The organism is Pseudomonas sp. C9D1, from assembly GCF_056491235.1.
Genome location: NZ_JBSZIE010000002.1, coordinates 1012478 through 1916791, shown reverse-complemented (window position 1 = coordinate 1916791; position 904314 = coordinate 1012478). Strand labels below are relative to the sequence as shown.

Sequence of the window (904314 nt, the reverse complement as noted above, 5' to 3'; positions counted from 1 at the left end):
CCGGTGCCGCCCGCCTGGCGCGACAGCGAGTTGTCGGCCTGGCTGAAGGCCTGGAACAGCGCGCGCAGGTCTTCGTCGGAGAGGCCGATGCCGGTGTCCTGCACGCTGATGCGCAGCTGCACCAGGTCGGCATCGCTGTCGTCCTCGAGCATGGCGCGCACGGCGATGGTGCCTTCGCGGGTGAATTTGATGGCGTTGCTCACCAGGTTGGTCAGCACCTGTTTGAGGCGCAGCGGGTCGCCCACCAGCTGCAGCGGGGTGTCGCGGTAGACCAGGCTGACCAGCTCCAGGCGCTTCTCGTGGGCGGCGGGGGCGAGGATGGTCAGGGTGTCCTGGATCAGGTCGCGCAGGTTGAAGGGGATGTTCTCCAGCACCAGCTTGCCGGCCTCGATCTTCGAGAAGTCGAGGATCTCGTTGATGATGCCCAGCAGGTTGTCGGCGGATTTCTCGATGGTCGACAGGTAGTCCTGCTGGCGCGGCGACAGCTCGCTCTTCTGCAGCAGGTTGGTGAAGCCGAGGATGCCGTTGAGCGGGGTGCGGATCTCGTGGCTCATGTTGGCGAGGAACTCGGACTTGATCCGGCTCGCCTCCAGGGCCTCCTTGCGCGCCAGGTCCAGCTCGATGTTCTGGATCTCGATGGTTTCCAGGTTCTGGCGGACGTCTTCGGTGGCCTGGTCGATGTTGTGCTGCAGTTCTTCCTGGGCGCTTTGCAGGGCCTCGGCCATGCGATTGATGCCGCCGGCCAGCTCGTCCATCTCGTGGTTGCCCAGTTGCGGCAGACGGGTTTCCAGGCGGCCTTCCTTGAGCAGCGCCACGCCTTGCTTGATGCGCCGCAGCGGTTCGTTGATCTGGTGGCTCATGCGCAGGGCGAGCAGGGCCGTGACGGCGAGGCCGGCGGTGATCAGCAGCAGGCTGGCGAACAGGCTGCGATAGCCCTTGAGCAGGGTGCCGTGGTGGGACATCTCCAGCTCCACCCAGCCCAGCAACTGGTCGTTGCCGAGTTTCGCAGTGTCGCCGGAAAGCACCCGGTGGCGCTCGAACACCGGCTGCATGAAGCGCGTGGCGTCGGTGTTGCTGGTCAGGCTGAGGTGGCTGCCGTCGTTGTCCGGGCTGCTGTTGAGCATGCTCGGGCCAGCGTGGGCGAGGCGCGCGCGCTCGAGGCTGAGGAAGCTCACCGCACGCACATCAGGCTGGTCCAGCGCGTGGTCGGCGATGCGCTCCAGCAGCACCGCATCACCCCGCACCAGGGCGGGGGCGGCCAGCGGTGCGAGCTGCTCGGCGATCATCTGCCCGCGTTGCAGCAGTTGCGCCTGCATGTCGGAAAGCTGCGCCCAGATGAAGTAGCCACCCAGCACCATGGCCAGCAGGCTGGTGGGCAGGAGGGTGAGCAGCAGAACGCGGCCCTTGATGCCTAGATCCTTGTACACGCTCATTCCTTGCGAAGGTGAATGCCGGGAGTGTAGCGACTCGGGCGGTCGGAATCCTCTCGCTTATAGATGGGAATCCCGCTTGCAATTTGCCAAAATGCGATTCTATTAACGAATTATTCGCATTTGCTGGTGGTTCCCATGAACGGCAGTACCCCTCAGAGCGCCCGCATCCTCGCCATCGAGGACGATCCCGTACTGGCTGCTCACCTCTGTGATCATCTGGGCCGTCGCGGCTTCGACGTGACCTTGCGGCAGAACGGCGACGAGGGACTGGGCCTGGCCTGCGCCGAGGATTTCGACCTGATCCTCATGGACATCCTGCTGCCCGGCCGCAGTGGCCTGGAAGTGCTCGCCGAGCTGCGCCGTCGCCGTGGCGTGCCGGTGATCCTGATGTCGGCGCTGGGCGCCGAGCAGGATCGCATCGCCGGTTTCAGCCAGGGCGCCGACGACTACCTGCCCAAGCCCTTCAGCATGGTGGAGATGCAGGTGCGGGTGGATGCGGTGCTGCGTCGCGTGGCCTATGAGCGCCGCGAACCCGAGCAGCCCAGCGAAGAGCTCGAGCTGAAGTTCGACGAAGCGCGCTCGGACGTCGTCTACAAAGGCCAGTGGGCTGATCTGACTCCTACCGAATTCCGCCTGTTGGTGACCTTCTCGCGGCACATGGAAGAGGCGCTGAGCAAGGCCTTCCTCTATCAGCATGTGCTGCATCGCGCCTATTCGCAGCACGACCGCAGCCTGGATATGCACGTCAGCCACATCCGCCGCAAGCTGGCGCGGCTCGACTATGCCGATTGGCGGCTCGAGACCGTCTGGGGCAAGGGCTATGTGCTGACCAACGGGAAAAGCTGATGCCTGGCCGCCATTCGCTGTTCTGGAAGCTGGCGATCATCCTCGTCGGCTTCTGCCTGGTGATGATCGCCCTGACGCTGTCGTTCGGCCAGATGATCGGCCAGCGCACCTCCTTCCTCTCCGATGATGCCCGCCAGGTGCTGCGGGGCTATGCACAGGAGGCCGAGCTGGCCTGGAAGCAGGGCGGTGCCGCGGGTGTCGACGCCTTCCAGGCAAGCCTGGAGCAGCGCGAAGGCAGCTGGGCGTTGCTGCTCGATGCGCACCTGTTCCCTCTTGGCAGCCGCGCCATCACCGATGACCAGCGCCAGCGCCTGAGTTTCATGCGTCGTCTGGAGTGGCCGATGGGGCGCCAGTCGGCTGAGCCGCGCACCCTGAGCATCCCCTTCGACGAGGGGCGTGCGCAGCTGGTGATGCTGCTGCCCGAGCGCTTCAGCCCCTGGGGGCCGCGACCGGTGCTGTTCTTCCTTGCGCAGAAGGTGGTCCCCGGTTTGCTGGCGCTGCTGCTGTGCCTGCTGCTCTACCGCCTGCTGATCTCGCCGTTGCGCCATCTGCGCGAACAGGCCAACGCGCTGCGTGGCGACCAGTTGTCCACCCGTGTGGCGCCCAGCGTCAGCCGCCGTCGCGACGAGCTGGGCGAGCTGGCCCGCGCCTTCGATCACATGGCCGGGCGCCTGGAGAACACCGTGTCCTTCCAGCGCCAGCTGCTGCGCGACCTGTCCCACGAACTGCGCACCCCCCTCAGCCGCCTGCGCGTGGCGGGGGAGAGCGAGCTGGACGTGGAAGGCCTGCGCCAACGCCTGGAGCGCGAGGTGCAGTGCATGCAGCAACTGGTGGACGACACCCTGGAACTGGTCTGGCTGGACACCGAGCGCCCACAGCTGCCCCTGGAGGAGATCGAGGTGCGCTCGCTGTGGGGTGTGATCTGCGAGAACGCCTGCTACGAGAGCGGCTGGCCGGCCCGGCAGCTGGTGTGCGACCTGGGGCCGGAGTGCCGGGTGCTGGGCAATCTCAATGGTTTCGCCCAGGCGTTGGAGAACATCCTGCGCAACGCCATCCGCCATTCACCGCCGAGCGGGGTGATCCGCCTCGGTGGGCAACTGCAGGACGGTTACTGGGAGCTGTGGCTGGAGGACCAGGGCGGCGGCGTCGGCGACGGCCAGCTGGAAACCATCTTCCGCCCCTTCACGCGGCTCTGCGCGGCGCGCCCGGGCGGCGAGGGATTCGGCCTCGGCCTAGCCATCGCGCGGGGCGCCATGCGCTCCCAAGGCGGCGACCTATGGGCGGAGAATACCGGCGAAGGGCTGCGCCTGAACCTGCGGTTGGCAACTGTATAGATTGTAAATGAGCTTTACTCTCAAATAGGAATAAATACCATTTGCGCTGACCCGCGCGGACTGCGGGGCATGCCGAATGGTTCCAGGCTCCATGGCCCACCCGCCACGAGCCGTTCGTCCCGCCTGCTGTCCTGCGCTCGCCCTTGCAACAGGAGTGCTCGACATGCAACCCCGATTCAAGCTCAACCACCTGACCCTGGCCGTGCTGGCCGCTTCGGCCCCGATGCCGGCGCTGGCCGACACCGTCGAACTGGATAGCGATGAGCAGGCTGTGGCGACCAGCGACCAGCCGGTGGAACACGGCCAGGCCCTGGAGCTCGGCGAAACCCACGTGCTGGGTACCGCCGAGGAAGAGCTGAAGCAGGCACCGGGCGTGTCGATCATCACCGCCGAGGACATCAAGAAGCGCCCGCCGGCCAACGACCTGTCCGACATCATCCGCCGCGAGCCGGGGGTCAACCTCACCGGTAACAGCACCAGCGGCAACCGTGGCAACAACCGCCAGATCGACCTGCGCGGCATGGGCCCGGAAAACACCCTGATCCTCATCGATGGCAAGCCTTCGACCTCGCGCAACGCCGTGCGCTACGGCTGGAACGGCGACCGCGACACCCGTGGCGAAACCAACTGGGTGCCGGCCGAAGAGGTGGAACGCATCGAGATCCTCCGGGGCCCGGCGGCGGCTCGCTACGGCTCCGGTGCCATGGGTGGTGTGGTGAACATCATCACCAAGCGCCCGACCGAAGAGCTGCGCGGCTCCATGACCGTCTACACCATCCTCCCCGAGGACGATGCCGAGGGGGCCGGCCGCCGCACCAACTTCAACCTCAGCGGCCCGCTGACCGATTCCCTGGCCTTCCGCCTCTACGGCGGTGCCAGCAAGACCGACGCCGACGACGCCGACATCAACGCCAGCCACCAGAGCGACCCCACCTCCCTGGTGGCCGGCCGCGAAGGCGTGCGCAACAAGGACATCAACGGCCTGCTCAGCTGGCAGTTGAACCCGGAACAGACTCTTGACCTGGAGGCCAGCTACAGCCGCCAGGGCAACATCTTCGCCGGCGACACCATGCTCAACAATGGCGCGGCCTTCGTCAGCAGCCTGGTGGGCTCCGAGACCAACGTGATGCAGCGCAGCGCCTACGCGCTGACCCACCGCGGCGACTTCGAGTGGGGCACCTCCGAGGCCAGCCTGGCCTACGACTACACCCGCAACTGGCGCCTCAACGAAGGCCTGGCCGGCAGCTCCGAAGGTGCCCCTTCCGATGGCGCTGGCGCCTTCACCTCCCGGCTGCGCAACACCCGCGCCAGCGGCGAGGTGAACCTGCCCTTGAGCCTTGGTTTCGAGCAGGTGCTGACCCTGGGCGGCGAGTACCTCTACGAGACCCTCAACGACCCGGGCTCCCTGCGCACCCAGAGCTTCGACCCCGGCAGCTCGGGCCTGCCGGCCCTGGCGGGCTTCGCCCGGGGCAACACCAAGACCGACGCCCGCAGCTTCGCGCTGTTCGCCGAGGACAACATCGAAGTGGGCAGCCGCACCATCGTCACCCCGGGGCTGCGCTACGACGAGCACGAGGAGTTCGGCGGCAACTGGAGCCCCAGCCTCAACGCCTCCCACAAGCTGACCGACGTGCTGACCCTCAAGGGCGGTATCGCACGGGCCTACAAGACGCCCAACCTCTACCAGTCCAACCCCAACTACCTGCTCTACAGCATGGGTAACGGCTGCAACGCCGGCCAGACCAACACCGGTGGCTGCTACCTGGTGGGCAACCCGGACCTGAAGCCGGAAACCAGCATCAACAAGGAAATCGGCCTCGCCCTGGACATGGGCCAGTGGCGCGCCAGCGCGACCTACTTCCGCAACGACTACCAGAACAAGATCATCGGCAGCAACGACTTCCTCTACCGCCTGAGCAACGGCCGCCGGGTGCAGGAGTGGGAGAACGCCGGCAAGGCGGTGGTCGAGGGCATCGAGGGCAACTTCTTCATCGCCCTGACTCCGAGCCTGGACTGGAACACCAACTTCACCTACATGATCGAGTCCGAGGATCGCGACACCGGCGAGCCGCTGAGCATCATCCCCGAGTACACCCTCAACAGCACCCTGGACTGGTACGCCACCGAGCAGCTGTCCCTGCAGCTCAACGGCACCTACTACGGCAAGCAGGAGGCCCCCGCGCTCAACCAGCGCACCAACCAGGCCTATGCCACCGCCGCGCAGAAGGACGTCGACCCCTACGGCCTGATGGGCGTCAGCGCCGGCTACGAGTTCAGCGAGAACTACAGCGTGCGGGTGGGTATCAACAACCTCTTCGACAAGCGCATCTACCGTGAGGGCAACGCCGCTGACGCCGGTGCCAACACCTACAACGAACCAGGCCGCGCCTATTTCGCATCGGTCACCGCCTCGTTCTGAACCGCGCTCCTTGCCCACCCCCGTGGTGGGCGTTCGGCTCTGCCAGGCCTTGCCTGGCAGAGTTTTTTCATCAGGGCTCGAACATGAAGTTATGGAATGACGGCTACCTGGCCGACTTCCCCTACCCGCACCAGGTGCACCCGGAGCTGTCCCCCACCTGGCTGGCGGCAGTGCTCACCGCCCTGGGCCAGCGTGCGCCCGAACCGGGCGCGGGTTTCAGCTACTGCGAGCTGGGTTGCGGCCAGGGCCTGAACAGCCTGCTGCTGGCGGCGGCCAACCCCGCCGGGCGCTTCCTGGCGGTGGATTTCAACGCCCGTCACATCGACCACGGACAACGCCTGGCGCTGGCCGCGGGGCTCGACAACCTGGTCTTCCGCCAGGCTGGCTTCGTCGAGCTGGCGGACGAGGAGGGTGGTGAGGCCTTCGATTTCATCGCCCTGCACGGGGTGTTCTCCTGGGTGTCGCCGGCCAGCCGCGCGGCCATCCTGCGTTTCGTCGAGCGCCGCCTTAAACCGGGTGGCGTGCTCTACCTCGCCTACATGAGCCACCCCGGGCTGTCGGCTTTCGCCAGCGCCCAGCGCTTCATCTGGCAGGCCGCGCAGCGCGCCGAGGGTGACCCGGTACAGCGCCTGCGCATCGCCCTCGACGCCCTGCAACGCTGGCAGGTGGCGGGCGCCGGGTACTTCATCGAGCACCCCGACGTGGCGCGGCGCCTGGCGTCCGGCCGCGGGCAGGACCTGGCCTTCCTCGCCCACGAACTGCTGTGTGAGCACTGGGCGCCCCTGCATTCGGCCGAGGTGATCGAATCCCTCGCTGCCGTTGGCTGCACCTTCGTCGGCAGCGCCACGCCACTGGAAAACATCGACGAACTCGCCGTGCCCGGCCATTGCCTGCCGCTGCTGGCCGAGCTCGACGATGTGGCGCAGCGGGAGTCGGCACGGGACATGGCCTGCAACCAGTCGCTACGCCGCGACCTCTATGTGCGTACCCCGCGCGCACTGAGCGCGGACGAACACCGCCAGGCGCTGCTGGATGGCTGCTGGGCCGGCATGCCCGATGCGCCGGATCAGGGCGCGCTGCGCTTCGATACCCGTATCGGCCCGGTGGAGGGCGAGGCGACGCTGTTCTCGCCGCTGCTCCAGGCCCTAGCCGAAGGGCCGCAGCGCTTCACCGAACTGGCAAGTCGCCCGGCCCTGGCCAGCCAGCTGTCCGGCCTCAACCGTGCCTTGCAGATGCTCGCCTGGGCCGGCCACGCCCACCCCATGTTGACCGGCGCGGTGGCCGCCGAGCGCTGTCAGGGCCTCAACCGTTTGCTGGCCGAGGGTGCACTGCTTGGCGAGGGCTATGGCCACCTGGCGGCGCCCAGCCTGGGTGCCCCCGTAGCGGCCAGCCCCCTGGAAATGGCCTGCGCCCGGGTGCTGCTGGAGCACCCGCAGTTGCGCGGCAACCTGTTGCGGGAAACCGCCCTGGCGCTGTTGCGCCGCCACGGCTGGCAGGTGGAAGACGCCGCCGGGCATTGGCAGCGCTTTGAAGCCCGCGCGCTGCCAGCCTGGCTGCAACTGGGCGTGGTGGCCGGAGATGCCCCCCGCCGGAGAACCAACGATGAGGAACGCACCATGACTCTGCCCACCTGGTTGCCCGTCACCTCCCGCGTGCTGGCCGCGCTGGTGGGGGGCTACGCCTTCACCTACGCGCTGACCGCCGCCCTGGGGCGGCTGCTGCCGCTGCACCCGATGGACGCCATGGTGGTCGCCACCCTGCCGAGCTTCGTCCTGTACACCCTGGCCATTCTCTGGGCCTTCGCCGCCCGTGATGCCTGGTGGGCCTGGGGCGGTGCCGCGCTGGCGCTGCCCCTGGCGGGCATCGGCTTCTGGCCGCAACTGCTGGAGCGCCTGGGATGAAACGCACCCTGACCCACTCCATGTCCTGGCTGCACACCTGGAGCGGCCTGGTCTTCGGTTGGCTGCTGTTCGCCATCTTCCTCACCGGCACCCTGGCCGTGTTCGACAAGGAGATCGATACCTGGCTGCGCCCGGAGATACCGGCGGTCGAGGTGAGCCAGGTGGACGCGGCGCGTGTCGCCCTGGGCTGGTTCGCCTTGCATCACCCGCACGCCGAAGCCTGGAACATCGCCCTGCCCACGGAGCGTTCGCCCGGTCTCGGCGTGTCCGCCGGCGAGCAGCGCCGTGGCGGCGGCCTCCAGCTCGATCCGCGCAGTGGCGAGCGTATCGAGGCCCGGGATACGGCGGGCGGGCTGTTCTTCTTCCGCTTCCACTTCACCCTCGACCTGCCGCGCGACATCGGCATCTGGCTGGTGGGCCTGGCGGCGATGGCGATGCTGGCGCTACTGGTGAGCGGGATCGTCATCCACAAGAAATTCTTCAAGGAGTTCTTCACCTTCCGTCCGGGCAAGGGGCAGCGCTCCTGGCTGGATGCGCACAACGCGGCGGGTGTGCTGGTGCTGCCCTTCCACCTGATGATCACTTACACCGGCCTGGTGATCTTCTACCTGATCTACATGCCTGCCGCGCTGGATGCGCTGTTCGACGGCAACCGCGAGGCGGCCTTCGGGCGCGGGCCACAGGGGGGCGAGCAGCACCAGGGGCGCAGGCCGCAAGGGCAGGGCGACGGGACAGGGCACGAGGTTGTCGCGCGCGCCGAGCTGGCCGACCTCGGCCCATTGCTGGAGGAGGCGACCCGGGTGCTCGGGCCGGTCGCCGGCCTGTCCATCCGCAACCCGGGGCGGGCGGATGCGCGCATCGAGGCGCGACCGGTGCTGGGCAACCGCATCGAGTTGACCAAGGGCCAGAGCATGCTGTTCGACGGGGTGAGCGGCAAGGTGCTGCGCATGCCCAGCGAGAGCCGGCCGGCGCCGCTCACCCAGCGGGTGATGGCAGGGCTGCATTTCGCCCAGTTCGGCGGTTACCCGATGCGCTGGCTGTACTTCGTCTGTGGCCTGGTGAGCAGCGCGATGATCGCCACCGGGCTGGTGCTGTTCACCGTCAAGCGCAGTCGCCGCCCCGATGCCGAGGGCGCGCTGGCGGCTGCGTTCTACCGGGTGGCTGAGCCGGTGAACGTGGCCGTGGTGGCGGGCCTGACCCTGGCCTGCATCGGGCTGTTCTGGGCCAACCGTCTGCTGCCGGTGGAGCTGGCCCAGCGCGGTCACTGGGAAACCCGGGTGTTCTTCGCCATCTGGACCCTGAGCCTGGGGCATGCCTGGCTGCGTCCGAGCCTGGCGGCCTGGCGTGAGCAACTGGGGTTGGCCGCGCTGCTCTGCCTGGGCCTGCCCCTGGCCAGCGCCATGACCCTGGAGACGCCCTGGGGCGAGCAGACTCGGCTGTTGCTGGAACTCACCGCTTGTGGCTGCGGCCTGCTGCTGGCCTGGACCGCGCTGAAGGTGCACAGGAAAGCCGGGCAACCGGTGGCAACGCGGGCGGCACACAAGCTGGCGGAGGTGAACTGAGATGGCGACTGTTCTCTTCGCCGGCCTCTGGCTGGCCTACGGCGGGATGCTGGCGCTGTGCATGGGCATGGAACGGCACTTCAAGCAGGTCTGGCAGCGGTTGCCGGCCCCCCTGCTGCGTCGCGGCCTGCGCGTTGGCGGTTGGCTGGCGCTGGGCTTGAGCTTGGTCGCCAGCGTTGCCGCCTGGGGCTGGGCGATGGGCCCGGTGGGCTGGTTCGGGATGCTGTCCGTGGCAGGGTTCGGACTGGTGCTGCTGCTGCCGTACCGGCCACGCCTGGCGGTCTGGCTGCCCCTGGCCAGCGCTCCTTTGCTGGCGCTGATCGGGTTGCTGACCTGACGTTGCCGGGTCGTAGCCCGGGCTTCAGCCCGGGAGGGGCGCTGCAACGGCCGTGCTCGGTGCCTGGAAATCCCGCAGTGCCTGCCCGTCATGTTCGTCACCCAGCTCCGCCGCGCGCTGGTGATAGGCCAGGGCCAGCTCGCGCAGCTCGGCCTGTCGCGCGTTGGCCAGGCTGGTGCGAGCGACCCGAAGGAAATTGAGGTTGCCGCCGACCAGGGCTTCGCGCAGCCAATGCAGGGCTTCGTTCAGCTCACCGGCTTCGGTCAGTACCGCGGCATGGCTGAACTGACCGCGGAAATCACCCGCCAGCGCCGAGCGGCGGTACCACTCGCGCGCCTGCTGGGCGTCCACCGGCACGCTGATGCCTTCTTCAAAGTAGCGCCCCACCAGGTTCATCGACTTGGCGTGCCCGGCTTCGGCTGCCTGCAGGTAGAGGGCGAAGGCGGCGGCCTGGTCGCGCTCGACGCCACGCCCGGTGGCCAGCAGCCCGGCGTAGTTGTAGGCGGCCCAATCGAGGCCTTGCTGCATCGCCAGGCGGTAGTGATGGGCGGCGCCGGGCAGGTCCTGTTCACCCCCCCAGCCGTGCTCCAGGCAGCGGCCGAGCATGTTGCGCGCCATGGCGTGGCCTTGTTCGGCAGCGATGCCGAACCAGGTGCGCGCCAATGCTGGGTCGCGCTCTATGCCCTGGCCGTCGAGGAGGATCTGCCCCAGCAGCGCCTGGGCTTCCGGCGCCCCCTGGCGGGCGGCGGCGAGCAGGCTGCGGGCGACGTCACGGGGTTCGCCGGCCAGGCGCTCCTGTAGGGCCTGGGCGTCCAGGGTCTCCTGGCGGCGCAGGACGAAGGCCATGCTCAGAGCTCCGCCCAGCGGCGTAGCAGGTTGTGGTAGTTACCGGTCAGCTGCACCAGTGCGGGGTGGTCCGGTACGTCGCGGGTCAGGCTCTGGATGGCCTGGTCCATCTCGTAGAGGAGGGTGCGCTGGCCGTCGTCGCGGACCATGCTCTGGGTCCAGAAGAACGAGGCGATGCGCGCGCCACGGGTCACCGGCTCGACCTTGTGCAGGCTGTGGGACGGGTAGATGACCAGGTCGCCGGCGGCGAACTTCACCCGTTGGGTGCCGTAGGTGTCCTGGATCACCAGTTCGCCGCCGTCGTAGCTGTCCGGCTCGCTGAAGAACAGCGTCGCTGAGACGTCGGTGCGCACCTGCTCCGGGCTGCCCTGGATGCGGCGGATGGCATTGTCGATGTGGTAGTCGAAGGTGCCGCCACCCGAGTAGCGGTTGAACAGCGGCGGGTAGACCTTCAGCGGCAGCACGGCGGAAACGAAGAGGGGGTGGCTCCACAGGCGTTGCAGCATCGCGGCGCTGATTTCCTTGGCCAGGGGGTGGCCTTCCACCAGTTGCTCGTTGTGCTTGGCCCTCGCCGACTGATGCCCGGCGGTGATGCGGCCGTCCATCCAATCAGCCTGTTCCAGCGCCTCGCGGATACGGGCGGCCTCGTCGGGGGTGAATACGCCGGGTATGCGCAGGAGCATGGTCATCGGCCTCCGGATGGGAAAATGGCGCGGATAGTAGTGATTTTCATTTGATACTTACAAGCGGATTCGCGAGGGCTGCCGACGACCCGTCATGACAAGTGTAAATATTGTAAAAAAGACGCAAATGAGAATTCTTGGCAATTGCTACTGTAAATATTTTGAAATAGATTCCGCGACCTCTGAAATCCCTGGGGAGGGAAAACGATGTCGCGTCAGCTGCTCGAGTCCACTGTTTCTGCCCAGCGCCTGCTGGCTTCCGCCATCGGCGTCGCCCTGTCGGCCGCCTCCATGGCGCCGGTCGTCCATGCCGCACAGCCGGAAAAGAAGGACGGCGAGAAGGATGGCGTGATTTCCCTCGATGCCACCTCGGTGGTGGGCGAGCAGATCGAGAGCGAGGACTACCAGGTCCAGCGTTCCGCCTCGCAGAAATACACCGCGCCGCTGGTGGACACCCCGCGCTCGGTCACCGTGATTCCGCAGCAGGTGATCAAGGACACCGGCGCGCTGTCCCTGCAGGATGCCCTGCGCACCGTGCCCGGCATCACCATGGGCGCGGGCGAGGGGGGCAACCCCCAGGGCGACCGCCCCTTCATCCGGGGCTTCGATGCCCAGTCCGATACCTATCTGGACGGCGTGCGTGACACTGGCGCACAGACCCGCGAGATCTTCGCCATCGAGTCAGTGGAAGTGAGCAAGGGCCCGAACTCTTCCTTCGGCGGCCGCGGCTCGGCCGGCGGCAGCCTCAATCTGGTGACCAAGAAGGCGCACCTGGGCGACTCCATCGACGGCGGCTTCACCTGGGGCTCCGACCAGACCCAGCGCTACACCGCCGACATCAATCAGCAGTTCCTCGACACTGCGGCGTTCCGCCTCAACCTGATGAGCCACGAAAGCAACGTCGCCGGCCGTGACAAGGTCAACTACGACCGTTGGGGCGTCGCGCCCTCGCTGGCCTTCGGCCTGGGCACCGACACCCGGCTGAACTTCGATTTCTACCACATGGAAAGCAACGACCTGCCGGACTCGGGCATTCCCTATGGCTACTCGGTGGGTACCACCCACACTGCGGCCAGCCCCGACAAGCCGGTCGACGGCGGCGACAGCAGCAACTTCTATGGCCTGACCAACCGTGACTTCCGCAAGACCCGTGCGGACATCGCCACCATCGCCATCGAGCACGACCTGAACGACTCGCTGACCATCAAGAACACCCTGCGCCATGGCAACAGCATGCAGGACTACATCCTGACCCAGCCGGACGACAGCCAGGGCAACGTGCGCCAGGGCAACGTGTGGCGTCGCGTCAACTCCCGCGTGGGCAACACCGCCACCACCACCAACCAGACCGACCTGTTCGGCGACTTCCAGCTGGCCGGATTCAAGAACAGCTTCTCAACCGGTATCGAGCTTTCCCGAGAGGAGTCGGACCGCAGCAGCTACACCGTGAACACCGACACCACGCCGACCAGCCCCGGCAACAGCAGCACCAACTGCACCACCGGCATGGTCGGCTCCAGCAGTGGCTACAACTGCACCTCGCTGGGCAACCCCAACCCGGACGACCCCTGGGCCGGCAGCGTTGCGCGCAACTATGCGGGTACCCTGACCACCGGCGACACCCGCGCGATCTACGCGTTCGACAGCATCGAGCTGGACCCGCAGTGGATCCTCAACCTGGGCCTGCGCTACGACAGCTTCGAGACCGATGCCAAGACCAAGGCGGCCTCGGGTGCCACTACCTTCAAGGCGTCCGACAAGTCCGAGTTCGTCAACTACCAGGTGGGCCTGGTGTGGAAGCCGGCCAGCAACGGCAGCATCTACGCCTCCTACGCCACCTCCGCGACCCCGCCGGGCGCCATGCTCGGCGAGGGCACCGAGGGCAACGGCCTGCCGACGTCCGTGGGCACTCCGACCAGCATCGTCAGCGACCTGGAGCCGGAAGAGACCGTCAACTACGAGCTGGGCACCAAGTGGGACCTGCTGGATGAGCGCCTGTCGCTGACCGCTGCGATCTTCCGTACGGAGAAAGAGAACACCCGCATCCTGGTGAGCAACTACACCTACGAGAACGCCGGCAAGACCCGTGTCGACGGCTTCGAGCTGAGCGCCAGCGGCAAGCTGACCGACAAGTGGCAGGTGTTCGCCGGCTACAGCTACCTGGACAGCGAACTGGTCGACCCGGGCGCGGTGGGCAACCGTACCGGTGTGGTCACCAGCATCACCAACGCCGCCAAGGGCAACGAGATGCCCAACACGCCGAAGAACAGCTTCAGCCTGTGGACCACTTACCAGGTCCTGCCGCAGCTGACCGTCGGTGGTGGCGCCTTCTACGTGGACGATGTGTTCGGCGACAACAACAACTCTGTTTACGTCCCGTCCTACTGGCGCTACGACGCGATGGTCGCCTACAAGCTGACGAAGAACGTCGACCTGCAGCTGAACGTGCAGAACCTCACCGACGAGACCTACTACGACAAGGCCTACTCCACCCACTTCGCCAACCAGGCGGCGGGTCGCACGGCACTGCTGAGCACCAACTTCCACTTCTGACCGGTGCGGCCCTGGCCGCTCCTTCAGCCAACGAAGCCCCGGCCGCACCCGCTGCCGGGGCTTCGTCGTTCAGCGGCCTCTATATAGAAGAGGGCAAGCGATGCGTCGGCCATAGCCGCTGGTTCCATGCTTATAGCCTCATGGCATAACGCGATACGTTCCTGCGATATGGCCTCCGCCGGTTTGCCGGTATCATGTGCACCCCCTGCGTCTGGATTGCGAACCTCGCCATGACCCTGCAGTACCCAACCATCGCCGACTGCATCGGCAACACTCCGCTGGTGCGCCTGCAGCGCCTGGGCGGAGATACCAGCAATACCCTCCTGGTCAAGCTCGAAGGCAACAACCCCGCGGGTTCCGTGAAGGACCGCCCGGCCCTGTCGATGATCACCCGCGCCGAACTGCGCGGCGCCATCCAGCCCGGCGACACCCTGATCGAGGCGACCTCGGGCAACACCGGCATCGCGCTGGCCATGGCAGCGGCGATCAAGGGCTACAAGATGGTCCTGATCATGCCGGACAACATGAGTGCCGAGCGCAAGGCCGCCATGACCGCCTACGGCGCCGAGCTGATCATCGTCACCAAGGAAGAGGGCATGGAAGGCGCCCGCGACCTGGCCGAGCGCATGCAGGCCGAAGGCCGCGGCAAGGTGCTGGACCAGTTCGCCAACGGCGACAACCCCGAGGCCCATTACGTGGGCACCGGCCCCGAGATCTGGCGCCAGACCCAGGGCAGCATCACCCACTTCATCAGTTCCATGGGCACCACCGGCACCATCATGGGCACCTCGCGCTACCTCAAGGAGCAGAACCCCGAGATCCAGATCGTCGGCCTGCAACCCCAGGAAGGCTCGGCCATTCCCGGCATCCGCCGCTGGCCCGAGGAATACCTGCCGAAGATCTACCAGGCCGATCGCGTCGACCGCGTCGTCGACATGGCCCAGGTCGAAGCGGAGCAGACCATGCGCCGCCTGGCCCGCGAGGAAGGCATCTTCTGCGGCGTCTCCTCCGGCGGTTCGGTGGCGGCCATGCTGCGCCTCTCCCGCGAAGTGGAGAACGCGGTGATGGTGGCGATCATCTGCGATCGCGGCGACCGCTACCTGTCCACCGGCGTGTACGACCCGATCCCGTGAAACTCGTCATTCCCCGTCCCGATGGCTGCGCAGGCCGTTACTCGCTGCGCGCCTATCGCATTCACCTGCACCCCGTGAGCGGCAATGGCCGGGGCATCGCCCTGGGCGCCGCTCCGGCCGTTTCCCGTTATGCGCCGTCGGTTTTGCTGCAGCGCCCCTGGTTCCTGCCCAAGAGTGTGAAAGATGGCCAAGCGTAGTGGTGGCCTGCGGTTCCAGCCCAGTGGCGGCTCGCGCCCGGCGCAGCAGGTGCCCACCGGCAAGAAGCAGCGCCTGGCCATCGAGCGCCTGGCCAACGATGGCCGCGGCATCGCCTTTGTCGACGGACGCACCTGGTTCGTTTCCGGCGCGCTGCCGGGCGAAGAGGTGGAGAGCCGTGTGCTCGGTGCCCGCGCCCAGATAGTCGAAGCCCGTGCGGAGAAGGTGCTGGTCGCCAGCCCGCTGCGCCGCGTCGAGCCTTGTGCCCACGCCGGCCAGTGCGGCGGTTGCACCCTGCAGCACCTGCCCCATGCCGAGCAGCTTGCCCTGAAACAGCGCACGTTGGCCGAACAGCTGGCGCGCTTCGCCGGGCTCGAGCCCGAAGCCTGGGCCGCGCCGCTGGTGGGGCCCGAGTTGGGCTACCGCCGCCGCGCGCGCATTGCTGTGCGCTGGGACGCCAAGGCCGCGCGCCTGGATGTGGGCTTCCGCGCCGCCGCCAGCCAGTCGATCGTCGGCATCGACGATTGCGCCGTGCTGGTACAGCCCTTGCAGTCCATCGTCCGTGCGTTACCGCAACTGCTGCGCAGCCTGGAAAGGCCGCAAGCCCTCGGTCATGTCGAGCTCTTTCACGGCAATGCCTCGTCGCTGCTGCTGCGCCATACCCAGCCCCTGGGTGAGGCGGACCTGCAGCGTCTGCGTCATTTCTGCGCCGAACACCAGGCCCAGCTGTGGCTCCACGGTGCGGGCGAACCGCAGCCGGACGATGCCGCCGCGCGCCTGGGTTACCGTTTGGAACAATGGGGTCTGGAGCTGGAATACCGACCGGGGGATTTCGTCCAGGTCAACGCCGCGGTCAACGAAGCGATGGTCGCCCAGGCGCTAGACTGGTTGGCACCACAGGCTTCCGAGCGGGTGCTGGACCTGTTCTGCGGGCTCGGCAATTTCGCCCTGCCACTGGCGCGCCAGGCGCGCGAAGTGGTGGCGGTGGAAGGTGTGGACGTCATGGTCCAACGCGCCCGCGGCAATGCTGTAACCAATGGTTTGGAGAATGCGCACTTTTTCCAGGCCGACTTGTCGAAGCCGCTGGCCGAGGCCCGTTGGGCTGCCCAGGGCTTCGATGCGGTACTGCTGGACCCGCCGCGCGATGGCGCGTTTGAGATCGCCCGTCACCTTGGCGAGCTCGGCGCGAAACGCGTGGTGTATGTGTCTTGCAACCCGGCGACGCTGGCACGTGACAGTGCCGAGCTGGTCCGACAGGGTTATCGGCTCAGGAGAGCCGGCATCCTCGACATGTTTCCGCAGACGGCCCATGTCGAGGCCATGGCGTTATTCGAGGCGGGCTAGGATGCTCGCGTAATCCGACTGGCCCAGAGAGGCTGGCGAACATTCGGCGTGACGGGCGTACGTCGTAGGGAAGGTAAGGCAAGATGGTACAGGTCAGAGCGCAACAGCCGGTCAATACCGACGGCAGTATCAACCTCGAGGCGTGGCTGGACCATGTCCTCAGTCTCGATCCGGTGCTGGACCGCGAGGTGCTGAAAAAGGCCTGCGAATTCGCCCGGGACTCCGAGCAGCAGGCCAATGCCGCACAGAACCTCTGGGCCGAAGGCACCTCGAGTTTCCAGACCGGCCTGGAGATCGCCGAGATCCTCGCTGATCTCAAGCTGGACCAGGAATCCCTGGTGGCTGCGGTCATCTACCGTGGCGTGCGCGAGGGCAAGATCCCGCTCCCCGAGGTCAACCAGCGCTTCGGCCCGGTGGTGGCCAAGCTGATCGAGGGCGTGCTGCGCATGGCCGCCATCAGCGCCAGCCTCAGCCCGCGCCAGTCCCTGGTGCTGGGCACCCAGGCCCAGGTGGAGAACCTGCGCAAAATGCTGGTGGCCATGGTCGACGACGTGCGCGTCGCCCTGATCAAGCTGGCCGAGCGGACCTGCGCCATCCGCGAGGTGAAGAACGCCGACGACGAGAAGCGCCACCGCGTCGCCCGCGAAGTCTTCGACATCTACGCGCCCCTGGCCCATCGGCTGGGCATCGGCCATATCAAGTGGGAGCTGGAAGACCTGTCCTTCCGCTACCTGGAGCCGGACCAGTACAAGCAGATCGCCAAGCTGCTGCATGAGCGCCGCCTGGATCGCGAGCAGTACATCGCCGACGTGATGAACCAGCTGCGCGAGGAGCTGGCCGCGACCGGCATCCGCTCCGATATCAGCGGGCGTGCCAAGCACATCTATTCCATCTGGCGGAAGATGCAGCGCAAGGGCCTGCAGTTCAGCCAGATCTATGACGTGCGTGCCGTGCGCGTGCTGGTGCCGGAGGTGCGTGATTGCTACACCGCGCTCGGCATCGTGCACACCCTGTGGCGCCACATTCCCAAGGAATTCGACGACTACATCGCCAACCCCAAGGAGAACGGCTACCGCTCCCTGCATACGGCGGTGATCGGCCCGGACGGCAAGGTGCTGGAGGTGCAGATCCGCACCCACGCCATGCACGAGGAAGCCGAGCTCGGGGTCTGCGCCCCTGGCGCTACAAGGGCACCGACGTCAAATCCAGCTCCAACCATTACGAAGAGAAGATTTCCTGGCTGCGCCAGGTGCTGGAATGGCACGAGGAACTGGGCGATATCGGCGGCCTGGCCGAGCAGCTGCGGGTGGACATCGAGCCCGACCGGGTCTACGTCTTCACCCCCGACGGCCACGCCATCGACCTGCCCAAGGGCGCGACGCCGCTGGACTTCGCCTACCGCGTGCACACCGAGATCGGCCACAACTGCCGGGGCGCGAAGATCAACGGCCGCATCGTGCCGCTGAACTACAGCCTGCAGACCGGCGAGCAGGTGGAGATCATCACCGGCAAGCAGGGTTCGCCCAGCCGTGACTGGCTCAACCCCAACCTCGGCTACATCACCACCTCCCGCGCGCGGGCGAAGATCGTCCACTGGTTCAAGCTGCAGGCCCGCGACCAGAACGTCGCCGCCGGCAAGGCCATGCTCGAACGCGAGTTGGCCCGCCTGGCCCTGCCGCCGGTGGACTTCGAGAAGCTCGCCGAGAAGTGCAACCTGCGCACCGCCGAAGACATGCATGCCGCGCTCGGTGCCGGCGACCTGCGCCTGGCCCACGTGGTCAACTGCGCGCAGCAGCTGGTGGAGCCGGAGCGCGGCGCCAGCGAGCAGCTGGAGCTGATTCCCCGCCGCGCGACCGGCCAGTACAAGCCGGGCAAGCGTGGCGACATCCAGATCCAGGGCGTGGGCAACCTGATGACCCAGATGGCGGGCTGCTGCCAGCCGCTTCCGGGCGACCCCATCGTCGGCTACATCACCCTCGGTCGTGGCGTCAGCATCCACCGCCAGGATTGCGCCTCGGCCTTGCAACTGGCCGGCCGCGAGCCGGAGCGGATGATCCAGGTCAGCTGGGGCCCGTGCCGGTGCAGACCTACCCGGTGGACATCGTCATCCGTGCCTATGACCGCTCCGGCCTGTTGCGCGACGTCTCCCAGGTGCTGCTCAACGAGCGCATCAACGTGCTGGCGGTGAACACCCGCTCGAACAAGGAAGACAACACCGCGTCCATGCTGCTGACCATCGAGATTCCCGGGCTGGATGCGCTGGGGCGCTTGCTGGCCAGGATCTCGCAGCTACCCAATATCATCGAAGCCCGCCGCAATCGCGCTGCCTGAACTACTGCGCGATTCGCTCGTGACGTTCAGGTCGTGCCGGGCATAAATCACTGGACCTGCCATGTATCAACTCGACGACCTGCTGCACCTGATGGCCCGGCTGCGTGACCCGCAGTACGGCTGCCCCTGGGACCTGAAGCAGGACTACGCGACCATCGTTCCGCACACCATCGAGGAAGCCTACGAGGTGGCCGATGCCATCGAGCGCAGCGACTTCGAGCAGTTGCCGGGCGAGCTGGGCGACCTGCTGTTCCAGGTCGTCTACTACAGCCAGCTGGCGCGGGAGGAGGGCCGTTTCGAGTTCGCCACCGTGGTCGATGCGATCACCCGCAAGCTGGTGCGCCGCCATCCCCATGTGTTCCCCGATGGCGACCTGTACGGCGCGCCGGACATGGCGCGCCTGGAAGAGGCCGCCATCAAGCAGCGCTGGGAGGAGATCAAGGCCGAGGAGCGCGCCGAGAAGGCCGCCGCGCCGGAGCAACTGTCCCTGCTGGACGATGTGCCCGCCGTGCTGCCGGCCCTGAGCCGCGCGGCCAAGCTGCAGAAGCGTGCGGCCCAGGTCGGCTTCGACTGGCCCGAGGCGCTGCCGGTGGTGGACAAGGTGCGCGAGGAGCTGGACGAGGTGCTGGAGGCGATGGCCGACAACGACCCCGCCGCCATCGCCGATGAGATCGGCGACCTGCTGTTCGTGGTGGTGAACCTGGCGCGCCATCTCAAGGTGGACCCGGAAACCGCCTTGCGTGGAGCCAACGGTAAATTCGAGCGGCGCTTCCGATTCATCGAACAGGCATTGCGTGAAGCGGGTCGTCCCATTGAAGATTGCACCCTGGACGAACTGGATGCCCTGTGGGGCGAAGCCAAGAAACAGGAAAAAGCCGCCCTTGGCTGCTAAGCAGAGAGACTGAATTACCCATGAGCCTTTCCCTCCGTGACCAACTGCTGAAAGCCGGGCTGGTCAATGAAAAGCAGGTCAAGCAGGCCGGCAAGCAACAGCAGAAGCAACAGCGCCTGGAGAAGAAGAACCAGGTCGAGAAGGATGACAGCCAGCGCCAGGCCGCTCTTCAGGCACAGGCCGAGAAGGTCGCCCGTGACCAGGAGCTGAACCGCCAGCAGCAGGAAAAGGCCGAGCAGAAGGCCCGCTCGGCGCAGATCAAGCAGCTTATCGACAGCTCGCGCCTGCCCAAGCTGACCACCGAGGACTACTACAACTTCGTCGACGACAAGAAGGTCAAGCGCATCGCCGTCAACGATATGGTCCGCGACAAGCTGAGCCGTGGTTCCCTGGCCATCGTCCAGCACGGTGGTGGCTACGAGATCATCCCCCGCGATGCTGCGCTGCGTATCCAGGAGCGCGACCCGCGCCGCATCCTGCTGCTCAACACCCCCACCGAAGAAGCCGATGCGGACGATCCCTACGCCGCCTACAAGGTGCCGGACGACCTGATGTGGTGAGTGCGGTGCAGGCATGAAGGGAGCCGGGCGATGCCCGGCTTTTTCATGGGCGTTTGGCGGTGACGGTAGGGCGGGTGAAACCCGCGGAACCCGGTGCCTGCTGCTTGTCGGGTTGCACCCGACCTACAAGGAGTTGGGGCGGTGCAGCCTGTAGCCCGGGCTTCAGCCCAGGGCGTGGAGGAGTCAGCAGATCTGGTTGCCCAGCAGCACCCGGCCGAAGCTGGCGCCTTCGGTCAGCGGGGTGATGGCGGTGATGTGGTCCAGGCGCAGGCGCTCAGGGCCGGCCTCGCCCTGGACGAGGAAGAACTCCTCCTTCGCCGGGGTGGTCTCGGTGTTCACCGCGCGGGCTTCCAGGCTGGCACCGTCGTCCAGTTCGATCAGCAACTGGTAGCGGTGCAGGCAGGCGATCTCGATGAAGTCATAGAGTTCGCAGGACAGGGGCAGGTAGTGGCTCATCTCGGTCTCCTCGGGGCGGGAGTCTCGACTCAGGATGCCGATCATCCTATACCCGTGGAGGCGCGCCGCCAGCCCACCTTTGTAAGGGCATGAAAAAGCCGGGCAATGGCCCGGCTTCCTGGCAACGCTGGCGCCTTACTGGGCGCCTTCGACCTTGCGGCCGTCGACCGTGCCGTCCTTGAGCATGATCTGGTATTCCTTGCCGTCCTTCTCCACTTGATTCAGGCGCACCAGCAGGTAGCCCCAGTCCTTGGCGAACCAGAGGGTGGTCTTGCGGTTGCTCTGGGTGGGGTCGCGCACGCGCTCGACCTTGATGGCATCGACCGTGCCGGCCTTGGTCTCGACCTTCTCCTCGCCGAGGACGCGGAAGTCATAGGTCTCGACTTCGTCGCCGTCGATCACCTGGTAGCTCATGCTCTTCTTGCCGGCGGCGACGTCGTGCTGCAGCACCAACTGGTAGGTGGACTTGTCCACCAGGCCACGGTTCAGGGGCACGCGCACCTGGTCGCCGCGATCGCTGCCGATCACCTGCTTCTGGCTCCAGTCGAAGTCCAGCTCGATCTGCTTGCTCTTGCCCAGGCCGCTGCGGTTGAAGCGGTAGGTCTGGGGCAGGAAGGCGTTGTTTTCCAGGCGGAATACGCTCGTTTCGGTCAGGCTGGCCACCAGCATGGAGGCCTCGAAATCCAGCTGCCAGCGGCCGTCGTCCAGCTTCTTCAGGCTGCGGCCGGCGGTGCCGCTGATGGGCATCGTCTTCCAGTCGGCGGTGTAGCTGGCCTCGAAGGGTTTCAGCTCGGCCGCGGTGACCGGCAGGGTAAACAGGGCGAGGAGCAACAACAGGGCACGACGCATCGGCAAAATCTCCTAGTTACGCAGTTGCTGCCCGCAGGGGGGCAGCGCTTGGCCATCCAGTAGCGCGCCTTGCTCGCCCAGGCTCAGGCGACCTTCGGCGAACCAGCGCATGGCCAGCGGGTAGATACGGTGTTCCTGCACATGCACCCGTCTGGCCAGGCTTTCCGGTGTGTCATCAGACTCTACCGGGATTACCGCCTGTACGACCAGAGGGCCCCCATCGAGTTCCTCGGTAACGAAGTGCACGCTGCAGCCATGCTCGGCATCACCGGCTTCCAGCGCGCGCTGGTGGGTGTGCAGGCCCTTGTGCAGGGGCAGCAGGGACGGGTGGATGTTGAGCAGGCGGCCCTGGTAGTGACGCACGAAACCAGAGGTGAGGATGCGCATGAAGCCGGCCAGCAGCACCAGGCGCGGGGCATGGGCGTCGATGGCTGCAACCAGCGCCGCATCGAAGGCCTCGCGGCCTTCGTACTGCGTGTGGTCGAGCACCTGGGTGGCGATCCCCGCCTGGCGGGCGCGCTCCAGCCCGTAGGCATCGGCGCGGTTGGAAATCACCGCGCGGATGCGTGCCGGGCTGTCGGCTGTGGAGCTGCTGTCGATCAGGGCCTGGAGGTTGCTGCCGGAACCGGAGATCAGCACCACCACATCACAGCGGTCGGACATCAGTGGCTTTTCAGGTTGTTCAGGACGACGCGTTCGCTGCCTTCGACGCCAGCGGCGATCTGGCCGATGACCCAGGGTTGCTCGCCAGCGGCGCGCAGGGTTTCCAGGGCCACGTCGACCTGCTCGGGGGCGATGCAGATGACCATGCCGACGCCGCAGTTGAGTACGCGGTGCATCTCGTGCTCATCGACGTTGCCTTTTTCCTGCAGCCAGTCGAACACGGCCGGACGCTGCCAGCTGGCGACGTCGATCACCGCCTGGGCACCTTCGGGCAGCACGCGCGGGATGTTCTCGGTGAGGCCACCGCCGGTGATGTGGGCCATGGCCTTCACCGCGCCGGTGTCCTTGATCAGCTTGAGCAGCGGCTTGACGTAGATGCGGGTCGGCGCCATCAGCAGGTCGGCCAGGGGCTTGCCATCAAGCTGCACGCTCTCGATGTCGGCGCCGCTGACTTCGATGATCTTGCGGATCAGCGAGTAGCCGTTGGAGTGCGGGCCGGAGGAGGGCAGGGCGATCAGGGTGTCACCGGTGGCAACCTTGGAGCCGTCGATGATTTCGGACTTTTCCACGACGCCGACGCAGAAGCCGGCCAGGTCGTAGTCTTCGCCTTCGTACATGCCGGGCATCTCGGCAGTCTCGCCGCCCACCAGGGAGCAGCCGGCCAGTTCGCAACCGGCACCGATGCCGGTGACCACGGTGGCGGCCACGTCGACATTGAGCTTGCCGGTGGCGTAGTAGTCGAGGAAGAACAGCGGCTCGGCGCCGCAGACCACCAGATCGTTCACGCACATGGCGACCAGGTCCTGGCCGATGCTGTCGTGCTTGTTCAGGTTCAGCGCCAGGCGCAGCTTGGTGCCGACGCCGTCGGTGCCGGAGACCAGCACGGGCTGCTTGTAGCCGGCCGGGATTTCGCAGAGGGCGCCGAAGCCACCCAGGCCGCCCATCACTTCAGGGCGCGCGGTGCGCTTGGCCACGCCTTTGATGCGTTCGACCAGGGCTTCGCCTGCGTCGATGTCCACACCGGCGTCCTTGTAGCTCAGGGAGGGTTGCTTGCTCATAAATCCAGGCCTATAGGGGAAATTCGAGGATCAACCGGCAAGTCTGGCTGCCGGTTTGCGAAGGCGCGCGATTTTATCAGGCTTGGCCCACAGCAGCCATCGGCAGCGGTCGGCGTTGGCGAAAAGCGTTCAAATAAGTGCTCGCCCGGCCCCCGGCCCGTTGCCCGTGAGGTTGGGCCTGTTTAAGGTATAGCCCTTCACTCGCGGCCAGCCGCCGCCCAACAGAATGTCGAGAGTCTTCAATGCGCCTGATCGCCCGCCTGCTCATGGTCTGCCTGCCGTTGTCCAGCCTGCCGGCCCTCGCCGAAACGGTCAGCGGCCTCTACCAGGTGCGCGAGCCCGTGGCTTCGCAGCAGCCGGCGGACCGTGACCAGGCCCTGAACCGCGCGCTGGAGACCCTGGTGATCCGCCTGGCCGGCGATGCCAAGGCCCTGGACAACCCGGCCCTGGCCGAGGTGCGCAAGAATCCGCAGCAACTGATCAGCCAGTTCGGCTACGAAGGCCAGTCCCTGCTGGTGGATTTCGACCCCGTGACCTCCGAGCGCACCCTGCGTCAGGCCGGCGTACCGCTGTGGGGCGCCAACCGCCCAGTGATCCTCGGCTGGTGGCTGAACCAGAGCAGCGAAGGGGCCAGCCTGGTGGGTGATGCCCAGGAAGCCGCCAAGCCGCTGCGTGATGCCGCCCAGCACCGTGGCCTGCCTCTGCGCCTGCCGCTGGCCGACCTCAGCGAGCAGCTGGTGGCCACCCCGGAAGCCCTGGTAGCGACCGACCCCGAGGCGCTGCGCCCGGCCTCCGAACGTTATTCCGCCGATGCCTTGCTCGCCGTGCTGGCCAGCGAAGCCGATGGCAAGTGGAAGGCGCAATGGCACCTGTGGCTGGGTGACAACCGCGACCAGGGCACCCTGGAAGCTGCCGACCAGGCCGCGCTGGCCGATGCCGTGCTGCTCGCCGTAAGCCAGCGCCTGGCGCCGCGTTTCGTGGTGGCGGCGGGTGTCGGCCAGAGCCAGATCCTGGAAGTGAAGGGCGCTGATCTTGCGCGCTACGCCGAACTGTCCCGCGCGCTGGAGCCGTTCGGCGCCCGCCTGGTGCAGGTCGAAGGCGATCTGTTGCGCTACCAGGTCAACGCCAGCAGCGAACAACTGCGTGCCCAGCTGGCACTGAACGGTTTGCAGGAGTCGCCCGCCGAGGCCGCTCCGGTGGATGCCGGTCAGGCTCCGGCCACCCCGGGCGCCGCCCCTGCGCCGCAGGTGCAGCCGCGTGACCCGGTATTGCGATTCCACTGGTGAGGGCCCGGACGGCCACTCCCGCAACTCAAGGCTGAGGATTTCCCATGACCGATTCGCGTCGCTGGCTCTGGCTGGGGGGCGTCCTGCTTCTTGGCTGGCTGCTGTATCAGCTGCACCCCATTCTTTCCCCGTTCCTGGTGGGCATGCTGCTGGCCTACCTGGGCGATCCGCTGGTGGATCGGCTGGAACGCCTGGGCCTGTCGCGCACCTGGGGCGTGGTGGCGGTATTCACCCTGTTCAGCCTGATCCTCCTGGCGTTGCTGCTGGTCCTCGTGCCCATGCTGGGTCGCCAGTTGGTGCGCCTCTATGAACTGGCGCCGCAGATGCTCGACTGGCTGCAGAACAGCGCGCTGCCCTGGGTCCAGGCCAAGCTGGGGCTGCCCCAGGGCTTCTGGCGTTTCGACAAGCTCAAGGAAGTGATCAGCGGCCACCTCGGCCAGACCACCGATGTGGTCGGCGTGCTGCTGGCCAGCGCCACCGCCTCCGGGCTGGCGCTGGTGGGCTGGATCGGCAACCTGCTGCTGATCCCGGTGGTCGGCTTCTACCTGCTGCGTGACTGGGACCTGATGATGGCCAAGCTGCGCGGCCTGTTGCCACGCAACCGCGAGGGGCTGGTGCTGAAACTGACGGGCGAATGCCATGAAGTGCTGGGTGCCTTCATTCGCGGCCAGCTGCTGGTGATGCTGGCGCTGGGCGTCATCTACTCCGTCGGGCTCATGGCCATCGGGCTGGACCTCGGCCTGCTGATCGGCCTGCTCGCCGGGCTGGCCAGCATCGTTCCCTACATGGGCTTCGTGGTCGGTTTCGGCTCTGCCGTGGCGGCGGCGCTGTTCCAGTTCGGCGGCTTCGAGCTGTACCCGCTGATCGGCGTCGCGGTGGTGTTCGGCATCGGCCAACTGCTCGAAGGCATGCTGCTGACGCCCCTGCTGGTGGGCGATCGCATCGGCCTACATCCGGTGGCGGTGATCTTCGCCATACTCGCTGGTGGCCAGTTGTTTGGCTTCACCGGCGTGCTACTGGCGCTGCCTGTCGCAGCGGTGATCATGGTTTTGCTGCGTCATGCTCATGATTTATATAAACTTTCCCAACTTTACGGAGAGACCGGCAGCGGTTCCGACGAACCCAGCGATTCGGCATGAAACCCATTCAGCTTCCCCTCGGCATTCGCCTGCGTGACGACGCGACCTTTGCCAACTACTACCCCGGCGCCAACGCCGCGGCGCTCGGCTATGTCGAGCGCCTCTGCGAGGCCGATGCCGGCTGGACCGAAAGCCTGATCTACCTGTGGGGCGGGGAGGGTGTTGGGCGCAGCCACTTGCAGCAGGCAGCGTGCCTGCGCTTCGAGCAGCGTGGCGAGCAGGCGGTCTATCTGCCCCTGGCGGAGCTGGCGCAATACGGGACGGCGATCCTCGACAACCTGGAGCAGTGCGAGCTGGTCTGCCTCGATGACCTCGACGCGGTCGTCGGTCGCGCGGATTGGGAAGAGGCGCTGTTCCACCTGTTCAACCGCCTGCGCGATTCCGGTCGCAAGCTGCTGCTGGCGGCCAACACCGCGCCGCGCGGGTTGCCGGTGAAGCTGCCGGATTTGAAATCACGCCTGACCCTGGCGCTGATCTTCCAACTGCAGTCGCTGTCCGACGAGGACAAGCTGCGCGCCCTGCAACTGCGCGCCTCGCGCCGTGGCCTGCACCTGACCGACGAGGTTGGGCGTTTCATCCTCACCCGCGGGTCACGCAGCATGAGCGCCCTGTTCGAATTGCTCGAACGTCTCGATCAGGCCTCCCTGCAGGCCCAGCGCAAGCTCACCATTCCTTTCCTCAAGGAAACCCTGGGCTGGTGAGCCCGGCGCGGCCCAAGGCCGCGCCGTTTCGCATCCCCCTTCAGCTTTCCCCGGCCAGCTTGCGGTTGTACTGGAAGCGCCAGCGCGTGTAGAGCAGTGCGGCGCAGAACAGCAGCAGGCTGAGCCCGCCCATCAGCCAGCCGAACAGTGCGCGGTTTGGGTCAGTGGCCGCCAGCACGCCCTGGATGAAGTACAGGTTGATCACGAAGCAGGCCCAGGCATGGGCGCGGGCGTTGCCGAGGACCATGCCCGGCGCCAGCAGCGCCAGCGGCAGCAGCTCGATGCTCAGCACCACCCAGGGGCGGGCGCCGTTGAGCTCGGCGTAGACCAGGGTCCAGACCACCAGCAGCAGGGCCAGGCCGAAGAAGGCGAACAGGCTCAGGGCGCGGCTGATGGCCAGGCGCGGGGCGAGCCAGCTCAGTTCGGGGAGGATCTTGGGTTGCTTAGCCACGGGGTTTCTCCAGGCGGATCGCAGTCGTCGCCAGGCGTTGGCCCAGGGCGCGGCAAAGGGTGGTTTCCTGTTCGTCGAGGGCGCGCTTGCCGTCGGCACCGGCGTAGTGGCTGGGGCCGTAGGGCGTGCCGCCACCGCTGGTGGAGAGGAGGGCCGGCTCACTGTAGGGCAGGCCGGTGACCAGCATGCCGTGGTGCAGCAGCGGCAGCAGCATGGACAGCAGGGTGCTTTCCTGGCCGCCGTGCAGGCTGGCGGTGGAGGTGAAGACGCCGGCCGGCTTGCCCACCAGTTCACCGCTGAGCCAGAGGCTGCTGGTGCCGTCGAGGAAGTATTTGAGCGCGGCGGCCATGTTGCCGAAGCGGGTCGGGCTGCCGAGGGCCAGGCCGGCGCAATTCTTCAGGTCGTCGAGGCTGGCGTAGAGCGGGCCGTCGGCGGGAATGTCGCTGGCGACCGCCTCGCATTCGGTGGAGACGGCGGGCACGGTGCGCAGGCGCGCCTCCATGCCACCCAGTTCCACGCCCCGGGCGATCTGCCGGGCCATCTGCTCGGTGGCGCCATGGCGGCTGTAGTAGAGGACCAGGATGTAGGGCGCGCTCAAGGCAGGATCTCCAGGATCTTCTCCGGCGGGCGGCCGATCACGGCTTTGTCGCCCACCACCAGGATCGGGCGCTCGATCAGCTTGGGGTGAGCGCTCATGGCGGCGACCAGTGCGGCGTCATCGAGGCCGGCGTCGTCCAGGCCGAGGCTCTTGTATTCGTCCTCGCCGGTGCGCAGCAGTTGGCGCGCGCCGATGCCGAGGCGGCTGAGCAGGGTTTCGATTTCGGCGACGCTGGGTGGGGTTTCCAGGTAGCGCACGACATGCGGTACGAGGCCGCGTGCTTCGAGCAGTTCCAGGGCGCCGCGTGATTTCGAGCAGCGGGGATTGTGATACAGCGTCATTTCGGTCATGGCGGGGGTCGCAAGGCCTTGTGGGAGGCGGCTATTCTAACCGCGTCCGGGCGCAGGTCTGAACCTTGCGTGTCGAGTCGGCCAGCGGACAGGGCACCCAGCAACTAAGGAGATGGAATGCGCCAACGCATCAAAGACGTGGAAGAGTTCTGGCGCTTCCTGTTGCATCGCTTTCTCAGTGATCACGGCATGAACAGCGCAGCCGCGCTGACCTACACCAGCCTGTTCGCGGTGGTGCCGATCATGACCGTGACCTTCACCATGCTCTCGGCCATTCCGGCCTTCCAGGGCATGGGCGAGCAGATCCAGCGTTTCATCTTCCATAACTTCGTGCCATCGAGCGGCGAGGCGGTGCAGGAGTACCTGCAAGGCTTCACCCTGCAGGCTCGGCACCTGACCTGGGTGGGCGTGGCGCTGCTGGCGGTGACCGCCTTCACCATGCTGGTGACCATCGAGAAGGCGTTCAACACCATCTGGCGGGTGCGCCAGCCGCGCCGTGGTGTTTCCAGCTTCCTGCTGTACTGGGCGATCCTCAGCCTGGGGCCGCTGCTGCTGGGCACGGGCTTCGCGGTGAGCACCTACATCACCTCGCTGTCTCTGCTTTCCAGCCTCAACGAGATTGCCGGTACCCGCATCCTGTTGGGCTTCACGCCGCTGCTGTTCAACGTGGCGGCCTTCACCTTGCTGTACGCGGCGGTGCCCAATGCCCGGGTGCCGATCCGTCATGCGCTGATCGGTGGCGCCTTCACGGCCCTGCTGTTCGAGTCCGCCAAGGCGCTGTTCGGGCTCTACGTGAGCTTTTTCCCGGGCTACCAACTGATCTACGGCGCCTTCGCCACCGTGCCGTTGTTCCTGCTGTGGGTCTATGTGTCCTGGGTGATCGTGCTCTTCGGTGCGGAACTGGTGTGCAACCTGTCCGGTTCGCGTCACTGGCGGCGCCGGCAGATGCCGCGCCTGCTGTCCCTGATGGGCATCCTGCGGGTTATGCATGACCGCCAGATCCGCGGCCTGCCGGCACGGCACCTGGATGTGCAGCGTGCCGGTTGGCTGCTGCCGGAGGACGAGTGGCTGGAGTTCATGGAACTGCTCGAAGGCCAGCACCTGGCCTGCCGGGTGGGCGGGGGCTCCTGGGTGCTTTCCCGTGACCTGAACAGCTACAGCCTGCATCAGTTGCTCAGCCACTGTCCCTGGCCGCTGCCGCGCCCGGCGCAACTGCCGGAGCACCTCGACGAGGCCTGGTACCCACCGCTGAAGGCTGCCCTGGAGGCCTTGCAGCAGGAACAGCAGGCGCTGTTCGACGGCAGCCTGGCGGGTTGGTTGCGGCCTGCATCGGAGTGACAAAAAATGGCAGTTTGCGGCATATTGCCAGCTGCCATTTCCGTCTCCACCTGGCGCAAGAGCCAGAAAGTGTGGGGAGGTGAAAAATGGCACGTTTCTGGCAAACTCAGGGAGAGTTTGCTGTCACTCTGCCATTAGGCAGGGATAAGCCAAGGAAAGAAGTGTTCTATGAGTAAGGCCAAGGGCAAAGTTGTCCATCTCCATGAGCGTGATCCGCAGGAGGCGCTTGAGCGCCTGAACCGGATCACAGGCCTGCAGTTCTCGCAATGGCCCGAATCCCTGGTTCCCCCCGCGCCCGTACCCGAAGCCCGTCGGGAAGAGGACCAGGAGCCGCCAACCCCCAGCAATGGCGCTGCTCGCGCCTGAGTGAAAATGAAAAACCCCGCGACAGGCGCGGGGTTTTCGTTTTCAGCCCTTGTGGCCGATCAGGCGAGCGCCTGGCGGCTGTCCGCTCCGGCCTGCTCGACGGCCTGGACGAAGAGTTCTTCCACCAGCAGGCCTTGCACGGTGACCGCCGATTTGAGGCGCACCTGCATGTCTTCGATCTTGTGCTTCACGGGCATGCGGGCGATGCCCGAGAGCAGGATCTTGCCGTGGGCGTTGACCTTGCCGTGGTCCACCGCGACTTCGCGACGGATTTCGCCATCGCGGTAGCTGACCAGCAGCGATACCGGCAGGGTGGCTAGGCCAGGCAACTGCAGCCAGGCGGCGATATTGAATTCGGCGACCCGGCCCTCGTAGGGGGTCACGATCGGGCGTGCCGCCTCGACGATGCGGGACGGCACGGGGCCGATCAGCTTGTCTTGATTCTGGGACATTAGGGGGGTTTCCAGGCTGATAGCGGAACGTTCGTACGGTTAGTGCGGGGAATTATAGGGAGGGTGCCCGGATGAAACTGTGCGCTTCGCCGATGAGCGGCGTGACCCGTCTCGCACTTTCGCCGATCAGGCCATTTTCAGCGGATAGCGCGCGACCATGGCGGTGCTGAGGTTGGGCTCGGGCAGCGGCAGGATGGCCTGGTTGTGCACGCTGGCGAGCTGCAGCCATAGGTGTTCGCCCCCCACGAACTGATCCTTGGGCAGCCACAGGCCGTGATGCCAGCCATTGCCGGGGGCCGGGGTGCTTTGCAGCACGCCGGGGTGGGTCTGCGAGTTGGGGGCCCGGCGTAGCCAGACCGGCCGTGGCAGGCCCTTGAGGTAGCGCAGGCCGAGATGCAGGCCTTCCTGGTTGGTGTGCCGCCAGCGCACCAGTGCCAGGGTCGGCGTGCCACTGTTGAGCAGCAGGGTCAGTTGGCCTACCGGCAGTTGCGCGCCCTGGTCGGCGTGGCACAGCAGCCGGGCGCCACCGGCACTGGAGTCGAGCATCTGCGCATCCAGGCTGGCCGGGCGTTGCGCCAGCAACTGGGCGTGGATGGCGGGCAGGCCCACCACCATGCTGCAGGAGCCTTCGTATTCGGTACGCGGATGACGTCGCTGCTGGCGGCCCAGCCAGTTCTGCCGCACACGCTCGAGCAGTTCGTGCTCGGCGCTGCTTTGCAGGGGCGCGGGTTCATGCAGGGCGATCAGCAGGGGGCCCAGTTCCAGGCGACGCAGGTAGGGGCCGGCGATGATGCTGTCGAGGCGGTCCTGGGGCACATAGGGTTGCGCCTCGGTGAGGTCGATCGTCGCACCGTCGCTATCGTCTTCCTGATCCCAGGGCAGCAGGTGCGCCAGGCCGGCCAGGGGCGCAAGGGCGCCGAACAGCAGCGTGCATTCGCCTTCGGTGAGGTGGAAGGGGTTGCTCAGGGCCAGCAGCAGCACCTGCTGGTAGAGGCCGCGCAGGGTGCTGGCGGGCACCGGGCGGAAGGCCGCGGCGACCGGCTCGTCCAGGCACTCCTGGTGCTCGCCGATCCAGTACAGCAGGTGGCTGTCGCGCCACAGCGAGCCGGGCGGCTCCTGGTAGTGCTGGTAGTGGCGCATCAGCGTCTGCGCGATGAAATGCTGGGCCATATACAGGCACCATGCCAGGTGCGGTCGGGAAGGCTGGCGACCCTGGAGTATCTGCAGCAGCAGCCGCTTGAAGCCGGCGGCCAGTTCGCTGCACAGGCGCAGGAACAGCATCGGCGGCAGGGCGCCCTGTTCGTAGGTCGTGGCGTAGTGGCGGTATTCCTCGCTGAAGCTTTGCAGCGCCCGTTGCCTTTCGAGTAAGGTCACCGCACTCCGGTTCAGTCGGAACAATCGCCCGAGCACCTCCTGCAGCGCGCCATCCTGGGGCTGCAGGCGCGCTTCGGCGAGGAACTGGTTCAGGCCCGCCAGGATAGGGGTGTCCTCTTCGAGGATGTCCGGCACTTCCAGGCACAGGGCATCCAGCGTCATATCAACCCTGCGTACACGAGGATCGATTGCATGGGATCACGACTCCAGGCTGTTTTCGGGGCGCTCATTCTCATGGGTGCCGGGCTGTTGCTGGGAGGTTGTTCGGATGACGTCGGCCTCGATCAGCATGGACAGAAGGTAGCGACTGACGGCCTCGAAAACCAGTGGTTGGTGATTAATTACTGGGCGGAGTGGTGCGGGCCCTGTCGTACCGAGATTCCCGAGCTCAACGCCCTGGCCGGGCAGCTCAAGGGCGGCGGCGTGCGCGTGCTGGGCGTCAACTTCGACGGCCTGCAGGGGGCCGAGCTGGAAAAAGCTGCCCAGCAGATGGGCATCGACTTCACCGTGCTCGCCCAGGACCCGGCCGAGCGCTACAAATTGCCACGCAGCGAAGCGCTGCCGGTGACCTATATCATCGACCCCCAGGGCCAGGTGCGTGAGCGCCTGATGGGCGAACAGACCGCTGCCGGGCTTTCCGGGCACCTGACCAGACTGAAGGAAGGAAAGTAAGCATGGCGCGCATCTGCCTGCACGGTTATGTCAGCGGCAAGGTCCAGGGCGTGTGTTTCCGCCAGTCGACCCAGGAGGAGGCGGACCGCCTCGATCTGGACGGTTGGGTGCGTAACCTTGCGGATGGTCGCGTCGAGGTGCTGTTCGAGGGCGAGGAGGGCGCGGTTCGCGAGCTCGCCGCCTGGCTTGAGCAAGGCCCGAGCGGGGCGAAGGTCGATGTGGTGGAACTGACGGAGCAACCCTTGCAGGGTATCGCCGGGTTCATCGTGCGGCGCTAGGTCAGGGGCGCACGTACCAGATGCCCTGCCAGAGCCCGACCACCTTGGCCGGGTACCAGTTCTCGCCGAGGCTGCCGTTGTAGCGGGCCAGGGCCCGGTTGATATCGCCCCGTTCCTTCTTCAGGTAGTAGCTGAGGATGGTGCAGCCGTAGCGCAGGTTGGTGGCGTTGTCGGTGAGGTTGTCCTGGGGGCGGCCCAGCTCGGCTTTCCAGAAGGGCATCCCCTGCGCGCCTACGGATGAGATGGCGAAGCGATCGAAGCGGCTTTCAGCGTGGATCAGCGCCAGCACCAGGTCAGGCCTGAGCCCGGCCTTGCTGGCTTCGTGGTGCACCAGCCTGAGCAGGTCGAGGCGCTGCGCCGGGTCGGGCACATAGCGTTTCAGGCGGGTGGACATGTCGAGCAGCCAGACTTCGGCGTCGAAGCGGTCGCCGAAGCTATCGGCCTCGGCCACCGTGTGCTGCAGCAGTTCCCGCAGCTCGGGTTCCGGCGCCTGGCGCAGATTGCCGGAGGCGGGCAGGGCCAGCGCCAGCAGGCCGCTCAGGAGCAGGGTTCGCCAGGGCGCGGGCACGGGGTGGCTCAGTCGCTTTCGCCAGGATCGGCTGCCAGGCGGCCGGCGTCCTTCATCAGCGCCTTGAGGAATTCCTGCTGCAGCTCGGGATCATTGCGGGTCAGTTCGATCAGGCTTTGTTCGAGCTCGCTGGCTTCCTCTTCCAGGCCCAGCTCGGACAGACGTTTGACCCGGTGCACCCATTGCGGCACCTCGTCGTCTTCCAGGTCTTCGAAGATCAGCGCGTGGGCTTCCTGCAGCTTGCTGCGCAGGCTGCGGCTGACCATCAGCGTGGCTTCGGCGCGAGTGGTGTCCAGCGGGTCTTCGACGCTGAGCAGAAGCTTGCCGATGCGGCTGGTGTCCTGTTCGGCGAAGGGGCCATCGAGCAGGTTCAGGCGCAGTACGCCGTGGCGGTCGGTGAGCAGCTCATTGCTCTGCTTGCCGGCGGTCACCAGTACCGGGCGTTCGGACCAGGGCAGGCTGGAGTATTCGACGCGCTTGTCGCGCTGCTGCTCGTCGAGGCTGGCCAGGTTCTGCTCGGAGCGGCCATTGGACTCGACGTTCATGAAGGGGTTGAGCCCGGCAAAGCCGTAGCTGATCCAGTCCTTGGTAGCGGTATCGGGCAGGCTGCCGAGAAGCACCACGTTGAGTACGTTGGCGCCGACGCCGGCCACTACCGCTACTGCGCCCAGCGGCACTTCATAGAGTTCGCGCCAGGGTTGGTAGGGCGTGTAGCGGTCGTAGCGGCGGGTGACCTCGAACTCGGTCACCTCGAAGGTCTTCTGCTCGTTCACGCGCACGCGGCGCTGTGGCAGTTCCAGCACGCGGGGCTCGCCGACGTCGATCTGCAGCTCATGGTTGAGCAGCTTGCGCTCGACGCGCTCCTCGTGTTCCGCCCGCTGGGGCAGGTGATTGGCGCAGCCGCTGAGGAAGAGGGCGCCGCCAAGGGCGGCGCCGGTGAGGCGGATGGAACTACGCTTGAACATTTCTTCTCGATCAGCGACGTACGCGGGCTGTGATATAGGACAGAACCTCGTCGACGGCGACAGCCTGGCTGTCGGTCTCGCGGCGGTTCTTGTATTCCAGGTTGCCTTCGGCCAGGCCGCGCTCGCTCACCACGATGCGGTGGGGGATGCCGATCAGTTCCATGTCGGCGAACTTCACGCCAGGGCTGGTCTTCTTGTCACGGTCGTCCAGCAGCACTTCGATGCCGGCGGCAGTGAGCTCGGCGTAGAGCTTGTCGGTGGCTTCCTTGACGGCAGGCGTTTCGTACTTGAGCGGTACCAGGGCGACCTGGAAGGGCGCCAGGGCGTCCGGCCAGAGGATGCCGCGCTCGTCGTAGCTCTGTTCGATGGCGGCGGCGACCACGCGGGATACGCCGATGCCGTAGCAGCCCATGATCAGGGTGACGGGTTTGCCGTTCTCGCCCAGTACGCTGAGGTTCATCGCTTCGCTGTACTTGGTGCCGAGCTGGAAGATATGACCCACTTCGATGCCGCGCTTGATCACCAGGGTGCCCTTGCCGTCGGGGCTCGGGTCGCCGGCGACGACGTTGCGCAGGTCGGCGATTTCCGGAACGGCCAGGTCGCGTTCCCAGTTGACGCCGAAGTAGTGCTTGTCATCGATGTTGGCGCCGATGGCGAAGTCGCTCATCAGGGCCACGGAGCGGTCGATGATGCAGGGCATGGGCAGGTTCAGCGGGCCCAAGGAGCCGGCGCCGGCGCCGATGGCGGCACGCAGTTCCTCTTCGTTGGCGAAGACCAGGGGGCTGGCGACCAGGGCCTGGTTGGAGGCCTTGATCTCGTTCAGCTCGTGGTCGCCACGGACGATCAGGGCCACCAGGGTGCCTTCTTCGGCGCCATGCACGACCAGGGTCTTGATGGTCTTCTCGATGGCCAGGCCGAAGTTCTCGACCAAGGCAGCGATGGTCTTGGTGTCGGGGGTGTCCACCAGGCGCAGTTCCTCGGTGGCGGCGCCACGGGAGGTTTCGCGCGGTACGGCTTCGGCCTTCTCGATGTTGGCCGCGTAGTCGGAGCTGTCGCTGAAGACGATGTCGTCCTCGCCCGAGTCGGCGAGCACGTGGAACTCATGGGAACCGCTGCCACCGATGGAGCCGTTGTCGGCCTGCACGGGGCGGAAGTTCAGGCCCAGACGGGTGAACACCTTGCAGTAGGCGCCGTACATGACGTCGTAGGTGTCCTGCAGGGATTCCTGGGAGGCGTGGAAGGAGTAAGCGTCCTTCATGATGAATTCGCGGCCGCGCATCAGGCCGAAGCGCGGACGGATCTCGTCACGGAACTTGGTCTGCACCTGGTACATGTTGATGGGCAGCTGGCGGTAGCTGTTCAGCTCGTTGCGCGCGAGGTCAGTGATGACTTCCTCGTGGGTCGGGCCGACGCAGAACTCGCGACCATGGCGGTCCTTCAGGCGCAGCAGCTCGGGGCCGTACTGTTCCCAGCGGCCGGATTCCTGCCAGAGTTCGGCGGGCTGGATGGCCGGCATCAGCACTTCGAGGGCACCTGCGGCGTTCATCTCCTCGCGCACCACGGCTTCGGCCTTGCGCAGCGCGCGCAGCCCCATCGGCAACCAGGTGTAGAGACCGGAAGCCAGCTTGCGGATCATGCCCGCGCGCAGCAGCAGCTGATGACTGATCACCACCGCGTCGGTGGGGGTTTCCTTCAGGGTGGAGAGCAGGTACTGACTGGTACGCATGTTTGGCCGTTTCGTCGGTTGCGATGGGTTTTATAGGCTCGGCATTGTACGGCGCTCGTTGGGGCGCGTACAGGTTGCGGCCCGGTAATCGGCAAGGGGAGAGGCGATGGGCGGTTTGAGTGCAAAACAGGTGGAGGCGCTGATCCGCCAGGGCGTGCCCATGGCCGAGGACATCGACCTGCGCATCGAGCGCCTCGACGAAGCGGGTGCACTGGCGCGGGTCCCCTTCCAACCCAAATTGGTGCGGCCGGGCGGCACCCTGTCCGGGCCGACCATCATGGCGCTGGCTGATGCGGCAATGTACGCGGTGGTGCTCGGCCGGTTGGGACGAGTGGAGATGGCGGTGACCAGCAACCTCAACATCAACTTCCTGGCGCGGCCGCAGGCTGTGGATCTGCTCGCTGATGCGCGGATACTCAGGTTGAGCAGAAGGCAGGCGGTGTGCGAAGTGTCGTTGTATTCACAAGGCGGGGAAGATGAGCTGGTGGCACATGTAACGGGGACTTATGCATTGCCAATCTGACTGAGGCGACAGCTTTTAGTTGGTAATAACAATCAACTTCGTATGTATAAGCGCGTAGATAAAGAAAGAGCCCGGCATAGGCCGGGCTCTTTTGTATCGAAGTAACAGCTGGGCCTGTGTTACAGGATGTCCAGCGGGTACTCGGTGATGACGCGAACTTCGTCCACAGCGCTGCTGCCGCTAGAGTAGAAGCCGCCCATGTCGTTGTTGGCGCGCCAGGTGGAGTGACGGATGCGGACAGAAAGGTCCTTGGCCGGGCCGTCCTGGACTACGTACTTGGCTTCCAGGTTGCGTTCCCACTCTTTGCCGTCTTCACCGAACGCACCAGCGTAGGCGCCATTCGGATCGGCTTTGGTGCCGTCTGCATCGGAACCGGTGATGTAGCGAGCCATGAAGCTCAGGCCCGGAACGCCAAGGGTGGCCATGTTCAGGTCATAGCGCAGTTGCCAGGACTTCTCGCCCGGGGCGTTGAAGTCGGAGTACTGCACGGAGTTGGCCAGGAAGATGGAGTCGCCAGAGTTGCCGCCATCCATGCCGATGTAATCGAACGGCTCGTCGCCATTAACGCGCTGGTGAGCAAGGGTCAGCTTGTGAGCGCCGATCGAGTAAGAGGCTGCGAGGGAGAATGCAGTGTTCTCGATCTCGCCAGCTTTCGACTGGCCTTCGTCGAGGGTGCGGTAGATGTTGAAGTCGAAGCCCAGAGCCTGGTCATCAGACAGGGGGATGCTGTAGTTGGCGTTGGCGTAGTACTGGCGATAGATATCTTCCAGCTCTGCACCGTAAAGGCTAACGGACAGCTGATCAGAGATTGCGTAAGTGCCACCTACGTAATCCGCGCTCTTAGCGTCGATTGCGCCGCCATAAGCCAGGGTGATGTCGCCGTCTTTGTTGGTAGACAGGCTGCCGTCACGAATCGAGGTGAAGTGGCCGGCGTCGAGGGTCAGGCCTTCGAGCTCGCTGCTGAGGATCTGGAAGCCTTCAGCGGAGCCGGGGAACAGGCGAGCCGTGCCAGTAGCAAAAACTGGAGCAGTCGGAATCAGGTTGCCGTATTTCAGTTCGGTGTTGGATACGCGAACTTTTACAGCACCGCCAGCGTAGGAGTAATCGTCTTGAGCCTTGCCGTCGCTGCCGATCGGCATCAGGCCGGTACCGGAGGTGCCACCACCGCTGTTGAGCTTGATGCCCAGCGCGCCGTGAGCATCGACGCCGAAGCCGACGGTACCTTGGGTATAACCCGACTGGTAGTTGGCGAGGATGCCGTGGGCCCACTCGTTACGGTAGTTCTGATTGCTAGCACTGCCGCCGTTGTTTACGCCATTGTTGCGGAAGTCGCGGTAGAAGGCGTAGTTCTTGTTCAGAACGGACAGCTTGCTGTCTTCAACGAAGCCCTTGGATTCGTCCTGGGCGCTGGCGAATGCCAGTTGGGTGGTACCGGCGGTCACGGCCAGGGCCAGTGCGCTCCACTTCATCACTTGCATTGTGATTGCTCCTTTGGTTTTTGAAGATTCTCGCCGCTTTCTTATATGTTGAAGGCGGTTCTTTCTTTTTGTGTCGGCGCTAACTTATAGCACGACGTCTATGTTGGCGATAGTTCAACTCTATTCCTTACGAATTCTTCACGGCCATGTCGCAAATTCAGTGTGAGCATGTCGCATATTCGTAGTTTTCGCCTTGCAATCCCTTCGTTTCGTATTTTTATGCGGTCTGGGCGGGCACTTAGCACAACTAAGCCTGCACTTCCGTCCTACATTCACTGCACGCTGCTGATGGCTGTTTGACAGCCTGTTGCCGGCACTTCGAAGGCGGGGTACGTGCACTTGCAGGTGCCTGCTACGACCTTGTTCCCTCTAAAGCAACAAGCGTGCTCAAAGTGGGTTCTTTGCCTGGAAATTTTGCCGCAGTGTGGCGGATGGCTCGTTCGGGGCGGGCCGGTGTTGCCCGGCGGCTCTGCCGTGCAGCCTGTCAGCCTGGGGGATGGCGGGTGTTCTCATGCTTTCCGGGGGTTGCGGTGTGGCGTTGGCTTCGCTAGGGCCATGCCCCGTGATGGGGCGAGTGTGGCGTGGGGTAACGGTCTTTGACTCTGTGTGCGATTTTGGTGCGTTGCGGTAACCGCTGCGCACTTTCAGGACGCAGGGCGCCAGCATGCGTGCGCCTCCTTATATAGAAGGGCTTACGGTTCCGCCGGAATCTATCCTTGGGTATCCTGCGCGCCGTTTCCTGTCTCGCGCTGTTTTGTCTGTCGCCGGGGCGGGATTAAGCTTGGGTTACACCCGGAAGAACAGGAGAGGTCGTTATGTTCGCCCTGGATCAGAGACTGCAGCAGGATTGCCTGCAGGTCGGAGATTTCCCGCTGTGCCGTCTGCTACTGATGAATGACGTGCACTACCCCTGGTTCATTCTCGTGCCCCGTCGTGAGGACGTCAGCGAGCTGTTCCAGCTCGATGCTGATGACCAACTGCGCCTGTGGAGCGAAACCACTCGCCTGGCGGAGGTGCTCAAGGACAGCTTCGGCGCCGACAAGATGAACGTCGCCACCCTGGGCAACGTGGTCAGCCAACTGCATATGCATGTGATCGCGCGTCGTCGTGAAGATGCCGCCTGGCCCGCTCCGGTGTGGGGGCGGCATCCAGCGCAGCCCTATACGGCGGAGCAGGTCGACGAGGTGATGGCCAAGCTGCGCCTGGTGCTTACCGATGATTTCCGTTTCGCTGAGGTTCAGCCATGAGCCTGGAGGAGCGCATCAACGAACTGGAAACCCGCCTGGCGTTCCAGGACGACACCATCCAGGCGCTCAACGATGTGCTGGTCTTGCAGCAGCGGGTCGTGGAGCGTTTGCAGCTGCAACTGGCTGCCTTGGCCAAGCGCCAGGAGGAACTGATCGGGCAGTTTGGTGGCGGTGGTGACGACGACGTGCCGCCCCCCCACTATTGAATCGAGTGCATGAAAAAGCCCGCCATCTGGCGGGCTTTTCTTTGGTGGCTGACTTAGCGGCGGCCAGGCAGTGCGGCGATAACGTCTTCGGCTTGCAGGCCCTTGTCGCGTTGCATGACGGAGAACTCCACGCGCTGCCCTTCGATCAGGACGCGGTGGCCTTCGCCGCGGATGGCGCGGAAGTGCACGAAGATGTCATCGCCCGAGTCGCGGGAGATGAAGCCGAAGCCCTTGGAGGTGTTGAACCACTTGACCGTGCCGGTCTCGCGGTTGGACATGTCCTGGGGCAGGGGGGCGGCCTGGGTGACCTTGCGCAGGTTGATCGCCAGGTGCAGCAGTACGGCGGCGATGGCGGTCAGCAGGCTGAGGAGGATGGCCGGCTGGTTGCCGATGGTGGACAGCGGCGCGAGCAGGTTCAGGGTCTGCAGGACCACGGCCAGGACCAGCAGGGCGGAGACGACGCCTTGCAATTGGTTGCGCAGGCCCTTGGCCCAGGCCGGTACGACGGGCGCGAGCAGCAGGTTGAGCAGGCCGAGCAGTGCCAGATAAAGGGCATCGGGTTGTTGCAGGTAGGGCAGGGCGTCGGTGCGCAGGCTAGGGACGAAGGACAACAGGAGCGCAGCAGCGCCCGTCAGCAGATGGACGATCTTCAACATATTCAATGGACTCACCTTGATAACGCTCGCGTCGGAAGGACCATCCGGGTAGCGGTTCCGGTTTACGGAAGGCTGATCTGGGGGTCGTTTCCGGGCCTCGGCAACTTGAGGCCGGGAGCACCGGGCCGTATTTAACAGCAAAGAGGAGGGCTACTCAAATCAAGCGGTTAGCGCCGCTTCCGGGGCTTGGGGGTGGACCTGATTGCGGCCGTTGCGCTTGGCCTGGTAGAGGGCGTCGTCCGCCCGGGTGAGAAGGCTTTCCAGGTTGTCGCCGGGCTCTGCCAGGGCCAGGCCGAAGCTGGCGGTGATGGTGTCGAGGACCTGGTCGGTGCGGCGCACCTTGACCCGTAGCGACTGGAACTTCAGGCGCAGGTTTTCGGCGAATTGGTGAGCGGTGGCCAGGTCGTAGCAGTCCCGCAGTACTACGCAGAACTCTTCGCCGCCATAGCGGGCCGCCATGGCACGTGGGGGGAGCAGTTCGCGGAGCAACTGGCCGACGTGCTGCAGCACCCGGTCACCCAGGGGGTGGCCGAAGTGATCGTTGAACTGCTTGAAGTGGTCGATATCCAGCATCACCAGGGCCAGCCCGTCGTGGCTGTTGGCCAGTGCCTGTTCCAGCAGGCGGGTGAAGGCGTGGCGGTTGAACACCTGGGTGAGGCTGTCCAGGGTGGCGGCCATCTGGGCTTTTTCCAGTTGGTTGCGCAGGTTCTGGATCTCCGATTGGGCGGCGCGCAGTCGATAGAGGAACTGTTCCTGCTGCTCTTGCATCAATTGGGTGCTTTGTTGCAGCTCGCCAAGGACACCGGGCAGGTCGTCGATGATCGGGTCGTGCAGGGCGGCGAGGCCGAGGGTCAGGCTGTGCTGGTAGGCGGTGCTGCCGACAACGCTGCGGGTAACGCCGGATTCGATGTCATCCACCAATTCGATGACCTGCTGTTGCCCGGCGCGGGCGGCGTCCAGCTCGCCACGGATGATGTAGTCGCGGTACAGCTTGATCGCGGATTCCGGGGGAAAACTGTCGAAGTCCTTGACGATCTTGTCGAGGCGCCGGTTGAGGTCGGGCTCCAGGCCTTTGCTGTAGGTGTACCAGAGGGCGTAATGCACCGGATTCGGCGGAATGTCGTGGCGCACCATGAGGGGTACCGCCTGCTTGAGCAACTCGGCTGCTTCGCGGGTTTCTTCAGGGAACAGCTCGATGAGCAGGGGTGTTTTCGGCGGCTGACTCATTCGCGTCACTGTGTCGGGAGCGGATTGCCAGAGCATAGTTCAGGCAGGCTTTTGCGCATAGCGAAAGGCCCGGAGAACCGGGCCTTTGCTGGAGATTTTCCGTGATCAGCTGGCGAGCAGGCTGCGCAGCATCCAGGCGGTCTTTTCATGGACCTGCATGCGCTGGGTCAGCAGGTCGGCGGTCGGCTCGTCGCTGACCTTGTCCAGCAGCGGGAAGATGCCGCGGGCGGTGCGTACAACGGCTTCCTGGCCCTGCACCAGTTGGCGGATCATGTCTTCGGAAGCGGGTACGCCTTCTTCTTCCTTGATCGACGACAGGCGCGCATAAGAGGCGTAGGTGCCTGGTGCCGGGAAGCCCAGGGCGCGAATGCGCTCGGCGATGGAGTCCACGGCCAGTGCCAGTTCGGTGTACTGCCCTTCGAACATCAGGTGCAGGGTGTTGAACATCGGCCCGGTGACGTTCCAGTGGAAGTTGTGGGTCTTGAGGTAGAGGGTGTAGGTGTCCGCCAGCAAGCGGGACAGGCCCTCGGCGATAGCTGCGCGATCCTGTTCGGCGATTCCGATATTGATTTCCATGCCTTTACTCCTCTCAGTGGCCAGGGCCTGGCTAGGGCCCGTGATGCGGCAGAGCCTAGCATAGAGCGCCCCATGGTCTGCCTTGGCTTATATCAATCGTTGCGATGCGTTGAGGCTATTGGCCGTCGATAACGTCAGCGACGGCCGAGCAGTTTCGCCAGGATTCGCGGGTAGCTGGCGGGCAGCAGGCGCTGGATGCGGTCGAGCAGGCGGGCGTCGGCGCCGATCAGGATGCGCGGGTGCTGCCGACGAATGCCGTCGAGTATCACCCGGGCGGCTTCGTCGGGTGTGGTGCGGGCCACCTTGTCGAACTGCGCTGCTGCACGGGCGGCGTCCTGGCGGCCGTCGGGCCCCTGGTAGAAGCGTGCGGCCTTGGCGATATTGGTGCGGATGCCGCCGGGGTGCACGCAGGCGGCTTTTACTCCCGTGTGCGCCAGCTCCTGGCGCAGGGCCTCGGTGAAGCCGCGGACGGCGAACTTGCTGGCGTTGTAGGCGCCCTGGGTGGGCAGGCTGATGATGCCGAAAATGCTGGAGACGTTGACGATCTGCCCTTCGTTGTTCTTCAGCAGGTGCGGCAGGAAGGCCTTGGTGCCGTGTACCACGCCCCAGAAGTTGATGTTCATGATCCATTCGAAGTCGTCGTAGCGCAGCTCCGCGATCGTTTGCGAAAGGGCGACACCGGCATTGTTGATCACCAGTTGCACGCTGCCGTGGGCGGCCAGCACCTCGTCGGCGAAGGCGTAGACAGCCGCGCGTTCGGCGACATCCAGCGGGTGGGTGGTGATCTTCAGCCCGTCGCGCTGCAGTTCACTGGCCACCTGGCTGAGGTTTTCCCGGTCGAGGTCGGCCAGCGCCAGGTGGCAGCCTTCGGCGGCCAGTTGGTGAGCCAGTGCGCGGCCGATGCCTGATCCTGCTCCCGTCACCACTGCGACTTTCCCTGCTAGCGCCTGCATCTGGACTCCTTGTTGGTTCTGCCCCGTCACGGGTGGCCGGGCTGCGTGGGCAGCTTAGTCAGGGGGCGAGGGGGCGACAACCGAATCAAAGGTGGGCGAGGGCGGGGTCTTCCTGCAGGCAGAGGTTGAACATATTGACCCAGTAGGCGCTGAACTGGCTGCCGCCGAGGCCGTTGATCTCCAGGATGGCGCGCAGCAGTGGGCGTTTGCTCAGTGTCTGGTGGGCACGCTCATGGGTGCGGGCGTCGAAGGTGTCGACGATGTCGAGAATCAGCGCGCCGGGGCTGATCTCCGTTTCATGCAGGCCCTTGGGGTAGCCGCTGCCGTCGGCGTGCTCCTGGTGCTGCAGGATGATCTCGGCGGCGTCTTCCCATTGCGGCATGCGCTTGAGCAGTTCCGCCCCCATGCGCGGGTGGGATTGCATGCGCCGGCGCTCGTCATGGTTGAGTGGCTCCTGCTTGTGCAGCAGCTCCAGCGGTAGCAGCGCCATGCCTAGGTCGTGCAGGCACACGGCTGCGGCCAGCTGGCGGGGCGATACGGGGCGCCCGGCGCGCTCGTTCATCGCCAGGGCGAGTTCCAGCTGGCGCTGGCCACGGCCCAGCCAGAAGCGCGAGCGGTTCTCCGCCGCCAGCATCAGCTCGGCGAAGAACCGCAGGTCGGGTTCGTCTTCCAGGCCGTGGCGGGCCAGGGGGCCAGTGTTCTTCGCTTCGGGTTCGGGGGGCAGCAGGCGCGTGCTCGGGTCCAGGCGATGCAGCAGCGCGCTGCGCAGTTCCGCCTGGCGCTGTTCGGGGGCATTGGCCAGTGCCTTGAGGGCCTTGCTCAGTGGGCGGATGTCCTCCGGCTCGCGGGTGTCGCCCTTCAGCGCCTGTTCGATCTGCAGGCGCAGGCGGTCCTGCAGCAGGAGCAGGATGTCGCCCAGCAGGCTGTCGAACACCAGGGTGCCTTCGCGCAATTGGGCGAGCACATCCTCCAGGGCCTGGGGCAGGGTGTTCAGCCGGTCCAGCCCGACGTAGCCGAGGTTGCCCTTGAGCGTGTGCACCAGGCGGAACAGCTCGCGCAGGCGCTCGTCGTCGTCGGGATGGCGCTCGAGTTCGATCAGCAGGTGCTCGCAGCGGGAGAACTGCTCGCGTGTCTCCTGGCGGAAGTCGTCCAGCAGGTCCGTGGTGATGTCGACGGGGCGAGGCGTGGCCATGGATGGTCCTCCACCGGCTTGGGCCCTTCAGTATAGAAAGGCTTCCGGCGGGCGGCTGCGCGGTGTCGATTAACCATATATAATCCGCCCCTTTGCCACCGGTCCCTGGCCAGCGGCAGTGTGGTCCCGATGCCCGGCGGCGATTCGCAGCCCGTTCGCGGTCATCGACGGCACGCACACTGGCGGCCCGACGAATTCAAGACTCAAGAGAAGCGAAACACGACCATGATGCGCAGCCACTATTGCGGCCAACTGAACGAGAGCCTGGACGGCCAGGAAATCACACTTTGCGGCTGGGTCCACCGTCGCCGTGACCATGGCGGGGTCATCTTCCTCGACATCCGTGATCGTGAAGGCCTGGCCCAGGTGGTGTTCGACCCGGATCGCGCCGAGACCTTCGCCAAGGCTGACCGCGTGCGCAGCGAGTACGTCGTCAAGGTGACCGGCAAGGTGCGTCCGCGCCCGGCCGGTGCGGTCAACGCCAACATGGCGTCCGGCGGTATCGAAGTGCTGGGCTATGAGCTCGAAGTCCTCAACCAGGCCGAGACCCCGCCTTTCCCGCTGGACGAATACTCCGACGTGGGCGAAGAGACCCGTCTGCGCTACCGCTTCATCGACCTGCGTCGCCCGGAAATGGCCGCCAAGCTGAAGCTGCGCGCGCGCATCACCAGCAGCATTCGCCGCTACCTGGACGAGAACGGCTTCCTCGACGTCGAGACGCCGATCCTCGGTCGCCCGACTCCGGAAGGCGCGCGTGACTACCTGGTGCCGAGCCGCACCTACCCGGGCAACTTCTTCGCCCTGCCGCAATCGCCCCAGCTGTTCAAGCAGCTGCTGATGGTTGCCGGCTTCGATCGCTACTACCAGATCGCCAAATGCTTCCGCGACGAAGACCTGCGTGCCGACCGTCAGCCGGAATTCACCCAGATCGACATCGAAACCAGCTTCCTCGACGAGAGCGACATCATCGCCATCACCGAGAAGATGGTTCGCCAGCTGTTCAAGGAAGTCCTCGACGTCGAGTTCGACGAGTTCCCGCACATGCCCTTCGAAGAAGCCATGCGCCGCTACGGCTCGGACAAGCCCGACCTGCGCATCCCGCTGGAACTGGTGGACGTTGCCGACCAACTGAAGGACGTTGAATTCAAGGTCTTCTCCGGCCCGGCCAACGATCCGAAAGGCCGCGTTGCCGCACTGCGCGTTCCGGGCGGGGCGAGCATGCCGCGCAAGCAGATCGACGACTACACCAAGTTCGTCGGCATCTACGGTGCCAAGGGCCTGGCCTACATCAAGGTCAACGAGCGCGCCAACGGTATCGACGGCCTGCAGTCGCCGATCGTCAAGAACATCGCCGAGCCGAACCTCAACGTGATCCTCGATCGCGTCGGTGCGGTCGATGGCGACATCGTGTTCTTCGGTGCCGACAAGGCCAAGGTCGTCTGCGACGCCCTGGGTGCCCTGCGCATCAAGGTCGGCCATGACCTCAACCTGCTCACCAAGGAATGGGCGCCGATGTGGGTCGTCGACTTCCCGATGTTCGAAGAGAACGACGACGGCAGCCTCACCTCCCTGCACCACCCGTTCACTGCGCCCAAGTGCAGCCCGGAAGAGCTGGAGGCCAACCCGGCCGGCAAGCTGTCCCGTGCCTATGACATGGTGCTCAACGGCACCGAACTGGGCGGCGGCTCCATCCGTATCCACGACAAGGCCATGCAGCAGGCCGTGTTCCGCGTGCTGGGCATCGACGATGCCGAGCAGGAAGAGAAGTTCGGCTTCCTCCTCGATGCGCTGAAGTACGGTGCTCCGCCGCACGGTGGCCTGGCCTTCGGCCTGGATCGCCTGGTCATGCTGATGACCGGTGCTGCGTCGATCCGCGAAGTGATCGCCTTCCCGAAAACCCAGAGCGCCGGCGACGTCATGACCCAGGCTCCGGGCAGCGTGGATGGCAAGGCACTGCGCGAACTGCACATTCGCCTGCGCGAACAGCCCAAGGCCGAGTAAACCGTTCCATCCCGACGGTGGCGCCCGGTGCGCCGCCGCCACCTAGCAAGCACGGAGTCAGATATGGCTGGTCATTCCAAATGGGCCAACATCAAGCACCGCAAGGAGCGCCAGGACGCCAAGCGCGGCAAGATCTTCACCAAGCTCATCCGTGAGCTGACCGTTGCCGCCAAGCATGGCGGTGGCAACCCGGCGGACAACCCGCGTCTGCGCCTGGCCGTGGACAAGGCGCTCACCGCCAACATGACCCGCGACACCATCGATCGCGCGATCGCCCGTGGCGCCGGCTCCAACGAAGCCGACAACATGGTCGAGCTGAGCTACGAGGGTTATGCGCCGAGCGGCGTGGCGATCATCGTCGAAGCCATGACCGACAACCGCAACCGCACCGCCGCTGAAGTGCGTCACGCCTTCAGCAAGTGTGGCGGCAACCTCGGCACCGATGGTTCGGTGGCCTACATGTTCGACCGCAAGGGCCAGATCAGCTACGCCCCTGGCGTGAATGAAGACGCCCTGATGGAAGCCGCGCTGGAAGCGGGTGCCGATGACGTGGTTGCCGCTGAAGACGGCTCGGTCGAGGTGTACACCTCCTTCGCCGACTTCCTCAGCGTCAACGAAGCGCTCACCGCCGCCGGTTTCAAGGGCGACGAGGCAGAAGTGGCGATGATCCCCTCGATCAGCGCACCGATCACCGATGTGGAAACCGCACAGAAGGTGTTGAAGCTCATCGACATGCTCGAAGACCTCGACGACGTGCAGAACGTCTACAGCAACGTGGACATCCCCGACGATGTGATGGCCCAGTTGGGCTGACACGAAAAAGCCGGAGCCGACGCTTCGGCTTTTTTACTTGGGCACCTGATATAGAGCGCCAATGACCCTGATCCTCGGTATCGACCCTGGTTCGCGCATCACCGGTTACGGCGTGGTTCGCGATACCGGGCGCGGCTGTGAATACATCGCTTCCGGCTGCATCCGCACCGGCAGCGGCGAACTGCAGGAGCGCCTGCTGATCGTCTTCCGTGGCGTGCGTGAGGTCATCCAGACCTACGGGCCGGTGACCATGGGCATCGAAAAGGTGTTCATGGCGCGCAACGCCGACTCCGCCCTCAAGCTGGGCCAGGCTCGCGGTGCCGCCATAGTCGCGGCCAGCGAGGAAGGGTTGGAGGTGGCCGAGTACAGCGCCAGCCAGGTCAAGCAGGCCATCGCCGGTACCGGCGGCGCCGACAAGCAGCAGGTGCAGATGATGGTCATGCACCTGCTCAAGCTGGTGCAGAAGCCGCAGATCGACGCCTCCGACGCCCTGGCCATCGCCCTGTGCCATGCGCACCACCGGCAGAGCCTGATTCCCCATGGCCTGGCTACCGCCAAGCGCCGTGGCGGGCGGCTCCGTTTGTAACCCCATATAAGGACGCACTTCGTGATTGGACGTTTGCGTGGCACCCTGGCGGAAAAACAGCCGCCGCACCTGATTCTCGATGTCAACGGCGTCGGCTACGAGCTGGAAGTGCCCATGACCACCCTCTACCGCCTGCCCTCGACCGGCGAGCCTGTGACCCTGCACACCCATCTGGTGGTGCGTGAGGATGCGCACCTGCTCTACGGCTTCTTCGAGAAGCGCGAGCGCGAGCTGTTCCGCGAGCTGATCCGTCTCAACGGCGTTGGCCCGAAGCTGGCCCTGGCGCTGATGTCCGGGCTGGAAGTGGACGAGCTGGTGCGCTGCGTGCAGGCCCAGGACACCTCGACCCTGGTGAAGATCCCCGGGGTCGGCAAGAAGACCGCCGAGCGCCTGCTGGTGGAGCTGAAGGACCGTTTCAAGGCCTGGGAAACCATGCCGAGCATTTCCACCCTGGTGGTGGAGCCGCTCAAGGCTGCCGCCTCCAGTGCCGAGAACGATGCGCTCAGCGCGCTGATCTCCCTGGGCTTCAAACCCCAGGAAGCCAGTCGCGCCGTTGCTGCCATCAAGGAAGAAGGGCTTTCCAGCGAAGAACTGATCCGCCGTGCCCTGAAAGGAATGGTGTAACACCGCATGATCGAAGCCGACCGCCTGATAACCGCCAGCAGCCACGACCGCGACGAGCAGCTGGACCGGGCCATCCGCCCGCTGAGCCTCGCCGACTATGTCGGCCAGCCGACCGTGCGTGAGCAGATGGAACTGTTCATCCAGGCGGCCCGCGGGCGCAGCGAGGCGCTCGATCACACGCTGATCTTCGGCCCGCCGGGCCTGGGCAAGACCACCCTGGCCAACATCATCGCCCAGGAAATGGGCGTCTCGATCAAGAGCACGTCCGGCCCCGTGCTGGAGCGCCCGGGCGATCTGGCGGCGTTGCTGACCAACCTCGAGTCCGGCGATGTGCTCTTCGTCGACGAAATCCACCGCCTGTCGCCCATCGTCGAAGAAGTACTGTACCCGGCGATGGAGGACTTCCAGCTCGACATCATGATCGGCGAGGGCCCGGCGGCTCGCTCGATCAAGCTCGACCTGCCGCCTTTCACCCTGGTCGGCGCCACCACGCGCGCCGGCATGCTGACCAACCCGCTGCGCGACCGCTTCGGCATCGTCCAGCGCCTGGAGTTCTACAGCACTGCGGACCTGACCAGCATCGTCACCCGCTCTGCCGGCATCCTCGGCTTGCACATCGAGCCGGAGGGCGCCTTCGAGATCGCCCGCCGCGCCCGTGGTACACCGCGCATCGCCAACCGCCTGCTTCGCCGCGTGCGTGACTTCGCTGAAGTCCGTGGCCAGGGGCAGATCACCCGGGTCATTGCCGACCAGGCGCTCAACCTGCTGGATGTCGACGAACGTGGCTTCGACCACCAGGACCGGCGTCTGCTGTTGGCGATGATCGACAAGTTCGACGGTGGCCCGGTAGGCGTCGACAACCTGGCGGCGGCGATCAGTGAGGAACGTCACACCATCGAGGATGTTCTCGAGCCCTATCTGATCCAGCAGGGCTACATCATGCGCACGCCGCGTGGGCGTGTGGTCACCCGCCATGCCTACCTGCATTTCGGGTTGAACCTGCCCAGGCGCATGGTCGAGCCGCCCGCTGATGATTTCTCCGGGGCGGGGGACGAATAAGGGAAATCGCTGTCGAACCGAGCGGCGGGGGCCGGGGATGAAAAAAACAGTTACCCGGCCTGATTGGCAACCTTTGGAGTAAGCACTAGAGTATGCGCGCGCAAAATGGGGCCCAGCCTTTCGTGCATCGGAGCCGCGTCTATTACGAAGACACCGATGCCGGTGGCATCGTCTATTACGTCAACTACCTCAAGTTCATGGAACGGGCTCGAACCGAATGCCTGCGGAGCCTGGGCTTTGCCCAGTCCGAGCTGGTCGGGGAGAACCTGTTGTTCGTCGTGCATTCGGCCGAGGCGCGTTATCACGCCCCCGCCAGGCTCGACGACGAGCTGACCATCAGCGCCGAAGTGATCGAATTGAACCGTGCCAGCCTGCGCTTTCGTCAACAGGTGAGGCGGGCTACGGATGATGCGCTGCTCTGTGAAGGGCAGTTCCTGGTGGCCTGTGTGCGCGCCGACAGTTTGAAACCCCGGGCGATCCCCGAAGCGCTGCGTTCAGCCTTCGCCGCCGTACCGGGCCAATCCCCTGCAGGAGACTAAGCGTGGAAGCCAACGTCGTCGACCATACCTCCATGTGGAGCCTGATCAGCAACGCCAGCATCGTGGTGCAACTGGTCATGCTCACTCTGGTGGCCGCCTCGGTCACCTCGTGGATCATGATTTTCCAGCGCAGCAACCTGCTGCGCGCGGCCAAGAAATCCCTCGTGTCCTTCGAGGAGCGTTTCTGGTCGGGCATCGACCTGTCCAAGCTGTATCGCCAGGCCGGCAGCAACCCGGACCCGGATTCCGGCGTCGAGCAGATCTTCCGTGCCGGCTTCAAGGAGTTCTCCCGCCTGCGCCAGCAGCCTGGCGTAGACCCGGATGCGGTGATGGAAGGCGTGGCCCGTGCCATGCGTGTGGCCATCTCCCGTGAGGAAGAGAAGCTCGAGCAGAGCCTGCCGTTCCTCGCCACCGTCGGCTCCACCAGCCCCTACATCGGCCTGTTCGGCACCGTCTGGGGGATCATGAATTCCTTCCGCGGCCTGGCTCAGGTGCAGCAGGCGACCCTGGCCACCGTGGCCCCCGGCATTGCCGAGGCGCTGATCGCTACAGCCATCGGCCTGTTCGCGGCGATCCCGGCGGTCATCGCGTACAACCGCTTCGCCGCGCGTGGTGAGACCCTGATCAGTCGCTACTACACCTTCGCCGACGAGTTCCAGGCCATCCTGCACCGCAAAGTGCACACCAGCGACGAATAAGACGCAGGTTCAATAGAGGACAGGTTTCACGCCATGGCCAGAATTCGCCACAAACGCAAGCCGGTCGCCGAGATGAACGTGGTGCCCTACATCGACGTGATGTTGGTGCTGCTGGTCATCTTCATGGTGACCGCGCCCATGCTCAACCAGGGCGTCAAGGTCGACTTGCCGAAGGTCTCCAGCGAGGCGCTGCCCCAGGACAACGACTCCCGGGTGCTGACCATCTCCATCAAGGCCGACAAAAGCTACTACTGGAACATGGGCGAGGAAGTGGACCCGGACCAGGGCAAGGCCAGCGAGACGTCCAGCACGTTGCCGCAGCTGGTCCAGGCGGTCACGGCGATCATGAGTCAGAACACCAGCCAGGGTAAGAAGGTCCAGGTCTTCGTGCGTGGCGACAAGGCCGTCGACTACGGCTCCGTGATGGCCGTCATGGGCGGCCTGCAGCAGGCCGGCGTGGGTAATGTCGGGCTGATCACCGAGGCGCCCTGATGCAGCAGCAGAGCGAACGCTCCCCATCGGAAAGCTACTTCTGGCCCGCGGTCTGGGCCATAGGCTTGCACGTGCTGATCTTCGGCACGCTGTTCGTCAGTTTCGCCTTCACTCCTGAACTGCCGCCGGCGCGCCCCATCGTGCAGGCTACGCTGTATCAGCTGAAATCGCAGAGCCAGGCGACCACCCAGACCAACCAGAAGATCGCCGGCGAAGCCAAGAAAGCCGCTGCTCCGCAGTACGAAACCGAGCAGATGGAGCAGAAGAAGGCCGAGCAGCAGAAGCTGGAGCAGCAGAAGGTCGCTGCCGCCAAGGCTGCGGAACAAAAGAAAGCCGACGAAGCTCGAAAAGCGGAAGAGGCAGCCGAGGCGAAGAAGGCGGATGACGCCAAGAAGGCCGAGGAAGCCAAGAAGCAACAGGCCGACATCGCCAAGAAGAAGGCGGAAGAGGAAGCCAAGAAAAAGGCTGCCGACGAGGCCAAGAAGAAAGCCGCTGAAGAGGCGAAGAAGAAAGCTGCAGCCGAGGCGGCGAAGAAGAAGGCTGCCGAGGATGCGAAGAAGAAGGCCGCCGCCGAAGCCGCGAAGAAAAAGGCAGCGGAGGAGGCCAAGCGCAAATCGAATGATGAGAAGAAGGCTGCCGCGCTCGCCGAATTGCTCTCCGATAAGGTAGAGCGCGAGCAAGCGCTGGCCGATGAGGTGGGTGACAAGACGGCGGGTAATTATGACGACCTGATTCGTTCTAGAGTATCGGAGCTGTGGACAAGGCCACCGTCGGCGCGCAATGGCATGTCGGTCGTTGTTCAAATCAATATGCTGCCGGACGGCACCATCACCAACGCTTCGATATCGCGCTCCAGTGGTGATTCGGCATTTGACCAATCGGCCATCAGCGCAGTGAAGAATGTGGGTCGTATAACCGAGATGCAGGGTATGAGTTCCGCAGACTTCAATCCCTATCGTTCATTCAAGATGACATTCACGCCTGAGGACCTAGCGTTGTGATGAAGATTCTTAAAGGTGTTCTGTTAACTCTTTTCTTCTTGGCTGGCGTCGCTCAGGCCGAAGAAAAGAACATTCTGGTGCGCACTGGCGCTGATCGCGCGGTTCCCGTCGCCGTAGTGCCCTTCGGCTGGCAGGGCGGCAACGTCCTGCCCGAAGACATGTCCGAGATCATCGGCAACGACCTGCGCAACTCGGGCTACTTCGAGCCCATCCCGCGGCAGAACATGATCAGCCTGCCGACCCAGGCCAGCGAAGTGATCTACCGCGACTGGAAAGCCCTTGGCGCCCAATACGTGCTAGTGGGCAACATCGCTCCGGCTGGCGGCCGCCTGCAAGTGCAGTTCGCCCTGTTCAACGTCGCCACCGAGCAGCAGGTGTTCGCCGGCAGCGTCAGCGGCTCCACCGACCAGCTGCGCGACATGGCGCACTACGTGGCCGACCAGTCCTTCGAGAAGCTCACCGGCGTGAAGGGTGCGTTCTCCACCCGCATGCTCTACGTGACCGCAGAGCGTTTCTCGGTGAACAATACCCGCTACACCCTGCAACGCTCGGACTATGACGGCCAGCGCGCCGTGACCCTGCTGCAGTCGCGTGAGCCGATCCTCTCGCCGCGCTACGCGCCGGATGGCCGCCGCATCGCCTATGTCTCCTTCGAGCAGAAGCGTCCGCGCATCTTCATCCAGCACGTCGACACCGGGCGTCGCGAGCAGATCACCAACTTCGAAGGCCTGAACGGCGCGCCGGCCTGGTCGCCCGAAGGCAATCGCCTGGCGTTCGTGCTGTCCAAGGACGGCAACCCGGAGATCTACGTGATGGACCTGGGCAGCCGTCAGCTGCGTCGCGTCACCAATCACATGGCGATCGACACCGAACCCTTCTGGGGCGCCGATGGCCAGACCATCTATTTCACCTCGGATCGCGCCGGCAAGCCGCAGATCTACAAGACCAATATCAACGGCGGCGAGCCGCAGCGCGTGACCTTCGTTGGCAACTACAACGCCAACCCGAAGCTCTCGGCTGATGAAAAGACCCTGGTGATGATCCACCGCCAGGACGGCTTCACCAACTTCAAGGTGGCGGCCATGGACCTGGTGCGTGGCGGTGCTCCGCGCATCCTTTCCGGCACCACTCTGGATGACTCGCCCACTGTTGCGCCAAACGGCACCATGCTAATCTACGCCACCCGCCAGCAGGGCCGGGGAGTCCTGATGCTCGTGTCCACAAACGGGCGCGTACGACTCCCGATTCCAACCGTTCAAGGCGATATCCGCGAACCGTCCTGGTCGCCGTACCTGAACTGACGCGGTATCCACTATTGTTTTGCTAAACACACTGGGGCTCATTAGGAGTTACATGATGGAAATGATTAAATTCGGTAAGTTCGCTGCTCTGGCTCTGGCCATGGCTGTTGCAGTTGGTTGCTCCTCCAAGGGCGGCGACGATTCCGGCCAGGGCGCTGTAGACCCGAACGCTGGCTACAACAGCGGCAACAGCGGTGTTGACGGCAGCCTGAGCGAAGAAGCTGCTCTGCGCGCCATCACCACCTTCTACTTCGAGTACGACAGCTCCGACCTGAAGCCGGAAGCCATGCGCGCTCTGGACGTACACGCCAAGGACCTGAAAGGCAACGGCGCTCGCGTCGTTCTGGAAGGCCACACCGACGAGCGCGGCACCCGCGAGTACAACATGGCTCTGGGCGAGCGTCGTGCCAAGGCCGTTCAGCGCTACCTGGTTCTGCAGGGCGTTTCCCCGGCTCAGCTGGAACTGGTTTCCTACGGCGAAGAGCGTCCGGTTGCCACTGGCAACGACGAGCAGTCCTGGGCTCAGAACCGTCGCGTCGAACTGCGTAAGTAATTCGATATGCGTAAGTGCCGTCGTGCTTTGACTGTATTGGCCCTCAGCAGCCTGCCCCTGGCCGCCTTTGCTGAGGTTCCCGTGGTGGACGGAAACGATGCCGGTTACGGCAACAGTTACCCGCCCGCTGGTTATGGCACGACTGGCGCCTATGCCGGATCCGGGGCTTCGGCCCCGGTGTCCGCGCAAGGCGAGCTGTTCATGCAGCTGCAACAGATGCAGGAAGAGACTGCCCGCCTGCGCGGGATGGTCGAAGAACAGCAGAACGAGATCCAGCAGCTCAAGCGTGAATCGCTGGAGCGATACCAGGATCTGGATAGCCGCTTGAATGCGGGCGCAGCGGGCGCACCAGCCGCACAACAGAATTCCCCTGCCGATGGCGCGATCAACGCCGCCGGCACTCCCTCGGCTCCGGCGCAGCAGCCGGCTGCCAGTACCGAACCGGGCGATCCGGCGAAGGAAAAGCTGTACTACGACGCCGCCTTCGACCTGATCAAAGCCAAGGATTTCGACAAGGCCAGCCAGGCCTTCGGCGCTTTCCTGCGCAAGTACCCCAACAGCCAGTACGCCGGCAACGCGCAGTACTGGCTGGGTGAGGTGAACCTCGCCAAGGGCGACCTGCAGGGCGCCGGCCAGGCCTTCGCCAAGGTCAGCCAGGTTTATCCGCAGCACGCCAAGGTGCCGGATTCCCTCTACAAGCTCGCCGACGTCGAGCAGCGCCTGGGCAACACCGACAAGGCCAAGGGCATCCTCAAGCAGGTCGTCGCCCAGTACCCGGGCAGCTCCGCCGCCCAGCTGGCGCAGCGGGACCTTCAGCGCCTGCCCTGATCCACGCCCCGAGCATCGATTAACCCGCGCCTGTCGCGGGTTTTTTCGTTTAGAATCGCCGCCCTCATATTTTCTTCCAGCAACGGAGGCGGATGGCCTGTTTAGCCGTCACGCCCGTGGCCCTTATGCAACAGACCCTGCGACTGACCGAGATCTTCTACTCGCTGCAGGGGGAGACGCGTACCGCCGGCTTGCCGACGGTATTCGTGCGCCTGACCGGCTGTCCCCTGCGCTGCCAGTACTGCGACACCGCCTACGCCTTCAATGGCGGCCAGATCCACACCCTGGACGACATCCTCGCCCAGGTGGCCGCCTACAAGCCCCGCTACGTCTGTGTGACGGGCGGTGAGCCGCTGGCGCAACCCAACTGCATTCCGCTCCTGCAACGGCTCTGCGATGCCGGCTACGAGGTTTCCCTGGAGACCAGCGGAGCCCTGGATATCGCCCCCGTGGACACCCGCGTCAGCCGTGTCGTCGACCTGAAGACGCCGGGCTCCGCCGAAGTCGGGCGCAACCGCTACGAGAACATGGCCCAGCTGACCCGCAACGACCAAGTGAAGTTCGTCATCTGTTCCCGCGAGGACTACGACTGGGCCGTGTCCAAGCTGATCGAGTACCGCCTGGAGCAGCGTGCCGGTGAGGTGCTGTTCTCGCCCAGCCACCAGCAGGTGAGCGCGCGGAACCTGGCGGACTGGATAGTGGCCGACAACCTGCCGGTGCGCCTGCAGCTGCAATTGCACAAGATCCTCTGGAACGACGAGCCGGGACATTGATATGAGCGACAAGAAAGCGGTAATCCTCCTCTCCGGCGGCCTGGACTCCGCCACCGTGGTAGCCATGGCCCGCGCTGAAGGCTACGCCTGCTACACCATGAGCTTCGACTACGGCCAGCGTCACCGTGCCGAGCTGCAGGCGGCCGAGCGTGTGGCCCGCCAGTTGGGTGTGGTCGAACACAAGGTGATCGGCCTCAATCTCGATGGCATCGGTGGCTCGGCCCTGACCGACAGCAGCATCGATGTGCCGGAAGCCCCTACTGAAGGCATCCCGGTCACCTATGTGCCGGCACGCAACACCGTGTTCCTGTCCCTCGCCCTGGGGTGGGCCGAAGTACTCGGCGCGCGGGATATCTTCATCGGCGTCAATGCCGTGGACTATTCCGGTTACCCGGATTGTCGCCCCGAGTTCGTCGAGGCCTTCCAGCGCATGGCCAACCTGGCGACCAAGGCCGGGGTGGAAGGGGATGGTTTCCGCATCCAGGCGCCGCTGCAGAACCTCAGCAAGGCGGATATCGTCCAGGCGGGCATGAAGCTTGGCGTCGACTACGCTTTGACGGTGTCCTGCTACCAGGCCGATGACGAAGGCCGCGCCTGCCGCAAATGCGACAGCTGCCGCCTGCGTGCAGCCGGCTTCGAAGCGGCTGGGGTGCAGGATCCTACGAGATATTTCTGAAATATTTTCGGTGGGGTGTTGAATTCCTGAATAAAATCAGTATTATGCGCTCCGCGTCGGGTCGTTAGCTCAGTCGGTAGAGCAGTTGGCTTTTAACCAATTGGTCGTAGGTTCGAATCCTACACGACCCACCATACAAGGCTCCGCGAGGAGCAACGGAAGCGGGAAGATCGAAAGGTCTTCCCGCTTTTCGTTTGTCCGCCGAAAAGTATGGTCCCCCCTCATCGGGGGACGGATGGCCTCTCCCGCAGCCATGCCCATTGGCGTTAATCTGCGTTATCATCCGCGCCCCGAACCGCATGGCCCCTGGCTTGGCGGGGCGGTGACCCAACAGGCTTTCGCGCAGTGCGCTCGCAGGTCCCGCAGACATGTCTCATCTCTCCGAACGTTTTCTCGTCCAGGCCCACCTCGCCGCCAAGCAGCCCCGGCAGCTTTCGGCTGATGAAGAGGCGCAGCTGCGTGCAGACATCGCCGCCGAGCTGAAGGCGCAGGATGCAGTGCTCGTTGCCCACTACTACTGCGACCCGGTGATCCAGGCCCTGGCCGAGGAAACCGGTGGTTGCGTGTCCGACTCGCTGGAGATGGCCCGCTTCGGCAACCAGCATTCGGCGAAGACGGTGCTGGTGGCAGGCGTGCGCTTCATGGGCGAGACGGCGAAGATCCTCAACCCGGAAAAGCGCGTGCTGATGCCGACCCTGGAAGCGACCTGCTCCCTGGACCTGGGTTGCCCGGTGGACGAGTTCTCGGCGTTCTGCGACCAGCATCCGGAGCGCACCGTGGTCGTCTACGCCAATACCTCCGCGGCGGTGAAGGCCCGGGCCGACTGGGTGGTGACCTCCAGCTGTGCGCTGGAGATCGTCGAGAGCCTGATGGACAACGGCGAGAAGATCATCTGGGCGCCGGACCAGCACCTGGGCCGTTACATCCAGCGCGAGACCGGTGCCGATATGCTGCTCTGGGACGGTGCCTGCATCGTCCACGAGGAGTTCAAGGCCAAGCAGCTCGAAGACATGAAGGCGCTGTACCCGGAGGCGGCCATCCTGGTCCACCCGGAATCGCCCGAGGCGGTCATTGAACTGGCCGATGCGGTGGGTTCCACCAGCCAACTGATCAAGGCTGCGCAAACCCTGCCGAACAAAATGTTCATCGTCGCCACCGACCGCGGCATCTTCTACAAGATGCAGCAGCTGTGCCCGGACAAGCAGTTCATCGAAGCGCCCACCGCCGGCAATGGTGCTGCCTGCCGCAGTTGCGCGCACTGCCCCTGGATGGCCATGAACACCCTGGAGCGCACCCTGCAATGCCTGCGCGAAGGCAGCAACGAAATCTTCGTCGATGCCGCGCTGGTGCCCCGGGCGATCAAGCCGCTCAAGCGCATGCTCGACTTCACCCAGGCCGCACGGTTGAAGCTCGCCGGCAACGCCTGATCGGCACGCACAAAAAAGCCCGGACCTGTCCGGGCTTTTTCGTGTGCGCTTGCTGTCAGCGCATCATCTGCTTGATGGTCTTCTGCTGCTCGATCATCTCCTGCTGGCGTGCATCGATGCGCGAGGCGAGCGGGAAGTTGTTGGTGGCGCGGCGCTTGGCGAAATCCAGCTGTTCGATGGCCTGGTCGTAGTCGCCGACCAGGGCGAAGAACTCTGCGCGCGCCTGGTGCAGGCCGATGGTGTTGCCGGCCAGCCCGCGTACTTCGGCCACCTGGTACCAGACGTCCGGGTCGTTGGGTCGGGACTTCACCAGGCCGTCGAGGATTTTCTCCGCTTCCTGGGGTTTGTTGAGCTTGAGCATCAGGTCGCTGCGCGCCTGCTTCAGCGGGTAGTTGTTGGGGTACAGGCCCAGCAGTCGGTCGACACGTTTCTGCGCGTCCGGCAGGCGGTTGGCGGTGATGTCCAGGTCCACTTGGGCGAGGTTGTAGACGATCTCGTTGGGCGACTTGGCCAGCAATTGCGCCAGGCCTTCACGCGCCTCGTTGAGCTGGCCGTTCTTGATCTGCGCAATGGCCAGGCCGTAGCGCGCGGCATCCAGCTTGGGATCGGCGTCGAGCATGGCGCGGAAGCGCTTGGCGGAGATCCCCGGGGTTTCTTCGAACATCAGCTGCACGCGGGCGCGCATCAACTGGTAGCGCAGGCTGTTCTCCACGCCGCCCGGTGGCGCCTGTTCGGCACGGTTGCGGGTGTCGGCGATACGCGATTCGGTCACCGGGTGGGTGAGGAGGAATTCCGGCGGCTTGGAGTCGTAGCGGTACTGGCGCATCAGGCGCTCGAACATGTTGGGCATGGCGCGGGGGTCATAACCGGCCTTTTCCAGGTTGAGCAGACCGATGCGGTCGGCTTCCTGTTCGTTCTGCCGGGAGAAGCGGCGCTGCTCCTGGATCGCGGCGGCCTGGGTCGACATGATCGCCGCCATGCCCGCGTCACCGGCGCCTGCGGCGGCCGCGACGATACCGGCCAGCATGGCCGCCATCACCGGGATCTGCATACGTTGCTGGGCTTCGATACCGCGCGCGAAGTGGCGTTGCGACAGGTGAGCCAGTTCGTGGGCGAGGACCGAGGCGTACTCGGCTTCGTTCGGTGCATAGAGGAACAAGCCACCGTTGACGCCGACGATGCCGCCCGGTGCGGCGAAGGCGTTGAGCTGCGGGCTCTTGACAGCACGAATTCCAAGCGACGGTCCTGCAACTGGCTGGTTTCGGCCAGACGGTAGACGCTGGTTTCGACATAGTCCTTGAGCTGCGGGTCCGGGAGCTGTTCCCACCTGGCCGCGCAGCAGGCTGAGCCAGGCGCGGCCCAGCTGGTGTTCCTGTTCCGGAGAGACGATGGCCGAACTGGAGTCGCCGAGGGACGGCAGGTCATCGGCCATCACGGGCGATGCGAGGAGGCAGGCAAGCGTCAGCAGAGTGGGGCGCAGCGGATTCATGCACAGGGCTCTTGTCGGCAAAGCGCTAACTGTAGCCTCCCGCCCGGTCGGCTGGCCAGGGTTGCGCGGGCTTCTGTATCCTAGGCGCCCTCCTGGAGAACACCCATGACAGACGCCACCGGCGCTCCCGATACCTTCGACGCCGAACTCGACGCCAGCGGGCTCAACTGCCCCTTGCCGCTGCTCAAGGCCAAGCTGGAACTCAACCGTTTGGCGAGTGGCGCGGTGCTCAAGGTCACCGCCACCGATGCCGGTTCGCAACGCGACTTCCGTGCCTTCGCCCGTCTCGCCGGCCACGTGCTGCTGCACGAGGAAGAGCAGGGCGGCATCTATCGCTACTGGCTGCGCAAGGCCTGAATTTCTCCGCTTACCAAGGAACTCCGATGTTCAAGGTGCTTCGCGATTGGGTGCAGCGCTACTTCTCCGATGAAGAAGCGGTGGTGCTGGCGGTCTTCCTGGGTCCTGGGCTTCACCCTCGTCCTCACCCTCGGCAACATGTTGGCGCCGGTCCTGGCGGGTCTGGTGCTGGCCTTCCTGATGCAGGGGGTGGTGAATTTCCCTCGAGCGCCTGCGCATGCCCGAGACGCTGGCCGTGTGGCTAGTGTTCGCGCTGTTCATCGGTGCCCTGGCGCTGTTCCTGGTGGTGCTCATGCCGCTGCTCTGGCAGCAGCTCAGCACCCTGTTCAACGAGCTGCCGCGCATGCTCGGCGAGTGGCAGTCGCTGCTCCTGCTGCTGCCCGAGCGCTACCCGCACCTGGTCACCGACGAGCAGGTGCTCAATGCCATCGAGGTGACCCGCAGCGAGATCGGCAAGTTCGGCCAGTGGGCGTTGACCTTCTCGCTCTCCAGCCTGCCGCTGGTGGTCAACCTGATGATCTACCTGGTGCTGGTGCCGATCCTGGTGTTCTTCTTCCTCAAGGACCGCGAGCTGATCCAGCGCTGGATGAGCGGCTACCTGCCGCGCGAGCGGGCGCTGATGACCCAGGTACCGCGGGAAATGCACCAGCAGATCGCCAACTACATCCGCGGCAAGGTGATCGAGATCGTCATCTGTGGCGGCGTGACCTACGTCGCCTTCGTCTCTCTCGGGCTCAACTATGCGGCGTTGCTGGCCCTGTTGGTCGGCCTCTCGGTGGTGGTGCCCTACATAGGCGCGGTGGTGGTGACCGTGCCGGTGGCCCTGATCGCGCTGTTCCAGTGGGGCTGGGGCGACCAGTTCATCTACCTGATGGTGGTCTACGGGGTGATCCAGGCGCTGGATGGCAACATCTTGGTGCCGCTGCTGTTCTCCGAGGCGGTGAACATGCACCCGGTGGCGATCATCTGCGCAGTGCTGCTGTTCGGCGGGCTCTGGGGCTTCTGGGGGATCTTCTTCGCCATTCCCCTGGCGACCCTGTTCAAGGCGGTGCTGGATGCCTGGCCACGCAGCGGGCCCCTGCGGGAAGGGCCATCACCGCTGATGTGAGTGCACATGAAAAAGGCCGCGATCGCGGCCTTCTTTCATTGCGTCTGCATGGCGCTTGGGCTCAGCCCTTGTTCAGCGCCTGCGCGGCGGCGAGCACGGCATCCACATGGCCGGGGACCTTCACGCCACGCCACTCCTGGCGCAGCACGCCGTCCTTGTCGATGAGGAAGGTGCTGCGGTCGACGCCCATGTATTCCTTGCCGTAGAGCTTCTTCAGCTTGATCACGTCGAACAGCTGGCAGACGGCCTCGTCCTTGTCGGAGATCAGCTCGAAGGGGAACTCCTGCTTGCACTTGAAGTTCTCGTGGGACTTCAGGCCATCGCGGGAGACGCCGAAGATCACCGTGTTGGCTGCTGCGAAGGCGCCATGCTGGTCACGGAAACCCTGGCCTTCGGTGGTGCAGCCCGGGGTGCTGTCCTTCGGGTAGAAATAGATCACTACCTGCTTGCCCTTGAGGGCGGAGAGGGTCACCTGCTGGCCGCTGGTGGCGGGGGCGGTGAAGTCGGCGACCGGCTGGTCGATGGTTACGGCCATGTCTTGCTCCTTACGGGTGCTGCGGGCGCCAGGGCTCGATCAGCGCGTCGAGGTTCAGCGCGTCGGCGAAGTCGAGGAACTGATCGCGCAGCCAACTGATCTGGGTGCCGGCGGGCAGCGTCACGGTGATGGTGGCGTTGAGCATGGTGCTCATGGTCTGCGGCGCCTGGTAGGTGTCGCAGGTGAGGCTCTCCAGTTCGACACGGTGATCGATGAAGAACTGGCACAGCTCGTTGAGGATATCCGGGCGGTACGCGGCGCTGACGTAGGCGACGTAGGGCAGCGACTGCGGGCGGGGCTCCAGCGCGGCGCTGCGGGTCACCTGGGTGGTGAACTCGTGGCGCTTGGCCAGGGCCGGCAGGCCGGCTTCGAGGCGGGCCAGGGCATCCCAACTGCCGGATACCTGCAGTACCAGGGCGCAGTACTCGCCGTGGCGGGTCAGGCGGCTGCTGACCATTGCGCAGCGGTTTTCCTGGCTGGCTCGGCACAGCACGTTGGTCAGCTCCATCGGGTTGACGCCAAGGGCACTGATCACAAGGAATTCTTCGCGGGGCGGGGTGGTGGACATGCAGCATTCCTAAAGCGAGAGGAGGGCGGGCAAAGCCGCGCCGATCAAAGCGGGAAGGTTAGCGAAAAGCGCCGCCGAGGGGAATGCTTCAGGCACCCTCGTCAGCTTGTGCTGGGCAATGGGCACCAGTACCATTACGGCTCTCTTTTTCCGGCAGGAGCGGTTGCATGATTGCGGGCAGTATGGTGGCACTGGTCACGCCCATGGATGCACAAGGTCAACTGGACTGGGCGAGTCTGACCAAGCTGGTGGATTTCCACCTGCAGGAAGGCACCAACGCCATAGTCGCAGTCGGCACCACGGGTGAATCCGCAACACTGGACGTCAACGAACACATCGAAGTCATCCGCCGCGTGGTGGATCAGGTCAATGGCCGCATCCCGGTCATCGCCGGCACCGGTGGCAACTCCACCCGTGAGTCGGATCGACCTCACCGCCGCCGCCAAGGGCGTTGGCGCCGGATGCTGTCCTGCTGGTGACCCCGTACTACAACAAGCCGACCCAGGAAGGCCTGTACCAGCATTTCCGCCACATCGCCGAATCCGTCGCGATCCCGCAGATCCTCTACAACGTACCCGGCCGCACCGTCTGCGACATGCTGCCCGAGACCGTCGAGCGCCTGGCGAAGATCTCCAACATCATCGGTATCAAGGAAGCCACCGGCGACCTCAAGCGTGGCCAGGAAGTACTGGATCGCGTGAGCAAGGACTTCCTCGTCTATTCCGGTGACGACGCCACCGCCGTCGAGCTGATGCTCATGGGCGGCAAGGGCAACATCTCCGTGACCGCCAACGTCGCCCCCCGCGAGATGGCCGAACTCTGCGCCGCCGCCATGCGTGGCGATGCTGAAACTGCCCGTGCCATCAACGACAAGCTGATGCCGCTGCACAAGGCGCTGTTCATCGAATCGAACCCGATTCCGGTGAAATGGGCCCTGCACGAGATGGGCCTGATGCCCGACGGCATCCGTCTGCCGCTGACCTGGCTCAGCCCGCGTTGCCACGAACCGCTGCGTCAGGCGCTCCGCCAGTCCGGTGTATTGGTTTAATCCGAGGAATTACTACGCATGAAGCGACTGGCCGGACTTTCCGGCTCTCGCCCTGATGATCTCCAGCACCAGCGGCTGCGGCTGGCTTTGGGGCGAAGATGGCTATTTCCGCGACCGCGGCAACGACTACCTGGAAGCGCGTCAGACCGCGCCCATGCAGCTGCCCCGGGATGCCCAATCCAAACGTCTTGACCCGTTGCTGCCGGTGCCGGTGAAACATCGCCGACAGCCGCAACGATGCCGACTACGAAGTCCCGCGGCCCCGCAGCCCCTGCAGGTCAAGGGAGAGGTCAGCAACTACAGCCTACAAGAAGGCGGCCGACTCCCGCTGGGTGGTTGCCCAGCGCCCCGTCCCGGCAGAAGTCTGGCCGGTCGCGCGCCAGTTCTTCGAAGACGGCGGCTCAAGGTCGTCGACGAGCGCCCCCGCAGACCGGTGAGTTCAGCACCGGCTGGCAGCGCCTGGATCAGCTCTCCGCTCCCCTGGCACGCCGCCTCGGCAGCCGCGTGAGCGGTGTCGAGCCCGACAGCGAAGTGCGTGCCCGCGTACGCATCGAGCCGGGTGTGCAGCGCAACACCAGCGAGATCTTCGTCCTCACCACCACCCGTCCGGCAGGCAGCACCGCCGACACCGGCTGGCCGAGCCGTTCCGACAGCCCGAGCCTCGAGGCCGCGCTGATGGACGAAATGCTCGCCACCATGGCGCGCAGCGCCGAGCAGGGTGGTTCCGTGTCCCTGCTGGCCGCCCGCGACTTCGATGCGCCGAGCCGCGTGACCCTGTCCGAAGACGGCAGCGGTAACCCGATCCTCGACCTGGGCGCCGACTTTCGACCGTTCCTGGTCGAGCGTGGGCCGTGCCCTGGAAGTGGCCGACGTCCGCGTCGACGACATCAACCGCAGCCTGGGCGTGTACTACATCAACCTCGCCGAAGGCGCGGAGAAGGACCAGGAACCCGGTTTCTTCAGCCGCCTGTGGGGCAGCGCGCCCAGCAAGGAAGAGATCGAAGCCCGCGCCGACCGTTACCAGGTCCGCCTGACCCGCGTCGGCGACAGCGTGCAGGTCACCGTGGAGAAGGACATCAACACCGTGGCACCCGCCGATGTGGCGCGCCGTGTGCTGGGCCTGATCCAGGAAAACCTCGGCTGAGGCCGGACCGACCGGGTGGCGGGCAACCTTCACCCGGGCTCCAGTCGACGCGCCCCAGGGCGCGGCGGCAAGACAATAGGCGAAACCCCGCAGGTTTCGCCTGTTTCGTTTAACAGAGGCGGAAAATCCCCATGACCACTCCCAGCACCCTGAGCCTGAAGAAGATCTACTCCGGTAAAGTCCGCGACCTCTATGAGATCGATGCCAAGCGCATGCTCATGGTCGCCACCGACCGGCTCTCGGCCTTCGATGTCATCCTCGAACAGCCGATCCCGGACAAGGGCAAGATCCTCACCGCCATCTCCAACTTCTGGTTCGACAAGCTCGCCGACGTGGTGCCCAACCACTTCACCGGCGACAAGGTCGAGGACGTGGTCCCCGCCGCCGAGCTGCCGCTGGTGGAAGGCCGCGCCGTGGTCGCCAAGCGCCTCAAGCCCGTTGCCGTCGAAGCCATCGTGCGTGGCTACATCGTCGGTTCCGGCTGGAAGGAGTACCAGAAGAGCGGCACCGTCTGCGGCATCCAGTTGCCCGCCGGCCTCAAGGAAGCCTCCAAGCTGCCCCAGCCGATCTTCACCCCCTCGACCAAGGCCGCCGTGGGCGACCATGACGAGAACATCTCCTTCGAGCGGTGCGAAGCCATCATCGGCAAGGAGCTGGCCGCCAAGGTGCGCGACACCGCTATCGCTCTCTACAGCACTGCCGTCGAATACGCGGCCACCCGCGGCATCATCATCGCCGACACCAAGTTCGAGTTCGGTATCGACGAAGACGGCACCCTGACCCTGATGGACGAAGTGCTGACCCCCGACTCCAGCCGCTTCTGGCCGGTGGAGAGCTACGTCGAAGGCAGCAACCCGCCCAGCTTCGACAAGCAGTTCGTCCGTGACTGGCTCGAATCCACCGGCTGGAACAAGGAGCCGCCGGCTCCCGCCGTGCCCGCCGACGTCGCGCAGAAGACCGCCGACAAGTACCGCGAAGCCCTGACCAAGCTCACCGCCTGATCCCTGCGGCAGGTCCGCCAGCCCGGGCAGTACGCAAGCATCTGAATGCACGCGAAAAAATTGCCTCGGCGGGCTTCGCCAAACGCCTTTCAGCTGGTATCATGCGCGCCGTTCGGGAAGATGCCGGAGTGGCCGAACGGGACGGATTCGAAATCCGTTGTGTCAGCAATGGCACCTAGGGTTCAAATCCCTATCTTCCCGCCATATACAGCAAAGCCCCTGGTTCGCGAGAGCCAGGGGCTTTGTGCTTTCAGGCATGCCCGTGCGCGCCTTGCGCTAGCAGGGTGCGCTGTACCAGCACCTTCATCCGGCGGATGTCTGACCAGAACAGCTCATCCGGGAACGGCCCCGGCGCCAGCGCGTTCTTCACCAGGAAGTAGCCCTCCTCGCAAATACCCTCCACCGGCACCACCACGCCCACGATGTGGTAGCAGCAGAACAGAGGGTGCGGCACCTCTTCCCAGTGCAGCTCCATTACTACCGTCTGTCCCAGGTTTACCAGGGCCGTTCTGGTGTCCACAGGTTGCTCGCTCATGCTTTCCACTCCAGTGCCAGTCGCTGACGGCAAAGCAGCCAGTGCCGCCGGCAAGAGGTCTTCCCGTTCCATGCCCATTCCGTCACTATCCGTGGCTATTTCGAAGGCCTGCACGCCTTCTTCCCTTGGGTAACTATTTCCCACGGGTGAACTATATCCCACGAAATCATGTTCTGGGAAGTTATTGCCCAGAATTAAGGTCGAAGATGTTTTATGCAGACAGCGGGCGATAGAGCACGAGCGTTGATCAAGCGGCTGGGACCGAAAAAGGCCAGTGAACTGGGTGGAGGCAACCACGACCGTTGGCGAAGCGTCAGCAAAGGTGCGGTGAGAGTCAGCACGGAAGAGATCGACGTGCTTGTGAAGGCCTATCCCCAGTACGCGTTCTGGCTGGCTTGCGGCCAGATTGCACCCGAGATCGGGCAGACAAGCCCGGCCTATGACGACACCCATCCAGATTTATCGCCATCCAGCGCTGAGTGACCACGGGCTGTGACCCGCAGCTTTCCGCCCAGCGCTGTATCGCTTCTGCCTAAGCGCCTGGCTTCTCCAGTCGTGCTCCCGGCAGCTGAGACCGGACGAACGCCAGCGCATTCCTGAATAGTGGATGCCATGCTTCGCCAGGTTCATGGGCAAGGGAATGCCAGACAAGCAGAGCTGCTCATCGCCCAACCTCGTACTCCATCGGATAGTCGCAAGGCTCCCGCTCAGCCTGTTCCGGCCACAACCACTGCGCATCCACACAACCCTGACGCTGGTAGAACCGCACCGTCTCCCTCGCCGAGTGGGACGAGACATACAGGCGCTGGATGCCCTTGTGGCGGGCCTCTTCGAGACAGCGGGCAAACAGCAGGCGCCCGACGCCCCTGCCACGCTTGGTGGCCTCGACATGGAACTCCTTCAATGGCCGGTAGCGCCCGGTGGGTTCTATAGGCGCGCCGTCCACACAGGCGAAGCCGACGACCCGCCCCAGGCGGGTCGCCAGGCAGACCAAGCCGCCGTTGGCCAGAGCGGCCCGCAGCGTGTCCTTCACTTCCTGGCGGTCGGCCGGGGACCAGTCGTCGATGAAGGGATCGGCGCTCTCCACCGCGTGGCCCGCCTGCAAGCGAATGACCCGGTCCACTACCTGCCGCCGCTCGAAGGTGAACACAAAGTCGAGGTCCGAATCGGCTACCGGTGCGGTGTGAAGGGTGATGTCCGGGGTGCTGCTCATGGGCTTCCTGCAGTTGATCCAGGGTGTGGGGCCGGGATGGTAGCGCGCCCGGCTGAAAACCGAGCAGGAAGCCAGCGAGATCGAGGTACTGCCGCTGTACAAGGCCTCTGATCCGGCTTACGCCTACGGGGACGACACCGTCGTGCCGAGCAGGAGCTCAAGGGCCACAGATTGGTACCTGGTCAAGCAAGGCCCCTGAATCCTTCTTCGGTGCTCCGTGATCCTTCGGAGCCGTTGCCGCGTCGGTCACCCTGCACCGCTCCCGAAATGATGGCCAAAAGACATTTTATTGATATCAAAATGAGTTCATTTTCCGAAACGTTCGTCGCAGCTTGCGCCTTTTTGTATCGAAAAAGCGACAAAGTGCACGTTTTCCCCGTCACGCGCGAAGAACCCCGGCTACACCCTCCAGTCTAGGTTTTAGGCCGTCCGAAGGATGAAGTACCGGACAGTGGCGCAATGCCATTTCAGGCCTGCCTACAACCACTTCAAAAGGATTGGAGTCAGCATGAAAAATAATTTCAGACGTGTTGTCGGTTCCCTCGCTTTCGCCGTTTCCACCGCTTCCTTCGCCAGCCCCGCCGCAGACGCCGAATTCAAGGAATTCTGGAGTCCCGGCAAACCCAACCCTTCCATCTGCAACTCGCCCTTGCTGGTCGGCACGCCGCTCGGCCTGCCGCGCTGCCTGCAGGCGAGCAACATCTTCACCCGGCTCCAGGCGCTACAGGACATCGCCAGCCTCAATGGCGGCAACCGCGCCGCTGGGCAGCCTGGCTACCAGGCGTCCATTGACTATGTGAAGAAGACCCTGCAGAAGGCCGGCTACAAGGTGACGGTGCAGCCGTTCCCCTTCACCGCCTACTACCCGAAAGGGCCGGGCACCCTGAACGCAGTCACACCAACCCCTGGCAACTACGTCTGGGATACGGACTTCACTTACCTCTCGCAAACCGAAGCCGGTGACGTGAGCGCCAAGGTGGTGCCCGTGGACGTGGCCCTGGGAGCGGGCAACAACTCCTCCAGCGGCTGCGAGGCGGAAGACTTCGCCAACTTCCCCAGCGGTTCCATCGCGCTGATCCAGCGGGGCACCTGCAACTTCGAGATGAAGGCCGAGAACGCCGCCGCCGCCGGTGCCGCCGGGGTGATCATCTTCAACCAGGGCAACACCGACGACCGCAAGGGCCTGGAGAACGTCACCCTGGGTGATGGCTACGAAGGCGGCATCCCGGTGATCTTCGCCACCTACGACAACGGCGCCGCCTGGGCTGGTACTGAAGGCCTGCAACTGCGCATGGTGGTCGATGTGGTGCGCTCCAAGACCCAGACCTACAACCTGGTGGCCGAGACTCGCTACGGCAACCCGAACAACGTGGTGATGGTCGGTTCGCACCTGGACTCCGTGTTCGAGGGCGCAGGCATCAACGACAACGGTTCCGGTAGCGCCGCGCTGCTGGAGATGGCCGTGCTGCTGCGCAAGGCCTACCCGCTGAACAAGGTGCGTTTCGCCTGGTGGGGCGCCGAGGAATCCGGTCTGGTGGGCTCGACCTACTACGTCAACAACCTCACCCCCGAGGAGAAGAAGAAGATCAAGGCATACCTGAACTTCGACATGATCGGCTCGCCGAACTACGCGAACTTCATCTATGACGGCGACGGTTCTTCCTTTGGCCTGAAGGGGCCGGCCGGTTCGGCGGCGATCGAGCATCTGTTCGAGGCCTACTTCAAGCTGCGCCGTGCGCAGTTCGAAGGCACCGAGATCGACTTCCGCTCCGACTATGCGCAGTTCTTCGAGGATGGCATCGCCTTCGGTGGCCTGTTCACCGGCGCCGAGGACATCAAGACCGAAGAGCAGGCGCAGAAATATGGCGGCGCAGCCGGTCAGCCGTTCGACCCCTGCTACCACAGTGCGTGTGACAGCACGGCGAACATCGATCTCGATGCACTGGAGATCAATGGTGACGCCATGGCGTTCGCCACCAGCTGGCTGTCGATTTCCACCAAGATCATCGACGACGAAATCGCAGCGGCGAAGAAGGCCCAGGGCGCGACCCTGCGCAAGGCCGCGGTACGCGATATCGAGCGTTGGGGTGATGCCTACATCAAGTAACGCCTGATCTAACTTGCGCCGGGTATCCCGGCGCAAGCTCCCCATTGACGAAGCCCGGGCGCGCAAATACTGTATGCATGAACAGTATATGGAGGCTCCGCCATGGGTAACGTCCGCATCATCGGCCGCTTGGGGCCGTCATTCGCCAAACTCCCGCTTTACACCCTCGCCATCGATGAAAACGCCAAAGGGCCGGTGCGCTTGCGCCTGGAAGGCTGCGTCAGCCTGGACGAGCTCCTGGGCATCGACATTCCGCAAACCTTCACCGTGCGTCTGGAAGACGACAGCATGGATGGCATGGGCCTGGTCGCCGGTGACCTGCTGCTGGCGGATCGCTCCCGCGTAGCCGTCGACGGCAGCCTGGTGGTGGCGGTCATCGAGGGGGATTTCTACATACGCCGATTGCGCCACGAGGACGGGCGCCGCGTGCTGATGGCGGAGAACGCCCGTTACCCCGCGCTGAACCTCTCGCCCGAGCAGGATTGGATGATCCGCGGCGTGGTCACCCACAGCTTCCGTCGACCGGAGCGCTGGCAGCCATTGGCGTGAGGGGGGTGAGGCCGTACCTCAGTGATGGGGTACGGTCGCTTGCCGGGGTTTGCGCCCGCTGGTCGGGTGTTCGACCTGCTCACGTGGCGCTCGGGTGGTGGGGTGATGGTGGTGATGGGTGATTCTGAGCATGGCCCAGAGCATCGCAACGGCTACCAGCAGCCAACCCAGGATCAACAACACGATAAAGGCTTCAGGACTCATCGCTAACCGCCTCGGTGCCCGCAGATGGGCACACATCTGGAGTTTAGTCCGGCATCCGTGACGCTTCCCTGACAGGCCCCGCCTTCGGTCGGCTGGCCGGCTACTTTGGGCGAAATACGCCGGTGCTTGAAAACTTCGGCAGCAGAGGCGCAATAAAGTGCGGGTCGAACGACGTGCGGCGGGGTGCCTCGGTTGCAGAAGCGCTCCATGTTCTGCCGGGCTTTCTCATTGGGGGCGTTGCGCTGCTGGGCGGTCCAGAACTGGCACTTGGGGCTGGCCAGGCGTTCCGTCTCTTCGATACGGGCGTTGTCCCGCTGCTGGGCGGCACCCTGGTTCTGCTGGTAGCGCTCGAACATCTGCGCGTTGCTTTGTGGGGCGGGTGCAGGTGTGGGGGCAGGCCCCACCGGCGAACCCAAGGGGGCGGTAGCGCTCTGGCCCACTTGCTCCCAGGCGGCTCTCACCAGGTGGCGATAACCGAACCAGGCGGTGCCGGCAACGGCGAGGAAACCGAGCCAGATGCCCAGGGCGATGCAGAGCACCAGTTTCACCGGGTTGAGGCTGACGTGAAGCGTGCGGCTGCGAGTGGGCATGGGGACCTCCTGTGTGGCCAATGGACCGATCCGGGCGTGCCAGGTTCGATCTCAATGGGCTGCTATCACCTCATAGCATTGCCGAGTGCTGCCGATCACCAGGGTGATCTCCGCGCCGGCGCCCTTGCCCAGCAAGGCCTGCCCCAGCGGGGAGCGCGGGGTGATCACGGTGACTTCTCCGTCTTCGCCCTGCACTTTCAGCCCGGCAGCTTCCGGGCCGAGGAAGAGTAGCTGGCCGCTTCCGTTCTCGGCCTCCAGGTGCACCAGTGCGCTGAGCTGGATGCCGAGGGCCGGGTCGTGTTCACGCAGCACCAGGTTCTGGAACAGCCCGATCGCCTGCTTGATCTCGGCCGCGCGGCGGGCTTGCCCGGTAGCCAGGTAGGAGGCTTCCAGGCCCAGGGTGTCGTACTTGTTCTCGGCGACGTTCTCTTCATGGGTCGCTGCTTCATAAGCCGTCTGTGCGGCACGTTGCAGCAGCTCCAGATCGTGCGTGAGCGTGTCGATGATCAAGTGCTGGATACGGGCTTTGTCCATGGCGGAGATTCCTGCGGCGAAGGGTGCATTCTACGGCTGCCAATCGGTGAAGAGGAGGGGATTGTATTTTGTGTGTTTGCAGCATATTTGCTTTATATTGATTCAAACGCACGGAGGAATCCCATGAGCGCCCTCAGCCGCCCCACCCTCGATCCCGATGCCGTATTGGCCAAGGCCCTGCTCAATACCCGTGAGCAACTGGGGCTGACCCAGCAGCAACTGGCCGACATCGTCGGGGTGCACCGTACCGCCATCACCCGCTGGGCGGACAGCGGCGGCATCCGCCCACAGAGCAAGACCGGCGAGCTGGCGCTGCTGCTGATCCGCGCCTACCGCGCCCTGTTCGCCTTGTTCGGCGGCAACCTCGACGACATGCGCCATTTCCTGCGCACCGAGAACCGCCACCTGGGTGCCGTGCCCCTCGAACTGATGGCCCAGGTGCAGGGTCTGGTAAGGGTGGTGGAGTACCTGGACGCCATCCGCGGCAAGATCTGAACGTCCCCCCGATAACAACAACGAAGGAAGGCTGGACATGGATATCTGGACGACCTGCCAAGGCCCGGAACGGATCAGGCCCTTGCGTGGCCGCCTGGTGCGCCTGGTGGAGAGCCAGGAGCAGGTGGCCACCCTGCAACTGGTGGACAACCTCGCCGAGCAGGCGTTGCTGGAGGAACTCATCGAGACCAGCAAGCCGCCACTGCCCCGCAGCGCCGAACCGCTGCACTACCTGCTGAAGACCCCGTTCCGCTACCCGCCGCTGCGCTGGGGATCGCGCTTCGGCACCGTTCACGAGCCCAGCCTGTTCTATGCCGCATCACGCCTGGAAACCGCCATGGCCGAAGGCGCCTTCTACCGCTTCGTGCTGTGGAGCGGCATGGCGGTGCCGCCGCCCAGCGGGCGCATCCTGTCCGAGCATTCGTCCTTCGAGGCGCGCTTCCAGGTCGAGCGCGGTGTACAGCTGCAATTGCCGCCTTTCGATGCCCACGACGAAGCACTCGCCGACCCGGTGGACTACAGCACCAGCCAGGCGCTGGGTGCCGCCATGCGCGCTGCGGGGGTCGAGGCCTTCGAGTACCGCTCCGCGCGTTGTCCGTTGCAGGGCACTAATATCGCCCTGTTCACCCCTGAAGCCTTCACCGAGCGGCGGCCGCGCAATCTCACGCCCTGGCTCTGCGAAACCACGGCCGAATACGTCGCCTTCAAACATGCCCAGGCACCGGACACACCGCGTCTGTTCCGCATGACCCAGTTCCTCGTCGACGGTCGCCTGCCGCAGCCGGCATGAGCCCCCGCCCGATGAGCGAATCCTGGCCACAACGGCTGCTGTCCCTGGTCGGTTCCCCCGCCGGCATCGCCGCGAGCTACGTGGAGTCGCTGCTGCCTGCGGCGGCAGAGCGCGGCCTGGATGTCCGCGAGCTGCTGCGGGTTGTGGATATCCCGGCGGAGCAGCTGGCGTTGCCGGGCTATCGCTTGCCGCTGTTCAAGGCCTTCGCCTTGCTGTTGCAGGCCGAGCGCCTGGGGGGCGATCCGCTGATCGGCCTGCGCCTGGGCCTGGCCGTGCGTCCGCGTTCGTTCCAGGTGCTCGGTTATTCGGCCATGAGCTGCGCCACGCTGGGTGAGGCCATCCAGCGTCTGCAGCGTTTCGAGCAACTGGTCTGGGACATCGGCGAAACCCGGCTGGAGGAGGAGGGTGAACAGGTTGCTCTAACCTGGCGGCCACGCTTGTTGCCCTGGGTGCCCCGCCAGGCGGTGGAAATGGCCCTGGCCGGCTGGCTGGCCTTCGGTCGCTGGCTGAGTGGCGGGCGCGCGCAGCCCTTGCAGGTGGAGTTCCGCCATCGCCTCGACACGGCTGCCGACGTCTATGCCGAGGTGCTTGGCTGCCCGGTCCAGGGTGGTTGCACGCGCAATGCGGTGATTTTCCACAGGGCGCTGCTGCAGACGCCGTTGCGAGAGGCCGACGCCCACCTGCGCAGCCTGATGGACGCCCAGGGCGAATCCTGCCTGGCGGCCTATCGCCTCGACGCCAACCTGGCCAACGAGGTGCGTGCGGCGCTTTGCACCGGTCTGGCGCAGGGGCAGATCGGCCTCGACGATGTGGCCGGGCATCTGGGGCTCACTGCACGCATCCTGCGTCGCCGCCTGGGGGAAGCCGGCCTGGCCTTGCCCGGTCTGCTCGATGAAGTGCGCAAGGATCTGGCGCAGCTTTACCTGCAGCACACCGACTTCGCCCTGCTGGAAATCGCCTACCTGCTGGGCTTCGCCGAACAAAGCTCATTCTCCCGAGCCTTTCGTCGCTGGACGGGCTTGCCGCCGACGGCTTTTCGCCGGGGAAAAGGGGCCGAAGCGCCCTGAAACGGGGCGCTGCAGGGGTTGACAGGAATGAGTTGTGCACAATGGCGAGGCAGCTTGTCATTTCGCAGTCACATTCGCGCGTAACCGCTTGATTCTTCGTGGCGCTCTATTAAAGCAATGAAAAATAAAGGGTTTTCAGGTTGGTGAAAAAAACGTCAATTTGACGGGAGCGCCCGTTTCATCGGGTTTGAAGGGGATTTCTCGCTGTTTTCCCACAGAGTTATCCACAGCTTCTGTGGATTGTCCCGAGCGCTTGCTCTAGAACGCCGCTCCCAGGCTTGGCAAGACTTTACCTGCGGCGAAAAAGGAGTAGAGTGCGCGACCTTCCCGGCCGCCACACCCCTTTACATGAAGTCCAGAGCACTCGTCGAAACCGCCCAGCAGAATCAACGCTTGCCCCTGCGCATGGCCCTCTGGTTGCTCGACAACCCTCGCCTCGGCCAGGCCGCCAGCGTCAAGCGGCTTGCCGGCAAACTGCTCAAGCAACCGGCCCGTCAGGGCGTGGTGGCTGCTCAGAGCCGCCTCGGCCAGATGCTCTGCCGCGACTGTGGCAACACCCGTGATCGCCGTATCGGCTTCGACATGCTGCGCCAGGCCGCGCGTGCCGGTGATCGCCGCGCCCAGCTCGAATTGGGCCGCCTTTATGCACAGCCCCGCACCCAGGAATTGCAGCAGGCCCGCCACTGGCTGGAGCAGGCAGCCGCCCAGGGTTCCCACGAGGCCAAGCGCCTGCTGAGCCGTCTGCCCAGCGCCTGACCGCCGCCTGGGCGCTGGGTATACTGCCCGGCATCCTTCCGCGGAGCCCCCCATGCCCTTCGACCTGCCCAATCTGCTGATCGGCCTCGTGCTCGCCGCTGTTCCCCTGTTGGGCCTGGCCTGGCATCAGCAACGCCGCATTGCCGCCGGCGAACTCGAACGGCTGTTGCTCGACGAGCGCCTCGCCACCGCGCAGATGGCCCAGGACGGGCTCGGTGCCCAGCTCGACGACAGCCGCGTGGAAATCCGCGAACTCACCCAGAACAACGCCGCCCAACAGGCCGAACTGGCTGCGTTGCGCCGCGAGGCCGAGCTGCTCGGCGTCGAACGCAAGGCCGCTCGCGAAGCCCAGGCGGCCTGGAGCGAGGAGCGCGAGCGCAAGGAGGGCGAGCTGCGTCGCCTGGATAGCGAGCGTGCCGCCCTGGTCGCGGAGCTGCGCGAACAGCAGGATTCCCACGCCCAGCGCCTGGCCGATCTGCAGGCCGCTCGCGATGATTTGCGCGCCCAGTTCGCCGAGCTGGCCGGGAAGATCTTCGATGAGCGCGAGCAGCGTTTCGCCGAGACCAGCCAGCAGCGCCTGGGGCAGCTGCTCGACCCGTTGAAGGAGCGCATCCAGGCCTTCGAGAAGCGTGTCGAGGAGAGTTATCAACAGGAGGCGCGCGAACGCTTCTCCCTGGGCAAGGAGCTGGAGCGCCTGCAGCAGCTCAACCAGCGCCTGGGGGATGAGGCCACCAACCTCACCCGCGCGCTCAAGGGCCAGAAGACCCAGGGCAATTGGGGCGAGCTGGTGCTGGAACGGGTGCTGGAGCATGCCGGCCTGGAGAAGGGCCGCGAGTACCAGACCCAGGTCAGCCTGAGCAGCGCCGATGGCCAGCGCTTCCAGCCCGACGTGCTGATCCAGTTGCCGGGCGACAAGCAGGTGGTGGTGGACGCCAAGGTCAGCCTTACCGCCTACCAGGCGCTGATTGCCGCTGAAGACGAGGCCGTCCGTGCCCAGGCGTTGAAGCAGCACGTGCTGTCCTTGCGTAATCACCTCAAGGGTCTGTCGGTGAAGGATTACCAGCGCCTGGAGGGCCTGCACAGCCTGGACTTCGTGCTGCTCTTCGTGCCCATCGAGGCCGCGTTCGCTGCCGCCTTGCAGGCCGATCCGGGGTTGTTCCAGGAGGCTTACGACCAGCACATCGTCATCGTCAGCCCGACCACCCTGCTGGCCACCCTGCGGGTCATCGACAGCCTGTGGCGCCAGGAGCGGCAGAGCCAGAACGCCCGGGAGATCGCCGAGCGCGCCGGGGCCCTTTACGACAAGTTCGTCGCCTTCGTGCAGGACCTGGACGAGATGGGCAGCCGCCTGCAGCAGCTGGACAAGGCCTACGCCGCTGCCCGCAACAAGCTGGTGGACGGGCGCGGCAACCTCGTCAGCCGGGTCGAGAACATCAAGCTGCTAGGGGCCCGCGCCAGCAAGAGCCTACCCACCGACCTGCTCGAGCGCGCGGCAGGGCTGCCGCTGCTGGATGAGCTGGAGGAGTGATGCCTTCGTTCTGGGCCCAGCTGGTGGGCCTCATTCCTCGGTGCCGGCCGGCGGGTCAGGCGCCCGCTTCCGCCGCGGCACGCTGCGCTGCCGGCGAGCGCTCCAGGTAACTCAGCGCCACTGACAGATCGCCTTCGGTACGCGGGTGGAAACCCGGCTCGTAATAGCGCAGCACCGCGCGGCCTATGCTGGCGGGCGTGGGCAGCGTGTCGCGGGCGCCCAGGCGACGCCAGTGGCGGAGGAAGCCGGCACGCTTGCGCGTAGCCGGGTCCTGGCGCATCAGGCTGGCGGAGCCGACGCTGAACAGGGTGATCAGTGCGATGCACGCCACCACCATGTAGAACCCCCGCGCCAGCAGGCTGCCGCCCAAGTGCACATGCAGGTCATGGGCGACGCAGCGGTGCTCCACTTCCTCGGCACCGTGCCAGCGCAGCAGGTCGAGCATCGCCGGGTCGGCCTGGTCGAGGCTGCGGGTGGTGATGATCCAGTTGCCCAGTACGCAGGTGAAATGTTCCACGGCGGCGATCAGGCCGACGCGCTGGCGCAGCCACCAGGGTTGCAGCCAGCGGCTCAGGCGGTGTTCGCCCAGCGGGTGGTCGCAGAGCACCTTGTCGAACAGGCGGTAGATGCCGGCGGTGACCGGCGCTGGGTCCAGCCCGTGGCGTTCCAGGTAGGGTTTCAAGGCGCTGTCGTGGGCGCGGGCGTGTTGCGCCTCCTGACGCACGAAGCCGCGCACGTCCTCGGCCAGCAACGGGTCGGTCACCTGGGGCAGGGCCTTGTTGTAGACCCGGCAGAACCAGAACTCCCCGGCCGGCAGGATCAGGTGCAGGCTGTTCATGATGTGCGAAGCCTCGGGTTCGCCCGGTACCCAGTGCAGCGGCGTGTCGGCGAAGTCGAAGCGCACCTTGCGCTGTTCGAGGCGGTGGTGCTCGGTGCTCATGAGGCTCTCCTGGCCGGTTCCTCGCGGTCGACGAATTCACGCAGCCAACCGGCCAGCCGCTGCGGCTCGGCCAGCAGTTGCCAGTGGCCGGCGCGCACTTCGCGGCGCCACAGGGTCGGCGCCCAGCGGGTCAGCTCATCGAACAGCTGCGGACGCACGAAGCAGTCGCGGGTGGGGATGACCAGGTGCACGGGCAGGTCGGTGTGACGTTCACGGGGGCGGAACAGGCTGCTGATGAAATTGGCGCGGTAGAGCCTCACCCCACGCTGGCCGTCGGTGAGCTGGGTGCTGCTGACGTGTGGCTTGGCGATGCCTTCGACGCGGCGCAGCAGGCCTGGCCAGGCGCGGGCAAGTCCCAGTTTCCAGGTGAGCTCCGGCAGCAGCGGGGTGTGGAAGAAGGCGATGTACCAGGAGCTGAGCAGTTGCCCGAGCATCTGCAGGTAGGCGCCGACGCGCTTTTCCCGCAGGCGGCTGCGCATCCAGTGGCCGACGTGGTCGAGGCAGGGGCCGGAGATGCTGGTGTAGGAGGCCAGCAGGGGTTGGATGCGCGGCTCGGTCACCGCTTCCCAGCTCTGGATCGAGCCCCAGTCGTGGGCCACCAGGTGCACGCGGCGATCCGGGCTGAGGGCACGCAGCACCGCTTCCAGGTCATTGGCCAGGCGCGGCAGGCGGTAGTCGCGGATGCGCGGCGGCACCTCCGATGCGCCGGCGCCACGCACGTCGTAGGCGATGATGCGGTAGTCCGCCGCCAGCTCGCGCACCAGCGGCAGCCACACCTCGTGGCTGTCCGGGTAGCCGTGCACCAGCAGCAGGGTCGGCCCCTTGGCATTGCCCCACTGGTAGGTGGCCAGGCGCACGCCGTCGCCTTGCACCGTCACGCGCTGGGGTTCGAGGGTGAGGGGCGCGTTCATCGGCTCGCCTCCCGGTGCGGGCAAAGGGGGGCGGGGTGCGTGGCGGGCATGACGGATCTCCTGCGGGCCTGAATCGTTACATCATTCGATGTCATCGATTGTCGGCCAGGGATGCGGTGCTGGCCAGATGCTGGGGCACTTTCGCCGGTGCGCCTGTTACCGCGTTACCGCTGCCCGCAAAGTACCGTGGCAGGGGGCTTGCGTGGCGTTATCCGGGTTTTGGCGGGCCCTCTGTGCCGGCAGGTCCAGCCATAGGTTGGGCCTCTGGCGGCGCTGTTGTTGGCCGTTGTGGCACGGAGATATGATCCGCCCATGAAGAATTCCCCCAGTTTCCTGCAGCGCTTGCTCGCCCAGGCGCCGCACATCCCCGAGCCCGTTCCCGGTGAGGAATACACGGTCGACGAGCTGGCCCGCGAGGCCGGTACCACCGTGCGCAACCTGCGTGCCTACCAGGATCGCGGGCTCTTGCCACCGCCCGAACGCCGGGGTCGTGTGGGTATCTACAGCGGCGAGCACCTGGCGCGCCTGCGCCTGATCGGCCAGTTGCTGGAGCGTGGCTACAGCATTGCCAGCATCCGCGAGCTGTTCGAGGCCTGGGACCAGGGCCGCGACCTGGCCCATGTGCTCGGCCTGGAGCAGGCCATAGTCGGCGACTGGACCCAGCTGGAGCCCACCCCCCTGGGCTTCGATGAGGTGCAGGCACTGTTCGGCGACGAACTCACCGACGAGGCCATGGACATCGCCCAGGAACTGGGGCTGATCGAGTTCGCCGGGGACCACCTGCTCGTGCTCAACCCGCGCATCTTCAATGCCGGGGTGCAGTTGCACCGTTCAGGGATTCCGCTGCTGGTGCTGCTGGAGCAGTTCGCCACGATCCGCCAGCAGGTGGAGCCGGTGGCGGAGGGCATCGTGCGGATGATCGTCGATCACCTGGTCAACCCGCTGCTCAGCACCAGCCTGCCCCATGTCGCCGAACTGGAAGGCCTCAACCGTCAGTTGCTGGCGCTGCGCCCGCTGGTGGAGCAGGTGGTGGACAGCGAGCTGGCGCGCGGGCTGCAGCTCTCGGCCAACCAGGAGCTGGGTGGCCGTGTCGGCGAGCTGCTCAGGGGCTTTCTCAAGGGCTGAAGCCCGCGCCTTCAGTGCACGGGGGCGAGGAGGGTGGACTGCCCGCGAAAGGCTTCCACCCGGTTGCGCCCTGCGTGCTTGGCCGCGTAGAGGGCCACGTCGGCGTTACCCACCAGGGCCTCCTCGCTGATCGCCGTGCCCTGCTCGGTGGAGGCCGCGCCAATGCTCACGGTGAGGTGGCCGCGCTCGGCACCGGCATGGGGCTGGTCCAGGTCCTCCACGGCCGCGCGGATGCGTTCGGCGATGGCGCGGGCGGTTTCCAGGTCGGCCCCGGGCATGACCACGGTGAACTCCTCGCCGCCGAAGCGCGCGACGAAATCGCAGTGCTCGCGGATGCTCGCGCGCATCGCCTCGGCCACCTGGCGGATGCAGATGTCGCCGGCGAGGTGGCCGTAGCTGTCGTTGTAGAGCTTGAAGTGATCGATATCCAGCATCAGCACGCCCAGGTGCTCGTGATTGCGCGCGCAGCGGTGCCATTCACGCTTCAGGGTTTCGTCGAGGTGGCGCTTGTTGGCGATGCGGGTGAGGTCGTCGGTGCGGCTGAGGATGGCCAGTTCCTGGTTGGCCAGGGCGTACTTGTGCGCCAGCACCTGGTGTTCCCAGGCCAGCTTCAGGGCTTCGTTGAAGCGGATCTGCAGGCGCCGGCCCATCTCGGCGATGAAGGGGCAGACCACCCAGGCGGAGACGGCGAGGAACATCGCCTGGGGCTCCGGGTCACGGCCGTAGGCGATGCCGAGGAAGAAGAACATGGGCACGTGGAAGGCCAGGTGTGCCGGCCAGTAGGAGACGTTGCTCATGGCGACCATCACCGAGGCCAGGGCGATGCAGCCGAAGATCACGTCCTCGTAGGGCGTGCCATAGCCCATCAGCCAGATGGCGCCGACACCCCAGGCCACGCCCACGGCGCCGCACTGGCACATGGTCATGCGCGCCCAGGTCAGCGGCGGGAAGCGTTGCGGATCACGACGCCAGGCGCGCACCAGGGACAGGCGCACCACCATCAGCACCACCAGGATGGCCAGCCAGATGCACAGCCCGCGCAGTGGCGCGCTGGCGTGGTAGACCCCGAACACCATGGAGCCGGAGAAGACGTTGCCGACTGCCGTCGAAGGGCTGGTGGAGAAGAGCGTGGCGACCCGTTCGGCGAGGTAGTCCTCGGCCGGGCGCTCGGGAAGGTGGTCGGCACCGGGCCCGACCCACTGGAAAGATTCATTGCGAAGACTCCTGTCTCTACGGCGTGGCGGCAGGTGCGCCAGGCACTCCTTATACCGGGCCGCGCCGTCGAGGTGAACAGCGGCCTCTCGACGGCTGCGCGGATGGCAGAAGTCTAGACGCTGGACGGTGACGGATACGCCATCGACAGGGGCGGGGAGCCAGGCCGGGGAATCCGGCCCGTGAGACCTGCCGGGTTGCTCCCGAGCTGCGACGAAGAATTACCGGGTGCGCAGCGCGAGCCGCTCAGCGCAACACCAGGTGTCGGCTGAGCAGGGCACGCAGGGCGGCGGGCTTGACCGGCTTGGCCAGGTAGTCGAGGCCGGCGGCGTGGACTTCGGCGATCAGTTCGGCGCGGGCGTCGGCACTGATCACCACGCCCGGTACCGGTGCGCCGAGGCGGGTGCGCAGCCAGGCCATCAGCTCGGTGCCGGTCTCGCCTTCATCCAGGTGGTAGTCCACCAGTGCCAGTTGCGGGCGCACGTCCTCGGCCAGCAGGTGTTCGCACTCCAGGCGGTTGCGCGCCGTCCACACCTGGCAGCCCCAGCGCGAGAGCAGGCGGTGCATGCCGGTGAGGATGCTGTCTTCGTTGTCAATGCACAGCACCTGGGTGCCATCCAGGGCGTGGCCGTTGGCTTCCTTCTGCGGCACGACGGGGGCCGGTGCCGGGGTGCGCGCCAGGGGCACGCTGACGCTGAAGACGCTGCCCTTGCCCGGCCACGAGCGGACTTCCAGGTGGTGGCCGAGCACGCGGCAGAGCCCGTCGGCGATGGCCAGGCCCAAGCCCAGGCCTTTCTCGGCGCGGGTCTGGTGGCTGTCCAGGCGCTTGAACTCTTCGAATATCACCTTGCGCTTATCTTCGGGGATGCCCGGGCCGCGGTCCCAGACCTCCAGGCGCAGCAGGCCACCTTCGCGGCGCACGCCCAGCAGCACATGGCCCTTGGCATAGCGGAAGGCGTTGGTGAGGAAGTTCTGCAACACCCGGCGCAGCAGCTTCATGTCGCTCTCGATGCGCAGCTTGCTGCCGCTGACGCGGAAGTCCACGCCCTGCTCCTGGGCCAGGGCCTTGAACTCGGCGCCGAGGGCGTCGTACAGCGCGGCCAGGGGGAAGGCAGCGCGGTCGGGGGTGATACGCCCGCTTTCCAGGCGCGAGATGTCCAGCAGGTCGGTGATCAGGTCTTCCGCCGAGCGCAGCGAACTGTCGAGGTGGCCCACCAGCTCGCGGGACTCCGGCGGCAGCGCGTCCTGCTGGTGGGCGAGGGCGGCGGAGAACAGCCGCGCGGCGTTAAGCGGCTGCATCAGGTCGTGGCTGACGGCGGCGAGGAAACGGGTCTTCGATTGGTTGGCCGCTTCGGCAGTGCCCTTGGCCTCGATCAGCGCCTGGTTGAGCTGGGACAGTTCGAGGGTGCGTTCGGTGACCCGTTGCTCCAGCCCCTCGTTGGCGTCCTTGAGGGCCTTTTCCCCTTCGCGGAACGCGGTGATGTCGGTGAAGCTCATGACGAAGCCACCGCCCGGCATCGGGTTGCCGATCAGCTCGATGACCCGGCCATTGGGGAACAGGCGCTCGGAGGTATGGGCGTTGCCCTGGCGCATCCAGAACAGCCGGCGCGAGACGTGGGCCTCGGCGTCGCCCGGCCCGCACAGGCCGCGCTCGGCGTTGTAGCGGATGATGTCGGCGATGGGCCGGCCGACGCTGATCAGCCCGTCGGGGTAGTCGAAGAGTTCCAGGTAGCGGCGGTTCCAGGCCACCAGGCGCAGGGACTGGTCGACCACGCTGATGCCCTGGGTGATGTTCTCGATGGCCCCTTGCAGCAGGGCGCGGTTGAACTGCAGCACCTCGGAGGCTTCGTCGACGATGCGCACGACGTCCTCCACCTGCATCTCGCGGCCCTCGATGGCGGCCTTCACCACCGCGCGGGCGGACGAGGCGCCGAGCACGCCGGCGAGCAGGCGCTCGGTGTGGGTGATCCAGTCCTGGTTGGCGTTCTGCACCGGGTTGAAGCTGGTGCCCTGGCGGTAGGCGAAGCGCACGAAGCTCTGCCGCGCACGTTCCTCGCCGACGAAGCGCGCCGCCAGCATCAGCAGGTCTTCCACCTGTACCGCCAGCAGCGAGCGGTTGCTCGGCCGCGCCGAAACGATCTGGCCGATGAAGCGGCTGGCCTGCCAGTGCTCGGACACCCGGGTGCGGGAGAACACCGAGACCCAGGCGAACAGCAGCCAGTTGCCGGCCAGGGACAGCACCACGCCCTGGGTTTGCGGGTCGATGGGCAGGTTCAGCGGGTTGGCCATCAGCCCGGCGAGACCGGGGAAGGCCTCCAGCGGCCAGCCGAGCCCCGGGCCACCTGTGGCAGCACCAGGGTGTAGGCCCAGAGCAGGGCGCCGGTGGCCAGCCCGGCGAACACGCCGCGACGGTTGGCCTGCTTCCAGTAGAGGGCGCCGGCCATGGCCGGGCCGAGCTGGGCGATGGCGGCGAAGGCGATCTGGCCGATGGTGGCCAGGCTCGCGGTGGAGCCCAGCAGGCGGTAGCTGACGTAGCCGAGGAGGATGATCACCACGATGCTGACCCGGCGCACCGAGAGCATCCAGTGACGGAACACCTCGAAGGGGCGCTCGGCGCTCTGCCGGCGCAGCAGCCAGGGCAGCAGCATGTCGTTGGAGACCATGGTCGAGAGCGCCACGGCTTCGACGATGACCATGCCGGTGGCGGCCGAGGCGCCGCCGATGAAGGCCAGCAGGGCGAGGGACGGATGGGCCTCGGCCAGGGGCAGGCTGATGACGAAGGAGTCGGGCATCACGCCGGCGGGCAGCAGCATCTTGCCGGCCAGGGCGATGGGCACCACGAACAGCGCCGCCAGCCCCAGGGTGAGAGCGGGAACACCCAGCGCGCGGTGCGCAGGTCGACGGGGCTCGATGTTTTCCACCACCGCGACATGGAACTGCCGGGGCAGGCAGACGAACGCCACCATCGCCACGCCGGTCTGCACGATCAGGGTCGGCCAGATCCACCGGCTGCAGCCAGAAGCTCTCCAGGTGGGTGGCCTGCATGGCGCGCAGGGTCAGGTCGTCGAAGCCATCGAACAGGCTGAAGCTGACGAAGATGCCGACGGCGAGGAAGGCCAGCAGCTTGATCAGCGACTCGAACGAAATGGCCAGCACCATGCCGCGGTGATGCTCGGTGGCGTCGAGATTGCGGGTGCCGAAAAGGATGGTGAACAGCGCCAGCACCAGGGACACGATCAGCGCGGTGTCCTGGGCGCGGGTGCCGGTGGATTCGGCGCCGGAGCCGATCAGCAGGTTGACGCCCAGGACGATGCCCTTGAGCTGCAGGGCGATGTAGGGCAGCACGCTGACCAGGCAGATCAGCGCCACCACCACCGCCAGGGCCTGGGATTTGCCATAGCGGGCGGCGATGAAGTCGGCGATGGAGGTGATGTTCTCCTGCTTGCTGATCAGCACCATCTTCTGCAGCACCCAGGGGGCGAAGACCATCAGCAGGATGGGGCCGAGGTAGATCGGCAAAAAGGCCCAGAGCTGACCGGCGGCCTGGCCCACGGCGCCGGAAGAAGGTCCAGCTGGTGCAGTACACCGCCAGCGACAGGCTGTAGACCAGGGCACGGCCCTTCGGCGGCATGGGCGCGCGACGGCGGTCGCCATAGAAGGCGATGGCGAACAGCACGGCCATATAGAGAAGGGCGACCGCGGCGATCAGCCCGCTGGACAACGACATGCAGACTCCGAAGTGAAAGCGGCGGACGGATGCGCCCACCTGTGTCTCGATGCGGCAGTTTCGCACCAAAGCCGGTTGTCCGTCAGGCAGCTGCGACCAAGGTCGCAGGCGGGGTTGAGCGCTGCTGGCGGGGCTGCTAGCGTGGCAACCTTGTCGGCGGACTTCCAATCGTCCAGGCCGGCGCCCTGCAGGGCACTTCCGGGTGCCCGGACGCTCTGATCAGCAGGGGTCTTTCGCCTGAGGAGGCGCAGATGTTCAATCCGCAACCGGTCATCCTGCAGCGTGGCGCCTTGCGCCTGGAACCGCTGACTGAGGCCGACATCACCGAGCTCTCGGCCCTCGCTGAAGCCAACCGCGACGAACTGGTCTACATGAGCGGCCCGCTGCGCCCGGACTGGTACCGCCAGGGCCTGGCCCAGCAGCGCGAAGGCCTGGCCGTGGTGTTCGCCATCCGCCTGGGCGACCGCCTGGTGGGCACCAGCCGTTTCGCGGATTTCATGCCTGCCCTGCCGGCGGTGGAGATCGGCTGGACCTGGCTGGCCCGCAGCGAGCATGCCAGTGGCCTCAATGCTTCGATCAAATACCTGATGCTGCGCCACGCCTTCGAGGAGTGGCAGGTGGTGCGTGTGCAACTGAAGACCGCGGGCAGCAACCTGCGCTCGCAGAAGGCCATCGAGAAGCTCGGTGCACAGCGCGAAGGGGTGCTGCGCAACAACCGCCGCCTGGCCGATGGGCGCCTCGACGACAGCGTGCTCTACAGCATCACCGACCGTGAATGGCCGGCGGTGAAGCAGGCCCTGGAAGCTTCCTTCGGCAACTGAACATGAGTGGCATCGGCGGCGAACAGACGCATTTCTGGCAGGCCAGCGAGCTCGGCGGTGTCGAGTTGCTGCATGCGCGCTACATCGAGCAGCGCTTCGCGCCCCATGTGCACGAGGGCTATGTCTTCACCGTGATCGAGTCCGGCGCCCAGCGTTTCCGTCATCGTGGCAGCGACCACCTGGCGGAGCAGGGCAGCATGGTGCTGATCAACCCCGACGAGCTCCACACCGGCTCCAAGGCCCACGAGGAAGGCTGGCGCTATCGCGGTTTCTACCCCGACCTGCAACGGGTGACCGAGGTGCTGGAGGAGCTGGATATCTCCACGGGCGGCCTGCCCGCCTTCGCTGACAGCGTGCTGCATGACTCCGAGGTGACCAATCGCTTCCTCGCCCTGCACCGTTTGCTGGAGCAGGGCGCCACGGCGCTGGAGCAGCAGATGGCCTGGCGCGAAGCGGTGCTGCTGCTGTTTCAACGCTACGCACGCATCGGCACGCCCCGTGCCGTCGGGCATGAGCCCCAGGCGGTGACCCTTGCCCGCGAGCTGTTGGCTTCGCGCCTGGCCGAACCGCCGTCCCTGGAGGAACTGGCCGCAGCGGTGGGGCTCTCGCCCTTCCACTTCGCCCGGGTGTTCCGCCGGGCCACCGGGTTGCCGCCACATTCCTGGCTCAAGCAGCGTCGCCTGGAGCAGGCGCGGGCATTGCTGCGCGAGGGCTGCGCGCCGCTGTCGGTGGCCATGCAACTGGGCTTCGCCGACCAGAGCCATTTGAGCCGGCAGTTCAAGCAGGCCTATGGCGTGGCGCCGGGTGAATACCGCAGCGCCTGCGCAAGATCGTTCAAGACTCACTGAAACGCCTCTTCTAAGCTGCGCGGACAAGGAGAACCCATGTCCCGCTCAACCGAATTCCTCCGCGCCTGGCGCGATATGGTGCCGATGCTCATCGGCGCCGTGCCTTTCGGCATCATCTTCGGCACCCTCGCCGCCGGCGCCGGACTCAGTGCCTGGCAGACCCTCGGCATGTCGTTGCTGGTGTTCGCCGGCTCCGCCCAGTTCATCGCCATCACCCTGCTCGGTGGTGGCGCGGGCATCGCGGTGGTGCTGCTCACCACCCTGGTGGTGAACCTGCGCCACGCCCTGTACAGCGCCAGCCTGCAGCCCTTCGTCAGCCACCTGCCCAAGCGCTGGCGCATGCCCCTGGCCTTCTGGCTCACCGACGAGGCCTTCGCCGTGGTGCAGCACCGTTACGCGGAGACGGACGCCTCGCCGCACAAGCACTGGTATTTCCTCGGCGCGGCGCTGGCCATGTACCTCAACTGGCAGCTGTGCACCCTGGTCGGCGTGGTGTTCGGCCAGGCCGTGCCCAATCTCGCCGCCTGGGGGCTGGACTTCGCCATGCTGGCGACCTTTATCGGCATCGTCGTGCCCATGCTGCGCAACCGTCCGCAGGTGGCGGCGGCGCTGGTGGCCGGTGCGGTGGCGCTGCTGTGCCACGGGTTGCCCTACAAGCTGGGGCTGATGGCGGCGGCCCTGAGCGGCATCGTCGTCGGCATCGTGCTGGAGCGCCGCTATCGGCTCGGCCAACTGGAGGAGGTGCTCTGATGGAAACCTGGCTGCTGATCCTCGGCATGACCGCGATCACCTTCTCCATCCGCTACAGCCTGTTCGCCTGGCCCGACCTGCGCTTCCCGCCCGTGGTGCGCCAGGGCCTGCACTACGTGCCCACGGCGGTGCTCACCGCCATCGTGGTGCCGGGCATGGTGATGCCCGATGGCGTCCACGCCGCGCTGGCACTGGATAATGCCTACCTGCTGGGAGGGCTGGGCTGCATCCTCATCGCCGCGGTCACCCGCCACCTGCTGGCGACCATCCTCGGCGGCCTGCTGCTGTTCTTCGCCCTGCGCTGGGGGCTGGGGCAGTTGCCCATCTGAGGGAAGAGGGCGCCGTGAAAGGCGCCCTTTTTATGTGGGGATTCGGCATTTTTCGTCTCAAGGTGTGGCCTGGAGCTGGCCAGTTGCTGTCAAATCAGCGACGTGCTTCGTGCACCGGCTTTACCCCAGCCATTACCCAGGTACCAAGGAAGATGAGCCAACATTCGCAATTCGCCCTGCTGGGCAAGCGACGTTTCCTGCCGTTCTTCGTGACCCAGCTGCTCGGCGCCTTCAACGACAACATCTTCAAGCAGTCGCTGATCCTCGCCATCCTCTACAAGCTGGCGATCTCTGGTGACAAGACGGTCTACGTCAACCTGTGCGCCCTGCTGTTCATCCTGCCGTTCTTCCTCTTCTCCGCCTTGGGCGGGCAGTTCGGCGAGAAGTTTGCCAAGGACTCGCTGATCCGCGCGATCAAGGCGGCCGAGGTGGGGATCATGGCGGTGGGCGCCCTGGGCTTCTACCTCGACAACCTCTGGCTGCTGCTGGCCGCGCTGTTCGCCATGGGCACCCATTCGGCACTGTTCGGCCCGGTGAAGTACTCGATCCTGCCCCAGGCATTGCGTGAGAACGAGCTGGTGGGCGGCAACGCCCTGGTGGAGATGGGCACCTTCCTGGCCATCCTCGCCGGCACCATCGGCGCCGGGATCATGATGTCCGCCGAGCGCTACGAGCCCATAGTCGCCGCCGCCATCCTGATCACCGCTTCCCTCGGCTACCTGGCCAGCCGCGGCATCCCCCGCGCTGCGGCGGCGATGCCGGAGCTGAAGCTCGACTGGAACATCTTCAGCCAGTCCTGGCGCATCCTGCAGCTGGGCCTCGGCCAGCGTCCATCGGTGTCGCGCTCGCTGGTGGGCAACTCCTGGTTCTGGTTCCTCGGTGCGGTGTACCTGACGCAGATTCCCGCCTACTCGAAGGACCTGCTGTTCGGTGACGAGAGCGTGGTGACCCTGATCCTCACCGTGTTCTCGGTGGGCATCGCTATGGGTTCGATGCTCTGCGAGCGCCTCTCCGGCGGCAAGGTGGAAGTGGGCCTGGTGCCCTTCGGCTCCATCGGCCTGACCGTCTTCGGCATCCTGCTCTGGTGGCACTCGGGCGGCTTCCCCCAAGGCACTGCGCCCCATGACTGGCTGGCAGTGATCAGCGTGCCCCAGGCCTGGCTGATCCTCGCCGACATCTTCGGCATCGGCCTGTTCGGCGGCTTCTACATCGTGCCCCTTTATGCGCTGATCCAGTCGCGCACCGCGGAGAACGAGCGGGCTCGGGTGATCGCTGCCAACAACATCCTCAACGCGCTGTTCATGGTGGTTTCGGCCATCGCCTCGATCCTGTTCCTCAGCGTCGCCGGGCTGTCGATTCCGCAGCTGTTCCTAGTGGTGTCGCTGATGAACATCGCGGTGAACAGCTACATCTTCAAGATCGTCCCCGAATTCAGCATGCGCTTCCTCATCTGGCTGCTGGGCCACTCGATGTACCGCGTCGAGCACAAGGGCCTGGAGGCGATCCCGGACGAGGGCGCCGCGCTGCTGGTGTGCAACCACGTGTCCTTCGTCGATGCCCTGCTGATCGGCGGTGCGGTACGGCGGCCGGTGCGTTTCGTCATGTACTACAAGATCTACAACCTGCCGGTGCTCAACTTCATCTTCCGCACGGCGGGCACGGTGCCCATCGCCGGGCGCAACGAGGACCTGCTGGTCTACGACCGCGCCTTCAAGAAGATCTCCGAGTACCTGCGCGCAGGGGAGGTGGTGTGCATCTTCCCGGAAGGCAAGCTGACCACCGATGGCGAGATGAACGAGTTCAAGAACGGTGTCGAGCGCATCCTCGAGGAGAACCCGGTCCAGGTGATTCCGATGGCGCTGCAGGGGCTGTGGGGCAGCTTCTTCAGCCGTGACCCGGGCAAGGGCCTGTTCAAGCGCTTCTGGTCGCGGATCAACCTGGTGGCTGGCCAGCCGCTGGCGCCGGAAGGTGTCGACCGCCTGAGCCTTCAGGCTTCGGTGGCGGCCTTGCGCGGTGACCAGCGCTAGGTGCTGCAGGCATGAAAAAGCCCGCCATATCGGCGGGCTTTTTTGTGGGCGGCGGCTTCGTCAGGGCACTCAGGTGCTCAGCTTCAGCCCGATCAGCCCGCAGAGGATCAGCGCCACGCTGGCCAGGCGCATCAGCGCCACGGATTCGCCGAAGAGGATGACGCCGGCGATCACCGTGCCGATGGCGCCGATGCCGGTCCAGATCGCATAGGCGGTACCCAGCGGCAGGTGCTTCATGGCCAGGCCCAGCAGGCCGAGGCTGATGGCCATGGCCAATACGGTGAGCGCGGTGGGGATGGGGCGGGTGAAGCCCTCGGTGTATTTCAGGCCGACGGCCCAACCGACTTCGAACAGGCCGGCGAAGAACAGGATGATCCAGGACATGGTGACCTCCAAAGGTACGACTGATTGGATCGGGGCCGTCCCCGGAATGGTCACTCGGCGAGTGGCAGGGCCGTCCCTGCACTGCGCAGTATTTTGCACATCCTGGCCGCCCGGACAAGTTGCATGGGACGGGCGGCCTGACAGATGTCAGACGGCAGGCTTGTCGGACTCATCCTTCATGCGCCGGAACAGCGCAGCGAGCAGGGAGCCCGAGAGGTTGTGCCAGACACTGAACAGGGCGCTTGGCACGGCCGCCAGGGGTGAGAAGTGGGCACTGGCCAGGGCGGCGCCGAGGCCGGAGTTCTGCATGCCGACTTCGATGGCGAGTGTCTTGCGCTGGGCCAGTGGCAGGCCGAAGACCTTGCCGGCGAGGTAACCCAGGGCCAGGCCGAGGCCGTTGTGCAGCACCACCACGGCCATGATCAGCAGGCCGGATTCGGCGATCTTCGCCTGGCTCGCGGCAACCACCGCCGCGACGATGACGACGATGCTCACCACCGAAACCAGGGGCAGGACCTCGACCAGGTGACGCACTCGCAAGCCGAGCAGGCGCTGGGCGATCAAACCGAGGGCGATGGGCAGCAGCACGACCTGAAGGATCGACATGAACAGTGCGCCGAACTGCACCGGCAGCCAGGCGGAGGCCAATAACCAGATCAGCGCCGGAGTCACCAGGGGAGCGAGCACGGTGGTGACGGCGGTGATGGCCACGGAGAGCGCCAGGTCGCCACGGGCGAACCAGGTCATCACGTTGGACGCGGTACCCCCGGGGCAGCAGCCCACCAGGATCACACCGACGGCCACTTCCGGCGGAAGGCGCAGTACCTGGCACAGCAGCCAGGCGAGCCCGGGCATGATCAGGAACTGGGCGAGCACGCCGATCAGCACGCGCAAGGGGCGGCGTGCGACTTCGCGGAAGTCTTCGGTCTTCAGGGTCAGGCCCATGCCGAACATGATCACGCCGAGCAGCGGCACTATCCATTTCACCAGCGGCAGGAACCAGGCGGGTTGGTAGAACGCCAGCACGGCGAACAACAGGATCCAGAGGGCGAAGGTGTTGCCGACGAAGCGGCTCAGGGCGGCCAGTGCGCGCATGCTCGTTCCTTAGGGAGGGGCGCCCGGCATCTGCCGGGCGCGGGTGCGTCAGATACCTTGCGGGATCTCTTCGCCGCCGAGGGCGTCGATCAACTGGGGCAGGAACTCCACCAGGGTCAGCATCATCAGGGTGAAGCTGGCGTCGAGCTGGCTCAGGGCGTCTTCGCCGCCGTCCTGCTCGGCCTTGTCCTGCAGCAGGTCTTCGAAGCGCAGGCGCTTGACCACCAGCTTGTCGTCGAGGATGAAGGACAGCTTGTCCTGCCACGCCAGGGACAGCTGGGTGACCAGCTTGCCGGAGGACAGGTGCAGCTGGATTTCGTCGCTGGTCAGGTCCTGGCGCTTGCAGCGCACCACGCCGCCGTCTTCGTCGGTGTCGCGCAGTTCGCACTCATCGAGCACGTAGAAGTCCTTGGCGGCTTCCTGGGTCTTGACCCACTCGGTGAGGGTGGCGGTGGGGGCGATCTTCACCGAGACCGGGCGCACGGGCAGGGAGCCGATGGCCTCGCGCAGGGTGGAGAGCAGGTCTTCGGCGCGCTTCGGGCTGGAAGCATCGACCAGGATCAGGCCCTGGGCCGGAGCGATGGCGGCGAAGGTGGCGGACTTGCGGATGAAGGCGCGGGGCAGGAAGGTCTGGACGATCTCGTCCTTGAGCTGGTCGCGCTCCTTCTTGTAGACCTTGCGCATCTGTTCGGCTTCGATCTCGTCGACCTTCTCCTTCAGGGCGTCACGCACCACGCTGCCGGGGAGGATGCGTTCTTCCTTGCGCGCGGCCACCAGCAGGAAGCCTTCGCTGGAGTGGACCAGGGGCGCGTCGGGGCCTTTGCCGAAGGGGGCGATGAAGCCGTAGGTGGTCAGTTCCTGGCTGGCGCAGGAGCGGGCCGGCTTGGTGGCCAGGGCGGCTTCCAGGGCCTCGACGTCGAAGGGCACATCCTGGGTGAGGCGGTAGACGAGCAGGTTACGGAACCACATGGGGGAATTCTCTCCGGACACAAAGCGCGCATTATTCTCCCCCGGAGCACTCAGGCCAACCCTGAGCTAAGCCTTTGGAACGGCTAGCAAAATTTTTTTAAAAAGGGGCTTGCCAGGGTCGGGATACCACTCTAGAATGCGCCCCACTTCGAGAGTGAAGGGTGATTAGCTCAGCCGGGAGAGCATCTGCCTTACAAGCAGAGGGTCGGCGGTTCGATCCCGTCATCACCCACCAATCTTGCAGTAACGCGCAGCGGTAGTTCAGTCGGTTAGAATACCGGCCTGTCACGCCGGGGGTCGCGGGTTCGAGTCCCGTCCGCTGCGCCATATATAGAAAGCCCTCAGGTAGCGATACCTGGGGGCTTTTTCTTTGCCTGCGAAAAAGCCCCCTGACGTCCTGCCCCGCCTCTGCGAAAAAATGCTGGCAATTCATGCGTTTCTCGCCGCCCAGCGCTGAACTATTTGCCTGTTCTCCGATCCTATATGCCCATAGCCACTGGTCGCAGGGGCCTGCTAAGCTCGCGACTTCATAGAACATGCCATCACGGCGGACAGACAAGGAATCAGCATGAAACAACATCGGTTGGCAGCGGCTGTGGCTCTGGTGGGCCTGGTGCTCGCGGGCTGCGATTCGCAGACCAGCGTCGAGCTCAAGACTCCGGCACAGAAGGCCTCCTATGGCATCGGCCTGAACATGGGCAAGAGCCTGGCCCAGGAAGGCATGGACGATCTGGATTCCAAAGCTGTCGCCCAGGGCATCGAAGATGCCATCGGCAAGAAGGAACAGCGCCTGAAGGACGACGAGCTGGTTGAGGCCTTTGCCTTCCTGCAGAAGCGTGCCGAAGAGCGCATGACCAAGCTCAACGAGGAATCCGCCAAGGCGGGCAAGAAGTTCCTCGAAGAGAACGGCAAGCGTGAAGGCGTGACCACCACCGCCTCCGGCCTGCAGTATGAAATCGTCCAGGCTGCCAAAGGCGCTCAGCCCAAGGCCACCGACGTGGTGACCGTTCACTACGAAGGCAAGCTGACCGATGGCACCGTCTTCGACAGCTCCATCCAGCGTGGCAGCCCGATCGACCTGCCGGTCAACGGCGTGATCCCGGGTTGGGTCGAAGGCCTGCAACTGATGCACGTTGGCGAGAAGGTCAAACTGTACATCCCGAGCGAGCTGGCCTACGGCGAGCAGAGCCCGAGCCCGGCGATCCCGGCGAACTCCGTACTGGTGTTCGACCTGGAGCTGATCGGCATCAAGGACCCGGCTGCCGCTCCCCAGCAGTAAGCCGTTGTCTTTCGAGGCGCCCCGCATTGCGGGGCGTTTTCGTTTCTGCGGCCGGGGCCACTCTTTCGGATAGCCGCGCTGCGTTTCGGTAACCGGTTTTGCCGATGCGGTCACGGAGCGAACCTGGTGCTGACTGCCGGGTCTGAACGAAGGTGTTCCGGCATCCTGGTGTTACGGTTATGCACATGACCGAGTAACCACGGGACTTGTCACTGCGGTTTGCTGTCGCAGGCGCTGGTCGATTTTCAACCAGTTGATTTTGTTGGTGTTTTTAGCTTGGCCAAAAAATCGCCGATCTGTAGCGAAGCCGCGTGGCGCGGGCTTTTGCAGGTTGTCGGGATAAACTGCTAACAAGGTTATCCACAGCTTCTGTGGGTAACCGCCCATAGGCCCGTTCCCATGCGGTTTGCCGAGGAGCGACCATGAAACTACCCCCGAATCTCGAGCGTTACCTGCCCATTGCACGGCGTTTCCTGGCGCGCGGAAGATTGCCTGCGCTGTTGCTGGCGGTGACCCGCAAGAGCGCGAAACAGAGCGGCCGCCTGGGTGCGGTGAAGGACGACCTGCAGGTGTTACTGGCCCTTTGCGTGGCGCGCCTGCGTGGCCAGTACCGTGACATCAGCCCCAAGGCGTTGCTCTCCATCGTTGCCGGGCTGGTGTACTTCCTCACCCCGGTGGATGCCATCCCAGATTGGGTGCTCGGTGTCGGCCTGATCGATGACCTCGGCGTGCTCGCCTGGGTGCTCAAGACCTGGAGCGCCGAGATCGACGCCTTCCGCCATTGGCGCGAGGCGCAGACGCCGGAAGTGAGCGCTTCCCTGGAGCGCATACCGGCTCGTGAAGAGGTGATCGACGAGGTGCTCTGAGACCGGCGAAGTGCAGGCGCACACGGGTTCACAGCTTGTTCACTGATGGCCCCCGGAGGCTGATTCGCCCTGTTAATATGGCGATCTGCAAGGAAAGTGCTGAAGCTGTCGGCACTGCTGTCCACGGGAGTTTCAATGAACGTGCAAGTGATCATGCGTGACGGTGAAGCAGAGTACGCAGTGTTGCCCTGGGCTGATTACCAGGCACTGCTACAGGCTGCCGGACAAGCCACCCAGGCGCCCAGCAGCGCCGCCGCCACCCCTGCTTTCTCGCAGCTCCAGGCATTGCGCGAGGCGCAGGGGCAGAGCCAGGAACAATTGGCCCGCGCCGTTGGCATCAGCCCGGTTTACCTGGCCCTGATCGAGAGCGGCGAGCGCGAGCCGGATACGGCCATCAAGCGCTCGCTGGCCCATATTCTGGGTGTCGCCGGTTGGGAGTCCGAATCTTGAGCGTGCGCATCAGCCGCCAGCACTGGCAGGCCTTGCTCGGTGAACTCGAAGATGCGCGCCGCCAGCGCCACCTGCTGACCTATCGCGCGTTGGTGGAGCGGCTGCAACTCCCCACCCCCGCGATGCAGACCCTTACCGCTGCGCTGGAGCACCTGGCTGCACTGGATGCCCGGGCCGAACGCCCGCTGCGCAGCTCGCTGGTGATCAGCCAGGGCGCCAGCCGCCTGCCGCGCACCGGCTTCTTCGAATGCGTGATACGCCTGGGGCGTTTCCCGGCCCGCCGGATGGCATCGCCGCGGCGTCCTGGCATGCCGCAGAAGTGGTCCGGGTATTCGAGTTCACTTACCCCGAGGAAGTCTGATGTTGCTGTGGAAGCTGCGGGCCCATGTCGGTTACCGGGTCGCCCGCTGGTTGCTGCGCTGGCCTTCGCTGGTCCGCCAGCCGCGTGCCTGGAACTGGATGCAGGGCCAGTACGCGCGCATGGCGAACCTCGGCGATGTGGCCGCGCAGAGCTTCTACGGTCATCTCCTGCTGCACCGTGGCCAGGGCTTCGGTGCTCGGGAGGAGGGCATCCGCATGCTGCGCCTGGCGGCCCGCGCCGGTGACGGTAAATCCGCCTACCAGCTCGGTGTGGTGGCCTTGGCGGGTGATACCCGTAACCCGCCGGACGCCGGTGAAGCCGCGTCCTGGTGGGTGATTGCCGAGGCCGCCGGGCACCCGTTGGCGGCCAAGCGCCTGGCCGACCTGTACCGTGATGGCGGGCCGGGCCTGGCACCCGACCCCGCCGCTGCCGAGCGTATGGCTGCCAGCGCCGTGCAACGGGGCTTCTGACCCACCGCCGATCGCCTTCTCTCGGATCAGACCGCGTCGATGATGTGCAGGCTATAGCCGGGCACTTCCTTGGCGTGGCGCTTGGCTTCCGAGGCGAGGGCGGCGAGCTGGCTGGCGTCCAGGTGGGCGCAGGCTTCGGCCCTTAGATTGACCACGCCGATGGACAGGGACAGAAGCGGGAATTCCTCGCGCTCGCCCCGGCGGTTGTGGGCGATGAAGCAGCCCGCTTGCAGGTGGTCGTTGCGGTAGAAGCGCCGGCACTGGCCCTGGAAATCCTCCAGCAGGTAGTTGAGCTTGGCGCGCCAGTCTTCCGAACCCAGCACCAGCATGAAGTCGTCGCCGCCGATATGGCCGACGAAGTCCCGCGCGGGGTCGACCCGTTCGTTCAGGCATTGCGCCAGGCACAGCAGTACTTCATCGCCCTTGGCATAGCCGTAGAGGTCGTTGAAGGGCTTGAAGCTGTCGATGTCCACATAGCAGACCATCGCCGGGCGGCCTTGCTGCAGCAGGCGCGCCAGGCACTGCTGGATGGGCACGTTGCCAGGCAGCAGGGTCAGCGGGTTGGCGTGGCGGGCCTGCTGGATCTTCATTTCGGTGATCAGCTTGAGCACATCGATCACCCGCCCCAGGCCCAGGTAGCGGCCTTCGGAAACGATGATGAAGTCTTCCTCGATACGCTGGCGCGCGCGACTGGTGAGCAGGCGGCTGACCCGCTGCAAGGACTGGCTCAGCTCCACTGCAAGGAAGTCGTCGCTCATCAGCCGGCTGATGGGCTTGCGGGCGAACAGGTCAGTGGCAAAGGGCTTGAGCAGGGCATCGGAAAGCAGGTGGCGATGGACGATTCCCACCGGTTGCTGCAGGGCGTCGATCACCGCCAGGGAGTTGAGGTTGGCCTGGGCGCGGAAGGCTTCCAGGACCACGGCGATGGGGGTGTTCTGGTCCACCGCTGCCTGTTCGTTGAGCAGGGCTTGCAGATCGGAGCCATCGTCGGCGAGGGGGCTGGTGCTTTCCAGTTGCGGCAGCAGCGGTCGGGCATCCCGAGGTGGCTGCTCCTGGGGGCGGCAGAGCAGGTAGCCCTGGACCAGGTCCAGGCCCATTTCGGCGAGTACCGCGAGTTCTTCAGGCAGTTCGATGCCTTCGGCGATCACCTGCGCTCGCGAGGCCTTGGCCATCTTGAGGATGGAGCCGACGAATTCGCGCTTCACCGCGTCCTGGTGGATGCCGTCGATGAAGTGGCGGTCGATCTTCACGTAGTCGGGGCGCAGCTCCGACCACAGGCGCAGGCTGGAGTAGCCGGCGCCCAGGTCATCCAGGGCGATGGAGAAGCCCATGGCGCGATAGTGGTGCAGGGCAGTGTCCAGCAGGCCGAAGTCCTCGGTGGGGGCGTGCTCGGTCAGCTCGATTACCACTTGGCTGGGCGGGATACCGAAGGACTGCAGCAGTTGCAGGGTACGACCAGGCTGGTGAGCCGGGTCGAGCAGGGATTCGGGGGACACGTTGAGGAACAGCTTGCCGTCGAGCTTCAGCTCATGGAAGCGCGTGCACGCGCGTTTGCGGCAGGCCATTTCCAGTTCGCTGAGGCGCCCCGCATGGCGGGCGACGGCGAACAGGGTGACGGGGGAGTGCAGGGGGCTGTTGGAGGGGCCTCGGGTGAGGGCCTCGTACCCCAGGATGCGGCGTTCGGAAAGCGAGATGATCGGCTGGAAAAGGCTGTTCAGGTCGCCGTGAGCGAGGATCTGGCCCAAGGCGCTCAACTGCTCGGTGACTGTCATGTTGGCTCTCGTGAATGCGGCTCAAAAGCAAAGGGGCCGCATCAGCGGCCCCTGCATTTCACGACAGTTTCGTGACGTTCTGATGACGTTCGATCAGTGCTTGGCGACCGTCGAATTCAGACCCAGGTAGTCGAGCAGGATCTGCCCGGTCTCGGTCAGGTAGGCGTCGTCTTCCGGCTTGGTCTTGTCATCGTCCAGCGGCAGCGCGTCCTCGTCTTCCTTCTTCAGTTCCTTCAGCGGCTCCTCACCCTTGCCCTTGCGACGGGTGTTCTCCATCGCCAGCTGCTTGGCTTCGATATCGGCCTGCTGGGCGCGACGCTTGGCCTCGTTGAGGGTGATGGTGGTTTCCTTCATCAGCTTCTGGGCCAGGGCCAGGCGCTCGCGGCTGTAGACGAAGTCGGGATTGTGCGCGGTGCGCGAATCGTGACGGGCCTTGAGCTCGGAGAGAAAGGGCTTGAAGGGGTCGACCTCGGGCTTGATGGCCGGGCGGATGCTGTCCCAGGGCATGGCCTCGGGCAGCGCGCTTTCGCCGATTTCCTTGGTATCGACCACCGAGGGGTACTCGATGTCCGGGATCACGCCCTGGTGCTGGGTGCTCTGGCCGGAGACGCGGTAGAACTTGGCCAGGGTCAGCTTCAGCTCACCGTGGTTGAGCGGCTGGATGGTCTGCACGGTGCCCTTGCCGAAGGTCTGGCCACCGATGATCAGCGCACGGTGATAGTCCTGCATGGCGCCGGCGAAGATCTCCGAGGCCGAGGCGGACAGGCGATTGACCAGCACGGCCATCGGGCCCTTGTAGAAGATGCCGGTGTTCTCGTCGGCCAGCACGTCGACACGGCCGTCGCTGTTGCGTACCAGCACGGTCGGGCCCTGGTCGATGAACAGGCCGGTCAGCTCGGTGGCTTCCTGCAGGGAGCCGCCGCCGTTGTTGCGCAGGTCGATGACCACGCCGTCGACCTTCTCCTTCTGCAGCTCGCCGAGCAGCTTCTTCACGTCGCGGGTGGTGCTCTTGTACTCGGGATCACCGGCGCGGAAGGCCTTGAAGTCGAGGTAGAAGGCCGGCACTTCGATCACGCCGAGCTTGAAGGTGTGGCCTTCATGTTCGAGGTTGAGCACGGACTTCTTCGCGGCCTGCTCTTCGAGCTTCACCGCCTCGCGGGTGATGGAGACGATCTTGCTGCTCTGGTCGTTGGGCGCGTTGTTCGCGGGGACCACTTCCAGGCGCACCACCGAGCCTTTCGGGCCACGGATCAGCTTGACCACTTCGTCCAAGCGCCAGCCGATCACATCGACCATCTCGCCCGTGCCCTGGGCGACGCCGACGATCTTGTCGGCCGGGGCGATCTGCTTGCTCTTCTCGGCAGGGCCGGCAGGCACTAGGCGCACCACCTTGACGTGCTCGTTGTCGCTCTGCAGCACCGCACCGATGCCTTCCAGCGACAGGCTCATGTTGATGTCGAAGTTCTCCGCGTTATCCGGGGAGAGGTACTGGGTGTGCGGGTCGTAGGTCTGGGCGAAGGCGTTGATGTAGGCCTGGAACACGTCCTCGCCACGGGTCTGCTCGAGGCGCGAAAGCTGGTTTTTGTAGCGTTTGACCAGCAGTTCCTGGATCGCCTTCGGCTCTTTATTGGCGATCTTCAGGCGCAGCACCTCGTCCTTCACGCGCTTGCGCCAAAGGTCGTCGAGGGCGGCGCTGTCCTTGGCCCAGGTGGCCTTCTCGCGGTCGGTCTCGAGGCTTTCGTCGGCGCTGAAGTCGATCTTGTCCACGCCCTTGTCGAGCATCGCCAGGGCGAAGTCCAGGCGTTCCTTGAGACGGTCGAGATGACGCTTGTAGATGGTGAAGCCCGGGTCCAGGTCGCCGCTTTTGAGGAAGTCGTCGAACTGGGTTTTCCACTGGTTGAATTCGGCGATGTCGCCGGCGGTGAAATACATCTTCGCCGGGTCGAGAAGCTTGAGGTAGCCCTCGTAGATCTTCACCGAGCGCTCATCGTTGAGTGGCGGCTTGTTGTAGTGATGGCGCTTGAGCAGCTCCACCACATTGAGGCTGGCTATCACCTGCTCACGGTCGGGCTGGATGGAGTCCCAGCTGTCGCTTGCCGAGGTGGTGGACGCATGCAGCGGCAGAACGCTGATGCTGAATACAAACGCAAGGGCGGAGCAGATCAGTGAACGCTTCATGCTTATTCGACGTCGGGGGAGGTGATAACGCATATTAGGCCGTATTTGAGGGCGCCGGGTTCCATCGGCGCAAAGCAAAAGCCCGGCGGTCAGCCGCCGGGCGAGTCCTGGGTCACTATGGAGGCAGCGTGAAAGCATTGCAAGGCGTGGAAGGGCGCGTGGAATGGGCTGAATACCCCATTCCTGACTGTGATGTGGGGCAGGTCCGCATTCGTGTGGCGGCCGCGGGATTGAACCGCGCCGATCTGTTGCAGGCGGCGGGGCATTACCCTCCGCCTCCCGGTGCGAGCGACATCATCGGCCTTGAATGTTCGGGCGTGATTACCGAAGTGGGGGCGGGTGCGGCGTGGCAGGTGGGCGATCGTGTCTGCGCGCTGCTGGCTGGTGGCGGCATGGCCGAAGAGGTGGTGGTGGATGCCGGTCACGTGCTGCCGGTGCCCGAAGGCCTCAGCCTGGCGGAGGGGGCTGCGCTGCCGGAGGTGTACGCCACCGCCTGGCTCAACCTGTTCCAGCTGGCCGGCCTGAAGCCCGGTGAGAAGGTGCTGTTGCACGCAGGGGCCAGCGGCGTCGGCTCCGCCGCCATCCAGCTGTGCAAGGCCTTTGGCAGCCCGGTCTGGGTCAGCGTCGGTTCCGCTGAACGCCTGGCCTATTGCGAGGGCCTCGGCGCCCAGGGCGGCGCACTGCGCGGCGAAACGCTGGAGAGCCTACGTGACTTCGGCCCGTTCGACGTGATCCTCGACCCGGTCGGTGGTAACTACGCCGCGCTCAACCTCGACTTGCTGGCCCGTGATGGCCGCTGGGTGAATATCGGCCTCATGGGCGGCCGCAAGGCCGAGCTGGATATGGCCCTGGTGCTGGGCAAGCGCATCCAGCTGATCGGCTCGACCCTGCGCAACCGCGACGACGCCTTCAAGGCCGACCTGCTGCGTGATCTTGGCCAGCATGCCTGGCCGCTGTTCGCCGAAGGCCGCCTGAAGCCGCAACTGGAACAAAGCTTCGCGGCCAAGGACGTGGAAGCCGCCTTCGCCGCTCTGAACAGTAACCAGGTGTCGGGTAAAGTGGTTGTCGTACTGGACGAATCCATCGTCTAGTTTCCTTTCGATACCTTGCGTGACAGGCTGGAAGGCCCGTGGCTACTGGGCTTCAGAGCGATATAGGAAATCAATGAGGTCGATTCCTTCAATCAATAAGCTCTTTACAGCGCAACCACCTAGTATTCGTCTGGTAAATTTCTCAACCCACACTTCCAACTCATAAGAGGTCCACTCGATGTCTCTGATCAACACCGCAGTTCAACCTTTCAAGGTCAACGCTTTCCACAACGGCAAGTTCATCGAAGTCACCGAAGAATCCCTCAAGGGCAAGTGGTCGGTCCTGATCTTCATGCCGGCAGCCTTCACCTTCAACTGCCCCACCGAGATCGAAGACGCCGCCAACAACTACGGCGAGTTCCAGAAGGCCGGTACCGAGGTCTACATCGTGACCACCGATACCCACTTCTCCCACAAGGTTTGGCACGAGACTTCCCCGGCAGTGGGCAAGGCTCAGTTCCCGCTGATCGGTGACCCGACCCACCAGCTGACCAACGCCTTCGGCGTGCACATCCCGGAGGAAGGCCTGGCCCTGCGTGGCACCTTCGTGATCAACCCGGAAGGCATCATCAAGACCGTTGAGATCCACTCCAACGAAATCGCTCGTGACGTCGGCGAGACCCTGCGCAAGCTGAAAGCTGCCCAGTACACCGCTGCCCACCCGGGCGAAGTCTGCCCGGCCAAGTGGAAGGAAGGCGAGAAGACCCTCGCTCCGTCCCTGGACCTGGTTGGCAAGATCTAAGCTACAAAACGCAGTACCTCCCCCCGGTGGTCGGCCTCATGCCGACCACCCTGCAAAAAGCCCGAATCCGAGCGAGCAGGGCGGACGCGCACGCGTCCGCCGCGGGGTCCCCTTTGCCCGAAACAAGCAGGAGCCGAATCATGTTGGACGCCAATCTTAAAACCCAGTTGAAGGCCTATCTGGAAAAGGTCACCCAGCCGTTCGAGATCGTCGCGTCCCTCGATGACAGCGACAAATCCAAGGAGCTGCGCGACCTGCTGCACGACATCGTCGGCCTGACCGACAAGATCACCCTGCGCGAAGACGGTGGCGATGCCCGCACGCCTTCCTTCTCGCTGGAACGCCCCGGTGCGGATATCAGCCTGCGTTTCGCCGGCATCCCCATGGGCCACGAATTCACCTCCCTGGTGCTGGCACTGCTGCAGGTCGGCGGCCACCCCTCCAAGCTCGAAGCCGATGTGATCGAGCAGGTGAAGGGCATCCAGGGCGAGTTCAACTTCGAAACCTATTTCTCGCTGTCCTGCCAGAACTGCCCGGACGTGGTCCAGGCGCTGAACCTGATGGCTGTGCTCAACCCCAACATCCGCCACGTCGCCATCGATGGCGCGCTGTTCCAGGATGAAGTCGAGCAGCGCCAGATCATGTCGGTGCCGAGCATCTACCTGAACGGCGAGCTGTTCAGCCAGGGCCGCATGGGCGTGGAAGAAATCCTCGCCAAGATCGACACCGGCGCTTCCGCCCGTGATGCCGAGAAACTCAATGCCAAGGACGCCTTCGACGTCCTGGTGATCGGTGGTGGCCCGGCCGGTGCATCGGCCGCCATCTACGCCGCCCGCAAGGGCATCCGTACCGGCGTCGCGGCCGAGCGCTTCGGCGGCCAGGTGCTGGACACCATGGCCATCGAGAACTTCATCTCCGTGCAGGAGACCGAGGGCCCGAAACTGGCCCGCGCCCTGGAAGAGCACGTCAAGCAATACGACGTCGACATCATGAACCTGCAGCGTGCCAGCCAGCTGATCCCGGCCAAGGCCGAAGGCGAGCTGCATGAAGTGAAGTTCGAGAGCGGCGCCAGCCTCAAGGCCAAGACCGTGATCCTCTCCACCGGTGCCCGCTGGCGCGAAATGAACGTACCCGGCGAGCAGGAATACCGCGGCCGTGGCGTCGCCTACTGCCCGCACTGCGACGGCCCGCTGTTCAAGGGCAAGCGCGTGGCGGTGATCGGTGGCGGCAACTCCGGTGTGGAAGCAGCCATTGACCTGGCCGGCATCGTCGCCCATGTCACCCTGATCGAGTTCGACAGCCAGCTGCGTGCCGACGCCGTGCTGCAGAAGAAACTGCGCAGCCTCGGCAACGTCGACATCATCACCAGCGCGCTGACCAGCGAAGTGAAGGGCGATGGCCAGAAGGTCACCGGCCTCACCTACAAGGACCGCAACTCCGACGAGTTCAAGGCCCTGGAACTGGAAGGCATCTTCGTGCAGATCGGCCTGCTGCCCAACAGCGACTGGCTCAAAGGCACCGTCGAGCTGAGCCAGCGTGGCGAGATCATCGTCGACGCCCGTGGCGAGACCTCGCTGCCCGGCGTGTTCGCTGCCGGCGACGTGACCACCGTGCCCTACAAGCAGATCGTGATTGCGGTCGGCGAGGGTGCCAAGGCCTCCCTGAGCGCCTTCGACCACCTGATCCGCACCACCTGATTCACCCTGCCCCAACAACAAAGGCAGCCCTCGGGCTGCCTTTTTTCATGGCCGTTCTGACCTTGTAGCCCGGGCTTAAGCCCGGGGAGAGTGCCCTGCCGCTCACCCCTCCCGCTTGAGGTAATCCACCGGCACCCGCGCCGTCAGCCACACGCCGTTCTCCGCCTGGTGGAATTCGAAACCGTCCTCGTGCATGGCGCTGGCCGCGATCTCGAGGATCACCGGCTCGCCATAGCGCTCGCCCACCTGGGTAGCGGTTTCGCGGTCTTCGGAGAGGTGCACGTGGTGGCGTGAGCCGGCGATCAGGCCCTTCTGCAGGATGCTGTCGACAAAGCGGCTGGCGGTGCCGTGGAACAACCGCTGCGGCGGCACCACGGCGTCGTACTGGCGCTGTACCGAGGCGGTCGAATGGCCCTGTACCGCGCGGATGCGCCGGCCGTCCTCGGAAATGGCGAAGCGCTTCTTGTCGTTGTTCGCCACCACGCGGCGGATCGCCCGCTCATCAAGCGCCTTGCCCGTGCGTGCGGCACCGGTGATCAACGCCTCGATATCGGCCCAGCCTTCGCTGTCCAGCTGCAGGCCGATGGCCTCGGGCTTGTGCCTCAGTACAAAACTGAGGAAGCGGCTTATCTCGACATCCGGTCCATTGCTCATGGTGAGCTCCTGCATCCTGCGTGATTGAGGGGCAGATTCTGCCACGACGGCACGACCGACCAAATACCTCGAACCTTCATCGGCCACCTCCCTCACAACTCCTGACGACCACGAAAGCAGGAGGTGGAACATGCCCGTCAAACATGACCTGAGCCAGGGCACGGCCTCTCTGAAGTACGGCACCTGAGGGAGGACGCGCCATGATCGACAGCGACCCGAGCGTTACCGAGGACGGCGAGCTGCCCGAGATAACCCCCGACGAGGACGCGGAGAACCAGGCCGAGGTGGAGCGCCTGCAGAAACCGCGCGACCCCGAGCCCGATCTGCGACCACGCCATCACCAGCCGGAGCTGCCCGGCGAGGGCGACAATACGGTGCCTTGAGCGTCACTCGGCCCGGTGGCAGCAGACGCACAGCTTGTTGCCATCCGGGTCGCGGAAATAGGCCCCGTAGTAGTCGGGGTGATAGTGCGGCCGCAGGCCTGGTGCTCCTTCGCACTGGCCGCCATTGGCCAGTGCCAGGGCGTGGCAGCGGTCGACGCTGGCGCGGTCCGGCGCCAGCAGGGCGACCATCTGGCCATTGCCCACGGTCGCCGCCTCGCCATCGAACGGCGCGCCCAGCACCAGCAACGGGCGCGGTGCATCCGCCGGCATCCAGCCCGCCCAAGGGCGGGACGGGTCGCAGAATTTCTGCGGCAGCCCAAGCGCCTCCATCAGCGGCGTGTAGAAGGCCAGGGCACGGGGGAAATCGTTGGTACCGATGCAGACATGGGACAGCATGAGCGACTCTCCTGGGCGGCCACGAACACCGATTATGCTCGGCCCTCTTTCTTGCTGGCCAGCCGGCGCCTAGCATGTCCGCCTTCGCGCCTCGGCGCCGACACCCCCTGAAAGGAATTCCCGTGAGCCTGCATATCCGCGATGCCGTGCGCAGCGATGCCCCCCAGATTCTCGCCTTCATCACCGAACTGGCCATCTACGAGAAGGCCGAACACGAAGTCATCGCCACCGTCGCCGATATCGAGCAGAGCCTGTTCGAAGGCGACACCCCGGCCCGTGCGCTGATCTGCGAGCTGGACGGCACGCCCATCGGCTTCGCCGTGTATTTCTACAGCTACTCCACCTGGCTGGGCCGCAAGGGGATGTACCTGGAAGACCTCTACGTTTCCCCCCAGCAACGCGGCGTCGGCGCCGGCAAGGCGCTGTTGCGCCACCTTGCGCGCCTGGCCTGCGACAGCGGCTGTGGCCGCCTGGAATGGAGCGTGCTGGACTGGAACGAGCCCGCCATCCAGTTCTACCAATCCATCGGCGCCAGCCCCCAGGACGAATGGGTGCGCTACCGCATGGCCGGTGACGAGCTCAAGGCCTTCGCCCACGGCGATAGCTGAGTCCTCGGCAAACCAGGCACGCGGGTTTCACCCGCCCTACGGATTTTCAGCCGGCCTGACGTTCGATGTAGGTCGGGTGAAACCCGACGACGTGGATCCCGTCACTCCGTACCCTCCGGCATATCCAGATCTGGCCCTCCGCCCCAGTCGACCGGGTAAGTGCCACGTTCAACCCAGCGATGGAAAGATGACCATGGCCAATCTGCAACCTGCGCCACGTACCCATGCTTCAGAGGGTTGCCATGCAGGTAGTCGAGGTGTCGATGCAGGTCATTTTCATCTCGTATCAGGTGTTCCCAGAAGCGATGCTGCCAGAGCGTTCCGTGCCCTTTGTTACTTCGATGCTGGCTCCATAGGTCCGGTCGTGGGTAGTGGGCACTGCAGGTTCGGGTGACGTGCCGTTTGATCAGTTTCCAGCGCGTGGAATAGTCAGCATCTCCTTCGGGCAGCTTCCAGATTGCATGCAAGTGATCAGGCAGCAGGACCCAGCCGAGGATATGGAAGGGGCGGGTACGACGGACTTCGATGATCGCTTCGCGCAATGCCTGTCGGACATCTGGGCGAATGAGTAGTGGCTGTCTGCGTTCGGTGACCAAGGTGAAGAAGTAGGTTCCTCCGGCAACGAGCGCTCTTCGGTAGCGCGACATGGCAGGCCCCTCTATGGATGGCGAGCCAGCCATGGTCGTGAGCGGGGTGAATGCCAGCAAGCCGAACGAGGCCGAGCCGGATGTAGGTCCGGTCGGTCTGTTTGGCGGGATTGGTGGAGAAGATTTGCGGGTTTCACCCGCCCTACGGTGGGCGGGGTGACTCAACGCCAGTCGAGGATCGGCCAGCCGGCCTGTTCGGCGTGTTCGCGCAACGCCGGGTCGGGGTTGACCACGCGGGGGTTGCTGACCAGCTTGAGCAGCGGCAGGTCGTTGCGCGAGTCGGAGTAGAAGTAGGCGCCGTCGAGGCTTTCGCCTTCGGCCTCGAGCCAGGCGTGCAGGCGGGTGACCTTGCCCTCGCGGTAGGTGAGCACACCGCGGGTGTTGCCGCTGTAGTGGCCGTGCTGCTCTTCCAGGTCGATGGCCAGCACCTCGTCGATCTTCAGGCGCTCCGCGATGGCGCTGACCAGGAAGTGCGCGGAGGCGGAGATCACCAGGATGCGGTCGCCGGCTTCGCGGTGGCTGGCCAGGCAGCGGGTGGCGTCGCTGTGGAAGATGGGTTCGATCACGTCCTCGACGAAGGGCTCGACGACGAAGGCCACTTCCTCCGGCGTGCGGCCCACCAGGGGTGAGAGGCTGAAGGCCATGTAGTCCTCCATCGCCAGCTTGCCTTCGGCATAGAGCGCCATGAGTTCGTGGTCCTTCTTGATGAAGGATTCACCGTCCACCCAGCCGATGGCGGCCATGTGTTCGCTCCACAGGCTGGCGCAGTCGCCGTCGATGAGGGTGTCGTCGAGATCGAAGATCGCCAGGGTCATCACGCCACCTCCCGGATCGCGTTGTCGTCGATGGACAGGCCGATGCGCTGGCCCTTGCCATGCAGGTCGTCGGCGCTGCGGTTGAGCACGTCCACCACCAGTTCCACACCCCGAGCTTCCACACGGTAGCGGATGACGTTGCCCAGCAGGCTGTGGCTGCGTACTTCCGCTTCGATGGCGCCGTCACGGCTCAGCGAGATGGCTTCCGGGCGGATGGCGATGCGGCTGGCCACCGGGCGCGCCAGCAGGCGTGCAGCGTCTTCGGCTTCGAGCAGGTTGTAGTTGCCGATGAAGCCGGCGGCGAAGGCGTCCACCGGGGCGGTGTAGAGGGTCTCGGCGTCGCCGCTCTGGACGATGCGCCCGGCGTTCATCAGGAAGATGCGGTCGGACATGGTCAGCGCCTCCTCCTGGTCGTGGGTGACGAAGATGGTGGTTAGCCCCAGTTCCTGCTGGATGCTGCGGATCTGTTCGCGCAGGTGCTTGCGGATGCGCGCGTCGAGGGCCGAGAGCGGCTCGTCGAGCAGCAGCAGGCGTGGGCGGGTGACCAGGGAGCGGGCCAGGGCTACGCGCTGGCACTGGCCACCGGAGAGCTGGTGCGGGTAGCGGTCGGCGTACGTGTCCAGCTCGACCATGGCCAGGGCTTCCTGCACGCGGCGGGCGCTTTCTTCCTTGCTGGCCTTCTGCATGCGCAGGCCGAAGGCGACGTTCTGCGCGGCGGTCATGTTGGGGAACAGCGCATAGCTCTGGAACACCATGCCGATGCCGCGCTTCTGCGGTGCCAGCGGCACCAGGTCCTGGCCGTCGAGGACGATCTTGCCGCCATTGACCTCGGTGAGCCCGGCGATGCAGCGCAGCAGGGTGGATTTGCCGCAGCCGGAAGGGCCGAGGAGGGTGACGAATTCACCCTGGCCGATCTCGCAGTTGATGTCGCTGAAGATCGAGGTGGCGGCATAGCTTTTGTGCAGCCCCTGAATGCTCAGAAAACTCATGATTTGTCCTTGTTCAGGCGGTTGGCTGCCCAGGTGAACAGCAGCACGAAGAAGAAGTAGGAGATCACCAGGGCGCTGTTGAAGTGGCCGCTGCTGTTCTTCATGTTGTTCAGGTAGACCTGCAGGGTTTCGTAGCGCGTGCCCACCAGCAGGTTGGCGAAGACGAACTCGCCGAAGAGGAAGGAGAACGACAGGAATAGCGAAACCATCAGGCCCTTGCGCAGGTTGGGCAGCACCACCAGCAGCGCGGCCTTCCAGGTGCTGGCGCCGAGCAGGTGGGCAGCGTCCATCAGGTCACGCAGGTTGATCGCCTGCAGGTTGTTGGTGATGGCCCGGTACATGAACGGCAGCGCCACGGTGAAGTAGCAGCCGATCAGGATCCACGGTGTACCGACCATGGCCAGCGGGCCGGAGCCATAGAGCTGCAGCAGGCCCACCGAAGACACCACCGGCGGCACCGCGAAGGGCAGCAGGATGAGGATGTTCATCAGCGCGTCCAGCTTGGGGAAGTGGTAGTGCACCACGAACAGCAGCGGCAGGATCAGCACCACCGACAGCGCCAGGGCGCCGAAGCACACCAGCAGCGATTGGCCGAAGGCGTTGAGGAAGCGGGCATCGCTCCACAGCGCCAGGTACCACTTGAAGGTCAGGCCATCGGGGAGGATGGACGCCGACCAACTGGTGGACAGCGAATAGAGCAGGGTGCCGGCCAGGGGCAGCAGCAGGATCAGGAACAGCAGCCAGACCACGATGCGGTGGTAGAGGCTGGCGACCGGGGCTTCAGCGCGCGACATGGTAGCTCCTCTTCAGCAGCCACTGGTGGACCACGGTGATCAGCGCCATCAGGCCCACCAGCACCATGGCCAGGGCGCTGGCGAGGTTGGGATTGAGGGCGATGTCGCCGGCGACCATGGCGGCGATGCGGATCGGCAGCACGTTGAAGTTGCCGGTGGTCAGGGCGTAGACGGTGGCGTAGGCGCCCAGGGCGTTGGCCAGCAGGATGATGAAGGTGCCCAGCAGCGCGGGGGTCAGCACCGGCAGGCCGATGTGCCGCCAGAAGTCCCAGGTGCTGGCGCCGAGCAGCGAGGCGGATTCGCGCCAGTCCGCGCGCAGGGCGTCGAAGGCGGGGTAGAGCAGCAGCACGCCGAGGGGGATCTGGAAGTAGGTGTAGAGCACGATCAGGCCGGTCTTGGAGTAGAGGTTGAAGTCCTCGATCAGCCCGCTCTGTTTGAGCAGCAGGGTCAGTGCACCGTTGAAGCCCAGGAGGATGACGAAGGCGAAGGCCAGGGGCACGCCGGCGAAGTTGCTGGTCATGTTGGAAAAGGCCATGACGAAGTCGCGCAGGCGGCTGTCCACCTGGCGCAGCGAGTAACTGCCGAGGATGGCGATGAAGATGCCGATCAGGCTCGACCAGAAGGCGATCTGCAGGCTGTGCTTGATCGCCTGCAGGTAGAACTTGGAGGCGAACACCTTGGCGTAGTTGCCCAGGCCCCAGCCTTCGGGGCTGTTCAGGCTATTGATCGCCACCCAGGCCAGCGGCGCGATCTGGAAGGCGATGAAGAAAATGGCGAATGGCAGCAGGCACAGCAGCGCCAGCCATTTGCCGCGGTTGGCTGAATTCACTTCAACAGCTCCCGGCATACAGGTTTGTCGTGGGGCACGCCCAGCAGTTCGCACAGGGTGCCGCAAAGGTCGGTCTGCTTCGGCTGCGCATAGCCGTCGAGACTGAAGGCGTCGCCGAGGACGAACAGCGGCACTTCGCGCTCTTCGGTGAGCAGGCCGTTGTGCGAACGGTCGTTGTTCATGCCGTGGTCGGCGGTCACCAGCACCTGGTAGCCGGCATCGAGCCAGCGCTGCAGGTACTCGGCGAGGATGATGTCGGCGACCCGCGCGCTGTTGCGGTATTGCGGCGTGTCGAGGCCGTGCTTGTGGCCGGCGTCGTCGATGTTCATCGGGTGCACCAGGAGGAAGTCCGGCGCGTGGCGCAGGCGCAGGCTCTCGGCATCGGCGAACAGGTGCGCGTCCGGGTAGTGGTCGGCCCAGTAGAAGTGGCCATGCTGGATGGGCAGTTCGGGCGCCTCGGTGTGGCGGTCGCGGGCGGCGTCGAAGGGCGAGCGGTTATACAGCTCGCTGAACCAGTGGTAGGCCGCAGCGGCGGTGGTCAGCCCGGCATCGCGGGCGTAGTGGAACACGCTGCGCTGGTTGGACAGGCGCGAGACGTCGTTGTGCACGATGCCGCTGTCGATCGGCGGCACCCCGCTGAGAATGCATTCGTAGAGGGGGCGGGACAGCGCCGGTAGCTCGCACTCCAGTTTGTACAGCGCAGCACGGCCGGCGGCGCAATAAGCCTGGAGGTGGCCCATGGCGTGTTGTGCGACGCCGTAGTTGAGGCCGTCCAGCAGGACCAGGATTGCTTTGTGCTTCATGAGCTGGCACCCAGATGTGACGAGGCGCCGGCCAAGGCCGGCGCCCGTGTGTCACTTATTCCATGTTGATGATGACGTTTTCCTGCCACAGGCTCGGCAGTGCCTTGGAGGTTTCTTCCCAGGCCTTGGCGTCCTTGATCGGCTGCACCTTGGCGTACTGCTCGTTGGGCAGCAGCTTGGCCTGCACTTCGGCCGGCAGGGTCAGGTGCTCGGCGCGGATCGGGCGGGCGTTGCCCTTGGCCAGGTTGATCTGGCCGGCGTCGCTGAAGATGTACTCGCGAGCCAGCTTGGCGGCGTTCGGGTTCTTGGCGTACTTGTTGATGATGGTGGTGTAGCCGGAGATCACCGAACCGTCGGAGGGGATCAGCACCTCGAAGCGGCTGGGGTCGATCTGGTCGCGGTAGGACAGGCCGTTGAAGTCCCAGACGATGCCGACTTCGACTTCGCCTTTCTCCAGGGTCTGGATGGTCGGGTTGGACAGGGACAGGCGGCCCTGTTCGGCGATCTTGGCGAAGAGGTCCAGGCCCGGCTGGATGTTCTTCTCGTCACCGCCCTTGGCGATGGCGGCGGCCAGCACGCCGTTTACGGCCTGGGCGGCGGCGCTGACGTCACCGATGGCGACCTTGTACTTGCCCTTCTCCAGGTCGGCCCAGGATTTCGGCGGCTCTTTCACCAGTTGCTTGTTGATGATGAAGGCGATGGAGCCGGTGTAGGCGAGGGCCCAGTGGCCGTCCTGGTCCTTGGCCCACGCGGGGACCTGGTCCCAGGTGCTGGGCTTGTAGGCCTGGGTGACGCCCTGCTGGGTGGCGATGGGGCCGAAGGCTGCGCCGACGTCGCCGATGTCGGCGGTGGCGTTGTCCTTCTCGGCGGCGAACTTGGCGATTTCCTGCGCCGAGCTCATGTCGGTGTCCATGTGCTTGAGGCCGAACTTCTTCTCCAGGTCGACCCAGGTGTCCTTCCAGTTCGCCCAGCTGTCGGGCATGCCCACGCTGTTTACCGCGCCTTCCTTGCGGGCAGCGTCTTCCAGGGCCTTCAGTGCAGCGTCATCCGCCATGGCCTGGGTGCTCAGGGCCAGGGTGGTTCCAATCAGTGAAGCCAGCAGCAGGCGTTTCATATGAAGCTCCTTAGCAGGGTTGAGTATTGGTCTAGATCAGCAAGACCCAGGCCAATCTAAAGGCCATAGATGACGGTTTCATTGCACCGCGTGGCTCTGCGGGCCCCGTTCTTCCGGCGTCAGCAAGCGTAGACCATGGCTGCACGTCCCATGGCGCTTGGCGCGGGCCCCTGTCGCTGGCACGTACCCTGCAGGTCGCAGGTGCTGTCACGGGACAGTCATCTAGGCTGCATAGGATGGTCACACCACCATCGGCATCGCACTTTTATGGTGCTGGTCTATTCCAGATTGGAGTTTTTCGATGCGCGAAGAGGCGCCCCGTACCGTTACCGCCATCTGCCGCGCCCTGCAGGAGCAGATCGAGCATGGCCTGTTGCCTCTGGGCGGCAAGCTGCCGGCCGAGCGCAAGCTCAGCGAGCTGTTCGACACCACCCGCATCACCCTGCGTGAGGCACTGGGCCAGTTGGAGGCGCAAGGGCTGATCTACCGCGAGGAGCGCCGCGGCTGGTTCGTCTCGCCGCCACGGGTGGCCTACAACCCCCTGGTGCGCAGCCACTTCCACGCCATGGTTGGCGAGCAGGGCCGGGTTCCGGCCACCGAAGTGCTCAGTGCACGGCTGATGCCGGCGACCGTAGAAGTCTGCGAGCTGCTGGAGCTGCCGGCGTTGTCCAGCGTCTACCAGATCCGCCGGGCACGGCGTATCGATGGGCGCCTGGTGCTCTACGTCGAGCACTACCTCAACCCGCAGTACTTCGCCGGCATCCTCGATTTCGACCTGACCCGCTCGCTGACCGATCTCTACGGCAGCGAATACGGCATCCGCTACGGCCGCGTGCGCTTCGACATGGTGCCCACGGCGCTGCACCCCGAAGCCGCCTCGACCCTCAAGGTCGCCCCCGGCAGCCCGGCGCTGCGCATCACCCGGGTCAACCGCGACCAGCACGGACGGTTGATCGACTGCGACCTGGAGTTCTGGCGGCACGACGCGATCCACGTCAGCGTGGAGGTGCCGGAATAAGGGCAGCTGGAAGCCAGAAGTTAGAAGCTGGAAGTGAAGGGCAGAGCGGGTGTAGGTTGGGCTGAGGTACGAAGCCCAACATGGCGAGGGTGAAGTGTGCGTCGTTGGGCCTCGCTGCGCTCGGCGCCAACCTACCAATGCGTTCTGAGGCGGGCTGAGTTGACCAGGAAGCTGGGCCTGGCACGCTGACTGGCTTCCAGCTTCCAGCTTCTTTAAGCGTAGTTTTCAGGCGCGAGCTTGCGTTCCACCAGCTCGATGAGGATGTGCACCACCTTGATGTGCAGCTCCTGCACGCGGTCGGCGAAGTCGCCGCCGGGGGCGCAGATGCAGACGTCGGCGAGGCCTTCGAGCAGCGAGCCGGGCTTGCCGGTGAGGGCGACGACCTTCACCCCCAGTGCCTTGGCGGCTTCGGCGGCCTTGATCACGTTGGGGCTCTTGCCGCTGGTGCTGAAGGCCAGCAGCACGTCACCTTCACGACCGTGGGATTCGATGTAGCGCGAGAAGATGTGGTCGTAGCCGAAGTCGTTGGCCACGCAGCTGATGTGGCTGGCGTCGCTGATGGAGATGGCGGCGATGCCCGGGCGGTTCTTGCGGTAGCGCCCGGTCAGTTCCTCGGCGAAGTGCATGGCGTCGCACATGGAGCCGCCATTGCCGCAGGAGAAGGCCTTGCCCTTGTTCTCGAAGCTTTCCACCAGCAGTTCCGCCGCGCGCTCGATGCTGCGCAGGGCCTGCTCGTTGGCGATGAAGTTGTCCAGCGCCGTCCGGGCTTCCTCGAGGCTGTTGCGGATGTGGCTGAGCATGCGGCTGTCTCCGTTCAGGGCAGGTCGTGGCTGGAGTAGAAGGCGGCCAGCACCTTCACCAGGTGGGCGAGGTCATGGCTGCCGGCCAGTTCGCGGATGGAGTGCATGGCGAAGGTCGGCAGGCCGATGTCCACGGTGCGCACGCCCAGTTGGCTGGCGGTGATGGGGCCGATGGTGGAGCCGCACCCCATATCGCTGCGGGTGACGAAGCTCTGCACCGGCACTTCGTTTTCCAGGCACAGGTGGCGGAAGAAACCGGCGGTTTCGCTGTTGGTGGCGTAGCGCTGGTTGCTGTTGATCTTGATCACCGGGCCGGCGTTGAGCTTGGGCCCGTGGTTGCCGTCGTGCTTGTCGGCGTAGTTGGGGTGCACGCCGTGGGCGTTGTCGGCCGAGACCAGCAGCGAGCGCTGGATGGTGCGGGCGAACGCATCGCCCTCGGGCATCAGGCGGCGCAGCACCTGCTCCAGGAAGGGGCCGTCGGCGCCACAGGCGGAGCAGGAGCCCACTTCCTCGTGGTCGGTGCATACCAGCACGCAGCTTTCGTCGCCTTCGGCGGCGAGCAGGGCCTGCAGGCCGGCATAGCAGGAGAGCAGGTTGTCCAGGCGCGCACCGGCGATGAAGTCGCCGCCGAGGCCGATCACGGCGGCGCTCTGGGTGTCGTAGAAGCTCAGTTCGTAGTCCAGCACCGCGTCCGCGCTGACGCCGTGCTCCAGGGTCAGTTGCTCGGCCAGCAGGTCACGGAACTCGCGGGTCTCGCCGGTGGCCAACTGGGCCAGGATCGGTGGCAGTTCGGTCTGGGCGTTGATGGCCCAGCCCTGGTTGGCTTCACGGTTGAGGTGGATGGCCAGGTTGGGGATCACGGCGATGGGCGCCTGGAAGTCCACCAACTGGCTTTCCACCTTGCCGGCGGCGCGGTAGGTGACGCGGCCGGCCAGGGACAGGTCGCGGTCGAACCAGGGCGCCAGCAGGGCGCCGCCGTAGACTTCGACGCCCAGTTGCCAGAAGCCCTGGCGGTGCAGTTCCGGGTTGGGCTTGACTCGCAGGCAGGGGCTGTCGGTGTGGGCGCCGACCAGGCGCAGGCCGCCGTCGAGCATGGGGCGCTTGCCCAGTTTGATGGCGATCAGCGAGGAGTCGTTGCGGGTCACGTAGTAGCGCCCACCGGCCTCGGCGCGCCAGGCATCACGCTCGTCGAGGTGCACGTAGCCCGCTGCCTCCAGGCGCTGGGCCAGGCTGCGGGTGGCATGGAAGGGGGTGGGGGAGGCCTTGAGGAAATCGATAAGGCCCTGGTTCAACTCTTCGCGCATAACGGACTCCAGACAGCGATGGGCCGGAGTTTATCGCATCGGGCTTGCTGATTAGGAGGCGCAGGCCGGTGAATTTTCACCATGGCGGCGATAGCCCGGTTCTTGTGCCGGCCGTCATGGATTCAGCGGTGCCGCGCGACCACTGAAAACAGGTGCCAGCGCTTGGTACGGCCACGGGCGGTGCTGCCTTCGCGGTCGATCACCTCGAAGTGCAGCAGCTCCCAGTCAGCGAACAGCTGCCGGACCTGGTCCTCGCTGAAGATGCTCAGCTCGGGGCCGGCCCAGTCGTCACGTTCGCCGAACAGGTTGCCGCAGAAGATACCGCCGCCTGCCAGGGCCTCGTCGATGCGCTGCCACAGGGCCGGGAAGTCCGCCGGGGCGCAGAAGGGCAGGGCGAAGGCGCTGTTGACGACGTCGGCGGCCGGCAGCTCGCAGTCCTCGAAACGGGCGCAGCGCGCTTGCAGGCGTGGCAACTGATCGGGCGGCACCTGGCCCAGCAGGCGTTCGATGGCTTCGGGCTCGCGGTCGATGGCCAGCACCTCCCAGCCACGGCGGAGCATTTCCAGGGTGTCGCGGCCGGCGCCGCAGCCGAGGTCGATGCCACGGGTACCGGGGCGGCCGAGGGCTTCGATGGCCATCAACAGGACCGGCCAGGGCGGGGCGCCCTGGGTGCGGTCGTAGTAGAGGCTGTCGGTCATCGCCTCAGAACGGCGCCGGGCACTCGAAGCGCAAGCGCTCGCCGGTCACCGGGTGGCTGAAGGCGAGCATGCTGGCGTGCAGGCACAGGCGCTCGTGGGCGGCCAGGGCTTCGTCGTGGGCGTAGAGGCGGTCGCCCAGCAGTGGGTGGCCGATGGAGAGCATGTGCACGCGCAACTGGTGGGAGCGACCGGTGATGGGGGTCAGCTCGACGCGGCAGTGGTTGCCGCAGCGCTCCAGTACCCGCCAGAAGGTCAGGGCGTGGCGGCCCTGCTCGTGGTCGACCACGTGGCGCGGCTTGGTCGGCGGGTCGTAGCGCAGGGGCAGTTCGATGCGCCCGCTGTCCTGTTCCGGCTGGCCCCAGCAGAGGGCGGTGTAGGCCTTCTCGGTCTCGCGGTCGTGGAACTGGCGGGACAGCTCGCGGTGGCTGTCGGGGTCACGGGCCAGGAGGATGATGCCCGAGGTCTCCCAGTCCAGGCGGTGGACGATCAGCGCTTCCGGGTAGCCGTTCTCCTGCAGTCGGGTGATCAGGCAGTCCTTGTTGTCATCGGCGCGGCCCGGCACGGAAAGCAGCAGGGTCGGCTTGTTGATGACCAGGAAGGCCGGATCCTGGTGGAGTATTTCGATCTGCGAGAGAGGCATGGTTCTATATCCGGAAATGAAGACGGCGGCCGCAGCCGCCGTCCAGCACACCAGCCCTGATCAGCGATCGGGCAGGGTGATGTTCAACTCGAGGATGGAGCAGTTGCCCTGGTCCTCGAGCAGGACCTGGACCTGATCCTGGTCGATGTTGACGTACTTACGGATCACCTCAACCAGTTCCTTCTGCAGCGCCGGGAGGTAGTCCGGCTGGCTGCGCTGGCCGCGCTCGTGGGCGACGATGATCTGGAGTCGTTCTTTAGCGATCGAAGCGCTGTTCTGCTTCTTCCGCTCGCGAAAGAAGTCAAGAATATTCATTCACGGCCTCCAAAAAGGCGTTGCAAGAGTCCTTTCTTCTGCACGTCGAGGAACCGGTGGGGCAGTTCCTTGCCGAGCAGGCGATCGACGGCATCACTGTACGCCTGGCCGGCGTCGCTTTGCTCGTCGAGGATGACCGGAACACCCTGGTTGGATGCCTTGAGCACCGCCTGGGATTCCGGGATGACACCGAGCAGGTGGATGGCGAGGATTTCCTCGACGTCCTCGACACCGAGCATTTCGCCCTTGGTGACGCGCTCCGGGTTGTAGCGGGTGAGCAGCAGGCGCTCCTTGATCGGCTCCTCGCCCTTCTCGGCGCGGCGCGATTTGCTGGCCAGCAGGCCGAGCATGCGGTCGGAGTCGCGTACCGAGGAGACTTCCGGGTTGGTCACGACGATCGCCTCATCGGCGTAGTACATGGCCAGGTGGGCACCTTTCTCGATGCCGGCGGGAGAGTCGCAGACCACGTATTCGAAATTCTTCGCCAGCTCTTCGATGACCGTGCCGACGCCTTCGAGGGTCAGCGCGTCCTTGTCGCGGGTCTGGCTGGCGGCCAGGACGTAGAGGTTCTCGAGACGCTTGTCCTTGATCAGGGCCTGGGTCAGGGTCGCTTCGCCGTTGATGACGTTGACGAAGTCGTACACCACGCGGCGTTCGCAGCCCATGATGAGGTCGAGGTTACGCAGGCCGACGTCGAAGTCGACGATGACGGTTTTGTGCCCGCGCAGAGCGAGGCCGGTGCCGATGGCGGCGCTGGTGGTGGTTTTGCCCACGCCACCCTTGCCGGACGTGACAACGAGGATCTTGGCCAAGGTGATTCACCCCAAATAATAAGAAAAGCGGGAACTTGCAGGCCTTGGTCGGCCGTCCTGGCTCCCGTTCAGGTCCCTGAAAATTCGCGGCAGTATCCGTTAAAGGCGGGTGATGTTCAACACATCTCCCGACAGGCTGACCTGCACCGAATGCCCCCAGAGCGGCTCGCGCCGGAGGTCTTCGGCGACCTTGTATTGACCGGCTACCGACACCAGTTCGGCGGCCAGTTGCTGACAGAAGATCCGGGCCTTGGTATCGCCCTTTATGCCTGCCAGTGCCCTGCCACGCATGGGACCGTACACATGGATGTTGCCATCGGCGAGAAGTTCCGCACCCGGGCTCACGGGGGCGACCACCACCAGGTCGCCGCCGGGGGCGTAGATCTGCTGGCCGCCGCGTACCGGGGTGGTCACCACCTTGGTCGGGCGGGCCACGGGTTCGGCGGGTTTCTCCGGGGCTTTCGCCGCCTTCTTGGCGCCGGGCTCCACCGGGTCGATGACCCGCTCGCGAGCGCCCGAGGGCGGCAGCACGGGGATGTCGAGGGTATTGGCGGCGGCGATGTGCTGTTCGTTGCTGGCGCGGATGGCCAGGGTGCGCAGGCCATGGCGGCGGCAGACGTCGAGCAGCGCGGCGAGGTCCACTTCGCCTTCGCTGGCCGGCAGTTTGTCGAGGGCCATCACCAGCGGGGTGTTCTGGAAGAAGTTGGGGGCCTGGGCGACCTTGTCGGCCAGTTGCCGGTCGAGGCGTTCGAGGTCGTTGTGCGCCAGCTCCATCACGGTGATGGCGAGCATGCTGCCCTTGAGCTGGAACACGGGATCTTGGTCGAGAAGGTCAGCTTGGCTCATGGTCTTTCTGCTGGGTCTGATGGGCAGGACTTATAGCGAGAACGCCGGGCCGTCGCAAGACGCGCGGGGCAGGATGGGCGCCGGCTGGCAGCTATTTCTGTAGAATGCCGGCCTTTGCCCACGCAGCCCTACGGATCCACCGATGGAACGTCCCCGCTTCCGCGCCGCCTTCCTCCACCCGCGCTTCTGGCCCCTGTGGCTCGGCCTGGCGGTGCTGTGGCTGATTACCCTGTTGCCCTACCCGGTGCTGCTGCGCCTGGGGCGCGCCCTGGGCTGGCTGATGCTGCGGGTCGCCGGTTCGCGTCGACACATCGTCCGGCGCAACCTGGAGCTGTGTTTCCCCGCGTTGTCCGTTGCCGAGCGCAAGCGCTTGCTCAGGGAGAACTTCGCCTCCACCGGCATCGCCTTCTTCGAGATGGCCATGAGCTGGTGGTGGCCGGCCTCGCGCCTGCGCAAACTCGCCCATATAGAAGGCCTGGAGCATCTGCGCCAGGCCCAGGCGGACGGCCAGGGCGTGATTCTCATGGCGCTGCACTTCACCACCCTGGAGATCGGCGCCGCGCTGCTCGGCCAGGTGCACACCATCGACGGCATGTACCGCGAGCACAAGAACCCGCTGTTCGACTTCGTCCAGCGCCAGGGGCGCGAGCGGCACAATCTCGACGCCACGGCCATCGAGCGTGAAGACGTACGCGCCATGCTTAAGGTGCTACGTGCCGGGCGTGCCATCTGGTACGCGCCGGACCAGGACTACGGGCGCAAGCAGAGCTTGTTCGTGCCGCTGTTCGGCGTCACCGCCGCCACCGTCACCGCCACCACCAAGTTCGCCCGCCTGGGCCGCGCGCGGGTGCTGCCCTTCACCCAGGAACGCCTGGCCGACGGCTCCGGCTACCGCCTGGTGATCCACCCGCCGCTGGCCGACTTCCCGGGCGAGAGCGAGGAGGCGGATTGCCTGCGCATCAACCAGTGGATCGAACAGGCCGTAAGCCGCCTCCCCGAGCAGTACCTCTGGGCCCATCGCCGCTTCAAGACCCGGCCGGAAGGCGAGCCGAAGCTCTACTGAGCAGCGCCGGGCCCACGCGGGCCCTATACTCGCGGAAAAAAACGGAAGCCTTTCATGAGTGAACCCGCCGCAACCAAGCCCGTGACCGGACTCATCCTCTCGGGCGGCGGCGCGCGAGCGGCCTACCAGGTGGGCGTGCTGGCGGCGATCGCCGACCTGCTGCCCGACTCGATGCACAACCCCTTCCCGGTGATAGTCGGCACCTCGGCCGGCGCCATCAACGCTGTGGGCCTGGCCTGCGGTGCCCTGCATTTCAGTGAGGCGATCCGCCGCCTCACCGCCGTCTGGCAAGGCTTCCACACCTCCCAGGTGTACCGCAGCGACTGGCCCGGTGTATTGCGCCAGAGCGCGCGCTTCCTCGGTCACAGCCTGCTGGGGATGAACCGCCACGCGCCGGTGGCGCTGCTGGACAACGCCCCCCTGCGCGGCCTGCTGGAGCGCGAGCTGGACTTCACCGGCATCGCCGCCGCCGTACGCCTGCGCCAGTTGCGGGCCGTGGCGGTGACCGCCTTCGGCTACGAGTCCGGCCAGGCGGTGACCTTCTACCAGGGCCGCGCCACCATCGACCCCTGGTTCCGCCACCGCCGCGTCGGCGTGCCCACGCGCCTGGCGCTGGACCACCTGCTGGCCAGTGCGGCCATTCCGCTGATCTTCCCGCCGGTGCGAATCAACCGCGAATACTTCGGCGACGGCGCGGTGCGCCAGTCGGCGCCCATCAGCCCGGCGCTGCACCTGGGGGCCAATCGCATTCTGGTGGTGGGGGTGAGTGGCAACCCGCGGGTGGGCAACGTCAACGATGGTGTGGTGCGCGCCAGTACGGGCAACCCGCCGAGCCTGGCGCAGATCGGCGGGCACATGCTCAACAGCACCTTCATCGACAACCTGGAAAGCGACATCGAGCTGCTGGAGCGCATCAACCAGCTGAGCCAGGCGATCCCCGCCGGGCAGCGCCCGCGAAACCTGGGCCTGAAGCCTGTGGAGGTGCTGGTGATTTCGCCGAGCCAGCCGCTGGACACCATCGCCGCGCGTCACCGCCGCGAGATGCCGCGGGCGATCCGCACCTTCCTGCGTGGGCCGGGAGCGACCAAGGCCAGTGGTGCCGGGGTGATCAGTTACCTGCTGTTCGAACCCGGCTACTGCAATGAACTGATCGAGCTGGGCTACCAGGACGCCATGGCGCAGAAGGCCGACCTGCAAAGCTTCCTCGGCCTGGAGACGGCGTCGGTGCTGCCGACGCCGGTGGCCTACTAGCCCGCCAGGCGGCCGTCGCGGTAGTCGCGCAGGGCCTGTTCGATTTCCTCACGGGTGTTCATCACGAAGGGGCCGTACTGCACGATGGGCTCCCCCAAAGGGCGACCGGCGAGCAGCAACACACGGGCACCCTCGGTGCTGGCCAGTTCCAGCGCACCCTGCTCCGAGAGGCGCACCAGGCGACCCTTGGCCACCGGGTTGCCGTTGACGTGCACCTCGCCCTCGTAGACGTAGAGCAGCACCCGCAAGCCATCCGCCAGGCGCGGGGCTGCGTGGCTGCCGGCCTGCAGGTGCAGGTCGAACAGCTGCGGTTCGGTGTGCGGGCGCTGCACGGCGCCGTCCTGTTGCACCTCGCCGTCATCGAAGTGCCCGGCGATCACCAGCGCGTCGACGCCGCCCGAGGTGCGCAGGCGCGGGATTTCATGTGGTGCGAAGTCGCGGTAGCCCGGGTCGCCCAGCTTGTCCTTGCCCGGCAGGTTGAGCCAGATCTGGAAGCCGCGCATCACGCCCTCCTGCTGCTCCGGCATCTCGCTGTGAATGATGCCGCGCGCGGCGGTCATCCACTGCACGCCGCCGTTCTCCAGCAGGCCGACGTTGCCCAGGTGGTCCTCGTGGCGCATGCGCCCCTCGATCATGTAGGTGATGGTCTCGAAGCCGCGATGGGGGTGGGGCGGGAAGCCGGCGACGTAGTCGTCCGGGTTGGCCGAGCCGAACTCGTCGAGCATCAGGAAGGGGTCGAAGCGCGGAATGCCCTGCTCGGCGAAGACGCGGGTCAGGTTGACCCCGGCGCCGTCGGATGCGGGCTGGCCGGGGCGTTGTTCGATGATCTGGCGGTAGCGGTTCATAGGAGCCTCCCTGGAAAGAATGGGGCGATGCTAATCCAGGGAATCGAATCGATGGTGCGTGATTTTGCGTGGTTCCTATCGAGCCGTTGGATGGATTCTAAGCCCCCGGCTGGCGCCATGGTCGGCGCCAGCCGGGGGCTGCATCACTCGGCGATCTGCAGCTTGCGCGACTCGGTGTACACGTAGCGGATCTTCTCGTACTCGAAGGGCGAGTTGAGCTGGCCGTAGCGGAAGCTGGTGGTGTAGCGCTTGTCCACCGCCCGCAGCAGGCTGATCTCCGGGTGGTCGCGGCTGACCTCGGGCACGTTGAGGAAGTTGATCTGGTTGTCTGCCACGAAGTCCACCACCAGGCCGCCGGTGTCGCGCAGGTTGGAGGGGCCGAGGATCGGCAGCATCAGGTAGGGCCCGGCACCGAGGCCGTAGAAGCCCAGGGTCTGGCCGAAGTCCTCGCTCTGCTTGGGCAGGCCCATCATCGTGGCCGGGTCCCAGAGCCCGGCCACGCCTAGGGTGGTGTTGAGCAGCAGGCGCCCGGTGACTTCCATCGAACGCTGGCCCTTGAACTGCAGCAGGCTGTTGAGCAGGTTGGGCACATCACCCAGGTTGCTGAAGAAGTTGCTCACGCCACTGCGCACGAAGCGCGGGGTGACGTAGGTGTAGCCGCGCACCACGGGCAGGAACACCCATTGGTCGAAGCGGTAGTTGAAGTGGTAGACGCGTCGGTTCCAGGACTCCAGCGGGTCGTAGACCTCCAGGGCGTCGAAGGTGGAGCGCTCGAATTCGCGCTGGTCGAGCCCGGGGTTGAACTGCAAGCGCTGGAGCGGCTCGGTGAAGCCATCCGGCTCCTGGCGCTCGTCGGCGAGAAGGGGGGCGCTGGCCAGCAGCAGGGCGAGGAGGAGAACGTGCTTAGCCACGGAAGAACTCCAGCATGGCGTCGCTGTTGACGCGGTAGTTGAGGTTGCCGCAGTGGCCGCCATGGGGGTAGACGGTCAGGCGGTCGCCGAAGGTGCGGCGCAGGAAGCCCAGGTCGCCCGGGCCGAGGATGACGTCGTCGGCGTTGTGCATCACGGCGATCTTCCCGCTCTGTTTCAGGTAATCCTCCAGGCCGTAGAGGCTCACCTGGTTGATCAGTTGGGTAAGGCTGCCACCGTCGAAGCGGGCGCGCCAGAAGGGAATCAGCTGCTCGGTGATGTAGCAGTCGAAGTCGCACTGCAGCGCGCGCTTGAAGAAGGGCGTGAGGCTGGTGCCTTCGGTGATCGGCAGTTTCACCGGGGTGATCAGGCCGCGACGGTTGATCAGGTCCGAGGTGAAGGCGATGTCCGAGGAGGAGAAGCGGAAGGAAGTGCCGATGAGCATCGCCATCTGCTCGTCCGAGAGCTTCTGCTTGGATTGCTGGAAATCGTAGAGCAGGGCGTCGTTGAGGTCGACGTAGCCGCGCTGCTGGAAGTACCGGGTCAGCTTGCCCAGCACCACCTGGTAGAAGGTGGTGTTGTCGTCGATGCCCTTGACCCGGGTCTGCACCAGGCGGTCGAGGTTGGTGATGGAGGTGTAGAGGTTCACCGGCGGGTTGAGCAGCAGCACGCGCTTGAAGTTGAAGCTGCGGCGGGTCTCGTCGAGCTTGCTGACGAAGGCCGCCTCGAGCGCGCCGAGGCTGTAGCCGGTGAGGTGGTACTCGGTGACCGGCAGTTTCGGGTGCTGGGCGCGCACGGCCTGCATCACCCGGTAGAGGTCGTCGGCGTCTTCGTTGGAAAGCCCCGGCGTGGCGAAGCGCGAGGCGGCGGCCATGAAGTCGTAGCTGGTGGGCGAGGACAGCTGCACCACGTGGAAGCCGGCGCCGTAGAACAGCCGCTTCAGGTACTCGGCCTGGCTGCTGGAATAGTGGGCCCCGGTGCCAGCGATGATGAAGATCAGCGGCGCGGCGTGGTCCTGCTGGGCCAGGCGGTAACGCAGGGTCTTCACCGGCCAGAAGTTGTCCGGCAGCTTGAACTCGCGCTCGGGGCGCAGCTTGAGGTCGTAGTCGGCCTGGTCGATGTCCTCGTCCGCCGGCAGGTCGGGGCGCAGCTCCGGTGGCGTGGTGGCGATGGTCGCCTCGAACGGGTTGGTCAGCGGGAAGCCATAGCCGGCAGCATCTATATCGGCCGCCCACAGCGGGGCACTCAGAAGCAGGCTGCCGAGCAGGGCAGCGAGGCGGAGACGGAGCATGAGGTTCAAGTCCCTTTGCAGGAAGTCGGGCTGAGGGGATACCGATGCTATGACAAGTGCGGGCTCGCCAAAGTGCCGTGAGGGAAGGCGAAATGCCTTCACGGGGCGCCGGACAGCATGCACCCGGCGCAACGGCGGGTCCAGGCCTCCTTGTTAGCGCTGTTTACAGACTTTGTCTTGCATACGGCGAGCGTGCGTTTATCCTTGGCGCCGCTTTCAATTCTTCGGAGAGAACCATGTCACGCCGTCTGCCCCTGATCATCCTGCTGGTGGTCCTGTCGCTCTGGCTGGCGGCCAGCTATGGCCTGCGCTACGGCCTGATGGAGGACGGCCAGTGGGTCGGCCTGTGCGTCGATGATGCCCAGCGCTGGGAATGCCAGGTGCGCGCCAACCTCGGCCTGCTCATCCACTTCCGCGTCATCGCCTGGAGCGCCCTGGTGCTGTCCCTGGTCGCCTTCTTCGTACCCGGCCGCGTCGGCTGGGGCCTGGGCGTGGCGGCCATGCTCTTCGCCCTGCCGGCCCTGGTGCTCTACAGCGCCAGCCTCGGCGTGTTCGCCATCGTCATCGCCGCCCTGCGCCTGGTGCGCGCACCGCGTGGCGGGCTGAGCATCGCCTGAAGATTCGGTGCGGAATGAAAAAGGACGCTTCGGCGTCCTTTTTTTCGCCTGCGGGTTGGGGCGGCATGGCCGGGTTCGGCTGCGTTGCGTCGGGCTGTGTAGGGTGGATGGCGCTCTTCTCATCCACCAGGCGGTGCTGCCGGGGAACACCCTGCAGTGGCAGCCCTGCGGCCTGCTTGGCGACTGAAGTCGCCCCTACATGGCGTGGGTGAGCCTGTAGGTCGGGTGCAACCCGTTATTTGTGTGCGGGATGCCCTGGGGCGTTGCCGTGGGCGAATTCACTCGCGAAAGGCCCTGCCCGCTGCATCGCGGTTGAAACCGTTCCCACGCCAGCAGGCCGGTTATCGCGGGCCATAAAAAAGGGATGCCGAGGCATCCCTTTTTCGTTGCATCTGGCTCAGCGGCCGAGGCGCAGGCTGCGTACCAGGGCGAGGGTCAGCAGCAGGGCGGTGGCGGCCCAGCCGATCGCCTGGATATTGCCCAGGGTCTCCTCATAGAGCTGCGGGATGATGCCCAGGCCGATGAACAGAGCCAGCAGGGCGATCTCGCGGCGCGGTGCTTTCACCGGGCGGCACAGGTAGACCACCGCCGGCAGCAGCAGTGCGGCGCTGGGGAAGCTGCGGTAGCGGGCGTCGAAGACCAGGGCCAGCATCAGCACGGCACCGGCGAAGCCAGAGGCGGACAGCCACCAGCCGGCACGGGTGTCGAGCCAGGCGAACAGGCGGCCACGGGTGCCTTCGCGGGTCGACAGCGCCAGGGCGCCGTGCATCAGCACCACCAGGTTGAGGCCGACGATGAAGGCCGCCCAGGCCCATTCACCGGCGAAGCGAGCGGTGATGCGCGCCAGTTCGGCCCACATGCCGATGCAACCGGCACCGAGTGCGGCCAGCAGGGGCAGCAGCAGGGCAGCGCGGCTGGAGGCGGGGCGCCCGGCGACGATCAGGGTGAGGGCGAAGATCAGCCCGCTGACGGAAAGCCACAGCGGCCAGTTCGGCAGGTTGGAAACCGGGCCGGCGAGCACGCCCTTCTCGGTACGGTCAGCACTGAACAGGCCCCAGTAGCCGCCGACAGCGCCTTCGCTTTCGCGCTTCCAGGGCTGGTCGAAGGCTTCGATCAGGTTGTAGCGCCAGCCGTTCTCTTCGGCCATGTGCACGAAGCCACGGATGAACAGGGCTTCGTTGACGCGGCTGGGCAGGGCGGTTTCGCGCTGGCGGCCTTCGCTGGGCCAGCCGGTTTCGCCGATCACGATGTCCTTGGGCGCGAAGCGCGTGCCGAATTCCTCGCGGATGTCCTTCACGTGGGCCAGGGCCTCGTGGATGCCGGCGGGGTCGTCTTCCCAGTAGGGCAGCAGGTGAATGGTGAGGAAATCCACCGCCGGGGCGACTTCAGGGTGCTTGAGCCAGAACTCCCACACATCCGCATAGGTGACCGGCTGCTTGACCTGGGCTTTCACCTGGCCGATCAGCTTGGCCAGCTGGGCGCCGGTGACTTCCTTGCGCAGCAGGGTTTCGTTACCGACGATCACCGCCTCGACCACGTCCGGGTTGGCGTTGGCGGCCTTGATCAGCGCGTCGATCTCCTTGCCGGTGTCCACCGGGTTGCCGTTGACCCAGGCGCCGAGCATCAGCTTCAGGCCATGCTTGCGGGCCAGCTCCGGGATGGCTTCGAGGCCGGTCATGGAGTAGGTGCGCACGCAATGGAAGCGGGTGGCGAGCAGTTCGAGGTCGGCGTCCATGCGCTCGGGGCGCAGCACGAAGGGCTGGTCGAACGGCGACTGGTCCTTGTCGAACGGGCTGTAGGAGGCGCATTGCAGCTTGTGCGTCGGGGTGGCCGCATCGGGCAGGATCACCGGCTTGCCCTGGCCGTACCAGAGGGCGGCGAGCAGCAGCAGGGCGGCGATCGAGGCGAGCAGGTAGGGCAGAACGGGGAAGTGACGGGTCTGGCTCATGGGCTAAGGGCGCGTGGTGGCGGCAAAGCCGCGCATCTTAGCGGATTCAGCTGTTCGGTAGGAATGCGCTGGCCACCTGCTAACTGGTTTCAGCGCATTACCGAGGTGTTTTCCGGCCCGTTCAGGCGTGCTGGTGCAACCAGTTGCCCCGAGGCGCCGCCGGGCCTTCGGCCTTGGCCTTCTCGAAGCGCTTCCAGACCTTCTCGTGGACGTAGAAGCCCACGGAGTTGACCAGCGGCTCGACGATCGCCACCAGGCCACCAATGGCGACGCTACCGGTGAGCAGGTAGGCGACGGTGAAGGCGATGCCGAAGTGCATGACGGTGAAGGTGACGGTCTTGAGCATGATGGGTCTCCCTGCAGATGGGAATGATTCCGAGTTAGGTGCAGAGTAGAGGCCCTGTTTCATGCAAGGAAATATGCATGGGAAATGGTGCTGATAGAGCGCCTATATGAATGGCCTACGACCTTGGTCGAGAAAGCCCCGACGCTACGACTAAGGTCGTCTGTTGCCTGTGTACGAGCGTTCTAGAGTTGTTTTCACCACTAACGTGCTGTGTAGAGGACAACAACAATGAACGACAGCATCTACCAGCGGATTCACGAGAATCCGCGATTCCAGGAGTTGGTCGCCAAGCGCGAACGCTTCGCCTGGATTCTCTCCGCCATCATGCTCGGCCTGTACCTGGCCTTCATCCTGCTCATCGCTTTCGAGCCCCAGGTGCTCGGCACCAAGCTCAGCCCGGGCTCGTCCATCACCTGGGGCATCCCGATCGGCGTCGGCCTGATCGTCTCCGCCTTCGTGCTCACCGGCATCTACGTGCGCCGCGCCAATGGCGAGTTCGACCGTCTGAACCGCGAAGTCCTCAAGGAGGCGCAGCAATGATCGCGCGCATTCTCTCCATCTGCGGCATTGTCGGCCTGATGGCCGTGGCCCCGGCCCTGTGGGCCGCCGGCGCCCTCGAAGGCGACGTGCAGCGCCAGCCGCTGAACGTCTCCGCCATCGTGATGTTCGTGGTCTTTGTCGGCTTCACCCTCTACATCACCTACTGGGCGTCCAAGCGCAGCAAGTCGACCGCCGACTTCTATACCGCCGGCGGCAGCATCACCGGTTTCCAGAACGGCCTGGCGATCGCCGGTGACTACATGTCCGCGGCGTCCTTCCTGGGTATTTCCGCCCTGGTCTACACCTCCGGCTACGACGGCCTGATCTACTCGATCGGCTTCCTCGTCGGCTGGCCGGTGATCCTCTTCCTGATCGCCGAGCGCCTGCGCAACCTGGGCAAGTACACCTTCGCCGACGTCGCCTCCTACCGCCTCAAGCAGAAGGAAATCCGCACCCTGTCCGCCTGCGGTTCTCTGGTGGTGGTGGCCTTCTACCTGATCGCGCAGATGGTCGGTGCCGGCAAGCTGATCGAACTGCTGTTCGGCCTGAACTACCACGTGGCCGTGGTCCTGGTGGGCGTGCTGATGGTGCTCTACGTGCTGTTCGGCGGCATGCTGGCCACCACCTGGGTGCAGATCATCAAGGCGGTGATGCTGCTGTCCGGCGCCTCCTTCATGGCGATCATGGTGCTCAAGCACGTCAACTTCGACATCGGCATGCTGTTCAGCGAGGCCATCAAGGTCCACCCGAAAGGCGAGGCCATCATGAGCCCCGGCGGCCTGGTGAAAGACCCGATCTCGGCGATCTCCCTCGGCCTGGCGCTGATGTTCGGCACCGCCGGCCTGCCGCACATCCTGATGCGCTTCTTCACCGTCAGCGATGCCAAGGAAGCCCGTAAATCGGTGTTCTTCGCCACCGGCTTCATCGGCTACTTCTACATCCTCACCTTCATCATCGGTTTCGGCGCCATCCTCCTGGTCAGCACCAACCCGATGTTCAAGGACGCCACCGGCGCGCTGCTGGGCGGCAACAACATGGCGGCGGTGCACCTGGCCAACGCCGTGGGCGGCAGCCTGTTCCTCGGCTTCATCTCGGCCGTGGCCTTCGCCACCATCCTCGCGGTGGTCGCCGGCCTGACCCTGGCCGGTGCCTCGGCGGTGTCCCACGACCTGTACGCCTCGGTCATCAAGAAGGGCAAGGCCAACGAGAAGGATGAGCTGCGCGTATCGAAGATCACCACCGTCGCACTCGGCGTCCTGGCCATCGGCCTGGGCATCCTGTTCGAGAAGCAGAACATCGCCTTCATGGTGGGCCTGGCCTTCTCCATCGCGGCCAGCTGCAACTTCCCGGTGCTGATCCTTTCCATGTACTGGAAGAAGCTGACCACCCGTGGCGCCATGATCGGCGGCTGGCTGGGCCTGATCACCGCGGTCGGCCTGATGATCCTCGGCCCAACCATCTGGGTGCAGATCCTCGGTCATGCCGAAGCCATCTACCCCTACGAGTACCCGGCGCTGTTCTCGATCCTGGTGGCCTTCGTGGGTATCTGGTTCTTCTCCATCACCGACAAGTCCGCCGCTGCAGACGAGGAACGCGCACGCTTCTTCCCGCAGTTCGTCCGCTCGCAGACCGGCCTGGGCGCCAGCGGCGCCGTCGCCCACTGATCCACGCACCACTCCGTGACATTGGGCAGCCTTCGGGCTGCCCTTTTTGTTTGGGGCGGGGTTGAACAGGGGAGAGGAGGGGCAACGTGCAGTTCCGAGAGGGCGGGTGCGTCAGGGGGAAGAACAGAAAGATCAGTAAGGGTGGATTACGAGGGTGGGATCAGCTTCGAAGAAGCGGTGGGCTTAAGCCCACCCTACGCCCACCCTGTGCGTCATAGGGGCTGCTGCAGGTGGGATGAGGAGAGAGGAGGGGGTGCTCGCCTCGCGAACCACATCCGCCAATGTGGCCCGGGAGGGAGCGTGGTCAGATACGGCCCAATATCATCAGAACCAGCAGGATGATCAGCAGGGTGCCGATGATGCCAGAGGGACCGTAACCCCAGCCACGGGAGTGGGGGAATACAGGCAGGCCGCCAATGAGCAGCAGAATCAGGATGACGAGCAGAATGGTACTGATACCCATGGTGGAACTCCTTCTATGAACCTTGTTCTTGGACTTCCCGGAGCCGCCGCACACTTCATGCATCGCTGCATGCAAGGTGAGTGACCGCTCCTGTAAATTCCGACTTCGCCTGTTTTGCAAAGGTTCATGAAAGATTCTTGCGCGGGCGTTTTTGTCGAGTGAAAACAAGGGCTTGCCGACTATCAGAAGTTAGGGGCGAGCCACGGAAACGAACGGGGACAGCAGGATGCTTTATCGGATTGCAGCGGACGCGGTGGTGCTTTTCCACCTGGGTTTCATCCTCTTCGTGCTGCTGGGCGGCGTGCTGGTGCTGCGCTGGCCGAAGCTGGCGCTGCTGCACCTGCCCGCCGCCTGCTGGGGCGTGACCGTCGAATGGCTGCACCTGATCTGCCCGCTCACGCCATTGGAAAACACCTTGCGCCGCGCGGCCGGCGAGCAGGGCTACGAAGGCGGTTTCATCGAGCACCACGTGTTGCCGGTGATCTACCCGGCGGGCCTCACGCCGGGCATCCAGCTCTGGCTCGGCGGCGTCGTCGTCGGCCTCAACCTGCTGGTCTACGGTGTTCTCCTGGTGCGCCTGTTGCGTCGCGCCCGCTAGCGCCTGTCGAGGGTGCGCGCAAGGCGCCGATGCGTTGATTTGCCCCCGTCATTCAGCGCCCTGATTTCGCGCTTTGGCGGGTGGCGCCTCGCTAAACTGCGGGGCACCAACGCACATACCAAGAAGGCAACCTCACCATGCAGAACCGCATCATGATCACCGGCGCTGGCTCCGGTCTGGGCCGTGAGATCGCCCTGCGCTGGGCCCGTGAAGGCAGCAAGCTGGCCCTTTCCGACGTCAACGAGCCCGGGCTGGCGGAAACCCTCGCACTGGTCCGCGAAGCGGGTGGCGACGGCTTCACCCAACGCTGCGACGTTCGCGACTACAGCCAGCTCACCGCCTTCGCCCAGGCCTGCGAGCAGAAGCTCGGCGGCATCGACATCATCGTCAACAACGCGGGCGTGGCCTCCGGCGGCTTCTTCGAGGAGCTGTCCCTGGAAGACTGGGACTGGCAGATCGCGATCAACCTTATGGGCGTGGTCAAGGGCTGCAAGGCCTTCCTGCCGCTGCTGCAGCGCAGCAAGGGCCGCATCGTCAACATTGCCTCCATGGCGGCGCTGATGCAGGGCCCGGCGATGAGCAACTACAACGTGGCCAAGGCCGGCGTGGTGGCGCTCTCGGAAAGCCTGCTGATCGAACTCAAGCAGGAAGGTGTCGGCGTGCACGTGGTCTGCCCGTCGTTCTTCCAGACCAACCTGCTGGACTCCTTCCGTGGCCCGACCCCGGCCATGAAGCAGCAGGTGGGCAAGCTGCTGGAAAGCTCGCCGATCAGCGCCGCCGATATCGCCGACTACATCTTCAATGAAGTGGCCGCCGGCACCTTCATGATCCTGCCCCACGAGCAGGGCCGCATGGCCTGGGCGGTGAAGCAGAAGAACCCGCAGATGCTCTACGACGAGATGGCCAACATGTCGGACAAGATGCGCGCCAAGGGCCGCCAGCAGGCGTGAGCCCTTCCGGCCCGGCTCCACGCAGGTGGGGCCAGGCCTGCCAGCGGCGTTTAGTGGCTGGTTTTTCTGTCCGCTCGGTCAATTTATGCCCGCCCACGTCTTGCCCGGCTGCGCTTTCGCGGAGTAGGGTTGCACCCCCGGCGTGCATGCCGACGACCTTCTGGACTCCCTGTGAAACCTGCTTCCCGAGCCCTGTTCATGCTGGCTCTGGTGCTGGCGGCGATCAACCTGCGCCCTGGCATCACTTCCCTTGCCCCCCTGATCGAACGCATCGCCAGCGAGCTCGACCTGAGCCGTGGGCTGATCAGCCTCACCACCGCGTTGCCGGTGCTGTGCATGGGCCTGCTGGCGCCCCTGGCACCGCGCCTGGCCATGCGCTTCGGCCTGGAACGGGTGATCGCCCTGTGCCTGCTGCTCATCGTCATCGCCTGCGGCGTGCGCGTGGCCGGGCACGCCAGTGCGGTGCTGATCGGCAGCGCGGTGCTGTTGGGGGCCGGCATCGCCATCGCCGGACCGCTGGTGTCCGGGTTCATCAAGCGCCATTTCCATGACCAGGTCGGCCGCGTGGTCGCCTGGTATTCCCTGAGCATGACAATCGGTGGCGCCTCCGGCGCGGTGCTCACCGAGCCGGTGACCCAGGCGCTGGCCAACGAGTGGTCGATGGGCCTGGCGTTCTGGGCGTTGCCGGCACTGGCCGCGATGATCCTCTGGCTGTTCCTGCCCAACCGCGCGGAGACGAGCAGCGAGGCCGGGGGCTCCGGCGGGCTGCCCTGGCGTGAGCCGCGTGCCTGGCTGATCACCGCCTTCTTCGCCATCCAGGCCGGGCTGTTCTACGCCCTCACCACCTGGCTGGTGGCGCGTTACCACGAGGCCGGCTTCAGTGTGCTGCGCAGCAACAGCCTGTTCAGCCTGTTCATGCTGGTGGGGCTGCCCAGCGCCTTCATCCTGCCCTGGCTGGCCCAGCGCTACGACAACCGCTACCAGCTGCTGCTCGGTTGCGGCATCACCAGTTCGCTGTGCCTGGGGATGATCACCTTCGCCCCCGGCCTCTACCCTGAGGTCTGGGCGGTGCTGCTGGGGCTGGGGCTTTCCGGCTCCTTCGCGCTGTCCATGGTGCTGCCGCTGTACGAGGTGAACACCTCCCTGGCGGTGAGCCGCTGGACGGCGATGATGCTCTTCGCCGGGTACAGCCTGGGCAGCCTGACGCCGGTGCTCGCCGGCCTCGGTCGCGACCTGGGCGGTAACTACCAGTTGCCCTTCATGGTCTTCACCGGCCTGGCTGTGACCATGTGCGTGCTGGCCTGGATGTTGGGCCGGCGCCGGGCCTGATGGGGCCTGGTCGAGGAAATCAGCGGCAATTCCTTTCCTGCCTGGCAGCCCTGTGATAGAAGGCTGCCACTGTTTTTCTGGAGTGCTCGCGTGGACTCTGAATCCATCGTCTATGGCTGCATCCGCGACTGGCCGTCGGACGACGACGAGGTGCGGCAACTGCGCCGCGCGACCAACCGCCGCGTGATCGAAAGCCTGCCTGCCGGTGACATCTGGCCCTTCCTCGGGCGCGAGATGTTCTCCTTCAGCGCCCACCCCGGCCAGGGGCTCTACCAGACCCAGGTGATCCACTTCGGTGCCAGCTACGCGGCGGTGGAGTACGAGTGGAACCTGTGGGTGCAACAGTTCGAGGCCCTGCTCAAGCAGCTCTACTGGGGCAGTGCGGTGGTGCACCTGGAGACCGAGCTCAACGGCACCCACACCTTCCGCTGGGAAAGCGAACAGGGTTTCCACAGCCCCCAGGAAGCCAACCTGCGCGTACGCTGCGCCTGGGAACGCGAAGGCGCGTTGCGCGGCTGAACACATCTGGCGCGCTCCTTGCCTTCAGCGCCTTGCAATGAGCTGCAGCGTGAGCTGCGCCCTGATCGGCTCCAGACGAGGACATCCCCCCATGCTCAACTACCTCTGGTTCTTCCTCGCCGCACTCTTCGAGATCGCCGGTTGCTATGCCTTCTTCATGTGGCTGCGTCTGGATCGCAGCGCCTGGTGGATCGCCCCCGGGCTGCTCAGCCTGCTGTGCTTCGCCCTGCTGCTGACCCGCGTCGAAGCGGCCTACGCCGGTCGCGCCTACGCGGCCTACGGCGGCATCTACATCATCACCTCGCTGCTCTGGCTGGGTCTGGTGGAGCGCACCCGCCCGCTGGCCAGTGATTGGCTGGGCGCGGCGCTCTGCGTCGCGGGTGCACTGGTCATCCTGCTAGGGCCACGCTTCTCCCAGAGCTGAAGGGCAACCCGTGCTTTCGTCGAATCCTGATACCGATGGGGGTGGCAAGGCGCTCCCGGGCTGCTAGATTTTCGTCCTCGGTCTCGATCATCCTTTCGCCAGGCCCGGTTACCCAACAAGAACAGGACGGACCCGCCATGGATACTTGTCAGAGCATTTCCGCTGCCGAATTGAAGAACCTGGTCCATCAGCAACTGCACGACTGTTCCCCTGCCCAGCAGGTGGTGTTCGCCGCCTGTCGCGTTCCCTTCTATGCCCACACCCGGCTGCGCCTCGGCGAGCTGGAGCCGGTGCTGGTCGTCGCCGAGCTGCCCAGCGGTCTCCTCTATTTCGAGGAGGCGGACGAGGGCTTCGGCCTTGGCGTGGCGGACGAGCACGGCGTGCTCCACTGCCATGGCCACTACCAACTGGCACTGTCCCAGGCGCTTTCCCGCGCCGGCTTCTGAGGCGCTCCGGGCTGCCGGTTATCCAGGCGGCCATTCTGCCGATGCACTGTTCCCACAGCGTCACGCCTGTCGCCCGCTCGACAGCGAAGGTGCGCGCAAGGGGCTCAATCGCGTAGCATTCCTATGCATGATGGCACTTTGCAATCTTCCGCCTGCCGCCGTCATTTCAGGCCCGTTCCGGGCACCGCTGGCTAAGCTTCTTGTCTGAAGCGAAGAGCTGGCTTCAACCACCATCAACATCAGCCGCTGCATGCAGCCGGCCACAGGGGAGCGACGGATGGAGAAAGTAGAAGCCAAACGCCTGGCGCTGTTCCTGCGCACGCGCCTGGCTCTATGGCTGGCCTACTTCCTGATCCTGTTCGGTGGTGTGGTGGCCATCGGCGTCAACCTCTATCAGGTGTTCGACTCCCGCACGCACTACCTCAGCGAGGCGGACAAATCCAACGCCAACCTGGCCTACTCGGTTTCCCAGCACGCGGAGGAGACCATCAAGGAAGCCGACCTGATCCTCAGCGGCCTGGTCTACCTGCTGGAAAGCGCCGACCTGCACGACCAGCAGCGCATCAAGGGCCTGATCACCGCCTACAAGCTGCGCGCGCAGCAGCTGTCCGGCATCTACGTGTTCGACAGCAGCGGGCGTTGGCTCCACTACACCAGCGCGCCGCCGTCGCCCACCACCAGCAGTGCCGACCAGGAATACTTCCAGCACCACCTCAACTCGGTGAGCCGCGACATCGAGGTCAGCTCGCCCATGCAGAGCCGTTCCACCGGCGAGTGGGTGCTGCCCATCTCGCGCCGCCTCAACGGCACCCATGGCGAGTTCGCCGGGGTGGTGCTGGCGACCATCCGCATCAGCTACTTCAACGCCTTCTACAAGGACTTCGACATCGGCCGCAACGGCGCCATCCTCCTGGCCGAGAACGACGGCACCCTGGTGGTGCGGCGCCCGGTGATGGAGCCCGGCACCGGCAACCTGAAGGACAGCCCGCTGTTCATGGACGACCTGAAGAACTCGCCGGTGGGCACCGGCGCCGGCCTTTCCAGCCTGGACGGCCGCGAGCGCGTCTACGCCTACCGGGTGCTGGACGGCTACCCGCTGCTGGTGGTGGCCGCGATGCAGAAGAGCGAAGTGCTCACCGAATGGCGGCAGAAGGCCGTGGTGCTGGTGACCCTGGTCACCGGTCTGGTGTTGGCGCTGATGAGCATCGGCGTGGTGCTGGTGCGGCGTACCCGCCAGCGCCTGCTGGCGGCCCGCAGCATCCAGCTGGAGAACGAGGAGCTGTCGCAGCTGGCGGCGATAGACGGCCTGACCGGCATCGCCAACCGCCGGCAGTTCGACAAGACCCTCAACGAAGAATTCCAGCGCGCGGCGATCATCCGCCAGCCCATCTCGCTGCTGATGATCGATGTGGATAACTTCAAACTGTTCAACGACACCTACGGCCACCGTGCCGGCGACCTGTGCCTCAAGGCGGTGAGCGAGGCGCTCAAGGTGATCAAGATCCGCTCCACCGACCTCATTGCCCGCTACGGCGGCGAAGAGTTCGCCATCATCCTGCCGCACACCGCGCCGGCCGGCGCCCAGGTGATCGCCGAGAGCGTGCGCGCCGCCGTCGAGACGAAGCACATAGAGCACCTGGGGGCCCAGGCCGGCGTGGTGACCGTGAGCATCGGCATCCACAGCATGATCCCCCGCCCCGGCGACCTGCCCGAGATGCTCATCCAGAGTGCGGACACGGCCCTCTACGCCGCCAAGCACTCCGGGCGCAACAAGGTGCGCAGCTTCGGCTGAGTGCAGCCCGACCCTCCAATAACCCTGAATCCGGCCGCTTTGCAGGGCTGCGGGCCGCAGCCCGCCTGCTTATGCCATCCAAGCGAACACTTATTGCCAAATCTTCTTGAAATTAATATTGCGCGCAAAATAAATGCACACTAATCTTTGCTCCATGGAATCGCTTAGCGCACAAATCTACAGCGAACCAAATAACCCCCAATCGCTATCCAGAGGAATACATCATGAGCATCGAAAACGTCCTGTACCGCGCCTATGCAGAAGCCACCGGTGGCCGTGAAGGCCGCGCCATCTCCTCCGACGGCGTCCTCGACGTCTCCCTGACCACCCCGCGTGAACTGGGTGGCGCGGGCGGCGAGGGCACCAACCCCGAGCAACTGTTCGCCGCCGGTTATTCGGCCTGCTTCCTGGGGGCGATCAAGTTCGTCGGTGCCCGTGACAAGTACGCCGTTCCGGCGGACGCCTCCATCGAAGGCATCGTCGGCATCGGCGCCATCCCCACCGGCTTCGGCATCGAGGTGGAACTGCAGATCAGCCTGCCGGGCATGGACAAGGACAAGGCGCGTGAGCTGGTGGAAAAAGCCCACATCGTCTGCCCCTACTCCAACGCCACCCGCGGCAACATCGACGTCACCCTGACCCTGGTCTGAGGCGACGGTGGAATGCAAAAGGGCCCTTCGGGGGCCCTTTTGCATTTGGGAGAAACAACGTTCGCAGGATGGGGCGAGCGGTCAGGCCTCGGGCTCGATAAACAGCTGCTGCACCACGGAGAAGTCCTGGCGGCCCTTGCCCTGCTTGAGCAGCATCTTGTAGAGCTGCAGCGCCAGGGCGCCCATGGGGGTGCTGTTCTGGGTGAGCTGGGCGGCCTCCTGGGCCAGGCCCAGGTCCTTGGCCATCAGCTCGGCCATGAAGCCGCCCTGGTAGCCGTTACTCGCCGGTGCCGCAGCCATCACGCCGGGCCAGGGGTTGTAGCGCTCCAGCACCCAGTTGCCGCCGGAGCTCTGGCGCATGATCTCCGCCAGGGCGCTGGGGTCGAGGCCGTTGGCCACGCCCAGGGCCATGGCTTCGGCGGTGGCGATCATCTGCACCGCCAGCACCTGGTTGTTGCACACCTTGGCCACCTGGCCGGCGCCTTCGGGGCCGGCGTGGAAGATGTTCTTGCCCATGGCCGCCAGCACCGGGCGGGCCTTTTCCAGGGTGTTGCCGTCGCCGCCGACCATGAAGGTCAGGGTGCCGCCGGCGGCCCCGGCGGTGCCACCGGAAACCGGTGCGTCCAGCAGGTCGATGCCCAGCGCCTTGGCCTGGGCGTGCACCTTGCGCGCCGAGTCGGGGGCGATGGTCGAGCACTCCAGCACCAGGGTGCCGGCGCGGATGAAGGCGAGCAGGCCGTCATCGCCCAGGTACAGGCCCTCCACATGGCGGCTGGCGGGCAGCATGCTGACCACGATCTCCACGCCGGAAACGGCATCGTGGGCATCGTTGGCGGCCTTGGCACCTTCGGCCACCAGTTCGTCCACCGCGCTTTGCACCAGGTCGAAGACCTTGAGCTCATGGCCGGCCTTGAGCAGGTTGCGGGCCATTGGCAGGCCCATGTTGCCGAGGCCGATGAAGGCGATCTTTTTCATTGTTGTTCTCCTTGGCCGTTGTGGATGGGCTAGAGCGCTGCCAGCGGATGGGGGCCATCCCACACCGGCTCGAAGTGCGCCTCGATCACCGCGCGGGGGATGGCGGCGGCATCGGGCCAGTGCCAGCGCGGCGTGTTGTCCTTGTCGATCAGGCGCGCCCGCACACCTTCGGAGAATTCCGGGTGGCGGCAGCAGTTCAGGCTCATGGCGTATTCCATGCGGAACACCTCGCCCAGGGACAGGTAGCGGGCACGGCGGATCTGCTCCCAGACCAGGTGCGCGGTGAGCGGGCAGCCGCCGGCCAGGGTCTTGGCGGCGCGGGCGAGGAGGGCGTCATCGTCGTGCTGCAGCGCGGTGATGGCCTTCCAGGCGGTCGGCAGGTCGGCCACGTCAAGCAGCGCGTCGATGCGCGCCCGGCGGGGCAGCCACTGGGCCGCCGGCAACTGGCCGCGGGCCTGGTGTTCTAGGGACTGCAGCAGGCTGGTGAGCTGCGCGCCGGCCTGCTCGCGCCAGTTCAGCTGCACCAGGCCGTCGAGCAGCTCGGCTTGCTGGTCTTCCAGCAGGAAGCGGTCGGCGAGCCCCAGGTCCAGGGCGTCGTGGGCGTTGATGGTGCTGGCGGTGAGGCCGAGGAACAGCCCCAGGCGGCCGGACAGGCGGGCGAGGAACCAGCTGCCGCCGACGTCCGGGTACAGGCCGATGTTGATCTCCGGCATGCCCAGACGGCTGGAGGGGGTGACGATGCGGATGGCGGCGCCCTGCATCAGGCCCATGCCGCCGCCCAGCACATGGCCGTGGGCCCAGCAGATCAGCGGCTTGGAGTAGGTGTGGATGCGGTGGTCGAGGCGGTATTCGTCGGCGAAGAAGCGCGCCGCCAGCGGGGGCACCTCGCCGGGGTGTTCGCGACAGGCCTCCACCAGCTTGCGCACATCGCCGCCGGCGCAGAAGGCGCGCGGGCCGTTGCCGCGCAGCAGCACACAGACGACCTCCGGGTTGCTTTCCCATTCCTGCAGCCGGGCGTCGAGGGCCTCGATCATCGGCAGGCTCAGGGCGTTGAGGCTGGCTTCGGCATCGAGGCTGGCGATGCCGATGCGGGCGCCGTGCAGGCCGACGCGTTCTTCGAACTGGATATTCATCACTTCTCCCAACGGGTGTCTTCTGGCTGGCGGCTCAGCGGTTGCGCCATTGCGGGTCGCGCTTCTCGAGGAAGGCGTTGACCCCTTCGCGGGTGTCCTCGGCGTCGAACAGGTCGACGAAGCGCTCGCGCTCCTCCGGCAGCCAGGTGTTCGGCCCGCGCTGGCGCGCGCCTTCGATCAGCGGCTTGATGGTGCGCACCGCCACCGGGCTCTGCCGCGCCACCTTGGCGGCCAGCAGCAGGGCGGCGCCGCGTGCTTCGCCGGTGTCCACCACCTGCTCCACCAGGCCGATGCGCAGGGCGGTTTCCGCGTCCACGCGCTCGCCGCAGAGGATCATGCGCTTGGCCCAGCCTTCGCCCACCAGCCAGGACAGCGCCTGGGTGCCGCCGGCGCAGGGCAGCAGGCCCACGGCCGCCTCGGGCAAGGCCATCAGCGATTGCCGTTCGGCGATGCGAAGGTCGCAGGCCAGGGCGCATTCCAGGCCGCCACCCATGGCGTAGCCGTTGATCGCGGCGATGGACACGCCACGGAAGTCGCGCAGGGTTTCGAAGGCTTCGCCGAAGCGCCGGGCCATCTCGCGGGCGCGGGCCTTGTCGCCGTCGGCGAAGAGGTTGAGGTCGGCGCCGGCGCTGAAGAACTTCGGTCCCTGGCCGGTCACCACCAGGGCGTAGACGTCGTCGTCGCGGTTGAGGTGCTCGACCACCTGCTTGAGGCCGATCAGCGAGTCGCGGTCCCAGGTGTTGGCCGGCGGGTGGTTGATGGTGATCAGCGCGGTGTGCCCGTGCTTTTCCACGGTGAGCTTGTGGGTCAGGTCGAAAACGCCGGCTTGGTACGGCTCTACGGCAGTGCTCATGGAGTGCTCCTTACAACAGGCGGTCGATGCTGCCGCCCTGTTCCAGTAAACGGCGCGCCACGATGACGCGCATGATCTCGTTGGTGCCTTCGAGTATCTGGTGCACACGGGTGTCGCGCACCCAGCGCTCCAGAGGGTAGTCATTCAGATAGCCATAGCCACCATGGAGTTGCAGTGCATCGTTGCAGATGTCGAAGCACTGGTCGGTGGCGAAGCGCTTGGCCATGGCGCAGTAGAGACTGGCCTCGGCGTGGCGATGGTCCAGGCGGTGGGCTGCCAGGCGCACCATCTGCCGGCTGGCGGTGAGCGCGGTGAGCATGTCGGCGAGTTTGAACTGCAGGGCCTGGAATTCAGCCAGGGGCTTGCCGAACTGCTTGCGCTCCTCAACGTAGCGCAGGCTCTGCTCCAGCGCCGCCTGGCCCGCGCCCAGGGAACAGCTGGCGATGTTCAGGCGGCCACCGTCCAGGCCCTTCATGGCGTAGACGAAGCCCTGGCCTTCCGGGCCGATGCGGTTGCCGGCGGGGATGCGCACGCCTTCGAAGGTGATGGTGCGGGTGGGCTGGGCGCGCCAGCCCATCTTGTCTTCGTTGCGGCCGTAGCGGATGCCCTCGGCGTCGGCCGGCACCAGGAAGCAGGAGATGCCCTTGGCGCCGTCTGCGCCGGTGCGTGCCATGACGATCAGCACCTGGGTGCTGCCGGCCCCGGAGATGAAGCACTTGCTGCCGTCCAGCACGTAGTGCTCGCCATCGCGGCGCGCACGGGTGCGCAGGTGGGCGGCGTCGGAGCCGGCATCCGGCTCGGTGAGGCAATAGGACGCCAGGTGCTCGCCGCTGATCAGCCCCGGCAGCCAGCGCGCCTTGAGTTCGGCATCGCCGAAGGAGGCGAGCATCCAGGCGGCCATGTTGTGGATGGTCAGGTAGGCGGTGGTGGCGACGCAGCCGGCGGCGAGCTGTTCGAAGATCAGCGAGGCGGACAGGCGCGAGAGGCCCAGCCCGCCGTCGTCCTCGGCGATGTACAGGCCCAGGTAGCCCTGCTCGGCGGCGCGGCGGATCACTTCCACCGGGAAGTGGTGGTCACGGTCCCAGTCCGCTGCGTTCGGCGCCAGCTCGTGGCGGGTGAAGGCGGCGGCGCTGTGTACCAGCAGGCGCTGTTCATCACTGAGTTCGAAGTCCATGGCGTCTCATTGCAAGGTCGGGGGTTGGTTGCCGGCACGCCGTTCGGCCTGCCAGTCGGCGAGGCTGGGCAGGGCGCTGCTGGCGTCGAGGCGGTCGACGATTTCGAAGTAGTCCTGCTTGAGCGGGTCCTTGAGCACCTCGTCACGGGTCTTCACCCGCACGGCATAGACCGTCTGCAGGTTCTGGTGATCGAAGGGACGCCACTGCTGCTCGTCCTTCAGCAGGCTGTATGTATGGCCTTCCAGCGCCTTGATCAGTGCCTCGCTGCTGAGGCTGCCGCTGCGTTTGGCGGCATCGGCCCATTGCTGGACGATGCTGTAGGCCGAGGCGGCGGAGCTGGAGGGGTACATCTGGTAGCGGGCCTTGAAGGCTTCGACGAAGGCCATGCCGCGCTGGGATTTCTCCAGGGCCGGCACGCGCCAGGTCCAGGGTTCGGTACCGAGCACGCCTTGCATCAGGTCAGGGCCGGCCTGCTCGATGATGCCCTGGGTGAGGTTCGGCGCGACGATCTGCATGCGCTCGGTCAGGCCCATGTCCTTGGCGATGCGCATGGCGCGCACCAGGTCTTCGCCGAACAGCACCAGGGCCAGCACCTGGGCGTCGCTGGCGGCGGCCTGGGTCAGGGCGTCCTGGTAGTCGGTGAGACGTGCGCCGGGGAAGGGCACGTGCACGCCGGCGTGACGGGCAGGGTCCTGGCTGGCGGTGGCCTGGCGTAGCGAGGCTTCGGTGGTGTGGCCCCAGGTGTAGTCGGCGGTGACATAGAAATAGCGTTTGTCGGGCAGGGTCTTGTTCAGGTACTGGCCGAGCACCTTGGCGCTCATCCAGGCGTTGTTGCACTCGCGGAACATGTAGCGATGGCCGTTCTTGCCGGTGGTGTCGTTGGAGTAGGTGAGGGTGCCGAAGTACAGCAGGCCGTGGTCACGGGCACGTTCGCCGGCGGCGATGGCCACCGCGCTGGAGGCCCCGCCGAAGAGCATCACCGCGCCTTCGGCGGCCAGCTTGTCGACGTTCTTCACCGCTTTCTCCGGGCGTGAGGCGGAATCCTTGCCGGACAGGCGCAAGGGGCGGCCGAGCACCCCGCCGGTGGCGTTGAGCTCGTCGATGGCCAGCAGGGCTCCACGCATCTGCGCCAATCCCTCTTCCTTGTATGAGCCGGTGCGCGGGTAGTTGAGCCCCAGGGTGATGGGCTCAGCGGCCTGCGCACAGGCGGTGATTCCGGCCCAGAGGGCCAGAGTGGCAGTCAATCGGCGCATTGCAGTTCTCCTTGTTGTTGTGGAAGAACCTTTTACGCCGCTCGTTTGTGGGGTGAGATCGTCTTTTGGTCTAACAGGCTGTTGAAAAACTAACTGCGTTGCCGCTGCGGCGTTGAAAACGCCCTCAAAATGCTCATTTACCCCATGTAAACTGCGCTTTTTCGGCCGTTTTCGCCTTGCATCAGCTGCCTCGTCTACGTTTTTCAACGGCCTGTTCAAACTGTTAACAGGGCCGACGCACTTCTCACTTCAACTGAATGGTCATGTTCGGCCCGCTCACGGGGCTGTCGTCGAACCAGCGGCTGGTGACCGTCTTGGTCTCGGTGTAGAAGCGCACCGCCTGTTTGCCGTAGGCATGCAGGTCGCCGTAGAAGGAGCCCTTCCAGCCGGTGAAGGAGAAGAATGGCAGCGGCACCGGGATCGGCACGTTGATGCCCACCTGGCCCACTTCCACCGCATGCTGGAAGTGCCGTGCGGCGCCGCCGGAACGGGTGAAGATGCTGGTGCCGTTGCCGTAGGGGCTGGCGTTGACCAGCTCGATGGCGGCATTGAGGTCGTCCACCTCCATGCAGGCCAGCACCGGGCCGAAGATCTCTTCGCGGTACAGGCCCATCTTCGTGGTCACGCCGCGGAACAGGGTCGGGCCCAGCCAGTTGCCGTCGGGGAAGCCCGCCACTTCGCAGTGGGAGCCGTCCAGCAGGCAGTCGGCGCCTTCGGCCTTGCCCTCGGCGATCAGCCGTTGCACGCGTTGCTTGGCCTGCTGGCTGATCAGCGGGCCGTAGGCGGCGTGGGCGTCCTGCCAGTGGCCGGGCTTGAGCTCGGCCATCTGCGCGGCCAGCTCGGGGATCCACTCCCGCGCCGCGCCGACGAACACCGCCACGCTGATGGCCATGCAGCGCTGGCCGGCGGCGCCGCAACTGGCGCCCAGCAGGTTGCTGAGAACCTGGTCCTTGTTGGCGTCGGGCATGATCACCATGTGGTTCTTGGCGCCGGCGAAGGCCTGCACGCGCTTCAGGTGCGCGGTGCCGGTGCGGTAGATGTGCTGGCCCACCGGCACCGAGCCGACGAAGGAGATGGCGCGGATGTCCGGGTGGGTGAGCAGGGCGTCCACCTGCTCGCGGCCACCGTGCAGCACCTGCAGCACGCCCTTGGGCGCGCCGGCTTCGAGGAACAGCTCGGCGAGGCGGTTGGGGGTCAGCGGGTCCTGCTCGGACGGCTTGAGGATGAAGGTGTTACCGCAGGCGATGGCCAGGGGAAACATCCACAGCGGGATCATCGCCGGGAAGTTGAAGGGGGTGATGCCGACGCACACGCCCAGGGGCTGGACCCAGCTGGCGGTGTCGATCTCGCGGGCCACGTTCTCCACCGTCTCGCCCATCATCAGGCTGGCGATGTTGGCGGCGTGCTCGGCCACTTCGATGCCGCGCCAGACGTCGCCCTTGGCATCGGCGAAGGTCTTGCCGGTCTCGCTGGCGAGGATTTCGGCCAACTCGTCGTGGTGCTCCTTGAGCAGGTGCTGGTAGCGCAGCATCAGCCGCGCCCGTTCCGACACCGGCACCTCGCGCCAACTGGTGAAGGCCTGCTTGGCGCTGGCGATGGCGGCCTCGATTTCCTCGGGCGTTGCCTTGGGCGCCAGGGCCAGCACGGCCTGGGTCGCGGGATCGGTGACTTCGATCAGCTCGCGGGAGCGGCTGTCGCGCCATTCGCCGTCGATGAGTTGCGGAATCGTCCTGGTCATCTCGTCCTCCACCCGTGCCGGGCGTCTTGTTGTTTTCTTGTCGTTATAGCGGCGCGCACGGCAGATGTGGATTGACGATCTTGTCGCCTGGATGGACGATCTTGTGATTGCAGGCCCAGACAAGAACAACCATGAGCCGCTCCGTGGAAACCTCCAACTGGCCCTTGCCGGCCAATGGCGTGCGCTTCACCACGCCACCGCGCCTGCGCCGCCTGCTGGCGCGTAATCCGCTGACGGCGGGCTGTTACCCCCTGGCCCTGGGCTTCTACCCGGAGGCTGGTGGGCACCGCATGCTGCGCCTGGCGCCGGACGATCACCTGCTCATCTACTGCCGTGCCGGCCAGGGCTGGCTGGAGACCGGGGATGGACGATTGGACGTGGTCGGCGGCGACCTGCTGCTGCTGCCCAAGGGGCGCATGCACGCCTACGGTGCCGACCCGCAGCGGCCCTGGAGCATCTATTGGGTGCACTTCGAAGGGGAGTTGGTGGAGGACTTCCTGCGCCCCCTGGGGCCGGCCGGGCTGCGCCGCATCGGTGCCCAGCCGCGCCTGCTGGCGGATTTCGACGCCTTGCTGGGGCTGCGCCGCCATGGGCTCAACCCGCTGCATTTCGTCCACGCCGCCCATCAGTTGCAGACGCTGCTGACCTCGCTCGCCGTGCTGCCGGCGCGCGGGGTGCTGAAGTCCGGGCGCGTGCTGGACATCGACGCGGTGCAGGCGGTGATGCGCGCGCACTTGCACGACAGCCTCAACCTCGACCAGTTGGCCGCGCAGTTCAAGCTGTCGCGCTTCCACTTCGCCAAGACCTACCGCGCGCTCACCGGGCACGCGCCGATCCAGGATTTCATCCAGTTGAAGATGGCCCACGCTTGTCGCCTGCTCGACGAAGGCGAGCAGGGCATCCGCCAGATCGCCGAGCAACTGGGCTACGAGGACGTCTATTACTTCTCGCGGCTGTTCCGCAAGGTGGTGGGCATGGCGCCCAGCCACTACCGGGCGCTGCACCAGGGCTGATGCGATTCAGGCGTGGCCCTTGCCGCCGAGCAGCTTGAACCAGAAGCCCACCTCGCTGGCGAGCTCCGCGCGTACCGCCTCCGGCGGCAGGCTGTCGAGGCGTTCCCCCAGCAGGCGCTGCCAGGCGGGTAGCTGCACCAGCTGCTCATCGTCGAGTTCCCGCGCGGCCAACTGGCGGGCCACCTGCACCACGTCCACCAGGTCCGCCGAGCCCTTGTGCGCGCGGCACCAGTCGCTGCGGTTGCGCGCGCAGTCGATGAGCAGCGGCGGCAGCTTCCAGCTGGTGAGCACTATTACCCCGACGTCGGCAGAGAGCTGGTCGCAGAGACGCTGCAGCTCGCTCTCCTCGCGGGGGACCTCCGGCCAGCGCTCCAACTCGTCGAGCAACGGCAGGCTGCCGATGTCCTGCACCAGGCCGGCGAGCAGGGCATCTTCCAGGGGCAGGCGCGTGAGCAACTGGGCCAGGCAGGCGCTGTGGGCGGCGCAGAGCAGGGCGGCATTCCAGCGGGTGCGGAAGACCTTCTGCAGGGCCGGGTCCTGGCTGGTGAACAGGTGCTGGATGGCGAAGCTGAGCACCAGGTTGTTGAGGCGCTGCATGCCCAGGCGCGCGATCACCTCCTGCAGGTTCACGCCCTGGCGCAGGTTGCGCAGCATCGGGGTCTCGGCGAATTGCAGCAGGTAGGCGGCGAGCGGCGGGTTGCTGTGCAGCAGGCGGGTGACCTGTTCCAGCGAGGCGTGCTCGGATGCCAGCAGCTTGCGCAGGCGCAGCGAGGTTTCCGGCATCTGCGGCACCTTGGCGTTGCCCTTGAGGAAGCTGCTGTAGAGCGAGAACTTCAGACCATCGTGGCGGTTGTCCATCGGATGCGATCTCCTTGTCCTCCTTGATTGACAAGAGTAGAGGGCATTTTTTAGGGTGCCCGACCATTGAGCGGCCTTCGCCCGCCTCATCCGCGCTGGAAGGCGCTAGAGAACTGGAAGAGAGATGACCGAGACCGTTGATCGGATAAAGCTCGAAGCGGGTTGGAAAGAGGCCCTGCGTGACGAGTTCGACAAGCCCTACATGAAGGCGCTGGGCGAGTTCCTGCGCGCCGAGAAGGCCGCCGGCAAGGTGGTGTTCCCGCCCGGCCCGATGATTTTCAACGCGCTGAACTCCACGCCGCTGGACGAGGTGAAGGTGGTGATCATCGGCCAGGACCCTTATCACGGCCCCGGCCAGGCCCATGGCCTGTGCTTCTCGGTGCAGCCGGGCGTGCCCATCCCGCCGTCGCTGCTGAACATCTACAAGGAGCTCAAGCGCGACCTGAACATCGACATGCCCGACCACGGCCACTTGCAGAGCTGGGCCGAGCAGGGCGTGCTGCTGCTCAACACCTCCCTGACCGTGGAGCAGGCCCGGGCCGGTTCCCACGCCAACCAGGGCTGGCAGCCCTTCACCGACCGGGTGATAGAGGTCGTCAGCGCGCACCAGCCGAACCTGGTGTTCCTGCTCTGGGGCGCCCACGCGCAGAGCAAGCAGCGCCTGATCGACTCCACCAAGCACCTGGTGCTGCGTTCCGCCCACCCCTCGCCGCTGTCGGCCTACCGCGGCTTCCTCGGCAACGGCCACTTCAGCCGCTGCAACAAGTTCCTCGAGCAGCACGGCCTGGCGCCCATCGATTGGAGCGTGCCGCCGCTCTGACGCCGCTGGCGCATGGCGTCACGCGCTTTGGCGCGAGCCGCCATGCGCCGGGTTATCCCCGCGCTGTAGCCTGCCGTGCATCTCTAGCGACTCACGACAGGACGCCCCATGCCCGCTTCCACCCCGATGCTGATCCTCCATGTCGGCGGCGAGCTGCTGCTGGCCAGCGCCTGCCTCCTGGCTGCCTGGCTCCATGGCCGTGAGCGCGAGGGCTGGCGGGCGGCGGGCTTCGTCTCCATGGCCCTGGCGGCGCTGGCAGGGGCGGTGCTCTATGCAGGCTTCAGCGCCGTCGACGACCTGCACCGCCAGTTGGCCTTCGTCTCCTCGCGCATTGGCTTGCCGCTGATAGCGTTCGTCTGGCTGCAGGGGGCGCCGCGTCACCTGGCGCTGCTGGCCCTGGCGGCGGCGATGCTGCTGGTGCCGCCCCCTGTGGCACTGGTGGGCAACGCGCTGGCCCTGGTGGCGCTGGCCTGGCCGGGGCGTTCCCGGCGCTGGGCGCTGGCGGTGGCCGGCTCCCTGGCGTTCCTGCTGGCGGGGCTGGTGATCGGCACCCAGGGCGACTGGCTCGGGATTCCCCGGGTCGACCTGTTCCACCTGTGCCTGGCCACGGCAGTACTGGCCTGGATCGGCGCGCGCCTGCGCGGCTGAGGCGGGTTCAGGCCGTCGGGCACTGCAACTGGCGGATGTCCTGCTGCAGGTCGTGCAGGCGGCTGCGCAGGCGCTCGCGCTGGCTGGCGCTGGATGCATTGAACAGATCGGCGAGCAACCGCGACAGGGCCACTTGCCCGCGCTCGAAGTGCGCCCGGTAGGCGTCGCTCCAGAAGGCTTCGCGGTCCTGCAGCAATGCCGCGATGCGCGGTGCGAAATCCTGGCTGTCGCGCTCGGCGAGGGCGCTGCGCAGGGCTGATTGCCAGAGCCTGCGGTTATCCACCCACAACAGGTTGCTGTCGCCGAGGCTTTCGGCCCAGGCATCCACCTTCGCCTGCTGCTGCGCGGAGAGCGTGCCGAACCAGGGCTTGAGGCGTTTCTCCATGCGCTCGCGGCGTTGCTCGACCTGTTCGTCACGCGGGGTCAGGTGCTCCTTGCGCAGCTTGCGTTCCTTCTCGTCCAGCGAGGTGTTCAGTTCCTCCACCTGCTCGGGGTCGAGCCCCTGCAGCAGCGAAACGCTGGTGGGGGTGATCTCCACGGCGACGGCGTCGATGGCTTCCTTGAAGCCCTGCATGTGCTCGAGCAGTTGCCCGGCATCCAGCCGCTCGGCCTGGCCCAGGGTTGCCACCTCCTGCAGCCAGGCGGCGTAGCGCGGCAACTGGGTGCTGCAGTGCCAGCGCAGGTGCGCCTGAATGCGCGGTTCCAGCCAGGCGCGCTGGGCCTTGTGCAGGCTGACGTAGTCGCCGATGGACCAGGGGATCAGCCAGTCGAGGTTGCGGTAGGCGAGGTCCAGGCGGCTGCAGGCGCCGAGAAGCAGCAGCGCCGCGAAGAGCGGCAGCCAGCGGAGGGGAGCGAGGGCGCGCGGACGCGGCATGGGATCACCGTGGGCGGCAGGGCATGGCCAAGAGGATAGGACAGGGCCCCCGCCAAGCGGAGCGTGGGGACATATCCGTTAATCAAATGGCCGCTCCTCGTGGGAGCGAATTCATTGGCTATGTTTGCGTTAAGTGTTGCTAGAAGATTTGAACCCAGCTGATTGCCGAGTTTTGTTGGTGCTCCTGGTTTTGCCCACCCGGGCGAGTCCCTTTTAACAATCGTCGGAATGCCGAACCACTTAAAAGGAACCAAAAGGGCTTGCCCCATCATCCGGCCCCGGCTTCGCCGGGGTTCCCTCACTCCATCGCCGCTCTGGGGGCCGGCGCGATGGGCCATCCATGGCCTGGCGCGCCTCTCGCGGCATCCATGCCGCTCGTCCCCCGGCGCAACGACTGCGTTCGGCCTCCTGGAGGGGGCGTTGGCGGCTGCTCCAACTTTCTTCGCTCGAACCCTCACATTGATGTGCGCACCAAACCAACGTGCACGTAGCGGCGGCTTTCGTAGGATGGCGTAGAGCGAAGCGAAACCCATGCGGCGGAGGTGGCACGACCCCTTGGGCGCCCGGAAAGCACCGTGCTTGAGCGCTTGCATTAAAACCACAACAGCTAACGCAGACAGAGCCAATTCATTCGCGATCAGGCCTCGCTGCGCTCGGCACCAACTACGGGCGGGCGCGCTGGCGCCAGCGGCGGTAGATGGGTTCGGCGAGGAACAGCACCAGCAGCAGGCGCAGCACCTGCAGGGCGGTGACCAGGGGGACGGAGAGCTGCAGGGTCTCGGCGGTGAGGCTCATCTCGGCGATGCCGCCGGGCATCATGCCCAGGGTCAGCGAGCGTATGTCCAGGGCGGTGAGCCAGCCCAGGCCAAGGGCGCAGAGGGTGGCGGCGCCGATCATCAGCGCGGTGCCCAGCAAAGTGCGGGCGAGGAAGCTGGGGGCGCGGCGGAAGAAGGCGCGATCGAAGTGGCAGCCCAGGCCGCTGCCGATCAGCAACTGGCCGACCTGGCTGGCGCCGGGGGGCAGGCCCAGGTGCAGGTCGTAGAGGATGCTGGCGGTGGCGCTGACCAGCAGCGGTCCGAACAGCCAGGGGTTGGGCTGGCGCAGGCGTTGCCAGAGCAGCGCCAGCAGGCCGCCGGCGGGCACCAGCAGGGCCAGCCAGGCCCAATCCACCGGGGCGACCGGGTGCAGCGCCGGGCCGTCGCCCAGCAGCAGCTTGAACACCGCCGGCACGCAGAGCACCACGGCCACCACGCGCAGGCTCTGCCCGGCCGCCACGCGGCTGGGGGAGGCGCCGTTGCGCAGGCCGAGGTTGACCATCTCCCCCGAGCCGCCGGGCATGCTGGAGAAGAAGGCGGTGGCCGGGTCTTCCCCGGTGCGCCGCAGCAGCCACACGGCGGCGGCGCTGGAGAGGGTGGTGAACAGGGCGCCGAAGAGGATCAGCCAGAAGTGCGCCAGCACCTGCTCCACCACGGCGGGGGAGAAGTGCAGGCCGATGCCGATGCCGATGATCCATTGCCCGGTCTTGCGGCCTCCTGGCAGATCACGGATCTGCCAGGAGGTGGTGCAGCGGAACAGGATGACCGCCACCAGGGCGCCGATCATCCAGGGCAGCGGCCAGTGGGCGAGGCTGGCCAGCAGCCCGCCCACCGCGCCCACCAGCGGGGTCGCCCACCAGGCGCGCCAGCCCTCAGGCACCGGCCAGGGCCTTGCGCTGGGCGCTGCGGCGGCGCCAGATGCGCACCAGCGGCAGGGCCAGCATCACCAGCACCAGGGCCCAGGTGCCGAGGGTGATGGGGCTGGACCAGAGGATGCCCAGCTCACCGTTGGAGATTGACAGCGCACGGCGCAGGTTCTGCTCCATCAGCCCGCCGAGGATGAAGCCCAGCAGCAGCGGCGAGAGGGGGAAGTCCAGCTTGCGCAGGATGTAGCCGAAGATGCCGATGGCGACCATCAGGAACAGGTCGAAGGTGGTGGCGTGCACGGCGTAGACGCCGATGGAGGTGATGATGGCGATCACCGGCACCAGCACCCAGTTGGGCACGTTGAGGATGCGGGTGAACAGCCGGATCATCGGGATGTTGAGGATCACCAGCATGAGGTTGGCGATGAACAGCGAGGCGATCAGGCCCCAGACGATGTCCGGTTGCTGCTGGAACAGCATCGGGCCGGGGGTGATGTTGTAGAGCGTCAGCGCGCCGATCATCACCGCGGTGGTGCCGGAGCCGGGAACGCCGAGGGTCAGCATCGGCACCATGGCGCCGCAGGCGGAGGCGCCGATGGCCGTTTCCGGTGCCGCCAGGCCGCGCATGTCGCCCTTGCCGAACGTGCCGCTGTCGCCGGCCAGCTTCTTCTCGGTCATGTAGGCCACGGCGCTGGCCAGGGTGGCGCCAGCACCCGGCAGCACGCCGAGGATGAAGCCCATGACCCCGCAGCGCAGGTTGACCACGGCCACCGAAGCGGCCTCCTTGACGTTGAACAGCATGCGCCCGGTGGCCTTCACCGCAACGTGGCCATGGTGGGTCTTCTCCAGCAGCAGGAGGATCTCGCTCACCGAGAACAGGCCCAGCACCAGCACCACGAACTGGATGCCGTCGGCGACGTGGATGCTGTCGAAGGTGAAGCGGTACACGCCGCTGTTGGCGTCGATGCCGATGGTGGAGAGGAACAGGCCGAGCAGGGCGGCGATGAAGGTCTTCATCGGCCGGTCGCCGGCCATGCCGCCCAGGGCGACGATGGCGAAGACCATGAGCACGAAGTACTCCGCCGGGCCGAAGGCGATAGCCCACTTGGCCAGCAGCGGGGCGAACAGCACCATGCCGCAGGTGGCGATGAAGGCGCCGATGAAGGAACTCCAGGCCGACAGCGACAGGGCCACACCGGCCAGGCCCTGGCGGGCCATGGGGTAGCCGTCGAGGGTGGTCATCACGGTGGAGGCTTCACCGGGGATGTTGAGCAGGATGGAGCTGATGCGCCCACCGTATTCGCAGCCCAGGTAGACGGCGGCGAGGAGGATCAGCGCCGACTCCGGCGGCAGGCCGAGGGCGAAGGCGACGGGGATCAGCAGGGCCACGCCGTTGATCGGGCCGAGGCCCGGCAGCAGGCCGACGATGGTGCCGATCAGGGTGCCCACCAGCGCGGTGACCAGGTTGTAGGGGGAAAGGGCAACGCCGAAGCCCTGGCCCAGGTAGCTCAAGGTTTCCATGTCATCACTCCAGGAAGTCGAGGACGCCCAGCGGCAGCGGCACGTCGAGGGTCTTGTCGAACAGCAGGTAGAGGCCGACGCTGATCAGCAGCGCGGCGATGGCACTGGGCAGCCAGCGGCCGCCGTAGAGGCGCGCCATGAAGACGCCGACGAGGCTGCTGGAGAGGATGAAGCCCAGCGGCTCGAAGAGCCCGGCGTAGACCAGCAGCAGCGCGGTGCAGGCGGCCACCTTGCGCAGGCTGGCGGCGTCCAGCGGCTGCTCGTCGTGCGTGTGCGCCACCGGGGTGGGGCGCAGGGTCAGCCAGAGCAGTGCGGCACCCATCAGCCCCAGCATCAGCAGGGGGAAGGCGCGCGGGCCGACCGGCTCGTAGGAGAAGGCAGCGTGGTAGTTCCAGGCCAGCACGGCAAAAAACAGGCATGCAGCGAGCCAGCCCAGACTGAACAGGCGTTGAAAAAGCATGGTGAATTCCTCGCGGATCGAAGGCGCGGAGGGCCGGCTGGCGGGGCGCTCAGCCGGCTGTGGCGGTGAGCCTTATTGGGTCAGGCCGAATTCCTGGGCCATCTGCTTGTACTGGGCGACGCGCGTTTTCACGTAGGCGTCCAGTTCCGGGCCGGTCATGGCGAAGGGGAACAGCTCGCGCTGGTCGCGCAGCTTGGCGAAGTCCTCGGAGGCCAGCAGCTGGTCGAAGGCGGCCTTCCACCAGGCGTAGTCCTCGTCGCTGACCTTGGGCCCGAGGTAGAAGCCGCGCACCACCGGCCAGCTGATGTCGTAGCCCTGTTCCTTGGCGGTGGGGATGTTGGCCTTGTCCTCACCCGGCAGGCGCTCGTCGGAGAGCACGGCGAGGATGCGCATGTTGCCGGCGAGGATGTGCGGCATGGAGTCGGAGATGTCGGTACTGCCCACCTGGATGTGCCCGCCGAGCAGCGCGGTGGCGATTTCGCCGCCGCCTTCCAGGGCCACGTAGCGCAGGTTGCGCGGGTCGATGCCGGCGGCCTTGGCCAGCAGCGCGGTCTGCATCCAGTCCTGGCTGCCGACGGTGCCGGAGGAGCCGATCACCACCTTGCCCGGATCGGCCTTGAGGGCTTTGACCAGGTCGTCGAGGTTCTTGTAGGGCGAGTCGTTGCGCACGGCGATGGCGCCATAGCTGGTGCCGATGCCGGCCAGCCAGCGCACGGCATTCTCGTCGAAGCGGCCGAACTTGCCCTGGGCGAGGTTGAGCAGCGAGCCACTGGACCAGGCGGTGAGGGTGCCGGCGTCACCGGGGCGCTGGGCGACCACGGCGTTGTAGGCCACCGCGCCGACGCCGCCGGGCATGTAGGTGACGCGCATCGGCTTGCTCAGCAGCTTGGCGTCCATCAGAGCGCTCTGGGCCAGCTTGCAGGTGAGGTCGAAGCCGCCGCCGGGCGCGGCCGGGGCGATGCACTCGGGGCGCTTGGGCTCGGCCAGCAGCTGGCTGGAGAGCAGCAGGCAGGATGCGGCGAGGGCGAGGCGGGTGAGGGCGATCTTCATCGGGGGTTCTCCTGTGGAGTCTTATTGTGGATCACCAGATCGGCAGGGCGTAGCTGACGATCAGGCGCAGCTCGTCCGCGTCACGGGCGAAGTTGGAACGGAAGCCGGCGTGGCGGGCGCGGAAGGTGAGGTCCTTGAGCGTGCCGCTCTGCACCACGTACTTGAACTCGACGTCGCGCTCCCACTCGCGGCCTTCCTCGGCGCTGTTGGTGACCTCGGCGTTGTCGCTGGTGATGTAGCGGGTCATGAAGCTCAGGCCGGGCACGCCCAGGGCGGCGAAGTCCAGGTCGTAGCGGGCCTGCCAGGAACGCTGGTCGGCGTTGGCGAAGTCGTTGATCTGCACGAAGTTGACGAGGAAGGGGTCGGTGCCATCGATGTAGGCGAAGCCGGTGTCGCCGCTCATGCGCTGGTAGCCGAGGCCGACCTTGTGGCTGCCCTGGCCGTAGCTGAGCATGCCGTTGAGGGCGCGGTTGTCCACCTTGCCGGCGTCGGCGCGGCCGCTGTCGTCGCTGATGGCGTAGCGCAGGTCGGCGCTGAGGGTGCCGCTGCCCAGGGGCTGGCTGGCCAGCAGGCCGAAGAAGTGCTGGCGGTAGACGTCGTCCAGTTCGGCGAAGTAGTAGCGCCCGGTGAGCTGCTTGCTGAAGGCGTAGTCGGCGCCGGCCAGGTCGAAGTGCGAGCCGCTGGCACCGCTGGCGAAGCGGCGGTTCTTGTTATTCAGGGCGAGGTCTTCGGAGTTGGTCGAGGCGCGGTCCTTGACCTCGCGCAGGCGGCCACCGTTGAAGGTCAGGCCGTCGAGTTCCTTGGAGGTCAGCAGGCCGCCCTCGAACACCTGGGGCAGGATGCGGCTGTCGCTGGCCTTGACCACCGGCAGCTCGGGGATGTGGCTGCCCAGGCGCAGCTCGCTCTTGGAGAAACGCACCTTGGCGGTGAGGCCGAGCTTGCCGTATTCGTCCGGGGTGCCGCCGTCGTCCTGCACCGGCAGCAGGTCGGTGCCGCTCTGGCCGCGACCGGAGTCGAGCTTGATGCCGAGCATGCCGAGGGCGTCCAGGCCGAAGCCGACGGTGCCTTCGGTGTAGCCGGATTCGATGTTGAGGATGAAACCCTGGGCCCATTCGTCGCGGCGGGACTGGCCGTCGCCATCGCGGAAGTCGCGGTTCAGGTAGATGTTGCGGGCTTCGAGGGTCGCCGTGCTGTCCTTGATGAAGTCAGCCTGGGCGAAGGGGGCCAGGGTGCAGCCGGCGATGGCTAGGGTGAGGGTGCGAACAGGCGGCAGCGCCTGCCGGGAGGCAGTGAGCATCGTTGGTCTCCAATTCTTGTTTTTGTTAGCGCGGGCCCGACCATGAGCCTGCGTCTGTGGGTGGTTCTTGCCACCCTGGCCGGATGCTAGGGGGTGAAACTTTCGCCAGCCTTTCAGCGTGAAAGAAATCCCGCGTGCCATTCACAGCGGCTTTCGGGCCGTTACACTTCAGCCCGATCGCCGTTCTCCGGAGTACCCCCGCCTTGCGAATCCTGCTGGTCGAAGACCACCCCCAACTGGCCGAGAGCATCGCCCAGGCCTTCAAGGCCGTGGGCTGGACGGTGGACGTGCTGCACGACGGCGTGGCTGCCGACCTGGCCCTGGCCAGCGAGGACTACGCCCTGGCGGTGCTCGACGTCGGGCTGCCGCGCCTGGACGGTTTCGAGGTGCTGGCGCGCCTGCGCGGGCGCGGCAAGACCCTGCCGGTGCTGATGCTGACCGCGCGCGGCGAGGTGAAGGACCGGGTGCACGGCCTCAACCTGGGAGCGGACGACTACCTGGCCAAGCCCTTCGAGCTCACCGAGCTGGAGGCGCGGGTCAAGGCGCTGTTGCGGCGCAGCGTGCTCGGCGGCGAGCAGCAGCAGCGCTGCGGGCCCCTGCTCTATGACCTGGGCACGCGGCGCTTCAGCCTGGACGACGAGGTGCTGACCCTGACGTCCCGCGAGCAGGCGGTGCTGGAGGTGCTGATCGCCCGGCCCGGTCGGGTGATGAGCAAGGAGCAGCTGGCGTCCCAGGTGTTCGGCCTGGACCAGGACGCCAGCCCCGACGCCATCGAGATCTACATCCACCGCCTGCGCAAGAAGCTCGAAGGCAGCGCGGTGCGCATCGTCACCTTCCGTGGCCTGGGCTACCTGCTGGAACACCAGGATGCGTGAAGCCGGCAGCTTGCGGGGGCGGCTGCTGCGGCGCCTGGCGGCGCTGCTGGCGGTGCTGCTGGTGATCGTCAGCATGAGCGCCTACTGGAGCGCCCGCGATGCCGCCGACACCGCCTATGACCGCACGTTGCTGGCCTCGGCGCGGGCCATCTCCGCTGGGCTTTACGAGGCGGATGGCCGGCTCAAGGCCGATGTGCCCTATGTGGCGCTGGACACCTTCGCCTACGACAGCGCGGGGCGGATCTTCTACCAGGTGACCGATATCGAGGGGAAACTGGTTTCCGGCTACGAGAACCTGCCCGGCCCACCGAAGGGCACGCCACGTACCGATGATTACCCGGCCCTGGCGCGTTTCTACGATGCCCGTTACGACGGCGTGGACGTGCGCGTGGTGAGCCTGCTGCGGCCGGTGAGCGAGGAGAGCATCAACGGCATGGCGGAGATCCGCGTGGCCGAGACCGAGGAGGCCCGCGAGCGCCTCGCCCGCGGCCTGCTGGTGGACAGCCTGTGGCGCCTGGCAGTGATGTCGCTGGCGGCCCTGGCCCTGGTGTGGCTGGTGGTGAGCGCCGCCCTGCGCCCGCTGAACCAGCTGCGCAATGCCGTGGAAGAGCGCCAGGCCGACGACCTGCGGCCACTGCCGGTGGTGGCGGTGCAGACCGAGCTGAAGCCACTGGTGGATGCACTGAACCAGTTCACCGAGCGTCTGCGCGGCTTGTTCCAGCGCCAGGCCGACTTTATCGCCGATGCCTCCCACGAATTGCGCACGCCGCTGGCGGCGCTAAAGGCTCGGGTGGAGCTGGGGTTGCGCGAGCGGGAGCCCGCGCAGTGGTATCGCACCCTGGAGGACACCGCCGCCAACACCGACCGGCTGACCCATCTGGCCAACCAGCTGTTGTCCCTGGCGCGCATCGAGAGCGGCGCGCGGGCCATCGCCGAGGGAGGGGCCGAGCGCATCGAACTGGGCGCCCTGGCCCGCGAGCTGGGTATGGCCCTGGCGCCGCTGGCCCATGCGCGGGGCATCGCCCTGGCCCTGGAGGCGGAGGACATGGCCTGGGTGATGGGCGAGCCGACGCTGCTCAACGAACTGCTCAGCAACTTGGTGGACAACGCCCTGGCCCACACGCCCAAGGGCGGCAATGTGACCCTGCGGGTGCTCGCGCCGGCTGTGCTGGAGGTGGAGGACGATGGCAGCGGCATCCCCGCCGAGGACCGCGACAAGGTGTTCGAGCGCTTCTACCGGCGATCGCCGCAGGTCAGTGGCGCGGGGCTGGGCCTGGCGATAGTCGGGGAAATCTGCCGGGCGCACCTGGCGGACATCAGCCTGCATGACGGCGCCTCGGGTGGCTTGCGGGTGCGAGTCAGCTTTCCGCCGGCCTAGGGCAGCATGCTCAGCGGTTGTTGGGCTTCGAGCAGGTAGCGGGCGACCTTGCCGCTCTCGCGCAGGCGTGCCAGGCCCCGGTTGAAGCGCGTGATGCGTTCGGCATTGGCCGGGTCGGTGCGCGACAGCAGCAGGTGCAGGGAGTCGCTGCGCAGCGGGCGGGCATGGAAGCTGACACGAGCACGCTCGGCGCTGGTGAAGTTGTCCTGGAGCATGGCGATGGCGACGATCTTGTCCACCGGGAACACGTCGATGCGCCCGGCCAGCAGCATGCGCAGGCTCTGTTCCTCGCTGGGCAGGCGCTGCACCTTGAGGCGGCCCTCGCGTTCGGCACGCTGGAAGGCTTCGCCATAGTCGTAGCCGAGGGTGGCGCCGAAGCGCAGCTGGGCGAGGTCGTCGACCTGTTGCCAGTCGAGCGGCAGGTCCTTGCGGTGGAACAGGTAGTAGCCGCTTTCGATCACCGGTTCGCTGACGAAGAAGTGCTGGTCGCGCTCGGGGCTGCGTAGCCAGACCGCGCTACCGTCGCGTTCGCCGCGCTCGGCCAGGCGCAGGGCCCGGGCCCAGGGGTAGAACTCCCAGCGCACGTCGATCCCTTCCAAGGCGAAGGCTTCGGCGACGATGCGCGAGGCGACGCCCTGGTAGGGCAGCTTCTCGCCGAGATAGGGCGCCCATTCACCGTTGGTGAGGCGCAGCTCCTGGGCGGTGCAGAGGCCGCCCAGGCAGAGGGAGAGGAACAGGAGGAGGGTGCGCATCCGTTACATCCTTGAACTCCGGAATGCCCGGAGTCTAGTGGGGTTTTCGCGGATGCGCGTTACCGCCGTATTACTGCAGCATGCCCATGGCCGCTTCCATGGCGGCGGAGAGGTCCTCGTCGGCCTGCATGTCCACCTGCGGGTCGAGGCCCAGCTTGGCGAACGCCGGGATCTGGCTCCAGTCCAGCTGGGTGTAGGGGTGCTCGCTGCCGAGGTAGCTCTGCAGGGTGGCGACCTGGACGATATCGACGTAGTCGACCTTGGGCGAGTTGCGGGTGAAGTCGAGGAACTGGCTCGGCACCTGGGCGATCGGCTCGGGGAATTCCCAGGCGCGCAGGATGCGGTCGCCGATGACCGGGTGGATGCGCTCGATCACGTGGTTGAGGCTGATGGAGTCGGCCAGCAGCTCGTAGTGCTCCTCGGCGTAGGTGAGGATCGGCAGCACGCCGATCTGGTGCACCAGGCCGGCCAGGGTCGCCTGGTCCGGGGCGAGGCGGGTGTAGTGGCGGCAGAGTACGTGGCAGATGCCGGCGATCTCGGTGCTTTTGTTCCACACTTCGCGCATCTTGCGGTCGACCACGTCGGAGGTGGCCTGGAACATCTGCTCCATGGCTAGGCCGGTGGCCAGGTTGCAGGTGTAGTTGATCCCCAGGCGGCTGATGGCCATCTGCAGGTCGGTGATTTCCTTGTTGGTGCGCAGCAGCGGGCTGTTGACCACCTTGATGATGCGCGCGGTGAGGGCGGCATCGTTGCCGATCACCTTCGACAGGGCGGGGATGCTGACGTCCGGGTCCTCGGCGGCTTCGCGCACCTTGAGGGCGACCTCGGGGAGGGTCGGCAGGACCAGCTCGTCGTTGTCGATGGCGCTGATCAGTTCTTGCTGGACGCGTTCTGCGAGTTTGCTCATGGATGCTCTCTTGGAAAAAGGGGACGGGTCGGTGCTGTCTACCGCTGAATCTCGCGGTCGGCATCCAGTACGTAAGGCAGGTTCAGCAGAGTCAGGGCGGGGCCATCGGCCGCACCCAGGTGGATCCGTCCGTCATTCACCGCATCTTCCTGGAGCACGGCGAGCAATTCGAATCCGTTTTCTGCCGGGGCCGCCAGCACCACTTCGCCCACGCTGCTCTGGTGCACCGGGGAGAAGAGTTCGGCGCCCGGCTGCGGGCGTTCCCCGGCGGGCAGGGCAAGGCGCTGCAGGCGGCGCTTGAGTTTGCCCAGGTACTGCATGCGGGCGACGATTTCCTGCCCGGTGTAGCAGCCCTTCTTGAAGCTGACGCCACCGACCGCCTGGAGGTTGATCATCTGCGGGATGAACAGCTCGCGGGTGGCGGCGAAGACCTGGCCGATGCCGGCGCGGACCTGGCCGAGCAGCCAGGCGTCCAGCGGCGCCTCGGGCAGGTCGGCGGCGAGGCGCGCGTGCAGGGCGTCGGCCTGGCCACGCGGTGCCCAGAGTTCGCTGCGGCCATCGGACAGGCGCAGGGCGATCAGGCCGTCGGCGCGGGCCAGGCTGTCGGCTTCCGGCGGCAGTTCGAGGCCTAGGCCTTGCAGCACGGCGTCACCACCGGCGAGGCCGAAGCGCACCCAGTCGCTGCTTTCATCGGCGAGGGTGGACTTGGAGAACACGGCGTACTTTTTCAGGTCGGCCAGTTGTGCATCCAGCAGGGCAGCGTCGAGCGCCAGCAGGTAGCCGTCGCCTTCGGAAAGAATGCGGAAGCTGGAGACCATGCGGCCCTTGGGGGTGCAGCGGGCGCCGAGGCTGGCGGTCTTGTCGTCGAGGTAGGCGAGGTTGCAGGTGACCTGGCCCTGGAGGAACTTGGCGGCGTCCACGCCACGGACGGCGAGCAGGCCTTCGTGGGTGAGCGGGCAGAAGAATGCTGAGTCGGCCATTGGATATCGCAGGAATTGAGGTCCGGAGCGTCATGATAGAGCCCGGCATCCCCGTTGTCAGCGGGTGCCGCATGCCGCTCGGGCCGTTATACTGCCGCCCTCATTCCTGGAGGCGCTCTGATGGCCGACGCAACTGAACTGAACCGACTCTTCTGGCACAGCCGTCGCGGCATGCTGGAACTCGATGTGCTGCTGGTACCTTTCGTCCGGGAGGTCTACCCGAGCCTCGGCGAGGAGGATCAGGCGCGCTTCCGCAAGCTGCTCGAATGCGAAGACCAGGACATGTTCGGCTGGTTCATGCAGCGCGGCGAGCCGGAAGACGCCGACCTGCGCTACATCGTGAAAATGATCCTGGACCGTGTCCAGCCGAAGTAGCACCTTCGAATGCCACTGGCGCCCGTCGCGGCGCCTGCTGGTGCTCTACCTGTCCCTGTTTTCCCTGGCGTTGGTGGCCGTGGCCTGCGCTGACCTGCCCGTGTGGGCGCGGTTGCTGGGCGTTCTCGCCTGCCTGGCCCATGCCGGCTGGGTGCTGCCGCGCCATGTGCTGCTGGCCCGCTCCTCTTCCGTGCGAGGCCTGCGCCTGGACGCCGATGGCTGGCGGCTGCGGCGCCACGATGGCGAATGGTTTCCCGTGCACCTGAGCCCCGACAGCCTGGCGCTGCCGATGGCGGTGCTGCTGGTCTATCGCTGCGAAGGGGCGTTGATCGGGCGGGGACTGTGCATCCCCGCCGATTCACTGGATGGCGAGAGCCACAGGCGCTTGCGCATGCACCTGCGTTTCAATCGCCATAGATGGACGGCGCCAGGATAGTGTCGCGGGCTTCGGCCAACTGCTCGGGGTAGTCGAGCGTGTAGTGCAGGCCACGGCTCTCGCGGCGCTGCATGGCCGATTCGATCATCAACTCGGCGACCTGGGCCAGGTTGCGCAGCTCGATCAGGTCGCGGCTGACCTTGTAGTTGCTGTAGAACTCGTCGATCTCGCTGAGCAGCAGGCGCACCCGGTGCTGGGCGCGCTGCAGGCGCTTGTTGGTGCGCACGATGCCGACGTAGTCCCACATGAATCGCCGCAGTTCGTCCCAGTTGTGCGCAATGATCACGTCCTCGTCTGAGTCGGTGACCTGGCTGGCGTCCCAGGCCGGCAGGCTGGCGGGTAGGGGAATGGCGTCGAACTGGGCGAGCATGTCCTGGGCGGCGGCGCGGGCGTAGACGAAGCATTCCAGCAGCGAGTTGCTGGCCATGCGGTTGGCGCCGTGCAGGCCGGTGAAGCTGGTTTCGCCGATGGCATAGAGGCCGGGGATGTCGGTGTGGCCGTCCTTGTCCACCACCACGCCACCGCAGGTGTAGTGGGCTGCGGGCACCACCGGGATGGGCTGGCGGGTGATGTCGATGCCGAAATCCAGGCAGCGCTCATAAACGGTGGGGAAGTGGTTTTTGACGAACTCGGCGGGCTTGTGGCTGATGTCCAGGTAGACGCAGTCGATGCCCAGGCGCTTCATCTCGTGGTCGATGGCGCGGGCGACGATGTCGCGCGGGGCCAGTTCGGCGCGCGGGTCGAAGCGCTGCATGAAACGTTCGCCGTTGGGCAGCTTGAGCAGGCCGCCTTCGCCGCGCACGGCTTCGGTGATGAGGAAGCTCTTGGCCTGTGGGTGGTAGAGGCAGGTGGGGTGGAACTGGTTGAACTCCAGGTTGCCCACCCGGCAGCCGGCGCGCCAGGCCATGGCGATGCCGTCGCCACAGGCGCCGTCGGGGTTGCTGGTATAGAGGTAGACCTTGGCCGCGCCGCCGGAGGCGAGGGCGGTGAAGCGCGCGCCGTAGGTGTCGACCTCGCCGCTGGCGCGGTTGAGCACATAGGCGCCGAGGCAACGGTGGCCATCCAGGCCGAGCTTGCGCTCGGTGATCAGGTCGACGGCGACGCGCTGTTCCAGCAGCTCGATGTTCGGGCGTTGGCGGGCCTGGGCCAGCAGGGTATTGAAGATGGCGGCGCCGGTGGCGTCGGCGGCATGGATGATTCGCCGGTGGCTGTGGCCGCCTTCGCGGGTGAGGTGGAATTCGAAGCCACCGTCCTCGCGGTCATGTTCGTCATCGCGGGTGAAGGGCACGCCCTGGTCGATCAGCCACTGGATGGCCTGGCGGCTGTTTTCCACGGTGAAGCGCACGGCGTCTTCGCGGCAGAGTCCGGCGCCGGCGACGAGAGTGTCCTCGACATGGGAGTCCACCGTATCGGTGTCGTCCAGAACCGCCGCGACACCGCCCTGGGCCCAATAGGTTGACCCGTTGGAAAGGTCACCTTTACTCAGGACAGCAATGCGCAGGTGCGCGGGTAACGTCAGCGCCAAAGTGAGGCCGGCCGCACCGCTGCCGATCACCAGGACGTCGTGCTGAAAGTGTTGGCTCATGTCGGGTTCCCGCGAAAATGCGGCCACTAGTATATAGAGGGGGTGGGCGGCACAATAGCGGGCTTATGTCCGGTAGAGAATCCTGGGAACTTTCTTAGTCCTCATGGTTTCTTACTTCCGTCGCACATGAGATGACATGCTTGCTGAGTTGTGCCGCGGTGCGCTTCTTGCGCTCCAGGCAGCGGCAAATCAGGCGAAAAATTATCCGCGCAGCAGTGGCCAGTGCCTTGCTGCGCGATTCCGTGCAAGACGGAAACAGTCTTGTAGGAAGCTTGCTTGGAGGGGAGAACTTTTGCGCAACGCCCGAGTCTATTTTGGCAAGCCGATCCACTGGCTGGCGCAACGCCCCTCGAGCTCCAACGAGGAGTGTCCATGCTAACCCAGGAACAGGATCAGCAACTGGTCGAACGGGTGCAGCGAGGCGACAAACGAGCTTTCGATCTTCTGGTGCTGAAGTATCAGCACAAGATACTGGGGCTGATCGTGCGATTCGTCCACGACGCCCAGGAAGCTCAGGATGTTGCTCAGGAGGCCTTCATCAAGGCCTATCGCGCACTTGGTAATTTTCGCGGTGACAGCGCTTTCTATACATGGCTGTACCGCATCGCCATCAACACGGCGAAGAACCATCTGGTGGCGCGCGGTCGGCGCCCACCGGATAGCGATGTAAGTGCCGAGGATGCGGAGTTCTACGACGGCGATCATGCCCTCAAGGACAACGAATCACCGGAACGAGCATTGCTGCGGGATGAGATCGAAGGCACCGTCCATCGGACCATTCAGCAATTGCCGGAAGATTTGCGTACTGCACTGACTTTACGTGAATTCGATGGTCTGAGTTACGAGGACATCGCCAGCGTCATGCAATGTCCGGTTGGTACGGTTCGCTCGCGTATTTTCAGGGCGCGAGAAGCTATCGATAAAGCCCTGCAACCTTTGTTGCAGGAATCCTGAGACAGCGGCGACAGCTAAGAGAGGAATCGCCATGAGTCGTGAAGCCCTGCAGGAATCGCTGTCCGCGGTGATGGATAACGAAGCGGATGAACTGGAGTTGCGGCGTGTGCTCGCTTCCAGCGGCGATGAGGAGTTGCGTTCCACCTGGTCCCGTTACCAGATCGCCCGTGCCGTGATGCACAAGGAACTGATCGAGCCTCGCCTCGACATCGCCGCTGCGGTTTCCGCCGCGTTGGCCGATGAAGCGTTGCCCGCGCAGCCCGTTCGCGGTCCCTGGCGCAACCTTGGCCGCCTGGCCGTCGCCGCTTCGGTGACCCTGGCCGTGCTGGCAGGTGTGCGCATGTACAACCAGGACGAGGTGGGCACCCAGCAACTGGCTCAGCAAGGCGCATCGCAGCCGGTGATCAGTGCACCGCAGGCGAGCCAGGGCACCGTCCTGGCCGGCTACAGCACCGATTCGCAAGGCGTGCGTCCGCCGCTGTCCGGTGCCGCGCAAGCGACGTCCGGCTGGCATGACCAGCGTCTGCCGGCGTACCTGCGTCAGCATGCGCAGCAGGCTGCCATGAGTGGGACCGACAGTGCGCTGCCGTACGCACGTGCTGCCAGTCTGGAAAGCCGCTAAGGAGAAACATGCGCGCATTTCCACTCTTCGTACTGCTCGGTGGCGGATGGCTGGCTCAGGCCGCCCACGCCGCCGATGCGCAGGATTGGCTGAAGCGACTCGCTGATGCCGAACAGCGGCAGAATTTCCAGGGCACTTTCGTCTACGAGCGAAGTGGCAGCTTTTCCACCCATCAGGTCTGGCATCGCGTCGATGCAGCCGGCAAGGTGCGTGAACGGCTGCAGCAGCTCGATGGCCCCGCCCAGGAAATCCTCCGCGTGGATGGACGCACAGAATGCGTGAGTGGCGCGCTTTCCGACCAGATGGGCGATGGCCAGGTCTGGCCGGCCCGCGACCTCGATGCGACCCAGATCGCCAAGTCCTATGACATGAGCGTGGTGGGCGAATCGCGGGTTGCGGGGCGACAGGCAATCGTCCTGTCGCTCAATCCTCGTGATCAGCACCGTTACGGCTTCGAGTTGCATCTGGACCGGGAAACCGGCCTGCCGCTCAAGTCGCTGCTGCTCAATGAGAAGGGCATGTTGCTGGAGCGCTTCCAGTTCACCCAGATCGATACATCCCAGGTTCCGGGTGATGCCATGCTTCAGGCTGGGCAGGATTGCAAGCCTGTGCGCTTCGCCGAGGCGCCGAAGACCCTGGCCAACAACTGGCGTTCCGACTGGCTGCCCGAGGGCTTCACCCTCACCAGTGCCATCCAGCGGCAGAGTCCCGTATCGTCCGATCCGGTGGCCTGTCTGCTCTATGGAGACGGCCTGGCGCGCTTCTCGGTCTTCCTCGAGCCCCTGCACGGTGCGCCGGTGGAGGACGTTCGCGTCGAGCTCGGTCCGACAGTGGCTGTGTCCCGCAGGCTCGGCACCAGCGACGGTGACGTAATGGTCACGGTAGTCGGTGAGATCCCCGTGGGAACTGCCGAGCGTATCGCGTTGTCTATGCGTACGGCTGGAACCGCAGCCCCCCAGGCAGCTCAGTGAATTGAGCGATGCCGTGGGCGGAGCGGCCTTGACCACGGCGACCCGCTGGGCGTCGTGGACTGATCGTTCCGCGGTGACGGTTCCTGCAAAAGAATTCCTATTGTGTTATCTCGGGCTGGGGGCGACTTCCGGCCCGAATTGCGTTTGCCCGCCAGGCCGGTCGGCCCGTGTCGGGTTCACATTCCTCGTTTCATGACGGGAGCTGTATGTCGATGCTAAGCATGAAATCCTGCCTGTCCGCGTTCGCGGCGGTGCTGCTGCTCGGTCAAACCTTTGTCGCGCATGCCGAATTGCCCGACTTCACGCCGCTGGTGGAGGAGGCCTCCCCGGCGGTCGTCAACATCAGTACCCGGCAGAAGCTGCCCTCGCGTGCGGTCGCCGGTAACCAGGCGATGCCCGATCTGGAAGGCCTGCCGCCCATGCTTCGCGAGTTCTTCGAGCGCAGCATGCCTCAGGTTCCGCGCAGTCCGGGGGGCGGTCGCCAGCGCGAAGCGCAGTCCCTGGGTTCGGGCTTCATCATCTCCAAGGATGGCTACGTCCTGACCAACAACCATGTGGTAGCGGATGCCGATGAAATCATCGTGCGCCTGTCCGACCGCAGCGAGCTGGAAGCCAAGCTGATCGGTGCCGATGCGCGCACCGACGTGGCTCTGCTCAAGGTCGAAGGCAAGGACCTGCCCATCGTCAAGCTCGGCAAGTCCGATGCGCTGAAGGTCGGCAGTTGGGTGCTGGCCATCGGCTCGCCCTTCGGCTTCGACCATTCGGTGACCGCCGGCATCGTCAGCGCCAAGGGGCGCAGCCTGCCGAACGAGAACTATGTGCCCTTCATCCAGACCGACGTGGCCATCAACCCGGGCAACTCCGGTGGCCCGCTGTTCAACCTGGATGGCGAGGTGGTAGGCATCAACTCGCAGATCTTCACCCGTTCCGGCGGCTTCATGGGCCTGTCCTTCGCCATCCCGATCGACGTCGCCATGAGTGTGGCCGACCAGCTCAAGGCCGAAGGCAAGGTCAGCCGCGGCTGGCTCGGCGTGGTGATTCAGGAAGTGAACAAGGACCTGGCCGAATCCTTCGGTCTGGACAAGCCGGCTGGCGCCCTCGTGGCCCAGGTGCTGGACGATGGTCCCGCTGCCAAGGGTGGCCTGCAGGTCGGTGACGTGATCCTCAGCATGAACGGCCAGCCGATCGTCATGTCCGCTGACCTGCCGCATCTGGTCGGGGCCCTCAAGCCCGGCAGCAAGATCGACCTCGATGTCGTTCGCGAAGGCTCGCGCAAGAACCTGTCGCTGACCATCGGCTCGCTGCCGGAAGACGGTGAGGAAGTCACCGCCACCGGTGCCCCGCAGGGTGCCGAGCGCAGCAGCAATCGCCTGGGCGTGTTGGTCGCCGAGCTGTCCAACGAGCAGAAGAAGAGCCTCGACATCAAGGGCGGCGTGGTAATCAAGGAAGTTCAGGATGGCCCGGCAGCCCTCATGGGCCTGCGCCCGGGTGATGTCATCAGCCACCTGAACAACCAGTCCATCGACTCGGTGCAGACCTTCGCCAAGGTGGCCAAGGAACTGCCGAAGAACCGTTCCGTGTCCATGCGCGTGCTGCGCCAGGGACGCGCCAGCTTCATCACCTTCAAGCTTTCGGAATAATCCGATGCACTGAAAAGGGCGACCAGGGTCGCCCTTTTTCATGCCCGCGCTCCGCCATGCGGGCGTGACGCCTGAGTCGCCTATCAGGTAAACTCCCCGGCTATTTTTCGGCAAGCAACCGGCTTGCGGCTTTTTTCGAGTGTCGACCCTGTGAGTGACCTTAGTCATATCCGCAATTTTTCGATCATCGCCCACATCGACCATGGCAAGTCGACTCTGGCCGACCGCTTCATCCAGATGTGTGGCGGCCTGTCCGACCGCGAGATGGAGGCCCAGGTCCTGGACTCCATGGATTTGGAGCGTGAACGCGGCATCACCATCAAGGCCCATAGCGTCACCCTGCACTACAAGTCGCAGGACGGTAAGACCTACCAGCTGAACTTCATCGATACCCCCGGCCACGTCGACTTCACCTATGAAGTCAGCCGCTCGCTGGCCGCCTGCGAAGGCGCGCTGCTGGTGGTGGATGCCGGCCAGGGTGTCGAGGCGCAATCGGTCGCCAACTGCTACACCGCCATCGAGCAGGGCCTGGAAGTCATGCCCGTGCTGAACAAGATGGACCTGCCCCAGGCCGAGCCGGAGCGGGTCAAGGAAGAGATCGAGCACATCATCGGCATCGACGCCACCGACGCCGTGCCCTGCAGCGCCAAGAGCGGCATGGGCGTGATCGACGTGCTCGAGCAACTGGTCAAGGTCATCCCCGCGCCCGAAGGCGAGATCGAGGCGCCGCTGCAGGCCCTGATCATCGACTCCTGGTTCGACAACTACCTGGGTGTGGTCTCGCTGGTGCGGGTCAAGCACGGCCGGGTGAAGAAGGGCGACAAGATCCTGGTCAAGTCCACCGGCAAGCTCCACCAGGTGGACAGCGTTGGTGTATTCACCCCCAAGCACACCGAAATGGCCGACCTCAAGGCCGGCGAAGTGGGCTTCATCATCGCCGGCATCAAGGACATCCTCGGTGCCCCGGTCGGTGACACCCTGACCCTCTCCAACACCCCGGACGTCGACGTGCTGCCGGGCTTCCAGCGCATCAAGCCGCAGGTCTACGCCGGCCTGTTCCCGGTCAGTTCCGACGACTTCGAGGACTTCCGCGAAGCGCTGCAGAAACTGACCCTGAACGATGCCGCGCTGCAATACGAGCCGGAAAGCTCCGAAGCCCTGGGCTTCGGCTTCCGCATCGGCTTCCTCGGCATGCTGCACATGGAGATCATCCAGGAGCGCCTGGAGCGCGAATACGACCTGGACCTGATCACCACCGCGCCGACGGTAATCTTCGAGGTGGTACTGAAGACCGGCGAGACGATCTACGTCGACAACCCGTCCAAGCTGCCCGACCTCTCGCTCGTCGAGGAAATGCGCGAACCCATCGTGCGTGCCAATATCCTCGTGCCCCAGGAGCACCTGGGCAACGTCATCACCCTGTGCATCGAGAAACGTGGCGTACAGCGCGACATGCAATTCCTCAGCAGCCAGGTTCAGGTTTGCTACGACCTGCCGATGAACGAAGTGGTGCTCGACTTCTTCGACCGCCTGAAGTCGGTGAGCCGCGGCTACGCGTCGCTGGACTACAGCTTCGACCGCTTCCAGTCGGCCAACCTGGTCAAGCTGGACGTGTTGATCAACGGCGAGAAGGTCGACGCGCTGGCGCTGATCGTTCACCGTGACCAGGCCCACTACAAAGGCCGCGCGCTGACCGAGAAAATGAAAGAACTGATCCCACGGCAGATGTTCGACGTGGCGATCCAGGCGGCGATCGGTGGTCAGATCGTTGCACGCACTACCGTAAAGGCGCTCAGGAAGAACGTTCTGGCCAAATGCTACGGCGGTGACGTCAGCCGTAAGAAGAAGCTGCTGGAGAAGCAGAAGGCCGGTAAGAAAAGGATGAAGCAGGTCGGCAGTGTGGAAATTCCACAGGAAGCCTTCCTCGCAGTGCTCAAAGTGGATAGCTAGGGTCTATGTCGATCAATTTCCCGCTCTTGTTGGTTATCGCCGTGGCTGTCTGCGGCGTACTCGCGCTCATCGATCTGGTTCTGCTGGCTCCGCGCCGGCGCTCTGCGATTGCCGCCTACGAGGGGCAAGTCGGCGAGCCCGACCCCGAGGTGGTGGAAAAGCTCGACAAGGAACCCTTGCTGGTGGAATACGGCAAGTCCTTCTTCCCGGTGCTGGCCATCGTGCTGGTGCTGCGGTCGTTCCTGGTCGAGCCCTTCCAGATTCCCTCCGGCTCGATGAAACCGACCCTGGAAGTGGGTGATTTCATCCTGGTCAACAAGTTCGCCTATGGCATTCGCCTGCCGGTGGTGGACAGCAAGGTGATCGAGGTCGGTGACCCGCAGCGCGGTGATGTCATGGTGTTCCGCTACCCCAGCGACCCGAACATCAACTACATCAAGCGCGTGATCGGCCTGCCGGGTGATCGTATCGCCTACAGCAGCGACAAGCGCCTGACCGTCAACGGCGAGCAGGTAGCGGAGAAGCTGATCGGCGACGAGCCGGGCACCCTGGGCAGCTCCCGCCTGTACGAGGAGAAGCTGGGCGCCGCCGAGCACCTCATCCGCAAGGAGATGAAGCGCTACCGCATGGAGCCGGGCAAGGAGTGGGTGGTGCCGCAAGGGCACTACTTCATGATGGGCGACAACCGCGACAACTCGAACGACAGTCGCTACTGGAACGACCCGAACATTCCCAAGGACCTGCTCGGCATGGTTCCGGATCGCAACATCGTCGGCAAGGCGTTCGCCGTATGGATGAGCTGGCCGGATCCGAAGATGAACAACCTGCCGAACTTCTCCCGCGTGGGCCTCATTCACTGACGGCCCCCGACTTTCGCTTTTGCGGCGCTGTTCAATGCAGCGCCGCCCGCTATATATAGTCTTGCAGGGGGCCATCCGGCCCACACAACACCACTGACATTGAGGTCATCATGACGTTTGCGCACTCGCAGAGGGGCTTGTCGATACTGGGCTGGCTGGTTGTCCTGGCCATCGTTGCGTTCCTGGCCAGCACCGCCTTCAAGGTCATTCCGCACTACATGGATTACTACGCGATCGAGAAGCTGATCAAGTCTGTCGAGAACGAGAAGGGGCTGGCCATTTCCACGCCGCGCGATTTCCAGGATTACGTACGCAAGGGCATGATGGTCAACGGCATCCGTGATATCGACCTGGAGAAGGCCCTGCAGGTGAAGGTCGAGAACAACGACTTCTATGCCACGCTGAAGTACGAAAAACGCGAGCCGCTGGTCGAGAACCTCGATCTGGTGGTGCACTTCGACAAAGAATTCCGTGTGCGGGTCCCGTGAGCGTATCCCTTAGCCGTCTCGAGCGTCAGCTCGGCCACACCTTCCAGGACCAGGGTCTGATGACCCTGGCCCTGACCCACCGCAGTTTCGCCGGGCGCAACAACGAGCGCCTGGAGTTCCTCGGTGATGCCATTCTCAACTTCGTTGCCGGCGAGGCGCTTTACGAGCGTTTCCCCCAGGCTCGCGAAGGTCAGCTGTCACGCCTGCGTGCCCGCCTGGTCAAGGGTGAGACCCTGGCCCTGCTGGCCCGTGGTTTCGAGCTGGGCGAGTACCTGCGCCTGGGCTCCGGCGAGCTGAAAAGCGGCGGTTTCCGTCGCGAGTCGATCCTGGCCGATGCGCTGGAAGCGCTGATCGGTGCCATCTATCTCGATGCCGGCATGGAGCGCGCCCGTGAACGCGTCCTCGCCTGGCTGCACAACGAGCTGGAAGGCCTGACCCTGGTCGACACCAACAAGGACCCGAAAACCCGCCTGCAGGAATTCCTCCAGTCGCGGGCCTGCGAACTGCCCCGCTATGAAGTGGTGGATATCCAGGGCGAACCCCATTGCCGCACCTTCTTCGTCGAGTGCGAGATCGCCCTGCTGAATGACAAGACCCGTGGCCAGGGTGCCAGCCGACGCATTGCCGAACAGGTAGCGGCGGCAGCAGCACTGGTGGCCTTGGGCGTGGAGAACGGCCATGACTGATACCAATACCCAGCGCTGTGGCTACGTTGCCATCGTCGGCCGCCCCAACGTGGGCAAGTCGACGCTGCTTAACCACATCCTCGGGCAGAAGCTGGCGATCACCTCGCGCAAGCCGCAGACCACCCGCCACAACATGCTCGGCATCAAGACCGAGGGTGATGTCCAGGCCGTCTATGTCGACACCCCCGGCCTGCACAAGAACAACGAGAAAGCGCTCAACCGCTACATGAACAAGACCGCCTCGGCCGCCCTCAAGGATGTCGACGTGGTGATCTTCGTGGTCGACCGCAACCGCTGGACCGACGAGGACCAACTGGTGCTCGAGCGCGTCCAGTACGTCCAGGGCCCGGTGATCCTGGCCATCAACAAGACCGACCGCCTGGACGACAAGGCCGACCTGATGCCGCACCTGGCTTGGCTCCAGGAGCAGCTGCCCAAGGCCGAAGTGGTGCCGATCTCCGCCCAGCAGGGGCACAACCTCGACACCTTGGAGCGCCTGGTCGCCGAACGCCTGCCCGAGGGCGAGCACTTCTTCCCGGAAGACCAGATCACCGACCGCAGCAGCCGTTTCCTCGCCGCCGAGCTGGTGCGCGAGAAAATCATGCGCCAGCTGGGTGCTGAACTTCCCTACCAGATCACCGTCGAGATCGAGGAGTTCAAGCAGGAAGGCCGCATTCTGCATATCCACGCGCTGATCCTGGTGGAGCGCGACGGACAGAAGAAAATCATCATTGGCGACGGTGGCGAGCGCATCAAGCGCATCGGCCAGGAAGCCCGCAAGGACATGGAGGTGCTGTTCGACTCCAAGGTCATGCTCAACCTCTGGGTCAAGGTGAAGGGGGGCTGGTCCGACGACGAGCGCGCCCTGCGCTCCCTGGGCTACAACGACCAGTAACCGATGCAGACCAGTGCGCAACCGGCCTTCGTACTGCACAGCAGGGCCTACCGCGAAAGCAGCGCGCTGGTGGATTTCCTCACCCCGGAAGGGCGGCTTCGCGCCGTCATGCGGGGTGCGCGGGGCAAGGCCGGTACTTTGGTCCGGCCCTTCGTGCCGCTGGAGGCCGAATTCCGCGGCCGTGGTGAGCTGAAGAACGTGGGGCGCCTGGAAAGCGCCGGCATCCCCCACTTCCTCACCGGTGAGGCGCTGTTCAGCGGCCTCTACCTCAATGAACTGACCATCCGCCTGTTGCCGGCCGAAGCGCCGCACCCCGCGCTGTTCGAGCATTACGCCGCCACCCTCCAGGCCCTGGCCGGCGGCCGTCCGCTGGAGCCGCTGCTGCGCGCTTTCGAATGGCGCCTGCTGGACGAGCTGGGCTATGGTTTTGCCCTGGACATCGACCTCCACGGCACGCCCATCGCCGCCAGCGGCATCTACCGCCTGTTGCCCGATGCCGGCCTGGAGCCCGTTGGCCAACTGCAGCCCGGCCTGTTCCAGGGCGTTGAACTGCTGGCCTTGGCCGAGGCGGACTGGAGCGCCCCCGGTGCCCTCGCGGCGGCCAAGCGCCTGATGCGCCAGGCCCTGGCACCCCATCTCGGCGGCAGGCCTCTGGCCAGCCGCGAACTCTTCATGACACTCAAGGAACCCTCCCGTGACTGAAGCCAATCGTGTTCTGCTCGGCGTCAACATCGACCACGTCGCCACCCTGCGCCAGGCCCGTGGCACCCGCTACCCGGACCCGGTCAAGGCCGCGCTGGATGCGGAGGAGGCGGGTGCCGACGGCATCACCGTGCACCTGCGCGAGGACCGCCGGCACATCCAGGAGCGTGACGTGCGCGTGCTCAAGGAGGTCATGCAGACGCGCATGAACTTCGAGATGGGCGTCACCGAGGAGATGCTCGCCTTCGCCGAGGAGATCCGCCCCGAACACGTCTGCCTGGTACCGGAAACCCGCCAGGAACTGACCACCGAAGGCGGCCTCGACGTCGCCGGCCAGGAAGCCCGCATCAAGGCCGCGGTCGAGCGCCTGGCGCGCCTGGGCAGCGAAGTCTCCCTGTTCATCGATGCCGACCCGGCGCAGATCGAAGCCTCCCACCGCGTCGGCGCCCCCGCCATCGAACTGCACACCGGCCGCTACGCCGACGCCCACACCCCGGAAGAAGCTGCCCGCGAACTGCAGCGCATCCGCGAAGGCGTCGCCCTGGGCCTCAAGCTCGGCCTGGTGGTCAACGCCGGCCACGGCCTGCACTACCACAACGTCGAACCGGTAGCCGCCATCCCCGGCATCAATGAGCTGAATATCGGTCACGCCCTGGTGGCCCATGCGCTGTTTGTTGGTTTCAAGCAGGCGGTGATCGAGATGAAACAGTTGATCCAGGGGGCGCAAGCGTCACGAGTTTGAAGCTTGAAGCTTGAAGCTTGAAGTTTTGTGTTTGGGGTGGGGCAGGCGTCCGCGAGCGGAGCGAAACCCACGGGTTCTACATGACTCCGAATGGTGGACCGGTGAAGCGTGGTCCACCCTACGCTCGGGCTAAGCGAACAGATAAGCCTGGGGTTGACAGCTCCCGCCGATCCCCAGGCTCTTCCAGCTTCCAGCTTCCAGCTTCCAGCTTCCAGCTTCCAGCTTCCAGCTTCCAGCTTCCAGCTTCCAGCTTCCAGCTTCCAGCTTCCAGCTTCCAGCTTCCAGCTTCCAGCTTCCAGCTTCCAGCTGCTTTAAGGCTTGCGCGCCACCATCACCGCTCGAGCCGGAGCGGGGAGGCCTTCGATGGTGCGGCTGTGGTCGGCCGGGTCGAGGAATTCGGGCAGGGACTGGTAGCGCATCCACTCGGTACTGCGCTGTTCCTCGATGCTGGTGACGCTGACGTCCACACAGCGCACGTCGACGAAACCGGCGCGGCGCAGCCACAGTTCCAGCGCTGGCACCGACGGCAGGAACCACACGTTGCGCATCTGCGCGTAGCGGTCTTCGGGCACCAGCACCTGCTGGGCGTCGCCTTCCACTACCAGGGTTTCCAGCACCAGCTCACCGCCGCGCAGGAGGCAGTCCTTGAGGTCGAACAGGTGGTCGATGGGCGAACGGCGGTGGTAGAGCACGCCCATGGAGAACACCGTGTCGAAGCCTTCCAGCTTCGCCGGCAGCTCTTCCAGGGCCAGGGGCAGGTGCCAGGCGGGGAGGTCCGGCAGGTAGCGCTTCATGGCCAGGAACTGGCAGAAGAACAGCCAGTTCGGGTCGATGCCCACCACGCTGTCGGCACCGGCGCCGAGCATGCGCCACTGGTAGTAGCCGTTGCCGCAGCCGACATCCAGCACGCGCTTGCCGCGCAGGTCGAGGTGCGGCGAGACCCGGGACCATTTCCAATCGGAGCGCCACTCGGTGTCGACATGCACGCCGAACAGCTCGAAGGGCCCCTTGCGCCAGGGGATCAGCCCCATCAGCGCATCCTTGAGCGCAGTGCGGGTGGCTTCATCGCAATCGCCGTCGAGGGCGAAGCGTTGTGCCAGTTCCACGCGGGTTGGCGTGATCGGCGGCAGGGCGTCCACCGCCGCGCCCCAGCGCTGAAGGTCGCCGTGACCGATGGCCAGCTTGGCGTCGAGTTGGCCGGGCAGGTCGGCGGCCCAATCCTGCAGCGGGGTGCCCATGAGCGTTTGCTGCAGGGCGTCGAGATCGAGGGTACGGATCATGGCAGGGCGATCAGCGAGGCGAAGTTGAGGCACTGGAACCAGGGCACCACGCGGGAGAAGCCGGCCGCCAGCAGGCGCTCGCGGTGTTCCTCCAGGCTGTCGGGGCGCATCACGTTTTCCAGGGCGCTGCGTTTCTGGGCAATCTCCAGTTCGCTGTAGCCGTTGGCGCGCTTGAAGTCGATGTGCAGGTCGGTGAGCAGCTCATGCTCCGCGGCATCGGTGAAGCGCAGCTTCTCCGAAAGAATCAATGCACCACCCGGCAGCAACGCCTGATGGATGCGCGCCAGCAGGGGCTGGCGTTCCTCGCGGGCGACGAACTGCAGGGTGAAGTTCATCGCCACCAGCGAGGTCGGCTGGAATTCCAGGGCGAGGATATCCGCCTCCAGCACCTCCACCGGCAGCAGTTCCTGGTACATGGAATCCTGGGCGTGCAGGTACTCGCGGCAGCGTTCTACCATCGCGGCGGAGTTATCCACAGCCAGCACCCGGCAGCCATCGGTGCGCACATGGCGGCGCAGGGCCTGGGTCACCGCGCCGAGGGAGGCTCCCAGGTCATACAGGCGGGTATTGGGCTGGGCGAAGCGGGCGGCCAGTACGCCGATGTTCTCGACGATGGTCGGGTAGCCCGGCACCGAGCGCTTGATCATGTCCGGGAACACCTTGACCACGTCCTCGTTGAACGCGAAGTCGGAGACTTGAGCCTGGGGCGTGGCATAGATGCGGTCGGGGTTGTGCTTCACGGGCCGGTACCAGCTGTTGGAAAGGCCGGCATTCTAGCCAAGACCGCGCCCGGCCAGAATCCCGGCGTGCCGATCGGTCGAAAATCAGCGTTGCTCGTGCAGCACCGCCGAGGCGACTATGCCCAGCTGCCCAAGCCAGTAGGTGAGCATGATGGCCAACCCTGCCATCTCGAAGGGCGCGACGAAGCGGTTGACTCCCAGCAGGCTGTCGGACACCACGAAGCACAGCGCACCGGCGGCCGCGACCTGCACCGAGCGCCGGCCCGGTTCGCTTGCACCGAGGCGGGCGAGGGCGCGCCAGAGCATGGTGCTGATGGTCAGCGCATAGAGCGCCACCGGCACCAGCAGGCCACCGAGGCCGCCGCTGGCCAGCACCGCGAACATGCCGGTGCCGAAGAGGGCCGCCGCCAGCAGAGCCAGGGGCGCCAGACGCCGGGTATCCGCCAGGTAGGCGCCGATATAGGCCAGGTGGCCGAGGAGGAAGGCGCCCAGGCCGAAGACGAAGAAGTCCGGCGACCATTGCAGCAGCACATCGCCGGCCAGGCAAAGCAGCAGCCCCAGCGCCACCCAGCGTCGATAGGGGCCGGGCGGGGCGCTTTGCAGCAACCAGGCGAGCAGGGCGAGGATGGGCACCGGCTTGGTCCAGAAACACAGCGTATCCAGGTCGGCGGCGTCGCCGTACAGGTAGGCGACAGCACCGATCAGCCCGATCAACAGCCACTGCATGCAAGGTTCTCCATCGTTGTCCATCCGGGCCGCGCGGCGGCCTGCCAGCGGGCCTCCCGGCCCTGGGCTACTCTGCGCATCGTCGCGATCGGGCTCCAGGCGCAAAACGCCAGGTGCAGTCGCCGATTGCGCCGCTAGACTGAAAACGCACCCCGCCACGAGGACAACGATGTGATGAAGACGGCGACTCGTCTGCAGGCCGGATTCCTGCTGGCGATCGGCATGCTGGTACTCAATATCGTGCTGCCCCTGGCCACCACCCGCTGGGTCGGCAACGCCGAGCGTCAGCTGGAGCTGCACGAGCACACCGGGCGCGAGCTGAGCGACCTCCTATCCTCCCTCAAGGATGGCGAAACCGGCCAGCGAGGATTCGCCTTGACCGGCCGCGACGACTACCTGACCCCGCTCTACCAGGGCTACGGCGATGTCGACAAGGACATGGCGCGTTTCAAGGTGACGCTGGCGAACGATGAGCTGTTCGATGACCTGCAACGGCTGGTCGGGCTGCTCGCCGAGCAGCGCGCCTTCTTTGGCCGGGTCATCGAGCTGCGCCGCAGCGAAGGTCTGGCCGCCGCCGGCGACCTGGTCAGCACCGGCAAGGGCAAGCAACTCATGGACGCCATCCGCCTGCACCTCGGCGAGATGCAGGGCGTGGTCGAGCAGCGCGTGCTGCTGGCCAAGCAGGAGATCGAGTGGCGCGGCTGGGTCGGGATGGCGATGCTGGGGCTGGTCACCCTGCTGGACCTGCTGGTGATCGCGCTGCTCTTCCACTTCACCTTCCGCATGCTGCGCGCGGGCCGCGAAGCCCGTCTCGCCCAGGACCTGCTCAGCGAGCAACTGAGCCTGGGCATGCAGCGCGTGGAACTGCGCAACCACCAGATATCATTGTTGAGCCGTATGGCGGGTGCCCTGCACTCGGTGAACGAGTTCGACGAGTGCTTCGGCATCATCACCCGCTTCGCTGCCCAGTTGTTCCCCCAGAGCGATGGCTGCCTCTCTCTCTATCACCCCTCGCGGGACGTGCTCGAGGAGGCCGGGCACTGGGGTGGCTGGCAGGTGGGCAGCGTCGAGTTGTTCGAGCCCGACGACTGCTGGGCGATCCGCCGTGGCCAGAGCCACCTGGTGCTGGACGTGAACAAGGACCTGGTCTGCCCGCACCTGCACGAAAGCCCGTTGGCAGCCAATGGCACGCTTTGCGTGCCGCTCATGGCCCAAGGGGAGCCGCTGGGGGTGATGACCCTGTGCGGCGGCAGTGCCGACCTGGAGTTGGCGGAAGCCTTCGCCGAGCAGGTATCCCTGGGGGTGGCCAACCTCAGCCTGCGCGAGAGCCTGCGCCAGCAATCGGTGGTGGACGCCCTGACCGGCCTGCACAACCGCCGCTTCCTCGACGAAACCCTGCGCCGCGAACTGCTGCGCGCCAGCCGCAAGCAGTCACCGGTGATCGTCGTGCTGCTGGATGTGGACCACTTCAAGCGCTTCAACGACACCTTCGGCCACGAGGCGGGGGACCTGGTGCTGCGTCACCTGGCCCTGGAAATGAAGCGGCATGTGCGCTCCAGCGACCTGGCCTGCCGCTACGGGGGCGAAGAGTTCGCCCTGGTGATGCCGGAAATCAGCCTGGAGGATGCCATGGAGCGCTGCGAGGCCCTGCGCCTCGGGGTCACCCGGCTGCAGATCCGCTACGGCGGCCAGCCCCTGGGCCCGATCGCCATCTCCCTGGGCCTGGCCTGTTTCCCCGCCGATGGCGAGAGCGCCGATGTGTTGCTGCATGCCGCCGACAGCGCGCTGTACCAGGCCAAGCGCGCCGGCCGTAACCAGCTGTGCCTGTACCAGGGCATACGCGGCCAGCACAGCATCGCCGCCGAGTCCCAGGCCCCGTAGGTTGGCGCCGAGCGTAGCGAGGCCCAACGATGGGCCTCATGAGGGAGGTAAAACGTTTCGCCAGCAGGGCCCGCCAGTGGGCGGGCCCCCGTATCAGTCCACGCTGACCTTGCAATCGAAGGTCTGCTCCGGCGCCACGTCGGCTTCCCAGGGGCGCTGGTAGACCAGCAACAGGCGGCCTTCGCCGCTCTGCGCGGCATTGAAGCGCCAGGTGGACTCACCGGCGCCGCCCACCAGGCCGGCTTCCTCGGGGGTGTCGTAGACCTCCGGGCCGAGGCTGCGCAGCACGCCCGGCGCGGCGTCCTTCACCACCCAGCGGAACCCCGTGGTGGGATTGCTCGGCAGGGTCAGGACCAGCAACTGGCCCTTGTCCAGCTCGATCGGGCAACTGCTCTGTTTCTGCACCACCAGGCTGGTGGATTCATGGGCGCAGGCGGCCAGCAGCATCAGGGCGGCGGGCAGCAGCAGGCGGGGAAGGCGGGCAGGCTTCATGGACGGCTCCATCGTTCAGGGGCCGGTGCAGCATATCCGCTGCATCGGCCCCTGGGTAGGCGCCGCAGGCGTCAGGCGAACAGCACCTTGGCGACGTCGGAGAAGCGCCGGGCGAAATGCACCGTCATGCCGTCGCGCAGGTAATCCGGCAGTTCCTCGTAGGAGCCACGGTTGGCCTCCGGGAGGATCAGCTCGAAGATCTTCTGCCGCCGCGCGGCGATCACCTTCTCGCGCACCCCGCCAATGGGCAGTACCTGGCCGGTGAGGGTCAGCTCGCCGGTCATGGCTACAGCCTTCTTCGGTGCTTGGTCACGGGCCAGGGAGAGCAGGGCGCTGGCCATGGTGATGCCGGCGCTGGGGCCATCCTTGGGGGTGGCGCCCTCCGGCACGTGGAGGTGGACGAAGGCCTGGTCGAAGAACCCGGCATCGCCGCCGTACTTCTTCAGGTTCGAGCTGATGTAGCTATAGGCGATCTCGGCCGACTCCTTCATGACGTCACCCAACTGGCCGGTGAGCTTGAAGCCGCGGTTCAGCGTATGGATGCGCGTCGCCTCGATCGGCAGGGTGGCGCCGCCCATGCTGGTCCAGGCCAGGCCGGTGATCACGCCGGTGCCGGAGAGGAGCTGCTCCTTGCGGAACGGCGGGGTGCCGAGGAAGGGCTCCAGGTCCTTCTGCGCGACCTTGATCTTCGCGGTGGGGTCTTCGAGCATCTTCACCACCGACTTGCGGATGATCTTGCCCAGCTGCTTCTCCAACTGGCGCACCCCGGCTTCGCGGGCGTACCCCTCGATTACCGAGGTCAGCGCGCCGTCGGTGATCGACAGGCGCTCCTTGGGCACACCGGTGCGCTCCAGCAGGCGCGGCCACAGGTGGCGCTTGGCGATGGCGTGCTTCTCCTCGGTGATGTAGCCGGAGAGGCGGATCACCTCCATGCGGTCCAGCAGCGGGCCGGGGATGGAATCCAGGGTGTTGGCCGTGCACACGAACAGCACCTTGGACAGGTCCATGCGCAGGTCCAGGTAGTGGTCGAGGAACTCGACGTTCTGCTCCGGGTCCAGCGTCTCCAGCAGTGCCGAGGCCGGGTCGCCCTGGTAGCTGGCGCCGAGCTTGTCGATCTCGTCGAGCATGATCACCGGGTTCATCACCTCCACGTCCTTCAGCGCCTGCACCAGCTTGCCGGGCAGGGCGCCGATGTAGGTGCGGCGGTGGCCCTTGATCTCGGCCTCGTCACGCATGCCGCCGACGCTGAAGCGGTAGAAGGGGCGGCCCAGGGATTCGGCGATGGACTTGCCGATGCTGGTCTTGCCCACGCCGGGCGGGCCCACCAGCAGCACGATGGAGCCGGCGATCTCGCCCTTGAAGGCGCCTACCGCGAGGAACTCGAGGATGCGGTTCTTGATGTCGTCCAGCCCCGCGTGGTGCTTGTCGAGCACCTTGCGCGCATGGGCGAGGTCGAGCTTGTCCTTGCTGTACACGCCCCAGGGCACGCTGGTGGCCCAGTCCAGGTAGTTGCGGGTCACCGCGTATTCCGGCGAGCCGGTCTCCAGAATCGACAGCTTGTTCAGCTCTTCGTCGATGCGCTTCTTCGCCTGCTCCGGCAGTACCTTGCCCTGCAGGCGCTGGGTGAACTGCTCGGCGTCGGCGCTGCGGTCATCCTTGGTGATGCCCAGCTCCTGCTGGATGATCTTCAGCTGCTCCTTGAGGAAGAACTCGCGCTGGTGCTGGCCGATCTTGCGGTTCACCTCGGCGGAGAGCTCGCTCTGCAGGCGTGCCACCTCCACTTCCTTGCGCAGCAGCGGCAGCACCTTCTCCATGCGCTTGAGCACCGGCACCGTGTCCAGCACCTCCTGCAGCTCCTTGGCCGGTGCACTGGTCAGGGCGGCGGCGAAGTCGGTGAGCGGCGACGGGTCATTGGGGCTGAAGCGGTTGAGGTAGTTCTTCAGTTCCTCGCTGTACAGCGGGTTGAGCGGCAGCAGCTCCTTGATCGCGTTGATCAGCGCCATGCCGTAGGCCTTCACCTCGTCGCGCTGGTCGCTGGGGTTCTGCGGGTAGTCCACCTCCACCAGGTAGGGCGGGCGATGGCGCTTGAGCCAGCCACGGATGCGCACCCGCGACAGGCCCTGGGCAACGAACTGCAGCTTGCCGCCTTCACGGCTGGCATGGTGCACGCGCACCAGGGTGCCGTGCTCGGGCAGGGTGGAGGGGTCGAAATGGCGCGGGTCTTCCGGCGGGTTCTCCATGAAGAACAGCGCCAGGCAGTGGTGTTCGGTCTTGGACACCAGCTCCAGGGTCTCGGCCCAGGGCTCCTCGTTGACGATCACCGGCAGCACCTGGGCCGGGAAGAAGGGGCGGTTATGGATCGGGATGATGTACACCTTGTCCGGCAGGGTCTGGCCGGGCAGGACGAGGCCTGTGCTGTGCGGGCCGGTCGCTTCTTCGACGAGATCGGCGTGGATGTCCTGATCGCTCATTGGGCACCTGGTAGCTGGGTTCGTAGGGGCTGAAGGTTGGGCATGTGAGGCAGATGGGGCTGTGCCACGGGCTTTTCAAGCGTGGCTGGCAGGGCTGCGCTGCCGGGCGGTGCTGGGCAACAGCTGGCCATTTGCCTAAAATGTGCAAATTCTGACCGCGACCCGCCATGCTAGTTGCCCGCCTTCTGCGCCTCGATGAACAGGCCCACGCCCATGCCCACGATCATCACCAACTGGTGATGTCGCTGTCCGGCCGCGCGGAATTCGAAGTGGGCGGCCGGGGCGGCGAGGTCTGCCGCATGCGCGCCTGCCTGGTGCCGGGGGATGCCGAGCATCAGTTCGCCGGCATGGGCGAGAACCGCATGCTGATCCTCGACCTCGACGAGCAGGGCACCAGCAGCGAAGACCGCGAGCTCCTCGCGCGCCTGTTCGAAACCCCGCGCTACCCCGAGCTGGATGCCGATTTCCAGAACCTCCTGAGCTACGCCGGCGCCGAACTGGCGCGCTACGGCAGCGACCAGATCCTCGCCCGCTCCCTGGGCGGCGTACTGCTGCGGGCCCTGCACCTGCGCCTGTTCGGCGACCAGCCCCGGCGCTCGGCCGGTGGCCTGGACATGGAGCCCCTCGACGCGCACATCCTGCAGAACCTGTCGCGGCGCATCAGCGTCGCCGAGCTGGCGCAGATCGCCTGCCTCAGCCCCAGCCACTTCCACGCCCTGTTCAAGGACAGCGTCGGCCTCAGCCCCCACCAATACCTGCTCAAGACCCGCCTCGACCGCGCCGCCCGCCTGCTGCGCGAGAGCGACCTGGCCCTGGTGCGCATCGCCGAGGAGTGCGGCTTCTCCAGCCAGAGCGCGCTGACCAACGCCATGCGCCGCTACCTCGGCCTCACCCCACGGCGCCTGCGCAGCGGCCACTGAGGCGAGGGTGATGGCCAGTTGCTTCCGCCGGCCGCGTGAAGTTCCGCCGATCGACAGCTAATCTGCAATTCAACTGGTTCGCACAGGCCAGGGGCATGGCGCACGAGCCGCCCCCGTCGGCCGTTCAAAGGGTGGAAGACGACATGCTGTGCTTCACTCCATGGCCCCCCGTAATGGGCCTGATCGGTCTTTTGTGGTGCCTGTGCGGCACGCTCTCGGCGGCGCCCCTGCAGGGCGAGGTGGTCGACGGCCATGGGCAGCCGCTGGGAGATGCGGTGCTCAGCCTGAACGGCCCTTCGGGCAGCGCCGCCATTCCCGACACGGGTGTAATGGACCAGCGCGACAAGCAATTCGCCCCCTACGTGCTGGCGGTGCATACCGGCACCGCCGTGAGCTTCCCCAACAGCGACAACATCCGCCATCACGTCTACTCCTTCTCGCCGGCCAAGCGCTTCGAACTGCGCCTCTACCAGGGCACACCCGCCGAACCCGTGGTGTTCGACAAGCCCGGCGTGGTGGTGCTCGGCTGCAACATCCACGACTGGATGCTGGGTTACGTCTACATCACCGACGACCCCTTCTTCGCCGTCAGTGACGACGCCGGCCACCTCAGCCTCGACCTGCCTCCCGGGCGCTACACCGCCAGCCTCTGGCACCCCCAGGTGCCCAACATGTTGCCCGTCGCTGCGGGCGAGGTGGAGGTCTCGGCCGCCGGCCTCGTCCAGCGCTTCCCGCTGACGCTGCAGGGCGCTCCGGCCGCACAACCGTCCGCGCCGGTGGAAAAAGGCTTCGGTGACGCATTCAAGAGGGCGGCGGGTGAGGCTCAGTAACAGCTTCCAGGCGCGCATCGCCTGCGTCCTCATTCTCCTGCTGCTGGTTGTGGTCAGTGCGCTGTACTTCGCCGTCAAGGCCGCCACAGGCGCCGCCGTGCAGGCCCAGGCGCGCGAGGAGCTGGATATCGGCGGGCGTGTCTTCGAGCGCCTGCTGGAGTCGCGCAGCCGCCAGTTGCATGACGCCGTGCAGGTTCTGGCGGCCGACTTCGGCTTCAAGGAGGCGGTGGCCAGCGGCGACGAGGAAACCATTCGCTCCGCCCTTGGCAACTCCGGTGCACGCATCAACGCCGGTGCGGTAATGCTCCTGGGCATGGACGGCAAGCTGCAGGTCTCCACCGCTGTGCGGGTCGGCAGCGATTCCTCGGCGCGCCTCGCCGAACTGATGCAGGAGCACCAGCGCAATGGCGGACAGGGCCTGCTGCAACCCATCGACGACGACATCTACCTGCTGGTCGAGGCCAACGTCACCGCGCCCATCCCCATCGCCCGCGTGGTCATGGGCTTCCGCCTGGATGCCGACTTCGCCAGCGAGATGCGTGAGCTCACCCACCTCGACATGAGCCTGGTGGCAACCCAGGCGGGTAAGCCGGACATCTGGCTCAGCACCCTGCCTGGCGACCTCGAGGAGGCGCTCAGGAGCGAGATCAAGACCCACGATGGCGACATCCTGCGCATCGGCGAGCGGCGCTACATGGATCGCCGCCTGGTGCTGTCCAGCGGGGCGGACTACCAGGTGCTGCTGCTCCTGCACAAATCCCTGGAGCAGGCCCAGGAGGCCTTCGCACCGCTGGACCGGGACATCCTGCTGATCGCCCTCTGCGCGCTGCTCGGCTCTCTGGCCGGCGCGCTGTTGCTGGCCCGCAGCGTGTCGCAGCCGGTGCGAGCCCTGGCCGCAGCCGCCCGGCGCATCGGCGAAGGCGACTACCAGAGCACCCTCGAACTGGACCGCTCCGACGAACTGGGGCAACTGGCCGGCGCCATCAATCGCATGCGCGACGACATCGCCGAGCGTGAGCGGCAGCTCGCCCATAACGCCCTGCACGACACACTCACCGGCCTGCCCAACCGCACCCTGGCGCTGGAGCGCCTGGGCAGCGCCATCACCGCCGAACGGCCCACCGCGCTGCTGTACCTGGGCATCGGCAACTTCCGTTCGGTCAATGAAGCCTGTGGCCCTGGTGGCGGCGACCTCGTCCTGCAGCAGATCGGCCGGCGCCTGCACGCCACCCTGCGCCCCGGCGACAGCCTGGCGCGGCTGATCGCCGACGAATTCCTTTTGCTGCTGGAGGGCACCGACAGCGACAGTGCGGTGGCCGCGGCGGACAAGCTCCAGCAATTGCTGCTCAAGCCGCAGCGCATCGGCAGCCTCGACGTCGCCATCGATTCGCGCATCGGCATCGCCTGCTACCCCGCCGATGGCAGCACGCCGGAGGAGCTGCTGCGCCGCGCCGGCATCGCCATGCAGGATGCCGCCCAGGCGCCTGGCCACCTGCAGCTCTACCAGCAGGGCCGCGACGCCGCCCAGCAGCGCCAGGTGCTGCTGATCCGCGACCTGCGCCATGCCGCCGCGCGGGGCGAACTGCTGCTGCACTACCAGCCCAAGCTGGACATCGCCGAGGGCCGGGTGCTGCAGGCCGAGGCACTGCTGCGCTGGCAGCACCCGCAGTTCGGCCTGGTCTCGCCCGGGGAGTTCATTCCCCTGGCCGAGCGCACCGGCAGCATCCAGTCGCTCACCGCCTGGGTCATCGAAGAGGTGCTGCGCCAGCTCCAGGAATGGGCCGGGCGTGGATTGCGCCTGCAGGTCTCGCTCAACATCTCCACCGACGACCTGATGGGCCGCGAGCTGGTGGAGCGCATGCGCGGCCTGTTGCGACGCTTCCGTGTGCACCCCGACCAACTGAGTTTCGAAATCACCGAAAGCGCGGTGATGCAGGACCCGGTCCAGGCGCTGAAGGTGCTCAACGGCCTGCGCGACCTGGGCATCAGCCTCTCGGTGGACGATTTCGGCACCGGCTACTCCTCCCTCGCTCAGTTGAAAAGCATGCCGGTGCAGGAGTTGAAGATCGACCAGTCCTTCATCCGCGAGCTGGACGAGACCAGCGAAGACGCGGTGATCGTCCGCTCCACCATCGACATGAGCCACAGCCTCGGGCTCAAGGTGGTCGCCGAGGGCGTCGAGCACGCCCACAGCCTGCGCCTGCTCGAACGCTGGCGCTGCGACACCGCCCAGGGCTACCTGATCAGCCGGCCGCTATCGGCCAGCGCCTTCGAGGCCTGGATCGCACAGCCACTCCACTCACCCATCGCCGCGGTGCACTGACCATGAACCGATGCCTGGCCCTGCTCATCGCCCTGTCCCTGCCCGCCGCTGCGTTCGCCGATGAGGGCCGCCTGCTGGCCACCGGCGGCGCCACCAGCGTCGAAGGCGCCGCCGGCGGTGGGATTACACCCTGGGCGGTGCTGGCCGGCTACGGCGAGAAGGGCGAGTGGGGCGCCACCGCGTTCGCCACCCGGGTCGAGACCGGCGACTACCGCCTCGACGCCGCCGGGGTGGCCGCCTCCTGGGACAACCGCCTGGAGCTGTCCTACGCCCGCCAGCGCTTTGATCTCGGCACCCTGGCCCGCGACCTGTCGCTGCCGGAAAACACCCTCAGCCAGGATGTGGTGGGGCTCAAGGTGCGGCTGTTCGGCGACCTCATCTACGATCAGCTGCCGCAGGTGTCCCTGGGGCTCCAGTACAAGCGGCAGAAGGACTTTCTCATCCCCTCCCTGGTGGGCGCCCAGCGTGACGAGGACACCGAAGGCTACATCGCCGTCAGCCGCCTGATCCTCGGCGGCGCCTTCGGCTACAACCTGCTGCTCAACGGCGGGCTGCGCTACAGCCGGGCCAACGAGCTGGGCCTGCTGGGCTTCGGCGGCGACCGCCGCGACGAACGCTCGGTGCTCAAGGAAGGCTCCATCGCCGTGCTGCCCGACCGCCACTGGGCCATAGGGGTCGAATACCGGGAGAAGCCCGACAACCTCAACTTCGCCGGCGAAAGCGACTGGGCGGACCTGTTCGTCGGCTACTTCCCCAACAAGCACCTGTCGGTGGTGTTGGCCTATGCCCGCCTCGGCGAGATCGCCACCCTCGACAACCAGGACGGCGTCTACCTGTCCGTGCAGGGGAGCTTCTGACATGCGCCGCCTGATCCTCGTCGCCACCCTGGTCCTGGCCGCCTGCGCCCAGCAGCCACCGAGGGACGACAGCCTCTACCAGGACCTGGGCGGCACGCCCGGCATCACCCGCATCGTCGAAGGCATGCTGCTGAACATCGCCAAGGACGAGCGCATCGTCGAACACTTCCGCAAGATCGACATCGAACGCCTGCGCGACAAGCTGGTGGAGCAGTTCTGCGTCGAGGCGGGTGGCCCCTGCGAATACACCGGCGACAGCATGGAGGAGAGCCACAAGGGCCAGCGCCTCACCGAAAGCGATTTCAACGCCCTGGTGGAAGACCTGCAGGACGCCATGGACGCCGAAGGCATCTCCAGCCGCACCCAGAATCGCCTGCTCGCACGCCTCGCGCCGATGCGCGGTCAGGTCATCCACAAGTAGCATTGCAGAGCGGCGGTTGCACCTTGTGGTGCAACCAGGTTGCACGTCTTGTTGGACAGTCGGAGGATTTCGCAATAACTCCGGAGCTTTTCGAAAGAAAAGGGCGCCACCGCTCTCTACATTCCGCTGTCCCTTTCGCGCGGCCGGGTCGACACTTGACCCAGCGGCGAATCGATATGGCCAGACCGGACCAGGAAGACCAGGTGCAGTCCGGATGGCTTGGCGTCTCGTCCTGAGGCGAGGCATGACGCCTGAGCACCGATGACGGGCAGAGGTTGCACCCCCACGGGTTGCGCCGGGCCCGCAAACCAATCGGTAATTGCCCCGAGCAACTGCCAAATGCCAACCAGAGAGATGCGAAATACCCGTCGCACCTCCATAACAACAAACGACAGGGGAGACCCCCAATGAGTATGAGCAACCCGATGCTGATCACCTTCGTGATCTATATCGCTGCCATGGTGCTGATCGGCTTCGCGGCCTACCGCGCCACCAACAACCTTTCCGACTACATCCTCGGTGGCCGCAGCCTCGGCAGCTTCGTCACCGCACTGTCCGCTGGCGCCTCCGACATGAGCGGCTGGCTGCTGATGGGCCTTCCGGGTGCCGTCTACCTCTCCGGCTTGTCGGAAAGCTGGATCGCCATCGGCCTGATCGTCGGTGCTTATCTCAACTGGCTGTGGGTTGCCGGCCGTCTGCGCGTGCAGACCGAGCACAACGGCAACGCCCTGACCCTGCCCGACTACTTCACCAACCGCTTCGAAGACCACAGCCGCATCCTGCGCATCTTCTCGGCCCTGGTGATCCTGGTGTTCTTCACCATCTACTGCGCATCCGGCATCGTCGCTGGTGCCCGTCTGTTCGAGAGCACCTTCGGCCTCTCCTACGAGACCGCCCTCTGGGCCGGCGCCGCCGCCACCATCGCCTACACCTTCGTCGGTGGCTTCCTGGCGGTGAGCTGGACCGACACCGTGCAAGCCTCGCTGATGATCTTCGCCCTGATCCTCACCCCCATCGTGGTGATGCTGGCCACCGGTGGCATCGACCCCACCTTCGCCGCCATCGAGCTGAAGGACGCCACCAGCTTCGACATGCTCAAGGGCGCGTCCTTCGTCGGCGTGATCTCGCTGCTGGCCTGGGGCCTGGGCTACTTCGGCCAACCGCACATCCTGGCGCGCTTCATGGCCGCTGATTCGGTCAAGTCGATCCCGGCTGCCCGCCGCATCTCCATGACCTGGATGGTGCTCTGCCTCGGCGGCGCCGTGGCCGTGGGCTTCTTCGGCATCGCCTACTTCTCGGCCCACCCGGAAGTCGCCGGCGCCGTCACCGAGAACCCCGAGCGCGTGTTCATCGAACTGGCCAAGCTGCTGTTCAACCCCTGGGTCGCCGGCGTGCTGCTGTCCGCCATCCTCGCCGCGGTGATGTCCACCCTCAGCTGCCAGCTGCTGGTGTGCTCCAGCGCCCTGACCGAAGACTTCTACAAGGCCTTCTTCCGCAAGAACGCCAGCCAGGTCGAACTGGTCTGGGTCGGCCGCGCCATGGTGCTGCTGGTAGCTGTGATCGCCATCCTCATCGCCGCCAACCCCGAGAGCAAGGTCCTGGGCCTGGTGTCCTACGCCTGGGCCGGCTTCGGTGCCGCCTTCGGCCCCGTGGTCATCCTCTCCCTGCTGTGGAAGGGCATGACCCGCAACGGCGCCCTGGCCGGCATGATCCTCGGTGCCGTCACCGTGGTGCTGTGGAAGCAGTTCTTCGGCTGGACCGGCCTGTACGAGATCGTCCCCGGCTTTATCCTCGCCACCCTCGGCATCCTGATCTTCAGCCACATTGGCAACGGCCCGTCCGCGGCCATGGTCAAGCGCTTCGACGAAGCCGAGAAGGAATACCAGGACGCCAGCGCCTGATGATCTAGCCGCCCGGGCCGCAGAGCCCGCGCGGTAAACAATTTGATAGTGCTTCAACGGCCCTCGTCCTCGGACCCGGGCCGTTTTTTTATGCCCGGGAAAACGCCTGCCGCACGGTGACGACCCTTGCTTTTCGTGGGAGCGAATTCATTGGCTCTGTCTGCGTTAAGTGTTGCTAGAAGAGTGGAGTCCAGCTGATTGCCGAGCTTTGCTGGTGCTTCTGGTTTCGCCCCCCCGGGCGAGTCCCTTTTCTCAATCGCCAGAAAAGGAACCAAAAGGGCTTGCCCCTCCATACGGGTCTGGCTGAAGCCAGACTTCCCTCGCTCCATCATCGTTCCAGGGGCACGCCGCGAAGGGCCATCCCTGGCCCATCACGGCTCTCGCGACATCCATGTCGCTCAACCCCTTCCACGACGATTCGCTCGGCCTCCTGGGAAGGGGCGTTTGGCGGCTGCTCCAGCTTTCTTCGCCCAGCGCATCACCACGTGGTGCGCACGGACTTTCGTAGGATGGGTAGAGCGAAGCGAAACCCATGCGGTGGCAGAAACCCTTGGCCCCCGGAAAGCACCGTGCTTGAGCGCTTGCTTTAAAGCCACAACAGCTAACGCCGACAGAGCCAATTCATTCGCGATGCGTGTGTGGGGCGGACCGTCGGGTTGCACCCGACCTACGAGGGGGTGCCTACCACCTCCCGGCTCAACCAGTCGAAGAACGCCTTCACCGGCGGGTGCCGCTCGCGGCCCGGCACGCAGAGGGTGGAATAGCCCGCGCCCTCCACGCTGATCTCCGGCCGGTAGGGCACCAGCAGGCCGCTGGCGACGCTTTCGGACACCAGGATCGAGCTCGCCAGCACCAGCCCCTGGCCGGCGATGGCCGCTTGCAGGGCGTAGTGCTCCTCGTCGTACTCGCGCTGCGGCGCGGTCTCCAGCAGGCGCTGCTCGCCGGCGGCCTGGCACCAGGCCTTCCAGCCCAGTTCGTAGAGCTGCGCGTTGCGCCAGCGGATGGTGATCAGCGTCGGCTGGCGGTTGCCCAGTTCGGCCACCAGCGCCGGCGAGCCGTAGACGCCGAAGCACTCGTCCAGCAGGCACTGGCTGTGCAGGCTCGGGTAGCTGCCGATGCCATAGCGGATCACTAGGTCGATGCTGGCGTCCTGGTGCAGGTCCACCAGGGTGTTGCTGGTGTCCAGGCGCAGGCTGATGGCCGGGTGCGCGGCATAGAAGCGCCCCAGGCGGGGGATCAGCCACAGCGCGGCGAAGGCCGGCGTGGTGGACAGGGTCAACTGGCCGCCGCTGCGCTGCGGGCGCAACTGGTCGAGGGTCTGGGTCACGTCCAGCAGCGCCCCGTGCAGGCTGCCGAACAGCTGCTGGCCACAGGCGGTCAGGCGCACGCTGCGGGGCAGGCGCTCGAACAGCGGCACCCCGAGCCAGCCTTCCAGGCTGCGGATCTGGTGGGACACCGCCGTCGGCGTCACCGCCAGCTCCTCGGCGGCGGCCTTGAAGCTCAGCAGGCGGGCGGCGGACTCGAAGGTGCGCAGGGCGGTCAGGGGCAGGTTGGCGAACATTTGGGCTCCACGGATGAAATGGATTCATCCAGATGAACTATCGGTCATTTGTCCGGGAAAACGGCTGGTCCTAGCTTAGTGCCTATGTTCAGGCCGGTCACCGGCCGCGAAGAAATGACCAGGACCCAGGAGTAACAGATGAATCTCATTCTCTCGATCCAAGGCAGCCCCCGTGGCGAACGTTCCCACTCGCGCCGCCTGCAGGACGCCTTCCTCGCTGCCTGGCAGGGCCAGGATGCCGCCCGCCAGGTGGTGCACCGTGAAGTCGGGCGCTCACCCATCGCGCCGGTTACCGAAGGCTGGATCGCCGCCGCCTTCCACCCCGAGCCGGAGAACCGCACCGAGGTGATGAAGGCCGACCTGGCCCTGAGCGACCTGCTGGTGGACGAAGTCTTCGCCGCCGACCGCCTGGTGATTTCCGCACCCATGTACAACTTCGGCGTGCCCAGCGGGGTCAAGGCCTGGGTCGACCAGATCGTGCGCATCCGTCGCACCTTCGACTTCCATCCCGACCGTCCCGGCAACCCCTACACACCGCTGGTGCTGGGGCGCAAGGCGCTGATCATCACCACCCGTGGCGACCACGGCTACGGCCCCGGCGGCGTCAACGCCCACATGAACCACGCCGACGCCTACCTGCGCACCGTGCTGGGTTACATCGGCATCACCGACGTGACGGTGGTGGCGGTGGAGAACGACGAGTTCGGCGGCGACGCCTTCCAGCAGTCCTACCAGCGCGCGGAGCGCGCCCTGGTGGAACTGGCCGAGGTCTTCTGAGGAGGTCGCCATGGCCTGGTTGTTCCTGCTGATCGCGGCGTTCTTCGAGGTGCTCTTCGCCATGAGCATGAAGTACGCCAACGGCTTCACCCAACCGCTGCCCAGCGCCCTGGTGGTGCTGGCGGCCAGCGCCGGCATCTACTTCCTCACCCTGGCCATGCGCGTGCTGCCGGTGAGCGTCGCCTACCCGATCTGGACCGCCATCGGCACCCTCGGCACCGTCATCCTCGGCGTGGCGCTACTGGGCGAATCCATCACCCCGATGAAGCTGCTGTCGGTGGCGCTGATCATCGCCGGGGTGGCGGGGTTGAAGTGACACCAGAAGCCTCGGGGCGGCGGAAGGGCTCCACCGGTGTGTAGGGTGGAGGTCGCTTTTTACCTCCACCAGACGGAGTCGAGCGCGGCACGTAGCCGTTCCTGAAACCGCGCATTGATGGGTTTCGCTTCGCTCTACGCCATCCTACGAAAGCGCAAGGCATCGCGAATGAATTCGCTCCCACAAGGGCGGCGCTGCGCGCCGCTGGGCGACTGAAGTCGCCCCTACAGGGTGATTCTGTGTCTCGACACTTCGCAAGGCACGGCCATTGCCCTAAGCTGCCACGCTTTCCCCCCATCGAGGCGTTTACGTGAGCTCCCAAGACCCCCTGCACGGCATGACCCTGGCGAAGATCCTCGAGGAGCTGGTCGCCAAGTACGGTTGGGACGGGCTGGCCAAGCGCATCGATATCCGCTGCTTCAAGAGCGACCCGAGCATCAAGTCGAGCCTGACCTTCCTGCGCAAGACGCCCTGGGCGCGGGAGAAGGTCGAGTCGCTGTTCATCGACGTGCGCCGCCGCCAGGAGTGAGCCCTCAGAGCCGGCTGGCCCGCACCGAGGCCTCCGGCATCTGGCACAGGGTGGCGCGGCCCGGCTCCAGGTAGGGCTGGAGGATCGGCGCCATGCCCTTCATCACCTGCACCGGCAGCGCCGAGGTGAAGCGGAAGTTCGAGGCCTGGCTGCCCGCCACGTAGGCGGTGAGGGTGCCGAAGTGCCGCGGCCCCAGGTAGAAGACGAAGGTGGCAGTGCGGTTCAGCGCCTTGGAGCTGATCACCTGGCCGCTGCGCCCCACCGTCTGCAGGCGGTTATCCCCTGTGCCGGTCTTGCCGCCCATCACCAGCGGCTTGCCGTCGGGCTGGGTGAAGGTGCCTTGCAGGCGCCGCGCGGTACCGGCATCCACCACTTGCGAGAGCGCCTCGCGCAGCGCCGTCGCCACTTCCGAGGCCATCACCCGTTTGCCCGGCGCCGCCGCGTGGCTGAGCAGGGTTTCGTAGGGTGTGTCGGCGGCGAAATGCAGGCGGTCGATGCGCACCGTGGGCAGGCGCACGCCGTCGTTGACGATGATCCCCATCAGCTCCGCCAGCGCCGCCGGGCGATCGCCCGAGCTGCCCAGCGCGGTGGCCAGGGAGGGCACCAGGTGGTCGAAGGGATAGCCCAGCTGGCGCCACTGCTGGTGGATATCGAGGAAGGCTTCCACCTCCAGCATGATGCGGATGCGCTTGTCCCGGGCGTTCTTGCGCTGTGATTTGAACAGCCAGCCGTACACCTCGCTGCGCGGCCCGCCGCTGGCTTCCACCGCCTCGCGGTAGGTGGCCTGCGGGTGGCCCTGCAGGTAGGCCAGCAGCCACAGCTCCAGCGGGTGCACCCGCGCCACGTAACCCTGGTCGTTGAGGTTGAAGGCGCCGGGGCCGTAACGGTCGTACAGCTGGTTGATGCGCTTGTCGGCCAGGGCCTCGTTGGGCAGGCGCTCGCGCATGAAGGCGGCGAAGGTCGCCCGGTCGGCCTGGGGTTGCAGGTAGCGGTGGATGGCCGCGAGGCGCGAGGCCCAGGGGCGCAGGCCGTCGAGGAAGGTGGCCATGCGCTCGTCGGCGTCCTTGCCCTTGTACTTGTTCCAGAAGCGCAGCAGGTAGGTCTGGCTCTCACGGGACACGAACAGGTCCAGGTAGCCCTGGCGGCGCGGGTCCCTGTCGTCGGAGAGCAGCGCCACCTTGCCGCCGTCGGGGCGGTAGATGTCGTGGCGCACGATGTCGCGCAGCAGGCGCACGAAGGGCAGGTTGATCGACTCGCGCAGGGCGTCGCGCAGGCTCGGGTTGCGGCCGTTGTCCTCCTTGCGGAAGTTGCTGAAGGTGTGCAGCCCGCCGCCGGTGAAGAAGCTCTCGCTGGGGCTGGCCGAGTAGGTGCGGTCCAGCGCCGCCGCCAGCATCGGCGCCAGGCTGCGGTCGTGGGTGGTGGCCAGGTAGTCGAGGGCCCAGCGGCTCAGGGCGTCCAGCGGGTCGACCTGCACCTTGCGCAGCTCCGCCGCCGGCATCTCGCCGTAGTGGGTGTGCAGCGCGGTGATGGAGTCCAGGTAGGTGGCCAGCACTCGCAGCTTGGCGGTGGAGCCCAGCTCCAGCTTGCTGCCCTCGTTGATGTCGAAGGGCTGGTCGGTGTTGTCGGTCTGCACCCGCACCTGGTTGCCCGAAGGCGTGCGCTCGAACAGGGTGAAGCTGTAGCGCACCTCGCGGGTCTTCTCCGGCGACAGCAGGCGCTCGCCGAACAGCCCGGCCTGCTCGGCGTAGGCCGGCTCGGCGAGGTCGTGCAGGTAGGTGGTGACGGCCTGCTGCAACTCACCCTGCAGGCTGCTGCTGGCGGCCAGGTCGAGGCGGTCGAGGTCGTAGAGCGGCATCTGCAGCATGCTCGACAGGCGCGCCCGCGCCAGGCTGATGCCCTTGTTGCCTTCGATGCGCGACAGCGCCGGCTCCTGCTGCAGGTCGCGGAAGCCCAGGCGCGCCTCCAGGGCCGCCTGGCCCAGGGCCGGGCGCAGCACGCCGGCGTTGCCCAGCAGGCGCAGGTGGCTGTCGGTCAGCGCCTCCAGCTCCTCGCGCCCGCGTGAAAGGTAATAGGAGGGGCGGCGCTGGGCGATCATCAGCGACACCACCTGGTGCAGCGCCAGGCCCCGTGCCTGCAGGTGTTCGGGCTCGTCCTGGTGCTCGGCCAGCAGGCGGTTCACCTGCTCGAAGTCGGCGCCGTACCAGACCCGCAAGCCATCGGCCAGGCCGTGCACCTCGCCATGGCCCGGCACGGCGGAGAGCGGCACGCTGTTGAGGTAATCGAGCACCACGCGCTGGCGGGCGGCCAGGGTTTCCGGGCCACCCCGGTAGGCGCGCACGCTGGCCGAAGCCATCTGGCGGATCTTCTCGCCGGCCGACAGGGTGAGGCCGGAGGGCGAGTGGCGGTACTTCTCCAGCTGGGTCGCCAGGGTGCTGCCGCCGGCGCTCTGCCCGGGCATGTCGAGCACCTTGCCGGCCTGGCTCAGCGCTGCCTTGACGAAGCGCGGCCAGTCCACCGCCGGGTTGGCCAGGGGCTCGTCGGCCAGCAGGGAGCGGTTCTCGATGAACAGCAGGCTGCTGGTGAGCAGCGGCGGGATGGCGGAGAAATCCGGGTAGAGCTGCTGCGGGTAGCTGAAGCGGTACAGCGGCTCGCCCCGGCAATCGCTGATGTCGATGCCCGCCTGGACCTTCTCCCGGTACGGCGGAAACAGCCCGTGGCGGCTGTACTCCATCAGCTCCGGGGAGAAGCGCACCTGCTGGCGGATGGCATAGCCGCGCTGGTCCAGGCGCTGCAACATCGGCGGCAGGTAGACGTAGCCCAGGCGCTTGTCGAAGGGGCCGTCGTGGGGGTAGAGGATGGTGTCGCTGGGGCCTTCTTCGAGGCTGTAGTTCAGGGTTGCGGCATAGCGGGTGATTTCGCGGGATTGCAGCCAGGAACTGCGCATCTCCTCGCGGGCGGCGAGGGCAATGGCGACACCGGCCAGCAGCATCAGGGTCCAGAACGCCAGGCGGTGTTTCTTGCGGCGGGAGCGGCCGGGCCGCAAGGTGACCTCGTTGAGGCTACCTTTCGGTATCTCGGTGGACGATGCGTCGGTTTGCCATAAAACGCCCATGGTCGATGGCCTGGCTGGCGCGTTACCGCTCTTGTACAAAGCGTAGTTGCTGAGAACCGCAGCGCGCCCCGAAACGACATAAAACAAGGCGATAGGCCATGTCAGACGATAACCGGCAGCAAATAGACCGCAGTTGGCGCGCCAATGCCGGCGCCTGGACCGACGCCGTGCGCGGGCGACGCATCGAAAGCCGTCGCCTGGCCACCGACGGCGCCATGCTCGATGCGCTGGTGGCGCGGGCACCGCAGCGGGTGCTGGACCTGGGGTGTGGCGAGGGCTGGCTGTGCCGTGCCCTGGCCGAGCGGGGCATTGCCACCCTGGGCGTGGATGCGTCCCCGGGGCTGGTTGAGCTGGCGCGGGCCGCAGGGGGAGCGTTCGAGTGCTGCGACTACCAGGGCTTTATCGAGCAGCCCCTGGGCTTCGGCCGCTTCGATGCCGTGGCCTGCAACTTCGCCTTGCTGGAAGAGGACCTGCAGCCCCTGCTCACGGCGATTGGCCTGGCTTTGGCGCCGGGCGGCGCACTGCTGTTGCAGGCCGTCCACCCCTGGACGGCGGCGGGCGAGGAGGGCTACCGCGATGGCTGGCGCCTGGAGACCTTCGCCGCCTTCGGCGGGGCCTTCGCCGAGCCCATGCCCTGGTACTTCCGCACCCTGGAATCCTGGCTGGCCCTGCTGGGGTGCAGCGGCCTCGTGCTGGAGGCGCTGCACGAACCCCGTCATCCCGACAGCGGGGTACCGCTGTCGCTGCTGCTCATCGCTCGCCGTCAGGGCTGAATGCGGTAGAGGGTGCGGGTCACCCCGTAGCCGGGGTTGGCCAGGCGCACGGGCGTGGGCGTGGCCTGCGGCGGCTTGCGCTGGTTGAGGCGGTTGCTCAGGTCCAGCCAGGCCGCCAGGGCCGACATCAGCAGCACCCCGGCGCAGGCCAGCGCCACCTGGCCCACGGCGTTGAGCCCATAGAGGGTGGCGACGGCGTCCGCCAGGGGGGCCAGCAGCACGCTGAGGCAGAACACTTCCAGCGAGTGCATGCCCATGCGGCACACTTCGCGGGCCGGCCAGCGGGTCAGCCAGTCGCTGCGCGGCAGCAGCACGGCCACGCAATAGGCGAGGGCGAGGAAGTGCAGCAGGCGCATGGGCGAGAGGTCGGTCTTGTCCAGCGGGTAGAGCACATCGCGCACCAGCATGGGCATCCAGGCGTCGTGCAGGCCGGGCACCTTCCAGCTCAGTGCGACCACCGCGCTGAACATCAGGTAGCCGGCAGCGGCGAAGAACAATGGCGACTTCCAGGTGGCCGGCGGCGCATCGGCCGGCCGCGTCTGCGCATGGCGCGCGGCCACGCCGCCGAGGACGAAGAGGAACTGCCAGGCCAGCGGATTGAAGAACCACTCGCCGCCGGGGTGCGAGCTGAGGTTCCACCCGGGCGCGCACAGGTACAGCGCGCCGGACAGCGCCAGGGCGGCGAAGCTCCAGCGCATCAGCAGCGGCAGGATCAGCGGCAGCCCGGCCAGCAGCACCACATAGAGCGGCAGCGGGTCCATCAGGTTGGGCTTGAAGCGCAGCAGCAGCTCGTCGATCAGCGCCTGCTGCGGGTTGGCCAGGAAGTAGTCCAGGCCCATCTCGTTGATGAAGTTGCGGCTGTCCACATGGTTGTTGGTGTAGAACACCACCCCCATCAGCACCGCCAGCAGGAAGATGTGGGCCACGTACAGCACCCAGACCCGGCGCAGTACCCGCAGGCAGGCCACCGCGTAGCCGTCGCGCAGCAGCAGCTTGCCGTAGGCGAGCACGGCGGCGTAGCCGGCGAGGAAGACGAAGATCTCCGCCGCGTCGCTGAAGCCGACGTTGCGGGGCGTGACCTGGCCGAGCGGGTTGTGCGGAATGTGGTCCCAGAAGATGAACACCAGGGCCAGCCCTCGGAAGAAATCGATACGGAGGTCGCGTCCTGTCTGCATGGCGGCGTACTCGCGGCAAGTCCCGCCCGGGCTGGGCGAGCGGTGGGTCCTGATGGTTCTGACTGCGGCCCTGGGGCGAGTTTCCCCATGCAAGACGGACGGTCGTGCCCGCCCCGACGCACGGCTTTACCGACGCGGCGGGAAGCCGCACTATCCGCGCGTTTCGATGCGTGCATTCAAGGAGTGGAAATGAGCAAGGCATTGCTGGTCGTGGACATGCAGGCGGGGCTGTTCCTCACCCCCCCGGAGCCCTGGCGCGCCGGGCAGGTACTGGAGCGGATCAACCGCCTGGCCGACCGTGCACGCAGCGCCGGGGTGCCGGTGATCTACGTGCAGCACGACGGCGAGCCCGGCAGCGAGCTGGAGCCCGGCTGCATCGGCTGGCAGCTGCACCCGGGGCTGGAGCGAGGCGACAACGACTGGGTGCTGCGCAAGACCGCCTGTGACGCCTTCTTCGAGACCGAGCTCAAGGCCACCCTGGAGAAGCTCTACGTCACCGACCTGGTGGTGACCGGCTACGCCACGGAGTTCTGCGTCGATACCTCCATCCGCCGTGCCGCCAGCGAGGGCTTCAACGTCATCCTGGCCAGCGATGCGCACACCACCCGCGACCGGCCGCACCAGAGCGCCGAGGCGATAGTCGCCCACCACAACTGGGTCTGGGGCGAGTTCATCCAGCCCCGCAACCCCATGCGCCTGCAGCAGGCCGAAGAGATTCACTTCTGAGGAGAGACACCATGGGCAGCATCACCTTCCCCGACGGCACCGCCGTACCCGCCATCGGCCAGGGCACCTGGCACATGGGCGAGCGCCCCGACCAGCGCGCCCGCGAAGTCGCCGGGCTGCGCCTGGGCCTGGAGCTGGGCATGAGCCTGATCGACACCGCAGAGATGTATGCCGAAGGCGGCGCGGAGCAGGTGGTGGGCGAGGCCATCGCCGGGCATCGCGACGCGGTATTCCTGGTCAGCAAGGTGTACCCGTGGAACGCCAGCCGCCAGGGCGTCGAGCAGGCCTGCGAGCGCAGCCTCAAGCGCCTGGGCACCGACCGCATCGACCTCTACCTGCTGCACTGGCCGGGCGAGCATCCGCTGGAGGAAACGGTGGAAGGCTTCGAGCGCCTGCGCGAGCAGGGCAAGATCCTGCGCTGGGGCGTCTCCAACTTCGACCTGGCCGACCTGCAGGGCCTGCCCGCTGGCTGCGCCGCCAACCAGGTGCTGTACAACCCCGAGTCGCGCGGCATCGAGTTCGACCTGCTGCCCTGGCAGCAGCGCCAGCGCATGCCGCTCATGGCCTACTGCCCGGTGGGGCAGGGCGGCAGCCTGCTGCGTGATGCGGCGTTGCTGGAAGTCGCCCGCCGTCACGAGGCCACCCCGGCGCAGGTGGCCCTGGCCTGGGCGCTGCGCCAGGACGGCGTGATCGCCATTCCCAAGGCGGTCGATCCCGTGCACATCCGGCAGAACGCCCGCGCCGCCGATCTCGGCCTGAGCGCCGACGACCTGGCGCTGATCGACCGCGCCTACCCGGCGCCGACCCGCAAGCAGCGACTGGACATGGTCTGACCCGCTTTGCACCCTGGGTGGGCGCCGAGCGCAGCTGTGTGGGTGCGCGGGTGCGCGGGTGGGCGGGTGGGCGTAGGGTGGGCTTCAGCCCACTGTTTTTCGGCGGGCACGAGGCTTGGCTGATCAGCGAGCCCGGAGGGTGGGCCGGGCGGCGCTCCGCGAGCGGAGCGAAACCATCACCCCGGAGCGATCTCCCGGTCCTATCCGGCCAATATACGAAGAAGCATCTGTCGACAAGATTCCTATTGTCCTACGGCTCCCATAGACTCGCGGGTCTGTGACCCAGGGAAGGATTGTTATGAATCGCATGCTGTGGACGTTGTTCGGCCTGATGGGGTTGGCGATGAGCGCCGGGGCGCAGGACCTGTCGACGCCGGACCCGCTGCTCGATGCGCCCGCCGCGTCCGCCAGCCCCGGCAGCGCCGCACGCGGCGTGTTGCGCGCTCGTGACCAGGCCGTGCTCGCCAGCGAGCTGGCCGGGCGCATCACCGAGATGCCTTATGCCGAAGGCCAGGCGTTCAAGAAGGGCGAGGTGCTGGTGCGCTTCGACTGCAGCGCCTACCAGGCCCAGCTCAACGCCGCCAATGCCGCCACCCGCGCCGCCCGTGAAGAGCTGAAGAACAAGCAGCAACTGGCCGCGCTCAACTCCGTCGGCCGCTTCGAAGTGGCCCTGGCCGAGGCGCGCCAGGCGCAATCCCAGGCGGAAGCCCAGGTCTACCAGGTGCAGGTGCAGCGCTGCCAGGTCAAGGCGCCCTTCGATGGCCAGGTGGTCAGCCGCCGCGTGCAGCCCCATGAAAGCGTGCCCAGCGGCGCGCCGCTGCTGGAGGTGGTGGACAACCGCACCCTGGAGATCCACCTGCTGGTGCCATCGCGCTGGCTCGGCGGACTCAAGCCCGGTGAACCCTTCGAATTCGTGCCCGACGAGACCGGCAAGCCGCTCAAGGCCACGGTCAAGCGCCTCGGTGCGCGCATCGACGAAGGCAGCCAGACCCTGCTGCTGATCGGCGCCCTGCCCGAGGACGCGCCCGGCCTGCTGGCCGGCATGAGCGGCAGCGCACGCTTCCCGGAGAGCCGATGAACGCGCCGCTGCCCGGCTTCGCCGAGCGGGTCTTCGCGGTCTTCCTCGGCCTGCAGGCCCAGGCCCGCAAGGCCGGGACGTCTTCGCAACTGGCCTTCGCCATGGTCAACGACGGCCAGGGTGTATTCGGCTATCGCCATGCCGCGCTGCTGATCACCGGCAAGGTCCGCGCGCTCACCGGCATCAGCGTGGTGGAACCCAACGCCCCCTTCGTCGCCTTCGTCGAGCGTGCGGCGGCCCAGCGCCTGGCTGCGTGCCAACTGGGCGAGCCCGGCGTCGTCGAGCCGAGCAGCCTGGACGAGGGCAGCCGCGAGGACTGGCAGGCGCTGTCCGCCGCCCAGGCCTTCTGGCTGCCGTTGAAGGATCGCCAGGGCGAGGTCTTCGGCGGCCTGTGGATCGCCCGCGACACCCCCTGGAGCGAGGCCGAGCAGGCCTTGCTGGTGCAGCTCGGCGACACCTACGCGCACGCCTGGCTGGCCCTGCAGCCGCGCAAGCCCTGGCGCCTGCGCTGGCCGAAGAAGAAGCTCCTGGCCCTGGCCGGCGCGCTGGCCCTGGTGCTGCTGGTGCCGGTGCGCCAGTCGGTGCTGGCGCCGGCCGAAGTGGTGCCCCAGGGCGGGCGCGTGGTGGCCGCGCCGCTGGACGGGGTGATCGCCGAATTCCTCGTCAAGCCCAACCAGAGCGTTGCCGCCGGCGACCTGCTGGTGCGCTTCGACGCCACCACCCTCAAGGCCCAGGCCGATGTCGCCGAACGCGCCCTGGGGGTGGCCGAGGCGGAACTGAAGGCCAACAGCCAGCGCGCCTTCGCCGACGCCGAATCCAGCGCCCGCATCGACCTGCTGGCCGCCCGCGTGGAGCAGAAGCGTGCCGAGCGCGACTACGCCCGGCAGTTGCTGGCGCGCAGTGAAGTCCGCGCCGAGCGCGCCGGCATCGCCGTGTTCGCCGATGCCGAGCGCCTCACCGGCAAGCCGGTGCAGACCGGCGAGCGGCTGATGCAGATCGCCGACCCGGCCCAGGCCGAGCTGCGCATCGAGCTGCCCGTGGGCGACGCCATCGCCCTGCAACCCGGCGCCGAGGTGGCGCTGTTCCTCGACAGCGACCCGCTCAACCGCCACGACGCACGCCTTGAACGCGCCGCCTACGAGGCCCAGGCCACCGCCGCCGGGCAACTGGCCTATCGCCTCGACGCCGCCTTCGCCGATGCCCCGCCACGCATCGGCCTGCGCGGCACCGCCAAGCTCTTCGGTGACCGCGCGCCGCTGGCCTACTACCTGTTGCGCCGCCCTCTGGCCGCGCTGCGCCAGGGCCTGGGGTTCTGATGCTGCCCGCCCTGCGCCCCGACCTGCAGCTCTCGCCCGCCGCGCCGGACCGCGACGGTGCGCCGCAATGGACCCTGGCCGACCCCCTGCGTGGCCGCTATTTCAAGCTCGGTGCCGCCGCCGTCCGCCTGCTGCGCCACTGGTCGCGGGGTGAGCCCCAGCAGGTGCTGGCGGCCGCCAACGCCGAGCCGGGCGCGCCCCTGGGCGCCGGCGAGCTGGAGCAGATGCTGCGCTTTCTGCGCGGGCACGACCTGATCGCCGCCCTCGACCCGGAACAGCGCGCCAGCTATGCCCTCAAGGTCGCCAGCACGCGCCACAGCCTGTGGCAGCAGGTGCTGCACCAGTACCTGTTCTTCCGCATCCCGCTGTGGCGGCCGGACCGTTTCCTCAACCGAGCCTGGCCGGTGCTGGAACGCAACGGCCCCTGGCTGCTGCGACGCGGCCTGCCGGTAATTCTGCTGCTCGGGCTGTTCCTGGTGGCCCGGGACTGGGAGCGCTTCCTCGCCACCTTCCCGCACCTGTTCAGCTTCGGCGGCGCGCTGGCCTTCGGCATCGCGCTGACCTTCGCCAAGCTCTGCCACGAGTTCGGCCATGCCTTCATGGCCAAGCGCGCGGGGTGCCGGGTGCAGAGCATGGGCCTGGCCTTCATGGTGATGCTGCCGATGTTCTACACCGACGTCAGCGACGCCTGGCGGGTGCAGGACCGGCGCTCGCGATTACTTATCGGCGCCGGCGGCGTGCTCGCTGAGCTGGTGCTGGCGGTGCTGGCGCTGCTGGCCTGGTCGCTGCTGCCGGACGGCCCGGCACGTACCGCCGCCTTCATGCTGGCCAGCGCCACCTGGATCACCACCCTGGCGATCAACCTCAACCCCTTCATGCGCTTCGACGGCTACTTCCTGCTGAGCGACCTGTGGGGCGTCGACAACCTGCAGAACCGCGCCTTCGCCCTGGGCCGCTGGCGCCTGCGCGAGGCGCTGTTCGGCTACGGCGAACCGGCCCCGGAGCCCTGGTCGCCAGCCATGCAGCGCCGCCTGCTGCTGTGGAGCTACGGCTCGTGGATCTGGCGCGCGGCGCTGTTCTTCGGCATCGCGCTGACGGTCTACCACCTGTTCTTCAAGGTGCTGGGCATCTTCCTGATGCTGGTGGAGCTGGTGTGGTTCATCGGCCTGCCGATCTGGAAGGAATTCGGCGAGTGGTGGCAGCGCCGCGACCAGGCCGACCCGCGCAAGGTGCTGCTCACAGGCTCGGCCCTGGGGCTGGTGCTGCTGGTGCTGCTGGTGCCCTGGCGCAACGCCGTGGACGTGCCGGCCATGCTGGAGGCCGCGCGCACCGGCACCCTGCACGCGCCCATCGGCGCGCGGGTCAAGGCGGTACGGGTGAAGGACGGCGACACGGTGGAGCAGGGCGCCCTGCTGGTGGAGCTGGAATCCCCGGACCTGGACGCGCGCCAGGGCATCGTCCGGCGCGAAATCGACATCCTCCAGTTGCAGCTGCGGCGCCAGGCCGGGCGCAGCGAGACCGCCGCCGAGACCGGGGTGATCGAGCAGCAACTGGCCGAGGCCGTGGCCGAGTATCGCGGCCTGGCCGCCCAGCGCGAGCGCCTGCAACTGCGTGCGCCCCTGGCCGGCGTGGTGCGCGACCTGCCACCGGACCTGGTGGTGGGCCGCTGGCTGCACAGCGGCGAGACCCTGGCGCGGGTGATCGCCCCCGGGCTGCGCCTGCGCGGCTACCTGGCCGAGGAAAACCTCTGGCGCGTGGCGCCGGGGGCCGAGGGCCGCTTCATCGCCGACGACCCGGCGCGGCCCGCCTTCGCGGTGCGCCTGGACGAAGTGGACACCACCGGCGTCGCCTACCTCGAACTGGAGGCGCTGACCTCCGACCACCACGGCCAGGTGGCCGTGCGACGCAACGCCCAGCAACGCGCCGAGCCGGTGCAGGCCCAGTACGGCGTGCGCCTCAGCCTGTTGCAGGACCTGCCGCCCCCCGCCCAGCCACTGCGTGGCGTGGTGGTGCTGGAGGGCAGCCGGCAGTCGCTGCTCGGCTTCGCCTGGCGCCGCATGGCGGCGTTGGGTGTCAGGGAAAGCGGTTTCTAGCCCATCTGCCAAGGAAGGTTCCATGGACGTAACCCTGCCGATCTGTTCCCGCCTGCCCTGGCGCTTCGACCTGGAGCCGCTGCTGGCGGCCCTGGAGCGGATCGACCCGACGGCCTGGGTGGCGCATTTCAACACCGCCTACTACCAGGGCGACTGGAGCGGGATCGACCTGGTGGCGGCGGTGGACGCGCCGATTCCCCTGGCGCCGGGCTTCGGCCCGGTGGCCCGCAGCGCCCTGTGCGCGGCCGATCCGGCCTGGCCGGCGGCCATCGAGCGGTTCGGCGAGGGCCTGCGCAGCGCGCGCCTGCTGCGCCTGGGCGCCGGCGCCAGCATCCGCGAGCATTGCGACCCCGACCTCGGCGCGCCGGAGGGGCCGTTGCGCCTGCACGTGCCGCTGCTCAGCCCGCCCGGGGTGGAGTTCCTGGTGGACGGCCGGCAGGTGCCGATGGCGCCCGGTGAGTGCTGGTTCATCGACCTGTCCCGCCCCCATCGGGTGGACAACCCGGGGCCGGGACCACGCATCCACCTGGTGCTGGACTGCCTGGCCCACCCGCGCCTGCGCCAGGCGATCGCCGAGGGCCTGGCGACGACGCCTGCGCTGCAACCGAGCCGGGGCGTACGGGCCTTCGCCGCGTTCAACGAGCAGGTGCAGCAGCGCCCGGAACTGGCCCGTGCGCTGCAATGGATCACCGACCCCACCGACTTCTGCCGTGAGGCGATAGCCGCCGGCCAGGCCCTCGGGCTGGTGTTCGGCGAGGCGGATGTGCGCATGGCCATGCGCCAGGGACGCCAGGCCTGGAGCCGGCAATGGAGCGTGCGATGACCCCGTTGGATTTCACCGAGTGGCTGCCGATCCGTGCCTTCGAGCAGGCCGGCAGCTGGCAGCTGGACTGGGCCTGGTTCGGCACCGCGCCCCTGGCCCGTCCCTTCTTCAGCGACGATGTGGACGATGCGCTGCGCCTGCCGTTCAACCTGGCCCTGCGCCGCCAGACCGGCCTGGATGCGCTGTTCGACTGGCAGGCCCGCAGCCCCGGCCTGGAACCTTCGCTGCTGGTGTTCCACACCTCCCGCTGCGGCTCCACCCTGCTGGCGCAATTGCTGCGAGCCCTGCCCGGGCACGTGGTGCTGTCCGAGCCGCCGCCGCTGGATGCCTTGCTGCGCGCGCACTACCGCGACCCCACGGCCTCCGCCTGGCAGGCGGACGCGGTGCGCGCCTTGTTCTCTGCCTATGGCCAGCGGCGCTGCGGCGACGAAACCCGGCTGGTGGTCAAGCTGGACGCCTGGAATCTCTTCGAGGCGCAGTTGTTGCGCCGGCTCTACCCCGAGGTGCCGTGCCTGTTCCTTTACCGCGACCCGCTGGAGGTGGTGGTGTCCCAGCGGCGCCAGCCCGGCCTGCATGCGGTCCCTGGGCTGCTGGGCCCGTCCGGGCTGGATGGCCTGCCGGGGCGGGAGGCAGTGGCGCCCGGCGATTACCTCGCCTGGATGGTCGGCCACCTGCTGCAGGCCGGGTTCGGCCTGTGCGCGGCCGGCGAAGCGGTGGCCTTGAACTACCGTGAACTGCCCGACGCCCTCTGGGGCCACCTGGGGCCGCTCCTGGGCATCGACCCGGCCGCCGTGCCGCACCTGCAGGCCGTGGCCGGACGGGATGCCAAGCGCCCCGGACAAGCCTTCAGTGCCGATGGCGAGGCCAAGCGCAACGAGGCGGACGAGGCCACACGGGCGGCTGTGGAGCGCTGGGCGAGGGCGCCCTATCAGGCGCTGGAGGCCCTTCCACCCCCGCCACTTGTGAATGACGCTTCACATTCATTGCCCAAACCGCCGAACGGCGATTTTTCGATGGTGGCCAACTGAAATCTTCGTCTATGCTGCAAGCAGGGAAACTGTAACCACAGTTGTAGGCTCTTTCCCCGGGCCAGCAAGGATGCACGTCGTATGTCTTTCCAGACCTTGAACCTCCGCTTGGCAACGTCCGCCGATCGCGCTTTCCTGCGGGCGCTGTACGGCACCACTCGTGCCCACGAGATGCAGCACACCCCCTGGGACCAGGCGGGCTGCGAGCGTTTCCTCGACCAGCAGTTCGAATCCCAGTGCGGCTACTACCTGGCGCATTACGCCGACGCCGATCAATACGTCATCGAAGAGGCCGGCCAGCCCCTAGGCCGGGCCTACCTGCTGTGGACCGACACCCACCTGCAAATCATCGACCTGGCCCTGTTGCCCGAGGCCTGTGGCCGTGGCATCGGCGGCGAGCTGCTGGGCCGCTTTCTCGAACGGGCCGATCGTGAGGGCCTCAGCGCGGGGCTGCACGTGGAGTCCTACAACCCGGCCCAGCACCTCTACAGCCGCCACGGCTTCGAGGTGGTGGGGGAGAACGGCGTGTACCTGAAGTTGCGCCGCGCCCCTCGCAGCCCGCAGGCCATGGCCGTGCCTGCGCAACGTCCGGCCGGTCTGTCCTGAGGAATTGCCCATGCACCCGATGCCTTCCTTCGCACTGCTTACCGAGATCGTCGGCCAGCCTTTCCACCTCTGGCTGTCGCCGGAGCAGGTGCTGCCCATCGAACTGCTCGCCGTCGAGGAGGGCACCGCCATGACCCCCCGGCACCAGTGCTACCTCGCCCACTTCGCCCTGCCTTCCCAATGCAGCCTGCCCCAGGACGTCTACCGCCTGGGCTTGCCGGGGGAGCCGGGCTGGGAGCTTCTGCTGACCCCCGCAATGCCCACCCCGGACGGGCGCCCTGTACTCCAGGCCGTGTTCCACACCGACCGGCCGGCATAGACCACAACAATAAACATGCACACGCGCCGAGCCTTAAGGGCGCGCAAAACCAGAGCCAGAGGAGAGTCAACACGTGGAACCTTTCATCGGTGAGATCAAGATGTTCGGCGGCAACTTTGCACCCCGGGGCTACGCATTCTGCATGGGGCAGATCGTGGGGATTGCGCAGAACACCGCGCTGTTTTCCCTGTTGGGCACCGTCTACGGCGGTAACGGCCAGACCACCTTCGGGCTGCCGGACCTGCGCGGCCGCTCGCCGGTCGGCCAGTTCCAGGGGCCGGGCCTCTCGATGATCGACCTCGGCGAGGTCGGCGGCACCGAGAGCGTCACCCTGCTCCAGACCCAGATGCCGATGCACACCCACGTCGCCACCGGCACCAGCACGATTTCCGCTGCCGGCACGCCGACCAGCCCGGCACTGGTTCCGAGCGCCACCAACTCCGTACTGGGTGGGTCCGTCGGTGGGTCGGCCTCTGCGGCGGCCATCTGGTCGACCGCGATGGCGAATCCGGTTCCGCTGACCAACCCCAGCACCGTCAACGTGACGGTGCAGGTCGCCGGCGGCAGCCAGCCGGTGAGCCTGCGCAATCCCTTCCTCGGGGTGAACTTCATCATCGCGATGGAAGGGATCTTCCCCTCCCGCAACTGATGAACCTGCGCCGCCGGTGCCTCGCGGCACCGGCGGCTCCGTGATCGGACAGAGACTCATCGACAGGCAGACGTACACGCAGACCATGGCCAATTCATCACCCGCCTTCCATTTCATCTCGGGGCTGCCACGCTCGGGGTCCACGCTGCTGGCGGCGCTGCTGCGGCAGAACCCGCGCTTCCACGCCGGCATGACCAGCCCGGTGGGCAGCTTCTTCTCGGCCCTGCTCAAGCAGTTCGGCGCCGAGAGCGAGTTCGGACCGGTGGTGACCCAGGAGCAGCGCAAGCGCCTGCTCGCCGGGCTGTTCAGCAACTACTACGCGGACCAGGCCGGGCGGGACGTGATCTTCGACACCAACCGCCAGTGGTGCGCGCGGTTGCCGGCCCTGCTGGACCTGTTCCCCCAGGCCAGGGTGATCGCCTGCGTGCGCAATGTCGCCTGGGTGATGGACAGCATCGAGCGGCTCTACCGCGCCAACCCGTACGAGATCACCAAGCTGTTCAACGACGACAACGAGCGCAACACCGTCTACAGCCGGGTCGAGACCCTGGCCCAGCGCAACCGCCTGGTGGGCCTGCCCTGGTCGGCGCTCAAGGATGCCTATTACGGCGAGCACGCCCGCTCCCTGCTGCTGGTGGACTACGACCTGCTGGTGACCACGCCCGAGCGGGTGCTGCGGCTGGTCTACGAGTTCCTTGGCGAGCCCTGGTTCGAGCACGACTTCGAGCATGTCGAGTACGACGCCCCGGAGTTCGACCAGGCTCTGGGCCTGCGCGGCCTGCACAAGGTGCGGCCCAAGGTCGAAGTGGCGGCGCGGCGCACCCTGCTGCCGCCGGATCTGTTCGAGCAGTACGCGCAACTGGATTTCTGGAAGGACTCGCGTAACAGCGAGGCCCATGTGATCAGGACCGCCCGGGATGCCCGGGCCCTGGAAGAAGAACGCAACTGAGCACCCGCCGAGGCGGGCGCCGGAACGAGGAGGTAGAGGTCATGGGCTGGGGTCATTCGAGGAAGGCAGGTCGCAACGGCAAGGCCAAAGGTGCGGAGGCTGCGCCCCTGGCGTGCCCGCTGCCGCTGATCAGTGCGCTGGAGCCGCGCATGATGTTCGACGGCGCGGTGGCCGCGACGGTTGCCGATACCGCCGCCTCGGCGGCCACCTCCGCTCCCACGGCGGTCGACGCGGCCCATGACACCGGCGCCAGCGACAGCAGCCATACCGGCACCGCCGACAACAGCCACGGCACCCAGGACCTGCAGGCCAGCCCGGTGACCGACGGGCAGAACGGCGTGCGCAAGGAAATCGTCTTCGTCGACACGCGTGCGCCGAACTACCAGGAGCTGCTCAAGGCCGTCTCGCCCAATGCCGAGGTGGTGCTGCTGTCCACCGACAAGGACGGCGTGCAGCAGATCGCCGACGCCCTGGCCGGGCGCACCGGCATCGACGCCATCCACATCATTTCCCACGGCGATTCCGGGGTGCTGCTGCTGGGCAACGGGCCGCTGTTCGAAGGCAACCTCGGGCAATACGCCTCCCAGCTTTCCAGCATCGGCAAGGCGCTGACCACCGATGGCGACATCCTCCTCTACGGCTGCGAAGTGGGGGCCGGCAGCGAAGGCCAGGCCTTTGTCACCAAGCTGGCCGGCATGACCGGGGCGGACATCGCCGCTTCCGACGACAACACCGGCGGCAACGCCAAGGGCGGTGACTGGGACCTGGAGATCGCCACCGGCCAGATCGCGGCCAGCAGCGCCCTGAGCCTGTCGCGCCTGGGCGGTTATGACCACCTGCTGGTGACCACGGCGGTGAACAACATCGCCGACCTGAAGAGCGCCATTGCCACGGGCAATACCGACGGTGTCGACGATGTCATCACCCTGACGGGCAACATCACTTTCGCCAGCTTCAACGATGCCATCACCATCAACGTCACCGACGGCCATACCTTGCAGATCGTCGGCGGCGGTTTCGCGCTGGACGGCGCCAACAAGGCCCGGGTGCTGGACGTGACCACCAGCGGCGCCAACTCCAAGGTCGCGCTGGACAACATCACCATCCGCAACGGCCTGGTCGTCGGCAACGGGGCCAATGAAGGTGCCTCCGCTGCGGACAGCCTGGGCGCGGGTATCCGCAACGCGGGCGTACTGACCATTACCAACAGCACCATCACCGCCAACAAGGCATCCGGCGGCGGCGGTGGCGGTGGCGATTTCGGAGGCAACTACGGCGGCGGCGGCGGTGGCGGTGGTGGTTTTGGTACCACCCTCGGCGGCACCGGGGGAACCAGCGCCGGTGCCGCCATAACGCCCACCTCACCTTCCACTGTCACCGGAGGTAATGGCGGCGGTCCCAACCCCGACTTCGGGGGGCGTGGCGGCAGCGCTGCGGCAGGTTCGGGTGGCAGTTACTTCGGTAACGGTTCGAACACTGCCGGCTACACCGCCGGGGGATCGGGCGGGGTGGCCAACAACGGCAGCACCAGCATCGGCGGCGGCGGTGGTGGTGGTGGCTCATCGGCGGCCGGCGGCAGGGGGGCTGCTGCCGCAGGCGGCATCTACAACTCCAGCAGCGGCATCCTGACTATCGTCAACAGCAGCGTGACCAACAACCTCGGCGCCGGTGGCGGCGGCGGCGGCGGGGTTGCCAGCGACCAGGCCGCAAACTACAGCCGGGTGGGCAGTGGCGGTGATGGTGGTGCCGGGGTCGGTGCCATCTGGAACGCCGGCGGTACGGTGCGGATGGACGCCACCAGCGCCGGTACCCTCGCCACCGGCAACGTGGGCGGTGGCGGCCTGGGCGGCAAGGCCGCCGGAGCCGGCAACGTCGATGGCACCAACGGTGCGTCCACCTCGACCATCTACACCACCAACGGGGGCACCACCGATACCAATTACAACCCCAACGCGGCACCGACCCTCGGCAACCTCAACAACGACAGCGTCGCCTGGGCCGGTGCGGGCAACACCGTGCGGCTCGATCTGGGCAGCAACGCCAGCCTGGCCGATGCCGAGCTGGGTGCGCTGAACAGCGGCAACGGCAACTGGTCCGGTGCCAGCCTGGTGATCCAGCGCAATGGCACGGCGGTGAGCAGCGACGTGCTGGGCTTCGACACCACCGGCGGGCTGTTCACCGTCAGTGGCAGCAACCTGCAGTCGGGCGGGCAGACCTTCGCCACCTTCACCAATACCGGCGGCGTGCTGACCATCACCTTCACCAGCAGCGGGACCACAGCCACCACCGCCCTGGTGAATGATGTGGCGCAGCGCATCACCTACCGCAACGACACGCCGGCCGGCGATGCCAACGTCAAGGTCACCCTCAACGATGGTGCCGGCGCCAGCGCCACCGCCAACGTCACGGTGACCACGGACTTCATCTACGTCACCAACAGCAGCGACACCGCCACCATCGATGCCAGCAACGGCACGAGCTTCAGCGAGGCCGTCGCCATCGCCGCGGCCGACAGCACCGGCAGCCAGACCATCGTCTTCGCCAGCACCATGGCCGGCCAGACGCTCAACCTCAACGCCGGGTCGATCAACGAGAGCCTGACCTTCGACATGGACCAGGCCAGCGGCCTGATCCTCACCGGCGGCACCCTCACCCTGGGGGGCGGCACCACCCAGACCTTCACCCATGGCGCCGGCGATACCGCCACCATCAGCAGCGTCATTGCCGGCAGCGGCGCCCTGACCAAGGCTGGGGCGGGCAACCTGACCCTCTCCGGCTCCGGCAACACCTTCAGCGGCGCCACCACCATCAGCGCGGGCACCCTGACGGTCAGTGGCGGCGATGCGCTCGCTTCCAACACCAGCGTGTCGGTCGCAGCCGGTGCCACCCTGGCCCTGGCCGGCAACGAAGCGCTCGGCAACCTTTCCGGTGCCGGCTCGGTGACGCTCGGCAGCTTCAACCTCACCAGCAACCAGACGGCGGACACCACCTTCTCCGGCGGCATCAGTGGCACCGGTGGGGTGACCTTCAACCAGACCGGGGCCGCCACCTACTCGACCACGCTTTCCGGCACCAACACCTACACCGGCAACACCGTGCTCACCAACTACGGCTGGCTGAAGCTCAACGGCGACGCCTCCATGGCTGACACCAACGCCGTGCGGGTCAATGGCAACAGTGTCCTGACGCTGCTCTCGGACCAGACCGTCGGCAGCCTGGCGAGCAACAACGCCAACGCCAGCATCCAACTGGGCAGCTACACCCTGACCGCCGGGGGTGACAACACCTCCACCTCGGTTTCGGGTGCAGTGTCCGGCACCGGCTCGCTGGTCAAGCAGGGCAGCGGCACCCTGACCCTGTCCGGCAGCAATACCTACGGTGGCACCACCACCGTCTCCGCCGGCACCCTGTCGATCGCCGGCGACGGCAACCTGGGCAGCGGGGCCGTCACCCTGGCGGGAGGCACCGTGCTCGATGTCTCGGGTGCTACCACCATCGACAACGCCATCGTCCTGGCCGGCAACAGCAGCATCGGCAACAGCAACGCCGTCACCCTCAGTGGTGCCATCAGCGGTGCCTACGACCTGACGAAAACCGGCAGCGGCACCCTGACCCTGTCCGGCAGCAACAGCTACGGCGCCACCTATGTGAGTGCCGGCACTCTGTCCATCGACAACGACGGCAACCTGGGATCGGGCGCGGTGAACCTGGCCGCCGGCACCACCCTGGCGCTCACCGGCGCCAATACCATCGACAACGCCATCGTGCTCGGCGGCGATGCCTCGGTGAGCGCCTCGGCCGCCGCGACCCTGTCGGGTGTGATCAGCGGCGCCTTCACCCTGACCAAGGCCGGCGCCAGCACCCTGACCCTGTCCGGCAGCAACACCTACGGTGCGACGACCGTCAGTGCCGGCACCCTCAGCGTCGCCAGCGACGGCAACCTCGGCAGCGGTACGCTGACCCTGGGCGCCGGCACGACCCTGGCGGTGACCAGCGCCGCCACCCTCGACAACGCCATCGCCCTGAGCGGCAGCGCCACGGTCAACACCAGTGCCGATACCACCCTGTCCGGGGTGATCAGTGGCAGCAACAACCTGACCAAGACCGGTGCCAGCACCCTGACCCTGACCGGCAACAACACCTACAGCGGCAGCACCAGCGTCAACAGCGGGACCCTGAGCATCGCCAGCGACGCCAACCTCGGCGCCGGGGCGCTCAACCTGGCCAACGGCACCACCCTGCAGATCACCGGCAACACCACCCTCGACAACGCCCTGGCGCTGACCGGCCTGGTGACCGTCAATGCCGGCGCTGCGGCCACCCTGTCCGGCACCATCAGCGGTACCGGCAGCCTGATCAAGGCCGGCGCCAGCAACCTGACCCTGTCCGGCAGCAACACCAACAGCGGCACCACCACCGTCTCCGCCGGCACCCTGGTGGTCGACGGCAGCACCGCCAGCGCCACCACCGTGGCCAACGGCGCGACCCTGGCCGGCAGCGGCACCCTGGGCGGCGACGTCGTCGTGCAGAGCGGCGGCATCCTGTCCCCGGGCGGCGCGGGCGTCGCCATCTTGACCGTCAACGGCAACCTGACGCTGGCCTCGGGCAGCACCCTGGCCCTGGACATCAACGGCACCACCGCCGGCACCGGCTACGACCGGGTGGTGGTCAACGGCACCGTCGACGTCTCCGGCGCCGCCCTGGCGGTCACCCATGGCTACGCGGCCGGCAGTGGCGACAGCTACACGGTGATCGTCAACGATGCCGCCGATGCCGTCACCGGCACCTTCAGTGGCGTCAGCGAGGGTGGCACGTTCAACGCCGCCGGCAACGGCACCCAGCTGACCACCAGCTACATCGGCGGCAGCGGCAACGACCTGTCCCTGACCGCGCCCATCGCCCCGACCGTCACCAGCGTCTCGTCCAGCACCGCCAACGGCACCTACAAGATCGGCGATGTCATCACCGTCACCGTGCGCTTCGATTCGGCGGTCAACGTCACCGGCACCCCGACCTTGACCCTGGAGACCGGCGCCACCGACCGGGTGCTCAACTACGTGTCCGGCTCGGGCTCCGACACCCTGAGCTTCACCTACACCGTGCAGGCCGGAGACGCCTCCGCCGACCTCGACTACGCCTCCACCTCGGCCCTGAGCCTCAATGGCGGCACCATCAAGGACGGTGCCAACCAGAACGCCATCCTCACCCTGGCCACCCCCGGTGCGGCAGGCTCCCTGGGCGCCAACAAGGCCCTGGTGGTGGACGGTGTGCGCCCGGCGGCCACCAACATCACCCTCAGCGACACCAACCTGCGCATCGGCGAGACCGCCACCGTCACCATCACCTTCGCCGAGCAGGTGGTCGGGCTGGACACGGCGGACTTCGCGGTGTCCGGCGGCTCGCTCTCGGGCCTGGGCACCAGCGATGGCGGTCTCACCTGGACCGCCACCTTCACCCCGAGCGCCAACGTCAGCGGCGCCACCAACATCATCACCCTGAACAATTCCGGGGTGATGGACCTGGCGGGCAACATCGGCAGCGGCAGCACCGACTCGGGCAACTACGCCATCGACACCCAGCGCCCGACGGCCACCATCGTGGTCACCGACACGACGCTGAAGGCCGGGCAGACCACCACCGTCACCATCACCTTCAACGAGGCGGTGACCGGGCTGACCACGGCGGACTTCAGCGTGGAAAACGGCACCCTGGGCGGCCTCAGCTCCGGCGACGGCGGCATCACCTGGACGGCGACCCTGACGCCCAGCGCCACCATCACCGACACCAGCAACCTGATCACCCTGGACAACACCGGGGTGCAGGACCTGGCGGGCAACGCCGGCAGCGGCAGCACCGATTCCAACAACTACGCCATCGACACCGAGCGGCCGACGGCCACCATCGTGGTCGCCGACACCGCGCTGAAGGCCGGGCAGACCACCACCGTCACCATCACCTTCAGCGAGGCGGTGACCGGGCTGACCACGGCGGACTTCAGCGTGGCCAACGGCAGTCTGAGCGGGCTCAGCAGCAGTGACGGCGGCATCACCTGGACGGCGACCCTGACGCCGAGCGCCAATGTCACCGACACCAGCAACCTGATCACCCTGGACAACACCGGCTACACCGACCTGGCAGGCAACGCCGGCCTCGGCAGCACCGACTCCAACAACTACGCCATCGACAGCCTGGCGCCGGCGGTGACCTCGGTCACGGTCCCGGCCAACGGCACCTACGGTTCTGGCCAGAACCTCGACTTCACCGTCAACTTCGGCGAGGCCGTCACCGTCGATACCCTCGGTGGCATGCCGCGTCTGGCCATCACCCTGGACACCGGCGGCACCGCCTACGCCGAGTACCTGAGCGGCAGCGGCACCACCGCACTGGTGTTCCGCCTGGTGGTCACCAGTGGCCAGGCCGATGCCAACGGCATCAGCGTCGGCGGCGCCCTCCAGGCCAACGGCGGCACCCTGCGCGACGCCGCCGGCAACGACGTGGTGACCACGCTCAACAGCGTCGGTGATACCAGCGCCGTGCTGGTGGATGCAGTGGCTCCCCGGGTCACCGATATCGCCCTGGACGGCACCTCGCCCACCACCAACAGCTCGGTGAGCTTCACCGTCACCTTCAGCGAAGACGTCACCGGGCTCGACCTGGCCGACTTCAAACTGCTTACCGGTGGCAGCGTCAGCGGCACCCTGCAGTCCCTCGTGCAACTGACCGGCAACACCTGGCGTGTCACCGTCAGCGGCGTCACCGGCCAGGGCAGCCTTGGCCTGTCGCTGCCGGCCATCGCCAGCGGTGTCGCCGACGGTCAGGGCAACGCCATGGTGGATTCCTACTCCACCATCGGCTACCAGATCGGCTCCCTGGACAACGGCGACCCGGAATTCCGTGCCAACCCGCCGGTGACCACACCGATCGAGACCCCTGCGCCGCTGCAGCCCACCGTGCCCAGCGCGCCGCCGCCCTCGACCACCACCTCGCCGCTGATCCCGCCGCCGCTGTTCGAACAGCCGACCCTGGGCAGCGGTATTCCTACCGTGGGCAACATCTTCATCAACAACGGTGCCCTGGCACCCAGCTTCATCGCCCAGGTGTTCGCCAGCAGCGACAGCAGTAGCGACGGTGGCGGCGCAGGCTTCCTCGGTTTTGGTGGCGGGGATGGCGGCGTGTTCGGCGCCAGCACCTTCTCCGGCCTGTTCAGCAAGGACAAGCCCCAGGAGAGCAACGAGAAGATCTTCGACAAGCAACGTGGCAATGGGCAGGGCGGGCGCAGCTTCGGCGCGCCGACCCTGGGCCAGCAGCTGCATGAGATGAAGGAAGCCGAGCAGCGCCAGGTGCGTCAGCTGGCACAGGCCCTGGGGCAGGTCGCGGGGACGGCCGCCCAGGGTTGAAACGATTTGGGCATATCCAAACACCAGCCGTACCAGGGGGCGGCACAAGGATGACCAACAATTACAAAGCGTTTGCGGCCAGTTTGCTGGCCTTGGCAATCAGTGGCTGCGCCGTTACCAGCCAACCCATCGACAAGAGCGTGAGCGAGGAACGTGCGCGCACCGACCTGCAGACCATGTTCCAGGGCCAGGAGCCGCTGTCCGGCCCGCTGACCCTGCACCAGGCCATGGCCCGTGCGGTGAAGTACAACCTCGAGGCGCGCCTGAAGGTGATGGAGCAGGCCATGGCCGAGCGTCAGCTCGACCTCGCCAGCTTCGACATGCTGCCGCGCATGGCACTGTCCGCCGGCTACGCCGGGCGCAACAACGTCAGCGCCTCCAGCAGCCAGAGCATCGAGACCGGCACCCAGTCCCTGGAACCGTCCACCTCGCAAGACCGCGACCGCGGCGTGGCTGACCTGACCATGGTGTGGAACGTGCTCGACTTCGGCGTCGCCTACGTCAGCGCCAAGCAGCAGGCCGACCAGCGCCTGATCGTCGAAGAACGCCGCCGCAAGGTCATCCACACCATCACCCAGGACGTGCGCTCCGCCTACTGGCGCGCCGTGGCGGCCGAGCGCCTGCTCAAGCAGATCGACAGCCTCATGGGCCGCGTGGAGCAGGCCCGCGAGAACAGCCGTCACATGAGCAACCAGCGCATCGGCGATGCCGTGCAGGTGCTGGCTTACCAGCGCGCGCTGATCGAAGCCACGCGCCAGCTGGAAGACCAGCGCCGCGCCCTGACCCTGGCCAAGACCGAACTGGCCGCGCTGATCAACCTGCCGCTGAGCACCAGCTACCAGCTGGCCTCCACCGAGGGCTACAGCGTGCCCGAGCTGAAGGTCGACTTCACCCGCCTGGAGCAGCAGGCCCTGGCCAGCCGCCCCGAGCTGCGCGAGCAGGACTACCAGGCGCGCATCAGCGCCGCCGAAACCCGCAAGGCCATGCTGCGCCTGCTGCCCGGCCTGGAGTTCTCCGCCGGCGGCCACTACGACAGCAACAGCTTCCTGGTGAACCAGAGCTGGGCCGACTACGGCGTGAAGGTCACCTGGAACCTGTTCAACGTGCTCTCGGCACCGGCGGCCATCGATGTCGCCAAGGCCGGGCAGAAAGTCGCCGATGCCCGTCGCCAGGCGATGTCCATGGCGGTGCTGGCCCAGCTGTACGTGGCCAACGCCAACTTCCATGAGGCCCAGCGCCAGTTCCAGACCAGCCAGCAACTGGCTGACCTGGACGGGCAGATCGCCGAGCAACTGCGCAACCGCTACAGCACCCAGAGCATCGGCGAGCTGGAACTGATCCAGGGCGAGCTGAACACCCTGCAGGCGCAGCTCAAGCGCGACCTGTCCTATGCCGACCTGCGCAACGCCTATAGCCAGCTGTTCATCAGCGCCGGTGTCGACCCGCTGCCGGACGCACTGCCGGACGCCAACCTCTCCACCATCGCCGGGGCCTTGGCCAACAGCGAATCGCGTTGGGAGAACGGGGATATCGGCACCGCGAAGTAACCCTCGCGGTTCGATGGGGAAAAGGGGCTTCGGCCCCTTTTTTCATGGGCAAAAAAACGGATCGGTTGCGCGTAGGGCGGGTGAAACCCGACGGGTTCGGCAGCGTGCCCTCGCGGGTTGCACCCGCCCTGCGGGGCGGTATGCATGCTGGCGACCCTTGCCGCATGAGGGGAGGGCGGCGGGCTTGTGCCTGGGCGTCAATCCGAGGGTTCAGTGAACGCTCTGCGCCTGCTCTTCGAACAGCCGCTGGGCGGTGCTCAGGCGCTCCAGCTCGCGGCGGACCATGGCGGCGTATTCCGGCGGCTTGAGCTGGTACAGCTCGGTGGCGACCCAGGCCAGCCAGCGCGGGCCAAGGGCCGCGCGCTGGTCCAGCAGGCGCAGCGCGTCGGCGAGGGCGCGCTCGGCGTTGTCCTGGTGGAAGCGTTCGCGGCCCACGGGGTCAGTTGGCCTGCAGGCCGACGTAGATGTTCTGCACGTCGTCGTGGTTGTCGAGGGCGTCGAGGAAGGCTTCGACTTCTTCCAGCTCGGCACCGGACAGCGCGACCGGGTTCTTCGCCTTGTAGCCCAGGTTGGCCGACGCCACGGTGAAGCCGAACTCCGGCAGTGCCTTGCACACGGCGTCCAGGTCGGTGGGGTCGGTGTAGAAGGTGGCGCCTTCGTCACCGGTTTCGAAGTCCTGGGCGCCGGCTTCGATGGCAGCCAGTTCCGGGTCGGCATCGGCGCTGGCCGGTTCGGCCTCGATCATGCCCAGGTGGTCGAAGTCCCAGGACACCGAGCCGGAGGTGCCCAGCTGGCCCTTGCGGAACAGCACGCGGATCTCGGCGACAGTGCGGTTGAGGTTGTCGGTCAGGCACTCGACGATCACCGGCACGCGGTGCGGGGCGAAACCTTCGTAGAGGGTGCGCTCGTAGTTGACCACTTCACCGGTGAGGCCGGCGCCTTTCTTGATGGCGCGCTCCAGGGTGTCCTTGGGCATCGAGGCCTTCTTGGCCTGGTGCACGGCAAGGCGCAGCTTGGGGTTCATGTCCGGGTCGGCGCCGTTACGGGCGGCGATCATGATTTCCTTCACCAGCTTGCCGAAGATCTTCCCTCGGGCGTTGGCGGCGGCTTCTTTAGGTTTGGCTTTCCACTGGGCGCCCATGGCGTTTCTCTCGCAGGTTGCACGGGGAGCGGGGCGCTGCCCGCTCATGACAGGTGGGCGATTCTACCGGGCAGTCGGGGGCGCCTGCCAGTTGCGGCGCCGGTTGGTGGGGGCGCACCCCGGCGCCGCAACCAAACCACGTGGAAAGTCACCGAGCGCAGGCACTTTCCATTCAAAAGGCTGAGCGCACGACGCCGCCATCTACCCGCAAGGCAGCGCCATTGGTGGCCGACGAGGCTTCGGAGCAGACGTAGACCACCAGGTTGGCCACTTCCTCCGGGCGGGCGAAGCGCTTGAGCAGCGAGGTGGGGCGGGCGCTGGTGAAGAACTCCTTCTCGAAGGATTCGAAGCTCTGGCCGCCGGAGAGCTTGTCGACGAACTCGCCCACGCCTTCGGAGTGGGTCGGGCCCGGCAGCACGGCGTTGACCGTGACCCCGGTGCCGGCGCAGGTTTCCGCCAGCCCGCGGGAGAGGCCCAGTTGCGCGGTCTTGGTGACGCCGTAGTGGATCATCTCCGTCGGGATCTGCACGCCGCTCTCGCTGCTGATGAACACCACGCGGCCCCAGTTGCGCGCCTTCATGCCGGCCAGGTAGGCGCGGGTCAGGCGCACGCCGGACATGACGTTGGTGTCGAAGAAGCGCTGCCAGTCCTCGTCGGGGATCTCGTCGAAGGGCTTGGGATCGAAGATGCCCAGGTTGTTCACCAGCACGTCCACTTCCGGGTGGTGCTGCACCAGCCGGGCGATCTCCTCGGGCCGGGTCAGGTCACCGGCGAAGCCTTCGACCTTGGCATCGGGCTGCTGGGCGCGCAGGCGGGCGAGGGCCTCGTCCACCGAACCCTGGCTGCGGCCGTTGAGGATCACCCGTGCACCCTCGCGGGCCAGGCCGGCGGCGATGGCGAAGCCGATGCCCTTGGTGGAGCCCGAGACCAGGGCGCGTTTGTGGGTCAGGTTGAAGTTCATGTTGCCTCCGTGGGTTGAGGGAGCGGTACTTGGGTATAGACGCTTTCCTCGCTCCGCGCCGTAGCCCGGGCTTCAGCCCGGGAATACCAGGATTTGCGCCGGGCACGGCTGCCGGTCAGATCCGCCCCGCCAGTTGGCGCGCATCCTCCAGCCAGCCGGCCAGGCGTGCCTCGCTGGCGCCGCGTATCGGCCCCAGCGGCAGCGTGCGCACCGGGTTGATGCCGCAGAATTTCAGGGTGGTGCGCTCCATCTGGTTCAGCCCGGGAGCGCGGTAGACCCAGCGGAAGTACCAGGGCGGCGTGTCGAGGGGGACCAGTTGGTGCGCCGAGCGGCCCTTGAGCAGCTGTGCCGGGAAGGGGTTGCCCTTGCGGTAGGCGAAGGCGAAGCCCGGCAGCAGGATGCGGTCGAGAAAGCCCTTGAACAGCGCTGGCACACCGCCCCACCAGATGGGGTAGACGAAGCACAGGTGCTCGGCCCAGGTGATCAGCTCCTGGGCGCGGAGCAGGTCCGGCTCCAGTGGCTGGATGCGCCGGTAACCCTCGTGGAGGATGGGGTCGAAATCCAGCTGGTGCAGGCACAGCGTGCGCACCTCGTGACCTGCCGCCTGAGCCGCCTGTGCATAACCCTGCGCCAGTGCTGCGCAGTAGCTCTCGCCCGAGGGATGCCCGAGTACCACCAGGACGCGTTTCGTTGCCATGTGCCACCTGCCCATTGAAGGAAAGGCGGCAGTCTGGCGTCTGCCCCTAGGGGCAGAGTCAAGCCTCGTGCAGCAGGGCGCCGCGCTGGGCGGGTTCGGTGGCGCAAAGGGCTTGGCCGGCCTGGGGCTGGCCGCCGATGCAGGCGTGGATTTCTGCGCCGATACGGCCCAGCTGCGCGTCCAGGCGCTGCAGCCGGCGGATTTCCGCACGCAGGGCGGCGCGTTTGTCCTGCAGGCGCTGGTACAGCTCGGGCCAGTCGGGCTCTTCGCCACCGGCCAGCAGCGGATGCAGTTCGGCCAGGCGGAAACCCACCGATTGCGCCTGGCGGATCAGCAGCACCTGCTGCAGGTGGCGCTCGCCATAAACGCGGTAGACGCCCTGGCGCGGCACCGGGCCGAGCAGGCCCTGCTCTTCATACAGGCGGATGGCCTTGGCGCTGGCGCCGGTGCGGCTGGCGAGTTCGCCGATGTGCATGGTGAGCGTCCCTGTGGGAGAGAGAGGGATGACGGTAATGGCTGGCCGCGAGTCGTTCAATGGCGGTTTGATGCGGGGATGAAAACGGTGGGCTGAAGCCCACCCTACGCCCACCCGCCCAGCCTTTGCCTGCGACCTTGCGGCGCGTGGGGCGGGGCTCGGCAGTGGCGGGGGCGGTCGCTACAATGCCGCCTTTTTCGAGGAGTTCGAGCCTTGAACACCCCATCCTTTGGCGTCGGTGATGCCTCCTACCAGGCCGCTGGCGGGATCGACGGCCTGCGTCGCCTGGTCGACGACTTCTATCGCCTGATGGACGAACTGCCGGAAGCCCGCGACCTGCGCGGTATGCACCCGGAGAGCCTGGAGCTGTCGCGGGACAAGCTCGCCAGCTTCCTCAGTGGTTGGCTCGGCGGCCCGCGTCTGTTCAGCGAGAAATACGGCTCCATCGCCATTCCCGCCTTCCACGCCCAATGGCCGATCGACGAAGCCCGCAGCGCCGCCTGGCTGCTGTGCATGGAGCGGGCGATCGCGCTGCAGGGCTACTCCAGCGAATTCGCCGACTACCTCCTGGCCCAGTTGCGCATCCCCGCCGAGCGGGTGGTGCAGGCCAGCCGCAACCGCCACGGCTGACGCTTGCCCGTCATCCTCCGCCATCCATACTTGCCGGGCCGGCTCCGGCCAACTCCCTATCGAGGTCCCCATGAAACCCGTACGCATCGTCGCCCAATGGGCTGAAGACGAAAGACAGACCCTGGTGATCGTCGCCCTGCAGGCCGACGACATGAGCATCGAGAAAACCGTGGAAGCCTTCGGCTACGTGAAGGACTACGACGACGAAGACCGGATGTACGTGCGCTACCCCTTCGTGCTGGAGGAATACTCCGACACCGAGGCGCTGATGGACTGGGGCGCCCTGGACGACACCCGCACCCTGATCGACCTCTACGGCCGCCGCATCGTGCCCGGCGAAGCGCTGATCCGCAACGAACGCGGCGAGCGCTACGACTACCAGGTGGTTTCGGTGGAGCCGTTCGTGCCGGCGTGATTCACAGGCACATGTGCATGGTGTCGCAGCTGTAGGGGAGCAGTGCCAGAAAGTAGGCAAAGGTGAATGCCATCAGGCTGGGCAGCAGGTGTAGCAGCGCCTTGAGCGGCTTCACCCGCAGAAAAAGGGCCCCGACCGTGAACACCAGCGCCAGGACGGCGCAGGAGATTTTGTAGGGGTGGTCCCATTGGGCGGGCATCTCATCCATCAGGCGACCGCTGATAACCATCAGTATGAGAGCCGTTATGTAGGCGACGCCGATGCTGAAGAGGGACAGCCAGACTGCCTTCTGCTGCGGTTCTCGGCGTGACTGCCACACCATGAAAATCAGTGCCAGGAAAATGATGACGCACATCACGGCAGCCGTTACCTGCAGGTCCATCGATAATGGGTAGCGCATTTCACATCCTTGTGATTCAGAGGCAGACGGGCGTGGTAGAGCAGCCGTAGATGAACAGCGCCGGCACGTAAGCGATGGCGAAGGACAACAGGCTCGGCAACAGGTGCAGCAGGGCCTTGAGTGGGCTGATTTGCCAGCGCAGCGTACCGGCCGCGAATACGGTGGTGAGCGTGGCGCAGGCGAATGCGAAGGGATGGTCCAGTCGCGGGTCCATGTCCTCCAGCAGCAGGCCGCTGACCACCAGTAGCGCGATGGCCACCAGATAGGCGGTACCGACGCTGAACAGGGACAGCCATAGGGCCTTGTATTGCGGGTTTCTGCGGGCGATGCCTATCACGCCGGCCATGCCCAGCAGGATCAGGGCACAGGCGCAGGCGGCAAAGCTCAGTACGTAGGGCGTCAGCGGGTAGCGCACTTCACATCCTTGTCGGGTCGGGGCGTCCGTCGCCCTGTTTGCGCAAAAAGCGGCGGGCAATCTTGGCAGGGCCGATCAGCGCTCGCAATGCGCCTCAAGCATCCCGCAACAGGTCGTGGGCGTTGAGCAGGGCGTAGAGGATTTCCGGGTGTTTCTCCAGACCACGGCGGATGGCGCTGGGGATGGACTGGCGGGTCTTGCGGCAGAGGCCGGCCTGCTCGGCGATGTCGATCTCGATGCCGCGCCCGCTGCGCACCTCGTTGAAGCCGGGTGCGATGGCCAGGCGGATGCCGAGTTGCTCGAACATCTTCTGCTGCATGCGCCCGAGGTCGTCGAGGCTGCTGATGTTCTCCAACCGCTCGAGCAGGCGCAGCTCTTCCTGGCGCGTCAGGCGCAGGATGCGCAGGTCGGCGCCGGGCGCGTCCAGCAGCTGGTCGCGCTCGCAGATGCAGGTGCCGGGCGGGCAGGGGTTGCGCAGGGGGAGGGTGGCCGTCATGCATCGATCATAGCGGCAGCCCGGCGCGCTTGCGTAGGGCCGACCAGTGCCTGATGGCCCCGTGCTGCACATTTTCCCGCTTCGGCTGTCCAAATCCCATGATCGGGCCCGCCGGGCCTTGCGCCCGTGCCTGTGGATCAAGCAGGCTGGGCCGCGCCAGGGGTGATATCGCATTGCGCTGGACGGATTGGAATCGCGCATCATGAGCGCTATCAGCTAAGGGAGGTTTCCATGGGGGGTATGCATCGCGTGTCGCGGCTTGCGGCGTTGACGCTGGGAATGGCACTGGCGGCTGGCGCCATGGCCAGCGAGGAATCGCAGCTGGTCGAATCGATCAACCTGTACCGCAGCTCGGTGCAGAGCTGCGCCGGCGAGGCGTCCCTGGAGCTGCCGCCGCTGGCCGCGGACCCGCGCCTGGTGCTCTCGGCCAGCAGCATCGGCGACCTGCAGCAGGCGCTGGCGCAGTCGTCCTACCCCATGGTCAATGTGCAGGCCATCAGCCTGTCCGGCCCCCGTGATGCCAAGTCCGCCATGGGCGCGCTGCAGGAAAGCTTCTGCCATGTGCTGCTGGACCCACAGTTCGTCGATGTCGGCGTGAGCCGCGAGGACCGCGACTGGCGCATCGTCCTCGCCCGGCCGCTGCTGGCCGCCGCCCTAGGCAAATGGGAGAAGGAAGGGCAGACGCTGCTGGAGCAGATCAACGCCGTGCGCGCCCAGCCCCGCCAATGCGGCGGGCAAGCCTTCGCCGCCACCACGCCGCTGGCCTGGAACGCCACCCTGGGCACTGCCGCCGAAGGCCATGCACGCTCCATGGCCAACCAGAACTACTTCGACCACAAGGGCCGTGACGGCCGCACCCCGGGCGACCGCGCCGAGCTGGCGGGCTATGTCGGCCAGCAGATCGGCGAGAACATTGCCGCCGGCCAGGACAGCGCGCGCAAGGTGCTCGACGGATGGCTCGCCAGCCCCGGCCATTGCGCCAACCTGATGAACCCGCAGTACCGCGAGTTGGGCGCCGGCTACGCGGTGGACCCGAAGAGCGATGCCGGCATCTATTGGACGGCGATGTTCGGGACGCAGTGATGAGGTCGACCCGGGGGCCTGCCTGAGGGCCGCCATCGGTTCCCCGGGCTGAAGCCCGGGCTACAGGCGATCAGGTGCGGCCCGGGCCGTCGCGCTCCTCGAGAAACTCGGTGGCGTCGCTGCCGTCGGCGTTGAGCTGGAAGATGCGCGCCGGGCGGCCCTGCGCATCGAAGAACACCTGGCCGAGGCCGGCCGAATTCCACAGGCGTTCGCCCGCCTTGCTGTGGGCCGGGGTGCGCGGCACCACCTGCATGCGCCGACGCTTGGTGAACCAGTTGAGCGGCGAGTGGGGCGAATAGAGCCAGCGGTTGAGGCGGTCGAAGACGTCCAGCAGGCGCCGGGGGAATTCGTTCTTCACGCCGCTGCTGGTGATCTGCCAGATGCGCGGGCCCTGCTTGCGATGGCGGATCAGCACCTCGTAGACGAAGGAGTAGTGCACGTCCCCCGAGAGGATCACGTAGCTGCCCGGCGTGCGCGAGTGGCGGAAGATGTTGAGGATCACCTGGGCCGCGCCCCGATGGGCCATCCAGTTCTCCGCGTCCACCAGCAACGGGTGGCCGAACCAGCTGAAGACCTTCTGCACCGTTTCGATCAGCTTCACGCCGAACACCGGCGCGGGCGAGACGATGATGGCCGACGGATGGTCGAGCAACTCCTGCTGCAACTCGCTCAGCGCTTCCCAGTCCAGCAGGCCTGAGGGCCGCTTGAGGTTCATTTCACTGCGCCAGCGGCGCGTGCGGGTGTCCAGCACCACCAGCGCCGGCGTGGTGGGCAGCGTGTATTGCCAGTGGTTGAAGGCCAGCAGTTCGTCGATCAGGTCGTCCAGCGCCGGGCTGGCGAGGTGGCCGTCCGTTTGCGCGCCGGTCGTGAGCGCCTGGATCTTCGGCAGCACCTCGGCGAAGGCGTCCGGGTCGTTGCCCCAGCCCTGGCAGAGCAGGTAGGCGAGCAGGGCGTTGCCGATGATGCGCTTGGAGAAGGGATGGCCGTAGGCGGTCTGCTCCCACTGGGCGGAGAGGTTCCAGTCGTCGGTGATGTCGTGGTCATCGAAAATCATCAGCGTCGGCAGGTGGGCCAATACCCGCGCCGCGCCCGGCAGGCCCTCGCGGAAGGCTTCCAGGCGCTGGCGCTCCAGCTGGTAGCGCTCGACCTTGTCCGCCGGCAGCGACGGCATCTCCGTTTCCAGCAGCGTCCAGGGCACCGGTGACCACACCAGCAGGTACATGGCCAGCACCTCGGCCAGGGTCACCAGGTGGTTGTCGGCGTTGCTGCTGGTGAAGATGGGTTTCTTCGAACCCCCGAAGAAGCGCTCGCGCAGGGTCTCGTTGCTCTCCAGCGCCGGCAGCAGGTCGGCGCGCCGGTAGTAGCTGGCCGGGTGGCGGTAGAGGGCCTGGCTGTCATCGACCACGGCGCCGTCCAGGCGCTCGTCGAACAGCCCGAGACGGGCGATCAACTGGTGGATGGCGCGCAGCATCGGCCCGGCCACATCGTCGGCGTAGACCTGGTCGCCACTGAGCATCAGCAGCGCCGGGCGCTGTTCCGGCGCGGGTTGCGCGGCCAGCAGGCGGTCCGCGCAGAGCAGGCCCTCCGCCGCCGGGTGATGGGGCTTGCGGCAGGAGCCATGGAGCAACTGGTCGATGCGCGAGCGCAGCACGAAGCCCGGCTGCTGCGCCTCGCCATAGAGCAGGTGCGGCGCCCACTGGGCGATGCCCTGGTCGTCGAAACGCAGGTCGTAGTCGATCTGCCGGTCGCAGGGCAGGGGCGCATCCAGGCGCAGGTCGATCAGGTGCAGGAAGGCATGCCGCCCCAGCTGCACCACCTGGCAGGCCTCGCCATCGAGGCGGTGATCGCGGGTTTCACCCTCGATGCTCAGCCGCAGACTCAGCGCCAGCTCGCGGCTGGCCACCAGCCACAGCACCACGCGCTGCGCCTCCAGCCGCCGCAGCATCGGGCCGGCGAGAACGGGTGGAAGGTGATCGGGCGTGGCGAGCTGGGGTGCGAGCATCGGGGCGAAGGGTAGCGGACGGACAAGCGCGGAAGAATAACGCGACTGGCTAGGGCGGCTGAACAGCAAGGGCGACTGTTCTGTTAGCGGGCGTGACAGGGTTCAGTTCTGCCGGTTATGCCCATCGCGAATGAATTCGCCCCTACAGAGGCCCGTATCAGCGCTCACGCACGATGGCTTTGATTTCCTTTGATGGGACCTGCACCTGGCGCTGCTTGCCGTCCTGTTCGATGAGGAAGCTGTAGGTCTCGCCCAAGCCCCAGATCACATGCACGTCCTTCAGGCTGCAACTCGTTCCCAACCCCAGCCAGGCGGGCATCTCGCCTTTGCAGTAATCCGGTTTGAACAGCACGGTCTGGGCCTGGAAGTTGCCCAGGCCGAGTTGCTGCATGACACGGTCGGGGAGGCCAGAGAGGACGCCGCTGAGAGAGGAAATAAGCAGAGCGAAGAATAAGGCGAATGGGGCTGCGTATTTGGTCCCGCCAATGCTCATTGCGGACGTGACAGCCGCTACGAAACAGCACGCCAGAGGGATTAAACAGATAGCCAGAAGCTTGAGAGCATCCCCGTCGAGTTTGTTTATTAAACCCATGCTGTCGACCATCAATGACATCGCCAGTCCATTGACTGCCATTACGGGGACCCAAGCGTGGAAAGCAAAGCGGAAGAACGCAAACTTCGGCAGCTTGAATTTTAGTTGGATGGTGATCCCGCACAGCAGCGTGATCAGCAAGCTTCCGCCCGTGAAACTGACCAGATACATGCTCGTAAAGTTCGCCAGAACAAACGAGAGCAGAAGCGAAGTCAGGCAAAAAGGCGCTAGGAAGATCAGCCCTAGCATCCAGAAGATACTTGAGTCGGGCGTATCTTTCGGAAGCCACTCAAGAAGTCCCTTGCGTATGCCAGATACGTTCATGAAGCCATGAAATATCCAAAGACCGGGTAGCAACAGTGCTAGAAAGACAAGACCGATGACCGCAAAGCCAACGCCGCTGGCACTGAGCAGCAGGGATGAAAACTGCAACAGGTCGAAGCTGGGATAGAAGTGGTTGGCATGGAAGTAGAGCAGGAAGAGCGAGAAGCCGATCACCGGCGGCGCGAACTTGGCGAGTTGGGGCGCGATGGGCTTGAGAATCACATAAGCCCTTTCTATAAGCGTCTCCAGGTGATCATCCGATGCAGGGCGATCGCTCCACTTTTCCATGAATCTTCCTTGAGCTGGGGAATGGGGTGCCCGGCATGGTACGGAGCTGTTCCGGCACTGTCATCCCAGTCCGTAGGGCGGGTGAAACCCGCGAGGTCATGCGCCGCAGATGTCGGGTTGCACCCGACCTACATGCCCCACGGGAGCCACCCCTTGTTCAAACCGCCTTGACGATCTGCTCGCGCAGCCACTGGTGTGCGGGGTCGCGGTGGGAGCGTTCGTGCCAGAGCATGGCCATCTCGTAGCCGGGGACTTCCAGCGGGGCGTCGACCACCTGCAGGGTGCCGCTGTTGCCCACCAGGCGTTCGGGGAGCATGGCCACCAGGTCGGTGCTTTCCAATACCGAGCGCAGGAACAGGAAGTGCGGCACCGAGAGCACCACGCGGCGTTCCAGGCCGTGCTCGGCGAGCGCTGCGTCGGTGACGCCGGAGAAGCCGCCGCCATCGGGGGAGACGATCACCTGGTCGAGGGTGCAGAACTGCTTCAGCGTCGGGCGTCGCTTCAGGCGCGGGTGGCCGGCGCGGCCGGCGAGCACGTAGCGCTCGGCAAACAGGGTGCGGCGGCGCAGGTTGAGGGGTGAGCCTTCGGCGGTGTGGAAGGCCAGGTCGATATCGCCCAGCTCCGCCTGCTTGGCGATGCGCGAGGGCACCATCTCGACCACGGCGATGCGGGTGCCCGGTGCGGCGGCGCGCAAGCCGGCAAGGGCGGGCAGGAGGATGGCCGATTCGCCGTAGTCGGTGGCGGCGACGCGCCAGGTGTCCCGCGCCTGGGCCGGGTCGAAGGGGCTGGCCGGGGCCACGGCGCGCTCCAGGGCTTCCAGGGCCTGGCGCAGGGGCTCGCGCAGCTCCTCGGCGCGGGCGGTGGGGCGCATGCCGCGCGGGCCGGGTAGCAGCAGCGGGTCGTCGAAGATCTCCCGTAGCTTGGCCAGGTGCACGCTCACCGAGGGCTGGGAAAAGTTCAGGCGCTCGGCGGCGCGGGTGACGTTGTGCTCGGCGAGCAGCACGTCGAGGGTCACCAGCAGGTTGAGGTCCAGACGCCTGAGATTATTCATTCACATACCTGGAATATGGGTTATTCATTTCCAATATACCTGGCGGGCCACCATCCTGCGCTCATCCCGTTATGGAGGTTTGCCATGAATGTCCTGATCGTTTTCGCCCACCCCGAACCCCGCTCGCTGAACGGCGCGCTGAAGGATTTCACCGTGCAGCGCCTCGAGGCTGCCGGCCATGCGGTGCAGGTGTCCGACCTGTACGCCATGGGCTGGAAGGCGCCCATCGATGCCGGCGACAGCCTGGACCGCGACCCCGAGGCGCGCTTCGATGCCTCGCAGGATTCCAGGCGCGCCTTCGCCAGTGGCCGGCAGAGCGCGGACATCGCCGCCGAGCAGGACAAGCTGCGCTGGGCGGATGCGCTGATCCTGCAGTTCCCGCTCTGGTGGTTCTCGATGCCGGCGATCCTCAAGGGCTGGGTCGACCGCGTGTATGCCTACGGCTTCGCCTATGGCGTGGGCGAGCATTCGGATGTGTGCTGGGGCAACCGCTACGGCGAAGGTTCGATGGCGGGCAAGCGGGCGATGCTGCTGGTGACCACCGGCGGCTGGGACTCCCACTACAGCGAGCGCGGCATCAACGGCCCGATGGACGACCTGCTGTTCCCCATCCAGCACGGCATCCTGCATTACCCCGGCTTCGATGTGCTGCCGCCCTTCGTGGTGCACCGCACCAGCCGGGTCGACGCGGGCCGCTTCGCCAGCATCCAGCAGGAACTGGGGCAGCGCCTGGACAGGCTGTGGAGCACCGAGCCCATCGCTTATCGTCAGCAGAATGCAGGGGATTACGAGATTCCCGCGTTGACCCTCAAGCCCGAGGTGGCGCCGGGGGAGGTGGGGTTCGCGGCGCATGTGAAGCGGTAGGCCAGGTGGGGCGAGGTTGGATCGGCAGCAACGGTGGACGCCATGCCGGCCCTTCGCGAATGAATTCGCTCCCACAGAAATACGGAGGGCAGAAACGACGACGGGAGCGCTGGGCTCCCGTCGTTTGGATCAATGGGCCTGGTTCAGAGTCAGGCGCATGTGGCGGTTCACATCCTTGTACAGCAGGTAGCGGAAGCGACCCGGGCCACCGGAGTAGCAGGCCTGCGGGCAGAAGGCGCGCAGCCACATGAAGTCACCGGCTTCCACCTCGACCCAGTCCTGGTTCAGGCGGTAAACGGCCTTGCCTTCCAGCACGTACAGGCCGTGCTCCATCACGTGGGTTTCGGCGAAGGGGATCACGCCGCCCGGCTCGAAGTTGACGATGTTCACGTGCATGTCATGGCGCATGTCGGCCATGTCGACGAAGCGGGTGGTGCTCCAACGGCCTTCGGTGTCCGGCATCACGCGCGGCTCGATGTCCTGCTCGTTGGTGACGAAGGCGTCCGGCAGCGGTACGCCGTCGACCTTCTGGTAGTGCTTGCGGATCCAGTGGAAGCGGGTGTGCTGGCCGCTGGTGTTGCGCACCTTGTAGTCGGCGCCCGGCGGAATGAAGGCATAGCCGCCCGGTTGCATGCTGTGCACCTGGCCTTGCAGGGTCAGGGTCAGCTCGCCTTCGACGATGAACAGCACCGCTTCGGCGTTGGGGTCCTGCTCGGGCTTGTCGCTGCCGCCCTGGGGGGCCAGCTCGACGATGTACTGGGAGAAGGTCTCGGCGAAGCCGGACAGCGGGCGGGCGATGACCCACATGCGCATGTTGTCCCAGAAGGGCAGGTGGCTGGTGACGATGTCACGCATCACGCCCTTGGGGATCACGGCATAGGCTTCGGTGAACATGGCGCGGTCGGTGAGCAGCTCGGTCTGTGCCGGGTGCCCGCCGTGCGGCGCGTAATAGGTGGATTTGGCCATGGGGTATTTCCTCATTGTTGTCTTGCTGCCCGGCGCGTGCGGCGCCGTGGTGAGCAATGGTGCGGAGCGGCGCGCCCGTTGGAGCGCTGGCCGTCGCTGGAGAGCACGATATCCAGCGGTATGACCATGCACAAATTAAATGTTGGAATCCGCTGTATTCGGTTTTCGAATGTGGGCGGATGTCCGTCAGCCTTTCGTATCCTGCGCCAGAACCCGTGAAAGTACTTGGGCCAGTTCCTTCACCATCGGGTCCGCCGCCGGGCGGTGCAGCAGCGCCACTTCGAAGGCATCCACCGAGGGTAGCCCAGCTTTCTTCGCCAGCACGGCGTGGTCCGCCGTCACCGCCCGCTGCGGCAGCAGGCCAATGCCCATGCCATCGGCGATGGCCGACTGGATGCCCGATAGACTCGAACTGGTGAAGCTGATGTGCCAGCGCCGGCCCACCGCCTCCAGTGCCGCGATCATCTCGTCGCGGTACACCCCGCGCGGCGGGAAGGTGACGATGGGCAGCGGGTCGAGGTCGATGCAGGGGTTCTTCGCGCTGTCTACCCAGCGCGTCTTCTCCGGCCAGCAGGCCAGCGCCTCGCGGGCGTTCTGTCGCTGCTTGAGCAGCACCAGGTCCAGCTCGCCGCGGTCGTAGCTGGCGGAGAGGTCGCGGCTCAGCCCGCTGGTGACCTCCAGCTTCACCTGGGGGTAATGGCGGTTGAACGCCGCCAGCTGCTCGGTGGTGCGCCCGGTGGCGAAGTCGTCCGGCACACCGATGCGCACCGTCAGCGCCACCGTCGCCCCGGATAGCGCCTCCTGCAGCTCGTCGTTCAGCGCCAGCATGCGCCGCGCATAGCCGAGCAGCGTCTCGCCGGCGTCGGTGGGCAGCACGTCGCGGTTGCCACGTTCCAGCAGGCGGTGCCCGGCCATCTCTTCCAGGCGGCGGATCTTCTGGCTGACGGTGGACTGGGTGGAGTTCAGCCGGCTGGCCGCCGTGGTGAAGCTGCCGCAATCGGCCACCGCAACCATGGCGCGGAGCAGGTCGAGCTCGAACACGCGGCTATTCGATCGGTCACTGTGGTCCATGGGGGTATTCATCTTTCGAATGGGGATGAGGGCTTTTAGCAGCAAGGGGAGGAGGGGGCAATATCGTTCGGATTGACGCCACCCCTCGGCGCTATCTAGGCTCGCGCACTCTCTGGAATTCAAGGATGGTTCCCATGCGTAAAGCGGTGCTTGCCCTCATTGCCCTGTGCTGCCTGTCGGCCTGCCAGAGTCCCGCTCCAGGCACGCCCCCACTTTTTGAAACCGAGGAGCAGCGCTACGTCTGGCAGATGCAGGAAAGCCTGCGCAAGCTCGGGTTGGCTGCTGCAGACGGGATGCCGGTGGGGAGTGTCCAGTTGGTGCTGCTTGTTGAATCGCGTGGTGGACTCGTCAGTTGCCAAGCCAGGCCACTTTCGAAGCCGAGAGCGGAATCGCCTCCTTTCAACCCCAGGCTGGCAAAGCAGCTGTCTGCGATGTGCTGGGATGTGATCTTGCCTCCGACTCCCCTCTCGATACGTCCTGACGATGGGCCGGCCACCATCCATGCCCCCATGTTCTTCCGGACCGTTTCACTCGATCAGCTCAAAGCACAAATGCGCTACACCGAGCGTTTCGCGCAGGACAACTACCTGTGGCACGCGGTGTTCAAGGAGGAGGCGATCGACTCCGTCGGGCGAGCGTTCTTTCTCATCACCCCGGATGTGGAAGGCCAGCGGCAGACGTGCCGAGTCACGCTGGGGCCCCACCCAAACCAACCCTACGCATTCCATCCCGATGAAGCGCTCCGCCAGCGCCTAGAACAACGCTGCGCAGCGCTCAAGCCTCACGACATGCCCTTCTATCCGTCGCCGGAGGCGGGACCCAACTACACCGTCGAGGTCCGCTACATGCCGTGGAAGAAGAACATGACCAAGCGCTGGGGTGCTTGAAAGTATCGGACCTGACCCATGCCCGAGCCCCGCATCCTCTCGATCCTCCTGCACGTCGGCGACTGGCGTGCAGCCACCGAGTGGTATCAGCGCGCCTTTCCCGAGGCGAAGCGTGTGCTGTCACCGACGGATGACTACGGACACCTGGAGATGGGCGGCGTGGTGCTGGAGATCGTCAACGCCGACGACAAGGTCGCCAGCGGCGCGGCGGGCACCGTCGTCTATTGGGCGGTGGATGATCTGGATGCCGAAGTGCTGCGCCTCTTGCAGCTCGGCGCCTCGTTGTATCGAGGGCCGCTGGCGCTGGAGGACGGCGACCGCATCTGCCAGGTGCGCGACCCCTGGGGCAATTGCATCGGGTTGCGGCAGCGGGGCTGTATTCGCGGCTCTCACTAAGCCGCGCCGTTACGTCACGTGCGGGGGCCCAGGTCGGTAATCGGCTTGAGGCCGGGAATGTCCCTGTCGTCATCCTCCACCCCCATCGCGAAGCCCCATTGGCCGGCTTGCCGCAACGTCAGCCCGTATGGGGTCGTCTGATTTGCCGAGAAGGCGCCAGGAGGCGTCAGCAGCCTGCTCGCGGAGCGACCTATCCATTTGCCTCGGATTCGTTCATCGGCGAAGCAGATGTCCGGTACGTCCTCACTCTCCTTCAGGTTTCGTTCGAGGTGGCCGTGCGAGCGGTTGATTCTTGGCACAACCCGCAGCATCAGCACGTAGGCGTAACCCAGCTGGCCAGCGAGGTTCCTGCTCAGCGCATGGTCGTAGTCGACCTTCCAGGAGCAGGGAGCGAAAACCAGGCCGGCTGTGCGGCGGTATCCCCTGTAGTCCGGCCTCACGTACAGCAGTGACAGGACCCCTTTCTTCACCACGAAGGCATTCTCGGTATGGATACGGCCTATCTGGTAGGCGGTACCACCCAGTTTCTTCGCGATGAGTTCAATGGACTTGCCCGCGACGGGGATGGCCTGGATTTGCAGGCCCTGCACGCGTTGACCCACGTATCGCCAGGTACCTCTTCCGATGATCTTCTCCAGGTTCAGCACTCGTTGTTCACTTTGACTGTGGGTATTGGACTTTTCGAGGCGGTCGCCCGGGTCGTGAGCTGCTCATTTTACAGAGGGTTGAATCTGCTAGATGACCTTCACCGCCCGGCCAATGAATTGAACGGGCCCCATCGGCCGGCCCGTGGTGGAGCCACCCGGGTTTTCCAGGGTCAGCTCGAACAACTGGCTTGGCTCCAGCGGCGGCAGCTGATCGAGGGGGACGCTGAGTTGCGCGCCAGGCTTGACCAAGCCAAGGGATACCGGCGCTTGCCAGCCCTCCGCCTTGGTCCAGAACTGCAGCACTTTGTCGCCCGGAACCTCGCCATGCCCGAGGGGGATCAGCTGGACCCTGCGGCTGTCGCTGGCCTGCACCACCCAGCCGGGGGTCTGGTCGGTGGGGGCCACCAACACCACCATGTAGGTGATGCGCGGTGCGCTGGTGGTCAGCAGCATCGTCGCCAGCACCAGGCTTGCGGCCAGCCCGGCGCCCGCCAGGCCCCGCCATACGCCCAAGCGCCGGTGCCAGGGTACGGCCACCTGCCGCGGTGCCTTGGCGTCGCCATCGAGTTGCGCGTCCAGGGTGCGGGATACCCGGCTCCACAGGCGTGGGCTGGGGGTTTTCGGCTCGACGATCGCGGTCAGCTCCAGCAGACGGTTTTCCCAGGCCGTCACGGCCGAACGCAGATCGGCGTCGTGCTTGAGGCGCTCATGCACGGCATGCCATTGGCTGGCCGGCAGGCTGCCCAGTACGTATTCCCCGGCGAGGGTGTCCAGGTCTTCGGGGCCGGTGCCGTTGTGCTCGGTGTTCATCCCATGCACTCCCGCAGCGACGCCAGGCTGCGCTTGATCCACGCCTTGACCGTGCCCAAGGGCGCGCCGAGCAGGGTGGCGATTTCGGCATGCGTGCAGCCGTCGACATAGGCATGCAGGATGCAGCGCCGCCGCGCCGGCTCCAGCTGCTCCAGGCATTGATGAATTCTGGCTGAACCGTGCGCCGCCAGGCTATCGTCCACCTCCGCCACCTGCGCGTGCAGCACCGCCGCACCTGCATCATCCAGGGGCGCCTCCCGGGCACCATCGCGGATATGGTTCAGCGCCAGGTTCCGCGTGATGCTGTAGATCCAGCCGCGCGCGGAGCCACGCGCCGGGTCGAAGCTGGCAGCGCGCGTCCAGATACGGATGAAGGCATCGTGCACGATGTCTTCGGCCAGGGCGTCGTCCCGCACGATGCGGCGAGCCACGCCGAGCAGACGCGCACCTTCCTGATCGTAGAGCGCCCGCAAGGCCGGCCGCTCACCTCGGGCGCAGGCGTCGAGGTGGCTTTGGTAATCGAAGGCACTGACAGGCTGATCCACTTTCTGCGCTCGGAGGTGCCCCGGCCCGTCTGGCCGGGGTGTGTCGTTGAGCGTAGCCGACGGCTCGCCTCGCGCCTGCCCGGGCGAGCTCAGTTGGCCCCCCAGAATAGGTAGTCGGCCTGGTACTTGACGACCTGCCGCTGCCCCTTGTTCTCGGCGGCGCAGGTATCGCTGGGCGCGACGCCACCCCGGGTCGCCAGGCGCTGCACGAAGCTGACGCCGCTCATGGCGCCCTTGCCCTCGGCGGGGTTGGCCTTGACCAACTGGTACGGGATATCGCCCGTGCCGGCCGGCGCGACGGCCACCTGCGTGCCGGTGATCTTCGACCCGTCACGGGCCTGCCAGGTGGCAGGCGGCCCGAAGTAGTCCCCTACCGGCTTCCCGGCCCGGTCATTGAGCACGGCCTTGGGGCCGACGAAGAACCACTCGGTCTGGCCTGGCGCACCTGCCTTGTCGCGGCATTCGTAGGTGATTTCGCCCACGCCGACGGTTTCGAGCACGACCTTGTGGCCATCGGGCACCTTCACGGCGTCGGGCACGGCCGCCTGGGCATTGAGGCTTTGCAGGGCGAGGCACAGGACGAGGCCGCTGAGCAGGCCACTGGCAGGTTTTACGTTCATGGGGCGATCTCCTGATAGGTAATCGAAGAGGCAGATTCGGGCTGCCCATCTGTACTACCCGCCAGGCATCGTTATGGATGCAGGACTCGACAATTTTTTTCGAACGGAGGGGGGCGTTCACCCCAGTGCCCCACGGCAGCCATGGGCAGCGCTGCCGTGGGGCGCGGGTTCAGGCGTCGTCGGCGCCGCGATAGCGGGGGTAGGGCAGGCTGTTCCAGGTGCGGTTGGCCAGGCGATTGGCATCCATGGCCGCCGGGATATCGTCGAGCAGCGCACGGGCGGCGCTCAGTTCCTGCTGCACTTCCGCCTGGCCCTGGTACATGAACTCATCGGACGCGAGCTCCGGCGCCTGGCTGAATTTCTCGTCCAGGTCATCGAGCAGGCGCCGCTGCTGCCGGTGCAGGGCGTCGCGCGCGTCCTCCACCCAGGCCGGCTGCAGGCTGCGGTTGTGGTCCAGCAGGGCGGTGTATTCGCGGTAGACGCCGTCGTAGACATCGCCTGTGTGGGCGCGCGCCTCGTGGCAAGCCAGTTCCAGGTCGCGCACCGTGAGGGCGTCCGCTTCCAGGGGCTGCTGGCGCGGTGCGCCGCCCAGACGGGTGAAGCGGGTGTAGAAGGGGAACAGGCTCTGGATCACCTTGGCCACCGGCAGGGTGCCTTCGCCGTCGTCCCCCAGGCCCTTGGGCTGGATGCCCTGCATGGCCGCCAGGGCCGACTCCGGGCGCACCACCTCCTTGGGTGGCACCAGGCCGTGGCGCAGCATCTCGCGGATGCCGGTGCCGGAAATGTTCAGCCGGTAGCGTTCGTCGTGGGGGCAGGTTTCGGTCGTGGCGTGGCTGGCGCAGCGCACGCAGTAGAACACCTCGTGGAACAGGCGCACCTCGATGCCCAGCTCGTCCGGGGTGAACTGGTCGAAGATGCTGTGGCTGGCGTACTTGTCGTAATAGCTGCCGATCCCCGCGTGGTCGCGGCCGATCAGGGCGTGGGTGCAGCCGTAGTTCTTCATGATCAGGGCGTGCAGCACCGTCTCCCGGGGGCCGGCGAAGATGTAGGTGACCCGCAGCGGCGAGAGCATGGCGCGGTCCTTCGGGTAGTAGGTTTCCAGCACGTTGCGGTAGGCCTGCATGCGGTACTCGTGGCGCACGTATTCACGCTTGGCCATTTCCACCAGCGGTTGCAGCAGCAGGCCGTCGATGCCTTCCAGGGCGTTGCGGTGGATGTATTCGTGGCCGCGGTGCAGCGGGTTGGCGCCGGTGATGAAGCCGGCCACGGAGCGGAAGCCGCGTTCCTCGTAGAAGCGCTTCCAGGTGTCCCGGGGCTCCAGGCGCAATGATTCGAAGGGGCCCCAGTCGACCCGTTGCAGCAGCTGCAGCGGGCCGCCCAGGGCCACGTCGCCCATGCGCCGGTGGATGGCGTCCACGCCGGGGTGGTTGCGGTCGGTGGTGCCGAACAGCTGGCGGGCGCGTTCTTCCTTGTCGTAATCGAAGATGTCGTCGATGGCGAGGATGGCCACCGGCTCGTTGCGCTCGTCGATCAGGGCCACTTCATCGCCCACCGCCAGGGCGGCGATCACCTCGCGGTTGCGCTCGCCCACCGGTGCGAAGCTCAGCGGCACCGGCCACACCACGCCGTTGGCCAGCCGGCCGCTGCCCAGTACCGACAGGTAGTCGGCCTGGTTCATGAAGCCCTTGTTGGGCGAGAGCACGCCGGTGGTGATCATCTCGATGGTGATCACCGCCTCCAGGTCGATGCGGATCGACGGCAATGCGCGGGAGCGCGCTATTTCTGCCCGTACCCGGTCGGCGGGCACCACCTGGTTGACCAGGGTTCCACCGTGGGGTTGCTGGGGGTAGCGATCGAAGGCGAGTTCCATGTTTCCTCCTGCTCGGCACTGGCCTCGCTCGCAGGTCGCGGGACCTTCGAGCGAGTCGCACTGTGCCGTCTTGTTGGGGGTAGGACATGGCCGGTCACGGCGGCCGTCCGCACAGCCCGTGGGCGCACCGGGCTGGCTGAACGGTATTGGCGGGGGGCTGCGGCGGACAAGGTCGTTGCCCTGTGGGGAAATTCTGTAAGTTTCGAGCGGGGCGTCTGCCGGCCAGGCGGCGTGCCTGGCCTGCAGCCGGTAGAGGGCGGTGAGCCCGGTCGATTACGGCGATGCCCCTTCGCAGTTGTCGAGCTCGTCCTGCGTCTTCAATTCCGTGGCGATCCCCAGGCGATAGCGGCAGTAGTCGATCACCTCCTGCCGCTCCTGCGCGCTCAACCGGCTGAGGGGCTTGCTGTCGGCATCGGTGGCGAAGGGGTTCACGAATGCCACCTGGAAGGAGGGCTGCCGCTTGATGAAGAAGACCAGGCGGTTGTCCTCGGCGAAGCGCGTCTGGTAGACGCCGGTGGTGAGCCAGGCAGCCAGAAGCGTGGCGGTCATCAGGCTGAGCGCGAGTGTTTTCAGCCAACGCCGGGTCCTGTTTTCCACATGCATTCCTTGGCGATGAATCGGGGAGCGGGATAGTACGAAGCGGCGATGGGCACGTCATCAGCCGGGGCGCTGGGCAGGGGCGAAGGTGCCTCGGGCACGTTGCGACTTAGGTCGTCATCCCTCTTGCCCCCGTCACCTTCCTTGGTACTGCCATCCCGCGAATTCCTTGACCCGCCGCACCCGGCATCCCGATTCTTCCGCCGGCAAGACGCGCCTTAAAACAATAACGATGCCCACTGCGGCAACGGAACAAGGAGTTCTGTGATGCTTGGTTACTACGCGCCATACAGCCGGGAATACCTCGCCACGCTGATGATCGTGACGACGCTGTTCTTCGCCCTGCCCATATTCGTCGCCCCCATCGCCTGGGCCCGGCTCATGCGCTGGAGGATTCCGGAGCACCAGCACCTGGCGATCTACTTCGGCCGCTGCCTGGGGGCGTTCATCCTGATCATCGAGCTGGCCATGCTGCGTGCCGTCACCACGGGCACCGGGTACAGCTACGCGTTCGACCTGCTGTTCCTGGTGTTCACCCTGATGTTCGGGGTGCATGTGTATGGCGCGATCCGCCGCATCCAGCCGATCACCGAGACGCTGGAGATCGGCTTCTGGATGATCCTCTTCGGGCTCAATGTGCTGTTCTATCCGGCGACGACCATCACGCTCTGAGGGGCGGTGGATGAGGGCTGGAATCTCCAGCCCTCGGTCGTGCTAGCCGATCACATGGGGCGGCCGGGGCAGCAGGCGTGGGCAGTCCTCAAAGGGCAGCCAGACCACGTCCTGCCAATGCAGCACCTGCAACTCCTGCCCCATCCATTGCGCCACCGAGCGCACGGGCCAGTGGCCGACCTGGGGCTGTTCGGCGCGCAGGCAGGGGATCACCTGCTGGGTGATCCATTGGCGGATGCAGCGGTTTTCCGGGTGGTAGTAGTGGATCAGCGCGGCATAGGCGCCGGATTCGCTCACCAGCCATTCGCACTTGAAATCGCCATGGCCGTTGCGTATCCAGGCGATCTGCATCTGGTCGTCATCCAGGTTGTGCGGCAGGCGCTCGGCCAGGGGCGGGTGGTTCATCAGCCGGGCCAGGTCGGTGACGGCGAACCAGGGTTGGTCTTCCAGCAGCACGGCGCGCAGCAGGCGCTTGTGGCGGGTGAAGAGGGTGGGGATGAGGATTTCTTGATCGGGGCGGGGGTGGGTGGAGTCAGGCATATCCGTTACCTCTGCTTGATGAAGCAGCTTTCTTAGGGCTGCTGGCGTCGGGAGTTAAGAAAACCCCAAGCAGAGGGCCGGACGTATTCCCCTTTCGGGTCTTGTATTAGCCCACTCCCGACATAACAGAGATTTTTGCGTGCGCGAGTATGCCGCGAGCACAAAAAAGCCGCTGAACTTTCGGGAGCGGTGGACCGCTGCTTGATGGGCGTTTCTTAGGCGCCGGGTACGGAGGCTATGGGCGCACCCGGAAAGTGGCAATGCAGTTACCGCGTGGGAAATGGCTGATCGACAGGCAGAAACGTGAAGGCGGCGTAGGGTGGATGACGCTCTTTTCATCCACCAGGCGAGGCCCGCCCCCGCCTCATTCTCCCCAGCGAATAGCGTCGTCCGCCAGGCCATCGCCGGCCCAATCCGCCGTGTCGATGTTGATGCAGGCGTAGGGTGGATGACGCTCTTTTCATCCACCAGGCGAGGCCCATCCCACTCTCATTCTCCCCAGCGGATAGCGTCGTCCACCAAGCCATCGCCGGCCCAATCCGCCGGGTAGATGCCATCCCGCACCGCCCGGTGAAAGCTCGAATACGGCCAATCGCGCACCCGCCGCACGTGGCTGTGTTTCACCGGGTTGATGTGGATGTAATCGAAGTGCCGTTGGTAATCGAGGTCGTCGCGGATCAGGTGTTCCCAATAGCGGCGTTGCCAGATGCCGCGTTCGCCCCGGGTGCGTTGAGCCTCGGTGCGGGATTCGGTGTCGGCCAGGCGTTTGGAGAAGGCGAATTTGATCGAGCGCCAGCGCATGGCGAAGTCGTCGTCGCCCGGTGGCAGGGTCCAGAGGCAGTGCATGTGTTCGGGGAGCACGACCCAGGCATCGATATGGAAGGGGCGGCGGTGTTTGACCGCCTGTACCACGGATCGCAGCAGGTGGATTTCGCGGACCAGCAGGTCGCTGTGCCGGTTACGCAGGTTGACGGTGAAGAAGTAGGTGCCCCCGCGCATCCGGGCGCGACGGTAGTTGGACATGACCCCTCCTTGAGCCATTGGTGTTGCGGGTGGAAGAGCTGGTGGATGAGAAGAGCGTCATCCACCCTACACGCGATGCCCACGCTCCGAAGTCTGGCTGCGCCTCCTTGCTAGTCGGCCAAAGCAGTTCCACCTGCTACGAATGTGGACTTTTACTTCGATGTATCTAGGTAGGGGCCGATCGTACCGAATGGGTAGGAACCCATGCCGACCTGCATCGGAGTGCCCAGGCCTGTAGAGCCAACCAACATAATGCTGTCGGTCACGATGTTTTGCCCGGGAGTGCGGTTGTCGGCGGCGACAATCAGGTAATAGGTGCCATTTTTTGGAACGGTACTCGAGAGAGCCTGATTGATTACGCCCACTGAGCCGGTTATCTGTCCGAAACCCTCCGCAATGACGATGCCTTGCTGGTCTACGAGCAGCAGGTAAGGCGTAAGGGCATATTTGCTGAATCCCAGGCATGCGTTCACACACCATGAGTTCACGGCGATCTGGTTGGAAGTACCTTGCTTCAGCTCGACCGAGAACACGCGAAAGTTCGCAATCGTGTTGCCGATCTTCAAGCGTGGCTCGTTCGCGGTGATCTTCCACTGTGGGAACGGCCAACTGGGGTTGATGGGCAACGGCTCTGCCTGCAGGAGGCGTATGGCTTCGGCCGGATGCTCGGCGAGGGGAGTGGGGCTGGTGACAACTTGCTCCTGATAGAGCGCTTTCGGATTGGCTGAGCAAGCTGCCAACGCCATAGAGAGGATGATGAGAAGTGTTCTGCGCACTGGTAATTCCTGCAAAGCCGCTTGAATAAAAAACCCCGCACAAGGCGGGGTTTTGTCTTTCTATCGCTACCCCGAAAATCCGTATCAGGTTGAAGCGTTTTATATGTTCCTAATGGTTCGACCCGGAATCAATCCCAGCTCAGCGCACCGCCGGTCTGGTACTCGATGACTCGAGTTTCGAAGAAGTTCTTCTCTTTCTTCAGGTCCATGATCTCGCTCATCCAGGGGAACGGGTTGGTGGTGCCCGGGTATTCCTCTTTCAGGCCGATCTGGGTGAGGCGGCGGTTGGCGATGAACTTGAGGTAGTCCTCCATCATCGCGGCGTTCATGCCCAGTACGCCGCGCGGCATGGTGTCGCGTGCGTATTCGATTTCCAGTTGGGTGCCCTGGAGGATCATCTGGGTGGCTTCGTCCTTCATGGCGGCATCCCACAGGTGCGGGTTTTCGATCTTGATCTGGTTGATCACGTCGATGCCGAAGTTCAGGTGCATGGATTCGTCGCGCAGGATGTATTGGAACTGCTCGGCGGTGCCGGTCATCTTGTTGCGGCGGCCCATGGAGAGGATCTGGGTGAAGCCGCAGTAGAAGAAGATGCCTTCCAGTACGCAGTAGTAGGCGATGAGGTTGCGCAGGAACTGGCGGTCGGTCTCCGGGGTGCCGGTTTCGAACTTGGGATCGGAGATCGAACGGGTGTACTTGAGGCCCCAGGACGCCTTCTTAGCGACGCTCGGAATCTCGTGGTACATGTTGAAGATTTCGCCCTCGTCCATGCCCAGCGACTCGATGCAGTACTGGTAGGCGTGGGTGTGGATCGCTTCCTCGAAGGCCTGGCGCAGGATGTACTGGCGGCATTCGGGGTTGGTGATCAGGCGGTAGACGGCGAGCACCAGGTTGTTGGCAACCAGGGAGTCGGCGGTGGAGAAGAAGCCGAGGTTGCGCATGACGATGCGGCGCTCGTCTTCGCTGAGGCCGTCCTTGCTCTTCCACAGAGCGATGTCGGCGTTCATGTTCACTTCCTGCGGCATCCAGTGGTTGGCGCAACCATCCAGATACTTCTGCCAGGCCCAGTCGTACTTGAAGGGTACGAGCTGGTTGAGGTCGGCGCGGGCGTTGATCATTTGCTTGTCGCCGACCTGTACGCGCGCGGAGGCGCCTTCGAGGTCGTCCAGGCCTTCCTGGATGTCGAGGGCGTCGAGGGCCTTCTTGGCGCGGGCGACGGCGTCGGAGTCAGCGGCGGATACGGCGCGGGCTTCCTGTACGGAGCCGGCGGCCTCGTCATCGAGCTTGTCGGCGCCGGCAGCGGCTGCGGCGTTGGTCGCGGCGTTGGGTTGGGCGGCGGCGGGTGCGGCGGCGTCTTCTTTGTCGAATTCGTCCCAGCTGAGCATCTGTCCTCTCTCCTGGTTGGTTCGGCCGTTCTCTGCCGGCCTGGGTAAATGGTGCGTGGGTGTGTGCACGCTGAAGCTTTTACTGCCGAACTGCTTGTCCGCCGGGGCCTGGTCACGGGCGTCTGTGTCAGCGCTGCCCGATGGATGCCGCGTTCGCGGTTGACGGTGTTCGGTCTTGCAGCGCGGCCTGGGCCTGCGCGTGTGGCTTCTCTCTATAAGGGAGCGGCCATGAAATTCGGTGGTGCTGTTACTGCTTGAGCTCCTCTCCCCGAAGGGAGAGGGCTACTGCGATCCAGCGTGAAGCTGAGCGAGTGAGCGCTAGGCGCCGGGTTGCTCTGGCCCCGGAGCGTACGACCGTACGTGAGGAGCCGGAGCGGCCCGGCAACAACGCGGGCGCCGCTCAGATTCGCGCGTTACCTGTCACTGACAGGCTTCGCAGTCGGGGTTGTCGATGCTGCACGCTTGCGGCACGGGTGCCGGTACCGGCGCGGCGGCGGGCGCTGCGCTGAAGCCTTCATCGCTACCGGAGGACACTGCGTTGAGCTTGCCGGTGTTGATGGTGGACTTCTCGGTGCTGGTGGCGGCCAGGGCACGGAGGTAGTAGGTGGTTTTCAGGCCACGGTACCAAGCCATGCGGTAGGTGACGTCGAGTTTCTTGCCCGAGGCGCCGGCGATGTAGAGGTTCAGGGACTGGGCCTGGTCGATCCACTTCTGGCGACGGCTGGCGGCGTCGACGATCCACTTGGTTTCCACTTCGAACGCGGTGGCGTACAGGTCCTTGAGGTCCTGCGGGATGCGCTCGATCTGCTGTACGGAGCCGTCGTAGTACTTCAGGTCGTTGACCATGACCGGGTCCCACAGGCCGCGGGCTTTCAGGTCGCGAACCAGGTAGGGGTTGATCACGGTGAATTCGCCGGAGAGGTTCGATTTCACGTACAGGTTCTGGTAGGTCGGTTCGATCGACTGCGACACGCCGGTGATGTTGGCGATGGTGGCGGTCGGTGCGATGGCCATGATGTTGGAGTTGCGGATGCCTTTCTGTACGCGAGCACGTACCGGGGCCCAGTCCAGGGACTCGGTCAGGTCGACGTCGATGTACTTCTGGCCACGGGCCTCGATGAGGATCTGCTGGGAGTCCAGCGGCAGGATGCCCTTGCTCCACAGCGAGCCGTCGAAGGTCTCGTAGGAACCGCGCTCGTCGGCCAGGTCGCACGACGCCTGGATGGCGTAGTAGCTGATGGCTTCCATGGACTTGTCGGCGAAGTCGATGGCGGCGTCGGAACCGTAGGGGATGTGCTGCAGGTACAGCGCGTCCTGGAAGCCCATGATGCCGAGGCCGACCGGGCGGTGCTTGAGGTTGGAGTTGCGAGCCTGCGGGACCGAGTAGTAGTTGATGTCGATGACGTTATCGAGCATGCGTACGGCGGTCTTGACGGTCTTGGCGAGCTTGGCGGTGTCCAGCTTGCCGTCGACGATGTGGTTCACCAGGTTCACGGAACCCAGGTTGCACACGGCGATTTCGTCTTTGTTGGTGTTGAGGGTGATCTCGGTGCACAGGTTGGAGCTGTGGACCACGCCCACGTGCTGCTGCGGGCTGCGCAGGTTGCACGGGTCCTTGAAGGTCAGCCACGGGTGGCCGGTCTCGAAGAGCATGGAGAGCATCTTGCGCCAGAGGTCCTTGGCGGCGATGGTCTTGTGCAGCTTGATCTTGCCGTAGCCGGCCATGGCTTCGTAGTACTCGTAGCGCTCTTCGAAGGCCTTGCCGGTCAGGTCGTGCAGGTCGGGCACGTCGGACGGGGAGAACAGGGTCCAGGGGCCGTCGTCGAATACGCGCTTCATGAACAGGTCCGGAATCCAGTTCGCGGTGTTCATGTCGTGGGTGCGGCGGCGGTCGTCACCGGTGTTCTTGCGCAGCTCGATGAACTCTTCGATGTCCATGTGCCAGGTTTCGAGGTACGCGCAGACGGCGCCCTTGCGCTTGCCACCCTGGTTCACGGCAACGGCGGTGTCGTTGACTACTTTAAGGAAGGGCACGACGCCCTGGGATTTGCCGTTGGTGCCCTTGATGTAGGAGCCCAGCGCGCGGACCGGGGTCCAGTCGTTGCCCAGGCCGCCAGCGAATTTGGACAGCATGGCGTTGTCGTGGATGGCGCTGTAGATGCCCGAGAGGTCATCCGGCACGGTGGTCAGGTAGCAGCTGGAGAGCTGCGGACGCAGGGTACCGGCGTTGAACAGGGTCGGGGTCGAGCTCATGTAGTCGAAGGACGACAGCAGGTTGTAGAACTCGATGGCGCGGTCTTCACGGTCCTTCTTCTCTTCGATGGCCAGGCCCATGGCCACGCGCATGAAGAAGATCTGCGGCAGTTCGAAGCGGATGCCGTCCTTGTGGATGAAGTAGCGGTCGTACAGGGTCTGCAGGCCCAGGTAGGTGAACTGCTGGTCGCGCTCGTGGTTCAGCGCGCGGCCCAGTTTCTCCAGGTCGTAGGTTTTCAGTTGCGGGTCGAGCAGCTCGAACTCGGCACCTTTCTCGACGTAGGCCGGCAGGGCCTTGGCGTAGAGCTCGGCCATCTCGTGGTGGGTGGCGCTCTCGGCCACGCCGAGGAAGCCCAGGCCTTCGGCACGCAGGGTGTCCATCAGCAGGCGGGCGGTGACGTAGGAGTAGTTCGGCTCGCGCTCTACCAGGGTGCGGGCGGTCATCACCAGGGCGGTGTTGACGTCTTTCTCGGCCACGCCGTCGTAGAGGTTCTTCAGGGTTTCGCGCTGGATCAGGTCGCCATCGACTTCGGCCAGGCCTTCGCAGGCTTCGCTGATGATGGTGTTCAGGCGGCCCAGGTCGAGCGGAACGACGCTGCCGTCGGCGCGGGTCACGCGGATGCTCGGGTGCGGCTGGGCGATGTCGGCGGCGCCGCTCTTGCGGGCCTGGGCGCGGGATTCGCGGTACAGGACGTAGTCACGGGCGACTTTCTGCTCGCCGGCGCGCATCAGGCTCAGTTCGACCTGGTCCTGGATTTCTTCGATGTGGATGGTGCCGCCCGAGGGCATGCGACGCTTGAAGGTGGCGGTGACCTGTTCGGTCAGGCGCGCGACGGTTTCATGGATACGCGAAGAGGCAGCGGCAGTACCGCCTTCCACGGCGAGGAACGCCTTGGTGATGGCAACGGTGATCTTGTCATCGGTGTAGGCGACGACGGTACCGTTGCGTTTGATCACGCGCAGCTGGCCAGGCGCAGTGGCGGCCAGATCCTGGTTGGAATCGGCTGCCTGAGGCGCGTTGGCCTGCGGGTTCTCGCGAGTGGTTTCGGTCTGCATGGGGGTCTCCATGTTCTCTATTTGTTGAGTCGGGTGCGTGAGCACCCGTCATTCCGTTTTACAAACGCCGGTGGCTCGGCCGGGGCCGGGCTGCTGGCGCTTACTACAAGGCAGGAAGGGCAAGGGACACTGAAGCCTCCCTGGCACTACAAGTCTAAGGTCGCTGTGTTAAGCCTCAGCGACAAACACAATACCTAGTGGTGCTGCCCCTTGGGCGATACACCGTTCTACCGGTTCCAGTCACTTCGTTCGTGTCCTGGGTCGGCACTGCCGGTTGGGGCCGGGCAGCGGGTTGGACTCCTAAAGGATCACGGGGTTCGAAGCCTGTGAAAAAGGCATTTCGTGCTTGATTCTGATTGTGTCCCGTGATCTAGCAAAACCCAATATGTAGGGGTCTCGCGTGATGGGGGTACAAGATAATGCGCTATTGGGGGTATTGCAAGGCGATGGGTATTGAACAAGCTGTGGATAACTTGTGGGTGAAGTGTGGGTGAAGCGGGGAGGGATTGCGGTAGCCCTTGTGGAGCCTGGGATACACCGTTCGTCGCGGCTGCGACACTCTGGAACGGGCTGTTTCGAGGATGTCGGGCCGTGCGCAAGCTAACACAATATCTAGTGTTTTGTAGGGTTTTTGGCATGCACTGTGCAGAACGGCCGGCGTTGCTACAATGCCGGCCGGTTTCACGGCCTTGATGCAGTTCATTAGGAGTACGTGGTGGAGCAAGAATCCTGGCGCATCCTCATCGTCGAGGACGACCAACGACTGGCCGAGCTGACCCGCGAGTACCTCGAGGGCAACGGCCTGCGGGTGGCTATCGAGTCCGACGGCGGCCAGGCGGTGGCGCGCATCCTCAAGGAGCAGCCGGACCTGGTGGTGCTCGACCTGATGCTGCCCGGCGAGGATGGCCTGTCCATCTGCCGCAAGGTGCGTGGGCGTTACGACGGCCCCATCCTCATGCTCACCGCGCGGACCGATGACATGGACCAGGTGCTCGGCCTGGAGATGGGCGCGGACGATTACGTGTGCAAGCCGGTGCGCCCGCGCGTGCTGCTGGCGCGCATCCGTGCGCTGTTGCGGCGCAGCGAGGGCGGCCTGTCGGAGGCGGTGGAAGAGAACGTGCGGCGCCTGGAGTTCGGCCCGCTGGTGATCGACAACGCCATGCGCGAGGCCTGGCTCAACGAGCGCAGCATCGAGCTGACCAGCGCCGAGTTCGACCTGCTCTGGCTGCTGGCGGCCAATGCCGGGCGCATCCTCTCCCGCGAGGAGATCTTCAACGCCCTGCGCGGCATCGAGTACGACGGCCAGGACCGCTCCATCGATGTGCGCATCTCGCGCATCCGCCCGAAGATCGGCGACGACCCCATGCACCCGCGCCTGATCAAGACGGTGCGCAGCAAGGGCTATCTTTTTGTCAGGGAGGCGGCCGAAGGCCTGCTTTGAGCCTTATATAAGGAGGCGCCGCCCGCAACGACCCGGTCGCCGCACCGCCAACCCGAGAGCCGCATGTTCCCCACCCTCGAAACCCCACGCTTCCGCCTGCGGGAAATCACCCTGGCCGACACCCGCGCCATCTTCGCCGGGCTGTCCCACCCGCAGGTGATCCGTTACTACGGCGTGTCCTACGCCACGCTGGAGGCCACCCGGGTGCAGATGGACTGGTACCGCTCGCTGCTGCGCGAGCGCACCGGCATCTGGTGGGGCATCTGCACGCCCGATAATCCCGCGCACCTTATAGGCGCCTGCGGCTACCACGAATGGGACCATGGCCACCGCTGCGCCGAGCTGGGCTACTGGCTGCTGCCCGAGTACTGGGGCGGCGGGGTGATGCGTGAATGCCTGGAGGCGGTGATCGCCCATGCCTTCGCCGCCATGCGCCTGCACCGCATCGAAGCGGTGGTGGACCTGGAGAACCCGGCCAGCAGCGGCCTGTTGCGCCGGCTCGGCTTCACCCATGAGGGCGTGCGCCGTGAGTGCGAATACAAGGATGGTCGCTACCTCAGCCTCGATTGCTTCGGCCTGCTGGCGGGGGAGGGGCGGTGAACTCGATCTTCCTGCGCATCTACGGCGGCCTGCTGGTGACGCTGGTGCTGGTGGCACTGCTGGGTGTGCTCACCTTCCACCAGGTCAACGAGGTGCGTGCCGACCAGTACCGCGAGAGCCTGGCGCGCGGCACCTTCCGCCTGATGTCCGACAACCTCGAACCCATGACCGCCATCGAGCGGCGCCGCGCCCTGGTGCTGTGGAGCCGGCTGATGGGCATCCCCCTGGCGCTGCAGGACCTGGACGAAGACCGCCTCGACAGCGGCGTGCGCAACCGGGTGTTGCGCAAGCAGGTGCTGGTGGAACAGACCGGCCCCCACGCGGCCAAGGTCTACAGCCTGGTGAGCGAGCAGGAGCACCTGGTGCTCACCGGCGAGGTGCAGCAGATCAGCGAGCAACTGGCCCGCGCCACCGTTTACCTGCTGATCGACGAGCTGGTGCGCTTCCCGGTGCGCGAACAGCCCCAGCGCCTCGCCGCGCTCAAGGAGGGCAAGGAGTTCGGCTTCGACCTGCACCTGGTGACCCTGAAGGACGCCGACCTCGATGAAGACCAGCGCCGCCGGGTGGATGAAGGCGACACGGTGATGGCCCTGGGCAAGGGCGGTGATTCGGTGCGCATCTTCGCCGGCATCGTCGACACGCCCTGGGTGCTGGAAATCGGCCCGCTGTACCTGATGAACCCCTACCCGCCGGAGCTGCTGGTGCTGATCGGCCTGCTCGGCCTGAGCTTCATCGGCCTGACCATCTACCTGCTGGTGCGCCAGCTGGAGCGCCGCCTGCTGGGCCTGGAAAGCGCCGCCTCGCGTATCGCCCACGGCAAGCTGGATGCCCGCGTGCCGGCCAAGGGCGCCGACTCGGTGGGGCGCCTGGCGGCGGCCTTCAACGGCATGGCCGAGCAGCTGCAGCAATTGCTCTCGGTGCAGCGTGAGCTGGTGCGGGCGGTTTCCCATGAGCTGCGCACACCGGTGGCGCGCCTGCGCTTCGGCCTGGAGATGATCGCCGACGCCGAGACCGAAACCGCCCGGCGCAAGTACATGGAAGGCATGGACGGCGATATCCAGGAGCTGGACAAGCTGGTGGACGAGATGCTGACCTACGCCCGCCTGGAGCAGGGCACCCCGGCGCTGAACTTCCAGCGCGTGGACCTGGATGCGCTGTTCGACCAGGTGATCGCCGAACTCGCCCCGCTGCGCGTCGCCGTGCGTGTCGAGCGCGGCCAGTGCCTCACCGCCAGCGGCGAGGGCGCCTGGGTCGAGGCGGAGCCGCGCTATCTGCACCGCGCCCTGCAGAACCTGGTGAGCAATGCCATGCGCCACGCCGAATCGCGGGTGCGGCTGAGCTACCAGATCGGCCACAAGCGCTGCCGCATCGATGTCGAGGACGATGGCCCCGGTGTGCCGGAAAGCCATTGGGAGCGCATCTTCACCCCCTTCCTGCGCCTCGACGACAGCCGCACCCGCGCTTCCGGCGGCCACGGCCTGGGGCTGTCCATCGTGCGGCGGATCATCTACTGGCACGCCGGCCGCGCCCAGATCGGCCGCAGCGATGGCCTCGGCGGCGCGCGCTTCAGCCTGGTCTGGCCCCGCCGCCAGGGCGATGGGGACTTGCCGCCGTAACGTGCCCCGGCCCGCGGTCGTGCCCGGGCTTTTGTGGGAGCGGTTTCAACCGCGAAAAGGCCGATCGCGAATGAATTCCCACGTAGGTTGGGCTGAGGTACGAAGCCCAACATTGCGAGGCTGACGGACGCGCGTGCCGTTGGGCCTCGCTGCGCTCGGCGCCAACCTACGGGTGTTCAACACGTAGGATGGGTAGAGGTACGAAACCCATCGCTTCGGAGGTGATGGGTTTCGCGGAGCTCGCGGAACGCCGCCCGCCCCATCCTACGTCGAGACCTGATCCAGACGGCTCAGCGCACCGCCACCAGGCTCAGCAGCCGGTCGTCGTACAGCTGGAAATGCCCCTCCAGCTCGCCGCCCGTCATCCACTCCCCAGCCAGGTCGATCAGCAGCCCGAGGCGTGCCGTCCGCGCGGAGTTATCCACCGCGAGCAGCTCGGCGTCGTGGAAGTAGAAGCGCTTGCCCACCAGCGGGTAGAGCGCCTTGAACAGGCTTTCCTTGAGGGAGAAGGTCAGGGTCACGCGCTCGGCCTGTGCTTCGGCGGGGAGCAGGGCGAGGCGTTGCAGCTCGGCGGGGGTGAGGATCTCTTCGGCCAGGCGCAGGGCGCGTTCAGGTTCCAGGCGCTGTTCCATGTCCAGGCCCAGGCCTCGCCAGTCTCCCTTGCGCGCCACCAGGGCCATCGCCCAGCCGGCGCCGTGGGTGATGGAGCCGCTGACGCCCGCCGGCCAGATCGGCGCGCGGTCCTCGCCGGTTGCCGGCACCTCGCCCCGCCCGGTCAGGGCCAGCAACGCCGCACGGGCGCAGAGGCGGCCCGCCAGGTACTCGCCACGGCGCTTGGCCACCGAGCGCTGGATAGTGGCGGGCGCGACGATGGCGCAGCGGGCGAAATCCTGCTCGGCCAGCTGCGCCGGGTCGAAGCGGCAACCGCGCAGGGCGATGCCGGGCAGCTGCGTGGCGAAGGGCCAGGCGGATTCCAGGGGGGCACAGAAGGCGGGGAGGGCGGGCGTCATGGGCGCATTCTGCCGTGCCGGCCCGATGGGGGCCAGTCTCTGCGCCGGTTACATATGTTTGCAATCGGGTTACCAAAGCTAAACGGATGCCTGGCGGGCTATTTGCCAGACTAGCGCTGCGTTTCTTCTGGAACGCAGGTGAGGTTGTAGCTTGGAGTCCTGGCCACTGGTCGACTCCGGGCGTTTTCTCTGAATCGAGAACGGGAGCCCTTCTGGGGCTCCCGTTTTTTTTCGTGCCGTGGCCATGGCTGCCCGTCTCAGGACGCTGTTCCGATGCCCGTTCCCGATCGTTCAGCCGAGGTTCAGTGAGGGTTCAGGGGCGGTTCAGTGCCCGCCAGGCAGGATGGCTTCCGTGTTCAAGCACGAATTGAAATCCATCGGAGGAACTCCTCATGAAAAGCATCCTGACTCCTATCGCTCTCGCCGCCGGCCTGGCCTTCGCCGCCACTTCCGCCCAGGCAGCCGATCCCTTCGTCAGCCTGACCTGGGGCCAGACCAACAACAACATCCAGAACTCCTCGGCGCTGAATGCCAACCTCGGTGACCCGAGCCTGGACAAGGTGATCCACAAGACCGGTACCTGGGGTGTACGGGCCGGCATGATGGATGACAGCAGCCGCTACTACGCCACCTACGAAAACTTCTCGGACACCGACCGTGGCAACAAGCTGCGCCAGCAAAACCTGCTCGGCAGCTATGACGTCTTCCTTCCCCTGGGCGACAACAACACCAAGCTGTTCGGTGGTGCCACCCTCGGCCTGGTGAAGCTGGAACAGGACGGCACCGGCATGCGCCGCGACAGCGACATCGGCTACGCAGCGGGCCTGCAGGCCGGTATCCTCCAGCAACTGAACAAGAACACCTCCATCGAGGCCGGCTATCGTTACCTGCGCACCAATGCCAGCACCGAAGTCGCGCCCCACGGCGGTGACAAGCTCGGCTCGCTGGACCTGCACAGCAGCTCGCAGGCCTACCTGGGCGCCAGCTACAAGTTCTGACCAGTGCCATGCACGGCCGGGCCAAGTGCCCGGCTTTTTGCTTGAGGAAATGCCAATGAAATTGCTGGTTGTGGAAGACGAGGCACTGCTGCGCCATCACCTCCATACGCGCCTCGGCGAGCAGGGCCACGTAGTCGACGCGGTGCCGGATGCCGAGGAGGCGCTGTACCGCGCCGAGGAATACCACCACGACCTCGCGGTGATCGACCTCGGATTGCCCGGCATGAGCGGCCTCGACCTCATCCGCCAGCTGCGCAGTGCCGGCAAGGCATTCCCCATTCTCATCCTCACCGCGCGCGGCAACTGGCAGGACAAGGTCGAAGGCCTGGCCGCCGGTGCCGACGATTACGTGGTCAAGCCGTTTCAGTTCGAAGAGCTGGAGGCGCGCCTCAACGCCCTGTTGCGGCGTTCCTCGGGCTTCGTCCAGTCCACCATCGAGGCCGGCCCCTTGCTGCTCGACCTCAACCGCAAGCAGGCGCAGATCGACGGTGCCCCCATGGCGCTGACCGCCTACGAGTACCGCATTCTCGAGTACCTCATGCGTCACCATCAGCAGGTGGTGGCCAAGGAGCGGCTGATGGAGCAGCTCTACCCCGGCGACGAGGAGCGCGACCCCAACGTCATCGAAGTGCTGGTCGGGCGCATCCGCCGCAAGCTGGAGGGCGAGCACGGCTTCAAGCCCATCGAGACGGTGCGCGGCCAGGGCTACCTGTTCACCGAGCGCTGCCGTTGAGCCACGCCGCCAGCCCCCGCCGCCGCGCCGGGTTCTCCCTGCGCCTGCGCCTGATGCTGGGCGCCACGGCGCTCGCGGTGCTGTTCATGCTGGTGCTGCTGCCCCTGCTGCGCAGCGCCTTCGACTACGCCCTGGACCAGGCCATCGAGAAGCGCCTGGCCGCCGACGCCAGCGCGCTGATCGCCGCCGCGCGCATCGTCGACGGCCGCCTGGACATGCCGGACAAGCTGCCCGACGAGGAATTCGACAACCTCGACGCCACCCAGCTCGGCTACATCTACGACAGCGACGGCAAGCTGGTCTGGCAGTCGCGTTCCTCCACCGACGAATCCGTGCACTACGAGCCCCGCTATGACGGCCGTGGCCACGAGTTCACCCGAGTGCACGACGTGCGTGGCCGCGAGTTCTTCGTCTACGACGTGGAGATCGACCTGCTACGCGGCCAGGCCGCGGCCTTCAGCGTGGTCACCATGCAGCCGATGAGCGACTACCAGGTGATGCACGACGGCTTCGTCCATCAGCTGTACCTGTGGCTCGGTGCTGCACTGTTGCTGCTGCTGACGCTGCTCTGGTTCGGCCTCACCTGGGGCTTCCGCAGCCTGCGCCGGCTCAGCGAAGAGCTGGACCAGGTGGAAGCCGGCGCCCGTGACTCCCTCAGCGAGGAACACCCGCGCGAGCTGCTGCGCCTCACCGGTTCCCTCAACCGCCTGCTGGAGAGCGAGCGCCTGCAGCGCGAGCGCTACCGCAACTCCCTCGACGACCTGGCCCACAGCCTGAAGACCCCGCTTTCGGTGTTGCAGGGCGTCAGCGAGACCATCAACAAATCCGCCAACCCCGAGCAGGCCCATGTACTGCGCAGCCAGATCGAGCGCATGAGCCAGCAGGTGGACTACCAGCTGCAGCGCGCCACCCTGCGCAAGAGCGGCCTGGTGCGCCACCGCGTGCGCCTGGCGCCGCTGCTCGACCTGCTCTGCGAGGCGCTGGACAAGGTCTACCGCGACAAGCAGGTACGGGTCGAACGCGCCTTCGACCCCGCCCTCGACGTGCCCGTCGAACAGGGCGCCTTGCTGGAGCTGCTCGGCAACCTGTTGGAAAACGCCTACCGCCTGTGCCTCGGCCATATCCGCGTCAGCGCCCTGCAGGGTGCCGATTTCTGTGAGCTGCGGGTGGAGGACGACGGCCCCGGCGTGCCGGTGGACCAGCGCGCGCGCATCCTCAAGCGCGGCGAGCGACTCGATGCCCAGCATCCTGGCCAGGGCATCGGCACCGCCGTGGTCCGCGACATCGTCGAAAGCTTCGACGGCGAACTGGCCCTGGATGACTCCAGCCTCGGCGGTGCCGAGTTCCGCATCCGCCTGCCCCTGCATTGAGGGTTGGCGGGTTTTCCCCGCTCATCCGGCTTCCTTCCTGGCGGCGGATGTTCGCGAGGTGGCAGGAGGCTGCAGATTCGCATCCCGGGAACGCCGTTCGGCGTTCCATCCCTCCTGTCACCGGCGTGATGTCGAAGACCCACTAAGCTGTGATTCGCCTCCGTGCCCGCGCGCATTTCCTCCCTGGAGTCGATGCGCGTGAAATTTTTTTCGAAGGGCTGTCGAAACCCGCGCAGCCCGTTCGACTAATGGACAGAACCGCCAGCCTGGCGGGCATGAAACCTGACAGAAGGAGCGACACGATGCGATTCATGGTGATGGTCAAGGCGACGAAGGAATCCGAAGCCGGCGAAATGCCCAGCGAAGAGCTGCTCGCCGCGATGGGCGCGTACAACCAGGAACTGATCGACGCCGGCATCATGCAGGCGGGCGAAGGGCTGCACCCCAGTTCCCGTGGGGCGCGGGTGACCTTCTCCGGCAGCAGCCGCACGGTGACCGACGGCCCCTTCGCGGAAACCCGCGAGCTGGTGGCCGGCTACTGGATCTGGGAAGTGGAATCCCTGGAGAAGGCCATCGAGTGGGTCAAGCGCTGCCCCAACCCGATGAGTGGCGAGTCGGACATCGAGATCCGCCAGATCTTCACGATGGAAGACTTCGGTGCCGAATTCACCCCGGAACTGCGTGAGCTGGAAGAGCGTCAGCGCACCCAGATGGCCGCCGACAAACAACAATAAGGAGCTGACCATGCGTATCAATGCCTACCTGATCTTCGCCGGCAACTGCCGCGAGGCCTTCGAGTTCTACAACCAGACCCTGGGCGGCGAGCTGCAGGTGATGACCTTCGGCGCATCACCGGCCGCCGAGCATGTGCCCGCGCAGTTCCACGACCGCGCCATGCATGCCTGCCTGACCATCGGCGACCAGTCGCTGATGGCGTCCGACACCACGCCGGAACACCCCTATGACGGCATCCGTGGCTGCTCGGTGTCGCTCAACGTCGACTCCATCAAGGAAGCCGAGCGCGTGTTCGCCGCGCTCTCCGCCGGCGGCAAGGTGCAGATGCCCCTGGAGGCGACCTTCTGGGCCGCGCGCTTCGGCATGCTCGAAGACCGCTTCGGGGTGCCGTGGATGGTCAACTGCGAGAAGGATCAGTAAGCCGCGCAAACGCGCAGCGACTGTGTCGGGCGTCGGTTTCGTCGGGCGCTGTCACTCGTCCTCGGCGGACTCGAGCAATTGCTTCGGCACTTCGCTGCGCAGCATCAACTGGCATTGCTGGCTGTCCGGGTCGAAGACGATCACCGCCTGCTTCTTCTCCAGGGCATGGCGGACGCGGGCGACGCGGGTTTCCAGCGGGGTTTCGTCGCCGTTGTCGGTGCCGTCGCGGGTGACGAAGTCCTCGATCAGGCGGGTCAGGGTGTCGGCTTCGAGCAGGTGGTGGGGAATCAGCATGGTGGACCTCAGGGGCAGGCGGCGATCCTAGCGCGATGACCGCCGCGACGCCATGCGCAGGCGTCGGCTCAGGCGGAGTCCTCGCGCAGGTCCTGGCGCATCAGCAAGCGGTCGAGGGTGGCGAAGAGCAGGGCGCTGTCCAGGGGTTTGCCGAGGAAGTCGTCCATGCCCGCCTCGGACCCGGCATCGCGGTGTTCGTCGAGGATGTGCGCGGTCAGCGCGACGATGGGCACGGCCACCAATTGGCGGTTGCGTTCGAACTGGCGGATGCGCTTGGTCGCCTCGAAACCGTCCATTTCCGGCATCTCGCAATCCATCAGGATCAGTTGCACGCCCGCCGGGTCGCGCTCGTATTCGTTCACTGCGGCCACGCCGTTGGCCACGGTGCGCACCCGGTAGCCGCGCTTGCGCAGGAAGCCCTGCACCACCAACTGGTTCACCGCGTTGTCCTCGGCCACCAGGATGCAGGGGGCGGAGCTGGAGTCGCTGAAGGCCTCGCTGAGGATTGGGCGCGGCTCCTGGCGGCGCTCCTGATAGAGGTCGCCGAGGGCTTCGCGCAGGGGCACCACGGCCAGGGGCTGGGCCATGGCGATCAGGCGCAGGCCGCTGCTCTGGGGCAGGTTCTGGCATTGCTCGGGCGGGCACAGCAGGAGGATGCGCTGCCCCGGTTCCAGGCGCGGGCGCAGGGAGTCGAGCCAGTGCGCGGCGCTGCCCGGCCAGGGCGCCACCAGCACCAGCAGCGGCGGCACCGCGAAGTCGTCGAGGTATTCGTTCAGGCGCTCGGGCGTCTGGCAGCGCTCGGTGCGCATGCCCCAGCGGCCCAGCAGGCGGCTCAGGGCGTCGAGGCCGAGGCCGTCGAGGGAGGTGAGCAGGGCGGTCTTGCCCTTGAGCAGGCGCAGCAGCTCGTCGTCTTCCTCGGTGCCTTCCTGCAGCGGCATGTCGAAGGCGAAGCGCGTGCCCTGGCCGGGCGTGCTCTGCACCTCGATGCGCCCGCCCATCATTTCCACCAGCTCCTTGCTGATGGCCAGGCCCAGGCCGCTGCCGCCGTAGCGGCGGGTGGTGCTGGAGTCGCCCTGGGCGAAGGAATCGAACAGCTGGGACAGCGCCTCGTTGCGGATGCCGATGCCGCTGTCGCTGATGGCGAAGATCAGGTGCGGGTCGCCGAGGGAGTTGGAGCGGCGGCAGACGTTCACCGCCACATGGCCTTCGGCGGTGAACTTGAGGGCGTTGCTCAGCAGGTTCATCAGCACCTGCTTGAGGCGCGTGGGGTCACCCTTGATGCGCCGCGGCACGCCGCTTTCCAGGCTGATGTAGAGGCGCAGGCGCTTGTCCAGGGCCTGGGCGGTGAACAGGCTGAGGGTGTCGGAGAGCAACTGCTCCAGGTCGAACTCGATGTGTTCCAGGGTCAGCTTGCCGGACTCGATGCGGGCGTAGTCGAGGATGTCGTTGATCACCGCCATCAGCGCGCTGCCGGAGCTGGAGATGGTGTCGACGTAGAAGCGCTGGCTGCGGTCCAGCGGGGTTTCCTTGAGCAGTTGCAGCATGCCCAGCACGCCGTTGAGGGGCGTGCGGATCTCGTGGCTCATCTTGGCCAGGAAGCGGCTCTTGGCGCGGCTTTCGACATGGGCCTGCTCGGCCGCCTGGCGCGAGCGGAAGCCTTCTTCCTTGAGGGTATTGATGCGGTCGGCGAGGCCGATGGACAGGGTGATCAGCTCGATGGTCACGCCGATCTTCACCACCGTGGCGCCGAAGATGCCCAGCACCTCCACGCCCAGCGAGCCGGTGGTGGCCTGGATGAAGGCGAACAGCAGGATGCCCCAGGCCAGCGTGTAGTAGGAGCCGTAGCGCACGCCGCGGCGCCAGACGTAGATGCCGGCCAGCAGGAGCAGCAGCGAGACGGCGGAGACGGTGAGGCTGGCGAGGATGTTCCAGGCCTGCAGGCCGATCAGCGGCGCCGAGAGGAAGATCGCCATCGTCACCAGCATCGCCACCCGCAGCGCCGTGTCGAGGCGCGGGAAGTACTGCTTGGCGTGGAGGAAGTGGCGGCTGAACTGCACGGCGGTGAGGCAGTGCAGGTACATGAGGATGTAGATGCTCACCGACTGGAAGGCCACGTGTTCGGGCAGCAGCTTGAACAGCATGCCGTCGAAGCAGGCGGCCAGCAGGCCGACGTTGAGGTTGTAGGCCAGGTACCAGAGGTAGGCCGACTCGCGCAGCGAGATGTAGAGGAACAGGTTGTAGAAGAACATGGCGAACAGCACGCCGTAGAAGGCGCCGTTGAACCCCATGAGGTTTTCCTGGGCCGCGGCGCTGGCGCCATAGGTGCTGAAGAACAGCGGCACGAAGAGGGTGCTGGTGCTTTCCACCCGCAACAGCAGGGTGTTGCTGCCGGGCTGCAAATCGAGGGGGAACCAGAAGTTGCGCACCTGCACCGGGCGCTGGGCGAAGGCGAAGCTGTCGCCGCTTTCCTGCTCCTGCAGGTGGCCGTCGGGGTCGAAGAGGAAGACCTTGATGTGGTCCAGCAGCGGGTAGTTGGCTTCCAGGTAACCCGAAAGCGGGTGCTGGCGGCTGTTGACCAGGCGCACCTTGAACCACCAGACCGAGCTGTTCTTGCCCAGGTTGGCGTGCTCGCCGTGGACCGGGGTGAAGGCTTCGTCGGGCAGCTTGCGCAGGTCGCCGACCTGCAGCGTGCCGTCCCGATCCTCGAGGTAACCCAGGAAGGGGCTCAGGGACAGGCGCAGGTCGTCACGGTCGAGGGGGGCGCTCGGAAGCGCCCAGGCCTGGCCGGCAAGGCAGAACAACAGGAGCGCCAGACAGAGGCGAGGCATCCTTTCACCCCGTGGTTTTTATGACCTGTGGCCTGGCACTTTGCCTTTATGTGAGGTGGCCTTCAAGCGTCGCTTTCGCCCTTGCCTACGAGACTTCCGACAGTCGGTACGCGCGTGTCGTTTTCCATCTGCGCGGTGTGTTCCAGCTGGTGGCTGAATGGCTCCAGGGAGTTCTGCGCATTGTCGGCGTCGCTGGCGAATACCGGCGGGCTCATCATGTAGGCGCCCAGCAGTCGGGTCATGGCCTCCAGGCTGTCGATGTGGGTGCGCTCGTAGCCGTGGGTGGCGTCGCAGCCGAAGGCCAGCAGGGCGGCACGGGTGTCGTGGCCAGCGGCGATCGCCGACTGGGCATCGCTGTGGTAGTAGCGGAACAGGTCGCGACGAACGGGGATGACGTTCTTTTCCGCCAGCTTCAGCAGGTGCCGCGAGAGGTGGTAGTCGTAGGGGCCGGCGGAATCCTGCAGGGCGACGCTGACGGCGTGCTCGCTGGAGTGCTGCCCGGGGGCTACCGGGGCGATGTCGATGCCGACGAACTCGCTGACGTCCCAAGGCAGCGCGCCGGCGGAACCGGAGCCGATCTCCTCGGTGATGGTGAACAGCGGGTGGCAGTCGATGGGCGGCACCAGCTTGGCTTCGGTGATGCCCTTGAGCGCGGTGAGCAGGGCGGCGACGCCGGCCTTGTCGTCCAGGTGGCGGGCGCTGATGTGGCCGCTCTCGGTGAACTCGGGCAGCGGGTCGAAGGCGACGAAGTCGCCGATGCACACGCCGAGGGATTCGCAGTCGGCGCGGGTGGAGCTGTAGGCGTCCAGGCGCAGTTCGATGTGGTCCCAACTGATGGGCATGCTGTCCACTTCGGTGTTGAAGGCGTGGCCGGAGGCCAGCAGCGGCAGCACGCTGCCACGGATCACCCCGGTGTCGGTGAACACGCTGACGCGGCTGCCTTCGGCGAAGCGGCTGGACCAGCAGCCCACCGGCGCCAGGGCCAGGCGGCCGTTGTCCTTGATCTGGCGGACGATGCCGCCAATGGTGTCCAGGTGCGCCGCCACCGCGCGGTCGGGGCTCTTCTGCCGGCCCAGCAGGGTGGCGCGGATGGTGCCGCGACGGGTCAGCTCGAAGGGGATGCCCATCTCCTCCAGGCGCTCGGCGACGTAGCGCACGATGGTGTCGGTGAAGCCGGTGGGGCTGGGGATGGCGAGCATCTCCAGGAGCACCTGGCGCAGGTAGTTGATATCGGGTTCGGGGAGTTTTCTGGCAGTCATGGCGTCTCCTTGGCGAGGTGCCGGGCCCGCAGGCCCGGGGCTCAGGACAGCGGCTGGCTGAGGGGGAACAGCAGGTCGATGAAGCGCTCGGCGGTGGGCTGCGGCTGGTGGTTGGCCAGGCCGACCCGCTCGTTGGCTTCGATGAACACGTAGTCGGGCTGGTCGGCGGCGGGCACCAGCAGGTCCAGGCCCACCACCGGGATGCCGAGAGCGCGGGCGGCGCGGACGGCCGCCTCGCCCAGGCGCGGGTGGAGGATGCCGGTGACGTCTTCCAGGGTGCCGCCGGTGTGCAGGTTGGCGGTGCGGCGCACGGCGAGGTGGGTGCCCTCGGGCAGCACATCGTCGTAGCCGTAGCCGGCGTCCCTGAGGGTGCGTTCGGTCTCGTCGTCGAAGGGGATGCGGCTTTCGCCACCGGTGGCGGCCTGGCGTCGACGGCTCTGCGCCTCGATCAGCGAGCGGATGCTGCGCTGGCCGTCGCCGACGATCTCGGCCGGGCGACGGATCGCCGCCGCGACCACGTCGTAGCCGATCACCACGATGCGCAGGTCGTGGCCCTGGTGGAAGCTCTCCAGCAGCACGCGGCTGTCGAAGCGCCGGGCGTTGTCGATGGCCGCTTCCACCTCGGCGGCGCTGCGCAGATCCACGGCCACGCCATTGCCCTGCTCGCCGTCCACCGGCTTGACCACCAGGGCGCCATGTTCGGCGAGGAAGGCGGCGTTCTCCTTCTCGGTGCCGGCCAGGCGCTGCGCCGGCAGGCTGAGGCCGGCGCGGGCCAGGGTGCTGTGGGTGAGGGTCTTGTCCTGGCACAGGGTCATGCTGACGGCGCTGGTCATGTCCGACAGCGATTCGCGGCAGCGCACGCTGCGCCCGCCCTGGCTGAGGCTGAAGAGCCCGGCGCGGGCGTCGTCGACGCGCACCTCGATGCCGCGGCGGTGGGCCTCGTCGACGATGATCCGCGCATAGGGGTTGAGGTCCTCTTCCGGGCCGGGGCCGAGGAACAGGGTCTGGTTGATGCCGTTCTTGCGCTTGATGGCGAAGGTCGGCAGGTCACGGAAGCCGAGTTTGGAATACAGCGCCTTGGCCTGGCGGTTGTCGTGCAGCACCGACAGGTCGAGGTAGGCCAGGCCACGGCTCATGAAGTGCTCGATGAGGTGGCGCACCAGCGCCTCGCCGACGCCGGGGCGGTTGCATTGCGGGTCCACCGCCAGGCACCAGAGGCTGGAGCCGCCTTCCGGGTCGTGGAAGGCCTTGCGGTGGTTGAGGCCCATCACGCTGCCCACTACCTGGTTGCTGGCCGAATCCTCGGCCAGCCAGTACACCGGGCCGCCCTGGTGGCGCGGGGTGATGGCGTCGTGATCCACCGGCAGCATGCCGCGACTGCGGTACAGCTGGCTGATGGCCTGCCAGTCGTCCTCGCTGTGGGCACGGCGGATGCGGAAGCCACGGAAGGCCCGGCGCGCCGGGCGGTAGTCGGTGAACCACAGGCGCAGGGTGTCGGAGGGGTCGAGGAACAGCTGCTGCGGTGCCTGGGCCAGCACCTGCTGGGGCGCCGCGACGTACAGGGCGATGTCCCGCTCGCCGGGGCTCTCGGCCAGCAGCTCGCGGGCCAGGCTGGCCGGGTCCGGGTAGGTGTGGCCCAGCAGCAGGCGGCCCCAGCCGCAGTGCAACACCTGGACCTGCTCCGGCTGTTCATCCTTGTGCTCTTCCGCCAGGCGTGCCTGCAGGCGCTCGTAGGAGGGCGCCTGGCCGCGCAGCAGACGCTGGCTCTGCACGTACTGCTGGCTGGTAAAGAATTTCATCGCGAATCTCTCCTTAGAGCCCCTGCTCGTTGAGCCAGAGGTTGAGCGCCGCCATCTGCCACAGCTTGGAGCCGCGCAGCGGGGTCAGGTCTTCAGCGGGGTTGGCCAGCAGGCGTTCGAGGGTGGCGGCGTTGAACAGGCCGCGATCCTGGCTCGGGTCCAGCAGCAGCTCGCGCACCCAGTCGCGGGTCTTGCCTTGCAGGTGCTTGAGCCCGGGCACGGGGAAGTAGCCCTTGGGCCGGTCGATCACCTCGTGGGGGATGACCTGGCGGGCGACTTCCTTGAGCACCTGCTTGCCGCCATCGCCCAGCTTGAAGCGCGAGGGGATGCGCGCGGAGAGCTCGACCACGCGGTAGTCGAGGAAGGGCACGCGGGCCTCCAGGCCCCAGGCCATGGTCATGTTGTCGACGCGTTTGACCGGGTCGTCCACCAGCATGATGGTGCTGTCCAGGCGCAGGGCCTTGTCCACCGGGTCTTCGGCGCCGGGGCGGGCGAAGTGCTCGCGGACGAAGTCGCCGGCCACGTCCCCGGTGAGCCAGGCCGGCTGCACGGTGTCGCGGTAGTCGGCGTGGCTGCGGTCGAAGAAGGCCGCGCGGTAGGTGGCGAAGGGGTCGGCCGTGTCGGCCAGCGGCGGGTACCAGTGGTAGCCCGCGAACAGCTCGTCGGCACCCTGGCCGCTCTGCACCACCTTGCAGTGCTTGGAGACTTCGCGGGAGAGCAGGTAGAAGGCGATGCAGTCATGGCTGACCATCGGCTCGCTCATGGCGCGGAAGGCCGCGGGCAACTGCTCGATGATCTCGTGCTCGCCGACCCGCAATTGATGGTGGCGGGTGCCGTAGCGGCGGGCGATGAGGTCGGAGTACTCGAACTCGTCGCCGCGCTCGCCGCCGGCATCCTGGAAACCGATGGAGAAGGTCAGCAGGTCCTCGACGCCGGCCTCGGCCAGCAGGCCCACCAGCAGGCTGGAGTCGACGCCGCCGGAAAGCAGCACGCCCACTTCGCGGGCCGCGCGCTGACGCACTGCGACGGCATCGCGCAGGCTGCCCAGTAGCAGGTCGCGCCAGTCGGCCAGTTGCAGCCCGGCCTCGTCGGCGCGGTGGCCGTAGTCGAGGTTCCACCAGGTGCCCTGGTCGATGTTGCCGTCGGCGTCGACCATCATCCAGCTGGCCGGCGGCAGCTTCTCGATGCCCTTGACCAGGGTGCGCGGTGCCGGCACCACGGCGTGGAAGTTGAGGTAGTGGTTGAGCGCCTCGGCGTCCAAGGTGCCGTCGATGTCGCCACCCTTGAGCAGCGCCGGCAGGCTGGAGGCGAAGCGCAGACGGCTGGCCGTGCGCGACAGGTACAGCGGCTTGATGCCGAGGCGGTCGCGGGCCAGGAACAGGCGCTGGCTGCCCGGCTCCCAGATGCCCAGGGCGAACATGCCGTTGAGCTTGGGCAGCATGTCCTTGCCCCAGGCGTGCCAGGCCTTGGCCAGCACCTCGGTGTCGCCGCCGGAGCGGAAGCGATAACCGAGGGCCTGCAGCTCTTCACGCAGTTCGGGGAAGTTGTAGATGGCGCCGTTGAAGCTCATCGCCAGGCCCAGGTCGGGCTCGACCATCGGCTGCGCCGAGCCGTCGGACAGGTCCATGATCTTCAGCCGGCGGTGGCCCAGGGCGATGGGGCCCTGGCTATGGAAGCCCCAGGCGTCGGGGCCGCGAGGGGCGAGGTGATGGGTGATGCGTTCGACCGCAGCCAGGTCGGCGGGTCGTTTGTCGAAGCGTAACTCTCCAGAAATGCCGCACATAAGTCCTTACCGGTTCTGCCGTTGGGGATACCGCCCGCTTTATGCAGGCAGTAAGAGTCCGACCGGTATTTTTGCGGATGGTTTAGATCAAATAGTTATTAGCCAAAGAGCCGCTTTGTGGCACCGGGAACTCACCTCAGGGGCGGCCGCAGGCGCGGTTGGCGGGCACGGCGATGTCCATCAGGCGTGGGTTCGGCAGGCGCAGGCTGGCCATCAGCGCCGCATGGGCCTCGGCGTTGGCCACCTGCAGGCGCGGGTTGTGGGCGCGTTCCTCGGCGATGCTCGAACGGGTCCAGCCGCGATAGTCGTGGCCGGGGCACACCTCGGTGTCGTCCTCCAGCGCCAGCAGGCGCCCCAGGCTGGCCCACTGGGCACGGGCGTCGCCGTTCTGGAAGTCGGTGCGCCCGGTGCCACGGATCAGCAGGGTGTCGCCGGTGAACACCCGCGCCGGAGTGCCATCGGCGGGGCTGGCGGGCAGCAGGAAGCAGTAGGAGTCCGCGGTGTGCCCAGGGGTGTACCAGGCGATCAGTTCGCGGGCGCCGAAGTGCAGGCGCGTGCCGTCGGTGAAGGTGAAGCTGGCGCAGGTGCTGCCGCTTTCGGCGCCGAATCCACTCTGGCAGCCGGTGGCCTCGCGCAGGTCGCCCAGGGCGGTGATGTGGTCGGCGTGGGTATGGGTATCGAGGGCCAGCACCAGGCGCAGCCCGAGTTCGTCGAGCAGGCGCCGGTAGGCGTCGAGTTGTTCCTTCACCGGGTCGATCAATACCGCCTCGCCGGCGTCGGCGAGCAGGTAGGTGTAGGTGGAGCTTTCGGCATCGAAGAGCTGGCGCAGCAGCATGGTGCAATCTCCTCAGATCAGTTTCTGCAGGGCCACCGACAGGCTGGTGATCACCAGCAGCACCGCGAACAGGCGTTGCAGCGCCGGGCCGCCCAGGCGGTACGCCAGGCGGTTGCCGACCAGCATGCCGAGCGCGCCGCCGAAGGCCAGGGCGCCGAGCAGCAGCGCGGGGGGCTGGGCCTGCCCCAGGTAGAGCAAGAAGCCGCCACCGGACACCACCACGACCACCGCCAGGGAGGTGGCGGTGGCGGCCATGACCGAGAGCGGCGTGAACCAGAGTAGCGCCGGAACCACCAGGAAGCCGCCGCCGACGCCCATCAGCCCCGAGAGCACGCCCACGCCCAGACCGATGGCCAGCAACGGCAGGTAACGCAGTGGGCCCGTGCCGGCGCGTGACTGTTGGGCGCCGCGCCATAGGCGCCAGGCGGACCACAGCACCAGCAGGCAGAAGCCGGTGATCAGCAGGCCCTCCGGCACCCAGTGCCCGAGCCACTGGCCCAGGGCGTTGCCGGGCAGGCCGCTGGCGGCGAGCAGCAGCACCGGCGGCCAGGCCACATGGCCCTGGCGCAGGCGCAGCAGGGTGCCGACCAGGGCGGTGAGGGCCACCGCGCCGAGGCTCACGCCCACCGCGTCGCGCAGGGGCAGGTGCAGGCTGAGCAGCAAGGGCAGGGCCACCAGCGAGCCGCCTGCGCCGGTCAGCCCGAGCAGCAGGCCGAGCAGGGTGCCGATGGCGAGGGCTTCGAGAAGCATCAGCGGTTCCAGGGCATGCGGGCGAGCACCAGGGCCAGGCCACAGGTGCCGCTCAGCCCGGCGAAGGTCAGGCCGGCGCCGACGAAGCCGCTCAGCAGGTACCAGCCGGGGTGCACCCAGGTGCCGAGGACCACGCCCAGCAGCACCAGGCTGCCGGCGCTGATCTGCACCTGGCGCTGCAGCTCCAGGCCGCCGCCGCTGCCTTCGCGGGGCATGCCGCAGGCCAGGCAGGCGTCGGTGCCGCCCTCGATCACCTGCACGCCCGGCAGCAGGGCGCTCAAACGCTCGGCCGCCTGGCGCGCGCGCTGGCCCTTCTGGCAGATCAGGTAAAGCTCGTCGCCGCTGTTCAGGCCCTCACCGCGCAGGCGCTCGGCCAGGCGCACGGGGTCCAGGTTGACCAGCGGTTCGTTGTGGGCGCCGGCGATGTGCCCGGCGCGGTATTCCGCCGGGCTGCGCACGTCGATGAGGAAGCGGGCCGCTCCCCGCTGGTGCAGTTCGGCGAAGCGCGGTGCGTCGATCAGGTGGATGGTGTCGTTCATGTCGGGTACTCCCGTGGAGTATGGGTCAGGTGTACTTGGTGAAGATCGCGCGCACCCGCGCCAGGGTCTCGGCATCGTCGCGATCCGGGTCGAGAACGGTTTCCTCGACCAGGCAGGCGAGCATCTCCTGGTAGGCCTTGTCGAGCGCCTTGCGGGCGGCGGAGAACTGCTGGGCGATGGCCTCGCAAGACTCGCCGCGGCGGATCATCGCCTGGATGCCGCGCACCTGCCCCTCGACCCGGGCCAGGCGCTTGAGCATGGCGTCCTGGCGCTCCGGCGTGGGGCCGCTCATGGCGTCACCGGCGCCACGGCCGGGCGCGCGAAGGGGAAAGGCTCGCGCGCTCCGCTGGCGGCCTGGCCACGGGCGCGGGGGCTTGGAGAAAGGCTGAAGGGCATGGCGAATACTCCCTGGGGCTTATACAGGGGGGAGTATAGATTCGCCTTGCAGGGCTGTCAGCTGCGACGCGTTGCCGCCGGGCGGATGAGTGCCCGGCTGGCGTCGTCAGTGGCGCTTGAAGGCTTCCTTCCAGACATCGAAGCGGTAGCGACGGTTGCCCACCAGCAGGTAGAACACCGACGCCAGGCCGGCACCGATGAACCAGCTGAAGCTGGAGAGGGCCTCCAGGCTGGGCAGCAGCACCAGCGCGATGGCGATGATGGCGGCCGGCAGCAGGGCGGCCAGGGCGCGCGGGTTGACGCCGTGGCGGTAGTGGTAGGCGGCGTCGGGCGCGGCGCTGTAGAGCGCGGGGATATCCAGCCGGCCCCGGCGCACCAGCCAGTAGTCGACCATGATCACCCCGTACAGCGGCCCCAGCAGTGCCCCCAGGGCACCGAGGAAGTACAGGATCACCTCCGGGCTGTTGTACAGGTGCCACGGCAGGATGAGCGCGCCGAGGGCGGCGGCCAGCAACCCGGCGCGGTGGAAGTTCAGCTGCCGTGGCGCCAGGTTGCAGAGCACCAGGGCCGGGGCGACGAAGTTGGCCATGATGTTCACCGCCACGGTGACGATCAGCAGCGCCAGGCAGCCGAGCACCAGGAAGGGCTTGGAGGGAATGGCGGCGACTATGTCGGTGGGGCTGGTGATGACCTGGCCGTCGATGGCGAGCTGGCTGCCGGCGAGCACCGCGGCGATGCAGCCGAACAGCAGCATGTTCACCGGCAACCCCCAGAAGTTGCCACGGCGGATGGTGCGCGCATCGGGGCAGTGGCGCGAGAAGTCGCTGAAGTTCAGCAGCATGGTGCCGTAGAGGCTGATCCACAGGGCCGCGCCGGAGCACACGCGGAACCAGCCGGCGGCGTCGCTGGCGGGTTCGCTGCTGGCCCAGGCGATGCGCAGGCCGGCCTTCCAGTACATCCAGGCGGCGAGTACCGCGAGGGTGAGCAGGATCACCGGGCCGGCGAAGGCTTCGTAGCGGCGGATCATTTCCATGCCGTAGGCCATGATCGCCAGTTGCAGCAGCCACACCCCGATGAAGCAGGCCCAGCCGAAGGGCGACAGGCCGAGCACATCGCCGTCGCTCCAGGCGGCCAGCCCTGGTGCCAGGGTCAGCAGCAGGACGCCGAGCACCAGGGAGGCGAGGTAGGTCTGGATGCCGAACCAGGCGACGGCGATCACCGCGCGGATCAACGCCGGAAACTGCGCGCCACGGATGCCGAAGGCGACCCGGCAGATCACCGGGAAGGGCAGGCCGGTGCGTTGGCCGATATAGCCGGAAAGGTTCATCAACCCGTAGATCAGCAGCGCGCCGAGGCCCATGGCGGCGACGATCTGGCCGCCACTCATGCCGAGTGCGAAGAGGCCGATGGCGAAGCTGTAGTTGGCGACGTTGTGCACGTCGTTGGTCCACAGCGCGAACAGGCTGTAGCTGCCCCAATGCCGCGCTTCAGGGCTGTTGGGGGCGAGGTCGTCGTTATAGAGGCTGGGGCTGGGGTCGAGTGGCAGCCGTATCGGCTCCTGGTTCTGGGAGAGGGGCATCCGCGGTTCCTCGCATCCTCGGGGGCGGTCGCCCCGGGCGGGGCGGCGGGAGCACAGGCTCCAGCCGGCGGATTGTGCGGCGGTCCACGGCGAATCGCAGCAGGACGGGGGGGGCGCGCGAGGTGGTGTGGATATGTTCTATAACTACATGATTTATATGAGATTATAGGGATTAAGGGAGGCGGCGCTCACCCTTGCTGGTGCTTTCCGCTGGCCGAGGCGGCGAAGCCCTGCCGTACCTGTCAGGTACGGCTGGCGTTCTTGCCGCGAATCAGCTGGCGCAGCGGGAAACGGTTCGGGTGGCAGGCTTCGGCGACATCGCGGGGCACCGGCAGGGGTTCGTCGTCCAGCCAGGCGGCCAGCAGCTCGGCGGCCAGCGGCGCGGTGATCAGGCCCCGTGAGCCATGGCCGCTGTTGACGTAGAGGCCGTCGAGCCAGGGCACCGGTGCATCCGGCACCTGGCGTGCATCGCGGCCCAGCACGGCGTAGGTTTCGGCGAAGGCGGCGGCATCGCACAGCGGGCCTACCAGCGGCAGGTAGTCCGGCGTGGTGCAGCGGAAGGCCGCGCGGCCTTCCAGCAGCGCCGGGTCGAGCTGTTCGGCCTGCAGGCGTTCGGCGAGGTCTGGGGAGATTTCCCGCAGCAGCTCGAGGTTGCCGGCGTGCTCGGCGGTGGTCGGCGCCAGGTCCTGGCTGTGGAAGTCGAAGCTGGCGCCCAGGGTGTGTTCGCCGTTGCGCACCGGTGCGACATAGCCTTCGGCGCAGACCACGGTGGCCAGCGCGCGGCTGCTGGCGGTGGCCGGCAGGCGGCTGATCTGCCCACGGATGCGCTTGAGCAGCATCCCGTTGGCCTGGGGGAAACGGAGGATTTCGGCGGCGCCGGCCAGCACCGCGATCGGTGCTTCGGCCAGCACCTGCTCACCGTCCAGCGCCTGCCAGCGGCCATTCTCGCGGCGCAGCTGCAAGGCTTCGCTGTGGGGCAGCAGGCGGATGCCGGGCTGCCCGGCCAGCCAGCGGCACAGGGCGGGCGGGTGCACCCAGCCGGCTTCGGGGTAGAACAGCCCACCGGCGGGCAGGGCGACGCCGGCGATGGCTTCGGCCTCTTCACGGTCGAGCCGGCGCAGCAGGCCGGCGGGGAAGGCGGCGGCCAGGCTCACCTGGCGCTCGGCCTCCTTGGCTTCGAAGGCCAGTTGCAGCACGCCGCAGCCTTGCCAGTCCTGGTTCGGTTGCAGGTGCTGGAGCAGCCGGCGGGTATGGCCGAAGCCGCTGACGATCAGGCGCGACAGTGCGGTGCCGTGGGCGGAAAGCTTGAGGTAGAGCACCCCCTGGGGATTGCCGGAAGCCTCCTCGGCAACGCCGGCGTGGCGCTCCAGCAGGGTCACCTGCCAGCCACGGGCGGCGAGGCTGGCGGCGCTGGCGCAGCCGGCCAGGCCGGCGCCTATCACCAGCACCTGGCGCTCGCCCGCGAAGGGCGCGGGGCGGGCGAACCAGGGTTTGCCGGCGCTGGCGGGCTCGCCCAGGAAGCGGCCCTTGCTCATGTGCCACTTGCTGCCGAAGCCCTGGGCACGGCGGATCTGGAAGCCGGCCTCCTTGAGTGCGCGGCGCACGAAGCCGGCGCTGGTGAAGGTGGCCAGGGTGGCGCCCGGTGCACTCAGCCGCGCCAGCTGGGCGAAGAGTTCGGGGGACCACATCTGCGGGTTCTTCGCCGGGGCGAAGCCGTCGAGGAACCAGGCATCGATGCGGGCATCCAGCTCGGGCAGGCAGTCCAGCGCATCGCCCACCAGCAGCGTCAGCGTCACCCGCCCTGCGGCGAACAGCAGGCGCTGGAAGCCGGGGTTCACCGCGCGGTACTGGTCCAGCAGGGCGCCGGAGAAGGGCGCCAGTTGCGGCCACAGCGCCAGGGCGCGGGCGAGGTCTTCACGGGCCAGCGGGTACTTCTCGACGCTGACGAAATGCAGGCGGGCACCGGGCGGCGCCAGCTCGTCGAACAGCTGCCAGGTGCTGAGGAAATTCAGGCCGGTGCCGAAGCCGGTCTCGCCCACCACCAGGCGCTCGCCGGCGGCCAGTTCGGCGAAGCGCCGGGGCAGTTCGTTGCCGTCGAGGAAGGTGTGGCGCGTCTCGTCGAGCCCCGAGACGGGGGAGAAGTAGACGTCGTCGAATTCGCGTGACAACGGCTGGCCCTGCTCGTCCCAGGCGAGCAGCGCGTGATGGAAATCGGACATGAAGGACCCCGGCGGAACGAAGCGCGAATAGTAGCCGATCAAGCCGGGCAGGAGCGTGCGACAGGGGGACGCTTGGGGTGATGCACTTTGGGATTGGGCGCTTCGCGAGCAGAGCTCGCTCCTACGGGGAAAGATGCGTGCGGGCTTGGGGGAAACCCGCAATTCCATCGAATCTTTCACCCCGTAGTGGCGCGTCTTCCGCTATTTTTTCTCCACCAACCTGGGAGAGTCGCATGTTCGAATCTGCGGAAATCGGTCATTCCATCGACAAGGAAACCTACGAGAAAGCGGTGCTGGAGCTGCGCGAGGCATTGCTGGAGGCGCAGTTCGAGCTGAAACAGCAGGCACGCTTCCCGGTGATCATCCTGATCAACGGCATCGAGGGCGCAGGCAAGGGCGAGACGGTGAAGCTGCTCAACGAGTGGATGGACCCGCGCCTGATCCATGTCGAGAGTTTCCTGCTGCCCACCGACGAGGAGCTGTCGCGGCCGCCTCAATGGCGCTTCTGGCGCAAGCTGCCGGCCAAGGGGCAGACCGGCATCTTCTTCGGCAACTGGTACAGCCAGATGCTCCATGCGCGGGTCGAGGGCGACATCAAGGACGGCCGTTTCGACCAGGCCATCGATTTCGCCGAGCGCTTCGAGCGCATGCTCTGCGACGAGGGCGCGCTGATCTTCAAGTTCTGGTTCCACCTGTCCAAGAAGCAGCTCAAGCAGCGCCTCAAGGACCTGGAGAAAGACCCGCAGCGCAGCTGGAAGCTCAACCCGCTGGACTGGAAGCAGAGCGAGACCTACGACCGCTTCGTGCGCTTCGGCGAGCGCATGCTGCGCCGCACCAGCCGCGACTACGCGCCCTGGTACGTGGTCGAGGGCGTCGACGAGAACTACCGCAGCCTCAGCGTCGGCCGCATCATCCTCGAGGGGCTGCAGGCCGCGCTCAAGCGCAAGGACCGCCCGGTGCTGCAGCCCCACGCGGCGCCGCTGGTTTCCAGCCTGGACAACCGCGGGCTGCTCAGCAGCCTCGACCTGAGCCTGAAACTGAGCAAGGACGATTACCGAGAGCAATTGGACGCCGAGCAGGCGCGGCTGGCCGGGCTGATGCGCGACAAGCGCTTCCGCGAGCACGCGCTGATGGCGGTGTTCGAGGGCAACGACGCGGCCGGCAAGGGAGGGGCCATCCGCCGGGTGACCGGGGCCCTGGACCCGCGCCAGTACCGCACCGTGCCCATCGCCGCGCCCACCGAGGAAGAGCGCGCACAACCCTACCTGTGGCGCTTCTGGCGCCATGTGCCGCCGCGCCGGCAGTTCACCATCTTCGACCGCTCCTGGTACGGGCGGGTGCTGGTGGAGCGGGTCGAGGGCTTCTGCTCGGAGGCCGACTGGTTGCGCGCCTACAGCGAGATCAACGACTACGAGGAGCAGCTCCACGACCACGGCATCGTAGTCGTGAAGTTCTGGCTGTCCATCGACAAGGACGAGCAGATGCGCCGCTTCAAGGAGCGCGAGGAGACTTCCTTCAAGCGCTACAAGATCACCGACGAGGACTGGCGCAACCGCGACAAGTGGGACCTCTACGTCGACGCCGTGGGCGACATGGTGGATCGCACCAGCACCGAGCTGGCGCCCTGGACCCTGATCGAGGCGAACGACAAGCGCTATGCCCGGGTGAAGGTGCTGCGCACCCTCAACGAGGCGCTGGAGCGGGCCTTCAAGAAGGGCTGAGCCGGCGGGCGATGGCCGCGCATACGCAGGGTGAATGATCGTCGCCCTGCGACATTGGGTGGATTTATGCTCCGGCCATCGTCAATGGACACCCGTCCTCACACCCACAAGAAAGAGGTGCCTCATGCGTGAAGTGGTGATAGTCGACAGCGTTCGGACCGGCCTGGCCAAGTCCTTCCGCGGCAAGTTCAACATGACCCGGCCGGACGAAATGGCCGCCCACTGCGTGAACGCCCTCCTGGCGCGCAATGACCTGGACCCGACGCTGGTGGACGACTGCGTGGTCGGCGCCGGTTCCAACGAAGGCGCCCAGGGCCACAACATCGGCCGTAACGTCGCCGTGCTCTCGGGCCTGGGCATCGGCGTCGCCGGCATGACCCTGAACCGCTACTGCTCCTCGGGCCTGCAGGCCATCGCCATCGCCGCCAACCAGATCGCTTCCGGCTGCAGCGACGTGATGGTCGCCGGCGGCGTCGAGTCCATCACCCTGACGCTGAAAAGCATCAACCAGGACAACTTCGTCAACCCGCGCCTGAAGCTGGAACACCCCGGCATCTACTACCCGATGGGCCAGACCGCCGAGATCGTCGCGCGTCGCTACAACGTCTCCCGCGAGGCCCAGGACCTGTACGCCCTGCAGAGCCAGCAGCGCACCGCCCGTGCCCAGGCCGCCGGCCTGTTCGACGATGAAATCGTGCCGATGAACGTCAAGTACGGGGTCGAGGACAAGGCCACCGGCGAGAAGAAGATCGTCGACGGCGTGGTCGACCGCGACGACTGCAACCGCGCCGACACCACCCTGGAAGGCCTGGCTTCGCTGAAGCCGGTGTTCTCCGAGGACGGTTCGGTCACCGCCGGCAACTCCTCGCAGCTGTCCGACGGCGCCTCCATGACCCTGCTGATGAGCCTGGACAAGGCCATCGAGCTGGGCCTCAAGCCCCGGGCCTTCTTCCGTGGCTTCGCCGTGGCCGGTTGCGAGCCGGACGAAATGGGCATCGGCCCGATCTACTCGGTGCCCAAGCTGCTCAAGGCCCGTGGCCTGTCGGTGGACGACATCGACCTGTGGGAGCTGAACGAAGCCTTCGCCTCGCAGTGCCTGTACGCCCGTGACCACCTGGGCATCGACAACGAGAAGTACAACGTCAACGGCGGCTCCATCTCCATCGGCCACCCCTTCGGCATGACCGGCTCGCGCCAGGTCGGCCACCTGGTGCGCGAGCTGCAGCGCCAGGGCAAGCGCTACGGCATCGTCACCATGTGCGTGGGCGGCGGCATGGGCGCCACCGGGCTGTTCGAAGCGGTGCGCTGATCCGCTCCACGGACGCCGCAATGACAAAACCCGCAACGGCCTGGCCGCTGCGGGTTTTTATTTGGGCGCTGCGTACCCTGGGGCGGGCGGCGTTTTTTGTAGGGGCGACTTCAGTCGCCAAGCGGCGCACAGCGCCGCCCTGTGGGAGCGAATTCATTCGCGATGAGAAGCCGCCGGGGCTGTGCTTGCGGTCGTATGTGCGGCGCTCAGAGGCGGCTGGCGATGATGTCGTCGGCCTGCATCATGCGGCGGATGTAGAAGGCGATCTCGCGCTCGGCGTCGGCGCGGGTGAAGTAGGGACCTTCCAGGGTGCCTTCGCGGGTGGCGAAGAAATACTGCCCATTCACCGCGCTGACGCGGTCGCTGCGGTAATGGGTGCTGGCTGCGGCGTCCACGGTGCGTTGCCCGAACATACTGATTACTCCGGGGTGAATGGGTCGGATGATTGTTGAGTCTAATCCGCGTCCCGGTGCCTGCGCGCTCAGGCGATAGGCGGTACGAATCGGCGCCTGATCGCGACCGTTCGCTGCATTTCCATAAAAATGGCGCTGGAAACCTGACGCTTGGCGGCGGTGCGACCGGTACAGTTGGGCGTCGCTCGCGCAGGCAATTGTCGCTGTGTGCGTCGCAGAGCAGGTTCTAGAATGAGCGGCCCGCCGCCTTGCCGGCCGGGTCCCTTCCGCTTCGAGGTCTCCATGCACATTTCTTCCGGCCGTTGGCTCTACGGCCTGTTCCTCGCCCTGGTCACCGCCGTGCTCTGGGGCATCCTGCCGATCAAGCTCAAGGAAGTGCTGAAGGTGATGGACCCGGTGACCGTCACCTGGTTTCGCCTGCTGGTGTCCGGCTCGCTGCTGTTCGTCTGGCTCGCGGCGACCCGCCGCCTGCCGCGCTTTCGTCCGCTGGGGCGCAAGGGGGGAGGGCTGGTGGCGCTGGCCATCGCCGGGCTGCTGGGCAACTACGTGCTCTACCTGATCGGCCTGAAGATGCTCAGCCCCGGCACCACGCAACTGGTGATCCAGGTGGCGCCCATCCTCTTCCTGATCGGCAGCCTGTTCATCTTCAAGGAGAGTTTCAGCATCGGCCAGGCGCTTGGCCTGGCGGTGCTGGTGCTGGGCTTCGGCCTGTTCTTCAACCAGCGCCTGGACGAGTTGCTCACCTCCTTGGGCACCTACACCACCGGCGTGCTCATCGTGCTGGCGGCGGCCTTCGTCTGGACCTTCTACGGCCTGGCGCAGAAGCAGCTGCTGACGGTGTGGAACTCCATGCAGGTGATGATGGTGATCTACCTCGGCTGCGCAGCCCTGCTGACGCCCTGGGTGTCGCCCCTGGAAGCGCTGCAGCTGTCGCCGTTGCAGGGCTGGCTGCTGCTGGCCTGCTGCCTGAACACCCTGGTGGCTTATGGTGCCTTCGCCGAAGCCCTGGCCCATTGGGAGGCCTCGCGGGTCAGCGCCACCCTGGCCATCACCCCGCTGGTGACCTTCGCCTCGGTGGCGGTCGCCGCCAGCTTCTGGCCCGACCACGTGGTGCCCGAACAGCTCAATGGCATCGCCTACGGCGGCGCCTTGCTGGTGGTGCTGGGCTCTGCGCTCACCGCCCTCGCGCCCTCGCTGGTGCGCAGCTGGAGGGCGCGCCAGGTTCGCGCGCTGTAGAGGGGGCTGGCGGGGGCGCTCCGTGCCGCCGCTTTCCCGGGCTGAAGCCCGGGCTACAGCCTACCTCCGTGTCGGGTTGCACCCGACCTACAGGGTCGATGGCCGTGTCGCTAGTTACGGGTGCCCAGGGTTTCCGCCTTGCGCAGCCAGGCCTGGCGCTGTTCCTCGGTGGAGGGGCGCACCGGGGCGAATTCGGCGAGGCGGCGGGTCTTGATGCCGCAGAAGCCGAGGATGGTGCGGGTCATCTGCCGGTGCCCGGGGGCGCCGTAGATCCAGCGGAAGTACCAGGGCGGCGTGTCCAGGGTCACCAGCAGGTCGGCGGTGCGGCCTTCGAGCAGCTTGTCCCAGGAGCGCACGCCGCGGTAGCGGAAGGCGAAGCCGGGGAGGAACACGCGATCGAAGAAGCCCTTGAGCAGCGCCGGCACGCCACCCCACCAGACCGGGTAGACGAACACCAGGTGCTCGGCCCAGTGGATCTGCCGCTGGGCCTCCAGCAGGTCCGGCTCCAGCGCCTGGCTCTGGTCGTAACCCTGGTGCAGCACCGGGTCGAATTCCATCTCGCCGAGCTTGAGCAGGCGCACCACGTGGCCTTCGCTGCGGGCGCCCTGGGCATAGGCTTCGCCCAGGGCATTGCACAGGCTGTTGCCCTTGGGCGAGCCGAAGATCATCAGGATGCGCTTGCCGTCGCCTTCCAGGGGCGTGGCGCCGTGCTTGGCGGTATCAACCATGTTGGCCGGCCTCCAGCATGGTTTCCGGGCGTACCCAGGCGTCGAAATCCGCCTCGCTGACGAAGCCCAGCGCCAGCGCCGCCTCGCGCAGGGTGGTGCCTTCGCTGTAGGCCTTCTTGGCGATCTGCGCGGCCTTGTCGTAGCCGATATGGGTATTGAGGGCGGTGACCAGCATCAGCCCGCGTTCCAGGTGCTCGGCCATGCGTGTGGCGTCCGGCTCCATGCCGGCCACGCAATGGCGCTGGAAGTTGCGCGCGCCATCGGCCAGCAGGCGGATGGATTGCAGCAGGTTGTGGGCGATCACCGGTTTGAACACGTTGAGCTGCAGGTGGCCCTGGCTCGCCGCGAGGCTGATGGTGGTGTCGTTGCCGATCACCTGGCAGGCGAGCATGGACAGCGCCTCGCACTGGGTCGGGTTGACCTTGCCGGGCATGATCGAGCTGCCCGGCTCGTTGGCCGGCAGCCTCACCTCGGCCAGGCCGCCACGGGGGCCGGAGCCCAGCAGGCGCAGGTCGTTGGCGATCTTCATCAGTGCCACCGCCAGGGTCTTCAGGGCGCCGGAGAGGGTCACCAGGGGCTCGTGCCCGGCCAGGGCGGCGAACTTGTTGGGCGCGGAGACGAAGGGCAGGCCGGCCAGGGCGGCCAGTTCTGCGGCCATGGCTTCGGCGAAGCCGTGGGGCGCGTTGAGCCCGGTGCCGACGGCGGTGCCGCCCTGGGCCAGCTGGTAGACCGCCGGCAGGGCATTGCGGATGGCGCGCTCGGCGTAGTCGAGCTGGGCGACGAAGGCCGACAGTTCCTGGCCGAAGGTGATGGGGGTGGCATCCATCATGTGGGTGCGCCCGGTCTTCACCAGGCGCACATGGCGGGCGGCCTGCTCGGCGAGGCCGCCGCTGAGCTCGGCCAGGGCCGGCAGCAGTTCCTGATGGACTGCCTGGGCGGCCGCGATGTGCATGGCCGTGGGGAAGCTGTCGTTGGAGCTCTGGGCATGGTTGACGTGGTCGTTCGGGTGCACCGGGCTCTTGCCGCCACGGGTGCCGCCGGCCAGCTCGTTGGCACGGCCGGCGATGACCTCGTTGACGTTCATGTTGCTCTGGGTGCCGCTGCCGGTCTGCCAGACCACCAGGGGGAATTGCTCGTCGTGGCGGTGGGCGAGCACTTCGTCCGCGGCCTGTTCGATGAGGCGGGCGATGTCCGGGGCGAGGGTGCCGTTGCGGCCGTTGACCCGTGCCGCGGCCTTCTTGATCAGCGCCAGGCCGTGCACCACCGCCAGCGGCATGCGCTCGACGCCGATGGCGAAGTTTTCCAGCGAGCGCTGGGTCTGGGCGCCCCAGTAGGCGTCTTCAGCGACTTCCACCGGGCCCAGGCTGTCAGTTTCGGTACGGCTCATTGCGCATGCTCCAGAAGGTATTTTCCGCAGTTTAGGCCGCAGATGGAGCATGGGGTTCAACGGGGGGCGCTATTACCAGCGTGCGTGGGTGGAGCCGAGCCAGCCCAGGGCGTTGTCCACCGGTACGCGTTCGCCGGTGGGGCCGCGCAGCACGCCGTCGAAGCGGCCGAACCACTGGCGGGTATCGGCGAAGAGCGGCCCCAGGCGCGGGTTGGCCTGGTGCAGCTGGCGCGGGGTGAAGGTGAGCTGCACGCGGTTGCATTCGGTGCTCAGCTGCCAGGGCGCGAGGGGGTTGTTCTGCGCCTGTTCGATGCGCACCGGGCGGTCCAGCTTGGACAGCTCGCCGCCGAACCACAGGGCGTTCTCGGTGAGGCCGCTGGCGTCGGTCCAGCCAGCACCGAAGTTGCCGGCGATGCCGCCGCTGGTGGCGAAGGCGGCGCGGGTCCAGTGGCTGTGCAACGGCCAGACGCCGCGCCCGAAGTCGAGGGCGGCGAAGCTCTGGCCGGGCTGGCAGTCGAAATGGCGATTACCCAGCTGCACGCTGCCGCTGGCGGGGAGGCCGAGCTGGCGGCTGCTGGCGTGGAAGCCACGGCCGGGGAAGGGCGCCACCAGGTTCACCGAATCCAGGTGCAGGGGGCGCAGGATGTCGAGGGCGGCCTGCATCGGCTGGCCGCCGATATCCGGCACGGCGACGGTGATGCGGGCGCGGCCGGGGTGTTCGTCCACCTTCAGGTGCAGGCGCGGGTGCTGGAATTCATAGCCTTCGAGCGGTGTATCGGGGAGGCGGCAGCCACGGCCGAACAGGCGCAGCTGGGAGTGGTTGACCGCCTGGCCCGTTTCCAGGTCGAGGAAGTAGGCGCCGCAGTAGCCCAGGTAGTCGAGGTCGGCCAGGGTCAGCGACAGCACCCATTGCGGGGTGGTGATGCACCAGTGGTTCCAGCGTTTGCGCCGGCCGACGTTGCCGGGGATGGCGCAGTTCAGGCGTGGGCGGTTCGACCAGCCGATGGCCAGTGGCTCCAATCGGCCCTGGGCATCGCACAGCGCGGCCGGCCCGGGCGGCGCCAGTGCAGTGATATGGCTAGTCATCGGACACGTCCATGTGGGGTGCAGCTTCCATTTTTGAAGAGGCGGGGAACATTGCGCGCGACCCATGGCCCAAAGGGGCGTTGTGTCGGCGGGCTGACAGCGTTTTATTGACGCGGAAGGATGCCCAGAGGCCGCTAGCATGAGCAAGTGATGGCATTTTGACAATAGACCGTTGGAGTGCACCGATCCACAGTTTGGCCGTGATCCGGCACACGTCCCCATCGCTTGAGCTCCCCATGGGCTCGGGCGCAGAATGACCCGCCCTCGGGGAACCCCCGTAACCGCTCAGACCAAGGAATACCGATGACCAAGCTTCGCGTACTTTGCACCGCCGTCCTGCTCGCTTGCGCCAGTGGCCAGGCGCTGGCCGATGCCGCCAGTCATGCCGCCAACGCTGAGCGCTTCCTCAAGCTCGCCCACGCCGACAAGCTCACCGTGCCGGTGTACGGCCAGGTGCAGCAGATGTTCGCCCAGCGCTACGAGCAAAGCGGCGCGCCGGCGGACAAGAAAGCCGCCCTGGAGAGCTACCAGGCCAAGGCCAACACCGCCCTCGACAAGGCCGTGGGCTGGGACAAGCTGAAGCCCGAGCTGGTGAAGATCTACACCACCAACTTCACCGAGCCGGAGCTGAAGGACCTGATCGCCTTCTACGAATCGCCCCTGGGCAAGAAAGTCCTGGAGAAGATGCCGACCCTGACCGCGCAATCCGCCCAGCTGACCCAATCGCGCCTGGAAGCGGCCGTGCCGGAAGTGAACAAGCTGCTGGCCGACATGACCAGCGAACTGGCCCCCAAGGACCAGAAGAAGAAGTAAGCGGAGCCCTGCATGAGCATGCGTGATCGAATCCTCGCCGCCTTTGCGGCCCTCGAGCCCCAGCACCTGGAGGTGCTGGACGAGAGCCATATGCACAGTCGCGGCCTGGAGACCCACTACAAGGCGGTGATCGTCAGCCCCGCGTTCGCCGGTCTCAATGCGGTCAAGCGCCACCAGAAGGCCTACGCCACCCTGGGTGAGCTGATGGGGCAGTTCCATGCCCTGGCCCTGCACACCTACACCCCCGAGGAGTGGGCTGCGCAAGGCGCCGCACCGGATTCGCCCACCTGCAAGGGCGGCAGCAAGCACGATCTCTGATCGATGTTTCCCGGGCACGGCTCCGTGCCCGGGTGCCTTTCTTCAGCCCACCGCCCTCCCGGTTTGAGCCCCGCTTGAAGCTGCCTGGTTCGGTGCGTGCACCCTGCGCGGCACACCCCCTGGCATGAGCGCGTGCCTCGCTCGACTCCGCCTGGTGGAGGTAAAGAGCGACCTCCACCCTACAGGTCATGTCCAGCCGGAGGCTTGGCGGGACTCGTGCCTTCCGTGAAGCCTCTCTCCCCTGGCTGAAGACGCCGTCCCGCACCACAAGTCGCCTGAGACCTTTTCACGCAGTTTCCCGGCTGCGCTTTTTGCTAGAATCCGCCCCCAGCGCCGGCCTTGCCGGCGCTGTCGTTTTTGTCACCCGGTCCGCCCTTTGCGTGGGCGACCACTGGAGGAAATCACCATGTCCCGGATCGTCGTCGCGGCGCTCTACAAGTTCGTCTCCCTGAAAGACTACGTCGCCCTGCGCGAACCCCTGCTCAAGACCCTGCTCGAGAACGACATCAAGGGCACGCTGCTGCTGGCGGAGGAGGGCATCAACGGCACCGTCTCCGGCACCCGCGAGAGCATTGACGCGCTGCTTGCCTGGCTCAAGGTCGACCCGCGCTTCATCGACCTCGACCACAAGGAGTCCTACTGCGACGAGCAGCCCTTCTACCGCACCAAGGTCAAGCTGAAGAAGGAGATCGTCACCCTGGGCGTGCCCGGCGTCGATCCCAACCAGCGCGTGGGTACCTACGTCGAGCCGCAGGACTGGAACGCCCTGATCAGCGACCCCGAGGTGCTGCTGATCGACACCCGCAACGACTACGAAGTGGCCATCGGCACCTTCGAGGGCGCGGTCGATCCCAAGACCAAGTCGTTCCGCGAATTCCCCGAGTACGTGCGCGAGCACTACGACCCGGCGGTGCACAAGAAGGTCGCGATGTTCTGCACCGGCGGCATCCGCTGCGAGAAAGCCTCGGCCTACATGCTGGGCGAAGGCTTCGAGGAGGTCTTCCACCTCAAGGGCGGCATCCTCAAGTACCTGGAAGAGGTGCCCGAGGCGGACACCCTCTGGCGCGGCGACTGCTTCGTCTTCGACAACCGCGTCACCGTGCGCCACGATCTGACCGAGGGCGACTTCGACCAGTGCCACGCCTGCCGCAACCCGATCTCGGTCGAGGATCGCCAATCGCCCCATTACGCCCCCGGCATCAGCTGCCCCCATTGCTGGGACAGCCTCAGCGAGAAGACCCGCGCCGGTGCCCGTGAGCGGCAGAAGCAGATCGAACTGGCCAAGGAACGCAACCTGCCGCACCCGATAGGTCGCAACCCGCGCCAGCCCATGGAGAGTTGAGAGAGCCCGATGCCCAAGACCCGCCTGCTCTACGTGATGGACCCGATGTGTTCCTGGTGCTGGGGCTTCGCCCCGGTGGCCGATGCCCTCGCAGAGCAGGCCCGTGCGGCCGGCGTCCCCATGCACCTGGTGGCGGGCGGCCTGCGCACCGGCCAGGGCGCCTCGCTCGACCCCAATACCCGGCGCTACATCCTCGAACACTGGCATGCGGTGCATGACGCCACCGGCCAGCCCTTCCGCTTCGAGGACGCGTTGCCGGACGGTTTCGTCTACGACACCGAGCCGGTCTGCCGCGCCTTGGTGGTGACCCGCTCGCTGCATGAAGAGGCCACCTGGCCGCTGGTCAAGCTGATCCAGCATGCCTTCTACGCCGAGGGGCGCGACGTGACCCAGGCGGCGGTGCTGGTGGAGCTGGCCGAGGCGGCCGGCATCCCGCGTATCGAGTTCGCCGAGGCCTTCGATGGCGCTGCCGCGCACCAGGCCACCGCCGAAGACTTCACCTGGGTGCAGGACCTGGGCATCGCCGGCTTCCCCACGCTGCTCGCCGAGCGTGACGGCCAGCTGGCGCTGCTGACCAACGGCTACCAGGGCCTGGATGAACTCGCGCCGCTGCTGGCCCGCTGGCTGGAGCGTGCGACCCATGCCTGATCGCCTCAGTTGGGCGGAGATCCGCCGCCTCGCCCTGCGTCACAGGAAGGCCCTGTGGCTGGCCAACCTGGTGGCGGTCTTCGCCACCCTGTGCAGCGTGCCCATCCCGCTGCTGCTGCCGCTGCTGGTGGACGAGGTGCTGCTCAAGCAGGGCGACGCCGCGCTGAAGTTCATGGACCGCTTCCTGCCCGACGGCTGGCAGGTGGCCGCCGGCTACATCGGCCTGATGCTGGTCACCACCCTGTTGCTGCGCAGCCTGGCGCTGGTGTTCAACGTGCTGCAGGCGCGGCTCTTCGCGCGGCTGTCGAAGGACATCGTCTACCGCCTGCGCGTGCGCCTGATCGAGCGCCTCAAGCGCATCTCCCTGGGTGAATACGAAAGCCTGGGCGGCGGCACCGTCTCCGCTCACCTGGTCACCGACCTGGACACCCTGGACAAATTCATCGGCGAGACCCTCAGCCGCTTCCTCGTGGCCATGCTCACCCTTGCCGGTACCGCCGGCATCCTGGTGTGGATGCACTGGAAGCTGGCGCTGCTGATCCTGCTGTTCAACCCACTGGTGATCTGGTCCACGGTGCAGTTGGGCAAGCGGGTCAAGCACCTGAAGAAGCTGGAGAACGACAGCACTTCGCGCTTCACCCAGGCGCTGACCGAAACCCTGGAAGCCATCCAGGAAGTGCGCGCCGGCAATCGCCAGGGTTTCTTCCTCGGCCGCCTCGGCCTGCGTGCCAAGGAAGTGCGTGACTACGCCGTCGCTTCGCAATGGAAGAGCGACGCCGCCGGGCGCACCAGCGGCCTGCTGTTCCAGTTCGGCATCGACGTGTTCCGCGCCGCGGCCATGCTTACCGTGCTGTTCTCGGACCTGTCCATCGGCCAGATGCTGGCGGTGTTCAGCTACCTCTGGTTCATGATCGGCCCGGTGGAGCAATTGCTCGGCCTGCAGTACTCCTACTACGCCGCAGGTGGCGCCCTGACGCGCATCAACGAGCTATTGGCCCGCGCCGACGAGCCGCAATATGCCGGCCGCGTCGACCCCTTCACCGGCCGCGAGACGGTGGGCGTGCAGGTGGAAGGGCTGCGTTTCGCCTATGGCGACGAGCCGGTGCTGGATGGCCTCGACCTGTCCATCGCCCCTGGCGAGAAGGTGGCCATAGTCGGCGCCAGCGGCGGCGGCAAGAGCACCCTGGTGCAGCTGCTGCTGGGCCTCTATACCGCCCAGGCCGGGACCATCCGCTTCGGCGGCGCCAGCCTGGAGGAGATCGGCCTGGAGCGCGTGCGCGAGCATGTGGCGGTGGTGCTGCAGCACCCGGCGCTGTTCAACGACAGCGTGCGCGCCAACCTCACCCTGGGCCGCGAGCGCAGTGACGAGGCCTGCTGGCGCACGCTGGAGATCGCCCAGCTGGCCGACACCATCCGCGCCTTGCCGCAAGGGCTGGACAGCATCGTCGGGCGTTCCGGCGTGCGCCTTTCCGGTGGGCAGCGCCAGCGCCTGGCGGTGGCGCGCATGGTGCTGGCCGACCCGCGCGTGGTGATCCTCGACGAAGCCACCTCGGCACTCGACGCCGCCACCGAATACGCCCTGCACCAGGCCCTGGCGCGCTTCCTCGAAGGGCGCACCACGCTGATCATCGCCCACCGCCTGTCTGCGGTTAAGCAGGCGGACCGGGTGCTGGTGTTCGACGGCGGGCGCATCGCCGAGGACGGCGACCACCAACGCCTGATCGCCGACGGCGGGCTCTACGCCAAGCTCTACGGCCACCTGCAGCACTGACCGGGCAGGCGTGGCGTCACGCTGGCACACCGCTCCGTCAACTTTTCATTACGCCATCGCCCGCCGGCCCCACGGCGGCCGTGGGCGTCTGCCCGGCGTAAGGAAAAGCTGCCGCCGGGCCAGGCGGCCATCACAGTTTCCCTGCGTATCTGTGCCTTGTTTCCGCGCCTCCGGGCGGGTGTGATGGCCCCCGCCACGCGTGCCGGCCACCGCCCACGCCCATGACAACAAAACCCGGAGGTCCCCGATGACCCCAGCCTTGCAGCCCGGCGCCCGTGCGCCTGGATTCCCCTTCGTCGCCTGTGCCTGTGACCCGTCGGCCTCGGCGCGCATCCCTGTCAACGCGAATCGTCGTGCCCGACCGCTCCCTGCCTGGGGGGAGGTGCCGCCCGACGCCCGCTGAAAGGTTCACCCGCCTTGCCATTCCGTCGCGCCACAAGCGCTGCGGGTCCGATTTCCGTCACGACAACAATCAAAAGGTGACGCCATGCACGACACGCAATCCCAGGGCACGCTCAAGCGCGGCCTGAAGAATCGCCATATCCAGCTGATCGCCCTCGGCGGCGCCATCGGCACCGGCCTGTTCCTCGGCTCGGCCGGGGTGCTCAAGTCCGCCGGGCCGTCGATGATCCTCGGCTACGCCATCTGCGGCTTCATCGCCTTCCTGATCATGCGCCAGCTCGGCGAGATGATCGTCGACGAGCCGGTGGCCGGCTCCTTCAGCCATTTCGCCCACAAGTACTGGGGCGGCTTCGCCGGCTTCCTCTCCGGCTGGAACTGCTGGGTGCTGTACATACTGGTGGGCATGTCCGAGCTCACCGCGGTGGGCAAGTACATCCACTTCTGGTGGCCGGAGGTGCCCACCTGGGCGACGGCTGCGGTGTTCTTCGTGGTGGTCAACGCCATCAACCTGGCCAACGTGAAGCTGTTCGGCGAGGCCGAGTTCTGGTTCGCCATGATCAAGGTGGTGGCCATCGTCGGGATGATCGTGCTTGGTTGCTGGCTGCTGTTCAGCGGCTCCGGCGGCGAGCAGGCGACCGTGTCCAACCTCTGGGCCCACGGCGGCTTCTTCCCCAATGGCATCGGCGGCCTGGTGATGGCGATGGCCTTCATCATGTTCTCCTTCGGGGGCCTGGAGATGCTCGGCTTCACCGCTGCCGAGGCCGAGAAGCCCGGCCAGGTGATCCCCAAGGCGATCAACCAGGTGATCTGGCGCATCCTCATCTTCTATGTCGGCGCCCTGGTGGTGCTGCTCTCCCTGAGCCCCTGGGATGCGCTGCTGGCCAGCATCAACAGCGCCGGCGACCCCTACAGCGGCAGCCCCTTCGTGAAGATCTTCGCGCTGATCGGCAGCGACGCCGCCGCGCACCTGCTGAACTTCGTGGTGCTCACCGCCGCGCTCTCGGTCTACAACAGCGGCACCTACTGCAACGGTCGCATGCTGGTGGGCCTGGCGGAGCAGGGCGATGCGCCGAAATCCCTGGCCCGCGTGGACAAGCGTGGCGTGCCGGTGCGGGCGCTGGTGGTCTCGGCGCTGGTGACCTTCCTCGCCGTGGTGGTGAACTACGTGGTGCCGCACAACGCCCTGGAGCTGCTGATGTCGCTGGTGGTGGCGGCGCTGGTGATCAACTGGGCGATGATCAGCTACTCGCACCTGAAGTTCCGTCAGCACAAGGATCGCGAAGGCATCCCCACCGCCTTCCGCGCCTTCTGGTCGCCCTTCGGCAACTGGCTGTGCCTGGCCTTCGTGGTGTTCATCCTCGGCGTGATGCTGCTGATCCCCGGCATCAAGGTGTCGGTCTATGCGATCCCGGTGTGGTTGCTGGTGATGTGGGGCTGCTACCGCCTGAAACTCTCCAGCGCGGCCCGCGCCAAGCAGGCCTACGCCGCGGGCTGATCCCGCCTCGCGTCATCCGGGCCCGGCCTCAGCGCCGGGCCTTTTTGCGGGTGCCGAACGCCGCCGTGGCGCCGCGCGGGGCGATCTGCGAGCATGTCGCGCCGCCTGTCCATGGAGGGCGCATCCGCAATGATCTTCGGTCCCGATCCCACCTTCATCCTGATCTTCGGCATCGCCGTGTTGCTGGCCGTACTGTCCGTGCCCGGCCTGCTGGCGCTCGGGCTGGCGCTGGCCCTGCCGCGCTCGCGGCGCCACGTGCTGGCGCGGCCCTGGCGCTATGGGGTGCTGGGCGTGCTGCTGTTGGGGTTCGCCGCCCTGGGCGTGCTGATGCTCTGCGAGGAGCGGCGCATGGAGGCGGAGAGGCAGGCCGAGCACGATGCCCTCAACCCGCGCCTGGAGCGTGACCTGCAACTGGGTGAGCTGGTCTTCCCGGCGGGCAGCCAGGTGCGCCTGGACACCTTCGAGCCGCTGGACTGGCAGGACCAGCCGCAGCCCCACGGGCTGGAGAGCCTGATCGAGGCCTGGCTGCCCAAACCACAACAGGTGCTGGGGCTGGAGGTGGACGCCCTGGAGCTGCCGCTGCACTACTCGTTCTCGCGCATGCGCCTGGTGCGCGACAGCGTCGTCGAGGGCTGGCCCTGCGCGGGCAACGACTGGGTGGAGTACCGCCGCGAGGTCGAGGAGCGTTTGCAGCCGTCGCGCTGGCACTTCGACCGTTGCCCGCTGGTGCCCGGCAGCCGGCTGTTCGGGCTGGAGTGGCCGCTGGGCAGCCTGGTCTACGGCAACGGTTACGGCTGGACCCTGCGGGTGTCCGACAGCGCCGGGCCGCTGCCGCTGGAGGGCATGAGCCTGCTGGAGCTGAACCTGATGCTCGACGGCGACCGCCACCTGCTGCGCTGGGACGGGCGCTTGGCCGAGCCCCACGCCCTGGGCGACTGGGACTACCCCGCCGGCACCCGCGTGCGCCACCTCGATGACCAGCGCCTGCTGCTGAGCCCCACCCGCGACGCGCCGGCGCGCAGCCGCGTGAGTGGCGAGCAGGTGACGTTCGGACAGTCGCTGGTGCAAGCGCGCGATGGGCGTGAACTGGGGCGTGAGAGCAACGAGCGGATGGGGGTGAATGACGTCTGGGAGTGACGGCCTACGGTCGACGCCCCAAGGGACGTCGGCACTATCCGAATCCCCCCTCGCACCCTGTGTATCTCCCGGCCTTGTCCCGCCGGGCACGGCCTGTATGGTGGTCCGTCGCCCCGGGGAGGAAGCCACAAGGAGTACTCACATGAAGCTTGCTCTGCAATTCGACGCATCCGTCGGCATCAACGTCCTGCGCCAGGTGATCCAGGCTGCTGGCGACAACCCCACCATTACCTTTAACGCCGCCCATGGCCTGGACGTCGGTGACCTGCTGTCGGTGGTCAGCGCGGCCGGCAGCGACAAGCAGCTGGTGCTGGCCTTCGATGGCGCCCGCCTGACGCCGCGCAACCTGCAGCAGGCCACCAGCTTCGCCGGCGAGAAGACCGCCATCCAGATCGGCAAGGGCCAGGAGGTCAACACCAGCGCCTTGCTCGCGGTAATCAACGCCGCCGGTGACGGCAAGCAGGTGCGGGTGGCCTTCAACGGCGCCCAGGCCGACGACGAGGCGCTGCGCCAACTGGTGGACGCGGCGGGTCGCCAGGTCGGCATCGACATCAATGGCGGGCACGCGGTGCCCATCGATCGCCTGCTGGGCATCATCGACGCGGCGGCCAAGGAGGGTGGGCTGGGCGTCGAGTTCAACGGCGCGCAACTGCTGGAGGCCAACATCCTCCAGGCCGTCGAGCGTGCCGGTGGCAGCACCGGCATCGGCATCAACTCCGCCCAGGCGATGAGCGAGGGCACCCTGCAGGCGGTGATGCAGGCGGCGGGCGACGGCACCCACCTGGGCCTGTCCTTCCACGGTGGGCAGCTCGATGACAAGGGCTTGCTGGCGGCCATCGAGGCGGCGGGCACCAACACCCATATCCAGGTCAACACGGCTCAGGCGATGGGGGCGGGCGCGCTGCTGCTGAGCATCAACGCCACCGGCAACACCAAGCGCTTCAGCGTCGAGTTCAACGGCGCCGAGCTGCCCTTCGGCAACCTGCAGCAGGCGGTGGAGGCGGCGGGGATCAACACCGCCATCAGCGTCAACACCGCCCAGGCCATGGACCAGAAGGCGCTGCACGCGGCCATCGAAGCCGCCGGCGACCTGAAGCGCCTGGACGCGCAGTTCAACGCCATGCAGATGCCGGTGGAGAGCCTCGGCCAATTGGTGGACGCATCCGGCAGCCGCATCGCGCTGACCGTCGCCGCCGCCCAGGCGCTGCCGCTGCCCGCCCTGCTGGAGGTGGTGCAGGCCGCCGGCTAAGCCCTCTTCACGCAGCCCCTCAACGACCAGGCCGCCTTCGGGCGGCCTGGTCGTTTTCGTTTTCAGGGCCGTATGTCGGGTGTATCGGGCTCGCGGGTTTCACCCGCTGACCTATGCCAAACCCCATAGCCACGGCACACATCCGTAGGTTGGCGCCGAGCGTAGCGAGGCCCAACTCGGCAAGGTCGACATCGGCACGTTGGGCTTCGTGCCTCAGCCCAACCTACAAGAGCGACGTATCGCCACCGGGCGGCCTCGTGCTTCGTAGGTCGGGTGCCACCCGGCAGCGGGGTGCATCGGGGCGCGCGGGTTTCACCCGCCCTACGAGGTTGTGCCTCGGCCCTTCGCGAATGAATTCGCTCCCACAGAAAGGAGGCTCGGTCACACCTGGAAGCGCGCTACCGATGTCTGCATGGCGGTGGCGACCTGATCGAGGCGCTGGGCGGAGTCGGCCAGCTCGTGCATGGCTTCGGTGTTCTGCCGCGACATGCGGGCGATCATCTCCACTCGGTGGGCCACCTCGCTGCTGGCCTTGGATTGTTCGCCGATGGTCTGGGAAATCTCTTCCACCACTTCGGCGGCGCGATGGGCGCCGTCGCGGATCTCGCTGATGGAGGAGCCAGCCTGGGTGGCCAGGGAGACGCCGTCGTTCACCCGCGTGACCCCGGTCTGCATGCTGCTCACCGCCTGTTCGGTGCTTTCGCGGATGCGTTCGATCATGCCGGTGATCTCCTGGGTGGATTGCGCCGTGCGCGCGGCCAGGTTGCGCACCTCGTCGGCCACCACGGCGAAGCCGCGACCCGCCTCGCCGGCCCGCGCGGCCTCGATGGCGGCGTTGAGCGCCAGCAGGTTGGTCTGCTCGGCGATGCTCTTGATCACCTGGATGATCGAGTGGATTTCCTCGGAGGAGCGGCCCAGCGCGGTAATGGTGCTGGACGAGCTGTTCACCGCGTCGGCGATACGGTTCATGCCATCGACGACGCCGAGGATCACCTGCCCGCCATTGCTGGCCAGGCCTTCGGAATGGGCGGAGATGCCCTGGGCATTGCGCGCGTGGTCGGCGATCTGGGCGATGTTGGCCATCATTTCCTCCATCGCCGCGGCCATGCTGGTGGCGCTGTCGGCCTGCTCGCTAGCGCCGTCGACGATGCCGCGCGAGGTGTCGCTGAGGCTGTGGGCGGTGCCGTGCAGTTCTTCGCTCTCGTGGCGGATGGCGGTGATCATCTGGCGCAGGTTGCTCTGCATGTCCGCCAGCGCCTGTTGCAGTTGCCCGGCTTCGTCCTGGCTGTCGACACTGATGATGTTGCGCAGGTTGCCCTGGGCGATGGCGCGGGCCGCGGCGACGGTTTTTTCCAATGGGCGCAGCACGGCGCGCATCAGTTGCCCGGTGGCCAGGCAGAGCACCAGGCAGACCACCAGGATGCCGCCGACCAGCCACAAGGCGGCGCGGCTCACCGCGGCTTCGCTGTCCTTGCGCGCCTCGGTGGCGTGGGCTTCGATCATGCTGCTGAGGGCTTCGTTGCGCTCTTCCAGCTCGCCGAAGGAGGTGTTGAAGGCCGGCAGCTCGGCGCGCGCCGCGGCGGGGTCGCGCAGGGCGTGGTCGATGATCTTCTCGGCCGCGCCTATGTACGCCTCCAGGGCTGGCTGGGAGTCGGCTATGGCGCGTTTGATTTCGGCACTCAGGGGCAGGCGGGCGTTCTCGCCCATGGCCTTGCGGAACCAGTCGCTGTGTTCCTTGAGGTCCTGACGCACCTGGTCGGCGGCAGCTGTGTCCCCGGGTTCGGCGACGAAGGCGGCGAGCACATCGGCGCGCAAGGCGTCGTGCATCATGTCGCCTTCCAGGTGGTTGCGCAGGGCGCTGACACTCAACTCGTTCTCCGCCAGGGCGTCGGCGAGGCGAGTCTGGCCCCAGAAGCCGATGCCGCCGAGCAGGGCGGCGGCGATGACGCTGATGGCTCCCGAAGCCACCATTTTCTGGCGAATGTTCATGCCGCTCCTCCCTTGGTGCTGGCTGGCTGCTAAAGCGTAGCCCAGCGGCGCGATAAGGCATCAGCGGCATGCGTTGCAGCCCGGTGCCAGGGCCGTTTCAGCGGCGATTCCCGCGAGTGATAACGATTCGATCGTTATCACGCGTCGAACGGCCGGCGGGTCACCAGAGCGCAATGCTATAGCTGAGGATCAGGCGGTTTTCGTCCAGGTCGTTGCCAAAGTGCGTGGACCTGACCGTTGCATTGCGCCATTTGACGCCGAGATTCTTCAGCGGCCCTTCCTGGACTACGTACGCGATGTCGGTGTCGCGTTCCCATTCGCGGCCCTCCGGCTTGCCGGCGCCGAGATCGATGCCGTCGCCGCTGAGGTAGCGGGTCATGAAGGTGAGGCCCGGAACGCCGACCGCGGCAAAGTTGAAGTCGTAGCGGGCCTGCCACGAGGCTTCATCCTTGCTGGCGAAGTCTCCGATCTGCACGAAGTTGACCAGATACGCATCCGCGCCGTTGATGTAGGCAAACCCGGTATCGCCGCTCATGCGTTGATAGCCGACGCCAACGGCATGACCGCCGATACCGTAGGTGAACAGGGCGCCGAGCGCGCGGTTGTCGACGTTGCTTCCGCCATCGCTCGTGGAGCGGGCGAAGCGGATATCGCTCTTCAACGACTGGCCACCGTCGAGCGCCAGGACATGGTTGAGCGTCACGTAGTGCTGGCGATAGATGTTGTCCAGGGCGCCGTAGCTGTAGCCGGTGCTCAGGTTGCCGTTCCAGGCGTAGGTGAGGCTGGCGAAGTCGAAGGCGTCGCTCGTGGCATGGCGCGTGCGAATGCCCTTCACCCCGACGGCGGTGGTAACGGCCATGTCCTCGTGGTCGCTGGAGTCCCGTTGGTTGACCTGGGTAAGGCGCCCCGTGTCGAGGGTCAACCCTTCGATCTCGCGCATGTTCAGCTGGCCGCCGCGAAAGGTCTGCGGCAGCAGGCGCGAGTCGTTGGGCATCAATACAGGCAGCTTGGGGGTCAGGGTGCCGAGTTTCAGGACGCTCTGGGACGCGCGCAGTTTGGCCGTCAGCCCCAGGTCGGAGTAGGCGTCCTGGGCGCGCCGTGGCGCTTCTCGATCGCGCTGGAGCAGCCCGGTGCCCGAGCGTTCGGGGCTGGAGTCGAGCTTGACCCCGAGCAGGCCGATGGCATCGACCCCGACACCGAGGGTGCCGTCGGTGAAACCGGATTCGTAGCGCAGCAGAAAGCCCTGCGCCCACTCTTCGGCCTTCGCTTGGGGGGCGCCTTCCTGGCGGAAGTCGCGGTTGAAGTAGAAGTTGCGCAATTCCAGGCTGGCCTTGCTCTCGTCGAGGAAGGCGGCATGGGCCGGGATACCGAGGCTCGTGATGCTCGCGGCCAGCAGCAGGCGAGGCAGTTGGCGTGGTCTGTGATGCATGGTGAAGTCCTTTTGTTTTTATTGGAGGAACGACGGTCCCTCACGCCCGGTGAGGGCGGGGCGTGAGGGGGTGGTTTTGCTAGTCGCGCTGGACGGCGAGTGCCACGCCCTGGCCACCGCCGATACAGAGCGTGGCCAGGCCTTTGCGCGCGCCACTGCGCTGCATTTCGTGCAGCAGGGTGACCAGGATTCGGCAGCCGGAAGCGCCAATCGGGTGGCCCAGGGCGATGGCGCCGCCATTGACGTTGACCTTGGCGCTGTCCCAGCGCAGCTCGCGGGCAACGGCCAGGGCCTGGGCGGCGAAGGCTTCGTTGGCCTCGATGAGGTCCACGTCTTCGAGCTGCCAGCCGGCCCTTTCCAGCACCTTGCAGGTGGCGAAGACCGGGCCGACCCCCATGATCGCCGGGTCGACACCCGCCGCGGCGGCCGCGACGACACGGGCCATCGTCGGCAGGCCCAGCGCTGCGGCCTTGTCGGCGCTCATCAGCAGCACGGCGGCGGCGCCGTCATTGAGCGTCGATGAGTTGCCTGCCGTGACGGTGCCGTCGGCTTTGAACACCGCGCGCAGCCTGCCCAGGCTGGCGTGGGTCGTGCCGTCACGCGGCTGCTCGTCACGGGCGAAAACGATCGGCTCGCCCTTGGGCTGGGGAACCTGCACCGGGGTGATTTCCGCGTCGAAGCGGCCGCTGTCGATGGCTGCGCTCGCACGTCGCTGCGAGGTGGCCGCGAAGATGTCCTGCTCGTCACGGCAGATCCCGTACTGTTCGGCCAGGTTTTCCGCGGTGATGCCCATGTGGTAGTCGTTGAACGCATCCCACAGGCCATCCCGGATCATGGTGTCGATCACCTGCTGGTGGCCCATGCGCAGCCCGGTGCGCGCCTGGGGAATGACGTAGGGCGCCAGGCTCATGCTTTCCTGCCCGCCGGCAATGATCACCTCGGCATCACCGCAGGCAATGGCCTGGTAGCCCAGTTGCACCGCCTTGAGCCCCGAGCCGCAGACCTTGTTCAGGGTCATCGCCGGTACGGTATGCGGCAGGCCGGCCTTGAGCGCGGCCTGTCTTGCGGTGTTCTGTCCCGCGCCGGCGGTGAGCACGTGCCCCATGATCACCTCGTCGACCATCGCACCCTCGAGGGCGGTCCGGGCGAGCAGGCTGCGTATGACCCCGGCCCCGAGCTCCACCGCGGGAACCCGTGCCAAGCTGCCCTGGAACGCGCCGATGGCGGTGCGGGTGGCGGCGACAATCACGACATCACGCATAAACACTCCTGTGTTGCGATCCACCCCCGTGGGCTGGATTGCGAAGAAAAAACGCGGTCCCCAGAGGCGAGGCCGCGTAACGCTCAATCGTCAGAACTGGTCGGCGTCGAGGCCGAACAAGGGCTCGCTGCCGGCACGGATGCTGGCCTCCAGGCTCAGGATCCGTGGCAGCAGGCGCTGGAAATAGAAGTCCGCGGTCGCGAGTTTGGCGCCATAGAAGGCCTCGTCTTCAGCGCGCTTGCTCAGCGCCACCTGGGCCATGCGCGACCACAGCCAGGCATAGGCGACGTAGCCGAACAGGTGCAGGAACTCCACCGAGGCGGCACCGACTTCATTGGGGTTGTCCTTGGCCTGCCGAAGCAGCCAGGCGGCGGTGTCTTCCAGGCGCTGCACCGCATCGAGCAGGGCCTCGCGATGGGGTACGTCGGCCTGGGCGAAGACGCGGATCTCGCGGGTGAACTGCAGCAGGGCCGCGCCCCCGTTGGCGACGACCTTGCGGCCGAGCAGATCGAGGGCCTGGATGCCGTTGGTGCCTTCGTAGATCTGGGCGATGCGCACGTCGCGCACGAGTTGCTCCTGCCCCCACTCACGGATGTAGCCGTGCCCGCCGAACACCTGCTGGCCATGCACCGTGCTTTCCAGGCCGCTGTCGGTGAAGAAGGCCTTGGCCACGGGCGTGAGCAGCGCAACCAGGTTCTCGGCGGCCTGCTTCTCGGCCGCGTCGTCGCTGAATTTGCTCAGGTCGAGTTGCTGGCCGACGTAGCAGGCGAAGGCGCGGCCGCCCTCGGTCATCGCCTTGATCGAGAGCAGCATGCGGCGCACATCCGGGTGCACGATGATCGGGTCGGCCAGTTTGTCCTGCCGTTGGGGGCCCCCGGGGGCGCGGCTCTGGATGCGCTCCCGGGCGTAGCCGACGGCGTTCTGGTAAGAAGCCTCCGCGCAACCGATGCCCTGGATACCGATCGACAGCCGCTCGTAATTCATCATGGTGAACATGGCGGCCAGGCCCTTGTTCTCCTCGCCGATCAGGTAGCCTTCCGCACCCTCGAAGTTCATCACGCAGGTGGCCGAGGCCTTGATGCCCATCTTGTGCTCGATGGAGCCGCAGCCCACGGCATTGGCCGCCCCCAGTGACCCGTCGGCGTCGACCTTGATCTTCGGCACGAGGAACAGCGAGATGCCTTTCGGCCCGGCGGGTGCGTCCGGCAACTTGGCCAGCACCAGGTGGATGATGTTCTCGGTCAGGTCCTGCTCGCCGCCGGTGATGAAGATCTTGCTCCCGGTGATGGCGTAGCTGCCGTTGGCCTGGGGCTGCGCGCGGGTCCGAATGATGCCCAGGTCGGTGCCGGCATGCGCTTCGGTCAGGCACATGGAGCCTGCCCAGCGGCCTTCGTACATGGGCTGCAGGTAGGTGTTTTTCAGCGTTTCGCTGGCGTGGGCGTCGATGGCCAGGCAGGCGCCGGAACTCAATGCCGAGTACAGGGCAAAGCTGGAGCCGGCGGCGTAGAGCATTTCCTCGAACTGAACGGCAAGCATCTTGGGCATGCCCATGCCGCCGTACTGCGGGTTGCCCGACAAGCCGACCCAGCCGCCTTCGATGTAGGTGGCATAGGCCTGTTTGAAGCCTGCCGGCGTGCTGACGGCACCGTTGGCCCACTGTGCGCCTTCCTCATCGCCGCTGCGGTTGAGCGGGGCGATCAGGCTGCCGGTGACCTTGGCGGCTTCTTCCAGGATGGCGTCGGCGGTCTCGCCGTCGACGATCTCCGCCAGGGCCGGCAGGCGTGCCCACAGGCGTGGGGCGTCGAACACCTCGTGGAGGACGAAGCGCAGGTCGCGCAGGGGGGCGTTGTACTCGGGCATCGGTAACCTCGTTCAGGCGCGGGGTGTAAAAAGGAGCCGCGCGTGCGCGGCTCGTAAGGTCGGGTGGCCAACGAGCAACCACCCTCTGGAGTGTTCTGGTTCAGTGGCTGGCGGCGGCAGCGGCCCCCAGGCCGGTCTGGGCGCGCACGAACTGGTCATCGAATGCCGCACGCTCACGGGCGGCCCGGGTGGTGCGGTCCAGCTTGGAAACCACCACGATGACGAGAAACGCCAGCGGCATGGAGAACAGGGCAGGGTGGTCGTAGGGGTAGATCGCCGCGGCATGGCCCAGTACCGATACCCACACCGCAGGCGACAGGATCACCAGCACCAGTGCGGTGAGCAGCCCCACGAACCCACCTGCCAAGGCACCACGCGTGGTCAGGTTCTTCCAGTACATGGCCATGATCAGGACCGGGAAGTTGGTCGAGGCGGCGATACCGAAGGTCAGGCCGACGAGGAACGCGACGTTCTGCTTCTCGAAGAGGATGCCCAGGCCGATTGCGACGATGCCCAGGCAAACGGTCGCGATGCGGGTTACGCGCATCTCTTGCGCTTCCGTAGCGGTGCCTTTCTTCAGCACGCTGGCGTAGAGGTCATGGGAGATGGCCGAGGCGCCTGCCAGGGCGAGGCCCGATACCACCGCCAGGATGGTGGCGAAGGCCACCGCAGAAAGGAAACCGAGGAACAGGTTGCCGCCCACCGCCTTCGCCAGGTGCATGGCAACCATGTTGCCGCCGCCGATCAGGGCGCCTTTGATATCGCCGCCGACGAAGAACTGCGGGTCGGTGCCGACGATGACGATGGCGCTGTACCCCAGCACCATGACCACCAGGAAGAAGAAGCCGATGAAGCCGGTGGCGTAGAACACCGACTTGCGGGCTTCCTTGGCGTTGGGCACGGTGAAGAAGCGCATCAGGATATGCGGCAGGCCGGCGATGCCGAACACCAGGCCGAGGGACAGGGAGGCCGCGTTGATCGGGTCGGCCAGCATGGAACCCGGCCCCATGATGTTCCAGCCCAGGGCGTGGGCGTCTACCGCTCGAGTGGCCAGGTTCTCCAGGCTGAAGCCGAACTCGGACAGCGCCAGCCCGGCCAGGGTGGTGCCCCCGGCAAGCAGCAGGACCGCCTTGATGATCTGCACCCAGGTGGTGGCGATCATGCCGCCGAAGATCACATAGACCAGCATGAGCACGCCGACCACCATCACCGCGGTGGTGTATTCGAGGCCGAACAGCAGCTTGATCAGTTGACCCGCGCCGACCATTTGCACCACCAGGTAGCAGCACACCACGGTCAGCGAGCCCAGGGCTGCGAAGGTTCGAATCCTTGACTGATCGAGGCGATAGGAAACGATGTCGGCGAAGGTGAAGCGTCCGAGATTGCGCAGGCGTTCGGCCATGAGGAAGGTGATGATCGGCCAGCCGACGAAGAACGCCACGGTATAGACGAAGCCGTCGTATCCCTTGGCGAACACCAGGCTCGACAGGCCCAGCAGCGTCGCGGCGGACATGTAGTCACCCGCGATCGCCAGGCCATTCTGGAACCCGCTGATACCGCCTCCTGCGGTGTAGAAGTCCGAGGTCGAGCGGGTCTGCCGCGCGGCCCACCAGGTGATCGCCAGCGTGCCCATGACAAACACGAAGAACATGGCGATCGCGTGCAGGTTGATCGGTTGTTTTTCCGCAACCAGAGGGGCGGCGAAAGCGCTGATGGGGGCGAGGAGCAGGCCCGCCAGGCCAAGCGTGCGCAGCCGCATCATTTCAGCTCCTTCATGAACTCGGCGCTGAGGGCGTCGAACCGGGTGTTGGAGCGGTAGACGTACCAACCGGTGCACAGCCAGGACAGCACGATGATCGCGGTTGCCACGGGGATGCCCACGGTCAGTTGGCGACCTTCGCTCAGAGGGCTGTGCAGCGCGGCCGGGTGGAAGGCGACCACCAGCATGAACAGGTAATAGGCACCCAGGACGGCGGCGCTCAGTGACCAGGCCAGGCGCGAGCGACTGCGCACCAGTTGCTGAAATCTCGGGTTCGCGCGAATACGTTCACAATGCTGCGCATGGGAGGGTTCGGTGGGGGTCATGGTGTGGCTCCTTGTTTTTGTTGTTGCCCGTTTTTCAGGCGCAGGGCGCCAGGGCGACGGAAATCAATCCGTCGCCTTGTCAGAATCGCGAGTGTTTAGAGGGCCTTGGCGATATCGCGCAGGAGGTACTTCTGGATCTTCCCGGTCGAGGTTTTCGGCAGGTCGGTGAAGATCACGGTGCGGGGCACCTTGAAGCCGGCCAGGTGATCACGACAGAACCCGATGATGTCGCTTTCGCGCAGGTTCGGGTGGGTGGCCTTGAGGGTGACGAAGGCACAGGGCGTCTCGCCCCACTTCTCGTCTGGGCGGGCTACCACCGCCGCCTCCAGAACGGCGGGGTGGCGGTAGATCACGCCTTCGAGCTCGATGGTGGAGATGTTCTCGCCACCGGAAATGATGATGTCCTTCAGGCGATCCTTGATTTCCACGTAGCCGTCCGGGTGGCAAACGGCGAGGTCGCCGGTATGGAACCAGCCGCCCTCGAACGCCTCTGCCGTGGCGCTGGGGTTCTTCAGATAGCCCTTCATCACCGTGTTGCCCCGCATGAATATCTCGCCGATGGTCTGGCCGTCGCGCGGGGTCGGCTCCAGCGTCTTCGGGTCACCGACCATCACCCCCTCGAGGGTCGGGTAGCGGACGCCCTGGCGGGCTTTGATCTCGGCACGCCGCTCCAGCGGCAGGGCGTCCCACTCCGCATGCCAGGCGCACAGCGTCACCGGGCCATACACCTCGGTGAGTCCATAGACGTGGGTGACGCGAATGCCCATTTCCTCCACGGCACCTATCACTTTGGCCGGTGGCGCGGCCCCGGCGACCATCGCATTGACGGGGTGATCGATAGCGGCCTTGGCTTCGGTCGGCATGTTGACCAGGGCATTGAGCACGATGGGCGCGCCGCACAGGTGGGTCACCTGCTCGTCGCGGATCAGGGTAAGGATCTTCTGCGGGTCGACGCGACGCAGGAAGACGTGAACGCCGGCGAGCGCGGTGATCGTCCACGGGTAGCACCAGCCGTTGCAGTGAAACATCGGCAGCGTCCACAGGTAGACCGGGTGGTTGCCCATGGCCCAGGTCATCTGGTTGCCCAGGGCGTTCAGGTAGGCGCCGCGGTGGTGATAGACCACCCCCTTGGGGTTGCCGGTGGTGCCGGAGGTGTAGTTGAGGCTGATCGCCTGCCATTCGTCTTCCGGCCATTGCCAGGCGAACTCGGGATCGCCCTCCGCGAGGAAGGCTTCGTAATCCAGGTCGCTCACGGCCTGGCTTTCACCGTACTCCGGGTCGTCGACATCGATGACCAGCGGCGGATGGTCGAGCATGCCGATGGCCGCGTGGATCACGTCGAAGAATTCGCGGTCGGCGATCACGACCTTGGCCTCGCCGTGCTGCAGCATGAAGGCGATGGCCTCCGCATCCAGGCGCACGTTGAGGGTGTTGAGCACCGCGCCAATCATCGGCACCCCGAAGTGCGCCTCGAGCATGGCGGGGATGTTCGGCAGCATCACCGCCACCGTGTCCCCCTTGCCGATACCGCGCCCGGCCAGAGCAGAGGCCAGGCGCCGGCAACGGCTGTAGGTTTCCGCCCATGTGCGGCGGATCGAACCGTGGACCACGGCCGGGTAATCGGGATAGACGCTGGCGGTGCGCTCGATGAAGCTGAGCGGCGACAGGGCGATGTGGTTCACGGCTGCAGGGGCAAGACCCTGTTCGAAGATCGACATGCTGGGCATCCGGTGGCTGATTGTTAGCTCTGTGGGTCTGCATCATCCGCTGTTGGGGGGCAGGCGGCAGATCATTGCCATGTTTTATATAACAATCCAGGTTGAATATGGAAGTAATACCTGTGTCGTATGGTATATATACTATATATTCTGGGTTTATGTCTGAAGCATCGAGCCTGATCGGGTGATTGGGATATATGCTGTCGCCGTTTTCGCCTGGAGTCCCTGATGAGCCCGAATCCGGTCCGCCTGCATACCTGGTTGCGCCTGCAGCGCGAAGGCGTGCCGTTGGCTGCTAGAGCCGATGCCTTGTGCCGTGCCTTGCGCGGCCGCCCCGAAGTGCAACAGGTCTATTACCTGAGCTGGCTGGAAAAGGTGGGTATCTACGGTCACGAAGGCAGTGGGCAGCACCTGCCTCCAGGCCTGGGCGATCCGATGCAGGCCAGTGACCAGCCGCTCTTCGACGCATTGGCCCAGGCCGGCAGGCTGAGCCTGGATGAGGTGCGCGGGCTCGACTGCTGGCTGTCCGGGCGCCTGCGCCGTTCAGCGATCAGCCATGGGCAGGTGTTCGACCTGGCCCTGCAGCCTGGCCAGCCCGGCCTGCTGCTGGTGGAGGCACGCGAAGGCGTCAGCCTGGATTGGCAGGGCTGGTTGCACGAGCTGCTCTCGACCCTGCTGGCGACCGCCAGCAACCTGCTGCGGGCTTCGCCGCTGCTGGGGCATGACCCGCAACCGAGTCTATTGCTGGCCTCCAATGGCGACCCGCTGGAGCTAAATGCGGCCTTGTTGGCGCTGCTGGCCGATCAGCCACCCGGTTCGGTCGTGCGCTTCCTGCCGGTCAACCATGTCTCGCTGGTGCGTGCTTGCCTCGAGCAATGCCGAGCCATCGAGGGTGTCGAGGCGCAGTTCGACGGCCGCATCCTGATCTGGACCTTCGTGCCGGACCCTCAGGAACAGCGCGTGCTGGCGCGCTGCCGCGAAGCCACGGAGCAGGTGCTGGCCGAGCGCGAGGCCGCCAGGGCAAGGCGCCTGTACCGCCTGATCACCGAGAACACCACCGACGTCATCTCCCGGCACACCCCGGATGGCCGATTCCTCGACGCCTCGCCGGCCTCCTGGGCATTGCTCGGCTACTGGCCGGAGGAACTCCGGGGCCAGTTCGCTCAAGGCCTGTTCCATGCCCATGATCTGGCCAGGTCGATCCAGCGCGCTCGCGATGCGCTGGAGACCGATGGCTACCACATGATGACCTACCGTATCCGCCACCGTGACGGCCGTTACCTGTGGTTTGAAACGGCCAGTCGGGCCATCCGCGAGACCTACACCGGAGCGGTCGTGGAGGTGGTCAGCGTCTCGCGCGACATCACCGCGCGGGTGCAGGCCGAGGAGAACAAGCGTCGCCTGGCCGAAGTGGTTGAAGCCAATACGGACCCGGTGCTGTTCATCAACGCGGACGATCGGGTCACCTACCTCAACCCGGCGGCGCGCCATACGCTGCAGTTGGATGAGCAGCAGCCGATGCCCTTGCTCAGCGAGCTGTTCGCCCCGGACGACCTCCTGCGCTTGCAGGCCGGGCGCGAGAAGGCCGAGCAGACCGGTGTCTGGAGTGCCGACTCCCGCCTGCAGCCGTCATCCGGTGGGGCGTCGGTGCCGGTGTCCCTTGTGCTGTTGGCCCATCGGGTGGCCGGCGGCGAGCGCTACTACTCGCTGGTGGCCCGGGACATGACCGAACGTGAGCTGCGCGAGGCGCAGCAGCGCCGTCATCAGGACGAACTGGCGCACACGGCGCGCCTGGTCACGCTGGGCGAACTGGCATCCGGCATCGCCCACGAGATCAATCAGCCACTGGCGGCGGTGGTCAACTACGCCAGCGCCAGCCAGCGCTACCTGCATGCTCTGGACAGCAATCCCCAGGCAGCCGACCGGGTGGCGCAGGGGCTGGAGCGCATCACCGAGCATGCCAATCACGCCTCCGAGGTCATCAAGCGCCTGCGTGGCTTCCTCCGCAAGGGGCAGCGGCGCATGCAGGCTCTGGACGTGGCCGAGGTGGCGCGCGAGGCCGTGCGCCTGTGCGCCTGGGAGGCCTCTGCCTGCCAGGTGGTGATCGAAGAGCAATTGCCGGACAATCTGCCGCCCGTCTACGCCGATCGAGTCCTGCTCGAACAGGTACTCCTGAATCTCCTGCGCAATGCCATCGATGCCAACCGGGATGCCCACCCGGGCCGTGCCTCTCGGATCGTGCTGCTGGCCGGCCAGGTAGGCGGCGGGGTGGAGGTCGGCGTTCGTGACCAGGGCCCCGGGCTCGGCGAAGACGAGCTGGAGCGGATCTTCACCCCGTTCTACACCAGCAAGCCGGATGGGCTCGGGCTGGGGCTGTCGATGAGTCGCAGCATCGTCGAAGGCTTTGGCGGAGCCCTGGTCGGCGAGCGCTTGGAGGGTGGCGGATTGCTGATGCGTTGCCGGCTACCCCAGCAGTGATAACAACAATGAGGAGCGATGTAATGACAACTGCCACCAAGCAGGTCGTGTATGTGGTGGACGATGATCAGGGGATGCTGGACTCGACCGTCTGGCTGCTGGAGTCGGTAGGCCTGCAGGCGCTGCCGTTCACCAGCGGCCGTGCGTTTCTCGAAGCCTGCGACGCCGGGCTCAATGCCTGTGTTTTGTTGGACGTGCGCATGCCCGGCATGGGGGGGTTGAACGTGCAGGAGGAAATGCGTGCCCGTGGCATCGAACTGCCCGTCATTTTCGTCAGCGGGCATGCCGATGTGCCCATCGTGGTCAGGGCGTTCAAGGCCGGCGCTCGCGACTTCATCGAAAAGCCCTACAACGAGCAACTGCTGCTCGACAGCGTGCAGCAGGCCTTGAGCAGCTCCGAACGCAAGCGCTCGCACGGCGATGGCCAGAGCGAGTTGCAGGAGCGCCTGGCCAGCCTGACGCCACGCGAACGCGATGTTTTCCTGCCGCTGGTCAGGGGCTACACCAACCGGGAGGTCGCCGAACAGCTGGATATCAGCATCAAGACGGTCGACCTCTATCGCGCCCGGGTGATGAAGCGCATGCAGGCTGAGCGCCTTGCTGATCTGGTTGGCATGGCCATCGTGGCCGACCTGGTCGACCCACTCTGCTTGAGGCCATCGTAAACGTGCGCTGCGGATGGCTAGTGGGTGGCTCGCACTCCGATGCGACCCCCTCCAGCCATGTGTGAAGGCTGTGCCTGCAGCGGTGCGGGGCATGCCTTCTGCGGTCGGCGAGCTTTCACCGGGCGGCGGCGCTATCCTGTCGCTCTTTCCGCTATCCGGCCCGTGCCATGTTGCTGATCTCCAACAGCGTCCACCTGCCCGACGATGAAATCGAGCTGACCGCCATCCGCGCCCAGGGCGCCGGTGGGCAGAACGTCAACAAGGTGTCCAGCGCCATGCACCTGCGCTTCGACATCAACGCCTCGTCGCTGCCGCCCTTCTACAAGGAGCGCCTGCTGGAACTGCGCGACAGCCGCATCACCAGCGAGGGCGTGATCGTGATCAAGGCCCAGCAGTACCGCACCCAGGAGCAGAACCGCGCCGATGCCCTGGAGCGCCTGGCCGAACTGATCCGCAGCGCCGGCAAGGTGGAGAAGAAGCGCCGCCCGACCCGGCCGACCCTTGGCTCGAAGACCCGCCGCCTGGACGGCAAGTCCAAGCGCGGGGCGATCAAGGCCGGGCGCGGCAAGGTGGATTACTAGCCCGCAGGACCCCCGGTTGGCGAAGCCGGGCGATTATCGGCGGGTTTCGCGCCTGGGCAGCACGCCTGGCGGGGCCCGCTGACGGATACTGGCGCCACTCCACCGCCATCGCCCCGAGGCCGCCGTTGCTCGACGTCATCACCATCACCGCCCCCGTGTTCCTGATCATCGGCCTGGGCTTCGCCGCCTCCCTGGGCGGGCTGGTCAGCCGCGAGCAGGTGCGCGGCATCGGCGCGTTCGTCCTCAACTTCGCGCTGCCGGCACTGGTGATCAAGGCGCTGGCCGAGCGCCCCATCGGCGAGGTGTTCAACCCCTGGTACCTGCTGGCCTACGGGCTGGGCTCGCTGGCCGTGTTCGGCCTCGGCCTGGCGTACTTCCGCCTGCTGCGCGGGCGTGGCCTGGCCGATGCCGCCATCGCCGGGCTGGGCATGTCGGCCTCCAACAGCGGCTTCGTCGGCTACCCGGTGGTGGTGATGGTGGCGGGGCCCACGGCGGTGCTCGGCCTGGCGTTGAACATGGTGGTGGAAAACCTGCTGATGATTCCCCTGGCGCTGGCCCTGGCCGAGTCGGCTCAGCAGCGTGGCGAGGGGTTCTGGCACACCCTGCGCGGGACCTTCGGGCGTCTGGCGCGCAACCCGCTGATCATCGCCATGCTGGTGGGCGTCGGCCTCTCGTTGCTGGGGCTGCGCCTCCCGGCCGTGCCCGCGCGGGTGGTGGAGATGCTGGCCTCGGCCTCGGCACCGGCCGCGCTCTTCGTCATCGGCGGCACCCTGCACGGCGTGCGCCTCGGCGGTCTGCTGCCGGACATGGCGGCCATCAGCCTGGGCAAGCTGGTCCTGCACCCGCTGGCGGTGGCGGGTCTGTTCTGGCTGCTGCCGCCGGTGGAGCCCGCGCTGATGGCGGCGGGCATTCTCTTCGCCTGTGCGCCGATGATGAGCATCTACCCGCTGGTGGGCATGCGCTTCGGCCTGGAGGCGCGCTGTGCGGCGACCCTGGTGATGGCCACCGTGCTGTCGTTCTTTGGCCTCAGCCTGGCCATCGCGCTGTTGCAGCGCTGAGCGACCGACGCCAGGCCGCTCCGCCGCCCCCGTCAGGGACGAGGGGCGGGGAGGGAAGGGGCTTTCAGCACACCCGGGCGATCGCCTGGGCCAGGTCGCCCAGGCGCGAGGCGTCCAGGCCGGCGACGTTGGCGCGGCCGCTGCTGACCATGTAGACGCTGGACTCGCTGCGCAGCCGGGCCACCTGATCGGCACTCAGGCCGGTGTAGGAGAACATGCCGCGTTGCAGGGCGATGTGGGCGAAGCGTTCGGCCAGGCCGTGGGGCGCGAGGGCTTCCACCAGGCCGGCGCGCAGTTCGGCGACGCGGCGGCGCATGGCCTCCAGTTCGTCCAGCCACACGGCCTTCAGCTCGGCGTCACCGAGGATGGTGGCGACCACCGCCGCGCCGTGGTCCGGCGGGGTGGACCAGAGGTTGCGGGCGATGAAGGCCAGCTGGCTGCGCACGTTGACCAGCGTGTCGGGCGTGGCGGCGCAGACGACCAGGGCGCCGGTGCGTTCGCAATACAGGCCGAAGTTCTTCGAGCAGGAGCTGGTGATCAGCACGTCCGGCAGCGACTCGGCGAACAGGCGTACGGCCCAGGCGTCCTGCTCCAGGCCGTCGCCGAAGCCCTGGTAGGCGAAGTCCAGCAGCGGCAGCAGGCGGCGCGCCTTGACGATCTCCAGCACCCGTTGCCAGTCGTGGCGGCCCAGGTCGAAGCCGGTGGGGTTGTGGCAGCAGGCGTGCAGCAGCACCACGTCGCCTTCGGGCACCTGTTCCAGGGCGGCGAGCATGGCTTCCAGGTCGAGGCGGTTGTCGGCGCCGACATAGGGGTAGTGGTGCACGGCCAGGCCGCTGGCGGCGAACAGGGTCTCGTGGATCGGCCAGGTCGGGTCGCTGACCCAGATGCTGCGGCCCGGCAGGCAGCGGGCGATGAACTCCGCTGCCAGGCGCAGGGCGCCAGTGCCGCCCGGGGTCTGGGTGACGCCGGCACGCTGGCCGGCCAGCAGCGGCGAGCCGGCGCCCAGCACCAGCTCGCCCAGCAGGCGGCCGAAGGCGGCATCACCGTGGCCGCCGATGTAGGTCTTGGTGCGCTGCACTTCAACCAGGCGTTGCTCGGCGAGCTTCACCGCGCGGGGGATGGGGGTCAGGCCCTGGCTGTCCTTGTAGACGCCCACGCCCAGGTCGATCTTGGCCGGGTTGGGGTCCTGGCGATGGGCTTCGATCAGGCCGAGGATGGGGTCGCCAGGCACGCGCCTGACCGGGGCGAAATGGCTCATTTGCGGCCCTCGGCGCCAGCGGCCACTCCGTCGGTGCGGGCGGCCATGATGAAGTCGTTGCGGTGCAGGCCCTTGGCCTCGTGGCTCCACCAGGTAACGGTGACCTTGCCCCACTCGGTGAGCAGGCCCGGGTGGTGGCCTTCTTCCTCGGCGATGGCGCCCACGGCGTTGGTGAAGGCCAGGGCGTAGCGGAAGTTCTTGAAGCGGTAGACCTTCTCCAGCTGCATGATTCCGTCGCGGACTTCGATGTTCCAGTCGGGGATCTGCTTGAGCAGTTCGGCCAGTTCGGCCTCGGGCACCTTGGGCGCGTCGGCGCGGCAGGCTTCGCAATGGGCTTGGGACAGTGCGGTCATGGGGTTCTCCAGATAGAGGGCAGGTCGGCTGGCGCGGCGGGTGGCGCCAACCGGCGAATAAGGGCTCAGGCCGCCTTGGGCTTGGGCGGGAACTTGGGCGCGTGCAGGCCGAGGGTCATGGCCTGGCGCACCAGCGCCATGATGTCCTCGTGGGCCAGCTCGAACAGGCGCTTGAGGTCCGGCAGCACGAAGTAGAGCGGCTGCAGGATATCGATGCGGTACGGCGTGCGCATGCACTCCAGCGGGTCGAAGGCCTGGTGTTCGGGCGCGTCGGAAAGACTGTAGACGGTCTCCTTCGGCGAGGAGAGGATGCCGCCGCCATAGATGCGCCGGCCCTGGGCGGTTTCCACCAGGCCGAATTCGATGGTCATCCAGTACAGGCGGGCGAGGTAGACGCGCTCTTCCTTGGTGGCCTTGAGGCCGAGCTTGCCGTAGGTGTGGGTGAACTCGGCGAACCAGGGGTTGGTCAGCAGCGGGCAGTGGCCGAAGATCTCGTGGAAGATGTCCGGCTCCTGCAGGTAGTCCAGTTCTTCAGGGGTGCGGATGAAGGTGGCCACCGGGAACTGCTGGCTGGCCAGCAGCTCGAAAAAGGTCTGGAAGGGGATCAGTGCCGGTACCCGGGCGACACGCCAGCCGGTGGCGGCCTGCAGCACCTGGTTGATCTCGCCCAGCTGGGGAATGCGGTCATGGGGGAGGGCGAGGCGTTCGATGCCGTCCAGGTACTCCTGGCAGGCGCGCCCTTCGATCACCTTCAACTGGCGGGTGATCAGGGTGTTCCATACCCGGTGCTCGCTGTCCGGGTAGTGGATAAAGTCGTTCTCATCCGGCTCGCGGGCCACGTATTGCGAGGTTTTCATTCGGCCTCCTGGGGCGGGGCTTTGTTGTTGTGTTAGGCCATGGATAACCCGGTTCATTGCGCTGTGCAGCCGGGCGGCAGGGAGTGGCAGGGGAGCAGTGGCGGTGTTTGCGTAAAGAAATGTTTACGATTTGGCGAGGGCTAGGCGGAGTCATCTTGCTGGTGGATGGATTCGTCACATATTCTTGACGGAAAAATCGGGCAGGATGCTGATTTTCAGCACCGAGCCCCAGACAAGAACCCGTTTCCGGGGTGCCGCATGCGTATCAAAGTCCATTGCCAGAATCGCGTAGGCATCCTGCGCGACATCCTCAACCTGCTCGTCGACTACGGCATCAACGTCAACCGCGGCGAAGTCGGCGGCGACCAGGGCAACGCCATCTACCTGCTCTGCCCGAACCTGATCAACCTGCAGCTGCAGTCCCTGCGGCCGAAGCTGGAGGACATCCCTGGCGTGTTCGGCGTCAAGCGCGTGGGCCTGATGCCCAGCGAACGCCGCCACCTGGAGCTGAACGCGCTGCTCGGCGCGCTGGAGTTCCCGGTGCTGTCCATCGACATGGGCGGCTCCATCGTCGCCGCCAACCGCGCCGCTGCGCAGTTGCTGGGCGTGCGCGTGGACGAGGTGCCGGGCATTCCGCTGTCGCGCTACACCGAGGATTTCGACCTGCCGGAGCTGGTGCGGGCCAACAAGGCGCGCATCAACGGCCTGCGGGTGAAGGTGCGGGGCGATGTGTTCCTCGCCGATATCGCGCCGCTGCAATCCGAACACGACGAGAGCGAGGCCCTGGCCGGTGCGGTGCTCACCCTGCACCGCGCCGACCGCGTGGGCGAGCGTATCTACCATGTGCGCAAGCAGGAGCTGCGCGGCTTCGACAGCATCTTCCAGAGTTCGCGGGTGATGGCCGCCGTGGTGCGCGAGGCGCGGCGCATGGCGCCCCTGGACGCCCCGCTGCTGATCGAGGGCGAGACCGGTACCGGCAAGGAGCTGTTGGCCCGCGCCTGCCACCTGGCCAGCCCGCGCGGGCAGTCGCCCTTCATGGCGCTGAACTGTGCCGGCCTGCCGGAATCCATGGCCGAGACCGAGCTGTTCGGCTACGGCCCGGGGGCCTTCGAAGGTGCGCGACCGGAAGGCAAGCTGGGGCTGCTGGAGCTGACCGCTGGCGGCACGCTGTTCCTCGACGGCGTGGGCGAGATGAGCCCGCGCCTGCAGGCCAAGCTGCTGCGCTTCCTCCAGGACGGCTGCTTCCGTCGGGTGGGCAGCGACGAGGAGGTGTACCTGGACGTGCGGGTGATCTGCGCCACCCAGGTGGACCTGTCCGAGCTCTGTGCGCGGGGTGAATTCCGCCAGGACCTGTACCACCGCCTCAATGTGCTGTCGCTGCACATCCCGCCGCTGCGCGAATGCCTGGACGGGTTGCCGCCGCTGGTGGAGCACTTCCTCGACTCGGCCAGCCGGCAGATTGGCTGCGCCTTGCCGCGGCTGGCACCCCAGGCCCTGGAGCGCCTCGGCCACTACCACTGGCCGGGCAACGTGCGGCAACTGGAGAACGTGCTGTTCCAGGCGGTTTCCCTGTGCGAGGGCGGTACGGTCAAGCCCGAGCACATCCGCCTGCCGCACTACGGCGCGCCGCAGCCCCTGGGGGATTTCTCCCTCGACGGCGGGCTGGACGCCATTCTCGGGCGCTTCGAGAAGGCGGTGCTGGAATGCCTGTTCGCCGACCACCCCAGCAGCCGCCAACTGGGCAAGCGCCTGGGGGTGTCCCACACCACCATTGCCAATAAGTTGCGCCAGCATGGCCTGGGTCGCGAGGAGATTTAGGAAAAACCAACGGCGTTGCCTCGCCTAGGTTCTTAAAGGAGCTGTTAGACCTTGGTGCAATGGCTGGCACGGAGGCGGGAGCGTAAAAAGGGCGCTGTCTGAATCTTGCGTGATGCGGACACAAGCGTTTCTACATTCCTCTCCCGGAATGATTGATAGGGCGACCCTGGGGTCGCCCATTTTTTTGCCTGCGATCTGCCCTTCCGCAGAGGGCGGGTCACGCCAGTTTCAGCAGGCCCATCCCCAGCACCAGCATGACCAGGCCGAGCCAGCCCTTCCACGCCAGGCGCTGGCCGAACAGTGCCCAGCCCATGGCGACCGTGGCGAGGATGCCGAAGCCGCCCCAGATGGCATACGCCAGTGACAGCTCGATGCCGCGCACCGCCTGGGCCAGTGCGGTGAAGGCCGCCAGGATGCAGAGGATGGAGATGGCGCCGAGCACGCGGCGACGGAAGCCGTCGGAGTACTTGAGCAGGACGTTGGCCAGCACTTCCAGGGCGATGGCCAGGCCCAGCCAGGCGAAGTGGATCCAGGTCACGCCGTTCATGCCGCCGCCTCCTGGCCACGGGCCACGGGCTCGGCGCGGGTGCCGAACTTGATCAGCAGGATGCCGACGATCATCACGGCCAGGCCCAGCGCCTTGGCCAGGCCGAGGCTCTCGCCCAGCCAGGCGACGCTGACGGCGGTGATCAGGACGATGCCGATGCCTTCCCACAGTGCATAGGCGACGCCAACCGGGACGCGCTTCACCGCCAGGGCGAGGAAGAAGTAGGACAGGCCGATGAGTGCGTACATCAGCAGGTAGCCGAGCAGGGGCGCCTGTTCGGTGGCGAATTTCATCGAGGTGGTGCCGACGACTTCGAAGAAGATCGCCGTGAGCAGGTAAATCCAGGATCGCATGGTGCCCTCCCATGGGCGTGCAAAAGCGCCGTCATTCGTTGGACGGGCGCGGGGAATCTCGGTGGATGGCCAGCGCGGGAAGATCCCGGTGTGGCCTTCGATGGAAGAGGGGAGGGCTAGAGGTCGCCGGTCCAGTGGCCTTCACGGGACACCAGACGGGAAAAGTGCAGGGAGTAGGGTTTTGTGTTCGACATAATGAACGGAAAATTACCATTTGGAATCGAATGAAGGCAATCGATAGGATTTAGCTAAATATTTCCGCCTGAATTTGCCGGATGTGGCGCTTTTGTCGATTTTTCTGCTGGATGGGTGTTCGTTTTAATGCGCATGCGTCAGCCATTTCTCACTGCGGGGAACGTTCGTAGCGCTGTTGGCCGATTCGGCCTGCTGGGGGGGAGCGTTGTGCGGCTGGGCGCGCGATGTATGCCCGCCCGGGCGGGCCTTGCTACCAGGGCTTTGCGGCGGCCTTAGACCATAGTCCGTATGCGGTAAGACCATGGTCGAATGGCCCTACAGGGAGGCGGGGGATACAAAAGGCGGCATACAAAAACAACTGCCCGTCGAGGTATGAACATGAGTGCTGCTTCACTGTATCCGGTGCGTCCCGAGGTGGCTGAAAAGTCGCTGACCAACGAGGCGACCTACAAGGCCATGTACCAGCAGTCGGTGATCAACCCCGACGGCTTCTGGCGCGAGCAGGCTCAGCGCATCGACTGGATCAAGCCGTTCACCAAGGTCAAGCAGACCTCCTTCGACGACCACCACGTCGACATCAAGTGGTTCGCCGACGGCACCCTCAACCTGTCCGCCAACTGCCTGGACCGTCACCTCGCCGAGCGCGGCGACCAGCTGGCGATCATCTGGGAAGGCGACGACCCGTCCGAGCACCGCAACATCACCTACCGCGAACTGCACGAAGAAGTGTGCAAGTTCGCCAACGCCCTGCGCGGCCAGGATGTGCACCGTGGCGACGTGGTCACCCTCTACATGCCGATGATCCCCGAGGCAGTGGTGGCCATGCTCGCCTGTACCCGTATCGGCGCGATCCACTCCGTGGTCTTCGGTGGCTTCTCTCCTGAAGCCCTGGCCGGTCGCATCATCGACTGCAAGTCCAAGGTGGTGATCACCGCCGACGAAGGCCTGCGCGGCGGCAAGAAGACAGCGCTGAAAGCCAATGTCGACGACGCCCTGACCAACCCCGAGACCAGCAGCGTGCAGAAGCTGATCGTGGTCAAGCGCACCGGTTCGGACATCAAGTGGAACCCTCACCGCGACGTCTGGTACGAGGACTTGATGAAGGTCGCCTCCAGCCAGTGCCTGCCGAAGGAAATGGGCGCCGAGGACCCGCTGTTCATCCTCTACACCTCCGGCTCCACCGGTAAGCCCAAGGGCGTGCTGCACACCACCGGCGGCTACCTGGTCTACGCCTCGCTGACCCATGAGCGCGTGTTCGACTACCGTCCGGGCGAAGTCTTCTGGTGCACCGCCGACATCGGCTGGGTCACCGGCCACACCTACCTGGTCTATGGGCCGCTTTCCAACGGCGCCACGACCCTGATGTTCGAAGGCGTGCCGAACTATCCGGATGTTTCCCGCGTCGCCAAGATCATCGACAAGCACAAGGTCAACATCCTCTACACCGCCCCCACCGCCATCCGCGCGATGATGGCCGAGGGCAAGGCCGCCGTGGCCGGTGCCGATGGCTCCAGCCTGCGCCTGCTGGGTTCGGTGGGCGAGCCGATCAACCCGGAAGCCTGGCACTGGTACTACGAGAACGTCGGCCAGTCCCGCTGCCCGATCGTCGACACCTGGTGGCAGACCGAGACCGGCGCCTGCCTGATGACCCCGCTGCCGGGTGCCCACGCCCTCAAGCCGGGCTCCGCCGCGCGCCCCTTCTTTGGTGTGCAGCCGGCCCTGGTGGACAACCTGGGCAACCTGATCGAGGGCGCCGCCGAAGGCAACCTGGTGATCATCGACTCCTGGCCGGGCCAGGCCCGTACCCTGTACGGCGACCACGACCGTTTCGTCGACACCTACTTCAAGACTTTCAAGGGCATGTACTTCACCGGTGACGGCGCCCGTCGCGACGAAGACGGCTACTACTGGATCACCGGCCGCGTCGACGACGTGCTCAACGTCTCCGGCCACCGCATGGGCACCGCCGAGATCGAGAGCGCCATGGTCGCCCACCCGAAAGTCGCCGAGGCCGCCGTGGTCGGCGTCCCCCACGACATCAAGGGGCAGGGCATCTACGTCTACGTCACCCTCAACGCCGGGGTGGAGTCCTCCGAGGCATTGCGCCAGGAACTCAAGCAGTGGGTGCGCCGCGAGATCGGCCCCATCGCCACGCCGGACGTCATCCAGTGGGCACCGGGCTTGCCCAAGACCCGCTCGGGCAAGATCATGCGCCGCATCCTGCGCAAGATCGCCGTGGCCGAGTACGACACCCTCGGCGATATCTCCACGCTGGCCGATCCCGGCGTGGTGCAGCACCTCATCGATACCCACCGCACCATGCAGGCCGCCTGACCCGGCGTCTGCGCGCAACACCCACGCCCCGCCCCGGCCACAAGCCGCGGCGGGGCGTTTTCGTTTGAACTTTGGAAACCACGTCCTTAGGGCGTGGTCATCGGTTCTTCCTGTGACGATTTGAATGGAGAGCCCTGCAGGATGAACGCGTGTCGTTGGGTGTGCCGTGCGCACCTCCGCGCGGTGCTTCCGGCGAGTCCGAGGTGCGCGCAGCACACCCTACGTCCGAAGTGAGCGGCGGCTGCATGTTCCGAGGTCTGATTGCCCCCTTCTAGGGGACCAAAAGCAAAGCCACGTTCTAAGAACGTGGATTTTTACTTGCGGGGGGCTTGGTCACTGGGTCGTGTCGGCGACGACGCCAAGCGACTGATTTATATCGGCGAAAGAAGTTTGTGCGGCCAAGTGCCGGACTGCCCGGTCAGGGTAACGCTGGCGCTGTTACGCGTTGCGCCGAAACGGGGCGACAGGGAACACCCTGCCTCGAATGAGGGCGGGAAAGTCCGCTCGGGAAAAATCGCTCCAAGGCTGCAAGCCTTGTGGATAAAGGGGGATCTATTTATTGGCGCGGTAATTGCTGTTTCATTCGGTTTAACGTCTTTCTGGCTCTTGCATATCGGCAGGAGACTGTCAACCCGCCCGCCCTGGCCGTCCTGGCCTTTTGTAATTTGTTGTCGCATTGAAGAAATATCGACTTTAGGGCTGTCGCTAGAATGCCGCTCACCCGGCCACGGCCATTTTCCCTGAGATCGATCAAGGTAAACCCGGCGCCTCTTTCTACAATTCATCGAAGGCCTGGGCACTTTCTCACTCTGCCAGCAGAAGCCATACCCATTCGTAGGAGTCAAAAGATGAAGAAGATCGCACTTCTCGGCGCCATGGCGCTTTCCCTGTTGTCGCCGCTGGCTGCTGTGGCCGATGAAGCCAAACCCCTGCGCATCGGTATCGAAGCGGCCTACCCGCCCTTCGCCTACAAGACTCCGGACGGCAAGATCACCGGCTTCGACTACGACATCGGCAACGCCCTGTGCGCCGAGATGAAGGTCGAGTGCAAATGGATCGAGCAGGAATTCGACGGTCTGATCCCGGCCCTCAAGGTGCGCAAGTTCGACGCCATCCTGTCCTCGATGACCATCACCGACGAGCGCAAGAAGTCCGTGGACTTCACCGGCAAGTACTACCAGACCCCGATCAAGCTGGCGATGAAGGCCGGCACCGTGATCAACGACCCGCTGGTGGACCTGAAGGGCAAGAAGGTTGGCGTGCAGCGCGCCAGCACCTACGACCGTTTCGCCACCGAGGTCTATGCCCCGGCCGGCATCGAAGTGGTGCGCTACAGCTCGCAGAACGAAGTCTTCCTCGACATGACCTCCGGCCGCCTCGACGCGACCCTGGCCGATGCCGTGAACATCGACGACGGTTTCCTCAAGACCGAAGCCGGCAAGGGCTTCGCCCTGGTAGGCCCGGACTACACCGATCCGAAGTACTTCGGTGAGGGCGCCGGTATCGCTGTGCGCAAGGGCGACAAAGCCCTGGCCGACAAGATCACTGCCGCCATCGCCGCCATCCGCGCCAACGGCAAGTACAAGGAAGTGCAGGACAAGTACTTCCAGTTCGACGTTTACGGCAACTGATAGAACGCTGAAGACCGGCGCCTCGCCCAGGTTTCAGTGACATATCGAAAAGGCTGCCTTTCCCCGGAAGTGGCACAACCAGGATGTTGAGGTCGCCAGCAGGCGACCACAGCGGCGCGACACCAGGCTCCACGGTTCGCGGCTAACCTGCAGGTTGTGCCACTTTTTCGTTGCAGCGGTGCTGTCCGGTTCCAGCCGGGGCGCTGCATGAGGACCTGAACATGCTCAACGGCTACGGCTCGACCATTCTCGATGGTGCCTGGCTCACCCTTCTGCTGGCCCTGTCGTCCATGTCGATGGCCATCGTCCTGGGCCTGGTCGGCGCGGCATTCCGCCTGTCGCCGGTGCGCTGGCTGGCGCTGCTGGGCGAGACCTATGCCACGGTGATCCGCGGTATTCCCGACCTGGTGCTGATCCTGCTGATCTTCTACGGCGGCCAGCAGGTGGTGAACATGGTCGCGCCCCTGGTCGGCTATGAGGATTACATCGATCTCGATCCGTTCTGGTCCGGGGTCTTCACCCTCGGCTTCATCTTCGGTGCCTACCTGTCCGAGACCTTCCGCGGCGCCTTCATGGCGATCCCGAAAGGGCAGGGCGAGGCCGGCTTCGCCTACGGCATGAGCGGCCGCCAGGTGTTCTTCCGCGTGCTGGTGCCGCAGATGATCCGCCTGGCCATTCCCGGCTTCACCAACAACTGGCTGGTGCTGACCAAGGCCACCGCGCTGGTTTCGGTGGTCGGCCTGCAAGACATGATGTTCAAGGCCAAGAGCGCTGCGGACGCGACCCGCGAGCCCTTCACCTTCTACCTGGCCGTGGCTGCGCTCTACCTGGTGCTGACCAGCGTTTCCCTGCTGGCCCTGCGCTTCCTGGAAAAACGCTATTCCGCCGGCATCAAAGCCGCCGAGCTGTGATCAAGAGGGCGCACGCGTGATCTTCGACTACAACGTCATTCTGGAAAACCTGCCGCTCTACTTCGGTGGCGTGCTGGTTACCCTCAAGCTCCTGGCGATCTCCCTCGCCCTGGGCCTGCTGGCGGCCGTGCCGCTGGCGCTGATGCGGGTCTCCAAGCAGCCGGCGGTGAACTTCCCGGCCTGGCTCTACACCTATGTCATCCGCGGCACCCCGATGCTGGTGCAGCTGTTCCTCATCTACTACGGCCTGGCCCAGTTCGCCTGGGTGCGCGAGAGCGTGCTCTGGCCCTACCTGTCCAATGCCACCTTCTGTGCCTGCCTGGCGTTCGCCGTGAACACCAGCGCCTACACCGCCGAGATCCTCGCGGGCAGCATCAAGGCCACGCCCCATGGCGAGATCGAGGCCGCCAAGGCCATCGGCATGTCGCGGGCCAAGCTGTACCGCCGCATCCTGCTGCCTTCGGCGCTGCGCCGCGCGCTGCCGCAGTACAGCAACGAGGTGATCATGATGCTGCACACCACCAGCCTCGCCTCCATCGTCACCCTGATCGACATCACCGGCGCCGCGCGCACCGTGAACTCGCAGTACTACCTGCCGTTCGAGGCCTTCATCACCGCCGGCCTGTTCTACCTGTGCCTGACCTTCATCCTGGTGCGCCTGTTCAAGCTGGCCGAGCGCCGCTGGCTGGCCTACATGGCCCCGCGCAAGGCCTGACCCCATGCAGCGCATCGACCACCTGTTGCCCTGGGGCGCCCCCGGTACCCGCCGCGAGCTGACGGTTTTCCGTTTCGGCAGCGGCGCGCGCAAGGCCTATATCCAGGCCTCGCTGCATGCCGATGAGTTGCCGGGCATGCGGGTGGCGGTGGCGCTGAAGAAGCGCCTCGCCGAGCTGGAAGCCGAAGGGCGCCTGGCCGGCGTGGTCGAACTGGTGCCGGTGGCCAACCCCATCGGCCTGGGGCAGGTGCTCCAGGCCAGCCACCAGGGCCGTTTCGAGTTCGCCAGCGGCAAGAACTTCAACCGTGATTTCGCCGACCTCGCCGAGCTGGTGGCGCCCGCCCTCGATGGGCGCCTGGGCAGCGACGTGGCGGCCAACGTGCAATTGATCCGCAGCGCCATGCACCAGGCCCTCGATGGCCTGGCGCCGGCCGCCTCCGAGCTCCAGGGCCTGCAGCGCCTGCTGCTGCGCCACGCCTGCGACGCCGACCTGGTGCTCGACCTGCATTGCGACTTCGATGCGGTGGTGCACCTCTACATGATTCCCCAGCAGGCGGACGCCTTCGGCCCGCTGGGCGCGCGCCTGGGGGCCGGCGCCATGCTGGTGGCCGAGGATTCCGGCGCCAGCTCGTTCGACGAGGCCTGCTCCATGGCCTGGCTGCGCCTGCAGCGGCGTTTCCCTGATTGCGCCATCCCGCTGGCCTGTGTGGCGGCGACGGTGGAGCTGGGCGGCATGGCCGACACCGAGCGCGAGCGCGCCGAGGCCAGCTGCGAAGCCATCCTCGCCTTCCTCGCCGGGCAGGGGCTGATCAGTGGCGAGTGGCCGCCGGCACCGGCGCCCAGCTGCGAGGTGACGCCCTTCGAGGGCGCCGAATATGCCTATGCCCCCCATGCCGGGGTGGTGAGTTTCCTGCAGCCGGTGGGGGCGACGGTCGAGGCGGGTGATCCGCTGTTCGAAGTCATCGACCCCCTGGATGACCGCCACAGCGTGGTGCGTGCCTCCACCGGTGGTGTGCTGTATGTGCGCGAACGCCTGCGTTTTGCGCAGCCCGGACTGTGGCTGGCCAAGGTGGCCGGCCATGTACCCATTCGTCAGGGACGCTTGTTGAGCGACTGATCCATTCGCATCGAGACCGAGACCATGTACAAACTGGAAGTCCAAGACCTGCACAAGCGTTACGGCAGCCATGAAGTCCTCAAGGGCGTATCCCTGGCGGCCAAGGCGGGTGACGTGATCAGCATCATCGGCTCGAGCGGCTCGGGCAAGAGCACCTTCCTGCGCTGCATCAACATGCTCGAGCAGCCCCATGGCGGCAAGATCCTGCTCAACGGCGAAGAGCTGAAGCTGGTGGCCAACCGCGACGGCGGCCTCAAGGCGGCCGAGCCCAAGCAGCTGCAGCGCATGCGCTCGCGCCTGGCGATGGTGTTCCAGCACTTCAACCTGTGGTCGCACATGAGCGCCCTGGAGAACGTCATCGAAGCGCCCGTGCACGTGCTCGGCGTACCGAAGAAGGAAGCCATCGAGAAGGCCGAGCATTACCTGGCCAAGGTGGGCGTGGCGCACCGCAAGGACGCCTACCCGGCGCACATGTCCGGCGGCGAGCAGCAGCGCGTGGCCATCGCCCGTGCCCTGGCCGTGGAGCCCGAGGTGATGCTGTTCGACGAACCCACCTCCGCCCTCGACCCCGAGCTGGTGGGCGAGGTGCTCAAGGTGATGAAGGACCTGGCCACCGAAGGCCGCACCATGGTGGTGGTGACCCACGAGATGGGCTTCGCCCGCGAGGTTTCCAACCAGTTGATCTTCCTGCACAAGGGCGTGGTCGAAGAGACCGGCTGCCCACGCGAAGTGCTGGCCAATCCGCAATCCGAGCGCCTCAAGCAGTTCCTCTCGGGGAGCCTGAAGTAATTAATGCCAACTGCGGCTAAGCTGCCTGCCATGACTGCCCATCGAATCGGTTTTCTCCTCTGGCCCGGCACCAAGGCCATGACCCTGGCGCTGGCCGAGGAAGCACTTCGCGTCGCTCAACGCCTGCACTCCGACGTGGTTTACGAGCTGCACTTCCTTCAGGCCGAAACACCTGCCGAGGGCGCCTGGCGCCTGCCCGGCGAAGCCTGGACCGGCAAGCTCGAAGGCCTTACGCGGCTGTTCCTGCTGGCCGACGAGCCGCCGGGGCCGATGTCGGCTGCGCTGTCGGCGGCGATCAAGCAGCTGGTGCGTTCCGGCTGTGTGATCGGCGGCCTGTCTGCGGGTGTCTATCCGCTGGCCCAGCTCGGCCTGCTCGACGGTTACCGCGCTGCGGTGCACTGGCGCTGGCAGGACGATTTCACCGAGCGCTTCCCCAAGGTCATCGCCACCAGCCACCTGTTCGACTGGGACCGTGATCGCCTCAGTGCCTGTGGCGGCCTCTCGGTTCTCGACCTGCTGCTGGCGGTGCTGGCCCGTGACCACGGTGCCGAGCTGGCGGGCGCGGTGTCCGAGGAGCTGGTGGTGGAGCGCATCCGCGAAGGCGGCGAGCGTCAGCGCATTCCGCTGCAGAACCGCCTCGGCTCCAGCCACCCGAAGCTCACCCAGGCGGTGCTGCTGATGGAGGCCAACATCGAGGAGCCGCTGACCACCGACGAGATCGCCCAGCACGTGTGCGTGTCGCGTCGTCAGCTGGAGCGCATCTTCAAGCAGTACCTCAACCGGGTGCCCAGCCAGTACTACCTGGAGCTGCGCCTGAACAAGGCCCGGCAGATGCTGATGCAGACCAGCAAGTCGATCATCCAGATCGGCCTGTCCTGCGGCTTCTCCTCCGGCCCGCACTTCTCCAGCGCCTACCGCAATTTCTTCGGCGTCACCCCCCGCGAAGACCGCAACCAGCGCCGCAGCAGCGGCCCCTTCGACAACCAGCCGGCCCTCGCCGAGCGCGGTTGATCGCCCGCACCGGGTGGGCGTCGTGCCTGCCCGGTGTCTGGCCTGTCCCTTTCCTTCACTTGAACCTGAGAAAATACGTCCTCAGGGCGTGGTCATGAGTCATCAGCGCTGCCTGTGAAGGTTTGAATTGAGCGCTCAGCAGGATGAACGCGTGCCGTAGGGTGTGCTGTGCGCACCGCCGCACGGTGTTTCCGGCAGGCTCCCCTGGTGCGCGTGGCACGCCCGTCCATGCACCGCCCGCTGGGCCGCGCTGCGCTTGGCGCCAACCTACGGGAACCGTTTCCTGCTGGCCGCGTCCAGGCAGCGTTCCAGCGTGGCGACCGCACGCGTGAGCTCTTCCGGGGTGTAGGCGGCGAAGCCCATGAGGAAGCCCGGCTGCGCCGGGCGCTCGACATACAGCCCGCTCAGCCCCAGCAGCTCGATGCCCGTGTTGCGCGCGGCGGTGACGGCGGTGGCTTCGGGCAGGTCCCCGGTGAGCAGGCAGGGCATCTGTAATCCTCCGGCCGGAACATGGGGTTCGATCAGCGTGCCCAGTCTCTTTTCCAGCAGCTCCGCGAGGAGGGCCAGGCGCTCGGCATAGAGGGTGCGCATGCTGCGGACGTAGGCGCCGAAGTGCCCGCCGCTGATGAAGCGCGCCAGGGTCAGCTGGGAGATGGACGCGGTGTGGCCGTCCAGCAGGGTGCGGGCGACGGTCATGGGCTCCACCAGCGCCGGCGGCAGCACCAGGTAGCCGATGCGCAATCCCGGAAACAGCGATTTGGTGAAGGTGCCTATATAGAGTGTCCGCTCGTGCGCATCCAGGCCCTGGACGCAGGCGGTCGGCCGGCCGGCGTAGTGGAATTCGCTGTCGTAGTCGTCCTCGATGATCCAGGCCTGTTCCCGCTTGGCCCATTCGATCAGGGCCAGGCGCCGCTCCAGGGAAAGCGTCGCGCCCGTCGGGAACTGGTGTGACGGCGTCAGGTACACCGCCTTGGCGGGATGGGGGTGAGCCAGGAGTCGGTCCACCTGCAGGCCCTCTGCGTCGACGGGGATGGCCTGGCAGGCGAGCCCTGCGGCTTCGAAGGCCTTGCGGGCACCGTAGTAGGCCGGGTCTTCGATGAATATCCGCTCGCCCGCGTCCAGCAACACGGTGGCGCACAGCCCGAGCGCCTGCTGGGAACTGGTGAGCACCAGCACCTGGTCTGCCGTGGTGCGGGCGCCACGTTCCAGGTTGACGTAGTCGGCGATGGCGCGACGCAGCGGCTCCAGGCCCTGGGGGTCGCCATGCAGCAAGGCTTTCGAACCGAACTCCTTCAGCGCCTGGCGTTGCAGACGCTCCCAGGTTTGCAACGGAAAGGTGCGCGTCTCGGGCACGCCATGAGCGAAGGGGCGGGGTGCGAGGTGCTCGCGCACGCCGCCCTGGCGCAGCATGGCCTGGCCGCGCCTGCTCAGCCCGGGCCCTTCCTCCGTTGTCTTGCGTGTGCGCCGCGCGGCGGGCCTGCCGGGCAACAACCGGGTGGCTTCGGCCACGAAGCTGCCGCTGCCGACCCGGCGTTCGATGAAGCCTTCGGCATGCAGTTGGCCGTAGGCGGACTCGATGGTGTCCCGGGAGACTCCGAGGGAGCTGGCCAGCAGGCGCGAAGCGGGCAGTGGCGTGCCCGTCGCCAGGGCGCCATCCAGTATCAGCTGGCGGAGGGCACGCTGGATCCGTGCGTGCAGCGGCAATGGCAGGAGTTCCGGATGAACCAGCCGGGCCTTGACCGATTCCAGCAGGGAGTTCTTGAACAATTGGTCTGCTCTTGATGCATATATTGGTGGGGAAAATCAGGCCAATAGGGCGCTATAAAACGGCCACGGTCAAGCCTGGTGGAGCTGGCGCAGGAGCGCGGGCCCGCGCTTGATCGGCAGTTCCGGGAGGGAGGGCCCCCCGGATGGAAAACAGGAGTATTTCCATGACAGCAGTGCAGCAACTCATCTCGGTTCGCCCGGTGAAGCCGGAAGATTTCGACAAATGGGCCGAGTACTGGGGCAAGTACCAAGAGTTCTATGGCGTGGACCTGAGCCCGGAGGTCACCCGGATGACCTGGGCGCGGTTCTTCGATGAGCACGAGCCCGTCCAGGCCGCCGTCGCCACGGATGGCGAGCACATCTTCGGCTTCGTCAACTTCGTCTTCCATCGCTCGACCTGGGCCGTGAACGACTTCTGCTACCTGGAGGACCTCTACGTCTCCCCCAGCGTGCGTGGCCAGAAGATCGGCAAGAGGCTGATCGAATACGTGCAGGAGCAGGCCCGGGAAAGGCAGTGCGACCGGCTGTACTGGCATACCCAGGAGAGCAACCACACCGCCCAGCGGCTGTATGACTGGATCGCCGAGCGGCCGGGGGTGATCGAGTACCGGATGCCGCTTTAGCGGGTGGATGGTGCCTTTCGCGGAGTTCGCTCGGGCTCCGCTCCACGGGCCTGCGAGAGCGGCCCTTGCAAGGACGCCGGAACCGCCCGGTTCCGGCAGTCGCCGATCGCCATTCGCGTCGTCATCGAAGCCTCGCCGGTCATCCGCTGACCGATGCGCTGCGCCCCGTGCGTCCCGTGGCGATCCGCGTTTAAACTGCGCCTTCCCGAAGCTTTCTGTCGCATTTACGAAAGCCTCGGTTTTTCGCGGGTTGGCGCTGTAAGAAGTTGTCGCTTGGCGGCAATGCCAACCCCTAATCTGTCCCTACAATCCTTTCATCACTAGCCGTTCATGGCAGGAGAAACTGATGTCCGTTGAGCATGCGCAGGTCGAGCGCGCCGATTTCGATCAGGTGATGGTTCCCAACTACGCCCCCGCCGCTTTCATTCCGGTACGCGGTGAGGGTTCGCGAGTCTGGGACCAGAGTGGCCGCGAACTGATCGATTTCGCCGGCGGTATCGCCGTGAACTCCCTCGGCCATGCTCACCCGGCGCTGGTCAAGGCACTGACCGACCAGGCCAACAAGATCTGGCACGTGTCCAACGTCTTCACCAACGAGCCGGCCCTGCGCCTGGCCAAGAAGCTGGTGGCCGCCACCTTCGCCGAGCGCGTGTTCCTCGCCAACTCCGGCGCCGAGGCCAACGAGGCCGCCTTCAAGCTGGCCCGTCGCTACGCCCATGACGTCTATGGCCCGCAGAAGCACGAGATCATCTCGGCCACCAACAGCTTCCACGGCCGCACCCTGTTCACCGTGACCGTCGGTGGCCAGCCCAAGTATTCCGACGGCTTCGGCCCCAAGGTCGAGGGCATCACCCATGTGCCCTTCAATGACCTGGAAGCGCTGAAGGCCGCCATCTCCGACAAGACCTGCGCCGTGGTGCTCGAGCCCGTGCAGGGCGAGGGCGGTGTACTGCCGGCCACCCAGGCCTACCTGGAAGGCGCGCGCAAGCTGTGCGACGAGCACAACGCGCTGCTGGTGTTCGACGAAGTGCAGAGCGGCATGGGCCGCAGCGGCAAGCTGTTCGCCTACCAGAACTACGGCGTGACCCCGGACATCCTCTCCAGCGCCAAGAGCCTGGGCGGCGGTTTCCCCATCGGCGCCATGCTGACCACCACCGAGATCGCCAAGCACCTGGTGGTGGGCACCCACGGCACCACCTATGGCGGCAACCCGCTGGCCAGCGCCGTGGCCGAAGCGGTACTGGACGTGATCAACACCCCGGAAGTGCTGAGCGGCATCAACGCCAAGCACGACCGCTTCAAGACCCGCCTCGAGGCGATCGGCAAGAAGTACGGCATCTTCACCGAAGTACGCGGCCTCGGCCTGCTGCTGGGCGCGGCCCTGTCCGATGCCTGGAAGGGCAAGGCCAAGGACGTGCTCAACGCCGCCGAGAAGGAAGCCGTGATTGTGCTGCAGGCTGGCCCGGATGTGGTGCGCTTCGCGCCCAGCCTGGTGATCCCGGATGCCGACATCGACGAGGGCCTGGACCGCTTCGAGCGCGCCGTGGCCAAGCTGACCCAGGCCTGAGGCCCGGGTGATACGCGGCACAGGGCTGTGCCGCGGTTCCGATTCCAGGGATGAACGTTTTCATGCGTGATCGGCGGCCTTTTGGCCGCCGTTTTCTCCGGCCGACCTCGCATGGGTTGCCCGGAGCCTTTATTGAAGGAGTGACACCATGCTGGTGATGCGCCCCGCGCAAATGGCCGACCTTGCCGATGTTCAGCGCCTGGCTGCGGACAGCCCCGTTGGTGTCACTTCGCTGCCGGACGACGCCGAGCGCCTTGGCGAGAAGATCGCCGCCTCGGAAGCTTCGTTCGCGGCGGAAGTCAGCTTCAACGGTGAGGAAAGCTATTTCTTCGTCCTGGAAGACACCGCGACCGGCCGCCTGGTCGGCTGCTCGGCCATCGTCGCCTCGGCCGGCTTCTCCGAACCCTTCTACAGCTTCCGCAACGAGACCTTCGTGCACGCCTCGCGCGAGCTGAAGATCCACAACAAGATCCACGTCCTCTCGCTGTGCCACGACCTCACCGGCAACAGCCTGCTGACCAGCTTCTACGTGCAGCGCGAGCTGGTGGGCACCTCCAGCGCCGAGCTCAACTCCCGGGCGCGCCTGATGTTCATGGCCAGCCACCCGGAGCGCTTCGCCGATGCGGTGGTGGTGGAGATCGTCGGCTACAGCGACGACGAGGGCGAGTCGCCGTTCTGGAACGCCGTGGGGCGCAACTTCTTCGACCTGAACTACATCGAGGCCGAGCGCCTTTCGGGCCTGAAGAGCCGCACCTTCCTCGCCGAGCTGATGCCCAACTACCCCATCTACGTGCCGCTGCTGCCGGACGAGGCCCAGGAATCCATGGGCCAGGTGCACCCGCGCGCGCAGATCACCTTCGACATCCTGATGCGTGAAGGCTTCGAGACCGACAACTACATCGACATCTTCGATGGCGGCCCGACCCTGCACGCCCGCACCTCCGGCATCCGTTCCATCGCCCAGAGCCGCGTCGTGCCCGTGCGCATCGGCGAGCAGCAGAAGGGTGGCCGCCAGTACCTGGTGAGCAACGGCCTGCTGCAGGACTTCCGCGCCGTGGTGGCGGACCTCGACTGGGTGCCCGGCAAGCCGGTGGAACTCAGCCTGGAGATCGCCGAAGCCCTCGGCGTGGGTGAAGGCGCCAGCGTGCGCCTGGTAGCGATTTAAACCGAAACGCCAAGCGGCGGCCGTTGCCGCCGGCTTGCAGCGTGCCGCTTGAAGCATGCAGCTCTAACGGAGTCACTATGATCGTTCGTCCCGTACGCAGCGCCGACCTGCCTGCCCTGATCGACCTGGCGCGCAGCACCGGTGCCGGCCTCACCACCCTCCCGGCCAACGAGGAGCGCCTGTCGCACCGAGTCGGCTGGGCGGAGAAGGCCTTCCACGGCGAAGCCGAACGGGGCGACGCGGACTACCTGTTCGTGCTCGAGGACGACGACGGCAAGGTGGTCGGCATCTCCGCCGTGGCCGGCGCCGTGGGCCTGCGCGAGCCCTGGTACAACTACCGGGTCGGGCTCACCGTCAGCGCCTCCCAGGAGCTGAACATCCACCGGCAGATCCCCACGCTGTTCCTGGCCAATGACCTGACTGGCAACTCCGAGCTGTGCTCGCTGTTCCTGCACGCCGGTTACCGCAGCGGCCTCAACGGCCGGCTGCTGTCCAAGGCGCGCTTCCTGTTCATCGCCGAGTTCCCCGAGCTGTTCGGTGACAAGGTGATCGCCGAGATGCGCGGCATGTCCGACGAGAACGGCGTCTCGCCCTTCTGGGACAGCCTCGGCCGGCACTTCTTCAAGATGGAATTCTCCCGCGCGGACTACCTCACCGGCGTCGGCAACAAGGCCTTCATCGCCGAGCTGATGCCCAAGTTCCCGCTCTACACCTGCTTCCTCTCCGAGGCGGCCCGTGACGTGATCGGCCGCGTGCACGCCGACACCGAGCCGGCGCTGGCCATGCTCAAGGGTGAAGGCTTCAGCTTCCAGGGCTACGTCGACATCTTCGACGCCGGCCCCGCCATCGAGTGCCAGACCGCGAAGATCCGCGCCGTGCAGGACAGCCAGACGCTGGTGCTGGCCGTGGGTACGCCGGGCGACGATGCCACGCCGTACCTGATCCACAACCGCAAGCGCGAGGAGTGCCGCGTCACCGCCGCCCCGGCCCGTCTGGCTGCCGGCACGCTGGTGGTCGATGCGGATACCGCCAAGCGTCTGAAACTCTCGGCTGGCGCCTCGGTCCGCGCCGTGCCGCTGTCGGCCAAGGAGTCCGTCAAATGAGCACCCATTACATCGCAGGCGCCTGGCAGGCGGGGCAGGGCGAGGCCTTCGACTCGCTGAACCCGGTGACCCAGGAATCCGTCTGGAACGGCCAGGGCGCCAGCGCCGAACAGGTCGAGGCCGCCGTGGCCGCCGCCCGTGTCGCCTTCCCGGCCTGGGCCCGGCTGAGCCTGGAGGAGCGCATCGGTGTTCTGGAGCGCTTCGCCCTCACCCTCAAGGCCCACGCCGACGAACTCGCCCGCTGCATCGGCGAGGAGACCGGCAAGCCGCTGTGGGAGTCGGCCACCGAAGTGACCACCATGGTCAACAAGGTCGCCATCTCCATCCAGAGCTACCGCGAACGCACCGGCGAGAAGAGCGGCCCCCTGGCCGACGCCACCGCCGTGCTGCGCCACAAGCCCCATGGCGTGGTGGCGGTGTTCGGCCCCTACAACTTCCCCGGCCACCTGCCCAACGGCCACATCGTGCCGGCGCTGCTGGCCGGTAACGCGGTGATCTTCAAGCCCAGCGAGCTGACCCCCAAGGTCGCCGAGCTGACGGTCAAGTGCTGGATCGAAGCGGGCCTGCCCGCCGGCGTGCTGAACCTGGTGCAGGGCGCCCGCGAGACCGGCATCGCCCTGGCCGCGAGCGCCGGCATCGATGGCCTGTTCTTCACCGGCTCCAGCCGCACCGGCAACCTGCTGCACCAGCAATTCGCCGGCCGCCCGAACAAGATCCTGGCGCTGGAGATGGGCGGCAACAACCCGCTGGTGGTGGACGAGCTCGCCGATGTCGACGCCGCCGTGTACACCATCATCCAGTCCGCCTTCATCTCCGCTGGCCAGCGCTGCACCTGCGCCCGCCGCCTGCTGGTGCCGCAAGGCGCCTGGGGCGACGCGCTGCTGGCACGCCTGGTGGCGGTGGCGGCGAGCATCCAGGTCGGCGCCTTCGACGCCCAGCCGGCGCCCTTCATGGGCTCGGTGATTTCCCTGGACGCCGCGCGCCACCTGCTCAAGGCCCAGGAACAACTGATCGCCAAGGGCGCCAATGTGCTGCTGGCCATGTCCCAGCCGCTGGAAACCGCCGCGCTGCTGACCCCCGGCATCATCGACGTCACCGCCGTGGCCGAGCGCCCGGACGAGGAGTTCTTCGGCCCGCTGCTGCAGGTGATCCGCTACGCCGATTTCGATGCCGCCATCGCCGAAGCCAACGCCACCCAATACGGCCTGGCTGCCGGGCTGCTGTCGGATTCCCGCGAGCTGTACCAGCGCTTCTTCATCGAGAGCCGCGCCGGCATCGTCAACTGGAACAAACAACTGACCGGGGCCGCGAGCAGCGCGCCCTTCGGGGGCATCGGCGCATCGGGCAACCACCGCGCCAGCGCCTACTACGCCGCTGACTATTGCGCTTACCCGGTCGCTTCGCTGGAAAGTGAAACCCTTGCCCTGCCTGCAACCCTGACGCCTGGAGTCAGCCTATGAGCGCCCATGAAGTGAACTTCGACGGTCTGGTCGGCCCGACCCACAACTACGGCGGTCTGTCGTACGGCAACGTGGCGTCGCAGAGCAACAGCCAGGCCGCTTCCAGCCCCAAGGAAGCCGCCCTGCAGGGCCTGGCGAAGATGAGGGCGCTGATGGACATGGGCTTCAAGCAGGGCGTACTGGCCCCGCAGGAGCGCCCCAACGTCGCTGCGCTGCGCAGCCTCGGCTTCGCCGGCACCGACGCCCAGGTGATCGAGAAGGCCGCCAAGGAGGCCATGCCGCTGCTGGCCGCCTGCAGCTCGGCCTCGAGCATGTGGACCGCCAACGCCTGCACCGTCAGCCCCAGCGCCGACACCGCCGATGGCCGCGTGCACTTCACCGCCGCCAACCTCAATTGCAAGTTCCACCGCAGCATCGAGCACCCCACCACCAGCCGCGTGCTGGGTGCGATGTTCGCCAACGAGCGCCACTTCGCCCACCACGCCGCGCTGCCGGCAGTGGCGCAGTTCGGTGACGAAGGTGCGGCCAACCACACCCGTTTCTGCAAGGGCTATGGCGAGGCGGGCGTGGAGTTCTTCGTGTTCGGCCGCAGCGCCTTCGACAGCCGCTTCCCGGCACCGGCGCGCTATCCGGCGCGGCAGACCCTGGAGGCCAGCCAGGCCGTCGCACGCCTGCACGGGCTGAGCGAGGCCGGCGTGGTCTATGCCCAGCAGAACCCGGCGGTGATCGACCAGGGCGTTTTCCACAACGACGTGATCGCAGTGGGTAACGGCGAAGTGCTGTTCCACCACGAAGACGCCTTCCTCGACACCGACAAGGTGCTGGCCGAACTGCACGACAAGCTGGGCCGCGTCGGTGGCCGCTTCCAGGCCGTGTGCGTGCCGCGTGATGCGGTGACGGTGGAGGACGCGGTGCGTTCCTACCTGTTCAACAGCCAGCTGCTCAGCCGCGCCGACGGCAGCATGCTGCTGATCGTGCCGGAGGAATGCCGCAACAACGCGCGGGTGTGGAACTACCTGCAGACCCTGACCGCCGAGGACGGCCCGATCCGCGAGGTGAAGGTCTTCGACCTCAAGCAGAGCATGCAAAACGGCGGCGGCCCCGCCTGCCTGCGCCTGCGCGTGGCGCTGAAGGACGACGAACTGGCGGCGGTGAACCAGGGCGTGATCCTCACCCCCTCGCTCTACGACAGCCTGACCGGCTGGGTGGAGAAGCACTACCGCGATCGCCTGAGCGAAACCGACCTGGCTGATCCACAATTGCTCACTGAATGCCGCACGGCATTGGATGAGCTGACGCAGATCCTTAAACTGGGCGCCGTTTATCCGTTTCAACTGAATTGAGCGGCAAGCGCCAAGCGACACGCTTCAAGTAGAAGCCGCCGCCTACACTTGCCGCTTGTCGCTTACGACTTGGAGCTCTAGTAAATGTCCGACGCCCTGCAACTCATCCTCGAAGATACCGATGGCACCCAGCTCGAAACCTCCTGCACCCGCTTCGCGGTGATGTGGCAGGGCAAGGAGGTCTGGATCCAGACCGCTGGCAATGGCCAGTTGCTGATCGGCGTCGATGTCGAGGAAGGCGATACCGAGTACGCCAACCTGCTGCTGCGTCCGCTGGCCACCAACCTGGTCAGCCTGCAGCTGGAGATGGAGCCGGCCGACGCCGGTGATGACGACGAGGACGGCCACGTGCATGGCCCGGACTGCAACCACGATCATTGAGGAATAGCGGATGTTGGCCCTTGGCAAACTGCTTGAACTGACCCTGGCCGGCCGCGAGCCGACCGAGAAGATTCAACTGACCGCCGAGGGCACCCGCCTGCACTGGCTGGGCGAGGGGGCGCTTGAGGTCACCCCGCCCGTCAACGCCGACAACGGCATGGACCTGCTGCTCTCCGCCGGCATCCATGGCAACGAGACGGCACCGATCGAGCTGCTGGACCGCCTGCTGCAAGGCGTGGCCCGCGGCGAGCTGAAGCCCCGCTCGCGGATTCTCTTCCTGCTCGGCAACCCCGAGGCCATGCGCCGCGGCGAGCGCTACCTGGAGCAGGACATCAACCGCCTGTTCAACGGCCGCCACGAGCAGACCAGCGGCTTCGAGGCGATGCGCGCCAACGAGCTGGAGCGCCTGGCAGCGGCCTTCTTCATCAAGCCGGGCCGTACCCGCCTGCACTACGACCTGCATACCGCCATCCGTGGCTCGAAGATCGAGCAGTTCGCCCTCTACCCCTACAAGGAGGGGCGCGAACATTCCCGCCGCGAACTGGCGCGCCTGGGCGCTGCCGGCATCGAGGCGGTGCTGCTGCAGAACAAGACCGGCATCACCTTCAGCTCCTACACCTACGCCAGCCTGGAGGCCGAAGCCTTCACCCTGGAGCTGGGCAAGGCGCGCCCGTTCGGCGAGAACGGCCAGGTCAACCTCGACCTGCTGGAAGCACGCTTGCGCCTGTTGGTGGAAGGCGCCGAGCCGGAAGGCGAGGGCGAGGACCTCGGCGCGCTGCAGCTGTTCGCCGTGTCCCGCGAGGTGATCAAGCACAGCGATGCCTTCCAGCTGCACCTGCCGGCGGACATCGAGAACTTCAGCGAGCTGCCGGTCGGCTACCTGCTGGCCGACGACATCGCCGGCACCCGCTGGGTGATCGAGGAGGAGGGCGCACGCATCATCTTCCCCAACCCGAAGGTGAAGAACGGCCTGCGCGCCGGCATCCTCATCGTCCCCGCCGAAGTCGACTGACGGGCGCCTGCCTCCTTCCCGGGCTGATGCCCGGGCTACCTCTTCGCCGGCTCTTCCCGGGCTTCGACATTTGCCTACTTGCTCGCCTCGCCGTGCTCCTTTAGGGTCGTTCCCTCACCCAGCCAAGGAGCCCGAGATGGCCGTCATAGACCTGCGCAGCGATACCGTCACCCAACCCACGCCCGGCATGCGCGACGCCATGCAGGCGGCGCCGCTGGGTGATGACGTCTATGGCGAAGACCCCACCGTCAACCGCCTGGAAGCCACGCTCGCGGAGCGCCTGGGCTTCGAGGCGGCGCTCTTCGTGCCCACCGGCACCATGAGCAACCTGCTGGGGCTGATGGCCCATTGCGAACGCGGCGACGAGTACATCGTCGGCCAGCAGGCCCACACCTATAAATACGAAGCCGGCGGCGCGGCGGTGCTCGGCTCGATCCAGCCGCAGCCCATCGATGGCGAGGCCGATGGCTCGCTGGACCTGGCCAAGGTCGAGGCGGCGATCAAGCAGGACGATTTCCACTTCGCCCGCACCCGCCTGCTGGCGCTGGAAAACACCATGCAGGGCAAGGTGCTGCCCCTGGCGTACCTGGCGGCGGCGCGGGAGCTGACCCGGCGCCGTGGCCTGGCGCTGCACCTGGACGGCGCGCGCCTGTACAACGCGGCGGTGAAGCTGGGCGTGGACGCCCGCGAGATCACCCAGCATTTCGATTCGGTTTCCGTGTGCCTGTCCAAGGGCCTGGGCGCCCCGGTGGGTTCGGTGCTGTGCGGCAGCACGGCACTGATCGCCAAGGCCCGACGCCTGCGCAAGATGGTCGGCGGCGGCATGCGCCAGGCCGGCCTGCTGGCCGCTGCGGGCCTCTACGCCCTGGATCACCAGGTGCAGCGCCTGGCGGACGACCACGCCAACGCCACGCGCCTTGGCGCCGGGCTGGCCGAACTGGGCTACAGCGTTGAGCCGGTGCAGAGCAACATGGTCTATGTTGACCTGGGTTCGCAGGCGCCGGCCGTCAAGGCCTTCATGGCCGAGCGGGGAATCGTCCTGAGTGCTGCGCCGCGCTTGCGCATGGTGACCCACTTGGACGTCGATGCCGCCGGCATCGAGCGGGTGATCGAGGCGTTCGCCGAGTTCCGCCGCCGTTGATCACCTGATAGCCTCCGATAGCCGTTTTCTATCGCATAAAGGCACTATCCCGCAGGCACAGGGCCTATATAATGCGGCCCTTTGCCGGCGATTCGTGGCCGCAGTTTCCGTGGAAGAACCTATGAAAAGCGCTCAAATCCGTGAAGCCTTCCTGAGCTTCTTCGAAGAGAAGGGGCACACTCGCGTCGCCTCCAGCTCCCTGATCCCGGGCAACGACCCGACCCTGCTGTTCACCAACGCCGGCATGAACCAGTTCAAGGACTGCTTCCTGGGCCTGGAAAAGCGCGCCTACACCCGCGCCACCACCAGCCAGAAGTGCGTGCGTGCCGGTGGCAAGCACAACGACCTGGACAACGTCGGCTACACCGCGCGCCACCACACCTTCTTCGAGATGCTGGGCAACTTCAGCTTCGGCGACTATTTCAAGCGCGATGCCATTACCTATGCCTGGGAATTCCTCACCTCGGACAAATGGCTGAATCTGCCCAAGGACAAGCTCTGGGTCACCGTCTACGCCAGCGATGACGAGGCCTACGACATCTGGACCAAGGAAGTCGGCATCCCCGCCGAGCGCATGGTCCGCATCGGCGACAACAAGGGCGCGCCGTATGCCTCCGACAACTTCTGGGCGATGGGCGACACCGGCCCGTGCGGCCCTTGCACCGAGATCTTCTACGACCACGGCCCGGACATCTGGGGCGGCCCGCCCGGCTCCCCGGAAGAGGACGGCGACCGCTACATCGAGATCTGGAACAACGTCTTCATGCAGTTCAACCGCACGGCGGACGGCGTGATGCACCCGCTGCCGGCACCGAGCGTGGACACCGGCATGGGCCTGGAGCGCGTCAGCGCCGTGCTGCAGCACGTCAACTCGAACTACGAGATCGACCTGTTCCAGAGCCTGCTGAACGCCGCTGCCAAGGCCATCGGCTGCGCCAACGAAGGCCAGGCCTCGCTGAAGGTGGTCGCCGACCACATCCGCTCCTGCTCCTTCCTGATCGCCGACGGCGTGCTGCCGTCCAACGAAGGCCGTGGCTACGTGTTGCGCCGCATCATTCGCCGCGCCTGCCGTCACGGCAACAAGCTGGGTGCCAAGGGCAGCTTCCTCCACCAGATCGTCGCCGCGCTGGTTGGCGAGATGGGCGAAGCCTTCCCCGAGCTCAAGCAGCAGCAGGAACACATCGAGCGCGTACTGAAGACCGAGGAAGAGCAGTTCGCCAAGACCCTGGAGAACGGCCTGAAGATCCTCGAGCAGGACCTGGCCGGCCTCTCCGGCAGCGTCATCCCGGGCGACGTGGTGTTCAAGCTGTACGACACCTACGGCTTCCCTGCGGACCTCACCGCCGACATCGCCCGCGAGCGCGAGCTAACCATCGACGAGGAAGGCTTCGAGCGTGAAATGGAAGCCCAGCGCCAGCGCGCCCGTGCTTCCAGTGCCTTCGGCATGGACTACAACAGCCTGGTCAAGGTTGATGGTGATACCCGCTTCCTCGGCTACCAGGGATACTCCGGCGCCGGCCAGATCGTCGCGCTGTTCAAGGACGGCCAGGCGGTCGACAGCCTGCAGGAAGGCGAGGAGGGTGTCGTCGTCCTCGACCAGACCCCGTTCTACGCCGAATCCGGCGGCCAGATCGGTGACTGCGGCTACCTCGAAGGCGCCGGTGTGCGCTTCGACGTGCGCGACACCACCAAGGCCGGTGGTGCCTTCCTGCACCACGGCGTGGTCGCCAAGGGCAGCCTGAGCGCCGGTGCTTCGGTCAAGGCGGAAGTGGAAGGCGAAGTGCGCCAGGCCACCGCGCTCAACCATTCGGCCACCCACCTGCTGCACGCTGCGCTGCGCCAGGTCCTGGGCGAGCACGTACAACAGAAGGGCTCCCTGGTGGACAGCCAGCGCCTGCGCTTCGACTTCAGCCACTTCGAGGCGATCAAGCCCGAGCAGCTGAAGGCGCTGGAAGACATCGTCAACGCCGAGATCCGCAAGAACAGCGCGGTCGATACCGAGGAAACCGATATCGAGTCCGCCAAGGCCAAGGGCGCCATGGCGCTGTTCGGCGAGAAGTACGGTGACCAGGTGCGCGTGCTGAGCATGGGCGACGGCTTTTCCGTCGAGCTGTGCGGCGGTACCCACGTGTCCCGCACCGGCGACATCGGCCTGTTCAAGATCACCAGCGAAGGCGGCGTGGCCGCTGGCGTACGTCGTATCGAGGCGGTGACCGGCGCAGCGGCGCTGGCCTACCTGAACGGCGCGGAAGAACAGCTCAAGGAAGCGGCCGGCCTGGTCAAGGGCAGCCGTGACAACCTGCTGGACAAGCTCTCCGCCCTGGTGGAACGCAACCGCCAGCTGGAGAAGGAGCTGGAGCAGCTCAAGGCCAAGGCGGCCAGCGCCGCCGGCAACGACCTCGCGGCCTCGGCCGTGGACGTCAAGGGTGTGAAGGTCCTGGCCGCGCGCCTGGACCTGGACGGCGATGCGCTGCTGGCGCTGGTCGACCAACTGAAGAACAAGCTCGGCCGCGCAGTGATCCTGCTCGGCGGCGCGCTGGAGGGCAAGGTGACACTGGTCGCCGGCGTCACCCAGGACCTGACCGGCCAACTCAAAGCCGGCGATCTGATGAAGCAGGCCGCGGCTGCGGTCGGCGGCAAGGGTGGTGGACGTCCTGACATGGCCCGTGGCGGTGGCACCGATGCCGCGGCCCTGGAGCAGGCTCTGGCCCTGGCCGTACCGTTCGTCGAGCAGGGTCTGTAAGACCCCGCCGCCAACGGCCCGCCCCACGCCCGGCGGGCCTTGGCAGTGTTCTGCGTTGATTGTTTAATGGGCGCCCTTCACGGGATTAGGCGGCTTTTGAAATGGCTTTGATCGTACAGAAGTTTGGGGGGACCTCGGTCGGCACCGTCGAGCGCATCGAGCAGGTGGCCGAGAAGGTCAAGAAATTCCGCGAAGGCGGCGACGACATCGTGGTGGTGGTTTCCGCCATGAGCGGCGAAACCAACCGTCTCATCGACCTGGCCAAGCAGATCAGCGATAAGCCGGTGCCGCGCGAGCTGGACGTGATGGTCTCCACCGGTGAGCAGGTGACCATCGCCCTGCTGTCCATGGCGCTGATCAAGCGTGACGTGCCGGCGGTTTCCTATACCGGCAACCAGGTGCGCATCCTCACCGACAGCGCCCACAACAAGGCGCGCATCCTGCAGATCGACGACCAGAAGATCCGCAGCGACCTCAAGGCGGGTCGCGTGGTCGTGGTCGCCGGCTTCCAGGGCGTGGATGAGCACGGCAACATCACCACCCTCGGCCGTGGCGGCTCCGACACCACCGGCGTGGCCCTGGCGGCGGCGCTGAAGGCCGACGAGTGCCAGATCTATACCGATGTAGATGGCGTCTACACCACCGACCCGCGCGTGGTGCCCCAGGCCCAGCGCCTGGACAAGATCACCTTCGAGGAGATGCTGGAAATGGCCAGCCTCGGCTCCAAGGTGCTGCAGATCCGCTCGGTGGAGTTCGCCGGCAAGTACAACGTCCCGCTGCGCGTGCTGCACAGCTTCCAGGAGGGTCCGGGCACCCTCATTACCCTTGATGAAGAGGAATCCATGGAACAGCCGATCATCTCCGGCATCGCCTTCAATCGCGACGAGGCCAAGCTGACCATCCGTGGCGTACCGGATACCCCCGGCGTTGCCTTCAAGATCCTCGGGCCGATCAGTGCCGCCAATATCGAAGTGGACATGATCGTGCAGAACGTCGCGCACGATAACACCACCGACTTCACCTTCACCGTGCACCGCAACGACTACCAGAACGCGCTGCAGGTGCTGGAACAGACCGCTCGCGAGATCGGTGCCCGTGAAGTCAGTGGCGACACCAAGATCGCCAAGGTCTCCATCGTCGGCGTCGGCATGCGCTCCCACGCGGGCGTGGCCAGCCGTATGTTCGAGGCCCTGGCCAAGGAGAGCATCAACATCCAGATGATCTCCACGTCTGAGATCAAGGTGTCCGTGGTCATCGAGGAGAAGTACCTCGAGCTGGCCGTGCGCGCCCTTCACACCGCTTTCGAGCTGGACGCCCCCGCCCGACAGGGTGAGTGAGGCTTATAGCGAAAGGCGCGGCTAACCCCGCGCCTTTTGTCGTTTTTGGCCGGTACTGTTGGAACTTTCCTTTTGCCAGTGCTGGTCAATACTTGGGTGGAGACCCCTTGATATCCTGAGGGGGCGATGCCATTTCTTTTTTGCAGACTGTTTTGTCCCTGAACTTAAATCCGTGAGGAGAAAGGAATGCTGATTCTGACTCGCCGGGTCGGAGAGACCCTGATGGTGGGTGACGACGTCACTGTCACCGTGTTAGGCGTGAAAGGTAATCAGGTGCGCATTGGCGTTAACGCGCCGAAGGAGGTTGCCGTGCACCGTGAAGAGATTTACCAACGCATACAGAAAGAGAAAGACCAAGAACCAAGCCACTAATTTTTCTGCATTTTTTGCTTTGCAAACGGGGAAAACATGGATATCATGCGCCCCGTGTTGCGGAGAGGTGGCCGAGTGGCCGAAGGCGCTCCCCTGCTAAGGGAGTACACCTCAAAAGGGTGTCGGGGGTTCGAATCCCCCCTTCTCCGCCATTATTCAGTGTTATAGAGACGTCAGCGGTTAGTTCGATAAGTTGTTGAAAAATATCGAAAAAGCAGTTGACGAAGATTGAAGGATCTCTATAATGCGCGCCCTACACGCACTCATAGCTCAGCTGGATAGAGTACCCGGCTACGAACCGGGCGGTCGGAGGTTCGAATCCTCCTGAGTGCGCCATATCAGATACGACGATCGAGGTCGGCGTATCTTGGGGACAACCAGTGGTGACCTGGTCTAAAACCACCGAAACGCACTCATAGCTCAGCTGGATAGAGTACCCGGCTACGAACCGGGCGGTCGGAGGTTCGAATCCTCCTGAGTGCGCCATACAAGAGAAGGGCCTGCAGAAATGCAGGCCCTTTTTCTTTGTGTCTGAAAAAGTGATACGGCAGCGGCAAGCGCCGCAAGCCGCAAGCCACAAGCGGTAAGCCACAAGCCACGAGCCTTCCCTTCTCGCTGTCTCCAGGGTTCTCCGTGGCGCGTTGCTGTGTGGGGTGGTGTTCAGCCGGGGGACATAGGTGACAGGTGTCGGGAGACATAGGTAACGCATTTAGGCTTACGGAATCCTTCGAAGAGGAGTTCGAGCGATGCCGTGGCAGGAGTGCACCACCATGTCGATACGACGTGAATTCGTATTGTTGGCCCAACACCCGCAGAGCAACATCCGGGAGCTCTGTCGACGCTACGGCATCAGCCCCAAGACGGCTTACAAATGGCTGGAGCGATATCAAGAACTGGGTGATTCCGGTCTGCAGGACCAATCCCGTCGTCCGCTTACGAGTCCTGGACGCACCAGCGCCGAGCTGGAGCGAGAGGTGGTGCGCCTGCATCACCAATTCCCTTATTGGGGCGCTCGCAAGCTGCTCCATCTGTTGCCAAAGGCCATGGATCGCCCTCATCACAGCACCCTCGATGCGATTCTTCGGCGCCATGGCTGCCAGGTGCGCTATCACGCCGAAGACGCCCAGGCACCGGCCACCCAACGCTTCGAGCACAAGCAACCCAACGAGCTCTGGCAGATCGACTTCAAGGGCAACTTCCATCTTTCGGACCGTAACTCGCCACGTTGTCACCCGCTGACGGTGCTCGATGACCATTCACGCTTTGCGCTCTGCCTGCAGGGCTGTGAAGGGGAGCGCCTGGAACTGGTTCGCCCCAAGCTGGCCGCGGTTTTCCGTCGCTATGGGCTGCCATGCCGGATAACGGCCGACAACGGCCCGCCCTGGGGCTCAAACATCGAGGGCGGCCTATCCGCCCTGGAAGTCTGGCTGATGCGCCTGGGTATCGATGTCAGTCATAGCCGCCCTTATCACCCGCAGACGCAAGGCAAGCTCGAGCGTTTCCATCAAACCCTCAAGCGTGAGCTGCTGCATCGCAGCTTCAGTGACATGGAGCACTGCCAGCGCGTGATGGACCAATGGCGAGATCAGTACAACCAACAACGACCTCATGAGGCGCTGGGCCAGTTACCACCGATATCGCGCTATCAGCCAAGCCTAAGGGCGTACACGGAGCAATTGCCGGAAATCGAGTACGAGCCGGAGGACAAGGTGCTCAAGGTAGGGGGAACCGGACAGGTGCAATTCAAAGGGAAAAGCCGGTTCGTCGGTGGTGGGTTATTGGGCGAGCGAATCGCAATACGCCCCACCGGTGTGGATGGTGTCTACGATGTGATTTTCATCCATAAGACAATCCGCCAGTTCGACCTGAGAGAGAAGAAGTAACGACCAGCAACCCGTTACCCATGTCCCCCGACAAGCGTTACCCATGTATCCCGGCTAAACAGGGTGGTGGAGGGTAGGGGCTGTAATGAAAAAGCCCGGCAATGGGCCGGGCTTTGCGTTTGGAAGGGTGGCTTCAGAGCAGGACGGAGTACCAGAACACCCGGCCGATGATCTGGATGTGCTCGGCGGCCTCGCCGGGCTCGTAGCGCTCGTCGGGGTGCTCGTCGCTGTTGAAGCTGCGCACGCGCAGGCCGCCCCCTGGGAGGCGGTAGAGCAGCTTCACGCGTAGTTGGCCGTCGTGGTCGAAGGCGTACATGTCGCCGTCCTTGATGGTGCGTGCGCTGGTGTCCACGCCCACCGTGCTGCCGTCGGGCAGCACCGGCTCCATGCTGTTGCCGTTCACCGTCACGCAGGCCGCGCTGGCGGCATCGATGTTCTTCTTGCGCAGCGAATACTTGCCGAAGCGCAGCTTGCGTCCGGTGGTCTGCAGTACCACCGTGCTGCCCTTGCCGCCGGACAGTTCCACCTCCTTATAGAAGGGCAGCTCGATCTCGTCGGCATCCAGCGGCGTTTCATCGTCCCAGGACTCCACGCCACCGAACCAGTCGGCATTGCCTGGCTGGCGGCTCATGCGGCCCTCCAGCATCTCGCCATGGCCTTCCGCGAGCCAGCGCGGGCTGACCCCGCAGATGGTAGCGATCTGGGTGGCGAAGCTGGTCGCGCGGGATTTGCCGCGTTCCAGGTCGGATATAGAGGTCTGTGTCATGCCTGCGGCGCTGGCGAGCTGAACCTGACTCAGGTTGGCGTGCTTGCGCGCGGCCTTGATGCGGTCTTTGAGTTCCATGGGCGCAGAATAAGGGCGGACCTATGTCAATGCAAGTGCAAAAATATAGGCACTACTATATAATCCGTACCAGAAATTCTGCCGTCCCATGGCGCCTTCCCCGGTCCGTTGATGACCTGGGGAGCGGCGAAATGGGGCGGCTTTCATCGTTCAGCCGGCCAGGGGGTCGGCCCATGGGAAGGGGAAATACATGTTCCAGACTACAGAACAGGCGCTGGCGGTTGCTTACTGGATGGCTGAGCACAAGGCCGGTCCGCGTTCGTCGACGGCGATGGCCATCGATGTGCTGCGCGAGCGTTTCGACACCAGCTTCGTCAGCAAGCTGCCCAGCGGTTTGAGCCCGCACGAGTGGCAGGCGCAGTCGGTAATGACCATCCGTTTCGCCCAGCGCCTGCTGGCCGATCACCCGCTGGAGCTGGCGGTGGTGCAGGCCGAGTACGCGCATGGGCGCGATTTCGTGGTGGCGATCGCGGCCCTGCGTGACTGGCTGCGCCCGCAGGCCGACTCGGCCGAGCAGCGTGCGGCGCTTGCACTATTGATGCGCATGTTCCGTCGCCCGCCGCACAGCATCCGCGAAGTCGAGCGGCTCACCGGGCTGTCCAAAAGCACCCTGCATCGCTGGGACCAGGACTGGCGCACCAAGGTATCGGGCAAGCTGCGTGATGCCGTGGCGCGCCTCGAAGTGCCCATGTCCAGCGCGGGGATCGTTATTGCACATTGATAAGGAAAAATTTCTTTTAAAAAACGGCTTTTCCCATATTGACGATATGGGACGATAAAGGTAAGATAGCTCCAAGATCGAAATCAAACCAACCGAAGCCCGCGCACTGCGGGCTTTGGCGTTTCTGGGCCTGGCGAAATCCGCCGGGCCTTCTTGCAAGGAGTCTTCCATGACCGAGCCCAGCATTGCGGTCGCCATGGCAGGCGGAGTGGCTGGCGCCGGGGTCGCGATGATCGTGCCCGGTGTCGATGGCAATGCACTGATCGGCGGCTTCGGCGGCGCGATCTTCTTCGTGGTGTTCGCCCGTGACTATGGCGCCCTCACTCGTGTGGGCTACCTGTTGGTGTCCTGGGTCGGCGGTTACTACACCGCCGTCGAGGCGGTCAGTCGCGGTATTTCGCAAACCAGCGGGGCAGTGGCGTTCGTCGCTGCGACGCTCTGCGTGACAGCAGGCGTCGGCCTGCTGGAATGGATGCGCGGCGGCCAGCTGCCTTCCTGGTTGCGGACGATCCTGCGGCGTGGAGCGGGAGGCAAGGATGGATGACCCATTGGCCACCGGCACCCTCGTTGTTTGCGCAGCGATCTGCTTCCGACTGCTGATCTACCGGCGGCGTGGCTCACGCTTCCGCCCCGGCGTTTCACTCTGCGCCTACCTCCTGGCGCTGTGCACGGGATGCCAGGCACTGACCATCGCCCTCGGGCGTTACCAGGGCGAACACCTCTCGCCCTGGATGCTCGGCGTCCTGCTGATCCTGTTGTTCCTGGTGCTTCGGGCCCGCGGCAATCTCGCGCGGATCCTGCACCTGGGCTGATCGCCCACTTCGCTTCCAACTTATCCACCGCGACCCGAAAGGCAGCGGCGCGCACTCCTGCACGCCGCTTGCCTGGTCGCACCTATTTACCAGGAGGACTCAATGACCATCACCGCCACTCGGCTGGATGTCGTCGCCCTGCGCGAGGCATTGCGCGGCCTGCTCGAACTGCCGGTCGGCGCGTTGATCGCGGCGGACCAGGCAGCAGCACCGCCGTCCGGGCTCTACGCCAGCCTGCGTGAAACGCAGTCGGCGGAGCAGGGCAAGTCCCGCCGCGAATTCAACGGCAACAACGAACGGGAAACCGTCGTCACCAGTTGCGAGACCACCTTCGGCCTCGTCGGCTACGGCGCCGGCGCCCTGAACCTGATCCATGACGCGCGCTCGGTGCTGCAGTCCAGCCTCGCCCAGGACCGCTTGCGGCGCCTCGGTGTCGCGCTGCTGCGCACGGCGCCGATCGAAAACCTGTCCAGCGTCGAGGCGGGCGTAGCCCGCGAACAGGCACGCATCGACCTCGTCCTCGGCCACGACCACCGCGTGACCCTGGAACAGAAACACATCGCTTCCTCGGTGGTGACCGCCCACACCGATACGGGCCTCACCGCCACCCTCACAGTGAATACATCGGAGACCTGATATGTCCCTTCCGCTTTCGCAGATCGTAAACGTACAACTCAACGTGCAGCCGGTATCCACCCCGCGCCGCGACTTCGGCCAACTGGCCCTGTTCACCCCCGAGGCCGGCAACGTCTTCATCGACGCTTCGACCCTGTACATCAGCTGCGCCAGCCAGGGCGAAGTCGAGGCCGCCTTCGGCAGCTCCTCGCAGACCGCCATCGCCGCCAGCGCCTTCTTCGCCCAGAGCCCGCGACCCAAGCAACTGCTGGTGGCACGCTGGCTGAAATCGACCCGCAACGTGCCGGCGGTCAAGGCCGCCATCAACGGCACCCCGCTGCTGGCCAACCTGGAGCAACTGAAGGCAGTGAGCGCCGGCCAGCTGTCCATCACCGTCGACGGCGTGCGCCAGGACGTGAGCGGCCTGAACTTCAGCGCCGCCGCCGATTTCGCCGCCATCGCCGCGCTGATCGACGCCAAGCTGACCGCCCAGGCCGTCAGCTGCCGTTATGACGCCGTCGCCAACCGCTTCATCCTCGACGCCGATGTCGCTGGCGCCGCCAAGGCCATCGGCTTCGCCCAGGACCTGGGCGCCACCGGCACCTACCTGGGTGGCCTGCTGCGCCTGGAGAACGGCATGGCGCAGAAGGTCGCCGGTGCCGATGCCCTGGTGCTTTCCGCGCAGACCCTGCCGCAGGCCTTCGCCGCGCTGCTGGACGTCAACGCCGGCTGGTACGCCGCCACCGTCGCCGCGTCCCTGACCGACGACGAGATCGAACAGGCCTCCGCCTGGGTGCTGGCCGCCGACAAGAAGGTGTTCGGTGTCACCACCCAGAACCCGAGCCACCTGGAGAACATCGCCAGCAACCCCTTCAAGCGCCTGGTGGATCGCCAGAGCCATCGCACCGTCGCGGTCTTCGACAAGAACGACCCCTATGCGGTGAACAGCTGGCTGGCCCGTGCGCTGTCGGTGAACTTCGCCGCCAACAACTCCACCCTGACCATGAAGTTCAAGCAGCTGCCCGGCATCAGCGCGGACAACCTGACCCTCACCGAGGCCGACAAGTGCCGCAAGCTGGGCCTGAACTTCTACACCTACTTCGACGAGTCGGCGATGGTCGCCGAAGGCACCGTCATCGGCGGTCGCTTCTTCGATGAAGTGCACATCCTCGACTGGTACGTCGACGCCGTGCAGAAGGAAGTCTTCGCCACCCTGTACCGCTCCCCGGGCAAGGTGCCGCTGACCGATGCGGGCGTCGCCCGTCTGCTCGCCTCGGTACGCAAGGTCTGCCGCGAAGGCGTGAACAACGGCGCCTTCGCCCCCGGCGTATGGAACGGCGACCCCTTCGGCAACCTCGTCAGCGGCGAGCGCCTCGACGAAGGCTTCTACGTCTGGGCCGACAGCGTCGACAACCTGTCCACCTCCGACCGTGAGCAGCGCAAGGCGCCGCCGATCCAGGTGGCCCTGAAGATGGCCGGCGCCGTGCACTCGGTAGACGTGCTGGTCAACTTCGATCGCTGATCCCATCGCCAACCCATTTTTCGGCCCCTTCGATGGGGCCTTTTCTTTTCCGGAGATTTTCCATGGCTATCTATGACCAGAATCAACTGTCCGTCCTGATCAACGGCTACGAGATCCGCGACTGGGCCAGCGGCGCCGACGCCCTCAAACTGGCCTTCAACAATGCCGCCGGCACCCTGAAGATGGGCAGCAACGGCAGCGGCGTCTTCGTCGCCAACAACGACCGTTCCGCAACCCTGACCCTGAAGCTCAAGCAGCACTCGGCGGACAACAAGTACCTCAATGGCCTGCGCGCCCTGCAGGACGGCAACCTCAAGGCCTTCGTGCCGCTGACCCTGGAAGTACGCGACCTGCTCAACGAAGACCTGATCAGCGCCACCAAGGGCTACTTCACCACGCGTCCTGAAGTGACCCGTGGCAGCGAAGCCAACGACATCCAGTGGGTCATCGTCTTCGAACGCGCCAACGTCAGCCTGGAACAAGGGGTCGCCTGAACATGAACGCCGAACATCGCATCAACCTGGATGGCATCTCCTACGTCATGCGCCCGGCCAATGCCATGCCGGCCTGGAACGCCCTGAAGAAGGCCGCGCGCCTGCTGCAGGGCGTAAAGATCGAGCGCGGCGAGGGCAGTGAGTCCCTGGCCATCGGCGCCATCCTCGCCAACCTGGGCGATCCGGTGGTGGCGGAGATCGAGACGCTGGTGCTCCAGCACGTCAATGCGCAGCCGGAGGACGGTGCGGCTTTCCGCCTGGCCGACCGTGCCGACGCGCACTTCAACCAGCATCGCGGCCACCTGCTGCCGTTGCTGATCGAGGGGGTGAAATACCAGTTCGGTGATTTTTTCGCCGCCGCCATGCCCGCCCTGTCGGCGATTCTGCCGGGGCAGGCCAAGGCGGAGTAACCGACTGGTTCCTCTTCACCCCTGTCATGCGCCAGCTCTGCACCCTGCATGAGCTGCGCGCGCTCTACACCCTGGCTGACCTGTGCGACTTCCACGACGCGATAGCGGAGTGGGATGACGCACAGCGTCAGGCCCATGAGAGGCAGGCCAATGGCAGCAATTGAAATCGACAAACTCGGTATTGGCGTCGGCTTTTCGCTCGGCCTGGCGCGGATCACCAATAGCGTGAAGCAGGAGTTGAGCATCACCGACAACTCCCTCACGCAGAACATCACCAACCTCTACAGCTATGTAGACACCCTCAACGAGGTGCAGGAAACCGCCGCCAAGGCGAGCGACTCGCTGCTGTCCGTCGCCTCGGGAATCGGCGGCTTCGTCAGCACGATCGCCGGCTATATCGGCTCTGCCCTGGAGAGCCTGGATGGGCTCAAGAGTGGGCAGGACTCCCTCGGCGTGGTCAGCGAAAGCGACGTCAACGAAGCCCAGCGCTACGAGAAGGCCATGGACGGCCTCGACAAGATGCTGGAGGCGGTGAAGGTACGTGTCGCCCTCGGCATCGCGCCGCAGCTGAGTTATCTGGCCGAGGGCTTCCTGAGCCTGCTCGATGCCAACAAGGAGCTGATCGCGGCGGGCCTCACCCGAACCATGGAGATCGTGGGGGAGGGCCTGGACGCCCTGGTCAACTTTGGCCGCGCGGTGGACGCCGTCGTGCAGTCCACCGTCGGCTGGGAGGCGACCCTGATGATGCTCGGCGCCGCTCTGGCCTGGGTCGGCCAGGCCACCATCCTGGCCTTCGCCGCCAACCCGGTGACCTGGATAGTCGCCGCCCTGATCGGCCTCATCGCGCTCGTCGACGACTTCATGACCTACCTGGACGGTGGTCAGTCGGCGCTCGGTGAGTTCTGGGCGCCGTTCAAGACCGGCCTGGAAGGCATCAATGAAACGCTGGGCGCCTTCAAGGAGGTGTTCGCAGCGTTCTGGGCGGAAAACGGCGAGACCGTGACGGCCTTCGGCAATGATCTGTTCACCATCATCGGCGCCAGCGTCATGCAGCTGGTCGCCATCTTCCAGATGTTCTTCGCCGCGATAAACGGCGACTTCGAAGGCGTCAAGGCAGCCTTCAGCAGCTGGTTCGAAGCGCTCAAGGCGCAGTTCGAAATCATCGGGGGCTTTATATCCAAAGCCGCTTCCTACATCGGTTTGGGAGGCGAAGAGGAGGGCGAGGCTGGAGCAACACCTCAGCCTGGTCCTGGGCGCGCGATGAAGGGGCCTGGCACGGGCGGCCTGTCCGCACTGATGGCCAACGGGCCTGGCCTCGTGGACGGAGCCAGCCAGTTGTCCGCTGGTGTGCAGGGCGCTCAGAGCCAGGCTGCGGCGGGTGTCGGCGTCCTGGCGATGCCGGCTCAGCCGGTCAGTAACAGCTACAGCCAGACGGTGACCGTAAGCGTGGCGGGGGACAACCCGCGCGAGATCGGCCGCGAAGTGGCCGAGCAGGTCGCACGCAACCAGCAACGCCTGACCACTCACAACAACAGCAGCGAAATTAGGCAGTGAGGTGAATCAATGGTCATGCTGATCAACCGCCGTATCGGAACCTTGAGGCTCGATGCGGTGATAAGCGAAACACACAAATCCGACCTCAAGATCACCGAGAACCCAGTGGAAAGCGGTGCCAACATCGCCGACCACGCCTACGTGCAACCGCGCTCCCTGATTATCAAGGGCACCGTGGTGGAGCACTACGACCCTTTAGCCAACCTGCCCATCGACAGCATGCCGGGAGTGCGCAGCGGGCGAGGGTTCCTCGACAACATCCTGCCTGGCCTGCTCTCACCCCGCACTTCGCAGGGTGAGAGCCGTGCCAAGCGCGAACTGAAGAGCTGGTTGGAGCCCCTGGCGGACGGCACCAAGGCCCGTCCCCTGGCGCCCTGGATGCTGGAGTCCCAGCCGCTGTCGCGCTTCGACAGCTCGCCCAGCCAGTCACGCCTGCAGCAGATCTATCAGTGTCTGCTGGATACCCAGAAGGCCGGCGAATTGCTGCAGGTACAGACCGGCTTCTACCTGTACAAGAACATGCTGCTCAGCACCATTGCAGCCACACAGACACTCGACGGCTCCATCGATCTGGACCTGACCCTGCGTGAGGTCCTGGTGGTGGAAACCCGCGTCATCAATGGCGTGGTGACCCCGGCCGCCGGTACCGAACGCTCCGGTCGCAGCGATACCCAGGCAGCGGCGAAGAAGCCCCAGGGCAAGACCACGCCCAAGGTGGACAAGCGCAATGAAAGCCTGATGCATGCCGTATTTGGGGTTATCAGATGAAACGAATCCCCATCAGCAGCGAACCGCTGCAGGAGCAGAGCTTCGATTTCGCCGGGCAACGCCTGCGCCTGACTCTGCGCTACAACAGCATCGGCGATCACTGGGCCTTCGACCTGCTGGACGAGTCCGACAACACCTGGCTGGCCCAGGGCCTGACCCTGGTGGTCGGCGTGCCGATGCTGTGGCGCAGCACCCTGCCGTTCTTCCTCTGGCTCGACGACCTCAGTGGCGTCGGTCTCGACCCCATGGGCGGGAAGGACATGGGCAGCCGTTGCTTGCTCTACATCGGCGAGAAGTCGGAGGTGCAGCCATGAGGCAGTTCGGCCGGCAATACCGCCTGGTGCTGGGCAGCGAGGAAAACGGCCTGGTGATCGACAGCCTGCGGGTCACGTTCGAGTTCACCAAGGACATCGACAACACCCCCAACAAGGCCGAGATCCGCATCTGGAACCTCAACCGCGAGCACCGCGAATGGCTCTACGGCAGCGACTTCCGCAAGGTCTGGCTGTGGGCCGGCTACAGCGAGCTGCGCCTGCTCTACGCCGGTGACATCACCGCCGTGGCGCTGGAGCGCAAGGAGCTGGACAACGTCATCGTGCTCACCTGCAACACCGGTGACACGGACATGCGCGAGGCGCGGGTGAGCACCACCCTGGCCGCCGGCAGTACCGCGAACGACCACGTGAAGGTCGCGGTGGCCAGCATGACCGGCACCACGCCCGGGCAGGTCGTCCTGCCCAAGCAGCGCCCGCTGCCCCGGGGCAAGGTGCTGTCCGGCCTGAGCCGTGACGTGCTGAGCGAAGTGGCGGCGGAGCAGGGCGCCGACTGGTCGATCCAGGATGGCGACCTGCTGCTGCTTCCCGCCGGCTACGTGCTTGACGACCAGGCGGTGTTTCTGTCCCAGGAGACCGGGTTGATCGGCGCCCCCAAGGAAATCAAGGGCGGCGGGCTGGAACTGACCTGCCTGATCGACCCGGCCCCCCGGGTTGGCGGCACGGTGCGACTGAAATCCATCGAACCGCGCTACGACGGCGACTACAAGATCGTCACCATCAACAGCAAGGGCGATGTGATGGAAAAGGACTGGTACTGCGTGCTGTCGGTGATCGGCGGCGAGTTCCAGAAGAAGGACGCCGCCAAGGCCGACAAGGGAGGCAAGGGTAATGGGTAACTACGACTGGCAGACCCCGTCGATGGACAAGGCCAACCGCTCCACCATCGACGCCCGCCTCAAGCGCCTGCACACCGCGCTGCCCGGCCGCATCGTCGCCTTCGACGCCGCGCGCCAGGTGGCCAGCGTGCAGCCGATGATCGAGCAGCAGCTCATGGATGGCTCGCGCCAGGCCCTGCCGCTGCTGCCGGACGTGCCGGTGCAGTTTCCCCGGGGCGGCGGCTTCGTGCTGACCTTCCCGGTCAAGCCGGGCGATGAGTGCCTGCTGGTGTTCAACGAACGCTGTATCGACGGTTGGTGGCAGTCGGGCGGCTCTTCGGAGCCGCTGGACTATCGCCAGCACGACCTGTCCGACGCCGTGGCGATCATGGGCATCAGCTCGCTGCCCCAGGTCGTCCCGGCCTTCGCCACCGACGCGGTGGAACTGCGCCGGCTGGACGGCTCGGCCTACGTGCGCCTGGACGAAGGCGGCACCCTGACGCTCGACGGCGCCAAGGTGCTGATCAAGTGCCCGGTGGTGTTCGAGGCCGGCATGACCGGCAAGGGCGACGTGGTCTCCAACGGCATCAGCCTGGAGCGCCACCTGCACGGCCAGGTCATGGCCGGCCCCGGCGTCACCGGCGTGCCGCAATGAGGACATGACAATGAGAGTGAGACGAATAGACAAGGACGGCGACTGGACCTTTGGCCAGGGCCGCAACAACTACGCCGACGGCAGTGAGTGCGTGGCGCAGCGCGTATGTACGCGCTTGCGCTCCTTCAGCGGCGACTGGTTCCTCGACCTGGAACACGGCCTGCCCTGGCTGCCCCGCATGGAGCGGCCGGCAGACCTGGCGCAGATCGAGGTCGACATCAAGCGCTGCATCCTGACCACCGAGGGCGTGAGCGAGATCCTGGACTTCCAGATCAGCGAAAGCCCCGACGACAGGCGCCTGAGCATCGGCGTGACCCTGCGTGACAGCCTGGGTACCAGCCTGAGCGCCAGCGTGCAGCGCTGAACGGCCGCAACCGCCGTCATACCGAAGCCCCACCTCGCGTGGGGCTTTTTCTTTGGAGAACCAACATGGGACAACTGACCAACAAGGGCTATGTCGGTGAACGCCTGGACAGCATCCTTGCGGATCTGGACCAGGGTTTCCGTGCCATCTACGGCAACGACATCGACCTTGCCCCCGACAGCCCGGACGGCCAGATGCTCGGGCTCATCGCCCAGATCCGCGCCGACCTGGAGGAGCTGGGCGAGGTCACCTACCGCGCCCTGGACCCGGACCACGCCAGCGGTGCCTGGCTGGAACAGCGGGTCGCCTACGCCGGCCTGACCCGGCGCCAGGCGCGCTACAGCTACCTGCGCGGCGCCGCCCTTACCGGCCGCGCCGGCACCCTCATTCCCGCCGGCTCCGTGCTGCGGGACATCAACCGCGGCCGCTGGCTGCTGGTCGCCGACACCACCCTCGGCACCGATGGCTCGGCTCGCGCCGACCTGCGCAGTGAGCTGCTCGGTGCCTTCAACCTGCCCGCCAACAGCGTGCTCACCATCGAGACGCTGGTGCTGGGCTGGGACACCGCCACAAGCCTGGCCGCCGCCGAAGTGGGCGCGGAAGAGGAGACCGACCCGGAACTGCGGGCGCGCTTCTACCGCAGCCGCTCCCGCCCGGCGCAGAACAGCCTCGACGGCCTGGTGGCGGCGCTGCTGCAACTGGCCGACGTGCGCCAGGTGGTCGGGCTGGAAAACACCGGCTCCACCGTGGATGCCGACGGCGTGCCGGGCCACAGCCTCAACCTCATCGTCGATGGCGGCGAGGAGCAGGCCATCGCCCAGGCGATCTTCCTGCGCAAACCTGCCGGCACCGGCCTCATGGGGCAGCAGTCGCGCACCGTGGTGGACGGGCAGGGCGTGAGCCGCCTGATCCGCTTCGACCGCCCGGCGATGGTCGACTGCAAGGCCTTCGTCCAGCTGCGCCGGGATGCCGAATTCACCGCCATCGACGTTGCCGCGATCAAGGCCCAGCTGGCTCAGCTGGACTTCCGCATCGGCCAGGACGTGCAGCTCTCCCGGCTCTACAGCCCGATCAACACGGTGCAGGGCTTCTGGGTCGAGCAGCTGAAGATCGGCCGCCGCAGCGGCGCCCTGGCGGCGGACAACATCGTCATCGGCGTCCGTGAACGGGCCCGCTTCGCCCAGGCCGACATCGAAGTGGTGGTGCTATGAGCTACGACCGCCTGCTGATCTGGCAGTACCAGGGCAAGCCCCGGGCCGCCGCCACCGCCGAACTGCTCTCGCGACAGTTCGGCGATACCTGGCAAGGGCTGGCGGCGCTCCCCGAGGCACTGGACATCGACAACGCCGAAGGCGTGAACCTCGACCTGGTCGGCAAGCATGTCGGCCAGGGCCGGGTGTTGCCCGGCCTGGCCCCGCGCAGCCTGTTCGGCTTCTTTGAAGTGGCCGGCGCCAAGGGCTTTGGCCAGGGCAAGTGGTACCGCATGGGCGACCCGCTGGGTGAGTCGGCGGTGCTCGATGATGACGACTACCGCTTCCTCATCCGCTGCCGCATCGCCCGCAACTACCAGCTCGGCACCATCGAGGACATCAGCGCGGCGCTGCGCTTCATCTTCAACAGCGAAACGGTGGTCTTCGACCAGTACGACATGAGCCTGACGGTGGTCATCCGCACCGACCAGGTCAGCGACTTCAAGCGCTATGCGCTGAACACCCTGGACATCCTGCCGCGCCCGGCCGGTGTCCGCATCCAGTTCTACGTCGCAGTGCCCCAGCGGGCATTCGGCTTCCGTGGCGCCCCCGGCGCCCTCGGCTTCAACCAAGGAAAATTCGCGAGGTTCCTATGACGCAATACACCCGTCCCGACGAACTGGTCTTCGCTTCCGGCGCCAAGCCGGGCGAGCTCCAGAGCTTCCCCGACATCCCCCGCGGCTGGGGTGTGACCTTCGACCAGACCACCGGCGTTCCGCCGATGGAATGGTTCAACGCCCTGTTCAAGCGCAGCGATGAAGCCGTGCGCTACCTGCTGCAACGCGGCATCGGCGAGTGGTCCACCAGCGAGGACTACCCGACCGGCGCCCATGTGCAGGAGGGTGGCAAGGTGTGGAAGGCGAAGGTGGCGAACGTTGGTAAGCGACCGTCCATCAACCCCACCGAGTGGGTGGAGACGGCGTTGACCCGTGATGCCCTGAAGACACTGATTCAGGAGCAGCTAGGGGGCGGGACCCTTAACTTTGGCCAATGGCTGTGGAGCGCCTCCACTTCGGGCGCTCTTGCCAATGGCTACCTGGCATTGAACAACGGCACGCCGGCAAACGCCACTGCCTTGCTCATTGCCAAGGCCAGCACCGAAGGACTGGATTACAGCCGTGGCCTCGGCATCTTGCGAGCTGGGGACACCATCTGCTTCCAAAGCCGCGATGGCGGTGCCGTGGTTCATCGTTTCCGCATTACCGGGGACCTGGTGGACAGCGGGACCTATCGCTCGGTGCCGGTGGTGTATGTCGGTGGGGCGGGTGGCGTGCCGGCGGCGAATGCTTCGTTGCAGGTGTTGCTGACGCCGGCGGGGGCTTCGGATGCGGGCATGCCTGTGCTCTCTGTCCAATGGTGGATGAGTCGCAGCAGCATCCCCGCTGGCAGTGCGCCGGCGGACGGCCAATTGCTGAGTCGAGCACTGTATCCCGATGTGTGGGCGGCCATCCGGGACGGGAAGGTGCCCAAGACCACTGAAGCGATCTGGAGCAGCGATACATCGCGGCGTGGCATGTTCACCGAGGGGGATGGCAGCACTACATTCCGTATGCCCGACTACAACGGCAAGGCCGCTGGGTCAATCGGGGCGCTATTCCAGAGGGGTGATGGCGGATTGTCGGCGGCCGTCGCTGGCGTGATCCAGCGTGATGCGTTCCAAGGGCACTGGCACTACCACCAGTACAGCACGGCTTATACGGGTTTTGGCAATGCGGGTGCCGGGTGGGTATCCAACATATCTTCTGGCTACAGGGACGGAACAACGGAGACTGCGGGGGAGGCTTTCATTACTAATGCCGCTCCCGATGGTGTGAACGGTACTCCGCGTACTGCCGTCGAAACTCGCCCGGTCAACATCACGGGCTGCTGGATCATCAAGATGGGCAACAACGTTACCAATGCGGGGGCCATTGATGCTGCGGCGCTGTCCACGTCTCACGCTGCGTTGGTCACTCGCGTGGATTCTGTGGAGGCTCGGCCCCGGACTCCGGGTGATGGACAGACTTGGCAAAACCTGACTGCCAGCCGAGTTTCCGGCACCACGTATACCAACACGACCGGGCGGCCGATCGTTGTGCATGCCAGCATGCGTACCGGTGCGATGACCGCTATCTGTAACGGTGTGACGCTAACGGAGAGTGGCTTTCATGCGGCCTTTGTTGTGCCGAATGGAGGCACCTATTCAATTGCTTGGACTAATAACTTGAACGCAGTTTGGGCGGAGCTTCGCTAATGAAATACTTTCGAAATACTCAAAGCGGCGAGATCTTCGCTTACGAAAATGACGGTTCTCAAGATCATCTGATCACCCAGGAACTGGTATCCATGAGTGCTGCTGAAGTCGAGCTGCACATCAACTCGGTCAGGCAACCAACTGCAGCCGATGTAGATGTCGAGCGCGACCGGCGAATGGCTGCTGGCATGGAGTTCAAGGGAACGTGGTTCCAGTCCAGGCCGAGTGATCACGAGAACATTCTCGGGGCCGCCCAGTTGGCTTTCATGGCCTTGGCTGGTGGCGCCAAACCGAGCAACCTGCGCTGGCTGGATGCTGATCAGGACTTCGCCTGGATTGCGGCCGACAACAGTCTGGTGACGATGGATGCACCCACCGTCGTGGAGCTTGGCAAGGCGGTGATTGCTCGCAAGCAGTCACTTATCTACGCGGGCCGTCAGTTGAAAGATATGCAGGCGATTCCCAGCGACTATGCCGACGACAAATGGTGGTCGTGATGGAGTCATCTAGTTGAAGTAACACTTATTTACGGCCCGCACTTTGCGGGCCGTTTCTTTTCCTACTGACTCGTTATCGGTTTGTACTGAAGACTTGGCGTTCGTTGATTCGTTTTCGGTGGGGCACCTGACCACCTTTATTTCCGGGCGGTAGACCGAACCTGCAAAAGGGGAGGCGCCGTTCAACCACCTGGTAATCGCCAGTGGTTTTCTAGCAAACGAATTGAACGAGGTTTTATCCATGACTCAATACAATCGCCCCAATGAGACGGTCTTTGCTTCGGGTGCCAAACCCGGAGAACTGGAAAGCTTCCCTGACATCACTCGAGGTTGGGGGGTGACTTTCGACCAGACCACCGGCATCCCGCCGATGGAGTGGTTCAACGCCTTGTTCAAACGCAGCGATGAAGCTGTGCGCTACCTGTTGCAACGCGGCATCGCCGAGTGGTCCAACACGGAGGACTACCCGATCGACGCCCATGTGCAGGAGGGCGGCAAGGTGTGGAAGGCGAAGGTGGCGAGTGTTGGCAAGCGGCCGTCCCTCGGCACTGGTGAATGGATCGAGACGGCAATGACCAGCGATGCCGTGAATGTCCTGATCCAGGATCAGCTAGGAGGCATCGGTATCAAGGGGAGGGTGCGCGCGGCCAGTACTGCGAACCTTGGTCTCAGTGGGTTACAGGTAGTCGATGGCGTCAATCTGGTTGTGGGCGATCGTGTTCTTGTGAAGAACCAGACCGCCGGCAAGGACAACGGTATCTATGTTGTCACCACCGGTGCCTGGAGCCGCTCCGCGGATGCTGATACTGCGGCGGAGATGACCCCCGGCCTGATGGTCGCGGTGGAGCAGGGCAGCAGCCAGGCGGACAGCGTTTGGCAATTGGTCACTGACGGCCCCATCAACCTTGGCACCACGGCACTCGGCTTCGAGATGGTCTTCGGACGCAACCTTGTCACGGCCGGTAGCTACGACATCGTTACGGTGAACAACCGTGGCATGGTGGTTGGTGGCGCACCGCGGCAGGTGGTCACGCTTAACGCGGACACCACATTGGCTGCGAGCCAGATGAGCCTGGTTGTAGTCGATGCCGCTGCGGCTGCACGTACCATCACGTTGCCTGCCTCCAACGCCTCCCTGGGGGTCGTGGACGTGATCCTTCGCCGCCAGGACAACAGCGGTAACCGCTTGCTGGTACAAGCCGCGAGCGGTGATCGCGTGCGTTTTCACACTCACCTCAACAGCGCAGGCTATCCCTTCTTTGTGTTGATGGGGGCGGGGGACTACTGGCATCTGCGTAGCGATGGTGCAGGCAGCTGGTACCCACTGGATAGGCTGGATAGCACCCCTCTGGGGCGACCGACATTCGATACCAGCACGCTGATTCTTCCTGGTGGTTACGGTGCGTTGAATGGCGGCCTGCTCAATCGTGCTGACTGGCCCTGGCTGTGGGATCACGCGCAGCAGTCGGGGATTTTGACAACTGAAGCTGCGCGCGCAGGAATGGAGGGTGGATGGACCAGTGGGGATGGTGCGACGACATTTCGTTTGCCGGATCTACGTGGCGAGTTTCTACGAGGATTGGACGAGGGGCGTGGCGTTGATCAGTCTTCCGCAACTGGTAGTCTCACGATTGGTAGCCCCACAATTACATCCTTTGTGGCGACTGTTGGAGTTGCTGCCGGCATGTCCATTAGTGGTGTCGGGATACCTGTTGGTGCCACGGTAGTTTCGGCTGCTAATGGCAGCGTTACTATTTCAGCTAACGCTACTGCCACAGCAGTGGGGGCGAAATTGATCGTTATTGGGCGGGTTTCAGGGAGCAATGAAAGCGATTCGATGCAAGGTCACTGGCATGGCCCGAGACCCGGTACATCCCTCAATGGCTCGCCAGGCAACTGGAATGGTGCCGGATCAGGTTCAAATGGTAACTACAACATCCTCAGTACGGGCGATCCCGTGACCGACGGCTCCAATGGAGCCCCTCGCACTGGTCCAGAAACTCGACCACGGTCTGTGGCCTACCACTCAAGGGTTAAATTCATATAGTGAACTCGATTCGCCCCTGAGTTGCTTAAGTGCTTTTGACTTTATTTGGTTAGCGCAGCCATAACTAATTTGGGGCGTGCAATGTTTGCGTTAGTGGCCAATGCAATGGGTTTTCAACGTTTCCGTTTGTGCGGCCCTCCTGGCTTTAACCGAGCTGCTCAATGACTGAGCCAAATGTGCTCAGTGGGCTTTCGCAATGGCTGATTCAGCTGCGTGCTAATTGCTTTATGTAACACATACTTCCGGCCTGCACTCTGCGGGCCGTTTTCTTTACTGAACGGGCCGATTCGTTGTCGGCTTGTATTGAGAATATGGAATTCGTCGATTCGTTTTCGGTGGGGTGACTGACCACCTTTATTTCCGGGCGGCAGACCGAACCCGCAAGAGGGGAGGCACCGCTCAACCACCTGGCCTATTGCCGGTGGTTTTCTAGCAAACGAATCGAACGAGGTTTTATCCATGACTCAATACAATCGCCCCAACGAGACGGTCTTCGCCTCAGGGGCCAAACCCGGGGAGTTGGAAAGCTTCCCTGATATCGCCCGTGGTTGGGGCATTACCTTCGACCAGACCGAAGGTATTCCACCCATGGAGTGGTTCAACTCACTGTTCAAACGCGGCGATGAGGCGGTGCGTTATCTGCTGCAGCGTGGTATTTCCGAGTGGTCTGCGACCGAGGATTATCCAGCAGAGGCTTTTGTCCAGGAAGGAGGAAAAGTCTGGAAGGCAAAGGTTGCGAACCTAGGTAAGCGGCCGTCCCTCAACCCCGGTGAGTGGATCGAGGCTGTGATGACAGTCGATGCCATCAATACGTTGATCCAAGAGCAACTTTCTGTCATTGGTCTAAAAGGCCGGGTAAGAGTAGCCACTACCGCCAACATTGCCCTCAACGGTCTGCAGAATATCGATGGTGTAACGCTTGTGCCGGGTGACCGGGTCTTGGTGAAGGACCAGGCTAACGATAGGGAGAATGGTATCTATACCGCTACTTCCGGTGGCTGGATTAGGAGTACGGATGCCGATACGTCTAGCAAGGTAATACCCGGCATGCTTGTCACTGTGGAGACCGGCACTACCTTTGCGGATACCTTGTGGTGTCTCGCTACCAACGGTCCTGTCGCACTCGGCGTTACATCGCTCATCTTCGAATTGATGGCCTCGACGACAGCGACCCAGGCTGACGCGGAAGGCGGTGCTCATAACGTCAGGCGCATGACGCCTTTGCGTGTGTTCAACGCGATACGCTCGGCGGCGGCTAGTGCGACCGAGTTGTTGCGTGGGGTTCTGCGCGTAGGGTCTCAGGCCGAGGTCAATGCCGGTTCGCTGGATGACGTAGCGGTAACTCCGAAGAAGCTCCGTGCTGGCTTCCTATTCATACCTGGCACAAATGGTGTGCTGGCCCTGCCGTCCTGGCTGGGCGGCTTCATCCTCCAGTGGGGACGTATCACTATCACCCAATCGGCGGTCAACTCGCTTGCGGTTGGGAATTGGTCTTTCCCCATCGCATTCCCGGGCAGTTGTTTCACCACTTGGGCGTTTCAGCACACGCTGGGCGGTGTTGCCAATAGCTCGTTGCTCGAACGAATTGGTGGTGCCGGTGAGCCTGCAGCGACGGGCGCGAGCTTTTACATCGCAGATGCGGATAACGCGGGGACTTACACTTTGCGTGTCTACGCAATCGGAAACTAAGGAGGCCATATGTATTACATCAAGACAATGGGTTACTCCTACTTGCCAGCTATTCATAGTGATGTAACGCCCCCGGATGTCGGGTGCACATCGACCAAGGTTTATCGGGAGGTTCTTGCCAGGCCCGCTGCGGGAGATCCGTGGTCATGATACCAAAGGGCAACCGATTATTTCGATCCGCCTCTTTATGTACCAACTGCTGAGGGTTTCTGCGCGCGCATCGACAATTGCGCAGGCAGCGAAGTCTGGGCCTTCATAGACGCAGGTTATCCCGCGCAGTGTGGCAGTTTGGGCCATCAATGGTCGTATTGGTGCGCAAGCCGCCTCATTTATCAACGCGCTCTATCTGATTCGCCAGACACGGCTGTATGTCAAGGAGCGGGTTCGCAGCGCGCTGGCTGAATGCGATGACACTGGAGCGGAGGAGGCCGTTGGATAAGCCATCTCTAGACTCGACACAGTTGCGCAGTGTTGCCGTATTACCAAGTATTCGTTAACTGGGGCCCGGCGGTCCGCCTGACTGCTAGTGCCAATGACCGATTCGATAATCGACTCTGCAGTGAAGCTAAATATGAAGCTTGACGTTATACCTATCGACGCCCGCACCGAAGCGGGCGTTTTCATTTCTGCCCTCGAACAGGCATTGCCGCGTTTCTCCATCACCACCCCCGCCCGCCAATCTGCCTTCCTGGCCCAGTGCGCCCATGAGTCCGCTGGCTTCTCCCGTTTCGCGGAGAACCTCAACTACAGCGCTTCGGGTTTGGCGGCTACCTGGCCAGGTCGGTTCCGTGGAGCGGATGGGCAGCCCAATGCGTTGGCGCTGGCTTATCAGCGGCGGCCGGCTGTAATCGCCAACCATGTCTATGCCAATCGCATGGGCAATGGCGACGAGGAGTCCGGTGATGGCTGGCGCTTCCGTGGGCGAGGTCTGTTGCAGATCACCGGGCGCGGGATGTATCAGCGTTGCGGTGATGCTTTGGGGCTGCCGCTGCTGGAGCAACCGGATCTGCTGCTGCAGCCGGAGCAGGCGGTGTTGTCCGCTGCCTGGTTCTGGCAATCCAACGGTTTGAATGCACTGGCCGATGCCGGGGATTTCGAAGCCATCACCCGTCGTATCAACGGTGGGCTGAATGGCCTGGCAGAGCGCAAAGCGCTCTGGCTGAAGGCCCGGGAGGCGCTGGAATGAACCTGCTTGCTTCCTGGAAATGGCTGGTGTTGCTGCTGATGGCGGCGCTGTTGATTGGGCTGGGCGCATGGTGTTCCGCCCGCGTTTACCGCCCGCAACTGGAGGAGCTGAGGCAACAGCTGGCCGAGTCCCGTCGTGGCGCCGAAGCCAGCCTGCTGGTGCTGCAAAAGCAGAACGCTGCCATGGTCGAGCTCGAGGCTCGTGCTGCGGAGAGAGTCCGTCAGGGCGAGTTGCTCCAGGCGCAGGCCAACCAGGCTGCGCGACAAGACTACGCGGCGGCGGCCCGGGTGATGCTGGAGCCATCGCCGGTAGGCGTCGATACCTGTGAGGCGGCGCGCCGGGCGTTTGCCGAAGAGCTTCGCCGGGAGCGTGCGCCATGAGAGTCGCCTGGTTGCTGCCATTTGCGCTGTTATCCGGCTGCTCCACCGGGGGGCAGCCTGCCCCTGAACTGGTCGAGGTCAAGGTGCCGGTGCTGGTCGCCTGCAAGGCGGTCGCTCCTGCGGTGCCGGCGTTTGCAGTCGAGTCGCTGGCGCTGGATGCAACGATCGATCAACAAATGAAAGTCCTGCGTGCCGAGCGTTTGCAACGCATCGGCTACGAGCGTGAGCTGTTGGCCGCGCTCCAGGTCTGTCGCTGAGTACGACGGGCTTCTATTCCTTCATTTCGGGCGCGCTTCAGCGCCCGCCTTTTACGCAGCCATGCTCGTCGAATGTGACGAGCTGGCTGCGTCCTTTTCCCTTCTTCGCGACATAGTGATAGCGGGTCTGGCCATTAGTGCTGCTGACCTTGTCGGGCTTGCCCAGCATGCTTTCCACATCGCGCCGGGACATGCCCGTCCTCATCTGTTTGCGCAACATCGCCTGGCGTCGCTCCTGGCCGACGATGCGGTTGCCGCAACCATCCTGCCTTTCCCCCACTACTTCTATTTCCCTGGGCTTCTCGGCCTGTTCCTTCCGTGCGTTTCGCGTTATCCGTTCGATCTTTGCCGGTGGCAGCAATGCCGGGCTGTCTTGGATGGCCTCGACTCGTTCCCGCACCTCCACCAATTCGTCGTCCGGGCAACCCAGCTGGGTGAAGGTGACATGCCCGTGCGCGTCCTCGCATCGGTAGATGGAGGCCTCCAGCGGCGGGCTTTCGAGTGCGATGTAGAGCAGAAGGGGCAAGGTGCAGAGCGATGTGCGCATGGCGATGTCCTCCGTGACGGTTGCCCTCGAAGGTATCTGCTTTAATTTCTTCCTAACGGTGTCTCACCAAGGGGCGCCAACGTCGTATGGAAGGTGAAAGCGATCTCAGCTTTGCAACGCAAGCGATTGTTCTAGCCACGATTTTGTAACGCGCAAAATGACCCTCCGGTGTTATCATTGCGCAGTCAGCCTCGCCGAGGCTTTTGGACACCCCTCATGGACTTACCCAGTAGTTACTCAAGACCGCATTTGCACGATCGCGTATTGACTGATTGACCCTCCTTGGCGTGCGCCGCCACTGGGGGTGGAGCGCGCTATGACCGAAGTAGAAGTAAAAAAGTCGCAAGATAGCCTGCAGGACCGCCTCGCTCAGGTGGTCGATCTGCTGCATCGCCACAAGCTGGTGGAAGACCTGACCCACCGTCAGGAAGGCCAGCACCAGGATCTCGTCGAGAACCTGGTTCATCGCCAGAATCTCGCTGAGCTGCAACGCAAGCTCGATGAGCTGCACCCCGCCGACATCGCCCACATTCTCGAAGCCCTGCCGCTTGGCGATCGCCTGACCGTCTGGCAGCTGGTCAAGGCCGAGCGCGACGGTGACATCCTCCTCGAAGTGTCCGACTCGGTTCGTGAAACGCTGATCGCCGACATGGACGATCACGAGCTGCTCGCCGCCGCCAAGGAGATGGACGCGGACGAGCTGGCCGACCTCGCGCCCGAGCTGCCCCGTGACGTGATCCACGAGCTGATGGAGACGCTCGACGCCCAGCAGCGCGAGCGCGTGCGTTCGGCCTTGTCCTATGAAGAGGACCAGGTCGGTGCGCTGATGGACTTCGAGATGGTCACCATCCGCGAGGATGTGACCCTGGAAGTGGTGCTGCGCTACCTGCGCCGCCTCAAGGAGCTGCCGGGGCATACCGACAAGCTCTTCGTGGTCGACTATGACGGCATCCTCAAGGGTGTGCTGCCGATCAAGCGCCTGTTGGTGAATGATCCGGACAAGCAGGTGGCCGAGGTGATGGCCAGCGATCCCGTGAGCTTCCATCCGGACGAAGATGCCTATGACGCCGCCCAGGCGTTCGAGCGCTACGACCTTATTTCCGCTCCCGTGGTGGACAAGAACGGCAAGCTGATCGGCCGTCTGACCATCGACGAGATTGTCGACCTGATCCGTGAGGAGAGCGAGACGGAAGTCCTCAACATGGCCGGTCTGCGCGAGGAAGAAGACATCTTCGCCTCGGTGTGGAAGTCGGTCGGCAACCGTTGGGCCTGGCTGGCCGTCAACCTGGTCACCGCGTTCATCGCCTCCCGTGTGATCGGCCTGTTCGAAGGCTCGATCGAGAAGCTGGTAGCGCTGGCGGCCTTGATGCCGATCGTGGCAGGTATTGGCGGCAACTCCGGCAACCAGACCATCACCATGATTGTCCGCGCCATGGCGCTGGACCAGGTCAGCACCGGCAATACCAGCCGCCTTATGCGCAAGGAACTGGGCGTGGCGCTGGTCAACGGCCTGGTGTGGGGTGGAGTGATCGGCCTCGTCGCCTATTACCTCTACGACAGCTGGTCCCTCGGTGCGGTAATGACCGGGGCTATGACGCTCAACCTGCTGCTCGCGGCCTTGATGGGGGTGTTGATCCCGATGACCCTGGTGCGGCTCGGGCGCGATCCGGCCATGGGCTCCAGCGTGATGATCACCGCCATGACCGACAGTGGCGGCTTCTTCATCTTCCTCGGGCTTGCGACCGTCTTCCTGCTCTAGCCCTCGCGCTCACAACACAAGGCCCCGCATCAGCGGGGCCTTTTGCTTTGCGGGGCCGGGGATGGGCAAACGCCGGGCAAGAAAAAGCCGCCTCAGGGGCGGCTATCAATCAGTCGACGTGCTGCGAACTCAGGCTTCTTCGGCGGCGAGTTCAGCATCGTGAGCGATCAACGCAACCAGCGCATTTTGCTGGCGACGGGAAAGCTGGCGGAAGCGTTGCAGCAGTTCGCGCTCGTGCAGCGACAGCTCGGGGCTGTCGAGGCGCATGGACAGACCTTCATCCAGGGCGCCTTCCTGAAGCATGCTCTGCTCCAGGCGAGCGATGATTTCGGAGTTCATGCTGCGATGGTGATTACGCGCCACATCGGCGATGCGCTCGCGCATGCCTTCGGGCAAACGTACGACGAACTTGTCAGCGGTGCGGCTGGAATAGATAGCCTGTTTCATAGGGCGCATACATTTAAACCGGTTAGTTCAGGGAGCGATGCTGGCAATGAGCTACGTGATTGTCACCGGTTTGACCATCTTTAGCATCAGTCGTTCAACCATTCATCGCGATCGGCGTCATTATGACTTGGCAGTCACCTAAACGGTTCCTTGACGTCAAATCTGTGTCGCATTGTGCGCTGGGTAGCGGCTTTTTGCCAGCACCAGTTGTCCGAAATGCGAGTCAATATGCAAAAGGCCCACATATGAATGCTGTAGGGGGTAAAAATTCCCCGGCTCGCTGAAGATCGTGGAGATTTCGTGCGCGAGGCCACATCCAGCGCTCTAATTCGGGCTTCTGGCAGATTAAAAGCGCGATCCTGCAAGCGTAGTCCCCCCTATCGGAGTAAGCACTGGCATTTCGCTACTGTGCGACGTCCGGTATACAGCGCCAGCGCATTCGGCCTCTCCAATCTGCAATGCTTTCCGGGTAATGTGGCGTCCGCCCGGCAGTGCCGTGGCGCTCGCAATGACCAGGCTCCCAGGTGCATAGATGAAAGGCAGGCTGTTCTATCTCATCGGACCTTCCGGCTCAGGCAAGGACAGCCTGCTCGATGCCGCACGCGCACCGCTCGCCGATAGCGGCTGCCATATCGTGCGCCGGGTCATCACCCGTTCGGCCGAGGCGGTGGGGGAGGCGGCCCAGGCGGTCAGCCCCGCGCAGTTCGCGGAGCTAGAGCGAGACGGTGCCTTCGCCATGAGCTGGCACGCCAATGGGCTGTCTTATGGCATTCCGCAGCAGATCGACGAATGGCTGGAGGCGGGGGAAGACGTGCTGGTCAACGGTTCGCGCGGCTACCTGCCGGAGGCTCGTCGTCGCTACCCGGATCTGCACGCCATCCTGCTGACGGTGGAGATGGATGTCCTACGGCAGCGCCTTCAGGCTCGGGGGCGCGAGACGGCTGCCGAGATAGAGGCTCGCCTGGCACGCAACGCCCGTTTCAATGAGTCGCTGCAGGAAGAGGGAGGCGCGGTCCTGTCCGTCCTGGACAACTCAGGCCCGCTGGAAGAAACGCTGAGGCGTCTGCTGCAATTGCTCGATCACCCACGCAACACAGCCTGACTCAGCGCAGCACCGGGTCGAACTTCACCCGCTTGCCCACCATCAGCGCCACCACGAAGAGTACGGCGCTGGTCGCCAGTGCCACTTTTACCGCTGCCACCGACCAGGCGGCCTGCCAGGGCTCCAGCCACAAGGTCAGGGTGAACACCAGGCTGAGCATCAGGAACAGCACGGCTGACTTCGACATCTCTATCTCCTCGCCGGATTCGTGGCGCGTCACTAGTCACTAAAAGAAGGGGTCGTAATAGTTGGCGATACGCTCGTCCCGCTGGCGCTCTGCCTTCTGCTCATCCGCCAGCCCCTGGTCGGTGATGCGGTCGATCACCCAGAGCGCCCCGCACGCGATGGCCGCCAGCAGCAGGATCATCCCCGGAAACACCATTCCCCACAGGGCCATGTCCATGCTCTCCACTCAAAAGGACAGGCGCTGGGCGGGGCGGGGTTGCCATTCGCTGCTCTGCAGGCGGCTCACCTTGGGTTGCTGGTCGCCGGACTGGGTGGCGTACTCGAACTGCACCGGCGTCGGGCGGATGCGCTCGACCAGATGCTTGACGGCCTGTTGCTGCTGGCTGCTCTGCAGGGCGGCAAACGCGCTGGCGGCCAGGAGCGTCAAAACGGTTGCTGCGAGGAGGGTGATGACACTGTTCATGATTATTGGGCTCGCATCCAGAAATCTCATGACTGGAATAGAGCAGGTGTCATGCCAAGCTTGATGGTTTTAAAAATACTTTAGAATCAAAGACTTACATTGATGTTTCGAACGTGTGTCCGTGCACTTTGCAAGGCGCCCGATTTTTCCACATTGCAAATTGCACGGAGCCTTTTCGCCGCTTCGCTTGCTGGCCATCCAGGCGCTCTGGAATGGGCGGCTCAGCGGGTCAATCCAGAGGCAGCTCGGTGGTGCGCTTGACCTCGCTCATGGCGATGTTCGAGTGCGCTTCCAGCACATGCGGCCGCTGCAGCAACTGGTCCCGCAGGAAGCGCTCGTAGCTGCCGATATCCCGCGCCACCACCTTCAGCAGGTAATCCGAGCCGCCGGCCATGGTGTAGCACTCCAGCACCTCCGGGTAGCCGACGATGGCTTCCTCGAACTCGGTGAGGTTGTTACGCCCGTGGGCCGAGAGCTTGATGTTGACGAACACGGTGATGGAGAAGCCCAGCAGCTTGGGATTGAGCAGGGCGACCTTGCGTTCGATCAGGCCGTCTTCCTGCATGCGGTTGATCCGCCGCCAGCAGGGTGACTGGGACAGCTCCACCTTCTCGGCCACCTCGGCGGCGGAGAGGTCGGCGTTGTGTTGCAGCAGGCGGAGGATCTTGCGATCGATAGGGCTCAGAGGGTTCTGCATGAATCAGTCCGTAATATTATTTTTGTTGGATTAATCATGCGCAATATTGGCGTTCGAGTCCGAAAATAGAAAGAAAAAAGCAGAACCCTTCAGTCAGATTATTGAGCATGCGTCCCGGGCAGTGATCCTGCCACGGGGCAGAAAGATGGCACTAACCGTAGCCGTCCTTGGTCGCCATAAAAATAAAAGGAGCGCCCGCATGTCTCTGGCCGAGATCCGCCTGGATGACAAGTACCGGCTTGCAACCGGTCATCTGTACCTCACCGGCACCCAGGCGCTTACCCGCCTGCCGATGCTGCAGAAGCAACGCGATACGGCCCATGGCCTGAACACCGCCTGCTTCATCTCCGGCTATCGCGGTTCGCCCCTCGGCAACCTCGATAAAAGCCTCTGGGAGGCCAAGTCCTTCCTCCAGGAAAACCAGATCCACTTCCAGCCGGGCGTCAACGAGGAGCTCGCCGCCACCGCCGTGTGGGGCAGCCAGCAGACCAGCCTGTTCCCCGGCGCGCGCTACGACGGCGTGTTCTCCATGTGGTACGGCAAGGGCCCGGGTGTGGACCGCTGCGGCGACGTCTTCAAGCACGGCAACTCCGCCGGCGTCGCGCCCCATGGCGGCGTCCTGTTGCTGGCCGGTGACGATCACGGCTGCAAGTCTTCCAGCATCGCCAACCAGAGCGAGCACGCCTTCATCGCCGCCTCCATCCCGGTGCTCAACCCGGCCAACGTCCAGGAGATCCTCGACTACGGCATCATCGGCTGGGAGCTCTCGCGCTACAGCGGCTGCTGGGTGGCACTCAAGACCATCGCCGAGAACGTCGACTCCTCCGCCGTGGTGGACGTCGACCCGCTGCGCATCGAGGTGAAGATCCCCACCGACTTCGCCCTCCCCGAAGACGGCGTGCACATCCGCTGGCCCGACCCGCCCCTGGCCCAGGAAAAACGCCTCAACACCTACAAGATCTACGCCGCCCGGGCCTTCGCCCTGGCCAATGACCTCAACCAGGTCAAGCTCGACTCGCCCAACCCGCGCCTCGGCATCATCACCACCGGCAAGTCCTACCTCGATGTGCGCCAGGCCCTGGTGGACCTCGGCCTGGACGACGAACTCTGCGCCAAGGTCGGCCTGCGCGTGCTGAAGATCGGCATGAGCTGGCCGCTGGAGCCGGTCTCCGTGCACCAGTTCGCCCAGGGCCTGGACGAAATCCTCGTGGTCGAGGAAAAGCGCAGCATCATCGAAGACCAGCTCACCGGCCAGCTCTACAACTGGCCTGTGGACAAGCGCCCACGCGTGGTCGGCGAGTTCGACGAGGAGGGCAACTCCCTGCTGCCCAACCTCAGCGAGCTGACCCCGGCGATGATCGCCCGCGTCATCGCCAAGCGCCTGGCGCCCATCTACTCCAGCGAGCAGATCGAATCGCGCCTGGCCTTCCTCGCCGCCAAGGAAAAGGCCCTCGCCGAGCCCAAGCACAAGACCGTGCGCACCCCGCACTTCTGCTCCGGCTGCCCGCACAACACCTCCACCAAGCTGCCCGAAGGCAGCCGCGCCCAGGGCGGTATCGGCTGCCACTACATGACCCAGTGGATGGACCGCAACACCGACACCTTCACCCAGATGGGCGGGGAGGGCGCCACCTGGATCGGCCAGGCCCCCTTCACCGACACGCCGCACATCTTCCAGAACCTCGGCGACGGCACCTATTTCCACTCCGGCCAACTGGCCTTGCGCGCCTCCGTGGCCGCCGGCGTCAACATCACCTACAAGATCCTCTACAACGATGCCGTGGCCATGACCGGCGGGCAGCCCATCGACGGCGAACTGCGCGTCGACCAGCTCAGCCAGCAGGTCTTCGCCGAGGGCGTCAAACGCATCGCCCTGGTCACCGACGAGCCGGAGAAATACCCCACCCGCGCCACCTTCGCGCCCATCGTCAGCTTCCACCACCGCCGTGAACTGGACGCTGTGCAGCGCGAGCTGCGCGAGTTCAAGGGCGTCTCGGTGATCATCTACGACCAGACCTGCGCCACCGAGAAACGCCGCCGTCGCAAGCGCGGCAAGCTGGTGGACCCGGCCAAGCGCGCCTTCATCAACCCCGCCGTGTGCGAGGGCTGCGGCGACTGCAGCGTCAAGTCCAACTGCCTCTCCGTACTGCCTCTGGAAACCGAACTGGGGCGCAAGCGCGAGATCGACCAGAACGCCTGCAACAAGGACTTCTCCTGCCTCGAAGGCTTCTGCCCCAGCTTCGTCACCGTTCACGGCGGCGAGCTGCGCAAGCCCGAAGCGGTCGGCAGCGGCGCTCTCTTCACCGTGCTGCCGGAGCCGCGCCAGCCGGGCCTGGAGCGCCCCTGGAACATTCTCCTGCCCGGTGTCGGCGGCAGCGGCGTGACCACGGTCGGTGCATTGCTGGGCATGGCCGCGCACATCGAAGGCAAGGGCTGCAGCGTGCTCGACCAGGCCGGCCTGGCGCAGAAATTCGGCCCGGTCATCACCCACATCCGCATCGCCGCCAAGCAGGACGACATCCACGCCGTGCGCATCGCCGCTGGTGAAACCGACCTGCTGCTCGGCTGCGACCTGGTGGTCGCCGCCAGCGAAGAGGCCCTGGCCAAGCTCAACGAGCGCGTCGCCACCGCCGTGGTCAACAGCCACGAGGCCGCCACTGCCGAGTTCACCCGCAATCCGGATGCCCAGGTCCCCGGTGAGGCCATGCAGCAGGCGCTGATCGAGGCCGTCGGCGCGGAGAAAACCCACTTCATCGACGCCACCCGCCTGGCCACGCGGCTGCTCGGCGACAGCATCGCCACCAACCTGTTCATGCTCGGCTATGCCTACCAGCGTGGGCTGGTGCCGGTCTCCGCCGAAGCCATCGAGAAGGCCATCCAGCTCAATGGCGTGGCGGTGAAACTCAACTGCGAAGCCTTCCTCTGGGGCCGTCGTGCCGCCCATGACCTGCCCGCCGTGGAGAAGCTCGCCGCACCGGAAGTGGCCCAGGCCAAGCCTTGCGAAACCCTCGACGAGATCATCCGCTTCCGCGTCGACTACCTCACCGCCTACCAGGACGCCGCCTACGCCAAGCGCTACAGCGACCTGGTGGCGCGCGTGCGCCGGGTCGACAGCAGTGCCGGCCAGGAGCTCACCGAAGCCGTCGCCCGCTACTACTTCAAGGTCCTCGCCTACAAGGACGAATACGAAGTGGCGCGGCTCTACAGCGCCGATGATTTCCGCAAGCAGCTCGAGGCCCAGTTCAGCGGCGACTACCGCCTGCAGTTCCACCTGGCGCCGTCCTGGCTGGCCAAGCGCGACCCGAGCACCGGGCAGCCCCGCAAGCGCAGCTTCGGGCCCTGGATGCTCAAGGCCTTCGGCCTGCTGGCGACCTTCAAATTCCTCCGTGGCAGTGCGTTGGACCCCTTCGGCTACAGCGAAGAGCGGCGCCTGGAACGCGAGCTGATCGGCCGCTACGAAGACAACCTCGAAGCCGTGCTCGCCCACCTGCGGGGCGACAACTACCGCGTCGCGGTGGCCATCGCCGAACTGCCGGAGCAGATCCGCGGCTATGGCCACGTCAAGGAAGCCGGCCTGGCCAAGGCCCGCGAGCACGAGGCGCAACTGCGCGCCCAGCTCCTGGCCACCCAGATCAACGTGGTGCGGCTGTTCGACTCGGCTGCCTGACGCCTTCCCATCACCGGCCTTCCCTTGGGGGGAGGGCCGGCGTTCACCCAGACAAACGCACACAGAGGTACACCATGTCCGTCTTCTCCCACGTCGAATTCGATGACCACGAACAGGTCGTCTTCGGTCACGACAAGGCATCCGGCCTCAAGGCCATCATCGCCATCCACAACACCAACCTCGGCCCCGCACTCGGCGGTTGCCGCATGTGGAACTACGCCAACGACGAACAAGCCCTGCGTGATGTGCTGCGCCTGTCCCGTGGCATGACCTACAAATCCGCCCTCGCCAACTTGCCCCTGGGCGGCGGCAAGGCGGTGATCATCGGCGACCCCCACAACGGCAAGAGCGAAGCGCTGTTCCAGGCCATGGGCGATTTCGTCGACACCCTCGGCGGGCGCTACATCACCGCTGCCGACTCCGGCACCGGCCCGGCGGAAATGCAGATCATGGCCGAGCGCAGCCGCCACGTGGCCGGCGCCAACCAGCGCGAAGCCTTCGACGGCGGCGTGCGCAGCGGCGACCCGTCACCGTCCACCGCCTATGGCGTGTTCATCGGCATCCAGGTAGCGGTCAAGCACCGCCTGCGTCGGGACGACCTCAAGGGCCTGCGCGTCGCCATCCAGGGCGTCGGCCAGGTCGGCTTCCACCTCGCCCGCCTGCTGCGTGACGCCGGTGCCGAGCTCTGGGTGACCGACATCGTCGACGCCAACGTGCGCCGCGCCGTCGAGCAACTGGGCGCCAAGGCGGTGCTGCAACATGAAATCTACGGGCTCAATGTCGACGTCTTCGCGCCCTGCGCCATGGGCGGCATCATCAACCCGCAAAGCCTGGAAGCGCTGCGCGTGCCGATCATCGCCGGGGGTGCCAACAACCAGCTGGCCGACGCGCAACTGGCCGAGGAGCTCAAGCGCAACGGCTGCCTCTACGCGCCCGACTACGCCATCAACGCCGGCGGTATCATCGACGTCTACTTCGAGCGCAGCGGCGGCAGCGCGGCAGAGCTGAAGGCCCATATCGAAGGCATCGGCAACACCCTGCGGCAGATTTTCATCCGCGCCGACGAGGAAGGCCGCACCACCACCGAGGTCGCCGACCGCCTCGCCGAAGAGCGCTTCGGTCGCGTCTGACCAGGCGGCAGGAGTGGCGGCCGCAACACGCCGCCATTCCCGTAAGCAGCGTCAGATATCGAGGTACAGGCTGATCCCGTGGGGCTTGTAGCCCAGGGACTCATAGAAGCGATGGGCCGCCTCGCGGCTCTGCCCGCTGGACAGCACCAGCTTGTAGCAGCCCCAGGCACGGCCGCGTTCGGCGGCCTTGTCCATCAGCGCCTGGCCGATGCCCAGGCCGCGCGCGCCCTTGTCCACCACCACGTCTTCAACGATTGCCGAGCGCGCGAAGTTGTGCGCCAGGTGCTCCACCAGAATCACCGTGCAAGTGCCCAGCAGGCGCCCATCACGCTCCGCCACCACCACCTCGCGGCCACTCGGCAACTCGCTCAGGCGCAAGGCCAGCAGCGCAGGGTCGGGGCGCGATTCGTCCTCACCCAGCTGGTGCAGCAGGGCAGCCAGCGCCGGTGCATCCGCCGGGCTGGCGGCGCGCAGGGTCACGGTGGTGAACGGGGAATCGGGCAGGTTCTGCGGAAGCGGCTGGGGCATGACGGAGGTCCCTCTGATTTTTGCAGAAGTATGGTGCAGTGCCGTGGCAGTGGCATGACAAAACGCGCAAGCGCCGTTAACATGCCGCCCGTTCCCCGGCGGCCTCTGCCAGGGACGCTGTCTCAGTAGCTCAATTGGATAGAGCATCCCCCTCCTAAGGGGAAGGTTGGTGGTTCGAGCCCACTCTGGGACACCATGAATAACGAAGCCCCGCACAGCTCACGCTGGCGGGGCTTTTTCATGGCGGTCCGCTCAGGCCGGCAGGAGGGCCTGTTCGAACCCATCCATGAACAGGAAGGTGCCTTTCTGCCGCTGGTACGAGTCGATCAGCGGCACCAGCCGGCGGAAGTGCTCGGTCTGGCAGTGCCGGTCCAGGGCGGCGCGGTCCGGCCATTCCTCGATGAAGATGAAGTGCCCCGGGTCGCGCTGGTCGGTGAACAGGTCGTAGGCGATGCAGTCCGGTTCCTGGCGGGTCTTCTCCACCAGTTCGCGGTACAGCGGCAGCACGCGGTCGATGTGCTCGGGGTGGATGAAGTCCTGGGCGATCACTTTCAGCATCGGGCGCTCCTTGGCCGGTCTTGGGAGGGCGCAGGTTAGCGCCGTCACGCGGCCACCGACAAACGCCAGGGGCTGGCCCGCGCTTCGCGGGCCGGCCGTTCACTCAGGCGTTGCGAGCCTCGCCGCCGTCGTTGGGCAGCGTCAGGTAGATCAGCACCGCCAGCAGGGTGATGAAGAAGCGGAAGGCGTCCGGCACGCCGTTCCATTGCTCGGACATCCACATGCCGAACCATTCCCCGCCCACCGACATGAACGCCACCTGCCAGGTGAGGAAGCCCAGGGTCAGGCCGGCGACGGCCCAGCGTTTGGCCGCGCGAAAGCCGGCGTCGCTGGCCCGCAGTGCGCGCAGCAGGTGCAGGCCGCCGAGCCAGCAGAGCAGGGCGGTGGCGGTTTCCAGAGCGATGATGCCCATGTAGCCGGCGTGGTGCAGCCAGGGCGCCTCGATGGCGCGGTACATCAGCTGGTTGCCGGGGAAGGTGGTGTCCATGAGGAACACGTGGTGGACGAAGGCGAAGTTGGTGGCGTAGTCGGTGACGTTGTTGAACGCCACCAGCGAGGCGAAGAAGGCCATGGCCAGCACCATGACGGCTTTCGAGAGGCGGATCATTGTCATTGCTCGGTTTCCTGAAAGGGCGAACGGCATCGCGCAGGCGTCCGCCCCGCCCACGCAAGCAGCGGGCAGGGGAGGGCCGGGCCGCTCGCGGCGACGGGCTCGGTTCTGAGAGTGTCCTGGGCAAGCCAGGTATTCGGGTGCGCGAGGCGCAGCGTGCGGAAATCGGGACTGGAGGACCTGAGGCCGGCGCCACGCCGGGAAGCGTGGCCGCCCGGCTGGATGGAGCCCGCACGGGAAGGAGCGCGGATTCTGGACGCAGGCAGCGTGGCGCGTCAATTCACCTGGCGCTCGGCACCACTCGCCGAAAGAACCATTGCCCTGTCGGCCGGTCTTGAGGATGCTGAGCGAAATTTTCCAAGGTGCCCGGATGACCTCCGCTCCCGATCCCACGAGCCGCTCCCTGGTGCTCGACAACGGCCTCACCGTGCTGCTGCGCCATGTGCCCAGCGCGCGTCAGGCCGCGGCAGTGGTGCGGGTGGCGGCCGGCAGCCACGACGAGCCTGCAGCCTGGCCCGGGCTGGCGCATTTCATCGAGCACCTGCTGTTTCTCGGGGGCCATCGCTACCCGGGCGACCAGCGGCTGATGCCGTTCATCCAGGCCTGCGGTGGGCGCCTCAATGCCAGCACCCAGGACCACCACACCGACTACTTCTTCGAGCTGCCGCCGGCCGCGCTGGACGACGGCCTGGCGCGCCTGCTGGACATGCTCGCCACGCCCCGGCTGGAGGTCGAGGCGCAACTGCGTGAGCGCGAGGTGCTGCAGGCCGAGTACCAGGCGCGCGCCGCCGATGCCTCGACCCTGGCCCAATCCGCCCTGGCTGCGGCGCTGGCGCCGGGGCACCCGCTGGCGGATTTCCATGCCGGCAACCGCGCCAGCCTGGCGGTGGAAGACCCGGTATTCCAGGGCGCGTTGGCGCTGTTCCATCGCAGTCACTACCAGGGCGCGCGCATGCGCCTGGTATTGCTGGGCCCCCAGCCTCTCGATGAGCTGGCCGAGCTGGCGCGGCGACACTGCGCCCTGTTGCCTGCGGGGGCACCGGCCGGTGAGCGCCAAGTACCGCCCCTGTTGCCCTTGTTCAGCCACAGCTTGCGCCTGTGCCTGCCCGGTGCGCCCCGTTACTGGCTGGCCTTTGCCCTGGAAGGGCAGCCCGCCACGCTGCCCCAGGCGGTGGACCTGTTGCGTGAGCTGCTGCAGGACGAAGCCGATGGCAGCCTGCAGGCCTGGCTCGGCGAGCAGGGGCTGTGCGACGGCTTGCAGCTATCGGTGCCCCATCTCGACCAGGGCCAGGCGTTGCTGGTGCTGGACATCGCCCTGGCCGACGCTCATCTCGACAGTCGTGCTCGCCTGGAGGCGGCGCTGTTCCACTGGCTCGCGGCCCTGCGCGAGCAGGAGCCCTGGCAAGACCTGCTCGCGCGCCACCCGATGCGCACCGGCCATTCCCGACCGGCACCGCTGGAGCAGGCACGCAGCCTGATGGAGCGTGACCCTGGGCAAGCACCGCTGGACGCGCGCAGCCTGCATCGGCTGCTGGCCCAGTTGGCGCCGCCACGGCTGGTGCGGCTGTTCGCCAGCGGGGAGCCCTTGCAAGGGCGGGTGGAGGTGGCCGGGTTCCAGCTCGAACTGGAAGAAGCCGGCATCCCGGCCTGGCCGGCGATCGACGTGCGCTGGCGTTTCGCCGGTGTACCGGTCTTCAGTCCCTTCGCGGTTCCGGCGGCCCTGGGGGCGCTGGGCGAGATGCCGCTGATCCAGCACCCGGGTGATGCCGAAAGGGCGGCCCTGTTCCTGCGCTGGCGCCTGCCCGCCGGGCTGGCCACGGCGGGTTTCTACCAGGCCCTGCAGCGGGGGCTGCGCTCGACCCAGAGCCGGGCGCAACAGCAAGGCATCAGCCTCGAGTTCATCGAACAGGGGCGGGATTGGCGACTGGCCCTGCGCGGTGCCGCTGAAATGTTGCCGGCAGTGCTCGACGCAACCTTCAAGGTCCTGCTCGAACCACCCCTGGCCGCCTGTGACCAGGGGTTGCGCCTGCACCGGGCCTGGCTCAAGCGCCAGGCCGCCGAGCTGCCGATCCGCCAACTGCTGCAACACCTGCCGGATGTGCTGGACGCCGCCGTGCCTCGCACCGAGGTGGCCCGGGCGGTAACGCCCGCCCGCCTGGCCGGGCACTGGGCGCATGCCGCCTGGGAGGCCATGACCGTCGGCCTCGACGCCGGGCAGCGCGAACTCCTGCATGTCCTGCTGCGGCGGTTGCCGGGCCAGCGGCTCCCCCGCGAACACGCCCCGGCGGTGCTGGCGCCCAGCTACCGCTGGCACCGCCCGGACGCGGTGGAGGGCGAGGCCGCGCTGCTGCTGTTCTGCCCGCTGCCGGACCGGCACGCCCTCACCGAAGCCAGCTGGCAATGGCTGGCGCGTTGCCTGGAGGCGGACTTCTACCAGCGCCTGCGCAGCGAGCTGCAACTGGGCTACGCGGTGTTCTCCGGCTTCCGCCTGATCAATGGCCAGGCCGGCCTGCTGTTCGGGGTGCAATCGCCCAGCGCCACGGTGGCGCAGATGCTTGGGCATATCGAAACCTTCCTTGCCGCGCTGGACCAGGCCCTGGGCGATGGCGAAGCTGCGCGCCAGGCCCTGCTGGCGCAATTGCGCGAGGGGGGCGAGGACGACGCCGAGCGCGCCTGGAACCTGCACCTGGCTGGCCACTCCCCCGATTGGCCGCGCCGTGTTGCCGATGCCCTCGAACACGCCACCCGCGATGACCTGCTGGCCGCGCTGCAGGCCCTGCAACAGGGCCGTGGCGGCTGGCTGGTGCTGGCCAACGACGAGCGCCCCGGCCCGCGCTGGCACTGACGCCTACTCCCTTCGCCCCGACGCCACACCCCCCTCATCCCCTACCAAGGCAGCGGTACGACCCCCTCCCCAGGTCGTGCCGACGGCATCGTCCGCCCGTTGCGACTTGCGCGCCGCTACCCTCGGCGAGGCGGCCCGGGTCTTTTCGCCAGGGCCGTACAGGGCGCGCCAAAGCACCGGCGAAACGGCGCCAAGGCCGCATATGGCGGGCATTCCGGCGTTTCGATAATCGCCTCCGTCACGGCTCGAGCGAGTCGTCCCACCCAGCGGAGAGCGCCATGTACAACAACAAGAACGTCACCATCGGATTCCTGCCCCTCGCCCTCACCACCGGCCTGGCCCTGGCTGCCATGGAACAGGCCAAGGCCGAGATCGTCCTCTACGACAAGGACGACACCACCTTCTCCACCGACGGCTACGTCAACGCCTTCTACGTCAACAGCGACGTCGACCGCGATGGCGAACAGTTCGATCGCCGCCAGTCGCGGGTGAAGATGGGCTTCCTGCCCAACTGGATCGGCTTCAACATGGGCAAGCAGGTGGATGACCTCAAGCTCGGCGCCCGCGCCTCCTTCTGGGTGACCATCAACGACAGCGAAACCAACGGCACCGACACCGCCATCGACGTCCGCCAGTTCTACGGCACCGTTGGCAGCGACTGGGGCGAGGTGCTGGTGGGCAAGGACTTCGGCCTGTTCGCGCGCTCCAACATCCTCCTCGACGAAATGCTCGCCGGTTACGGCCAGGTCAGCGACACCCTAGGCCTGGTAGATGGCGGTGGCGTCTCCTTCGGCAACATCGGCAGCGGCTACCCCTATCCGTTCCCCACCTCGCAGATCACCTACCGCAGCCCCAAGAGCGACGGCCTGCGCCTGGCCGTGGGCATCATGGACCCGGTGGACACCAACGACGACAGCCCCACCGGCAAGGCCTACCAGGAGAACCCGCGCTTCGAATCCGAGCTCACCTACGAGTTCGAACTGGGCGGCGCGCAGATCTACTCCTGGGTCAACGGCGGCTACCAGACCTCCGACAACACCGACCCGGCCGTGGACAGCGTCACCTCCAAGGGCCTGGGCTATGGCGTGCAGGCGAAGATGGGCGACTTCTCGGTGGTGGGCTCCGGCTTCCAGGCCAAGGGCATCAACCCCTTCTTCACCAACAACGCCGGCGAGGCGACCCTGCGTGAAGTGGACAGCGACGGCTACCTGCTGCAGGGCTCCTACCGCTTCGGCAAGAACCGCCTGGCGCTCTCCTACGGCAAGACCAAGGACGACGGCAACGGCGCGGTGAACACCGGCGCCGACTACGAAACCCGCGGCATCGCCCTGTTCCACGACGTCAACGACAACCTCAAGCTGGTGGCCGAATACAACCAGTTCGAAATCGACGGCCACGCCGGCTCCGCGCAGAACGAAGACACCGACACCGTCGCCCTCGGCCTGGTGCTCAACTGGTAAGGCTCCACCCTGCAATGCTCCCTTGTGTTTGGCGGGATGGCGCATGCCTCCCGCCTTTTTTGCGTTCTATGGGGAGTGGTTTCGCCAATGAATTCGCTCCTGTCCTGGCGGGCGACTGAAGTCGCCCCTACAAAGCGTCATGCCACCGATGGGCGCGACCGCTGCGGGTGGAGGTCGCTTTCTACCTCCACCAGGCGGAGCCGGGTCGTGGCACATCGTGATGCCTGATGCCCCCATCGAAGGCGCCCATCCTGCGAAGAGCTCGCAGCTCCGCGTGGGGTGTGCCGCGCGCACCTCGAAGATCCCGCGCACACCCATCCAGGAACGAATGAGTGGCCGGGCCGCTCCCCGAGGCCGAACGCAGTCGTCAGTGCCGCCTCATCCCTTCGAACGAGCCCGTCGCTACCCAAGAAGGATGTGGCGGCCCCGGGGCGCTCCGTAGAATCCACAGCATCTGCAGGCCCATTCGCGAGAGGCGCCCCATGCAACAGCACCAGGACGAGGGCGTGGTCACCGCCATGTCCAGCGCCACCGAGGCCGAAGCCGTGGCCCAGGACCTGGCGCGCCAGCTGATCCACCCGCACCTGGGCTTCGTGCTGTTCTTCTGCTCGGCGGAGTACGACCTGCCGGCCCTGGGCGCGGCGCTGGAGCAGTATTTCGGCGGCATCGAGCTGGTGGGCTGCACCAGCGCCGGCGAAATCACCCCCAACGGCTACGGGCGCGGCTGCGTCAGCGCGGTGGGTTTCGACTACCGCAGCTTCTCCATCGGCAGTGCGCTGATCGACGAGATGGAGCGCTTCAGCCTGATCGATGCCCAGCAGCTGGTGGAGCGCCTGGTCAGCGACTGCCGCAGCAACTCCCTGGCACCGATCAAGGACCACAGCTTCGCCCTGACCCTGCTCGACGGCCTCTCCAGCCGCGAGGAAGTGGTGCTCGCCGCCCTCAGCGCGGCCTTCGGCAGCATCCCGCATTTCGGCGGCTCGGCCGGCGACGACAACCACCTCACCCACACCCACGTCTACCACGGTGGCCAGTTCCACACCGGCGCGGCGGTGGTGGTGCTGGTCAATACCCAGCTGGATTTCGAAGTCTTCAGCACCCACCACATCCTGCCCAGCGACGAGAAGCTGGTGGTCACCCGCGCCGACAGCGCCAGCCGCCGCGTCTTCGAACTCAACGCCGAGCCCGCCGCCCAGGAATACGCCCAGTGGATCGGCGTGCCGCTGGCGGCACTGGACCACCGCCTGTTCGCCGCCCACCCGCTGGCGGTGCGGGTCAACGACCAGTACTACGTGCGCTCCATCCAGCGGGTCAACGACGACCTCAGCCTCAGCTTCTACTGCGCCGTGGAGAACGGCATCGTCCTCACCGGCATGCGCCCGGGGCCGCTGCTGCCCAACCTCCAGGCCCTGTTCCAGCGCCTGGAGCAGCGCCTCGGCCCGCCACTGCTGACCATCGGCTGCGACTGCTTCCTGCGCCGCCTGGAAATCGAGAGCGACGGCGGCGTCGAGCAGACCGGCGAATTCCTCCGTCGCCAGCGCGTCATCGGTTTCAACACCTACGGGGAACAGTTCAATGGCATGCACATCAACCAGACCTTCACCGGTGTCGCCATCGGACGCCGCCCCGGCGATGCAGGCCGCTGACCAGGCTGCGCGCATCGCCCAACTGGAGAGCGACAACCACAAGCTGCGGCGCATCAACGCCGCGCTGATCGAGCGGGTCGAATCCAGTGCGGCCCGCCGTGACGACGCCTACGCCGCCTTCCAGCACTCGGTAGTGCTGGCCGAGCAGGTGCGCGAACGCACCGACGCGCTGAACCAGGCGATGTCCGAGCTCAAGGCCAGCAACCAGCTGCTCAGCGATGCGCGGCTGCGCGCCGAGACGGCCCACCAGCATCTGGTGGACGCCATCGAAAGCATCTCCGACGCCTTCGTGCTGTTCGACAAGGAGCAGCGCATCGTCCTGTTCAACAGCCGCTTCAAGTCCTTCTGGGCCCACAGCCGCGCGCGCATCATCAGCGGCACCCGGCTCTCGGAGATCAAGCGCCTGGCCGAAAGCACCGGGCTGATCGTCGAAGAGCAGCGCAGCAGCGACAACGAACACAGCCTCTACCGCCTGCAGGACGGTCGCTGGGTGCAGGTCAGCGAGCGGCCCACCCGCGAGGGCGGGCTGGTGATCCTCTACACCGACATCACCGAGCTCAAGGTCAGCGAAACCATGCGCCGCGAACAGGCCCTGGCGCAGAAGTCGCGGCTGCTGCAGCGCGCCGTGGACAACCTCTCCCAGGGCATGGCCATGGTCGGCGCCGAAGGCACCCTGGAGCTGTGGAACCACCGCTTCCTCGAACTCTGCGGCCTGGCGCCGATCCAGGCCCATCGGCCCTTCGCCGAGGTCATGGCCGACAGCGAGCTGGCGCTGCTCACTCCACAGACCCGCGACGCCAACGGCCGCCCGGTGCGCGAGCTGGAGCAGCGCCTGTTCGATGGCCGCATGCTGGAGGTGCGCACCCACGCGCTGCCCACCGGCGGCTTCGTCAACACCTTCACCGACATCACCGAGCGCTACCGCCACGCCGAGGCCCTGGCCGAAAGCGAACGCTGGATCCGCCTGATCACCGACCACGTGCCGGCGCTGATCGCCTACCTCAACGCCGAGCTGGTCTACGAATTCACCAACAAGGTTTACGAGGAGTGGTACCGCTGGCCCCGTGGCGGCATGCTCGGCCAGCGCCTGCGCGAGGTGCACAGCGAGGAGCACTGGCGGCGCCTGGAGCCCTATGTGGAGCGGGCGCTGTCCGGCGAGAGCGTCACCTTCGAGGTGGCCGAAACCAACCTCAACGGCCAGGAGCGCTACATGCTGCGCTCCTACGTGCCCAACCGCCTGGCCAACGGCGAGGTGGTCGGCATCTTCGTGCTGATCCGCGACATCACCGAGCGCCGCCGCACCGCCGAGGCCCTGCACCTGGCCTACCAGAACCTGGAGCAGCGGGTGCGCGAACGCACCGCCGAACTCACCCAGCTCAACGACCAGTTGCTGCGCGAGATCGGCGAGCGCAGCCAGGTGGAACTGCGCCTGCGCGAAGCCAAGCGCGAGGCCGAGCAAGCCAACCTGTCGAAGACCAAGTTCCTCGCCGCCGTCAGCCACGACCTGCTGCAACCCTTGAACGCCGCGCGATTGTTCACCAGCGCCCTGCAGGAGCAGCGCGAGCAGGCGGTGAGCACGGCGCTGGTGCGCAACATCAGCAACTCGCTGGATGACGTGGAAAGCCTGCTGGGCACCCTGGTGGACATCTCCAAGCTCGACGCCGGGGTGATCAAGCCCGACATCGCGCCCTTCGCCGTCGCCGGGTTGCTCGACAACCTCGCCGTGGAGTTCCGCCAGGCGGCCGCCAGCGAAGGGCTCAGCCTGCACTTCGTGCCCAGCTCGGCGCTGGTGCGCAGTGACATCCAGCTGCTGGCGCGCATCCTGCGCAACCTGCTCAGCAACGCCATCCGCTACACCCCCAGCGGCCGCGTGCTGCTGGGCTGCCGGCGGCACCGGCAGAGCCTGTCCATCGAAGTCTGGGACAGCGGCATCGGCATCGCCGAGGACAAGCTCAAGGAGATCTTCCAGGAGTTCAAACGCGGCGACTCGCAGCGACCCAAGCAGGACCGGGGCCTGGGTCTGGGCCTGGCCATTGTCGACAAGATCGCCGGCATGCTCGGCCACCGCATCCAGGTGCGCTCGCGCCTTGGCCACGGCTCGCGCTTCAGCATCGAAGTGCCCCTGGCCAAGCGCGCACCCCGGGCACGGGTCGAGGCGAGCACGCCGGACATGCTGGTGGAGCGCCTGCACGGCTCGCGGGTCTGGGTGCTGGACAACGACGCGGCCATCTGCGCCGGCATGCGCACCCTGCTCGAAGGCTGGGGCTGCCAGGTGGTCACCGCACTCTCGGAAGAGGACCTGGCGCGCCAGGTGGACAACTACCACGCCGACGCCGACCTGCTCATCGCCGACTACCACCTCGACAACGGCCACAACGGCGTCGACGCCGTCGCCAGCATCAACGCCCGCCGCGGCACCGCCTTGCCCGCCCTGATGATCACCGCCAACTACAGCAACGAACTGCGCCAGCAGATGCGCGAACTCGGCCACACCCTGATGCACAAACCCGTCCGCCCGATGAAGCTCAAGGCCGCGATGAACCACCTGATCGAGCGGGGCGGGTGAGTCGAGGCGGGGGAGCTTGGGCGTCGCGGGTTGCACCCGCCCTACGGTCTGCCAGCCACCGGGAAGTCCGGGCATGTGTAGGGTGGAGGTCGCTTTTTACCTCCACCGGGCGGAGTCTCCGCCTACCCAAGAAGCCGGGGTGTCGCGTTAGCTTCCACCGCCCTCAACGCCGCAGATACGCCGCGAAGTCGATATCCCCCGCGCAGAGGATCGCCTGCACGCGGTTGTGCACGTTGAGCTTGCGCAGGATGGCGGAGACGTGGGCCTTGACCGTGGTTTCGGCGATGTCGAGGTTGTAGGCGATCTGCTTGTTCGACTCGCCCTTGGTCATGCGCTCGAGCACCAGCAGTTGCTTGCGGGTCAGCGCCTGGAGCAGTTCCGGGGGGATGCCGTGTTCGTCCTGGTGGCTGCGCCGGGGCGAGCTCTTCTGGGTGCGGATGATGTCCGAGGGCAGGTAGACGTTGCCGTTGAGGATCTGCTCGATGGCGTCGGTCATCTGCGCCCGTGGCGAGGACTTGGTGATGAAGCCCACCGCGCCGTAGGTGATCGCCTGCAGCACGATCTGCTTGTCCTGCTCGGCGGAGACGATCACCACCGGGATGGTCGGCGCCTCGTTGCGCAGGTTGATCAGGCCGTTGAGGCCGTGCATGCCGGGCATGTTCAGGTCGAGCAGGATGAGGTCGAGGTCTTCGTGTTCCTGGGTCAGGCCCAGGGCGCTGTCGAGGTCGGCGGTCTCCATCACTTCGCTGTCGGGGAAGCCGTCGCTGATGACGTTGTGGATGGCCTCGCGGAACAGCGGGTGATCGTCGGCGATCAGGATCTTGTACATGGCCATTCACCTCATTGTTCTGATTATGGAGGGGCTGTCGGGCGCGGATTCAGGGCAGGGGCACGGGCTCGGCGGGTTGCAGCGGCAGGCCGGCCTGTTCCCAGGCGTCGATGCCGTCACGGTACCAGTAGAGATTGCGGTAGCCCAGTGCATGGGCGCGCCGTTGCGCGTTCCAGCTCAACCAGCAGTCGGAACGGCAGTAGAACACCAGCGGCCAGTGCAGGTCGCCCCGGCTCGCCTTCTTCAGGTTGTCGGCGAAGTAGGCCTGCCAGCGCGCGTCCAGCTCGCCGTTGCCGGTGTTGGCCAGCCACAGGCTGCCGGGCAGGTTGGCGTGGGGCTCGTCGGCGATGAAGCGGCCTTCGAGGAACTGGCGGCGGTAGACGTCGATGAGTTGCGTGCGCGGGTCGCGCGCCAGCAGCTCGCGCAGGCCGGGGGTGTCCAGGGTGCGGGCGTGGTCGGCCTCGGCGGGCGTGGGGCTGCGGTAGCGGTCGGTGCGGTAGCCGTCGGCGGAGAACAGCGATGGCTCGGCGTCGGCCCGGGCGGCGGCCGAAAACAGGAGGGGCAGGCACAGCAGTGAGGCGATGAGGACTCGCATGGCAGGCATCTCTTTATTCTTATGCCCGCATTACAAGCCAGCCGCGCGCCTTTGGAAATCCTACGTTGGAGAGGGAAACCCGTACCAAAGTAGTAGTTTTCCCGCCTCAGCCGGCCCGGCGCAGCGCCGCGTGCTGCGGGTTGAAGCTGGCCACCGCCGCCACCGCGAAGACCAGCGTCAGGCCCAGGCACACGCCGAGCGCCAAGGGGTTGAGCCGCTCGTACAGGGCGAAGCGCACCAGCTCCACCGCGTGGCTGAAGGGATTGGCCGCGCACAGCCAGTACAGCCACTCGCTGGCCTCGCGCATCTTCCACAGGGGGTAGAGCGCCGAGGAGAGGAAGAACAGCGGGAAGATCACGAAATTCATCACCCCGGCGAAGTTCTCCAACTGGCGGATGAAGTTCGACAGCAGCAGCCCCAGGGCGCTGAGCAGCAGCGCCGCCAGCAGCAGCGCGGGCAGGGCGGCGAGCAGGCCCCAGGCCGGCGGTTGCACGCCATAGAGCCAGGCGATGGCGAGAAAGGCATACACCTGCAGCAGCGACACCAGCGCCGTGGCCAGCAGCTTGGCGCCGAGCAGGAAGGGGCGCGGCAGCGGGCTGGTGAGCAGCACGCGCATGCTGCCCATCTCGCGGTCGTAGACCATCGACAGCGAGCCCTGCATGCCGTTGAACAGCAGGATCATGCAGGCCAGCCCCGGGACGATGTAGGTCTCGTAGGTGATGTAGGTGGCGTAGGGGTCGATGATGGCGATGCCCAGCGCCGCGCGGAAGCCGGCGGCGAACACCAGCAGCCACAGCAGCGGCCGCACCAGGGCGCTGAGAAAGCGCGAGCGCTGCAGCACGAAGCGCAGCCACTCGCGCCCGACGATACCGCGCAGGCATTGCCAATAAGCACCGGCGTTCATGCCCGCGCCCTTGGCCGGGTGAGCTCGCCGAAGGCACCGGCCAGGCCGCCGCCATGGGCCGCACTCAGCTCGCCGGCGGTGCCGGAGGCCACCAGGCGGCCCTGGTCGAGCACCAGCAGGGCGTCCTCGCCGCGTACTTCGTCCAGCAGGTGAGTGGTCCACAGCACGCTCAGGCCTTCGTCGTCGCACAGTTGGCGCACATGGTGGTTGAGGGCCTGGCGGCTGGCCGGGTCGAGGCCGACGCTGGCCTCGTCGAGCAGCAGCAGGCGTGGACGGTGGAGCAGGGCACGGGCGATTTCCACGCGCCGGCGGTGGCCGCCATTGAGCGCGCGCACGCTGTCGCGGCGGCGTTCGCCCAAGCCCTGGCGCGCCAGCTCCTGGTCGATGCGCGCGGCCGCCAGCTGGCGCGGCATGCCGTGCAGGGCTGCGTGGTAGCGCAGGTTCTGCTCCACCGAGAGGTCGAGGTCCAGGGTGCTCTGCTGGAACACCACGCCGAGCTGGCGCAGGGCCAGGCGCGGCTGCCGGCGCAGGGAATGGCCGGCGACGCGGATGTCGCCGCGCTGCAGGTCGTAAAGGCGGCTGAGCAGCGCCACCAGGGTGGACTTGCCGGCGCCGTTGGGCCCCAGCAGCGCGGTGAAGCGGCCCGGCTCCAGGGCGAAACTCACCTCATCCAGTGCGCGGCGTGGGCCGTAGTCGAAGCCAACGCCCTCCACCTCCAGTGCGTTCATGGCGCCACCACCACGCCCCAGGGGTAGCGGCCGACCTTGATCGACCGGGTCACCTTGAGGCTGTCGACGTCGATCACCGAGACGTCGCCGCTGATGCCGTTGGTGGCCAGCAGGGTCTTCTCGTCGGGGCTGAAGGCCAGGTGCCAGACGCGCCGGCCCACCAGCAGGTAGTCGAGCACCTCCAGGGTTTTCGCATCCACCACCGCCACATGGTTGGCCGGGCCCAGGGCGACGAAGGCGTAGCGGCCGTCGCGGGTCAGCTTGACCCCCACCGGTTGTACCTTGTCCGGGTGCACGCCCTTGATCTGGAAGCGCAGGGTCTTCTGGATGCTGCGCGTGGCCACGTCGACCACGGTGACGGTGCCGCCGATCTCCGCCGAAGCCCACAGGCGCTTGCCGTCGTGGTCGAACTCCACATGGCGCGGGCGCTGGTCCACGAGGGTGTTGTCCACCAGCGTCTGGGTCGAGGTGTCGATCCAGTGCAGCATGTTGGTGGTCTCGCTGGTGTTGATCGCCCACTTGCCGTCCGGGCTCACCGCCATGCCCTCGGGCTCCACGCCGACGTCGATCTGCGCCAGCACCTGGCTGCTCTGGGTGTCGACCACCGTGACCAGCGCATCGTCCTCGTTGGAGATGTACAGCCAGCGGTCGTTGGGGTGCAGGGCGAACTGCTCGGGGTCGGCGCCGGAGGGCAGCTCCTTGATGATCTGCCGCGTGGCCAGGTCCATCACCTGCACGGTGTCCGAATCGCTGGCGCAGATGTACAGCAGCCGGTTGTCGCTGGACAGCGCCAGGCCGCGCGGGCGCTTGCCCACCGGCAGGCTGGCGGTGACCGTCAGGCTGTCCATGTCGATCACGCTGACGGCGTTGTCCTTCTCGTTGGAGACGTAGGCGGTGGCGGCGAAGGTAGCGCCGCTGGCCAGCAGCAGCGCGGCGCCGAGCAGGGTGAGGGGGAGGCGGGGCATGGCGGGGTCCTTGTTCTGGGCGTTCATGGCGTGGCTTCCAGGGCAACCTCGGCCAGCCGGCAGCGGCTCTCCGGCGCGTCGTGGCCGAGCGTGTCGAGTTCGCTGAAGGGGTGGAGAAAACCTTCCTGGGGCGAGGTGCTGATCAGCGCGCGTGGCTGGATCAGCTCGATGGGCTGGCGCAACTGGCCGTCCCAGGGGCGGTAGCTCAGCTTGCGGCCCTTGAAGCCGTCCAGGGGCAGGTCCGGCGACAGCTCCAGGGTGCGGATCGCGGCGGCGTCGGCGGCGCCCAGGCGGGTGACGGCGCTGGCGATGCTGCGCACGGCCACCCAGGCGGCGAAGTCGCGGTCGTTCATCCAGCGCCCCGTGAGGTCCTCGAAGCGCTTCTGCAGTTGCGCCGCGCCATAGGTTTCCACCGTCTTGTGCCAGCCGGTGGGCACCAGGCCCTGGGTGCCGGCCACCGGGCGCGGCAGCCAGGTGTTGTAGGGCAGGTACTCGCCGAAGTCGCCGCGCTCGTCGGCCACCAGCACGCCGTCGTAGTCGTCGGCCTGGGTGAACAGCGGCATGTCGGCCTGGGCGCTGCGGCGCTGCTCGTTGTCGAAGGTCCAGGGCTTCTCGCCGATGATCGTCAGGCCGAAGCGCCCGGCGGCGCGACGCAGGGCGGCGGCGTAGGCCTGGTCCTCGGGGCGCTGGCCGACCACCAGCAGCCAGCGCTTCCACTGGCGCAGGGCGAGGAACTGCACCAGGGCGTCGGCGAGCATGGCGCGGCTGGGCAGGCTGTGCAGCACGTTGGGCAGGCAGGCGTCGGTGCGCAGCGCATCGTCGGCGGCGCCGGCGTTGAACAGCAGGCTGTCCGGCAGCGCCGCCGATAGCTGGCGCAGCAGCGGCGCCGGTGCGTTGACCACGAACAGGCGCAGGCCCTCTGCATGTTGCTGGCGGGCGGCCTCCAGCAGCGCGGCTTCGCTCTCGGCATTGGCCGCCAGCAACTGGTAGCGCTGCTTGAGGAAGCGCCCGGTGCTGTTGTTGTCGGTGGTCGCCAGCTCGGCGCCGCGCAAGCCGGTGTCGCGGGGCTCGGGGATGACGTTGGACAGCAGCGGCCCCGGGTCGGGGCTGTAGCCGAGGTAGCCGACGCGCACCTCCAGCGGCTGGCGCGCCTCGGCGGCGACGGCGTGGTTGGCCAGCAGCGCGGCGGCCAGGGCCAGCAGGTAGGTCAGGGCATAGGGCGCAAGGTGGCGCATGGCGGGGGCTCCCGTTCTTGTAGCGCCAGCCTAGGGCCGCCCCGGGCCTGGGGAAATATGCAGAAAGTAGCGCCGGGGCAGTACCAAGGTAGTAGCCCGGCCGCTCGCCCAAGGCCCTAGCATGGAGGCACAAGAACGAGACCGGGAGGCCCGGCCATGCGTGTGCTCAAGACCCTGCTGCTGCCCGTGCTGCTGATCCTCAGCCTGATCGGCGTGGATGGCTTCCGTGCGTCCCCCGCTGCGCCCCCCGCGGCGTTTTCATCGAGCCTCGGGCGATGAGCACCCTCGGCCGCATCAACCTGCTGGTGGTGCTGTTCTTCGCCGCAGTGGCACTGGTCTGTACCGGGGTGCTGCTGCGCCAGGCCAGCCAGGACGTGCAACGCGAGATGGTGGCCGCGCGCGCGGTGGTCGAGTACCTGCACGAGGCCGCCCGGCGCGACCCCAAGGCCCTGGAGTCGGCCCTGGCGCGGGGCCTGCGCCATGTGCGCATCCACTGGCAGGGCGAGACGCCCTCACAACCACGCGGCCTGGACGCTTGGCTCGGTGCGCGGCTGTTCCCGCCCGCCGAGCAGTACGGCGAGCCGCTGCAACTGGACGATGGCCGCCGCGTGCTGATCAGCGTCGACCCGGCGGACGAGATGGACGAGGTGGAGGATTCCCTCATCCAGTTGCTGGTGCTGTTCGGCCTGGCCCTGGGCCTCAGCCTGCTGGCCATCCGCGTCGCGGTACGCCGGGGCCTGCGGGTGCTCGACGAGCTGCGCGCCGGCTTCGACGAGATCGCCCGGGGCCGCCTGGCGGTACGCCTCAACCAGCCTTCGCTGCACGAGGCACGCCTGCTGGCCGGCCACTTCAACGAGATGGCCAGCACCCTGGAGCAGGTGCGCAACGACAACGCCGAGCTGACCCGCGCCCTGCTGGCGCTGCAGGAGCACGAGCGCAAGCACCTGGCCCTGGCCCTGCACGACGACATCGGCCAGTACCTCGCCGGCATCCGCGCGCAGCTGCTGCTGTTGCGCTCCATGACCGGCCAGGCGCCGGGCGCCGGTGCCACCCTGCGCAGCCTGGAGGACAACTGCCAGCGCATGCAGGACAGCTTCCGCGCGCTGGTGCGTGACCTTTACCCCGTGGTGCTGGAGCGCCTGCACCTGGGCGAGGCCATCGAGCTGCTCACCGAGCAGTGGCGCAGCGCCCAGGGCGTCGATTGCCAGTTGCGCCTGGGCGAGGACCTGCCGGTGCTGCCCACCGCCGACCAGGCCCATCTCTACCGCCTGTTGCAGGAAGCCCTGACCAACATCGCCCGCCACGCCGATGCCAGTGCGGTGAGCGTGCGCCTGGAGCGCCGCGGCCGGCGCCTGCGCCTGCTGGTGGGCGACAACGGCCGGGGCGCCGTGCAGCCGCCACGGCCGGGCATCGGCCTGCGTTCCATGCTGGAGCGGGCGCGCTGCCTGGGTGGCGATCTGCGCCTGCGCACCCGCGCCGGCGGTGGCTGGCTGGTGCGCCTGAGCATTCCCCTGGGCGAAGCCTGAACGACCTGGAGAGCCTGCGATGAAGATTCTGCTGGTGGACGACCATTCCGTGGTGCGCCAGGGCTACGCCAGCCTGCTGCGCGGCCTGCTGCCCGAGGTGGAGGTGAGCGAAGCGGCCAGCGGCGAGCAGGCCTTGCAACTGGTGCAGGACAGCATTCCCAACCTGGTGGTGATGGACCTCTCGCTGCCGGGCATCAGCGGCCTGGAAACCACCCGCCGGCTGCGCCAACGCCTGCCGCAGTTGCGCGTGCTGTTCTTCAGCATGCACGACGAGCTGCCCCTGGTGCGCCAGGCCCTGGATGCCGGTGCCGCCGGCTACATCACCAAGAACTCCGCGCCCGAGGTGCTGGTGGAGGCGGTGCGGCGCATCCTCGCCGGGCACGCCTACATCGAGCAGCCCCTGGCTACCCAGCTGGCCTGCCACCCGGCGCACCAGGCCGGCGACCCGCGCCTCACCGGGATGACCCAGCGCGAGCTGGAAATCTTCACCATGCTCGCCCGCGGCATGCCCGCACGCAGCATCGCCGAGCACCTGTGCATCAGCGCCAAGACGGTTTCCAACTACCTGACGATGCTGAAGAACAAGCTGCAGGTCAGCTCCCAGGCGGAGCTGGTGCACCTGGCCATCGATACCGGGGTATTGCGGCTGGGGTGATAGGGCAGGGCATCGGCTCTGCTGTGACGACTTGAGCTGAGGACTCGACAGGGTGAGTGCGTGCCGTAGGGTGTGCCGTGCGCACCGCCGCACGGTGCCTCCGGCGAGCTCCCGGTGCGCGCAGCACACCCTACGTCCGAAGTGAGCGACGGTTGCATGTTCCGAGGCCTGAGGGGGGCCAAAACACGATCCAGGAGCGTGGGTGTTTACTCGCGATCAGACCCACCCCGGACATCGCGGCTGCAACCGCTCCCACAGCCCCCGCCAGGTCATTCCACCTCAGGTCTTCAGCTGGCTGGCGAACTGCCCCACGGCGCTGACCACGCGCTGGGCGCCGTCCTGGATTTCGACGATTACCGAGCCGGCTTCGTTGGCCAGGTTCAGCCCCTGCTCGGCGTGGTGGCGGCTGCTGGACATGCTGTCCACCGCCGCCTGGGCCAGGCTCTGGTTCTGCTGCACGACCTCGACGATTTCCTCGGCCGCCTGGCTGGTGCGCCCGGCGAGCTGGCGCACTTCGTCGGCGACCACGGCGAAGCCGCGGCCCTGCTCGCCCGCGCGGGCCGCCTCGATGGCGGCGTTGAGGGCCAGCAGGTTGGTCTGCGAGGCGATGCCGCTGATGGTCTTGATGATCGAGCTGATCAGTTGCGACTGCTTGTCCAGCGCCTCGATGCCTTCGGCCGCTTCCTGCACCTGGTTGGTGATCAGGCGCATGACGTTGACCGTCTGGCTGACCACCGAGGCGCCTTTCTGCGCGGTGGCGTCGGTCTGCTGGGAGGTGCTGTAGGCGATGTTCGCCGCTTCGGCCACGGCCTGCTCCTGGTTCACCTGGTCGGTGATCACGGTGGCGAATTTCACCACCTTGTAGAGCTGGTCGTTGGTGTCGTGCACCGGGTTATAGGAGGCCTCCAGCCAGACGTCGCGGCCGTGGGCGTCGATGCGCTTGAAGCGGCCGACGACGAACTCGCCGCGCAGCAGCTTGGCCCAGAACTCCCGGTAGCCGGCGGAGCTGGACTCCTCCGGATCGCAGAAGACGCTGTGGTGCTTGCCCTTGATCTGCTCCAGGCGGTAGCCCATGGCATCGAGGAAGCGCTGGTTGGCGTTGAGCACCTCGCCCTTGAGGTTGAACTCGATGACTGCGGTGGAGCGCAGCAGGGCGTTGATCAGGCCCTCGTGCTCCTTGGCGGTCTCGATGGTCCGGGTCAGGTCGTTGGCGCACACCACCACGCTCTGGATCTGTCCGCGCCCGTCGCGGATCGGTTGCCAGATGCAGCGCAGCCAGGCCTCGCGGCCGTCGCCGCGGAGCAGCCGGTACGCGCCGTTGAAGTGCTCGCCGTTGGCCAGGCCCTGGCGCATCTTCAGGTAGTTGGGGTCGCGGTGGAAGGTCTGGGGGATGAGCTCTTCGAGCGTGCGGCCGATGACATTCTCAGTGCGGTACTGCAGCACATTGAGGAAGTTTTCGTTGACGGACAGGATGCGACCCTGGAGGTCGATCTCCATCACCAGCATTTCCTGGAAGATGGATTCCTTGATCTGCTGGGCCCGGGCGTTTTCCTCCCGAAGGTGCTCCAGTTCCTTTTTCAAGCGCGTGTTGAACATGGTCGGAACCCGTTGGCTGAGAGTGTGGAACTGCTTGGTCAGCGCATCGGCCCTGCCGGTACTTTCTTAAGGGGCTGGCGAACAATTCGACGGGGCGCGGCTTGAAAAGTGTAGACGCGCGCCGCCCGAACATCATTTTTCCCAATCCACCGGGCATTCCCGGCAGCCTTCCATGTTCACCCCCTGGAACGACGCGTAGTGGCGACGGGCGCCGCTGAGGTCGGCGTTCTCCAGGTTGGCGTCGCCCAGCTTGGCTTCCTGCAGGTTGGCGTCGTTGAGGCGGGCGCCCTTGAGGTCGGCGCGGCTGAGCCAGGTCATTTCCAGGTCGGCGGCGCTGAGGTTGGCGTCGTGCAGCCTGGCGCCGGAGAGGCGGGCGAACTCCAGGTAGGCGGCGGTCAGGTCGGCGCCCTTGAACTGCGCGCCCTGGCCGAACAGGCCCCAGCCCTGCACCGCCACCAGGCGGGCGCCGCTGAGGTTGGCCAGGCGCAGGTTGCTCTGCTGCAGGCTGGCGCGGGTCAGGTTGCTGCCCACCAGTCGGGCTTTCTCAAGGTTGGCCAGGTCGAGGTTGGCGTGGCGCAGGTCGGCGCCGGAAAGATCGGCCCCGGCCAGGTTGATCTTGTGCAGGTCGAGGTTGCGCAGGTCGGCATTGCGCAGGTCGGCGCCCGGGCACTGGCTTTCCGGCTCCAGGCGGCAGCCGTCGATCACCCGGACGGCGTCCTCGGTGGCGGTTTCGGCGTGCGGAGCGGGGGCCTGGGCCCAGGCGAGCCCGACGACCAGCATCAGCAGGGGAAGGAACATGGGCAGGTAGTTCATGACGGCTCCTGGTGCGTGGCAGGGGAGTCGGCGCGCCCGCAGGCGCGCCGGGGAGGGTCAGCGGCTGGCGGTCTTGTTGTCCCAGCTCGGCAGCTTGAACACCCAGAACGAGCCGCCCTGGGCCACCGGCTTGGTCAGCTCGGCCATGTCGCCGCCCCACAGCGGCACGGCGCCGCCGTAGCCGACGGTCACGCCGATGTACTGCTCGCCGTCCTGTTCCCAGGTGATGGGCGGGGAGACGATGCCGCTGCCGGTCTGGAACTTCCACAGCTCCTTGCCGGTTTTCGCGTCGAAGGCCTTGAAGAAGCCGTCGCCGGTGCCGGTGAACACCAGGTTGCCCTTGGTGGCGAGTACGCCGGCCCAGAGCGGCAGGTGCTCGTTGTGCTCCCACACCACCTTGCCGGTGGTCGGGTCCATGGCGCGCAGGCTGCCGACGTGGTCGTCGTACATGCGCTTGATGCGGAAGCCCATGCCCAGGTAGGCGGAGCCTTTCTTGTAGTTGACCTCCTCGGTCCAGTAGTCCTCCTTCCAGTTGTTGGCCGGCACGTAGAACAGGCCGGTGTCCTGGCTGTAGGCCATGGGGTTCCAGTTCTTGCCGCCGAGGAAGGGCGGGGAGACCTCCACCGCCTTGCCGTGCTTCTGGCCCGGCTCGGGCAGGGGCGGGCGCTGGCCTTCGTTCTCCACCGGGCGGCCGGTCTTCAGGTCGATGTGGCTGGCCCAGGTGATGTTGTCGACGAAGGGGAAGGCGTTCTGCAGCTTGCCGTTGGTGCGGTCCACCACATAGAAGAAGCCGTTGCGGTCGGCGTGGGCGGTGGCTTTCACCACCTTGCCGTCCTTGCCCTTGTAGTCGAACAGCACCAGCTCGTTGTTGCCGGAGAAGTCCCAGGCGTCGTTCGGGGTGTGCTGGTAGAACCACTTCACCTCGCCGGTGCTCGGGTCCACGCCCACCTGACCGGAGGTATAGAGGCTGTCGTAGTCGTGGGGGTTGCCGCCCTTGGCGGTGCGCGCCCAGGTGTTCCAGGGGCCGGGGTTGCCCGCGCCGACGATGATGGTGTTGGTCTCGGCGTCGAAGCTGGCGCTCTGCCAGGGCGCGCCGCCACCGTGGCTCCAGGCCTCGACCTTGCCGGTCGGGGAGTTCTTGTCGTCCGGCCAGGAGGGCGCCTTCACATCGCCCGTCGGGGTGCTGTCCTTGCCGTTGAGGCGGCCCATGTGGCCCTCGACGAAGGGGCGCATCCAGACTTCCTCGCCGGTGTCCGGGTCGCGGGCGTAGAGCTGGCCGACCACGCCGAATTCGTCGCCGGAGCTGCCGTGGATCAGCAGGGTCTTGCCGGTCTTCTGGTCCTTGATCAGGGTCGGGGCCCCGGTCATGGTGTAGCCGGCGGTGTGATCGCCGAACTTCTTGTTCCACACCACCTTGCCGGTGTCCTTGTTCAGCGCCACCAGGCGGCCGTCCAGGGTGCCGAAGAAGATCTTGTCGCCGTAGATGGCGGCGCCGCGGTTGACCACGTCGCAGCAGGGGCGGATGTCGTCGGGCAGGCGGTGGTTGTAGACCCACAGGCGCTTGCCGGTCTTGGCGTCGAGGGCGAACACGCGGGAATAGGAGCCGGTGACGTAGACCACACCGTCGCGCACGATCGCCTGGGATTCCTGGCCGCGCTGCTTCTCGTCGCCGAAGGAGTAGGACCAGGCCGGCACCAGCTTGAACACGTTCTGGTCGTTGACCTGGGCCAGGGGGCTCCAGCGCTGGGCGTTGGTGCCCATGCCGTACTGCAGCACGTCCTTGACCGAGACATGGTCGTTGGCGATGTCTTCCCAGGTCACGTTGGCGGCGAAGGCGCTGGCGCTGGCGGCGAGGCCACCGGCGAGCAGGAGGCCCTTGATGGCGAGGCTGAGCGGGCTGGCAGGTTGGGGGTGCGATCTTGTTGTCATGTGTGCGGTTCCCGTGGTCGTTGTGGACCAGTGCGCCACCTGGCGTCCTGGCGCTTCGAATACTGGAAGCGCCACCGCCTGCGGGATACGGAAAAACTCCCGCGCTTGCCGGGAAAACTTCCCAGTGCGGGCATGACTTGGAACCGCTGCCAAAGCGCCTCGATACACCTCCGCCCGGCTTGCTACCAAGGGAGTAGGGCGCGGCCACCAAAGCAGCATTCGGCCCTGATCGGGCGCTCCTTACCATCCTCGTCACCACGCTCCTGCCGAGCGTTCGCCTTGCCCAGCATCTCGAAGAGGATGGAAGTCATGAATAACAAGAACGCCCTGCGTGGCCTGATGTTCCTTGCCGGTCTGAGCCTCACCGGTCTTGCCCTGGCCCATGGCGATGTCGTGCCGCAGGCCGTCAACACCGATGGCCTGGAGCCCCTGGGCAAGGAATGGCGTGACACCAACCCCTACCGCGCGCCCTATGAGAAGAACGCCCTGGCGGTGGAGATCGGTTCCTCGGCCTACAACCAGAACTGCGCCCGTTGCCACGGCCTGGAAGCCAAGTCCGGTGGCATCGCCCCCGACCTGCGCCTGCTCGAAATCAGCGCCGACGGCGACGAGTGGTTCAAGGAACGGGTGATCAACGGCGCGGTGCGCGATGGCGCGGTGTACATGCCGAAGATGGCCGACTTCCTCAGCCAGGAAGCGCTCTGGGCCATCCGCTCCTACCTGGAAAGCGTCCACGTCGAAGAGTGATCGCCATGCGCCTGCTCGCCCTGCTGTGCTGGTTGCTGTGCCTGCCGCTGGCGCAGGCGCATGTCCGCCCCTATGACGACATCCTCGCCTCGGGGGTGCTCAAGGTCGCGGTCTACGAGAACTTCCCGCCCTACAGCTTCCAGCAGGACGGCCAGGCCCGCGGCGTCGACGTCGACCTGGCCAATGCCCTGGCCGCAGCGCTGGGGCTGAAGGCCGAGCTGATCTGGGTGACCCCCGGCGAGAAGCTCGACGACGACCTGCGCAACTACATCTGGAAGGGCCACTACCTGCGCCCCAAATTGCTCGCGGACCTGATGCTGCGCGTGCCCTACGACCGTGACTACACCGCGCGGCGCAACGACGTGGGCGAGCTGGTCAACGAACAGGTGGTGATCTTCGCCCCCTACCAGCGCGAGCGCTGGCACCTGGTGCACGACACCCGGCGCCTGCTGGCGGTGGACAGCATCGGCGTGTTCCGCCTGCACCCCATCGGCGTCGAGCTGGAGAGCGTGCCGTCCTTCTACCTGACCTCGGTGTTCAACGGCCAGCTCAGCGCCAACACCCGCCACTACCCGAGCCCGGCGGCCGCCTTCGCCGCCCTGCGGGGCGCCGAGGTGGATGCGGTGATGGCCCTGCGCGGCGAGCTGCAGTGGCTGCTGCACCAGGCCGCCGACCCGGCGCTGCAATCCTCCGACACCACCTACCCCAACCTCGGCCAGCCCCTGTGGGACATCGGCATGGCGGTGCACGAGTCAAACCGCCAGCTTGCCAACGCGCTGGACATGGAGGTGGAAGCGAGGGTCCGCGATGGCCGGCTGGCCGCCCTCTACGCCCGCTACGGGCTGACCTACGAGCTGCCCGGCCTCTACCAGGACGTGCAATGAGGTGGGCCCCGGCCTGCCAGGGAGAACCGCCATGCGCCACCTGACCACGCTGCTGCTGGGCTTGTGCCTGGGGGCCCAGGCCCTGGCCGCGACCGATCCGGGCAAGGACCCGATGCCCTCGGTGATGTGGGACTTCCACCACCAGCGCATCCTCGACGGCGCGCCCTACGTCTTCGACGACCGCGTGCAGCTGCTGGCGCCGCCCTTCGCCGAGGACGCCCGCCAGGTGCCGATCCAGGTGGACGCCCGCGCGCTGCCGGGCAAGGTGACGCGACTCATGGCCTGGGCCGAGCTCAACCCCATTCCGCGGGTGTTCGACTTCCGCCCCGGCGATGCCGTATTGCCGGTGGTGGCGATCCGCATCCGCATCGAGCAGGCCACGCCGATCCGCGCGGCGGCGCTGACCGAGGACGGTGTGTGGCACATCGGCTCGGCCTGGATCGACGCCGCCGGCGGCGGCTGCACCGCGCCCAGCGTGGTGCGCGCGCAACCGGGCTGGGAGGACCGCCTGGGGCAGATCCACGCCGCGCGCTTTCCCCTGGGGGACGACGAACGCCTGCGCCTGCGCGTCGACCACCCGATGGACAACGGCCTGGTGGGCGGCATCCCCGAGTTCTTCCTCAACCAGGCCGAACTGCGCGACGCCGCCGGCAAGCCCCTGGCGACCCTGGAGCTGTTCCCGGCCGTGGCCGAGAACCCCACCCTCAGCCTGGACGTGAAGGGCCACGCAGGCGCGCGCCTGTGGCTGCGCGACAACAACGGCAACGAATTCGAAGGGGGGCTCTAGGCATGCGCCTGCTCGTGCTGGTGTTCCTCGTCGTGCTGCCGCTGCTGTCCCGCGCCGAGCTGGACTACACCCTGCAACCCCGGCAGATCGCCGAAGGCACCTGGCTGCTGGAAGGCAGCACCGACAACTTCGCGCCCGGCAACGGCGGCAACGTGGTCAACACCGCCTTCATCGTCACCGACGACGGCGTGGTGGTGATCGACAGCGGCCCCTCCAAACGCTATGGCGAAGCCCTGCGCCGGGCCATCGCCACGGTCACTTCGCAACCGGTGAAGAGGGTGCTGATCACCCACCACCACCCGGACCACGCGCTGGGCAACCAGGCCTTCGCCGACGTGCCCATCGCCGCGCTGCCCGGCACCACCGAGCTGCTGCGCCAGCAGGGCGACGCCATGGCGGAGAACATGTACCGCCTGGTGGGCGACTGGATGCGCGGCACCGAGGTGCTGCTGCCCACCGAGGCGGTCACCCCCGGCACCTTCAGCATCGGTGGCCACCCGCTGCGCCTGCTGGCCCTGCGCGGCCACACCGGGGCGGACCTGGCGATCCTCGACGAGCGCACCGGCGTGCTCTTCGGCGGCGATTTGCTGTTCTACCAGCGCGCCCTGACCACCCCCAACAGCCCGGGGCTGGACGTTTGGCTCGCCGACCTCGACCAGCTCCAGGCGCTGCCCTGGAAACTGCTGGTGCCCGGCCACGGCCCGGTGGCCCGCGATGACGCGATCTTCACCCAGATGCGCGACTACCTCGGCTGGCTCGACGGCCTGCTGCGCGACGGCGCGAAACGCGGCGCGGAGATGAACGAGCTGATCCGCGCGCCCATCCCCGAACGCTTCGCCGGCATCAGCCTGACCCGCTACGAGCTGGTGCGCAGCGTCAGCCACCTTTACCCGCGCTACGAGCGCGAGCGCCTGCCATTGGCTGAGTGAGGCGCAGCGGTGCCACGACGCGCTCCGCATGGTGGACGGGTGAAGCGTCGTCCACCCTACCTGTTCTGCGTTCCCACCCAGCGCAGGCGTACCCCCGGGGCGTAGGGTGCAGGTCGCTTTTTACCTCCACCAGGCGGAGTCGAGTGGGGGCACGTCGTCATGCCCGATCGTCCGTTACGCGGCCACCCCGTCATTCCCACGCCTGCGGGAGCCCACTGGACGGGCCCGGTATTGCTACCAAGGAACTACGAATCTCCGCACTGAGGTGAATTGGCGGGGAGGGCGGGCGAACCAAGAATTCGCGGCAGACCGGGAAATTTTCCCGGATGACAACAACAAGCCCGCAGAGGTAGCCGCAATGAACCCCACCGGTTTCACCCAGCCTTTCGTCCGCACGGCGCTGTTCGCCGCCATCACCCTCGCCAGCCTGTCGGCCTGGGCGGGCGTCACCGACCAGGACATCAGCGATGCCGGCAAGCGCAACGACCAGATCGTGGTCAACGGCCTCAACCAGCAGGGCCAGCGCTACAGCACGCTGGACACGCTCAACACCGACAACGTCAAGGAACTGCGCCCGGTCTGGGCGCTGTCCTTCGGCGGCGAGAAGCAGCGCGGCCAGCAGGCGCAGCCGCTGATCAAGGACGGCGTGATGTACGTCACCGCCTCCTACTCGCGGGTGTTCGCCGCCGACGCGCGCACCGGCAAGAAGCTCTGGCAGTACGACGCGCGCCTGCCCGACGGCATCATGCCCTGCTGCGACGTGATCAACCGGGGCGTGGCCCTGTACGGCGACCTGGTGATCTTCGGCACCCTCGACGCCAAGCTGGTGGCGCTGAACAAGGACACCGGCAAGGTGGTGTGGAAGAAGACCGTGGCCGACTACAAGGCCGGCTACTCCATCTCCGCCGCGCCACTGATCGCCAAGGGCAAGCTGATCACCGGCGTCGCCGGCGGCGAGTTCGGCGTGGTCGGCAAGATCGAGGCCTATGACCCCGCCACCGGCAACCTGCTGTGGAGCCGCCCCACCGTGGAAGGCCACATGGGCTACGTCTACAAGGACGGCAAGGCGATCGAGAACGGCATCTCCGGCGGCGAAGCGGGCAAGACCTGGCCGGGCGACCTGTGGAAGACCGGCGGCGCCGCGCCCTGGCTGGGCGGCTACTACGACCCGAGCACCGACTCGCTGTTCATCGGCACCGGCAACCCCTCGCCGTGGAACTCCCACCTGCGCCCCGGCGACAACCTGTTCTCCTCCTCGCGCCTGGCGCTGAACCCGGAGGACGGCTCGATCAAGTGGCACTTCCAGACCACCCCGCACGACGGCTGGGACTACGACGGCGTCAACGAGCTGGTGTCGTTCGACTACCAGGATGGCGGCAAGACCATCAAGGCCGCCGGCACCGCCGACCGCAACGGCTTCTTCTATGTGCTCGACCGCACCAACGGCAAATTCATCCGTGGCTTCCCCTTCGTCGACAAGGTCACCTGGGCCAAGGGCCTGGACAAGAACGGCCGGCCCATCTACGACGACGCCCACCGCCCCGGTGCACCGGGGGATGCGAAGAAGGGCACCTCGGTGTTCGTCGCGCCGTCCTTCCTCGGCGGCAAGAACTGGATGCCCATGGCCTACAGCCAGGACACCGGCCTGTTCTACGTGCCCTCCAACGAGTGGGGCATGGATATGTGGAACGAGGGCGTGACCTACAAGAAGGGCGCGGCCTACCTGGGCGCGGGCTTCACCATCAAGCCGCTGAACGAGGGCTACATCGGCGTGCTGCGCGCCATCGACCCGAAGACCGGCAAGGAAGTCTGGCGCTATGAAAACTACGCGCCGCTGTGGGGCGGCGTGCTGGCCACCAAGGGCAACCTGGTGTTCACCGGCAACCCGGAAGGCTTCCTCATGGCCTTCGACGCCAGGACCGGCAAGAAGCTCTACGAGTTCAACACCGGCTCCGGCGTGATCGCCTCCCCGGTCACCTGGGAGATGGACGGCGAGCAGTACGTCACCGTGGTCTCCGGCTGGGGCGGCGCCGTGCCGCTGTGGGGCGGCGAGGTGGCCAAGCGCATCAAGGACCTGGACCAGGGCGGCATGATCTGGACCTTCAAGCTGCCCAAGGACCTGGTGGCCAAGCGTTGACGGAGCGGGCGCGGCGGCCCGGTGCCGCCGCGCTCTGCCCACTCCGGCGGGGTGGATTCACAGCCTGCCTCCTCATCCCCTAGACTGCGCTCCCCGCCGTCAGCGTTGCGTGCCGGCCTCTCGTCCCGAGGAGCGCCTCGCTCGTGATCCGTCTCAGCCTGCTTCCCTGCCTCGTCCTGCTGTCGTGGCTGCTCGCCGCACCGGCACAGGCCGCCGCCCCCATCGACCTGCGTGACTGGAACCCCGAGCAGCAGCCCATGCACGCGCTGGATGGCGATTGGCGGCTGACCTGGATCGAGCCGGAGCGCGCCGAGCAGCAGGTGCGCATCCCCTTCACCTGGGGCAAGGGCACCCCGACCTTCTGGGGGGAGGTGGGGTTCGGCCGGGTGGAGCTGCGCAGCCAGCTGCTGCTGCCTGCCCATGCCCGCCAGCTGGCGTTGTACTTCGATGACTTCAAGTCGGCGGCGCGGGTCTGGGTCGACGGCGCCCTGGTGCTGGAGCGCGGGCGGCCGGGCGATGCGGAGGACGAGGTGCCGCGCCTGCAATCGGCCATCGTGCCCCTGCCACAGGGGCACACGCAGGTGGACATCCGCATCGAGCTGTCCAACCACTTCCACCACGAGGGCGGCATCGACATGGCCGTCAGGGCCGGCACCCTGCAGACGCTGCAGATGGACGCGAGCCGGCAGCGCGCCCTGTACCTGCTGACCGTCGGCGCGGCCTTCATGATGGCGCTGTTCATGGGCCTGCTCGACCGCAGCGCGGCGCGCTCCCTGGGCGGTGCGCCGCTGGCCGCCATGCTGGTGCTGGCCGGGATGCGCGCGGCCTCCAGCGGCGAGCTGCTGGACCACTACCTGCAATGGCCGGCGCTCTGGATCTACCGCATCGAGTACCTGTCCGGGCACCTGTTCGCGCCGGCCTACGGCTTCCTCCTGCTGCGCCTGTTCCCGAGGGAGCTGTCGCGCCGTCTCGTGGTGCTGCTGGCCGGCGTGGGTGTGCTCGGTGCCGCCCTGACGCTGCTGCTGCCCGCGCACTTCTTCACCCTGCTGCGCGACCCCTGTGCCCTGTGGCTGCTGCTCAGCGAGCTGTACTTCCTCGGCGCCCTGCTGCTGGCTGCCAGGCGTCGCCGGGCGGGTGCCCTGTGGGTGCTGCTGGGGATGGTGGTGATGGACGCCACCATCGTCAACGACCTGCTGATGTACTCCTTCAGCGTCTCGACGCTCAATCTCATCCCGGTGGGGGTGCTGTTCTTCCTCCTCTCCCACGGCCTGGTGGTGGGCAGCCGGGTCATCGCCGCGCTGCAGCACAGCAACCAGTTGCGCGACGATCTCCAGCGCCTCAACGCCTCGCTGGAGGCCAGGGTCGACGAGCGCACCCGGGCGCTGGCGGTGGCCCGTGACCAGGCGCTGCACGAGGCGCAACAGTCGCTGGAGCGCCAGGCGATGCTCAGCCACGAACTGCGCACGCCCTTGGTGGCCATCCAGGGGCACCTCCAGCTCCTCGATCAGGGCGGGCTGGATGGTCGCCAGCAGCAGCGCATCGAGACCGTACAGAGCGCGGCGCAGAGCCTCACCGACGTGCTCGATGGCCTGATGCTGCTCAGCCGCGCCGAGAAGTTGGAGCTGCCTCCGGCCCAGGCCTTCTCCCCCGTACGCCTGGCCGAGGAGTGCGCTGCGATCTTCCAGCCCCAGGCCGAGGCGCGCGCCCTGCGGCTCTCGACCGCCTGCGCGGCCGGCCTGCCGGCCTTCGTGCTGGGCAACCCGAAGCCGCTGCGGCAGATCCTCTTCAACCTGCTGGGCAATGCCCTGAAGTTCACCGAGAGCGGGGAGGTGGTCATCCGCCTGGACAGGGACGGCGACGGCCTCCTCATCGAGGTCCGGGACACCGGCCCCGGTATCCGCCCCGAGCTGCAGGCCAGCATCTTCGACGCCTTCGTGCGGGACCCGCTATCCGACCGCCCCGGCATCGGCCTGGGCCTGTACATCAGCGCGCGGCTGGCCGCCCTGATCGGCGGGCAGCTGACCCTGGACAGTGCGCCCGGGCGCGGCACCACCCTGCGCCTGGCGCTGCCCTGGCCGGAGGTCGACGAGCCCGAGCCGGGCGCGGACGAGGTCGCCCAGCTGCAGGGCATGCGCGTGCTGCTGGTGGAGGACGTGGAGGTCAGCCGCCTGGTGACCGCCGAGTTGCTGCAGAGCTGGGGCTGCCAGGTCGGCACGGCCAGCTCCGGCCTCGAAGCGGTCGCTGCCTGCCTGGCCACGCCCTACGACCTGGTGCTGATGGACATGCGCCTGCCCGACATCGACGGGCTCGCCGCCAGCCGCAGGATCCTCGAAGGGGCCGCTGGCGGGCCCAGGCCGCTGCTCCTGGCCCTGACCGCCAACGCCGGTGACCTGGACCTGCAGCAGTGCCGCGAGGCCGGTCTGGCCGGCGTGCTGGCCAAGCCCCTGCACCGCGAAGCCTTGCTCGCGTTGCTGGAGCGCTGGGAGCCGCCGGCCCCGCTGGCCGGGTCGCCGATCGAGGAAATCTCCCAGGAGCGCATCGTGAAACTGCGCGGCTGGCTCGGCGCGGCGCTGTTCGACCGCCTGCTGCCGACCCTGTGCACCTCGTTGCGCGAGATACGGGCGTCGCTCGCCTCGCTGCCCGATGGCGGGCGGGGCACCGAGCAACTGGAGGCGCTGTGCCACCGCCTGCGCGGCAGCACGCTCAACTTCGGGCTCGATCAACTGGCCCAGGCAGCCGAGCGTACGCGCCGTCCGGAGCAGGTCCCGGCGTTGCTGGCGGTGCTCGACCGCCATCTGGTGCTGCTCGAGGATCGGCTCGCGGTCGAGGCCGCCATGAGGCGAACTGACGCATGAGGTGGCAACCCGCCAGCGCTTTGAGTCAGAATCCGCGCCGGTCCGAAACAGGGAAAATGGAGTGATGGCCGATAAGCTGGTGGTGGTGGAGGATGCTCCCGAGATCCGCGACATGATGGTGCTCTACCTGCAGAACGCGGGGTACGAGGTGCACGCCACCGATTCGGGGTGGCAGTGCCTGGAACTGGTGCAGGCCCAGAATCCGGCGCTGGTGCTGCTGGACATCGGCCTTCCCGACCTGGACGGGCTGACCGTCACGGCGCAGCTGCGGCGCCGCCACCCACAGCTCGGCATCATCCTGGTGACGGTGCGCGACGAGGACTACGACCGGGTCGTGGGCCTCGATGCCGGCGCCGATGGCTACCTCACCAAGCCGCTGAACCTGAACATCCTCCAGGCCCAGGTGCGCAGCCTGCTGCGCCGCTGTGGCGGGGGAGAGCGGGTCGGCGACTTCAACCTGCACCTGGGGCGTTTTCGCGTGGACCTGCTGCGCCGGCGCATCTACGACCCGCAGGGCCAGGACGTTAACCTCACGCCCGGCGAGTTCGCCCTGCTGATCGGCCTGATCGAGCGGCGCGGCAGCGCCATCAGCCGCCATGATCTGCTCCACTGCGTGCGCCGTGGCCAGGGAACCGACGAGCAGGTCGACGTGCGCACCGTGGATGCGCTGGTGGTACGCCTGCGTCGCAAACTGGAACTCAACGCCAATCGGCCGCAACTGATCCTGACCGTCTACGGCAAGGGTTACAGGCTGGCGACTGACGACGAGATCGGCGGCGGCCCCGCTCACTAGGCGGGTATGAATGGCCGTTCACAAGCATGAACGGCGTCTCCTAGCCCTCGCTTATAGCGAATAGAGAAAATTCACCATCCGTGAAATTTCCTTTCGTGACAGTGAGGTCCAACATGCCGGTCGAGCGCTTCTCCCCCCGAACCACACCCCGCGTTCTTCCGGTCCAGCGCTTCCAGCCAAGCCGCATCGCTGCCGCCATCCTTGTCGGCATGGGGGTGCCTTCGGCCTGGGCCGAATCGAACAACATCGTCGCGGCGGGGGGCTCCTACCTGGTCGGCGACACCGTCATCCACTACGCCGGCACGGCGACCAATATCGCCACCAAGGGCTCGGTGACGGACATCACCACCGAAACGGTGCGTGGCCAGACCGGCTTCAACTCCTTCAGCCACTTCCAGGTGGGCAGCGGCAATACCGTCAACCTCTACGTGCCCGGTGGCGCCAGCAACCTGGTGAACCTGGTGCACGACTCGCGCGTCGTCATCAATGGCACCCTCAATGGCGTGCTCGCCGATGGCAACCGCATCGGCGGCCATATCATCTTCGCTGACCCCCATGGGCTGGTGGTGGGCGCCAGTGGCGTGGTCAACGTCGGCAGCCTGACCATCACCACGCCGTCCACCCAGCAGATGCAGCAACTATCCGGCGCCGTCGGCACCCTGTCGGCGGACGGTACCGCGCGCCTGGTGGACGACCTGCGCAACGGCCTCTACAACGACGCCGGTTCGCTCACCGACTACACCGGCACCGAGCGCGGCAAGGTGGAGATCAAGGGCCGGGTCAACGCCGTGGGAGCGGTCAACATCTTCGGCGCCGCCGCCGTGGTGGCCAATGGTGCCCGCATCGAAGGTGGCAAGGACATCGCCGACGCGGTGTTCCGCGGCACGGTGAACACCGAGGGCCTGGCGGTGGGGCAGGCCGTGGCGCGCGCCGATGGCGCCGTGCGCATCGTCGGACGCGATTCGGCGACGGTATCCGGCGAACTCGCGGCCCTGATGGCGGACGGCAGCGGCGCCAACGTTTCGGTGTCCGGCGGCCAGAGCCTGGAGCTCACCGCGACCGCCAACATCTCCACCCAGGGCGCTGCCGGCAAGAACGGCGGCAAGATCGCCCTTGAAGCCAGCACCGTCAATTTGCGCACGGGCTCGACCCTGAGCACCCGCGCCAGCGGTGCCGGCCGCTCGGGGGACATCCAGGTCAGCGCCGTCAGCGATGGCGGTTGCACCTTCTGCGAAGGCGACCAGGTGCAGACGGTCGCCGAGCTCACCGACAGGCTGAGCAAACAGCCCAACACCTTGCTGGCGCCGGAGCGGGGCGTGGCCAGCGTCAATATCGAGAAGGGCGCGGTGCTCGATGCCAGCCATGCCGAGGAATCCAGACAGGGCGACATCAAGGTCAGCGCCACGGCGATCAGCCGGCAACTGGGGGGCTACTCCGCCGCCGATGCCAGCGTGAAGGTGGCGGGCACCCTCAAGGGCAACGACATCAGCCTGGCCAGCAATGCCGTGGCCGTGGTCGACCCGTCGCGGCTCGGCACGCTCTTCGACAGTGCAGCGATCAAGGCGGACGTGCTGCGCATCAAGAACGAGAACGGCTGGTCCGACGAGGCGGCCTGGGGCAAGGTGATCGGCGACATCATCAAGCCGATCACTGGTATCGGCTCGCTGAACGATCCCGACCAGCTCAAGGCCCTCGGCGTCGACCCGGCCGACTTCAGCGAGCTGACGGCGCTCATCCCTTTCCTGGCGGTCTCCATCGCCCAGGCCGACTCCACGGTCGAAGTGCTCGATGGTGCCAGCCTGCAGGCCAGCCGCTCCCTGCTGGTCAAGGCCGACAGCACCCGCAACGTCGGGACCGAAAGCTTCTCCATTCCCGTGGTGCAGAGCCTCATCCCCTTCAACGCCGGCGTCGTCTTCGGACGCATCAGCGGGGTGACCCGTGTTGAGGTCAAGTCGGGGGCCGTGCTCAAGGGCGGGCAGGGCATCGCCGTACAGGCCCACAGCGAGAACAAGCTGGACGTGAAGGCCGAGGCGTCCAACGGCCATGATGCCGAAGGCAAGCCGGCGACCACCACCGGCTTCGCCGCCGCCATGGCCAATACGGCACTGACCACCACCGCGCAGGTGAACGCCGGCGCCTCGCTGAACACCCGTGGCGACGTCAGCGTGCTGGCGCTCAGCGAACAGGACATCAGCAACACGGCCAGTTTCAAATCCATCGGCAACGGTGCCGCAGGCGGCGCGGTGCTCGCCCTCAGCGTGCTCGACAGCGACACCCGGGCGGCCTTCGATGCCAACCTCAGCGGTGCGCGCAACCTCAACGTCAGCGCCACCAACCTGGTATCCCGCCAGCACAACGAAGCCACCTCGCAGGCCGGCAAGAGCCTGGCCGACTTCATCAAGTTCCGCGCCATGGGCACGGTCGACCCGATCAAGAACTTCGTCCTCAGCAAGTTCAAGGAGGTCAACCCGACCCAGCCCAGCGACAGCAAGTTCCGCCTCGCCGCCTCCCTCGCCCTGGTCGTCAGCGACCAGCAGGCCGAGGCGAGCATCGGCAAGGGCAGCCAGCTGAGCCTCAGCGGCGACCTCAGCCACACAGCGCTGCAGGAGATCCGCAACCTGCACAACCTGTCCAACAGCACGGTCAATGGTTCCAAGCGCGGCTCGGACCAGAACGACTACTCCCTGAGCATGGCGGTGGCCATCGCCACCCTCAACCAGGGCACCCGCGCCCTGGTGGGGGACGGCGCGCAGATCGCCGCGCAGCGCATCGGCATCGGCGCCAACTACATCCAGCCGCTCAACCTGAATGGCTTCGACCGCTGGAGTTCGCTAAGCGACATCGGCAAGCGAATGATCAGCCTTTCGGGCTGGCCCAGTGACCTGGCGGGCAAGTTCTCGACGCAATACGCCAACTCCCAGGGCACCTCCGACGAGCTGGCGATCACCGGCTCCGTCTCGGTGCTCACCAACCTGGTGGACACCCGCGCCTGGGTCGGTGACAAGGTGCGCCTGGATGCGCTGACCACCGGCGAGCAGCCCTGGCAGAGCAGCCCGCTGGCCCAACTGGCGGAGCGCCGTGATGGCAAGGGCCAGCTCATCCCGCTCAGCGCCATGGCCAGCGACCGCCGCTGGGACTGGGCGCAGCCCATTACCGTGGCCGCCGGCAACCAGCTCGGGCAACTGGCGATCGCCGGCAATATCGGCATGTTCCTGTTCGGCACCAACGTCGGCGGCGAGGCGGCGTCCCCCTCGGACGGCAAGCCCACGGCCCTGGGCGGAGCGCTCAACGTGCAGACCGTTTCCAGCAAGGCGGTGGCGGGCATCGGTGCGCAGTCCGTGGTCAAGGCCGGCGGTGTCCAGGTCCAGGCGCTGCAGGACGACCTGATCCTCGCCATCAGCCCCTCGGCGGGGTCCGGCGTCAGCGCTGCGGCCAACGGCGCGGCGGTGGCCAATACCCTGACCTCCACCGTCAACGCCTCCATCCACAACACCGCCAGCGTGGAGGCGGGGCGTGTCGGTGTGCAGGCCGAGCACCGCCTGGGGCTGTGGACCGCATCCGGGGCCGTGGCCTTTGGCGCGGGGGCCGGCGTCGGCGGCGGGCTGGCGCTCAATGTGCTGACCACCGACGTCGACGCGCTGGTGGGCAACAACCGCAACTGGCGCCCCTCGGTGATGGGCCAGGGGCTCGACGCCAGCGGCAAGGGCATCTGGAAGGCCAACCTGCTGGACGTGCAGGCACTCAGTTCCGGGCAGAGCGGCGCCTTCGCCATCGCCGGGGCCGTGGTCAAGGGCAAGGAAGAGAAGAAGCAGCAGGAGGACGCCACCCAGAAGGCGGGGGACATCGGCAAGCCCACGGTGGAGCTGGCGGACAGCTTCGGCCAGGCGCTGTTGCAATCCATCACCCTGGGCGTGGTCAACGTCACCCCGGCCCTCAGCTCCCTGGCCAGTACGGCTGGCAAGGTCAAGGACGCTGTCAGCGAGGCGCCCTCGAAGATCGCCAGCGGCTGGGACAGCATTAAAAAGATGTTCGGCAAGCAGGATGCCGGCTCCGGCCCCGATGGTGGCGGCAGCGATTCCGGCGGGCAGGGCAAGGGCTTCTCCATCGCCGCTGCCGGCTCGAGCAGCATCAACGTTTCCCGCCAGCGCAGCCGGGCCGACCTCGGTGACATCGTCCTCGACCCGCGTGACCCGGCCCGGGGCGGCAGCAAGGTCCAGGTCCTGGCGCTCAACCAGACCCATCAGTTCAGCGGCTCCGGGGCCGGGGCGCTGACCCTCGCCGGCAAGCAGAAGAGCGAGTCGAGCTCCGCACTCTCGGGTGCGCTGGCCTACAACCACCTGATGAACGAGACCGATGCCCGGGTCGGCAACGTCCTGCTGCGTGGCAACGACCTGCTCCAGGTCCAGGCCCTCAGCGCCGGGGACCAGATCGCCATGGGCCTGGGCCTGGCCGCAGCCACGGCGGGCAGCGAGACCAACGTGGCGGTGGCGCTCTCCGGCTCGGCAGCCTACATGGGCAACCGCACCCGTGCACGGGTGGAGAACAGCCAGGTGGAGCAACGCGAGGCGGCGCCCGGCAGCATCGAGGTGAGCGCCTACGACCGGGCCCGGGTCATGCTCGGCGGCGGCGCCTTCGCCGGCAGCAAGGGCAATGGCGGCAGCGCCGGCGGCTCGCTGGTGGTGGGCGTGCTGGCCAATGAGCTGGCCGCCGAATGGCTGGGCAGCAGCGCCAGTCACTTCGCGCGCATGGATGTCGCCGCCGCCAGCGCCTCGCGGGTGCTGGCCGGTGCCCTGGCCGGTGCCGTCAGCACCGGCAGTGACAGCGGCGCGGGGGCGGGATCGTTGCTGGCGCTGGTGCTGGCCAACCAGGTCAAGGCGCGCATCGACGCCTATTCGCCCACGGGGGGCGGCAGCCCCGTGCTGTCGTCGTTGCAGGGCGGCGCGTTGAACCTGACCGCACAGAGCGTTTCCGGCGCTTCCGCGCTGGACGCCCGGTTCGCCGGCGCAGCGGATGCAACGCTGCTGGACAGCGGCCTGGACCTGGGCGGCGGCACGACCGTCTCCGCCATCCAGGTCAAGGGCGATGTGGACAAGGACCTGCTCAACGGCAAGCAGGGCCCCGGTGACCTGTTCGACGGCGATATCGCTGGCGAGGCGGTGCTGGCCGTGGCCGGCAGCCTCGGGGCGTCGGGTGGCAAGGCTGGCGTGGGGGGCTCCCTCGCGCTGGTCTACGCCGGCAGTGGCTACACCGCGAAGCTGGCCAACAGCCAGGTCGATCTCAGTGGCGACCTGACCATCGCCGCCCGGCACAGCGCCGATGTGCTGGCCGCCGCTGTATCCGGGGCCGGCAGCGCCGAGGCGGGCGTGTCCGGTTCGGCCACCGCGCTGATCGGGCGCGGCACCGTGCTCGCCGGGCTGGACATGGGCGACCGCACCCTCAAGGCGAGGAACCTCGGCATCAGCGCCGAGCGCAGCGGTGGCCAGTACTCCCTGGCCGGCAACATCACCGGCAGCAGCGGCTCGACCGCCGTCGGCGGCGCCGTGGGCATCAGCGACATGCAACAGCGGGTCGAGGCCCTGCTGGAGAAAGGGCGCTACCAGCTGGGGGGCGACCTGACCCTGGACGCGGCGCAGCAGAGCCGCATCATCAGCGCCGCGATCTCGGCGGCGGTCACCTCGGGCAATGTCGCGGTGGGCGGCGCGCTGACCTTCAATCGCATCGCCGACTCCACCCAGGCCCTGCTGCGCAACGCCCGGGTGGGCGCCGATGACCTGGTCATCCGCACGAGCCAGGCCGGGCAGGGCGCGCTGATCGGCTCGCTGGCCTTCAATCTGGCGGCCAGCGGCAGCAATACCGGGGTCGGCTCGGCCATCGCCATCAACCTCATCGAGGCGACGCGCCAGGCGTCGCTAAGTGACAGCGATGTCGAACTCACCGGCTCGGCGAAGCTGTCGTCGGGGCTCGATGGCCAGATCTGGGGCGTCGGTGTCAACGCCGTCGGGGGCAGCACGGCTGGCGTCGGCGGCTCCGTGGTGGTCAACAACATCGACGGCAGCGACAGCGTCACGATCTCCGGGGGCTCCCTGCGCACCAGCGGCAGCGGCAAGGCCCTCGTGCTGGACGCGGCCCAGGGCCAGGGGATGTTGATCGCCTCGCTCTCCGGCCAGGTGACCGGCTCGGGCAACACCGGCGTGGGTGGGGCGTTCTCCGTGAACCGCATCGGTACCCAGCGCAGCGCAGCCATCGACAAGGGCACTATCAACGGCTTCTCCAGCGCGGCGCTGAGCGCCAGCCTCGACCAGGCCATCTACGCCGCTGCGGTGTCCGGTGCCGGAGCCAGCACGGCGGCGATCTCCGGCTCCTCCACCAGCAACGTGATCGAAGGGGGCGAGAAGGCCGGTATCAGCGCCAGCCACCTGGAGGTGGGCAGCCTGGAGTTGAATGCGAGCCGCGGCAACCGCGAGATCTGGAGCCTGGCCGGCTCGGTCGGCGGCGCCGGCAACGTCTCGGTCGGCGTGGCCAACGCCAACAACGTGATCCTGGCGCAACGCATCGCCCAGGTCAGCGACAGCACCCTGAAGCTCGGTGGCAAGCTGAGCCTGCTCAGCGGCGGCTCTTCGGGAATCCGCTCCCTGGCCATTGGTGGCGCCGGTGCCGGCTCGGCGGCGGTGGGCGCGTCCCTGGCGATCAACGTGATCAAGGGCGAGGAGCGGGCCAGCCTGGACGACAGCACGGTGTCCGGCGCCAGCGGGGTGAAGATCAGCGTCAGCGAGGGGGCGGCCGATATCTACACCGGGGCCGGCAACCTGCAGGTCGGCGGCAGCGGTGCGGGCGCCGGAGCGGTCGCCATCAGCACCATCGAGCAGCAACGCATCGCGCGGGTCCGCGCCAGCACGGTGGATGCCGGCACCTCGTCGGTGGAGGTCTCGGCCGTCACCGATGGCAGCATCCGTACGCTGGCGGTCAGCGGCAGCGTCGGCGGTACGGGAGCTGTCGCGCTCTCCAACGCCAGCAACAACATTGGCGCGGTGACGCGCGCGCAGATCGACGGCAGCGCCGGCGTGGCCGGTGTGCTCAAGGTCAAGGCAGAGGATCGCTCCAGCATCGCGGCGCTGTCCGGCGGCGCAGCCGGTGCCGGCACGGCTGCCGTGGGCGTGGCGACCTCGGTCAACCGCGTGGCCAGCCAGGTGGAGGCCCGGTTGCTCGGGCACAACGGCACCCAGGGCTGGAGCCTGAGCGACCTGAGCCTGGACGCGCACTCCGCCGCCACCATCCGCTCGGCATCCATCAGTGGTGCGGTGTCCTCCACCGCTTCGGTCGGCGGGGCGGCCGCCACCAACGTCATCCAGAGTTCCGCCCGGGCCTTCATCGAACAGGGCGCCTGGGTCCTGGCCCGCAACAACGTCGGCGTATCGGCCCGCACCACCGATCAGATCAGCGGCGCGGCCGGTGCCTTCATGGGCAGCGGCACCGCGTCTGTCGGCGGCTCCGCCACGGTCAACGTCATCGAGAGCAGCACCACCGCCGGGATAACCGGCGCGGAAACCCGCGTCAGCGCCCTCGCGTTGGGCGCTGCCGCGACGATCGATAACGGTGTGCTGCTCAACGGCCCCAGCAAGGATGCGCGCCTGTGGAGCAACGCCGAACAGTTCAACCCCATTCCCGGCCTCGCCCTGGGGTCCCGGCAGTTCCGCGGGCTGGCCGTGCAAGCCAGCTCCGTCCAGCAGGTGGGCCAACTGGCGGCGGCGGGGTCGGTTTCCTTCGTGCCGCTGTACAGCGCTTCGGTCTCGGCACTGGGTAACAGCAACGTGATCGGCGGGGTCACCCGCGCCAGCATCGAGTCCGCCCAGATCAACCAGGCCGACGGCGCGGATGCCGCCCAGCAGGTGCTGGTGGGTGCCGCCAGCCATGCGCTGAGCTCAGGCTACCTGGCCAGCGGGGCTCTAAGCCTCGGGGTTGCGGCGGTGGCCGGTGCGCTGGACAGCACCGTCATCCAGCGCCAGACCCAGGCCGTCATCAGCAGCGCGCGGGTATCGAGTCGCGGAGCGACCGAGGTGCGTGCCGGCTCCACCCAGTTTGCCAGCACCGTCCTGGCCAGCGCGGCGGGCGCCATCGTGGGCGGCGCCGGCAACGTGGCACTGATCATCGCCAAGGGCACCACCGAGGCGCGGGTGGACAAGGGCAGTGACCTGGACGTTGGCAGCCTGCGGGTGAGCGCCGATGCGCTGCAGCAGTTCAGTGCCAATGCCCTGGCCCTGGCGGGCGGCCTGGTGGGCGTGGGCGCCAACTTCGGCCTGGTGCTCGACCAGGCGCTGACCCGTGCCTGGGTCGGCGAGGCTCCCGGTGCGCCGGACAGCCTGGCCGACACCCGGGTACGTGCCGGGTCGGCCAGCGTGCTGGCCACTGGCACGAGCGAACTCCATAGCAACCTGGTGGGGGCGGCGGCAGGCGGTGGCGCCGTTGCCGGTTCGGCCCTGGTGCAGGTCGTTGAAACCACCACGGAGGCGGGAGCGGGCCAGGCTCAGTTCGGTACCGCGGCCAACCCGTTGGGGGACCTGAACATCGTCGCCCATGACAACCTGCGGGTGACCGGCAACGTCGGCTCGGGCGTGGTCGGTGCGGCCGCACTGGGGGCCTCGGCCAACGTGGTAGTGGCCAACAGCGCCACCCGTGCGCTGCTCGATCGCAGCAGCGTGCAGGCCGCCTCGCTGGCGGTGGACGCGCTACGTGAAGGGTATGCCGAGCTGTTGACGACCTCGGGCGGCCTTGGTTTCGCCAGTCTCAGCGGCAGCATCGGCCTGCTGCTACTGGGCAGTGGCGCCACCCAGGTCGGCACCGGCGACGCGGCCGTGGACCCGCTGAGCTATCTGGACAAGGACGGCAAGGGCACGCTCGCCAGCCTCGACACGATCACCGGCAAGGGACAGGTCGCGGAGCTGAGCCACGAGGAGGTGGTCTGGGACGCTGCAAGCCAGGGCTATGTCCGCGTCAGCGTGAAGGACGACCAGGACCTGGCCCGCGTCAATGCCAGCTCCACCGTCACCGTCAGTGACCGGTTGCGGGGCAACACCCCGCGCACCCATGAAACCGTGGCGCGTGTCAGCGACAGCCAGGTCAGCCTCAGCGGCGCTGCGCGGGTGACGGCCGAAGACCGCCTTGCCAGTCGCAACCAGGCCGGCAGTGCCGGCCTCGCCGGCGGTGCCTACGGTGCGGCCATGGCGTTCAGCCTCTCCAATGCCCAGGTGGTCGCGGAGCTGTTGAACGGCAACCTCAAGGCCGCCAGCCTGGCGATCCGGGCTGCCGCCAGCGACAAGGCCATCGCCGGGCAGGATGGCGATTACACCCACGCGATGTTCGTCCACGCCTTGAGCGGCCAGGCCGCCGCGCTGGGCGCGGTGGGCGGCGCAGTGGCGGCCGCGGTGCTCAACAACGGCGTGAGTGCGTCCTTGGGTGGGGCGGTACAGGTCAGCGGCGACATCGAGGGCCGGGCCGTCGATACGCAGGCGCTGGATGTCCAGGCTTCCGGCCTGGCGGTGGGCGGCCTGGCGGGGGCCGGCCTGGTGCTCGGGGTGGCGGCCCATGACAGCCGCGTCAGCCTCGACGTGGCGGCGAATGCCGCGCTGCGCGCCGGCAATGTCCTGCTTTCCGCCCTGGCGGCGGGGCCGGTCAAGGTGCAGGGCTGGGGGAGCAGCGGCGGCATTCTGGGCGGCTTGAACGCCGTGGTGCTGCTGGCGCGCGATGCCTCCCAGGCGAAGCTGATGGTGGGGCGCGGTGCGGCGCTGATCGCCACGCAGGCGCTCGACCTGGATGCCCAGGTGCGCAGCCGCCTGCAGGCCAGCAGCGAGGGTTATGCACTGGGCGGCCTGCTGTCGGCGGGCGGCAGCCTGGTGGACAGCCTCAACAGCGCGGTCGCGGAGCTGGGCGTGGGCAGCGATGTGCAGCTCGCCGCAACCCAGGGACAGCTGCGCAGCCGGGTGCTGCGTGATGGCGATACCGACAGCTCCAACGTCAAGGCGCAAAGCCTGGCGGGTGGCGTGGGCCTTTCGGCCAATGCCGCCGTGGCCACGGCCCGTTCCCTGAGCAAGGCATTGCTGCATACCGATGCGAGCAGTCGTTTCGGTGGCGCGGCGGGCGGCAACTGGACCTTCCTCGCCGAGACCGACGTTCGCCAGCGTGCCTATGCCGATGGCAAGCTCGGCGGCCTGCTCGCCCTGGGGGCCACGGTGGCGCAGGCCCTGTCCCAGTCGCAGACCCTGGCCGAGGTGGCCGGGCATTTCGAAAGCGCCCTGGGCAGCCTCAAGGTCAGCGCCCTGGGCAGCCAGGACAACCAGGCCGAGGCCCGGGCCGGGCAGGGCGGCCTGGTCAGTGGCGCCGCCGCCGTCGGCAAGACCGCCGACAGCAGCCGCACCCTCGCCAGCCTGTGGGCACGCGGTGCCCAGGACGGCGTGATGAAGGTCGGCAGCCTGGCGCTCAGTGCGCTGCAGCAGTCGCGCTTCAACAGCTTCGTCGACAGCACCAGCGCGGCGCTGCTCGGGGTGAGCGGCGCCCATGCACAGAACGACCTCGACCTGGCCACCAGCGCGCTGCTGCTGGACGGCGCCCGGATCGAGAGCCAGGGCTACAGCCAGAGCGCACGCGCGCTGGTGAGCAAGCCCCAGGCGACGGCCTACAACGTGCAGTCCGGCTCCGGCGGCGTGCTGGATGCGGCGGCGGCGCGCAGCCTCACCTCCATTGCCCTGGATACCCGCAGCCTGGTCGGCAACGATGTGCGGCTGCGCGTGGAGGGCGACTGGCGCAATCCGCAGAAGCTGGAGATCCAGGCGTTCAACCGGGTCGATGCCTATGACCGGGTGAAACTCGACAGCGGCGGCGCGATCAGCATCGCCCGGGCCGAGTCGTCGATCGATGTGCTCAAGAGCAACGCCGAGGCCCGGATCGGTGAGCGGTCGGACCTCTACAGCGTGGGCGACCTGGTGCTCGCCGCCAGTGGCGCCTATGCCATCGACAGCAACGCCAATGCCAAGACCTACGGGGCCGCAGGCGCGGCCAGCGGCAGCAGCCTGGCCCGGGTGAAGGCCGACTACCTGGCCCAGGTGCGTGGCAACGCGGCGTTGTTCGCCTACGGCGACCTGCGCCTGCTGGCCGGCCATGGCCTGGACGGCGCGGTCAACCGTGCCGAACTCACCGCACGCACCGACCTGTGGAACAACACCGCCTTCCCGGTGGTGACGGACCCCGCAGCGGCGGCGGAATACATCCGCAGCAGCAACCTGCAGGTGGAGGCCGGCAGCGGCCTGCGCAGCGTGGGTGACATCCATGCGTATGCCGGCCAGGGCCAGGGCGTGCTCTCTGGCAAGGGCGTGGGCAGGGACCTCTATCGACAGGCCGCGGCGGACCTGCTGGGGGCGATCGTCGGCCAGGTATCGCTGGACATCACCGGTGGCGGCACGCGCAACGAGGCGCAGGGCCTGGTGCGCATCGACGGCCAGCTCGACGCCGGCGTCTACAGCCAGCGCAAGCTGGTGATCAGTGGGCTGAAGTATCTGCTCGATGGCAAGGAAGTGGACCCGGCCAGCCTCAATGCCTCCACGCAGGGCACCCTGACCGTGGTGCCGGTGATGCAGGAGGCCAGCGACGGCATCACCTGGACCCTGAGCCAGGGCGAGTACTCGCAACTGCTCACCCGGCGTTTGCAGGAGTTGAACGATCGCCTGTCCAACTACGGCATCTCCGCCGTCGAGCGTGCGGCCTTCGAGGCCGAGCGCACGCTGCTGAACAAGACCCTGGCCCGGCTCTACGAGCAGATCGGCGGCAAGGTGGTGGACAAGCCCGGTGCCATCTCGGGCGAGGGCACGCTGCCCCAGGGCCTGAAGATCTGGCTGCTGGAGATCGACCCGGTGCTGGCCAAGCCGGGCAACATCCTGGTCCAGGGCGATGCCCTGATCGGCAGCGGCAAGCTCAATGCACCGGGCGACGCGAAGATCGAGATCATCAACAACAGCGAGGCCTTCCTCAGCCTGAAGGGCCTGGAGATTCCCGACCATGTCGGCGGCCAGCTGCTGTTCAACGGCGCCAGGATGTCCGGCAATACCAGCATCCGCAGTGCCAACAAGCCCGGCACCGGCACGGTGTCGTTCGCCAGCATCACGGTCGCCGAGAACTCGGCCGCGCCGCGCATCCTGGTGCAGAACCTGCGCAACCCCGCCGACAATCCCAAGGACGTCTCCGGCCTGAGCATGCCGGCGGCCGACATCTACGTGAACGGCAGCCTGCTGAACAAGCGTGGCGAGATCGAGCTCAGCGCCAAGTACGGCAGCATCTACGCCAATGCCGATATCCGTGCGCAGAAGCTCAGCCTGAGCGCCGGACAGGACTTCGTCCTCAACAATCCCAATGCCTTCGTGCATATCGGTGGAGACCCGGCCAGCAACAACAACGGCAGCACCCTCTACAACAACGGTTCCGCCACGGTCGCCGGGCAGAACGTGGTGATCAACGCGCTCTACCTGAACATCAACGGCCTGATCCAGAGTGGCGTGGCGGATTGGCGCGTGACCATCGACGAGTCGCGCTTCGCCAATCTCGACAGCCTGCGCTCGCAGGCGGTCGGCAACCGGCTGCAACTGGTGCAGACCGACGCGCGCACCGGCACGCTCGGCTATGCCTGGGACTTCGACAGCAACAGCATCGTGCTGGACCAGGTGCAGGTGGGCGGGGGCTACATGGAGCTGACCGGGCACATCCTCAGCACGGGCAAGGGCCAGCTCAAGGTGCTCGACGGCTTCAGCCAGGTGCACATCACCAACAACACCAGTCGTCGCCTGGAAATCGCCGGGCTCGACCTGGGCAACGGCGTCGAAGGCACCCTGCGCATCAACGACCTGGGGCGTGGCGAGAACGGCCAGCAGATCGGTGGCGAGCGCCTCTGGTCCACCGTCTATACCCGCGTGGGCGACCAGGTGCAGCGCTACGAAGGCTGGAGCAACGGCCCGTTGACCCTCAAGGGCAGCAGCGCCGGACGCGATGCGACCTACACCACCACGGCGGGGCGTTCCTATGTCTGGCTGACGGGGCGCGACGACAGCACCACCACCACTCGCCAGGAATACTGGGATGCCTTCTGGGGTTTCATCCCCACCGGGGACGGCACCCTGGCCTGGGAGAACACGGTCAAGGGGCAGAGCACGGCGATCCCGGGTGCGGAGTACATGGGCTCCACCAGCGGGCTGTACAGGATCGACAAGAACCTGATCCGCAATTACCGCTTCGTCGATGACGCCCAGCTCAACGCGATCATGCAGGGCTACGCATTGCAGTTGGCCGACCAGGATCCGGACAACTCGATCCTGGCGGCCTTCCGGGTGGGCATCGGCCAGGGTGAGATCGCCCGCGTCAACGAGACCTACACCACCAAGGACCCGGTCAAGATCAACGAATACAGCGGTGGCTACTGCCAGGCGCACTTCATCTGGTGCCAGATCTACCGGACCACCAAGACCAGCGTCTACAGCTCGGGCAGCAAGGAGATCAACCGCTATGCGGTGCAGGCCGACCGGCCCATCGACATCAGTTTCATCGGCAGCGAAAGCGGGCTGATCGATCTCATCTCCAAGGGCTCGGTCACCCTGCGCGGCTCGATGTACAACCTCAGCGGCAGCACCTCGATCAAGGTCGACGGCGCCCTGGAGCAGAACAGCGACAACCTGGTGATCGCGGCGCGCGACCTCGACCTGGACGCCGGGCAGTCGATCGGCAGCCGCGAGCAGGCCCTGCGTGTCGAAGCGACCCGCAGCCTGGGCGCCTCCAGTCGCAACGGCAGCATCGACCTCAAGGCGCTCAACGGCGGGGTCAACCTCAGTCGCCTGAGCGCAGGTGGCGAGCACATCGGCCTCAGCGCCCAGGGCGACATCCTCGGCATCGGTGGCATGACGGTGACCGGCAACGCCATCGAGCTGGTTTCCACCCATGGCAGCGTCGGCAGCGCCGGTCATGCACTGCGCCTGGACTCCGGCAACGGCGCCAAGGGCCTGGTGCGCGCCAGCGCGGTGGGGGACATCCAGCTCGAGGAAGTGGGGGGGGATCTCTGGCTGGATCAGCTCAAGGCCGGTGGCGATGTCTGGGTCAAGGTGGCCTCGGGCAACCTCTATGACGGCAACAGCGAGCTGGGCTACGACGACCGCGCGCTCGATGAGCTGCAGCGGCTCTGGACGAGCATGGGGCTGACCGGAAGCGCGGCCGAGGAGGCCATGGCGCAGCAGCGCGGCGCCCTGATCAAGGCCGGACAGCAACGCTATGCCCAGTACTGGCGCCTGCGCCAGGGGGGCGAGGTGGCGTTCGACGCGAGCCAGGCCGCCTTCAGCGCCGGCCAGCGCGAGCAACTGGCAGGCCTGGGCTGGAGCGAGCAGCGGATCGCCGGCGAGGAGGCCCGGCGCATGGCCGACTACCAGGCGCTGCATGCCACCTACGGCGGAACCACCTACGACCCGAACTTCACCTATCAGCTGCAGGATGCCGAGCTCAGGAGCCTCGAGCAGACGGCCACGTGGAGCGAGGACCAGTTGCGCTACTCCATCGCCGCCAGCCTGCTGCGGCGGGACGACGGCGGCTCGGTGGTACGCGAGGCCAATAACATCGAAGGGCGCAATGTCACCCTGGAGGCGTCGCGCATCGGTCGCCTCAAGGCGGATGCGATCGTCATCGACCTGAGCAAGACCGCCTCGCTCACCAACGAGCAGCGCGCCGCCCTGGCGTCCGCCGAGCGCGACGACATCGAGTTCGATGCCGGCAACCCGCTGCTGATCCGGGTCGCGCAACGCGACGATGTCAACGTCAAGGCCAGTGGCACCCTGACCGCCACGGCCCAGAGCGACCTGTTCCTCGGCGGCGACCAGGACTTCAACGTCTTCGCCCTCGACGGCCGCAGCATCAGCCTGAAGACCGATGGCAGCATCGAGAGCGCCAATGGCGACAAGGTGGTGATCCGTGGCCACGACGTGACCCTGGAGGCGACCGGCGGCGCCATCGGTGGCAAGCAGGCACTGAACCTGGCGGTCACCGGAGACCTCACCGCCCGGGCACGGTTGCTGGACCTGGTCCAGCACGGCGACCTCAGTCTCGATCGCCTGACCGGCGTCGAGCGCCTGTCGCTGCAGGTGCTGGGTAACCTGCGTTCGGCCAGCCAGCTGGGCGAGAACCTGTTGGGCGGCCAGATCGATCTCAAGGTCAGCGGCACCACCGGTGCAGTCGGGCAGCGGCTGCAACTGGGCACCGGTTCCGCCTCGCAGCAGATCAACCTGGACCTGGGCGGCGACGCCTGGATCGGTGGCTTGCAGGGCCTTGCCAGTCAACCGGGCGTATTGCGCCTGGGCACCCTGAGCGTGGACGGCACGCTCGACCTGGCTCAGGTCGGCGAGTTGCACCAGGGTGGCCAGTGGCAACTCGGCGGCCTGGTGGCGGACATCGCCGGTGGCTGGTCGACGGTCGATGGTGCCAGCCTGCAGGCCCGCCACGGCATGAGCCTCACCAGTGGCGGCGACGTGCGGCTGGGCGATGTGACCATCGCAAGCGGCGACCTGAATATCCAGGCCGCCAGCCTGGCCGGGCTCGCCGCTGGCAGCCGCTGGCAGGCCGACGGCGTGCTGCGGCTCTCCGCCCTTGGCGACATCGGCTCGCAGGCCCAGGGCATCGAGCTGGCGGCCCGGCGCCTCGAGGTGGACAGCGCCACCGGGGCGCTGTACCTGGCCCTGGCGGCCGGCATCCAGGGCGGCAGCCTGGACAGCGGTGCAGGTCAGTGGCTGCGTTCCCTGGGCAACCTGAAGCTCGATCGGGTGAGCAGTGGCGACGGCGTCCAGCTGCGCGGCAATGGCCGGGTCGAACTGGGTGCGCTGAGCGCCCAGCGGGACCTGGACCTGGCGGGCGACGCGCTTGGCATCGACACCCTGCGCAGCCACCTCGGCGGCCTCCGGGCCCAGCTGGCCGGGCAACTGCGCATCGACGAACTGGACGTCGCCGGCACCGGCGACCTGCACAGTGCGTCCGCGACCCTCGGGACCGCGACGTTCGGTGGTGCGCTGGTGCAGTCCCATGATGGCGACCTGCAGGCAGACGCTTTGTACGTTGGCGGCGGCTGGACGCTGGAGGCCGCCTCGGCGCGTCTCGGCAGCGCCAGCGTCAACGGGCAGGTCAGGCAGACCCTGGCCGGCGCCCTCGATCTCGAACGCCTGGACGCCACTGGCGGATGGACCCTGGATGCAGGCCGCAGCGAGATCGGCAGCGCCAAGGTCGGCGGAGCGGTGGACATGACCCTGCGCGACGGCTTGCGACTCGGCAGCCTGGAGGCAGGGCAGGGCTGGAACCTGCGTGGCACCGACGCCCAGGTCACCCGTGCGGAGGTGCAGGGCGCGGTGCAGCAGGTGCTGAGCGGCGCGCTGGACCAACAGGCGCTGCTGGCCGGCGGCGGCTGGACGCTGCAGGCCGCCTCGGCGCGTCTCGGCAGCGCCAGCGTGACCGGGCAGGTCAGGCAGACCCTGGCCGGCGCCCTCGATCTCGAACGCCTGGACGCCACCGGCGGCTGGACCTTGGATGCAGGCCGCAGCGAGATCGGCAGCGCCAAGGTCGGCGGAGCGGTGGACATGACCCTGCGCGACGGCCTGCGACTCGGCAGCCTGGAGGCGGGGCAAGGCTGGAACCTGCGTGGCACCGACGCCCAGGTCACCCGTGCGGATGTACGGGGCGCGGTGCAGCAGGTGCTGAGCGGCGCCCTCGACCTCGAGCGCCTGGACGCCACTGGCGGCTGGACCCTGGATGCAGGCCGCAGCGAGATCGGCAGCGCCAAGGTCGGCGGAGCGGTGGACATGACCCTGCGCGACGGCCTGCGACTCGGCAGCCTGGAGGCAGGGCAGGGCTGGAACCTGCGTGGCACCGACGCCCAGGTCACCCGTGCGGATGTGCAGGGCGCGGTGCAGCAGGTGCTGAGCGGCATGCTGGACCAACAGGCGCTGCTGGCCGGCGGCGGCTGGACGCTGCAGGCCGCCTCGGCGCGTCTCGGCAGCGCCAGCGTCACCGGGCAGGTCAGGCAGACCCTGGGCGGCGCCCTCGATCTCGAACGCCTGGACGCCACTGGCGGCTGGACCCTGGATGCAGGCCGCAGCGAGATCGGCGCCGCCAAGGTCGGCGGAGCGGTGGACATGACCCTGCGCGACGGCCTGCGACTCGGCAGCCTGGAGGCAGGGCAGGGCTGGAACCTGCGTGGCACCGACGCCCAGGTCACCCGTGCGGATGTGCAGGGCGCGGTGCAGCAGGTGCTGAGCGGCATGCTGGACCAACAGGCGCTGCTGGCCGGCGGCGGCTGGACGCTGCAGGCCGCCTCGGCGCGTCTCGGCAGCGCCAGCGTCACCGGGCAGGTCAGGCAGACCCTGGGCGGCGCCCTCGATCTCGAACGCCTGGACGCCACTGGCGGCTGGACCCTGGATGCAGGCCGCAGCGAGATCGGCGCCGCCAAGGTCGGCGGAGCGGTGGACATGACCCTGCGCGACGCACTGCTGCTCGGCGACCTGGATGCCGGCGGGCGTCTGCAACTGCGCGGCACCTCTGCACGGCTCGGCAACTTCAGTACCGGCGAGGACACCGCCATCGAGCTGACTGGCGACCTGGCCCTGCAGCGGTTGCAGGCCAAGGGGGCGCGAGTGCAGGCCGGCAATGCATCGCGGCTTGGCGAGATGGACATCGAGGGTGACCTCCAGGTGCGCGTCGACCACGACCTGCTGCTGGAGCAGGCCCGTGTCGCCGGCCATGCCGCGCTGCTGCACGGCGGAAGCGCGGGCAGCCTGCGCTTCGGCTCGCTGGCCGTGGCGCGCACCCTGCAACTCGAGGGCCTGGGCGACTGGCAGGGCGATGTTGCCGAGGTGCAGGGCGACCTGACGGCCGCTCTCGGCAGCGGCGATTTCGGCCGGCTGGAGAGCGCCACCGGCGCGATCCGCCTGGAGGCGGCGCGTCACCTCGCCGTGGATGACCTGCACAGCCGGCAGCAGGGGTTGGAGCTGAGCGCCGCCAGCGCAGAACTCGGGCGCGCCAGCGCAGCCGGCCTGTTCAGGGTTTCCACCCGTGGCGACCTGGTGCTGAACCAGGGGCGCAGCGGCGGCGACATGAGCCTGGTGACTGCGGCCGGCAGCCTGGGCAACGTGCGGTTCGGCCAGGGCGTGGACCCGAGCGATCCGCAAGGCCTGGTCGCGACTCACCTCGCGAGCGGCGGCAACCTGCTGGTGCAGGCGGACGGCGATGTGCTCGGCGGCAACGCCGAGGCGCAACTGGAGCTGCGCATGCTGGGCCGCAACCTGCGCTTCGGCCGGGTCGCGAGCCTCGGCGAGGACGTCTTCCTGCAGGCCAGCGGCGACGCCCGCCAGGGTCACGGCAACGTGTTCGGGCTTGTGGTGGAGGCGAAGCGGGACATCGGCGTCATCGCCGGCGGTGACCTGAGCCTGCCCACCGTGCTGTTCGGCGGCACCTACTCGCTGAAGGCCGGGCGCGACCTGGTGGTTGGCGTGGGCGGTGACCTTGACCTCAACGGCGTCGCCGAAGCCGGTCGCGACCTGCGCTTCGACATTGCCGGTACGGTCGCGCTGCAGGGCGTGCGGGCGGGGCGCGACGTCACCATCAACTCGGGCGGGGCGATCCATATCGACCAGTTCGTCGAGGCGGGCGGCAACGTCCTGCTCAAGGCGGACAAGGGCGACGTACGCGTCAGTCGCATCACCTCCACCGGCCTGCATGAAGGCCGCTCGATCGCGGGCGACATCGTCCTGGCGGCGGCTGGCGACATCGCGGTGGCCGAGGTGGAAAGCCGCAACGGGCGCATCCGGGCCGAAGGCGCGAGCCTGCTGCTGGGCGACCTGGTGGCGGCCCGTTCCGTGGACCTGCTGTCCCGTGGCCTGATCCATGTGGCCACCAGCCGCAGTGGCGGCGACCAGCGCTGGTCGGCTGACGCGGGCATCGGCTTCGAGCATCTGCTGGCCAAGGGGCAGGCCCTGCTGGACGGCCTGCTGGACATCCGCGGCACCCAACTGGTCGCCGAACAGGGGGCCGTGCTGCGCGCCGGGGTGAGAGGCGGCGCGGTAGTCGCCTCCAGCATCCATCTGCAGCGGGCCGAGGCACCGAGCCTCAGCCTGTGGGCCGGCGACCTCGTTCGCGTGGCGGACGCGGGGATCGGCCAGCGACTGGATCTGCATGCACGGGACAGCCAGCTCTATGGGCGGCATACCGGGAGCGGCCAGCTCGACCTCTGGGCCGAGGGCAGCGGCGATGGCCAGGTGGCGCAGACGCTGGCATTGCGCCTGGAGGCCGCCGACATCGTGGCGCCGCGGCTGCATGTGGCCGATGCGCTGATCGACACCACGGCGGCCCGGGTCGATTTGCGCGATGCACGCGGCATCGAGCGCCTGGAGCTGCGCACGCCCCTGGCCCGGGTACGCATGGACAACGCCAGCCCGAGCTACATGGCGGACGCCGATATCCAGCTGTACGAACTGGACAAGGCGTTCAGCCTGAAGCAGGACAGCCTGCTGTCGAGCACCAACGCCTATGTCCTGCACCGCAAGCTGACCCACCAGGTGGTCGTCCCCAACTTCAGCGCGAGCCACGAGGGCGAAGGGGTGCCCTACGAGGGCATCACGGCGGCCCGCTATGCCGAGCAGCACCTGTCGTCCGGGCTCACCCTGGTACGCCTCGCGTCCCTGCTGGAAGCCGCCCGCCTGCGGGGCGCGGTGGTCACCGCCTGGGCGCCGAGCTGGAGCCAGGTCCCCCTGGATACCCGTATCAACATCGATGTAGCCGATGAGCGGCTGGAAGGAAATGAGGTGGCACATTGGGCGTTGTAAGCATGACCCGTCGCTGTTCCTGGCTGGTGCTGACGAGCCTGGCCGCCGGGCCGCTGCCGGCCCTGGCCGAAACCATCGCGCCGCAGGTGCCGGGGTTGGTGAACCCCAACCTGCAGCGCGAGCAGATCGAGCAGATCCAGCAGCAACGGCGTATCGAGGAGCGCGCACGGCGCACCCAGGTGCCGGCGTTGCGCGGCGAAGAACCGGAGGACCAGCGGTTGCCGGAGGGTGGGGAACGCTTCGTCCTCTCCGGCATCGGCTTCAACGCCTCCGAGTACCTGCCGCGGGAGCAACTGGAGGCCATGGCGCGGCACTATGTCGGGCGCGAGATCGGCTTCGAGGACCTGAACCGCCTGCTCAGGGCGATCAACGAGCTGTACGAGGCGCGCGGACAACTGACGGCCCGCGCCTTGATCCCTGCGCAGGACCTGGAGGGCGGCCAACTGCGCATCGTGCTGGTGGAGGCCAAGGTCGACCAGGTTTCCTGGAAGGGCGGCCCGCGCCGGGTGGACGATGCATTCTATGATCGGCGCCTGCACGTCGAACCGGGCACGACCCTGGACAGCCCGGCCCTGATGAATGCCATCCAGCGCTTCAACGCGACCACGCCCGGCCCCCAGGTGACGGCCAGCCTGGCGCCGGGCGCACGGTTCGGCACCACCGCGGTCGAGCTGGAGGCCTTCGAGCCCGACAGCCTGCAATGGAGCCTGTTCGCCAACAACTACGGGAACGAGGGCACCGGCCGCGAGCAGTACGGCGGCAGCCTGACCTGGTTCTCGCCGACCGGGGCCGCCGACGCCCTCAACCTGTTGCTGGTGGCGACCTCCGGGTCGCAGTACGGCAGCGTGCGCTACAGCCGCCCGGTCAATCGCTGGAACGGTGTCGCCTATGGCGAGGTCGGCGGCAACAGCATGACGGTCGAGGAAGGCCCGCTGGCGTCGCTGAACATCGAGGGTGAGTCCAGGACCTGGACGCTGGGCTTCGACCAGCCCTGGTGGCTGGACGAGCACTGGGTCCTGCAGGGGGGCGTCGGCTACAACCAGCAGCGCTCCGAGAACACCATCGAGGGCTTCACCCTGAGCGAGGTGGATACCCGGGAAGGCTTCCTGCGCGGCCAGGTGGAGTACCGCTCCGCGCCCTGGTACCTGCGCTACGAACAGCGCGTGCGCCAGGCGCAGGTGGATAACGCCGTGAGCGGCGACGGCGGCAGCTATGGCCTGCTCAACGGGCAGGGCTACCTGTCCCGTGCGCTGGGCGAGCAGTACGAGCTGGTGGGGCGGTTCGGCTGGCAGTTCGCCAGTGACACCCAGGCGCTGCCGGCGTCGCTGTTCTACCAGTTCGGCGGCATCAGCAGCGTCCGGGGCTACGATCCCGGGGTGATCTCCTCGCCCCAGGGGGCGACGCTGAACCTGGAGGCCTGGTGGCGGCCAAGCGAACGCTGGCAGCCCTTCGTCTTCTTCGACTACGGCCGGGCCATGGAGCTCGGCATCGCCGACATCGACCTGCAGAGCGTGGGTGTCGGCCTCAACTTCAACTGGGGCCGGCACCTGAGCCTGAGCCTGGTCGCGGCGAATACGCTCAAGGACGTGGTGCCGGACCAGGACAGCGGACAGGTGCTGGCCCAGATTGTCCTGCGTTGACCCCTCAATCGATAGAACGGAGAACCAAGATGACCACGCTGTTGCTTTACAAGGATATCCAGGCCCTCAACCGCGAGCAGCACCAGGCGCTCAAGCTGCAGCAGTCGGAGAACTGCGACTTCGCCGCGTCCACCCACCTGGTGCCGGTCGCCGGCCTGGAGTTCTTCCAGGCGGCGCGCCATTACCCGCTGGTGTTCATCGGCGAGGGCAACCAGGCCACGCCGATCGCGCTGCTGGGGCTGAAGGAGGGGCACAACGGCTACCTCGACGCCGAGCAGCGCTGGCAGGCCAACACCTACATCCCGGCGTTCATCCGCCGCTATCCCTTTGTGCTGGCCCAGGACGAAGCCAGCCACTTCACCGTCTGCTTTGACGCGGCGTTCAGCGGCTGGAGCGAAGAGCAGGGCAAGGACCTGTTCGACGCGCAGGGGCAGAACAGCGACTACCTCGACGAGATGATCCAGTTCCTGCAGAACTTCACCGCAGAGATGGAGCGGACCCGCACCTTCGTCGAGAAGCTGCACGCCCTCGACCTGCTCAGTCCACGTGCCATCAAGCTGTCCCATACCAGCGGCGAGAGCTTCGTGCTCAGCGATTTCCTGGCGGTGGATGAGGAGAAGTTCCTGGCGCTGGCGGACGAGCAGGTGCTGGACCTGCACCACAGCGGCTTCCTCGGCTGGATCTACGCGCACCTGATGTCCCTGGGCAATGCCAACCAGCTCTTCGACAACTACCTGAAGCGCCGCGAGCCCGCCGAGGTCGTGACCCACTGATGGTGTCGGCCGGCCGCCTGGCCTGGCGGCCGGCCGTCCCGCCAGGCCGGAGCGGCCGTTGCACCTGCGCTGAGCAACGCCGCGCTACTCCCCATGGCCAGGTCCATGCCACGCCTTTCGCCAGGTCGTACTAAGACTAAATGGCTAGGCGGCCAGGCTGTGCAGCCCCGCGGTGGAGGGATTTAATGCGGGCACTTATCCAAAGACACTGCCGGCCTCCCCCCTGCCGGGGAGGCGTCATCGGCCGGTGCTGCACGAGGTGCTCCGATGTCGTCGTCCCGCCTGCCCATCGCGCTCGCTTGCGCTCAATCCCTGCTCGCCACCGCCCTGCTGCTGGCCGTTCACCTGGCCGGGTTGCCCTGGCCCGTCGCGCTCCTGGGCCTGGTCGCGGCCTGTTGGCTGCCGTTGTTGTTGCGCCGGGCGCCTGTCGAGGCGCCGCAGCAGATGGGCACGGACATCGCCCGACTGACCCGCGAGCTGTCCTTCACCACCAGCCACAATGCGCTGTCCGCCGCCGGCGTGGCCTATTCGGTGAAGCAGCTGGGCGAGCGCCTGGAGTCGCAACTGGACGCCGCCGCGCGCATCGTCGCCAGTGCCGAGGTGATGATCGATACCGAAGAGACCACCACCCGCCTCAGCCACGAGGCCCAGGCTTCCGCCCGCGAGGCGCGGCAGAGCAGCGAGGCCGGGCGCGAGGTGTTGCGCAGCGCCATCACGCGCATGCATGCCCTCGACACCCGCGCCCGTGACAGCCGCGAGCTGATCGCCACCCTCAGCCAGCGCAGCGAGGAGATCCAGCGGGTGACCTCGGTGATCCAGTCGGTGGCCAGCCAGACCAACCTGCTGGCCCTCAATGCCGCCATCGAGGCGGCGCGGGCCGGGGAGCACGGGCGCGGCTTCGCCGTGGTCGCCGACGAGGTGCGCGGCCTGGCCGGGCGCACCGCCAGCGCCACCGAGGAAGTGGGGCAGATGGTCGCCGACATCCAGCGCCAGACCGCCGAGGTGGTGGCGCAGATCGAACACCTCTCCACCGAGCTGGACGAGGGCGTGGCCCAGGTGGAACTGACCGGCCAGCACCTGGAAAGCATCGCCGGCCTGGCGGTGGGCGTGGAGGCGCAGATCGGTGCCATCGCCAGCGGTGCCGAGACCAACCGCGCGCAGCTCACCAGCCTGTTCGCCGCCGTCGACCAGGTGCGCAGCGACCTGGGCATCAGCGACCAGCAGACCCAGCGCCTGGCCGAGGCGGCGGTGCAACTGGAGGGCCAGGCGGAAACCATCAGCGAGCGCCTCGCCGAGGTGGGCCTGGACGACTACCACCAGCGCGTCTACGACCTGGCGCGCGAGGGCGCCGAGCAGATCGCCCGGCGCTTCGAGGCGGACATCGAGCAGGGCAGGGTGGGGCTGGAGGATCTCTTCGACCGCCACTACCAGGCGGTGCCCAACACCGCGCCACCCAAGTTCCGCACCCGCTTCGACAGCTACGCCGACCAGGTGCTGCCGGCGATCCAGGAGCCGCTGCTCAAGCGCCACGAGGGCCTGGTCTTCGCCATCGCCTGTACCCCGGAAGGCTACGTGCCCACCCACAACCAGGCCTTCGCCCACCCGCCCGTCGGCGATCCGCAGGTGGACATGCTGCGCAGCCGCAGCAAGCGCAAGTTCGGCGACCGCACCGGCATCCGCTGCGGCAGCCACCAGAAGCCGCTGTTGCTGCAGACCTACACCCGCGACACCGGCGAGCTGATGCACGACCTCTCGGTGCCGATCTTCATCCGTGGCCGCCACTGGGGCGGCCTGCGCCTGGGCTACCGCCCGGAGCAGGGCTGAGCCTTGATGTAGGGCGGGTGAAACCCGCGATGGCCCGTGCGCGGGGGTGTCGGGTTACACCCGACCTACGCGTCCTGTTCTCCGTGAACCCGCCGTAACGCCGATGGCAGAGGCCTCGAACCGTCCGCCGCATCTACTACCAAATGAGTAAGGCATCGCTTCCATGGGGGCATTCCGGGGGCTCCGGGGCGCTGACTAAGATCGGCCCATCACCTGGCCATCCCAGCGCCAGGCTCCGACAAGAGAGGCCATCGTCATGATCTATGCGCAACCGGGTACCCCTGGCGCCGTCGTCACCTTCAAGCCGCGCTACGGCAACTTCATCAACGGCGAGTTCGTCGCGCCGCTGGCCGGGCAGTACTTCACCAATACTTCGCCCGTGAATGGCGAGGTGATCGCCGAGTTCCCCCGCTCCGACGCTGCCGACATCGACCGCGCGCTGGACGCCGCCCACGCCGCCGCCGACGCCTGGGGCAAGACCTCGGTGCAGGACCGCGCGCTGATCCTGCTGAAGATCGCCGACCGCATCGAAGCCAACCTGGAAGTGCTCGCCGTCACCGAGACCTGGGACAACGGCAAGGCCGTGCGCGAAACGCTGAACGCCGACGTGCCCCTGGCCGCCGACCACTTCCGCTACTTCGCCGGCTGCATCCGCGCCCAGGAAGGCTCCGCCGCCGAGATCAACGAACACACCGCCGCCTACCACTTCCACGAGCCGCTGGGCGTGGTCGGGCAGATCATCCCGTGGAACTTCCCGCTGCTGATGGCCGCCTGGAAGCTGGCCCCGGCCCTGGCCGCCGGCAACTGCGTGGTGCTCAAGCCCGCCGAGCAGACCCCGCTGTCGATCATGGTGCTGGCCGAGATCATCGGCGACCTGCTGCCGCCGGGCGTGCTCAACATCGTCCAGGGCTTCGGCAAGGAAGCGGGCCAGGCACTGGCCACCAGCAAGCGCATCGCCAAGATCGCCTTCACCGGCTCCACCCCGGTGGGCGCGCACATCATGCATTGCGCGGCGGAGAACATCATTCCGTCCACCGTCGAGCTGGGCGGCAAGAGCCCGAACATCTTCTTCGCAGACATCATGCAGGCCGAGCCGGCCTTCATCGAGAAGGCCGCCGAGGGCCTGGTGCTGGCCTTCTTCAACCAGGGCGAGGTGTGCACCTGCCCGTCGCGGGCGCTGGTGCAGGAGTCGATCTTCGAGCCCTTCATGGTCGAGGTGATGAAGAAGATCAAGGCGATCAAGCGCGGCGACCCGCTGGACACCGACACCATGGTCGGCGCCCAGGCCTCCGAGCAGCAGTACGACAAGATCCTCAGCTACCTCGACATCGCCCAGCAGGAAGGTGCCGAGCTGCTCGCCGGTGGCGCTTCCGAGCGCCTGGGCGGTGACCTTTCCAGCGGCTACTACATCCAGCCGACCCTGCTGAAGGGCCACAACAAGATGCGCGTGTTCCAGGAGGAGATCTTCGGCCCGGTGGTGGGCGTCACCACCTTCAAGGACGAGGCGGAAGCCCTGGCCATCGCCAACGACACCGAGTTCGGCCTCGGCGCCGGCCTGTGGACCCGCGACATCAACCGCGCCTACCGCATGGGCCGTGGCATCAAGGCCGGCCGTGTGTGGACCAACTGCTACCACCTGTACCCGGCCCACGCCGCCTTCGGTGGCTACAAGAAATCCGGTGTCGGCCGCGAAACCCACAAGATGATGCTCGACCACTACCAGCAGACCAAGAACCTGCTGATCAGCTACGACATCAACCCCCTGGGCTTCTTCTGATCCCCGAGCCTGGAACGGCCCGCCGCCTGCGGGCCGAATCCCCTTGTCGACCACCACCCCCCGCGCAAGCTGCACACTCCGGCGGGCGGATGATTGTCGAGCCACGGCCCTTCGGGGCCGTTTTTTTGCTCATCGGTTATCCACTTTATGGGAGCGAATTCATTCGCGATGGCGCATCCGGCCGCTCGAAGCCAGGTGCTGGCGGCGGGTCTTTCGCGGCTGAAGCCGCTTGTATGTCCTAGGGTGGAACCTGTCGGGGGGCGGAGGGAGCGAAATCGCTTCTGCAAGCCAGACCGTGGGAGATTTCTCCCGCCCCTCACCTCACTGCAAGCGCCGATAAGGAATCCATCGGCTCAGGTCCGCCCCCGAGACCGACCATATCTGCAAGCCTGCGCCATCGTGAGCCCCCGACAGGTCATTCCATCTTGGCCCTGGGAGTTCGTCATGACAATGCAGAGCACCGTAATCGGTATCGATGTCGCCAAAGACAGTCTGAGTCTGTATCGAGCAGATCTGGAGCAGGCCAGCGAGCTCATCAATGAGCCGCACGCTATCGCCACCTGGCTCAAGAGCCTGCCTGCAGGTTGCAGCCTGGCCATCGAAGCCACCAACACCTACCACGTTGCCGTCGCCACGCTGGCGCACAAACGTGGCCACAGGGTCTACGTGATCGATGGTTACCGCCTGAGCAACTACCGCAAAGGCATCGGTGGCCGGGTCAAGAACGACCTGAGCGACGCCCGCCTGCTGGCCCGCTATCTAGCCCATGAGCAGAAGCAGTTGCACCCCTGGGCGCCGCCGAGCCGCCTGTACCGCAAGCTGCAGGCCCTGTTGCACCGTCGCGCCACTCTGGTGCGAGTAACGACGGCTCTGCGCCTGAGCTTCGCCCAGGATCGCCAACTGGCGGAGGCATTGAAGCCCGTCCTGCAGCAGATGAAAGACCTGGAGCGGACACTCAACAGGGCGCTGCAATCCACGCTGAAAGAGGCCGGTTTGAGCGCGCAGGCACAACGTTGCCAGGAGATCGAAGGGGTTGGCCCGATCACCGCTGCTGCGCTGAACCTGGCCTTCCTGCGGGGTACCTTCCGCAGTAGCGATGCATTCATCGCCTTCCTCGGGCTGGATGTCCGGGTCAGGGAGTCGGGGCGCTACATCGGCCGGCGCAAGCTGACCAAGCAGGGGGATCCGGAGATACGACGGCTACTGCATAACGCCGCCATGGCCGCCAGTCGCACAGCCGCCTGGAAGGAACGCTATCAAGCTTATTTGCAGCGGGGTTTGAAGAAGACCGAGGCCCTAACGATCCTCGCCCGGAAACTGGCCAGAATCGCCTTTGCCCTGATGACCAGCCAACAGCCGTACCGACACCGGGACGCTACGGCTGGTTGACATAGAATCTCCCACAGGTCGGCATCTGCGGCTCGGTCGGGCGTCGCTCCGTTGGGCCTCGCTGCGCTCGGCGCCAACCTACGGTTGCGTGCAGGCCGGCAATCACCATACGGGCCCGGACGCTGCAATGGTGGATGGGTGAAGCGTCATCCACCCTACATTCCGGCCTACCGCCGAGGTTGGTTCGGGCACGGTAATTCGTAGGGTGGATGGCGCTTTTTCATCCACCAAGCGGACTCGCCGGGGACGCTTGGCGAGCCCGTTTCGCAATGCTCTCGCCGCGTCATCCAGGCCCTGACACAGCTGTTCCACCTCTCGCTGCGCCTGTCCTGCGCCTGCGACAGTTGCCCGCGTCTCAACTTCATCACGCTAGCGCCGTCTCCCTCGCCAAACCCCTCTGCCACGGGCCCTGCAGCCATTCAGCACAACGCTGGCACAGCCATTGCGATAGGGCTGGGGCCGTGGCGCGAGGCTGCGGCCCTAATAAGAATCGGAGACCCACTGATGAAGCACATTGGCCTGCAACGCAGCGGAGGCTGGGAGCCACCGCCCGCCGCCTCGACCTTCAAGCACCTGATCGCCGCCATCGCCCTGGGCGTGGCCTGTTCCTCGGCCGCGTGGGCGGCCGACGTGGACGGCAAGCGCATCATCGCCGCCGACCAGGAGCCCGGTAACTGGATGAGCCACGGGCGCACCTACGACGAGCAGCGCTACAGCCCGCTGAAGACCATCAACGACAACAACGTCGGCAAGCTCGGCCTGGCCTGGAGCTACAAGCTCGACCTGGATCGCGGCGTGGAAGCCACCCCCATCGTGGTCGACGGGGTGATGTACACCACCGGGCCGTTCTCGGTGGTCTACGCGCTGGACGCCCGCAACGGCAAGCTGCTGTGGAAGTACGACCCGCAATCGGACCGAAACCGCGCCGGCGAGGCCTGCTGCGACGCGGTGAACCGCGGCGTGGCGGTGTGGAAGGACAAGATCTACGTCGGCGTGCTCGACGGCCGCCTGGAGGCCATCGACGCCAAGACCGGCAAGCGCGTCTGGTCGGTGGACACGCGCAACGACAAGAAGCGCAGCTACACCATCACCGGTGCGCCGCGCGTGGTGAACGGCAAGGTGATCATCGGCAACGGCGGCGCCGAGTTCGGCGTGCGCGGCTACGTCACCGCCTACGACGCCGAGACCGGCAAGCAGGCCTGGCGCTTCTTCACCGTGCCGGGCGACCCCAAGCTGCCGCCGGAAGACAAGGCCATGGAGATCGCCCAGAAGACCTGGTTCGGCGACGCCTTCGTCGAACAGGGGGGCGGTGGCACCGCCTGGGACTCCTTCGCCTTCGACCCGGAGCTGAACCTGCTCTACATCGGCGTCGGCAACGGTTCGCTGTGGGACCCGAAATGGCGCAGCCAGGCCAAGGGCGACAACCTGTTCCTGTCCTCCATCGTCGCGGTCAATGCCGACACCGGCGAATACGCCTGGCACTACCAGACCACCCCCGGCGACGCCTGGGACTTCACCGCCACCCAGCACATGATCCTCGCCGAGCTGCCCATCGAGGGTAAGCAGCGCAAGGTGCTGATGCAGGCGCCGAAGAACGGCTTCTTCTACGTCATCGACCGCGCCACCGGCGAGCTGCTCTCGGCCAAGGGCATCGTGCCGCAGAACTGGACCAAGGGCATGGACATGAAGACCGGCCGGCCCATCGTCGACGAGGAGAACGCCGCCTACTGGAAGAACGGCAAGCGCAACCTGGTGACCCCGGCCTTCTGGGGCGCCCATGACTGGCACCCGATGTCCTACAACCCCAACACCGGGCTGGTGTACATCCCGGCGCACATCATGTCGGCCTACTACGAGCACATCCCGGATGCGCCCAAGCGCAACCCGTTCAAGAGCATGTACCAGCTGGGCCTGAAGACCGGGATGATGCCCGAGGGCCCGGACGGCCTGCTGGAAATGGCCAAGACCTGGTCCGGCAAGCTGATCGCCTGGGACCCGGTGAAGCAGGAGCCGGTCTGGGAGGTGCCCTACGTCACCATCTTCAACGGCGGCACTCTGAGCACCGCGGGCAACCTGGTGTTCGAGGGCAGCGCCGATGGCCGGGTGATCGCCTACGCCGCCGACAGCGGCAAGAAGCTCTGGGAGCAGCCCGCCGCCAGCGGAGTGATGGCTGCACCGGTGACCTACAGCGTCGACGGCGAGCAGTACGTGACCTTCATGGCGGGCTGGGGCGGGGCCTTCTCCACCTTCGCCGGGGCCCTGTCCCTGCGTGCCGGCGTGCAGCCCTTCTCCCAGGTGCTGACCTACAAGCTCGGCGGCACCGCCAAGCTGCAGGAACCGGCACCGCCGGCCGACGCCCCGCAGCCGCCGCCACTGACCGCCAGCGCTGCGGATGTGGAGGCCGGCGCCAAGCTCTACGACGGCCACTGCTCCCAGTGCCACGGCATCCACGCGGTGAGCGGCGGCGTGCTGCCGGACCTGCGCAAGCTGACGACCGAGAAGCACCAGATGTTCCTCGGCATCCTCTACGGCGGCCGTGTGCCCGACGGCATGCCGTCCTTCGCCGAGGCCTTCGACGCCGCCGAGGTCGAGCAGATCCACCAGTACCTGATCAAGCGCGCCCATGACCTCAAGCAGGAAGGCGACGCCTGGAAGCGCTTCAGCGCCAAGTGATCCGCCGGGCGGGCCGGATGCCCGCCCGTTCCACTCCCTGAAAGCAAGCGAGAGCGACCATGACCGAGACCCCCCTCTACCAGAACTACATCGCCAACGCCTTCGTCGGCAGCGACCAGCACATCGAGGTGCACAACCCGGCCAACGCCGAGCTGCTGGCGCGGGTGCCGGAATCCCCCATCGAGCAGGTGGAGCGCGCCATCGCCGCCGCCCGTGGCGCGCAGAAGGCCTGGGCCGCCAAGCCGGCCATCGAGCGCGCCGGCTACCTGCGCCAGATCGCCACCAAGGTGCGCGCCAATGCCGAGCGCCTGGCGCGGATCATCACCCGCGAGCAGGGCAAGGTGCCGGCGCTGGCGCTGGTGGAGGTCAACTTCACCGCCGACTACCTGGACTACATGGCCGAGTGGGCGCGCCGCCTGGAAGGCGAGGTGCTGACCAGCGACCGGGTCAACGAACACGTGTTCCTGCTGCGCAAGCCGCTGGGCGTGGTGGCCGGCATCCTGCCGTGGAACTTCCCCTTCTTCCTCATCGCCCGGAAGATGGCGCCGGCCCTGCTGACCGGCAATACCATCGTCATCAAGCCCAGCGAAGAAACGCCGATCAACTGCTACGAATTCGCCCGCCTGGTGGCCGAGACCGACCTGCCCAGCGGCGTGTTCAACGTCGTCGGCGGGCGCGGCGCCAGCGTCGGCCACAGCCTCACCAGCCACGCGGGCGTGGACCTGATCAGCTTCACCGGCAGCGTCGGCACCGGCGCGCGGATCATGGCCGCCGCCGCGCCGAACATCACCAAGCTCAACCTGGAGCTGGGCGGCAAGGCCCCGGCCATCGTCCTCGCCGACGCCGACCTGGACCTGGCGGTGACCGCCATCACCGCCTCGCGGGTGATCAACACCGGGCAAGTGTGCAACTGCGCCGAGCGCGTCTATGTGGAGCGCAAGGTGGCTGATGCCTTCATCGACAAGATCGCCTCGGCCATGGCCGCCACTCGCTACGGCGACCCCTCCGAAAACGCCGACCTGGACATGGGCCCGCTGATCAACCAGGCCGGCCTCGACAAGGTCGCGCAGATGGTGCGCACCGCCCAGGGCCAGGGTGCCCAGGTGGTCACCGGCGGCGCGGTGGCGGACAAGGGCAAGGGCTTCCACTACCAGCCCACGGTGCTGGCCGGTTGCAAGGCGGACATGGAGATCATGCGCAAGGAGATCTTCGGCCCGGTGCTGCCGATCCAGATCGTCGACGACCTCGACGAAGCCATCGCCCTGGCCAACGACAGCGAGTACGGCCTGACCTCATCCATCTACACCCGCAGCCTCGGCGCGGCGCTGAAGGCCAGCCGCGAGATCGACTTCGGCGAGACCTACGTCAACCGCGAGAACTTCGAGGCCATGCAGGGCTACCACGCCGGCACGCGCAAATCCGGCATCGGTGGCGCGGACGGCAAGCATGGGCTGTACGAGTTCACCCACACCCACGTGGTGTACATCCAGGAGTGAGGGGCGGGCGTGGCGGCGGTGTTCGCCGCCACGCCTGATCGCGAATGAATTCGCCCCTACGGGTCAGAACATCTCATTGGGCTGGACGATGCCGTGCTTCTTCATCTTGCGGTACAGCGTGGAGCGGGAAATGCCCGAGGCCTCGGCCGCGGCGCTGATGTTCCAGCGGTGCTGGCGCAGGGTGGCCAGCAGGTGCCGGGCCTCGTCGTCGCCCAGCTGGCCGGCGAGGCTGGCGGGGGCTTCGGCGCGGGGCGCGAGCGTGGCGGGGAGGGCGGCCTGATGCAGTTCGGCGGGCAGGCAGTCGCAGTCGATCACGCCATCCTCGGCCAGGGCCACCGCGTAGCGCAGGGCGTTGAGCAACTGGCGGATATTCCCCGGCCAGGGATGGGCGAGCAGGCGCTGGCGGGCCGCTTCGTCCAGGCGCAGCCCCTCGGCGCCGGGTTGGGCGGCGAGCAGGGCCTCGATCAGCTCGGCACGGTCACTGCGTTCGCGCAGGGCCGGCAGGGCCAGGGTCATGCCGCTGAGGCGGTAGAACAGGTCCTCGCGGAACAGCTTGGCCTGGATCATCCCGGCCAGGTCCTGGTGGGTGGCGGAGACCACCTGCACATCCAGCGGCACCGGTGCTTCGGCGCCCAGGGGGAAGATTTCGCGCTCGGCCAGCACGCGCAGCAGGCGTGTCTGCAGGTGGGCGGGCATGTCGCCGATCTCGTCGAGGAACAGGGTGCCGCCGTTGGCCAGCTCCAGCTTGCCCTTCATGCCTTTCTTGCTGGCGCCGGTGAAGCTGCCGCCGCGGTAGCCGAACAGTTCGCTCTCGATCAGCGTCTCCGGGATCGCCGCGCAGTTGAGCGCCACGAAGGGCCCGGCACGCCGGGCGCTGGCCTGGTGGATGGCGCGGGCGAAGGCCTCCTTGCCGGTGCCGGTCTCGCCGGTGATGAGGATGGGGATACCCTTGTCGATCACCTTGCGGATGCGCCGCACGCCCTGTTGCAACTGCGGGTCGCCGCCGCCCAGGTGTTCCAGATTGGGGTGCTCGCTGGCCGGTGTGCGCACCTGCGGAGCGGGCGTGGCGGGGCGCAGGTGCCCGGCGGGAATGCGCAGGCCAACGTCCACCAGCGCCTCGCCCTGCAGGGCGCGCAGGCGCACGCCACGGGCGCCACCGCTGGTGAGGCTGAGCAGCTCATCGACGTCGGCCGGCAGCAGGCTGTCGATGCGCCGGCCGAGCAGGGCGCGGCCCTGGGTCTCTTCGTAGGCGACGAAGGCGGCGCGGTTGGCACCGATCACCCGGCCCTGTTCATCGAGGGCCAGCAGCTGTTCGTTGGCCAGGTCGGTGATGTCGTCACGGGGCTTGATGGCCAGGGTCAGGCGGTCGCGGTAGCTCTGGCGGAAGTGGGCGTTCTCGATCAATCGGGCGTACATGATCACCAGTTGCAGGGTCAGGTACTGCGCCTCCTTGGGCCCGTCGCTGTTCAGGCAGGTGGCGTTGAGGCAGCCGCGCAGGTGGCCCTGGGCATCGAAGATCGGCGACACCGAGCAGCTCAGCCGCGCATTGGAGGTGAGGAAGTGTTCCTGGCGGTGGATGGTCAGCGCCTGGCCGGCCGCCAGGGCGGTGCCGATGCCGTTGGTGCCGGCCACGGATTCATCCCAGCGGGCGCCGACGATCAGGCCGGACTGGGTGTAGAGGTCGCGCTCGGCGGGCAGGCGCGCATCCAGGGTGATGCCGTCCTCGTCGCTGAGCAGCACCGCGAAGCCGGCCTGCACCACACGGCGGGCGAGGCCGGTGACGCCCTGGCTGGCGATGGCCAGGTATTCCTGGTGCTGGGCCTGGTGCTGGCGGATCTCGGCGGCGGTGAGGATGTTCTTCTCGCCGCGCCCGCGCGGGTTGAGGCGGTGCTGGGTGACGCTGCGGTACCAGGACTGGGCGATGAGCCCGTCGGGGCGGATGCCGCGCCCGGAGAAATGGTGGTCGACGAAGGCCGCGAGTTCGCTGGCGCTGGTCTCCGAGGCATGCAAGGTCATAGGCACTCCCGTTGGCCGATGGTCGCCCCTGGGGGCGCGCCTCGGCGTCTTGTTGTTTTGGTCGAACCGGCAGCCCGGCCGGACGCTCCAACCATAGACCGCAGAGCAGTTGCCTGCAGTTATCCATCCGTCGGAGATGGCACGGATACAGCAAGGCACATGCCGAAAGCTTCAGTCGCCGCTGCAAGGCCCGGTCCAGGGCGCTTCGTCGCCAGGCCGTGCCGTGCGAGGCGCGTGGGCAGCCGTCGCAGAAATGCGACAGCTGTAGCGGGCGGGCGCACAGCTGTCGCACGCACGCTACCAAATCAGGACCGGAACTCGTTCGAAAGTAGCATTCGGGGGTGTCGGGCCTGGTGGTTAACTCAAACCTGCCGGAATTCTCCGGCGCCATAAGAAGAGGAACGACCCATGTGGACTAAACCCGCCTATACCGACCTGCGCATCGGCTTCGAAGTGACCATGTACTTCGCCAACCGCTGATCGTCCTTGCCCCGGTCCGCCGGGGCTTCCCGCCAGGGGTTCCCATGCATATCCAGATTCTCGGCTCCGCCGCTGGCGGGGGCTTTCCGCAGTGGAACTGCAACTGCCGCAACTGCGCCGGCCTGCGCGCCGGCACCCTCAACGCCGAGGCGCGCACCCAGTCCTCCATCGCCCTGAGCGATGACGGGGTCAACTGGGTGCTGTGCAACGCCTCCCCCGACATCCGCGCGCAGATCGAGGCCTTCCCGGCGTTGCAGCCGGCCCGGCGCCTGCGCGACACGGCCATCGCCGCCGTGCTGCTGATGGACAGCCAGATCGACCACGTCACCGGCCTGCTGACCCTGCGCGAGGGCTGCCCGCATCCGGTGTGGTGCACGGAGATGGTCCACCAGGACCTGACCAGCGGCTTCCCGCTGTTCACCATGCTGCAGCACTGGAACGGCGGCCTGGCCTGGAACCCCATCGCCCTGGACGGCGAGCCCTTCACCATTCCCGCCTGCCCGGGGCTGCGCTTCACCGCCATCGCCCTGCGCAGCAGCGCACCGCCCTATTCGCCGCACCGGGGCAACCCGCACCCGGGCGACAACATCGGCCTGTTCGTCGAGGACCTGCGCACCGGCGGCTCGCTGTTCTACGCGCCGGGCCTGGGCCAGGTGGACGAGGCGCTGCTGGGCTGGATGCGCCGCGCCGACTGCCTGCTGGTGGACGGCACCCTCTGGCGCGACGACGAGATGCGCCTGTGCGAGGTGGGCGACAAGCTCGGCAGCGAGATGGGCCACCTGCCACAGAGCGGCCCCGGCGGCATGCTCGAGGTGCTCGACGGGCTGCAGGGCAAGCGCCGGGTGCTCATCCACATCAACAACACCAACCCCATCCTCGATGCCGATTCCGCCGAGCGCGCCGAACTGGACGCGCGCGGCATCGAAGTGGCCCGCGATGGCATGGCCATCCGCCTCTGAGCCGGTGGCGCATAACAAGGAGCTGTCCATGCAACAGACCGCCATGAGTCCCGAGCAATTCGAACAGGCACTGCGCGCCAAGGGCGCCTACTACCACATCCACCACCCCTTCCATGTGGCCATGTACCAGGGCCGCGCCAGCCGCGAGCAGATCCAGGGGTGGGTGGCCAACCGCTTCTACTACCAGGTGTGCATCCCGCTGAAGGATGCGGCGATCCTCGCCAACTGCCCGGACCGCGACACCCGCCGCGAATGGATCCAGCGCATCCAGGACCACGACGGCGCGCCGGGCGAGGCGGGCGGCATCGAGGCCTGGCTGCGCCTGGCCGAGGCGGTGGGGCTGGACCGCGAGCAGGTGCTGTCCCAGGAACTGGTGCTGCCGGGGGTGCGCTTCGCCGTGGACGCCTACGTCAACTTCGCCCGCCGCGCCAGCTGGCAGGAGGCGGCGAGCAGCTCGCTGACCGAACTCTTCGCGCCGCAGATCCACCAGTCGCGGCTGGATGCCTGGCCCAGTCATTACCCCTGGATCGACCCGGCCGGCTACGACTACTTCCGCTCGCGCCTGTCCCAGGCCCGGCGCGACGTGGAGCACGGCTTGCGCATCACCCTGGCGCACTACCGCACGGTGGAGCAGCAGGCGCGCATGCTGGAGATCCTGCAGTTCAAGCTCGACGTGCTGTGGAGCATGCTCGACGCCATGAGCATGGCCTATGAGCTGGAGCGCCCGCCCTACCACACGGTGACCCGCGAGCGGGTCTGGCACCGGGGGCTGGGGCAATGAGCGAGGTGCTGCAATCGAAGACCCCGCAACTGCGCCGGGGCTTCCGCTTCCAGTTCGAGCCGGCCCAGGGCTGCCACGTGCTGCTCTACCCGGAAGGCATGATCAAGCTCAACGAGAGCGCCAGCGAAATCCTCAAGCTGATCGACGGCCAGCGCAGCGTCGCCGCCATCATCGACGACCTCACCGGGCGCTTCCCCGATGTGCCGGGGGTGGACGAGGACATCCTCGCGTTCATGGAGGTGGCCAGTGCTCAGTTCTGGATCGAGTTGCGTTGAACCGCTTGGCACGGCCCGCCAGCCCGGCCCACCTTTATGGCTGCTGGCCGAACTGACCTATCGCTGCCCGCTGCAGTGCCCGTATTGCTCCAACCCCCTGGATTTCGACCGCCAGGGCGCGGAGCTGTCCACCGCCGAGTGGATCGAGGTGTTCCGCCAGGCCCGTGAGCTGGGGGCGGCGCAGCTGGGCTTCTCCGGTGGCGAGCCGCTGGTTCGCCAGGACCTGGCCGAGCTGATCCGCGCGGCACGCGGCATGGGCTATTACACCAACCTGATCACTTCCGGCATCGGCCTCACCGAGACGCGTATCGCCGAGTTCGCCGAGGCGGGGCTGGACCATATCCAGATCAGCTTCCAGGCCGCCGACGAGGCGGTGAACAACCTGCTGGCCGGCTCGCGCAAGGCCTTCGCCCAGAAGCTGGCCATGGCCCGGGCGGTGAAGGCGGCGGGCTACCCGATGGTGCTCAACTTCGTCACCCACCGGCACAACATCGACAACATCGAGCGCATCATCGACCTGTGCCTGGAGCTGGAGGCGGACTTCGTCGAGCTCGCCACCTGCCAGTTCTACGGCTGGGCCGAGCTCAACCGCGCCGGCCTGCTGCCGACCCGCGAGCAGCTGGAGCGCGCCGAGGCCATCACCCACGCCTACCGGGAAAAACTGGCGGCCCGGAACCACCCCTGCAAGCTGATCTTCGTCACCCCGGACTACTACGAGGAGCGCCCCAAGGCCTGCATGAACGGCTGGGGCAACCTGTTCCTCGACATCACCCCCGACGGCACCGCGCTGCCCTGCCACAGCGCGCGGCAGCTGCCGGTGCAGTTCCCCAATGTGCGCGAGCACAGCATCCGCCACATCTGGCAGGACTCCTTCGGCTTCAACCGCTTCCGGGGCGATGCCTGGATGCCCGAGCCGTGCCGGTCCTGCGACGAGAAGGACCGCGACTTCGGCGGCTGCCGCTGCCAGGCCTTCATGCTCACCGGGGATGCGAGCAACGCTGACCCGGTGTGCAGCAAGTCGGCGCACCACGGCATCATCCTCGACGCCCGCCGCCAGGCCGAGGAGGCGCCACGGGGGATGGGCGAACTGGTGTTCCGCAACCCGGGCAATGCGCAGCTGATCGCCAAGGCCTGAGCCTTCGCCGCAGGAGGAATCCCGATGCCCATCGCCCCCTACGGCACCTGGCCCAGCACCTTCAGCGCCCTCGATGCGGCAGCGGCCAGCCGCGATTTCGCCGAGCTGAAACGCTGCGCCCACGGCCTGCTGTGGAGCCAGTTCGACCCGGCCGACGCGCGCACCACCCTCTGGTTGTGGCGCCACGGTGAGGCGCGCTGCCTGACACCGGCGGGCTTCTCCCTGCGCAGCCGGGTGCACGAGTACGGCGGCGGCGCCTTCTGCCCCACCGCCGAGGGCGTCGCCTTCGTCAACGAGGCGGACCAGCAGCTCCATCTCCAAGGTATCGACGGCGAGCCCCGGCCACTGACCCGGCACCTTGGCAGCCGCTACGGCGACCTGCAGTTCGATACCCGTGCCCAGGCGCTGCTGGCGGTGGAAGAGCGTCACGGCGGTGAGGCGGTGCGCAACCGCCTGGTGAGCATCGCCCTGGCCGATGGCGCCCGCTCGGTGATTGCCGAGGGCGCCGACTTCTACGCCGCCCCGGTGCTGGACGGCACCGGCCAACGCCTGGCCTGGATCGAATGGGACCGCCCCGAGCAACCCTGGACCGAGACCCGCCTGTGCGAGGCGCAGCGCGATGACAGGGGCAACTGGCAAGGGCACCGCGTGCTGGCCGGTGCCGCAGGCGGCGAATCCCTGCAGCAGCCGCGCTTCGCCGCCGATGGTCGTTTGCTATGCCTGAGCGACCGCCACGGCGGCTGGCAACCCTGGGAGGAATCCACCCAGGGCTGGCGCCCGGTGGCGGGGTGTGCCGAGGCCGACCACGCCGCCGCGCCCTGGCAACTGGGCGCCTGCACCTGGTTGCCGCTGGAGGCGGGTGGGTTGCTGTCGAGCCGCTTCGAGCAGGGCTTCGGCGTGCTGGCGGAGCAGGGCGGGGGCGGGGAGCGGCGCCTGGCCGACGCTTTCAGCCGCTTCCGCGCCCTGGCAGCCGACGAGGCCCATTTCTATGCCATCGCCACGGCGCCGGACCGGCTGCCGGCGGTGATCGCCATCGACCGCGTGGACGGTCGCGTCGAGGTACTGGCCGGCGGCGAGCAACCGCTGGGCGAAGCGCAGCTGTCGCGCCCCGAGCCCCTGGGCTTCGTCAGCGGCCAGGGTGAACGCGCCCATGGCTTCTTCTACCCGCCACGCCATGCCGAGGTGCGCGGCCCGGCCGACGAGCGCCCGCCGTTGCTGGTGTTCATGCACGGCGGGCCGACGTCCGCCTGCTACCCGCAGTTCGATCCGCGCATCCAGTTCTGGACCCAGCGCGGCTTCGCCGTGCTCGACCTCAACTACCGGGGCAGCAGCGGCTACGGCCGCGCCTACCGCCAGCGCCTGCGCGGCGAGTGGGGGCGCATCGAGGTGGAAGACGCCTGCGCGGCGGTCGCCCACCTGGCCGCCGACGAGCGTATCGACGGCGCACGGGCTTTTATCCGCGGCGGCAGCGCCGGCGGCTACAGCGCCCTGCTGGCCCTGGCCGACAGCCGCGTCTTCCGTGGCGGCGCCAGCCTCTACGGGGTCAGCGACCCGCTGGCCCTGCGCCGGGTCACCCACAAGTTCGAGGCCGACTACCTCGACTGGCTGATCGGCGACCCCGACCTCGACGCCGAGCGCTACCGCCAGCGCACCCCGCTGCAGCGCCTGGATGACATCGAGGCGCCGCTGATCTTCTTCCAGGGCGGCCGCGACGCCGTGGTCGTTCCCGCGCAAACCTGTTCCATGGTCGACGCCCTGCGCCAGCGGGGCCGCGAGGTGGAGGTGCACCTCTACCCCGACGAAGGCCACGGCTTCCGCCAGGCGGCCAACCTCGCCCACGCACTGGAGGCGGAGTACGGGTTCTATCGGCGGCTGCTCTGATCGCATGGCGATGGGGTGGGAGGTTCAAAGCACTGAAACGGGCGACTCGCAATCGGCTGGCACCCATTGGTCGGATTGAAAACGTCCCTGATTCCAGTAGTCTGCTTCCCATTCCATAACAAGAACGATCAGGCGGATTCATGCGCCACGACATTAGCCAACTGCGTAAATTCGTGTCTCCCGAAATCATCTTCGGCGCCGGTTGCCGGCATAACGTCGGCAACTACGCGAGCACCTTCGGGGCGCGCAAGGTGCTGGTGGTGTCCGACCCCGGCGTGCTGGCCGCCGGTTGGGTCGCCGATGTGGAGGCCAGCCTGCAGGCCCAGGGCATCGACTATTGCCTGTTCACCCAGGTTTCGCCCAACCCGCGTGTGGAAGAGGTGCGCCTGGGCGCGGACTTCTACCGCAGCGAGGGCTGCAACGTGATAGTTGCGGTGGGCGGCGGCAGCCCGATGGATTGCGCCAAGGGCATCGGCATCATGGTCGCTCACAACCGCTGCATCCTCGAGTTCGAGGGGGTGGACACCATCCGCGTGCCGAGCCCGCCGCTGATCCTTATCCCCACCACCGCCGGCACCTCGGCGGACGTGTCGCAGTTCGTGATCATCTCCAACCAGGCCGAGCGCATGAAGTTCTCCATCGTCAGCAAGGCGGTGGTGCCGGACGTGTCGCTGATCGACCCGGAAACCACCCTGAGCATGGACCCCTTCCTCTCCGCCTGTACCGGCATCGACGCGCTGGTGCACGCCATCGAGGCCTTCGTTTCCACCGGCAGCGGGCCGCTCACCGACACCCACGCGCTGGAGGCCATGCGCCTGATCAACGGCAACCTGGTGCAGATGATCGCCACGCCAAACGACATCGCCCTGCGCGAGAAGATCATGCTCGGCAGCATGCAGGCGGGGCTGGCCTTCTCCAACGCCATTCTCGGGGCGGTGCACGCCATGTCCCACAGCCTCGGCGGCTTCCTCGACCTGCCCCATGGCATGTGCAACGCGGCGCTGGTGGAGCATGTGGTGGCCTTCAACTACAGCGCCGCGCCGGAGCGCTTCCGCATGGTGGCCGAGACCCTGGGCATCGACCCGCGCGGGCTCAACCACAACCAGATCCGCCAGCGCCTGGTGGAGCACCTGATCGCCTTCAAGCAGTCGGTGGGCTTCCACGAGACGCTGAAGCTGCACGGCGTTTCCACCTCCGACATCCCCTTCCTGTCGCGCCATGCGATGGAGGACCCCTGCATCCTCACCAACCCGCGCGAGTCGAGCCAGCGGGATGTCGAGGTGGTGTATGCCGAGGCCCTCTGAGGAGCAGCGCCAGGCGCTGCTCGGGCTGGGCAGCCACTCGGCGCGCAAGAGCCATTACCCCGAGCTGCTGAGCCGCCTGGAGGAGCTGGAGACCGAGCGCAACCGCTACAAGTGGCTGTTCGAGCACGCGGTGCACGGCATCTTCCAGGCCAGCCTGCAGGAGGGCCTGCGCGCGGCCAACCCGGCGCTGGCGCGGATGCTCGGCTACGACTCGCCGGAGCAACTGCTGTGGTCGCTGACCGACCTGGCCAGCCACCTGTTCGTTGGCGGTGAGGCGGAGCTGGTGCACATCCGCGCCGAGCTGCAGCGCCAGCAGGGGCTGTTCGGCTACGAGACGCGCCTGCGTCGCCAGGATGGCAGCCATGTGGACGTGCTGATGAACCTGCTGCTGAAGCCGGACGAGGAGGGGCTGTTCGAAGGCTTCGTCGCCGACATCACCGAGCGCATCCTCGCCCAGCAGCGCCTGCAGACCCTCAACGACGAGCTGGAGCAGCGGGTGGCGGCGCGCACCCTGGAGCTGCAGACCCTCAATGGCCAGCTGCGCGAGGCGCGGGACGCCGCCGAGGCCGCCAACCAGAGCAAGGACAAGTACCTGGCCGCCGCCAGCCACGACCTGCTGCAGCCGCTGAACGCCGCGCGGCTGCTGGTCTCGACCCTGCGCGAGCGCAGCCTGCCGGGCGCCGAGCAACTGCTGGTGGAGCGTACCCACCTGGCCCTGGAAGGCGCCGAGGACCTGCTCACCGACCTGCTGGAAATCTCCAAGCTGGACCAGAGCGCGATCCGCCCGGACATCGACGCCTATCGCCTGGACGAGTTGCTGGCGCCGCTGGCCTCGGAGTTCCAGAGCGTCGCCCAGTCCGCCGGGCTGCAGCTGCGCGCACGCATTCCCAAGGGGCTGGCGGTGAGCACCGATATCCGCCTGCTGACGCGCATCCTGCGCAACTTCCTCAGCAATGCCTGCCGCTACACCGAGCGCGGCCGCGTGTTGCTGGGCTGCCGCCGCCGGGGCGACCGGGTGCGGCTGGAGGTGTGGGACAGCGGCCGGGGCATTCCGGCGGACCAGTTGCAGGCGATTTTCCTCGAGTTCAACCAGCTGGACCGTGGTCGCGCCGCCGAGCGCAAGGGCGTAGGCCTGGGGCTGGCCATCGTCGACCGCATCGCTGGCATCCTCGGTTGTCCCATCGCGGTGCGCTCGCAGCCGGGGCGGGGTTCGGTGTTTTCCATCGAGGTGCCACTGGCGGAGGTGCTGCCGGCGCGCCGCGAGGATGCCCCCGTGCGCCCGCAGACCGGCGACCCACTGCCGGGCCGGCGCCTGCTGGTGCTGGACAACGAGGCGAGCATCCTCCACAGCATGGCCGCGCTGCTGGGCCAGTGGGGCTGCGAGGTGGTGACCGCGCCCGACCTGGAGAGCGCCCTGGGCAACCTGGGGGGCGTCGCGCCGGAGGCGATCCTCGCCGACTACCACCTGGACCACGGCGTGACCGGCTGCGAGGTGGTGCAGGCATTGCGCGGGCAGTTCGGCCGGGCCATTCCGGCGGTGATGATCACCGCCGACCGCAGTGACGAGTGCCGGCGCAACCTGCAGGCCCTTGGCGCGCCGCTGCTGAACAAGCCGGTGAAGCCGGGCAAGCTGCGGGCGGTGCTGAGCCAGTTGCTGCTCTGACCCCGAGTGGGGTCAGTTGCCGTGCGGGGTGGCGGCCAGGACCTGCTTGAGCTGGGCCTGGTAGTCGGCCGATTCGCGCTGGCGGGCGACCTCGTCCCAGATGGCGTGGGCGAGGCTGGGGTTCATGTCCATCAGGCGGTTGGACAGCATCAGGTAGTAGTCCTTCTGCTCCAGCGGCACGGGGCGTTTCTCGATGCCTTCGCCGAGGTCCGGGTGGCTGGCCAGGAGCTGGTCGGCGCGCAGTGTCTGCATGGCGGCGGCTTCGAAGCGGCGGCCGTGGAGCATGCGCAGCAGGGCCAGCGGGTCGCGGCTGGTTTCTTCCACGTCCAGGCCGTGGGCCTTGAGGAAGTCGATGATGGAGAAACCGCTGAGGGACGCGACCCGGCCCTGGATGCCCGTGAAGGTGTTGCCGTCCCAGTCGGCCTGGCTGCCGCGCAGGCGGTACAGCGAGTAGGAGGCGCTGTGCAGGCGCTTGTCGGTATCCAGCGAACCATCAGCGCGGTACGGGTAGTGGCCCATGACCTGGCGCTCGGCCTTGAAGGAGGAGGCGAAGGCGCCGTCGTACTGGCCCCGGGCGAGGCCGTCGAGGCAGCGCTTCCAGGGCATCGGCTGGCGTTCGATGGTCAGTTTCAGGGCGCTCTGCACGCGGTCGAACAGCGCCTGGTTGAGGCCTTTGTCGTCGAGCATCACCCAGGGCCAGGAGTCCTGGTCCTCGTAGCAGAACACCAGCTTCGCGGGTTCGGCTGCCTGGGCCTGAAGGGCGAGGAAGCAGGCGAGGATTAAGGTGATGGGCTTGATCGGTGACATGGTGGCTCTTTCCGGGCAGGCGCCAGGGAAGTGTAGTCAGGCCGCCGTGGCCGTCCGCTGGCGGGCGCATTTCTAGCATGATGGCAAAGCGCCGTCTCTGCTCCTCGGGTGAACTTGAGAACCCGGTCAGGATCGGGGCGGGGAGGCGGACGAACGGGGGGCTGGGCGAGTACAAAAATGGCCGCAAGGGGCGGCCATGAGGTTTCCGCGGCAGGGGAGGCGGAGGCGATAGCGGCGCGGGGAGGGCGGGGCGGCGCCGGACTTTTCCGTCATGGCCATGTGAGCCGCGTGCGGCTTCAGATGGGGGCTGGTCCCTCAGCCGCAGCCAGTGTCGCCGGCCCGTGTTGCAGGCCTGTGACGGGCGCGAAGAAAATTTTATTCGCTGTATAGTTTTATACATAGCGAAGGGGTAGAGTCGGCTCCCGCTTCACGCGCTGCTCAACCTCACACAAAAACAAAGGAGTGCTCCCATGGGCCACATGTCCCGTCTGTTCATCGCGCTTGCTGCCTGCGCCACCGCCAACCTGGCTATGGCCCAGGACGTCCAGGTCGCGGTCGCCGCCAACTTCACCGCACCGATCCAGGCCATCGCCAAGGACTTCGAGAAAGACACCGGCCACAAGCTGGTGATCGCCACCGGTGCCACCGGCCAGTTCTATGCGCAGATCAAGAACGGCGCCCCGTTCGAAGTCTTCCTCGCTGCCGACGACAGCACCCCGGCCAAGCTGGAGAAGGAAGGCGACACCGTTGCCGGCACCCGCTTCACCTACGCCGTCGGCACCCTGGCCCTGTGGTCGGCCAAGGACGGTTACGTCGACGCCAAGGGCGAGGTGCTGAAGAAGAACGAATACAAGCACCTGTCCATCGCCAACCCGAAAGCCGCGCCCTACGGCCTGGCCGCTACCCAGGTGCTGGAGAAGCTGGGCCTGACCGCCCAGGTCAAGGGCAAGCTGGTGGAAGGCCAGAACATCACCCAGGCGCAGCAGTTCATCTCCAGCGGCAACGCCGAGCTGGGCTTCGTCGCGTTGTCGCAGATCTACAAGGATGGCAAGGTGACCGGCGGCTCTGCCTGGATAGTGCCGGCCGAGCTGCATGACCCGATCAAGCAGGACGCGGTGATCCTCGCCAAGGGCAAGGACAACGCCGCCGCCAAGGCGCTGGTCGACTACCTGAAGGGCGACAAGGCCGCCGCGGTGATCAAGTCCTACGGCTACGCGCTTTGAGTTGAATGAGGGAGCGGTGCGATGCCACTGAGTGGTGACGACTGGGCGGCGATCTGGCTGACCCTGGAGCTGGCGACCCTGACCACGGCCCTGTTGCTGCTGGTGGGAACGCCCATTGCCTGGTGGCTGGCACGCACCGACTCCTGGCTGAAAGGTCCCGTGGGGGCGGTGGTGGCATTGCCGTTGGTGCTGCCGCCCACGGTGATCGGCTTCTACCTGCTGGTGAGCATGGGCCCCCACGGTTTCATCGGCCAGTTCACCCAGTCCATTGGGCTGGGTACCTTGCCCTTCACCTTCGCCGGGCTGGTGGTGGGGTCGGTCTTCTATTCGCTGCCCTTCGTGGTGCAGCCCCTGCAGAACGCCTTCGAGGCCATGGGCCCGCGCCCGCTGGAAGTGGCGGCCACCCTGCGCGCCAGCCCCTGGGATAGCTTCGTCACCGTGGTGCTGCCACTGGCCCGACCGGGCTTCGTTACCGCCTCCATCCTCGGCTTCGCCCATACGGTGGGGGAGTTCGGCGTGGTGCTGATGATCGGCGGCAACATCCCGGAGAAGACCCGGGTGGTGTCGGTGCAGATCTTCGATCACGTCGAGGCCATGGAGTACGCCCAGGCCCACTGGCTGGCCGGTGGCATGGTGGTGTTCTCCTTCCTCATACTGCTGGCCCTGTATTCCAGCCGGCGCATGCGGCCGGGCTGGACATGACCCCAAGGACCCTCGCGGCATGAGTCACGACATACGTGCGCGCCTCTACCTGGCCTGGCCCGGCTTCGAGCTGGACGTGGACCTCGCCCTGCCCGGGCGCGGCGTCACCGCGCTGTTCGGCCATTCCGGCTCCGGCAAGACCAGCCTGCTGCGCTGCATCGCTGGGCTCGAGCGCAATGCCCGCGGGCGCCTGGAGATCAACGGCGAGACCTGGCAGGACAGCGAGCGCGGGCTCTTCGTGCCCACCCACAAGCGCGCCCTGGGCTACGTGTTCCAGGAGGCGAGCCTGTTCGAGCACCTGTCGGTGCGGCGCAACCTGGCCTACGGCGAGAAGCGCATCCCCGTCGCCGAGCGACGGGTGAAGCTGGAGCAGGCCGTGGAGTTGCTGGGCATCGGCCATTTGCTGGAACGCATGCCGGCGCGCCTGTCCGGTGGCGAACGCCAGCGCGTGGGCATGGCCCGGGCGCTGCTGACCAGCCCGCGCCTGCTGCTGATGGACGAGCCTCTGGCGGCGCTGGATGGCAAGCGCAAGGCGGAGATCCTGCCGTACCTGGAGCGCCTGCATGACGAACTGGATATCCCGGTGCTCTATGTCAGCCACTCGCCGGACGAGGTGGCGCGGCTGGCCGACCACCTGGTGCTGATGGATGAGGGCCGGGTGCTGGCCAGCGGGCCCCTGGGCGAAACCCTGGCGCGGCTGGACCTGCCCACCGCGCTGGACGATGACGCCGGCGTGGTGGTGGAGGGGCGGGTGATCGGCCATGACCCGGAGTACGACCTGCTCAGCCTCGTCCTGCCGGACAGCGGCCTGAGCATGCGCGTGGCCCATGCGCCGGCGGAGCACGGCCGGCGCGTGCGCTTCAAGGTGCGCGCCCGGGATGTGAGCCTGAGCCTGCAGCGCCAGGCGGACAGCAGCATCCTCAACCTGCTGCCGGCGACGGTGCGCGAGGCGATTCCCGCGGACAACGCCGCCCATGTGCTGGTGCGCCTGGATGTGGACGGCACGGCGATGCTGGCGCGCATCACCCGCTATTCCCGTGACCAGCTCGGCCTGCACCCGGGCCAGCAGCTGTGGGCGCAGATCAAGTCGGTGGCGCTGCTGGCCTGACGGGCTTCGCAGGGGGAGGGCGGTGTTCCGAGAGCCCGGCGGAACCTCGCGGATGATGGGTTTCGCTTCGCTCTACCCATCCTACACGTTGCGTTTCGACCTACGGCATCAGGCGCTGGCGCCGAATACCTTGGCCAGGTGGGCTTCGTAGCGGGCGATGTCGCCTGCGATATCCGGGCGCTTCATCACGTCGACGGCGAGGAAGGTGGGTAGGGCGGTCATGCCGAGGAACTGGTTGGCCTTGTGGAAGGGGAAGTAGACCGCGTCCACGCCCTTGGCCTCGAAGAAGTCGCTGGGGTCGTCGAAGGCTTGCTGCGGGGCGTTCCAGGTGGCGGAGATCATGTACTGCTTGCCGTGCAGCAGGCCGCCGCTGCCGTACTTCTGCGAGGCGTCGGAGCGGGTGCGGCCATCGTTGGCGTAGAGGCTGCCGTGGCCGGCGGTGAAGACGTCGTCGATGTACTTTTTCACGGTCCAGGGCGCGCCCATCCACCAGCCGGGCATCTGCCAGACGATGACGTCGGCCCAGAGGAATTTCTGCACTTCTTCGGCGGTGTCGTAGCCGCCATCGATGAAGGTCTCCTTCACGTCGAAGCCCGAGCGGTCGAGGAAGGCCAGGGCGGCTTCGTGCAGGGTGCGGTTGTAGCGGCCGTCGGAATGGGCGAACTGCTTGCCGCCGTTGAGCAGGAGGATCTTTTTCATGGCTGGGTGGCCTCGTGAGGTTCTCGATGGCCGGCAGACTACCCAGTGAACCGGCCCGGAAAAACCGCTTTCCAGACAAATCGCCTTTGCGTGAAAAGCACGAATGGCTGGGGAACTGTTGCGATAGGCTGCGGCGCCTTTCAGTCAGCGAAGCCCCATGCCATGAGCGATACCTGTGCCTTCATCCTCCATGCCCAGCTGCGCCCGGAGCGCGCCGACGCGTTCGAGGCGCTGTTCCGCGCCTATGTCGAGCCGAGCCGCGCGGAGGCGGGCTGCATCGAGTACCACATGCTGCGTGATGCCCGGGACCCGACGCTGTTCATCTTCTTCGAGGTGTGGCGTTCGCGGGCGGACCTGGAGCGCCATTCGGCCCTGCCGCACATGCAGGCCTTCCACGAGCGGCGCATGGAATTCCTGGTGCGGGATTTCGAGATCCGCGAGATCGAGATGCTCAGCGCGGCGGCGATGGTGAAGACGGGGTGAGCCGTGTCGCTCATCGGGTGTTCGGGGTATCCCCTGGGCTGAAGCCCAGGCTACGGCTCGGGCTGCACCGGGGCGGTCAGGCTTCCTGGGCGCGGTAGGCGCCGGGGGTGAGGCCGGTCCATTTCTTGAACGCGCGGTGGAAGGCCGAGGGCTCGGAGAAGCCGAGCTGTTCGGCGATGTCCTGGATGGCCAGTTCGTCGCGGCCCAGGTGGTAGATGGCCAGGTCGCGGCGCAGGTGGTCCTTCAGTTCCTGGAAGCTGGTGCCTTCCTCGCGCAGGTGGCGGCGCAGGGTCTGCGGGCTGATGTGCAGGTGCTGGGCGACCTTTTCCAGGTCCGGCCAGTCGCGGCAGTCGCGGCCCAGCAGGCGGCGGATCTGGCTGTTCAGGCTGTCGCCGCCGTCGGGGCGGGCCAGCAGGTCGGCCGGCGAGTGTTCGAGGAAGTGCTTGAGGGTGCGCTCGTCCTGCAGCAGCGGCATGGCCAGGTAGCGCGCCTGGAACAGCAGGCTGGTGCAGGGCGCGTCGAAGCGGCGGGTGGTGGGGAACAGCAGCTCGTATTCGCCCACGTGCTCGGGCTCGGCGTAGGCGAAGGTGGCTTCCTCCAGGCGGATGCGCTGGCCGATCAGCCAGCTGCCGAGGCGGTGCCAGATCACCAGCAGGCTTTCCACCAGGAAGTGGTCCGGGTCCCAGAGCGTGGCGTCGTCCACCGTCAGGCGCACCGATTCGCCCTCGCGCTCCAGCAGGATGCGCGGCGCCTCGGGGAACAGGCCATAGAACATCGCGCCTCGCCCCAGGGCTTTCTCCAGGCTGCGGCAGTGGATGATGGCGTGGCACATCATGGCGAAGGTGCCGCGCTTGCTGCGCTGACGGCCGAAGCCCATGTACTCGTCGTCCAGCGCCTCCCACAACAACTGCATCAAGCGGCTGAACTGCTCGGGTGCGATGCGTGCTCGTGGCTCGTCCAGCAGCGCGGCCTGGATGCCGGCGTTGCGCAGGATGGCGGTGCAGTCCACGCCCTGGCGTGCGGGGCCGCGCAAGGCGGCTCGGACGAAGTGGCTGGCGATGGTGCGCTCGCGCATGGGCGGCTTCCTGGCTCGGGGTGACCGATGGTAGGTCGTGGCAGAAGCAGGCGACAAGGGGCGGATGTGGCGGGAATCCCCCTGCTTCGCTGGCGGGAATCCGCCCGAGGGATTGTCCTACAGCGCCCAGCAATTTTCTGTAGGCCTCGGCGCACTAGGCATTGCGCCGGCAAGACGGGTTGGCACAGCCCTTGCGATAGGAGCTGCGCCATCCATTGGTTTGGATCGCAGAACAACAAAGTCTCCCAGCAAGGGAGGTGATTGAGACCGGTGGTGCGCCCCTGTACGGAATCAGGCCCCGCACCACCCGAGAGGATCTGCCATGACCCGTCAACCCCTCTACAAAAGCCTTTATTTCCAGGTTCTGGTGGCCATCGCCATCGGCATCCTGATCGGCCATTTCTTCCCGCAGACCGGCGTTGCCCTGAAGCCCCTGGGCGACAGCTTCGTCAAGCTGATCAAAATGGCCATCGCGCCGATCATCTTCTGCACCGTGGTGACCGGCATCGCCGGTATGCAAAGCATGAAGGCCGTCGGCAAGACCGGCGGCTACGCACTGCTGTATTTCGAGATCGTTTCCACCCTGGCGCTGGTGATCGGCCTGATCGTGGTGAACGTATTCCAGCCCGGCGCCGGCATGCATGTCGACCCGACCACCCTGGATATCAAGGGCATCGCGGCCTACGCCGCTGCCGGTGAGAAGCAGTCCACCATCGACTTCCTGATGAACGTCATCCCCGGGACCGTGGTCGGCGCCTTCGCCAACGGCGACATCCTCCAGGTGCTGTTCTTCTCCGTGCTGTTCGGTTATGCGCTGCACCGCATGGGCGACTACGGCCGCCCGGTGTTCGAGTTCATCGAGCGCATCTCCCAGGTGATGTTCAACATCATCAACGTGATCATGAAGGTCGCGCCCATCGGTGCCTTCGGTGCCATGGCCTTCACCATCGGCCAGTACGGCGTGGGTTCGCTGGTGCAGCTCGGCCAGCTGATGCTGTGCTTCTACATCACCTGCCTGCTGTTCGTGCTGGTGGTCCTGGGCAGCATCGCCCGCGCCCACGGCTTCAGCATCCTCAAGTTCATCAAGTACATCCGCGAAGAACTGCTGATCGTGCTGGGCACCTCGTCCTCCGAGTCGGCCCTGCCGCGCATGATCGCCAAGATGGAAAAACTCGGTGCCAACAAGTCGGTCGTCGGCCTGGTGATCCCCACCGGTTACTCCTTCAACCTCGACGGCACCTCCATCTACCTGACCATGGCCGCGGTGTTCATCGCCCAGGCCACCGACACGCCGATGGATATCACCCACCAGATCACCCTGCTGCTGGTGCTGCTGATCGCTTCCAAGGGCGCCGCCGGCGTCACCGGTAGCGGCTTCATCGTCCTCGCCGCCACCATCTCCGCCGTTGGCCACCTGCCGGTTGCGGGCCTGGCGCTGATCCTCGGCATCGACCGCTTCATGTCCGAAGCCCGCGCCCTGACCAACCTGGTGGGCAACGGCGTGGCGACCCTCGTCGTCGCCAAGTGGTGCAAGCAGCTGGACACCGACACGCTGGACCGCGAACTGGCCGGCAATGGCAATGGCAATGGCAATGCCGCGCCGCAGGCAGAAGCCCAGCGCGTCTGAACCGCGTAATTCTCTCCTCCCTCCCCACGGGGAGGAGATTTTCCAGGCCCGTCTCGTGACGGGCTTTTTTATGGGCGCAGGAAAGTGGGACGTGGCGCGCCGATCCCCTTGCCTGGCGTGCGCGGGAGCCTATGAGCACATGGGTCAATCGACCCTGAGCGCTTGTGTCATTGAGCGCTTGGGCGGGCGCCGCCTACCCTGCGGAACGATTTTTTCCAGGGAGACCCTTCGCATGCAGCGCATCCATTTCGAAACCGAACACAACATGTTCCGCGACTCGTTCCGTGCCTTCCTGCAGAAGGAAGTGGTGCCGCACCAGGAAGCCTGGGAAGAGGCGGGCGTGGTGGATCGTGCGGTGTGGCGCAAGGCTGGCGAGATGGGCTTCCTGCTGCCCTGGGCGGACGAGGAGTACGGCGGCGCCGGGCTGAAGGACTTCCGCTACGAGCAGATCATGTGCGAGGAGCTGGCCCACATCAACGAACCGGGCTTCATGATCCCGCTGCACTCGGCGCTGTGCGGCCCCTACATCGCCGAGTACGGCAACGCCGAGCAGAAGGCCCGCCTGCTGCCGGGGATCATCAGCGGCGAGATCATCCTCGCGGTGGCCATGACCGAGCCCTCGGCCGGTTCCGACCTGGCCGGCATGCGCACCACCGCGGTGGACAAGGGCGACCATTACGAGCTGAACGGCTCCAAGGTGTTCATCTCCAACGGCCTGCTGGCCGACCTGGTGATAGTCGCGGCCAAGACCGACCCGGCCAACAAGCACGCCATGGGCCTGTTCCTGGTGGAGCGCGACATGATCGGCTTCGAGCGCGGGCGCAACCTGAAGAAGTTGGGCATGAAGAGCCAGGACACCGCCGAGCTGTTCTTCAACAACGTCAAGGTGCCCAAGGAGAACCTGCTGGGCGATGCCAAGGGCGGCTTCTTCTACTTGATGAACATGCTCGCCCAGGAACGCCTGACCAACGCCTGCGGCGCGGTGGCCGGTGCCGAGGCGGCGCTGCAGACCACCATCGACTACGTGAAGGAGCGCAAGGCCTTCGACCGGCCCGTCTCGCACTTCCAGAACACCCGCTTCAAGCTGGCCGAGATGCGCACCCAGATAGACGTCGCCCAGGTCTTCACCGACCGCTGCGTGATGGACCACAACCAGCGCAAGCTGACCCCTGAGGTGGCCGCCGAGGCCAAGCTGTTCACCACCGAGCTGCTGTGCAAGGTGGTGGACGAAGGCGTGCAGCTGCACGGCGGCTGGGGCTACATGTGGGAGTACCCGATCTGCAAGATGTACGCGAACGCGCGCATCCAGCGCATCTTCGCCGGCACCTCGGAGATCATGAAGGAGATCATCAGCCGCGGCATGAAGCTCTGAACCCGCGCCCGGCGCTCCGGGCCGGGCTAGCGTTCAGCCACTGTGTAGACGCCAGGAGGCCATCGCCATGAATGCACCATTGGGCGCCATCGACGCCTGGGCCCAACCCGCCAACGGCCGCGCCCGCGAGCTGTTGCCGGAGGTGGTCCGGCTGTTCGAGAAATCCGGTTCCGCGCACTTGCTCGACCAACCGCTGACACCCGAGCAGACGGTGGCGGAGATGGACCGTGCGGGCGTGGACAAGCTCATGCTCGCCGCCTGGTGCCGGCCGGAGCGCTGGGTGTTCGACAACGACCTGGTGGCCGAGTACACCCGCGCCTTCCCCGACCGCTTCGTCGGGGTCGCCACCGTCGACCTGGGCAAGCCCCTGGCGGCGGTGCGCGAGCTGGAGCGGGCGGTGCTGGAGCTGGGCTGCAAGGCGCTGCGCGTGGTGCCCTGGCTGTGGAAGCTGCCGCCCAACCACCGGCTCTACTACCCGCTCTACGTGAAGTGCATCGAGCTGGATATTCCCTTCTGCACCCAGGTGGGCCACACCGGCCCGCTGATGCCCTCGGAGACCGGCCGCCCGGTGCCCTACCTGGACGAGGTGGCGCTGGACTTCCCCGAGCTGCGCATCGTCGCCGGGCACATCGGCCATCCCTGGACCGAGGAAATGATCGGCCTGGCCTGGAAGCACGACAACATCTACATCGACACCTCCGCCTACCTGCCACGCTACTACCCTCAGGCGCTGCTGCAGTTCATGCGCAGCTACGGCCAGGACAAGGTGCTGTTCGGCAGCAACTTCCCGCAGCTGTCCCTGGAGCGCTGCATGACCCAGGTGAAGGAGCTGGCGCTGCCGGCGGAGATCGAGGCGAAGTTCCTCCAGGGCAACGCCCGCCAGGTGTTCTGGCTGTGAGGCTATCCGGCGAGCCGCCGTGCCCGGGAGGAGGGCGGATAGGCGGCGAATAACGTGACAAGCTCCGACCATTACAAGAACAACAAGGAGGGTTCAGCAATGACCGATCAACTGCCGTTGCAGCGGCTCGCCCATTGGGTGGGCACCACGCCGGACCGCGTCTGGCTCAGCCAGCCGGTGGAGCGCCAGTGGCATGACCTGACCTGGCGCCAGGCCGACGACCAGGCACGGCGCCTGGCCAGTGCGCTGCAGGCGCTGGGCTGCGCGCCGGGCGACCGGGTGGCGATCCTGGCGAAGAACTGCGCCGAGTGGATCATCAGCGACCTGGCGATGATGCTCGCCGGGCTGGTCAGCGTGCCGCTCTACCCGTTGCAGTCCGCCGAGAGCATCGACTACGTGCTGCGCCACTCGGCGTGCAAGGTGATCATCCTCGGCAAGCTGGACGAGGCGGAGAAGTTCGCGGCCGGCATCCCCGCCGAGGTCATCCGCGTCGCCATGCCGTACCCGACCCTGAGCGCGCAACACCAATGGCATGCACTGCTCGCCGCCCATGAACCGCTGCGCGATGGGCATGTGCAGCGCCCTGATGACCTGCTCAGCATCCTCTACACCTCCGGCACCACCGGCCAACCCAAGGGCGTGATGCAGCGGGCCGAGGCCTTCGCCTTCGCCTCCAGCCGCTCGGTGGCGGAGATGGGGCTCAACGAGCGCGAGCAGTTCTTCTCCTACCTGCCGCTGTCCCACGCGGCGGAGCGTTTCCTGGTGGAAACCAACAGCCTGTATTGCGGGGGCGCCATCGCCTTCGTCGAATCCCTGGAGACCTTCGCCGCCGACCTCAAGCGGGTGCGGCCGACGGTGTTCTTCTCCGTGCCGCGGTTGTGGACGCGCTTCCAGCAGGGCGTGCTGGAGAAGCTGCCCCAGGCCAAGCTGGACCGCCTGCTGCGCATCCCGCTGCTGGGTGCGCTGGTGGCGCGCAAGGTGCGCCAGGGGCTGGGGCTGGACCGTGCGCGGGTGCTGGTCAGCGGTGCGGCGCCGATCCCGGTGGCGCTGCTGGAGTGGTACCGGCGCATCGGCCTGACCATCTGCGAGGGCTATGGCATGACCGAGAACTTCGCCTATGGCAACTTCAACCGCCCGGGCCAGGTGCGCTTCGGCAGCGTCGGCCGGGTGATGCCGGACAACGAGGTGCGCATCGCCGAGAACGGCGAGATCCTCTACCGCAGCCGCGCGCTGATGGCCGGTTACTACATGGAGCCGGAGAAGACCGCCGACACGCTGCAGCTGGGCTGGCTGCACACCGGCGACAAGGGCGAGATCGACGCCGACGGCTACCTGCGCATCACCGGGCGGGTGAAGGACATCTTCAAGACCAGCAAGGGCAAGTATGTGGCGCCGGCACCCATCGAGGGCGAGATCGCCAAGAACCTCTGGGTGGAGCAGGTATGCCTGATGGGCAACGGCCTGGACCAGCCGCTGGCGCTGATCGAACTCAGCCCGGCGGCCCGGGCGCAGGCGCGCGGGCAGATCGAGGCCGAGCTGGCGGCCAGCCTGCAGGCCCTCAACGAGCGCCTCCTGGCCCATGAGCGCATCAGCCATTTCGTGCTGGTGCGCGAGCCCTGGACGGTGGATAACGGCTGCATGACGCCGACCATGAAGATCCGTCGCAACGTGCTGGAACAACGCTTCGCCGCGGTGGCCGCGTGCCTGGACAGGCACCAGCCGCTGCATTGGGAATGAACCGAACCGCTATGGAGTCGCCATGACAGGCCCGCTCGCTTCGCTGAAGATCCTCGATTTCTCCACCCTGCTGCCGGGGCCATTCGCCTCGCTGCTGCTGGCCGACATGGGCGCCGAGGTGCTGCGCGTCGAATCCCCCAGCCGCATGGACCTGGTGCGCGTGCTGCCGCCCCATGACGGCGGCACCTCCACCAGCCACGCCTACCTGAACCGCAACAAGCGCAGCATCGCCCTCGACCTCAAGCGCCCCGAGGCGGTGGAGGTGGTGCGCCAGCTGGTGGCCGAGTACGACATCGTGCTGGAGCAGTTCCGCCCCGGGGTGATGGACAAGCTGGGCGTGGGCTACGAGGCGCTGAAGGCGATCAACCCCAGGCTGATCTACGTCTCCATCACCGGCTACGGCCAGAGCGGCCCCTTCCGCGACCGTGCCGGCCACGACATCAACTACCTGGCCGTGGCCGGCATCGCCAGCTACACCGGGCGCCAGGAAAGCGGCCCGCTGCCCCTGGGCGTGCAGTTGGCGGATATCGCCGGGGGCTCGCTGCACGGGGTGATGGGCCTGCTGGCGGCGGTGATCCAGCGCCAGGTGACGGGGGAGGGGCAGCACGTGGACGTGAGCATGACCGACTGTGCCTTCAGCCTGCACGGCATGGCCGGTGCGGGCTATCTCGGTGCCGGCGTGGAGCCGGACATGGAGAACCAGGCGCTCAACGGCGGCAGCTTCTACGACTACTACCGCACCCGCGACGGCCGCTGGTTCTCGGTGGGCAGCCTGGAACCGCAGTTCATGCAGCAGTTCTGCGCTGCCATCGGCCGGCCGGACCTGGCCGCGCGCGGGCTATCGCCCAAGCCGGAGGACCAGCGCGAGCTCAAGCGCGCCATCGAGATTGAGTTCGAGAAGCGCGACTTCGCCGAATGGAGCGAGGTGTTCGCCGCCCTGGATGCCTGCGTCGAGCCGATGCTGCCGCTCTCCGAAGCGGTGCGGCACCCGCAGATCGAGGCGCGCGGCCTGGTCACCGAAGTGCCCCGCGACGGGCTGCCGGCGCAACGGCAGATCGCCTGCCCGATCAAGTTCTCCGGCGGCCTGCCCGCACCGCGCCATGTCGGCGCAGCCGTAGGTGCCCACACCGCCGAGGTGCTGGCCGAGCTGGGCTACACCACCGAGCAGATCACCTCGCTGAAAGCTGGCAAGGTGACGGGATAAAGAGGCTTCAAGCTTCAAGCTTCAAGAGGACCTGTGCATCGGCGGGTTGCACCCGCCCTACGGGCTCCTGCCCGAGGTTCCGCCCTTACTCTTGCCGCTGTTCCCCGCTGAACACCAGGGTCACCTTGCAGCGTCGGCAGTAGTAGCGACGCCCGCGAGCGACCAGGGCGTGGCGCTGGGAGGAGAAGGGGTAGTCGCCGTCCGGGCAGGCGCAGCGGTACATGTAGCGGGTGACCTTGCGGCGCTTGACGTCATAGCTGTGGCAGCGGTTGGGCGGCAGCTCGTAGACGCCCCGCATGATCAGCTGCCATTCCTCGCCATGGGGCTGGATGCGGTGGCCGAACAGTTGGTGGGCGACCAGGTGCGCCACTTCGTGGGCAACGGTCTGCTTGAGGAAATCGTCCTGGTTCTCGCGATACAGCTGGGGGTTGAAGCGCAGCTTGTTCTCATCCAGGTGAGCGACACCGGCCTTCTGACCCCGCAGCTTGAAGCTCACTTCGGGGCGGGTGAACCGGCGTTGGAAAAAAGCTTCCGCCTGCTGGTAGCAGGCTTCGACGCGGGCGTGTAGCAGCTCGGGCATAAAGGGGGCTCTCCAGAGCTCGCAATTATGCCGCAAAGCCGCCACCGGCCGAATCGTTCTCCTGCCGAGCGGTCGTGGTGCGCCGTTCTAGACGCATTCCGGCATCAGGTAGAGGTGCCCGTGCAGGATCACCGAGGCCCGCACGTTGACCATGCCCCGCAAGGCCACGCGCCAGATTGCCGAGTTTTGGTCGAGCGGGAGGGCAAACGAAGAGGCCGCCCATGGGCGGCCTCCGTGCTACGGGTGAAAGGGGTCAGCGGATGTAGACCGGGCCTACGCCCATGCCCCAGAAGATGACGGAGGCGGCGATCATCGCCACCAGCACCACCAGGCCCACGGCCAGCACCGAGCTGGAGAACAGGAAGCCCTCGTCGGATGGAATGTTCATGAAGGTCGGTATGCCCACGTAGAGCAGGTAGACCGTGTAGCAGATGGCGGCGGTGCCGATCATCATGCCCAGCCACAGGTGCGGGTAGAGCGCCGCGAGCCCGCCGATGAACAGCGGCGTGGCGCAGTACGCGGCGAACACGACGCATTCGGTGAAGCTTGGCGAGGCGTCGTAGGTGCGCGCCATCCAGTGGATGAAGGCGCCCATGACGGCGACACCGGCGAGCATGGCGAGGTAGGAGAGGATGGTCATCTGCATCGCGCTGGATTGCGTGAGCATGACCGGATCGCCCTTGCCGATGGCCCAGCCGACCTGGGTGGTTCCTATATAGGCAGAGACAACGGGTATGGCTGCGAGTACCAGGATATGGGTGAGGTACATGTGGCTGATGCTTTCTTCCTCGCCACGGATTTCCTGCCATTCCTGATCGGGATGGGTGAAGAGCCCCCAAACGTGGTGGATCATTCTGAACACCTCCTCATTATTATGAGGTCGCCCCCCAGCGAAGCGCCTGGGACGCATAGCCAGCGCCGCCCGGTGCCCGGCCGACGCATGCGACCTTGTGTCGCAGTATAGGTACAGGCTGGAGTCCGCGTCTGCCGTGGCTTTAGAGCAAATCAGACTTAGTGCTCAGCTGTAATAGCGCTGAAGTATTTCCATCGCCTTGTTGATCGACTGGATGCGCTCGGTGCTGCCGCCGCGATCGGGGTGATGCTGGCTCACCAGTTGGCGGTAGCGATGCTTGATCACCCCGAGGTTGAGCGCTTCCTCGCTGTTCACCAGTTCGAACAGCTCGAGGGCGGCGAGCTTCTCGTCCCCGCCCTGCATGCGCGTCCAGAAGCTCGAGAGCAGTTTCTCGACATCCCGCTCGGTGGTGTCGCGCAGGTGACGGGTGTCCAGGTAGTAGGTGCGCAGCGGGTCGTGTTCGGTGAGGGCATCACTTCCCGCTGCGTAAGGCAGCAGCTGGATGCTCAGCGGGCTGATGGCGAGAAAGGCGGTTCCTTCGGCCCAGAGCCGGTCGCGTAATAGATAGAGGGCGTTGAACAGCAGGAAGTGGGTGCGGAACAGCACCAGGCGATCACCGAGGCCCAGGTTGGGGATGTGGGTGGAGTGGCCGGCCTTCAGGCGCTGGATCAGGTCGAATTCGCCGATGCCGTCCGGTTGCTGGCGGAGCAGCACCAGGAGCTGGTCGGCGAGGTCGAGGGAGGGGTCTAGTTCGTCGTTCATCGGGCGCAGGCTAGCACAGCGAAACAGAGGGCTGGGGCGGCGCGCGCTTTGTGCGTAAAATAGCCAGCTTTTCGCACCCCTCCCCGGATTCCAGAGCACCATGGGCACCCTTTCGGTCAACCAGAACAAACTGCAGAAACGCATCCGTCGCCTCGCTGGCGAAGCCATCGCCGACTTCAACATGATCGAGGAGGGCGACAAGGTCATGGTCTGCCTGTCCGGCGGCAAGGACAGCTACACCATGCTCGACGTCCTGCTGTACCTGCAGAAGGTCGCGCCGATCAAGTTCGAGATCGTGGCGGTGAACATGGACCAGAAGCAGCCCGGCTTCCCCGAGCACGTGCTGCCGGCCTACCTGGACTCCATCGGCGTCGAGTACCACATCGTCGAGAAGGACACCTATTCGGTGGTGAAGGAGAAGATCCCGGAAGGCAAGACCACCTGCTCGCTGTGCTCGCGCCTGCGCCGGGGCACGCTCTACACCTTCGCCGACGAGATCGGTGCGACCAAGATGGCCCTCGGTCACCACCGCGACGACATCCTGGAAACCTTCTTCCTCAACATGTTCTATGGCGGCACCCTCAAGGCCATGCCGCCGAAGCTGCGTGCCGACGACGGCCGCAACGTGGTGATCCGCCCGCTGGCGTACTGCAACGAGGCCGATATCGAGGCCTACTCGCAGCTCAAGGAATTCCCGATCATCCCGTGCAACCTCTGTGGCTCCCAGGAGAACCTGCAGCGCCAGGTGGTCAAGGAGATGCTCCAGGACTGGGAGCGCAAGTCGCCGGGCCGCACCGAGATCATGTTCCGCGCCCTGCAGAACGTGGTGCCCTCGCAACTGGCCGACCGCAACCTGTTCGACTTCACCAACCTGCGCATCGACGAAAGCGCCGCGCCGCGTACCCTGGACGTCGTCAATATCTGAAGTGGAGCTGGAAGCCGAGAGCCTGAAGCCGGAAGGTTTCAAGCTTCAAGCTTCAAGCTTTCTAGCCAAGGCCCTTTTTATGCGTGATTACCGCTGGCTTCACGAGTACTGCCTCAACCGCTTCGGTTCGGCCGAGGCCCTGGAAGCGCGCCTGCCGCAGCCGCGCAGCGATGCCGAGCTGCGCGAGCTGAGCGATGACCGCTACCTGTCGCTGCTGGCCCTGCGGGTGTTCCGTGCCGGGCTCAAGCACAGCCTGGTGGACGCCAAGTGGCCGGCCTTCGAGGAGGTGTTCTTCGGTTTCGATCCGGAGAAGGTGGTGCTGATGGGCGCCGAGCACCTGGAGCGGCTGATGCAGGATGCGCGGCTGATCCGCCACCTGGGCAAGCTCAAGAGTGTGCCGCGCAACGCCCAGTTCATCCTCGACGTGCGTCGCGAGAAGGGCAGCTTCGGTGCGCTGATCGCCGATTGGCCGACGTCCGACATCGTCGGGTTGTGGAAGTACCTGGCCAAGCACGGCAGCCAGATGGGCGGACTTTCGGCGCCGCGTTTCCTGCGCATGGTCGGCAAGGACACCTTCGTCCCGTCCAACGACATGGTCGCGGCGCTCAAGGCCCAGGACATCATCGACAAGGTGCCCACCAGCCTGCGCGACCTGGCGCTGGTACAGGCCGCCTTCAACCGTTGGCACGAGGAAAGCGGGCGGCCGCTGTGCCACCTGTCGGCGATGCTGGCCTACACCGTCAATCACTGACCCGTTTCATCGAGCAGGAGGCTTGCATGGATCATTCGTCGGCTATCGCCCGCGTCGCTGCGGAGCTCAAGCGCGCAGAGCGCATCCTGGTCATCACCGGTGCCGGGCTTTCGGCGGATTCCGGCCTGCCCACCTACCGGGGGCTCGGTGGCCTCTATAACGGCATGACGGAGGAGGGCATCCCGATCGAGGAAGCCATCTCCGGGCCCATGCTGCAGCGCGACCCGGCGCTGTGCTGGAAGTACCTCGCCCAACTCGGCAGCGCCTGCCTGGCCGCGCGCCCCAATCCCGGGCACGAAGCCATCGCGCAATTGCAGCGGCTGAAGCCGGAATGCTGGGTGCTGACGCAGAACATCGACGGCTATCACCGCCAGGCGGGGTCGCCGCCGGAGCGGCTGATCGAGATCCACGGCGAGCTGTCGCCGCTGTTCTGCCAGTCGTGCGGTGCCGAGAGTGACCAACTGTCGCAGCACCTGGAACGGCCTTTGCCTCCCAAATGCACTGTGTGCGGTGGTATCCTCCGGCCTCCCGTCGTCCTGTTCGAGGAAATGCTCCCCGAAAAGGCCATCGACACCCTCTACGCGCAACTGCGCAAGGGCTTCGATGCGGTGCTGGCCGTAGGCACCACGGCGAGCTTCCCCTACATCATCGAACCGGTGATGCGCACCCGCCAGCAAGGCGGCTTCACGGCGGAGATCAACCCCGCCAGCACCGACCTCGCACGCTCAGTCGACGTACATCTGAAGGGAAAGGCCTTAGATGTTTTGCAGGAACTACTGAGTCACATTTCGATCGATTAAATTTGCAAATTAGATCGATAGAGGGCATATTCGCGCCTTCTTATAATTTTCGACACGGTCGTGCCCATGCTCAGTCGCTTCGCACCCCTCGTGCCCATTGCGTTTGCACTGTTTCTTACCGCTTGCGCCGGCGTCTCGCCAAAGCCGCAAGTAGCCGTCACTCCGGAACCTCAGGCCGTCATCGAAGAGCCGAGCGTCCAGGACATGGCGGACATGATGGACGACGAGCCCTACCAGCTGCCGTCCCTCGCTGACAACGTTCTCGAGCGTGGCTTCGAGCTGGTGGGGACTCCCTACCGCTTCGGTGGTCGCTCGCTGAAGACCGGCTTCGATTGCAGCGGCTTCGTCGGCTACCTGTTCAAGGAAGAGGCGGGCATCCAGCTGCCGCGCTCTACCCGTGAAATGATCAACCTCGATGCGCCGGTCATTGCGCGCAGCGAACTGAAGCCGGGCGACATCGTCTTCTTCAATAACCGTGGTCGTGGTCGCGTCAGCCACGCCGGCATCTACATCGGCGACGACCAGTTCATCCATTCCTCCAGCCACCGCAGCGGCGGTGTGCGGGTCGACAGCCTGGATGATCGCTACTGGAACGCCAGCTACATGGAAGCCAAGCGCGTCCTCGCGCAGGTCTCCCCCTCGATGAACGCCTCGGCGCAGGGCTCGATGCACCGCTGATCGCGATCCAGATACACCTATCGGCCCGGACTCTGTTCCGGGCCGAGTCGTTTCTGCCTTCCTTTATATAAGTGTGGGTTGCCGCCCAAGCGCAGCGGCGATGGCTTTTTGCTTGCATTATTCGAGCGGGATCAGCACATTAGCGTGCAAACCTCAAGTCAGGACTGACTTGCCATGCCCGCCTTGCACCGTCTCACCCTCATCGCGCTGCTCGCCCTGCTCGGTGCCTGCTCCAGCCATGCGCCGGCTCCCGCTCCGGTCTACACCCCGCCCGTGGTTCAGGCGCCGTCCTCGCCGGCGGCCGATGACGTGCTGTTCCGCGCCCTCGGCCTGGTGGGTACGCCCTACCGCTACGGCGGCAACACGCCGGACAGCGGCTTCGATTGCAGCGGCCTGATCGGCTACGTGTACCGCGACGCCGCCGGCATCAGCCTGCCGCGCTCCACCCGCGAGCTCATCGCCATGCGCGTGCCGACCATTGGCATGAACGCCCTGCAGAGCGGCGACCTGGTGTTCTTTGCCACCAACGGCGGCGGCCAGGTCAGCCACGCCGGCATCTACGTCGGCGAGGGGCGCTTCGTCCATGCGCCTTCCAGCGGCGGAACGGTACGCCTCGACAGCCTGTCCAACAGCTACTGGCAGAAAAGCTACCTGAATGCCAAGCGCGTGCTGCTCGACTCGCACCTGGCAAGCACGCCCTGAGAGGCTGCATGACCACCCGGACGCTCAACCTCGACGACGACCTCTACCGCTACCTGCTCGACGTTTCCCTGCGCGAGACGCCGTTGCTGGCGCGCCTGCGCGAAGAGACCGCGCGACTGCCCACGGCGCGCTGGCAGATCGCCCCCGAGCAGGGTCAGTTCATGGCCATGCTGGTGCGCCTCACCGGCGCGCGACGCATCCTCGAGATCGGCACCTTCACCGGCTACAGCGCCTTGGTGATGGCCGAGGCCATGCCGGCGGATGGCCGTATCCTCTGCTGCGACCTGCCCGGCGACTACAACGCCGTCGCCCGGCGCTACTGGCAGGAAGCCGGCGTCGAAGCCCGCATCGACCTGCAACTGGCCCCGGCCCTGGAAACCCTCGGGCGCCTGGAGCGGGAAGGGCAGGCCGGCAGCTTCGACCTGATCTTCATCGACGCCGACAAGGCCAACTACCCCGCCTACCTGGAACACGCCCTGGCCCTGGTGCGCAGCGGTGGCCTGGTGCTGTTCGATAACGTGCTGTGGAGCGGCCGCGTGCTGGAAGCCAGCCCCGACAGCGCCGACACCCGCGCCATCAAGGCCCTGAATCGCGCGCTCAAGACCGATGCCCGCGTCGATCTCTCGCTGCTGCCCATCGGCGACGGGCTGACCCTCTGCCGCAAGCGCTGAGCCCGTGGCCGAGCCCATCCGCCTGCCGCCCCAGCCGGACGCCTGCGAACTCTGCAAGCGCGCCGCGCCCCTGACCCGCCATCACCTGATCCCCAAGGCCCTGCACGGCAAGACCTACGTGCAGAAGCGCTTCGCCCGCAGCGAGCGCATCACCGCCACCCTTTGGGTCTGCCGCCCCTGCCACAACCAGATCCACCGCCTGTTCAGCGAAAAGGAGCTGGCGCTGACCTACAACAGCCGCGACGCGCTGATGGCCGACGAGCGCCTGCGCACCTTCGTCGACTGGCTGGCGGGCAAACCGGCGGGGTTCGAGCCGAGGCATTGAAGGCACACGGTTGCCCCGCCTGTGCCCAGGTATTACCGTCATCCATCTGGTAATACCGAGGATGCCGCCATGCCGACCACAGTCACCAGCAAGGGCCAGGTTACGATCCCCAAGCCGATCCGCGATGCGCTTGGCCTGCACCCGGGCATGTCCGTGGAATTCAGCGTCAACCAGCAGGGCGAAGTGGTGCTCAACCGCGTCGACCCCGAGCCCCAGGCGGCGGACCGTTTCGAGACCGTTCGCGGCAAGGCCGGGCGCCAGTGGCGCACCGACGAGCTGATGGCCCTGCTGCGTGGCGAAGACTGATGGTGCTGGTCGATACCAATGTGCTGATCGACGTCCTGGCCGATGATCCCCGTTGGGCCGACTGGTCGATCCACCAGTTGCGCGCCCAGTCCCGGGTGCACGCACTGGCGATCAACGCAGTGGTCTACGCCGAGTTGGCGCTCACTTTCGATCGCTTCGAAGCCCTCGACGAGACGATCGAGCAATTGCAGCTACAGCTGCTGGAAATCCCACGTCCGGCGCTCTTCCTCGCGGGAAAGGCCTTTGCCCGCTATCGCCGGGCGGGAGGCGTGAAGGAGGGCGTGCTGGCGGACTTCTTCATCGGTGCCCATGCGTCGGTGGAAGGCTGTGCTCTGCTGACGCGCGATGTGCGGCGTTATCGCAGCTACATTCCCGGGTTGCAGCTGATCAGCCCAGGCGAATCCTGACTCAAGCCGCCTTCGCCATCGCCTCGCATTCCACCGCGCAGCGCTGGCAGGCCTGCGCGCATTCCTGGCAGTGGTCGTGGTCATGCTTGGCGCATTCTTCGGCGCAGGCCTGGCAGGCGATGGCGCAGAGGCGGCAGATCTCGTCGGCCAGGGGGCTGTCGCGGGCCATCAGCAGGGCGGCGAGGCGGCACAGGTCGGCGCAGTCGCGGTCGGTGCGGATGCACAGCGCCATGTGTCCGGCGTCTTCCTCGCGCAGGCAGGAGGTGGCGCAGTGTTCACAGGCGATGGCGCAGGCGTTGCAGGCCTGGATGCAGGAGGCATAGCGGTCGCGGATCATGGAGGTCTCCTCATGGAGTGGGTCCTGTTGAGTGGACGTGTCTCCGCCCCCGTCGGTTCGACCTATTTCCCGCCCGCCGCCCGTCGATTGACCCTGGCCACCCCGGCCACTAAGCTGCGCGCCTTGCATCAGGTGCCCCGTGGCCATGCCGCCGGGGTGAAACAGGGAAGCCGGTCCATTCTCCCGAAGAATCCGGCGCTGCCCCCGCAACGGTAGGCGAATCAGACTCCGCAACAGCCACTGTGCCCAGGCATGGGAAGGCGCGGAAGGGAACCGACGGTTCCACTCGCAAGCCCGGAGACCGGCCTGGTGTGACTGCGCATGGGATCGCCCATGCATCACCCCAGAAGGTCGCGCGGGTGGCGCGACGGAGATCGAATCTTGAGTCGATACGCTTCCCCGAGGCCGGCGCTGCTGGCTGTTCTCGGCATTTCGTGCATTTCCCCGCTGGCCGCCGCGCCCCTCGAACTTGACGAGCAAGTGGTCACCGCCACCCGCAGCGAGCAGCCCGTGCGCGCCAGCCTGGCCGCCACCACCGTGATCGACCGCGAGGCCATCGAGCGCAGCCAGGCGAGCTCCGCGCCCGAGCTGCTGCGCAAGGTGCCGGGCGTGACCCTCAGCAACAACGGCGGCCCCGGCAAGAACACCACGCTGTTCATGCGCGGCAGCGAGTCCGACCACGTGCTGGTGCTGATCGACGGCGTCAAGGTCGGCTCCGTCAGCGCCGGGCTCACGGCCTTCCAGGACCTGCCGGTGGAGCTGATCGAGCGCATCGAAGTGGTCCGTGGCCCGCGCTCCAGCCTCTACGGTTCCGAAGCCATAGGCGGGGTGATCCAGATCTTCACCCGCAAAGGGCACGGCGAGGGCGCGGCGAAGCCTTGGTTCTCCGCCGGCTACGGCACCCATGACAGCTACCAGGGCAGCGCCGGGGTAGCCGGTGGCGATGAGCAGGCCTGGTACAACATCGGCGTCAGCAGCCAGGACACCGACGGCATCAACTCCCGCCGCCAGGGCAGCAACTACTACGAGCCCGACGCCGACGGCTACCGCAACCTGTCCGGTACCCTGAATGCCGGTGTGCAGCTCGGCAGTCTGGCGCTGGATGGCACGCTGATGCGCGCCAAGGCCCACAACGACTACGACGACATCGACAGCAGTGGCTACCTGCATCCCCTCGGCGGCCACGGCGCCAACGCCGACAACCGCCAGGAGGTGATCGGCGGCCGCGCCCGCTTCAGCCCCCAGGACATCTGGAACATCACCCTCCGGGCCGGTCGCAGCGAGGACAAGTCCACCAGCCACACCGATGGCCTGTTCGATGCCCGCTTCGACTCCACCCGCGACAGCGCCTCCTGGCTCAACGACCTGACCCTCGCCGAAGGCCACGTCCTGACCCTCGGCTACGACTGGCAGCGTGACCAGGTCAGCAGCTCCACGGCCTTCGAGCAGGACTCGCGCCGCAACCAGGGGTGGTTCGCCCAGTACCTGGGGCAAGCTGGCCAGCAGGACTGGCAGCTGTCACTGCGCCGTGACGACAACGAGCAGTTCGGCACCCACGACACCGGCAGCGCCGCCTGGGGCTATGCGTTCACCGATGAATTGCGCTTCAGCCTCAGCTACGGCACCGCCTTCAAGGCGCCCAGCTTCAACGAGCTTTACTACCCCGGCTATGGCAACCCGGGCCTGGACGCGGAAACCTCCGAGAGCTTCGAGGCCGCGCTCACCGGGCAGCACGACTGGGGCCACTGGTCGGTTAACGCCTACCGCACCCATGTCGACGACCTGATCGCCTACGACTCCACCCTCGGCCCGTACGGCGGCCCCAACAACATCGGCAAGGCCCGCATCGACGGCCTCGAACTGGTGCTCGGCAGCCAGTGGCTGGGTTGGGACTGGAACGCCAACGCCACCTTCCTCGACGCCGAGAACCGCGACCACGGCAGCAACGCCGGCAACGAGCTGCCGCGCCGTCCGCAACAGAGCTTCAACCTCGACCTGGACCGGCGCATCGGCCGCTTCGGCCTGGGCGCCACGCTGCACGCCGAAGGCCGCAGCTACGACGACCTGGCCAACCGCAACAAGGTGGCCGGCTACGCCACCCTCGACCTGCGCGGCGAATACTGGCTGAACGAGGAGTGGCGCCTGCAGGCCAAGGTCACCAACCTGCTGGATGCCGACTACGAAACCGCGCTGGACTACAACCAGCCCGGCCAGGCAGTGTTCTTCAGCGTCCGCTACCAAGCCCTCTGACAGGAGCCCCCATGACCGAATCCATCGAACGCGATGCCCGCCACAAGGCGCGCATGCAGCGCAAGAAAGCCCTGATCGACGAGAAGATCGCCCAGGCCCAGGACGAGTACGGCCTGCTGCTGGTGCACACCGGCAATGGCAAGGGCAAGAGCAGCTCGGCCTTCGGCATGGTCGCCCGCGCCCTCGGGCACGGTGTGAAGGTGGGCGTGGTGCAGTTCATCAAGGGCGGCATGTCCACCGGCGAGGAAGCCTTCTTCCGCCGCTTCCCGGACGAGGTCGCCTACCACGTGATGGGCGAGGGCTACACCTGGGACACCCAGGACCGCCAGCGCGACATCGACAAGGCGCAGCAGGCCTGGGCCGTCGCGGCGCAGCTGCTCAACGACCCGCAGGTGGGCCTGGTGGTACTGGATGAGCTGAACATCGCCCTCAAGCACGGCTACCTTGACCTGGAGACCGTGCTCCGCGACATCGAATCGCGCCCCGAGCTGCAGCACGTGGTCGCCACCGGCCGTGGCGCGCCTCAGGGTCTGATCGACGCCGCCGACACCGTCACCGAGATGAGCCTGGTCAAGCACGCCTTCAAGTCCGGGGTGAAGGCGCAGAAAGGGGTGGAATTCTGAGCACCTCCACGCGCCATTGCCCGGCCCTGCTGATCGCCGCCCCGGCGTCCGGCCAGGGCAAGACCACCGTCACCGCCGCCCTGGCGCGCCTGCACACCCGCCAGGGCAAGCGCGTGCGGGTGTTCAAGTGCGGGCCGGATTTCCTCGACCCGATGATCCTCGCCCGTGCCTCCGGCGCACCGGTGTACCAGCTGGACCTGTGGATGATCGGCGAGGCGGAAAGCCGCCGCCTGCTCTGGGAGGCCGCTGCCGAAGCGGACCTGATCCTTATCGAAGGGGTGATGGGCCTGTTCGACGGCTCGCCCTCGGCTGCCGACCTGGCGCGCTGCTTCGGCGTGCCGGTGATGGCGGTGATCAATGGCGCCGCCATGGCCCAGACCTTCGGCGCCCTGGCCGTGGGCCTGGCCACCTACCAACCGGGCCTGCCGTTCTCCGGCGTGCTCGGCAACCGCGTCGGCAGCCAGCGCCACAGCGACCTGATCCGCGACAGCCTGCCGGACTGGATCCGCTGGTACGGCTCCCTGCCGCGCAGCGCCGAGGTCGAGTTGCCCAGCCGCCACCTGGGGCTGGTACAGGCCGAGGAACTGGCTGACCTGGATGCGCGCCTGGACGCCGCTGCCGATGCCCTGGCCGCCAGCGCCTCGGTGGAGCTGCCGCCGGCCGTAGCCTTCGAGGCGCCGCCGGCCCATGAGCTGCAACCGCTGCTCGAAGGCGTGCGCATCGGCGTCGCCCGCGACACCTCCTTCGCCTTCACCTACCAGGCCAACCTCGACCTGCTGCGCGCCCTGGGTGCCGAGCTGCAGTTCTTCTCGCCGCTGACCGACGCCGCGCTGCCCGAGGTGGACAGCCTCTACCTGCCCGGTGGCTACCCCGAGCTGCACCTGGCGCCGTTGGCGGAGAACCGCGCCATGGCGGCGGCGATCCGTGCCCACTGCGACGCGGGCAAGCCGACGCTCGCCGAGTGCGGCGGCATGCTCTACCTGCTGGACGCGCTGACCGACGCCGAAGGCGAGCGTGCCGAACTGGTGGGCCTGCTGCCCGGCAGCGCGGTGATGCAGAAGCGCCTGGTGGCCCTGGCCTTGCAGGAAGTCGAGCTGCCCGGCGGTGCCTTGCGTGGCCACACCTACCACCATTCGCGCCTCGACTCGTCGCTGCAGCCCCTGGCGCGCGGCACCTGCCCGAACGACAAGCCGGTGGCCGAGGCGGTGTTCCGCATCGGCCGCCTCACCGCGTCCTATATCCACTTCTACCTGCCTTCCAATCCCGCTGCGGCGGCGGAGCTCCTGCGCCCATGACCGACAACGCCTTCAGCCCCGAGGAACGCGCCGCCGTTTACCGCGCCATCGCCGAGCGTCGCGACATGCGCCACTTCAGCGGCGGCGAGGTGGCGCCCGAGCTGCTCGCACGGCTGCTGGAGGCGGCGCACCAGGCGCCCAGCGTCGGCCTGATGCAGCCCTGGCGCTTCATCCGCGTCACCGAGCCGGCGCTGCGTGAGGACATTCACGGCCTGGTGGAGGCGGAGCGGGTGCGCACCGCCGAGGCGCTGGGCGAGCGCTCCGACGAATTCATGCGGCTCAAGGTCGAAGGCATCCGCGACTGCGCCGAGCTGCTGGTGGCCGCGCTGATGGACGGGCGCGAGGCCCATGTCTTCGGCCGACGCACCCTGCCGGAAATGGATATGGCGTCCCTGGCCTGCGCGATTCAGAATCTCTGGCTCGCCGCCCGCGCCGAAGGGCTGGGCCTGGGCTGGGTCTCGCTGTTCGACCCGCAGGCCCTGGCCGAGCTGCTCGGCATGCCGCCCGGCAGCAAGCCCCTGGCGGTGCTCTGCCTGGGCCCGGTGGAGGTCTTCTACCCGGCGCCGATGCTGGCGCTGGAGGGCTGGGCGCAGCCGCGCCCGTTGTCCGAATTACTGTTCGAGAACCAGTGGGGAAACAAGGAATGAGCCTGGGCATGCTGACATTGGCCGCCGTGGTGCTGGATGCCGTCTTTGGCGAGCCACGGCGCTGGCACCCGCTGGTGGCCTTCGGCAACTGGGCCAAGCGCCTCGAGCAACGCTTCAACCCCGGTGGCCGTGGCTGGCGCAGCCATGGCGTCAGCGCCTGGGTGATCGCCGTGCTGCCGCTGACCCTGGCCGCCTGGTGGCTGGCCGAGCTGCCCTGGATCGGCACCCTGGTGGGCGTCATCGCCCTCTACGCCGCCATCGGCCTGCGCAGCCTCAATGAACACGCCGAGCCGGTGGCCCGCGCCCTCGAGGCCGGTGACCTGGAGCAGGCACGCCAGCGCGTCGGCTACATGGTCAGCCGAGAAACCCGCGAACTGGACGAAGGCGCCGTGGCCCGTGCCGCCACCGAGTCGGTGCTGGAGAACGGCAGCGATGCGGTGTTCGCTGCGCTGTTCTGGTTCGCCGTGGCCGGCGCGCCGGGCGTGGTGCTGTACCGCCTGAGCAACACACTCGATGCCATGTGGGGCTACCGCAACGCGCGCTTCGAACGCTTCGGCTGGGCCGCCGCGCGCATCGATGACGTTCTCAACTACATTCCCGCGCGCCTGGTGGCACTGACCTACGCGCTGCTCGGCAAGACGGCCGTGGCGCTACACTGCTGGCGCAAGCAGGCACCGCTCTGGGACAGCCCCAACGCCGGCCCGGTGATGGCCGCCGGCGCCGGTGCGCTGGGCGTGCAACTGGGTGGCCCGGCCGTCTATCACGGTGAGCTGCACGAGCGCCCGCACCTGGGGCTGGGCGAGCCCGCGCGGGCCGAAGACATCGACCGCGGCATGGACCTGGTGCGTCAGGGCGTGATGCTCTGGGTGGGCGTGCTGATCATCGGAGGGTGGCTCTTTGCTTGAGCATGGAGGCAGGCTGCGCGCCGCCGCGCAGCGTTATCGCATCCCTGAGGCCGACTGGCTCGATCTCTCCACCGGCCTGGCGCCCTACGGCTGGACCCTGCCGGAGGTGCCCGGCGCCGCCTGGGCCCGCCTGCCCGAGCAGGACGACGGCCTGGAAGAGGCCGCCCGCCGCTATTACAAGGCCCCGACCCTGTTGCCGGTGGCCGGCTCCCAGGCCGCCATCCAGGCACTGCCGCGCATTCGCCGTACCTCCCAGGTGGGCATCCTCTCGCCCTGTTACGCCGAGCATGCCGCCGCCTGGCGCCGGGTCGGCCATCGCCTGGAAGAGATCAGCGAAGCCGGTGCCCGTCGCGCCATCGACCGCCTGGACGTGCTGGTGGTGGTCAACCCGAACAACCCCACCGGCCAGCGCTACTCGCCGGAGCTGCTGCTGGACTGGCATGCGCGCCTGGCCGAGCGCGGCGGCTGGCTGGTGGTGGACGAAGCCTTCATGGACTGCACCCCGGACCAGAGCCTGGCGCGCATCAGCCACCTGCCGGGGCTCATCGTGCTGCGCTCCTTCGGCAAGTTCTTCGGCCTCGCCGGGCTGCGCCTGGGGTTCGTCTGCGCCGCCCAGGAGCTGCTCGATGAAATGGAGGAGCTGCTCGGCCCCTGGGCCGTGAGCGGCCCCGCCCGTTTCATCGCCAAGACCCTGCTGCAAGACGCCGACGGCCAGGCCCGGCAGCGTGAGCGCCTGCTGGTGGACGGCCAGCGCCTGGCGCGCCTGCTCACCGACAACGGCCTGCAGCCCACCGGTGGCTGCGCCCTGTTCCAGTGGGTGGCCATGCCCCATGCCGGGGTGATGCACGAATACCTCGCCGCCCACGGCATCCTTACCCGCCTGTTCCTCACGCCGTCGAGCCTGCGCTTCGGCCTGCCACCGGACGAAGCCGGCTGGCGGCGCCTGGACCAGGCCCTGAGCGGCTTCGCCCGGGAGCTCGCATGACCACGCTGATGGTGCAGGGCACCACCTCCGACGCCGGCAAGAGCACCCTGGTGACCGCGCTGTGCCGCTGGCTCAAGCGCCAGGGCGTGGCGGTGGTGCCGTTCAAGCCGCAGAACATGGCGCTGAACAGCGCGGTGACCGCCGACGGCGGCGAGATCGGCCGCGCCCAGGCGGTGCAGGCCCAGGCCTGTGGGCTGGCGCCGCACACCGACATGAACCCGGTGCTGCTCAAGCCCAATACCGACACCGGCGCCCAGGTGATCATCCACGGCCGCGCCGTCACCTCGATGAACGCGGTCGCCTACCACGACTACAAGAAGGTGGCGATGCAGGCGGTGCTGGCCTCCCACCAGCGCCTCGAAGCCGGTTACCAGGTGGTGATGGTGGAAGGGGCGGGCTCGCCGGCGGAGATCAACCTGCGCGCCAACGACATCGCCAACATGGGCTTCGCCGAGGCGGTGGACTGCCCGGTGATCCTCATCGCCGACATCGACCGGGGCGGCGTCTTCGCCCACCTGGTGGGCACCCTGGCGTTGCTCTCGGAAAGCGAGCAGGCGCGGGTGAAAGGCTTCGTGATCAACCGTTTCCGCGGCGACATCGCCTTGCTGCAGCCGGGCCTCGACTGGCTGGAACAACGTACCGGCAAGCCGGTGCTCGGCGTGCTGCCGTACCTCACCGACTTCCACCTGGAGGCGGAGGACGCCATCGACCGGCGCCAGGACGCCAAGCCCCGCGAGGCGCTGAAGGTGGTGGTGCCGGTGCTGCCACGCATCAGCAACCACACCGATTTCGACCCATTGCGCCTGCACCCGCAGGTGCAGCTGACCCTGGTCGGCCCCGGCCAGGCGATGCCGGCGGCGGACCTGATCGTGCTACCCGGCTCCAAGAGCGTTCGCGCCGACCTGGCCTTCCTCCGCCAGCAGGGCTGGGATCTGGCCATTGCCCGCCACCTGCGCTACGGCGGCAAGCTGCTGGGCATCTGCGGCGGCCTGCAGATGCTCGGTGAGCGCATCGACGATCCCCATGGCCTGGAAGGGCCCGCCGGCAGCAGCGCCGGCCTCGGCCTGCTGGCCTTCGACACGGTGCTGGAGCCGGAGAAGCAGCTGCGCAACGTGCGCGGCTACCTGGGCCTGGAGAACGCGCCAGTGACCGGCTACGAGATCCACGCCGGGGTCAGTCGCGGTGCTGCCCTGGAGCAACCGGCGGTGCGGCTGGACGATGGCCGCGCCGACGGTGCCATGAGCGCCGACGGCCAGGTGCTTGGCACCTACCTGCACGGTCTGTTCGAAGGCGCCGAGGCCCGTGATGCGCTGCTGCGCTGGGCCGGCCTCGCCGAAGTGCAGGCGGTGGACTACCCGGCGCTGCGCGAGCGTGACATTGAGCGCCTGGCCGACCAGGTCGAGCGCCACCTGGATACCGACCTGCTGCGCCGCCTCTGCGGCCTGGAGCCCGTCCATGGTTGAACTCATCCTCGGCGGCGCCCGCTCGGGCAAGAGCCGCCTGGCCGAACGCCTCGCCACTGAATCCGGCCTGGCCGTCACCTACATCGCCACCAGCCAGCCCCTGGACGGAGAAATGAGCCAGCGCGTGGCCAGCCACCGCGCCCGCCGCCCCGACCACTGGGGCCTGGTGGAAGAGCCCGTCGAACTGGCCCGGGTGCTGCGCGAGCATGCCGCCCCCGGCACCTGCCTGCTGGTGGATTGCCTGACCCTGTGGCTGACCAACCTGCTGATGCTGGAGGACGAGGCGCGCCTCGTCGCCGAGCGCGATGCCCTGCTGGCCTGCATCGGCGAGCTGCCGGGGCGGGTGCTGCTGGTGAGTAATGAAACCGGCCTCGGGGTCGTGCCCCTGGGCGAACTGACCCGCCGCTACGTCGATGAAGCCGGTTGGCTGCACCAGGCCCTGGCCGAGCGTTGCACCCGCGTGACCTTCACCGTCGCCGGCCTGCCCATGCTGTTAAAGGGAGAGCCCCTATGAACACCCTCGCGTGGTGGTTGGCCGAATGCCAGCCCCAGGACCATGTCGCCCGCACCCGGGCCCAGGCCCGCCAGGACCAACTGACCAAGCCCCGCGGCGCCCTGGGCCAGCTGGAAGGCCTGGCCATCACCCTGGCCGCCATGCAGGGCAGCGATCGCCCCGAGGTGGCGCGGCCCTGGTTCGCCGTGTTCGCCGGCGACCACGGCGTGGTGGCGGAGGGCGTTTCCGCCTACCCGCAGGCGGTGACCGGCGAGATGCTGCGCAACTTCGTGCGCGGCGGCGCGGCCATCAGCGTGCTGGCCCACAGCCTCGGCGCCACCCTGGAACTGGTCGACCTGGGCACCGCCGTGCCCCTGGAAAAACTGCCCGGCGTGCTGCACCTGGGCCTGGGCGCCGGCACTGCCAACTTCGCCCGCGAGCCGGCCATGAGCGATGCCCAGTGCCTGGCCGCCCTGGAGGCCGGCCGCGCCAGCGCCGTGCGCGCGGTGGAGTCGGGCGCGGACATCTACCTCGGCGGCGAGATGGGCATCGGCAACACCACCGCCGCCAGCGCCCTGGCCTGCGCGCTGCTGGGCACCCCGGCGGCGCAACTGGTCGGCCCCGGCACCGGGCTGGACGACAAGGGCGTGCAGCACAAGGCCGAGGTGATCGAGCGCGCCCTGGCCCTGCACAGCCCCCATTGCCATGGCCCGCTGGAAAGCCTGCGCCGCCTCGGCGGCTTCGAGGTCGCCGCCCTGGCCGGTGCCTACCTCGGCTGCGCCCAGCGCGGCATCCCGGTGCTGGTGGATGGCTTCATCTGCAGCGTGGCCGCCCTGTGCGCGGTGCGCATGAACCCGGCCTGCCGCGACTGGCTGCTGTTCTCCCACCGCTCCGCCGAGCCGGGCCACCAGGCCGTGCTGGCGGAGCTGCAGGCGCAAACCCTGCTCGACCTCGGCCTGCGCCTGGGCGAGGGCAGCGGTGCCGCCATCGCCTTGCCGCTGCTGCGCCTGGCCTGTGACCTGCACAACGGCATGGCCACCTTCGCCGAAGCCGCCGTTTCGGATCGCCCGGCATGAGCCTGGTCATCGACCTGCTGCGCCACGGCGAGACCGAACTGGGCGCAGGTTTTCGCGGCAGCCTGGACGACGCCCTGACCGAAACCGGCTGGGCGCAGATGCGCAGCGCAGTGGAGGGGGCCGGCCCCTGGGACGCCATCGTCGCCTCGCCACTGCAACGCTGCGCGCGCTTCGCCGAGGAGCTGGCCGGGCGCCTGGACCTGCCGCTGCGCTTCGATGCCGACCTGCGCGAACTGCATTTCGGCGCCTGGGAGGGCCGCACTGCCGCCCAGTTGATGGCCACCGACGAAACCGGGCTGGGCCTGTTCTGGAACGACCCCTACAGCTTCACCCCGCCCGGGGGCGAAACGCTGCTGGACTTCGAGGCCCGCGTCCACGCCGCGGCTGCGCGGCTGCAGGAAGGCTTCGCCGGCCAGCGCCTGCTGGTGGTCAGCCACGGCGGGGTGATCCGCCTGCTGCTGGCCCGTGCGCGGGGCCTGCCCCGAGCCCAGTTGATGCAGGTGGAGGTGCCCCACGCCACGCTGCACCGGATCGTTTTGCCATGATCCCGCTGCTGATCGCCCTGCAATTCCTCACCCGCCTGCCGGTGCGCCTGCCGGGCATGCCCGAGCCGGTGCAGGTGGGGCGCTCGCTGCTGTTCTACCCGCTGGTGGGGGGGCTGCTCGGCCTGGCGCTGCTGGCGCTGGAATGGCTGCTGGGTGACACCTCGGTGCTGCTCAAGGCCGCGCTGCTGCTCGCCGCCTGGGTGGCCTTGAGCGGTGGCCTGCACCTGGACGGGCTGGCCGATACGGCGGACGCCTGGGTGGGCGGCTACGGCGACCGCGAGCGCACCCTGACCATCATGAAGGACCCGCGCAGCGGCCCCATCGCCGTGGTCGTATTGGTGCTGGTGCTGCTGCTGAAGTTTTCTGCCCTGGTCGCCCTGCTGGAGCAGGGCCCCATCGCCGCGCTGTTGCTGGCGCCCTGGCTGGCGCGCGGCCTGCTGCCGTTGCTGTTCATGACCACCCCCTACGTGCGCCCGGGCGGCCTGGGCCAGGCCCTGGCCGAGCACCTGCCGCGCCAGGCGCTGCCCTGGGTGCTGGGCGCCCACGCGCTGCTGGGCCTGGTGTTCGGCTGGGTGGCGCTGGTGTCGCTGGCGGCGGCCCTGGCCGTGTTCGCCGGGTGGCGGCGCGGCCTGATGCGCCGGCTGGGCGGCACCACCGGGGACACCGCCGGGGCGCTGGTGGAGCTGGTGGAGGTGGGGGTGCTGGTGGCGGTGGTACTGCTGGCCTGAGCACCGGGGCCGCGCGGCCCCGGTGCGACCCGGTTCAGAAACGCAGCTTGCTGCGCCAGTCCTCGTGGACGGCGGTGGGGGCTACTTCCACACGGAAGCGGCTGCCGTCCTGGGCGTTGCCCCAGAGGAACAGGTGGTCCTTCCAGGCGCCGTCGGGCCAGATCTTCAGGTAGTAGTCGTGGCCGGGCAGGGGGCGTTGCCCGCTGTAGTCGATGAAGGCCACCTGGTCGCCGTCCTTCAGGCATTGCCCCTGGTCGTTGTCGATCTGCACGCGCAGGTGCCGCGAGGGCTTGCCGGCGGCGGGGTAGTAGCCCCATTTGCCGGCACCGTGTTCGTACCAGGTGAGGAAGTAGCCGGGGTAGGCGCGGGATTCCAGGGTGACGTAGTCGCCGTTGCGTACGCAGAAGCTGGCGAAGTGGTCCCAGGCATTGAGGCTGAAGGTGCTGGCGTCGTCGCGGCCGTTGCCGGTGACGGTGACCCAGTTGGTGGCCTTTGCCCCGGTGCGCAGGGCGTTGCCGTTGTCCAGGCTGCGCAGCACCACGCGGGCGTAGCGGTTGTCGGTGGGCTTGTAGGCCTGCTGCGGCGTGCGCAGCGGGTCGGCGTAGGTGAAGGCGGCCACCGGGTAGTGGTCGGAGTAGTCCTGGTAGTACCAGGTGTTGACGCCGTCGCTGGCACTCCAGCGCGGGGAGGGGATGTCCAGCGCCTGGTTGTGCCAGTAGGACACCTGGCCATGGCGGTTGGAGACGAGGATGTAGTCGAGGTACTCCGGCGGGTTGCTCGGGGCCTTGCCGGGGCCGTTGTCCTTGTAGGGGTACTGGTAGCCGGTGACGCCGTTGCGCCGGGTGTCGAAGGTGGCGGAGGCACCGGCGTAGCTGTCGGGCTCGCGCAGGTCCAGCTGGGCCAGCATGTGCGGGTATTCGTCGCTGCTGCGGATGACGTTGAGGTCGCCGCCGATGAACAGCACTTCGTTGGCGGGAATGTTCTCGCGGTCGATGAAGGCGCGCATTTCCCTGAACTGGCTTTCCCGCACGGCACGGCCTCCATCCGGGCAAGCGCTGTCGGCGGCCTGGGTGTGGGTGGCGATGACGTGGAAGGGGCGCTCGCCGCGCAGCACCTTGACGTAGACGAAGCCCTTGTTGGCCAGCCGGTCGGCGCCACAGGCATCGCGGTAGAGGTATTGCACCCGGCGTGCGATGGGCCAGCGGCTGACGATGGCGACGCCGCCGTCCTCGAGGTTGGCGGCGGGGTTGCCGGTGGTGGCGTCCCAGCCTGCGGTGGAGCGGCCGAGGACGGGCGTCTGGTGCGGGTAGCGGTCCTTCACGCCGCTCAGCAGGATGTCGGAGGCGGCGTTGTCGAACAGTTCGTTGAAGATCACCAGGTCGCGTTCTTCCAGGTAGTCGGCGCGGGTCATCAGCCGGGCGCGTTCCTGGTTGCTCCAGCTGAACTTGAACGGCAGGGGGGTGAGGAAGAAGGCGTTGTGGGTGAGCAGGTTGTAGGCGTCGGGCCGGGGATCGGGGGCGGCCTGGGCCTGGGCGGCGGCGAGGAGGGAGAGCAGCGCTCCGGTGATGCGGGCAGATGGGGTCATCGGCATGTCCTTGATGGGGGGCTCAGGGCGGCGCGACGCTACCACCCGTTGGCGGACCGGCTAAGGCTTCGTCCGTTTGGTCAGCTGTAAGAAACATCAGCTGTATGACGGCGACATTTCATGGGGGATAGCTGAAGGCCTGGCGTCGTCTGCCCCAGGCCTCCCGCCGGGAGCGCCTGGGGCGATGCCCCACCCGGTGCCTCATTCGAAGACGAAATGCTCCCCCGGCAGGCCCATCACCGAGCCGGTGGGCTTGGTCATGGCGGCGGCGTGGCCCTTGGCGCGGGGCAGCAGGCGGTCGAAGTAGAAGTCGCTGGTGGCCAGCTTGGCGCGGTAGAAGTCCTCGGACTCGCTGCCGCCTTCACGCAGGTGGCGGCGGGCGGCGGCTTCCTGCAGGGCCCAGGCGTAGGCAAGGGCGGCGTAGCCGGCGTACATGAGGAAGTCGTGGCTGGCGGTGCCCACCAGGTCGCGGTCCTTGCGGGCGCGCAGGGCGATGCGCAGGGTCAGGACGTTCCACTGCCCGGCGAGCTTGAGCAGGGTGAGGGCGCGGCCGCGCATGGCGGGCTCCTGCTTGATCAGATCCACGGCGAAGCGGGCCATCTGCCCGGTGAAGTCGCGCACGGCCTTGCCCTGGGTCATCAGCAGCACCTTGCGGCCGAGCAGGTCGAGGGCCTGGATGCCGGTGGTGCCCTCGTAGAGGGTGGCGATGCGCGCGTCGCGGACGATCTGCTCCATACCGTGCTCGCGGATGTAGCCATGGCCGCCGAACACCTGCATGCCGAGGTTGGCGCTTTCCAGGCCCAGCTCGGTGAGGCAGCCCTTGAGGATGGGGGTGAGGAAGCCGAGCTTGTCGTCCCAGTGCTCGTACTTAGCGGTGTCGTTCTGCAGGATGCCTTCGATCATGCGGTCGGCGTACTGGGTGGCCAGGTAGACCAGCGCGCGGCCGCCCTCGGCCACGGCCTTCTGGGTCAGCAGCATGCGGCGCACGTCGCCATGGTGCATCAGCACGTCGGCCACCTCGCCCGGCTCCTTGGTGCCGGAGAGGGCGCGCATGGAGCGGCGCTCGCGGGCATAGGCCAGGGCGCCCTGGTAGGCCAGTTCGGCGGTGGCCACGCCCTGGATGGCGGTGCCGATGCGTGCGCTGTTCATGAAGGTGAACATGCATTCCAGGCCCTTGTTCGGCGGGCCGATGAGGTAGCCGGTGGCGCCGTCGAAGTTCATCACGCAGGTGCTGGAGGCCTTGATCCCCATCTTCTTCTCCAGCGCGCCGCAGCTCACGCCGTTGCGCGGGCCGAGGCCGCCGGCATCCCCTGGGAGGAACTTGGGCACGATGAACAGGGAGATGCCACGGGTGCCCTTGGGGGCATCGGGCAGGCGGGCGAGGACGATGTGGATGATGTTCTCGGTGAGGTCGTGGTCGCCGGAGGAGATGAATATCTTGGTGCCGGTGAGGGCGTAGCTGCCGTCGGCGTTGGCGTCGGCACGGGTCTTCACCTGGCCCAGGTCGGTGCCGCACTGGGGCTCGGTGAGGCACATGGTGCCGGCCCAGCGGCCTTCGGTGAGGGGCGTCAGGTAGGTGCGTTTCTGCTCCTCGGTGCCGTGCTGCATCAGGGTGTTCATGGCACCGAGGGACAGGCCCGGGTACATGGAGAAGGGCCAGTTGGCGGTGCCGAGCATCTCCTGCTTGAGGGCGCCGAGGCTCATGGGCAGGCCCTGGCCGCCGTACTCGACCGGGTGCGAGAGCCCCTGCCAGCCGCCGGCCACATAGGCGTCGTAGGCTTCCTTGTAGCCCTTGGGCGTGCGCACGTCGCCGTTCTCCAGGTGGCAGCCTTCCTCGTCGCCGCTGTGGTAGAGCGGGGCGATGACCTCTTCGCAGAGCTTCGCGCACTCACCGAGGATGGCGTCGACCATGTCCGGCGTGGCTTCGCCGCCATTGGCCAGGGCACGATAGTGGGCGGGGAAGTCGAAGACCTCGTTGAGCAAGAAACGGGTGTCGCGCAGGGGCGCCTTGTAGCTGGGCATCGGTGAACCTCGGAACGCAGGTGACAGACGTGCCGATTTATACGGCGCCCGTGCCGGCGCGGCCTTGGCAGCGGTAACGGAGGCCTCTGGCAGTTCGGACAATGCCGGCCACCAGGCTGATTTCCATTGACGATGACTGGATGCGGGTATATACACGCATCCATGATGACGACCCAATGCCTGTGCACGCGGCTGCGCCGCGCCAGCCGCAACCTGACCCGCATCTACGACGACGCCCTGGAGCATATCGGGATCAACGTCGCCCAGTACTCGCTGCTGAAGAACCTGCAGCGCCTCGATCAGCCGAGCATCACCGACCTGGCCGAGGCCCTGGGGCTGGACCGCAGCACCCTGGGCCGCAACCTGCGGGTGCTGGAGGGCCGGGGCCTGGTGCGGATGGGCGAGGGCGAGGACCAGCGCAACCGCCTGGTGGCCCTGACCGCCAGCGGCAAGGCCTGTGTCGAACAGGCGCTGCAGGCCTGGGAAAGCGTGCAGGAGCGGATGGTCGAGCGCATGGGTGACGAGCGGCGTGATGCGCTGATGTCGCTGCTGGGCGAACTGGAAACCCTGGACTGATTTTTTCGCGATAACGCGGGTATATACCCGTAGAGGACCTTCTATGACTTCCGTATGGCGCACGAGTGGCTGGATCCTTCTGGGGGCGTCGCTGATCCTGGCCCTGTCCCTGGGTATCCGCCACGGCTTCGGCCTGTTCCTGGCGCCCATGAGTGCCGAGTTCGGCTGGGGGCGCGAGGTGTTCGCTTTCGCCATCGCCCTGCAGAACCTGATCTGGGGCCTGGCGCAGCCGGTGACCGGGGCCATCGCCGACCGCTTCGGGGCGATGAAGACGGTGGTGATCGGCGGGGTGCTCTACGCCGTCGGCCTGGTGCTGATGGGGTATTCCCACTCGCCCATGGGGCTCTCGCTGAGCGCGGGGCTGCTGATCGGCATCGGCCTGTCGGGCACTTCGTTCTCGGTGATCCTCGGCGTGGTCGGCCGCGCAGTGCCGCCGGAGAAGCGCAGCATGGCCATGGGCATCGCCGCCGCCGCCGGCTCCTTCGGCCAGTTCGCCATGCTGCCCGGCACCCTCGGGTTGATCGGCTGGCTGGGCTGGTCGTCGGCGTTGCTGGCACTGGGGCTGTTGGTGGCGCTGATCGTGCCCCTGGCGGGAATGCTCAAGGACCAGCCGCTGCCGGTGGCCGCCCATGAGCAGACCCTGGGCGAGGCACTGCGCGAGGCGTGCGGCCATTCCGGCTTCTGGCTGCTGGCGCTGGGCTTCTTCGTCTGCGGCTTCCAGGTGGTGTTCATCGGCGTGCACCTGCCGGCCTACCTGGTGGACCAGCACCTGCCGGCCCAGGTGGGTACCACGGTGCTGGCGCTGGTGGGGCTGTTCAACGTGTTCGGCACCTATATCGCCGGCTGGCTCGGCGGGCGCCTGTCCAAGCCGCGCCTGCTCACGGTGCTCTACCTGCTGCGCGCGGTGGTGATCGTCGCCTTCGTCTACTCGCCGCTGAGCACCTGGAGCGCCTACGCCTTCGGCATCGCCATGGGGCTGCTGTGGCTCTCCACCGTGCCCCTGACCAATGGCACCGTCGCCACCCTGTTCGGTGTGCGCAACCTGTCGATGCTCGGTGGTATCGTCTTCCTCTTCCACCAGCTCGGCGCCTTCCTCGGCGGCTGGCTGGGCGGCTACCTCTACGACCACACGGGCAGCTACGACATGGTCTGGCAGATTTCCATCCTCCTCAGCCTGATGGCGGCGGCGCTGAACTGGCCGGTGCGCGAGCGGCCTGTGGAGCGCCTGCAGGCTCTGGCATGAGCCTGCGCCTGGGGCTGGCGCTCGGCGTGGGGGCGACCCTGCTGCTGGCTCTGGCCTGGTGGGGCTGGCAGCGCGGCGGCCTGGCGTTGCTGCAACTGAACATGAGCCTGTGCTGATTGCCGCTTTAGCAGGGCGGGGGTAGCCTTCGAGCATTGCCCCTGCCGCGTGGAGTGCCCGATGAAACGTCTCTTCCTTCTCCCCCTGCTGGCCTCTGTCGCCGGGCCCGCCCTGGCCACCGAATGCGTGCCGTTGCTGCAGCACTCGATGCAGCAGCTGCGTTCCAAGGAAACCATCGACCTCTGCCAGCGCTTCGCCGGCAAGCCGCTGGTGGTGGTCAATACCGCCAGCCACTGCGGTTTCACCCCGCAGTTCAAGGGCCTGGAGGCGCTCTACCAGCGCTACAAGGACGACGGCCTGGAAGTGCTCGGCGTGCCTTCCGACGACTTCAAGCAGGAGGCCGACGACAACGCCGAGACGGCCAAGGTCTGCTACGTGAACTACGGCGTGACCTTCGCCATGACCCAGCCACAACACGTCACCGGGGACGAAGCGACGCCGCTGTACCGCGACCTGATCGCGCAATCCGGGCAGAGCCCGCGCTGGAACTTCTACAAGTACGTGGTGGATCGCCAGGGCAAGGTGATCGCGCATTTCTCCAGCCTCACCAAGCCGGACGACGAGGACCTGGTGAAGGCTGTGGAGCAGGCCCTGGCCAGCGAGCCCCTTTGAAGGACCGCCTGCTTCGGTAAGGTTTTTCGCGGCACCCGGGGCACGCGAAAGTTCCGTGGTGCCGGATAAATATTTCTGAATATTTCGGCTGGTTCCGGTTTCCCGGCATGGCTCGTGATACCTTCTCGCGCCTTACTTTTTGCCCAACCATGGAGTTACCCATGTCGATCAAGGAACTGATCCTGGCCGGCCTCATCGCCGCTGCCATTCCTTGCGCATTCGCCGCGAAACCCGAAGCCCCCGCCGAAGAACCCGTTGCCGCCACCCAGGCGGAAGAGGAGGGCGAGGCCACCATCGAGGAAGATGGCCAGACGATGTCCGAGGAAGAGTTCCTCGCCAGCCTGAACTTCCAGCAGGGCAAGGTGGTGATCGGCGACAACCTCGCCACCCTCGACGTCCCCGAGCAGTTCGTCTTCCTCGCCGGTGAAGACGCCGAGCGCGTGCTGACCGACGCCTGGGGCAACCCGCCGGATGAAGTCCTGCCGCTGGGCATGATTCTGCCCAAGGGCATCTCGCCACTGGCCGACGAGTCCTGGGCGGTGACGGTTGAGTACGAGGAGAACGGCTACGTCTCCGACGAAGATGCCGCTGACATCGACTACGGCGACATGCTCAAGGACATGAAGGAAGAGGCCAAGGCCGACAACAAGTGGCGTGCCGAGAACGGCTACGAGCCGGTGCAACTGATCGGCTGGGCCGCCCAGCCGCGCTACGACGCCGAAGGCCGCAAGCTGCACTGGGCCAAGGAGCTGAAGTTCGGCGACGCCGAGACCCACACCCTGAACTACAACATCCGCGTGCTGGGCCGTAAGGGCGTGCTGGTGCTGAACTTCATCGCCAACATGGACCAGCTGCCGACCATCGAGCAGAACCTGCCGGCGGTGCTGGCCATGACCGAGTTCAACCCGGGCAACCGCTACGCCGACTTCAACCCCGAGCTGGACAAGGTCGCGGCCTATGGCCTGGGCGCCCTGATCGCCGGCAAGGTCGCCGCCAAGGCCGGCCTGTTCGCCATCCTGCTGGTGTTCCTGAAGAAGTTCTTCTTCGTGCCCCTGGCCATCGGCGCCTGGATCATCAACCGCATCCGCGGCAAGAAGAAGGAAGCGCCCGCCGAGGCCCAGCCGCAACCGACCCCCGAGCCGCAGCCCGTGGTGGTGAGCGAGCCGGCGGCGACGGTGATGGACATGAACAAGGACGACAAGCCCAAGATCGTCGAGTGAATGACCTTGAGTGAATGAAAAAAAGCCCGGACCTGTCCGGGCTTTTTATTGGGTGGCTTTCGGGGGGGACGCTTGCATGGCGGCTTTCCCGGGCTGAAGCCCGGGCTACAACTGTGGGTTGCGGATATGAAAAAGCCCGGAACAGGTCCGGGCTTTTCGCTTGCCGCAACCAGGGATCAGAAGCGGTAGGTCACCTGCGCGCCCAGGCCGTGGGCGCTGTTCTTGTAGGTGGAGGTGTAGCGGCCCTTGGTGGCGCTGGTCTGGTTCACTTCGGCATCGTCTTCCTTCAGGTAGGAGTAGGCGACGTCGACGGTCCAGTCGTCGCTCGGGCTCCAGGCGGCGCCCAGGCTGAGGATCTTGCGGTCGTCGGTGGGGATGCGCGGCGAGCGGTGCTCGTTGCGGGTCGGGGTCTGGTCGTAGGCCAGGCCGGCGCGCAGGGTCCACTGCGGGTTCAGCTTGTAGGAGGCGCCCACGGCGTAGGACCACACGTCACGCCAGTCCTGTTCCTCGGTGATGGTGCCGATGGGGCCCGCCGAGCCCCCGAGGAGCGCCGGAACGCCCTTGTTGTTGACGGTGATGTCCTTCAGGCGGCTCCAGCGGGTCCAGGTGCTGCCGGCATAGAGGGTCCAGTCGGCGTTCAGGTCATGGGTGACCGAGAAGTCGACGGATTCGGGGGTCTTCAGCTTCAGGGAGGCGTCGTACTCGTTGCCGGAGAAGGGGCCGAAGCCGGTGCCGGAAATCTGGGTATCGCCTTTGAGCTTGTAGTCGACCATCGAGTGGTAGGTCAGGCCGAAGCGGGTGCTGGGGGTGGCCTCGAACAGCACGCCGACGTTGTAGCCCAGTGCGGTGTCGTCGCCCTTGACCTTGACCTTGCCGTCGTTGCGGCCGGGGGTGCCCGCGTTGAGGGTGGCGGAGGTCAGCTCGCCGTCGATGCGGTTGATGGTCGGGCCGAAGCCGACGGAGAGCTGGTCGGTGATCTTGTAGCTGATGGTCGGCTGCAGGGTGATCACGCGGACTTCGCTGCGGTCGCCGTAGTAGCGGCCCTGGAAGCCGGACTCGTAGTCGGTGATCAGGCCGAAGGGCACGTACATGCCGAGGCCGAAGGTCCATTTGTCATCGATCGGCTTGACGTAGTAGCCCATGGGCACGCCCATGAAGGGCACCATGTCGCCGTCGTTGCTGCCGCCGAAGGTGCCACTGTGGTCGTCGATATCGGTCTTGGCGTCCAGCAGGGCGATGCCACCACTGACCTGCTCGCGCTTGAGGCGCGACATGCCGGCCGGGTTGCCGAAGACGGTGGTGGCGTCGTCGGCGGACGAGGAGCGACCAGCAAAGGCGGTGCCCATGCCGCTGACGCTCTGTTCGTTGATGGCGAAGCCACCGGCGAGGCTGAAGCTGGATGCAGCGCTGATGGCGATTGCGAGGCTGGTCTTGAAGACTCTTTTGATCACGGATGACTCCTGGGGACTTTCAAACAGGTGGCGGAAACTATCAGGATTTCCAGACCCCTGCCAGCTTCGGGGAGTTCCCGTAATAGAGCGTTTTATCGGGCTTTATGGCATCAAAATGCCTGCAATTTCGCTGATCGTGCATATTGCCTTGGACGCTCGTTCCTGACTGGTCGGTCAGTGAGCGGATCGGGCCTACGCCACCCTTGCCGAAGGGCCCACCCAGCGTTGCCAGGCATCCAGGTATTGGCGAGGCGTGCCTTGCGGGTTGAACACCTGGCGCCAGATGGCGGCCATGCCGATCCAGTCGTCGGCGGCGGGCATCACCAGCACCTCGGTTTCGATCAGCAGCCAGGCGATGGCGGTGGCGTAGCGCAGGTTCACCGCCAGCTCCAGGTGCGGCGCGGCGAGGAAGGCGTGCTGGCTGGCCAGGCCGCGCACCAGGCTGGCGAGTTCCGGGTCGCGCGCCAGGTGCAGGTCCCAGAGGCAGCGGTGGTGCTCCTCGCTGATGTGATAGAGGCCGTAGCCCGCCTGGTCGCCCAGGGCGCTGCCGAGTGCCGACTGGCAGGCCGCGGCACCCAGCAGCAGGGATTCGGCCATGGGCGAGGGGCGCTGCAGGTAGAGCAGGGTGGGGCGGATGACGTGTTCACAGAGGTCGCTGGCGGCTATTCCCATGGTGCCCTCGCGATAAAGGTGCCGGCGGGACCGGGGGCGTCTGGCAGCTTCTCGTTCTCGGAAAGGGCCCCGCCGGAAGCGGGGTTAGCCGCTCGTTTTGAAGTGTAGTGCGATGAAAACGTTGTAAAGGCCTGTTTTTAAACTGTTTGAGCCGAGGTTGGCTGGCGCATATATCCCAGGGTGATTAAAAAATGATCGCTCGCAACCGGCCCGGCATCGCGGATGACGGGCCGGCATGGCCTGGGTGGCTCAGTCGCCCTTGGCCAGCGGGCGTGCCGGGTCGGTGATCCATTCGCTCCAGGAGCCGGCGTAGAGCGGCGCCAGCGGGTAGCCGGCGAGGCTGAGGGCGAACAGGTTGTGGCAAGCGGTGACGCCGGAGCCGCAGTAGGCGACCAGGCCTTCCACCGGCCGCTGGCCGAGGAAGGCGGCGAAGCGCTGGCGCAGGGCCTCGGCGGGGAGGAAGCGGCCGTCGGCGCCGAGGTTGTCGGTGAACACCGCGCACTGGGCGCCGGGGATATGGCCGGCCACCGGGTCGATGGGCTCCACCTCGCCCCTGAAGCGGGGCAGGGCGCGGGCATCGAGCAGTGTCAGGTCGTCCGCGCCCAGGCGGCCCTGCAGTTCGTCGGCGCTGCGCAGCAGGCTGGGGTCGGCTTCGCCGCTGAAGCGGCCACGGGGCACTTCCGGCACGGCGACTTCCAGCGGCAGGCCTTCGTCGCGCCAGGCCTTGAGCCCGCCGTCCAGCAGGTACACGCCTTCGCGCTTGCCCAGCCACGCCAGCAGCCACCAGGCGCGCGCGGCGAAGGCACCGGGGCCGTCGTCGTGGAGCACCAGGGTGCTGTCATTGTCGACGCCCCAGCCGCGCAGGCGCTCCACCAGGCGTTCCAGGGCAGGCAGCGGGTGGCGCCCGGTGACGCCCCTTTGCACCACGCCGGAGAGGTCGTGCTCCAGGTCGGCGAAGCGCGCGCCGGGGATATGCCCTTCGGCGTAGCTGCGCTGCCCGTAGGCGGGATCGTCGAGGGCGAAGCGGCAATCCAGCACGATCAGGCCCGGTTCTCCCAGGCGGGCTTCCAGTTGCCGGGGGCTGATCAGTTGCGCGAGGGGCATGGCGGTCTCCTGTGTCCAATCGATGACAGTGGGCATCATAAGGACAGCCGCGCGTCGCGTCGCGCGGATCGATGAGTGATGCGGAGAGCCGTCCATGCCAAGCCTGCAATCCTTCGCCGAGAGCGCCAACCTCGCCCGCCGCATCGGCGTGGTGCTCGGGTCGTTGCTGCTGACACTGTTCTATTGCCTGCTGGTACTGGGGCGTGCCGCCTGCGGACGTCTCGACCGCGCGCGCGTGGACGCTTACACCCGCGCCTGGTCCCGCGGCCTGCTGCGCCTGGTGCGGGTGCGTCTGTCGGTGCATGGGCAGCTGCCTGATTTCAACGACGGCCGTCGCTACCTGATCCTCTGCAACCACTCCAGCCATTACGACATCCCCGCCAGCTTCGTGGCCCTGCCGGGCTCGATCCGCATGCTGGCGAAGCAGGAGCTGTCGCGCCTGCCGTTCCTCGGCGCAGCGATGAAGGCGGCGGAGTTCCCCTTCGTCGACCGGCACAACCGCCACCGGGCCCTGGCCGACCTGCAACGGGCGCGGCAGATGATGGAGAGCGGCATCGTGCTGTGGGCGGCGCCGGAAGGCACGCGCTCGAAGGATGGCCAGTTGCAGCGCTTCAAGAAGGGCTGCTTCCACCTGGCGCTGGACACCGACGCGGTGATCGTCCCGGTGGCCATCCGCGGTATCCACCAGGTGCTGCCGGCGCGCACCTGGCGCTTCAACCTCGGCCTGCCGGTGTCGCTGCACGTGGGGGCACCCATCGATGCCGCGCAGTTCGACGTCGAGCACCTGGACGAGCTGATGGCGCGGACCCACGGGCAGATGCAGGCGCTGTTGCACCCGCAGCCGGCCCGGGTGGTTCCGGGCGTGCACGAGACTGCGCCGGCTTGAGCAGCTGGTATCGCGCTCCTGGAAATGAAGAAGCCCGCCAATTGGCGGGCTTCTCGTCTCCGGGAATGGGCCAGTCGTCCGGCCCTTAGTGGATCTTCAGCTTGCCGATCCGGTCGTTGTCGAGGCTGCCGAAGTACAGGTAGTCGCCCACCGGTTTCACCGAGGTGATCATGCGCAGGTGGGTACCGCTGGTGTCGTGCAGGCTGCGGATGATCTGGCCGTTCTCGTCGAGGGCGATGACCAGGCCGTACTTCTCCGCCTTGGGCCACAGCGCGCGGGGCAGCTTGGCGATCTGTGCCTTGAGCCAGGGCTGGGTGTGGAGGAAGTCGGCGTCGGCCTTGCGTGGGGAGGGCAGGGCGACCCAGAAGGTGCCCTTGCGGTCGCCCTGGAGGTTGTCCGGCAGGCCCGGCAGGTTGTCGATGAACACATCGTGGGTGCCGGCCTTCTCGCCGCTCAGCCAGTAGCGGGTGATGCGGTAGCGGTAGGTCTCGTTGACCAGCACGAAGTCTTCCTTGGCCGAGAGCGCCACGCCGTTGCCGAAGTACAGGTCCTTGAGCAGCACCTCGACCTTGCCGGTGGCCGGGTCGTAGCGCATCAGCCGGCCGTGGGGGCGGGCTTCGAGCAGGTCCAGCAGGTAGTCGGGCTGCTCGAACTTGGCGGAGGCGTCGGTGAAGTAGATGCGCCCGTCGCTGGCGATGTCCAGGTCGTCGGTGAAGCGGAAGGGACCGCCTTCGGCCTCGGTGGCGAGCACCTTGATCTGGCCCTTGGGGTCGATGCTCAGCAGGCCCTTGTAGGCGTCGCCGACGATCAGGTTGCCCTGGGCGTCGAAGTCCATGCCCAGCGGGCGGCCGCCGGTGGTGGCGAAGGTCTCGACCTTGCCGTCGGCGTCGATGCGCACCACGCGGCCATCGTGCAGGCCGGCATAGACGCGGCCCTGGGCGTCCACGGCGGTGTCCTCGGGGCCGTGGATCTGCCCCTTGGCCAGCAGCTCGGCCTTCATCAGGGTGTCGTTGGGCTCCATCACGCCGGTCATGGGCGGCGCCTTGGGGGCGTCCCAGGCGACGGGGTCGATGGGGCTCTTGGTGATGCCGAGGTAGATGCCCGCAGCGGCGATGAGCAGGACCAGCAGGCCCAGAAGCTTCTTCATGTCCGAATTCCCTGGCGGTGGGCCCGTCATGGGCCTGGTTATTGTTGGAAGGGCTTTTTAGCAGCCATGGCCGGCCAGCGCCAGAGACCCGGCCAGGGTGAATGGCCCGGGTGCGACGTCGCCGCAGTTGACAGCCCTGTAGGGATTTTCGCAGTATCCTCGACTCGCATTCCTGCACCGAGCTACACCATGCCCGCCACCTACGCCTCCCTCGCTTCCGTTCCGGCCCTGCCGGCGCTGGCGTTTGGCGTTGTCGCGGGTAAATCGAAGAAACAGTCGCTCATTTGACCGGGGCGCGCTGTCCCGTCAGATGGGCTGACAGGACAGTGGGCGCGAAGGTCGAAACCTCATCCGCACGAACACTCCCCGCATCCCCTCCGACGGTGACTCTGACGGTCAGCCTGAAGGAGCTTTGCAATGCCTGTGTTTTCTGGAATCTGGGTCGCCCTGGTAACCCCCTTCGCTGATGGCGCCATCGACTTCCCCGCCTTGCGCCGACTCTCCGCGCACCTGCTGGAGGCGGGCGTCGCCGGCCTGGTGGTGTGCGGCACCACCGGTGAAGCCGCGGCGCTGAGCAAGGTGGAGCAGCTCGCGGTGCTCGACGCCCTGCTCGAAACCGTCCCCGGCGAACGCCTGGTGATGGGTCTGGCCGGCAACAACCTGGCGGACCTCCTGGCCCTGCAGCGCGAGGTGCAGAAGCGCCCGGTGGCCGGCCTTTTGGTGCCTGCGCCCTACTACATACGGCCCTCGCAGTCCGGGCTGCTGGCCTGGTTCGGTGCCATCGCCGACGGTGCCGAGGTGCCGGTGATCCTCTACGACATCCCCTACCGCACCGGCGTGCGCCTGGAGCTGGAGACCTTGCGCCAGCTGGCCCGGCACCCGCGCATCGTGGCGATCAAGGATTGCGGCGGCGAGATCGACAAGACCCAGGCGCTGATCGCCGACGGCCAGCTCGACGTGCTGGCGGGGGAGGACGCGCAGATCTTCGCCACGCTCTGCCATGGCGGCAGCGGCGCCATCGCGGCTTCCGCGCACATCCATCCCGAGCGCTTCGTGGCCATGGCCGAGCGGGTCGCGGCGTCCGACCTCGAGGGCGCCCGGGCGATCTTCGGCGAGCTGCAGCCGCTGATCCGCCTGGCCTTCGCCGAGCCCAACCCGGCGCCGGTGAAGAGCCTGCTGGCCATGCGCGGGCTGATCCGCGACGAGCTGCGCGCACCCATGCAACCCAGCTCGCCGGCCTTGCTGCAGCGCCTGCGCACCGAACTGGCCTGAGCCGCAGCCGCCCCGCACGGCACGACCGGGTGGGGCGGAAATGGGGTTGCGATATATACTTCGCGCCTCTGAACCGAGGAGAGCCTTGTGGCCATCGATTTTCACTGGATTCGCGACGACGCCGAACTGGCCTCCCATTGCGCCCGCTGGCGCACCCTCAGCTTCGTGGCCCTGGACACCGAGTTTATGCGGGTCGACACCTTCTACCCGAAGGCCGGCCTGGTGCAGGTGGGTGACGGCGACAGCGCCTGGCTCATCGACCCCCTGCTGATCAAGGACTGGCGCCCCTTCGCCGGGCTGCTCGAAGACCCGGCGGTGACCAAGGTGCTGCACGCCTGCAGCGAGGACCTCGAAGTCTTCCTGCGCCTCACCGGCAGCCTGCCGTTGCCGCTGTTGGACACCCAGCTCGCCGCCGGCTACCTGGGCATCGGCTACTCCATGGGCTACTCGCGCCTGGTGCAGGCGGTGCTCGGCATCGACCTGCCCAAGGACGAGACCCGCTCCGACTGGCTGCAGCGCCCGCTCACCGAGATGCAGGAGCGCTACGCCGCCGAGGACGCCATCCACCTCGCCGAGATCTACCGCATCATCGACGAGCGCCTGGACGCCACCAAGCGTGCCTGGGTGCTGGAAGACGGCGCCGAGCTGGTGGCCAACCTGCGCCGTGAAGTGGACCCGGACGACCTCTACCGCGACGCCAAGCTGGGCTGGAAGCTGTCCCGCCAGCAACTGGCCGTGCTGCGCGAGCTCTACGCCTGGCGCGACATCGAGGCACGCCGCCGCGACCAGCCGCGCAACCGCATCATCCGCGAGCACGCCCTCTGGCCGCTGGCCAAGTTCCAGCCGGACAACCTCGTCGCCCTGGCGCGCATCGAGGACATGCACCCGCGCACCGTGCGCCAGGACGGCAACACCCTGCTGAAGATGATCCGCGAGGCGGCCGAGCTGCCCCCCGCCGAGTGGCCGGAGCCGCTGCCCGAGCCGCTGCCGTCCGAAGCCACCGCGCTGCTGAAGAAGCTGCGCGCGATCGGCCAGGCCGAAGCCGAGCGCCTGGGCATGGCACCCGAGCTCATGCTGCGCAAGAAGCACCTGGAGGCCCTGCTCAAGACGGGCTACCCCAACGGCCCCTACAGCCTGCCCGACGGCTTCAAGGGCTGGCGCCGCGAACTGATGGGCCAGGCACTGCTCGATGCCCTGGCCGGAGACAACGCCCCATGAAACGCATCTGTTCCATCTACAAGAGCCCGCGCAAGAACGAGATGTACCTCTACGTCGAGAAGCGCGATGCCCTGGCCCGTGTGCCCGAGGCGCTGCTGGCGGCCTTCGGCACGCCGCAGCATGCCTTCGACCTGGTGCTCAGCCCCGAGCGCCAGCTGGCCCGCGAGGACATCGGCAAGGTGCTGGAGAACCTCGAAAAGCAGGGGTACCACCTGCAGATGCCGCCGGGTGAAGAGGAATACATCGAGCACCTGCCCGAAGAACTGCTGCGGATGAACGACCCCATCTGATGAAAGTCCTCCTCGCTGACGAGAAACACCTCCGCCACGCCGAACTGCTGCTCGCCGCCATCCCCTCGCTGGATGTGGCCGGCAGCGACGACCCGGACGAGCTGCGCGCCCTGGCGGCGGAGCGGCCCATCTGGCTGGGCAGCCCGGAGCAGGTGGTGGAACTGCTGCAGGCCGGGTTCGCCCCGCACTGGGTGCAGTCCAGCTGGGCCGGCATCACCCCGTTGCTGGCGGCGGGCCTGCCGCGCAACTACCGTCTGACCCGCGCCGTGGGCATCTTCGGCCAGGTGATGGCCGAGTACATGCTGACCTACATCCTCGCCCACGAGCGCCAGCTGCTCTCGCGCCTGGCCAGCCAGGTGGAGCGCCAGTGGGATGCACGCATGCCCAGCAGCCTGGCCGGGCGGCGGGTGCTGGTCGTCGGTGCCGGTGATATCGGCCAGAGCGTTGCGCGCTTCCTCGCGCCGTTCGGGGTCGAGCTGCGCGGCATCGCCCGCGAGCCCCGTGCCCTGGAGCCGTTCAGCCAGGTGCTGGGGATGGACGCCCTGGCGGAGCAGGCAGCCTGGGCCGATTACCTGATCAACCTGCTGCCCGACACCCCGGCCACCCGCGACGTGTATGACGCTGCGCTGTTCGCGCGCATGCAGCCGGAGGCGCTGTTCATCAATGCCGGGCGCGGGGTCGCGGTGGTGGATACCGACCTGGTCGCCAGCCTGCAGGCCGGGCACCTGGCCGGTGCGGTGATCGACGTCTGCCGCGAAGAGCCGCTGCCCCCCGCGCACCCGTTCTGGACCGCGCCGCGGCTGCTGCTCACCGGCCACAGCTCGGCGCCCACCCTGCCGGAGCTGCTGGTGGGGCTGTTCCTCGACAACCTGGCACGCTTCCAGGCTGGCGAGCCGCTGCGCGGCGAGGTGGAGTTCCAGCGCGGCTACTGATGCCAGCTCGGTGGGCCTCTGCGTGGTGATGGCGTTCGTGTTCTCCGGCAGCACCGCTGGTGGATGAAAAGAGCGTCATCCACCCTACGCCCGGCGGCATCTCAGGCCGCTTTTGCTGAGCACCGAACCAGATGGCTTGCGCAGGGTGGACCACGCTTCACCGGTCCACCTTTCGTGCTCCCAGGCAACATCGTTGGTGGATGAAAAGAGCGTCATCCACCCTACGCTCGGCGGCATCTCAGGTTTCAGATGGCCGCTGTTGCGGGTCACCGAACCGATCCCGGCACAGATGGCTTGTGTAGGGTGGACCACGCTTCACCGGTCCACCTTTCGTGCTCCCAGGCAACATGGTTGGTGGATGAAAAGAGCGTCATCCACCCTACGCCTGCCCGTTGCCTGGGAGCCCACGGTGTAGCCGTCCTGCGAATGATTTTCCTTACATGGCGCTACCGGTCGTCCCGTCGTCGGCAGCGCTTGGCCGGCACCTTCGACGGGACTAGACTACCGCGCCCCGTTACCCAGTCAGACCACCATGGCCGCCAAAGTCGAACCCTTCTGGAAGCGCAAGACCCTCGCACAGCTCGATCAGGAGGAGTGGGAATCCCTCTGCGACGGTTGCGGCCTGTGCTGCCTGCAGAAGCTGGAAGACGAGGACGACGGCGCCGTGTACTACACGCGCATCGCCTGCAAGCTGCTGGACCTGAACACCTGCCGCTGCACCAACTACCCCAAGCGTCGCGATTTCGTGCCCGATTGCATCCAGCTCACCCCGGCCCAGGCCGACGAGTTCCGCTGGCTGCCGCCCACCTGCGGCTACCGCCTGGTGGCCGAGGGCAAGGACCTGCCGCCCTGGCACCCACTGATCTGCGGCGACACCGAGGCGGTGCACAACGCCGGTATCTCCCAGTCCGGGCGCATGGTCAGCGAGACCCAGGTGGCCGAGGACGACTGGGAGGACTACATGATCTTTCGTGCGGGCTAGACGGATAGAACCACCGCGTGCCGAGTCATAGGGAAATCGCTCCGAGGAAGCCCGACATGTCCAACCGCGCCACCCTGCTGCTGTCCACCGCCACCCTGCTGTTCTGCGCGCCGCTGCTGGCCGCCAAGCGCAGCGATGTCGACTACCTGGTGCGCTTCCTGCCGGACAGCGACCAGGCCGAGGTGCGCGTGGTGCTGGAGAACGGCGAGAAGGTCCGCAGCCTCGGTTTCGACCTGGGCGACAAGGGCTACTACAGCGACTTCAAGGCCGACGGCCAATGGCAGCAGGCCAGCGCCGAGCGTGGCACCTGGACCCCGGCGGAGGGCAAGGCGACCCTCAGCTACAAGGTGCGCATCACCCACCCCCGTGGCGATGGCAAGTTCGACGCGCGGATGACGCCGGACTGGACGCTGCTGCGTGGCGACGACCTGGTGCCCCCGGCACGCATCGACCTGGTGGACGGCACCGAGCTGGTGTCGCGCATCCAGTTCGAGCTGCCCAAGGGCTGGAGCACGGTGGAGACCGGCTGGTCCCGCGTGGGCAAGAACCGTTTTCGCGTCGACAATGCCGAGCGCCTGTTCGACCGCCCCACCGGCTGGATCATCGCCGGCAAGCTGGGCAGCCGCCGCGCCGAACTCGGCAACACCGACGTCACGGTCGCCGCGCCCATGGGCGAGGGCATGCGCCGCATGGACATCCTCACCCTGCTGACCTTCGTCTGGCCCCATGCCCAGGCGGTGTTCCCCCGCGACCCCGGCAAGCTGTTGATCGTCGGTGCCGGCGACCCGATGTGGCGCGGCGGCCTGTCCGCGCCCAATTCCTTCTTCATGCACGCCGACCGCCCCCTGGTCAGCGAGAACGGCACCAGCTCCCTGGTGCACGAGCTGGTGCACGTGTTCAGCCGCATCAAGGACACCGACCAGAGCGACTGGATCAGCGAAGGCATCGCCGAGTTCTACGCCATCGAACTGATGCGCCGCGCCGGCGGCCTCAGCGAGGACCGCTACCACAAGGTCCGCGCCAAGCTGCAGCGCTGGAGCCGCAAGGTCGAGAACCTGCGTGGCGAGCAATCGTCCGGCCCGGTCACCGCCCGCGCGGTGCTGCTGCTGCAGGACCTCGACGAGGAGATCCGCAAGGCCAGCAACGGTGAGCGCTCCCTCGACGACGTCACCCGTGGCCTGATGCGCCTGGACAAGGTCAGCACCCGCGACTTCGTGGAGATCGCCGAGAACGTGCTCGGTGGTGAGTCCGACGTGCTCGACACGTCGCTGCTGAAGCTGCCCAAGGCGTCCTGACTTTCGGCGCGGGTCCCGGGCTACGCTCCGCTGGACGCCATCGCCCCACCTGCGCAACGATGCCGGCTTTGCCCGGAAGCCCGCCCATGCGCCGCCTGCCGTCCCTCACCGCCCTGCGCACCTTCGAATCGGCTGCCCGCCATGCGCATTTCGGCCGTGCCGCCGCCGAGCTGTGCGTCACCGACAGCGCGGTGAGCCACCAGATCCGCCAACTGGAAGAGCAGCTCGGCACCGAGCTGTTCGTCCGTGCCGGCCGCCAGGTGCGGCCCACGCCCCAGGCACGGCGCCTGCTGCACAGCCTGCAGCAGGCCTTCGAGCTGATCCTCGATGCCTGCGACGAGTTGCGCGACCCCGGCTCCCAGGCGCAGCTGCGCATCGCCGTGACCGCCGAGCTGGCGCAGAAGTGGCTGGTGGGCCGGCTGGCGGATTTCGGCGAGCGCCATCCGCACATCACCCTGCACCTCTACGACCAGCCGCTGGAGTCGGCGCTGCCGGGCGAGGAGATCGACCTCGCCATCACCTACGGCACCGGCCCGGGGGATGCCAGCGCCTACTTCGTGCGGCCGCTGCCGGCCCTGCAGTTCTTCCCGGTGTGCAGCCCCGGCCTGTTCAACCAGCTGCCGCTCAAGCACCCGCGCGACCTGGCCCGCCACTGCCTGCTGCATGACGACCAGGACGGCAAGACCTGGAGCGCCTGGCTCAGCGTCCACGCCGGCGACCTGCAGCCGCTGCGGCACCTCTACCTGGGCCACGCCGGGCTGACCCTGGAAGCCGCCGCGCAAGGGCAGGGCGTGGCCATGGGCGACAACCTCACCAGCGCCGAGGACCTGGCCAGCGGCCGCCTGGTACGCCCCTTCGCCGCCAGCGTGGCGTCCCTGGGGCAATACGCGCTGGTCTGCGAACGGCTGCGCCTGGACAAGCCGGCGGTGGCCCAGTTCGTCGAATGGTTCAGCGATCAGCTGGCCGATAGCTGAATCCAATTCAAGGATTCCGCGATATTCATCATTGGTCGCCGGGGCACCGGCGCGCTTAACGTCAGGGCACTTCCAACCCCACTCCGAGGTTTCCCATGGCGCGTTCCCTGACTTCCCTTCCCAAGGCCGACGGCTTCCGCCTGCCTGGCGAATTCGAGCCCAAGGCAGGCTGTTGGCTCGGCTGGCCCGAGCGCACCGACGTCTGGCGCAACGGCGCCAAGCCCGCGCAGAAGGTCTGGGTGGAGATCGTCAGCGCCATCGCCAGCAGCGAGCCGGTCACCGTCTGCGCCTCCGCCACCCAGTACGCCAATGCCCGACGCATGCTGCCGGCCCAGGTGCGGGTGGTGGAGATGACCTGCAACGACACCTGGTTCCGCGACAGCGGCCCGGCCTTCCTGGTCAACGACCAGAGCGGCGAGGTGCGTGGCGTGGACTTCGAATTCAACGCCTACGGCGGCCTCGATGGCGGCCTCTACTACCCCTGGGACAAGGACGACCAGATCGCCCAGAAGATCCTCGAGATCGAGAAGCTGGACCGCTACCGCGCACCCTTCATCGCCGAGATGGGTGGCATCCAGACCGACGGCCAGCGCACCCTGCTGACCACCGAGCAGTGCCTGCTCAACCGCAACCGCAACGCCCACCTGGGCAAGGAGGAGGTGACCCGGCGGCTCTCCGACTACCTCGGCGCCGAGCAGGTGATCTGGCTGCCGCGCGGCTGTAAATTCGACGAAACCGACGGCCACATCGACGACCTGGCCTGCTTCGTCCGCCCCGGCGTGGTGGTGATGCAGTGGACCGACGACCGTGACGACCCGCAGTGGGAGATCTACCAGGAGGCCTACGACATCCTGCGCAGCACCCGTGACGCCCGTGGCCGCGCGCTGGAGGTGCACAAGCTGCCGCAGCCCCGCGTGCTCACCTGGACGGCCGAGGAGGCCGCCGGCCTGGACCAGGTGGACGGTACCCACCTGCGTGAGGAGGGCACGCGCATCTGCGCCTCCTACATCAACTACTACGCCGGCAACTCCGCCATCGTCCTGCCGCTGTTCGGCGACGCCCACGACCAGGCGGCCGGTGCGGTGCTCGCGGAGCTGTTCCCCAGGCACCGCATCATCGGCATCGAGAACTCGCGGGAAATCCTCCTCGGGGGCGGCAACGTCGCCTGTATCACCATGCCGCAATACGCCGCCAGCCGGGCTGGCTAGGGAGCCTTCGATGCACATGCGCACATTGGCGATCGCCCTGGGCCTGGCCCTTGGCAGCGGCATGGCCCTGGCGGCGAGCGAGCCGCCCAAGGTCAACCTGTACATCTGGAGCGAGTACCTGGCGCCGGATACGCTCTCCCGCTTCGAGGCCAGGACCGGCATCAAGGTGGTGGCCGACCACTTCGACTCCCTGGAAACGGTGGAGACCAAGCTGCTCACCGGTCGCAGCGGCTACGACCTGGTGCTGACCGCCGGCCAGCACCTGCAGCGGGCCATCGCCAGCGGCGCATTGCAGCCGCTGGACAAGGCCAGGCTGCCGCACTTCCAGGGGCTGGACCCGGAGTTCACCGCGCACATGGCCAGCTTCGACCCGGGCAACCGCTACGCCGGGCTCTATGTCTGGGGCACCACCGGCTTCGGCTATCAGGAGGAGGCCATTCGCACGCGCATGGCCGACGCTCCCACCGACAGCTGGGCGATGCTGATGGACCCGGCGGTGGTCGCGCGCTTCGCCGACTGTGGGGTGAGCTTCCTCAACGACCCCAACGAGGTGTTCGCCGCCGCCTTCCGCTACCTGGGGCTGGACATCAACCGCCAGAGCCTCGACGACCTCAAGCTCGCCGAGGCGCACCTGGCGAAGATCCGCCCGTCGATCCGCTACTTCGACAACGACCGCAACATCAACGACCTGGCCAACGGCAACACCTGCCTGGCGATGTCCTGGAACGGCAACGTGGCCATCGCCGCCGCCCAGGCCGAGCAGGCGCAGAAGCCCTTCAGGCTGCGCTACCGCATCCCGCGGGAAGGCACCCTGATCTGGTTCGACGCCATGGTGGTGCCCAAGGATGCGCCGCACCCCGAAGCCGCCCTGGCGCTGATGGACCACCTGATGACACCCGAGACCATCGGCGCCATCACCAACAACATCCACTACGCCAATGCGGTGCCGGCGGCCGCCGGCAGCGTCGACCCCGCCATCCTCGCCGACCCGGGCACCTACCCGCCGGCGGACGTGCGCGCCAAGCTCTACACCAAGAACGACAACACCAAGGCCTTCAACCGCGCCCTGACCCGCGCCTTCAGCAAGCTCAAGTCCGGCCTCTGAGCTACCCCCGCCCCGGCATCCGACCTTCGGGATGTCGGGCATCTTGACCGCCCCGTCGCGCTTGCTATCTAATGATATGCATTCTCATTTGGTATCCCTGGCACGCCGCATCCGGCAGCGTCGCCCGGTTACCTGTTGTCGGGGGCGTGCGTGCAGGTAGCGAGTCGAGCAGACGGGAGGCAGCCCCGTGGATGAGCAGTTCCGGGGCTCCGTCTCCGGCGCCTACCGCGCCTTCCATGCCGAGCTGCTGAAGTTCCTCGGCAAGCGCCTGGGCAGTTCCGCCGACGCCGCCGACCTCGCCCAGGATGCCTTCACCCAGTGGCTGGACTGGCGCGACCGCGACCAGGTCCGCCAGCCCCGCGCCTTCCTCTTCCAGATCGCCCGCAACCTGCTGCGTGACCACTGGCGCCGCCAGCAGGTGCGCGGTGCGGTCGACGGCGAGGGCGAACAAGCGCTGGAAACCATGGTCGATGAACAAGGAGCGAGCCCGTTGGAACAGGTCGAGCAACATCAGCGCTTGCGCCTCCTGGCCTCGGCACTGGATGATCTGTCGCCGCGCCGGCGCGAGGCCTTCGTCCTGCACAAGTTCGATGGCCTGTCCCAGGCGGAAGTGGCCGCGCGCATGGGGATTTCCCTGAGCATGGTGGAAAAGCACATCGCCTGTGCCCTGCTGCACTGCAAGCAACGCGTGCAGGGCGACGTCCAGGCGGACGGACAATGAACACGAGCACCTGGATGGATTCCCGACCCTCGATCGACGAACAGGCCGCCACCTGGTACGCCCGCCGCACCAGCGGGCAGTTCACCGCTGAGCAGGAGGCCGAGCTGCAGGCCTGGCTGGCCACCAGCCCGGCGCACGCCAAGGCCTTCGCCGACATGCAGCTGATCTGGGCCGACTTCGATCGCGTGCCACGGCCCGTGTTCGCCACGCCGGTGGTCATGCTCAAGCCTCGCAGCCGGCGGACCCTGCCGCGCGCCATGGCCGCTTCGTTCGTGCTGCTCTGCGCCGCCCTGGCCACCTCGCAGAACTGGTTCGCCCGCGCGCCCAGCGTCGACCTGCAACTGAGCAGCGCCCAGGGCGAACAGCGCCAGGTGGAACTGGCCGACGGCTCGCGCATCGACCTCAACGTCGACACCCGCCTGCACGTGCGCCTCTATGACGATCACCGCGAAGTCGAACTGCTCCAGGGCGAAGCCTTCTTCGCCGTCGCCCGTGACGAGCAGCGCCCGTTCGTGGTGATGGCCGGGGAGGGCAGCGTGCGCGTGCTCGGCACCCGCTTCAGCGTCCGCCGTGGCGGTGAGCGCCTGGATGTGGCGGTGGAGAGCGGCAAGGTCGCGGTGGACCCCGAGGCCGGCGGCACCCACCACGCCGAACTGGGTGCCGGCGACAGCGCCGATTTCGATTACCGCACCCGTCACCTGGAGCTCGGCCACCGCAGCCCCGAGGAAATCGCCAGCTGGCGGCGTGGCCAGTTGATCTTCCGTGATCGTCCGCTGGCCCAGTTGGTGGACGAGCTTTCCCACTACCGAAACGCGCCCGTGGGCCTGGCCGATGCCAGCCTCGCCGAGCGCCGTGTTTCCGGCAGCCTGAACATCGGCAAGCCGGATGCCTTCCTCGCCGCGTTGCCGCAACTGCTGCCGGTGCGCGTCGAATACCTGGCCAACGGAACGGCCCTGATCCACCCGCGCTGACACCCCGGAGCTGCTCCGGGGCCGCGCCGCGCGGGTACCTCGATGCAAGTGAAAATATTTTTCATTTGCATATGCGGGTTTTGCCGAGCGCTGCGTCTTCCTGATGTCCGCCTCATGCAAGGGCGGTTTTGCAGTACTTGGGGAGATTTGGATGAACACCCGTAGCACCCGTTTCGCGCTGCGCCGCCTCGTCGCCGGCGGCGCCCTGGCCACCCTCCTGCTCAGCGGCAGCGCCCTGGCCCAGGACCACGACTTCAACCTGCCGGCCCAATCCATGGCCAGCGCCCTGACCGCCCTGGCCCAGCAGAGCCAGCTGCAGATCCTCTTCGACGAGTCGCAACTGCGTGACCTGCGCGCCCCGGCCCTGGCCGGCCGCTACAGCGCCCGCACTGCTCTTGAGCGTCTGTTGGCCGGCTCCGGGCTGGAGCTGGTGGAGGCGGGGGATGGGTTCGTGATTCGTCGTGTGGCCAGTGCCGGCCATGCCGCCGCCGATGACAACGTGCTGGAGCTGGGCAGCACCAACATCATGGGCAGCGCCATCGACTCCAGCTCGGTAGGGCGTTCTGTCCTGACCCAGGAAGACATCAACCGCAAGCAGGCGGACAACATCGCCGAGCTGCTCGACACCTTGCCGGGCGTGAGCTCCAGCGGCTCGCCCCGCCCCGGTGGCCAGACCTTGAACATCTGGGGCATGGGCGATGTGGAGGACGTCAAGGTCATCCTCGACGGCGCGCCCAAGGGCTTCGAGAAGTACCGCCAGGGCTCGGTGTTCATCGAGCCGGAACTGATCAAGAACGTCGAAGTGGACAAGGGTCCCCACAGCACCTTGTACGGCAATGGCGGCTTTGGTGGGGTGATCAAGGTGGATACCAAGGACCCGGCCGACCTGCTGCAGGACGGCGAGAACGTCGGCGCCTTCCTCAAGTACGGCTATCACACCAATGACCGCCAGGAGATCTACAGCGGCGCGGTGTATGGCCAGACCACCGACAAGATGCTCGATGGCCTGCTGTTCCTCACCGGGCGTGACGGCGACAACATCAAGCGCCCGGATGGCACGCGCTTCGTCTACTCCGAAAACAGCCTTGACGCCTTCCTGTTCAAGAGCAACTTCCGCCCCAACGACGAGCATGTCTTCACCCTGTCGGCCATGCAGTCCGGCAGCGAGGCCTGGGAGCCCTTCGCCGCCAAGCGCGATGAAATGGCTGCCCCCACTGCGGCGGAGATCGCCCGCTATGGCTTGGACGGTGCCTGGAAACGCAAGCTGGTGAACCGTGACCAGGACGACGAGAACTACTCGTTGAAGTGGAGCTACACGCCGCTGGACAACCCGCTGGTCAACCTCACCGCCAGCTATGCCTATTCCAAGACTGATCAGCATGACAAGCGGCCGGCCAACGCGTCTGCGGGGTTCGCGTCTTCGCTGGGCAACGAGAGCTGGGTCAACTACACCGACCGGCTGGCGGAGCTGAAGAACGAAAGCCGCTTCGATACGGGGTTGTTATCCCATGTCGCTACAGTGGGTGTGCAATGGCACGGGCATGATCGCGACACGCTGATGAAGGACCTCAGCAAGCTGACTGACAGGACCTACAACTACGGCCTCTACCAGCCCTACTACATGCCGTCCGGCGAGCAGGAAACCCGCAGTGGCTATCTGCAGGACGCCATCACCATCGGCTCCGTGACCATCACCCCGGCACTGCGTTACGACCATGTCTACAGCCGTGGCGAGCCCAGCCTGGCGCCGCGCTACAACAGCTCCGATCCGGCCGTGGGGCACGACTACAGCAGCGTCACCTACAGTGGCTGGTCGCCGCGCCTGGGGCTGTTCTGGACCGCCACCGACAACCTGGCGTTCTTCGCCGACTACAGCAAGACCTGGCGCGCCCCTTTGATCGACGAACTGTACGAGGTGCAGAGCGCGGCGAGCAGTGTGCCCGCCACCAGTCGCAACCTGGACCCGGAGCGCATCACCGGGGTACGCCTGGGCAGCATCTTCAATTTCGACAAGCTGCTGGTGGACAGTGACAACCTGCAGATCCGCACCACGCTGTTTCGCAACCGTGGCAAGGACGAGATCTTCAAGCGCACCGGCGTCTATTGCCTCGCCAGCGTGACCGGCGGCAACAGTGCATGCCCGGGGCCGTTGGCCAACAACCGCAACCTGCCCGGCTACACCATCGAGGGGGTGGAGGTCGAATCCTTCTACGACAGCTCGCGCATCTTCGGCAGCCTGTCGGTGTCCTACATCCGCGGCAAGCGCGATGCCTCGCCGCGCAACCCCTGGGGCCCTGAAACCTGGCTTTCGGACATCCCTCCGCGCAAGGCGGTGGCGACCCTGGGCGTGAAGGTCCCCGAGATCGACATGGCCATGGGCTGGACCGGCAACTTCGTGCGCAAGCAGGACCGCTCCCCAACTGACGATGATCCTCTGGCGTCTGGCTGGAGCCTTCCCGAAACCCAGGGTTACGCCCTGCACGGCCTATTCGCGACCTGGCAGCCCAAGTACATCAAGGGCTTCGAGGCGCGGCTGGCGGTGGATAACCTGTTCAACCGCGAGTACTACCCCTACCTCGGCGAGTCCGTTTCCGGCGTTGGCCGCAACATCAAGTTCAGCGTCTCGCAATTCTTCTGAGGTGCCTTCCAGGGCGTCCCCGCGTTCATGGGGATGCCCGCTCCCTTCGGAGCTTCGGGTTGCCCCCCGGCCTGCGCGCCCACCATCACTGCACAGCCCCCTCGCATGCACACCCCGTAGGAGCGCGCTCTGCTCGCGAAGCGCTGGCCCGCGCTTCGGTTCAGCCGCCAAGCCGCTGCAAGAGCGCGGCGGCGGTGGGTTCGGAGGAGGCGGGGTTCTGGCCGGTGATGAGGTTGCCGTCGGTGACCACATGGGGTTGCCAGTCGGCGACCTTGGAGTACTGGCCGCCCTGTTCGCGCAGTACGTCTTCCACCAGGAAGGGCACCACGGCGGTGAGGCCGACGGCCTCTTCCTCGCTGTTGGAGAAGCCGGTCACCGCGCAGCCCTGCACCAGCGGGTTGCCGTCGGCGGCGCGGGCGTTGCGCAGCACGCCGGGGGCGTGGCAGACGGCGGCCACCGGTTTGCCGGCGTTGTGCAGGTCTTCGATCAGGCGGATGGAGAAGGGGTCGTCCACCAGGTCCCAGAGAGGGCCGTGGCCGCCGGGGTAGAACAGCGCGTCGTAGTCGGCCGATACCAGCCCGGACAGCGGCAGGGTGTTGGCCAGGGCCTGGCGGGCCTGCTCGTCGGCGCGGAAGCGGTGGGTGGCTTCGGTTTGCGCGTCGGGCTCGTCGCTCTTCGGGTCCAGCGGTGGCTGGCCGCCCCGGGGGGAGGCCAGGATCACCTCGGCGCCGGCATCGCGGAAGGCGAAGTAGGGGGCGGCGAACTCTTCGAGCCAGAAGCCGGTCGGCTTGCCGGTATCGCCCAAGCGGTCGTGCGAGGTCAGCACCATGAGGATTTTCATCGGCAACTCCTTGAGGTTATCGAGGGGTGTGACTGGCGCTCCTCCGGCAAGGTTCCGGTCGCCGGCCGATGAATTCTAGACGTGTCCTGGAACCTGCTCTCAGTCCTGCGGTGGACGCCTGCGCGCGGTGAGCCCACGGAAGAAGTTGCGCAGGATCTGGTCGCCGCAGGCACGGTAGTTCTTGTGGTCCTTCTTGCGGAACAGCGCGCCGATTTCCGCCCGGGTCATGGGCAGGTCCGCTTCCTGGAGGATGGCGAGGATGTCGTCCTCGCGCAGCTCGAAGGCCACCCGCAGCTTCTTCAGGATCTGGTTGTTGCTCATCGGCAGTTCCATGGGCAGGGGCGGGCGGCTCTCGTCCTTGCCACGCAGGGTGTACACCAGGCCGTCGAGGAAGCCGGCGAGGCGCTTGTCGCTGCAGGAGTGGTAGCCCTCTTCGTCGTCACGGACCAGCCAGGAGGCCACTTCCTGGCGGCTGACTTCCTGGTCGGCCAGGCCGATGATTTCCACCACCCGGGCGTCGCTGATATCCAGCAGGTAGCGCAGGCTGCGCAGTACATCGTTGTTGGTCATGGGGTGTTCCGTCGGGAGTGGCGGCCGGCAGGGTGCCGGCAACTAGACTGAGGACGTCGACGCCGAAAGGCGGGAGGTCCATATGAAGGGCGCCATTGTGCTCGCATTCGCGGCGCTGGTCGCGGTCAGTTGTGACATCCAGGCGCAACAGCCGCCGTTGCTGCGTTCCCCCGGCACGCCGGCACCGGGTTCGCCCGGTACGGCCACGCCACAACCCTATCCCCAGGCCAGCCCACCGAGCCTGCCGGCCGCTGTGCCGCGTTCGGGCAGCCCGCCGCTGCTGGTCAACCCGCCGACAACGCGCCAGGCGGACCCGCGCGACGAGCGCATCCCGGCCCTGCAAGAGCAGCTGGATCGCAACAGCAAGGGATTGGGCGGCAGCGAGAAGAAGCCGGCGCCCTAGCGCAACAGTGGCGGCACGCGGGCCTGGAGCAGGTCCACCAGGGCCGGGTCCATGTACTCGTAGTCGTCGGGGATATCCAGGCTGACCACGCGCTTGCCCTTGAGGGCGGCGGGGAAGCGTGCGGCGAGCTTGCGCCGGTGGCTGCTCTCCATCACCAGGATCAGGTCGGCCCAGGCCAGGGCTTCGGGCGTCACCGGGGTTTCCGCCTCGGCCTTGAGGCCGGCCGAGTCGGTTTCGATGCCCGGCCAGCTGGCGAACAGCTGCTCGGCGGTGGGGCTGCGCAGGCGGTTCTGCCCACAGATGAACAGCAGGCGCTGCACCTTCATCAGTCAGTGAGCCCCAGCACCTTGAGCAGGAAGGCGTACTCCAGGGCGACGTCGCGCAGCGCCTGGTAGCGACCGCTCATGCCGCCGTGGCCGGCGCCGAGGTCGGTCCTCAGCAGCAGCAGGTTGTCGTCGGTGCGGGTGGCGCGCAGCTTGGCCACCCACTTGGCGGCTTCCCAGTACTGCACCCGCGAGTCGTTGTAGCCGGCCACCACCAGCAGCGCCGGGTAGGCTTGGGCGCGCACGTTTTCATAGGGCGCGTAGCTGCGGATGCGTTCGAACACCTCCGGCTCGTTCGGGTCGCCCCACTCGTCGTATTCGGTCACGGTCAGCGGCAGGTCGGGGTTCTGCATGGTGTTGAGCACGTCGACGAAGGGCACTTCGGCGATGGCGGCGGCGAACAGGTCGGGGCGCTGGTTGAGCACGGCGCCCATGAGCAGGCCACCGGCGCTGCCGCCGCTGATCACCAGTTGCTCGCGGCTCGTCAGGCCTTCGCCGATCAGGTGTTCGGCGCAGGCGATGAAGTCGCTGAAGCTGTTGGCCTTGTGCTCCAGCTTGCCGGCGCGGTACCAGGCCTCGCCCAACTCGCCGCCGCCGCGCACGTGGGCGATGGCGAAGACGAAGCCGCGCTCCAGCAGGCTCAGGCGGGCGTGGGAGAACCAGGGGTCGAGGCTTTCGCCGTAGGCACCATAGCCATAGAGGTAGAGCGGCGCGGGCTGGCCCAGCACGTCGCGGCGGGCGACCAGGCTGATGGGCACGCGGGTGCCGTCGGCGGCGGTGGCCCAGAGGCGCTGGCTGATATAGGCGTCGGCGTCGAAGGGGCCTTCCACCGGGGTTTGCTTGAGCACCCGCTGCTCGCCATCGGCCAGGCGCAGCTCGCGGACCTGGGCCGGGCGGGAGAGGGCTTCGTAGCGCAGGCGGATGGCCGGGCTGTCGAACTCCATGCTGTCCTGCACATAGAGGCTGTAGGCAGCGTCCGGCAGTTGCACGCGGTAGGGCGCGGCGCCAAGGGGGTGCACCTGGATGATCGGCAGGCCGCCCTCGCGCAGGCTGAGGGTGAAGGCTTCGGCGTTCATGCCCACGCCTTCGAGCATGCAGTCGGGGTTGTGGCCGATCAGCTCGTGCCAGTGGGCGCGCTCGGGCGTCGCTTCGGGGGCCTGGTAGAGGGCGAAGTTGATGCCGGTCTGGTTGCTGCGGATCAGCCAGCACCACTGGCCGTCCACCTGGCCGTGGTCGGCGTAGTACTCGTGGCCTTCCTCGCGCGGGGCCAGGCAGCGGAAGTCGCCGTCGGGGGTGTCGGCGTCCAGCACCCAGCTCTCGCTGGTGGTCTTGCTGCCCAGCATCAGCACCAGTTGGCGCTCGGAGCTGGCGCGGTGGCAGCCGAGGAAGAAGCGGCCGTCGGCCTCCTCGAACACCAGCTCGGCGTCGGCCTCGCCCAGACGGTGGCGGTAGAGGCGGTGCGGGCGATGGGTATCGTCCAGCTCGCCGAAGAACAGGGTGCGGCTGTCGTTGGCCCAGGTCATGCTGCCGTCGCAGTCGTCGAAGGGCAGGGCGCTGATGGCGCCGTCGACCAGGTTCTTGACATAGAGGCGGTAGATCTCGTCGCCGCTGGTGTCCAGGCTGTAGGCCAGCAGGCGGTGGTCGGGGCTGACGCTGAAGGCGCCGAGGGAAAGGAAGCCGCCCTCGGCCAGGGCGTTCGGGTCCAGCAGCAGTTGCTCGGTCGCCTCGTCCACCTCGAAGCCTTCGGCCGGGCGTGCGCAGCGGTAATGGCGCGGGTATTCGTCGCCGGCGGTGGTGCGCTGGTAATAGAGGTAGGGGCCCCAGGGCGTGGCGAGGGACAGGTCGGTCTCGCGGATGCGCCTGCGGATTTCCTCGAACAGCGCCTCGCGCAGCGGTGTTTCGGCGGCCAGGTGCTGGTCGAGCCAGGCGTTTTCCGCCTTGAGGTAGTCGAGCACCTCGGGTGCGTCGCGCTCCTCCAGCCAGCGGTAGGGATCGGCTCCGGCCTGGATGCGGGCGATGGGGGCTTCGGACATGGCGGTTCTCACGGCTAGGCGTTGCGGGCCGGGCGACGGCGGGGACGCCGGGCTTCGGAAAAGTCGCTATCATAAGCGCCCCTTTGCCCGCCTTGCCATGGAAGCCCATGAACGAACACGACTATCTCCTCGCCTGGGGCGCCTATGGCGTCGCGGCCTTGGGCTGCCTGCTGGTGAGCTTCCGCGCCACCGGCTGGATGTGGCGCTGGCTGCGCGAGCCCCTGCGCCTGATAGTCGCCGTGCTGCTGCTGACCCCGACCCCGGTGGACCCCGGCCGCGACCTCTACGCGCCGGCCGTGGCGGTGACTGCGCTGGACATCGTGTTCAAGGTGGGCAACAACGCCTGGAAGGCGGTTTCCGACCTGGCCATGTACGGCATGATCGGCCTGGTGCTCTACCTCATCTTCGTCGCCATCCGCTGGCCCATCGAGCGCGCCATCCGCGCCCGTCGCGCCGAGCGCGAGAAGCCGGCGGTCGCGGACGAGGAAGAAGAGGAGCCGACCCTGCGCCAACTGATGGAACGTGAATCCACCGGCCGCGTGGACACCCGTCTCGACGACCGTGGCGACCGCCGTCTGCGCATCGAACCGCGTCTCTGACACCAGGCAGCGCGCCGCGCCGGCTAAGAGGAATGCCCATGGATTGTGTGTTCTGCGCCATCGCCGGCGGCAAGCTGCCGGCCCACCTGCTGCACGAGGATGAACACTTCCTGGTGCTGCTGGACATCTTCCCCCTGCGCCCGGCCCATGTGCTGGTGGTGGCCCGCGAGCACGCGCCGTTCCTCGCCGACCTCGGCACCCCGGCGCGCGAGCGCCTGGTGGAGCAGGCCCTGCGCGTGGGCGAGGCCTTGCGCGGTGCGGGCTATGGTCGCCAAGGCATCAACCTGCTGATCAACGACGGCCCGGATTCCAACCAGCACGTGCCCCATCTGCACCTGCACCTGATTCCCCGGCAACGGGGCGACCTGCCCGCGCTGCTGTGGCGTATCCTCACCCGCTTCCTGCCCTTTGGCCGTGCCCGCATCCAGGCCCGCCTGGAGCGGGAAGCCGAACAACTGCGACAGGCATTGAAACGAGAGCCCTGAACCATGTGCGAATTGCTCGGCATGAGCGCCAATGTGCCCACCGATATCGTCTTCAGCTTCACCGGCCTGATGCAGCGCGGCGGTGGCACCGGCCCGCACCGTGACGGCTGGGGCATCGGCTTCTACGAGGGTCGTGGCCTGCGCCTGTTCCAGGACCCTTCGGCCAGCGTCGATTCCGAGGTGGCGCGCCTGGTGCAGCGCTACCCGATCAAGAGCGAAACGGTGATCGGCCACATCCGCCAGGCCAACGTCGGCAAGGTCAGCCTGGCCAACACCCATCCCTTCGTCCGCGAGCTGTGGGGCCGCAACTGGTGCTTCGCCCACAACGGCCAGCTCGCCGATTTCCACCCGGCCGCCAGCTTCTACCGGGCGGTGGGCGACACCGACAGCGAGGCGGCCTTCTGCGACCTGCTCAACCGGGTGCGCCTGGGCTTCCCCGAGCCGGTGCCGGTGGAGGTGCTGCTGCCGGTGCTGGTGCAGGCCTGCTCCGAGTACCGCAGCCGTGGCGTGTTCAATTGCCTGCTCAGCGACGGCGACTGGCTGTTCTGCTTCTGCACCACCAAGCTGGCACAGATTACCCGGCGTGCGCCCTTCGGCCCGGCGCGACTGAAAGACGCGGACCTGACCGTGGACTTCCAGGCCGAGACCACGCCCAATGACGTGGTGACGGTGATCGCCACCGAGCCGCTGACCGATAACGAAACCTGGACGCTCTACCAGCCTGGCGCCTGGAGCCTGTGGCGGCGGGGCGAGTGCCTGGCCTCCGGGCAGACCTGACCAACGAGAGGGGATATCGATGCTGCGAAGCTACCTGCGACTGGCGCTGTTCGCCCTGGGCCTGCTCATTGGCGTGCAGGTGCCCGGGTTCGTCGATGACTACGCCAAGCGCGTCGAGGCCCATCGCCTGGAGGCTGAGACCGGGCTCAAGGGCTTCCGCGAGACCGCCCAGCGCTTCTTCGACGGCGACCTCGCCGCGCTGGTGGCCCACTACCGCGCCAGCAACGACCCGGTGATGCGCAGCGACGCCGACAGCGTGGCCACCCTGGTCAATCGCGACGCCCTGTTGCAGCGCGAGTGGGAGGCCATGCAGGGCGCCTGGTACGCGCGCACCTGGCACGTGGCCACGGGCGCCGACCACGACCTGTTGCTGGAGACCGCCAACGCCTACAGCTACCAGGTGCTGCTGGTGCCCGAGGCGATGGCCTGGGGCATCGTCTGCGCGCTGCTGCTGGCCTGGGTGGTGGAAAGCCTGTTCCTCGGCCTCGCCCTGCTCGCCGGCGGCAACGGCAAGCGGGTGCAGCAGCGCCATTGGCGCTGAGCCCGTTGGTGGGCTGAAGCCCACCCTACGAACTCCCCACGATGCAACGGCTCATAGCCCGAAGCGGTCGGCCTCCTCGCGCAGGGTGCTGGCCAGGGTGAGGAAGCCGTCGTAGAGCAGCTGGTCGTTGCTGGAGGCGTTGCTGACGCTGGCGCGGACGAACTGCGGCACCGTGGCGCGGCCCACGGCGAAGGCTTCGGCGGCGGTGATCAGGTAGTTCTTCAGCTTCAGGTCGGCCTCGATATCCGAGGCGCGCCAGGCTTCCGGTACTTCGATCCAGAAATGCGGGCTCTGCGGATGGGTGCGGTAGTTCAGCCCGTCCAGCAGCCGTTCCACCAGCGCCTTGCGCCGGCCGATCTCGTGGATCTGCTGGCTCAGCAGCTTCTCCGCCGTGCCGTTCTCGATCCATAGCGTCGACAGCTCCAGCGCCAGGGGCGTGGCCATCCAGCAGGTGGCGCGCAGGGCCGCGGCGATGCGGCTGACCAGTGCCGTCGGTGCATGCAGGTAACCCACCCGCAGGCCAGCGGCCACCGCCTTGCTCAGGCTGCTGATGAGGATGGTGCGCTCCGGGGCGTAGAGGCTCAGGGGCGGCGGGCGGTCCTCCACCAGCACCGCGTGGGCCTCGTCTTCGATGATCAGCAGGTTGTGCTCGCGGCATAGGCGCGCGATGGCGTCGCGGCGCTGGTGCGAGAGCACGCCGGTGGTGGGGTTCTGGATGGTCGGCGTGCAGTAGAGCGCGGTGACCCGGTTGTTGCGGCAGATCTCGTCGAGGGAGGCGGGGACCAGCCCTTCCTCGTCCATATCCGCGCCGAGCAGCTTGATGCCGAGCATCCGTGCCAGGGTGATCAGCCCCGGGTAGGTGAGCTGCTCGGTGACCAGGATATCCCCCGCCCGCAACAGGCCCATCAGGGTGCAGAGCAGCCCGTGCTGGCCGCCGTTGACGCACAGCACCTGGTCCGCCTGGGGCTGGAAGTCGCCGTGGGCCAGCCAGTTCGCGCCCACCTGGCGGTAGCGCGGCAGGCCGATATCCGGCGTGTAGCGGGTCAGGTCCTGCAGGGTCTGCGGGTCGTTGGCCAGGTCCAGCAGGCTCTGCGCCAGGAAGGCCGTTTCATGCCCGGGGATGTGCATGTTGCGGCTCATGTCGTAGAGCTCCGGCGCCTCTTCGATGAAGTTGCGGAAGCCCTCGTCGCGCTTGCGCTCCAGCCCCCGGCGGCGGACGAAGGTGCCGTCGCCGACGCGGGCTATCACCAGCCCCATGCGTTCCAGTTCGGCGTAGGCGCGGCTGACGGTGCCGATGGTCACCCCCAGGCGGTCGGCCAGGTTGCGATGCGGCGGCAGCTTGGCGCCGCCTTCCAGGGTGCCCTCGAGAATCCTGATTTCCATGGCTCCGGCGAGGCGCTTGTACTTCGCGCCCTGGCCGGAATCCAGTGCTGATTTCAGAATTGACACCGTGTCAATAATTGGTTTGACAGCCATTTTTCGTCCTAATAGCCTGATTGAGCTGTGTCAATCAGTGATTGATACCCAGGTTTTAGAGGTCAATTTAGCAGCAAGGATGAATTGCCATCATGCCAATGTCCGCCGTAATTGAAAACACCGGAAAATCGCAAAAGCACTGGTTGGCCGGATTCATCACCAGCCTGCTGTTTCTCGTGGTGTGCCTGAGCTGGGGCACCACCTGGCTGGGCATCAAGATCGCCGTGGAGAGCGTGCCGCCCCTGACTTCCTCGGGCCTGCGCTTCCTCATCGCCTTCCCGCTGTTCATCTGCTTCGCCCTGGTCCGTGGCGACTCGATCCTGTTCCCCCGCGAGCGCCTGGGCTTCTTCGCCTTCGTCACCCTGAGCTACTTCAGCATTCCCTACTACCTGCTCAACTACGGCGAGATGCATGTCTCCTCGGGGCTCACCGCACTGCTGTTCAGCTGCATGCCGGTGTTCATCCTGATCTTCTCGTCGCTGTTCCTGCGCGAGCGCATCTACCTGTCCCAGGTGGTGGGCATCGGCATCGGCTTCGGCAGCCTGTTCATGATCCTGCGCAGCCAGGGCCTGCGCCTGGACCACGCCGAATTCCTCGGCGTGCTGGCGATCCTCGCCGCCGCGGTGATGCATGCGCTGTGCTACGTGATCACCAAGCAGAAGGGCGAGGGCATCAGCGTCATCACCTACAACACGCTGCCCATCGGGCTGGCCGGGGCGATGCTGTTCCTCGCCGGCCTGGTGGTGGAACAGCCGGACTTCAGCCAGGTCACCTCGCGCTCCTGGCTGGCGCTCACCTACCTGGGCCTGTGCGCGTCGGTGGGCGGCTTCATCGTCTACTTCTTCCTGCTCAAGCGCCTGAGCCCGGTGATCCTCTCCTTCGTCTTCATCATCTTCCCGGTGTTCGCCGTGGTCATCGGCTCCTGGTACGAGGGGCAGGCCATCTCCCGCGACCTGGCGCTGTACTCGGCGATCCTGCTCGCCGGTTTCGCCATCACCAAGCTGCCCGTGGAAAAACTCCTGACGCGCAAGCCCTGACAACGAGGACCACATGGACGTGATCGATCGCGACACCCTGCAGCCGATCTACCGCCACGCCTGCGAGACCTACCCCGAGGAATGCTGCGGCTTCGTCTTCGCCGATGGCGAGGTGCACCTGGGCAGCAACATCCAGAACCTGCTCAACCAGCGCAGCCCCGAGGTGTTCCGGCGTGACGCCAGCACCGGCTTCACCTTCGCGGTGGCCGACACCCTGCTGCTCAACCGCAGCCTGCGCGGCGACAACCCGGTGCGGGTCATCTACCACTCGCACCCCGACGTCGGCGCCTACTTCAGCCGCGAAGACGAGGACAAGGCGCTGTTCATGGGCGAGCCGATCCACCCCGTCGCCCACCTGGTGGTGGATGTGCGGGCCGGCCGGGCCCACGGCGCGAAGCTGTTCGAGTGGAGCGGGGAATCCTTTGTCTGCAGCCGGGAATACCCCGGCACCCCATAACGACCTGCATAAAAGGAGTTGGCTATGAATACGGTGATCTTCCCGGATGTACTGGCACGTGTCGCCAAATTGCCGGAGGCCCGCCTGCAAGGGCAGGGCACCACGGTGCGCGAGCTGGTCGAGGATATCTGCAGCCGCCACGCGGGGCTGCGTGACCACCTGTTCTATGGAAACGACCAGTTCAAGGAGCACTTCCTGCTCAGCGCCAACGGCGAGCTGGTGGATGGCGACAGCCCGCTGGAGGCGGGCGTCGAGCTGGACATCATGCTGGCCACATCCGGCGGCCTGGACAGCGATGAGCTGAGCAACGACGAGGTGCGTCGCTACGTGCGCCACATCACCCTGCCCGATGTCGGTCGCCAGGGGCAGTTGCGCCTGAAGAAATCACGGGTGCTGATCATCGGCACCGGCGGCCTGGGCTCCCCGGTGAGCCTGTACCTCGCCGCTGCCGGTATCGGCACCCTCGGGCTGGTGGACTTCGACCGTGTCGAGGCCAGCAACCTGCAGCGCCAGGTGGTGCACGGCACCAGCACCCTGGGCCTGCCCAAGGTCGAGTCGGCGCGCCGCCGCCTGCTGGACCTCAACCCCGACATCCGCATCGACGCCCATGACTGCGCCCTGACCCCCGACAACGCCCTCAAGTTGGTGGGCGACTACGACCTGGTGGTGGACGGCACCGACAACTTCGCCACCCGCTACCTGGTCAACGATGCCTGCGTGCTGCTGGGCCGGCCGCTGGTGTACGGCGCGCTGCACCGCTTCGACGGGCAGATCAGCGTGTTCAACCACAAGGAAGGCCCGTGCTACCGCTGCCTGTTTCCCAAGAGCCCGCCGGCCGAACTCGCGCCCAACTGCAGCGCGGGCGGCGTGATCGGCGTGCTGCCCGGTGTGGTCGGGCTGCTCCAGGCCACCGAGGCGGTGAAGCTGATCCTCGGCATCGGCGAGCCCCTGGTGGGCCGGCTGATGCGTTTCGACGCCCTGGCGATGAAGTTCAACGAGGTGCGCTTCAAGCGCCGTGCCGACTGCCCCTCCTGCTCGCCCGGCCGCACCTGCATGCAGCCGCTGCAGGAGGAGGTTTCGGCATGCACATCCAGCATCCCCGCATCCAGTTCGCTGCCGGCCGATTTCCGCATCACCGCGCTGGAGCTGCAGCAACTGCTCGCCCGTGGTGCCGACCTGCAACTGCTGGACGTGCGTGAAGCCAACGAGCTGGAAGTGTGCCGCCTGCCGGGCAGCCTGAACCTGCCGTTGGGTGAGCTGGACGCCCGGCTCGACGAGCTGGATCGCCAGCGCCCCCTGTGCATCGTCTGCTACGGCGGCACCCGCGCCGAGCGCGCGGCCCAGCTGCTGCTCGGCGCCGGCTTCAACGAGCTCCAGGTGCTGCAGGGCGGCATCAAGGCCTGGGCGCGGGATGTCGACACCGACATGCCGCTGTACTGAGGAGGCGCGCGATGATCCACGAATCCCTGCTCCAGGCCATCGGCGAGACCCCCGTGGTGCGCCTGGCCGCCTTCAGTGCCGAGACCGGGCTGGAGGTGTACGCCAAGCTGGAGTCGCTCAACCCCGGCGGCAGCCCCAAGGCGCGCATCGCCCTGGGCATGGTCCGCGACGCCGAGGCCCGGGGCATCCTCGTGCCCGGCAGCGGCCAGACCATCATCGAGCCCAGCGGTGGCAACACCGGCATCGGCCTGGCCATCGCCGGCAACATCCTCGGCTACCGCGTGGTCCTGGTGATCCCCGACAACTACAGCCCCGAGAAACAGAAGGTGCTGCGCCTCTACGGCGCCGAGGTGGTGCTCTCCGACAGCCGCCTCGGCAACAACTCCCATGGCGAGAAAGCCATGGAGCTGCAACTGGAAAACCCCGGCTACGTGATGCTCAACCAGCAGCGCAACGCGGCCAACCCCGAGACCCACCGGCGCACTACTGCGCTGGAGATCCTCCGCGACTTCGCCGATCGCCCCCTCGATTGCCTGGTGGCGGGCATCGGCACCGGCGGCCACATCACCGGCCTGGGCGAGATGCTCAAGGCCCGCTGGCCCTCGCTGCGGGTGTTCGGCGTCGAGCCGGAGCAGTGCGACCTGCTCGCCGATCGCCATGCGCCGCACGAGATCCAGGGCCTGTCCATCGGCCTGGTGCCGAGCATCCTCAACCTCGGGGTACTCGACGGCATGCTCAAGGTAGCCAAGGCGGATTGCCTGGAGCGTGTGCGCCGCACCATGCGTAGCGACGCGGTGAGCCTGGGGCTGTCCTCGGCCGCCAATCTGGTGGCCATCGCCAGCCTGGCCGGCGAGCTGCCGCGCGGCAGCCGGGTACTGACCCTGATCTACGACGGTGTGGACGGCTACCTGCCGCATTTCGAATAACGAGCCTGGGGAGGGCGACAGGATGTGGGGATATCTCGACAGGTTGCGGCTCTATGACGAGCTGCTCGATCAACTGGTGCATGCACTCAAGCCGAACGAGCTGGACCAGCTCATGCCCCACCTGGACGGCATCATGGACGTGGCCGTGCAGCAGGTGGCAGACGACCTTCAGGCCTATGCCCAGCGCGACCCCGCCACGGCCGGGCGCATCGACCTGGTGCTCGGCTCCTATGCCTCCTTCAAGGCGGTGCTGTTCCATCGCCTGGCGCACCAGGTCTGGACCCACGGTGTGGTGGACGGGCGCGAGGCCATGGCGCACAAGCTGGCCAGCACCGGCAAGTTGCTGTCCGGCGCCGAGATCCACCCGGCGGCGCGCATCGGCAAGCGTTTCGTGCTCGACCATGGCTTCGGCACCGTGATCGGCCAGACCTGCGAGATCGGCGACGACTGCTACCTGCTCAGTGGCGTCACCCTCGGCGCCTCGGGCATCGCCGACAACCCGGGCGGCAAGCGCCACCCGCGCCTGGGCAATCATGTGGAGGTAGGCGCGGGGGCGCGCATCCTCGGGCCCATCAGCATCGGCGACAACGTATTCATCAGCCCGGCCTGCGTGATCACCCGCGACGTGCCGGCCAACACCAAGGTCAGCATCGTCAACCAGCTGCAGATGCAGCGCGCGTCGATGTCGTCCAACTGCGGCTACCTGGGGGCCTTTGCCCTCAACGAGCGGGTGCACCTGGTGGGCGAGCTGCCGGAAAGCGGCGAGGTGCTGGTGCTGGACGCCGAGCACCGGCGCTTCGGCTGCATGGCCCTGGAATGCACGGTGCACGAGCGCAACCACCGCCAGTACCGGCTGCGCAGCATCGGCCTGGCCCTGCCGGCGCCCCGTTACCCGCTGCACCTGCGGATCATCGGCCCCGACCACGACATCACCCTGCTCGACCCGCCTGGCCTCAGCGCACTCGTGCGCTCGCAGCTGCAACCCTATTTCCTGAGCATCGGAGGCTGAAATGTCCGTATTCGCCATGCACACCCGCGCCCTGTTCGACGAAGCCCCCTACCAGCGCACCTTCACGGCCCGCGTGCTCGCGGTGAGTGACCAGGGCGTGGCGCTGGACCAGACGCTGTTCTACCCCACCGGCGGCGGCCAGCCGGGGGACCAGGGCCACCTGCTGTTGCCGGACGGTTCGGTGGTGGCGGTGGTCGGCACCCAGCGCGACCCGCTGCTGCGCTCGATGATCTGGCACCAGTTGGAGGAGGGCGCCGTGCCTGTCACCGCCGGCCTCGAACTGCAGGGCTGCCTGGATTGGGAGCGGCGCTTCCAGCACATGAAGATGCACACCTGCCTGCACCTGCTGTGCTCGATCATCGATGCCCCCGTCACCGGTTGCAGCATCGCCGCCGACAAGGGCCGCCTGGACTTCGATCTGCCGGAATCGACCCTGGACAAGGAGCACCTGACCCACGCGCTGAACGAGCTGATCGAGGGCGCGCTGGATGTGCGCACCCACATGCTGCCGGCCAGCGAATACAACACGGTGCTGGAGATGACCCGCACCCAGGCGGTGGCGCCGCCGGTGTTGCAGGGCCTGGTGCGGGTGGTGGACATCCCCGGGGTGGACATCCAGCCCTGTGGCGGCACCCATGTGCGCAACACTCGCGAGATCGGCCGGGTGGTATGCGACAAGATCGAGAAGAAGAGCCGCCACAACCGCCGCGTGACCCTGCGCTTCGCCTGAGGCAGCAGGGCTGGGCGGCTTGCGTTAGCCGCCGGGGTACAGGCCCTGCTCGCGCAGGCGCTTGTACAGCGTGTTGCGGCTGAGGTTGAGGCGGCGGGCGAGGTCGGAGATATTGCCGCCGCAGGCCTGCAGCTGGGCGGCGAGGCTGGCGTCCGTCGGCTGGGTTGGCGCGTTGCTGTGGCTGGGCGGCGGGGCTTCTTCCAGGTCGGCGAAGAAGTCGTCCGGCAGGTGTTCGCGGCGGATCGGCTGCTCCTCGGCCATGGCCAGGGCGATCTGGATCACGCTGCCGGCCTGGCGCAGGTTGCCGGGCCAGGGGTGGGCCATGAAGAGCTCGTGCACATCGTTGCTGAAGCCGGCCCACTGGCGCGGCTCGCGGTGTTGCTCCCAGAGGCGGCGGAACAGCTCGCCACGGTCGCTGCGTTCGCGCAGGGGTGGCAGTTCGAGGTTGAGGCCGCTGACGCGGTAGTAGAGGTCCTGGCGGAACAGCCCGGCGTCCACATCCTGGCGCAGCGGGCGGTTGGTGGCCGAGACCAGGCGGATATCCACCGGGTAGGGTTCGCCGCCGCCGAGGGGCTGCACGCTGCGCTCCTGCAGCACCCGCAGCAGCCGGGCCTGGACGTTGAGGGGCATGTCGCCGATCTCGTCGAGGAACAGGGTGCCCTTGTCGGCCTTGCGGATCAGGCCGACGCTGCCCTTCTGGTTGGCGCCGGTGAAGGCGCCTTTTTCGTAACCGAACAGTTCCGACTCCACCAGCTCGGCGGGAATGGCCGCGCAGTTCACCGCCACCAGTGCCTTGCCGGCGCGGGAGCTGGCCTGGTGCAGGGCCTTGACGAACACCTCCTTGCCGACGCCGGTTTCGCCCTGGATGAGGATGGGGATGTCCTTTTCCAGCAGCCGTTGCGCCTGCTGCACCACGCGGTCGACACGGGCATCGCCTAGGCTGATGGTGCCGAGGGTCAGCTCGCCGGCCGGCGCTTCGCTCGGGGTCGCGGGGGCGGGGCGGAAATCACGGGCCTCGATGCGAGGCTTGCGCGGGCGCAGCAGGCGGCCATGGAAGCGGTAGCGGCCGGCGGCCCGCAGCGGGAAGGGCAGGTTGTCGGGCTGCGCCAGCAGCTGCGGCAGGCTCAGGTCGAACAGGCTTTCGATGTTCATCCACGACAGGCCGATGCCCAGCAGCGAGTCGGCGCGGCGGTTGGCCGAAACCACCTGGCCGGCCTCGTCGAACACCAGCAGCCCGGCCCATTGGCTGTCGAGGTTGTCCAGGCTGGTGTTGAAGCTGAGCTGGAAGTAGTCGTCCTTGAAGCGCCCGAGGATCAGCCGGTTCTCCACCGACTGGCTCATCATTTTGACCATGCCCAGGGTGTGCGAGGGCGGCAGGTAGCTGTCGCTGGAGACGTCGAGCACGCCGATCATCTGCCGGGTGGCGTCGAAGATCGGCGAGGCGGAGCCGGTCATGAAACGGTTGGCCTTGAGGAAATGCTCGTCGCGCTGGATGTGCACGGCCTGGCCGCAGGCCAGCGCGGTGCCGATGGCGTTGGTGCCGGTGGTGCGCTCCTGCCACAGGGCGCCGGCGACGAAGCCGGCGGCCTGGGAAGGCTCGACGAAGCGGCGGTCGCCCCAGGACTGCAGCAACTGGCCCTGGTTGTCGGCGAGCATGATCAGGCAGTTGGAGTTGGCGAGGATGTTCTCGTAGTAGGGCAGGACTTCCTGGTGGGTGGTCTGCACCAGGAAGTGCCGGCTCTCCAGCAGCGCCGAGACGTCGCCCGCGGCGGCGTCGCCGAAGCTCGGTCGGCTCTGGTGGGTGAGGCCGAAGTCGCGGCAGCGGTTCCACGAGTCGCGGACGATCGCATCGTGGTTCGGCGCCGGTACGGGCGCCTGGGCAGGGGTGGCCATGTGAGCCTCGCAGCGTTCTTGTTGTTATGGGGCATTCGCTCTGCGGCGATCCGAGCAGTGTTGTTCATGGCTGTTCAAAGTCAACGTTCGAAGTGTTCAGTTGTTCACATTCGAATGTTCAATACTGTTCAAGTGAACATTCGTGCACGGAGCCGAATTTCACTAAAAACCAGCTTAATCAATGGGATAGAGGGTTTTTGGCGTTCCTGGCACGGAAGTCGCCTTGTGGTAGCGCGGCCCAGAGCCGCGAATGGCTGAGAACAACCACAAGGACACGCCATGTCGTTAACGCTGGAGCATGTCTGCCGCGTCGTCGACCATCAGGTCTACATAGACGACGCCTGCCTGAGCTTCGAGCCGGGTTCCTTCAACGTGCTGGTCGGCCGGACCCTGGCCGGCAAGACCTCACTGATGCGCCTGATGGCCGGGCTGGACAAGCCCAGCAGCGGGCGCATCCTGCTTAACGGCGTCGACGTGACCGGGGTGCCGGTGCGCCGCCGCAACGTGTCGATGGTCTACCAGCAGTTCATCAACTACCCCAACCTCACGGTGTTCGAGAACATCGCTTCGCCGCTGCGGCAGAACGGCGTCGGCCGTGAGGAGATCGAGCGCAAGGTGCGCGAGACGGCGCAGATGCTGCGCATCGAGAAGTTCCTGCAGCGCCACCCGCTGGAGCTTTCCGGCGGCCAGCAGCAGCGCACGGCCATGGCCCGGGCGATGGTCAAGGACGCCGACCTGGTGCTGTTCGACGAGCCCCTGGTGAACCTCGACTACAAGCTGCGCGAGGAGCTGCGCCAGGAGATGCGCGAGCTGTTCCGCACCCGCCGCAGCATCGCCGTGTACGCCACCACCGAGCCCAACGAGGCGCTGGCCCTGGGCGGCACGGTGACCATCCTCCACGAGGGCCGGGTGATCCAGAGCGGGCCGACCACCGAGGTGTACCAGCGGCCGCAGCAGGTGCTGGCCGCCGAGCTGTTCTCCGAGCCGCCGATCAACCTGGTGGACGGGCGCATCAGCGAAGGCGAGGTGAGCTTCCGCGATTTCGTCCACTTTCCGCTGACCACCGAGCTGCGCGAACTGGGCGAGGGCGCCTACCGCTTCGGCGTGCGCCCCGGCCACATCGGCCTGGTGCCCTCCAACGACGACGACCTGGAGCTGGCGGTGAAGGTGGAGCTGGCCGAGATCAGCGGCTCCGAGACCTTCCTCCATGTGCGCAGCGAGCATTTCGCCCTGGTGCTGCACCTGCAGGGTGTGCACGAGTACGACGTGGATGCGCCGATCCGCATCTACATCCCCACCCACAAACTCTTCGTCTTCGACGCCCAGGACCGCCTGGTCCTGGCGCCGAGCCGTCGTACCTGAGGAGCCGCCCATGGCCGAGATACGCCTGCAGAGCCTGGCCCACAGCTACGCCAGCCAGCCGAAGGGCCCGGAAGACTACGCCATCCTGGCGATGGACCACGTCTGGGAGCAAGGCGGCGCCTATGCGCTGCTGGGGCCTTCGGGCTGCGGCAAGTCGACCTTGCTGAACATCATTTCCGGGCTGCTCAGCCCCTCCGAAGGGCAGGTGCTGTTCGACACCCGCGAGGTCAACCTGCTGCCGCCGGAGGAGCGCAACATCGCCCAGGTTTTCCAGTTCCCGGTGGTCTACGACACCATGACGGTGTTCGACAACCTGGCCTTCCCCCTGCGCAACCAGGGCCTGCCGGAGTCGCGGGTGTTGAGCAAGGTCAGCGAGATCGCCGAGGTGCTCGACCTGCATCACCTGCTCAAGCGCAAGGCGCGCAACCTGACGGCGGACGAGAAGCAGAAGGTCTCCATGGGCCGCGGGCTGGTGCGCGACGACGTGTCGGCGATCCTCTTCGACGAGCCGCTGACGGTGATCGACCCGCACCTGAAGTGGAAGCTGCGGCGCAAGCTCAAGCAGATCCATGAGCAGTTCAACATCACCATGATCTACGTGACCCACGACCAGCTGGAGGCCTCGACCTTCGCCGACAAGATCGCGGTGATGTACGAAGGCCGCATCGTCCAGTTCGGCACCCCGCGCGAGCTGTTCGAGCGGCCGCTGCACACCTTCGTCGGCTTCTTCATCGGCAGCCCGGGGATGAACCTGATCGAGGTGCGCCCGGAGGGGGATGCGCTGGTGTTCGGCAACACCCGCGTGCCCCTGGCCCCGGCCATGGCGGCGCACCTGGCCAAGGGGGGCTGGAGCAGCCTGAAGCTGGGCATCCGCCCGGAGTTCGTGCACGTCAGCGACGAGCCCTTCGTCGATGCCCTGGCCGGCGAGGTGACTCACGTCGAGGACTTGGGCACCTACAAGATCCTCACCCTGAACCTGGACGGGCAACGCCTCAAGGCGCGCCTGCAGGAAGACGAGACGGTGCCTCGGGGCACGGCGTGGATCGGCTTCCCCTCGCAGTGGTTGATGCTCTACGCCGATGACTTGCTGGTGGAGGTGGCGCCATGACCGACAAGGTGGTCAATAACAAGGCCTGGTGGCTCGTGCTGCCGGTGTTCCTGCTGGTGGCCTTCAGCGCCATCCTGCCGATGATGACGGTGGTGAACTATTCGGTGCAGGACATTTTCGATGCCTCCACCCGCACCTTCGTCGGTGTCGATTGGTACAAGCAGGTGCTGCAGGACCCGCGCCTGCACGATTCGCTGCTGCGCCAGTTCATCTTCTCCGCCTGCGTGCTGCTGATCGAGATCCCGCTGGGCATCGGCATCGCCCTGTGCATGCCGACAAAAGGGCGCTGGGCCTCGGCGAGCCTGATCGTCATGGCCATTCCGCTGCTGATCCCGTGGAACGTGATCGGCACCATCTGGCAGATCTTCGGCCGCGCCGATATCGGCTTGCTGGGCTGGACCCTGAGCAAGCTGGGCATCAGTTACAACTACGCCTCCAACACCATGGACGCCTGGGTGACGGTGCTGGTGATGGACGTGTGGCACTGGACCTCGCTGGTGGCGCTGCTGTGCTACTCGGGCCTGCGCGCCATCCCCAATGCCTACTACCAGGCGGCGCGCATCGACCGCGCCTCGGGCTGGGCGGTGTTCCGCCACATCCAGTTGCCGAAGATGAAGAGTGTGCTGCTGATCGCCGTGATGCTGCGCTTCATGGACAGCTTCATGATCTACACCGAGCCCTTCGTGCTCACCGGCGGCGGGCCGGGCAACGCCACCACCTTCCTCAGCCAGACGCTGACCAAGATGGCGGTGGGGCAGTTCGACCTGGGGCCGGCGGCGGCGTTCTCGCTGGTGTACTTCCTCATCATCCTGCTGGTGTCCTGGCTGTTCTACACGGCCATGACCCATAACGACTCGAAGAGCTGAGGCCGCCCATGACACCACGCAAAACCCTGGTGCTGCTCGCCTACATCCTGTTCCTGCTGGTGCCCATCTACTGGCTGCTGAACATGTCGTTCAAGAGCAACACCGAGATACTCGGCGGCCTGACGCTCTGGCCCCACGAGTTCACCCTGCGCAACTACCAGGTGATCTTCACCGACCCGAGCTGGTATGAGGGCTACCTCAACTCGCTCTACTACGTGTGTCTGAACACGGTGATCTCCCTCGCGGTGGCGCTGCCGGCGGCCTACGCCTTCTCGCGCTACCGCTTCCTGGGGGACAAGCACCTGTTCTTCTGGCTGCTGACCAACCGCATGGCGCCGCCGGCGGTGTTCCTGCTGCCGTTCTTCCAGCTGTACTCGTCCATCGGCCTGTTCGATACCCATATCGCCGTGGCCCTGGCCCATTGCCTGTTCAACGTGCCGCTGGCGGTGTGGATTCTCGAGGGCTTCATGTCGGGGGTGCCGAAGGAGATCGACGAGACGGCCTATATCGACGGTTACAGCTTCCCGCGCTTCTTCGCCAAGATCTTCATCCCGCTGATCGGCTCGGGCATCGGCGTGACGGCGTTCTTCTGCTTCATGTTCTCCTGGGTCGAGCTGCTGCTGGCGCGCACCCTGACCTCGGTGGACGCCAAGCCGATCGTGGCGGTGATGACCCGCACCGTGTCCGCTTCGGGCATCGACTGGGGCGTGCTGGCGGCGGCGGGGGTGTTGACCATCCTGCCGGGCGTGCTGGTGATCTGGTTCGTGCGCAACCACGTGGCCAAGGGCTTTGCCCTTGGCCGGGTATGAGGTGACTTATGGAATGGATGGCCTGGACCCTGCCCACCGCGGTGTTCTTCGGCAGCATCGGCCTGGTGCTGCTGCTGATGGGCATCTGGGAACTGCGTTCGCCCTGCGTCGAGCGCAAGGGCTTCTTGCCGATCGTCACCACCCGTGGCGACCGGTTGTTCATCGGGCTTCTCGGGAGCGCCTACCTGCACCTGCTGGTGATAGGCGCGACCAGTTGGAACCTGTGGGTAGCCTCGGCGCTATCCGTCGTGTGGTTGTTGGTCGTGATGCGCTTCGGCTAGTTGCGACCGTTCAAAATCCCCAAGGAGGTGTCTATGTTCGAAAACAATTACAAGACCCGACATAGCATGGCGATAGCGGCCCTGCTGGCGTTGTCCGGATTGAGTGGCGCGGCCTGGGCCGATGCCTACGAGGATGCGGCGAAGAAGTGGATCGACGCGGAGTTCCAGCCCTCGACCCTGAGCAAGGAGCAGCAGCTGGCCGAGCTGAAGTGGTTCATCAAGGCCGCCGAGCCGTTCCGTGGCATGGAAATCAACGTCGCTTCGGAAACCATCGCCACCCACGAGTACGAGGCCAAGGTGCTGGCCAAGGCCTTCAGCGAGATCACCGGCATCAAGCTCAAGCACGACCTGATGCAGGAAGGCGACGTGGTCGAGAAGCTGCAGACGCAGATGCAGTCGGGCAAGAACATCTATGACGGCTGGGTCAACGACTCGGACCTGATCGGCACCCACTTCCGCTACGGCAAGGCCGTGTCGATCACCGACATGATGGCCAACGAAGGCAAGGACGTGACCTCGCCGACCCTGGACCTCAACGACTTCATCGGCATTTCCTTCACTACGGGCCCGGACAAGAAGATCTACCAACTGCCCGACCAGCAGTTTGCCAACCTGTACTGGTTCCGCGCCGACTGGTTCGAGAAGCCCGAGCTGAAGGCCAAGTTCAAGGAAATCTACGGCTATGAGCTGGGCGTGCCGGTGAACTGGTCCGCCTACGAGGACATCGCCGAGTTCTTCAGCAAGCACGTGAAGGAAATCGACGGCAAGCGCGTCTATGGCCACATGGACTACGGCAAGAAGGACCCGTCCCTTGGCTGGCGCTTCACCGACGCCTGGTTCTCCATGGCCGGCGGCGGCGACAAGGGCCTGCCCAACGGCCTGCCGGTGGACGAGTGGGGCATTCGCGTCGACGGCTGCCGCCCGGTGGGTTCCAGCGTCACCCGGGGTGGCGACACCAACGGCCCGGCAGCGGTCTATGCGACCCAGAAGTACGTCGACTGGCTGCACCAGTACGCGCCGCCGGAAGCCCAGGGCATGACCTTCTCCGAGGCCGGCCCGGTGCCTGCGCAGGGCAATATCGCCCAGCAGATCTTCTGGTACACCGCCTTCACCGCCGACATGACCAAGCCCGGCCTGCCGGTGGTCAATACCGATGGCACGCCGAAGTGGCGCATGGCGCCGTCGCCCAAGGGCCCGTACTGGGAAGAGGGCATGAAGCTGGGCTACCAGGACACCGGTTCCTGGACCTTCCTCAAGTCCACCCCCGAGAAGCAGCGCCTGGCGGCCTGGCTCTACGCGCAGTTCGTCACCGCCAAGACGGTATCGCTGAAGAAGACCCTGGTGGGGCTGACGCCGATCCGCGAATCGGACATCAACTCCCAGGCGATGACCGAGGCGGCACCCAAGCTCGGCGGGCTGGTTGAGTTCTACCGCAGCCCGGCGCGCCTGCAGTGGTCGCCCACCGGCACCAACGTCCCGGACTACCCGCGCCTGGCGCAGCTGTGGTGGCAGTTCATCGCCGAGGCCGCCAGCGGCGAGAAGACCCCGCAGGAAGCCCTGGATGGCCTGGCCAAAGCGCAGGACACCATGATGGCGCGCATCGAGCGCTCCGGTGTGCAGGGTGAGTGCGGGCCGAAGCTCAACGAGGAGCGGGACGCCCAGTACTGGTTCGACCAGCCGGGCGCGCCGAAGCCGAAGCTGGCCAACGAAAAGCCGAAGGGCGAGACCGTGAACTACGAGGAACTGGTGAAGTCCTGGCAGAAGAAATGACGCTGGACGACAGGCCCGCGGATGCTCGGGGGCCTGTTCGCTGAAACGAAAAACGGCACCCGAGGGTGCCGTTTTTCATGGAGCCGCCGCTCAGTCGTGCAGGGTTTCCGCCGCGTGGAGGGTGTTCTCCAGCAGGCAGGCACGGGTCATGGGGCCGACGCCGCCCGGCACCGGGGTGATCCAGCTGGCGCGTTGCAGGGCCGGTTCGTATTCCACGTCGCCCACCAGCTTGCCGTCTTCCTGGCGGTTGATGCCGACGTCGATGACGATGGCGCCTTCCTTGATCCACTCACCCTTGACCAGGCCCGGCTTGCCGGCGGCCACGACCACCAGGTCGGCACGGCCGACATGGCCGGCGAGGTCCTTGGTGAAGCGGTGGGTGACGGTGACGGTGCAGCCGGCCAGCAGCAGCTCGAGGGCCATGGGGCGGCCGACGATGTTGGAGGCGCCGACGACGACCGCGTCCATGCCGTAGAGATCGGCCCCGGTGCTTTCCAGCAGGGTCATGATCCCTTTCGGCGTACAGGGGCGCAGCAGCGGCATGCGCTGGGCCAGGCGGCCGATGTTGTAGGGGTGGAAGCCGTCTACGTCCTTGTCCGGGCTGATGCGCTCCAGCAGCAGGGACGCGTCCAGGTGCGCCGGCAGCGGCAGCTGTACGAGGATGCCGTCGATGGTCGGGTCGACATTGAGGCGGTCGATCAGCGCCAGCAGGTCTTCCTGGCGGGTGTTGGCCGGCAGGTCGTGGGCCTCGGAGATGAAGCCGACTTCCTCGCAGTCCTTGCGCTTGTGCGCGACATAGACCTGAGAGGCCGGATCGCTGCCAACCAGGATGACGGCCAGGCCGGGAATGCGCAGGCCTTGCTGGCGACGCTCGTCGACGCGCTTGGCTATCTGTTGGCGGAGGCGGGCGGCGATCGTTTTGCCGTCGATCAGTTGTGCGGTCATGTCGCGTGATTAACCATCGGAAGGGGCGAAAAAGGGCGCATATTCTCGCATGGCGTGGCTTTTGGGCAAAGGCGGCTGGTCAGCATTTTCCCGTAACCCCTTTATCTTTCTAAATTTTTTTAAAAATCCTGTTGACGAGGTAGGGGTGCCTCTATAACATGCGCCCCGCTTGTCGAGCACAGCAACTAGCTGGGTAAGACGGCAAACGTAGAAGTCTACAGGCTTCTGCTGAAGCCGAAGCTTTTAGTAATCTGTTTAGCAGATGAATAAGCGCCCGTAGCTCAGCTGGATAGAGCATCCGCCTTCTAAGCGGATGGTCGCAGGTTCGAGTCCTGCCGGGCGTGCCAATTTGGCAAGTTTGGCTCAAGCAAAACGTAATATGGTGGGCGTAGCTCAGTTGGTAGAGCACAGGATTGTGGCTCCTGGTGTCGTGGGTTCGATTCCCATCGTCCACCCCATATTCGAGAAAGCGCCAGGCCTAGTGCCTGGCGTTTTCGTTTCAAGCGTTGCAAGCGGACGTGGTGGAATTGGTAGACACACCAGATTTAGGTTCTGGCGCCGCAAGGTGTGAGAGTTCGAGTCTCTCCGTCCGCACCATGTAATACGCGTAGCCAAGTAGCGTGGGGCAAGCCTCGCGGGAATCTGGAAGCGACAAAGAAAAGGCAGCTCCTTCGGGGCTGCCTTTTTTCGTTTCTGCGGGCATGAAGTGGGCGGGTTTGTGTGATGTGCGCCATTGGCGTACCTTTGCGTGATGATCTTCATCGAGACACCCCTCTTCACCCGGCGTCTTCGCGAGTTGCTCGACGATGACAGTTATGCGGCCTTCCAGCGGTTGCTGGCCGAGCGGCCGGAAATGGGGGATGTGATCGAGGGCACGGGTGGCATCCGCAAGGTGCGGGTGGCCAGTGGCGGTCATGGCAAGCGCGGCGGGTCGAGGGTCATCTATTACCATTTCTCGTCCGCCTCGCAGATCGCCTTGCTGCTGATCTACCCCAAGAACGAGAAGGATGACCTGACCACGGATGAGCGCAAGGCGCTCAGGCAGATCATCGAGCGCTGGAGGTGACCATGAGCCAATTCTTCGACGACCTGATGGAAAGCGTCCAGCAGATGGACGAGATACGCCGTGGCGAGCGCAAGCCTTCGCGTGAGTTCACCGTGGATGCGCTGCAGGTGAAGGCGATCCGCAAGGCAACGGGCCTGACACAGGCTAGGTTCGCCGCGATGATCGATGTTCAGCTGGGTACCCTGCGCAATTGGGAGCAGGGGCGACGTGAGCCCACCGGCCCCGCCAAGGCGCTGCTGCGCGCCATCCACAATGACCCCGTGCACGTTATCCAGGCCCTTGGGGGTTAGCGCTCGGTCGATGCGCGGCTCAAAGGCAGCTCTTTCAGGGCTGCCTTTTTTCGTTTCAGGACGCCTGTTGTGCGCCAACCCGCCGCAGTGTCGTTCTCCGAGGGCTGTGCTCTACTCGAATCTCGCCGCCCGCCCGGCCACAGGCATCGGGCAGGGATGCTGGCCGGGTAGGGCGGTCTGTTCATTTCGGATTTCTTTTCTATAGAGGCTGTTCTTGGCGCTGGCGCCCGGGAGGCGTGCGCGTGGGCTCAGAACCGGTAGTCGATCTGTGTGGCGAGGGCGGCCTGGGTGCGGCGTTCGGTCAGGGGGCTGTCGGCGGCGTCGCCCATCAGGCGCTGCACATCCAGTGCGGTGACCAGGTCCATGTTCGTTCTGAGGGGGTAGGTCCAGCTCAGGGCGGCACCGCTGGAAACCAGGCCGGCGTCGGTGTCATGGGCAGCGAAGCGGCTGCGTGACGCCTGCGCGCGACTGACACCGTACCAGGTGCGCAGGTAGTCATCGTCGCCGAAGCGGCTGCTGAGGCTGGCGTCCAGCCGTCCGTAAACGCCTTCGGCGAGGGTGCCGCCCAGGCTCAGCTCCAGCAGGTTGTAGGCCGAGCCGGTGTCGCGGTCGCTGTCTTTCTTCAGGGCATGTTCGAGGCTGGCACCCAGGGTGACCGGGCCGATGTCATAGCTGGCGGCGATGCCGAGCTGGCCGCGCTGCTTGATCGAGCCCATGCCCTCCAGTCGGTCGGAGCCATGGAAGTGGGAGCGGCTGTCCTTGCGTCGATCACTGCTGCCGAGGTGCAGGCTGAAACCGAAGCCATCTTGCGCGTATTGCCAGCCGAGGCCGTCCTTTATACCGAGGAAGAATCCTTGGGGAATCTCCAGGCGGGCGTCGAGCAGTGGCGTGGTGATCCGTTCGTCGCTGCCGCTGTAGCGCGGCAGGTTGGCCAGGCCGGCGCTGAGCTGGTACTGCCAGTCCTCGGCGTGAAGCGGGGCGGACATCAGCAGCAGGCCGCTGCAGAGCAGGGTGGGGTGCAAGCGAAGCATGGAAATCGTCCTTGTTAAGGGGGATTAGGGCTTTTTGTCGGTGCGCACGAAGCGGTAGCCGAGGGCTTCGAAACCGTCCGGGCGTAGGCTGAGGGTGTCGCCGAGGCCGCGCCCGCTGCCGGCGAGGGTTGCGTGGGCGCTGTCCTGGGGGTGGAGGATGTAGTCGCCGATGGGCTCGCCAGCGGAGCGGCCGCGTGCCAGGAGGAAACCGTCTTCAAGGCGCAGGCTCAGGCTCAGGGCGTCGTCCTTGCCACCGGCGATGCGGTAGTCGCCGACCATGGCGGCCCATTCCCGGGGGATGGGCATGGCGTCCACGCGCTCGCCGATGAACAGCGTCTGGCCATGTTGGCGGCCGACCAGCGCCTGGCGCCCCTGTAGCGTCACGACGTCCAGCTGCAGGCGGCCCAGCTCGCCCAGGTCCAGTGGCCATAGCCCGAGCAGTTTCTTGCGTGCGCGGAGCCAGCCTTCGTCGTCGCGCAGCAGTTCGACGCGGAGGCCGGAAAGTTCTGCATACAGGCGCTCACCCTGGCTACGAATATGGATCAGGCCGCTGCCGGTGGCGTAGCGACCGTCCAGGCGTTGGCGGTCCTGTGGGCTGGGGCGTTGCCGGTTGGTGCGGCGGGGCGGTCCCGGCGGGCTTGCCGGCTTGCCGTCACGAGCTTGCAGCAGCAAGCGCAGCGACAGGCTGGCGAGCTGGCTGGTAACGGCTGCGGCTCTGTCGGAGTTGGTGAGGACGACCACGCCCAGACGCTGCTCCGGCAGCAAGGTCATCTGGGCGTTGAAGTCACCGGTCGAGCCGCTGTGCTCGACGACGCGCAGGCCGGGTGTCGCCAGCTCGTCGCCATAGGTACCGAGGAACCAGCCGAGGCCGATCGAGCAGTCCAGGTCCAGGGCGTTGCCGACATTCTGCGGGTGCAGCATTTCCTGGATCGAGGCCGGTTGCAGCACTTGCCGGCCTTGGTAGCGGCCGTCGGCGAAGACCATTTGCACGAAGTGGCTGAGGTCCACTGGGCTGGCCCAGAGGCTGCCGGCGGAGAGGTCCCGGATGTTGAGGTCCGCCGAGGGCTTGCCCTTCATATAGCCGCGAGCGCGATAGGGTTGCTGGCCGCTGTTGCCGAGGAAGCTCGCGTGGCGCATGTCCAGTGGCTGCAGCAGCGATTTCTGTGCGCAGGCTTCGAATTCGCAGCCGCTGGTGCGTTCGATTGCGGCGCCGACCAAGGCGTAGCCGAGATTGGAGTAGACGGTTTGCGTGCCGGGCTGGTGGCTCAGCCAGGTGCCGCTGGCCAGTGCGGGCAACTCGCCCAGGGGCAGCGGAAGCTTGGCGACCTGGCCTTCGAGGTGGTCGGTCGGTAGGCCGGATTGGTGGCTGAGCAGGCGGCGCAGGGTGATGGCGCGGTCGGCTGCCGCCTGGTCCGTATGGAAGCGTGAGCGCACGTAGAACTCGCGCAGGCTGGATTGCAGCGGGGCGTCCAGGTCCAGGGCGCCGCGTTCGCTCAGTTGCATGGCGAGGCTGGCGGTGATCGGCTTGGACAACGAACCGATGCGGAAGGCGGTGTATTCGCTGGCGGCGATGCGCCGTTCTCGGTCGGCGTAACCAAAGCCGCGTGCCCAGATCACCTGCTGGTCGTCAACCAGCGCCAGGGCCAGGCCGGGAATGTCATGGGCCTGCATTTGCTGGCGGATGTGTTCCTGCAGGTAGACGATCAGCTCGCTGTAGTCACCCTGGCGAATGTCAGGTGCGGGGGTGACCGGCAGTGCCTGGCAGCCGGTGCCGCCCAGCAGGCAGCCGAGCAGGGGCAGGCGCAGCGCATGGAACATGGGGTTCTCCCTGGATGATCAGGGAGCCGATGCTAGGGCGGCGGGCCGGGACAATCCGCCCGGCTTTGTCTGCAGTCTGTGAAAGATTGTGAAGCGCCGCCTCAGCCCAGGCGGGCCCAGCTGAGGCGGAAGGAGGCGCCGCCCTGGGGGGCGTCCAGTACTTCGGCGCGGCCACCGTGCCATTGGGCGACCCGGTGGACGATGGCCAGGCCCAGGCCGAAGCCGCCGGTGCGACGATCGCGGCTTTCATCCAGGCGCGAGAAGGGCTCGAAGACCCGCTGGCGGGATTCCTCGGGGATGCCGGGGCCGTCGTCATCGACCTGGATCTGGTAGCTGTCGCCGATCTGGAGGAGGGCGATACCCACCCGCCGTTCGGCATGGCGGATGGCGTTGCGCAGCAGGTTGATCACCGCGCGGGCCATGAAGCGCGGCTCCATGCGCAGGCTGTCCACTTCGCAGGCGCGGATTTCGCAGCGCACGCCGGCGGCTTCCGCCTCCAACGCCACGTCGGCCACCACGCTTTCCAGCCAGCTGGCAGCGTCGATGGTCTCGCGGTGCGAGCCGACGGCGCTGTGTTCCAGGCGGGCATAGGTGAGCAGTTCGGAAACCATGCCCTCCAGCTCGCCCAGGTCGGCGCGCATGTCGTCCACCAGGGCCTGGTGGTCCGGGTGGTCGGAGCGGCGCGCCATCTGTTCCAGTTCGAAGCTGAGTCGGGCGATGGGGGTGCGTAGCTCATGGGAGACGGCGTTGGTCAGCTCGCGCTGGTTGCTGATCAGGCTTTCGATGCGATCGGCCATCTGGTTGAAGTGCTCCGCCAGCTTGCGGCAGTCGGAGCCACGGAACACCGGGGTGCGGGTGCCGAGGTCGCCGTCACCGAAGCGCTGGGCGGCCAGGCGCAGGGTTTCCAGGTTGCGCCAGTGCGGGCGGACCCAGAGGAACAGCACCAGGCCCACCAGGAAGCCCAGCAACAGGTAGGCGCCGATGGTGAAGAGCAGGGTGCCGGCCGGTTCGGCGGGCAGGTCGATCACCAGCAGCTGCGGCCCATCGTCGATGCGGCTTATATAGCGGGTGTAGTTCTCGCGGGTGACCAGCAGGTTGTTGAGGATCAGCTTGCGCTCGCGCTCGTCCAGGGCGAGGTCGCTGGCGTCCTTCAGTTCCAGGTGCAGGCCGTAGTGGGGGCGCCAGTCATCCATCTGGCGCGCGCGGGCGGCAGCGTCCAGTTGGCGCAGGCGTTCGGTGAGGGCGTAGGCCTGGCCGCGCACGGCTTGGCGGTTGTATTCCTCGAGGCTGGGGGCGAAGAGGGTGGAGATGACGTGGTCGACCACGAAGATGGCGCCGCCGAAGCCCACCGCGAGCAATAGATAGAGGCGCAGGAACAGGCGCAGCATGGTTCAGCTCTCCCAGCCCAGGGGGTTGAACAGGTAGCCCTTGCCCCAGACGGTCTTGATCCGCACGGGCTCGCGTGGGTTGTCCAGCAGCTTGGCGCGCAGCTTGCTGATGCAGACGTCGACGCTGCGGTTGAGGCCGTCGAAGCCGATGCCGCGGGTGCGATTGAGGATTTCGTCGCGGGAGAGAATCTCCCCCGCTTGGCCGGCTAGCAGCCAGAGCAGTTCGAATTCCATGGTGGTGAGCTCGATGTCCTGGCCGCCCAGTTTGGCGCCGCGACGGCGGCGGTCGATGTTCAGGCGGCCGAACTCCATGCTGTCGCGCTCGCCGGCCAAGGGGGCATGGCGCCGCAGCAGGGCGCGCAGGCGGGCGAGCAGGACGGGCGGCTCGATGGGCTTGATCACGTAGTCGTCGGCGCCGGATTCGAGGCCGAGGATGTGGTCGAGGTCGCTTTCCTTGGCGGTGAGCATGAGGATCGGCGTATCGGCGATGCGGCGGATTTCGCGGCACACGTGCAAGCCGCTCTGGCCGGGGAGCATGAGGTCGAGCATCACCGCCTGGGGGCGGAATTCCACGAAGGCGTCGAGGGCGGTGTCGCCACGGTGCACCTGGCGTACCTCGAAGCCGTGTTCGGAGAGGTAGAGGGACATCAGGCGGGCGAGCTTCTGATCGTCCTCGACCAGCATTACCTTGCTGAGGGCGTGGCTATCCATGGTTGTTCGTCGGTCGGCGGGAGGCGTGGCGCATTATAAGCACCCTCCGTGAGTTGCACTCCAGTGGTGCGTAACACCGCGTATCCGTTGGCCTGAAGGCCTCTGTTCCGGTGCTTGGGCGGGGGCGCGGCGCGGTGTTCGAGAGGGTATGAAAAGCGGTGTTGCATCTGCCGTTGCCGCTGGGGTGACTTCTGCTTTTCGCTCCACTAGAATGCATGCCCTTGATTATGGGGCCGGTCCGGCCGGCTAACGTCTGCAACGAGGAATATCCATGCAAGTTTCTGTTGAAAGCACCTCCGCTCTCGAGCGCCGTATGACTGTTGGCGTTCCGGCTGAGCGGATCGAGACCGAGGTCACCAAGCGTCTTCAGCAGACTGCTCGTCGCGCCAAGGTCGCTGGCTTCCGCCCGGGCAAGGTGCCCATGAGCGTGATCCGTCAGCGCTACGAAGATTCCGCTCGTCAGGAAGTCCTGGGTGACCTGATCCAGTCCTCCTTCTATGAAGCCGTCGTCGAGCAGAAGCTCAACCCGGCTGGCCAGCCTGCCGTCGAGCCGAAAGTGTTCGAGAAGGGCAAGGACCTGGAATTCATCGCCACCTTCGAAGTCTTCCCCGAGTTCCAGGTTGCCGGTTTCGATTCCATCGCCATCGAGCGCCTGCAAGCCGACGTGGCTGACGCCGATGTCGACAACATGCTGGAAATCCTGCGCAAGCAGAACACCCGCTTCGAAGCGGTTGATCGCGCTGCCGAGAACGGCGACCAGCTGAACATCGATTTCGTCGGCAAGATCGATGGCGAAGCCTTCGCTGGCGGTTCCGCCAAGGGCACTGCCCTGGTGCTGGGCTCCGGCCGCATGATCCCGGGCTTCGAAGATGCCCTGGTCGGCGTCAAGGCCGGTGAAGAGCGCGTCATCAATCCGACCTTCCCCGAGGACTACCAGAACCTCGACCTGGCCGGCAAAACCGCTGAGTTCACCGTTACCGTGAACAGCGTTTCTGCTCCCCAGCTGCCGGAACTGAACGACGAGTTCTTCACCCTGTTCGGCATCAAGGAAGGCGGCCTGGAAGGTTTCCGCGCCGAAGTCCGCAAGAACATGGAGCGCGAACTGCGCCAGGCCATCAAGTCCAAGGTCAAGAACCAGGTAATGGACGGCCTGCTGGCTGCCAACCCGATCGAAGTGCCGAAGGCCCTGATCGGCAACGAAGTGAACCGTCTGCGCGTGCAGGCCGTCCAGCAGTTCGGTGGCAACATCAAGCCCGACCAACTGCCGGCCGAGCTGTTCGAAGAGCAAGCCAAGCGCCGCGTCGTGCTGGGCCTGATCGTCGCCGAAGTGGTCAAGCAGTTCGAGCTGAAGCCCGATGACGCCCGCGTTCGCGAGCTGATCGAGGAAATGGCTTCCGCTTACCAGGAGCCCGAGCAAGTCGTGGCCTGGTACTACAAGAACGACCAGCAACTGAACGAAGTGCGTTCTGTTGTGCTGGAAGAACAAGTTGTAGATACTGTCCTGCAGAAGGCCAACGTGACCGACAAAGCGGTCTCCTACGAAGATGCAGTCAAGCCGGTAGAAGCTCCGCAAGCCGACTGATCGTTTCGCCTCGTTCGAGCACACCATAAGCCAGCCTTCGCGCTGGCTTATGCGTCTTTGAGACATGACATTATTTAGGGAGTGATCGCTGGACATGTCCCGCAATTCTTATATGCAGCAACAGTTCCCTGATATCCAGGCCGCCGGTGGCCTCGTGCCCATGGTGATCGAGCAGTCCGCCCGTGGCGAACGTGCCTACGACATCTACTCGCGTCTCCTGAAGGAGCGGGTGATCTTCCTGGTCGGCCCGGTCGAGGACTACATGGCCAACCTGGTCGTGGCGCAGCTCCTCTTCCTCGAAGCGGAGAACCCCGACAAGGATATCCACCTCTACATCAACTCCCCGGGTGGTTCGGTGACCGCTGGCATGTCGATCTACGACACCATGCAGTTCATCAAGCCCAACGTCTCCACCACCTGCATCGGCCAGGCCTGCAGCATGGGCGCACTTCTGCTCGCCGGTGGCGCCGCCGGCAAGCGTTACTGCCTGCCGCACTCGCGGATGATGATTCACCAGCCGCTGGGTGGCTTCCAGGGCCAGGCTTCGGATATCGAGATCCACGCCCGTGAGATTCTCACCATCCGTGAGCGCCTGAACAAGATCCTCGCCGACCACACCGGTCAGCCGATCGACGTGATCGCCCGCGACACCGACCGCGACAACTTCATGAGCGGTGAAGAAGCGGTCAAATACGGCCTCATCGATCAGGTCCATAGCAAGCGCCAACTGGCGAGCTAAGCCGTTCCGCAATACCGCGGCCGGAAGATGTCCGGCCGCCTCGCGGGCTTGAAAATGCCCGCATTTGCCTTCATCTTGTGTTTCATGCCTATCCCGATTGGATTGATCGAATGACTGACACCCGCAATGGCGAGGACAACGGCAAGCTGCTCTATTGCTCCTTCTGCGGCAAAAGCCAGCACGAAGTACGCAAATTGATTGCCGGCCCCTCGGTCTTTATCTGCGACGAGTGCGTGGACCTGTGCAATGACATCATCCGCGAGGAGGTGCAGGAAGCCCAGGCCGAGAACAGCGCGCACAAGCTGCCGGCGCCCAAGGAAATCCGCACCATCCTCGATCAGTACGTCATTGGTCAGGAACGTGCCAAGAAGGTGCTGGCCGTAGCGGTCTACAACCACTACAAGCGCCTGAATCAGCGTGACAAGAAAGACGATATCGAACTCGGCAAGAGCAACATTCTGCTGATCGGCCCGACCGGTTCGGGCAAGACGCTGCTGGCCGAGACCCTGGCCCGTCTGCTCAACGTTCCCTTCACCATCGCCGATGCCACCACCCTCACCGAGGCGGGCTACGTGGGTGAGGACGTCGAGAACATCATCCAGAAGCTGCTGCAGAAGTGCGATTACGATGTCGAGAAGGCCCAGATGGGCATCGTCTACATCGACGAAATCGACAAGATTTCGCGCAAGTCCGACAACCCGTCCATCACCCGCGATGTTTCGGGCGAGGGCGTGCAGCAGGCGCTGCTGAAGCTCATCGAGGGCACCGTCGCTTCGGTTCCTCCCCAAGGCGGCCGCAAGCACCCGCAGCAGGAGTTCCTGCAAGTGGACACGCGCAACATCCTGTTCATCTGCGGTGGCGCGTTTGCCGGCCTGGAAAAAGTCATCCAGAACCGTTCCGCTCGTGGCGGCATCGGCTTCAATGCCGAAGTCCGCAGCGTCGACCTGGGCAAGAAAGTCGGCGAAGCGCTGCGTGATGCCGAGCCGGAAGATCTGGTGAAGTTCGGGCTTATCCCCGAGTTCGTCGGTCGTCTGCCGGTCATCGCCACACTGGACGAGCTCGATGAGCCTGCGCTGATGCAGATCCTCACCGAACCGAAGAACGCACTGACCAAGCAATACGCCAAGCTCTTCGAGATGGAGGGGGTCGACCTCGAATTCCGTCCCGATGCGCTGAAGGCCGTTGCTCATCGTGCCCTGGAGCGCAAAACCGGCGCCCGTGGCCTCCGCTCTATCCTCGAAGGCATCCTCCTCGACACCATGTATGAAATCCCCTCGCAAACCGAGGTGAGCAAGGTGGTGATCGACGAGAGTGTCATCGAAGGCACTTCCAAGCCCTTGCTGATCTACGAGAACAGCGAGCAGCCGGCCAAGGCCGCGCCTGACGCTTGATGAAACAAAGGGGCCTGAGGGCCCCTTTGCATTTCCTACTACAGCGCTTGTTTTTTCCCGGACCTGCCCCCATCTTAGGTCCCAGGGTTATCCCATCTGTTACCGGCCATTGGCCGCTGTAGAGCTGAAATCATGAAGACAACCGTTGAATTGCCTCTCCTGCCATTGCGTGATGTCGTGGTCTATCCGCATATGGTCATCCCACTGTTCGTGGGCCGTGAAAAATCCATCGAGGCCCTCGAAGCCGCGATGACCGGGGACAAGCAAATTCTTCTGTTGGCGCAGAGGAATCCGGCCGATGACGATCCGGGCGAAGATGCCCTGTACCGTGTTGGCACCGTCGCGACCGTCCTGCAATTGCTGAAGCTGCCCGATGGCACCGTCAAGGTGCTGGTGGAGGGTGAGCAGCGGGGCTCCATCGAGCGTTTCACCGAAGTGGACGGCCATTGCCGTGCCGAGGTGACCCTCATCGAGGAAGTCGACGCCGGCGAGCGCGAGTCCGAAGTCTTCACCCGCAGCCTGCTCAGCCAGTTCGAGCAGTATGTACAGCTGGGCAAGAAAGTGCCCGCTGAAGTCCTTTCTTCGCTGAACAGCATCGATGAGCCCGGGCGTCTGGTCGACACCATGGCTGCCCATATGGCGCTGAAGATCGAGCAGAAGCAGGAAATCCTCGAAATCACCGAGCTGCCCGAGCGTGTCGAGCACGTGCTGGCGCTGCTGGATGCCGAAATCGACCTGCTGCAGGTCGAGAAGCGTATCCGGGGTCGCGTGAAGAAACAGATGGAGCGCAGCCAACGCGAGTACTACCTGAATGAGCAGATGAAGGCCATTCAGAAGGAGCTGGGCGACATCGACGAAGGGCACAACGAGATCGAGGAGCTGAAGAAGCGCATCGATAACGCTGGCCTGACCAAGGAGGCGTTGACCAAGGCCAATGCCGAGCTGAACAAGCTGAAGCAGATGTCGCCGATGTCCGCTGAAGCCACTGTCGTACGCTCCTATATCGATTGGCTGGTCAATGTGCCGTGGAAGGCCGAGAGCAAGGTGCGTCTCGATCTGGCCAAGGCCGAAGACATTCTCGACGCTGACCACTACGGCCTCGAAGAGGTCAAGGACCGCATCCTCGAATACCTCGCCGTGCAGAAGCGCGTGAAGAAGGTCAAGGGCCCGGTGCTCTGCCTGGTCGGCCCGCCCGGCGTAGGCAAGACCTCGCTGGCCGAGTCCATCGCCCGTGCCACCAACCGCAAATTCATACGCATGGCCCTGGGCGGCGTGCGTGACGAAGCTGAAATTCGCGGTCACCGTCGTACCTACATCGGCTCCATGCCGGGTCGCCTGATCCAGAAGATGACCAAGGTTGGGGTGCGCAACCCGCTGTTCCTGCTGGACGAAATCGACAAGATGGGCAGCGACATGCGCGGCGACCCCGCCTCGGCGCTGCTGGAGGTGCTCGACCCCGAGCAGAACCACAACTTCAACGACCATTACCTGGAAGTCGATTACGACCTTTCCGACGTGATGTTCCTGTGCACCGCCAACTCCATGAACATTCCGGCACCGCTGCTGGACCGCATGGAAGTGATCCGTCTGCCCGGTTACACCGAGGACGAGAAGGTCAACATCGCCACCAAGTACCTCGCACCCAAGCAGACCCAGGCCAACGGCCTGAAGAAGGGCGAGCTGGAGTTCGACGAAGCGGCCATCCGCGACATCATCCGCTACTACACCCGCGAGGCCGGGGTGCGCAGCCTCGAGCGGCAACTGGCCAAGGTCTGCCGCAAGGCGGTCAAGGAGCATGCCCGCGAGAAGCGCTTCAAGGTGCTGGTCACCGCCGAGTCCCTCGAGCACTTCCTCGGCGTTCGCAAGTTCCGCTACGGCCTTGCCGAGCTGCAGGACCAGATCGGCCAGGTCACCGGGCTCGCCTGGACCCAGGTCGGTGGCGAACTGCTGACCATCGAGGCCGCTGTGGTCCCCGGCAAGGGGCAGCTGACCAAGACCGGCTCCCTCGGCGATGTGATGGTGGAGTCGATCACTGCCGCACTGACGGTTGTGCGCAGTCGTGCGAAAAGCCTCGGTATCCCTGCGGACTTCCACGAGAAGCGCGACATTCACATCCACATGCCCGAAGGGGCGACGCCGAAGGACGGTCCGAGCGCCGGCATCGGCATGTGCACCGCGCTGGTTTCGGCGATGACGCAGATTCCCGTGCGGGCCGATGTGGCCATGACCGGTGAGATCACCCTGCGTGGTCAAGTACTCGCAATCGGTGGGTTGAAAGAGAAATTGCTGGCTGCTCACCGGGGTGGGATCAAGACCGTGATCATTCCCGAAGAGAATGTTCGTGATCTGAAAGAGATTCCCGAAAATATCAAGCAAGACCTGGCCATTAAACCTGTTAAATGGATTGACGAGGTCCTGCAAATTGCGCTGCAATACGCCCCGGAGCCCTTGCCCGATGCGGCTCCCGAGATGGTTGCAAAGGATGACAAGCGCGAGTCTGATTCCAAGGAGCGAATCAGCACGCATTAGCCGGGGGGCTTTCTTGACACATTTTTCGAGCCCTTGTTATAAAGCGGCTCTCGTGTGTCAGCAGGCTATCCAGCACCCGCTTTGCTTACACCAAACAACTAAGAAACAAACTCAACAGAAATAAGGGGACTTAAGAGTGAACAAGTCGGAACTGATCGATGCCATCGCCGCATCTGCTGATATCCCGAAAGCTGTCGCTGGCCGTGCGCTGGACGCAGTTATCGAATCCGTCACTGGCGCTCTGAAGGCTGGTGATTCCGTGGTGCTGGTAGGTTTCGGTACTTTCGCTGTGAAAGAGCGCGCTGCTCGCACTGGCCGTAACCCGCAGACTGGCAAGCCGATCAAGATCGCTGCTGCCAAGATCCCTGGCTTCAAAGCTGGTAAAGCTCTGAAAGACGCCGTCAACTAAGCGTCTTTCGGGCTTTGCCCTTCCAGCAGGGGCTTTGTCCCGGCTGGCAGCGGAGCGGTAGACCACGAGGAATACCTCGCGTCCTGGAAGCCTTAGCTTCCGACCGCTCCGCCAGTTAAGAGAGAAGGCGCATCCTCGGATGCGCCTTTCTTATATATGGACTCTACCCGCGCTGCGCGGCTGGTTTTTTGGTACAGCCGTTTCTGGGGGACGCATGCTGCAGAACATCAGGGACAATTCACAGGGATGGATTGCCAAGACCATTATCGGCGTCATCATCGCGTTGCTCGCGCTGACGGGCTTCGATGCCATCTTCAATGCCACCAGCAACCGCCAGGACGCTGCCAAGGTCAACGGCGAGGAAATCACCCTCGACCAACTGAGCCAGGCCGCAGACATGCAGCGCCGCCAGCTGATGCAGCAACTGGGCAAGGACTTCGACGCCTCCCAGCTCGACGACAAGCTGCTGCGTGAAGCCGCCCTCAAGGGCCTGATCGAGCGCAAGCTGCTGCTGCAAGGCGCCAAGTCATCCGGCTTCGCCTTCTCGCAACCCGCTCTGGATCAACTGATCCTGCAAACTCCCGAATTCCAGGTCGATGGCAAATTCAACTCTGATCGCTTCGATCAGGTGATTCGCCAGATGAACTACACCCGCCTGCAGTTCCGCCAGATGCTCGAGCAGGAAATGCTCGTCGGCCAGCTTCGCGCCGGCCTGGCTGGTAGCGGCTTCGTCACCGACGAAGAAGTACGCGCCTTTGCCCGTCTGGAGAAGCAGACCCGTGATTTCGCCACCCTGACCTTCAAGGCCGATCCCAAGGCCGTCCAGGTGAGCGACGAAGAAATCCAGGCTTACTACGACGAGCACAAGGGCCAGTTCATGAGCCCCGAGCAGGTCGTGCTCGAATACGTCGAGCTGAAGAAGGAAGCCTTCTTCGGTCAGGTCGAGGTCAGCGAAGACGACCTCAAGGCCCAGTACGACAAGGAGATCGGCAACCTCTCCGAGCAGCGCGACGCGGCCCACATCCTGATCGAAGTGAACGATCAGCAGACCGCTGAGCAGGCCAAGGCGAAGATCGACGAGATCAAGCAGCGCCTGGACAAAGGCGAAGACTTCGCCGCTCTGGCCAAGGAACTGTCTCAGGACCCGGGTTCCGCCGCCAATGGGGGTGACCTCGGCTTCGCCGGTCGTGGTGTTTACGAACCGGCCTTCGAGGACGCGCTCTACGCCCTGAAGAAGGACGAAGTCTCCGCTCCGGTGACCACGCCCTATGGCCTGCACCTGATCAAGCTGCTGGCGATCCAGGCACCTGAAGTGCCGAGCTTCGACAGCCTCAAGGAGAAGATGGTCCGCGAGCTGAAGACCCAGCAGGTCGAACAGCGCTTCGTCGAGGCCACCAAGGAACTGGAAGACTCCGCGTTCGAAGCCTCCGACCTGGCCCAACCCGCCCAGGAGCTGAACCTCAAGGTCCAGACCAGCGCCCCCTTCGGTCGTGAAGGCGGCGAAGGCCTGGCCGCCAACCGCCAGGTGCTGCAGGCTGCCTTCAGCCCTGAAGTGCTGGAAGACGGCGGTAACAGCGGTGCCATCGAGCTGGACCCGGACACCGTGGTCGTCCTGCGTGCCAAGGAGCACCGCAAGCCCCAGCAGTTGGAACTGGCGTCCGTCAGCGACAGCATCCGCCAGCACCTGACCCAGGAAAAGGCCAGCGAAGCCGTCAAGGCCAAGGCCGACGAGCTGCTCGCCAGCCTGCGTGAAGGCAAGACCCCGGCCACCCAGGCGCCGCAAGGCCAGACCTGGAACGTGGTCGAAGCCGCCACCCGCAGCCAGGAGGGTGTAGACCCGGCCCTGCTGCAGACGCTGTTCCGCATGGGCAAGCCGGAGTCGGCCGACAAGCCGACCTTCTCCTCCCTGAAGCTGAGCAACGGCGACTACGTGGTGATCCGCCTGAACGGTGTGAGCCAGCCTGAAGACGCCCTGTCCGAGCAGGACAAGGCCATGTACGCCCGTTTCCTCGCCTCGCGCAGCGGTCAGCAGGATTTCGCTGCCTACCGCCGCCAGCTGGAAGCCGAAGCCAAGGTCGAGCGTTTCTGATCGCCCTTGCGTGATTTGGAGAAGGCCGCTGCGAAGCGGCCTTTTTCATGCCCGGAGAAAAGGGGAGGGTGGAGCTTCTGTGTCTTCTGTGTCTCGATCCCCTGGGCTAAAGCCCGGGCTACGTCCGGACGACAGGTTGAGCACCGGTGCGTTTCGAGCGCCCATGAAAAAGCCCGCCATCAGGCGGGCTTTTTCACGTCCGGGGAGATCAGTCTTCGATTGCGCCCATGGCGGTGGTGTTGAAGCCACCGTCGACGTAGAGGATTTCACCGCTGATGCCCGACGCCAGGTCGGAGCAGATGAAGGCGCCGGCGTTGCCGACTTCCTCGATGGTGACGTTGCGGCGCAGCGGGGTCTGCTTCTCGTTGGCGGCGAGCATCTTGCGGAAGCTCTTGATGCCGGAGGCAGCCAGGGTGCGGATCGGGCCGGCGGAGATGGCGTTGACGCGCGTGCCTTCCGGGCCGAGGCTGCCGGCCAGGTAGCGGACGCCCGCTTCCAGGCTGGCCTTGGCCATGCCCATCACGTTGTAGTTGGGCATGGTGCGTTCCGCGCCCAGGTAGGACAGGGTCAACAGGCTGCCGTTGCGGCCCTTCATCAGCTCGCGACCGGCCTTGGCCAGGGCCACGAAGCTGTAGGCGCTGATGTCGTGGGCGATGCGGAAGCCTTCGCGGGTGGTGACGTCGGTGAAGTCGCCATCCAGTTGGTCACCCGGGGCGAAGCCGACGGAGTGGACGATGATGTCCAGGCCGTCCCACTTCTTGCCCAGGGCTTCGAATACGGCTGCGATCTCGTCGTCATTGGCGACGTCGCAAGGGAAGCACAGGTCGGCGTTGGAACCCCAGCCTGCGGCGAACTCTTCCACACGGCCCTTCAGCTTTTCGTTCTGGTAGGTGAAGGCGAGCTCGGCGCCCTCACGGTGCATGGCAGCAGCGATGCCCGATGCGATGGACAGTTTGCTGGCGACGCCAACGATCAGTACGCGCTTACCGGCGAGAAAACCCATGTGCGTTCTTCCTCTTCTGGTTAATTGGCAGTTACCGGGGCCAGGAATGCGGCTTCCAGCAACTGCTTCGTATAAGTGTGCTGCGGTGCGGCGAAGATCGCCTCGGCAGGCCCCTGTTCAACCACCTTGCCGTGCTTGACCACCATCAGGTGGTGGCTCAGGGCCCTGACCACCGCCAGGTCATGGCTGATGAACAGGTAGGTCAGGTTGTACTTGGCCTGCAACGAACGCAGTAACTCCACCACTTGGCGCTGCACCGTCCGGTCGAGCGCCGAAGTGGGCTCGTCCAGCAGTATCAGCGCCGGTTTCAGCACCAATGCCCGGGCAATGGCGATCCGTTGCCGTTGCCCGCCGGAAAACTCGTGGGGGTAGCGGTTCCGGGTTTCCGGGTCCAGTCCTACCTCCAGGAGCGCGTCGATGATGGCCTGTTCCTGCTCCGCCTCGGTGCCCATGCCATGGATCCGCAGGCCTTCCCCGACGATCTGGCCCACGCACATGCGTGGGCTCAGGCTGCCGAAGGGGTCCTGGAACACCACCTGCATCTGGCGCCGGAACGGCCGTACATCCTTCTGCGAAAGCCCATCCAGGGGCTGGCCCTGGAAGCGGATGGCGCCCTGGCTGCCGAGCAGCCGGAGAATCGCCAGGCCCAGCGTGGACTTGCCGGAACCGCTTTCACCCACGATGCCCAGGGTCTGGCCCTGGTGCAGGGTGAAGTCGATGCCGTCCACGGCTTTCACATGGTCGACCGTGCGTCGCAGCAATCCCTTTTTCACCGGGAACCACACACGCAGGTCGTCAACTTCCAGCAACGGCGGCCCCTGCGGGCTGTCCACCGGCTTGCCCGAAGGCTCGGCGGCGAGCAGTTCCCGGGTGTAAGGATGCTGCGGTGCACGGAACAATTCTTCACACGACGCCTGTTCGACGATGCAACCGCGCTGCATGACACATACGCGATGCGCGATACGTCGCACCAGGTTCAGATCGTGGGTGATCAGCAGCAGCGCCATGCCCAGGCGGGCCTGCAATTCCTTGAGCAGCTCGAGGATCTTCAGCTGCACGGTGACGTCCAGCGCGGTGGTCGGCTCGTCGGCGATCAGCAGCTCCGGCTCGTTGGCCAGGGCCATGGCGATCATCACCCGCTGGCGCTGGCCACCGGAGAGTTCGTGGGGGTAGGCCTTGAGGCGCTTGGCCGGCTCCGGGATGCCCACCAGCTCCAGCAGCTCCAGGGTGCGCTGGGTGGCGGCCTTGCCGCTGATGCCCTTGTGCAGGGCCAGCACTTCCTTGATCTGCTTCTCGATGCTGTGCAGTGGGTTGAGCGAGGTCATGGGCTCCTGGAAGACCATGGCGATGCGGTTGCCACGGATGCCGCGCAGCTTGGCCTCGGGCAGCTTGAGCAGGTCCTTGCCGGCGTAGGTGATGCTGCCGGCGGGGTGACGGGCCAGCGGGTAGGGCAGCAGGCGCAGGATGGAGTGCGCGGTGACCGACTTGCCCGAGCCGGACTCGCCCACCAGGGCCAGGGTCTCGCCCTTGCGGATGTCGAAGCTCACGCCCTCGATCACCCGCTGGGTGTGCTGGCCGGTGACGAATTCGACCGCGAGGTCGCGGATTTCAATCAGGTTCTCGCTCATCTCACTTCCTCGGGTCGAAGGCATCGCGGGCGGCTTCGCCGATGAACACCAGCAGGGTCAGCATCACGCCGAGTACGGCGAAGGCGCTGATGCCCAGCCAGGGGGCCTGCAGGTTGGCCTTGCCCTGGGACACCAGTTCGCCCAGGGACGGCGCGCCGGGCGGCAGGCCGAAGCCGAGGAAGTCCAGGGCGGTGAGGGTGCCGATGGCGCCGGTGAGGATGAAGGGCATGAAGGTCATGGTCGAGACCATGGCGTTGGGCAGGATGTGGCGGAACATGATCGCGCCGTTCTGCATGCCCAGCGCCCGGGCTGCGCGCACGTACTCCAGGTTGCGGCCGCGGAGGAACTCCGCGCGCACCACGTCCACCAGGCTCATCCAGGAGAACAGCAGCATGATGCCCAGCAGCCACCAGAAGTTCGGCTGCACGAAGCTGGCCAGGATGATCAGCAGGTAGAGCACCGGCAGGCCCGACCAGATTTCAAGGAAGCGCTGCCCGGCCAGGTCCACCCAGCCGCCGTAGAAGCCCTGCAGGGCGCCGGCGATCACGCCGATGATGGAGCTGAGGATGGTCAGCGTCAGGGCGAACAGCACCGAGATGCGGAAGCCGTAGATGACCCGCGCCAGCACGTCGCGGCCCTGGTCGTCGGTACCCAGCAGGTTGTCGGCGGAGGGCGGCGCGGGGGCCGGCACCTTGAGGTCGTAGTTGATGGTTTCGTAGCTGAAGGGCACCGGCGGCCAGATCATCTGCCCGTCCTTGGCGGCGATCAGCTCGCGGATGTAGGGCGTCTTGTAGTTGGCTTCCAGGGGGAATTCGCCACCGAAGGCGGTTTCCGGGTAGCGCTTGAACACCGGGAAGTACCACTCGCCGTCGTAGCGCACGGCCAGCGGCTTGTCGTTGGCGATGAGTTCGGCGCCCAGGCTGGCGATGAACAGCACGAGAAACAGCCAGAGCGACCACCAGCCACGCTTGTTGGCCTTGAAGCGCTCGAAGCGACGTCGATTGATTGGCGAGAGTTGCATGTCAGCCCTCCCGGCTTTCGAAGTCGATGCGCGGATCGACCAGGGTGTAGGTGATGTCGCCGATCAGTTTCACGATCAGTCCCAGCAGGGTGAAGATGAACAGGGTGCCGAACACCACGGGGTAGTCGCGGTTCAGCGCTGATTCGAAGCTCAGCAGGCCCAGGCCATCGAGGGAGAAGATCACCTCGATCAGCAGCGAGCCGGTGAAGAACATGCCGATGAAGGCGGCGGGGAAGCCGGCGATGATCAGCAGCATGGCGTTGCGGAACACATGGCCGTAGAGCACGCGGTTCTCCGACAGGCCCTTGGCGCGGGCGGTGATCACGTACTGCTTGTTGATCTCGTCGAGGAAGCTGTTCTTGGTCAGGAAGGTGAGGGTGGCGAAGTTGCCGATCACCAGCGCCAGCACCGGCAGCGCCAGGTGCCAGAGGTAGTCCAGCAGCTTGCCGCCCAGGCTCAGCTCGTCGAAGTTGTTGGAGGTCAGCCCGCGCAGGGGGAACCAGTCGTAGTAGCTGCCGCCGGCGAACAGCACGATCAGCAGGATGGCAAAGAGGAAGGCGGGTATGGCGTAGCCGACGATGATCGCGGTGCTGGTCCAGACGTCGAAGGCGTTGCCGTGGCGCACCGCCTTGGCGATGCCCAGGGGCACCGAGACCAGGTACATGATCAGTGTGCTCCACAGCCCCAGGGAGATCGACACCGGCATTTTCTCGATGATCAGGTCGGTGACCTTGGCGTCGCGGAAGAAGCTGTTGCCGAAGTCGAAGTGCAGGTAGTTCTTGATCATCAGCCAGAAGCGTTCGTGGGCCGGCTTGTCGAAGCCGTACATTTTCTCGATTTCCTTGATCAGCTCCGGGTCCAGGCCCTGGGCGCCGCGGTAGTTGGAGCCGGCCACGGAGACCTCGGCGCCGCCGCCGGAGATGCGCCCGGTGGCCCCGCCTGCGGCCGCGTCGAAGCCTTCCAGCTTGGCGATCATCTGCTCCACGGGGCCGCCGGGGGCGGCCTGGATGATGATGAAGTTGATCAGCAGGATGCCGAACAGGGTGGGGATGATCAGCAGCAGGCGCCGCAGGATGTAGGCGAGCATTACTGCGCTTCCTCGGTCTGTGCGGTGTCGGCCGGGGCGGCGTCAGCGTCGGCCTGCTCGGGGGCGTCGGCCTTGGCGTCGGGCTTCTTCCACCAGGTGAGCATGCCGAAGTCATAGAGCGGCGTGGTGGCGGGGCGGTCGAACTGGTTCCAGTAGGCCACGCGCCAGGTGTCCACGTAGTAGTTGGGCACCACGTAATTGCCCCACAGCAGCACCCGGTCGAGGGCGCGGGAGTGGTCGATCAGGCTCTGCCGCGAGTCGGCGCGGATCAGGCCCTCCACCAGCTTGTCGATGGCCGGGTCGCGCAGGCCGATGAAGTTGCGGCTGCCGGCGCTGTCGGCACTGCGCGAGTGCCAGAACTCCATCTGCTCGTTGCCCGGCGAGTTGGATTGGCCCCAGGTGCCGGGGACCATGTCGTAGTCCCGCGAGCGCAGGCGGTTCATGTACTGCGAGACGTCGACGCGGCGGATGGTCAGGTCGATGCCCAGCTCGGACAGGTTGCGCTTGAACGGCAGTATCACCCGCTCCAGGTTGGCCTGGGCGATCATGATCTCGAAGGCCAGGGGCTTGCCGTCGGGGCCGACCATCTTGTCGTTCTCGATGCGGTAGCCGGCGTCGGTCAGCAGCTTGTAGGCGCGGCGCTTCTGCTCGCGGATGATGCCGCTGCCATCGCTCACCGGCGGTTGGAACACCTCGCTGAAGACCTCGTCGGGGATCTGCCCGCGCAAGGGTTCGAGGATCTTCAGCTCGGCTTCGCTGGGCAGGCCGGTGGCGGCCATTTCCGAGTTCTCGAAGAAGCTCCGGGTGCGCTTGTAGGAGCCGAAGAACAGCTGCTTGTTGGTCCACTCGAAGTCGAACAGCGAGGCGATGGCCTCGCGCACGCGGCGGTCCTGGAACAGCGGCCGGCGGATGTTGAAGGCGAAGCCCTGCATGCCCACCGGATTGTGGTTGGGGATGGCCTGCTTGATGATCTTGCCGGCGCGCAGGGCCGGGCTGTCGTAGCCGGTGGCCCAGTCCTTGGCGGAGTACTCGAGGTTGAAGTCGAACTGGCCGGCCTTGAAGGCCTCCAGCGCCACCGACATGTCGCGGTAGTAGTCCACGGTGATGACGTCGAAGTTGTAGTAGCCGCGGTTCACCGGCAGGTCCTTGCCCCACCAGTCCTTGACCCGCTCGAAGCGGATCGCGCGGCCGGCGTCCACCTTGGTGATGCGGTAGGGGCCGCTGCCCAGTGGTGGCTCCAGGGTGTTCTTGGAGAAGTCGCGGGTGGCCCACCAGTGCTTGGGCAGCACCTGGATCTGCCCGAGGATCAGCGGCAATTCGCGGTTGCCCGGGTGCTTGAAGTCGAAGCGCACGCGCTGCTTGTCCTCGGCCACCACCTGGGCCACGTCGGAGTAGTAGTGGCGGTACATCGGATCGCCGTGCTCGACCAGGGTGTTGAAGGTGAACACCACGTCGTCCGAGGTCACCGGGGTGCCGTCATTGAAGCGTGCCTTGGGGTTCAGGTAGAAGCGCACGTAGCTGTTGTCCGGCGCCTTCTCGATCTTCTCGGCGAGCAGCCCGTATTCGGTGAAGGGCTCGTCGGGGGAGTGGTAGGTCAGGGTGTCGTGGATCAGCCCCAGCTGGCCCGCCGCGGTGCCCTTAGGGATGAACTCGTTGAGGCTGTCGAAGCCGCCGTAGCCGGAAAGGCGCAAGGTGCCGCCCTTGGGCGCGTCGGGGTTCACCCAGCTGAAGTGCTTGAAGTTCGCCGGGTACTTGGGCGCCTCGTCGTAGAGGGTGATCGCGTGCCGGGGCTCGGCATGGGCGATGCCGGCGAGGGTCAGCAGCAATGCGCCGCAGCCGCTCAGGCAAAGGGAGCGCAGGGTCTTGCTCATCGGGATTTCTCCGTGGGCTTCAGCCACCAGGCGCGCAGGCCCAGGGTATAGGGCGGCGTGGTGACGAAGGCGAACCTGTTGCGGTACGCCAGGCGGTGGTAGTTGATGTACCAGTTGGGAATGCTGTAGTGCTGCCAGAGCAGCGTGCGGTCCAGGGCGCGGCCGGCGGCCACCTGTTCGTCGCGGGTCTGGGCGCCGAGGAGCTTCTCGACCATGGCGTCCACCACCGGGTCGGCGATACCCGCGTAGTTCTTGCTGCCCTTCACCGAGGTCTGGCTGGAGTGGAAGTAGAGCGACTGCTCCAGTCCGGGGCTGAGGGTCTGGGCCAGGGTCATCAGGATCATGTCGTAGTCGAAATGGTCCAGGCGCTGCTTGTACTGGGCGCGGTCGACGGTCCGCAGGGTGACGTCGATGCCGATGCTGGCGAGGTTTTCGCTGTAGGGCTGGAGGATGCGTTCAAGGTTCGGATTGACCAGCAGGATTTCGAAACGCAGCGGTTCGCCACGGCTGTTGAGCAGACGCTGGCCGGAGAGCTTCCAGCCGGCGTCGGCCAATAGACCCAATGCACGGCGCAGGGTTTCCCTGGGAATGCCACGGCCATCGGTTTCCGGCACCTTGAAGGGCTCGGTGAACTGCTTCGCCGGCAGCTGCTCGCGGTAGGGCGAAAGCAGCAGCCACTCCTGGCCTTCGGGCTTGCCGGTGGCCTCGAACTCGCTGTTGGGGTAGTAGCTGCGGGCCCGCGCATAGGCGTTGTTGAACAGCGCGCGGTTGGTCCACTCGAAATCGAACATCAGGCCCATGGCCTCGCGCACGCGGCGATCCTGGAAGGTCGCGCGGCGGGTGTTCATGAACAGCGCCTGGGTCTGGGTGGGAATCTGGTGGGGGATCTCCGCGCGGATCACATCGCCCCGGGCGATGGCCGGGAAGCGGTAACCGTTGGCCCAGTTCTTCGCCTGGTGCTCGATGTAGAAGTCAAACTCGCCGGCCTTGAAGGCTTCGAAGGCGACGTTGCTGTCGCGGTAGAACTCCACCTCGACGCGGTCGAAGTTGTACTTGCCGCGGTTCACCGGCAGCTTCTCGCCCCACCAGTCCTTGACCCGTTCGAACACCAGCCCGCGTCCGGGGCGTACCTGGGTGATGCGATAGGGGCCGCTGCCCAGGGGCACATCGAAGCTGGTGGCCTTGAAGTCGCGGTTCTTCCAATAGTGTTGCGGCAGTACCGGCATCTCGCCCAGGCGCAGGATCAGCAGCGGGTTGCCCGCGCGCTTGAGCACGAAGCGGATGCGGTGGCGGTTGAGGATGTCGACCCGCTGCACTTCCTGCAGGCTGGTGCGGTACTGCGGGTGGCCGCTGCTCACCAGGGTGCGGTAGGAGAAGGCGACGTCGTAGGCGGTGATCGGCTGGCCGTCGTGAAAGCGCGCTTCCGGGCGCAGGTTGAACACCACCCAGCTGCGGTCCTCGCTGTACTCCACGCTCCTGGCGATCAGCCCGTAGCTGGACGCCGGCTCGTCGCCCGAGGGGTCGTAGGCCCCGGTGCCGGCCATCAGCGGCTCGTTCAGCTCGGTGACCCCGTACTGCAGGAAGTTGGGCGTGGAGACCGGGCTGCTGCCCTTGAAGGTGTAGGGGTTGAGGGTGTCGAAGGTGCCGAATGCCATCACCCGCAGGGTGCCGCCCTTGGGGGCATCGGGGTTGACCCAGTCGAAGTGGCTGAAGGTCTCGGGGTACTTGAGTGCGCCGAACTGGGCATAGCCATGGCTCTCGCTGATGGTCGCGGCCACCGGGCCACTGGCGGCCAGGCTGATCAGCAGGAGGAGGAGGCGACGCATCAGGCGTGTGTCCGGTCCATGGCAGGGTGGTCTGGAGTGGGGTCGTGAGCCTGGCAGGGCATGGGAACCTCGGACGGGCCAGCCGCCGGCTTCATCTTCTCTGGGCCCTCGGCGGGAGCCGTCGGACGGGCGTTTCGACCGGTACAGTAACAGCTTGTATCCACTGGAAAAAGGGCTGGCCCCAGGCCGGATGGCCAGCATTTTGACTACACTTCGGGAAAACGTGCAGGGGTTCCTATCTTGGGTTCACGTAGCCATGGTTTGCAGTCATGGATCGACAGGCTCAATCAGGCGGATTTGCCCGCTCTCGCCGCGGTAGTGCAGGACCTGCACAAGCTGGCGCAACACGACAAGGCGTCGGTCCAGCAGTTGGCCGACGTGCTCTTGCGCGACGCCGCGCTCACCTCCAAGGTGCTGCGGGTCGGCAATAGCGTCTATTACAACCCCTCCCAGGAGACCATCCGCACCATCTCGCGGGCCATCGTGCTGATCGGCTTCGACAATGTGCGGCTGATCGGTCTCTCGCTGTCGCTGATCGACGGCCTGCTCACCCGCGCACCGCGCGAGCAGCTGCAGGAGCTGCTCGCGCGCTCCTTCCATGCCGCCGTGCAGGCGCGCAACATCGCCGGCTACGTGCTCACCCGGGACCAGGAGGAAGTGTTCATCGCCGCCTTGCTCTACCACCTGGGCGAGCTGGCCTTCTGGGGCTGCGGCGGCGAGCAGGCCGATGAGCTGGCCAGTGCCCTGGCGCAGCCGGGTGCCGACGAGGACGAGGCGGTGCGCCAGGTGCTGGGCACCAGCTTCCGCCAGCTCAGCGGCGGCCTGGTGAAGAGCTGGAACCTCGGCGAGATCGTCGCCCTGGCCCAGGGTGGCGGCGCGCAGAACGACCCGTCGGTGAAGGCCGTGAGCCTCGGCGTGCGCATCAGCGAGGCGGCCCTGGAGGGCTGGGACTCGGCGCAGATGGGCAAGCTGGTGGAACAGTTGGCGACCTTCATCGGCGTCACCCCCGAGGAGGCCATGCAGCAGGTGCTGGCCAGCGCCGACGAGGCGGTGAAGGTGGCGGCGACCTTCGGTGCCAGCAAGCTCTGCGCGCTGATCCCCAACACCGACCCCGAACTGCTGTTGCAGCAGCAGGCCCAGCGCAAGGCGCGGCTGCTGCAGCCCGACCTGCTGTTGATGCAGCAAGCCTTGCAGGACCTGGGGATGATGGTGTCGAGCAGGGCCGATGTCGGGCTGATTCTCGACACCCTGTGCAAGGGCTTGCACCAGGGCGTGGGGCTGGAGCGGGTGATGATCGCCGTGCTCGCCGACCGCCAGACCCGCTTCCGCGCCAAGCGGGCGGTGGGTGAGGGCAGCGGGCACTGGCTCACCGAGTTCGAGCTGCCGGCGGAGTTGCCCGAGCAGCCGCACCTGTTCAGCTACGTGCTGCGCAGCCGCGAGGCGTTGTGGATGGGGATTCCGGCCAGCTACAGCCTCAACGAACTGGTCAGCCAGCCCATGCGCCGCTGGTTCGGCCAGGGCATGTTCTTCGTCGCGCCGTTGCGCGCGGGCAGCCGGGAGATCGGGGTGATCTACGCCGACTGCCGGCTATCGGGCAGAGCCTTGAAGCATGAGCAGTTCGTCGCCTTCCAGCGCTTCGCCCAGCTGGCCGGGCGCTGCCTGGAGGCGCTGAGCAAGGGTCAGGGCAGGTAGAGCGTCAGGGTCTGGCCCGGCTTGAGGGCGTGGCCGCTGCGTGGGTTCCAGCGCTGCAGGTGCTTCATCTCGACCTTGAAGCGCTTGGCGATCACATAGAGCGAGTCGCCTTCCTTGACCTTGTAGTAGGTCACCGCATCACGGCCGGGCTTGTCGACCGCGGCGACCATGCGCGCAGTGCTTTTCGCGCTTGGCTGGCCGGGGGCCTGCAGGGCCAGGCTCTGGCCGACCTTCAGCGAATTGCCGGAGAGGCGGTTCCAGCGCTTGATATCACTCACGTCGACCTTGGTCTGCTTGGCGATCTGCCAGAGGTTGTCGCCGCTCTTAACCTTGTAGGTACGGGCCGTTGTGCTCGGGCGCTCCTCGGCACGGGCCAGGTTCTGGAACAGCGGCTGGCTCGGCTTCACGCCCGGCTCCACGGGGATGCTCAGGGCCTGGCCCACGCGCAGGTGGTTGCCGGAAAGCCCGTTGATCTCCTTCAGGGTGTTCACCGTCACGTGGTAACGGTTGGCGATGCCGTGCAGGCTGTCGCCGTTGCGCACCTTGTACTCCTGCCATTCCACCAGGTCCTGGGGCTTCATCAGCGACAGGTTGGCGGCCAGCAGCTCGGCCTTCTCGGTGGGCACCAGCAGTTGCTGCGGGCCGTCCACGGTGATGCGTTTCTTGAAGGCGGGGTTGAGCTGGTACAGCTCGTCCTCGTCCACCTGGGCCATGGCTGCCACGCGGGAGAGGTCCATGCGCTGCTTCAACTCGACCACTTCGAAGTAGGGCTCGTTGGCGATGGGGCTGAGGTTCACGCCGTAGGCTTCGGGCGCGCCCACCACCTGGGACAGGGCCAGCAGCTTGGGCACGTAGTCGCGGGTTTCCTGGGGCAGCGGCAGGTTCCAGTAGTCGGTGGGCAGGCCCAGCTTCTGGTTGCGCTCGATGGCGCGGCTCACCGTGCCTTCACCGGCGTTGTAGGCGGCCAGGGCCAGCAGCCAGTCGCCGTTGAACATCTCGTGCAGGCGGCCGAGGTAATCCATGGCCGCGTTGGTGGAGGCGGTGATGTCACGGCGGCCGTCGTACCAGCTGGTCTGGCGCAGGTTGAAGTGGCGGCCGGTGGACGGGATGAACTGCCACAGGCCCACGGCATCGGCGCGGGAATAGGCGAAGGGGTTGTAGGCGCTCTCGATCACCGGCAGCAGGGCCAGTTCCAGCGGCATCTTGCGCTCTTCGAGACGCTCGACGATGTAGTGGATATAGAGGCTGCCGCGCTGGCTGGCGTTCTCGACGAAGGAGGGGTTGCTGACGAACCACAGGCGCTGCTGCTCGATGCGCGGATTGACGCCGATCTCGTCCTGCAGGGCGAAGCCCTTGCGCATGCGCTCCCAGATGTCCTGGGGTTCGCGCGCTTCGGCCGGTACTTCTTCCAGCCATTGGGTCTGTTGTTGCATGCCGACGGCAAGGTCGGTGTCCTGGCCCGCGTCCTCGGGCTTGTGAACGGCGCTCTGGCAGCCTGCCAGCGCAGCGGCACACATCAGCACGAGCACCCGGGAGGCTCGAACCAATGCGTCTAGATCAAGGGTTTGGTACGACTTGGACGGCATTGGTCAGGGTGCTTTTCCGGGCAAAAAGGTCGGGCGATTCTAGGAACCGACCCGGGAGTGGTCAAGTTTTCACCAGCCCAACTGTGACCTGGCAGGGGTTTCAGAAACCGTCTTTCCATGCCCGGAGGACGGCAAAAACCTGTGCGGGTGCGGGGTTATGGCTGCCGGCCCGCTTGTCGGCTATTTCTTTTACGGATGTTTCATTCACCCGTAGGAAGGGGTTGGTCAGGCGTTCCAGGCCGATGGTCGAAGGCAGGCTGATGCCGTCCTGCTCGCGCAGCCGGGTGACGGCCTCGAAGCGCTGGGCGATGTCGGTGTTGTCGGGCTCCACGGCGCGGGCGAAGCGCAGGTTGCTCAGGGTGTATTCGTGGGCGCAGTAGACCAGGGTTTCCACGGGCAGCGCGGCGAGGCGGGCAAGGGCGGCCTGCATGTCCACCGGGTTGCCTTCGAACATGCGCCCGCAGCCGGCGGCGAACAGCGTGTCGCCGCTGAACAGCAGGGGGCGGCTGGCGTCGGCGTGGAAGAAGGCGATGTGGCCCAGGGTGTGGCCGGGCACATGGATGACGCGGAACGACAGGCCCAGCACCTGCACTTCGTCGCCTTCATCCAGGGCCAGGTCGCGGCCGGGGATGCGCTCGTTGGCCGGGCCGAGCACCCGGGCGCCGGTGGCGGCCTTGATGTGCTCGACGCCGCCGACGTGGTCGGCGTGGTGGTGGGTGATGAGGATGTCCGACAGGGTCCAGCCGGGGTGGGCGTCGAGCCAGGCCAGCACCGGCGTCGCGTCGCCCGGGTCGACCACGGCGCAGCGGCGTTCGGTCGCATCCTGCAACAGCCAGATGTAGTTGTCGGAGAAGGCACGCAAGGGGTCGATCTGTATCATGATCCGGTCGCCAATCAGTACGCAAAGGAGCATCTTAGGGCTCCCATGCAGGAGATTTCCATGACCGAGCAAGCCTTCGCCCAGGCCGATCCTGCCTGGATCGAGCTGATCGATGATGCCCGCGCCTGGTTCGAAGGGCCGCTCGGTGGCCTGATGCTGTTCGAGGAACAGCGCCTGCTGGAGGACGAACTGGCGCGCTACTTCGGTGGCTACCTGGTGCACTACGGCCCGCGCGCCGAGCTGCCGCCGGGCGCGAAGCAGATCCAGCGCAGCGTGCACCTGGGCGCGCCGCTGTCCGGCGTCGAGATCGTCTGCGAGGAAAATGCCTGGCCGCTCAGCGAGCACGCCGCCGATGTGGTGGTACTGCAGCACGGGCTGGATTTCTGCCTATCGCCCCATGGCCTGTTGCGTGAAGCCGCGCGCAGCGTGCGGCCCGGCGGGCACCTGCTGATCGTCGGGGTCAACCCCTGGAGCCCCTGGGGCCTGCGTCACTACTTCGCCGGTGATGCCCTGGGCAAGGCCCGCTGCATCTCGCCGACACGGGTTGCCGATTGGCTCAACCTGCTGGGCTTCGCGCTGGAGAAACGCCGCTTCGGGTGCTATCGTCCGCCGCTCGCTTCGGCAGCCTGGCAAACGCGCCTGGCACGGCTGGAGCGGTGGGGCGGTGCCGGGCAATGGTTCGGTGCCGGCTTCTATCTATTGGTGGCGCGCAAGCTGGTGGTCGGCCTGCGCCCGCTGCGTCCGGCCCGACGCGAGCCCATGGGCAAGCTGGTGCCGATGCCGGTGGCCAAGGTCAGCCGGCGCGATTCGAAACACGAGGCTTAAGTGACCGATCAAGTCGAGATGTACACCGACGGCGCCTGCAAGGGTAACCCCGGTCCCGGTGGCTGGGGCGTATTGCTCGTCTACAAGGGCGTCGAGCGCGAGCTCTGGGGTGGCGAGCGCGATACCACCAACAACCGCATGGAGCTGATGGCCGCCATCAGTGGCCTGGCCGAGCTCAAGCGGTCGTGCAAGGTGCGCCTGGTGACCGACTCCGAGTACGTGATGCGCGGCATCCGCGAATGGATGCCCAACTGGAAGAAGCGCGGCTGGAAGACCGCCGCCAAGCAGCCGGTGAAGAACGCCGACCTGTGGCAGATGCTCGACGAGCAGGTGAACCGCCACGAAGTGGAATGGCAGTGGGTCCGCGGCCACACCGGCCACCCGGGCAACGAGCGCGCCGACCAGTTGGCCAACCGGGGTGTCAGTGAGCTGAACGCCCGCTAGAATGCCGCCTGCGGCGTTCTTCCTTCTATATATAGAGCCACTCATTCACGGGCCCGAACATGCGTTATGTAGTACTGGATACCGAAACCACCGGCATGCCGGTGACCGATGCTCACCGCATCATCGAGATCGGCTGCGTCGAGCTGGATGGCCGCCGCCTCACGGGGCGTCACTTCCACTATTACCTGCAGCCCGATCGTGAAGTGGACGAGGGCGCCATCGCGGTCCACGGCATCACCAACGAATTCCTGGTGGGCAAGCCGCGCTTCAAGGACATCGCCGACGAATTCTTCGAATTCATCAAGGGCGCCGAGCTGATCATCCACAACGCGGCGTTCGACATCGGCTTCATCAACAACGAGTTCGCCCTGCTGGGCCAGAGCGATCGCTCCGACATCGCCGAGCACTGCGGCGTGCTCGACACCCTGATGATGGCCCGCGAGCGCCACCCGGGCCAGCGCAACAGCCTGGACGCCCTGTGCAAGCGCTACGACGTCGACAACTCCGGCCGCGACCTGCACGGCGCACTGCTCGACGCCGAGATCCTCGCCGACGTCTACCTGGCGATGACCGGTGGCCAGACCAACCTGTCCCTGGCGGGCGAGGGGGCCGACGATGGCGGTGGCCGCCCCGTGGCCAGCCCGATCCGTCGCATCAGCGGCCGTGCACCGGGCCGCGTGCTCCTCGCAACCGAGGAGGAGATCGCAGCCCACAAGGTGCGCATGGGCGTAATCGAGAAGTCCGCCGGCGCCCCGGCGCTCTGGGTGCAGATGGAGCAACCGGCCACGCCGGAAGCCTGAGTCGGCCGAATTCCAGAGGCGCGACCTTTTCGTACAGGCTGGGGCAACCGGGGTTCCGTCGACTCCGGTGAGCTTCTACCCTGAGGGCACAGGCGGGACCGACCCCGCCGCCCTCGGGAAGCCTGCATGTACAAAGACCTGAAGTTCCCCATCCTCATCGTCCACCGCGACATCAAGGCCGATACGGTCGCCGGTGATCGCGTGCGCGGCATCGCCCGCGAACTGGAGCAGGACGGTTTCGTCATCCTCTCCACCGCCAGTTCCGCCGAAGGGCGCATCGTCGCCTCCACCCACCACGGCCTGGCCTGCATCCTCGTCGCCGCCGAAGGGGCGGGCGAGAACCAGCGCCTGCTGCAGGACGTGGTCGAGCTGATCCGCGTGGCCCGGGTCCGTGCGCCGCAACTGCCGATCTTCGCCCTGGGCGAACAGGTGACCATCGAGAACGCCCCGGCCGAAGCCATGGCCGACCTCAACCAGCTGCGGGGCCTGCTCTACCTCTTCGAAGACACCGTGCCCTTCCTCGCCCGCCAGGTCGCCCGCGCCGCGCGCAACTACCTCGAAGGCCTGCTGCCGCCGTTCTTCCGCGCCCTGGTGGAACACACCGCGCAATCCAACTACTCCTGGCACACGCCCGGCCACGGCGGTGGCGTCGCCTACCGCAAGAGCCCGGTGGGGCAGGCCTTCCACCAGTTCTTCGGCGAAAACACCCTGCGTTCGGACCTCTCCGTCTCGGTGCCCGAGCTGGGCTCGCTGCTGGACCACACCGGCCCCCTGGCCGAAGCCGAGGCCCGCGCCGCGCGCAACTTCGGCGCCGACCACACCTTCTTCGTGATCAACGGCACCTCCACCGCGAACAAGATCGTCTGGCACTCCATGGTCGCCCGCGACGACCTGGTGCTGGTGGACCGCAACTGCCACAAGTCGATCCTCCACTCGATCATCATGACCGGCGCCATCCCGCTCTACCTGAGCCCCGAGCGCAACGAACTGGGCATCATCGGGCCCATCCCCCTGAGCGAGTTCAGCTGCGAATCCATCCAGGCCAAGATCGATGCCAGCCCGCTGGCCCGGGGCCGCGCGCCCAAGGTCAAGCTGGCGGTGGTGACCAACTCCACCTACGACGGCCTCTGCTACAACGCCGAGCTGATCAAGCAGGCGCTGGGCGACACCGTTGAGGTGCTGCACTTCGACGAGGCCTGGTACGCCTACGCCGCCTTCCACGAGTTCTACGACGGCCGCTACGGCATGGGCACGGCGCGCAGCGAGGAAGGCCCGCTGGTGTTCACCACCCATTCCACCCACAAGCTGCTGGCGGCCTTCAGCCAGGCCTCAATGATCCATGTGCAGGACGGCGGCGCCCGCCAGCTGGACCGGGATCGCTTCAACGAGGCGTTCATGATGCACATCTCCACTTCGCCCCAGTACGGCATCATCGCCTCGCTAGACGTCGCCTCGGCGATGATGGAAGGCCCCGCCGGGCGCTCGCTGATCCAGGAAACCTTCGACGAGGCCCTGAGCTTCCGCCGTGCCCTGGCCAACGTCTGGCAGACCCTGGATGCCAAGGATTGGTGGTTCGATATCTGGGAGCCGCCCCAGGTGGAAGGCGCCGAGGCAGTGGCCACCGGCGACTGGGTGCTGGAGCCCGGCGCCGACTGGCATGGCTTCGGTGAGGTGGCGGACGACTACGTGCTGCTCGACCCGATCAAGGTCACCTTGGTCACCCCCGGGCTAAGTGCCGACGGCAAGCTCGGCGAGCAGGGCATCCCTGCGGCGGTGGTGGGCAAGTTCCTCTGGGAGCGCGGCCTGGTGGTGGAGAAGACCGGCCTCTACTCCTTCCTCGTGCTGTTCTCCATGGGCATCACCAAGGGCAAATGGAGCACCCTGCTCACCGAGCTGCTGGAGTTCAAGCGCTCCTACGACGCCAACGCCCCGCTGACCAGTGCGCTGCCCTCGGTGGCCCGGGCCGATGCCGCCCGCTACCAGGGGCTGGGCCTGCGCGACCTCTGCGACCAGCTGCACGCCTGCTACCGCGACAACGCCACGGCCAAGGCCATGCGGCGCATGTACACCGCGCTGCCGGAGCTGGCCATCAAGCCGTCGGAGGCTTACGACAAGCTGGTGCGTGGCGAGGTCGAGGCGGTGCCCATCGAGCAGCTGCAAGGGCGCATTGCCGCAGTGATGCTGGTGCCGTACCCGCCGGGCATCCCGCTGATAATGCCGGGGGAGCGTTTCACTGCGCAGACCCGCTCGATCATCGACTACCTGGCCTTCGCCCGGACCTTCGACAGCGCCTTCCCCGGCTTCGATTCCGATGTCCACGGCCTGCAGCACGACGACAGCCCAATGGGGCGCTGCTATACCGTTGATTGCATAAGGGAGTGACGAGCCGGGGGCGCGATGAGTGAGCAGAAACCGGCGGGCAGGTCCGGCACCATGGGGTTCTGGACCTGCACCGCGCTGGTGGTGGGCAACATGATCGGCTCGGGGGTCTTCCTGCTGCCCTCCAGCCTCGCCGCCTATGGCGGGCTGAGCCTGTTCGGCTGGCTCATCTCCAGCACCGGGGCGGTGATCCTGGCGCTGACCTTCGCCCGCCTGGCCCGGCTCAACCCCGCAGCCGGCGGGCCCTACGCCTATACCCGTGACGGTTTCGGCGCCTTCGCCGGCTACCTCTGCGCCTGGACCTACTGGAAGGCCGCCTGGATCGGCAACGCCGCCATCTCGGTGACCCTGGTGGGCTACCTGCAGGTGTTCTTCCCCGCCCTGCGCGACCCGGTGCTGACGGTGACCACCGCCATCGGCGCCATCTGGTTGTGCACCCTGATCAACCTGCGTGGCATCGGCGCCTTCGGCCTGGCGCAGAACATCCTCACCGCCCTCAAGCTGATCCCGCTGCTGCTGGTGGGCATCCTCGGCTGGTTCTCCTTCCACCCGGAATACTTGCGCATCCCCGAGGTCAGTGAGCTGCCCTCGGGCTCCGGCGGCTACGCCAAGGCCATCGCCACCACCGCGGCGCTCACCCTCTGGTCCTTCATCGGCCTGGAGTCGGCGACCGTGCCGGCGGACCACGTGCGCGACCCCAAGCGCACCATTCCCCGCGCCACGGTGTTCGGCACCCTGGTCGCCGCCGCCGTCTACATCCTCTCCATCACGGCGGTGCAGGGCGTGCTGCCGCCCGAGGTGCTGATGCGCTCCACCGCGCCCTTCGCCGACGCGGCACGGGTGCTCATCGGCGACTGGGGCTACCACCTGGTGGCGGCCGGCGCGGTGATCGCCTGCCTGGGCGCGCTCAACGGCTGGGTGCTGCTGCAGGGGCAGATCCCCATGGCCACCGCACGCGACGGGCTGCTGCCCGAATCCCTGGCCAAGACCAACAAATACGATGTGCCGGCCAACGGCCTGCTGATTTCCGGCGTCCTGGTCACCGCGCTGGTGCTGGTGGACGGGCGTGGCGACCTGGTGGACGTGTTCAACGTGATCATCCTGCTCGGCACCATGACCGGCGTCGTGCCCTACGCCTTCTGTACGGCGGCGTTGCTGCAGCAGCTGGCGGTGCAGCCGGGGGCTTTCTCCGCGCGCGAACGCGGTCGGCTGGTGGCCATCGGCGTGCTCGGCTTCGTCTACTCGATCTGGGCGCTGTACGGCACCGGCGAGCAGGCGATCTTCTGGGGCTTCCTCGTGCTCATGGCCGGCATTCCGCTCTACACCTGGCGGCAATGGCGCAACCGGGTGCACCGTGATGCCCTGGCCACGCGCCTCTGAGCCCCGTTGCAAGCGGCTTCTATCTGCCATGGCGTGTCCTGCATCACAGAGGCCGTCTTCGACTTTTCACCCGCGCTTGTTATAGTTGCGGGGTTTATTCCCCAAGAATTTTCACGCATGCCAGCAGCAGAACTGGCGAGGATCGCGACGGTGTCCGACTACAAAGCTTTTCGTGTAGAGCTGACAGACAAGATTGCCCATGTCGAGATCAATCGCCCCGAAAAGATCAACGCGATGAACGCCGATTTCTGGACGGAAATCATCGATATCTTCCGTTGGATCGACGAAACCGATGAAGTCCGCGTGGTGGTGCTGTCCGGCGCCGGCAAGCACTTCTCCTCGGGCATCGACCTCATGCTGCTGGCGTCGGTCGGCACCCAGCTGGGCAAGGACGTGGGCCGCAACGCCCAGACCCTGCGCCGCAAGATCCTCGAGCTGCAGGCCTCGTTCAATGCCGTGGACAACTGCAGCAAACCGGTGCTCGCCGCCATCCAGGGCTACTGCCTGGGCGGCGCCATCGACCTGATCTCCGCCTGCGACATGCGTTACGCCACCCCCGATGCGCAGTTCTCCATCAAGGAGATCGACATCGGCATGGCCGCTGACGTCGGCACCCTGCAACGCCTGCCGCGCATCATCGGCGACGGCATGATGCGTGAGCTGGCCTTCACCGGTCGCACCATCGATGGCGAGGAAGCCCGCGCCATCGGCCTGGTCAACCGCACCTACGCCGACCGTGATGCGCTGCTGGAAGGCGTCTTCGCCCTGGCGCGCGAGATCGCCGCCAAGTCGCCGGTCGCCGTGCGCGGTACCAAGGAAATGATTCGCTACATGCGCGACCACCGCGTGGACGATGGCCTGGAATACATCGCCACCTGGAACGCAGCGATGCTGCAGTCCGCCGACCTGCGTGTGGCCATGGCCGCCCATATGAACAAACAGAAGCCGGAATTCGCCGACTGATGCTGTACGAGAACTCCGCGCGGGAGGCGCGCTAGACGCATGGTCACTGGAGCCACTTCCCTGAGCCTGGTGCGCGACGAGCTGTTCGCCACCATTGAACAGGCCGAACAGAGCCTCGAGCAGTTCATCGTCGAACGCGAGAACGGCAGCCTGCTGCAACAGGCTGTGGAAAGCCTGCAGCAGGTGCGCGGCACCCTCAACCTCATCGAACTCACCGGCGCCGAGCTGCTGGCCCAGGAAGTCCTGGACCAGGCGACCGACATCCCGGCCGGGGCCGGTGAAGAGCGCGACAGCCAGCTGGCCGCGCTCGCCAATGCGCTTTACGTGCTGCGCCGCTACCTGGAAAACGTCGACGCCCACCGCCAGGAAATGCCCGAGCTGTTGCTGCCGGCGATCAACGACCTGCGCCAGGCCGCCAACCAGCCGGCCCTGCCGGAGAGCTTCTTCTTCAGCGTGCGCCTGGACCAGGCGCGTGTGCCTGCTGCCGCCAACCTCCCCGAGACCGGCGCCCAGGACCTCCTGGCTCGTCGCCTGCGGCAGATGTACCAGGTGGGCCTGCTCGGCTTCATCCGTGAACAGAACCCCCAGGCCAGCCTCAAGCTGATGGGCCGCGCCCTCGGTCGCCTCGACAGCCTCTACGCCATCGACCCCCGTGCGCGCCTGTGCTGGATCGGCGCCGCCGCCGTGGAAGCGGTGCTGGACGGCCAGCTGCTGCCGCGCAAGGCACGCAAGCAGCTGTTCTCGCGCATCGACCGCGAGCTCAAGCAACTGCTCGCCAATGAGCTCTACGAAGCGCCGCGCAACCTGCAAAAGGAACTGCTCTACCTCGTCGCCCTGGCCGATAGCCAGGGGCCGCGTGCCAGTGAGCTGCGTAGCGTCTTCGGCATGACCGCGCTGCCCTTCACCGACCACCTGCTGGAAGAGGAATACCAGCGTCTGGCCGGCCCGGGCCAGGCCGTGATGCGCTCCCTGTCCTCGGCCATCCGCGAGGAGCTGGCCAGCGTCAAGGACGTGCTCGACCTCATCGAACGCGGCACCGCCCAGGTGGAAAGCTTCGGCAGCCTGCACGCCCTGCTGGGCAAGCTGGCCAAGACCCTCGGCATGGTCGGCCAGACTTCCGCCGCCAACGCCCTGCATGCGCAGCTGCCGGTGGTCGCTGGCTGGAGCGAGCAATCGCCGGCCGCCCCCGAATCCCTGCACAAGCTGGCCGATGCCGTGCTCTATGTCGAAAGCATGGTGGCCGACCTCGAGCGTGGCGAGCGTCGCGAGAACCGCCAGGCGGCGGCCCAGGCGATGACCGAATCGGAGTCCTTCGCCCAGCACCAGCTGACCGAAGCGCGCATCGTGGTCATCGACGAAGCCCAGGCCGGCCTGGCCATGGCCAAGCGCGCCATCACCGCGTACCTCGAATCCAATGGCGACAAGTTGCACCTGGCCAACGTGCCCCTGACCCTGCAAGCCGTGCGTGGCGGCCTCTGGTTCCTCGGCCAGGAGCGCGCGGCGGTGCTGGTAGGCGCCTGTGGCGACTTCATCCAGAAAGACATGATCGAAGCGCCGCAGATGCCCTCCGAGCAACTGCTGGAAACCCTGGCCGACGCCCTCACCAGCCTCGAGTACTACCTCGAAGGCGGCGGCGTACTGCGCCCCGATGCCCAGCCGAGCGTGCTCGACCTGGCCGCTGAAAGCGTCCGCGCACTGGGCCTGTCGGTGGCGGCCTGATGGCCACCGAACGCTGGCAGCCCAGCCTGCTCGATGCCAGCCGCGCCGGTGGCTGGGCCCTGGCCCACTGCCGTCAGCAGTTCCTGGCCGATGGCAATGGCGTGCTGTTCCCCCGGGAATGGCTGAAGCGCCAGGATCTGCCGATCCTCTCCGAACACGGCATCGGCCACTTCGATGGCGATGAAATCTACCTGCTGGAGCTGGCGAGCACCGCCGATGTGCCCGGCAGCGCCTGGGTCGGCCTGCGCCAGTTGATGATGCAGGGCGACCCGGACACCTTCCGCATGCTCGGCTTCGCCACCCAGATCGGCACCTGGGCCGACCAGCAGCGCTTCTGCGGCAGCTGTGGCGCGCGCATGCGCCAGGTCGCCGGTGAGCGGGCCATGCACTGCGAAAGCTGCGGCGTGCACCATTACCCGCGCCTGTCGCCGAGCATGATCGTGCTGGTGACCCGTGGTGACGAGCTGCTGCTGGCGCGCTCGCCGCGCTTCGTCAGCGGCGTCTACAGCACCCTGGCCGGTTTCGTCGAGCCGGGCGAGTCGGTGGAGCAGTGCGTGGCGCGCGAAGTGCGCGAGGAAGTCGGCGTGGAAATCGCCATGCCGCAGTACATCGCCAGCCAGAACTGGCCTTTCCCCCATTCGCTGATGCTCGGCTTCCACGCCGAATACGTCAGCGGCGATATCGTCCCGCAGCCGGGCGAGATCGAGGACGCCCAGTGGTTCTCCATCCACGACCTGCCGCCGCTGCCGGCGAGCAAGTCCATCGCGCGCTACCTGATCGACCTCTACCTGGCGCGCCGCCTGGGTCACTCAGAACCAGTGCTGCCAGGCTAGCCGCGCGGTCAGCGCCAACACCACGCAGATGAACACCGGGCGGATGAACTTCGCCCCGCCGCTGATGGCCGTGCGTGCGCCGAGGAAGGCGCCCGCCATCAGCGCGATGCCCATGCTGATGCCCAGCAGCCAGGCCACCTGGCCACCCACCACGAAAACCGCAAGGGCGACGCCGTTGCTGACGAAGTTCATCGTCCGCGCCACACCGCTGGCACGCACCAGGTCGAGGGGGTACATCAGCAGGCTGCTGACGGTCCAGAAGGCGCCGGTGCCGGGGCCGGCGACGCCATCGTAGAAGCCCAGGCCCAATCCCTGGGGCCATTGGCGGCCACGGGGAATGGGTGCGTCGACGGCGTGCTGGGCATCCGGCACCTTGCCGAACAGCAGGTACAGGCCGCAGCCGAACACCACGGCGGGAAGCATCTGGTTCAGCCAGTGGGCCGGCAGCCAGTGGGCGATCACCGCGCCTATGGCCGCGCCCAGGGCGGTGGCGATCAGCGCGCTGCGCCACTTGGCCGGCTCGAACAGCTTGCGTCGGTAGAAGGTATAGCTGGCGGTGGCCGAGCCGAAGGTGGCGCACAGCTTGTTGGTGCCCAGTACCAGGTGCGGCGGCAGCCCGGCGGTGAGCAGGGCGGGGATGGTCAGCAGGCCGCCACCGCCGGCGATGGCGTCGATGAAACCGGCGAGGAACGCGACCGCCGCCAGCACCAGAAGGGTGACGGGGTCGACGGCGAAGTCGAGAGGGAAGGGCATAAATGCTCGATCTGTGTCCGATTGCGCAGCGCGGCAACTGGTCGCTGCGCCGGGAGGTCCGCATAATGCCGGCTATTTTGCACAGAAGGAAAGGGTTCCATGCAGTATGACGGCCTGGCCTGGGGCATCGCCCTGCTGGCTCTGATTGCCGCGGTTGTGGCCGCGCGCATCCTCTTCGATCGCAGCTGGTTCCTCGGTTGGTTGCGCGGCACCCTCGGCCTGGGCTTCCTCGCCCTGGCGCTGCTGGTGGGCACCGTGGCCTGGGACCTGACCCGCTACGAGCCCCTGCACCCCGACAAGCCCATCGTCACCCTCAACTTCAAGGCCCTGGGCCCGCAGCGCTACGAAGTGACCCTGCTCGAAGGCGGTAACGAGCGCACGGTGTTGCTGGATGGCGACCTGTGGCAGCTGGATGCGCGGATCTTCCGCCTCAAGGGCCTGGCCGAGCTGATCGGCCTGCAGCCGGGCTACCGCCTGGAGAAGCTCTCCGGGCGCTTCCTCGCCATCGAGGAGCAGCAACTGGCCCAGCACGCCGAAGCCGAGCTGGCCGCCAGCCCCTATGGCATCGACCTGTGGCGCTGGCTGCGGCTCAACCAGCGCGACCTGTTCCTGTTCGACCCCCAGGCGCAGCGGGTGACCTACCTGCCCATGGCCGACGGCGCGGTCTACTCCGTCAGCCTCTCGCCCACCGGTTTGCTGGCCCAGCCACTCAACCCGGTCGCCACCCAGGCGCTCAAGGACTGGCGCTGATCGCGAAGGGTGGCGCCGAGCGCAGCCAGGCCCAGCGTGCATGGGTCGGCTTCGCTGCGTTGGGCTTCGTGCCTCAGCCCAACCTGCAGGTCGCCCAGCGTCCACTAGGGCGTCCTGACGCAGAAAAGAAAAAGGGAGCCATTAGGCTCCCTTTTTCATGGGCGGGGTTTCCTCAGGAGAGGAAGCCGCCGTCCACGTTCAGCGCCACGCCGGTGGTGTAGCTGGAGGCGTCGCTGGCGAGGTAGAGCACGGTGCCGGCCATTTCGCTCGGGTCAGCCACGCGCTTCAGCGGAATGCGCTGCAGGGCGACGTTGAGGATGGCGTCGTTCTTGGTCAGGGCCGAGGCGAACTTGGTGTCGGTCAGGCCCGGCAGCAGGGCGTTGCAGCGGATGCCGAACTGCGCGCATTCCTTGGCGAAGACCTTGGTCATGCTGATCACGGCAGCCTTGGTCACCGAGTAGATGCCCTGGAACTCGCCCGGGGAGACGCCGTTGATGGAGGCGACGTTGATGATGCTGCCACCGCCGTTCTGCTTCATCAGCTTGCCGCCTTCGATGGACATGAAGTAGTAGCCGCGGATGTTCACGTCGACGGTCTTCTGGAAGGCCGACAGGTCGGTGTCCAGCACGTTGCAGAACTGCGGGTTGGTGGCGGCGTTGTTGACCAGGATGTCGAGGCGGCCGAACTGCTCGCGGATCTGCGCGAAGACGCTCTGGATCTGCTCCATCTCGCCGATGTGGCAGGCGATGGCGGTGGCCTTGCCACCCTCGGCGACAATGGCGTCGGCGACGGCCTGGCAGCCGTCGATCTTGCGGCTGGAGACGATCACGTGGGCGCCCTGCTGGGCCAGCAGCTTGGCGATGGCCTCGCCGATGCCACGGCTGGCGCCGGATACGAAGGCGATCTTGCCGTCGAGGTCGAACAGGTGGGTCTTGGACATGGGGTTCCCCTTGTTGTGAGCCGTGTTACAGCCGTGATTTGCCGATGACCTGCAGGCTCATCTGCTCCAGCAGCTTGTTCATGTGGATGAACTGTGCGAAGCGCTTGTCCTGGGTCTGGCCGTGGAAGAAGCGGTAGTAGATTTGCTGCACGATGCCGGCCAGGCGGAACAGGCCGTAGGTGTAGTAGAAGTCGAGGTTGGTGATCGGCGGCAGGCCGGCGCGCTCGGCGTAGTAGTCGGCGAACTCCTGGCGGCTGAGCATGCCCGGCAGGTGGCTGGGCTGGCGGCGCATCAGTTGCACCGGGGCCGGGTCGGCGGCTTCGATCCAGTAGGCGAGGGTGTTGCCCAGGTCCATCAGCGGGTCGCCGATGGTGGTCAGCTCCCAGTCGAGCACGCCGATGATGTTCATCGAGTTGGCCGGGTCGAGGATCACGTTGTCGAAGCGGTAGTCGTTGTGCACGATCGCCGGCTTGTGGTGGTCGGCGGGCATCTTCTCGCGCAGCCAGGCCTTGACCGGCTCCCAGGTGGGGGCGTCGGGGGTCAGGGCTTTCTCGTAGCGGTCGCTCCAGCCGGAGATCTGGCGCTGCACGTAGCCTTCCGGCTTGCCCAGGTCACCCAGGCCGCAGGCGTTGTAGTCGACGTTGTGCAGCTCGACGAACTTGTCGATGAAGCTCTTGCACAGCGCGCGGGTCTTGGCTTCGTCGAGGCCCAGCTCGGCCGGTACGTCGGCCCGCAGGATCACGCCCTTGACCCGGTCCATCACGTAGAACTCGGCGCCGATCACCGACTCGTCGGTGCAGTGCACGTAGGCTTTCGGGCAGTAGGGGAAGCCGTCGTTGAGCTGGTTGAGGATGCGGAACTCGCGGCCCATGTCATGGGCGGACTTGGCCTTGTGGCCGAAGGGCGGGCGACGCAGGACGAACTCGCGCTCCGGGTATTCCAGCAGGTAGGTCAGGTTCGAGGCACCACCGGGAAACTGGCTGATGCGCGGCGTACCGGTCAGGCCGGGGATGTTGGCCTTGAGGTAAGGATCGATGGCCGCGGCGTCGAGCTCTTCGCCTTCGCGGATGCGGGTGGACTGATCAGTAAGCGTCATGCTTATCCCTTCTACTTATGATGAGGGCCCGAGACTATTCGCTAATCTAATGCCGCCCGGATGGCGTCACAAGGGCGAAGGGCCGTTATAGGCAGGCGTGTTGCAGCACAATCAAACTGCCTGATTAGCCCGGATTCACCTGCGCCGGGCGAAAAAAAACCGGAGCCCTGGGACTCCGGTTTTCTCTGTTCCTGGTCAGCTCGAAGCTTAGACCGGGAAGAGCTCGCCGAGCTTCATGGCGAGCATCATGTCGCCTTCGGCGCGCAGTTTGCCGCCCATGAAGGCCTGCATGCCGTCGGTTTCGCCGGTCATGATGCCAACCAGGGTTTCGGTGGACATGATCAGGGTGACGTTCGGGTTCGGAGCATCACCTTGCTGTACGTCGCAGGTGCCGTCCTTGACGACCAGGTAGTGGTTGTCGCCATCTTCGATGTTGAACTGGAATACCAGGTCCAGGCCAGCGGCGGCACCGGCGTTGAACTTGGACTGCATGTTTTTGACGATGTCAGCAACTGTGGTCATGGTTCTTTCCTTTATTTTCAGGTTTTTCTAGCGCCCCTTCTGGGGCGCAGTGGGCCGTGCTCATCGATAGGTGATGAGCTCCGGCGCCTTCAACAGTTCCAGATGCACATGACTGTTGAAGGAAGCTAGCGCCACTTCGCTGCCGCGGAACTTCAGGCGTGAGAGCGAAGTGTTGACGATCTGCCAGTTGAGTTCGAATGCGCGGTCCGCCGGCACGCCGGCCACATGGTGGAGCAGGGCGGTGATGGTACCGCCGGAGGTGAAGACCGCGATGTTCTGTTTGCTTTCGGCGTGTTGCAGCACGCGCTCCAGCCCGCCCGCGACCTGGTCATGGAAGGCTTGCCAGCTCTGCAGTTCGGCGTTGTCGTAGTCGCCGGCCACCCAGCGCAGCACCAGCTTGGAGAACAGGCGCTGGAACTCTGCGCGGTTCTGCGGGGCGTTGCGCATGATGTGCAGGGCTTCGGGCTCCTGCTCCAGCAGGCTGGGCAGCAGCGCGCGGATCACGGCGTCCGCATCGAATTCGTTGAAGGCCGGGTCGGTGTCCACGGCGGGGGCGTCCAGGCCGGCGGCGCGGAAGCGCGACAGGGCGGCTTCGGCGGTGTGCTGCTGGCGTTGCAGGCTGCCCGCGACGCAACGATCGAGGCGCAGGCCGAGGCTCGCGAGGTGATCGCCCAGTACTTCGGCCTGGCGAACTCCGACGCTGGAAAGCACGTCGTAGTTATCGGCGCCGAATGAAGCCTGGCCATGTCGGATCAGGTAGATGCTGCCCACGTACGCTGCCGTCCCGGGACGTTGAAAGTTTCGCGAGGTTATGAGGAAGCTCCGGGGCTGTCAACGAAAAAACATACGCTTGTTTGAATGCATTCCCGCTATTTATTAAGGGGTTTTTCCGTCGCTGGTGGATGACCGGCGCGGGCGGGTATGCTTGGCCGGTTTCGCGCCTGCCAGAGCGGGCGCCAGTCGATCCCAAAGGGGGTGTTGTGGAGTTCTTAGCCGATTACGCGAGCTTTCTCGTCAAGACGATAACGCTGGTGGTGGCCATCCTGGTCGTCCTGGTGGCGGTGGCCGCAGTGCGCGGGCGGGGACGGCGCGCCGGTGGCGGCCAGTTGGTGGTGACCAAGCTCAACGACTTCTATAAAGGCCTGCGCGAGCGCCTGGAGCATTCGCTGCTGGACAAGGACCGCATCAAGGCCCTGCGCAAGGACGAGGCCAAGGCCGCCAAGGCGGCGAAGAAGGCCGGCGAGCAGAAGCCCCGGGTCTTCGTCCTCGACTTCGACGGCGACATCAAGGCCTCGGCCGCCGAGCAGATGCGCCACGAGATCACCGCATTGCTGACCCTGGCCACCCCGGCCGACGAGGTGGTGCTGCGCCTGGAAAGCGGCGGCGGTATGGTCCACAGCTACGGCCTGGCGTCCTCGCAGCTGGCGCGTATCCGCCAGGCGGGCATCCCCCTGACCGTGTGCGTCGACAAGGTCGCCGCCAGCGGCGGCTACATGATGGCCTGCATCGGCGACAAGGTGCTCTCCGCGCCCTTCGCCATCCTCGGTTCCATCGGCGTGGTGGCGCAGCTGCCCAACGTGCACCGCCTGCTGAAGAAGCATGACGTCGACTTCGAGGTGCTCACCGCCGGCGAGTACAAGCGCACCCTCACCGTGTTCGGCGAGAACACCGAGAAGGGCCGGGAGAAGTTCCAGGAAGACCTGGAGACCACCCACGACCTGTTCAAGAACTTCGTCGCCCGCTACCGCCCGCAACTGGCCATCGATGAAGTGGCCACCGGCGAGGTCTGGCTGGGCATGGCCGCGCTGGACAAGCAACTGGTGGACGAGCTGAAGACCAGCGACGAATACCTCGGCGAGCGTGCCCGCGAGGCCGACCTGTTCCTGCTCAACTTCGTCGAGAAGAAGAGCCTGCAGGAACGCTTCGGCCTGGCCGCCAGCGCGGCCGTCGACCGGGTGCTGCTGAATTGGTGGGGTCGCCTTAGCCAACAGCGCTTCTGGCAGTGAATGAATGAAAGAAAGAGGCCCGGAGCGATCCGGGCCTCTGTGTTTCAAGCCTTGCTCAGGTACATGGTGATCTCGGCGCGCAGTACGGCGGTGTCGCCGACATAGGCCATCACCGGCACCTTGATGTCGCCCAGGACGGACCAGTCCACCGCGCTGCCATCGGCCACCGCGCGCACGTCGCCGCTGGCCTTGGCCAGGTATTCCACCGTCATGCCACGGGGAATCCAGCGGGTGCCGGCGGGGATGGAGGCGTCGGTCATGGTGCCGGCCACCAGCTCGGCGGCGTTGCACAGGGCGATGGCGTGCACGGTGCCGATGTGGTTGAGCACCTCGCGGCGCTTGGGAAAGGTGATTTCGGCGTAGCCGGCACGCAGTTCGACGAACTGCGGGGCGATGCTGGCGAAGTAGGGGGCGACCTGGCCGATCATGGCGCTGAACTGCGCTGCACCGGCTTGCTGGAACATCTGCAACATCTGGCTCATGGGTTCCGATTCTCTCGTGAGTGGATTGAAGATGAGCGCGCGCCGCAGCAGTATATGAAAATTAGAAAAGAGTTCTAGAATTATATTCTAGTCATGCATCGGGAGTTCCATGGCTCGTTCCTCGCGCAAAGACGACATCCTCCAGGCCGCCCTCCAGTGCTTCACCGAGGAAGGCGTGGACGCCACCACCATCGAGATGATCCGTGATCGCTCCGGCGCCAGCATCGGCAGCCTCTACCACCACTTCGGCAACAAGGAGCGCATCATCGGCGCGCTCTACCTGGCCGGGGTCGGCCAGTACGCCGAGCTGTTGCAGACAGGCTTCGCCAAGGCCGCCGATGCCGAGGCCTGTGTGAAGCTGCTGGTGACGGCGTACATCGACTGGGTGGTGGCCAACCCCGACTGGGCGCGCTTCGTCCTGCACAGCCGCTCGCGGGTGGAAGCGGGCGAGGTGGGCGAGCAGTTGCGCGAGGCCAACCGCGAGCACCATGCACGCATCCTCGCGGCGTTGCAGGCCCACCGCGAAGTCGGCGCGCTGCGGGCCCTGCCCGAGGACTGCTTCGCCTCGGTGGTGATAGGCCCCACCCACGACTTCGCCCGCAACTGGCTGGCCGGCCGCACCCGCAGCAGCCTCGCCGACTGCCGCGACCTGCTGGCCCAGGTGGCCTGGGAAAGCGTGCGGGCCTGAAAGAGCGTTCGGTGTGATCAGTAGTACGTAGGGTGGATGGCGCTCCTTTCATCCACCAGGCGGTGCTGCAGGGAGGCGCGGAGTCAAGGCAGTCCTGCGGCCTGCTTGGCGACTGAAGTCGTCCCTACAGGCTGTGTTTGGCCTGTAGGTCGGGTGCGAGCCGGCGTTTGCGGTGATGGGTTTCGTTACGCTCTACCCATCCTACGGCGCCGATCCAACCCACAGTGCTGACCGATGGGTGGATGGCGCTCTTTTCATCCACCAAACGATGCCTGGCCTGGCACATGATCCGCCCCATGACACGGCGTGCGTCCCGGGCTGAAGCCCGGGCTACGTCGGCAGGTTCACCCCCATGAAAAAGCCCCGCATATGCGGGGCTTTTTCATGGCTGCGCGGCTCAGGCCGAGCGGCGGCGGAACAGCGGCAGGGGCTGGTCGCTGGAGGCCTGGTAGACCTCGGAGTAGTCCTCGAAGGCCTTGAGGGCGTCGTAGGGGTCCTTGTCCGCGCGCAGGGCGAAGGCGTCGAAGCCGCAACGCTTGAGGGCGAACAGCTGGTCGCGCAGCACGTCGCCGATGGCGCGCACTTCACCCTTGTAGCCATAGCGCTCGCGCAGCAGGTAGGCGGTGGAGGAGTGACGACCGTCGGTGAAGGCCGGGAAGTTCAGGGCGATGACCTTGAAGTTGTCCAGCTGGTCGGCGATCTCTTCGATCTCCTCGTCGGCATCGAGCCACACACCGAGGCCGCCGTCGCGGGCCTTGAGCGCATGGCCGTGATCGCGCCACAGGGCCAGCGGCACGATCAGGTCGTCGCAGTTGGACATGCCGTCGAGGGTCGCGTCCTTGTCCAGCAGGTGCCAGGTTTCGTCGATGACCTGGTTGTTCTTAATTATTCGCTGCATATACGCGCTCCTTGAAGGGGTCGATGCCGATGCGGCGATAGGTATCGAGGAAGAGTTCTTCTTCGGTGCGCTTCTCCACGTAGACGTCGATGATCTTCTCGATCACGTCGGGCATGGCTTCCTGGGCGAAGGATGGGCCGAGGATCTGCGCCAGGCTGGCTTCGCGGCCAGCGCTGCCACCGAGGGAGACCTGGTAGAACTCCTGGCCCTTCTTGTCCACGCCGAGGATGCCGATGTGGCCCACGTGGTGGTGGCCGCAGGCGTTCATGCAGCCGGAGATGTTCAGGTCCAGGTTGCCGATGTCGAACAGGTAGTCCAGGTCATCGAAGCGGCGCTGGATGGCTTCGGCTACCGGGATCGACTTGGCGTTGGCCAGGGAGCAGAAGTCGCCACCCGGGCAGCAGATGATGTCGGTCAGCAGGCCCACGTTCGGCGTGGCGAAGCCCTGCTCGCGCAGCTCGCCCCAGAGGGTGAACAGCTGCGCCTGCTCGACGTCGGCGAGGATGATGTTCTGGTTGTGGCTGTTGCGCACTTCACCGAAGGCGTAGCGGTCGGCCAGGTCGGCGATGGCGTCCAGCTGCTTGTCGGTGACATCGCCCGGGGCGACGCCGGTGGGCTTCAGCGACAGGGTCACGGCGGCGTAGCCCGGCTTCTTGTGGGCCACCACGTTGCGCTGGCGCCAGCGGGCGAAGCCCGGGTGCTCGGCGTCGAGCTGGGCGAGGGCCACAGCCTGATCGTCCAGGGCCTTGTAGGCCGGGTCGACGAAGTGCTTGGCGACGCGCTCGACTTCGGCTTCGGTCAGGGTGGTCGGGCCATCCTTCAGGTGCGCCCATTCGGCATTCACGCGCTCGGCGAAGACTTCCGGGGTCAGCGCCTTGACCAGGATCTTGATGCGCGCTTTGTACTTGTTATCGCGACGGCCATAACGGTTGTACACACGCAGGATGGCGTCGAGGTAGCTCAGCAGGTGCTGCCAGGGCAGGAATTCGTTGATGAAGCTGCCCACGATCGGGGTTCGGCCCAGGCCGCCGCCGACGGAGACGCGGAAGCCCAGCTCGCCGGCTTCGTTCTTCACCGCTTCCAGGCCGATGTCGTGCACTTCGATGGCGGCGCGGTCGCTCACGGCGCCATTGACGGCGATCTTGAACTTGCGCGGCAGGTGCGAGAACTCGGGGTGGAAGGTGGACCACTGACGGATGATCTCGCACCAGGGGCGCGGGTCCACCAGCTCGTCATGGGCGACGCCGGCGAACTGGTCGGTGGTGGTGTTGCGGATGCAGTTGCCGCTGGTCTGGATGGCGTGCATCTCGACGGTGGCCAGCTCGGCGAGGATCTCCGGCACGTCCTCCAGCTCCGGCCAGTTGAACTGCACGTTCTGGCGGGTGCTGATGTGGGCGTAGCCCTTGTCGTAGTCGCGAGCGATCTGCGCCAGCTTGCGGACCTGGGTGGAGGAGAGCAGGCCGTAAGGCACGGCTACGCGCAGCATCGGCGCGAAGCGCTGGATATACAGGCCATTCTGCAGGCGCAGGGGACGGAACTCCTCGCCTGAGAGCTCGCCGGCCAGATAGCGGCGGGTCTGATCGCGGAACTGCTTGACGCGGTCCTCGACGATCCGTTGATCGTACTCGTCGTATACGTACATGAAATGTCCTGTTGTCAGGCTGCTTACAGCTTTTCTGCGCGCACGGCCGCGCACTCCTGTCGGAGCCGGGGGAAGATACCAGCTCAGGTTTATGCGCAAAAGTGATGTTTGAGTATATGTAAAGAACTGGAATGCATAAGTGCGCGGCCAAGCATAACCACGCCCACCCCAACGGGCACTAAGGCGAGAATGGTTCTCGACTGGTGGAATGCACTGCCGTCGGCCCTACCCCAGGGCCAGCAGGCGGCTCATCAGGTGGCTGCTGGCCAGCAGCGCCTGCGGAGGCAGTTCGGTGGGCTCGCGCAGCTGCCGCAGGTGCTGGGCGAGCAGCTCGACGCCGGCGGCGCTGGCCAGCACTTCCTGCTGCTGCAGCACCTCGCGCTGGTGCCGCGAGAGCTGCTGGCGCCCGCAACTGGCCAGGGACTCCAGCACGTCCAGGGCCGGTTCCACCAGGCGCGCGGCCAGGCCAGGCGCTTCCTGGGCAGCGGCAACGGGGCGCTGGCGGTCGAGCAGGCGCTGGATGCGCTCGAACAGGCGGCGGTTGAGGCTCAGGCCGCCACGGATCACCGATTCGAAATCCAGCGACAGGCAGCGCAGCTCGCCGCTGTCAGCGATCAGCAGCGCCAGCGGCTCCAAGGTCCGGCGCCGGCCATCCAGGCTCGGCCGCACTAGCACCGCGCGGATGTCGTCACGGGCCTTCTGCGCCCGTTCCAGGTTGTCCAGGCGTTCGCGCCGCTCCGCCGTGCACGGCAGCTCCAGGGTGATGGCCTCGCCCTGGTCGTCCTCCAGCGTCCAGCACAGCACCTGGCGCACCTCATCGAGCACCGCCTCCTGGCAACGGGCCGGGCGCAGCAGCAGGCTGGTGGGGGCTTCCGCGCTGAGGGCTGCGCTGTCTTCGAGCTGTTCGCGCAGATGGCTCCAGCGGGCGATACCGATCTCGGCCAGGCGTGCATCAGCCGCGGGCCAGCGCGGCTGGGCCTGGCTACGGCTGTCGCCATGGGCGGCCAGGCGTCCGTCGTCGGCCTGGCGCGGTGCCGTCAGGCACAGGGGCGCCTGGCACAGCTGCTGCGGGGTGGATTTCCACAGCGCCTGCTGGGCCCACACCGCTTCACGGCGGAAGCCCGGGTCACTGTTATCCGGCCGGGCAAGGCTGGCTTCCAGCACGTCGCCGGCCTGCAGGTCCCAGAAGGCCAGGGTCAGGCCCCGGGCGCCGCCGGGGGTGGTCCACCAGTGGGCGCCCAGGGGCAGCAAATCGAGCTGGGCGCCGGCCTGGTAGTCGCGACGCAGGCGCCCGCGCAGGGCGGGCAGGTGTTCGGCGCCGGCACGTTGCAGGGCGCTGGCCAGGGCGTGCACCTGGGCCATCTGCACCAGGGCTTCGCGCTCGCTGATGTGGTCATCGCGGTTGGCCAGGCGGTTGATCTGCCCGCCCAGGGTGCGCAACTGGGCGGCGAGGCGCGGCAGGCCTTCGGTGCGGGCGGACAGGTTGAGCATGCGCAGCTGCACGGCGCTGGCCTGGCTGGCGTGGGACAGCCCCTGGCGCAGCAGCTCCTGCAGCAGGTGCTGGACGCTGACGAGCAATTCCTGCTCCGGTGCGTTCAGTTGCAGCGGGTCGGCCGGCGCCGGCTCGCTGTCCGCCGGCCAGGCCCAGGGTTGGCCCTGTGCCTGGAACAGCAGCGCCAGCGCGGCGAGGTGCAGGGCCTTGCGTTCGCTTTCGCGGGTTTCCGAGAGCATGCCGTCGAAGCCGCCCCCGGCCAGGTAGGTGACCTCGCAGGCCAGCGCCGGCAGGTGGATGGCCAGGCGCCGGCCGTGGCTCTGGTGCCGTGCCTCGACCAGCTCGCCCAGCCATTGGCGGGCCTTGCGCGTGGCGGCCTTGCCGGCCTGCTTCTGCAGCTGTTGCGGGTCCTGGGCCAGGGCGTCGCGCAGCGCCAGGTCGGCGTCCTCTTCAGTCGCTGCCTCACCGGCGGCATCGGCGGGTTGTTCGCGCAGCCAGATGACGGCCGCGAGGATGTGCTTGCAGCAGCCGTTGGCGGGGCAGGTGCAGCGCGCGGCATCGACGCCGCTGCCATCCAGGCGCACCTGCTGGCCGTCGGCTTCCACCAGGCCGCCCTGGTCGTCGTTCTCCAGCCAGCGCAGCTTGCCGGCCTCCATGTCCTTGGTGGCGCGGCGCAGCAGGCCGGCGTTGGCCAGCATCTCCAGCGCGGCATCGTCGTAGCTGCGGTAGCGCTGCTGCCAGGCACTCATTGCATCACCTCGGCCAGCCACTGGGCGAAATGCTCCGGGGTCAGCGCGGCGATCTGCATGCCGCGGTCGGCGAGGCGCTGCCCCATGGCCGGGTCGTAGACCGGCTGGGCGCCGTCATCCAGGGCGGCGAGGCCGAGCAGCCTGACCCGCGCTTCGTTGAGGCGCGCCACGCAGGCCAGCAGCGGGCCCACGGCGGCGCCTTCCTCGAAGTCGCTGATCAGCGTGAGCACCGTGCGTTGCGGGTTCTCCACCAGTTGCTCGCAGTAGCGCATGGCCTTGCCGATGTCGGTGCCGCCGCCCAGTTGCACGGTGAGCAGCACCTCCACCGGGTCGTGGGCCAGGTGGCTGAGGTCCACCACCTGGGTGTCGAACAGCACCAGGCGCACGCGCACGCTGGGCAGGCTGGCGAGGATGCTGGCGCAGATGGCGCTGTACATCACCGAGTCGAGCATCGAGGCGCTCTGGTCGACGCAGAGGATGATGTCCCAGGGCAACTGTCGGCGGACGCGGGCGTTGAAGCGTGGCGATTCGATCAGCAGGCGTTTGCGCTGCGGGTCGTAGTGCTTGAGGTTGGCGGCGATGGTGGCGCGCCAGTCGAAGTTCTGTGCGTTCTTCACCAGCGAGCGGCGGAAGCGGTTGCGCCGCCCGTGCAGGGCGTTGGTGAAGCGGTTGCGCAGGCGCTGGAGGATTTCCTCCACCACCCGGGTGATCAGCTGGCGCACGGCATCGCGGGTGTCCGCACTCAGGCGGCCGCGCACGCCGAGCAGGGCCTTGGCCAGCGCCGGGCTGGGTTCGAGGGTGGCCAGGCTGTTCGGGTCGGTGAGCAGGGCGCTGATCTCGTAGCGCTCGATGGCCTGCACCTGCAGGCGCTCGAAGGTGGAGCGGGGGAACAGCGTGCGCGCCTGCTCCAGCCAGTTCAGTGCGGTCAGCTGGCTGTCGTCCAGCGAGCCGCCGCGCCCGCCCTGGACGTGGCCGCGACGCTGGTATTCGCGGTTGTAGAGGTAGTCGAGGGTCTTCTCCAGGCGCGCGTCGGCGGCGTCGAACTTCGCTTCGTGCAGCGCGCGGTCGGCGTAGCGGCCGAGGATCAGGCGCCAGCGGCGGGCGGCTTCCAGGTCACTCATGGTGGGTCTCCTGGGCCCAGGCCAGCAGCCCGTCGCGCTCCAGCGAGCGCTTGAGCGCCAGCTGCAGAGCGGCGCCGGCGAGCAGGTCGTGGCTGTCGAGTTCGTGGTGGACGCTGTCGAGGGCGGCCCCGGTGATGCCGTTGAGCCCGGCCAGGTGATCGGCCAGGCGCCCGGTTTCGCGGGGCTTGAGGCGGGTGAAGGCGAGGCGCAGGTCCGGCAGGTGGCGGACGAAGGTGGCCTCGTCCCAGTTGGCCACCAGGGCGTTGAGCCCCAGGGCCAGGTCGTCCACCCGCAGGATCAGCTCCGGCGCGGCCTGCAGCAGCCCGGTCAGGTAGCGCACCGCGCCTTCGCTGTCGGCACCGGGGCCGAAGCGCCGTTGCAGGGCCGCGGCCAGGTGTTCCTCGCTGCTGCGCCCATCGATGAAGCGCAGCGCGTCGAGGGCACCGGCGATGCCGGCGGGGGCCACGGCTTGCAGGCGGTCGAGGGTTTCGTGCAGCGGTGCCTCCTGGTGGGCCAGGCCGGCCTGGCTGCTGCCCAGGTGGAGGAATTCGCGCAGGCCGAGCAGGGCGTCGATGGCGGCGCCTTCACGGTCGGCGTCGCAGTCGGCGAGGCCCGGCAGCAGGAACAGGGTGGCGGGGAGGATGCGCTGCAGCAGCTCCGGCAGTTGCGGGTAGCCGTCCAGGCCCAGCAGCTCGCGGCCGCGCCACAGGTGCAGCAGGCGCTGGCCACAGGTCACCACCGAGGCCAGCTCGGGGTCTTCTTCCAGGTGTTCGGCCAGGCGCTCGAACAAGCGTGGCAGCTGTTCGCCGAGGCCGATGGAGCCGGCCCGCGCCAGCAGTTGCACCGCGCGGCTGGCGCTGCGGCCCTGGCCGCTGGTCTGCAAGGCCTGCTCTTCATCCAGCAGGCGGCGGACGGCGACTTCGCGCAGGCTGCTGCCCAGTTCGGAGCGCTCGATCAGGCGCGCCTCGACCAGTGGCGACCAGGCGTATTCCCATTCCTCGAAGAGCAGGTCCAGGCCGGTGCCGTTGACGAAGTCCGGGCCGCCCAGGTGGCGGGCGAAGCCGCTGTCCAGGTAGGCCATCAGGTGCAGGAAGCGGCTCCGGGCGCGGTGCCGGGGCTTGCGGTAGAGGTCCAGCCGGGCGCGGCGGGCCAGGCTGTCGCTGAGGTCGAGGCGGTGACCCAGGGCCAGGCGGCGGGCTTCTTCCACCAGCGGCGGAGCCAGGCTGGAGGGCGGGACATCGCCCAGGCGGTTGCCGCCCAGCTGGTTCTTCACCGCCGCGAGGAAGGCGGCCTGGCCATTGTCCAGGCTGCCTTTGACGAAGCAGGAGTGGATGGCGTCCAGCAGGTCGTAGCGCCCGGGCCCCGGGTGTTCACGCAGGGCGGCCAGGCCGGCGGCCTGTTGCGCGGCCTGGCTGACGCTGGCGAAGGACAGGGCATCGGCCAGCTGCCGTTCGCGGGTTTCGGCGGCGATGGCACTGAGGATGCGGGCGGCGATGCGCTGGCGCGCCAGCCCGTCTGCCGGGTCTTCCAGCAACGCCTCCCAGACCCGCTGATGGTAGGCCGGCGAGGGCATGCCCGAGGCGTAGCCATTGAGGGCGTCGAGGCGGTCGAAGCTGTAGCGGATCAGCCAGGCCTGGCTGTCGCCGCTGGCGGCGGGTGCAGCGGCGGGCGGGCTGTCGCTGGCCAGCGCCTCCACCAGGGCGAGGGTGTGGAAGCCGCCGGTGACCACCAGCAGCGGGCCGTCGCAACGCGCGCGCCAGTCGCGGATGCAGGCGAGCATGTGGGCTTCGCGGGCCAGCGAGCCTTCGGCGGCGAGCACGTCGTCCTCGTAGTCGAGGCGGGCCATGGAGCACCAGGCGAAGGCATCGCCGAACAGCGCGCGCCAGTCCCGCAGGGCGTCCGCGTCGCGCAGTTCGAACAGGTGCTCCCAGAGTTCGTCGTGGTCGCGGCAGTGGGCCTCGCGGGCCAGGGCGGCGATGTAGTCGCTGTGGGCCAGGTAGCGCTCGGCCATCAGGCTGCGGCTCTGTTCCGGGTCTTCCTCGGCGGCTTCCTGGCGGGCCCAGGGCAGGTCGATGAAGGCCAGTTGCGCGCCGAGGCGATGGCCTTCGCGCAGGGCCTGCCATTCCGGCGAGTAGTCGCAGAAGGGGAAGAACGCCGAGCGCGGCGGCGCATCGCCCGAAACGCCGTTGCGGTGCTGGGAGAGGATCGCCAGGGGCGGGCGGCTGCGCGGGTCGAGCAGGTCGGGGAGCAGGGCGTCGAAATCGGCCGGCCCCTCGATCAGCACCGCTGCCGGGCGCAGTTCGTCCAGTTGCGCGCGCAGGGCGAAGGCGCAGGCCGGGCTGTGGTGGCGCAGCGGCGCGAAATGCAGGCCGGCCTCAGCCAGCGCCTGGCGGTTGCGCTCGGCGGCCTGCAGCCGCGCGGGCAGGCGCGGGTCAGCGCCGGGGCTCTGTGCGGGCGGCATGGGTCAGTCCCACAGGCCCTTGCTGGCGTCGAAGAAGTGCTTCCAGCGGTCGTCGCGGCGGGCACGCTCGCGCACCACGCTGTCCAGGTAGTGGCGCAGGCGCTTGGCGTCGTCGCGATTGTCCTTGAACACCACGCCCAGCAGCTGGCGAGCCAGCTCGGCCGGGGTCAGGCGGCCGTCGCCGAGGTAGCGGGCTTCCAGGGCGGCGGCATAGGCGACGCTGACCGCCTCGGCGGTGGACATGACCGCGTCCGGAGCCTTGATCGCGGTGCCTTCGCGGGTGGCGCCGCCACGCAGCTCCTGGAACACGGTGACCAGCAGGCCGATGACGTCGCGCTCGATCGTCACCTTGCCGGCTTCGTCGCCCAGCTCGCGGAGCAGCTGGCGCATCACCAGTTCCACCTCGAATTCGCTGTCGGCGATGGGGCGCACGGTCTCGAAGTTGAAGCGGCGCTTGAGGGCGGCGGACATCTCGTGCACGCCGCGGTCACGCAGGTTGGCGGTGGCGATCAGGTTGAAGCCGGGGCGGGCGTGCAGCTGCCCGGTTTCGCCCAGCTCGGGGATCATCATCTGCTTTTCCGAGAGCAGGGAAATCAGTACGTCCTGGATTTCCGGCGGGCAGCGGGTGATCTCCTCGAAGCGCACCAGCTTGCCCTGGCTCATGCCCTGGTACAGCGGCGAGCCCACCAGGGCGCGCTGGGTCGGCCCTTCGGCCAGCAGCAGGGCGTAGTTCCAGGAGTACTTGATGTGGTCTTCGGTGGTACCGGCGGTGCCCTGGATGGTGAGCATCGAGTCACCGCTGATGGCGGCGGCGAGCAGCTCGGAGAGCATCGACTTGGCCGTGCCCGGCTCGCCCACCAGCATCAGGCCCTGGCGGCCGAGCAGGGTGACGATGGCGCGGTCCACCAGGGCGTCGTCGCCATAGAACTTGCGGCTGACGCCGAGCGCCTCGTCACCGAGGATGAAGCGCCGCACCGAGCGCGGCGAGCGCAGCCAGCCGGGCGGCAGGTCGGCGCCGGCCTGCTGGTCGGCCTGGGTCAGGCGTTGCAGTTCCTCGGCGAAATGCTGTTCCGAGGCCTGGCGGAGAACGGTGCTTACCATGGGGTCTTCTTCTCCCACTGGGGATCGAAGCCGACGCAGGCATCGGCGGCGGCGCGGTAGTCGGCATAGGTTTCGGCCAGCAGCACCGGCGGGATATCGGCCAGCGGCAGGTTGTCGCCGCTGGACCAGCGGCGGCCGATCTTCTCGAAGGCGAGGCGGGTCAACGCGGCGGGGACGTTCTCCTCCGGCAGGCAGTTGCCGGTGAAGCCGATGCTCACGCGCAGGCCCAGGCTGGTGAATTCCTTGAAGTAGTGGTCGAAGAAGCCGCCGTCTTCGGCAGCGGCGCGCTGATAGCCGAGCTTGGTCAGCACGCCGCGCAGGGTGAAGGTGTCGCTGAGCCAGCCCAGGCGGTCGCCGATGCTGTTGTCGCTGGCCGGGTCGGCGGCGGCTTCGGGGGCGATCTCCGGCAGCTGGCGCGACATCTGCGCGAACAGCGGCTTGACCTTGTAGTCCTTGAAGTGGCGCACCCAGCCCTTGGCCGTTTCGCCGTCCACCAGTGCGGCGTGGGCGAGGCGGATGCGGCTATCGTCGGCCAGTTCCACTTCGTCGTCGTCGAGGTCGATCAGGCTGCCGTCCTCGGTGGGGCGGAACAGGCGGGTGGCGCCGTCGGCACCGACTTCCGCCCAGACCAGGCGCTGCAGCAGGTGCCGCATGATCGGGTGCTGCTGCAGGTACTCGCGCCATTCGCCCACCGGCCATAGACGCGCCGCGCACATGGCTTCGTAGAGGCGCTGGCTTTGCAGGTCGATCACCTGCTTGAGTTCCTTCTTGCTGGTGGATAACTGCGACTTGGCTTCCTTGATCAGCGCCGGGTCGTCGCTCTTGCGCGGTTCCGGCAGGGCCTTGACCACCTTGCCGTCGGGGTTGCACAGCTCCAGCTTGAGCGCGGCGTCCAGGCGAGCGGTGAACAGGCGCTCGCCGTAGTGCAGGGTGAGCAGGCCGCTCTCGTCGAAGCCGGCGCTGGGGATGGTGCGGTCGGCCAGCTCGTCGGCGCTCCAGCCGTTGCGCTGGGCGATCTGCTCCACCAGCTCGCGGGCCCGGGTCTGTACCGAGGCGGTGCGGTGGCGGCGGGCGATGGACAGCAGCAGCTGGATGACCAGGGGCTCGTTGCTGTTGGCGGCGGCGCTGATCATGGCTTCGATCTGCGAGCGACGCGGGTAGTGGTCGCGCATGTAGGCCTGGATCAGGCTCACCTGCTCGTGGGCGGTGGTGTGCCAGGTGAGGGCGAGGATGCCCTTGTCGGCGATGGCGCTGCCCAGGTAGTTGGCCAGGTGCTCGCGCTTCAGCGATTCGAAGGCCTGTTCCTGGGTGATGTCGGCGTATTCGGGGGAGTACTTCGCCCAGGATTGGTAGTTCTGCATCTGCCGCGCGACGTTGGCCTGGGCGTAGGCGATGGCTTCCTCCAGGCTGGGGTTGCGGGTGTCCTGGGCGATGAAGCCCAGCAGCAGGCTCTTGCCCAGGGAGTTGCGGCTGGCGGGGGCCAGGCGCTCCAGGTAGAGGTTGAGCAGGCCGTTGCCGGCCGGCTCCTTGAGCTTGCAGGCGAGGATCACCCACCAGCGCAGGATGGCCGGTTCCACCGGCGTGCCGTCGAGCCATTGGCAGGCGGGCAGGTGGTCCAGGTCGAGCCAGGCGAGGCTGGCCGGCGGCTTGGCCTGCAGGCCTTTGTGCGCCTCGGCCAGCAGCACGTCCGGAGCCAGGTGGCCGGAGATGTCTTCGCCGAGGCTTTCCAGGGTGGTGAGCAGGGCGGCGCGGACGGTCTCGCGTTTTTCCTTGGCCAGGGTCGCCTTCAGCGCGGGAATCGCCGCGTGGTAGCCCAGGCGCTGCAGCCATTCGGCGGCCAGGGTGCGGATCTCCTGCTTGCTCGAGGCCAGGGCTTCCACGGCGCGGTCGCCGATGTCCGGCAGGGTCTCCAGCAGTTGCTGGGCTTCGGCGCGGTTGGTCTTGCTGCTGCCCAGGGCCAGTTCGAGCAGCACGGGGACGAAGCGCGCCGGCAGGCTGGGGAACTGCTCCAGCAGGGTCAGCGTGGTGGCCACGCTGTAGCTGTAGCGGCCCGGAGCGGGGCGCAGGCCGAAGGCCTCTTCGATGAACTCGGGGTGCGCGGCGAAGAAGGGCCAGACGCGCTCCGGGGCGATCTGCCCGATGGGCGAGTTCCAGCCGAAGCAGATGTCTGCGGTGGCCCGCGCCGGGTCGTCGTGGCCGCTGCGTTGCAGGGCGTCTTCCAGGGTGCGCAGGTCCAGGCGCTGCAGGGCGTCGCCCTTGAGCCACTGGGAAACCTGGTACCAGTTGAAATGGCGGTTGGCCGGGGAGCGGAGGATGTGCAGCAGGTTGACGTCGGCGTTGGCGGCCAGGCGCCCCTTGTAGTGCAGCACCAGGTCCATGCCGTTCGGGAACTTGCCGCGCGCCGCGCCGTTGAGGCGCTCCAGGGCGTTGCGCAGGTCCGACTCGCCCAGCGCCTGCAGCGACTTGTAGGTCTTCTGCTGCCAGTCCCACTTGCGCTTGTGTTCGAGGTTCTGGCGGACCTCCTCCTCGGCGGAGATGCGGCTTTCCTCCAGCAGCTCCACGAGGTTCTGGCGCAGCAGCTCCAGCACCGCATCGCCGAGCTGGACCTCGGCGCAGCGCTCGAAGTCGCTGGCCTCGGGCAGTAGTTCCTCCTGCTGGGCGCGGGTCTGGCTGTCCAGGCGCGCCAGGGCATTGCTCAGGGCCTGCTGCACGGGCTTGGAGCTTTCCACCTCCAGGCGTGCCTGGAGCAGGGCGCGGGCTTCCTCGCCGCTGCGGGCGAGCATGTCGGCGGCCTGGGCGCGCTCGCTGTTGGCGCCGGTTTCCAGCAGGTGTTGCAGATGGCTGAGCTTGACCTCCAGCGGCAGCGCCTCGACGTGCGGCGCGGCGGCGCTGCGCACGCTCTTGGCCGCGCTCACCGCCAGGCGTACCAGCACGTCGGCAAAGGCATCGGCCAGGGGGCGATGGTTACCGAGCAGCTCTACCAGGGTCAGGCAGCCGCCCGCCGACAATTGGCCGGGCAGGGCGCGGGTGCTCTCCGGGTGCTGCAGCAGGTAGTCGCTGGTGCCGGGGAGGGCGAGCAGGGGGGCGATTTCACGCCAGTGGTAATCGTTGAGGTCGCGACGGTCGAGGACCAGCAGCAGGGCGTCGTCCGCCGGCAGTTCGTCCACCGCCAGCAGGCGTGTCAGCAGGGCGAAGTTCCAGTGCTTGCGCATGTCCTCGCCGTGCTTGTTGCCGAGGTTCTTCACCGTGGTGTGCAGGGCATCCACCACCAGGTAGATGAACCAGTCGGGCACCTTGGCGGTGCGCACCAGGTTGGCGCCCTGGCAGGCGGCCGCGAGCACCTTGCCGAAGCGGGCGAGGGCCAGCGGGTCGGTTTCCGGGGTGACTATATAGAGGCGGGCGCGGGCGTTGGCGGCGGCGTTGATGCGCTTCTTGTGCTTTTGCGCGTCGTTGCGCACGTTGCCCGAGGGGTGCCACCAGCCCATGGTGGCCGGCTGGTCGAGCAGCACCACGGCCTCTTCGCCGTTGAGCTTGCCCAGGTCGAGCAGCACCGTCTCGTCACGGCCGCTGAGCACGTAGCTGGCGGCGCGGGTCGCCAGGCCCGGGACGAGGATGTCGAGCACCTCGAGGCTTTCGGCGACATGCTTGGTGAAGGGGGTAGCGGGGGTGGAGAGGCCGATTTTTTCCAGCAACTTCTGCAACATGATGAACCTGTCCTTGGCGGTGCGATGGCCGATGGTAATTCATCCGGGCCGGGCGCGACCCCCGCTATCGCCTCGTCAATGCCTGTTTCTGCTGCCTGGCTCATGTTTTTCCGTTGCACGGGGTTACCGGGCGGGGGAGAGGGCCATCGCGTCGGCTTGAGAGGTTGCCGGTCCTGGTCTTAACTCGTGGGCGTAGCACCCATAACCACAACAAGGGGATGCCATGAACGATCACACCGAAAACTCCAGCTCGGACAGCGGCATCGATGCCGTCGCGATTTTCTGCCTCATCCTGATCGTGGTCGCCACGGCGGTGTTTTGGGTCAGCCACCAGTAGCAGGAGCAAGCGAGGCGGCGGGGTGTGGCGCGGGTATACTGCAGCGCATTCGACGAAAAGGTTTTCCTTGATGTCCTTTCCACGCTCCCTGGCCTTGTGCATGGGGCTGTTCTGTTGTGACCTGGCGCAGGCCGCCTCCGTTGTGTTTCTCAACCCCGGTCGTAGCGACGAGCCGTTCTGGCGCAGCTACGCAGAATTCATGCGCGCGGCTGCCGATGACCTGGGTATGGAATTGCGCATCGAGTTCGCCGAGCGTGACAACGCGCGCATGCTGGGTCAGGCCCGCGCAGCGCTTATGGGGCCCGAGGCGCAGCGCCCCGACTACCTGGTATTCGTCAACGAGCAGTACGTTGCACCGGAGATTCTCCGGCTGGGGCAGGGCAGCGGGGTGCGCTTGTTCATCGTCAATAGCACCTTGACGGATGAGCAGCGCGGCCTGGCCGGCGGCCCGCGCGAGCGCTATGGCAACTGGATCGGCAGCCTGGTGCCCAATGACGAGGAGGCCGGGGCGCTGATGGCCGAGGAGCTGATCCGCCAGCAGCGCCGTGTGCAGCCACAGGGCGGGATCGAGATGCTGGCGTTCTCCGGCGTGAAGCAGACGCCCGCTGCCCGCGTCCGGGAGGCGGGGCTGCAGCGGGTGCTGGCAGCCAACCCGGATGTCAGGCTGCGCCAGCTCGTGTATGCCGAGTGGGACCGTGGCCGGGCTCTAGAGCAGGCCCGCCAACTGCTACCACGCTATCCGAGGGTCAGCCTGGTATGGGCGGCCAATGACGCGATGGCCTTCGGCGCCATGCAGGCTGCCGATGAGTTGGGCGCGCAGGTGCGTGGTCGCTTGCATTTCTCCGCGCTGAACAACTCTCCCGAGGTGCTGCAGGCGCGTATCGACGGGCGCGTGGATGTGCTGGTGGGCGGGCACTTCACCTTGGGTGGCTGGGCACTGGTGATGCTGGCGGATTACGACGCTGGGCAGGATTTTGCCCGTTTCGGCGGCGCGGATCAGCGCGCGCGGTTGTTCACCCGGCTGGATGCGCGACAGGCTCGGCAGTTGCTGAAGCACCTCCAACAGCCGGGCTACGGCGTCAGGTTCCGCGATTTCGGTGCGCGTGGGCACCCGGACTTCTCCGGCTACCGCTTTTCCCTGTCTCCGCTGCTGGATTGACGCGCACTACAGCCCGGCGAAGTGCAGCACCAGCTTGACCACGCCGAACAGCGTCAGCGCGAACACCAGGGTGAAGAGCACGCCGAGGATGATGAAGTGGCTGGGCTTGCCACGGCTGAAGTCCCGCGAGCGGTTCTTGCCGCTCTGCACGCCGAAGGCGGCCGCCGCGACGCTGTGGAGCATCTCGCGGAAGGTCAGGGGGCGTTGGTTGTCGTCGTCGATGTTGCTGTCGTCCATGGTGCACCTCCGTGGGGCACAAGCTTAGCTCGCCCCCGGCAGGCTGCCCGGATCAATGCACGGGATGCAGCAGGCGGGTGTTGACCTTCTCGGCGCGGGCGCGCAACTGGCCACAGCCGCCATCGATGTCCTGGCCGGCGGAATTGCGCACCTTGGTCAGCACGCCACGGCTGTGCAGGTAGCGCACCAGCTCGATGATGCGATCACCGTCCGGGCGCTGGTAATCGTCCGCTTCCAGGCTGTTGTAGGGGATGAGGTTCATCACCGCGAACTTGCCCTTGAGCAGGCGCAGGATGCCGTCGGCTTCCTCCAGGCTGTCGTTGATGCCGGCGAGCAGCGTCCACTGGTACTGGATGGGGTAGTCCGTGGTGCGGGCATAGGCTTCGCCCAGCTCCACCAGCTCTTCGGGGCTGATGCGCGGCGCCTTGGGCAGCAGTTGTTCGCGCAACTCGGCACGGCTGCTGTGCAGCGACAGTGCCAGGGCCGGCTTGACCCGCTGCTGGGGCAGGCGCTCGAAGACGCGCGGGTCGCCCACGGTGGAGAACACCAGGTTCTTGTGGCCGATGCCGCCGTCGGTGCCCAGCAGGTCGATGGCCTCCAGCACGTTGTCGAGGTTGTGGGCCGGCTCGCCCATGCCCATGAACACCACTTTCTTCACCTTGCGGTAGCGCCGCGCCAGGGCCACCTGGGCGACGATCTCCAGGCTGCCGACCTGGCGCAGCAGGCCGCTCTTGCCGGTCATGCAGAACACGCAACCCACGGCGCAGCCGACCTGGCTGGAGACGCACAGGCCGTCGCGGGGCAGCAGCACGCTTTCGACCATCTGGCCGTCGGCCAGGCCCACCAGCAGCCGTGCCGAGCCGTCGGCGGCCGGATGCTCGGAGCGCAGCCGCGCGAGGTTGTCCAGCTCCTCGGCCAGGGCCGGCAGGCCTTCACGCACGCTGATGGGCAGGAAGTCCTGGGCTTGCTGGCGCAGGGTGCAGGCATCGAGGGGCTTGCCCTGCAGCCAGGCGCGGATCACCCGCCCACGGTGGATGGGTTTGGCGCCGAGGGCGGCAAGGCGGTCGTGCAGGTCTTGGATGCGCATGGGGCGCGAATCCTACCATCGCGCGCCCGCCGCTGGCAGGGCCTCAGCGCCCGCCACGGCTGAGCTCCGCCAGGCGCGCCGCCGACTGCTGCATGGCCTGGCCGAGGGCGTCCAGGTCCACCGCATCGCGGGCGTTTTCCTCGCTCACCGAGTGGATGCGCACCGCCAGTTCGTTGATCTCCTGGGTCACGTGGCTCTGCTCCTGGGCGGCGACGGCTATCTGCTGGGCGCGCTGGGAGATGTCGTCGAAGCTCTGCACCGTGGTCGACAGCGCGGTGGCTGCGCCTTCGGCTTCCTCCACCGCATGGCGGGTGCGTGCCTCGCCGGCCTGCATGGCCTGCACCGCCTGGCGCGAGGCCTGCTGCAGGCTGGCGATCATGGTGCTGATCTCGTTGGCCGAGCTCTGCGTCTTGGCTGCCAGGGAGCGCACCTCGTCGGCGACCACGGCGAAGCCACGGCCCTGCTCGCCGGCACGGGCGGCCTCGATGGCGGCGTTGAGGGCCAGCAGGTTGGTCTGCTCGGAGATGGCCTTGATCACGTCGAGCACGGCGCCCACTTGCTGGCTGTCTTGCTCCAGGCGTGCGATCACCGCGGCGGCGGCGGCCATTTCGCTGGACAGCGCCTGGATGGAGCGGCTGTTGGAACTGACCTTCTGCTGGCCTTCGCTGACCACGCCCTGGGAGCGCTGGGCGGTGTCGGCGCAGTCGTTGGTGTTCTGCGCCACCTCGTTGGCACTGGAGGACATCTCGGTGATGGCCGCCGCCAGCTGGGTGTTTTCCTGGCGTTGCTGCTCGGCGCGGTGGAGCAGGGCGCCACTGAGGCGGCCGAGGCTGCCGGCTTCTTCCTGCAAGCGGCGGGATTCCTCGGCGATCACCTGGAGCATGCCCTGCAGGCGCCCGGCGTACTGGTTGACCGAACGGCGCAGGCCGCCGATCTCGTCGTCGCGGAGGATGGTCAGCGCGCCGCCCTGGCCCTGGCCGCTGCCGAGGGCGTTGATCTGCGCGGTGGTTTCGCCGAGCTGCTCCAGCACCTTGCGCCCGGCCAGCCAGACGAAGAACAGCAGCAGGCCCAGCAGCGGCAGGAGGAACGCCAGCAACTCGTAGGTGAGCGCGCGCGCCAGGCCGGTGACCCGCGTCTGAGGGGTGACCAGGCCGATGGTCCAGCGGGTTTGCGGCATCACGAAGAGGTTGGTCTGGCTGGCTTCGCCCAGCAGGGCGTCGTCGTCCAGCGCCACGCTGGCGGTGCCGCTGGCGCCGAGTTTGCGCCGGGCCTCCGCCAGCGGCTGCAGCCAGGCTTCACGGGCGGCGAGGTCGTCGAACTTCTGCATGCTGGCTTCGGCGCCGCTGCCCGGCAGGGGGAAGAACAGGATGTTGCCGGCCGGGTCGAGGGCGAAGGCATAGCCGCCGGTGACCTTGCCCTGGTCCTTGAGGAAGGCGGCCAGGTCGTCGAGGCGCAGGTCGATGGTGCTGACCCCGGCGAAGCGGCCCTGCAGCTTGTAGGGCACGCTGCAGGTGACCATGGGCACCTTGCTGACCGGGTCCTGGTAGGCCTCGGACCAGGTGCAGGCATTGCCGCTGGCGCTGCGCGCGCCGGTGTACCAGGCGTCGTTGTGGTAACCGGGGCCTTCGGGCTTGTTGTAGTCGTCGGAGTATTCCAGCGCACCGCTGGCACCGCGTGCCCAGAAGAAGCTGCGGCGGTCGACGCCTTCGGTGAAGGCGCCCGGTTCCGGCCAGATGCCGCCGCCGGCGATGGCCGCATCGCCGTTGTTGTCGATCAGGTTGGGGTAGTTGTCGCGGTACTGTGCCTCTTCCCGGGGCAGCACCTCGGCCAGGTGCGCCATGCTCACCGCCAGGCCCTCGATGCCGGCGAGCTTGAGGCCGAGCTGGCGGACGATGGCGCTGCCGGTCTGCTCGATCAGGGCGTTACTTTCCGCCACCACCCGGGGCTGGCCACGGAACACCATGATGGCGAACACGGCGAGGGCGGTGAGCAACAGGAGGAAGATCGCGCCCAGGGTCAGGCGGCTGGAAATGCGGTCAGGCAGCAGAGACATTCGGTACTCCTCGATTCCCAGTCCAGAGGTGAGATCGCGCGACTTTCAGGACTGCTCGCTCAGCATGCAATCTGAGTGCCTGACAAGTTGGGGCGCCTATGAAGCTATCGGCAAGTACCGGCTTTTCTAGATAAGGCTGGGAGGGTTATCAAAGAGGGCCTGTGGGGCACGTCCACAGCTACATAAAATGCAGAGTGGATGTGTCGTTCAGGCTTTCAGCAGTTGTGCCGCAAGATTGGCTGCATGCTGTCGTAGTTCAGGTACTGCAATCGCTTCCCAGTGAGAAGCCTTGAGCATTGGGCTCAGCAGGAACAAGCGATCGTGAGGGCGGGCGAATTGGCCGATCAGTCGATAGTCCGACGTAGTTTCCAACCCTAGTCCTGCTTGATCACGAATCACATCTTTTCGGGTGTGAAGGTTATTGAGGAGGGGATCATCAAGCTGCAATACGTCACTGCACGGTCCTGTACAGTTGATCACGTAGTCGAAAAGCTCATGAGTTTGTTGATCCTGGCTTCTGGACTGAACATCCAGGCGAAGCCCCTGTTGCGTGGGTGTTGCAGCTCTGATCCTGCTTGCCCGGATTTCAAGTTGATGGCACTGCAGCAATTGTTCCATACGTGTTGCTATCCAGGGAGCTGCCCTATGGCGGTGTACATCCCAATAGGGGCGGAGATGGCGAAGGAAGCGCTGGCGCTCCGTATCACCCAGATGTTGCCAGATCGATGGAGTCACTGGGCGAAGTGCCGCGATGATGTCACGCCAGTCGAAGCCGTCCTCCTGTGCGTCCTTGATTAGCTGCCTGACGCCCACGAGCAGATCTCGGATACGTGTTTGTTTGGTCAGCGATTCGGGCACCACTGGCAGAGTGGGAGGGTCGATGTTCTGACGGTGGGGCTGCGGTAGCAGTGCTCTTCTGGATAAAGCCAGCATAGGCCCAGTGTGGTTTTGGTCCTGGAGAGAAAGTGCGACGTCAAACATGGTGAGACCAGAACCCACCATGAGTACGCGTGCGTCTTGCTCTATGGAGTCGAATGCACCGGCTGTCCATGGATCCCGGATGAAGCGAGGATCATCAGCAATGCTCAATAGAGAGCTGGGCACAGTGGGTGTGAAGTTGCCCGTTGCAATGACCACCTGAGAGGCTTCCAGCTGGCGCCCATCTGCGAGGTCTAATATGACTTTGCTGTTTGTAGCGGTGAGGTCGACAACCTGTTCCTCGATAATCTCGAAGGACGTCTGATTCCCACGTCCCGCTACTGCTTCGGCCAGCCGTTGCTCCAGATAGTCGCCATACAGATTGCGAGTTACGAAGTCGCCTCCATTGGTGTCTGGGAGTTTCGTTTGCACGAACTCCAAGAAGTCTTCCGGGTGCTCTGCAAAGAGGCTCATACGGCCGGCTGGAACGTTCAGCAGGTGGCTGCTGGAGCGTGTGCCGTATGCGAGCCCGCGAGCCAGACGGCCAGAGCGATTGATCAGTTGGATGTGGAGGGGGCCGTTGGCGCGGCGTAGCAGTTGGATGGCCAGCGCTGTGCCGCAGAAACCGCTGCCAATAACACTTACATGCTGCCGTGCATTCATATCGTGCTCCTTGCTTTTGGATGGTGACATTTTCCACCATCCATTCGCCTGCCTTAATGACGACGATCAGTAGTCGTAGCCGAGGTTCGGCGCCAGCCAGCGTTCGCTCACGGCCTGGTCCTGGCCCTTGCGCTTGCTGTAGCTCTCCACCTGGTCGCGTTCGATCTTTCCGACCGCGAAGTACTGCGCCTCGGGGTGGGCGAAGTACCAGCCGCTGACGGCCGCCGCCGGGAACATGGCGAAGTGCTCGGTGAGGAACACGCCGCTGACGCCGGGCTTGTCGAAGCTGGCGCTCGGGTCCAGCAGGTTGAACAGGGTGGCCTTCTCGGTGTGGTCCGGGCAGGCCGGGTAGCCGGGAGCGGGGCGGATGCCGTTGTACTGCTCCTTGATCAGCGCCTCGTTGTCCAGGTGCTCGTCGGCGGCGTAGCCCCAGTGTTCCTTGCGCACGCGCTCGTGCAGCCATTCGGCGCAGGCCTCGGCCAGGCGGTCGGCCAGGGCCTTGACCATGATCGAGTTGTAGTCGTCGCCCTTGGCCTCATAGGCCTTGGCCACTTCCTCGGCGCCGATGCCGGCGGTGGTGATGAAGCCGCCGACGTAGTCGACCACGCCGCTTTCCTTGGGCGCGACGAAGTCGGCCAGGCACAGGTTGGGCTTGCTGTCGGGCTTGATGGTCTGCTGGCGCAGGTGGTGCAGGGTGGCCAGCGGCTTGCCCTGGTCGTCACGCACTTCGATGTCGTCGTGGTTGACCTGGTTGGCCGGCCAGAAACCGAACACCGCACGGGCCTTGATCAGCTTCTCGTCGATGAGCTTCTTCAGCATCGCCTGGGCGTCGGCGAACAGCGCGGTGGCGGCTTCGCCCACGACTTCGTCGGTGAGGATGCGCGGGTACTTGCCGGCCAGGTCCCAGGAGATGAAGAAGGGCGTCCAGTCGATGTACTCGGCCAGCACCGCGAGGTCGATGTCTTCCAGCACGCGCACGCCGGTGAAGCTCGGCTTGGGCGCGCGGTAGCCGGCCCAGTCGAAGGCCGGCTTGTTGGCCAGGGCGTCGGCGTAGGCCAGGCGCTCGGTGCGGGCGGCGCGGTTGGCGGTGCGCTCGCGGACTTCGACGTAGTCGGCGCGGGTGCGTTCGACGAAGCCCGCCTTGAGTTCCTTGGACAGCAGCTGGGTGGCCACGCCCACGGCGCGCGAGGCGTCGGTGACGTAGACCACGGCGTCGTTGCTGTACTGCGGGTCGATCTTCACCGCGGTGTGGGCCTTGGAGGTGGTGGCGCCACCGATCATCAGCGGCAGCTCGAAGCCCTGGCGCTGCATTTCGCGGGCGACGTGGACCATCTCGTCGAGGGAGGGGGTGATCAGGCCGGAGAGGCCGATGATGTCGCACTTTTCGGCGATGGCGGTCTGCAGGATCTTCTCCGCCGGCACCATCACGCCGAGGTCGACGATGTCGTAGCCGTTGCAGCCGAGCACCACGCCGACGATGTTCTTGCCGATGTCGTGGACGTCGCCTTTTACGGTGGCCATGAGGATCTTGCCCTTGGCTTCCGGCTTGTCGCCCTTTTCCTCTTCGATGAAGGGGATCAGGTGGGCCACGGCCTGCTTCATCACCCGGGCGGATTTCACCACCTGGGGCAGGAACATCTTGCCGGAGCCGAACAGGTCACCGACCACGTTCATGCCGGACATCAGCGGGCCTTCGATCACTTCTATGGGGCGCGCGCACTGCTGGCGGCACTCCTCGGTGTCTTCGACGATGAAGGCGGTGATGCCCTTGACCAGCGCGTGTTCCAGGCGCTTGTCCACGGGCAGCGAGCGCCATTCCTCGTTCTCCACTTCCTTGACCGCGCCGTCGCCCCGGTACTTGTCGGCGATGGCCAGCAGGGCTTCGGTGGCGTTGGCGTTGCGGTTGAGCACCACATCTTCCACGGCGTCGCGCAGCTCTTTCGGGATCTCGTCGTAGATCTCCAGCTGGCCGGCGTTGACGATGCCCATGGTGAGGCCGTTCTGGATGGCGTAGTAGAGGAACACCGAGTGGATCGCCTCGCGCACCGGGTTGTTGCCGCGGAAGGAGAACGACACGTTGGACACGCCGCCCGAGGAAAGCGCGTGGGGCAGGTTGTCACGGATGTAGGCGCAGGCGTTGATGAAGTCGACCGCGTAGTTGTTGTGTTCCTCGATGCCGGTGGCGACGGCGAAGATGTTCGGGTCGAAGATGATGTCTTCCGGCGGGAAACCCACTTCGTTGACCAGGATGTCGTAGCTGCGCTGGCAGATCTCTTCCTTGCGCGCCTGGGTGTCGGCCTGGCCGACCTCGTCGAAGGCCATCACCACCACCGCGGCGCCGTAGCGCTTGCACAGCTTGGCGTGGTGCTTGAACTGCTCGACGCCTTCCTTCATCGAGATGGAGTTGACGATGCCCTTGCCCTGGATGCACTTCAGGCCGGCCTCGATCACCTCCCACTTGGAGGAGTCGATCATGATCGGCACGCGGGAGATGTCCGGCTCGCCGGCGATGAGGTTGAGGAAACGCACCATCGCCGCCTTGGAGTCGAGCATGCCCTCGTCCATGTTGATGTCGATGACCTGGGCGCCGGCTTCCACCTGCTGCAGGGCGACTTCCAGGGCCTCGGTGTAGTTCTCCTCGCGGATCAGGCGGGCGAACTTGGCGGAGCCGGTGATGTTGGTGCGTTCACCGACGTTCACGAACAGCGAGCTGCGGTCGATGGTGAAGGGCTCCAGGCCCGACAGACGGCAGGCCTTGGGAATCTCCGGGACCACGCGCGGCGGGTGCTTGGCCACGGCCTTGGCGATGGCCTCGATGTGCCCCGGGGTAGTGCCGCAGCAGCCGCCGATGATGTTGAGGAAGCCACTGGCGGCGAACTCCTCGACCACCACGGCCATTTCCGCCGGGGTCTCGTCGTACTCGCCGAAGGCGTTGGGCAGGCCGGCGTTGGGGTGCGCGGAGACGTGGGTGCCGGCCTTGCCCGCCAGTTCGGCGAGGTAGGGGCGCAGTTCCTTGGCGCCGAGGGCGCAGTTCAGGCCCACGGAGATCGGCTTGGCGTGGCTCACCGAGTTCCAGAAGGCTTCGGTGGTCTGGCCCGAGAGGGTGCGGCCGGAGGCGTCGGTGATGGTGCCGGAGATCATGATCGGCAGCTCGACGCCCAGCTCCTCGAACACGCCCTGCACGGCGAAGATCGCCGCCTTGGCGTTGAGGGTGTCGAAGATGGTTTCGATCAGGATGAGGTCGGCGCCGCCTTCCATCAGGCCCTTGGTGGCCTCGGTGTAGTTCTCCACCAGCTCGTCGAAGGTGACGTTGCGGTAGCCCGGGTCGTTGACGTCGGGGGAGATGGAGCAGGTGCGGCTGGTCGGGCCGAGGACGCCGGCGACGAAGCGCGGGCGGTCCGGGGTTTCCAGGGTCTTGGCGTCGGCCACTTCACGGGCCAGGCGTGCGCCCTCGACGTTCAGCTCGTACACCAGGGATTCCATGCCGTAGTCGGCCTGGGACACCTGGGTGGCGTTGAAGGTGTTGGTCTCGAGGATGTCGGCACCGGCGTCGAGGTAGGCCTTCTCGATGGCCTGGATCACGTCCGGGCGCGACAGCAGCAGCAGGTCGTTGTTGCCCTTGACGTCGCTCGGCCAGTCGGCGAAGCGCGCGCCGCGGTAATCCTCCTCTTGCAGCTTGTAGCTCTGGATCATGGTGCCCATGCCGCCATCGAGGATCAGGATGCGTTCCTTGAGGGCTTGGTGGAGGGCGTGCAGGCGAGCGCTGCGATCGGTGAGCGGGCTGGACATGGAGGACCTGACTAGCTGGGCGGAAAGGGTGCGAAGCATAGCAAAGATGAAGGGGATCGACCGCCCACCGGCTGGCGCATGAAAATGGCTCATGTTGGTTGCGGCGAAAGGTCGCGACAGCCCTGGCGGGCCCGGTGCGCGGGGATGCAGGCGTGGCGGGGGAGAACGGGGAACGCGGCCGTGGATGAGGGAGGGTCATCCACGGCGCGGGGGGATCAGCCGCGGCAGCTGGCCGTGGCGTAGACGAAGTACTTCACCAGGTCGCGGTCGGTGCGGTTCCACACCTCGCCGACCGAGCGCAGGCCCTGGCTCTGGCCGACCGAGCCGGCGATGCTGCCGCACCAGACGCGGGGGTACTTGCCACGGTACAGGGTGCCGCCGATGACCACGGCGACGTGGCCGTTGTTGCGCGCCGGGTTGTGGTCGCTGCCCTTGATGCCGGCGATCACGAAGTAACCCTGGGAGGCCTTCTGCGCGGCTTCGTCACCGCTGGCCAGTTCCTTCCAGCCGGTGGCCTGGGGCAGGCCGCCCATGATGGCGTCGGCGTTGCCGCTGGGAATCGGTACGCCGAGGGTGGCAGCCACCGACTGGAGGAAGCCGGAGCAGTTGTTCTTGTTCAGGGTACCGGCGATGAAGCTCTGGTCCCAGGCCGCGGTGGCGGCGTTGACGATGCAGGTGTCGAGGCTCATTGACTCATCCCTATCAGGGTTTGCAGAAAGGCTGTACGGGTTGCTTTGCGTGGGTCTTGCAGTTGCCGGTGTCGTCGCAGTCGGCGCCCAGCACCAGCTCTTCGCCCTCGATGGACGCGCGCTTGCCGGTGATGTCCTGGCGGTGCAGCACCTTGCAGGTGGCGGTGTCGTAGGCCACCAGCTCGCCGTTGGAGCCGCTGAACTCGTAGGTCACCAGGCGCTTCTCGTCGTGGCTGAGGTACAGCGGGTCGCGGGCCCAGATGCCGCCATCCTCGATGTTGCAGCTCTTGCCGCTGGCCTTGTCCAGCAGCACCACCGGCGGCTCGGGGAAGGAGTCGGGCTCGGCGATGTCCGGGTTCTCGTTGACGAAGCGCACCTGCAGGTGCTGGCCGTCGCCGACGAAGGTGGTGGGCGCCTCGGGGCTCGCCACCAGTTTCAGCGGCGCGAAGCCGCAATCGGACGCCTGGGCACAGGCGCTGAGGGTCAGGGCGGCAAGGGCGCCGGCGAGGGGTTTCATGGTCAGGGTCTCCTGTGGCATGGCGGGGGCCGGCCGGGCGGCGTTCGGCTGCAGTTCAGGAGGGGGAGCGCCGGACGGCGACCCCGAGAACGGTCCCTGTAGCTGCGCCGACATCATCCCTGGCGGTCTGGCGTGGCGGCAGGATACGCCGGCGGCTCGCCGTGAGAGATGACGGCGTTCACGTCTGCAACGCTCGGCAGGCCCTGGCGGACGGGCGGTGGAGCGGCGAGTGCCTCGGATTGTCGATCTGGGTCACGAAAGCCGGCTGCCGCTCTTCACAGGCAGGCGCGGCTGTTGCAGATTGATGCTGGCACCTCGCTAGTGCAGCAGGGCAAGGCCCACCAAGAGGCGAAAGACACGCCACCCGAATACCCACTACCGCACGCAAGACTGAGCACATACAAGGAAGCAGTTCGATGGAACAGGCGAAGAAAGTGATGGAAATGGCCGGCTACTGGGCCGGTCATGCAGTACAGGGCGTCGCCACCGGCGAGATGCTGATTCCCATCGTCGGCTACCTGGGCACGGACCAGCAGACCAGCATGGAACGGCTGTTGATGGACAGCTCGGTGGAGGCCATGCAGCAGGGCGATGCGCGCATCACCAACCTGGCCGCAGACAAGCTGGGCGCCGTGTTCATCCGCGACGGCCTGGTCACCCTGCCCACCGGCAAGACCGACTGCCTGATCGTCGACATCCGCTTCGCTTCGGACAAGCAGCGCCATTTCCAGTGGCTGCTGCCCTATCGCAACGCCGGCCACCAAGCCGGCTTCGCCGTGCACAAGCCGAAGGCCTCGGCTGGCGCGGGCTTCTCCAACGACGAACTCCAGGAGCTGGCCGCTGCCTTCTTCGATGGCCTGGAGAACAACGAGGAAGCCCTGGAGGTGTGGAACAGCAACTTCGTCGATCAGGCGGGCGAAAGCTCCGGCTTCCACGGCCAGGAGAACACCAATTTCACCGCCGAGGAGTTCCAGGCCCTGCGCCGCGCGCCCTTCATGGTGTTCCTGCTGGTGGCCGCCGCCGATGGCAAGCTCGACAACAAGGAGGCCCAGGCCTTCGTCAAGCAGCTGGGGGATTCGGCCAAGGAAGGTGGCGAGCTGTACTCGCGCATCATCACCAACGTCATCACCGATGTGCCGCAGCTGCTGACCGAACTGCTGACCACGCCGTTCAATCACGCCCAGGAACTGCTGCGCATCCGCCTGATCGTCGAGACCAAGGTATCGGCGGAGGAGGCGCAGGCGTTCAAGCAGGCGTTGCTGGGCCTGGGCAAGACGGTGGCCTCGGCCTCCGGCGGCTTCCTCGGCTTCGGCAGCAAGATCAGCAAGGAAGAAAAGGCCACCCTGGAGCGCATCGCCGCCGGCCTGGGCCTGACCTACAGCTGAGCCGCTGCGGCTAGCTGGGCGATGGCGCTGCGCCGCGAGGGCGCAGCCCATCGCTACCACCTTGGCTACCGGTGCGCTGCAGCGCAGCGCGGATGCCGGTAGAATCCGCCGGTCCGTTCGCCAAGGAAAATGCTTCATGCCGTATCGCGCGTTGTTCGCCGCCGCCTTCCTGTTCCTGGGCGCTGCGGCGCAGGCCGAGGATATTTCCTATAGCCGCGACATCCAGCCGATCTTCACCGAGAAGTGCGTGGCCTGCCACGCCTGCTACGACTCGCCGTGCCAGCTCAACCTGGGCAGCGCCGAGGGGGCCACGCGCGGGGCGACCAAGAAGCCGGTCTACGACGGCACCCGCACCCAGGCCCAACCCACCACCCGGCTGTACTTCGACGCCCGTGGCGAAGCGGCCTGGCGGCAGAAGGACTTCTATTCCGTACTGCACGGCCAGGCCTCCCAGGCTGCCCTGATGGCGCGCATGCTGGAGCTGGGCCACAGCACGCCGCTTGTGCCCAATGCCAAGCTGCCGGCGGACCTGGACATCAGCATCAACCGCGAGAACCAGTGCCCGGCGCCGGGGGAGTTCGACGGCTACGCGAAGACGTTCGCCCACGCCGGCATGCCCTTCGCCGTGACCGGGCTGGACGACCAGCAGTACCAGACCCTGCAGCGCTGGCTGGCGGCCGGCGCACCGGTTGAAGAGGTCGCGCCGACGCCCACGCCGGACGAGGCGCGCCAGGTGGCCGAGTGGGAGACCCTGCTCAACGCCCGGGGCGCCCGCGAGGTGCTGGTGGGGCGCTGGTTGTTCGAGCACCTGTTCCTCGCCCATCTGTATTTCGATGGCGGCAAGAGCGGGCATTTCTTCCAGCTGGTGCGTTCGCGTACGCCCAGCGGCAAGCCCATCGACCCCATCGCCACGCGTCGTCCCAACGATGACCCGGGCACCGATTTCTACTACCGGCTGTGGCCCATCCAGGGCGTGATCGTGCACAAGACGCACATCACCTACCCGCTGGACGACGCCAAGCTGGCACGGGTCAACGAACTGTTCTTCGGCAGCGACTGGAGCACCGACAAGGTGCCGGGCTATGGCGCCCAGCGTCGGGCCAACCCCTTCGAAACCTTCGAGGCCATCCCGGCCCAGGCGCGCTACCAGTTCATGCTGGATAACGCCGAGTACTTCGTGCGTACCTTCATCCGCGGGCCGGTGTGCCGGGGGCAGATCGCCACGGACGTGATCCGCGATAACTTCTGGGCGCTGTTCCAGGACCCGCAACACGACCTCTACGTCACCGATGCCGCCTACCGCGGCGAGGCGACGCCGCTGCTGGCGATGCCCGGGCAGTTCGACGAGATCGGCGGGCTGCTGAGCCTGTGGCACAGCTACCGCGACAAGCGCAACGCCTACGAGGAGCTGCGTCGGGACGCCTATGCTGAAGCCGCGGTGCCCACCTGGGCGGATATCTGGACCGGCAACGACAACGCGCTGCTGTCCATCTACCGCCAGTTCGACAGTGCCTTCGTGCGCAAGGGCCTGATCGGCGAGGTGCCGCAGACGATGTGGCTGCTGGACTACCCGCTGTTCGAGCGCACCTACTACCAGTTGGTGGTCAACTTCGACGTGTATGGCAACGTCTCCCACCAGGCGCAGACGCGGCTGTACTTCGACCTGATCCGCAATGGTGCCGAGGTCAACTTCCTGCGCCTGATGCCGGCCGAGTCGCGCACCGCGATCCTCGACGACTGGTACCAGAACAGCGGCAAGCTGAAGATGTGGCTGGACTACGAGGACATCGACGACGACACGCCCACCGGGCTGTTCCTCCCGGTGGAGCGCGCCAAGGGCTCCTTCGCCGCGCAGCTGCTCAAGCGCTACGCCGACCTCAATGCGCGGCCGGACCCGATCAACCGCTGCACCACCGGCAACTGCTACCGCCCGGGGATCGACCCGGCGCTGCAGCAGGCCGAGCAGGCCTTGAGCCAGCTGGTCAGCCGGCCGGCGGCGGGGCTCAAGGTAATCGACCAGTTGCCGGAAGCGACGCTGCTGCGCGTCGAACTCGCCGACGGGCGTCGCGAGGTCTACAGCGTGCTGCGCAACCGCGCCCACAGCAACGTGGCCTTCATGATGGGCGAGGAACTGCGCTACCAGCCGGGGCTGGACACCCTGACCATCTACCCCGGCGTGCTCACCAGCTACCCGAACTTCATGTTCAACCTGCGCGCCGAGGAGGTGCCGGAGTTCGTCAGCGCCCTGGGCCAGGTCAAGGACACGGCGGCCTTCGACAAGGTGGTGGAGCGTTGGGGCATCCGCCGCAGCCACCCGCAGTTCTGGCACTACTTCCACGACCTCTCGGCCTACATCCGCGAAACCGAGCCGGTGGAGGCGGGCGTGCTGGACATGAACCGCTATCAGAACCTCTGAGAAGTTGTCGCGAATAATTCCTACCAAAACACTAGGACTTTATCCGTAGGACCTGATTGGCGTACACTGCGCCCCATGTTTGCGAGGAGTTGCCATGAGCGCCATCACCATTACCCAGGCAGCCGAAGATTACCTGGCTGACCTGCTGTCGAAGCAGAACACCAGCGGTATCGGCATCCGTGTATTCATCACCCAGCCGGGCACCCAGTACGCCGAGACCTGCATCGCCTACTGCAAGCCGGGTGAGCAGAAAGCCGAGGACACCCCGCTGGCCCTGGCTTCCTTCACCGCCTGGATCGACGCCGTCAGCGAGCCCTTCCTCGACGACGCCGTGGTCGACTACGCCACCGACCGCATGGGCGGCCAGCTGACCATCAAGGCGCCGAACGCCAAGGTGCCGATGGTCAATGAAGACAGCCCGCTGAACGAACGCATCAACTACTACCTGCAGACCGAGATCAACCCCGGCCTCGCCAGCCACGGCGGCCAGGTGAGCCTGGTGGACGTGGTCGAGGAGGGCATCGCCGTGCTGCAGTTCGGCGGCGGCTGCCAGGGCTGCGGCCAGGTCGACCTGACCCTCAAGGACGGCGTCGAGCGCACCCTGCTCGAGCGCATCCCCGAGCTGAAGGGCGTGCGTGACGTCACCGACCACAGCAACCGCGAAAACGCCTATTACTGAGGCGTGCAGCGGCAAGAAGAAGGCAGCCCTCGGGCTGCCTTTTTTGTGCCTGTGATTTCCCGGGCTGAAGCCCGGGCTACGGTCATTCAGGGCTTATCGCGGGCACATCTTTGCCGCGCGCCATGCACCGTAGGATGGCGTAGAGCGCAGCGAAACCCATGCTGCCCGGTGTTCGGGAATGCACCGAATCGATGGGGTTCGCGCAGCTCTTCCCATCCTACGATCCGCACAGGTCTCTGGCGGGTTTCCCCCGCCCTACTTTGCTGCGGGGTAAGCACCGAATCGATGGGATTCGCGGAGCTCTTCCCATCCTACGATCCGCACAGGTCTCTCGCGGGTTTCCCCCGCCCTGTCTTTGCTGCGGGGTAAGCACCGTAGGATGGCGTAGAGCGCAGCGAAACCCATGCTGTCCGGTGTTCGGGGATACACCGAATCGATGGGATTCGCGGAGCTCTTCCCATCCTACGATCGTTGCGGGTAGAGCTTCGCGAGCAGAGCTCGCTCCTACGGGGCATGCCGCGATGCGGGGCGGCGATCAGGGTGTGGCTTCGGCCTGGGCGACCTTGCTCCTGCGTACCGAGAACAGCGCCAGCAGGACGACCGCCACCAGCGGCAGCATGCCGAGGTTCACCGCACCCCAGCCGAGGCCGGTGATCAGCGCGCCGGAGGCGAAGGAGGCGCAGGCGGCCACCAGGCTGTTGCACAGCTCCATCAGCGCCTGGGCCTGGCCGCGTTCGTCGGCGTTGTGCCCTTCCGCCAGCAGGGTGGTGCCGGCCACCAGCATCAGGTTCCAGCCCAGCCCCAGCAGGAACGAACTCACCAGGAAGTACCCCATGCCCAGCCCGGCCAGGGCGATGCCGGCGCTCAGGAGCAACAGCACCGCGCCCACCAGGGCCACGCGGCGGCTGCCGAAACGGTCCACCAGCGGGCCGGCGGCGAAGGCGGGGAGGAACATGCCGAGCATGTGCCAGCGGATCACCTCGGAGCCGGCTTCCAGAGGCAGGCCGCAGAAAGTCATGGCCAGGGGCGTGGCGTTCATGACCAGGATCATCAGCCCGTGGCCGATGGCGGTGGTGGCGATGGCGGCGCGCACCAGGGGGCGTTGCAGCAGGGCGCGGGTGGCGGCCCAGCCGGCCTTGGGTGGGCGCGGCGCCTGGCCTTCGCGCAGCAGGCGAAGCAGCACCAGGGCGATCAGCGCGAGGCCGGCGATTGCCAGGTAGGCACCGACGAAGGGCGTTTCCAGGGCATTGCGTGACCAGAGCGCCAGGCTCGGCGCCAGCAAGGCCGCACAAACCCCGCCGCCCACCACATAGGCGGTGGCGCGGCCCTTGTGCTGCTCGTCCACGGCCTCTTGGGCGGCGAAGCGGTAGTACATGGCCGAGGCCTGGTAGGCGCCGATGGGCAGGGCGCCCAGGCACAGCAGGGTGAAGTCGCCGAGCCAGACGCCCAGGGCGCTGAGCAGGCCGCCCAGCACGCCCGCGGCGGCGCCGAGCATCAACCCGGGGCGGCGGCCGTGGCGCTGCATGAACAGCGACAGCGGCTGTACCGCCAGCAGGTTGCCCAGCACCAGCAGCGCCAGCGGCAGGGTGGCCAGGGCATTGAGCGGCGCCAGCTGCAGCCCCACCAGCGAGGTGAGGGTGATGCCGATCATCGAACAGCTCCAGTACAGGGCCTGGCCGGCGAACAGCAGGCGGATGCTCGGGTTGCGCAGCAGCATGGGGACCTCGGTGGCTTACCAGTACTTGGGGTAGCGGGCCTCGCGGCTCGCGTTGTTGTAGATCAGCGCCACCAGCACCAGCAGCAGGGCGCCGCTGAGGGTGGGGTAGAGCAGGAAATCCCAGCCCGGTTGCAGGAGGAAGACGATCACCGGGTTGGAGCCGGCCGGCGGGTGCACGGTGCGGGTCAGCATCATCAGGGCGATGGCGCTGCCCACCGCCAGGGCCACGGCCCACCAGTGCGGGCCGCAGAAATGCAAGAAGGCCAGGCCGGTGAAGGTGCTCAGCAGGTGGCCGAAGACCACGTTGCGCGGCTGCGAGAAGGGCACGTCGGGGAAGCCGAACACCAGCACGCAGGAGGCGCCGAAGGAGCCCAGCAGCAGGCTCAGGGTCAGCGCGTCGCCCAGGCCGGCGATGCTGGCAATGGCCAGGACGCCGCCGAGCCAGGCGATGAACACCTGGCGCGTGGCGGGGCGTGGGGGCAGGGCGACGGCGTCGCCACGGAATTTCTTCACCAGTTCGAGCATGGTCGTCTTCCGGTTCAGGCGCGCTTGGCGCAGCCAGCAGGGTTGTGGATGCGTTGGCTCGACGGCGGGTTGGCGGCGAGCTTGGCGACAGGGCGAATGGGACGCCCGACCAGCTTGCCAGCGCAGTTGGGGCAGTGGCCGGCGAGGTGGGTTTCGACGCAATCGCGGCAGAAGGTGCACTCGAAGGAGCAGATCATCGCCTCGGCGGAGTCGGGTGGCAGGTCCTTGTCGCAGCATTCGCAGTTGGGGCGCAGTTCGAGCATGGCGGTTTCCTCAGGCTTGGTTGGGGCGTCCGAAGCGTTCCGCGTATTCCTGCGGGCTGATGGACAGGTGTTTGTGAAAGGTGCGGCGCAGGTTTTCCGGGTGGCCGAAGCCGGTGAGGCGGGCCACGGTGGCGATGGAGGCCTGGGCGTCCTGCAGCAGCGCGCGGGCCGCCTCCAGGCGCACCCGTTCGATGTACTTGCCGGGGCCCATGCCCAGCTCCTGGACGAAGACCCGGGACAGGCTGCGCGGCGCCATGCTGGCCTGGCTGGCCAGGGCCTCCAGCGAGAGATCGCCACCGAGGTTGCCGGGTATCCACTCCAGCAGGGCGGCGAGGCGCGGCGTGCGGCTGGGCTCGCAATTGAGCAGGGCGCTGAACTGCGCCTGGCCGCCGGGGCGGCGCAGGAACAGCACCAGCCGGCGCGCCACCGCCAGCGCCATGGTGCGGCCGAGGTCGGCCTCCACCAGCGCCAGGGCCAGATCGATGCCGGCGGTGACCCCGGCGGAAGTGAACACATGGGGGTCGCCATCGCGGCCGGCGGGGTCGTAGGTGTGCAGGCGGTCACCTTGTACGTCGATATCGCAATAGCCACCCAGGGCCGGTACGTCGGACCAGTGGGTGGTGGCGCTGCGCCCGGCGAGCAGGCCGGCAGCGGCGAGGATCAGGGCTCCGGAGCAGATGGAGCCGAGCCGGCGCACCTGGGGCTCGGCGTCACGCAGCCAGGCCAGTAGCGGTGGGTTGCGGCACATGCGCTCGACGCCCATGCCGCCCGCCACCAGCAGGGTGTCGAGGGAGGCGGGATCGACCTCATGATAGGCGGCCTCGGCGACCAGGGCGAAGCCGGCAGAGGTCTTTACCGCGCCGGCTTCGGTGCCGATCAGGCGGATGCCGTAGGCGTCGGGCAGGCCCTGGCGCTGGCGCTCGACGTTGGCCGAGGCGAACACCTGCAGCGGGCCGGTCACGTCCAGGCTCATCACGTCGTCGAATGCCAGGCAGGCGATGGTGCGCAAGGGGTCCATGGCGGGGCTCCATCAGGTTGATGGTGCCAGTCTGCGTCCTGCCGGGTTTGGCGACAATGACAATAGCCCCACAGATATTGCCAAACCCCTGGCCAGGCGCTCAGCCCGCCGGGGCGACGTGCAACGCCTGGAGGAAATGCATCAGCGAGGCTTCCTCGGCACTCAGGCCTTTGCGCTTGCGAGCCTTCTTCAGGCCCTGCAGTTCGCCGGCGAGGAAGGCCTCGATGATGGCGGGATGGACGTAGCACTTGCGGCAGATGGCCGGGGTGTTGCCCAGCTCGCTGGAGACCTGGCGGATCACCTCCACCAGGTGCTTTTTGGCCGTGGCTTCGTCCTGCCAGCGGTGCTTGCGCAGGTGCTCCAGGGCCAGGGCGCTGCCGGCCCAGGTGCGGTAGTCCTTGGCGGTGAAGTCTTCGCCGGCGTGGCTGCGCAGGTAGTCGTTGATGTCGTGGGAGCTGACGGTGCGGCGCTCGGCGCCCTCGTCCAGGTACTGGAACAGGTGCTGGCCGGGCAGCTCCAGGCAGCGGCGGAGGATGCGCGCCAGGCGCGGGCTGCTGAGCCGGACGCTGTGCTCGATGCCGCTCTTGCCCTTGAATTCGAAGCGGATGTTGTTGCCCTTCACGGCGACATGGCGGGTGCGCAGGGTGGTGAGACCGAAGGATTTGTTGTCCCGCGCGTAGCGGCTGTTGCCGATGCGGATCAGGGTGCGGTCGAGCAGGGCGACCACGGCGGCCATGACCTTGTCACGGCCCAGCCCTGCTTCGCTCAGGTGCAGGTCGATGCGCCCGCGCAGGGCCGGCAGGGCCTGGCCGAAGCGCAGCAGGCGCTCGTACTTGGCGGCGTCGCGTATCTCGATCCACAGCGGGTGGTAGCGGTACTGCTTGCGCTGGCGGGCATCGCGGGCGGTAGCCTGGATATGGCCCTGCGGGTCGGCGCAGATCCACACCTGCTGGTAGGCGGGCGGGATGGCGAGCTTGTTGATGCGCTGGATCTCCAGCTCGTCGCGTATCGGCTTGCCGGCCAGGTCGATGTAGACGAACTTTCCACGGCTCAGGCGCCGGGCGAAGCCGGGCATGCTGTCCTCAACGTAGCGCAGTTGCGGCGGCAGGGCGGGCGGCGTTGCGGCTGTCATGCGTGTGCCTCCACGGGTGAGGCCTGGTGCTTGCGGCCCAGGGCGCGTGACCAGGCCTGGCCGTCGCAGCGGGGGCAATGGGCGTCCTGCCCCTGGGCGAGGTGCAGGGTGAACCCGCACCGGTTGCAGGCGTAGAGGCCGTCAGTGCTGGGGCGATCCACGCTCTGGCGCAATTGGCGGGGTAGCACGGAGAGGCCCGCGCGCACTTCGCTGTCATCGAAGAAATACAGGCTGACGTCGCCATTCACTTCGAGTATGGCCAGCCTTACCTGGCCCAGGTGCTCGACACTCTGGCGGCGCAGCTCCATGAAGAACTCGTCGCTGGAGATGTTGTTACGGGCCAGGGCGTCGATGTCGTAGAGGCCGTCGCGGATGATCACCACCGGCTCGCCCTCCAGCCAGGCGCCGAAGCGGCGGTTGCGCTCCATGGCGTAGGTGGTGACGCGGTAGAGCAGCAGCAGGGTGGTGAAGACCACGAGGATCGGCAGCAGCGGCACGTCTTCATAGAAGGAGACGTCGCCGGCCGCAGAGCCGAGGGTGAGGATGACCAGCACCTCGAACAGGGAGATCTGCCGTACGCCGCGGCGCCCGGAAATCTTCAGGAAGGCGAAGACCACGACGAAGGCGAAGAGGGCGCGTAGCGCGACTTCCGCGAGGAAGCTCAGGGGGAACTCATCGATGAGGATGCGGTGCCAGTCGAATGGGTTCATGGCCTGTGTGCTCCTTGCGCGGGCGAGCGAGGCTGGCGCGGGCGGGTTGCCGCGTGTGCTCGGGCTGCAAGGTTATGGACAGCGAAGGCGGGGGAATTTCTTCAGTGAAAAGCGAGGCGGCGTTGCGATAACGCCAGGGCGGGCAGCCGGGAAGCTGCCCGCCGCGCAGTGGGCACAGCGCTGGGAGGTATTACTCGGGCATTTCCCAGGGGGCGAGGCTGTAGCCTTGGCGGCTCAGCTCCTCGCGGGACTGCTTGAGGATGCTGGCCAGTTGTTCGGGGTCGGAATAGGTGCTGCTGGCGATTTTCGAGCGGCCCAGCAGGCGGGTGCTGGTGCGGTCGATGACGCTGAGGCTCAGCTCGCCGTTGCCGTCCTGTGGGGCCCAGGCCACGCACTGGAAGGGTTGGAAGGCGCGGCCGGCGATGATCAGGGCTTCGTTGAAGCGCAGTGTTGCATTCATGGGGTGGGTCTCTCCGTATTGTGCCCATTGAGGTGACGGACCCGGTCGGCTCGACCGTTTGTGTGCCGTCGTGGATATGGATGGCGAAACCTGACCGGGAAGTCACAGGCCGTCGTGAATAAATAACTATTTGTCGCGGCAATGAATGGATTGGTGATAACGGTCTCGAAAAACCGTCATTTCCGTGCGTTGCCGGGCGTGCCTCGGGTATACAGGTGCGCCATGGGCCGGCCGCTCGCGCCGGTGCCCGCCATGCACCTGAACCACCGGGGTAGATGCAGTGCCTATTCGCCTTGACCGATCCTTCACCCGCTGCGCCGGGCTCCTGTTCTGCCTGCTGTTGGCGGCCTGTTCCAGCCAGCCTTCGACATCGCCCAGGCTGCGTGCCCTGCCCGAAGCGGTGGAGCTGAGCAACGTGCCTTTCTTCGCCCAGCACGCCTACCAGAGCGCGCCGGCCAGCCTGGCTGCGCTGTTCACCCTGCAGGGCGAGACGGTGACGCCGGGCATGCTGGAAAAGGAGCTGCGCCTGCCCGAACGGGAAGAGGCACTGCAACAGAACCTGGCGGGCGTGGTGAACCGCCATGGCTTGCTGCTGTACCCGCTGGGCAATCAACTGGAAGACCTGCTGGTGCAGGTGGCGGCGGGCAATCCCGTGCTGGTGCACCTGCGCCAGGGCTACGGCTGGCTGCCGTCCTGGCGCTACGCGCTGGTGGTAGGCTACGACCGCAACAAGCAGGTACTGCTCCTGCGTGCTGGTGGCATACGCCGCCTGCCGATGAGCTTCTCGGAGTTCGAGTCGGGTTGGGAGGGTGCTGGCCACTGGGCCGCTTTGCTGCAGGCGCCGAACCAGCTGCCCGCCGAAGCGGATAGGTCGCGCTGGACCCAGGCCGTCGATGCGCTGGCCGGTGCCGGGCAGGCCGATGCGGCGAATATCGCCAGGAAGCAGCTGCACTGATTGTTCTGGCGGGGCCGCAGCCCCAATGAAAAACGGCGCCCGAGGGCGCCGTTTTCATATCTCGGGGATCAGATCCCCAGCTTGTCGCGCAGGCTGTAGTACCAGGCGCCGATGGCGCTGAACGGTACCTGGAACAGGCGGCCACCCGGGAAGGGGTAGTGCGGCAGGCTGGCGAAGGCGTCGAAACGCTCTGCCTGGCCGCGCAGTGCTTCGGCCAGTACCTTGCCCGCCAGGTGGGTGTAGGTGACGCCGTGGCCGCTGCAGCCCTGGGAGTAATAGATGTTGTCGCCGATACGGCCGACCTGGGGCAGGCGCGAGAGGGTCAGCAGGAAGTTGCCGGTCCAGGCGTAGTCGATCTTCACGTTCTTCAGCTGCGGGAAGGTCTTGAGCATCTTCGGGCGGATGATCGCCTCGATGTTCGCCGGGTCGCGGGCGCCATAGACCACGCCGCCGCCATAGATCAGGCGGTTGTCGCCGGTGAGGCGGTAGTAGTCCAGCAGGTAGTTGCAGTCTTCGACGCAGTAATCCTGGGGCAGCAGGCTCTTGGCCATTTCTTCCGACAGCGGCTCGGTGGTGATCACCTGGGTGCCGCACGGCATGGACTTGGACGCCAGCTCGGGCAGCAGGTTGCCCAGGTAGGCGTTGCCGGCCACGACCACGAACTTGGCCTTCACGCGGCCCTTGGGCGTGTGCACGACCGGATTGGCGCCGCGCTCCACGCGAATGGCTGGGGACTGCTCATGGATGATGCCGCCGAGGGATTCCACCGCCGCCGCCTCGCCCAGGGCCAGGTTCAGCGGGTGGATGTGGCCGCCGCTCATGTCGAGCATGCCGCCTATATAGTTCTCGGTCGACACCACCTCGCGGATGCGCTTGGCATCCAGCAGCTCCAGCTGAGTGTGGCCGTAGCGTTCCCAGAGCTTCTTCTGCGACTCCAGGTGGCCCATCTGCTTGGGCGTGATGGCGGCGAACACACCACCATCCTTCAGATCACACTGGATGTTGTACTTGGCGATGCGCTCGCGAATGATGCGGCCGCCTTCGAACGCCATCTGGCCGAGCAGTTGCGCCTGCTTCGGGTCGACGGTGCGCTCGATCACGTCGATGTCGCGGCTGTAGCTGTTGACGATCTGCCCGCCGTTACGGCCGGACGCGCCGAAACCGACCTTGGCCGCTTCGACGATGGTGACCTTGAAGCCGTTTTCCAGCAGGAAGAGGGCGGTGGACAGCCCGGTGTAACCGGCGCCGATGATGCAGATGTCGGTCTCGGTCTCGCCGACCAGCTCCGGCCGCTGCGGTACCGGGTTGGCCGATGCTGCGTAATAGGATTGGGGGTAGGGAGTGTGCGTCATCTTGAATCTCTGTTTTTTATTTTTTACGGATGGCGTGATGCTACCCGAGTTGAAAATAGCCGGCTAGGGGCTGTGCAAGATATTTAACGCGGCGTTGAACAACAAAAACTTCACTTTTTCAGGCAGTTAGCGAAAAAAGTTGTTGACGTCGAAAAGCATGGCTGTAGAATGCGCACCCATCGAAGGCACATAGCTCAGTTGGTTAGAGCACCACCTTGACATGGTGGGGGTCGTTGGTTCGAGTCCAATTGTGCCTACCAATTCGAAGCTGCATCACTGCAGCGCATGAAGGGCGATCCGAAAGGGTCGCCCTTTTTTGTTTTCCGATTTTCCTTCAATGGGCTTCCGGGCCCTCCTCATGCTTCAGGCTTTCAAGCCTGCCTGCGCCCGCTGGTGCCCGATCTCCTTCTCCGTGCGCCCCTCTAATGGATGGTGGTCATCTCCTCCTCTAGGAAGCTCTGGATTCTCCCAGGGCGCGCAGCTCACAATCTGGGCTTCAGGTCGCTCGATTCTGTTCACGGAGGATCACCATGAAATACGCAATGGGAATGCTGTGCGCGTTGGTTGCCGGTGCCGCCAGTGCCGAGCAGGTGCTGGTGCGGGCTGATAAGGGGCATCAATGTGTTGGCGATGCGTTCTCGCTGGACGATGTGCCTGACGTGCTTTTCCTCGAGAGAGCGTGCGAGCTGCCTGTATCGCGTGCTGCCGAGAGGCGCGCTTATGTTTCCCGCAGCGAAGGCGCCGAGATCAGGGGCTGCTGGCGCACGCTCTCCGATGGCAACTACTCGGTCATCGATGAGGCTGGCGGTCAGCAGCTTTTGAACAGGGATGCCTATGCAGGGGCTGAAACCACCTCGTCATCGAGCGCCAGGATCGTCCGCTCGCCGGCCGGCGCTTGCCCTTGATCGCACGGTTGGTGCCTTGTTGCATCCGCTTTACCCATCCAGGGAGAGGATTAAATGCGTATCTATTTTTGTGGTGTTCTTGTGATGGCGATGATGCCCATGACCGCATCTGCGCAGGATATGGTCGGCGGTGGGCTGAAGGTTGTCTCGGTTGAGCGGGTCGATGACTCCAAGGCGGTGATCAAACTCGGCAATGGAAAGGGCGGGGTCGAATCCTTGTGGGTCGACTGCCTAGCGGCTGAGTGGGGCTATGAGGGTGTCGAGGCGGGGGCTTTGGTGGAGCAGGACCAGAAGTCCCAGGCGATTGCCTATCGTGCCTGTCGGGATCTACCCAGCAAGGCCTCGCTGCTTCAGGCGCCCGGGACCTGGCGGGCGGCGGGTCCGCTCAAGTGAGCCAGTGTCGGTCGCTTCTCCAGGTAAGTGTGTATTGAAAGGCCTGGGCTTCTGGTGGCGCACCTTGCTTGACTCGACTGGCCGTGCGTTTTAGTTTTCCGGCTTCTTTTTATGGTCGCCGCTGAGGGAAGCTGCCGGCTTCTCGTGAGGAAACGAATGCGCAAAGCTCTCGCCGTACTTCTCCTGATCTCGCCTGCTGTTTTCGCTGAATCAGCGCTGCCCCATCACGATTGCAAACGGCCGGATGTGCCGGCGCAGTTCAGGGATGAGGCGCATCGCGACCAGTTCACCCGCGATGTCGACAGCTACAACAAGTGCATCACGGCTTTCGTGACCGAGCAGAACGAGGCAGTTCGCAAGCATCGCGAGGCGGCGCTCAAGGCGACCGAGGAGTGGAATGCCTTCGCCAATTCGATGAAGTGAGTGTTGCGCGTATCAATGAGCCCGGCCTTGCGCCGGGCTTTTTGTTTCTGTCGTTTGGGCTCGCTGGGTCGCCTTGGTAGATGTCCATATATCGGAAAAGTGGTCCCGCTTCGCTTGGATATATCCGCAGGCTCTCTACGCTTGAGAAAGCATTTATGAGCGAGGAGGCGTTTGCCATGAGCAAGCGAATCGATTTCGGCCGTCGGGCGACGTCGGTGGCGGCTTGGGCTGTGCTGCTATCGATGGGCGGCGCGGCGCAGGCGAGCGACATCGGCTTCGGTGTCGGGGTGAGCTATATCTTCGGCGGTGGCGTGGCGGCGGGGGTCAAGGCGTTCAGTGATGACGAGGACAATGAGATGGTGGGCTCTGTCGGCCTCGACTATCTGTTCGCGTCGTCCGCTTTTCGGCCGAACATCGGTGTCGCCTACCAGGGCGAGGGCTACTTCAGTGGCGGGGATGTTGGCTACAACCTGCAGACCCAGGCGCTGGACTTCGGTGCCGGGGCGGGCTGGTCGAATGGCGATGACGATCACTCCGAGCCTGCGCCTGAGGAGCCTGTGTTCATTCCCTGATGTGTTCGCGCGTATGGGCGTGGCGCTTCATGCCCCGCTGGCGGCCCTTGGGTCGGGCTGGCAGGGGTGATGAGTGCCGGAAGGGTATTGAGCAATAAAGGAAGGCCGCAGTGCGAGCTTGTCGCGCTGGTCGAAGGGGCGGTGCGTCGGGTCTGGCTTCAGATATCGGCGATCAGCATGCCGTGCAGTACACGGTAGAGGCCGTCGTTGATCCTGATGGTGAGTGGTTCCCGTCCGATGATTCGTGCTCCTTCCTTGAGCAACTCATCGATGTGCGCACGCAAAGCATGAAAATTCCGTTGTTCCTTCACGGATGAGTCTCCCCTGGGAAGATGCGAGCAGAATAGCAGTAGCTGTGACAGGGCTCGAATCCCGAAATTCCGTTGCGCTTTGTACGCTTTTGACTATTCGTTCGAAACGTGGATGTGCAGTCAGGAGTGCCGTCGGGGAGGGTGTCGGGCGGGGAGGGCGGGGCAGCGCCGGGCGAGAGCGCCCGGGCGCGGTCAGGCGGCTACGGAGTGGCTGATCAGCATGCCGTAGTTGACGCGATAGAGATGGCCGCTGACCTTCAGGGTGAGAGGGTCGCGACTGATGATGCTGGCTCCGTCCCTGAGCAGCTCGTCAATGTGGGCGCGGAGAGCAAGGAAAGTACGTTGTTCCTTCATCGTAGGGCTCCTTGGTCGATGGATTCGCCGGAGCATATCAGTGCGTCTGTGAACTGATCGGTAAATCTGTGTGATTCTCATCACATTTCAATGATGGCAAAAGAGTGTCAGGCTGCGCTGTGCCTGGGCTGGCGATGTCGCTGTCTCTGCTCGCTTGCCGGTGGGAGATGGCTTCTCGTGCCGGGCGCTTCTAAGTCGTTGATTTTTTTGTGGTAGAGTGCGCGACCGCGCGGTCTCTCCCGATCCTCTCGTGACGTCCGCACTCTCGCTGCCGTTCGTGCTGCCTATATAAAGGTGTGCCGGTGGCATCGGAAGCTTGTCAGTGTCATCTGTTTCTGGAAGCATCCGCGGTTCTCGACACCTCCAGTGACTCTGGTTCGGCTCGGTTGGCCTTCGGGCTCTGTCATCGTGTGGCAGGCATACCCCCGGATCAATTACTGGCTCATCCCAACCCATGTGGCCTTTGGTAGAGGTCACCACTAGGAGAGGAGGCGCCATGCCCATCATTACTCTTCCCGACGGCAGTCAGCGTTCGTTCGATCACCCGGTATCCGTACTCGAGGTGGCGCAATCCATTGGTGCCGGCCTGGCCAAGGCCACCGTCGCCGGCAAGGTCGACGGCAAGCTCGTCGATGCCTGCGACCTGATTGACAGCGACGCCACCCTGCAGATCATCACCCCGAAGGACGAGGCTGGAGTCGAAATCATTCGTCACTCCTGCGCCCACCTGGTCGGGCATGCCGTCAAGCAGCTGTACCCGACCGCCCGCATGGTGATCGGCCCGGTCATCGATGAAGGCTTCTATTACGACATCGCCTTCGAGCGCTCCTTCACGCCTGACGATATGGCCGCCATCGAGAAGCGCATGGCGGAGCTGATCGACAAGGATTACGACGTCATCAAGAAGGTCACCCCGCGCGCCGAGGTGATCGAAGTGTTCAAGGCCCGTGGCGAGGACTACAAGCTGCGCCTGGTCGAGGACATGCCGGACGAGAAGGCCATGGGCCTGTACTTCCATGAGGAGTATGTGGACATGTGCCGGGGCCCGCACGTGCCCAACACCCGCTTCCTGAAAGCGTTCAAGCTCACCAAGATTTCCGGTGCCTACTGGCGCGGCGACTCGAAGAACGAGCAGCTGCAGCGCATCTATGGCACCGCCTGGGCCGACAAGAAGCAGCTGGCCGCCTACGTCCAGCGCATCGAAGAGGCCGAGAAGCGCGATCACCGTCGCATCGGCAAGCAACTCGACCTGTTCCACCTGCAGGAAGAGGCGCCGGGCATGGTGTTCTGGCACCCCAATGGCTGGACCCTGTACCAGGTGCTGGAGCAGTACATGCGCCAGGTGCAGCGTGAGCACGGCTATGTGGAAGTGCGTACGCCCCAGGTCGTCGATCGCATCCTCTGGGAGCGTTCGGGCCACTGGTCCAACTACGCCGAGAACATGTTCACCACCGCGTCCGAGAGCCGCGACTACGCCGTCAAGCCGATGAACTGCCCGTGCCACGTGCAGATCTTCAACCAGGGCCTGAAGTCCTATCGCGACCTGCCGCTGCGCCTGGCCGAGTTCGGTGCCTGCCACCGTAACGAGCCGTCCGGCGCCCTGCATGGCATCATGCGCGTGCGCGGCTTCACCCAGGACGACGCCCACATCTTCTGCACCGAAGAACAGGTGAAGAAGGAGGCGGCCGACTTCATCAAGCTGACGCTGCAGGTGTATTCGGACTTCGGCTTCGGCGATGTGTCGATGAAATTGTCGACTCGCCCAGCCAAACGCGTGGGATCCGACGAACTGTGGGATCGCGCCGAAGGTGCCCTCGCCGACGCCCTGAACGAGTCCGGCCTGGCCTGGGAATACCAGCCGGGTGAAGGTGCTTTCTACGGTCCGAAGATCGAATTCACCCTCAAGGACTGCCTCGGCCGTAACTGGCAGTGCGGCACCCTGCAGTACGATCCGAACCTTCCGGAGCGTCTGGATGCCAGCTATATCGCCGAAGATAACAGCCGTACGCGCCCGGTGATGTTGCACCGCGCCATCCTCGGCTCCTTCGAGCGCTTCATCGGCATGCTCATCGAGCACTACGCGGGCCTGTTCCCGGCGTGGCTCGCGCCGACCCAGGCGGTGATCATGAATATCACCGACAAGCAGGCCGATTTTGCCCTCGAGGTTGAAAAAACTCTCAACCAAAGCGGGTTCCGTGCCAAGTCCGACTTGAGAAACGAAAAAATCGGCTTTAAAATCCGCGAGCATACTTTGCTCAAGGTTCCCTATCTCCTGGTTATTGGAGATCGGGAGGTTGAGACACGATCCGTTGCTGTGCGAACCCGTGAAGGCGTCGATCTGGGCTCCATGCCCCTCGACCAATTCGTCACTACGCTTGCGCAGGCGGTTTCCCGGCGTGGTCGCCAAGAATTGGAGTAATCATTATTAAGCGTGAAATGAGACAAGATAAACGAGCTGCACCTAAGGCCCCGATTAACGAGAATATCTCGGCTCGAGAGGTGCGACTGATTGGTGCAGACGGCCAGCAAATTGGCGTCGTCTCGATTGATGAAGCGCTTCGCGCTGCTGAAGAAGCAAAGCTGGATCTGGTGGAAATTTCCGCTGATGCAGTGCCGCCCGTATGCCGGATCATGGACTACGGCAAGCACCTGTTCGAGAAGAAGAAGCAGGCTGCTGCGGCGAAGAAGAATCAGCACCAGCAACAGATCAAAGAAATCAAGTTTCGTCCAGGGACGGAAGAAGGGGATTACCAGGTAAAACTACGCAACCTGGTACGTTTCCTTAATGAGGGAGACAAGGCCAAGGTATCGCTTCGATTCCGTGGTCGTGAGATGGCTCACCAGGAGCTGGGCATGGAGCTGTTGAAGCGGGTCGAAGCTGACCTCGCCGAACTCGGCACCGTTGAACAGCATCCTAAGCTGGAAGGACGCCAGCTGATGATGGTCATCGCTCCCAAAAAGAAAAAGTAACCACCAGGGCACTGGCAGGCCTTGCGGTTATGCGTAATCACTCAATGCGGAGTATCCGAACATGCCAAAGATGAAAACCAAGAGCGGTGCAGCCAAGCGTTTCCTCAAGACCGCTGCTGGCTACAAACACAAGCACGCTTTCAAGAGCCACATCCTGACCAAGATGTCCACCAAGCGTAAGCGTCAACTTCGCGGTAGCGAACTGATGCATCCGTCGGACAAAGCAAAAGTCGAGCGCATGCTGCGCGTTCGTTAATCGGTCAAGATATCTAGAGGAAGCTACTCATGGCTCGTGTTAAGCGCGGCGTTATCGCTCGCAAGCGTCACAAAAAGATTCTGAAACTCGCCAAAGGCTACTACGGCGCACGCAGCCGCGTGTTCCGCGTTGCCAAGCAGGCGGTGATCAAGGCTGGCCAATACGCCTACCGTGACCGTCGTCAGCGCAAACGTCAGTTCCGCGCTCTGTGGATCGCTCGTATCAACGCTGGTGCTCGTCTGAACGGTCTGTCCTACAGCCGTCTGATCGCTGGCCTGAAAAAAGCGGCCATCGAGATCGATCGCAAGGTTCTGGCCGATCTGGCAGTGAACGAAAAAGCGGCGTTTGCTGCGATTGTCGAGAAAGCGAAAGCCGTACTGGCTTAAGTCCCCGACAATCACCGGGCTATCCCGGTGCTGAACGTCACCAATAGGGGAAGAGCCTTGTGCTCTTCCCCTATTTCGTATCTGGAGTCTGTACATGGAAAATCTGGATGCGCTGGTCTCTCAAGCGCTTGAGGCAGTGCAAAACACCGACGACGTGAATGCCCTTGAGCAGATTCGCGTTCATTACCTTGGCAAGAAAGGCGAACTGACTCAGGTGATGAAGACCCTGGGCGACCTGCCGGCGGAAGAGCGCCCCAAAGTCGGCGCCCTGATCAACACCGCCAAGGAACGCGTACAAGACGCCCTGAATGCCCGCAAGGATTCGCTTGAGCAGGCCGCCCTCGGCGCCAAGCTCGCGGCCGAGCGCATCGACGTCACCCTGCCTGGCCGTGGCCAGGTCTCCGGCGGCCTGCACCCGGTCACCCGTACCCTGGAGCGCGTCGAGCAGTTCTTCACCCACATCGGCTACGGCATCGCCGAAGGCCCTGAGGTCGAAGACGACTATCACAACTTCGAAGCGCTCAACATCCCCGGCCACCACCCGGCCCGGGCGATGCACGACACCTTCTATTTCAACGCCAACATGCTGCTGCGTACCCACACCTCGCCGGTTCAGGTGCGCACCATGGAATCCCAGCAACCGCCGATCCGCATCGTCTGCCCGGGTCGTGTCTACCGTTGCGACTCGGATATCACCCACTCGCCGATGTTCCACCAGGTCGAAGGCCTGCTGGTCGACGAGGGCATCAGCTTCGCTGACCTCAAGGGCACCATCGAGGAATTCCTCCGTGTGTTCTTCGAAAAGGATCTCGGCGTGCGTTTCCGCCCGTCCTTCTTCCCCTTCACCGAGCCTTCGGCCGAAGTCGACATGCAATGCGTCATGTGCTCCGGCAAAGGTTGCCGCGTGTGCAAGCAGACCGGCTGGCTGGAAGTGATGGGTTGCGGCATGGTCCACCCCAACGTGCTGCGCATGTCCGGCATCGACCCGGAGAAGTACCAGGGCTTCGCCTTCGGCATGGGCGTCGAGCGTCTGGCCATGCTCCGTTATGGCGTCAACGACTTGCGCCTGTTCTTCGATAACGACCTGCGATTCCTCGCGCAATTCCGCTAGGCCGCGCCGTCAGAAACGAATGCCCCGTGCGTTGAATGTTGTGTTGTAGCTGTGTAGCGAGCGCCCCGCCTCTGGTGGGGCCAGGTGAGAGACCCCGTCAGCGGGCTCACCGTCTCCCGCGTGAATGCGGGGGAGCGTGAAAGCCGACCACCCACGTACGTGGCCGAAACGAATCCTTAGGAGAGCTGGATGAAATTCAGTGAACAGTGGCTGCGGAGCTGGGTAAGCCCGCAGGTATCCCGCGACGAGCTGGTGGCCCGTCTGTCGATGGCCGGCCTGGAAGTGGACAGCGTCACCCCCGTTGCCGGCGCCTTCAGCGGCGTGGTCGTGGGTGAGGTGCTGAGCACCGAACAGCACCCCGACGCCGACAAGCTGCGCGTATGCCAGGTCAGCAACGGCAGCGAAACCTTCCAGGTGGTGTGCGGCGCGCCCAACGTGCGCCCCGGCCTGAAGATCCCCTTCGCCATGATCGGCGCCGAGCTGCCGGGCGACTTCAAGATCAAGAAAGCCAAGCTGCGCGGCGTCGAGTCCTTCGGCATGCTCTGCTCGGCCAACGAGCTGAAGATCAGCGAAGACCACGGCGGCCTCATGGAGCTCGCCGCCGATGCGCCGGTGGGGGAAGACTTCCGCCGCTACCTGGAGCTGGACGACGTCGTCATCGAGCTGGGCCTCACCCCCAACCGCGGTGACTGCCTCAACCTCTCCGGCCTCGCCCGCGAAGTCGGCGCGCTCTACGACGCCCCGGTCACCCGCCTGGCCATCGCCCCGGTCGCCCCGTCCCACGACGAAGTGCGCCCGGTCGAAGTCCTCGCGCCCAAGGCCTGCCCGCGCTACCTCGGCCGCGTGGTGCGCAATGTCGACCTCTCCAAGCCGACCCCGCTGTGGATGGTCGAGCGCCTGCGTCGCGCCGACGTACGCAGCATCGACGCCGCCGTCGACATCACCAACTACGTGATGCTCGAGCTCGGCCAGCCCATGCACGCCTTCGACCTCGCCGAAATCAACGGCGGCATCCGTGTGCGCATGGCGGAGGAGGGCGAGAAGATCGTCCTGCTCGACGGCCAGGAAGTCAGCCTGCGTGCCGACACCCTTGTCATCGCCGACCACACCCGCGCCCTGGCCATCGCCGGCGTAATGGGTGGCGAGCACAGCGGCGTCAGCGACAAGACTCGCGACCTGTTCCTCGAAGCCGCCTTCTTCGACACCATCGCCGTTGCCGGCAAGGCCCGTTCCTATGGCCTGCACACCGACTCCTCGCACCGCTTCGAGCGTGGCGTGGACTGGCAACTCGCCCGCGAAGCCATGGAGCGCGCCACCGCGCTGCTGCTGGACATCGTCGGCGGCGAAGCCGGCCCCATCATCGAAAGCGTCAGCGAAGCCAGCCTGCCGAGCGTCGCACCGGTCACCCTGCGTGCCGAGCGCATCGCCCAGATGCTGGGCATGGAAATGGACGCCGCTGAAGTCGAGCGCCTGCTCACCGCGCTGGGCCTGGGTGTCACCTCCGCTGGCCAGGGCCAATGGACGGTGGAAGTCCCCAGCCACCGCTTCGACATCAGCCTGGAAGTGGACCTGATCGAAGAGCTCGGCCGCCTCTACGGCTACAACCGCCTGCCGGTTCGCTACCCGCAAGCGCGCCTGGCGCCCAAGGCCCGTTCCGAATCCGCCGTCGAGCTGCCGGCCCTGCGTCGCCTGCTGGTCGCCCGTGGCTACCAGGAAGCGATCACCTACAGCTTCATCGATCCCAAGCTGTTCGAGCTGTTCAATCCCGGTGTGCAGCCGCTGATGCTGGCCAACCCCATCTCCGCCGACATGGCCGCCATGCGCTCCTCCCTGTGGCCGGGCCTGGTCAAGGCGCTGCAGCACAACCTCAACCGCCAGCAGGGCCGCGTTCGCCTGTTCGAAAGCGGCCTGCGCTTCGTCGGCCAGCTGGAAGGGCTCAAGCAGGAAGCCATGCTCGCCGGCGTCGTCTGCGGCAAGCGCCTGCCCGAAGCCTGGGCCCATGGCCGTGACGGCGTTGACTTCTATGACGTGAAGGCCGACGTCGAAGCCCTGCTCGGCGCCGCCGGTGCGCTGGACGGTTTCGACTTCGTGCCCGGCGAGCACAACGCCCTGCACCCGGGCCAGACCGCCCGCATCGAGCGCGACGGCCAACTGGTCGGCTACCTCGGTGCCATCCACCCCGAGCTGGCAAAAGCCCTGGACCTGGATCAGTCGGTCTACCTCTTCGAGCTGGTACTGGCCGAAGTCATGCGCGGCCGTCTGCCCAAATTCCGCGAGCTTTCGCGCTTCCCCGAAGTGCGTCGCGACCTGGCCCTGCTGGTGGATCGCGAGGTGGCCGCAGAGGCCGTACTCGACACCATCCGCGAGGCGGCGGGCGAGTGGTTGACGGACCTCAGGCTATTTGACGTCTATCACGGTAAAGGTATTGATCCGCTTAGAAAAAGCCTGGCCGTCGGCTTGACCTGGCAGCATCCATCGCGCACTCTTAACGACGATGAGGTGAACACCACAACGCAGAACATCGTCACCTCGCTGGAAGAAAGGTTCAACGCCACGTTAAGGAAGTAGCGTATGGGGGCTCTGACGAAAGCTGAGATGGCTGAACGTCTGTACGAAGAGCTTGGCCTGAATAAACGGGAAGCCAAGGAACTGGTGGAGCTGTTTTTCGAGGAAATCCGTCAGGCGCTGGAGCATAACGAACAGGTCAAGTTGTCGGGTTTCGGCAACTTCGATCTGCGGGATAAGCGTCAGCGTCCGGGGCGGAACCCGAAGACAGGAGAGGAAATCCCGATCACGGCTCGCCGTGTCGTGACGTTCCGTCCGGGGCAGAAACTGAAAGCCAGAGTCGAAGCTTATGCTGGAACCAAGTCATAACGACGAATTGCCGACAATCCCCGGCAAGCGTTACTTCACCATTGGCGAGGTCAGCGAGCTCTGCGCAGTCAAGCCCCACGTGCTGCGTTACTGGGAGCAGGAATTTCCCCAGCTCAACCCGGTAAAACGACGTGGCAACCGGCGCTACTACCAGCGCCAGGATGTGCTGATGATTCGGCAGATCCGGGCGCTGCTATACGACCAGGGCTTCACCATCGGCGGGGCGCGCCAGCGTCTCTCCGGTGACGAAGCGAAGGACGACACCACTCAATACAAGCAGCTCATCCGGCAGACCATCGCCGAGCTTGAAGACGTCCTCATGGTTCTGCGTAAGTAAAAAAACCTGAAAAAAACCTTCCACAATTCAAACGCTTAAAGTATAGTTCGCTCCGTTCCGCAAAGCGGGACAAGCAACAAAGTCGGGGCGTAGCGCAGCCTGGTAGCGCACTTGCATGGGGTGCAAGGGGTCGAGTGTTCGAATCACTCCGTCCCGACCATATTCAAAAGAATCCAGTCACTTAACGGTGACTGGATTTTTTTATGGGCGTATGTTTTCAGCCCTTCTGAGTTGTGAGCTACTTTTGCCCTGCCAACGACTGGTCCTTTCAGATGCTTACTGCAATCGCACTGAGTCCGCCTCTTGGGCTGTACGTGCGGATAAATGCTCTATAGCGTCCTCTTCATTTGGATAAAAGTGCTGCGAGCGTTGCAGTTTGTTGCTTGTCTAGGTCGACCAGCTGCCTTCGAAAGTACGTTTGCCGATAGTGCTTCAGCTGGCGTTCGCCTCGCGGGGTTATGTCCTCATGGTAACTCTGAAGTAATGGCGTTTTGCCGATCGACTTCTTTACCTGACTAGCGTTCCTTGGATAGTGTTGTCGCCAGCTTTTAGTTCTAGGGCGTAGTTGGAATCCAGGAGGGGAGATGAAGGTTCGGAATCCGCCTTTAGCAAAAGATCTGATGGCTACCGCTAGAAGTTTTGGTAGCTATGATCTCGCAGCCGCTCTGGCTGATCTCATAGACAACAGCATCAAGGCTAAGGCAAAACGGGTTGAGGTCAGCTTTTCCCCTTTGCAAGACGACGTGATTGTAAGAATCAGGGATGACGGCGTTGGAATGAGCAGGCAAGCGCTGATGGCTGCCATGCGACCTGCGAGTGCCAATCCGCAAGCCGAGCGCGAGCCCGATGACCTTGGCCGATTTGGTTGGGGGCTGAAATCGGCGTCTTTATCCCAAGCACGGGTTCTGACTGTCGTGTCGTGGCAGGCTGGTTCCCTAACGGCTGCTCGATGGGATATCGACGATATCGACGACTGGAGCATGGAGGTCCATGAGGGAGGCGACGTGCTACCCCTTCTGGAGGAGCCTGTGGATACGCAATCAGGGACAGAGGTTATTTGGACTCACTCGGATAGGTTGCTGGATTGGGACAACTGCCATTCGGTTGACGAATCGCTCACTCCCAGCATTGCTCATGCGATGCAAAAGCTCTCTCTGATCTTTCATCGATATCTTGCTGGTGAAGGTGGTCGGAGGTTGCTCATCTTGGTAAATGGTCACCCGCTAAGTCCGGTCGACCCCTTCATGACCGCTCATGACGCTACGCAAACGTTGGATGCCGAGAGCATTCCGATGCCGAATGGCGAGCAGATCAGCATTCAACCATATGTACTTCCGCATTTTTCCAAACTCTCAACGGAGGAACAGGCGTTGCTCGGTGGACCGGAAGGTATGGTTCGGAATCAGGGCTTCTACGTTTATCGGAATCGACGTTTGATTATCTACGGAACCTGGTTTCGGCTTGTGCCTCATGGTGAGCTGACTCAGCTGACGCGAGTAAGAGTTGATTTGCCAAACTCGTTGGATGCTGATTGGCGAATCACAGTTGATAAATCGGACGCACAGTTGCCCCCTGTGCTTAAGCGCCGTTTGCAGGAGGTTGTCAGGCGGTTCAATCACCGCTCTGTGCGTGTTCACAGGAACAAGGGGATTTCTTTAGATCGTACGGCTGTTCAGCCTGTTTGGCGCCGCTACGTAAAAAATGGACAAGTCCTTTATTTGATAAATAGAGACCATCCGATGGTAGCGCAGCTCCTCAGCGTTCCGGGTGTTGCTAAAGAAACTGATGGGGTACTCCGTTTGTTGGAGTCTTATTTCCCCACTGATCTGTTTGTCAAGGATGCTGCGATTGGGATTAACCAGTGTTCAACTTCGACAGAGGATTTTGACGCTCTACTGGATCAATGCATGATCAATTATCTGCAGGGATGTGGTGGTACTCCGGAGGTAGGTGGTTTCTTGAGTCTCATTGCGCGAGTCGAGCCGTTTTCGAATCAATGGGCTTACACGGAAAGTTATGTGCGAACAAATACAGCCAGAAAGTGGGGGTTGAAAAATGGAGTTTGATGCAAGCCTGAACTATCTCCGTGTCGAGATAGATAAAAGGACGAATGGACGACTTCCTGTTCCGCAAGGTTTTCTGGATGATCATGTTCGTAATGTTTCTGACATAAGAGTTCTGTTGAGTGACGATCTCAAGGTGCGACTAATCCGTCATCTGGAAACGGTTTATGGTACTCAGCAAGGCACTGGGCATGTGTTGAAAGCTGACTTTCAAGAGTGGTATCTAAGTAGAAAGGCGGATATTGAGTCATATTATTGGAGAAGACTGTACAAATATTGGGTAGATTATTCTGTTCTCCCTGTTCAGGTTGTCAAATCTATCGATAAAGTGACTGACGAGATTCTGGGGTATCTGGGGGATCCGCGGGAGGAAGCAAGTTGGCGTCGTCGCGGCTTGGTAATGGGGCACGTCCAGTCTGGAAAAACCACGAATTACTCGGCTCTGATTGCCAAGGCAGCTGATGCTGGCTATCGAATTATTATTGTTCTTGCTGGCTTGACAAGTTCGCTTCGGTATCAGACGCAGGTAAGGTTGGATAAGTCGTTTGTGGGGAAATCCTCTCTTGGTGATAAGTTGGTTTCCGAAATTTATCCGATCTCGAATGTATTGAAGGGAACGGATTACGAAGGCTTGAAGCAACGTCAGCCGTTTTGTGGTACCACCCAAAGTGGTGATTTCAGCGTCAATATTATCCGAGGAATTACCGCCGAAGAGGGTAATTTTGCTGGTCCCATTCTTTTTGTAACCAAGAAGCATGAGAAAGTATTAGAAAGCTTGGCTTCTTGGTTAAGTGATCTCAAGCCGGGAAGTCCTCTTGATGGCCCCATGCTCCTCATTGATGATGAGGCTGACAATGCTTCTGTAAATACGTCGAAAGACCCGAAAAAGACTACACGAATAAATTCTAGAATTCGCGAGCTGCTCAAATGCTCTCGTCGCACGTCGTATGTTGGCTATACAGCTACTCCTTTTGCGAATATCTTTATTGATCCGGATACCGAAGACGAGATGCTCAATAGTGATCTCTTTCCTGAGCATTTTATAAAGTCTCTTGAGCCGCCAGATAATTATGTAGGTGCTGAAAAGCTTTTTTCAGAAAAAGCCGAGTATTTTGAAAGCTGTGTTCGAGAAGTACCGCCAGATTACATCGATTATCTCCCCCTGAAACACAAGTCTAGTGATTTGGTACCTGAGCTGCCTCAAAGCCTCAAGGATGCTATGTATCAATACGTTCTCGCTCGAGGCATTAGGGTTCTGGATGGTGAGGGGAGCAAGCACTCGTCCATGCTGGTGAACGTAAGTAGGTTCAATGCGATTCAGAAACAGGTCCACGATTTGTTGTATGTCCTTTTGCAAGACGTGATTGCGGCAGTCGCTGCGTGGGGCTCAAACGCAGCATGGGTTAGTTCGCCGATTATGGTGAAATTGCACAATATCTGGCTCGCAGAGTTTTCGAATCAGGTTGACTACGGTTGGGATGATGTACGGGGTGCATTGAGAAGAGGGCTAGCGCCTGTTGAGCTGAAGCTTGTTAACATGAAAGGGGGTGGGTTGGATTATAACAAGCCACCAGTATCCGGGATTCATGTAATCGCTGTTGGTGGTCTTGCTCTGGCGCGAGGGCTGACCTTGGAAGGTCTTGTTGTTTCCTATGTTCTGCGGAATGTGGGGGCTGCGGACACTCTCTTGCAAATGGGGCGATGGTTTGGGTACAGGGATGGGTACGCAAAAATTTGTCGGATCCATGCAACCGAGGAAATGCTAGGCGATTTTCGTGAGGTAAGCGGAGCCGTTGAGGAGCTGCGAAATGATCTTGTCCGTATGGAGCGCATGAAGGTAACTCCGAATGAATTTGGACTTAAGGTTCGGCAAAGCCCGACAGGGATAGCGATTACTGCAGCAAATAAAATGCGGGGTGCTAAACCCGTAGTAATGGCAGTTGATCTTTCATTAAAGCACTTGCAGGCCTACGAGCTTTTCAACGATTTTGAGATTAATGAGAAGCATTTCTCTGCGGTCTCGTCTTTGATTGGTGTGTTGGGGTCTGAATATAAAGACAATAAAGATACTGACGACGGTGCGCTCGTTTGGAAGGGGGTCGGAGTTTCTGTAGTCCAAGATTTGTTGCTGAAACTTGAACTGCCTCAGTTGGAATTCGCGATTGGGAATGTTAAGCGAAGTTTGGTTCTTGACTATATTGCTGATCGGGCAGCTGGTGAGCTGTCGCGTTGGGATGTGGCTGTTCCATTTCGCCGAACCGGTGAGCCAAAATTGGAATTTCCATTCGGTTTAGAACAGGAAGGTCGGGTCTATTGTCGTAGACGAAAATCTGGTGTTCCCAAGTCTGACGACCCTGATGTTGTAAAAATCACTGCAAATCACGTTGTTGCGGACTCTGCGGAATTTGATTTGCGATATGGGGAAAGAGAGGAGTTGGGTAGGCTCCTCCCAGCTTTGGAGAGGGAATTTCCCGAGGCTAGTCCTGAGTTGCGTCATTTGATGGCAAGAACTCGGCCTTTGCTTATTATTCACCTTATGGATTTTGGGCTAAAGAAACCACGTAATAATGATAAGCCTAATAAGGCTCTGAACTTCAAAGAGCTTTCGCCTGTTGTTTCTATAAGTTTGGCTTTTCCTGGAACAAAAATTGACGCAAGTCCAAGAGAGTACTTTGCAACCAAACGTCTGACTGAGTTGTTGGAGCGGCAGCGCGAAGAGCTTGAGTCGGACGAGGATCTCGATAGCGATGAATGACTTCAGCGCCAAATGGGATGAGATTGCTCATGTTGGAAGGGGGGCTGGGCGCTTCCGGGTCTGTCCGGACCATCATCTCGACTTATTTGCCGGTTATTCTAGGGCCGGTGAACGAGAGTTTACGCTTGAGTCATCCGTTGCGGCCTTGGATGAAGCTGTATTGCCGGAATTCGAGAATATCTCTGTGACTAAGCAAGAGTCGTCAGGTGTTCGCAGTCTCACGCTATGCCTAACTAACCATCAACTGAAGGACCTTTTCTCAATCATTTGCTGCGATCTGGCAGAGGCTTCGTCGAGAGCTGAAACTCCCGCCGGGGCTGCTGGGATATTTGGCATTCGACTTGGCCGATGGGCCGATCTGCTGCGGCGTGGAGTGTCACGCCAGATGTCATACAAGGAACGCTTAGGACTGATGGGCGAGCTTTGCATGGTGCTCTGGGTCATCGACAGCTGTGGAGTCGATCCGGTAATTGCCGTGCGAGGATGGCGTGGCCCAGATGGAGATACCAACGATATTGGCCTCAATCACGTTCGTATCGAGGTCAAGTCGCAGCTATCAACCCAAGCTGCTGTCATCCGGGTTTCTTCGCTTGACCAATTGGACAGTGACGGACGTGAATTATCTATTGCTCTGCATCGTTTCGTGGCATCCGGGAGCGGCATCAGCTTAAAGTCGCTGGTCGACGAGATTGTGATTCGACTTGCCAGTAACTACGCCGGATGGATGGCGTTTCAACGGAAACTGCTCCTGCTCGGATACCAGCAGGACGCAGCATACGTAGACGAGACCTTCAATCTGGATAGCACCAGATTCTATCGAGTTGGCGAGGGCTTCCCCCGGTTGGTCCCGTCCACGGTGCCAGAGGGAGTCATCAGGGCGCAGTATGAAATCGCTTGCGATGTCATTGATGGATATCGAATAGAGGAGATAGAGCTGGAGGCTCTGGTGCATGGTTAATCTTCAGGTCGAGTATGACGAACTGTTGGAAGAGGTTCGCATAGGCAGTGTCGCTGATCACGAGCTACAGATAACCGAGTTCTTTCGAATCTATGCTGCACTTGCTGCAGAAAACGGCGATACCCCCGATATGGAGTACTGTCCAATCCTCAAGGAGGGACAAGGGGGCTACCGGGTCGATGGATATGCGCTGGATCTGCAGGGCGAAGGGAATGAGGAGTCTGGCGATCTATATCTGGCCGTCTGCGACTACCGTCAGGATCGTAGCCTGACTTCAATTATCAGCCGAGAAGTCGAAAAGGCTGTCAGTGGTGTTGAACGCTTCTTTCAATTGGCCCTGAGTAGCAAGTTTCTTCAGGGGCTGGAAGAGGCGAGTCCGGCTTTCCAGTTGGCTGTTCTCATTCAGCAATATGGGAGCCGCATCAGGCGTTTGCGGGTTATCGTCTTCACCAATGCGCATTTGAGAGTGAAGAAGAGTGTCTTCGAGGCTAGGTCGCTAGCCACCGTATCTTTGCATACTAACGTCTTGGATCTTGAGCGGTATGTGAAGATTTCGTCTACGGGCTCTGAGCCTGTGGAGATCGATTTCGCTGAGGATTTTGATGGCGCTATCGAGTGCCTACCAGCGTCGACCGGGGCAGACAACTACCAAAGCTACCTTTTTGCCATCCCGGGAGCCGTTCTGGCCAAGGTCTTTGCGGCCTATGGAAATCGGCTGCTTGAGCAGAACGTGCGGACGTACCTCCAAGCCCGGACCGGGGTCAATAAGGGGATTCTGAAAACTATTGCCGAAGAGCCAGGCATGTTTTTTGCGTACAACAACGGGCTTACCGCGACAGCATCTTCGGTTGATACGCATAGGCTAGAAAGTGGTGCGTTGGTAATTTCTCAAATCAAGGACTTCCAGATCGTCAACGGAGGGCAAACGACTGCATCTTTGCTCTATGCGCGAGACGGACAGGGAAAGGATCTGAGTCATGTGTATGTCCAAGTCAAGCTCTCTGTGGTCGATGAGAAACGCTTGGAGGAGGTGATACCGCGGATCTCCGAGTATGCGAACACGCAGAACAAGGTATCCCTCGCCGACCTAGCATCCAACAGCCCCGTACAGATCAGAATTGAGCGATTATCCAAGGAGATTTCAGCGCCTCAACTGGCGGGTGCATTGCACAGCAGCAAATGGTTCTATGAGCGAGCGCGTGGTCAATACAAGAATCTCTTTTCGTACAAGTCCACTTCGGAGCGTAACAAGCTACAGCTCATCTATCCCAAAGCGCAGCTGCTTACCAAGACAGACCTGGCCAAGTATGAGCTTTCCTTTGAGGGGCGCCCGCACCATGTGAGCGAAGGGGCTCAGAAGTGCTTTACCCGATTCACCAACACGGTGCTGTCGGGGTTCGGTGACGGCTCCAAGGTTAGCGAAACTTGGTATCGCAGGGCTGTTGCCAAAGCTTTGCTATTCATGAGGCTGGACGAAGAGGTGCTGCAGTCAGGCTGGTATCAGAGTGATCGTGGCTACAAGGCTCAAATTGTTACTTATACGGTTGCCGCCTGCGCTCAGGGTTTCCGTGATTCTGGTATGCAAATCGATTTGGATAGGATCTGGCGAGAGCAAAGCGTGCCAGAGGGGTTGCTGAGATGGATGTTCACACAGGCTTGGCGGGTAGCGGAAATACTGAAGTCTCCGCCGGATAATGTCAGAAACGTCTCCGAATTTGCTAAGCGTGAATTCTGCTGGGAGCAGTACATCAAAGGGCGCGTTGGCATCCCCGATCGATCCGTCACACAGTTTGGTGTTTCTATTCAGGAGTATGCAGACGACACCAGGCAGGGGGTAAAGGAAGCCACACTGAATCAAGAGCTAGATTTTGATATCGCTCTCGTCGGGTTGTCCTCCAAGGCCAAGGACATTATGGTCCTAGCCAAGCAGAGGAGCATTGCATCCCCTAGAAGTATGGATGCCCTGAGCAAGCTCGCTGCAGGCCGTCTGAACCTTTCGAAAGGAGAGAAGGGGGCATTGAAGTATCTGCTGGAGCGTTTGAAGATCCCATACTGATTGGGTGTGGGGCATACCCTATGCTAGACGAGCGTCAGGAAACGTGGGCCAGGAGACGAATTTTTGATTACAATCCGGCACCGCTTCTAGCAGCCAGATCATCTCAGATTCCGGTCCCCGTATCCCGCACTCCCATAACTCGAAGACACGCCAGCCCAGCATCAGCAGCTCATTACGGGCTCTGAGGTCCCGTGCAACATTCTGGTCGAATTTTTGCTTCCAGAATTCGGCGCGGGTCTTCGGGGTACTGGCGTACCTACACCCGGGGTGTCTGTGCCAGAAGCAGCCATGAATAAAGATGCAGAGCCGATGACGAGGAAGTACCACATCGGGCTTCCCTGGAAGATTTTTGGGGTGCAGGCGATACCTAAAGCCATGCCGGTGCAGCAGCTTCCGAACCCTCATCTCCGGGACCGTATTACCACCGCGGATGCCAGCCATCATGCGAGACCTGACTTCACTGCTGACTATGTCCATGATTGAAACCCAGATCCCTTTGCTGTCTCCTGAAGATACCGATTTTGATGATAGCGTGGCATTCGACCGCCCCATCCAAGTCGTGGACCTGTTCGCTGGCCCTGGCGGGCTTGGCGAGGGGTTTGCTTCCTCTGGAGATGGCGACCGGTTTGAAATTCTTGTTTCTGCTGAGGCCGAACCCCTAGCACGAGAGACGCTGAAGCTGCGAGCCTTCTACCGTCTACTCAAGCGTGCAATGCCTAGCTGCCTTCAGGACTATTACGATTATTGCAATGGCAAGACCAAGACACCCTACTCGGACAGAAGTGCGGCCCAATGGGATGAGGCTGATCTTGAGGCTCGACAGATAAAACTGGGCTCTCAAGCAGGAGACAAAGAGCTAGATGATGTCCTGAAGAAGCATCTTGATAGAAATCATCCTTGGGTATTGATTGGGGGGCCGCCCTGCCAAGCATACTCTATGGCAGGCCGAGCACGTAATCAATCCAAGGCGGATTACAAGGCCGAAGATGATGATCGGCACTTTCTCTACCGGGAGTACCTGCGGATTATTAAAGAGTATCAGCCTACTGTTTTTGTAATGGAGAATGTTAAGGGGATACTTTCTTCAAAAATCGGAGAGGAAAGAATATTCTCCCAGATTCTGAAAGATCTTTCTGATCCTCATAAGGCTCTCGGCGAGTCCAGCTCGGGTCGACGCTATCGCATATGCTCCCTAGTAGACTCGCAGTCGTTTGGACCTGCTGAGGATGTTGAGAGAATTGATCCTCATGCATTTGTGATCAGGTCTGAAAAATATGGTATTCCTCAAGCTAGGCATAGAGTTATTCTGCTGGGTATTGCTTTGGATGAAAAAGGAAATACACCTAAGCATGATTTGCTCAATGTAGTTGATGGTCGCGTGAATGTTGGGAAGGTATTAGGAAATCTTCCAAAAATTCGTAGTAGATTGAGTCGTGGGGTGGATGAGACAGACGCTTGGTATGATGAGGTTATTCGTCAGCTTAGCGAGCTTAGAAGTGAGATAAATCAGGGGTCGGAAAAGAAGCTTGCACCGAGAATGGATATTGCTCTAAGCGCTCTCTCATCTAGGGATCTAGGCGTTGGGGCTCTACGTGTGGCACGAGCAAAAAATGATGGCCAGACCGGTATTAAATCCCTAGATGCGTGGTATCAAGATGAGAGGCTTGAGTGCTGGTTAAATCATGACGCTCGCGGACATATGCCTTCTGATCTGCGTAGATATATATATGCCGCAACATACGCTCAAGCGCATAAGTTTTCTCCTAAAGGACATCTGCAGTTTTCGCTGTCGGGGCTCGCGCCAGCGCATAAAAATTGGGAGTCTGGGAAGTTTAGTGACAGGTTCCGTGTGCAGCTTGAGGAGCAGCCTGCAACAACTATAACCAGTCATCTTTCAAAGGATGGTCACTATTTTATTCATTATGACCCGAGTCAGTGTCGCAGCTTAACCGTGCGCGAAGCAGCTCGTTTGCAGACTTTTCCTGATAACTATTTTTTTGAGGGGAACAGATCTCAGCAGTTTCAGCAGGTAGGCAACGCAGTTCCCCCCTTGTTGGCCAACAAAATTGCTGCGATTGTTTTCGATCTAGTATCTAGAATGCCCAAGGTGGCTACTCCTAGAGTTAGAGGAAAGCTTGGTCTCAGAAAGAAGGAGCGAGTGCTCGAGCCAGCAGAGTCTGACAGAAGGGGCTGAGATCCCATTTTTATATTTCGGATTTGTCGACCTCTACATAGCCCGCGCTGAGGGCTCTTGCTTTGCTGTTGTTAATAGTCTTTGTTACTGCTGGTCTGTAATTTACATAACGTTTTCTTTGGGGCTCCTTTATCTTTTCGCTGGATTATTCTGGTGCTTTATTGCTGTTTCTTTAGCCGCCGGAGAGTGGTGAAGTCTCAAGAGGAATATATTGGCTTTGTTTAGCTAGCCTTATTCCGGATGATTTGGTGGTTAATGTTGATTTTGCTGTGCTTTCAAGATAACGGGGCAATCTGCATCGGTGCATCAGCCTGACGGCAGACACCTCCGGGCTCATCACTGTCGTTGGACAACATCGACCAACGCGACGCACTGGCCTGTGCCCTGATTGCGTGGCTGTTCCGTTTCAGGCCGGAACTGCTCGCGCAACCCGGCTCGGAGGTACCTAAAAGAGAAGGTTGGATATTCGTTCCAGCAGACGGGCTGGTCTGAATAGAGTGATCTAATGATGTGGCTCTGAGAGAGCCAAAATATCAAAGCGCAGCGGATCAAAACTTCCTAATCGAAAACCCCACCAACACCCGCCCACGCACTTCCACATCCGCCATCGGCACAGTGCGCGGGTTGTGGGTCGGGTTGTCCGCAATGAGTTCGAGCTGGTCTTGCCCCGCCAATTGCAGACGGCGGATGAACAGGTGGCCGGCCCAGTTGATGAGGTAGAGGCCATCCCCATTGAAGGCGCTCACGCCGCAGTCGACGATGACGGCGTCGCGGTCGTTGAGGGTGTCGGCCATGCTGTTGTCCCAGAGGATGACAATGGCCAACTGCTCTGCATTCGAGTACGCCGCGGCCCTTTCCTGCAGGAAGGCTTCGTTGAGCGTCAGGCTGCTAATGGTTTCACTGTAATCAACCGGCCTCGGAGCGCTGGAGGGCGACTGATCGAAGTTGTAGTAGGGGACTGAAATCTCTTTGCAGCCAACAGCGTCGTTTTGCTGGCTGGTGGCGCCTCTCAACTCTTCCAGCACGGCTTGAATGGCGTCTACCGTGATGGGCGTTTCGAGCTTGCTGAATCTGGCCTGCGCAGTGGTTATCCAGGTCTGGATATTCACCGAAGCGCTGTCTCTGCGTGGCGGGGCGCCTGTGCCGGTCAGCAACCAGTCGATGGTGGTGTCGTACTTCCTGGCAATGGCGATGAGGTTGTCATTGCGCAGGTTTTCGGTGTTGCCGCTGTACCACCTCCGTACCGCTTCGTACGAGAGGCCACACGCGTCAGCAATATCCCTTTTTATCCGCCGTATATCGATATCCGGCTTCCGTGCCTGCACGAGTACGTCTAAACGGTCGGTAATTTTCATGCGGCGCAATCTACAAGAGCGCACAGCAATCAAGATTGTGTTTATTTCACAACTATGATTGTATTTTTGGCTTCCTGTGTATTGAGAGGGAGCTCGATTGTATGAGTGTGCATCTCGCTGAATGGGCCCACGAAATAACAGCTGTCCTGGCCCAACCCCCAGGCCAACCCCAACTCCAGGCCCTGACCCACTGGCTGCAACGCATCGCCCCGGTCGATCACTTCGCGCTGTTCCTCTATGAAGGCAGCCACGCGCCCTTGCCGCTGTTCCACACCTTTCCCGCCGAGCTGCACGCCACCTTCGTCAATGACTACCGCAGCGGCGTGCACATACTCGATCCGTTCTTCCTCGGTTGCCTGTTCGGTGAGCCGGACGGGCTCTACAGCATGCGTGCCCTGTCGCCGGACAGCTTCCGCTGCAACCACTACTTCCAGGCCTATTACCACCGCCTGGGGCTGAGCGAGGAGCTGGGCTACTTCACCACGCCGGCCTTGCATTGCCGGGCGGTGCTGTCGTTGATGCGCGGGGAGGGCGGGATGGCGTTCACGGAGGAGGAGATGCGCCTGCTGCGGACTGCGCAACCTGTGGTGGCGCAGGTGGTGCGCCTGGCCTGGGAGGCGCGTGGCGAGCCGGCGGCGGATGCCGTTCTGCCCACCACCCATGTGCGCACGGTGTTCAGCAGCTTCGGCGAGGAGTTGCTGACGCGGCGCGAGCACAAGATCGCCCAGCTGTTGCTGCAGGGTTATTCCAGCCAGCAGATTGCCGACCAGTTGCGCATCACCCGCGGCACGGTGAAGGTCCACCGGCGCAACCTGTATGACAAGCTGGAGATCGGCAGCCAGGCGGAGTTCTTCGGGCTGTTCGTGCGTGAGCTGATGGGGGCGGGGCTGTTCAGCCGGCCGCAGCGCCGCAACCGTGCTCAGCAGCGCGTCGAAGGGTGATTGCAGTACGTGATGACCGCCCCCGTCGATGGGGGGCGGAGAGGCAATCCGCCAGAATCAGCCGGTTGCTGAAAGGAGGCTTCTCGATGCCAACACCATCTCTGCAAACCAAAAGGGCCTACTACGCCAGGGCGCGCCAATCCAATTACACAGCCAGCCTGCGCCTGGCGGGTTTCGATACCACGCCTGCCGATGGCGAGCGCAAGCTGCCTTCCCGTGAGTCCGTGCGGAGTGCTTACCGCTCCGAGGTCTGACCGCGTCCTACACCCCCGCCTGCCCCTCTCTACCGCCCGCGCCATAGCGCCGTTTTTCTCCCCGTTGCTAGCGTGGCGTAGCCCATTCCGGGCATCGCTTCGGGGAGAAGCCTTTATGCCAAGGTCCGTGCGTATCGCCGACATCATCGACGACAGCCCCCTTTCCTGGTTGCAGGTGCGGGTGCTGCTTCTGTGTTTCCTCATCATGTTGCTGGATGGTTTCGACACCGCCGTGATCGGCTACGTGGCGCCGGAGCTGATCACCCAGTGGGGCATCGATCGCAGCGAGCTGGCACCGGCCTTCGGGGCCGGGCTGTTCGGGATGATGGTGGGAGCCATGGCCTGCGGGCCGCTGGCGGATCGCTTCGGGCGCAAGCGGGTGCTGCTGGGCGGCATCCTGGTGTTCGCCCTGGGCACGCTGATGGCGGCGCTCGCCACCTGGATGGGGGAGCTGGTGGTGCTGCGCTTCGTCACCGGCATAGGCCTGGGCGGGGTGCTGCCCAACTGCATCACCCTGTCGTCGGAGTACGCGCCCAAGCGGCGCCGCGTGCTGCTGGCCACGCTGAGCTATTCGGGCTTCGTGCTCGGCCTGGCCATGGGCGGCAGCGTGGCGGCCTGGCTGATGCCGAGCCTGGGCTGGCAGGGCATGCTCGCCCTCGGTGGCCTGGCGCCGCTGGTGCTGCTGCCGGTGCTGATGCGCTGGCTGCCGGAGTCGCTGTACTTCCTGGTGGGCCGCAAGCGCCACCGCAAGGCGTTGCTGCGCCTGCTCACGGCCATCGGTGGCAAGGCCAGCTGGCGTGGCGCGATCCTGCAGGGTGACCTGCCCGAGCAGCCGCGCTCGCCGCTGTCCACCCTGTTCGAGGGCGCCCGGGCGCTGCGCACGCTGATGCTCTGGCTGACCTTCTTCTGCGGGCTTTTCGTCTTCTACCTGCTGACCAACTGGCTGCCCACCATCCTCCGCTCCAGCGGCTATGGCGTGAGCGAGGCCGCCACCATCGCCTCGATGATCCCCATGGGTGGGGTGCTCGGCAGCATCGTCATGGCGTTGCTGCTGGACAAGCTCGGGCCCCGGCGCGTGCTGCCGGTGCAGGCCGCCTTCGCCGCCGTCGCCCTGGCGCTGATCGGCACCCAGCTGGGCAGCGGCTCGCCGTTGCTGGCGATGGTGTTCATCGCCGGCTTCGGCCTCAGCGGCTTGCTGGCCAACCTCAGCATCGTCGCCGCCACCCTGTACCCCATCCATGCGCGGGCCACGGGGGTGAGCTGGGCGCTCTCGGCGGGGCGCGCCGGTTCCATCGTCGGTTCCATGCTCGGTGCCTGGCTGTTCGCGGTGGCGGGCAGCCTGGATGGTTTCTTCCTGTGGATCGCCACGCCCATGCTGCTGGCCAGCCTGGCCCTGCTGGTGATGGGCCTGCGCCGGGTCGAGCACCTGGCCGTGGCCGAGGGCTAGTTCCCGGGCGGTCGGCGTGTGCTTGTTGGCGCCGACCGCTTTTTTCCATTACCGGTGCGAGTTCGCCCACTGCGCCGCCAGCGCAAATCTACCCCCTGCCGGTTAAGTCGCCCGCCAGCGGCTTGCTAGCGTGGCTTCTGGTGCGTTGCCACCCGCCGAGGCGGGGTGGTGGCGTGCCATAGGGGGGCCGGGCGGCTGCCAGCTACCGGGCCCAGGCTGGTAATGCGTGAAGGAATCACCATGACTGCAGCAACGCTGTACATCGATGGCTGCTGGGTCGCGCCGACCCATCGCAACCGCTTCAGCAGCATCAACCCTGCTACCGAGATGAAGATCCAGCTCCTGGCGGCCGCCAGCCCCAAGGAGGTGGACAAGGCGGTGACCGCCGCGCGCTGCGCCTTCGAAGGCGAGTGGGGGCGTACCCGGGGCAGCGAGCGGGCCGGCTTCCTGGAGGCGATGGCCAATGACCTGGAGCACCGTGCCGAGGAGCTGGCGCTGCTGGAGGTGCTCGACAACGGCAAGCCGCTGGCCGAGGCCGAGCGCGATGTGGCCGATGCCATCGCCTGCTTCCGCTACTACGCCGGGCTGGCCCGCGAGCTGGACGAGCGCCAGGACCAGCCGCTGGAACTGGACGACCCACGCTTCAGCTGCCGCCTGCGCCACGAGCCGGTGGGCGTGGCCGGGCTGATCACCCCCTGGAACTTCCCCCTGCTGATGGCCGCCTGGAAGGTCGCCCCGGCCCTGGCGGCGGGCGCCACCTGCGTGCTCAAGCCCTCGGAGTTCACCTCGCTCACCGCCCTGGAGCTGGGCCACACCGCCCATGCGGTGGGCCTGCCGCCGGGCGTGTTGAACATAGTGCCGGGCCTGGGCGGCGAGGCGGGGCAAGCCCTGGCCCTGCACCCGGAGGTGGACAAGCTGGCATTCTCCGGCCGGCTGGTCACCGGCGCCAAGCTCATGGGCGGCGCGGCGGCGGACATCAAGCGGCTGACGCTGGAGCTGGGCGGCAAATCCTCCCTCATCGTTTTCGACGACGCCGACCTCGACGCCGCCGTGGAGTGGGCGCTGTACGGCATCTTCTGGAACCAGGGCCAGGTCAGCAGCGCCACCTCGCGCCTGCTGGTGCAGGAAGGCATCGCCGACCGCTTGCTGGAGCGGCTGGTGGAGGCGACCCGGGATATCTGCATCGGCCCGGGCACCGAGCCGGGTGTGCAGATGGGCCCGCTGGTCAGCGCCTCACGCTACAGCCAGGTGATGGACATCATCGCCCAGGGCAAGCAGGACGCACGCCTGCTCACCGGCGGCCGGCGCCCACCAGGGTTGCTGTCGGGCTATTTCATCGAGCCCACCATCTTCGACGAGCCCCACACGGGCAGCCCGCTCTGGCGCCACGAACTGTTCGGGCCGGTGCTCAGCGTCAAGCGCTTCAAGACCGACGAGCAGGCGCTGGAGATGGCCAACGACAGCCTCTACGGCCTCGCCGCCGCAGTGATGAGCAGCGACCTCGACCGCGCCGACCGCATCGCCGGGCAACTGCGGGTGGGCGTGGTCTGGGTCAACTGCTCGCAACCCACCTTCGTCCAGGCGCCCTGGGGCGGCACCCGCCTCAGCGGGCTCGGCCGCGAGCTGGGCACCTGGGGGCTCGACAACTACCTGGAGGTGAAACAGGTCACGCAGTACCAGGCCGACGCGCCCTGGGGGTGGTACCAACGCTAGCGCGCCGGCCCGGTGCCGCCCAGGCCGCACCGGCCCTTGCCAGAGAACAACAACAACCTGTGCGTCGAGTTCGGCTCGACACAACCGGGAGGCATGCATGACCGAGAACACCCGCAAGGATTTCTTTCTCACCAGCGCGAGCCTGATCGCCGTCTCCATCACCGTGGCCGGGCTGGCGCTTTTCCCGCTGGAGTCCGAGGCCTTCGCCAACCGCCTCTTCGAGTCATCCACCCGCACCTTCGGCACCCTGGTGCAGTTGTTCGTCTTCGCGTGCGGGGTGGCGGTGCTCTACCTGGCCTTCAGCAAGTACGGGCACATCCGCCTGGGCGCCGGCCGCCCGGAGTTCGGCAACACCACCTGGGTATTCATGTTCATCTGCGCGGGGCTGGGCTCCTCGACCCTCTACTGGGGCGTGATGGAGTGGGCCTACTACTACCAGACGCCGGGCCTGAACCTGACGCCCGGTTCCACGCAGGCGCTGGAGCACAGCGTCAGCTTCACGTTCTTCCACTGGGGCATCAGCGCCTGGGCGGTGTATGCGCTGTCATCCCTGGCGCTGGCCTACCACTTCCACGTGCGCAAGCGCAGCGGCCTGGGGCTGGCGTCCATCGTCGAGGCGGTGACCGGCTTCCGCGCCCAGGGGCCGGTGGGCCGGCTGGTGGACCTGGTGTTCCTGCTCACCATGTTCGGCGCCCTGACCGTGCCGCTCGCGGTCACCGCCGCCACGCTGACGCGGGGCCTGGCCAGCCTCACCGGCATCCCCGATACCTTCATCACCCAGGTGCTGGTCATCGGCCTGGTGGCGTTGGTGTTCTCCCTCAGCTCCTACGTCGGTATCGATGGCGGCATGCAGCGCCTGGCGCAGATGGTGGGCTTCGGCGTACTGGGCTTCGCCTGCCTGTTGCTGGTGATGGGGCCCACGCGCTTCATCCTCGACAACACCGCCAACGCCTTCGGCATCACCCTGCAGAACTTCGTGCGCATGAGCCTGTTCACCGACCCGGCGGGCGAGGGCGCCTTCACCCGCAACTGGACGGTGTTCTATTGGCTCTGGTGGGTGTCCTACGCGCCGGGGGTGGCGATGTTCGTCACCCGCGTTTCCCGTGGGCGCACGGTGCGCGAGGTGATCGCCGCGCTGGTGCTCGGCGGCACCGCCGGCTGCTGGTTCTTCTTCGGCGTGCTGGGCAGCTACAGCGTCCACCAGTTCGTCAGTGGTGCCATCGATGTGCCGGGCATCCTCGCCAGCCAGGGCGGCGAGGCGGCGGTGGAGCGGCTGCTCAATGCGCTGCCCCTGGGCAAGCTGTTCCTCGCGGCTTACCTGTTCCTCATGGCGGTGTTCTGCGCTTCGCATATGGACGCCGTCGCCTACGCCGTGGCCGCCACCAGCACCCGCAACCTGCGCGAGGGGCAGGACCCGGCGCCCATGCACCGGCTGTTCTGGTGCGTGATGCTGACGCTGATCCCGCTGGCGATGCTCTTCGCCAAGGCCTCCCTGCCCACCATGAAGACGGCGGTGGTGCTCACCGCCATTCCCTTCACGCTGATCCTGCTGGTGATGATCTGGGGGCTGTTCCGCTGGCTGCTGGAGGATTACGGCCAGGTGCCGGCCCAGCGCATTGCCGAGGAATCCCGTCGCCTGGCGCAAGCCGGTGACGACAAGGCCGGCGAGGCCGCTGCCATCGCCCCTGCCCCCTGACCAACGCCATGACCCGAATCGGGGGCGGGCCTGGTGTGCTGCATTCCCCCGATCGCAATACCCACGAGAAGCTGCATACGCCCGGGCCGCGCCCGGCCATGCGCCACAGAGGAGTACCGATGATGAACAGCATCCAGAGACTGCCTGCCGACTTCTGCGCCGACCCCGAGGTCGCCCACACCCTGCCCGCCAGCTACTACACGCACCAGGCGGTCTTCGAGTACGAGAAGGAGGCCATCCTCGCCCGCAGCTGGGTCTGTGTGGGGCACCGTAGCGAGTTGGCCGAGAACAACGCCTACGTTACCCGCGAGCTGATAGGCGAGAGCATCATCATCGTGCGCGGTCGGGACGCGGTGCTGCGCGCCTTCTACAACGTCTGCCCCCATCGCGGGCACCAGTTGCTGCAGGGCAGCGGCATGGCGAAGAACGTCATCACCTGCCCGTACCACGCCTGGGCCTTCCGCCTCGACGGCGAGCTGGCCCATGCGCGCAACTGCGCCGACGTGGAGGCGTTCGACAAAACCGCCTCCAGCCTGGTGCCGTTGCGGGTGCAGGAGCATGCCGGCTTCATCTTCATCAACATGGACATGGATGCCGCCCCGGTGGAGGAGCAGCTGCCCGGCTTCGAAGCCGCCCTGCGCGATGCCTGCCCGGTGATCGACGAGTTGCACCTGGCCGCCCGCTTCATCACCGAGACGGAGGCCAACTGGAAATCCATCGTCGACAACTACATGGAGTGCTACCACTGCGGCCCGGCGCATCCGGGCTTCTCCGACTCGGTGGACGTCAACCGCTACACCCACAGCCTGCACGGCAACTGGACGCTGCAATACGGCGTGGCCAAGCCCTCGGAGCAGTCCTTCACGTTCGACGAATCAGTGCAGGACCCATCCTTCGCCGGCTTCTGGGCCTGGCCCTGCACCATGTTCAATGTGCCGCCGGGTGCGGACTTCATGACGGTGATCTACGAGTTGCCGGTGAGTGCCGAAATCACCCTGCAGCAGTACGAGATCTACTTCCTCAACAAGGAGCTCACCGCCGCACAGCGAGCGCTGATCGAGTGGTACCGCGATGTGTTCCGCCCGGAAGACCTGCGCCTGGTGGAGAGCGTGCAAAAGGGGCTGCGCTCCCGGGGCTACCGGGGGCAGGGGCGGATCATGACCGACCGCCAGCGCAGCGGGGAGAGCGAGCACGGCATCGCCCACTTCCACAACCTGATCGCCCAGGCGCACCAGGGGCGTTGATGGCGTGCGGCGCCGGCCCGGTGTGGCGGCGCCGCCTCTACTGGCAGGAGGTGGCAGATGACTCAGGATCTGGAGCGGATGGACGTGCGGGTGACCGATATCACCAGCATCACCCCGTTGGTGAAGCGCTTCACCCTCGCCCGTGACGATGGCAGGCCGCTGCCGGCCTTCACTGGCGGCAGCCACATCAACGTGCACATGGAAGGCGAGGCGGGGCAGCGCTACAGCAATGCCTATTCCCTGTTGGGTGCCCCGGCCGAGCACCAGCACTACCGCATCGGCGTGCAGCTGGAAGTGCAGGGCAACGGCGGCTCGGCCTTCATGCACCAGCGGGTGCAGGTTGGCAGCCGGTTGTGGATCAGCCCGCCCAACAACCTGTTCGCCCTGCACGCGGAAGCGGACAGGCACCTGTTGATCGCCGGCGGCATCGGCATCACCCCCTTTCTCGCCCACCTGCACGAACTGCACGCCTGGGTCGCCGACTACGACCTGCACTACACCTTCCGCAATACCGAACGCGGTGCCTTTCTCGACGAGCTGGCCGAGGCCCGCCACGGCGGGCGCGTGCACCTCTACCCCGGTCACGAAGGCAAGCGCCTGGACCTGCCCGCGCTGGTGGCGCAGTTGCAGGCGCGCGATCACCTCTACGTCTGCGGCCCGCCGGCATTGATCGATGCCACCCTGGCCACCGCCCGTGCCGCCGGCATCGCCGAGGCACGCCTGCACTGGGAGCGCTTCAATGCCGCCCCTCAAGGCGGCCATGCCTTCACCCTGGTGCTGGCCAAGTCGGGCCGCGAGCTGCGCGTTGAGGCGGGCACCAGCATCCTTACCACCATCCAGCGAGCCCGCGCCGCCCCGGTGGAAAGCCTCTGCCGCGCCGGCATCTGCGGCAGTTGCGAAACCCGCATCCTCGAAGGCGAGGCCCTGCACCTCGACCAGTACCTCAGCGACGACGAAAAAGCCGCCCAGCGAACGCTGATGCTGTGCGTCTCACGGGCCCGGGGCGAGCGCCTGGTGCTGGATCTTTAACGCCGCTTCTGGCGATAACAACAAGAGAGACGACGCAATGGAACTACCTACCTTGCGCCGGGGGCTCAACGCCCGGCATATCCGCTTCATGGCCCTGGGTTCTGCCATCGGCACCGGACTGTTCTACGGCTCGGCGGCGGCCATCCAGCGCGCCGGGCCCTCGGTGCTGCTGGCCTACCTCATCGCCGGCGCGGCGGTGTACCTGATGATGCGCGCCCTGGGCGAGATGGCGGTGCGCACGCCGGTGGCCGGCTCCTTCGGCCACTACGCCAGCCGCTACCTGGGGCGCTATTGGGGCTTTCTCACCGGCTGGACCTACGCCTTCTCGATGTTGATGGTGTGCCTCGCCGACGTGACCGCCTTCGGCATCTACATGGGCCTGTGGTTTCCGGATACGCCGCGCTGGCTCTGGGTGCTGGGCATCGTCCTGGTCATCGCTGCCATCAACCTGTGCAGCGTGCGGGTGTTCGGCGAACTAGAGTTCTGGCTCTCGCTGCTCAAGGTGGTGGCCATCGTGGCGATGATCCTCGCCGGGCTGGCGGTGCTGGTCGCCGGCATCCCGCTGGGCGGCGCCGAAAGCGTGGCGGGCTTCGCCAACCTCTGGGCCCATGGCGGCTTCTTCCCCAATGGGCTGGAGGGGATGGTGGCGTCCTTCACCATCGTCATCTTCGCCTTCGGCGGCATCGAGGTGATCGGTCTCACCGCCGGCGAGGCGCAGAACCCGCAGCGGATGATCCCCAAGGCCATCAACACGGTGCCGCTGCGCATCCTGCTGTTCTACGTGCTCACCCTGCTGGTGCTCATGGCCATCTGGCCCTGGTCGCGCATCGGCAGCGAGGGCAGCCCCTTCGTGCAGATCTTCAGCGGGCTGGGCATCGACTCGGCCGCCAGCATCCTCAACCTGGTGGTGATCTCGGCGGCCATCTCCGCCATCAACAGCGACATCTTCAGCACCGGGCGCATGCTCTATGGCATGGCCGGCAACGGCCAGGCGCCGGCCTCTTTCGGCAAGCTCTCGGCCGCCGGCGTGCCCTGGATGACGGTGCTGATGATGACCCTCGCGCTGTTGCTGGGCGTGCTGCTCAACTACCTGCTGCCCAACGAACTGTTCCTGCTGTTCGCCTCCCTGGTGACCTTTTCCGTGGTCTGGGTCTGGCTGATGATCCTGCTCTCCCAGGTCGCCATGCGCCGTGGCCTGGGGCGGGAGGAGGTAGCCGCCCTCGGCTTCCCGGTGCCGTTCTGGCCCTGGGGGCAGTACCTCACCATCGCCTTCATGTTGTTCATTTTCGTGGTGCTGGCGTTGTTCCCCGATACCCGCACCGCCCTGTACATCGGTGCCGCCTGGCTGGTGCTGCTCAGCATCGCCTACCGTCTCTGGGGCCGGCCGGGTGACGACGCCCGGCCTGCACCCGCCACGCCGGCACCGCCGCACCGCCAAGGAGAGCCCGCATGACCTCGCATCCCTATGAGTTCGAACTGCCCCGCACGCTGATCGACGACTTCCACCGCGACGGCGCCATCTGCGTGCGCCAGCTGTTCACCCCGGAGGAAGTGGAGCTGCTGCAGCTGGGCATCGAGCGCAACCTCGCCAGCCCCAGCGAGCGCGCCAAGGTCGCCAGCCGCGAGGACGACCCCGGCTGGTTCTTCGAGGACTTCTGCAACTGGCGGGAATTCGACGAGTACCGCCGCTTCATCTTCGAAAGCCGCGTCGGCTCCGTGGCCGCGCAGCTCATGGGCGGCGGCCGCGCGCGCCTCTACCACGACCACCTGCTGGTCAAGGAACCCAACACCCGGCAACGCACCCCCTGGCACCAGGACCAGCCCTATTACAACGTCGAGGGCCGGCAGAACTGCAGCATGTGGATGCCCGTCGACCCGGTGGCCCGGGACGCCACCCTGGAGTTCGTCGCCGGCTCCCACCTGGGGCCCTGGCTCATGCCACGCACCTTCCTCGACAACCAGGCCCGCTGGTTCCCCGAAGGCACCCTGGCCGACCTGCCCGATATCGAGGCGGATCGCGCCCGCTGGCCCATCCTCGGCTGGGCGCTGGAGCCGGGCGACGCGGTGTTCTTCCACATGCTCACCCTCCACGCCTCCGGCGGCGTAGGCGGTGAACGCAGGCGCCGCGCCTACTCCCTGCGCTTTCTCGGTGACGACATGGTCCATGCGCCCCGCCCCTGGAAAACCTCCCCGGAATTCCTAGGCCTGGCGGACGAACTGCCCGCCGGCGCGCCGATGGAGCACCGCTTGTTTCCGCAGCTTTGGCCGAGGGAGTGAGGGGGAGGGGCTTAGGTTGGACCGGGGCACGAGGCCCAGCGCGCGAGGCTGAGCGTCGCAGCGGGGTAGCCCTGGGGATGTCGGGACAGCGCGAGCAGTGCTCAGTCTGACGGCAGCAGTTGGGTCGCCTGAATGACACCTTTGTCGGTGCTTGATCGGGCGGTGTTGGTTCGCTTTGATCTTTCCGTAAGTTAGGTATACGTTACATTCAATATTAATTGTTACGTATGCAGAACATGGATCATTCCATTATCACGGCACGCCTGGGCGAGAAGATCCGGCAGTGCCGCCTGAATCGCGGGCTCACCCAGGCCAGGCTGGCTGGGCTGGCAGGCATCACCCGGCAGAAGGTCATTGCTATCGAGAGAGGCGACCTGTCGGTTGGCATGGTGGCCTATGCGCGAGCGCTGGGAGCCATGGACTGTGAGTTCGCGCTGATACCTGCGGCCATGCCGACACTGGACGAGATCCACGGAGTGTTTGACTGATGACGGCCGTGCTGCGGGTGGCAACGCCAGAGGGCGAGAGTGGGAGGGTGCTCAGCTCCAACGGGGACTATCTATTTCGCTACCACGAAGAGGCCAGGGCGCAGGCGTCGATCAGCCTGCTCATGCCTGTGCGTGTGGATGAATACCGCCACCGGGAACTGCACCCGATCTTCCAGATGAACCTGCCGGAAGGCTATGTCCTGGAGCAATTGCGCAATCGCCTGGCCAAGATGGTGCGTGTCGATCCCATGTTGCTGCTGGCGCTTTCTGGCAGCAGCTCGCCCATCGGGCGGGTAGCCGTCAGCTCGGATGAGGTCGATGCGCTACTGCGGCGCCGGCAGTTCCCGGGCGAAAGACTGGAGGAAATCCTGGCCTGGGATGGTACGGAGGATATTTTTGCCAGCCTGGTGGATCGTTACATTTTGCGCGCCGGGATCTCGGGCGTGCAGCCGAAGGTGCTGGTTCCAGAGCAGTCGGACGCTGCTTCACAGCGGTTCACGTCGAAAACCTCCGAACTGATCATCAAGAGTGGTCGTGACGAGTTTCCTGGGCTGGCAATCAACGAGTTCCTTTGCATGTCCGTAGCCAGGGAGGCGGGGATTGCGGTGCCGGAGTTCTACCTGTCCGATAACACCCGGCTGTTCGTCATGCGCCGTTTCGATCGGGACGAGCAACTGGATCCCATCGGTTTCGAGGACATGGCTGCGTTGATGGGCCTGGCTGCGGAGCAGAAGTACAGCAAGAGCTACTCGGCCATCGCCAAGGCCATCCGTCTGTTCTGCTCGCCGGAGCAGGTGCAGGGTTCGCTGGCGCAGTTGTTCGCGATGGTCAGCTTGAGCTGCATCGTCGGAAATGGTGATGCCCACCTCAAGAACTTCGGGCTGCTGTATTCCGAACCTACGCAGCGTGATGCGCGACTGGCGCCGGCCTACGACATCGTCAATACCACGGCCTACATTCCAGAGGATGTATTGGCGCTGGATCTGGTCGGTAACAAGTCCCTGTTCGCCTCCAGACAGGGGTTGCTCGAGTTCGCCGGTGCGTGCGACGTAGCTCGGCCGGAAGAGGTCATTCGTGGGCAACTGGAAGCGTTGGAGCGTGTGCTGGGCCGCTCGACCGAGCTGTGCGAGCGAGCGCCGAACGTGGCTGCCGCAATCCGCCTGAGTGCTGGGCCGTACATGCAAACCTTCGGCTAGATTGCGCCGGCGCAGCGATGAGGTACCGGTTGTCTCTGCGCCCTGGCGGAGGGGCTGAAGGGAGGGAGGAGTCGGTTGGACCTAGGCACGAGGCCCAACGCGCGGGGCTTCCTCTCGCACCGGTGTATCGATAGGAACGTAGCCCGTGCTTCAGCGCGGGGAATCTCCCGGACTGAAGTCCGGGCTACGGAAGGGCGGGCCACGATCAGACCGACGCCAGACGCGCCTTGGCTTCGGCGTATTCGCGCTTGAGCTGGGCGATGTACTCCCCGGCCTTCTGCACCTTGCCGATCGGGGCGATGCCCTGGCCGCAGCCCCAGATGTCCTTCCAGGCCTTGGCGTCGCCGCCGCCGAAATTCATCTTGCTCGGGTCGCTTTCGGCGAGGTTGTCCGGGTCCAGCCCGGCGGCCACGATCGAGGGCTTGAGGTAGTTGCCGTGCACCCCGGTGAAGAGGTTGCTGTAGACGATGTCATCGGACGAGCACTCGACGATGGCGCGCTTGTAGTTCTCGCTGGCGTTGGCTTCCTCGCAGGCGATGAAGGCCGAGCCGATGTAGGCGAAGTCGGCACCCATGGCCTGGGCGGCGAGGATGGCGCCGCCGGTGGCGATGGAACCGGAGAGGGCCAGGGGGCCGTCGAACCACTGGCGGATTTCCTGGATCAGCGCGAACGGGCTCTTCACCCCGGCATGGCCGCCGGCGCCGGTGGCCACGGCGATCAGGCCGTCGGCGCCCTTGTCCACCGCCTTGTGGGCGAAGGCGTTGTTGATCACGTCGTGCAGCACCACGCCGCCATAGGAGTGGGCGGCGGCGTAGATGTCTTCACGGGCGCCCAGGGAGGTGATGACGATGGGCACCTTGTACTTAACGCACAGCTCCATATCGTGTTCCAGGCGGTCGTTGCTCTTGTGCACGATCTGGTTGATCGAGAAGGGCGCCGCCGGGTTGTCGGGGTTCGCGCGGTTGTAGGCGTCGAGCGTCTCGGTGATCTCCGCCAACCAGTCTTCCAGCAGCGAGGCGGGGCGCGCGTTGAGCGCCGGCATGGAGCCGACCACGCCGGCCTTGCACTGTTCGATCACGAGTTTCGGGTTGCTGATGATGAACAGCGGCGAGCCGATGACGGGGAAGGGCAAGCGATCCAGCGGGGCGGGGAGCCGGGACATGTGAACTCCATCAGGTCCGTTAATGAGAAGGATTCGCAGATTGTGGCGGCGCGCCCCTCCCGGTCAAGCACCGCTTCACTGTTCGGCATGAAGGCCACCCGAGTTGGCCGGAGTGCAATGGCCGCAACGCCTCCTCATGGCTGGTACAGCCGTAATCGGCCGCTGTCGATCATCCAGCGGGTGAACTCCGCCAGCGGCACCTGGTAGCTGCACACCACCCGCACGTCGTAGCCGGGGCGATAGTTCTCGAAGTAGTAGCTGAGCACCAGCGCCAGGCCGTCTTCCGACAGGCTCAGGCCCTGCTCGCGGTACTGCAGTTCGTCGGCGTTGCGCTCGATGTCTTGGCGCAGCATCAGAAGGGCCTGGCGCGGGTCGTTCATGGGTTACTCCGCCTGCGTCTTGCAGCCCAGCCACAGGCGGCTGCTGTCCACCTGGCCCGCCCGGCCCTCGGCCACCAACTGTGCGCGCTGCTCGGCGATGTACTCGCGCAGGGCGGCGTAATAGTCGGGGTGTTGCTCCAACTGGTCGGTGAGGGGCAGGGCGGTGGCGCGCTGGTCCAGGGTGTCGCCGACCGATTGCGCGGTGTCGATGGCATCCACCGTGTCGCTGTTGCCGCTGCCGAAGGGCGAGAACATGAAGTTCGCCACGCGGCCCACGCTGTCGCGGCTGTTGGCCGAGCCCAGCAGCGGCCACTCGACGGTGGGGCCGTTGCCGATGCCCCAGACGCCGAAGGTCTGGCCGAAGTCCGCCTCGTGGTGCGGCAGGCCCATGCGCCCGGCGGTGTCGAACAAACCACCCACGCCGAGAATGGTGTTGAAGGTAAAGCGGCCCAGGGTGTTCATCGCCCGCTGGCCGTTGCCCTGCAGCAGGTCGTTCACCAGCACCTTGGGTTCGGCGAAGTTGGCGGCGAAGTTGTGCACGCCATCGCGCACCGGTTCCGGCAACCGCGCATAGCCTCGCGCCACGGGGGCCAGGGCGTAATCGTCGACCACCCGGTTGAAGGCGAACACCTTGCGGTTGAGCCCCTCGGCCGGGTCGCTCACACCGGGTGCCAGATCCGCGCAGTCACCCTGGGTGGTCACCTGGCTGCTACACCCCACCAGCGGCAACAGGCAGCCGCACAACACCCCGATACGCATCCCGTTTTCGAATCTTTTCTGCATCACCGACATACCGCCTACCTCCCAATGAATGGCGGCGAGGATGGCCTGGCGGCTTTGCTGGAAGATGTCCCGTTGATGCCGGCGTTGAAGGATTGTTGCCCGATTGAAATATATGACCGCCCGGCGCAAATGGTTTTAGATGAGCGACCCCAGCCAACCCGAACCGAGCATCGTGAACAGACTGTTGATCGTGGACGACGATGTGGAAATCCTCGCCCTGCTGAAAAAATTCTTCCTGCAGCACTCCTACGAGGTGGAGGTGGCCACCGACGGCGCCGCCATGTGGGCCGCCATCGCCCGGCAGCACCCGGACGTGATCGTGCTCGACGTGATGCTCCCCGGGCAGAGCGGCCTCAGCCTGTGCCAGCGGGTGCACGGTGAGCTGGGCATCCCCATCGTCATGCTCACCGCCATGGGCGAATTGAGCGATCGCATCATCGGCCTGGAGCTGGGCGCCGACGACTACCTGACCAAGCCCTTCGACGCCCGTGAGCTGCTGGCCCGCGTGCGCGCCGTGCAGCGCCGCACCGGGGCCGCGGTGAAGGCCGGCGGCGACGAGGCGCGGCCGGTGATCGTCTTCGCCGGCTGGCAGCTGGACGTCGCCCGCCGCGAACTGCGCTCGCCCGATGGCGTGATGATCCCGCTCTCCGGCGGCGAGTTCGACCTGCTGCTGGTGTTCCTCGAACACCCGGGGCGCATCCTCAGCCGCGAGCAGCTGCTCGACCTCTGCCACGGCAACGCCCACGACGCCTTCGACCGCAGCATCGACGTACAGGTCAGCCGCCTGCGCCGCAAGATCGAGCCCGACAGCAAGCGCCCGGACATCATCCGAACCGTGCGCAATGGCGGTTACCAGTTCAGCCCCGAGGTCAGCCGCCGATGAACTGGCCACGCGGCAGCGACACCATCGCGCGCTGGATCGCCCTGACCATCGTCATGGCCATGCTTGCGTCCCTGTTGCTCAACTGGCTGTTCGTCGAACTGGCCGGCGTCTGGGCGCAACCCTCGCTGCTCCGGAGCGGCGTGCTGGAGCGGGCCGCGCTCGCCACCCAGCTCATCGAGGCCGCCCCCGTGGCCCAGCGCCCGACCCTGGCCCAGGCCGCCAGCGCGCCGAATTTCTCCGTGCGCTGGGTCGCCGGCCGCAACCAGTTGACTCTGCCGCCGGGCTTTGACGACGGCTTCCAGGACGATAGCGGGCTGATCGAGAAGCTGTTCGGCGAGGCCCGCCACCTGGAGGCCTACGACCCCGAGGACTGGCCGCCGCCCAATGCCGATCGCCCCTACCAGTTATTGGTGAAGCTGCATGATGGGAGTTGGCTGGAATTCTCCGCCCGCTACCGCAGCTGGGGCCTGGACCCGGAAATCCGCCTGGGCATCATCGCCGGCCTGGCGCTGGTCGCCTCGCTGGCCGTGGCCTGGGTCGCCACCCGCCGCCTGGCCCGGCCGCTGGAAAGCTTCGCCCATGCCGCGCGGCGCTTCGGCAGCGACTTCCGCGCCCCGCCCATCGAGCCCCTCGGCCCCCGGGAAATCCGCCAGGCCATCCTCGCCTTCAACACCATGCAGGCGCAGATCCGCCACTTCGTCGCCGACCGTTCGCAGATGCTCGCCTCCATCTCCCACGACCTGCGCGCGCCGCTCACGCGCATGCGCCTGCGCGGCGAATTCATCGACGACCCCGAGCAGCAACGCAAGCTGTTCCGCGACGTGGACGAGATGCAGGGCATGATCAACGCCGCTCTCGACTTCTTCCGCGACGACGCGCGCCTGGAGCCCGCCACCCCCTTCGACCTTGCCGAGCTGCTGCAGACCCTGATCGACGACTACCGCGACCAGGGCATCGACATCCCCTACAGCGGCCCCACCAAGCTCGTCTACCTCGGCCGCCCACTGGGGCTCAAGCGCGTCTTCACAAACCTGCTGGAGAACGCCCTGAAGTACGCCCACGCCCCGGCGATCACGCTCCACACCGACCCGCGCGGCATCCTCATCGACGTCAGCGACCAGGGCCCCGGCATCCCCGAGCAGCACCTGGAGGAGGTCTTCGAACCCTTCTACCGCCTCGAACCCTCGCGCAACCCCGCATCCGGCGGCGTCGGCCTCGGCCTCTCCGCCGCCCGCGCCATCGCCCGCGAACACGGTGGCGAACTGCACCTGCACAACCGCCCCGAAGGCGGCCTGCGTGCGCGGGTGGAGTTGCCTTGGAGTTGACCCGCGTGTGATGGGGCATGACGAAACGTAGGTCGGGTGCAACCCGACATTGCCGGCACAGGGCTTTCGCAGGTTTCACCCGCCCTACGGGCTGATTCGGCCCTCGAACCGTGGACGACGCCTTTTTCGTCCACCAGCGATGCCCTGCCTGGCGCTGATGCCGGGCAATGCTCCGCACCGTTGGGCCTCGCTGCGCTCGGCGCCAGCCTACAGGGGAGCGTGCTTGTGTGGGGGCAGGCGTTTGGCATGACTGCGAATGGTGGACCGGTGAAGCGTGGTCCACCCTTGTATCTCGACTAACTACCCCTTCAGGGGTAATAGTTCCCGACTGATCATCGGGGGAGGGGCTGGAAGTCGTGTCCACCCTTAGGCCCTGAGCCTGCGACGTAGATAGTGCTCCGCCCCTCCACACTCACTCGAACAGCCCGAACGGTATCTTGAGCCCAGAGCTCGCATTCACAAGGTTGGGCCGGGTGCAGTGATGATCGTGTCTGAAAAGATCAGGAGGAGCTCACATGCCCAGTGTCATTGGTATCGACATTGCCAAGCACACGTTCGATATCGCCACCCTGCAGGCGAACGGCAAGTACCGCACCAAGGCCAAGTTGGCCAACAGCGAGGCGGGCTTTCGCACGCTGCAGGAGTGGCTGAACAAGCACAGCGAGGCGGGTGCCTGGGTCGTGATGGAAGCCACCGGCATCCACCATGAAGCCCTGGCCGAATGGCTGCTGGAGCAGAACTATCGGGTCTGCGTCCTCAACCCTGCGCAGATCGCTCACTACGCCCGCAGTCAGCTGCAGCGCGTGAAAACTGACAAGGTCGACGCCAAGCTGATCGCCGAATACGGCGAGCGCCACCAGGACGAGCTACGGCCCTGGCAGCCTGAACCTCGCGCCATACGGCGCCTGAAAGCACTGATGCGGCGCCTGGCGGATCTGCAGGAAATCCAGCAGATGGAGAGCAATCGCCTGGAGGTGGCCGATACCAGCGTGCAGGAGTCGATCCGCTCAGTGTTGCGGCACATCGAGCAACAGATCGAGGAAACCCTCAAGGCCATCAACAACCACATCGACAATGACCCGGATCTGCGCGGTAAACGTGATCTGTTGACCAGCATCGATGGCATCGCGGACAAGACAGCCGCCCTGATCCTGGCGGAGCTGGGCGACCCTCATCGCTTCACCAGCAGCCGCGCGATTACCGCCTTTGCCGGGCTCAACCCGCGTTTGCAGGAGTCTGGTAAGTACCGGGGGCAGACCCGCATTTCCAAGATGGGCTCATCGCGGCTGCGCGCTGGGCTGTACATGCCTGCCGTTTGCGCCCTGCAGCACAACGGGGCGATCAAAGCGATGAGAGAACGCCTCAGAGCCAAGGGCAAGACCGGCATGCAGATCATCTGTGCAGCGATGCGTAAGCTGCTGAACATCGCTTATGGCGTCTTGAAATCGGGCCAGCCGTACGACGTAAAGCTGGCCCTTGCTCACTAGGGATCAAGACGGTATCTACGAAGCTGCGTGCCGGAGTTGAGGCGCCGTGGGGGGATGGGCGCCTGAGCCCGCTCCCGTAGGTTGGGCTGAGCTACGAAGCCCAACGTGCCAGGCCGAACCTTGCGCCGTTGGGCGTGGCTGTGCTCGGTGCCAACCTACAGCCTGTGCCACGGCGTTTATGGCTCAGGTTGCTCCCATCCTTCGCTCTGCTGGCAATGTGCCAATAAGCGGCTATTCCTATATCCAGTGCCTCAACTGGCACACAGTGGTGATGGAAAAACTCACAGGGAGCGTGCGATGAAGCTGAACTGGCCAAGCGTTGGACCTATCGTCGGAGCAACAGGCCCTGATGAGGCGCGTGTATTCATACGAGCTGGCGAAGAGGTCCTCGGAAAGGATCAGCGGCGTTGCTTCGGCGCGTTGCGCTGGCGAGTGGTAGGGGACGCCGTATGGTCCTTGCCCATCTTCAACAAGCTCTCCCCCATCTTCGATTTCAGTTGTGTATTCGTGCTCCAGAACCTAGTCCCTGCGACTCCGTATGAGTACCAGGTCGGCTGGTTCTTTGCCGATGCCGAGTTGGACCACGTCCAGGCCCTTGCCAGCGATTTGCAGTGGCCAGCCCCAGAACCGGATTTCGAATTGAGCTTCACGACTGGCCCAGCGGTGAACTCGGCTCCGCGTCGCTACATCGTGGGCTCTTGTCGCTATGTGCTGCGGCTATTCGGTGGCAACTTCTTCGACGACCGTGGCGACAAGACCTTCCGCTCGGTTCTGGAGCAGATCGCAGGTGGCCAATCCGTCGATGCACTGTTGATGATTGGTGATCAGATCTACGCGGACGATCTCAAGGGGGTGGCACCGGACCGGACCATGGATCAGTTCCTCGAGCGCTACCGGGCTGTCTTCGCTCAGGAATACATACGCAAGCTCATGGCGAGAGTGCCTACCTACATGATCCTCGATGACCATGAAATCGAGGACAACTGGCCTGCTGGTGCAACGGGCAGCGAGCGTGCTTCGAAGTATGTGTGTGCCATGCATGCCTACCAGATCTACCAGTGCAGCCACGGCCCGCTTTTCAAGAGCGACGGCGACCGTATTGAGGGGACCCTCTCGCATTTCTGGTACAGCTTCCGGGACGGTTGTGCCGACTGGTTCGTCATGGACTCACGGACCGAGCGGGTACTCGAGCCGGGTGATCGGCGGATGGTCAGCGACAAGCAAATGAACGCCCTGCTCGAATGGCTGGATGATGGCTCCGGGAACGTCAAGTTTATCGTGACCTCGGTACCGGTTTTCCCCGACATGAAGAGTGACAAGGATGACAAGTGGGATGCATTCCCCAAGCAGCGTCTGCAGATCCTCGACTTCATTCATAGCAGGCAGATCAGGAAAGTCGTCTTCGTTTCCGGTGACGTCCATTGCTCCTTCACCTGCGAGTTACGCCTGGACGACGGGAATGATGGTTTCCTCGTCCATCAGATTGTCTCTTCCTCGTTCTTCTGGCCGTTGCCACACATGCGCCAATCCAGCTTTGGTTTTGGCGAAGCGCTGAAGGGGACGGGCAATCGGCGTTACGTCAGCAAACGTATTTCCGAGGTTTATTCCCAAGACAATTTTGGACGTATCGAAGTTGAACCGAACTCTGTTGTCGTGTCGTTTTATGAGCGGAAAGGCGACCCGCTTGGCGGCGCCACCAAGTTGGTTTTGTAGTCGGGCGTGCTTGGGTTGGCTCCCTTGACGGTATTTTCATAGCGAGGCGTCTTCATGGACGAGCAGATCACCCAGGCAGCGGATGTGCTGGCTTCTACCCCGACGGCGACTGGCACCGCCCGGACCGTTACGTCCCAATCCACCGAGCTGTATGACTTACTGAGAGTTGTCGTAACCGATCTGAGCCTGTCGACCGAGGAGAAGAAGATTCTCATCGACGAACTGCGTAAGAGCACCCCGGCCAGTGACCGCTGGACCTTCCGGTGGGCCATCTGGATTCTCGGGGTGGCGGTACTGCTGACCATCCTGGCCCTCTGGAACCTCAGCTTTGCCGAAATGAATATTCCAGATGGGCTTGTGGCTATTGGGTCGGCCGCTGCTGGTGGACTTGCAGGGTTACTCACACCCAGTCGGCGTGAGTGATTCCGAGAAGCACCGGTGATACATCGCATGCCACCCGGTTCGTTTGGTAGTGCTTCGTCCCCAGGGCTTTTCAACGGATCAGGTGCTCAGTGCTTTACCCGCAATCCGCCGGTGAAATAAGGTGGCCTGCATGAAGCCCTATCACCCCCCACTCACCCTGACACCGCGCATGCTGCAGCTTGTAGCCGATATCGGCGAGCGCGTCGGGCGTTTGGCGATTCAGCAGGACGGCTCACTGGCACCCCAGTTACGTCGTGGCAATCGCATTCGAACCATTCAGGCATCCCTGGCCATCGAAAACAACACGCTGAGCGTCGAGCAGGTGACTGCCGTGCTGGATGGCAAGCGGGTACTTGGCTTGCCGCGGGAAATTCAGGAGGTGCGTAACGCCTTCGCGGCTTACGAGGCCATGGAGCATTGGCAGCCCGGCCAGCGAGCAGACTTGCTCGAGGCTCATCGTTTGTTGATGCAGGGGCTGATCGATGAGCTAGGTCAGTACCGCCAGGGAGGCGTCGGCATCTATCGAGATGGCCAGCTTCTGCACATGGCTCCGCCTGCGGATCGTGTACCGACATTGATGGGGGATCTGTTGCAGTGGCTATCGAGCTGCGAGCTGCATCCCCTGATTGCCAGCTGCGTATTTCACTACGAGTTCGAGTTCATCCACCCGTTCGCGGACGGCAATGGGCGTATCGGCCGGTTGTGGCAGACATTGATTCTAAGCCGCTGGCGGCCGGTGTTGGCCTATCTGCCTGTCGAATCGGTTATCCGCGAACAACAGGGCGCTTACTACGCGGCCTTGGCGGCTGCCGACCGAGCGGGGGAGGCAACGCCTTTTGTCGAGTTCATGCTGGCGGCGCTGCATCAGGCGTTGCTCGAAGTGGCTCTGACCGATCAAGTAACCGATCAAGTAACCGATCAAGTAACCGATCAAGTAGCGCAACTGCTTCAGGTACTCGCACCGGGTGTCAGCATGAAAACGAGTGAGCTGATGCAGTATCTGCAGTTGAGTCACCGACCGACCTTTACGCAGAACTACCTGAAGCCAGCACTGATGGCGGGTTTGATTGAGATGACCGCCCCGGACTCCCCACGAAGTCCTCAGCAGCGCTATCGCAGAGCCTTCTGATGCAGTAACCCTGGGCTGAAGCCCAGGCTACGGCCCTGTAGGGGCGACTTCAGTCGCCCAGCAGCTCAAAGGGCTGCCGTGGGAGCGGATTCATCCGCGAAAAAACCCGGCTACTGCACGAAGCCCAACCCCCATCGTTGGGCCTCGCTGCGCTCGGCGCCAACCTACGGGGCCGCGTGCGTAGGGCTAGATCTTGCCAAGAATCGCCTGCAGCCCTTTCTGGTCCGCCTCGCTCACCGTGCCCTCCAGCCCGCAGCTGCTGAACGCCACTTTTCCGCCGGTGGCGAGGGTCTTGAACAGACCGAGGTCCACCATCATCACCACCTTCTCGCTGGAGGTTTCATCGTCGAGCTGCAGCTCGCCATAGCCTTCGTTGGCGACAGCGCCATCGACCGTCCAGGTGATCACGCCGCAGGGCTCGATGACGGGTGTGTGGGTGCGATGGACGATCGCCAGCGTGGCGTAGTTGGCCTTGCCGTCCTTGGGCACCACTACCGTGGCGTTGAGCCCGGCGGGGCCTTCGAGTCGGGTGTCGCTGGTCCAGTTCAGCACCGTGCCGCCGAGCATTTCTTCGGCCTGCTCGGTGAGCGTGCCGGCGAAGGTGGTGGTGGCGGCGAGGGTGAGGAGCAGGGCAGAGGTAGTGCGCAGCATGGGGTGATCGTCCTTGGTCGAGGGAGCGGGTTGGGACGCGCAGTGTGCGGTGCTGAACGCCGCTGGGGCTAGCTCTTTTGTCGGCGGGTGAGAAGCAAGAGGCCCAACCTGCGGGTTGGATTTCGCAGCGTTGGGCCTCGCTGCGCTCGGCGCCAACCTACAGGCTGCTCCGTGCGCTATTTGCAGCGGGGTTTACCAGCGATAGGCGACGCCGGCCGTGACCTGGCGTTCGGCGCCGTAGAAGGCGGCGTAGGTGTAGCTGAGGTAGTCCTCGTCGGTGAGGTTGGTGACGTTGAGGGTGAGGTCCCAGGGGCCCATGGCGTAGCCGAGCATGGCGTCCACCAGGGTGTAGGAAGGCGCGACGATGCGGGTGCTGAACAGCCCCGGCACTTCGTCGACGTAGCGCACGCCGGTGCCGGCGCGCAGTTCCCCCGGGCCGACCTGGCCGAAGCGGTAGTCGCCCCAGACGGAGAACATGTTGCGGGGCATGCCGCCGGTCTTCTGGCCTTCATTGCCGCTGTTGCTCTTGGCTACTTCGGCCTGGGTGTAGGCGTAGGAGGCGGTGACGCTGGCGTTGCTGCCGATGTCGGCCTTGGCCTCCAGTTCCAGGCCACGGGAGCGTATCTCACCGGTCTGCACCTGGAAGTTGGTGTTTACCGGGTCGGTGGTCAGCACGTTGCTGCGGGTCAGTTGGTAGAGCGCGGCGGAGTAGAGGGCGTTGCTGCCGGGTGGCTGGTAGCGGATGCCGAGTTCGTATTGCTCGCCTTCGGTGGGGTCGAAGTCCTGGCCGGCACGGCTACGGCCTGCCTGGGGTTCGAAGGATTCGCTGTAGCTGACGAAGGGCGCCAGGCCGTTGTCGGCGAGGTAGACCAGGCCCACGCGCGTGGTGAAGGCGTCGCTGTCCTGGCGTGAGCGGTCGTTGCCGTACAGCGCGTCTTCCTTCTGCTTGGCCCAGTCCTGGCGGCCGCCGAGCAACAGCACCCACTTTTCGTCGAACTTGATCTGGTCCTGCAGGTAGATGCCGCTCTGGTGGGTACGGTTCCTGGAACTGAATGGCGCAGGGCCCCTGGCGGTGAAAGTACCGCCGTAGACCGGGTTGAAGACATTCAGAGGAGTCAGGTCGTAGTCGTAGCGGTCGGTCTGCAGGTGGCGATCGCCGTAGTCGACGCCGGCCAGAACCGTCTGCTCGACGCGCTGGTGATGGAAGCGCGCCTCCAGCTGGGTGTCGACGACGAAGTTGCGCGAGTCGTCGACGCGGTCCTGGGCACCGCGTGCGACGGTGGTCATCTGCGGGTCGATGAAGCTGTCGAGCCACACCGACGGCATGTCGTTTTCCGATTCGAAGTAGCGCAGGTTCTGGCGCACCTTGAAGTCGTCGTTGAAGGCGTGCTCGAAGCGGTAGCCGATGTCCCAGGCGGTGATCACCGATTTGTCGTAGCCCGGCTCACCGGTGAAGGTGTGGCGGGAGATGTGGCCGTTGGGGTTGGCCAACACCGTGCCTTCGGCGGGCAGGCCGTAGACGTAGGCGGTGCGGCTCTTCTGGTAGCTGGCCAGCAGGGTGAGGCTGGTGGCGTCGTCCGGTTGCCAGGTGAGGGACGGGGCGATGTAGGTGCGGTCGTCCGGCACGTGGTCGGTGGTGGTGTCGCTTTTGCGCTGCAGGGCGGTGAAGCGGTAGCTGAGGGTGTCGGTGAGGGCGCCGCCGTGGTCGGTGGCCAGTTGGTGGCGGTCGTTACTGCCGGTTTCGGCCTTGATCTCGTGGAGTTCCTCGCGGGTCGGCAGCTTGCTCACCACATTGATGATGCCGCCCGGCGCGGCCTGGCCGAACAGCACCGAGGAGGCGCCGCGCAGCACTTCCACGCGCTCCATGCCGTAGGGCTCCTGGGTGCCGTCGTAGATGTTGCTCATGTAGCGCATGCCGTCGCGGAAGGTGCTGCCGCTGATCTGGAAGCCGCGCAGGACGAAGGTGTCGGTGAGGCGGTCGTCGGCCTCGGTGGCGATCACCCCGGCGGTGTAGCCGAGGACGTCACGCAGGCTCTGGGCGTGGATGTCGGTGATCTGGTCGCGGGTCACCACCGAGATGGATTGCGGCGTTTCGATGATCGGCGTGTCGGTCTTGGTGGCGGTGCCGGCGGCCGTGGCCACGTAGCCGCTCACCGGGCCGAAGGCGGACTGCTGGCCGCTGGCGCTGATGTCGATCTGCGACAGGTCGAGGGTGCCGTCACCACTCGAGCGTTCCAGGGTGATGCTGCCGGCGCCGTGGCGGAAGCTCAGCCCGCTGCCCTGGAGGAGCAGACCCATGGCCTGGTCGGCGGTGTAGCGGCCGCGCACTGCGGGAGCCTGGCCGGCGAGCTGTTCTTCGGTGGTGCGCAGCACGGCGATGCCGGTGGTGGTGGTGAATTCACCGAGGGCGTCGAGCAGCGGCTGGCTGGGGATATCGAACTGGAACTGCGGCTGGCGCTGCTCGCTGGCGGCCTCGCTGCTGTGGGCCTGCATGGGCGCGGCGAGGGTGGCGAGCAGGGCGCTGGCGAGCAGGGTCCGGGCCAGGCGGTGGCGGTTGGTCATGCGGTGGTTCTCCCCCGGTAAATGGCAAATGCGAATGATTCACTGCCGATACAACGGGCGAGACCGGGAAACCCCTCAAGGAATTTTCAGATTTTTTGCATCAGCGGTGCAGGACCACCGCCAAGCCGGGTATGCGCGTGGTCTTCAGGCCCAGTTCGATGCTCAGGGCGCTGAGCACCGCCTGGGGATCGCTGGTGCGGAAGGTGCCGGAGATGCGCTGGTTGCGCAGGCTCTCGTCCAGCAGCACGACGGGCGGGTGGCCGAGGTGCTGGAGGCTGTCGAGCACCTCGCCGAGGCGGGCGCGGTCGAAGATCAGCAGCCCGCGCTGCCAGGCCAGGGCGCGCTCGCTGTTGACCGTTTCCGGGCCATGCAGGCCGGCGCCATCGAGGCTGGCCTGCTGGTTGGGGATCAGGGTGACGAGCGAGTCGGCGGCGTTGCCCCGGACCTCCACCCGTCCGCGACTGACCGTGACCCGCTCGCCCTGGCCGGTGGCGTCTACGGCGAAGGCGGTGCCGAGCACGCGGGTGCGCAGCCCCGGGCTTTCCACCACGAAGGGGCGGTTGGCGTCGTGGCTGACGTCGAACCAGGCGCGCCCGCGCAGCAGGGTGACGCGGCGTTCGCCGGAGCTGAAGTGCAGGTCCAGGGCGCTGTCGGCATCCAGCAGCACGTGGCTGCCATCGGCCAGGGTCACTTGCAGCTGGGTGCCGGGGGCGCTGGCGTGGTCGGCGGCGTAGCGCTGCAGCACGCCGGGGTCGCGCCAGAGCAGCACGCCCACCGCGAGGCCGAGCACGCAGGCGGCGGCCAGTGCCGGCCAGCGCTGGCGTTGTACGGGGCGGCGGCGGTGCCAGCCATCGCCGGCGAGTTGCCGGGCGGGCTCGCCGAGTTTCTGCCAGAGCTGCTCCACCGCCTGGAAGGCTTCGGTGTTGGCCGGGTCGCTGTCCAGCCAGCGGCGGAAGTCTATGCGCTCGCTCGCCGGCAACTGCGGGTTCTGCAGGCGCACGTACCAGCGGGTCGCCGTGTCCTGGCGATCCTGCCGTGCTTGCTGTTCGGGCGAGGTCTTCACTCTGCTTGCGTTCCACGAATCGAGGGGGCTGCCAGTACAACGTGCGACACCGGTTCAGCCCTCGGTGCGCTGGCAATGTTGGAGGACGCGGATGATGTCCTTCTCCACCGTGCTCAGGGAAACCCCGAGCCGCTCGGCGATGCTCGCATAGGAGAGGCCATCCAGGCGACTGAGAAGAAAGACCTGCTGGCAACGGCGGGGCAGACCTTGCAGCCGGCGCAGCAGGTGTTCGAGTTCCTGGTGCGCTTCGGCCTGCTGTTGCAGGTCGAGGCCGTCGCCTTCGTCCTCCGCCTGTTCGCGGGCATGGCGGCTGCGCACCTGGCGTGCCCGCAGATGGTCGAGGGCGAGGTTTTGCGCGGTGCGGAACAGCAGGCTGCGGTCGCCATCGCCCAGCTCCCGGTCCCAGAGCCGCAGGAAGGTGTCCTGGGCCAGGTCCTCCGCCGTGCTGCGGTCGCCGACGATGCGCCGGATCAGCTGCAGCAGCCGGTTCTGCTCACGCAGGTAGAGGGCCAGGAAGGGCGACGGCTTGCTCATGGGTGGGCAGGCAGCGACTCGTTGAAAGGGATTGCGAGATTAATGCGTATGCAATCACTTCTCAATTACATCTTTAGGCGTCGCTCTGCCTCGCGGTTTCAGGCGGCCCCGTGCCCCAGCGGCTCCATCGGCAGGCTCAGGCGGAAGCAGATGGGGCCGTCCTTGCCGGTGCTTTCCAGCTTGACCTCGCCGCCGTGCAGGGTGGCGATGCGCTTGACCAGGTAGAGGCCGAGGCCGGCGCCGGGGGATTGCTGGGCCTGGCTGCCACGGAAGTATTTCTGGAACAGCAGCGGCGCCTGTTCACGGGGGATTTCCGGGCCTTCGTTGACCACGCGGATGTCGAGCATCCCCGCCTCCGCGCGCTCGCGCACGTCGAGGCGGATGACGCTGTCGGCCGGAGCGTGGCGGTCGGCGTTGGCGATCAGGTTGCGCAGGGCGATGCGGGTCAGGCCGGTGTCGCAATGCAGCGTCTGGCGCTGGCTGTGGTACTCGATGCGGGCGCGACCGGGGGGCACGTCGCTGGTGCTGCGCGCCAGCAGCTCGGGCAGGTTCTCTTCGGTGCGGCGCAGCTCGGTGCTGGTCTCGGCCATGCGGTCGTGGTTGAGGTAGTTGTCCACCAGGGTCAGCAGGCGGGTGGTGGATTCGCGGATGTTCTGGCAGCGCTGCTCGTTGCGCTCGGGGGCGCTGCCGAGGTTGCGGGCGATCTGCTGGGCCGAGGTGGCGATGATCGCCAGTGGCGTGCGGAATTCATGGGAGACCATCGCCACGAAGTCGCGCTGCTCCTCGCGGATGCGCTGCTCCTGGCGCAGCAGCTCGCGCAGCTCGCCTTCCAGCTCGGTGCGCCGGCGGATCTCGTCGCGCAGTTCCAGGGTACGGGCGTCGATCTGCCGTTCGAGGTGGGCGTTCTGGTCCTGCAGCACGTGCTTGAGCCTGCTTTCGGCGCGGCTCTTGTCGTCCTTCAGCTTCCGGTAGTGGTTGATGATGCGCATGCTCATCAGCAGCATGTGCAGCAGGGTGCCGAGCGCGGCGGCGTTGTCGGTGGCGAAGGAGGTGGGGACGATGCCGAGGTTGCGCAGGAAGCTGACGATCACCCCGGCGTAGTAGATGCCGAAGATCAGCAGGAACACCCGCGCCGAGGCATGGCCCTGGAACAGCATGCGCACGGCCATGCCGATCAGCAGCGGGATGGTCAGCAAGGAGGTGATCTGCACCAGCGGTGCGCCGGTCTGGTAGTGCCCGGCGAGCACCGCCGTGGCGGAGGCGAGGCCGATGACCACGCTGAGCACCGTGAGCACGCGCCGCGCGTTCACCATGTCCCGGGGCCTCAGCTGGCGCTGGGCGAAGATGAAGCCCAGCGGCAGGCTGGCCGCCAGGCCGCAGCCCAGCAAGCGGTCGCTGATGCTCCCGGGGATGCCGAAGATCTGTTGCGGCAGGCCGTAGCTGAGGCTCTCGATGGCGATGCAGCAGCTCACGTAGATCAGGTACCAGCCGCTTTCCGGTGCGCGGGTCATGCGCCAGAACACGCTGTGGAAGACGATCAGCGCCAGGTAGATGCCGAAGTACAGGCCCGAGCCCAGGTATTCCACGCGGGTGCGGTCGCCGAATTCGGCGGCGGGCATCAGGCGCACGCTCACCGACATGGCGTTGCGCGCCTCCAGGCGCAGCAGCAGCCAGCGCGGCTGGTCGGGCTGCAGGCTGAGGGCGAAGGAGGGCGTGCGGTAGTCCACTTCCCAGGTCTTGCGGTTGATGGATTCGCCGCTGCGCCGTTCCCGTGGCGTGCCGTCGGTTTCGTAGTCATAGAGGATGGCGCTGTCGATCAGTGCGTTATTCAGCGTCAGCATCCAGCGTTCGGGGGAATCCGGCCCGGCCTGCACCTGCAGGCGCAGCCAGATCACGCTGCGGGTGAAGCCGGCGTTGAGCGAGCCGGGCAGTGCCTTCCAGTCGCTCGATTGCATGGCGCCGGCGGCGTCGAGGCGGCCATCCGGGTCGTCCAGGCGCTCCAGGTGCCCCTGGGTGCCCTTGCTCCGCTCGCCGAGGTGCAGGGTGTCGGCGCCTGCCTGCCAGGAGAACAGCAGGCACAGGCAGAACAGCAGGAAAGCAAGGGGACGGGTCATCGCTCGGCGCCACGGGTGTTTGCGGAAGCGGAGGATTCTACCTGCCCGGCTCCGCGATTCGATGCGTTGCTCAGATTCGCTCGGTTTGCGCAGGGCCTTCCTGGGGTAGGGTGCCGCCGTGTTTCGGGCGGGTGGCCGCCGGAATGCCGTTCGTCAGCACAGGGCCGCCAGGGTGGAATCGCAGTGAAAGAACGCAGCCAGGCAACGTCACCGGCCACCGTCCTGCGCCGGGTGGGAGGAAGCGCCACGCCGCTCGCGCGCATGCGCCTGCTGGTGGTGGAGGCCGCACCGGATAGCCAGCCGGACCTGTGCCTGCGCCTGCTGGGCAAGGTCGGCTTCGTCACCATGAGCACCGTCGACACCCTGCTGGAGGCGGAGGTCGCCCTGTTCGGCCCGCACGTCGTGCTGCTGGAGCTGGCCGGGGAGGGCAAGGCCGGGCTCGAGCTGGCGGCGCGCATCCGCACCTTGTGGCCGGGCATCGGGCTGGTCCTGCTGACCGAGCCGGGCCGCCTCGACCATCGCCTGGCGGGTTACGCACTGGGGGCCGATCACTGCCTGGGCCGCGTCGTGGCGGAAGACGAACTGCTGTCGGCCATGGAGGCGCTGATGCGGCGCCTCGGCATGCAGGCCGCACCGCTGGGCGATTGCTGGGTGATCGATGCACGCGAGCAGGTGCTCAGCGCGCCGGATGGCCAGCAACTGGAGCTGAGCCGCAAGGAATGCCGAATCCTGGGGCTGCTGCGTGAAGCGCCGGAGCAGACCGCCAACCGCCGCGTGCTGGCCGAAGGGCTGGGCGAGGATTACCTGACCTATGACGAGCGCCGCCTGGAGGCCATCGTCAGCCGCCTGCGGCGCAAGATCGCCGGGCTCGACGGGGCGCCAGCGCCCATCCGTTCGCTGCGCAACCAGGGGTATGCGTTCATCGGTCGCCTGCTCTGCGCGGGCTGATGCCGGGCCGCTCAGGCGACGATGCGCACCTTCTCGTAGAAGCAGTAGCCGGTGTTGCGCAGGGTCTTGAGCGGCAGCTCCAGGCCGGCGGCCTGCTCGACGTTGCGCCGCAGGCGGCGGATCTGCGTGTCCAGGCGGCGCTGGTCGTAGGTCATGTAGTCCTCGTCGAGGGCGCGGACGATCTCCCGGCGCGAGACGATGTCGCCGGCGCGCTGCATCAGGCAGTGCAGCACCAGCATGTCCTGGTGGGACAGGCGCAGGTGCTGCTGGTTGGGCGTCTTCAGCTGGCGCGAGGCCAGTTCCAGTTCCCAGCGGGTGCCGCCGCGCTGCAGGCCGAGGCGCCGGCGCAGGGCTTCGAGCACCGCTGCCAGTTCTTCCAGGTCGCAGCCCTTGGCCAGGTAGTGGTCGGCGCCCACGCGGAAGCCGGCGACCCGGTGGTCGGTGGAGCCGCGCGCGGTGAAGGCGACGATGCCGAGGGTGCTGCCGCGTTCGCGCAGTTGGTGGATCAGGTCGAGGCCGTCGCCGTCGGGCAGGCCCAGGTCGATGATCGCGAGGCGGTGGCGCTGTTCGTCGAAGGTGTCGGCGAAGCTCGCCAGGCTGTCCGCCAGGGTGACCTGGTAGCCGGATTCGCCGAGGAACTCACTCAGTTCCTCGGCGAGAATGGGTTCATCTTCGAGCAGAATCAGATCAATCATTCACGGGTTTCGATACGGCTTCTTCCGTGGTGCTAATTCCGCTTTACCTACATCCATTCGGTAAAGCGCTGACCAGTTAATGGCAGCATTTCTTGCAGCTTATAGAACCTTGGTGGGGATGGAAACGCTCGGTTTTTTGCCGCTGCGCTTGCCCGAACGCAGCGGCGGGGCTGGCTGGAACCAGCGTGCCAGAGCGGCGCAAGCCATGCGTCAAGCGGTCGCGAAGGGTGGAATGTCAGCATTTGTCAGTTTCACGAGATGGCAGAAAGCTAGTATCGCGACGTTCCGGTGCCATGCCCCGGATCATCTCGATGACCTGATCGGTGAGCGCCCATGCTTTCAACAATGAAACCCGTCTTCCACGCGCGGCGAGAGCTGCTCGCCACCTGCCTGCTGCTGTGCACGGCGAATGCTTCGGCCGAGCAGGGTTTCGCCGACAAGCTCGAACGCGTCCTGCGCGAGCACCAGTTGGTGCGCATGGTCGACGCCGACGTGGAGACCGCCCGCGAGCAGGTCGCCGTCGAGAAGACCGCCTATTTCCCCAAGCTCACCGTCAACGGCAGTGCCGGCAAGCAGCACATCGACCGTGAAAACGGCGGGAATGCCAGCTACGACCCATCCGAGGCCAGCGTCGGTATCAACCAGCTGATCACCGACTTCGGCGCCACCTCGTCCCGCGTGCAGGCCGCCAAGGTGGTGCTGATCAAGGAGGAGGCCGAGCGCGAGCTGCAGGTGCAGAACCTGACCCTGGCCGCCATCGAGGCGCAGCTGCAGGTGATCCAGGCCCAGCGCACCCAGGCCTACGCCCGCCAGTCGGAACAGAACATCAAGCAGCAGACCTCCCTGGAGAACGCGCGCATGGAGGCCGGCCGCGGCTACGCCACCGACGTGCTGCAGGCCAAGTCGCAACTGGCCGGTGCCGAGGCGCGCCGCGTGATGGCCGACAGCCGCATGCGCGAAGCCCTGAACCGCTACCGGGTGATCTTCGGCGAGTCCACCCTCGCCGCCGATGGCCTGGAGGCCCTGGCCGTTCCCGGTGCCAGCCTGCCGGCATCCGAAGTGGACATCATCGAAAGCGTGCGCCAGCAGAACCCCGACGTGCTGGCCGCCATCAAGCGCGCCGAGGTGACCCTCGCCGAGCGCGATGCTGCCCGCAGCAAGGAGCTGATGCCGCGCCTGTCGTTCCGCCTGAGCCAGGCCCACTTCGACGATTACGACGGCTCCCCGGGCCGCCGCGACGACACCAAGGCCATGGTCAACTTCGACTGGCAGTTCGACCTCGGCATGCGTGCCGACCACGTCACCCGCGCCGCCGACCAGGCCGTGCTGAGTGCCGAGGAGAAGGCCGACTACGTGCGCATCCAGGCCATCGAGGAAGCCCGCAACGCCTGGGACTCCTGGCAGACCTCCCGCGAGCGCTCCGAGCACCTGCGCAACCAGGTGAACATCGCCGAGAGCTTCCTCGACCTGGCGCGCAAGGAGCGCGAGATGGGCCGCCGTTCGCTGCTGGACATCCTCAACGGCGAGGTCGGCCTGATCAACGCCCAGAGCGACGCCACCGCCGCCGGTATCGACGAGATCATCGCCGCCTACCGCCTGCTGCGCGCCACCGGCCGCCTCAGCCCCGAGCTGTTCCGCCAGCCGGGCATCGTCGTGCCGGCCGACCAGGCGCTGCCCCTGGCCGCCCTCGATGCCGGCCAGGGCAGCGCCCGCTGAGGCCCGCCGCGATACCGATCCGTCCAGCGCACGCACCTGTTCCGGGTGCGTGCGCGTTTTCCCAGTACAGGCTGTAAACAGCATCCGCAGGAGTAGCCGAGATGGCTGAATTGACGAGCGCGCAGATCGAAACCCTGGTACGTGCCGTTCAGGTGGTGACGGACTTCCTGACCGGCCATGCGCCCGCCGAGGTCACCTCGCTGGAGCAGGCCCTGCAGACCATGCACGACATGCTCCTGGCCGCCGGCATCCCGCTGCAGATGGCTGCGGCCCTGCGCCAGGCCATGGCGGCCCAGGCCAGCGCCGCCGTCGCCGGCAACGCTGCGGTGGACGCCAGCGCCTGGGTCAAGGGCTGGCTCGCGGAGGCTCAGTTCCCGGCCCAGCCGGACGCACCGGCCGAGCGCCACGACGGCGTCCAGGCCCTGGAGGCGACCCCGCTGCCCGGCCAGGCCGACGCTGCGCCGATCCCCGGCCCGTCGCCCTTCGACAGCACCTACCGCCCCGAGATCACCGGCCTGTTCGGTCAGGACATCGGCCTCGACCAGCAGGCCGTGACCTTCCGCCCCGAGCAGGCTGCGCTTACCGGTGACGCCACCGGCAGCGGCATGCTGCCGCCCGGCGTACCGCCGGAACTGGCCATGCTCAACCTCGACGGCATGGGCCCGGGCCTGCTCGGCGGCGTCAGCTCCGGCATCGGCACCGGTGCGGCCAGCCAGGGCACCTCCGGCGTCGCCGGTGGCGGCCTCGGCGTGTTCCCCAACCTGCGCGGCGACACCGGCATCGGCAGCAGCCTGTCCGCGGGCACCAACAGCGAGCTGCCGGCGGGCTTCGAGCCGCCGGCCGCACCGACCCTGAGCGGTGATACCAGCGAGCCGGTCTCGGTGCTCAGTGTCGCCGGCGCCCCCGAGGTGCTGGAGGGCGACGACGGCGAGACCCTGGTGCTGGTCTTCACCGTCAGCCGCAGCGGCGGCACCGGCGCCAGCCAGGTGCAGTGGAACCTCGATGGCCTGGACCCGGCCCTGTTCGGCGGCAACCTGCCCGGCGGCCTGCTGGCCTTCGCCGAAGGGCAGATGACCCAGGAGATCCGCATCGAGGTGCCTGGCGACTACTTCGCCCAGGGCGACCGCACCGCCACCGTAACCCTCAGCGGCCCCAGCGCCGGCAGCCAGCTCGGCCAGCCCAGCGCCAGCACCCAGATCCTCGACAACGAAGCCACCGTCAGCGTCGTCGCCACCCGCCTGCAGGTGCTCGAAGGCGATGAGGGCGACCAGCAACTGCTGACCTTCGTCGTCACCCGTGACAACGGCCGCGCCGCCGCCACCGTCGACTGGAGCGCCAGCGGTCTGGACGCGGCCGACATCGGCGGCCCGCTGCCCTCCGGCACCCTGACCTTCGGCGTCGGCGAGGTGAGCAAGACCATCACCATCCCGCTGCTGGGCGACCGCGTGGTCGAGCCCAGCGAAGTGCTCACGGTCACCCTGGGCAACCCCAGCGCCAACCTCATCATCGGCACCGCCAGCGCCAGTACCACCGTGGTCAACGACGACGGCCTGGTGTCCATCCGCGCCAACCAGGCCCAGGTCACCGAGGGCGACAGCGGCACCACCACCACGGTCAGCTTCACCGTCACCCGTACCGACGCCCAGAGCAGCGGCTCGGTGCGCTGGTCGGTCAGCGGCGTCGATGCCGACGACCTGGTCGAAGGCATCAGCGGCGGCACCCTGGAGTTCGCCGCCGGCGAGACCAGCCGCGAGATCGTCCTCACCGTGCGCGGCGACCGCGATGTGGAAGATGACGAAACCCTCACCGTCAGCCTGCAGAGCGACCAGAGCAACCTGCGGGTTTCCGGCGGCAGCGCCAGCACCCAGCTCGTCAACGACGACACCGGCGTCAGCCTGCGCGGCGTGACCATGGATGTGGTCGAAGGCGGCCAGGGCCAGCAGACCGCGATCACCTTCCTGGTGACCCGCTCCGAGCTGCTGGGCCAGGACCTCACCATCGACTGGCGCTTCGTGCGGGTCGGCGCCCACGCCGCCGACGCCAACGACTTCATCGCCGGGCAGAACCAGCTCGGCATGGCCGATGGCATGCCCAGCGGCAGCGTCACCTTCGCCGCCAACGAGACCCAGAAGCTGGTCACCGTCTGGGTCAAGGGCGACAACCTGGCGGAAACCGACGAGACCTTCGGCATCGTGCTGCACAACCCGCCGGCCGGCGTGCAGGTCATCAACGGCGAGGCCTACGGCACCATCCGCACCGACGAATCCACCTACAGCATCGAGGCGCTGACCGCGTCCACCACCGAGGGCAACGGCACCGGTGGCGTGCAGGCCTTCGTCATCACCCGCACCGGCAACACCAGTGGCGCCGGGCAGATCGGCTACCAGATCGCCGGCTACGGCGAGCTGCCGGCCGACGTCAACGACTTCGCCGCCGACCAGCCCATGAGCGGCGTGGTGCAGTTCGCCGCCGGCGAGAGCAGCAAGGTCATCTACGTGCGCCTCAACGGCGACAGCCTGATCGAGGGCACCGAGAGCTACACCGTGGCCCTGCAGGCCCAGGACGCCAACAGCCAGATCGACGTCGGCGCGGCCCTGGCCAGCATCGACCCGGACGACCAGGCGGTGTCCATCACCGCGCGCAGCGCCAACGTCCGCGAGGGCACCAGCGCTGCGCCGGTGCTGGAATTCGTGGTCACCCGCAGCGGCGAGCTGTCGCTGCCGGGCACCGTGCAGTGGCACGTGCAGGGCTACGGCAACAACCCGGTGGACGCGGCCGACTTCGGCGGCACCCTGCCGTCCGGCACCATCGAGTTCGCCGCCGGCCAGAGCAGCGCGGTGATCCGCTTCAGCCCCAGCCCGGACAGCCAGTACGAACCCACCGAGGGCCTGCAGGTGGTGATCGCCACCAGCACCCCGGGCATGACCGTGGTCCAAGACCGTGCCACCGGCAGCCTGATCAACGACGACGCGCGCCTGACCCTCGACGGCAGCGGCCTGACCGCCGCCGAAGGCAACAGCGACACCCCGCGCCAGCTCAACTTCACCGTGCAGCGCCAGGGCGACCTGACCCAGAGCGTCAGCGTCGACTGGCGCGTGGTGTTCGGCAACGACGCCGACTCCGCCAGCCTCGCCGACTTCCTCGCCGGCACCGCCTTCAGCGGCACCCTGGAGTTCGGCCGTGGCGTGCAGAGCCTGGTGGTCACCCTGCCGCTGTCCCCGGACAACCTGCTGGAGGCCAACGAAACCTTCCAGGTGGTGCTGAGCAACCCCAGCGCCGGCGCCGAGATCTCCGTCGGCCAGGCCACCGGGGTGATCCGCAACGACGACGTGGTGTTCAACCTGCTGTCCCAGGCCGACAGCTTCGAAGGCAGCGGCGGCACCCGTGAGCTGCGCTACGTGGTCGAGCGCAGCGGCGACCTCGCCGGCAGCGACACCATTACCTGGAGCCTCGCGCCCGGCGCCCTCAACGGCGTGGACGGCAGCGACTTCGTCGGCGGCGTGCTGCCCAGCGGCACCCTGGTCTTCGCCGCGGGCGTCGATCGTCTGGAGATCGTCCTGCACATCGCCCCCGACTCGCAGCTCGAAGGCGACGAGAGCTTCGTCCTCAGCCTCGGCACGCCGAACCCCGGCGCCACCGTGGGCAACGGCAGCATCAACGGCCAGCTGCTCAACGACGACCAGCAGTTCGCCATCCAGGCCCAGGCCGCCAGCGTCAACGAAGGCGGCGACGGCCAGGTGGCCGAGCTGAGCTTCCTGGTCAACCGCAGCGGCTACCTGGGCGGCACCGGCAGCGTCGCCTGGCGCGTGGTGGGCGAGGGCGGCAACCCGGTGGACGGTGCCGACTTCGTCGGGGGCGTGCTGCCCGGCGGCATTCTCGACTTCGCCAGCGGCGACACCAGCAAGACCATCACCCTGCAGGTGGCCGGCGACTACCGCCTGGAGGCCAGCGAAGGCCTGCGCGTGGAGCTCTACGACCCGGCGACCGGCTCCAGCCTGGGCACCGCCTCGGCGTCGGCCACCGTCACCAACGACGACACCGGCCTGGCCATCGCCACCACCCGCAGCGGCCTGGTGGAAGGCGACAACGGCAGCGTCATCCATGAATTCACCGTGACCCGCTCCGGCGTCACCAGCGGCACCACCACCGTGGACTGGAGCCTCTCCGGCCAGGTGGACGCAGCCGACTTCGCCGGTGGCGTGCTGCCGGCCGGCACCCTGACCTTCGCCCCGGGCGAGACCAGCAAGGTGATCCAGGTCGCCGTGCGTGGCGACCGCGACGTCGAGGGCGACGAGGCCTTCACCCTCACCCTGGGCAATGCCAGCGGCCACGCCGAGATCCTCACCGGCCAGGCCCAGGGCAGCATCGTTTCCGACGACGTGGGCATCCGCATCCAGGCGCAGCAGGCCGAGGTGGCCGAAGGCGCCACGGGCGAGACCCAGGTGCTGCGCTTCACCGTCACCCGCAGCGGTGACCTGTCCGGCCCGGTCAGCGTGACCTGGACCGCCAGCGGCCTGCAGGCCGACGACTTCGCCGCCGGCACCGCCCTCAACGGCCTGGTGCAGTTCGCCGCCGGCGAGACCTCCAAGGTGATCGAACTGACCCTGGCCGGCGACGCCGTGCTGGAAAGTGACGAGACCCTCACCCTGACCCTGGGCAACCCGGCGGAGAACCCCGCCCACGACCAGACCCAGCTGCTCACCGGCAGCGCCAGCACCCTGGTGCGCAACGATGACGTCGGCCTGTCCATCGTCGCCGACCAGGCCAGCGCCGCCGAAGGCGATGCCGGCCAGGAGCGCAGCTTCACCTTCACCGTCACCCGCTCCGGCGACCTGCGCGCCACCAGCGTCGACTGGAAGGTGCAGGTGGGGCAGGGCGTCGACGCCGCCAGCCTCGCCGACTTCATCAGCGGCCAGGACGCCCTGGGCGCGAACGGCGGCCTGCCGTCCGGCACCCTGCAGTTCGCCGAGGGCCAGACCAGCGCCCAGGTCACCGTGCGCGTGTCCGGCGATGGCCACATCGAGCTGGACGAGACCTTCGGCGTCAGCCTGGAGGCCCGTGACGGCAACACCGAACTGACCGTCGGCAGCGCCGACAGCCGCATCGACAACGACGACCTGGGCTTCTCCATCAGCCCGCTCGCCGCCGACAAGGCCGAAGGCCACAGCGGCACCACCGCCTTCACCTTCACCGTGACCCGTGCCGGCGACCTGGGCTCGGCCGCGCTGGTGGACTGGTCCCTGGCCGGCATCGCCAATGCCGCCGACTTCGACGCCAGCACCGGCACCCTGAGCTTCGCCGCCGGCGAGGCCAGCAAGACCCTGACCGTGCTGGTCAAGGGCGACCTTGTGGTGGAAGCCGACGAGACCTTCAGCGTCAACCTGGGCAACGCCCGCCTGGGCGACGGCACCCCGCAGAGCGTGGTGGACGGCAGCGCCGAAGGCGTGATCCGCAACGACGACCAGGGCTTCGCCGTGGTCGCCGAGCGCGCCACCGTCAGCGAAGGCACCGGCGGCAGCCAGACGGTGATCTACCGCATCGTGCGCAGCGGCGAGCTGTCCGGCAGCGCCACGGTCGACTACGCCGTCAGCGGCGCCAATGGCGGCGATGCCAGCGACACCCTGGGCGGCCTGCCCAGCGGCACCCTGACCTTCGCCCCGGGCCAGTCCGAGCTCACCGTCAGCTTCGAGCTGGTCGGCGACAGCCGCGTGGAGGGCAGCGAGGCCTTCACCTTGACCCTGAGCAACCCCAGTGCGGGCCTGGTAACCGGCGCCACCGCCACCACCACCGTGCAGGACGACGACACCAACTTCAGCATCAGCGCCCCGGCGGAACAGGCCGAGGGCGCCCAGGGCGCCTTCACCGACATCACCTTCACCGTCACCCGCAGCGGCCTGAGCACGGCCGCCGGCACCGTGCAGTGGCGCCTGAAGAGCGCCACCGGCCTGGACACCAGCGACTTCGCCAGTGGCCAGGACGGCAACGGCAACAACGGCGGCCTGCCCAGCGGCACGGTGAGCTTCACCGCCAACGGCAGCGACACCCAGACCATCACCATCCGCGTGCGCGGCGACAACCTGGTGGAGGCCGACGAGCTGCTCCAGGTGGAACTGTTCAACCCGCAGGGCGGCACCGTCGAAGCGGGGCAGGGCAGCGCCAGCACGCGCATCCTCAACGACGACGCCAGCTTCGCCATCGTCGCCGACGCCGCGAGCCTGGCCGAAGGCAACAGCGGCGAGCGCCTGGTGAGCTTCACCGTGACCCGCAGCGGCTCCCTCGCCGGCAGCCGCGACCTGACCTGGACCCTGAGCGGCGGCCTCGACGCCGCCGACCTCGGTGCCGGCCAGGGCAGCACCGGCACCCTCAGCTTCATCGATGGCCAGGCCACCGCCACCGTGGTCATCCGCGTCAAGGGCGACTCGGTGTACGAGGGCGACGAAGCGGTCACCGTGACCCTGTCCAACCCGCCGGCCAACAGCGTGATCGGCACCGCCAGCGCCACCACCACCCTGACCAACGACGATGCCACCCTGAGCATCAGCGCGCTGTCGGCGGACAAGGGCGAGGGCAACAGCGGCTACGTGGACTTCACCTTCAGCGTCAGCCGGGGCGGCTACCTGAGCCAGGCCAGCAGCGTGCAATGGCGTGTCGACCCGAGCGTGGCCAATGCCGTGGACGGTGCCGACTTCTATGGCAGCCAGCCGGGTGGCGTGCTGCTCGATGGCGACGGCATCCCCTACGGCACCCTGAACTTCGCTGCGGGGGAGAACAGCAAGACCATCACCGTGCGCATCGCTGCCGACAGCAAGCTGGAGGCCAACGAGGTGCTCAAGCTGGTGCTGGAGAACGCCTCCGCCGGCACCGAGATCACCACCGGCAGCGCCACCGGCACCGTGCGCAACGATGACGCGGAGCTGAACATCACCGCCGGCACCACCAGCCGCAGCGAGGGCGACGGCGTCCACGGCACCGGTGCGCCCTTCACCTACACCGTGACCCGCACCGGCAACCTGGACCAGGCCAGCACGGTGAACTGGAGCGTCCAGCACCTGGACACCAATGCCGCCGACTTCACCAACGGCTCGGCCTACCTGACGCCCTCCGGCACCCTGAGCTTCGCCGCCGGCGAGAGCAGCAAGACCATCACCGTCTACGCCTACGGCGACACCGGCGTGGGCAGCGTCGAGGGCAACGAGCGCTTCAACCTAGTGCTCAGCGGCGCCAGCAGCGGCACCTCCATCGGCGCCAATGGCAGCTACCAGAGCACCATCACCAACGACGACACCCGGGTCACCGTCGAGTGGGCCCAGGCCCGCCAGGCCGAGAAGGTCGCCGGCGAGAACACCACCTACACCATCACCCTGACCCGCAGCGGCGACCTGGCCAAGACCTCCACCGTCAACTGGAGCACCACCGGGCAGGACATCTGGGAATACGGCAGTGGCCGCTGGGAATACGCGGCCGACGGGGCCGACTTCAATGGCGGCACCCTGCCTTCGGGCAGCGTGACCTTCGCCAGCGGCGAGACCAGCAAGACCATCACCCTCACCGTACGCGGCGACGACACGGTGGAGGACGACCAGTGGTTCAAGGTGCTGTTCAGCAACGCCGGCGGCATCGACGAGCTGGTGGCCCCGCAGACCGGCAGCCAGAACATCTACACCACCGACCCCGCGCTGCAGACCAACACCAGCGCCAGTGGCGTGTACCTGTTCGGCGAGATCCAGCGCGACGAGGCGGAGTTCTACATCCAGGACACCCCGACCACCGGCCGCACCCGCGCCGAGGGTGACACCGTGGCCGACGGCGGCAACGCGGCCGATGGCTACATCGAGCACACCTTCGCCGTGTACCGCACCGTTTCCACTGCCGGCACCGCCTGGGTGGACTGGGCCGTGCAGACCAGCGTCAGCGGCTACACCGCCACCGGCGCCGCCGACTTCTGGAACGACACCGTACCCTCCGGCCGCGTGGAGTTCGTCGATGGCCAGTCGGTGGCCTACGTCACCATCCGCACCAAGGTTGACGATGCCGGCGAGCAGGACGAGGCCTTCCGCCTCTACCTCACCCAGGCCAGCCCGGGCAGCAGCATCCAGGGCGGCTCCACCGCCAACCCCGGCTACGTCAACAACCACGTGGTGCTGCAGAACGACGACACCCGCTTCGATGCCAGCGTGGCGCACGTCAACGAAGGGCAGGACCTCGTCTACACCATCACCCGCAGCGGCGACCAGCGCGGCTCGGATTCGGTGGACTGGTCCATCCAGCTGGGCGGTTCCGAGAGCACCAACGAGACCAACAACACCCGCAGCACCTGGTACAAGCTCGACCCCGCCGACCTGGACATGGACTGGATCCTGGCCAACAACCCGGGCCTGTCGTGGAACGCCGGCACACGCACCCTGAGCGGCAGCTTCACCTACACCGATGGCCAGCTGACCAAGACCATCAGCCTGCGCACGATCAACGACGGCCTCGCTGAGACCTGGCGCGAGGAAGCCACCCTGGTGCTGGGCAACCCGCAGAACCTGGATGGCGACATCGAGACGCCCTCCATCGGCTCCAGCGCCACGGGCCGCGTCTACGACGACGAGCCGGCCGCGCTGCTGGGCGTCAGCGCCGGCAGCACCCAGGTGTTCGAGGGCAGCGCCGCCAGTACCAGCGTGACCTTCACCATCACCCGCACCGTGCAGCCCGGCGGCAGCATCGACTACGCCAGCTCCGTGGCCTGGCAGATCGTCGGCAACAACATCAACTGGGGCGGCGCCAACGGCGGCCAGGTGAGTGGCTACGGTGGCAACACCGCCTGGTCCACCTCGCCCTACTCCAACACCACCTACGGCGTGGTCAGCTTCGCCGCCGGCGAGACCAGCAAGCAGGTGACCGTGACCTTCGGTGGCGACACCGTGATCGAGCCGGACACCGGCCTCACCCTGACCCTGCTGGACCCGCTGACCGCCTACAACAACGGCCTGATCAGCGGCACCTACCGTGACGAGTACGGCCCCACCAACATCGACCCGGGCCAAGCCAGCGCCAGCACCACCCTGCGCAACGACGACATCCGCCTGTGGGTGGGCGGCTTCGGCAACGCCACCCCGAGCGTCGCCGGCTACGAAGGCCAGCCGCTGAACGTCTCCATTTCGCGTTCCGGCCGCCTGGATGACGACGTGACGCTGAACTACACCCTGGTCAGCGGCACCGCCGGCAGCGCCGACTTCGTCAGCACCAGCGGCAGCTTCACCCTCGTCGGCGGGCAGAGCAGCTACGTCATCTCCCTGGCCAACCTGCTCAAGCTCGATGGCAGCATCGAGAGCACCGAGGGCTTCACCCTGCGCCTCAGCGCGCCGGGCGACACCACCGGCTCCACCGTGCGCTTCGGCAGCGACGCCTCCGTGGCCAGCACCGCCACCAGCATGGATGTCGCCGGCACCCTCTACGATGCCGACACCGCCTACAGCATCACCCCTGTCTCCAGCAGCCTGGCGGAAACCGGCGCCGGCCAGTCCGCGACCTTCTCGCTCAACGTGGTGCGCAGCGGCTACATCGGTTCCGGCACGGTGAAATGGCGCGTGGAAGGCATCGGCGGCAACGCGGCGGATGCCTCCGACTTCACCGGCGGCGTGCTGCCCAGCGGCACCCTGGGCTTCGCCGATGGCGTCACCACCGGCACCATCACCTTCTCCGTGCGCGGCGACGGCACGGTGGAGGCCAACGAAACCTTCCGCGTGGTGTTCTACGAGGAGACCCTCAACGGCCCGGGCGTGACCCGCAGCCTGTCGCAGAACAGCTCGACCCTGACCATCACCAACGACGACACCGGCATCAGCATCGCCGACGCCTCGATCACCGAGAGCGACGCCAACCAGGTGCTGACCTTCACCGTCACCCGTTCCGGCGTGACCAGCGGCGCCTCGTCCATGAGCTGGTCGCTGCTGCACGACAGCACCAGCGCCGCCGATTTCAGCGGCGCCACCAGCGGCAGCCTGAGCTTCGCTGCCGGCGAGACCAGCAAGACCATCAGCGTGACCGTGGTCGGCGACGTCACGCCCGAGCAGGTGGAGCAGTTCCGCATTGTCCTCGGCAGCTTCAGCGGCGACATCAGCGACCCGATCCGCACCACCGCCACCGGCACCATCCGCAACGACGACGCGACCTTCGCCATCGCGCCGCTGCAGGGGGCTACCAGCGAGGGCCAGGCGCAGACCTTCGTCATCACCCGCAGCCACAGCACCGAGCAGAACCAGACCATTAACTGGCAGATCCTGCTCAACGGCAGCGCTGATGGGGCGGACCTCAATGGCCAGGCGATGTCCGGCTCGGTGACCTTCGCCCCGGGCGAGCTGACCAAGACCATCAGCATCCAGTCCAGCCAGGACGCCGTGGCCGAGGTCGACGAGACCTACAGCGTGCAGATCAGCCTGGGCGCCGGCACCACCGGCGACACCATCAGCCAGGGCACGGCCGAAGGCACCATCCTCAACGACGATGCGGCCTTCAACATCAGCGCCGACCAGGTCAGCCGTGGCGAAGGGCAGAGCGGCACCACCGCCTTCACCTTCACCGTGACCCGCACCGGCGATACCAGCGGCAGTGCCTCGGTGGCCTGGCGCCTGGGTTCCAGCGCGGCCAACGCGGCGGACTTCGCCAGCGCCGACCTGCTGGGTGACAACGCCGGCCTGCCCAGCGGCAGCCTGGTGTTCGCCGACGGCGAGTCGAGCAAGACCATCACCGTGCTGGTGAACGGCGACACCCTGGTGGAAGGCGACGAGGCCTTCAACCTGGTGCTGGGCAACGCCAGTGGCGCGCAGATCCAGACCGGCAGCGCCAGCAGCACCATCCTCAACGACGACGCCAGCATCAGCATCGCCGCCACTGACGCCAGCAAGGCCGAGGGCAACAGCGGCACCACCGCCTTCACCTTCACCATCACCCGCAGCGGCTCGCTGGACCAGGCCAAGACCGTCGACTGGGCGGTGGTGGGCAGCGGCGCGCACCCGGCCGATGGCAGCGACTTCGCCCTCGGCGTGCTGCCTTCCGGCTCGCTGGTGCTGCCGGCCGGCCAGGCCAGCGTCACCCTCACCGTCAACGTGCGCGGCGACCTGCTGGCCGAGAGCGACGAGGGCTTCAGCCTGGTGCTGAGCAATCCCTCCAGCGGCCTGGTGATCGGCCAGGCCAGCGCCGATGGCCTGATCCGCGCCGATGACGTGGTGATCGACGTCGCCGCCCCGGCCGCCCAGGCGGAAGGCGACGACGGCCAGACCACCTGGTTCGACTTCGTGCTCACCCGCAGCGGCAAGCTCAGCGGCACCGAGACCATCAACTGGAGCGTCGCTGGCATCGGCGCCAACCCGGCCTCGGCGGATGACTTCCTCGCCACCAGCGGCAGCGTCACCTTCGCCGCCGGCCAGGAGCAGCTGACCATCCGCGTACCGGTGCGCGGCGACTACAGCGGCGAGGCCAACGAGGACTTCCGCCTCAGCCTGAACAGCGCCGACGGCGTGGTCTTCACCCAGGCCACGGCGGACGCCACCATCGTCAACGACGATGTCTCGGTGACCCTGGTCGCCACCGATGCGCGCCACGTCGAAGGCCACGACGGCGTGCAGACCGTCTACACCTTCACCGTCAGCCGCAGCGGCAACCTCGACCGCGCCACCAGCCTCGACTGGAGCCTGCAGGGCCTGGCCGATGCCGCCGACTTCCTCGGCGGCGTGCTGCCCAGCGGCAGCCTGAGCTTCGCCTCGGGCGACGCGGCCAGCCAGACCATCAGCATCGTGGTCCTCGGCGACCGCACCCTGGAGGGCGACGAGTCCTTCCAGGTGGTGCTGGGCAACGCGTCCGCCGGTACCGACATCAAGGTGGGCAGCGCCACCGGCACCATCGTCAGCGACGACGTGCAGTGGAACCTCGCCGTGGTCGCCACCCCGGTGGAAGGCGACAGCGGCTCCACCGGCTACAGCTTCCTGGTCACCCGCACCGGCAGCGGCCTGGCCACCAGCCTGGCCTGGAGCGTCGCCGGCAGCGGCGCCAACCCGGCCTCGGCGGACGACTTCGTCGGCGGCCAGCTGCCCTTCGGCGAACTGACCTTCGCTGAAGGCCAGATGAGCCAGACCGTGATCGTCTGGGTCGCCGGCGACAGCCGCCTGGAAGCGGACGAGGGCTTCACCCTCAGCCTGCAGGCGCCCAGCGACAGCCTCAGCCACACCTTCGCCAACCAGCAGGTGGACGCGGTGATCCGCAACGATGACGACGTGTTCGCCATCGCCCCGCGTGCCGCCGAGGCCAGCGAGGGCACCGCGCTGACCTTCACCGTGACCCGTACCGGCAGCACCGACGGTACGTCCACCGTGAGCTGGCGCATCGTCCACGGCGGCACCGACGCCAGCGACTTCAGCGTCACCAGCGGCACCCTGACCTTCGCCGACGGCCAGAGCGAGATGGTGCTGAGCATTCCGGTGCGCAGCGACCGCGATGTGGAGCTGGACGAAGGCTTCAGCGTCGAGCTGTACCAGCCGGGCGCCGGCAGCAGCATCGACCCGGCCGCCTCCAGCGCCGCCGGCACCATCCGCAACGACGACGTCGACTTGACCCTGGCCAGCGTCACCGCCCAGGCCTACGAAGGCGACGCCGGCACCCCGGGCCGCCTGCACTTCACCGTGACCCGCAGCGGCGACTCCAGCGGCGAGACCCGCGTCGACTGGGCCGTGCAGGCCGGCAGCGCCAGCGCCGCCGACTTCCCGGGCGGCGTGCTGCCCAGCGGCCAGCTGGTGTTCGCCGCCGGCGAGACCCACAAGGACATCTACATCGATGTGCTGGGCGACGGCCTGGACGAGGGCGACGAGCAGTTCACCCTGCAGCTGTCCAACCCCAGCGCCAACGCCGACATCCTCGGCAACGGCCAGGTCGGCACCATTCGCAACGACGACGACAGCCTCGCCCTGAGCGCGGTGACCCGCGAAGCGGTGGAGGGTGACGACGGCCTGACCCTGTTCACCTTCCGCATCGACCGCAGCGGTAGCTCGGTGGGCGCCGCCAGCGTCGACTGGCGCGCCGCCGGGGTGGGCACTCACGCCCTCAGCGACGCCGAGTTCGCCGCCCTTAGCGGCACCGTGCACTTTGCCGACGGCGAGACCAGCAAGACCTTCACCGTGGCCGTGCGTGGCGACGAGCTGGGCGAGGAGGACGAAAGCTTCCAGGTGTGGCTGGAGAACCCCAGCTACGGCTCCACCATCACCACCGGCCCGGTGGAATCGGTGGTGCTCAACGACGACCCGGTGCTGTGGATCGCCGCCGACGCCGCCCAGGTGGTGGAAGGCAGCGACGGCCAGCAGACCGCGGTGACCTTTACCGTGACCCGTGGCGGCGACCTCTCCGGCCCGGCCAGCGTGCTCTGGGACCTGGTGCCCAGCGGCGCCAACCCGGTTAACGCCGAGGACTTCGGCGGCATCTTCCTCAGCGGCGTGGTGGCCTTCGGCGCCGGCGAAACCAGCAAGACCATCACCGTTTACGTGGATGCCGACACCCTGGGCGAGCGCGACGAGACCTTCTCCGTGGTGCTCAGCGACGCCGAGGGGGCGACCATCCTTACGGGCGAGGCCAGCGTCACCCTCCTCAACGACGACCGTGGCCTGAGCATCGCGGTGCTCGGCAGTGATCGCCAGGACGAGGGCAACCAGGGCCAGGTGACCGAGTTCGTCTACCGCGTGGAGCGGGTGGGCGACAGCAACGGCAGCGTCAGCGTCGACTGGGCGCTGCAGGGCGCAGGCACCTACCCGGCCAACGCCGGCAGCTTCGTCGGCGGCGTGCTGCCTTCGGGCTCGCTGGTGTTCGCCGACGGCGAGACCTACAAGGACATCGTCATCCGCGTGCAGGGCGACGACGTGCTCGGCCCGGACCAGGGCTTCGAGGTGGTGCTCAGCGGCCCGCAGGGCATCGACCTGATCAACGACCGCGCCAGCGGCACCATCGTCAACGACGACAACCAGTTCGCCATCCGCGTGGTGGACAGCGTGCTGGCCGAGGGCAACGGCGGGGTGACCACCCTCTTCCGCTTCACCGTGACCCGCAGCGGCGACACCAGCTCGGCGGCGAGCATCGACTGGTCGGTGGCCGGCAGCGGCTCGGCACCGGCGGATGCGGCCGACTTCGTCGGTGGCGTGCTGCCCGGCGGCGTGCTGCAGTTCGCCGCCGGCGAGACCAGCAAGGTGCTGGAAGTGGCGGTGTACGGCGACGACATCGGCGAGTCCGACGAGCAGTTCACCGTGCAGCTTTCCAGCAGCGGCGGTGGCAGCAGCGTCAACCCGCTGCAGGGCAGCGCCCGCGCCACCATCCAGGGCGACGACGTGGCCCTGACCGTGCTGGCCATGGACAGCAGCCGCCTGGAAGGCGGCCCCGGCACCACCACGCCGCTGACCTACCGCATCCTGCGGGCGGGCCCGGACGACGCGGCGCTGACCCTCACCTACAGCATCGCCGGTGCGGTGGACGCCAACGACTTCACCCTGCCGCTGACCGGCACCATCACCCTGGCCGCTGGCGTCTCGGAGATGGTGTTCAGCCTGCCGATCCGTGGTGACTCCCTGCGCGAGGGCGACGAGTCCTTCACCCTGACCTTCAGCCACCCGGCCATCGCCGGCGGTTCCACCAGCCTCGGCGGGACCATCCGTGACGACGACCTGGGCCTGGTCATCAGCGGCCCGGACAGCGTGCTGGAGGGCGACGCGGGCGCCACCCTGGTGACCTACCAGGTGACTCGCAACCCGTCCGCCAGCGCCGAGACCTTCTACTGGAGCCTGCAACCGGGCGCCGGCCAGGGCGTGGACGCCGATGACTTCGGCGGCGCCTGGCCTTCCGGCAGCGTGACCTTCGCCGGCGGCAGCACCACCGCGAGCTTCAGCTTCTCGGTGAACGGCGACCGCGCGGTGGAGGCCGATGAGCTGATGTCCATCGTCCTGCGCTCGGCGGCCAACAGCCCCTATGTGCTGATCAGCAAGGACGTGACCCTGCGCAACGACGATGTCGCCGGCGCCGGCGATGACCTGCTCACCGGCACCTCGGGCGCCGACAACCTGGCCGGCCTGGGCGGTAACGACCGTCTGTTCGGCGGGGCCGGCAGCGACGTGCTCGACGGCGGCGATGGCGATGACCTGCTGGTGGGTGGCAGCGGTGCGGACGTGCTGCGCGGTGGCGCCGGTGCGGACCGCTTCCACTACACCTCGCCGGGCGATGGCATGGACGCGATCCTCGACTTCCAGGCCGGCGTCGATCACCTGACCTTCGACCCGACGGCCTTCGGTGGGCTGAGCAACCTGACCTCGGTGTCCCAGGCCTTCACCGGCGATGTGATGGACACCCTGGCCAAGCTCGCGGCCCAGGGCGATGCCGACGTGTACCGGGTGAGCTTCGCCTCCGGGCAGTTCCAGTTCGGCACCGGCAGCAACGGCCAGCTCGACGAGCTGGAGGCGATGATCAGCGGCAGCGGCCAGCACAGTGGCTCGGCCTTCTTCCTGATCTCCAACGGCGACGTCACCCGTTTGTACTACGACGCCGACACCGCCAGCGGCACGGACGGCAGCGGACTTGTCGCCCTGGCCGAGCTGGCCAACCAACCCGATGCGCACAACTTGCCACAGGACGTGATTCAACCTCACACGGTGTGACCCGATCCCCTCCGCGCTGCAACGCGGAGGGGATTTCCGCTTTTACCGAGTAGTACCGAGATGAACGAGTTTCTCCGCCGCATCGCCCTGCAGCCCAGGCTCCGCCTGGAATTGCTGCTGTCCTCGCTGTTGATCAACCTGCTCGGCCTGGCCAGCTCGCTGTACAGCATCCACGTGCTCAACCGCTACCTGGCCCTGGGGGTGGACGCGACCCTGCTGACCCTGACCCTGGGCGCACTGCTGGCGGTGGGCTTCGAGGTGCTGCTGCGCAACGCCCGCCTGCGGGTGGCCCAGTGGCTGTGCGCCCGCGCCGACACCGAGCTGGGCGAGACCCTGTTCGAGAGCAGCGCCCGTGGCCAGTACGCGCTGGTGGAGCAACTGCCCCACAGCGCCCGGCGCGAGATCCTTTCCGGGCAGGGCACGGTGCAGCAGTGCTTCGGCGCGCCGAACCTGGTGACCCTGCTGGACACGCCCTTCGCCTTCGTCTTCGTGGTGGTGCTGGGCATGCTCAGCCCCTTCCTCGCCGGCATGACCCTACTGGTGATGGCCGGTGTGGCGCTGGTCTCGCTGCTGGCCCAGCGCCGCCTGCGCGAGCCGATGGAAGCGCAGAGCCGCATCGCCATCCAGATGGCCGGCTACCAGCACAACCTCACCGCCGGCGGCGAGATGGTCCGCGCCTTCTCGGCGGCCGATGTGCTGAAGGAGAAGTGGCGCGCCTGCGCCGACGACCAGGCCGAGCAGCGCGCGCAGCTCAACCGCCTGCAGAACACCATGCAGAACGCCAGCTACGCCGGGACGCTGATCCTCGGCATGGTGATCATGGGCCTGGGCGCCCGCCAGGTGCTGGCGGGCAACCTCGATGTCGGCTCGCTGATCGGCTGCAACATCCTCGCCAGCCGTGCCCTGGCGGCGCTGACCCGGGCCCTGGGCCTGGGCGAGCAGATCGGCCGTGGCCAGCGCGCCCTGGACCTGGTGCGCCAGCTCTGCGCCATCCCCCGCGAGCGCGCCGAGGGCGTGCGCCTGGGGCAGATGCAGGGCGCCCTGCGCTTCGAGGATATGGCGTTCTCCTATCCCAAGCAGGCGGTGCCGGTGCTGGAACACTTCGACTACCAGTTGGAGGCCGGCAAGGTGCTGGCCTTCACCGGTGCCAACGGCAGCGGCAAGACCACCATGGCGCGGCTGCTGGTGGGCCTGCTGGAACCCCTGCGCGGGCACCTGCTGGTGGACGGCATGGACCTGCGCCAGGCCGACCCGCAATGGTGGCGCCGACAGGTGGCTTACCTGCCACAGGAGCCGCAGTTCTTCGACGGCACCCTGCGCGAGAACCTCTGCGTGCTGGCGCCGGAAACCCCGGACGCGCGTGTGCTGGAGCTGTGCCGCGAGCTGGCCGTGGGCGCCTTCGTCGAAGGCGGCGCCGAAGGCCTGGGCTTGGCCCTGCGCAACGGCGGCGCGAACATTCCGCTGGGCATCCGCCGGCGCCTGGCGCTGGTGCGCGCGGTGCTGGGGGAGGGGCGCCTGGTGGTGCTGGACGACCCCACCGAGGGTGTCGACGCCGAGGGCTGCAAGGCCATCGCCGCGCTGCTCAGCCGCCTGGCCCGGGAGGGCCGCACCCTGGTGGTGATGAGCAACGAGCCCTTCATCCTCGGGGCCGCCGATGCGGTCATCGACCTCAACCACAAGCCGGTGCCCCGCGTGCTGCGTGAACCCGCCCGCGAGCCCGCTCGCGCAGGAGCCAGCCATGTCTGAACAGAGCCTGCCCCTGGACGACCAGCCGACCCGCCTCGGCCGTGCCGCCGACCGCCTGTTGGGCACCTTCGAGAACCATCCGTTGCTGCGCCGCCTGGTGGGCATCTTCCTGCCGGCCCAGGGCGATGCATTGCCCGGCGACGAGCTGCTGGGCAGCCGCCTGACCATCCGCCTGCTGGCGCTGCTGCTGGGCGCGTTGCTGTTGTGGTCGGCGCTGTTCACCCTGGACATCGCCAGCCACTCCACCGGCGAGGTGGCCTCGATGGGGCAGACCAAGCTGGTGCAGCATCTGGAGGGCGGCATCGTCCGTCGCATCCTGGTGCGCGAGGGCCAGCGCGTGGCGGCCGGTGAGCCGCTGGCGGAGGTGGAGCGCGTCTCGACCCTTTCCGAGGGCCGCGAGACCGAGGCGCTGCTGAGCTCGCTGCGCATCCGCGCCATCCGCCTGGAGGCCCAGCTGGCCGGTGCCGACGAGATGCAGGTGCCGGAGGAGCTGGCCAAGGACTACCCCGAGCAGGTGAAGGTCAACCGCGACCTGTTCGTCGCCCAGAAGAGCCGCCTGGCCGGCCGCTACGAGGAGCAGCAGCAGAAGATCCTCCAGCGTGATGCCGAGGAGAAGGAGCTGAAGGCCCGTAGCGCGCACCTCAGCGCCAAGCTCAAGCTGCTGCGGCAACAGATCGCCATCAGCGAGAAGCTGATGAAGGAAGGCCTGGCCAACCGCTACGAGCACCTGGAGCTGCTCAAGGACGAGGAGCAGCTGCGCGGCACCCTGCAGGAAACCCAGGCGTCCCTCGGCCGCGTGCTGGCGGCCCAGCGCCAGGAGCAGGCGGCGCTGACCTCGCTGGATTCCGGCGGCAACGAGGAGCTGCAGAAGGAATTGGCCGAAGCGCGCCGGCAGATCACCGAGCTGCAGGAGCGCCTGCGCAAGTTCTCCGACAGCCGCGAGCGGCAGGTGGTGCGTTCGCCCATCGAGGGGGTGGTGATGACCCTGCAGGTGGTGACCGAGGGCGGTGTGATCCAGCCCGGCGGCACGCTGATGACCCTGGTGCCGGCCGACGAGCCGCTGATGATCGAGACCCGCCTGCCGGTGGGCGACATCGGCATGGTCAACCCGGGCCAGCAGGCGCGCATCCAGCTGGTGTCCTCGATTGCACGGGGCTTCCAGCCCATCGATGGCGAGGTGGTGGACATCAGCCCGGACTCGGTGCTCGACGAGCAGAAGGTGCCGTACTACCGCGTGCGCATCCGCCCGAACCAGGACGCCTTCGTCCACCGCGGCACCCGCTACCCGTTGCTGCCCGGCGTGCCGGTGAGCGTGGCGATCCTCACGGGCGAGCGCTCGCTGTTCAACTACATCGCCGGGCCGCTTACCGATGGCATGCACCGGTCGTTCAGCGAGCCGTGATGGGGCGGGGCGATCCCCTGGGGTGTTCGGTCTCCAGGCGCGGAGTGGTGGGCTGAAGCCCACCCTACGGCGGTTGCGTCATGGTCTGTAGATTGAATGCAGCCTGAGGCGTCCTGTGGCGATCAGGGCAGGCGGCGGTACATCACGTCGCTACGCAGCACGTACTTCACCCCGGCGGTGATGGGCGCGCCCTGGTGCATGATCGGGTGGGGGAAGACCAGCAGCATGCCAGCCTCGGGGCGGATGCTGTCTTCGCCACGGAACTGGGTCTCGCCGCCTTCGTAGTCGTCGTTGAGGTAGAGCAGGAAGGTCAGCTGGCTGATCTCGTCCTGGCTGCGGCGATAGAAACCGTCGCGGTGCCACTTGAAGTACTGCTCGGGCGTGTAGCGGTAGAAGCGGAAGCGCTCGTTGAGTCCCAGCAGTTCCCATTCGTTGTCCAGGCAGGCCGGCAGCCAGGGACGCGCGCGCTCCAGCAGCTGGCTGGCCAGCGCCGGGTCGTCGAAGAGGATGCGGTCGTTGTTGCGGATGTTCTTGTGGATCTCGTGCGCGCCGTCGCGCATCTGGATGGCCGCCTCCTCGTAGCCCATGGCTTCGCTCATGCGAATGTGGGCCTGGCATTCCTCACGGGTGAGGAAGCCGTGGATGAGAAAGCGGGCGATGCCGAAGTCGGTCTTTTCCATGTCCTGTCCTTGCCGGGGCCTGGCCCCTCGTCCCTGAACCGCGCGGCCGTGAGCCGTCGGCGGATGCTAGGGCGCGGCGGCGTGGCTGTCGAGACGCGGATGCGGAGGCTGTGACGGACTCTAGTGCGATGCGTTGTGCTCGACCTCGGTGAGCTGCCGGGTGCCGCTGGCCACATCGTAGATATGGAAGTTGTGCATCAGCCGGCCATAGAGATGCAGGCTGACGGCGCGTGGGCGTTCGGCGGGCACGCCGGTGATGTGGATGTGGTCGGGGTCGGGCACGAAGCTGGTGACGGCGCCGCTGGGCAGCAGGATGACGCCGCCGCGGGCGAGCTCGATGCCCTCGTCGCGGTTGCGCTCGCTGTTCATGCAGATGTAGCTGCGCTCCTCGAGCACGCCTTCGACGATGCCGACCACGCCCCAGCTGCCGTGGTCGTGCACGGGCGTCCATTGGCCGGGCATCCACACCAGGGCGTAGAGCGAGAGGTCGTCGTTGGCCGAGCGGTGGATGAGGTTGCGCGCGTAGTGCGTCGGGTCGCTGCGGTAGTGCTCGGGCTCGAGGAAACCGGGGGCGTTGTGGATCAGCTCGGCCATGCAGGGCGCGAGGGCGGCGACGCAATCGCAGGGGGAGGATTGCTGGTGACTCAGTTCGGTGGCGTGTTCGATGAACCAGTTCAATACGGACTTCGGCATGTGCGGCACCTTCCAGTGGTTGCGCTCAGCTCGTGGCTGAGGCCGATGCTGTTTCGCCGGTGGGCGAGGGCAGGGTCATGGCGATGCCGGGATCGCCGGGATCGCCTCCGCACTGACTGTAGACGGTTTGCGCGCGGCTGCCGTGGAGCGCCGGGACGGGCGGTCAGCGAGCGAAACGGCGTGCGCCGGCGACGCAGAGGATGACCGCCAGGGTGACGCCGAGCATGGCGGGGCTGACGTCTTCGTGCAGCAAGCCGGCCGCCAGTGCCAGGCCGAAGAAGGGCTGTAGCAGTTGCAGCTGGCCGACGGCGGCGATGCCACCCTGGGCGAGGCCGCGGTACCAGAAGACGAAGCCGATGAGCATGCTGAACAGCGAGACGTAGCCGAGGCTGAGCCAGGTGGGCAGGCTGATTGTGGTGAGGGAGGGCGGCAGGTACATCAAGGTGGCGATGGCCATGATCGGCAATGACAGGACCAGTGCCCAGCAGATCACCTGCCAGCCACCCAGCGCTCTCGACAGCTTGGCGCCTTCGGCATAACCGAGCCCGCAGACGACGATGGCCAGGAGCATCAGCAGATCGCCCTGGGGCGACGCGGTGAGCCCCTGGGAGAGGGCGAAGCCGACCACCAGCAGGCTGCCCAGTATCGAAAAGGCCCAGAATGCGGCAGCTGGACGCTCCCCGCCGCGCACCACGCCGAATAGGGCGGTGGCCAGGGGCAGCAGGCCGAGGAAGACGATGGAGTGGGCGGAGGTGACGTATTGCAGGGCCAGTGCGGTGAGCAGGGGGAAGCCGAGCACGACGCCCAGCGCGACGACGGCCAGGGGCAGCAACTGTTGGCGGGTTGGGCGCCGCTCGCCGGATGCCAGCAGCAGGCACAGGGCGAGGAGGCCGGCGATGCTGGCGCGGGCGACGGTGAGGAAGGTGGGGTCCAGTTCCTGCACGGCGAAGCGTGTGGCGGGCAGCGAGCCGCTGAAGATGAGCACGCCGATGAAGCCATTGATCCAGCCGCTGGCGGAGGGGGCGGCGAGCGTCGGGGTGTTGGGGAGGGCTGCTTTCATGGTGGCTCGCTGTCCGTGCTGGTTCTGGGGGAGTGGCCCGCTGCGGCGCTTGGCCGGCTTGCGTGGGGCGGATGCTATGACCAAGAATCAGCACAATCAAAATATTGTCATGGATACATCTGATGCCACGCTCCCGCTACAAGGCCCTGGTCGATGCGTTTGCCGCTGATATCCGCTCCGGGCGCTTGTCGCCGGGTACACGCCTGCCGACCCATCGCCAATTGGCGGCGGAGCAGGGGCTGGCGTTGGTCACCGCGTCCCGCGTCTATGCGGAACTGGAGACGATGGGGCTGGTGAGCGGGGAGACAGGGCGTGGAACCTTCGTCAGGGAGGTGTCGCTGCCGCCCGGGCTGGGGGTGGATCAGCAGGACGTCGAGGCCGGGATGATCGACCTCAATTTCAACTACCCCTCGGTGCCGGGGCAGGCGGAGCTGTTGCGCACAGCACTGCGCCAGTTGGCGCTGAGTGGGGACCTGGAAGCGCTGCTGCGCTATCAACCCCATGGTGGGCGCCTGCACGAGCGCGCGGTGATGGCCCGTCATCTGATTGGCCGGGGGCTGGAGGTGGCGGCGCAGCAGGTGCTGATCGTCAACGGCGCCCAGCACGGGCTGGCGGTGGCGATGATGGCGCTGCTGCAGCCGGGTGATGTGGTGGCGGCGGATGCCCTGACTTATCCCGGCTTCAAGGTACTGGCGGAGGCGTTGCGGGTGGAGCTGGTGGCCATTCCATGTGGCGCTACAGGGCCGGATCTCGCTGCCCTGGAAAGGCGTTGCCGGGAACGACCGGTGCGGGTGCTCTACACCATGCCGACGTTGCACAACCCGCTGGGCTGGGTGATGCCGATCGAGCAGCGGGAGCGCCTGGTGGCGATCGCGCGGCGCCATGAACTGCGCATCATCGAGGACGCGGCCTATGCCTTTCTCGCCGAGGGGGCGCCGCCTCCTGTTGCGGCATTGGCGCCGGAGCGGACGGTCTATGTATCCGGGTTCTCGAAAAGCGTGGCGACGGGATTACGGGTTGGCTTCGTGGCGGTGCCTGCATCCCTGGTGCCGGCACTGGAGCGCACCATCCGTGCGACCGCATGGAATACAGCGGGGGTACTGACGGCGATTGCCTGTGGCTGGGTGGAGGACGGCACCGTGGCCCGGCTGGAAGCGCAGAAGCGCGAGGACGCCCGGGCCAGGCAGGCACTGGCCGGTGAGTTGCTGGCGGGGTTGCCGGTGGTGCGGCATTCCGATTCGTATTTCCTCTGGTTGCCGCTAGCGGAGGATGCCCGTGCCGATCAGGTGGCGATGGCGCTGATGCGCGAGCAGATATCGGTCTCGACTGCCGAACCTTTCGCCATATCCCTCCATGTGCCCCATGCGTTGCGGCTGGCATTGGGCTCGGTGGAAATACCGGTGCTGCAGGGAGCGTTGGCGCGGGTGAAGTCGGTGGTGGAGGCGCACCTATAAAGGAGGGCGTTTCAGAGGTCGACGGTTTCCACCCGTTCTACCCGGTCGCGCTGGCGCTTGGCGCGGTAGAGGGCCTTGTCCACCGCTTTGAGCAGGACTTCGAACTGCGGCGCGCTGCCAATGGTGCCGCTGTCGGCCAGGCCGGCGCTGAAGCCGAGGTGCAGGGGCAGGGTGGGGGAGACGGGGTCGCGCCTGAGGGTGTCGCGCAGGCGGGCCATGAAATTCTGCGCCTGCTGGATATCGGTATGGGGGAAAAGCAGTAGAAATTCCTCGCCGCCCCAGCGCACGAAGATGTCGCTCTGGCGCTTGAGGCGGTTGACCGTGTCGGAGAAGGCCTGCAGGGCAGCGTCACCGGCGGCGTGGCCGTACTGGTCGTTGATCGCCTTGAAGTGGTCGAGGTCGATCATGGCGACGGCCATGGGACTGCGTTGCTCGGCGGCCTGGGCCCATTCCCGATTGAGGATGGGGGCAGCGCCGCGGCGGTTGAGGGCGCCGGTCAGGGTGTCGGTGATGCTCAGTTGCTGCACGTGCTGACGCAGTTGCTCCTGGAGCATCAGCGCGTAGCTGAGGGTGAACAGGAACGAGACCATGAAGTCCATGAGCAGCGCGTTGATGGAGGGCAGGTCGGGGCGGTCGAAGGGCAGCGGCGGGATCGGGTGCAGGGTTAGCACGATCAGCGTCCAGCCGTGGAAGAGGATCAGCGCGGACTGCCCGGCGAGCAGGCCCCAGGCACCGCGATAGCGCTTGCGCAACTGGAGGGTGATGTTCAGCTGCAGGGCGATGGTCAGGCTGATGGCCAGCGAGAACCACGGAATGATGTAGCTGCCGTGCAGGACGATCACGGCGACGACGCCGTAGAGCAGGGCGGGGCCGAAGCCGATCTTCAGGTGCCAGCCGCGACTGTCGCTGCGTTCCATCAGGTGATAGAGGGCGAGGGTGTGGCTGCCGATGGCCATCAACAACAGCGCGGTGCCGGCGACGAAGGCCACCGCTGGCGGGAACAGGCCGAGCCAGGACAGCGCGCCGGCGGCAATTTCTGGTTGCATCAGGGCGACGAGGCGGTAGGCGGCCAAAAGCAGGTCCCCGGCTATCCACCAGTGCAGCGATGAATTGCCCTTGCCCAGGCCGACGTAGGACAGGCAGAGGAGCAGCATCGTCATGAGGCCGAACGGTGTGATGATCAGGAGCAGGGTGACGGGGTCGTTCAGTAGCATCGGGGGTTGCGCTCGGCGCGTGGGATTGAGCCTGGATGACGCCATATGGCGGGCGGCTGTAGGACGAGCGCTCGCGTGCTGATGCGGCTGCCTGTGGCGCGCTGGGGATGGCGGGGTGGAGGGCTCGCTGCCATCTCCATCCCCTCTATATATAGATAAGGCGTGGCTCAGCAGGTGCTCAGTTGCTGGCGCTCCTTGCAGATGCGCTCGTAGATCTCTTCGCGGTGGACGGCGACATTCCGCGGGGCTTCGATGCCCAGCTTGGTCTGCGAGCCCTGGGTGGCGATCACTCTGACGACGATGCCGTCCCCGATCTGGAAGTGTTCACCGACTTCGAATGTCAGCTCCTGCATGGAGGTTCCTCTTCTATATGGCTGTGCCGGGTTGGCAAACGGTTCCGGGCTTTGAGTGGTTTGACGGCCATCGGTTCAGTGAATCGACTGGCAGGCGTGTCAGGAAGCGGTGGCTGTCGCACTCCAGAGCGCTCCCGCGAAAAGATTTCAATAAAGTGTTGACGTGCCGTTTCTGATCCCTATAATGCGCACCACTTCCACAGCAGAAGCCAAGAAAAACCTCTTGTAAATCAAAAGGTTAAGTAAAGGTAGAGTGATTTGATTTAGGTCGAATCGATGCGGTGGAAGGGTGGTGCCAGGTTGGGTTTTGGTGTCGCCAGCCTCTTCCGGATGAGTTCGAAAGAAGCTGAAAAAGAGGTGTTGACAGTGAGTTGAAACGCTGTAGAATTCGCCTCCCGCTGATGTGAAGCGAAAGATTCACGGAAGGCGCAAGTCGTTGAGTAGAAAGAAAAAATTCTTCGAAAAACAGCTTGACAGATAGAAAGGCTGCTGTAGAATGCGCGGCCTCGATTGAGACGAAAGACTTAATCGAAATTGCTCTTTAACAATTTGAATCAAGCAATTCGTGTGGGTGCTTGTGATGTAAGGCTGGTAGTCGACTGATTATCAGCAACACAAGTAACACTCGTGAATTCGAGAGTTTATTTGCGATTGCTGAGCCAAGTTTAGGGTTTTCTCAAAATCCAAGCAGTATTGAACTGAAGAGTTTGATCATGGCTCAGATTGAACGCTGGCGGCAGGCCTAACACATGCAAGTCGAGCGGATGAGTGGAGCTTGCTCCATGATTCAGCGGCGGACGGGTGAGTAATGCCTAGGAATCTGCCTGGTAGTGGGGGACAACGTTTCGAAAGGAACGCTAATACCGCATACGTCCTACGGGAGAAAGCAGGGGACCTTCGGGCCTTGCGCTATCAGATGAGCCTAGGTCGGATTAGCTAGTTGGTGAGGTAAAGGCTCACCAAGGCGACGATCCGTAACTGGTCTGAGAGGATGATCAGTCACACTGGAACTGAGACACGGTCCAGACTCCTACGGGAGGCAGCAGTGGGGAATATTGGACAATGGGCGAAAGCCTGATCCAGCCATGCCGCGTGTGTGAAGAAGGTCTTCGGATTGTAAAGCACTTTAAGTTGGGAGGAAGGGCAGTAAGTTAATACCTTGCTGTTTTGACGTTACCGACAGAATAAGCACCGGCTAACTTCGTGCCAGCAGCCGCGGTAATACGAAGGGTGCAAGCGTTAATCGGAATTACTGGGCGTAAAGCGCGCGTAGGTGGTTCAGCAAGTTGGATGTGAAAGCCCCGGGCTCAACCTGGGAACTGCATCCAAAACTACTGAGCTAGAGTACGGTAGAGGGTGGTGGAATTTCCTGTGTAGCGGTGAAATGCGTAGATATAGGAAGGAACACCAGTGGCGAAGGCGACCACCTGGACTGATACTGACACTGAGGTGCGAAAGCGTGGGGAGCAAACAGGATTAGATACCCTGGTAGTCCACGCCGTAAACGATGTCGACTAGCCGTTGGGATCCTTGAGATCTTAGTGGCGAAGCTAACGCGATAAGTCGACCGCCTGGGGAGTACGGCCGCAAGGTTAAAACTCAAATGAATTGACGGGGGCCCGCACAAGCGGTGGAGCATGTGGTTTAATTCGAAGCAACGCGAAGAACCTTACCTGGCCTTGACATGCTGAGAACTTTCCAGAGATGGATTGGTGCCTTCGGGAACTCAGACACAGGTGCTGCATGGCTGTCGTCAGCTCGTGTCGTGAGATGTTGGGTTAAGTCCCGTAACGAGCGCAACCCTTGTCCTTAGTTACCAGCACGTTATGGTGGGCACTCTAAGGAGACTGCCGGTGACAAACCGGAGGAAGGTGGGGATGACGTCAAGTCATCATGGCCCTTACGGCCAGGGCTACACACGTGCTACAATGGTCGGTACAAAGGGTTGCCAAGCCGCGAGGTGGAGCTAATCCCATAAAACCGATCGTAGTCCGGATCGCAGTCTGCAACTCGACTGCGTGAAGTCGGAATCGCTAGTAATCGTGAATCAGAATGTCACGGTGAATACGTTCCCGGGCCTTGTACACACCGCCCGTCACACCATGGGAGTGGGTTGCTCCAGAAGTAGCTAGTCTAACCGCAAGGGGGACGGTTACCACGGAGTGATTCATGACTGGGGTGAAGTCGTAACAAGGTAGCCGTAGGGGAACCTGCGGCTGGATCACCTCCTTAATCGAAGACATCAGCTTCTTCATAAGCTCCCACACGAATTGCTTGATTCACTTGCGAAAAGCGATTGGGTTGTTAGACCCGAGAGTAAGACGATTGGGTCTGTAGCTCAGTTGGTTAGAGCGCACCCCTGATAAGGGTGAGGTCGGCAGTTCGAATCTGCCCAGACCCACCAATTGTCATGGGCGTGGCAGGTCTTCGAGGGGCCATAGCTCAGCTGGGAGAGCGCCTGCTTTGCACGCAGGAGGTCAGGAGTTCGATCCTCCTTGGCTCCACCATCCACTCTAATAATCGCTGAAAGCTCAGAAATGAGTGCCTTGAGAATGGCATTGATTTCTGGTCTTTGCGCCAGAACTGTTCTTTAAAAATTTGGGTATGTGATAGAAGTAGACTGAATAATCTCTTTCACTGGTGATTATTCAAGTCAAGGTAAAATTTGCGAGTTCAAGCGCGAATTTTCGGCGAATGTCGTCTTCACGTTAGAGACAATAACCAGATTGCTTGGGGTTATATGGTCAAGTGAAGAAGCGCATACGGTGGATGCCTTGGCAGTCAGAGGCGATGAAAGACGTGGTAGCCTGCGATAAGCTTCGGGGAGTCGGCAAACAGACTTTGATCCGGAGATCTCTGAATGGGGGAACCCAGCCATCATAAGATGGTTATCTTGTACTGAATACATAGGTGCAAGAGGCGAACCAGGGGAACTGAAACATCTAAGTACCCTGAGGAAAAGAAATCAACCGAGATTCCCTTAGTAGTGGCGAGCGAACGGGGACTAGCCCTTAAGTGGCTTTGAGATTAGCGGAACGCTCTGGAAAGTGCGGCCATAGTGGGTGATAGCCCTGTACGCGAAAATCTCTTAGTCATGAAATCGAGTAGGACGGGGCACGAGAAACCTTGTCTGAATATGGGGGGACCATCCTCCAAGGCTAAATACTACTGACTGACCGATAGTGAACCAGTACCGTGAGGGAAAGGCGAAAAGAACCCCGGAGAGGGGAGTGAAATAGAACCTGAAACCGTATGCGTACAAGCAGTGGGAGCCCACTTTGTTGGGTGACTGCGTACCTTTTGTATAATGGGTCAGCGACTTATTTTCAGTGGCGAGCTTAACCGAATAGGGGAGGCGTAGCGAAAGCGAGTCTTAATAGGGCGTCTAGTCGCTGGGAATAGACCCGAAACCGGGCGATCTATCCATGGGCAGGTTGAAGGTTAGGTAACACTGACTGGAGGACCGAACCGACTACCGTTGAAAAGTTAGCGGATGACCTGTGGATCGGAGTGAAAGGCTAATCAAGCTCGGAGATAGCTGGTTCTCCTCGAAAGCTATTTAGGTAGCGCCTCATGTATCACTGTAGGGGGTAGAGCACTGTTTCGGCTAGGGGGTCATCCCGACTTACCAAACCGATGCAAACTCCGAATACCTACAAGTGCCGAGCATGGGAGACACACGGCGGGTGCTAACGTCCGTCGTGAAAAGGGAAACAACCCAGACCGTCAGCTAAGGTCCCAAAGTTATGGTTAAGTGGGAAACGATGTGGGAAGGCTTAGACAGCTAGGAGGTTGGCTTAGAAGCAGCCACCCTTTAAAGAAAGCGTAATAGCTCACTAGTCGAGTCGGCCTGCGCGGAAGATGTAACGGGGCTCAAACCATACACCGAAGCTACGGGTATCACGTAAGTGATGCGGTAGAGGAGCGTTCTGTAAGCCTGTGAAGGTGAGTTGAGAAGCTTGCTGGAGGTATCAGAAGTGCGAATGCTGACATGAGTAACGACAATGCGAGTGAAAAACTCGCACGCCGAAAGACCAAGGGTTCCTGCGCAACGTTAATCGACGCAGGGTTAGTCGGTCCCTAAGGCGAGGCTGAAGAGCGTAGTCGATGGGAAACAGGTTAATATTCCTGTACTTCTAGTTACTGCGATGGAGGGACGGAGAAGGCTAGGCCAGCTTGGCGTTGGTTGTCCAAGTTTAAGGTGGTAGGCAGAGTGCTTAGGTAAATCCGGGCGCTTAATGCCGAGAACTGATGACGAGTCGTCTTTTAGACGATGAAGTGGTTGATGCCATGCTTCCAGGAAAAGCTTCTAAGCTTCAGGTAACTAGGAACCGTACCCCAAACCGACACAGGTGGTTGGGTAGAGAATACCAAGGCGCTTGAGAGAACTCGGGTGAAGGAACTAGGCAAAATGGCACCGTAACTTCGGGAGAAGGTGCGCCGGTGAGGGTGAAGGACTTGCTCCGTAAGCCCATGCCGGTCGAAGATACCAGGCCGCTGCGACTGTTTATTAAAAACACAGCACTCTGCAAACACGAAAGTGGACGTATAGGGTGTGACGCCTGCCCGGTGCCGGAAGGTTAATTGATGGGGTTAGCGCAAGCGAAGCTCTTGATCGAAGCCCCGGTAAACGGCGGCCGTAACTATAACGGTCCTAAGGTAGCGAAATTCCTTGTCGGGTAAGTTCCGACCTGCACGAATGGCGTAACGATGGCGGCGCTGTCTCCACCCGAGACTCAGTGAAATTGAAATCGCTGTGAAGATGCAGTGTATCCGCGGCTAGACGGAAAGACCCCGTGAACCTTTACTGTAGCTTTGCACTGGACTTTGAGCCTGCTTGTGTAGGATAGGTGGGAGGCTTTGAAGCGTGGACGCCAGTCTGCGTGGAGCCATCCTTGAAATACCACCCTGGCATGCTTGAGGTTCTAACTCTGGTCCGTTATCCGGATCGAGGACAGTGTATGGTGGGCAGTTTGACTGGGGCGGTCTCCTCCTAAAGAGTAACGGAGGAGTACGAAGGTGCGCTCAGACCGGTCGGAAATCGGTCGTAGAGTATAAAGGCAAAAGCGCGCTTGACTGCGAGACAGACACGTCGAGCAGGTACGAAAGTAGGTCTTAGTGATCCGGTGGTTCTGTATGGAAGGGCCATCGCTCAACGGATAAAAGGTACTCCGGGGATAACAGGCTGATACCGCCCAAGAGTTCATATCGACGGCGGTGTTTGGCACCTCGATGTCGGCTCATCACATCCTGGGGCTGAAGCCGGTCCCAAGGGTATGGCTGTTCGCCATTTAAAGTGGTACGCGAGCTGGGTTTAGAACGTCGTGAGACAGTTCGGTCCCTATCTGCCGTGGACGTTTGAGATTTGAGAGGGGCTGCTCCTAGTACGAGAGGACCGGAGTGGACGAACCTCTGGTGTTCCGGTTGTCACGCCAGTGGCATTGCCGGGTAGCTACGTTCGGAAGAGATAACCGCTGAAAGCATCTAAGCGGGAAACTCGCCTCAAGATGAGATCTCACTGGAGCCTTGAGCTCCCTAAAGGGCCGTCGAAGACTACGACGTTGATAGGTTGGGTGTGTAAGCGCTGTGAGGCGTTGAGCTAACCAATACTAATTGCCCGTGAGGCTTGACCATATAACACCCAAACAATCTGACGATTGTTGTTATAAGGTGAAGTCGACTTAGCCGAAAATTGGCGAGAACTTGCAAAGCCTTATCACATACCCATTCGGGGTCGCGTCTCAGACGATACCCCAACCGAATTGCTTGACGACCATAGAGCGTTGGAACCACCTGATCCCATCCCGAACTCAGTAGTGAAACGATGCATCGCCGATGGTAGTGTGGAGTTTCTCCATGTGAGAGTAGGTCATCGTCAAGCACCTATACCAAACCCCCGATCTTCGTAAGAAGGTCGGGGGTTTGACTTTGCGCGACGGAAAAATTGGTGCGGCGATATAAAGCACTGGCAACGCGGACAACCCAAGAATGGAGGCCAAGGTGCAATAGCACGGCTTGCCAGGGCGACTGTAGGGGCGACTTGAGTCGCCAAGCAGCCCGAAGGGCTGCCATGCCTATGAGCCTTGCTGCAGCCGATCCCGTTATGTCCGCTGAGTCGAAGAGCCCCCGGACTGAAGTCCGGGCTACATCCGGTCTACGTCCGACTACACAGGCGATGCAATCGACAGGATCTGCACAACAAAAAGGCCACCCAAGGGTGGCCTTTTGCATTTGGCAGGAGAAGAGTCAGTCGCCGCGGTACTCGCAGCCACTGGTGCAGGTCTCGTGGATGCGCACGCGGCTGAGCTCGGGAAGCAGCGGCTTGAGCTGTTGCCAGATCCACTTGGCGAGCACTTCGCTGGTGGGGTTTTCCAGGCCGGGGATGTCGTTCAGGTAGTTGTGATCGAGCTGCTCATAGAGCGGCTTGAAGATCGCCTTGATCTCGGAGAAGTCGCGTATCCAGCCGGTATAGGGATCGACTTCGCCTTCGATGTAGATGGCGACGCGGAAGGAGTGGCCGTGCAGACGCCCGCACTTGTGGCCGGCGGGGACGTGAGGGAGGCGGTGAGCCGCCTCGAAGATGAATTCCTTGAACAGTTCCACGAATGACGCTCTGAAGATGACGGCCCGGTACCGGCCTGGAAGGGGCGGGAGTTTACCAGTTCCTCCTCCCCTTTACCGCCCACCGGACGAGCCGCCTTACCGTCACTTGATGCCCAGGCGCTTGGCCAGGCGCAGCAGGTTGGCGCGATCCAGTCCCAGCTCCCGAGCGGCTGCGGCCCAGTTGCCTTCGTTGCGCTCCAGCGCTGCGGTCACCAGTCGCTGCTGATAGACATCCACCGCCGTGCGTAGATCGCCGACAGCGGCTGGCAGCTCTTCGACGACCGTCTCGTTCATCTGCGCAGGTATTCCCGAGCTCGGTAATGCCAGGTCCGCTGCCGTCAGGGTGAGGATGCGTGGCCGATCCGGCTGCGACACCCGCGCCTTGAGTCCCGCCCGCCCGATCAGGTGTTCCAGCTCCCGTACGTTGCCCGGCCAGTCGTAGCCGAGGAGGGCTGCTTGGGCATCCTGACTGAGGCGCAAGCTGCGCAGCCCCAGTTGAGCGCGGTTGTTCTCCAGGAAGAAACCGGCGAGCAGCAGCACATCACGGCCACGATCACGCAGCGGCGGTACACGCATGGGGTAGACGCTGAGGCGGTGATAGAGATCGGCGCGGAAGCGGCCATGGCGAACTTCCTCGGCCAGGTCGCGGTTGGTGGCGGCGATCACCCGGACGTTCACGCGGTGCTCGCGATCCGAACCCACCCGTTGCAACTGGCCACTCTGCAACACCCGCAGCAGCTTGGCCTGGATCGCCAGGGGGAGTTCGCCCACCTCGTCGAGGAACAGGCTGCCACCATCGGCCAGCTCGAACTTGCCGCGCCTGTCGCCCACGGCGCCGGAGAAGGCGCCACGTACATGGCCGAACAGCTCGCTCTCCACCAGGGTGTCCGGGAGGGCTGCGCAGTTGAGGCTGATGAGGGGCTGGTTGCTGCGTGGCGACTTGGCGTGGATCGCCTGGGCCACCAACTCCTTGCCGACGCCCGTTTCGCCGCTGATCAACACCGTCAGCTCACTGCCGCCGACCACGGCGATCTCCTCCACCAGCGCCTTGTGCGCGGGGCTCTGGCCGATCATTTCCTGCGGCCTTGCCTGCCCAGCGGCCTGGCGATAGACCTCCGCCCGCTGCTGCTCGTCCGCTGCGAGGCGTTCCAGGCCGTGCATACGCTCGGCTGCTTTCACCGTGGCGGCTGCCAAGCTGGCGAAGTGCTCCAGGGTTTGCAGGTCCTCGCTGGAGAAGCGCGATGGGTTCAATGCATCCAGCGTCAGCAGGCCCCAGGGGCGGTCATCCAGGAATAGCGGGCAGCCAAGGCAGTCGTGTACTTCCAGGTGCTCCAGATGGCCTTCCACCAGGCCGTCGTAGGGATCGGGCAGGTCGCAATCGGCCGGGAAGCGGGTCGGCCCGCGATTCTCCAGCAGCGCCTGCAGGCGCGGGTGTTCGGTGACCTTGAAACGCCGCCCCAAGGTATCCGCGCTCAGCCCGTCCACTGCGAGCGGCACCAGCTGTTCGCCATCGAGCTGCAGCAGGGCGGTGGCGTCACAGGGCAACAGGTCGCGCAATGCGCCGAGAAGGCGGCGATAGCGCTCGCGCTCCGGCAGGTCGCGAGAAAGATCGGTCACCAGAGGGATGAGCGTCTGCAGCAAGGATGGAGTTGTCATATTGACTTCTTGATGTCGGATTGACTCGAAATTGATTGTAGTCAAAACAACTCATAAATCTACAACTAGTTGATTTTAAAGAAATTAATATCTGGCACAGAAGATGTAATACCTACAGCGTGATTCAGGCCCATCTAAAAAACGGAGTCCAACCATGCTGTCCAGCCAAGTGCGTGCAATCGTCAAATCCACCGTCCCCCTGCTGGAGACCGGTGGCGAAGCCCTCACCACCCACTTCTACAAGATGATGCTCACCGAGTATCCGCAAGTGCGTCCCCTGTTCAACCAGGCCCACCAGGCCAGCGGCGACCAGGCTCGCGCCCTCGCCAACGGTGTACTGATGTATGCCCGTCACATCGACCAGCTCGAGGTGCTCGGCCCGCTGGTCAGCCGCATCGTCGCCAAGCACGTCGCCCTGCAGATCCTCCCCGAGCACTACCCGATCGTCGGCGACTGCCTGCTGCGCTCCATCCGTGAAGTCCTGGGCGAAGACATCGCCACGGACGAAGTCATAGATGCCTGGGCCCAAGCCTATGAACTGCTTGCCGGCCTGCTGATCGGTTCGGAAGAGGAAATCTATGCCGCCAGTGCCGAAGCCCCCGGTGGCTGGCGCGGCGCGCGCGGCTTCATCGTCGAGCGCAAGGTCGCGGAGAGCGAGGAGATCACCTCCTTCCACCTGGTGCCCGAAGACGGTGGCGTGGTGCTGGACTTCGCACCCGGCCAGTTCATCGGCCTGCGCCTGGAAATCGATGGCGAAGAAGCGCGCCGTAACTACTCCCTGTCCGCCGCCGCCAATGACCGCTCCTACCGCATCAGCGTCAAGCGTGAAAAGGGCGGCAAGGTCTCCAACTTCCTCCACGACCATATCGTCGAAGGCGATCGCGTCGAACTGTTCGCGCCGGCCGGCGATTTCGTCCTGCGCCCCAGCCGCAAACCCCTGGTGCTGATCACGGCGGGTGTCGGTATCACCCCTGCGTTGGCGATGCTCGAAGTGGCGCAGCACAGCGACCGGCCGATCCACTTCATCCACTGCGCGCGCAACGGCGCGGTACACGCCTTCCGCGACTGGGTCGAAGAGATTGCCGCCCGGCGCCCGAACCTCCAGCACTTCGTCTGCTACAGCGAACCGGCCGAGGGCGACCGTGCCGACGGCACCGGCTTCCTCACCCGCGAGCGTCTGGGGGGCTGGTTGCCGGCTGAGCGTGACCTGGACGCCTACTTCCTCGGGCCCAAGCCTTTCATGGCCCAGGTGAAGAAGCACCTGAAGGCGCTGGGCGTGCCCGGTGAACAATGCCACTACGAGTTCTTCGGGCCCGCCAGTGCCCTCGACAGCTGATCGACCCCGCCCGGCGCTCACGAGGCGCCGGGCCTTGAACGAGGAAACCACCATGACCTTCTTCAACTCCCCCGATGCTCTTCTGCGCTTCGCCAACCAGGTGCTGTGGGTTGGCCTGATCATGCTGCTGGTCGGCATCCTGTGCGGCTACATGCTCGACCCGTTCTTCGGCCTTCTGCCGCTGATCGCCTTCCACGGCATGGTCATCTTCGGGCCCACGCTGCTGAAGCTCGGCTACATCATGCGCCTTACCGCCCAATACCAACTGCGCAAGGAGGCGCTCCATGCAGTTGCGTGACCGTAAACGGGAATTGGCCATCGCGCCGCTCTGGCGCCTTGGCTTCCGCCCCTTCTTCCTCGCCGGCGGGCTCTTCGCGCTGATCGCCATCGCGCTTTGGCTCGCCGCGCTCGCCGGCCATCTTGCCGTCTGGCAACCCGTGGGTGGCTGGCTGGCCTGGCATCGCCATGAAATGCCCTTCGGTTTCGGCGTCGCCATCATCGCCGGCTTCCTGCTCACCGCCGTGCAGAACTGGACGGGCAGGGCGGGGCTCTCCGGGCGCCCGCTGATGGTGCTCGCCGCACTCTGGCTCGCCGCGCGCCTGGCGTGGTTGCTGGGCGCACCGCTGGTCATGCTGGTCCCCTTGCAAGCCGCTTTCCTGCCTCTGCTGGCCTTCGTTATCGGCCGCAGCCTGTGGCAGGCGCGCCAGCGCAACAACTACCCGGTGGTGGCCGTATTGCTCCTGCTCGGCAGCGCCGATGCCCTGGTGCTGACCGGCCTGGCGCTGGGCGACGACGGCCTGCAGCGCCAGGGCGTGCTCGCGGCGATGTGGCTGATTGCGGCGCTGATGGGCCTGATCGGCGGGCGGGTGATTCCCTTCTTCACCCAGCGTGGCCTCGGCCTCACCCAGCAGGTGAAAGCGCTGCCGTGGCTGGATCGCGCCACCCTCGGTTGCGTCCTGTTGGTGGCGGTGCTGACCGCCTCGGGCCTGGCGCTGAAGGCCAGCCCCTGGGTGGCGCTGCCGTTCGCCTGCCTGGCACTGGGCAATGCCGTGCGCCTGGGGCGCTGGTATGAAGTGGGTATCTGGCGCGTGCCGCTGCTCTGGTCGCTGCACCTGGCCTTCGCCTGGCTGGTGGTCGCGCCGCTCGGCCAGGCGCTGTGGCACCTGGGACTGCTGGGCAACCCGAGCCTGCCGCTGCACGCGTTGGCGGTGGGGGCGATGGGAGGGCTGATTCTGGCGATGCTGGCCCGCGTCAGCCTCGGCCATACCGGTCGGCCGCTGTCCCCGCCGAAGGCGATGGGCGTCGCTTTCGCGCTGGTCAATTGCGGTGCGGTGGCGCGGGTCTTCCTGCCGGGGCTGCTGCCGAACCTGGCATTGCCCCTGGCCGGTATCTGCTGGCTGGCCGCCTTCGCGCTGTTCCTGGCGCACTATGCGCCGATGTTCTGCCGCGCGCGGGTGGACGGCCAGCCGGGTTGAGGCTCAGGGCCGGGCTGCGCGCAGGCGCGCCAGTTCGGCCTTCAGCCATTCGGCGGAGAGCTGCTCCTGGCCGTTGCAGCACACTTTGTAGGGTTTACCGCTCATGCTGCTCTCGGTGGCGGCGCGGGCGATGAAGTCCTCGCTGGAGTCCACCAGGCCCTTGTTCTCCAGGTAGTCGAGCTTCTTCTGCAGATGATCGCGGGCTTCGGTCGCCGGGTACTCACTGCCGTTGCGGATGAACAGGCAGCCACTCGACGCCACGAACGTCAGCAGTCCCGCTATCTCCTGCTGGCTCCGGGCGTCCGGCGCCGCCTGGCTGGGGCTCATCGCAAGCAGCAAGCAACTGGCGCAGATGGCCTGCCAGGTAACGGTGAAAACGCGCATCTTCCCAATACTCCATATGGCTCAGGGGGGTGTGCCGCTTGTACCAGGGGCCGACCGGCATGGCGCGGTCCTCCTGCACGACGGCAGCATAGTTCTGCAGGGGCCGCAGCGGGTAGCCGAGCGCATCTGCCGGGGCATAGACATTCAGCCAGCGCGCCTGTTCGCGCACTCGTTCCTCCAGGCAATGGCCGGGGAAGCGGATGGGTTGCACGGGATCGTAGGCGAAGGTGAACAGGGGGATATTGCAGCCGAAGGTAACCAGCCCGGCCAGTGTCTCCAGTGCGATGAACGGGTCGCGCGGGCAGCTTGGCGTGTCATTGAGCTTCTGCTGGTCCCAGACGAAGTTGGAGAAGATGTGCCCGCCCAGCGAATGGGCCAGCACCACCAGCGGCGTGGTTGGGCTGACCCGGGCACGCAGGGCATTGAGGCCGGCGCGCAGGCACTGGTGCACTTCTTCATAGGTGGTGTCGTAGGCCTGGCTGACCTGGCGGTAGCCGCTGGCGTCGCCGAGGAACAGCGTCACCGCTTCGCGCAGCCAGCGCCAGGTCACGGGCTCGCGCTCCAGGCGGTCGAGATAGGCCTGCTCACGCTTGTCCAGCACGCTGGCCCAATAGCAGCTCTGGAAGGCGATCTGCTCGGCGTCGCTGCCCAGGCGCTTGCGCAGGCTGCGGATCAGCCCCTGGGCGAAGCTGTGCTGGCCGTCGTCGTCACGCAGGTCCTGCTGGTTGCCAATGCCATGGATGATGGCGACGGCGAGCTTCATCGGTTCTCTCCCTGAATCGTCGCGCGGCAGCCTACCCCGAGGCAGGCCGCGCGGCAATCGGGCCGATCAGAGCGGTTGCAGGCGCTCGGCGAGGCGGCCGCTGTCCGCCAGTTCGAGGAACTCGTCGCCCAGGCGCTGGCTCTCGCTCATCGCCTTGCGCCAGTAGCGCTCGCGGCCGGCGTCATTGCCCAGGTAGCGGGTGAAGTCCTTGCGGTCCGGCAGCTTGCCGTGGGGCAGGGTGGCCAGGTACGCCCGCGAGGGCGCCAGCAGCAGCACGTCCTGCAGGCGCACCGCGTCGCCACGGCGCCAGGGCAGGCCCTTGTCGAACCAGCCGGGAATCACCTTGTCGGTGAAGTGCGGGTAGAGCACCACGCCGTCACCGCTGTAGGGCAGGTCGAGGTGGTAGTCGAGCAGGCCGCCGTCGCGGTAGGTGCCGGGGCCGGCGCCGGGAATGTCGCGCACACCTTCCATCACCATGGGGATGGAGCCGGAAGCGAGCAGGGCGTGGCGCAGGTTGCCGGCGTCCAGGGCCAGGCAGCGCGAGGGGAAGTCTTCCAATGCGGCCAGGGGCGGGGCCAGGCGGCCGTCATGCAGGATCACCCGCTCGAAATGCCGGGCCAGGCGCGGGCGCCCCAGCAGGTTGGAGCCGATCACCGAACCCAGCCCCAGGCCCAGCGCGCCACGGCGATCATGGGCGAGCAGGCCGTGGCTCTTCACCACCACCACGTTGAGGCGGTAATGCGGGTTGCTCAGCACCTGTTCGTCCTGGCCGTCCAGCAACTGGTCGAGCATTTGCGCGCACAGGCGGCTGACCTCGGCCATGGTCACACCCTTGGGAAAGCGCTGCGCGGTGTACAGCTCACCCAGGCGGCTGATGCCCTTGGCGGCATCCGGCAGGCAGGCGCTGGCGAAGCGCCAGGAGCCGATGGAGGCGCCGATCAGCGAGCGCTCCTGGGGCGCGCGCGGCAGCCAGTCGCCGAACAGCGCCAGGTCCAGGCCCTGGATGCCGAGGGCCTTGGGGCCGCCGGCGGCGCCGGGAAGAATCTTCACGTCGGCCGGCTGCAGGCCGCGCTCGCGGATGCGTGCCAGGGCACGGCTGCCGGCGCGCAGGGTGAGGGCGGGCGACTTGATGTGAATGGCGCTCATGGGGGCCTCCGAAAAAAGCGAGGCAGCGATTATAGTGGCCCGCGCCGCCAGTCCAAGCGCCTTCATCGCGTGAATGATGCGCCCATGCCCGTGCGCAGGGAATGATTGGCGGAAACCGGGATATCGACTGCACTGAGCGAAGCGGCCGTAAATTCAGCTTGAGTTAATTGGCCTTCGCTAAGGTGTACCCATCGAAGACAGATATCCCCCCAAGGAGATGCACCATGAAAAAACTTACTGCCCTGTTCGCCGTCGCCACCCTCGCTGCCACCGCCGGTATCGCCCAGGCCCGTGACCTGGGACCGGACGAAGCCCTGAAGCTGCGCGACGCCGGCACCATCCAGTCGTTCGAGAAGCTCAACGCCGCCGCCATCGCCAAGCACCCCGGCTCCACCGTCAACGAGACCGAGCTGGAAGAGGAATACGGTCGCTACATCTACCAGGTGGAACTGCGTGATCCCCAGGGCGTGCAGTGGGACCTGGAGTTGGACGCCACCAATGGCCAGATCCTCAAGGATCACCAGGACGACTGATGCGACTGATCATGCGCTACAGCGGCATCGTCGCCCTGGTCCTGGCGGTCTTCGCTCTCGAAGCGGTTGCCCGTGACCTGGACCAGGACGAAGCCCTGAAGCTCCGCGAGGAAGGCGTGATCATGCCCCTCGAGCAACTGCTGCACCGAGCCCTGGGGTTGTACCCCGGGGCTCGCTTGTTGGAAGCGGAGCTGGAAGAGGAAGACGATGTCTATGTCTACGAAGTCGAGCTGCTGACCACCGACGGCGTGGTGCGGGAACTGGAACTGGATGCCCGCGACGGTCGCATCCTGAAGGACGAGGAAGATGACTGATGCGCCTGCTGCTGGTTGAGGATCACGTACCCCTGGCGGACGAACTGCTGGCCGGGCTCGGCCGCCAGGGGTACGCGGTGGATTGGCTGGCCGACGGCCGCGACGCCGCCCACCAGGGCGCCAGCGAGCCCTATGACCTGATCGTGCTGGACCTCGGGCTGCCCGGGCGCCCCGGCCTCGACGTGCTGCGCGAGTGGCGTGCCGGCGGCCTGGCCACGCCGGTGCTGATCCTCACCGCGCGGGACTCCTGGGCCGAGCGTATCGAAGGCCTCAAGGCCGGCGCCGACGACTACCTGACCAAGCCCTTCCACCCGGAGGAACTGGCCCTGCGCATCCAGTCGCTGTTGCGCCGCGCCCGCGGCCTGGCCAACCAGCCGCACCTGGAAGCGGCCGGCCTGCAGCTGGACGAGGGCCGCCAGTGCGTCACCCGGGGCGGCGAAGAGGTGGACCTGACCGCCGCCGAGTTCCGCCTGCTGCGCTACTTCATGCTCCACCCCGGCCAGTTGCTGTCCAAGAGCCACCTGGCTGAGCACCTCTACGACGGCGAGACCGAGCGCGATTCCAACGTCATCGAGGTCCACGTCAACCACCTGCGGCGCAAGCTCGGCCGCACCGTGATCGAAACGCGCCGAGGCCAGGGCTACCGCTTCACCGGTGCCACCGAGTGAGGTCCATCCAGCGCCAGCTCAGCATCGGCCTGGTGACCCTGCTGCTGGTGGTCGGGCTGCTGCTGGCTCAGGTCAGCCTGTGGCTGTTCGACGACGGCCTGCGCCGCCACCTGGAAGGCAACCTGCGCAGCGAGGCGGAAAGCCTGCTGGCCGCCCTGGTGCGCGGGCCCAACGGCATCCAGCTGGACGAACAGAAGCTCAACCCGGTGCACCAGCAGCCCTATTCGGGGCGCTACTTCCTGATCCGCATCGATGACAAACCCTGGCGCTCGCGCTCCCTCTGGGATGCTGAGCTCGCCATGCCCGAGCGGCCCGGCCTCACCGCCGAGCTGCTGCCCGGCCCCAACGACCAGCAGTTGCTGACCTATCGTGGTGACTACCGCCGCTTCGGCCGCCAGGTGAGCATCGCCGTGGCTCAGGACTACACGCCCATCCTCGACAGCTTCCGTCGCGTGCAGTGGACGGGCGTCGCCCTGGGCGCTGCCGCCTTGCTGCTGGTGCTCGCCCTGCAGCGCTATACCGTGCGCCGCGCCCTGCGCCCGCTGGAGCGGGTGCGCCGGCAGATCGCCCAGCTGCAACAGGGCCAGCGCAGCGAGCTGGATGCCCGCGTGCCCCTGGAGCTGGAGCCGCTGGTGGGCCAGGTCAACCACCTGCTGGCCCACACCGAAGACACCCTGCGCCGCTCGCGCAACGCCCTGGGCAACCTTGGCCACGCGTTGAAGACGCCCCTGGCGGTGCTGGTCAGCCTGGAATCCCGCGACGAGCTGCGCGCGCACCCGGAGCTGTGCGCCACCCTGGCCGAGCAACTGGAACAGATCCAGCAACGCCTGGCCCGGGAGCTGGGCCGCGCGCGCCTGGCCGGGGAAGCGCTGCCGGGTGCGCATTTCGATTGCGATGCGGAGTTGCCGGGGCTGTTCAACACCCTGTCGATGATCCATGACAGCCAGCTCGACCTGGACTGGGACGCCGCCGCCGGGCTGCGCCTGCCCTGGGACCGCGAAGACCTGCTGGAGCTGCTGGGCAACCTGCTGGACAACGCCTGCAAATGGGCCGAGACCCAGGTGCTGCTGTCCATCTCCGTGCAGGCCGGCGGCTACCGCCTGAGCGTGGACGACGACGGTCCCGGCATCGCCGAGGAGCAGCGCGAATCGGTGCTGGACAGGGGCTCGCGGCTGGACGAGCAGGTCGCCGGCCACGGGTTGGGGCTGGGCATCGTGCGGGACATCGTCGACGCCTGGGGCGGCAGCATCCGCTTGCTGGAAAGCCCCCTCGGCGGGCTGCGTGTGCTGGTGGAACTGCCGGCGCCGGCTGCTCGCGCCTAGCCCGCCAGCAATCGCTCCACCGCCGCCAGGGCCAGGCGCTGGCGCTCCTGCCAGTCACCGCCCAACACCTCGAAGCGCTGCCCGTTGGCCACCAGCCAGTCCTGGCTGGCGCTGAAGAAGGCCTGGCGTTCGCTCAGCTCCGGCTGGCAGCGCTGGCCATCGCCCAGCCACTCCACCCCTTCAGGGCGCAGCAGCAGGTGCAGGTCGTAGTGCCGTGCCAGCAACTCGGTCTCCAGCCAGGCGGGGCAGTCGCCGAACAGGGTGCGGCTCCAGAGCATGTTGCTCAGCAGGTGGGTGTCGAGGATCAGCAGGGCAGGGCGTCGGGCGCGGGCCGCGTCCTCGCGCTGCAGCTGGCCACGGGCAATGGCAGGGATGTCGGCGTAGCAGGTGTCGCGGCGCTGCTCGTCGATGAAATCACGCACGTACTCACTGACCACCTCGCCGCCGAAGCGCGCTTGTAACTCACTCGCCAGCCAGCTCTTGCCACTGGATTCCGGCCCCGCCAGCACCACCACCTTCATGCCGGGCTCGCCTGCGGCTGTCGCCATTGGCGCCAGCCGTGCACGGCCAGCAGGGTGAACAGCACGTAGAGCGCGGCGGTCAGGTACAGCGCCTTGCTGATGAACAGGCCGACGAAGATCACGTCCACCACTATCCACAGCGCCCAGCACTCCAGGCGCTTCTGTGCCATCCAGACCTGGGCCACCAGGCTGAAGGCGGTGAGGGCGGCGTCCAGCCAGGGCGCGGCGGCGTCGGTGTGGGTGGCCATCAGGTAACCCAGGCTCAAGGCGCCAGCGGTGCCGAGGGCCAGGCTCAGCAGCAGGCCGTTGCGTGCCAGGCGCGTCACCTCGCGGCCCTCGTGGCGATCTCCGCCCCGGGTCCACTGCCACCAGCCATACAGCTGCAGCACGGCGTAGATCAGCTGCAACAGCATGTCGGAGTAGAGCTTCACCTCGAAGAAGATCCAGGCGTAGATCAGCACCATGACCAGGCCGATGGGCCAGCACCAGCGGTTCTGCCGGGTGGTGAGCCAGACGGCCAGCACGCCGATCGCGGCGGCGAAGAGTTCAAGTGGCGACACGGGCGGCCCTCGTGAAATAAGCCGCCGATTGTAGCGGCTTCAGCCGGCGGCGGGCGCCCTGGTTGCGAGGCGTTGCTGGTCCTGGCGCTCGCGCTCGGTGCCCAGGTAGGGCTCGCGGGTGCCCAGCAGGTGGTCGAACCAGGGCCGGGTCACGCACCAGTTGGCATGGGGGTTGGGGCCCATGTGGTGGTCGTAGTGCCAGGGCAGGTGGCTGCGGGCCCAGTCCGGGTCCTCGTGGGAGCGACGGTGCACGCGGTAGTAGTTCGCCGCGCAGTACCAGAGCGTCGCAGTGAACCAGGGCGCCACCAGCCATAGCGGGCTCGCGGCCAGGCTCGCCAGCAGCAGCGCCCAGGCTTCCTTGCCCTGTGCGTGCAGGCCCAGCGGGAAGCGTTCGTAGCAGGGGTCGCGGAACCCATGGCGGCGGGCGTTGCCATGGTGTTCGTGGAAATGGAAGCTCCAGAAGCGCCCGCGCACCCGGCCCAGGCCGTGGAGCACATGCTTATGGAAGAACCATTCGATGAAGTTGGCCAGCAGCAGGCCGGCGATGACGCTTAGCGGGGCTTCGAGGTACCAGGGCATGGCGGTGGGTTTCCGTGGCGGGTCGTGGGTCGACTCTAGCCAGGAGGGCGATGCCCGGTCTCGCCCTTGCTGCCCGGTTTACCGGGCGCCCGGGGCAAGCCTCAGCAGACCAGGCTGTCGGCCTGGCGGTAGAGCATCAGCAGCTTGCGAGTGATGCTCTGCTGGATGTCGTCGCGCTCGAAGGTGGAGAGGTGCGGCAGCTTGTGCACCTGCAGGCGGTGCAGGTGGATGTAGGGCATCTGCTGGTCGAACTCGCGCAGGTCGCCCTTCATCAGGATCGGCAGGAACACGTCGCCGCGCTTGCGCTGGTTGCTGATGATCTGCGCCAGCGCCGGCTTGAAGGGCATGGTCTTGGGCTTCGGCCCGCCTTCCTCGATGCGCGTGCTGAGCAGCAGGCCCGGCTTGCCGAGCACCACGCCGGGCAGCACGCAGAGGCCGGTCTTGAGCACCGCGCTGGCCTCGATCCCATGCAGGGTGTCGTGGAACGCATAGGGGTTGGGCAGCACCACCATCTTGCGCCCGAGGTCGGCGGGGAAGTGCAGGCCGTAGTTGGTGTACAGCTGGCGCGTGGACTCGGAGTACACGCACAGGCGGTTCTCGAAGAGGCGGATGAACCGCTCGGCCAGCTCGCGACGGGCGATGCTGTCCAGGTCCCAGATCAGGTCCTGGTTCTGCTGTTGGCCGAGGTCGACCTCTTGGTGTTCCATGTTGCCCATGCCGGTCCTCAAACGCGGAATTGTCTCAACAAGCGGTTCAATTGTTCGGCCAGCTGGCTGAGCTGCTGGCTGGCGGCGCTAGCTCTGCTCTGAAGCCATCGCGTTGTCATGGGCCAGGCTGGCTGCCTGGGTCACATTCTGGTTGATGTCTTCCACCACGTGGGATTGTTGCAGGGTGGCGCTGGCGATGGAGGCATTGAGCCCGGTGAGGTTGCGCAGCGACTGGGCGATCTGCCCCAGGCTCTCGCCGGCCTGGCTGGCCTGCTCAACGGTCAGTTGCGAGGCGCGGCTGCTTTCGTTGATCACCTTCACCGCCGCCTCGGAGTTGCCCTGCAGGCGCTCGATCATGCCGTGGATCTCGGCAGTGGATTTCTGCGTGCGCTGGGCCAGCAGGCGTACTTCGTCGGCGACTACCGCGAAGCCGCGGCCCTGTTCGCCGGCGCGGGCGGCTTCGATGGCGGCGTTCAGCGCCAGCAGGTTGGTTTGTTCGGCGATGGAGCGGATCACCTCCAGCACGGAGCCGATCTGCGAGCTTTCCTCGGCCAGCGAGCGGATCACCTCCACCGCCTGGGCGATGGTGTCGGAGAGCTGGCCGATCTGCCGCAGGCTGCTGTCGATGTTGCTCTGGCCGAGGCGCGCCTGGTCTTCGGCGGTGCGCACTTCACTGGCGGCGTGCTCGGCGTTCTTCGCCACGTCCTGCACGCCATAGGTGACCTCGTTGATGGCCGTGGCCACCAGCTCCATCTGCTGGGATTGCTGCTCGCTCTGCCGTTGGCCGTTGCTGGCGATGCCACCGAGGGAGCCGGCGGCCTGGTCCAGTGCGCCGGCGGCGTCCAGCGATTGGCGGATGACCCCGCGCAGCTTGCTGGTGAAGGCGTTGAAGTGGCCGGACAGCGCGGTGATCTCGTCGCGCCCCTGGTTGTCCAGGGCACTGGTCAGGTCGCCCTCACCGCTGGCGATGGCGGCCATGGCGGTGACCACTTCCTCGAGCGGGCGGGTGATGCTGCGGGCAATCACCACCACCAGCACCGCCATGATCAGGGCGATCACCAGGCCGATGGTCGAGGCGTGCAGGGCCTGGGACCAGAACTCGTCCTGCATGTCGTCGATATAGATGCCCGAGCCGATCACCCAGCCCCAGGGCTCGAACAATTGCACGTAGGACACCTTGGGCACCGGGTCGCTGGCGCCCGGCTTGGGCCAGCGGTAGTCGACGAAGCCGGCCCCCTTGCTGCGGGCCACGGCCACCATGTCGTTGAACAGCGGCTTGCCGTCCGGGTCCTTGTAGCCGGAGAGGTCCTGCCCCTCCAGCTTCGGGTTGGTCGGGTGCATGACCATGCGCGGGGTCAGGTCGTTGATCCAGAAGTAGTCGTTCTTGTCGTAGCGCAGGGCGCGGATGGCCTGCATGGCCTGCTTCTGCGCCTCTTCGCGGGGCAGGGTGCCGGCGGCTTCCTGGGCCTGGAAGTGCTGCAACACGCCCGCGGCGGTCTGCACCACGTGCTGGGTCTTGAGTTCCTTGCCGTGCAGCAGGTCGCTGTGGATCTGCTGGAGCATCACCACCCCGAGGATCACCAGCATCGACACCGAGACGATGAGGATCAGCCACAGGCGGCGGCTGATGGGCAGACTGCGAAGGTTCATGGTCCGGTGCTCCTGGCTTGTTATTGTTCGGCAGCGGATTGCGCGTTCCGGAGCGGTCTTTGCCGCGCGCGAATCCATAGCATGTCTGATAGCATTTCGGCCCTTGGCCGGCAAACCTGATAACGGATCGTCGGCCGGGAACCCGCGTCCTCGTGGCTGGTCTCAGCCGCGCGCGGTACCCGCCTGGGGCCATATCACTTACACATTCGCAAGAGCAGGCCGCCGCTTGGCGCGCCTTGGGGAGTTCCGATGGATTTTTGGACGGCCTTTCAGGCCCTGATACTGGGCGTTGTCGAAGGCATCACGGAGTTCCTGCCGATCTCCAGCACCGGCCACCAGATCATAGTCGCTGACCTGATCGGCTTCGGTGGCGAGCGCTTCCAGGCCTTCAACATCATCATCCAGCTCGGCGCCATCCTCGCCGTGGTCTGGGAATACCGGCGCAAGATCCTCGAGGTGGTGGTCGGCCTGCCCCGCGAGCGCAGTGCCCAGCGCTTCACCGGCAACCTGCTGGTGGCGTTCTTCCCGGCCGTGGTGCTGGGCGTGGCCTTCGCCGACCTGATCCACCACTACCTGTTCAACCCCATAACCGTGGCCACCGCCCTGGTGATCGGTGGGGTGATCATGCTGTGGGCCGAGCGTCGCGAGCATGCGATCCAGGCTGAGACGGTGGATGACATGAACTGGAAGCAGGCACTCAAGGTGGGCCTGGCCCAGTGCCTGGCGCTGGTGCCCGGCACCTCGCGCTCCGGCGCCACCATCATCGGCGGGCTGCTGTTCGGCTTGTCGCGCAAGGCAGCCACCGAGTTCTCCTTCTTCCTCGCCATGCCCACCATGGTCGGCGCGGCGGTCTACTCGGGCTACAAGTACCGCCACCTGTTCCAGCCGGCGGACCTGCCGGTATTCGCCCTGGGCTTCGTGGTTTCGTTCATCTTCGCGATGATCGCCGTGCGCGCCCTGCTCAAGTTCATCGGCAACCACAGCTACGCCGTCTTCGCCTGGTACCGCATCGGCTTCGGCTTGCTGATCCTCGCCACCTGGCAGTTCGGCCTGATCGACTGGGCCACCGCGCAAGGCTGAGTCCCGAGCATTCGCGATATCGATAAAGGCGTGCCCCCGGGCGCGCCTTTGTCATAGTGGGCGCCTGCATCGCTACGGATGAAGGAAAGCCCATGAGCGCGCTCGAACATGGCCTGCTGGAGGTCAACGGCATCCACCTCGGCCTGCATTGCGCCGGCCCCGAGGATGGGCGGCCGCTGTGGCTGCTGCACGGCTTCCCGGAACGCTGGCATTCCTGGCGCAACCAGATCGAGCCGCTGCTGGCCGCCGGCTACCGGGTGCTGGTGCCGGAGATGCGCGGCTACGGCAGCAGCAGTGCCCCGGTCGACCCCGCCGCCTATGACCTGATAACCCTCTGCGGCGACATCCAGGCCGCCATGGATGCCCTCTTGGCCAGCACGAAGCCTGCGTCATCGGCCACGACTGGGCGCCCGGTGGCCTGGCACCTGGCCCTGCTGGAGCCGCAGCGGGTCAAGGCGGTGGTTGGGATGGCGGTGCCCTTTGGTGGCCGCCCACGGCAACCGGAGCGGGCCACGAGGCGATGCGTCAGCACTTCGCCGACCGCTTCAACTACATCCTCTATTTCCAGGCGCCGGGCGTCGCCGAGCGTGAGCTGGATGCCGACATCCCGCGCACCCTGCGGATGATGATGCACAACAGCTCCGCCGCCGTGCCCCGGGACTTCTTCCTCCAGGACAAGCCCCGCCGGCGCGACTCTGTTCGATGGCATGCAGGACCCAGGCCGGCTGCCGGACTGGTGCGACGAGGCCGCCTTCGCCGAATACCTGAAGACCTTCGAGGGGCGCGGCTTCCACGGTGCGCTGAACTGGTACCGCAACTTCGAGCGCAGCTGGCAGCGCACCGAGCCGCTGCAAGGCCGCCAGGTGCTGCAGCCGGCGTTGTTCCTCATCGGCGACAAGGACCCGGTCGGCACCCTCGAAGCCCACAGCATCAAAGTCATGCCACGCAGCGTGCCCGCGCTGGAGCAGCATGTGATCGCCGAGTGCGGGCACTGGCTGCAGAACGAAAAGCCGCGCGAGGTGAACGCCCATCTGCTGGGCTTCCTGGCGCGGCACTATCCGAATGGCAACTGATCTGCCGGGGTGATGGGGAGAGCGAATTCATTCGCGATTGTTAGACACCGAGTTCATCGCGGTTGAAACCGCTCCCACGGGAGGTGCGATCCTGTAGGGGCGAATTCATTCGCCCGCTTCTGCTTCGCCCCTACAGGCCTCCCGGGTCAGCTGGCCAGCAACTGGCGCAGCACGTAGTGGAGGATGCCGCCGGCCTTGAAGTACTCGACCTCGTTGAGGGTGTCGATGCGGCAGAGCACCTCGACCTTCTCCACGGTGCCGTCTTCGCGGGTGATCTCCAGGGTCAGCGGTATGTGCGGGCGCAGCTCGACGTCCGACTGAGGCCCTTGATGCTGATGGTTTCCTTGCCGGTCAGGCCCAGGCTCTTGCGGTCGGTACCGTCCTTGAACTGCAGCGGCAGCACGCCCATGCCCACCAGGTTGGAGCGGTGGATGCGCTCGAAGCTCTCGGCGATCACCGCCTTGACCAGCAGGTTGGTGCCCTTGGCCGCCCAGTCGCGGGAGGAGCCGGTGCCGTATTCCTTGCCGGCGAAGATCACCAGCGGCGTGCCTTCCTCCTGGTAGCGCATGGCCGCGTCGTAGATGGCCAGCTTCTCGCCGCTGGGTACGTGCAGGGTGTTGCCGCCTTTTCCTCGCCACCGAGCATCTCGTTGCGGATGCGGATGTTGGCGAAGGTGCCGCGCATCATCACGTTCGTGGTTGCCGCGTCGCGAGCCGTAGGAGTTGAAGTCCCGCGGTTCCACGCCGTTCTCTCGCAGGTAGCGCCCGGCGGGGCTGTCGGCCTTGATGTTGCCGGCGGGGGAGATGTGGTCGGTGGTCACCGAATCCCCCAGCAGGGCGAGGACCCGGGCCTGCTGCACGTCTTCCACCTGGGGCGGCGCACCGGCGATATCGGCGAAGAAGGGCGGGTGCTGGATGTAGGTGGAGTCGGCCTGCCAGGCATAGGTGTCCGATTCGGGCACCTGGATGGCGCGCCACTTCTCGTCGCCGGCGAAGACCTCGGCGTACTCCTTGCGGAACATGGCGGTGTCCACCTTGGCGATGGCGTCGGCGATCTCCTTCTGGCTGGGCCAGATGTCCTTCAGGTACACCGGCTTGCCGTCCTTGCCTTCGCCCAGCGGTTCGCGGCTGATGTCCAGGCGCACGCTGCCGGCCAGGGCGTAGGCCACCGCCGGCGGTGGGGAAGCCAGCCAGTTGGTCTTCACCAGCGGGTGCACGCGGCCTTCGAAGTTGCGGTTGCCCGAGAGCACCGAGGCCACGGTCAGGTCGCCCTGCTGGATGGCTTTCTCGATGGGGTCCAGCAGCGGGCCTGAGTTGCCGATGCAGGTGGTGCAGCCGTAGCCCACCAGGTCGAAGCCCAGCTCGTCGAGGTACCTCGTCAGCCCGGCGGCGGCGAAGTACTCTGGTCACCACCTTGGAGCCGGGCGCCAGGGAACTCTTCACCCAGGGTTTGCGCGTCAGGCCCTTTTCCACGGCCTTCTTCGCCACCAGGCCGGCGGCCATCATCACGCTGGGGTTGGAGGTGTTGGTGCAGGAGGTGATGGCGGCGATCACCACGGCGCCGTCGCTCAGGCGGTGGGTGCGACCTTCGTACTCGTAGTCCATCACGCCGCTCTGCACATTGCCGCCGACGGCGGTACCGCCGCCGCCCTCGCTGAGCAGGCGGCCGTCCTCCTTGGCGCTGGGCTTGAGCTGCAGGGCGATGAGGTCGTCGAAGGTGCTGGCCACCTGGGTCAGCGGCACCCGGTCCTGCGGGCGCTTGGGCCCGGCCAGGCTGGCTTCCACCGTGCCCATGTCCAGGGCCAGGCTGTCGGTGAACACCGGCTCGTCACCGGCGTTGCGCCACAGGCCTTGGGTCTTGCAGTAGGCCTCCACCAGCTTGACCGTGGACTCCGGGCGGCCGGAGAGGCGCAGGTAGCCCAGGGTGATCTCGTCCACCGGGAAGAAGCCACAGGTGGCGCCGTATTCCGGGGCCATGTTGGCGATGGTGGCGCGGTCGGCCAGGGGCAGGTCGGCGAGGCCGTCGCCGTAGAACTCGACGAATTTCCCCACCACGCCTTTCTTGCGCAGCATCTGGGTGACGGTGAGCACCAGGTCGGTGGCGGTGATGCCTTCCTTCAGCTTGCCGCTGAGCTTGAAGCCGATCACCTCGGGAATCAGCATCGACACCGGCTGGCCGAGCATGGCCGCCTCCGCCTCGATGCCGCCCACGCCCCAGCCGAGCACGCCGAGGCCGTTGATCATGGTGGTGTGGGAGTCGGTGCCCACCAGGGTGTCGGGGAAGGCGTAGGTCTTGCCGTCCTCGTCGCGGGTCCAGACGGTGCGGCCCAGGTACTCGAGGTTGACCTGGTGGCAGATGCCGGTGCCCGGCGGAACCACGCTGAAGTTGTCGAAGGCGTTCTGGCCCCAGCGCAGGAAGGCATAGCGTTCGCCGTTGCGCTCCATCTCGATCTCGACGTTCTGTTCGAAGGCCTCGGGGCTGGCGAAGCGGTCCACCATCACCGAGTGGTCGATCACCAGGTCCACCGGGGACAGCGGGTTGATCTTCTGCGGGTCGCCACCGGCCTTGGCCACGGCGTCACGCATGGCGGCCAGGTCGACCACGGCGGGCACGCCGGTGAAGTCCTGCATCAATACCCGCGCTGGGCGGTACTGGATCTCGCGCTCGGAACTGCGGGTCTTCTGCCAGGCCACCAGGGCTTCGAGGTCTTCGGGGCCGACGGTTTCGTTGTCTTCCCAGCGCAGCAGGTTTTCCAGCAGCACTTTCAGGGACAGGGGCAGCTTGTCGATGCTGCCGAGGCGCTTGGCGGCCTCTGGCAGGCTGAAGTAGTGATAGGTCTTGCCGTCCACCTCGAGGGTGCGACGGCTGTTCAGGCTATCCAGGGAAGGCATGTGACATCTCCTTTGGGCCCACACGGCATGGGCCGATACAGGGGGCGGAACCTTGCAAAGCTAGCTCTGCTTGGCAAGGTCCGCCATGTTCTGGACTCCCGTTCCGCCAGCATGGTTCCTCCTGTCTCATCACTGCTGGCGTAGGAATTTTCCATAGATCTCTGTGTGAAATCGGGCGCTTCGGCTCTATAGTGCGCGGCCAAGGAGACACCCCGATGAATAGCCTGTTCCTGCACTGCCGCCCCGGTTTCGAGGGTGAGGTGTGCGCCGAGATATCCGACCTGGCCGCCCGACTGGACGTGCCCGGCTACGCCAAGGGCAAGGCCAGCAGCGCCTACGCCGAGTTCGTCTGCCAGGACGCCGACGGCGCCGAGCGGCTGATGCGCGGCCAGCGCTTCGCGCGCCTGATCTTCCCGCGCCAGTGGGCCCGTGGCGCCTTCGTCGCGCTGCCCGAGACCGACCGCATCAGCGTGCTGCTGGCGCACCTGGCCGACTACCCGGTCTGCGGCAGCCTGTGGCTGGAGGTGCTGGACACCAACGAAGGCAAGGAGCTGTCGAATTTCTGCAAGAAGTTCGAGGCGCCCCTGCGCAAGGCCCTGGAGAAGGTCGGTCGCCTGGTGGATGACCCGGGCAAGCCGCGCTTGCTGCTGACCTTCCGCAGCGGCCGCGAGGTGTTCGCCGGTCTCGCCGAGGCGGACAACTCCGCGCTCTGGCCCATGGGCATCCCGCGCCTGAAGTTCCCCCGCGAGGCGCCGAGCCGCTCCACCCTCAAGCTGGAGGAGGCCTGGCACACCTTCATCCCCCGCGAGCAGTGGGACACCCGCCTGTCCGAGGATATGACCGGCGTCGACCTGGGCGCCTCCCCGGGTGGCTGGACCTACCAGCTGGTGCGCCGCGGCATGCTGGTCACCGCCATCGACAACGGCCCCATGGCCGAGAGCCTGATGGACACCGGGCTGGTGCAGCACCTGATGGTCGACGGCTTCACCTTCAAGCCCAAGCAGCCGGTGGACTGGATGGTCTGCGACATCGTCGAGAAGCCGGCGCGCAACGCCGCGCTGCTGGATACCTGGATAGGCGAGGGGCTGTGCCGCGAGGCGGTGGTCAACCTCAAGCTGCCGATGAAGCAGCGCTACGCCGAGGTGCAGCGCCTGCTGCAGCGCCTGGAAGACAGCTTCCGCGAGCGCAAGATCAAGGTCTCCATCGCCTGCAAGCAGCTCTATCACGACCGCGAGGAAGTGACCTGCCACCTGCGTCGCCTGGACCGCTGAGGCCGCGCGCCCAGCCGTGCCGGGCATCGGCCGGGCTGGGCGTGCTCGGCGCTTTTACGCCACAATGGCGACCTGTTCCTGGAGTACCCCATGTCCGATCAGCCTGATGCCATTCTCGATGCCACCGGCCTCAACTGCCCCGAGCCGGTGATGATGTTGCACAACAAGGTGCGCGACCTGCCGTCCGGCGGCCTGCTCAAGGTCATCGCCACCGACCCGTCGACCCGGCGGGATATCCCCAAGTTCTGCATGTTCCTCGGCCACGAGCTGGTGGAGCAGGGCGAGGAGGCCGGTACCTACCTGTACTGGATCCGCAAGAAAGCCGAATGAGGCCCGCCTCGACTCGATAAAAAGAAGCCCGCATTGCGCGGGCTTCTTGCTGTGTGGCGTCAGGCCGGTTCGGCCAGGGCCGTCACGCGGTCGCTGCTGCGGATGCGCGAGCGCGCGCTACGGGCCACACGGAAGGTCAGCATCACCGCCGCCACCGTCAGGCCGGCGATCAGCCCCTGCCACAGGCCGCGTGGGCCAGTGGGTTCGCCCAGCCAGTCGGTAAGCCCCAGCAGGTAGCCGATGGGCAGGCCGATGCCCCAGTAGGAAAACAGGGTGAGGATCATCGTCACCCGCGTGTCCTGATAACCACGCAGGGCACCGGCGGCGGTGACCTGGATGGCGTCGGAGAACTGGAACAACGCGGCGAACACGATCAGCGATGCAGCCACCGCGATGACCTGGGCATCGGGGGTGTAGATGGCGGCGATCTGCTCACGGAACAGCAGCATCAGGCTGGCCGACAGGCAGGCATAGGCCAGCGCCGTGGCCATGCCTACACCCGCGGAGAAGCGCGCATCACGCGGCGTGCCACGCCCCAGGGAGTGGCCGACACGCACGGTCACCGCCATGGCCAGGGAGTACGGGATCATGAACACCAGCGAGCTGAAGTTCAGCGCGATCTGGTGCCCGGCCACCACGTTGGCGCCCAGCCCGCCGATCAGCAGGGCGATCACCGCGAAGATGCTCGACTCGGCGAAGATCGCGATGCCGATGGGCAGGCCCACGCTCAGCAGGCGCTTGATCACCGCCCAGCGCGGCGTCTCGAAGTGGGTGAACAGGCCGCTCGGCTTGTACACCTTGGCGATGTTCACCCAGCCCAGCATGCCGAAGAACATCAGCCACATGGCGATGCCGCTGGCCCAGCCGCAGCCCACGCCGCCCATGGCCGGGAAGCCCAGGTGGCCGTAGATCAGCACGTAGTTGAGCGGGATGTTCAGCAGTAGCCCGCAGATGCCCAGCACCATGCTCGGACGGGTGCGGCCCAGGCCGTCGCTGTAGCAGCGCAGCACCTGGTAGAGCGCCACCGCCGGCAGGCCGAAGGCGATGCCGTGGAGGTAGCCCATGCTCGGAGCCACCAGGTCTTCCTCCACGCCCATCATGCGCAGCACGGGTTCGGCGCAGAGCAGCAGGCCGGCGCCGGCGAGGCCGACGACCACCGCCAGCCACAGGGCCTGGCGCACTAGCGGGCCGATCTCGGCATCCTGGTTGGCACCGTGGCGCTGGGCGACCTTGGCCGTGGTGGCGAGGAGGGTGCCGGTCATCAGCAGGAACACCGGTACCCAGATGGAGTTGCCCAGGGCCACGGCGGCCAGGTCGCGCGCGCTGACACGGCCGGCCATCACGGCGTCGACGAAACCCATGGCCGAGTGGGAGAGCTGGGCGATCATGATGGGCAGGGCAAGAGTGAATAGAGCACGCAATTCGCGACGCATACGGTCGAGGCGAGTTTGGTTTGTCACGGGGGTCTTTCCATGGCTGTGAAGCGTTCACCGGTACGGCGGTGGCGTCCGTATTGCTCGTGGCCCACAGGGTGGGCAAGCCTGGCTGCGATGGGCTCGCAACGGGCGCTGGCCTGGCCGTGGCAAGGGGATTGCCGGCGATAGGGGGACAGCGGAGGCGGAAGACGGCCTAGTCTACGCGCTGACGGCATGGTCAGGAAAGAGGGCGATGCACTGGGTTGGGGCGACGCCGGGCCGGGGGATTCCGTAGAATGGCCGCCTTGCCCCTGGAGAGCACCATGCGCATCCTCGCCGACGAAAACATCCCCCTGGTCGACGCCTTCTTCGGCGGTTTCGGCCCCATCCGCCGCATGCCGGGTCGCGCCATCGACCGCGCCGCCCTGGGCGACGCCGAGGTGCTGTTGGTGCGCTCGGTGACCCGCGTCGACCGCGCCCTGCTGGAAGGCAGCGCGGTGCGCTTCGTCGGCACCTGCACCATCGGCACCGATCATCTCGACCTGGGCTGGTTCGCCGAGGCCGGCATCGCCTGGTCCAGTGCGCCCGGCTGCAATGCCCGTGGCGTGGTGGATTTCGTCCTGGGCAGCCTGCTGACCCTGGCCGAGGACGAGGGTGTAGCGCCCTCGACCCGCACCTACGGCGTCGTCGGCGCCGGCCAGGTGGGCGGGCGCCTGGTGGAGGTGCTGCGTGGCCTGGGCTGGCGGGTGCTGGTCTGCGACCCGCCACGTCAGGCGGCCGAGGGCGGCGACTACGTCGACCTGGCTACCGTGCTGGAGCAGTGCGACGCCATCAGCCTGCACACGCCATTGGACAAGGGCGGCGCCCATCCCACCCACCACCTGCTGGGGGCCGCCGAGCTGGCGCGGCTCAAGCCCGGCTGCTGGCTGATCAATGCCAGCCGGGGGGCGGTGGTGGACAACCGGGCGCTGCGTGATGCGCTGCGGGCCCGTTCGGACCTGCGCGCGGTGCTGGACGTCTGGGAAGGCGAGCCGGAGGCCGATCCCGAACTGGCCGCGCTGTGCCGTATCGCCACGCCGCATATCGCCGGCTACAGCCTGGACGGCAAGCTGCGCGGCACCGCGCAGATCTACCAGGCCTTCTGCCGCGCCGAAGGCATCGAGGAAGCGGTGAAGCTGGACGAACTGCTGCCCGCGCCCTGGTTGCCGGAACTGACCCTGGATGCCAGCGCCGACCCGGTCTGGGCGTTGGCCATGCTCTGCCGCGCGGTGTATGACCCGCGCCGCGACGATGCCGATTTCCGCCGCAGCCTGGTGGGGGATTCCGACCAGCGTCGCGCGGCCTTCGACGCCCTGCGCAAGCACTACCCGGTGCGCCGGGAAATCGACGGCCTGCGGGTGCGCCTGCAGGGCGAGGCGCCGCAACTGGCGCAGTGGGTGAGGGCGCTTGGGGCGGAGCTGGCCTGAGGCCGCGGCCCGCCAATGACCCAACAATGAAAAGGCCCAGGCAGATGCCCGGGCCTTCGAGTGAAGCGCTGGGAATCAGGCCTGTTTGCGGGCGCCTTCCCAGTGCTTGTCCAGCTCTTTGCAGGCGCGCTGGATCATGCCTTCGGTAATGGGGATTTCCCGACCCTGGGCATCGATGATCGAGCCGCCAACGGGCTGCTGGGGTTGAAGCGGAACGACCCGGCGGGTGGAAGTGCTGTTCTGCAAGCTCATGGCCTGTCTCCTCATCAGGTGGTGCGCGCAGTCTAGGTCCCATAGATGAACGCGCAGTGACAGTCAGGCGCCAGTATTACGCCGTAAAAGCAAAGGACCGGGGGAGATTTGCAGCGATTGTGCCAATCGCGCTTTCCGGCCGGTCCATGGGGTTGACCCGCAACGCGGGCCGAGAGTTCAGCGAAGAGGTTGGCATGTCGATATTCCGAATGGGCCTGATCATCAATCCCCTGGCCGGGCTGGGCGGCGCGGCTGCCCTCAAAGGCAGCGACGGTGTCGCCGAGGAGGCCCTGGCGCGCGGTGCCGTGCCCCGCGCCGAGGAGCGCACCCAACTGGCGCTGGAATCCCTGCTGCCCCTGGCCGGGCGCCTGGAGTTCCTCACCTTTCCCGGCGCCATGGGCGCCGACCTGCTGGCACGCATGGGCTTCCGCCATCGGCTCATCGGCACCCTGGAGGCGGCGACCAGCAGCGCCGCCGATACTCGCCACGCCGTGGAGGCGCTGCAGGAGGCCGGCGTGTCGCTGATCCTCTTCGCCGGTGGTGATGGCACTGCCCGTGACGTCAGCGCCGTGGCCCGTGAAGGCCAGCCGGTGCTGGGTATTCCGGCGGGGGTGAAGATCCATTCCGGCGTCTACGCCATCAGCCCGCGTGCGGCGGGGGAGCTGGCGCGGCGGCTGGTGGAAGGCGGCCTGATCCGCCTGGCCAGTGGCGAGGTGCGTGACCTCGACGAGGCAGCCCTGCGCGAGGGCAAGGTGGCGGCCCGCTGGTATGGCGAGCTGACGGTACCGGTGGAAGGCCATTTCATGCAGCACGTGAAGCAGGCGGGCATGGAGTCCGAGGAGCTGGTGCTGGTGGACCTCGCCGACTGGCTGGCGGAAAGCTGGGAAGAGGACGTGCGCTACGTGCTCGGCCCTGGTTCGACCCTGCACGGGCTGGCCGCCAACCTCGGCCTGGAGGCCACCCTGCTGGGCGTGGACGTGATCGAGAACGGCCAGCTGATCGCCCGCGATGTCACCGAGGCCCAGCTATTCGAACTGGTGGACGGCCACCCGGCCTTCCTCCTGGTCACCGCCATCGGTGGTCAGGGGCACATCATCGGCCGCGGCAACCAGCAGATCAGCCCGCGCGTGCTGCGCGCCATCGGCCTCGAGCGGCTGCGGGTGGTGGCCACCAAGCGCAAGCTCGGCACCCTCGACGGCCGGCCCCTGCTGGTGGACAGCGGCAACCCGCAGCTGGACGACGCCTTCCCCGATGCGGTGCGGGTCTGGGCCGGCTACAAGGAGGAGCTGTTGTACCCGCTGGGCTGGGCCGCCGACGCAGGCGCCGAGTGCTGACTGGCAAATGACTACAGCGCCCTGGGAACCGACGCAAACCGCCCAAGGCGGGCGCCCCTGGCGCTGCTGCTGACCGATCCTTAAGGTTGGCCGGGCCTGCCGATCCGGTGCTTGCGCACCTGGCGCATTCTCCTCAGGGCTTATGGTTGGGGCGTCAGGGGCGCAATCCCGGATCGGCAGGCTCCTTTGCACAGCTGAATACCCTTGGCCCGATGGCTCACACCATCGGGCATTTTCCGTTGCCTTCCGCTCCGTTACTCTTGCCGCTGCACATCTGCAAGGAGAGAGAAGATGGTCCAGGGTGGTTGCCTGTGCGGCGGAGTCCGTTTCGAGATCGAGGGTGAGCTGGCGCCGATCCAGATTTGTCATTGCAGCCAGTGCCGCAAGGCGCAGGGCACGCCTTTCGTCACCAATATCCCGGTGGACGAGACGCGCTTCCGCTTGCTGGCGGGGAATGAGCTGCTGCGTGCCTTCAGCTCCTCGCCGGGCAAGCAGCGAGTGTTCTGCGAGCGTTGCGGCTCGCCCCTCTACAGCAAGAGCGAGAAAGCCCCTGGCGTGCTGCGCATCCGTGCCGGCCTGCTGGAAGGCGAGCTGGAAACGCGCCCCGCCAACCACGCCTATGTGGCGTCCAGGGCCAACTGGTGGGACATCCAGGATTCCCTGCCGCAATTCCCTGCAGGGCGGGGCTGACCATGCTCAAGCGACTGTTTTGCCTGTTCCTGCTGCTGGCCAGCCTGGGCGCCCAGGCGGCGGTGGATGCCGTGCGGCTGGTGGATTCGGCGCGCGGCCAGATCGGCGTGACCCTGAGCTACGACCCGGTGTACCGGCGCATCGCTTACCCCGGCGGCGACGTGCCCCTGGCCACCGGCGTGTGCACCGACGTGGTGATCCGCGCGCTGCGCGAACAGGGCCTGGACCTGCAGAAGGTGGTGCACGAGGACATGCGCAGCCACTTCTCCGCCTACCCGCGCAACTGGGGCCTGAAGCGCCCCGACCCGAACATCGACCACCGCCGCGTGCCCAACCTGATGACCTGGTTCAAGCGCCAGGGCATGGCGCTGCGCCCCAGCGACCAGGCCGCCAGCTACCGCCCCGGCGACATCGTCACCTGGGACCTCGGGCGCGGCCTGCAGCACATCGGCATCCTCTCCGACCGCACCGGTGCCGACGGCGTGCCGCTGGCCCTGCACAACATCGGCCGCGGTACCCAGGAAGAGGACATCCTGTTCCGCTACAAGATCATCGGCCACTACCGCTTCGCCGAGCGTTGACGGGCCACGAGCATGGGCCGTGTCTGTGCTCGACGGTTTTTCGCGCAAGGCCTAGTATCGACGGCATCCTTTCCTGACCGGGAGCGCGTGATGAGCGCCGATTCCTTTCCTCCCCACATCCAGCCCGGCGAGCGCGTGGTGCTCTTCGATGGCGTCTGCAAGCTGTGCAACGGCTGGGCGCGTTTCCTGATCCGCCACGACCGCGAGCGGCTGTTCAAGCTGGCTTCGGTGCAATCCCCGGAGGGGCAGGCCATTCTGCGCTGGTATGGCCTGCCCACCGACCACTTCGACACCATGGCCTACATCGAGGGCCGCGAGCTGTTCGTGCGTTCCGACGCGGTGCTGCGCATCGCCCGCCTGCTGCCCTGGCCCTGGCGCCTGGGTGGGGTGCTGCGGGTGATCCCGGCGGCGTTGCGCGATTGGCTCTACGACCGCATCGCGCTGAACCGCTACCGGCTGTTCGGTCGCCACGAGGTGTGCCTGCTGCCGAGCCCCGACCACGAGCAGCGCTTCCTCCAGGCGGGCAACTGAGGCAATAGAGCGGCTGGCGCAGCGGCGGGAAAACCCGCAGAGTGGCGCCTCCTCCCGATCGAGTCCTCGCAATGGGTCTGCTTTCCTCCCGCCAGCGCAATGCGCTGCGCATGGCCGCGCGCTTCGTCGCTCCCTATCGCTGGCGGGTGATCGGCGCGCTGCTGGCGCTACTGTTCACCGCCGCCATCACCCTGTCCATGGGGCAGGGCATCCGCCTGCTGGTGGACCAGGGCCTGGCGACCCAGTCACCGGAAGCCCTCAACCATTCGATCATCCTGTTCTTCGCCCTGGTGGTGGCGCTGGCGGTGGGCACCTTCAGCCGCTTCTACCTGGTGTCCTGGGTGGGCGAGCGCTTCGTCGCGGATATCCGCAAGCGCGTGTTCAACCACCTGATCGAGCTGCACCCCGGCTTCTTCGAAACCACCCGTGCCTCGGAAATCCAGTCGCGCCTCACGGCCGATACCACGCTGCTGCAATCGGTTATCGGCTCGTCGCTGTCCCTGGCGCTGCGCAACGGCATCATGATGATCGGCGGCATCGGCCTGCTGTTCGTCACCAACCCCAAGCTGACCGGCATCGTGGTGGTCGCCCTGCCGCTGGTGGTGGCGCCGATCCTGCTCTTCGGCCGGCGGGTGCGGGCGCTGTCGCGGCAGAGCCAGGACCGCATCGCCGATGTCGGCAGCTACGTCGGCGAGACCCTGGGGCAGATCAAGACCGTCCAGGCCTACAACCACCAGGCCCAGGACCGGGCGCGCTTCGGGCGCACCGTGGAAGGCGCCTTCGACACCGCGCGCAAGCGCATCACCCAGCGGGCCTGGCTGATCACTGTGGTCATCGTGCTGGTGCTCGGCGCGGTGGGGGTGATGCTCTGGGTCGGCGGCATGGACGTGATCGCCGGGCGCATCTCCGGCGGTGACCTCGCCGCCTTCGTCTTCTACAGCCTGATCGTCGGTTCCGCCTTCGGTGCCATCAGCGAGGTGATCGGCGAGCTGCAAAGCGCCGCCGGTGCTGCCGAGCGCATCGCCGAGCTGCTGCAGACCCGCAGCACCATCAAGGCCCCGGAGAGCGACCTGCTGCGCCTGCCCGAGCAGGTGGAAGGCGAGCTGGAGCTGCGCGGCCTGCGCTTCGCCTACCCGACCCGGCCGCAGAGCCTGGCCCTCGATGGCATCGACCTGCACGTGCGCCCCGGCGAAACCCTGGCCCTGGTCGGCCCTTCCGGTGCGGGCAAGTCGACGCTCTTCGACCTGCTGCTGCGCTTCTTCGACCCCACCGAGGGTGAAGTGCGGGTGGATGGCCTGCCCATCCAGCACCTGGACCCGGCCGACCTGCGCCGTTGCTTCGCCCTGGTGTCGCAGAGCCCCGCGCTGTTCTTCGGCAGCGTCGAGGACAACATCCGCTACGGTCGCCCCGACGCCAGCCAGGCCGAGGTGGAGGCTGCGGCGCGGGCCGCCCATGCCCACGAATTCATCCAGCGCATGCCCGAGGGCTACCAGACGCACCTGGGCGATGGCGGCATCGGTCTTTCCGGCGGGCAGCGCCAGCGCCTGGCCATCGCCCGGGCCTTGCTCACCGACGCGCCCATCCTGCTGCTGGACGAAGCCACCAGCGCGCTGGATGCCGAGAGCGAGCACCTGATCCAGCAGGCCCTGCCCGAGGTCATGAGCGGGCGCACCACCCTGGTGATCGCCCACCGCCTGGCCACGGTGAAGAGCGCCGATCGCATCGCCGTCATCGACCAGGGCAAGCTGGTCGCCATCGGCAGCCACCAGGAGCTGGTGCTCAGCAGCCCGCTCTATGCGCGCCTGGCGGAACTGCAATTTTCCACATCGAACGAGCCGGCCTGAACGGCCTTACAGGGAGTCAGGGGTGACACAGGGATTGAAGGTTCTGGTATTGGGCGGCTACGGCAATTTCGGCCGGCTGATCGTGCGTCGTCTGCGCAGCATCGAGGGCATCGAGGTGATCGCTGCAGGGCGCGACCTGGCCAAGGCCCAGGCCCTGGCGGCGGAAACCGGTTGCCAGGCGGCGCGCCTGGATATCGACCAGCCGGAGTTGGCCCTGGCCTTCAGCAAGCTGGGTGCCCAGGTGGTGATTTCCACGGTCGGGCCCTTCCAGGGGCAGGACTACCGGGTCGCCGAGGCGGCACTGGACGCCGGCTGCCATTACATCGACCTGGCCGATGCGCGCGCCTTCGTCTGCGGCATCGGCCGGCTGGATGACCGGGCCCGCGAGCGCGGCCTGCTGATCTGCGCCGGCGCCAGTTCGGTGCCCGGCCTCAGCGCCGCCGTGGTGGACGAACAACTGCCGCGCTTCAGCCGTCTGGACAGCATCGAGCACGGCATCAGCTCCTCGGAGAAGACGCCGGGCCTGTCGACCCTGGAGGCGGTGCTCGGCTACTGCGGCCGGCCCGTGCGGCTCTGGCGCGATGGCGCCTGGGGCTCGATCCATGGCTGGCAGGGCCTGCGCCGCCACGCCTTCCGTGCACCGATGGGCGCGCGCTGGGTGGGTATCTGCGACATTCCCGACCTGGAACTCTTCCCCGCACGCTACCCGGGCGTGCGCGATGTCAGCTTCCGCGCCGGCGTTGGCCTGCGCCTCACCCAGTTCGGCACCTGGGCGCTGTCCTGGCTGGTGCGCGGCGGGCTGGTGCGCAATGCCGTCGGCCTGGCGTCGTTGCTGCGCCGTGGCGCGGTGCTGGTGGAGCCCCTGGGCGACGGCCTCAGCGGCATGTTCGTGACATTGCGTGGGCTGGACCATCAGGGCCGGCCACTGGTGCTCACCTGGGAACTGGTCGCCCACGACAACGACGGCCCCAACATCCCCTGCATGGCCGCCGTGGCCCTGGTGCGCAAGCTCGCCGCCGGCACCCTGGCCGAGCGCGGTGCCATGCCCTGCATCGGCCTGTTCAGCAGCGCCGAATACCTGGCGGAGCTGGAGGGGATGCGCATCGAGGTAGAGATCAGGGAAGGCGAATAGCCTCCCGTAGGATGGTGTAGAGCGCAGCGAAACCCATCATCGCGGAGCTTTCAGGGCTCCCAGCATCCAGGCAATAAAAAACCGGCCACTCGGGCCGGTTCTTCAACGCGTTGCGACTCAGCGGTACTCGCAGAGGTAGGCGGTGTCCTGGGCGACTTTCAGCTGGAACTTGCTGTTCGCCGGTACGGTGAACTTGCTGCCGGCTTCGAAGGTTTCCCAGCTGTCGCTGCCCGGCAGCTTGACGGTCAGGGCGCCGGCGACGACGTGCATCACTTCCAGCTGGCTGGTGCCGAATTCGTATTCGCCCGGGGCCATCACGCCGATGGTGGCGGGGCCTTCGCTCATGCCGAAGGCGATGGATTTGACGGTGCCGTCGAAGTACTCGTTGACCTTGAACATGGCGGGATCCTTGAAAAGGGTTGGAAAAAGGGCCCGCCAGTATGCCCAAGCCGCTTTGCAGCGTCACTAGGCAATGCGGCGGGGCGTTTCAGGAACTGGCAGGCAGCACCAGCGGCAGCAGGCGGGCGGTGTTGCGGGCATCTTCCAGGGCCCGATGCTGCTGGCCCTGGAAGCTGAGCCCGGCCAGTTGCAGCGCGGTGTGCAGGCCCACGGGCTGCTTGAGCTGGCGGACGCGGGCGAAATGCTGCTTTAGGTTGACGTGGGGAATGGTGGCGAGGCGGCTGACCAGTTGCTGCTGGCGCCATTCCTGCTCCAGCTGGCGGCGGTCGTACTCGCCCCAACTGACCCAGCTCACCAGGCGCGGCTGGTAGTTCTGCAGCCAGCGTTCGAACGCCGGCCAGACCTGCGCGAGGGGCGCGGCGCTGTCGACATTGGCCTGGCTGATGTGGGTCAGCTGGCGGCAGAAGGTGGTCAGGCAGGGGCGACGCAACGGGCGTACGAAACGCTGGAAATGGTCCACTTCGCGGCCGTCGGCAGCCACGATCGATGCGCCGATCTCGATGATCTCCATATCTTCCAGGGGCCAACCGCCTTCCTCGGTCGTGGCCTCCAGGTCTATCACCAGCCAGTGCGGCATGGGGCTCTCCTTGGCGCTTGTGGGGTGTCCCGGCAACTTCCGGGCGAGTATGGAGGGCCTTTCGCGGCTCGGCAAACCGCGTGTTAGGCTTCCTGGGACATGCACATGTGGAGGGTTTGAGATGGCGAAGGTGACCTTTATTGGGCTCGGCGTAATGGGCTTTCACATGGCCGGCCACCTCGCATGCGAGGGGCACGAGGTGCGCGTCTACAACCGCTCGCCGGAGAAGGCCTCGCTCTGGTGCGACGAGTTCGGCGGCGACAGCTTCGCCACGCCACGGGAAGCGGCGCAGGGTTCCGACCTGGTGATGACCTGTGTCGGCAACGACGACGACCTGCGCGCCGTGGTACTGGGCGAGGAGGGCGCCTTCGCCGGCATGCAGCCCGGCAGCGTGCTGGTGGACCACACCACCGCCTCAGCCGAGGTGGCCCGCGAACTGGCGGCGCTGGCCGCCGAGCGCGGGCTGGGCTTTCTCGATGCGCCGGTCTCCGGCGGCCAGGCCGGGGCCGAGAGCGGCATGTTGACGGTGATGATCGGTGGCGAGCGTGAACTCTACGAGCGGGCGGCACCGGTGATCGACAGTTACGCGCGGATGACCCGGCTGATGGGCCCGGTGGGCAGCGGCCAGTTGACCAAGATGGTCAACCAGATCTGCGTCGGCGGGCTGCTCCAGGGGCTCTCCGAGGCACTGCATTTCGCCCGGCGCTCCGGGCTCGACGCCACGGCGGCCATGGAGGTGATCGGCAAGGGGGCGGCGCAGTCCTGGCAGCTGGAGCACCGTCACCAGAGCATGCTCGACGGCAAGTTCGACTTCGGCTTCGCCGTGGACCTGATGCGCAAGGACTTCGCCATCGTCTTCGCCGAGGCCCAGCGCAACGGCGCGCAATTGCCGGTCACTGAGCTGGTGGATCGCTTCTACGGCGAGATCCAGGCCGAAGGCGGTGGTCGCTGGGACACCTCCAGCCTGATCACCCGCCTCGAACCCCCGAAATGAACCCTGGCGCGATCGGTCGCCATGACCGGCGCGCCACGCATCACCGGCCTCAGGCGCGGAAGATAAAGTAGCAGGCACAGACCGGCCCAGAGGTAATCGAGCTTCAGCGGCTGCTGCATGAAGTAGACGCTGAAGGGCACGAACACCGCGAGGGTGATCACCTCCTGCATAATCTTCAGCTGGCCCACCGAGAGCGCCGTGTAGCCGATGCGGTTGGCTGGCACCTGCAGCAGGTACTCGAACAGCGCGATCCCCCAACTGATCAGGGCGGCGATGATCCAGGGCTTGGTATTCAGGGTCTTGAGGTGGCCGTACCAGGCGAACGTCATGAAGACGTTGGACAGCGTGAGCAGCAGGGCGGTCTGCAGCCAAACCGGCATGACGGTGACTCCACGATGTATGAGTGCGCGCCAGCCTAAAGGGCGGTGCAGAACAAGAAAAGGGGCGAGCGATGCGCAGGTGGGTAAAAGGGGCGGCAGCCGTGTTGCTGGTGACGGCGGCAGGCGTGGCGGGATGGCAGGGGCTGCAGGTGTGGAAACAGCGCGCCGTGCTGGCCGAACTGGTGGTGCCACCGGCCTTCGCGGTACCCCGTGATTTCGAGTTCGGCGACTACCGCCTGGCCTGGAACGGCCATGGCCTGGCGCTGAGCCCCAAGGGCAACCCCACCAAGCGACTGTGGGCCACCGAGGGTGGCTTCCTCGCCGCCGGTATCGGCGCTGCCGAGGTGGAGGAGCACCGGGGCGCGCTGTTCGTCGACGAGAACCGCGAGCTGCTGTGCCGCGAGCAAAGCCTGGACAGCTTCCAGGGCACCGGCCCGCGCCTGGTGCTGCGTGGCCACCTGCGTTGCGCCGATGGCTCCGTCAGTGGCTACGCGCTGGTGCTGGAGGCTGATGGCGGGCGCGGTGTGCGCCTGGCCGTGGCGCTGGATGACCCGCGCCTCAACCGCCTCTATCTCAACTGGCAACGGGACGCCGACGAGCGCTTCTTCGGCTTCGGCGAGCAGTTCAGCGCTTTCGACCTGGCCGGGCGCCGCGTGCCCATCCTGGTGCAGGAACAGGGCGTCGGCCGTGGCCTGCAGCCCATCACCCTGGCGGCGGACCTCAGTGCCCGTGCGGGAGGCGACTGGTGGACCAGCTACGCGCCGGTGCCCTATTACCTGACGTCGAAGCTGCGTGCCTTCTTCAGCGAATCCAGCGCCTACCAGGTGTTCGACCTGCGTGATCCGGCGCGGGTGGGCCTGGAGGTGCATCAGGGCAGCCTCACCGCGCGTCTCTACAACGGCGACAGCCCCGCCGCGTTGCTGCAGGCGCACACCTCGGTGGTGGGACGCATGGCGCCGCTGCCGGACTGGACCCAGCACGGCGCCATCCTCGGCCTGCAGGGCGGTACCGAGCGGGTGCGCGAGCTGCTGGGGCGCATCGATGCCGCCGGGGTGCCCGTCGCCGGCCTCTGGCTGCAGGACTGGGTGGGCCAGCGCAGCACCAGTTTCGGCAAGCAGCTGTGGTGGAACTGGACCCTCGATCCGCGCCACTACCCGCAATGGCAGGCCCTGAGCACCGAGCTCAAGGCGCGCGGCATCCGCACCCTGGCCTATGCCAACCCCTTCCTGGCGGACATCACCGAGAAGGACGGGGAGCAGCGCAATCTGTTCCGTGAGGCCCGCGAACGTGGCTTCCTCATGCGGGGCGCCGACGGCAAGCCGCTGGACCTGCTCAACACCAGTTTCAGCGCTGGTTTGGTGGACCTGAGCAACCCCGAGGCGCGCCGCTGGCTGAAGGTCGTGTTGCGCGAAGAGATGCTCGGCCAGGGCTTCTCCGGCTGGATGGCCGATTTCGGCGAGGCGCTGCCCTTCGAGGCGCACCCGGCCTCGGGTGAAGACGCGGCGCTGCTGCACAACCGCTTCCCCGAAGAATGGGCGCGGCTCAACCGCGAGCTGCTGGAGGAGGCAGGCGGGGAAGGGGAGCTGCTGTTCTTCACCCGCTCCGGCTACAGCCGCAGCCCGGGGCTGACCACCAGCATGTGGCTGGGCGACCAGCTAGTGACCTGGGATTCCCTGGACGGCCTGCACAGCGCATTGCTGGGGCTGCTCTCCGGTGGGCTCTCGGGCTTCACCCTCAATCACGCCGACACCGGCGGCTACACCACCATCAGCAACCCGCTGAAGGACTACCACCGCAGCGAGGAGCTGTTGCAGCGCTGGGCGGAGTTTTCCGCCTTCACCAGCCTGCTGCGCACCCACGAGGGCAATCGTCCGGCGGACAACCACCAGGTCTACGACTCGCCGGCCAGCCTGGCGCACTTCGCCCGTTGCGCCCAGCTGTTCGCCGCGCTGGCACCTTATCGCCGCACGCTGATGGACGAGGCGGCGCGTACCGGGCTGCCACTGGTGCGCCCGCTCTGGCTGCAATACCCCGATGACCCCGCGAGCCTGGAGGCCGTGCCGCGCAGCTTCCTGCTGGGTGACCAACTGCTGGTGGCACCGGTGCTGGAGCCGGGTGTCGACCGCCTGGAGGTGGCGCTGCCGGCGGGGGAGTGGGTGCACCTCTGGTCGCAGGCGCACTACCAGGCGGCCCCCGGCACCCGCGTGCGCGTGGCAGCGCCCATCGGCCAGCCGGCGGTGTTCTACCCGCAGGGCTCGGCGGTGGGTGAGGCCCTGCACAAGGCGCTGGCGCAGCGAGGCATCAGCGGCTCCTGAAGGCGCAGGTGTTGCGGCGATCTGGGGCGCCTGACGCGGCTGACTGGGGGATATCCCATTTCCCCGGGGCCGCGAGTAGAATCCGCGCCCTACGTCGGCCACAGCGTTGCAGAGGGGCCCCTGATCATGATTTGTCGTGCAGGTTGTGGCGCCTGTTGCATCGCGCCATCCATCAGTTCACCCATCCCCGGCATGCCCAAGGGCAAGGCGGCGGGGGAGCGTTGCATCCATCTCTCCGTCGAGCATCTCTGCTCGATATTCGGCCAACCGGAGCGGCCGAAGGTCTGTGCCGACTTCGATGCCGATCTTTTTGTCTGTGGCGACAGCCGGGAAGAGGCGATACGTTTGCTGGGCTGGTTGGAACAAGAGACGGCCGTGACGGTCAGTCAATCTATCCAGTAGCTGTCCTGATGGACGACGGCTGGTCATCATAAGAAGGAGAACAAAGATGGTTTCGCTGCAACGAATGGCTGTGATCTGCGGCTTTAGCGCCACTGCGCTGCTGGCCTCGACTGCCCATGCCGAGGACTGGAAGCTGGCCAAGGACGAGGACGGCATCAAGGTATACCTGAGCGAGGTTGCCGGCTCCAAGTACAAGGCCTATCGCGGGGTCGCCACCCTGAAAACCGACGTCACCACCCTGCGCAAGCTGCAGGAGGACGTTTCCGGCTCCTGCGCCTGGATTCACGAGTGCGAGCAGCAGAAGCTGCTGAAGTCGGAAGGCGCCGACAGCTGGACCTACACCCGCTTCAATACCCCCTGGCCCGTTACCCCGCGTGACTCGGTCATCCATGCCACCACCACCGAAGGCGCCGACGGCAGCCTGACCCGCACCCTCAAGGGCGAGCCCAAGTACGTGCCGGAAGAGAAAGGCTTCGTGCGTGTGGCCGCCGTGGATGGTGTATGGAAGTTCGTGCCCAAGGGTCCGGGCGAAGTCGAGGTGACCTACCAGGTGCACACCGAGCCGGGCGGCAGCGTGCCCTCCTGGCTGGCCAACAGCTTCGTGGTCGACGCGCCGTTCAATACGCTCAGCCACCTGCGCGAGCGCGCCGAGAAGAAGTGATCGGCCGCTGACACGACAAGGCCCCGCGATGCGGGGCCTTTTCATTGGTGCAACCTGCCCGGATTGGCGGGCGGAGCGCGTGGTTTTCGTAGGTTGGCGCCGAGCACCGCGAGGCCAACGCATCCTGGGTTGTAGCCCTCAAGATCCCCGTGTCCGCCGTCAGTGCTGCCGACGTACCCTTCGCCCATGAAAAAGCCCCGCAGATGCGGGGCTTCTCCTGGAGCGGACGTCTTACTTGCGCTTGTCGAGCGAGACGTAGTCGCGCTGCTCGTAGCCGGTGTACAGCTGGCGCGGACGGCCGATCTTGTACGGGCTGGAGAGCATTTCCTTCCAGTGGGAGATCCAGCCGACGGTACGCGCCAGGGCGAAGATCACGGTGAACATGCTGGTCGGAATGCCGATCGCCTTGAGGATGATCCCCGAGTAGAAGTCGACGTTCGGGTACAGGTTGCGTTCCTTGAAGTACGGATCGGTCAGGGCGATCTCTTCGAGACGCATGGCCAGCTCCAGCTGCGGATCGTTCTTGATCCCCAGTTCCTTCAGGACTTCGTCGCAGGTCTGCTTCATCACGGTGGCGCGCGGGTCGCGGTTCTTGTACACGCGATGGCCGAAGCCCATGAGCTTGAACGGGTCGTTCTTGTCCTTGGCCTTGGCGATGAACTTGTCGATGTTCGAGACATCGCCGATTTCATCGAGCATGGTCAGTACCGCTTCGTTGGCGCCGCCGTGTGCCGGGCCCCACAGGGCGGCGATGCCGGCTGCGATGCAGGCGAACGGGTTGGCACCGGACGAACCGGCCAGGCGAACGGTGGAGGTGGAGGCGTTCTGCTCGTGGTCCGCATGCAGGATGAAGATGCGATCCATGGCCTTGGCCAGTACCGGGCTGATCGGTTTGATCTCGCACGGGGTGTTGAACATCATGTGCAGGAAGTTTTCCGCGTAGTTCAGGTCGTTACGCGGATACATCATCGGCTGGCCCATGGAGTACTTGTAGACCATGGCGGCGATGGTGGGCATCTTGGCGACCAGGCGGATCGCGGAGATTTCGCGATGGTGCGGGTCGTTGATGTCCAGGGAGTCGTGATAGAAGGCGGAGAGGGCGCCGACTACGCCGCACATGATCGCCATCGGATGGGCGTCGCGGCGGAAGCCGTTGAAGAAGCTCTTCAACTGCTCGTGAACCATGGTGTGGTTCTTCACGGTGCTGACGAACTTGGCCTTTTCCTCTGCGCTGGGCAGTTCGCCGTTCAGCAGCAGATAGCAGGTTTCCAGGTAGTCGGATTCTTCTGCCAGTTGCTCGATGGGGTAGCCGCGGTGAAGCAGTACACCCTTGTCGCCGTCGATGTAGGTGATCTTCGACTCGCAAGAGGCGGTAGACATAAAGCCAGGATCAAAGGTGAAGCGACCCGTGGAGGTCAGGCCCCGCACATCGATTACATCGGGACCTACGGTACCGGACAGAACGGGCAGCTCGACGGGGGCAATGCCCTCGATGATCAACTGCGCTTTTTTGTCAGCCATAGCGGCCTCCTATTTATGCTTGAAATCATCAGACAGCCCCCCACGCAGGGCCCGCACCACTATAGTGAGATAAATGCGAATGTCAATTTGAAGAAACCCATATGGCAGAGGGGTTTGCGGGGTGTTTTTCGCGGAAAAAGGGCGCTATTTACGCCTTTTATATAAGGAGCGCAATCCGCTCTTAGGGGGAGGCCTTTCCGTTGTCATTAGTCAGCTAACTGTCTATACTCAGCGCCCGACTGCCAGGGGCCTTGAAGCCCGTATTCTGGTGGTCGGCACTCCTTTGGTGAGGGGTACCTGACCAGTGCACTTCCCGACAACTTGCCCTGATTGTTAGGGGCCTCAGTGTGAAAAAACAGCCGTGAATAGCCAACGACCTGTAAACCTAGATCTCAGGACCATCAAACTCCCAATCACTGCTTACACGTCCATTCTCCACCGTATTTCCGGTGTCATCCTTTTCGTCGGTATTGCTGTGCTGCTTTATGCGCTCGGCAAGTCGCTGGCATCCGAGGAAGGCTTCGGTGAGGTGAAGGCGTGCCTGACCAGTCCGCTGGCCAAGTTTGTGATTTGGGGCCTGCTGTCCGCATTGCTTTACCACCTGGTTGCCGGTGTGCGCCACCTGGTAATGGATGTGGGTGTCGGCGAGACGCTCGAGGGCGGCAAGCTGGGCTCGAAAATCGTCATCGCGATTTCCGCGGTGCTGATCGTGCTGGCGGGGGTGTGGGTATGGTAACCAATGTCACGAACTTCTCGCGTTCGGGCCTCTATGACTGGATGGCTCAGCGCGTTTCTGCAGTCGTTCTCGCGGCTTATTTCCTTTTCCTGCTGGGCTACCTCGTAGCGAATCCCGGCCTGACCTATGCTGACTGGCATGGTCTGTTCTCCCAGAACTGGATGCGCATCTTCAGCCTCCTCGGGCTGGTTGCACTCGGTGTACATGCCTGGGTTGGCATGTGGACCATCTCCACTGACTACCTGACGCCGATGGCGCTGGGCAAGTGGGCAACCGTTGTGCGTTTCCTGTTCCAGGCGGTCTGCGGCATCACCATGTTCGCGTACTTCGTCTGGGGCGTGCAGATTCTGTGGGGTATCTGATCCATGTCTAGCATTCGTACTCTTTCCTACGACGCCATCATCGTTGGTGGCGGCGGCGCCGGCATGCGTGCTGCGCTGCAACTGGCTCAAGGCGGCCACAAGACTGCCGTGGTCACCAAGGTCTTCCCGACCCGCTCGCACACCGTTTCCGCTCAGGGCGGCATCACCTGCGCCATCGCTTCGGCCGACCCGAACGACGATTGGCGCTGGCACATGTACGACACCGTCAAGGGCTCCGACTACATCGGTGACCAGGACGCGATCGAATACATGTGCTCCGTCGGCCCGGAAGCCGTGTTCGAGCTGGAGCACATGGGCCTGCCGTTCTCCCGTACCGAGCAAGGCCGCATCTACCAGCGTCCGTTCGGTGGCCAGTCCAAGGACTTCGGCAAGGGTGGCCAGGCTGCGCGTACCTGCGCTGCCGCCGACCGTACCGGTCATGCCCTGCTGCACACCCTGTACCAGGCCAACCTGAAGAACGGCACCTCGTTCCTCAACGAGTGGTACGCCGTCGACCTGGTGAAGAACCAGGATGGCGCCGTGGTCGGCATCATCGCCATCTGCATCGAGACCGGCGAGACCGTCTACATCCGCTCCAAGGCCGTGGTCCTGGCCACCGGTGGCGCTGGCCGCATCTATGCGTCCACCACCAACGCCCTGATCAACACCGGTGACGGTATCGGCATGGCACTGCGTGCCGGTGTGCCGGTGCAGGACATCGAGATGTGGCAGTTCCACCCGACCGGTATCGCCGGCGCCGGCGTCCTCGTGACCGAAGGCTGCCGTGGTGAGGGTGGCTACCTGATCAACGCCCATGGCGAGCGCTTCATGGAGCGTTACGCTCCGAACGCCAAGGACCTGGCCGGCCGCGACGTGGTCGCCCGCTCCATGGTCAAGGAAGTACTGGCCGGCAACGGCTGTGGCCCGGACAAGGACCACGTACTGCTGAAGCTCGACCACCTGGGCGAGGAAGTGCTGCACAGCCGCCTGCCGGGTATCTGCGAACTGTCGAAGACCTTCGCTCACGTCGACCCCGTCGTCGCTCCGGTACCGGTGATCCCGACCTGTCACTACATGATGGGCGGCGTTGCCACCAACATTCATGGCCAGGCCATCACCCAGGATGCCAGCGGCAAGGACATCATCATCGATGGCCTGTTCGCGGTCGGCGAAGTCGCCTGCGTGTCGGTACACGGTGCCAACCGCCTGGGCGGCAACTCGCTGCTCGACCTGGTGGTATTCGGTCGCGCCGCCGGTCTGCACCTGGAAAAAGCCCTCAAGGAAGGTATCGAGCACCGTGGTGCTTCGGAAACCGACCTGGAGCTGTCGCTCAAGCGCCTGTCCGGCGTCAACGAGCGCAGCAGCGGCGAAGACGTGGCTCCGCTGCGTAAAGAACTGCAGAACTGCATGCAGAACTACTTCGGTGTATTCCGCACCGGCGAGTACATGCAGAAGGGCATCGCCCAGTTGGCCGACCTGCGCGAGCGTATCGCCAACGTCAAGATCGCCGACAAGAGCCAGGCCTTCAACACCGCACGTATCGAAGCACTGGAACTGCAGAACCTTCTCGAAGTGGCCGAAGCAACTGCGATCGCAGCGGAGGTCCGCAAGGAATCCCGTGGCGCGCATGCCCGCGAAGACTTCGAAGAGCGTGATGACGAGAACTGGCTGTGCCACACCCTGTACTACCCGGGTGAGAAGCGCGTCACCAAGCGCGACGTCAACTTCGCGCCGAAGACCGTTCCTGCGTTTGAACCCAAAGTACGTACTTATTAAGGGTGGCTGATATGTCGCAAGCCAACATTCTGAAAGTCAGCGTTTATCGCTACAACCCGGACCAGGACGCTGCACCCTTCATGCAGGACTTCCAGGTCGACACCGGCGGCAAGGACATCATGGTCCTGGACGTGCTGGCCCTGATCAAGGAACAGGACGAAGGTTTCTCCTACCGTCGTTCCTGCCGTGAAGGCGTCTGCGGTTCCGACGGTATGAACATCAACGGCAAGAACGGCCTGGCCTGCATCACGCCGATCTCCGCTGCCGGCCTCAAGGGCGGCAAGCTGGTGATCCGCCCGCTGCCCGGCCTGCCGGTCATCCGTGACCTCGTCGTTGATATGAGCATCTTCTACAAGCAATACGAGAAGGTTAAACCCTTCCTGCAGAACGACACGCCCGCCCCGGCGATCGAGCGTCTGCAGTCGCCGGAAGAGCGCGAGAAGCTGGACGGTCTGTACGAGTGCATCCTGTGCGCCTGCTGCTCGACCTCCTGCCCGTCCTTCTGGTGGAACCCGGACAAGTTCCTCGGTCCCGCTGCGCTTCTGCAGGCCTATCGTTTCCTGGCCGACAGCCGCGACAACAAGACCGAAGAGCGTCTGGCCGCGCTGGACGATCCGTTCAGCGTGTTCCGCTGCCGCGGCATCATGAACTGCGTGAGCGTTTGCCCCAAGGGTCTGAACCCGACCAAGGCGATCGGTCACGTACGTCACATGCTGCTGCAAAGCGGTACTTGATGCGCTTCATGCTTTACCCGTAATACCTGCGGCGCCGGTTTGCTACCGGCGCAGCAGTAAACCAGGACAGCAGCTCACAAAGCGGCGGTCCTTACTTGAAAATATATAGATGACCAGCAGGGGCAACCGGGCTGGTGCCCGGACTATCTGCGGGATCCTTGGTGGCTTTACCGAGTCGCTGTGCCAGGACTATTGAAGCCACGATGCTGATTCCACGCCGGTGGTGTCCCCTTACCGAGGGTGACCAAGCATGCAAGAAAGCGTAATGCAGCGCATGTGGAACAGCGCCCACCTATCCGGTGGCAACGCTGCATATGTGGAAGAGCTCTATGAGCTTTACCTGCACGATCCCAACGCTGTGCCCGAAGAGTGGCGCACCTACTTCCAGAAGTTGCCGGCCGACGGTAACACCGCCACCGACGTATCGCATTCTACTGTTCGCGACCACTTCGTCCTGCTCGCCAAGAACCAGCGCCGCGCGCAGCCCGTATCGGCTGGCAGCGTAAGCAGCGAGCACGAGAAGAAGCAGGTCGAAGTCCTGCGTCTGATCCAGGCCTACCGCATGCGCGGCCATCAGGCGGCGACGCTCGACCCCCTCGGCCTCTGGCAGCGCAAGGTGCCGGCCGATCTGTCGATCAACCATTACGGCCTGACCGATGCCGACCTCGACACCACCTTCCGTACCGGTGAGCTTTACATCGGCAAGGAAGAGGCGACCCTGCGCGAGATCCATCAGTCGCTGCAGCAGACCTACTGCCGCACCATCGGTGCCGAGTTCACCCACATCGTCGATTCCGACCAGCGCAAGTGGTTCCAGCAGCGCCTGGAAAGCGTGCGTGGCCGCCCGGCGTTCTCCGCCGAAGTGCAGAGCCACCTGCTCGAGCGCCTGACTGCGGCCGAAGGCCTGGAAAAGTACCTGGGCACCAAGTACCCGGGCACCAAGCGTTTCGGCCTGGAAGGCGGCGAAAGCCTGATTCCGATGCTGGACGAGATCATCCAGCGTTCCGGCTCCTACGGCACCAAGGAAATCGTCATCGGCATGGCCCACCGCGGTCGCCTCAACGTACTGGTCAACACCTTCGGCAAGAACCCGCGCGACCTGTTCGACGAGTTCGAAGGCAAGAAGGTCGAAGGCCTGTCCTCCGGTGACGTGAAGTACCACCAGGGTTTCTCCTCCAACGTCATGACCGCGGGTGGTGAAGTCCACCTGGCGCTCGCGTTCAACCCGTCCCACCTGGAGATCGTCTCCCCGGTAGTCGAGGGGTCCGTTCGTGCCCGTCAGGATCGCCGCCAGGACAAGGCCGGCGACAAGGTACTGCCGATCTCCATCCACGGCGACGCCGCCTTCGCGGGCCAGGGCGTGGTCATGGAAACCTTCCAGATGTCGCAGACCCGCGGCTACCGCACCGGCGGTACCGTGCACATCGTCATCAACAACCAGGTCGGTTTCACCACCAGCCGTCAGGACGACTCGCGCTCCACCGAGTACGCCACCGACGTCGCGAAGATGATCCAGGCGCCGATCTTCCACGTGAACGGCGACGACCCGGAAGCCGTGCTCTTCGTGACCCAGTTGGCCGTCGACTACCGCATGCAGTTCAAGCGTGACGTGGTCATCGACCTGGTCTGTTACCGCCGTCGCGGTCACAACGAGGCCGACGAGCCGAGCGGCACCCAGCCGCTGATGTACCAGCAGATCGCCAAGCAGCGCACCACTCGCGAGCTCTATGCCGATGCCCTGATCCAATCCAGCGTGCTGGACGACGATCGCGTGCAGGCCAAGATCGACGAGTACCGCACCGCCCTGGACAACGGTCAGCACGTGGTCAAGAGCCTGGTCAAAGAGCCCAACAAGGAGCTCTTCGTCGACTGGCGTCCCTACCTGGGTCACACCTGGACCGCTCGCCACGACACCCGTTTCGAGCTCAAGACCCTGCAGGAGCTCTCCGCCAAGCTGCTGGAGATCCCGGAAGGCTTCGTCGTCCAGCGTCAGGTCTCGAAGATCCTCGAAGACCGCCAGAAGATGGGCGCCGGCGGCCTGCCGATCAACTGGGGCTACGCCGAAACCATGGCCTACGCCACTCTGCTGTTCGAAGGCCACCCGGTTCGCATCACCGGCCAGGACGTGGGTCGCGGCACCTTCTCGCACCGCCATGCGGCGCTGCACAACCAGAAGGATGCCGGTACCTACCTGCCCCTGCAGAACCTGTTCGACAAACAGCCGAGCTTCGAGCTGTACGACTCCTACCTCTCCGAGGAAGCCGTACTGGCATTCGAGTATGGCTACTCCACCACCACGCCCAACGCGCTGGTGATCTGGGAAGCCCAGTTCGGTGACTTCGCCAACGGCGCCCAGGTGGTGATCGACCAGTTCATCACCAGTGGCGAGCACAAGTGGGGTCGTCTCTGCGGCCTGACCATGCTGCTACCGCACGGCTACGAAGGGCAGGGCCCGGAGCACTCCTCCGCGCGCCTGGAGCGTTACCTGCAGCTGTGCGCCGAGCACAACATCCAGGTGTGCATGCCGACCACCCCGGCGCAGATCTACCATCTGCTGCGTCGCCAGGTGATCCGTCCGCTGCGCAAGCCGTTGGTCGTATTGACGCCCAAGTCCCTGCTGCGCCACAAGCTCGCCATTTCGACCCTGGAAGATCTGGCCGAAGGCTCGTTCCAGACCGTGATCAACGAGATCGACTCGATCGATCCGAAGAAAGTCGAGCGTCTGGTGCTGTGCAGCGGCAAGGTCTACTACGACCTGCTGGAAAAACGTCGTGCCGAAGGCCGTGAAGACATCGCCATCGTGCGTATCGAGCAGCTGTACCCGTTCCCGGAAGACGACCTGGCCGAAGTTCTTGCCCAGTACAAGAACCTCAAGCACATCGTCTGGTGCCAGGAAGAGCCGATGAACCAGGGCGCCTGGTACTGCAGCCAGCATCACATGCGTCGTGTCGCGGCAGCCCACAACAAAGGCCTGTTCCTCGAGTACGCCGGGCGTGACGCCTCGGCCTCTCCGGCCTGCGGCTATGCCTCGATGCACGCCGAGCAGCAGGAAAAACTGCTGCAAGATGCCTTTACTGTTTAACGCCTTCGTGCAGAAGAAACCGAATTAGATAGGAACCCATACAAATGGCTATCGAGATCAAAGCCCCTACATTCCCGGAATCGGTTGCCGACGGCACCGTGGCTACCTGGCACAAGAAGCCGGGCGAGGCCGTCAAGCGTGACGAGCTGATCGTCGACATCGAGACCGACAAGGTAGTGCTTGAAGTACTGGCCGAAGCCGACGGCGTGCTGGCTGAAATCGTCAAGAACGAGGGCGACACCGTCCTCAGCGGCGAACTGCTGGGCAAACTGACCGAAGGTGGCGCCGCCAGCGCTGCTCCTGCCGCCGCTGCAGCCCCGGCTGCCGCTGCCCAGGCCGCCGCTCCGGCTGCTGCTGCTGGTGGTGACGACGCCATCCTCTCCCCGGCCGCTCGCAAGCTGGCCGAAGAGAACGGCATCGACCCGAACAGCATCGCCGGCACCGGCAAAGGCGGTCGCGTGACCAAGGAAGACGTGGTAGCTGCCGTCGAAGCGAAGAAATCCGCTCCGGCCGCCGCCCCGGCTGCCAAGGCTGCCGCTCCGGCCGCCGAGGCCCCGGTCTTCGCCGCGGGTGACCGCGTCGAGAAGCGCGTCCCGATGACCCGCCTGCGTGCCAAGGTCGCCGAGCGCCTGGTCGAAGCACAGTCCACCATGGCCATGCTGACCACCTTCAACGAAGTCGACATGACCGAAGTCATGGCCCTGCGTTCGAAGTACAAGGACCTGTTCGAGAAGACCCACAACGGCGTGCGCCTGGGCTTCATGTCCTTCTTCGTCAAGGCGTCCGTCGAGGCGCTGAAGCGCTTCCCGGCCGTCAACGCCTCGATCGACGGCAACGACATCGTCTACCACGGCTACCAGGACATCGGCGTAGCCGTTTCCAGCGACCGTGGCCTGGTGGTTCCGGTCCTGCGCAACGCCGAGCTGATGAGCCTGGCCGAAGTCGAGAACGGCATCGCCACCTTCGGCAAGAAGGCCCGTGACGGCAAGCTGTCCATCGACGAGATGACCGGTGGCACCTTCACCATCACCAACGGCGGCACCTTCGGTTCGATGATGTCGACCCCGATCGTCAACCCGCCGCAGGCCGCCATCCTCGGCATGCACAACATCATCCAGCGTCCCATGGCCATCAACGGCCAAGTGGTCATCCGCCCGATGATGTACCTGGCTCTGTCCTACGATCACCGTCTGATCGATGGCAAGGAAGCCGTCAGCTTCCTGGTGACCATCAAGAACCTGCTGGAAGATCCGGCTCGTCTGCTGCTGGACATCTAAATCAGTTGCAAGCCACACGCCGCAAGCTGCAGAACATCGCAGCCCGGCCTGTGGCTTGCCGCTTGAAGCTCGAGGCTTAGGAGAACGTTATGACCCAGAAATTCGACGTGGTAGTGATTGGTGCGGGCCCCGGCGGTTACGTTGCGGCCATCAAGGCGGCCCAGCTCGGCCTGAAAACCGCCTGCATCGAGAAATACCAGGACAAGGACGGCAAGATCGCCCTGGGCGGTACCTGCCTGAACGTCGGCTGCATTCCGTCGAAGGCGCTGCTGGACAGCTCCTACAAGTACCACGAGGCCGTTGATGGCTTCAAAATCCACGGCATCGAAGCCAAGGGCGTCAGCATCGACGTACCGGCCATGGTCGCCCGCAAGAACGGCATCGTTAAGAACCTGACCGGCGGTGTAAGCACCCTGTTCAAGGCCAACGGCGTCACCCTGCTGGAAGGCCACGGCAAGCTGCTGGCCAACAAGCAGGTCGAAGTCACCGGTTCCGACGGCAAGACCCAGATCGTCCAGGCCGAGAACGTGATCCTCGCGTCCGGCTCGCGTCCGGTCGACATCCCGCCGGCCCCGGTCGACCAGGACGTCATCGTCGACTCCACCGGTGCCCTGGACTTCCAGGCCGTACCGAAGAAGCTGGGCGTTATCGGCGCTGGCGTGATCGGTCTCGAGCTGGGTTCCGTCTGGGCCCGCCTGGGCGCCGAAGTCACCGTGCTCGAAGCCCTGGACAAGTTCCTGCCGGCCGCTGACGAGCAGATCGCCAAGGAAGCCCTGAAGGTCCTCACCAAGCAAGGCCTGAAGATCCGCCTGGGCGCTCGCGTCACCGGTTCCGAAGTGAAGAAGAAGCAGGTCACCGTCAGCTTCACCGACGCCGAAGGCGAGCAGAAGCAGGTGTTCGACAAGCTGATCGTTGCCGTTGGCCGTCGTCCGGTTACCACCGAGCTGCTGGCTGCCGACAGCGGTGTAACCCTCGACGAGCGTGGCTACATCTATGTCGACGACCACTGCAAGACCAGCGTTCCGGGCGTCTTCGCCATCGGTGACGTGGTCCGTGGCGCCATGCTGGCTCACAAGGCGTCGGAAGAGGGCATCATGGTCGCCGAGCGTATCGCCGGCCACAAAGCCCAGATGAACTACGACCTGATCCCGTCGGTGATCTACACCCACCCGGAAATCGCGTGGGTCGGCAAGACCGAGCAGTCCCTGAAGGCCGAAGGCGTCGAAATCAACATCGGTACCTTCCCCTTCGCGGCCAGCGGCCGTGCCATGGCTGCCAACGACACCACCGGCCTGGTCAAGGTCATCGCCGATGCCAAGACCGACCGCGTCCTGGGCGTCCACGTGATCGGCCCAAGCGCTGCGGAACTGGTCCAGCAGGGCGCCATCGGCATGGAATTCGGCACCAGCGCCGAAGACCTGGGCATGATGGTCTTCTCGCACCCGACCCTGTCCGAAGCGCTGCACGAAGCGGCCCTGGCCGTAAACGGCCACGCGATCCACATCGCCAACCGCAAGAAGCGTTGAGAAATCAGCCGGTGATGCCGCGCCTGTGCGTGGCATCTCCAGCGGATTCCTGAAAGAAGAACCACGGCGGGCTACCCGTCGTGAGTCCCCAGGGGCTCACCGCGGAAAGCCCGCCGGACTGCCTTTAAGCAGTCACAGGTGGCGCGGCACCACGAATGCAGCGCCGAATGGGCAATACCCAAACGAAGACGGTAGACAAGCATGAATCTCCACGAATATCAGGGTAAGCAGCTGTTCGCTGAATACGGCCTGCCCGTATCCAAGGGCTTCGCCGTGGACACCCCGGAAGAAGCCGCAGAAGCCTGCGAAAAAATCGGTGGCAGCGAGTGGGTCGTCAAGGCCCAGGTCCACGCCGGCGGCCGCGGTAAAGCGGGCGGCGTAAAGCTGGTCAAGAGCAAGGACGACGCCAAGGCGTTCGCCGCCAACTGGCTCGGCAAGCGCCTGGTGACCTACCAGACCGACGCCAATGGCCAGCCGGTCACCAAGATCCTGGTTGAGTCCTGCACCGATATCGCCAAGGAGCTGTACCTGGGCGCCGTGGTAGACCGTTCCAGCCGCCGTATCGTGTTCATGGCGTCCACCGAAGGTGGCGTGGACATCGAGAAAGTCGCTCACGAGACCCCCGAGAAGATCCTCAAGGCCACCGTTGACCCGCTGGTCGGCGCTCAGCCTTACCAGGGTCGTGAACTGGCCTTCCAACTGGGCCTGCAAGGCGACCAGATCAAGCAGTTCACCCACATCTTCGTGAACCTGGCCAAGCTGTTCCAGGACTACGACCTGGCCCTGCTGGAAGTGAACCCGCTGGTGATCAAGGCCGACGGCAACCTGCACTGCCTGGACGCCAAGATCAACATCGACAGCAACGCCATGTACCGTCAGCCCAAGCTGCGCGCCATGCACGACCCGTCCCAGGACGACGCTCGTGAAGCCCATGCGCAGAAGTGGGAACTGAACTACGTCGCGCTGGAAGGCAACATCGGCTGCATGGTCAACGGCGCTGGCCTGGCCATGGGCACCATGGACATCGTCAACCTGCACGGTGGCAAGCCTGCCAACTTCCTCGACGTCGGCGGCGGTGCTACCAAAGAGCGCGTGACCGAAGCCTTCAAGATCATCCTGTCCGACAGCAACGTCGCTGCCGTTCTGGTGAACATCTTCGGCGGTATCGTTCGTTGCGACATGATTGCCGAAGGCATCATCGGTGCAGTGAAAGAAGTCGGCGTGAAGATCCCGGTGGTCGTCCGCCTGGAAGGCAACAACGCCGAGCTCGGCGCCAAGGTCCTGGCCGAAAGCGGTCTGAACATCATCGCTGCGACCAGCCTGACCGACGCTGCCCAGCAGGTCGTCAAGGCCGCGGAGGGTAAGTAATGAGCGTCCTGATCGAATAAAGACACCAAAGTAATCTGCCAGGGCTTCACCGGCTCGCAGGGTACCTTCCACTCCGAACAAGCCATCGCCTACGGCACCAAGATGGTCGGCGGCGTGACCCCCGGCAAGGGCGGCACCACCCACCTCGGCCTGCCGGTGTTCAACACCGTCAAGGAAGCTGTGGAAGCCACCGGCGCTGACGCTTCGGTGATCTACGTTCCGGCTCCGTTCTGCAAGGATTCCATCCTCGAAGCGGCTTTCGGCGGCATCAAGCTGATCGTCTGCATCACCGAAGGCATCCCGACCATCGACATGCTGGAAGCCAAGGTCAAGTGCGACGAGCTGGGCGTACGCCTGATCAAGCCAACTGCCCGGGCGTGATCACTCCCGGCGAGTGCAAGATCGGCATCATGCCGGGTCACATCCACCTGCCGGGCAAAGTAGGCATCGTGTCGCGTTCCGGCACCCTGACCTATGAAGCCGTGAAGCAGACCACCGACGCCGGCTTCGGCCAGTCCACCTGCGTGGGCATCGGTGGCGACCCGATCCCGGGCTCCAACTTCATCGACATCCTGAAGCTGTTCCAGGAAGACCCGAAGACCGAAGCGATCGTCATGATCGGTGAGATCGGCGGTTCCGCTGAAGAAGAAGCCGCTGCCTTCATCAAGGCCAACGTGACCAAGCCGGTGGTGTCCTACCTGCGGGTGTCACCGCTCCGGCCGGCAAGCGCATGGGCCACGCTGGCGCCATCATCTCCGGCGGCAAGGGCACTGCGGACGAGAAGTTCGCTGCCCTGCAAGACGCGGGTGTGAAGACCGTGCGTTCCCTGGCTGACATCGGCAAGGCCCTGGCCGAGCTGACCGGTTGGGAAGTGAAGAAGGCCTAAGGCTTTCCGAACTGAGCAAAGGCCACCTTCGGGTGGCCTTTGTGTTTGTTCTGCGCCTGTCCTCCAGGCGACAGATAGTTAATTCCAGTCGACAGGCTGATGCATGTCAGTGCCGGTCCGCTGCACAAATCGCTAGTCTTGCACCCCTCAAGCTCGCCGAGGCTCCACAAGGGCAGGTAACGGGCACCCATGGTCGATCCCAAAACGGATGGATGACGTTTCCCATACCCCGGGGAAACCCTCTGAAATTATGAAATTCTGCCTGTGTATCCCCCCTATGACTCGTTTGAAAGGCTCGGACCTCCTGGCCCTCGGCTTCATGACATTCGCGCTGTTCCTCGGCGCCGGCAACATCATCTTCCCGCCCAGCGCCGGCATGGCCGCAGGCGACAACGTCTGGCGCGCCGCGCTGGGCTTCCTGCTCACCGGGGTCGGGCTCCCGCTGCTCACCGTGGTCGCCCTGGCGCACGGCGCGCGTCGGTGGCGGCATGGACCGCCTGACCGCGCCGCTCGGCAAGGCCGCCGGCCTGGCCTTCGCGGTAGCCGTGTACCTGGCCATAGGGCCCCTGTTCGCCACTCCGCGTACTGCCGTGGTCTCCTTCGAGATGGGTGTGGCGCCCTTCACCGGTGAAAGCGGTATCGCTCTGTTCACCTACAGCGCGCTGTATTTCGTAGCTGTGCTGTTCCTGGCCCTCAACCCCGGCAAGCTGGTCGAACAGCATCGGCAAGTTCATCACCCCCGTGCTGCTGGCGGCACTCCTGGTACTCGGCGGCGCCACCCTGAGCATGCCGGCGGGCCCCATCGGCAGCACCTCGCAGGCCTACCAGGCCGCGCCGCTGGTCGAAGGCTTCCTGCAGGGCTACCTGACCATGGACACCTGGGCGCCCTGGTATTCGGCATCGTCATCGCCACCGCCATCCGCGACCACGGCGTCGAGGACGCAGGCCTGGTCACCCGCTATTCGGTCATCGCCGGCATCATCGCCGCCTCTGGCTTGGCCATTGTCTACCTCGCGCTCTTCTACCTCGGCGCCACCAGCCAGGGCATCGCCGGTGAGGCCCAGAACGGCGTGCAGATCCTCACCGCCTACGTGCAGCACACCTTCGGCACCATCGGCAGCCTGCTGCTGGCCGTGGTCATCACCCTGGCGTGCCTGACCACCGCCGTGGGCCTGCTCACCGCCTGCGGCGAGTTCTTCAGCCGCATCCTGCCGGTCTCCTACCGCACCGTGGTGCTCGGGCTCGCCGCGTTCAGCCTGCTGGTGGCCAACCAGGGGCTGACCCAACTGATCGCCTTCTCGGTGCCCGTGCTGGTCGGTTTGTACCCCCTGGCTATCGTCCTGGTGGCGCTGAGCCTGTGCGACCGCCTATGGCTGTCGTCGCGCCGCGTTTTCGTGCCCACCATGCTGGTCGCGCTGCTCTTCGGCCTCATCGATGGCCTGGGCGCCGCCGGCTTCAAGTCGCTGGTGCCGTCCTTCATCGAGCACCTGCCGCTCTCCAGCCAGAGCCTGGCCTGGCTGCTGCCGGTGCTGGTGGTACTGGTACTGGCCGTCATCGTCGACCGTCTGGCCGGCCGTCCCGCCGTCGCGCCGGCCTGAGCCAGCGTACGCTGCATCAGAGGCCGCCTTCGGGCGGCCTTTTTCATGGTCGCCATGGCACCGCGTCCATAGGAAAATGGGTTCGCGGCGCGCAATCGTCACCATGGGGTGTCTTCCACGGGGCCTGGTGGCGTTAGCTGCCGTTTCCATTTCCCCGGACCCCAGCCGGCCACGAACCGGCGCAGGACATCCATGAACGACATCTCCGAGCTGATCGACTTCCACGCCCTGTGGAACCTGCTGGCCATCCTCTGGTTCACCCTCTGCTGGGGCGGCTACACCCGCTACGCCACCTGGAAGGGCAGGGACACCCCTTGCCTCGCCTCCGTCATGCACCTCTACCGCGAAGACTGGATGCGCCGCCTGCTGCTGCGCGACAACCGCATCGCCGACGCCAGCGTGATCGGCAATCTCGAGCGAAACGCCTCGTTCTTCGCCTCCAGCACCCTGATCATCCTCGCCGGCGTGCTCACCGTGCTCGGCTCTACCGACCGCGCCGTCTCGATCCTCGCCGACCTGCCCTATGTCGAGCCGGCCAGCCGTGGCATGTCCGAACTCAAGCTGCTGGCCATCGCCGTGGTGTTCGTCTACTCGTTCTTCACCTTCAGCTGGTGCATGCGCCAGTACAACTTCGCCGCCGTGCTGGTGGGCTCGGCGCCGATGATCGGCGAGCGCAACGTCGGCGAGCAGGAGCGCAAGGACTTCGCCACGCGCACCGCGCGGGTCATCTCCCTCGCCGCCAACCAGTTCAACCTGGGCTTGCGCAGCTACTACTTCGGCCTGGCCATGCTCGCCTGGTTCATCAATCCCTGGTTCTTCATGCTGATCACCGCGGGTGTGGTTTTCGTGCTGTACCGACGCGAGTTCCACTCCGCTGTGCTAGAGGTGATGGTGTACACCCCGACGACACAGGCGGTGGAACCGCCGAAGGAGAAAAACGAATGAGTATTCCGTTCTGGTGCGTATTCTTCGCTGCCCTGCTGATCTACATCGCCAAGATTCCCGTGGCCAGGGCCATGAAGGAGGAGGGTGGCGGCTATGACAATCACCACCCCCGGGCTCAGCAATCCCGTCTGACCGGCTTCGGCGGTCGCGCGCTGGGGGCGCACCTCAACAGCCTAGAAATCTTCCCGCTGTTCGCCGCCGGTGTACTGATGGCCCATACCACAGACACCCGTGGCTGGCTGATCGACCTGCTGGCGTTGGTGTTCATCGTCTCCAGGGTGATCTACCTGTTCCTCTACTGGAACGACATCCACCTGCTGCGCAGCCTGGTATGGGTCGTCGGGCTGGTCTGCTGCCTGCTGCTGATGCTCAGCCCGGTGCTTTGATCACGCTGTTCATCGGCCACTGAAGGCACCTCGCAGATACAAGAAGGCCCGCATCATGCGGGCCTTTGCGTTATGGCGATTGCTGCGCGGCTCACTTGCCGTCGATGGCGTCCTTGGCTTCGTCGCCGGCACCTTCCACGGCATCGCCGATATCGTCGGCGGCATCTTCTGCCTTCTCGCCCGGGGTAGGTTCGTGGCCGGTGAGCTGATCGGCCTTCTGCTCGGCCGCCTCGCCACTTTCCTTGGCGGCATCCCCCAGGGAGTCCATCGCTTCGGACGCCGACTCCTTGGCCGACTCCATCTTGTCTTCCGGGGTTTTTTCGCAGGCTGCCAGGCCCAGGGTAAAGGCCAGCATCAGGGCATAGGAAAGGGTCTTGCGCACGGTGTTTCTCCTGGTTCGACATGGATCGGGTGAGTGGCTTCACCTCGTGCCGTTTTGGAGCCCAGGCGTTTCGCTTTAGTTCCTCGGTATGCCGCCAGCCCCCGGGGTAGCAGGGGCTGGCGGAGAGCGGGGGTTACTGCTGGCCGCTGGGCTGGCCGCCCTGGGGAGCGGGCTCGGGAGCGGTGGTGGGGGCGGCCGGGGTCGGTGCCGGTGCCGGGGTCTGCGGTGCACCGCTGGGGGCCGGCTGGGTGGCGGCGGGCGGGGTTTCGCTCGGCTGCGCAGCCTTATCGTCGGCCGGCTTGTCGCAGGCGGCGAGGCCCAGGCTGGTGGCGATCAGAAGCGCATAGGCATAGGACTTGTGCATGGGAATTCTCCTAGGTCTTGGTGGTTGCACGACGACCTTTCGAGCCTCCCTGGCCCTCGAAGTTCAGCCGGATCGCCCCAGCGGCGGGCCGCGCGGTATCATGCGCGCCTTCACGCCAACGCCATGGAACCACCGGATGAGCGACAACCCCATTCTCGACAACGCCCAGCGCTTCCTCTCGGTGCTGCGCCACTGCCAGGTGCTCGGCCTGCGGGTACAGAGCGCCGACAGCAAGGGCCTGACCCTGTGCCTGCCCTACAGCGAGCAGATCATCGGCAACCCGGAAACCGGCGTCATCCATGGCGGCGCCATCACCACCCTGATGGACACCACCTGCGGCATCTCCACCGTCTGTGTGCTGCCCGAGTTCGAGATCTGCCCGACCCTCGACCTGCGCATCGACTACATGCACCCGGCCGAACCGAACAAGGACGTCTACGGCTTTGCCGAGTGCTACCGCGTCACGCCGAACGTCATCTTCACCCGTGGCTACGCCTACCAGGACGACCCCGAACAGCCCATCGCCCACGTGGTCGGCGCCTTCATGCGCATGGGCAAGCCCAGCCAGCTGAAGAAGGGAGGTGCGGAATGAAGCTCGACCTCGACGCCCTGGTGCGCGAAGCCCACGACAAGAACGACTACGACTCGCTGGTGTGCCTGATCCCCTACGCCAAGCTGCTGGGCATCGAATGCCTGCGCCTGGGAGAGGACATGGTGTTCCGCCTGCCGGCCAACAAGGACAACATCGGCAACCCGACCCTGCCGGCCATCCATGGCGGCGTCATCGCCGGCTTCATGGAGCATGCCGCGATGCTCCACCTGCTGATGTTCATGGGCATCCCACATTTGCCCAAAATCATCGACTTCTCGATAGATTACCTACGCGCCGGGCACTATCGTGACACCTTCGCCACCTGCCAGGTCTGGCGACAGGGGCGCCGCGTCGCCAACGTCGCCATCACCGCCTGGCAGACCAACCAGACCGAGCCCATCGCCACCGCCCGTGCCCACTTCAAGGTCGACGAACCCTGACCCGTGGCCGGGCACCATGCGCCCGGTCCTGCATCAAGGAATCCTGGATGGATGCACTACTGATCCTCGGCGGGCTGTTGCTGATCCTCGCCGGTCTCGTCTGGCTGGTCATGCTCGCCTTCGGTACCAGCCTGCTGTGGGGAATCGGCAGCCTGTTGCCGCCAATCACCCTCGGCTATATCGCCGCGCACTGGCGCACCGCGCGCAAGGCGGTGATGCTCGTTGCCCTCGGCTTCATCCCGCTGATCGTCGGGCTGACCCTGCTGGCCTACAGCGACCCCGAGCGCCTGCACGCCATCGTCAACCTCGAATGGCTCAAGGGCGAACGCCGGGAGCCCAGCGAACTGGCCATCCACCTGCGTGGCGAACTCAACGGCCAGCCGTTCCAGCCGCAACAGGCGGAACTCATCGACGGCGTGTTGAGCCTGCGTGAAGGCCAGGACTTCTTCGCACGGCGCGAGGTGAGCATCCGCCTGGCGCAGCAACCCGAAGGCGAGCTGCGCCTGGACGTGCTGCCCGAAGACCCCGGCAGCAAGCCGGAAGTGGAAATCAGCTGGCTGCTGCCGGAGCAGGAACTGCCCGAAGCGCGACGCCTGGCCAAGGGCTACACCCTGCACCTGGACCTCAAGCGCCAGGGCCCGAACGTGCTCGCCGGTGCCTTCCACCTGGTGCTGCCGCCGCAGTTCAAGACCACCCTCAGCGGTGAGGTCGAACTGTTCACCGATCGCCTGCGCTACCAGGACGGCCAGGTCGACCTGCGCCACGATTCCGTGGACACCCTGCAGCATGTCGCCCGTGACTACCTGCAGCGCCGTTTCGCCACCCGCAACGTCGAACTTGCGCGGCTCCCGGCGGTAAGCCTGCCGGCACGGGAACTGGAGCTGGAAGTGGACGCGCGCATCGACGGCAGCGCCCAGCACCTGCCGTTGCAGTTCACCCGCAGCGACCTGCGTGGCTGGGCCATCAAGGGCGACCGCTTCCCGCCGCTGCCCAGCGTGCAGGCCAAGGCCGAAACCGCCGGCGCCGAGCCCGAGGTCGCACCTGCCGAGCGCCCCTCGCGCCCGGCCGATCGCCGCCTGCGCTTCTCCCTGGAGCGCCTGTTGAACAACCCCAACCACTACCAGAATCTCACCATGCGCGTGCAGACCCAGCGTGGCAGCCTGGCGGAAGGGCGCTTCAACGGCATCAACGCCGATGGCCAGATCATCATCCGCCGCAACATCTCCGGGCAGGGCGAGGCCAGCTTCGTGCTGCGCCCCGAAGAAATCGCCCGCATCGAGCTGCTCGAACCCTGAGCCATCCCGCCACGACCGCCTGCCCAGGCGGTCGTCGGCCGTCTCCGTGCAAGCCCTTGAAATTGAACAGCTAGCCCCCATCTGGGTGACATCCGCCGCAGTCGCGGCCTAATCATCCGTGGAGTTAGATGACCATGAGTGTGGAGACTCAAAAAGAAACCCTGGGCTTCCAGACCGAAGTGAAGCAACTGCTTCACCTGATGATCCATTCCCTGTACTCGAACAAGGAAATCTTCCTGCGCGAGCTGATCTCCAACGCCTCCGACGCCGCCGACAAGCTGCGTTTCGAAGCGCTGGCCAAGCCGGAGCTGCTCGAAGGCGGCGCCGAGCTGAAGATCCGCGTGAGCTTCGACAAGGACGCCAAGACCGTCACCCTCGAAGACAACGGCATCGGCATGAGCCGCGATGAAGTCATCGCCCACCTCGGCACCATCGCCAAATCCGGTACCGCCGATTTCCTCAAGAACCTCTCCGGCGACCAGAAGAAGGACTCGCACCTCATCGGTCAGTTCGGCGTGGGCTTCTACTCCGCATTCATCGTCGCCGACAAGGTCGATGTCTACAGCCGCCGTGCCGGCCTCGCCGCCAGCGAAGGCGTGCACTGGTCGTCGAAAGGCGAGGGTGAGTTCGACATCGCCAGCGTCGAGAAGGCCGAGCGCGGCACCCGCATCGTCCTGCACCTGAAGAGCGGCGAAGAAGAGTTCGCCGATGGCTGGCGCCTGCGCAACGTCATCAAGAAATACTCCGACCACATCGCCCTGCCCATCGAGCTGCCGAAGGAACATCACGGCGAAGACGCCCCGGCCGAGGTCGAGTGGGAAACCGTCAACCGTGCCAGCGCCCTGTGGACCCGTCCGCGCACCGAGGTGAAGGACGAGGAGTACCAGGAGTTCTACAAGCACGTCGCCCACGACTTCGAAAACCCGCTGTCCTGGAGCCACAACAAGGTCGAAGGCAAGCTGGAATACACCTCGCTGCTGTACGTCCCGGCCCGTGCGCCGTTCGACCTGTACCAGCGTGAAGCGCCCCGTGGCCTCAAGCTCTACGTGCAGCGCGTGTTCATCATGGACCAGGCCGAGCAGTTCCTGCCGCTGTACCTGCGTTTCATCAAGGGCGTGGTCGACTCCAACGACCTGTCGCTGAACGTCTCCCGCGAAATCCTCCAGACCGGCCCGGTGGTCGACTCCATGAAGTCCGCGCTGACCAAGCGCGTGCTGGACATGCTGGAGAAACTGGCGAAGAACGAACCCGAGCAATACAAGGGCTTCTGGAAGAACTTCGGCCAGGTCCTCAAGGAAGGCCCGGCGGAAGACTTCGCCAACAAGGAGAAGATCGCCGGCCTGCTGCGCTTCGCCTCCACCAGCGACGAAAGCGGCGAGCAGAGCGTCTCCCTGGCCGACTACATCGGCCGCATGAAGGAAGGCCAGGACAAGGTCTACTTCCTCACCGGCGAATCCTACGCCCAGGTGAAGAACAGCCCGCACCTGGAAGTCTTCCGCAAGAAAGGCATCGAAGTGCTGCTGCTCACCGACCGCATCGACGAGTGGCTGATGAGCTACCTCACCGAGTTCGACGGCAAGCACTTCGCCGACGTGGCACGCGGTGACCTCGACCTCGGCAAGCTGGACTCGGAAGAGGACAAGAAGGCCCAGGAAGAAGTCGCCAAGGCCAAGGAAGGGCTGGTCGAGCGCCTCAAGACCGCCCTCGGCGAGGAAGTCTCGGAAGTGCGCGTCTCGCACCGCCTGACCGACTCCCCGGCGATCCTCGCCATCGGCGAACAGGACCTCGGCCTGCAGATGCGCCAGATCCTCGAAGCCAGCGGCCAGAAGGTCCCGGATTCCAAGCCGATCTTCGAGTTCAACCCGGCCCACCCGCTGATCGAGAAACTCGATGGCGAGCAGGACGAAGACCGTTTCGGCGAGCTCTCGCACATCCTCTTCGACCAGGCTGCCCTGGCCGCTGGCGACAGCCTCAAGGACCCGGCCGCCTATGTGCGCCGCCTCAACAAGCTGCTGGTGGAACTCTCCGCCTAAGGCTTGCAAGGCTTAAGAACAAGGCCCGCATCAGCGGGCCTTTTTCATGGGCGCAGAATGACGGTGCCCTTCGTCGGGTGGGTAGAGCGCAGCGAAACCCACCATTGCAAAGCCCCAGGCTCACCTATTCGCCGGCACATCACCCCAAACGAAAAAAGGCCCGCAAGTGCGGGCCTTTTTCATGGCGCGGGCGTTCAGAACACGCCGTTCTTGCTGGCGTCGAGGATGGTCGCCTTGTTGTTGTCGTAGTGGATCTGGTTGATCTTGCTGAAGGGGTTGGCGACCACGACACCGGGGAACAGCAGGATCTGCATCCAGGTGCGCACGCTGTCCTGCTTGGTCACCTCGGCCAGCACCTTGCCGTCGCGGTTGCGGTAGGTGGTCTGGGTGATCACGCGATCTTCGGCGGTGGACGGTATCACCATCAGGGTCAGGCCACTGATGAAGGCCAGCGCCATGCTGCCGTGGCCGTCGTTGGTCACCTTCACTTCGGCGGTGATGTCGGCGTCGCCGAAGCCTTCGTTGACCGAGGAGAATAGGTTGGATTCCTTGTACGCCTTGCCGGTGATGTCGGACCAGGCCTTCACGGTGGCCGGCTGCACGGCGCCATCGACGTCGTTCATCTTGACCTTGCCTTCCACCACGTAGCGCAGCGAGGGCTTCTGTTCCTTGGCTTGCGGCCAGGTGCCGAGGTCAGCGGTTTCGCCCGAGCGGAAGCCGGCGCAGCCGGTGAGCAGGGCCAGGCCCAGGAAGAGGGTGGTGATACGCAGGAACTGGGTCATTTGGTTTGTTTTCCAAGATCGGATTGGTATTGGTCGAGCAGGTCGGCAACGGCGCTCTGGCGCTCGGGGCTGCCGTTCACCGGGCCCATGGAATAAAGCGAGATGCTGCGCTCGCCGTATTGGCGGGTCTGGTAGCTGTGCAGCAGCTTGCCCTGGGCATCGCTCACCTGGAGGCGGCCACTGACGTTGGATTCGTCGATGTGGGAGGTGCCGCCGAACCAGATGTAGCCGGTGAGGGTGACCAGGGCGAAGGGGAAGTAACCGCCATAGGGACGACGGTGGACGTTGTAGGTGTCGAAGCTGAACGACAGCACCTGGTCATCGGCCGCGAGGGTCTGACCGGGCATGCGCACGTTGCTGAAGCGGTTGCTGGCCTTCAGGTAGTTGCCCAGGCTCAGGGTCATGCCGCTGGACTGGGTCTGCCCGGCATTCCACTTGACGAAGGTCTTGTCGGTCACTTCGACCGGGGCCAGGGCGACGCTCTGCTGGGCAGGGCTGGCGGCTTTGTCGGGGGCGGGGAAGTCGGTGCCCTGGGGCACGGTCACGCAGCCACCCAGCAGGGACAGGGAAAGAAGGACAGCGGCGAAAGGCCCCTTCATATCACGCTCCTTGTGAGAAGAATTTGGTTGGAAATCATCGGTGCCGGAAAACCGGCGGCGGGATGATGCCGTTCTGATGGCGCAATCGCAAGTCGCCGTTCCGTTCTTGCCCCCGAAACGCGATCGGTCCCGCAGTTCCCGGGCCGAGCAATCGTCAGCCAATCCGTGCGTTCGCCGCCAAGCACGGCTAAGCTCCTGCGCTTGGGCCAGAAGCCCCAGGCCAGAGCGGACGGCCGATCCCATCCACGGTAAACGAGGTGATCCATGAGTCAGATCCGCGCCCACGCCATCAGTTATGAAGTCGACGGCCAGGTCTTCGAGGGGCAACTGGTCTATGACCCCAATGTCGAAGACCCGCGGCCGGCCCTGCTGATGGCGCCCAACTGGTTCGGCATCACCGACAGCGCCATCGACACCGCGCGCCAGGTGGCCGAGGAGAGGAGGGTGGTGCTGGTGGTCGACCTCTACGGTGCCGGGGTGCGGCCTGCCGATGCCAACGAAGCGGGGGCCGCGATGGCGCCGCTCAAGGCAGACCGCCAACTGCTGCGCCGGCGCATGGTCGCCGCGCTGCAGGCCCTGCGCGAACAGCACGCGGTGAATATCGACCCGGCCCGCCAGGCCGCCTTCGGCTTCTGCTTCGGTGGCACCTGTGCCCTGGAGCTGGCCCGCGCCGGCGCCGACCTCAAGGCCTTCGTCTCCTTCCACGGCGCGCTGGACACGCCCGACCCCGCCGACGCCAAGCGCATCAAGGGCGCGGTGCTGGTGCTCGACGGCGCCTCCGACCCGCTGGTGCCCCGTGAGCAGCTGCCGGCCTTCGCCGCCGAGATGAGTGCCGCCGGGGTGGACTGGCAACTGCTCAGCTACGGTGGCGCCGTGCATTCATTTACCGACCCCGAGGCCAAGCGCCCCGGCGTGGCCGAGTACAACCCGCGGGTCGCCCGGCGGGCCTTCGCGGCCATGGATGCATTGCTGGACGAAGTCTTCACCTGACCGGCCGGACAGGTGGTTTTGCATTCGCACGCGGATGATGGCATTTTGCCGGTCATGCGCGCATATCCACTGGCCGGCCCGACATTGACTGACGGGCCGCGACCGTGTTGATTCTCCAGATGCCCGCCCCGCCCGCGAGACCCGGATTCGATGCCCGATCTGTCCCCGTTCTTCTTTGATGCCAACCAGCCCAGCCTGCTGGTCTTCGGCCAGCACGACCCCTGGATGGTGCTGCTGTCGGTCCTGATCGCCATCTTCACCTCCGGCATGGCCCTGCAACTGGCCGGCGTCGCGCGCCTCAGCAGCAGCCGCCTGTATCGCCAGGTGGCCATCATCACCGGCGCCGCCGCGCTGGGCGGTGGCGTCTGGGCCATGCACTTCATCGGCATGCTGGCCTTCCAGCTGTGCGCCGCGGTGCGCTACGACCCGGCCGTCACCGTGCTCTCGGTGCTGCCCAGCCTGTTCGCCTCCTGGGTGGCGCTGAACCTGCTGGCGCGCAACCAGGTCAGCGCCGTGCAGTTCATCGGCGGCGGTGTGCTGGTGGGGGCCGGCATCGGTGCCATGCACTACAGCGGCATGGCGGCGATGCAGATGGCCCCGCTGCTGCGTTACGACCCCTGGGGCTTCGCCCTGTCGATCCTGGTGGCGGTGGTGCTGGCGATCATCGCCCTGTGGGTGCGCTTCGGCCTGCGCCGCCACCTCGGCGGCGTCCCGGCCATCGTCGTCAGCGGCACGGTGATGGGCCTCGCCATCGCCGGCATGCACTACACCGGCATGGCGGCGGCGCGTTTCAGTCGGCACCGAGGAGTTCGCCATGCCCCAGGGCGTGCGCGGCAGCTTCTACCTGGCGCTGGCCGTGGCCATGGCCACCATTTCCCTCAGCGTGTTCGTTGGTGCCGCCAATGGCCTGCTGCGCTATCGCCACCTGTTCCGCGAGCTGGAGGCCGGGCGCAGCCACCTGTCCTCGCTGCTGGACGCGGCCTTCGAGGCCATCTTCACCATCGACGACGAAGGCGTGGTGCGTTCGGTCAACCACGCGGTGCTCGGCCTGTTCGGCTGGCCCCCCGAGGAGCTGATCGGCCAGCACATGAGCGTGCTGCTGCCCAGCGCCTACTCACGGGACCTCGAACGCGCGCTGGAGCAGTACCGCAGCACCGGCGAGAGCCGCCTTTCCGGCTCCGAGCTGGAGCTGGTCGGGCTGACCCGTGATGGCCGCGAGATCCCCGTGCGCCTCAGCCTCGGCGTCTCCCACCGCGAGGGCCGGCCCTGGTTCGTGGTCTTCGTCGCCGACATCAGCGAGCGCAAGGGCATGGAGGCCGCCCTGCGCGACAGCGAGCAGCAGTACCGCTCGCTGATCCGCAACATCCCCGGCGTGTCCTTCCGCTGCCTCCTGGACGACGACTGGACCACCCTGTTCATCAGCGACGCGGTGGAGCGCCTCACCGGCTGGCCGGCCGATGACTTCATCGCCCGTCGATGCACCCTCGCGCAACTGGCCCACCCCGACGACCGCGAACGTGTCGCCGACGAGGTCTACGCCGCCGCCCGCAAGGGCCGCAGCTATGTGGTGGAGTACCGCCTGCTGGACCGCGCGGGCCAGGAGCACTGGGTATGGGAAAGCGGCAGCGTCGAACTCGACGACCAGGGCCAGGCGCGCTGGGTCGATGGCGTGCTGCTGGACCAGACCGAGACCAAGCTGCGCAACGCCGAGTACGAAGGCAAGGTCAACGCCATCAGCAAGGCCATGGCGATGATCGAGTACGACCTCGATGGCCACGTGCTGGAGGTCAACGAAAACTTCCTCGACCTCTTCGGCTATTCCCGCGAGGAGCTGCTCGGCCAGCACCACGGCCTCTTCTGCGACCCCGAACTGGTGGCCAGCGAGCGCTATGCCCGCTTCTGGCAGGACCTGCGCCAGGGCATGTTCCGCTCCGGCGAATACCGGCGCTTCGGCAAGGGCGGCCAGGACGTGTGGATCCAGGCCACCTACAACCCGATCCTCGACGCCGACGGCCGCCCCTTCAAGGTGCTCAAGCTGGCCACCGACCTGACCCCCCGGCGGATCATGGAGCAGGACCTGCGCAACGCCCGCGATCGTGCCGAACAGGCCGCAGCGGCGCGCAGCAGCTTCCTGGCCAACATGAGCCACGAGATCCGCACCCCGATGAACGCCATCATCGGCTTCTCCGAACTGCTGCTGGACACACCGCTGAGCGAGAGCCAGCGCCGCCACCTGCGCACCGTGCAGCACTCCTCGCGCTCGCTGCTGGGGCTGCTCAACGACATCCTCGACACCGCCAAGCTGGATCGCGGCGCCATCGAGCTGGAGCACCTGGACTTTTCCCTGCGCGAGCTCTGCGAGCAGGTCTGCGCGGCCCAGCGCCTGGGCGCCGAGAAAAAGGGCCTGGCGCTGCACCTGGAGTACGCCGCGCACCTGGGTGACTTCTTCAAGGGTGACGCGCTGCGCCTGCAGCAGGTGATCACCAACCTGCTGGGCAACGCCGTCAAGTTCACCGAGCGTGGCCAGGTGCGCCTGGTGGTGGACGGAGCCCCCGGCGCCCTGCGCTTGGCCATCCACGACACCGGCATCGGCATCGCCGAGGACCGCCTGGAAAAGATCTTCGACCCCTTCGCCCAGGCCGACGCCTCCATGAGCCGGCGCTTCGGCGGTACGGGCCTGGGCACCACCATCTCCCGGCAGCTGGTGGAACTCATGGGCGGGCACATCCGCGTGCAGAGCCGCGAAGGCGAGGGCAGCGTATTCACAGTCGAGGTCCCCCTCGGCCGTGGCGCCCAGGTGCGCCAGGGCGAGCAGCGCCCGGTGGCGATCCCGCAGCTGCCGCGCCTGCGCATCCTCGCCGCCGACGACGTGGCGCAGAACCTCGAACTGCTGGAGATCAACCTCAAGCGCCTCGGCCACGAAGTGAGTGGCGTCAGCGACGGCCGCGCGGCTGTCGAGGCCTTTGCCGCGCAAACCTTCGACCTGGTGCTGATGGACGTGCAGATGCCCGGCATGGACGGCCTGGAAGCCACCAGCCTGATCCGTGGCTTCGAACGCCGCGAAGGGCGCCCGCCGGTGCCCATCATCGCCCTGACCGCCAGCGTGCTCGACCGTGATCGGCAGAACGCCCTCGATGCCGGCATGAACGGCTTCGCCAGCAAGCCCCTGGACGTGCCCGAACTGGTGGCTGAAATGGCGCGCCTGCTGGAGGGCCGACAGGCCGTCGTCATCGACACCGTGCCCCTGGAACGCGAGGTGGCCGCGCTGTTCGACTGGAACCGCGGCAAGGACCTCTGGGGCGGCCCGGTGCAGATGGCCGCCGCCATCGCCCGTTTCCTCAAGGAGCAGGACGACCTGCTCGCCCAGCTGCGGGCGGCGCTGGAACGCCAGGCCCTGGCGGATGTGGCGGCCATCGCCCACCGCCTGCGCGGCGCCGCCGCCAACCTCGGCCTGGGCCAGATGGCCAGCTGCGCCGGTGACCTGGAGCGTTGCGGGCTGTCCGGCAAGGTGGCCGAGCTGGAGCCGCTGCTGCACACCCTGGAGCGGGTGCTGGACACGGTACGCGACGCGCTGCCGCTGTTCCCCGGCAGCGCCGCGGTGCCGGCCGCCTCGGGCCCGGTGGACCTCACCCCCCTGATCCAGGCCGGCCGTGCCCTGGCCCAGGAACTCGCCCGTGGCGGGCTCGACGACGCCGCGCTGGAGACCCTGCGCCAGGGCCTGGAAGGCCGGCCCGGGCATTCGCGCTTGCAGGACCTGCAGGGCGCCATGGATGATTTCGACTTCGACCAGGCGCTGCGGCACCTCCACGACCTGCTGGCCTGGCTCGAAACGGGAGAGATTTCCGCATGACCGCTACCCCCCCGGACAACCGCCTCTGCCTGCTGCTGGTGGACGACGAGCCCACCAACCTCCAGGTGCTGCGCCACATCCTCCAGGACGACTACCGCCTGCTGTTCGCCAAGGACGGGGCCAAGGCCCTGGAACTGGCCCAGCGCGAGGCGCCGGACCTGGTGCTGCTGGACGTGATGATGCCGGGCATGACCGGCCACGAAGTCTGTGCGCGGCTCAAGGCCGACGAAGCCACCACCTCCATCCCGGTGATCTTCGTCACCGCCCTGGCCGATGTCGAAGACGAAGCACGCGGCTTCGAAGTGGGCGCGGTGGACTACATCACCAAGCCGGTGAGCCCGCCCATCGTCCGTGCGCGGGTGCGCACCCACCTGTCCCTGGTGCGCCTCGACGAGCTCAAGCAGACGCGCCTGCAGATCGTCCAGCGCCTCGGCCTGGCCGCCGAATACAAGGACAACGAGACCGGCCTGCACGTCATCCGCATGAGCCACTACGCCCGCATCCTCGCCCGCGCCCTGGGTTGGAGCGAAGCCGCCTGCGAAGACCTGCTCAACGCCGCACCCATGCACGACGTCGGCAAGATCGGCATCCCCGATGCAGTGCTGCGCAAGCCCGGCAAGCTGGACGATGACGAATGGGTGGTGATGCGCGAGCACGTGCGCATCGGCGCCGAGATCATCGGTGAGCACCCAAGCGGCCTGCTGCGCATGGCCCGCAGCATTGCCCTGACCCACCACGAGAAATGGGACGGCAGCGGCTACCCCAATGGCCTGCGGGGCGAGGAGATCGCCATCGAAGGGCGCATCGTCGCCATCGCCGACGTCTTCGATGCCCTTACCAGCGAGCGCCCCTACAAGCGGGCCTGGTCGGTGGAGGACGCCATCGCGCTCCTGCGCGAGCAGAGCGGCAGGCACTTCGATCCGAGCCTGGTGGAACTGTTTATCAGCCAGATGCCGGCCGTCCTGGAAGTGAAGGAGCGCTGGGCGGAAGGGCGGGTGGTATAGCCGCCGCCGGCACGCAGTCGCGTAGGGTGGGCCGGGCGGCGCTCCGCTTCGACCCACCGCCGCTTCACCCCGAAACAGCCTTCACGCCAAAGCAATGCCCCGGCTCCGGGAAGCGCCCCGCGCGCACGTCCCCTGCATAGACAGCCAACGCTTGCTCGATGCTGGGCGCCAGCTCGGCATAGCGTTTGACGAAGCGCGGCTGGTAGTCGCCGAACAGGCCCAGCAGATCCTCGGTCACCAGCACCTGGCCGTCGCAGGCGGGGGAGGCGCCGATGCCGATGGTGGGGATCTCCAGCTCCTCGCTCAACTGCCGCGCCAGGGGCTCGGCGGTGCCCTCGATGACCACGGCGAAGGCGCCGGCCGCCTGCATCGCCAACGCATCGCGGCGCACCCGTTCGGCGCCGGCCGCATCGCGCCCCTGGGCCTTGAAGCCGCCCATGGTGTTGACCTGTTGCGGCATCAGCCCGATGTGGGCCAGCACCGGCACGCCCCGGCTCACCAGGAAGGCCACGGTGGCGGCCATCTCCTCGCCGCCTTCCAGCTTCACCGCCGCGGCGCCGGTCTCGCGCAGCAGCCGCGCGGCGCTGACAAAGGCCTGCTCGGGGCTGGCCTGGTAGCTGCCGAAGGGCAGGTCCACCGCCACGCAGGCGCGGCTGGAACCGCGCATCACCGCCTGGCCGTGGGCGATCATCATCTCCAGGGTCATGCCCAGGGTGCTGGGCATGCCGTAGAGCACCATGCCGACGGAGTCGCCGACGATGATCAGGTCCGCGTGGGCATCCACCCAGCGCGCCATGGGCGTGCTGTAGGCGGTCAGCGACACCAGGCTGCCGGCGCCCTTGCGCTGGCGGATGGCCGGGACCGTGAGGCGGGTGACGGGGGCATGGGTGCTCATGGGGGACTCCTGGGCAGTGCACGGATTGGCGTGGCGCAGGCTACCATCGGCGTTTTCCCGCTCACTTGAGCAAAAGGGACAGCCGATGCCGCAAGCGAGACAAGTGCCGCCCGCCATTCCCCCGATCCCGGAATACCCGCGCCTGCCGCGCCCGGTGTACCTGCGCATGTTCGACATTCCCGCCGGCCACCCCATCGAGATGCACAGCCACGACTGGGTGCAGTTCACCTACGCCCGCGCCGGGGTCATGCAGGTGCTCACCGAGGGGCACAGCTACCTGCTGCCGCCGCAGTGCGCGCTGTGGATTCCCGCCGGGGTGCGCCACACCGCCTACAGCGAGCGGGCCATCGAATTCCGCAGCCTGTACCTGGACGCCTCGGTGCTGGACGGCTACCAGCGCGACTGCGCCGTGCTGCAGGTGACGCCGTTGCTGCGCGAGCTGATGGAGCGCGCTTCGGGCTTCCCCCGCGACTACCCGGAGCAGGGCGCCGAGGCCCGGCTGCTGCGGGTGCTGGTGGACGAGGTGCGCAACCTGGAAGCGGCGCCCTTCAGCCTGCCGCTGCCCCGGGATGCGCGGCTGCGGCGGATCACCGACGCGCTGCGCGCCGACCCGGCGGACGACCGGGGCATCGAGGCGTGGGCGGGGCAGGTGGGGGCGTCACGGCGCACCCTGGTGCGGTTGTTCCAGGCCGAGACGCAGCTGTCGTTCCGCGAGTGGCGGCAGCGCCTGCGCCTGCTGGCGGCGCTGCCGTTGCTGGCCGATGGTATGAGTGTCACCACCCTGGCCAGCGAGCTGGGCTATGACTCCACTTCGGCCTTCATCGCCCTGTTCCAGCGCCACTACGGCTGCACGCCGGGCGCCTACGGCAATCGCCTGCGCAGCTAGCGCGGCAGTTCGATGCGGCTGGTTTCGCCCGGCACCTGCGGCCAGTCGGCGGCGGCCCAGCGGGCGCGTGCCGCGTCGATGCGCTGCGGGTCGCTGGACACGAAGTTCCAGTTCATCCGCCGGGGGCCGTCCAGCGGCGCGCCGCCGATGATTACCAGGTGCGCGCTGCCACAGGCGGCGAGGCTGTATTCCACGCCTTCGGGCAGCACGGTCAGGGTGTTGATGGCCAGCGGCTGGTCGTCCAGCAGCACCTCGCCTTCCAGCAGGTAGAGCGCGCGCTGTGGGTGCTCGGTGGGCACCAGCAGGGTGGCGCCGGCTTCCATGTGCACATCGGCGTAGAGCGTCGGGGAGAGCACCGGCACCGGGGACTCCAGGCAGAAGCCGCTGCCGGCAACCAGGCGGATGCGCACGCCGAGGGCGTCCTGCTGCGGCAGGCTGGCGGCGGGATGGTGGCTGTAGCTGGGCGCGCGTTCCTCTTCCTCGCGGGGCAGCGCCAGCCACACCTGCAGGCCATGGATGCGCGAGCCGCTGGCCACGCGTTCCGCCGGGGTGCGTTCGACGTGAGCGACGCCGGCGCCGGCAGTCATCCAGCTCACATCGCCGGGTTGCACGCGCTGGTCGGAGCCGAGGCTGTCCTTGTGCTGCAACTCGCCCTCGAACAGGTAGGTGAGGGTGGACAGGCCGATGTGCGGGTGCTGGCGCACGTCCATGCCCTGGCCGGCCGGGTAGGCGCTGGCGAGCATGTGGTCGAAGAACACGAAGGGGCCGACGCTGCGGCACTGGGCCGACGGCAGGGGGCGGAGGATGGGCAGCCCGGCGACTTCTTCGGCACGGGGGCGGAGGGTGAGGATGTCGTTCATGCTGGGCTTCCGGCGCGGTGGAGGCGCAAGCATAACGCGTCCACGCGGGAAGCCCAGAGGGGCGGGCTTACTGGCTGAAATCGCCTTCGGCCAGGCGGGTCTCGATGGTCACTTCGGTGGTGGTCATCAGCTTGTGCAGCGGGCACTTGTCGGCGATGCGCAGCAGGGTGGCGCGCTGGTCGTCGGTGAGGGCGCCGCGCAGGGTCAGCTTCACGCTCATGCCGTACTGACCTTGCTTCTCCTGGCTGCTGTCGTGGGTCACGTCGACGCCGATGCCGGTCAGCGGGATGTCGTGGCTGCGGGCGTAGAGGGTCACGGTGAGGGCCTTGCAGGCACCCAGGGCGACGTCGAAATAGTCGTGGGGTTCCGGCGCGCTGCCTTCGCCGCCCAGGGCCTTGGGCAGGTCGGTGAACAGCTGGTGCTCGTCGCCGACGTTGATGCTGTGGCGATAGCCGTCTGCGGATTCGGTGGTAACGGTAATGGTCATGGGCAGTCCTCTGCGTGGTTTGGGTAGGCGGTCCTGCTGGTTAGAGGCCGCCCACCTCCTGAGTGTTCCCGTGACCGTTCAGATCAGCGCGCTGAGGCGCACATCGGCACCGAGCACGCGCTGCAGTTCGCCACGGGGTCCGAAAACCGGCACCGAGACGGTGAAGCAGAAGTCGTCGGTGGCGGACGAACGGTACACCGGCGTGATGTGACTGGCGAGGCCATCGGCGACCGCGCGGAACCACGGGCGCTGCCCCCAGTTGCGGCCCTTGCAGGATTCGCCCTGGTGCGGCACGTCGAGGGCGAAGACGTTCTCCGAGAGCTGGGTGCCGGTGCGGTCCACCAGGTAGAACAGTTCGATGCGTGCATCGCGCTTCAGCGTATCGGCCAGCAGCCCCTCGGCCTGGGCCGCGTCGCCCAGCAGCGCCGGCTCGCAGGCCAGGCGCTCGATGCTGCGCTGGATGTCGCGGTGCATCTCCAGGCGGAAGCCGCCCAGGCCCTGCAACAGGCGGTCGCCATCCTCACGCACGGCTTGGCTGTGGCGCAGCACCTGGCCGGCCTTGCCCAGTAGCTCGGCGGCCACCTGGGCGATGTTCTGCACGTCGCCGTTGATCGAGCGCACGGCCTGGCCGATCTGCTCGGTGCCGGAGGCGATCTGGCCGACGCGGCCGTCCAGCTTGTCCATGGCCGCGCGGGTGCTGTCCAGCCCGGCGCCCACCTGGAGCATGCCCTGGTGCCCCTCGGCCACCGCCTGGTGCATGCGCTCGCCGGCGTCGGCCAGCTGCGCCATGCCATCGCGGAAACGCTCGATGATGCCGCTCACCTGGGTGGTGGCGTCGGTGGTGTGCCCGGCCAGGCGCCGTACTTCCTCGGCGACCACGGCGAAGCCACGGCCGTGGCTGCCGGCGCGGGCGGCCTCGATGGCGGCGTTGAGTGCCAGCAGGTTGGTTTGCTGGGAGATGCTGGCGATGACGCCTATCACCTTGCTGACTTCCTCCAACTGGCCGGTGAGGTTGCCGATCACGCTGCCCAGCTGCTGCTCGCTGGTGCCGATGGCGTCCACCTGGCGCAGCACGTCCTGGCCGTTGCGCTGGCACTGGCGCAGGGTGCTGGAAACGTCGCCGGAGAGCCGCGCCACCTCGGCGGCACCGGGCACCAGCTCGGCGTCGAGGGTGGTGGTGACCTCTTCGCTGGCGCTGGCGATCAGCTCGGAGGATTGCGCCAGCAGCTGCCCGCTCTGCTGGTTGGCGGCGGCGATGCGCGCCAGCTCCGGGGCGTGGGCGGCGATGCCGACGGCGGCGCCGAGGCTGGTGCGGATGCGCTGTTGCAGGCCCTCGACGAAGCCGTTGAGGCGTCCCATCAGCGGGCTGCCGGCGGGTAGGCGGGTGGTCAGGTCGTGGGCGGTGAACAACGCGTCGAGCGCGCCTTCATCCGTGGCGCGGCGTGCGGGACGCAGAAGCTGCAGCATGGCGATCTCCCTTTCTTCTCGGTTTTCGAGGCGCGTTGCAAGCGAAGTGCCATTACGGTGGCGCCAGGCGTTGCGTGGCGGGGGAGGGTGCGCGCTGCACCGGCACGGGTCGGCCGGGGCGCTCAGGCGCTACTTGGGTGCAAGCGGGCGGTACCAGAGCGCCTCGCGGTCGATGGGGGTTTCTTCCGGCAGGTCGGGGTTGTCCAGTTCGATCACCTGGCGCTTGTCCATGCGTGCGCGGCGCAGGGTTTTGCCGTGGTAGCGCTGGAACAGGCGCTCGAAGCTGCCATCGGCGATGGCCGCCTCCAGGCCGCGCTGGATGGCGGCGGCCAGCTCGGGGCGCTGGCGCGAGGTGAAGAAGTAGAAGGCCGTCGGGTAGTGCAGCACCAGGTGCTCGTCCACGACCAGGTGCAGGCCATCGGCTTCGGCGCGGCGCTGTTCGTCCCAGGCCACCACCACCTCGCGGGGGAACAGCTCGAAACGGCCGGCGTCGAGCATGCGGAACAGGCTCTCGTAGCCCGGCGTGGTCACCACGTTGAGGCCGTTGGCGCGCAGGATGGCGGTGTCGGGCCAGTCATGGCGCTGGCCCATGCGCAGGGCTTCGAGCTGTTCGCGGCGGGTGACATCGGCGAGCAGGTCGCGCTGGTCGGCGCGCACCAGGAACACGCGCCAACTGATCAGGCCCTTGTAGATGGGGATGCGGATCGGCAGCAGGTCGGCTTCGCGTTCGCGGGTGGTCATGGTCCACATCAGTTGCACGCGGCCGTCGTTGCGCTCCAGGGACAGTTGCGCGCGGGACTGCGGCATGGGTTCCAGGGAGGGCTTCAACTGGTAGTCGCCGCCGCTGTGGGCCAGGGCCAGACGCAACAGCTCGACCACATAGGCTTCCGGGTCCTCGCCATTGGAATGCAGGGGATAGACCAGGCGCTCGCCGGCGGGGCAGGCGAACGCGACGAAACACAGCAGGAGAAGGGCGCAGCGCGGCATGGTGGAATTCTTTTGGTCGAGCCTGCTGCAGCATAGTCGCAGTAGGCCATCAGAGCATCCAGGTGAACCCGCCGGGCGTGGTGCCGGTCTACCCTTGCCACGACCGTCAGGAGGACGCCCCTTGCCCATCGCCCGCCATTGCCTCGCCGCCATCCTCGCCCTCAGTGCCTGCGCCGCCCAGGCGCGGGACTACCGCTACAGCGATTCGCACCTGCACTACGTGGACTTCTTCCAGGAAAGCGAGGGCATGCAGGGGCTGCTGAAGGCCATGGATGCGGGGGCCATCGACCACGTGATGATCTCCGGCATCCCGGTGGCCAAGAAGTGGCACGAGGACGAACCCAAGCGCCCGCGCTACTACGCTGGCGACGATGCCGATGCCTACTGGTACACCGCCACCGATACGCTGGTGGCCGCCGCCGTGAAGAAGCTGCCGGAGGACCAGCGCCATCGCTTCCATCCCTTCCTCAGCGGCTTCAACCCCAACGACAAGAACTCCGACGCGCACATCCGCCGCATGCTGGAGCTGGACCCGGGGCTGTGGCAGGGCATTGGCGAGGTCTTCACCCGTCACGACGACCTCACCGCGCTGATCGACGGCGACACCCCGCGCGCCAACAACGAGGCCATGGCGCGCATCTACCACCTCGCCGCCGAGTACGACCTGCCGGTGATGCTGCACTCCAACATCACCTCCAAGCGCGAGCGCAACCCGCTGTACCTGGCGGAGATCGAAGAACCCCTGCGCAACCACCCGCACGTACGCTTCATCTGGGCCCATGCCGGCACCAGCATGGAAATCCACCGCCACCAGAAGAAGCTCGACTTCCTTCTGCCCACCTTGAAGCGCATGCTCGGCGACTACCCCAACCTCTACGTCGACCTCTCCTGGACCGTGCTCCAGCCCTACCTCGTGGACAAGAACGGCACGCCCGACCCGGAGTGGCTGAAGCTGGTGGAGAAGTACCCCGAGCGCTTCATGCTCGGCTCCGATGTGGTGGGGCGCTTCGAAGGCCTGGGCGACTACCTGCGCGCCTACGACCCCTTCCTCGACGCCCTGCCTGCAGACGTCGCCAAGCGCGTGGCGCGGGACAACTTCCTCGCCGTGCTGCCACGCAACCCCAAGCACCTGGAGCAGGTCGCTGCGCCGTAATGCCGGGTTCAACCCCGCCTGCAACGGCTCGGTGCCGGGAGCGGCGTAGGGTGGAGGTCGCTTTTCGCCTCCACCGATCGGCGTCCCCGGGGGGCAACGCTGGTGGATGAAAAGAGCGCCATCCACCCTACGCATCGACCAGCTCCCGCATGGGTTGCTGCCGGGTGCACCCAACCTGCAACGGTGTGTAGCCCGGGCTTCAGCCCGGGGTGCGGTACATCCACAATTCCGGGAGCACGGCCTGGGTGACCCAGCGCCGCAGGTTGCGATTCTCCGGGTGGTAGCAGTAGGTGAAGAGCAGGGCGTGCAGGCCGGATTCGCTCACCACGGTTTCCTCTTCGAAGCCGCCATTGGCGGTGCGCAGGTGCACGCGCTGGCGCTGGTCGTCGCAGAGGTTGGCGAGCAGGCGCTCGTGGATATCGGTGTTGAGCAGGCGGCGCAGGTCGCGGGTGGAGAACCAGGCCTCGTGGCCGATGAGGAAGGCGCGCAACTGGCGGCGGTAGCGCAGGAAGTGGCGCGGCGTGATCTGGGGAAGGGACATGGCAATGCTCCGTCCATAGGCTGGGGAGCCGCCACCGAATCCTTGAAGGGTGGCGGACCGTGCGAGTGTGGAAGTACCGGGATGTTCCCAAGACCGGTCGGGCCGAAACCCGCTCGCACAGTCCGCCATAGACCGCCGACGTGAGACACGTCGCTATGGCGAGGGAACATCATCTGTACGGGCTTCCACACCCGGTTATGCCCCGAGGGGCACAACGGCGGGAACCCTAGCCAAGCCTCTTGTAGGCCGGCAATGCAGTTGCCACGTAGGAATTTTCAGGCGGCACATTCGTAGGGGCGACTTCAGTCGCCAAGCAGCCCGCAGGGTTGCCCTTGTGCACGGTCCTTGCCGGGTTGCACCCGACCTACAACGGCACCGTGCCGTAGGTTGGCGCCGAGCGCAGCGAGGCCCAACGGTGCGGGGATCAACTTCGCGCGTTGGGCTTCGTACCTCAACCCAACCTACGGAAGCCGTGTTTCCCTGCAGCACCGCCGGTGGATTAAAAGAGCGCCATCCACCCTACGCACCGGTCAGCCTCGCAGCCGGGTCTCAACCTGTCATCAGTTAGTCATGAAGGTGTCATAGCCTCGCGCCATCCCAACCAAGGAGCGAGACATGAAAGCAACCCGACTGAGTGCATTGATCGCCCTCGGCCTGGCATCCGGCGTGGCGATGGCCGACGTGCGGGTCGAAGGGCCGATCGAGTTCGGCGTATTCGAAAGCCGTTACCAGGACTACCAGCCCGGTGAGCGCGTGCTCACCAGCAGCACCCAGAACATCCTGCCCACCGACCAGGTTCCGGCGAAGCTCGGCACCAAGTTCGGCATGCGCTACAAGCTGGTGGGCAAGCACGAGAACGACACCCCGCTGACCCTGCTGTACCTCACCCCGGGCGTGACCACCCCCGACGGCGTGCGCCACGACAAGTTCGAGGTGATCCAGAAGATGGCACCCGGCGCGCCCCAGGACGTGATGGCCTACGAGTTCACCGAGACCCACGAAGTGGTCCCCGGCGAGTGGCGCTTCCTGGTGTTCCAGGGTGACCGCCTGCTGGCCGAGAAGAGCTTCGACGTGCGCTGATCGACCCTCGCGTCGAATGAGACCCGGCCTTGTGCCGGGTCTTTGCGTTTCTGGCCGGATATAACCTGCCGTGATGGTGTTTCGTTGTGGTTTACGGTGAGTTCTTTCTTAAAAAATTACCGTTTTTAGCCGAAATGGACGGTTGGCAGTCCGTACACACTTTGTTACCTTGCCTGCACTATCGTACCAACTAACGATTCCCGCTCATTACAAGAACAACAGCGTGACCGTCGCCGGCGTGCATTCCCGCGACGAAGATGGATACCTGCGAGAGCGTCGCCGAGGCCTGCCTGAACCGCCCGGACGCCGCTCCGCAGCCGAGAGAAAACAACAAAAGGGCCGGACATAGATCCAGCCCAGAAATCTTGGCCGTCAAGGGAGGTACGTTTGCTATGAAGAGGCATATCCGCTTATCCGCGATCGGGTGCAGGCCCCTGCAGGCGGGGGCAGCTTTCGGGCTGTTGCCGCTGCTGATCGCCGGCTCCGCGCAGGCCGTCGAGTTCAGCCTGCTGGACAACCAGCTCAGCGGTTCCATCGACACCACGCTCTCGTACGGCGCCATGTGGCGGGTGCAAGGGCGCGACGCCGACAACATCAGCGACATCAACGCCGATGACGGCAACCGCAACTTCGATACCGGCCTGGTATCGGAGGTGTACAAGGCCACTTCCGACCTCTCGTTGAAGTACGACAACTACGGCGCTTTCGTCCGTGGCACGGCGTACTACGACACCCAGATCATGGACAAGCGCAACGACTACTACGGCACCACCGGTGGCGTGGAGCGGCCCAGCCAGTCCTTCCCCGATGACGACCATTTCACCCAGGACACCCGCCACATCGCCGGGCGCAAGGGCGAGATCCTCGACGCCTACCTCTACGGCAGCTGGGATGTGGGTGCCATGCCCCTCGGTGCCAAGGTGGGCCGCCAGGTGATCAACTGGGGCGAGGGCGTGTTCTACCGCGGCGGGGTCAACACGGTGAACCCGGTGGACGCGGCCAAGTTCCACCTGCCCGGCTCCGAACTGAAGGAAGTGCTGGTGCCCATGGAGGCGCTGAGCTTCAACCTGGGCCTGACCGACAACCTGTCCATGGAAGCCTTCTACCAGTGGAAGTGGAAGGAGACCCGCCTGGACCCGGTGGGCACCTACTTCTCCGAGACCGACCTGTTCGCCGATGGGGGGCATACGGCGTATACGACCACTGCCGATCCGGACTTGCTGGCGATCCTGCAGGCTCACCAACTGGCCGCCGGGTTCGGCCTGGTGGGTAACGGCCCCAACGGGCCTAACGCCTACATCAACCCTGAGACTGGTGTGTTCAAGGTCGCCAATATCGGCAAGGACCTGCAGGCGGACGACAGCGGCCAGTTCGGCGTGGCCTTCCGTTACATAGCCGAGGAACTGAACTCCACCGAGTTCGGCTTCTACTTCGTCAACTACCACGCCAAGGAGCCTCAGATCGCGGTGGACCTGGCTGGCTACGACGGCATCGACCTGTCCTCCTTGTCCGGCTTTGGTCCCGCCGCACCGGGTATCGCCACCCTGGACATGGCGAGCAACGCCCAGGCCCGTCGCCGTTATGTCGAAGACATCCGCATGTACGGCTTCAGCTTCAACACCACGGTGGGGGATGCATCGGTTTCCGGCGAGATCGCCTACCGGCCCAATGCGCCCATCTCCATCTCCGCCACCGATGACCTGCTCAATGACTTGCTGGGGCAGGGCGTGCTGGGGCAGACAAACCTTTATGACAGCGGTGTCAGTGGCGATGCAGCCTGTGCCGAGGTGTCCGGCAAGCAGCTCTGCCGCAGCTCGATCTTCGACAACTACGAGCGGGCCGAGACCTACAACATCTCCCTGTCCACCATCTACAACTTCGGCCCGGCCCTGAGCTTCGACTCGGTGATCGGTGTCGCCGAGGTGGCCTCGCAGCACATCCGTGGCAGCAGCCTGAAGTACGAAGGTTTCGATGGCGCGACGCGTACGGTGCGCAAGTTCTCCAGCGCCACCGACAAGGCCTACGAAGACGACCGCACCACCGACAGCGACCAGATCAGCCGCGACAGCTACGGCTACACGCTGCTGGTTTCCGGCAGCTGGAACGACGTCTACGCCGGGGTGAAGCTGTCGCCGTACGCCGTCTTCCAGCACGACTTCCAGGGCAATTCGGATCGCACCGGCAACTTCATCGAAGGCCGCAAGGCGCACACCCTGGGGATCGACGCCACCTACCTGAACAGCTTCGAGGTGGGCCTGCAGTACACCGAGTACTACGGCGCCGGGCGCAACAACAGCACCCGCGACCGCGACAACGTCTCGCTCACCGCCAAGTATTCGTTCTGATGCCGAGCGCCCGGCGGCAGAACGCCGGGCCGTACAAGACAGGGAGATGCACCCCATGTTGAAGAAATACTCGTTGCTGCTGGCCGCCATCGTGCTCGCCGGCAGCGCCACCGACGCCCTGGCGGCGGTCTCGGCCGAGCAGGCCGCCACGCTCAAGTCGACCCTCACCCCGCTGGGCGCGGAGCGCGCCGGCAACGCCGCCGGCACCATTCCGGAATGGACCGGCGGCATCACCCAGGCGCCTGCGGGCTACAAGGGCTCGGGCCAGCACCATATCGACCCCTTCGCCGCCGACCAGCCGCTGTTCACCATCACCAAGGCCAACCTCGAGCAGTACAAGGCCAACCTCACCGACGGCGAGATCGCCCTGTTCAACGCCTACCCGGACAGCTTCCAGATGCCGGTCTACCCGACCCGGCGCTCCGGCTCGGCGCCGCAGTGGGTCTACGACAACACCCTGAAGAACGCCACCACCGGCAAGCTGCTCAACGGCGGCAACGGTTTCGCCGACGCCTATGGCGGCATCCCGTTCCCCATCCCGCAGAACGGCCTGGAGGCGATCTGGAACCACATCACCCGTTATCGCGGCACCTACATCGTGCGGCGCTCGGCGGAGGCGGGGGTGCAGCGCAACGGCGCCTATTCCCTGGTCACCTCCGAGGACGAGGCGCTGTTCCGCTTCTACGACCCCAAGGGCAGCTACGCCGACCTGCAGAACACCCTGTTCTACTACATGACTTTCACCACCGCCCCGGCACGCCTGGCCGGCAACGGCGCGCTGGTGCAGGAGATGCTCGACCAGGTCAAGGAGCCGCGCCAGGCCTGGGGCTACAACCCCGGCCAGCGCCGCGTGCGCCGCGCGCCGACCCTGGCCTACGACACGCCGATCGAGTCCACCGACGGCCTGCGCACCGCCGATGACACCGACATGTACAACGGCGCGCCGGACCGCTACGACTGGACCCTGGTGGGCAAGAAGGAGATCTACATCCCCTACAACAACTACAAGATCACCAGCCCCGAGGTGACGTACAAGGACCTGCTGCTGCCCGGCCACGTGAACCCGAAATACACCCGCTACGAGCTGCACCGCGTCTGGGTGGTGGAAGGCAAGCTCAAGGCCGGCGCGCGGCACATCTACTCCAAGCGCACCCTGTACCTCGACGAGGACAGCTGGGGCGCGGCGGTGGTGGACCAGTACGACGGCCGTGGCGACCTGTGGCGCGTCTCCCTGGCCTATCTGAAGAACTTCTACGAGCTGCCCACCGTGTGGACCGCGCTGGACACCTTCCACGACCTGCAGGCGCGTCGCTATGGCGTGCAGTGGCTGGACAACGAAGAGGCCGGCACCGTGGACTTCAGCAAGCCGTCCCCGGGGGATGCCTCCTTCAACCCGGCCGCCTTGCGACGCAAAGCCTCGCGTTGACGAGGCCCATGTAGCCCGTGCTTCAGCGCGGGGAGCGGAATCGTCTGCGCTCCCGGGCTGAAGCCCGGGCTACGGTGGTGTGGTCATCGTTCAGTTAGCCATTCGAGCGGGAGGCTGCTCGTCGCCGCAATGGCGCGCTATATTCCCCGCGTTCGCATTGACCGATGAGCGAGGGACCCATGGCCGGGCAGGTCAAGATTCTGGTGGTGGACGACGACGCCGAGATACGTGAGTTGCTGCAGGACTACCTGGGCGGCCACGGCTACCAGGTGGAGCCGGCCTGCGACAGCACCGGCATGCGCGCGGCCCTGGCCGCCGGCCTGCCGGACCTGGTGCTGCTGGATGTCGGCCTGCCCGGCGAGGACGGCCTCAGCCTGGCCCGCTACCTGCGCGAGCACCACGACCTGCCGGTGATCATGGTCTCCGGTGCCGGCAGCCCGGTGGACCGCACCATCGGCCTGGAAGTGGGCGCCGATGATTACGTGGCCAAGCCCTTCGACCCGCGCGAGCTGCTGGCACGGGTCAAGACCGTGCTGCGCCGCTACCAGCGGGTGCCGGCCTCCGCCGCTCCCACGATCCCTGTCGACGCCGGCAACAGCCTGCAACTGGGCGCCTGCCGGCTGGACCTGGACCGCCACCAGCTGTTCGACGGCAACGGTGCGGAAATTCCTCTTACGGCCATGGAGTTCGACCTGCTCCAGGCCTTCGCCCAGCGCCCCAACCGGCCGTTGTCCCGCGACCAGTTGCTCAACCTCACCCAGAACCGCGACTGGAACCCCTTCGACCGCTCCATCGACATCCGCATCGCCCGCCTGCGCCGCAAGCTGGAAACCGACCCCGACAAACCCCAGGTGATCCGCACCCTGCGCGGAGTGGGCTACATGTTCGTGCCGGGCTGATCAGCCGGCCTCTCCGCCAACCTCCCCGTAGGAGCAAGCTCTGCTCGCGAAGCTCCGGTGTTCCCCGCAGCTTCAGGACGCCGGTTGGCCGCCTTTGTTTCAATTGTTTCAACCGCGTTGTACCCCCTCAAAAGGCCCGGGCCGGCTCTCTATACTCCAGCCATCACCCAGGCTCGTGGAGGCCTTCCGATGAGCCAGACGGCACCCCGCCCGCTGTTCGATGGCGCCGCCGAGCACCAGCTGCGCCAGATCGTCGACAACAGCAGCGCGGTCATCTACGTGAAGGACCTGGAAGGCCGCCTGCGCCTGGTCAACCGTGCCTTCGAGCAGCTGTTCCGGGTGCGTGCGGAGGAGGTGATCGGCCACACCGACCACGAGTATTTCCCCAAGGAACTGGCCGATGTGCTGCGCGCCAACGACCTCAAGGTGGCGGAGCTGGGCCAGGAGCAGGAGTTCGAGGAGCGCCTGCCGTTCAACGGCGTGGTGCGCACCTACCTGTCCAGCAAGTTCCCGCTGTTCGACAGCGAGGGCCGGGTCACCGCCGTGTGCGGCATCTCCACCGACATCAGCTCGCGCAAGAGCGTGGAAGAGGTGCTGCGCTACGTCGCCCTGGGCATCTCGGCGGCCACCGGCAACGAGGTGTTCGAAGCCATCGCCCGCTACATGGTGCGCTCGCTGCACGCCGACTTCGCCTACGTCAGCCGCATCAGCGACGAGGGCCCGCACAAGCTCACCACCCTGGCCATGTACTACGCCGGCGAGCTGCGCGCCAACTCGACCTATGACCTGGAAGGCACGGCCTGCAGCGACGTGCTGGGCAAGGCCTTCCACTTCGTCGGCAGCAACCTGCTGGAGTGCTACCCGGGGGATGCGGTGTTCCGCGCCTCGGGCGTGGACAGCTTTGCCGGCTACCCGCTGTTCGCCAGCGACGGCCGCCCGCTGGGACTGATCGCCGCCGGACGCCTGGGGCCGATGAAGGAGCGCGAGCGGGCCGAGTCGGTGTTGCGCATCTTCTCGGTGCGGGCGGCGGCGGAGATGGAGCGGTTGGAGGCCGAAGCCAGCTACCGGGCGATCTTCGCCGGCTCCGAGGACGCCATCCTGGTGCTGGATATCGACAGCGGCGCCCTGGTGGACGCCAACCCCCGCGCCTGTTCCACCGTCGGCTACAGCTACGAGGAAATGCTCGGGCTGGACATGGACGCCTTCAGCGCCGGCTACGAGCCCTACACGGCCAGGCATGCCGCCGGCTTCCTGGCCCGCGCGGCGGCCGGCGAGCCGCAGCGCTTCGAGTGGCACCGGCGCAACCGCGACGGCAGCCTGCATTGGGACGACGTCTCGCTCAAGCGCGTGACCCTGTCCGGCGTCGACCGCATCCTGGTGTTCTGCCGCGAGATCACCCAGCGCAAGGAGGCCGAGCAGGCCCTGCGCACCAGCGAGCAGCAACACCGTGCCATCGCCGACACGGCGCTGGACTGCTTCATCGGCATGGACCGCGCCGGGCGCATCCTTGCCTTCAACCCGGCGGCCGAGCGCTGCTTCGGCATCGCTCGTGACGACGCCCTGGGTCAGTGGCTGCTGAAGCTGATCATCCCCGAGCGCTTCCACGAGGTGTACGAGCGCGCCTTTGAGAGCTACGCCCAGACCGGCACCGGTGACTTCCTCGGCAAGCGTATGGAGGTGGTCGCCCAGCGTGCCTCGGGCGAGGAGTTCCCCGCCGAGCTGGCGCTGACCCAGGTACGCGGCGACGAGGGCCCGCGCTACATCTGCTACCTGCGCGACATCACCGAGCGGCGCCAGGCCGAAGAGGAAAAGGCGCGCCTGGAGCAACAGCTCCGCCAGGCCCAGCGCATGGAGGCCATCGGGCACCTTACCGGCGGCATCGCCCACGACTTCAACAACCTGCTGACCAGCATGCTGGGCTACACGGTGATGGCCCAGGAGCACGCCGAATCCCTCCATGACGAGCGCCTGGGCAAGTACCTCACGCGGGTGCAGCGCTCGGCGGAGAAGGCCCGCGACCTGATCCAGCAGATGCTCACCTTCAGCCGTGGCAGCCGGGGCACGCCCCAGGTGGTGGCGCTGGACCTGCTGCTGGGCAACTTCATCCGCCTGGTGGATTCCACCCTGCCGGCCACGGTGGAACTGGAGACGCGCCTGGCCCACGACCTGCCGGCGGTGCTGGTGGACCCAGTGCAGCTGGAGCAGGTGCTGATGAACCTGTGCATCAACGCCCGCGACGCCATGGGTGGGGCTGGGCGCCTGCAGGTGGGGCTGGGCCAGGTGCAGGTGCAGGCGGGCGTGTGCGCCTCGTGCCAGCAGCGCATCGACGGGCAGTTCGTCACCCTCACCGTCAGCGACAGCGGGCCGGGCATCGACGCGGCGTTGCGGGCGCAGATCTTCGAGCCGTTCTTCTCCACCAAGGCCAGTGGCCAGGGCAGCGGCATGGGCCTGTCGATGGTGCACGGCATCGTCCACGAGTACGGCGGGCACATCCAGCTGGACAGCCCGGCGGGGCAGGGCGCCACCTTCCGCATCCTCATCCCGGCCCATCACCAGGCGCCGGAGGCCGCGTTCAACGTCATCGCCTGCCATGAGGCGCTGCCGCCGCGTTCGGCCCTGCGCGGGCGGGTGGCGGTGGTGGACGACGACCCCGTGGTCGGTGAGTTCATGGGCGAGCTGCTGGCCAACTGGGGCGTGGCCGCGCAACTGTTCGGCGATCCGGAAGAGGCCAGCCGGCAGCTCTGCGCCGATGCCTATGCCTGGGACTTCGTCATCCTCGACCAGAGCATGCCGCGCCTCACCGGGCTGCAACTGGCGCGGCGCCTGCTGGCGGCGCGGGCCGATTTGCCCATCGTGCTCTACACCGGCTTCAGCGACAGCCTGGTGGAGGCGGAGGTGCAGGCCCAGGGCGTCAAGGCGCTGTTGACCAAGCCGCTGGACCAGGCGCGCCTGCATCGCCTGTTGCGCAACTGGCTGCCGGCAGCGGGCCACGGATACCAGACTGAAACAAACTGAGCGGTTACTGCCATCGGGCAGATACAGGGGGGCGGCAATCTGGCCCTGACTGCAGAGCCCTGCAGCCCCAGACCCCTGGCAGGACCGCATCATGAACAGCACACTCGGACGTACCGCGACCTTTACCTTCGGCGTTATCAGCTACCTGGTCTTTCTCGCCGCGTTCAGCCTTTCCATCGCCTTCGTGGCCAATCTTCCCTGGGCGCCGGCCCGTCTCGACGGCGAGCCGCTGTTGGTGCCTGGTTGGGCGCTGGCCGTCGATTTCGCACTGCTCGTCGCCGTTGGCCTGGTCTATTGGGCGAGCCGCGGCGTTACCCAGAACGGGCGGGTACTGCTGGTCAGCCTGGTGGTGTTGGCGTTGCTGGTGCTGTGGCAGCCGCTGAGCGGCGAGGCATGGCGCCTGCAGAGCCCGGCACTGCGCCAGGTGCTGGCGGCGGCCTTCGGTTTCGGCGGGGCCTTGCTGCTCTATGGGGTGCTGCTCAGTGACCAGTTGGCAGCGGGTGGCCTGCATGCCGCCGCGCGGCGCCTGTTCGGCCTGGCCGACGAGGGCAGCGATGAGGCGCGCGAGGAATGGCGCCGCCAGCGCGGTGATGCGCTGAGCCTGGGCGTGCTGCTGCTGGCGTGGGCTACGCCGGAGCTGAGCGTCACCCACTTGGTGCTGGCGCTGCTGGCGAGCCTGGGTGTTTACCTGGTTCGGCGCCGGGTGCTCGATGGCCAGCCGCAGGAGGGGGCCAAGCAACCTGAAGCGAGCCACCCCCGGCGTCCGGTGCTGGTGGCCTCGCGCAAGGCCGGGGCACCGATCGACCCGGTGCGCGCCGCCTGAGTGAGCAACCCGGTTCGCCCTGCGTCGAGGCCTTAGCCTGGATGCGTGCACGGCCGATACGAAAGAACCCCAGCACCGCGAGGTGCTGGGGTTCTTCGTTTGCAGCCTGCCCTGCGCCTCCCTGGCGGCGGGCCATGCGGGTGCGATCAGACGGTGAAGCGCGCAACCATGCCGTTGAGCTCCACGGCCAGGCGCGACAGCTCGTGGCTGGCGGCGGCGGTCTGGTTGGCACCGGTGGCGGTCTGCACCGAGATGTCGCGGATGTTCACCAGGTTGCGGTCCACTTCGCGGGCCACCTGGGCCTGCTCTTCGGCGGCGCTGGCAATGACCAGGGTGCGTTCGTTGATCTGGCTGACCTGCTCGGTGATCTCCACCAGGGCGCGGCCGGCGGCTTCGGCGATTTCCAGCATCTGCCGGGCGCGCTGGTCGTTCTGGTTCATGGCGTCCACGGCTTCGCCGGTGCCGCTCTGGATGCTGCCGATCATCTGCTCGATTTCGCGGGTGGATTCCTGGGTGCGGTGGGCGAGGGCGCGGACCTCGTCGGCGACCACGGCGAAGCCACGGCCCTGCTCGCCGGCACGGGCGGCCTCGATGGCGGCGTTGAGGGCCAGCAGGTTGGTCTGCTCGGCGATGGCGCGGATCACGTCCAGCACCTTGCTGATGCTTTGTGCGCGGTCGGCCAGGCCTTCCACCAGGGTGGAGGTGTGGGCGACTTCCTGGCTCATGCTGCGGATCGCCTGCACCGTCTGCTGCACGCGGTCGCGGCCGTCCTGCGCCGATTCCTCGGAGGCACGGGAGGCGTCGGAGGTGGAACTGGCGTTGCGCGCGACCTCTTCCACGGCGGCGGTCATCTCGTTGACGGCGGTGGCGGCCATTTCGATTTCGTCGTGCTGGCGGGTGAGGGAGCGGTTGCCTTCCTCGGTCACCGCGTTGAGTTCCTCGGCGGCGGAGGCCAGCTGGGTGGCGGAGGTGCCGATCTGCTGGATGGTGCCGCGCAATTGCTGCTGCATGCGCAACAGGGCGGTGAGCAGCTGCGCCGGTTCGTCCTTGCCGGCGGTGTCGATGCGCCCGGTAAGGTCACCGCTGGCCACCACGCCGGCCGCCTGCACGGCTTCGCTCAGGGGCAGGGTGATGCTACGGGTGAGGGCCCAGGCGAGGGCGACGGTGATCAGTGCGGCGATCACCAGCACGCTGATGACGGCGGTGGTGGCGCTGGCGTAGTTCTCGTCTGCCTGGGTGTTGGCGGCGTCGGCGCCCTGGGTGTTGTAGTCGGAGAGTTCGTTGAGCGCCTTGAGGGTGGTGCGGTAGTTGTCCAGCAGCGGGCCTTGGAGCAGTTCGGTGGCGGCCGCCTTCTCACCGCCCTTGGACATGGCGAGCAGCTTGTCGACACCGGCGATGAAGCCCTGGCGCTCCTGGGTGTAGCGGTCGAACAGCTGCTGGTCGCGGCCCGGGTCGATGCCGGCCTTGTAGGTGCTTTCGGCCTTGTCGAGCTGGGCGATGATTTCGCGCATGCGCGTTTCGAGGAACTGCTGGGAGGACTGATCCGTCGCCAGGACATGGCCGAGCTGCACCTGGCGCAGTTCGGTCAGGGACAGGTTGATCTGGGCGATGGTGCGCACGCTGGGCAGCCAGCTCTGGCTGATCTCGGTGGAGGCGTCGTTGATCACCGACATGCGGTTGAGCGAGAACAGGCCGGTCAACACCAGCAGCAACGTGATGATGGCGAAGCCGAAAGCCGCGCGGGGCGCGATGGGGAACTGACGCAGGAACATGGGTACTTCTCCGGGGTGGCTGCGGGACGAACCAGGGAGGCTCGGAAAAAGTATAGGAAGCCCTGTGAATTACGCGTGAACTTCACCGCTGCGCTGGGCTTGCGAGCCTCTGGGACGGTAGTGGCGGGACTTTCCATGGCCCTGAAACGACCATGCCCGTATCGGTGATACGGGCATGGCGGGTGTTGCGTGCCTGGCGGCGCTGGCGTCAGGCCGAGAAGCGCTTGAGCACCAAGGTGGCGTTGGTGCCGCCGAAGCCGAAGCTGTTGGACATGATGGTGTCCAGCTTGGCGTTCTCGCGGGTCTCGCGCAGGATCGGCAGGTCGGCCACTTCCGGGTCCAGCTCGTCGATGTTGGCGGAGCCGGCGATGAAGTTGCCTTCCATCATCAGCAGGCAGTAGATCGCCTCGTGCACGCCGGCGGCGCCCAGGCTGTGGCCGGACAGGCTCTTGGTGGAGCTGATGGCCGGGGCCTTGTCGCCGAACACTTCACGCACGCCGCGGATTTCGGCGACGTCGCCGACCGGGGTGGAGGTGCCGTGGGTGTTCAGGTAGTCGATCGGGGTGTCGACGGTGGAGAGCGCCTGCTGCATGCAGCGGATCGCGCCTTCGCCGCTCGGAGCGACCATGTCGTAGCCGTCGGAGGTGGCGCCGTAGCCGACGATTTCCGCGTAGATCTTGGCGCCACGCGCCAGGGCGTGCTCCAGCTCCTCGACCACCACCATGCCGCCGCCACCGGCGATGACGAAACCGTCACGCTTGGCGTCGTAGGCGCGGGAGGCCTTCTCGGGGGTGTCGTTGTACTGGGTGGAGAGGGCGCCCATGGCGTCGAACAGGCAGCTCTGGCTCCAATGCTCTTCTTCACCGCCGCCGGCGAAGACCACGTCCTGCTTGCCGAGCTGGATCTGCTCCATGGCCTGGCCGATGCAGTGGGCGCTGGTGGCGCAGGCGGAGGAGATGGAGAAGTTCACGCCCTTGATCTGGAAGGGGGTGGCCAGGCAGGCGGATACGGTGCTGCCCATGGTGCGGGTCACACGGTATGGGCCGATGCGCTTGACGCCCTTTTCGCGCAGGGTGTCGATGGCTTCCATCTGGTTGACGGTGGACGCACCGCCCGAGCCTGCGATGAGGCCGGTACGCGGGTTGGAGATCTGCTCGGGTTGCAGGCCCGAGTCCTTGATCGCCTGTTCCATCGCCAGGAAGGCGTAGGCGGCGGCGTCGCCCATGAAGCGGAAGATCTTGCGATCGATCAGCTCTTCGAGGTTCAGGTCGACCGAACCGGAAACGTGGCTGCGCAGGCCCATTTCGGCATAGGACGGGTTGTGGCGGATGCCGGCCCGGCCTGCACGCAGGTTGGAAGAAACGGTTTCCTTGTCATTGCCCAGGCAGGAAACGATGCCCAGGCCGGTGATCACGACGCGACGCATGCGGATAACCCTTAAAAGCTGTCAGTGGAAGTGAACAGGCCGACGCGAAGGCCTTCGGCGCTGTAGATTTCGCGGCCATCGACGCTGACGGTGCCGTCGGCGATGCCGAGGATCAGCGAGCGGCTGATGGTGCGTTTGATCTGGATGTTGTAGGTGATCTTTTTCGCCGTGGGCAGGATCTGGCCGAAGAATTTCACTTCGCCCGAACCCAGGGCACGGCCGCGGCCGGGGTTGCCCTGCCAGCCGAGGTAGAAGCCGACCAGTTGCCACATGGCGTCCAGGCCCAGGCAGCCCGGCATCACCGGATCGCCTTCGAAGTGGCAGGCGAAGAACCACAGGTCCGGGTTGATGTCGAGCTCGGCGACGATTTCGCCCTTGCCGTACTTCCCGCCGGTTTCGCTGATATGGACGATGCGATCGATCATCAACATGTTGGGGGCGGGCAGTTGCGCATTACCGGGGCCGAACAGCTCACCGCGACTGCAGCGCAGCAGATCTTCCCGGGAATAGGCGTTTTGTTTTGTCATGCGAGCTCCTCAATGGTCCCCGTACGCAGGGCTTGGCATTACGTCCACACCGCCGCGCGCACAGGCGTCGAATCGGCAGACTAGTCATAGACTGTTGCGTTGCGGTGAAAGTCACAGAGTACAGTCGTTCACTTGAATCAGGGACGCTTGCGCCTTTGCCCTGGCGCTTTTGTGACGCAAGCCTGCCGCACTTTAGCACTGTTGCCCACTCACCGAAGGTCGGGGGGGCAATCCGTCGCGCCGCCCAGCCAGCGCTGCAGGACGCGCTGCAAGTCGGCCCGTTTGAAGGGCTTGGCCAGGTAGTCGTTCATGCCGGCTTCCAGGCAGGCTTCGCGGTCGCCCTGCAGGGCGTTGGCGGTGAGGGCGATGATCGGCGTGCGGGCGCCACCATTCATCTTGCGAATCTGTCGGGTGGCTTCGTAGCCGTCGAGCACCGGCAGGCGGCAGTCCATGAGGATCGCCGAGAAGTGTTGCCGCGAGGCGCTCTGCACCGCCTGGGCGCCGTCGCCCACCAGGCTGACGCGGTAGCCGAGGCTGCGCAGCATGGCTTCGATCACCGTCTGGTTGACCGGGTTGTCTTCCACCAGCAGCACCTGCTGGCCCGCGCCGTTGCTGGCTTCGTTGCCGTTGCCCTGGCTGGCGCGATGCTCCTGCTGGCGGAACGGCAGGGGGATTTCCAGGGTGAAGATCGAGCCCCGCCCTTCCAGGCTCTCGGCGCGCAGGGTGCCGCCCATGCGCTCGGCCAGGGTGCGGGCGATGGGCAGGCCCAGCCCGGTGCCGCCGTAGCGCCGGGAGATGGAGCTGTCGGCCTGCTGGAAGGCGTCGAACATGTGCTCCAGGCGTTCCGGCGGGATGCCGATGCCGCTGTCGTGCACGGCGCAGGTGAGCCAGAGCACCTCGTCGTCCAGCGGCTGCCATTGGGTGAGCACGCGGATACCGCCGTCCTCGGTGAATTTCAGCGCGTTGCCCATCAGGTTGACCAGGATCTGGCGGATGCGCGTCGGGTCGCCTTGCACCTCGATCTGCTCCAGGCCTTCCTGGGTCTCCAGGGTCAGCGCCAGGCCGCGCTGCGAGGCGCTGTGCTGGAACACCTGTACCGAGCCTTGCACCAGCTCCAGCAGGTTGAAGGAGATGCGCTCCAGCTCCAGGGCGCCGCGCTCGATGCGGGAGAAGTCGAGGATGTCGTTGATCACCTTGAGCAGGTGCTCGGTGGACTCGGCGGCCAGGGCGGCGTATTCGGCCTGCTCCTGGTTCAGTTCCGTTGTTTCAAGAAGTTGCAGCATGCCCAGCACGCCGTTCATGGGCGTGCGCAGCTCGTGGCTCATCATCGCCAGGAAGTCGGATTTCGCACGGTTGGCCTGCTCGGCCTCTTCGCGGGCGGTGATCAGTTGGTCGATGGCCTGCTGCTGCTCGCGGCTGGCCTTGTCCAGGCCGCTGGCGAGGTTATTGATGTGCCGGGCCAGGTCGCCCAGCTCGCCTTCGTCCACCACCGGCAGGCTGGCCTGGTAGTTGCCGCCCTGGATGGCCTCCACCGCTTCGCCCATGGCGCTGATGGGCTGCGACAGGCGGGTGGCCAGGCGCCGCGCCAACAGGAAGGTGAGCACCAGGGCGAAGAGGGCGAGCACTGTGGCCTTGAGGAGGATTTCCTGCTGGCGGCTGCTGAACGCATCGTTGGACATGCCCACCACCACGCGGCCCAGGTAGCCGCTGGCGAGCTTGCCGTTGCTGCGTTCGCTGTGGAACAGGGTTTCGCTGTCCAGCTTCATCTGCTGCATGCGGATGGGCGCGTGGAACACCTCCACCTGGGGCCCGGCGCGATCCAGGCTGCCGGGCTGCTCGACATACACGAGGATGTTGTCCTCGCGGTCGCGCACTTCGAGGAAGCGCACGTGGGGGGTGTCCAGGGTGGCCTTGAGCAGGCCTTCGAGTACCGGCAGGTTGCCGGCGATCACGCCGTATTCGGCGGCCGGCGCCAATTGGTTGGCGATCAGCTGGCCGGTGTGGTTCAGCTCCTGGCGCAGGTCCTGGAGGCGGGCGAAGGTGAAGAAGCCGGTGAGCAGCAGCGTCAGCAGCAGGGCCGGGCCCAGGCTGATCAGCTGGGTACGGGTGTGGATGTCCCAGCCGCGGCGCAGGCTCATCGGCAGCTCCCGGCACGGGCGCTGGCGGTGGAGCGGGGGAGGGCTGGGCGGCGGATCATCCGTGTGCCTCGTGACAGGCTCGTCCATGGAAAAGGTGATGGCATGGTGAAACTCTAGCTGGGCCTGCGCTCTGGTCGAATGGCATCCGTCGCGGCGGGTGTGGCACCTCGTTCGTCCGCTGCGGTCATAGAGGGCTGGATTGTCGTGCCTGGATTCGGACTTGACCAGTGGCAGATGGCGAGTTTGAGACTGGCTGGTCGCTCGGCCCTCCGTATAATGCGCGCAACCCGCCATCCCCGATGGCTCTACATGGACTGGTTATGACTCAACAGCAATCGATCGCGGTGCTGGGCGGCGGCAGCTTCGGCACCGCCATCGCCAACCTCCTGGGCGAGAACGGCAAGAGCGTGCAGCAGTGGATGCGCGACCCGGAGCAGGCCGAGGCGATCCGCGCCAACCGCGAGAACCCGCGCTACCTCAAGGGGGTGAAGATCCACCCCGGCGTCGAGCCCACCACCGACCTGGATGCGGTGCTCGCCAGCTGCGAGCTGATCTTCGTCGCCATCCCCTCCAGCGCGCTGCGCAAGGTGCTCGAACCGGTGGCCGGCCAGCTGAAGGGCCGCATGCTGGTCAGCCTGACCAAGGGCATTGAGGCGCAGAGCTTCCTGCTGATGAGCCAGATACTCGAAGACATCGCCCCCGAGGCGCGCATCGGCGTGCTGTCCGGCCCCAACCTGGCCCGCGAAGTGGCCGACCACGCGCTGACCGCCACCGTGGTCGCCAGCGAAGATGCCGAGCTGTGCCAGCAGGTGCAGGCCGCGCTGCACGGCAAGACCTTCCGCGTCTATGCCAGTGCCGACCGCTTCGGCGTCGAGCTGGGCGGCGCGCTGAAGAACGTCTACGCCATCATCGCCGGCATGGCCGCCGCGCTGGGCATGGGCGAGAACACCAAGAGCATGCTGATCACCCGCGCCCTGGCGGAAATGACCCGCTTCGCGGTGAAGCTCGGCGCCAACCCCATGACCTTCCTCGGCCTGGCCGGCGTCGGCGACCTGATCGTCACCTGCTCCTCGCCCAAGAGCCGCAACTACCAGGTCGGCCATGCCCTGGGCGAAGGCCTGAGCCTGGAAGACGCCGTCGCCCGCCTCGGCGAGGTGGCCGAGGGCGTCAACACCCTCAAGGTGCTCAAGGCGCGTGCCGAAGAGCTGCAGGTGTACATACCGCTGGTCGCGGGCCTGCATGCCATTCTTTTCGAGGGGCGTACGCTGGCCCAGGTGATCGAAGCGCTGATGCGCGCCGAGCCGAAGACCGATGTCGACTTCATTCCCACCAGCGGCTTCTGAGCCCTGCCGATCAAGGACAAGGAGATTCCCATGAGTGAAGAGCGCGAAGACCTGCAGCGCGAGTCCATCCTGCTGCGCGTGCTGTGGATGCTGATCTTCGTCGTCGTCTGGCAACTGGCCGAGATCGTCCTCGGCGTGGTGGTCCTGGCGCAGCTTGGCTACCGCGCCTTCTATGGCGCGCCCAATGGCGGCCTGATGGGCTTCGGCGACAGCCTCAGCCAGTACCTGATGCAGATCGGCCGCTTCGGCACCTTCAACACCGAAGAGAAGCCCTGGCCCTTCGCCGATTGGCCCGCACCGCGCGCGCCGGAAGGCGAGGCCGCCCATTCGGTGCCGCCGGCGCCGCACCCGGTACGAGACGAAGAGCCCAAGCTGTGAGGCTGTGGCTGCTGCGCCACGGTGAGGCCGAGCCCCGCGCCGCCACCGATGCCGAACGCCCGCTGACCCGCAATGGCCGCCAGGAAGTGCTGCATGCCGCCGCACGCCTGGCCGGCCGGCCGCTGCAGCGGATCATCGCCAGCCCCTACCTGCGTGCCCAGCAGACCGCCGAACTGGTGCGCGAGGCGCTGGATTTCCAGGGCGCGATCATCACGCTGCCCTGGCTCACGCCCGAAAGCGACCCGCGCGAAGCCCTCGCGCAGCTGGCCGAGCGGGAGGAGGGCGAGCTGCTGCTGGTGACCCACAACCCCTTCGTCGGTGAACTCGCCGGCCTGCTGCTCCACGGCCACCGCCAGCAACCGCTGCCCATGGGCACCGCCAGCCTCGCCGAGCTGGAGGGCGAGATGGCCCTGGCGGGGCTGATGGAACTGCGCTCCCTGCACCACGCCCACCGGATCTGACCCCCGCCCTCAAGGACGACCCCATGCTCAGACGCATCACCCTCCGCGCCCTGCTGGCGCTGGTACCCCTGTTCACCGGTTCCGCCGTGCAGGCGGCGGACCATCCCGACGCGTCCTTCTTCGTCGGTAACTACTGGATCGTCGGCCGCGACATCGACACCGGCAAGCCCTACACCGGCGAGCTGGACATCTACCAGGACGAGGGCGAACTGTCCCTGGCCTGGACCGTGGCGAGGAAAGCTGGACCGGCAAGGCGCACTTCGAGGATTCCGAGCTGGTGGACGGCGCCTCGGGGCTGCGCATCGACTTCAAGCGCAACGGCCAGGAGTACCAGGGCACCATGCTCTGGCGCACCGACTGGGACAACTACGCGCGGGTCTCCGGCTACATCTACCGCCCCGGCCAGCAGACCGACAAACCCGGGCTGGAAGCCTGGTTCATCGCCCCCTCGAACTGATCCGGGCTACGGCTGGATGGGCGCGTCGCCATGATTCGTAGGATGGGTAGAGGTACGAAACCCATGCTGTAGGAGTCATGGCTGTGTTCGATGTGGGCGCTCATACCGGGCGTGCTCGAACGCCCCTGCAACCGCGAGATGACGTGTTTCCTTCCGCGAAACACGTCACTGCGCCGCCTCGATCGGGCCGACGCAATCTCCGCACAACCATCGATTTTCTCCTTTTTTTCCGCTGAAACCCCCGCCCCAGAGCCTCTCGGAAGCTGTGTCCGAGCCCGATACATTTCTTAACTTGCGCCGCTCCGTACTGCGTGGAATATTCGCCCAAGCAAGTGCTTGGTTGTCCCCAGAAAAACAAAAAAGGAGGAGGCCCTGTGGCTGATGCAGTCCGTTTGCCGCTTGAGATGTTTTTCGAGCGAGAAGCACGTCATCCCAACAAACGCTACCTGGTCCAACCGCTGTCCGGCGGCAGGGTCGAGGAGCTGACCTGGGGTGATGTCGGCGACCAGGCGCGACGCGCCGCCAGCTGGCTGAGAGGGCGCGACCTGCCGCCCGGCAGCCGCATCGCCATCATTTCCAAGAATTGCGCCCACTGGATAGTCGCGGACCTGGCGATCTGGATGGCTGGGCACATCTCCGTTCCCCTCTACCCGAACCTCACCGCCGAGTCGGTGAATCAGGTGCTGGCCCACTCGGAAACGGCGCTGGCCTTCATCGGCAAGCTGGACGACTGGCCCGCCATGGCCGGTGGCATTCCCGAAGGCGTGGCCACCATCGCGCTGCCGATCCACCCCGAGGGTGACTTCAGCTACCACTGGAGCGAGCTGCAGGCGGAGTCGCCGATCCGCGACAACCCCAAGACCAGCGCCGACCAGCTGGCCACCATCATCTACACCTCCGGCACCACCGGTACGCCCAAGGGCGTGATGCAGACCTTCGGCAACTTCGCCTTCGCCGCCGGCCATGGCGTGCAGCTGTTCAAGACCAGCGAAGAAGACCGCCTGCTGTCCTACCTGCCGCTGTGCCACGTGGCCGAGCGCATGTTCGTCGAAATGGCTTCCTTGTATGCCGGGCAGACGGTGTTCTTCGCCGAAAGCCTGGATACCTTCCTCGAAGACCTCAAGCGGGCGCGGCCCACGGCCATCTTCGGCGTGCCGCGCATCTGGACCAAGTTCCAGATGGGCGTCTACGCGAAGATGCCGGCGCAGAAGCTCGAACGCCTGCTCAAGCTGCCGATCATCGGCCGCATCGTTGGCCGCAAGGTGCTCGCCGGGCTTGGCCTGGATGCCGTGCGCGTGGCCCTGTGCGGTGCCGCGCCGGTGCCCGAGGCGCTGCTGCACTGGTACAAGCGCCTGGGCCTGGACGTGCTCGAGGTCTACGGCATGACCGAGAACTGCGGCTATTCCCACGTGTGCCGCCCCGGTGAACAGATGACCGGTTGGATCGGTCGCAACAGCCCCGGCGTCGAAGTGCGCATCCATGACGATGGCGAAGTGCAGGTGCGCAGCGGCGCCACCATGCAGGGGTACTACAAGGACGCGGAGAAGACTGCCGAGACCATCACTCCCGACGGCTTCCTGCGCACCGGCGACAAGGGCGAGCAGGACGCCGCCGGCAACCTGCGCCTCACCGGCCGCATCAAGGAAATCTTCAAGACCAGCAAGGGCAAGTACGTGGCCCCGGCGCCCATCGAGAACCGCCTGGCGGTGCACACCCGCATCGAGCAGGTGTGCGTGGTGGGCGATGGCCTGCCGCAACCGATGGCGCTGTGCGTGCTTTCCGATGTCGGTCGCCATGAAGCCGCCAACGGCACCCGCGCCGAACTGGAGGGCAGCCTGCGCGAATTGCTCGAGCAGGTGAACGAGGCGCTCGACAAGCACGAACGGCTGCTCGGCCTGGTGCTGGTGAAGGAGGTCTGGGCGGTCGACAACGGCTTCCTCACGCCTACCCTGAAGATCAAGCGCAGCGTGGTGGAAGGCACCTACGGCTCGCGCTTCCCCGAATGGATCGAGCGCCGCCAGGCGGTGCTCTGGCACGAGTGACCCCTGACCGCCGGGTGCCCTGGCCGCCCCGGCGGCAATCTTCCAAGGAGCCGACATGAGCCTGTGGCGCCAGACCCCTGACCTCGAAAAACTCAATGCCTCCCAGCAGGGCACCATCGGTGGCCTGCTGGACATCCGCTTCGAAGCCTTCGACGACGAATCCATCACCGCCAGCATGGTGGTCGACAGCCGCACCCACCAGCCCTACGGCCTGCTCCACGGCGGCGCCTCGGTGGTGCTGGCCGAGAGCCTCGGCTCCACCGCCAGCTTCCTCTGCATCGACACCAGCCGCTTCTACTGCGTGGGCCTGGAGGTCAACGCCAACCACCTGCGCGGCCTGCGCAGCGGCCGCGTCACCGCCGTCGCCCGCCCGGTGCACCTGGGCCGCACCACCCACGTCTGGGACATCCGCCTCAGCGGCGACGACGGCAAGCCCAGCTGCATCTCGCGCCTGACCATGGCCATCGTCCCCCTGGGCGAGCAGCCGCCGAAGGGGTGAGTGGGGGGCGGCTGCAATTTCATCCAAGCCGAGCACCCGTTCCGCACGGTAGAGTGGCGCCATGGAGCACACTAGCCACCTTCCCAGCGCGCTGCCCGGCGTCCGCCTGATCGACGCCGAGTACCACGACTTCGCCTTTCCGCGGCATTTCCACCTGGAGTACCACGTGGGCCTGCTGCTGAGCGGGCAGCAGCGCTTCGTCAGTGGTGGCGAGCGCTGCCTGGCCGGGCGTGGCGATACCCTGTTGATGGCGCCGGAGCAGATCCACGACGGCGCCAGCCTGGGCGGGGAGGGCTACCGCATCCGCATCCTGGCCATCGAACCGGACTGGCTGGACGCCGCCAGCCGCAGCCTCAGCGATGGTCGCCAGGGTGCGCCGCGCCTGACCAGCAGCACCTTGCGCGAGCCGGTGCTGCAGCGGCACCTGCAAGCGGTGCATGCGGGGTTCTTCGGGGGCTCGGCCCTGGCCCTGGAAAGCGCTTTGTGGCCGGCCCTGGCCTGCCTGCTGGGGCAGGGCTCGACGCTGCGGGTGCGTGAGCCGGAGCGAGGGTTCGATGCACTGACCTGGCAACGTCTGCGCGAGTGGCTGGAGTCACGCCTGGAGTCGCCGCCGTCCCTGGAGGAGCTGGCGAGTTTCTGCGGCCTCAGCCCCTGGCAGGCGCTGCGGCGTTTCCGCCATCACTGTGGCCTGCCGCCCCAGCAGTGGCTGACCCAGTTGCGCCTGGAACGGGCCCTGCCGCTGGTGCTGCGCGGCACCCAGCCCCTGAGCCAGGTGGCGCTGCAGCTGGGCTTCTACGACCAGGCGCACTTCTCCCGGCTGTTCCGCCGCACCTACGGCCTGCCGCCCGCTCGCCTGCGCGCCGGGCACTGACGCACCCCGGCGGTGGCAATAGCGCCATCATCACTGGCAGTTACGGTCATTGCCGGCATCGCCGGGCTGCCGGAAAATCCCCGGCAGTCCCCAAACAGCCGGCACTGCCATGTCCCAGACGATTTTCTTCGCCCATGCCAACGGCTTCCCGTCGGCCACTTACGCCAAGCTGTTCGCGGCGCTGGGCCCGGACTTCCGCATCCAGCACCTGGAGCAGCACGGCCATGACCCGCGTTTCCCGGTCAACGACAACTGGGAAAACCTGGTGGACGAGCTCATCCACCACCTCGAAGCCCAGGGCGAGCCGGTGTTCGGCGTTGGCCACTCCCTCGGCGGCGTGCTGCACTACCACGCGGCCCTGCGCCGCCCGGACCTGTACCGCGGCGTGGCCATGCTCGATTCGCCGGTGCTGACCCTGGCCGACCGCATCGTCATCCGCGCGGCCAAGCGCTTCGGCTTCATCGACCGCATCACCCCGGCCGGGCGCACCCTGGGCCGGCGCGAGGAGTTCGCCGACCTCGACGAGGCGCGCCTGTACTTCTCCGGCAAATCGCTGTTCCGCCGCTTCGACCCGGATTGCCTGGACGCCTACGTGCGCCACGGCTTCACCGAAACAGGCAGCGGCCTGCGGCTGAAGTTCGACCCCGCCACCGAGATCAGCATCTACCGCAGCGTGCCCCACAGCAGCCCGGGCCGCCCGCAGCAGCTCGCCGTACCTCTGGCGGTGGTGCGCGGGCGCCACAGCCGCGTGGTGCTGCCCCACCATGCGCGCCTGGTGAAACGCGTGCCCAAGGGCGAATACCTGTCCCTGCCCGGCGGCCACATGTTCCCCCTGGAGCGCCCGCAGGACACCGCCGAACTGCTGAGGAACCTCTTCAACCGCTGGCAGGGCCAGCGCACCGACCGGGAGCCCGCATGAGCGCGCACGTCGAGGAAATCCGCCTGAACCTGCCCCACGTCGAGCTGGCGGCACACATCTTCGGGCCCGAGGACGGCCAGCCGGTGCTGGCTCTGCACGGCTGGCTGGACAACGCCATGACCTACGCGCGCCTGGCGCCGAAGCTCCAGGGGCTGCGCATCGTCGCCCTGGATTTCGCCGGCCACGGCCATTCCGGGCACTACCCGCCGGGCTCCAGCTACCAGCTGTGGGAATACGCCGAGGACGTGCTGCTGGTGGCCGAGCAACTGGGCTGGGAGCGTTTCTCGCTGATGGGCCACTCCCTGGGCGCCATCGTCTCGGTGCTGGTGGCCGGCTCCCTGCCCGAGCGCATCGAGCGCCTGGCGCTGATCGACGGCTTGATCCCCTATACCGGCGAAGCCGACGGCGCGCCCAAGCGCCTGGGCGATGCGCTCAAGGCACGGCTGGCGCTGCGCGATAAGCGCAAGCCGGTGTACGCCGATGTCGAGCGCGGCGTGGAAGCACGCATGAAGGGCGTGGTGGCGGTCAGCCGCGAGGCCGCCGAACTGCTCGCCGGGCGCGGCCTGATGCCGGTGCCGGGTGGCTACACCTGGCGCACCGACATGCGCCTGACCCTGCCGTCGCTGATGCGCCTGACCTTCGCCCACGCCACCGAGTTCGTCCGCGCGGTGCGCTGCCCCACGTCCCTGGTGCTGGCGGAGGAGGGGCAGATCCGTGCCGAGCCGCGTATCGCCGAGCTGCTCCAGGGTCTAGGCTTCGAGGTGCATCACAAACCCGGTGGCCATCACCTGCACCTCAACGATGAAAACGGCGCCCAGGCCGTAGCAGACTGTTTCAATAGCTTCTTCGCCTCGCCTTGACTTGATCGGGGCAACCGGGAAGGCTGGGCGCCTTCCCAAGGAGAGCCCGGATGATCGACCTCTACACCGCTGCCACGCCCAACGGGCACAAGGTCTCCATCGCCCTCGAAGAACTGGGGCTGCCCTACAGGGCCCATGGCCTCTCGTTCGAGCGCAAGGAACAGAAGGCGCCATCCTCGTCTACCTGGCCGAAAAAACCGGCCAACTGCTGCCCGCCGACGCCAAGGGCCGCTCCGTGGCCATGCAATGGCTGATGTTCCAGATGGGCGGGGTCGGGCCGATGCAGGGCCAGGCCAACGTCTTTTACCGCTATTTCCCGGAAACCCTGCAACCGGCCATCGACCGCTACCAGCACGAGACCCGCCGCCTGTATGAGGTGCTCGACTCGCGCCTGGCGCTGGTGGAGTACCTGGCGGGTGACTACGGCATCGCCGATATCGCCACCTTCCCCTGGGTGCGCCTGCACGATTGGGCCGGCGTGTCGGTGGAGGGGCTCACCCACCTGCAACGCTGGCTCGCGGCCATCGAGGCCCGCCCGGCGGTGCAGCGCGGCCTGCAGGTACCCAAGCGCCAGGAGTCCGCCGACACGGTGGTCAAGACCGGCCAGTCCATGTTGATTCGCTAAGGATGCGCATGCGCTCTCTCATCGTTACCGGCCTGCTGTTGGCCGCGTCCCTGCAGGTGGCTGCCGCCCACGCCGCCGACCTGCCCGACAGCCACGACCTCAGCGCCTTGCCGCGCTTCCCCCACGCCGAGATCGTCGACTTCAAGGAAGCCGCCGACCAGGAACGTATCTACCCCCAGGGCTCGATCCGGCGCATCAGCAACCAGCTGCGCTTCGAACAGAAGGTCGACGCCCAGGGCCGGCAGACGTCGGTCACCTACTTGCTGCCCAGCGGCCACAGCTCGGGCGAGGCCTTCGACGGCGCACGCACCGCCCTGCTCGACAAGGGCGCGGTGCCGCTCTACTGGTGCCAGGGCCGTGATTGCGGCTCCAGCAGCCTGTGGGCCAACTCGGTGTTCGGCAACGCGCGCCTCTATGGCCCGGACGAACAGCAGGCCTACCTGCTGGTGCGCCTGGCCGAGCCGCAGCAGGACAGCCTGCTGGCGCTCTACGCCATCACCCGGGGCAACCGCCGCGCCTACCTGCATGCCGAGCAACTGGACGCCGCCACACCGCTGGGCGAAATCCTGCCCACACCCGCCACCCTGATGCGCGAGCTGAAGACCAGCGGCGAGCTGCACCTGACCGGCCTGTCGGCAGCGCCGACCCCCGCCTGGGCGACGCTGCTGGCACGCAGCCTCAACCTCGACAGCACCCTGCGCGCGAGCCTCTCCGGCGAGGGCGCCGAAGCCTGGCGCCAGGCCCTGGTGGAGCAGGGCGTGCGCGCCGCGCGCCTGGAGCTGGGTGATGCGGCCAACGACGGCCTGCACCTGGAGTGGCTGCGCTGAGGCACAGCGTCCATGCTTGCTTGACGTGGCGCCCGATGGCGCCACGTTTGCGTTTTTCCACGGAGTGTTTTGTTCATGCTGAATAACGATCGCCTGTTGGTGCAGATACTCCTGCTCGCCTTGCTGGGGGCCTGTATCTGGGTGCTGGCGCCGTTCTGGTCGGCGTTGTTCTGGGCCGCCGTGCTGGCCTTCGCCAGCTGGCCGCTGATGCGCCTGCTCACCCGCGGGCTGGACGGGCGCGTGTCCCTGGCCGCCGCCGTGCTCACCGCCGGCTGGATGCTGCTGGTGGCGGTGCCCCTGGTGTGGATGGGCTTCAACCTTGCCGACCACATCCGCGATGCCAACGAACTGGTGAAGAACGTCCAGGTGGAGGGCTTGCCGCAGCCGCCGGAATGGTTGGCCGAGATGCCCCTGGTGGGCGACCGCCTGGTAGCCCTGTGGCAACGTGTGGACGCCCAGGGCGCGGCCTTCTTCACCAGCCTCAAACCCTACATGGGCCAGGCCGGCAACTGGATCCTGGCGCGCAGCGCCCAGCTCGGCGGCGGCATGCTGGAGCTGGCTCTGAGCCTGGTGCTGGTGTTCTTCTTCTACCGCGACGGCCCGCGCATGGCGCTGTTCGCCGAGCGCGCCCTGGAACGCCTGATCGGCGACCGCGCCCCGCACTACCTGGAGCTGGTGGCCGGTACCGTGCAGCGGGTGGTCAACGGCGTGATCGGCACCGCCGCCGCCCAGGGCCTGCTGGCGCTGATCGGCTTCTGGATCGCCGGTGTGCCAGGGGCGCTGGTGCTGGGCCTGGTCACCTTCGCCCTGAGCCTGATCCCCATGGGCCCGCCGCTGGTGTGGGTGCCCGCGACCGCCTGGCTGTTCTGGCACGGCGAGTACGGCTACGGCGTGTTCCTGGCGATCTGGGGCTTCTTCATCATCAGCGGCGTGGACAACGTGCTGAAGCCCTACCTCATCAGCCGGGGCGGCAACCTGCCGCTGGTGGTGGTGCTGCTCGGCGTGTTCGGCGGCATCCTCGCCTTCGGCTTCATGGGGCTGTTCCTCGGCCCGACCCTGCTGGCGGTGGCCTACAGCCTGATTTCCGACTGGATCGGCCGGCCCCTGCCCGAGTCGACCGACAAGCCCCGGGAGCCGGACCCCAGCTAAACCACGACTGGCCAGCAGAACCGCAATCTGGGGGCTCTGCTGGCTTGGAAGCGCAGTGGCACGGTGATAGCCTTTTCGCCGCATTTTTCCGCGCCGCTTTGCATCGGCTCCGCTTGCGGATGCAGGGAAGCAACAATTCACACGGATATTCCGCGAGTCGAACCATGAGCAAAACCGCAAAGATCGCCCTGGGCGCAGTTGTCGCCATCGCAGCCGTTTCCGGCGCCGGTGCCTGGTACACCGGCACCCAGCTGCCCGCCGTGCTGGACACCTCCATCAAGGAAGCCAACGCGCAACTGAAGCAGTCCGCGCCGGCCTTCGGCACCTCCGCCACCCTGGAACTGGTCTCCCTTGAGCAGGGCGTGTTCACCAGCACCGCGCATTACCGCGTGCACGTCGGTGGGGAAGGCGAGGGCGCGGAGCTGTTGTTCGTCGACAAGATCGAGCACGGCCCCTTCCCGCTGTCGCGCCTCAAGGCCTTCAAGCTGGCGCCGGTGATGGCCGCCAGCAACTACGCCCTGGAATCCAGCCCCAGCGTCGAGAAATGGTTCGCCGCCAGCAAGGGCGCTTCGCCCCTGGTCGGTGACGTGAGCATCGGCTACGACCGCTCCATGAGCGGCAGCCTGACCCTGCTGCCCCTGGACATGCAGATGGAGGACGAGTCCCACCTGAGCTTCTCCGGCCTGAACCTGGAAGTGCGCAGCGATGCCGGCGGCAACCGCGTCGCCGCCATCGGCACCATGGACAGCCTCAAGGTCGACGCCGTTTCCGAGCAGGGCGAGCCGGTGCACGTGCTGTTCCAGGGCCTGTCCCTGGCCAGCGACCAGAGCCGCGCCGCCAGCGGCCTGTACGTGGGCAAAAGCGATTTCACCCTGAAGACCGCCAATGTCATCGTCGGTGAAAACCCGGGCGTGCGGCTCACCGACCTGGCCCAGCGCCAGGACACCCGCGAGAACGGCAGCAACATCGAAGGCAGCCTGACCCTGGACGCCGGCAGCATCAGCTACGCCGACAAGCCCATCGGCAGCGCGCAGATGGTCTGGACCATGAAGAGCCTCGACTCGGTGGCGCTGAAATCCCTGGCGGACTTCTACGGCGCGCTGTACCAGCAGGTCGGCCAGGTTGGCCAGGCCGGCGAATCGACCCTCGAGGACCTGACCGAAGCCCAGCAGGAGCAGGCCAAGGCCGACCTCATCAAGCTGCTGGAAGGCAAGCCGCAGTTCGCCCTCGAGCGCCTGAGCCTGAAGACCGCCAGTGGCGAGAGCCGCTTCAGCCTGGCCATGCAACTGGCCAAGCCGGCGTCCTTCGACCTGCCGCCGGACCAGATCGCCCGTGAAGCCATCACCAGCCTCGACCTGGACCTGAGCCTGTCCAAACCGATGATCAGCGATCTGGTCAGCGTGCAGGCCGTGCTTCAGGGCCAGGACGACCAGGAAGCCATCGCCCAGCAGGCCTCCATGACCACCGAGATGGCCAGCGGCATGCTGCTGTCCACCCAGCTCGTGGCCCTGGAAGGCAACGACATCCGCGCCCGCCTGCACTACGCCGACGGCCAGGTGGACTTCAACGGCAAGAAGATGACGGTCGAGGAATTCGCCGGCCTGGTCATGGCCAGCGCCGGTGGCCTGGGCGGCGCCATGGGCGGCGAGCAGCCGGCCTTCCCGGACGAAGAAACCCCGATGCCGATCGAGGAATAACCCTCCCTCGGTATTCCCAGAGGGCCGGCCGCCACCAGGCGCCGGCCCTTTTTCATGGGTGGAATACCGCCCCGTAGGATGGTGTAGAGCGCAGCGAAACCCATCGATTCGAATGCTTCAGCCACACCGAGAGCGTCGGCCAACACAGCATGGGTTTCGCACGGCTCTACCCATCCTACGAACTCTGTGGAACCGCTTCCGTAGGATGGCGTAGAGCGCAGCGAAACCCATCGATTCGAATGCTTCAGCCACACCGCGAGCGTCGGCCAGCACAGCATGGGTTTCGCACGGATCTACCCATCCTACGAGCTCCGTGGAACCACTTCCGTAGGATGGCGTAGAGCGCAGCGAAACCCATCGATTCGAATGCTCAGCCACACCGCGAGCGTCGGCTGACACAGCATGGGTTTCGCACGGCTCTACCCATCCTACGAACTCCGTGGAACCACTTCCGTAGGATGGCGTAGAGCGCATCGAAACCCATCGATTCGAACCCACCATCGGGCTGATCGCCGAAACAAAAAACCGGCCGCTGCGCACTCACGCAGCGGCCGGTTTTCTTTTCGCGGGACGGGCTCAGGCGGCGATGCTGAGCTGGCTGCCGACGCGGGCCTCGTAGGTGCCGGCGCTGCTTTCGTACTGCTTGAGCAGGGCGGCGGCCAGGCGCGCGTAGACGTCATCGCTGCTGGCGCTGGTGCTGCTGGTGTCGCTTTGGCTGCCGCTCTGGCCGAACAGGCTGCTCAGCTCGTCCTGGCTGATGCTGCCGTTGCCATCGGCATCCAGGGAGCTGAACAGCTCGTCGCTGTCGCCACCGAAGCCCGCGCCCGGCGGTGGGGGAGGCGGCGGGGCGAGGGCGGCGGTTTCGTCGATGCTGAGGCTGCCGTCACCGTTGGCATCGAGGCTGGCGAACAGCTCGCTGCTGTCGATGCCGCTGTCGCTTTCCTTGGCGTTGGCCAGCGCGGTGCTGAGTTCGTCCTTGGCGACGCTGCCGTCGCCGTTGCTGTCCAGCAGGCTGAACAGCTTTTCCTGCAGTTTCGATTGCCCCGAAGCGCAGCCGCCACTGCTGCTGTTGCTGCTGGCGGTGCTTTTCGAGGAGAGCGCCGAGCTGTAGCTGCTGTAGCTGCTGTAGCCCGAGTAACCACTGACGCCACTGATCATGGGAGTCACTCCTGTGCGTGATGGCAAGGCCGGAGTGGGTTCTCCGGTTCTCGCAGGTTCAGGCGCAAGCGTGTCGGGGGTTTATGCGCTTTGTATCGGCACGGAGACAGGGCTCAGGCGCGGGGGATGGTGAGGGTGGCCAGCAGGCCGCCGCCGGGGTTGTCGCCCAGCACCAGGTCGCCGCCCTGGCGGCGGGCGGCTTCGCGGGCGATGGTCAGGCCCAGGCCGACGCCGCCGGAGCTGCGGTTGCGCGAACCTTCGAGGCGGAAGAAGGGTTCGAACACCGCTTCGCGTTGCTCGGGGGCGATGCCGGGGCCGCGGTCGCTGACATGGATGCGCACCTCGGTGGGACCGTCTTCGAGGCGGACCCGCGCATGGCCGGCGTAGCGCAGGGCGTTTTCCACGAGGTTGCTGACGCAGGAGCGCAGCGCCATGGGTTGGGCCCGCAGCGGCGCACATTGGCCTTCGGCACGCACATCGGCGCCACGGTCCTGGGCGTCTTCGGCCATGGATTCCACCAGGGCCTGGAGGTCGAACAGCTGCAGCGCCTCGTCGGCGCGCTGCTGGTGCAGGTAGTTGAGGGTGGCGTCGAGCATGGCGACCATTTCCCCCAGGTCCTGGTCCATGCGGCTGCGCAGCTGGGCGTCCGGCACCTGCTCCACGCGCAGCTTGACCCGGGCGATGGGGGTGCGCAGGTCGTGGGAGACGGCGGCGAGCATGCGGCTGCGCTGGGCCACCTGCTCGCGGATGCGCTGCTGCATCAGATTGAAGGCATGGGCGGCCTGGCGCACCTCGCGCGGGCCGCGTTCATCCAGGGGCGGGGCCTGGAGGTTTTCGCTGAGGCGGTCGGCGGCGCTGGCCAGGCGCTGGATGGGCCGCGACAGCACACGGGCGCCGTACCAGGCGGCAACGATCAGGGTCAGCAGCTGGAAGGTCAGCGGCACCAGCGGGCCACCGAACAGCGGGCGCGGGGGCGGCGGCTGGCCGGCGCGCGGGCCGTCTGTTGCATGGGGCGGCATGGGTTGGGGCGGTGGCGGGTTGCCGTATTGCTGGAACCAGAGGAAGGCCAGCAGGTGGGCGAGGACGATGGCGGCCAGGAAGATGCCGAACAGGCGTGCGAACAGCGTGTCGGCCTGGCGCATCAGCCAATCTCCCTCGCGTCGAACAGGTAGCCCTCGCCGCGTACGGTCTTGATCAGGCGTGGGGATTTGGGGTCGTCGCCGAGCTTCTGCCGCAGGCGCGAGACGAGCAGGTCGATGCTGCGGTCGAAGGCTTCGATGGAGCGGCCCCGGGCGGCGTCGAGCAACTGCTCGCGGCTGAGCACCCGGCGCGGGCGTTCGAGGAACACCCAGAGCAGGCGGAACTCGGCGTTGGACAGCGGCACCACCAGGCCTTCGGGGGATTGCAGCTGGCGCAGCACGCCGTTCAGGCGCCAGGCATCGAAGCGGATGCTGGCGCGCTGGTCGGCCCGCAGGCCTTCGCGGTCGTCGCGCACGCGGCGCAGAATGGTCTGGATGCGCGCCACCAGCTCACGGGGCTCGAAGGGCTTGGCCATGTAGTCGTCGGCGCCCAGTTCCAGGCCAATGATGCGGTCGGTGGGCTCGCAACGGGCGGTGAGCATGAGGATCGGGATATCGGACTCGCCGCGCAGCCAGCGGCACAGAGAGAGGCCGTCTTCGCCGGGCAGCATCAGGTCCAGCACCACCACGTCGAAGGGGGCGCTGGCCAGTGCCTCGCGCATCGCCTCGCCATCGTCGACGCCCACGGCCTCGATATTGAAGCGGGCGAGGTAGTCGCAGAGCAGGTCGCGGATCGGCACGTCGTCGTCCACCAGCAGGGCGCGGGTGTTCCAGCGGCGGTTGTCGGCGGGGGCGGGGGCTTGGTTGTGCATGGGTGTTCTTGCCATCTGGCGGGTTCACCGGGCCGGTGGACCACTGTGCTTCGCGTCTGGCGGCAGGGCGTCGAGCGGCGGGCCGTCGGCATCCATCGGGCGCATGCTACTCCGCCGTCCTGCTGCCGGCCATCGCGGCGAGAGGCTCGCCGATGGCGGTGTCGCCAGCGTGTCGGCTTTGTATCGGGTTCGATACAAAGGCGTGGCGTTCATCTCGGAAAGGGCGCTCGCGACCCGGGGAAGGGCCATGGCTGCTTTCCCGGGCTGGATGGGTTACTTATGTCGCGCCGCGCTCGGATGCGCTTCCCCCACAGGAGTTGTCATGCAGATTTCCACCACCCTGCTCGCCGGTTTCTGGGGCTGGCTGGCCGCCAGCAGCCTGTTGCTCGGTGCCGCCATCGGCTTCTGGGTGTCCCTGCCCAAGGCGGTCACCGCCTCGGTGATGGCCTATGGCAGCGGGGTGCTGATCGCCGCGCTGTGCTTCGGGCAGATTCCCGAGGCCGAGCGCCTCGGCGGGCTGGGGCCGACCCTGGCGGGCATGCTCGCCGGTGGCGCGCTGTTCGTCCTCGCCAGCCAGCTGCTGGACCGCTGGGAGGCGCATCATCGCCAGCGCAGCGGCGGCGTGGGCTCCATGGTGGCGCTGCTGATCGCCGTGGGTGCCTTCCTCGATGGCATCCCCGAGTCCCTGGGGCTCGGCCTGGGCCTGCTGGATGGCGGCCAGGTGAGCCTGCTGATGCTGGTGGCGATCTTCCTCTCCAACCTGCCGGAGGGCCTGGCCAGCGCCGCCGGGCTGCGCGAGGAGAAGCGCAGCGGCCTGTTCGTGTTCGGCCTGTGGGGTGTCATCGTGCTGCTCTCGGGCCTGGCGGCCATGGCCGGCCCGGGGCTGATGAGCGACCTGCCGCCGGCCTGGCTGGGCTTCGCCCTGGCGTTCTCCGCCGGTGCGGTGCTGTGCATGCTGGTGGATACGCTGATCCCCGAGGCCTTCGAAAGCACCCACGCCTGGACCGGGCTGATCACCCTGGCCGGCTTCATGACCGCCTTCGCCCTCGATCACCTGGCATGAGCGCGGGCGATCACCGGGGCAGCGGCGGGCGCGGGCTTCCGCTACAATGCGCGCCGTTTTCGACTTGCCAGAGAGCCCGCCCATGTCCGCCTGCCAGACGCCCATCATCGTCGCCCTCGATTTTCCCACCCGCGAAGCCGCGCTGAAGCTGGCCGACCAGCTGGACCCAAAGCTGTGCCGGGTGAAAGTGGGCAAGGAGCTGTTCACCAGCTGCGCATCGGACATCGTCGCCACCCTGCGTGAGCGCGGCTTCGAGGTGTTTCTCGATCTGAAATTCCACGACATCCCCAACACCACCGCGATGGCGGTGAAGGCGGCGGCGGAGATGGGCGTGTGGATGGTCAACGTGCACTGCTCCGGCGGCCTGCGCATGATGGCGGCCTGCCGCGAGACCCTGGAGCAGTTCAACGGGCCCAAGCCGCTGCTGATCGGCGTGACCGTGCTCACCAGCATGGAGCGCGAGGACCTGGCCGGCATCGGCCTGGACATCGAGCCCCAGGAGCAGGTGCTGCGCCTGGCCGCCCTGGCGCAGAAGGCCGGTATGGACGGCCTGGTGTGCTCGGCCCAGGAAGCCACCGCACTGAAGGCGGCGCACCCGAGCCTGCAACTGGTCACCCCCGGCATCCGCCCGGCGGGCAGCGCCCAGGACGACCAGCGCCGCATCCTCACCCCGCGCCAGGCCCTGGACGCCGGCTCCGACTACCTGGTGATCGGCCGCCCCATCAGCCAGGCCGCCGACCCGGCCAAGGCCCTGGCCGCCGTGGTCGCTGAACTCGCCTGAGGCTCGATCGGCGCGCCCCATTTGGTGTCGCGCGATGGTTGGTCGGGTTGCACCCGACCTACATGAGCCCCAAATAAAATGGCCCGGACTGCACTGCAGCCCGGGCCATTTCTATTGGCGCGGAAGGGTTACTTGACCTTCAGCACCAGCTTGCCGAAGTTCTCGCCGCTGAACAGCTTGCCGAGGGTTTCCGGGAAGGTTTCCAGGCCTTCGACGATGTCTTCCTTGCTCTTCAGCTTGCCGGCGGCCATCCAACCGCCCATTTCCTGGGCGGCGCTGGCGAAGTTGGCGGCGTGGTCCATGACCACGAAGCCTTCCATGCGCGCGCGGTTGACCAGCAGCGACAGGTAGTTGGCCGGGCCCTTCACCGCTTCCTTGTTGTTGTACTGGCTGATGGCGCCGCAGATGACGATGCGCGCGCGGGGGGCCAGGCGAGTGAGCACGGCGTCGAGGATGTCACCGCCGACGTTGTCGAAGTACACGTCCACGCCTTTCGGGCACTCGCGCTTGAGGCCGGCGGCGACGTCTTCGTTCTTGTAGTCGATGGCGGCGTCGAAGCCGAGTTCGTCGATCAGGAAGCGGCACTTGTCGGCGCCACCGGCGATGCCGACCACGCGGCAGCCTTTGATCTTGGCGATCTGCCCGGCGATGCTGCCGACCGCGCCGGCGGCGCCGGAGAGCACCACGGTGTCACCGGCCTTGGGCGCACCGACGTCGAGCAGGGCGAAGTAGGCGGTCATGCCGGTCATGCCCAGGGCGGAGAGGTAGAGCGGCAGCGGTGCGCGGCTCGGGTCGACCTTGTAGAAGCCACGGGGCTCGCCGACGAAGTAGTCCTGCACGCCCAGGGCGCCGTTGACGTGGTCGCCCACTGCGAAGTCCGGGTGGTTGGAGGCGATCACCTTGCCTACGCCCAGGGCGCGCATCACTTCGCCCAGGCCCACGGGCGGGATGTAGGACTTGGCGTCGTTCATCCAGCCGCGCATGGCCGGGTCGAGGGACAGGTAGAGGTTTTCCACGACTATCTGGTTCGGCCCGGGCTCGGCCACCGGCTTCTCGACATAGGAGAAGGTGTCGCGGGTGGCTGCGCCGACCGGACGCTTGGCGAGCAGGAACTGGCGGTTGAGCTGGGACATGGCAGGGCACTCCGAATAGGGAAACCACCGGTTTAGTCTGCACGGCGGTGGAGGGCAAGCTTAGTCGCGGCAAGGAATGTCCGGCCATGAATGGCAATGATCATTGCGGGGGTGCTTCATCAGCAGATTGGATGCAGCACCCACCACGGACCTGATGATGCTGACGCCGAGCCCTCTCCAGTGACTAGACTCCAGCCCGGTTCCCCCATTCCAACCGAGGTTGCATAGATGAGCATGACTTTCTCCGGCCAGGTCGCCCTGGTGACTGGCGCCGCCAATGGTATCGGCCGCGCGACCGCCCAGGCATTCGCCGCCGAAGGCCTGAAGGTGGTGGTGTCCGATGTCGACGCCGCCGGTGGCGAAGGCACTGTGCAACTGATCCGCGATGCCGGTGGCGACGCCACCTTCATCCGCTGCAACGTCACCGTCGATGCCGAGGTGAAGGCCCTGGTAGAAGGCACCGTCGCCGCCTATGGCCGCCTCGACTACGCCTTCAACAACGCCGGCATCGAGATCGAGAAGGGCAAGCTGGCCGAGGGTTCCGAGGCCGAGTTCGACGCCATCATGGGCGTCAACGTCAAGGGCGTCTGGCTGTGCATGAAGTACCAGATCCCGCAGATGCTGGCCCAGGGCAGCGCCGGCGCCATCGTCAACACCGCCTCCGTCGCCGGCCTCGGTGCGGCACCGAAGATGAGCATCTACGCCGCTTCCAAGCATGCGGTGATCGGCCTGACCAAATCGGCGGCCGTCGAGTACGCGAAGAAGAAGATCCGCGTCAACGCGGTGTGCCCGGCAGTGATCGACACCGACATGTTCCGCCGCGCCTACGAGGCCGACCCGAAGAAGGGCGAGTTCGCCGCCGCCATGCACCCGGTGGGGCGCATTGGCAAGGTCGAGGAGATCGCCGGCGCGGTGCTCTACCTGTGCAGCGACGCCGCGGGCTTCACCACCGGCCATTCCCTGGCCGTGGACGGTGGTGCCACCGCCATCTGACCCGTTGCGCGGTCATGCAGAGGCGCCTTCGGGCGCCTTTTTGCATTCTGTTACAGGTCGGGCCGGGGCTGGCCTGCGAGGCCACTATCCAGCCACGCGTCGCGTGCGCAGAATCCGCCAAGGTCCGACAAGGAGAACAACATGACCGCAAGCCCCCTGGTAACCGTCTTCCTGCCCCTGGCGCTGGGCATCATCATGCTCGGCCTCGGGCTGTCCCTGACCCTGGCGGACTTCGCCCGGGTGGTGAAATTCCCCAAACCGGTGCTGATCGGCCTCGGCTGCCAGATCCTCCTGCTGCCGCTGGCCTGCTTCCTGCTCGCCAAGGGCTTCCAGCTGGAAGCGGCGCTGGCGGTGGGCATGATGCTGCTGGCGGCATCCCCCGGCGGCACCTCGGCCAACCTCTATAGCCACCTGGCCCACGGCGACGTGGCGCTGAACATCACCCTGACGGCGGTGAATTCGGTGATCGCCATCCTCACCATGCCCTTCATCGTCAACCTGTCCCTGGCCCACTTCATGACCGGCGACCAGGCCATCCCCCTGCAATTCGCCAAGGTGGTGCAGGTGTTCGCCATCGTCCTCGGCCCGGTGGCCATCGGCATGTTCCTGCGCAGCCGCTTCCCCGGCTTCGCCGCGCGCATGGAGACGCCGGTGAAGATCATCTCGGCGCTGTTCCTGCTGCTGATCATCGTGCTGGCGGTGGCCAAGGACTGGCGCACCTTCGTCGACTACGCCCCGGTGGTGGGCCTGGCGGCGCTGGCGTTCAACCTCATCAGCCTGGCGGTGGGCTACTTCGTACCGCGCCTGTGCCGCCTCAGCCAACGCCAGGCAGTGGCCATCGGCATGGAAATCGGCATCCACAACGGCACCCTGGCCATCGCCCTGGCGCTGAGCCCGATGCTGTTGAACAACCCGACCATGGCCATTCCGGCGGCGATCTACAGCATCATCATGTTCTTCACCGCCGCCGCCTTCGGCTGGTGGGTCAACCGCGTGCACGGGCGCGAGCTGGCGTCGGAGGCCTGAAGGGGACGTGCCAGCGTCCCGGGCTGAAGCCCGGGCTACGCGTTCGAGGGAGCGGGTAGGGTGGATGACGCTCTTTTCATCCACCAACGGAGCCCGGCATGACCCCGATTGGTGGACCGGTGAAGCGTGGTCCACCCTTGTGGGCTCATTGTCCGTAATTGGTCGGTGGCAACGCATCGCGAATGAATTCCCACGGAGATGGCGGCGCTGCGCGCCGCTTGGCGACTGAAGTCGCCCCTACAAACCCGTGTGGGCATGACCGCGGGGTGGATGACGCCTCATCCACCCGCGCTTCAGTTCTTGCCGGTATTCCAGTTGAGGATCACCAGGGTCAGCACCCCGGCCACCAGACCCCAGAAGGCCGAGCCGATGGACAGCAGGCTCATGCCCGAGGCGGTGACCATGAAGGTGATCAGCGCCGCTTCGCGTTCCTTGGGTTCGTTCATCGCCACGGTGAGGCCGTTGCTGATGGAGCCGAACAGCGCCAGGGCGGCCACCGAGAGCACCAGCTCCTTGGGGAAGGCGGCGAACAGCGCGGCGAGGGTGGCGGCGAAGGTGGCGGCGATGCCGTAGAAGATGCCGCACCAGACTGCGGCGGTGTAGCGCTTGTTGCGGTCCTCGTGGGCGTGGGGGCCGGTGCAGATGGCGGCGCTGATGGCCGCCAGGTTGATGCCGTGGGAGCCGAAGGGCGCCAGCAGCAGCGAGGCGAAGCCGGTGACCGAGATCAGCGGCGAGGCCGGTACCTGGTAGCCGTCGGCGCGCAGCACGGCGATGCCGGGGATGTTCTGCGAGGCCATGGCGACGATGAACAGCGGGATGCCGATGCTGATGATGGCGGTGAAGGAGAAGCTCGGCGTGGTCCACACCGGCTGCGCCAGGGCGAAGTCGAAGCCGCTGAAGTCCAGCAGCCCCAGCGCCGCCGACATGGCACAGCCCACCAGCAGCGCCACCAGCACCGCGTAGCGTGGCTGCAGGCGCTTGAGCAGCAGGTAGCTGAAGAACATCGCCAGCACCAGCGCGGTGCGATGCTGCGCGGCGACGAAGATTTCGCTGCCGATCTTGAACAGGATGCCCGCCAGCAGGGCGGCGGCCAGGGAGCCGGGCAGGCGGCGCATCAGGCGCTCGAAGCCGCCGGTGAGGCCGACCAGGGTGAGCAGCACGGCACAGACGATGAACGCGCCGATGGCCTCGTTGTAGGAGACGCCCGGCAGGCTGGTGATCAGCAGCGCCGCGCCGGGGGTCGACCAGGCCACGGTGATGGGCGTGCGGTAGCGCAGCGACAGGCCGATGCTGCAGGCCGCCATGCCGATGGACAGGGCCCAGATCCACGAGGAAATCTGCCCGGCGCTGAGCCCGGCGGCCTGGCCGGCCTGGAACATCAGCACCAGGGAACTGGTGTAGCCGGTGAGCATGGCGATGAAGCCCGCCACCACCGCCGAGGGCGAGGAGTCGGTCAGCGGGCGCAGGCGGGGCAGGGCGGCGCTGGAGTCGGAAGCCTGGGTCATCAGACGGTTCCCTTGAAGTCGACGAGGATCGGATAGAGCGAGGCCACCAGCAGCAGGGCCATGCCGATATTGAAGGCGCGCAGCACCCGTGGCGAGGACAGCCAGCGGCGCAGCAGGCTGCCGGCCAGGGTCCAGAGCCCGACGCTGGGGCAGTTGATCAGGGCGAACAGCGCGGCTATCAGCAGGGCATTGGTGACGAAGTTCTCCTGGGGGGTATAGGTGGTGATGGCGCCGATCGCCATGACCCAGGCCTTCGGGTTGACCCACTGGAAGGCCGCCGCCTGGAGGAAGGTGAAGGGCCGCGCGCCGCTGTCACGGCTGTCGGGGGCGCCGGAGCCGGCGATCTTCCACGCCAGGTAAAGGAGGTAGGCCGCGCCCAGGTAGCGCAGGGTGGTGTAGAGCACCGGCACCTGCTCGAAGACCTGGTGCAGGCCGAGGCCGACCGCGATCACCAGGACCATGAAGCCCAGGCTGATGCCGAGCATGTGCGGCAGGCTGCGGCGCACGCCGAAGTTCACCCCGGAGGCGAGCAGCATCATGTTGTTGGGGCCCGGTGTGATCGAGGTGACGAAGGCGAACAGGGCGAAGGCGAGCAGCAGTTCCAGGCTCATGGCGGGGCACTCTTTTTGGAATGCTGGAAGCCTACGGCGTGGCGCGTTGCCGCGCCCCGTACAGCGAAGCGCGCAAAAAGCGATACAGTCGCGTGACGAGCGTGGATACAGCCAGTACTGTTCCGGTTTCGAGTTTCCCCAGGAGCCCCGCTACATGGACGAAAACCCCTACGCAGCGCCCCAGACTGACCTGGTCGACGCCCAGGCGCCGCGCGAACTGCCTGACTGGAGCCCGGGGTTGCTCAACCTGCTGGGCTGGCTGTGCCTGATCTCTGCGCTGAGCTCGGTGGTGGTGCTGGTGTTCATCTTCCTGGGGGACTTCATCGGCCTCCAGGGCGCCTCGCTGGTCGCCGAATGGCTGGGTCTGGCGGTGATGCTGCTGGGCAGCTACCTGAGCCTGCGCCTGAAGGGCTTCGCCGAGGCGCGCTTCGCCGCCACCGGGCTGGGCTGGCCTACCTGGCTGGTGATCCTGGCGGGGATGCTGACCCAGGTGATGCTGATGCTGGTGAGCGACCAGTCGCTGGCCCGGCTGGGCTGGGAAATGGGGCTGTATCTGGGGCTGATGGTCGGCTACGGCGCGGTTACCCTGTGGCTGGCGGTACGCCTGCTCAAGGTGCAGAACGTCTACCCGGTGTTCCGGGTCATGGCCTGGCTGCTGCTGGTGGGCGGGGTGATGATGGCGACCGTGCTGCTGATGATGATCGCCCTGCTGCCGCTGCTGGGCTCGTCCATCGCCATGGCGCTGGTGTTCTTCCGCGGCGCCAGGGACATGGCCGGGCAGGCCTGAGTCAGGCGGCTTCTTCGCTCTCGCCCGGGCGCGCGCTGGACAATGCCTGGTTGACCTTCAGCCAGCCATCCACGGCGTCCGCCCCGGCCTCGCTGAAGGCGCGTTCCAGCAGGCGCGCCTGCTCGCGGCGCAGGCTCTTCTCCAGTTTCGAACCGTCGGCGGTCAGGCCCAGCTGGCGCTTGCGCTTGTCGTCGTCGGCGGCGGTGCTCTGCACCAGGTCCATCTCCATCAATTGGCGCAGGGGCGTGTTCAACGCCTGCTTGCTGACGCCCAGGTAGCCGAGCATCTCCTTGACGCTGAGCCCCGGGTACTTGGCGATGAAGAACAGGATGCGGTGGTGCACCCGCGACAGCCCGCGACGGGCGAGCATTTCGTCGGGCTTGCTGGTGAAGGCCTGGTAGCCGAAGAAGAAGGCTTCCATGGCGGCGTGCTGGACGGCTGGGTTTTTAAGGTCAAGCATATTGACGTATCCATCCCGGGCATCGTAATTTCGGTCAAGCAGTTTGACTCAATTTTCCCGCCTTCGCACCCGGTGACAACCCATGGCCTTCTCCGAACGCATCGCCCGCCTGAAAAGCTCCTTGATCCGTGAAATCCTCGCTGCGGCGCAGCGCCCGGAGGTGATGTCCTTCGCCGGTGGCCTGCCGGCCGAACCGATGCTGCCGAAGGTGGAGTGGGCGGACATGCCGGTGAGCATGGGCCAATACGGCATGAGCGAAGGCGAGCCGGCGCTGCGCGAGGCCATTGCCGCCGAGGCGCAGAAGCTGGGCGTGCAGTGCGACGCCAGCCAGGTGCTGATCGTCAGCGGCTCCCAGCAGACCCTGGACCTGGCGTCCAAGCTGTTCATCGACCCGGGCACCGAAGTGCTGCTGGAGGCGCCGACCTACCTGGCCGCCCTGCAGGCCTTCCAGCTGTTCGGCGCCGATTGCATCGCCGTGGCCCAGGAAGCCGACGGCCCCGAGCTGGCCTCCCTGCGCCAGCGCCTGGAGCAGCACAAGCCGGCCTTCGCCTACCTGATCCCGACCTTCCAGAACCCCTCGGCCGTGCGCTACAGCGAAGCCAAGCGCGATGCCGTGGCGGCGCTGCTGGACGAGTTCGGCGTGACCCTGATCGAAGACGAGCCCTACCGCGAGCTGGTGTTCGACGAAGGCACCGCTACCCCTATCGTCAGCCGCCTGAAGAAGGCCAGCTGGATCTACACCGGCACGGTGTCCAAGACCCTGCTGCCGGGCCTGCGCGTGGGCTTCCTGATCGCCAGCCCGGATCTGTTCCCCTACCTGCTGCGCCTGAAGCAGTCCGCCGACCTGCACACCAACCGCATCGGCCAGTGGCAGGCCCTGCAATGGCTGGGCACCGAGCAGTACCGCGAGCACCTGGCCGAACTGCGCGACTTCTACCGCCAGCGCCGCGACGCCATGCAGGCGGCGCTGGAAGAGCATTTCGCCGACCTCGCCACCTGGCAGATTCCCCAGGGCGGCCTGTTCTTCTGGCTGGCGCTGAAGCAGCCGCTGGACACCCGTACTCTGCTCAAGCCGGCGCTGGAGCAGAACGTCGCTTTCATGCCGGGCGAGCCTTTCTTCATCGACCCGGACCAGCATCCCGGCTATCTGCGTCTTAACTTCAGCCATGTGGCACCCGAGCGCCTGGGCGAAGGCCTGCAGCGCCTCGCCGGGGTCATCCGTCACGCACTGGCCGCCGAGGCCGCCTGATCGAGGAGTACGACATGTACAAGGTTCACGGCGATTACATCTCCGGCAATTGCTACAAGGTCAAACTGATCCTCACCCTGCTCGGCAAGCCCTACCAGTGGGTGCCGGTGGACATCCTCAAGGGCGAGACCCAGAGCGAGGCCTTCCTGGCGCTGAACCCCAACGGCAAGATCCCGGTGCTGGAACTGGAAGACGGCACCACGCTCTGGGAGTCCAACGCCATCCTCAACTTCCTCGCCGAGGGCAGCGACCTGCTGCCCAGCGAGCCGCGCCTGCGCACCCAGGTGCTGCAGTGGCAGTTCTTCGAGCAGTACAGCCACGAGCCCTATGTGGCGGTGGCGCGCTTCATCAAGCTCTACCAGGGCATGCCCGCCGAGCGCGAAGAGGAATACCGCACCTGCCTGGTACGGGGCTACAAGGCGCTCAAGGTGATGGAACAGCAGCTCTCGCGCACGCCGTACCTGGTGGGCGAGCAGTACTCCATCGCCGACATCGCCCTCTATGCCTACACCCATGTGGCGGAAGAGGGCGGTTTCGACCTCTCGCGCTTCCCGGCCGTACTGGCCTGGATGGACCGTGTGGCCAGCCACCCGAAACACGTGGGCATGCTGGGCTGACGACACACCACGGGGCAGGGAGGCCCGCAGATGACGACGCCATCGCTCAATGGCCCGCGCGTCGGGCTGCGCCCCTTCAGGGCCGACGACGCGCCCGAGGTTCAGCGCCTGGCCGGTGACCCGGCCATCGCGGCGACCACCGCGACCATTCCCCATCCCTATCCCCTGGAACTGGCCCAGGGCTGGATCGCCAGCCTGGAGCCTGGCTACCCGCAGCGCCCGCGCATCACCTGGGCCATCGTCCGGCGCGAGGACGATGCGCTGCTCGGCTGCATCAGCCTGATGGGGCTGCGAGCCGGCGCCGAATCCGGCGAGCTGGCCTACTGGATCGGCAAGCCTTACTGGGGCCAGGGCTACATGCAGGAGGCCGCACGCCTGGTGCTGGCCCACGCCTTCGAGGTGCTCGGCCTGGCCTGGGTGGAGGGTTACTGCCTGGCGCACAACCCGGCCTCGGCGCGGGTGATGACCGGCATCGGCCTGCAGCCCCTGGGGCAGCGCTTCCCCCGCGAGTTCCGTGGGCGCGAGGAGACGCTGCTGGGCTTCCGCCTGGACATGGCGCACTGGGCGACCCTGGTCTAACGTGGCGACATCGGCCTGCGACGGGCCAGGCAGGGAGAGACCCATGAAATACACAGGCGGTTGCCATTGCGGCCGGATCGCGTTCGAGGTGGATGGCAGCCCGCTCGCCGAAGTGATGGAGTGCAACTGCTCGCTGTGCAGCAAGCGCGGCTACCTGCTGTGGTTCGTGCCACGGGCGCAACTGACGCTGTCGACCCCGGACACGGACCTGTCCACCTACCGCTTCAACCGCATGCACATCGCCCATCACTTCTGCGCCCACTGCGGCTGCGCGCCCTTCGGCGAGGCGGCCGATCCCCAGGGCAATGCCATGGCGGCGGTGAACGTGCGCTGCCTGGAGGGCGTCGACCCCGACACCCTGAAGGTGGTGAAGGTGGATGGGCGGAGCTTCTAGCCGGGTGGAGGTGAAAAGCGACCTCCACCCTACGCCTCGAATCCTGAAGCCCGATAAACGAAAAAACCGGCCGAGGCCGGTTTTTTCATGGGCGTGCGAATCAGCGGATCAGGCTGAGGAACTCGCTGCGGGTCGCGGCGTTCTGGCGGAACTCGCCGAGCATCACCGAGGTGACCATGGAGGAGTTCTGCTTCTCCACGCCGCGCATCATCATGCACATGTGCTGGGCTTCGATGACCACGGCGACACCGGCGGCGCCGGTGACCTGCTGCACGGCCTCGGCGATCTGGCGGCTGAGGTTTTCCTGGATCTGCAGGCGGCGGGCGAACATGTCGACGATGCGCGCGACCTTGGACAGGCCCAGCACCTTGCCGCTCGGCAGGTAGGCGACGTGGGCCTTGCCGATGAAGGGCAGCAGGTGGTGTTCGCACAGGGAGTACAGCTCGATGTCCTTCACCAGCACCATTTCGCTGTTGTCGGAGCTGAACAGCGCACCGTTGGTGACTTCCTCCAGCGTCTGCTCGTAGCCGCGGCAGAGGTACTGCATGGCCTTGGCGGCACGCTTGGGGGTGTCCAGCAGGCCTTCGCGGGAGACGTCCTCGCCGAGCTGGCCGAGGATCGCGGTGTAGTGTTGCTCGAGTTTCTGATTGCTAGATTCCATGGGGCTTCCAGGGGCTAGTGGAATATCAGCGTGCCCTTCGTGGGCCTCCCTTCCGGGGGCCGTACCGCTTGCCCATCGTTGGTGGGCTCGGGACAGCTTTTGCACGCTATGGCCGGATCGAGTGGCGATAGAGGCGGGCATCATACCCGCCATGACGCTTCGGGTCGCGTCGGTGAAGCGGCCATTGTACTGCGGGCGCCGTTGCGCCCGGGTATCCGTATGCGCCATGCAAGGGCTCAGGCGGCGACGGCGCCTCGGCTGAAGTGCAGGTAGGAGCCCTTGAAGCGCTCGCCATTGGCCAGCATGCAGTCGGCGTGGCTAATGTCCATGCCGTAGCCGAGCTCGGCCATCTCGTCATGGAAGACCTGCTGGCCCTGGCGATCCGGGTCGACCAGCAGCACTTCCACGGAACTCGCGGAGTGGCGGTCGATGAAGTCGGCCAGGTCGGCCTGGTTGTCATGGTCATAGAGCAGGTCGCTGCCGATGATCAGGTCGAACTCGCCGAACGCTTCGGTGCCGCCCCAGTCGCAGGTTTCGTAGCGCATCGGTGGCAGGCCGTTGAGGCGGGCGTTCTCGGCGAGGAAGGTGGGGATCAGCGGGTGGATGTCGCTGGCGGTCATGTCACCGCCGCGCTGGTGGCCCACCAGGCTGGCCAGGCAGAGCCCGGCGCCGACTTCCAGCACGCGCAAGCCGGTGAGGTCGCGGGTCGCCATCGTCTGGGCCAGCGCTTCGCCTGCCGGCCACACCTGGCCGAACAGCGCCCAGGTATCGGCGGTGATGCCCAGGTCGGCAGCCTCGCCCAGCGGGTCGTGGAACTGCTCGGCATCCAGCAGCGATTGCATGTGGAAGTCCCTGCCGCCCACCCGGAAGGTACTGGTCTTGATCAGATAGCCTGGCATGTCGCTCCGCTGCGCTGAAAAAAGAGAAGGCAAAAAAAAGCCCCGGAAACCCGGGGCTTCTTTCGAGGCGGGGGTTAGACCACCTGAACTTGCTCGGCTTGCAGGCCTTTCGGGCCTTTGGCGACGAGGTAGCTCACCTGCTGGCCTTCAGCCAGGGATTTGAAGCCGGCGCTTTCGATGGAGCGGTAGTGAACGAAGAGGTCCGGGCCTTCCTGGGGGGTGATGAAGCCGAAGCCTTTTTCATCGTTGAACCATTTGACGGTGCCGGATTGACGAGTGGACATGATGTATCTCCAGGGAAATGTAATGGCATCGACGCCGGGACATCCGGGTCGAGACTGAGGGCGAAAGCGAAAGAAGCCGAGGAGATGAAAGATTGAAATCGTTACATCAGGTCAGAAATCGCAATGACACGTTGCATCCAGTGCGCCCACCATACTCCTCTTGCCGGAATAACCCAGATTTATTTTTATCGGTGCGCTGTCAGGGGCGTTCGGGAGGGAAGAAAAGGCCGCCATCAGTTGAATTTGGGGGGACCGATGGCGGCCCTACAGCAAGCCCTCAGCAGGGCTTCCAGAGGATAGTGAGGCTCCTGCCGAGCGCCATCGCCACCCGTCGCCGGGCATGGGCAGCGTCATTCGGCCGAGGGTGGCGGCAGGCGTTCGGCCCAGGTTTCAGCCCACTCGGCGAGGGGCAGGCAGCGCTGGATCAACTCGTCGCCATTCTCGCTGAGCCGATAGCCGGCATCCCCCAGGTCGACCAGCAGCGCCTGGCGCAACTCGCCCATGCGGGTATTGAGCACGGAGGGCGAGAGGCCTTCGCAGCGTGCCTGGAGCTCACGGAAGGTGGCCGGGCCCTGGTGCAGTTCCCAGAGGATGCGCAGGCTCCAGCGACGGCCGAGGAGGTCCAGCAGGGCCATGATCGGGCGGCCGCTGGTGGAGCCGCGAACCGGTTTGCCGGGGAGGGGAAGGGGCATGATCGGATTCCTTGCTACTTTTTTAGTAGCAGGCGAAGCGCTTTGCTGCTACGTTTTGCGTAGCGTAACAGCCCGACAGGAGATCCGGCCATGAGCACTGCGCGTATCCAACCCCTCGATGCCCCCTATGACCCGGCCGTGCAGGCCGCCTTCGACAAGGTCATGCCGCCCGGCGTGCCGCCGCTCAAGCTGTTCCGCAGCATGGCGCGCAACCCCCGCGTACTGCAGCGCCTGATCGCCGGCGGCCTGCTGGACCCCGGCAGCATCACCCTGCGCGAGCGCGAGGTGCTGATCCTACGCACCACCGCCCGCTGCCGGGCCGAGTACGAATGGGGCGTGCACGTGGCCTTCTTCGCCGAGCGTGCAGGGTTCAGCGCGGAGCAGGTGGCCGACAGTTGCAGCGAACGGCCTGACCCGGCGCTCTGGGGCGCGGCCGAACTGGCGCTGATGGAGCTGGCCGATGGGTTGAACCGTTCGGCGCAGGTGGAGGAGGGGCTGTGGCAGCGGCTGGCCTCGCACTTCGGCGAGGAACAGTTGATCGAGTGCCTGATGCTGGTCGGCTTCTACCACGCGGTGTCGTTCGTGGTGAACGGCACCGGCGTGGAGCGGGAAGCGGGCGTGCCGCGATTTCCGCGCTGACTACTCGTCGCGGCCTTCGAGCATGGTGCGGCGCAGCATCACATAGACTGCGCCGGTGCCACCGTGGCGCGGCAGGCAGGAGGTGAAGCCCAGCACCTGCGGGTGCTGGCGCAGCCAGGTGTTGACGTGGCTCTTGATCAGCGGGCGCTTGCCATCCAGGCGTGCCGCCTTGCCGTGGGTGATGCGCACGCAGCGGATTTCGAATTTCGCCGCTTCGGCGAAAAAGTCCCACAGGGTTTCGCGGGCTTTTTCCACGCTCATGCCGTGCAGGTCGAGGCTGCCTTCGAAGCCGATCTGGCCCAGCTTGAGCTTGCGCATCTGGCCTTCCTGGACGCCGTCGCGGGCCCAGTGCAGTTCGTCCTCGGCACCGACATCGATGACGAACAGGTCGGAGAGGCCGTCCACCTTGGTCGATTCGGTTATCTGGGTCGCATTCTGACGCAGGCTGGCGACCTGCTTGCGATCGGCCTTCGGCTTGCCGGTGTCGGCACGGTCGTGCTGGATGCGCTTCACACCACGCATCTGCTCGTTGAACAGGGAAAAGTCGTCGTCTTGCATAAGGCCTCCACGAAGGAGGCCTAGTTTACCCAGCGCCTGGGCGTCAGTCGCGTTTCTTCATCAGCCCGGGGGACAGGCTCAGGTCGTTGCGGCGGCGCGAACGGCGGCGGGCGATGCGCCAGCCGGCGACGCCGAACCAGAGGCACAGCAGGCCGATCACCAGCAGGGTCACGGCGGAACCCGTGCTGTCATTCAACGTACCCAGCGCCGGCGGGCGGCCGAGCAGGGTGGCGGCGCCGGCCATGGCGAGCAGGATGCCAAAACTGGCGACCAGCGCAGCGAAGGCCGCGGCGATACGCCAGCGCCAGCTGCCCGGCCCACGTGGACGCAGGCGGCGGGCATCGAAACCATCGGATAACTTCATCCGGACGTCCTCATTGGCAATCGGGCGTATGACCGGCGCCTGTCAGCGGGGTTCCGGTCGTTCGCCCGATTGGATGTCGCGAGATGTGTAGCGCTCAGGCTCAGGCCAGGGCGCGGGCGTGGGGCACGACGCTGGCGAAGTTATCGGCGAGGGCGATGACTTCGACGCGGTGCATCTCGTCGGCGCTGATCACGCCGCCATCGAGCGTGGGCAGGTCGCGGGTGGCGCAGGCGGCGCTGACCAGGGTGCAGCGGTAGCCGTAGTCCTTGGCGGCACGCACGGTGGTGCTGACGCTGGAATGGGTCATGAAGCCGCAGACCACCAGGTCCAGGTGGCCGATGTCCTGCAGGCGGTCATGCAGCTCGGTGCCGGCGAAGGCGTTGGGCAGGCGCTTCTCGACCACGGTCTCGCCCGGCAGCGGGGCGACTTCGGGGAGGTGCTGGCCACGTTCGCCCTGGGGGTCGAGCAGGCCGCCGGGAACGCCCAGGTGCTTGACGTGGACCACGGCGCTGCCGATGGCGCGGGCGGCTGCCAGCAGGGTGGCGATCTCCTCCAGCGCGGCATCCAGGCCGGGCAGGGCGAGAACGCCGCTGCGGTACTCCTCCTGCGCGTCGATGATCACCAGGGTGGCGTTGTTCAGGCTGGCAGGCGGGTAGCCGCGGCCACTCAGTTGGAACATGGATTTGGGGGCGGACATGCGAATCTCCGGTACGGCTTTGTCGGCCATTGTCCGCCGAGCGGAGCGATAAGTGAACCATGTCGCGCAACTGACTTGTCGATCGCCGGGCGGCCGTGCACTATCGGTGTGTTTCGCAGGACGCGAAGCCCCCCGCAGAAGGAGCTGCCCATGCCCGATTTCTCTGAGGTCCCCGCTTATTTCTGGTTGCTCTTCGCCTTGGCCGTGTCCATCGCGGTGATGCGCGAGTTGCGTCGCGAGCGCGAGGAAGAGCCCGGCCCGCCAACGCGTCGCAAGCCCTGAGCCGACGGGTGTAGAATCACCCACCCGAGTTTTCTGAGGTCGTCTTCGTGTCCGAGTCCCGTTTGCGCACCCTGCGTGATCACATCCGCTGGGCGGTCAGCCGTTTCCATGCGGAAAACCTGTTCTTCGGTCATGGCACCGACAACGCCTGGGACGAAGCGCGCCAGCTGGTGCTGGGCGCGCTGCACCTGCCTTATGAAGTGGCCGACAGCTACCTCGATTGCCGCCTGGAAGGCGACGAGCGCGCCCACGTCCAGGCGCTGCTGCGCCGCCGCATTCTCGAGCGCGTGCCGGTGGCGTATCTGCTGGGCGAGGCCTGGTTCTGCGGCATGCCCTTCGTGGTGGACGAGCGCGTGCTGGTGCCGCGTTCCCCCATCGCCGAGCTGATCCAGCAGAGTTTCGAACCCTGGCTGGCCGCCGAGCCCGCGCGCATCCTCGACCTGTGCACCGGTTCCGGCTGCATCGGTATCGCCGCGGCCCATGCCTTCCCCAATGCCGAAGTGGTGCTGGCCGACCTGTCCTTCGATGCGCTGGAAGTCGCCAACCTGAACATCGAGCGGCATGACCTGGAAGACCGCGTCTTCACCGTCCAGGGCGACGGTTTCGAGGGGCTGCCGAACCAGCGTTTCGACCTGATCCTGTCCAACCCGCCCTATGTGGACGCCGAAGACTTCGCCGACATGCCCGAGGAGTTCCAGCACGAGCCGGCCATGGGCCTGGCCTGCGGCGACGACGGGCTGGATCTGGTGCGCCGGATGCTGGCCGAGGCCGCCGACCACCTCACCGAGCGCGGCACGCTGATCATCGAAGTGGGCAACAGCCAGGTGCACGTCGAGGCGCTTTATCCGGAAGTGGATTTCACCTGGCTGGAGTTCGCCCATGGCGGCCACGGCGTGTTCCTGCTCAGTGCCAGCCAGTGCCGCGAGCACCAGGCGCTGTTCCGCTCGCGCCTGAACGGCTGAGCCACGGCAAGTCCGAAAGCCCGTCCCCGCCAGGCGACGGGCTTTTTCATGCCTGGGCATTTTGGGGGGACGTAGGGCGGGTGAAACCCGCGTGTCGGGTTGCACCCGACCTACAGGCCCTGCCTCGCATTGCGTGCGTGGGTAACGCGCAGGCTCAGTGGGTGGCGATCCAGATCAGCAGCCCGGCCTGGAACACCGCGAACACCACCAGGCAGGCGATGGTGAAGCGCAGGCCGCTGTCCTCGCGCTGGAAGGCGTTGACCCGATCCTGCAGCTTGCGGATCTCGATCTCCTGCTGGTGCAGGTTGTGGTCGGCCTGCTGGAGCATGGCGGCGGCGTCGAGCATGTCGACGACCTGCACCTTTTCCTTGTTCCAGTCCTCGTGCAGCTCGCTGACGCGCCCGGCACGGTATTCGGCCTTGAGCTGCAGGGCGTCGAGGTAGGTGACCTCGAACCCCTGGGCCTTGAGGAAGTGATCGCGGCGCAGGCGGAATTCTTCGGCCACCGCGTCCTTGGCCGCCAGGGCGCCGCCTTCGACCTTGTAGTGCGGCCAGTGGCGCCGGGCCCAGCCGATGCCGCGTGCCAGCAGGAAGCGGCCCAGGCCACGGCTCTGCGGCTCCAGTTGCAGGCCGCTGTCGGCGCCGAAGCGCACCTCCTTGCTGCGGTGGTCGGCCCAGACCTCGAACAGGTTCTGCTCCTTGCGCACCCGCTGGCCGGGCAGGTGCAGGCTCAGGTGCAGCACGCTCTGGTCGGCGCTGTGGCGTTCCACCTCGCCGAACTGAACGAAGCGCAACGGCCGCGCGCCGGTCTGCCTGTCGGTGGGCAGCGGGGCCAGGCGCAGCAGCTGGAAACGCTCCGGCTCCAGGTCCGTCCACGGGTGTGGCTGGGCTATGGGTTCGGCGGTTTCCGTCTGTTCGGTTTCGTCTTCGGTCATCGAGCGCAATCCTGTGGCTGGGCGCAGCGGGCCCCATGGCGGCGCGCTGACCTGTCCCTTATCGGCTGCTTTTGCCGTCGCTGGAGGGCAGACGCTCGATGAAGGCGACCAGGCGCTCACCGAGCTCGCGGGCCAGGGGCAGGCCCGGGGAATTATAGGTGGCGAGCGGGTCGTGGGCATCCGTCTGGGTGATGCGCAGGATGTGGTTCATGCCAGGGATGATCGCCAGCTCGGCATCCGGGCGGATCGCCTGCAGGGCGCGGGCGTCGCCCACGCTCACCTGGATGTCGTGGCTGCCCTGGACGATCAGCGCCGGCACCTTTACGGCGGTGAAGGCGGCGGCCGGGTCCTTGGCGAACAGCGAGATGAGGTAGGGCTGCACGCTGGGGCGGTAGAGCACCAGCAGCGGCTTGGGCACGCGCAGCACCTGATACCCGGCCTTGAGGCTAGCGAGGATTTCGTCGCTGCGGGCCATCAGCGGCGGTGGCAAACGCTGTTGCAGCTGTTCACGCAGCAACTGGTCGATGGGGCGGGCGCTGCCGGCGATGGACACCAGCGCGTCGGCCCCGGCACCCGGCGCGGCCAGGCTGGCGATCAAGGCGCCCTCGCTGTGGCCGATCAGCACCAGCCGCGAGAAGCGTGGGTCGGCCTTCAGCTCATGGCCCCAGGCCACCGCATCGGCCACATAAAGGTCGACGCTCAGTTGCCGCTCGTCGGGGCCGGCGGCCTGGCTCGCGGCGATGCCGCGCTTGTCGTAGCGCACGCTGGCGATGCCGTTGCGTGCCAGCAGCTCGGCGAGTTTCTTCAGGCTGTCGTTGCGCCCGCCCATGGGGTTGTTGCCGTTGCGGTCGGTGGGGCCGGAGCCGGCCAGCAGCAGCGCCACCGGCACCGGCGCGTCGGTCTTGGGCCGCAGCAGGGTGCCGTGCAGCGTGCCGGTGGCGGTCTCCAGCTCGATGGGGCGCTGGAGGATGGTCCAGGGGGCGGCCAGGGCGGTGCCGGAGAGGGTCAGGAAGAGGAGGGCGAGCAGGGGGCGGAGGCGTGGCATGAAGGGTTCCAGGTACGGCGATGTGGCTTGGACGCCGGCGCCGGCGCAAGGTTCGTGGGTGAACTGGCCGGGCGCCGCAGGTATACTCCTCGGCCTTTCTTCGAGGCCCAATTTAAGCGGAGCACTGTGCATGTCCGGCAACACCTACGGCAAGCTGTTCACCGTCACCACGGCTGGCGAAAGCCACGGCCCGGCGCTGGTCGCCATCGTCGACGGCTGCCCGCCGGGGCTGGAGCTTTCCCTGGACGACCTGCAACGTGACCTCGATCGCCGCAAGCCGGGCACCAGCCGCCACACCACCCAGCGCCAGGAAGCCGACGAGGTGGAAATCCTCTCCGGCGTCTTCGAGGGCCGCACCACCGGCTGCTCCATCGGCCTGCTGATCCGCAACACCGACCAGAAGTCCAAGGACTACTCGGCGATCAAGGACCTGTTCCGCCCGGCCCACGCCGACTACACCTACCACCACAAGTACGGCATCCGTGACTACCGTGGCGGCGGCCGTTCCTCGGCGCGCGAGACCGCCATGCGCGTCGCCGCCGGCGCCATCGCCAAGAAGTACCTGGCCACCCTGGGCATCAGCGTGCGCGGCTACATGAGCCAGCTCGGCCCGATCGAGATCCCCTTCAAGACCTGGGATTCGGTGGAGCAGAACGCCTTCTTCAGCCCCGACCCGGACAAGGTGCCGGAGCTGGAGGCCTACATGGACCAGCTGCGCCGTGACCAGGATTCCGTCGGCGCCAAGATCACCGTGGTCGCCGAAGGCGTGATGCCGGGCCTGGGCGAGCCGATCTTCGACCGCCTGGACGCCGAACTGGCCCATGCGCTGATGAGCATCAACGCGGTGAAGGGCGTGGAGATCGGCGCCGGTTTCGCCAGCGTCGCCCAGCGCGGCACCGAGCACCGCGACGAGCTGACCCCGGAAGGCTTCCTCAGCAACAACGCCGGCGGCATCCTCGGCGGCATTTCCTCGGGCCAGCCGATCGTCGCCCACCTGGCGCTCAAGCCCACCTCCAGCATCACCACCCCGGGCCGCTCCATCGATGTCGATGGCAACCCGGTGGACGTGATCACCAAGGGCCGCCACGACCCCTGCGTCGGCATCCGCGCCACGCCCATCGCCGAAGCCATGATGGCCATCGTGCTGATGGACCACCTGCTGCGCCATCGCGGCCAGAACGCCGGCGTGCAGGTCGCCACCCCGGTGCTCGGCCAGCTGTGACGGGCAGCGCGCTGCCTTATTGGCGGCTGTCCGGTTTCTACCTGTTCTACTTCGCCCTGCTGGGCGCCACGGCGCCCTTCCTCGGGCTGTACTTCGCCCACCTGGGCTTCTCCCCGGCGCGCATCGGCGAGCTGGTGGCCATCCCCATGCTGATGCGCTGCGTGGCTCCCAACCTCTGGGGCTGGCTGGGTGATCGCAGCGGTCGGCGCCTGGCCATCGTGCGCTTCGGCGCGCTCTGCACCCTTTGCACCTTCGCCCTGATCTTCATCGACAAGAGCTACGCCTGGCTGGCGATGATCATGGCCCTGCACGCCTTCTTCTGGCACGCGGTGCTGCCGCAGTTCGAGGTGATCACCCTGGCGCACCTGCGGGAGCAGGCGGCGCGCTACAGCCAGATCCGCCTGTGGGGCTCCATCGGCTTCATCCTCACCGTGGTCGGTCTGGGCAAGGCCTTCGAGGTGTTCAGCCTGGACGTCTACCCGCTGGCGCTGGTGATCATCATGGCCGGCATCGTCGCCAGCAGCTGGTGGGTGCCCAACGCCACGCCGCTGGCCCGCGACAACGGCCTGGAGCAGGGCGGCTTCATCGCCCAGCTGCGCCAGCCGGGCGTGCTGGCCTTCTACCTGTGCGTGGGGCTGATGCAGCTGTCCCACGGGCCCTACTACACCTTCCAGACCATCTACCTGGAGGCCCTCGGCTACCCGCGCGGCTTCATCGGCCAGCTCTGGGCGCTGGGTGTGGTGGCCGAGGTCTTGATGTTCCTGGTGATGGCGCGCATCCTCGCGCGGTTCTCGGTGCGCCAAGTGCTGGCTGCGAGCTTCCTGCTCGCGGCGTTGCGCTGGCTGCTGCTGGGCCATTTCGCCGACAACCTCGCGGTGCTGCTGTTCGCCCAAGTGCTCCATGCGGCGACCTTCGGCAGCTTCCATGCGGCGGCCATCCATTTCGTGCAACGCCAGTTCGGCCCGCAGCAGCAAGGCCAGGGCCAGGCGCTCTACGCGGCACTCGCCGGCACCGGCGGCGCGCTCGGAGCCCTGTACTCGGGCTACAGCTGGACCAGCCTGGGCGCCTCCTGGACCTTCGTCATCGCCAGCCTGGCAGCCATGGCCGCAGCCGTTATCATTGCCACTCAATTGAAAGAGGAGCGGGCATGAACCGCCAACAACTCGCCCAGCAGATCATCGATGCCGGCCGCTTCCTGTATGGCCGCGGCTGGTCGCCGGCCACCAGCAGCAACTACTCCACGCGGCTGTCCGCCGACCAGGCGTTGCTGACCGTTTCCGGCAAGCACAAGGGCGAACTGGGCCTGGACGACGTCCTCGCCACCGACCTCGACGGCAACAGTCTGGAGCCGGGCAAGAAGCCCTCCGCCGAAACCCTGCTGCACACCCAGCTGTACCGCTGGAAGCCGGAGATCGGCGCCGTGCTGCACACCCACTCGGTGAACGCCACCGTGCTCTCGCGCATGACCCTGGCCGACTCCCTGGTGTTCGCCGACTACGAGCTGCAGAAGGCCTTCAGCGGCATCGCCACCCACGAATCCCAGGTGCTGGTGCCGATCTTCGACAATGACCAGGACATCGCCCGCCTCGCCGCCAAGGTGCAGCCCTGGCTGGACGAACACCCCGATTGCGTGGGCTACCTGATCCGTGGCCACGGCCTCTATACCTGGGGGCCGCGCATGAGCGATGCGCTGCGCCAGGTGGAAGCCTTCGAGTTTCTTTTCGAGTGCGAGCTGAAGGTTCGCGCCATCACCCGACCCTGACGCTTCCTTCCGCCGAAGGTGCATGACCGATAGCGCGTTCGCCCGACCCGCCCCAGAGCGGGAGTGCGGCGCCAGGAGTAGCCAGATGAGCAGCCTTACCGTCTACCACGAGACCAGCCCCGACGTACCGAACAAGGTACTGACCCATGTCGACGACATCGCCAGCACCCTCGCCGATGTCGGCGTGCGCTTCGAGCGCTGGCAGGCCAGCGCGCCGATCACCGCCGGTGCCCCGCAGGAGGAGGTGATCGCCGCCTACCGCCCGCAGATCGATGCGCTGATGAAGGAGCGCGGCTACGTCACCGTCGACGTGGTCAGCCTCGACCGCAGCCACCCGCAGAAGGCCGAGCTGCGCGCCAAGTTCCTCGACGAGCACCGCCATGCCGAAGACGAAGTGCGTTTCTTCGTCGCCGGGCGCGGCCTGTTCACCCTGCACATCGACGACTACGTCTATGCCGTGCTCTGCGAGAAGAACGACCTGATCTCGGTGCCCGCCGGTACCCGCCATTGGTTCGACATGGGCGAGGAGCCGCACTTCGTCGCCATCCGCCTGTTCAACAACCCCGAGGGCTGGGTGGCGCAGTTCACCGGCGAGGAGATCGCCAGCCGGTTCCCGCGGTTGGAGGATTGAGCGTGCAAACCCCATCGGTGGGCTGAAGCCCACCCTACGCCCACCCTACGTTCCCCCGACGCATAGAGCCGCGACCTGATCGCCTTTGTTCTGCGGGGGCACTTGAAAGGGTGGGGTCCACTGAACATCGGAACACCGGAGCCTGCATGCCCATCAAAGCCATTCTCACCGATATCGAAGGCACCACCAGCGCCGTCAGCTTCGTCTTCGACGTGCTCTTCCCCTATGCCGCCCGCCACCTGCCGGAGTTCGTGTTGGCCCACGCGGAACGGGCGGATGTCGCCGAGCAGCTGCAGGCGGTGCGTGCGGAGAGCGGCGAGGCGGACGCCGATGTGCAACGGGTGGTGGAGATCCTCCTCGGCTGGATCGCCGAAGACCGCAAGGCCACGCCGCTCAAGGCGCTGCAAGGCATGGTCTGGGAGCAGGGCTACGCCGCCGGCCAGCTCAAGGGCCACGTCTACCCGGACGCGGTGGAGGCGCTGAAGCGCTGGAAGCAGGACGGCTACGCGCTGTACGTCTATTCCTCCGGTTCGATCCAGGCGCAGAAGCTGATCTTCGGCTGCTCCGAGGCGGGCGACCTGACGCCGCTGTTCTCCGGTTACTTCGACACCACCTCCGGGCCCAAGCGCGAGGCGGCGTCCTATGGGCGCATCGCCGACGCCATCGGCCTTCCCGCCGGCGACATCCTCTTCCTCTCCGATGTGGTGCAGGAACTGGACGCCGCCCAGCAGGCCGGCATGCCCACCATCGGCCTGGCCCGCGAGGGCGGCGAGCTGGGCAGCCACCCCACCGTGGCCAGCTTCGCGGTGATCGACCCGGCGCGCGCCTGAGCCCTGCCGGGCCTTACTGGTCCAGCCACACCGCGCGGTGATCCGAGCCGCGCCAGGGCAGGGTGCCCACCGCGCGCACCGGCCGTTCGCCGCGTACCAGGATGTGATCCAGCCCGAGCATGCCCGGCCACCAGGTGGGGCGGATGCGCGGGCTGGTCAGGCGCAGCCCGGCGTTGTCGAGAAAGTCCCGCAGGCGCGGTGAATAGGCCGTGACATTGAGATCCCCCAGCACCACCACCTCCGGCCCTTCGGCGGCGATGCGCTCCGCCAGTTGCCGCAGTGATTCGTCACGGGCCAGCGCCAGTTGCGTACCCAGCGGCGGCGGTGGATGCAGGCCGAAGACCACCGTGCCGTCTTCCAGTTCGGCACGCAGGTAGGGGTAGCCGGCGGCAGGGCCGCTGAGTTCCAGCACCTGGCAGCGCTTCAGCGGCAGGCGCGAGAACAGCGCCAGGCCGAAGGGCGAATCGCTGTAGCGGGCGCAGGCCTCGAAGGGGCGCAGCGCGGCCAGTTGCTCCGACCAGGCGGGCGTGGCCTCGCTGACGAAGATCAGGTCCGCCTTCTGTTCCGCCAGCCAGCGGGCATCGGCGGTGGCATCCCCGTTGTCCAGCTTCAGGTTGAAGGCGAGGAAGCGCCGCGTGGGCGCATCGGTCGCCAGGGGCTCGGTGGGCAGCGGCGTCAGCGACCAGGCCAGGGCACCCAGCCCGCACAGGGCGAACAGCAGCGACGAGGCATTGCGCGGTTGCACGGCAGCGCCGACCAGCATCACCAGGGCCTGGATCGGCATGAAGTGACTGAGCAGCTCCAGGCCCCAGTGCAGGCGGCCGAACTGGCCAAGCACCAGGGTGACCAGGGCCAGCCAGGCGAGCTGATTGAGATGAAAGCGCAAGGCCTTGAGCACGCGTGCGTCCTGAATTCTCGGGAAAGGCGCGAATTGTAGGCCATCCGCCGTGCCTCGCGTGATCGGCGACGGGAACCCTGGCCGGCGCCCGTGTCCTAACACTGGAGAGCCACCCTGCCGGAGCCCGCCATGAGCCAACACGCGATGACCCTCTACGCCACGCTGGGCACGCTGTACCTGCTGCTCACCGCCTGGGCCCTGTTCAACGTGCTGGGCAGCGGCGCGCGGCGCGAGCAGAAGGTCCTCTGGACCGCATTGTTGCTGCTGTTCCCGCTGCTCGGGCTGTTCAACTGGGCCTGGATGGGGCCGCGTCGCCTGCACCGTTGATCCAGGCTCACCTATCCTGCACTCACAACCCCCGCAATAAGGAGCATCGCCATGGGTTCGATCCTCAACAGCCTCGCCGGGCTGATCATCCTCGCCCTGGATATCTGGGCCATCCTCAACGTCATCAAAAGCAATGTCGAAATCGGCATGAAGGTGTTGTGGATCCTGCTGATCGTGCTGCTGCCGGTGATCGGCCTGATCATCTGGGCCATCGCCGGGCCCCGTGGCAATGTGAGGATATGAGCCGGCGCTGCGGCGCCTGGCTGCTGCTCGGCGCCTGCCTGGCGCTGCCCGTTCACGCTTCTGAAGACGCCGCCTGGGCTGCCTTGCGCAGTGGCCAGGCGGTGTTTCTCATGCATCACGCCAGCGCACCGGGCGCGGGCGACCCGGACAGCTTCCGCCTCGGCGATTGCACCACCCAGCGTAACCTTGATGGTGGCGGGCGCTACCAGGCCCAGCAATGGGGCCAGTTGCTGCGCAGCCACTGGATCGAGGCGCCGCGCCTCTTCACCGGGCGCTGGTGCCGCACCCAGGACACCGCCCTGGAACTGCACATGGGCGCCTCGCAACCCATGGCCGAGCTGGATTACTTCGAGGGTGATACCGCCGCCATCCAGCGCATGCGTCAGGCCATCAACGCACTGCCGCGCGGCCTGCCGCTGGTGCTGGTGACCCACGGAGTGAACATGGCGGCGTTGACGGGAACGGCGGCGGCACCGGATGAAGCCCTGATCGTTGCGCTGCCCCTGACCGAGCCGGCCCGGGTCCTGGCGCGCATCCCCGCACCGCACTAGGCGCGCTAGATCAGCTGCAGCTGGTCCTGCACCGGCTGCACCGCCGCGCCTTCCAGGCGCAACAGGATGGCCTTGCGCTCCAGCCCGCCACCGAAGCCGGTGAGGCTGCCGTCGCGGCCGATGACCCGGTGGCAGGGGATGATCACCGCGATGGGGTTGGCGCCGTTGGCCAGGCCGATGGCGCGCACCGCCTTGGGCCGGCCGATGCGCAGGGCCTGGGTGGCGTAGCTGATGGTCTGGCCGTAGGGGATCTCCAGCAGCGCCTGCCAGGCGGCCCGCTGGAATTCGGTGCCCTGGGGCGCCAGCTGCAGGTCGAAGCGCTTGCGCTTGCCGGCGAAGTACTCGTCCAACTGGCGGCAGGCCTTGTCCAACTGGCGGGTGGCGGGCTGCCAGAGCGCATCCAGCACCGTGGACTGTTCGGTCTCCATGTGCAGCAGGCGCAGCCCGGCCTCGTCGCCGGCCAGCAGCAGCGGGCCTATGGGGCTGTCCTGATAGCGGAAGTACATGGATCAATTCTCCGATGCGTAGCTGTGCCAGAGGTAGACGGCGGCGTAGGCGCGCCACGGCCGCCAGTGCTCGGCGCGGCTGGCCAGGGCCTTGGCGCTGATGCCGGTTTCCCCCCAGAAGGGTGACTTGAGCAGGCCCAGGTCGGCGGTGGGGAAGGCATCCGGCTGGCCGAAGGCACGCAGGGCGATGTATTCGGCGGTCCAGGGGCCGATGCCGGGCAGGGCGCAGAGCCGTGCGATGAGGGCTTCGACGCCCTCGGCCACCGAGAGTTCCAGAGCGCCGGAGGCCACCGCGTCGGCGAAGCGGCGCAGGGTTTCCACGCGTTTGCCGGGCATGCCGATACCCGGCAGCGGGTCATCGGCGATGGCGCGGGCGGTGGGGAACAGGCGCAGCGGGCCGTCATCGGGGGAGTCCGCCAGGGGCTCGCCGAGGCGTTCCACCAGGCGCCCGGCGATGGTCACCGCGGCCTTCACCGTCACCTGCTGGCCAATGATGGTGCGCACGCCCTGCTCGAAGGGGTCGAAGGCCACCGGCAGGCGCAGGCCCGGGTAGCGCTCCAGCAGGGGTTGCAGTTGCGGGTCGCCGCGCAGGTGCCGGGCGATGGCCACGGGGTCGCTGTCGAGGTCGAACATCTGCCGCACCCGCGCCACCAGTTCCGCCTCGCGGCCGATGCACGAGGGGCTCAGTTCCAGGGCGAGGTGCCCGGCGCCGGGGCGCACGCGGAACCAGCCGTGCAGCTCGCCGAGGCGGAAGCTGCGGCAGTAGCTGGCGGCGTCGATGCGTTCGACGCCGGGTAGGCGGCGCAGGGCGAAGTGGCGCAGGAACTGCTCCCAGCTCCAGGGTTCGATGTAGGGCAGGTGCAGGCCGGTGGCGGCGGGGAGGGATGCGTTCATGGCGCGACGATACCGCTGGTCGTGACGGCTGTCTCTCGGAAACTGACCATCGAATTCCTGGCCTTCACGGTTCGACCTGTAACCCGGGCCATCGTAGAATGCGCGCCTTTTCTTCGGGACGGGCCCGGCTCGCCGCCCGCCCACCTGCAGCCATCACGGGAGACCCCTCATGAGCGACTACCAGGAAACTCTCTACGAAGGCTACGGCCAGCGTTTTCGCATGGACAAGCTGCTCCACGAAGTGCGCACCGAGCACCAGCACCTGGTGATCTTCGAGAACCCGCGCATGGGCCGCGTCATGGCCCTGGACGGCGTGATCCAGACCACCGAGGCGGATGAATTCATCTACCACGAGATGCTCACCCACGTACCCATCCTCGCCCACGGCGCTGCGCGTCGCGTGCTGATCATCGGCGGTGGCGATGGCGGCATGCTGCGCGAAGTGCGCAAGCACAAGGGCGTCGAGAGCATCACCATGGTGGAGATCGACGGCACGGTGGTGGAGATGTGCAAGGAGTTCCTGCCCAACCACTCCAAGGGCGCCTATGAAGACCCGCGGCTGAACCTGGTGATCGACGACGGCATGCGCTTCGTCGCCAGCACCGAGGAGAAGTTCGACGTGATCATCTCCGACTCCACCGACCCGATCGGGCCGGGCGAGGTGCTGTTCTCCGAGAACTTCTACCAGGCCTGCCGCCGCTGCCTGAATGACGGCGGCATCCTGGTCACCCAGAACGGCACGCCCTTCATGCAACTGGGCGAGGTGCAGACCACCGCCGGCCGCATGAACGGCCTGTTCGCCGACTGGCACTTCTACCAGGCGGCCGTGCCCACCTACATTGGTGGCTCCATGACCTTCGCCTGGGGCGCCACCAACCCCGCGTCGCGCAAGGTCTCCCTGGACACCCTGCGCCAGCGCTTCGCCGGCAGCGGCATCGTCACCCGCTACTACAACCCCGAGATCCACCTCGGCGCCTTCGCCCTGCCGCAGTACGTGCTGCAAGCCATCGGCAAGCCGAGCAACGACTGAGCCGAGTGCCATGCAAAAGGCCCCGTAAGGGGCCTTTTTTTTGTGCCCGCCCGATGGGCCAGAAGACCATTCCTGTGGGAGCGGTTTCAACCACGAAATGAGCTCGCGAAGGACGCGGTTGCAGCACACAACCTGTAGGGGCGAATTCATTCGCCCACGAGCAACGGCGTTGCCCTGATGTGGGCAGTCGTAGGGCGGGTGAAACCCGCGATCCAGGTGCACGGACAATGTCGGGTTGCACCCGACCTACGGGCTGGGGGCTTCTTCCGTGGGAGCGGTTTCAACCGCGAAGGCCGTGGCATGGTGCCCATTCGCGAATGAATTCGCTTGTATGTCCTAGGGTGGAACCTGTCGGGGGGCGGAGGGAGCGAAATCGCTTCTGCAAGCCAGACCGTGGGAGATTTCTCCCGCCCCTCACCTCACTGCAAGCGCCGATAAGGAATCCATCGGCTCAGGTCCGCCCCCGAGACCGACCATATCTGCAAGCCTGCGCCATCGTGAGCCCCCGACAGGTCATTCCATCTTGGCCCTGGGAGTTCGTCATGACAATGCAGAGCACCGTAATCGGTATCGATGTCGCCAAAGACAGTCTGAGTCTGTATCGAGCAGATCTGGAGCAGGCCAGCGAGCTCATCAATGAGCCGCACGCTATCGCCACCTGGCTCAAGAGCCTGCCTGCAGGTTGCAGCCTGGCCATCGAAGCCACCAACACCTACCACGTTGCCGTCGCCACGCTGGCGCACAAACGTGGCCACAGGGTCTACGTGATCGATGGTTACCGCCTGAGCAACTACCGCAAAGGCATCGGTGGCCGGGTCAAGAACGACCTGAGCGATGCCCGCCTGCTGGCCCGCTACCTGGCCCATGAACAGAAGCAGTTGCACCCCTGGGCGCCGCCGAGCCGCCTGTACCGCAAGCTGCAGGCCCTGTTGCACCGTCGCGCCACCCTGGTGCGAGTAACGACGGCTCTGCGCCTGAGCTTCGCCCAGGATCGCCAACTGGCGGAAGCATTGAAGCCCGTCCTGCAGCAGATGAAAGACCTGGAGCGGACACTCAACAGGGCGCTGCAATCCACGCTGAAAGAGGCCGGCTTGAGCGCGCAGGCACAACGTTGCCAGGAGATCGAAGGGGTTGGCCCGATCACCGCTGCTGCGCTGAACCTGGCCTTCCTGCGGGGCACCTTCCGCAGTAGCGATGCGTTCATCGCCTTTCTCGGGCTGGATGTCCGGGTCAGGGAATCGGGGCGCTACATCGGCCGGCGCAAGCTGACCAAGCAGGGGGATCCGGAGATACGACGGCTGCTGCATAACGCCGCTATGGCCGCCAGTCGCACAGCGGCCTGGAAAGAACGCTATCAAGCTTATTTACAGCGGGGTTTGAAGAAGACCGAGGCCCTAACGATCCTCGCCCGGAAACTGGCCAGAATCGCCTTTGCCCTGATGACCAGCCAACAGCCGTACCGACACCGGGACGCTACGGCTGGTTGACATAGAATCTCCCACGATGGGGCCCCTACAGATCGTGGTGCAGGTAGCTCGCCTGTTTCGGCAGCCGCAGGCTGAAGAGGAAGGCCACCACCATCATCACCGAGACGTACCAGTAGAAGGTTTCCTCCATGCCGATGGACTTCAGCCCCAGGGCCGCGTATTCCGCCGAGCCGCCGAAGATGGCGTTAGCCACCGCGTAGGCCAGGCCAACGCCCAGGGCGCGGACTTCCGGCGGGAACATCTCGGCCTTCACCAGCCCGCTGATGGAGGTGTAGAGGCTGACGATGGCCAGGGCGAGGATGATCAGCGCGAAGGCGATATAGGGGCTCTGCACGCCCTTGAGTGCGGTGAGGATGGGCCAGGTGCACAGCGCACCGAGGGCGCCGAACCAGAGCATCGAGGTGCGCCGGCCGATGCGGTCGGAGAGGGCGCCGAACAGCGGTTGCATGAGCATGTAGACGAACAGCGCGCAGGTCATCACGGCACTGGCGGTCTTGGTGGTCATGCCGGCGCTGTTGACCAGGTATTTCTGCATGTAGGTGGTGAAGGTGTAGAAGATCAGCGAGCCGCCGGCGGTGTAGCCGAGCACGGTGACGAAGGCACGCTTGTGATGGCGGAACAGGTGGCCCAGGCTGCCGGACTCCTCATTGTGCAGCTGGTCCTCGCGTGCGGTTTCGTTCAGCGAGCGACGCAGGTAGAAGGCGATCACCGCCGTCGCCGCGCCGATCACGAAGGGAATGCGCCAGCCCCAGGCGCGCAGCTCGTCCTCGCTCAGCAACTGCTGCAGGATCACCACCACCAGCACCGCCAGCAGTTGGCCGCCGATCAGGGTCACGTACTGGAAGGAGGCGAAGAAACCGCGCTGGCCCTTCAGCGCCACCTCGCTCATGTAGGTGGCCGTGGTGCCGTACTCGCCACCCACCGACAGCCCCTGGAACAAACGCGCCACCAGCAGCAGCGCCGGGGCCAGAGCGCCGATGCTGGCGTAGGTGGGCATGAAGGCGATGGCCAGGGAGCCGGCGCACATCATCAGCACCGAGATCATCATCGAGACCTTGCGCCCGTACTTGTCGGCCACGCGACCGAACAGCCAGCCGCCGATGGGGCGCATGAGGAAGCCGGCGGCGAACACGCCGGCGGTGTTCAGCAACTGCACGGTCGGGTCGTCGGAGGGGAAGAAGGCCGGGGCGAAATAGATGGAGCAGAAGGCGTAGACGTAGAAGTCGAACCATTCCACCAGGTTGCCGGAAGAGGCGCCGACTATGGCGAACACGCGTTTGCGGCGTTCTTCGAAGCTGTAGTGCGGATGGGGGCTCTCGAGGTGTTCGGTCGTACTGCTCATGGGGCGTGGCACTCGTTCTGGAATGAGTTCCGGCCCGCGTCCTCGAGCGGAAGCGGGCCGGGCCTGTCCATTGGATTGACTGCCGATGTCACAAAATGTTGCGGCGTCCTGATATCAGCCAAGCCCCGCTCTGGCGGAAACGCAATGACCGCAGGGCGGGTCGTGGGAGGGGCTCCCGGACTGTACCGGTGGCGCTGGTGCGGGCTTGGGCCTTGGATCGATGGGTTTCACTGCGCTCTACGCCATCCTGCGGACGGGCGTGGCGTGCGGGGTACGTAGGATGGGTAGAGCTTGGCGAAACCCATGCTGTGGTGGCTGATGACTTGGGTGTGGGATAGGGCTGGGAACGATGGGTTTCGCTGCGCTGTACGCCATCCTGCGGGCGGGCGTGGTGTTCGGGGTACGTAGGATGGGTAGAGCTTGGCGAAACCCATGCTGGGGGGCTGATGACGTGGGTGTGGGGTAGGGCTGGGACCGATGGGTTTCGCTGCGCTCTACACCATCCTACGGGGCGGGGATCACCGGGCCGAGGCACAGCTGCATGGCCACGCGGTTGGCGAGGCCGAAGGCTTCTTCCTCCCTGAGACGGCGGATCAGCTCGTCGTGCAGCTCGGCTTCCTCCAGCGGGCGGAAGCCAAGCCGGGCGTAGTAGGGGGCGTTCCAGGGGATGTCGGCGAAGGTGGTCAGGTACAGCGCTTCGTGGCCGCGTGCCTCGGCCCAGTCGCGGGCGGCGGCGATCAGGCGGCGGCCGATGCCGCGACGGCCCAGGGCGGGCAGCACGTCCAGTTCCGCCAGCAGCGCGATGCCGCCGAGCACCTCCACCAGGGCGAAGCCCACGGCCATGCCGCCGCTGTCCTGGGCCACCCACAGGCGGCCTTCGGCCTGCCCCTGGGCCAGCAGCGCCTGGGGCACGGTGGCCTCCCGCAGCAGCTCGGGAATGACGCCCTCCGGGAACAGGCTGGCGGCGGCGCGTTCGATCTCGGCCAGGGCTGCCAGGTGGCGCGGCTCGGCGGGTACCACGGCGTAGTCGTCGGCCTGGCCCATCAACGCCACTCCCCTTGCTGGTCCACCAGGGTGCGCTCGCCCCGGGTCACGCTCAGGTGGCCGTCCTCGCCGACGAAGTAGCGGGTATCGCCGTTGTTGAACTCGTAGCCCAGGGAGTGGCAGGGGGTGACGCCGTCGGCGCACAGGCGCATCAACTGGCGGCCCTTGAGTTCCAGGGTGTTGCCGCTCTTCTTGCTGGTGCCGCGGTAGAGCACGTTGTCGCAGCCGACCGTGCCTTCCTCGCACTGGTCGATGATCTCGATGCGGTAGCCGGGAGTTTCCAGGGTCTGGGCCAACAGCGGGCCGGCGGCGAGCAGCAGGGGCAGGGCGAGGGCGTATCTCATGAAAAGGCGTTCCGGGGCTGGAGTTGGCTGCGGTACTGGCCGGGCGTGATGCCCTTCCAGCGCTTGAAAGCATGGATGAAGTTGGACAGCTCGCCATAGCCGAGGCGTTCGGCGATCTCTTCCAGTCGGATGCCATCGGCGGCCAGCAGTTCCTCGGCCAGGGCATTGCGCACCTCTTCCTGCAGCTGGCGGAAGGAGGTGCCCTCGGCGTCCAGGCGGCGGCGCAGGGTGCGCGAGGTCATGTGCAGTTCGGTGGCGATGCGCTCCATGTCCGGCACCTGGCCGGGCTGCGATAGCAGGCGATCGCGGATGCGCCCGGCGAGCCCGGCACGCACCCGGCGGCGGGCCAGCAGTGCCTTGCACTGGGCCTCGCACTGCTGCGCCACCTGGGGGTTGGCGCCAGGCAGCGGCAGGTCGAGCAGGGCGCGGGCGAAGACCATGCGGTTCTCCGCTGCGGCGAAGCTCGGCGTCACCCCCAGCAGCTCGCGGTAGGGCGTGGGGTCGGCCGGCTCGGGCAGGGCCAGGCTGACGCGGGTCAGCGGCAGGTCGGCGTTGTTCAGGTCGCGCTGCACGCTGAGGGCGCCGGAAATGTCGCGCTCCAGCAGGAAGCCGCGCAGGTCCTCGGGCAGGCCGCGCCCTTCGAGCACCAGGTGCGCTTCATCGTCGTGTTCTTCCAAGCGCATGCTGTGGAAGGCGTAGGTCAGGTCCAGGTAGCGCAGGCCCAGTTCGGCGGCGCTGCGGTAGGTGGGGCTGCTGAGCAGGGCGAAGCCCCAGATGCCATAGGTGCTGAGGTGGTAGCGGCGGCCGGCCTTGAGGCCGATGCCGGGGATGTGCCCCAGCGCCTGGACGATGTTGCGCACCAGGGCCAGCTCCTGGTCGGCGTTGACCTCGGCGCCGGGGTCGGCCAGGGCGTTCCAGTCCAGGCCGGTGCCGGCCAGGCAGCGTTCCACGGACAGGCCGTGGTCGAGGCCGAACTGGGTGAGCAACTGCACGCTGATGGCGCTGCGGCGGGGTGGCCAGTGGGCGGTGTGGTGCATGGTGGTCGCGGTCCTGGGCGGTTGAACGGGGGCTTCTGTCCGAAAAGCACAATTCGCTGTCCGATGATGCCATAAACAGCGTGCGCCGCCGCGCATTAGCATCCGTTCATCCGCACGCTGGCTGGCCTGGTCCCCGGCGGTTGCGGCGAACATGGGAGATAACAATGAACAACAATCCCCAGCACCCGGCGCCTCTGCGCGTGCTGATCATCGGGGCAGGTTTCGGCGGCCTCGGCCTGGCCATCCGCCTGCAGCAATGCGGCATCGAGGATTTCCTCATCCTCGAAAAGGCCGACGACCTGGGCGGTACCTGGCGCGACAACACCTACCCCGGCGCGGCCTGCGACGTGCCTTCGCACCTCTACTCCTTCTCCTTCGAGCCCAAGCTCGACTGGTCGCGCAAGTTCGCACCCCAGGCGGAGATCCACGCCTACCAGCAGCAGTGCGCCGAGCGCCACGGCCTGCGTCGGCGCATCCGCTTCGGCACCGAAGTGGCCGGGGCGCGTTTCGATGAGGCGGCCGCGCTGTGGCGGGTGGAGACCACGGCGGGCGAGCACTTCAGCGCCCAGGCCCTGGTCAGTGCCTGCGGCCAGTTGAACCGCCCGGCGGTGCCGCGCCTGCCCGGCATCGAGAACTTCACCGGCGAGGTGTTCCACTCGGCGCGCTGGAACCATGACTACGACCTGGCCGGCAAGCGCGTGGCGGTGATCGGCACCGGTGCCAGCGCCATCCAGTTCGTGCCGCAGATCGCCCGCAAGGTGGCGCAGCTGCACCTGTTCCAGCGCTCGGCCGCCTATGTGATCGCCAAGCCCGACCGCGCCTACCGCCCCTGGGAGCTGGCGCTGATGAAGCGCCTGCCGGCGCTGCAGAAGGTCGACCGGCTGCTCAAGTACATCCAGCACGAGGCGCGCGCCCTGGCCTTCACCGTCTTCCCGCCGCTGATGAAGGTGATGCGCCTGGGCTTTCACCTGCACCTGGCGCGCAGCATCCGTGACCCTGAGCTGCGTCGGCGCCTGCAGCCGGACTACCCGCTGGGCTGCAAGCGCATCCTCATCTCCAACGACTTCTACCCGGCCCTGTCGCGGGACAACGTCGAGCTGGTGGAGCAGGCCATCACCGGCGTCAGCGAGCGTGGCGTGCTCACCGCCGATGGCCGCGAGCGCGAAGTCGACGCGATCATCTACGGCACCGGTTTCGCCGCCACCGACTTCCTCGCCCCCATGAGCATCCGGGGGCTTGGTAGGCGCGACCTCAACGAGGCCTGGCGCGAGGGCGCCGAAGCCTATCTGGGCATCAGCGTCAGCGGCTTCCCCAACCTGTTCATCCTCTATGGGCCGAACACCAACCTGGGGCACAACTCCATCCTCTACATGCTGGAGAGCCAGTTCGCCTACGTGCTCGGCTGCCTGCGCGCACTGAAGCGCGACGGCCTGCGCTACATGGACCTCAAGCCCGAGGTGCAGCGCCGCTTCAACGACAAGCTGCAGCACGCCGTGCGCCATACCGTGTGGGAGCGCGGCTGCAACAGCTGGTACAAGACCGCCGATGGCCACAACACCAACAACTGGCCCGGCTTCACCCTGACTTACCGCCAACAGACCCGCCAACCGGAGCTCGACCACTATGAATGCGTCCGTTGACTTCACCGCCCCCGATGCCGGCCAGCCGCTGCTGCGTGCGGTGCTGCGCGGGGGCTTGCGGGTGCTGTTCCGCGGCCTGGTGCGCCCGCCGATGCCCATCGCCGGGCAGCGGGCGGTGATCCGCGCGCTCACGGCCACGCCCGTGTCGATGCGCGGTGTCACCCGCAGCCGCGACAGCCTCGGCGGCGTGCACTGCGAATGGCACCGCCCGGCGCAGGACAACGGCAGCGTGCTGCTCTACCTGCACGGCGGCGCCTTCCTCATCGGCGCCGCCTCCACTCATCGCGCCATCACCGCCACCCTGGCGCGGCGGGGCGGGTTGGCCGTCTGCGCGCTGGACTATCGCCTGGCGCCCGAGCACCCGTTCCCGGCCGCCCGCCAGGACGGCGTGGCCGCCTATCGCGCGCTGCTGGCCCAGGGCTACGCCAGCGAGCGCATCTTCATCGGGGGTGATTCCGCCGGGGGCAACCTCAGCCTGATCACCGCCCTGGAGCTGGCGCGCCAGGGGCTACCGCAGCCGGCAGGGCTGGTGCTGCTGTCGCCGGTCACCGATTTCAGTGGCGAGCAGATGCACCAGCCGCCGGCGGGCGATCCGCTGCTCAACCCGCTGTGGATGGAGCAGGCCATCAGCCTCTACGCCCCGGCGGGGCTGGACCGCCGCGACCCCGGCCTGTCACCGATCTACGCCGACCTGGCCGGCCTGCCGCCGATCCTGGTGCAGGTGGGCGAGGACGAGTTGCTGCTCAACGACAGCCTGCGCCTGGCGGAGGCGGCGAGGGCCGCCGGGGTGCCGGTGCGCCTGGAGCGCTACCCCGGCCTGTGGCACGTGTTCCAGGCCCACGCCGGTATGCTGCGGGCCGCCGACCAGGCACTGGCCAGCATCCTCGCCTTCATCCGTGCCCGTAGCGGCGAGGGGGTCTGAAATGCACAACATCCTCATCACCGGGGCCGCCTCCGGCATCGGCCGGGCCACCGCGCGGCTGTTCCACGAGAAGGGCTGGACGGTGGGCCTGCTGGACATCGCCCCGCAGCCCCTGGAGGAACTCTCCGCCGAGCTGGGCGGGCTCTGGTACCAGGCCCTGGACGTCACCGACGTGGCCGCCGTCGAAGGCGCCCTGGCGGACTTCTGCGGTCGCCACGACGGCCAGCTGCGGTTGCTGTTCAACTGCGCGGGGTTGCTGCGTTTCGGCCACTTCGAGGCGATCGACATGGCCGAGCACGCGCGCATCCTCGCGGTGAACGTGCTGGGCCTGGTGCAGATGACCCACGCGGCCTTTCCCTACCTCAAGGCCACCGCCGACGCCCAGGTCATCAACATGGGCTCGGCATCGGGGCTCTACGGCACGCCGCACATGGCCAGCTACTCCGCCTCCAAGTTCGCCGTGCGCGGTTTCACCGAGGGCCTGGAGCTGGAGTGGCGCCGCCATGGCATCCGTGTCGGCGACCTGATGCCGCCCTTCGTGCGCACGCCCATGGTCGAGAGCCAGCGCTTCGAGCCACCGACCCTGCGCCGCCTGGGGGTCAACCTCAAGGCCGAGGACATCGCCGCGGCGGCCTGGCAGCAGGCCCACGGCGCCGCCGTGCACCGGCCCATCAGTGCGCTGTTCAAGCTGATGTACTGGTCCGGGCAGGTGTCGCCGCCCTGGATCAGCCGGCTGATCATGGGCTGGTTGAGCCGGGAATAGGGTGCACTGAGGCCCTGCACGCCGGGTTGGCGATAAGCCCGGCGAACGGGCGCGGGGTGAGGTTCTATGGCGCGCTCGCCCGGCGCCATTCCCGTGCCGCCCGTCGTGCCGGGGGCGGGAAAATTCGCCCTTCGGCGGGCAGACCGGCCGAGCTGACGCTACCCTGCATTCTGATGCAGTAGATCGTTGTGCGTGAGCTGAAGCAGCGGCCGGTCCCGCTTTCGCGGGCCTGGCCAGGGCCGTGTCCCGCGTCCGTGGGGCAGCCCCGTGGCGGCGCCGCCGGGCGTCGCGAGGCCGAATCCTTCGGCCGTCTACAAGCGAAACTCATCAATCGCCAGAGAGGGGGTCGTAACCATGAGCACAACCTTCCACGATGACGTCAGCAGCAATGTTCTGCGCCGCATGAAAGAGGGCGGTTTCGATTTCGCCCGTGTGCACCCCATCGAGTTCTACGCCATCTTCCCCGACGAGGACCGGGCCCGGATGGCGGCGCGAAAGTTCAGTGGCGAGTGGTTGAATGCCCAGGTTTCCCCCCGTGACGACGGGGCCTGGCACCTGCAGGTGAGCAAGGTCATGTATGCCACCCATTCCGGTATCGGTGATTTCGAGCACGACCTGGAGGAGCTGGTCGTACCACTGGGCGGAACCCTGGATGGATGGGGCGTGACCCAGGAATTGGCGGCGCCCGCGCGCTGAATTCCCGTTCCCTTGTGCAATCACCGGCCAGCCATGTGCTGGCCGGTGTCGTTTCCGCAGTCGGAAAACTTACATTTTCCTGACTCGACCTCGGCACGGGCTTTGCCTCAGACTGCGGAAACGGAGGGTTCACATGACCGATATCCTGATTCTTACCCACGCGGATTTCTGCCCGCCCGGCCACCTCGCAAGCCTGCTGGACGCGGAGCAGCGGGCATTCACGGTGCTGCGCGTGGACCAGGGCGAGTTGCAGGGCTACGACCTCGACCGCCCGAAAGCGGTAGCAGTGATGGGCGGGCCGATGAGCGTGAACGACCCACTGCCCTGGATCGAGGCAGAAATCGAAGCACTGCGGCATTTCATCGCGCGGGACATCCCCATCATCGGCCACTGCCTCGGCGGCCAATTGCTGGCGCGGGCCCTGGGTGCCGCGGTGCACCGCATGCCCTACACCGAGATCGGCTGGCAGCCCCTGGAGAAACGCGCACTGGCAGTGGGCAACCCCTGGGTGGCGCACCTGCCCATGCAGTTCCCGGTCTACCAGTGGCACAGCGACACCTTCGACCTGCCCAGCGGCGCCCAATGGTTGTTCGACAGCCCCTGGTGCCCGAACCAGGGCTTCGCCTGGGGCGACAAGGTGCTGGCCCTGCAAGGCCACCCGGAAATGACCGAGGAGCTGGTGCAGCTGTGGCTGACCGACTGGGCCCACCTGCTCGACGAGACCCAGCCCAGCCAGCAGCCCAAGGGCCGCATGCTCACCGACCTGCCGGCCAAGGTGGAGGCGCTGCACGGGGTAGCGGAGGGGTTCTACCGCCGCTGGCTGGACCTGGCCTTCCAGGATCAGCCCCTGCGCATGGCCCCCGCGCTGAGCGCCTAGCGTTGGGTTCCGGTGGGCTGAAGCGGAGCGCCGCCCGGCCCACCCTACGGCAGGGCGTCGAGTGCTTCGCGCTCCAGTGCGTAGGGCGGGTGAAACCCGCAGCGTTACGCACCATTGTCGGGTTGCACCCGACCTACATCAGGCGCAGACCCTGTAGGGGCGAATTCATTCGCCAAGCGGTGCGCAGCGCCGCCGCTCTTGTGGGCGTGAACGCTAACGCCCACCCATGATCGCGATGTAGTCCTGGGTCCAGCGGCTGTAGGGCACGCACTGCCCGTCGCCGCACTTGGCCTGGGGCGTTTTCCAGAAGGCGATCTTGTCGAACTGGTCGTAGCCGTTGGTGGCACAGCCGCCGGCGCCGAGCAGTTCGCTGCCGCTGCAGCCCTTGGGCACTGCCGGCACCGAGCCGAACCAGGCGGCCACATCGCCCTGTACCTTGGGCTCCAGGGACCAGTTCATCCATTTGTAGGCGCAGGTCGGGTGCTTGGCCTCGGCGTGCAACATGGTGGTGTCGGCCCAGCCGGTGGAGCCTTCCACGGGAATGGTCGAGGCGATGGGCTGCTTGTCGCCGCGCAGGGCGTTGACCTGATAGGGCCAGGAGCCCGAGGCGACCACGCCTTCGTTCTTGAAGTCGCTCATCTGCACCGTCGCGTCGTGCCAGTAGCGGTGGATCAGCGGCTGCTGGCCGCGCAGCAGGGCGATCACGGCGGCGTACTGCTCTTCGTTCAGCGCATAGGGGTCGCCGATGCCCAGTTCGGGCCGGGTGGTGCGCAGGTAAAGGGCGGCGTCGGCGATGTAGATGGGGCCGTCATAGGCCTGCACGCGGCCCTTGTTGCTCTTGCCGTCGGGCAGGGTGGTTTCCTCGAACACCACCTTCCAGCTGGTTGGCGCCTTGGGGAACACCTGGGTGTTGTACATCAGCACGTTCGGCCCCCACTGGTAGGGCGTGCCGAAGTGCTGCCCGGCCACGCTGTGCCAGGGGGCGTCCTTGAGCCGGTCGTCGAGGTTCTTCCAGTTGGGGATCAGCGCGACGTTGATCGGCTGCACGCGCTTGCCCGCCACCAGGCGCAGGGAGGCATCGCCCGAGGCGGTGACCAGGTCGTAGCCGCCCTTGGCCATCAGGCTGACCATCTCGTCGGAGGTGGCGGCGGTCTTCACGTTGACCTTGCAGCCGCTGTCCTTCTCGAAGGCGGTGACCCAGTCGTAGGCCTTGTCGGTTTCGCCGCGCTCGATGTAGCCGGGCCAGGCAATGATGTCGAGCGCGCCTTCGCCCTCGCCGAGTTGCTTCAGGGGTTCGGCGGCCTGCAGCGCGCCGCTGAGCAACAGGCTGGCGCAGGCGAAGGCCGGGAGGGTGGTCCGGATGAAAGGCATGGTCGACTCCTGTTGCAGCTGCGGGCGGAGCCTGGGCGGCGGACGCCGGAGGGGCGGGCCTTGAGGCGGGAGGTGCTCAAGGCAGCGTAGTTCGGGGCCTGTGGCCTGACAAGCGCGGTTACCGATGGCGCCGGGCAGGCGCGCGGGCGTGTCCTAGACTGCTTGCGTGGGCGCATTCGCGATAAGCGAAGAAATAGGGAACAAGTACGCGCAGGCCCCCGTCCTAATTCGTATCGCCGCCAAACGGGGCGGTAGCCACCGTTCCGCTCTCCCGCCTGCACCAAGGCAGTGCGCGGTGGCGAGTGGCTGATTGCAAGTCATTGATACGTATAGGGTTGAGTCGCTGGCACGAGGCTTGCGACTGCAAGATGGTCGGTGGTGACAAGGAGTCCGGCATGGCCCGCACCTTTTTTGACGAAATGTATGACGCGAACGGCGACTGCCGTCCGCATTACCGGGAATTCGCCCGCTGGTTGGCCGATACCCCCGAGGAACTGCTTGCCCAGAGGCGGCGCGAAGCCGACCTGCTGTTCCACCGGGCAGGCATCACCTTCACCCTCTATGGGGACGAGCAGGGCACCGAGCGCCTGATCCCCTTCGACACCATTCCCCGCTCCATCCCCATGAGCGAGTGGCGCGTCGTCGAACGCGGCTGCATCCAGCGCGTCAAGGCGCTGAACATGTTCCTCGCCGACCTCTACCACGGCCAGCGCATCATCAAGGCGGGCATCGTCCCGGCCGAGCAGGTGCTGGCCAACGAGGGCTACCAGATCGCCATGCAGGGCCTGGACCTGCACCGCGACATCTACGCCCATATCGCCGGCGTGGACCTGGTGCGCGACGGCGACGGCACCTACTACGTGCTCGAAGACAACCTGCGGACTCCCAGCGGCGTCAGCTACATGCTGGAAGACCGCAAGATGATGATGCGCCTGTTCCCCGAGCTGTTCTCGGCTCAGCGCGTAGCCCCCATCGACCACTATCCGAACCTGCTGCTGGAGACCCTCAAGAGCTCCAGCCCGCTGGATAACCCCAGCGTCGTGGTGCTCACCCCGGGGCGCTTCAACAGCGCCTATTTCGAGCACGCCTTCCTTGCCCGCGAGATGGGCGTGGAACTGGTGGAGGGCGCCGACCTGTTCGTCCGCGACGACCGCGTCTATATGCGTACCACCTCCGGCCCGCAGCCGGTGGACGTAATCTACCGCCGCCTCGACGATGCCTTCCTCGACCCGCTGGCCTTCAACCCGGATTCCATGCTCGGCGTGCCCGGCCTGCTGGCGGCCTACCGCTCCGGCAACGTGGTGCTGGCCAACGCCATCGGCACCGGGGTGGCGGACGACAAGTCGATCTACCCCTATGTCGGCGACATGATCCGCTTCTACCTGGACGAGGAGCCCATCCTCGCCAACGTGCCCACCTGGCAGTGCCGCAAGCCCGAGGAGCTGTCCCACGTGCTGGCCAACCTGCCGGAACTGGTGGTGAAGGAAACCCAAGGCTCCGGCGGCTACGGCATGCTGGTCGGCCCGGCCGCCACCAAGGCCGAGATCGAAGCCTTCCGCGAACGCCTCAAGGCGCGCCCGGAGGCCTACATCGCCCAGCCCACGCTGAGCCTCTCCACCTGCCCGACCTTCGTCGAGAAGGGCATCGCCCCGCGGCATATCGACCTGCGCCCGTTCGTCCTCTCAGGCCGCGAAACGCGCCTGGTGCCGGGCGGCCTGACGCGCGTCGCGCTGCGCGAAGGCTCGCTGGTGGTCAACTCGTCGCAGGGCGGCGGTACCAAAGACACCTGGATCGTGGAGGACTGACCCGTGCTGAGCCGTACTGCCTCCGATCTGTACTGGATGTCGCGCTACCTGGAACGCGCCGAGAACCTCGCGCGCATGCTCGATGTGAGCTACTCGCTGTCGCTGATGCCCCAGGACGGCCGTGGCGATGGCCTGGAAGAGCTGGCCATGCCGCTGCTGATCACCGGCACCCTGGACGCCTACCTGACCCGCCACGGCCAGCTCCACGCCGAGCGCATGCTGCACTTCTTTGCCCTCGATGCGGAGAACCCGGCGAGCATCTACAGCTGCCTGGGGGCCGCCCGTACCAACGCCCATGCCGTGCGCGGCCGCATCACCGCCGACATGTGGGAGAACATCAACGCCACCTGGCTGGAGATGCGCGGCATCGCCGGCGAGGGCCTGGGGCGCTATGGCATCAAGCGCTTCTGCGAGTGGGTCAAGGAGCGTTCGCACCTGTTCCGCGGCGCCACCTTCGGCACCATCATGCGCCACGACCCCTACCGCTTCATCCGTCTCGGAACCTTCATAGAACGGGCGGACAATACGCTGCGCCTGCTCGATGCACGCTACGAGATGCTCGGCGAGGAGGCGGAGGAGGTCAGCGATACGTCCGCACGTGGCTACTACCAGTGGAGCGCCTTGCTCCGCGCGCTGTCGTCCTTCGAGGCGTACACGGAAGTCTTCCGTGGCTCGCCCGGTGCGCGCCAGGTGTCCGAGCTGCTGTTGCTGCGCCCCGATGTGCCGCGCTCCCTGCGGGCCTGCATGGAGGAGCTCAACCTGATCCTCTCCAGCCTGCCCGGCGAGAACGGCCGGCCGGCCCAGCGCCTGGCCGCCGAGCTGGATGCACGCCTGCGCTACACGAGCATCGACGAGATCCTCGGTGAGGGCCTGCACGGCTGGCTCACCGACTTCATTCTGCTGGTTCGCCAATTGGCCAGAGCGATCCACAGCTCTTATCTGGAGGCCGTATGAAACTGTCCATCCGCCACGAAACCACCTATCGCTACGACGACCAGGTTCGCGCGAGCATCCAGTACCTGCGCCTGACGCCCCACGACAGCGAGCGCCAGCACATCCTTAGCTGGCAGCTCGACCTGCCACGCCCGGTGCGCGCGCAGATCGACCCCTACGGCAACATCCTCCACGTGCTGACCCTGGATGAACCCCACGAGGCCATCGTCATCGGCGCCCGTGGCCAGGTGGAGATCGACGAGCACAGCGAGGCCGAGCACGACAAGCTCTCGGCGCTGCCCTTCCTGCGCTCCACCCGCCTGACTGCGGCGGACGAGGCATTGCGTGCCTTCGCCCACACCCACTGCCAGCCGCGGCCAGAGCGCAGCGGCCTGATCACCCTGATGGACGCGCTGCACGAGCACATCGACTACCAGACCGGCGTCACCGCCGTGGACAGCACCGCCGCCGAGGCCTTCGCCGGTCGCGCGGGGGTCTGCCAGGACCATACCCACGCCTTCCTCGCCTGCGCCCGCACCCTCGGCGTGCCGGCGCGCTTCGTCTCCGGCTACTTGTACAAGGAGAACAACGCCCACCTGGTCAGCCACGCCTGGGCGGAAGCCTGGCTGGGCGATGCCTGGTACAGCTTCGACGTCACCAACCGTCTGTCCCGCCCGGAGCGCCACCTCAAGCTCGCCGTCGGCCTGGACTATCTGGACGCCTGCCCGGTGCGCGGCATGCGCCGTGGCGGCGGCGAGCAGATGCACGCACGTGCGGACGTCGCCGTACCGCCGTTGCTGATGGTCCAGGAACAGCAGTAACACGCGTCACAGGACTTCTCGCCGCATCACCGGTCATTCGACTGCCCGCCTGCCATCCCGGCAGGCACGGGCCGGTGATGCCGAAGCGCAAGGCGCGGGGGAGGCGGGGGGCATATAAAAACGGGAGAGAACCATGACCTACTGCGTCGCCATGCACCTTGCCGATGGCCTGGTGTTCGTTTCCGATTCGCGCACCAACGCGGGCATCGACCACATCGCCACCTTCCGCAAGCTCTTCACCTTCGGCACGCCGGGCGAACGCCTGATCGTGCTGCAGACGGCGGGCAACCTGGCCACCTCGCAATCGGTGGTCAACCTGCTCAAGCAGCGCCTGGGCAGCACCCTGGTGAACCTCGACAGCGTGCCCACGCTCTACGACGCCACCGCCCTGGTCGCCGAGACCATCCGCGAGGTGGTCGCCCGCGACGGCGCGCCGCTGGCGGGCAACACCGACCTGACCTGCTCCTTCCTGGTCGGCGGGCAGATCGCCGGCCAGCCGCCCGCGCTGTACAGCATCTACCCGCAGGGCAACTTCATCCAGGCCACCGAGGACACGCCCTTCCTGCAATTGGGGGAGAGCAAGTACGGCAAGCCGATCCTCGATCGCAACCTCAAGCACGACACCAGCCTGGAGGAGGCACTGCGCTGCGCGCTGGTCTCCTTCGACTCCACCATCCGCAGTAACCTCTCGGTGGGCATGCCGCTGGACCTGCTGGTCTACCACACCGACAGCCTGATCCTCCCCGCCGGCTACCGCGTCACCGAAGACGACGAGTACTACGAAGGCGTGCGCCGCCAATGGGCCGCCGGCCTGCACGAGGTGCTGGAGAAGCTGCCGGCGCCGCCGGCGGAATACAACGTCTGACGGCGAAGTCACGGGGGGCGCGAAAGAGCGGGCGAATGAATTCGCCCCTACAGGGTTGCCAGGCTGGGCATCGCTGCGTTGGGCCTCGCTGCGCTCGGCGCCAAACTACGGCACCGGCTGTGGGTGCCTGTAGGTCGGGTGCAACCCGACAAGGACCGTGCACGAGGCCACGCGGGTTTCACCCGCCCTACGGACTGCGAGAAGGGCGGGCAGGGTGCCGGCTTTATCGCGAATGAATTCGCTCCTACGGGTTGCGCCCGTCCCTAGGCCGGCACTTCGCTGCGGCGGATCTGTTCGAGGATGCTGGGGTCGTCGATCGCCCCGTCGTCCAGCAGCAGGAACAGCTTGCTGATGATCTCGCTGGTGCGTGCATCGCTGTCGGCGAAGGGCAGGTAGAGGTCATCCGCCGGTTTGCCAGCAGGGACGATGCACAGGTAGTTGCCCGGCTCGATGTGGATGACCCCGCTGCCCAGGTGCAGCCGGTAGCGTGCGCGGCTGCCGGTGATGTGGGCGTGGTGGCCTTCGCAGCGCACGTTGGCCAGCCCCAGGTCGGCCACCAGCGCCTGCACCAGTTCGGCGCGGCGCTGGATGGTCTCGGCGCTGCCGGCGTGGCTGGCGGTCTCGCCGGTGAAGGCCACCGAGACGATCAGGTCGGCGTCGCGCAGGGTTTCGGAGAACAGCAGCGGCGGCACCTCCTCCAGCGGCAGGGCGGCGCGGTCTTGGACGAACTCCACCTCCCGCAGGGTGATGGCCTCGGTCAGGGGCAGGTAGCGCTGCGCATCGGGGAAGTTGAGGAAGGCGTACAGGCCCTGGCCCCAGTTGCGGAACACTTCCTCGCCATCGTGGGTGGTCCAGCCCCGGGCCCGCAGCAGGCGCGCGGCCACGGCGCTGCGCAGCACATGGCCGGCGAAGCGCAGGGACTTCAGGCCGTTCTCCCGCTCGGCCGGGGTCAGCAGGTACAGCTCGCGGAACACCTGCTTGAACGGCTGCACCCGGCGCTGGGCCACCAGGGCCTGCTGCCAGGCGGAGAGCGCCCCGGCTTCGAACAGGTGCAGGGGGTGGGCGATCAGCAGCGGGCCGTCGATGGCACGGGCCGGTCCCGCCAGGGAGCAGAGGGTGAAGGCGTCGCCGTCCAGCCAGCCCAGTTGGCCGTCACCGTCGCGCAGCACCAGGTGGTCCAGCAGCAGGCGCGCCGCCGGCATGCGCAGCAGCTGGCGCAGCTGCGTCGGCTCCAGGGCTTCCCCCCGCGCCATCATGGCTTCCAGGGTCAGGCGGAAGCGGCGGATCTGGTCCTTCATGCGGGCCTGCAGGGTCTTCAGCTCGGCCAGGCCTTCGTGCTTGCGCAGGGCGGCGGGTACCGACTTCAGGCGCTTGCCGCCCTTGCTGGCAACCATGACCGGGTTGAGGCCCTGCAACTCCAGCCACAGGTCGTAGCCGTCCAGGTGCAGGCGGTCCGGGGTCTGCTCGGCGATCTCCGCTTCCATCGCCCACTCCAGCCGGGTGGCGTCACCATAGCCGGCGGTGCGGGCGAGGTTCTCCAGGCCGGCCTGGATGGCGGCCTGGGAGTTGGCCTGGCGCTCGGCGCCGTAGCGTTCCACTTCGCGGTGATAACGCTTCAGGGCCAGGTAGCGCTCGCGGGTTTCGTCCGCGCCGCTGATGGGCAGCAGGCCGTAGGCGCGCAGGGCGGCCTGGGCGTGGCGCTGCAGCTTCTTCTCCAGGGCCTTGCGCTCCAGGCCGCGGAAGGCGTCCAGCAGCAGGCGGGTATTGGGAAAGGCCCAGGGCGTGCCGTCGAAGCTGGCCAGGTAGTCGGCCAGGTGCCCGGCGTCGGCCTGGTCCAGGGCGGCCCGCAGGGCGGGGCGGTCCACCACGCCCAGCTCCGGGTCGTCGCTGCTCTGCAGGTCCTCGACCAGGCGGCCGCTGTGGTCGACGGCCAGCGCCAGGTCGAGGTAGAGGCGCTGCAGGGGCTTCAGGTCGCTCCAGCCGAGGGCGTCCAGCACGGCCTCGCTGGCCGCGCCGCTGTAGGGCAGGGCGGTGAGCAGGCTGGCGCGGGGGAAGCCGGCGAGCTGCTTGGCCAGTGCGGCCTCGTCGTCCTTTTCCAGTTGGCCGACGTCGAGCAGGGCGGTCAGTACCCGGCCCAGGTGGTTTTCGTAATGTCTTTCGAGGGCGTCCGGCGCCAGGTCGAGGCGCGACAGTTCGCGCACGCCGGCCAGCAGCCAGTGTGCAGTGGAGGTTCCGGGCTCATCGATCAGGCTTCGCAACAGCGTGGCGCTGTCCGGCAGTTGGGCCAGCGCGTGATCGACGAACTCGGCGTTGAGCGCGTCGAGCCGTTGCTCGCCCGTGCTGTCGCCTTGGACGAGGGGTGGCAGCGTGCACAGGCTGTCTGCCCAGGTGTGCACCGCGCGCTCGTGCAGGGCCGCATCCAGGCGGCCGGCTTCGGCCAGGGCCACGGCGAAGCGCCGGATGGCCTCCGTTGCCTTGCCTTGGTAGACCTCGGCGAGGCGCGGGTAGTCAGCGTTCTCGGCGGGGCTGGGGCGGTCCCAATCGCCGCCGAGCAGCCACCGGGCGAAGTCCAGCCAGGCACCGTCGACGGGGTAGCCAGCGAGCAGTTCCAGGCATTCCTCCAGGTCGGGCGTGACCCAGGCGCCGGTGGGGTAGTGCCAGTGGGCCTGGGCCTTGAAGCCGGGTTGCAGGGCGTAGTCGCTGTCTTCGAAGGCCTGGGTCAGCATGTGCCGCACACGCCGTTCCAGGGCCTGGAAGCCATAGGCGCCGGGGTGCGCCGTGACGCCCGCGTGGCTGGCGATCTGGGCCAGGCGCTGGCGGGTGTAGAGGTGCTCGGTCTCGTCGTGGCCCCAGATGCGCGGGAAGACCAGGGCATCCACCAGGGCGGGCTGGCCGTCGGGGCCGGCTTCGGCGAGGAAGGCGTCGGCCAGGGCGAGGCCGTCGACCTCTTCCCAGAACGGGTGCTGGTAGCCGTCTTCGGCCAGCAGGGCGTCGCGCTCGGGCAGGGCATCCAGGGTGCGGTCGAGGAAGGCATCGAGCAGGGCGATGCGGGCCTGCTGGCGGGTGTCGGCTTGGTAATGCTGCATGGGGAGTCCGTTCGTCATGGGCTTAACCACCCACCAGGGGGACCAGGCGCAGGAAGGTGAGCCGGGCCTGGGCGGGCAGGTCGAGGGAGTGGTCGAGGTCGTGGAGCATCTGGCCGTCGAGGAGGACGCGGTAGCGGCGCTGGCAGAAGCCATCCAGGGCGCGCTGCACCTCGGCTTCGGCGTCTATCCGTGGGGCGCCGGGCACCTGGGTGCGCAGCTTGATGGCGCCCCGGGCGGACTGGTGGCGGATGTCTTCTTCGCTGAGGTAGCCGGGGCCGCTGCTGGCCTGCAGGCGGTCCAGCCAGCGCTCGGTGGTCTGTTCGGCCACGACATGCAGCACCACCCGGCGGATCAGCTCGCCCAGGGTGAGCCGGGAAGCGTCCAGGTGCAGGTTCAGGTCCGGGGTGAGGGCCTCGTTGCGGGCCCCGCGCAGGACCAGGCTTTCGACGTGGAGCTCGGTGCTCATGCTGGCTCTCCCGGCCGGCGGTTCAGGTGGGAGAGCGTAGCGCCGGCGCGGTTGGCGGAGAAGCCCGGCCGCCACCGTCCGTGAGGGCCGTCACGGCGTCTTGCGACCGCTCATGTGGCGCAGGTAGGCGACCAGCTGTTCCAGCTGCGCGTCGTCGATCACCGCAGCCGGGAAGGCGGGCATGCGCCCTTGCGGCCAGCGACGCATGGCCTGTGGGTCGCGGATGTAGCGCTGGAGGAAGCCTTCGGCGAAGTATTCGGTGGGGTTGTAGGGCAGGTTGAGGTCGGGGCCGAACTGGGCGTCGCCGGCACCGTTGAGGCGGTGGCAGGCCAGGCAGTTCTTCTGGAACTGGGCGAAGCCGGCCTGGATGTCGGCGCTTGCATCGCTCGCCGGCAGCAGCGCGGGGAAGCGTTCGGCGACCGCAGCCAGGTAGCGCAACTTCGCCACCTGGAAGGGCCACTGTTCCGGGCCTATGCCGCCGGCCTGCGGGTCCGTCCACACCAGGTAGAAGGGCCCGGCGCTGGGCTTGCCCTTGGCCAGTGGCGGCCAGGGCTTGCCCGGGTCTTCCACCGCCAGCCAGGCCCGGGCGCCCTCCTTGGCGAGCAGGGGCGTGGCGGGCAATTCGGCGGCGAACCCGTCCAGCGCCACGGCCTGCAGGTGCTGGCCGGGTTCGACCCCATCCAGCAACGCTGCCAGGGGCAGGGCGCGGTAATGCATGGTGCGCTTGTAGGCGACGTCGGCGGGTACCTCGATATCCCGCGCCTGGGGGTGGGCCAGCAGCCTGGCGCTGTCCCAGCGCTGCGTGCCGCCGGGCAATTCGAGCAGCAGCTCGGCGGCGTGCAGGGTAGGGGTCAGCAACAGCAGGCAGAACAGCAGGTGGCGCATCAGGGTGTGTCCAGAATCGGCTTGAGGGTGGTGTAGCCGCCGGCATTCTGCACATTGGTGTAGCCCCTGGCACGCAGATCGTCCTGGGCGATGCCGGAGCGGCGACCGCTTCGACAGTAGAGGACGATAGGGGTCTGCTTGTCCGGTGCCAGTTCCGCGATTTTCGTACCAATGTCTTCGAAGCCGATGTAACGGGCACCGGGCAAGGCTCCTGCCTCGATTTCTTCCGGCGTACGCACGTCGATCAGCACAGCGCCCGGTTGCTTCAGTGCTTCCAGCGCCGCTGCCTGGTCGACATCGGCGGCGAGTGCGGGAAGGCTGAGGGAAAGGGCCAGTGTGGCGAGCATCTTGCGCATGGTGTAACTCCCTGAAAAACAAGAACCCTTGGACCCTAGCACAATTGCCGGAGGTCATCGCCAGCCGTTAGGATCGGGCCTTTCCGTCACTCCACGACCCTCCGGGCTAAGGAGCGAGCCATGCTGGCCGCGCTGTTCGCCGTCATGGCGCCGATCCTCATCACTGCTGGCATCGGCTATGCCTGGGCACGCTCCGGGCAGAATTACCCAACAGACTTTATCGCTCGTCTGGTTCTTAACGTCGGCACGCCGAGCCTGGTGCTTTCCACCCTCAGCCAGGCGGAAATCGACAAGCACGCCTTCGGCCAGATCGCGCTCGCCTGCCTGCTCACCACCCTGGTGATGGGCGTGATCGGCCTGGGCCTGAGCCGGGCCATGAAACAGGACTGGCGCGTGCTGGTGCCGGCCTTCCTGTTCCCCAATTCCGGGAACATGGGCCTGCCGGTGGCGCTCTACGCGTTCGGCGAGCCGGGCCTGGCCCTGGCGGTGGGCTTCTTCCTGGCCCTGGCGGTGGTGCAGTTCAGCCTGGGGCTGCTGCTCTCGGGCAGCGAGCGTTCGGTGAAGAAGCTGTTCATCAACCCCATCGTCATCAGCCTGGCCCTGGCCATTCCGCTGATCCTCTTCGACCTGACACTGCCGCGCTGGCTGGCCAACACCATCGAGCTGCTGGGCGGCATGACCATCCCGCTGATGCTGCTGACCCTGGGCGTGTCCCTCGCCAGCATCCGCGTCGGCCACCTGGGCAGCGGCTTGCTGCAGGGGGCGTTGCGCATCCTCTTCGGTGCGGGCGTGGGCTGGGGAGTGGGCCTGGCACTGCAGCTGGAGCCGCTGACCCTGGGCGTGCTGGTGATGCAGTCGGCGATGCCGGTGGCGGTGTTCAACTACCTGCTGGCGGTGCGCGCCGGGCGTTCGCCGGAGCAGGTGGCGAGCCTGGTGATGTGTTCGACGCTGTTGTCGTTCGTGACCATTCCGCTGCTGCTGGCCTGGTGGCTACCTGCGCTGCGTTGACCGCAGGGCGCGGTGCGCAGCACAGGACGATGCCCGCGTTGTCAGCTGACCAGTCGGGTCAGGTTGGGAAGGATGAGGATGACGGTGGTGGCGAAGACGATGAGGCTCGCTTGCCGCATTTTCGGCTGTTTGAACATAGCCTTGTGCCTTTGTTTTTGTTGGAGGCGCCATGCGTCGGGCGTGAACGGCCTGCCGGTCGGCGTGGCCGCCTCCTTGGCGGTGGGTGGAAAAAGCCGCCCCGGCAAAACCCGGCAGCGACCTCTGACAACCTCAACTCTAGGGGCCGGTTCCCCGGCCCTTTAGAACGCTTGGGATCAACAGCCCGCTGCTTAGAACGCCGTTCGCGGGTCGCCCCGGGCCTGTGGATGGCAACCCTTGAGCCAGACACATCGCGTTGACCTGGGAGTCAGGTGACCGTTCGTCTGAGCGCAGAAGTCAATGGCACTGAGCAGTTCGGTCATTGAGTGCGGCCCGCGTGCCGCTAAGGTAAGCCCACAGCGGTCGGCCCCTGGCTGGCCCGTCTGCCTAACGACAAGAGAGAACCCCATGACCGAAGCATATATCTACGACGCGGTGCGCACGCCCCGCGGCAAGGGCAAGAAGGACGGCGCGCTGCACAGCGTCAAGCCGGTCAACCTGATCGCCGGCCTGCTCAAGGCCCTGGAAGCGCGCAACAAGCTGGATACCAGCCAGGTCGACGATATCGTGCTCGGTTGCGTGACCCCGGTGGGCGACCAGGGCGCCGACATCGCCAAGACCGCCGCGCTGGTGGCCGACTGGGACGAGACCGTCTCCGGCCAGCAGATCAACCGCTTCTGCGCCTCGGGCCTGGAAGCCATCAACCTCGCTGCGATGAAGGTGCGCTCCGGCTTCGAAGACCTGGTGGTGGCCGGTGGCGTGGAATCCATGTCGCGCATCCCCATGGGCTCCGACGGCGGTGCCTGGGCCATGGACCCGGAAACCAACCTGCACACCAACTTCGTGCCCCAGGGCATCGGTGCCGACCTGATCGCCACCCTCGAAGGCTTCAGCCGCCAGGACGTCGACGCCTTCGCCCTGCGCTCCCAGCAGAAGGCCGCCCGCGCCAGTGCCGACGGCTCGTTCAAGAAATCCCTGGTGCCGGTCACCGACCAGAACGGCATCGTGCTGCTGGACCATGACGAGTTCATCCGGGGCGAATCCACCCTCGAAGGCCTCGGCGCCCTGAAGCCAAGCTTCGAGATGATGGGCCAGATGGGCTTCGACGCCACCGCCCTGCGCAAGTACAGCCATGTCGAGCGCATCGAGCACGTGCACACCCCGGGCAACAGCTCCGGCATCGTCGACGGCGCCGCCGCCATGCTCATCGGCTCCGCTGCTAAGGGCAAGGAGCTGGGCCTCAAGCCCCGCGCGCGCATCGTCGCCACCGCGGTGACCAGTACCGACCCGACCATCATGCTCACCGGCCCGGCGCCGGCCACCCGCAAGGCCCTCGCCAAGGCCGGCCTGGCGGTGGGCGACATCGACCTGTTCGAAGTCAACGAAGCCTTCGCCTCGGTGGTGATGAAGTTCATGAAGGACATGGGCGTGCCGGAGGAGAAGGTCAACGTCAATGGCGGCTCCATCGCCATGGGCCACCCCCTGGGCGCCACCGGTTGCGCCATCCTCGGCACCCTGCTCGACGAGCTGGAGAAGCGCCAGCTGCGCTATGGCCTGGCCACTTTGTGTGTCGGCGGCGGTATGGGTATTGCCACGATCATTGAGCGCGTTTGAGGCCGGAGAATAAAAATGACTGACGCCATTCGTTACGAAAAGGGCCAGGACAATATCGTCGTCCTGACCATCGACATGCCCGGCCAGAGCGCCAACACCATGAACGCGGTGTACCGCGAGGCCATGGGCGCCACCGTGGACCGCCTGGAGGCCGAGAAGGATTCCATCGCCGGGGTCATCGTCACCTCCGCCAAGAAGACCTTCTTCGCCGGCGGCGACCTCAACGAGCTGATCAAGGTCACCAAGGCCGATGCCAACGGCTTCTACCAGATGATCCTCAAGATCAAGGGCCAGCTGCGCCGCCTGGAAAGCCTCGGCAAGCCCGTGGTCGCCGCCATCAACGGCGCGGCCCTGGGCGGCGGCTGGGAAATCTGCCTGGCCTGCCACCACCGCATCGCCGTGGACGAAAGCCACGTCCAGCTCGGCCTGCCGGAAGTCACCCTGGGCCTGCTCCCCGGTGGCGGCGGCGTGGTGCGCATGGTGCGCCTGCTGGGTATCGAGAAGGCGCTGCCGTACCTCGCCGAAGGCAAGAAGGTGCGCCCGGACCAGGCCCTCAAGGCCGGCCTGATCCACGACATCGCCAAGGACCGCGACGAACTGCTGGCCAAGGCCCGTGCCTTCATCGCCGCCAACCCCAGCGCCGTTCAGCCCTGGGACGTGAAGGGCTACAAGATCCCCGGCGGCACCCCGTCGACCCCCGCCGTGGCCCAGATGCTGGCCATCGCCCCGAGCGTGCTGCGCGACAAGACCAAGGGCTGCTTCCCGGCGCCGGAGAAGATCATGTGCGCTGCCGTCGAAGGCGCCCAGGTGGACTTCGACACCGCCCAGCTGATCGAGGCGCGCTACTTCACCGAGCTGACCACCGGCCAGGTGGCGAAGAACATGATCGGCACCTTCTGGTTCCAGCTGAACGAGATCAACGCCGGCAGTTCCCGTCCCAAGGGTCCGGCCCGCTATGAAACCAAGAAGGTCGGCGTGCTCGGCGCCGGCATGATGGGCGCGGGCATTGCCTACGTCTCCGCTGCCGCCGGCATCGAGGTGGTGCTCAAGGACGTCTCCATCGAAGCCGCCGAGAAGGGCAAGGCGTACTCCGCCGGCCTGCTGGACAAAAAGGTCGCCCGTGGCCACCTGAGCGCCGAGAAGCGCGACGCCTTCCTCGCCCGCATCAAGCCGACCGTGGATGACGCCGACTTCGAAGGCTGCGACCTGATCATCGAAGCCGTGTTCGAGAACCGCGAACTCAAGGGCAAGGTCACCGCTGCCGCTGAAACCCATGCGCTGGCCGATGCGGTGATCGCCTCCAACACCTCCACGTTGCCGATCACCGGCCTGGCCGCTGCCGTGGCCAAGCCGGAGAAGTTCATCGGCCTGCACTTCTTCAGCCCGGTCGACAAGATGCCCCTGGTGGAAATCATCCGTGGCGAGAAGACCACGGACGAGACCCTGGCCCGTGGCTTCGACTACGTGCTGCAGATCAAGAAGACCCCGATCGTGGTCAACGACAGCCGTGGCTTCTTCACCTCGCGGGTGTTCGGCACCTTCACCAACGAAGGCATCGCCATGCTGGGCGAAGGCGTATCGGCGGCGATGATCGAGAACGAGACCCGCCAGGCCGGCATGCCGGTGGGCCCGCTGGCGATCTCCGACGAGGTCTCCATGAGCCTGATGACCCACATCCGCAACCAGACCGCCGCCGACCTCAAGGCCGAAGGCAAGGCGCTGCCGCAGCACCCGGCCTTCGCCGTGATCGACCTGATGGTCAACGAGTACAAGCGCCCCGGCAAAGCCGCCGGCGGTGGTTTCTACGAGTACCCGGCCAGCGGCAAGAAGCGCCTGTGGCCGGAGCTCAAGGCGCGCTTCGAGAAGGCCGACAAGCAGATCCCGGCGGAAGACGTGCGTGACCGCATCCTCTTCATCCAGGCCATCGAGACCGTGCGCTGCGTGGAGGAGGGCGTGCTGCACTCCACCGCCGACGCCAACATCGGTTCGATCTTCGGCATCGGTTTCGCCGCCTGGAGCGGTGGCGCCCTGCAGTTCATCAACCAGTACGGCGTGCAGGACTTCGTCGCCCGCGCCAACTACCTGGCCGAGCAGTACGGCGAGCGCTTCGAACCGCCGGCCCTGCTGCTGGAGAAGGCCGCCAAGGGAGAGGGTTTCTGATTCCCTGATGGCGTAAACACAAAGCCGGCCCCTGGGCCGGCTTTGTCGTTCCTGGGCTCAGCCCGGCTCCACCTGCCACCAGGTGGGCAGCAGGCGGCGGATCTCGGGTTGGGCGAAGCGCTCGTCCATCAGGTGCACCACGCCCCGGTCGCCCTGGGTGCGGATCACCCGGCCGGCGGCCTGCACCACCTTCTGCAGGCCGGGGTAGAGGTAGGTGTAGTCGTAGCCGGCCTGGAAGATCGCGCCCATGCGCTGCTTCAGCTGCTCGTTCACCGGGTTGACCTGGGGCAGGCCGAGGGTGGCGATGAAGGCGCCGATCAGGCGTTCGCCGGGCAGGTCGATGCCCTCGCCGAAAGCCCCGCCAAGCACCGCGAAACCGATGCCGCGCCCGCCCTCGGCGAAGCGTTCGAGAAAGGCCGTGCGCGCGCCCTCGTCCATGCTCCGTGACTGGCTCCAGGCGGGAATGAAGGGGTGGCGCTCGGCGAACAGCGCGGCCACCTGCTCCAGGTACTGGTAGCTGCTGAAGAAGGCCAGGTAGTTGCCCGGGCGCTCGTGGTACTGGTCGGCCATCAGCTCGACGATGGGCGCCAGCGACTGCGCCCGGTGCTGGTAGCGGGTGGACAGGCGCCGCGCCACGCGGACCTGCAATTGCTCGGCGGCGAAGGGCGACTGCACCTCCAGCCAGGGCGTGTTGGCCGGTACCCCCAGCAGGTCGGCGTAGTAGCGACGCGGGTTGAGGGTGGCGGAGAACAGCACCGTGGAACGGCTGCCGGCCAGGCGCGGGCCGAGGAAGGGCGCCGGCACCAGGTTGCGCAGGCACAGGGTGGAGCGGCTGCTCTTGCCCGCCTGGTATTTGCTCAGGTCGAACAGCGAATGGTGGTCGAACAGCTCGGCCATGCGGCCGAAATGCATGGCGTCGAAATAGAACGCCATCAGCTCGGGGTCCAGCGGTGCGCCGGGCTGTTCGGCGAGGTGGTCGGTGATGGCGGTGACTGCGCTCTGCAGGGCGCCGAGCAGCTTCTGCGGCGGCTCGTCGTAGGCCTGGTAATCCACCACCTGGGCCTTGTTCAGCTCGTTCCAGCTGCGCTGCACCCGCTCCAGGGGCTTCTTCAGCGGTGCCGGCACGCTCTTGCACAGGGCCTTCAGCGCGCCCTGGCGCAGCTCGGCGGAGTACATGGCGCGGGCCCGCTCCACCAGGTTGTGGGCTTCGTCCACCAGCACGCCGACGCGCCACTGGTTGGCTTGGGTGAGGCCGAAGAGCAGGGCGCCGAGGTCGAAGTAGTAGTTGTAGTCGCCCACCACCAGGTCGCTCCAGCGCGCCATCTCCTGGCCCAGGTAGTAGGGGCAGACGTCATGGGCCAGGGCCACCTCGCGCAGGGCCGCGCGATCCAGCCAGCGACGCTCGGCGGCGGCCGCGCGGGCGGCTGGCAGGCGGTCGTAGAAGCCCCGCGCCAGCGGGCAGGCCTCGCCGTGGCAGGCGCTGCCGGGGTGCTCGCAGGCCTTGTCGCGGGCGGTGAGCTCCAGCACCCGCAGGGGCAGTTCATCGACGCTGTCGCGCAGGGTCGCCAGGCTGTGCAGGGCCAGCTGGCGCCCCGGCGTCTTGGCGGCGAGGAAGAAGATGCGCTCCAGGCGCTCGCCGCCCAGGGCCTTGAGCTGGGGGAACAGGGTGGCCAGGGTCTTGCCGATGCCGGTGGGGGCCTGGGCCAGCAGGCAGCAACCGGTGCTGGCGGCCTTGTACACCGCCTCGGCCAGTTCCCGCTGGCCGCTGCGGAACGCCGCGTGGGGGAAGCGCAACGCCTGCAGTGCCGTGTTGCGCACGCCCTGGTGGGCCAGCTCCTGCTCGGCCCAGGCGATGAAGGCCAGGCACTGGGCCTCGAAGAAGGCGCGCAGCTCGGCGGCGCTGGCGCGCTCGGTGAACAAGGTTTCCTTCTGGCTGGCGACATCGAAATACACCAGGGCTAGTTCCACCTCGTCCAAGCCACGCTCCTGGCACAGCAGCCAGCCGTAGACGCGCACCTGGGCCCAGTGCAGCTGGCGGTGGTTGGCCGGCTGGCGGGCCAGGTCGCCGCGGTGGGTCTTCACTTCTTCCAGGCGGTTGCGCGCGGGGTCGTAGCCATCGGCGCGGCCGCGCACCTTGAGGTTTCGGAACTCGCCGGCCAGGGCCACTTCGCTCTGGTAGCCCTCGCCACGGCGCGCGGCCACCAGGGCGTGGCCGGCCATGCCTTCGAGGGCGGTGGGGGCGGGGGTGAAGCGCAGGTCCAGGTCGCCGCACTTGGCGGTGAATTCGCAGAGCGCGCGCACCGCCACCTGGTAGCTCACGCCAGGGCGGCCTCGGTTTCGGCCCATTGCACGTAGCAGACGGTGACCGGCATCTGGTGCTCGGCGCAGAAGTCCAGCCAGCGCAGCTGGTTGTCCTGCAGGCGGTCGCCGGGGCCCTTCACCTCGATCATCTGGTAGCGCCGCTCCCCGGGCCAGAAGCGGATCAGGTCCGGCAGCCCGGCGCGGTTGGTCTTGATATCCAGCAGCAGGCGCTGGAACCACAGCTTCAGGTGCGCGGTGGGCAGGCACAGCAGGGCCTGTTCCAGCAGGGTTTCATCGAGCACGCCCCAGTAGACGAAGGGCGACTGCAGGCCGTACTTGGCCGCGTGGTTGCGGCGGATGGTGGCCTGCCAGGCGTCGCCATCCAGCTGCGCCAGGCAGGCGGCGAAGGCCTCGGCGCGGCGGGCGTGGAAGTCCGCCGCCAGCAGGTCCGCCGGTGCGGCGTGGAAGGGGTGGAAGAAGGCGCCCGGCAGCGGCAGGAAGATCGCCTCCCAGCACAGCAGGCCGAACAGCGAATTGATCAGGGTGTTCTCGACGTAATGCACCGGGCCCGGCTCGTCCGCCAGGTGCCGGGCGACGCTGTGCTCCACCGAGACGAAGTCCTCGCCCCGGGGCAGCTGCAGGTCCAGCCGCAGCACCGGCGCCGGCTTGCGGACCGCCGCCTTGGGCAGGCCCAGCTTGCGCTGCAGGCGCGGCAGGATGCGCGCCAGGTGCTGGCGCTCCTCCTCGCTGTGGGGGCCGGCGGCCAGGTCCAGGGCGAGGCGGTGTGCCTCGTCGAATTCGGCGGTCTTCTCCAGCACGCGGATACGGCGGATGCGCGCGCCGGGGTAGCTGCACCCGGCGTAGATCTCCAGGGCCAGCGCCCATTCGCCCAGGCGTTCGCAGTGCTGGCCGAGCTGGAACAACAGGCGCGCGCGGCGGCTCTGCAGCCAGGGGTTGTCGTGGGCTGGGGGAATGTCGGCGAGCACCTCGACGGGCGCTTCGCCGGCTTCGAAGCGTTCGCGGCACTGGTAGAGGTGCAGGTAGAAATCGATATCGGCGCGCTGGCGGAAGCCCCGGGAGGCGGCGTCCAGCTCGACCTTTTCGTACTGGTAGATGCCCAGGTCGGCGAGGACGAACTCGGACCAGTCCTGGGCCAGGTTGCCGAAGAACATCAGCCGCAGGCGGTCGCACAGGGCCATGAGCTGCAGGGCATAGATGCGCTCGTCCAGCGTCGGGTACCAGGCCTCCAGGGGCTGCGCCTCGGGGTATAGGGGTTGCAGCAGGGCGAGCTGGTCGGCCTTGCGCAGGGTCGCGCGGCCCAGTTGCGTGCCGAAGCAGGCGGCGATCTCCGGCTTGCGCAGCAGGGCGAAGAGCTGCGCGAGCTCCAGCCTGGGCGCCGCATCCACCCAGCCTTGTGCCACCAGCGGCAGCATGGCGTCGCGGGTGGGGCCGATCTCGGCGTACTCCAGCTTGCTCTCGCGGAATAGCGTGCCCTTGCGCATCACCATGCGCACCAGCAGCGCCCGGGACGCCTTGGGCAGGCCGGCGAAGGCGACGATGAAGCCGCGCTCCTCGTCGTCCAGCAGGTCGTCATAGCGGGCGCCGATCCAGTCGAGCACGGCCTGGAAGTTGTTCAGGTAGTAGAAGGGATCGTCGAGGGCGCTGGGCATGGCGAAACGGCTTGGGTAAATGGCTGGCTATTTATACAGCTATCGACCCCTGCCGCCCAAGGGGATTTCGATCAGTGGGATGGCATCGGGCGCCACCCCACTTGGCTTCAGTAGAAGGCCACGGCTTTCAGCCGGTCCATCGAGTCGCCGAAGTGGTAGCTGAACGGACGACCCAGGGCGCCGGCCAGATGTTCACATTTCGATGCCAGGTCCATGTGGGTGTTGACGCCGACCTTGGCGTTCTCGTGTTCGACGCCCCCGACGGGGCCGATGACGAACTCGAACTGGTTCAGTTCGCGCTTGTTGCGAAGGGGAGTCGATCGGTCGGTCACGGCAGAGGTGACCAGGATCGTCTCCTGGCTCACCAGGGCCTCCATGGCCGGGTCTGCGAAGCGAATCTCCACCGGGATCTCGTCGTAGGAGTAAGGGGTGGAAAGGTTCAGCAGCATCATGTGGCGATAGGGGCTCCCTTCCTGCTCCGGTGCTTTCAAACCGATGAAGGGCAGGGCGGGCTCGAAGTGCGCCGTCACGTTGCAAACCGCCTCGCTCTGCATGCTCTGCGAGCCCTTGAGGGCCATGCCGACCAGGTCGGTCAGGCCGTAGGCCACGCTCAGGGATACGTGGTCGAGGCTGAAGTGAGCGTCGTACTCGCGAGGCAATTCGAGGGCCTCGGCGCGAGCTTTGGCCTCGGTGGGATCCATGGCGTCGGGGTGAATGGCCAGGTGCATGTCCAGCGAGGCGTTGCGGCCCTCTACGATGGCCTCGAGGGCGGCTTGCAGGGCCGTCTTCTGTGCCGGTTCCAGACCACCGAACAGCGGCTCGCTGAGCACCAGTTCCTGACTCAGGCTGCCGGCGACCCGAAAGGTGACCTTCTCCGGATCGATGCCCTGTGCATGAATCAGCGCTGACAATTGTTCGTGGTAGATCGGCAGGAGTTCGTCACCGAAAGTGGTATCGAGTACCGAGCGCTCGAAGGTGAGCGTGGCGAAATCACTGTCGCATCCACCGAGCAGGAGCGCGGCGGCAAGCAGTGACAGGGAGCGGGTGGTTCGGGGTGTGCTGGAGGTCATCGTGCGTCCTTGTTGATGGGCGGCGGTATTTCACCACAGGCCCTGCCCTGCGTGCATCGCTACGTCCCGTCCTGCTGCCGGCGGTCAACGCCGACGCAGCAGGCCAACGAAGAACAGCCCGCCGATGGCTGCGGTGGCGATGCCGATGGGCAGGTCCTCGGGGGCGACCAGGGTGCGGGCGGCGACGTCGACCCAGACCAGGAACAGCGCGCCGAGCAGGGCGGCGACCGGCAGCAGGCGGCGGTGCTCGGCGCCCACCAGGCGCCGGGCCAGGTGCGGCAGCATCAGGCCGACGAAGCCGATGGCGCCGCTGAGGGCCACCAGCACCCCGGTGAGCAGCGAGGCGCAGACGAACACCTGCAGGCGCACCCGCCGGGCGCTGAAGCCCAGGCTGACGGCGGTCTGCTCGCCGGCCATCAGGGCGTTGAGCCCGCGCGCCTGGGCGAGCAGCACGAGCAGCCCCAGGGCCAGGCAAAGTGCCGGCGGCCAGAGCAGCTCCCAGCGCGCGGCGCCGAGGCCGCCGAGCATCCAGAACACCACCGAGCTGGCGGCATGGTGGTCGCCGAGGAACAGCAGCAGGTTGACCAGCGCCATGCACAGGAAGGACACGGCGACGCCCGCCAGCAGCAGGCGGTCGCTCTCCAGGCGGCCGTGGCGGCTGGCGATGGCCAGCACCAGCAGGGTGCTGCCCAGGGCGCCGACGAAGGCGGCCAGGGGCAGGCTGAGCACGCCGATGAATTCGCCCAGGTAGAGCAGCACCAGCACCGCGCCCAGGGCCGCGCCGGAGCTGACCCCGAGCAGGTGCGGGTCGGCCAGCGGGTTGCGCGTGGCCGCCTGCAATGCGCCGCCCACCAGGGCCAGGCCGGCGCCCACCAGCGCACCGAGCAGTACCCGGGGCGCGCGGATCAGCCAGACGATGTGTTCCTGGCCACGGCTCCAGTCGCCCGCAGCGCTCATGCCCAGGCGCTCGGCGAGGATGCCCCAGACGTGGGCCTGGGGCACCGCGGCCGGGCCGAAGCCCAGGGCGACGATGCAGGAGAGCGCCAGCGCCACGGCCAGGCCGAGCAGCAGCAGGCGGTAGGCGCCGGGCGTGCGCACCGGGCTCATGGCGTCTTCCCGGCGAAGCGTTCGGGGTGCAGGCCGGCGGCCAGGGTCTCGATGGCCTCGATGTTCTCCACCGAGGGGGTGACGGCGAGGTAGGGCAGGACCAGGAAGCGCTGCTCGCGGATCGCCTCGACCGATTGCAGGGCCGGGTGGGCCAGGAGGAAGTCGCGCTTCTGCTGCCAGCTGCGTTCGCCGTAGTCGACGATGAGGATCACCTGCGGGTCGCGCTCGACCACGGTTTCCCAGTTGACCTGGGTCCAGCTGGCGGCGAGGTCGTCCATCAGGTTGTGGCCGCCGGCGGCGTCGATGATCGCTTGCGGCATGCCCAGGCGGCCGGAGGTGAAGGGGCGGTCCTCGCCGCTGTCGTAGAGGAACACCCGGGGTGCCTCGCCGCCGTTCTCCAGGCGTTTGGCCACCTCGGCCTGGCGCGTGCGCAGGCCGGCGACCAGGGCGTTGGCGCGGGCCTCGACGTCGAAGATGCGGCCGAGGTTGTCGAGGTCGCGGTAGAGGTCCTCCAGGCTGGCAGCCTCGCGCGGCATCACGTGGGCGCAGGATTCGCTCAGCTCGTACACCGGGATGCCCAGGGGCGCGAGGGTGGCCGGGGTGACTTCGCCGCCCACGCGCATGCCGTAGTTCCAGCCGGCGAAGAAGAAGTCGGCGTCGACGTTGAGCAGCGTTTCGATGGAGGGGTATTTGCGCGCCAGCTCCGGCAGGTCGCCCAGGGCGGCCATCAGCCGGGCGTCGGGGGTCTTCCAGCCGCTGATGCCGCTGTAGCCGACCATGCGCGATTGCAGGCCGAGGGCGACCATCATCCCGGTGAGGTTGATGTCCTGGCTCACCGCCCGCTGCGGTGCGCGTTCGAACACCACCTGGCGGTCGCAGCTGGTGACGCTCAGCGGGTAGTCGGTGGCCTGGGCGAGGGGCGCCAGGAGCAGGGCGAGCAGGGCGATAGGCGAAGGCTTCATGGGGTGATCCAGGTGATGCGCGGGTGGTCGGCGAGGGGGTGGCGGTCCACCAGAGCGTGCACGCCGAACACCTGTTGCAGCAGCTCGGCGGTGAGCACGTCGGTGGGGGTGCCGCTGGCCACCACGCGGCCTTGGTCCAGTACGTAGAGGCGGTCGCAGAAGGCCGCCGCCAGGTTGAGGTCGTGGAAGCTGGCCAGGGTGCTCAGGCGCAGCTCGCGCAGCTGCTGCAGCAGCTCCAGCTGGTAGCGCGGGTCGAGGTGGTTGGTGGGCTCGTCGAGCAGCAGCAGGCCTGGGCACTGGGCCAGGGCGCGGGCCAGCAGCACGCGCTGCTTCTCGCCGCCGGAGAGGCGGGCGAAGGCCTGCTCGCGAAGCCCGGCCATGCCCACCGCCGCGAGGGCTTCGTCGACGATGCGCGCGTCCTCGGCATCGTCGCCGTCGAACAGGCCCTTGTGCGGCGAGCGGCCCATGGCGACCACCTCGGCCACGGCCAGGCCGAAGTCCTGGGGGAACTCCTGCAGCACCACGGCGATGCGTTGCGCGCTCCAGCGCGGGCTGCGTCGCCAGAGGTCGTCGCCGTCCAGGGCCACCCAGCCGGAGGCCGGGCGCTCGGCGCGGTAGGCGCAGCGCAGCAGGCTGGTCTTGCCGCTGCCATTGGGGCCGATGAGGCCGACGAACTCGCCCGCGCGCACCTGCAGGTCGATGCCCTGCAGGAGCCAGCGCGGGCGGCCGTCGGGTGCCCAGGCGAGGTCGCTGATGTTCAGTGATGGCATGCCGGGCACTCCCTTTCGCCGGATCAGAAGCTGTAGTCGGCGGTGACGAAGAACGACCGCGGCTGGCCCAGCAGCCATTGCTGGCCACCGTTCTGCTGGGTGACGGCGTAGCGGCGGTCCAGCAGGTTGTTCAGCTCCAGGCCCAGGCGCGTGTCGGGCAGCACCTGCCAGCCGAGGTTGGCGTCGAGCACGGTGTAGCCCGGCACCTTCACGGTGTTGGCGGCGTCGGCATAGCGGGCATCGACGTAGCGCGCGCCGATGCCGGCGTCCAGGTCACGGCCCAGCTGCTTGCTCAGCCACAGGTTGGCGGTGCGTCGCGGCACGTCGGTGGGGCTGTTGCCGGAACGGGAGATCAGCTGGCCACCGGCGGACTCGTTGAAGTCGTCGTACTCGGCGCGCACCACGGCGGCGTTGGCCGAAACGTGCCAGCCCTGCTCCAGCGCCAGCTCCAGGGTGGCTTCCAGGCCATCGGAGGATTGCTGGCCGATCTGCTGGGTGGGCCGGGTCACCGACTCGCGGGAGAGCAGCTTCTTCTTGACGATGTTGTAGGCGGCCAGGGTCCATTCGCCGCGCCCGTCCCAGAACTGCTGCTTGAGGCCGAACTCGGTCTGCTTGGACTCGGTGAGGTCCATCTTCTGCTGGGTGGGGCTGAGGGTGATGAGGTTGCTCACCCCGTCCTCGCTGGTGGAGTACTGGCCATAGAAGGACAGCTGCGGCGTGGCGGCGAACACCAGGCCGGCGCGCCAGTTGCCGCCGGAGAGGCTGCGGTCGCTGCGGGTGTTCGCGCGCAGGTCGTTGCGGTCGATGTGGTTCTGGTCGCGGCGGATGCCGGTGACCAGGGACCAGCGCTCGTCGAACTGGGTGCGGTTCTCGGCGAACAGGGCGACGGTGCGGGTTTCGCTGCGCGAGTGCGGGCCGTAGGCCGAGGCGCTCTGGTAGTAGCCGGGCGTGGGGTTCCACGGGTCGACGTAGTTGCCGCCCACATCGATGTAGGGCGAGTTGTTCAGCAGGTTGAAGCGGATGCGGTTGAACTCGGCGCCCACCAGGGTGCGGCTGCTGAGGCCGAACAGCGAGTGGTCGAAGGTGAAGGTCTGGCGGTCGCCGATCTGCTCCTGCTCGTGCTTGATGCGCAGGTTCTCGGCGCGCTCCAGCTGGCCCAGGCCGGCGTCCCAGTTGTAGGCCTCGGCGTTGCGCCAGTAGCGGCGGCTCTTGATGTGGTAGAGCTGGTTGCTGGCGCTGATGCCCTCGGCCAGGGTCCAGTCGGTGACGAGCCGGGTCCACTGGTCGTTGTAGTGCTGCTCGGCGTTGTGCAGGTTGTAGTTCTTCTCCTTCAGGCTGTCGCGTAGGTGGCCGTCGATCAGCGGCGTGCCGAAGTAGTTCATCGGCGTGAGGTCGCCCTGGTCATGGGCCAGGGTGAAGGCCAGGTCGTCGCGGGCCTGCCAGCGCAGGGCGGCGCTGAGGCCGAGGTTCTTCGAGTCGCCACGGTCGATCCAGCCGTGGCTGGTTTCGCGGTTGAGGTTGAGGCGGTAGCTGAGGGTGTCGGTGAGCGAGCCGCCGCTGTCCAGTGCCATCTGCTGGCGGTCGTCGGAGCCGTAGCCCAGGCGCAGGCGGTTGCGGATCTCGCCCTCGAAGGGCTTCTTCGGCACCACGTTGATCACCGCGCCGGTGGCGCCTTCGCCGTAGAGTACCGAGGCCGGGCCACGGATCACGTCGATGCGTTCGACCATCCACGGGTCGGTGGGGAAGGTGACGGTGCCCATGCCGGTGTAGAAGCGCGTGCCGTCGTGAAGCTGCATGACCGAGGCGTGGCCGGTGAAGCCCCGGGCCGAGAGCGCGGTGCCGCCGTTGCCGGGGGTGCCAATGTTGCTGATGCCGGGGGAGCGGGTCACGGCGTCCTGTACGGTGGCGTTGTTGCGCCCGCGCACCTCTTCGCCACTGATGCTGCTGGTGCTGGCCGGGGTCTCCAGGGCGGAGAGGCCCAGGCGCGAGCCGGCGGGCAGCGGCGTGTCGAGGCTGATGGGGGCGTCGTCCGCCTGGCCGGTGACGGCGGTGGCGGGCAGGGCCAGGGCGCCGTCTTCGGCGTGCAGGGCGAGGGAGATAGAGAGCGCGAGCAGGCCGAGGGCGGCGCTTGCCGGAGCGTTGGAGCTGAAGGTGCGGGACATGTCGTTCCTATCACGTCAGGAATGAATGGAGCCCGGAGGGAATGCAAAGGCGTGCGCAGGCGCGAGCGCCCAAGCGAAAACCGGCCCGTGCCCGCCCACCGCGGGTTTGCCTATCGATGCTCCAGGCCGGTCTCCGGGCTTGCGAGGATCACGCGGCATTCGCCTTCCCATGCAGGTGCACAGTGGCGTTTCGAATGCAGCGCTCGCTTACCGTTGCGGGGGCAGCGCCGGACTGGTCCTGAGGACGCACCGGCTTCCCGTTTCACCCCACGCACGACGGCGTGGGACACCTGGAACGGCGCGCATATGACCATCCACACGCCCGGGCGTCAACGCCAGTGTGTTGCGGCAGATGGCGGAAACGCCCGTTCCAGAGCCCTGTCGACCTTGCCGGAATGCCTTCTTTTTTGTCATATCAACAATGTTGATTTGAGGGTTGGCGCTCACGTATCGTCCGTCCACGGGCTGCAGGGCGATTCCCTCGCGCTGGCCCTGTGGAGGGCTGCCGGCCCTCCATCCCGCAATCGCTCGCCGACCCCGGCAGAGCCAGGAGCCCTGTGATGACCGATACCCCCAACAGAACCCTGCCTTCGGGCCTGCAACTCCTCCAGGCGGCGATCGCCGGCAAGCTGCCCGCACCCGCCATCGGCGACACCATGGCGATGAAGGCGGTGGGCGTGGAGCCCGGACGCGTCTTCATCGAGGCGCGGCCGGATGCCCGCCACCTCAACCCGGCCAACGCGGTGCACGGCGGTTTCGCCGCCACCTGCCTGGACGGTGCGGCGGCCCTGGCGCTGTTCTCCACTCTGGCTGCCGACACGCCCTATTCGACGGTGGACCTGGGCGTGAAGTACCTGCGCCCGCTCAAGGTCGGCGAGCTGTACAGCGTCGAGGGCTGGCTGGTGGAGCGCACCCGCAGCCTGGCGGTGTGCGACGCCCATATCCGCGACGCGGCCGGCAAGCTCTGCGCCCGCGCCACCACCACCTTCAACGTGCGGGACTGAGCCATGCGCGAACTCATCGTCAAGGGCGCGGGGCGCCTGGCCTGGGAGGAGGCACCGTCACCGGTGCTGGATTCGCCGCTGGCGGCGCTGGTACGGCCCATTGCCTCGGCCTCCTGCGACCTCGATCGGCGCCTGGTGGCCGGGCTGACGCCGTTCAAGCCGCCCTTCGCCCTGGGCCACGAGTGCGTGGCCGAGGTGCTGGAAGTGGGCCCACAGGTGACCACGGTGAAGCGCGGCGACCTGGTCTCGGTGCCCTGGAAGATCGCCTGCGGCACCTGCCGCCAGTGCCTGGCGGGGCGCAGCACGGCCTGCACCGGCGTCGCCCGCCACGCGGCCTATGGCGTGCCGGCCGGCGGCCACTGGGGCGGGCTGTTCTCCGAGGTGGTGCGGGTGCCCTTCGCCGACGCCATGCTGGTGGTGCTGCCGCCGGGGCTGGACCCGGTGGCCGTGGCCAGCGCCAGCGACAACCTCACCGATGCCTGGGTGGCCACCAGCCGCCCGCTGGCGACGCGGGAGGAGGCGAAGGTACTGGTGGTGGGCGGCACCGAGAGCCTGGGCATTCTCGCGGTGCAGATGGCCCGCGCCGCCGGAGCGGCCGAGGTGGATTACCTGGATGGCGACGGCTACCGCGATGACCTCGCCGTGCGCAGCGGCGCCACCTTGCGCAACGGCACCGACGGCGCGCTGAACGAGCGTTACGACCTGGTGGTGTCCGCCACCCGCGACCCGCAGGCCCTGCGCACCGGCCTGCTGGCGCTGGCGCCGGGCGGGCACTGCTCGTGCATCGGCATCATCTTCGAGGACCCGGCCATCCCGCTGTTCGGCATGTACATGCGCGACGTCACCCTCTCGGTAGGCGCCTGCAGCGTGCGCCCGCACATCCCCAGGGTGCTGGAGCTGGTGGAGCAGGGGCATTGCGACCCGCTGCTGGTGAGCCCCAGCGTGGTGCCCTGGGAGGAAGCGACCGAGGCATTGATCCAGCCGCTGGCCAAGTGCATCGTGGTGCGCGAGCGCATCACCACGGCGGGCTGATCAGTCGAGGCGGGCGGCCAGGGATTGCATGACCGAGTGCCAGGCGATCCGGCCGTCCGTGTCGGTGGTGTCCAGTGCGGCGCGGATGACCCGGCGCTCCAGATCGGTGGCGCGGTGCTCCACGTCATGGCCTTCCGCGCTGAGGGAGAGGCGCTTGTAGCGATGCTGTTCCGGGTCGCGCTGCTGGGTCACCAGGGCGCGTTCGAAGAGGTGGGTCAGCGGGCGGTGCAGTGCCTGCTTGCTGACGCCGAGGAGGGCGGCCAGTTCGCCGACGTTGATGCCGTCGACGCGCCGGATGGCGTAGAGGATGCGATGGTGCACGCGCGACAGGCCGAGGGTTTCCAGGTAGGCGTCGGCGTCCACGGTGAGGCCGCGGAAGCCGAAGTGCAGCAACTCCAGCGCGACATCCAGATCGTCCAGGCGTCTGATGTCGGCGGAGTCCAGTTTGATTTTCCTGTCGATGACCATGGGCAGCTCCCGGGCGCGATGGGCGGGGATGCTACCGGCGCCGTCGGTGGTGGTCCAGTTGCAACCACAGCGGATGCCGGCAACCGAGCCGGCCCGCGCACAGGAGGAACTGCGTGATGAAACTGATCTATGCCGGAGCGTCGCCTTTCGCCCGCAAGGTCCGGGTGCTGGCCCTGGAGGCCGGGCTCGCTGCGGGCATCGAGATGCTCGACACCGCCGTGCTGCCGATCAAGGAGAACGCCGAGGTCAACCGCGCCAACCCGCTGGGCAAGATCCCGGTGCTGATCACCGTCGAGGGCGAGGCGCTGTTCGACAGCCGCGTCATCTGCGAATACCTCGATGCCCTGCAGAGCGGCGACGCCTTCTTCCCCCACGGCAGCGAACGCTGGACCTGCCTGACCCGCGCGGCCCTGGCCGACGGCCTGATGGATGCGGCGCTGCTGGTGCGCTACGAGGGCGCCATCCGCCCCGAGGCGTTGCAGTGGCAGGAATGGAAGGACGGCCAACTGGGCAAGATCCACCGCGCGCTGGACGCCCTGGAAGCCATCGCCGGGCAGCTCCAGGGCCCGGTGGACATCGCCCAGATCGCCGTGGGCTGCGCCCTCGGCTACCTCGACTTCCGCTTCGCCGACCTGGGCTGGCGCAATGGCCACCCGGGGCTGGAACGCTTCTTCGCCGCCTTCTCCGAGCGTGAGTCGATGAAGGCGACGGTGCCGGCCTGACACCGCTGCGTAGGGTGGATGGCGCTCCATCATCCACCAGCGGAGTCATATGGAAACCCGGAGCCCTCGTAGGTCGGGTGCAACCCGACAACGACCGTGCACAGGCCCACGCGGGTTTCACCCGCCCTACGATCTGCCGGGGCGCGCGGTGCTCGGTAGGTTGGGCTGAGGTACGAAGCCCAACGTCGCCAGGCCGGACATCGCTGTGTTGGGCCTCGCTGCGCTCGGCGCCAACCTACGGCGCGACCCCAATCCCGCGCCGGGGCTGACCGCTGTGTAGGGTGGATGGCGCTTCATCATCCACCAGCGGAATCACATGGAAACCCGGAGTTCTTGTAGGTCGGGTGCAACCCGACAATGACCGTGCATAGGTCCACGCGGGTTTCACCCGCCCTACGGGCTACGGTCTGCGCTCGACACCAACCTACGAAGCCGGGGTGTAGCCCGATCGCGAATGAATTCGCTTGTATGTCCTAGGGTGGAACCTGTCGGGGGGCGGAGGGAGCGAAATCGCTTCTGCAAGCCAGACCGTGGGAGATTTCTCCCGCCCCTCACCTCACTGCAAGCGCCGATAAGGAATCCATCGGCTCAGGTCCGCCCCCGAGACCGACCATATCTGCAAGCCTGCGCCATCGTGAGCCCCCGACAGGTCATTCCATCTTGGCCCTGGGAGTTCGTCATGACAATGCAGAGCACCGTAATCGGTATCGATGTCGCCAAAGACAGTCTGAGTCTGTATCGAGCAGATCTGGAGCAGGCCAGCGAGCTCATCAATGAGCCGCACGCTATCGCCACCTGGCTCAAGAGCCTGCCTGCAGGTTGCAGCCTGGCCATCGAAGCCACCAACACCTACCACGTTGCCGTCGCCACGCTGGCGCACAAACGTGGCCACAGGGTCTACGTGATCGATGGTTACCGCCTGAGCAACTACCGCAAAGGCATCGGTGGCCGGGTCAAGAACGACCTGAGCGATGCCCGTCTGCTGGCCCGCTACCTGGCTCATGAACAGAAGCAGTTGCACCCCTGGGCGCCGCCGAGCCGCCTGTACCGCAAGCTGCAGGCCCTGTTGCACCGTCGCGCCACCCTGGTGCGAGTAACGACGGCTCTGCGCCTGAGCTTCGCCCAGGATCGCCAACTGGCGGAAGCATTGAAGCCCGTCCTGCAGCAGATGAAAGACCTGGAGCGGACACTCAACAGGGCGCTGCAATCCACGCTGAAAGAGGCCGGCTTGAGCGCGCAGGCACAACGTTGCCAGGAGATCGAAGGGGTTGGCCCGATCACCGCTGCTGCGCTGAACCTGGCCTTCCTGCGGGGCACCTTCCGCAGTAGCGATGCGTTCATCGCCTTTCTCGGGCTGGATGTCCGGGTCAGGGAATCGGGGCGCTACATCGGCCGGCGCAAGCTGACCAAGCAGGGGGATCCGGAGATACGACGGCTGCTGCATAACGCCGCTATGGCCGCCAGTCGCACAGCGGCCTGGAAAGAACGCTATCAAGCTTATTTACAGCGGGGTTTGAAGAAGACCGAGGCCCTAACGATCCTCGCCCGGAAACTGGCCAGAATCGCCTTTGCCCTGATGACCAGCCAACAGCCGTACCGACACCGGGACGCTACGGCTGGTTGACATAGAATCTCCCACAGGTTCGGGGTCTGCCTAAGTGGTCGGCGGCGGGACGATGCCGTTGGCCTGCCAGCGCAGCACGGCGGGGCCGGTGAGGACGATGCGCACCAGGTCGGCCTGGCGGCTGGTGCCGGCCTTGGCGGCGGCGGATTTGAACTGGGCGCGCACGGTGTGCAGGGAGACCTGCTGGCGCTCGGCGTATTCCTGGGGCGTGAGGCCGTTGACCAGGGCCTCGGTGAGCCGCGCTTCGGCCGGGGTCATGCCGTAGATCGCGCGCAGCATCGGTGCCAGGGAGCCGATCACGGCGCCGGGGTCGCTGAGGAAGACCACCACCGAACTGCGCTCGCCGAAGGGCGAGGCCCAACTGGGCAGGGGCGCGATCACGGCGTCCAGCTGGGCGCCTTCCAGCCCGCGCAAACGTAGGGCACCACCGCCGTCGCCCGTGGCGCCCACGCCGGTGCGCAGGGCGCCGAACAGGCGTTGTTGCAGCAGGTTGTCGTCGGCGGCGTAGGTGGCCCGCAGGCTGTCGGCAGGGCCGAAGCGCAGCAGCCCGGAGCGGTTGGCCAGGCCGTGGGCCAGGCTGTTGGCATGGAGTACGCGGCCGCGATGGTCCAGCAGGATGATGCCGAAGGGGCTGGTCTCCAGCGCCGCCATCGAGGCCTGGGACAGCGCCTCCAGCCGGTGCAGCCGGCGGTGCAGGGCGAAGGCGGCCTGCAGGTGCGGCATCAGCGCGGAGATCACCTGCAGTTCTTCCTCGCGAAAGATGCCCACCCGCTCGGAGCGCACCACGGTGACGTTCAGCGAGCGGTCCTCGCGCTTGGACACCACCGCGGCGGATGAATAGAAGAAGTCCTGGTGGCGCAGCCAGTCGGCGTAGTACTCGGTGCGTTTGAGCTGGTCGTCCGGGAACAGGCTGGAGGAGGTGACCACATGGCCCTCGCCATGCTTCAGCGGGTCTTCCATCCAGACGTTGCGCTGGCAGTAGTACTCGGCGAAGTCCGCCATCGCCTGGGCGTCGATGCCGGTGAAGGTGGCGATGGAGCCGGTGCTGTTGTCGATCTCGGCGCTGCGGTCGCTGAAGTCGTGGCCCCAGATCATCGCAGCGTGGGAGTCGAGGCGCGCGGCGAAACCGGCGAGGAAGGCGTTCCAGCGGCCATTGTCCAGGGCAGCCTCATAGATGCTGGCGATCAGCGGGCCCAGGCCCAAGGGTTCAGAGACATCCATGCTTCCAACCTCGGTGCCGCTCGATATTGGCGAATGGCCATTATTCTTCAGCCGGCCGCGCCGGGTAAACAGGCGCATAGCCAATTCTGGTGATGTGCGCTGCCACAGGCTTCCCGGAGAATGCCGTTGGCCGTGGGCAGTGGCGCCCACGGCATCGACCAGACGTGCTCTGGAGGGGAGAAGGATGATCAGAAAAATTGCGTTGGGCCTGTTGGTGCTGGCCGGGGTGGCGACCTACGCCCAGGCGGATGAAGACATTTGCGAGGGCTGGACCCACAAGGCCTACCCGGTGCACATGGAGGCCTGCTCCTACCCGAATGGTGGCTCGGGCTACACCCGCATCACCAACAACGGCAGCACCGCCGCCGCCATCTGCTGGACCGTGGTGACCAACAGCGGCCGCGAGATCAACGGCTGCAACAGCCACATGGAAGCCGGGGAGACCAACGAGGCCGCCTGCGCCAGCTGTGGCCACAAGAACGGCGGCGTGCAGTACATCCTGCTGCAGAAGTACGAAGAACGCTGATCGCACCCGCTCGATCACTTCGCGCACGGTCGCGCGACCTCGGGTGACAGCATGCTGGCCCCTTCCAACGCTCCGGGGCGGGCCCGCGTCACCCGATTCTTTTGTTTCCATTCAGCCGCTCCCACAGGTGTACTGCATCCCGTAGGAGCGAGCTCTGCTCGCGAATCGCCCTCAGTCCGTCGCCAGCGCCACCGCGCGTGCCTGGTGCGCCCGGGCGAGGCGGAACAGGCCGAAAGCGGCGACGGCGAAGGTGACGTTGAGGCCGATCATCGGCAGCGCGCTGTCGTTCTGCAGGGCGCTGAGCAGCAGGCCGGAGAGGGTGGCGCCGGCCATCTGGGCGAAGCCGATGAAGCCGGCGGCGAGCCCCGCGCGGGTCGGGTTGGGGATCACCGCGCCGGCCACCGAGCCGGGCAGCACCATGCCGGCACCGAGGGTGAGCAGCACCTGCGGCAGCAGCAGGCCGGGCACCGAAGGGCCGGCGGCGAGCAGGATGGCGAGGGTGATCAGCGCACCGGTGGCCACCAGCGCCGTGCCCACGCCCACCAGGCGCGCCGGGCCCAGCTTCATGATGAGGCGGTTGCTGAGGATGGCGCCGGTGATCAACCCCGAGACGATGCCGCCGAAGACCAGCCCGTACTGGGTGGGGCTCAGGCCGAGCTGGCCGACGAACACCCGCGAGGAACCGGCGATCACGCAGAACATGGCGCCGTAGGTGCCGGCGATGGCGAAGGAGAAGGCACGCACCTCGGCCCCCTTGAGCAGTTCTCGGTAGTTGCCGGCGAGGGTGGCCAGGCGCCCGGCGAGTGGGTCCTTGGCCTGGTTGCTTTCGCGGTAGAGCAGGGTGCAGGCGAGCAGGGCGACGATGCCGATGATCACCGTGGCCACCACCACCGCCCGCCAGGAGCCGGCCTTGGCGGCGATCAGACCGCCGATGACCGGCGACAGCATGATGGTGCAGAGCATGCCGATCACGGTGATGGCCATGACCGGCCCGGCTTTTTCACGCCACACGTCACGCACGATGGCCCGTGCCACCACCAGCGCGGCGCAGGCGCCGAGGCCCTGCAGGGCGCGGCCGGCGATGAACTCCGGCATGGAGTGGGCGAAGGCCATCCACAGCGAGGCCAGCACATAGGTGGCGACACCGGCCAGCAGCACCGGCTTGCGGCCGATGCGGTCCGACAGTGGGCCGAAGAACAGTTGGCCCACGCCGAAGGCGCCGACGAACACCGAGAGCGCCACCAGGGATGAGCCGGGCGCGGCCGCCAAGCCGTGCTCGATGGCGGCGAGGCTGGGCAGCAGCAGTTGGGTGGAAACCTCGCCCAGGCCGCAGAGGCCGACGAGCAGGGTGAGCAGCAGGCCGGAACGGCGGGTGGCGTCCATGGGGGAGTCCTCCGGTGGGCGACGGGGTTTGCGCACCAGCACCAGGGTGCAGAGTGCCGGCAGGAACAGCAGGGTGAGCAGGGTGCCGACCAGCACGCCGCCGATGAGCACGAAGGCCAGGGACGACCAGAACACCGAGAGCGTGAGCGGGATGAAGGCCAGCGCCGCCGCCAGGGCGGTGAGCACCACCGGGCGGGCGCGGCGCACCGTGGCTTCGATGATGGCCTCGCGCACCTCCTGGCCGGCCTCGCGGTTCTGGCGGATCTGGTCGGTGAAGATCAGCGTGTTGCGCATGAGGATGCCGCCGATGCCGATCAGCCCGAGGATGGCGTTGAAGCCGAAGGGCTGGTCGAACAGCAGCAGGGTGGGCACGGCGCCGATCAGCCCCAGGGGCGCGGTGGCGAAGACCATGAACATCACGCCGAAGGAGCGCACCTGGAACATGATCACCACCAGGGTCAGCAGGATCATGATCGGGAACAGCGCGGCCAGGGCCTTGTTGGCCTTGGCGCTTTCCTCCACCGGGCCGGCGATCTCCACCCGGTAGCCGGACGGCAGCTGCGCCAGCAGCGGTTGCAGGTCGCGCCACACGGCCATTTCCACGTCCGGCGGCTGGGTGCCGTCGACGATGTCGGCGCGCACCTCGAAGGTGATGTCGCGGTCGCGGCGCTTGAGCACCGGGTCTTCCATCACCGCCTGGAAGCGCCCGACCTGTTCCAGCGCCACGGACTGCCCGGCGGCGTTGGTCAGGGTCAGGTCGGCGAGGTTGCCGAGGTTTTCGCGCTGGTCATCCAGCGCCCGGGCGACGACCAGCACGTTGCGGGTGCCTTCGCGCACTTCGGTGACGGTGTTGCCGGTGAGCAGGGCGTTGACCTGGCTGCGCACCTGGTCGGGGGTGAAGCCGAGCAGGCGCAGGCGGTCCTGGTCCAGCACCAGGCGGTAGGCGCTGGTGCGCTCGCCCCAGTCGAGGAAGCTGTCGCGGGTCAGGGCGTTGGCGGCCACCACCTGGCGCACGTCCTCGGCGATGCCGCGCAGCACGTCGGCGTCCGGCCCGGCCACGCGGAACACCACGGGGAAGGGCACCGGCGGGCCGAACAGCAACTGGGTGACGCGCACCCGCGCCGAGGGGAATTCACCGGCGGCGATGCGTTCGCGCATGCGCGCCTTGAGGGCGTCGCGGTCGTGGGCGCTGGCGGTCTGCACGATGAGCTTGGCGAAGGCCGGGTCCGGCAGCTCCGGGTTCAGCGAGAGGAAGAAGCGCGGAGCGCCGCCGCCGACATAGGCGTCCACCAGTTTGGTTTGCGGCTCTTCCAGCAGCGCGGTTTCCACCTGGGCGACCACCGCCTCGGTGGCCTTGAAGGCGCTGCCCGGCGGCATGTAGACCTCGAGGATCAGCTCGGAGCGGTCGGAGTTGGGGAAGAACTGCTTCTTCACCGCGCCCATGCCCAGCACGCAGAGCACGAAGGCACCGAGCACCAGGGCGGTGACCAGCCAGCGGTGTTCGACGCAGGCGCTCACCAGGCGGCGCAGGCGCGCATACCAGGGGCCGGCGTAGAGGGCGTCGTGGCCGCCAGGCACGGGAACGATGCGCGGCAGCATCTTCACCCCGAGGTAGGGCGTGAACACCACGGCCACCAGCCAGGAGGCGATCAGCGCGAAGCCGACGATCCAGAAGATGTTGCCGGCGTATTCCCCGGCGCCGGAGCGGGCGAAGCCCACCGGCAGGAAACCGATGATGGTCACCAGGGTGCCGGTGAGCATGGGCGCGGCGGTGGAGCTCCAGGCGAAGGTGGCGGCCTTCATGCGGTCGAAGCCTTCCTCCAGTTTCACCACCATCATTTCGATGGCGATGATGGCGTCGTCCACCAGCAGGCCGAGGGAGAGGATCAGTGCGCCGAGGGTGATGCGGTCGAACTCGCGGCCGGTCATGAGCATGATCACGAAGACGATGGACAGCGTCAGCGGCACCGCCGCGGCCACCACCAGGCCCACGCGGAAGCCCAGGGCGAGCAGGCTGATGAGCATCACCACGGCCAGGGCGACGAAGAACTTGAGCATGAATTCGTCCACCGCCAGGCGGATGTTCTTTGCCTGGTCGGAGACCTTGTCGAAGCTCACGCCCAGGGGCAGGTCGGCGTGGATGCGGTCTTCCTCGGCCTGCAGGGTGCGGTCCAGGTCGAGGCCGTTGAAGTGCGGCTCCATGATCACCCCGAGCATCAGCGCCGGGTCGCCCTGGTGGCGGATGCGGTAGCTGGCCGGGTCTTCGTAGCCGCGGCTGACGGTGGCCACGTCGGCGATGCGCAGCACCTTGCCGCCGGCGGCGATGGGCACGTTCTCGATCAGCGCGAGGGTGTCGAAGGCGCCGTCGATGCGGATGTAGGCACGCGGCCCGGCGGTTTCGACGAAGCCGGCGGGGGAGACGCCGTTCTGCGCGGCCAGGGCGGCGAAGATCTGTTCCGGCTTGATGCCGAGGGTGGCCAGGCGCTGGTAGGAGAATTCGACGAACACGCGCTGGGCCTGCTCGCCGAGGATGTTGACCTTCTTCACCCCCGGCAGGCGCAGGAAGCCCTGGCGCAGGTCCTCGGCCATCTTCACCAGCTCGCGGTGGGGCAGGGCCTTGGCTTCCAGGGCGTAGAGGGCGAAGTAGACGTCGGAATACTCGTCGTTGAAGAACGGGCCCTGCACGCCGCGCGGCAGGCGGGCGGCCTCGTCGCTGAGCTTCTTGCGGGTCTGGTAGAACAGCTCCTGGATGTCGCCGGGGCGGGTGGATTCGAGGAACTGCACCTTCATCGAGACGAAGCCGGGCTGGGCGATGGTTTCCACGCGGTCGTAGAAGTCCAGCTCCTGCAGGCGCTTCTCCAGGCGGTCGGCGACCTGTTCCTGCATCTCCCGCGCGGTGGCGCCGGGCCAGGCGGCGGTGACGGTCATGGTCTTGACGGTGAAGGAGGGGTCTTCGGCGCGGCCGAGCTTGCCGAAGGCGAAGACCCCGGAAAGGATCACCGCGATGATCAGGAACAGGGTCACCGCCGGGTTGCGTACGGCGATTTCGGAGAGGTTGAGGCCGCGCATCTCAGCGCACCTCGTCGTTCTGGCGGGCCAGCGCCAGGGCCTGGCCGGGCAGCAGGCGCACCTTGTCGCCTTCGTGTAGCAGGTGCGCGCCGAGGGCGACCACGCGCTGGCCGCTGCTCACGCCGCCTTCCAGCAGGGCGTATTCCTGGCCGAGGCGGGCGACCTTCACGGCGGCGAAGTGCACGCTGTCGTCCTCGCCTATGACCCAGACGCCGCTGCCCGAACCCGGGTTGTGCAGGGCGCCGATGGGCACCCGCAGCAGCTCGGCCTGCTCGCTCTGCAAGCGCACGGTGATGGTGGAGCCGATGCTGAAGCGCTCGGCGGCGCCATCGAGGATGTAGCGGGCGCGGTAGGTGCGGGTGACCGGGTCGGCGGAGGCGGAGAGCTCGCGCAAGGTGGCTTTCACCGCTTGCTCGCGGGCATCGAAGGGGTAGGCGAGGGCATTGCTGCCGGCTAGGGCGCGCTGGGTTTCCGGGAGGTCGATCACCGCTTCGCGGGCGCCGTCGTGGGCCAGGCGGGCGACGATCTGCCCTTCGGCGACCACCTGGCCGCGCTCGACGCGCACGTCGGTGATGATGCCGTCGCCATCGGCCTTGAGGGTCGAGTAGCTGCGGCGGTTCTGCACCTGACTGGCTTCGGAGCTGGCGGCGGCCAGTTCGGCCTCGGCCACGCGCAGGTTGGTGGCGGCCTGGTCGAACACCTGGCGCGACACGGCACCGGTGGTGGACAGGCGGCGGTAGCGGCTTTCGTCGTCACGGGCCTGGCGCAGTTGCGCACGGGCGGCGCTGACGCGGTTGTTGGCGGCGCGCAGGGCCAGCTCGAAGTCCTCGATATCCAGCACCAGCAGGGTGTCGCCCTTGGCCACCCGGGCGCCGGGGTCGACGCGGCGCTCGATCACCTTGCCGCCGACGCGGAAGCCCAGGTCGCTCTCGGTGCGCGCTGCCACCACGCCGGTGTAGGCGGCCTGGTGGCGGCTGGCGCTTTCCACCTGGGCGGCCAGTACCGGGCGCGGCTGCGGGCCGCTGGCGGCGGCCCGGGTGTCGGCCTGGCTGTTGCAGCCGCCGATGGCCAGCAGTGCTGCCAGCAGGGCCAGGGGGCGGAGGTTCAGCGCGTGTCGGTTCATGGTCCTGCACTCTCGGGGATGCCTGCGATTGTTTGGATGATATGCGTAATATTATTCGTCGCATAGATGTCGTTCGTCATTTAAAGGGGCGGTGAGCGCGGTGGCGGGGGCGGGTAGAATCCCCGGGCCTATCTCACGAGAGACCCCCATGCCCTTGCTGCCCGATGAGCTCGCCAACCTCAGCGCCACCACGCTGGAGGACTACAACCAGAACGCCGATGGCTTCCGCGAGAACACCCGCGACCATGATGTGAGCCAGAACATCGAGGCCCTGTTGCGGCATATCCACGGCCCGGCGCCGCTGGCCATCCTCGATTTCGGCTGCGGGCCGGGGCGCGACCTGCGCACCTTCCGCGCCCTGGGCCACGCGCCGGTGGGGCTGGACGGCGCCGAGCGCTTCGTCGAGATGGCACGGGCGGATTCCGGCTGCGAGGTGTGGTTGCAGTCCTTCCTCGACCTGCAGTTGCCGGCCGAACGCTTCGATGGTGTGTTCGCCAATGCCACGCTGTTCCACGTGCCGGGGCAGGAGCTGCCGAGGGTGCTGCGCCAACTGCACGCGACGCTGAAGCCGGGTGGGGTGCTGTTCAGCTCCAACCCGCGCGGGCAGAACCAGGAAGGCTGGAGCGGCAACCGCTACGGCGCCTGGCACGACTTCCCGGCCTGGAAGGCGCTGCTGGAGGCGGCGGGGTTCGAGGAGCTGGAGCATTACTACCGCCCGGCGGGCCTGCCGCGGGAGCAGCAGCCCTGGGTGGCGAGCGTGTGGCGCAGGAGCGGGACGGTGGCCCCGGACTGAAGCCCGGGCTACCACCGGGTGGAGCGGACCTACTTCGGCGCGGCGGTGGTGCGCAGGTAGGGCAGCTTGATGTTGATGCTGCCGTACTTCTCGCGGGCCTGGTCGTCATTGAGGGCGAGGGCGACGATCACGTCCTGGCCTTCGGTCCAGTTGGCCGGGGTGGCCAGGGGCACGTTGTAGGTCAGCTGCAGGGCGTCGAGGGCGCGCAGTACCTCGGCGAAGTTGCGGCCCACGGACATCGGGTAGGTCATGGACAGCTTGAGCTTCTTGTCCGGGCCGATGATGAACACCGAGCGCACGGTGGCGGTGTCGGCGGCGGTGCGGCCATCGGGCAGGTAGGCCTCGGCGGGCAGCATGTCGAAGGCCTTGGACACGGCCAGGGACTCGTCGGCGATGATCGGGAAGGTCGCGTTGGCGCCACAGAACGTCTCGATATCACCCTTCCACTTCTGGTGCGCCTGCACCCCGTCCACCGAGACGCCGATCACTTTGGTGCCGCGCTTGGTCCATTCGGCGGCCAGTTGCGCCACGGCGCCGAACTCGGTGGTGCACACCGGGGTGAAGTCCTTGGGATGGGAGAAGAGGATGGCCCAACTGGAGCCGATCCAATCGTGGAAGCTGATGCTGCCCTGGTCGGTTTCGGCCTTGAAGTCAGGGACCAGATCGTTGATGCGCAATGCCATGGTGGTGTCCTCCTGAAGTGGATGGCGGGCGGGTCGTGGGTGAGCGTAGACGGCTTTCGTGACGACGCTAACCCGCTGCCGCACGCCGCCGGCCGGGTTGGAGGAGCAGGTGTTTCAAGGGATGTATTCGCGCTCTTCGGGCAGCCTGCGTCGCGCCTCTTCCAGCTCTCCGGCTTGCACCAGGGCGTGGATGTCATGGGCCAGGCCGGTGACCTCGGTAATGCCCTGTATCCACTGCCCCACGTAGCGCTTTGAAGCCTCCGGGCCCAGGCCGATCTGGATCGCGCGGTGGGGCTGCGGCTCGAGGTGCAGGTTGCGTTCCGGGTCCCACTGGATGCGCACCGGCGAGGCGTTCTTGATGCGCTCCCATTCCTCCTTGCCCTGGCCCGGCTCCGGGTGGCTGGGGCAGCTGTTGGCCAGGGCCCAGGCGAAGCCTTCGTGGCTGATGTCGAGGGCGAGGATGCGCTTCTGCCCGCTGTCCTTCAGGCCCCAGCCGGCGCGGTACATCATCCAGAGGAAGGAGGGCTTTATCCAGGTCATGCGCTCCAGCTTGAAGGGTGGCGAGACGAAGGTGCCGTGGGCCAGCGCGCTGTCGGCGATGGCGTCGGAGTAGGCCTGGTAGACGCGGAGGGTGCGGGCGTCGTAGTGGGCCCTGATCTGTTTCTGGGGGATGGCCTGCATGGGTTCCTGCATTGGGATGAACCGTGGGTGAGGGGGCTGGGGTTCAGTAGAAGTCGTAGTAGAGCGCCCATTCGCCGCTGCTGCGGTGCTTCCAGAACATCAGGCTGCCGCTGTCCACGACGTTGAGGTTGATCTTGGCGTCGGAGGAGATCTGGAAGACGAATTCGAAGCCGTCGCCCGGGTCGATGCCGGACTGGCAGAAGGACGGGTAGCCGCCGATCTTGTGCGCGTAGCAGTGGCTGACGATGTCGTAGTAGCTGTCGATCGTGCCTTGGCGTTCCAGTTCGAGGATGCGGTCTTCCAGGTCCGCCGGCACGCCGCCGCCGTCCCATAGCGGGTAGTCCTCGTCCAGCCGTTCGGCCTTGAGCGGGAAGGGCTTGATGAAGGAGGCCGGTGAGGCCAGCTCCTTGCGTTCCAGCACCTCGTGGTGACCGTATTCGCGAATCAGCCAGTGGGCGCCCATGGGCTCCAGCGGCTCACCGAAATCGGCGGAGATGAACAGGGTCAGCACCCGCACCTCCGCCAGCAGCGGGTGGTTGACCGGCAGGCTCGGCAGGTGGAACTGGGCCAGGGGCAGCATGGCGTCCCCGGCCGCGTTGCAGGGGATGCCTTCGTCGGGGCGGAACAGGAAGACCCGGCCCAGCCAGCTTTCGTCGTCGGCCTGGGTGGGGCGGAAGCCGCCGGCGGTGAACTGCGTGGCGTGGCGGGCCAGCTGCTGGCGGATCGCCTGGATTTCATCGTTGTCGTGCATCTGTCGTCCCTGACCGGTGGGGAAAATCGCGGCGCCTATTCTGCGGTGTCGGCGGCCGCTGCGCATCCCTCGGGGGTTGGGCGTCAGTCTTCGGCGTTCAGGTTGGCCTGCACCCGCGCCAGCAGGTCGAGCAACTGCTGGCATTCCTCCTGGCTGAAGCCGTCCACCGCCACCTGGTTGAGGCGTCGGCCCTGTTGGCGCACCGCCTGGTGGAGAGCCGTGCCGGCGGCGGTGGGGTAGAGCCGGATGCTGCGCTTGTCGGCCTCGTCGGCCTTGCCTTCCAGCAGCGCCTTGGCGCGCAACGCCTGGATCAGGCGGGCGATCTGCGCCTTGTCGCGACCGGAGTGGGCCACCAGGTCGCTCTGGGTCGCCCCCGGATTGTGGGCGAAGAAGTTCAGCGCCTTGAATTCCATGTGGGCGAGGTCGTGGGCGCCGTCGCGCAGCGTCCGGTATTGCCGGGCGCGGTAGAGGTGCATGACGGAGTGGATGGATTCGAAGACGTCTTCGGCTGTATCGGTGGTCATATGGTTGACAGTATCAACTAGTGGTTTTTATGATCGTTGATGTTATCAACCATCCCTTGCGAGCAACAGCCCATGGACCAACCCGTACAGACCCGCCGCGTGCAGCGCGTGCGCCACGAACTGCGCCGCCGCGAGCTGGACGTGCTCCGCGTGGAGCGCATCAGCCCGCATTTCATGAGCGTCACCTTCGGCGGTGACGAACTGGCGGACTTCGTTTCCGCCTCCTTCGACGACCACATCAAGTTCATGTTCGTGGACGAGCAGAGCGAGCTCATCCGCCGCGACTACACGCCGCGCCACTTCGATCTTGAACGTCGCGAGCTGACCCTCGAATTCGCTCTGCACGGCGAGGGCGGCGCCTGCGAATGGGCCGAGCGCACGCAGCCGGGCGACTCCGCGCTGATCGGCGGTCCGCGCGGCTCGATGATCATCCCCCTGGATTACGACTGGCACCTGCTGGTGGGCGACTCCAGCGCCTTGCCGGCGATCCACCGCCGCCTGGAGGAGCTGCCGGCCGGCGCCCGCGTCACCGCCATCGTGCAGCTGGCCGAGGCCGACCGCCGCGATTTGCGCAGCGCCGCGAACCTCGATCTGCGCTGGGTCGATACGCCGGAGGAACTGGTCGCCGCCGTACAGGCCCTGCAGTTGCCGGCTGGCGAAGGCTACGCCTGGGGCGCCGGCGAGCACGGGATGATGACCCGCACCCGCGCCCTGCTGGTGGAGAAGGGGCAGCCGAAGGAGGCGATGCGCGTCGCGGCCTACTGGCGGCAGGGGTTTTCGGATCACCATGAGGACTTGGGGGACTGAGTTGGCGGCGCATCGATGGGTTTCGCTGCGCTCTACGCCATCCTACGGGAGCGGTGCGGGCGCTGTGGCGCTTAGGCCATGGGCCAGTCGACGTTGTGCACTTCGGCGGTTAGGCGGTCGAGGTTTTCCTCGTTGGCCGGTAGCACGAAGGTGGCGATCTGTTCGCGGTGTTCCGCGCTGTCGAAGACCTGCTGCCAACCCACCCGCGTGCCGGTGCCTTCCAGGGTGAAAGTGATGGTGAGGAAAAAGTGGTGGTCGTCCGAGAGGTGTTCGATCAGCACCCGGTCGGGGGTGATCTCGCGGAACAGGTTGTGGTTGGGGTAGTCGGTGCCGTCGGGGCCGTGGAGGGTGAAGCGCCAGTGGCCGTCGGGGCGGAATTCGAAGAGCTCGAAGGTGCTGCTGAAGCCGTTCGGGCCCCACCAGCGGGCGAGGTGCTCGGGGCTGGCGATGGCGCGGAATACCCGGGCCGGCGGTGCGTCGATGAGCCGTGAGGTGGCGCATTCGCGATGAGCGGTGGGGGAGGCGGTGCTGCTCATTGGGGCGGGCCTTTCGCTCGGTCGGGGCCGCCTGGTGGCCAGGCGGTCGAGCGCAAAGCATAGCCCCGGGTTCAGCCCTCGTTGCGGCGGATGAAGGCGGCCTCGTAGTCGCGGCTGGCGCTGGAGACCTTGGGGTTCATCAGCGCGGAGCGGACTTTCTCGTAATCCTCGTAGGGCAGGCCGGCGCGGTTGAGCATCTCCAGGGAGAACTGCTTGACCTCGGCATCGGTGTACGGGCGTGGCTCCGGTTGGCTGGCGCAGCCGGCGAGGATGAGGGTGGTAGCGGCGAGTGCGATGGCGAGCAGGCGATTCATTTCGGGCCCCCTGGGGTGGCGTTGTCCTTTGATGAACAAAGGTTATCCGCGGCCCCGGGGGCGGAAAAATCACCCACTTCGATAATGACTATTGCCTGAGTGGCAACGGTGCCGATCAGCCCCGGCCGCCGCAGGCCGGGCCCAGGGCGGAGAAGCGTTCGGCCAGGCCCTGCTCGCGGAAGGCTTGCACCACGTGGTCGATGAAGACGCGGGTCTTGGCCGGCAACAACTTCTGCGCGCTGAAGTAGAGGCACAGCGGGTCGGAGAGCACGTGCCAGTCCGGCAGTACCCGCACCAGCTGGCCGCGCTCGATGAAGTGCACCGCGTGCACCGTGCTGACCAGTGTGATGCCCAGGCCCATGCACGCGGCGTGGCAGGCGGCTTCCGGGTCGCTCATCAGCATGCGCGGCCGCAGGTCGATGGGGGACTGGTCGTCACTGCCGTTGCGCAGCACCCAGTTGCGCACGCGGCCGGTCTGCGGTGAACGCAGGAGGATGCCGTCGTGCTGGGGGAGGTCCGCCGGCGCTTGTGGCTGCGGGTGTTTCTCCAGGTAGCTGGGTGAGGCCAGCAGCACGCGATGCCCCGGGCCGATCTGCCGGGCGATCACCCCCTGGGGCAGCTCGAAACCGCCGCCTATGCCGATGTCGAAGCCTTCGCCGATGAGGTCCACCTGGCGGTTGTCGAAATGCCAGTCGGGGACGATGGCGGGGTAGCGGGCGAGGAAGCCCTCGAGCAGCGGCACGATGTACTCGCGGCCGAACATCAGCCCCATGCTCACCTTGAGGTTGCCCGCCGGCTGGCCGCCCGCGCTGGCGAGGTTGGCCACCGCGCCCTGGAGGGTGGCGAGGCCGCCGCTGACCTCGATGAGGAAGCGCTCGCCGGCCTCGGTGAGTTTCAGGCTGCGTGTACTACGCTGGAACAGCTGCACCCCCAGCCCACGCTCCAGTTTCGCCACGTTCTTGCCGACTGCCGCTGGCGTCAGGCCCAGGCGCCGTGCGGCCTCGGCAAAGCTGCCAGCCTCAGCGCTGCGGACGAAGCATTCGATGTTGTTCAGGGTTCCCATGGCGTCAATGTAAACCGTTTGGATCGAAAGAATATAGCGATTGCCGGCTTATCGGTTGTGAATATCTCTCCGATACTGGCCCCGTCATCGAGCAACAGCCAACCGGCCAAGCCCGAATCCCCCTACAGACAATTGGAGAACCATCATGACCTCGACTCAAACGCTCAGCGGCAAGGTTGCATTCATCCAGGGCGGCTCCCGCGGTATCGGTGCTGCCATCGCCAAGCGCCTGGCCCGTGAAGGCGCCGCCGTGGCGCTGACCTACGCCGCCTCCGGCCAGGCTGCCGAAGAGGTGGTGAAAGCCATCGAGGCGGCCGGTGGCCGCGCCCTGGCCATCAAGGCCGACAGCAGCGACGAGCAGGCCCTGCGCGGCGCCATTCGCTACACCGTGGACAGCTTCGGCCGCCTCGACATCCTGGTGAACAACGCCGGCGTGCTGGCCGTGGCGCCCATCGAAGAGTTCGCCATCGAAGACCTCGACCGCACCCTGGCGGTGAACGTGCGTAGCGTGGTGATCGCCAGCCAGGAAGCCGCCCGGGTGATGGGCGAGGGTGGCCGCATCATCACCATCGGCAGCACCAACGCCGAGCGTATGCCCTTTGCCGGTGGCTCGGTCTACGCCATGAGCAAGGCGGCGGTGGCGGGCTTCACCCAGGGCCTGTCCCGTGACCTGGGCCCCCGTGGCATCACCGTGAACAACGTGCAGCCCGGCCCGGTGGACACCGACATGAACCCGGCCGAAGGCGACTTCGCCGAGTCCCTCAAGCAGATGATGGCGCTGGCGCGCTACGGCAAGGCCGAGGAGATCGCCAGCTTCGTGGCCTACTTGGCCGGCCCGGAAGCGGGCTACATCACCGGTGCCAACCTGACGATCGACGGTGGTTTCGCCGCCTGACGTCTCGGTTACAAGGAAAACGCCGGCCACTGGGCCGGCGTTTTTGTTTGTGGCTCGTTTTCGGTGCCCAGCAGAAGAGCGGGCGAATGAATTGGCTCTGTCTGCGTTAAGTGTTGCTAGCTTCTAGACTTGTCGTTACGGCATCTCTTTCAGGAGGTCTGCCATGCGTGCGACAGAGTTTCGGAGCTGGCTATCTCGCCTGACTCAGCTCAACCAAACCCAGCGGGATCAGCTTCAAACGCAGCTGTCCTGCCCCCAGGGCATGCTGGCGGAGGCGCTGGAGCCTCCCGAGCATTGCCCCCACTGCCAAGCCACGGCCTTACGCCCATGGGGTTCCAGTCACGGCTTGGCCCGCTACCGATGCCGAACCTGCAGGCGCACGTGCAATGCGCTGACGGGCACGCCATTGGCTCGACTGCGTCATCGGGAGTGTTGGGGGCGCTATGCCGAAGCCATGGTGAAAAGCCTGACGGTGCGCAAAGCCGCTGAACATTGCGAGGTTCACAAGAACACCGCATTCCGCTGGAGGCACCGTTTCTTGCGCTTGATCGCCGAGCATCGAGCACAGCATGAATCAGGGATTGTCGAGGCCGACGAGACTTTCTTCCTGGAGTCATTCAAAGGTCAGCGCAAACTGTCACGTCAGGCCCGCAAGCGCGGGGGCAGAGCACGGCGCAAAGGATTCACGGCCGAGCAGATCCCGGTCCTGGTGGTACGTGATCGGAGTGGGCAGCACGCCGACTTCCAGTTGAAACAACTCAATGCCGCGCACGTAGGTGAAGTGCTACGGCCGTTGCTCGATCCCGACGCGGTGCTGTGCACGGACAGCGCCGCGATCTACCAGAGCTTCGCCAAGGCAGAGGGCATTACCCACCATCGCGTGAACCTGCGCCAGAAACGCCGCACCGACGGCGCCTTTCATATCCAGAACGTCAACGCCTATCACGGCCGCCTGAAGCTCTGGATGAAGCGCTTCAACGGTGTTGCGACCAAGTACCTGGAGAACTACCTGGGCTGGCGACGCCTGCTTGAGCGTTATGGAAATGATCTCAACCCGTTGATTTGTATAAAGGAATCGCTCGGCAGCTATCCACTGCAACAGCTAACGCAGACATAGCCAATGAATTCGCCCCTACACCCATTTCCATCCTTGGTGTCTTGCGGTGGCACCTTTGTAGGGTGGATGACGCTCCTTTCATCCACCAGCGGAGTGGCCGGTGAGTACGAAAGGTGGACCGATGGAGCGGGGTCCACCCTACGTGGCGAGGGCATCCGGGTTTGGCTGGTGGCAGGGCATCGCGAATGAATTCTCCCACGGGGGCGCTGTCCTCCACATCCGTGCGGCTTGCGGGCGTAGGGTGGATGGCGCTTTTTTCATCCACCGGCGGAGTGGCCGGCGGGCACCGGAAGGTGGACCGGTGAAGCGCGGTCCACCCCACGCGGCGAGGGCGTCCGGGTTCGACCGGGAGCGTCAGAGGCCGTATTTCTTGACCTTGTCGAACAGGGTGGTCTTGGCCATGCCGAGGGCGATGGCGGCCTGGCTGAGGTTGCCGCCGTGGCGTTCCAGGGCGTCGCCGAGGAGGTTGCGTTCGAAGGCTTCCACGGCTTCGGCGAAGCTGGGTTCGTTGCCGTCCAGGGCCAGGCCGGTCTTCTTGAACACGGGGAGGCCGAGGGCGTAGCGCTCGGCGACGTTGCGCAGTTCGCGCACGTTGCCCGGCCAATCGTGGGCCATGAGGCTGGAGACGGTGGCGCGGTCGATCTCCGGCATGGCGCGGTCGAAGCGCAGCGAGGCGAGCTGCAGGAAGTGATCGAACAGCAGCAGGATGTCTTCGCGGCGGTCGCGCAGCGGCGGCAACTCCAGGGTCACCACGTTGAGGCGGTAGTAGAGGTCGCTACGGAACTGGCCGGCCTTGCCCTGTTCGTCGAGGTCGGCCTTGGTGGCGGCGACCACGCGGCAGTCCACCGGGATCGGCTGGTTGGAGCCGAGGCGCTCCAGGGTCTGCTCCTGCAGCACGCGGAGGAACTTGATCTGCAGGTTCATGGGCATGCTCTCGATCTCGTCGAGGAACAGGGTGCCGTTGTGGGCGTGCTCGATCTTGCCGATGCGGCGCTTGCCGGCGCCGGTGAAGGCGTGGGCCTCGTGGCCGAAGATTTCGCTGTCGAAGAGGTTCTCCGGCAGGCCGCCGCAGTTGAGCGCGACGAACTGCTGGGGCTGGCGCCGGCTGTAGTCGTGCAGGCAGCGGGCGACCAGCTCCTTGCCGGTGCCGGTTTCGCCTTCGATCAGCACGTTGGCGGCGGTGTCGGCGACGTTGGCGATCAGCTCGCGCAGGGCCTGCATGGCCGGCGAGCGGCCGATGATGCGCTGCTCCAGGGACTGGCGCCCGGCCAGCTGGCGGCGCAGGGCGGTGACCTCGCGGGCCAGGCCGCGCTGCTCCAGGGCGCGCCGGGTGACCTCCACCAGGCGTTCGGGGAGAAGGGCTTCTCCATGAAGTCGTAGGCGCCGTCGCGCATGGCGCCCACCGCCATGGAGATGTCGCCGTGGCCGGTGATCAGCACCACCGGCAGGCTGCGGTCGCGGGCCTTGAGGCGGGCGAGCAGCTCGAGGCCGTCGATGCCCGGCAGGCGGATGTCGCTGATGACGATGCCGGCGAAGTCGGTGCCGATCTGCTTGAGGGCTTCCTCGGCGCTGGCGACACCGATGCTGGGGATGTCTTCCAGGGCCAGTGCCTGCTGGCAGCCGAGCAGGACGTGGGGGTCGTCTTCGACGATAAGGACGCTGAGCGGCTCGGTCATGGGCGGGGGCTCGTTTCTGAGGGGGCGGCGATCTGCGGCAGGCGCAGCTCGAAGGCCGTGCCGCCGTCCTCGGGGTGTTGCACGCCGAGGCTGCCACCGGCGGCGGTGGCGAGGCTGGCGGACAGGGTGAGGCCAAGGCCCAGGCCGTGTTCGCCGGGCTTGGTGGTGAAGAAGGGTTCGAACAGGTGCTCGCGCACGGCCGGGGAGATGCCGGGGCCGTTGTCGCGCACGCGGAGGATGTAGGTGCCGTCTTCGTCGTGGCCGTCGAGCCAGAGCTGGCAGTCGGCCTGGCCGCTCATGGCGTCCAGGGCGTTGGCGATGAGGTTGACCAGGATCTGCTCCAGGCGGGTCTGGTCGATGGCCAGGCGGGCATCGGTGAAGGCGCGGTGCAGGGTCAGCGGGGTGTGTTCCAGGCGCGTGTGGAGAATGAACAGCGCTGCGTCCACGGCCTTGCCCAGGCTGGCCTGCCCGTGGTCGTCGGCACGTCGGGCGAAGGCGCGCAGGCTGGCGGTGATGCGGCCCATGCGGTCGACCAGCTCGTTGATGGCGGTGAGGTTGGTGCTGGCGACGTCCAGCGCGCCGCGCTGGAGGAAGCGCACGGTGTTGCCGGAGAGGGTGCGCAGGGCGGCCAGGGGCTGGTTGAGTTCATGGGCGATGCTGGTGGACATCTGCCCGATCACCGCCAGCTTGCCGGCCTGGACCAGCCCGTCCTGGGCCTTGCGCAGGTTTTCCTCGGTCTGCCGGCGCTCGCGGATCTCGCCCATCAGGCGCTGGTTGCTGGCGCGCAGGTCCTGGGTGCGTTCGGCGATCTTGCGTTCCAGTTCGTTGTTGGCCTGGAGCAGCGCCTCGCGGGCGGCGAGGCGGGTGGCGAGCACCTTGCGCCGCTCGTTCCAGGCGATGGCGAGGAAGGCCAGCAGGGCCAGGCCGGCGGCGGCCAGCAGGCCGTGGATGACGGCCTCGCGGCGCAGGTCGGCCAGCGGCGAGAGCAGGCTGAAGTGCCAGGGCGTGTCGCTGAGCGGCCGGCTTTGCGCCAGGTAGGCGATCTCCTGCTCGCCGCCGTCGGGCAGGGGCGAGGCGAAGCTGAGGGTTTCCAGGCCGTCGCCCAGGTCCTGGCGCGAACGCGGCTGCCATTCGTTGAGCGCCCACCAGTGGTACTGCAGGCTGCGGGCCAGGCGCTCCTTCTCTTCGGCGGAGAGCGCGCGGATGGCCTTCATGCGCAGGACCGGGTCACTGGAGAGGATGATGATGCCGTTCTCGTCGCTGACGAAGGCCTGCAGGCGGGCCTTTTCCCAGCGCTCCTGCAGCGCCTCGAGCTTCACCTTGACCACCGCGACGCCGATGATGCGGCCTTCGTAGCGCAGGCCGTGGGCCAGGTAGTAGCCGGCCTCGCCCGTGGTGCTGCCGATGCCGTAGAAGCGCCCGGGCTCGCCCTTCATCGCTTGCTGGAAGTAGGCGCGGAAGGCCAGGTCTTCACCGAGGAAGCTGTCGGCGTCGCGCCAGTTGCTGGTGGCCAGCACGCGGCCGTTGGTGTCGAGGAGGAAGATGGCGCGGTTGCCGCTGCGGCGGTTGAGTCCTTCGAGGTAGTCGTTGACCAGGTTGCGCCGGTAGGGCGTGGGGTTGAGCAGCAGGTGGCTGACGCTGGATTCCAGCTCCAGCAGGCTGGGCAGGTAGGTGTAGCGGTTGATTTCGCTCTCCACGGCGCGGGCGTGGAGTTCCAGCTGGCGTTCGCCGTTCTCGCGCAGGGCGCGGATGCCGGAGAGCTCGCTGAGGTGGTAGCCGACCCAGCCGACGCCGAACATGGCCAGGACCAGCAGCAGGGTCAGCGAGAGGTGGCGGAGCAGGCGCGGTTTCACGGTCAATGCGGGCGGCACGGCGCGGAGGCTGGCGGGAGGGCATTGCATCATAAGTGGTCCGGGCCTTGCCAGTCGGTGCGGGGCGCCGAGCGGCGGGTGGGGCGACGCGGCCCCTCTCCGAGGTGGAGAGGGGCGCGGTGCATCAGTGTTGCAGGATCTTGGCGAGGAACTGCTGGGCGCGTTCGGAGCGCTGGCTGACGTCGCCGAAGAACTCTTCCTTGGGGCAGTCTTCGACGATCTGGCCGGCGTCCATGAAGATCACCCGGTCGGCGACCTTGCGGGCGAAGCCCATCTCGTGGGTGACGCACATCATGGTCATGCCTTCGTTGGCCAGTTGCACCATCACGTCGAGCACTTCGTTGACCATCTCCGGGTCGAGTGCGGAGGTGGGTTCGTCGAACAGCATCACCACCGGGTCCATGGCCAGGGCGCGGGCGATGGCGACGCGCTGCTGCTGGCCGCCGGAGAGCTGGCCCGGGTGCTTGTGGGCGTGGGCGGAGAGGCCGACGCGCTCCAGCAGCTTGAGGCCCTTGGCGGTGGCTTCTTCCTTGCTGCGGCCGAGCACCTTGATCTGGGCGATGGTGAGGTTCTCGGTGATCGACAGGTGCGGGAACAGCTCGAAGTGCTGGAACACCATGCCGACGCGGGAGCGCAGCTTGGGCAGGTCGGTCTTCTTGTCGGCGATGGAGGTGCCGTCGACGACGATGTCGCCCTTCTGGAAGGGCTCCAGCGCGTTGACGCACTTGATCAGGGTGGATTTGCCGGAGCCGGACGGCCCGCAGACGACCACCACTTCACCTTTCTGGACCTCGGTGCTGCAGTTGGTCAGCACCTGGAATTCCCCGTACCACTTGTTGACGTTCTTGATCGAAATCATACGGCTAACCTTTTTTGCAGGAGCTTGACCAGCTGCGAGGCGGCGAAGCTGACGGTGAAGTACACCAGGCCGGCGAAGATCAGGAATTCGTGCGGCTGGCCGATGATGTCGCCACGGGAACGGGCGGCGTTGAGGAAGTCCATCAGGCCCACGGTGTAAACGAGCGAGGTGTCCTGGAACAGGATGATGCTTTGCTGCAGCAGCAGCGGGGTCATCTTGCGGAACGCCTGGGGCAGGATGATCAGGCGCATGGTCTGGCCGTAGGTCATGCCCAGGGCCTGGGCGGCGCCCATCTGCCCACGGGGGATGGCCTGGATGCCGGCGCGGACGATTTCGCAGAAGTACGCCGCCTCGAACATCATGAAGGCGATGAGGCAGGAGGTGAACGCGCCCACCGGGGTGTCTTCGCCGGTGATCCAGCGCAGCACGAAGGGCACCGCGAAGTAGAACCAGGTGATCACCAGCAGCAGCGGGATGGAGCGGAAGTAGTTGACGTACAGGGCGCCGAGCTTCGACAGCAGCGGGTTGTGCGATAGGCGCATGAGCGCCAGCAGGGTGCCGAGCACCACGCCGCCGATGATGCCCAGCACCATGAGCTGCAGGGTCATCAGCATGCCATCGACCAGGCCCGGCAGGGCGGGGATGATTGCGCTGAAATCCATCTCCATCATTTGCCTCCTACGGCGATCAGGCCCGGGACCGCGACCTTGCGTTCAACCATGCGCATGAACAGCATCAGGCTCATGTTCAGGGTGAAGTAGATCAGCGTGGCGAGGGTGAAGGCCTCGAACAGGTTGGCGGAGAACTCGGCGGTCTGCTTGGTCTGCGCGAGCAGCTCCATCAGGCCGATGAGGGAGGCCACCGAGGAGTTCTTGAAGATGTTGAGGAACTCGCTGGTCAGCGGCGGAATGATGATGCGGAAGGCTTGCGGCAGCAGCACGTAGCGGTAGATCGCCGGCATGCGGAAGCCCATGGCGCGGGCGGCGGAGGCCTGGCCGGCAGGCAGCGCCTGGATGCCGGTGCGCACCTGCTCGCAGACGCGGGCGGCGGTGAACAGGCCGAGGCACACGACCACGCTCAGGTAGGCGGACGTGGCCGGGTTGAGGTCTTGCTTGAACCAGATTTCCAGCGGCTCGGGCAGCAGGTCCGGCACCAGGAAGTACCAGAGGAACAGCTGCACCAGCAGCGGCACGTTGCGGAAGATTTCCACGTAGGTGGTGGCGATGCCGGACACCCAGCGGTTGGGCACGGTACGCATGACGCCGAGCAGCGAGCCCAGCAGGAGCGCGACGATCCAGGCGGCGAGGGCGATGGCGATGGTCCAGCCCAGGCCGGTGACGAACCAGTCCAGGTAGATTTCGCTGCCGATGCCGGTGGACTTGAAGAACACGCCCCAGTCCCAGTTGTAGTTCATCAGGGTTTTCCCCTCAGGGTTCTTGTCTTTCTGCGGTTGAAGGCAGTGGAGGGAGGAGGGGCCGGCCGGCGCCGCGGGGAGCCGGCGGCCCTTGCTCCTGGCCCATCCCGCGAGGCGGGATGGGCGCGACAGGTCAGATTTCTTCGGCCGACTTGTCGGTGGGGGAGGCGATCAGCTTCTTCAGCTCGTCGCTCATGGGGAAGTTGAGGTTGAGGTTCTTCGGCGGGATCGGCTGGGTGAACCACTTGTCGTAGATGCCGTTGATTTCGCCCGATGCGAAGGTGTCGGCGATGGCCTTGTCGACCACTTTCTTGAAGGCCTCGTCTTCCTTGCGGACCATGCAGCCGTAGATTTCATAGGACTGCGGTTCGCCGGTGACGACCCAGTCGGCGGGCTTCTTGGCCTTGGCCATCTCACCGTAGAGCAGGGCGTCGTCCATCATGAAGGCGATGGCACGGCCGGATTCCAGCATCAGGAAGGATTCGCCGTGGTCCTTGGCCGAGATGATGTTCATGCCCATCTGCTTCTCGGCGTTCATGGACTTGAGCAGACGCTCGGAGGTGGTGCCGGCGGTGGTCACCACGTTCTTGCCCTTGAGGTCGGCGAAGTCGTTGATGCCGGCGGTCTTCTTCGACAGCAGGCGGGTGCCGACTTCGAAGATGCCGATGGAGAAGCCGACCTGCTTCTGGCGCTCGAGGTTGTTGGTGGTGGAGCCGCACTCGATGTCGACGGTGCCGTTCTGCACCAGCGGGATGCGGGTCTGCGAGGTCACCAGGTTGTAGCGCACCTTCAGGTCCGGCAGGGCCAGTTCCTTCTTGATGGCTTCGACGACCTTCAGCTGGATGTCGTGGGAGTAGCCCACCGGTTTGCCCGGCTCGGTGCCGAGGTAGGAGAAGGGGATGGAGGCGTCACGGTGACCGAGGACGATGGTGCCGCTGTCCTTGATCTTCTTGAGGGTGCCGGTCAGTTCTTCGGCGATAGCGGGAGCGGAAATCAGGGTCGCTGCAATGGCGGCGGCCAGAACCTTCGGAAGGATACGCATGTGTTTCAGTCCTCGACTTTGTTTGTTCTTATCGACGCCAGCGGTTCGGCGCCGTCGGGGATCTGTAATGGCAGGATGCGTGCCATCTGTATGGTCTTGTCGTTTCGTATTTAACTTATTGATTTATATGGATTTATTTTTATGCGCGGAAAGCGCTTTGAGGTGCGATGTTCGGGGTTCCGGCTTTGGCGGGTTTTATCGTTCGGATATCCGAACGGATTTTGCAGGAATAGGGGCGTGAGGGGAGTGAAGGAGGGAAGGGGTGGCAGGGAAGAGCAGGGCTTCGCGAGCAGAGCTCGCTCCTACGAGGGGTGGGCAGGTAGGTCGGGTGCAACCCGACGATAAGGGCGATACGACCACCGCGTAGCCCGGGCTTCAGCCCGGGGAGGTGGGCCCCCGGGCTGGGCACGGCTACGCGGGGTGGGTCAGTCCGTCAGGTTCTGCGCTTCACGGTCCCGACGGGGCTTGGGGGCGAAGCGGGCGGCCAGGCGCATGGAGGTGGTGACCAGGCGCTGGTAGAAGGTCGGCAGCAGGCGTTGCATGCCGTCCAGGGCCCAGGCGTCGGCACCGATGAGGATGCGCCGGTTGTCCTTGAGCACGCCGCGCAGGATCACCGAGGCGGCCTTGTCCGGGGTGGTGCGCAGCAGCTGGTCGTTGAACTGCTTGCGTGCCTGGTCGGTTTCCTGGCCGACGACCCGGGCGAGGCTGTCGTTCATCCGTGCGGTCTTGGCGATGTTGGTCTTGATGCCGCCGGGGTGCACGCAGCTGGCGGAGACGCCGCAGCCTTCCATGTCCAGTTCCTGGCGCAGGGCTTCGGTGAAGCCGCGCACGGCGAACTTGGTGGCGTTGTAGGCGCTCATGCCAGGTTGGGCGAACAGGCCGAACACGCTGGAGACGTTGACGATCTGGCCGTCGCCGGTGGCCTTGATGTGCGGGAGGAAGGCCTTGGTGCCGTGCATCACGCCCCAGAAGTTGATGTTCATGATCCACTCGTATTCCGAGTAGTCGCTGCCTTCCACGGTGCCGGCATGGGCGACGCCGGCGTTGTTGAAGATCAGGTTGACCCGACCGTGGTCGAGCACCACCTGGTCGGCCCAGGCGTGTACCGCTTCGCGGTCGGCGACGTTGACCAGGGTGTCGGTGACCTGCACGCCGAGCTTGCGGGCCTGGGCGGCGGTTTCCGCCAGGCCTTCGGCGTTGACGTCGGAAAGCGCCAGGTGGCAGCCCTGGCGGGCCAGGCCGTAGGCGAGGGCGCGGCCGATGCCGGAGCCCGCGCCGGTGATGGCGGCGACCTTGTTCTCGAAGGACTTCATGCCGGTACTCCTTCTGCAGCGGTGGTGGTGGCGATGGTCAGCGGCCCTTGGGCGGCGTGCACCGGCTGGATGCGGCTGAAGTGATAGGCCGCCGGGTCGAAGTTGCGGGTCAGCAGGCGGAAGCGCCAGGTGAAGCCGGGCCATACGGTGCAGTTGCGGCCGCTGACCGGGTGGATGTACCAGCTCTTACAGCCGCCGGCGTTCCATACGGTGTTGCCCAGGCTGCCCTGGATCTTGCCATTGAACTTGTCCTGCACCTCGCGCTTGACCTCCAGGCTCTGCAGCTTGCGCTGGTCGAGCAGGTCGAGGGCGCCGAGCACGTAGTGGATCTGCGATTCGATCATGTAGACCATCGAATTGTGGCCCAGGCCGGTGTTCGGGCCCATGAGGAAGAACAGGTTGGGGAAGCCGGCGGTGAGGGTGCCCTTGTAGGCTTCCGGGCCTTCCGGCCAGGTGTCGAGCAGGTCGACGCCGTTACGGCCGAAGACCACGCCGCGCGGCAGCGGGTCGCTGGGGGTGAAGCCGGTGCCGAAGATGATGGCGTCCACCGGGCGTTCCTGGCCGTCCTGGGTGACGATGCTGTTGGCGCGGATTTCCTGGATGCCATCGGTGATGACGTCGACGTTGGCCTGGGTCAGCGCCGGGTAGTAGTCGTTGGAGATCAGCACGCGCTTGCAGCCCATGGTGTAGTCGGGCGTGACCTTGGCGCGCAGCACCGGGTCCTTGATCTTGCGCTTGATGTAACCCTTGGCCACCAGCTGGGCGAGCTTCATCACCTTGGGGGTCAGGGCGAAGCCGATCACGCGGCTTTCGAGGATGGCGTAGATGCCACCGCGCCAGAGCTTCTGCAGCAGGGGGAAGCGCTTGAAGCGCGAGCGTTCGTTTTCGCTGATGGCGCGGTCCGGCTTGGGCATGACCCAGGGCGCGGTGCGCTGGTAGAGGTCGAGCTGGCCGACCACCTTCTGGATCTGCGGGACGAACTGGATGGACGAGGCACCGGTGCCGACCACGGCGATGCGCTTGCCCGCCAGGTCGTAGTTGTGGTCCCACTGCTGGGAGTGGAAGCTTTTGCCGGCGAAGTTCTCCAGGCCATTGAGGTGGGGGATGGCCGGGGTGGAGAGGGCGCCCATGCCGGACACCACGAACTGCGCGGTGTAGTGATTGCCGGCGGCGTCGTCTATGTGCCAGAGCTCTTCGCTGTCGCTCCAGGCCACGCGGGTGATTTCGGTGCCGAGCAGGGTCTTGTCCTGCAGGCGGTATTTCTCCCAGCAGCCTTCCAGGTAGCCCTTGATCTCTTCCTGCTTGGCGAACATCCGCGTCCAGTTGGGGTTCGGCTCGAAGGAGAAGGAGTACAGGTGCGATTGCACGTCACAGCCGCAGCCCGGGTAGTTGTTGACGCGCCAGGTGCCGCCGACGCCGGCTTCCTTCTCGAACAGGAGGAAATCGTTCTCGCCTTTCTGTTTCAGGCGGATCGCCATGCCCAGGCCGGAGAAGCCGGAGCCGATGATGGCAACCTTGCAGTGGCGGGCAGGGGTGGGAGGTGATACGGGCGCGTTCATGGCCAAGCTCCTGTTATGCTTATTTTGTGGCGTATACAGCTGTATACCAATGTAGACAGATGTATACTCGCCAGCAAGCCATCGCGGTACAACCAACCTTAGGTAGGGTCAGCCATGAGTTCTGTGCTGGACGACGGGCAACAGTCCAAGGAAAGAGCAGTCGATGCACCGGGCAAGCGCCTGCTGATGGAGGCGGCCCTGCGCCTGACCTCCCAGAGCCGCAGCCTGAGCAGCCTCGGCCTGCGCGAGCTGGCGCGGGAGGCGGGGCTCAACCCCAATACCTTCTATCGCCATTTCAAGGACGTGGACGACCTGGGCCTGGCGATGATCCGCAACATCTCCACCCAGTTGCGCCAGCCCTTGCGTGACCTGCGCCGGGAAGCGGCGGCGCGGGCGGTGCAGGGCGAGCACAGGGCCATGCCCAAGCTGATGGGCATCGACCTGGGGCGCGGCAAGCGCGTGTGCCATGAAACGGTGAACCTGTTCTTCGACTTCGTCGCCGATAACGCCGAGGCCTTCATCATCGGCGTGCGCGAGCTGCATGGCGCGTCGCCGGCCATGCGTGAGGCCCTGCGCGAGGTGATGGACGCGTTCGCCGATGACATGGCCGAGGACATAGTCGAATTCAAGCTGCTGCCGGAGCTGGTGCCCGATGCGGTGGTGCGGCGGGTGTCCAGCCTGATCAGCCGCAACCTGTTCCAGATGTCCCTGGATTTCATCGGTGAGCCCGAGCGCCGTGCCGACATCCGCCTGGAGGCCGAGGAGCAGGTGCTGTTCCTCTTCACGGGTGCCAGCGTGCTGCAGGGGCTGGAGGCGATGGGGTCGCTGGGCGACGGCCCGCGATAGGGCCCGCGTGGATGCGTGAAATGAAAAGCCCGGCGATTGCCGGGCTTTTCGTTGGGCGTGAATCACTCAGCCGTTGAAGCCGAGGCGCTCCTTCCAGCGTTGTTCCAGCGCCTTGGTTTCATGGTCGAAGGGGTGGAAGCCGGGGCGGTAGTAGTCCAGGTAGGGCTTGATCATGCGCGGGAAGTAGCCGGTGCGCAGGCTGAACAGGGTCTTCAGGCCGCGGCCCCAGCTGCGCAGGTTGAACAGCTGGCCGTCCTTGCGCAGCAGGTGCAGCTGGAAGGCGCCGATCACGCCGATGAACATCACGGTGGTCAGGGCCATGGTGATGGTGCGCTCGAAGTAGCCGCCGCCGACCGCCATGTAGGCGTCGTAGCACACGGCCTTGTGCTCGTTCTCTTCGATCGCGTGCCACATCCACAGCTGGTACATCTTCTGGTCGTCCATCTGCGTGCTGAGGTCTTCGCGGCGCAGCAGTTGCTCGGCCATGGTCGCGGTGAAGTGTTCCAGGGCACAGGTGGCGGCCAGGCGCTGCTTCTTGGTGGTGAAGCGGGTGACCCACTCCAGCAGCACCTTGATGCGCAGTTCCAGGCGCTCCAGGTCGATGCCGTGGGCGGCGGCGTAGTCGTTGTAGGTGGCGTGTTCCTTGGAGTGCATGGCTTCCTGGCCGATGAAGGCGCTGATGTCCTTCTGCAGCTGCGGGTCGCTGATCTGGTCGCGCACGCCGCGCACGCTGTCGACGAAGAACTTCTCGCCATAGGGGAAGAGCGACGACAGGTTGTTCATGAAGTGGCTCATGAAGGGATCGCCGCTCCACCAGTATTTCTGGGTGGAGTCGAAGCTGAAGTCCATGCGACGGACGGGAAAATTGGCCTTGGGCAGGTTGGCGGCGGCGCTGGCGGTCATTGGGCAATCCTCGTGGTTGGGAGCCGTCCCTTGTTGTTGTCTGGCTCTTGCTGACACGGCTGACCGTGCCATCGAACGATGTAACTGTTGAGGATTAACGCAGTTTTCGCACGCTCCCACCGACCAACTTTCGGCGGGTTATGGCTATTTTGTGGCCGTCTCGCTGACCCGGCGCAGCACCTCCAGATACCCGGGAGGAGTCGGCACCAGGCCGCGCTGGCGCAGCAATCGGTGGGCTTCGGCCAGGCGGAACCAGGGCAGGGCCGCCATCAGGTGGTGCTCGATGTGGTAGTTCACCCGCAGCGGCGCGACGGTGGCCCGCGCCAGCCAGCCGGCACGGGTGGTGCGGGTGTTGCGCAGCATGTCGCGGCCGCGCTCGGTGCAGGCGTGCTCGGCCAGGGAGCGGATGCGCATGAACAGGCTGTAGGTGGTGAGGTTGGCCAGCCACCAGACGCCGAACAGCCAGAATTCGCCGCAAGCGGCCAGGATTCCAGCCAGCGCGGCATTGGCCAGGAGCATGGGGCCCATGTTGCGGGCGCCTTCGGCGAGGTAGTGGTGCCAGCGGCGATCGCCCCGGGGGCGCCGCGTGACCTCGGCGGCCACGGTGTACTCCAGCACGCCCAGGTCCATCAGCAGCTGGCCCAGCAGCCGGCGCAGGCCGCTGATGCCGGACAGGTCGCGGGCGAACTTGCGCAGCAGCGAGGCGCGGCGGGTGGGGAAGGGGCACGACAGGCTCCAGTCCGGGTCCTCATCGGTGCCGGTGTGGGCGTGGTGGCGGATGTGGTGCTTGCGGTAGCGGGTGACGTCGACCCAGATGACCCGCGCGCAGAGCCAGTCGGTAAGGCGGTCGTTCAGCCAGCGGGTGCGGAACAGCGTGCCGTGGGCGGCTTCGTGCATGAGGATGGCCAGGGCCAGCTGGCGGCCGCCGAGGATGACCAGAGCGAGAACGAAGGTCACCGGGTTGGGCCAGAGGGCGAGCACGGCGAAGGTGGCGGCGATGATCGCCCAGGTGGAGCCGACGGCCCACCAGCCGGCGGCGTCGGAGCGCTGGCTCAGGCGCTGGATTTCTTCACGGCTGAAGCAGTCGGAGAGCTTGCTGCGAGGGTTCATGGCGACCTCTTGTTGTACGCAGGAGTCGCCATGATTGCCCGCCATGGCCCGACCGGCCAGTGGCTCGCCCCGGTTTCGCGCGGGCGGCCGCAAGCCTGGCGCAAATGCCATGGGTTCAGACTTTGGGAGGGGGATTGGGGCCCGGCGTGCGGGCCCCGACAGATCACTTCTCGTCGAGGGCGAAGGCGGTGAGCGAGAAGGTGGGGATGCCAATGTCCTGCAGGCGCTGGGAACCGCCGAGTTCCGGCAGGTCGATGATGGCGGCGGCCTCGAACACGCTGGCGCCCATGCGGCGGACCAGGGCGGTGGCGGCCAGCAGGGTGCCGCCGGTGGCGATCAGGTCATCGAAGATCAGGACCTTGTCGCCGTCGCAGAGGCTGTCGCTGTGCACTTCGAGGAAGGCTTCGCCGTACTCGGTCTGGTAACCCTGGGCGAGCACGTCGGCGGGCAGCTTGCCCTGCTTGCGGAACAGCACCAGCGGCTTGTTCAGCTCATAGGCGACGATGGAGCCGATCAGGAAGCCACGGGCGTCCATGGCGGCGATGTGGCTGAACTCGGCTTCGACGTAGCGCTGGATGAAGCTGTCCACCACCAGGCGCAGGGCGCGGGGGGACTGGAACAGCGGGGTGATATCGCGGAAGACCACGCCGGGCTTGGGGAAGTCCACCACCGGGCGGATCAGGGTCTTGATATCGAATTCGTCGAAAATCATGGTGCGGAACCTGGAGAGAGGGGAGAGCGCCGGCCGAGCGGCCGGCGCGGGGATCAGTCTTCGATGCTGCCGCCAGCGAGGGCGCAGAGCTCGATGGGATCGAGGATGTGCACTTCCTTGCCTTCGGCGGCGATCAGGTTGCTCTGCTGGAAGCGGGTGAACACGCGGGAGACGGTCTCGACCGCAAGGCCCAGGTAGTTGCCGATCTCGTTGCGCGACATGGCCAGGCGGAACTGGTTGGCCGAGAAACCGCGTGCACGGAAGCGCGCGGAGAGGTTCACCAGGAAGGTGGCGATGCGCTCGTCGGCGGTTTTCTTGGAGAGCAGCAGCATCATCTGCTGGTCGTCACGGATTTCGCGGCTCATGACGCGCATCAGTTGGCGACGCAGTTGCGGCAGCTGGACGGAGAGCTCGTCGAGGCGCTCGAAGGGGATTTCACAGACCGAGGTGGTTTCCAGTGCCTGGGCGGATACCGGGTAGAGCTCGGTGTCCATGCCGGAGAGGCCGACCAGCTCGCTGGGCAGGTGGAAGCCGGTGATCTGCTCTTCGCCGGCATCGGTGACACCGAAGGTTTTCAGCGCACCGGAACGTACGGCGAAAACGGACTCGAAGGTGTCGCCCTGGCGGAACAGGTAGTCCCCTTCTTCAGCGGACGACCGCGCTTGACGATTTCGTCCAGCGAGTCCATGTCTTCCATGTTCAGCGACAGGGGCAGGCAAAGGGCGGCGAGGCTGCAGTCCTTGCAATGTGCCTGAGGCAGGTTGCGTACCTTGATGATCTCGGACATCCACGGATCCCTTGCAAAAGCAAACACACAATGGGCGTAAGGGTAACGCATGGGGCGCGCTCAGGGCTAGGAAAAGGCCGAAGGAAACGTATTCAAGTTCTTCGTTGCGCAGTCGATATTTCGGTATTGATCCCAATGGAGCGAGCGATCATGAGAGTAGACGTTTCCGGCTGGCCGCAGATCGGCCAGCGTTTCGCGGCTGCGCGTGGTGATGAGGCCAGGGATGCCGGGCAGGGTGAAGAGAGTGCCGACGGCGGCCTCGACGACCGTATCGGCCACGTGGGCATCCGCGTGAGCCTGTCCGAAGCGGGCAAGGCGCGGGCCGACGAGGCGAAGAAGAACCAGGATATCGACGAGAGCAGCCTGCCGGACACCATCAAGCAGATCCTCAAGATGATTCGCAAGCTGAAGGAAGACCTGCGCGAGAAGATGGCCGAGCTCCAGTCGATCGCCACCGACCAGAGCCTGGACGAGGAAACCCGCCTACGCAGCATGGAAGGCCTGCAAAGCGAGATTTCCAGCCTCAACGGTGCCATTTCCCAGGCCACCGCCAGCCTGATGAAGGCCATGCGCGACGCAGGCCTGAGCGGCGAGCAGATGCTCGAGGCCGCCCAGCTGCTGATGAAGTGATGCCCCTCAGATCACCCGGGAGAAACGCTGGGTGGTCTCTGGCGTCAGGTAGTGGTCGAAGAGCATGCACACCGAGCGCACCAGCAGGCGCCCGGGCGGCAGGATGTCGATGCCGCGCTCGCTGAGGGTGATCAGGCCATCGGCGGACATCTGCTCCAGCTGCGGCCAGATATCCGCGAAATACCCCCTGAATTCGATGTTGAAGAGCGCTTCGATCGACTGGAAATCCAGCTCGAATTCGCAGATCAACTGCTGGATCACCGCCCGGCGGATGCGGTCGTCCTCGATGCAGGCGAGGCCGCGTCGGGTGGCGAGCAGGCCGTTTTGCAGCTTTTCCTGGTAAGTGGCGATGTTGGCGTCGTTCTGGCAGTAGAGGTCGCCGATCTGGCTGATGGCGGAGACGCCGAGGCCGATCAGGTCGCAGTGCCCATGGGTGGTGTAGCCCTGGAAGTTGCGTTGCAGGCGGCCGTCTTCCTGGGCGATGGCCAGTTCGTCGTCGGGCAGGGCGAAGTGGTCCATGCCGATGTAGCGGTACCCGGCGCTGGTCAGCTGTTCGATGCTGCGCTGGAGCATCTCCAGCTTGTGCGCGGGGCTCGGCAGCTCCTCGGTCTTGATGCGCCGCTGGGGCATGAAGCGTTCCGGCAGGTGCGCATAGTTGAACACCGAGAGCCGGTCCGGCTGCAGGGCGATGACTTCGGCCACGGTGCGCGCGAAGCTTTCCGGCGTCTGCCGGGGCAGGCCGTAGATCAGGTCGATGTTCACCGAGCGGAACTGCAGCGTGCGCGCCGCTTCGACGATGGCGCGGGTCTCCTCCAGGCTTTGCAGCCGGTTGACGGCGCGCTGCACCACCGGGTCGAGGTCCTGCACGCCCAGGCTGACGCGGTTGAAGCCCAGCTCGCGCAGCAGCCCCATGGTCGACCAGTCCGCTTCACGCGGGTCTGATCTCGATGCCGTAATCCCCCGAATCGTCATCGAGCAGGCTGAAGTGCTGGCGCAGGTGCCCCATGAGGCGGCGCAGTTCGTCGTGGCTGAGGAAGGTCGGCGTGCCACCGCCGAAGTGCAGTTGCTCGACCTTCTGTTGCGGGTCGAGGTGGCAGGCGATCAGTTCGATCTCGCGCTCGAGCTTTTCCAGGTAGGGCAGGGCGCGGCCGCGATCCTTGGTGATGACCTTGTTGCAGGCGCAGTAGTAGCAGATGTTCGCGCAGAACGGCACATGCACATAAAGCGAGACCGGGCGCAGGGCCTTGCGGCTGTCGCGCAGCGCGTGAAGCAGGTCGAAGGAGCCGATGCGCTCGTTGAATTGCACGGCGGTCGGGTAGGAGGTGTAACGAGGGCCTGCGGCGTCGTAACGGCGGATCAGGCCGGAGTCCCAGCGAATATCGTCGAGCATGCGGGCATTCCAGGTTCAGCAATCAGTGCTCGGCAGTCTAGGTGCCGCCTGACCGGTGCTTCTTGACCTGGGTCATGCTGTCGCAGCGCCGGGGGCCAGCGGCTACTTATGCGCCCGAATCGATGCTCTACCCCGCCACGCGCTGCCAGAAACTTTCCAGCTTCCAGCTTCCAGCTTCCAGCTTCCAGCTTCCAGCTTCCAGCTCCGCTGTCAGTGCCCCATCAACCAATGCTGGTGCGGGCCGGGCAGGGTCCAGATGCCGAAGAGGATCACCAGCAGGCCGCCGGCGATGCGGATGCCACGTTTGCGCAGCAGAGTGGTGATGCGTTCGGCGGCGAGGCCGGTGGCCAGCAGCACCGGCCAGGTGCCGAGGCCGAAGGCCAGCATCAGCAGGGCGCTTTCACTGGCCGAGCCCTGGCTGGCCGCCCACAGCAGGGTGCTGTAGACCAGGCCGCAGGGCAGCCAGCCCCAGAGCGCGCCGAGCAGCAGCGCGCGGGGCAGGGTGGAGACCGGCAGCAGCTTGCTCGCCACCGGCTGGATATGACGCCAGAGGCCGCGCCCCAGCGCTTCGATGCGGGTCAGGCCGCTCCACCAGCCGGCCAGGTAGAGCCCCATGGTGATCAGCAGCAGTGCCGCGATCACCCGCAGCACCATGGCTGCCGGGCTGCTGGCCACGGCCCAGCCGGCCAGGCCGATGAGCAGGCCGGCGGTGGTGTAGCTGAGGATGCGGCCGAGGTTGTAGGCGATCAGCAGGCGGAAGCGCCGGGCACGTTGCTCCGGCGGGATGGCCAGGGTCAGGGCGCCCATCAGGCCGCCGCACATGCCGATGCAGTGGCCGCCGCCCAGCAGGCCGAGGATCAGCGCCGAAACCAGCAGGGGTGCCAGTTCAAGCACCGCGCTTGTCCTCGTCGTCGGGGCTTTCCTCGTTCTTGCGCTCGCCCTCGCTTTCGTCGGCTTCGACGATACCGGCCTTGTGGCCCGGGTCTTCGTCGTCGAAGAGGATGCTGTGGGCGGGGCCGTCGAGGTCGTCGTACTGGCCGCTGTCCACGGCCCAGAAGAACAGCCAGATGGCGAAGCCGACCAGGCCGATGGCGACGGGGATCAGGATGTATAACGCAGGCATCGGGGAATCTCGTTATGGAACCTGGGCGGTGGGTCGGAAGGGGAGGGCGCCCCGGCCGGCCTCTAGCTTCTGGCCAGTCGCAGGGCGTTGATCACCACCAGCAGCGAACTGACCGACATGCCGAATGCAGCCCAGACCGGGGTGACCCAGCCCAGCGCCGCGAAGGGCAGGACCAGGCCATTGTACAGGGTCGCCCAGGCCAGGTTCTGGATGATGATGCGGCGCGTGCGACCGGCCACCGAGAGGGCCTGCACGAGGCTTTCCAGGCGGTTGGAGAGGAGTACGGCGTCGGCGCTGGTCTTGGCCAGGTCGGTGGCGCTGCCCATGGCGACGCTGATGTCGGCGCCGGCCAGGACTGGTACGTCGTTGACGCCGTCACCCAGCATCAGCACGCGGCGGCCCTGCTGGTGCAGGTCGCGCAGCACATCGAGCTTGGCGTCGGGACTCAGGCCGCCGCGGGCGTCGTCGATGCCGAGGCGACGGGCGATCTCGCCGACCATGGGTGAGCTGTCGCCGGAGAGCAGCATCACCTGCCAGCCACGGGCGCGGCAGGCATCGAGCAGCAGCGGGGCGTCTTCGCGCAGGCGGTCATCCAGCACCAGCCAGGCCAGCGGGCCCTGTTGGTTGCCGAGCAGCAGCCACTGGCCGTTGCTGCCGGGAATCTCCGGCTGGGCCCAGCCGCCCAGCTCGGCCACGAACGCAGCCTGGCCGATGCGCAGGCGCTGGCCGTCGACAAGGCCTTCGAGGCCCTTGCCGGGGACGTTCTCCACCTGTTCGGCGGGGCGTGGCGCGCGGCCGAAGGCGCGGGCGATGGGGTGCTCCGAACGGTTCTCCAACGCGGCAGCCAGGGCCAGGCAGGCGTCGTTGTCGAGCGGGCCCAGGGGGTGGATGGCGCTGAGGGTGAGGCGGCCTTCGGTGAGGGTGCCGGTCTTGTCGAAGATCACCGTGTCGATCTGGTTCAGCCCCTCCAGCACGTGACCACGGGTCAGCAGCAGGCCGAGTTTGTGCAGGCTGCCGGTGGCGGTGGTGAGTGCGGTGGGCGTGGCCAGGGCGAGGGCGCAGGGGCAGGTGGCGACCAGCAGCGAGAGGACGATCCAGAAGGCCCGCGACGGGTCGATCTGCCACCAGGCCAGGCCGACGATGGCGGCGGCCAGCAGCACGATGATCAGGAACCATTGCGCGACCTTGTCGGCCAGCTCGGCGAGGCGCGGTTTGTCCGCCTGGGCGCGCTCCAGCAGGCGCACGATGGCGGAGAGGCGGGTCTGGTCGCCGAGTGCCTGCACTTCGAGGGTGAGCGGGCCTTCGACGTTGAGCGTGCCGGCGGTGACGGCGTCGCCGCGCCCGCGAGGCAGGGGCAGGTATTCACCGGTGAGCAGGGATTCGTCGACGCTGGACTGGCCTTCGAGGATCAGGCCGTCCGCCGGCATCAGTGCGCCCGGTGGGACCAGGACGCGATCGCCCACGGCCAGCTCGCCGAGGAGGATGCGCTGGCTCTGGCCACTGGCGTCCAGGCGCAGGCAGGAGGCGGGCAGCAGGTTGACCAGTTGCGCGGTGGCGGCAGCGGTGCGCTCACGGGCGCGGCGCTCCAGGTAGCGGCCGGCGAGAAGGAACAGGGCGAACATGCCGACGGCGTCGAAGTACAGCTCGCCGATGCCGGTGACGGTGGACCAGATGCCGGCGGCATAGGCCCCGCCGATGGCCAGGGACACCGAGACGTCCATGCTCAGGTGGCGGGTGCGCAGGTCACGCAGGGCGCCACGGAAGAACTGGCCGCAGCAGTAGAAGACGATGGGCGTGGTGAGGAACAGGCTGACCCAGCGCAGGATTTTGTCCAGCTCCGGGCTCAGGTCGATGTTGAACTCGGGCCAGGTGGCCATGGCCGCCATCATCACCTGCATCCACAGCAGGCCGGCGACGCCGAGCTGGCGCATGGCGCGCTTGTTCTCGGCGGCCAGGCGCTCGGCGGCGTCATCGGCCTTGTAGGGGTGGCCGGCGTAGCCGATGCGGCGCAGTTCCTTGAGCAGCTCGCTGAGGGGCAGCTGGCTGTCGGACCAACGCACATGCAGGCGGTGGTTGGACAGGTTGAGGCGTGCCTCGTCCACCCCGGGCAGGGTGCGCAGATGCCGTTCGATCAGCCAGCCGCAGGCGGCGCAGCTGATGCCTTCGATCAGCAGGCTGGTTTCGCTGAGTTCGCCCTGGTGCTGGACGAAGGGGCGCTGCACATCCTCACGGTCGAACAGGGCCAGTTCGTCGGGGAGTGCGTTGGGCAGGGCTTCGGGGTTGGCGGCGGTTTCGCTGCGGTGGCGGTAGTAGCCTTCCAGGCCGCCGGCGACTATGGCCTCGGCCACGGCCTGGCAACCCGGACAGCACATGGCCCGCGTCTCACCGAGTACGCGGGCCTCGTAGGGGCTGCCGGAGGGCACCGGCAGGCCACAGTGGTAGCAGGATAGGGGCGCGGGCATGGGGCCTGGCTTATTCGCCCAGCAGGGTCACGCTGCCGCTCTCGAGGGTTTCTTCCTCGAACAGGCGCCAGTCCTGGCCATCTTCCTGGCCGATCAGCTCGACGAAGCGGCGGCCGCTGACCGAGTCTTCCAGGTGGCCGCTGTACAGGTCACCGGACTGCGGTTGCAGCACGATGCGGCGGTCCTTCTCCTGCTGGGTGGGGGAGAGCAGGCTGAGCACCAGCTGTTGCGGGTGGCTGTTGCCGGTCAGGTTGACCTGCACCACGCCGCTCTGGTCATCCAGGCGTACCTGGGCCTTCATGCCGAGGCGCTTGGCCAACTCCTCGCGCTCCAGCGAGGTGTTGATGCCCTTGCCGACGTCGTAGTAGTTGTCGACCACCAGGCTCGGCGGGTTCTGGATGGCGATCACCAGCATCGTGGTGCCCAGCACCACCGAGGTGCCGAGGATGCCGAGGATGAACCAGGGCCAGGGTTGCTTGTACCAGGGGCTTGCGGGAGATTCGGACTGCATGGGGATCTCGTTGTTCAGCGGACGCTGGGGCCGATGAAGCGGCTGTCGGCGTCGGTGGTGATGCTGGCGTCATCGACCGAGCGGACCCGGAAGAGAATGTTGTTGGTGCTGGAGGGGAGTTTCTCCGGGTCGATGGACAGTTCCACCGGCACCGAGAGCACTTCGCCCGCTTCCGTTCTGACCTGGGTCTTGCCTTCGTAGACGAGGCCGTCGAGGCCTTCGGCTTCGATGGTGAAGACCTGGTCCTTCTGGGCCTTGTTCATGATCTTCAGGGTGTAGACGTTCTCGATGCGACCCTGCTCGTTCTCGCGGTACAGGACGCGGTCCTTGATCACGTCCAGTTCCACCAGCGAGCGGGCGGCGACGGCGTAACCGAACAGGCCGATCATCGCAACGAGCGCGGCAGCGTACCCGATCAGCCGTGGGCGCATGAGCTTGGTTTGCTGCCCGTTCAGGTTGTGTTCAGTCGTGTAGCTGATCAGCCCCTTGGGATAGTTCATCTTCTCCATGATGCTGTCGCAGGCGTCGATGCAGGCGGCGCAGCCGATGCACTCGATCTGCAGGCCGTCGCGGATGTCGATGCCGGTGGGGCAGACCTGGACGCACATGGTGCAGTCGATGCAATCACCAAGGCCCTGGGCCTTGTAGTCGACGTTTTTCTTGCGCGGGCCACGGGATTCGCCGCGGCGCGGATCGTAGGAGACGATCAGGGTGTCCTTGTCGAACATCACGCTCTGGAAGCGGGCATAGGGGCACATGTAGATGCACACCTGCTCGCGCAGCCAGCCCGCGTTGCCGTAGGTGGCCAGGGTGAAGAAGCCGACCCAGAAATAGGCCCAGCCATCGGCGTTGCCGGTGAAGAGGTCGATCACCAGTTCGCGGATGGGGGTGAAGTAGCCGACGAAGGTGACGCCGGTGACGAAGCCGATCAGCAGCCAGAGGCTGTGCTTGGCGGATTTGCGCATGAGCTTGGCGCCGCTCATGGGCGTCTTGTCCAGCTTCATGCGCTGGTTGCGGTCGCCTTCGGTGACCTTCTCGCACCACATGAAGATCCAGGTCCAGACGCTCTGCGGGCAGGTATAGCCGCACCAGACGCGACCGGCGAAGACGGTGATGAAGAACAGGCCGAAGGCACAGATGATCAGGAGCCACGACAGCAGGACGAAGTCCTGGGGCCAGAAGGTGGCGCCGAAAATGTAGAACTTGCGCTCGGGGAGGTTCCACCAGACGGCTTGCCGGTCGTTCCAGCTCAGCCAGACGGTACCGAAGTAGAGCAGGAAGAGGAGGGCGCCGCCTGCCATGCGCAGGTTGCGGAAGATGCCGGTGAAGGCGCGGGTGTAGATCTTTTCACGGCTGGCGTAGAGGTCGGTGTTGGCACCGCTCTTGGCCGGGGGAGGGGTAATGTTCTGGACGGGGATCTGTTCGCTCATCTACTCGTACCACGACGGTTGGGGCTTGCCCCGATCAGTGCGTGCCGAACGGGATCTTTTTTGCCTGCCGCATATGGTACGCCTCATAGCAGCCTGCCATGTGCGACAGTGCGTCGCGCATGGCAGGCTCGGCGTTACTTGCTTTCGGTCTCTGCGGCGTTCTTGTGCGACAGACTGTAGACGTAGGCGGCAAGCAGGTGAACCTTGTCGTTGCCCAGGTGTTCTTCCTGAGCCGGCATGGTGCCCTGGCGGCCGTAACGAATGGTCTGCTGCAGCTGAGCGAAGCTGCTGCCGTAGATGAACGCGCCCGGGTGGGTCAGGTTCGGCGCGCCCATTGCCGGGGTGCCCTTGCCTTCCGGACCGTGGCACGCCACGCAGTTGGCAGCGAAGATCGCCTTGCCGGCTTCCGGATTGGCGTTGGCGTCCTTCGGCAGGTCGCGGCCATCCAGGGTCACGCGGACGAAGGCGGCGACATCACGTACGCCTTGTTCGCCGATGACTTCGCCCCAGGCGGGCATGATGCCGTGGCGGCCGCCAAGGATGGTGGCCTTGATGGTTTCGGCCTCACCGCCCCAGCGCCAGTCGGCGTCGGTCAGGTTCGGGAAACCATAGGAGCCCTTGGCGTCGGAGCCGTGGCAGACCGAGCAGTTGGAAGCGAACAGACGACCACCCATTTTCAGGGCTTTCTCGTCCTGGGCCACTTCCTCGATCGGCATGGCAGCGTACTTCTGGAACAGCGGGCCGTATTGCTTGTCGGCCTTGTCCATTTCCTTTTCCCACTGGTGGACACCGGTCCAGCCGGGCTGGCCGTCAGCGAAGGGCTTGCCTTCGGTGACTGTGCTGTAGCCGGGGAAGATGCCTTTCCAGTTGCCCATGCCCGGGTACAGGACCAGGTAGCCGACGGCGAAAATCAGGGTGCCGACGAACAGCATGAACCACCACTTGGGCAGCGGGTTGTCATATTCCTCGATACCGTCGAAGGCGTGGCCGACGGTTTCTTCGGTGCTTTCCTGGCGCTGGCCTTTGCGGGTGGCAAAGATCAGCACGGTCAGCGCCACCAGCGTGGCGCTGGTGAGCAGGGTTACGTACCAACTCCAGAACGTGGTCATTCGCTCTTACTCCTAGAAGCTTCTTCGTCGCTCTTGGTGTTCGCTGGCTTGTCGTCTGCGAAGGGCAGGTTGGCAGCTTCGTCGAAGCTGTCCTTGCGCTTGCTGTTGTACGCCCAGAGCACGACGCCGATGAAGGCGACGAACACCAGGATGGTTCCCAGCCCGCGGAGAGTCTGGATATCCATCATGCTTACCGTTTGTTCTTGATCGAGGTGCCAAGGCCTTGAAGGAACGCGACCAGCGCGTCCATCTCGGTCTTGCCCTTGACTGCGTCTTTGGCGCCGGCGATGTCATCGTCGGTGTAGGGCACGCCTACGGTACGGAGAGCTTCCATCTTGGCGGCAGTGTGCTTGCCGTCGAGTTTGTTCTCCACCAGCCACGGGTAGGACGGCATCTTCGATTCCGGTACCACGTTGCGCGGGTTGTACAGGTGCGCGCGGTGCCAGTCGTCGGAGTAGCGGCCGCCTACGCGGGCCAGGTCCGGGCCGGTACGCTTGGAACCCCACAGGAAGGGGTGGTCCCAGACGCTTTCGCCGGCGACGGAGTAGTGGCCGTAACGCTCGGTCTCGGCACGGAACGGACGGACCATCTGCGAGTGGCAGCCTACGCAGCCTTCGCGGATGTAGATGTCACGGCCTTCGAGTTCCAGCGCGGTGCGCGGCTTCATGCCTTCGACCGGGGTGTTGGTGACGTCCTGGAAGAACAGCGGAACGATCTGCACCAGACCACCGATGCTCACGGCGATGACCATGAACAGCGCCAGCAGACCTACGTTCTTCTCGACTAATTCGTGTTGCTTCATTAGTGAGCTCCTTGCGGGATCTGGGCAGCGGCTTCGTATTCGGACGGCTTGGCGGCACGCACGGTGCGCCAGGTGTTATAGGCCATCAGCAGCATGCCGGTGACGAAGAACGCGCCGCCGATCATGCGCACAAGGTAACCGGCATGGCTGGCTTCCAGAGCTTCGACGAAGGAGTAGGTGAGGGTGCCGTCTTCGTTGACCGCACGCCACATCAGGCCTTGGGTGATGCCGTTGACCCACATCGAGGCGATGTAGAGAACGGTACCGATGGTGGCCAGCCAGAAGTGGGCGTTGATCAGGCCGACGCTGTGCATCTGCTCGCGACCGAAGACCTTCGGAATCAGGTGGTACAGCGAACCGATGGAGATCATCGCTACCCAGCCGAGGGCGCCGGCGTGTACGTGGCCGATGGTCCAGTCGGTGTAGTGGGAGAGGGCGTTGACGGTCTTGATCGCCATCATCGGGCCTTCGAAGGTGGACATGCCGTAGAAGGCCAGGGAAACCACCAGGAAGCGCAGGATGGGGTCGCTGCGCAGCTTATGCCAGGCGCCCGACAGGCTCATCATGCCGTTGATCATGCCGCCCCAGCTCGGAGCCAGCAGAATCAGCGACATCGCCATGCCCAGGGACTGGGCCCAATCCGGCAGAGCGGTGTAGTGCAGGTGGTGCGGACCGGCCCAGATGTACAGGGTGATCAGCGCCCAGAAGTGCACGATGGACAGGCGATACGAGTAGATCGGACGCTCGGCCTGTTTCGGAACGAAGTAGTACATCATCCCCAGGAAGCCGGTGGTCAGGAAGAAGCCCACGGCGTTGTGGCCGTACCACCACTGGATCATCGCGTCGGTCGCGCCGGCGTACACGGAGTACGACTTGAAGGCGTAGACCGGGATTTCCGCGCTGTTGACGATGTGCAGCAGTGCAGTCACCAGGATGAAGGCGCCGAAGAACCAGTTGCCCACATAGATGTGCTTGGTCTTGCGCTTGACGATGGTGCCGAAGAAGACGATTGCGTAAGTGACCCAGACGATCCCCAGGAGGATGTCGATCGGCCACTCGAGCTCAGCGTATTCCTTGGAGGAGGTGTAACCCAGGGGCAGTGTGATCACTGCCAGCACGATCACGGCTTGCCAGCCCCAGAACGTGAAGGCTGCCAATCCATCGGAAATCAGCCGGGCCTGGCAGGTACGTTGCACCACGTAGTAGGACGTGGCGAACAGGGCGCAACCACCGAAGGCGAAGATCACCGCGTTGGTATGCAAGGGGCGCAGACGGCCGAAGCTGGTCCACGGAAGGTTCAGGTTGAGTTCCGGCCACACGAGTTGTGCGGCGATGAACACGCCTAGACCCATCCCAATGACCCCCCAGATCACCGTCATAACGGCGAACTGGCGGACCACCTTATAGTTATAAGCAGTCTGACTGATTGCTGTGCTCATGCTAGGGGTTCCACGGTTAATGGAGTTTTTCGGGGGACAAAAAAGCGGCGGCAGTATGGAGAAAGAGGGTAGTCATTGCAACGACACATGCCGACACAATCACCCTTTCAGAGCCCTCGGGGCAAGGATTCCAGCCGGGTCGCCCGGGGTCTGATGGAGCACTTCGAGCCGGGGGCGAGGAGGGGGAACCGCCTTGTCCTCATGACCGATGAGGACTATTCAGCAGCGTAGACGATGAGCTTTGGGGGGGAAGGCAGCTGGTCGGGAGGGGTGCGACATTGGGTCGCACTATATATAAGGAGGGGCTGGGGAGGGGTGGACACATCCTTGTGTCCGTGTTGCCCGTCTTGCGTTGGGCTGCCTTTGCGCGGCTCCGTCCGGTGCCTTTCGGACCGGCCGGTGTGGCGACGCCTCCTTGCGTCGCCGGTTCGGATCACTCGCTGGCTACTTTCTCGCCGTCCTTGCGGGACAGGCTGTACACGTAGGCGGCAAGGATGTGCACCTTGTCCTGACCGAGGTATTGCTCCTGGGCAGGCATCTGGCCGTTGCGGCCGTAGCGGATGGTCTGTTGCAGCTGGGCCAGGCTGGAACCGTAGATCCAGGCGGCCGGTTGGGTCAGGTCCGGAGCACCCATGGCTGCAGTGCCGTGGCCTTCTTGACCGTGGCAGGCGGTGCAGGTGGTGGCGAACATGGCTTTACCGGCTTCCACGTCGGCTTTCACATCGTCCGGCAGCTTCAGGCCGGCCAGGTCCTGGCGAACATAGGCTGCAACGTTCTTCACGCCTTCATCACCCAGCACTTCACCCCAGGCCGGCATGGCAGCCATGCGACCGTGGAGGATGGTGGCCTTGATGGTTTCGGCGTCGCCGCCCCAGCGCCAGCTGCTGTCAGCCAGGTTGGGGAAGCCCACTGCGCCCTTGGCGTCCGAGCCGTGGCAGATGGAGCAGTAGGTGGCGAACAGGCGGCCGCCCATTTTCATGGCTTGCGGGTCCTGGGCGACGGCTTCCAGCGACATGGCCGAGTACTTGGCGAAGATCGGGCCGTACTGCGCGTTGGCCTTGTCCACTTCACGCTGCCACTGCTTCTCCTGGGTCCAGCCACCTTCGTAGCCGGGGAACAGGCCGGTCCAGTTGCCCAGGCCGGGGTAGAGCACCATGTAGCCGATGGCGAAGACGATGGTGCCCACGAACAGCATGAACCACCATTTGGGCAGCGGGTTGTCGTACTCCTCGATACCGTCGAAGGCATGGCCCATGGTCTTGTCGACCGTGCCCTTGGCCTCGCCCTTGCGGGTGGCGAACACCAGCCAGAGCAGCGCCACCAGGGTGAAGAGGGTGAGCAGGGTTATGTACCAGCTCCAGAAAGTGGTCATTCGTGTGTGCTCCTAGAAACATTCCGGTCTTGCAGGCTGGGCTCGGCGTCATCACCGAAAGGCAGCAGCGCGGCTTGCTCGAAGTCAGCCTTGCGCCGGCCGCTGTAGGCCCAGCAGAACACCCCGATCATCGCGACCAGCACCAGCAAGGTGCCGAGGCCGCGCAGTATTCCAACGTCCATGGCGCCTTACCTCTTGGTCTTCAGGCTGGTGCCGAGCACCTGCAGGTAGGCGACCAGGGCGTCCATTTCGGTCTTGTCCTTGACCGCCTCGGAGGCACCGGCGATGTCCTCGTCGGTGTAGGGCACGCCCAGGGTCTTCATGGCGCTGAGCTTGGCGGCGGTGTCCTTGCCGTCGAGCTTGTTCTCCACCAGCCACGGGTAGGCCGGCATCTTCGACTCCGGTACCACGTTGCGCGGGTTGTAGAGGTGCGCGCGGTGCCAGTCGTCCGAGTAGCGAGCGCCAACGCGGGCCAGGTCCGGGCCGGTACGCTTGGAACCCCACAGGAAGGGGTGGTCCCAGACGCTTTCGCCAGCGACGGAGTAGTGGCCGTAACGCTCGGTCTCGGCACGGAACGGACGGATCATCTGCGAGTGGCAGCCTACGCAGCCTTCACGGATGTAGATGTCGCGACCTTCCAGTTGCAGCGCGGTGTAGGGCTTCATGCCTTCGACCGGGGTGTTGGTGACGTCCTGGAAGAACAGCGGGACGATCTGTACCAGACCGCCGATGCTGACGGCCAGGATCATGAACAACGCCATCAGGCCGACGTTTTTCTCGATGACTTCATGCTTTTTCATCTATCGATTCCTCAGGCGATCTGGGCGATGGCGTCGTATTCGGCCGGCTTGGCAGCCTTCACGGTGCGCCAGGTGTTGTAAGCCATGAGGAGCATGCCGCTGAGGAAGATCGCGCCGCCGATCATGCGCACCACGAAGCCCGGGTGGCTGGCTTCAAGCGCTTCGACGAAGGAGTAGGTCAGGGTGCCGTCCTCGTTCACTGCGCGCCACATCAGGCCTTGGGCGATGCCGTTGACCCACATCGAGGCGATGTAGAGAACGGTGCCGATGGTGGCCAGCCAGAAGTGGGCGTTGATCAGGCCGACGCTGTGCATCTGCTCGCGACCGAAGACCTTCGGGATCAGGTGATACAGCGAGCCGATGGACACCATGGCGACCCAGCCGAGGGCACCGGCGTGTACGTGGCCGATGGTCCAGTCGGTGTAGTGGGAGAGGGCGTTGACGGTCTTGATGGCCATCATCGGGCCTTCGAAGGTGGACATGCCATAGAAGGCCAGGGAGACCACCAGGAAGCGCAGGATCGGATCGTCGCGCAGCTTATGCCAGGCGCCCGACAGGGTCATCATGCCGTTGATCATGCCGCCCCAGCTCGGCGCCAGCAGAATCAGCGACATCACCATGCCCAGGCTCTGTGCCCAGTCCGGCAGCGCGGTGTAGTGCAGGTGGTGCGGGCCGGCCCAGATGTAGACCGCGATCAGCGCCCAGAAGTGGACGATGGACAGGCGGTAGGAGTAGACCGGGCGACCCGCCTGCTTCGGAACGAAGTAGTACATCATCCCCAGGAAGCCGGCGGTCAGGAAGAAGCCCACGGCGTTGTGGCCGTACCACCACTGGATCATCGCATCGGTCGCACCCGCATAGAGCGAGTAGGACTTGGTCAGGGTGACCGGGATCTCCAGGTTGTTCACCACGTGGAGAATGGCCACGGTGAGGATGAAGCCACCGAAGAACCAGTTACCGACGTAGATGTGCTTGGTCTTGCGCTTCATCACCGTGCCGAAGAACACGGCGGCGTAGCTGACCCAGACGATGGTGATGAGGAGGTCGATCGGCCATTCCAGCTCGGCGTATTCCTTGGAGCTGGTGAAACCCAGCGGCAGGCTTACGGCGGCCAGGACGATCACCAGTTGCCAACCCCAGAAGGTGAAGGCAGCGAGTTTGTCCGAGACCAGGCGGGTCTGGCAGGTGCGTTGGACGGCGTAGTAGGAGGTGGCGAACAATGCGCAACCACCGAACGCGAAGATCACCGCGTTGGTGTGCAAGGGTCGCAAGCGCCCAAAGCTGGTCCAGGGCAGGTTGAAGTTGAGCTCCGGCCAGGCTAGCTGGGCAGCTATGAGAACGCCGAGCCCCATCCCGACGATTCCCCAGACCACCGTCATAATGGCGAACTGGCGGACCACCTTGTAGTTGTAGGCGGTACTGACTGCTGTGTTCATGTTTGTGGGCTTCCGTACACGGTTTCTTGGAATTGCGTGCGAAGCATGGTGAAAGCCCCTTCAAGTCCTATTGATTTGGATCAACGGACGCCGTCCACCGGAGATTTCCCTATGTTGTTGTGGAACCGGCCTTCGGGCCCTATCGAAAGCACATTGGTGCTGGCCCATGGCGCGGGGGCGCCGATGGACAGCGCCTTCATGGATGAAGTGGCGCAAAAGCTTGCCGCGCGGGGCATTGCGGTGGTTCGTTTCGAGTTTCCCTACATGGCTGCGCGGCGCGAGGACGGACGCAAGCGCCCGCCGAATCCCCTGGGGCAATTGCTCGATCACTGGCGTGCCGTGCATGCCGAGGTGCGACAGCACGTCACGGGGCAATTGGCCATTGGTGGCAAATCCATGGGCGGTCGCATGGCCAGCCTGCTGGCCGACGAGCTGGGCGCGGATGCGCTGGTCTGCCTGGGTTATCCCTTCTATGCCGCCGGCAAACCGGAAAAACCCCGGGTCGCGCACCTGGCCGAACTGAAGACCCCAACCCTGATCATCCAGGGCGAGCGTGATGCCCTCGGCGACCGCACCACCGTCGGCGGCTATGACCTGTCACCGTCGATCCGGCTGCACTGGTTGGTCTCGGGCGATCACGACCTCAAGCCGCTCAAGGCCTCCGGCTTCACCCATGAGCAGCACCTGGACAGCGCTGCAGGGGAGATTGCGAGTTTCTTGAGGGCCTGATCGGCCGGGCCGACCTGCCCGAGGCGCGAGGGTTGGTCAGCGTCATGGGCGGCTACGCGCGCACCGTCGTCTTGCTCAGCCCGTTCGACAGCGAGCGGCTCGCCTGCGATGGCTTCGCCGAAGAGATCCGCTATGTGATGGAGATGGCCGCGGCCCGTGAAGGGATCGCCGCCTTGAAGGCGGGCCTGATGGGCCTCAGTGACCATCTTTTTGCCTGAGTGCAGGGCAGCGGCTACTAGTCGAAGGCTGGCGGCTAGGCAGGGACGGCTTTCGGCCGATTCTGTTGAAAAAGTAGCTGTCGCCCCCTGCCGTCGGCAGAATTGCTCTGTCAGCGAGCGCGGGGGCGAATAGCATGATGGGGCAGTTACCGGGAGGGCAGCAGCGCCTGTTCTACTCGTTCAATCTGGAAGACCACGTTCCTCCCCAGCATCTCTTGCGCAGCATCGACCATTGCCTGGATCTTAGCGATCTGCGTGCACACCTAACCGACTTCTACAGCCCCATCGGACGCCCCTCGATCGACCCAGAGTTGATGGTGCGCATGCTGGTCGTTGGCTACTGCTACGGCATCCGTTCCGAGCGACGGCTGTGCGAAGAAGTGCATTTAAATCTGGCCTATCGCTGGTTCTGCCGACTGGGCCTGGAAGATGAAGTCCCCAATCACTCGACCTTTTCGAAGAATCGCCACGGCCGCTTCCGTGACAGCGGACTGTTTCGCTGGTTGTTCAATGAGGTACTGCGCCGCTGCATGGCGGCTGGCCTGGTCAAAGGCGAAGGCTTCGCTGTGGACGCCAGCATCATCAAGGCGGATGCCAGCCGGCAACGTGGGGTGGCGGGAGATGAAGTCGATTGGCGTGATCCAGCGCTCAGCAACCGCGCTGTGCGCGAGTACCTTGAAGCCCTTGATGAAGAGGCGCTGGCTGAAGCTCTTCCCAAGAAAATCTCGCTCACTGATCCGCTGTCCCGTTGGACTGCTGCACCAGGCGGCCCGGCCTTCTTTGCCTACTCCACGAATTACCTGATCGATACTGAGTACGGCGTGATCATGGATGTGGAGGCGACTCCGGCGCACCGTACCGCCGAAGTCGATTCGACCAGGACGATGGTGGAGCGTGTCGAAGCGCAGTTCGACCTCACGCCGGAACGCCTCATCGGGGACACCGCCTACGGCACGGCCCCGATGCTGGCCTGGATGGTCGAAGAAAAGAACATCGAGCCGCATGTGCCGGTGTGGGACAAGACCGAGCGCAAGGACGACAGCCTCTCCAGTAACGACTTCCTCTGGAGTCCGGAGGCCAATGAATACCGCTGCCCAGCCGGCAAACCGCTACGCAGTGAGTGGCGCACCTTCACTCAGCAAAGATCGCGCGTGACCAAGGCCAACACCATCATCTACCGCTCCAGCCAAACCGACTGCACCACCTGTCCGTTGAAAGAAAAGTGCTGCCCCAACACACCGAATCGGAAGATCGTTCGCAGCGTCCATGAGGCTGCCCGCGACGTAGCTCGACGCATCGCCAAGTCACCGGAGTACCTCGTCTCCCGCTGCGAGCGAAAGAAGGTAGAGATGCTTTTCGCCCACCTCAAACGGATCATGAAACTCGACCGTTTACGATTGCGTGGCCTGACGGGTGCGACTGACGAATTCACTTTGGCCGCGACCGTGCAAAACTTGCGACGCATGGCCAAGCTTTTGCCTAACGGGCCGCCACTCACGGGATAGGTACGCCTGCTGTGAGCAGAAACCCTCGAATTAACCTTCAAACCTGAGCCAGAACGCTCAGCGAAACACCAAAAGGTAACCTGAAGTGGCTTGCAGCCACTTCTACAGCAGGCACACCTGAACGGCTGGCTGCCGTTGATACGACTTTTTCAACAGAATCGGCCAGAAGCAGTCGTTGGCGAATGACGATGAAATATGCGCTGTACTCAAGGCCCAATCGCGGCTAAAGCCGCTCCCACGGGATATGCGGCCTCTGTGGGAGCGGCTTCAGCCGCGATGCTCTTGCCCTGTCGCCAACGTCAACAACTGGCCGGTTAGCGACGACCTGATCGCGGCCGTCGCTATGCATTACCTGGTCAAACCTCTGTCTGCTCCGCCATTTCCAAGGCGTCATCAACCTCGATCCCGAGATATCGAACGGTGCTCTCCAGCTTCGTATGGCCGAGCAGCAGTTGAACTGCCCTTAGGTTCTTCGTCCTGCGGTAAATCAGAGATGCTTTCGTGCGCCTCATTGTGTGGGTGCCATACATAGCCGGATCAAGGCCAATGGCTCTCACCCACGCTTTGACGATACGAGCGTACTGCCGAGTGGAGAGATGGTCGGAGGTATGTAGCCGACTTGGGAAAAGGCAGTCCTCGCTACGTAGTTGTGCTTGGTGAATCCAGGCTTCCAAAGCAGCTCGGGTTTGCTCCGTGATTTCAAACTGCACTGGCCGCTGCGTTTTCTGCTGCATCACGATGGCGCGCGATGAAACGTGCTCACCATGAGCAACGTCGCGCACACGGAGCTTGGTTAAATCGCAGGCTCTCAGCTTGCTATCGATGGCTAGATCGAAGAGTGCTAGATCCCGAGTGCTCTCGGCAATTTGGAGCCTTACCCGGATCGCCCAGATATCTCTCAGGCGAAGCGGGGCTTTCTGTCCGACTAGTTTTCCTTTGTTCCAAGGCTGATGGTTGTTGGTGTTCATGGATGGGTCCTCCGCGTGCGGGAGGACAAGCTTGGTTAGCTAGGGCAAGGGGCGCTAACCGGCCAATAGCAGCCGTTCATTTGGTCAGCGACAGACAAAAAGGGCGGTTACCCGCCCAAACACCAAAGGAATACCTCCGGAGTAGCAGACGCCCCGAAGGTCGATGGTCAGCAGCGCTGTAGTAGAGGTGATAGCCCGCATCGGCTCAGGGATTAGAAGGACTTACTGACACCTGCGACTACGGTAGGTGCGCAGACATCGTCGAAGCCGTTGTAGCTGTAGCACTCGGAGTCAGACAGATCGCTATCTGCATACGACAGTGACCAGTCGGCAGTGAACAGGGTTTTGCTGAAGGTCACTTGCCACTCGTTGTAGCTGGATCGAGCTTTCTCGTCGCTGTTGAAGAAGGTGTCGTCCTTGAAGTCCACCTTGCCATAGCGAAGATCCAGACCCACCTCCATTGGGAGCGTGGTCTCATAGCCCACGAAGCTGTAGAAGTAGCTCTGATCGCCATACAGGTCGTTGGAGTAGTAGCCGCCGACATAGGCGCCGTGGGCGGTCAACTTGGCGTAGGTTTCACTGTTGTTCAGTGCCCCTTCTTTTGGGTACTCGTACTGGTAGTACGTCAGATCCAGGCTGATGTCATCGGTGGCCTGCCAGAAGTAGCCGACGTAGTAATCAATCTCCTGTCGGGTCTTGCTGTCATAGCCGTAGTCCACGTTTGAACTCCAGATGCCTGCGTACAGCCCACTGGAGTGTGACAACGTGGCGGAGCCTTGGATGGCCGGGTCGCCCTGAGTTTGAGACATGCCTCGCGAGTGGTAGTCGCTGTAGGCACCAACAGTTAGATCGAGACTGAAATCGTCGTTTAGCGTGATGGCCTGGCACACCATCCAAGGGGCGAGTGTCGCACCCATAAGGGCCATTTGCAGCGCACGTTTCATCATTAACTCCTCGTTTCTTTCTTGTGTTTTGGAGTGGCAGAAACTCGACTGATTTCGCCAGCACAAACTGATAGCACCGACGAAATTCAGGGCGAGAGAAACCAGGGCAGGCATGAGTACCTGCCTGCTCTTGTTGGGCTTTTCCTCGAAGACTGTGAGGGGCTAGATCAGGTGTTGCCTCAGCTCGACATCGTTCCGCGTCGGCCGGATGTCCCCTCACTCATGGCCTGGGGTAGATGTTCTGGAACCACCATTCTCGGCGCTGGCCGTATGGGTCTGATTTGATGCTGGGGTCGGCATCCAGAGCGAGAAGCGGACGATTTGCCGTGTCGTAATCAGCCCAGGCGGGATAGTCCGGCTGACTGGTCTCTGCGTAGCTGAAGATCAAGCCCTGCATTAGCCTTACCAGGGACTCACGCTCCCTGCTGTCGATACTGTTGGCGGGCAACCCAGCAAGGTGCTTACCTACATAGGTGTCCAGCTTGTCGAAGAAGTACACCTGATCCGCAGCATGCTGAGCGCGGCGACGTGAGTCGGTTTCACGATCAAATCGATAAACCTTTACCCGGTTGTTTCGAGCCAGCCCCTCGGCAGCCCATAGCGAAGGCATTACAAAAGCGCTGTCACCGAGCAGATGCATGGCCCGCTGTCCATCGTCTTCATCAGGGAATGTCTCGCAGTACAGGCTTTTTACCGATTCCGCCAACCTTGCAGGAATGCCAATGTTCTCGATGACGCAATCCATTCCCAGTTGGTCAATTTGCTCATCCCAGTTCAACCACAATCCCATCTCGTAGTTGGTGAATCCGATGATGATGTCTATCCCTGTGGCCCCGCCTTGAGCAGCAAAAGCGATAGGGTCTACGAGAGAGCTCTTGGCATGGGTTTTGGGCCAGAACAGCGAGTCCATGTGGAAAAGCATGTCCCTGCTTTCGCTGAGCTGATGAACCTTCATCATCAGGTCGGCGGTGGTCATTGCACTTAGCTGCTCAAAGCTATTGAGGCCGCAGTCGGAGAAAAACTCGCGAGCCACATCACCTGCTGATGCGTCCGAAAGTCCATAAGTGAGGTCGCCACTCAGGCCGGGCAGCCCTGCGTAACCGCTCATCATCACTACGCGCCTGACCAGGCCGTTCAGATGCCCGCCTGCCAGATGCCAGCTGATATCGATGCTGCCGGCAGACTCTCCCATGAGTGTGATGTTCTCTGGGTCACCACCGAACTGTGCGATGTTACTGCGCACCCAACGTACGGCTTGGAGTTGATCAAGCAGCCCGTGAGAGTGCGAGCCAGAGTATTCCGTGCCTCCCAAAACGCTGACATCAAGGAAGCCGAACACTCCAAGGCGATAGTTGATGGAGACGAAAACCACGTCGCCGTTTTTGGCCAACCGATCACCGTGGTAACACTCCAGCCGACTGCTCTCTAACCAGTTCGCGCCTCCGTGAATCCAGATGACTACAGGCTTCTTGTGTGGCGCAACTGCTGGAGTCCACACGTTAAGGGTCAGGCAGTCTTCTGACCCGACCCATGGTTGTCCTTCAACCTGAGGCTCATCAGTGAACTCTGAAAACTCGCCCTCAGTAGAGTCGAACAACTGTGCAGAGGCAGCGCCAAATCGGCGAGCGTCGCGAACACCGCTCCAACCTTCATGCGGCTGTGGTGGGCGGAAGCGCAGAGCGCCAACGGGGGCTGCGGCGTAGGGGATACCGAAGAAAGTATGCAGGCCAGCGGCTTGATCGAAAGCACCGCGAATAGCCCCTTGCTCACTCTGAACAACGGCAGACTGAGTAGATGCAGAACACATTGCGAAATCCTTGAGCGACGGGGCCTGATGCAGCCCCAACAACAAATTGAAGGGGTTTAATGATCACATGGAGTTCTTGAACCGATTCCACGCTCGGGTCATGTCACGTAGCTGCCTGGGGCTTGGATCGGTCTGCCAGAACATTTTCTTGCGGACATCCTCAGGCGGAAAAATTGCTGGGTTCTTCGTGACCTCTTCAGAAAGCAAGGCAAGGCTGGCTGGCACCGCATTGGCATAGCCAACGGTTGCCGTGAAATCCGCGCTTACCGTTGGCTCCAGGGTTTCGTTTAGGAAGCGATAGGCCGCATCCAAGTTAGGAGCACCTTGGGGGATGACAAGGAATCCAAACCAAGCGAGAGCACCTTCACGCGGTGCAACGTATTGGATCTTGTCGGTGATGCCGGCTTCTTGAGCCCGTGCTCGTGCGATCTCCACATCGCCTGACCAGCCCAGCACGAGGCACACGTTGCCGTTGGCTAAGTCGTTAATGTAGGTGCCCGACGCGATATAGCGCAGGTTGGGAAGGACAGCTTTTAGAAGCTCGTTGGCCTTCTCCAAGTTCTCCGGTGTCGGCTGCTGCGGATCAAGCCCAAGGTAGTTCAGGACGATGGGATACACGTCCTCTGGGCTGTCGAGCATTGCAACACCGCAAGATTTAAATCGGCTGACAATCTCTGGCTTGAACAGCAGATCGAGCGAGTCGAATGGCGCATCGGGCATTTTTGCCTCAAGAAGGCTCCGATTCATTCCTATGCCGGTGGTGCCCCAGTCGTAGATGAGTGCATGGCGATTGCCAGGGTCTTTGCTCTCCACGAACTTCATCAGCTCCGGATCAAGATTCTTCCAATTGGGAATCTTGCTGCGATCCAACTCAGTCAGTGCGCCGGCCTTGATGAGTTGGCTCAGCGAGGTATTCGAGGGAGCTGCAACGTCGTATCCACTGTTACCTGTGAGCAGCTTCACTTGAAGCGTCGCCTCACTGTCGAAGGTGTCGTACAGCACCTGGATGCCGGTCTTGTCTTGGAAGTCTTTGATGGTGTGCTCACCGATCAGATCCGACCAGTTATAGATCCGTACTTGCTGGGGCGCCGCAATAGCAGTGCCGATAGACGCTGCGAGTGAAGCGGTAAATCCGATAATCAAGCCAAGCCTGCTCATGACGCTGATGCCCTCGTTTTTGTCTTGTGGGCAAAAAGCTATTCCATGACAATTATGTAGTCAACTACAAAAATAATGTCAGCTACACAGGCTGCGTCTCAGTCGGTAAAATGCCTCGTTGTGCCACCACCTATGGAATGAATATGCCCGCGAGCCAGCCACCGCAGATGCCATCGCTTCGCGAACGGAAGAAGGAGAAGTTTCGCCAGAACCTCGTGAATATTGCGACCGAGCTGTTCCGTGCAGGCACGGTGAGCAGTACGCGCATGGAGGATATTGCGGCGCAGGCCGAGGCTGCGGTGACCACGGTTTACAACTATTTCCCGAACAAGCATTCGCTGCTGATAGCAATCATTGAGAACCAAGTGTTCTTGGCCCAGGAACGGGTACATGAGGTGCTCCACGATCTGCCGACAGACCCTCAGCAGGGTATCCTCGCGATGATTGCCGCAGACTACGGGGACATCGATACCGTTGAGGACAAACGCTTCTGGCGCGAGCTTTTGGCGGTGATGGTGCTGGCGGTGGATGAGCAACCTGACATTGAGCAGGCCCGGCGTCGTTTCCGTACGTCATTGAAGCGGGCCATTGAGGTGTATGTAGGAAATGGCACGCTGCAAGGTAGTCATGACCCAGATGCCCTAGTCGACATCATCTATGCGATTTACGCATTCCACTTTCGTAACCTGGTGTGCTCGCAGGGCTCCCTCACAGCGGGCGTACTACAGCTCGTTCAGCGCGACATCAGCTTGTTGTTTGTCGATACGAAGAGATGACCTATTCCGACAGTCCAAGGAATCTATCTTGCCTCAGGCCTGGCGGTGATCAGCGTTGAAGGGCTGCTTCTGGCCGCTCACTGCCGACAGCTACTGGCTGAGACCGGCCAAAAGCTAACGCAGGCAAAGTCATCGCGGACCCTCAGGTATTGATAAACCACCCACCTATTGGCGTGCATCGAGCTCTACGACTAGCTACCAGGTGGCTGAGTCGGTGCGAAGCAGGTCTATCAACTCACGCAGACCTGGGGGCATTTGCCGGCGGCCTGGGTAGTAGATGTGAAATGCTGGTTCAATGGGCGCCCAGTCAGGCAGTACGACCTGGAGCTCTCCTCGCGAGATGTAATCTGCGATGCGCTCCTCCAGACAGTACGTAATGCCTCTGTCCGATAGCGCCATCTGAATACCAAACTCGGTTTCGTTCACACAAAGCTGGCCAGGCACCTCAATCATTCGGTGGTCGCCTTCCTTCTCGAAGTCCCAGCGATAGATGACGCCTTGGCCGGTCCGAATCTGAATGCAGTTATGGTTCTTCAGATCCTCCGGCACCAGGATCCGCGATGTCCGGTTGAGGTAGCGAGGCGATGCCGCAGCAACCCAGCGCAGCTGCTCGCTGATGGGTACGGCAATGAAGTCTTCAGCGATCGTCCCGCCATACCTGATACCCGCATCAAAACCGGCAGCCAGGATGTCCACCATCCGATCATCCACTGCAACCTCGACTGACACATCCGGATAGGCTTCCAGGTACTTCGGCAGCCACCGATTGAAGAGCAGTCGAGCCCCGTCACTGAGGACGTTGATACGCAGGCGACCTGCAGGACGGTCGCGATGCCGATCTACTTCCGCCAGCGCCCCTCCAATTTCCTGAAAACCAACAGCCAGACGCTTCGCCAAGGTTGCGCCAGCGTCTGTCGGGGAAACTGTTCGGCTGGTTCTGTTAAGCAGCCTTACTCCCAGGCGGGTCTCCAGATTTCGAATGGAATGGCTAAGCGCGGACGTGGTGATACCCAGTTCAACGGCCGCCTTGGAGAAGCTGCGATGACTCTCCACCGCAAGAAAGGAATTCAGATTGGCTAAGTCGGCTCGTGACAGCTTTGTGGTCGGGAGTACTGGCATCGGGGCGCCTTTAATGTTGAGAATTTCTCAATAGCTCATGGAGAAAGCCTAAACAAAGCTGCTCCAATTACAGATTAACATTAAATAAATTCAACAATAGTTGATCTGACTCCATCGCCCCAAGACGAGTTCTTCCCGTGTTCCACCTTTATCTTGGCTTTGCTTACTTATACGTCCTGTGGCGTTTCGTTTTTCCCTTACCTATCTCGAAGGGCGGACGTATTGCCCTGGCTGCCGTCCTGCTCGTGGTATCGAAGTACCACCTGATTCAGATCTGGGTGTTCGGAAGTATGTTCTCGCCCGAAATGCCACGCTGGGCAGTGTTGGTCGCAGGCTGGGCTTTCTGCTCGTTCGTTCTGCTGTTCGTATTCGTGGTGCTGGCAGATCTGGCCAACGGCATTCTGTCAGTCCTGCGGATACGTGCAGCCAAAAAGCTGGTAGGACCCAGCAATCGGTACCTGGCCGCATCTTTCGCCCTTCTTCTGTCGGCATTTGGCGTGTACCAAGCGGCGCAGGTGCCAGGCGTTCGCACTGTGGAAGTCAGGATCAAGAATCTGCCGCAAGCGATGGATGGCCTGCGAGTAGTGCAGCTGACAGATCTGCACATCAGCAAGCTCTTCCAGACGCCCTGGGTAGAAGCGGTTGTCGCCCGTACCAATGCACTCAATCCCGACCTGATTCTGATCACAGGCGATCTGATGGATGGGACAACCACTGATCGACAGCTCGATGTGGCTCCCCTGGCAGGGCTGACTGCTAGCCTCGGCATCATCGGCATTCCTGGCAATCACGAGTACTACTTCAACGAGCCACAGTGGCGCACCGAGTTCGAGCGCCTCGGCATACAGATGCTGCTGAACGAGCACGTAGTGATTGGAGCAGGCACCGAGTCGCTGGTCGTAGCCGGTGTTACCGACGAAGCTGCCGCTCAATTCGGGATGGCTGGGCCTAACCTGAATGCTGCGCTCATGGGAGTGCCAGAAACTGCTCCCATCATTCTCCTCAAGCACCGACCAGCCGGTGCAGATCGCTCCGCCCAAGCAGGCGTATCCCTGCAGCTCTCTGGCCACACCCACGGCGGAATGATCAAGGGGCTGGATCAGGTGGGCCGCTACGCCAACGAAGGTTTCATCTCCGGCGCCTACCAGGTCGGTGCGATGACGCTCTACACGAGCAATGGAACTGGCCTCTGGAATGGATTCCCCATTCGTATCGGCGTGCCCGCTGAGATCACCGAAATCATTCTTCGCGTGGATTCGTCCACCTAATCCCAATCCAGGAGATTACTCATGGATCATCCAGCTATTCGCCAGAACAGAGTTGCAGTCATCACCGGCGCTGCAGTCGGAATCGGCTATGCAATTGCTAGTCGCCTGTCCCGATTGGGGATGAAGGTTGTTCTATTCGATAAGGACCAGACCACACTCGACGCTGCAGTACTCTCGCTGTATGGCGAGAACGCGAATGCTCAGGTGACCGCCGTCACAGGGGATGTAACGTCTCCCAGCGCATTGCAGGAACTGTTTGCTGTAGCCCGAGAGTTCGGCGAAGTGTCTTTCGTGGTCAACAATGCCGCCATCCTCAAAGGGGCGGGCCCCTGGAACGATCAGGAACAGTGGCGTACGACGATGGAGGTCAACTTCTGGGCGGTTCTTGCAGTCCAGCAGCTGTTCGTCGATTACCTGCTTACCCATGGCTACCCTGCCGCAATTGTGAATGTTGGCTCCAAGGAAGGAATTACCACCCCTCCAGGAAACACCGCCTACTCCGTTTCGAAGGTCGCAGTGAAGGTGCTGACCGAGCACCTTGAGCATGAGCTGCGCGAGCGTACCAATGGCCGCGTATCGGCCCATCTACTGATTCCCGGCTACACATTCACACCGATGAATTTTCCGGGCATGGCGGCCGGCTCCGCAAAACCCAACGCGCCATGGACAGCCGATCAGGTCGTTGATCGCTTGTTGGAGGGCTTGGCTCGTAGCGACTTCTACATCTTCTGCGAGGACAACGAAGTCAGTCGCGAGCTAGATCAGCGACGCATGCAGTGGAGCGCAGACGACCTTATCCAAAACCGGCCTGCCTTGTCTCGTTGGCATCCCGTGTTCCGCGAGCAGTTCAACGCGTACATCGCTGATGTGGCCCCGCCGCAGTAACCCCATCGAAGTGCGCTGCAGCGCAGCAACCTCTTACTGCTCCTTTGCAATGTTCTACCTATGAAGGGGCGGGCATCTTTTTTCCGAGAACTTCCATGGCCTCGATATCAAGCGCTTCACCGCGCCTCTCAGACAGTTCAGAAATTCACGCCCCGCATGGCGTAGCAACTGCGATAGTCACCCTCGGGCTTGGAGGCCTTTTCATCGGTACCGGTGAGTTCGTTTCGATGAGCCTCTTGCCCGGCCTGGCCGAAAGCACCGGGGTGTCTATACCAACGGCAGGCAGCTACATCAGCGCGTATGCGCTGGGTGTTGTGATTGGCGCTCCGCTGATCGCGATCCTGGCAGCACGCTCGTCTCGAAAAGCGCTGTTGATTGCCCTAATCGCACTATTCGCCATCGGCTACGCCGCCAGTGCTGTCGCATGGGACCACGTCAGTCTGCTGGGCGCACGCTTTTTGGCAGGCCTACCTCATGGCGCTTACTACGGCGTTGCCTGCTTGGTTGCTGCCGCCATGGTGGGTGAAGGGCGAAAGGCGCAAGCGGCTGGATATGTAATGGCCGGTCTTGCGGCCGCCAACGTGATAGGTGTGCCCGTGGCGACCTGGATAGGTCAAACGTTCGGCTGGAGAGCAGCGTTTGGATCACTCGCTGTAGCGGGTATCGCCACAATGCTCTTGTTCTGGCTGTACGTCCCGTCGGTACCGCGTGATCCGAACGCCAGTCCTAGGGCCGAGCTGAGTGGGCTCAAGCGCCCATTGATATGGCTGACGCTAGCGACTGCTTCGACCGGGTTCGGTGGCATGTTCGCGGTGTACAGCTACATCACTCCAACGCTCACCGAGGTGACGGGCTTCTCTATCAACCAGGTACCGATGGTGCTTGCCTTCTGGGGCCTCGGCATGATCGCTGGCAACCTGATTGGTGGCTGGTTAGCGGATCGCGGGCTCATCCGAGCCATTTTCGCCATCATGGTGTGGAACGTGATTTTCCTGACGTTGTTCTCTCTGCTTGCTCCGTCGAAGGTTGGGACGCTCGCGGTCCTGTTCCTGGTCGGCTGTGGCTTCGCTCTGGTACCCGCTCTACAGGTGCGTCTGATGAATGTCGCCGGAGACGCCCAGACACTCGCAGCAGCCCTCAATCACAGCGCATTCAACATATCTAACGCGGTGGGGGCGAGCCTCGGCGGGATGTCTATCGCTATGGGTTTAGGCTGGGCATCAACGGGGTGGGTTGGAGCCCTGCTTGCGCTACTGGGCATCGTGGCGATGGTCATTTCCGTGATGCTGGAAAGAACGGCAAGAACCACATCGCCGTCAAAGTGATCCCATCGATGAGAGGGCACTCCACTGCTTCCGAACTGTTTTGATAATCCCTGATGAGGTAACCATGGCGAACCACCAACCTATGATTGAGCTATCCGACGGGAATGTGATTCCCCAACTGGGCCTGGGGGTTTGGCAAGCAAGCCAAGAGCAAGCCCGCACCGCCGTCAGCCAAGCGCTGAAGATCGGATACCGTCACATTGATACCGCCTCGATCTATGAAAACGAGGAAGGTGTCGGAGCAGGCCTGCGTGACTCCGGTGTCGACCGTGAGAAGGTCTTCGTAACCACCAAGATCTGGAACGCCGACCAGGGGTTTGAAGCTACTTGCCAAGCTATGGACAAGAGCCTGGCTAGGCTCAAGCTGGATTACGTCGACTTGCTGCTCATTCACTGGCCGGCGCCGGCGAAAGGACTATTCGTTGATACCTGGAGGGCGATGATCGAGGCCAAGAAGCTAGGCAAGGTCCGCTCCATTGGCGTCTCGAACTTCAACCCAGATCACCTGCAGCGCCTGATTGAGGAAACAGGAGTTGTCCCAGTCCTGAACCAGATCGAGCTGCACCCATACTTCCAGCAGGCTGACCTACGCAGGAGCAACGCCGAGCTCGGGATTTGTACCGAGTCCTGGAGCCCACTGGCGCAGGGGAAAGCACTCGACGATCAGCTAGTTCGCGAAATTGCGGCTAAACATGACCGCACGTGCTCTCAGGTAATCATCCGCTGGCATCTGCAGCTTGGCCTGGTGGTCATTCCCAAGTCAGTCACCGAAGCTCGTATCCGAGAGAACTACCGCGTGTTCGACTTCGAATTATCTGCAGATGAGATGGGGGCAATTGCCGCTATCGACAGAGAGCAGCGTCTGGGGCCAGATCCAGTCGTGCTTGGCTAAGCTTTTTTTTCGCCTTGATACAAGCAGGTGATGAGCTTCTAGCGGGTTGTGACCGTCTGCTTTTGGCCGATTCTGTTGAAAAAGTCGTATCAACGGCAGCCAGCCGTTCAGGTGTGCCTGCTGTAGAAGTGGCTGCAAGCCACTTCAGGTTACCTTTTGGTGTTTCGCTGAGCGTTCTGGCTCAGGTTTGAAGGTTAATTCGAGGGTTTCTGCTCACAGCAGGCGTACCTATCCCGTGAGTGGCGGCCCGTTAGGCAAAAGCTTGGCCATGCGTCGCAAGTTTTGCACGGTCGCGGCCAAAGTGAATTCGTCAGTCGCACCCGTCAGGCCACGCAATCGTAAACGGTCGAGTTTCATGATCCGTTTGAGGTGGGCGAAAAGCATCTCTACCTTCTTTCGCTCGCAGCGGGAGACGAGGTACTCCGGTGACTTGGCGATGCGTCGAGCTACGTCGCGGGCAGCCTCATGGACGCTGCGAACGATCTTCCGATTCGGTGTGTTGGGGCAGCACTTTTCTTTCAACGGACAGGTGGTGCAGTCGGTTTGGCTGGAGCGGTAGATGATGGTGTTGGCCTTGGTCACGCGCGATCTTTGCTGAGTGAAGGTGCGCCACTCACTGCGTAGCGGTTTGCCGGCTGGGCAGCGGTATTCATTGGCCTCCGGACTCCAGAGGAAGTCGTTACTGGAGAGGCTGTCGTCCTTGCGCTCGGTCTTGTCCCACACCGGCACATGCGGCTCGATGTTCTTTTCTTCGACCATCCAGGCCAGCATCGGG

General features: G+C 66.2%; 801 protein-coding genes, 15 tRNA genes, 3 rRNA genes, 22 pseudogenes and 2 riboswitches (2 of these 843 only partly in view). Of the genes and pseudogenes, 493 read left to right on the top strand and 348 right to left on the bottom strand.

What is annotated here, in order from left to right; all coding sequences use genetic code 11:
• On the bottom strand, window positions 1–1427 hold the 5' portion of the coding sequence (locus ACXI0U_RS17085) for an ATP-binding protein (RefSeq protein WP_021221472.1). Its footprint begins 1333 nt before the window's first position; only the first 1427 of its 2760 coding nucleotides appear in the window; its start codon is at window positions 1425–1427; its stop codon lies off the left edge, out of view.
• Window positions 1428–1568: 141 nt separating this feature from the next.
• On the opposite strand from ACXI0U_RS17085, the gene ACXI0U_RS17080 reads away from it, so the two are divergent.
• From ACXI0U_RS17080 to ACXI0U_RS17050, 7 genes and pseudogenes are all read left to right on the top strand, one after another.
• Window positions 1569–2279 carry a response regulator transcription factor gene (locus tag ACXI0U_RS17080; RefSeq protein WP_021221471.1) on the top strand — a complete coding sequence of 237 codons (711 nt, stop codon included), beginning with the start codon at window positions 1569–1571 and terminating at the stop codon, window positions 2277–2279.
• A complete protein-coding gene (locus tag ACXI0U_RS17075; RefSeq protein ID WP_043243133.1) occupies window positions 2279–3613 on the top strand; it encodes a HAMP domain-containing sensor histidine kinase in 1335 nt (444 codons plus the stop codon). Before ACXI0U_RS17080 ends, ACXI0U_RS17075 begins: the two co-directional genes overlap by 1 nt.
• Before the next feature lie 163 nt (window positions 3614–3776).
• Window positions 3777–6032: a TonB-dependent siderophore receptor gene (locus tag ACXI0U_RS17070; protein ID WP_431482532.1), complete on the top strand. Its 2256-nt coding sequence runs from the start codon at window positions 3777–3779 to the stop codon at window positions 6030–6032.
• An 83-nt stretch (window positions 6033–6115) separates the two neighbouring features.
• Window positions 6116–7006 (top strand): annotated as a pseudogene (locus tag ACXI0U_RS17065) (class I SAM-dependent methyltransferase); the annotation flags it as partial.
• Window positions 7007–7648: 642 nt separating this feature from the next.
• Window positions 7649–7933 (top strand): iron transporter, encoded by a 285-nt coding sequence (locus tag ACXI0U_RS17060; RefSeq protein WP_431482530.1) that lies wholly within the window; start codon window positions 7649–7651, stop codon window positions 7931–7933.
• Window positions 7930–9495 (top strand): PepSY-associated TM helix domain-containing protein, encoded by a 1566-nt coding sequence (locus ACXI0U_RS17055; RefSeq protein ID WP_431482529.1) that lies wholly within the window; start codon window positions 7930–7932, stop codon window positions 9493–9495. Before ACXI0U_RS17060 ends, ACXI0U_RS17055 begins: the two co-directional genes overlap by 4 nt.
• Before the next feature lies 1 nt (window position 9496).
• Window positions 9497–9832 (top strand): DUF3325 domain-containing protein, encoded by a 336-nt coding sequence (locus ACXI0U_RS17050; protein ID WP_479550597.1) that lies wholly within the window; start codon window positions 9497–9499, stop codon window positions 9830–9832.
• 24 nt (window positions 9833–9856) lie between these two features.
• Here ACXI0U_RS17050 and ACXI0U_RS17045 read toward each other — a convergent pair whose 3' ends face one another.
• Window positions 9857–10678: a tetratricopeptide repeat protein gene (locus ACXI0U_RS17045; protein WP_431482527.1), complete on the bottom strand. Its 822-nt coding sequence runs from the start codon at window positions 10676–10678 to the stop codon at window positions 9857–9859.
• 2 nt (window positions 10679–10680) lie between these two features.
• Window positions 10681–11361 carry a Fe2+-dependent dioxygenase gene (locus tag ACXI0U_RS17040; protein ID WP_184488101.1) on the bottom strand — a complete coding sequence of 227 codons (681 nt, stop codon included), beginning with the start codon at window positions 11359–11361 and terminating at the stop codon, window positions 10681–10683.
• Window positions 11362–11568: 207 nt separating this feature from the next.
• On the opposite strand from ACXI0U_RS17040, the gene ACXI0U_RS17035 reads away from it, so the two are divergent.
• The 7 genes and pseudogenes from ACXI0U_RS17035 to ACXI0U_RS17005 all read left to right on the top strand — a co-directional run bounded on the left by ACXI0U_RS17035 (window position 11569) and on the right by ACXI0U_RS17005 (window position 20369).
• Entirely contained in the window at window positions 11569–13914 is a 2346-nt protein-coding gene (locus tag ACXI0U_RS17035; RefSeq protein ID WP_431482526.1) for a TonB-dependent receptor, read from the top strand.
• A 230-nt stretch (window positions 13915–14144) separates the two neighbouring features.
• Window positions 14145–15047 carry a cysteine synthase CysM gene (gene cysM, locus ACXI0U_RS17030; protein ID WP_021221461.1) on the top strand — a complete coding sequence of 301 codons (903 nt, stop codon included), beginning with the start codon at window positions 14145–14147 and terminating at the stop codon, window positions 15045–15047.
• Window positions 15044–15244, top strand: coding sequence for a hypothetical protein (locus ACXI0U_RS17025; RefSeq protein WP_148304259.1), 201 nt, complete (start codon window positions 15044–15046; stop codon window positions 15242–15244). The genes cysM and ACXI0U_RS17025 overlap by 4 nt, the downstream gene beginning before the upstream one ends.
• Window positions 15231–16586, top strand: coding sequence for a 23S rRNA (uracil(1939)-C(5))-methyltransferase RlmD (gene rlmD, locus ACXI0U_RS17020; protein ID WP_316925722.1), 1356 nt, complete (start codon window positions 15231–15233; stop codon window positions 16584–16586). The genes ACXI0U_RS17025 and rlmD overlap by 14 nt, the downstream gene beginning before the upstream one ends.
• Window positions 16587–16669: 83 nt before the next feature.
• Window positions 16670–18917: pseudogene (gene relA, locus ACXI0U_RS17015) on the top strand (GTP diphosphokinase).
• A gap of 61 nt (window positions 18918–18978) precedes the next feature.
• Window positions 18979–19809 (top strand): nucleoside triphosphate pyrophosphohydrolase, encoded by an 831-nt coding sequence (gene mazG / locus ACXI0U_RS17010; RefSeq protein WP_021221458.1) that lies wholly within the window; start codon window positions 18979–18981, stop codon window positions 19807–19809.
• Window positions 19810–19829: 20 nt separating this feature from the next.
• The gene (locus tag ACXI0U_RS17005; protein WP_021221457.1) at window positions 19830–20369 is read left to right on the top strand and encodes a DUF2058 domain-containing protein; all 540 of its coding nucleotides are present in this window, start codon (window positions 19830–19832) and stop codon (window positions 20367–20369) included.
• Between the two features lie 183 nt (window positions 20370–20552).
• Here ACXI0U_RS17005 and ACXI0U_RS17000 read toward each other — a convergent pair whose 3' ends face one another.
• The 4 genes from ACXI0U_RS17000 to purM all read right to left on the bottom strand — a co-directional run bounded on the left by ACXI0U_RS17000 (window position 20553) and on the right by purM (window position 23395).
• Complete coding sequence (locus ACXI0U_RS17000) at window positions 20553–20825, bottom strand: Rho-binding antiterminator (RefSeq protein ID WP_021221456.1); 273 nt, start codon at window positions 20823–20825, stop codon at window positions 20553–20555.
• Between the two features lie 135 nt (window positions 20826–20960).
• The gene (locus tag ACXI0U_RS16995) at window positions 20961–21674 is read right to left on the bottom strand and encodes a DUF3108 domain-containing protein (protein ID WP_043243121.1); all 714 of its coding nucleotides are present in this window, start codon (window positions 21672–21674) and stop codon (window positions 20961–20963) included.
• Between the two features lie 12 nt (window positions 21675–21686).
• A complete protein-coding gene (gene purN, locus ACXI0U_RS16990; protein WP_271658706.1) occupies window positions 21687–22337 on the bottom strand; it encodes a phosphoribosylglycinamide formyltransferase in 651 nt (216 codons plus the stop codon).
• A complete protein-coding gene (purM, locus tag ACXI0U_RS16985; protein WP_271658705.1) occupies window positions 22337–23395 on the bottom strand; it encodes a phosphoribosylformylglycinamidine cyclo-ligase in 1059 nt (352 codons plus the stop codon). The genes purN and purM overlap by 1 nt, the downstream gene beginning before the upstream one ends.
• A 242-nt stretch (window positions 23396–23637) precedes the next feature.
• On the opposite strand from purM, the gene ACXI0U_RS16980 reads away from it, so the two are divergent.
• The 3 genes from ACXI0U_RS16980 to hda are packed head-to-tail and all read left to right on the top strand — an operon-like array spanning window position 23638 to window position 26521.
• Window positions 23638–24681 (top strand): DUF2066 domain-containing protein, encoded by a 1044-nt coding sequence (locus tag ACXI0U_RS16980; protein ID WP_435635182.1) that lies wholly within the window; start codon window positions 23638–23640, stop codon window positions 24679–24681.
• A gap of 44 nt (window positions 24682–24725) precedes the next feature.
• Complete coding sequence (locus tag ACXI0U_RS16975; RefSeq protein WP_021221451.1) at window positions 24726–25820, top strand: AI-2E family transporter; 1095 nt, start codon at window positions 24726–24728, stop codon at window positions 25818–25820.
• The gene (gene hda, locus ACXI0U_RS16970) at window positions 25817–26521 is read left to right on the top strand and encodes a DnaA regulatory inactivator Hda (protein ID WP_021221450.1); all 705 of its coding nucleotides are present in this window, start codon (window positions 25817–25819) and stop codon (window positions 26519–26521) included. The genes ACXI0U_RS16975 and hda overlap by 4 nt, the downstream gene beginning before the upstream one ends.
• Before the next feature lie 40 nt (window positions 26522–26561).
• Here the strand turns inward: hda and ACXI0U_RS16965 are convergent, their stop codons facing one another.
• From ACXI0U_RS16965 to arsC, 3 genes are read right to left on the bottom strand one after another with little or no spacing between them, the layout of a single operon-like run.
• A complete protein-coding gene (locus ACXI0U_RS16965) occupies window positions 26562–26972 on the bottom strand; it encodes a DUF2069 domain-containing protein (RefSeq protein WP_021221449.1) in 411 nt (136 codons plus the stop codon).
• Window positions 26965–27570, bottom strand: coding sequence for an NAD(P)H:quinone oxidoreductase (wrbA, locus tag ACXI0U_RS16960; RefSeq protein ID WP_021221448.1), 606 nt, complete (start codon window positions 27568–27570; stop codon window positions 26965–26967). Before wrbA ends, ACXI0U_RS16965 begins: the two co-directional genes overlap by 8 nt.
• The gene (arsC, locus tag ACXI0U_RS16955; protein ID WP_021221447.1) at window positions 27567–27920 is read right to left on the bottom strand and encodes an arsenate reductase (glutaredoxin); all 354 of its coding nucleotides are present in this window, start codon (window positions 27918–27920) and stop codon (window positions 27567–27569) included. The genes wrbA and arsC overlap by 4 nt, the downstream gene beginning before the upstream one ends.
• A gap of 117 nt (window positions 27921–28037) precedes the next feature.
• Here arsC and ACXI0U_RS16950 point away from each other — a divergent pair, with 117 nt between their 5' ends.
• Both ACXI0U_RS16950 and ACXI0U_RS16945 read left to right on the top strand, forming a co-directional pair.
• Window positions 28038–29258 carry a YihY family inner membrane protein gene (locus ACXI0U_RS16950; protein WP_184487728.1) on the top strand — a complete coding sequence of 407 codons (1221 nt, stop codon included), beginning with the start codon at window positions 28038–28040 and terminating at the stop codon, window positions 29256–29258.
• A gap of 168 nt (window positions 29259–29426) precedes the next feature.
• Window positions 29427–29624 carry a hypothetical protein gene (locus ACXI0U_RS16945; protein WP_021221445.1) on the top strand — a complete coding sequence of 66 codons (198 nt, stop codon included), beginning with the start codon at window positions 29427–29429 and terminating at the stop codon, window positions 29622–29624.
• A gap of 59 nt (window positions 29625–29683) precedes the next feature.
• Here the strand turns inward: ACXI0U_RS16945 and ACXI0U_RS16940 are convergent, their stop codons facing one another.
• Window positions 29684–30076: a hypothetical protein gene (locus ACXI0U_RS16940; protein WP_021221444.1), complete on the bottom strand. Its 393-nt coding sequence runs from the start codon at window positions 30074–30076 to the stop codon at window positions 29684–29686.
• A 126-nt stretch (window positions 30077–30202) separates the two neighbouring features.
• Entirely contained in the window at window positions 30203–31612 is a 1410-nt protein-coding gene (locus ACXI0U_RS16935; protein WP_479550596.1) for a PilZ domain-containing protein, read from the bottom strand.
• A gap of 30 nt (window positions 31613–31642) precedes the next feature.
• Between ACXI0U_RS16935 and ACXI0U_RS16930 the strand changes: the two genes are divergently transcribed.
• Together ACXI0U_RS16930 and ACXI0U_RS16925 are read left to right on the top strand one after the other, a co-directional pair.
• Window positions 31643–32122, top strand: coding sequence for a TlpA disulfide reductase family protein (locus ACXI0U_RS16930; RefSeq protein WP_037022106.1), 480 nt, complete (start codon window positions 31643–31645; stop codon window positions 32120–32122).
• A 2-nt stretch (window positions 32123–32124) separates the two neighbouring features.
• Window positions 32125–32400, top strand: coding sequence for an acylphosphatase (locus tag ACXI0U_RS16925; RefSeq protein WP_184487731.1), 276 nt, complete (start codon window positions 32125–32127; stop codon window positions 32398–32400).
• 1 nt (window position 32401) lies between these two features.
• Here ACXI0U_RS16925 and ACXI0U_RS16920 read toward each other — a convergent pair whose 3' ends face one another.
• From ACXI0U_RS16920 to ACXI0U_RS16910, 3 genes are read right to left on the bottom strand one after another with little or no spacing between them, the layout of a single operon-like run.
• Window positions 32402–32968 (bottom strand): lytic transglycosylase domain-containing protein, encoded by a 567-nt coding sequence (locus tag ACXI0U_RS16920; RefSeq protein ID WP_479550595.1) that lies wholly within the window; start codon window positions 32966–32968, stop codon window positions 32402–32404.
• A gap of 8 nt (window positions 32969–32976) precedes the next feature.
• Window positions 32977–33933, bottom strand: a complete 957-nt coding sequence (locus tag ACXI0U_RS16915; RefSeq protein WP_021221439.1) for a hypothetical protein — start codon at window positions 33931–33933, stop codon at window positions 32977–32979.
• A gap of 10 nt (window positions 33934–33943) precedes the next feature.
• Window positions 33944–35659, bottom strand: a complete 1716-nt coding sequence (locus tag ACXI0U_RS16910) for a proline--tRNA ligase (protein WP_431482519.1) — start codon at window positions 35657–35659, stop codon at window positions 33944–33946.
• 115 nt (window positions 35660–35774) lie between these two features.
• Here ACXI0U_RS16910 and ACXI0U_RS16905 point away from each other — a divergent pair, with 115 nt between their 5' ends.
• Window positions 35775–36182 (top strand): PaaI family thioesterase, encoded by a 408-nt coding sequence (locus ACXI0U_RS16905; protein ID WP_184488102.1) that lies wholly within the window; start codon window positions 35775–35777, stop codon window positions 36180–36182.
• 119 nt (window positions 36183–36301) lie between these two features.
• On the opposite strand, the gene ACXI0U_RS16900 is transcribed toward ACXI0U_RS16905, so the two are convergent.
• Window positions 36302–37660, bottom strand: coding sequence for an OprD family porin (locus ACXI0U_RS16900; RefSeq protein WP_184487735.1), 1359 nt, complete (start codon window positions 37658–37660; stop codon window positions 36302–36304).
• Window positions 37661–38475: 815 nt separating this feature from the next.
• Here ACXI0U_RS16900 and ACXI0U_RS16895 point away from each other — a divergent pair.
• Entirely contained in the window at window positions 38476–38907 is a 432-nt protein-coding gene (locus ACXI0U_RS16895; RefSeq protein WP_021221435.1) for an HIT family protein, read from the top strand.
• Entirely contained in the window at window positions 38904–39113 is a 210-nt protein-coding gene (locus tag ACXI0U_RS16890) for a SlyX family protein (protein ID WP_431482518.1), read from the top strand. The genes ACXI0U_RS16895 and ACXI0U_RS16890 overlap by 4 nt, the downstream gene beginning before the upstream one ends.
• 53 nt (window positions 39114–39166) lie before the next feature.
• Here the strand turns inward: ACXI0U_RS16890 and ACXI0U_RS16885 are convergent, their stop codons facing one another.
• From ACXI0U_RS16885 to ACXI0U_RS16860, 6 genes and pseudogenes are all read right to left on the bottom strand, one after another.
• Window positions 39167–39391, bottom strand: coding sequence for a cold shock domain-containing protein (locus tag ACXI0U_RS16885; RefSeq protein ID WP_164488216.1), 225 nt, complete (start codon window positions 39389–39391; stop codon window positions 39167–39169).
• 54 nt (window positions 39392–39445) lie between these two features.
• Window positions 39446–39769: pseudogene (locus tag ACXI0U_RS16880) on the bottom strand (cold shock domain-containing protein membrane protein); the annotation flags it as partial.
• Between the two features lie 159 nt (window positions 39770–39928).
• Window positions 39929–40996 carry a GGDEF domain-containing protein gene (locus tag ACXI0U_RS16875; RefSeq protein ID WP_021221432.1) on the bottom strand — a complete coding sequence of 356 codons (1068 nt, stop codon included), beginning with the start codon at window positions 40994–40996 and terminating at the stop codon, window positions 39929–39931.
• 105 nt (window positions 40997–41101) lie between these two features.
• Window positions 41102–41572, bottom strand: coding sequence for a Dps family protein (locus tag ACXI0U_RS16870; RefSeq protein WP_021221431.1), 471 nt, complete (start codon window positions 41570–41572; stop codon window positions 41102–41104).
• Between the two features lie 134 nt (window positions 41573–41706).
• A complete protein-coding gene (locus tag ACXI0U_RS16865) occupies window positions 41707–42525 on the bottom strand; it encodes an SDR family oxidoreductase (protein ID WP_043243102.1) in 819 nt (272 codons plus the stop codon).
• An 85-nt stretch (window positions 42526–42610) separates the two neighbouring features.
• Window positions 42611–43717 (bottom strand): HD domain-containing phosphohydrolase, encoded by a 1107-nt coding sequence (locus ACXI0U_RS16860; RefSeq protein WP_374981856.1) that lies wholly within the window; start codon window positions 43715–43717, stop codon window positions 42611–42613.
• 225 nt (window positions 43718–43942) lie between these two features.
• Here ACXI0U_RS16860 and aspS point away from each other — a divergent pair, with 225 nt between their 5' ends.
• The 16 genes from aspS (at window position 43943) to nadA (ending at window position 57088) form a co-directional block, all read left to right on the top strand.
• On the top strand, window positions 43943–45718 hold the full coding sequence (gene aspS / locus ACXI0U_RS16855) for an aspartate--tRNA ligase (RefSeq protein WP_021221428.1): 1776 nt from the start codon (window positions 43943–43945) through the stop codon (window positions 45716–45718).
• 63 nt (window positions 45719–45781) lie between these two features.
• A complete protein-coding gene (locus ACXI0U_RS16850) occupies window positions 45782–46531 on the top strand; it encodes a YebC/PmpR family DNA-binding transcriptional regulator (RefSeq protein WP_021221427.1) in 750 nt (249 codons plus the stop codon).
• Window positions 46532–46592: 61 nt separating this feature from the next.
• Window positions 46593–47117: a crossover junction endodeoxyribonuclease RuvC gene (gene ruvC, locus ACXI0U_RS16845; RefSeq protein WP_021221426.1), complete on the top strand. Its 525-nt coding sequence runs from the start codon at window positions 46593–46595 to the stop codon at window positions 47115–47117.
• Window positions 47118–47138: 21 nt separating this feature from the next.
• Window positions 47139–47741, top strand: coding sequence for a Holliday junction branch migration protein RuvA (gene ruvA / locus ACXI0U_RS16840; RefSeq protein ID WP_031288464.1), 603 nt, complete (start codon window positions 47139–47141; stop codon window positions 47739–47741).
• 6 nt (window positions 47742–47747) lie between these two features.
• A complete protein-coding gene (gene ruvB / locus ACXI0U_RS16835; protein WP_479550594.1) occupies window positions 47748–48800 on the top strand; it encodes a Holliday junction branch migration DNA helicase RuvB in 1053 nt (350 codons plus the stop codon).
• A gap of 92 nt (window positions 48801–48892) precedes the next feature.
• Window positions 48893–49339, top strand: a complete 447-nt coding sequence (gene ybgC / locus ACXI0U_RS16830) for a tol-pal system-associated acyl-CoA thioesterase (protein ID WP_021221423.1) — start codon at window positions 48893–48895, stop codon at window positions 49337–49339.
• Window positions 49340–49341: 2 nt separating this feature from the next.
• Window positions 49342–50037, top strand: coding sequence for a protein TolQ (gene tolQ, locus ACXI0U_RS16825; protein ID WP_021221422.1), 696 nt, complete (start codon window positions 49342–49344; stop codon window positions 50035–50037).
• Between the two features lie 33 nt (window positions 50038–50070).
• Window positions 50071–50529, top strand: coding sequence for a protein TolR (tolR, locus tag ACXI0U_RS16820; protein ID WP_021221421.1), 459 nt, complete (start codon window positions 50071–50073; stop codon window positions 50527–50529).
• The gene (gene tolA, locus ACXI0U_RS16815) at window positions 50529–51530 is read left to right on the top strand and encodes a cell envelope integrity protein TolA (protein WP_431482516.1); all 1002 of its coding nucleotides are present in this window, start codon (window positions 50529–50531) and stop codon (window positions 51528–51530) included. The genes tolR and tolA overlap by 1 nt, the downstream gene beginning before the upstream one ends.
• A complete protein-coding gene (tolB, locus tag ACXI0U_RS16810) occupies window positions 51530–52831 on the top strand; it encodes a Tol-Pal system beta propeller repeat protein TolB (protein WP_271658696.1) in 1302 nt (433 codons plus the stop codon). Before tolA ends, tolB begins: the two co-directional genes overlap by 1 nt.
• A gap of 55 nt (window positions 52832–52886) precedes the next feature.
• Entirely contained in the window at window positions 52887–53384 is a 498-nt protein-coding gene (pal, locus tag ACXI0U_RS16805) for a peptidoglycan-associated lipoprotein Pal (RefSeq protein ID WP_111263836.1), read from the top strand.
• Window positions 53385–53390: 6 nt separating this feature from the next.
• On the top strand, window positions 53391–54212 hold the full coding sequence (ybgF, locus tag ACXI0U_RS16800; protein ID WP_479550593.1) for a tol-pal system protein YbgF: 822 nt from the start codon (window positions 53391–53393) through the stop codon (window positions 54210–54212).
• A gap of 125 nt (window positions 54213–54337) precedes the next feature.
• Entirely contained in the window at window positions 54338–54985 is a 648-nt protein-coding gene (queE, locus tag ACXI0U_RS16795) for a 7-carboxy-7-deazaguanine synthase QueE (protein ID WP_316925737.1), read from the top strand.
• Window position 54986: 1 nt separating this feature from the next.
• Entirely contained in the window at window positions 54987–55661 is a 675-nt protein-coding gene (queC, locus tag ACXI0U_RS16790) for a 7-cyano-7-deazaguanine synthase QueC (RefSeq protein ID WP_021221415.1), read from the top strand.
• 58 nt (window positions 55662–55719) lie between these two features.
• Window positions 55720–55795 (top strand) — tRNA-Lys (locus tag ACXI0U_RS16785).
• Between the two features lie 234 nt (window positions 55796–56029).
• A complete protein-coding gene (gene nadA, locus ACXI0U_RS16780; RefSeq protein ID WP_043243095.1) occupies window positions 56030–57088 on the top strand; it encodes a quinolinate synthase NadA in 1059 nt (352 codons plus the stop codon).
• A gap of 55 nt (window positions 57089–57143) precedes the next feature.
• On the opposite strand, the pseudogene ACXI0U_RS16775 reads toward nadA, so the two are convergent.
• Window positions 57144–58577: pseudogene (locus ACXI0U_RS16775) on the bottom strand (M48 family metalloprotease).
• Window positions 58578–58682: 105 nt separating this feature from the next.
• Between ACXI0U_RS16775 and ACXI0U_RS16770 the strand changes: the two are divergent.
• Both ACXI0U_RS16770 and ACXI0U_RS16765 read left to right on the top strand, forming a co-directional pair.
• Entirely contained in the window at window positions 58683–58934 is a 252-nt protein-coding gene (locus ACXI0U_RS16770) for a sulfurtransferase TusA family protein (RefSeq protein ID WP_431482513.1), read from the top strand.
• A gap of 26 nt (window positions 58935–58960) precedes the next feature.
• Window positions 58961–60042, top strand: a pseudogene (locus ACXI0U_RS16765) (AI-2E family transporter).
• A 61-nt stretch (window positions 60043–60103) separates the two neighbouring features.
• Here the strand turns inward: ACXI0U_RS16765 and ACXI0U_RS16760 are convergent.
• The gene (locus ACXI0U_RS16760) at window positions 60104–60577 is read right to left on the bottom strand and encodes a peroxiredoxin (protein WP_271658690.1); all 474 of its coding nucleotides are present in this window, start codon (window positions 60575–60577) and stop codon (window positions 60104–60106) included.
• A 10-nt stretch (window positions 60578–60587) separates the two neighbouring features.
• Window positions 60588–61145 (bottom strand): glycine cleavage system transcriptional repressor, encoded by a 558-nt coding sequence (locus tag ACXI0U_RS16755; RefSeq protein ID WP_479550592.1) that lies wholly within the window; start codon window positions 61143–61145, stop codon window positions 60588–60590.
• Between the two features lie 167 nt (window positions 61146–61312).
• Here ACXI0U_RS16755 and dapA (ACXI0U_RS16750) point away from each other — a divergent pair.
• The 4 genes and pseudogenes from dapA (ACXI0U_RS16750) (at window position 61313) to ACXI0U_RS16735 (ending at window position 64542) form a co-directional block, all read left to right on the top strand.
• Window positions 61313–62193: pseudogene (gene dapA, locus ACXI0U_RS16750) on the top strand (4-hydroxy-tetrahydrodipicolinate synthase).
• A gap of 18 nt (window positions 62194–62211) precedes the next feature.
• A pseudogene (bamC, locus tag ACXI0U_RS16745) lies at window positions 62212–63337 on the top strand (outer membrane protein assembly factor BamC).
• Window positions 63338–63468: 131 nt separating this feature from the next.
• Window positions 63469–64338 (top strand): phosphoribosylaminoimidazolesuccinocarboxamide synthase, encoded by an 870-nt coding sequence (locus tag ACXI0U_RS16740; protein WP_271658689.1) that lies wholly within the window; start codon window positions 63469–63471, stop codon window positions 64336–64338.
• Between the two features lie 114 nt (window positions 64339–64452).
• Window positions 64453–64542, top strand: a tRNA-Ser gene (locus tag ACXI0U_RS16735).
• A 46-nt stretch (window positions 64543–64588) separates the two neighbouring features.
• Here ACXI0U_RS16735 and ACXI0U_RS16730 read toward each other — a convergent pair.
• Window positions 64589–64873, bottom strand: a complete 285-nt coding sequence (locus tag ACXI0U_RS16730; protein ID WP_043243146.1) for a hypothetical protein — start codon at window positions 64871–64873, stop codon at window positions 64589–64591.
• 243 nt (window positions 64874–65116) lie between these two features.
• Between ACXI0U_RS16730 and ACXI0U_RS16725 the strand changes: the two genes are divergently transcribed.
• Window positions 65117–65356 (top strand): DNA-binding protein, encoded by a 240-nt coding sequence (locus ACXI0U_RS16725; RefSeq protein WP_081672337.1) that lies wholly within the window; start codon window positions 65117–65119, stop codon window positions 65354–65356.
• Between the two features lie 178 nt (window positions 65357–65534).
• On the opposite strand, the gene ACXI0U_RS16720 is transcribed toward ACXI0U_RS16725, so the two are convergent.
• Window positions 65535–66086, bottom strand: a complete 552-nt coding sequence (locus ACXI0U_RS16720) for a GNAT family N-acetyltransferase (RefSeq protein WP_431482512.1) — start codon at window positions 66084–66086, stop codon at window positions 65535–65537.
• A gap of 508 nt (window positions 66087–66594) precedes the next feature.
• Here ACXI0U_RS16720 and ACXI0U_RS16715 point away from each other — a divergent pair.
• Window positions 66595–68193, top strand: coding sequence for a M28 family metallopeptidase (locus ACXI0U_RS16715; RefSeq protein ID WP_271658685.1), 1599 nt, complete (start codon window positions 66595–66597; stop codon window positions 68191–68193).
• 102 nt (window positions 68194–68295) lie between these two features.
• Window positions 68296–68742, top strand: coding sequence for a LexA family protein (locus ACXI0U_RS16710; protein ID WP_265169509.1), 447 nt, complete (start codon window positions 68296–68298; stop codon window positions 68740–68742).
• A gap of 206 nt (window positions 68743–68948) precedes the next feature.
• Here ACXI0U_RS16710 and ACXI0U_RS16705 read toward each other — a convergent pair whose 3' ends face one another.
• Complete coding sequence (locus ACXI0U_RS16705) at window positions 68949–69536, bottom strand: hypothetical protein (RefSeq protein WP_479550591.1); 588 nt, start codon at window positions 69534–69536, stop codon at window positions 68949–68951.
• Window positions 69537–69587: 51 nt separating this feature from the next.
• A complete protein-coding gene (locus ACXI0U_RS16700) occupies window positions 69588–70070 on the bottom strand; it encodes a GreA/GreB family elongation factor (protein ID WP_479550590.1) in 483 nt (160 codons plus the stop codon).
• A 123-nt stretch (window positions 70071–70193) separates the two neighbouring features.
• On the opposite strand from ACXI0U_RS16700, the gene ACXI0U_RS16695 reads away from it, so the two are divergent.
• The 5 genes from ACXI0U_RS16695 (at window position 70194) to ACXI0U_RS16675 (ending at window position 74706) form a co-directional block, all read left to right on the top strand.
• Window positions 70194–70565, top strand: coding sequence for an antitoxin Xre/MbcA/ParS toxin-binding domain-containing protein (locus ACXI0U_RS16695; protein ID WP_021221398.1), 372 nt, complete (start codon window positions 70194–70196; stop codon window positions 70563–70565).
• A gap of 37 nt (window positions 70566–70602) precedes the next feature.
• Entirely contained in the window at window positions 70603–71355 is a 753-nt protein-coding gene (locus ACXI0U_RS16690; RefSeq protein ID WP_431482510.1) for an RES family NAD+ phosphorylase, read from the top strand.
• A gap of 11 nt (window positions 71356–71366) precedes the next feature.
• Window positions 71367–72422 carry an AraC family transcriptional regulator gene (locus ACXI0U_RS16685; RefSeq protein ID WP_431482509.1) on the top strand — a complete coding sequence of 352 codons (1056 nt, stop codon included), beginning with the start codon at window positions 71367–71369 and terminating at the stop codon, window positions 72420–72422.
• A 348-nt stretch (window positions 72423–72770) separates the two neighbouring features.
• The gene (locus tag ACXI0U_RS16680) at window positions 72771–73178 is read left to right on the top strand and encodes a tetratricopeptide repeat protein (protein WP_021221395.1); all 408 of its coding nucleotides are present in this window, start codon (window positions 72771–72773) and stop codon (window positions 73176–73178) included.
• A gap of 166 nt (window positions 73179–73344) precedes the next feature.
• Window positions 73345–74706 carry a DNA recombination protein RmuC gene (locus ACXI0U_RS16675; protein WP_431483516.1) on the top strand — a complete coding sequence of 454 codons (1362 nt, stop codon included), beginning with the start codon at window positions 73345–73347 and terminating at the stop codon, window positions 74704–74706.
• A 55-nt stretch (window positions 74707–74761) separates the two neighbouring features.
• Here the strand turns inward: ACXI0U_RS16675 and ACXI0U_RS16670 are convergent, their stop codons facing one another.
• Together ACXI0U_RS16670 and ACXI0U_RS16665 are read right to left on the bottom strand one after the other, a co-directional pair.
• On the bottom strand, window positions 74762–75646 hold the full coding sequence (locus ACXI0U_RS16670; RefSeq protein ID WP_479550589.1) for a metal-dependent hydrolase: 885 nt from the start codon (window positions 75644–75646) through the stop codon (window positions 74762–74764).
• A complete protein-coding gene (locus ACXI0U_RS16665; protein ID WP_479550588.1) occupies window positions 75643–76557 on the bottom strand; it encodes an alpha/beta fold hydrolase in 915 nt (304 codons plus the stop codon). The genes ACXI0U_RS16670 and ACXI0U_RS16665 overlap by 4 nt, the downstream gene beginning before the upstream one ends.
• A 312-nt stretch (window positions 76558–76869) precedes the next feature.
• On the opposite strand from ACXI0U_RS16665, the gene ACXI0U_RS16660 reads away from it, so the two are divergent.
• A complete protein-coding gene (locus ACXI0U_RS16660) occupies window positions 76870–77682 on the top strand; it encodes a MerR family transcriptional regulator (RefSeq protein WP_431482507.1) in 813 nt (270 codons plus the stop codon).
• Between the two features lie 11 nt (window positions 77683–77693).
• Here the strand turns inward: ACXI0U_RS16660 and ACXI0U_RS16655 are convergent, their stop codons facing one another.
• Both ACXI0U_RS16655 and ACXI0U_RS16650 read right to left on the bottom strand, forming a co-directional pair.
• The gene (locus ACXI0U_RS16655) at window positions 77694–78758 is read right to left on the bottom strand and encodes a GGDEF domain-containing protein (RefSeq protein WP_479550587.1); all 1065 of its coding nucleotides are present in this window, start codon (window positions 78756–78758) and stop codon (window positions 77694–77696) included.
• A 382-nt stretch (window positions 78759–79140) separates the two neighbouring features.
• Window positions 79141–82621, bottom strand: a pseudogene (locus tag ACXI0U_RS16650) (hybrid sensor histidine kinase/response regulator).
• A gap of 251 nt (window positions 82622–82872) precedes the next feature.
• On the opposite strand from ACXI0U_RS16650, the gene ACXI0U_RS16645 reads away from it, so the two are divergent.
• The 5 genes from ACXI0U_RS16645 to ACXI0U_RS16625 all read left to right on the top strand — a co-directional run bounded on the left by ACXI0U_RS16645 (window position 82873) and on the right by ACXI0U_RS16625 (window position 87396).
• The gene (locus ACXI0U_RS16645; RefSeq protein ID WP_021221388.1) at window positions 82873–83442 is read left to right on the top strand and encodes a GNAT family N-acetyltransferase; all 570 of its coding nucleotides are present in this window, start codon (window positions 82873–82875) and stop codon (window positions 83440–83442) included.
• A gap of 2 nt (window positions 83443–83444) precedes the next feature.
• Complete coding sequence (locus ACXI0U_RS16640; RefSeq protein ID WP_479550586.1) at window positions 83445–84290, top strand: AraC family transcriptional regulator; 846 nt, start codon at window positions 83445–83447, stop codon at window positions 84288–84290.
• Window positions 84291–84326: 36 nt separating this feature from the next.
• Window positions 84327–85040 carry an AzlC family ABC transporter permease gene (locus ACXI0U_RS16635; RefSeq protein WP_043243090.1) on the top strand — a complete coding sequence of 238 codons (714 nt, stop codon included), beginning with the start codon at window positions 84327–84329 and terminating at the stop codon, window positions 85038–85040.
• A complete protein-coding gene (locus ACXI0U_RS16630; protein ID WP_021221385.1) occupies window positions 85040–85369 on the top strand; it encodes an AzlD domain-containing protein in 330 nt (109 codons plus the stop codon). Before ACXI0U_RS16635 ends, ACXI0U_RS16630 begins: the two co-directional genes overlap by 1 nt.
• A 152-nt stretch (window positions 85370–85521) precedes the next feature.
• The gene (locus ACXI0U_RS16625) at window positions 85522–87396 is read left to right on the top strand and encodes an MFS transporter (RefSeq protein WP_021221384.1); all 1875 of its coding nucleotides are present in this window, start codon (window positions 85522–85524) and stop codon (window positions 87394–87396) included.
• Between the two features lie 69 nt (window positions 87397–87465).
• Here ACXI0U_RS16625 and sugE read toward each other — a convergent pair whose 3' ends face one another.
• From sugE to rdgC, 3 genes are all read right to left on the bottom strand, one after another.
• Window positions 87466–87780, bottom strand: a complete 315-nt coding sequence (gene sugE, locus ACXI0U_RS16620; RefSeq protein ID WP_021221383.1) for a quaternary ammonium compound efflux SMR transporter SugE — start codon at window positions 87778–87780, stop codon at window positions 87466–87468.
• A gap of 147 nt (window positions 87781–87927) precedes the next feature.
• Window positions 87928–88875 (bottom strand): bile acid:sodium symporter family protein, encoded by a 948-nt coding sequence (locus ACXI0U_RS16615; RefSeq protein WP_431482504.1) that lies wholly within the window; start codon window positions 88873–88875, stop codon window positions 87928–87930.
• A gap of 48 nt (window positions 88876–88923) precedes the next feature.
• The gene (rdgC, locus tag ACXI0U_RS16610; protein WP_021221381.1) at window positions 88924–89844 is read right to left on the bottom strand and encodes a recombination-associated protein RdgC; all 921 of its coding nucleotides are present in this window, start codon (window positions 89842–89844) and stop codon (window positions 88924–88926) included.
• 159 nt (window positions 89845–90003) lie between these two features.
• On the opposite strand from rdgC, the gene ACXI0U_RS16605 reads away from it, so the two are divergent.
• The 7 genes and pseudogenes from ACXI0U_RS16605 to ACXI0U_RS16575 all read left to right on the top strand — a co-directional run bounded on the left by ACXI0U_RS16605 (window position 90004) and on the right by ACXI0U_RS16575 (window position 93270).
• Window positions 90004–90079 (top strand) — tRNA-Val (locus ACXI0U_RS16605).
• A 15-nt stretch (window positions 90080–90094) separates the two neighbouring features.
• A tRNA-Asp gene (locus ACXI0U_RS16600) sits at window positions 90095–90171 on the top strand.
• A gap of 241 nt (window positions 90172–90412) precedes the next feature.
• Window positions 90413–91123, top strand: coding sequence for a BamJ family beta-barrel-assembly machinery protein (locus ACXI0U_RS16595; RefSeq protein WP_031288412.1), 711 nt, complete (start codon window positions 90413–90415; stop codon window positions 91121–91123).
• Window positions 91124–91545: 422 nt separating this feature from the next.
• Window positions 91546–91989 (top strand): YkvA family protein, encoded by a 444-nt coding sequence (locus ACXI0U_RS16590; RefSeq protein ID WP_431482503.1) that lies wholly within the window; start codon window positions 91546–91548, stop codon window positions 91987–91989.
• A 135-nt stretch (window positions 91990–92124) separates the two neighbouring features.
• Entirely contained in the window at window positions 92125–92439 is a 315-nt protein-coding gene (locus ACXI0U_RS16585) for a helix-turn-helix domain-containing protein (protein WP_021221315.1), read from the top strand.
• A pseudogene (locus ACXI0U_RS16580) lies at window positions 92436–92800 on the top strand (hypothetical protein). Before ACXI0U_RS16585 ends, ACXI0U_RS16580 begins: the two are co-directional and overlap by 4 nt.
• The gene (locus tag ACXI0U_RS16575) at window positions 92800–93270 is read left to right on the top strand and encodes an SEL1-like repeat protein (protein ID WP_021221313.1); all 471 of its coding nucleotides are present in this window, start codon (window positions 92800–92802) and stop codon (window positions 93268–93270) included. The pseudogene ACXI0U_RS16580 and the gene ACXI0U_RS16575 overlap by 1 nt, the downstream one beginning before the upstream one ends.
• Window positions 93271–93296: 26 nt before the next feature.
• On the opposite strand, the gene ACXI0U_RS16570 is transcribed toward ACXI0U_RS16575, so the two are convergent.
• A complete protein-coding gene (locus tag ACXI0U_RS16570; protein WP_043245486.1) occupies window positions 93297–95042 on the bottom strand; it encodes a bifunctional diguanylate cyclase/phosphodiesterase in 1746 nt (581 codons plus the stop codon).
• 93 nt (window positions 95043–95135) lie between these two features.
• Window positions 95136–97220: a carboxy terminal-processing peptidase gene (locus ACXI0U_RS16565; RefSeq protein ID WP_021221311.1), complete on the bottom strand. Its 2085-nt coding sequence runs from the start codon at window positions 97218–97220 to the stop codon at window positions 95136–95138.
• Between the two features lie 128 nt (window positions 97221–97348).
• Between ACXI0U_RS16565 and ACXI0U_RS16560 the strand changes: the two genes are divergently transcribed.
• The 3 genes from ACXI0U_RS16560 to ahpF all read left to right on the top strand — a co-directional run bounded on the left by ACXI0U_RS16560 (window position 97349) and on the right by ahpF (window position 100750).
• Entirely contained in the window at window positions 97349–98311 is a 963-nt protein-coding gene (locus tag ACXI0U_RS16560) for an NAD(P)H-quinone oxidoreductase (RefSeq protein ID WP_431482502.1), read from the top strand.
• Between the two features lie 178 nt (window positions 98312–98489).
• Entirely contained in the window at window positions 98490–99053 is a 564-nt protein-coding gene (ahpC, locus tag ACXI0U_RS16555; protein WP_021221309.1) for an alkyl hydroperoxide reductase subunit C, read from the top strand.
• A 140-nt stretch (window positions 99054–99193) separates the two neighbouring features.
• Window positions 99194–100750 (top strand): alkyl hydroperoxide reductase subunit F, encoded by a 1557-nt coding sequence (ahpF, locus tag ACXI0U_RS16550; RefSeq protein WP_021221308.1) that lies wholly within the window; start codon window positions 99194–99196, stop codon window positions 100748–100750.
• 102 nt (window positions 100751–100852) lie between these two features.
• Here ahpF and ACXI0U_RS16545 read toward each other — a convergent pair whose 3' ends face one another.
• Window positions 100853–101404, bottom strand: a complete 552-nt coding sequence (locus ACXI0U_RS16545; RefSeq protein WP_431482501.1) for an RNA 2'-phosphotransferase — start codon at window positions 101402–101404, stop codon at window positions 100853–100855.
• A 200-nt stretch (window positions 101405–101604) separates the two neighbouring features.
• On the opposite strand from ACXI0U_RS16545, the gene ACXI0U_RS16540 reads away from it, so the two are divergent.
• Window positions 101605–101787, top strand: a complete 183-nt coding sequence (locus ACXI0U_RS16540) for a hypothetical protein (protein ID WP_431482500.1) — start codon at window positions 101605–101607, stop codon at window positions 101785–101787.
• Between the two features lie 3 nt (window positions 101788–101790).
• On the opposite strand, the gene ACXI0U_RS16535 is transcribed toward ACXI0U_RS16540, so the two are convergent.
• A complete protein-coding gene (locus ACXI0U_RS16535; RefSeq protein WP_111260457.1) occupies window positions 101791–102183 on the bottom strand; it encodes a VOC family protein in 393 nt (130 codons plus the stop codon).
• Between the two features lie 122 nt (window positions 102184–102305).
• Here ACXI0U_RS16535 and ACXI0U_RS16530 point away from each other — a divergent pair, with 122 nt between their 5' ends.
• A complete protein-coding gene (locus ACXI0U_RS16530; RefSeq protein ID WP_431482499.1) occupies window positions 102306–102791 on the top strand; it encodes a GNAT family N-acetyltransferase in 486 nt (161 codons plus the stop codon).
• A gap of 101 nt (window positions 102792–102892) precedes the next feature.
• Here the strand turns inward: ACXI0U_RS16530 and ACXI0U_RS16525 are convergent, their stop codons facing one another.
• The 7 genes from ACXI0U_RS16525 to ACXI0U_RS16495 form a co-directional block, all read right to left on the bottom strand.
• Window positions 102893–103438 (bottom strand): REP-associated tyrosine transposase, encoded by a 546-nt coding sequence (locus ACXI0U_RS16525; RefSeq protein ID WP_081672328.1) that lies wholly within the window; start codon window positions 103436–103438, stop codon window positions 102893–102895.
• Window positions 103439–103599: 161 nt separating this feature from the next.
• The gene (locus ACXI0U_RS16520) at window positions 103600–104253 is read right to left on the bottom strand and encodes an HAD family hydrolase (RefSeq protein ID WP_431482498.1); all 654 of its coding nucleotides are present in this window, start codon (window positions 104251–104253) and stop codon (window positions 103600–103602) included.
• Complete coding sequence (locus tag ACXI0U_RS16515) at window positions 104253–105242, bottom strand: ABC transporter ATP-binding protein (protein WP_271658676.1); 990 nt, start codon at window positions 105240–105242, stop codon at window positions 104253–104255. Before ACXI0U_RS16515 ends, ACXI0U_RS16520 begins: the two co-directional genes overlap by 1 nt.
• Entirely contained in the window at window positions 105239–106036 is a 798-nt protein-coding gene (locus tag ACXI0U_RS16510) for an ABC transporter permease (RefSeq protein ID WP_021221299.1), read from the bottom strand. The genes ACXI0U_RS16515 and ACXI0U_RS16510 overlap by 4 nt, the downstream gene beginning before the upstream one ends.
• Window positions 106023–106883, bottom strand: coding sequence for an ABC transporter permease (locus ACXI0U_RS16505; protein ID WP_043245477.1), 861 nt, complete (start codon window positions 106881–106883; stop codon window positions 106023–106025). Before ACXI0U_RS16505 ends, ACXI0U_RS16510 begins: the two co-directional genes overlap by 14 nt.
• Complete coding sequence (locus ACXI0U_RS16500) at window positions 106862–107668, bottom strand: alkaline phosphatase family protein (RefSeq protein ID WP_021221297.1); 807 nt, start codon at window positions 107666–107668, stop codon at window positions 106862–106864. The genes ACXI0U_RS16505 and ACXI0U_RS16500 overlap by 22 nt, the downstream gene beginning before the upstream one ends.
• A 55-nt stretch (window positions 107669–107723) precedes the next feature.
• Window positions 107724–108782, bottom strand: coding sequence for an ABC transporter substrate-binding protein (locus ACXI0U_RS16495; protein WP_021221296.1), 1059 nt, complete (start codon window positions 108780–108782; stop codon window positions 107724–107726).
• Window positions 108783–109083: 301 nt separating this feature from the next.
• On the opposite strand from ACXI0U_RS16495, the gene ACXI0U_RS16490 reads away from it, so the two are divergent.
• Entirely contained in the window at window positions 109084–109800 is a 717-nt protein-coding gene (locus ACXI0U_RS16490) for a UTRA domain-containing protein (RefSeq protein ID WP_021221295.1), read from the top strand.
• A gap of 212 nt (window positions 109801–110012) precedes the next feature.
• Here the strand turns inward: ACXI0U_RS16490 and lpcA are convergent, their stop codons facing one another.
• The 7 genes from lpcA to minC all read right to left on the bottom strand — a co-directional run bounded on the left by lpcA (window position 110013) and on the right by minC (window position 115215).
• Window positions 110013–110600 (bottom strand): D-sedoheptulose 7-phosphate isomerase, encoded by a 588-nt coding sequence (gene lpcA / locus ACXI0U_RS16485; protein WP_184487774.1) that lies wholly within the window; start codon window positions 110598–110600, stop codon window positions 110013–110015.
• 14 nt (window positions 110601–110614) lie between these two features.
• A complete protein-coding gene (locus ACXI0U_RS16480) occupies window positions 110615–111904 on the bottom strand; it encodes a M18 family aminopeptidase (protein WP_043245473.1) in 1290 nt (429 codons plus the stop codon).
• 122 nt (window positions 111905–112026) lie between these two features.
• Window positions 112027–112602: a class I SAM-dependent methyltransferase gene (locus ACXI0U_RS16475; protein ID WP_043245471.1), complete on the bottom strand. Its 576-nt coding sequence runs from the start codon at window positions 112600–112602 to the stop codon at window positions 112027–112029.
• Window positions 112603–112606: 4 nt separating this feature from the next.
• The gene (locus ACXI0U_RS16470) at window positions 112607–113242 is read right to left on the bottom strand and encodes an RluA family pseudouridine synthase (RefSeq protein WP_021221291.1); all 636 of its coding nucleotides are present in this window, start codon (window positions 113240–113242) and stop codon (window positions 112607–112609) included.
• Between the two features lie 60 nt (window positions 113243–113302).
• The gene (minE, locus tag ACXI0U_RS16465) at window positions 113303–113557 is read right to left on the bottom strand and encodes a cell division topological specificity factor MinE (protein WP_021221290.1); all 255 of its coding nucleotides are present in this window, start codon (window positions 113555–113557) and stop codon (window positions 113303–113305) included.
• Window positions 113554–114369, bottom strand: a complete 816-nt coding sequence (gene minD / locus ACXI0U_RS16460) for a septum site-determining protein MinD (RefSeq protein ID WP_021221289.1) — start codon at window positions 114367–114369, stop codon at window positions 113554–113556. The genes minE and minD overlap by 4 nt, the downstream gene beginning before the upstream one ends.
• A gap of 99 nt (window positions 114370–114468) precedes the next feature.
• A complete protein-coding gene (gene minC / locus ACXI0U_RS16455; protein WP_184487776.1) occupies window positions 114469–115215 on the bottom strand; it encodes a septum site-determining protein MinC in 747 nt (248 codons plus the stop codon).
• Window positions 115216–115357: 142 nt separating this feature from the next.
• Between minC and ACXI0U_RS16450 the strand changes: the two genes are divergently transcribed.
• Window positions 115358–116278 carry a lipid A biosynthesis lauroyl acyltransferase gene (locus tag ACXI0U_RS16450; RefSeq protein ID WP_184487777.1) on the top strand — a complete coding sequence of 307 codons (921 nt, stop codon included), beginning with the start codon at window positions 115358–115360 and terminating at the stop codon, window positions 116276–116278.
• 54 nt (window positions 116279–116332) lie between these two features.
• On the top strand, window positions 116333–117529 hold the full coding sequence (locus ACXI0U_RS16445) for a patatin-like phospholipase family protein (protein WP_021221285.1): 1197 nt from the start codon (window positions 116333–116335) through the stop codon (window positions 117527–117529).
• On the opposite strand, the gene ACXI0U_RS16440 is transcribed toward ACXI0U_RS16445, so the two are convergent.
• From ACXI0U_RS16440 to ACXI0U_RS16430, 3 genes are all read right to left on the bottom strand, one after another.
• Window positions 117526–118374: a pirin family protein gene (locus ACXI0U_RS16440; protein ID WP_435635207.1), complete on the bottom strand. Its 849-nt coding sequence runs from the start codon at window positions 118372–118374 to the stop codon at window positions 117526–117528. The two genes, ACXI0U_RS16445 and ACXI0U_RS16440, sit on opposite strands and share 4 nt — an antisense overlap.
• Before the next feature lie 143 nt (window positions 118375–118517).
• Window positions 118518–119285 (bottom strand): MlaA family lipoprotein, encoded by a 768-nt coding sequence (locus ACXI0U_RS16435; RefSeq protein WP_021221283.1) that lies wholly within the window; start codon window positions 119283–119285, stop codon window positions 118518–118520.
• Entirely contained in the window at window positions 119278–120573 is a 1296-nt protein-coding gene (locus ACXI0U_RS16430) for a serine/threonine protein kinase (RefSeq protein WP_316925765.1), read from the bottom strand. Before ACXI0U_RS16430 ends, ACXI0U_RS16435 begins: the two co-directional genes overlap by 8 nt.
• 236 nt (window positions 120574–120809) lie before the next feature.
• Between ACXI0U_RS16430 and ACXI0U_RS16425 the strand changes: the two genes are divergently transcribed.
• Window positions 120810–121190 carry a hypothetical protein gene (locus tag ACXI0U_RS16425; protein WP_479550585.1) on the top strand — a complete coding sequence of 127 codons (381 nt, stop codon included), beginning with the start codon at window positions 120810–120812 and terminating at the stop codon, window positions 121188–121190.
• 397 nt (window positions 121191–121587) lie between these two features.
• Here ACXI0U_RS16425 and ACXI0U_RS16420 read toward each other — a convergent pair whose 3' ends face one another.
• Window positions 121588–123138, bottom strand: coding sequence for a glycoside hydrolase family 17 protein (locus ACXI0U_RS16420; protein WP_479550584.1), 1551 nt, complete (start codon window positions 123136–123138; stop codon window positions 121588–121590).
• A gap of 121 nt (window positions 123139–123259) precedes the next feature.
• Window positions 123260–123484, bottom strand: a complete 225-nt coding sequence (locus ACXI0U_RS16415) for a DUF2061 domain-containing protein (RefSeq protein WP_021221279.1) — start codon at window positions 123482–123484, stop codon at window positions 123260–123262.
• A gap of 228 nt (window positions 123485–123712) precedes the next feature.
• On the opposite strand from ACXI0U_RS16415, the gene ACXI0U_RS16410 reads away from it, so the two are divergent.
• Window positions 123713–124024, top strand: coding sequence for a DUF485 domain-containing protein (locus tag ACXI0U_RS16410; protein ID WP_021221278.1), 312 nt, complete (start codon window positions 123713–123715; stop codon window positions 124022–124024).
• Window positions 124021–125688, top strand: coding sequence for a cation acetate symporter (locus tag ACXI0U_RS16405; RefSeq protein ID WP_021221277.1), 1668 nt, complete (start codon window positions 124021–124023; stop codon window positions 125686–125688). Before ACXI0U_RS16410 ends, ACXI0U_RS16405 begins: the two co-directional genes overlap by 4 nt.
• Window positions 125689–125992: 304 nt before the next feature.
• Here ACXI0U_RS16405 and ACXI0U_RS16400 read toward each other — a convergent pair whose 3' ends face one another.
• Window positions 125993–126151, bottom strand: a complete 159-nt coding sequence (locus ACXI0U_RS16400) for a DUF3309 family protein (protein WP_021221276.1) — start codon at window positions 126149–126151, stop codon at window positions 125993–125995.
• 226 nt (window positions 126152–126377) lie between these two features.
• Between ACXI0U_RS16400 and ACXI0U_RS16395 the strand changes: the two genes are divergently transcribed.
• The 8 genes from ACXI0U_RS16395 (at window position 126378) to ACXI0U_RS16360 (ending at window position 132859) form a co-directional block, all read left to right on the top strand.
• Window positions 126378–126749, top strand: coding sequence for a DUF2784 domain-containing protein (locus tag ACXI0U_RS16395; RefSeq protein WP_479550583.1), 372 nt, complete (start codon window positions 126378–126380; stop codon window positions 126747–126749).
• Window positions 126750–126886: 137 nt separating this feature from the next.
• A complete protein-coding gene (locus ACXI0U_RS16390) occupies window positions 126887–127699 on the top strand; it encodes an SDR family oxidoreductase (RefSeq protein WP_021221274.1) in 813 nt (270 codons plus the stop codon).
• Window positions 127700–127870: 171 nt separating this feature from the next.
• Complete coding sequence (locus tag ACXI0U_RS16385) at window positions 127871–129028, top strand: MFS transporter (protein ID WP_184487784.1); 1158 nt, start codon at window positions 127871–127873, stop codon at window positions 129026–129028.
• Window positions 129029–129118: 90 nt separating this feature from the next.
• Entirely contained in the window at window positions 129119–129547 is a 429-nt protein-coding gene (locus tag ACXI0U_RS16380) for a hypothetical protein (protein ID WP_111260484.1), read from the top strand.
• 91 nt (window positions 129548–129638) lie between these two features.
• The gene (locus tag ACXI0U_RS16375; protein WP_021221271.1) at window positions 129639–129971 is read left to right on the top strand and encodes a YnfA family protein; all 333 of its coding nucleotides are present in this window, start codon (window positions 129639–129641) and stop codon (window positions 129969–129971) included.
• A 137-nt stretch (window positions 129972–130108) separates the two neighbouring features.
• Window positions 130109–130417 carry a hypothetical protein gene (locus ACXI0U_RS16370; protein WP_479550582.1) on the top strand — a complete coding sequence of 103 codons (309 nt, stop codon included), beginning with the start codon at window positions 130109–130111 and terminating at the stop codon, window positions 130415–130417.
• A 277-nt stretch (window positions 130418–130694) separates the two neighbouring features.
• Window positions 130695–132209, top strand: a complete 1515-nt coding sequence (locus tag ACXI0U_RS16365) for a sensor domain-containing diguanylate cyclase (RefSeq protein ID WP_052351389.1) — start codon at window positions 130695–130697, stop codon at window positions 132207–132209.
• A gap of 224 nt (window positions 132210–132433) precedes the next feature.
• Window positions 132434–132859 (top strand): organic hydroperoxide resistance protein, encoded by a 426-nt coding sequence (locus ACXI0U_RS16360; RefSeq protein ID WP_021221268.1) that lies wholly within the window; start codon window positions 132434–132436, stop codon window positions 132857–132859.
• Between the two features lie 81 nt (window positions 132860–132940).
• Here the strand turns inward: ACXI0U_RS16360 and mmsB are convergent, their stop codons facing one another.
• The 6 genes from mmsB to ACXI0U_RS16330 form a co-directional block, all read right to left on the bottom strand.
• Window positions 132941–133834, bottom strand: coding sequence for a 3-hydroxyisobutyrate dehydrogenase (gene mmsB, locus ACXI0U_RS16355; RefSeq protein ID WP_021221267.1), 894 nt, complete (start codon window positions 133832–133834; stop codon window positions 132941–132943).
• Window positions 133835–133863: 29 nt separating this feature from the next.
• On the bottom strand, window positions 133864–134967 hold the full coding sequence (locus ACXI0U_RS16350) for an enoyl-CoA hydratase/isomerase family protein (protein ID WP_479550581.1): 1104 nt from the start codon (window positions 134965–134967) through the stop codon (window positions 133864–133866).
• Between the two features lie 34 nt (window positions 134968–135001).
• Entirely contained in the window at window positions 135002–135820 is an 819-nt protein-coding gene (locus ACXI0U_RS16345; RefSeq protein ID WP_184487789.1) for an enoyl-CoA hydratase, read from the bottom strand.
• A gap of 10 nt (window positions 135821–135830) precedes the next feature.
• A complete protein-coding gene (locus ACXI0U_RS16340; protein WP_423501311.1) occupies window positions 135831–136994 on the bottom strand; it encodes an isobutyryl-CoA dehydrogenase in 1164 nt (387 codons plus the stop codon).
• A 6-nt stretch (window positions 136995–137000) separates the two neighbouring features.
• Complete coding sequence (locus ACXI0U_RS16335; protein ID WP_271658664.1) at window positions 137001–138248, bottom strand: ABC transporter substrate-binding protein; 1248 nt, start codon at window positions 138246–138248, stop codon at window positions 137001–137003.
• Window positions 138249–138492: 244 nt separating this feature from the next.
• Window positions 138493–139986 carry a CoA-acylating methylmalonate-semialdehyde dehydrogenase gene (locus tag ACXI0U_RS16330; RefSeq protein ID WP_021221262.1) on the bottom strand — a complete coding sequence of 498 codons (1494 nt, stop codon included), beginning with the start codon at window positions 139984–139986 and terminating at the stop codon, window positions 138493–138495.
• Between the two features lie 131 nt (window positions 139987–140117).
• On the opposite strand from ACXI0U_RS16330, the gene ACXI0U_RS16325 reads away from it, so the two are divergent.
• Window positions 140118–140999, top strand: a complete 882-nt coding sequence (locus ACXI0U_RS16325; protein WP_021221261.1) for an AraC family transcriptional regulator — start codon at window positions 140118–140120, stop codon at window positions 140997–140999.
• A gap of 6 nt (window positions 141000–141005) precedes the next feature.
• On the opposite strand, the gene ACXI0U_RS16320 is transcribed toward ACXI0U_RS16325, so the two are convergent.
• Entirely contained in the window at window positions 141006–141857 is an 852-nt protein-coding gene (locus ACXI0U_RS16320) for an HDOD domain-containing protein (RefSeq protein ID WP_479550580.1), read from the bottom strand.
• Window positions 141858–141981: 124 nt separating this feature from the next.
• Here ACXI0U_RS16320 and ung point away from each other — a divergent pair, with 124 nt between their 5' ends.
• Window positions 141982–142677, top strand: a complete 696-nt coding sequence (gene ung / locus ACXI0U_RS16315) for a uracil-DNA glycosylase (protein ID WP_043245209.1) — start codon at window positions 141982–141984, stop codon at window positions 142675–142677.
• 108 nt (window positions 142678–142785) lie between these two features.
• Window positions 142786–143325, top strand: coding sequence for a hypothetical protein (locus tag ACXI0U_RS16310; protein ID WP_479550579.1), 540 nt, complete (start codon window positions 142786–142788; stop codon window positions 143323–143325).
• Window positions 143326–143332: 7 nt separating this feature from the next.
• Here the strand turns inward: ACXI0U_RS16310 and ACXI0U_RS16305 are convergent, their stop codons facing one another.
• The 6 genes from ACXI0U_RS16305 to ACXI0U_RS16280 all read right to left on the bottom strand — a co-directional run bounded on the left by ACXI0U_RS16305 (window position 143333) and on the right by ACXI0U_RS16280 (window position 150208).
• Window positions 143333–144199, bottom strand: coding sequence for a DUF6279 family lipoprotein (locus tag ACXI0U_RS16305; protein WP_479550578.1), 867 nt, complete (start codon window positions 144197–144199; stop codon window positions 143333–143335).
• Window positions 144200–144862: 663 nt separating this feature from the next.
• Window positions 144863–145894, bottom strand: a complete 1032-nt coding sequence (locus tag ACXI0U_RS16300) for an AbrB family transcriptional regulator (RefSeq protein WP_479550577.1) — start codon at window positions 145892–145894, stop codon at window positions 144863–144865.
• Window positions 145887–147401, bottom strand: a complete 1515-nt coding sequence (locus ACXI0U_RS16295; RefSeq protein ID WP_021221255.1) for a tripartite tricarboxylate transporter permease — start codon at window positions 147399–147401, stop codon at window positions 145887–145889. The genes ACXI0U_RS16300 and ACXI0U_RS16295 overlap by 8 nt, the downstream gene beginning before the upstream one ends.
• Before the next feature lie 4 nt (window positions 147402–147405).
• Entirely contained in the window at window positions 147406–147861 is a 456-nt protein-coding gene (locus ACXI0U_RS16290; RefSeq protein ID WP_479550576.1) for a tripartite tricarboxylate transporter TctB family protein, read from the bottom strand.
• 72 nt (window positions 147862–147933) lie between these two features.
• Window positions 147934–148911, bottom strand: a complete 978-nt coding sequence (locus ACXI0U_RS16285; protein ID WP_184487796.1) for a Bug family tripartite tricarboxylate transporter substrate binding protein — start codon at window positions 148909–148911, stop codon at window positions 147934–147936.
• A gap of 31 nt (window positions 148912–148942) precedes the next feature.
• A complete protein-coding gene (locus ACXI0U_RS16280) occupies window positions 148943–150208 on the bottom strand; it encodes an OprD family porin (RefSeq protein WP_479550575.1) in 1266 nt (421 codons plus the stop codon).
• Between the two features lie 203 nt (window positions 150209–150411).
• Between ACXI0U_RS16280 and ACXI0U_RS16275 the strand changes: the two genes are divergently transcribed.
• Both ACXI0U_RS16275 and ACXI0U_RS16270 read left to right on the top strand, forming a co-directional pair.
• Window positions 150412–151083, top strand: a complete 672-nt coding sequence (locus ACXI0U_RS16275; RefSeq protein ID WP_021221251.1) for a response regulator — start codon at window positions 150412–150414, stop codon at window positions 151081–151083.
• Window positions 151076–152461, top strand: coding sequence for a sensor histidine kinase (locus tag ACXI0U_RS16270; RefSeq protein WP_021221250.1), 1386 nt, complete (start codon window positions 151076–151078; stop codon window positions 152459–152461). The genes ACXI0U_RS16275 and ACXI0U_RS16270 overlap by 8 nt, the downstream gene beginning before the upstream one ends.
• On the opposite strand, the gene ACXI0U_RS16265 is transcribed toward ACXI0U_RS16270, so the two are convergent.
• From ACXI0U_RS16265 to ygfZ, 3 genes are all read right to left on the bottom strand, one after another.
• The gene (locus ACXI0U_RS16265) at window positions 152458–153213 is read right to left on the bottom strand and encodes a substrate-binding periplasmic protein (protein ID WP_479550574.1); all 756 of its coding nucleotides are present in this window, start codon (window positions 153211–153213) and stop codon (window positions 152458–152460) included. The genes ACXI0U_RS16270 and ACXI0U_RS16265 overlap by 4 nt on opposite strands.
• Before the next feature lie 70 nt (window positions 153214–153283).
• Complete coding sequence (locus tag ACXI0U_RS16260; protein ID WP_263403663.1) at window positions 153284–154120, bottom strand: HDOD domain-containing protein; 837 nt, start codon at window positions 154118–154120, stop codon at window positions 153284–153286.
• Between the two features lie 38 nt (window positions 154121–154158).
• Window positions 154159–155100 (bottom strand): CAF17-like 4Fe-4S cluster assembly/insertion protein YgfZ, encoded by a 942-nt coding sequence (gene ygfZ / locus ACXI0U_RS16255; protein ID WP_479550573.1) that lies wholly within the window; start codon window positions 155098–155100, stop codon window positions 154159–154161.
• 120 nt (window positions 155101–155220) lie between these two features.
• Here ygfZ and ACXI0U_RS16250 point away from each other — a divergent pair, with 120 nt between their 5' ends.
• Both ACXI0U_RS16250 and ACXI0U_RS16245 read left to right on the top strand, forming a co-directional pair.
• Window positions 155221–155475: an FAD assembly factor SdhE gene (locus tag ACXI0U_RS16250; protein ID WP_021221246.1), complete on the top strand. Its 255-nt coding sequence runs from the start codon at window positions 155221–155223 to the stop codon at window positions 155473–155475.
• Window positions 155459–155911, top strand: a complete 453-nt coding sequence (locus ACXI0U_RS16245) for a protein YgfX (protein ID WP_479550572.1) — start codon at window positions 155459–155461, stop codon at window positions 155909–155911. The genes ACXI0U_RS16250 and ACXI0U_RS16245 overlap by 17 nt, the downstream gene beginning before the upstream one ends.
• Here the strand turns inward: ACXI0U_RS16245 and nadB are convergent.
• Entirely contained in the window at window positions 155880–157496 is a 1617-nt protein-coding gene (nadB, locus tag ACXI0U_RS16240) for an L-aspartate oxidase (RefSeq protein ID WP_184487802.1), read from the bottom strand. The genes ACXI0U_RS16245 and nadB overlap by 32 nt on opposite strands.
• Before the next feature lie 372 nt (window positions 157497–157868).
• On the opposite strand from nadB, the gene rpoE reads away from it, so the two are divergent.
• The 11 genes from rpoE to pdxJ all read left to right on the top strand — a co-directional run bounded on the left by rpoE (window position 157869) and on the right by pdxJ (window position 168006).
• Entirely contained in the window at window positions 157869–158450 is a 582-nt protein-coding gene (gene rpoE / locus ACXI0U_RS16235) for an RNA polymerase sigma factor RpoE/AlgU (protein WP_021221243.1), read from the top strand.
• A 31-nt stretch (window positions 158451–158481) separates the two neighbouring features.
• Window positions 158482–159072: a sigma-E factor negative regulatory protein gene (locus ACXI0U_RS16230; protein ID WP_021221242.1), complete on the top strand. Its 591-nt coding sequence runs from the start codon at window positions 158482–158484 to the stop codon at window positions 159070–159072.
• An 8-nt stretch (window positions 159073–159080) separates the two neighbouring features.
• Window positions 159081–160043 (top strand): MucB/RseB C-terminal domain-containing protein, encoded by a 963-nt coding sequence (locus ACXI0U_RS16225; RefSeq protein ID WP_431482478.1) that lies wholly within the window; start codon window positions 159081–159083, stop codon window positions 160041–160043.
• Window positions 160044–160255: 212 nt separating this feature from the next.
• A complete protein-coding gene (locus ACXI0U_RS16220; RefSeq protein WP_316925906.1) occupies window positions 160256–161683 on the top strand; it encodes a DegQ family serine endoprotease in 1428 nt (475 codons plus the stop codon).
• A gap of 150 nt (window positions 161684–161833) precedes the next feature.
• Entirely contained in the window at window positions 161834–163633 is a 1800-nt protein-coding gene (gene lepA / locus ACXI0U_RS16215; protein ID WP_021221239.1) for a translation elongation factor 4, read from the top strand.
• Between the two features lie 5 nt (window positions 163634–163638).
• Complete coding sequence (gene lepB / locus ACXI0U_RS16210; protein WP_021221238.1) at window positions 163639–164493, top strand: signal peptidase I; 855 nt, start codon at window positions 163639–163641, stop codon at window positions 164491–164493.
• Between the two features lie 110 nt (window positions 164494–164603).
• Window positions 164604–164981, top strand: coding sequence for a DUF4845 domain-containing protein (locus ACXI0U_RS16205; protein ID WP_431482477.1), 378 nt, complete (start codon window positions 164604–164606; stop codon window positions 164979–164981).
• The gene (gene rnc / locus ACXI0U_RS16200; RefSeq protein WP_031288390.1) at window positions 164978–165667 is read left to right on the top strand and encodes a ribonuclease III; all 690 of its coding nucleotides are present in this window, start codon (window positions 164978–164980) and stop codon (window positions 165665–165667) included. Before ACXI0U_RS16205 ends, rnc begins: the two co-directional genes overlap by 4 nt.
• The gene (gene era, locus ACXI0U_RS16195) at window positions 165660–166562 is read left to right on the top strand and encodes a GTPase Era (protein ID WP_021221235.1); all 903 of its coding nucleotides are present in this window, start codon (window positions 165660–165662) and stop codon (window positions 166560–166562) included. The genes rnc and era overlap by 8 nt, the downstream gene beginning before the upstream one ends.
• 3 nt (window positions 166563–166565) lie before the next feature.
• Window positions 166566–167264, top strand: coding sequence for a DNA repair protein RecO (recO, locus tag ACXI0U_RS16190; RefSeq protein WP_271658652.1), 699 nt, complete (start codon window positions 166566–166568; stop codon window positions 167262–167264).
• Window positions 167257–168006 carry a pyridoxine 5'-phosphate synthase gene (pdxJ, locus tag ACXI0U_RS16185; protein WP_374981808.1) on the top strand — a complete coding sequence of 250 codons (750 nt, stop codon included), beginning with the start codon at window positions 167257–167259 and terminating at the stop codon, window positions 168004–168006. Before recO ends, pdxJ begins: the two co-directional genes overlap by 8 nt.
• A 311-nt stretch (window positions 168007–168317) precedes the next feature.
• On the opposite strand, the gene cmoB is transcribed toward pdxJ, so the two are convergent.
• From cmoB to ACXI0U_RS16170, 3 genes are all read right to left on the bottom strand, one after another.
• Window positions 168318–169286, bottom strand: a complete 969-nt coding sequence (gene cmoB / locus ACXI0U_RS16180; protein WP_479550571.1) for a tRNA 5-methoxyuridine(34)/uridine 5-oxyacetic acid(34) synthase CmoB — start codon at window positions 169284–169286, stop codon at window positions 168318–168320.
• Window positions 169283–170026, bottom strand: a complete 744-nt coding sequence (cmoA, locus tag ACXI0U_RS16175; protein ID WP_265169460.1) for a carboxy-S-adenosyl-L-methionine synthase CmoA — start codon at window positions 170024–170026, stop codon at window positions 169283–169285. Before cmoA ends, cmoB begins: the two co-directional genes overlap by 4 nt.
• 84 nt (window positions 170027–170110) lie before the next feature.
• Window positions 170111–170752, bottom strand: a complete 642-nt coding sequence (locus ACXI0U_RS16170; RefSeq protein WP_479550570.1) for a lysoplasmalogenase — start codon at window positions 170750–170752, stop codon at window positions 170111–170113.
• 174 nt (window positions 170753–170926) lie between these two features.
• Between ACXI0U_RS16170 and ACXI0U_RS16165 the strand changes: the two genes are divergently transcribed.
• Window positions 170927–172633, top strand: coding sequence for a diguanylate cyclase (locus ACXI0U_RS16165; RefSeq protein WP_479550569.1), 1707 nt, complete (start codon window positions 170927–170929; stop codon window positions 172631–172633).
• A gap of 93 nt (window positions 172634–172726) precedes the next feature.
• Here the strand turns inward: ACXI0U_RS16165 and ACXI0U_RS16160 are convergent, their stop codons facing one another.
• Together ACXI0U_RS16160 and lon (ACXI0U_RS16155) are read right to left on the bottom strand one after the other, a co-directional pair.
• Window positions 172727–173125, bottom strand: coding sequence for a protease inhibitor I42 family protein (locus ACXI0U_RS16160; protein WP_479550568.1), 399 nt, complete (start codon window positions 173123–173125; stop codon window positions 172727–172729).
• 71 nt (window positions 173126–173196) lie between these two features.
• Window positions 173197–175596, bottom strand: coding sequence for an endopeptidase La (lon, locus tag ACXI0U_RS16155; RefSeq protein ID WP_479550567.1), 2400 nt, complete (start codon window positions 175594–175596; stop codon window positions 173197–173199).
• A 167-nt stretch (window positions 175597–175763) separates the two neighbouring features.
• Between lon (ACXI0U_RS16155) and ACXI0U_RS16150 the strand changes: the two genes are divergently transcribed.
• The 6 genes from ACXI0U_RS16150 (at window position 175764) to putP (ending at window position 182848) form a co-directional block, all read left to right on the top strand.
• Window positions 175764–176516: an AraC family transcriptional regulator gene (locus ACXI0U_RS16150; RefSeq protein ID WP_021222106.1), complete on the top strand. Its 753-nt coding sequence runs from the start codon at window positions 175764–175766 to the stop codon at window positions 176514–176516.
• Window positions 176517–176689: 173 nt separating this feature from the next.
• Window positions 176690–177346, top strand: coding sequence for a methylamine utilization protein (locus tag ACXI0U_RS16145; protein WP_479550566.1), 657 nt, complete (start codon window positions 176690–176692; stop codon window positions 177344–177346).
• Complete coding sequence (locus tag ACXI0U_RS16140) at window positions 177333–179669, top strand: putative bifunctional diguanylate cyclase/phosphodiesterase (protein ID WP_021222104.1); 2337 nt, start codon at window positions 177333–177335, stop codon at window positions 179667–179669. The genes ACXI0U_RS16145 and ACXI0U_RS16140 overlap by 14 nt, the downstream gene beginning before the upstream one ends.
• 2 nt (window positions 179670–179671) lie before the next feature.
• The gene (locus tag ACXI0U_RS16135) at window positions 179672–180526 is read left to right on the top strand and encodes a DUF3034 family protein (RefSeq protein WP_316925836.1); all 855 of its coding nucleotides are present in this window, start codon (window positions 179672–179674) and stop codon (window positions 180524–180526) included.
• A gap of 1 nt (window position 180527) precedes the next feature.
• Window positions 180528–180947: a group I truncated hemoglobin gene (locus ACXI0U_RS16130; RefSeq protein ID WP_021222102.1), complete on the top strand. Its 420-nt coding sequence runs from the start codon at window positions 180528–180530 to the stop codon at window positions 180945–180947.
• 407 nt (window positions 180948–181354) lie between these two features.
• A complete protein-coding gene (putP, locus tag ACXI0U_RS16125) occupies window positions 181355–182848 on the top strand; it encodes a sodium/proline symporter PutP (protein WP_374981801.1) in 1494 nt (497 codons plus the stop codon).
• A gap of 667 nt (window positions 182849–183515) precedes the next feature.
• Here the strand turns inward: putP and ACXI0U_RS16120 are convergent.
• Window positions 183516–184409, bottom strand: coding sequence for a LysR substrate-binding domain-containing protein (locus tag ACXI0U_RS16120; RefSeq protein WP_431482471.1), 894 nt, complete (start codon window positions 184407–184409; stop codon window positions 183516–183518).
• A gap of 138 nt (window positions 184410–184547) precedes the next feature.
• On the opposite strand from ACXI0U_RS16120, the gene ACXI0U_RS16115 reads away from it, so the two are divergent.
• The 3 genes from ACXI0U_RS16115 to ACXI0U_RS16105 all read left to right on the top strand — a co-directional run bounded on the left by ACXI0U_RS16115 (window position 184548) and on the right by ACXI0U_RS16105 (window position 186031).
• Window positions 184548–185186, top strand: coding sequence for an FMN-dependent NADH-azoreductase (locus ACXI0U_RS16115; protein WP_316925834.1), 639 nt, complete (start codon window positions 184548–184550; stop codon window positions 185184–185186).
• A gap of 10 nt (window positions 185187–185196) precedes the next feature.
• Window positions 185197–185502, top strand: coding sequence for a DMT family transporter (locus ACXI0U_RS16110; protein ID WP_184487816.1), 306 nt, complete (start codon window positions 185197–185199; stop codon window positions 185500–185502).
• 310 nt (window positions 185503–185812) lie between these two features.
• Window positions 185813–186031, top strand: coding sequence for a VF530 family protein (locus ACXI0U_RS16105; RefSeq protein ID WP_021222097.1), 219 nt, complete (start codon window positions 185813–185815; stop codon window positions 186029–186031).
• 4 nt (window positions 186032–186035) lie between these two features.
• Here the strand turns inward: ACXI0U_RS16105 and ACXI0U_RS16100 are convergent, their stop codons facing one another.
• Window positions 186036–189143, bottom strand: coding sequence for a transglycosylase domain-containing protein (locus ACXI0U_RS16100; protein WP_479550565.1), 3108 nt, complete (start codon window positions 189141–189143; stop codon window positions 186036–186038).
• 98 nt (window positions 189144–189241) lie between these two features.
• Here ACXI0U_RS16100 and ACXI0U_RS16095 point away from each other — a divergent pair, with 98 nt between their 5' ends.
• A complete protein-coding gene (locus ACXI0U_RS16095) occupies window positions 189242–189916 on the top strand; it encodes a class I SAM-dependent methyltransferase (RefSeq protein ID WP_479550564.1) in 675 nt (224 codons plus the stop codon).
• On the opposite strand, the gene ACXI0U_RS16090 is transcribed toward ACXI0U_RS16095, so the two are convergent.
• Complete coding sequence (locus ACXI0U_RS16090; protein WP_479550563.1) at window positions 189907–191091, bottom strand: OpgC family protein; 1185 nt, start codon at window positions 191089–191091, stop codon at window positions 189907–189909. The genes ACXI0U_RS16095 and ACXI0U_RS16090 overlap by 10 nt on opposite strands.
• 189 nt (window positions 191092–191280) lie before the next feature.
• On the opposite strand from ACXI0U_RS16090, the gene ACXI0U_RS16085 reads away from it, so the two are divergent.
• From ACXI0U_RS16085 to ACXI0U_RS16025, 13 genes are all read left to right on the top strand, one after another.
• Complete coding sequence (locus ACXI0U_RS16085; protein WP_431482468.1) at window positions 191281–191817, top strand: cysteine hydrolase family protein; 537 nt, start codon at window positions 191281–191283, stop codon at window positions 191815–191817.
• A gap of 11 nt (window positions 191818–191828) precedes the next feature.
• Window positions 191829–192650 carry an aldo/keto reductase gene (locus ACXI0U_RS16080; protein WP_431482467.1) on the top strand — a complete coding sequence of 274 codons (822 nt, stop codon included), beginning with the start codon at window positions 191829–191831 and terminating at the stop codon, window positions 192648–192650.
• A 331-nt stretch (window positions 192651–192981) separates the two neighbouring features.
• Window positions 192982–193728: an efflux RND transporter periplasmic adaptor subunit gene (locus ACXI0U_RS16075; protein WP_431483514.1), complete on the top strand. Its 747-nt coding sequence runs from the start codon at window positions 192982–192984 to the stop codon at window positions 193726–193728.
• On the top strand, window positions 193725–195044 hold the full coding sequence (locus tag ACXI0U_RS16070) for an efflux RND transporter periplasmic adaptor subunit (RefSeq protein WP_479550562.1): 1320 nt from the start codon (window positions 193725–193727) through the stop codon (window positions 195042–195044). The genes ACXI0U_RS16075 and ACXI0U_RS16070 overlap by 4 nt, the downstream gene beginning before the upstream one ends.
• A complete protein-coding gene (locus ACXI0U_RS16065) occupies window positions 195041–197137 on the top strand; it encodes an efflux RND transporter periplasmic adaptor subunit (RefSeq protein ID WP_031288790.1) in 2097 nt (698 codons plus the stop codon). Before ACXI0U_RS16070 ends, ACXI0U_RS16065 begins: the two co-directional genes overlap by 4 nt.
• 22 nt (window positions 197138–197159) lie before the next feature.
• Complete coding sequence (locus ACXI0U_RS16060) at window positions 197160–197960, top strand: aspartyl/asparaginyl beta-hydroxylase domain-containing protein (protein ID WP_479550561.1); 801 nt, start codon at window positions 197160–197162, stop codon at window positions 197958–197960.
• Window positions 197957–198988 carry a sulfotransferase family protein gene (locus ACXI0U_RS16055; protein WP_479550560.1) on the top strand — a complete coding sequence of 344 codons (1032 nt, stop codon included), beginning with the start codon at window positions 197957–197959 and terminating at the stop codon, window positions 198986–198988. Before ACXI0U_RS16060 ends, ACXI0U_RS16055 begins: the two co-directional genes overlap by 4 nt.
• 81 nt (window positions 198989–199069) lie before the next feature.
• The gene (locus ACXI0U_RS16050) at window positions 199070–199594 is read left to right on the top strand and encodes a GNAT family N-acetyltransferase (protein ID WP_021222086.1); all 525 of its coding nucleotides are present in this window, start codon (window positions 199070–199072) and stop codon (window positions 199592–199594) included.
• 10 nt (window positions 199595–199604) lie between these two features.
• Entirely contained in the window at window positions 199605–199913 is a 309-nt protein-coding gene (locus tag ACXI0U_RS16045) for a DUF6916 family protein (RefSeq protein WP_236204457.1), read from the top strand.
• 100 nt (window positions 199914–200013) lie between these two features.
• Complete coding sequence (locus ACXI0U_RS16040; protein WP_434086335.1) at window positions 200014–200562, top strand: phage tail protein; 549 nt, start codon at window positions 200014–200016, stop codon at window positions 200560–200562.
• A gap of 85 nt (window positions 200563–200647) precedes the next feature.
• Entirely contained in the window at window positions 200648–201511 is an 864-nt protein-coding gene (locus tag ACXI0U_RS16035; protein WP_350446771.1) for a sulfotransferase, read from the top strand.
• A 41-nt stretch (window positions 201512–201552) separates the two neighbouring features.
• Window positions 201553–208908 (top strand): Ig-like domain-containing protein, encoded by a 7356-nt coding sequence (locus tag ACXI0U_RS16030; RefSeq protein WP_479550559.1) that lies wholly within the window; start codon window positions 201553–201555, stop codon window positions 208906–208908.
• 50 nt (window positions 208909–208958) lie between these two features.
• A complete protein-coding gene (locus ACXI0U_RS16025) occupies window positions 208959–210455 on the top strand; it encodes a TolC family protein (protein ID WP_031288781.1) in 1497 nt (498 codons plus the stop codon).
• A gap of 210 nt (window positions 210456–210665) precedes the next feature.
• On the opposite strand, the gene ACXI0U_RS16020 is transcribed toward ACXI0U_RS16025, so the two are convergent.
• From ACXI0U_RS16020 to ACXI0U_RS16000, 5 genes are all read right to left on the bottom strand, one after another.
• On the bottom strand, window positions 210666–210890 hold the full coding sequence (locus ACXI0U_RS16020) for a hypothetical protein (RefSeq protein WP_021222081.1): 225 nt from the start codon (window positions 210888–210890) through the stop codon (window positions 210666–210668).
• Between the two features lie 4 nt (window positions 210891–210894).
• Complete coding sequence (locus ACXI0U_RS16015; protein ID WP_021222080.1) at window positions 210895–211596, bottom strand: YebC/PmpR family DNA-binding transcriptional regulator; 702 nt, start codon at window positions 211594–211596, stop codon at window positions 210895–210897.
• Between the two features lie 172 nt (window positions 211597–211768).
• Window positions 211769–212557, bottom strand: coding sequence for an SDR family NAD(P)-dependent oxidoreductase (locus ACXI0U_RS16010; protein WP_374981790.1), 789 nt, complete (start codon window positions 212555–212557; stop codon window positions 211769–211771).
• A gap of 115 nt (window positions 212558–212672) precedes the next feature.
• Window positions 212673–213254, bottom strand: a complete 582-nt coding sequence (locus ACXI0U_RS16005) for an NAD(P)H-dependent oxidoreductase (protein ID WP_043245116.1) — start codon at window positions 213252–213254, stop codon at window positions 212673–212675.
• Between the two features lie 58 nt (window positions 213255–213312).
• The gene (locus ACXI0U_RS16000) at window positions 213313–213729 is read right to left on the bottom strand and encodes a MerR family transcriptional regulator (protein ID WP_043245119.1); all 417 of its coding nucleotides are present in this window, start codon (window positions 213727–213729) and stop codon (window positions 213313–213315) included.
• A gap of 213 nt (window positions 213730–213942) precedes the next feature.
• Between ACXI0U_RS16000 and ACXI0U_RS15995 the strand changes: the two genes are divergently transcribed.
• Together ACXI0U_RS15995 and ACXI0U_RS15990 are read left to right on the top strand one after the other, a co-directional pair.
• On the top strand, window positions 213943–214359 hold the full coding sequence (locus tag ACXI0U_RS15995; protein ID WP_043245121.1) for a group II truncated hemoglobin: 417 nt from the start codon (window positions 213943–213945) through the stop codon (window positions 214357–214359).
• 70 nt (window positions 214360–214429) lie between these two features.
• Window positions 214430–214774: a hypothetical protein gene (locus ACXI0U_RS15990; RefSeq protein WP_021222075.1), complete on the top strand. Its 345-nt coding sequence runs from the start codon at window positions 214430–214432 to the stop codon at window positions 214772–214774.
• 1 nt (window position 214775) lies between these two features.
• Here ACXI0U_RS15990 and ACXI0U_RS15985 read toward each other — a convergent pair whose 3' ends face one another.
• The 3 genes from ACXI0U_RS15985 to ACXI0U_RS15975 all read right to left on the bottom strand — a co-directional run bounded on the left by ACXI0U_RS15985 (window position 214776) and on the right by ACXI0U_RS15975 (window position 216085).
• Entirely contained in the window at window positions 214776–215174 is a 399-nt protein-coding gene (locus ACXI0U_RS15985) for a hypothetical protein (protein ID WP_043245125.1), read from the bottom strand.
• 16 nt (window positions 215175–215190) lie between these two features.
• A complete protein-coding gene (locus ACXI0U_RS15980) occupies window positions 215191–215589 on the bottom strand; it encodes a hypothetical protein (RefSeq protein WP_043245128.1) in 399 nt (132 codons plus the stop codon).
• A 94-nt stretch (window positions 215590–215683) separates the two neighbouring features.
• Window positions 215684–216085, bottom strand: coding sequence for a hypothetical protein (locus ACXI0U_RS15975; RefSeq protein ID WP_021222074.1), 402 nt, complete (start codon window positions 216083–216085; stop codon window positions 215684–215686).
• A 240-nt stretch (window positions 216086–216325) separates the two neighbouring features.
• On the opposite strand from ACXI0U_RS15975, the gene ACXI0U_RS15970 reads away from it, so the two are divergent.
• A complete protein-coding gene (locus ACXI0U_RS15970; RefSeq protein ID WP_148304329.1) occupies window positions 216326–217168 on the top strand; it encodes a CAP domain-containing protein in 843 nt (280 codons plus the stop codon).
• A 70-nt stretch (window positions 217169–217238) separates the two neighbouring features.
• Here the strand turns inward: ACXI0U_RS15970 and ACXI0U_RS15965 are convergent, their stop codons facing one another.
• The 3 genes from ACXI0U_RS15965 to ACXI0U_RS15955 form a co-directional block, all read right to left on the bottom strand.
• Window positions 217239–219170, bottom strand: a complete 1932-nt coding sequence (locus ACXI0U_RS15965) for an alkaline phosphatase D family protein (protein ID WP_479550558.1) — start codon at window positions 219168–219170, stop codon at window positions 217239–217241.
• Window positions 219171–219327: 157 nt separating this feature from the next.
• Window positions 219328–220374 carry a hypothetical protein gene (locus tag ACXI0U_RS15960; protein ID WP_374981786.1) on the bottom strand — a complete coding sequence of 349 codons (1047 nt, stop codon included), beginning with the start codon at window positions 220372–220374 and terminating at the stop codon, window positions 219328–219330.
• 157 nt (window positions 220375–220531) lie between these two features.
• Entirely contained in the window at window positions 220532–221425 is an 894-nt protein-coding gene (locus tag ACXI0U_RS15955) for a LysR family transcriptional regulator (RefSeq protein ID WP_236204450.1), read from the bottom strand.
• An 84-nt stretch (window positions 221426–221509) separates the two neighbouring features.
• Here ACXI0U_RS15955 and ACXI0U_RS15950 point away from each other — a divergent pair, with 84 nt between their 5' ends.
• Window positions 221510–222289, top strand: coding sequence for an NAD(P)H-dependent oxidoreductase (locus ACXI0U_RS15950; protein ID WP_479550557.1), 780 nt, complete (start codon window positions 221510–221512; stop codon window positions 222287–222289).
• Between the two features lie 129 nt (window positions 222290–222418).
• Here ACXI0U_RS15950 and ACXI0U_RS15945 read toward each other — a convergent pair whose 3' ends face one another.
• On the bottom strand, window positions 222419–223255 hold the full coding sequence (locus ACXI0U_RS15945; protein ID WP_021222068.1) for a bifunctional allantoicase/(S)-ureidoglycine aminohydrolase: 837 nt from the start codon (window positions 223253–223255) through the stop codon (window positions 222419–222421).
• A gap of 186 nt (window positions 223256–223441) precedes the next feature.
• The gene (locus ACXI0U_RS15940) at window positions 223442–224326 is read right to left on the bottom strand and encodes a LysR substrate-binding domain-containing protein (RefSeq protein WP_043245140.1); all 885 of its coding nucleotides are present in this window, start codon (window positions 224324–224326) and stop codon (window positions 223442–223444) included.
• Between the two features lie 134 nt (window positions 224327–224460).
• On the opposite strand from ACXI0U_RS15940, the gene ACXI0U_RS15935 reads away from it, so the two are divergent.
• Together ACXI0U_RS15935 and ACXI0U_RS15930 are read left to right on the top strand one after the other, a co-directional pair.
• Complete coding sequence (locus ACXI0U_RS15935) at window positions 224461–225213, top strand: hypothetical protein (RefSeq protein ID WP_479550556.1); 753 nt, start codon at window positions 224461–224463, stop codon at window positions 225211–225213.
• Window positions 225214–225231: 18 nt separating this feature from the next.
• Window positions 225232–225609 (top strand): VOC family protein, encoded by a 378-nt coding sequence (locus ACXI0U_RS15930; protein ID WP_479550555.1) that lies wholly within the window; start codon window positions 225232–225234, stop codon window positions 225607–225609.
• 14 nt (window positions 225610–225623) lie between these two features.
• On the opposite strand, the gene ACXI0U_RS15925 is transcribed toward ACXI0U_RS15930, so the two are convergent.
• The 6 genes from ACXI0U_RS15925 to ACXI0U_RS15900 all read right to left on the bottom strand — a co-directional run bounded on the left by ACXI0U_RS15925 (window position 225624) and on the right by ACXI0U_RS15900 (window position 230698).
• Window positions 225624–226256, bottom strand: a complete 633-nt coding sequence (locus tag ACXI0U_RS15925; protein WP_479550554.1) for a hypothetical protein — start codon at window positions 226254–226256, stop codon at window positions 225624–225626.
• Between the two features lie 87 nt (window positions 226257–226343).
• Window positions 226344–227066, bottom strand: a complete 723-nt coding sequence (locus ACXI0U_RS15920) for an anti-sigma factor (protein WP_479550553.1) — start codon at window positions 227064–227066, stop codon at window positions 226344–226346.
• A complete protein-coding gene (locus ACXI0U_RS15915) occupies window positions 227063–227611 on the bottom strand; it encodes a sigma-70 family RNA polymerase sigma factor (protein WP_479550552.1) in 549 nt (182 codons plus the stop codon). Before ACXI0U_RS15915 ends, ACXI0U_RS15920 begins: the two co-directional genes overlap by 4 nt.
• A gap of 89 nt (window positions 227612–227700) precedes the next feature.
• Window positions 227701–228231 carry a DUF3455 domain-containing protein gene (locus tag ACXI0U_RS15910; RefSeq protein ID WP_236233053.1) on the bottom strand — a complete coding sequence of 177 codons (531 nt, stop codon included), beginning with the start codon at window positions 228229–228231 and terminating at the stop codon, window positions 227701–227703.
• A 169-nt stretch (window positions 228232–228400) separates the two neighbouring features.
• Complete coding sequence (locus tag ACXI0U_RS15905) at window positions 228401–230101, bottom strand: sulfate adenylyltransferase (protein ID WP_479550551.1); 1701 nt, start codon at window positions 230099–230101, stop codon at window positions 228401–228403.
• Window positions 230102–230374: 273 nt separating this feature from the next.
• A complete protein-coding gene (locus ACXI0U_RS15900; RefSeq protein WP_479550550.1) occupies window positions 230375–230698 on the bottom strand; it encodes a hypothetical protein in 324 nt (107 codons plus the stop codon).
• Between the two features lie 267 nt (window positions 230699–230965).
• Here ACXI0U_RS15900 and ACXI0U_RS15895 point away from each other — a divergent pair, with 267 nt between their 5' ends.
• Window positions 230966–231370 carry a hypothetical protein gene (locus ACXI0U_RS15895; protein ID WP_479550549.1) on the top strand — a complete coding sequence of 135 codons (405 nt, stop codon included), beginning with the start codon at window positions 230966–230968 and terminating at the stop codon, window positions 231368–231370.
• A 42-nt stretch (window positions 231371–231412) separates the two neighbouring features.
• Here ACXI0U_RS15895 and ACXI0U_RS15890 read toward each other — a convergent pair whose 3' ends face one another.
• From ACXI0U_RS15890 to ACXI0U_RS15870, 5 genes are all read right to left on the bottom strand, one after another.
• Window positions 231413–231910, bottom strand: coding sequence for a BRO-N domain-containing protein (locus ACXI0U_RS15890; protein WP_479550548.1), 498 nt, complete (start codon window positions 231908–231910; stop codon window positions 231413–231415).
• Window positions 231911–232399: 489 nt separating this feature from the next.
• Entirely contained in the window at window positions 232400–232933 is a 534-nt protein-coding gene (locus tag ACXI0U_RS15885; RefSeq protein WP_431482446.1) for an REP-associated tyrosine transposase, read from the bottom strand.
• A 152-nt stretch (window positions 232934–233085) separates the two neighbouring features.
• The gene (locus ACXI0U_RS15880) at window positions 233086–233709 is read right to left on the bottom strand and encodes a hypothetical protein (RefSeq protein ID WP_479550547.1); all 624 of its coding nucleotides are present in this window, start codon (window positions 233707–233709) and stop codon (window positions 233086–233088) included.
• A gap of 128 nt (window positions 233710–233837) precedes the next feature.
• The gene (locus ACXI0U_RS15875; protein WP_021222048.1) at window positions 233838–235094 is read right to left on the bottom strand and encodes a ribonucleotide-diphosphate reductase subunit beta; all 1257 of its coding nucleotides are present in this window, start codon (window positions 235092–235094) and stop codon (window positions 233838–233840) included.
• Between the two features lie 420 nt (window positions 235095–235514).
• On the bottom strand, window positions 235515–238403 hold the full coding sequence (locus tag ACXI0U_RS15870; RefSeq protein ID WP_043245178.1) for a ribonucleoside-diphosphate reductase subunit alpha: 2889 nt from the start codon (window positions 238401–238403) through the stop codon (window positions 235515–235517).
• A gap of 715 nt (window positions 238404–239118) precedes the next feature.
• Between ACXI0U_RS15870 and ACXI0U_RS15865 the strand changes: the two genes are divergently transcribed.
• The 3 genes from ACXI0U_RS15865 to ACXI0U_RS15855 all read left to right on the top strand — a co-directional run bounded on the left by ACXI0U_RS15865 (window position 239119) and on the right by ACXI0U_RS15855 (window position 242060).
• Window positions 239119–239844: a response regulator gene (locus ACXI0U_RS15865; RefSeq protein ID WP_021218407.1), complete on the top strand. Its 726-nt coding sequence runs from the start codon at window positions 239119–239121 to the stop codon at window positions 239842–239844.
• Window positions 239845–239907: 63 nt separating this feature from the next.
• The gene (locus tag ACXI0U_RS15860) at window positions 239908–240444 is read left to right on the top strand and encodes a GNAT family N-acetyltransferase (RefSeq protein WP_043245183.1); all 537 of its coding nucleotides are present in this window, start codon (window positions 239908–239910) and stop codon (window positions 240442–240444) included.
• Window positions 240441–242060, top strand: coding sequence for an ATP-binding protein (locus ACXI0U_RS15855; protein ID WP_021218409.1), 1620 nt, complete (start codon window positions 240441–240443; stop codon window positions 242058–242060). Before ACXI0U_RS15860 ends, ACXI0U_RS15855 begins: the two co-directional genes overlap by 4 nt.
• Before the next feature lie 290 nt (window positions 242061–242350).
• Here ACXI0U_RS15855 and ACXI0U_RS15850 read toward each other — a convergent pair whose 3' ends face one another.
• Window positions 242351–243070, bottom strand: a complete 720-nt coding sequence (locus ACXI0U_RS15850) for a 4'-phosphopantetheinyl transferase family protein (protein WP_479550546.1) — start codon at window positions 243068–243070, stop codon at window positions 242351–242353.
• 392 nt (window positions 243071–243462) lie between these two features.
• Here ACXI0U_RS15850 and ACXI0U_RS15845 point away from each other — a divergent pair, with 392 nt between their 5' ends.
• The 5 genes from ACXI0U_RS15845 to ACXI0U_RS15825 all read left to right on the top strand — a co-directional run bounded on the left by ACXI0U_RS15845 (window position 243463) and on the right by ACXI0U_RS15825 (window position 247326).
• On the top strand, window positions 243463–244068 hold the full coding sequence (locus tag ACXI0U_RS15845; RefSeq protein WP_021218411.1) for an outer membrane protein: 606 nt from the start codon (window positions 243463–243465) through the stop codon (window positions 244066–244068).
• A 55-nt stretch (window positions 244069–244123) separates the two neighbouring features.
• Window positions 244124–244801, top strand: a complete 678-nt coding sequence (locus ACXI0U_RS15840; RefSeq protein ID WP_021218412.1) for a response regulator — start codon at window positions 244124–244126, stop codon at window positions 244799–244801.
• Between the two features lie 53 nt (window positions 244802–244854).
• Window positions 244855–246171, top strand: a complete 1317-nt coding sequence (locus tag ACXI0U_RS15835) for an ATP-binding protein (protein ID WP_031287368.1) — start codon at window positions 244855–244857, stop codon at window positions 246169–246171.
• 302 nt (window positions 246172–246473) lie between these two features.
• Complete coding sequence (locus ACXI0U_RS15830) at window positions 246474–246905, top strand: YciI family protein (RefSeq protein WP_479550545.1); 432 nt, start codon at window positions 246474–246476, stop codon at window positions 246903–246905.
• A gap of 10 nt (window positions 246906–246915) precedes the next feature.
• Entirely contained in the window at window positions 246916–247326 is a 411-nt protein-coding gene (locus ACXI0U_RS15825) for a VOC family protein (protein ID WP_184487864.1), read from the top strand.
• A gap of 51 nt (window positions 247327–247377) precedes the next feature.
• On the opposite strand, the gene ACXI0U_RS15820 is transcribed toward ACXI0U_RS15825, so the two are convergent.
• The 11 genes from ACXI0U_RS15820 to mnmC form a co-directional block, all read right to left on the bottom strand.
• Window positions 247378–247620 (bottom strand): YheU family protein, encoded by a 243-nt coding sequence (locus ACXI0U_RS15820; protein ID WP_111263357.1) that lies wholly within the window; start codon window positions 247618–247620, stop codon window positions 247378–247380.
• Window positions 247621–247688: 68 nt separating this feature from the next.
• A complete protein-coding gene (locus ACXI0U_RS15815; protein ID WP_431482442.1) occupies window positions 247689–250448 on the bottom strand; it encodes a hybrid sensor histidine kinase/response regulator in 2760 nt (919 codons plus the stop codon).
• A gap of 62 nt (window positions 250449–250510) precedes the next feature.
• On the bottom strand, window positions 250511–251707 hold the full coding sequence (locus tag ACXI0U_RS15810; protein WP_316925789.1) for an osmoprotectant NAGGN system M42 family peptidase: 1197 nt from the start codon (window positions 251705–251707) through the stop codon (window positions 250511–250513).
• Between the two features lie 41 nt (window positions 251708–251748).
• Window positions 251749–253506 carry an N-acetylglutaminylglutamine synthetase gene (ngg, locus tag ACXI0U_RS15805; RefSeq protein WP_479550544.1) on the bottom strand — a complete coding sequence of 586 codons (1758 nt, stop codon included), beginning with the start codon at window positions 253504–253506 and terminating at the stop codon, window positions 251749–251751.
• 13 nt (window positions 253507–253519) lie between these two features.
• A complete protein-coding gene (locus tag ACXI0U_RS15800; RefSeq protein ID WP_374981768.1) occupies window positions 253520–255289 on the bottom strand; it encodes an N-acetylglutaminylglutamine amidotransferase in 1770 nt (589 codons plus the stop codon).
• A 136-nt stretch (window positions 255290–255425) separates the two neighbouring features.
• Window positions 255426–256124 (bottom strand): MBL fold metallo-hydrolase, encoded by a 699-nt coding sequence (locus ACXI0U_RS15795; protein ID WP_479550543.1) that lies wholly within the window; start codon window positions 256122–256124, stop codon window positions 255426–255428.
• Between the two features lie 12 nt (window positions 256125–256136).
• Complete coding sequence (locus ACXI0U_RS15790) at window positions 256137–256874, bottom strand: sulfite exporter TauE/SafE family protein (RefSeq protein WP_479550542.1); 738 nt, start codon at window positions 256872–256874, stop codon at window positions 256137–256139.
• The gene (locus tag ACXI0U_RS15785) at window positions 256874–257413 is read right to left on the bottom strand and encodes a rhodanese-like domain-containing protein (protein WP_479550541.1); all 540 of its coding nucleotides are present in this window, start codon (window positions 257411–257413) and stop codon (window positions 256874–256876) included. The genes ACXI0U_RS15790 and ACXI0U_RS15785 overlap by 1 nt, the downstream gene beginning before the upstream one ends.
• A 25-nt stretch (window positions 257414–257438) precedes the next feature.
• Window positions 257439–257705: a metal-sensing transcriptional repressor gene (locus tag ACXI0U_RS15780; protein WP_021218424.1), complete on the bottom strand. Its 267-nt coding sequence runs from the start codon at window positions 257703–257705 to the stop codon at window positions 257439–257441.
• A gap of 210 nt (window positions 257706–257915) precedes the next feature.
• Window positions 257916–259388 carry an NCS1 family nucleobase:cation symporter-1 gene (locus ACXI0U_RS15775; protein ID WP_479550540.1) on the bottom strand — a complete coding sequence of 491 codons (1473 nt, stop codon included), beginning with the start codon at window positions 259386–259388 and terminating at the stop codon, window positions 257916–257918.
• Window positions 259389–259630: 242 nt separating this feature from the next.
• Entirely contained in the window at window positions 259631–261607 is a 1977-nt protein-coding gene (gene mnmC / locus ACXI0U_RS15770; RefSeq protein ID WP_479550539.1) for a bifunctional tRNA (5-methylaminomethyl-2-thiouridine)(34)-methyltransferase MnmC2/FAD-dependent 5-carboxymethylaminomethyl-2-thiouridine(34) oxidoreductase MnmC1, read from the bottom strand.
• A gap of 233 nt (window positions 261608–261840) precedes the next feature.
• Here mnmC and pap point away from each other — a divergent pair, with 233 nt between their 5' ends.
• Both pap and ACXI0U_RS15760 read left to right on the top strand, forming a co-directional pair.
• A complete protein-coding gene (gene pap / locus ACXI0U_RS15765) occupies window positions 261841–263328 on the top strand; it encodes a polyphosphate:AMP phosphotransferase (protein ID WP_271658587.1) in 1488 nt (495 codons plus the stop codon).
• A gap of 124 nt (window positions 263329–263452) precedes the next feature.
• Entirely contained in the window at window positions 263453–264637 is a 1185-nt protein-coding gene (locus ACXI0U_RS15760) for a thiolase family protein (protein ID WP_021218428.1), read from the top strand.
• Window positions 264638–264843: 206 nt separating this feature from the next.
• On the opposite strand, the gene ACXI0U_RS15755 is transcribed toward ACXI0U_RS15760, so the two are convergent.
• Window positions 264844–265050, bottom strand: a complete 207-nt coding sequence (locus tag ACXI0U_RS15755) for a DUF6316 family protein (protein WP_021218429.1) — start codon at window positions 265048–265050, stop codon at window positions 264844–264846.
• 282 nt (window positions 265051–265332) lie between these two features.
• On the opposite strand from ACXI0U_RS15755, the gene ACXI0U_RS15750 reads away from it, so the two are divergent.
• The gene (locus tag ACXI0U_RS15750; RefSeq protein ID WP_021218430.1) at window positions 265333–266286 is read left to right on the top strand and encodes a DMT family transporter; all 954 of its coding nucleotides are present in this window, start codon (window positions 265333–265335) and stop codon (window positions 266284–266286) included.
• A 110-nt stretch (window positions 266287–266396) separates the two neighbouring features.
• On the opposite strand, the gene ACXI0U_RS15745 is transcribed toward ACXI0U_RS15750, so the two are convergent.
• From ACXI0U_RS15745 to ACXI0U_RS15735, 3 genes are all read right to left on the bottom strand, one after another.
• Window positions 266397–267014: an NAD(P)H-dependent oxidoreductase gene (locus tag ACXI0U_RS15745; protein ID WP_021218431.1), complete on the bottom strand. Its 618-nt coding sequence runs from the start codon at window positions 267012–267014 to the stop codon at window positions 266397–266399.
• Window positions 267007–268401 carry a class II fumarate hydratase gene (locus ACXI0U_RS15740; RefSeq protein ID WP_479550538.1) on the bottom strand — a complete coding sequence of 465 codons (1395 nt, stop codon included), beginning with the start codon at window positions 268399–268401 and terminating at the stop codon, window positions 267007–267009. The genes ACXI0U_RS15745 and ACXI0U_RS15740 overlap by 8 nt, the downstream gene beginning before the upstream one ends.
• Before the next feature lie 72 nt (window positions 268402–268473).
• A complete protein-coding gene (locus ACXI0U_RS15735) occupies window positions 268474–269487 on the bottom strand; it encodes a DUF2804 domain-containing protein (protein ID WP_265169398.1) in 1014 nt (337 codons plus the stop codon).
• A gap of 303 nt (window positions 269488–269790) precedes the next feature.
• Here ACXI0U_RS15735 and ACXI0U_RS15730 point away from each other — a divergent pair, with 303 nt between their 5' ends.
• From ACXI0U_RS15730 to ACXI0U_RS15695, 8 genes are all read left to right on the top strand, one after another.
• Window positions 269791–270300: a DUF2059 domain-containing protein gene (locus ACXI0U_RS15730; protein ID WP_263404071.1), complete on the top strand. Its 510-nt coding sequence runs from the start codon at window positions 269791–269793 to the stop codon at window positions 270298–270300.
• 12 nt (window positions 270301–270312) lie between these two features.
• Entirely contained in the window at window positions 270313–270618 is a 306-nt protein-coding gene (locus ACXI0U_RS15725) for a BolA family protein (RefSeq protein WP_021218435.1), read from the top strand.
• 406 nt (window positions 270619–271024) lie between these two features.
• Window positions 271025–271960, top strand: coding sequence for an oxygen-dependent tRNA uridine(34) hydroxylase TrhO (gene trhO, locus ACXI0U_RS15720; RefSeq protein WP_021218436.1), 936 nt, complete (start codon window positions 271025–271027; stop codon window positions 271958–271960).
• Between the two features lie 45 nt (window positions 271961–272005).
• Complete coding sequence (locus ACXI0U_RS15715) at window positions 272006–272608, top strand: DsbA family protein (RefSeq protein ID WP_162164737.1); 603 nt, start codon at window positions 272006–272008, stop codon at window positions 272606–272608.
• Window positions 272601–274379, top strand: coding sequence for an ABC transporter ATP-binding protein (locus ACXI0U_RS15710; RefSeq protein ID WP_479550537.1), 1779 nt, complete (start codon window positions 272601–272603; stop codon window positions 274377–274379). The genes ACXI0U_RS15715 and ACXI0U_RS15710 overlap by 8 nt, the downstream gene beginning before the upstream one ends.
• A 487-nt stretch (window positions 274380–274866) precedes the next feature.
• On the top strand, window positions 274867–276276 hold the full coding sequence (locus tag ACXI0U_RS15705; RefSeq protein WP_021218439.1) for an amino acid permease: 1410 nt from the start codon (window positions 274867–274869) through the stop codon (window positions 276274–276276).
• A 129-nt stretch (window positions 276277–276405) separates the two neighbouring features.
• Window positions 276406–277413 (top strand): hypothetical protein, encoded by a 1008-nt coding sequence (locus ACXI0U_RS15700; protein ID WP_479550536.1) that lies wholly within the window; start codon window positions 276406–276408, stop codon window positions 277411–277413.
• Between the two features lie 142 nt (window positions 277414–277555).
• The gene (locus ACXI0U_RS15695; RefSeq protein WP_479550535.1) at window positions 277556–278662 is read left to right on the top strand and encodes a hypothetical protein; all 1107 of its coding nucleotides are present in this window, start codon (window positions 277556–277558) and stop codon (window positions 278660–278662) included.
• Between the two features lie 381 nt (window positions 278663–279043).
• On the opposite strand, the gene ACXI0U_RS15690 is transcribed toward ACXI0U_RS15695, so the two are convergent.
• The 7 genes from ACXI0U_RS15690 to ACXI0U_RS15660 form a co-directional block, all read right to left on the bottom strand.
• Entirely contained in the window at window positions 279044–280651 is a 1608-nt protein-coding gene (locus ACXI0U_RS15690) for a methyl-accepting chemotaxis protein (RefSeq protein ID WP_043246387.1), read from the bottom strand.
• 160 nt (window positions 280652–280811) lie between these two features.
• The gene (locus tag ACXI0U_RS15685) at window positions 280812–282080 is read right to left on the bottom strand and encodes an OprD family porin (protein WP_021218443.1); all 1269 of its coding nucleotides are present in this window, start codon (window positions 282078–282080) and stop codon (window positions 280812–280814) included.
• A gap of 79 nt (window positions 282081–282159) precedes the next feature.
• Window positions 282160–283341, bottom strand: coding sequence for an acetyl-CoA C-acetyltransferase (locus ACXI0U_RS15680; protein ID WP_431482435.1), 1182 nt, complete (start codon window positions 283339–283341; stop codon window positions 282160–282162).
• A gap of 90 nt (window positions 283342–283431) precedes the next feature.
• Complete coding sequence (locus ACXI0U_RS15675) at window positions 283432–285201, bottom strand: acyl-CoA dehydrogenase C-terminal domain-containing protein (RefSeq protein WP_431482434.1); 1770 nt, start codon at window positions 285199–285201, stop codon at window positions 283432–283434.
• Between the two features lie 100 nt (window positions 285202–285301).
• A complete protein-coding gene (locus ACXI0U_RS15670; protein ID WP_479550534.1) occupies window positions 285302–286963 on the bottom strand; it encodes a cation acetate symporter in 1662 nt (553 codons plus the stop codon).
• Window positions 286960–287286 (bottom strand): DUF485 domain-containing protein, encoded by a 327-nt coding sequence (locus ACXI0U_RS15665; RefSeq protein WP_271658576.1) that lies wholly within the window; start codon window positions 287284–287286, stop codon window positions 286960–286962. Before ACXI0U_RS15665 ends, ACXI0U_RS15670 begins: the two co-directional genes overlap by 4 nt.
• A gap of 95 nt (window positions 287287–287381) precedes the next feature.
• Window positions 287382–289004, bottom strand: a complete 1623-nt coding sequence (locus tag ACXI0U_RS15660; protein ID WP_479550533.1) for an acyl-CoA synthetase — start codon at window positions 289002–289004, stop codon at window positions 287382–287384.
• Window positions 289005–289232: 228 nt separating this feature from the next.
• Here ACXI0U_RS15660 and ACXI0U_RS15655 point away from each other — a divergent pair, with 228 nt between their 5' ends.
• The 4 genes from ACXI0U_RS15655 to ACXI0U_RS15640 all read left to right on the top strand — a co-directional run bounded on the left by ACXI0U_RS15655 (window position 289233) and on the right by ACXI0U_RS15640 (window position 293786).
• The gene (locus ACXI0U_RS15655) at window positions 289233–291482 is read left to right on the top strand and encodes a PAS domain-containing sensor histidine kinase (protein ID WP_479550532.1); all 2250 of its coding nucleotides are present in this window, start codon (window positions 289233–289235) and stop codon (window positions 291480–291482) included.
• A 23-nt stretch (window positions 291483–291505) separates the two neighbouring features.
• Window positions 291506–292147 (top strand): response regulator transcription factor, encoded by a 642-nt coding sequence (locus ACXI0U_RS15650; RefSeq protein ID WP_021218450.1) that lies wholly within the window; start codon window positions 291506–291508, stop codon window positions 292145–292147.
• 167 nt (window positions 292148–292314) lie between these two features.
• On the top strand, window positions 292315–292728 hold the full coding sequence (gene arfB / locus ACXI0U_RS15645) for an alternative ribosome rescue aminoacyl-tRNA hydrolase ArfB (RefSeq protein ID WP_021218451.1): 414 nt from the start codon (window positions 292315–292317) through the stop codon (window positions 292726–292728).
• Window positions 292729–292853: 125 nt separating this feature from the next.
• On the top strand, window positions 292854–293786 hold the full coding sequence (locus ACXI0U_RS15640) for an AEC family transporter (RefSeq protein ID WP_374981758.1): 933 nt from the start codon (window positions 292854–292856) through the stop codon (window positions 293784–293786).
• Between the two features lie 64 nt (window positions 293787–293850).
• Here the strand turns inward: ACXI0U_RS15640 and ACXI0U_RS15635 are convergent, their stop codons facing one another.
• From ACXI0U_RS15635 to phhA, 3 genes are all read right to left on the bottom strand, one after another.
• Window positions 293851–295044, bottom strand: coding sequence for an amino acid aminotransferase (locus ACXI0U_RS15635; protein WP_479550531.1), 1194 nt, complete (start codon window positions 295042–295044; stop codon window positions 293851–293853).
• Complete coding sequence (locus ACXI0U_RS15630) at window positions 295041–295397, bottom strand: 4a-hydroxytetrahydrobiopterin dehydratase (protein ID WP_271658571.1); 357 nt, start codon at window positions 295395–295397, stop codon at window positions 295041–295043. Before ACXI0U_RS15630 ends, ACXI0U_RS15635 begins: the two co-directional genes overlap by 4 nt.
• 65 nt (window positions 295398–295462) lie before the next feature.
• Complete coding sequence (gene phhA / locus ACXI0U_RS15625) at window positions 295463–296254, bottom strand: phenylalanine 4-monooxygenase (RefSeq protein ID WP_021218455.1); 792 nt, start codon at window positions 296252–296254, stop codon at window positions 295463–295465.
• A 258-nt stretch (window positions 296255–296512) separates the two neighbouring features.
• Here phhA and ACXI0U_RS15620 point away from each other — a divergent pair, with 258 nt between their 5' ends.
• Window positions 296513–298072, top strand: coding sequence for a sigma-54-dependent transcriptional regulator (locus ACXI0U_RS15620; RefSeq protein ID WP_479550530.1), 1560 nt, complete (start codon window positions 296513–296515; stop codon window positions 298070–298072).
• 217 nt (window positions 298073–298289) lie between these two features.
• Here the strand turns inward: ACXI0U_RS15620 and mdtI are convergent, their stop codons facing one another.
• Both mdtI and ACXI0U_RS15610 read right to left on the bottom strand, forming a co-directional pair.
• Window positions 298290–298619: a multidrug/spermidine efflux SMR transporter subunit MdtI gene (gene mdtI, locus ACXI0U_RS15615; RefSeq protein WP_021218457.1), complete on the bottom strand. Its 330-nt coding sequence runs from the start codon at window positions 298617–298619 to the stop codon at window positions 298290–298292.
• Complete coding sequence (locus ACXI0U_RS15610; protein ID WP_479550529.1) at window positions 298616–298972, bottom strand: SMR family transporter; 357 nt, start codon at window positions 298970–298972, stop codon at window positions 298616–298618. Before ACXI0U_RS15610 ends, mdtI begins: the two co-directional genes overlap by 4 nt.
• Before the next feature lie 573 nt (window positions 298973–299545).
• Here ACXI0U_RS15610 and acs point away from each other — a divergent pair.
• The 7 genes from acs to argR all read left to right on the top strand — a co-directional run bounded on the left by acs (window position 299546) and on the right by argR (window position 307675).
• Window positions 299546–301501, top strand: coding sequence for an acetate--CoA ligase (gene acs / locus ACXI0U_RS15605; protein ID WP_431482430.1), 1956 nt, complete (start codon window positions 299546–299548; stop codon window positions 301499–301501).
• 848 nt (window positions 301502–302349) lie between these two features.
• Complete coding sequence (locus ACXI0U_RS15600) at window positions 302350–303132, top strand: ABC transporter substrate-binding protein (protein ID WP_021218460.1); 783 nt, start codon at window positions 302350–302352, stop codon at window positions 303130–303132.
• Between the two features lie 221 nt (window positions 303133–303353).
• Window positions 303354–304043: an ABC transporter permease gene (locus tag ACXI0U_RS15595; RefSeq protein ID WP_021218461.1), complete on the top strand. Its 690-nt coding sequence runs from the start codon at window positions 303354–303356 to the stop codon at window positions 304041–304043.
• A gap of 16 nt (window positions 304044–304059) precedes the next feature.
• Entirely contained in the window at window positions 304060–304758 is a 699-nt protein-coding gene (locus tag ACXI0U_RS15590; protein WP_021218462.1) for an ABC transporter permease, read from the top strand.
• Between the two features lie 4 nt (window positions 304759–304762).
• Window positions 304763–305875 (top strand): succinylglutamate desuccinylase/aspartoacylase family protein, encoded by a 1113-nt coding sequence (locus tag ACXI0U_RS15585; protein ID WP_431482429.1) that lies wholly within the window; start codon window positions 304763–304765, stop codon window positions 305873–305875.
• A 24-nt stretch (window positions 305876–305899) separates the two neighbouring features.
• A complete protein-coding gene (locus ACXI0U_RS15580) occupies window positions 305900–306664 on the top strand; it encodes an ABC transporter ATP-binding protein (RefSeq protein ID WP_021218464.1) in 765 nt (254 codons plus the stop codon).
• A 30-nt stretch (window positions 306665–306694) separates the two neighbouring features.
• Window positions 306695–307675 carry a transcriptional regulator ArgR gene (gene argR, locus ACXI0U_RS15575; protein WP_431482428.1) on the top strand — a complete coding sequence of 327 codons (981 nt, stop codon included), beginning with the start codon at window positions 306695–306697 and terminating at the stop codon, window positions 307673–307675.
• A gap of 267 nt (window positions 307676–307942) precedes the next feature.
• Here the strand turns inward: argR and pdxR are convergent, their stop codons facing one another.
• On the bottom strand, window positions 307943–309442 hold the full coding sequence (gene pdxR, locus ACXI0U_RS15570) for a MocR-like pyridoxine biosynthesis transcription factor PdxR (protein WP_431482427.1): 1500 nt from the start codon (window positions 309440–309442) through the stop codon (window positions 307943–307945).
• Between the two features lie 164 nt (window positions 309443–309606).
• On the opposite strand from pdxR, the gene ACXI0U_RS15565 reads away from it, so the two are divergent.
• The 16 genes from ACXI0U_RS15565 (at window position 309607) to ACXI0U_RS15490 (ending at window position 325572) form a co-directional block, all read left to right on the top strand.
• On the top strand, window positions 309607–310065 hold the full coding sequence (locus tag ACXI0U_RS15565) for a GNAT family N-acetyltransferase (protein WP_431482426.1): 459 nt from the start codon (window positions 309607–309609) through the stop codon (window positions 310063–310065).
• Window positions 310066–310411: 346 nt separating this feature from the next.
• Complete coding sequence (locus ACXI0U_RS15560; RefSeq protein WP_479550528.1) at window positions 310412–311632, top strand: aspartate aminotransferase family protein; 1221 nt, start codon at window positions 310412–310414, stop codon at window positions 311630–311632.
• A 148-nt stretch (window positions 311633–311780) separates the two neighbouring features.
• Entirely contained in the window at window positions 311781–312797 is a 1017-nt protein-coding gene (aruF, locus tag ACXI0U_RS15555; protein WP_431482425.1) for an arginine/ornithine succinyltransferase subunit alpha, read from the top strand.
• A gap of 77 nt (window positions 312798–312874) precedes the next feature.
• Complete coding sequence (gene astA, locus ACXI0U_RS15550; protein WP_021218470.1) at window positions 312875–313900, top strand: arginine N-succinyltransferase; 1026 nt, start codon at window positions 312875–312877, stop codon at window positions 313898–313900.
• Window positions 313897–315360 carry a succinylglutamate-semialdehyde dehydrogenase gene (astD, locus tag ACXI0U_RS15545; protein ID WP_431482424.1) on the top strand — a complete coding sequence of 488 codons (1464 nt, stop codon included), beginning with the start codon at window positions 313897–313899 and terminating at the stop codon, window positions 315358–315360. The genes astA and astD overlap by 4 nt, the downstream gene beginning before the upstream one ends.
• A complete protein-coding gene (gene astB, locus ACXI0U_RS15540) occupies window positions 315357–316703 on the top strand; it encodes an N-succinylarginine dihydrolase (protein WP_431482423.1) in 1347 nt (448 codons plus the stop codon). Before astD ends, astB begins: the two co-directional genes overlap by 4 nt.
• Before the next feature lie 84 nt (window positions 316704–316787).
• Complete coding sequence (locus ACXI0U_RS15535; RefSeq protein ID WP_021218473.1) at window positions 316788–317084, top strand: hypothetical protein; 297 nt, start codon at window positions 316788–316790, stop codon at window positions 317082–317084.
• A gap of 10 nt (window positions 317085–317094) precedes the next feature.
• Window positions 317095–318096 (top strand): succinylglutamate desuccinylase, encoded by a 1002-nt coding sequence (astE, locus tag ACXI0U_RS15530; protein WP_431482422.1) that lies wholly within the window; start codon window positions 317095–317097, stop codon window positions 318094–318096.
• Window positions 318097–318232: 136 nt separating this feature from the next.
• The gene (ltaE, locus tag ACXI0U_RS15525) at window positions 318233–319237 is read left to right on the top strand and encodes a low-specificity L-threonine aldolase (RefSeq protein WP_431482421.1); all 1005 of its coding nucleotides are present in this window, start codon (window positions 318233–318235) and stop codon (window positions 319235–319237) included.
• Window positions 319238–319358: 121 nt separating this feature from the next.
• Window positions 319359–321980 (top strand): alanine--tRNA ligase, encoded by a 2622-nt coding sequence (gene alaS / locus ACXI0U_RS15520; protein WP_479550527.1) that lies wholly within the window; start codon window positions 319359–319361, stop codon window positions 321978–321980.
• 101 nt (window positions 321981–322081) lie between these two features.
• Window positions 322082–323317, top strand: coding sequence for an aspartate kinase (locus ACXI0U_RS15515; RefSeq protein WP_431482419.1), 1236 nt, complete (start codon window positions 322082–322084; stop codon window positions 323315–323317).
• A 186-nt stretch (window positions 323318–323503) separates the two neighbouring features.
• Window positions 323504–323689: a carbon storage regulator CsrA gene (gene csrA, locus ACXI0U_RS15510; RefSeq protein ID WP_003283978.1), complete on the top strand. Its 186-nt coding sequence runs from the start codon at window positions 323504–323506 to the stop codon at window positions 323687–323689.
• A 61-nt stretch (window positions 323690–323750) separates the two neighbouring features.
• A tRNA-Ser gene (locus tag ACXI0U_RS15505) sits at window positions 323751–323841 on the top strand.
• A gap of 107 nt (window positions 323842–323948) precedes the next feature.
• A tRNA-Arg gene (locus ACXI0U_RS15500) sits at window positions 323949–324025 on the top strand.
• A 73-nt stretch (window positions 324026–324098) separates the two neighbouring features.
• Window positions 324099–324175 (top strand) — tRNA-Arg (locus ACXI0U_RS15495).
• Between the two features lie 260 nt (window positions 324176–324435).
• A complete protein-coding gene (locus ACXI0U_RS15490) occupies window positions 324436–325572 on the top strand; it encodes an IS481 family transposase (protein ID WP_431482418.1) in 1137 nt (378 codons plus the stop codon).
• A gap of 133 nt (window positions 325573–325705) precedes the next feature.
• Here the strand turns inward: ACXI0U_RS15490 and ACXI0U_RS15485 are convergent, their stop codons facing one another.
• Window positions 325706–326416: an XRE family transcriptional regulator gene (locus tag ACXI0U_RS15485; RefSeq protein ID WP_043242015.1), complete on the bottom strand. Its 711-nt coding sequence runs from the start codon at window positions 326414–326416 to the stop codon at window positions 325706–325708.
• A gap of 190 nt (window positions 326417–326606) precedes the next feature.
• On the opposite strand from ACXI0U_RS15485, the gene ACXI0U_RS15480 reads away from it, so the two are divergent.
• From ACXI0U_RS15480 to ACXI0U_RS15375, 22 genes are all read left to right on the top strand, one after another.
• Window positions 326607–327137, top strand: coding sequence for a hypothetical protein (locus ACXI0U_RS15480; RefSeq protein WP_431482417.1), 531 nt, complete (start codon window positions 326607–326609; stop codon window positions 327135–327137).
• A 169-nt stretch (window positions 327138–327306) separates the two neighbouring features.
• Entirely contained in the window at window positions 327307–327681 is a 375-nt protein-coding gene (locus tag ACXI0U_RS15475; RefSeq protein WP_043242013.1) for a putative holin, read from the top strand.
• Window positions 327674–327949 (top strand): phage holin family protein, encoded by a 276-nt coding sequence (locus tag ACXI0U_RS15470; protein ID WP_031287380.1) that lies wholly within the window; start codon window positions 327674–327676, stop codon window positions 327947–327949. Before ACXI0U_RS15475 ends, ACXI0U_RS15470 begins: the two co-directional genes overlap by 8 nt.
• Before the next feature lie 102 nt (window positions 327950–328051).
• Entirely contained in the window at window positions 328052–328585 is a 534-nt protein-coding gene (locus tag ACXI0U_RS15465) for a phage neck terminator protein (RefSeq protein WP_316927272.1), read from the top strand.
• A 1-nt stretch (window position 328586) separates the two neighbouring features.
• Window positions 328587–330086 carry a DUF3383 domain-containing protein gene (locus ACXI0U_RS15460; protein ID WP_431482416.1) on the top strand — a complete coding sequence of 500 codons (1500 nt, stop codon included), beginning with the start codon at window positions 328587–328589 and terminating at the stop codon, window positions 330084–330086.
• Window positions 330087–330148: 62 nt separating this feature from the next.
• Window positions 330149–330580, top strand: coding sequence for a phage structural protein (locus ACXI0U_RS15455; protein WP_021218484.1), 432 nt, complete (start codon window positions 330149–330151; stop codon window positions 330578–330580).
• A gap of 2 nt (window positions 330581–330582) precedes the next feature.
• Window positions 330583–330990, top strand: a complete 408-nt coding sequence (locus tag ACXI0U_RS15450; RefSeq protein WP_021218485.1) for a phage tail assembly chaperone — start codon at window positions 330583–330585, stop codon at window positions 330988–330990.
• Between the two features lie 114 nt (window positions 330991–331104).
• Window positions 331105–332544 carry a phage tail family protein gene (locus tag ACXI0U_RS15445; protein WP_316927274.1) on the top strand — a complete coding sequence of 480 codons (1440 nt, stop codon included), beginning with the start codon at window positions 331105–331107 and terminating at the stop codon, window positions 332542–332544.
• Window positions 332545–332553: 9 nt separating this feature from the next.
• Complete coding sequence (locus tag ACXI0U_RS15440; RefSeq protein WP_374981742.1) at window positions 332554–333312, top strand: phage baseplate protein; 759 nt, start codon at window positions 332554–332556, stop codon at window positions 333310–333312.
• A complete protein-coding gene (locus ACXI0U_RS15435; protein ID WP_021218489.1) occupies window positions 333309–333626 on the top strand; it encodes a phage baseplate plug family protein in 318 nt (105 codons plus the stop codon). The genes ACXI0U_RS15440 and ACXI0U_RS15435 overlap by 4 nt, the downstream gene beginning before the upstream one ends.
• A complete protein-coding gene (locus tag ACXI0U_RS15430; RefSeq protein ID WP_374981741.1) occupies window positions 333623–334483 on the top strand; it encodes a phage protein in 861 nt (286 codons plus the stop codon). Before ACXI0U_RS15435 ends, ACXI0U_RS15430 begins: the two co-directional genes overlap by 4 nt.
• The gene (locus ACXI0U_RS15425; RefSeq protein WP_021218491.1) at window positions 334476–335117 is read left to right on the top strand and encodes a Gp138 family membrane-puncturing spike protein; all 642 of its coding nucleotides are present in this window, start codon (window positions 334476–334478) and stop codon (window positions 335115–335117) included. Before ACXI0U_RS15430 ends, ACXI0U_RS15425 begins: the two co-directional genes overlap by 8 nt.
• Window positions 335118–335127: 10 nt before the next feature.
• Window positions 335128–335481: a contractile injection system sheath initiator gene (locus tag ACXI0U_RS15420; RefSeq protein ID WP_479550526.1), complete on the top strand. Its 354-nt coding sequence runs from the start codon at window positions 335128–335130 to the stop codon at window positions 335479–335481.
• Between the two features lie 65 nt (window positions 335482–335546).
• Window positions 335547–336692, top strand: a complete 1146-nt coding sequence (locus tag ACXI0U_RS15415; protein WP_236206188.1) for a baseplate J/gp47 family protein — start codon at window positions 335547–335549, stop codon at window positions 336690–336692.
• Entirely contained in the window at window positions 336689–337327 is a 639-nt protein-coding gene (locus ACXI0U_RS15410; protein WP_111261899.1) for a baseplate wedge 1 family protein, read from the top strand. Before ACXI0U_RS15415 ends, ACXI0U_RS15410 begins: the two co-directional genes overlap by 4 nt.
• The gene (locus ACXI0U_RS15405; RefSeq protein ID WP_479550525.1) at window positions 337324–338964 is read left to right on the top strand and encodes a phage tail protein; all 1641 of its coding nucleotides are present in this window, start codon (window positions 337324–337326) and stop codon (window positions 338962–338964) included. The genes ACXI0U_RS15410 and ACXI0U_RS15405 overlap by 4 nt, the downstream gene beginning before the upstream one ends.
• On the top strand, window positions 338964–339461 hold the full coding sequence (locus ACXI0U_RS15400) for a DUF4376 domain-containing protein (RefSeq protein ID WP_479550524.1): 498 nt from the start codon (window positions 338964–338966) through the stop codon (window positions 339459–339461). Before ACXI0U_RS15405 ends, ACXI0U_RS15400 begins: the two co-directional genes overlap by 1 nt.
• Window positions 339462–339702: 241 nt before the next feature.
• The gene (locus ACXI0U_RS15395) at window positions 339703–341508 is read left to right on the top strand and encodes a hypothetical protein (protein ID WP_479550523.1); all 1806 of its coding nucleotides are present in this window, start codon (window positions 339703–339705) and stop codon (window positions 341506–341508) included.
• Window positions 341509–341967: 459 nt separating this feature from the next.
• Window positions 341968–343197, top strand: a complete 1230-nt coding sequence (locus tag ACXI0U_RS15390) for a gp53-like domain-containing protein (protein WP_479550522.1) — start codon at window positions 341968–341970, stop codon at window positions 343195–343197.
• Window positions 343198–343756: 559 nt separating this feature from the next.
• Window positions 343757–344383 (top strand): glycoside hydrolase family 19 protein, encoded by a 627-nt coding sequence (locus ACXI0U_RS15385; protein WP_479551102.1) that lies wholly within the window; start codon window positions 343757–343759, stop codon window positions 344381–344383.
• Window positions 344380–344763 (top strand): hypothetical protein, encoded by a 384-nt coding sequence (locus ACXI0U_RS15380; protein ID WP_479550521.1) that lies wholly within the window; start codon window positions 344380–344382, stop codon window positions 344761–344763. The genes ACXI0U_RS15385 and ACXI0U_RS15380 overlap by 4 nt, the downstream gene beginning before the upstream one ends.
• Window positions 344760–345020 (top strand): hypothetical protein, encoded by a 261-nt coding sequence (locus ACXI0U_RS15375; protein WP_479550520.1) that lies wholly within the window; start codon window positions 344760–344762, stop codon window positions 345018–345020. Before ACXI0U_RS15380 ends, ACXI0U_RS15375 begins: the two co-directional genes overlap by 4 nt.
• 37 nt (window positions 345021–345057) lie before the next feature.
• Here ACXI0U_RS15375 and bamE read toward each other — a convergent pair whose 3' ends face one another.
• On the bottom strand, window positions 345058–345567 hold the full coding sequence (bamE, locus tag ACXI0U_RS15370; RefSeq protein WP_479550519.1) for an outer membrane protein assembly factor BamE domain-containing protein: 510 nt from the start codon (window positions 345565–345567) through the stop codon (window positions 345058–345060).
• Between the two features lie 316 nt (window positions 345568–345883).
• On the opposite strand from bamE, the gene mgtE reads away from it, so the two are divergent.
• Window positions 345884–347326, top strand: coding sequence for a magnesium transporter (gene mgtE, locus ACXI0U_RS15365; protein ID WP_021218504.1), 1443 nt, complete (start codon window positions 345884–345886; stop codon window positions 347324–347326).
• A gap of 129 nt (window positions 347327–347455) precedes the next feature.
• Here mgtE and ACXI0U_RS15360 read toward each other — a convergent pair whose 3' ends face one another.
• Entirely contained in the window at window positions 347456–347782 is a 327-nt protein-coding gene (locus tag ACXI0U_RS15360) for an Arc family DNA-binding protein (RefSeq protein ID WP_031287390.1), read from the bottom strand.
• Between the two features lie 523 nt (window positions 347783–348305).
• Between ACXI0U_RS15360 and phnN the strand changes: the two genes are divergently transcribed.
• Window positions 348306–348875 (top strand): phosphonate metabolism protein/1,5-bisphosphokinase (PRPP-forming) PhnN, encoded by a 570-nt coding sequence (gene phnN, locus ACXI0U_RS15355; protein WP_479550518.1) that lies wholly within the window; start codon window positions 348306–348308, stop codon window positions 348873–348875.
• A 1-nt stretch (window position 348876) separates the two neighbouring features.
• On the opposite strand, the gene ACXI0U_RS15350 is transcribed toward phnN, so the two are convergent.
• The 4 genes from ACXI0U_RS15350 to ACXI0U_RS15335 form a co-directional block, all read right to left on the bottom strand.
• A complete protein-coding gene (locus ACXI0U_RS15350; protein WP_479550517.1) occupies window positions 348877–349062 on the bottom strand; it encodes a PA3371 family protein in 186 nt (61 codons plus the stop codon).
• Between the two features lie 39 nt (window positions 349063–349101).
• Window positions 349102–349272 carry a hypothetical protein gene (locus ACXI0U_RS15345; RefSeq protein ID WP_184487915.1) on the bottom strand — a complete coding sequence of 57 codons (171 nt, stop codon included), beginning with the start codon at window positions 349270–349272 and terminating at the stop codon, window positions 349102–349104.
• 15 nt (window positions 349273–349287) lie between these two features.
• Entirely contained in the window at window positions 349288–349524 is a 237-nt protein-coding gene (locus ACXI0U_RS15340) for a hypothetical protein (protein WP_148304211.1), read from the bottom strand.
• Window positions 349525–349753: 229 nt separating this feature from the next.
• Entirely contained in the window at window positions 349754–350221 is a 468-nt protein-coding gene (locus tag ACXI0U_RS15335) for an Lrp/AsnC family transcriptional regulator (protein WP_184487916.1), read from the bottom strand.
• 199 nt (window positions 350222–350420) lie between these two features.
• On the opposite strand from ACXI0U_RS15335, the gene ACXI0U_RS15330 reads away from it, so the two are divergent.
• Both ACXI0U_RS15330 and ACXI0U_RS15325 read left to right on the top strand, forming a co-directional pair.
• Window positions 350421–353888, top strand: coding sequence for an indolepyruvate ferredoxin oxidoreductase family protein (locus ACXI0U_RS15330; RefSeq protein WP_479550516.1), 3468 nt, complete (start codon window positions 350421–350423; stop codon window positions 353886–353888).
• 74 nt (window positions 353889–353962) lie between these two features.
• Window positions 353963–355018, top strand: coding sequence for a Glu/Leu/Phe/Val family dehydrogenase (locus ACXI0U_RS15325; protein WP_479550515.1), 1056 nt, complete (start codon window positions 353963–353965; stop codon window positions 355016–355018).
• A 51-nt stretch (window positions 355019–355069) separates the two neighbouring features.
• Here ACXI0U_RS15325 and ACXI0U_RS15320 read toward each other — a convergent pair whose 3' ends face one another.
• Window positions 355070–355585: a GNAT family N-acetyltransferase gene (locus ACXI0U_RS15320; protein WP_410478875.1), complete on the bottom strand. Its 516-nt coding sequence runs from the start codon at window positions 355583–355585 to the stop codon at window positions 355070–355072.
• An 80-nt stretch (window positions 355586–355665) separates the two neighbouring features.
• On the opposite strand from ACXI0U_RS15320, the gene ACXI0U_RS15315 reads away from it, so the two are divergent.
• Window positions 355666–355742: transfer RNA gene (locus tag ACXI0U_RS15315), tRNA-Arg, on the top strand.
• A 56-nt stretch (window positions 355743–355798) separates the two neighbouring features.
• Here the strand turns inward: ACXI0U_RS15315 and ACXI0U_RS15310 are convergent.
• Both ACXI0U_RS15310 and ACXI0U_RS15305 read right to left on the bottom strand, forming a co-directional pair.
• Window positions 355799–356104 carry a putative quinol monooxygenase gene (locus ACXI0U_RS15310; protein ID WP_479550514.1) on the bottom strand — a complete coding sequence of 102 codons (306 nt, stop codon included), beginning with the start codon at window positions 356102–356104 and terminating at the stop codon, window positions 355799–355801.
• Between the two features lie 103 nt (window positions 356105–356207).
• Window positions 356208–356717, bottom strand: coding sequence for a DUF2165 family protein (locus ACXI0U_RS15305; protein ID WP_479550513.1), 510 nt, complete (start codon window positions 356715–356717; stop codon window positions 356208–356210).
• Window positions 356718–357084: 367 nt separating this feature from the next.
• Here ACXI0U_RS15305 and pqqF point away from each other — a divergent pair, with 367 nt between their 5' ends.
• The 4 genes from pqqF to nahK all read left to right on the top strand — a co-directional run bounded on the left by pqqF (window position 357085) and on the right by nahK (window position 365231).
• The gene (gene pqqF / locus ACXI0U_RS15300) at window positions 357085–359559 is read left to right on the top strand and encodes a pyrroloquinoline quinone biosynthesis protein PqqF (protein WP_479550512.1); all 2475 of its coding nucleotides are present in this window, start codon (window positions 357085–357087) and stop codon (window positions 359557–359559) included.
• Window positions 359560–359837: 278 nt separating this feature from the next.
• Window positions 359838–361019 carry a porin gene (locus ACXI0U_RS15295; RefSeq protein WP_021218526.1) on the top strand — a complete coding sequence of 394 codons (1182 nt, stop codon included), beginning with the start codon at window positions 359838–359840 and terminating at the stop codon, window positions 361017–361019.
• A gap of 482 nt (window positions 361020–361501) precedes the next feature.
• Window positions 361502–362665 carry a nitric oxide-sensing protein NosP gene (gene nosP / locus ACXI0U_RS15290; protein WP_021218527.1) on the top strand — a complete coding sequence of 388 codons (1164 nt, stop codon included), beginning with the start codon at window positions 361502–361504 and terminating at the stop codon, window positions 362663–362665.
• Window positions 362595–365231, top strand: a complete 2637-nt coding sequence (gene nahK / locus ACXI0U_RS15285) for a hybrid sensor histidine kinase/response regulator NahK/ErcS' (protein ID WP_479550511.1) — start codon at window positions 362595–362597, stop codon at window positions 365229–365231. The genes nosP and nahK overlap by 71 nt, the downstream gene beginning before the upstream one ends.
• A 163-nt stretch (window positions 365232–365394) precedes the next feature.
• On the opposite strand, the gene agmR is transcribed toward nahK, so the two are convergent.
• From agmR to ACXI0U_RS15255, 6 genes are all read right to left on the bottom strand, one after another.
• Window positions 365395–366060, bottom strand: coding sequence for a response regulator AgmR (gene agmR, locus ACXI0U_RS15280; protein ID WP_031287401.1), 666 nt, complete (start codon window positions 366058–366060; stop codon window positions 365395–365397).
• 49 nt (window positions 366061–366109) lie between these two features.
• A complete protein-coding gene (locus ACXI0U_RS15275) occupies window positions 366110–366655 on the bottom strand; it encodes a PQQ-dependent catabolism-associated CXXCW motif protein (protein WP_479550510.1) in 546 nt (181 codons plus the stop codon).
• Window positions 366656–366761: 106 nt separating this feature from the next.
• Window positions 366762–367559, bottom strand: coding sequence for an ABC transporter permease (locus tag ACXI0U_RS15270; RefSeq protein WP_021218531.1), 798 nt, complete (start codon window positions 367557–367559; stop codon window positions 366762–366764).
• Window positions 367556–368287: an ABC transporter ATP-binding protein gene (locus ACXI0U_RS15265; protein ID WP_021218532.1), complete on the bottom strand. Its 732-nt coding sequence runs from the start codon at window positions 368285–368287 to the stop codon at window positions 367556–367558. Before ACXI0U_RS15265 ends, ACXI0U_RS15270 begins: the two co-directional genes overlap by 4 nt.
• Entirely contained in the window at window positions 368284–369252 is a 969-nt protein-coding gene (locus tag ACXI0U_RS15260; protein ID WP_043242043.1) for a YVTN family beta-propeller repeat protein, read from the bottom strand. The genes ACXI0U_RS15265 and ACXI0U_RS15260 overlap by 4 nt, the downstream gene beginning before the upstream one ends.
• A 23-nt stretch (window positions 369253–369275) precedes the next feature.
• Window positions 369276–370487 carry an ABC transporter substrate-binding protein gene (locus ACXI0U_RS15255; RefSeq protein ID WP_374981722.1) on the bottom strand — a complete coding sequence of 404 codons (1212 nt, stop codon included), beginning with the start codon at window positions 370485–370487 and terminating at the stop codon, window positions 369276–369278.
• A 156-nt stretch (window positions 370488–370643) separates the two neighbouring features.
• Here ACXI0U_RS15255 and ACXI0U_RS15250 point away from each other — a divergent pair, with 156 nt between their 5' ends.
• Genes ACXI0U_RS15250 through ACXI0U_RS15240 form a run of 3 tightly spaced genes read left to right on the top strand, consistent with a single transcriptional unit; the run spans window position 370644 to window position 372668 of the window.
• The gene (locus tag ACXI0U_RS15250; RefSeq protein ID WP_479550509.1) at window positions 370644–370766 is read left to right on the top strand and encodes a hypothetical protein; all 123 of its coding nucleotides are present in this window, start codon (window positions 370644–370646) and stop codon (window positions 370764–370766) included.
• Window positions 370763–372013 carry a HAMP domain-containing sensor histidine kinase gene (locus tag ACXI0U_RS15245; protein ID WP_021218536.1) on the top strand — a complete coding sequence of 417 codons (1251 nt, stop codon included), beginning with the start codon at window positions 370763–370765 and terminating at the stop codon, window positions 372011–372013. Before ACXI0U_RS15250 ends, ACXI0U_RS15245 begins: the two co-directional genes overlap by 4 nt.
• 19 nt (window positions 372014–372032) lie before the next feature.
• Window positions 372033–372668, top strand: a complete 636-nt coding sequence (locus ACXI0U_RS15240; protein ID WP_479550508.1) for a response regulator — start codon at window positions 372033–372035, stop codon at window positions 372666–372668.
• Window positions 372669–372947: 279 nt separating this feature from the next.
• Here ACXI0U_RS15240 and ACXI0U_RS15235 read toward each other — a convergent pair whose 3' ends face one another.
• The 3 genes from ACXI0U_RS15235 to exaA all read right to left on the bottom strand — a co-directional run bounded on the left by ACXI0U_RS15235 (window position 372948) and on the right by exaA (window position 377006).
• On the bottom strand, window positions 372948–374264 hold the full coding sequence (locus tag ACXI0U_RS15235) for a methyl-accepting chemotaxis protein (RefSeq protein ID WP_479550507.1): 1317 nt from the start codon (window positions 374262–374264) through the stop codon (window positions 372948–372950).
• Window positions 374265–374396: 132 nt separating this feature from the next.
• Complete coding sequence (locus ACXI0U_RS15230) at window positions 374397–375077, bottom strand: pentapeptide repeat-containing protein (protein ID WP_479550506.1); 681 nt, start codon at window positions 375075–375077, stop codon at window positions 374397–374399.
• 57 nt (window positions 375078–375134) lie between these two features.
• Window positions 375135–377006 (bottom strand): quinoprotein ethanol dehydrogenase, encoded by a 1872-nt coding sequence (exaA, locus tag ACXI0U_RS15225; RefSeq protein WP_111264471.1) that lies wholly within the window; start codon window positions 377004–377006, stop codon window positions 375135–375137.
• Window positions 377007–377315: 309 nt separating this feature from the next.
• On the opposite strand from exaA, the gene pedF reads away from it, so the two are divergent.
• From pedF to aldA, 15 genes are all read left to right on the top strand, one after another.
• Window positions 377316–377753: a cytochrome c-550 PedF gene (gene pedF / locus ACXI0U_RS15220; RefSeq protein WP_021218542.1), complete on the top strand. Its 438-nt coding sequence runs from the start codon at window positions 377316–377318 to the stop codon at window positions 377751–377753.
• A gap of 5 nt (window positions 377754–377758) precedes the next feature.
• Window positions 377759–378637, top strand: coding sequence for a substrate-binding periplasmic protein (locus ACXI0U_RS15215; protein WP_479550505.1), 879 nt, complete (start codon window positions 377759–377761; stop codon window positions 378635–378637).
• A gap of 31 nt (window positions 378638–378668) precedes the next feature.
• Window positions 378669–379424, top strand: a complete 756-nt coding sequence (locus ACXI0U_RS15210; protein ID WP_423727945.1) for a quinoprotein dehydrogenase-associated SoxYZ-like carrier — start codon at window positions 378669–378671, stop codon at window positions 379422–379424.
• Between the two features lie 2 nt (window positions 379425–379426).
• On the top strand, window positions 379427–380353 hold the full coding sequence (locus tag ACXI0U_RS15205; protein ID WP_374981714.1) for a quinoprotein relay system zinc metallohydrolase 1: 927 nt from the start codon (window positions 379427–379429) through the stop codon (window positions 380351–380353).
• A 358-nt stretch (window positions 380354–380711) separates the two neighbouring features.
• Window positions 380712–382490 (top strand): PQQ-dependent methanol/ethanol family dehydrogenase, encoded by a 1779-nt coding sequence (locus tag ACXI0U_RS15200; RefSeq protein ID WP_479550504.1) that lies wholly within the window; start codon window positions 380712–380714, stop codon window positions 382488–382490.
• 143 nt (window positions 382491–382633) lie between these two features.
• The gene (locus ACXI0U_RS15195) at window positions 382634–385345 is read left to right on the top strand and encodes an ATP-binding protein (protein ID WP_479550503.1); all 2712 of its coding nucleotides are present in this window, start codon (window positions 382634–382636) and stop codon (window positions 385343–385345) included.
• A gap of 64 nt (window positions 385346–385409) precedes the next feature.
• Window positions 385410–386138 (top strand): response regulator transcription factor, encoded by a 729-nt coding sequence (locus tag ACXI0U_RS15190; RefSeq protein ID WP_021218548.1) that lies wholly within the window; start codon window positions 385410–385412, stop codon window positions 386136–386138.
• Window positions 386139–386251: 113 nt separating this feature from the next.
• Window positions 386252–406009 carry a leukotoxin LktA family filamentous adhesin gene (locus tag ACXI0U_RS15185; RefSeq protein ID WP_479550502.1) on the top strand — a complete coding sequence of 6586 codons (19758 nt, stop codon included), beginning with the start codon at window positions 386252–386254 and terminating at the stop codon, window positions 406007–406009.
• 2 nt (window positions 406010–406011) lie between these two features.
• Complete coding sequence (locus tag ACXI0U_RS15180; protein WP_021218550.1) at window positions 406012–407649, top strand: ShlB/FhaC/HecB family hemolysin secretion/activation protein; 1638 nt, start codon at window positions 406012–406014, stop codon at window positions 407647–407649.
• Window positions 407650–407678: 29 nt separating this feature from the next.
• A complete protein-coding gene (locus ACXI0U_RS15175) occupies window positions 407679–408422 on the top strand; it encodes a SapC family protein (protein ID WP_431482388.1) in 744 nt (247 codons plus the stop codon).
• A 267-nt stretch (window positions 408423–408689) separates the two neighbouring features.
• Window positions 408690–410246 (top strand): methyl-accepting chemotaxis protein, encoded by a 1557-nt coding sequence (locus ACXI0U_RS15170; RefSeq protein WP_479550501.1) that lies wholly within the window; start codon window positions 408690–408692, stop codon window positions 410244–410246.
• Between the two features lie 256 nt (window positions 410247–410502).
• Complete coding sequence (gene exaC / locus ACXI0U_RS15165; RefSeq protein WP_021218553.1) at window positions 410503–412023, top strand: acetaldehyde dehydrogenase ExaC; 1521 nt, start codon at window positions 410503–410505, stop codon at window positions 412021–412023.
• A gap of 444 nt (window positions 412024–412467) precedes the next feature.
• Window positions 412468–413412, top strand: a complete 945-nt coding sequence (locus ACXI0U_RS15160) for an IS110 family transposase (protein WP_431482168.1) — start codon at window positions 412468–412470, stop codon at window positions 413410–413412.
• A gap of 504 nt (window positions 413413–413916) precedes the next feature.
• A complete protein-coding gene (locus tag ACXI0U_RS15155; RefSeq protein ID WP_479550500.1) occupies window positions 413917–416085 on the top strand; it encodes a PQQ-dependent dehydrogenase, methanol/ethanol family in 2169 nt (722 codons plus the stop codon).
• A 59-nt stretch (window positions 416086–416144) separates the two neighbouring features.
• Entirely contained in the window at window positions 416145–417581 is a 1437-nt protein-coding gene (gene aldA, locus ACXI0U_RS15150; RefSeq protein ID WP_431482385.1) for an aldehyde dehydrogenase, read from the top strand.
• 63 nt (window positions 417582–417644) lie between these two features.
• Here the strand turns inward: aldA and ACXI0U_RS15145 are convergent, their stop codons facing one another.
• Window positions 417645–419597 carry a sigma-54-dependent Fis family transcriptional regulator gene (locus ACXI0U_RS15145; protein WP_479550499.1) on the bottom strand — a complete coding sequence of 651 codons (1953 nt, stop codon included), beginning with the start codon at window positions 419595–419597 and terminating at the stop codon, window positions 417645–417647.
• A gap of 408 nt (window positions 419598–420005) precedes the next feature.
• On the opposite strand from ACXI0U_RS15145, the gene pqqA reads away from it, so the two are divergent.
• The 8 genes from pqqA (at window position 420006) to ACXI0U_RS15105 (ending at window position 428075) form a co-directional block, all read left to right on the top strand.
• Complete coding sequence (gene pqqA / locus ACXI0U_RS15140; RefSeq protein ID WP_003243383.1) at window positions 420006–420077, top strand: pyrroloquinoline quinone precursor peptide PqqA; 72 nt, start codon at window positions 420006–420008, stop codon at window positions 420075–420077.
• 44 nt (window positions 420078–420121) lie between these two features.
• Complete coding sequence (pqqB, locus tag ACXI0U_RS15135; RefSeq protein WP_479550498.1) at window positions 420122–421036, top strand: pyrroloquinoline quinone biosynthesis protein PqqB; 915 nt, start codon at window positions 420122–420124, stop codon at window positions 421034–421036.
• Window positions 421037–421064: 28 nt separating this feature from the next.
• Window positions 421065–421817, top strand: a complete 753-nt coding sequence (pqqC, locus tag ACXI0U_RS15130; RefSeq protein ID WP_043241948.1) for a pyrroloquinoline-quinone synthase PqqC — start codon at window positions 421065–421067, stop codon at window positions 421815–421817.
• Window positions 421814–422092, top strand: coding sequence for a pyrroloquinoline quinone biosynthesis peptide chaperone PqqD (gene pqqD / locus ACXI0U_RS15125; protein ID WP_043241947.1), 279 nt, complete (start codon window positions 421814–421816; stop codon window positions 422090–422092). The genes pqqC and pqqD overlap by 4 nt, the downstream gene beginning before the upstream one ends.
• Window positions 422064–423227 (top strand): pyrroloquinoline quinone biosynthesis protein PqqE, encoded by a 1164-nt coding sequence (pqqE, locus tag ACXI0U_RS15120; protein WP_479550497.1) that lies wholly within the window; start codon window positions 422064–422066, stop codon window positions 423225–423227. Before pqqD ends, pqqE begins: the two co-directional genes overlap by 29 nt.
• Before the next feature lie 24 nt (window positions 423228–423251).
• A complete protein-coding gene (locus ACXI0U_RS15115) occupies window positions 423252–425108 on the top strand; it encodes an alpha/beta hydrolase family protein (protein ID WP_479550496.1) in 1857 nt (618 codons plus the stop codon).
• Between the two features lie 140 nt (window positions 425109–425248).
• Window positions 425249–426412 carry an alcohol dehydrogenase-like regulatory protein ErcA gene (gene ercA, locus ACXI0U_RS15110; RefSeq protein ID WP_184487939.1) on the top strand — a complete coding sequence of 388 codons (1164 nt, stop codon included), beginning with the start codon at window positions 425249–425251 and terminating at the stop codon, window positions 426410–426412.
• Complete coding sequence (locus ACXI0U_RS15105) at window positions 426396–428075, top strand: PAS domain-containing hybrid sensor histidine kinase/response regulator (RefSeq protein ID WP_431482379.1); 1680 nt, start codon at window positions 426396–426398, stop codon at window positions 428073–428075. The genes ercA and ACXI0U_RS15105 overlap by 17 nt, the downstream gene beginning before the upstream one ends.
• A 12-nt stretch (window positions 428076–428087) precedes the next feature.
• Here the strand turns inward: ACXI0U_RS15105 and ACXI0U_RS15100 are convergent, their stop codons facing one another.
• Window positions 428088–428882 carry a substrate-binding periplasmic protein gene (locus ACXI0U_RS15100; protein WP_184487941.1) on the bottom strand — a complete coding sequence of 265 codons (795 nt, stop codon included), beginning with the start codon at window positions 428880–428882 and terminating at the stop codon, window positions 428088–428090.
• 479 nt (window positions 428883–429361) lie between these two features.
• Here ACXI0U_RS15100 and modA point away from each other — a divergent pair, with 479 nt between their 5' ends.
• Genes modA through modC form a run of 3 tightly spaced genes read left to right on the top strand, consistent with a single transcriptional unit; the run spans window position 429362 to window position 431915 of the window.
• Window positions 429362–430105 carry a molybdate ABC transporter substrate-binding protein gene (gene modA, locus ACXI0U_RS15095; RefSeq protein WP_479551101.1) on the top strand — a complete coding sequence of 248 codons (744 nt, stop codon included), beginning with the start codon at window positions 429362–429364 and terminating at the stop codon, window positions 430103–430105.
• A 21-nt stretch (window positions 430106–430126) separates the two neighbouring features.
• A complete protein-coding gene (modB, locus tag ACXI0U_RS15090) occupies window positions 430127–430807 on the top strand; it encodes a molybdate ABC transporter permease subunit (protein ID WP_021222624.1) in 681 nt (226 codons plus the stop codon).
• A gap of 19 nt (window positions 430808–430826) precedes the next feature.
• Window positions 430827–431915 carry a molybdenum ABC transporter ATP-binding protein gene (gene modC / locus ACXI0U_RS15085; RefSeq protein ID WP_374981702.1) on the top strand — a complete coding sequence of 363 codons (1089 nt, stop codon included), beginning with the start codon at window positions 430827–430829 and terminating at the stop codon, window positions 431913–431915.
• A 108-nt stretch (window positions 431916–432023) separates the two neighbouring features.
• On the opposite strand, the gene mdaB is transcribed toward modC, so the two are convergent.
• The gene (mdaB, locus tag ACXI0U_RS15080) at window positions 432024–432614 is read right to left on the bottom strand and encodes an NADPH:quinone oxidoreductase MdaB (RefSeq protein ID WP_265169311.1); all 591 of its coding nucleotides are present in this window, start codon (window positions 432612–432614) and stop codon (window positions 432024–432026) included.
• Between the two features lie 162 nt (window positions 432615–432776).
• Between mdaB and ACXI0U_RS15075 the strand changes: the two genes are divergently transcribed.
• The gene (locus ACXI0U_RS15075; RefSeq protein ID WP_271658504.1) at window positions 432777–433097 is read left to right on the top strand and encodes a putative quinol monooxygenase; all 321 of its coding nucleotides are present in this window, start codon (window positions 432777–432779) and stop codon (window positions 433095–433097) included.
• Window positions 433098–433173: 76 nt separating this feature from the next.
• Here ACXI0U_RS15075 and ACXI0U_RS15070 read toward each other — a convergent pair whose 3' ends face one another.
• Entirely contained in the window at window positions 433174–434172 is a 999-nt protein-coding gene (locus tag ACXI0U_RS15070; RefSeq protein ID WP_021222628.1) for an AraC family transcriptional regulator, read from the bottom strand.
• 322 nt (window positions 434173–434494) lie between these two features.
• On the opposite strand from ACXI0U_RS15070, the gene ACXI0U_RS15065 reads away from it, so the two are divergent.
• From ACXI0U_RS15065 to ACXI0U_RS15045, 5 genes are all read left to right on the top strand, one after another.
• Window positions 434495–435799 carry a dicarboxylate/amino acid:cation symporter gene (locus ACXI0U_RS15065; RefSeq protein ID WP_479550495.1) on the top strand — a complete coding sequence of 435 codons (1305 nt, stop codon included), beginning with the start codon at window positions 434495–434497 and terminating at the stop codon, window positions 435797–435799.
• 232 nt (window positions 435800–436031) lie between these two features.
• On the top strand, window positions 436032–437171 hold the full coding sequence (locus tag ACXI0U_RS15060) for an acyl-CoA dehydrogenase family protein (protein ID WP_479550494.1): 1140 nt from the start codon (window positions 436032–436034) through the stop codon (window positions 437169–437171).
• A gap of 67 nt (window positions 437172–437238) precedes the next feature.
• A complete protein-coding gene (locus ACXI0U_RS15055; protein WP_479550493.1) occupies window positions 437239–438069 on the top strand; it encodes an amidohydrolase family protein in 831 nt (276 codons plus the stop codon).
• Between the two features lie 99 nt (window positions 438070–438168).
• On the top strand, window positions 438169–439806 hold the full coding sequence (locus ACXI0U_RS15050) for an AMP-binding protein (protein ID WP_479550492.1): 1638 nt from the start codon (window positions 438169–438171) through the stop codon (window positions 439804–439806).
• 22 nt (window positions 439807–439828) lie between these two features.
• A complete protein-coding gene (locus ACXI0U_RS15045; protein ID WP_479550491.1) occupies window positions 439829–441010 on the top strand; it encodes a CaiB/BaiF CoA transferase family protein in 1182 nt (393 codons plus the stop codon).
• Between the two features lie 85 nt (window positions 441011–441095).
• Here ACXI0U_RS15045 and ACXI0U_RS15040 read toward each other — a convergent pair whose 3' ends face one another.
• The 3 genes from ACXI0U_RS15040 to ACXI0U_RS15030 form a co-directional block, all read right to left on the bottom strand.
• Window positions 441096–441590 (bottom strand): SprT family zinc-dependent metalloprotease, encoded by a 495-nt coding sequence (locus tag ACXI0U_RS15040; protein ID WP_479550490.1) that lies wholly within the window; start codon window positions 441588–441590, stop codon window positions 441096–441098.
• Window positions 441591–441843: 253 nt separating this feature from the next.
• On the bottom strand, window positions 441844–442443 hold the full coding sequence (locus ACXI0U_RS15035; RefSeq protein WP_021222635.1) for a Yip1 family protein: 600 nt from the start codon (window positions 442441–442443) through the stop codon (window positions 441844–441846).
• Window positions 442444–442608: 165 nt separating this feature from the next.
• Entirely contained in the window at window positions 442609–443205 is a 597-nt protein-coding gene (locus ACXI0U_RS15030; protein ID WP_021222636.1) for a DNA-J related domain-containing protein, read from the bottom strand.
• Window positions 443206–443305: 100 nt separating this feature from the next.
• Here ACXI0U_RS15030 and ttcA point away from each other — a divergent pair, with 100 nt between their 5' ends.
• From ttcA to ACXI0U_RS14985, 9 genes are all read left to right on the top strand, one after another.
• On the top strand, window positions 443306–444130 hold the full coding sequence (ttcA, locus tag ACXI0U_RS15025; protein ID WP_021222637.1) for a tRNA 2-thiocytidine(32) synthetase TtcA: 825 nt from the start codon (window positions 443306–443308) through the stop codon (window positions 444128–444130).
• A 79-nt stretch (window positions 444131–444209) separates the two neighbouring features.
• Entirely contained in the window at window positions 444210–444881 is a 672-nt protein-coding gene (locus ACXI0U_RS15020) for a DNA-3-methyladenine glycosylase I (RefSeq protein ID WP_021222690.1), read from the top strand.
• A gap of 26 nt (window positions 444882–444907) precedes the next feature.
• On the top strand, window positions 444908–445681 hold the full coding sequence (locus ACXI0U_RS15015; RefSeq protein WP_021222691.1) for an NAD-dependent deacylase: 774 nt from the start codon (window positions 444908–444910) through the stop codon (window positions 445679–445681).
• A 66-nt stretch (window positions 445682–445747) separates the two neighbouring features.
• Window positions 445748–446359 carry a C40 family peptidase gene (locus ACXI0U_RS15010; protein ID WP_031289040.1) on the top strand — a complete coding sequence of 204 codons (612 nt, stop codon included), beginning with the start codon at window positions 445748–445750 and terminating at the stop codon, window positions 446357–446359.
• A gap of 174 nt (window positions 446360–446533) precedes the next feature.
• Window positions 446534–447061, top strand: coding sequence for a C40 family peptidase (locus tag ACXI0U_RS15005; RefSeq protein WP_021222693.1), 528 nt, complete (start codon window positions 446534–446536; stop codon window positions 447059–447061).
• A gap of 8 nt (window positions 447062–447069) precedes the next feature.
• Window positions 447070–447732 (top strand): class I SAM-dependent methyltransferase, encoded by a 663-nt coding sequence (locus ACXI0U_RS15000; protein ID WP_271658495.1) that lies wholly within the window; start codon window positions 447070–447072, stop codon window positions 447730–447732.
• Window positions 447733–447736: 4 nt separating this feature from the next.
• Window positions 447737–448057 carry a hypothetical protein gene (locus ACXI0U_RS14995; RefSeq protein ID WP_184487955.1) on the top strand — a complete coding sequence of 107 codons (321 nt, stop codon included), beginning with the start codon at window positions 447737–447739 and terminating at the stop codon, window positions 448055–448057.
• Between the two features lie 69 nt (window positions 448058–448126).
• Window positions 448127–448363, top strand: a complete 237-nt coding sequence (locus ACXI0U_RS14990) for an AbrB/MazE/SpoVT family DNA-binding domain-containing protein (protein WP_479550489.1) — start codon at window positions 448127–448129, stop codon at window positions 448361–448363.
• Window positions 448363–448770, top strand: coding sequence for a type II toxin-antitoxin system VapC family toxin (locus tag ACXI0U_RS14985; RefSeq protein WP_479550488.1), 408 nt, complete (start codon window positions 448363–448365; stop codon window positions 448768–448770). The genes ACXI0U_RS14990 and ACXI0U_RS14985 overlap by 1 nt, the downstream gene beginning before the upstream one ends.
• 1 nt (window position 448771) lies before the next feature.
• Here ACXI0U_RS14985 and ACXI0U_RS14980 read toward each other — a convergent pair whose 3' ends face one another.
• A complete protein-coding gene (locus ACXI0U_RS14980) occupies window positions 448772–449107 on the bottom strand; it encodes a four-helix bundle copper-binding protein (RefSeq protein WP_479550487.1) in 336 nt (111 codons plus the stop codon).
• A 113-nt stretch (window positions 449108–449220) separates the two neighbouring features.
• A riboswitch (cobalamin riboswitch) is annotated at window positions 449221–449431 on the top strand.
• 57 nt (window positions 449432–449488) lie between these two features.
• Here ACXI0U_RS14980 and btuB point away from each other — a divergent pair.
• From btuB to ACXI0U_RS14925, 11 genes are read left to right on the top strand one after another with little or no spacing between them, the layout of a single operon-like run.
• A complete protein-coding gene (gene btuB / locus ACXI0U_RS14975; protein ID WP_479550486.1) occupies window positions 449489–451357 on the top strand; it encodes a TonB-dependent vitamin B12 receptor in 1869 nt (622 codons plus the stop codon).
• 11 nt (window positions 451358–451368) lie between these two features.
• Window positions 451369–451980 carry a cob(I)yrinic acid a,c-diamide adenosyltransferase gene (gene cobO, locus ACXI0U_RS14970; protein ID WP_021222700.1) on the top strand — a complete coding sequence of 204 codons (612 nt, stop codon included), beginning with the start codon at window positions 451369–451371 and terminating at the stop codon, window positions 451978–451980.
• Window positions 451977–453275, top strand: coding sequence for a cobyrinic acid a,c-diamide synthase CobB (locus tag ACXI0U_RS14965; RefSeq protein ID WP_043244948.1), 1299 nt, complete (start codon window positions 451977–451979; stop codon window positions 453273–453275). Before cobO ends, ACXI0U_RS14965 begins: the two co-directional genes overlap by 4 nt.
• Window positions 453272–453922 (top strand): 5,6-dimethylbenzimidazole synthase, encoded by a 651-nt coding sequence (gene bluB, locus ACXI0U_RS14960; protein ID WP_265169305.1) that lies wholly within the window; start codon window positions 453272–453274, stop codon window positions 453920–453922. Before ACXI0U_RS14965 ends, bluB begins: the two co-directional genes overlap by 4 nt.
• Window positions 453919–454827 (top strand): adenosylcobinamide-phosphate synthase CbiB, encoded by a 909-nt coding sequence (gene cbiB / locus ACXI0U_RS14955; protein WP_021222703.1) that lies wholly within the window; start codon window positions 453919–453921, stop codon window positions 454825–454827. The genes bluB and cbiB overlap by 4 nt, the downstream gene beginning before the upstream one ends.
• The gene (gene cobD / locus ACXI0U_RS14950) at window positions 454820–455812 is read left to right on the top strand and encodes a threonine-phosphate decarboxylase CobD (RefSeq protein WP_316927442.1); all 993 of its coding nucleotides are present in this window, start codon (window positions 454820–454822) and stop codon (window positions 455810–455812) included. Before cbiB ends, cobD begins: the two co-directional genes overlap by 8 nt.
• A complete protein-coding gene (locus ACXI0U_RS14945) occupies window positions 455809–457275 on the top strand; it encodes a cobyric acid synthase (protein WP_479550485.1) in 1467 nt (488 codons plus the stop codon). Before cobD ends, ACXI0U_RS14945 begins: the two co-directional genes overlap by 4 nt.
• Entirely contained in the window at window positions 457268–457789 is a 522-nt protein-coding gene (cobU, locus tag ACXI0U_RS14940; RefSeq protein WP_479550484.1) for a bifunctional adenosylcobinamide kinase/adenosylcobinamide-phosphate guanylyltransferase, read from the top strand. The genes ACXI0U_RS14945 and cobU overlap by 8 nt, the downstream gene beginning before the upstream one ends.
• Window positions 457786–458844 (top strand): nicotinate-nucleotide--dimethylbenzimidazole phosphoribosyltransferase, encoded by a 1059-nt coding sequence (gene cobT, locus ACXI0U_RS14935; RefSeq protein ID WP_043246193.1) that lies wholly within the window; start codon window positions 457786–457788, stop codon window positions 458842–458844. Before cobU ends, cobT begins: the two co-directional genes overlap by 4 nt.
• Window positions 458841–459389: an alpha-ribazole phosphatase family protein gene (cobC, locus tag ACXI0U_RS14930; RefSeq protein WP_479550483.1), complete on the top strand. Its 549-nt coding sequence runs from the start codon at window positions 458841–458843 to the stop codon at window positions 459387–459389. Before cobT ends, cobC begins: the two co-directional genes overlap by 4 nt.
• Window positions 459386–460117 (top strand): adenosylcobinamide-GDP ribazoletransferase, encoded by a 732-nt coding sequence (locus ACXI0U_RS14925; RefSeq protein ID WP_479550482.1) that lies wholly within the window; start codon window positions 459386–459388, stop codon window positions 460115–460117. Before cobC ends, ACXI0U_RS14925 begins: the two co-directional genes overlap by 4 nt.
• Window positions 460118–460151: 34 nt before the next feature.
• On the opposite strand, the gene sph is transcribed toward ACXI0U_RS14925, so the two are convergent.
• On the bottom strand, window positions 460152–461702 hold the full coding sequence (gene sph, locus ACXI0U_RS14920; RefSeq protein ID WP_479550481.1) for a sphingomyelin phosphodiesterase: 1551 nt from the start codon (window positions 461700–461702) through the stop codon (window positions 460152–460154).
• A 201-nt stretch (window positions 461703–461903) separates the two neighbouring features.
• Window positions 461904–463724 carry an acyl-CoA dehydrogenase C-terminal domain-containing protein gene (locus ACXI0U_RS14915; RefSeq protein WP_479550480.1) on the bottom strand — a complete coding sequence of 607 codons (1821 nt, stop codon included), beginning with the start codon at window positions 463722–463724 and terminating at the stop codon, window positions 461904–461906.
• Between the two features lie 162 nt (window positions 463725–463886).
• Here ACXI0U_RS14915 and ACXI0U_RS14910 point away from each other — a divergent pair, with 162 nt between their 5' ends.
• The 4 genes from ACXI0U_RS14910 to ACXI0U_RS14895 all read left to right on the top strand — a co-directional run bounded on the left by ACXI0U_RS14910 (window position 463887) and on the right by ACXI0U_RS14895 (window position 467492).
• Entirely contained in the window at window positions 463887–464300 is a 414-nt protein-coding gene (locus tag ACXI0U_RS14910) for a MarR family winged helix-turn-helix transcriptional regulator (protein WP_479550479.1), read from the top strand.
• Between the two features lie 43 nt (window positions 464301–464343).
• Window positions 464344–465543: an MFS transporter gene (locus ACXI0U_RS14905; RefSeq protein WP_479550478.1), complete on the top strand. Its 1200-nt coding sequence runs from the start codon at window positions 464344–464346 to the stop codon at window positions 465541–465543.
• A gap of 177 nt (window positions 465544–465720) precedes the next feature.
• The gene (locus tag ACXI0U_RS14900) at window positions 465721–466272 is read left to right on the top strand and encodes a glutathione peroxidase (protein ID WP_479550477.1); all 552 of its coding nucleotides are present in this window, start codon (window positions 465721–465723) and stop codon (window positions 466270–466272) included.
• A gap of 161 nt (window positions 466273–466433) precedes the next feature.
• Window positions 466434–467492 (top strand): DUF2167 domain-containing protein, encoded by a 1059-nt coding sequence (locus tag ACXI0U_RS14895; RefSeq protein WP_479550476.1) that lies wholly within the window; start codon window positions 466434–466436, stop codon window positions 467490–467492.
• A 176-nt stretch (window positions 467493–467668) separates the two neighbouring features.
• Here ACXI0U_RS14895 and ACXI0U_RS14890 read toward each other — a convergent pair whose 3' ends face one another.
• The 3 genes from ACXI0U_RS14890 to ACXI0U_RS14880 form a co-directional block, all read right to left on the bottom strand.
• A complete protein-coding gene (locus tag ACXI0U_RS14890; RefSeq protein ID WP_479550475.1) occupies window positions 467669–468943 on the bottom strand; it encodes an OmpP1/FadL family transporter in 1275 nt (424 codons plus the stop codon).
• 192 nt (window positions 468944–469135) lie between these two features.
• Complete coding sequence (locus ACXI0U_RS14885) at window positions 469136–469615, bottom strand: hypothetical protein (RefSeq protein ID WP_479550474.1); 480 nt, start codon at window positions 469613–469615, stop codon at window positions 469136–469138.
• Between the two features lie 249 nt (window positions 469616–469864).
• Window positions 469865–470719: a sulfurtransferase gene (locus ACXI0U_RS14880; protein WP_479550473.1), complete on the bottom strand. Its 855-nt coding sequence runs from the start codon at window positions 470717–470719 to the stop codon at window positions 469865–469867.
• A gap of 94 nt (window positions 470720–470813) precedes the next feature.
• Between ACXI0U_RS14880 and ACXI0U_RS14875 the strand changes: the two genes are divergently transcribed.
• Window positions 470814–471605, top strand: a complete 792-nt coding sequence (locus ACXI0U_RS14875; protein ID WP_479550472.1) for a lysophospholipid acyltransferase family protein — start codon at window positions 470814–470816, stop codon at window positions 471603–471605.
• Window positions 471606–471690: 85 nt separating this feature from the next.
• Here ACXI0U_RS14875 and ACXI0U_RS14870 read toward each other — a convergent pair whose 3' ends face one another.
• Entirely contained in the window at window positions 471691–472752 is a 1062-nt protein-coding gene (locus tag ACXI0U_RS14870) for an SMP-30/gluconolactonase/LRE family protein (RefSeq protein WP_173178012.1), read from the bottom strand.
• Window positions 472753–473169: 417 nt separating this feature from the next.
• On the opposite strand from ACXI0U_RS14870, the gene dapA (ACXI0U_RS14865) reads away from it, so the two are divergent.
• The 12 genes from dapA (ACXI0U_RS14865) (at window position 473170) to ACXI0U_RS14810 (ending at window position 486358) form a co-directional block, all read left to right on the top strand.
• Window positions 473170–474024 (top strand): 4-hydroxy-tetrahydrodipicolinate synthase, encoded by an 855-nt coding sequence (gene dapA, locus ACXI0U_RS14865; protein WP_479550471.1) that lies wholly within the window; start codon window positions 473170–473172, stop codon window positions 474022–474024.
• An 87-nt stretch (window positions 474025–474111) separates the two neighbouring features.
• Window positions 474112–475242: a ribonuclease D gene (gene rnd, locus ACXI0U_RS14860; protein ID WP_479550470.1), complete on the top strand. Its 1131-nt coding sequence runs from the start codon at window positions 474112–474114 to the stop codon at window positions 475240–475242.
• The gene (locus tag ACXI0U_RS14855) at window positions 475239–475532 is read left to right on the top strand and encodes a YcgL domain-containing protein (protein ID WP_043246215.1); all 294 of its coding nucleotides are present in this window, start codon (window positions 475239–475241) and stop codon (window positions 475530–475532) included. Before rnd ends, ACXI0U_RS14855 begins: the two co-directional genes overlap by 4 nt.
• On the top strand, window positions 475532–476464 hold the full coding sequence (locus ACXI0U_RS14850; RefSeq protein WP_479550469.1) for a D-2-hydroxyacid dehydrogenase: 933 nt from the start codon (window positions 475532–475534) through the stop codon (window positions 476462–476464). The genes ACXI0U_RS14855 and ACXI0U_RS14850 overlap by 1 nt, the downstream gene beginning before the upstream one ends.
• A 532-nt stretch (window positions 476465–476996) precedes the next feature.
• A complete protein-coding gene (locus ACXI0U_RS14845; RefSeq protein ID WP_021220466.1) occupies window positions 476997–477446 on the top strand; it encodes a YcgN family cysteine cluster protein in 450 nt (149 codons plus the stop codon).
• 56 nt (window positions 477447–477502) lie between these two features.
• Window positions 477503–478741: a M61 metallopeptidase family protein gene (locus tag ACXI0U_RS14840; RefSeq protein ID WP_021220467.1), complete on the top strand. Its 1239-nt coding sequence runs from the start codon at window positions 477503–477505 to the stop codon at window positions 478739–478741.
• 86 nt (window positions 478742–478827) lie between these two features.
• Window positions 478828–479715, top strand: coding sequence for a LysR substrate-binding domain-containing protein (locus tag ACXI0U_RS14835; RefSeq protein WP_479550468.1), 888 nt, complete (start codon window positions 478828–478830; stop codon window positions 479713–479715).
• A gap of 95 nt (window positions 479716–479810) precedes the next feature.
• Window positions 479811–480923 (top strand): agmatine deiminase, encoded by a 1113-nt coding sequence (gene aguA / locus ACXI0U_RS14830; RefSeq protein ID WP_043246125.1) that lies wholly within the window; start codon window positions 479811–479813, stop codon window positions 480921–480923.
• Between the two features lie 16 nt (window positions 480924–480939).
• Window positions 480940–482028 (top strand): extracellular solute-binding protein, encoded by a 1089-nt coding sequence (locus tag ACXI0U_RS14825; RefSeq protein ID WP_479551100.1) that lies wholly within the window; start codon window positions 480940–480942, stop codon window positions 482026–482028.
• Between the two features lie 187 nt (window positions 482029–482215).
• Window positions 482216–482749, top strand: coding sequence for a sigma-70 family RNA polymerase sigma factor (locus ACXI0U_RS14820; protein ID WP_479550467.1), 534 nt, complete (start codon window positions 482216–482218; stop codon window positions 482747–482749).
• A 14-nt stretch (window positions 482750–482763) separates the two neighbouring features.
• The gene (locus tag ACXI0U_RS14815; protein ID WP_479550466.1) at window positions 482764–483720 is read left to right on the top strand and encodes a FecR family protein; all 957 of its coding nucleotides are present in this window, start codon (window positions 482764–482766) and stop codon (window positions 483718–483720) included.
• A 151-nt stretch (window positions 483721–483871) separates the two neighbouring features.
• The gene (locus tag ACXI0U_RS14810; protein ID WP_479550465.1) at window positions 483872–486358 is read left to right on the top strand and encodes a TonB-dependent receptor; all 2487 of its coding nucleotides are present in this window, start codon (window positions 483872–483874) and stop codon (window positions 486356–486358) included.
• A 160-nt stretch (window positions 486359–486518) separates the two neighbouring features.
• On the opposite strand, the gene ACXI0U_RS14805 is transcribed toward ACXI0U_RS14810, so the two are convergent.
• Window positions 486519–487199: a type 1 glutamine amidotransferase domain-containing protein gene (locus tag ACXI0U_RS14805; RefSeq protein ID WP_479550464.1), complete on the bottom strand. Its 681-nt coding sequence runs from the start codon at window positions 487197–487199 to the stop codon at window positions 486519–486521.
• 99 nt (window positions 487200–487298) lie between these two features.
• The gene (locus tag ACXI0U_RS14800) at window positions 487299–487769 is read right to left on the bottom strand and encodes a YehS family protein (protein ID WP_479550463.1); all 471 of its coding nucleotides are present in this window, start codon (window positions 487767–487769) and stop codon (window positions 487299–487301) included.
• Window positions 487770–487851: 82 nt separating this feature from the next.
• Between ACXI0U_RS14800 and ACXI0U_RS14795 the strand changes: the two genes are divergently transcribed.
• Window positions 487852–488172 carry a hypothetical protein gene (locus ACXI0U_RS14795; RefSeq protein WP_479550462.1) on the top strand — a complete coding sequence of 107 codons (321 nt, stop codon included), beginning with the start codon at window positions 487852–487854 and terminating at the stop codon, window positions 488170–488172.
• Here the strand turns inward: ACXI0U_RS14795 and ACXI0U_RS14790 are convergent.
• Window positions 488169–488492, bottom strand: coding sequence for a low molecular weight protein tyrosine phosphatase family protein (locus tag ACXI0U_RS14790; RefSeq protein ID WP_479551099.1), 324 nt, complete (start codon window positions 488490–488492; stop codon window positions 488169–488171). The genes ACXI0U_RS14795 and ACXI0U_RS14790 overlap by 4 nt on opposite strands.
• Before the next feature lie 5 nt (window positions 488493–488497).
• The gene (locus tag ACXI0U_RS14785) at window positions 488498–490528 is read right to left on the bottom strand and encodes a S9 family peptidase (RefSeq protein WP_479550461.1); all 2031 of its coding nucleotides are present in this window, start codon (window positions 490526–490528) and stop codon (window positions 488498–488500) included.
• Window positions 490529–490635: 107 nt separating this feature from the next.
• Here ACXI0U_RS14785 and ACXI0U_RS14780 point away from each other — a divergent pair, with 107 nt between their 5' ends.
• From ACXI0U_RS14780 to ACXI0U_RS14765, 4 genes are read left to right on the top strand one after another with little or no spacing between them, the layout of a single operon-like run.
• On the top strand, window positions 490636–491127 hold the full coding sequence (locus ACXI0U_RS14780) for an MFS transporter (protein WP_263400771.1): 492 nt from the start codon (window positions 490636–490638) through the stop codon (window positions 491125–491127).
• Between the two features lie 38 nt (window positions 491128–491165).
• A complete protein-coding gene (locus tag ACXI0U_RS14775) occupies window positions 491166–491612 on the top strand; it encodes an HIT family protein (RefSeq protein ID WP_479550460.1) in 447 nt (148 codons plus the stop codon).
• A gap of 3 nt (window positions 491613–491615) precedes the next feature.
• Window positions 491616–492389, top strand: a complete 774-nt coding sequence (locus ACXI0U_RS14770) for a class II glutamine amidotransferase (RefSeq protein ID WP_184487995.1) — start codon at window positions 491616–491618, stop codon at window positions 492387–492389.
• A 19-nt stretch (window positions 492390–492408) separates the two neighbouring features.
• Window positions 492409–492930 (top strand): DUF2937 family protein, encoded by a 522-nt coding sequence (locus tag ACXI0U_RS14765; RefSeq protein ID WP_043246108.1) that lies wholly within the window; start codon window positions 492409–492411, stop codon window positions 492928–492930.
• A gap of 51 nt (window positions 492931–492981) precedes the next feature.
• Here the strand turns inward: ACXI0U_RS14765 and ACXI0U_RS14760 are convergent, their stop codons facing one another.
• A complete protein-coding gene (locus ACXI0U_RS14760; RefSeq protein WP_031288127.1) occupies window positions 492982–494406 on the bottom strand; it encodes an aminotransferase-like domain-containing protein in 1425 nt (474 codons plus the stop codon).
• Between the two features lie 98 nt (window positions 494407–494504).
• On the opposite strand from ACXI0U_RS14760, the gene ACXI0U_RS14755 reads away from it, so the two are divergent.
• From ACXI0U_RS14755 to ACXI0U_RS14735, 5 genes and pseudogenes are all read left to right on the top strand, one after another.
• Window positions 494505–495443, top strand: coding sequence for a DMT family transporter (locus ACXI0U_RS14755; RefSeq protein ID WP_021220484.1), 939 nt, complete (start codon window positions 494505–494507; stop codon window positions 495441–495443).
• Window positions 495444–495456: 13 nt separating this feature from the next.
• Window positions 495457–497340, top strand: a pseudogene (moeB, locus tag ACXI0U_RS14750) (molybdopterin-synthase adenylyltransferase MoeB).
• Between the two features lie 11 nt (window positions 497341–497351).
• A complete protein-coding gene (locus ACXI0U_RS14745) occupies window positions 497352–498266 on the top strand; it encodes a PLP-dependent cysteine synthase family protein (RefSeq protein ID WP_479550459.1) in 915 nt (304 codons plus the stop codon).
• A 22-nt stretch (window positions 498267–498288) separates the two neighbouring features.
• Complete coding sequence (locus ACXI0U_RS14740; protein WP_184487997.1) at window positions 498289–499275, top strand: serine O-acetyltransferase; 987 nt, start codon at window positions 498289–498291, stop codon at window positions 499273–499275.
• Between the two features lies 1 nt (window position 499276).
• Window positions 499277–500005, top strand: a complete 729-nt coding sequence (locus tag ACXI0U_RS14735; protein ID WP_021220489.1) for an alanyl-tRNA editing protein — start codon at window positions 499277–499279, stop codon at window positions 500003–500005.
• Between the two features lie 24 nt (window positions 500006–500029).
• Here the strand turns inward: ACXI0U_RS14735 and ACXI0U_RS14730 are convergent, their stop codons facing one another.
• Window positions 500030–501898 (bottom strand): sigma-54-dependent Fis family transcriptional regulator, encoded by a 1869-nt coding sequence (locus tag ACXI0U_RS14730; RefSeq protein ID WP_350446652.1) that lies wholly within the window; start codon window positions 501896–501898, stop codon window positions 500030–500032.
• Between the two features lie 279 nt (window positions 501899–502177).
• On the opposite strand from ACXI0U_RS14730, the gene ACXI0U_RS14725 reads away from it, so the two are divergent.
• The 6 genes from ACXI0U_RS14725 to ACXI0U_RS14700 are packed head-to-tail and all read left to right on the top strand — an operon-like array spanning window position 502178 to window position 508094.
• A complete protein-coding gene (locus ACXI0U_RS14725) occupies window positions 502178–503260 on the top strand; it encodes an ABC transporter ATP-binding protein (protein ID WP_021220491.1) in 1083 nt (360 codons plus the stop codon).
• 10 nt (window positions 503261–503270) lie between these two features.
• On the top strand, window positions 503271–504368 hold the full coding sequence (locus tag ACXI0U_RS14720; RefSeq protein WP_021220492.1) for an ABC transporter ATP-binding protein: 1098 nt from the start codon (window positions 503271–503273) through the stop codon (window positions 504366–504368).
• On the top strand, window positions 504365–505234 hold the full coding sequence (locus ACXI0U_RS14715; RefSeq protein WP_021220493.1) for a carbohydrate ABC transporter permease: 870 nt from the start codon (window positions 504365–504367) through the stop codon (window positions 505232–505234). Before ACXI0U_RS14720 ends, ACXI0U_RS14715 begins: the two co-directional genes overlap by 4 nt.
• Window positions 505235–505242: 8 nt before the next feature.
• Window positions 505243–506043 carry a carbohydrate ABC transporter permease gene (locus ACXI0U_RS14710; RefSeq protein ID WP_043243335.1) on the top strand — a complete coding sequence of 267 codons (801 nt, stop codon included), beginning with the start codon at window positions 505243–505245 and terminating at the stop codon, window positions 506041–506043.
• An 8-nt stretch (window positions 506044–506051) separates the two neighbouring features.
• A complete protein-coding gene (locus tag ACXI0U_RS14705) occupies window positions 506052–506324 on the top strand; it encodes a DUF2160 domain-containing protein (protein WP_021220495.1) in 273 nt (90 codons plus the stop codon).
• A 33-nt stretch (window positions 506325–506357) separates the two neighbouring features.
• Window positions 506358–508094 (top strand): ABC transporter substrate-binding protein, encoded by a 1737-nt coding sequence (locus ACXI0U_RS14700; protein ID WP_271658462.1) that lies wholly within the window; start codon window positions 506358–506360, stop codon window positions 508092–508094.
• Between the two features lie 90 nt (window positions 508095–508184).
• On the opposite strand, the gene folD is transcribed toward ACXI0U_RS14700, so the two are convergent.
• Complete coding sequence (folD, locus tag ACXI0U_RS14695; protein ID WP_021220497.1) at window positions 508185–509039, bottom strand: bifunctional methylenetetrahydrofolate dehydrogenase/methenyltetrahydrofolate cyclohydrolase FolD; 855 nt, start codon at window positions 509037–509039, stop codon at window positions 508185–508187.
• Between the two features lie 270 nt (window positions 509040–509309).
• Between folD and ACXI0U_RS14690 the strand changes: the two genes are divergently transcribed.
• The 5 genes from ACXI0U_RS14690 to nadS all read left to right on the top strand — a co-directional run bounded on the left by ACXI0U_RS14690 (window position 509310) and on the right by nadS (window position 510395).
• A tRNA-Arg gene (locus ACXI0U_RS14690) sits at window positions 509310–509386 on the top strand.
• A gap of 35 nt (window positions 509387–509421) precedes the next feature.
• Window positions 509422–509497 (top strand) — tRNA-His (locus ACXI0U_RS14685).
• Window positions 509498–509551: 54 nt separating this feature from the next.
• Window positions 509552–509636, top strand: a tRNA-Leu gene (locus ACXI0U_RS14680).
• 154 nt (window positions 509637–509790) lie between these two features.
• Window positions 509791–510105 carry a type II toxin-antitoxin system RelE/ParE family toxin gene (locus ACXI0U_RS14675; protein WP_374981932.1) on the top strand — a complete coding sequence of 105 codons (315 nt, stop codon included), beginning with the start codon at window positions 509791–509793 and terminating at the stop codon, window positions 510103–510105.
• 2 nt (window positions 510106–510107) lie between these two features.
• A complete protein-coding gene (gene nadS, locus ACXI0U_RS14670) occupies window positions 510108–510395 on the top strand; it encodes a NadS family protein (RefSeq protein WP_043243334.1) in 288 nt (95 codons plus the stop codon).
• A gap of 248 nt (window positions 510396–510643) precedes the next feature.
• Here nadS and ACXI0U_RS14665 read toward each other — a convergent pair whose 3' ends face one another.
• The 4 genes from ACXI0U_RS14665 to ACXI0U_RS14650 all read right to left on the bottom strand — a co-directional run bounded on the left by ACXI0U_RS14665 (window position 510644) and on the right by ACXI0U_RS14650 (window position 515343).
• The gene (locus ACXI0U_RS14665) at window positions 510644–511426 is read right to left on the bottom strand and encodes a MipA/OmpV family protein (protein ID WP_316926952.1); all 783 of its coding nucleotides are present in this window, start codon (window positions 511424–511426) and stop codon (window positions 510644–510646) included.
• Window positions 511427–511450: 24 nt separating this feature from the next.
• Window positions 511451–513244, bottom strand: coding sequence for a serine hydrolase domain-containing protein (locus tag ACXI0U_RS14660; RefSeq protein WP_431482330.1), 1794 nt, complete (start codon window positions 513242–513244; stop codon window positions 511451–511453).
• Between the two features lie 101 nt (window positions 513245–513345).
• Window positions 513346–514632 (bottom strand): ATP-binding protein, encoded by a 1287-nt coding sequence (locus ACXI0U_RS14655; protein WP_374981664.1) that lies wholly within the window; start codon window positions 514630–514632, stop codon window positions 513346–513348.
• A gap of 3 nt (window positions 514633–514635) precedes the next feature.
• Window positions 514636–515343: a response regulator gene (locus ACXI0U_RS14650; RefSeq protein ID WP_374981663.1), complete on the bottom strand. Its 708-nt coding sequence runs from the start codon at window positions 515341–515343 to the stop codon at window positions 514636–514638.
• Between the two features lie 271 nt (window positions 515344–515614).
• Here ACXI0U_RS14650 and tig point away from each other — a divergent pair, with 271 nt between their 5' ends.
• The 6 genes from tig to ACXI0U_RS14620 all read left to right on the top strand — a co-directional run bounded on the left by tig (window position 515615) and on the right by ACXI0U_RS14620 (window position 524082).
• Window positions 515615–516925 carry a trigger factor gene (tig, locus tag ACXI0U_RS14645; protein ID WP_043243330.1) on the top strand — a complete coding sequence of 437 codons (1311 nt, stop codon included), beginning with the start codon at window positions 515615–515617 and terminating at the stop codon, window positions 516923–516925.
• A 94-nt stretch (window positions 516926–517019) separates the two neighbouring features.
• Window positions 517020–517664: an ATP-dependent Clp endopeptidase proteolytic subunit ClpP gene (gene clpP / locus ACXI0U_RS14640; protein ID WP_031288134.1), complete on the top strand. Its 645-nt coding sequence runs from the start codon at window positions 517020–517022 to the stop codon at window positions 517662–517664.
• Between the two features lie 110 nt (window positions 517665–517774).
• Window positions 517775–519055 (top strand): ATP-dependent Clp protease ATP-binding subunit ClpX, encoded by a 1281-nt coding sequence (gene clpX / locus ACXI0U_RS14635; protein ID WP_021220504.1) that lies wholly within the window; start codon window positions 517775–517777, stop codon window positions 519053–519055.
• 132 nt (window positions 519056–519187) lie between these two features.
• Window positions 519188–521584: an endopeptidase La gene (gene lon, locus ACXI0U_RS14630; RefSeq protein WP_043243329.1), complete on the top strand. Its 2397-nt coding sequence runs from the start codon at window positions 519188–519190 to the stop codon at window positions 521582–521584.
• 136 nt (window positions 521585–521720) lie between these two features.
• Entirely contained in the window at window positions 521721–521993 is a 273-nt protein-coding gene (hupB, locus tag ACXI0U_RS14625) for a nucleoid-associated protein HU-beta (protein WP_003087931.1), read from the top strand.
• 214 nt (window positions 521994–522207) lie between these two features.
• Window positions 522208–524082 (top strand): SurA N-terminal domain-containing protein, encoded by a 1875-nt coding sequence (locus ACXI0U_RS14620; RefSeq protein WP_271658457.1) that lies wholly within the window; start codon window positions 522208–522210, stop codon window positions 524080–524082.
• Window positions 524083–524290: 208 nt separating this feature from the next.
• Here ACXI0U_RS14620 and fabI read toward each other — a convergent pair whose 3' ends face one another.
• From fabI to ACXI0U_RS14590, 6 genes are read right to left on the bottom strand one after another with little or no spacing between them, the layout of a single operon-like run.
• Window positions 524291–525085, bottom strand: coding sequence for an enoyl-ACP reductase FabI (fabI, locus tag ACXI0U_RS14615; RefSeq protein WP_043243326.1), 795 nt, complete (start codon window positions 525083–525085; stop codon window positions 524291–524293).
• A 20-nt stretch (window positions 525086–525105) separates the two neighbouring features.
• Window positions 525106–526713, bottom strand: coding sequence for an ABC transporter ATP-binding protein (locus tag ACXI0U_RS14610; RefSeq protein ID WP_184488006.1), 1608 nt, complete (start codon window positions 526711–526713; stop codon window positions 525106–525108).
• 1 nt (window position 526714) lies between these two features.
• Complete coding sequence (locus ACXI0U_RS14605) at window positions 526715–527734, bottom strand: ABC transporter permease (protein WP_263400788.1); 1020 nt, start codon at window positions 527732–527734, stop codon at window positions 526715–526717.
• Window position 527735: 1 nt separating this feature from the next.
• Complete coding sequence (locus tag ACXI0U_RS14600) at window positions 527736–528821, bottom strand: microcin C ABC transporter permease YejB (protein ID WP_184488008.1); 1086 nt, start codon at window positions 528819–528821, stop codon at window positions 527736–527738.
• Window positions 528821–530692: an extracellular solute-binding protein gene (locus ACXI0U_RS14595; protein ID WP_431482329.1), complete on the bottom strand. Its 1872-nt coding sequence runs from the start codon at window positions 530690–530692 to the stop codon at window positions 528821–528823. Before ACXI0U_RS14595 ends, ACXI0U_RS14600 begins: the two co-directional genes overlap by 1 nt.
• Window positions 530689–532518 (bottom strand): extracellular solute-binding protein, encoded by a 1830-nt coding sequence (locus ACXI0U_RS14590; protein ID WP_423500172.1) that lies wholly within the window; start codon window positions 532516–532518, stop codon window positions 530689–530691. Before ACXI0U_RS14590 ends, ACXI0U_RS14595 begins: the two co-directional genes overlap by 4 nt.
• 261 nt (window positions 532519–532779) lie before the next feature.
• On the opposite strand from ACXI0U_RS14590, the gene ACXI0U_RS14585 reads away from it, so the two are divergent.
• Window positions 532780–534210 carry an HDOD domain-containing protein gene (locus tag ACXI0U_RS14585; RefSeq protein ID WP_431482328.1) on the top strand — a complete coding sequence of 477 codons (1431 nt, stop codon included), beginning with the start codon at window positions 532780–532782 and terminating at the stop codon, window positions 534208–534210.
• On the opposite strand, the gene ACXI0U_RS14580 is transcribed toward ACXI0U_RS14585, so the two are convergent.
• Together ACXI0U_RS14580 and gloB are read right to left on the bottom strand one after the other, a co-directional pair.
• Window positions 534198–535796, bottom strand: a complete 1599-nt coding sequence (locus ACXI0U_RS14580; RefSeq protein WP_431482327.1) for a lytic transglycosylase domain-containing protein — start codon at window positions 535794–535796, stop codon at window positions 534198–534200. The two genes, ACXI0U_RS14585 and ACXI0U_RS14580, sit on opposite strands and share 13 nt — an antisense overlap.
• A gap of 100 nt (window positions 535797–535896) precedes the next feature.
• Window positions 535897–536676 carry a hydroxyacylglutathione hydrolase gene (gloB, locus tag ACXI0U_RS14575; protein ID WP_479550458.1) on the bottom strand — a complete coding sequence of 260 codons (780 nt, stop codon included), beginning with the start codon at window positions 536674–536676 and terminating at the stop codon, window positions 535897–535899.
• A gap of 60 nt (window positions 536677–536736) precedes the next feature.
• Here gloB and ACXI0U_RS14570 point away from each other — a divergent pair, with 60 nt between their 5' ends.
• The 8 genes from ACXI0U_RS14570 to nudC all read left to right on the top strand — a co-directional run bounded on the left by ACXI0U_RS14570 (window position 536737) and on the right by nudC (window position 546019).
• A complete protein-coding gene (locus ACXI0U_RS14570; RefSeq protein WP_031288618.1) occupies window positions 536737–537501 on the top strand; it encodes a methyltransferase domain-containing protein in 765 nt (254 codons plus the stop codon).
• 18 nt (window positions 537502–537519) lie between these two features.
• Window positions 537520–537945, top strand: coding sequence for a ribonuclease HI (rnhA, locus tag ACXI0U_RS14565; RefSeq protein WP_371877105.1), 426 nt, complete (start codon window positions 537520–537522; stop codon window positions 537943–537945).
• A gap of 59 nt (window positions 537946–538004) precedes the next feature.
• Window positions 538005–538745, top strand: coding sequence for a DNA polymerase III subunit epsilon (gene dnaQ, locus ACXI0U_RS14560; protein WP_021221794.1), 741 nt, complete (start codon window positions 538005–538007; stop codon window positions 538743–538745).
• Window positions 538746–538871: 126 nt separating this feature from the next.
• Window positions 538872–541127, top strand: coding sequence for an Orn/Lys/Arg family decarboxylase (locus ACXI0U_RS14555; RefSeq protein WP_479550457.1), 2256 nt, complete (start codon window positions 538872–538874; stop codon window positions 541125–541127).
• Window positions 541128–541142: 15 nt separating this feature from the next.
• Complete coding sequence (locus ACXI0U_RS14550; RefSeq protein WP_479550456.1) at window positions 541143–542504, top strand: amino acid permease; 1362 nt, start codon at window positions 541143–541145, stop codon at window positions 542502–542504.
• A 150-nt stretch (window positions 542505–542654) separates the two neighbouring features.
• A complete protein-coding gene (locus tag ACXI0U_RS14545; protein WP_021221791.1) occupies window positions 542655–543467 on the top strand; it encodes a crotonase/enoyl-CoA hydratase family protein in 813 nt (270 codons plus the stop codon).
• A gap of 39 nt (window positions 543468–543506) precedes the next feature.
• A complete protein-coding gene (locus ACXI0U_RS14540) occupies window positions 543507–545186 on the top strand; it encodes a FimL-related protein (RefSeq protein ID WP_043243318.1) in 1680 nt (559 codons plus the stop codon).
• Window positions 545186–546019 carry an NAD(+) diphosphatase gene (gene nudC, locus ACXI0U_RS14535; protein WP_043243317.1) on the top strand — a complete coding sequence of 278 codons (834 nt, stop codon included), beginning with the start codon at window positions 545186–545188 and terminating at the stop codon, window positions 546017–546019. Before ACXI0U_RS14540 ends, nudC begins: the two co-directional genes overlap by 1 nt.
• Here the strand turns inward: nudC and ACXI0U_RS14530 are convergent.
• The gene (locus tag ACXI0U_RS14530) at window positions 545996–546772 is read right to left on the bottom strand and encodes a TSUP family transporter (protein ID WP_043243316.1); all 777 of its coding nucleotides are present in this window, start codon (window positions 546770–546772) and stop codon (window positions 545996–545998) included. The two genes, nudC and ACXI0U_RS14530, sit on opposite strands and share 24 nt — an antisense overlap.
• Window positions 546773–546871: 99 nt before the next feature.
• Between ACXI0U_RS14530 and ACXI0U_RS14525 the strand changes: the two genes are divergently transcribed.
• Window positions 546872–547522, top strand: coding sequence for a hypothetical protein (locus ACXI0U_RS14525; protein WP_479550455.1), 651 nt, complete (start codon window positions 546872–546874; stop codon window positions 547520–547522).
• Window positions 547523–547694: 172 nt separating this feature from the next.
• Here the strand turns inward: ACXI0U_RS14525 and ACXI0U_RS14520 are convergent, their stop codons facing one another.
• From ACXI0U_RS14520 to ACXI0U_RS14505, 4 genes are all read right to left on the bottom strand, one after another.
• Complete coding sequence (locus tag ACXI0U_RS14520) at window positions 547695–548462, bottom strand: SDR family oxidoreductase (protein WP_184488019.1); 768 nt, start codon at window positions 548460–548462, stop codon at window positions 547695–547697.
• Window positions 548463–548487: 25 nt separating this feature from the next.
• Window positions 548488–549558, bottom strand: a complete 1071-nt coding sequence (locus ACXI0U_RS14515) for a phosphotransferase family protein (RefSeq protein WP_043243313.1) — start codon at window positions 549556–549558, stop codon at window positions 548488–548490.
• A gap of 207 nt (window positions 549559–549765) precedes the next feature.
• The gene (locus ACXI0U_RS14510) at window positions 549766–550080 is read right to left on the bottom strand and encodes an SCP2 sterol-binding domain-containing protein (RefSeq protein WP_021221784.1); all 315 of its coding nucleotides are present in this window, start codon (window positions 550078–550080) and stop codon (window positions 549766–549768) included.
• Between the two features lie 60 nt (window positions 550081–550140).
• Window positions 550141–550851 carry a histidine phosphatase family protein gene (locus tag ACXI0U_RS14505; protein ID WP_184488021.1) on the bottom strand — a complete coding sequence of 237 codons (711 nt, stop codon included), beginning with the start codon at window positions 550849–550851 and terminating at the stop codon, window positions 550141–550143.
• 209 nt (window positions 550852–551060) lie between these two features.
• Here ACXI0U_RS14505 and sohB point away from each other — a divergent pair, with 209 nt between their 5' ends.
• The gene (gene sohB, locus ACXI0U_RS14500) at window positions 551061–552086 is read left to right on the top strand and encodes a protease SohB (RefSeq protein WP_031288614.1); all 1026 of its coding nucleotides are present in this window, start codon (window positions 551061–551063) and stop codon (window positions 552084–552086) included.
• A gap of 44 nt (window positions 552087–552130) precedes the next feature.
• Here sohB and ACXI0U_RS14495 read toward each other — a convergent pair whose 3' ends face one another.
• On the bottom strand, window positions 552131–552568 hold the full coding sequence (locus tag ACXI0U_RS14495) for a hotdog fold domain-containing protein (RefSeq protein WP_021221781.1): 438 nt from the start codon (window positions 552566–552568) through the stop codon (window positions 552131–552133).
• 109 nt (window positions 552569–552677) lie between these two features.
• Between ACXI0U_RS14495 and ACXI0U_RS14490 the strand changes: the two genes are divergently transcribed.
• Window positions 552678–553256, top strand: a complete 579-nt coding sequence (locus ACXI0U_RS14490; protein WP_184488022.1) for a TetR/AcrR family transcriptional regulator — start codon at window positions 552678–552680, stop codon at window positions 553254–553256.
• Window positions 553257–553653: 397 nt separating this feature from the next.
• On the opposite strand, the gene ACXI0U_RS14485 is transcribed toward ACXI0U_RS14490, so the two are convergent.
• The 7 genes from ACXI0U_RS14485 to ACXI0U_RS14455 form a co-directional block, all read right to left on the bottom strand.
• A complete protein-coding gene (locus ACXI0U_RS14485) occupies window positions 553654–554154 on the bottom strand; it encodes a DUF934 domain-containing protein (protein ID WP_184488023.1) in 501 nt (166 codons plus the stop codon).
• Entirely contained in the window at window positions 554138–555796 is a 1659-nt protein-coding gene (locus ACXI0U_RS14480) for a nitrite/sulfite reductase (RefSeq protein ID WP_431482322.1), read from the bottom strand. The genes ACXI0U_RS14485 and ACXI0U_RS14480 overlap by 17 nt, the downstream gene beginning before the upstream one ends.
• Before the next feature lie 225 nt (window positions 555797–556021).
• On the bottom strand, window positions 556022–558037 hold the full coding sequence (locus ACXI0U_RS14475) for an SWIM zinc finger family protein (RefSeq protein ID WP_479550454.1): 2016 nt from the start codon (window positions 558035–558037) through the stop codon (window positions 556022–556024).
• A complete protein-coding gene (locus ACXI0U_RS14470) occupies window positions 558034–559158 on the bottom strand; it encodes a VWA domain-containing protein (RefSeq protein ID WP_350446638.1) in 1125 nt (374 codons plus the stop codon). Before ACXI0U_RS14470 ends, ACXI0U_RS14475 begins: the two co-directional genes overlap by 4 nt.
• Entirely contained in the window at window positions 559151–561619 is a 2469-nt protein-coding gene (locus tag ACXI0U_RS14465; protein ID WP_479550453.1) for a DUF5682 family protein, read from the bottom strand. The genes ACXI0U_RS14470 and ACXI0U_RS14465 overlap by 8 nt, the downstream gene beginning before the upstream one ends.
• 3 nt (window positions 561620–561622) lie before the next feature.
• On the bottom strand, window positions 561623–562720 hold the full coding sequence (locus ACXI0U_RS14460) for an AAA family ATPase (protein ID WP_479550452.1): 1098 nt from the start codon (window positions 562718–562720) through the stop codon (window positions 561623–561625).
• Window positions 562714–566424, bottom strand: coding sequence for a DUF4132 domain-containing protein (locus ACXI0U_RS14455; RefSeq protein WP_479550451.1), 3711 nt, complete (start codon window positions 566422–566424; stop codon window positions 562714–562716). The genes ACXI0U_RS14460 and ACXI0U_RS14455 overlap by 7 nt, the downstream gene beginning before the upstream one ends.
• Window positions 566425–566831: 407 nt before the next feature.
• On the opposite strand from ACXI0U_RS14455, the gene ACXI0U_RS14450 reads away from it, so the two are divergent.
• Window positions 566832–567920 (top strand): ABC transporter substrate-binding protein, encoded by a 1089-nt coding sequence (locus ACXI0U_RS14450; protein ID WP_431482317.1) that lies wholly within the window; start codon window positions 566832–566834, stop codon window positions 567918–567920.
• A 6-nt stretch (window positions 567921–567926) separates the two neighbouring features.
• Here ACXI0U_RS14450 and ACXI0U_RS14445 read toward each other — a convergent pair whose 3' ends face one another.
• The 8 genes and pseudogenes from ACXI0U_RS14445 to ACXI0U_RS14410 all read right to left on the bottom strand — a co-directional run bounded on the left by ACXI0U_RS14445 (window position 567927) and on the right by ACXI0U_RS14410 (window position 577873).
• Window positions 567927–568157 (bottom strand): DUF2970 domain-containing protein, encoded by a 231-nt coding sequence (locus tag ACXI0U_RS14445; protein ID WP_431482316.1) that lies wholly within the window; start codon window positions 568155–568157, stop codon window positions 567927–567929.
• Window positions 568158–568209: 52 nt separating this feature from the next.
• On the bottom strand, window positions 568210–569244 hold the full coding sequence (locus ACXI0U_RS14440) for an RNA methyltransferase (protein ID WP_374981649.1): 1035 nt from the start codon (window positions 569242–569244) through the stop codon (window positions 568210–568212).
• Window positions 569245–569287: 43 nt separating this feature from the next.
• Window positions 569288–570571, bottom strand: a complete 1284-nt coding sequence (locus tag ACXI0U_RS14435; RefSeq protein ID WP_431483510.1) for a methyl-accepting chemotaxis protein — start codon at window positions 570569–570571, stop codon at window positions 569288–569290.
• 120 nt (window positions 570572–570691) lie between these two features.
• Window positions 570692–571084, bottom strand: a pseudogene (locus ACXI0U_RS14430) (cache domain-containing protein); the annotation flags it as partial.
• Window positions 571085–571504: 420 nt separating this feature from the next.
• On the bottom strand, window positions 571505–572878 hold the full coding sequence (locus tag ACXI0U_RS14425; protein ID WP_431482315.1) for an FAD/NAD(P)-binding protein: 1374 nt from the start codon (window positions 572876–572878) through the stop codon (window positions 571505–571507).
• 66 nt (window positions 572879–572944) lie between these two features.
• Window positions 572945–576667: a methionine synthase gene (gene metH, locus ACXI0U_RS14420; RefSeq protein ID WP_479550450.1), complete on the bottom strand. Its 3723-nt coding sequence runs from the start codon at window positions 576665–576667 to the stop codon at window positions 572945–572947.
• 215 nt (window positions 576668–576882) lie between these two features.
• The gene (locus ACXI0U_RS14415) at window positions 576883–577356 is read right to left on the bottom strand and encodes a hypothetical protein (RefSeq protein WP_021216804.1); all 474 of its coding nucleotides are present in this window, start codon (window positions 577354–577356) and stop codon (window positions 576883–576885) included.
• 13 nt (window positions 577357–577369) lie between these two features.
• Window positions 577370–577873, bottom strand: a complete 504-nt coding sequence (locus ACXI0U_RS14410; RefSeq protein WP_021216803.1) for a hypothetical protein — start codon at window positions 577871–577873, stop codon at window positions 577370–577372.
• A 416-nt stretch (window positions 577874–578289) separates the two neighbouring features.
• Between ACXI0U_RS14410 and ACXI0U_RS14405 the strand changes: the two genes are divergently transcribed.
• From ACXI0U_RS14405 to nfuA, 3 genes are all read left to right on the top strand, one after another.
• On the top strand, window positions 578290–579258 hold the full coding sequence (locus ACXI0U_RS14405) for a hypothetical protein (RefSeq protein ID WP_479550449.1): 969 nt from the start codon (window positions 578290–578292) through the stop codon (window positions 579256–579258).
• A 136-nt stretch (window positions 579259–579394) separates the two neighbouring features.
• Complete coding sequence (locus ACXI0U_RS14400; protein WP_479550448.1) at window positions 579395–581674, top strand: fatty acid cis/trans isomerase; 2280 nt, start codon at window positions 579395–579397, stop codon at window positions 581672–581674.
• Window positions 581675–581768: 94 nt separating this feature from the next.
• The gene (nfuA, locus tag ACXI0U_RS14395) at window positions 581769–582353 is read left to right on the top strand and encodes a Fe-S biogenesis protein NfuA (protein WP_423500191.1); all 585 of its coding nucleotides are present in this window, start codon (window positions 581769–581771) and stop codon (window positions 582351–582353) included.
• A gap of 535 nt (window positions 582354–582888) precedes the next feature.
• On the opposite strand, the gene ACXI0U_RS14390 is transcribed toward nfuA, so the two are convergent.
• The 7 genes from ACXI0U_RS14390 to ACXI0U_RS14360 all read right to left on the bottom strand — a co-directional run bounded on the left by ACXI0U_RS14390 (window position 582889) and on the right by ACXI0U_RS14360 (window position 588178).
• The gene (locus ACXI0U_RS14390; protein WP_431482311.1) at window positions 582889–584070 is read right to left on the bottom strand and encodes an MFS transporter; all 1182 of its coding nucleotides are present in this window, start codon (window positions 584068–584070) and stop codon (window positions 582889–582891) included.
• A 15-nt stretch (window positions 584071–584085) separates the two neighbouring features.
• On the bottom strand, window positions 584086–584595 hold the full coding sequence (locus ACXI0U_RS14385; protein WP_021217998.1) for an HPP family protein: 510 nt from the start codon (window positions 584593–584595) through the stop codon (window positions 584086–584088).
• Window positions 584596–584609: 14 nt separating this feature from the next.
• Complete coding sequence (locus tag ACXI0U_RS14380; protein WP_479550447.1) at window positions 584610–584858, bottom strand: DUF1272 domain-containing protein; 249 nt, start codon at window positions 584856–584858, stop codon at window positions 584610–584612.
• 10 nt (window positions 584859–584868) lie between these two features.
• Window positions 584869–585876 carry a GlxA family transcriptional regulator gene (locus ACXI0U_RS14375; RefSeq protein WP_374981644.1) on the bottom strand — a complete coding sequence of 336 codons (1008 nt, stop codon included), beginning with the start codon at window positions 585874–585876 and terminating at the stop codon, window positions 584869–584871.
• 100 nt (window positions 585877–585976) lie between these two features.
• Complete coding sequence (locus ACXI0U_RS14370) at window positions 585977–587008, bottom strand: DNA topoisomerase IB (RefSeq protein WP_479550446.1); 1032 nt, start codon at window positions 587006–587008, stop codon at window positions 585977–585979.
• Window positions 587005–587718, bottom strand: a complete 714-nt coding sequence (locus tag ACXI0U_RS14365) for a DUF421 domain-containing protein (protein WP_479550445.1) — start codon at window positions 587716–587718, stop codon at window positions 587005–587007. The genes ACXI0U_RS14370 and ACXI0U_RS14365 overlap by 4 nt, the downstream gene beginning before the upstream one ends.
• 190 nt (window positions 587719–587908) lie before the next feature.
• A complete protein-coding gene (locus ACXI0U_RS14360) occupies window positions 587909–588178 on the bottom strand; it encodes a hypothetical protein (RefSeq protein WP_021218003.1) in 270 nt (89 codons plus the stop codon).
• 280 nt (window positions 588179–588458) lie between these two features.
• Between ACXI0U_RS14360 and ACXI0U_RS14355 the strand changes: the two genes are divergently transcribed.
• Window positions 588459–589133 carry a PA2778 family cysteine peptidase gene (locus ACXI0U_RS14355; protein WP_479550444.1) on the top strand — a complete coding sequence of 225 codons (675 nt, stop codon included), beginning with the start codon at window positions 588459–588461 and terminating at the stop codon, window positions 589131–589133.
• Window positions 589134–589201: 68 nt separating this feature from the next.
• Here the strand turns inward: ACXI0U_RS14355 and ACXI0U_RS14350 are convergent, their stop codons facing one another.
• Window positions 589202–590485 carry an NAD(P)/FAD-dependent oxidoreductase gene (locus ACXI0U_RS14350; RefSeq protein WP_043246916.1) on the bottom strand — a complete coding sequence of 428 codons (1284 nt, stop codon included), beginning with the start codon at window positions 590483–590485 and terminating at the stop codon, window positions 589202–589204.
• Window positions 590486–590668: 183 nt separating this feature from the next.
• Between ACXI0U_RS14350 and ACXI0U_RS14345 the strand changes: the two genes are divergently transcribed.
• The 5 genes from ACXI0U_RS14345 to ACXI0U_RS14325 all read left to right on the top strand — a co-directional run bounded on the left by ACXI0U_RS14345 (window position 590669) and on the right by ACXI0U_RS14325 (window position 592778).
• A tRNA-Val gene (locus ACXI0U_RS14345) sits at window positions 590669–590745 on the top strand.
• 270 nt (window positions 590746–591015) lie between these two features.
• A complete protein-coding gene (locus tag ACXI0U_RS14340; RefSeq protein WP_479550443.1) occupies window positions 591016–591390 on the top strand; it encodes a hypothetical protein in 375 nt (124 codons plus the stop codon).
• Between the two features lie 54 nt (window positions 591391–591444).
• Window positions 591445–591783: a hypothetical protein gene (locus tag ACXI0U_RS14335; RefSeq protein WP_479550442.1), complete on the top strand. Its 339-nt coding sequence runs from the start codon at window positions 591445–591447 to the stop codon at window positions 591781–591783.
• 156 nt (window positions 591784–591939) lie between these two features.
• Window positions 591940–592206: a hypothetical protein gene (locus ACXI0U_RS14330; protein ID WP_316926919.1), complete on the top strand. Its 267-nt coding sequence runs from the start codon at window positions 591940–591942 to the stop codon at window positions 592204–592206.
• A 176-nt stretch (window positions 592207–592382) separates the two neighbouring features.
• Window positions 592383–592778, top strand: a complete 396-nt coding sequence (locus tag ACXI0U_RS14325; protein WP_479550441.1) for a hypothetical protein — start codon at window positions 592383–592385, stop codon at window positions 592776–592778.
• 158 nt (window positions 592779–592936) lie between these two features.
• Here the strand turns inward: ACXI0U_RS14325 and ACXI0U_RS14320 are convergent, their stop codons facing one another.
• Window positions 592937–593089 (bottom strand): hypothetical protein, encoded by a 153-nt coding sequence (locus ACXI0U_RS14320; protein WP_164488229.1) that lies wholly within the window; start codon window positions 593087–593089, stop codon window positions 592937–592939.
• Between the two features lie 192 nt (window positions 593090–593281).
• Window positions 593282–593443, bottom strand: coding sequence for a hypothetical protein (locus tag ACXI0U_RS14315; protein WP_021216953.1), 162 nt, complete (start codon window positions 593441–593443; stop codon window positions 593282–593284).
• A gap of 496 nt (window positions 593444–593939) precedes the next feature.
• Here ACXI0U_RS14315 and thrS point away from each other — a divergent pair, with 496 nt between their 5' ends.
• From thrS to ACXI0U_RS14250, 13 genes are all read left to right on the top strand, one after another.
• Window positions 593940–595862: a threonine--tRNA ligase gene (gene thrS, locus ACXI0U_RS14310; RefSeq protein ID WP_184488044.1), complete on the top strand. Its 1923-nt coding sequence runs from the start codon at window positions 593940–593942 to the stop codon at window positions 595860–595862.
• Complete coding sequence (infC, locus tag ACXI0U_RS14305; RefSeq protein WP_173178453.1) at window positions 595862–596413, top strand: translation initiation factor IF-3; 552 nt, start codon at window positions 595862–595864, stop codon at window positions 596411–596413. Before thrS ends, infC begins: the two co-directional genes overlap by 1 nt.
• A gap of 61 nt (window positions 596414–596474) precedes the next feature.
• On the top strand, window positions 596475–596669 hold the full coding sequence (rpmI, locus tag ACXI0U_RS14300) for a 50S ribosomal protein L35 (protein ID WP_021701550.1): 195 nt from the start codon (window positions 596475–596477) through the stop codon (window positions 596667–596669).
• Between the two features lie 29 nt (window positions 596670–596698).
• Window positions 596699–597055, top strand: a complete 357-nt coding sequence (gene rplT / locus ACXI0U_RS14295; RefSeq protein ID WP_004422590.1) for a 50S ribosomal protein L20 — start codon at window positions 596699–596701, stop codon at window positions 597053–597055.
• Between the two features lie 94 nt (window positions 597056–597149).
• Complete coding sequence (gene pheS, locus ACXI0U_RS14290) at window positions 597150–598166, top strand: phenylalanine--tRNA ligase subunit alpha (RefSeq protein ID WP_043243027.1); 1017 nt, start codon at window positions 597150–597152, stop codon at window positions 598164–598166.
• 189 nt (window positions 598167–598355) lie between these two features.
• Window positions 598356–600734 (top strand): phenylalanine--tRNA ligase subunit beta, encoded by a 2379-nt coding sequence (gene pheT, locus ACXI0U_RS14285; RefSeq protein WP_479550440.1) that lies wholly within the window; start codon window positions 598356–598358, stop codon window positions 600732–600734.
• 3 nt (window positions 600735–600737) lie between these two features.
• Window positions 600738–601040 carry an integration host factor subunit alpha gene (gene ihfA, locus ACXI0U_RS14280; RefSeq protein ID WP_003282572.1) on the top strand — a complete coding sequence of 101 codons (303 nt, stop codon included), beginning with the start codon at window positions 600738–600740 and terminating at the stop codon, window positions 601038–601040.
• A complete protein-coding gene (locus tag ACXI0U_RS14275; RefSeq protein ID WP_031286878.1) occupies window positions 601021–601377 on the top strand; it encodes a MerR family transcriptional regulator in 357 nt (118 codons plus the stop codon). Before ihfA ends, ACXI0U_RS14275 begins: the two co-directional genes overlap by 20 nt.
• Before the next feature lie 83 nt (window positions 601378–601460).
• Window positions 601461–601537, top strand: a tRNA-Pro gene (locus ACXI0U_RS14270).
• A gap of 424 nt (window positions 601538–601961) precedes the next feature.
• Window positions 601962–603443, top strand: a complete 1482-nt coding sequence (locus tag ACXI0U_RS14265) for an ATP-binding protein (protein ID WP_479550439.1) — start codon at window positions 601962–601964, stop codon at window positions 603441–603443.
• A 115-nt stretch (window positions 603444–603558) separates the two neighbouring features.
• On the top strand, window positions 603559–606195 hold the full coding sequence (locus ACXI0U_RS14260; RefSeq protein WP_479550438.1) for a Z1 domain-containing protein: 2637 nt from the start codon (window positions 603559–603561) through the stop codon (window positions 606193–606195).
• Entirely contained in the window at window positions 606188–607153 is a 966-nt protein-coding gene (locus tag ACXI0U_RS14255; protein WP_479550437.1) for a PD-(D/E)XK motif protein, read from the top strand. The genes ACXI0U_RS14260 and ACXI0U_RS14255 overlap by 8 nt, the downstream gene beginning before the upstream one ends.
• The gene (locus ACXI0U_RS14250) at window positions 607146–609209 is read left to right on the top strand and encodes an AIPR family protein (RefSeq protein ID WP_479550436.1); all 2064 of its coding nucleotides are present in this window, start codon (window positions 607146–607148) and stop codon (window positions 609207–609209) included. Before ACXI0U_RS14255 ends, ACXI0U_RS14250 begins: the two co-directional genes overlap by 8 nt.
• Window positions 609210–609227: 18 nt before the next feature.
• On the opposite strand, the gene ACXI0U_RS14245 is transcribed toward ACXI0U_RS14250, so the two are convergent.
• Window positions 609228–609650 (bottom strand): very short patch repair endonuclease, encoded by a 423-nt coding sequence (locus ACXI0U_RS14245; RefSeq protein WP_479550435.1) that lies wholly within the window; start codon window positions 609648–609650, stop codon window positions 609228–609230.
• Between the two features lie 34 nt (window positions 609651–609684).
• Between ACXI0U_RS14245 and ACXI0U_RS14240 the strand changes: the two genes are divergently transcribed.
• A complete protein-coding gene (locus ACXI0U_RS14240) occupies window positions 609685–611403 on the top strand; it encodes a DNA cytosine methyltransferase (RefSeq protein ID WP_479551098.1) in 1719 nt (572 codons plus the stop codon).
• A 548-nt stretch (window positions 611404–611951) separates the two neighbouring features.
• On the opposite strand, the gene ACXI0U_RS14235 is transcribed toward ACXI0U_RS14240, so the two are convergent.
• Complete coding sequence (locus ACXI0U_RS14235; protein WP_479550434.1) at window positions 611952–612758, bottom strand: XRE family transcriptional regulator; 807 nt, start codon at window positions 612756–612758, stop codon at window positions 611952–611954.
• Window positions 612759–612859: 101 nt separating this feature from the next.
• On the opposite strand from ACXI0U_RS14235, the gene ACXI0U_RS14230 reads away from it, so the two are divergent.
• From ACXI0U_RS14230 to ACXI0U_RS14180, 11 genes are all read left to right on the top strand, one after another.
• Window positions 612860–613699, top strand: a complete 840-nt coding sequence (locus ACXI0U_RS14230; RefSeq protein ID WP_479550433.1) for a LuxR C-terminal-related transcriptional regulator — start codon at window positions 612860–612862, stop codon at window positions 613697–613699.
• Window positions 613700–613785: 86 nt separating this feature from the next.
• A complete protein-coding gene (locus tag ACXI0U_RS14225; protein WP_479550432.1) occupies window positions 613786–613953 on the top strand; it encodes a YhfG family protein in 168 nt (55 codons plus the stop codon).
• A gap of 115 nt (window positions 613954–614068) precedes the next feature.
• Window positions 614069–615400, top strand: a complete 1332-nt coding sequence (locus tag ACXI0U_RS14220; RefSeq protein WP_479550431.1) for an MFS transporter — start codon at window positions 614069–614071, stop codon at window positions 615398–615400.
• Window positions 615401–615640: 240 nt separating this feature from the next.
• Window positions 615641–617113, top strand: a complete 1473-nt coding sequence (locus ACXI0U_RS14215; RefSeq protein WP_021219991.1) for an aldehyde dehydrogenase family protein — start codon at window positions 615641–615643, stop codon at window positions 617111–617113.
• 97 nt (window positions 617114–617210) lie between these two features.
• Window positions 617211–618809: a BCCT family transporter gene (locus ACXI0U_RS14210; protein ID WP_479550430.1), complete on the top strand. Its 1599-nt coding sequence runs from the start codon at window positions 617211–617213 to the stop codon at window positions 618807–618809.
• Between the two features lie 122 nt (window positions 618810–618931).
• Window positions 618932–620053, top strand: a complete 1122-nt coding sequence (locus ACXI0U_RS14205; RefSeq protein WP_431483509.1) for an aromatic ring-hydroxylating oxygenase subunit alpha — start codon at window positions 618932–618934, stop codon at window positions 620051–620053.
• Window positions 620054–620110: 57 nt separating this feature from the next.
• A complete protein-coding gene (locus ACXI0U_RS14200; RefSeq protein WP_479550429.1) occupies window positions 620111–621082 on the top strand; it encodes a PDR/VanB family oxidoreductase in 972 nt (323 codons plus the stop codon).
• A 37-nt stretch (window positions 621083–621119) separates the two neighbouring features.
• Window positions 621120–622535: an amino acid permease gene (locus ACXI0U_RS14195; protein ID WP_479550428.1), complete on the top strand. Its 1416-nt coding sequence runs from the start codon at window positions 621120–621122 to the stop codon at window positions 622533–622535.
• Entirely contained in the window at window positions 622532–623359 is an 828-nt protein-coding gene (locus ACXI0U_RS14190; RefSeq protein WP_479550427.1) for a phytanoyl-CoA dioxygenase family protein, read from the top strand. Before ACXI0U_RS14195 ends, ACXI0U_RS14190 begins: the two co-directional genes overlap by 4 nt.
• Window positions 623360–623595: 236 nt before the next feature.
• Window positions 623596–623847 carry a helix-turn-helix transcriptional regulator gene (locus tag ACXI0U_RS14185; RefSeq protein ID WP_350446607.1) on the top strand — a complete coding sequence of 84 codons (252 nt, stop codon included), beginning with the start codon at window positions 623596–623598 and terminating at the stop codon, window positions 623845–623847.
• On the top strand, window positions 623847–625043 hold the full coding sequence (locus ACXI0U_RS14180; RefSeq protein WP_479550426.1) for a type II toxin-antitoxin system HipA family toxin: 1197 nt from the start codon (window positions 623847–623849) through the stop codon (window positions 625041–625043). The genes ACXI0U_RS14185 and ACXI0U_RS14180 overlap by 1 nt, the downstream gene beginning before the upstream one ends.
• Window positions 625044–625248: 205 nt before the next feature.
• Here ACXI0U_RS14180 and ACXI0U_RS14175 read toward each other — a convergent pair whose 3' ends face one another.
• From ACXI0U_RS14175 to ACXI0U_RS14165, 3 genes are all read right to left on the bottom strand, one after another.
• Complete coding sequence (locus tag ACXI0U_RS14175) at window positions 625249–626205, bottom strand: NAD(P)H-dependent flavin oxidoreductase (protein WP_021219970.1); 957 nt, start codon at window positions 626203–626205, stop codon at window positions 625249–625251.
• A gap of 134 nt (window positions 626206–626339) precedes the next feature.
• A complete protein-coding gene (locus ACXI0U_RS14170) occupies window positions 626340–626585 on the bottom strand; it encodes a hypothetical protein (protein ID WP_021219969.1) in 246 nt (81 codons plus the stop codon).
• A 3-nt stretch (window positions 626586–626588) separates the two neighbouring features.
• Window positions 626589–627368 (bottom strand): MlaA family lipoprotein, encoded by a 780-nt coding sequence (locus tag ACXI0U_RS14165; RefSeq protein WP_374981615.1) that lies wholly within the window; start codon window positions 627366–627368, stop codon window positions 626589–626591.
• 139 nt (window positions 627369–627507) lie between these two features.
• On the opposite strand from ACXI0U_RS14165, the gene ACXI0U_RS14160 reads away from it, so the two are divergent.
• The 6 genes from ACXI0U_RS14160 (at window position 627508) to ACXI0U_RS14135 (ending at window position 634328) form a co-directional block, all read left to right on the top strand.
• Window positions 627508–628251: a response regulator gene (locus ACXI0U_RS14160; RefSeq protein ID WP_021219967.1), complete on the top strand. Its 744-nt coding sequence runs from the start codon at window positions 627508–627510 to the stop codon at window positions 628249–628251.
• Entirely contained in the window at window positions 628248–629576 is a 1329-nt protein-coding gene (locus ACXI0U_RS14155; protein ID WP_479550425.1) for an ATP-binding protein, read from the top strand. Before ACXI0U_RS14160 ends, ACXI0U_RS14155 begins: the two co-directional genes overlap by 4 nt.
• A 515-nt stretch (window positions 629577–630091) precedes the next feature.
• Window positions 630092–631063 carry an IS110 family RNA-guided transposase gene (locus ACXI0U_RS14150; protein ID WP_350448597.1) on the top strand — a complete coding sequence of 324 codons (972 nt, stop codon included), beginning with the start codon at window positions 630092–630094 and terminating at the stop codon, window positions 631061–631063.
• Window positions 631064–631360: 297 nt separating this feature from the next.
• On the top strand, window positions 631361–632776 hold the full coding sequence (locus ACXI0U_RS14145; protein WP_431482289.1) for an alkaline phosphatase D family protein: 1416 nt from the start codon (window positions 631361–631363) through the stop codon (window positions 632774–632776).
• A 54-nt stretch (window positions 632777–632830) separates the two neighbouring features.
• A complete protein-coding gene (locus ACXI0U_RS14140) occupies window positions 632831–633199 on the top strand; it encodes a hypothetical protein (protein WP_431482288.1) in 369 nt (122 codons plus the stop codon).
• A gap of 130 nt (window positions 633200–633329) precedes the next feature.
• Window positions 633330–634328 (top strand): Fic family protein, encoded by a 999-nt coding sequence (locus ACXI0U_RS14135; protein ID WP_479550424.1) that lies wholly within the window; start codon window positions 633330–633332, stop codon window positions 634326–634328.
• Between the two features lie 186 nt (window positions 634329–634514).
• Here ACXI0U_RS14135 and ACXI0U_RS14130 read toward each other — a convergent pair whose 3' ends face one another.
• The 5 genes from ACXI0U_RS14130 to ACXI0U_RS14110 all read right to left on the bottom strand — a co-directional run bounded on the left by ACXI0U_RS14130 (window position 634515) and on the right by ACXI0U_RS14110 (window position 641252).
• Window positions 634515–634979: a hypothetical protein gene (locus tag ACXI0U_RS14130; protein WP_479550423.1), complete on the bottom strand. Its 465-nt coding sequence runs from the start codon at window positions 634977–634979 to the stop codon at window positions 634515–634517.
• A gap of 192 nt (window positions 634980–635171) precedes the next feature.
• Window positions 635172–637541, bottom strand: a complete 2370-nt coding sequence (locus tag ACXI0U_RS14125; protein WP_479550422.1) for a TonB-dependent siderophore receptor — start codon at window positions 637539–637541, stop codon at window positions 635172–635174.
• Window positions 637542–637641: 100 nt separating this feature from the next.
• Window positions 637642–638604, bottom strand: coding sequence for a FecR family protein (locus tag ACXI0U_RS14120; protein WP_479550421.1), 963 nt, complete (start codon window positions 638602–638604; stop codon window positions 637642–637644).
• A gap of 54 nt (window positions 638605–638658) precedes the next feature.
• Complete coding sequence (locus tag ACXI0U_RS14115; protein ID WP_184488081.1) at window positions 638659–639138, bottom strand: RNA polymerase sigma factor; 480 nt, start codon at window positions 639136–639138, stop codon at window positions 638659–638661.
• A 98-nt stretch (window positions 639139–639236) separates the two neighbouring features.
• A complete protein-coding gene (locus ACXI0U_RS14110) occupies window positions 639237–641252 on the bottom strand; it encodes a sensor histidine kinase (protein WP_479550420.1) in 2016 nt (671 codons plus the stop codon).
• 183 nt (window positions 641253–641435) lie between these two features.
• On the opposite strand from ACXI0U_RS14110, the gene ACXI0U_RS14105 reads away from it, so the two are divergent.
• Window positions 641436–642200: a response regulator transcription factor gene (locus ACXI0U_RS14105; protein WP_350446597.1), complete on the top strand. Its 765-nt coding sequence runs from the start codon at window positions 641436–641438 to the stop codon at window positions 642198–642200.
• An 11-nt stretch (window positions 642201–642211) separates the two neighbouring features.
• On the opposite strand, the gene ACXI0U_RS14100 is transcribed toward ACXI0U_RS14105, so the two are convergent.
• Window positions 642212–642895 carry a response regulator transcription factor gene (locus ACXI0U_RS14100; RefSeq protein ID WP_350446596.1) on the bottom strand — a complete coding sequence of 228 codons (684 nt, stop codon included), beginning with the start codon at window positions 642893–642895 and terminating at the stop codon, window positions 642212–642214.
• Window positions 642896–643228: 333 nt separating this feature from the next.
• Between ACXI0U_RS14100 and ACXI0U_RS14095 the strand changes: the two genes are divergently transcribed.
• From ACXI0U_RS14095 to ACXI0U_RS14080, 4 genes are all read left to right on the top strand, one after another.
• Complete coding sequence (locus ACXI0U_RS14095) at window positions 643229–644611, top strand: TolC family protein (RefSeq protein WP_350446595.1); 1383 nt, start codon at window positions 643229–643231, stop codon at window positions 644609–644611.
• Window positions 644612–644712: 101 nt separating this feature from the next.
• Complete coding sequence (locus tag ACXI0U_RS14090) at window positions 644713–660273, top strand: Calx-beta domain-containing protein (protein ID WP_479550419.1); 15561 nt, start codon at window positions 644713–644715, stop codon at window positions 660271–660273.
• Between the two features lie 60 nt (window positions 660274–660333).
• Entirely contained in the window at window positions 660334–662019 is a 1686-nt protein-coding gene (locus tag ACXI0U_RS14085) for an ATP-binding cassette domain-containing protein (RefSeq protein WP_431482279.1), read from the top strand.
• Window positions 662012–663421, top strand: coding sequence for an HlyD family type I secretion periplasmic adaptor subunit (locus tag ACXI0U_RS14080; RefSeq protein ID WP_052351440.1), 1410 nt, complete (start codon window positions 662012–662014; stop codon window positions 663419–663421). Before ACXI0U_RS14085 ends, ACXI0U_RS14080 begins: the two co-directional genes overlap by 8 nt.
• A 122-nt stretch (window positions 663422–663543) precedes the next feature.
• Here the strand turns inward: ACXI0U_RS14080 and ACXI0U_RS14075 are convergent, their stop codons facing one another.
• From ACXI0U_RS14075 to ACXI0U_RS14065, 3 genes are all read right to left on the bottom strand, one after another.
• Window positions 663544–664101, bottom strand: coding sequence for a prolyl hydroxylase family protein (locus ACXI0U_RS14075; RefSeq protein ID WP_043246372.1), 558 nt, complete (start codon window positions 664099–664101; stop codon window positions 663544–663546).
• 120 nt (window positions 664102–664221) lie between these two features.
• Window positions 664222–664794 carry a cysteine dioxygenase family protein gene (locus tag ACXI0U_RS14070; RefSeq protein WP_479550418.1) on the bottom strand — a complete coding sequence of 191 codons (573 nt, stop codon included), beginning with the start codon at window positions 664792–664794 and terminating at the stop codon, window positions 664222–664224.
• A gap of 163 nt (window positions 664795–664957) precedes the next feature.
• A complete protein-coding gene (locus tag ACXI0U_RS14065) occupies window positions 664958–665854 on the bottom strand; it encodes a DMT family transporter (RefSeq protein ID WP_479550417.1) in 897 nt (298 codons plus the stop codon).
• A 122-nt stretch (window positions 665855–665976) separates the two neighbouring features.
• Here ACXI0U_RS14065 and ACXI0U_RS14060 point away from each other — a divergent pair, with 122 nt between their 5' ends.
• Window positions 665977–667308: an aminotransferase-like domain-containing protein gene (locus ACXI0U_RS14060; RefSeq protein ID WP_479550416.1), complete on the top strand. Its 1332-nt coding sequence runs from the start codon at window positions 665977–665979 to the stop codon at window positions 667306–667308.
• Window positions 667309–667319: 11 nt separating this feature from the next.
• Here the strand turns inward: ACXI0U_RS14060 and ACXI0U_RS14055 are convergent, their stop codons facing one another.
• Both ACXI0U_RS14055 and ACXI0U_RS14050 read right to left on the bottom strand, forming a co-directional pair.
• Window positions 667320–668522 carry a GGDEF domain-containing protein gene (locus tag ACXI0U_RS14055; protein WP_479550415.1) on the bottom strand — a complete coding sequence of 401 codons (1203 nt, stop codon included), beginning with the start codon at window positions 668520–668522 and terminating at the stop codon, window positions 667320–667322.
• 167 nt (window positions 668523–668689) lie between these two features.
• Complete coding sequence (locus ACXI0U_RS14050; protein WP_021219945.1) at window positions 668690–668875, bottom strand: carbon storage regulator; 186 nt, start codon at window positions 668873–668875, stop codon at window positions 668690–668692.
• 695 nt (window positions 668876–669570) lie between these two features.
• Between ACXI0U_RS14050 and ACXI0U_RS14045 the strand changes: the two genes are divergently transcribed.
• The 5 genes from ACXI0U_RS14045 (at window position 669571) to rrf (ending at window position 674756) form a co-directional block, all read left to right on the top strand.
• A 16S ribosomal RNA gene (locus ACXI0U_RS14045) occupies window positions 669571–671107 on the top strand.
• Between the two features lie 95 nt (window positions 671108–671202).
• Window positions 671203–671279, top strand: a tRNA-Ile gene (locus ACXI0U_RS14040).
• A gap of 27 nt (window positions 671280–671306) precedes the next feature.
• Window positions 671307–671382: transfer RNA gene (locus ACXI0U_RS14035), tRNA-Ala, on the top strand.
• A 235-nt stretch (window positions 671383–671617) separates the two neighbouring features.
• A 23S ribosomal RNA gene (locus ACXI0U_RS14030) occupies window positions 671618–674509 on the top strand.
• A 131-nt stretch (window positions 674510–674640) separates the two neighbouring features.
• Window positions 674641–674756: ribosomal RNA gene (rrf, locus tag ACXI0U_RS14025) — 5S ribosomal RNA — on the top strand.
• The 16S, 23S and 5S rRNA genes sit together here with 2 tRNA genes alongside, the layout of an rRNA operon.
• Before the next feature lie 365 nt (window positions 674757–675121).
• Here the strand turns inward: rrf and queD are convergent.
• Both queD and norR read right to left on the bottom strand, forming a co-directional pair.
• Window positions 675122–675478: a 6-carboxytetrahydropterin synthase QueD gene (queD, locus tag ACXI0U_RS14020; protein ID WP_043247051.1), complete on the bottom strand. Its 357-nt coding sequence runs from the start codon at window positions 675476–675478 to the stop codon at window positions 675122–675124.
• A gap of 102 nt (window positions 675479–675580) precedes the next feature.
• Window positions 675581–677134, bottom strand: a complete 1554-nt coding sequence (gene norR / locus ACXI0U_RS14015; RefSeq protein ID WP_431482223.1) for a nitric oxide reductase transcriptional regulator NorR — start codon at window positions 677132–677134, stop codon at window positions 675581–675583.
• Between the two features lie 154 nt (window positions 677135–677288).
• Between norR and hmpA the strand changes: the two genes are divergently transcribed.
• The 3 genes from hmpA to ACXI0U_RS14000 are packed head-to-tail and all read left to right on the top strand — an operon-like array spanning window position 677289 to window position 679945.
• On the top strand, window positions 677289–678470 hold the full coding sequence (gene hmpA, locus ACXI0U_RS14010; RefSeq protein WP_431482222.1) for an NO-inducible flavohemoprotein: 1182 nt from the start codon (window positions 677289–677291) through the stop codon (window positions 678468–678470).
• A gap of 52 nt (window positions 678471–678522) precedes the next feature.
• Window positions 678523–678768, top strand: coding sequence for a transmembrane sensor/regulator PpyR (locus tag ACXI0U_RS14005; RefSeq protein ID WP_431482221.1), 246 nt, complete (start codon window positions 678523–678525; stop codon window positions 678766–678768).
• On the top strand, window positions 678755–679945 hold the full coding sequence (locus ACXI0U_RS14000; protein ID WP_043247045.1) for an NnrS family protein: 1191 nt from the start codon (window positions 678755–678757) through the stop codon (window positions 679943–679945). The genes ACXI0U_RS14005 and ACXI0U_RS14000 overlap by 14 nt, the downstream gene beginning before the upstream one ends.
• A gap of 3 nt (window positions 679946–679948) precedes the next feature.
• Here ACXI0U_RS14000 and ACXI0U_RS13995 read toward each other — a convergent pair whose 3' ends face one another.
• From ACXI0U_RS13995 to ACXI0U_RS13985, 3 genes are all read right to left on the bottom strand, one after another.
• Entirely contained in the window at window positions 679949–680206 is a 258-nt protein-coding gene (locus ACXI0U_RS13995) for a DUF5329 family protein (protein WP_479550414.1), read from the bottom strand.
• Complete coding sequence (locus ACXI0U_RS13990) at window positions 680166–681092, bottom strand: hypothetical protein (protein ID WP_043247043.1); 927 nt, start codon at window positions 681090–681092, stop codon at window positions 680166–680168. Before ACXI0U_RS13990 ends, ACXI0U_RS13995 begins: the two co-directional genes overlap by 41 nt.
• A 66-nt stretch (window positions 681093–681158) precedes the next feature.
• The gene (locus ACXI0U_RS13985) at window positions 681159–682238 is read right to left on the bottom strand and encodes a patatin-like phospholipase domain-containing protein (protein ID WP_043247040.1); all 1080 of its coding nucleotides are present in this window, start codon (window positions 682236–682238) and stop codon (window positions 681159–681161) included.
• A gap of 224 nt (window positions 682239–682462) precedes the next feature.
• Here ACXI0U_RS13985 and ACXI0U_RS13980 point away from each other — a divergent pair, with 224 nt between their 5' ends.
• From ACXI0U_RS13980 to ACXI0U_RS13965, 4 genes are read left to right on the top strand one after another with little or no spacing between them, the layout of a single operon-like run.
• A complete protein-coding gene (locus tag ACXI0U_RS13980) occupies window positions 682463–682771 on the top strand; it encodes a PepSY domain-containing protein (protein ID WP_021216815.1) in 309 nt (102 codons plus the stop codon).
• Complete coding sequence (locus tag ACXI0U_RS13975; protein ID WP_021216816.1) at window positions 682771–683085, top strand: PepSY domain-containing protein; 315 nt, start codon at window positions 682771–682773, stop codon at window positions 683083–683085. The genes ACXI0U_RS13980 and ACXI0U_RS13975 overlap by 1 nt, the downstream gene beginning before the upstream one ends.
• Window positions 683085–683753 carry a response regulator transcription factor gene (locus tag ACXI0U_RS13970; protein WP_021216817.1) on the top strand — a complete coding sequence of 223 codons (669 nt, stop codon included), beginning with the start codon at window positions 683085–683087 and terminating at the stop codon, window positions 683751–683753. Before ACXI0U_RS13975 ends, ACXI0U_RS13970 begins: the two co-directional genes overlap by 1 nt.
• Entirely contained in the window at window positions 683750–685075 is a 1326-nt protein-coding gene (locus tag ACXI0U_RS13965; protein WP_431482220.1) for a sensor histidine kinase, read from the top strand. Before ACXI0U_RS13970 ends, ACXI0U_RS13965 begins: the two co-directional genes overlap by 4 nt.
• On the opposite strand, the gene ACXI0U_RS13960 is transcribed toward ACXI0U_RS13965, so the two are convergent.
• The 5 genes and pseudogenes from ACXI0U_RS13960 to ACXI0U_RS13940 form a co-directional block, all read right to left on the bottom strand.
• Complete coding sequence (locus ACXI0U_RS13960; RefSeq protein ID WP_423499364.1) at window positions 685072–685596, bottom strand: AAA family ATPase; 525 nt, start codon at window positions 685594–685596, stop codon at window positions 685072–685074. The genes ACXI0U_RS13965 and ACXI0U_RS13960 overlap by 4 nt on opposite strands.
• Window positions 685593–686156, bottom strand: a complete 564-nt coding sequence (pnuC, locus tag ACXI0U_RS13955; RefSeq protein ID WP_271658337.1) for a nicotinamide riboside transporter PnuC — start codon at window positions 686154–686156, stop codon at window positions 685593–685595. Before pnuC ends, ACXI0U_RS13960 begins: the two co-directional genes overlap by 4 nt.
• Window positions 686157–686195: 39 nt before the next feature.
• Window positions 686196–686735 (bottom strand): hypothetical protein, encoded by a 540-nt coding sequence (locus tag ACXI0U_RS13950; RefSeq protein ID WP_265169171.1) that lies wholly within the window; start codon window positions 686733–686735, stop codon window positions 686196–686198.
• Window positions 686736–686836: 101 nt separating this feature from the next.
• Window positions 686837–687442, bottom strand: a complete 606-nt coding sequence (locus tag ACXI0U_RS13945) for a hypothetical protein (RefSeq protein WP_169708313.1) — start codon at window positions 687440–687442, stop codon at window positions 686837–686839.
• Window positions 687443–687459: 17 nt separating this feature from the next.
• A pseudogene (locus tag ACXI0U_RS13940) lies at window positions 687460–689092 on the bottom strand (methyl-accepting chemotaxis protein).
• A gap of 249 nt (window positions 689093–689341) precedes the next feature.
• Here ACXI0U_RS13940 and ACXI0U_RS13935 point away from each other — a divergent pair.
• From ACXI0U_RS13935 to ACXI0U_RS13925, 3 genes are all read left to right on the top strand, one after another.
• Window positions 689342–690172: an undecaprenyl-diphosphate phosphatase gene (locus ACXI0U_RS13935; RefSeq protein WP_263403601.1), complete on the top strand. Its 831-nt coding sequence runs from the start codon at window positions 689342–689344 to the stop codon at window positions 690170–690172.
• A gap of 92 nt (window positions 690173–690264) precedes the next feature.
• Window positions 690265–690798: an alpha/beta fold hydrolase gene (locus ACXI0U_RS13930; RefSeq protein WP_479550413.1), complete on the top strand. Its 534-nt coding sequence runs from the start codon at window positions 690265–690267 to the stop codon at window positions 690796–690798.
• A gap of 81 nt (window positions 690799–690879) precedes the next feature.
• The gene (locus ACXI0U_RS13925) at window positions 690880–691245 is read left to right on the top strand and encodes an alpha/beta fold hydrolase (protein ID WP_479550412.1); all 366 of its coding nucleotides are present in this window, start codon (window positions 690880–690882) and stop codon (window positions 691243–691245) included.
• A gap of 283 nt (window positions 691246–691528) precedes the next feature.
• Here the strand turns inward: ACXI0U_RS13925 and ACXI0U_RS13920 are convergent.
• Together ACXI0U_RS13920 and acnA are read right to left on the bottom strand one after the other, a co-directional pair.
• Window positions 691529–691948, bottom strand: a pseudogene (locus tag ACXI0U_RS13920) (hypothetical protein); the annotation flags it as partial.
• On the bottom strand, window positions 691932–694136 hold the full coding sequence (acnA, locus tag ACXI0U_RS13915; protein ID WP_479550411.1) for an aconitate hydratase AcnA: 2205 nt from the start codon (window positions 694134–694136) through the stop codon (window positions 691932–691934). The gene acnA and the pseudogene ACXI0U_RS13920, both read right to left, overlap by 17 nt.
• A 215-nt stretch (window positions 694137–694351) precedes the next feature.
• Here acnA and rlmM point away from each other — a divergent pair, with 215 nt between their 5' ends.
• Window positions 694352–695407, top strand: a complete 1056-nt coding sequence (gene rlmM / locus ACXI0U_RS13910) for a 23S rRNA (cytidine(2498)-2'-O)-methyltransferase RlmM (protein ID WP_374981584.1) — start codon at window positions 694352–694354, stop codon at window positions 695405–695407.
• A gap of 90 nt (window positions 695408–695497) precedes the next feature.
• Window positions 695498–695737, top strand: coding sequence for a sulfurtransferase TusA (gene tusA / locus ACXI0U_RS13905; protein ID WP_021216828.1), 240 nt, complete (start codon window positions 695498–695500; stop codon window positions 695735–695737).
• Between the two features lie 59 nt (window positions 695738–695796).
• On the opposite strand, the gene ACXI0U_RS13900 is transcribed toward tusA, so the two are convergent.
• Window positions 695797–697170, bottom strand: coding sequence for an MATE family efflux transporter (locus ACXI0U_RS13900; RefSeq protein ID WP_043246478.1), 1374 nt, complete (start codon window positions 697168–697170; stop codon window positions 695797–695799).
• 305 nt (window positions 697171–697475) lie between these two features.
• Between ACXI0U_RS13900 and pdxB the strand changes: the two genes are divergently transcribed.
• Entirely contained in the window at window positions 697476–698618 is a 1143-nt protein-coding gene (gene pdxB / locus ACXI0U_RS13895; RefSeq protein WP_316927380.1) for a 4-phosphoerythronate dehydrogenase PdxB, read from the top strand.
• Window positions 698619–698693: 75 nt separating this feature from the next.
• Here the strand turns inward: pdxB and ACXI0U_RS13890 are convergent, their stop codons facing one another.
• A complete protein-coding gene (locus tag ACXI0U_RS13890; protein ID WP_021216831.1) occupies window positions 698694–698870 on the bottom strand; it encodes a PA1571 family protein in 177 nt (58 codons plus the stop codon).
• Between the two features lie 194 nt (window positions 698871–699064).
• On the opposite strand from ACXI0U_RS13890, the gene ACXI0U_RS13885 reads away from it, so the two are divergent.
• The 6 genes from ACXI0U_RS13885 (at window position 699065) to ACXI0U_RS13860 (ending at window position 704982) form a co-directional block, all read left to right on the top strand.
• A complete protein-coding gene (locus ACXI0U_RS13885; RefSeq protein WP_374981583.1) occupies window positions 699065–700204 on the top strand; it encodes an ATP-NAD kinase family protein in 1140 nt (379 codons plus the stop codon).
• Window positions 700205–700495: 291 nt separating this feature from the next.
• Window positions 700496–700894 carry a GFA family protein gene (locus ACXI0U_RS13880; protein ID WP_021216833.1) on the top strand — a complete coding sequence of 133 codons (399 nt, stop codon included), beginning with the start codon at window positions 700496–700498 and terminating at the stop codon, window positions 700892–700894.
• A 2-nt stretch (window positions 700895–700896) separates the two neighbouring features.
• Entirely contained in the window at window positions 700897–701475 is a 579-nt protein-coding gene (locus tag ACXI0U_RS13875; RefSeq protein ID WP_043246483.1) for a DUF1287 domain-containing protein, read from the top strand.
• 90 nt (window positions 701476–701565) lie between these two features.
• The gene (locus ACXI0U_RS13870; protein ID WP_043246484.1) at window positions 701566–702006 is read left to right on the top strand and encodes a thiol-disulfide oxidoreductase DCC family protein; all 441 of its coding nucleotides are present in this window, start codon (window positions 701566–701568) and stop codon (window positions 702004–702006) included.
• A gap of 71 nt (window positions 702007–702077) precedes the next feature.
• Window positions 702078–703850, top strand: coding sequence for an ABC transporter transmembrane domain-containing protein (locus tag ACXI0U_RS13865; RefSeq protein ID WP_479550410.1), 1773 nt, complete (start codon window positions 702078–702080; stop codon window positions 703848–703850).
• Window positions 703851–703872: 22 nt separating this feature from the next.
• Window positions 703873–704982 (top strand): saccharopine dehydrogenase family protein, encoded by a 1110-nt coding sequence (locus tag ACXI0U_RS13860; protein ID WP_479550409.1) that lies wholly within the window; start codon window positions 703873–703875, stop codon window positions 704980–704982.
• A gap of 117 nt (window positions 704983–705099) precedes the next feature.
• On the opposite strand, the gene ppnP is transcribed toward ACXI0U_RS13860, so the two are convergent.
• Window positions 705100–705381 (bottom strand): pyrimidine/purine nucleoside phosphorylase, encoded by a 282-nt coding sequence (ppnP, locus tag ACXI0U_RS13855; protein WP_021216838.1) that lies wholly within the window; start codon window positions 705379–705381, stop codon window positions 705100–705102.
• 88 nt (window positions 705382–705469) lie between these two features.
• Window positions 705470–706018 carry a 3'-5' exonuclease gene (locus ACXI0U_RS13850; RefSeq protein ID WP_021216839.1) on the bottom strand — a complete coding sequence of 183 codons (549 nt, stop codon included), beginning with the start codon at window positions 706016–706018 and terminating at the stop codon, window positions 705470–705472.
• Here ACXI0U_RS13850 and ACXI0U_RS13845 point away from each other — a divergent pair.
• Window positions 705942–707012 (top strand): NAD(P)-dependent oxidoreductase, encoded by a 1071-nt coding sequence (locus ACXI0U_RS13845; RefSeq protein WP_374981581.1) that lies wholly within the window; start codon window positions 705942–705944, stop codon window positions 707010–707012. The genes ACXI0U_RS13850 and ACXI0U_RS13845 overlap by 77 nt on opposite strands.
• Window positions 707013–707080: 68 nt before the next feature.
• Here the strand turns inward: ACXI0U_RS13845 and ACXI0U_RS13840 are convergent.
• Window positions 707081–707392, bottom strand: a pseudogene (locus ACXI0U_RS13840) (DMT family protein); the annotation flags it as partial.
• 71 nt (window positions 707393–707463) lie between these two features.
• Between ACXI0U_RS13840 and ACXI0U_RS13835 the strand changes: the two are divergent.
• The 3 genes from ACXI0U_RS13835 to ACXI0U_RS13825 all read left to right on the top strand — a co-directional run bounded on the left by ACXI0U_RS13835 (window position 707464) and on the right by ACXI0U_RS13825 (window position 710770).
• The gene (locus ACXI0U_RS13835; protein WP_479550408.1) at window positions 707464–709707 is read left to right on the top strand and encodes an alpha-glucosidase; all 2244 of its coding nucleotides are present in this window, start codon (window positions 707464–707466) and stop codon (window positions 709705–709707) included.
• A 126-nt stretch (window positions 709708–709833) separates the two neighbouring features.
• Window positions 709834–710109, top strand: coding sequence for a YkgJ family cysteine cluster protein (locus ACXI0U_RS13830; RefSeq protein WP_479550407.1), 276 nt, complete (start codon window positions 709834–709836; stop codon window positions 710107–710109).
• A gap of 46 nt (window positions 710110–710155) precedes the next feature.
• Complete coding sequence (locus ACXI0U_RS13825; RefSeq protein ID WP_043245665.1) at window positions 710156–710770, top strand: START domain-containing protein; 615 nt, start codon at window positions 710156–710158, stop codon at window positions 710768–710770.
• Window positions 710771–711001: 231 nt separating this feature from the next.
• On the opposite strand, the gene gltA is transcribed toward ACXI0U_RS13825, so the two are convergent.
• Window positions 711002–712291: a citrate synthase gene (gltA, locus tag ACXI0U_RS13820; RefSeq protein WP_431482215.1), complete on the bottom strand. Its 1290-nt coding sequence runs from the start codon at window positions 712289–712291 to the stop codon at window positions 711002–711004.
• A gap of 361 nt (window positions 712292–712652) precedes the next feature.
• Between gltA and sdhC the strand changes: the two genes are divergently transcribed.
• From sdhC to ACXI0U_RS13760, 12 genes and pseudogenes are all read left to right on the top strand, one after another.
• On the top strand, window positions 712653–713027 hold the full coding sequence (gene sdhC, locus ACXI0U_RS13815) for a succinate dehydrogenase, cytochrome b556 subunit (protein ID WP_081711608.1): 375 nt from the start codon (window positions 712653–712655) through the stop codon (window positions 713025–713027).
• Complete coding sequence (sdhD, locus tag ACXI0U_RS13810; RefSeq protein ID WP_021216847.1) at window positions 713021–713389, top strand: succinate dehydrogenase, hydrophobic membrane anchor protein; 369 nt, start codon at window positions 713021–713023, stop codon at window positions 713387–713389. The genes sdhC and sdhD overlap by 7 nt, the downstream gene beginning before the upstream one ends.
• Before the next feature lie 3 nt (window positions 713390–713392).
• A complete protein-coding gene (sdhA, locus tag ACXI0U_RS13805) occupies window positions 713393–715165 on the top strand; it encodes a succinate dehydrogenase flavoprotein subunit (RefSeq protein ID WP_031286831.1) in 1773 nt (590 codons plus the stop codon).
• A gap of 26 nt (window positions 715166–715191) precedes the next feature.
• A complete protein-coding gene (locus tag ACXI0U_RS13800; RefSeq protein ID WP_031286833.1) occupies window positions 715192–715899 on the top strand; it encodes a succinate dehydrogenase iron-sulfur subunit in 708 nt (235 codons plus the stop codon).
• Between the two features lie 250 nt (window positions 715900–716149).
• A complete protein-coding gene (locus ACXI0U_RS13795; RefSeq protein ID WP_031286835.1) occupies window positions 716150–718981 on the top strand; it encodes a 2-oxoglutarate dehydrogenase E1 component in 2832 nt (943 codons plus the stop codon).
• A gap of 44 nt (window positions 718982–719025) precedes the next feature.
• Window positions 719026–720258, top strand: a complete 1233-nt coding sequence (gene odhB / locus ACXI0U_RS13790) for a 2-oxoglutarate dehydrogenase complex dihydrolipoyllysine-residue succinyltransferase (protein WP_316927339.1) — start codon at window positions 719026–719028, stop codon at window positions 720256–720258.
• An 89-nt stretch (window positions 720259–720347) separates the two neighbouring features.
• Complete coding sequence (gene lpdA / locus ACXI0U_RS13785; RefSeq protein WP_271658322.1) at window positions 720348–721784, top strand: dihydrolipoyl dehydrogenase; 1437 nt, start codon at window positions 720348–720350, stop codon at window positions 721782–721784.
• 201 nt (window positions 721785–721985) lie between these two features.
• Window positions 721986–723152 (top strand): ADP-forming succinate--CoA ligase subunit beta, encoded by a 1167-nt coding sequence (gene sucC, locus ACXI0U_RS13780; protein ID WP_021216853.1) that lies wholly within the window; start codon window positions 721986–721988, stop codon window positions 723150–723152.
• A pseudogene (gene sucD, locus ACXI0U_RS13775) lies at window positions 723152–724038 on the top strand (succinate--CoA ligase subunit alpha). The gene sucC and the pseudogene sucD overlap by 1 nt, the downstream one beginning before the upstream one ends.
• Window positions 724039–724315: 277 nt before the next feature.
• Window positions 724316–725636 (top strand): annotated as a pseudogene (brnQ, locus tag ACXI0U_RS13770) (branched-chain amino acid transport system II carrier protein).
• A gap of 192 nt (window positions 725637–725828) precedes the next feature.
• Window positions 725829–726581, top strand: coding sequence for a DUF599 domain-containing protein (locus tag ACXI0U_RS13765; protein WP_021216856.1), 753 nt, complete (start codon window positions 725829–725831; stop codon window positions 726579–726581).
• Window positions 726578–726967, top strand: coding sequence for an MAPEG family protein (locus tag ACXI0U_RS13760; protein ID WP_021216857.1), 390 nt, complete (start codon window positions 726578–726580; stop codon window positions 726965–726967). Before ACXI0U_RS13765 ends, ACXI0U_RS13760 begins: the two co-directional genes overlap by 4 nt.
• A gap of 91 nt (window positions 726968–727058) precedes the next feature.
• Here ACXI0U_RS13760 and ACXI0U_RS13755 read toward each other — a convergent pair whose 3' ends face one another.
• Window positions 727059–727349, bottom strand: coding sequence for a hypothetical protein (locus tag ACXI0U_RS13755; protein ID WP_479550406.1), 291 nt, complete (start codon window positions 727347–727349; stop codon window positions 727059–727061).
• Between the two features lie 133 nt (window positions 727350–727482).
• A complete protein-coding gene (locus ACXI0U_RS13750; protein WP_184490808.1) occupies window positions 727483–727713 on the bottom strand; it encodes a hypothetical protein in 231 nt (76 codons plus the stop codon).
• Between the two features lie 136 nt (window positions 727714–727849).
• Here ACXI0U_RS13750 and ACXI0U_RS13745 point away from each other — a divergent pair, with 136 nt between their 5' ends.
• The 4 genes from ACXI0U_RS13745 to htpG all read left to right on the top strand — a co-directional run bounded on the left by ACXI0U_RS13745 (window position 727850) and on the right by htpG (window position 732073).
• On the top strand, window positions 727850–728305 hold the full coding sequence (locus ACXI0U_RS13745; protein WP_479550405.1) for a PaaI family thioesterase: 456 nt from the start codon (window positions 727850–727852) through the stop codon (window positions 728303–728305).
• Complete coding sequence (locus ACXI0U_RS13740) at window positions 728302–728745, top strand: PaaI family thioesterase (RefSeq protein WP_021216861.1); 444 nt, start codon at window positions 728302–728304, stop codon at window positions 728743–728745. Before ACXI0U_RS13745 ends, ACXI0U_RS13740 begins: the two co-directional genes overlap by 4 nt.
• Window positions 728746–728792: 47 nt before the next feature.
• On the top strand, window positions 728793–730040 hold the full coding sequence (locus tag ACXI0U_RS13735) for an MFS transporter (RefSeq protein ID WP_374981575.1): 1248 nt from the start codon (window positions 728793–728795) through the stop codon (window positions 730038–730040).
• 134 nt (window positions 730041–730174) lie between these two features.
• Window positions 730175–732073 carry a molecular chaperone HtpG gene (gene htpG, locus ACXI0U_RS13730; RefSeq protein WP_043245698.1) on the top strand — a complete coding sequence of 633 codons (1899 nt, stop codon included), beginning with the start codon at window positions 730175–730177 and terminating at the stop codon, window positions 732071–732073.
• 194 nt (window positions 732074–732267) lie between these two features.
• Here the strand turns inward: htpG and ACXI0U_RS13725 are convergent, their stop codons facing one another.
• Window positions 732268–732855, bottom strand: coding sequence for a hypothetical protein (locus ACXI0U_RS13725; protein ID WP_184490811.1), 588 nt, complete (start codon window positions 732853–732855; stop codon window positions 732268–732270).
• Window positions 732852–733454 (bottom strand): hypothetical protein, encoded by a 603-nt coding sequence (locus tag ACXI0U_RS13720; protein ID WP_263403575.1) that lies wholly within the window; start codon window positions 733452–733454, stop codon window positions 732852–732854. Before ACXI0U_RS13720 ends, ACXI0U_RS13725 begins: the two co-directional genes overlap by 4 nt.
• Window positions 733455–733718: 264 nt before the next feature.
• On the opposite strand from ACXI0U_RS13720, the gene ACXI0U_RS13715 reads away from it, so the two are divergent.
• The 4 genes and pseudogenes from ACXI0U_RS13715 to ACXI0U_RS13700 all read left to right on the top strand — a co-directional run bounded on the left by ACXI0U_RS13715 (window position 733719) and on the right by ACXI0U_RS13700 (window position 739298).
• A complete protein-coding gene (locus ACXI0U_RS13715; RefSeq protein ID WP_374981574.1) occupies window positions 733719–734444 on the top strand; it encodes a dienelactone hydrolase family protein in 726 nt (241 codons plus the stop codon).
• Between the two features lie 150 nt (window positions 734445–734594).
• A pseudogene (locus tag ACXI0U_RS13710) lies at window positions 734595–735215 on the top strand (MHYT domain-containing protein); the annotation flags it as partial.
• Window positions 735216–735258: 43 nt separating this feature from the next.
• Window positions 735259–738294: a PAS domain S-box protein gene (locus ACXI0U_RS13705; RefSeq protein ID WP_479550404.1), complete on the top strand. Its 3036-nt coding sequence runs from the start codon at window positions 735259–735261 to the stop codon at window positions 738292–738294.
• Entirely contained in the window at window positions 738291–739298 is a 1008-nt protein-coding gene (locus ACXI0U_RS13700) for an HD-GYP domain-containing protein (RefSeq protein WP_479550403.1), read from the top strand. Before ACXI0U_RS13705 ends, ACXI0U_RS13700 begins: the two co-directional genes overlap by 4 nt.
• A 64-nt stretch (window positions 739299–739362) precedes the next feature.
• Here ACXI0U_RS13700 and panB read toward each other — a convergent pair whose 3' ends face one another.
• Window positions 739363–740193, bottom strand: coding sequence for a 3-methyl-2-oxobutanoate hydroxymethyltransferase (gene panB, locus ACXI0U_RS13695; protein WP_479550402.1), 831 nt, complete (start codon window positions 740191–740193; stop codon window positions 739363–739365).
• An 85-nt stretch (window positions 740194–740278) separates the two neighbouring features.
• Here panB and ACXI0U_RS13690 point away from each other — a divergent pair, with 85 nt between their 5' ends.
• Window positions 740279–741079 (top strand): AraC family transcriptional regulator, encoded by an 801-nt coding sequence (locus tag ACXI0U_RS13690; protein ID WP_031286840.1) that lies wholly within the window; start codon window positions 740279–740281, stop codon window positions 741077–741079.
• Here the strand turns inward: ACXI0U_RS13690 and ACXI0U_RS13685 are convergent.
• The 4 genes from ACXI0U_RS13685 to ACXI0U_RS13670 form a co-directional block, all read right to left on the bottom strand.
• Complete coding sequence (locus tag ACXI0U_RS13685) at window positions 741076–741939, bottom strand: pirin family protein (protein ID WP_479550401.1); 864 nt, start codon at window positions 741937–741939, stop codon at window positions 741076–741078. The two genes, ACXI0U_RS13690 and ACXI0U_RS13685, sit on opposite strands and share 4 nt — an antisense overlap.
• A 67-nt stretch (window positions 741940–742006) precedes the next feature.
• A complete protein-coding gene (locus ACXI0U_RS13680; protein ID WP_271658312.1) occupies window positions 742007–742426 on the bottom strand; it encodes an OsmC family protein in 420 nt (139 codons plus the stop codon).
• A gap of 78 nt (window positions 742427–742504) precedes the next feature.
• Window positions 742505–743785, bottom strand: a complete 1281-nt coding sequence (locus tag ACXI0U_RS13675; protein WP_374981928.1) for a methyl-accepting chemotaxis protein — start codon at window positions 743783–743785, stop codon at window positions 742505–742507.
• Window positions 743786–744022: 237 nt separating this feature from the next.
• Window positions 744023–744880: a substrate-binding periplasmic protein gene (locus ACXI0U_RS13670; RefSeq protein ID WP_479550400.1), complete on the bottom strand. Its 858-nt coding sequence runs from the start codon at window positions 744878–744880 to the stop codon at window positions 744023–744025.
• 121 nt (window positions 744881–745001) lie between these two features.
• On the opposite strand from ACXI0U_RS13670, the gene ACXI0U_RS13665 reads away from it, so the two are divergent.
• Complete coding sequence (locus ACXI0U_RS13665) at window positions 745002–746033, top strand: amidohydrolase family protein (RefSeq protein WP_479550399.1); 1032 nt, start codon at window positions 745002–745004, stop codon at window positions 746031–746033.
• Window positions 746034–746232: 199 nt separating this feature from the next.
• On the opposite strand, the gene ACXI0U_RS13660 is transcribed toward ACXI0U_RS13665, so the two are convergent.
• Complete coding sequence (locus tag ACXI0U_RS13660; protein WP_479550398.1) at window positions 746233–746574, bottom strand: BRO-N domain-containing protein; 342 nt, start codon at window positions 746572–746574, stop codon at window positions 746233–746235.
• 615 nt (window positions 746575–747189) lie between these two features.
• Here ACXI0U_RS13660 and ACXI0U_RS13655 point away from each other — a divergent pair.
• The 6 genes from ACXI0U_RS13655 to ACXI0U_RS13630 all read left to right on the top strand — a co-directional run bounded on the left by ACXI0U_RS13655 (window position 747190) and on the right by ACXI0U_RS13630 (window position 756162).
• Window positions 747190–747654, top strand: coding sequence for a DUF3859 domain-containing protein (locus ACXI0U_RS13655; RefSeq protein WP_043246178.1), 465 nt, complete (start codon window positions 747190–747192; stop codon window positions 747652–747654).
• Between the two features lie 392 nt (window positions 747655–748046).
• Window positions 748047–749999, top strand: coding sequence for a DUF1302 domain-containing protein (locus ACXI0U_RS13650; RefSeq protein WP_479550397.1), 1953 nt, complete (start codon window positions 748047–748049; stop codon window positions 749997–749999).
• A 55-nt stretch (window positions 750000–750054) separates the two neighbouring features.
• Window positions 750055–751425: a DUF1329 domain-containing protein gene (locus ACXI0U_RS13645; protein ID WP_374981566.1), complete on the top strand. Its 1371-nt coding sequence runs from the start codon at window positions 750055–750057 to the stop codon at window positions 751423–751425.
• 164 nt (window positions 751426–751589) lie between these two features.
• Window positions 751590–752324: a response regulator gene (locus ACXI0U_RS13640; protein ID WP_265169153.1), complete on the top strand. Its 735-nt coding sequence runs from the start codon at window positions 751590–751592 to the stop codon at window positions 752322–752324.
• Window positions 752325–752513: 189 nt separating this feature from the next.
• A complete protein-coding gene (locus tag ACXI0U_RS13635) occupies window positions 752514–755339 on the top strand; it encodes a hybrid sensor histidine kinase/response regulator (RefSeq protein ID WP_479550396.1) in 2826 nt (941 codons plus the stop codon).
• Window positions 755340–755430: 91 nt separating this feature from the next.
• On the top strand, window positions 755431–756162 hold the full coding sequence (locus ACXI0U_RS13630) for a hypothetical protein (protein WP_479550395.1): 732 nt from the start codon (window positions 755431–755433) through the stop codon (window positions 756160–756162).
• A 146-nt stretch (window positions 756163–756308) separates the two neighbouring features.
• Here the strand turns inward: ACXI0U_RS13630 and ACXI0U_RS13625 are convergent, their stop codons facing one another.
• The 4 genes from ACXI0U_RS13625 to ACXI0U_RS13610 all read right to left on the bottom strand — a co-directional run bounded on the left by ACXI0U_RS13625 (window position 756309) and on the right by ACXI0U_RS13610 (window position 762025).
• Window positions 756309–757934, bottom strand: coding sequence for a methyl-accepting chemotaxis protein (locus ACXI0U_RS13625; RefSeq protein ID WP_479550394.1), 1626 nt, complete (start codon window positions 757932–757934; stop codon window positions 756309–756311).
• Window positions 757935–758142: 208 nt separating this feature from the next.
• Window positions 758143–759360 carry a beta-ketoacyl-ACP synthase I gene (gene fabB / locus ACXI0U_RS13620; protein WP_021220692.1) on the bottom strand — a complete coding sequence of 406 codons (1218 nt, stop codon included), beginning with the start codon at window positions 759358–759360 and terminating at the stop codon, window positions 758143–758145.
• 11 nt (window positions 759361–759371) lie between these two features.
• The gene (fabA, locus tag ACXI0U_RS13615; protein ID WP_021220691.1) at window positions 759372–759887 is read right to left on the bottom strand and encodes a 3-hydroxyacyl-[acyl-carrier-protein] dehydratase FabA; all 516 of its coding nucleotides are present in this window, start codon (window positions 759885–759887) and stop codon (window positions 759372–759374) included.
• Between the two features lie 209 nt (window positions 759888–760096).
• Window positions 760097–762025, bottom strand: coding sequence for an ATP-binding protein (locus ACXI0U_RS13610; RefSeq protein ID WP_479550393.1), 1929 nt, complete (start codon window positions 762023–762025; stop codon window positions 760097–760099).
• Window positions 762026–762345: 320 nt separating this feature from the next.
• Between ACXI0U_RS13610 and ACXI0U_RS13605 the strand changes: the two genes are divergently transcribed.
• The 13 genes and pseudogenes from ACXI0U_RS13605 (at window position 762346) to ACXI0U_RS13545 (ending at window position 774153) form a co-directional block, all read left to right on the top strand.
• Entirely contained in the window at window positions 762346–763368 is a 1023-nt protein-coding gene (locus tag ACXI0U_RS13605; protein WP_479550392.1) for an NAD(P)H-dependent glycerol-3-phosphate dehydrogenase, read from the top strand.
• Between the two features lie 30 nt (window positions 763369–763398).
• Window positions 763399–763746, top strand: a complete 348-nt coding sequence (locus tag ACXI0U_RS13600) for a DUF4389 domain-containing protein (RefSeq protein ID WP_021220688.1) — start codon at window positions 763399–763401, stop codon at window positions 763744–763746.
• The gene (sixA, locus tag ACXI0U_RS13595; RefSeq protein ID WP_479550391.1) at window positions 763743–764207 is read left to right on the top strand and encodes a phosphohistidine phosphatase SixA; all 465 of its coding nucleotides are present in this window, start codon (window positions 763743–763745) and stop codon (window positions 764205–764207) included. Before ACXI0U_RS13600 ends, sixA begins: the two co-directional genes overlap by 4 nt.
• A 277-nt stretch (window positions 764208–764484) precedes the next feature.
• On the top strand, window positions 764485–764664 hold the full coding sequence (locus ACXI0U_RS13590; RefSeq protein WP_479550390.1) for a hypothetical protein: 180 nt from the start codon (window positions 764485–764487) through the stop codon (window positions 764662–764664).
• A 374-nt stretch (window positions 764665–765038) separates the two neighbouring features.
• Complete coding sequence (locus tag ACXI0U_RS13585) at window positions 765039–766706, top strand: AMP-binding protein (RefSeq protein ID WP_265169150.1); 1668 nt, start codon at window positions 765039–765041, stop codon at window positions 766704–766706.
• Between the two features lie 55 nt (window positions 766707–766761).
• Window positions 766762–767205 (top strand): hotdog fold thioesterase, encoded by a 444-nt coding sequence (locus tag ACXI0U_RS13580; RefSeq protein WP_021220684.1) that lies wholly within the window; start codon window positions 766762–766764, stop codon window positions 767203–767205.
• Between the two features lie 61 nt (window positions 767206–767266).
• The gene (locus tag ACXI0U_RS13575; RefSeq protein WP_479550389.1) at window positions 767267–768076 is read left to right on the top strand and encodes a helix-turn-helix domain-containing protein; all 810 of its coding nucleotides are present in this window, start codon (window positions 767267–767269) and stop codon (window positions 768074–768076) included.
• Window positions 768077–768185: 109 nt separating this feature from the next.
• Window positions 768186–768995 (top strand): alpha/beta fold hydrolase, encoded by an 810-nt coding sequence (locus ACXI0U_RS13570; protein ID WP_374981562.1) that lies wholly within the window; start codon window positions 768186–768188, stop codon window positions 768993–768995.
• Window positions 768992–769855, top strand: a complete 864-nt coding sequence (locus ACXI0U_RS13565; RefSeq protein WP_021220681.1) for an alpha/beta hydrolase — start codon at window positions 768992–768994, stop codon at window positions 769853–769855. Before ACXI0U_RS13570 ends, ACXI0U_RS13565 begins: the two co-directional genes overlap by 4 nt.
• Before the next feature lie 50 nt (window positions 769856–769905).
• Window positions 769906–770480, top strand: a pseudogene (locus ACXI0U_RS13560) (glutathione binding-like protein).
• Window positions 770481–770482: 2 nt separating this feature from the next.
• Complete coding sequence (locus ACXI0U_RS13555; RefSeq protein ID WP_479550388.1) at window positions 770483–771307, top strand: DUF4892 domain-containing protein; 825 nt, start codon at window positions 770483–770485, stop codon at window positions 771305–771307.
• Between the two features lie 75 nt (window positions 771308–771382).
• A complete protein-coding gene (locus ACXI0U_RS13550) occupies window positions 771383–772456 on the top strand; it encodes an AI-2E family transporter (RefSeq protein WP_021220678.1) in 1074 nt (357 codons plus the stop codon).
• Between the two features lie 164 nt (window positions 772457–772620).
• Entirely contained in the window at window positions 772621–774153 is a 1533-nt protein-coding gene (locus ACXI0U_RS13545) for a YdgA family protein (protein ID WP_431482198.1), read from the top strand.
• A gap of 576 nt (window positions 774154–774729) precedes the next feature.
• On the opposite strand, the gene xopAW is transcribed toward ACXI0U_RS13545, so the two are convergent.
• From xopAW to ACXI0U_RS13530, 3 genes are all read right to left on the bottom strand, one after another.
• Complete coding sequence (gene xopAW / locus ACXI0U_RS13540; RefSeq protein ID WP_479550387.1) at window positions 774730–775311, bottom strand: XopAW family type III secretion system calcium-binding effector; 582 nt, start codon at window positions 775309–775311, stop codon at window positions 774730–774732.
• A 113-nt stretch (window positions 775312–775424) separates the two neighbouring features.
• Window positions 775425–776456 (bottom strand): ATP-binding protein, encoded by a 1032-nt coding sequence (locus tag ACXI0U_RS13535; protein WP_316927381.1) that lies wholly within the window; start codon window positions 776454–776456, stop codon window positions 775425–775427.
• Window positions 776453–777217 (bottom strand): response regulator, encoded by a 765-nt coding sequence (locus tag ACXI0U_RS13530; RefSeq protein ID WP_431482196.1) that lies wholly within the window; start codon window positions 777215–777217, stop codon window positions 776453–776455. The genes ACXI0U_RS13535 and ACXI0U_RS13530 overlap by 4 nt, the downstream gene beginning before the upstream one ends.
• 307 nt (window positions 777218–777524) lie before the next feature.
• On the opposite strand from ACXI0U_RS13530, the gene ACXI0U_RS13525 reads away from it, so the two are divergent.
• Both ACXI0U_RS13525 and pyrF read left to right on the top strand, forming a co-directional pair.
• Complete coding sequence (locus ACXI0U_RS13525) at window positions 777525–778265, top strand: ZIP family metal transporter (RefSeq protein ID WP_184490855.1); 741 nt, start codon at window positions 777525–777527, stop codon at window positions 778263–778265.
• Between the two features lie 82 nt (window positions 778266–778347).
• Window positions 778348–779046, top strand: coding sequence for an orotidine-5'-phosphate decarboxylase (gene pyrF / locus ACXI0U_RS13520; RefSeq protein WP_021220672.1), 699 nt, complete (start codon window positions 778348–778350; stop codon window positions 779044–779046).
• A 128-nt stretch (window positions 779047–779174) separates the two neighbouring features.
• On the opposite strand, the gene ACXI0U_RS13515 is transcribed toward pyrF, so the two are convergent.
• Window positions 779175–780179 carry an NADP-dependent oxidoreductase gene (locus ACXI0U_RS13515; RefSeq protein ID WP_021220671.1) on the bottom strand — a complete coding sequence of 335 codons (1005 nt, stop codon included), beginning with the start codon at window positions 780177–780179 and terminating at the stop codon, window positions 779175–779177.
• A gap of 228 nt (window positions 780180–780407) precedes the next feature.
• On the opposite strand from ACXI0U_RS13515, the gene ACXI0U_RS13510 reads away from it, so the two are divergent.
• Window positions 780408–781172: an SDR family oxidoreductase gene (locus ACXI0U_RS13510; RefSeq protein WP_021220670.1), complete on the top strand. Its 765-nt coding sequence runs from the start codon at window positions 780408–780410 to the stop codon at window positions 781170–781172.
• A 141-nt stretch (window positions 781173–781313) separates the two neighbouring features.
• On the top strand, window positions 781314–782198 hold the full coding sequence (locus tag ACXI0U_RS13505) for a bile acid:sodium symporter family protein (protein ID WP_374981556.1): 885 nt from the start codon (window positions 781314–781316) through the stop codon (window positions 782196–782198).
• 293 nt (window positions 782199–782491) lie between these two features.
• Here the strand turns inward: ACXI0U_RS13505 and ACXI0U_RS13500 are convergent, their stop codons facing one another.
• Together ACXI0U_RS13500 and ACXI0U_RS13495 are read right to left on the bottom strand one after the other, a co-directional pair.
• Window positions 782492–783703 (bottom strand): benzoate/H(+) symporter BenE family transporter, encoded by a 1212-nt coding sequence (locus ACXI0U_RS13500; protein WP_479550386.1) that lies wholly within the window; start codon window positions 783701–783703, stop codon window positions 782492–782494.
• On the bottom strand, window positions 783703–784314 hold the full coding sequence (locus ACXI0U_RS13495; RefSeq protein ID WP_431482195.1) for a LysE family translocator: 612 nt from the start codon (window positions 784312–784314) through the stop codon (window positions 783703–783705). Before ACXI0U_RS13495 ends, ACXI0U_RS13500 begins: the two co-directional genes overlap by 1 nt.
• 154 nt (window positions 784315–784468) lie before the next feature.
• Here ACXI0U_RS13495 and ACXI0U_RS13490 point away from each other — a divergent pair, with 154 nt between their 5' ends.
• Window positions 784469–785101, top strand: a complete 633-nt coding sequence (locus ACXI0U_RS13490; protein WP_479550385.1) for a hypothetical protein — start codon at window positions 784469–784471, stop codon at window positions 785099–785101.
• A 1-nt stretch (window position 785102) separates the two neighbouring features.
• On the opposite strand, the gene ACXI0U_RS13485 is transcribed toward ACXI0U_RS13490, so the two are convergent.
• A complete protein-coding gene (locus tag ACXI0U_RS13485; RefSeq protein ID WP_031289025.1) occupies window positions 785103–785561 on the bottom strand; it encodes a MarR family winged helix-turn-helix transcriptional regulator in 459 nt (152 codons plus the stop codon).
• Window positions 785562–785643: 82 nt separating this feature from the next.
• Between ACXI0U_RS13485 and ACXI0U_RS13480 the strand changes: the two genes are divergently transcribed.
• The 4 genes from ACXI0U_RS13480 to ACXI0U_RS13465 are packed head-to-tail and all read left to right on the top strand — an operon-like array spanning window position 785644 to window position 788400.
• Complete coding sequence (locus ACXI0U_RS13480; protein ID WP_263402170.1) at window positions 785644–786810, top strand: aminotransferase-like domain-containing protein; 1167 nt, start codon at window positions 785644–785646, stop codon at window positions 786808–786810.
• 14 nt (window positions 786811–786824) lie between these two features.
• A complete protein-coding gene (locus tag ACXI0U_RS13475) occupies window positions 786825–787427 on the top strand; it encodes a glutathione S-transferase family protein (protein WP_021222678.1) in 603 nt (200 codons plus the stop codon).
• A gap of 30 nt (window positions 787428–787457) precedes the next feature.
• The gene (locus tag ACXI0U_RS13470; protein ID WP_021222677.1) at window positions 787458–788006 is read left to right on the top strand and encodes a GNAT family N-acetyltransferase; all 549 of its coding nucleotides are present in this window, start codon (window positions 787458–787460) and stop codon (window positions 788004–788006) included.
• Window positions 788007–788049: 43 nt separating this feature from the next.
• Window positions 788050–788400: a GFA family protein gene (locus ACXI0U_RS13465; RefSeq protein ID WP_316927372.1), complete on the top strand. Its 351-nt coding sequence runs from the start codon at window positions 788050–788052 to the stop codon at window positions 788398–788400.
• Between the two features lie 100 nt (window positions 788401–788500).
• On the opposite strand, the gene folE is transcribed toward ACXI0U_RS13465, so the two are convergent.
• The 4 genes from folE to ACXI0U_RS13445 form a co-directional block, all read right to left on the bottom strand.
• Window positions 788501–789061 (bottom strand): GTP cyclohydrolase I FolE, encoded by a 561-nt coding sequence (gene folE, locus ACXI0U_RS13460; RefSeq protein ID WP_021222675.1) that lies wholly within the window; start codon window positions 789059–789061, stop codon window positions 788501–788503.
• Window positions 789062–789297: 236 nt separating this feature from the next.
• Window positions 789298–789960 carry a class I SAM-dependent methyltransferase gene (locus ACXI0U_RS13455; RefSeq protein WP_021222674.1) on the bottom strand — a complete coding sequence of 221 codons (663 nt, stop codon included), beginning with the start codon at window positions 789958–789960 and terminating at the stop codon, window positions 789298–789300.
• A 74-nt stretch (window positions 789961–790034) separates the two neighbouring features.
• Window positions 790035–790244 carry a cold-shock protein gene (locus ACXI0U_RS13450; protein ID WP_021222673.1) on the bottom strand — a complete coding sequence of 70 codons (210 nt, stop codon included), beginning with the start codon at window positions 790242–790244 and terminating at the stop codon, window positions 790035–790037.
• A gap of 350 nt (window positions 790245–790594) precedes the next feature.
• On the bottom strand, window positions 790595–790936 hold the full coding sequence (locus ACXI0U_RS13445) for a winged helix-turn-helix transcriptional regulator (RefSeq protein ID WP_265169135.1): 342 nt from the start codon (window positions 790934–790936) through the stop codon (window positions 790595–790597).
• 90 nt (window positions 790937–791026) lie between these two features.
• Here ACXI0U_RS13445 and ACXI0U_RS13440 point away from each other — a divergent pair, with 90 nt between their 5' ends.
• On the top strand, window positions 791027–791575 hold the full coding sequence (locus tag ACXI0U_RS13440) for a carboxymuconolactone decarboxylase family protein (RefSeq protein ID WP_479550384.1): 549 nt from the start codon (window positions 791027–791029) through the stop codon (window positions 791573–791575).
• Here the strand turns inward: ACXI0U_RS13440 and ACXI0U_RS13435 are convergent, their stop codons facing one another.
• The 3 genes from ACXI0U_RS13435 to ACXI0U_RS13425 all read right to left on the bottom strand — a co-directional run bounded on the left by ACXI0U_RS13435 (window position 791576) and on the right by ACXI0U_RS13425 (window position 793194).
• The gene (locus tag ACXI0U_RS13435; RefSeq protein ID WP_043244135.1) at window positions 791576–792133 is read right to left on the bottom strand and encodes a Smr/MutS family protein; all 558 of its coding nucleotides are present in this window, start codon (window positions 792131–792133) and stop codon (window positions 791576–791578) included.
• A 43-nt stretch (window positions 792134–792176) separates the two neighbouring features.
• Entirely contained in the window at window positions 792177–792497 is a 321-nt protein-coding gene (locus tag ACXI0U_RS13430) for a hypothetical protein (RefSeq protein WP_271658287.1), read from the bottom strand.
• Between the two features lie 100 nt (window positions 792498–792597).
• Entirely contained in the window at window positions 792598–793194 is a 597-nt protein-coding gene (locus tag ACXI0U_RS13425) for a cysteine hydrolase family protein (RefSeq protein ID WP_021222668.1), read from the bottom strand.
• 150 nt (window positions 793195–793344) lie between these two features.
• On the opposite strand from ACXI0U_RS13425, the gene ACXI0U_RS13420 reads away from it, so the two are divergent.
• Window positions 793345–793476, top strand: a complete 132-nt coding sequence (locus ACXI0U_RS13420; RefSeq protein WP_263402161.1) for a hypothetical protein — start codon at window positions 793345–793347, stop codon at window positions 793474–793476.
• 47 nt (window positions 793477–793523) lie between these two features.
• Entirely contained in the window at window positions 793524–794438 is a 915-nt protein-coding gene (prmB, locus tag ACXI0U_RS13415) for a 50S ribosomal protein L3 N(5)-glutamine methyltransferase (RefSeq protein WP_431482191.1), read from the top strand.
• A 154-nt stretch (window positions 794439–794592) separates the two neighbouring features.
• On the opposite strand, the gene ACXI0U_RS13410 is transcribed toward prmB, so the two are convergent.
• Entirely contained in the window at window positions 794593–795372 is a 780-nt protein-coding gene (locus ACXI0U_RS13410) for a hypothetical protein (protein ID WP_431482190.1), read from the bottom strand.
• 58 nt (window positions 795373–795430) lie between these two features.
• Complete coding sequence (locus ACXI0U_RS13405; protein ID WP_431482189.1) at window positions 795431–796417, bottom strand: alpha/beta hydrolase; 987 nt, start codon at window positions 796415–796417, stop codon at window positions 795431–795433.
• A 130-nt stretch (window positions 796418–796547) separates the two neighbouring features.
• Here ACXI0U_RS13405 and aroC point away from each other — a divergent pair, with 130 nt between their 5' ends.
• From aroC to mtnC, 5 genes are all read left to right on the top strand, one after another.
• Window positions 796548–797639, top strand: coding sequence for a chorismate synthase (gene aroC / locus ACXI0U_RS13400; protein ID WP_021222663.1), 1092 nt, complete (start codon window positions 796548–796550; stop codon window positions 797637–797639).
• Window positions 797636–798790: an MFS transporter gene (locus ACXI0U_RS13395; RefSeq protein WP_431482188.1), complete on the top strand. Its 1155-nt coding sequence runs from the start codon at window positions 797636–797638 to the stop codon at window positions 798788–798790. Before aroC ends, ACXI0U_RS13395 begins: the two co-directional genes overlap by 4 nt.
• Window positions 798787–799401 (top strand): methylthioribulose 1-phosphate dehydratase, encoded by a 615-nt coding sequence (locus ACXI0U_RS13390; protein ID WP_184490881.1) that lies wholly within the window; start codon window positions 798787–798789, stop codon window positions 799399–799401. Before ACXI0U_RS13395 ends, ACXI0U_RS13390 begins: the two co-directional genes overlap by 4 nt.
• An 85-nt stretch (window positions 799402–799486) precedes the next feature.
• Entirely contained in the window at window positions 799487–800032 is a 546-nt protein-coding gene (locus ACXI0U_RS13385) for a 1,2-dihydroxy-3-keto-5-methylthiopentene dioxygenase (protein WP_021222660.1), read from the top strand.
• Window positions 800033–800178: 146 nt separating this feature from the next.
• A complete protein-coding gene (mtnC, locus tag ACXI0U_RS13380; protein WP_043244144.1) occupies window positions 800179–800862 on the top strand; it encodes an acireductone synthase in 684 nt (227 codons plus the stop codon).
• 13 nt (window positions 800863–800875) lie between these two features.
• Here mtnC and ACXI0U_RS13375 read toward each other — a convergent pair whose 3' ends face one another.
• On the bottom strand, window positions 800876–801760 hold the full coding sequence (locus ACXI0U_RS13375) for an endonuclease/exonuclease/phosphatase family protein (RefSeq protein WP_043244145.1): 885 nt from the start codon (window positions 801758–801760) through the stop codon (window positions 800876–800878).
• A gap of 129 nt (window positions 801761–801889) precedes the next feature.
• Between ACXI0U_RS13375 and ACXI0U_RS13370 the strand changes: the two genes are divergently transcribed.
• Genes ACXI0U_RS13370 through ACXI0U_RS13360 form a run of 3 tightly spaced genes read left to right on the top strand, consistent with a single transcriptional unit; the run spans window position 801890 to window position 802881 of the window.
• The gene (locus ACXI0U_RS13370; RefSeq protein WP_431482187.1) at window positions 801890–802087 is read left to right on the top strand and encodes a PLDc N-terminal domain-containing protein; all 198 of its coding nucleotides are present in this window, start codon (window positions 801890–801892) and stop codon (window positions 802085–802087) included.
• A 51-nt stretch (window positions 802088–802138) separates the two neighbouring features.
• The gene (locus ACXI0U_RS13365; protein WP_043244146.1) at window positions 802139–802330 is read left to right on the top strand and encodes a PLDc N-terminal domain-containing protein; all 192 of its coding nucleotides are present in this window, start codon (window positions 802139–802141) and stop codon (window positions 802328–802330) included.
• On the top strand, window positions 802327–802881 hold the full coding sequence (locus ACXI0U_RS13360; protein WP_431482186.1) for a histidine phosphatase family protein: 555 nt from the start codon (window positions 802327–802329) through the stop codon (window positions 802879–802881). Before ACXI0U_RS13365 ends, ACXI0U_RS13360 begins: the two co-directional genes overlap by 4 nt.
• Window positions 802882–802886: 5 nt before the next feature.
• Here ACXI0U_RS13360 and ACXI0U_RS13355 read toward each other — a convergent pair whose 3' ends face one another.
• A complete protein-coding gene (locus ACXI0U_RS13355) occupies window positions 802887–803387 on the bottom strand; it encodes a methylated-DNA--[protein]-cysteine S-methyltransferase (protein WP_316927377.1) in 501 nt (166 codons plus the stop codon).
• Window positions 803388–803390: 3 nt separating this feature from the next.
• Window positions 803391–804281: a DNA-3-methyladenine glycosylase family protein gene (locus ACXI0U_RS13350; RefSeq protein WP_184490891.1), complete on the bottom strand. Its 891-nt coding sequence runs from the start codon at window positions 804279–804281 to the stop codon at window positions 803391–803393.
• Between the two features lie 169 nt (window positions 804282–804450).
• On the opposite strand from ACXI0U_RS13350, the gene speE reads away from it, so the two are divergent.
• Both speE and ACXI0U_RS13340 read left to right on the top strand, forming a co-directional pair.
• A complete protein-coding gene (gene speE / locus ACXI0U_RS13345) occupies window positions 804451–805311 on the top strand; it encodes a polyamine aminopropyltransferase (protein WP_021222652.1) in 861 nt (286 codons plus the stop codon).
• A 542-nt stretch (window positions 805312–805853) separates the two neighbouring features.
• Complete coding sequence (locus ACXI0U_RS13340; protein WP_431482168.1) at window positions 805854–806798, top strand: IS110 family transposase; 945 nt, start codon at window positions 805854–805856, stop codon at window positions 806796–806798.
• Between the two features lie 25 nt (window positions 806799–806823).
• On the opposite strand, the gene ACXI0U_RS13335 is transcribed toward ACXI0U_RS13340, so the two are convergent.
• From ACXI0U_RS13335 to ACXI0U_RS13320, 4 genes are all read right to left on the bottom strand, one after another.
• Window positions 806824–808140: an MFS family transporter gene (locus ACXI0U_RS13335; RefSeq protein ID WP_479550383.1), complete on the bottom strand. Its 1317-nt coding sequence runs from the start codon at window positions 808138–808140 to the stop codon at window positions 806824–806826.
• Between the two features lie 504 nt (window positions 808141–808644).
• Window positions 808645–809184, bottom strand: coding sequence for a GNAT family N-acetyltransferase (locus ACXI0U_RS13330; RefSeq protein WP_316926265.1), 540 nt, complete (start codon window positions 809182–809184; stop codon window positions 808645–808647).
• Entirely contained in the window at window positions 809184–809528 is a 345-nt protein-coding gene (locus ACXI0U_RS13325) for a hypothetical protein (protein ID WP_431482184.1), read from the bottom strand. The genes ACXI0U_RS13330 and ACXI0U_RS13325 overlap by 1 nt, the downstream gene beginning before the upstream one ends.
• Complete coding sequence (locus ACXI0U_RS13320; RefSeq protein ID WP_431482183.1) at window positions 809525–810565, bottom strand: AraC family transcriptional regulator; 1041 nt, start codon at window positions 810563–810565, stop codon at window positions 809525–809527. Before ACXI0U_RS13320 ends, ACXI0U_RS13325 begins: the two co-directional genes overlap by 4 nt.
• Window positions 810566–810729: 164 nt before the next feature.
• On the opposite strand from ACXI0U_RS13320, the gene ACXI0U_RS13315 reads away from it, so the two are divergent.
• From ACXI0U_RS13315 to ACXI0U_RS13295, 5 genes are all read left to right on the top strand, one after another.
• Window positions 810730–812205, top strand: coding sequence for a flavin-containing monooxygenase (locus ACXI0U_RS13315; protein ID WP_479550382.1), 1476 nt, complete (start codon window positions 810730–810732; stop codon window positions 812203–812205).
• Window positions 812189–813127, top strand: coding sequence for an alpha/beta hydrolase (locus tag ACXI0U_RS13310; RefSeq protein WP_374980473.1), 939 nt, complete (start codon window positions 812189–812191; stop codon window positions 813125–813127). The genes ACXI0U_RS13315 and ACXI0U_RS13310 overlap by 17 nt, the downstream gene beginning before the upstream one ends.
• 1 nt (window position 813128) lies before the next feature.
• Window positions 813129–813890: an SDR family oxidoreductase gene (locus ACXI0U_RS13305; protein WP_374980474.1), complete on the top strand. Its 762-nt coding sequence runs from the start codon at window positions 813129–813131 to the stop codon at window positions 813888–813890.
• 354 nt (window positions 813891–814244) lie between these two features.
• Entirely contained in the window at window positions 814245–814586 is a 342-nt protein-coding gene (locus ACXI0U_RS13300) for a ribonuclease E inhibitor RraB (protein ID WP_021222644.1), read from the top strand.
• 133 nt (window positions 814587–814719) lie between these two features.
• Entirely contained in the window at window positions 814720–815463 is a 744-nt protein-coding gene (locus ACXI0U_RS13295) for a type 1 glutamine amidotransferase (RefSeq protein WP_431482181.1), read from the top strand.
• Between the two features lie 213 nt (window positions 815464–815676).
• Here the strand turns inward: ACXI0U_RS13295 and ydcS are convergent, their stop codons facing one another.
• Window positions 815677–816834, bottom strand: a complete 1158-nt coding sequence (gene ydcS, locus ACXI0U_RS13290) for a putative ABC transporter substrate-binding protein YdcS (RefSeq protein ID WP_316926258.1) — start codon at window positions 816832–816834, stop codon at window positions 815677–815679.
• Window positions 816835–817229: 395 nt separating this feature from the next.
• Between ydcS and ACXI0U_RS13285 the strand changes: the two genes are divergently transcribed.
• From ACXI0U_RS13285 to ACXI0U_RS13270, 4 genes are all read left to right on the top strand, one after another.
• The gene (locus tag ACXI0U_RS13285; RefSeq protein WP_043244157.1) at window positions 817230–818639 is read left to right on the top strand and encodes a circularly permuted type 2 ATP-grasp protein; all 1410 of its coding nucleotides are present in this window, start codon (window positions 817230–817232) and stop codon (window positions 818637–818639) included.
• A 3-nt stretch (window positions 818640–818642) separates the two neighbouring features.
• On the top strand, window positions 818643–819593 hold the full coding sequence (locus ACXI0U_RS13280) for an alpha-E domain-containing protein (RefSeq protein WP_021222640.1): 951 nt from the start codon (window positions 818643–818645) through the stop codon (window positions 819591–819593).
• Window positions 819590–820393: a transglutaminase family protein gene (locus ACXI0U_RS13275; protein WP_021222639.1), complete on the top strand. Its 804-nt coding sequence runs from the start codon at window positions 819590–819592 to the stop codon at window positions 820391–820393. Before ACXI0U_RS13280 ends, ACXI0U_RS13275 begins: the two co-directional genes overlap by 4 nt.
• A gap of 133 nt (window positions 820394–820526) precedes the next feature.
• Complete coding sequence (locus tag ACXI0U_RS13270) at window positions 820527–821258, top strand: proteasome-type protease (protein ID WP_111264281.1); 732 nt, start codon at window positions 820527–820529, stop codon at window positions 821256–821258.
• A 263-nt stretch (window positions 821259–821521) separates the two neighbouring features.
• On the opposite strand, the gene ACXI0U_RS13265 is transcribed toward ACXI0U_RS13270, so the two are convergent.
• From ACXI0U_RS13265 to ACXI0U_RS13250, 4 genes are all read right to left on the bottom strand, one after another.
• On the bottom strand, window positions 821522–824344 hold the full coding sequence (locus ACXI0U_RS13265) for a DUF4132 domain-containing protein (protein ID WP_479550381.1): 2823 nt from the start codon (window positions 824342–824344) through the stop codon (window positions 821522–821524).
• Between the two features lie 22 nt (window positions 824345–824366).
• Window positions 824367–824810 (bottom strand): hypothetical protein, encoded by a 444-nt coding sequence (locus ACXI0U_RS13260; RefSeq protein ID WP_479550380.1) that lies wholly within the window; start codon window positions 824808–824810, stop codon window positions 824367–824369.
• Window positions 824811–824900: 90 nt separating this feature from the next.
• Window positions 824901–825695, bottom strand: coding sequence for a cytochrome c (locus ACXI0U_RS13255; protein ID WP_184489508.1), 795 nt, complete (start codon window positions 825693–825695; stop codon window positions 824901–824903).
• Complete coding sequence (locus ACXI0U_RS13250) at window positions 825695–826051, bottom strand: rhodanese-like domain-containing protein (RefSeq protein WP_316926253.1); 357 nt, start codon at window positions 826049–826051, stop codon at window positions 825695–825697. Before ACXI0U_RS13250 ends, ACXI0U_RS13255 begins: the two co-directional genes overlap by 1 nt.
• Before the next feature lie 120 nt (window positions 826052–826171).
• Here ACXI0U_RS13250 and ACXI0U_RS13245 point away from each other — a divergent pair, with 120 nt between their 5' ends.
• The 3 genes from ACXI0U_RS13245 to ACXI0U_RS13235 all read left to right on the top strand — a co-directional run bounded on the left by ACXI0U_RS13245 (window position 826172) and on the right by ACXI0U_RS13235 (window position 830971).
• The gene (locus ACXI0U_RS13245) at window positions 826172–827059 is read left to right on the top strand and encodes an AEC family transporter (RefSeq protein ID WP_479550379.1); all 888 of its coding nucleotides are present in this window, start codon (window positions 826172–826174) and stop codon (window positions 827057–827059) included.
• A 546-nt stretch (window positions 827060–827605) separates the two neighbouring features.
• Window positions 827606–828811, top strand: a complete 1206-nt coding sequence (locus tag ACXI0U_RS13240; protein ID WP_043244163.1) for an acetyl-CoA C-acetyltransferase — start codon at window positions 827606–827608, stop codon at window positions 828809–828811.
• A gap of 15 nt (window positions 828812–828826) precedes the next feature.
• Window positions 828827–830971: a 3-hydroxyacyl-CoA dehydrogenase NAD-binding domain-containing protein gene (locus ACXI0U_RS13235; RefSeq protein ID WP_479550378.1), complete on the top strand. Its 2145-nt coding sequence runs from the start codon at window positions 828827–828829 to the stop codon at window positions 830969–830971.
• A gap of 57 nt (window positions 830972–831028) precedes the next feature.
• On the opposite strand, the gene ACXI0U_RS13230 is transcribed toward ACXI0U_RS13235, so the two are convergent.
• The 7 genes from ACXI0U_RS13230 to ACXI0U_RS13200 form a co-directional block, all read right to left on the bottom strand.
• Entirely contained in the window at window positions 831029–833317 is a 2289-nt protein-coding gene (locus tag ACXI0U_RS13230) for an ATP-dependent DNA helicase (protein WP_479550377.1), read from the bottom strand.
• On the bottom strand, window positions 833287–834942 hold the full coding sequence (locus ACXI0U_RS13225; RefSeq protein ID WP_479550376.1) for a VRR-NUC domain-containing protein: 1656 nt from the start codon (window positions 834940–834942) through the stop codon (window positions 833287–833289). The genes ACXI0U_RS13230 and ACXI0U_RS13225 overlap by 31 nt, the downstream gene beginning before the upstream one ends.
• A gap of 107 nt (window positions 834943–835049) precedes the next feature.
• Window positions 835050–836012 (bottom strand): hypothetical protein, encoded by a 963-nt coding sequence (locus tag ACXI0U_RS13220; RefSeq protein ID WP_479550375.1) that lies wholly within the window; start codon window positions 836010–836012, stop codon window positions 835050–835052.
• An 84-nt stretch (window positions 836013–836096) separates the two neighbouring features.
• Window positions 836097–837119 (bottom strand): FecCD family ABC transporter permease, encoded by a 1023-nt coding sequence (locus ACXI0U_RS13215; RefSeq protein WP_479550374.1) that lies wholly within the window; start codon window positions 837117–837119, stop codon window positions 836097–836099.
• The gene (locus ACXI0U_RS13210; RefSeq protein WP_431482172.1) at window positions 837116–838081 is read right to left on the bottom strand and encodes an ABC transporter substrate-binding protein; all 966 of its coding nucleotides are present in this window, start codon (window positions 838079–838081) and stop codon (window positions 837116–837118) included. The genes ACXI0U_RS13215 and ACXI0U_RS13210 overlap by 4 nt, the downstream gene beginning before the upstream one ends.
• Window positions 838078–838851, bottom strand: a complete 774-nt coding sequence (locus ACXI0U_RS13205) for an ABC transporter ATP-binding protein (RefSeq protein WP_271658263.1) — start codon at window positions 838849–838851, stop codon at window positions 838078–838080. Before ACXI0U_RS13205 ends, ACXI0U_RS13210 begins: the two co-directional genes overlap by 4 nt.
• Window positions 838852–838874: 23 nt before the next feature.
• A complete protein-coding gene (locus ACXI0U_RS13200) occupies window positions 838875–841013 on the bottom strand; it encodes a TonB-dependent receptor (protein WP_479550373.1) in 2139 nt (712 codons plus the stop codon).
• Window positions 841014–841120: 107 nt separating this feature from the next.
• Window positions 841121–841322: riboswitch (cobalamin riboswitch) on the bottom strand.
• Between the two features lie 251 nt (window positions 841323–841573).
• Between ACXI0U_RS13200 and ACXI0U_RS13195 the strand changes: the two genes are divergently transcribed.
• Window positions 841574–842017: a PaaI family thioesterase gene (locus ACXI0U_RS13195; protein ID WP_479550372.1), complete on the top strand. Its 444-nt coding sequence runs from the start codon at window positions 841574–841576 to the stop codon at window positions 842015–842017.
• Window positions 842018–842020: 3 nt separating this feature from the next.
• Complete coding sequence (locus tag ACXI0U_RS13190) at window positions 842021–843049, top strand: zinc-dependent alcohol dehydrogenase (protein WP_479550371.1); 1029 nt, start codon at window positions 842021–842023, stop codon at window positions 843047–843049.
• Here ACXI0U_RS13190 and ACXI0U_RS13185 read toward each other — a convergent pair whose 3' ends face one another.
• Window positions 843050–843517 (bottom strand): MarR family winged helix-turn-helix transcriptional regulator, encoded by a 468-nt coding sequence (locus ACXI0U_RS13185; protein WP_184489495.1) that lies wholly within the window; start codon window positions 843515–843517, stop codon window positions 843050–843052.
• A gap of 116 nt (window positions 843518–843633) precedes the next feature.
• Between ACXI0U_RS13185 and ACXI0U_RS13180 the strand changes: the two genes are divergently transcribed.
• Entirely contained in the window at window positions 843634–844239 is a 606-nt protein-coding gene (locus ACXI0U_RS13180; protein ID WP_479550370.1) for a glutathione S-transferase, read from the top strand.
• A 679-nt stretch (window positions 844240–844918) separates the two neighbouring features.
• Window positions 844919–845863, top strand: coding sequence for an IS110 family transposase (locus tag ACXI0U_RS13175; RefSeq protein WP_431482168.1), 945 nt, complete (start codon window positions 844919–844921; stop codon window positions 845861–845863).
• Between the two features lie 30 nt (window positions 845864–845893).
• Here ACXI0U_RS13175 and ACXI0U_RS13170 read toward each other — a convergent pair whose 3' ends face one another.
• Window positions 845894–847084 (bottom strand): helix-turn-helix transcriptional regulator, encoded by a 1191-nt coding sequence (locus ACXI0U_RS13170; RefSeq protein WP_479550369.1) that lies wholly within the window; start codon window positions 847082–847084, stop codon window positions 845894–845896.
• A gap of 184 nt (window positions 847085–847268) precedes the next feature.
• On the opposite strand from ACXI0U_RS13170, the gene ACXI0U_RS13165 reads away from it, so the two are divergent.
• Entirely contained in the window at window positions 847269–847610 is a 342-nt protein-coding gene (locus ACXI0U_RS13165; protein WP_148304319.1) for a hypothetical protein, read from the top strand.
• Window positions 847611–847781: 171 nt separating this feature from the next.
• On the opposite strand, the gene ACXI0U_RS13160 is transcribed toward ACXI0U_RS13165, so the two are convergent.
• The 3 genes and pseudogenes from ACXI0U_RS13160 to ACXI0U_RS13150 all read right to left on the bottom strand — a co-directional run bounded on the left by ACXI0U_RS13160 (window position 847782) and on the right by ACXI0U_RS13150 (window position 853185).
• A complete protein-coding gene (locus tag ACXI0U_RS13160) occupies window positions 847782–848993 on the bottom strand; it encodes an MFS transporter (RefSeq protein WP_479551097.1) in 1212 nt (403 codons plus the stop codon).
• A gap of 18 nt (window positions 848994–849011) precedes the next feature.
• Window positions 849012–852062, bottom strand: a pseudogene (locus ACXI0U_RS13155) (efflux RND transporter permease subunit); the annotation flags it as partial.
• A 1-nt stretch (window position 852063) separates the two neighbouring features.
• Entirely contained in the window at window positions 852064–853185 is a 1122-nt protein-coding gene (locus ACXI0U_RS13150; protein ID WP_374980494.1) for an efflux RND transporter periplasmic adaptor subunit, read from the bottom strand.
• Between the two features lie 148 nt (window positions 853186–853333).
• Between ACXI0U_RS13150 and ACXI0U_RS13145 the strand changes: the two genes are divergently transcribed.
• Window positions 853334–853978, top strand: a complete 645-nt coding sequence (locus ACXI0U_RS13145) for a class I SAM-dependent methyltransferase (protein WP_479550368.1) — start codon at window positions 853334–853336, stop codon at window positions 853976–853978.
• 29 nt (window positions 853979–854007) lie between these two features.
• On the opposite strand, the gene ACXI0U_RS13140 is transcribed toward ACXI0U_RS13145, so the two are convergent.
• From ACXI0U_RS13140 to ACXI0U_RS13125, 4 genes are all read right to left on the bottom strand, one after another.
• Window positions 854008–854661, bottom strand: a complete 654-nt coding sequence (locus ACXI0U_RS13140; protein WP_479550367.1) for a peroxiredoxin — start codon at window positions 854659–854661, stop codon at window positions 854008–854010.
• 114 nt (window positions 854662–854775) lie between these two features.
• Complete coding sequence (locus ACXI0U_RS13135; protein WP_479550366.1) at window positions 854776–855342, bottom strand: DUF4291 domain-containing protein; 567 nt, start codon at window positions 855340–855342, stop codon at window positions 854776–854778.
• 43 nt (window positions 855343–855385) lie between these two features.
• Complete coding sequence (locus ACXI0U_RS13130; RefSeq protein ID WP_479550365.1) at window positions 855386–856093, bottom strand: DUF1963 domain-containing protein; 708 nt, start codon at window positions 856091–856093, stop codon at window positions 855386–855388.
• Between the two features lie 83 nt (window positions 856094–856176).
• Window positions 856177–856617, bottom strand: coding sequence for a MarR family winged helix-turn-helix transcriptional regulator (locus tag ACXI0U_RS13125; RefSeq protein WP_479550364.1), 441 nt, complete (start codon window positions 856615–856617; stop codon window positions 856177–856179).
• 72 nt (window positions 856618–856689) lie between these two features.
• On the opposite strand from ACXI0U_RS13125, the gene ACXI0U_RS13120 reads away from it, so the two are divergent.
• Window positions 856690–857424 (top strand): siderophore-interacting protein, encoded by a 735-nt coding sequence (locus tag ACXI0U_RS13120; RefSeq protein WP_479550363.1) that lies wholly within the window; start codon window positions 856690–856692, stop codon window positions 857422–857424.
• A 71-nt stretch (window positions 857425–857495) separates the two neighbouring features.
• Here the strand turns inward: ACXI0U_RS13120 and ACXI0U_RS13115 are convergent, their stop codons facing one another.
• The 3 genes from ACXI0U_RS13115 to ACXI0U_RS13105 form a co-directional block, all read right to left on the bottom strand.
• A complete protein-coding gene (locus ACXI0U_RS13115) occupies window positions 857496–857960 on the bottom strand; it encodes an SRPBCC family protein (RefSeq protein ID WP_431482160.1) in 465 nt (154 codons plus the stop codon).
• Window positions 857961–858031: 71 nt separating this feature from the next.
• A complete protein-coding gene (locus ACXI0U_RS13110; protein WP_021222218.1) occupies window positions 858032–858274 on the bottom strand; it encodes a hypothetical protein in 243 nt (80 codons plus the stop codon).
• A 115-nt stretch (window positions 858275–858389) separates the two neighbouring features.
• Window positions 858390–859337, bottom strand: coding sequence for a LysR family transcriptional regulator (locus tag ACXI0U_RS13105; protein WP_350446525.1), 948 nt, complete (start codon window positions 859335–859337; stop codon window positions 858390–858392).
• A gap of 145 nt (window positions 859338–859482) precedes the next feature.
• On the opposite strand from ACXI0U_RS13105, the gene ACXI0U_RS13100 reads away from it, so the two are divergent.
• Together ACXI0U_RS13100 and ACXI0U_RS13095 are read left to right on the top strand one after the other, a co-directional pair.
• Window positions 859483–860232: a 3-oxoacyl-ACP reductase family protein gene (locus tag ACXI0U_RS13100; RefSeq protein ID WP_021222216.1), complete on the top strand. Its 750-nt coding sequence runs from the start codon at window positions 859483–859485 to the stop codon at window positions 860230–860232.
• 163 nt (window positions 860233–860395) lie between these two features.
• Window positions 860396–861349, top strand: a complete 954-nt coding sequence (locus ACXI0U_RS13095) for an IS1595 family transposase (protein WP_479550362.1) — start codon at window positions 860396–860398, stop codon at window positions 861347–861349.
• A 354-nt stretch (window positions 861350–861703) separates the two neighbouring features.
• Here the strand turns inward: ACXI0U_RS13095 and aauR are convergent.
• From aauR to ACXI0U_RS13055, 8 genes and pseudogenes are all read right to left on the bottom strand, one after another.
• Window positions 861704–862977, bottom strand: a pseudogene (aauR, locus tag ACXI0U_RS13090) (two-component response regulator AauR).
• 44 nt (window positions 862978–863021) lie between these two features.
• On the bottom strand, window positions 863022–864926 hold the full coding sequence (locus tag ACXI0U_RS13085) for a sensor histidine kinase (protein ID WP_479550361.1): 1905 nt from the start codon (window positions 864924–864926) through the stop codon (window positions 863022–863024).
• Window positions 864927–865020: 94 nt separating this feature from the next.
• Entirely contained in the window at window positions 865021–865755 is a 735-nt protein-coding gene (locus ACXI0U_RS13080; RefSeq protein ID WP_271658244.1) for an amino acid ABC transporter ATP-binding protein, read from the bottom strand.
• Window positions 865752–866417 carry an amino acid ABC transporter permease gene (locus ACXI0U_RS13075; protein ID WP_037022405.1) on the bottom strand — a complete coding sequence of 222 codons (666 nt, stop codon included), beginning with the start codon at window positions 866415–866417 and terminating at the stop codon, window positions 865752–865754. The genes ACXI0U_RS13080 and ACXI0U_RS13075 overlap by 4 nt, the downstream gene beginning before the upstream one ends.
• Before the next feature lie 5 nt (window positions 866418–866422).
• Entirely contained in the window at window positions 866423–867169 is a 747-nt protein-coding gene (locus ACXI0U_RS13070; RefSeq protein ID WP_021222211.1) for an amino acid ABC transporter permease, read from the bottom strand.
• A 133-nt stretch (window positions 867170–867302) separates the two neighbouring features.
• On the bottom strand, window positions 867303–868211 hold the full coding sequence (locus tag ACXI0U_RS13065; RefSeq protein ID WP_184489478.1) for a glutamate/aspartate ABC transporter substrate-binding protein: 909 nt from the start codon (window positions 868209–868211) through the stop codon (window positions 867303–867305).
• Between the two features lie 425 nt (window positions 868212–868636).
• Window positions 868637–869524, bottom strand: coding sequence for an SDR family NAD(P)-dependent oxidoreductase (locus ACXI0U_RS13060; protein WP_374980502.1), 888 nt, complete (start codon window positions 869522–869524; stop codon window positions 868637–868639).
• Window positions 869521–871083 carry a flavin-containing monooxygenase gene (locus ACXI0U_RS13055; RefSeq protein WP_374980503.1) on the bottom strand — a complete coding sequence of 521 codons (1563 nt, stop codon included), beginning with the start codon at window positions 871081–871083 and terminating at the stop codon, window positions 869521–869523. Before ACXI0U_RS13055 ends, ACXI0U_RS13060 begins: the two co-directional genes overlap by 4 nt.
• Before the next feature lie 114 nt (window positions 871084–871197).
• Here ACXI0U_RS13055 and ACXI0U_RS13050 point away from each other — a divergent pair, with 114 nt between their 5' ends.
• Complete coding sequence (locus ACXI0U_RS13050) at window positions 871198–871929, top strand: TetR family transcriptional regulator (protein ID WP_374980504.1); 732 nt, start codon at window positions 871198–871200, stop codon at window positions 871927–871929.
• Window positions 871930–871995: 66 nt separating this feature from the next.
• Here ACXI0U_RS13050 and ACXI0U_RS13045 read toward each other — a convergent pair whose 3' ends face one another.
• The 4 genes and pseudogenes from ACXI0U_RS13045 to fnr all read right to left on the bottom strand — a co-directional run bounded on the left by ACXI0U_RS13045 (window position 871996) and on the right by fnr (window position 875441).
• Window positions 871996–872832 (bottom strand): metal-dependent hydrolase, encoded by an 837-nt coding sequence (locus ACXI0U_RS13045; RefSeq protein WP_021222206.1) that lies wholly within the window; start codon window positions 872830–872832, stop codon window positions 871996–871998.
• 144 nt (window positions 872833–872976) lie between these two features.
• On the bottom strand, window positions 872977–873942 hold the full coding sequence (locus ACXI0U_RS13040; RefSeq protein ID WP_479550360.1) for a fatty acid desaturase family protein: 966 nt from the start codon (window positions 873940–873942) through the stop codon (window positions 872977–872979).
• Window positions 873943–874105: 163 nt separating this feature from the next.
• Entirely contained in the window at window positions 874106–874654 is a 549-nt protein-coding gene (locus tag ACXI0U_RS13035; protein WP_021222204.1) for an adenine phosphoribosyltransferase, read from the bottom strand.
• A 53-nt stretch (window positions 874655–874707) separates the two neighbouring features.
• A pseudogene (gene fnr, locus ACXI0U_RS13030) lies at window positions 874708–875441 on the bottom strand (fumarate/nitrate reduction transcriptional regulator Fnr).
• A 150-nt stretch (window positions 875442–875591) separates the two neighbouring features.
• On the opposite strand from fnr, the gene ACXI0U_RS13025 reads away from it, so the two are divergent.
• Window positions 875592–876071, top strand: a complete 480-nt coding sequence (locus tag ACXI0U_RS13025; protein WP_431484843.1) for a hypothetical protein — start codon at window positions 875592–875594, stop codon at window positions 876069–876071.
• Window positions 876072–876077: 6 nt separating this feature from the next.
• Here ACXI0U_RS13025 and hemN read toward each other — a convergent pair.
• The 14 genes and pseudogenes from hemN to ccoN (ACXI0U_RS12955) all read right to left on the bottom strand — a co-directional run bounded on the left by hemN (window position 876078) and on the right by ccoN (ACXI0U_RS12955) (window position 889945).
• Window positions 876078–877461, bottom strand: a pseudogene (hemN, locus tag ACXI0U_RS13020) (oxygen-independent coproporphyrinogen III oxidase).
• Window positions 877462–877671: 210 nt separating this feature from the next.
• Window positions 877672–878355, bottom strand: a complete 684-nt coding sequence (locus ACXI0U_RS13015; RefSeq protein ID WP_431484841.1) for a sulfite exporter TauE/SafE family protein — start codon at window positions 878353–878355, stop codon at window positions 877672–877674.
• The gene (gene ccoS, locus ACXI0U_RS13010; RefSeq protein ID WP_184488848.1) at window positions 878348–878584 is read right to left on the bottom strand and encodes a cbb3-type cytochrome oxidase assembly protein CcoS; all 237 of its coding nucleotides are present in this window, start codon (window positions 878582–878584) and stop codon (window positions 878348–878350) included. The genes ACXI0U_RS13015 and ccoS overlap by 8 nt, the downstream gene beginning before the upstream one ends.
• Window positions 878585–878646: 62 nt before the next feature.
• Window positions 878647–881046, bottom strand: a complete 2400-nt coding sequence (locus ACXI0U_RS13005; RefSeq protein ID WP_431484840.1) for a heavy metal translocating P-type ATPase — start codon at window positions 881044–881046, stop codon at window positions 878647–878649.
• A 10-nt stretch (window positions 881047–881056) separates the two neighbouring features.
• Window positions 881057–881557, bottom strand: a complete 501-nt coding sequence (locus ACXI0U_RS13000) for a FixH family protein (protein ID WP_431484839.1) — start codon at window positions 881555–881557, stop codon at window positions 881057–881059.
• Window positions 881558–881571: 14 nt separating this feature from the next.
• Complete coding sequence (gene ccoG, locus ACXI0U_RS12995) at window positions 881572–882987, bottom strand: cytochrome c oxidase accessory protein CcoG (protein WP_021222196.1); 1416 nt, start codon at window positions 882985–882987, stop codon at window positions 881572–881574.
• A gap of 134 nt (window positions 882988–883121) precedes the next feature.
• Entirely contained in the window at window positions 883122–884096 is a 975-nt protein-coding gene (gene ccoP, locus ACXI0U_RS12990) for a cytochrome-c oxidase, cbb3-type subunit III (protein ID WP_043243476.1), read from the bottom strand.
• Window positions 884093–884281, bottom strand: coding sequence for a CcoQ/FixQ family Cbb3-type cytochrome c oxidase assembly chaperone (locus ACXI0U_RS12985; RefSeq protein ID WP_031288830.1), 189 nt, complete (start codon window positions 884279–884281; stop codon window positions 884093–884095). Before ACXI0U_RS12985 ends, ccoP (ACXI0U_RS12990) begins: the two co-directional genes overlap by 4 nt.
• Before the next feature lie 5 nt (window positions 884282–884286).
• Entirely contained in the window at window positions 884287–884898 is a 612-nt protein-coding gene (gene ccoO, locus ACXI0U_RS12980; protein WP_043243475.1) for a cytochrome-c oxidase, cbb3-type subunit II, read from the bottom strand.
• A complete protein-coding gene (gene ccoN, locus ACXI0U_RS12975) occupies window positions 884898–886337 on the bottom strand; it encodes a cytochrome-c oxidase, cbb3-type subunit I (RefSeq protein ID WP_031288829.1) in 1440 nt (479 codons plus the stop codon). Before ccoN (ACXI0U_RS12975) ends, ccoO (ACXI0U_RS12980) begins: the two co-directional genes overlap by 1 nt.
• A gap of 433 nt (window positions 886338–886770) precedes the next feature.
• The gene (gene ccoP / locus ACXI0U_RS12970; RefSeq protein WP_021222191.1) at window positions 886771–887709 is read right to left on the bottom strand and encodes a cytochrome-c oxidase, cbb3-type subunit III; all 939 of its coding nucleotides are present in this window, start codon (window positions 887707–887709) and stop codon (window positions 886771–886773) included.
• The gene (locus ACXI0U_RS12965) at window positions 887706–887891 is read right to left on the bottom strand and encodes a CcoQ/FixQ family Cbb3-type cytochrome c oxidase assembly chaperone (protein WP_021222190.1); all 186 of its coding nucleotides are present in this window, start codon (window positions 887889–887891) and stop codon (window positions 887706–887708) included. The genes ccoP (ACXI0U_RS12970) and ACXI0U_RS12965 overlap by 4 nt, the downstream gene beginning before the upstream one ends.
• Before the next feature lie 6 nt (window positions 887892–887897).
• Complete coding sequence (gene ccoO / locus ACXI0U_RS12960; RefSeq protein WP_021222189.1) at window positions 887898–888509, bottom strand: cytochrome-c oxidase, cbb3-type subunit II; 612 nt, start codon at window positions 888507–888509, stop codon at window positions 887898–887900.
• An 11-nt stretch (window positions 888510–888520) separates the two neighbouring features.
• Window positions 888521–889945, bottom strand: coding sequence for a cytochrome-c oxidase, cbb3-type subunit I (gene ccoN, locus ACXI0U_RS12955; RefSeq protein WP_021222188.1), 1425 nt, complete (start codon window positions 889943–889945; stop codon window positions 888521–888523).
• A gap of 45 nt (window positions 889946–889990) precedes the next feature.
• Here ccoN (ACXI0U_RS12955) and ACXI0U_RS12950 point away from each other — a divergent pair, with 45 nt between their 5' ends.
• The 3 genes from ACXI0U_RS12950 to ACXI0U_RS12940 all read left to right on the top strand — a co-directional run bounded on the left by ACXI0U_RS12950 (window position 889991) and on the right by ACXI0U_RS12940 (window position 892397).
• The gene (locus ACXI0U_RS12950) at window positions 889991–890674 is read left to right on the top strand and encodes an alpha/beta family hydrolase (protein WP_431484837.1); all 684 of its coding nucleotides are present in this window, start codon (window positions 889991–889993) and stop codon (window positions 890672–890674) included.
• Between the two features lie 32 nt (window positions 890675–890706).
• Complete coding sequence (locus ACXI0U_RS12945) at window positions 890707–890892, top strand: hypothetical protein (RefSeq protein WP_431484836.1); 186 nt, start codon at window positions 890707–890709, stop codon at window positions 890890–890892.
• 134 nt (window positions 890893–891026) lie between these two features.
• Window positions 891027–892397, top strand: coding sequence for a transposase (locus ACXI0U_RS12940; RefSeq protein WP_374980510.1), 1371 nt, complete (start codon window positions 891027–891029; stop codon window positions 892395–892397).
• A gap of 356 nt (window positions 892398–892753) precedes the next feature.
• On the opposite strand, the gene ACXI0U_RS12935 is transcribed toward ACXI0U_RS12940, so the two are convergent.
• The 4 genes from ACXI0U_RS12935 to ACXI0U_RS12920 form a co-directional block, all read right to left on the bottom strand.
• Complete coding sequence (locus ACXI0U_RS12935) at window positions 892754–893365, bottom strand: tyrosine-type recombinase/integrase (RefSeq protein WP_431484827.1); 612 nt, start codon at window positions 893363–893365, stop codon at window positions 892754–892756.
• A 212-nt stretch (window positions 893366–893577) separates the two neighbouring features.
• The gene (locus ACXI0U_RS12930; protein ID WP_431484828.1) at window positions 893578–894309 is read right to left on the bottom strand and encodes a TorF family putative porin; all 732 of its coding nucleotides are present in this window, start codon (window positions 894307–894309) and stop codon (window positions 893578–893580) included.
• Window positions 894310–894529: 220 nt separating this feature from the next.
• Complete coding sequence (locus ACXI0U_RS12925; protein WP_431484829.1) at window positions 894530–896116, bottom strand: carboxylesterase/lipase family protein; 1587 nt, start codon at window positions 896114–896116, stop codon at window positions 894530–894532.
• Window positions 896117–896179: 63 nt separating this feature from the next.
• Complete coding sequence (locus tag ACXI0U_RS12920; protein ID WP_431484830.1) at window positions 896180–897274, bottom strand: polyamine ABC transporter substrate-binding protein; 1095 nt, start codon at window positions 897272–897274, stop codon at window positions 896180–896182.
• 143 nt (window positions 897275–897417) lie between these two features.
• Between ACXI0U_RS12920 and ACXI0U_RS12915 the strand changes: the two genes are divergently transcribed.
• Window positions 897418–898050: a TetR/AcrR family transcriptional regulator gene (locus tag ACXI0U_RS12915; RefSeq protein ID WP_431484831.1), complete on the top strand. Its 633-nt coding sequence runs from the start codon at window positions 897418–897420 to the stop codon at window positions 898048–898050.
• Between the two features lie 195 nt (window positions 898051–898245).
• Here the strand turns inward: ACXI0U_RS12915 and ACXI0U_RS12910 are convergent, their stop codons facing one another.
• Complete coding sequence (locus tag ACXI0U_RS12910) at window positions 898246–899169, bottom strand: LysR family transcriptional regulator (protein ID WP_431484832.1); 924 nt, start codon at window positions 899167–899169, stop codon at window positions 898246–898248.
• Between the two features lie 137 nt (window positions 899170–899306).
• Here ACXI0U_RS12910 and ACXI0U_RS12905 point away from each other — a divergent pair, with 137 nt between their 5' ends.
• The 4 genes from ACXI0U_RS12905 (at window position 899307) to ACXI0U_RS12890 (ending at window position 903539) form a co-directional block, all read left to right on the top strand.
• Window positions 899307–900437 carry a metallophosphoesterase gene (locus ACXI0U_RS12905; RefSeq protein ID WP_431484833.1) on the top strand — a complete coding sequence of 377 codons (1131 nt, stop codon included), beginning with the start codon at window positions 899307–899309 and terminating at the stop codon, window positions 900435–900437.
• A 21-nt stretch (window positions 900438–900458) separates the two neighbouring features.
• Window positions 900459–901322 (top strand): SDR family NAD(P)-dependent oxidoreductase, encoded by an 864-nt coding sequence (locus ACXI0U_RS12900; RefSeq protein ID WP_322981543.1) that lies wholly within the window; start codon window positions 900459–900461, stop codon window positions 901320–901322.
• Between the two features lie 95 nt (window positions 901323–901417).
• Window positions 901418–902647: an MFS transporter gene (locus ACXI0U_RS12895; protein ID WP_431484834.1), complete on the top strand. Its 1230-nt coding sequence runs from the start codon at window positions 901418–901420 to the stop codon at window positions 902645–902647.
• Window positions 902648–902711: 64 nt separating this feature from the next.
• Window positions 902712–903539 carry an aldo/keto reductase gene (locus tag ACXI0U_RS12890; RefSeq protein WP_431484835.1) on the top strand — a complete coding sequence of 276 codons (828 nt, stop codon included), beginning with the start codon at window positions 902712–902714 and terminating at the stop codon, window positions 903537–903539.
• A 228-nt stretch (window positions 903540–903767) separates the two neighbouring features.
• On the opposite strand, the gene ACXI0U_RS12885 is transcribed toward ACXI0U_RS12890, so the two are convergent.
• Window positions 903768–904314, bottom strand: partial view of a transposase gene (locus ACXI0U_RS12885; protein WP_374980510.1) — the end only. It continues 824 nt past the right edge of the window; 547 of the gene's 1371 nt are visible here — the last part of the coding sequence; its start codon lies beyond the right edge, outside the window; it ends in the stop codon at window positions 903768–903770.

Bases quoted from the DNA above. Each gene is read 5' to 3' on its own strand.
- ACXI0U_RS17080 (WP_021221471.1), top strand. From the start codon at position 1,569: ATGAACGGCAGTACCCCTCAGAGCGCCCGCATCCTCGCCATCGAGGAC.
- ACXI0U_RS17075 (WP_043243133.1), top strand. From the start codon at position 2,279: ATGCCTGGCCGCCATTCGCTGTTCTGGAAGCTGGCGATCATCCTCGTC.
- ACXI0U_RS17070 (WP_431482532.1), top strand. From the start codon at position 3,777: ATGCAACCCCGATTCAAGCTCAACCACCTGACCCTGGCCGTGCTGGCC.
- ACXI0U_RS17060 (WP_431482530.1), top strand. From the start codon at position 7,649: ATGACTCTGCCCACCTGGTTGCCCGTCACCTCCCGCGTGCTGGCCGCG.
- ACXI0U_RS17055 (WP_431482529.1), top strand. From the start codon at position 7,930: ATGAAACGCACCCTGACCCACTCCATGTCCTGGCTGCACACCTGGAGC.
- ACXI0U_RS17050 (WP_479550597.1), top strand. From the start codon at position 9,497: ATGGCGACTGTTCTCTTCGCCGGCCTCTGGCTGGCCTACGGCGGGATG.
- ACXI0U_RS17045 (WP_431482527.1), bottom strand. From the start codon at position 10,678: ATGGCCTTCGTCCTGCGCCGCCAGGAGACCCTGGACGCCCAGGCCCTA.
- ACXI0U_RS17040 (WP_184488101.1), bottom strand. From the start codon at position 11,361: ATGCTCCTGCGCATACCCGGCGTATTCACCCCCGACGAGGCCGCCCGT.
- ACXI0U_RS17035 (WP_431482526.1), top strand. From the start codon at position 11,569: ATGTCGCGTCAGCTGCTCGAGTCCACTGTTTCTGCCCAGCGCCTGCTG.
- cysM (WP_021221461.1), top strand. From the start codon at position 14,145: ATGACCCTGCAGTACCCAACCATCGCCGACTGCATCGGCAACACTCCG.
- rlmD (WP_316925722.1), top strand. From the start codon at position 15,231: ATGGCCAAGCGTAGTGGTGGCCTGCGGTTCCAGCCCAGTGGCGGCTCG.
- mazG (WP_021221458.1), top strand. From the start codon at position 18,979: ATGTATCAACTCGACGACCTGCTGCACCTGATGGCCCGGCTGCGTGAC.
- ACXI0U_RS17005 (WP_021221457.1), top strand. From the start codon at position 19,830: ATGAGCCTTTCCCTCCGTGACCAACTGCTGAAAGCCGGGCTGGTCAAT.
- ACXI0U_RS17000 (WP_021221456.1), bottom strand. From the start codon at position 20,825: ATGAGCCACTACCTGCCCCTGTCCTGCGAACTCTATGACTTCATCGAG.
- ACXI0U_RS16995 (WP_043243121.1), bottom strand. From the start codon at position 21,674: ATGCGTCGTGCCCTGTTGTTGCTCCTCGCCCTGTTTACCCTGCCGGTC.
- purN (WP_271658706.1), bottom strand. From the start codon at position 22,337: ATGTCCGACCGCTGTGATGTGGTGGTGCTGATCTCCGGTTCCGGCAGC.
- purM (WP_271658705.1), bottom strand. From the start codon at position 23,395: ATGAGCAAGCAACCCTCCCTGAGCTACAAGGACGCCGGTGTGGACATC.
- ACXI0U_RS16980 (WP_435635182.1), top strand. From the start codon at position 23,638: ATGCGCCTGATCGCCCGCCTGCTCATGGTCTGCCTGCCGTTGTCCAGC.
- ACXI0U_RS16975 (WP_021221451.1), top strand. From the start codon at position 24,726: ATGACCGATTCGCGTCGCTGGCTCTGGCTGGGGGGCGTCCTGCTTCTT.
- hda (WP_021221450.1), top strand. From the start codon at position 25,817: ATGAAACCCATTCAGCTTCCCCTCGGCATTCGCCTGCGTGACGACGCG.
- arsC (WP_021221447.1), bottom strand. From the start codon at position 27,920: ATGACCGAAATGACGCTGTATCACAATCCCCGCTGCTCGAAATCACGC.
- ACXI0U_RS16950 (WP_184487728.1), top strand. From the start codon at position 28,038: ATGCGCCAACGCATCAAAGACGTGGAAGAGTTCTGGCGCTTCCTGTTG.
- ACXI0U_RS16945 (WP_021221445.1), top strand. From the start codon at position 29,427: ATGAGTAAGGCCAAGGGCAAAGTTGTCCATCTCCATGAGCGTGATCCG.
- ACXI0U_RS16940 (WP_021221444.1), bottom strand. From the start codon at position 30,076: ATGTCCCAGAATCAAGACAAGCTGATCGGCCCCGTGCCGTCCCGCATC.
- ACXI0U_RS16935 (WP_479550596.1), bottom strand. From the start codon at position 31,612: ATGACGCTGGATGCCCTGTGCCTGGAAGTGCCGGACATCCTCGAAGAG.
- ACXI0U_RS16930 (WP_037022106.1), top strand. From the start codon at position 31,643: ATGGGATCACGACTCCAGGCTGTTTTCGGGGCGCTCATTCTCATGGGT.
- ACXI0U_RS16925 (WP_184487731.1), top strand. From the start codon at position 32,125: ATGGCGCGCATCTGCCTGCACGGTTATGTCAGCGGCAAGGTCCAGGGC.
- ACXI0U_RS16915 (WP_021221439.1), bottom strand. From the start codon at position 33,933: ATGTTCAAGCGTAGTTCCATCCGCCTCACCGGCGCCGCCCTTGGCGGC.
- ACXI0U_RS16910 (WP_431482519.1), bottom strand. From the start codon at position 35,659: ATGCGTACCAGTCAGTACCTGCTCTCCACCCTGAAGGAAACCCCCACC.
- ACXI0U_RS16900 (WP_184487735.1), bottom strand. From the start codon at position 37,660: ATGCAAGTGATGAAGTGGAGCGCACTGGCCCTGGCCGTGACCGCCGGT.
- ACXI0U_RS16895 (WP_021221435.1), top strand. From the start codon at position 38,476: ATGTTCGCCCTGGATCAGAGACTGCAGCAGGATTGCCTGCAGGTCGGA.
- ACXI0U_RS16890 (WP_431482518.1), top strand. From the start codon at position 38,904: ATGAGCCTGGAGGAGCGCATCAACGAACTGGAAACCCGCCTGGCGTTC.
- ACXI0U_RS16885 (WP_164488216.1), bottom strand. From the start codon at position 39,391: ATGTCCAACCGCGAGACCGGCACGGTCAAGTGGTTCAACACCTCCAAG.
- ACXI0U_RS16875 (WP_021221432.1), bottom strand. From the start codon at position 40,996: ATGAGTCAGCCGCCGAAAACACCCCTGCTCATCGAGCTGTTCCCTGAA.
- ACXI0U_RS16870 (WP_021221431.1), bottom strand. From the start codon at position 41,572: ATGGAAATCAATATCGGAATCGCCGAACAGGATCGCGCAGCTATCGCC.
- ACXI0U_RS16865 (WP_043243102.1), bottom strand. From the start codon at position 42,525: ATGCAGGCGCTAGCAGGGAAAGTCGCAGTGGTGACGGGAGCAGGATCA.
- ACXI0U_RS16860 (WP_374981856.1), bottom strand. From the start codon at position 43,717: ATGGCCACGCCTCGCCCCGTCGACATCACCACGGACCTGCTGGACGAC.
- aspS (WP_021221428.1), top strand. From the start codon at position 43,943: ATGATGCGCAGCCACTATTGCGGCCAACTGAACGAGAGCCTGGACGGC.
- ACXI0U_RS16850 (WP_021221427.1), top strand. From the start codon at position 45,782: ATGGCTGGTCATTCCAAATGGGCCAACATCAAGCACCGCAAGGAGCGC.
- ruvC (WP_021221426.1), top strand. From the start codon at position 46,593: ATGACCCTGATCCTCGGTATCGACCCTGGTTCGCGCATCACCGGTTAC.
- ruvB (WP_479550594.1), top strand. From the start codon at position 47,748: ATGATCGAAGCCGACCGCCTGATAACCGCCAGCAGCCACGACCGCGAC.
- ybgC (WP_021221423.1), top strand. From the start codon at position 48,893: ATGCGCGCGCAAAATGGGGCCCAGCCTTTCGTGCATCGGAGCCGCGTC.
- tolR (WP_021221421.1), top strand. From the start codon at position 50,071: ATGGCCAGAATTCGCCACAAACGCAAGCCGGTCGCCGAGATGAACGTG.
- tolA (WP_431482516.1), top strand. From the start codon at position 50,529: ATGCAGCAGCAGAGCGAACGCTCCCCATCGGAAAGCTACTTCTGGCCC.
- tolB (WP_271658696.1), top strand. From the start codon at position 51,530: ATGAAGATTCTTAAAGGTGTTCTGTTAACTCTTTTCTTCTTGGCTGGC.
- pal (WP_111263836.1), top strand. From the start codon at position 52,887: ATGGAAATGATTAAATTCGGTAAGTTCGCTGCTCTGGCTCTGGCCATG.
- ybgF (WP_479550593.1), top strand. From the start codon at position 53,391: ATGCGTAAGTGCCGTCGTGCTTTGACTGTATTGGCCCTCAGCAGCCTG.
- queE (WP_316925737.1), top strand. From the start codon at position 54,338: ATGCAACAGACCCTGCGACTGACCGAGATCTTCTACTCGCTGCAGGGG.
- queC (WP_021221415.1), top strand. From the start codon at position 54,987: ATGAGCGACAAGAAAGCGGTAATCCTCCTCTCCGGCGGCCTGGACTCC.
- nadA (WP_043243095.1), top strand. From the start codon at position 56,030: ATGTCTCATCTCTCCGAACGTTTTCTCGTCCAGGCCCACCTCGCCGCC.
- ACXI0U_RS16770 (WP_431482513.1), top strand. From the start codon at position 58,683: ATGACAGACGCCACCGGCGCTCCCGATACCTTCGACGCCGAACTCGAC.
- ACXI0U_RS16760 (WP_271658690.1), bottom strand. From the start codon at position 60,577: ATGGCCGTAACCATCGACCAGCCGGTCGCCGACTTCACCGCCCCCGCC.
- ACXI0U_RS16755 (WP_479550592.1), bottom strand. From the start codon at position 61,145: ATGTCCACCACCCCGCCCCGCGAAGAATTCCTTGTGATCAGTGCCCTT.
- ACXI0U_RS16740 (WP_271658689.1), top strand. From the start codon at position 63,469: ATGACCACTCCCAGCACCCTGAGCCTGAAGAAGATCTACTCCGGTAAA.
- ACXI0U_RS16730 (WP_043243146.1), bottom strand. From the start codon at position 64,873: ATGAGCGAGCAACCTGTGGACACCAGAACGGCCCTGGTAAACCTGGGA.
- ACXI0U_RS16720 (WP_431482512.1), bottom strand. From the start codon at position 66,086: ATGAGCAGCACCCCGGACATCACCCTTCACACCGCACCGGTAGCCGAT.
- ACXI0U_RS16715 (WP_271658685.1), top strand. From the start codon at position 66,595: ATGAAAAATAATTTCAGACGTGTTGTCGGTTCCCTCGCTTTCGCCGTT.
- ACXI0U_RS16710 (WP_265169509.1), top strand. From the start codon at position 68,296: ATGGGTAACGTCCGCATCATCGGCCGCTTGGGGCCGTCATTCGCCAAA.
- ACXI0U_RS16705 (WP_479550591.1), bottom strand. From the start codon at position 69,536: ATGCCCACTCGCAGCCGCACGCTTCACGTCAGCCTCAACCCGGTGAAA.
- ACXI0U_RS16700 (WP_479550590.1), bottom strand. From the start codon at position 70,070: ATGGACAAAGCCCGTATCCAGCACTTGATCATCGACACGCTCACGCAC.
- ACXI0U_RS16695 (WP_021221398.1), top strand. From the start codon at position 70,194: ATGAGCGCCCTCAGCCGCCCCACCCTCGATCCCGATGCCGTATTGGCC.
- ACXI0U_RS16690 (WP_431482510.1), top strand. From the start codon at position 70,603: ATGGATATCTGGACGACCTGCCAAGGCCCGGAACGGATCAGGCCCTTG.
- ACXI0U_RS16685 (WP_431482509.1), top strand. From the start codon at position 71,367: ATGAGCGAATCCTGGCCACAACGGCTGCTGTCCCTGGTCGGTTCCCCC.
- ACXI0U_RS16680 (WP_021221395.1), top strand. From the start codon at position 72,771: ATGAAGTCCAGAGCACTCGTCGAAACCGCCCAGCAGAATCAACGCTTG.
- ACXI0U_RS16670 (WP_479550589.1), bottom strand. From the start codon at position 75,646: ATGAGCACCGAGCACCACCGCCTCGAACAGCGCAAGGTGCGCTTCGAC.
- ACXI0U_RS16665 (WP_479550588.1), bottom strand. From the start codon at position 76,557: ATGAACGCGCCCCTCACCCTCGAACCCCAGCGCGTGACGGTGCAAGGC.
- ACXI0U_RS16660 (WP_431482507.1), top strand. From the start codon at position 76,870: ATGAAGAATTCCCCCAGTTTCCTGCAGCGCTTGCTCGCCCAGGCGCCG.
- ACXI0U_RS16655 (WP_479550587.1), bottom strand. From the start codon at position 78,758: ATGGTGTTCGGGGTCTACCACGCCAGCGCGCCACTGCGCGGGCTGTGC.
- ACXI0U_RS16645 (WP_021221388.1), top strand. From the start codon at position 82,873: ATGTTCAATCCGCAACCGGTCATCCTGCAGCGTGGCGCCTTGCGCCTG.
- ACXI0U_RS16640 (WP_479550586.1), top strand. From the start codon at position 83,445: ATGAGTGGCATCGGCGGCGAACAGACGCATTTCTGGCAGGCCAGCGAG.
- ACXI0U_RS16635 (WP_043243090.1), top strand. From the start codon at position 84,327: ATGTCCCGCTCAACCGAATTCCTCCGCGCCTGGCGCGATATGGTGCCG.
- ACXI0U_RS16630 (WP_021221385.1), top strand. From the start codon at position 85,040: ATGGAAACCTGGCTGCTGATCCTCGGCATGACCGCGATCACCTTCTCC.
- ACXI0U_RS16625 (WP_021221384.1), top strand. From the start codon at position 85,522: ATGAGCCAACATTCGCAATTCGCCCTGCTGGGCAAGCGACGTTTCCTG.
- sugE (WP_021221383.1), bottom strand. From the start codon at position 87,780: ATGTCCTGGATCATCCTGTTCTTCGCCGGCCTGTTCGAAGTCGGTTGG.
- ACXI0U_RS16615 (WP_431482504.1), bottom strand. From the start codon at position 88,875: ATGCGCGCACTGGCCGCCCTGAGCCGCTTCGTCGGCAACACCTTCGCC.
- rdgC (WP_021221381.1), bottom strand. From the start codon at position 89,844: ATGTGGTTCCGTAACCTGCTCGTCTACCGCCTCACCCAGGATGTGCCC.
- ACXI0U_RS16595 (WP_031288412.1), top strand. From the start codon at position 90,413: ATGAAACAACATCGGTTGGCAGCGGCTGTGGCTCTGGTGGGCCTGGTG.
- ACXI0U_RS16590 (WP_431482503.1), top strand. From the start codon at position 91,546: ATGAAACTACCCCCGAATCTCGAGCGTTACCTGCCCATTGCACGGCGT.
- ACXI0U_RS16585 (WP_021221315.1), top strand. From the start codon at position 92,125: ATGAACGTGCAAGTGATCATGCGTGACGGTGAAGCAGAGTACGCAGTG.
- ACXI0U_RS16575 (WP_021221313.1), top strand. From the start codon at position 92,800: ATGTTGCTGTGGAAGCTGCGGGCCCATGTCGGTTACCGGGTCGCCCGC.
- ACXI0U_RS16570 (WP_043245486.1), bottom strand. From the start codon at position 95,042: ATGACAGTCACCGAGCAGTTGAGCGCCTTGGGCCAGATCCTCGCTCAC.
- ACXI0U_RS16565 (WP_021221311.1), bottom strand. From the start codon at position 97,220: ATGAAGCGTTCACTGATCTGCTCCGCCCTTGCGTTTGTATTCAGCATC.
- ahpC (WP_021221309.1), top strand. From the start codon at position 98,490: ATGTCTCTGATCAACACCGCAGTTCAACCTTTCAAGGTCAACGCTTTC.
- ahpF (WP_021221308.1), top strand. From the start codon at position 99,194: ATGTTGGACGCCAATCTTAAAACCCAGTTGAAGGCCTATCTGGAAAAG.
- ACXI0U_RS16545 (WP_431482501.1), bottom strand. From the start codon at position 101,404: ATGAGCAATGGACCGGATGTCGAGATAAGCCGCTTCCTCAGTTTTGTA.
- ACXI0U_RS16540 (WP_431482500.1), top strand. From the start codon at position 101,605: ATGATCGACAGCGACCCGAGCGTTACCGAGGACGGCGAGCTGCCCGAG.
- ACXI0U_RS16535 (WP_111260457.1), bottom strand. From the start codon at position 102,183: ATGCTGTCCCATGTCTGCATCGGTACCAACGATTTCCCCCGTGCCCTG.
- ACXI0U_RS16525 (WP_081672328.1), bottom strand. From the start codon at position 103,438: ATGTCGCGCTACCGAAGAGCGCTCGTTGCCGGAGGAACCTACTTCTTC.
- ACXI0U_RS16520 (WP_431482498.1), bottom strand. From the start codon at position 104,253: ATGACCCTGGCGATCTTCGATCTCGACGACACCCTCATCGACGGCGAC.
- ACXI0U_RS16515 (WP_271658676.1), bottom strand. From the start codon at position 105,242: ATGAGTTTTCTGAGCATTCAGGGGCTGCACAAAAGCTATGCCGCCACC.
- ACXI0U_RS16510 (WP_021221299.1), bottom strand. From the start codon at position 106,036: ATGTCGCGCGCTGAAGCCCCGGTCGCCAGCCTCTACCACCGCATCGTG.
- ACXI0U_RS16505 (WP_043245477.1), bottom strand. From the start codon at position 106,883: ATGCCGGGAGCTGTTGAAGTGAATTCAGCCAACCGCGGCAAATGGCTG.
- ACXI0U_RS16500 (WP_021221297.1), bottom strand. From the start codon at position 107,668: ATGAAGCACAAAGCAATCCTGGTCCTGCTGGACGGCCTCAACTACGGC.
- ACXI0U_RS16495 (WP_021221296.1), bottom strand. From the start codon at position 108,782: ATGAAACGCCTGCTGCTGGCTTCACTGATTGGAACCACCCTGGCCCTG.
- ACXI0U_RS16490 (WP_021221295.1), top strand. From the start codon at position 109,084: ATGCGCGAAGAGGCGCCCCGTACCGTTACCGCCATCTGCCGCGCCCTG.
- lpcA (WP_184487774.1), bottom strand. From the start codon at position 110,600: ATGCTCAGCCACATCCGCAACAGCCTCGAGGAAGCCCGGACGGCGCTG.
- ACXI0U_RS16480 (WP_043245473.1), bottom strand. From the start codon at position 111,904: ATGCGCGAAGAGTTGAACCAGGGCCTTATCGATTTCCTCAAGGCCTCC.
- ACXI0U_RS16475 (WP_043245471.1), bottom strand. From the start codon at position 112,602: ATGACCGACAGCCTCTACTACGACCGCACCCAGGGCGCCCCGCCCTGG.
- ACXI0U_RS16470 (WP_021221291.1), bottom strand. From the start codon at position 113,242: ATGCCTCTCTCGCAGATCGAAATACTCCACCAGGATCCGGCCTTCCTG.
- minE (WP_021221290.1), bottom strand. From the start codon at position 113,557: ATGAATATTCTTGACTTCTTTCGCGAGCGGAAGAAGCAGAACAGCGCT.
- minC (WP_184487776.1), bottom strand. From the start codon at position 115,215: ATGAGCCAAGCTGACCTTCTCGACCAAGATCCCGTGTTCCAGCTCAAG.
- ACXI0U_RS16450 (WP_184487777.1), top strand. From the start codon at position 115,358: ATGGAACGTCCCCGCTTCCGCGCCGCCTTCCTCCACCCGCGCTTCTGG.
- ACXI0U_RS16445 (WP_021221285.1), top strand. From the start codon at position 116,333: ATGAGTGAACCCGCCGCAACCAAGCCCGTGACCGGACTCATCCTCTCG.
- ACXI0U_RS16440 (WP_435635207.1), bottom strand. From the start codon at position 118,374: ATGAACCGCTACCGCCAGATCATCGAACAACGCCCCGGCCAGCCCGCA.
- ACXI0U_RS16430 (WP_316925765.1), bottom strand. From the start codon at position 120,573: ATGCTCCGTCTCCGCCTCGCTGCCCTGCTCGGCAGCCTGCTTCTGAGT.
- ACXI0U_RS16425 (WP_479550585.1), top strand. From the start codon at position 120,810: ATGTCACGCCGTCTGCCCCTGATCATCCTGCTGGTGGTCCTGTCGCTC.
- ACXI0U_RS16420 (WP_479550584.1), bottom strand. From the start codon at position 123,138: ATGAGCCAGACCCGTCACTTCCCCGTTCTGCCCTACCTGCTCGCCTCG.
- ACXI0U_RS16415 (WP_021221279.1), bottom strand. From the start codon at position 123,484: ATGCTCAAGACCGTCACCTTCACCGTCATGCACTTCGGCATCGCCTTC.
- ACXI0U_RS16410 (WP_021221278.1), top strand. From the start codon at position 123,713: ATGAACGACAGCATCTACCAGCGGATTCACGAGAATCCGCGATTCCAG.
- ACXI0U_RS16405 (WP_021221277.1), top strand. From the start codon at position 124,021: ATGATCGCGCGCATTCTCTCCATCTGCGGCATTGTCGGCCTGATGGCC.
- ACXI0U_RS16400 (WP_021221276.1), bottom strand. From the start codon at position 126,151: ATGGGTATCAGTACCATTCTGCTCGTCATCCTGATTCTGCTGCTCATT.
- ACXI0U_RS16395 (WP_479550583.1), top strand. From the start codon at position 126,378: ATGCTTTATCGGATTGCAGCGGACGCGGTGGTGCTTTTCCACCTGGGT.
- ACXI0U_RS16390 (WP_021221274.1), top strand. From the start codon at position 126,887: ATGCAGAACCGCATCATGATCACCGGCGCTGGCTCCGGTCTGGGCCGT.
- ACXI0U_RS16375 (WP_021221271.1), top strand. From the start codon at position 129,639: ATGCTCAACTACCTCTGGTTCTTCCTCGCCGCACTCTTCGAGATCGCC.
- ACXI0U_RS16370 (WP_479550582.1), top strand. From the start codon at position 130,109: ATGGATACTTGTCAGAGCATTTCCGCTGCCGAATTGAAGAACCTGGTC.
- ACXI0U_RS16365 (WP_052351389.1), top strand. From the start codon at position 130,695: ATGGAGAAAGTAGAAGCCAAACGCCTGGCGCTGTTCCTGCGCACGCGC.
- ACXI0U_RS16360 (WP_021221268.1), top strand. From the start codon at position 132,434: ATGAGCATCGAAAACGTCCTGTACCGCGCCTATGCAGAAGCCACCGGT.
- mmsB (WP_021221267.1), bottom strand. From the start codon at position 133,834: ATGAAAAAGATCGCCTTCATCGGCCTCGGCAACATGGGCCTGCCAATG.
- ACXI0U_RS16350 (WP_479550581.1), bottom strand. From the start codon at position 134,967: ATGAATATCCAGTTCGAAGAACGCGTCGGCCTGCACGGCGCCCGCATC.
- ACXI0U_RS16345 (WP_184487789.1), bottom strand. From the start codon at position 135,820: ATGAGCACTGCCGTAGAGCCGTACCAAGCCGGCGTTTTCGACCTGACC.
- ACXI0U_RS16340 (WP_423501311.1), bottom strand. From the start codon at position 136,994: ATGGACTTCGAACTCAGTGATGAACAGCGCCTGCTGGTACACAGCGCC.
- ACXI0U_RS16335 (WP_271658664.1), bottom strand. From the start codon at position 138,248: ATGCGCCGATTGACTGCCACTCTGGCCCTCTGGGCCGGAATCACCGCC.
- ACXI0U_RS16330 (WP_021221262.1), bottom strand. From the start codon at position 139,986: ATGACCAGGACGATTCCGCAACTCATCGACGGCGAATGGCGCGACAGC.
- ACXI0U_RS16325 (WP_021221261.1), top strand. From the start codon at position 140,118: ATGAGCCGCTCCGTGGAAACCTCCAACTGGCCCTTGCCGGCCAATGGC.
- ACXI0U_RS16320 (WP_479550580.1), bottom strand. From the start codon at position 141,857: ATGGACAACCGCCACGATGGTCTGAAGTTCTCGCTCTACAGCAGCTTC.
- ung (WP_043245209.1), top strand. From the start codon at position 141,982: ATGACCGAGACCGTTGATCGGATAAAGCTCGAAGCGGGTTGGAAAGAG.
- ACXI0U_RS16310 (WP_479550579.1), top strand. From the start codon at position 142,786: ATGCCCGCTTCCACCCCGATGCTGATCCTCCATGTCGGCGGCGAGCTG.
- ACXI0U_RS16305 (WP_479550578.1), bottom strand. From the start codon at position 144,199: ATGCCGCGTCCGCGCGCCCTCGCTCCCCTCCGCTGGCTGCCGCTCTTC.
- ACXI0U_RS16295 (WP_021221255.1), bottom strand. From the start codon at position 147,401: ATGGAAACCTTGAGCTACCTGGGCCAGGGCTTCGGCGTTGCCCTTTCC.
- ACXI0U_RS16290 (WP_479550576.1), bottom strand. From the start codon at position 147,861: ATGCTTTTTCAACGCCTGTTCAGTCTGGGCTGGCTCGCTGCATGCCTG.
- ACXI0U_RS16285 (WP_184487796.1), bottom strand. From the start codon at position 148,911: ATGAAGATCGCCCTCACCCGCCTCGCCCTCGCCGCATCCTGCCTGCTG.
- ACXI0U_RS16280 (WP_479550575.1), bottom strand. From the start codon at position 150,208: ATGCTCACTGCCTCCCGGCAGGCGCTGCCGCCTGTTCGCACCCTCACC.
- ACXI0U_RS16270 (WP_021221250.1), top strand. From the start codon at position 151,076: ATGCGTGAAGCCGGCAGCTTGCGGGGGCGGCTGCTGCGGCGCCTGGCG.
- ACXI0U_RS16265 (WP_479550574.1), bottom strand. From the start codon at position 153,213: ATGCGCACCCTCCTCCTGTTCCTCTCCCTCTGCCTGGGCGGCCTCTGC.
- ACXI0U_RS16260 (WP_263403663.1), bottom strand. From the start codon at position 154,120: ATGAGCAAACTCGCAGAACGCGTCCAGCAAGAACTGATCAGCGCCATC.
- ygfZ (WP_479550573.1), bottom strand. From the start codon at position 155,100: ATGGCCGACTCAGCATTCTTCTGCCCGCTCACCCACGAAGGCCTGCTC.
- ACXI0U_RS16250 (WP_021221246.1), top strand. From the start codon at position 155,221: ATGGCCGACGCAACTGAACTGAACCGACTCTTCTGGCACAGCCGTCGC.
- nadB (WP_184487802.1), bottom strand. From the start codon at position 157,496: ATGAGCCAACACTTTCAGCACGACGTCCTGGTGATCGGCAGCGGTGCG.
- rpoE (WP_021221243.1), top strand. From the start codon at position 157,869: ATGCTAACCCAGGAACAGGATCAGCAACTGGTCGAACGGGTGCAGCGA.
- ACXI0U_RS16230 (WP_021221242.1), top strand. From the start codon at position 158,482: ATGAGTCGTGAAGCCCTGCAGGAATCGCTGTCCGCGGTGATGGATAAC.
- ACXI0U_RS16225 (WP_431482478.1), top strand. From the start codon at position 159,081: ATGCGCGCATTTCCACTCTTCGTACTGCTCGGTGGCGGATGGCTGGCT.
- ACXI0U_RS16220 (WP_316925906.1), top strand. From the start codon at position 160,256: ATGCTAAGCATGAAATCCTGCCTGTCCGCGTTCGCGGCGGTGCTGCTG.
- lepB (WP_021221238.1), top strand. From the start codon at position 163,639: ATGTCGATCAATTTCCCGCTCTTGTTGGTTATCGCCGTGGCTGTCTGC.
- ACXI0U_RS16205 (WP_431482477.1), top strand. From the start codon at position 164,604: ATGACGTTTGCGCACTCGCAGAGGGGCTTGTCGATACTGGGCTGGCTG.
- era (WP_021221235.1), top strand. From the start codon at position 165,660: ATGACTGATACCAATACCCAGCGCTGTGGCTACGTTGCCATCGTCGGC.
- recO (WP_271658652.1), top strand. From the start codon at position 166,566: ATGCAGACCAGTGCGCAACCGGCCTTCGTACTGCACAGCAGGGCCTAC.
- cmoB (WP_479550571.1), bottom strand. From the start codon at position 169,286: ATGATCCGTACCCTCGATCTCGACGCCCTGCAGCAAACGCTCATGGGC.
- ACXI0U_RS16170 (WP_479550570.1), bottom strand. From the start codon at position 170,752: ATGCAGTGGCTGTTGATCGGGCTGATCGGTGCTGTCGCCTACCTGTAC.
- ACXI0U_RS16165 (WP_479550569.1), top strand. From the start codon at position 170,927: ATGAAGACGGCGACTCGTCTGCAGGCCGGATTCCTGCTGGCGATCGGC.
- ACXI0U_RS16160 (WP_479550568.1), bottom strand. From the start codon at position 173,125: ATGAAGCCTGCCCGCCTTCCCCGCCTGCTGCTGCCCGCCGCCCTGATG.
- lon (WP_479550567.1), bottom strand. From the start codon at position 175,596: ATGAGCGATCAGGACATCCACGCCGATCTCGTCGAAGAAGCGACCGGC.
- ACXI0U_RS16150 (WP_021222106.1), top strand. From the start codon at position 175,764: ATGCTAGTTGCCCGCCTTCTGCGCCTCGATGAACAGGCCCACGCCCAT.
- ACXI0U_RS16145 (WP_479550566.1), top strand. From the start codon at position 176,690: ATGGGCCTGATCGGTCTTTTGTGGTGCCTGTGCGGCACGCTCTCGGCG.
- ACXI0U_RS16135 (WP_316925836.1), top strand. From the start codon at position 179,672: ATGAACCGATGCCTGGCCCTGCTCATCGCCCTGTCCCTGCCCGCCGCT.
- ACXI0U_RS16130 (WP_021222102.1), top strand. From the start codon at position 180,528: ATGCGCCGCCTGATCCTCGTCGCCACCCTGGTCCTGGCCGCCTGCGCC.
- putP (WP_374981801.1), top strand. From the start codon at position 181,355: ATGAGTATGAGCAACCCGATGCTGATCACCTTCGTGATCTATATCGCT.
- ACXI0U_RS16120 (WP_431482471.1), bottom strand. From the start codon at position 184,409: ATGTTCGCCAACCTGCCCCTGACCGCCCTGCGCACCTTCGAGTCCGCC.
- ACXI0U_RS16115 (WP_316925834.1), top strand. From the start codon at position 184,548: ATGAATCTCATTCTCTCGATCCAAGGCAGCCCCCGTGGCGAACGTTCC.
- ACXI0U_RS16110 (WP_184487816.1), top strand. From the start codon at position 185,197: ATGGCCTGGTTGTTCCTGCTGATCGCGGCGTTCTTCGAGGTGCTCTTC.
- ACXI0U_RS16100 (WP_479550565.1), bottom strand. From the start codon at position 189,143: ATGGGCGTTTTATGGCAAACCGACGCATCGTCCACCGAGATACCGAAA.
- ACXI0U_RS16095 (WP_479550564.1), top strand. From the start codon at position 189,242: ATGTCAGACGATAACCGGCAGCAAATAGACCGCAGTTGGCGCGCCAAT.
- ACXI0U_RS16090 (WP_479550563.1), bottom strand. From the start codon at position 191,091: ATGCAGACAGGACGCGACCTCCGTATCGATTTCTTCCGAGGGCTGGCC.
- ACXI0U_RS16085 (WP_431482468.1), top strand. From the start codon at position 191,281: ATGAGCAAGGCATTGCTGGTCGTGGACATGCAGGCGGGGCTGTTCCTC.
- ACXI0U_RS16080 (WP_431482467.1), top strand. From the start codon at position 191,829: ATGGGCAGCATCACCTTCCCCGACGGCACCGCCGTACCCGCCATCGGC.
- ACXI0U_RS16075 (WP_431483514.1), top strand. From the start codon at position 192,982: ATGGGGTTGGCGATGAGCGCCGGGGCGCAGGACCTGTCGACGCCGGAC.
- ACXI0U_RS16070 (WP_479550562.1), top strand. From the start codon at position 193,725: ATGAACGCGCCGCTGCCCGGCTTCGCCGAGCGGGTCTTCGCGGTCTTC.
- ACXI0U_RS16060 (WP_479550561.1), top strand. From the start codon at position 197,160: ATGGACGTAACCCTGCCGATCTGTTCCCGCCTGCCCTGGCGCTTCGAC.
- ACXI0U_RS16055 (WP_479550560.1), top strand. From the start codon at position 197,957: ATGACCCCGTTGGATTTCACCGAGTGGCTGCCGATCCGTGCCTTCGAG.
- ACXI0U_RS16050 (WP_021222086.1), top strand. From the start codon at position 199,070: ATGTCTTTCCAGACCTTGAACCTCCGCTTGGCAACGTCCGCCGATCGC.
- ACXI0U_RS16045 (WP_236204457.1), top strand. From the start codon at position 199,605: ATGCACCCGATGCCTTCCTTCGCACTGCTTACCGAGATCGTCGGCCAG.
- ACXI0U_RS16040 (WP_434086335.1), top strand. From the start codon at position 200,014: ATGTTCGGCGGCAACTTTGCACCCCGGGGCTACGCATTCTGCATGGGG.
- ACXI0U_RS16035 (WP_350446771.1), top strand. From the start codon at position 200,648: ATGGCCAATTCATCACCCGCCTTCCATTTCATCTCGGGGCTGCCACGC.
- ACXI0U_RS16030 (WP_479550559.1), top strand. From the start codon at position 201,553: ATGGGCTGGGGTCATTCGAGGAAGGCAGGTCGCAACGGCAAGGCCAAA.
- ACXI0U_RS16025 (WP_031288781.1), top strand. From the start codon at position 208,959: ATGACCAACAATTACAAAGCGTTTGCGGCCAGTTTGCTGGCCTTGGCA.
- ACXI0U_RS16015 (WP_021222080.1), bottom strand. From the start codon at position 211,596: ATGGGCGCCCAGTGGAAAGCCAAACCTAAAGAAGCCGCCGCCAACGCC.
- ACXI0U_RS16010 (WP_374981790.1), bottom strand. From the start codon at position 212,557: ATGAACTTCAACCTGACCCACAAACGCGCCCTGGTCTCGGGCTCCACC.
- ACXI0U_RS16005 (WP_043245116.1), bottom strand. From the start codon at position 213,254: ATGGCAACGAAACGCGTCCTGGTGGTACTCGGGCATCCCTCGGGCGAG.
- ACXI0U_RS16000 (WP_043245119.1), bottom strand. From the start codon at position 213,729: ATGCACATCGGCGAACTCGCCAGCCGCACCGGCGCCAGCGCCAAGGCC.
- ACXI0U_RS15990 (WP_021222075.1), top strand. From the start codon at position 214,430: ATGAAACCCGTACGCATCGTCGCCCAATGGGCTGAAGACGAAAGACAG.
- ACXI0U_RS15985 (WP_043245125.1), bottom strand. From the start codon at position 215,174: ATGCGCTACCCATTATCGATGGACCTGCAGGTAACGGCTGCCGTGATG.
- ACXI0U_RS15975 (WP_021222074.1), bottom strand. From the start codon at position 216,085: ATGACGGCCACCCTCCCCCTGCGCAACCCCTGCCCGCCCGGCACCTGC.
- ACXI0U_RS15970 (WP_148304329.1), top strand. From the start codon at position 216,326: ATGCATCGCGTGTCGCGGCTTGCGGCGTTGACGCTGGGAATGGCACTG.
- ACXI0U_RS15965 (WP_479550558.1), bottom strand. From the start codon at position 219,170: ATGCTCGCACCCCAGCTCGCCACGCCCGATCACCTTCCACCCGTTCTC.
- ACXI0U_RS15960 (WP_374981786.1), bottom strand. From the start codon at position 220,374: ATGGAAAAGTGGAGCGATCGCCCTGCATCGGATGATCACCTGGAGACG.
- ACXI0U_RS15955 (WP_236204450.1), bottom strand. From the start codon at position 221,425: ATGAATAATCTCAGGCGTCTGGACCTCAACCTGCTGGTGACCCTCGAC.
- ACXI0U_RS15950 (WP_479550557.1), top strand. From the start codon at position 221,510: ATGAATGTCCTGATCGTTTTCGCCCACCCCGAACCCCGCTCGCTGAAC.
- ACXI0U_RS15945 (WP_021222068.1), bottom strand. From the start codon at position 223,255: ATGGCCAAATCCACCTATTACGCGCCGCACGGCGGGCACCCGGCACAG.
- ACXI0U_RS15940 (WP_043245140.1), bottom strand. From the start codon at position 224,326: ATGGACCACAGTGACCGATCGAATAGCCGCGTGTTCGAGCTCGACCTG.
- ACXI0U_RS15935 (WP_479550556.1), top strand. From the start codon at position 224,461: ATGCGTAAAGCGGTGCTTGCCCTCATTGCCCTGTGCTGCCTGTCGGCC.
- ACXI0U_RS15930 (WP_479550555.1), top strand. From the start codon at position 225,232: ATGCCCGAGCCCCGCATCCTCTCGATCCTCCTGCACGTCGGCGACTGG.
- ACXI0U_RS15920 (WP_479550553.1), bottom strand. From the start codon at position 227,066: ATGAACACCGAGCACAACGGCACCGGCCCCGAAGACCTGGACACCCTC.
- ACXI0U_RS15910 (WP_236233053.1), bottom strand. From the start codon at position 228,231: ATGAACGTAAAACCTGCCAGTGGCCTGCTCAGCGGCCTCGTCCTGTGC.
- ACXI0U_RS15905 (WP_479550551.1), bottom strand. From the start codon at position 230,101: ATGGAACTCGCCTTCGATCGCTACCCCCAGCAACCCCACGGTGGAACC.
- ACXI0U_RS15895 (WP_479550549.1), top strand. From the start codon at position 230,966: ATGCTTGGTTACTACGCGCCATACAGCCGGGAATACCTCGCCACGCTG.
- ACXI0U_RS15890 (WP_479550548.1), bottom strand. From the start codon at position 231,910: ATGCCTGACTCCACCCACCCCCGCCCCGATCAAGAAATCCTCATCCCC.
- ACXI0U_RS15885 (WP_431482446.1), bottom strand. From the start codon at position 232,933: ATGTCCAACTACCGTCGCGCCCGGATGCGCGGGGGCACCTACTTCTTC.
- ACXI0U_RS15875 (WP_021222048.1), bottom strand. From the start codon at position 235,094: ATGCTCAGCTGGGACGAATTCGACAAAGAAGACGCCGCCGCACCCGCC.
- ACXI0U_RS15870 (WP_043245178.1), bottom strand. From the start codon at position 238,403: ATGCAGACCGAAACCACTCGCGAGAACCCGCAGGCCAACGCGCCTCAG.
- ACXI0U_RS15860 (WP_043245183.1), top strand. From the start codon at position 239,908: ATGTTCCCCACCCTCGAAACCCCACGCTTCCGCCTGCGGGAAATCACC.
- ACXI0U_RS15850 (WP_479550546.1), bottom strand. From the start codon at position 243,070: ATGACGCCCGCCCTCCCCGCCTTCTGTGCCCCCCTGGAATCCGCCTGG.
- ACXI0U_RS15845 (WP_021218411.1), top strand. From the start codon at position 243,463: ATGAAAAGCATCCTGACTCCTATCGCTCTCGCCGCCGGCCTGGCCTTC.
- ACXI0U_RS15840 (WP_021218412.1), top strand. From the start codon at position 244,124: ATGAAATTGCTGGTTGTGGAAGACGAGGCACTGCTGCGCCATCACCTC.
- ACXI0U_RS15835 (WP_031287368.1), top strand. From the start codon at position 244,855: ATGCTGGGCGCCACGGCGCTCGCGGTGCTGTTCATGCTGGTGCTGCTG.
- ACXI0U_RS15830 (WP_479550545.1), top strand. From the start codon at position 246,474: ATGCGATTCATGGTGATGGTCAAGGCGACGAAGGAATCCGAAGCCGGC.
- ACXI0U_RS15825 (WP_184487864.1), top strand. From the start codon at position 246,916: ATGCGTATCAATGCCTACCTGATCTTCGCCGGCAACTGCCGCGAGGCC.
- ACXI0U_RS15820 (WP_111263357.1), bottom strand. From the start codon at position 247,620: ATGCTGATTCCCCACCACCTGCTCGAAGCCGACACCCTGACCCGCCTG.
- ACXI0U_RS15815 (WP_431482442.1), bottom strand. From the start codon at position 250,448: ATGCCTCGCCTCTGTCTGGCGCTCCTGTTGTTCTGCCTTGCCGGCCAG.
- ACXI0U_RS15810 (WP_316925789.1), bottom strand. From the start codon at position 251,707: ATGACTGCCAGAAAACTCCCCGAACCCGATATCAACTACCTGCGCCAG.
- ngg (WP_479550544.1), bottom strand. From the start codon at position 253,506: ATGAAATTCTTTACCAGCCAGCAGTACGTGCAGAGCCAGCGTCTGCTG.
- ACXI0U_RS15800 (WP_374981768.1), bottom strand. From the start codon at position 255,289: ATGTGCGGCATTTCTGGAGAGTTACGCTTCGACAAACGACCCGCCGAC.
- ACXI0U_RS15795 (WP_479550543.1), bottom strand. From the start codon at position 256,124: ATGCTGCTGCGCCAGCTCTTCGATGCCGAAAGCTCCACCTACACCTAC.
- ACXI0U_RS15790 (WP_479550542.1), bottom strand. From the start codon at position 256,874: ATGCTTCTCGAAGCCCTCGCCATCGGCACCCTGCTCGGCCTGCTGCTC.
- ACXI0U_RS15785 (WP_479550541.1), bottom strand. From the start codon at position 257,413: ATGAACGACACCATCCACCTGATCGACGCACCGCGCTTCGCCGAACTG.
- ACXI0U_RS15780 (WP_021218424.1), bottom strand. From the start codon at position 257,705: ATGAGCGGCCCCACGCCGGAGCGCCAGGACGCCATGCTCAAGCGCCTG.
- ACXI0U_RS15775 (WP_479550540.1), bottom strand. From the start codon at position 259,388: ATGCCCCTCTCCCAGAACCAGGAGCCGATACGGCTGCCACTCGACCCC.
- mnmC (WP_479550539.1), bottom strand. From the start codon at position 261,607: ATGTCCGATTTCCATCACGCGCTGCTCGCCTGGGACGAGCAGGGCCAG.
- pap (WP_271658587.1), top strand. From the start codon at position 261,841: ATGTTCGAATCTGCGGAAATCGGTCATTCCATCGACAAGGAAACCTAC.
- ACXI0U_RS15760 (WP_021218428.1), top strand. From the start codon at position 263,453: ATGCGTGAAGTGGTGATAGTCGACAGCGTTCGGACCGGCCTGGCCAAG.
- ACXI0U_RS15755 (WP_021218429.1), bottom strand. From the start codon at position 265,050: ATGTTCGGGCAACGCACCGTGGACGCCGCAGCCAGCACCCATTACCGC.
- ACXI0U_RS15750 (WP_021218430.1), top strand. From the start codon at position 265,333: ATGCACATTTCTTCCGGCCGTTGGCTCTACGGCCTGTTCCTCGCCCTG.
- ACXI0U_RS15745 (WP_021218431.1), bottom strand. From the start codon at position 267,014: ATGGTTGATACCGCCAAGCACGGCGCCACGCCCCTGGAAGGCGACGGC.
- ACXI0U_RS15740 (WP_479550538.1), bottom strand. From the start codon at position 268,401: ATGAGCCGTACCGAAACTGACAGCCTGGGCCCGGTGGAAGTCGCTGAA.
- ACXI0U_RS15735 (WP_265169398.1), bottom strand. From the start codon at position 269,487: ATGACTAGCCATATCACTGCACTGGCGCCGCCCGGGCCGGCCGCGCTG.
- ACXI0U_RS15730 (WP_263404071.1), top strand. From the start codon at position 269,791: ATGACCAAGCTTCGCGTACTTTGCACCGCCGTCCTGCTCGCTTGCGCC.
- ACXI0U_RS15725 (WP_021218435.1), top strand. From the start codon at position 270,313: ATGAGCATGCGTGATCGAATCCTCGCCGCCTTTGCGGCCCTCGAGCCC.
- trhO (WP_021218436.1), top strand. From the start codon at position 271,025: ATGTCCCGGATCGTCGTCGCGGCGCTCTACAAGTTCGTCTCCCTGAAA.
- ACXI0U_RS15715 (WP_162164737.1), top strand. From the start codon at position 272,006: ATGTGTTCCTGGTGCTGGGGCTTCGCCCCGGTGGCCGATGCCCTCGCA.
- ACXI0U_RS15710 (WP_479550537.1), top strand. From the start codon at position 272,601: ATGCCTGATCGCCTCAGTTGGGCGGAGATCCGCCGCCTCGCCCTGCGT.
- ACXI0U_RS15705 (WP_021218439.1), top strand. From the start codon at position 274,867: ATGCACGACACGCAATCCCAGGGCACGCTCAAGCGCGGCCTGAAGAAT.
- ACXI0U_RS15700 (WP_479550536.1), top strand. From the start codon at position 276,406: ATGATCTTCGGTCCCGATCCCACCTTCATCCTGATCTTCGGCATCGCC.
- ACXI0U_RS15695 (WP_479550535.1), top strand. From the start codon at position 277,556: ATGAAGCTTGCTCTGCAATTCGACGCATCCGTCGGCATCAACGTCCTG.
- ACXI0U_RS15690 (WP_043246387.1), bottom strand. From the start codon at position 280,651: ATGAACATTCGCCAGAAAATGGTGGCTTCGGGAGCCATCAGCGTCATC.
- ACXI0U_RS15685 (WP_021218443.1), bottom strand. From the start codon at position 282,080: ATGCATCACAGACCACGCCAACTGCCTCGCCTGCTGCTGGCCGCGAGC.
- ACXI0U_RS15680 (WP_431482435.1), bottom strand. From the start codon at position 283,341: ATGCGTGATGTCGTGATTGTCGCCGCCACCCGCACCGCCATCGGCGCG.
- ACXI0U_RS15675 (WP_431482434.1), bottom strand. From the start codon at position 285,201: ATGCCCGAGTACAACGCCCCCCTGCGCGACCTGCGCTTCGTCCTCCAC.
- ACXI0U_RS15670 (WP_479550534.1), bottom strand. From the start codon at position 286,963: ATGATGCGGCTGCGCACGCTTGGCCTGGCGGGCCTGCTCCTCGCCCCC.
- ACXI0U_RS15665 (WP_271658576.1), bottom strand. From the start codon at position 287,286: ATGACCCCCACCGAACCCTCCCATGCGCAGCATTGTGAACGTATTCGC.
- ACXI0U_RS15660 (WP_479550533.1), bottom strand. From the start codon at position 289,004: ATGTCGATCTTCGAACAGGGTCTTGCCCCTGCAGCCGTGAACCACATC.
- ACXI0U_RS15655 (WP_479550532.1), top strand. From the start codon at position 289,233: ATGAGCCCGAATCCGGTCCGCCTGCATACCTGGTTGCGCCTGCAGCGC.
- ACXI0U_RS15650 (WP_021218450.1), top strand. From the start codon at position 291,506: ATGACAACTGCCACCAAGCAGGTCGTGTATGTGGTGGACGATGATCAG.
- arfB (WP_021218451.1), top strand. From the start codon at position 292,315: ATGTTGCTGATCTCCAACAGCGTCCACCTGCCCGACGATGAAATCGAG.
- ACXI0U_RS15635 (WP_479550531.1), bottom strand. From the start codon at position 295,044: ATGAGCCATTTCGCCCCGGTCAGGCGCGTGCCTGGCGACCCCATCCTC.
- ACXI0U_RS15630 (WP_271658571.1), bottom strand. From the start codon at position 295,397: ATGACCGCACTGTCCCAAGCCCATTGCGAAGCCTGCCGCGCCGACGCG.
- phhA (WP_021218455.1), bottom strand. From the start codon at position 296,254: ATGAAAACCTCGCAATACGTGGCCCGCGAGCCGGATGAGAACGACTTT.
- ACXI0U_RS15620 (WP_479550530.1), top strand. From the start codon at position 296,513: ATGCGTATCAAAGTCCATTGCCAGAATCGCGTAGGCATCCTGCGCGAC.
- mdtI (WP_021218457.1), bottom strand. From the start codon at position 298,619: ATGAACGGCGTGACCTGGATCCACTTCGCCTGGCTGGGCCTGGCCATC.
- ACXI0U_RS15610 (WP_479550529.1), bottom strand. From the start codon at position 298,972: ATGCGATCCTGGATTTACCTGCTCACGGCGATCTTCTTCGAAGTCGTC.
- acs (WP_431482430.1), top strand. From the start codon at position 299,546: ATGAGTGCTGCTTCACTGTATCCGGTGCGTCCCGAGGTGGCTGAAAAG.
- ACXI0U_RS15600 (WP_021218460.1), top strand. From the start codon at position 302,350: ATGAAGAAGATCGCACTTCTCGGCGCCATGGCGCTTTCCCTGTTGTCG.
- ACXI0U_RS15595 (WP_021218461.1), top strand. From the start codon at position 303,354: ATGCTCAACGGCTACGGCTCGACCATTCTCGATGGTGCCTGGCTCACC.
- ACXI0U_RS15585 (WP_431482429.1), top strand. From the start codon at position 304,763: ATGCAGCGCATCGACCACCTGTTGCCCTGGGGCGCCCCCGGTACCCGC.
- ACXI0U_RS15580 (WP_021218464.1), top strand. From the start codon at position 305,900: ATGTACAAACTGGAAGTCCAAGACCTGCACAAGCGTTACGGCAGCCAT.
- argR (WP_431482428.1), top strand. From the start codon at position 306,695: ATGACTGCCCATCGAATCGGTTTTCTCCTCTGGCCCGGCACCAAGGCC.
- ACXI0U_RS15565 (WP_431482426.1), top strand. From the start codon at position 309,607: ATGACAGCAGTGCAGCAACTCATCTCGGTTCGCCCGGTGAAGCCGGAA.
- ACXI0U_RS15560 (WP_479550528.1), top strand. From the start codon at position 310,412: ATGTCCGTTGAGCATGCGCAGGTCGAGCGCGCCGATTTCGATCAGGTG.
- aruF (WP_431482425.1), top strand. From the start codon at position 311,781: ATGCTGGTGATGCGCCCCGCGCAAATGGCCGACCTTGCCGATGTTCAG.
- astA (WP_021218470.1), top strand. From the start codon at position 312,875: ATGATCGTTCGTCCCGTACGCAGCGCCGACCTGCCTGCCCTGATCGAC.
- astD (WP_431482424.1), top strand. From the start codon at position 313,897: ATGAGCACCCATTACATCGCAGGCGCCTGGCAGGCGGGGCAGGGCGAG.
- astB (WP_431482423.1), top strand. From the start codon at position 315,357: ATGAGCGCCCATGAAGTGAACTTCGACGGTCTGGTCGGCCCGACCCAC.
- ACXI0U_RS15535 (WP_021218473.1), top strand. From the start codon at position 316,788: ATGTCCGACGCCCTGCAACTCATCCTCGAAGATACCGATGGCACCCAG.
- astE (WP_431482422.1), top strand. From the start codon at position 317,095: ATGTTGGCCCTTGGCAAACTGCTTGAACTGACCCTGGCCGGCCGCGAG.
- ltaE (WP_431482421.1), top strand. From the start codon at position 318,233: ATGGCCGTCATAGACCTGCGCAGCGATACCGTCACCCAACCCACGCCC.
- alaS (WP_479550527.1), top strand. From the start codon at position 319,359: ATGAAAAGCGCTCAAATCCGTGAAGCCTTCCTGAGCTTCTTCGAAGAG.
- ACXI0U_RS15515 (WP_431482419.1), top strand. From the start codon at position 322,082: ATGGCTTTGATCGTACAGAAGTTTGGGGGGACCTCGGTCGGCACCGTC.
- csrA (WP_003283978.1), top strand. From the start codon at position 323,504: ATGCTGATTCTGACTCGCCGGGTCGGAGAGACCCTGATGGTGGGTGAC.
- ACXI0U_RS15490 (WP_431482418.1), top strand. From the start codon at position 324,436: ATGCCGTGGCAGGAGTGCACCACCATGTCGATACGACGTGAATTCGTA.
- ACXI0U_RS15485 (WP_043242015.1), bottom strand. From the start codon at position 326,416: ATGGAACTCAAAGACCGCATCAAGGCCGCGCGCAAGCACGCCAACCTG.
- ACXI0U_RS15480 (WP_431482417.1), top strand. From the start codon at position 326,607: ATGTTCCAGACTACAGAACAGGCGCTGGCGGTTGCTTACTGGATGGCT.
- ACXI0U_RS15475 (WP_043242013.1), top strand. From the start codon at position 327,307: ATGACCGAGCCCAGCATTGCGGTCGCCATGGCAGGCGGAGTGGCTGGC.
- ACXI0U_RS15470 (WP_031287380.1), top strand. From the start codon at position 327,674: ATGGATGACCCATTGGCCACCGGCACCCTCGTTGTTTGCGCAGCGATC.
- ACXI0U_RS15465 (WP_316927272.1), top strand. From the start codon at position 328,052: ATGACCATCACCGCCACTCGGCTGGATGTCGTCGCCCTGCGCGAGGCA.
- ACXI0U_RS15460 (WP_431482416.1), top strand. From the start codon at position 328,587: ATGTCCCTTCCGCTTTCGCAGATCGTAAACGTACAACTCAACGTGCAG.
- ACXI0U_RS15455 (WP_021218484.1), top strand. From the start codon at position 330,149: ATGGCTATCTATGACCAGAATCAACTGTCCGTCCTGATCAACGGCTAC.
- ACXI0U_RS15450 (WP_021218485.1), top strand. From the start codon at position 330,583: ATGAACGCCGAACATCGCATCAACCTGGATGGCATCTCCTACGTCATG.
- ACXI0U_RS15445 (WP_316927274.1), top strand. From the start codon at position 331,105: ATGACGCACAGCGTCAGGCCCATGAGAGGCAGGCCAATGGCAGCAATT.
- ACXI0U_RS15440 (WP_374981742.1), top strand. From the start codon at position 332,554: ATGGTCATGCTGATCAACCGCCGTATCGGAACCTTGAGGCTCGATGCG.
- ACXI0U_RS15435 (WP_021218489.1), top strand. From the start codon at position 333,309: ATGAAACGAATCCCCATCAGCAGCGAACCGCTGCAGGAGCAGAGCTTC.
- ACXI0U_RS15430 (WP_374981741.1), top strand. From the start codon at position 333,623: ATGAGGCAGTTCGGCCGGCAATACCGCCTGGTGCTGGGCAGCGAGGAA.
- ACXI0U_RS15425 (WP_021218491.1), top strand. From the start codon at position 334,476: ATGGGTAACTACGACTGGCAGACCCCGTCGATGGACAAGGCCAACCGC.
- ACXI0U_RS15420 (WP_479550526.1), top strand. From the start codon at position 335,128: ATGAGAGTGAGACGAATAGACAAGGACGGCGACTGGACCTTTGGCCAG.
- ACXI0U_RS15415 (WP_236206188.1), top strand. From the start codon at position 335,547: ATGGGACAACTGACCAACAAGGGCTATGTCGGTGAACGCCTGGACAGC.
- ACXI0U_RS15410 (WP_111261899.1), top strand. From the start codon at position 336,689: ATGAGCTACGACCGCCTGCTGATCTGGCAGTACCAGGGCAAGCCCCGG.
- ACXI0U_RS15405 (WP_479550525.1), top strand. From the start codon at position 337,324: ATGACGCAATACACCCGTCCCGACGAACTGGTCTTCGCTTCCGGCGCC.
- ACXI0U_RS15400 (WP_479550524.1), top strand. From the start codon at position 338,964: ATGAAATACTTTCGAAATACTCAAAGCGGCGAGATCTTCGCTTACGAA.
- ACXI0U_RS15395 (WP_479550523.1), top strand. From the start codon at position 339,703: ATGACTCAATACAATCGCCCCAATGAGACGGTCTTTGCTTCGGGTGCC.
- ACXI0U_RS15390 (WP_479550522.1), top strand. From the start codon at position 341,968: ATGACTCAATACAATCGCCCCAACGAGACGGTCTTCGCCTCAGGGGCC.
- ACXI0U_RS15380 (WP_479550521.1), top strand. From the start codon at position 344,380: ATGAACCTGCTTGCTTCCTGGAAATGGCTGGTGTTGCTGCTGATGGCG.
- ACXI0U_RS15375 (WP_479550520.1), top strand. From the start codon at position 344,760: ATGAGAGTCGCCTGGTTGCTGCCATTTGCGCTGTTATCCGGCTGCTCC.
- bamE (WP_479550519.1), bottom strand. From the start codon at position 345,567: ATGCGCACATCGCTCTGCACCTTGCCCCTTCTGCTCTACATCGCACTC.
- mgtE (WP_021218504.1), top strand. From the start codon at position 345,884: ATGACCGAAGTAGAAGTAAAAAAGTCGCAAGATAGCCTGCAGGACCGC.
- ACXI0U_RS15360 (WP_031287390.1), bottom strand. From the start codon at position 347,782: ATGCGCCCTATGAAACAGGCTATCTATTCCAGCCGCACCGCTGACAAG.
- phnN (WP_479550518.1), top strand. From the start codon at position 348,306: ATGAAAGGCAGGCTGTTCTATCTCATCGGACCTTCCGGCTCAGGCAAG.
- ACXI0U_RS15350 (WP_479550517.1), bottom strand. From the start codon at position 349,062: ATGTCGAAGTCAGCCGTGCTGTTCCTGATGCTCAGCCTGGTGTTCACC.
- ACXI0U_RS15345 (WP_184487915.1), bottom strand. From the start codon at position 349,272: ATGGCCCTGTGGGGAATGGTGTTTCCGGGGATGATCCTGCTGCTGGCG.
- ACXI0U_RS15340 (WP_148304211.1), bottom strand. From the start codon at position 349,524: ATGAACAGTGTCATCACCCTCCTCGCAGCAACCGTTTTGACGCTCCTG.
- ACXI0U_RS15335 (WP_184487916.1), bottom strand. From the start codon at position 350,221: ATGCAGAACCCTCTGAGCCCTATCGATCGCAAGATCCTCCGCCTGCTG.
- ACXI0U_RS15330 (WP_479550516.1), top strand. From the start codon at position 350,421: ATGTCTCTGGCCGAGATCCGCCTGGATGACAAGTACCGGCTTGCAACC.
- ACXI0U_RS15325 (WP_479550515.1), top strand. From the start codon at position 353,963: ATGTCCGTCTTCTCCCACGTCGAATTCGATGACCACGAACAGGTCGTC.
- ACXI0U_RS15310 (WP_479550514.1), bottom strand. From the start codon at position 356,104: ATGCTGAAAGTGATCGCCCAGGACTTCATCCACCCCGAGCACATCGAC.
- ACXI0U_RS15305 (WP_479550513.1), bottom strand. From the start codon at position 356,717: ATGACAATGATCCGCCTCTCGAAAGCCGTCATGGTGCTGGCCATGGCC.
- pqqF (WP_479550512.1), top strand. From the start codon at position 357,085: ATGACCTCCGCTCCCGATCCCACGAGCCGCTCCCTGGTGCTCGACAAC.
- ACXI0U_RS15295 (WP_021218526.1), top strand. From the start codon at position 359,838: ATGTACAACAACAAGAACGTCACCATCGGATTCCTGCCCCTCGCCCTC.
- nosP (WP_021218527.1), top strand. From the start codon at position 361,502: ATGCAACAGCACCAGGACGAGGGCGTGGTCACCGCCATGTCCAGCGCC.
- nahK (WP_479550511.1), top strand. From the start codon at position 362,595: ATGGCATGCACATCAACCAGACCTTCACCGGTGTCGCCATCGGACGCC.
- agmR (WP_031287401.1), bottom strand. From the start codon at position 366,060: ATGTACAAGATCCTGATCGCCGACGATCACCCGCTGTTCCGCGAGGCC.
- ACXI0U_RS15275 (WP_479550510.1), bottom strand. From the start codon at position 366,655: ATGCGAGTCCTCATCGCCTCACTGCTGTGCCTGCCCCTCCTGTTTTCG.
- ACXI0U_RS15270 (WP_021218531.1), bottom strand. From the start codon at position 367,559: ATGAACGCCGGTGCTTATTGGCAATGCCTGCGCGGTATCGTCGGGCGC.
- ACXI0U_RS15265 (WP_021218532.1), bottom strand. From the start codon at position 368,287: ATGAACGCACTGGAGGTGGAGGGCGTTGGCTTCGACTACGGCCCACGC.
- ACXI0U_RS15260 (WP_043242043.1), bottom strand. From the start codon at position 369,252: ATGCCCCGCCTCCCCCTCACCCTGCTCGGCGCCGCGCTGCTGCTGGCC.
- ACXI0U_RS15255 (WP_374981722.1), bottom strand. From the start codon at position 370,487: ATGCGCCACCTTGCGCCCTATGCCCTGACCTACCTGCTGGCCCTGGCC.
- ACXI0U_RS15250 (WP_479550509.1), top strand. From the start codon at position 370,644: ATGCGTGTGCTCAAGACCCTGCTGCTGCCCGTGCTGCTGATCCTCAGC.
- ACXI0U_RS15245 (WP_021218536.1), top strand. From the start codon at position 370,763: ATGAGCACCCTCGGCCGCATCAACCTGCTGGTGGTGCTGTTCTTCGCC.
- ACXI0U_RS15240 (WP_479550508.1), top strand. From the start codon at position 372,033: ATGAAGATTCTGCTGGTGGACGACCATTCCGTGGTGCGCCAGGGCTAC.
- ACXI0U_RS15235 (WP_479550507.1), bottom strand. From the start codon at position 374,264: ATGTTCAACACGCGCTTGAAAAAGGAACTGGAGCACCTTCGGGAGGAA.
- ACXI0U_RS15230 (WP_479550506.1), bottom strand. From the start codon at position 375,077: ATGAACTACCTGCCCATGTTCCTTCCCCTGCTGATGCTGGTCGTCGGG.
- exaA (WP_111264471.1), bottom strand. From the start codon at position 377,006: ATGACAACAAGATCGCACCCCCAACCTGCCAGCCCGCTCAGCCTCGCC.
- pedF (WP_021218542.1), top strand. From the start codon at position 377,316: ATGAATAACAAGAACGCCCTGCGTGGCCTGATGTTCCTTGCCGGTCTG.
- ACXI0U_RS15215 (WP_479550505.1), top strand. From the start codon at position 377,759: ATGCGCCTGCTCGCCCTGCTGTGCTGGTTGCTGTGCCTGCCGCTGGCG.
- ACXI0U_RS15210 (WP_423727945.1), top strand. From the start codon at position 378,669: ATGCGCCACCTGACCACGCTGCTGCTGGGCTTGTGCCTGGGGGCCCAG.
- ACXI0U_RS15205 (WP_374981714.1), top strand. From the start codon at position 379,427: ATGCGCCTGCTCGTGCTGGTGTTCCTCGTCGTGCTGCCGCTGCTGTCC.
- ACXI0U_RS15200 (WP_479550504.1), top strand. From the start codon at position 380,712: ATGAACCCCACCGGTTTCACCCAGCCTTTCGTCCGCACGGCGCTGTTC.
- ACXI0U_RS15190 (WP_021218548.1), top strand. From the start codon at position 385,410: ATGGCCGATAAGCTGGTGGTGGTGGAGGATGCTCCCGAGATCCGCGAC.
- ACXI0U_RS15185 (WP_479550502.1), top strand. From the start codon at position 386,252: ATGCCGGTCGAGCGCTTCTCCCCCCGAACCACACCCCGCGTTCTTCCG.
- ACXI0U_RS15180 (WP_021218550.1), top strand. From the start codon at position 406,012: ATGACCCGTCGCTGTTCCTGGCTGGTGCTGACGAGCCTGGCCGCCGGG.
- ACXI0U_RS15175 (WP_431482388.1), top strand. From the start codon at position 407,679: ATGACCACGCTGTTGCTTTACAAGGATATCCAGGCCCTCAACCGCGAG.
- ACXI0U_RS15170 (WP_479550501.1), top strand. From the start codon at position 408,690: ATGTCGTCGTCCCGCCTGCCCATCGCGCTCGCTTGCGCTCAATCCCTG.
- exaC (WP_021218553.1), top strand. From the start codon at position 410,503: ATGATCTATGCGCAACCGGGTACCCCTGGCGCCGTCGTCACCTTCAAG.
- ACXI0U_RS15160 (WP_431482168.1), top strand. From the start codon at position 412,468: ATGACAATGCAGAGCACCGTAATCGGTATCGATGTCGCCAAAGACAGT.
- ACXI0U_RS15155 (WP_479550500.1), top strand. From the start codon at position 413,917: ATGAAGCACATTGGCCTGCAACGCAGCGGAGGCTGGGAGCCACCGCCC.
- aldA (WP_431482385.1), top strand. From the start codon at position 416,145: ATGACCGAGACCCCCCTCTACCAGAACTACATCGCCAACGCCTTCGTC.
- ACXI0U_RS15145 (WP_479550499.1), bottom strand. From the start codon at position 419,597: ATGACCTTGCATGCCTCGGAGACCAGCGCCAGCGAACTCGCGGCCTTC.
- pqqB (WP_479550498.1), top strand. From the start codon at position 420,122: ATGCATATCCAGATTCTCGGCTCCGCCGCTGGCGGGGGCTTTCCGCAG.
- pqqC (WP_043241948.1), top strand. From the start codon at position 421,065: ATGCAACAGACCGCCATGAGTCCCGAGCAATTCGAACAGGCACTGCGC.
- pqqD (WP_043241947.1), top strand. From the start codon at position 421,814: ATGAGCGAGGTGCTGCAATCGAAGACCCCGCAACTGCGCCGGGGCTTC.
- ACXI0U_RS15115 (WP_479550496.1), top strand. From the start codon at position 423,252: ATGCCCATCGCCCCCTACGGCACCTGGCCCAGCACCTTCAGCGCCCTC.
- ercA (WP_184487939.1), top strand. From the start codon at position 425,249: ATGCGCCACGACATTAGCCAACTGCGTAAATTCGTGTCTCCCGAAATC.
- ACXI0U_RS15105 (WP_431482379.1), top strand. From the start codon at position 426,396: ATGCCGAGGCCCTCTGAGGAGCAGCGCCAGGCGCTGCTCGGGCTGGGC.
- ACXI0U_RS15100 (WP_184487941.1), bottom strand. From the start codon at position 428,882: ATGTCACCGATCAAGCCCATCACCTTAATCCTCGCCTGCTTCCTCGCC.
- modA (WP_479551101.1), top strand. From the start codon at position 429,362: ATGTCCCGTCTGTTCATCGCGCTTGCTGCCTGCGCCACCGCCAACCTG.
- modB (WP_021222624.1), top strand. From the start codon at position 430,127: ATGCCACTGAGTGGTGACGACTGGGCGGCGATCTGGCTGACCCTGGAG.
- modC (WP_374981702.1), top strand. From the start codon at position 430,827: ATGAGTCACGACATACGTGCGCGCCTCTACCTGGCCTGGCCCGGCTTC.
- mdaB (WP_265169311.1), bottom strand. From the start codon at position 432,614: ATGAAAAAGATCCTCCTGCTCAACGGCGGCAAGCAGTTCGCCCATTCC.
- ACXI0U_RS15075 (WP_271658504.1), top strand. From the start codon at position 432,777: ATGAGCGATACCTGTGCCTTCATCCTCCATGCCCAGCTGCGCCCGGAG.
- ACXI0U_RS15070 (WP_021222628.1), bottom strand. From the start codon at position 434,172: ATGCGCGAGCGCACCATCGCCAGCCACTTCGTCCGAGCCGCCTTGCGC.
- ACXI0U_RS15065 (WP_479550495.1), top strand. From the start codon at position 434,495: ATGACCCGTCAACCCCTCTACAAAAGCCTTTATTTCCAGGTTCTGGTG.
- ACXI0U_RS15060 (WP_479550494.1), top strand. From the start codon at position 436,032: ATGCAGCGCATCCATTTCGAAACCGAACACAACATGTTCCGCGACTCG.
- ACXI0U_RS15055 (WP_479550493.1), top strand. From the start codon at position 437,239: ATGAATGCACCATTGGGCGCCATCGACGCCTGGGCCCAACCCGCCAAC.
- ACXI0U_RS15050 (WP_479550492.1), top strand. From the start codon at position 438,169: ATGACCGATCAACTGCCGTTGCAGCGGCTCGCCCATTGGGTGGGCACC.
- ACXI0U_RS15045 (WP_479550491.1), top strand. From the start codon at position 439,829: ATGACAGGCCCGCTCGCTTCGCTGAAGATCCTCGATTTCTCCACCCTG.
- ACXI0U_RS15040 (WP_479550490.1), bottom strand. From the start codon at position 441,590: ATGCCCGAGCTGCTACACGCCCGCGTCGAAGCCTGCTACCAGCAGGCG.
- ACXI0U_RS15035 (WP_021222635.1), bottom strand. From the start codon at position 442,443: ATGATCCACCACGTTTGGGGGCTCTTCACCCATCCCGATCAGGAATGG.
- ACXI0U_RS15030 (WP_021222636.1), bottom strand. From the start codon at position 443,205: ATGAACGACGAACTAGACCCCTCCCTCGACCTCGCCGACCAGCTCCTG.
- ttcA (WP_021222637.1), top strand. From the start codon at position 443,306: ATGGGCACCCTTTCGGTCAACCAGAACAAACTGCAGAAACGCATCCGT.
- ACXI0U_RS15020 (WP_021222690.1), top strand. From the start codon at position 444,210: ATGCGTGATTACCGCTGGCTTCACGAGTACTGCCTCAACCGCTTCGGT.
- ACXI0U_RS15015 (WP_021222691.1), top strand. From the start codon at position 444,908: ATGGATCATTCGTCGGCTATCGCCCGCGTCGCTGCGGAGCTCAAGCGC.
- ACXI0U_RS15010 (WP_031289040.1), top strand. From the start codon at position 445,748: ATGCTCAGTCGCTTCGCACCCCTCGTGCCCATTGCGTTTGCACTGTTT.
- ACXI0U_RS15005 (WP_021222693.1), top strand. From the start codon at position 446,534: ATGCCCGCCTTGCACCGTCTCACCCTCATCGCGCTGCTCGCCCTGCTC.
- ACXI0U_RS15000 (WP_271658495.1), top strand. From the start codon at position 447,070: ATGACCACCCGGACGCTCAACCTCGACGACGACCTCTACCGCTACCTG.
- ACXI0U_RS14990 (WP_479550489.1), top strand. From the start codon at position 448,127: ATGCCGACCACAGTCACCAGCAAGGGCCAGGTTACGATCCCCAAGCCG.
- ACXI0U_RS14985 (WP_479550488.1), top strand. From the start codon at position 448,363: ATGGTGCTGGTCGATACCAATGTGCTGATCGACGTCCTGGCCGATGAT.
- ACXI0U_RS14980 (WP_479550487.1), bottom strand. From the start codon at position 449,107: ATGATCCGCGACCGCTATGCCTCCTGCATCCAGGCCTGCAACGCCTGC.
- cobO (WP_021222700.1), top strand. From the start codon at position 451,369: ATGACCGAATCCATCGAACGCGATGCCCGCCACAAGGCGCGCATGCAG.
- bluB (WP_265169305.1), top strand. From the start codon at position 453,272: ATGACCGACAACGCCTTCAGCCCCGAGGAACGCGCCGCCGTTTACCGC.
- cbiB (WP_021222703.1), top strand. From the start codon at position 453,919: ATGAGCCTGGGCATGCTGACATTGGCCGCCGTGGTGCTGGATGCCGTC.
- ACXI0U_RS14945 (WP_479550485.1), top strand. From the start codon at position 455,809: ATGACCACGCTGATGGTGCAGGGCACCACCTCCGACGCCGGCAAGAGC.
- cobU (WP_479550484.1), top strand. From the start codon at position 457,268: ATGGTTGAACTCATCCTCGGCGGCGCCCGCTCGGGCAAGAGCCGCCTG.
- cobT (WP_043246193.1), top strand. From the start codon at position 457,786: ATGAACACCCTCGCGTGGTGGTTGGCCGAATGCCAGCCCCAGGACCAT.
- cobC (WP_479550483.1), top strand. From the start codon at position 458,841: ATGAGCCTGGTCATCGACCTGCTGCGCCACGGCGAGACCGAACTGGGC.
- ACXI0U_RS14925 (WP_479550482.1), top strand. From the start codon at position 459,386: ATGATCCCGCTGCTGATCGCCCTGCAATTCCTCACCCGCCTGCCGGTG.
- sph (WP_479550481.1), bottom strand. From the start codon at position 461,702: ATGACCCCATCTGCCCGCATCACCGGAGCGCTGCTCTCCCTCCTCGCC.
- ACXI0U_RS14915 (WP_479550480.1), bottom strand. From the start codon at position 463,724: ATGCCCAGCTACAAGGCGCCCCTGCGCGACACCCGTTTCTTGCTCAAC.
- ACXI0U_RS14910 (WP_479550479.1), top strand. From the start codon at position 463,887: ATGATGACGACCCAATGCCTGTGCACGCGGCTGCGCCGCGCCAGCCGC.
- ACXI0U_RS14905 (WP_479550478.1), top strand. From the start codon at position 464,344: ATGACTTCCGTATGGCGCACGAGTGGCTGGATCCTTCTGGGGGCGTCG.
- ACXI0U_RS14900 (WP_479550477.1), top strand. From the start codon at position 465,721: ATGAAACGTCTCTTCCTTCTCCCCCTGCTGGCCTCTGTCGCCGGGCCC.
- ACXI0U_RS14895 (WP_479550476.1), top strand. From the start codon at position 466,434: ATGTCGATCAAGGAACTGATCCTGGCCGGCCTCATCGCCGCTGCCATT.
- ACXI0U_RS14885 (WP_479550474.1), bottom strand. From the start codon at position 469,615: ATGGGAATAGCCGCCAGCGACCTCTGTGAACACGTCATCCGCCCCACC.
- ACXI0U_RS14880 (WP_479550473.1), bottom strand. From the start codon at position 470,719: ATGCCCCTCGCGCAACTGATCAGCCCCCGGCAACTGGAAGCCCGCCTG.
- ACXI0U_RS14875 (WP_479550472.1), top strand. From the start codon at position 470,814: ATGCCAAGCCTGCAATCCTTCGCCGAGAGCGCCAACCTCGCCCGCCGC.
- ACXI0U_RS14870 (WP_173178012.1), bottom strand. From the start codon at position 472,752: ATGAAGAAGCTTCTGGGCCTGCTGGTCCTGCTCATCGCCGCTGCGGGC.
- dapA (WP_479550471.1), top strand. From the start codon at position 473,170: ATGCCTGTGTTTTCTGGAATCTGGGTCGCCCTGGTAACCCCCTTCGCT.
- ACXI0U_RS14855 (WP_043246215.1), top strand. From the start codon at position 475,239: ATGAAACGCATCTGTTCCATCTACAAGAGCCCGCGCAAGAACGAGATG.
- ACXI0U_RS14850 (WP_479550469.1), top strand. From the start codon at position 475,532: ATGAAAGTCCTCCTCGCTGACGAGAAACACCTCCGCCACGCCGAACTG.
- ACXI0U_RS14845 (WP_021220466.1), top strand. From the start codon at position 476,997: ATGGCCGCCAAAGTCGAACCCTTCTGGAAGCGCAAGACCCTCGCACAG.
- ACXI0U_RS14840 (WP_021220467.1), top strand. From the start codon at position 477,503: ATGTCCAACCGCGCCACCCTGCTGCTGTCCACCGCCACCCTGCTGTTC.
- ACXI0U_RS14835 (WP_479550468.1), top strand. From the start codon at position 478,828: ATGCGCCGCCTGCCGTCCCTCACCGCCCTGCGCACCTTCGAATCGGCT.
- aguA (WP_043246125.1), top strand. From the start codon at position 479,811: ATGGCGCGTTCCCTGACTTCCCTTCCCAAGGCCGACGGCTTCCGCCTG.
- ACXI0U_RS14825 (WP_479551100.1), top strand. From the start codon at position 480,940: ATGCGCACATTGGCGATCGCCCTGGGCCTGGCCCTTGGCAGCGGCATG.
- ACXI0U_RS14815 (WP_479550466.1), top strand. From the start codon at position 482,764: ATGGATTCCCGACCCTCGATCGACGAACAGGCCGCCACCTGGTACGCC.
- ACXI0U_RS14810 (WP_479550465.1), top strand. From the start codon at position 483,872: ATGAACACCCGTAGCACCCGTTTCGCGCTGCGCCGCCTCGTCGCCGGC.
- ACXI0U_RS14805 (WP_479550464.1), bottom strand. From the start codon at position 487,199: ATGAAAATCCTCATGGTGCTGACCTCGCACGACCGCTTGGGCGATACC.
- ACXI0U_RS14800 (WP_479550463.1), bottom strand. From the start codon at position 487,769: ATGACCAACAACGATGTACTGCGCAGCCTGCGCTACCTGCTGGATATC.
- ACXI0U_RS14795 (WP_479550462.1), top strand. From the start codon at position 487,852: ATGAAGGGCGCCATTGTGCTCGCATTCGCGGCGCTGGTCGCGGTCAGT.
- ACXI0U_RS14785 (WP_479550461.1), bottom strand. From the start codon at position 490,528: ATGTCCGAAGCCCCCATCGCCCGCATCCAGGCCGGAGCCGATCCCTAC.
- ACXI0U_RS14780 (WP_263400771.1), top strand. From the start codon at position 490,636: ATGAACGAACACGACTATCTCCTCGCCTGGGGCGCCTATGGCGTCGCG.
- ACXI0U_RS14775 (WP_479550460.1), top strand. From the start codon at position 491,166: ATGGATTGTGTGTTCTGCGCCATCGCCGGCGGCAAGCTGCCGGCCCAC.
- ACXI0U_RS14770 (WP_184487995.1), top strand. From the start codon at position 491,616: ATGTGCGAATTGCTCGGCATGAGCGCCAATGTGCCCACCGATATCGTC.
- ACXI0U_RS14765 (WP_043246108.1), top strand. From the start codon at position 492,409: ATGCTGCGAAGCTACCTGCGACTGGCGCTGTTCGCCCTGGGCCTGCTC.
- ACXI0U_RS14760 (WP_031288127.1), bottom strand. From the start codon at position 494,406: ATGGCTGTCAAACCAATTATTGACACGGTGTCAATTCTGAAATCAGCA.
- ACXI0U_RS14755 (WP_021220484.1), top strand. From the start codon at position 494,505: ATGTCCGCCGTAATTGAAAACACCGGAAAATCGCAAAAGCACTGGTTG.
- ACXI0U_RS14745 (WP_479550459.1), top strand. From the start codon at position 497,352: ATGATCCACGAATCCCTGCTCCAGGCCATCGGCGAGACCCCCGTGGTG.
- ACXI0U_RS14740 (WP_184487997.1), top strand. From the start codon at position 498,289: ATGTGGGGATATCTCGACAGGTTGCGGCTCTATGACGAGCTGCTCGAT.
- ACXI0U_RS14735 (WP_021220489.1), top strand. From the start codon at position 499,277: ATGTCCGTATTCGCCATGCACACCCGCGCCCTGTTCGACGAAGCCCCC.
- ACXI0U_RS14730 (WP_350446652.1), bottom strand. From the start codon at position 501,898: ATGGCCACCCCTGCCCAGGCGCCCGTACCGGCGCCGAACCACGATGCG.
- ACXI0U_RS14725 (WP_021220491.1), top strand. From the start codon at position 502,178: ATGTCGTTAACGCTGGAGCATGTCTGCCGCGTCGTCGACCATCAGGTC.
- ACXI0U_RS14720 (WP_021220492.1), top strand. From the start codon at position 503,271: ATGGCCGAGATACGCCTGCAGAGCCTGGCCCACAGCTACGCCAGCCAG.
- ACXI0U_RS14715 (WP_021220493.1), top strand. From the start codon at position 504,365: ATGACCGACAAGGTGGTCAATAACAAGGCCTGGTGGCTCGTGCTGCCG.
- ACXI0U_RS14710 (WP_043243335.1), top strand. From the start codon at position 505,243: ATGACACCACGCAAAACCCTGGTGCTGCTCGCCTACATCCTGTTCCTG.
- ACXI0U_RS14705 (WP_021220495.1), top strand. From the start codon at position 506,052: ATGGAATGGATGGCCTGGACCCTGCCCACCGCGGTGTTCTTCGGCAGC.
- ACXI0U_RS14700 (WP_271658462.1), top strand. From the start codon at position 506,358: ATGTTCGAAAACAATTACAAGACCCGACATAGCATGGCGATAGCGGCC.
- folD (WP_021220497.1), bottom strand. From the start codon at position 509,039: ATGACCGCACAACTGATCGACGGCAAAACGATCGCCGCCCGCCTCCGC.
- ACXI0U_RS14675 (WP_374981932.1), top strand. From the start codon at position 509,791: ATGATCTTCATCGAGACACCCCTCTTCACCCGGCGTCTTCGCGAGTTG.
- nadS (WP_043243334.1), top strand. From the start codon at position 510,108: ATGAGCCAATTCTTCGACGACCTGATGGAAAGCGTCCAGCAGATGGAC.
- ACXI0U_RS14665 (WP_316926952.1), bottom strand. From the start codon at position 511,426: ATGCTTCGCTTGCACCCCACCCTGCTCTGCAGCGGCCTGCTGCTGATG.
- ACXI0U_RS14660 (WP_431482330.1), bottom strand. From the start codon at position 513,244: ATGTTCCATGCGCTGCGCCTGCCCCTGCTCGGCTGCCTGCTGGGCGGC.
- ACXI0U_RS14655 (WP_374981664.1), bottom strand. From the start codon at position 514,632: ATGCTGCGCCTGTTCCTGCGCCTCTATCTATTGCTCGCGGTGGGCTTC.
- ACXI0U_RS14650 (WP_374981663.1), bottom strand. From the start codon at position 515,343: ATGGATAGCCACGCCCTCAGCAAGGTAATGCTGGTCGAGGACGATCAG.
- tig (WP_043243330.1), top strand. From the start codon at position 515,615: ATGCAAGTTTCTGTTGAAAGCACCTCCGCTCTCGAGCGCCGTATGACT.
- clpP (WP_031288134.1), top strand. From the start codon at position 517,020: ATGTCCCGCAATTCTTATATGCAGCAACAGTTCCCTGATATCCAGGCC.
- clpX (WP_021220504.1), top strand. From the start codon at position 517,775: ATGACTGACACCCGCAATGGCGAGGACAACGGCAAGCTGCTCTATTGC.
- lon (WP_043243329.1), top strand. From the start codon at position 519,188: ATGAAGACAACCGTTGAATTGCCTCTCCTGCCATTGCGTGATGTCGTG.
- ACXI0U_RS14620 (WP_271658457.1), top strand. From the start codon at position 522,208: ATGCTGCAGAACATCAGGGACAATTCACAGGGATGGATTGCCAAGACC.
- fabI (WP_043243326.1), bottom strand. From the start codon at position 525,085: ATGGGTTTTCTCGCCGGTAAGCGCGTACTGATCGTTGGCGTCGCCAGC.
- ACXI0U_RS14610 (WP_184488006.1), bottom strand. From the start codon at position 526,713: ATGAGCGAGAACCTGATTGAAATCCGCGACCTCGCGGTCGAATTCGTC.
- ACXI0U_RS14605 (WP_263400788.1), bottom strand. From the start codon at position 527,734: ATGCAACTCTCGCCAATCAATCGACGTCGCTTCGAGCGCTTCAAGGCC.
- ACXI0U_RS14600 (WP_184488008.1), bottom strand. From the start codon at position 528,821: ATGCTCGCCTACATCCTGCGGCGCCTGCTGCTGATCATCCCCACCCTG.
- ACXI0U_RS14595 (WP_431482329.1), bottom strand. From the start codon at position 530,692: ATGAGCAAGACCCTGCGCTCCCTTTGCCTGAGCGGCTGCGGCGCATTG.
- ACXI0U_RS14590 (WP_423500172.1), bottom strand. From the start codon at position 532,518: ATGCGTCGCCTCCTCCTCCTGCTGATCAGCCTGGCCGCCAGTGGCCCG.
- ACXI0U_RS14580 (WP_431482327.1), bottom strand. From the start codon at position 535,796: ATGCCGTCCAAGTCGTACCAAACCCTTGATCTAGACGCATTGGTTCGA.
- gloB (WP_479550458.1), bottom strand. From the start codon at position 536,676: ATGATACAGATCGACCCCTTGCGTGCCTTCTCCGACAACTACATCTGG.
- ACXI0U_RS14570 (WP_031288618.1), top strand. From the start codon at position 536,737: ATGACCGAGCAAGCCTTCGCCCAGGCCGATCCTGCCTGGATCGAGCTG.
- rnhA (WP_371877105.1), top strand. From the start codon at position 537,520: ATGTACACCGACGGCGCCTGCAAGGGTAACCCCGGTCCCGGTGGCTGG.
- dnaQ (WP_021221794.1), top strand. From the start codon at position 538,005: ATGCGTTATGTAGTACTGGATACCGAAACCACCGGCATGCCGGTGACC.
- ACXI0U_RS14555 (WP_479550457.1), top strand. From the start codon at position 538,872: ATGTACAAAGACCTGAAGTTCCCCATCCTCATCGTCCACCGCGACATC.
- ACXI0U_RS14550 (WP_479550456.1), top strand. From the start codon at position 541,143: ATGAGTGAGCAGAAACCGGCGGGCAGGTCCGGCACCATGGGGTTCTGG.
- ACXI0U_RS14540 (WP_043243318.1), top strand. From the start codon at position 543,507: ATGGTCACTGGAGCCACTTCCCTGAGCCTGGTGCGCGACGAGCTGTTC.
- nudC (WP_043243317.1), top strand. From the start codon at position 545,186: ATGGCCACCGAACGCTGGCAGCCCAGCCTGCTCGATGCCAGCCGCGCC.
- ACXI0U_RS14530 (WP_043243316.1), bottom strand. From the start codon at position 546,772: ATGCCCTTCCCTCTCGACTTCGCCGTCGACCCCGTCACCCTTCTGGTG.
- ACXI0U_RS14525 (WP_479550455.1), top strand. From the start codon at position 546,872: ATGCAGTATGACGGCCTGGCCTGGGGCATCGCCCTGCTGGCTCTGATT.
- ACXI0U_RS14520 (WP_184488019.1), bottom strand. From the start codon at position 548,462: ATGTCCAAGACCCACCTGTTCGACCTCGACGGCAAGATCGCCTTCGTA.
- ACXI0U_RS14515 (WP_043243313.1), bottom strand. From the start codon at position 549,558: ATGACGCTTACTGATCAGTCCACCCGCATCCGCGAAGGCGAAGAGCTC.
- ACXI0U_RS14510 (WP_021221784.1), bottom strand. From the start codon at position 550,080: ATGACCACAGTTGCTGACATCGTCAAAAACATGCAGTCCAAGTTCAAC.
- ACXI0U_RS14495 (WP_021221781.1), bottom strand. From the start codon at position 552,568: ATGAGCCAGATGTTGCAGATGTTCCAGCAAGCCGGTGCAGCGCAGTTC.
- ACXI0U_RS14490 (WP_184488022.1), top strand. From the start codon at position 552,678: ATGGCTCGTTCCTCGCGCAAAGACGACATCCTCCAGGCCGCCCTCCAG.
- ACXI0U_RS14485 (WP_184488023.1), bottom strand. From the start codon at position 554,154: ATGCAGCGAATAATTAAGAACAACCAGGTCATCGACGAAACCTGGCAC.
- ACXI0U_RS14480 (WP_431482322.1), bottom strand. From the start codon at position 555,796: ATGTACGTATACGACGAGTACGATCAACGGATCGTCGAGGACCGCGTC.
- ACXI0U_RS14475 (WP_479550454.1), bottom strand. From the start codon at position 558,037: ATGAGTGCCTGGCAGCAGCGCTACCGCAGCTACGACGATGCCGCGCTG.
- ACXI0U_RS14470 (WP_350446638.1), bottom strand. From the start codon at position 559,158: ATGAGTGACCTGGAAGCCGCCCGCCGCTGGCGCCTGATCCTCGGCCGC.
- ACXI0U_RS14465 (WP_479550453.1), bottom strand. From the start codon at position 561,619: ATGCCGCCCGCACAGAGCCCCGGCGCTGACCCGCGCCTGCCCGCGCGG.
- ACXI0U_RS14460 (WP_479550452.1), bottom strand. From the start codon at position 562,720: ATGGTAAGCACCGTTCTCCGCCAGGCCTCGGAACAGCATTTCGCCGAG.
- ACXI0U_RS14455 (WP_479550451.1), bottom strand. From the start codon at position 566,424: ATGTTGCAGAAGTTGCTGGAAAAAATCGGCCTCTCCACCCCCGCTACC.
- ACXI0U_RS14450 (WP_431482317.1), top strand. From the start codon at position 566,832: ATGTCCTTTCCACGCTCCCTGGCCTTGTGCATGGGGCTGTTCTGTTGT.
- ACXI0U_RS14445 (WP_431482316.1), bottom strand. From the start codon at position 568,157: ATGGACGACAGCAACATCGACGACGACAACCAACGCCCCCTGACCTTC.
- ACXI0U_RS14440 (WP_374981649.1), bottom strand. From the start codon at position 569,244: ATGCGCATCCAAGACCTGCACGACCGCCTTGCCGCCCTCGGCGCCAAA.
- ACXI0U_RS14435 (WP_431483510.1), bottom strand. From the start codon at position 570,571: ATGCAGAAGTTCGACGACCTCGCCGCCCGTGAAGCCTGGCTGCAGCCG.
- ACXI0U_RS14425 (WP_431482315.1), bottom strand. From the start codon at position 572,878: ATGAATGCACGGCAGCATGTAAGTGTTATTGGCAGCGGTTTCTGCGGC.
- metH (WP_479550450.1), bottom strand. From the start codon at position 576,667: ATGTCCAGCCCGCTCACCGATCGCAGCGCTCGCCTGCACGCCCTCCAC.
- ACXI0U_RS14415 (WP_021216804.1), bottom strand. From the start codon at position 577,356: ATGAGCCTCGACACCTGCATCGTCAACGCCGCCACCGCGGCCTGGGAC.
- ACXI0U_RS14410 (WP_021216803.1), bottom strand. From the start codon at position 577,873: ATGAAACCCCTCGCCGGCGCCCTTGCCGCCCTGACCCTCAGCGCCTGT.
- ACXI0U_RS14405 (WP_479550449.1), top strand. From the start codon at position 578,290: ATGGAACAGGCGAAGAAAGTGATGGAAATGGCCGGCTACTGGGCCGGT.
- ACXI0U_RS14400 (WP_479550448.1), top strand. From the start codon at position 579,395: ATGCCGTATCGCGCGTTGTTCGCCGCCGCCTTCCTGTTCCTGGGCGCT.
- nfuA (WP_423500191.1), top strand. From the start codon at position 581,769: ATGAGCGCCATCACCATTACCCAGGCAGCCGAAGATTACCTGGCTGAC.
- ACXI0U_RS14390 (WP_431482311.1), bottom strand. From the start codon at position 584,070: ATGCTGCTGCGCAACCCGAGCATCCGCCTGCTGTTCGCCGGCCAGGCC.
- ACXI0U_RS14385 (WP_021217998.1), bottom strand. From the start codon at position 584,595: ATGCTCGAACTGGTGAAGAAATTCCGTGGCGACGCCGTCGCCCTGCCC.
- ACXI0U_RS14380 (WP_479550447.1), bottom strand. From the start codon at position 584,858: ATGCTCGAACTGCGCCCCAACTGCGAATGCTGCGACAAGGACCTGCCA.
- ACXI0U_RS14375 (WP_374981644.1), bottom strand. From the start codon at position 585,876: ATGGACCCCTTGCGCACCATCGCCTGCCTGGCATTCGACGACGTGATG.
- ACXI0U_RS14370 (WP_479550446.1), bottom strand. From the start codon at position 587,008: ATGACAGCCGCAACGCCGCCCGCCCTGCCGCCGCAACTGCGCTACGTT.
- ACXI0U_RS14365 (WP_479550445.1), bottom strand. From the start codon at position 587,718: ATGAACCCATTCGACTGGCACCGCATCCTCATCGATGAGTTCCCCCTG.
- ACXI0U_RS14360 (WP_021218003.1), bottom strand. From the start codon at position 588,178: ATGAATGCAACACTGCGCTTCAACGAAGCCCTGATCATCGCCGGCCGC.
- ACXI0U_RS14350 (WP_043246916.1), bottom strand. From the start codon at position 590,485: ATGACGCACACTCCCTACCCCCAATCCTATTACGCAGCATCGGCCAAC.
- ACXI0U_RS14340 (WP_479550443.1), top strand. From the start codon at position 591,016: ATGAAATACGCAATGGGAATGCTGTGCGCGTTGGTTGCCGGTGCCGCC.
- ACXI0U_RS14335 (WP_479550442.1), top strand. From the start codon at position 591,445: ATGCGTATCTATTTTTGTGGTGTTCTTGTGATGGCGATGATGCCCATG.
- ACXI0U_RS14330 (WP_316926919.1), top strand. From the start codon at position 591,940: ATGCGCAAAGCTCTCGCCGTACTTCTCCTGATCTCGCCTGCTGTTTTC.
- ACXI0U_RS14325 (WP_479550441.1), top strand. From the start codon at position 592,383: ATGAGCAAGCGAATCGATTTCGGCCGTCGGGCGACGTCGGTGGCGGCT.
- ACXI0U_RS14315 (WP_021216953.1), bottom strand. From the start codon at position 593,443: ATGAAGGAACAACGTACTTTCCTTGCTCTCCGCGCCCACATTGACGAG.
- thrS (WP_184488044.1), top strand. From the start codon at position 593,940: ATGCCCATCATTACTCTTCCCGACGGCAGTCAGCGTTCGTTCGATCAC.
- rpmI (WP_021701550.1), top strand. From the start codon at position 596,475: ATGCCAAAGATGAAAACCAAGAGCGGTGCAGCCAAGCGTTTCCTCAAG.
- rplT (WP_004422590.1), top strand. From the start codon at position 596,699: ATGGCTCGTGTTAAGCGCGGCGTTATCGCTCGCAAGCGTCACAAAAAG.
- pheS (WP_043243027.1), top strand. From the start codon at position 597,150: ATGGAAAATCTGGATGCGCTGGTCTCTCAAGCGCTTGAGGCAGTGCAA.
- pheT (WP_479550440.1), top strand. From the start codon at position 598,356: ATGAAATTCAGTGAACAGTGGCTGCGGAGCTGGGTAAGCCCGCAGGTA.
- ihfA (WP_003282572.1), top strand. From the start codon at position 600,738: ATGGGGGCTCTGACGAAAGCTGAGATGGCTGAACGTCTGTACGAAGAG.
- ACXI0U_RS14275 (WP_031286878.1), top strand. From the start codon at position 601,021: ATGCTGGAACCAAGTCATAACGACGAATTGCCGACAATCCCCGGCAAG.
- ACXI0U_RS14265 (WP_479550439.1), top strand. From the start codon at position 601,962: ATGAAGGTTCGGAATCCGCCTTTAGCAAAAGATCTGATGGCTACCGCT.
- ACXI0U_RS14255 (WP_479550437.1), top strand. From the start codon at position 606,188: ATGAATGACTTCAGCGCCAAATGGGATGAGATTGCTCATGTTGGAAGG.
- ACXI0U_RS14250 (WP_479550436.1), top strand. From the start codon at position 607,146: ATGGTTAATCTTCAGGTCGAGTATGACGAACTGTTGGAAGAGGTTCGC.
- ACXI0U_RS14245 (WP_479550435.1), bottom strand. From the start codon at position 609,650: ATGGCTGGCATCCGCGGTGGTAATACGGTCCCGGAGATGAGGGTTCGG.
- ACXI0U_RS14240 (WP_479551098.1), top strand. From the start codon at position 609,685: ATGATTGAAACCCAGATCCCTTTGCTGTCTCCTGAAGATACCGATTTT.
- ACXI0U_RS14235 (WP_479550434.1), bottom strand. From the start codon at position 612,758: ATGAAAATTACCGACCGTTTAGACGTACTCGTGCAGGCACGGAAGCCG.
- ACXI0U_RS14230 (WP_479550433.1), top strand. From the start codon at position 612,860: ATGAGTGTGCATCTCGCTGAATGGGCCCACGAAATAACAGCTGTCCTG.
- ACXI0U_RS14225 (WP_479550432.1), top strand. From the start codon at position 613,786: ATGCCAACACCATCTCTGCAAACCAAAAGGGCCTACTACGCCAGGGCG.
- ACXI0U_RS14220 (WP_479550431.1), top strand. From the start codon at position 614,069: ATGCCAAGGTCCGTGCGTATCGCCGACATCATCGACGACAGCCCCCTT.
- ACXI0U_RS14215 (WP_021219991.1), top strand. From the start codon at position 615,641: ATGACTGCAGCAACGCTGTACATCGATGGCTGCTGGGTCGCGCCGACC.
- ACXI0U_RS14210 (WP_479550430.1), top strand. From the start codon at position 617,211: ATGACCGAGAACACCCGCAAGGATTTCTTTCTCACCAGCGCGAGCCTG.
- ACXI0U_RS14205 (WP_431483509.1), top strand. From the start codon at position 618,932: ATGAACAGCATCCAGAGACTGCCTGCCGACTTCTGCGCCGACCCCGAG.
- ACXI0U_RS14200 (WP_479550429.1), top strand. From the start codon at position 620,111: ATGACTCAGGATCTGGAGCGGATGGACGTGCGGGTGACCGATATCACC.
- ACXI0U_RS14195 (WP_479550428.1), top strand. From the start codon at position 621,120: ATGGAACTACCTACCTTGCGCCGGGGGCTCAACGCCCGGCATATCCGC.
- ACXI0U_RS14190 (WP_479550427.1), top strand. From the start codon at position 622,532: ATGACCTCGCATCCCTATGAGTTCGAACTGCCCCGCACGCTGATCGAC.
- ACXI0U_RS14185 (WP_350446607.1), top strand. From the start codon at position 623,596: ATGGATCATTCCATTATCACGGCACGCCTGGGCGAGAAGATCCGGCAG.
- ACXI0U_RS14180 (WP_479550426.1), top strand. From the start codon at position 623,847: ATGACGGCCGTGCTGCGGGTGGCAACGCCAGAGGGCGAGAGTGGGAGG.
- ACXI0U_RS14175 (WP_021219970.1), bottom strand. From the start codon at position 626,205: ATGTCCCGGCTCCCCGCCCCGCTGGATCGCTTGCCCTTCCCCGTCATC.
- ACXI0U_RS14170 (WP_021219969.1), bottom strand. From the start codon at position 626,585: ATGAACGACCCGCGCCAGGCCCTTCTGATGCTGCGCCAAGACATCGAG.
- ACXI0U_RS14165 (WP_374981615.1), bottom strand. From the start codon at position 627,368: ATGCAGAAAAGATTCGAAAACGGGATGCGTATCGGGGTGTTGTGCGGC.
- ACXI0U_RS14160 (WP_021219967.1), top strand. From the start codon at position 627,508: ATGAGCGACCCCAGCCAACCCGAACCGAGCATCGTGAACAGACTGTTG.
- ACXI0U_RS14155 (WP_479550425.1), top strand. From the start codon at position 628,248: ATGAACTGGCCACGCGGCAGCGACACCATCGCGCGCTGGATCGCCCTG.
- ACXI0U_RS14150 (WP_350448597.1), top strand. From the start codon at position 630,092: ATGCCCAGTGTCATTGGTATCGACATTGCCAAGCACACGTTCGATATC.
- ACXI0U_RS14145 (WP_431482289.1), top strand. From the start codon at position 631,361: ATGAAGCTGAACTGGCCAAGCGTTGGACCTATCGTCGGAGCAACAGGC.
- ACXI0U_RS14140 (WP_431482288.1), top strand. From the start codon at position 632,831: ATGGACGAGCAGATCACCCAGGCAGCGGATGTGCTGGCTTCTACCCCG.
- ACXI0U_RS14135 (WP_479550424.1), top strand. From the start codon at position 633,330: ATGAAGCCCTATCACCCCCCACTCACCCTGACACCGCGCATGCTGCAG.
- ACXI0U_RS14130 (WP_479550423.1), bottom strand. From the start codon at position 634,979: ATGCTGCGCACTACCTCTGCCCTGCTCCTCACCCTCGCCGCCACCACC.
- ACXI0U_RS14125 (WP_479550422.1), bottom strand. From the start codon at position 637,541: ATGACCAACCGCCACCGCCTGGCCCGGACCCTGCTCGCCAGCGCCCTG.
- ACXI0U_RS14115 (WP_184488081.1), bottom strand. From the start codon at position 639,138: ATGAGCAAGCCGTCGCCCTTCCTGGCCCTCTACCTGCGTGAGCAGAAC.
- ACXI0U_RS14110 (WP_479550420.1), bottom strand. From the start codon at position 641,252: ATGACCCGTCCCCTTGCTTTCCTGCTGTTCTGCCTGTGCCTGCTGTTC.
- ACXI0U_RS14100 (WP_350446596.1), bottom strand. From the start codon at position 642,895: ATGATTGATCTGATTCTGCTCGAAGATGAACCCATTCTCGCCGAGGAA.
- ACXI0U_RS14095 (WP_350446595.1), top strand. From the start codon at position 643,229: ATGCTTTCAACAATGAAACCCGTCTTCCACGCGCGGCGAGAGCTGCTC.
- ACXI0U_RS14090 (WP_479550419.1), top strand. From the start codon at position 644,713: ATGGCTGAATTGACGAGCGCGCAGATCGAAACCCTGGTACGTGCCGTT.
- ACXI0U_RS14085 (WP_431482279.1), top strand. From the start codon at position 660,334: ATGAACGAGTTTCTCCGCCGCATCGCCCTGCAGCCCAGGCTCCGCCTG.
- ACXI0U_RS14080 (WP_052351440.1), top strand. From the start codon at position 662,012: ATGTCTGAACAGAGCCTGCCCCTGGACGACCAGCCGACCCGCCTCGGC.
- ACXI0U_RS14075 (WP_043246372.1), bottom strand. From the start codon at position 664,101: ATGGAAAAGACCGACTTCGGCATCGCCCGCTTTCTCATCCACGGCTTC.
- ACXI0U_RS14070 (WP_479550418.1), bottom strand. From the start codon at position 664,794: ATGCCGAAGTCCGTATTGAACTGGTTCATCGAACACGCCACCGAACTG.
- ACXI0U_RS14065 (WP_479550417.1), bottom strand. From the start codon at position 665,854: ATGAAAGCAGCCCTCCCCAACACCCCGACGCTCGCCGCCCCCTCCGCC.
- ACXI0U_RS14060 (WP_479550416.1), top strand. From the start codon at position 665,977: ATGCCACGCTCCCGCTACAAGGCCCTGGTCGATGCGTTTGCCGCTGAT.
- ACXI0U_RS14055 (WP_479550415.1), bottom strand. From the start codon at position 668,522: ATGCTACTGAACGACCCCGTCACCCTGCTCCTGATCATCACACCGTTC.
- ACXI0U_RS14050 (WP_021219945.1), bottom strand. From the start codon at position 668,875: ATGCAGGAGCTGACATTCGAAGTCGGTGAACACTTCCAGATCGGGGAC.
- norR (WP_431482223.1), bottom strand. From the start codon at position 677,134: ATGACAACTCCATCCTTGCTGCAGACGCTCATCCCTCTGGTGACCGAT.
- hmpA (WP_431482222.1), top strand. From the start codon at position 677,289: ATGCTGTCCAGCCAAGTGCGTGCAATCGTCAAATCCACCGTCCCCCTG.
- ACXI0U_RS14005 (WP_431482221.1), top strand. From the start codon at position 678,523: ATGACCTTCTTCAACTCCCCCGATGCTCTTCTGCGCTTCGCCAACCAG.
- ACXI0U_RS14000 (WP_043247045.1), top strand. From the start codon at position 678,755: ATGCAGTTGCGTGACCGTAAACGGGAATTGGCCATCGCGCCGCTCTGG.
- ACXI0U_RS13990 (WP_043247043.1), bottom strand. From the start codon at position 681,092: ATGAAGCTCGCCGTCGCCATCATCCATGGCATTGGCAACCAGCAGGAC.
- ACXI0U_RS13985 (WP_043247040.1), bottom strand. From the start codon at position 682,238: ATGAGCGCCATTCACATCAAGTCGCCCGCCCTCACCCTGCGCGCCGGC.
- ACXI0U_RS13980 (WP_021216815.1), top strand. From the start codon at position 682,463: ATGAAAAAACTTACTGCCCTGTTCGCCGTCGCCACCCTCGCTGCCACC.
- ACXI0U_RS13975 (WP_021216816.1), top strand. From the start codon at position 682,771: ATGCGACTGATCATGCGCTACAGCGGCATCGTCGCCCTGGTCCTGGCG.
- ACXI0U_RS13970 (WP_021216817.1), top strand. From the start codon at position 683,085: ATGCGCCTGCTGCTGGTTGAGGATCACGTACCCCTGGCGGACGAACTG.
- ACXI0U_RS13960 (WP_423499364.1), bottom strand. From the start codon at position 685,596: ATGAAGGTGGTGGTGCTGGCGGGGCCGGAATCCAGTGGCAAGAGCTGG.
- ACXI0U_RS13950 (WP_265169171.1), bottom strand. From the start codon at position 686,735: ATGCCCTGGTACCTCGAAGCCCCGCTAAGCGTCATCGCCGGCCTGCTG.
- ACXI0U_RS13945 (WP_169708313.1), bottom strand. From the start codon at position 687,442: ATGGAACACCAAGAGGTCGACCTCGGCCAACAGCAGAACCAGGACCTG.
- ACXI0U_RS13935 (WP_263403601.1), top strand. From the start codon at position 689,342: ATGGATTTTTGGACGGCCTTTCAGGCCCTGATACTGGGCGTTGTCGAA.
- ACXI0U_RS13930 (WP_479550413.1), top strand. From the start codon at position 690,265: ATGAGCGCGCTCGAACATGGCCTGCTGGAGGTCAACGGCATCCACCTC.
- ACXI0U_RS13925 (WP_479550412.1), top strand. From the start codon at position 690,880: ATGCAGGACCCAGGCCGGCTGCCGGACTGGTGCGACGAGGCCGCCTTC.
- acnA (WP_479550411.1), bottom strand. From the start codon at position 694,136: ATGCCTTCCCTGGATAGCCTGAACAGCCGTCGCACCCTCGAGGTGGAC.
- rlmM (WP_374981584.1), top strand. From the start codon at position 694,352: ATGAATAGCCTGTTCCTGCACTGCCGCCCCGGTTTCGAGGGTGAGGTG.
- tusA (WP_021216828.1), top strand. From the start codon at position 695,498: ATGTCCGATCAGCCTGATGCCATTCTCGATGCCACCGGCCTCAACTGC.
- ACXI0U_RS13900 (WP_043246478.1), bottom strand. From the start codon at position 697,170: ATGCGTCGCGAATTGCGTGCTCTATTCACTCTTGCCCTGCCCATCATG.
- pdxB (WP_316927380.1), top strand. From the start codon at position 697,476: ATGCGCATCCTCGCCGACGAAAACATCCCCCTGGTCGACGCCTTCTTC.
- ACXI0U_RS13890 (WP_021216831.1), bottom strand. From the start codon at position 698,870: ATGAGCTTGCAGAACAGCACTTCCACCCGCCGGGTCGTTCCGCTTCAA.
- ACXI0U_RS13885 (WP_374981583.1), top strand. From the start codon at position 699,065: ATGTCGATATTCCGAATGGGCCTGATCATCAATCCCCTGGCCGGGCTG.
- ACXI0U_RS13880 (WP_021216833.1), top strand. From the start codon at position 700,496: ATGGTCCAGGGTGGTTGCCTGTGCGGCGGAGTCCGTTTCGAGATCGAG.
- ACXI0U_RS13875 (WP_043246483.1), top strand. From the start codon at position 700,897: ATGCTCAAGCGACTGTTTTGCCTGTTCCTGCTGCTGGCCAGCCTGGGC.
- ACXI0U_RS13870 (WP_043246484.1), top strand. From the start codon at position 701,566: ATGAGCGCCGATTCCTTTCCTCCCCACATCCAGCCCGGCGAGCGCGTG.
- ACXI0U_RS13865 (WP_479550410.1), top strand. From the start codon at position 702,078: ATGGGTCTGCTTTCCTCCCGCCAGCGCAATGCGCTGCGCATGGCCGCG.
- ppnP (WP_021216838.1), bottom strand. From the start codon at position 705,381: ATGTTCAAGGTCAACGAGTACTTCGACGGCACCGTCAAATCCATCGCC.
- ACXI0U_RS13845 (WP_374981581.1), top strand. From the start codon at position 705,942: ATGATCTCCATATCTTCCAGGGGCCAACCGCCTTCCTCGGTCGTGGCC.
- ACXI0U_RS13850 (WP_021216839.1), bottom strand. From the start codon at position 706,018: ATGCCGCACTGGCTGGTGATAGACCTGGAGGCCACGACCGAGGAAGGC.
- ACXI0U_RS13835 (WP_479550408.1), top strand. From the start codon at position 707,464: ATGCGCAGGTGGGTAAAAGGGGCGGCAGCCGTGTTGCTGGTGACGGCG.
- ACXI0U_RS13830 (WP_479550407.1), top strand. From the start codon at position 709,834: ATGATTTGTCGTGCAGGTTGTGGCGCCTGTTGCATCGCGCCATCCATC.
- ACXI0U_RS13825 (WP_043245665.1), top strand. From the start codon at position 710,156: ATGGTTTCGCTGCAACGAATGGCTGTGATCTGCGGCTTTAGCGCCACT.
- gltA (WP_431482215.1), bottom strand. From the start codon at position 712,291: ATGGCTGACAAAAAAGCGCAGTTGATCATCGAGGGCATTGCCCCCGTC.
- sdhD (WP_021216847.1), top strand. From the start codon at position 713,021: ATGGTAACCAATGTCACGAACTTCTCGCGTTCGGGCCTCTATGACTGG.
- sdhA (WP_031286831.1), top strand. From the start codon at position 713,393: ATGTCTAGCATTCGTACTCTTTCCTACGACGCCATCATCGTTGGTGGC.
- ACXI0U_RS13795 (WP_031286835.1), top strand. From the start codon at position 716,150: ATGCAAGAAAGCGTAATGCAGCGCATGTGGAACAGCGCCCACCTATCC.
- odhB (WP_316927339.1), top strand. From the start codon at position 719,026: ATGGCTATCGAGATCAAAGCCCCTACATTCCCGGAATCGGTTGCCGAC.
- lpdA (WP_271658322.1), top strand. From the start codon at position 720,348: ATGACCCAGAAATTCGACGTGGTAGTGATTGGTGCGGGCCCCGGCGGT.
- sucC (WP_021216853.1), top strand. From the start codon at position 721,986: ATGAATCTCCACGAATATCAGGGTAAGCAGCTGTTCGCTGAATACGGC.
- ACXI0U_RS13765 (WP_021216856.1), top strand. From the start codon at position 725,829: ATGAACGACATCTCCGAGCTGATCGACTTCCACGCCCTGTGGAACCTG.
- ACXI0U_RS13760 (WP_021216857.1), top strand. From the start codon at position 726,578: ATGAGTATTCCGTTCTGGTGCGTATTCTTCGCTGCCCTGCTGATCTAC.
- ACXI0U_RS13750 (WP_184490808.1), bottom strand. From the start codon at position 727,713: ATGCACAAGTCCTATGCCTATGCGCTTCTGATCGCCACCAGCCTGGGC.
- ACXI0U_RS13745 (WP_479550405.1), top strand. From the start codon at position 727,850: ATGAGCGACAACCCCATTCTCGACAACGCCCAGCGCTTCCTCTCGGTG.
- ACXI0U_RS13740 (WP_021216861.1), top strand. From the start codon at position 728,302: ATGAAGCTCGACCTCGACGCCCTGGTGCGCGAAGCCCACGACAAGAAC.
- ACXI0U_RS13735 (WP_374981575.1), top strand. From the start codon at position 728,793: ATGGATGCACTACTGATCCTCGGCGGGCTGTTGCTGATCCTCGCCGGT.
- htpG (WP_043245698.1), top strand. From the start codon at position 730,175: ATGAGTGTGGAGACTCAAAAAGAAACCCTGGGCTTCCAGACCGAAGTG.
- ACXI0U_RS13725 (WP_184490811.1), bottom strand. From the start codon at position 732,855: ATGACCCAGTTCCTGCGTATCACCACCCTCTTCCTGGGCCTGGCCCTG.
- ACXI0U_RS13720 (WP_263403575.1), bottom strand. From the start codon at position 733,454: ATGAAGGGGCCTTTCGCCGCTGTCCTTCTTTCCCTGTCCCTGCTGGGT.
- ACXI0U_RS13715 (WP_374981574.1), top strand. From the start codon at position 733,719: ATGAGTCAGATCCGCGCCCACGCCATCAGTTATGAAGTCGACGGCCAG.
- ACXI0U_RS13705 (WP_479550404.1), top strand. From the start codon at position 735,259: ATGCCCCAGGGCGTGCGCGGCAGCTTCTACCTGGCGCTGGCCGTGGCC.
- ACXI0U_RS13700 (WP_479550403.1), top strand. From the start codon at position 738,291: ATGACCGCTACCCCCCCGGACAACCGCCTCTGCCTGCTGCTGGTGGAC.
- panB (WP_479550402.1), bottom strand. From the start codon at position 740,193: ATGAGCACCCATGCCCCCGTCACCCGCCTCACGGTCCCGGCCATCCGC.
- ACXI0U_RS13690 (WP_031286840.1), top strand. From the start codon at position 740,279: ATGCCGCAAGCGAGACAAGTGCCGCCCGCCATTCCCCCGATCCCGGAA.
- ACXI0U_RS13685 (WP_479550401.1), bottom strand. From the start codon at position 741,939: ATGAACGACATCCTCACCCTCCGCCCCCGTGCCGAAGAAGTCGCCGGG.
- ACXI0U_RS13680 (WP_271658312.1), bottom strand. From the start codon at position 742,426: ATGACCATTACCGTTACCACCGAATCCGCAGACGGCTATCGCCACAGC.
- ACXI0U_RS13675 (WP_374981928.1), bottom strand. From the start codon at position 743,785: ATGGGACGCCTCAACGGCTTCGTCGAGGGCCTGCAACAGCGCATCCGC.
- ACXI0U_RS13670 (WP_479550400.1), bottom strand. From the start codon at position 744,880: ATGCCGCGCTGCGCCCTTCTCCTGCTGTGTTTCGTCGCGTTCGCCTGC.
- ACXI0U_RS13660 (WP_479550398.1), bottom strand. From the start codon at position 746,574: ATGTCCCTTCCCCAGATCACGCCGCGCCACTTCCTGCGCTACCGCCGC.
- ACXI0U_RS13655 (WP_043246178.1), top strand. From the start codon at position 747,190: ATGAAAGCAACCCGACTGAGTGCATTGATCGCCCTCGGCCTGGCATCC.
- ACXI0U_RS13650 (WP_479550397.1), top strand. From the start codon at position 748,047: ATGAAGAGGCATATCCGCTTATCCGCGATCGGGTGCAGGCCCCTGCAG.
- ACXI0U_RS13645 (WP_374981566.1), top strand. From the start codon at position 750,055: ATGTTGAAGAAATACTCGTTGCTGCTGGCCGCCATCGTGCTCGCCGGC.
- ACXI0U_RS13640 (WP_265169153.1), top strand. From the start codon at position 751,590: ATGAGCGAGGGACCCATGGCCGGGCAGGTCAAGATTCTGGTGGTGGAC.
- ACXI0U_RS13635 (WP_479550396.1), top strand. From the start codon at position 752,514: ATGAGCCAGACGGCACCCCGCCCGCTGTTCGATGGCGCCGCCGAGCAC.
- ACXI0U_RS13630 (WP_479550395.1), top strand. From the start codon at position 755,431: ATGAACAGCACACTCGGACGTACCGCGACCTTTACCTTCGGCGTTATC.
- ACXI0U_RS13625 (WP_479550394.1), bottom strand. From the start codon at position 757,934: ATGTTCCTGCGTCAGTTCCCCATCGCGCCCCGCGCGGCTTTCGGCTTC.
- fabB (WP_021220692.1), bottom strand. From the start codon at position 759,360: ATGCGTCGCGTCGTGATCACCGGCCTGGGCATCGTTTCCTGCCTGGGC.
- fabA (WP_021220691.1), bottom strand. From the start codon at position 759,887: ATGACAAAACAAAACGCCTATTCCCGGGAAGATCTGCTGCGCTGCAGT.
- ACXI0U_RS13610 (WP_479550393.1), bottom strand. From the start codon at position 762,025: ATGAGCCTGCGCCGCGGCTGGGACATCCACACCCGTACCCAGCTGATC.
- ACXI0U_RS13605 (WP_479550392.1), top strand. From the start codon at position 762,346: ATGACTCAACAGCAATCGATCGCGGTGCTGGGCGGCGGCAGCTTCGGC.
- ACXI0U_RS13600 (WP_021220688.1), top strand. From the start codon at position 763,399: ATGAGTGAAGAGCGCGAAGACCTGCAGCGCGAGTCCATCCTGCTGCGC.
- ACXI0U_RS13580 (WP_021220684.1), top strand. From the start codon at position 766,762: ATGAGCCTGTGGCGCCAGACCCCTGACCTCGAAAAACTCAATGCCTCC.
- ACXI0U_RS13575 (WP_479550389.1), top strand. From the start codon at position 767,267: ATGGAGCACACTAGCCACCTTCCCAGCGCGCTGCCCGGCGTCCGCCTG.
- ACXI0U_RS13570 (WP_374981562.1), top strand. From the start codon at position 768,186: ATGTCCCAGACGATTTTCTTCGCCCATGCCAACGGCTTCCCGTCGGCC.
- ACXI0U_RS13565 (WP_021220681.1), top strand. From the start codon at position 768,992: ATGAGCGCGCACGTCGAGGAAATCCGCCTGAACCTGCCCCACGTCGAG.
- ACXI0U_RS13555 (WP_479550388.1), top strand. From the start codon at position 770,483: ATGCGCATGCGCTCTCTCATCGTTACCGGCCTGCTGTTGGCCGCGTCC.
- ACXI0U_RS13550 (WP_021220678.1), top strand. From the start codon at position 771,383: ATGCTGAATAACGATCGCCTGTTGGTGCAGATACTCCTGCTCGCCTTG.
- ACXI0U_RS13545 (WP_431482198.1), top strand. From the start codon at position 772,621: ATGAGCAAAACCGCAAAGATCGCCCTGGGCGCAGTTGTCGCCATCGCA.
- xopAW (WP_479550387.1), bottom strand. From the start codon at position 775,311: ATGATCAGTGGCGTCAGTGGTTACTCGGGCTACAGCAGCTACAGCAGC.
- ACXI0U_RS13530 (WP_431482196.1), bottom strand. From the start codon at position 777,217: ATGGCAAGAACACCCATGCACAACCAAGCCCCCGCCCCCGCCGACAAC.
- ACXI0U_RS13525 (WP_184490855.1), top strand. From the start codon at position 777,525: ATGCAGATTTCCACCACCCTGCTCGCCGGTTTCTGGGGCTGGCTGGCC.
- pyrF (WP_021220672.1), top strand. From the start codon at position 778,348: ATGTCCGCCTGCCAGACGCCCATCATCGTCGCCCTCGATTTTCCCACC.
- ACXI0U_RS13515 (WP_021220671.1), bottom strand. From the start codon at position 780,179: ATGTCCCAGCTCAACCGCCAGTTCCTGCTCGCCAAGCGTCCGGTCGGC.
- ACXI0U_RS13510 (WP_021220670.1), top strand. From the start codon at position 780,408: ATGAGCATGACTTTCTCCGGCCAGGTCGCCCTGGTGACTGGCGCCGCC.
- ACXI0U_RS13505 (WP_374981556.1), top strand. From the start codon at position 781,314: ATGACCGCAAGCCCCCTGGTAACCGTCTTCCTGCCCCTGGCGCTGGGC.
- ACXI0U_RS13500 (WP_479550386.1), bottom strand. From the start codon at position 783,703: ATGACCCAGGCTTCCGACTCCAGCGCCGCCCTGCCCCGCCTGCGCCCG.
- ACXI0U_RS13495 (WP_431482195.1), bottom strand. From the start codon at position 784,314: ATGAGCCTGGAACTGCTGCTCGCCTTCGCCCTGTTCGCCTTCGTCACC.
- ACXI0U_RS13490 (WP_479550385.1), top strand. From the start codon at position 784,469: ATGGACGAAAACCCCTACGCAGCGCCCCAGACTGACCTGGTCGACGCC.
- ACXI0U_RS13485 (WP_031289025.1), bottom strand. From the start codon at position 785,561: ATGCTTGACCTTAAAAACCCAGCCGTCCAGCACGCCGCCATGGAAGCC.
- ACXI0U_RS13480 (WP_263402170.1), top strand. From the start codon at position 785,644: ATGGCCTTCTCCGAACGCATCGCCCGCCTGAAAAGCTCCTTGATCCGT.
- ACXI0U_RS13475 (WP_021222678.1), top strand. From the start codon at position 786,825: ATGTACAAGGTTCACGGCGATTACATCTCCGGCAATTGCTACAAGGTC.
- ACXI0U_RS13470 (WP_021222677.1), top strand. From the start codon at position 787,458: ATGACGACGCCATCGCTCAATGGCCCGCGCGTCGGGCTGCGCCCCTTC.
- ACXI0U_RS13465 (WP_316927372.1), top strand. From the start codon at position 788,050: ATGAAATACACAGGCGGTTGCCATTGCGGCCGGATCGCGTTCGAGGTG.
- folE (WP_021222675.1), bottom strand. From the start codon at position 789,061: ATGGAATCTAGCAATCAGAAACTCGAGCAACACTACACCGCGATCCTC.
- ACXI0U_RS13455 (WP_021222674.1), bottom strand. From the start codon at position 789,960: ATGCCAGGCTATCTGATCAAGACCAGTACCTTCCGGGTGGGCGGCAGG.
- ACXI0U_RS13450 (WP_021222673.1), bottom strand. From the start codon at position 790,244: ATGTCCACTCGTCAATCCGGCACCGTCAAATGGTTCAACGATGAAAAA.
- ACXI0U_RS13445 (WP_265169135.1), bottom strand. From the start codon at position 790,936: ATGCCCCTTCCCCTCCCCGGCAAACCGGTTCGCGGCTCCACCAGCGGC.
- ACXI0U_RS13440 (WP_479550384.1), top strand. From the start codon at position 791,027: ATGAGCACTGCGCGTATCCAACCCCTCGATGCCCCCTATGACCCGGCC.
- ACXI0U_RS13435 (WP_043244135.1), bottom strand. From the start codon at position 792,133: ATGCAAGACGACGACTTTTCCCTGTTCAACGAGCAGATGCGTGGTGTG.
- ACXI0U_RS13430 (WP_271658287.1), bottom strand. From the start codon at position 792,497: ATGAAGTTATCCGATGGTTTCGATGCCCGCCGCCTGCGTCCACGTGGG.
- ACXI0U_RS13425 (WP_021222668.1), bottom strand. From the start codon at position 793,194: ATGTCCGCCCCCAAATCCATGTTCCAACTGAGTGGCCGCGGCTACCCG.
- ACXI0U_RS13420 (WP_263402161.1), top strand. From the start codon at position 793,345: ATGCCCGATTTCTCTGAGGTCCCCGCTTATTTCTGGTTGCTCTTCGCC.
- ACXI0U_RS13410 (WP_431482190.1), bottom strand. From the start codon at position 795,372: ATGACCGAAGACGAAACCGAACAGACGGAAACCGCCGAACCCATAGCC.
- ACXI0U_RS13405 (WP_431482189.1), bottom strand. From the start codon at position 796,417: ATGCCACGCCTCCGCCCCCTGCTCGCCCTCCTCTTCCTGACCCTCTCC.
- aroC (WP_021222663.1), top strand. From the start codon at position 796,548: ATGTCCGGCAACACCTACGGCAAGCTGTTCACCGTCACCACGGCTGGC.
- ACXI0U_RS13390 (WP_184490881.1), top strand. From the start codon at position 798,787: ATGAACCGCCAACAACTCGCCCAGCAGATCATCGATGCCGGCCGCTTC.
- ACXI0U_RS13385 (WP_021222660.1), top strand. From the start codon at position 799,487: ATGAGCAGCCTTACCGTCTACCACGAGACCAGCCCCGACGTACCGAAC.
- mtnC (WP_043244144.1), top strand. From the start codon at position 800,179: ATGCCCATCAAAGCCATTCTCACCGATATCGAAGGCACCACCAGCGCC.
- ACXI0U_RS13370 (WP_431482187.1), top strand. From the start codon at position 801,890: ATGAGCCAACACGCGATGACCCTCTACGCCACGCTGGGCACGCTGTAC.
- ACXI0U_RS13365 (WP_043244146.1), top strand. From the start codon at position 802,139: ATGGGTTCGATCCTCAACAGCCTCGCCGGGCTGATCATCCTCGCCCTG.
- ACXI0U_RS13360 (WP_431482186.1), top strand. From the start codon at position 802,327: ATGAGCCGGCGCTGCGGCGCCTGGCTGCTGCTCGGCGCCTGCCTGGCG.
- ACXI0U_RS13355 (WP_316927377.1), bottom strand. From the start codon at position 803,387: ATGTACTTCCGCTATCAGGACAGCCCCATAGGCCCGCTGCTGCTGGCC.
- ACXI0U_RS13350 (WP_184490891.1), bottom strand. From the start codon at position 804,281: ATGAACGCATCCCTCCCCGCCGCCACCGGCCTGCACCTGCCCTACATC.
- speE (WP_021222652.1), top strand. From the start codon at position 804,451: ATGAGCGACTACCAGGAAACTCTCTACGAAGGCTACGGCCAGCGTTTT.
- ACXI0U_RS13340 (WP_431482168.1), top strand. From the start codon at position 805,854: ATGACAATGCAGAGCACCGTAATCGGTATCGATGTCGCCAAAGACAGT.
- ACXI0U_RS13335 (WP_479550383.1), bottom strand. From the start codon at position 808,140: ATGAGCAGTACGACCGAACACCTCGAGAGCCCCCATCCGCACTACAGC.
- ACXI0U_RS13330 (WP_316926265.1), bottom strand. From the start codon at position 809,184: ATGGGCCAGGCCGACGACTACGCCGTGGTACCCGCCGAGCCGCGCCAC.
- ACXI0U_RS13325 (WP_431482184.1), bottom strand. From the start codon at position 809,528: ATGAGATACGCCCTCGCCCTGCCCCTGCTGCTCGCCGCCGGCCCGCTG.
- ACXI0U_RS13320 (WP_431482183.1), bottom strand. From the start codon at position 810,565: ATGCACCACACCGCCCACTGGCCACCCCGCCGCAGCGCCATCAGCGTG.
- ACXI0U_RS13315 (WP_479550382.1), top strand. From the start codon at position 810,730: ATGAACAACAATCCCCAGCACCCGGCGCCTCTGCGCGTGCTGATCATC.
- ACXI0U_RS13310 (WP_374980473.1), top strand. From the start codon at position 812,189: ATGAATGCGTCCGTTGACTTCACCGCCCCCGATGCCGGCCAGCCGCTG.
- ACXI0U_RS13305 (WP_374980474.1), top strand. From the start codon at position 813,129: ATGCACAACATCCTCATCACCGGGGCCGCCTCCGGCATCGGCCGGGCC.
- ACXI0U_RS13300 (WP_021222644.1), top strand. From the start codon at position 814,245: ATGAGCACAACCTTCCACGATGACGTCAGCAGCAATGTTCTGCGCCGC.
- ACXI0U_RS13295 (WP_431482181.1), top strand. From the start codon at position 814,720: ATGACCGATATCCTGATTCTTACCCACGCGGATTTCTGCCCGCCCGGC.
- ydcS (WP_316926258.1), bottom strand. From the start codon at position 816,834: ATGCCTTTCATCCGGACCACCCTCCCGGCCTTCGCCTGCGCCAGCCTG.
- ACXI0U_RS13285 (WP_043244157.1), top strand. From the start codon at position 817,230: ATGGCCCGCACCTTTTTTGACGAAATGTATGACGCGAACGGCGACTGC.
- ACXI0U_RS13275 (WP_021222639.1), top strand. From the start codon at position 819,590: ATGAAACTGTCCATCCGCCACGAAACCACCTATCGCTACGACGACCAG.
- ACXI0U_RS13270 (WP_111264281.1), top strand. From the start codon at position 820,527: ATGACCTACTGCGTCGCCATGCACCTTGCCGATGGCCTGGTGTTCGTT.
- ACXI0U_RS13265 (WP_479550381.1), bottom strand. From the start codon at position 824,344: ATGCAGCATTACCAAGCCGACACCCGCCAGCAGGCCCGCATCGCCCTG.
- ACXI0U_RS13260 (WP_479550380.1), bottom strand. From the start codon at position 824,810: ATGAGCACCGAGCTCCACGTCGAAAGCCTGGTCCTGCGCGGGGCCCGC.
- ACXI0U_RS13255 (WP_184489508.1), bottom strand. From the start codon at position 825,695: ATGCGCCACCTGCTGTTCTGCCTGCTGTTGCTGACCCCTACCCTGCAC.
- ACXI0U_RS13250 (WP_316926253.1), bottom strand. From the start codon at position 826,051: ATGCGCAAGATGCTCGCCACACTGGCCCTTTCCCTCAGCCTTCCCGCA.
- ACXI0U_RS13245 (WP_479550379.1), top strand. From the start codon at position 826,172: ATGCTGGCCGCGCTGTTCGCCGTCATGGCGCCGATCCTCATCACTGCT.
- ACXI0U_RS13240 (WP_043244163.1), top strand. From the start codon at position 827,606: ATGACCGAAGCATATATCTACGACGCGGTGCGCACGCCCCGCGGCAAG.
- ACXI0U_RS13235 (WP_479550378.1), top strand. From the start codon at position 828,827: ATGACTGACGCCATTCGTTACGAAAAGGGCCAGGACAATATCGTCGTC.
- ACXI0U_RS13230 (WP_479550377.1), bottom strand. From the start codon at position 833,317: ATGGGCCGAAACCGAGGCCGCCCTGGCGTGAGCTACCAGGTGGCGGTG.
- ACXI0U_RS13225 (WP_479550376.1), bottom strand. From the start codon at position 834,942: ATGCCCAGCGCCCTCGACGATCCCTTCTACTACCTGAACAACTTCCAG.
- ACXI0U_RS13220 (WP_479550375.1), bottom strand. From the start codon at position 836,012: ATGACCTCCAGCACACCCCGAACCACCCGCTCCCTGTCACTGCTTGCC.
- ACXI0U_RS13215 (WP_479550374.1), bottom strand. From the start codon at position 837,119: ATGAGCCCGGTGCGCACGCCCGGCGCCTACCGCCTGCTGCTGCTCGGC.
- ACXI0U_RS13210 (WP_431482172.1), bottom strand. From the start codon at position 838,081: ATGAAGCCTTCGCCTATCGCCCTGCTCGCCCTGCTCCTGGCGCCCCTC.
- ACXI0U_RS13205 (WP_271658263.1), bottom strand. From the start codon at position 838,851: ATGCCATCACTGAACATCAGCGACCTCGCCTGGGCACCCGACGGCCGC.
- ACXI0U_RS13200 (WP_479550373.1), bottom strand. From the start codon at position 841,013: ATGTCCCGCACCTTCAGCTCCAACGCTCCGGCAAGCGCCGCCCTCGGC.
- ACXI0U_RS13195 (WP_479550372.1), top strand. From the start codon at position 841,574: ATGACCGATACCCCCAACAGAACCCTGCCTTCGGGCCTGCAACTCCTC.
- ACXI0U_RS13190 (WP_479550371.1), top strand. From the start codon at position 842,021: ATGCGCGAACTCATCGTCAAGGGCGCGGGGCGCCTGGCCTGGGAGGAG.
- ACXI0U_RS13185 (WP_184489495.1), bottom strand. From the start codon at position 843,517: ATGGTCATCGACAGGAAAATCAAACTGGACTCCGCCGACATCAGACGC.
- ACXI0U_RS13180 (WP_479550370.1), top strand. From the start codon at position 843,634: ATGAAACTGATCTATGCCGGAGCGTCGCCTTTCGCCCGCAAGGTCCGG.
- ACXI0U_RS13175 (WP_431482168.1), top strand. From the start codon at position 844,919: ATGACAATGCAGAGCACCGTAATCGGTATCGATGTCGCCAAAGACAGT.
- ACXI0U_RS13170 (WP_479550369.1), bottom strand. From the start codon at position 847,084: ATGGATGTCTCTGAACCCTTGGGCCTGGGCCCGCTGATCGCCAGCATC.
- ACXI0U_RS13165 (WP_148304319.1), top strand. From the start codon at position 847,269: ATGATCAGAAAAATTGCGTTGGGCCTGTTGGTGCTGGCCGGGGTGGCG.
- ACXI0U_RS13160 (WP_479551097.1), bottom strand. From the start codon at position 848,993: ATGGACGCCACCCGCCGTTCCGGCCTGCTGCTCACCCTGCTCGTCGGC.
- ACXI0U_RS13150 (WP_374980494.1), bottom strand. From the start codon at position 853,185: ATGAACCGACACGCGCTGAACCTCCGCCCCCTGGCCCTGCTGGCAGCA.
- ACXI0U_RS13145 (WP_479550368.1), top strand. From the start codon at position 853,334: ATGCCCTTGCTGCCCGATGAGCTCGCCAACCTCAGCGCCACCACGCTG.
- ACXI0U_RS13140 (WP_479550367.1), bottom strand. From the start codon at position 854,661: ATGGCATTGCGCATCAACGATCTGGTCCCTGACTTCAAGGCCGAAACC.
- ACXI0U_RS13135 (WP_479550366.1), bottom strand. From the start codon at position 855,342: ATGCAGGCCATCCCCCAGAAACAGATCAGGGCCCACTACGACGCCCGC.
- ACXI0U_RS13130 (WP_479550365.1), bottom strand. From the start codon at position 856,093: ATGCACGACAACGATGAAATCCAGGCGATCCGCCAGCAGCTGGCCCGC.
- ACXI0U_RS13125 (WP_479550364.1), bottom strand. From the start codon at position 856,617: ATGACCACCGATACAGCCGAAGACGTCTTCGAATCCATCCACTCCGTC.
- ACXI0U_RS13120 (WP_479550363.1), top strand. From the start codon at position 856,690: ATGGACCAACCCGTACAGACCCGCCGCGTGCAGCGCGTGCGCCACGAA.
- ACXI0U_RS13115 (WP_431482160.1), bottom strand. From the start codon at position 857,960: ATGAGCAGCACCGCCTCCCCCACCGCTCATCGCGAATGCGCCACCTCA.
- ACXI0U_RS13110 (WP_021222218.1), bottom strand. From the start codon at position 858,274: ATGAATCGCCTGCTCGCCATCGCACTCGCCGCTACCACCCTCATCCTC.
- ACXI0U_RS13105 (WP_350446525.1), bottom strand. From the start codon at position 859,337: ATGGGAACCCTGAACAACATCGAATGCTTCGTCCGCAGCGCTGAGGCT.
- ACXI0U_RS13100 (WP_021222216.1), top strand. From the start codon at position 859,483: ATGACCTCGACTCAAACGCTCAGCGGCAAGGTTGCATTCATCCAGGGC.
- ACXI0U_RS13095 (WP_479550362.1), top strand. From the start codon at position 860,396: ATGCGTGCGACAGAGTTTCGGAGCTGGCTATCTCGCCTGACTCAGCTC.
- ACXI0U_RS13085 (WP_479550361.1), bottom strand. From the start codon at position 864,926: ATGCAATGCCCTCCCGCCAGCCTCCGCGCCGTGCCGCCCGCATTGACC.
- ACXI0U_RS13080 (WP_271658244.1), bottom strand. From the start codon at position 865,755: ATGATTTCGATCAAGAACGTCAACAAGTGGTACGGGGAATTCCAGGTG.
- ACXI0U_RS13075 (WP_037022405.1), bottom strand. From the start codon at position 866,417: ATGGATTTCAGCGCAATCATCCCCGCCCTGCCGGGCCTGGTCGATGGC.
- ACXI0U_RS13070 (WP_021222211.1), bottom strand. From the start codon at position 867,169: ATGAACTACAACTGGGACTGGGGCGTGTTCTTCAAGTCCACCGGCATC.
- ACXI0U_RS13065 (WP_184489478.1), bottom strand. From the start codon at position 868,211: ATGCGTATCCTTCCGAAGGTTCTGGCCGCCGCCATTGCAGCGACCCTG.
- ACXI0U_RS13060 (WP_374980502.1), bottom strand. From the start codon at position 869,524: ATGAAGTCCTTCGAGAACAAGGTCGCCGCCATCACCGGCGCGGGCTCC.
- ACXI0U_RS13055 (WP_374980503.1), bottom strand. From the start codon at position 871,083: ATGAACGCGCCCGTATCACCTCCCACCCCTGCCCGCCACTGCAAGGTT.
- ACXI0U_RS13050 (WP_374980504.1), top strand. From the start codon at position 871,198: ATGAGTTCTGTGCTGGACGACGGGCAACAGTCCAAGGAAAGAGCAGTC.
- ACXI0U_RS13045 (WP_021222206.1), bottom strand. From the start codon at position 872,832: ATGACCGCCAGCGCCGCCGCCAACCTGCCCAAGGCCAATTTTCCCGTC.
- ACXI0U_RS13040 (WP_479550360.1), bottom strand. From the start codon at position 873,942: ATGAACCCTCGCAGCAAGCTCTCCGACTGCTTCAGCCGTGAAGAAATC.
- ACXI0U_RS13035 (WP_021222204.1), bottom strand. From the start codon at position 874,654: ATGATTTTCGACGAATTCGATATCAAGACCCTGATCCGCCCGGTGGTG.
- ACXI0U_RS13025 (WP_431484843.1), top strand. From the start codon at position 875,592: ATGAGAGTAGACGTTTCCGGCTGGCCGCAGATCGGCCAGCGTTTCGCG.
- ccoS (WP_184488848.1), bottom strand. From the start codon at position 878,584: ATGCCTGCGTTATACATCCTGATCCCCGTCGCCATCGGCCTGGTCGGC.
- ACXI0U_RS13005 (WP_431484840.1), bottom strand. From the start codon at position 881,046: ATGCCCGCGCCCCTATCCTGCTACCACTGTGGCCTGCCGGTGCCCTCC.
- ACXI0U_RS13000 (WP_431484839.1), bottom strand. From the start codon at position 881,557: ATGCAGTCCGAATCTCCCGCAAGCCCCTGGTACAAGCAACCCTGGCCC.
- ccoG (WP_021222196.1), bottom strand. From the start codon at position 882,987: ATGAGCGAACAGATCCCCGTCCAGAACATTACCCCTCCCCCGGCCAAG.
- ccoP (WP_043243476.1), bottom strand. From the start codon at position 884,096: ATGACCACGTTCTGGAGTTGGTACGTAACCCTGCTCACCAGCGCCACG.
- ACXI0U_RS12985 (WP_031288830.1), bottom strand. From the start codon at position 884,281: ATGGATATCCAGACTCTCCGCGGGCTGGGAACCATCCTGGTGTTCGTC.
- ccoO (WP_043243475.1), bottom strand. From the start codon at position 884,898: ATGAAGCAACACGAATTAGTCGAGAAGAACGTAGGTCTGCTGGCGCTG.
- ccoN (WP_031288829.1), bottom strand. From the start codon at position 886,337: ATGAGCACAGCAATCAGTCAGACTGCTTATAACTATAAGGTGGTCCGC.
- ccoP (WP_021222191.1), bottom strand. From the start codon at position 887,709: ATGACCACTTTCTGGAGCTGGTACATAACCCTGCTCACCCTCTTCACC.
- ACXI0U_RS12965 (WP_021222190.1), bottom strand. From the start codon at position 887,891: ATGGACGTTGGAATACTGCGCGGCCTCGGCACCTTGCTGGTGCTGGTC.
- ccoO (WP_021222189.1), bottom strand. From the start codon at position 888,509: ATGAAAAAGCATGAAGTCATCGAGAAAAACGTCGGCCTGATGGCGTTG.
- ccoN (WP_021222188.1), bottom strand. From the start codon at position 889,945: ATGAACACAGCAGTCAGTACCGCCTACAACTACAAGGTGGTCCGCCAG.
- ACXI0U_RS12950 (WP_431484837.1), top strand. From the start codon at position 889,991: ATGGTGAAAGCCCCTTCAAGTCCTATTGATTTGGATCAACGGACGCCG.
- ACXI0U_RS12940 (WP_374980510.1), top strand. From the start codon at position 891,027: ATGATGGGGCAGTTACCGGGAGGGCAGCAGCGCCTGTTCTACTCGTTC.
- ACXI0U_RS12935 (WP_431484827.1), bottom strand. From the start codon at position 893,365: ATGAACACCAACAACCATCAGCCTTGGAACAAAGGAAAACTAGTCGGA.
- ACXI0U_RS12930 (WP_431484828.1), bottom strand. From the start codon at position 894,309: ATGAAACGTGCGCTGCAAATGGCCCTTATGGGTGCGACACTCGCCCCT.
- ACXI0U_RS12925 (WP_431484829.1), bottom strand. From the start codon at position 896,116: ATGTGTTCTGCATCTACTCAGTCTGCCGTTGTTCAGAGTGAGCAAGGG.
- ACXI0U_RS12920 (WP_431484830.1), bottom strand. From the start codon at position 897,274: ATGAGCAGGCTTGGCTTGATTATCGGATTTACCGCTTCACTCGCAGCG.
- ACXI0U_RS12915 (WP_431484831.1), top strand. From the start codon at position 897,418: ATGCCCGCGAGCCAGCCACCGCAGATGCCATCGCTTCGCGAACGGAAG.
- ACXI0U_RS12910 (WP_431484832.1), bottom strand. From the start codon at position 899,169: ATGCCAGTACTCCCGACCACAAAGCTGTCACGAGCCGACTTAGCCAAT.
- ACXI0U_RS12900 (WP_322981543.1), top strand. From the start codon at position 900,459: ATGGATCATCCAGCTATTCGCCAGAACAGAGTTGCAGTCATCACCGGC.
- ACXI0U_RS12895 (WP_431484834.1), top strand. From the start codon at position 901,418: ATGGCCTCGATATCAAGCGCTTCACCGCGCCTCTCAGACAGTTCAGAA.
- ACXI0U_RS12890 (WP_431484835.1), top strand. From the start codon at position 902,712: ATGGCGAACCACCAACCTATGATTGAGCTATCCGACGGGAATGTGATT.